At 64.6% G+C, this 722101-nt stretch carries 739 protein-coding genes, 10 tRNA genes, 1 other RNA gene, 5 pseudogenes and 3 riboswitches (2 of these 758 cut by a window edge); of the genes and pseudogenes, 393 read left to right on the top strand and 362 right to left on the bottom strand.

The genetic code is table 11. From position 1 onward, the window contains the following. From LZ519_RS07750 to LZ519_RS07725, 6 genes are all read right to left on the bottom strand, one after another. Window positions 1–350 carry the 5' end (the start) of a cytochrome b/b6 domain-containing protein gene (locus tag LZ519_RS07750; RefSeq protein WP_249868121.1) on the bottom strand. The gene continues 406 nt to the left of window position 1, outside the view, so the window shows 350 of its 756 coding nt (coding positions 1–350); it begins with the start codon at window positions 348–350; the stop codon falls past the left edge of the window. A 70-nt stretch (window positions 351–420) separates the two neighbouring features. After that, window positions 421–1608, bottom strand: coding sequence for a molybdopterin molybdotransferase MoeA (locus LZ519_RS07745; RefSeq protein ID WP_249868120.1), 1188 nt, complete (start codon window positions 1606–1608; stop codon window positions 421–423). Next, on the bottom strand, window positions 1605–2078 hold the full coding sequence (gene moaC / locus LZ519_RS07740) for a cyclic pyranopterin monophosphate synthase MoaC (RefSeq protein WP_249868119.1): 474 nt from the start codon (window positions 2076–2078) through the stop codon (window positions 1605–1607). The genes LZ519_RS07745 and moaC overlap by 4 nt, the downstream gene beginning before the upstream one ends. After that, window positions 2075–2611, bottom strand: coding sequence for a molybdenum cofactor biosynthesis protein B (gene moaB, locus LZ519_RS07735; RefSeq protein WP_249868118.1), 537 nt, complete (start codon window positions 2609–2611; stop codon window positions 2075–2077). Before moaB ends, moaC begins: the two co-directional genes overlap by 4 nt. Window positions 2612–2614: 3 nt before the next feature. Further along, window positions 2615–3073 carry a molybdenum cofactor biosynthesis protein MoaE gene (locus LZ519_RS07730; RefSeq protein ID WP_249868117.1) on the bottom strand — a complete coding sequence of 153 codons (459 nt, stop codon included), beginning with the start codon at window positions 3071–3073 and terminating at the stop codon, window positions 2615–2617. Next, the gene (locus LZ519_RS07725) at window positions 3070–3354 is read right to left on the bottom strand and encodes a MoaD/ThiS family protein (RefSeq protein WP_249868116.1); all 285 of its coding nucleotides are present in this window, start codon (window positions 3352–3354) and stop codon (window positions 3070–3072) included. The genes LZ519_RS07730 and LZ519_RS07725 overlap by 4 nt, the downstream gene beginning before the upstream one ends. Before the next feature lie 108 nt (window positions 3355–3462). On the opposite strand from LZ519_RS07725, the gene LZ519_RS07720 reads away from it, so the two are divergent. Further along, entirely contained in the window at window positions 3463–4458 is a 996-nt protein-coding gene (locus tag LZ519_RS07720) for an ATP-dependent DNA ligase (RefSeq protein ID WP_249868115.1), read from the top strand. After that, window positions 4455–5039, top strand: coding sequence for an alpha-ketoglutarate-dependent dioxygenase AlkB (locus tag LZ519_RS07715; protein WP_249868114.1), 585 nt, complete (start codon window positions 4455–4457; stop codon window positions 5037–5039). The genes LZ519_RS07720 and LZ519_RS07715 overlap by 4 nt, the downstream gene beginning before the upstream one ends. On the opposite strand, the gene LZ519_RS07710 is transcribed toward LZ519_RS07715, so the two are convergent. After that, entirely contained in the window at window positions 5036–5917 is an 882-nt protein-coding gene (locus LZ519_RS07710; RefSeq protein WP_249868113.1) for an arginase family protein, read from the bottom strand. The two genes, LZ519_RS07715 and LZ519_RS07710, sit on opposite strands and share 4 nt — an antisense overlap. Before the next feature lie 41 nt (window positions 5918–5958). On the opposite strand from LZ519_RS07710, the gene hutI reads away from it, so the two are divergent. From hutI to hutH, 3 genes are read left to right on the top strand one after another with little or no spacing between them, the layout of a single operon-like run. Next, window positions 5959–7170, top strand: a complete 1212-nt coding sequence (gene hutI / locus LZ519_RS07705) for an imidazolonepropionase (RefSeq protein ID WP_249868112.1) — start codon at window positions 5959–5961, stop codon at window positions 7168–7170. A 4-nt stretch (window positions 7171–7174) separates the two neighbouring features. Further along, complete coding sequence (gene hutU, locus LZ519_RS07700) at window positions 7175–8836, top strand: urocanate hydratase (protein WP_249868111.1); 1662 nt, start codon at window positions 7175–7177, stop codon at window positions 8834–8836. After that, window positions 8833–10341, top strand: coding sequence for a histidine ammonia-lyase (gene hutH, locus LZ519_RS07695; RefSeq protein WP_249868110.1), 1509 nt, complete (start codon window positions 8833–8835; stop codon window positions 10339–10341). Before hutU ends, hutH begins: the two co-directional genes overlap by 4 nt. Here hutH and LZ519_RS07690 read toward each other — a convergent pair. The 7 genes from LZ519_RS07690 to serS all read right to left on the bottom strand — a co-directional run bounded on the left by LZ519_RS07690 (window position 10338) and on the right by serS (window position 18666). Beyond that, window positions 10338–10733 carry a DUF2147 domain-containing protein gene (locus tag LZ519_RS07690; RefSeq protein ID WP_249868109.1) on the bottom strand — a complete coding sequence of 132 codons (396 nt, stop codon included), beginning with the start codon at window positions 10731–10733 and terminating at the stop codon, window positions 10338–10340. The two genes, hutH and LZ519_RS07690, sit on opposite strands and share 4 nt — an antisense overlap. A 72-nt stretch (window positions 10734–10805) precedes the next feature. Then, window positions 10806–11213, bottom strand: a complete 408-nt coding sequence (locus LZ519_RS07685) for a DUF2147 domain-containing protein (RefSeq protein WP_249868108.1) — start codon at window positions 11211–11213, stop codon at window positions 10806–10808. Between the two features lie 28 nt (window positions 11214–11241). Continuing rightward, window positions 11242–14475 (bottom strand): error-prone DNA polymerase, encoded by a 3234-nt coding sequence (locus LZ519_RS07680; protein WP_249868888.1) that lies wholly within the window; start codon window positions 14473–14475, stop codon window positions 11242–11244. Between the two features lie 50 nt (window positions 14476–14525). Further along, a complete protein-coding gene (locus tag LZ519_RS07675; RefSeq protein WP_249868107.1) occupies window positions 14526–16004 on the bottom strand; it encodes a DUF6504 family protein in 1479 nt (492 codons plus the stop codon). Next, window positions 15928–16404: an ImuA family protein gene (locus LZ519_RS07670; protein ID WP_249868106.1), complete on the bottom strand. Its 477-nt coding sequence runs from the start codon at window positions 16402–16404 to the stop codon at window positions 15928–15930. The genes LZ519_RS07675 and LZ519_RS07670 overlap by 77 nt, the downstream gene beginning before the upstream one ends. 287 nt (window positions 16405–16691) lie before the next feature. Beyond that, window positions 16692–17399: an alpha/beta hydrolase family protein gene (locus tag LZ519_RS07665; RefSeq protein ID WP_249868105.1), complete on the bottom strand. Its 708-nt coding sequence runs from the start codon at window positions 17397–17399 to the stop codon at window positions 16692–16694. 7 nt (window positions 17400–17406) lie between these two features. Next, window positions 17407–18666, bottom strand: coding sequence for a serine--tRNA ligase (gene serS / locus LZ519_RS07660; protein WP_249868104.1), 1260 nt, complete (start codon window positions 18664–18666; stop codon window positions 17407–17409). A gap of 58 nt (window positions 18667–18724) precedes the next feature. Here serS and LZ519_RS07655 point away from each other — a divergent pair, with 58 nt between their 5' ends. After that, window positions 18725–19681, top strand: a complete 957-nt coding sequence (locus LZ519_RS07655; protein ID WP_249868103.1) for a DUF808 domain-containing protein — start codon at window positions 18725–18727, stop codon at window positions 19679–19681. Here the strand turns inward: LZ519_RS07655 and LZ519_RS07650 are convergent. The 3 genes from LZ519_RS07650 to LZ519_RS07640 all read right to left on the bottom strand — a co-directional run bounded on the left by LZ519_RS07650 (window position 19678) and on the right by LZ519_RS07640 (window position 21742). After that, window positions 19678–20193: a flavin reductase family protein gene (locus tag LZ519_RS07650; RefSeq protein ID WP_249868102.1), complete on the bottom strand. Its 516-nt coding sequence runs from the start codon at window positions 20191–20193 to the stop codon at window positions 19678–19680. The two genes, LZ519_RS07655 and LZ519_RS07650, sit on opposite strands and share 4 nt — an antisense overlap. A 24-nt stretch (window positions 20194–20217) precedes the next feature. Further along, window positions 20218–20985: a phenylalanine 4-monooxygenase gene (locus tag LZ519_RS07645; protein WP_249868101.1), complete on the bottom strand. Its 768-nt coding sequence runs from the start codon at window positions 20983–20985 to the stop codon at window positions 20218–20220. Between the two features lie 178 nt (window positions 20986–21163). Continuing rightward, the gene (locus LZ519_RS07640) at window positions 21164–21742 is read right to left on the bottom strand and encodes a TetR family transcriptional regulator (protein ID WP_249868100.1); all 579 of its coding nucleotides are present in this window, start codon (window positions 21740–21742) and stop codon (window positions 21164–21166) included. 27 nt (window positions 21743–21769) lie between these two features. On the opposite strand from LZ519_RS07640, the gene LZ519_RS07635 reads away from it, so the two are divergent. Then, window positions 21770–22636: a metal-dependent hydrolase gene (locus LZ519_RS07635; RefSeq protein ID WP_249868099.1), complete on the top strand. Its 867-nt coding sequence runs from the start codon at window positions 21770–21772 to the stop codon at window positions 22634–22636. A gap of 134 nt (window positions 22637–22770) precedes the next feature. Next, window positions 22771–23565: an acid phosphatase gene (locus LZ519_RS07630; protein ID WP_249868098.1), complete on the top strand. Its 795-nt coding sequence runs from the start codon at window positions 22771–22773 to the stop codon at window positions 23563–23565. 154 nt (window positions 23566–23719) lie between these two features. Here the strand turns inward: LZ519_RS07630 and LZ519_RS07625 are convergent, their stop codons facing one another. Further along, window positions 23720–25519 (bottom strand): alpha/beta hydrolase family protein, encoded by a 1800-nt coding sequence (locus LZ519_RS07625; protein WP_249868097.1) that lies wholly within the window; start codon window positions 25517–25519, stop codon window positions 23720–23722. 158 nt (window positions 25520–25677) lie between these two features. After that, complete coding sequence (locus LZ519_RS07620; protein ID WP_249868096.1) at window positions 25678–25923, bottom strand: 4a-hydroxytetrahydrobiopterin dehydratase; 246 nt, start codon at window positions 25921–25923, stop codon at window positions 25678–25680. 192 nt (window positions 25924–26115) lie between these two features. On the opposite strand from LZ519_RS07620, the gene hppD reads away from it, so the two are divergent. From hppD to paaD, 3 genes are read left to right on the top strand one after another with little or no spacing between them, the layout of a single operon-like run. Continuing rightward, window positions 26116–27204: a 4-hydroxyphenylpyruvate dioxygenase gene (gene hppD, locus LZ519_RS07615; RefSeq protein WP_249868095.1), complete on the top strand. Its 1089-nt coding sequence runs from the start codon at window positions 26116–26118 to the stop codon at window positions 27202–27204. Next, window positions 27201–28403, top strand: coding sequence for a 3-oxoadipyl-CoA thiolase (pcaF, locus tag LZ519_RS07610; protein ID WP_249868887.1), 1203 nt, complete (start codon window positions 27201–27203; stop codon window positions 28401–28403). Before hppD ends, pcaF begins: the two co-directional genes overlap by 4 nt. Window positions 28404–28412: 9 nt before the next feature. Next, entirely contained in the window at window positions 28413–28877 is a 465-nt protein-coding gene (gene paaD, locus LZ519_RS07605) for a 1,2-phenylacetyl-CoA epoxidase subunit PaaD (protein WP_249868094.1), read from the top strand. On the opposite strand, the gene LZ519_RS07600 is transcribed toward paaD, so the two are convergent. The 4 genes from LZ519_RS07600 to LZ519_RS07585 are packed head-to-tail and all read right to left on the bottom strand — an operon-like array spanning window position 28864 to window position 34947. After that, window positions 28864–29829 (bottom strand): DUF2891 domain-containing protein, encoded by a 966-nt coding sequence (locus tag LZ519_RS07600; RefSeq protein ID WP_249868093.1) that lies wholly within the window; start codon window positions 29827–29829, stop codon window positions 28864–28866. The genes paaD and LZ519_RS07600 overlap by 14 nt on opposite strands. Beyond that, a complete protein-coding gene (locus LZ519_RS07595) occupies window positions 29817–30779 on the bottom strand; it encodes a DUF979 domain-containing protein (protein WP_249868092.1) in 963 nt (320 codons plus the stop codon). The genes LZ519_RS07600 and LZ519_RS07595 overlap by 13 nt, the downstream gene beginning before the upstream one ends. After that, entirely contained in the window at window positions 30776–31444 is a 669-nt protein-coding gene (locus LZ519_RS07590) for a DUF969 domain-containing protein (protein ID WP_249868091.1), read from the bottom strand. Before LZ519_RS07590 ends, LZ519_RS07595 begins: the two co-directional genes overlap by 4 nt. Beyond that, window positions 31441–34947 (bottom strand): hydantoinase B/oxoprolinase family protein, encoded by a 3507-nt coding sequence (locus LZ519_RS07585; protein WP_249868090.1) that lies wholly within the window; start codon window positions 34945–34947, stop codon window positions 31441–31443. Before LZ519_RS07585 ends, LZ519_RS07590 begins: the two co-directional genes overlap by 4 nt. Window positions 34948–35046: 99 nt before the next feature. Between LZ519_RS07585 and LZ519_RS07580 the strand changes: the two genes are divergently transcribed. Then, entirely contained in the window at window positions 35047–36477 is a 1431-nt protein-coding gene (locus LZ519_RS07580; protein WP_249868089.1) for a pyridoxal phosphate-dependent decarboxylase family protein, read from the top strand. Between the two features lie 21 nt (window positions 36478–36498). Here LZ519_RS07580 and LZ519_RS07575 read toward each other — a convergent pair whose 3' ends face one another. Continuing rightward, window positions 36499–37197: a carbonic anhydrase gene (locus LZ519_RS07575; RefSeq protein WP_249868088.1), complete on the bottom strand. Its 699-nt coding sequence runs from the start codon at window positions 37195–37197 to the stop codon at window positions 36499–36501. Between the two features lie 197 nt (window positions 37198–37394). Here LZ519_RS07575 and LZ519_RS07570 point away from each other — a divergent pair, with 197 nt between their 5' ends. The 5 genes from LZ519_RS07570 to LZ519_RS07550 all read left to right on the top strand — a co-directional run bounded on the left by LZ519_RS07570 (window position 37395) and on the right by LZ519_RS07550 (window position 43186). Then, a complete protein-coding gene (locus tag LZ519_RS07570; RefSeq protein WP_249868087.1) occupies window positions 37395–38435 on the top strand; it encodes an AraC family transcriptional regulator in 1041 nt (346 codons plus the stop codon). Between the two features lie 46 nt (window positions 38436–38481). Continuing rightward, on the top strand, window positions 38482–38757 hold the full coding sequence (locus tag LZ519_RS07565) for a hypothetical protein (protein WP_249868086.1): 276 nt from the start codon (window positions 38482–38484) through the stop codon (window positions 38755–38757). A 156-nt stretch (window positions 38758–38913) separates the two neighbouring features. Beyond that, on the top strand, window positions 38914–41103 hold the full coding sequence (locus tag LZ519_RS07560; protein ID WP_249868085.1) for a TonB-dependent receptor: 2190 nt from the start codon (window positions 38914–38916) through the stop codon (window positions 41101–41103). A 119-nt stretch (window positions 41104–41222) separates the two neighbouring features. Then, complete coding sequence (locus LZ519_RS07555; protein WP_249868084.1) at window positions 41223–42797, top strand: MASE4 domain-containing protein; 1575 nt, start codon at window positions 41223–41225, stop codon at window positions 42795–42797. A gap of 131 nt (window positions 42798–42928) precedes the next feature. Next, a complete protein-coding gene (locus LZ519_RS07550) occupies window positions 42929–43186 on the top strand; it encodes a hypothetical protein (protein WP_249868083.1) in 258 nt (85 codons plus the stop codon). Here the strand turns inward: LZ519_RS07550 and LZ519_RS07545 are convergent. From LZ519_RS07545 to LZ519_RS07530, 4 genes are all read right to left on the bottom strand, one after another. Continuing rightward, window positions 43138–44034, bottom strand: a complete 897-nt coding sequence (locus tag LZ519_RS07545) for a hypothetical protein (protein ID WP_249868082.1) — start codon at window positions 44032–44034, stop codon at window positions 43138–43140. The genes LZ519_RS07550 and LZ519_RS07545 overlap by 49 nt on opposite strands. A 1-nt stretch (window position 44035) precedes the next feature. Beyond that, complete coding sequence (locus LZ519_RS07540; RefSeq protein WP_249868081.1) at window positions 44036–44839, bottom strand: DUF2092 domain-containing protein; 804 nt, start codon at window positions 44837–44839, stop codon at window positions 44036–44038. A 71-nt stretch (window positions 44840–44910) separates the two neighbouring features. Further along, window positions 44911–45996 (bottom strand): sulfotransferase family protein, encoded by a 1086-nt coding sequence (locus tag LZ519_RS07535; protein WP_249868080.1) that lies wholly within the window; start codon window positions 45994–45996, stop codon window positions 44911–44913. A gap of 67 nt (window positions 45997–46063) precedes the next feature. Further along, window positions 46064–46525 carry a hypothetical protein gene (locus LZ519_RS07530; protein ID WP_249868079.1) on the bottom strand — a complete coding sequence of 154 codons (462 nt, stop codon included), beginning with the start codon at window positions 46523–46525 and terminating at the stop codon, window positions 46064–46066. A 314-nt stretch (window positions 46526–46839) separates the two neighbouring features. Between LZ519_RS07530 and LZ519_RS07525 the strand changes: the two genes are divergently transcribed. After that, the gene (locus LZ519_RS07525) at window positions 46840–47487 is read left to right on the top strand and encodes a response regulator (protein ID WP_249868078.1); all 648 of its coding nucleotides are present in this window, start codon (window positions 46840–46842) and stop codon (window positions 47485–47487) included. Window positions 47488–47506: 19 nt separating this feature from the next. Here the strand turns inward: LZ519_RS07525 and LZ519_RS07520 are convergent, their stop codons facing one another. The 4 genes from LZ519_RS07520 to LZ519_RS07505 form a co-directional block, all read right to left on the bottom strand. Then, window positions 47507–48283 carry a sensor histidine kinase gene (locus tag LZ519_RS07520; protein WP_249868077.1) on the bottom strand — a complete coding sequence of 259 codons (777 nt, stop codon included), beginning with the start codon at window positions 48281–48283 and terminating at the stop codon, window positions 47507–47509. A gap of 208 nt (window positions 48284–48491) precedes the next feature. After that, entirely contained in the window at window positions 48492–49178 is a 687-nt protein-coding gene (locus LZ519_RS07515) for a DUF3313 domain-containing protein (RefSeq protein ID WP_249868076.1), read from the bottom strand. Between the two features lie 95 nt (window positions 49179–49273). Next, complete coding sequence (locus LZ519_RS07510) at window positions 49274–49987, bottom strand: DUF3047 domain-containing protein (RefSeq protein ID WP_249868075.1); 714 nt, start codon at window positions 49985–49987, stop codon at window positions 49274–49276. Window positions 49988–49999: 12 nt separating this feature from the next. Further along, window positions 50000–51202 carry a patatin-like phospholipase family protein gene (locus LZ519_RS07505; protein WP_249868074.1) on the bottom strand — a complete coding sequence of 401 codons (1203 nt, stop codon included), beginning with the start codon at window positions 51200–51202 and terminating at the stop codon, window positions 50000–50002. Window positions 51203–51442: 240 nt separating this feature from the next. Here LZ519_RS07505 and LZ519_RS11585 point away from each other — a divergent pair, with 240 nt between their 5' ends. Continuing rightward, a complete protein-coding gene (locus tag LZ519_RS11585) occupies window positions 51443–52333 on the top strand; it encodes an outer membrane protein (RefSeq protein ID WP_283937305.1) in 891 nt (296 codons plus the stop codon). Between the two features lie 97 nt (window positions 52334–52430). Here LZ519_RS11585 and LZ519_RS07490 read toward each other — a convergent pair whose 3' ends face one another. The 5 genes from LZ519_RS07490 to LZ519_RS07470 form a co-directional block, all read right to left on the bottom strand. Beyond that, entirely contained in the window at window positions 52431–52724 is a 294-nt protein-coding gene (locus LZ519_RS07490) for a hypothetical protein (RefSeq protein WP_249868073.1), read from the bottom strand. A gap of 70 nt (window positions 52725–52794) precedes the next feature. Continuing rightward, window positions 52795–53847: a DUF2955 domain-containing protein gene (locus LZ519_RS07485; protein WP_249868072.1), complete on the bottom strand. Its 1053-nt coding sequence runs from the start codon at window positions 53845–53847 to the stop codon at window positions 52795–52797. A 2-nt stretch (window positions 53848–53849) separates the two neighbouring features. Continuing rightward, on the bottom strand, window positions 53850–54986 hold the full coding sequence (locus LZ519_RS07480) for an HlyD family secretion protein (RefSeq protein WP_249868071.1): 1137 nt from the start codon (window positions 54984–54986) through the stop codon (window positions 53850–53852). Further along, complete coding sequence (locus LZ519_RS07475; protein WP_249868070.1) at window positions 54983–56422, bottom strand: efflux transporter outer membrane subunit; 1440 nt, start codon at window positions 56420–56422, stop codon at window positions 54983–54985. Before LZ519_RS07475 ends, LZ519_RS07480 begins: the two co-directional genes overlap by 4 nt. Further along, complete coding sequence (locus LZ519_RS07470; RefSeq protein WP_249868069.1) at window positions 56419–57276, bottom strand: bestrophin-like domain; 858 nt, start codon at window positions 57274–57276, stop codon at window positions 56419–56421. Before LZ519_RS07470 ends, LZ519_RS07475 begins: the two co-directional genes overlap by 4 nt. 255 nt (window positions 57277–57531) lie before the next feature. Between LZ519_RS07470 and LZ519_RS07465 the strand changes: the two genes are divergently transcribed. Next, on the top strand, window positions 57532–58206 hold the full coding sequence (locus tag LZ519_RS07465) for a potassium channel family protein (RefSeq protein WP_249868068.1): 675 nt from the start codon (window positions 57532–57534) through the stop codon (window positions 58204–58206). Window positions 58207–58224: 18 nt separating this feature from the next. Here the strand turns inward: LZ519_RS07465 and LZ519_RS07460 are convergent, their stop codons facing one another. Beyond that, window positions 58225–59325, bottom strand: a complete 1101-nt coding sequence (locus LZ519_RS07460; protein WP_249868067.1) for an AI-2E family transporter — start codon at window positions 59323–59325, stop codon at window positions 58225–58227. A gap of 273 nt (window positions 59326–59598) precedes the next feature. Here LZ519_RS07460 and LZ519_RS07455 point away from each other — a divergent pair, with 273 nt between their 5' ends. The 5 genes from LZ519_RS07455 (at window position 59599) to LZ519_RS07435 (ending at window position 65891) form a co-directional block, all read left to right on the top strand. Continuing rightward, entirely contained in the window at window positions 59599–61008 is a 1410-nt protein-coding gene (locus LZ519_RS07455; RefSeq protein WP_249868066.1) for a DcaP family trimeric outer membrane transporter, read from the top strand. A 138-nt stretch (window positions 61009–61146) separates the two neighbouring features. Next, window positions 61147–61371, top strand: a complete 225-nt coding sequence (locus LZ519_RS07450) for a hypothetical protein (RefSeq protein WP_249868065.1) — start codon at window positions 61147–61149, stop codon at window positions 61369–61371. Between the two features lie 110 nt (window positions 61372–61481). Then, window positions 61482–63161 (top strand): aspartate-alanine antiporter, encoded by a 1680-nt coding sequence (gene aspT / locus LZ519_RS07445; RefSeq protein ID WP_249868064.1) that lies wholly within the window; start codon window positions 61482–61484, stop codon window positions 63159–63161. 28 nt (window positions 63162–63189) lie between these two features. Next, the gene (locus tag LZ519_RS07440) at window positions 63190–64818 is read left to right on the top strand and encodes a bifunctional aspartate transaminase/aspartate 4-decarboxylase (RefSeq protein WP_249868063.1); all 1629 of its coding nucleotides are present in this window, start codon (window positions 63190–63192) and stop codon (window positions 64816–64818) included. 17 nt (window positions 64819–64835) lie between these two features. Continuing rightward, a complete protein-coding gene (locus LZ519_RS07435) occupies window positions 64836–65891 on the top strand; it encodes a type II asparaginase (RefSeq protein WP_249868062.1) in 1056 nt (351 codons plus the stop codon). A 48-nt stretch (window positions 65892–65939) separates the two neighbouring features. Here LZ519_RS07435 and LZ519_RS07430 read toward each other — a convergent pair whose 3' ends face one another. Then, the gene (locus LZ519_RS07430; protein ID WP_249868061.1) at window positions 65940–66140 is read right to left on the bottom strand and encodes a hypothetical protein; all 201 of its coding nucleotides are present in this window, start codon (window positions 66138–66140) and stop codon (window positions 65940–65942) included. Between the two features lie 455 nt (window positions 66141–66595). Between LZ519_RS07430 and LZ519_RS07425 the strand changes: the two genes are divergently transcribed. From LZ519_RS07425 to LZ519_RS07390, 6 genes are all read left to right on the top strand, one after another. After that, window positions 66596–67150, top strand: coding sequence for an OmpA family protein (locus tag LZ519_RS07425; protein ID WP_249868060.1), 555 nt, complete (start codon window positions 66596–66598; stop codon window positions 67148–67150). Window positions 67151–67296: 146 nt separating this feature from the next. Beyond that, window positions 67297–67518 (top strand): hypothetical protein, encoded by a 222-nt coding sequence (locus LZ519_RS07420; RefSeq protein WP_249868059.1) that lies wholly within the window; start codon window positions 67297–67299, stop codon window positions 67516–67518. Window positions 67519–67614: 96 nt separating this feature from the next. Beyond that, window positions 67615–68394, top strand: coding sequence for an OmpA family protein (locus LZ519_RS07415; protein WP_249868058.1), 780 nt, complete (start codon window positions 67615–67617; stop codon window positions 68392–68394). Window positions 68395–68828: 434 nt separating this feature from the next. Further along, window positions 68829–70562, top strand: coding sequence for a ShlB/FhaC/HecB family hemolysin secretion/activation protein (locus LZ519_RS07410; protein ID WP_249868057.1), 1734 nt, complete (start codon window positions 68829–68831; stop codon window positions 70560–70562). Next, complete coding sequence (locus LZ519_RS11580; protein WP_283937304.1) at window positions 70559–77173, top strand: hypothetical protein; 6615 nt, start codon at window positions 70559–70561, stop codon at window positions 77171–77173. The genes LZ519_RS07410 and LZ519_RS11580 overlap by 4 nt, the downstream gene beginning before the upstream one ends. 11 nt (window positions 77174–77184) lie before the next feature. Beyond that, on the top strand, window positions 77185–80250 hold the full coding sequence (locus LZ519_RS07390) for a CHAT domain-containing protein (RefSeq protein ID WP_249868054.1): 3066 nt from the start codon (window positions 77185–77187) through the stop codon (window positions 80248–80250). A 96-nt stretch (window positions 80251–80346) separates the two neighbouring features. Here LZ519_RS07390 and LZ519_RS07385 read toward each other — a convergent pair. Next, window positions 80347–80437, bottom strand: a tRNA-Ser gene (locus LZ519_RS07385). An 89-nt stretch (window positions 80438–80526) separates the two neighbouring features. Between LZ519_RS07385 and LZ519_RS07380 the strand changes: the two genes are divergently transcribed. From LZ519_RS07380 to LZ519_RS07370, 3 genes are read left to right on the top strand one after another with little or no spacing between them, the layout of a single operon-like run. Next, window positions 80527–80925: a metallopeptidase family protein gene (locus LZ519_RS07380; RefSeq protein WP_249868053.1), complete on the top strand. Its 399-nt coding sequence runs from the start codon at window positions 80527–80529 to the stop codon at window positions 80923–80925. Next, window positions 80922–81473 (top strand): heme ABC exporter ATP-binding protein CcmA, encoded by a 552-nt coding sequence (gene ccmA / locus LZ519_RS07375; RefSeq protein ID WP_249868052.1) that lies wholly within the window; start codon window positions 80922–80924, stop codon window positions 81471–81473. Before LZ519_RS07380 ends, ccmA begins: the two co-directional genes overlap by 4 nt. After that, window positions 81470–82108 carry a heme exporter protein CcmB gene (locus LZ519_RS07370; protein WP_431358092.1) on the top strand — a complete coding sequence of 213 codons (639 nt, stop codon included), beginning with the start codon at window positions 81470–81472 and terminating at the stop codon, window positions 82106–82108. The genes ccmA and LZ519_RS07370 overlap by 4 nt, the downstream gene beginning before the upstream one ends. Window positions 82109–82146: 38 nt before the next feature. Here LZ519_RS07370 and LZ519_RS07365 read toward each other — a convergent pair whose 3' ends face one another. From LZ519_RS07365 to LZ519_RS07335, 7 genes are read right to left on the bottom strand one after another with little or no spacing between them, the layout of a single operon-like run. Continuing rightward, window positions 82147–83013 (bottom strand): class I SAM-dependent methyltransferase, encoded by an 867-nt coding sequence (locus LZ519_RS07365; protein ID WP_249868051.1) that lies wholly within the window; start codon window positions 83011–83013, stop codon window positions 82147–82149. After that, a complete protein-coding gene (locus tag LZ519_RS07360; RefSeq protein ID WP_249868050.1) occupies window positions 83010–83591 on the bottom strand; it encodes an SURF1 family protein in 582 nt (193 codons plus the stop codon). The genes LZ519_RS07365 and LZ519_RS07360 overlap by 4 nt, the downstream gene beginning before the upstream one ends. Continuing rightward, entirely contained in the window at window positions 83588–83947 is a 360-nt protein-coding gene (locus LZ519_RS07355) for a DUF983 domain-containing protein (protein WP_249868049.1), read from the bottom strand. Before LZ519_RS07355 ends, LZ519_RS07360 begins: the two co-directional genes overlap by 4 nt. Next, window positions 83947–84765, bottom strand: a complete 819-nt coding sequence (locus LZ519_RS07350; RefSeq protein ID WP_249868048.1) for a cytochrome c oxidase subunit 3 — start codon at window positions 84763–84765, stop codon at window positions 83947–83949. The genes LZ519_RS07355 and LZ519_RS07350 overlap by 1 nt, the downstream gene beginning before the upstream one ends. A 31-nt stretch (window positions 84766–84796) precedes the next feature. Continuing rightward, window positions 84797–85348, bottom strand: a complete 552-nt coding sequence (locus LZ519_RS07345) for a cytochrome c oxidase assembly protein (protein WP_348539385.1) — start codon at window positions 85346–85348, stop codon at window positions 84797–84799. Further along, window positions 85345–85491, bottom strand: coding sequence for a hypothetical protein (locus LZ519_RS07340; protein ID WP_249868047.1), 147 nt, complete (start codon window positions 85489–85491; stop codon window positions 85345–85347). The genes LZ519_RS07345 and LZ519_RS07340 overlap by 4 nt, the downstream gene beginning before the upstream one ends. Next, the gene (locus tag LZ519_RS07335) at window positions 85488–86384 is read right to left on the bottom strand and encodes a heme o synthase (protein WP_249868046.1); all 897 of its coding nucleotides are present in this window, start codon (window positions 86382–86384) and stop codon (window positions 85488–85490) included. Before LZ519_RS07335 ends, LZ519_RS07340 begins: the two co-directional genes overlap by 4 nt. An 89-nt stretch (window positions 86385–86473) precedes the next feature. Here LZ519_RS07335 and LZ519_RS07330 point away from each other — a divergent pair, with 89 nt between their 5' ends. Further along, window positions 86474–87076 (top strand): peptidylprolyl isomerase, encoded by a 603-nt coding sequence (locus LZ519_RS07330; protein ID WP_249868045.1) that lies wholly within the window; start codon window positions 86474–86476, stop codon window positions 87074–87076. A 15-nt stretch (window positions 87077–87091) separates the two neighbouring features. Here LZ519_RS07330 and LZ519_RS07325 read toward each other — a convergent pair whose 3' ends face one another. The 3 genes from LZ519_RS07325 to coxB form a co-directional block, all read right to left on the bottom strand. Further along, window positions 87092–87526: a GreA/GreB family elongation factor gene (locus tag LZ519_RS07325; RefSeq protein ID WP_249868044.1), complete on the bottom strand. Its 435-nt coding sequence runs from the start codon at window positions 87524–87526 to the stop codon at window positions 87092–87094. Between the two features lie 252 nt (window positions 87527–87778). After that, window positions 87779–89458: a cytochrome c oxidase subunit I gene (gene ctaD, locus LZ519_RS07320; protein ID WP_249868043.1), complete on the bottom strand. Its 1680-nt coding sequence runs from the start codon at window positions 89456–89458 to the stop codon at window positions 87779–87781. A gap of 18 nt (window positions 89459–89476) precedes the next feature. After that, window positions 89477–90547, bottom strand: a complete 1071-nt coding sequence (gene coxB / locus LZ519_RS07315; protein WP_249868042.1) for a cytochrome c oxidase subunit II — start codon at window positions 90545–90547, stop codon at window positions 89477–89479. Between the two features lie 172 nt (window positions 90548–90719). Between coxB and pyrE the strand changes: the two genes are divergently transcribed. From pyrE to lepB, 4 genes are read left to right on the top strand one after another with little or no spacing between them, the layout of a single operon-like run. Further along, the gene (gene pyrE, locus LZ519_RS07310) at window positions 90720–91304 is read left to right on the top strand and encodes an orotate phosphoribosyltransferase (RefSeq protein ID WP_249868041.1); all 585 of its coding nucleotides are present in this window, start codon (window positions 90720–90722) and stop codon (window positions 91302–91304) included. Next, window positions 91301–92029: a pyridoxine 5'-phosphate synthase gene (locus LZ519_RS07305; RefSeq protein ID WP_249868040.1), complete on the top strand. Its 729-nt coding sequence runs from the start codon at window positions 91301–91303 to the stop codon at window positions 92027–92029. Before pyrE ends, LZ519_RS07305 begins: the two co-directional genes overlap by 4 nt. Further along, entirely contained in the window at window positions 92026–92442 is a 417-nt protein-coding gene (gene acpS, locus LZ519_RS07300; RefSeq protein WP_249868039.1) for a holo-ACP synthase, read from the top strand. The genes LZ519_RS07305 and acpS overlap by 4 nt, the downstream gene beginning before the upstream one ends. Next, on the top strand, window positions 92429–93328 hold the full coding sequence (gene lepB, locus LZ519_RS07295) for a signal peptidase I (protein WP_431358091.1): 900 nt from the start codon (window positions 92429–92431) through the stop codon (window positions 93326–93328). The genes acpS and lepB overlap by 14 nt, the downstream gene beginning before the upstream one ends. Window positions 93329–93330: 2 nt before the next feature. Here lepB and LZ519_RS07290 read toward each other — a convergent pair whose 3' ends face one another. Next, a complete protein-coding gene (locus tag LZ519_RS07290) occupies window positions 93331–93888 on the bottom strand; it encodes an FKBP-type peptidyl-prolyl cis-trans isomerase (protein WP_249868038.1) in 558 nt (185 codons plus the stop codon). A gap of 40 nt (window positions 93889–93928) precedes the next feature. After that, window positions 93929–94135, bottom strand: coding sequence for a 30S ribosomal protein S21 (gene rpsU, locus LZ519_RS07285; RefSeq protein WP_187478788.1), 207 nt, complete (start codon window positions 94133–94135; stop codon window positions 93929–93931). Between the two features lie 283 nt (window positions 94136–94418). On the opposite strand from rpsU, the gene LZ519_RS07280 reads away from it, so the two are divergent. Both LZ519_RS07280 and LZ519_RS07275 read left to right on the top strand, forming a co-directional pair. Beyond that, window positions 94419–95099, top strand: coding sequence for a murein L,D-transpeptidase catalytic domain family protein (locus LZ519_RS07280; protein WP_249868037.1), 681 nt, complete (start codon window positions 94419–94421; stop codon window positions 95097–95099). Window positions 95100–95231: 132 nt separating this feature from the next. Continuing rightward, complete coding sequence (locus tag LZ519_RS07275; RefSeq protein ID WP_249868036.1) at window positions 95232–95390, top strand: hypothetical protein; 159 nt, start codon at window positions 95232–95234, stop codon at window positions 95388–95390. A 15-nt stretch (window positions 95391–95405) separates the two neighbouring features. On the opposite strand, the gene LZ519_RS07270 is transcribed toward LZ519_RS07275, so the two are convergent. After that, window positions 95406–95894, bottom strand: coding sequence for a DUF3833 family protein (locus LZ519_RS07270; protein WP_249868035.1), 489 nt, complete (start codon window positions 95892–95894; stop codon window positions 95406–95408). A gap of 67 nt (window positions 95895–95961) precedes the next feature. Then, window positions 95962–96846 carry a hypothetical protein gene (locus LZ519_RS07265; RefSeq protein WP_249868034.1) on the bottom strand — a complete coding sequence of 295 codons (885 nt, stop codon included), beginning with the start codon at window positions 96844–96846 and terminating at the stop codon, window positions 95962–95964. A 216-nt stretch (window positions 96847–97062) separates the two neighbouring features. On the opposite strand from LZ519_RS07265, the gene LZ519_RS11575 reads away from it, so the two are divergent. From LZ519_RS11575 to LZ519_RS07255, 3 genes are all read left to right on the top strand, one after another. Beyond that, window positions 97063–97191, top strand: coding sequence for a hypothetical protein (locus tag LZ519_RS11575; RefSeq protein ID WP_283937302.1), 129 nt, complete (start codon window positions 97063–97065; stop codon window positions 97189–97191). A gap of 8 nt (window positions 97192–97199) precedes the next feature. Continuing rightward, complete coding sequence (locus tag LZ519_RS07260; protein WP_249868033.1) at window positions 97200–97646, top strand: YaiI/YqxD family protein; 447 nt, start codon at window positions 97200–97202, stop codon at window positions 97644–97646. A 65-nt stretch (window positions 97647–97711) separates the two neighbouring features. After that, complete coding sequence (locus LZ519_RS07255) at window positions 97712–97876, top strand: hypothetical protein (RefSeq protein ID WP_249868032.1); 165 nt, start codon at window positions 97712–97714, stop codon at window positions 97874–97876. 3 nt (window positions 97877–97879) lie between these two features. Here LZ519_RS07255 and LZ519_RS07250 read toward each other — a convergent pair whose 3' ends face one another. The 5 genes from LZ519_RS07250 to LZ519_RS07230 form a co-directional block, all read right to left on the bottom strand. Continuing rightward, window positions 97880–98953 (bottom strand): retroviral-like aspartic protease family protein, encoded by a 1074-nt coding sequence (locus LZ519_RS07250; RefSeq protein ID WP_249868031.1) that lies wholly within the window; start codon window positions 98951–98953, stop codon window positions 97880–97882. Window positions 98954–99060: 107 nt separating this feature from the next. Continuing rightward, the gene (locus LZ519_RS07245) at window positions 99061–100599 is read right to left on the bottom strand and encodes a M56 family metallopeptidase (protein WP_249868030.1); all 1539 of its coding nucleotides are present in this window, start codon (window positions 100597–100599) and stop codon (window positions 99061–99063) included. Next, window positions 100596–100967, bottom strand: coding sequence for a BlaI/MecI/CopY family transcriptional regulator (locus tag LZ519_RS07240; protein WP_249868029.1), 372 nt, complete (start codon window positions 100965–100967; stop codon window positions 100596–100598). The genes LZ519_RS07245 and LZ519_RS07240 overlap by 4 nt, the downstream gene beginning before the upstream one ends. Before the next feature lie 82 nt (window positions 100968–101049). Continuing rightward, the gene (locus tag LZ519_RS07235) at window positions 101050–101967 is read right to left on the bottom strand and encodes an NADP-dependent oxidoreductase (RefSeq protein WP_249868028.1); all 918 of its coding nucleotides are present in this window, start codon (window positions 101965–101967) and stop codon (window positions 101050–101052) included. Window positions 101968–102059: 92 nt separating this feature from the next. Continuing rightward, window positions 102060–102428: a hypothetical protein gene (locus tag LZ519_RS07230; RefSeq protein WP_249868027.1), complete on the bottom strand. Its 369-nt coding sequence runs from the start codon at window positions 102426–102428 to the stop codon at window positions 102060–102062. Between the two features lie 208 nt (window positions 102429–102636). Here LZ519_RS07230 and aqpZ point away from each other — a divergent pair, with 208 nt between their 5' ends. Continuing rightward, window positions 102637–103416, top strand: coding sequence for an aquaporin Z (aqpZ, locus tag LZ519_RS07225; RefSeq protein ID WP_249868026.1), 780 nt, complete (start codon window positions 102637–102639; stop codon window positions 103414–103416). Here the strand turns inward: aqpZ and LZ519_RS07220 are convergent. Then, on the bottom strand, window positions 103395–103874 hold the full coding sequence (locus LZ519_RS07220; RefSeq protein WP_249868025.1) for an Lrp/AsnC family transcriptional regulator: 480 nt from the start codon (window positions 103872–103874) through the stop codon (window positions 103395–103397). The two genes, aqpZ and LZ519_RS07220, sit on opposite strands and share 22 nt — an antisense overlap. Before the next feature lie 515 nt (window positions 103875–104389). Here LZ519_RS07220 and LZ519_RS07215 point away from each other — a divergent pair. Further along, entirely contained in the window at window positions 104390–105142 is a 753-nt protein-coding gene (locus LZ519_RS07215; protein ID WP_249868024.1) for an SDR family NAD(P)-dependent oxidoreductase, read from the top strand. A gap of 86 nt (window positions 105143–105228) precedes the next feature. On the opposite strand, the gene LZ519_RS07210 is transcribed toward LZ519_RS07215, so the two are convergent. Continuing rightward, a complete protein-coding gene (locus tag LZ519_RS07210; protein ID WP_249868023.1) occupies window positions 105229–105516 on the bottom strand; it encodes a hypothetical protein in 288 nt (95 codons plus the stop codon). Window positions 105517–105761: 245 nt separating this feature from the next. Here LZ519_RS07210 and LZ519_RS07205 point away from each other — a divergent pair, with 245 nt between their 5' ends. Further along, window positions 105762–107162, top strand: coding sequence for a serine hydrolase (locus LZ519_RS07205; RefSeq protein ID WP_249868022.1), 1401 nt, complete (start codon window positions 105762–105764; stop codon window positions 107160–107162). A gap of 19 nt (window positions 107163–107181) precedes the next feature. Here the strand turns inward: LZ519_RS07205 and thiC are convergent, their stop codons facing one another. Beyond that, window positions 107182–109029 (bottom strand): phosphomethylpyrimidine synthase ThiC, encoded by a 1848-nt coding sequence (gene thiC / locus LZ519_RS07200; RefSeq protein ID WP_249868021.1) that lies wholly within the window; start codon window positions 109027–109029, stop codon window positions 107182–107184. Further along, a riboswitch (TPP riboswitch) is annotated at window positions 109020–109159 on the bottom strand. Its footprint overlaps the gene before it by 10 nt. Window positions 109160–109373: 214 nt before the next feature. Between thiC and LZ519_RS07195 the strand changes: the two genes are divergently transcribed. Then, window positions 109374–111269, top strand: coding sequence for a hypothetical protein (locus tag LZ519_RS07195; RefSeq protein ID WP_249868020.1), 1896 nt, complete (start codon window positions 109374–109376; stop codon window positions 111267–111269). A gap of 27 nt (window positions 111270–111296) precedes the next feature. On the opposite strand, the gene LZ519_RS07190 is transcribed toward LZ519_RS07195, so the two are convergent. The 12 genes from LZ519_RS07190 to LZ519_RS07130 form a co-directional block, all read right to left on the bottom strand. Beyond that, window positions 111297–111800 carry an EF-hand domain-containing protein gene (locus LZ519_RS07190; RefSeq protein ID WP_249868019.1) on the bottom strand — a complete coding sequence of 168 codons (504 nt, stop codon included), beginning with the start codon at window positions 111798–111800 and terminating at the stop codon, window positions 111297–111299. A gap of 132 nt (window positions 111801–111932) precedes the next feature. Next, a complete protein-coding gene (locus LZ519_RS07180) occupies window positions 111933–112751 on the bottom strand; it encodes an outer membrane protein (protein ID WP_283937301.1) in 819 nt (272 codons plus the stop codon). Between the two features lie 156 nt (window positions 112752–112907). Further along, on the bottom strand, window positions 112908–113687 hold the full coding sequence (locus LZ519_RS07175; RefSeq protein WP_249868018.1) for a hypothetical protein: 780 nt from the start codon (window positions 113685–113687) through the stop codon (window positions 112908–112910). Continuing rightward, complete coding sequence (locus LZ519_RS07170) at window positions 113680–114816, bottom strand: glycosyltransferase family 4 protein (RefSeq protein WP_249868017.1); 1137 nt, start codon at window positions 114814–114816, stop codon at window positions 113680–113682. The genes LZ519_RS07175 and LZ519_RS07170 overlap by 8 nt, the downstream gene beginning before the upstream one ends. Before the next feature lie 31 nt (window positions 114817–114847). Next, window positions 114848–116797, bottom strand: a complete 1950-nt coding sequence (locus LZ519_RS07165; RefSeq protein WP_249868016.1) for a tetratricopeptide repeat protein — start codon at window positions 116795–116797, stop codon at window positions 114848–114850. Beyond that, the gene (locus LZ519_RS07160) at window positions 116782–118140 is read right to left on the bottom strand and encodes a hypothetical protein (RefSeq protein WP_249868015.1); all 1359 of its coding nucleotides are present in this window, start codon (window positions 118138–118140) and stop codon (window positions 116782–116784) included. Before LZ519_RS07160 ends, LZ519_RS07165 begins: the two co-directional genes overlap by 16 nt. A gap of 43 nt (window positions 118141–118183) precedes the next feature. Further along, window positions 118184–118888 (bottom strand): ATP-binding cassette domain-containing protein, encoded by a 705-nt coding sequence (locus LZ519_RS07155; protein WP_249868014.1) that lies wholly within the window; start codon window positions 118886–118888, stop codon window positions 118184–118186. After that, complete coding sequence (locus LZ519_RS07150) at window positions 118888–119694, bottom strand: ABC transporter permease (protein ID WP_249868013.1); 807 nt, start codon at window positions 119692–119694, stop codon at window positions 118888–118890. The genes LZ519_RS07155 and LZ519_RS07150 overlap by 1 nt, the downstream gene beginning before the upstream one ends. Window positions 119695–119707: 13 nt before the next feature. Then, window positions 119708–120787, bottom strand: a complete 1080-nt coding sequence (locus LZ519_RS07145) for a polysaccharide biosynthesis/export family protein (protein WP_249868012.1) — start codon at window positions 120785–120787, stop codon at window positions 119708–119710. A 31-nt stretch (window positions 120788–120818) separates the two neighbouring features. After that, on the bottom strand, window positions 120819–122738 hold the full coding sequence (locus tag LZ519_RS07140) for a glycosyltransferase (RefSeq protein ID WP_249868011.1): 1920 nt from the start codon (window positions 122736–122738) through the stop codon (window positions 120819–120821). A gap of 147 nt (window positions 122739–122885) precedes the next feature. Next, on the bottom strand, window positions 122886–125414 hold the full coding sequence (locus LZ519_RS07135) for a hypothetical protein (RefSeq protein ID WP_249868010.1): 2529 nt from the start codon (window positions 125412–125414) through the stop codon (window positions 122886–122888). Window positions 125415–125568: 154 nt separating this feature from the next. Further along, a complete protein-coding gene (locus LZ519_RS07130; RefSeq protein WP_249868883.1) occupies window positions 125569–126852 on the bottom strand; it encodes a nucleotide sugar dehydrogenase in 1284 nt (427 codons plus the stop codon). 282 nt (window positions 126853–127134) lie between these two features. Here LZ519_RS07130 and LZ519_RS07125 point away from each other — a divergent pair, with 282 nt between their 5' ends. Genes LZ519_RS07125 through cysN form a run of 3 tightly spaced genes read left to right on the top strand, consistent with a single transcriptional unit; the run spans window position 127135 to window position 131049 of the window. Beyond that, entirely contained in the window at window positions 127135–128148 is a 1014-nt protein-coding gene (locus tag LZ519_RS07125) for a GDP-mannose 4,6-dehydratase (RefSeq protein ID WP_249868009.1), read from the top strand. A 38-nt stretch (window positions 128149–128186) separates the two neighbouring features. Further along, window positions 128187–129083: a sulfate adenylyltransferase subunit CysD gene (gene cysD / locus LZ519_RS07120; protein ID WP_249868008.1), complete on the top strand. Its 897-nt coding sequence runs from the start codon at window positions 128187–128189 to the stop codon at window positions 129081–129083. Between the two features lie 46 nt (window positions 129084–129129). Further along, a complete protein-coding gene (cysN, locus tag LZ519_RS07115; protein WP_249868007.1) occupies window positions 129130–131049 on the top strand; it encodes a sulfate adenylyltransferase subunit CysN in 1920 nt (639 codons plus the stop codon). On the opposite strand, the gene LZ519_RS07110 is transcribed toward cysN, so the two are convergent. The 4 genes from LZ519_RS07110 to LZ519_RS07095 form a co-directional block, all read right to left on the bottom strand. Continuing rightward, on the bottom strand, window positions 131046–131885 hold the full coding sequence (locus tag LZ519_RS07110) for a MipA/OmpV family protein (protein WP_249868006.1): 840 nt from the start codon (window positions 131883–131885) through the stop codon (window positions 131046–131048). The two genes, cysN and LZ519_RS07110, sit on opposite strands and share 4 nt — an antisense overlap. Window positions 131886–131971: 86 nt before the next feature. Beyond that, the gene (gene fdxA / locus LZ519_RS07105; RefSeq protein WP_249868005.1) at window positions 131972–132310 is read right to left on the bottom strand and encodes a ferredoxin FdxA; all 339 of its coding nucleotides are present in this window, start codon (window positions 132308–132310) and stop codon (window positions 131972–131974) included. A 27-nt stretch (window positions 132311–132337) separates the two neighbouring features. Further along, entirely contained in the window at window positions 132338–132610 is a 273-nt protein-coding gene (locus tag LZ519_RS07100) for an RNA-binding S4 domain-containing protein (protein WP_249868004.1), read from the bottom strand. Beyond that, window positions 132607–135123 carry a helicase-related protein gene (locus LZ519_RS07095; RefSeq protein ID WP_249868003.1) on the bottom strand — a complete coding sequence of 839 codons (2517 nt, stop codon included), beginning with the start codon at window positions 135121–135123 and terminating at the stop codon, window positions 132607–132609. The genes LZ519_RS07100 and LZ519_RS07095 overlap by 4 nt, the downstream gene beginning before the upstream one ends. A gap of 166 nt (window positions 135124–135289) precedes the next feature. On the opposite strand from LZ519_RS07095, the gene LZ519_RS11670 reads away from it, so the two are divergent. Then, window positions 135290–136339, top strand: coding sequence for a M23 family metallopeptidase (locus LZ519_RS11670; RefSeq protein ID WP_249868002.1), 1050 nt, complete (start codon window positions 135290–135292; stop codon window positions 136337–136339). 48 nt (window positions 136340–136387) lie between these two features. Here the strand turns inward: LZ519_RS11670 and LZ519_RS07085 are convergent, their stop codons facing one another. The 7 genes from LZ519_RS07085 to LZ519_RS07055 form a co-directional block, all read right to left on the bottom strand. Beyond that, complete coding sequence (locus LZ519_RS07085) at window positions 136388–136693, bottom strand: hypothetical protein (protein WP_249868001.1); 306 nt, start codon at window positions 136691–136693, stop codon at window positions 136388–136390. Between the two features lie 279 nt (window positions 136694–136972). Further along, on the bottom strand, window positions 136973–138655 hold the full coding sequence (locus LZ519_RS07080; RefSeq protein WP_249868000.1) for an ATP-binding protein: 1683 nt from the start codon (window positions 138653–138655) through the stop codon (window positions 136973–136975). Window positions 138656–138737: 82 nt separating this feature from the next. Continuing rightward, window positions 138738–139502 (bottom strand): TIGR02186 family protein, encoded by a 765-nt coding sequence (locus LZ519_RS07075; RefSeq protein ID WP_249867999.1) that lies wholly within the window; start codon window positions 139500–139502, stop codon window positions 138738–138740. Beyond that, the gene (locus tag LZ519_RS07070) at window positions 139499–140407 is read right to left on the bottom strand and encodes a sulfite exporter TauE/SafE family protein (RefSeq protein ID WP_249867998.1); all 909 of its coding nucleotides are present in this window, start codon (window positions 140405–140407) and stop codon (window positions 139499–139501) included. Before LZ519_RS07070 ends, LZ519_RS07075 begins: the two co-directional genes overlap by 4 nt. Before the next feature lie 66 nt (window positions 140408–140473). Beyond that, window positions 140474–141538 (bottom strand): hypothetical protein, encoded by a 1065-nt coding sequence (locus LZ519_RS07065; protein WP_249867997.1) that lies wholly within the window; start codon window positions 141536–141538, stop codon window positions 140474–140476. Next, window positions 141535–142908 carry a glycosyl transferase family protein gene (locus LZ519_RS07060; RefSeq protein WP_249867996.1) on the bottom strand — a complete coding sequence of 458 codons (1374 nt, stop codon included), beginning with the start codon at window positions 142906–142908 and terminating at the stop codon, window positions 141535–141537. The genes LZ519_RS07065 and LZ519_RS07060 overlap by 4 nt, the downstream gene beginning before the upstream one ends. A gap of 148 nt (window positions 142909–143056) precedes the next feature. After that, window positions 143057–143419 carry a hypothetical protein gene (locus tag LZ519_RS07055; protein ID WP_249867995.1) on the bottom strand — a complete coding sequence of 121 codons (363 nt, stop codon included), beginning with the start codon at window positions 143417–143419 and terminating at the stop codon, window positions 143057–143059. 120 nt (window positions 143420–143539) lie between these two features. On the opposite strand from LZ519_RS07055, the gene LZ519_RS07050 reads away from it, so the two are divergent. Next, entirely contained in the window at window positions 143540–143977 is a 438-nt protein-coding gene (locus LZ519_RS07050; protein ID WP_249867994.1) for a YybH family protein, read from the top strand. Between the two features lie 22 nt (window positions 143978–143999). Here the strand turns inward: LZ519_RS07050 and LZ519_RS07045 are convergent, their stop codons facing one another. Both LZ519_RS07045 and LZ519_RS07040 read right to left on the bottom strand, forming a co-directional pair. After that, a complete protein-coding gene (locus LZ519_RS07045) occupies window positions 144000–144407 on the bottom strand; it encodes a hypothetical protein (protein ID WP_249867993.1) in 408 nt (135 codons plus the stop codon). Between the two features lie 106 nt (window positions 144408–144513). Then, complete coding sequence (locus LZ519_RS07040; protein WP_249867992.1) at window positions 144514–144738, bottom strand: hypothetical protein; 225 nt, start codon at window positions 144736–144738, stop codon at window positions 144514–144516. Between the two features lie 249 nt (window positions 144739–144987). Here LZ519_RS07040 and LZ519_RS07035 point away from each other — a divergent pair, with 249 nt between their 5' ends. Next, window positions 144988–145986 (top strand): SMI1/KNR4 family protein, encoded by a 999-nt coding sequence (locus tag LZ519_RS07035; RefSeq protein ID WP_249867991.1) that lies wholly within the window; start codon window positions 144988–144990, stop codon window positions 145984–145986. A 50-nt stretch (window positions 145987–146036) separates the two neighbouring features. After that, window positions 146037–146261, top strand: coding sequence for a hypothetical protein (locus LZ519_RS07030; RefSeq protein WP_249867990.1), 225 nt, complete (start codon window positions 146037–146039; stop codon window positions 146259–146261). A gap of 24 nt (window positions 146262–146285) precedes the next feature. Here the strand turns inward: LZ519_RS07030 and LZ519_RS07025 are convergent, their stop codons facing one another. Both LZ519_RS07025 and LZ519_RS07020 read right to left on the bottom strand, forming a co-directional pair. Continuing rightward, window positions 146286–146681, bottom strand: coding sequence for a DUF6632 domain-containing protein (locus tag LZ519_RS07025; RefSeq protein WP_249867989.1), 396 nt, complete (start codon window positions 146679–146681; stop codon window positions 146286–146288). Window positions 146682–146866: 185 nt separating this feature from the next. Next, window positions 146867–147358, bottom strand: a complete 492-nt coding sequence (locus LZ519_RS07020) for a carboxymuconolactone decarboxylase family protein (protein WP_249867988.1) — start codon at window positions 147356–147358, stop codon at window positions 146867–146869. Between the two features lie 252 nt (window positions 147359–147610). Between LZ519_RS07020 and LZ519_RS07015 the strand changes: the two genes are divergently transcribed. Then, window positions 147611–148144: an NMCC_0638 family (lipo)protein gene (locus tag LZ519_RS07015; RefSeq protein WP_249867987.1), complete on the top strand. Its 534-nt coding sequence runs from the start codon at window positions 147611–147613 to the stop codon at window positions 148142–148144. 1019 nt (window positions 148145–149163) lie between these two features. On the opposite strand, the gene LZ519_RS07010 is transcribed toward LZ519_RS07015, so the two are convergent. From LZ519_RS07010 to LZ519_RS06975, 8 genes are all read right to left on the bottom strand, one after another. Continuing rightward, the gene (locus LZ519_RS07010; RefSeq protein WP_249867986.1) at window positions 149164–150240 is read right to left on the bottom strand and encodes a ribonucleotide-diphosphate reductase subunit beta; all 1077 of its coding nucleotides are present in this window, start codon (window positions 150238–150240) and stop codon (window positions 149164–149166) included. Then, window positions 150241–150474: a hypothetical protein gene (locus LZ519_RS07005; RefSeq protein ID WP_249867985.1), complete on the bottom strand. Its 234-nt coding sequence runs from the start codon at window positions 150472–150474 to the stop codon at window positions 150241–150243. Further along, a complete protein-coding gene (locus LZ519_RS07000; protein WP_249867984.1) occupies window positions 150474–150773 on the bottom strand; it encodes a hypothetical protein in 300 nt (99 codons plus the stop codon). Before LZ519_RS07000 ends, LZ519_RS07005 begins: the two co-directional genes overlap by 1 nt. Before the next feature lie 77 nt (window positions 150774–150850). Then, window positions 150851–151033 (bottom strand): hypothetical protein, encoded by a 183-nt coding sequence (locus LZ519_RS06995; protein ID WP_249867983.1) that lies wholly within the window; start codon window positions 151031–151033, stop codon window positions 150851–150853. Next, window positions 151030–153267, bottom strand: a complete 2238-nt coding sequence (locus tag LZ519_RS06990; RefSeq protein WP_249867982.1) for a transferrin receptor-like dimerization domain-containing protein — start codon at window positions 153265–153267, stop codon at window positions 151030–151032. Before LZ519_RS06990 ends, LZ519_RS06995 begins: the two co-directional genes overlap by 4 nt. Next, complete coding sequence (locus LZ519_RS06985) at window positions 153267–153428, bottom strand: hypothetical protein (RefSeq protein WP_249867981.1); 162 nt, start codon at window positions 153426–153428, stop codon at window positions 153267–153269. Before LZ519_RS06985 ends, LZ519_RS06990 begins: the two co-directional genes overlap by 1 nt. After that, on the bottom strand, window positions 153410–155281 hold the full coding sequence (locus LZ519_RS06980; RefSeq protein ID WP_249867980.1) for a ribonucleoside-diphosphate reductase subunit alpha: 1872 nt from the start codon (window positions 155279–155281) through the stop codon (window positions 153410–153412). Before LZ519_RS06980 ends, LZ519_RS06985 begins: the two co-directional genes overlap by 19 nt. A gap of 314 nt (window positions 155282–155595) precedes the next feature. Beyond that, the gene (locus LZ519_RS06975) at window positions 155596–155931 is read right to left on the bottom strand and encodes a VOC family protein (protein ID WP_249867979.1); all 336 of its coding nucleotides are present in this window, start codon (window positions 155929–155931) and stop codon (window positions 155596–155598) included. A 55-nt stretch (window positions 155932–155986) separates the two neighbouring features. Between LZ519_RS06975 and LZ519_RS06970 the strand changes: the two genes are divergently transcribed. After that, window positions 155987–156781: a transporter gene (locus LZ519_RS06970; RefSeq protein ID WP_249867978.1), complete on the top strand. Its 795-nt coding sequence runs from the start codon at window positions 155987–155989 to the stop codon at window positions 156779–156781. 4 nt (window positions 156782–156785) lie between these two features. On the opposite strand, the gene LZ519_RS06965 is transcribed toward LZ519_RS06970, so the two are convergent. From LZ519_RS06965 to LZ519_RS06950, 4 genes are all read right to left on the bottom strand, one after another. Continuing rightward, entirely contained in the window at window positions 156786–157568 is a 783-nt protein-coding gene (locus LZ519_RS06965; protein ID WP_249867977.1) for a sulfite exporter TauE/SafE family protein, read from the bottom strand. Window positions 157569–158002: 434 nt separating this feature from the next. Next, window positions 158003–159208 carry a serine hydrolase domain-containing protein gene (locus LZ519_RS06960; protein ID WP_249867976.1) on the bottom strand — a complete coding sequence of 402 codons (1206 nt, stop codon included), beginning with the start codon at window positions 159206–159208 and terminating at the stop codon, window positions 158003–158005. Beyond that, window positions 159205–160077: a diacylglycerol/lipid kinase family protein gene (locus tag LZ519_RS06955; RefSeq protein ID WP_249867975.1), complete on the bottom strand. Its 873-nt coding sequence runs from the start codon at window positions 160075–160077 to the stop codon at window positions 159205–159207. Before LZ519_RS06955 ends, LZ519_RS06960 begins: the two co-directional genes overlap by 4 nt. Before the next feature lie 25 nt (window positions 160078–160102). Then, window positions 160103–160651 (bottom strand): DUF3617 domain-containing protein, encoded by a 549-nt coding sequence (locus LZ519_RS06950; RefSeq protein WP_249867974.1) that lies wholly within the window; start codon window positions 160649–160651, stop codon window positions 160103–160105. A 64-nt stretch (window positions 160652–160715) separates the two neighbouring features. On the opposite strand from LZ519_RS06950, the gene uvrB reads away from it, so the two are divergent. Then, window positions 160716–162911 (top strand): excinuclease ABC subunit UvrB, encoded by a 2196-nt coding sequence (gene uvrB / locus LZ519_RS06945; protein WP_249867973.1) that lies wholly within the window; start codon window positions 160716–160718, stop codon window positions 162909–162911. 6 nt (window positions 162912–162917) lie between these two features. Here the strand turns inward: uvrB and LZ519_RS06940 are convergent, their stop codons facing one another. The 6 genes from LZ519_RS06940 to LZ519_RS06915 all read right to left on the bottom strand — a co-directional run bounded on the left by LZ519_RS06940 (window position 162918) and on the right by LZ519_RS06915 (window position 170034). Then, window positions 162918–165119 carry a hypothetical protein gene (locus LZ519_RS06940; protein WP_249867972.1) on the bottom strand — a complete coding sequence of 734 codons (2202 nt, stop codon included), beginning with the start codon at window positions 165117–165119 and terminating at the stop codon, window positions 162918–162920. Between the two features lie 6 nt (window positions 165120–165125). Continuing rightward, complete coding sequence (locus tag LZ519_RS06935) at window positions 165126–165737, bottom strand: GNAT family N-acetyltransferase (RefSeq protein WP_249867971.1); 612 nt, start codon at window positions 165735–165737, stop codon at window positions 165126–165128. Then, window positions 165727–165981 carry an acyl carrier protein gene (locus LZ519_RS06930; protein WP_249867970.1) on the bottom strand — a complete coding sequence of 85 codons (255 nt, stop codon included), beginning with the start codon at window positions 165979–165981 and terminating at the stop codon, window positions 165727–165729. Before LZ519_RS06930 ends, LZ519_RS06935 begins: the two co-directional genes overlap by 11 nt. Before the next feature lie 27 nt (window positions 165982–166008). Beyond that, on the bottom strand, window positions 166009–167490 hold the full coding sequence (locus LZ519_RS06925; RefSeq protein WP_249867969.1) for an amino acid adenylation domain-containing protein: 1482 nt from the start codon (window positions 167488–167490) through the stop codon (window positions 166009–166011). 148 nt (window positions 167491–167638) lie between these two features. After that, a complete protein-coding gene (locus tag LZ519_RS06920) occupies window positions 167639–168094 on the bottom strand; it encodes a hypothetical protein (protein WP_249867968.1) in 456 nt (151 codons plus the stop codon). 80 nt (window positions 168095–168174) lie between these two features. Next, entirely contained in the window at window positions 168175–170034 is a 1860-nt protein-coding gene (locus LZ519_RS06915) for an autotransporter domain-containing protein (protein ID WP_249867967.1), read from the bottom strand. Window positions 170035–170290: 256 nt separating this feature from the next. Between LZ519_RS06915 and LZ519_RS06910 the strand changes: the two genes are divergently transcribed. After that, window positions 170291–171577 carry a L,D-transpeptidase family protein gene (locus tag LZ519_RS06910; protein WP_249867966.1) on the top strand — a complete coding sequence of 429 codons (1287 nt, stop codon included), beginning with the start codon at window positions 170291–170293 and terminating at the stop codon, window positions 171575–171577. On the opposite strand, the gene LZ519_RS06905 is transcribed toward LZ519_RS06910, so the two are convergent. Beyond that, a complete protein-coding gene (locus LZ519_RS06905; RefSeq protein WP_249868882.1) occupies window positions 171574–172881 on the bottom strand; it encodes a M20/M25/M40 family metallo-hydrolase in 1308 nt (435 codons plus the stop codon). The genes LZ519_RS06910 and LZ519_RS06905 overlap by 4 nt on opposite strands. An 86-nt stretch (window positions 172882–172967) precedes the next feature. On the opposite strand from LZ519_RS06905, the gene LZ519_RS06900 reads away from it, so the two are divergent. The 9 genes from LZ519_RS06900 (at window position 172968) to hslU (ending at window position 179334) form a co-directional block, all read left to right on the top strand. Beyond that, window positions 172968–173489 (top strand): DUF4142 domain-containing protein, encoded by a 522-nt coding sequence (locus tag LZ519_RS06900; RefSeq protein WP_249867965.1) that lies wholly within the window; start codon window positions 172968–172970, stop codon window positions 173487–173489. Between the two features lie 11 nt (window positions 173490–173500). Beyond that, a complete protein-coding gene (locus LZ519_RS06895; protein ID WP_249867964.1) occupies window positions 173501–173824 on the top strand; it encodes a cupredoxin domain-containing protein in 324 nt (107 codons plus the stop codon). Continuing rightward, window positions 173821–174501, top strand: a complete 681-nt coding sequence (locus LZ519_RS06890) for an RNA polymerase sigma factor (protein ID WP_249867963.1) — start codon at window positions 173821–173823, stop codon at window positions 174499–174501. The genes LZ519_RS06895 and LZ519_RS06890 overlap by 4 nt, the downstream gene beginning before the upstream one ends. Before the next feature lie 82 nt (window positions 174502–174583). Further along, window positions 174584–175126 carry a glycoside hydrolase family 108 protein gene (locus LZ519_RS06885; protein WP_249867962.1) on the top strand — a complete coding sequence of 181 codons (543 nt, stop codon included), beginning with the start codon at window positions 174584–174586 and terminating at the stop codon, window positions 175124–175126. 61 nt (window positions 175127–175187) lie between these two features. Then, complete coding sequence (locus LZ519_RS06880; protein WP_249867961.1) at window positions 175188–175595, top strand: holin family protein; 408 nt, start codon at window positions 175188–175190, stop codon at window positions 175593–175595. 80 nt (window positions 175596–175675) lie between these two features. After that, entirely contained in the window at window positions 175676–176794 is a 1119-nt protein-coding gene (locus LZ519_RS06875) for a serine hydrolase domain-containing protein (RefSeq protein ID WP_249867960.1), read from the top strand. An 11-nt stretch (window positions 176795–176805) separates the two neighbouring features. After that, the gene (locus LZ519_RS06870) at window positions 176806–177363 is read left to right on the top strand and encodes a TMEM175 family protein (protein ID WP_249867959.1); all 558 of its coding nucleotides are present in this window, start codon (window positions 176806–176808) and stop codon (window positions 177361–177363) included. A gap of 50 nt (window positions 177364–177413) precedes the next feature. Next, a complete protein-coding gene (hslV, locus tag LZ519_RS06865; protein WP_249867958.1) occupies window positions 177414–177953 on the top strand; it encodes an ATP-dependent protease subunit HslV in 540 nt (179 codons plus the stop codon). An 82-nt stretch (window positions 177954–178035) separates the two neighbouring features. Then, the gene (gene hslU / locus LZ519_RS06860) at window positions 178036–179334 is read left to right on the top strand and encodes an ATP-dependent protease ATPase subunit HslU (RefSeq protein WP_249868881.1); all 1299 of its coding nucleotides are present in this window, start codon (window positions 178036–178038) and stop codon (window positions 179332–179334) included. Here the strand turns inward: hslU and LZ519_RS06855 are convergent. After that, window positions 179315–180031: a TIGR02117 family protein gene (locus tag LZ519_RS06855; RefSeq protein ID WP_249867957.1), complete on the bottom strand. Its 717-nt coding sequence runs from the start codon at window positions 180029–180031 to the stop codon at window positions 179315–179317. The two genes, hslU and LZ519_RS06855, sit on opposite strands and share 20 nt — an antisense overlap. 41 nt (window positions 180032–180072) lie before the next feature. On the opposite strand from LZ519_RS06855, the gene LZ519_RS06850 reads away from it, so the two are divergent. The 9 genes from LZ519_RS06850 (at window position 180073) to ligA (ending at window position 189020) form a co-directional block, all read left to right on the top strand. Then, a tRNA-Pro gene (locus LZ519_RS06850) sits at window positions 180073–180149 on the top strand. A gap of 28 nt (window positions 180150–180177) precedes the next feature. Then, a complete protein-coding gene (yajC, locus tag LZ519_RS06845; RefSeq protein ID WP_249867956.1) occupies window positions 180178–180525 on the top strand; it encodes a preprotein translocase subunit YajC in 348 nt (115 codons plus the stop codon). Between the two features lie 10 nt (window positions 180526–180535). After that, complete coding sequence (secD, locus tag LZ519_RS06840; protein WP_249867955.1) at window positions 180536–182128, top strand: protein translocase subunit SecD; 1593 nt, start codon at window positions 180536–180538, stop codon at window positions 182126–182128. Between the two features lie 10 nt (window positions 182129–182138). Next, the gene (secF, locus tag LZ519_RS06835) at window positions 182139–183089 is read left to right on the top strand and encodes a protein translocase subunit SecF (RefSeq protein WP_249867954.1); all 951 of its coding nucleotides are present in this window, start codon (window positions 182139–182141) and stop codon (window positions 183087–183089) included. Between the two features lie 76 nt (window positions 183090–183165). Continuing rightward, window positions 183166–184065 (top strand): outer membrane protein assembly factor BamD, encoded by a 900-nt coding sequence (locus LZ519_RS06830; RefSeq protein ID WP_249867953.1) that lies wholly within the window; start codon window positions 183166–183168, stop codon window positions 184063–184065. A gap of 24 nt (window positions 184066–184089) precedes the next feature. Further along, complete coding sequence (gene recN / locus LZ519_RS06825) at window positions 184090–185742, top strand: DNA repair protein RecN (RefSeq protein ID WP_249867952.1); 1653 nt, start codon at window positions 184090–184092, stop codon at window positions 185740–185742. Further along, window positions 185739–186257: a DUF1697 domain-containing protein gene (locus LZ519_RS06820; protein WP_249867951.1), complete on the top strand. Its 519-nt coding sequence runs from the start codon at window positions 185739–185741 to the stop codon at window positions 186255–186257. Before recN ends, LZ519_RS06820 begins: the two co-directional genes overlap by 4 nt. Then, the gene (locus LZ519_RS06815) at window positions 186257–186979 is read left to right on the top strand and encodes a dienelactone hydrolase family protein (protein ID WP_249867950.1); all 723 of its coding nucleotides are present in this window, start codon (window positions 186257–186259) and stop codon (window positions 186977–186979) included. The genes LZ519_RS06820 and LZ519_RS06815 overlap by 1 nt, the downstream gene beginning before the upstream one ends. Then, the gene (gene ligA, locus LZ519_RS06810; RefSeq protein ID WP_249867949.1) at window positions 186972–189020 is read left to right on the top strand and encodes an NAD-dependent DNA ligase LigA; all 2049 of its coding nucleotides are present in this window, start codon (window positions 186972–186974) and stop codon (window positions 189018–189020) included. Before LZ519_RS06815 ends, ligA begins: the two co-directional genes overlap by 8 nt. Here the strand turns inward: ligA and LZ519_RS06805 are convergent. The 5 genes from LZ519_RS06805 to LZ519_RS06785 are packed head-to-tail and all read right to left on the bottom strand — an operon-like array spanning window position 189017 to window position 193984. Continuing rightward, window positions 189017–189316, bottom strand: a complete 300-nt coding sequence (locus LZ519_RS06805; protein WP_249867948.1) for a VanZ family protein — start codon at window positions 189314–189316, stop codon at window positions 189017–189019. The two genes, ligA and LZ519_RS06805, sit on opposite strands and share 4 nt — an antisense overlap. Window positions 189317–189368: 52 nt before the next feature. Next, window positions 189369–191015 (bottom strand): S10 family peptidase, encoded by a 1647-nt coding sequence (locus LZ519_RS06800; RefSeq protein ID WP_249867947.1) that lies wholly within the window; start codon window positions 191013–191015, stop codon window positions 189369–189371. Between the two features lie 47 nt (window positions 191016–191062). Continuing rightward, the gene (locus LZ519_RS06795) at window positions 191063–191932 is read right to left on the bottom strand and encodes a 50S ribosomal protein L11 methyltransferase (protein WP_249867946.1); all 870 of its coding nucleotides are present in this window, start codon (window positions 191930–191932) and stop codon (window positions 191063–191065) included. Between the two features lie 8 nt (window positions 191933–191940). Then, a complete protein-coding gene (locus tag LZ519_RS06790) occupies window positions 191941–192645 on the bottom strand; it encodes an SDR family NAD(P)-dependent oxidoreductase (RefSeq protein WP_249867945.1) in 705 nt (234 codons plus the stop codon). Window positions 192646–192676: 31 nt separating this feature from the next. Beyond that, window positions 192677–193984, bottom strand: a complete 1308-nt coding sequence (locus LZ519_RS06785; protein WP_249867944.1) for a methyl-accepting chemotaxis protein — start codon at window positions 193982–193984, stop codon at window positions 192677–192679. Window positions 193985–194162: 178 nt separating this feature from the next. Here LZ519_RS06785 and sdhC point away from each other — a divergent pair, with 178 nt between their 5' ends. From sdhC to creD, 4 genes are all read left to right on the top strand, one after another. Further along, window positions 194163–194558, top strand: coding sequence for a succinate dehydrogenase, cytochrome b556 subunit (gene sdhC / locus LZ519_RS06780; RefSeq protein ID WP_249867943.1), 396 nt, complete (start codon window positions 194163–194165; stop codon window positions 194556–194558). Continuing rightward, on the top strand, window positions 194555–194950 hold the full coding sequence (gene sdhD, locus LZ519_RS06775) for a succinate dehydrogenase, hydrophobic membrane anchor protein (RefSeq protein ID WP_249867942.1): 396 nt from the start codon (window positions 194555–194557) through the stop codon (window positions 194948–194950). Before sdhC ends, sdhD begins: the two co-directional genes overlap by 4 nt. Next, on the top strand, window positions 194947–196749 hold the full coding sequence (gene sdhA / locus LZ519_RS06770; protein WP_249867941.1) for a succinate dehydrogenase flavoprotein subunit: 1803 nt from the start codon (window positions 194947–194949) through the stop codon (window positions 196747–196749). Before sdhD ends, sdhA begins: the two co-directional genes overlap by 4 nt. 99 nt (window positions 196750–196848) lie before the next feature. Next, window positions 196849–198246 (top strand): cell envelope integrity protein CreD, encoded by a 1398-nt coding sequence (gene creD, locus LZ519_RS06765; RefSeq protein WP_249867940.1) that lies wholly within the window; start codon window positions 196849–196851, stop codon window positions 198244–198246. 17 nt (window positions 198247–198263) lie between these two features. On the opposite strand, the gene LZ519_RS06760 is transcribed toward creD, so the two are convergent. Then, a complete protein-coding gene (locus tag LZ519_RS06760; protein ID WP_249867939.1) occupies window positions 198264–198890 on the bottom strand; it encodes an acetyltransferase in 627 nt (208 codons plus the stop codon). Between the two features lie 119 nt (window positions 198891–199009). Between LZ519_RS06760 and LZ519_RS06755 the strand changes: the two genes are divergently transcribed. Beyond that, window positions 199010–199906: an LOG family protein gene (locus LZ519_RS06755; RefSeq protein ID WP_249867938.1), complete on the top strand. Its 897-nt coding sequence runs from the start codon at window positions 199010–199012 to the stop codon at window positions 199904–199906. Between the two features lie 2 nt (window positions 199907–199908). Here the strand turns inward: LZ519_RS06755 and LZ519_RS06750 are convergent, their stop codons facing one another. The 3 genes from LZ519_RS06750 to LZ519_RS06740 all read right to left on the bottom strand — a co-directional run bounded on the left by LZ519_RS06750 (window position 199909) and on the right by LZ519_RS06740 (window position 202497). After that, window positions 199909–200595: a c-type cytochrome gene (locus LZ519_RS06750; RefSeq protein WP_249867937.1), complete on the bottom strand. Its 687-nt coding sequence runs from the start codon at window positions 200593–200595 to the stop codon at window positions 199909–199911. A 65-nt stretch (window positions 200596–200660) separates the two neighbouring features. Further along, window positions 200661–201509: an NAD(+) diphosphatase gene (gene nudC, locus LZ519_RS06745; protein ID WP_249867936.1), complete on the bottom strand. Its 849-nt coding sequence runs from the start codon at window positions 201507–201509 to the stop codon at window positions 200661–200663. After that, on the bottom strand, window positions 201499–202497 hold the full coding sequence (locus LZ519_RS06740; RefSeq protein ID WP_249867935.1) for an A/G-specific adenine glycosylase: 999 nt from the start codon (window positions 202495–202497) through the stop codon (window positions 201499–201501). Before LZ519_RS06740 ends, nudC begins: the two co-directional genes overlap by 11 nt. Before the next feature lie 27 nt (window positions 202498–202524). Here LZ519_RS06740 and LZ519_RS06735 point away from each other — a divergent pair, with 27 nt between their 5' ends. From LZ519_RS06735 to LZ519_RS06720, 4 genes are all read left to right on the top strand, one after another. Then, the gene (locus tag LZ519_RS06735; RefSeq protein ID WP_249867934.1) at window positions 202525–203082 is read left to right on the top strand and encodes a DUF721 domain-containing protein; all 558 of its coding nucleotides are present in this window, start codon (window positions 202525–202527) and stop codon (window positions 203080–203082) included. Beyond that, the gene (locus LZ519_RS06730; protein ID WP_249867933.1) at window positions 203083–203853 is read left to right on the top strand and encodes a thioredoxin domain-containing protein; all 771 of its coding nucleotides are present in this window, start codon (window positions 203083–203085) and stop codon (window positions 203851–203853) included. Between the two features lie 24 nt (window positions 203854–203877). Continuing rightward, entirely contained in the window at window positions 203878–207294 is a 3417-nt protein-coding gene (locus tag LZ519_RS06725; protein WP_249867932.1) for a chromosome segregation SMC family protein, read from the top strand. 66 nt (window positions 207295–207360) lie between these two features. Further along, window positions 207361–209457, top strand: a complete 2097-nt coding sequence (locus LZ519_RS06720; protein WP_249867931.1) for a TonB-dependent receptor — start codon at window positions 207361–207363, stop codon at window positions 209455–209457. Here the strand turns inward: LZ519_RS06720 and LZ519_RS06715 are convergent. Next, window positions 209454–210080 (bottom strand): annotated as a pseudogene (locus LZ519_RS06715) (UdgX family uracil-DNA binding protein); the annotation flags it as partial. The gene LZ519_RS06720 and the pseudogene LZ519_RS06715 sit on opposite strands and share 4 nt — an antisense overlap. Before the next feature lie 113 nt (window positions 210081–210193). Between LZ519_RS06715 and LZ519_RS06710 the strand changes: the two are divergent. Then, a complete protein-coding gene (locus LZ519_RS06710) occupies window positions 210194–212095 on the top strand; it encodes a CocE/NonD family hydrolase (protein WP_249867930.1) in 1902 nt (633 codons plus the stop codon). 58 nt (window positions 212096–212153) lie between these two features. After that, the gene (locus LZ519_RS06705) at window positions 212154–212648 is read left to right on the top strand and encodes a pyridoxamine 5'-phosphate oxidase family protein (protein WP_249867929.1); all 495 of its coding nucleotides are present in this window, start codon (window positions 212154–212156) and stop codon (window positions 212646–212648) included. Here LZ519_RS06705 and LZ519_RS06700 read toward each other — a convergent pair. From LZ519_RS06700 to LZ519_RS06680, 5 genes are read right to left on the bottom strand one after another with little or no spacing between them, the layout of a single operon-like run. After that, window positions 212645–213475 (bottom strand): DUF1206 domain-containing protein, encoded by an 831-nt coding sequence (locus tag LZ519_RS06700; RefSeq protein WP_249867928.1) that lies wholly within the window; start codon window positions 213473–213475, stop codon window positions 212645–212647. The genes LZ519_RS06705 and LZ519_RS06700 overlap by 4 nt on opposite strands. Beyond that, the gene (locus LZ519_RS06695; protein WP_249867927.1) at window positions 213475–215019 is read right to left on the bottom strand and encodes a peptide MFS transporter; all 1545 of its coding nucleotides are present in this window, start codon (window positions 215017–215019) and stop codon (window positions 213475–213477) included. The genes LZ519_RS06700 and LZ519_RS06695 overlap by 1 nt, the downstream gene beginning before the upstream one ends. A gap of 18 nt (window positions 215020–215037) precedes the next feature. Continuing rightward, complete coding sequence (locus LZ519_RS06690; protein ID WP_249867926.1) at window positions 215038–215709, bottom strand: glutathione S-transferase family protein; 672 nt, start codon at window positions 215707–215709, stop codon at window positions 215038–215040. Between the two features lie 37 nt (window positions 215710–215746). Continuing rightward, window positions 215747–216280: a gamma carbonic anhydrase family protein gene (locus tag LZ519_RS06685; protein ID WP_249867925.1), complete on the bottom strand. Its 534-nt coding sequence runs from the start codon at window positions 216278–216280 to the stop codon at window positions 215747–215749. Beyond that, complete coding sequence (locus tag LZ519_RS06680; RefSeq protein ID WP_249867924.1) at window positions 216265–216819, bottom strand: hypothetical protein; 555 nt, start codon at window positions 216817–216819, stop codon at window positions 216265–216267. The genes LZ519_RS06685 and LZ519_RS06680 overlap by 16 nt, the downstream gene beginning before the upstream one ends. 379 nt (window positions 216820–217198) lie before the next feature. On the opposite strand from LZ519_RS06680, the gene LZ519_RS06675 reads away from it, so the two are divergent. Continuing rightward, window positions 217199–218521, top strand: coding sequence for an SLC13 family permease (locus LZ519_RS06675; RefSeq protein ID WP_249867923.1), 1323 nt, complete (start codon window positions 217199–217201; stop codon window positions 218519–218521). Between the two features lie 297 nt (window positions 218522–218818). Here the strand turns inward: LZ519_RS06675 and LZ519_RS06670 are convergent, their stop codons facing one another. Genes LZ519_RS06670 through LZ519_RS11665 form a run of 6 tightly spaced genes read right to left on the bottom strand, consistent with a single transcriptional unit; the run spans window position 218819 to window position 226836 of the window. After that, on the bottom strand, window positions 218819–220384 hold the full coding sequence (locus LZ519_RS06670) for a hypothetical protein (protein WP_249867922.1): 1566 nt from the start codon (window positions 220382–220384) through the stop codon (window positions 218819–218821). Window positions 220385–220420: 36 nt separating this feature from the next. After that, entirely contained in the window at window positions 220421–221596 is a 1176-nt protein-coding gene (locus LZ519_RS06665; RefSeq protein WP_249867921.1) for a hypothetical protein, read from the bottom strand. Next, window positions 221593–222504 (bottom strand): phospholipase D-like domain-containing protein, encoded by a 912-nt coding sequence (locus tag LZ519_RS06660; protein ID WP_249867920.1) that lies wholly within the window; start codon window positions 222502–222504, stop codon window positions 221593–221595. The genes LZ519_RS06665 and LZ519_RS06660 overlap by 4 nt, the downstream gene beginning before the upstream one ends. Continuing rightward, a complete protein-coding gene (locus tag LZ519_RS06655) occupies window positions 222482–223687 on the bottom strand; it encodes a hypothetical protein (RefSeq protein ID WP_249867919.1) in 1206 nt (401 codons plus the stop codon). The genes LZ519_RS06660 and LZ519_RS06655 overlap by 23 nt, the downstream gene beginning before the upstream one ends. Beyond that, entirely contained in the window at window positions 223665–225062 is a 1398-nt protein-coding gene (locus LZ519_RS06650; RefSeq protein WP_249867918.1) for an ATP-binding protein, read from the bottom strand. The genes LZ519_RS06655 and LZ519_RS06650 overlap by 23 nt, the downstream gene beginning before the upstream one ends. Further along, window positions 225037–226836, bottom strand: a complete 1800-nt coding sequence (locus LZ519_RS11665) for a GNAT family N-acetyltransferase (protein WP_249867917.1) — start codon at window positions 226834–226836, stop codon at window positions 225037–225039. The genes LZ519_RS06650 and LZ519_RS11665 overlap by 26 nt, the downstream gene beginning before the upstream one ends. Window positions 226837–227772: 936 nt before the next feature. Here LZ519_RS11665 and LZ519_RS11715 point away from each other — a divergent pair. Beyond that, entirely contained in the window at window positions 227773–228366 is a 594-nt protein-coding gene (locus LZ519_RS11715) for a 3'-5' exonuclease (RefSeq protein ID WP_431358090.1), read from the top strand. Between the two features lie 46 nt (window positions 228367–228412). Here LZ519_RS11715 and LZ519_RS11710 read toward each other — a convergent pair whose 3' ends face one another. The 5 genes from LZ519_RS11710 to LZ519_RS06625 all read right to left on the bottom strand — a co-directional run bounded on the left by LZ519_RS11710 (window position 228413) and on the right by LZ519_RS06625 (window position 232746). Beyond that, on the bottom strand, window positions 228413–228781 hold the full coding sequence (locus LZ519_RS11710) for an HGGxSTG domain-containing protein (protein WP_431358089.1): 369 nt from the start codon (window positions 228779–228781) through the stop codon (window positions 228413–228415). Between the two features lie 105 nt (window positions 228782–228886). Next, complete coding sequence (locus LZ519_RS11660) at window positions 228887–230224, bottom strand: DUF3631 domain-containing protein (protein ID WP_249867916.1); 1338 nt, start codon at window positions 230222–230224, stop codon at window positions 228887–228889. Then, window positions 230221–230388, bottom strand: coding sequence for a helix-turn-helix domain-containing protein (locus tag LZ519_RS06635; RefSeq protein WP_249867915.1), 168 nt, complete (start codon window positions 230386–230388; stop codon window positions 230221–230223). The genes LZ519_RS11660 and LZ519_RS06635 overlap by 4 nt, the downstream gene beginning before the upstream one ends. 856 nt (window positions 230389–231244) lie before the next feature. Beyond that, window positions 231245–232471 carry a tyrosine-type recombinase/integrase gene (locus LZ519_RS06630; protein WP_249868880.1) on the bottom strand — a complete coding sequence of 409 codons (1227 nt, stop codon included), beginning with the start codon at window positions 232469–232471 and terminating at the stop codon, window positions 231245–231247. A gap of 188 nt (window positions 232472–232659) precedes the next feature. Beyond that, window positions 232660–232746: transfer RNA gene (locus tag LZ519_RS06625), tRNA-Leu, on the bottom strand. 88 nt (window positions 232747–232834) lie between these two features. Between LZ519_RS06625 and LZ519_RS06620 the strand changes: the two genes are divergently transcribed. The 3 genes from LZ519_RS06620 to LZ519_RS06610 are packed head-to-tail and all read left to right on the top strand — an operon-like array spanning window position 232835 to window position 235089. Continuing rightward, on the top strand, window positions 232835–233785 hold the full coding sequence (locus tag LZ519_RS06620) for a complex I NDUFA9 subunit family protein (protein WP_249867914.1): 951 nt from the start codon (window positions 232835–232837) through the stop codon (window positions 233783–233785). Next, complete coding sequence (locus LZ519_RS06615; RefSeq protein WP_249867913.1) at window positions 233786–234598, top strand: undecaprenyl-diphosphate phosphatase; 813 nt, start codon at window positions 233786–233788, stop codon at window positions 234596–234598. A gap of 50 nt (window positions 234599–234648) precedes the next feature. Then, window positions 234649–235089 carry a hypothetical protein gene (locus LZ519_RS06610; RefSeq protein WP_249867912.1) on the top strand — a complete coding sequence of 147 codons (441 nt, stop codon included), beginning with the start codon at window positions 234649–234651 and terminating at the stop codon, window positions 235087–235089. On the opposite strand, the gene prsR is transcribed toward LZ519_RS06610, so the two are convergent. Together prsR and prsK are read right to left on the bottom strand one after the other, a co-directional pair. After that, the gene (gene prsR, locus LZ519_RS06605) at window positions 235086–236453 is read right to left on the bottom strand and encodes a PEP-CTERM-box response regulator transcription factor (protein WP_249867911.1); all 1368 of its coding nucleotides are present in this window, start codon (window positions 236451–236453) and stop codon (window positions 235086–235088) included. The genes LZ519_RS06610 and prsR overlap by 4 nt on opposite strands. Further along, the gene (prsK, locus tag LZ519_RS06600) at window positions 236450–238507 is read right to left on the bottom strand and encodes an XrtA/PEP-CTERM system histidine kinase PrsK (RefSeq protein WP_249867910.1); all 2058 of its coding nucleotides are present in this window, start codon (window positions 238505–238507) and stop codon (window positions 236450–236452) included. Before prsK ends, prsR begins: the two co-directional genes overlap by 4 nt. 111 nt (window positions 238508–238618) lie before the next feature. Between prsK and LZ519_RS06595 the strand changes: the two genes are divergently transcribed. Both LZ519_RS06595 and LZ519_RS06590 read left to right on the top strand, forming a co-directional pair. Beyond that, window positions 238619–239557, top strand: a complete 939-nt coding sequence (locus LZ519_RS06595; RefSeq protein ID WP_249867909.1) for an aldo/keto reductase — start codon at window positions 238619–238621, stop codon at window positions 239555–239557. An 89-nt stretch (window positions 239558–239646) separates the two neighbouring features. After that, window positions 239647–239913, top strand: coding sequence for a hypothetical protein (locus LZ519_RS06590; protein WP_249867908.1), 267 nt, complete (start codon window positions 239647–239649; stop codon window positions 239911–239913). Window positions 239914–239916: 3 nt separating this feature from the next. On the opposite strand, the gene LZ519_RS06585 is transcribed toward LZ519_RS06590, so the two are convergent. The 3 genes from LZ519_RS06585 to LZ519_RS06575 are packed head-to-tail and all read right to left on the bottom strand — an operon-like array spanning window position 239917 to window position 242642. Beyond that, the gene (locus LZ519_RS06585) at window positions 239917–241230 is read right to left on the bottom strand and encodes an amidohydrolase (RefSeq protein WP_249867907.1); all 1314 of its coding nucleotides are present in this window, start codon (window positions 241228–241230) and stop codon (window positions 239917–239919) included. A 13-nt stretch (window positions 241231–241243) separates the two neighbouring features. Further along, window positions 241244–241864, bottom strand: coding sequence for a DUF4893 domain-containing protein (locus LZ519_RS06580; RefSeq protein ID WP_249867906.1), 621 nt, complete (start codon window positions 241862–241864; stop codon window positions 241244–241246). Between the two features lie 10 nt (window positions 241865–241874). Then, the gene (locus LZ519_RS06575; protein WP_249867905.1) at window positions 241875–242642 is read right to left on the bottom strand and encodes a 3-hydroxybutyrate dehydrogenase; all 768 of its coding nucleotides are present in this window, start codon (window positions 242640–242642) and stop codon (window positions 241875–241877) included. 96 nt (window positions 242643–242738) lie between these two features. On the opposite strand from LZ519_RS06575, the gene ypfJ reads away from it, so the two are divergent. Beyond that, window positions 242739–243626 carry a KPN_02809 family neutral zinc metallopeptidase gene (gene ypfJ, locus LZ519_RS06570; RefSeq protein ID WP_249867904.1) on the top strand — a complete coding sequence of 296 codons (888 nt, stop codon included), beginning with the start codon at window positions 242739–242741 and terminating at the stop codon, window positions 243624–243626. On the opposite strand, the gene LZ519_RS06565 is transcribed toward ypfJ, so the two are convergent. Both LZ519_RS06565 and LZ519_RS06560 read right to left on the bottom strand, forming a co-directional pair. Then, window positions 243623–244609: an NADP-dependent oxidoreductase gene (locus LZ519_RS06565; protein ID WP_249867903.1), complete on the bottom strand. Its 987-nt coding sequence runs from the start codon at window positions 244607–244609 to the stop codon at window positions 243623–243625. The two genes, ypfJ and LZ519_RS06565, sit on opposite strands and share 4 nt — an antisense overlap. 102 nt (window positions 244610–244711) lie before the next feature. Beyond that, on the bottom strand, window positions 244712–245767 hold the full coding sequence (locus tag LZ519_RS06560; protein ID WP_249867902.1) for a DUF2171 domain-containing protein: 1056 nt from the start codon (window positions 245765–245767) through the stop codon (window positions 244712–244714). Between the two features lie 228 nt (window positions 245768–245995). On the opposite strand from LZ519_RS06560, the gene LZ519_RS06555 reads away from it, so the two are divergent. From LZ519_RS06555 to LZ519_RS06540, 4 genes are all read left to right on the top strand, one after another. Beyond that, a tRNA-Ala gene (locus tag LZ519_RS06555) sits at window positions 245996–246071 on the top strand. Between the two features lie 40 nt (window positions 246072–246111). Then, complete coding sequence (locus LZ519_RS06550; protein WP_249867901.1) at window positions 246112–247359, top strand: NnrS family protein; 1248 nt, start codon at window positions 246112–246114, stop codon at window positions 247357–247359. A 150-nt stretch (window positions 247360–247509) separates the two neighbouring features. Next, window positions 247510–248997 carry a DUF7125 family protein gene (locus LZ519_RS06545; RefSeq protein ID WP_249867900.1) on the top strand — a complete coding sequence of 496 codons (1488 nt, stop codon included), beginning with the start codon at window positions 247510–247512 and terminating at the stop codon, window positions 248995–248997. Further along, on the top strand, window positions 248994–250661 hold the full coding sequence (locus LZ519_RS06540) for an ATP-binding protein (RefSeq protein WP_249867899.1): 1668 nt from the start codon (window positions 248994–248996) through the stop codon (window positions 250659–250661). Before LZ519_RS06545 ends, LZ519_RS06540 begins: the two co-directional genes overlap by 4 nt. A gap of 79 nt (window positions 250662–250740) precedes the next feature. Here LZ519_RS06540 and pnp read toward each other — a convergent pair whose 3' ends face one another. The 3 genes from pnp to truB form a co-directional block, all read right to left on the bottom strand. Beyond that, window positions 250741–253137: a polyribonucleotide nucleotidyltransferase gene (gene pnp, locus LZ519_RS06535; protein WP_249867898.1), complete on the bottom strand. Its 2397-nt coding sequence runs from the start codon at window positions 253135–253137 to the stop codon at window positions 250741–250743. A gap of 164 nt (window positions 253138–253301) precedes the next feature. Continuing rightward, entirely contained in the window at window positions 253302–253571 is a 270-nt protein-coding gene (rpsO, locus tag LZ519_RS06530) for a 30S ribosomal protein S15 (RefSeq protein WP_249867897.1), read from the bottom strand. An 8-nt stretch (window positions 253572–253579) separates the two neighbouring features. Then, window positions 253580–254479 (bottom strand): tRNA pseudouridine(55) synthase TruB, encoded by a 900-nt coding sequence (gene truB, locus LZ519_RS06525; protein ID WP_249867896.1) that lies wholly within the window; start codon window positions 254477–254479, stop codon window positions 253580–253582. Window positions 254480–254553: 74 nt separating this feature from the next. On the opposite strand from truB, the gene LZ519_RS06520 reads away from it, so the two are divergent. After that, entirely contained in the window at window positions 254554–255777 is a 1224-nt protein-coding gene (locus LZ519_RS06520; RefSeq protein WP_249867895.1) for a class I SAM-dependent methyltransferase, read from the top strand. Here the strand turns inward: LZ519_RS06520 and LZ519_RS06515 are convergent. The 9 genes from LZ519_RS06515 to LZ519_RS06475 form a co-directional block, all read right to left on the bottom strand. Further along, entirely contained in the window at window positions 255774–256793 is a 1020-nt protein-coding gene (locus tag LZ519_RS06515; protein WP_249867894.1) for a hypothetical protein, read from the bottom strand. The two genes, LZ519_RS06520 and LZ519_RS06515, sit on opposite strands and share 4 nt — an antisense overlap. 30 nt (window positions 256794–256823) lie before the next feature. Beyond that, the gene (locus LZ519_RS06510) at window positions 256824–257360 is read right to left on the bottom strand and encodes a GNAT family N-acetyltransferase (protein WP_249867893.1); all 537 of its coding nucleotides are present in this window, start codon (window positions 257358–257360) and stop codon (window positions 256824–256826) included. Further along, window positions 257357–257749 (bottom strand): 30S ribosome-binding factor RbfA, encoded by a 393-nt coding sequence (gene rbfA, locus LZ519_RS06505; protein WP_249867892.1) that lies wholly within the window; start codon window positions 257747–257749, stop codon window positions 257357–257359. The genes LZ519_RS06510 and rbfA overlap by 4 nt, the downstream gene beginning before the upstream one ends. A gap of 132 nt (window positions 257750–257881) precedes the next feature. Continuing rightward, a complete protein-coding gene (infB, locus tag LZ519_RS06500) occupies window positions 257882–260398 on the bottom strand; it encodes a translation initiation factor IF-2 (RefSeq protein WP_249867891.1) in 2517 nt (838 codons plus the stop codon). Next, window positions 260395–261096 carry a DUF448 domain-containing protein gene (locus tag LZ519_RS06495; RefSeq protein WP_249867890.1) on the bottom strand — a complete coding sequence of 234 codons (702 nt, stop codon included), beginning with the start codon at window positions 261094–261096 and terminating at the stop codon, window positions 260395–260397. The genes infB and LZ519_RS06495 overlap by 4 nt, the downstream gene beginning before the upstream one ends. Further along, a complete protein-coding gene (gene nusA, locus LZ519_RS06490; RefSeq protein WP_249867889.1) occupies window positions 261077–262705 on the bottom strand; it encodes a transcription termination factor NusA in 1629 nt (542 codons plus the stop codon). The genes LZ519_RS06495 and nusA overlap by 20 nt, the downstream gene beginning before the upstream one ends. Before the next feature lie 5 nt (window positions 262706–262710). Further along, the gene (gene rimP, locus LZ519_RS06485; protein WP_249867888.1) at window positions 262711–263241 is read right to left on the bottom strand and encodes a ribosome maturation protein RimP; all 531 of its coding nucleotides are present in this window, start codon (window positions 263239–263241) and stop codon (window positions 262711–262713) included. 128 nt (window positions 263242–263369) lie between these two features. Continuing rightward, a complete protein-coding gene (locus tag LZ519_RS06480; protein WP_249867887.1) occupies window positions 263370–263858 on the bottom strand; it encodes an isoprenylcysteine carboxyl methyltransferase family protein in 489 nt (162 codons plus the stop codon). Continuing rightward, entirely contained in the window at window positions 263855–264901 is a 1047-nt protein-coding gene (locus tag LZ519_RS06475; RefSeq protein ID WP_249867886.1) for a type III polyketide synthase, read from the bottom strand. The genes LZ519_RS06480 and LZ519_RS06475 overlap by 4 nt, the downstream gene beginning before the upstream one ends. A 91-nt stretch (window positions 264902–264992) precedes the next feature. Between LZ519_RS06475 and LZ519_RS06470 the strand changes: the two genes are divergently transcribed. Then, the gene (locus tag LZ519_RS06470; RefSeq protein WP_249867885.1) at window positions 264993–266228 is read left to right on the top strand and encodes a PQQ-dependent sugar dehydrogenase; all 1236 of its coding nucleotides are present in this window, start codon (window positions 264993–264995) and stop codon (window positions 266226–266228) included. A 3-nt stretch (window positions 266229–266231) separates the two neighbouring features. Here the strand turns inward: LZ519_RS06470 and LZ519_RS06465 are convergent, their stop codons facing one another. Genes LZ519_RS06465 through trmB form a run of 3 tightly spaced genes read right to left on the bottom strand, consistent with a single transcriptional unit; the run spans window position 266232 to window position 268685 of the window. Beyond that, on the bottom strand, window positions 266232–266894 hold the full coding sequence (locus LZ519_RS06465) for a peroxiredoxin (protein ID WP_249867884.1): 663 nt from the start codon (window positions 266892–266894) through the stop codon (window positions 266232–266234). Beyond that, window positions 266891–267943, bottom strand: a complete 1053-nt coding sequence (locus LZ519_RS06460) for a cysteine synthase A (protein ID WP_249867883.1) — start codon at window positions 267941–267943, stop codon at window positions 266891–266893. The genes LZ519_RS06465 and LZ519_RS06460 overlap by 4 nt, the downstream gene beginning before the upstream one ends. 40 nt (window positions 267944–267983) lie before the next feature. Further along, the gene (trmB, locus tag LZ519_RS06455) at window positions 267984–268685 is read right to left on the bottom strand and encodes a tRNA (guanine(46)-N(7))-methyltransferase TrmB (protein WP_249867882.1); all 702 of its coding nucleotides are present in this window, start codon (window positions 268683–268685) and stop codon (window positions 267984–267986) included. 119 nt (window positions 268686–268804) lie between these two features. Here trmB and LZ519_RS06450 point away from each other — a divergent pair, with 119 nt between their 5' ends. Next, window positions 268805–269278, top strand: a complete 474-nt coding sequence (locus LZ519_RS06450; RefSeq protein ID WP_249867881.1) for a DUF2231 domain-containing protein — start codon at window positions 268805–268807, stop codon at window positions 269276–269278. A gap of 1 nt (window position 269279) precedes the next feature. Here LZ519_RS06450 and metK read toward each other — a convergent pair whose 3' ends face one another. Continuing rightward, entirely contained in the window at window positions 269280–270515 is a 1236-nt protein-coding gene (metK, locus tag LZ519_RS06445; protein WP_249867880.1) for a methionine adenosyltransferase, read from the bottom strand. A gap of 63 nt (window positions 270516–270578) precedes the next feature. Beyond that, entirely contained in the window at window positions 270579–272102 is a 1524-nt protein-coding gene (gene lnt, locus LZ519_RS06440) for an apolipoprotein N-acyltransferase (RefSeq protein ID WP_249867879.1), read from the bottom strand. A 138-nt stretch (window positions 272103–272240) separates the two neighbouring features. Here lnt and LZ519_RS06435 point away from each other — a divergent pair, with 138 nt between their 5' ends. After that, entirely contained in the window at window positions 272241–272663 is a 423-nt protein-coding gene (locus tag LZ519_RS06435) for a VOC family protein (protein WP_249867878.1), read from the top strand. Here the strand turns inward: LZ519_RS06435 and LZ519_RS06430 are convergent. The 18 genes from LZ519_RS06430 to LZ519_RS06345 form a co-directional block, all read right to left on the bottom strand. After that, the gene (locus LZ519_RS06430; RefSeq protein WP_249867877.1) at window positions 272660–273541 is read right to left on the bottom strand and encodes a hemolysin family protein; all 882 of its coding nucleotides are present in this window, start codon (window positions 273539–273541) and stop codon (window positions 272660–272662) included. The genes LZ519_RS06435 and LZ519_RS06430 overlap by 4 nt on opposite strands. After that, a complete protein-coding gene (gene ybeY, locus LZ519_RS06425; protein WP_249867876.1) occupies window positions 273541–274050 on the bottom strand; it encodes an rRNA maturation RNase YbeY in 510 nt (169 codons plus the stop codon). Before ybeY ends, LZ519_RS06430 begins: the two co-directional genes overlap by 1 nt. A gap of 2 nt (window positions 274051–274052) precedes the next feature. Then, on the bottom strand, window positions 274053–275045 hold the full coding sequence (locus LZ519_RS06420; RefSeq protein WP_249867875.1) for a PhoH family protein: 993 nt from the start codon (window positions 275043–275045) through the stop codon (window positions 274053–274055). Then, window positions 275045–276346 (bottom strand): tRNA (N6-isopentenyl adenosine(37)-C2)-methylthiotransferase MiaB, encoded by a 1302-nt coding sequence (miaB, locus tag LZ519_RS06415; RefSeq protein ID WP_249867874.1) that lies wholly within the window; start codon window positions 276344–276346, stop codon window positions 275045–275047. The genes LZ519_RS06420 and miaB overlap by 1 nt, the downstream gene beginning before the upstream one ends. A 9-nt stretch (window positions 276347–276355) precedes the next feature. Beyond that, complete coding sequence (locus LZ519_RS06410) at window positions 276356–276928, bottom strand: lysophospholipid acyltransferase family protein (protein WP_249867873.1); 573 nt, start codon at window positions 276926–276928, stop codon at window positions 276356–276358. Between the two features lie 166 nt (window positions 276929–277094). Next, the gene (locus LZ519_RS06405) at window positions 277095–277520 is read right to left on the bottom strand and encodes a Fur family transcriptional regulator (protein ID WP_249867872.1); all 426 of its coding nucleotides are present in this window, start codon (window positions 277518–277520) and stop codon (window positions 277095–277097) included. A 70-nt stretch (window positions 277521–277590) separates the two neighbouring features. Next, the gene (locus LZ519_RS06400) at window positions 277591–278016 is read right to left on the bottom strand and encodes a Ros/MucR family transcriptional regulator (protein ID WP_249867871.1); all 426 of its coding nucleotides are present in this window, start codon (window positions 278014–278016) and stop codon (window positions 277591–277593) included. A gap of 105 nt (window positions 278017–278121) precedes the next feature. Beyond that, window positions 278122–278589: a ribosomal protein S18-alanine N-acetyltransferase gene (gene rimI / locus LZ519_RS06395; protein ID WP_249867870.1), complete on the bottom strand. Its 468-nt coding sequence runs from the start codon at window positions 278587–278589 to the stop codon at window positions 278122–278124. After that, window positions 278586–279194, bottom strand: a complete 609-nt coding sequence (gene tsaB, locus LZ519_RS06390; protein ID WP_249867869.1) for a tRNA (adenosine(37)-N6)-threonylcarbamoyltransferase complex dimerization subunit type 1 TsaB — start codon at window positions 279192–279194, stop codon at window positions 278586–278588. Before tsaB ends, rimI begins: the two co-directional genes overlap by 4 nt. Window positions 279195–279273: 79 nt before the next feature. After that, complete coding sequence (locus tag LZ519_RS06385) at window positions 279274–279840, bottom strand: NifU family protein (protein ID WP_249867868.1); 567 nt, start codon at window positions 279838–279840, stop codon at window positions 279274–279276. Window positions 279841–279871: 31 nt separating this feature from the next. Continuing rightward, window positions 279872–280528, bottom strand: coding sequence for a cytochrome b/b6 domain-containing protein (locus tag LZ519_RS06380; protein ID WP_249867867.1), 657 nt, complete (start codon window positions 280526–280528; stop codon window positions 279872–279874). A 7-nt stretch (window positions 280529–280535) separates the two neighbouring features. Continuing rightward, window positions 280536–281069: a c-type cytochrome gene (locus tag LZ519_RS06375; protein WP_249867866.1), complete on the bottom strand. Its 534-nt coding sequence runs from the start codon at window positions 281067–281069 to the stop codon at window positions 280536–280538. 19 nt (window positions 281070–281088) lie between these two features. Next, window positions 281089–281997 carry a 3-hydroxyisobutyrate dehydrogenase gene (gene mmsB, locus LZ519_RS06370; protein WP_249868879.1) on the bottom strand — a complete coding sequence of 303 codons (909 nt, stop codon included), beginning with the start codon at window positions 281995–281997 and terminating at the stop codon, window positions 281089–281091. Next, window positions 281981–282760 (bottom strand): enoyl-CoA hydratase-related protein, encoded by a 780-nt coding sequence (locus LZ519_RS06365; RefSeq protein ID WP_249867865.1) that lies wholly within the window; start codon window positions 282758–282760, stop codon window positions 281981–281983. The genes mmsB and LZ519_RS06365 overlap by 17 nt, the downstream gene beginning before the upstream one ends. Further along, window positions 282757–283815 carry an enoyl-CoA hydratase/isomerase family protein gene (locus LZ519_RS06360; protein WP_249867864.1) on the bottom strand — a complete coding sequence of 353 codons (1059 nt, stop codon included), beginning with the start codon at window positions 283813–283815 and terminating at the stop codon, window positions 282757–282759. The genes LZ519_RS06365 and LZ519_RS06360 overlap by 4 nt, the downstream gene beginning before the upstream one ends. After that, window positions 283812–284954: an acyl-CoA dehydrogenase family protein gene (locus LZ519_RS06355; RefSeq protein ID WP_249867863.1), complete on the bottom strand. Its 1143-nt coding sequence runs from the start codon at window positions 284952–284954 to the stop codon at window positions 283812–283814. Before LZ519_RS06355 ends, LZ519_RS06360 begins: the two co-directional genes overlap by 4 nt. Window positions 284955–285012: 58 nt before the next feature. Then, window positions 285013–285492, bottom strand: coding sequence for a hypothetical protein (locus LZ519_RS06350; protein ID WP_249867862.1), 480 nt, complete (start codon window positions 285490–285492; stop codon window positions 285013–285015). 32 nt (window positions 285493–285524) lie between these two features. Continuing rightward, window positions 285525–287021, bottom strand: a complete 1497-nt coding sequence (locus tag LZ519_RS06345; protein ID WP_249868878.1) for a CoA-acylating methylmalonate-semialdehyde dehydrogenase — start codon at window positions 287019–287021, stop codon at window positions 285525–285527. 99 nt (window positions 287022–287120) lie between these two features. Here LZ519_RS06345 and LZ519_RS06340 point away from each other — a divergent pair, with 99 nt between their 5' ends. From LZ519_RS06340 to LZ519_RS06315, 6 genes are read left to right on the top strand one after another with little or no spacing between them, the layout of a single operon-like run. Continuing rightward, window positions 287121–288485, top strand: coding sequence for a M28 family metallopeptidase (locus LZ519_RS06340; protein ID WP_431358109.1), 1365 nt, complete (start codon window positions 287121–287123; stop codon window positions 288483–288485). Further along, window positions 288486–289424 (top strand): DMT family transporter, encoded by a 939-nt coding sequence (locus tag LZ519_RS06335; RefSeq protein WP_249867860.1) that lies wholly within the window; start codon window positions 288486–288488, stop codon window positions 289422–289424. 18 nt (window positions 289425–289442) lie between these two features. Beyond that, a complete protein-coding gene (locus LZ519_RS06330; protein WP_249867859.1) occupies window positions 289443–289706 on the top strand; it encodes a DksA/TraR family C4-type zinc finger protein in 264 nt (87 codons plus the stop codon). Between the two features lie 19 nt (window positions 289707–289725). Next, complete coding sequence (gene rnr, locus LZ519_RS06325) at window positions 289726–291990, top strand: ribonuclease R (protein WP_249867858.1); 2265 nt, start codon at window positions 289726–289728, stop codon at window positions 291988–291990. Between the two features lie 34 nt (window positions 291991–292024). Next, window positions 292025–292336, top strand: coding sequence for a hypothetical protein (locus LZ519_RS06320; protein WP_249867857.1), 312 nt, complete (start codon window positions 292025–292027; stop codon window positions 292334–292336). Between the two features lie 50 nt (window positions 292337–292386). Continuing rightward, on the top strand, window positions 292387–293004 hold the full coding sequence (locus LZ519_RS06315) for an NADPH-dependent FMN reductase (RefSeq protein ID WP_283937295.1): 618 nt from the start codon (window positions 292387–292389) through the stop codon (window positions 293002–293004). Here LZ519_RS06315 and kynU read toward each other — a convergent pair. Together kynU and dcd are read right to left on the bottom strand one after the other, a co-directional pair. Next, window positions 293001–294224 (bottom strand): kynureninase, encoded by a 1224-nt coding sequence (gene kynU, locus LZ519_RS06310; RefSeq protein ID WP_249867856.1) that lies wholly within the window; start codon window positions 294222–294224, stop codon window positions 293001–293003. The two genes, LZ519_RS06315 and kynU, sit on opposite strands and share 4 nt — an antisense overlap. After that, window positions 294221–294775 carry a dCTP deaminase gene (gene dcd, locus LZ519_RS06305; RefSeq protein WP_249867855.1) on the bottom strand — a complete coding sequence of 185 codons (555 nt, stop codon included), beginning with the start codon at window positions 294773–294775 and terminating at the stop codon, window positions 294221–294223. The genes kynU and dcd overlap by 4 nt, the downstream gene beginning before the upstream one ends. Before the next feature lie 158 nt (window positions 294776–294933). Here dcd and LZ519_RS06300 point away from each other — a divergent pair, with 158 nt between their 5' ends. The 11 genes from LZ519_RS06300 (at window position 294934) to LZ519_RS06250 (ending at window position 304124) form a co-directional block, all read left to right on the top strand. Beyond that, a complete protein-coding gene (locus LZ519_RS06300; RefSeq protein ID WP_249867854.1) occupies window positions 294934–296424 on the top strand; it encodes a replicative DNA helicase in 1491 nt (496 codons plus the stop codon). A gap of 72 nt (window positions 296425–296496) precedes the next feature. Then, entirely contained in the window at window positions 296497–297909 is a 1413-nt protein-coding gene (lpdA, locus tag LZ519_RS06295) for a dihydrolipoyl dehydrogenase (RefSeq protein ID WP_249867853.1), read from the top strand. A 15-nt stretch (window positions 297910–297924) separates the two neighbouring features. After that, window positions 297925–299214, top strand: a complete 1290-nt coding sequence (locus LZ519_RS06290; protein ID WP_249867852.1) for a Xaa-Pro dipeptidase — start codon at window positions 297925–297927, stop codon at window positions 299212–299214. Then, window positions 299211–300155, top strand: coding sequence for a cation diffusion facilitator family transporter (locus tag LZ519_RS06285; RefSeq protein WP_249867851.1), 945 nt, complete (start codon window positions 299211–299213; stop codon window positions 300153–300155). Before LZ519_RS06290 ends, LZ519_RS06285 begins: the two co-directional genes overlap by 4 nt. Window positions 300156–300168: 13 nt before the next feature. After that, window positions 300169–300423, top strand: a complete 255-nt coding sequence (locus tag LZ519_RS06280) for a hypothetical protein (RefSeq protein WP_249867850.1) — start codon at window positions 300169–300171, stop codon at window positions 300421–300423. After that, window positions 300420–300824, top strand: a complete 405-nt coding sequence (locus tag LZ519_RS06275) for a cupin domain-containing protein (RefSeq protein ID WP_249867849.1) — start codon at window positions 300420–300422, stop codon at window positions 300822–300824. Before LZ519_RS06280 ends, LZ519_RS06275 begins: the two co-directional genes overlap by 4 nt. Window positions 300825–300926: 102 nt before the next feature. Next, window positions 300927–301598: a hypothetical protein gene (locus LZ519_RS06270; protein ID WP_249867848.1), complete on the top strand. Its 672-nt coding sequence runs from the start codon at window positions 300927–300929 to the stop codon at window positions 301596–301598. 35 nt (window positions 301599–301633) lie between these two features. After that, a complete protein-coding gene (locus LZ519_RS06265; protein WP_249867847.1) occupies window positions 301634–302554 on the top strand; it encodes an aminotransferase class IV in 921 nt (306 codons plus the stop codon). After that, window positions 302551–303285, top strand: coding sequence for a sulfotransferase-like domain-containing protein (locus LZ519_RS06260; protein WP_249867846.1), 735 nt, complete (start codon window positions 302551–302553; stop codon window positions 303283–303285). Before LZ519_RS06265 ends, LZ519_RS06260 begins: the two co-directional genes overlap by 4 nt. Before the next feature lie 96 nt (window positions 303286–303381). Next, a complete protein-coding gene (locus LZ519_RS06255; RefSeq protein ID WP_249867845.1) occupies window positions 303382–303837 on the top strand; it encodes a hypothetical protein in 456 nt (151 codons plus the stop codon). Beyond that, window positions 303834–304124, top strand: coding sequence for a transcriptional regulator (locus tag LZ519_RS06250; RefSeq protein WP_249867844.1), 291 nt, complete (start codon window positions 303834–303836; stop codon window positions 304122–304124). The genes LZ519_RS06255 and LZ519_RS06250 overlap by 4 nt, the downstream gene beginning before the upstream one ends. 7 nt (window positions 304125–304131) lie before the next feature. Here the strand turns inward: LZ519_RS06250 and LZ519_RS06245 are convergent, their stop codons facing one another. Further along, window positions 304132–304602, bottom strand: a complete 471-nt coding sequence (locus tag LZ519_RS06245; RefSeq protein ID WP_249867843.1) for a YbhB/YbcL family Raf kinase inhibitor-like protein — start codon at window positions 304600–304602, stop codon at window positions 304132–304134. 374 nt (window positions 304603–304976) lie between these two features. Here LZ519_RS06245 and rpsL point away from each other — a divergent pair, with 374 nt between their 5' ends. From rpsL to LZ519_RS06110, 27 genes and pseudogenes are all read left to right on the top strand, one after another. Beyond that, window positions 304977–305348: a 30S ribosomal protein S12 gene (gene rpsL / locus LZ519_RS06240; protein WP_028969180.1), complete on the top strand. Its 372-nt coding sequence runs from the start codon at window positions 304977–304979 to the stop codon at window positions 305346–305348. A gap of 59 nt (window positions 305349–305407) precedes the next feature. After that, the gene (rpsG, locus tag LZ519_RS06235; RefSeq protein ID WP_249867842.1) at window positions 305408–305878 is read left to right on the top strand and encodes a 30S ribosomal protein S7; all 471 of its coding nucleotides are present in this window, start codon (window positions 305408–305410) and stop codon (window positions 305876–305878) included. Window positions 305879–305944: 66 nt separating this feature from the next. Continuing rightward, window positions 305945–308038, top strand: a complete 2094-nt coding sequence (gene fusA / locus LZ519_RS06230) for an elongation factor G (RefSeq protein ID WP_249867841.1) — start codon at window positions 305945–305947, stop codon at window positions 308036–308038. Window positions 308039–308112: 74 nt separating this feature from the next. Beyond that, complete coding sequence (gene tuf, locus LZ519_RS06225) at window positions 308113–309303, top strand: elongation factor Tu (protein WP_249867840.1); 1191 nt, start codon at window positions 308113–308115, stop codon at window positions 309301–309303. 119 nt (window positions 309304–309422) lie between these two features. Then, window positions 309423–309734, top strand: a complete 312-nt coding sequence (gene rpsJ, locus LZ519_RS06220) for a 30S ribosomal protein S10 (protein WP_044450118.1) — start codon at window positions 309423–309425, stop codon at window positions 309732–309734. A 178-nt stretch (window positions 309735–309912) separates the two neighbouring features. Continuing rightward, window positions 309913–310827, top strand: a complete 915-nt coding sequence (gene rplC, locus LZ519_RS06215; protein WP_249867839.1) for a 50S ribosomal protein L3 — start codon at window positions 309913–309915, stop codon at window positions 310825–310827. Between the two features lie 3 nt (window positions 310828–310830). Continuing rightward, on the top strand, window positions 310831–311457 hold the full coding sequence (gene rplD, locus LZ519_RS06210) for a 50S ribosomal protein L4 (protein WP_249867838.1): 627 nt from the start codon (window positions 310831–310833) through the stop codon (window positions 311455–311457). Further along, entirely contained in the window at window positions 311450–311764 is a 315-nt protein-coding gene (locus LZ519_RS06205; RefSeq protein ID WP_249867837.1) for a 50S ribosomal protein L23, read from the top strand. Before rplD ends, LZ519_RS06205 begins: the two co-directional genes overlap by 8 nt. Before the next feature lie 3 nt (window positions 311765–311767). Next, window positions 311768–312604, top strand: a complete 837-nt coding sequence (rplB, locus tag LZ519_RS06200) for a 50S ribosomal protein L2 (RefSeq protein ID WP_249867836.1) — start codon at window positions 311768–311770, stop codon at window positions 312602–312604. Between the two features lie 3 nt (window positions 312605–312607). Beyond that, complete coding sequence (gene rpsS / locus LZ519_RS06195) at window positions 312608–312883, top strand: 30S ribosomal protein S19 (protein ID WP_249867835.1); 276 nt, start codon at window positions 312608–312610, stop codon at window positions 312881–312883. Next, window positions 312883–313260 (top strand): 50S ribosomal protein L22, encoded by a 378-nt coding sequence (gene rplV / locus LZ519_RS06190; protein ID WP_249867834.1) that lies wholly within the window; start codon window positions 312883–312885, stop codon window positions 313258–313260. Before rpsS ends, rplV begins: the two co-directional genes overlap by 1 nt. A gap of 2 nt (window positions 313261–313262) precedes the next feature. Continuing rightward, window positions 313263–313973, top strand: a complete 711-nt coding sequence (rpsC, locus tag LZ519_RS06185; RefSeq protein ID WP_249867833.1) for a 30S ribosomal protein S3 — start codon at window positions 313263–313265, stop codon at window positions 313971–313973. A 17-nt stretch (window positions 313974–313990) separates the two neighbouring features. Continuing rightward, the gene (rplP, locus tag LZ519_RS06180) at window positions 313991–314425 is read left to right on the top strand and encodes a 50S ribosomal protein L16 (RefSeq protein WP_249867832.1); all 435 of its coding nucleotides are present in this window, start codon (window positions 313991–313993) and stop codon (window positions 314423–314425) included. Window positions 314426–314427: 2 nt separating this feature from the next. Beyond that, window positions 314428–314634 carry a 50S ribosomal protein L29 gene (gene rpmC / locus LZ519_RS06175; RefSeq protein WP_249867831.1) on the top strand — a complete coding sequence of 69 codons (207 nt, stop codon included), beginning with the start codon at window positions 314428–314430 and terminating at the stop codon, window positions 314632–314634. 15 nt (window positions 314635–314649) lie between these two features. Next, window positions 314650–314907: pseudogene (rpsQ, locus tag LZ519_RS06170) on the top strand (30S ribosomal protein S17); the annotation flags it as partial. 221 nt (window positions 314908–315128) lie between these two features. After that, complete coding sequence (gene rplN / locus LZ519_RS06165) at window positions 315129–315497, top strand: 50S ribosomal protein L14 (RefSeq protein WP_249867830.1); 369 nt, start codon at window positions 315129–315131, stop codon at window positions 315495–315497. Then, window positions 315497–315814, top strand: a complete 318-nt coding sequence (gene rplX, locus LZ519_RS06160; RefSeq protein ID WP_249867829.1) for a 50S ribosomal protein L24 — start codon at window positions 315497–315499, stop codon at window positions 315812–315814. The genes rplN and rplX overlap by 1 nt, the downstream gene beginning before the upstream one ends. A 181-nt stretch (window positions 315815–315995) precedes the next feature. Further along, window positions 315996–316559, top strand: coding sequence for a 50S ribosomal protein L5 (gene rplE, locus LZ519_RS06155; RefSeq protein WP_249868877.1), 564 nt, complete (start codon window positions 315996–315998; stop codon window positions 316557–316559). Between the two features lie 30 nt (window positions 316560–316589). Further along, window positions 316590–316895 (top strand): 30S ribosomal protein S14, encoded by a 306-nt coding sequence (gene rpsN / locus LZ519_RS06150; RefSeq protein WP_249867828.1) that lies wholly within the window; start codon window positions 316590–316592, stop codon window positions 316893–316895. A gap of 14 nt (window positions 316896–316909) precedes the next feature. Then, window positions 316910–317305 carry a 30S ribosomal protein S8 gene (rpsH, locus tag LZ519_RS06145; protein WP_249867827.1) on the top strand — a complete coding sequence of 132 codons (396 nt, stop codon included), beginning with the start codon at window positions 316910–316912 and terminating at the stop codon, window positions 317303–317305. Continuing rightward, a complete protein-coding gene (gene rplF, locus LZ519_RS06140; protein ID WP_249867826.1) occupies window positions 317305–317838 on the top strand; it encodes a 50S ribosomal protein L6 in 534 nt (177 codons plus the stop codon). Before rpsH ends, rplF begins: the two co-directional genes overlap by 1 nt. 2 nt (window positions 317839–317840) lie before the next feature. Beyond that, a complete protein-coding gene (rplR, locus tag LZ519_RS06135) occupies window positions 317841–318194 on the top strand; it encodes a 50S ribosomal protein L18 (RefSeq protein ID WP_249867825.1) in 354 nt (117 codons plus the stop codon). Next, entirely contained in the window at window positions 318195–319013 is an 819-nt protein-coding gene (rpsE, locus tag LZ519_RS06130) for a 30S ribosomal protein S5 (RefSeq protein WP_249867824.1), read from the top strand. Between the two features lie 5 nt (window positions 319014–319018). Further along, complete coding sequence (gene rpmD, locus LZ519_RS06125; RefSeq protein WP_249867823.1) at window positions 319019–319198, top strand: 50S ribosomal protein L30; 180 nt, start codon at window positions 319019–319021, stop codon at window positions 319196–319198. Between the two features lie 54 nt (window positions 319199–319252). Then, window positions 319253–319804 (top strand): 50S ribosomal protein L15, encoded by a 552-nt coding sequence (rplO, locus tag LZ519_RS06120; RefSeq protein ID WP_249867822.1) that lies wholly within the window; start codon window positions 319253–319255, stop codon window positions 319802–319804. Window positions 319805–319874: 70 nt separating this feature from the next. Beyond that, window positions 319875–321242 carry a preprotein translocase subunit SecY gene (gene secY, locus LZ519_RS06115; protein ID WP_249867821.1) on the top strand — a complete coding sequence of 456 codons (1368 nt, stop codon included), beginning with the start codon at window positions 319875–319877 and terminating at the stop codon, window positions 321240–321242. Between the two features lie 25 nt (window positions 321243–321267). Beyond that, window positions 321268–321912, top strand: coding sequence for an adenylate kinase (locus LZ519_RS06110; protein WP_249867820.1), 645 nt, complete (start codon window positions 321268–321270; stop codon window positions 321910–321912). Here LZ519_RS06110 and LZ519_RS06105 read toward each other — a convergent pair. Continuing rightward, window positions 321909–322403, bottom strand: coding sequence for a dihydrofolate reductase (locus tag LZ519_RS06105; protein ID WP_249867819.1), 495 nt, complete (start codon window positions 322401–322403; stop codon window positions 321909–321911). The two genes, LZ519_RS06110 and LZ519_RS06105, sit on opposite strands and share 4 nt — an antisense overlap. A gap of 45 nt (window positions 322404–322448) precedes the next feature. Here LZ519_RS06105 and LZ519_RS06100 point away from each other — a divergent pair, with 45 nt between their 5' ends. Then, entirely contained in the window at window positions 322449–323864 is a 1416-nt protein-coding gene (locus LZ519_RS06100) for an FAD-binding oxidoreductase (protein ID WP_431358088.1), read from the top strand. Here LZ519_RS06100 and LZ519_RS06095 read toward each other — a convergent pair. The 4 genes from LZ519_RS06095 to purS all read right to left on the bottom strand — a co-directional run bounded on the left by LZ519_RS06095 (window position 323861) and on the right by purS (window position 325378). Continuing rightward, complete coding sequence (locus tag LZ519_RS06095) at window positions 323861–324328, bottom strand: arginine repressor (protein WP_249867818.1); 468 nt, start codon at window positions 324326–324328, stop codon at window positions 323861–323863. The genes LZ519_RS06100 and LZ519_RS06095 overlap by 4 nt on opposite strands. Window positions 324329–324358: 30 nt before the next feature. After that, a tRNA-Arg gene (locus tag LZ519_RS06090) sits at window positions 324359–324435 on the bottom strand. 41 nt (window positions 324436–324476) lie between these two features. After that, window positions 324477–325142 carry a phosphoribosylformylglycinamidine synthase subunit PurQ gene (gene purQ, locus LZ519_RS06085; protein WP_249867817.1) on the bottom strand — a complete coding sequence of 222 codons (666 nt, stop codon included), beginning with the start codon at window positions 325140–325142 and terminating at the stop codon, window positions 324477–324479. A 2-nt stretch (window positions 325143–325144) separates the two neighbouring features. Further along, the gene (gene purS / locus LZ519_RS06080) at window positions 325145–325378 is read right to left on the bottom strand and encodes a phosphoribosylformylglycinamidine synthase subunit PurS (RefSeq protein WP_249867816.1); all 234 of its coding nucleotides are present in this window, start codon (window positions 325376–325378) and stop codon (window positions 325145–325147) included. Window positions 325379–325489: 111 nt separating this feature from the next. On the opposite strand from purS, the gene LZ519_RS06075 reads away from it, so the two are divergent. From LZ519_RS06075 to LZ519_RS06055, 5 genes are read left to right on the top strand one after another with little or no spacing between them, the layout of a single operon-like run. Then, complete coding sequence (locus LZ519_RS06075; RefSeq protein WP_249867815.1) at window positions 325490–325642, top strand: hypothetical protein; 153 nt, start codon at window positions 325490–325492, stop codon at window positions 325640–325642. A 44-nt stretch (window positions 325643–325686) separates the two neighbouring features. After that, window positions 325687–326076 carry a PaaI family thioesterase gene (locus tag LZ519_RS06070; RefSeq protein ID WP_249867814.1) on the top strand — a complete coding sequence of 130 codons (390 nt, stop codon included), beginning with the start codon at window positions 325687–325689 and terminating at the stop codon, window positions 326074–326076. A 41-nt stretch (window positions 326077–326117) separates the two neighbouring features. Further along, entirely contained in the window at window positions 326118–327368 is a 1251-nt protein-coding gene (locus LZ519_RS06065) for an acyl-CoA dehydrogenase family protein (protein WP_249867813.1), read from the top strand. Beyond that, window positions 327368–328126 (top strand): SDR family NAD(P)-dependent oxidoreductase, encoded by a 759-nt coding sequence (locus LZ519_RS06060; RefSeq protein WP_249867812.1) that lies wholly within the window; start codon window positions 327368–327370, stop codon window positions 328124–328126. The genes LZ519_RS06065 and LZ519_RS06060 overlap by 1 nt, the downstream gene beginning before the upstream one ends. 15 nt (window positions 328127–328141) lie before the next feature. Continuing rightward, window positions 328142–330199: a 3-hydroxyacyl-CoA dehydrogenase NAD-binding domain-containing protein gene (locus LZ519_RS06055; protein WP_249867811.1), complete on the top strand. Its 2058-nt coding sequence runs from the start codon at window positions 328142–328144 to the stop codon at window positions 330197–330199. Here the strand turns inward: LZ519_RS06055 and LZ519_RS06050 are convergent. After that, on the bottom strand, window positions 330189–331373 hold the full coding sequence (locus tag LZ519_RS06050) for an MFS transporter (RefSeq protein WP_249867810.1): 1185 nt from the start codon (window positions 331371–331373) through the stop codon (window positions 330189–330191). The two genes, LZ519_RS06055 and LZ519_RS06050, sit on opposite strands and share 11 nt — an antisense overlap. Before the next feature lie 87 nt (window positions 331374–331460). Between LZ519_RS06050 and LZ519_RS06045 the strand changes: the two genes are divergently transcribed. Further along, a complete protein-coding gene (locus LZ519_RS06045) occupies window positions 331461–331880 on the top strand; it encodes a MarR family winged helix-turn-helix transcriptional regulator (RefSeq protein ID WP_249867809.1) in 420 nt (139 codons plus the stop codon). A gap of 93 nt (window positions 331881–331973) precedes the next feature. Continuing rightward, a complete protein-coding gene (gene typA, locus LZ519_RS06040) occupies window positions 331974–333806 on the top strand; it encodes a translational GTPase TypA (protein ID WP_249868875.1) in 1833 nt (610 codons plus the stop codon). A gap of 2 nt (window positions 333807–333808) precedes the next feature. On the opposite strand, the gene LZ519_RS06035 is transcribed toward typA, so the two are convergent. Genes LZ519_RS06035 through LZ519_RS06020 form a run of 4 tightly spaced genes read right to left on the bottom strand, consistent with a single transcriptional unit; the run spans window position 333809 to window position 339179 of the window. Then, entirely contained in the window at window positions 333809–334504 is a 696-nt protein-coding gene (locus LZ519_RS06035; protein WP_249867808.1) for a class I SAM-dependent methyltransferase, read from the bottom strand. After that, window positions 334497–335624, bottom strand: coding sequence for a peptide chain release factor 2 (gene prfB, locus LZ519_RS06030; RefSeq protein WP_249867807.1), 1128 nt, complete (start codon window positions 335622–335624; stop codon window positions 334497–334499). Before prfB ends, LZ519_RS06035 begins: the two co-directional genes overlap by 8 nt. 36 nt (window positions 335625–335660) lie before the next feature. Beyond that, window positions 335661–338267 (bottom strand): penicillin-binding protein 1A, encoded by a 2607-nt coding sequence (locus LZ519_RS06025; RefSeq protein WP_249867806.1) that lies wholly within the window; start codon window positions 338265–338267, stop codon window positions 335661–335663. 45 nt (window positions 338268–338312) lie between these two features. Next, window positions 338313–339179 carry an N-acetylmuramoyl-L-alanine amidase family protein gene (locus LZ519_RS06020; protein WP_249867805.1) on the bottom strand — a complete coding sequence of 289 codons (867 nt, stop codon included), beginning with the start codon at window positions 339177–339179 and terminating at the stop codon, window positions 338313–338315. Between the two features lie 405 nt (window positions 339180–339584). On the opposite strand from LZ519_RS06020, the gene LZ519_RS06015 reads away from it, so the two are divergent. The 3 genes from LZ519_RS06015 to LZ519_RS06005 all read left to right on the top strand — a co-directional run bounded on the left by LZ519_RS06015 (window position 339585) and on the right by LZ519_RS06005 (window position 344273). Further along, window positions 339585–342077 carry an Rne/Rng family ribonuclease gene (locus tag LZ519_RS06015; RefSeq protein WP_249867804.1) on the top strand — a complete coding sequence of 831 codons (2493 nt, stop codon included), beginning with the start codon at window positions 339585–339587 and terminating at the stop codon, window positions 342075–342077. Window positions 342078–342168: 91 nt separating this feature from the next. After that, window positions 342169–343560, top strand: a complete 1392-nt coding sequence (locus tag LZ519_RS06010; protein WP_348539384.1) for a M48 family metalloprotease — start codon at window positions 342169–342171, stop codon at window positions 343558–343560. Window positions 343561–343628: 68 nt separating this feature from the next. Continuing rightward, window positions 343629–344273, top strand: a complete 645-nt coding sequence (locus tag LZ519_RS06005) for a DsbA family protein (RefSeq protein ID WP_249867803.1) — start codon at window positions 343629–343631, stop codon at window positions 344271–344273. Here the strand turns inward: LZ519_RS06005 and LZ519_RS06000 are convergent, their stop codons facing one another. Next, complete coding sequence (locus LZ519_RS06000) at window positions 344274–344945, bottom strand: RlmE family RNA methyltransferase (protein WP_249867802.1); 672 nt, start codon at window positions 344943–344945, stop codon at window positions 344274–344276. Continuing rightward, entirely contained in the window at window positions 344942–346000 is a 1059-nt protein-coding gene (locus LZ519_RS05995; RefSeq protein ID WP_431358087.1) for a Ppx/GppA phosphatase family protein, read from the bottom strand. The genes LZ519_RS06000 and LZ519_RS05995 overlap by 4 nt, the downstream gene beginning before the upstream one ends. Window positions 346001–346194: 194 nt before the next feature. Between LZ519_RS05995 and LZ519_RS05990 the strand changes: the two genes are divergently transcribed. Beyond that, window positions 346195–346268 (top strand) — tRNA-Gln (locus tag LZ519_RS05990). A gap of 69 nt (window positions 346269–346337) precedes the next feature. On the opposite strand, the gene LZ519_RS05985 is transcribed toward LZ519_RS05990, so the two are convergent. Both LZ519_RS05985 and LZ519_RS05980 read right to left on the bottom strand, forming a co-directional pair. Then, window positions 346338–346838 (bottom strand): response regulator, encoded by a 501-nt coding sequence (locus LZ519_RS05985; protein WP_249867801.1) that lies wholly within the window; start codon window positions 346836–346838, stop codon window positions 346338–346340. A 164-nt stretch (window positions 346839–347002) separates the two neighbouring features. Then, a complete protein-coding gene (locus tag LZ519_RS05980) occupies window positions 347003–347743 on the bottom strand; it encodes a cell wall hydrolase (RefSeq protein ID WP_249867800.1) in 741 nt (246 codons plus the stop codon). A 303-nt stretch (window positions 347744–348046) separates the two neighbouring features. Between LZ519_RS05980 and LZ519_RS05975 the strand changes: the two genes are divergently transcribed. Further along, on the top strand, window positions 348047–348445 hold the full coding sequence (locus LZ519_RS05975) for an EVE domain-containing protein (protein WP_249867799.1): 399 nt from the start codon (window positions 348047–348049) through the stop codon (window positions 348443–348445). 41 nt (window positions 348446–348486) lie between these two features. On the opposite strand, the gene LZ519_RS05970 is transcribed toward LZ519_RS05975, so the two are convergent. Then, a complete protein-coding gene (locus LZ519_RS05970) occupies window positions 348487–348891 on the bottom strand; it encodes a JAB domain-containing protein (RefSeq protein WP_249867798.1) in 405 nt (134 codons plus the stop codon). 78 nt (window positions 348892–348969) lie between these two features. Between LZ519_RS05970 and LZ519_RS05965 the strand changes: the two genes are divergently transcribed. Continuing rightward, window positions 348970–349722 (top strand): motility-associated ABC transporter substrate-binding family protein, encoded by a 753-nt coding sequence (locus LZ519_RS05965; protein WP_249867797.1) that lies wholly within the window; start codon window positions 348970–348972, stop codon window positions 349720–349722. Here the strand turns inward: LZ519_RS05965 and LZ519_RS05960 are convergent. Further along, window positions 349711–350973, bottom strand: coding sequence for a hypothetical protein (locus LZ519_RS05960; protein WP_249867796.1), 1263 nt, complete (start codon window positions 350971–350973; stop codon window positions 349711–349713). The genes LZ519_RS05965 and LZ519_RS05960 overlap by 12 nt on opposite strands. A 385-nt stretch (window positions 350974–351358) precedes the next feature. Here LZ519_RS05960 and LZ519_RS05955 point away from each other — a divergent pair, with 385 nt between their 5' ends. From LZ519_RS05955 to ftsA, 15 genes are read left to right on the top strand one after another with little or no spacing between them, the layout of a single operon-like run. After that, window positions 351359–351850 carry a division/cell wall cluster transcriptional repressor MraZ gene (locus tag LZ519_RS05955; RefSeq protein WP_249867795.1) on the top strand — a complete coding sequence of 164 codons (492 nt, stop codon included), beginning with the start codon at window positions 351359–351361 and terminating at the stop codon, window positions 351848–351850. Further along, on the top strand, window positions 351847–352797 hold the full coding sequence (gene rsmH / locus LZ519_RS05950) for a 16S rRNA (cytosine(1402)-N(4))-methyltransferase RsmH (RefSeq protein ID WP_249867794.1): 951 nt from the start codon (window positions 351847–351849) through the stop codon (window positions 352795–352797). The genes LZ519_RS05955 and rsmH overlap by 4 nt, the downstream gene beginning before the upstream one ends. Then, on the top strand, window positions 352794–353504 hold the full coding sequence (locus tag LZ519_RS05945; protein WP_249867793.1) for a hypothetical protein: 711 nt from the start codon (window positions 352794–352796) through the stop codon (window positions 353502–353504). The genes rsmH and LZ519_RS05945 overlap by 4 nt, the downstream gene beginning before the upstream one ends. After that, the gene (locus LZ519_RS05940) at window positions 353501–355210 is read left to right on the top strand and encodes a peptidoglycan D,D-transpeptidase FtsI family protein (protein ID WP_249867792.1); all 1710 of its coding nucleotides are present in this window, start codon (window positions 353501–353503) and stop codon (window positions 355208–355210) included. The genes LZ519_RS05945 and LZ519_RS05940 overlap by 4 nt, the downstream gene beginning before the upstream one ends. A 4-nt stretch (window positions 355211–355214) precedes the next feature. Next, entirely contained in the window at window positions 355215–356630 is a 1416-nt protein-coding gene (locus tag LZ519_RS05935) for a UDP-N-acetylmuramoyl-L-alanyl-D-glutamate--2,6-diaminopimelate ligase (RefSeq protein ID WP_249867791.1), read from the top strand. Further along, entirely contained in the window at window positions 356627–358015 is a 1389-nt protein-coding gene (locus tag LZ519_RS05930; RefSeq protein WP_249867790.1) for a UDP-N-acetylmuramoyl-tripeptide--D-alanyl-D-alanine ligase, read from the top strand. The genes LZ519_RS05935 and LZ519_RS05930 overlap by 4 nt, the downstream gene beginning before the upstream one ends. After that, on the top strand, window positions 358003–359073 hold the full coding sequence (gene mraY, locus LZ519_RS05925) for a phospho-N-acetylmuramoyl-pentapeptide-transferase (RefSeq protein WP_249867789.1): 1071 nt from the start codon (window positions 358003–358005) through the stop codon (window positions 359071–359073). Before LZ519_RS05930 ends, mraY begins: the two co-directional genes overlap by 13 nt. After that, a complete protein-coding gene (murD, locus tag LZ519_RS05920) occupies window positions 359070–360368 on the top strand; it encodes a UDP-N-acetylmuramoyl-L-alanine--D-glutamate ligase (protein WP_249867788.1) in 1299 nt (432 codons plus the stop codon). The genes mraY and murD overlap by 4 nt, the downstream gene beginning before the upstream one ends. Next, window positions 360365–361591 (top strand): FtsW/RodA/SpoVE family cell cycle protein, encoded by a 1227-nt coding sequence (locus tag LZ519_RS05915; protein ID WP_249867787.1) that lies wholly within the window; start codon window positions 360365–360367, stop codon window positions 361589–361591. Before murD ends, LZ519_RS05915 begins: the two co-directional genes overlap by 4 nt. After that, window positions 361588–362748 (top strand): undecaprenyldiphospho-muramoylpentapeptide beta-N-acetylglucosaminyltransferase, encoded by a 1161-nt coding sequence (murG, locus tag LZ519_RS05910; protein WP_249867786.1) that lies wholly within the window; start codon window positions 361588–361590, stop codon window positions 362746–362748. Before LZ519_RS05915 ends, murG begins: the two co-directional genes overlap by 4 nt. Then, the gene (gene murC / locus LZ519_RS05905; RefSeq protein WP_249867785.1) at window positions 362745–364157 is read left to right on the top strand and encodes a UDP-N-acetylmuramate--L-alanine ligase; all 1413 of its coding nucleotides are present in this window, start codon (window positions 362745–362747) and stop codon (window positions 364155–364157) included. The genes murG and murC overlap by 4 nt, the downstream gene beginning before the upstream one ends. Next, a complete protein-coding gene (murB, locus tag LZ519_RS05900; protein ID WP_249867784.1) occupies window positions 364154–365059 on the top strand; it encodes a UDP-N-acetylmuramate dehydrogenase in 906 nt (301 codons plus the stop codon). The genes murC and murB overlap by 4 nt, the downstream gene beginning before the upstream one ends. Further along, entirely contained in the window at window positions 365056–365982 is a 927-nt protein-coding gene (locus LZ519_RS05895; protein ID WP_431358086.1) for a D-alanine--D-alanine ligase, read from the top strand. The genes murB and LZ519_RS05895 overlap by 4 nt, the downstream gene beginning before the upstream one ends. Continuing rightward, window positions 365979–366854: a cell division protein FtsQ/DivIB gene (locus tag LZ519_RS05890; RefSeq protein WP_249867782.1), complete on the top strand. Its 876-nt coding sequence runs from the start codon at window positions 365979–365981 to the stop codon at window positions 366852–366854. The genes LZ519_RS05895 and LZ519_RS05890 overlap by 4 nt, the downstream gene beginning before the upstream one ends. 4 nt (window positions 366855–366858) lie before the next feature. Then, the gene (ftsA, locus tag LZ519_RS05885) at window positions 366859–368115 is read left to right on the top strand and encodes a cell division protein FtsA (protein ID WP_249867781.1); all 1257 of its coding nucleotides are present in this window, start codon (window positions 366859–366861) and stop codon (window positions 368113–368115) included. Window positions 368116–368145: 30 nt separating this feature from the next. Here the strand turns inward: ftsA and LZ519_RS05880 are convergent, their stop codons facing one another. Next, window positions 368146–368727, bottom strand: coding sequence for a CC0125/CC1285 family lipoprotein (locus LZ519_RS05880; protein WP_249867780.1), 582 nt, complete (start codon window positions 368725–368727; stop codon window positions 368146–368148). A gap of 145 nt (window positions 368728–368872) precedes the next feature. Between LZ519_RS05880 and LZ519_RS05875 the strand changes: the two genes are divergently transcribed. Further along, window positions 368873–370096: an MFS transporter gene (locus LZ519_RS05875; RefSeq protein ID WP_249867779.1), complete on the top strand. Its 1224-nt coding sequence runs from the start codon at window positions 368873–368875 to the stop codon at window positions 370094–370096. Here LZ519_RS05875 and LZ519_RS05870 read toward each other — a convergent pair. Together LZ519_RS05870 and LZ519_RS05865 are read right to left on the bottom strand one after the other, a co-directional pair. Continuing rightward, a complete protein-coding gene (locus tag LZ519_RS05870) occupies window positions 370093–370635 on the bottom strand; it encodes a hypothetical protein (protein WP_249867778.1) in 543 nt (180 codons plus the stop codon). The two genes, LZ519_RS05875 and LZ519_RS05870, sit on opposite strands and share 4 nt — an antisense overlap. After that, complete coding sequence (locus LZ519_RS05865) at window positions 370635–372440, bottom strand: family 1 glycosylhydrolase (protein WP_249867777.1); 1806 nt, start codon at window positions 372438–372440, stop codon at window positions 370635–370637. The genes LZ519_RS05870 and LZ519_RS05865 overlap by 1 nt, the downstream gene beginning before the upstream one ends. A 139-nt stretch (window positions 372441–372579) precedes the next feature. Here LZ519_RS05865 and ftsZ point away from each other — a divergent pair, with 139 nt between their 5' ends. The 13 genes from ftsZ (at window position 372580) to tatC (ending at window position 385132) form a co-directional block, all read left to right on the top strand. Then, window positions 372580–373989, top strand: a complete 1410-nt coding sequence (gene ftsZ, locus LZ519_RS05860) for a cell division protein FtsZ (protein WP_249867776.1) — start codon at window positions 372580–372582, stop codon at window positions 373987–373989. Window positions 373990–374116: 127 nt separating this feature from the next. Next, window positions 374117–375397, top strand: a complete 1281-nt coding sequence (locus LZ519_RS05855; RefSeq protein WP_249867775.1) for a tetratricopeptide repeat protein — start codon at window positions 374117–374119, stop codon at window positions 375395–375397. A 10-nt stretch (window positions 375398–375407) separates the two neighbouring features. Beyond that, the gene (locus LZ519_RS05850) at window positions 375408–376568 is read left to right on the top strand and encodes a deoxyguanosinetriphosphate triphosphohydrolase (protein WP_249867774.1); all 1161 of its coding nucleotides are present in this window, start codon (window positions 375408–375410) and stop codon (window positions 376566–376568) included. A gap of 193 nt (window positions 376569–376761) precedes the next feature. Then, a complete protein-coding gene (locus LZ519_RS05845; protein ID WP_249867773.1) occupies window positions 376762–377037 on the top strand; it encodes a MarR family transcriptional regulator in 276 nt (91 codons plus the stop codon). Between the two features lie 73 nt (window positions 377038–377110). After that, entirely contained in the window at window positions 377111–378844 is a 1734-nt protein-coding gene (gene argS / locus LZ519_RS05840) for an arginine--tRNA ligase (RefSeq protein WP_249867772.1), read from the top strand. Between the two features lies 1 nt (window position 378845). After that, window positions 378846–379532: an SPOR domain-containing protein gene (locus tag LZ519_RS05835; RefSeq protein WP_249867771.1), complete on the top strand. Its 687-nt coding sequence runs from the start codon at window positions 378846–378848 to the stop codon at window positions 379530–379532. Then, a complete protein-coding gene (gene nagZ, locus LZ519_RS05830; RefSeq protein WP_249867770.1) occupies window positions 379532–380539 on the top strand; it encodes a beta-N-acetylhexosaminidase in 1008 nt (335 codons plus the stop codon). Before LZ519_RS05835 ends, nagZ begins: the two co-directional genes overlap by 1 nt. Window positions 380540–380655: 116 nt before the next feature. Beyond that, the gene (locus LZ519_RS05825) at window positions 380656–382236 is read left to right on the top strand and encodes a S10 family peptidase (RefSeq protein WP_249867769.1); all 1581 of its coding nucleotides are present in this window, start codon (window positions 380656–380658) and stop codon (window positions 382234–382236) included. 97 nt (window positions 382237–382333) lie between these two features. After that, the gene (locus LZ519_RS05820) at window positions 382334–383080 is read left to right on the top strand and encodes a segregation and condensation protein A (RefSeq protein ID WP_249867768.1); all 747 of its coding nucleotides are present in this window, start codon (window positions 382334–382336) and stop codon (window positions 383078–383080) included. Beyond that, entirely contained in the window at window positions 383080–383670 is a 591-nt protein-coding gene (scpB, locus tag LZ519_RS05815; protein ID WP_249867767.1) for an SMC-Scp complex subunit ScpB, read from the top strand. The genes LZ519_RS05820 and scpB overlap by 1 nt, the downstream gene beginning before the upstream one ends. Window positions 383671–383695: 25 nt before the next feature. Beyond that, a complete protein-coding gene (locus LZ519_RS05810) occupies window positions 383696–383956 on the top strand; it encodes a twin-arginine translocase TatA/TatE family subunit (RefSeq protein ID WP_249867766.1) in 261 nt (86 codons plus the stop codon). 16 nt (window positions 383957–383972) lie between these two features. Continuing rightward, window positions 383973–384308: a Sec-independent protein translocase subunit TatA/TatB gene (locus LZ519_RS05805; protein WP_249867765.1), complete on the top strand. Its 336-nt coding sequence runs from the start codon at window positions 383973–383975 to the stop codon at window positions 384306–384308. A gap of 29 nt (window positions 384309–384337) precedes the next feature. Further along, window positions 384338–385132 carry a twin-arginine translocase subunit TatC gene (gene tatC, locus LZ519_RS05800; protein ID WP_249868872.1) on the top strand — a complete coding sequence of 265 codons (795 nt, stop codon included), beginning with the start codon at window positions 384338–384340 and terminating at the stop codon, window positions 385130–385132. Window positions 385133–385246: 114 nt separating this feature from the next. Here the strand turns inward: tatC and LZ519_RS05795 are convergent, their stop codons facing one another. Then, window positions 385247–386782 carry a sensor histidine kinase gene (locus LZ519_RS05795; protein WP_249868871.1) on the bottom strand — a complete coding sequence of 512 codons (1536 nt, stop codon included), beginning with the start codon at window positions 386780–386782 and terminating at the stop codon, window positions 385247–385249. A gap of 24 nt (window positions 386783–386806) precedes the next feature. Then, window positions 386807–387007 (bottom strand): NepR family anti-sigma factor, encoded by a 201-nt coding sequence (locus LZ519_RS05790; RefSeq protein ID WP_249867764.1) that lies wholly within the window; start codon window positions 387005–387007, stop codon window positions 386807–386809. Window positions 387008–387299: 292 nt separating this feature from the next. Here LZ519_RS05790 and LZ519_RS05785 point away from each other — a divergent pair, with 292 nt between their 5' ends. The 3 genes from LZ519_RS05785 to LZ519_RS05775 all read left to right on the top strand — a co-directional run bounded on the left by LZ519_RS05785 (window position 387300) and on the right by LZ519_RS05775 (window position 389076). After that, window positions 387300–388097, top strand: coding sequence for a response regulator (locus LZ519_RS05785; RefSeq protein ID WP_249867763.1), 798 nt, complete (start codon window positions 387300–387302; stop codon window positions 388095–388097). A gap of 109 nt (window positions 388098–388206) precedes the next feature. Further along, entirely contained in the window at window positions 388207–388350 is a 144-nt protein-coding gene (locus LZ519_RS05780) for a hypothetical protein (RefSeq protein WP_249867762.1), read from the top strand. Between the two features lie 93 nt (window positions 388351–388443). Beyond that, window positions 388444–389076, top strand: coding sequence for a sigma-70 family RNA polymerase sigma factor (locus LZ519_RS05775; RefSeq protein ID WP_249867761.1), 633 nt, complete (start codon window positions 388444–388446; stop codon window positions 389074–389076). Window positions 389077–389083: 7 nt separating this feature from the next. On the opposite strand, the gene LZ519_RS05770 is transcribed toward LZ519_RS05775, so the two are convergent. Continuing rightward, window positions 389084–389260: a hypothetical protein gene (locus LZ519_RS05770; protein ID WP_249867760.1), complete on the bottom strand. Its 177-nt coding sequence runs from the start codon at window positions 389258–389260 to the stop codon at window positions 389084–389086. A 65-nt stretch (window positions 389261–389325) separates the two neighbouring features. On the opposite strand from LZ519_RS05770, the gene LZ519_RS05765 reads away from it, so the two are divergent. The 7 genes from LZ519_RS05765 to LZ519_RS05735 are packed head-to-tail and all read left to right on the top strand — an operon-like array spanning window position 389326 to window position 397233. Beyond that, window positions 389326–392013, top strand: a complete 2688-nt coding sequence (locus LZ519_RS05765; RefSeq protein WP_249867759.1) for a bifunctional [glutamine synthetase] adenylyltransferase/[glutamine synthetase]-adenylyl-L-tyrosine phosphorylase — start codon at window positions 389326–389328, stop codon at window positions 392011–392013. Further along, entirely contained in the window at window positions 392014–392484 is a 471-nt protein-coding gene (locus LZ519_RS05760) for a peroxiredoxin (protein WP_249867758.1), read from the top strand. A gap of 52 nt (window positions 392485–392536) precedes the next feature. Next, the gene (locus LZ519_RS05755) at window positions 392537–393316 is read left to right on the top strand and encodes a succinate dehydrogenase iron-sulfur subunit (protein ID WP_249867757.1); all 780 of its coding nucleotides are present in this window, start codon (window positions 392537–392539) and stop codon (window positions 393314–393316) included. Next, window positions 393313–393798 carry a PaaI family thioesterase gene (locus tag LZ519_RS05750; RefSeq protein WP_249867756.1) on the top strand — a complete coding sequence of 162 codons (486 nt, stop codon included), beginning with the start codon at window positions 393313–393315 and terminating at the stop codon, window positions 393796–393798. The genes LZ519_RS05755 and LZ519_RS05750 overlap by 4 nt, the downstream gene beginning before the upstream one ends. Continuing rightward, window positions 393795–394913: a cell division protein ZapE gene (gene zapE, locus LZ519_RS05745; protein WP_249867755.1), complete on the top strand. Its 1119-nt coding sequence runs from the start codon at window positions 393795–393797 to the stop codon at window positions 394911–394913. Before LZ519_RS05750 ends, zapE begins: the two co-directional genes overlap by 4 nt. Then, the gene (locus LZ519_RS05740) at window positions 394910–395719 is read left to right on the top strand and encodes a COG4705 family protein (protein ID WP_249867754.1); all 810 of its coding nucleotides are present in this window, start codon (window positions 394910–394912) and stop codon (window positions 395717–395719) included. The genes zapE and LZ519_RS05740 overlap by 4 nt, the downstream gene beginning before the upstream one ends. A gap of 56 nt (window positions 395720–395775) precedes the next feature. Continuing rightward, window positions 395776–397233, top strand: coding sequence for a M20/M25/M40 family metallo-hydrolase (locus LZ519_RS05735; protein WP_249867753.1), 1458 nt, complete (start codon window positions 395776–395778; stop codon window positions 397231–397233). A 72-nt stretch (window positions 397234–397305) separates the two neighbouring features. Here the strand turns inward: LZ519_RS05735 and groL are convergent, their stop codons facing one another. The 3 genes from groL to LZ519_RS05720 form a co-directional block, all read right to left on the bottom strand. Further along, window positions 397306–398946, bottom strand: a complete 1641-nt coding sequence (groL, locus tag LZ519_RS05730) for a chaperonin GroEL (protein WP_249867752.1) — start codon at window positions 398944–398946, stop codon at window positions 397306–397308. A gap of 48 nt (window positions 398947–398994) precedes the next feature. Continuing rightward, on the bottom strand, window positions 398995–399282 hold the full coding sequence (gene groES, locus LZ519_RS05725) for a co-chaperone GroES (protein ID WP_249867751.1): 288 nt from the start codon (window positions 399280–399282) through the stop codon (window positions 398995–398997). A gap of 120 nt (window positions 399283–399402) precedes the next feature. Continuing rightward, window positions 399403–400800, bottom strand: a complete 1398-nt coding sequence (locus LZ519_RS05720; RefSeq protein WP_249867750.1) for an MATE family efflux transporter — start codon at window positions 400798–400800, stop codon at window positions 399403–399405. 119 nt (window positions 400801–400919) lie between these two features. On the opposite strand from LZ519_RS05720, the gene sppA reads away from it, so the two are divergent. Further along, a complete protein-coding gene (gene sppA, locus LZ519_RS05715) occupies window positions 400920–402776 on the top strand; it encodes a signal peptide peptidase SppA (protein WP_249867749.1) in 1857 nt (618 codons plus the stop codon). Here sppA and LZ519_RS05710 read toward each other — a convergent pair. Genes LZ519_RS05710 through mdh form a run of 6 tightly spaced genes read right to left on the bottom strand, consistent with a single transcriptional unit; the run spans window position 402768 to window position 410863 of the window. Next, window positions 402768–403463: a PepSY domain-containing protein gene (locus LZ519_RS05710; protein WP_249867748.1), complete on the bottom strand. Its 696-nt coding sequence runs from the start codon at window positions 403461–403463 to the stop codon at window positions 402768–402770. The two genes, sppA and LZ519_RS05710, sit on opposite strands and share 9 nt — an antisense overlap. A gap of 10 nt (window positions 403464–403473) precedes the next feature. Further along, entirely contained in the window at window positions 403474–404874 is a 1401-nt protein-coding gene (gene lpdA, locus LZ519_RS05705) for a dihydrolipoyl dehydrogenase (protein ID WP_249867747.1), read from the bottom strand. Window positions 404875–404882: 8 nt separating this feature from the next. Continuing rightward, entirely contained in the window at window positions 404883–406190 is a 1308-nt protein-coding gene (gene odhB, locus LZ519_RS05700) for a 2-oxoglutarate dehydrogenase complex dihydrolipoyllysine-residue succinyltransferase (protein ID WP_249867746.1), read from the bottom strand. Between the two features lie 17 nt (window positions 406191–406207). Then, the gene (locus tag LZ519_RS05695; RefSeq protein ID WP_249867745.1) at window positions 406208–409018 is read right to left on the bottom strand and encodes a 2-oxoglutarate dehydrogenase E1 component; all 2811 of its coding nucleotides are present in this window, start codon (window positions 409016–409018) and stop codon (window positions 406208–406210) included. A gap of 1 nt (window position 409019) precedes the next feature. After that, window positions 409020–409904, bottom strand: coding sequence for a succinate--CoA ligase subunit alpha (gene sucD / locus LZ519_RS05690; protein ID WP_249867744.1), 885 nt, complete (start codon window positions 409902–409904; stop codon window positions 409020–409022). After that, window positions 409901–410863 carry a malate dehydrogenase gene (gene mdh, locus LZ519_RS05685; RefSeq protein WP_249867743.1) on the bottom strand — a complete coding sequence of 321 codons (963 nt, stop codon included), beginning with the start codon at window positions 410861–410863 and terminating at the stop codon, window positions 409901–409903. The genes sucD and mdh overlap by 4 nt, the downstream gene beginning before the upstream one ends. A gap of 180 nt (window positions 410864–411043) precedes the next feature. On the opposite strand from mdh, the gene LZ519_RS05680 reads away from it, so the two are divergent. Continuing rightward, window positions 411044–411448 (top strand): hypothetical protein, encoded by a 405-nt coding sequence (locus LZ519_RS05680; RefSeq protein WP_249867742.1) that lies wholly within the window; start codon window positions 411044–411046, stop codon window positions 411446–411448. Here the strand turns inward: LZ519_RS05680 and LZ519_RS05675 are convergent. Continuing rightward, the gene (locus tag LZ519_RS05675; protein WP_249867741.1) at window positions 411423–411647 is read right to left on the bottom strand and encodes a hypothetical protein; all 225 of its coding nucleotides are present in this window, start codon (window positions 411645–411647) and stop codon (window positions 411423–411425) included. The two genes, LZ519_RS05680 and LZ519_RS05675, sit on opposite strands and share 26 nt — an antisense overlap. A 12-nt stretch (window positions 411648–411659) precedes the next feature. Continuing rightward, a complete protein-coding gene (locus LZ519_RS05670; RefSeq protein WP_249867740.1) occupies window positions 411660–411905 on the bottom strand; it encodes a circumsporozoite protein in 246 nt (81 codons plus the stop codon). A 190-nt stretch (window positions 411906–412095) separates the two neighbouring features. Between LZ519_RS05670 and LZ519_RS05665 the strand changes: the two genes are divergently transcribed. The 5 genes from LZ519_RS05665 to LZ519_RS05645 are packed head-to-tail and all read left to right on the top strand — an operon-like array spanning window position 412096 to window position 419649. Further along, on the top strand, window positions 412096–413067 hold the full coding sequence (locus tag LZ519_RS05665) for an ArsR/SmtB family transcription factor (RefSeq protein ID WP_249867739.1): 972 nt from the start codon (window positions 412096–412098) through the stop codon (window positions 413065–413067). Further along, window positions 413064–413963 carry a methylenetetrahydrofolate reductase [NAD(P)H] gene (metF, locus tag LZ519_RS05660; protein ID WP_249867738.1) on the top strand — a complete coding sequence of 300 codons (900 nt, stop codon included), beginning with the start codon at window positions 413064–413066 and terminating at the stop codon, window positions 413961–413963. Before LZ519_RS05665 ends, metF begins: the two co-directional genes overlap by 4 nt. Next, entirely contained in the window at window positions 413960–415006 is a 1047-nt protein-coding gene (locus tag LZ519_RS05655; RefSeq protein WP_249867737.1) for a homocysteine S-methyltransferase family protein, read from the top strand. Before metF ends, LZ519_RS05655 begins: the two co-directional genes overlap by 4 nt. Continuing rightward, window positions 415003–417642, top strand: a complete 2640-nt coding sequence (metH, locus tag LZ519_RS05650) for a methionine synthase (RefSeq protein WP_431358085.1) — start codon at window positions 415003–415005, stop codon at window positions 417640–417642. Before LZ519_RS05655 ends, metH begins: the two co-directional genes overlap by 4 nt. A gap of 27 nt (window positions 417643–417669) precedes the next feature. Then, entirely contained in the window at window positions 417670–419649 is a 1980-nt protein-coding gene (locus tag LZ519_RS05645) for a protein-disulfide reductase DsbD family protein (RefSeq protein ID WP_249867736.1), read from the top strand. Here LZ519_RS05645 and LZ519_RS05640 read toward each other — a convergent pair. Continuing rightward, window positions 419621–421276 carry an amidohydrolase gene (locus tag LZ519_RS05640; protein WP_249867735.1) on the bottom strand — a complete coding sequence of 552 codons (1656 nt, stop codon included), beginning with the start codon at window positions 421274–421276 and terminating at the stop codon, window positions 419621–419623. The genes LZ519_RS05645 and LZ519_RS05640 overlap by 29 nt on opposite strands. 55 nt (window positions 421277–421331) lie before the next feature. On the opposite strand from LZ519_RS05640, the gene LZ519_RS05635 reads away from it, so the two are divergent. Beyond that, on the top strand, window positions 421332–422549 hold the full coding sequence (locus LZ519_RS05635; protein WP_249867734.1) for a threonine ammonia-lyase: 1218 nt from the start codon (window positions 421332–421334) through the stop codon (window positions 422547–422549). Between the two features lie 101 nt (window positions 422550–422650). Further along, entirely contained in the window at window positions 422651–423460 is an 810-nt protein-coding gene (locus LZ519_RS05630) for an arginyltransferase (protein ID WP_249867733.1), read from the top strand. A 60-nt stretch (window positions 423461–423520) separates the two neighbouring features. Here the strand turns inward: LZ519_RS05630 and ctrA are convergent, their stop codons facing one another. After that, entirely contained in the window at window positions 423521–424234 is a 714-nt protein-coding gene (gene ctrA / locus LZ519_RS05625; protein ID WP_249867732.1) for a response regulator transcription factor CtrA, read from the bottom strand. A 176-nt stretch (window positions 424235–424410) separates the two neighbouring features. Here ctrA and LZ519_RS05620 point away from each other — a divergent pair, with 176 nt between their 5' ends. Genes LZ519_RS05620 through LZ519_RS05610 form a run of 3 tightly spaced genes read left to right on the top strand, consistent with a single transcriptional unit; the run spans window position 424411 to window position 425955 of the window. Then, window positions 424411–425082 (top strand): RluA family pseudouridine synthase, encoded by a 672-nt coding sequence (locus tag LZ519_RS05620; protein WP_249868869.1) that lies wholly within the window; start codon window positions 424411–424413, stop codon window positions 425080–425082. Next, entirely contained in the window at window positions 425072–425476 is a 405-nt protein-coding gene (arfB, locus tag LZ519_RS05615) for an alternative ribosome rescue aminoacyl-tRNA hydrolase ArfB (protein WP_249867731.1), read from the top strand. Before LZ519_RS05620 ends, arfB begins: the two co-directional genes overlap by 11 nt. Then, complete coding sequence (locus tag LZ519_RS05610) at window positions 425476–425955, top strand: GAF domain-containing protein (protein ID WP_249867730.1); 480 nt, start codon at window positions 425476–425478, stop codon at window positions 425953–425955. The genes arfB and LZ519_RS05610 overlap by 1 nt, the downstream gene beginning before the upstream one ends. Here the strand turns inward: LZ519_RS05610 and LZ519_RS05605 are convergent, their stop codons facing one another. From LZ519_RS05605 to LZ519_RS05590, 4 genes are read right to left on the bottom strand one after another with little or no spacing between them, the layout of a single operon-like run. Then, window positions 425956–427986 carry a dipeptidyl-peptidase 5 gene (locus LZ519_RS05605; protein WP_249867729.1) on the bottom strand — a complete coding sequence of 677 codons (2031 nt, stop codon included), beginning with the start codon at window positions 427984–427986 and terminating at the stop codon, window positions 425956–425958. 39 nt (window positions 427987–428025) lie between these two features. Next, entirely contained in the window at window positions 428026–428439 is a 414-nt protein-coding gene (locus LZ519_RS05600; protein WP_249867728.1) for a DUF2497 domain-containing protein, read from the bottom strand. 15 nt (window positions 428440–428454) lie between these two features. Beyond that, window positions 428455–429909 carry a TolC family outer membrane protein gene (locus tag LZ519_RS05595; protein ID WP_249867727.1) on the bottom strand — a complete coding sequence of 485 codons (1455 nt, stop codon included), beginning with the start codon at window positions 429907–429909 and terminating at the stop codon, window positions 428455–428457. A gap of 13 nt (window positions 429910–429922) precedes the next feature. Continuing rightward, window positions 429923–430573 (bottom strand): protein-L-isoaspartate O-methyltransferase family protein, encoded by a 651-nt coding sequence (locus LZ519_RS05590; protein WP_249867726.1) that lies wholly within the window; start codon window positions 430571–430573, stop codon window positions 429923–429925. 177 nt (window positions 430574–430750) lie between these two features. Between LZ519_RS05590 and LZ519_RS05585 the strand changes: the two genes are divergently transcribed. The 3 genes from LZ519_RS05585 (at window position 430751) to LZ519_RS05575 (ending at window position 431876) form a co-directional block, all read left to right on the top strand. Next, a tRNA-Cys gene (locus LZ519_RS05585) sits at window positions 430751–430824 on the top strand. Window positions 430825–430848: 24 nt separating this feature from the next. Next, window positions 430849–431286, top strand: a complete 438-nt coding sequence (locus tag LZ519_RS05580; protein WP_249867725.1) for a copper chaperone PCu(A)C — start codon at window positions 430849–430851, stop codon at window positions 431284–431286. After that, complete coding sequence (locus LZ519_RS05575; protein WP_249867724.1) at window positions 431283–431876, top strand: SCO family protein; 594 nt, start codon at window positions 431283–431285, stop codon at window positions 431874–431876. Before LZ519_RS05580 ends, LZ519_RS05575 begins: the two co-directional genes overlap by 4 nt. On the opposite strand, the gene LZ519_RS05570 is transcribed toward LZ519_RS05575, so the two are convergent. After that, on the bottom strand, window positions 431873–432739 hold the full coding sequence (locus LZ519_RS05570; protein ID WP_249867723.1) for an alpha/beta fold hydrolase: 867 nt from the start codon (window positions 432737–432739) through the stop codon (window positions 431873–431875). The genes LZ519_RS05575 and LZ519_RS05570 overlap by 4 nt on opposite strands. Window positions 432740–432779: 40 nt before the next feature. On the opposite strand from LZ519_RS05570, the gene LZ519_RS05565 reads away from it, so the two are divergent. Together LZ519_RS05565 and astD are read left to right on the top strand one after the other, a co-directional pair. Then, complete coding sequence (locus LZ519_RS05565) at window positions 432780–434159, top strand: protein adenylyltransferase SelO family protein (RefSeq protein ID WP_249867722.1); 1380 nt, start codon at window positions 432780–432782, stop codon at window positions 434157–434159. Window positions 434160–434213: 54 nt separating this feature from the next. Beyond that, the gene (gene astD, locus LZ519_RS05560) at window positions 434214–435641 is read left to right on the top strand and encodes a succinylglutamate-semialdehyde dehydrogenase (RefSeq protein WP_249867721.1); all 1428 of its coding nucleotides are present in this window, start codon (window positions 434214–434216) and stop codon (window positions 435639–435641) included. A 36-nt stretch (window positions 435642–435677) separates the two neighbouring features. Here astD and LZ519_RS05555 read toward each other — a convergent pair whose 3' ends face one another. The 3 genes from LZ519_RS05555 to LZ519_RS05545 are packed head-to-tail and all read right to left on the bottom strand — an operon-like array spanning window position 435678 to window position 437572. Further along, on the bottom strand, window positions 435678–436004 hold the full coding sequence (locus LZ519_RS05555; RefSeq protein ID WP_249867720.1) for an acyl-CoA thioesterase: 327 nt from the start codon (window positions 436002–436004) through the stop codon (window positions 435678–435680). Between the two features lie 40 nt (window positions 436005–436044). Further along, on the bottom strand, window positions 436045–436257 hold the full coding sequence (locus LZ519_RS05550) for a hypothetical protein (protein ID WP_249867719.1): 213 nt from the start codon (window positions 436255–436257) through the stop codon (window positions 436045–436047). A gap of 1 nt (window position 436258) precedes the next feature. Next, a complete protein-coding gene (locus LZ519_RS05545; protein WP_249867718.1) occupies window positions 436259–437572 on the bottom strand; it encodes a pyruvate dehydrogenase complex dihydrolipoamide acetyltransferase in 1314 nt (437 codons plus the stop codon). 144 nt (window positions 437573–437716) lie between these two features. Here LZ519_RS05545 and LZ519_RS05540 point away from each other — a divergent pair, with 144 nt between their 5' ends. Genes LZ519_RS05540 through LZ519_RS05530 form a run of 3 tightly spaced genes read left to right on the top strand, consistent with a single transcriptional unit; the run spans window position 437717 to window position 442295 of the window. Next, window positions 437717–438172 (top strand): universal stress protein, encoded by a 456-nt coding sequence (locus LZ519_RS05540; protein ID WP_249867717.1) that lies wholly within the window; start codon window positions 437717–437719, stop codon window positions 438170–438172. A 38-nt stretch (window positions 438173–438210) separates the two neighbouring features. Then, the gene (locus LZ519_RS05535; RefSeq protein ID WP_249867716.1) at window positions 438211–440832 is read left to right on the top strand and encodes a valine--tRNA ligase; all 2622 of its coding nucleotides are present in this window, start codon (window positions 438211–438213) and stop codon (window positions 440830–440832) included. Beyond that, window positions 440832–442295 (top strand): MATE family efflux transporter, encoded by a 1464-nt coding sequence (locus LZ519_RS05530; protein WP_249867715.1) that lies wholly within the window; start codon window positions 440832–440834, stop codon window positions 442293–442295. The genes LZ519_RS05535 and LZ519_RS05530 overlap by 1 nt, the downstream gene beginning before the upstream one ends. Here the strand turns inward: LZ519_RS05530 and LZ519_RS05525 are convergent. Then, window positions 442292–443179, bottom strand: a complete 888-nt coding sequence (locus LZ519_RS05525; protein WP_249867714.1) for a diacylglycerol/lipid kinase family protein — start codon at window positions 443177–443179, stop codon at window positions 442292–442294. The genes LZ519_RS05530 and LZ519_RS05525 overlap by 4 nt on opposite strands. 61 nt (window positions 443180–443240) lie before the next feature. Here LZ519_RS05525 and hemB point away from each other — a divergent pair, with 61 nt between their 5' ends. After that, window positions 443241–444230: a porphobilinogen synthase gene (hemB, locus tag LZ519_RS05520; protein ID WP_249867713.1), complete on the top strand. Its 990-nt coding sequence runs from the start codon at window positions 443241–443243 to the stop codon at window positions 444228–444230. After that, the gene (locus LZ519_RS05515) at window positions 444223–444810 is read left to right on the top strand and encodes a GNAT family N-acetyltransferase (protein WP_249867712.1); all 588 of its coding nucleotides are present in this window, start codon (window positions 444223–444225) and stop codon (window positions 444808–444810) included. The genes hemB and LZ519_RS05515 overlap by 8 nt, the downstream gene beginning before the upstream one ends. Here the strand turns inward: LZ519_RS05515 and LZ519_RS05510 are convergent. Further along, window positions 444807–445304: a hypothetical protein gene (locus tag LZ519_RS05510; protein WP_249867711.1), complete on the bottom strand. Its 498-nt coding sequence runs from the start codon at window positions 445302–445304 to the stop codon at window positions 444807–444809. The two genes, LZ519_RS05515 and LZ519_RS05510, sit on opposite strands and share 4 nt — an antisense overlap. A gap of 107 nt (window positions 445305–445411) precedes the next feature. Here LZ519_RS05510 and LZ519_RS05505 point away from each other — a divergent pair. Then, window positions 445412–445488 (top strand) — tRNA-Arg (locus LZ519_RS05505). An 82-nt stretch (window positions 445489–445570) separates the two neighbouring features. Here LZ519_RS05505 and LZ519_RS05500 read toward each other — a convergent pair. Next, window positions 445571–445741, bottom strand: a complete 171-nt coding sequence (locus LZ519_RS05500; RefSeq protein ID WP_249867710.1) for a hypothetical protein — start codon at window positions 445739–445741, stop codon at window positions 445571–445573. Between the two features lie 185 nt (window positions 445742–445926). Between LZ519_RS05500 and LZ519_RS05495 the strand changes: the two genes are divergently transcribed. Next, window positions 445927–446178, top strand: a complete 252-nt coding sequence (locus tag LZ519_RS05495) for a hypothetical protein (protein WP_249867709.1) — start codon at window positions 445927–445929, stop codon at window positions 446176–446178. 48 nt (window positions 446179–446226) lie between these two features. Then, window positions 446227–446583, top strand: coding sequence for a hypothetical protein (locus LZ519_RS05490; RefSeq protein ID WP_249868930.1), 357 nt, complete (start codon window positions 446227–446229; stop codon window positions 446581–446583). A gap of 363 nt (window positions 446584–446946) precedes the next feature. On the opposite strand, the gene LZ519_RS05480 is transcribed toward LZ519_RS05490, so the two are convergent. From LZ519_RS05480 to LZ519_RS05470, 3 genes are read right to left on the bottom strand one after another with little or no spacing between them, the layout of a single operon-like run. Next, on the bottom strand, window positions 446947–448197 hold the full coding sequence (locus LZ519_RS05480) for an N-succinylarginine dihydrolase (RefSeq protein WP_249867708.1): 1251 nt from the start codon (window positions 448195–448197) through the stop codon (window positions 446947–446949). After that, window positions 448184–449212, bottom strand: coding sequence for an arginine N-succinyltransferase (locus LZ519_RS05475; RefSeq protein WP_249867707.1), 1029 nt, complete (start codon window positions 449210–449212; stop codon window positions 448184–448186). Before LZ519_RS05475 ends, LZ519_RS05480 begins: the two co-directional genes overlap by 14 nt. Then, window positions 449209–450411: a hydrolase gene (locus LZ519_RS05470; RefSeq protein WP_249867706.1), complete on the bottom strand. Its 1203-nt coding sequence runs from the start codon at window positions 450409–450411 to the stop codon at window positions 449209–449211. The genes LZ519_RS05475 and LZ519_RS05470 overlap by 4 nt, the downstream gene beginning before the upstream one ends. A 154-nt stretch (window positions 450412–450565) precedes the next feature. On the opposite strand from LZ519_RS05470, the gene LZ519_RS05465 reads away from it, so the two are divergent. Next, on the top strand, window positions 450566–450937 hold the full coding sequence (locus LZ519_RS05465; RefSeq protein WP_249867705.1) for a WGxxGxxG family protein: 372 nt from the start codon (window positions 450566–450568) through the stop codon (window positions 450935–450937). Between the two features lie 17 nt (window positions 450938–450954). On the opposite strand, the gene LZ519_RS05460 is transcribed toward LZ519_RS05465, so the two are convergent. Further along, entirely contained in the window at window positions 450955–451731 is a 777-nt protein-coding gene (locus tag LZ519_RS05460; RefSeq protein WP_249867704.1) for a L,D-transpeptidase family protein, read from the bottom strand. A 235-nt stretch (window positions 451732–451966) separates the two neighbouring features. Between LZ519_RS05460 and LZ519_RS05455 the strand changes: the two genes are divergently transcribed. Further along, the gene (locus LZ519_RS05455) at window positions 451967–452281 is read left to right on the top strand and encodes a PilZ domain-containing protein (protein ID WP_249867703.1); all 315 of its coding nucleotides are present in this window, start codon (window positions 451967–451969) and stop codon (window positions 452279–452281) included. Window positions 452282–452285: 4 nt separating this feature from the next. Further along, window positions 452286–452489: a hypothetical protein gene (locus LZ519_RS05450; RefSeq protein ID WP_249867702.1), complete on the top strand. Its 204-nt coding sequence runs from the start codon at window positions 452286–452288 to the stop codon at window positions 452487–452489. Between the two features lie 2 nt (window positions 452490–452491). On the opposite strand, the gene LZ519_RS05445 is transcribed toward LZ519_RS05450, so the two are convergent. Further along, window positions 452492–452962 (bottom strand): RNA pyrophosphohydrolase, encoded by a 471-nt coding sequence (locus LZ519_RS05445; RefSeq protein ID WP_348539382.1) that lies wholly within the window; start codon window positions 452960–452962, stop codon window positions 452492–452494. A gap of 80 nt (window positions 452963–453042) precedes the next feature. Next, the gene (locus LZ519_RS05440) at window positions 453043–453714 is read right to left on the bottom strand and encodes a DUF3313 family protein (protein WP_249867701.1); all 672 of its coding nucleotides are present in this window, start codon (window positions 453712–453714) and stop codon (window positions 453043–453045) included. Window positions 453715–453885: 171 nt separating this feature from the next. Here LZ519_RS05440 and LZ519_RS05435 point away from each other — a divergent pair, with 171 nt between their 5' ends. The 3 genes from LZ519_RS05435 to LZ519_RS05425 all read left to right on the top strand — a co-directional run bounded on the left by LZ519_RS05435 (window position 453886) and on the right by LZ519_RS05425 (window position 457827). After that, window positions 453886–455769, top strand: coding sequence for a 2-oxoacid:acceptor oxidoreductase subunit alpha (locus LZ519_RS05435; protein WP_249867700.1), 1884 nt, complete (start codon window positions 453886–453888; stop codon window positions 455767–455769). Between the two features lie 79 nt (window positions 455770–455848). Then, window positions 455849–456862, top strand: coding sequence for a 2-oxoacid:ferredoxin oxidoreductase subunit beta (locus tag LZ519_RS05430; protein ID WP_249867699.1), 1014 nt, complete (start codon window positions 455849–455851; stop codon window positions 456860–456862). A 17-nt stretch (window positions 456863–456879) separates the two neighbouring features. Then, window positions 456880–457827, top strand: coding sequence for a metal-dependent hydrolase (locus tag LZ519_RS05425; protein ID WP_249867698.1), 948 nt, complete (start codon window positions 456880–456882; stop codon window positions 457825–457827). Here the strand turns inward: LZ519_RS05425 and LZ519_RS05420 are convergent. Then, on the bottom strand, window positions 457824–458543 hold the full coding sequence (locus tag LZ519_RS05420; RefSeq protein ID WP_249867697.1) for an SDR family NAD(P)-dependent oxidoreductase: 720 nt from the start codon (window positions 458541–458543) through the stop codon (window positions 457824–457826). The two genes, LZ519_RS05425 and LZ519_RS05420, sit on opposite strands and share 4 nt — an antisense overlap. A 46-nt stretch (window positions 458544–458589) precedes the next feature. After that, on the bottom strand, window positions 458590–460038 hold the full coding sequence (gene purF, locus LZ519_RS05415) for an amidophosphoribosyltransferase (protein WP_249867696.1): 1449 nt from the start codon (window positions 460036–460038) through the stop codon (window positions 458590–458592). A gap of 130 nt (window positions 460039–460168) precedes the next feature. On the opposite strand from purF, the gene LZ519_RS05410 reads away from it, so the two are divergent. Together LZ519_RS05410 and LZ519_RS05405 are read left to right on the top strand one after the other, a co-directional pair. After that, entirely contained in the window at window positions 460169–461965 is a 1797-nt protein-coding gene (locus LZ519_RS05410) for an acyl-CoA dehydrogenase C-terminal domain-containing protein (RefSeq protein WP_249867695.1), read from the top strand. 168 nt (window positions 461966–462133) lie between these two features. Then, window positions 462134–462625, top strand: coding sequence for a hypothetical protein (locus LZ519_RS05405; protein ID WP_249867694.1), 492 nt, complete (start codon window positions 462134–462136; stop codon window positions 462623–462625). A gap of 58 nt (window positions 462626–462683) precedes the next feature. Here the strand turns inward: LZ519_RS05405 and LZ519_RS05400 are convergent, their stop codons facing one another. The 3 genes from LZ519_RS05400 to LZ519_RS05390 form a co-directional block, all read right to left on the bottom strand. Continuing rightward, window positions 462684–463421: a glutathione S-transferase family protein gene (locus tag LZ519_RS05400; RefSeq protein ID WP_249867693.1), complete on the bottom strand. Its 738-nt coding sequence runs from the start codon at window positions 463419–463421 to the stop codon at window positions 462684–462686. A gap of 45 nt (window positions 463422–463466) precedes the next feature. Beyond that, the gene (locus tag LZ519_RS05395; protein WP_249867692.1) at window positions 463467–466157 is read right to left on the bottom strand and encodes a putative bifunctional diguanylate cyclase/phosphodiesterase; all 2691 of its coding nucleotides are present in this window, start codon (window positions 466155–466157) and stop codon (window positions 463467–463469) included. Between the two features lie 122 nt (window positions 466158–466279). Next, complete coding sequence (locus LZ519_RS05390; protein WP_249867691.1) at window positions 466280–467566, bottom strand: MFS transporter; 1287 nt, start codon at window positions 467564–467566, stop codon at window positions 466280–466282. Between the two features lie 48 nt (window positions 467567–467614). Between LZ519_RS05390 and radA the strand changes: the two genes are divergently transcribed. Genes radA through LZ519_RS05360 form a run of 6 tightly spaced genes read left to right on the top strand, consistent with a single transcriptional unit; the run spans window position 467615 to window position 473510 of the window. Then, window positions 467615–468982 carry a DNA repair protein RadA gene (gene radA, locus LZ519_RS05385; protein ID WP_249867690.1) on the top strand — a complete coding sequence of 456 codons (1368 nt, stop codon included), beginning with the start codon at window positions 467615–467617 and terminating at the stop codon, window positions 468980–468982. A gap of 14 nt (window positions 468983–468996) precedes the next feature. Further along, a complete protein-coding gene (locus tag LZ519_RS05380) occupies window positions 468997–469470 on the top strand; it encodes a nuclear transport factor 2 family protein (protein WP_249867689.1) in 474 nt (157 codons plus the stop codon). Further along, window positions 469467–469985 (top strand): CvpA family protein, encoded by a 519-nt coding sequence (locus tag LZ519_RS05375; RefSeq protein ID WP_249867688.1) that lies wholly within the window; start codon window positions 469467–469469, stop codon window positions 469983–469985. Before LZ519_RS05380 ends, LZ519_RS05375 begins: the two co-directional genes overlap by 4 nt. Then, window positions 469982–471292: a cysteine--tRNA ligase gene (gene cysS / locus LZ519_RS05370; protein WP_249867687.1), complete on the top strand. Its 1311-nt coding sequence runs from the start codon at window positions 469982–469984 to the stop codon at window positions 471290–471292. The genes LZ519_RS05375 and cysS overlap by 4 nt, the downstream gene beginning before the upstream one ends. Next, window positions 471289–471708 carry an iron-sulfur cluster assembly scaffold protein gene (locus LZ519_RS05365; RefSeq protein WP_249867686.1) on the top strand — a complete coding sequence of 140 codons (420 nt, stop codon included), beginning with the start codon at window positions 471289–471291 and terminating at the stop codon, window positions 471706–471708. The genes cysS and LZ519_RS05365 overlap by 4 nt, the downstream gene beginning before the upstream one ends. A 56-nt stretch (window positions 471709–471764) precedes the next feature. Beyond that, window positions 471765–473510, top strand: a complete 1746-nt coding sequence (locus LZ519_RS05360; RefSeq protein WP_249868867.1) for a cation:proton antiporter domain-containing protein — start codon at window positions 471765–471767, stop codon at window positions 473508–473510. On the opposite strand, the gene LZ519_RS05355 is transcribed toward LZ519_RS05360, so the two are convergent. Then, window positions 473432–474034, bottom strand: a complete 603-nt coding sequence (locus tag LZ519_RS05355) for a shikimate kinase (protein ID WP_249867685.1) — start codon at window positions 474032–474034, stop codon at window positions 473432–473434. The two genes, LZ519_RS05360 and LZ519_RS05355, sit on opposite strands and share 79 nt — an antisense overlap. 74 nt (window positions 474035–474108) lie before the next feature. Here LZ519_RS05355 and LZ519_RS11555 point away from each other — a divergent pair, with 74 nt between their 5' ends. The 5 genes from LZ519_RS11555 (at window position 474109) to LZ519_RS05335 (ending at window position 479406) form a co-directional block, all read left to right on the top strand. Continuing rightward, window positions 474109–474243 (top strand): hypothetical protein, encoded by a 135-nt coding sequence (locus LZ519_RS11555; RefSeq protein ID WP_283937293.1) that lies wholly within the window; start codon window positions 474109–474111, stop codon window positions 474241–474243. Then, on the top strand, window positions 474227–475987 hold the full coding sequence (locus LZ519_RS05350; protein ID WP_249867684.1) for a hypothetical protein: 1761 nt from the start codon (window positions 474227–474229) through the stop codon (window positions 475985–475987). Before LZ519_RS11555 ends, LZ519_RS05350 begins: the two co-directional genes overlap by 17 nt. Beyond that, the gene (locus tag LZ519_RS05345) at window positions 475987–476874 is read left to right on the top strand and encodes a tyrosine recombinase (protein ID WP_249867683.1); all 888 of its coding nucleotides are present in this window, start codon (window positions 475987–475989) and stop codon (window positions 476872–476874) included. The genes LZ519_RS05350 and LZ519_RS05345 overlap by 1 nt, the downstream gene beginning before the upstream one ends. A 33-nt stretch (window positions 476875–476907) precedes the next feature. After that, on the top strand, window positions 476908–477849 hold the full coding sequence (locus LZ519_RS05340; RefSeq protein ID WP_249867682.1) for an acetyl-CoA carboxylase carboxyltransferase subunit alpha: 942 nt from the start codon (window positions 476908–476910) through the stop codon (window positions 477847–477849). A gap of 87 nt (window positions 477850–477936) precedes the next feature. Further along, a complete protein-coding gene (locus tag LZ519_RS05335) occupies window positions 477937–479406 on the top strand; it encodes a M48 family metalloprotease (protein ID WP_249867681.1) in 1470 nt (489 codons plus the stop codon). On the opposite strand, the gene LZ519_RS05330 is transcribed toward LZ519_RS05335, so the two are convergent. Together LZ519_RS05330 and LZ519_RS05325 are read right to left on the bottom strand one after the other, a co-directional pair. Beyond that, window positions 479407–479589: a Flp family type IVb pilin gene (locus LZ519_RS05330; RefSeq protein WP_249867680.1), complete on the bottom strand. Its 183-nt coding sequence runs from the start codon at window positions 479587–479589 to the stop codon at window positions 479407–479409. A gap of 95 nt (window positions 479590–479684) precedes the next feature. After that, window positions 479685–480476, bottom strand: a complete 792-nt coding sequence (locus tag LZ519_RS05325; protein WP_249867679.1) for a methyltransferase domain-containing protein — start codon at window positions 480474–480476, stop codon at window positions 479685–479687. Between the two features lie 44 nt (window positions 480477–480520). On the opposite strand from LZ519_RS05325, the gene LZ519_RS05320 reads away from it, so the two are divergent. From LZ519_RS05320 to folE, 8 genes are all read left to right on the top strand, one after another. Next, window positions 480521–481258 (top strand): ComF family protein, encoded by a 738-nt coding sequence (locus LZ519_RS05320; protein ID WP_249867678.1) that lies wholly within the window; start codon window positions 480521–480523, stop codon window positions 481256–481258. Window positions 481259–481266: 8 nt separating this feature from the next. Continuing rightward, window positions 481267–481524 (top strand): glutaredoxin 3, encoded by a 258-nt coding sequence (grxC, locus tag LZ519_RS05315; protein ID WP_249867677.1) that lies wholly within the window; start codon window positions 481267–481269, stop codon window positions 481522–481524. Beyond that, on the top strand, window positions 481521–482348 hold the full coding sequence (locus tag LZ519_RS05310; protein WP_249867676.1) for a carbon-nitrogen hydrolase family protein: 828 nt from the start codon (window positions 481521–481523) through the stop codon (window positions 482346–482348). The genes grxC and LZ519_RS05310 overlap by 4 nt, the downstream gene beginning before the upstream one ends. Continuing rightward, window positions 482345–482752: a DUF1178 family protein gene (locus LZ519_RS05305; RefSeq protein WP_249867675.1), complete on the top strand. Its 408-nt coding sequence runs from the start codon at window positions 482345–482347 to the stop codon at window positions 482750–482752. The genes LZ519_RS05310 and LZ519_RS05305 overlap by 4 nt, the downstream gene beginning before the upstream one ends. Before the next feature lie 35 nt (window positions 482753–482787). Beyond that, window positions 482788–482864 (top strand) — tRNA-Arg (locus tag LZ519_RS05300). 20 nt (window positions 482865–482884) lie between these two features. After that, on the top strand, window positions 482885–483148 hold the full coding sequence (locus LZ519_RS05295) for a DUF6356 family protein (protein ID WP_249867674.1): 264 nt from the start codon (window positions 482885–482887) through the stop codon (window positions 483146–483148). Next, the gene (locus LZ519_RS05290) at window positions 483141–484457 is read left to right on the top strand and encodes an FAD/NAD(P)-binding protein (RefSeq protein WP_249867673.1); all 1317 of its coding nucleotides are present in this window, start codon (window positions 483141–483143) and stop codon (window positions 484455–484457) included. The genes LZ519_RS05295 and LZ519_RS05290 overlap by 8 nt, the downstream gene beginning before the upstream one ends. Then, on the top strand, window positions 484454–485065 hold the full coding sequence (gene folE, locus LZ519_RS05285) for a GTP cyclohydrolase I FolE (protein ID WP_249867672.1): 612 nt from the start codon (window positions 484454–484456) through the stop codon (window positions 485063–485065). Before LZ519_RS05290 ends, folE begins: the two co-directional genes overlap by 4 nt. On the opposite strand, the gene LZ519_RS05280 is transcribed toward folE, so the two are convergent. Next, window positions 485062–485247: a DUF3606 domain-containing protein gene (locus LZ519_RS05280; protein WP_249867671.1), complete on the bottom strand. Its 186-nt coding sequence runs from the start codon at window positions 485245–485247 to the stop codon at window positions 485062–485064. The two genes, folE and LZ519_RS05280, sit on opposite strands and share 4 nt — an antisense overlap. Window positions 485248–485332: 85 nt before the next feature. On the opposite strand from LZ519_RS05280, the gene LZ519_RS05275 reads away from it, so the two are divergent. The 4 genes from LZ519_RS05275 to LZ519_RS05260 all read left to right on the top strand — a co-directional run bounded on the left by LZ519_RS05275 (window position 485333) and on the right by LZ519_RS05260 (window position 487233). Continuing rightward, entirely contained in the window at window positions 485333–485881 is a 549-nt protein-coding gene (locus LZ519_RS05275; protein WP_249867670.1) for a hypothetical protein, read from the top strand. A 32-nt stretch (window positions 485882–485913) separates the two neighbouring features. After that, window positions 485914–486708, top strand: coding sequence for a thymidylate synthase (locus tag LZ519_RS05270; RefSeq protein WP_249867669.1), 795 nt, complete (start codon window positions 485914–485916; stop codon window positions 486706–486708). Between the two features lie 81 nt (window positions 486709–486789). Continuing rightward, the gene (locus LZ519_RS05265) at window positions 486790–486933 is read left to right on the top strand and encodes an entericidin EcnA/B family protein (protein WP_348539381.1); all 144 of its coding nucleotides are present in this window, start codon (window positions 486790–486792) and stop codon (window positions 486931–486933) included. 156 nt (window positions 486934–487089) lie between these two features. After that, complete coding sequence (locus LZ519_RS05260; RefSeq protein ID WP_249867668.1) at window positions 487090–487233, top strand: entericidin EcnA/B family protein; 144 nt, start codon at window positions 487090–487092, stop codon at window positions 487231–487233. A gap of 78 nt (window positions 487234–487311) precedes the next feature. Here the strand turns inward: LZ519_RS05260 and rpoC are convergent, their stop codons facing one another. Both rpoC and rpoB read right to left on the bottom strand, forming a co-directional pair. Then, the gene (rpoC, locus tag LZ519_RS05255; RefSeq protein WP_249867667.1) at window positions 487312–491589 is read right to left on the bottom strand and encodes a DNA-directed RNA polymerase subunit beta'; all 4278 of its coding nucleotides are present in this window, start codon (window positions 491587–491589) and stop codon (window positions 487312–487314) included. Window positions 491590–491644: 55 nt separating this feature from the next. Next, the gene (gene rpoB / locus LZ519_RS05250) at window positions 491645–495811 is read right to left on the bottom strand and encodes a DNA-directed RNA polymerase subunit beta (protein ID WP_249867666.1); all 4167 of its coding nucleotides are present in this window, start codon (window positions 495809–495811) and stop codon (window positions 491645–491647) included. A gap of 255 nt (window positions 495812–496066) precedes the next feature. Here rpoB and LZ519_RS05245 point away from each other — a divergent pair, with 255 nt between their 5' ends. Both LZ519_RS05245 and LZ519_RS05240 read left to right on the top strand, forming a co-directional pair. Next, entirely contained in the window at window positions 496067–496399 is a 333-nt protein-coding gene (locus LZ519_RS05245) for a DOPA 4,5-dioxygenase family protein (RefSeq protein WP_249867665.1), read from the top strand. 50 nt (window positions 496400–496449) lie between these two features. Further along, window positions 496450–497850 (top strand): hypothetical protein, encoded by a 1401-nt coding sequence (locus LZ519_RS05240; protein WP_249867664.1) that lies wholly within the window; start codon window positions 496450–496452, stop codon window positions 497848–497850. A 75-nt stretch (window positions 497851–497925) separates the two neighbouring features. On the opposite strand, the gene rplL is transcribed toward LZ519_RS05240, so the two are convergent. From rplL to LZ519_RS05225, 3 genes are all read right to left on the bottom strand, one after another. Beyond that, on the bottom strand, window positions 497926–498300 hold the full coding sequence (gene rplL, locus LZ519_RS05235; protein ID WP_249867663.1) for a 50S ribosomal protein L7/L12: 375 nt from the start codon (window positions 498298–498300) through the stop codon (window positions 497926–497928). 53 nt (window positions 498301–498353) lie between these two features. Further along, window positions 498354–498869, bottom strand: coding sequence for a 50S ribosomal protein L10 (gene rplJ / locus LZ519_RS05230; RefSeq protein ID WP_249867662.1), 516 nt, complete (start codon window positions 498867–498869; stop codon window positions 498354–498356). A 274-nt stretch (window positions 498870–499143) separates the two neighbouring features. Further along, on the bottom strand, window positions 499144–501843 hold the full coding sequence (locus LZ519_RS05225; RefSeq protein ID WP_249867661.1) for a M1 family metallopeptidase: 2700 nt from the start codon (window positions 501841–501843) through the stop codon (window positions 499144–499146). A gap of 140 nt (window positions 501844–501983) precedes the next feature. Here LZ519_RS05225 and LZ519_RS05220 point away from each other — a divergent pair, with 140 nt between their 5' ends. Then, window positions 501984–503051 carry a metallophosphoesterase gene (locus LZ519_RS05220; RefSeq protein ID WP_249867660.1) on the top strand — a complete coding sequence of 356 codons (1068 nt, stop codon included), beginning with the start codon at window positions 501984–501986 and terminating at the stop codon, window positions 503049–503051. After that, window positions 503048–504079 carry a hypothetical protein gene (locus tag LZ519_RS05215; protein WP_249867659.1) on the top strand — a complete coding sequence of 344 codons (1032 nt, stop codon included), beginning with the start codon at window positions 503048–503050 and terminating at the stop codon, window positions 504077–504079. The genes LZ519_RS05220 and LZ519_RS05215 overlap by 4 nt, the downstream gene beginning before the upstream one ends. A 4-nt stretch (window positions 504080–504083) precedes the next feature. On the opposite strand, the gene rplA is transcribed toward LZ519_RS05215, so the two are convergent. Both rplA and rplK read right to left on the bottom strand, forming a co-directional pair. After that, window positions 504084–504779, bottom strand: coding sequence for a 50S ribosomal protein L1 (rplA, locus tag LZ519_RS05210; RefSeq protein WP_249867658.1), 696 nt, complete (start codon window positions 504777–504779; stop codon window positions 504084–504086). Window positions 504780–504782: 3 nt separating this feature from the next. Further along, a complete protein-coding gene (gene rplK, locus LZ519_RS05205; protein WP_249867657.1) occupies window positions 504783–505214 on the bottom strand; it encodes a 50S ribosomal protein L11 in 432 nt (143 codons plus the stop codon). A gap of 234 nt (window positions 505215–505448) precedes the next feature. Between rplK and LZ519_RS05200 the strand changes: the two genes are divergently transcribed. Both LZ519_RS05200 and LZ519_RS05195 read left to right on the top strand, forming a co-directional pair. Next, complete coding sequence (locus LZ519_RS05200; protein ID WP_249867656.1) at window positions 505449–505832, top strand: DUF2501 domain-containing protein; 384 nt, start codon at window positions 505449–505451, stop codon at window positions 505830–505832. Between the two features lie 78 nt (window positions 505833–505910). Beyond that, window positions 505911–506366, top strand: coding sequence for a cupin domain-containing protein (locus LZ519_RS05195; protein WP_249867655.1), 456 nt, complete (start codon window positions 505911–505913; stop codon window positions 506364–506366). A 20-nt stretch (window positions 506367–506386) separates the two neighbouring features. Here the strand turns inward: LZ519_RS05195 and LZ519_RS05190 are convergent, their stop codons facing one another. Next, window positions 506387–506983, bottom strand: coding sequence for a hypothetical protein (locus LZ519_RS05190; RefSeq protein WP_249867654.1), 597 nt, complete (start codon window positions 506981–506983; stop codon window positions 506387–506389). A gap of 261 nt (window positions 506984–507244) precedes the next feature. Between LZ519_RS05190 and LZ519_RS05185 the strand changes: the two genes are divergently transcribed. The 3 genes from LZ519_RS05185 to LZ519_RS05175 are packed head-to-tail and all read left to right on the top strand — an operon-like array spanning window position 507245 to window position 512137. After that, window positions 507245–507991 carry a DNA methyltransferase gene (locus LZ519_RS05185; RefSeq protein ID WP_249867653.1) on the top strand — a complete coding sequence of 249 codons (747 nt, stop codon included), beginning with the start codon at window positions 507245–507247 and terminating at the stop codon, window positions 507989–507991. Beyond that, window positions 507988–509574 (top strand): Eco57I restriction-modification methylase domain-containing protein, encoded by a 1587-nt coding sequence (locus tag LZ519_RS05180; protein ID WP_249867652.1) that lies wholly within the window; start codon window positions 507988–507990, stop codon window positions 509572–509574. The genes LZ519_RS05185 and LZ519_RS05180 overlap by 4 nt, the downstream gene beginning before the upstream one ends. After that, on the top strand, window positions 509567–512137 hold the full coding sequence (locus LZ519_RS05175) for a restriction endonuclease (protein ID WP_249867651.1): 2571 nt from the start codon (window positions 509567–509569) through the stop codon (window positions 512135–512137). Before LZ519_RS05180 ends, LZ519_RS05175 begins: the two co-directional genes overlap by 8 nt. Here the strand turns inward: LZ519_RS05175 and LZ519_RS05170 are convergent. The 3 genes from LZ519_RS05170 to secE all read right to left on the bottom strand — a co-directional run bounded on the left by LZ519_RS05170 (window position 512134) and on the right by secE (window position 513246). Next, window positions 512134–512319, bottom strand: coding sequence for a hypothetical protein (locus LZ519_RS05170; protein WP_249867650.1), 186 nt, complete (start codon window positions 512317–512319; stop codon window positions 512134–512136). The genes LZ519_RS05175 and LZ519_RS05170 overlap by 4 nt on opposite strands. A gap of 155 nt (window positions 512320–512474) precedes the next feature. Next, on the bottom strand, window positions 512475–513014 hold the full coding sequence (nusG, locus tag LZ519_RS05165) for a transcription termination/antitermination protein NusG (RefSeq protein ID WP_249867649.1): 540 nt from the start codon (window positions 513012–513014) through the stop codon (window positions 512475–512477). Between the two features lie 19 nt (window positions 513015–513033). Beyond that, window positions 513034–513246, bottom strand: a complete 213-nt coding sequence (gene secE, locus LZ519_RS05160) for a preprotein translocase subunit SecE (protein ID WP_249867648.1) — start codon at window positions 513244–513246, stop codon at window positions 513034–513036. Window positions 513247–513397: 151 nt separating this feature from the next. Here secE and LZ519_RS05155 point away from each other — a divergent pair. Further along, a tRNA-Trp gene (locus tag LZ519_RS05155) sits at window positions 513398–513473 on the top strand. Window positions 513474–513617: 144 nt separating this feature from the next. On the opposite strand, the gene LZ519_RS05150 is transcribed toward LZ519_RS05155, so the two are convergent. Continuing rightward, window positions 513618–515381, bottom strand: coding sequence for a fatty acyl-AMP ligase (locus LZ519_RS05150; protein ID WP_249867647.1), 1764 nt, complete (start codon window positions 515379–515381; stop codon window positions 513618–513620). A 126-nt stretch (window positions 515382–515507) separates the two neighbouring features. Here LZ519_RS05150 and LZ519_RS05145 point away from each other — a divergent pair, with 126 nt between their 5' ends. Genes LZ519_RS05145 through LZ519_RS05135 form a run of 3 tightly spaced genes read left to right on the top strand, consistent with a single transcriptional unit; the run spans window position 515508 to window position 517314 of the window. After that, window positions 515508–516056 (top strand): regulatory protein RecX, encoded by a 549-nt coding sequence (locus LZ519_RS05145; protein WP_249867646.1) that lies wholly within the window; start codon window positions 515508–515510, stop codon window positions 516054–516056. Window positions 516057–516112: 56 nt separating this feature from the next. Next, complete coding sequence (locus LZ519_RS05140) at window positions 516113–516802, top strand: cold-shock protein (RefSeq protein ID WP_249867645.1); 690 nt, start codon at window positions 516113–516115, stop codon at window positions 516800–516802. Further along, window positions 516799–517314, top strand: coding sequence for a DUF192 domain-containing protein (locus LZ519_RS05135; RefSeq protein WP_249867644.1), 516 nt, complete (start codon window positions 516799–516801; stop codon window positions 517312–517314). The genes LZ519_RS05140 and LZ519_RS05135 overlap by 4 nt, the downstream gene beginning before the upstream one ends. A 1-nt stretch (window position 517315) precedes the next feature. Here LZ519_RS05135 and LZ519_RS05130 read toward each other — a convergent pair whose 3' ends face one another. After that, the gene (locus LZ519_RS05130; protein WP_249867643.1) at window positions 517316–518095 is read right to left on the bottom strand and encodes a Crp/Fnr family transcriptional regulator; all 780 of its coding nucleotides are present in this window, start codon (window positions 518093–518095) and stop codon (window positions 517316–517318) included. Between the two features lie 236 nt (window positions 518096–518331). Between LZ519_RS05130 and LZ519_RS05125 the strand changes: the two genes are divergently transcribed. Then, on the top strand, window positions 518332–518715 hold the full coding sequence (locus LZ519_RS05125) for an NADH:ubiquinone oxidoreductase subunit NDUFA12 (protein ID WP_249867642.1): 384 nt from the start codon (window positions 518332–518334) through the stop codon (window positions 518713–518715). Window positions 518716–518717: 2 nt separating this feature from the next. Beyond that, window positions 518718–519089, top strand: a pseudogene (locus LZ519_RS05120) (DUF2155 domain-containing protein); the annotation flags it as partial. A gap of 35 nt (window positions 519090–519124) precedes the next feature. Here LZ519_RS05120 and aat read toward each other — a convergent pair. Next, a complete protein-coding gene (gene aat / locus LZ519_RS05115) occupies window positions 519125–519844 on the bottom strand; it encodes a leucyl/phenylalanyl-tRNA--protein transferase (protein ID WP_249867641.1) in 720 nt (239 codons plus the stop codon). Window positions 519845–519853: 9 nt separating this feature from the next. After that, a complete protein-coding gene (gene arsC / locus LZ519_RS05110) occupies window positions 519854–520213 on the bottom strand; it encodes an arsenate reductase (glutaredoxin) (protein ID WP_249867640.1) in 360 nt (119 codons plus the stop codon). A 183-nt stretch (window positions 520214–520396) separates the two neighbouring features. On the opposite strand from arsC, the gene LZ519_RS05105 reads away from it, so the two are divergent. Together LZ519_RS05105 and LZ519_RS05100 are read left to right on the top strand one after the other, a co-directional pair. Then, window positions 520397–520942 carry a YMGG-like glycine zipper-containing protein gene (locus LZ519_RS05105; RefSeq protein ID WP_249867639.1) on the top strand — a complete coding sequence of 182 codons (546 nt, stop codon included), beginning with the start codon at window positions 520397–520399 and terminating at the stop codon, window positions 520940–520942. A gap of 19 nt (window positions 520943–520961) precedes the next feature. Further along, window positions 520962–522338 carry a L,D-transpeptidase scaffold domain-containing protein gene (locus LZ519_RS05100; RefSeq protein WP_249867638.1) on the top strand — a complete coding sequence of 459 codons (1377 nt, stop codon included), beginning with the start codon at window positions 520962–520964 and terminating at the stop codon, window positions 522336–522338. Here the strand turns inward: LZ519_RS05100 and LZ519_RS05095 are convergent, their stop codons facing one another. After that, window positions 522339–523028, bottom strand: coding sequence for an energy transducer TonB (locus tag LZ519_RS05095; protein WP_249867637.1), 690 nt, complete (start codon window positions 523026–523028; stop codon window positions 522339–522341). Between the two features lie 51 nt (window positions 523029–523079). After that, entirely contained in the window at window positions 523080–524150 is a 1071-nt protein-coding gene (locus tag LZ519_RS05090) for a winged helix-turn-helix domain-containing protein (RefSeq protein ID WP_249867636.1), read from the bottom strand. Between the two features lie 86 nt (window positions 524151–524236). Between LZ519_RS05090 and LZ519_RS05085 the strand changes: the two genes are divergently transcribed. Then, window positions 524237–524803, top strand: coding sequence for a hypothetical protein (locus tag LZ519_RS05085; RefSeq protein ID WP_249867635.1), 567 nt, complete (start codon window positions 524237–524239; stop codon window positions 524801–524803). 4 nt (window positions 524804–524807) lie between these two features. Here LZ519_RS05085 and LZ519_RS05080 read toward each other — a convergent pair whose 3' ends face one another. Continuing rightward, window positions 524808–526040, bottom strand: coding sequence for an MFS transporter (locus tag LZ519_RS05080; protein WP_249867634.1), 1233 nt, complete (start codon window positions 526038–526040; stop codon window positions 524808–524810). Window positions 526041–526186: 146 nt separating this feature from the next. Between LZ519_RS05080 and LZ519_RS05075 the strand changes: the two genes are divergently transcribed. From LZ519_RS05075 to LZ519_RS05060, 4 genes are all read left to right on the top strand, one after another. Next, window positions 526187–526711, top strand: coding sequence for a DUF2975 domain-containing protein (locus tag LZ519_RS05075; RefSeq protein WP_249867633.1), 525 nt, complete (start codon window positions 526187–526189; stop codon window positions 526709–526711). A 1-nt stretch (window position 526712) separates the two neighbouring features. After that, on the top strand, window positions 526713–526919 hold the full coding sequence (locus LZ519_RS05070; RefSeq protein ID WP_249867632.1) for a helix-turn-helix domain-containing protein: 207 nt from the start codon (window positions 526713–526715) through the stop codon (window positions 526917–526919). Between the two features lie 40 nt (window positions 526920–526959). Continuing rightward, the gene (locus LZ519_RS05065; protein ID WP_249867631.1) at window positions 526960–528027 is read left to right on the top strand and encodes a 2OG-Fe(II) oxygenase family protein; all 1068 of its coding nucleotides are present in this window, start codon (window positions 526960–526962) and stop codon (window positions 528025–528027) included. A 146-nt stretch (window positions 528028–528173) separates the two neighbouring features. Next, window positions 528174–529214: a rod shape-determining protein gene (locus LZ519_RS05060; RefSeq protein ID WP_249867630.1), complete on the top strand. Its 1041-nt coding sequence runs from the start codon at window positions 528174–528176 to the stop codon at window positions 529212–529214. A gap of 4 nt (window positions 529215–529218) precedes the next feature. Here LZ519_RS05060 and accC read toward each other — a convergent pair whose 3' ends face one another. Together accC and accB are read right to left on the bottom strand one after the other, a co-directional pair. Then, on the bottom strand, window positions 529219–530568 hold the full coding sequence (accC, locus tag LZ519_RS05055) for an acetyl-CoA carboxylase biotin carboxylase subunit (protein ID WP_249867629.1): 1350 nt from the start codon (window positions 530566–530568) through the stop codon (window positions 529219–529221). A gap of 6 nt (window positions 530569–530574) precedes the next feature. Further along, window positions 530575–531063, bottom strand: a complete 489-nt coding sequence (gene accB, locus LZ519_RS05050; protein ID WP_249867628.1) for an acetyl-CoA carboxylase biotin carboxyl carrier protein — start codon at window positions 531061–531063, stop codon at window positions 530575–530577. Between the two features lie 179 nt (window positions 531064–531242). Here accB and thiS point away from each other — a divergent pair. Next, window positions 531243–532239: pseudogene (gene thiS, locus LZ519_RS05040) on the top strand (sulfur carrier protein ThiS). Here thiS and LZ519_RS05035 read toward each other — a convergent pair. Continuing rightward, window positions 532232–533038, bottom strand: a complete 807-nt coding sequence (locus tag LZ519_RS05035; protein ID WP_249867625.1) for a class I SAM-dependent methyltransferase — start codon at window positions 533036–533038, stop codon at window positions 532232–532234. The pseudogene thiS and the gene LZ519_RS05035 sit on opposite strands and share 8 nt — an antisense overlap. 58 nt (window positions 533039–533096) lie before the next feature. Here LZ519_RS05035 and LZ519_RS05030 point away from each other — a divergent pair, with 58 nt between their 5' ends. After that, window positions 533097–533750, top strand: a complete 654-nt coding sequence (locus LZ519_RS05030; protein WP_249867624.1) for a protein-L-isoaspartate(D-aspartate) O-methyltransferase — start codon at window positions 533097–533099, stop codon at window positions 533748–533750. A 147-nt stretch (window positions 533751–533897) separates the two neighbouring features. After that, window positions 533898–534080, top strand: a complete 183-nt coding sequence (locus LZ519_RS05025) for a hypothetical protein (RefSeq protein WP_249867623.1) — start codon at window positions 533898–533900, stop codon at window positions 534078–534080. Here the strand turns inward: LZ519_RS05025 and LZ519_RS05020 are convergent. Both LZ519_RS05020 and LZ519_RS05015 read right to left on the bottom strand, forming a co-directional pair. Then, the gene (locus LZ519_RS05020) at window positions 534077–535552 is read right to left on the bottom strand and encodes a serine hydrolase domain-containing protein (protein ID WP_249867622.1); all 1476 of its coding nucleotides are present in this window, start codon (window positions 535550–535552) and stop codon (window positions 534077–534079) included. The genes LZ519_RS05025 and LZ519_RS05020 overlap by 4 nt on opposite strands. A gap of 18 nt (window positions 535553–535570) precedes the next feature. Next, window positions 535571–537235 (bottom strand): thiamine pyrophosphate-binding protein, encoded by a 1665-nt coding sequence (locus tag LZ519_RS05015; protein WP_249867621.1) that lies wholly within the window; start codon window positions 537233–537235, stop codon window positions 535571–535573. Window positions 537236–537288: 53 nt separating this feature from the next. Here LZ519_RS05015 and LZ519_RS05010 point away from each other — a divergent pair, with 53 nt between their 5' ends. Further along, the gene (locus LZ519_RS05010; protein WP_249867620.1) at window positions 537289–537603 is read left to right on the top strand and encodes an EthD family reductase; all 315 of its coding nucleotides are present in this window, start codon (window positions 537289–537291) and stop codon (window positions 537601–537603) included. A gap of 5 nt (window positions 537604–537608) precedes the next feature. Then, window positions 537609–538058, top strand: coding sequence for an SRPBCC domain-containing protein (locus tag LZ519_RS05005; RefSeq protein WP_249867619.1), 450 nt, complete (start codon window positions 537609–537611; stop codon window positions 538056–538058). Between the two features lie 5 nt (window positions 538059–538063). Here LZ519_RS05005 and LZ519_RS05000 read toward each other — a convergent pair whose 3' ends face one another. After that, entirely contained in the window at window positions 538064–539494 is a 1431-nt protein-coding gene (locus LZ519_RS05000; protein WP_249867618.1) for an NAD-dependent succinate-semialdehyde dehydrogenase, read from the bottom strand. Between the two features lie 71 nt (window positions 539495–539565). On the opposite strand from LZ519_RS05000, the gene LZ519_RS04995 reads away from it, so the two are divergent. From LZ519_RS04995 to LZ519_RS04965, 7 genes are read left to right on the top strand one after another with little or no spacing between them, the layout of a single operon-like run. After that, window positions 539566–539865, top strand: coding sequence for an SCP2 sterol-binding domain-containing protein (locus tag LZ519_RS04995; protein ID WP_249867617.1), 300 nt, complete (start codon window positions 539566–539568; stop codon window positions 539863–539865). Further along, a complete protein-coding gene (locus LZ519_RS04990) occupies window positions 539865–540506 on the top strand; it encodes a glutathione S-transferase family protein (protein ID WP_249867616.1) in 642 nt (213 codons plus the stop codon). Before LZ519_RS04995 ends, LZ519_RS04990 begins: the two co-directional genes overlap by 1 nt. Window positions 540507–540535: 29 nt before the next feature. Then, complete coding sequence (locus LZ519_RS04985) at window positions 540536–541012, top strand: GlcG/HbpS family heme-binding protein (protein WP_249867615.1); 477 nt, start codon at window positions 540536–540538, stop codon at window positions 541010–541012. 31 nt (window positions 541013–541043) lie between these two features. Then, the gene (locus tag LZ519_RS04980; RefSeq protein ID WP_249867614.1) at window positions 541044–541751 is read left to right on the top strand and encodes a CoA transferase subunit A; all 708 of its coding nucleotides are present in this window, start codon (window positions 541044–541046) and stop codon (window positions 541749–541751) included. Beyond that, window positions 541751–542386, top strand: a complete 636-nt coding sequence (locus tag LZ519_RS04975; protein ID WP_249867613.1) for a CoA transferase subunit B — start codon at window positions 541751–541753, stop codon at window positions 542384–542386. Before LZ519_RS04980 ends, LZ519_RS04975 begins: the two co-directional genes overlap by 1 nt. Before the next feature lies 1 nt (window position 542387). Further along, on the top strand, window positions 542388–544013 hold the full coding sequence (locus LZ519_RS04970; protein WP_249867612.1) for a SulP family inorganic anion transporter: 1626 nt from the start codon (window positions 542388–542390) through the stop codon (window positions 544011–544013). 40 nt (window positions 544014–544053) lie between these two features. Beyond that, the gene (locus LZ519_RS04965) at window positions 544054–544971 is read left to right on the top strand and encodes a tyrosine recombinase XerC (protein ID WP_249867611.1); all 918 of its coding nucleotides are present in this window, start codon (window positions 544054–544056) and stop codon (window positions 544969–544971) included. Window positions 544972–545081: 110 nt separating this feature from the next. Here the strand turns inward: LZ519_RS04965 and gshB are convergent, their stop codons facing one another. Genes gshB through rsmI form a run of 3 tightly spaced genes read right to left on the bottom strand, consistent with a single transcriptional unit; the run spans window position 545082 to window position 547241 of the window. Continuing rightward, on the bottom strand, window positions 545082–546029 hold the full coding sequence (gene gshB / locus LZ519_RS04960; RefSeq protein WP_249867610.1) for a glutathione synthase: 948 nt from the start codon (window positions 546027–546029) through the stop codon (window positions 545082–545084). A gap of 31 nt (window positions 546030–546060) precedes the next feature. Next, entirely contained in the window at window positions 546061–546411 is a 351-nt protein-coding gene (locus LZ519_RS04955) for a YraN family protein (protein WP_249867609.1), read from the bottom strand. Beyond that, window positions 546408–547241 (bottom strand): 16S rRNA (cytidine(1402)-2'-O)-methyltransferase, encoded by an 834-nt coding sequence (gene rsmI, locus LZ519_RS04950; protein WP_249867608.1) that lies wholly within the window; start codon window positions 547239–547241, stop codon window positions 546408–546410. Before rsmI ends, LZ519_RS04955 begins: the two co-directional genes overlap by 4 nt. A 113-nt stretch (window positions 547242–547354) precedes the next feature. Between rsmI and LZ519_RS04945 the strand changes: the two genes are divergently transcribed. Then, window positions 547355–547735 (top strand): hypothetical protein, encoded by a 381-nt coding sequence (locus LZ519_RS04945; protein WP_249867607.1) that lies wholly within the window; start codon window positions 547355–547357, stop codon window positions 547733–547735. On the opposite strand, the gene hemW is transcribed toward LZ519_RS04945, so the two are convergent. Genes hemW through rph form a run of 3 tightly spaced genes read right to left on the bottom strand, consistent with a single transcriptional unit; the run spans window position 547729 to window position 550186 of the window. Next, on the bottom strand, window positions 547729–548865 hold the full coding sequence (gene hemW / locus LZ519_RS04940; protein WP_249867606.1) for a radical SAM family heme chaperone HemW: 1137 nt from the start codon (window positions 548863–548865) through the stop codon (window positions 547729–547731). The two genes, LZ519_RS04945 and hemW, sit on opposite strands and share 7 nt — an antisense overlap. After that, window positions 548862–549473, bottom strand: coding sequence for an RdgB/HAM1 family non-canonical purine NTP pyrophosphatase (gene rdgB, locus LZ519_RS04935; RefSeq protein WP_249867605.1), 612 nt, complete (start codon window positions 549471–549473; stop codon window positions 548862–548864). The genes hemW and rdgB overlap by 4 nt, the downstream gene beginning before the upstream one ends. After that, window positions 549470–550186, bottom strand: a complete 717-nt coding sequence (gene rph, locus LZ519_RS04930; protein WP_249867604.1) for a ribonuclease PH — start codon at window positions 550184–550186, stop codon at window positions 549470–549472. Before rph ends, rdgB begins: the two co-directional genes overlap by 4 nt. A 75-nt stretch (window positions 550187–550261) precedes the next feature. Between rph and hrcA the strand changes: the two genes are divergently transcribed. Both hrcA and grpE read left to right on the top strand, forming a co-directional pair. Continuing rightward, the gene (gene hrcA, locus LZ519_RS04925; RefSeq protein WP_249867603.1) at window positions 550262–551296 is read left to right on the top strand and encodes a heat-inducible transcriptional repressor HrcA; all 1035 of its coding nucleotides are present in this window, start codon (window positions 550262–550264) and stop codon (window positions 551294–551296) included. Next, window positions 551293–551880 carry a nucleotide exchange factor GrpE gene (gene grpE, locus LZ519_RS04920; RefSeq protein ID WP_249867602.1) on the top strand — a complete coding sequence of 196 codons (588 nt, stop codon included), beginning with the start codon at window positions 551293–551295 and terminating at the stop codon, window positions 551878–551880. The genes hrcA and grpE overlap by 4 nt, the downstream gene beginning before the upstream one ends. On the opposite strand, the gene LZ519_RS04915 is transcribed toward grpE, so the two are convergent. Then, window positions 551825–552226 (bottom strand): LbetaH domain-containing protein, encoded by a 402-nt coding sequence (locus LZ519_RS04915; protein WP_249867601.1) that lies wholly within the window; start codon window positions 552224–552226, stop codon window positions 551825–551827. The two genes, grpE and LZ519_RS04915, sit on opposite strands and share 56 nt — an antisense overlap. A gap of 33 nt (window positions 552227–552259) precedes the next feature. On the opposite strand from LZ519_RS04915, the gene LZ519_RS04910 reads away from it, so the two are divergent. After that, complete coding sequence (locus tag LZ519_RS04910) at window positions 552260–552583, top strand: hypothetical protein (protein ID WP_249867600.1); 324 nt, start codon at window positions 552260–552262, stop codon at window positions 552581–552583. On the opposite strand, the gene LZ519_RS04905 is transcribed toward LZ519_RS04910, so the two are convergent. From LZ519_RS04905 to LZ519_RS04895, 3 genes are all read right to left on the bottom strand, one after another. Continuing rightward, complete coding sequence (locus LZ519_RS04905) at window positions 552580–553737, bottom strand: FAD-dependent oxidoreductase (RefSeq protein WP_249867599.1); 1158 nt, start codon at window positions 553735–553737, stop codon at window positions 552580–552582. The two genes, LZ519_RS04910 and LZ519_RS04905, sit on opposite strands and share 4 nt — an antisense overlap. A gap of 107 nt (window positions 553738–553844) precedes the next feature. Continuing rightward, the gene (locus tag LZ519_RS04900) at window positions 553845–556268 is read right to left on the bottom strand and encodes a TonB-dependent receptor (protein ID WP_249867598.1); all 2424 of its coding nucleotides are present in this window, start codon (window positions 556266–556268) and stop codon (window positions 553845–553847) included. A 133-nt stretch (window positions 556269–556401) separates the two neighbouring features. Then, window positions 556402–556851 carry a vgr related protein gene (locus LZ519_RS04895; RefSeq protein ID WP_249868865.1) on the bottom strand — a complete coding sequence of 150 codons (450 nt, stop codon included), beginning with the start codon at window positions 556849–556851 and terminating at the stop codon, window positions 556402–556404. 98 nt (window positions 556852–556949) lie between these two features. Here LZ519_RS04895 and LZ519_RS04890 point away from each other — a divergent pair, with 98 nt between their 5' ends. From LZ519_RS04890 to LZ519_RS04875, 4 genes are all read left to right on the top strand, one after another. Continuing rightward, the gene (locus LZ519_RS04890) at window positions 556950–557186 is read left to right on the top strand and encodes an acyl carrier protein (RefSeq protein WP_249867597.1); all 237 of its coding nucleotides are present in this window, start codon (window positions 556950–556952) and stop codon (window positions 557184–557186) included. A 99-nt stretch (window positions 557187–557285) separates the two neighbouring features. After that, window positions 557286–558545 carry a beta-ketoacyl-ACP synthase II gene (gene fabF, locus LZ519_RS04885; protein WP_249867596.1) on the top strand — a complete coding sequence of 420 codons (1260 nt, stop codon included), beginning with the start codon at window positions 557286–557288 and terminating at the stop codon, window positions 558543–558545. Between the two features lie 5 nt (window positions 558546–558550). Then, a complete protein-coding gene (mltG, locus tag LZ519_RS04880) occupies window positions 558551–559507 on the top strand; it encodes an endolytic transglycosylase MltG (protein ID WP_431358108.1) in 957 nt (318 codons plus the stop codon). Next, entirely contained in the window at window positions 559504–559836 is a 333-nt protein-coding gene (locus tag LZ519_RS04875) for a hypothetical protein (protein ID WP_249867595.1), read from the top strand. The genes mltG and LZ519_RS04875 overlap by 4 nt, the downstream gene beginning before the upstream one ends. Here LZ519_RS04875 and LZ519_RS11655 read toward each other — a convergent pair. From LZ519_RS11655 to LZ519_RS04860, 3 genes are all read right to left on the bottom strand, one after another. After that, window positions 559829–560044: an SH3 domain-containing protein gene (locus LZ519_RS11655; protein WP_249867594.1), complete on the bottom strand. Its 216-nt coding sequence runs from the start codon at window positions 560042–560044 to the stop codon at window positions 559829–559831. The genes LZ519_RS04875 and LZ519_RS11655 overlap by 8 nt on opposite strands. An 88-nt stretch (window positions 560045–560132) precedes the next feature. Then, window positions 560133–560510: a MarR family transcriptional regulator gene (locus LZ519_RS04865; protein WP_431358084.1), complete on the bottom strand. Its 378-nt coding sequence runs from the start codon at window positions 560508–560510 to the stop codon at window positions 560133–560135. A 102-nt stretch (window positions 560511–560612) separates the two neighbouring features. Beyond that, entirely contained in the window at window positions 560613–562013 is a 1401-nt protein-coding gene (locus LZ519_RS04860; protein WP_249867593.1) for a leucyl aminopeptidase family protein, read from the bottom strand. A 473-nt stretch (window positions 562014–562486) separates the two neighbouring features. Here LZ519_RS04860 and LZ519_RS04855 point away from each other — a divergent pair, with 473 nt between their 5' ends. Continuing rightward, window positions 562487–563347 (top strand): LysR family transcriptional regulator, encoded by an 861-nt coding sequence (locus LZ519_RS04855; protein ID WP_249867592.1) that lies wholly within the window; start codon window positions 562487–562489, stop codon window positions 563345–563347. Between the two features lie 58 nt (window positions 563348–563405). Then, a complete protein-coding gene (locus tag LZ519_RS04850; RefSeq protein ID WP_249867591.1) occupies window positions 563406–563759 on the top strand; it encodes a hypothetical protein in 354 nt (117 codons plus the stop codon). 21 nt (window positions 563760–563780) lie between these two features. Here the strand turns inward: LZ519_RS04850 and LZ519_RS04845 are convergent, their stop codons facing one another. Next, on the bottom strand, window positions 563781–565172 hold the full coding sequence (locus LZ519_RS04845) for a serine hydrolase domain-containing protein (protein WP_249867590.1): 1392 nt from the start codon (window positions 565170–565172) through the stop codon (window positions 563781–563783). 75 nt (window positions 565173–565247) lie between these two features. Here LZ519_RS04845 and LZ519_RS04840 point away from each other — a divergent pair, with 75 nt between their 5' ends. Beyond that, window positions 565248–566528: an amidase gene (locus tag LZ519_RS04840; protein ID WP_249867589.1), complete on the top strand. Its 1281-nt coding sequence runs from the start codon at window positions 565248–565250 to the stop codon at window positions 566526–566528. On the opposite strand, the gene rimO is transcribed toward LZ519_RS04840, so the two are convergent. Together rimO and LZ519_RS04830 are read right to left on the bottom strand one after the other, a co-directional pair. Beyond that, window positions 566525–567865, bottom strand: coding sequence for a 30S ribosomal protein S12 methylthiotransferase RimO (rimO, locus tag LZ519_RS04835; RefSeq protein WP_249867588.1), 1341 nt, complete (start codon window positions 567863–567865; stop codon window positions 566525–566527). The two genes, LZ519_RS04840 and rimO, sit on opposite strands and share 4 nt — an antisense overlap. A gap of 69 nt (window positions 567866–567934) precedes the next feature. Next, window positions 567935–568987, bottom strand: a complete 1053-nt coding sequence (locus LZ519_RS04830) for a potassium channel family protein (RefSeq protein WP_249867587.1) — start codon at window positions 568985–568987, stop codon at window positions 567935–567937. 90 nt (window positions 568988–569077) lie between these two features. On the opposite strand from LZ519_RS04830, the gene LZ519_RS04825 reads away from it, so the two are divergent. After that, window positions 569078–570418, top strand: a complete 1341-nt coding sequence (locus LZ519_RS04825; protein ID WP_249867586.1) for a UDP-glucose dehydrogenase family protein — start codon at window positions 569078–569080, stop codon at window positions 570416–570418. Between the two features lie 2 nt (window positions 570419–570420). Here the strand turns inward: LZ519_RS04825 and LZ519_RS04820 are convergent, their stop codons facing one another. From LZ519_RS04820 to LZ519_RS04795, 6 genes are all read right to left on the bottom strand, one after another. Continuing rightward, on the bottom strand, window positions 570421–571209 hold the full coding sequence (locus LZ519_RS04820) for a sulfite exporter TauE/SafE family protein (RefSeq protein ID WP_249867585.1): 789 nt from the start codon (window positions 571207–571209) through the stop codon (window positions 570421–570423). Beyond that, window positions 571206–571649: a YeeE/YedE family protein gene (locus tag LZ519_RS04815; RefSeq protein WP_249867584.1), complete on the bottom strand. Its 444-nt coding sequence runs from the start codon at window positions 571647–571649 to the stop codon at window positions 571206–571208. Before LZ519_RS04815 ends, LZ519_RS04820 begins: the two co-directional genes overlap by 4 nt. Further along, window positions 571646–572083, bottom strand: coding sequence for a YeeE/YedE family protein (locus LZ519_RS04810; protein WP_249867583.1), 438 nt, complete (start codon window positions 572081–572083; stop codon window positions 571646–571648). The genes LZ519_RS04815 and LZ519_RS04810 overlap by 4 nt, the downstream gene beginning before the upstream one ends. Next, window positions 572083–573015, bottom strand: a complete 933-nt coding sequence (locus LZ519_RS04805; protein WP_249867582.1) for an MBL fold metallo-hydrolase — start codon at window positions 573013–573015, stop codon at window positions 572083–572085. Before LZ519_RS04805 ends, LZ519_RS04810 begins: the two co-directional genes overlap by 1 nt. 19 nt (window positions 573016–573034) lie before the next feature. Beyond that, window positions 573035–574093 carry a sensor histidine kinase gene (locus LZ519_RS04800; protein ID WP_249867581.1) on the bottom strand — a complete coding sequence of 353 codons (1059 nt, stop codon included), beginning with the start codon at window positions 574091–574093 and terminating at the stop codon, window positions 573035–573037. 241 nt (window positions 574094–574334) lie between these two features. After that, window positions 574335–574556 carry a hypothetical protein gene (locus LZ519_RS04795; RefSeq protein ID WP_249867580.1) on the bottom strand — a complete coding sequence of 74 codons (222 nt, stop codon included), beginning with the start codon at window positions 574554–574556 and terminating at the stop codon, window positions 574335–574337. A 115-nt stretch (window positions 574557–574671) separates the two neighbouring features. On the opposite strand from LZ519_RS04795, the gene LZ519_RS04790 reads away from it, so the two are divergent. Further along, window positions 574672–575139 carry a hypothetical protein gene (locus LZ519_RS04790; protein WP_249867579.1) on the top strand — a complete coding sequence of 156 codons (468 nt, stop codon included), beginning with the start codon at window positions 574672–574674 and terminating at the stop codon, window positions 575137–575139. 20 nt (window positions 575140–575159) lie between these two features. On the opposite strand, the gene LZ519_RS04785 is transcribed toward LZ519_RS04790, so the two are convergent. After that, window positions 575160–576050 carry a hypothetical protein gene (locus tag LZ519_RS04785; RefSeq protein ID WP_249867578.1) on the bottom strand — a complete coding sequence of 297 codons (891 nt, stop codon included), beginning with the start codon at window positions 576048–576050 and terminating at the stop codon, window positions 575160–575162. Between the two features lie 130 nt (window positions 576051–576180). Here LZ519_RS04785 and LZ519_RS04780 point away from each other — a divergent pair, with 130 nt between their 5' ends. From LZ519_RS04780 to LZ519_RS04760, 5 genes are all read left to right on the top strand, one after another. Then, entirely contained in the window at window positions 576181–577446 is a 1266-nt protein-coding gene (locus LZ519_RS04780) for a lysozyme inhibitor LprI family protein (RefSeq protein WP_249867577.1), read from the top strand. Further along, on the top strand, window positions 577361–577786 hold the full coding sequence (locus LZ519_RS04775) for a DUF6804 family protein (protein WP_348539380.1): 426 nt from the start codon (window positions 577361–577363) through the stop codon (window positions 577784–577786). The genes LZ519_RS04780 and LZ519_RS04775 overlap by 86 nt, the downstream gene beginning before the upstream one ends. A 143-nt stretch (window positions 577787–577929) precedes the next feature. Further along, a complete protein-coding gene (locus tag LZ519_RS04770) occupies window positions 577930–578115 on the top strand; it encodes a hypothetical protein (protein WP_249867575.1) in 186 nt (61 codons plus the stop codon). A gap of 108 nt (window positions 578116–578223) precedes the next feature. After that, window positions 578224–578490 carry a hypothetical protein gene (locus tag LZ519_RS04765; RefSeq protein ID WP_249867574.1) on the top strand — a complete coding sequence of 89 codons (267 nt, stop codon included), beginning with the start codon at window positions 578224–578226 and terminating at the stop codon, window positions 578488–578490. Between the two features lie 56 nt (window positions 578491–578546). Continuing rightward, window positions 578547–578939, top strand: coding sequence for an aminotransferase-like domain-containing protein (locus LZ519_RS04760; RefSeq protein WP_249867573.1), 393 nt, complete (start codon window positions 578547–578549; stop codon window positions 578937–578939). Between the two features lie 3 nt (window positions 578940–578942). Here LZ519_RS04760 and parE read toward each other — a convergent pair whose 3' ends face one another. Beyond that, window positions 578943–580925 (bottom strand): DNA topoisomerase IV subunit B, encoded by a 1983-nt coding sequence (parE, locus tag LZ519_RS04755; RefSeq protein WP_249867572.1) that lies wholly within the window; start codon window positions 580923–580925, stop codon window positions 578943–578945. A gap of 311 nt (window positions 580926–581236) precedes the next feature. Here parE and LZ519_RS04750 point away from each other — a divergent pair, with 311 nt between their 5' ends. Beyond that, on the top strand, window positions 581237–581761 hold the full coding sequence (locus LZ519_RS04750) for an Hsp20 family protein (RefSeq protein ID WP_249867571.1): 525 nt from the start codon (window positions 581237–581239) through the stop codon (window positions 581759–581761). Window positions 581762–581817: 56 nt separating this feature from the next. Here LZ519_RS04750 and LZ519_RS04745 read toward each other — a convergent pair whose 3' ends face one another. Further along, entirely contained in the window at window positions 581818–582384 is a 567-nt protein-coding gene (locus LZ519_RS04745; protein ID WP_249867570.1) for a hypothetical protein, read from the bottom strand. A 194-nt stretch (window positions 582385–582578) separates the two neighbouring features. On the opposite strand from LZ519_RS04745, the gene LZ519_RS04740 reads away from it, so the two are divergent. Continuing rightward, window positions 582579–583418, top strand: coding sequence for a hypothetical protein (locus tag LZ519_RS04740; protein ID WP_249867569.1), 840 nt, complete (start codon window positions 582579–582581; stop codon window positions 583416–583418). Here LZ519_RS04740 and LZ519_RS04735 read toward each other — a convergent pair. Together LZ519_RS04735 and LZ519_RS04730 are read right to left on the bottom strand one after the other, a co-directional pair. After that, window positions 583415–584332, bottom strand: coding sequence for an aldo/keto reductase (locus LZ519_RS04735; RefSeq protein WP_249867568.1), 918 nt, complete (start codon window positions 584330–584332; stop codon window positions 583415–583417). The genes LZ519_RS04740 and LZ519_RS04735 overlap by 4 nt on opposite strands. Before the next feature lie 15 nt (window positions 584333–584347). Further along, window positions 584348–584980, bottom strand: coding sequence for a GcrA family cell cycle regulator (locus LZ519_RS04730; RefSeq protein ID WP_249867567.1), 633 nt, complete (start codon window positions 584978–584980; stop codon window positions 584348–584350). A 77-nt stretch (window positions 584981–585057) separates the two neighbouring features. Between LZ519_RS04730 and LZ519_RS04725 the strand changes: the two genes are divergently transcribed. From LZ519_RS04725 to LZ519_RS04715, 3 genes are all read left to right on the top strand, one after another. Then, window positions 585058–585900: an ABC transporter permease gene (locus LZ519_RS04725; protein ID WP_431358083.1), complete on the top strand. Its 843-nt coding sequence runs from the start codon at window positions 585058–585060 to the stop codon at window positions 585898–585900. Between the two features lie 125 nt (window positions 585901–586025). Further along, entirely contained in the window at window positions 586026–586232 is a 207-nt protein-coding gene (locus LZ519_RS04720) for a hypothetical protein (protein ID WP_249867565.1), read from the top strand. A 118-nt stretch (window positions 586233–586350) separates the two neighbouring features. Further along, the gene (locus LZ519_RS04715; RefSeq protein WP_249867564.1) at window positions 586351–586797 is read left to right on the top strand and encodes a hemerythrin domain-containing protein; all 447 of its coding nucleotides are present in this window, start codon (window positions 586351–586353) and stop codon (window positions 586795–586797) included. Window positions 586798–586812: 15 nt separating this feature from the next. Here LZ519_RS04715 and LZ519_RS04710 read toward each other — a convergent pair whose 3' ends face one another. Continuing rightward, on the bottom strand, window positions 586813–587541 hold the full coding sequence (locus LZ519_RS04710) for a D-Ala-D-Ala carboxypeptidase family metallohydrolase (RefSeq protein WP_249867563.1): 729 nt from the start codon (window positions 587539–587541) through the stop codon (window positions 586813–586815). Between the two features lie 361 nt (window positions 587542–587902). Between LZ519_RS04710 and LZ519_RS04705 the strand changes: the two genes are divergently transcribed. From LZ519_RS04705 to queE, 7 genes are all read left to right on the top strand, one after another. Then, window positions 587903–588313: a hypothetical protein gene (locus LZ519_RS04705; RefSeq protein ID WP_249867562.1), complete on the top strand. Its 411-nt coding sequence runs from the start codon at window positions 587903–587905 to the stop codon at window positions 588311–588313. Between the two features lie 148 nt (window positions 588314–588461). After that, window positions 588462–589652, top strand: coding sequence for an aspartate aminotransferase family protein (locus LZ519_RS04700; protein WP_249867561.1), 1191 nt, complete (start codon window positions 588462–588464; stop codon window positions 589650–589652). Window positions 589653–589795: 143 nt separating this feature from the next. Continuing rightward, complete coding sequence (gene hslO / locus LZ519_RS04695; protein WP_249867560.1) at window positions 589796–590710, top strand: Hsp33 family molecular chaperone HslO; 915 nt, start codon at window positions 589796–589798, stop codon at window positions 590708–590710. A 25-nt stretch (window positions 590711–590735) separates the two neighbouring features. After that, window positions 590736–591131: a DUF3617 domain-containing protein gene (locus LZ519_RS04690; RefSeq protein WP_249867559.1), complete on the top strand. Its 396-nt coding sequence runs from the start codon at window positions 590736–590738 to the stop codon at window positions 591129–591131. A gap of 152 nt (window positions 591132–591283) precedes the next feature. After that, a complete protein-coding gene (locus tag LZ519_RS04685; RefSeq protein WP_249867558.1) occupies window positions 591284–591634 on the top strand; it encodes a DUF3147 family protein in 351 nt (116 codons plus the stop codon). Further along, window positions 591634–592314: a 7-cyano-7-deazaguanine synthase QueC gene (gene queC / locus LZ519_RS04680; RefSeq protein ID WP_249867557.1), complete on the top strand. Its 681-nt coding sequence runs from the start codon at window positions 591634–591636 to the stop codon at window positions 592312–592314. Before LZ519_RS04685 ends, queC begins: the two co-directional genes overlap by 1 nt. Further along, window positions 592311–592943: a 7-carboxy-7-deazaguanine synthase gene (gene queE / locus LZ519_RS04675; protein WP_249867556.1), complete on the top strand. Its 633-nt coding sequence runs from the start codon at window positions 592311–592313 to the stop codon at window positions 592941–592943. Before queC ends, queE begins: the two co-directional genes overlap by 4 nt. Here the strand turns inward: queE and LZ519_RS04670 are convergent. The 3 genes from LZ519_RS04670 to lipB all read right to left on the bottom strand — a co-directional run bounded on the left by LZ519_RS04670 (window position 592940) and on the right by lipB (window position 594328). Beyond that, the gene (locus tag LZ519_RS04670) at window positions 592940–593242 is read right to left on the bottom strand and encodes a hypothetical protein (protein ID WP_249867555.1); all 303 of its coding nucleotides are present in this window, start codon (window positions 593240–593242) and stop codon (window positions 592940–592942) included. The two genes, queE and LZ519_RS04670, sit on opposite strands and share 4 nt — an antisense overlap. Before the next feature lie 99 nt (window positions 593243–593341). Further along, window positions 593342–593581, bottom strand: coding sequence for a hypothetical protein (locus tag LZ519_RS04665; RefSeq protein WP_249867554.1), 240 nt, complete (start codon window positions 593579–593581; stop codon window positions 593342–593344). Window positions 593582–593683: 102 nt separating this feature from the next. Beyond that, window positions 593684–594328: a lipoyl(octanoyl) transferase LipB gene (lipB, locus tag LZ519_RS04660; RefSeq protein ID WP_249868862.1), complete on the bottom strand. Its 645-nt coding sequence runs from the start codon at window positions 594326–594328 to the stop codon at window positions 593684–593686. Between the two features lie 90 nt (window positions 594329–594418). Here lipB and LZ519_RS04655 point away from each other — a divergent pair, with 90 nt between their 5' ends. After that, complete coding sequence (locus LZ519_RS04655) at window positions 594419–595219, top strand: hypothetical protein (RefSeq protein WP_249867553.1); 801 nt, start codon at window positions 594419–594421, stop codon at window positions 595217–595219. Here the strand turns inward: LZ519_RS04655 and LZ519_RS04650 are convergent. Next, window positions 595165–595779, bottom strand: coding sequence for a GNAT family N-acetyltransferase (locus LZ519_RS04650; protein ID WP_249867552.1), 615 nt, complete (start codon window positions 595777–595779; stop codon window positions 595165–595167). The two genes, LZ519_RS04655 and LZ519_RS04650, sit on opposite strands and share 55 nt — an antisense overlap. Further along, window positions 595776–596642, bottom strand: coding sequence for an oxygen-dependent coproporphyrinogen oxidase (gene hemF, locus LZ519_RS04645; RefSeq protein WP_249867551.1), 867 nt, complete (start codon window positions 596640–596642; stop codon window positions 595776–595778). Before hemF ends, LZ519_RS04650 begins: the two co-directional genes overlap by 4 nt. Before the next feature lie 100 nt (window positions 596643–596742). On the opposite strand from hemF, the gene LZ519_RS04640 reads away from it, so the two are divergent. The 5 genes from LZ519_RS04640 (at window position 596743) to LZ519_RS11705 (ending at window position 601190) form a co-directional block, all read left to right on the top strand. Then, on the top strand, window positions 596743–597636 hold the full coding sequence (locus tag LZ519_RS04640) for a TSUP family transporter (RefSeq protein ID WP_249867550.1): 894 nt from the start codon (window positions 596743–596745) through the stop codon (window positions 597634–597636). 101 nt (window positions 597637–597737) lie between these two features. Beyond that, entirely contained in the window at window positions 597738–598286 is a 549-nt protein-coding gene (gene petA / locus LZ519_RS04635) for a ubiquinol-cytochrome c reductase iron-sulfur subunit (RefSeq protein WP_249867549.1), read from the top strand. A 17-nt stretch (window positions 598287–598303) separates the two neighbouring features. Further along, window positions 598304–599608 carry a cytochrome b gene (locus LZ519_RS04630; protein WP_249867548.1) on the top strand — a complete coding sequence of 435 codons (1305 nt, stop codon included), beginning with the start codon at window positions 598304–598306 and terminating at the stop codon, window positions 599606–599608. 10 nt (window positions 599609–599618) lie between these two features. Further along, the gene (locus LZ519_RS04625) at window positions 599619–600569 is read left to right on the top strand and encodes a cytochrome c1 (RefSeq protein ID WP_249867547.1); all 951 of its coding nucleotides are present in this window, start codon (window positions 599619–599621) and stop codon (window positions 600567–600569) included. Between the two features lie 117 nt (window positions 600570–600686). Then, the gene (locus tag LZ519_RS11705) at window positions 600687–601190 is read left to right on the top strand and encodes a hypothetical protein (protein WP_431358082.1); all 504 of its coding nucleotides are present in this window, start codon (window positions 600687–600689) and stop codon (window positions 601188–601190) included. Here LZ519_RS11705 and LZ519_RS04615 read toward each other — a convergent pair. Beyond that, window positions 601187–601645: a MaoC family dehydratase gene (locus LZ519_RS04615; protein ID WP_249867546.1), complete on the bottom strand. Its 459-nt coding sequence runs from the start codon at window positions 601643–601645 to the stop codon at window positions 601187–601189. The genes LZ519_RS11705 and LZ519_RS04615 overlap by 4 nt on opposite strands. A 46-nt stretch (window positions 601646–601691) precedes the next feature. On the opposite strand from LZ519_RS04615, the gene LZ519_RS04610 reads away from it, so the two are divergent. The 4 genes from LZ519_RS04610 to LZ519_RS04595 all read left to right on the top strand — a co-directional run bounded on the left by LZ519_RS04610 (window position 601692) and on the right by LZ519_RS04595 (window position 606996). Beyond that, window positions 601692–603293, top strand: coding sequence for a tetratricopeptide repeat-containing sulfotransferase family protein (locus LZ519_RS04610; RefSeq protein ID WP_249867545.1), 1602 nt, complete (start codon window positions 601692–601694; stop codon window positions 603291–603293). Window positions 603294–603381: 88 nt separating this feature from the next. Continuing rightward, window positions 603382–606081, top strand: coding sequence for a TonB-dependent receptor (locus tag LZ519_RS04605; RefSeq protein WP_249867544.1), 2700 nt, complete (start codon window positions 603382–603384; stop codon window positions 606079–606081). 43 nt (window positions 606082–606124) lie between these two features. Next, window positions 606125–606760, top strand: coding sequence for a phosphatase PAP2 family protein (locus tag LZ519_RS04600; protein WP_249867543.1), 636 nt, complete (start codon window positions 606125–606127; stop codon window positions 606758–606760). A 29-nt stretch (window positions 606761–606789) separates the two neighbouring features. Then, a complete protein-coding gene (locus LZ519_RS04595; RefSeq protein ID WP_249867542.1) occupies window positions 606790–606996 on the top strand; it encodes a hypothetical protein in 207 nt (68 codons plus the stop codon). 3 nt (window positions 606997–606999) lie between these two features. Here LZ519_RS04595 and ychF read toward each other — a convergent pair whose 3' ends face one another. Continuing rightward, the gene (gene ychF / locus LZ519_RS04590) at window positions 607000–608100 is read right to left on the bottom strand and encodes a redox-regulated ATPase YchF (protein ID WP_249867541.1); all 1101 of its coding nucleotides are present in this window, start codon (window positions 608098–608100) and stop codon (window positions 607000–607002) included. A gap of 163 nt (window positions 608101–608263) precedes the next feature. Here ychF and LZ519_RS04585 point away from each other — a divergent pair, with 163 nt between their 5' ends. Further along, the gene (locus LZ519_RS04585) at window positions 608264–608971 is read left to right on the top strand and encodes a glutathione S-transferase N-terminal domain-containing protein (protein WP_249867540.1); all 708 of its coding nucleotides are present in this window, start codon (window positions 608264–608266) and stop codon (window positions 608969–608971) included. Here the strand turns inward: LZ519_RS04585 and LZ519_RS04580 are convergent. Further along, the gene (locus LZ519_RS04580) at window positions 608968–609537 is read right to left on the bottom strand and encodes a TIGR02466 family protein (protein ID WP_249867539.1); all 570 of its coding nucleotides are present in this window, start codon (window positions 609535–609537) and stop codon (window positions 608968–608970) included. The two genes, LZ519_RS04585 and LZ519_RS04580, sit on opposite strands and share 4 nt — an antisense overlap. A 99-nt stretch (window positions 609538–609636) precedes the next feature. Between LZ519_RS04580 and LZ519_RS04575 the strand changes: the two genes are divergently transcribed. Beyond that, window positions 609637–612036: a zinc-dependent metalloprotease gene (locus tag LZ519_RS04575; protein ID WP_249867538.1), complete on the top strand. Its 2400-nt coding sequence runs from the start codon at window positions 609637–609639 to the stop codon at window positions 612034–612036. 63 nt (window positions 612037–612099) lie between these two features. Continuing rightward, window positions 612100–613878, top strand: a complete 1779-nt coding sequence (locus LZ519_RS04570) for a TIR domain-containing protein (protein ID WP_249867537.1) — start codon at window positions 612100–612102, stop codon at window positions 613876–613878. On the opposite strand, the gene pth is transcribed toward LZ519_RS04570, so the two are convergent. The 4 genes from pth to LZ519_RS04550 form a co-directional block, all read right to left on the bottom strand. Then, complete coding sequence (gene pth, locus LZ519_RS04565; protein WP_249867536.1) at window positions 613856–614437, bottom strand: aminoacyl-tRNA hydrolase; 582 nt, start codon at window positions 614435–614437, stop codon at window positions 613856–613858. The genes LZ519_RS04570 and pth overlap by 23 nt on opposite strands. A gap of 85 nt (window positions 614438–614522) precedes the next feature. Beyond that, on the bottom strand, window positions 614523–615212 hold the full coding sequence (locus LZ519_RS04560) for a 50S ribosomal protein L25/general stress protein Ctc (RefSeq protein WP_249867535.1): 690 nt from the start codon (window positions 615210–615212) through the stop codon (window positions 614523–614525). Between the two features lie 99 nt (window positions 615213–615311). After that, a complete protein-coding gene (locus LZ519_RS04555) occupies window positions 615312–616118 on the bottom strand; it encodes a TraB/GumN family protein (protein WP_249867534.1) in 807 nt (268 codons plus the stop codon). A gap of 237 nt (window positions 616119–616355) precedes the next feature. Further along, window positions 616356–617252: a TraB/GumN family protein gene (locus tag LZ519_RS04550; protein ID WP_249867533.1), complete on the bottom strand. Its 897-nt coding sequence runs from the start codon at window positions 617250–617252 to the stop codon at window positions 616356–616358. A 118-nt stretch (window positions 617253–617370) separates the two neighbouring features. Here LZ519_RS04550 and LZ519_RS04545 point away from each other — a divergent pair, with 118 nt between their 5' ends. After that, window positions 617371–618231 carry a glycine--tRNA ligase subunit alpha gene (locus LZ519_RS04545; RefSeq protein ID WP_249867532.1) on the top strand — a complete coding sequence of 287 codons (861 nt, stop codon included), beginning with the start codon at window positions 617371–617373 and terminating at the stop codon, window positions 618229–618231. A gap of 2 nt (window positions 618232–618233) precedes the next feature. After that, window positions 618234–620294 (top strand): glycine--tRNA ligase subunit beta, encoded by a 2061-nt coding sequence (gene glyS / locus LZ519_RS04540; protein WP_249868861.1) that lies wholly within the window; start codon window positions 618234–618236, stop codon window positions 620292–620294. Here glyS and LZ519_RS04535 read toward each other — a convergent pair. From LZ519_RS04535 to LZ519_RS04500, 8 genes are all read right to left on the bottom strand, one after another. Next, window positions 620291–620572: a LapA family protein gene (locus tag LZ519_RS04535; protein ID WP_249867531.1), complete on the bottom strand. Its 282-nt coding sequence runs from the start codon at window positions 620570–620572 to the stop codon at window positions 620291–620293. The genes glyS and LZ519_RS04535 overlap by 4 nt on opposite strands. 74 nt (window positions 620573–620646) lie before the next feature. Continuing rightward, complete coding sequence (locus LZ519_RS04530) at window positions 620647–621636, bottom strand: type II secretion system F family protein (protein ID WP_249867530.1); 990 nt, start codon at window positions 621634–621636, stop codon at window positions 620647–620649. Window positions 621637–621649: 13 nt separating this feature from the next. After that, the gene (locus LZ519_RS04525) at window positions 621650–622618 is read right to left on the bottom strand and encodes a type II secretion system F family protein (RefSeq protein ID WP_249867529.1); all 969 of its coding nucleotides are present in this window, start codon (window positions 622616–622618) and stop codon (window positions 621650–621652) included. 56 nt (window positions 622619–622674) lie between these two features. Further along, complete coding sequence (locus LZ519_RS04520; RefSeq protein ID WP_249867528.1) at window positions 622675–623946, bottom strand: pilus assembly protein CpaE; 1272 nt, start codon at window positions 623944–623946, stop codon at window positions 622675–622677. Then, window positions 623946–624581, bottom strand: a complete 636-nt coding sequence (locus LZ519_RS04515) for a CpaD family pilus assembly protein (RefSeq protein ID WP_249867527.1) — start codon at window positions 624579–624581, stop codon at window positions 623946–623948. Before LZ519_RS04515 ends, LZ519_RS04520 begins: the two co-directional genes overlap by 1 nt. A 26-nt stretch (window positions 624582–624607) precedes the next feature. Then, window positions 624608–626083: a type II and III secretion system protein family protein gene (locus LZ519_RS04510; RefSeq protein ID WP_249867526.1), complete on the bottom strand. Its 1476-nt coding sequence runs from the start codon at window positions 626081–626083 to the stop codon at window positions 624608–624610. After that, window positions 626083–627081: a Flp pilus assembly protein CpaB gene (gene cpaB / locus LZ519_RS04505; RefSeq protein WP_249867525.1), complete on the bottom strand. Its 999-nt coding sequence runs from the start codon at window positions 627079–627081 to the stop codon at window positions 626083–626085. Before cpaB ends, LZ519_RS04510 begins: the two co-directional genes overlap by 1 nt. 45 nt (window positions 627082–627126) lie before the next feature. After that, on the bottom strand, window positions 627127–627600 hold the full coding sequence (locus LZ519_RS04500; RefSeq protein WP_249867524.1) for an A24 family peptidase: 474 nt from the start codon (window positions 627598–627600) through the stop codon (window positions 627127–627129). 49 nt (window positions 627601–627649) lie between these two features. Here LZ519_RS04500 and LZ519_RS04495 point away from each other — a divergent pair, with 49 nt between their 5' ends. Continuing rightward, the gene (locus LZ519_RS04495) at window positions 627650–628741 is read left to right on the top strand and encodes an NAD(P)/FAD-dependent oxidoreductase (RefSeq protein ID WP_249867523.1); all 1092 of its coding nucleotides are present in this window, start codon (window positions 627650–627652) and stop codon (window positions 628739–628741) included. On the opposite strand, the gene rnhA is transcribed toward LZ519_RS04495, so the two are convergent. Together rnhA and ispH are read right to left on the bottom strand one after the other, a co-directional pair. Further along, on the bottom strand, window positions 628738–629184 hold the full coding sequence (rnhA, locus tag LZ519_RS04490) for a ribonuclease HI (protein ID WP_249867522.1): 447 nt from the start codon (window positions 629182–629184) through the stop codon (window positions 628738–628740). The genes LZ519_RS04495 and rnhA overlap by 4 nt on opposite strands. Further along, window positions 629185–630129 (bottom strand): 4-hydroxy-3-methylbut-2-enyl diphosphate reductase, encoded by a 945-nt coding sequence (gene ispH / locus LZ519_RS04485; RefSeq protein WP_249867521.1) that lies wholly within the window; start codon window positions 630127–630129, stop codon window positions 629185–629187. Window positions 630130–630221: 92 nt separating this feature from the next. On the opposite strand from ispH, the gene LZ519_RS04480 reads away from it, so the two are divergent. The 9 genes from LZ519_RS04480 to LZ519_RS04440 all read left to right on the top strand — a co-directional run bounded on the left by LZ519_RS04480 (window position 630222) and on the right by LZ519_RS04440 (window position 637989). Next, the gene (locus tag LZ519_RS04480; RefSeq protein ID WP_249867520.1) at window positions 630222–630854 is read left to right on the top strand and encodes a hypothetical protein; all 633 of its coding nucleotides are present in this window, start codon (window positions 630222–630224) and stop codon (window positions 630852–630854) included. Between the two features lie 66 nt (window positions 630855–630920). Continuing rightward, a riboswitch (glycine riboswitch) is annotated at window positions 630921–631022 on the top strand. A gap of 1 nt (window position 631023) precedes the next feature. After that, window positions 631024–631095, top strand: a riboswitch (glycine riboswitch). A 56-nt stretch (window positions 631096–631151) separates the two neighbouring features. Next, window positions 631152–632342: a glycine cleavage system aminomethyltransferase GcvT gene (gene gcvT, locus LZ519_RS04475; RefSeq protein ID WP_249867519.1), complete on the top strand. Its 1191-nt coding sequence runs from the start codon at window positions 631152–631154 to the stop codon at window positions 632340–632342. Between the two features lie 2 nt (window positions 632343–632344). Next, window positions 632345–632716, top strand: coding sequence for a glycine cleavage system protein GcvH (gene gcvH, locus LZ519_RS04470; RefSeq protein ID WP_249868860.1), 372 nt, complete (start codon window positions 632345–632347; stop codon window positions 632714–632716). Continuing rightward, a complete protein-coding gene (locus LZ519_RS04465) occupies window positions 632698–633462 on the top strand; it encodes a class I SAM-dependent methyltransferase (RefSeq protein ID WP_249867518.1) in 765 nt (254 codons plus the stop codon). The genes gcvH and LZ519_RS04465 overlap by 19 nt, the downstream gene beginning before the upstream one ends. 221 nt (window positions 633463–633683) lie before the next feature. Further along, window positions 633684–633968, top strand: coding sequence for a hypothetical protein (locus tag LZ519_RS04460; protein ID WP_249867517.1), 285 nt, complete (start codon window positions 633684–633686; stop codon window positions 633966–633968). Next, window positions 633968–635326, top strand: a complete 1359-nt coding sequence (gcvPA, locus tag LZ519_RS04455; RefSeq protein ID WP_249867516.1) for an aminomethyl-transferring glycine dehydrogenase subunit GcvPA — start codon at window positions 633968–633970, stop codon at window positions 635324–635326. The genes LZ519_RS04460 and gcvPA overlap by 1 nt, the downstream gene beginning before the upstream one ends. Then, on the top strand, window positions 635323–636891 hold the full coding sequence (gene gcvPB / locus LZ519_RS04450) for an aminomethyl-transferring glycine dehydrogenase subunit GcvPB (RefSeq protein ID WP_249867515.1): 1569 nt from the start codon (window positions 635323–635325) through the stop codon (window positions 636889–636891). Before gcvPA ends, gcvPB begins: the two co-directional genes overlap by 4 nt. Beyond that, entirely contained in the window at window positions 636888–637541 is a 654-nt protein-coding gene (locus LZ519_RS04445) for a DUF938 domain-containing protein (protein WP_249867514.1), read from the top strand. Before gcvPB ends, LZ519_RS04445 begins: the two co-directional genes overlap by 4 nt. Before the next feature lie 34 nt (window positions 637542–637575). Beyond that, window positions 637576–637989 carry a PilZ domain-containing protein gene (locus LZ519_RS04440; protein WP_249867513.1) on the top strand — a complete coding sequence of 138 codons (414 nt, stop codon included), beginning with the start codon at window positions 637576–637578 and terminating at the stop codon, window positions 637987–637989. Here LZ519_RS04440 and LZ519_RS04435 read toward each other — a convergent pair whose 3' ends face one another. After that, entirely contained in the window at window positions 637990–638619 is a 630-nt protein-coding gene (locus LZ519_RS04435; protein WP_249867512.1) for a PilZ domain-containing protein, read from the bottom strand. A 175-nt stretch (window positions 638620–638794) separates the two neighbouring features. Between LZ519_RS04435 and LZ519_RS04430 the strand changes: the two genes are divergently transcribed. Continuing rightward, the gene (locus tag LZ519_RS04430) at window positions 638795–639349 is read left to right on the top strand and encodes a hypothetical protein (protein ID WP_249867511.1); all 555 of its coding nucleotides are present in this window, start codon (window positions 638795–638797) and stop codon (window positions 639347–639349) included. Here LZ519_RS04430 and truA read toward each other — a convergent pair. Together truA and fmt are read right to left on the bottom strand one after the other, a co-directional pair. Next, a complete protein-coding gene (gene truA, locus LZ519_RS04425) occupies window positions 639346–640086 on the bottom strand; it encodes a tRNA pseudouridine(38-40) synthase TruA (protein WP_249867510.1) in 741 nt (246 codons plus the stop codon). The genes LZ519_RS04430 and truA overlap by 4 nt on opposite strands. Then, window positions 640083–640985 carry a methionyl-tRNA formyltransferase gene (gene fmt / locus LZ519_RS04420; RefSeq protein ID WP_249867509.1) on the bottom strand — a complete coding sequence of 301 codons (903 nt, stop codon included), beginning with the start codon at window positions 640983–640985 and terminating at the stop codon, window positions 640083–640085. The genes truA and fmt overlap by 4 nt, the downstream gene beginning before the upstream one ends. Window positions 640986–641033: 48 nt before the next feature. On the opposite strand from fmt, the gene recR reads away from it, so the two are divergent. Continuing rightward, window positions 641034–641630: a recombination mediator RecR gene (recR, locus tag LZ519_RS04415; protein WP_249867508.1), complete on the top strand. Its 597-nt coding sequence runs from the start codon at window positions 641034–641036 to the stop codon at window positions 641628–641630. 31 nt (window positions 641631–641661) lie between these two features. Next, on the top strand, window positions 641662–642201 hold the full coding sequence (def, locus tag LZ519_RS04410; protein ID WP_249867507.1) for a peptide deformylase: 540 nt from the start codon (window positions 641662–641664) through the stop codon (window positions 642199–642201). Window positions 642202–642207: 6 nt separating this feature from the next. Here the strand turns inward: def and LZ519_RS04405 are convergent, their stop codons facing one another. Together LZ519_RS04405 and LZ519_RS04400 are read right to left on the bottom strand one after the other, a co-directional pair. Beyond that, window positions 642208–642669, bottom strand: a complete 462-nt coding sequence (locus LZ519_RS04405; RefSeq protein WP_249867506.1) for a hypothetical protein — start codon at window positions 642667–642669, stop codon at window positions 642208–642210. 3 nt (window positions 642670–642672) lie between these two features. Further along, a complete protein-coding gene (locus LZ519_RS04400) occupies window positions 642673–643071 on the bottom strand; it encodes a four-helix bundle copper-binding protein (protein WP_249867505.1) in 399 nt (132 codons plus the stop codon). Between the two features lie 111 nt (window positions 643072–643182). Between LZ519_RS04400 and LZ519_RS04395 the strand changes: the two genes are divergently transcribed. Then, on the top strand, window positions 643183–644574 hold the full coding sequence (locus tag LZ519_RS04395; RefSeq protein WP_249867504.1) for a DNA recombination protein RmuC: 1392 nt from the start codon (window positions 643183–643185) through the stop codon (window positions 644572–644574). Here the strand turns inward: LZ519_RS04395 and LZ519_RS04390 are convergent. From LZ519_RS04390 to LZ519_RS04350, 9 genes are read right to left on the bottom strand one after another with little or no spacing between them, the layout of a single operon-like run. After that, window positions 644571–644960, bottom strand: coding sequence for an META domain-containing protein (locus tag LZ519_RS04390; protein WP_249867503.1), 390 nt, complete (start codon window positions 644958–644960; stop codon window positions 644571–644573). The two genes, LZ519_RS04395 and LZ519_RS04390, sit on opposite strands and share 4 nt — an antisense overlap. A gap of 34 nt (window positions 644961–644994) precedes the next feature. After that, window positions 644995–645333: a COG3650 family protein gene (locus LZ519_RS04385; protein ID WP_249867502.1), complete on the bottom strand. Its 339-nt coding sequence runs from the start codon at window positions 645331–645333 to the stop codon at window positions 644995–644997. Window positions 645334–645360: 27 nt separating this feature from the next. Continuing rightward, window positions 645361–646161 carry a TrmH family RNA methyltransferase gene (locus tag LZ519_RS04380; protein WP_249867501.1) on the bottom strand — a complete coding sequence of 267 codons (801 nt, stop codon included), beginning with the start codon at window positions 646159–646161 and terminating at the stop codon, window positions 645361–645363. A gap of 3 nt (window positions 646162–646164) precedes the next feature. Next, window positions 646165–646443 (bottom strand): HPr family phosphocarrier protein, encoded by a 279-nt coding sequence (locus LZ519_RS04375; RefSeq protein WP_249867500.1) that lies wholly within the window; start codon window positions 646441–646443, stop codon window positions 646165–646167. Beyond that, window positions 646440–646847: a PTS sugar transporter subunit IIA gene (locus LZ519_RS04370; RefSeq protein WP_249867499.1), complete on the bottom strand. Its 408-nt coding sequence runs from the start codon at window positions 646845–646847 to the stop codon at window positions 646440–646442. The genes LZ519_RS04375 and LZ519_RS04370 overlap by 4 nt, the downstream gene beginning before the upstream one ends. Further along, complete coding sequence (gene rapZ, locus LZ519_RS04365; RefSeq protein WP_249867498.1) at window positions 646844–647773, bottom strand: RNase adapter RapZ; 930 nt, start codon at window positions 647771–647773, stop codon at window positions 646844–646846. The genes LZ519_RS04370 and rapZ overlap by 4 nt, the downstream gene beginning before the upstream one ends. Further along, window positions 647770–648213, bottom strand: coding sequence for an HPr kinase/phosphorylase (locus tag LZ519_RS04360; RefSeq protein WP_249867497.1), 444 nt, complete (start codon window positions 648211–648213; stop codon window positions 647770–647772). The genes rapZ and LZ519_RS04360 overlap by 4 nt, the downstream gene beginning before the upstream one ends. Beyond that, window positions 648210–649757 (bottom strand): sensor histidine kinase, encoded by a 1548-nt coding sequence (locus LZ519_RS04355; RefSeq protein ID WP_249867496.1) that lies wholly within the window; start codon window positions 649755–649757, stop codon window positions 648210–648212. The genes LZ519_RS04360 and LZ519_RS04355 overlap by 4 nt, the downstream gene beginning before the upstream one ends. Next, a complete protein-coding gene (locus tag LZ519_RS04350; protein ID WP_249867495.1) occupies window positions 649754–650473 on the bottom strand; it encodes a response regulator transcription factor in 720 nt (239 codons plus the stop codon). The genes LZ519_RS04355 and LZ519_RS04350 overlap by 4 nt, the downstream gene beginning before the upstream one ends. 163 nt (window positions 650474–650636) lie before the next feature. Between LZ519_RS04350 and LZ519_RS04345 the strand changes: the two genes are divergently transcribed. Next, window positions 650637–652253: a phosphoenolpyruvate carboxykinase gene (locus tag LZ519_RS04345; RefSeq protein WP_249867494.1), complete on the top strand. Its 1617-nt coding sequence runs from the start codon at window positions 650637–650639 to the stop codon at window positions 652251–652253. Between the two features lie 37 nt (window positions 652254–652290). Further along, a complete protein-coding gene (locus LZ519_RS04340; RefSeq protein ID WP_249867493.1) occupies window positions 652291–652737 on the top strand; it encodes a hypothetical protein in 447 nt (148 codons plus the stop codon). Here LZ519_RS04340 and greB read toward each other — a convergent pair. Beyond that, window positions 652734–653222 (bottom strand): transcription elongation factor GreB, encoded by a 489-nt coding sequence (gene greB, locus LZ519_RS04335; protein WP_249867492.1) that lies wholly within the window; start codon window positions 653220–653222, stop codon window positions 652734–652736. The two genes, LZ519_RS04340 and greB, sit on opposite strands and share 4 nt — an antisense overlap. A 10-nt stretch (window positions 653223–653232) precedes the next feature. Continuing rightward, window positions 653233–655200, bottom strand: coding sequence for a lytic transglycosylase domain-containing protein (locus LZ519_RS04330; RefSeq protein ID WP_249867491.1), 1968 nt, complete (start codon window positions 655198–655200; stop codon window positions 653233–653235). Between the two features lie 80 nt (window positions 655201–655280). Here LZ519_RS04330 and dapA point away from each other — a divergent pair, with 80 nt between their 5' ends. Genes dapA through LZ519_RS04315 form a run of 3 tightly spaced genes read left to right on the top strand, consistent with a single transcriptional unit; the run spans window position 655281 to window position 657197 of the window. Beyond that, complete coding sequence (dapA, locus tag LZ519_RS04325) at window positions 655281–656156, top strand: 4-hydroxy-tetrahydrodipicolinate synthase (protein WP_249867490.1); 876 nt, start codon at window positions 655281–655283, stop codon at window positions 656154–656156. Window positions 656157–656161: 5 nt separating this feature from the next. Next, window positions 656162–656644 carry an SsrA-binding protein SmpB gene (gene smpB, locus LZ519_RS04320; protein ID WP_249867489.1) on the top strand — a complete coding sequence of 161 codons (483 nt, stop codon included), beginning with the start codon at window positions 656162–656164 and terminating at the stop codon, window positions 656642–656644. Further along, on the top strand, window positions 656637–657197 hold the full coding sequence (locus LZ519_RS04315; RefSeq protein WP_249867488.1) for a DUF2062 domain-containing protein: 561 nt from the start codon (window positions 656637–656639) through the stop codon (window positions 657195–657197). Before smpB ends, LZ519_RS04315 begins: the two co-directional genes overlap by 8 nt. Here the strand turns inward: LZ519_RS04315 and LZ519_RS04310 are convergent. After that, window positions 657192–658214, bottom strand: coding sequence for a hypothetical protein (locus LZ519_RS04310; RefSeq protein ID WP_249867487.1), 1023 nt, complete (start codon window positions 658212–658214; stop codon window positions 657192–657194). The two genes, LZ519_RS04315 and LZ519_RS04310, sit on opposite strands and share 6 nt — an antisense overlap. Window positions 658215–658316: 102 nt before the next feature. Here LZ519_RS04310 and LZ519_RS04305 point away from each other — a divergent pair, with 102 nt between their 5' ends. The 4 genes from LZ519_RS04305 (at window position 658317) to recA (ending at window position 664407) form a co-directional block, all read left to right on the top strand. Further along, window positions 658317–660383 (top strand): M13 family metallopeptidase, encoded by a 2067-nt coding sequence (locus LZ519_RS04305; RefSeq protein WP_249867486.1) that lies wholly within the window; start codon window positions 658317–658319, stop codon window positions 660381–660383. A gap of 12 nt (window positions 660384–660395) precedes the next feature. Next, complete coding sequence (locus LZ519_RS04300) at window positions 660396–662786, top strand: hybrid sensor histidine kinase/response regulator (RefSeq protein ID WP_249867485.1); 2391 nt, start codon at window positions 660396–660398, stop codon at window positions 662784–662786. Between the two features lie 41 nt (window positions 662787–662827). Beyond that, window positions 662828–663184, top strand: coding sequence for a response regulator (locus LZ519_RS04295; protein WP_249867484.1), 357 nt, complete (start codon window positions 662828–662830; stop codon window positions 663182–663184). Between the two features lie 122 nt (window positions 663185–663306). After that, complete coding sequence (recA, locus tag LZ519_RS04290) at window positions 663307–664407, top strand: recombinase RecA (protein WP_249867483.1); 1101 nt, start codon at window positions 663307–663309, stop codon at window positions 664405–664407. Window positions 664408–664410: 3 nt separating this feature from the next. Here the strand turns inward: recA and LZ519_RS04285 are convergent, their stop codons facing one another. Further along, on the bottom strand, window positions 664411–665676 hold the full coding sequence (locus tag LZ519_RS04285; protein ID WP_249867482.1) for a multidrug effflux MFS transporter: 1266 nt from the start codon (window positions 665674–665676) through the stop codon (window positions 664411–664413). Window positions 665677–665744: 68 nt separating this feature from the next. Between LZ519_RS04285 and LZ519_RS04280 the strand changes: the two genes are divergently transcribed. Continuing rightward, entirely contained in the window at window positions 665745–667004 is a 1260-nt protein-coding gene (locus tag LZ519_RS04280) for a M24 family metallopeptidase (protein WP_431358107.1), read from the top strand. On the opposite strand, the gene LZ519_RS04275 is transcribed toward LZ519_RS04280, so the two are convergent. Then, window positions 667001–668317, bottom strand: coding sequence for a dicarboxylate/amino acid:cation symporter (locus tag LZ519_RS04275; protein WP_249867480.1), 1317 nt, complete (start codon window positions 668315–668317; stop codon window positions 667001–667003). The genes LZ519_RS04280 and LZ519_RS04275 overlap by 4 nt on opposite strands. Before the next feature lie 90 nt (window positions 668318–668407). Between LZ519_RS04275 and LZ519_RS04270 the strand changes: the two genes are divergently transcribed. The 5 genes from LZ519_RS04270 to LZ519_RS04250 are packed head-to-tail and all read left to right on the top strand — an operon-like array spanning window position 668408 to window position 672708. After that, complete coding sequence (locus LZ519_RS04270; RefSeq protein ID WP_249867479.1) at window positions 668408–669379, top strand: KpsF/GutQ family sugar-phosphate isomerase; 972 nt, start codon at window positions 668408–668410, stop codon at window positions 669377–669379. 7 nt (window positions 669380–669386) lie between these two features. After that, the gene (locus tag LZ519_RS04265; protein WP_249867478.1) at window positions 669387–670181 is read left to right on the top strand and encodes a 3-deoxy-manno-octulosonate cytidylyltransferase; all 795 of its coding nucleotides are present in this window, start codon (window positions 669387–669389) and stop codon (window positions 670179–670181) included. Continuing rightward, window positions 670178–670978 (top strand): TIGR01459 family HAD-type hydrolase, encoded by an 801-nt coding sequence (locus LZ519_RS04260; RefSeq protein WP_249867477.1) that lies wholly within the window; start codon window positions 670178–670180, stop codon window positions 670976–670978. The genes LZ519_RS04265 and LZ519_RS04260 overlap by 4 nt, the downstream gene beginning before the upstream one ends. Before the next feature lie 9 nt (window positions 670979–670987). Next, window positions 670988–671839 carry a 3-deoxy-8-phosphooctulonate synthase gene (gene kdsA / locus LZ519_RS04255; RefSeq protein WP_249867476.1) on the top strand — a complete coding sequence of 284 codons (852 nt, stop codon included), beginning with the start codon at window positions 670988–670990 and terminating at the stop codon, window positions 671837–671839. Further along, window positions 671836–672708: a glycosyltransferase family protein gene (locus LZ519_RS04250; RefSeq protein WP_249867475.1), complete on the top strand. Its 873-nt coding sequence runs from the start codon at window positions 671836–671838 to the stop codon at window positions 672706–672708. The genes kdsA and LZ519_RS04250 overlap by 4 nt, the downstream gene beginning before the upstream one ends. On the opposite strand, the gene LZ519_RS04245 is transcribed toward LZ519_RS04250, so the two are convergent. Genes LZ519_RS04245 through LZ519_RS04230 form a run of 4 tightly spaced genes read right to left on the bottom strand, consistent with a single transcriptional unit; the run spans window position 672669 to window position 678075 of the window. Beyond that, the gene (locus tag LZ519_RS04245; RefSeq protein ID WP_249867474.1) at window positions 672669–673685 is read right to left on the bottom strand and encodes an ELM1/GtrOC1 family putative glycosyltransferase; all 1017 of its coding nucleotides are present in this window, start codon (window positions 673683–673685) and stop codon (window positions 672669–672671) included. The genes LZ519_RS04250 and LZ519_RS04245 overlap by 40 nt on opposite strands. Then, window positions 673682–674698, bottom strand: a complete 1017-nt coding sequence (locus LZ519_RS04240) for an ELM1/GtrOC1 family putative glycosyltransferase (protein ID WP_249867473.1) — start codon at window positions 674696–674698, stop codon at window positions 673682–673684. The genes LZ519_RS04245 and LZ519_RS04240 overlap by 4 nt, the downstream gene beginning before the upstream one ends. Further along, window positions 674695–675996 carry a lipopolysaccharide biosynthesis protein gene (locus LZ519_RS04235; protein WP_249867472.1) on the bottom strand — a complete coding sequence of 434 codons (1302 nt, stop codon included), beginning with the start codon at window positions 675994–675996 and terminating at the stop codon, window positions 674695–674697. Before LZ519_RS04235 ends, LZ519_RS04240 begins: the two co-directional genes overlap by 4 nt. Before the next feature lie 42 nt (window positions 675997–676038). Further along, window positions 676039–678075 (bottom strand): elongation factor G, encoded by a 2037-nt coding sequence (locus tag LZ519_RS04230; protein WP_249867471.1) that lies wholly within the window; start codon window positions 678073–678075, stop codon window positions 676039–676041. A 150-nt stretch (window positions 678076–678225) separates the two neighbouring features. On the opposite strand from LZ519_RS04230, the gene LZ519_RS04225 reads away from it, so the two are divergent. After that, a complete protein-coding gene (locus LZ519_RS04225) occupies window positions 678226–679284 on the top strand; it encodes a YihY/virulence factor BrkB family protein (RefSeq protein ID WP_249867470.1) in 1059 nt (352 codons plus the stop codon). On the opposite strand, the gene rpoH is transcribed toward LZ519_RS04225, so the two are convergent. Together rpoH and LZ519_RS04215 are read right to left on the bottom strand one after the other, a co-directional pair. Further along, complete coding sequence (rpoH, locus tag LZ519_RS04220; RefSeq protein ID WP_249867469.1) at window positions 679281–680192, bottom strand: RNA polymerase sigma factor RpoH; 912 nt, start codon at window positions 680190–680192, stop codon at window positions 679281–679283. The two genes, LZ519_RS04225 and rpoH, sit on opposite strands and share 4 nt — an antisense overlap. A 55-nt stretch (window positions 680193–680247) precedes the next feature. Then, a complete protein-coding gene (locus LZ519_RS04215) occupies window positions 680248–681198 on the bottom strand; it encodes an RluA family pseudouridine synthase (protein WP_249868859.1) in 951 nt (316 codons plus the stop codon). An 81-nt stretch (window positions 681199–681279) separates the two neighbouring features. Between LZ519_RS04215 and LZ519_RS04210 the strand changes: the two genes are divergently transcribed. The 11 genes from LZ519_RS04210 to LZ519_RS04160 all read left to right on the top strand — a co-directional run bounded on the left by LZ519_RS04210 (window position 681280) and on the right by LZ519_RS04160 (window position 690380). Beyond that, complete coding sequence (locus tag LZ519_RS04210; RefSeq protein ID WP_249867468.1) at window positions 681280–681918, top strand: histidine phosphotransferase family protein; 639 nt, start codon at window positions 681280–681282, stop codon at window positions 681916–681918. Between the two features lie 53 nt (window positions 681919–681971). Then, window positions 681972–682934 carry an acyltransferase family protein gene (locus LZ519_RS04205; protein ID WP_249867467.1) on the top strand — a complete coding sequence of 321 codons (963 nt, stop codon included), beginning with the start codon at window positions 681972–681974 and terminating at the stop codon, window positions 682932–682934. Window positions 682935–682990: 56 nt separating this feature from the next. Continuing rightward, window positions 682991–685324, top strand: coding sequence for a chemotaxis protein CheA (locus LZ519_RS04200; RefSeq protein ID WP_249867466.1), 2334 nt, complete (start codon window positions 682991–682993; stop codon window positions 685322–685324). Further along, window positions 685321–685758 carry a chemotaxis protein CheW gene (locus LZ519_RS04195; RefSeq protein ID WP_249867465.1) on the top strand — a complete coding sequence of 146 codons (438 nt, stop codon included), beginning with the start codon at window positions 685321–685323 and terminating at the stop codon, window positions 685756–685758. The genes LZ519_RS04200 and LZ519_RS04195 overlap by 4 nt, the downstream gene beginning before the upstream one ends. Before the next feature lie 58 nt (window positions 685759–685816). After that, on the top strand, window positions 685817–686182 hold the full coding sequence (locus LZ519_RS04190) for a response regulator (protein WP_249867464.1): 366 nt from the start codon (window positions 685817–685819) through the stop codon (window positions 686180–686182). A gap of 81 nt (window positions 686183–686263) precedes the next feature. Further along, complete coding sequence (locus LZ519_RS04185) at window positions 686264–687298, top strand: chemotaxis protein CheB (protein ID WP_249868858.1); 1035 nt, start codon at window positions 686264–686266, stop codon at window positions 687296–687298. Then, the gene (locus tag LZ519_RS04180) at window positions 687289–688161 is read left to right on the top strand and encodes a CheR family methyltransferase (RefSeq protein ID WP_249867463.1); all 873 of its coding nucleotides are present in this window, start codon (window positions 687289–687291) and stop codon (window positions 688159–688161) included. Before LZ519_RS04185 ends, LZ519_RS04180 begins: the two co-directional genes overlap by 10 nt. 31 nt (window positions 688162–688192) lie before the next feature. Further along, the gene (locus tag LZ519_RS04175; RefSeq protein WP_249867462.1) at window positions 688193–688873 is read left to right on the top strand and encodes an N-acetylmuramoyl-L-alanine amidase; all 681 of its coding nucleotides are present in this window, start codon (window positions 688193–688195) and stop codon (window positions 688871–688873) included. 84 nt (window positions 688874–688957) lie between these two features. Next, window positions 688958–689326 (top strand): hypothetical protein, encoded by a 369-nt coding sequence (locus LZ519_RS04170; protein WP_249867461.1) that lies wholly within the window; start codon window positions 688958–688960, stop codon window positions 689324–689326. Window positions 689327–689414: 88 nt separating this feature from the next. Beyond that, an RNA gene (rnpB, locus tag LZ519_RS04165) (RNase P RNA component class A) lies at window positions 689415–689791 on the top strand. Window positions 689792–689834: 43 nt separating this feature from the next. Further along, on the top strand, window positions 689835–690380 hold the full coding sequence (locus LZ519_RS04160) for a J domain-containing protein (protein ID WP_249867460.1): 546 nt from the start codon (window positions 689835–689837) through the stop codon (window positions 690378–690380). Here the strand turns inward: LZ519_RS04160 and LZ519_RS04155 are convergent. The 9 genes from LZ519_RS04155 to pspA are packed head-to-tail and all read right to left on the bottom strand — an operon-like array spanning window position 690370 to window position 693798. Further along, on the bottom strand, window positions 690370–690804 hold the full coding sequence (locus LZ519_RS04155) for a PaaI family thioesterase (RefSeq protein WP_249867459.1): 435 nt from the start codon (window positions 690802–690804) through the stop codon (window positions 690370–690372). The genes LZ519_RS04160 and LZ519_RS04155 overlap by 11 nt on opposite strands. Continuing rightward, window positions 690801–691214, bottom strand: coding sequence for a SufE family protein (locus tag LZ519_RS04150; protein WP_249867458.1), 414 nt, complete (start codon window positions 691212–691214; stop codon window positions 690801–690803). The genes LZ519_RS04155 and LZ519_RS04150 overlap by 4 nt, the downstream gene beginning before the upstream one ends. Before the next feature lie 40 nt (window positions 691215–691254). Next, window positions 691255–691488, bottom strand: coding sequence for a hypothetical protein (locus tag LZ519_RS04145; RefSeq protein WP_249867457.1), 234 nt, complete (start codon window positions 691486–691488; stop codon window positions 691255–691257). Between the two features lie 17 nt (window positions 691489–691505). Continuing rightward, on the bottom strand, window positions 691506–691781 hold the full coding sequence (locus LZ519_RS04140; RefSeq protein ID WP_249867456.1) for a hypothetical protein: 276 nt from the start codon (window positions 691779–691781) through the stop codon (window positions 691506–691508). Further along, a complete protein-coding gene (locus LZ519_RS04135) occupies window positions 691778–692065 on the bottom strand; it encodes a hypothetical protein (RefSeq protein ID WP_249867455.1) in 288 nt (95 codons plus the stop codon). Before LZ519_RS04135 ends, LZ519_RS04140 begins: the two co-directional genes overlap by 4 nt. Continuing rightward, on the bottom strand, window positions 692062–692406 hold the full coding sequence (locus tag LZ519_RS04130) for a hypothetical protein (protein WP_431358081.1): 345 nt from the start codon (window positions 692404–692406) through the stop codon (window positions 692062–692064). The genes LZ519_RS04135 and LZ519_RS04130 overlap by 4 nt, the downstream gene beginning before the upstream one ends. Window positions 692407–692441: 35 nt before the next feature. Then, window positions 692442–692831, bottom strand: a complete 390-nt coding sequence (gene pspC, locus LZ519_RS04125) for an envelope stress response membrane protein PspC (protein WP_249867454.1) — start codon at window positions 692829–692831, stop codon at window positions 692442–692444. Then, on the bottom strand, window positions 692828–693127 hold the full coding sequence (gene pspB, locus LZ519_RS04120) for an envelope stress response membrane protein PspB (protein WP_249867453.1): 300 nt from the start codon (window positions 693125–693127) through the stop codon (window positions 692828–692830). Before pspB ends, pspC begins: the two co-directional genes overlap by 4 nt. Further along, window positions 693127–693798, bottom strand: a complete 672-nt coding sequence (pspA, locus tag LZ519_RS04115; protein WP_249867452.1) for a phage shock protein PspA — start codon at window positions 693796–693798, stop codon at window positions 693127–693129. The genes pspB and pspA overlap by 1 nt, the downstream gene beginning before the upstream one ends. A 176-nt stretch (window positions 693799–693974) precedes the next feature. On the opposite strand from pspA, the gene pspF reads away from it, so the two are divergent. Then, window positions 693975–695024, top strand: coding sequence for a phage shock protein operon transcriptional activator (pspF, locus tag LZ519_RS04110; RefSeq protein ID WP_249867451.1), 1050 nt, complete (start codon window positions 693975–693977; stop codon window positions 695022–695024). An 80-nt stretch (window positions 695025–695104) separates the two neighbouring features. After that, window positions 695105–695728 (top strand): superoxide dismutase, encoded by a 624-nt coding sequence (locus LZ519_RS04105; protein ID WP_249867450.1) that lies wholly within the window; start codon window positions 695105–695107, stop codon window positions 695726–695728. Here LZ519_RS04105 and LZ519_RS04100 read toward each other — a convergent pair whose 3' ends face one another. From LZ519_RS04100 to dapF, 6 genes are read right to left on the bottom strand one after another with little or no spacing between them, the layout of a single operon-like run. Next, the gene (locus LZ519_RS04100; RefSeq protein ID WP_249867449.1) at window positions 695729–696490 is read right to left on the bottom strand and encodes an ABC transporter permease; all 762 of its coding nucleotides are present in this window, start codon (window positions 696488–696490) and stop codon (window positions 695729–695731) included. Then, window positions 696487–697428 (bottom strand): ABC transporter ATP-binding protein, encoded by a 942-nt coding sequence (locus tag LZ519_RS04095; protein WP_249867448.1) that lies wholly within the window; start codon window positions 697426–697428, stop codon window positions 696487–696489. Before LZ519_RS04095 ends, LZ519_RS04100 begins: the two co-directional genes overlap by 4 nt. After that, window positions 697425–698039: a septation protein A gene (locus LZ519_RS04090; RefSeq protein ID WP_249867447.1), complete on the bottom strand. Its 615-nt coding sequence runs from the start codon at window positions 698037–698039 to the stop codon at window positions 697425–697427. Before LZ519_RS04090 ends, LZ519_RS04095 begins: the two co-directional genes overlap by 4 nt. Then, window positions 698036–698953, bottom strand: coding sequence for a signal recognition particle-docking protein FtsY (gene ftsY, locus LZ519_RS04085; RefSeq protein WP_249867446.1), 918 nt, complete (start codon window positions 698951–698953; stop codon window positions 698036–698038). The genes LZ519_RS04090 and ftsY overlap by 4 nt, the downstream gene beginning before the upstream one ends. Then, the gene (locus LZ519_RS04080; RefSeq protein ID WP_249867445.1) at window positions 698950–700107 is read right to left on the bottom strand and encodes a MiaB/RimO family radical SAM methylthiotransferase; all 1158 of its coding nucleotides are present in this window, start codon (window positions 700105–700107) and stop codon (window positions 698950–698952) included. Before LZ519_RS04080 ends, ftsY begins: the two co-directional genes overlap by 4 nt. Further along, window positions 700104–700904 carry a diaminopimelate epimerase gene (gene dapF, locus LZ519_RS04075; RefSeq protein ID WP_249867444.1) on the bottom strand — a complete coding sequence of 267 codons (801 nt, stop codon included), beginning with the start codon at window positions 700902–700904 and terminating at the stop codon, window positions 700104–700106. The genes LZ519_RS04080 and dapF overlap by 4 nt, the downstream gene beginning before the upstream one ends. Before the next feature lie 63 nt (window positions 700905–700967). Between dapF and LZ519_RS04070 the strand changes: the two genes are divergently transcribed. From LZ519_RS04070 to rimM, 4 genes and pseudogenes are all read left to right on the top strand, one after another. After that, on the top strand, window positions 700968–701399 hold the full coding sequence (locus LZ519_RS04070; protein WP_249867443.1) for a hypothetical protein: 432 nt from the start codon (window positions 700968–700970) through the stop codon (window positions 701397–701399). 158 nt (window positions 701400–701557) lie between these two features. Next, the gene (ffh, locus tag LZ519_RS04065; protein WP_249867442.1) at window positions 701558–703024 is read left to right on the top strand and encodes a signal recognition particle protein; all 1467 of its coding nucleotides are present in this window, start codon (window positions 701558–701560) and stop codon (window positions 703022–703024) included. Window positions 703025–703049: 25 nt separating this feature from the next. Continuing rightward, window positions 703050–703520 (top strand): annotated as a pseudogene (gene rpsP / locus LZ519_RS04060) (30S ribosomal protein S16); the annotation flags it as partial. Window positions 703521–703810: 290 nt separating this feature from the next. Next, window positions 703811–704290 carry a ribosome maturation factor RimM gene (gene rimM / locus LZ519_RS04055; RefSeq protein WP_249867441.1) on the top strand — a complete coding sequence of 160 codons (480 nt, stop codon included), beginning with the start codon at window positions 703811–703813 and terminating at the stop codon, window positions 704288–704290. Here the strand turns inward: rimM and LZ519_RS04050 are convergent. Continuing rightward, window positions 704287–705201, bottom strand: coding sequence for an NAD(P)/FAD-dependent oxidoreductase (locus tag LZ519_RS04050; protein WP_249867440.1), 915 nt, complete (start codon window positions 705199–705201; stop codon window positions 704287–704289). The genes rimM and LZ519_RS04050 overlap by 4 nt on opposite strands. Window positions 705202–705238: 37 nt before the next feature. Between LZ519_RS04050 and trmD the strand changes: the two genes are divergently transcribed. From trmD to LZ519_RS04035, 3 genes are all read left to right on the top strand, one after another. After that, window positions 705239–705970, top strand: a complete 732-nt coding sequence (gene trmD / locus LZ519_RS04045) for a tRNA (guanosine(37)-N1)-methyltransferase TrmD (protein WP_249867439.1) — start codon at window positions 705239–705241, stop codon at window positions 705968–705970. Window positions 705971–705974: 4 nt separating this feature from the next. Beyond that, complete coding sequence (gene rplS / locus LZ519_RS04040) at window positions 705975–706391, top strand: 50S ribosomal protein L19 (RefSeq protein WP_249867438.1); 417 nt, start codon at window positions 705975–705977, stop codon at window positions 706389–706391. A 68-nt stretch (window positions 706392–706459) separates the two neighbouring features. Further along, window positions 706460–708682: a S9 family peptidase gene (locus LZ519_RS04035; protein ID WP_249867437.1), complete on the top strand. Its 2223-nt coding sequence runs from the start codon at window positions 706460–706462 to the stop codon at window positions 708680–708682. Here the strand turns inward: LZ519_RS04035 and LZ519_RS04030 are convergent. Together LZ519_RS04030 and LZ519_RS04025 are read right to left on the bottom strand one after the other, a co-directional pair. Beyond that, window positions 708679–709506 (bottom strand): DUF2189 domain-containing protein, encoded by an 828-nt coding sequence (locus LZ519_RS04030; RefSeq protein ID WP_249867436.1) that lies wholly within the window; start codon window positions 709504–709506, stop codon window positions 708679–708681. The genes LZ519_RS04035 and LZ519_RS04030 overlap by 4 nt on opposite strands. Window positions 709507–709592: 86 nt before the next feature. Next, entirely contained in the window at window positions 709593–711794 is a 2202-nt protein-coding gene (locus LZ519_RS04025) for a M28 family peptidase (protein WP_249867435.1), read from the bottom strand. A gap of 86 nt (window positions 711795–711880) precedes the next feature. On the opposite strand from LZ519_RS04025, the gene LZ519_RS04020 reads away from it, so the two are divergent. Continuing rightward, window positions 711881–712909 carry an aspartate-semialdehyde dehydrogenase gene (locus LZ519_RS04020; protein WP_249867434.1) on the top strand — a complete coding sequence of 343 codons (1029 nt, stop codon included), beginning with the start codon at window positions 711881–711883 and terminating at the stop codon, window positions 712907–712909. Here LZ519_RS04020 and LZ519_RS04015 read toward each other — a convergent pair. Together LZ519_RS04015 and LZ519_RS04010 are read right to left on the bottom strand one after the other, a co-directional pair. Further along, window positions 712906–713568: a Fe2+-dependent dioxygenase gene (locus tag LZ519_RS04015; RefSeq protein WP_249867433.1), complete on the bottom strand. Its 663-nt coding sequence runs from the start codon at window positions 713566–713568 to the stop codon at window positions 712906–712908. The genes LZ519_RS04020 and LZ519_RS04015 overlap by 4 nt on opposite strands. Next, window positions 713568–714575: a hypothetical protein gene (locus LZ519_RS04010; RefSeq protein WP_249867432.1), complete on the bottom strand. Its 1008-nt coding sequence runs from the start codon at window positions 714573–714575 to the stop codon at window positions 713568–713570. Before LZ519_RS04010 ends, LZ519_RS04015 begins: the two co-directional genes overlap by 1 nt. 47 nt (window positions 714576–714622) lie before the next feature. Here LZ519_RS04010 and LZ519_RS04005 point away from each other — a divergent pair, with 47 nt between their 5' ends. Both LZ519_RS04005 and LZ519_RS04000 read left to right on the top strand, forming a co-directional pair. Beyond that, window positions 714623–715069 carry a GFA family protein gene (locus LZ519_RS04005; RefSeq protein WP_249867431.1) on the top strand — a complete coding sequence of 149 codons (447 nt, stop codon included), beginning with the start codon at window positions 714623–714625 and terminating at the stop codon, window positions 715067–715069. 5 nt (window positions 715070–715074) lie between these two features. Then, entirely contained in the window at window positions 715075–715827 is a 753-nt protein-coding gene (locus tag LZ519_RS04000; protein WP_249867430.1) for an alpha/beta fold hydrolase, read from the top strand. A gap of 46 nt (window positions 715828–715873) precedes the next feature. Here LZ519_RS04000 and LZ519_RS03995 read toward each other — a convergent pair whose 3' ends face one another. Beyond that, complete coding sequence (locus LZ519_RS03995) at window positions 715874–716290, bottom strand: hypothetical protein (RefSeq protein ID WP_249867429.1); 417 nt, start codon at window positions 716288–716290, stop codon at window positions 715874–715876. A 107-nt stretch (window positions 716291–716397) separates the two neighbouring features. Continuing rightward, window positions 716398–716877: a peroxiredoxin gene (locus LZ519_RS03990; RefSeq protein ID WP_249867428.1), complete on the bottom strand. Its 480-nt coding sequence runs from the start codon at window positions 716875–716877 to the stop codon at window positions 716398–716400. A gap of 134 nt (window positions 716878–717011) precedes the next feature. On the opposite strand from LZ519_RS03990, the gene LZ519_RS03985 reads away from it, so the two are divergent. The 4 genes from LZ519_RS03985 to LZ519_RS03970 form a co-directional block, all read left to right on the top strand. Beyond that, the gene (locus tag LZ519_RS03985) at window positions 717012–717584 is read left to right on the top strand and encodes a YqgE/AlgH family protein (protein WP_249868856.1); all 573 of its coding nucleotides are present in this window, start codon (window positions 717012–717014) and stop codon (window positions 717582–717584) included. Window positions 717585–717634: 50 nt separating this feature from the next. Then, window positions 717635–718153, top strand: coding sequence for a GNAT family N-acetyltransferase (locus LZ519_RS03980; protein ID WP_249867427.1), 519 nt, complete (start codon window positions 717635–717637; stop codon window positions 718151–718153). A 77-nt stretch (window positions 718154–718230) separates the two neighbouring features. Beyond that, window positions 718231–719643: an adenosylhomocysteinase gene (gene ahcY, locus LZ519_RS03975; RefSeq protein ID WP_249867426.1), complete on the top strand. Its 1413-nt coding sequence runs from the start codon at window positions 718231–718233 to the stop codon at window positions 719641–719643. Between the two features lie 195 nt (window positions 719644–719838). Then, window positions 719839–722101: the 5' portion of a TonB-dependent receptor domain-containing protein gene (locus LZ519_RS03970; RefSeq protein WP_249867425.1), read on the top strand. 947 nt of this gene lie beyond the right edge of the window; the window shows 2263 of its 3210 coding nt (coding positions 1–2263); the start codon lies at window positions 719839–719841; its stop codon lies off the right edge, out of view.

The following is a 722101-nucleotide window of genomic DNA, read 5'->3' as shown; positions in this document are numbered from 1 at the left end:
CGGTTCCGCAGGCTCACGGCCAGGAATAGCACGAACCCCGTCACCAGAACCCAGGCGAACGCGAGGTGCCAGCGACGCGCCGCGGCCAAATTGTAGGTTGAGGGAATCGTTGCCCATCCCGGGAACGGGCGACCTTTGAACGTCAGCCACGGATGGTCGAAATTTGCCCCGAACTGCCCCCAATAGAGATGCGGGTGAGCGTTGAAGATCATCAGCCCGCTCATCAGCATGACGATGACGGTGATGGCGTTGACCCAGTGCCAGATGCGCGTTGGCAGCCGGTGGCGATAGGCAAACCGGCGCGGCGAGCGCGCTTCGATCGGCTCGGCGGTGACGGCAGCGTCGTTCATCAACGTCTCCCCGGCGAGCAGAAGCATAGCGCGGCCGAAGCAGGGCTAATAGGCCCTGGGCGATAGTCCTTCAGAAGGCGAGCGTTTGCACCAATCCGCCGGCTTCAAGCCGCGGCGAGTTCGGCCGCTGCCGGACGAGCAGGTCAGCCTGCGCAAGCGCATTCTGCGCGCTGGAATCCTGATTGCCGACAAGCTGCACGCGCTCGCCGGACCAGCAGGCGCGATGGAACGTCTCGCGGCTCCCGCATTCGGCGAGAGGGGCCTCGAGCGGGGCGTTGCGCCAGCCCAGGGCATCTTCCATCCGCCTGCCCGTCATCCCGGCCAGAAGAGGCGCGAGGAACAGGCGGGCAGTCACCATGGCCGAAGTCGGGTTGCCGGGGAGCCCGAGGACCAGCGCCTCGCCCGCGCGGCCTAGCCACACCGGCTTCCCGGGCTTCATCGCCACCTTGGAGAAGACGAGCTCGAGCCCCGCTGGCTCGAACATCGCCTTGGCGAAATCCTTCTCGCCCACGGAGGCGCCGCCAGTGACGATCACCAGGTCCGCTTCCTTTGCCGCGCTGGCTGCGGCCGACCGCATGCCGGCAAGCTCGTCGCGAAGGCGGCTGCGGCCGGTCACGTCGGCGCCCCATTGGTTCGCCATCGCGGCAACGCCGAACGAGACGCTCTCGGGGATCGCATCCGCCCGCGAGGTCGCACTGCCGGGTTCGGCAAGCTCATCGCCGGTGCTGAGGATATGCACTCGCGGCCGGCGATAAACCTGCACTCCGGCAATATCGGCCGCGGCGGCAGCGACAATCCCCCGCGGATCGAGAAAGCGACCGCAATCCAGCAGTTGGTCGCCCGAGCGAAAATCGTTTCCCGCGACGCGCACGTGACGCGCATTGCCAGGCGCGCTTTCGAAGATGGCGATGTCGCCTTCGCGGCGAACATTTTCCTGCATCACCACCCGGTCGGCGCCGGCCGGGACAGGCGCGCCGGTGAAGATGCGCACGCATTCCCCGGCGCCCATTGAGCCGCCGAAGCCGGCGCCCGCGAAGGATTCTCCGACGATGGTCAGCCGCGCGGGAACGGCTCGAAGGTCGGCATCCGCAAGCGCATAGCCGTCCATCGCGGAAACGTCCGTTCGCGGGGAATCGATCGCGGCTACGACGGGCGATGCGAGCACCCGCCCCGCCGCCTCCTCGATGCTTACGCTCTCGAAGCCCCGAGGTTTGGCCACGCGCCCGATCTCGGCGACCGCTTCGTCGAAGCTGATCATCGCGCCCAGTCGCCGGACTTCCCGCCCGTCTTCGAGACGACCGCGATGTCGCCGATGACCATCGTTCGGTCGATCGCCTTGAGCATGTCGAACAACGTCAGGCAGGCGACGGAAACGGCGGTTAGCGCCTCCATTTCGACACCGGTGACGCCTTTTGTGCGCACCTCCGACCGTACCCGCAGACCGGGCAGGCCTTCGTCGATTTCGACCTGCACCTCGACCTTCGTCAGCGACAGCGGGTGGCAAAGCGGGATCAGCTCGGCCGTGCGCTTGGCGGCCATGGTCCCGGCGAGCTCGGCGGTCGCGATCACGGAGCCTTTCGGGGTCGTCCCGGCGCGGATCTGCTCCAGCGTCCCCGGCGAGCAAGCCAAGGTGCCAACGGCGGTCGCGGTTCGAGTCGTGGCGGCCTTATCGGTCACATCGACCATCCGCGCCCGGCCCTGGTCATCGACATGGGAAAGCTTGCTCATGCGCACAAATGCCTGAGCCGCGGCACCTGCCCCGCGAGCGAACAGGGCCGGTAGCGGCTGTCGAGCTCCTGGCCGAGCACCAAGTCCCAGCCATCGCGGCACGCCCCGGTCGAGCCCGGCAGGCAGAAAATGAATGTGTCGTCGATCTGGCCCGCGAAGGCGCGCGACTGGAGCGTCGAAAGCCCGACGGTGCCGAGACTGGCATGGTGGAAGACCGTGGAAAAGCCGTCCATCTCGCGGCGGAACAGCGGCTTCACCGCCTCCGGAGTCACGTCCCGCGGCGAAAAGCCGGTGCCGCCGGTGGAAATGATCACGTCCACCTGCGGGTCGTCAGCCCAGGAGCGAACCTGGTCCCGGATCGACTCAACCTCGTCGCTGACGATGGCTTTTCCCGCCAGCTCGTGGCCGGCGGCGCTCAGCCGCTCGACGAGAAGCGCGCCCGACTTGTCGGTCTCCTCCGTCCGCGTGTCCGATACGGTGAGGACCGCGATCCGAAGCGGGTAAAAGGTCAGGCCTTCGTCGATCCCTGCCATTCCTCAGTCCCAGCGCTCGCGGTCGGAATAATCGGTCTCGGTGGGCTCGATCCAGCGCGATCCAGCCTCGCCCGTCTCGCGTTTCCAGAATATCGCCTCGGTCTTCAGCCGATCCATCAGGTAGTCAGCGGCATCGAAGGCCGACCGGCGGTGCGGCGACGCGGCGCCGGCGAATACGATCGGCTGGCCAGCCGGAACCTCCCCGAAGCGGTGGACGACGCGGACATGAGTGACGTCGAACCGCTCAGCCGCGGCGCCGGCGATGTCTTCGAGCGATTTCTGGGTCAGCGTCGGGTGATGCTCGAGCACCAGCACATCCACCGCCTCTCCGCCCGACGAGCGCGGACGCGCAATTCCGGTGAAGCTTACGACTGCTCCGTCGCCGGCCGCTTCGGCGACCAACGCCGCAAGCTCGAGGTCCGGGCGAAGCCGTTTTCCTTCAAGACGGGCGACGATGCTCATCCGCCGGACACAGGTGGAAGGAACTCGATCTCGTCGCCCTCGGAAACCATTTGCTCGTCGCCGACGATTGCGCCGCCGACGCAGGCTTTTGACCGCCCGCTCGCAAGAGTCGCGGCACCGCCCGGGAATTTTTCGGCTAGGATTCGGCGAACGTCCCCGACGCGCGAGTGCGCGGGGATATCGACCTCGACCTTCGGACCGATGGCCTGGGCGAGGCGCCCGTAGAAGCCGATCTTCACTCGGCGACCTGCGGATTGCGGAGCATGGGGTGCTCTCGCCATGCCAGCGCGGCGGCGTCAACTAATTATGGCCGACTCTCGGTCACGGAACGAGTTGAGGCCGACGGCACTTGTGAACGCATGGCTCAGTCTTCGAAAGCGCCAACGCCGATGGAAGCCGTGCTCGCTGCCGAGCTGCCGGTCGGCGAGGGCTGGCAATATGAGCCCAAGTGGGACGGCTTTCGTTGCCTCGCCCGGCGCGAAGGCGACGACGTCCAGCTGATCTCCAAGAGCGGGAAGCCGCTCGGCCGCTATTTTCCCGAAATGCTCGAGGTGCTGGCCAGGCTGAAGCAGGATCGATTCCTCCTCGACGGAGAGTTGATCATCACCGTCGGCGACGTCCTCTCCTTCGACGCCCTGCAACTTCGGCTTCACCCGGCGGAAAGCCGGGTGCGCAAGCTCGCCGCAGAGAGCCCCGCCGAGCTGATGCTGTTCGACCTCCTGTCGCTGGGCGGCGAGGATTTGTCGGACCGGCCCCTGTCGGAGCGGCGCTCGGCGTTGGAGAAATTCCACGCCTCCACCGATCAGCCCCAGCTCAAGCTGTCGCCGGCAACGCGCGAGCGTGATCTCGCGATCGGCTGGCTGGAACGGTCCGGCGGCGCACTCGACGGAGTCATCGCCAAGCGGCGCGACCAGCCGTACAAATCCGGCGAGCGGGCGATGGTGAAGGTGAAGCCCGAGCGCACCGCGGACTGCGTCGTCGGCGGCTTTCGCTATGGGGAAAAGCACGATTTCGTCGGCTCGCTGCTGCTCGGCCTCTACGATTCCAAGGGCCTTCTCAACCACGTCGGATTCACTTCGGCGATTCCCGCGAACGAGCGCGAGCAGCTGACGAAGGAGCTCGAAAAACTGATCGAGCCACCCGGGTTCACCGGGGATGCTCCCGGGGGGCCCAGCCGCTGGCGAACTGCGCGATCAGGCCAGTGGAAGCCGCTGAGGCCCGAGCTCGTCGTCGAGGTGAAGTACGACCAGGTGACCGCCGGCCGCTTCCGCCACGGAACGTCGATCGTCCGCTGGCGGCCGGACAAGGATCCTAAGCAGTGCACCTATGACCAGCTCAAGCCGGAGCTTCGCCCGTCGGAGCTCGCCGAGGTGTTCGGCCAGTGACCGCGGATCTGTTCGGCGAACCTGTCATCGCCGGGCTAGACTACCGGCCGGAGTTCATCACGCATGCCGAGGAGCAGGAGCTCGTCGGCCACCTTTCGGCGGAGGAGCTGTCGCCCTTTCGGTTCCACGGCTGGACCGGCAAGCGCCTGACTCGAAGCTTCGGTTGGCGCTACGATTTCGACGACGCCAGCTTCTCGCCGTCTGAGCCGATCCCCGGCTGGCTCGAGCCGCTGCGGTCGAAGGCGGCGGGCCTTGCGGGAGTCCGGCCGGACGATTTCGTGCACGCGCTGCTGGTTCGCTACGATCCCGGCGCGGGCATCGGCTGGCACAAGGACCGCTCGGTCTTCGAGACCGTCGTCGGAGTTTCGCTCGGCACGCCGGCAATGCTCCGCTTCCGGAGGCGACGCGCCGGGGGCTTCGACCGCATGCAGGTCGAGGTCGAGCCTCGCTCGGCCTATCTGCTCTCCGGCGAAGCGCGGCACGAATGGGAGCACGGCATCGCGCCCGGCGAGACGCTGCGCTTTTCCATCACATTCCGAACCCTTTCGGAGAAGGGCCGAAGGATCGCGACTTCCCCCTAGCGGCTCTCGAAACCGGCGACGCACTCGGCGACCCAGCGGGCCGCGGTCAAAGCGCTGAGGTCGGTCGGATCCAGCGGCGGGTCCCATTCGGTAAGGTCGATGACCCGCACCAGCGGATACTCCGCGATCTTCCGGACCGCCCAGAAAAAGTCGGCGACCTGCATCCCGCCGGGTCGCGCGCCCGGGGCCCCGGGCATCTGGCTCCGGTCGATCACGTCGATGTCGCAGTCGAGGACGACAGCGGTGCAGTTCGACACATGCTCGATCGCCCGCTCGACCGCGCTTCGGATCCCGTCGCGCCTGACCTGTTCCATGGTGACGACGAGATTGCCTGCAGCAAGCGCGTCCTGGTGCATCTTTGCCGTATTGGCGAAGCTTGCGAGGCCGATCTGGGCGATGTTGCCGCCCGGAAGCCCGTCCTCGATCAGGGCTCGAACCGGGTTGCCGTTGCTCAGGCCGTCGTCGAGGTCGCGCATGTCGAAGTGCGCGTCGAGTGTGATCAGTCCCACCTCCTCGAGCGGGAGGCCGAGTCCAAGCACCGCCGGCCTCGTCACCGCATTGTTGCCCCCGACGACCAATGTGAGCGCGTGGTCGGCGACGCTCGCCGCCACCGCTTCCGTGATGGGGCCTGTGGCCTCCTCGATCGACATGCCGCCAAGCGAGACGTCTCCCCGGTCACGGATGGCGGTGAAGATCGATCGCCCCATCTCCACGTCGTAGGTTCCGATGCGCCTCAGCGTCTCGCGGAGCAGCGACGGCGCCTTGTCGCACCCACCGGGAGTGACCGACCCCGCAGCGAGGGGCGCGCCGACAAGCCCGATGGGAACGGGGCTGTCGTCGTCGATCAGAAGGTCGGAAAGATTGGGCCAGGCGCTCATGGCTTTTGCCCTAACAGCCCCTCTTCCCTAAGGGCAAATCCATGTGGGACCGTCTCCTCACCGATTGCCATGTTGCGACCATGGAGCCTGCGCCCGGCAATCCGCTGGGCATAATCGAAAACGGCGCCATCGGAATCCAGGACGGCCGGATCGTCCGCGTCGGCACCAGGACCGACCTTGCCGGCAATCGCGCGCGCGAAGTTCTTCCGCTCGGAGGCGCGTGGGTGACGCCCGGCCTGATCGACTGCCACACGCACCTTATCTTCGGCGGCAACCGCGCCGACGAGCATGCGATGCGCCGCGCCGGCGCCAGCTATCAGGAAATCGCCGAAGCGGGCGGCGGGATCGCCTCGACTGTGAAGCGCACCCGCGAAGCATCGGAGCCGGAGCTGCTGGCCTCGGCTGCGATGCGCCTCGATGCGCTGATGAAGGGCGGGGTGACGACGATCGAGATCAAGTCCGGCTACGGGCTGGACCTCGAAGGCGAGCTTCGGCTGCTCCGTTGCGCCAAGGCGCTGGCCGCCAGCGAGGCCGTCCGCATCGTCCCGACCTTGCTCGCCCTCCACGCTTTGCCGGCAGAGTGGAAGGACCGGCGGATCGGCTATGTGTCGATGGTCATCGACGAGCTTCTTCCAGCGGTCGCCGACGAGCAGCTTGCTGAAACGGTGGATGCCTTCTGCGAGGACATGGCCTTCTCGTCTGACGAGGTGGAGCGCCTATTCAAGGCGGCGCACGCGCGCGGCTTTCGGGTCAAGCTTCATGCCGAGCAATTGTCGAACCAGAATGGCGCTGCGCTCGCGTCGAAATACAACGCTCTGTCTGCCGATCATCTCGAGCATCTCGACGAGCATGGCGCGGCAGCGATGGCGGAGGCGGGGACGGTCGCGGTGTTGTTGCCCGGGGCCTTCTATGCCCTGCAAGAAGAGCGGAAGCCGCCGGTGCAGCTGCTTCGCGATCACAAGGTCCCGATCGCCGTCGCGACCGACTGCAACCCCGGCACTTCGCCTTTGCTTTCGCCGACCTTGGCGATGAACATGGCGTGCACTTTGTTCGGCCTCACGCCCGAGGAGGCGCTGGCTGGCATGACGATCAACGGCGCAAAGGCGCTCGGGATCGAGGAGGAAATCGGAACGGTCGCCGTCGGCAAGGCCGCCGACCTTTGCGTGTGGCGGCTCGAAAGCCTGGCCGAGCTCGGCTACTGGATCGGCCTTCCGGGGCCTGAGCGGCGGATCTACGCCGGGGACGATACATAGAAGAATGACCGACAGACGCGACAACAGCCGCCACATCCGCGCCCGCCGCGGAAGCGAGATCGTGGCGAAGCAATGGACCACCGAAGCGGCGGTGCGGATGCTCCAGAACAACCTCGACGATGAGGTCGCCGAGGACCCGCAGAGCCTGGTCGTCTATGGCGGGATCGGGCGTGCCGCGCGCAACTGGCAATGCTTCGACAAGATCGTCGAGACGCTTGAGCGGCTGGAGGAAGACCAGACGTTGCTCGTCCAGTCGGGCAAGCCGGTCGGCGTGTTCCGCACGCACAAGGATGCGCCGCGAGTCCTCATCGCCAATTCGAACATCGTGCCCAAGTGGGCGAACTGGAACACGTTCAACCAGCTCGATCGCGCGGGCCTCATGATGTACGGCCAGATGACCGCCGGAAGCTGGATCTACATCGGCACGCAGGGCATCGTCCAAGGCACCTACGAGACCTTCGTCGAGATGGGCCGCCAGCATTATGGCGGCGACCTGTCCGGCAAGTGGATCCTGACCGCAGGGCTCGGCGGGATGGGCGGAGCGCAGCCCCTCGCGGCGGTGATGGCGGGCGCCCACTGCATCGCCATCGAGGTCCAGGAAAGCCGGATCGAGAAGAGGCTGGAGACCCGCTACCTCGACAGGCGCGCGACCAGCATCGACGAGGCGCTGGAGATCATCCGCACCGCGACCGAGCCGACCAGCGTCGGCCTGCTCGGCAACGCCGCCGAAATCCTTCCTCAGATGCTCGAGCGAGGGATCAAGCCGGATGCGCTCACCGATCAGACCAGCGCCCACGATCCCGCGAACGGCTATTGCCCGGCGGGCTGGAGCGTCGCCAAGTGGCAGGAAATGCGCGAGCGAGATCCCGCCGCCGTCGCCGAAGCCGCAAAGCAGTCGATCGCCAAGCACGTCGAGGCCATGCTCGCCTACAAGGCACAGGGCGTCCCGACTTTCGATTACGGCAACAACATCCGCCAGGAAGCTTTCGACGAGGGCGTCACCCACGCGTTCGACTTCCCGGGCTTCGTCCCCGCCTACGTCCGCCCGCTCTTCTGCCGGGGGATCGGCCCGTTCCGCTGGGCGGCGCTTAGCGGCGACCCTGAGGACATCTATAAAACCGACGCGAAGGTGAAGGAGCTCATCCCCGACGACAGGCACTTGCACCGCTGGCTCGACATGGCGCGCGAGCGGATCGCCTTCCAGGGACTTCCCGCGCGGATCTGCTGGGTCGGACTAGGCCAGCGCCACCGTCTCGGCCTCGCGTTCAATGAGATGGTGAGGAGCGGTGAAGTCTCCGCCCCGATCGTCATCGGCCGCGACCATCTGGACAGCGGCAGCGTCGCCTCGCCCAACCGCGAGACGGAAAGCATGAAGGACGGAAGCGACGTCGTCTCCGACTGGCCCATCCTCAACGCGCTTCTCAATTGCGCGTCCGGCGCGACCTGGGTGTCGTTCCACCACGGCGGCGGCGTCGGAATGGGCTATTCGCAGCACGCGGGCCAGGTGATCGTCGCCGACGGAACCGACGATGCGGCGCGGCGGCTCGAGCGGGTGCTTTGGAACGACCCCGGCACCGGGGTGATGCGCCATGCGGACGCAGGCTATGAAAAAGCCATCCAATGCGCTCGCGAACAGGGACTCGACCTGCCGATGGTGACCACTTGAAGCTCAATCCAGAACAGGTGACGCTCGACCAGCTCCGCCAGCTCTGTGCTGGCGCGGAAGGCTCGCTCGACGACACGTCGATGCAGCGTGTCGCGGACTCCGCCGCCTCGGTGGAGCGGATCGTCGCGGGCGGCGAGACCGTCTACGGAGTCAACACCGGTTTTGGGCTTCTCGCCAACACGCGAATCCCCGACGACCGGCTTGCCGAGCTCCAGACCAACCTCATCCTGTCGCACAGCGCGGGGCTGGGCGACCCGCTCCCGCGCCACGTCTCGCGGCTGATGATCCTGCTGAAGCTGCTCGGCCTCGGTCGCGGTTTTTCCGGCGTTCGCCCGGTCGTCATCGAAGCGCTTCAGGCGCTCGTGGAGAAGGACGCAATTCCCGTCATCCCGAGCCAGGGAAGCGTCGGCGCTTCCGGCGATCTCGCACCGCTCGCGCACATGAGCGCAGCGCTGATGGGCCAGGGCAGCATCGATGTCGCCGGCGAAGTCATGCCCGCCGCCGCAGCGCTGCAAAAGCTCGGGCTGGACCCGCTCCAGCTCGGCCCCAAGGAGGGGCTGGCGCTGATCAACGGCACGCAAACATCGACCGCCATCGCGCTCGACGCCTTGTTCGCCGGCGAGCGCGTGTTCGCGGCCGCCATCGCCGCCGGAGCGCTTTCGGTCGATGCGCTCAAGGGTTCGGTGAAGCCGTTCGATCCGCGGGTTTCCAAGCTTCGCGGCCAGCCCGGCCAGATCCGCGTCGCAAAGGCGCTCCGCGACCTTCTCGACGGAAGCGAGATCGTCGCCAGCCATGCGACGGGCTGCCCCAAGGTGCAGGACCCGTACAGCTTTCGCTGCCAGCCGCAGGTGATGGGCGCGGGGCTCGACCTGCTCGCCAACGCGGCGCGGACTCTGACCATCGAAGCCGGCGCGGTCACCGACAATCCGATCGTCTTCCCAGACGAGGATTGCGCGATCTCCGGCGGCAATTTCCACGCCCAGCCGGTCGCCTTCGCCGCCGACACGATAGCGATGGCGCTGTGCGAAGTCGGCTCGATTTCCGAGCGCCGCACTGCCGTCCTGATCGACCCGAAGATGAGCGGGCTGCCGCCCTTCCTGGTCGAGAATTCGGGCCTCAATTCCGGCCTGATGATCCCGCAGGTGACGGCCGCTGCGCTGGTCAGCGAGAACAAGAGCCTCGCTTTCCCGGCGAGCGTCGATTCGATCCCGACGTCAGCCGGCCAGGAAGATCATGTGTCGATGGCGCCGATCGCAGCCCGCAAGGCGGGAACGATCGCTCGCAACGCCGCGGGAGTCGTCGCGGTTGAGCTGATCGCCGCAGCGCAGGGTGTGGATTTTCACGCACCGCTGAAAACGTCGCCGAAGCTGCAGGAGGTTCTTTCGAGCGTTCGCAAGCTGTCGCCAGGCTTTACGTCTGACCGCTACTGGGCGGACGACATGGCCGCACTTCAGTTCGCTGTGCTGGCGGGCGAGATCGGTGCAGGCGAGGACTTTCTCGGCTAGCGCACCCGATCCCAGTTCTTCGACCGGCAGATCACCGCGAGCACGCAGCCGCGAACGGTCAGCTTGTCGTTGGACACCTGGTTGATTGTCCCGCGCGCATAAATGTTGCGGTCGGCGAGGAAGACGGTCGCGCGGTAGCTTCTCGCGCCTGTCCTTTCGATGTCCTTGATCAGCCGCGCGCCGATCAGTTCGGTGTCGCTCCCGCGCTCGGCTTTGGCCTGCTGGGTCGGCGATGCCTTGACCACGGTTCCGCACAGGTCGCGGCCGCACGGCGCGATGACGACCTCCATCTTGCCGTTCTTCCAGCGGCCCTCGATCGGGCTCTTGGCGAATGCCGGCGCCGACCCGGACACGAGGGCGAGAGCTACCGTTGTTGCGAAAATCCGTTTCATGTTCACCGGTTTAGCTGTGCTTTGTGGCAGCAATGGAGCCTTCAGCTTGCGCGGCGATGAACGCGCCTGCGGTTATTCCTGATCCGGCAAGGGGCCTTCAACCCGGGTCCACTGAGTGGCCTTGCAGAGCGACTTGCCCATGGCGCAGCCCGAAACCTTCAATTGGTCGCCGCTGATCCGCTCGATCTTTGCGGTGACGCGCATGTTCTTGTCGGGAATGAACAATTTGCCTTGCCAGCGCCCCCTTTTGTCGCGTTTCAGGCCGGTGAGAAGCTGAGTGCCGACCAGCTGGCCGGTCGTCTTCGCGGAATCTTTCTTCGCTTTCTCGCTGGCCCAGGCGACCGTGCCGCAGAGGCTGTCGCCGCAAGGCGCGATGGTGACGATGCTGTTGCCGCCAGGGCTTCGCCACGTTCCCTCGATCGATTCCGGGGCGACCGCGGCTGGTTGCACCGCCAAAGCCAGGATCAGGCCAAAAAGCATGGAACCGTCCTTACCGCAAAGCGGCGGATCAGTGGAAATCCCGGCTTTTCGGGATGATCTCGACGTTGCGCGGGTGGCGGCTCTGCGGCCGGCCCCAGCTTCCGGCATGATCCGCTTTTTCGAGCGTCGAGGGCAGAAGCGAATCGTCGCTGAGGCGGCTGAGCAGCCCGGTATGATCCTCGAGTCGCGCGGCGACTACGTGAATGACCTCGCTGTCGGGGTCGCGCTGGATCATTCCGTGGACCGCCATCAGCCGGGCGCCCATCACGATCTTGCGCTGCTTCTCGAACACCTTCGGCCAGACGACGAGGTTGGCGACTCCCGTTTCGTCTTCGATGGTGATGAAGACGACGCCCTTTGACGTCCCCGGCCGCTGGCGGATCAGGACCACGCCGGCCATCGACAGCCGCTTGCCGTCCTTGATCCGCTTCAACTGTTCGGCGGTGACAAAATTTTGAGCCGCATAATATGACCGCAGGAAGTGCATCGGATGCGCTTTGAGGCTGAGGCGGACGGTCTGGTAATCGCTGATCACATGCTCGGCGAGCGGCATCGCCGGAAGCTTCGCCGGAGAGGCCTCGCAGCCCTCCTCCTTCGCTTCGGAATAAGCGAAGAGCGGCAGGTCGGGCGCCTGCCTCAGTGCGCGCGAATCCCAAAGTGCCGCTCGGCGGTCGAGCCCCATAGAGCGGAAGGCGTCGGCGGCGGCGAGCCGCTGGATCGCGTGCACCGGCACCCGCGCTCGCGATCTAAGCTCCTCGACGGAGGCGTAGGGCCGCCCCGAAACCACCCGGTCCGCCGCCTCTCGGTGGAGCCCGTCAACCTGGCGGAGGCCGAGACGCAACGCTCCGTCCTCGAGCGTGCAGTCCCAATCTGAGTGATTCACGTCCACTTCGAGCACTTCGACCCCATGCTCCTTCCCATCGCGGACGATTTGCGCCGGCGCGTAGAATCCCATCGGCTGCGAATTCAGAAGCGCCGCCGCGAACGCCGCCGGATATTTCCACCTCAGCCAGCTCGATACGTAGACCAGGTGAGCGAAGCTCGCCGCGTGGCTTTCGGGGAAGCCGTACTCGCCAAAGCCCTTGATCTGGTCGAAGCAGCGCTGCGCGAAATCGGGGTCGTAGCCGCGCTTCACCATCCGCCCGACCATCTTCTCCTCCAGCGTCTCGATCTTCCCCTTCGAACGGAAGGTGGCCATCGCCTTGCGCAGCTGGTTGGCTTCCTCCGCGCTGAAGTTCGCCGCGTCGATGGCGATCTTCATCGCCTGCTCCTGGAAGATCGGGACTCCGAGCGTCCGTCCGAGAATCTTCTCCAGCTCGTCCGGCGGCCCGTGCTCGGGAGCTGGGCAGGGGAAGGTGATCGGGTCCCTGCCGTTGCGGCGCTTCAGGTACGGATGCACCATGTCGCCCTGGATTGGGCCCGGCCTTACAATCGCGACCTCGATGACGAGGTCGTAGAAGCAGCGGGGCTTGAGCCTCGGCAACATGTTCATCTGCGCCCGGCTTTCGACCTGGAACACGCCGAGCGAATCCCCGCGGCACAGCATGTCGTAGACCGCCGGCTCTTCGGGCGGGACGGTCGCCAACTCCCAGTCCTCGCCATGATGCTGCCGCACCAGGTCGAAGCATTTGCGGATGCAGGTCAACATCCCCAGCGCCAGCACGTCGATCTTGAGGATGCCGAGCTCGTCGATGTCGTCCTTGTCCCATTCGATGAACGTCCGGTCGTCCATCGCCCCGTTGCCGACCGGCACCGTCTCGGTCAGCGGCCGCTCGGTCAGGATGAAGCCGCCGACGTGCTGCGACAAATGGCGCGGCATCCCGATCATCTGCTGGGCGAGCCTGACCGTCCGCTTGAGGTGCGGGTCGGAAAGGTCGAGCCCGGCGTCAGCCGCGCGCGCCTCCTGCATCTCGCCTTCCATATGGCCCCAGATGGTCGAGGCGAGGGCTCCGCACACGTCCTCGCTTAGGCCCATCACCTTGCCGACCTCGCGGATCGCCGAGCGCGGACGGTAGTGGATCACCGTCGCTGCGATCCCGGCGCGGTCGCGGCCGTATTTGGCGTAGATGTGCTGGATCACCTCCTCGCGCCGCTCATGCTCGAAATCGACGTCGATGTCGGGCGGTTCGCGCCGCTCCTCCGAAATGAAGCGCTCGAACAGAAGATCGCTGGTCGACGGGTCGACCGCGGTGATTCCGAGGCAATAGCAGACCGCGCTGTTCGCCGCCGATCCGCGGCCCTGGCACAGGATCGGCGGGTCCAGGCTCCGGGCGAAGGCGACGATGTCATGGACGGTCAGGAAATATCGCGCAAAGTCGAGCCGATCGATCAGCGGAAGCTCATAGTTGAGCTGCTTCACCACCTTGTCGGGGACCCCCTCCGGCCAGCGATCCCGAGCACCGTCCCAGGCCAGCTGCTCCAGATAAGCCTGCGGCGACTTGCCTTCGGGCACGCTCTCGCGGGGATATTCGTAGCGAAGCTCGTCGAGGCTGAAGTTCAGCGCGTCGGCGAACTCGCGCGTCGCCGCGATCGCATGCGGCCAGCGGGCGAACAGTCGCGCCATCTCCTCCGGCGACTTCAAATGCCGCTCGGCGTTTGGGTTCAGAAGGAAGCCGGCTTTCTCGATCGTCCTCTTCTCGCGGATGCAGGTCATCACGTCCTGAAGCGGTCGCTTGTCGGGCGCGTGATAATGGACGTCGTTGGTCGCCAGGATCGTGCAGCCATGTGCCCGCGCGATGCGGTCGATCCGCTCGATCCGTGCCACGTCGCCGCCGCGGTAGAGATATGACGCCGCGACGCGGGGGAGCGATGGAATGGCGTCACGAAGGCGTGGCAGCTCGCCTTCGAAGGCGTCGACGTCATCCGAAGGCCAGGCGATGAAAGCGATGCCGTCAGCATGCGCGGCGACGTCGCACAAAGACAGGTCGCACTCGCCTTTCTCGGCGCGCATCTTGCCGAGGCTCAGCAGCCGCGACAGCCGCCCATAGCCCTCACGATCGATTGGGTAGGCGAGCAGTGACGGCGCGTCCGTAAGGTCGAGCCTGCATCCGATCAGCGGTTTCAGTCCCGCGCCCTTGCAGGCGCTGTGCATCCGGACGACCCCGGCCAGCGTGTTGCGATCTGCAATCCCGATCGAATCCATTCCAAGCTCGAGCGCGCGAAGCACCAGCTCGATCGAATCCGAAGCCCCGCGAAGGAAGGAGAAGGGGCTGGTGATCCCAAGCTCGACATAAGGCGCGCGTTCTACCGGCGCGGGCGGCATGTCGCCGGTCCGAACGAGCTTGAGGCGGGCAAATCCTTCGCGTTCGGGCATCAGCCGAACAGCCCGTGCAAATACCATTCGGGAGCGCCGCCGCGCCCGTCGCCGATCAGGCCTTCGCGATAGATCCAGTAGCGGCGGCCGGCCTGGTCTTCGACGCGGTAATAATCGCGAAGCCGGGCGGTCGATCGCTCGCGCCACCATTCGGGCGCGATCCGCTCCGGCCCTTCGACGCGGGCGATGTCGTGTACCGCGCGACGCCAGACGAAGCGGCGCGGAACGCCTTCGGGAGTCGCATAGACGACCGCGATCGCTTCCGGCCGGTCGAGCAGGCGTTGCGGGCGGGGCGGCGCCGAAGGCAGCTGGATCGGTTCGGTCTTCTCAAGAGCCGGCCGCCACCCGCTCGCGCGCTCAGGCAAATGGCTTTCGAACGGCTGCGGGCGCCGAACCCTTCCGGGTCCCAGCTTCACCGTCAGCCGGTCGACCAGCCGCGCCAGGTCGCGCTCTCCGCCGGGCTCCTCGACCAAGCTTTCCTGGGCGGTGCCAAGGCTCTCGGTCCAATCGGCGACGAGAGCGAAGGCGTCGAAGCCGAAGCCGGGATCGAGCGCTGCCGCCTTGTCGGCAAGCAGCCGCTGCAGATGCTTCGGCTCGCGGCTGGCGATGGTTGTGGCGACCGAGGCGGCGGCGACACTTCCATCGACCCGGAAACCGTGGAGCGACAATTTGCGCGCGCCGAGGTGCCGCTCCTCCAGTGTGCGGACGAGCCTGGGGATCAGCTTCGAAAGCGCCTGCGGAGCCGCTTCGGGATGGGTGACCGGCTCCTGCAGCCGGAGCGTCGCCCGCGGCGGCGGATTCTCCGCGAGCGCCGTCAGCGGCTCCGGCTTCCGCCCGAGCGCCCGATCGAGCGCATCGACGACGTCCTCGGCTCCCCGGAATCGCCGAGCCAGAGCGAGGCGTGGCAGCGCCGCGAGCGCTCCGATCGTCTTCAGCCCAAGCCGCTCGAGAGTCCGGACCGTCTCCGGTTCCAGCCGAAGCGCGGAGACATGCAACGGCGGCAGCTCGTCGCCCCCGAAGCGACTGAATGCCCAGGCGGCGGCAGCGGTCGGAGCGATCGCCACGCGTGCGGTCAGTCCGGTCGCTGCGAAGCGGCGGCGGATATCCTCGGCCAGCCCCTCTTCGCCGCCGAACAGATGCGCGACGCCGGTCACGTCGAGCCGCAGCGCGTCGGTCCCGTCCACTTCGATCAAAGGCGACCAGCGCTGCGCCCATTTCGCCAGCCGCTCCAGCAGCGCCTGATCACCGTCGGGGTCGGCCGGAACCGCGACCAGCGCCGGATCGAGCGCACGAGCATCGGTGAGGCGAGCGCCGGCGCGCGCGCCACGCTCGGCGGCGGCCTTCGTCACCGCATGGATGATCAGCCCGTGCGTCCCCTCGACGGTGAGGACGGCGGGCGTGTCAGGCGATAAGTCGTTCGATTTCGCCCAGCGCTCGATCGCCAGGCTCCGCAACCAGATGGAAGCGATCCGCTTCATGAGCGACCGTCCATCGGCCCGGCGGATGTCCGCGGGCGCGGAACAGCTCGGCATCCCAGGCCGGTGCTCCCGGCGCTCGCGAATCCAACGCGTTCACCAGTGACGGAGCGCTGGCGATCCGCCAGCGCATCCGGGCGCCGCTGAGGTTCGAATGGCCGCCCAGCCGCACCAGCCAGCACGGCACCCGGCTCCGCTCCGAAGCGACCGCCAACCGCCGCGTCGCGGTGAAGTCGAGCGCAGCGGGATCGCCGTACAATTCGCCGATGACTGCCGAGAGGGCCGAGCATCTTACCCCTTCCTCCATCGCCCACAGCGCGGCCCGTGCGTCGCGCGCCTCGACGTGGACGAGGTCGATGCCGAGCCCCGGCGGATAGGTCCGCCCGCTTTCGAGAATCGCCATCCGCTCCTGCACCCACAGGACGGGCCTCGACCTATCGACTTGCGGAAGAAGGAAGCCTGTCCAGCCGCTATCGCGCGGAGACTCCGCGAACAGCTCGGAGAGGGTTGGGCTGGACGGCGCGCGCGTGCTCCAGCGCTCGCCCAGCCCCGGGGGAGTGGACGGTGAACGGGCCGGTCCGGAGCGCTCGAAGACAGCTCCGCCGGCGACGAGAGAAAAGCCTTTCGCCACACGACTCACAACGTTTCTGTTCTTCGTTTGTTCTTTATCCCGTGAGTCGGGAGAGAGAGTCAATGGCGCGACTCGGCGCCCTCTATTTCTTCAAGGAATCGAACGATTTCACGCGCCGCTGCACGCGTGCCCTTCTTCGAAACGGCAAAGCCCATGTGGGTCGAGCTGACTTCCACCGCCTTGTCGCGCGTGTCATCCGTCCCGCGCGCCGACGCAACGCCTACGATGCCGTCCCGCGCGGACCAGATCGCAAGCGTCGGCACCGGCGGCTTCGCCGGGTGGTCGGGGATCGGCGGATCGTCGACCGGATGGCCGGCAACCAATTCGTACAGCTTCCAGACATTCGTATAGCGCCTGCGGTCGCCCCAGACCGGCGTTCCCAGAGTCACCACCGCTCGCACCCGGTGCGGCTCGACCCGTGCGATCTCGCGCGCATAAAGCCCACCCAGGCTCCAGCCGACGAGCACGATCGGTTCGTCGTGCCCACACATGTCGACAGCGCGCCTCAGCCGGTCGAGCGTATCGGCGCGCGCACCCCAATTCATCCCCTGCCGCCAAGGATGAACGCGAAATCCCGCTTCGGCGAGGGCGCGCCGCAACTCCGTCGTCGTCCGGTCATTGGCAGCGAAGCCGGGAATCACCATCGCAGGAATGCCGTCATGAGGACCACGAGGGCCCCTGTGGCCAAATCCGCGCCAGAAGCGGCTGGCCAGCGCGCCGACTTCCTTGAGCCGCTGAGCGGCGCCGGGAGCGCCGTCCTCGCTCATTCGGTGATCACAGGAATTCGTCTCCCATCAGCTCCTGGAGCGCCTTCGGAAGCTTCACGCGTCCATCTTCGGTCTGGTGGTTCTCGAGAAGCGGAACGAGGATGCGCGGGCTCGCAAGCGCCGTATTGTTGAGCGTGTGCGCGAACCGCACCTTCCCGTCGGCGCCGCGGTAGCGGATGTTCGCGCGCCGCGCCTGCCAGTCATGAAGCGTCGAGCAGCTGTGGGTCTCGCGATACTTGCCGAGGCTCGGCACCCAGCTCTCGATGTCGTTCATCCTGTACTTGCCCAGCCCCATGTCGCCGGTCGACGTCTCGATCACCTGATAGGGAATCTCCAGCGCCTGGAGCAGGCTTTCGGCAAGCGCGAGCAGCTTCGAATGCCACTCGGCCGAAGTCGCGGCGTCGGCCTCGCAGATCACGTACTGCTCGACCTTCACGAACTGGTGGACTCGGAGCAGCCCGCGGACGTCCTTGCCCGCGCTTCCCGCTTCACGCCGGAAGCACGGCGAATATCCGGCGTAGAGCACCGGCAGCTTATCGGCCTCGATGATCTCGCCCGAATGGAGCGAGGTAAGCGCCACTTCCGCCGTTCCCGCCAGCCACAAATCGTCCTCGGGAAGATGGTAGGTCTCTTCCATGTGTCCGGGAAACTGGCCCTGGTTGAAGAAGGCTTCGGGCCGGGCGATGGCCGGCACCGTGATCGGAGTGAAGCCGGCGCCGGCGATCTTCTCCAGAGCCCAGCCCATCAGCTTGGTTTCGAGAAGCGCCAGCCGTCCCTTCAGGCAATAGGTGCGCGATCCGGACACCTGGGTGATGCGCGACAGGTCGGCCCAGTCGTTCTTCTCGATCAACTCGACATGGTCGAGCGGTTCGAACCCGAACTTCGGCGGCTTGCCCTCGGTGCGGACGACGACATTCGCGCTTTCGTCCGGCCCGATGGGTGCGCCCTCGTAGGGGATGTTTGGAGCAAGCAGCAGGAGCGCGTTCAACGCCTCCTGCTTCGCGCCAAGATCGGCTTCCAGCTCCGACGCCCGGGCGCCGGCTTCCTTCGCCTTCCGGCCGAGCTCGGCCTTCTCTTCGGGCGCTGCATCCTTGAACCGGCCGCTGATCGCGTTGCGCTCGGCTCGAAGCTTTTCGATCTCGGTCTTGAGCGCGCGGACCTCGCCGTCCAGGTTCAACACCTCGCCGAGGTCGAGCTTCACGCACTTCACCTCGATTGCACGCTCGACCGCCTCGCGGTTGCCCTTGATGAAGTCGATGCCCAGCATTTGCAGGCAAGTGCGCGAATTGCTTCCGAACCGCAAGGAGTTCGCCTAAGCGCCGCCGATGCCTTCCGGTCTTGTTGCACTGCTCGACGATGTGGCGACGCTCGCCAAGCTCGCCGCCACCACCCTCGACGACGTCGCTGGCGCTGCCGGGAAGGCGGGCGCCAAGGCCGCCGGCGTGGTGATCGACGACACCGCCGTCACTCCGCGCTACGTCGTCGGCCTCGCTCCGGAGCGGGAGCTTCCCATCATCGGCAAGATCGCTTGGGGCTCGGTCAAGAACAAGCTGCTGTTCCTGCTTCCTGCCGCGCTCCTGCTGACGGCCTTCGCGCCATTCCTGATCACGCCATTGCTCATGATCGGCGGCGCCTATCTCGCCTTCGAAGCGACCGAGAAAATCCTCGAGAAGTTGCTCCACGACCACCAGCACGAGGACGCCCTGCTCCACACGGCCGGAGACCCCGAGGAGCTTGAGAAGCTGCAGGTGAAGGGTGCCATCCGGACGGACCTGATCCTGTCCGCAGAGATCATGGCCATTGCCCTCGCCAGGCTCGAAAACCTGACGCTTGCGACCACCGCGGTCGCACTCGTCATAGTGGCGCTGGCGATCACGGCCGGCGTGTACGGAGTCGTCGGTCTCATCGTGAAGCTCGACGACATCGGGATTCACATGGCGGCCCGGCGCAATCGAAGCACGCAGGCGATCGGAAGAGCCCTTGTCCATGTGGTCCCGACGCTGCTGACCGCACTGTCGGCAATCGGCACCGCGGCGATGCTTTGGGTTGGCGGCGGAATCCTCCTTCACGGGCTGGAGGAGTTGCACATCCTGACCCCGCTGCCCGAGACGATCCACCACATTGCCGAGGTGATCGCCGGAGGGGCAGGACCGCTAGAAAGCGCGGTCGAATGGTTCATCGGAGCGCTGGGGGGCGCAATCGTCGGCCTTGCGATCGGCGGCGCAATCGTCGCGGTCGTCCGGATGCTCGTTCGCCACCCGGAAAAGCTGATCACCGACTAATCGAAGTGCAACCTGCGGTAGCTTCCGCGGAAGTACAGCAGCGGATCGATTGTCGGGTCGAAGCTCGCCCGAAGCACCCTGCCGACCAGGATGTCGTGATCGCCGCCCTCGTGCACCGCGTGGCGCTCGCACTCGAACACCCCAAGCGAGTCCATCAGCAACGGCGCCCCCGTCTCGCCGGTCGACCAGGGCGTGGTTCCGAACCGATCCTCGTCGCGGGTCGAAAAGCGGATCGACGCCGGCTGTTGCCCCGTCTGCAGCACATTCACCGCGAAATGGCTGGCGCTGATCAGCGCCGGCGCGCAGCGCGCGTTCCTGGCGATGCAGACCAGCAGCAGCGGCGGGTCGAGCGATACCGAAGTGAAGCTGTTGACCGTCAGCCCGAACGGCTGCCCGTCGGCATCGACGCAGGTGACGACCGTCACTCCGGTCGCGAACGATCCCAGCGCGTCGCGAAGCGTCCGCAAGTCGGATCCGCTTCGATATTCGCGATGTGGCGCGTCGGCGGGCATCTCCGGCCGTATAGCGGAGCGGCGCTAATATGCGAGCAGCCGCTCCGGGCTCAGGCTCAGCATGTCGGCGATCGTCGACTCCAGCGAGCTTGAGACCAGATAGCGCGGCTGGAACGCGTCATGCTTGTAGGCAGTGCGCACTGCCCGCTCGACCGAGAAGGGCAGCCGCTCGACATTGTCGCTCTCCAGGCTGAAATGCGCCTCGCCGAAGCTGGAGGCGAGCCCTGCGCCGAGGATCTTCAGCTCTCCGCTTTCCTTGGCCAGCCCGAACTCCACGCTGTGCCAGTAGAGGCGCGCCACCCGTTCCCCCTCGCCCGCGGCAATCGCCGCCGAGCCGAGGCGACCGACGCGCTCAACCATCTCCGCGAAATCATGGTGAGCGAGCATTGGAATGTGCCCGAACAGGTCGTGGAAGCAGTCCGGCGCTTCCAGATAGTCGAGCTGCTCGCGCTTGCGGACGAAATTGCCGACCGGGAACACCCGCTCGCCCAGCATCGCGAAGAAGATTTCGTCGGGCACCAGCCCCGGCACAGCGACGGTCCGCCAGCCGGTGCGCGGCTCCAGGATCGCGTTGAGCTCGCCAAGCTCCGGGATCCCCGGATGGCCGAGCCGCAACAGGTCAATCCCGTCGAGGAACGGTGTGACCACACGGCTTCCGAGAAGCTCGACCTGGCGGGCGAACAAGAGATCCCATACGCTGTGGTCTTCGTCCGTGAACTCGTCCCACCCCTGCGGGACGACGAACTCCTCCCAGCGCTTCGGCCGGTCCCTGGTGATGGCTTCCTGAAACATTCACTCATCCTTTCGGGCAATAAAAAACCCGCCGGGCGGAGTGCCGAGCGGGTCGAGGTTGGTCGTCTGAAGCTTAGGCGCGCGTCAGCCGGTCCCAACCTCGTCGGGATAATAATAGCTGTTGAGGGCCGTCGTGCGCGTCATTGCGTCGTCCATATGACAGTTGCCGCCTTAACGATCAATTGCCGGAGGCGATCCGTTCGCGAAGACGTTGGGTAGCGGCCTCCCGCGCCGTGTCCCTCGGGAGCCCGAGCGCTTCGGCAACGGAATCGCCCAGGAGCGAGTCGCCCAGAGCGGAGAGAACGAGCGCCAGCGTCGTCGCCGCCACGCCCGCTGCGTCCCGGCCCACGCCGAGCTCGGCAACCAGCTCGCGGAGCGAGTTCAGGACGGGGTCGAGCGCATCGCGGTTGCCGGTCAGGATCATCCACGCGGCAAGCGCTCCCGCGCCTTCGCGGCTGAACGCGTCGAAGGTCTGGTCGACGATCTCGCGGGGGTCGGTTTCGCCCGCGCGTGCCCGCTCCACCGCCTTGGAGATGCCCGCAGTCACCCGCTCCGCGATCGACGCCGCGAGCTCCGACTGAAGCCCCGCCGCCGACCCGAAATGGTGGAGCAGATTGGCGTGGGTCCGGCCGATCTCCGCCGACACGCGCTTCAGGGTCACCGCCTGCGGCCCCTCGGCGATCAGGAGCCGCCGAGCGGCATCGAGAGCGGCGGACCGGCTTTCCTTCGAGCCAAGGCGTGTGCGCTTTATTGACATTCGTGTCAGTTATCCTAATTCACGCTCATGAGCACGACCTTTGCCGCGCCTGGCGACCTGACGATCACGCCGCGCGACCGCCGTTTCGGCCGCGAAGCGTCGGCCCCGCGGCTTTGGCATGGCGAGCGCGTGGAGGCGACGGCAATCTACAATGCGCTGTCCACCACCTTCCCGGCAGGCGAGGCCTTCTTCGTCGAGAGCGTGCGCAAGTTCCGCGAAGGCGTTCCTCCGAAGCTCGCGACGGAGATCAAGGGCTTCACGACCCAGGAAGCGATCCACAGCCGCGAGCATGATGCGTTCAACAAGCGCGCCCAGCTTTCCGGCTACGACCTGAGCAAGCTCGAAGCGCAGGTCGAAAAGCGCCTCGCCATCACCCGCGACAGGCCACCGATCGTCAGCCTCGCCGCGACCATGGCGCTGGAGCATTTTACCGCAATCCTCGCTCACCAGCTGCTCGCCGACCCGCGCCACCTCAACGGCGCCGACCGCGACGCCGCTGACCTGTGGCGCTGGCATGCGGTGGAGGAGATCGAGCATAAGGGGGTCGCCTACGACACCTGGCTCCACGCGACCCGCCACTGGCCGCGCAGCAAGCGCTGGAAGGTGAAGGCGAAGGTGATGCTCTACGTCACCCGCAACTTCCTGGTCGACCGCACCGCCGGATCGCTGGAGCTGATGCGCCAGGACGGAGTGACTGGCCTAACTGCCTGGGCGAAATTGCTCTGGTATTTGTGGATTCGCCCGGGAATGTTCCGCAAGATCGCCGGCGCCTGGGTCAGCTTTTTCCTCCCCGGATTCCACCCGTGGAAGGTCGACGACCGCCACTTGCTGACCGCCTACGCCGGCGCGGCCGCTGCGCCCGCCACCAAGCGCGAGGTCCGCAGCGCGGCCTGAGGTGATTGGGTAATGCCGGCTTTCGACCCGAAGTCATGCCAAGAGAGTCGCGCACGGGTTTCTACCGATTTTCGCCGTCGATCGGGAAAGAATACTGTTCGGTCATGGCGCGAATACCACCAGTCGCAGCCTTGATGGAGCTGACGCTGGTGGCTTCAGCTGCGGTGTGCTTTTCCGGATGCACGAAAGGCCAGGCGCCTTCATCGCGAGCGCAAGCGCCAACAGCTGTGGCCTTTGGATACCTGTCCGACAAAGCGATGCCCGACAGCCTGACGGCAATACCGCCGCCGCCGGCTCAGAACTCAGCGGCAATGGCGCGGGACGAAGCGGTGCGACGAGCCGCCCTGATGCTCCACGACACTGATCGATACGCGCTCGCAGCGGATGACGCAGATCGCACCCAAGACGGCACGGACCGGGCATTTCAGTGCGCTTTCGGCGTGGACATCGACCAGCAGCAGACGCCAATATTGTACAAGCTTTTGGGAAAAATGAGGATCGATGTACGTGCCGCGACGTACCCGGCGAAACTCCATTACAGGCGCGTGCGGCCATGGGTCGCGAACAATGCTCAAGTTTGCTCTGCGAGCGAACAACTGGTGCGCAACGACGGGTCCTATCCATCCGCGAGGGGCGCAGTCGGATGGGCTTATGCTCTGGTGCTTGCGCGGCTCAATCCATCGAGGAGCAGTCTGATCCTGGAGCGCGGTCGTGCATTCGGCGAAAGCCGAATTGTTTGTGACGCCGAATGGCAGAGCGACGTCGACGCCGGTCGTACAATGGCCGAGGCGGTTGTGAGCCGACTACTAACCGTCGATCAGTTTCGTGCGGATTTCGCCGCAGCTCGGCAAGAGGTCGTCAGGTCGCTGAAGAATTCCAAGAAGCCGGCAGATTGCGCTTCTGAGATGCGGGCCTTGGCGCAGAGGTGATGTCGCCGCTCGATGCAAGCCTACCGAACGAACAGGAATTTCGGGGTCTGAGTGCCAGGAGCGCAGTTTCGTTAATGTCCGCTTTCGACCAATTGCAGACATTTGGAGCCGGATGAGATGGCCCCCGCTGAACGAATCACCGTCCTGGGTGAGGTCAGTTTCCGCGCGGGCGTCTCGGTCGAAAATTGGAGTTCGACATCGAGGTCGCGCCTGAAGAAATGGGCGAGAGCGGGTGGGTATATGTGTTGCGCATCCGCTCGTTTGCCCACCGGGTGATCTTGTCAAAAATGCCCGGTACGTAACGGCTGTACCCAGCCACCTCGCGATAATCGAGGCCGGTCTTGGTTTCATAATAATTGTGGTCGGCGTTCGGGACGAGCTCAATGGTGACATCATTTGAGCGGCCGTAACGAAGGGCCTTCTCGAACCATGTTCTTGCCTCAGGAACGGCTACCACGACGTCGCTGCCGCCATATGTCACTTGCCAGGCGCCCTTGAAGTTCCGGACGGCCGCCGTCGTGTCATAAGAGAATGCCTTGCGGAGCCAGGCATGATCCGGCGAGTCCTTCGCCGGCAATCCGCCGATGAACTGGGTCATCCAATATTCGTTCTCGACCTGCTTTGCCGCGGCCTCCAGCTGCTCCCAATTCTGACCGGTGACGGCGTAGTCATCCATCATGTCGCGGATGTCGAGCGCACGTTGGATCTCGGATCGAGGATAGCGCTCGGCTTCCATCATCAGAACGAGCTGATCGCGGTTGGCCTCGCGAACACTCATAGGCGAAGATGAGCGCATCTGGATGAACCGGACGTCGGGCACGCGTGTCGCCGCCCAGGACATGATCCAGCCCGCTTGGCTGCTGCCTGTGAGGCCGATTCGATCGGCCCTGATTTCGGCTCTTGTCCTGAGAAACTCGACGCCAGCGGCGACATCGTCCGCCAGAAGATCAAAATTCGCTGTTTCCCAATCACCCTTTGATCGGCCGGTCCCGCGCTTGTCGAAGATGAGCGCGGCAATTCCAGCCCTCGCATAGGCTTCTGCGATGAAGCGGATATTACCGGAAAAACCATTACGAGTTTGGGCGTTTGACCCGTGGGCGAAAACTACCGCAGGGTGCGGCCCTTTTCCGGAGGGCAATAGCAGCGAACCGGCCAGTTGCGTGCCATCCTTGCTGGTGAATCTGATTTCCTCTTGGGAATGCGTCTCGATTCTACGCGCATCGAATGTGCCGCCGTCGATCTTTACTCGAACGCGCCGGGCTTGTCCGCTCTGATGCGGGTCCAGGCTGACGCGCAGATATTCCGGTCCGGGGCAATACATACAGGGACCGCCCGTCAACTCGTTGTTCGGTAGATAGAAGAGTGCGCCCGTCCGACCGGACGGGAGCTCCAAATAATGGAAAGTGTCCGAAAAGTTGCTGCGTGACAGCGTCAAGAGCCGGTGCTTGCCAATCCGGTAAGTGCCTTCGTAGCGCTCAAGCAGCTCCAACGAGGGAATGTCCTTCGGCCGCGTCCGGAAGAAGGCGGGGCGCCGCTTACCCTTCTCATCGACCACCCAGCCCCGAGCACCAAGCTCAAATTGCTTAAGCTCGAAGTGAAGACGAGCGGCATCGAAGCGCAGCTGGCCGTTGCGAACTGTTAAATTGCGGATCGCTGGCTCGTCCGTTCGGTCGAACGGCTGTCGGATTTTGCCCGTATCAAAAACGATGCGCGTGTAGACAAAATTTCCAGGCGTGCCGTAGCCGCCTGAGTAGTAGGTTGGAGTAGTTGGCGCGGTGGTCACCGCTGTTGCAGGCCAGGGGAGCGCCAGCAGAAGGACTATAATTGCAGCTGCGAGACTGCGAATAAGGCTTCGGACCACTGTGAAGCATTGGCGTAACTCGGGACGCCAGGCGAACTGGCGGCTGATCTCGAGAAGCAGGCCGTGAGCCACCTCATCCCACCTTTCGAGCATTGGCTATGAGCCGTTCGAGCAGCATCCGAATCATCCTTGCGCTACATTTGTAGCACATGCTACATTTGTAGCGCCGGTGCAACGCTAATTTAAAGCGAGTTTCGGGCGCCGAGCGCTCGGACGCCGCTTAATGTCGGTTTTCCACCCAATGCACACGTTCACAGAGCGTTGATCGCCTCGGCCAACTTACGGTCGCGCTCCGTGACTCCGCCCGCATCATGGCTGGTCAGCCGGAAATCGACGCGATTCCAAACGCTGGTGAACTCCGGGTGGTGGTCCACCTTCTCCGCGTGAAGAGCGACACGCGTCAGGAACCCGAATGCCTCGCTGAAATCCTTGAACTTGAAGCTCCGGACCAGCGCCTTGCCGCCATCTTCTTCCTCCCATCCATCGGGTGCGCTCATCCGCTTTCTCCTGTCCTACAGCTACGGTTTTCGCTTAAGCGGCCCGCGATGACCAGCGGCCACCTCGATCGTCTCCAAACTCCAATCGCTCCTCGCGCGCCCGCGCACCCGTTGGGGAGTGAACTTAGTGAACTTTCAACCGCTTGAAATGGCCGCGTCCAGAGCGCAGTTGGGCGGCAAAGGAGAATGACGATGGCCACCGCCACTCTGGAAGTCGGGCCGCTCGGGCTCGAAAACCCGATGGGCACCGACGGGTTCGAGTTCGTCGAATATACCGCGCCGGACCCGCAGCTTCTGCGCGACCTGTTCACGAAGATGGGCTTCCCCGCGGTCGCCAGGCACAAGCGCAAGGCCGTCACCCTGCACAAGCAGCAGGACATCCATTTCATCATCAATAGCGAGCCGGGCAGCTACGCGGAGGACTATGCCAGGGCCCACGGCCCCAGCGCCTGCGCGATGGCGTTCCGGGTCAAGGATGCAAAGGCGGCGTTCGACCGGGCGGTGAAGCTCGGAGCGACCCCGGCCAAGACCGACGTCGCCCACGGCGAGATGGACATTCCGGCGATCGAGGGGATCGGCGGGTCATTGCTCTTCTTCGTCGACCAATATGGGCACAACGGGTCGATCTACGACGTCGATTTCGATTTCTTCCCCGACGCCGCCGAGATCGAGGCGAACCACGCCTCGCACCTGACCTACATCGATCACCTCACCCACAATGTGCACCGCGGCCGGATGGCGGTCTGGGCCGACTTCTACGAGCGGCTCTTCAACTTCCGCGAGATCCGCTACTTCGACATCGAGGGGAAGCAGACGGGGCTATTCTCCAAGGCGATGACGTCGCCCTGCGGCAAGATCCGGATCCCGCTCAACGAGAGCCAGGACGACAAGAGCCAGATCGAGGAGTTCCTCCGCGAGTATAAGGGCGAGGGCATCCAGCACATCGCGCTCGGCAGTGACGACATCTACAAGGCGGTCGACATCATCCGCGAGCGCGGCATTCCCTTCCAGGACACGCCCGACACTTATTACGAGATGCTGCCGGAGCGGATCGTCGGCCATGACGAGGATATCGCCGAGCTCGAAAAGCGCCGCATCCTGATGGACGGCGCTCCGACCGAAGGGCAGGGGCTCCTGCTTCAGATCTTCACCCAGAATGTGATCGGCCCGATCTTCTTCGAGATCATCCAGCGCAAGGGCAACGAGGGCTTCGGCGAAGGCAATTTCAAGGCTTTGTTCGAGAGCATCGAGCTCGACCAGGTGCGGCGAGGCGTCCTCTGACCGACGCCTTTATCTGCGACTATGTCCGCACTCCCATCGGCCGCTACGGGGGTGCGCTCGCGCACGTCCGTGCGGATGATCTTGCCGCGATCCCGATCCGTGCACTGATCGACCGCAACCCCGGCGTCGATTGGAGCCAGCTCGACGACGTCATCCTCGGCTGCGCCAACCAGGCCGGCGAGGACAACCGCAACCTAGCGCGGATGGCGGGGCTGCTTGCGGGGCTTCCAGACAGCTCCGGCGGAGTGACACTGAACCGCCTGTGCGGCTCCGGTCTCGACGCGGTCGCGATGGCGGCCCGAGCGATCCGCGGCGGCGAATCCGACATGATCATCGCCGGCGGCTCGGAAAGCATGAGCCGCGCGCCGTTCGTTATGGCCAAGGCGACGTCCGCCTTCGACCGCAACGCTGAGATGTACGACACGACCATCGGCTGGCGCTTCGTCAATCCGAAGATGAAGGCGGCCTACGGCGACGATACGATGCCGAGCACCGGCGAGAACGTGGCGCAGGAATTCCAGGTCAGCCGCGAGGATCAGGATGCCTTCGCTCTCAGGAGCCAGGAAAAGGCGGCCGCGGCTCAGGCGAACGGACGGCTGGCCGCCGAAATTGTCCCGGTCGAGATCCCGCAGCGCAAGGGCGATCCGCTGGTCGTCGACAAGGATGAGCATCCGCGCGCAACCAGTATGGAGGCGCTGGCCAAGCTCCGGCCGATCGTCCGCCCCGACGGCACCGTCACCGCCGGAAATGCTTCGGGAGTCAATGATGGCTCTGCCGCAATAATTGTCGCCAGTGAAGAATCGGCCAGGCGAAACGGGCTGACGCCGCGCGCCCGCGTGTTGGGTGCTGCCGTCGCCGGCGTTCCGCCGCGCATCATGGGCATCGGCCCGGCACCCGCTTCGGAAAAGCTGATGAAGCAGCTCGGTCTCAAGATCACCGACTTCGACGTGATCGAGCTCAATGAGGCGTTCGCTGCACAGGGCCTCGCCGTGCTCCGCCAGCTGGGCCTGCCCGACGATGCGGCGCAGGTGAACCCCAACGGCGGGGCGATCGCGCTCGGCCACCCGCTCGGAATGTCGGGTGCCCGGCTCGCCCTGACGGCAACCGAGGAGCTTCAGCGCAGCGGTGGAAAGCTGGCGCTTGCCACCATGTGCATCGGAGTGGGTCAGGGAATCGCGCTGGCGCTCGAACGGGTGTAGATTGCCGCCATGGCAACGGCGGTCGCAGACCTCAGCGAAGACGCCATCATGGCGGTGCTCGACCAGGTGATGGACCCGGAGATCCCGGTCGTCTCGATCACCGACCTTGGCATCGTCCGTGGCGTGACAATCGATCCGCCGCGCGTCTTCATCAGCCCGACCTACACGGGCTGCCCGGCCACGGTTGCGATCGAGGATGCCATCCGCCAGGCGCTCGACGCCAACGGCTTCCGCAACGTCTACGTCGAACGCAGGCTGTTCCCGCCGTGGACCACTGAGTGGATCAGTGAGCGCGGCCATGAGCGGCTGAAGGCCTATGGCATTGCTCCGCCGAGCCCCTCGGCGACGGCCGAGTGCCCCCAGTGCGGGTCAGCGGATACTCAGGAAGTCAGCCGCTTCGGCTCTACGCCGTGCAAGGCCCAGTGGCGCTGCAATGCGTGCAAGGAGCCGTTCGACCGGTTCAAGTGCCACTGAGCAGCGCCAGCAGCGCGAAGCTCTGAAGCCAGTGCTCGCCCATATAGTCGCCGCTGAGGTGGGGCAGCGCAGCCTCCAGGTGATTCTCGGCGAATTGCGGATGGCCTAGCTCCCGCCAGCACCATGCCCGGCTGATGTTGAGCCCGTCGAGATGGGCGATCTTGCCGTCGCTCCGGTCGCTGACCGTGGCCGGGGCGAACAAAGTGGCGGGCTCTTTCTGGTCGAGACGGGGGAGGAATTCGGCGAACCAGCTGGCGAATTCACCGGGCGGAAGCACGCTGCTCATCAGCAAGGCCTCGGTCAGCGTCGGCGACAGGAAGTCGTCGCCGCTCGGCTCCCACGCCTGCGCGTCCCTGTCGCCGCAGAACCAGGCGGATGCCCGCTCACGGATCAGCCCGGCGAGCGCCGTGTCGAAACGCTCCCCCCATTGGAGCGCCAGGAACAGCGCGAAGGCGGTGTTGAAATGGGTGCCTGCGCGGATGGGATAGGTCAGGATCGGCAGATAGGCCCGAAAACGATCGGCGAAGGCCCGGGCTAGCGGCTCCATCCCGCTGCCCCAGCCCTTGTCGCCATGCCGCTCCGCTTCGAGGTGAAGCATCAGCAGCCATGCCCAGCCGTAAGGCCGCTCGAACCCTGTCGATAGCGGCCGGTCGAGATAGGCGCGCTCCGCGGCAAGTTTCTCGGCAGTGAAAGTCGCATCCGCCAGCCGCTCGATCTCCGCCGCTTCAGCTATGTTCGGGAAGAGCCTGCTGAGCGTCAGCAGGCTCCACCAGCCGTGGACGCAGCTGTGCCAGTCGAAGCTTCCGAAGAAGACCGGGTGAAGGTCGCCCGGAGTCCGCGCATCCTCGTCGCGGAGCAGCACATGGTCGAGCTTGTGCGGATATTCGCGGGCGACATGGCCGAGCGCGATCCGCGCCATCTGGGATGCAGTGTCGGCGTTCAGCGCGCCCATGCGTACCCCGCGAAATAGATGATGAGGACGTTGCAGATGAACAGCGGAATGGCGGTCGCGACCTGCATCCGGATCACGCCGTACTGATCCTTCAATTCCAGCAACGCGGCAGGCACGATGTTGAAGTTGGCGGCCATCGGCGTGAGCAAGGTTCCGCAGAAGCCGCTCAACATTCCGACCGCGCCGATCACCGCGGGATCGGCTCCGGCACCTTGGACCAGGATCGGCACCCCGATTGCCGCCACCATCACCGGGAAGGCGGCGAAGGCATTGCCCATGATGATGGTGAAGAGTGCCATTCCGACCGCGTAGAGCACCACCGCAAGGAATACGCTTCCGCTTGGAATGACTTCTCCGGCGATCCCGCCGATGATGTCGCCAACCCCCGCGGCGGCGAACACCGCTCCGAGCGCGGCCAGCATCTGCGGCAAAATTCCCGCCCAGCCGATCGAATCCATCAGGCGCCGGCCTTCGTCGACCGGCGCGAGAGCCGGGGGCCGAAGCCAAGCGTAACAGACACCGAGCGCGATCAGAACGCCGATCCCGAGCAGCACCAGCGTCGTCGCCTTAGGATCGATCAGGCCAGTGTGTTGCAGCGGCGTATAGTTGAACAGCAAGGTGCCGAAGAAAGCGGTGATCGGGATGATCAGCGCCGGAAGGAAGAGCTTGCTTCCCAGGCGTTTTGCAATCTCGACGCGCTGCTCGATGCTGGTCGAGAGCGTTTCTCCGCGGCCCACTAGGTGAACGCCGGCGACGGCGACAATCGCAAGCACCAGGATTCCGTTGCCGAGATCGCCGAGATAATCGCCGAACCAGAAGCTGGTCGCAACCAAAGCCCAGAAGGCGGCGTTGCCGAAGCGTTTGCGGTTGCTCCTGTCGCGGGCGCTCAGGACCGCGAAGGCCGCGAACATGGCGCCGGTCAAAATGTAGAGCCACTGCAGTGTGATCATCGGCCGCGCCCCAGTTTCTTGTCGAACAGGAGCAGCCGGGTGCCGTGGATCAGGAAAGCGCAGATGGCGGTCGGGATCGCCCACAGCGACAGATGGAGCGGCGTAAGCTCGATTCCGAAGCCTGCCATCGAGCCCTGGATCAGGAGGATCGAACCGATCGCGATGAAGATATCCTCGCCGAAGAATAGCCCGACATTGTCGGTCGCGGCGGACAGCGCCTTCACCTTCTCACGCGTCGCCTCGTCGAGGTCGCCATGCTCCTTTTCAGCCGCGGCTTCGGCCATCGGTGCGACGAGAGGGCGGACCGTTTGCGGATGTCCCGCGACCGAGGTCAGGCCCAGCGCCGCGAAGATCTGGCGGAAAGCGAGATAGGCGAGAAGAATACGCCCCGTCGTCGCACCTCGCATCCGGCCGATCAGCGTTCGAGCCTGTTGCTGGAGCCCAAAACGTTCCAGCACCCCGATCACCGGAAGAACGATCCAGATGATCGAAACGTAGCGATTGTCGTTGAACGCCTTTCCCAGCGTCGAGAGCACCTTCACGAACGGCAGTCCGGCAAGAAGGCCGGTCACGACCGCGGCGACTGCGACGACCAGCAGCGGGTTGAAGCGCAGCGCGAAGCCGATGACGACCAGCGCAATTCCGAGCAGCGGCAAATACGTCATTCCGCCGGTCCGTAGCCGCCGCCGCCCGGAGTTTCGATGACGAACCGGTCGCCGGGCCCCATTTCAGCGGACTGGGTCGCGCTCATCTCTTCGATCGAGCCGTCTGCCCGCTCGACCCAGTTGCGGCCAGGTTGCGCGTTGCCTCCGCCCATGATCCCGCGCGGCGGAACTCGGCGGCGGTTGGCAAGGATGTTCGCGCGCATCGGCTCGAGGAAGCGCACGTCGCGGATCACCCCGTCGCCGCCATGGTGCGCGCCCGCTCCACCCGAGCCGCGGCGGATCGCGAACCGCTCCAGCCTCACCGGGTGCCTGGTCTCCAGGATTTCCGGATCGGTAAGGCGGCTGTTGGTCATGTGGGTTTGAACGGCGCTGGTCCCATCGTGATCTGGCCCGGCTCCGGAGCCCCCGGCGATCGTCTCATAATATTGGTGGCGCTCGTTTCCGAAGGTGAAGTTGTTCATCGTTCCCTGACTGGGAGCAAGCCTGCCCGTCGCGGCGAACAGTGCGTCGGTCACCACCTGGCTGGTTTCGACATTTCCGGCAACGACCGCGGCCGGATAGCGTGGCGCGAGCATCGAGCCTTCGGGAACGATCAGCTCGACCGGGCGAAGGCAGCCGTCGTTCATCGGGATCGGGTCGTCGATCAAGGTGCGGAGCACGTAGAGCGAAGCTGCGCGGACGATCGAATAAGGCGCGTTGAAATTGTCGGACAGCTGGGAGCTGGTCCCGGTGAAGTCGAACGTCGCGGAGCGCGCTTGCTTGTCGATTCTGATCGCGACCCGGACATGAGCGCCATTATCCATCTCATAATCGAACTCGCCGTCGTCGAGGCGTCCGAGCAGTCGGCGGACCGACTCTTCGGCATTGGCGAGAACGTGGCGCATGTAGGCGTCGACGACCGGCGCGCCATATTCGCGCACTGAATCAACGAGCCCTTCGGCGCCGCGAACGCAGGCGGCAAGCTGGGCGCGAAGGTCGGAGATATTGCGGTCGATGTTGCGCGCCGGGTGCGGCCCGGATGCGAGGAGCGCGCGCATGTCCGCCTCGCGGAAACGACCCTCGTCGACCATCAGCACATTGTTGATGAGGACTCCCTCGTCGTTGATCGTGCGGCTGTCTGGAGGCATAGACCCGGGAGCAATCCCGCCGATGTCCGCATGATGGCCGCGAGCCGCGACGAAGGCCGATGGCTCTTTGTCCTCGTCGGCATAGAAGACCGGCATGATGACGGTGATGTCGGGCAAATGCGTGCCGCCGCGATAGGGGTCGTTGAGCACATAGGCATCGCCGCGCCGGATGCCGCGTCCATCCGCACCGCTGCCCCGAGTATCGATGATCGTCCGGATGCTCTCGCCCATCGAGCCGAGGTGCACCGGGATGTGCGGCGCGTTGGCGATCAGCGCACCTTCGCGGTCGAACAAAGCGCAGGAGAAATCGAGGCGCTCCTTGATGTTCACGCTGGTCGCAGTCGACTGCAGCGCCACGCCCATCTCCTCGGCGATGGCCATGAACAGGTTGTTGAAGATCTCCAGCATCACCGGGTCGGCATCGGTGCCGATCGCGTGCTCGCGCTTCAGGGATTCGGTGCGCATGAGAACCAGCGTGCCGTCGCTCGCGCGCTCACCCGTCCAGCCCGGCTCAACCACGGTGGTGGAGGTAGCCTCGGAGATTATGCACGGACCGATGAAGCGCTCGCTATCTTCCGAAACGAGAACCTGCGGCGGTTCGGATTGCGCCCTCCCGACGCCCTCGACGACCAGCGCGTCCACGATCAGTTGTGCCTGTTCGTCGACGTAGCCGAAGCGCCCGCGATGAAGCTTCTCGAACTCGCGGCGCATGTGGCCCGGCTCGCCGAGCGGAAGTTCGAGAGTCGTGTCGCTGCCGGCGTAACGAAGCCGCGCGCGACGGTGCAGCTCGATCGAGTCCTGGGGCACGCCCTGGTCCACCAGCGAGTTGGTGACCGCACGCTCAAGCGTGTCGAGAGATAGCTCGTCACCGAGCGGCTTGAGCACGCTCTCCTCGCGGATCACTTTCACCCGGGCAAGGCGGATCCCATAGGCGGAGAGCACTCCGGCAAGCGGATGGATCAGGATCCGCTCCATGCCGAGACCGTCGGCAACGCGGCAGGCGAGCTGCCCGCCGGCTCCGCCGAAACAGGCGAGTGTGTAGCGAGTGACATCATGGCCGCGAGCGATCGAAATCTTGCGAATCGCCTTGGCCATATTGTCAACCGCGATCGCAAGAAATCCTTCCGCGATTTCTGTGAGCGACTTGGTGCCGCCGAGAGAGTCCGCCACTTCCTGAAGGCGCTGCCGGGCAGCTTCTGGATCGAGCGGCTGATCGCCCGAAGGGCCGAATACCGACGGAAATTTTGCTGCGTCGATGCGGCCCAGGAACAGGTTGCAGTCGGTCACCGTCAGCGGTCCGCCGTTGCGATAGCAGGCGGGGCCGGGGTTCGCTCCGGCGCTTTGCGGGCCGACCCGGAATCGCATCCCGTCAAAGCTGCAAATGGAGCCGCCGCCCGCAGCGACCGTGTGGATCGCCATCATCGGCGCCCTGATCCTGACGCCGGCGACAACGCTCTCATCGGCAAGCTCGAACCGGCCTGCATAATGCGACACGTCGGTCGAGGTCCCGCCCATGTCGAAGCCGATCAGTCGCACGGGCTCGCCGTGGGCGAAATGCGGAGCGCTTGCGGCGACCATTCCGACAACCCCGCCAGCCGGTCCGGACAGGATCGCATCCTTGCCTCGAAACGCCAAAGCGTCGGCAAGCCCGCCGTTCGACTGCATGAACTGCAGCCGCGTGCCCGAAGGAAGACCCGACGCCACTTTGTCAACGTAGCGGCGAAGGACTGGAGACAGATAGGCGTCGACCAGGGTCGTGTCGCCGCGCCCGACAAGTTTGATCAGCGGCGCGACCTCGTGGCTGACGGAGATTTGCGTGAAGCCGAGCTCGCGCGCGATCCCGGCGAGCCGCCGTTCGTGCTCGGTGTAGCGCCAGCCGTGCATCAGCACGATCGCGAGCGCCTCAATGCCATCGTCGCGAACCGATTTGAGTGCTTCTCGAGCCTGCTGTTCGTCGAGCGGCTGGACGACTTCGCCGCTCGCGCCGATGCGTTCCTCGATCTCGACCACGCGCTCGTAGGGCTGCTCGGGGAGGACGATATGACGAGCGAAAATTTCCGGCCGCGCCTGGTAGCCGATCCGGAGCGCATCGCCGAAGCCGCCGGTGATCGTCAGTGCGACCCGGTCGCCCTTGCGTTCAAGCAGCGCGTTGGTCGCGACCGTGGTGCCCATCCGCACTGACGAGATATCACTGCTTTCCCGCTCGACCAGGCGGCGGATCGCCTCCAGCGCCGCGTCTTCATATTGGCCGGGATTTTCCGATAGCAGCTTCGCGACGGTGACTTCGCCTTCGGGCGACCGGGCGATCACGTCGGTGAACGTGCCGCCGCGATCGATCGCGAATGTCCAGCCGCTCGCCACGCGGCCTTCAAGCACTTGGAGGCTCTCGGCTCAAGAAGTGGCGGAGGCCGCGACAGTGCGTTACCTGCGCCAAGGCGCGCGTAGAGGTTCGCGCCGTTGCGAATGGGGTTCCGATTGACTGATCCTTCCGACGATCGTCTCGAGCTGAGCGCCGATGAGATGCGTGCACTGGGCAGGCAGGTCGTCGACTTGCTCGTCGATCATTTCACCTCGCTGCAGGGCCAGCCGGTGGGGCGTCGCGCCGCCCGCGCGGATCTGGAGCCGATGCTTGGCGGGCCCGTGCCGGAAGATCCGTCCGATCCTGGTGCGGTGATCGCGCCGCTCAAGGAGCAGCTGTTCGCCAACATGCTCCACGTCGATCACCCGCGCTTCTTCGCCTTCGTGCCTGGGCCGAACAATTTCGTCAGCGTGATGGGCGAGGCGCTGGCAGCCGGCTTCAACGTGTTCACCGGCACATGGTTCGCGGGTTCCGGCCCCGCCCAGATCGAGCTGACCGTGATCGACTGGCTGCGGCAGATATGCGGCTTGCCGAACGGCGCAGGCGGACTGTTCGTGAGCGGCGGGTCGATGGCCAATCTCACCGGCCTTGCCGTAGGGCGTCAGGAGAAGCTGGGCGACGATGTCGCCGACGCGGTCGCATACATCGGCGACCAGTGCCATTCGTCCGTCGCTCGAGCTCTTCGGGTGCTCGGCATCAAGCCGGAGAACATCCGGGCCGTCGGGTCGGACGCGGATTTCCGGCTGTCGATGGATTCGCTGAAGTCGGCCCTGGCGGAGGACCGCGCGGCCGGGCGGCGGCCATTCTGCGTCGTCGCCAATGCCGGCACCACGAACACCGGCGCGGTCGACCCGCTGCCGCAGATCGCTGAATTCTGCCGAAGCGAGAATCTGTGGTTCCACATTGACGGCGCCTACGGCGCGCCGGCGATCCTTGCCGAAAAGGGCAAGGCGTTGCTTGGCGGCCTGGAGCTTGCCGATTCCCTGTCGCTGGATCCCCACAAATGGCTGTTCCAGTCGTTCGAGGCCGGCTGCGTCCTGGTCCGCGATCGGGCGGCGCTCCTGCGCACTTTCCAGGTGATGCCGGAATATCTTCGCGATACCGAAGGGGTCTCCGACGAGATCAATTTCGGCAATTACGGAGTGCAGCTGACGCGTTCGTTCCGCGCGCTGAAGCTGTGGCTCTCGCTTCGCGTGTTCGGGCTGGCCAGCTTCCGCAATGCGATCGCTCGCGGGATCGAGATCGCGGAAGTCGCGCAGCGCGAGCTCGAGCGGACGGATGGCTGGGAGATCGTCACGCCGGCACGACTGGCGGTCGTCACCTTCCGCTTCGCTCCGCCGAGCCTGAGCGAGTCGGAGGTCGATTTCCTTCAAGGCGGGATGGTCGAGGCGATGCTCAAGGACGGCTATGCGCTGGCGACCTCGACGGTCCTCGCCGGGCGACCGGCGCTTCGACTCTGCACGATCAATCCGCGAACCACGGACGAGGAAATCGTCGAGACCGTCCGATGGATGACGGAGATCGGCAACAGGCTGGCAACGTCCTAGCTGGGGCGAGGCGTCTTCTTGCTAGGCCAGGATGTCCACCTTGCCGCTGTCGAGCTGGTAGGTAGCAGCGACCACCTTCAGCTTGCCCTCGCGGGTCAGCGCGGCCAGCACCGGCGACGACTTGCGCAACGTGGCGGCCTGAATCCTCGCATTGGCCTTCACCGCGGCTTCGACATCGTGTCCTGCCTCGTCGACCGCCGGCTGGATGGGGGCGAAGAGCGCGCTGATTTGGCCCGGCACCTGCTCACCGGCGACCGCCGCCTTGACGGCCCCGCAATGGCTATGCCCGAGCACCATGATCAGCGGCGTTCCTAGCTCTGCGGCCCCATATTCGAGGCTCGCGATCACCTCCGGCGCGGCGATATTGCCTGCCACTCGGGCGACGAAAAGCTGGCCGATAGCCTGGTCGAAGATGATCTCCACCGGCACCCGGGAGTCCGAGCACGCGAGCACGCAGGCGAATGGCTCCTGCTTCGTTTCCGTCTTCGCCCGCATGGCGGCAAAGTCCGGGCTTTGCGATCTGGGCCGCTGGGATACGTAGCGGGCATTGCCGTCGAGGAGCTGCCGGAGCGCGGATTCGGGCGTCAGCGGCGCTTCAGCACGGGCAGGCGTTCCCCCAGGCAGCTTGAATGCATATCCGGCGACTGCAGTCGCGGCCGCGGCGCTGAGAAACCGCCGCCGTGAGCAGCTCGATGGCCCTTCCGACTTGCGCGATGGCATTGTTCGCCGACCTTCGGTCGCCCGGGCGCTCGTGCCTATCGGGACTTCTACCCAGCTAATCCTCCTTCACGCCGAACGCGCGCCGGGCGGGTGTCGCGTATCTGCGGAACCATAGGGATTAGTCCGCACAGCCAAAGCTTGCGCGACTCGCTATCTCTTTGAGCGAAAGCCGGCCCCAGAGACTCGGAGGAAGGGCTTTGCACGCACGCGCCCGCGCCGTCACGTTGCTGAACTATCCGGAGCTTGCGCGCTGCGTGGGGGTCGACCCCTACGCCGTTCTGGCTCATGCCGGCCTGCGGCCGGGCGAGCTCAAGGACGCCGATAACTGGCTTCCGGGCGAACAGATTCTTCGTGTCCTCAACGAAACGGCGCTGCGGGCGGATCGCGACGACTTTGGCGTGCTACTCGGCGAACATCGCAGCTTTGCAAGTCTCGGCCCCGTGAGCCTGCTCCTGAAGCATGAGCTCACGCTGCGTACGATCATCAACTCGATGATCGCCTACCGCCGGCTGATCAATGAGCTCCTGCTCCTGCGTCTGGAAGAAAACGGCAGGGCGTCGCGGCTGGTATGGGGGTTGATCCCCGGCCTTCGAAGCTCGCAGGGCGTCAACCTGCTGGCGACGATGGCCTATCGGGTTATCGTGCAAGGCACCGCTATCCCCTGGCGGCCGGATTGCATTCACTTTCGCCACAGGACACCCCGGCAATCGGCGACATTCGCTCGCTTGTTCGACTGTCGGCTCGAGTTCGACAGCAGTTTCGACGGAATGTCATTTCGCTCCAGCTCGCTTGCACTCAGAAACGCATCCGCTGATCGGGAGCTCGCCGCCCACGCGCGTCGGCTGTTGAGCCTCATTCCGGCGGTGCGCCATGAAGAAACGACGATCGAACGTGCAAGAGGTACGATCTCCCTGTTGCTCGAAAGCGGCCGGGCCGACGCGGCGAACGTCGCGAGGTGCCTGGGAATGTCGGTTCGGACATTCCAGAGGCGGCTAAGCTACGAAGGGCAAACGTTCAGCGGCTTGCTGAACGAATGCCGGCGTGAGCTCAGCCTTCGCTATCTCGCGCACTCGGACCAGTCAGTCACGGCCGTGGCCGAGCTGACCGGCTATTCGACCCTTAGCGCCTTTTCGCACTGGTTCGTTTCCGAATTCCGGATGCCGCCCGGCAAATGGCGAAAGGCAAATCTGCCGCGGAGTGTCGAGCCTGCCGCGCAGACCTTGCGTGCCCACGCGTGACCATGCGGATCGCAACCTTTCGTGCCATTTGGCGCAAACTGCGACAATGATGGCGCAAAGCGACAAACACGCTCGGATGATGGTGGCTATGTCGGCCGCCACAATGGATGAACAACAAAAGTTCGCCGATCTGAAGACGCTGGCGCAGATGGCGGCCCGGCTGGCCGGCCGCGACCCCGACGAACATCTCATCGTGAAGGTCGGGGAAACGGTTGCGTTCGAGGATTTTGCCTGGCGCTATCCCGATTTCACCAAGCGCGCGGAGGCCGCCTACAAATTGCTCGATAGCGGCGACGGCTTCTGGAGCACGGCCTCGACCTGACAAGCTTTGACGGCGCTCGTCGCCGGCGGAGCTTATCGCACCCAGTGTCCCCTGGCGGGTGGCGGCCAAAGCCAGTGTGCGGCAATCTAATCCATGTTATACGTCTCGGGCACTACCGTTTGAGCATTCGAACAGCGGGGGCTCCGGCGTACTCGAGTGGCACCGACCAGACTTGGCCTTTGCGCGACTGCCGCGCTGTCCCTCGCCGCGCTCGGTGAGCGACCCGCCAAGTGCCAGGAAATTGCCGGAGACGCTGATCACAAGGATATAATCGTTACGGCCCAGCGACGGCCGGAGTTGTCGCACAACGTGCCGATTTCCCTGACGGCCAAGTCAGGTGACGACCTTGAGCGGATGCAGGCGACCGACACCGCGGCGCTCGGCAAGATCGCGCCGAGCCTGACCATGACGCGCACCGGCCCGTTCACGCAGCCCTATCTTCGCGGAGTCGGTAAGCGATCGACCCTCGGCGTCGAAAATGCCGTCGCGACCTACGTGGACGGAGTCTACATGGCTTCGTCGATCGGCGCCCTGCTGGACCTACGAGGAATCGAGCGGGTGGAGGTGCTCAACGGACCTCAGGGAACGCTGTTCGGACGCAATTCCACCGGCGGAGTCATCCAGGTCATCACACGCGACCCAAGCCCCGAGGCGTCGGGTGAAGCCGAGCTTCAGGCGGGTTCCTATGAATATGGTCGAGGCGACCTGTATCTCACGGGCGGAACCGATGCGCTCGCGGGCAACCTCGCGATGAGCCTGTCGCATAACGGCGGCTACGGGACCAACCTGTTCAGCGGCAGCAAAGACCAGGGGGAGGTCAACCACAGCCTGGTTGGCCGGAGCAAGTGGGTCTGGCGGCTCGCACCGACGCTGAAGGTCACGCTCGCCGGCGATTACCAGGACGTCGACCAGGATTTCTCGAATAGGCCGGTGGCTGAATTTGAGCCGATCGGCCATCCTCGGGTGCACGGCTTTTGGAATGGCGACCAGGACGCGTCCAACCGCTTCCGCTTCCGATATGGCGGCGCGTCCATCAAGGCAGAAGCCTCGGTTGCGGGCCTCGAACTCATGAGCTTGAGCGCTCTTCGCAGAGTCCACGCACGTTACAGCTTCGACCTCGACTTGGGCCCGCTGCCGTTGCTGTCAGGCGTCCCCAAGGCAGAGCAGGACCAGTTCAGCCAGGAACTGCAATTTCAGTCAAACGCATCCTCGCGCGTCAAATGGTTAGCAGGGATCTATTACCTTCACATCCAAGAGCAATATGATCCGACGACGTTCGCCTACGGCGGCTCATATTCGGCTTTGCTCGGCGGCCGCGTGAGCCAGACGCTCTTCTCCAGCGGAACGGCGTCGGCCTATGCCGCCTACGGCCAGGCGACGCTGCCGGTCGCCGAGAAAACCAGGCTGACTCTCGGCCTGCGTTACACGATCGAGCGCCGGTCGATTGAGGCGTACGGCGAGCGGCGGTTCAACGTTGCGCCCTTCGTACGCAATATCCCCGGCTTGCCGCTCCCGGGCGAAACTCCGTTTCGTGACGTGGAGACCTTTCGGGAGCCGATGTGGCGTGCTTCACTGGACCGCGACCTTTCGGACCAGGTGATTGGCTATGTTTCGGCGAGCCGCGGTTTCCAGAGCGGCGGCTGGAACCTTCAGACTCCGCAGAATCCCGCATTTGACCCGGAAACGCTCGACGATTTCGAAGCCGGACTGAAATATGCGGATCGCTCGGGCCGGCTCACCGCCGATGCGAACGTCTTTTATTATGATTATTCCGACATCCAAGTGTCCATCGGAACGCCTCTCGGGTCCGCCACTAGCAATGCAACTTCGGCCGGAGTGTACGGCTTCGAAATCCAGCTCGAAGCGCGGCCGGATGACTCCACCGACCTGAGCTTTGGGGCACAGCTTTTGAGAGCGCGGTTCAGAGAATTTCCGAACGCCACTTGCACCGATTTCACTGCCGGGGCGCCGATCCCATATGCCCCGATCTCCTGCGACGTTACCGGCAACGATCTCCCATTCGCCCCGGACTTCAAGTTCAACGCCGAAGCGAGTCGTCGCCTCACGTTGGGAAGATTCGGTTCCTTGTCGCTAAGCGGAAACGTCGCATACAACTCCGGCTACTTCTCCGAGCCCGATAATGTCGTCCGGCAAAAGCCCTATGCGACCGCTGACATATTTGCGGAATGGCATCCGGCCCGGAAAGGCCCCACCATCCGCCTCTGGGTCCGCAATCTCACCAACGCCCGCTACTACAATAACCTCGTCACCTTCCCGACCGCGGGTGTGCTGCAGAGTCCGGCTGCGCCGCGGCGCTTTGGCGCGTCGATCGCTCAATCATTCTGAGAAACCTGCTCTGCCTTCTCAGTAGTTATCCTGAGCCCAGTTTGAGGGAGAACTCCTAAGGTGCCCGAGCTCGGATTCAACGCATCTGCCCCGGGTTCGTGGCGTGAGGAGTGTAGTTGGTGGAGGAGTATCTGGGCCTTTTTGATACACCGCCGAGGCCGAAGGAAACACGAGTCGCACTCGTGCTCGCAGGCCTCCTTTTTGCAAGTTTGCTCATAATACTGCCTGTGCGCGACACTCCTTGGCCTGAAATAGGCGCGTTCGTTCCGGTTATCGACGCGGTCATGTTTGTCGGCGAACTCATCATCGCCACGCTGTTCTTCGCCCAAGCCAGCGTTTTCCGGTCGCGAGCGCTGGCGGTCCTCGCTACAGGATATGCTTTCAGCGCGCTGCTGCTCATATCGCACGCGCTCACATTTCCGGGTGCCTTCGCGCCGAACGGACTGCTCGGTTCGGGCGTCGACACGACCGCGTGGATCGCGGTTTTCAGGCGCACCGCATTTCCCATCGCCTTCATTTTGTATGTCCAGTTCAAGCGAGCGGATTCGTCAGCGCGATCTGGACCCGAAAGGCCGGTGCCGAGCGTCAGTGTGGGCGTATGTCTGGCCGCTGTCCTGGCCGCAGGGGTAACCCTGATGGCGACAGATGCGCAGGGCATGCTTCCGTCGCTTTTCCTCGACCGTCGTGAAGCCGTCTATACAAACCTGCTCATGGTCAATGGAGCGACGATCCTGCTCACGGTTGTCGCCATGGCCATGCTCTTCTCGCAGCGCAAATCGGTGCTTGATGTGTGGTTGCTGGTGGCGCTTTCGGGCTGGCTCGCCCAGACCTTGCTCAACCTGCCGCTCAGCGCCCGGTTCACCGTTGGATGGTACGGACTGTTCATGCTGATGCTGGTTTCAAACCTCATCGTGTTGGTCGCACTCATCGCGGAGTCCAACCGCATGTATGCGCAACTCGCGCTGTCGACGGCCGAGCGCAATCGCGATCGAGATGATCGCCTGATGACCATGGATGCGGTCGCAGCCGCGATTTCTCATGAGGTTGGGCAGCCGCTCAGCGCCTCCCTGTTGAATGCGAGGGCCGGCCTGGACTGGCTCACTCGCCCGCGGCCTAATCTTGAACGGGCAATCAAGGCCCTGCGCCACACGATCGAGGACGAGCAGCGTACCTTCGATGTAATCAAGAGCATCCGGGCGATGTTCACCAAGGACGCGGGCTCACTCAGCGAGTTCGGGTTCGACGAGCTTGTGCGGGAGACCGCGCAATTGCTCGACAGGGAGCTTGCGGCGAGGAAGGTCTCGTTGGAGCTCGCACTGGATGACGAGCTCCCGCCGATCATGGCCAATCGCGTCCAGATGCAGAGGGTCCTCATCAACATCATGATCAACGCGATTGAATCCTTGGGCGCGACACGTGGCCGGACTCGCCGGATTCAGATCCGCTCGGCGTCGCCCGACGAGAAATCCGTTCAACTCGAAATCAGCGATACCGGGACCGGCGTCGCACCAGACGATATGGACCGGATCTTCGAACCCTTTTTCTCGACCAAAGCGAGAGGGACCGGTCTTGGCTTGTCGTTATGCCGGACCATCGTGGAGGAACACGGTGGACGCCTGTGGGCCTCGGCCCGCGACAAGCACGGAATGACATTCTTCCTGAAGCTGCCGCGCAGCGAACAGCTCGCCGCCTGAGAGCAATGGGAACTTAAAGGCAGGCTTCGACCAGCCTTCGCGTGCCGTATTGAAGTCTCGTCGTTGCCGTGACGGTCGGAGGATGCAGGTCGAGGAGTAACGGCTCCGCGCTGCCCGTGCGAACCATAACGGTGACCATTCCGTCAGCGTTGAAGGTTGTAACGTCCCCAAGCCTCGAGAGCTTCTTCGTCAAGCATCGTTCAAGCTCGGGGATGTGCTTCTTTGTCTGGAAGCTTGCGTTCTCCTCGCGCGCCGACGCTGCGGGCGGCGTCAAGGAGGACGCCGTCGAAAGCGCCAGGATGACCATCTCCAAGCGGAAGGACATCGGCAGCGTCCGCTATCACTGCGGCGGCGGGCCGCCCGAGTTCGGGTCCGGCACCGTCACATAGACCACCGTGTCGCCTTCGTACTGCGGCTGGTAATAGGCCGAGCCGCACGAATAATAGGTATAGCTGGCGTAGGGATACGGCGAGCAGCCATAGGGCAGGGAGTAATAGGCCGTGCCAAATGCGGCCGCGGTCACTCCCGCGACCGCGCCGATCGCCACGCCGGCCGCGATCGGATGATCGTACCAGCCGCCCCAGCCATTGCCCCAGTCGTTGTCGACATTGATGTCGCCGGTGTTGATGTTGCCGTTATTGACCCGGTTGCCGCTGCCGACGTTGTTTCCGCCGCCCGGCCGCTGACCCTGGCCAGGGCGTCCAGCTCCGCCCACGCCACCGACACCGCCTGGACGGCCGGCGCCACCGACGCCACCTACGCCGCCGACACCGCCGGGCTTGCCGACCCCGCCGACTCCCCCGGGGCGACCGGCTCCGCCAACTCCGCCAACTCCGCCGACCCCGCCGGGTCGACCGGCACCGCCTGCCGGAAGCTGGCCAGGCCGGCCGGCTCCGCCGACTCCCTGGCGACCGCCTCCGCCTCGTGAAATGGGCGGGCTGTATCTGCCTCCTCCGGGCCTGCTGTAACTGCCTCCGCGGCTGAAATTGCCCCCCCGATTACCCCCGGCGCTAAATCCGCCGCCGCGGCTGACACTGGACATCCCACCGCCGCGTGCGCCACCGCCGCCGCCGCCTCGGCTGAAGCCTCCGCCGCCGCCGCCGCCGCGACTGAAGCCGCCGCCCCCGCGACCGCCGCCTCCGCCGCGTCCGCCGCGCGCGTCGGCTTCCTGGATGGTGAAGGCGATCAGGCTGACGAATGCCGCGGCCGTCGCGAAGCGAGAGAATCCCGACTTCATGTTACTCTCCTGTTTCCTGGAACTTGGCGAGGCCAATGCGCTTGTCGCTTGCCGCCGGGACGAAGGTGAAATCGCTGTTTGAAAGCGGCGGATTGATCTTCCAGTCGAGCCTGGCAGTGAATGTCGGACGAGCATCATCCGTGCGGTCGACGATCACCATCTTGCGCGGAAGCGGCTGGTCTCCCTGCTGGATCCAAAGCTCCCAGTCGGCCTCACCCTCGCGGAAGGCGTAATGGTCAGTCGCAACGCCATCGATGGTAGCGGTGCCGACCTGATAGGCGGACTTGAGCTGGTCGTCCGGCCGGCCCGCAGGGTCGCCCCAGCGGAAAAGGTCCTCGAGCGGCAGCGATATGCCGTACTGCTTGTACATCGCCACGAGCGCTTCGCGGTTGGTCCCCGGCGCTGGAACCGTCGCGTAGAACCCCGTTCCCGGAGTGTATTCGGTGAAGGTCTTACCGTCGTAATAGAAGCGCCGGTTCTTCAGATCGCTCTTGAAGTCGATGACGAAGCCGGGCTTGCGCAGCTTGTAGTTTGTAACGCCGTCCATCTGGATCCGCTGGCCATCCTCGGTCACCACGTCGATCGATCCGTTCGACGTGATTTCGGCAGTGGTGAGCGAGGTGAGATAGCGGCTCATGTTCCGCAGCGCGGCGACCGCTTCCGGATTGACGACCGCCGACGTCTTCGGCGCCTGGGTTTCTGTTTTCGGAAGGGTCGTCCCAGTCTTGTCGTCGGTCTTCTGGCAGGCGGCCAGGGCGATCGTCGCCACGCCAAGTATGGCGATTCGAGTGCGGCTGCTTTTCATCTGCCAGTCTCCATGCCCCGCGCAGTCAAACTGCTATGGAAGCAGGCGGTAACACCGGCACTGAGGGGCTTTTATCGGGGGAATCCCGCACTGGCGGCGGCATTCAACCCGAGCGCCGGCCAAGCCCGGCGGATCGGGGAATTGACAGGACGTTCGGTTTCCAGCTGGCGATTTGCGCGCGCCATCCACTGAGTGAGATCACGCCCCAGAAGGCCCGAAAGAACGGCGAGGTCATCCGCCAGCGCGGCCCTTATTTCTTCACGAAGCCGGCCCGGGAGCTGGACCGGCCGCGCGGCGGATTTGTTCCAGTTCAGAAGCCGCTTTCGCACCTTCATGACCAGGCTTGAATGTTTGCCCGCGCTGCGCCCGTCCCGGTGGAGATCAGCCGCGCTGGCCAGCAGCGGTCGGGCCGCCTTCGGAGGCCGTTTCAACAGTCGCTGCAAAGCTGCGCTGCGAACGCCGGTCCTCGCACGAAAGGCCGGAAACTCTGCCCGAGTGTCGGGCGGGAGGCCAAGAAAGTCGACGATCTCGGCGTACTGCTTTGCTGGGTCCTCGACGAGATCATCGAAGACCGACACAAAGCAGCGCTCTCGGCCCACGACTTCGAAGAAGTTGGCCAGATGTTTGCCCAATCGGCCGATCTCCTCATAGTCGAGGAGCCGAGGGTCAATGCAGCAGCGCGGTATGTGCCGGCCGCTTCGCCGCTCGGCGACAAGCGACCATGCCTGCTCGAAATCCTGCACGTCCTCGTCGCCGGTGCAGATCAGCCGCTGATGCAGCGACGGAAGCATTTCCAGCGGATTTCGCACCATGATGATGAATTTGGCCGATGGCCAAAGCCTCAGTGCCGGCTCCAGCCGTTCGGGCGCGTAAAGGTACGACACGGAGCCGTCGAGAAGCATCTCCCGCTCCGTCTGCCCCGGAAAGAAGTGCTCGACGTAGTCCTTCCGAACGAAGCGAGTCACATCGGCAGTTGGCCAGCTGCGAAGATCGCGCCTCGAAAAGAAGTGCGGCTCCTTGACGCTAGACAGCAAAATGTCCGGGTGGCCGCTTAGATATCGCGCCAGCGACGTCGTTCCGCAGCGAGGAGCTCCGACAATCGAACACCAGGCGGTGCGCTCGGGCGGGCGATCGTCAGGGACGCGTGACCATTTCATGGCCAATTCGTCTCACGGGATTCCCAGTCGACCCATCAGGTAAACACCTGACTTCAGAAGCGAACCTTTAGGCGAGCCGTCTGTAGAAACGCACCACAATCTCTTCGGCTGCGAGCATCACCACAACCACGATGATGAGCCACACGATCCCGTGGAAGATGCCCTCGAAGCGAACCTTGTCGCCGAATGCGAATGACAGCGCCTCGAGGATGACGAACTTGGATCCGAAAAGGATGATCCAAGCCACGAAAAGCTTCACGACCTTCATCCAGCCGTCGCTGCTTATGAAACCGAGCACCCAATGTTCGATGCCGATGGTCAGCTTGAGCAGGGCCTGGAGCACGATGGCGGCAAGCAGCGCGATCGAGAAGGAGTGAACCCAGACATTGTCCGAAAATTCGTCGAACAGGCCCAGGACGACCAGATCGATGAGCGTCCCCGTATAGTAGCGAAGGAACGTGCGCTGTCGGTTCGAAGGCGGCTCGGCGAGGGCGGGCATCAGCGAGGCGGAGTGCGCGTGCTGGGACATTGTCACCTCGTCACGTTCGGGCAGGATGCGACCGATCTTCGAAGACGGATAAGGGTGCTTCGAGGCGCGCGGCATCGGGCAAACCCCGAAGTAAGCGGATTGCGACCCCTCAGCCTCTGCGATCCCCACCGAAGGCTTACTCCAATGATAATGCGCGATGTGGGTTTACCCCGATTGGCTTCCTTCGGAGCGCGCTTAGTCTGCAATGTAATCCCAGGGGGCGAGCTGAGTATGTTTACCCTTAAATGCCACACCTATGTTAAGATGGGCAGGTCCGGAGTCTGTCCGGGCGAACAGGGCACGGACAAAGTGCAATGACCAGTCCGATCCGCCGGGTAATCATCATCGACGACCATGACGCCATTCGGCGAGGCGTTCGGCAATTGTTGGAAACGAAGCCGAACTATCAGGTCGTTGGCGAGGCCGCCGACGGCCGGACCGGGCTAAAGGTCGCCAAGGAGACTCGACCGGACATCGCGATCCTCGACTATTCGATCCCGGAATTGAACGGCCTCGACCTGTCCCACGCGCTCAAGCGCGAATTCCCACGGATCGAGATCCTCCTCTACACGATGCATGACCGCGAAGAGATCATCATGAACATCCTTCGCGCCGGAGTGCGCGGGTTCGTGCTCAAATCCGACACTGAAAAGCATCTGCTCGCTGCCCTCGATTCGCTTTCCATTCGGCGCTCTTACTTCTCGGGCGCGATCTCGGACGCGCTTCTCGAGCAATTCCTGGACAGCAAGCCTCACCCGCTCGCCAGCAGCCTTACGCACCGCGAGCGCGAAGTCGTCCAACAGGTGGCGGAGGGCCGCATCAACAAGGTGATCGCTGCGCGGCTGAACATCAGCATCAAGACGGTGGAAACACACCGGGCCAGCGCGATGCGAAAGCTGAACCTCAAGACCACTGCCGACCTGGTGCGCTACGCAGTGAGGAACCAGCTGATCCAGGCGTGACCCGGAGCGCGGCTTCGCTTCAAGCGGGCAGAGGAACCAAGGCCGAAATCCGCGTTCCGTGCTTCAACCTCGTCACCTTGAACGCTCCCCGAAGCGCCTCGATGCGGTGGCGCATGCCCTGCATTCCTATGCCTTGAACGCCGGTCTGGTCGGGAGCGGAGGCCATCCCCACGCCATTGTCGCGAACCGAGATCTGGATGGCACCCGCAAATCGCCTGAGGACGATCCGCGCGATCGAAGCATGGGCGTGGCGATGGATGTTCGCCAGCGCCTCCTGGGCAACCCGTAGAAGCGCGGTCGCGACATCCTCGGGCATATCGCCCACGCTCCCGATCGTTTCGACGGTTGTTCGGATCCCGGTACGCCTTTCCATTCCGCGCGCAAGGGTGCGAACAGCGTCGAACAAGCCCCGCTCCCTCAATTGCGCCGGATAATCGAGAAAGGCCAAGGTGCGAATTTCGTTGTCTATCTTCCTGACGGTTTCCTGGATTTCCTCGATCAGGGCCTCGTGACTGCAACGCCCCTCAATCTCCCTCAGACGGGCAAGGCTTAGTTCAAGCGAAATGACCAATTGGCCGGCGCTGTCGTGGAGGTCGCGGCCCATGCGAAGCCGTTCGTATTCGTGCGCTCTCAACCGCTCTTCCATCAATTCGAATGCGGCGCTGCGCGGCAGTTCATCGGCTGCCGCGGGCGTCGACCCGCTGTTGGATGGAACTGCGCCTTCGGCGCAAAATGAAAATGCGATCGGCGCAGTCGATGGCGCGACCAAAGAATTGGCTGGCGCTTCGTAGTCCATAGCGACGCCCCTACCCCTGAATAGCGCCACGAACTGGCACCCCCGTGGCGAAGAGACTCGGCGAGGCTAAAATACAGCAGTTCCCGCCAGAGTCGATGAATTTAACTTATCATTGAACGCTTCCCCATCGAACCGTAACTGATTCATTTAATCTTAAACCGCCGGTCCTTTGTTAGTCGTATATGTTACTTGTCCAGGCAAACGAGGGTCAGCGACGTAATCCGGTTAGTTCTTCGAGACGTTTACGGGCGCCGTCCGCAAATTCTCGCGCAACCGCTTTGACGGTGTCGGTCGTGGACAGCGTCGCTGGAATGTCGAGCGGGTCGGGCGTGCGGCGCCTCACGGCGGCAAGGAGCAGCTCGTTCGTCCGGGCATCGCGAAGCTCAACCGCGTAAAGAATCGAGCCGGTTAGGGATCCCTGCTTTCCCAGGGCGCTTTTGAGCGCGCTGGTTGCAAAGCCGAACATCGTCACCCGGGTCGCGGTTGCGATACCGCCTTTGGTCTTTTGCGCTCCCAGGATCGTCACGTGCAGCCGAAGGGTGTCGGCCTGAGCTCGCGCCGGAGCAGGAAACGACTTGGCGATCTCAGGCCGAAGCTCCTGCGTGATCATGTTCGCGAATCTCGCCCGGTCCGCCGGGTCTATTCCTTCGAACTGCGAATCGGGACCGGTGTAGACCGTTGTTTCGTCGACGATCACGGTCCGGTATTTCTGAAATTTGGACGCCGGCTGGACATAGGTCCACGATTCCGAATTCGCCTTGTCCTGGCTCATCTTGTTCGCGGACGGCAGGCTGACGGGAGCGTGATCGCGCGTCTGTGCAAGCGCGGTCGCCGGTGTGAGTAGCACGCACGCCGCAAGAGCGATCGGTCGGAGCATAAGAGCAGCTGCGGGCATTGGTGGTTCCTCGAGGTTTGACTCGGGAATTGCATCGCACCGGCTCAGGGGTTGCTCCATCGGTGGAAACCCGCGCTCTTGCCGGGGATGGGGGCCTAGGCGCGGCAGGGCTGGTTTCGAGCGACGAAGTGGATGTCGCTGAACGCGGCGCGGCCGATGCTGTGCGTGTTGTCACCGTCTGCAGCCAGGGCGATGCCAACGGGCGTGCCGGGCAGGTTTGTGAAGGCCTTTGCGAAGTCCGAGGCTATGTCGGCGCGTTCCGATACCCAGGATTTCGCCCGCCCGCCGCCGGTTTCGCTGACGATCAGCTGAGTGCGATCGTTATAGGCACTCTTGCGGGCGGTGCCGACCGGATGGACGTTGTCCCAGACGTAGATCAGCGCTGCGTCCGGAACGTCCTTTCCCAGCAGCGCCCGAGCGAGCCCGAGCTTGAACTTCGTGGAGCCCGAAAGCGCCGAGTCGGGCATGTCGAACCCGACATAGATCCGGGCTGCATAATCATCGCCGCTCTTCTTCGTCATGTCGGCTTTGGCGACCGGCCCGTCCACATTCCAGCGCCAGCACAAAATCGGCGTCTTCTTGAGGTCGACCGTTACGTGCCTGGCGAGCATCGACATGCTCTTGTTGACGGTCGCCTCGACCGCCATTCGGCCGGCGACCCTCGTCACTCGATAATGCGTTGCGGGAGTCCCGCTTCGAGCGACCATTCGCCAAGGTTTGGGCGGAGCCCCTGGCGTCGAGAACTGGCCGACCCAGAGGGGGCCGGAATCCGGTGCCGACGCAGTCAGCAGAAGCGCAAAGGCGGCCATTGCTCGCACGGCCTAATGCCCGTCGCCGGTTTCGCCGGAGTCGCTAAATCCCGGCGGTCGCTTGCGCCAGGGCGCCGGAGCCTGCGCAGCGGTGAACCCCGCCCGGAACAGCGCACGCATATAAGCGGTGTCGAATTGCTCGAGGTGGGGAGCGTCGAACGTCGCTGGAATGAAGGTGAGATTGAAATCCACATGGTCGCGGCTTGCCGCTGAATAGATCCGGTAGAGATCGCCGATACCCTGGGTCCGGGTGAGCGATGCGATTGCACGAGCGGCAATGCTGATCGTGCGGCGGTTGACGCTCTCCCAGTCGGCGTCCAGCGGCGCGTTCCGGATGATATAGAGAAAACGCTTCCGATCGGGGGCGCTGGTGAGGGACAGCGAGGGCGGGTAAGCGAAAACCTGGGCGATCGTCCCGCCGTCAACATGCATCTCCTGGTACCGGTGCCCGTCGACGTCCACGTCGATCATGACCGGCGGAAACGCGCCCGGGATCGAGGCGGAGGCGAGCAGGACCTTCCGGAAAAGTGCCACTGCGTACGGGTCCCTCCAGGCCGCGATTGCGGTCATGTTCCAGATCACCGGCTCCAGCGAGTCGAGATTGGTGGTCCCAACGAGGAGCAGGCGTCCCTTCGCATATTCGCCGGCAATCTCCTCAAGCAGCTCCGGAGTGACGTAGGAGTCGATCACCCTCGCGAGCGGGCGAGTGTCCGCCACTGCATCGCCGAAGATCGCACCGCCAAGCCCGCGCTTCTTGAAAATGTCCTTTGGACCCGTGCCCGTATAGACCCGCTCGAGAACATAATCGTATCTCGGGCCCAGGAAGGCGAACGGTGCGATCAGCGCTCCGGTGCTGATTCCAGTCACGACCTTGAATTCGGGGCGGGAGCCGGTGGCGGTCCATCCTTTGAGGAAGCCGGCGCCATAAGCGCCATTGTCGCCGCCGCCGGAGACGGCAAGCAGCGAAGCCGGTGGCAGGCCTTGTTCCGCTTTTGCTCCCTGAGAGGCGAGCCAGCTGCGCTCTTTTGCGAGAGAGCTCAATGCTTCCGCTCTAAAGGTCCCGGATTCGCGTGAGACTAGGAAGCGCGTCTCGCCGAAGACTTTGCTGGTGTCGGTCATCTCGGCCGCTGGGACGGCCGGAAGGCGCTGCGGAGTGGCGCATCCGGACAACCCGATCTGCGTGGCAAGCAGCGCCACGAGGCTAGTGCGCAACATGAGCCGACGCATCGATCCCACCTTCCAAAATAGAGAAGACAATGTCGTCGTTGGTCGCAGGCGTTGCCGCCCGGGCACATGCGTGGAATCGACCAAATGTCTCGGGAGAAACCCCGATTTCTCTTCGACTGCCCGTCGTTGATGCTTGTCTCCCTAACGGGATCCGCGGCCGCTGTTGGCACGGGGCAAGAAGGTCAAAGGGAGAAAATCATGCGGAAGCTCTTACTCTCAGCAGTAGCATTGACGAGTATAGCTGTTGCTTCACCAGCAGTTGCCAAGGACAATTCATTTTACGTCGGCGCGGACATTGGCGCACTTTGGGCCAACAGCCAGAAAATCCTGGGCGCGGTCGATTTCACCAATCCGGCAGTCACCGACATCGACTTCGGCCGTGTCGGCAGGATCAAGTACAAGACGGGGTTCGATGTCGACTTGGTCGGCGGCTACGATTTCGGCATGTTCCGCGCCGAGGCTGAGCTTGGGTACAAGCACGCCAAGGCTAGCAAAATCACCATCGACCCCATTGTGTTCACCGATCTGAATGCCGGTGCCGGGGGTACCGTGTTCACCCTGGATAATGTCGACATAGACGAGAAGACGAACGTCTGGTCGGCGATGCTGAATGGCTGGGTCGATTTCGGCGGCAACGGCGGCTTCGGGGGCGGCGTCGGCGCCGGCGTCGGCTATGCCGGCGTCCACCAGTTCGGCGACAGCAACAGCAAGTTCGCCTGGCAGCTGCTCGCCCAGGCCTATTATCCGATTAGCGAGAATTTCGATATCGGCCTGAAGTATCGCTACTTCCACGCCGGATCGAGCGACAACGTCGAGTCCTTCGCTTTCAACGGACCGGCGGTTTGCAACGCGCTACCGGAAGAGCCCCCTTGCACGGGTGGAGCGCTTTTCCTGGAGGACCGCACGCGCTTCGTATCGCACAGCCTGATGCTGAGCCTGACATATAACTTCGCGCCGCCTCCGCCTCCGCCGCCACCACCGCCGCCACCGCCACCGCCACCGCCTCCGCCGCCGCAGACTCAAACCTGCCCCGACGGAACCGTGGTCCTGGCAACCGACGTGTGTCCGGCGCCACCTCCTCCGCCTCCTCCTCCGCCGCCAGCGCCTGAGCGAGGCTGAGCTTGCCCGGGAGGCCGTCTTCCCCCCTTGGACGGCCTCCCATCTTGCTCGGTGGAGATGAGAGCGCGGCAGTGGAAACGCTGCCGCGCTTTCGCCTTTAGGACTTGACGATGTGTCCGTCCTTGCAGGTGACGACGGCCCCGGAATTGTAGTGCGTTCCGCCTGCGAACTTCCAATCGATCCGGATGCGATCGCCTTTGGCTGTCACTTCATAACGGCGGCCGCCGCTGATGCCCCTCTGCAACACGATCTCGCCGTTGTGCACATCATAGACCTTGACGAACTTCCACTGCCCGGGAGGAGCGGAGCTCTCGATGTTGCACGTTCCGGCAATTGCTCCGCTCGAGGCGCAGAGAGCGATGAGCCCGGTCCAAAGCCGCCTGATATTCATTGCAAATCTCCAGGTGCCATCGCCTTGAAGCTTACGCCGTCGCCGCAGGGCTGTGACTTGCCGGAAACCCCTAGCCCGCGGGCTCCGGACGCGAACTGGAGCGGCGGTCGAGCAGCGGCCAGAGCAACCGCATCATCGCGACGGCGAACGTGCAGGCGATCCCGAACTGAAGCACGCGCGCACCCCAGATTCCCGAATTGCTCGGACCCTTCAGCAAGGCCAGCCCGAAGATGACCATCGTCGCGTTGTAGGCGATCAGCGCGTTGCCGCCGCGCACCCCGCCTTTGACGATGTGGAGGCCGAAACCGACACCGATGAGGAAGGTCAGGGCCGCCAGCATCGGCAGCGATGGCGCGACCTGCAGGACGTAATAAGCGGCGACGGCAACGACTCCGCCGAGGAAGTTGCCGATGAGCTTCGCCCAGGCGCTTGCAGCGCCGCGGTGCTCCTCCATCTTCGCGACTAGGAGGACGGTCGTCAGCATCACGGGAATGGCGTCGGTGAGACCGAACAGAAGATAGACAAGCATCACCGGCATCACGATCAGGGTGCCGAGCACGGCCGCGGCGACCGGCGATTCCAGCGCAGGCGAGGGCGGTTCGGGGCTCTTCGGCGACGGGAGGGGCCACAGGGCGAACCCGACCCAGGTGAAGATGACCGCGAGCGCCATCGCCTTCACCAGCAATCCGGGGAGGATTCCGGCAAATTGCGAGAGCGTGAGGGTCACGACAGGCACCACAGAGATGCAAATGAGGAGCAGCGTCAGCGGAAGCTGGCCCTTGGCGCGAGCAAGGCCGGCGAAAGCGACGAACATGACCAGCCCGATGAGCGCGAGCAAAAGGTGCGGGGCCGGGCTCAGAAACGTGGTCAGAAAAAACGCCAGCCACGCACAGACTGCCATGACGAGAATGAGGAAAACCCCGACCTTGGGGGGCGGGCTCGCCGGCAGGCTGGCGAGCAGGACAGCGGTCAGGACCGGCGCAAGGGCCGACGGCTGCCATTCAAACCATTCGCAGACGATGAACGCCGCGGTAGTCGCAAAGCCGAAGCGGAGGACGAAGTGGAGCCGTGCCAGCTGCGCGAGGTCCATGCCTTGCCGGCGAGACGACAGCGCAACGGCCATCGCTACTGCAAGTAGCTCATCAGCGCGACCAGCTTGATCCAGATCCGCCCGATCGGATTCAGGAGGGAATGATCGTCGGTGAAGATGATGACGTTGGCCTGGGCTCCGCTTCGGCCGACGTCGATTCCGGCCTTCTTCGATTCATCCGGAAGCACCATGATCCGCACCGGGAACCGCTGCGGATCGCGAAGCCAGCCGCTCTGCGATTCGACTGAAGCAAGCTGGCCCGTTGGCGCTTCGTCACCCTGGCTAATCCCCCAGCCGATGCTCTGGACCCGACCGTGGAAGAGTCTGCCAGGACGGATGTCGAGCACGATCGTGACGTCCTGGCCCGGCGCCACGTTGCCCAGCTGGTTTTCGCGCATGTCGGCCGAAATCCATCGTGGGCCGCGCTCGAGGAAACTGAGCAAGGGCTGGGCGGCGCCGACATACTGGCCCGGCGCGAGCCGCAGGTTGGTGACGATCCCGTCGGCCGGAGCGACGACCGTAGTGTTGCGAAGGTCGAGCTGCGCCTGTTGAAGCGCGGCATAGGCCTGCTTGACCTTCGGGTTCGACCGGCCGGGAGCGCCGAGATTGGCGATGGCAGCGCGCAGATCGGCCTTCGCCTTTTCGCGGTCCGCCTGTGTTTTCCCGATTTCGGCAAGGGCCCGAATCGCGTTGGTCTCGGCCAGCGCCTTCTTGTCGACGAGATCGGTAACGATCTTGCCGAGCTTGCGATTGGCATCGAGATCGACGGTTTGTTTCTGGAGCTGCGCCTGGGCGGCGGCGACGTCGGCAACCGACACATCGGCCGCCTGGAGTGCGACGGACAAATTGGCTTCGGCAGACTGGACCGCGAGGGCATAGGGCTCCGGGTCGATCCGAAACAGCAGCTGGCCTTTCCTGACCGCACCATTGTCCTTCACCGCGACGTCCATCACCTCGCCGGAAACTTCGGGTGAGATCTGGGTCAGGAAAGTCTCGACACGGGCTTGAGACGTGTAGGGAGTGAAGCGGTCGGCAAGCACGTGGTAAAAGAACAGGATGGCGATGACGGCGAGAGCCGCGCCAATGATCTTCCGCATCGGATTTGACGGCGCCCGGCCGGGTTCCGCACCGGTGCCGACGTCAATCTCCGTGGGGGCGGGCGTCGTGCTCATTGCTTTACCGATGTTGCGAGCACGGCGGCCGCCGCCGGCGGCTCTTGGGTCCAGTCGCCTCCAAGCGCGCGATAGACGTTCACCAGCGCCCGCGCGTAATCGCCGCGGGCCGACGCGAGCTGAAGCTGAGCGGAAAACAGGCTCCGCTCCGTGTCGAGGACTTCGAGATAGTCGGAATAGCCGTTGTCGTAGCGCTCGTTGGCCAGCTCGACCCCGCGTTGCAGGGTGGCGACCCGCCGCTCGAGGGTCTCGCGCAGCTCGGCACTGTGCCGCAGGTCGGCCAGCGAGTCCTCGACGTCCCGGAAGGCGTTCTGGATAACCAGCTCGTAGTTGGCGAGCGATTGGACCCGGCGCGCCTCCGCCTGGTCGACGGCGGCCGTCAGGCCACCTCCCGTATAGATCGGCCCGGCGACGTCGCCCGTGAAAGACCATGTCCGCGCCGGCCCGCTGAACAGGCTACCGAGCGAACCGCTGGCGAAACCCAGAAGCCCTGTCAGGGTGATGCGCGGAAAGAATTGCGCCCGGGCGACGCCGATAAGGGCGTTCGATGCGACGAGTTGCTGCTCGGCCTGAAGGATGTCGGGCCGACGCACGAGAAGCTCGGAAGGGATGCCCGCCGGTAGCGTCGGAAGGCGCATCGACTCAAGCTTGGCTGTGCGAACGATTCCTCCCGGATTTCGCCCGAGCAGTACCGACAGCGCATGCTCCTGAAGCGCGATGGCCTGCCGGATCGGAGGAAGCTGGCTCTGCGCGGATTCATATTCCGCGCGCACCTGCGACATCTCGAACTCCGACACCCAGCCGCCTTTCAGGCGCATTTCGAACAGGTCGACCGACTTCTTGCGGCCGGCAACCGTCGCCTCGGTGACCCGCAATTGCTCGTCGAGGTCGAGAAGCGTGACATAGACGGAGACCACTGAAGAGATGAGCGTCAGTATGACTCCCCGTCGCCCTTCTTCGGTGGCGAGCAGGTTGGCCCGCGCAGCTTCGGTCTCGCGCCGGATCCGGCCCCAAAGATCCAGTTCCCAGCTTGCGGACAACAGGCTGGTGAATGTCGTGCTCAGTGGGTCGATGAAGGTCGGAAGTTTGTCCGCGCTGCTTCTGGAGCGGTTGCCGCTGAGCCCATAGCCGACCTGCGGATAGGCCTGCGAGCGTGTGCCGGCGAGTATCGCCGCGAACTCGTCCACGCGCGCCGCAGCAATGACCAGATTGCGATTGTTTGTGAGTGCTTCGGCAACCATCGAGTCGAGATGGGGGTCGCCGAATTGCTGCCACCAGCCGATTGCGTCTTGCGGCTGAGGAATCGAGGAGGGAGCGTACCGATAGGCAGCCGGCGGAGTGATTGCCGGAGGGACGTAGTCGGGGCCCTGGACGCAGCCGGCGACAACAGCAAGCGAGGAGGCCGCGTAGCCAAGCCGTGCAACCACGGGCGTCACTCTACTGCACCCTGGGCACGAGGCGGGGGCGACCGGAAGCGATCATAGATCGTCGGCGGGCTGTTTCGCATCGCCTGCAACTGCATGATCATCGCCAGCTGCGATTCCCGTTCCAGCCCAGACGTCGGGCGGTTGAGATCGGTGATCACGCTCACCGACAGCGCGAGCACTGCGAAAAGAACTAGCGCGCAGGGCCAGGTGCGCCCGGTCGGGACCGAATGACCGACGACGGCCGCTGCGGCGACAAGTGAAATCAGGAGCAGCTTCAGGACTTCAGGCGGAAACTGCAGCTGGCGGGCCACTTTGCGATCGGTGTCCCGATCGATCAGGTCATTGAACGTAAGCAGCAGGGGCGTTGTGATTCCGTGGGCGAGGGCGGATTCCCGCGATGCCGTTACGGCGGCCCAAATCGCCGTCAGCAACGCATCGTTCACCTGCAAGCGACGACTGACATCCGCGCCGTTCGCGAGCTCAATACGGTTGTCGGTATAAGCGACCAGCAATTGACTGAGCCGCGACCGGTGAGGCTCGTCGAGGAGTTGCACCCGTAAATAAGCGGTGCCGATGGCGTTCGCTTCCTGAGTGACCAGTTCGCGCCGTGTTTCGTACCGGTTCAGCACCATCGCGAAGCTGAAGGCCAGCAACAGCGCCAGGAGGCCGAGGGTGCCGCCGACAAGCGGCCCGTCTTGCGAGGCCAGGTCATCGGCTTCGCCGCCACTCCGTGCGAGACGAAAGCGCCCGGCGAAATTGCCGGCGATGGCGCTGAGTAGCATTGCGGCGAACGTGGTGAGAGCGACCTCCAACAGTGAGAGTCGGGACAGCCAGTCGGTCAGCCCTCCGCCCTCCATCGACATCTTCTCCCTGGCTCGGTCCGCGGAGCCCTGCCTGAGCGACGCGCGCGTGCGCCGCCGGATTTCCTCGCCCAAGGTCTGTGGAACTGGGCAGGGTGCGTGAATTGGGGGATTCCGCAGAAGCCCTTAGGGACATCCCTGATACGGGTCTCAGCCTCGTCCGCTGCGGACAGTTGCCCTCGCCTAAGCAGATACCCCAATTGCGTCGCGCTCGCGGGACGCGAACAGCGGCGTATCGTGGACGAGACGGCTTCAAAGATGAGGGGTCTGAAACGCCCGCTGCACAGTTCCGGGTTCTGGCAGGCCTATTTCCAGTCGCGCTACGCGATCCTATTCTATTCGCTGCTGCTCATGCTTGTAGCGATGCCGACGGCCAACACGTTCGGGCTGTCGCAGCTCGTGATCAAACTGTGGTTTGCGCTTTGCCTGTTGCTTGCCGTCATACCAAGCGCCAGCAAGCGCGGCCGCTGGTTCCTCGTGTCGGCAATCCTGCTGCTCATCCTGATCCGGTTCATATCAGAACGCGACGAGGTCCCTATCGACTTCGGCCCGGTTCTCGTTGTCTATGCCCTTGCGGGGCTCGCGGCGGCTGCCGGTACGCTGCGCTTTGCGGTCAGCTCGCCGGTCGTCGATTCCGAGACGATCTATGCGGCGCTTAGCACCTATCTTCTCGCCGGCCTGTTCTTTGGCGTCCTTTACTCTGCAGTCGAATATATGGCCCCCGGCAGCTTCTCCGGGCCAGGCAAGTTTTCCGAATCCGCGGCCGTCTATTACAGCTTCGTCACGGTCGCGACGCTCGGCTATGGCGACTATCTGCCACGAACCGATATCAGCCGCGGAATCGCGGTGCTTGAAGTTATCGGCGGGCAGCTGTTCCTCGCGGTCATGGTCGCACGGCTTATCGGCGCCTTCGACCCTCCCAAGCGGGATTGAGAAAGGCTTTCGGCTCGATCACGCTGCCCGTGGCTTGCGCGGCAGCTGCGTGACGTTCTTCCCTGGCGCGTCGAGCCATTCGCGGAATAGCACATAGCCGACGGCGAGAAGGACGGCGCCGATGAACAGGCCCACGAGGCCGTAGGCCATCACGCCGCCAATGACGCCAAGCAGGATGACCGGCATCGGAACCTCCAGGCCGTGGCCGATCATCATCGGTTTGAGCACCGCGTCGCTGAGCCCGGCGACAACCGACCAGACGGTGAAGATGATCGCCACCGTCGAGGTCTGCGTGGAAAAGGCCCAGACGATCGCCGGCAAGGTGACCAGCACTACCGGGACCTGAACCACGCCAAGGGCCATCGCGACGATCGACAACAATCCGGCGCCCGGAACCCCGACGGCGAAGAAGCCGATGCCGCAGAGAAGGGCCTGCACGAAAGCGACACCGATGACACCGTTCGCGACCGATTTTATCGTCGCTCCGATGACATCCATATAATGCTCGCCGCATTCGCGGCTGCCGGTGATCCGGGCGAGGATGCTTGAGATGAAGGCACGCGCGCTTTCCGAATAAGCGAGCGTGATCGCTGCGAAGACGACGGCGGCGACAATCGCGAGCACCGTCACGAAGAGGCTTCCGGCAAAGCTGACCAGGCCCTTGGCGAATGTAGCGAGCTGCGGTTTATACTTCTGGGCGAAGGCCGGCATGTCGGTCGCCGCCTGAGTCCACGCCGCGTGCGCCGGCGCGCCGACCACGGGCAGGCCCTGGAGCCGCTCTGGCGGCGGCGGGATCTGCTGGTCGCCCGTCTGGATCGCGGCAACGACCTTGGGGATCGAGCCGGCGGCGCTGATCGCTGCGATGGTCGTCGGCACGAGCACCAGGGCGGACAGCCCCACGCCGATGACAATCGCCGACATCCGGTTGCTCATCGACTTCTTCAGCCTGCGGTGAACAGGGTAGAAACAGACGGCGAAGATGATCGTCCAAATCAGCAGCCCGACGAAGGGGACGAGTAGTTGCACGCAAAGCGCGATGAGCACCGCCAGCAGCAGCAAGGGAAGGACGATGTCGACGACTCGCCCAGTGGTCAGTCGGGTAATGGCTGTATCGGTCATGGCCGCCACCTTCAGCTACCTGCCCGGTGGCGCTCGTTGCGGCGGCCACGCCAGTGCAGGAGGTTGTGCCAAACCAATCCTAAGAGCTCACCCGCGCGCCGCTATCGGGGCTTTTCTCTAGGAGCCCAGCACCTCGCCTGCGCCACTCTGCGACGGCGGGCCGCGTAGGTATTTTTCTCGGTAATGCTGCGGGTTGCCCCTCACTGACGCTCCAACCGCATCAACATAGGCTCCTGTCCGATCGACCGGCCTCGGGGTCCGACGGGAGGGTATATGCGGTACAGGTATTTGGCGGCTGCATCGGCGCTGGTTCTCGCCTCGCCGGCGTACGCCTTGGGAACTGACAGCACAGCCGCTTCTGCAGCCGCGGCACAGCCCGACTCCGGCCAGCTCACTCCGGAACAGCGCGCGCAGGCGCTTCAGGAGCTGCAGGACTTGCAGGCGCGGATGCGACGGCTCGAGACGGTGCTCGGAGTTCCGAACACGCCGCCGCCTCCGGTTGCAGCGCCAGTTGCTCACAAGGGCATGTCGGCCGATCACAATCTGGAGCTCTACGGTTTCCTCCAGCTCGATGCGATCCAGGACTTCGACCGCGTGAATCCGGATTGGGACGCGACCCTTCGGCCGTCGAGGATTCCGACAATCAAGGGGCAATTCGGAAGCGACGGTCAGTCGGTCTTCTCGGTCCGCCAATCGCGGCTCGGAGCGAAGGCGACGGGGACGATCGCGGGCAAGCCTTATGAAGCGAAATTCGAATTCGACCTTTACGGCACCGGTGTCGACGCCGGGCAGACCACGATGCGGGTCCGGCACATGTACGCCAGCTGGGGACCGTTCCTGGCCGGCCAGACGAACACCCTGTTCATGGACGGCGACATCTTCCCCAACGTCATCGATTACTGGGGCCCGGCCGGGATGGTCTTCGTCCGTAACCCGCAACTTCGCTGGACGTTCTGGAACCGCAACGGCTGGAAGGCGGCCGTCGCTCTCGAGCACGCGACGAACGACATCGACGCGGGAAATCTCCGCCTGATCGATGAGTCCATCTCCTCGAACATCCGGAACGACGAGAAGATGCCCGATTTCACCGCCCAGGTTCGCTATGCGGGAGACTGGGGCCACGTCCAGCTGGCCGGTATCCTCCGCCGGGTAGGGTACGACACGATCGGCACCGCCGACAACAAGCCCAAAGGCCATGAGCTCGGCTGGGGCGTCGACCTCACCGGTTCCTTCAAGGCGTCGCTCGCGACCTTCCGACTGGGCGCCGTCTACGGCCGCGGGATCGCGACCTATATGAACGACGGCGGCATGGACCTGGGGCCCAACGCGGCCGTCATTCCCCAGCCGGGCACGCTCGTGCTCGTGCCGAGCGCGGAAGCAGTGAAGCTGTTCGGAATGAGTGCGTATGTCGATCTCAACTGGTCAAAGAAGTGGACGTCAGCGATCGGCTACAGCTTCGACCAGGTGGACAACACGAGCTTCCAGGCGCCGGACGCGTTCCACAAGGGCCAATATGCCTCTGTGAACCTGCTCTGGCACCCGGCCAGCAACATCTTCACCGGCGGCGAGCTGCTGTGGGGCAAGCGCACGGACAACGACGGGAATTCCGGCAAGGACTTGCGTTTTCAGTACAGCTTCCACTGGGACTTCTCGAGCAAGAACCTCTGGAGCCTGTTCGACTGACGGCAATCGCTGGCGCTTCGACCTGATTGGGGCGAGCGAATTGTCCCTAAGCAAATGCAGCTACGGCAATCTCGGGGCTTGTGCCGATGGGGAGCGTTCGCTCGACGGGCTAAACCTCGGTCGAGGAGATAGTTGCCCATGGAATCGGACCTCGCCTACTTCAGCCACCGCGCGGAAGAGGAACTTCGCGCCGCCGGCGAGGCCGGAAACACCGAAGCGCGTCGCGCTCATATGCAGCTGGCGTCGCGCTATACCGACCTCGCGCAGGGCATTATGGCGCACGAACGCGTCCTGTTCGGGCACGACGTCCACCAGCGGCACGTCACGAAGCAACTCGAAAAGCGAGTGGGCATCTGGCTCTGACCGGATACGCGGCCCGGTTCGCCCGCGCCAGGCCGGTCAGGTGCCTTCGCTGAACTAATTGGGTGCAAACCCCGATACCGTGCCGCGGACCGGAGCCGCATCGATCGGCCATGACCGCCTGGTTCATCGACACGCTGAAGACTTACCCCGAGCTCCTGATCTTCGTCGCGCTCGCCCTCGGCTTCTGGATCGGCCCGAAAAAGCTCGGCGGGTTTTCGCTCGGCAACGTCACCGCCACACTGTTGGCGGCGATTGTGGTCGGGCAATTGGGAATACCGATTGCCGGTCCGATCAAGTCCGCCTTCTTCCTGCTCTTCCTCTTCGCCGTCGGTTACGGCGTGGGTCCGCAATTCTTCGCCGGCCTGAGCAAGGAGGGCCCCAAACAGATCCTCTTCACGGTGATCGTCTGTTCGCTGTGCCTTGCGTCGGTTGTGGCGGTATCGAAATTCGGCGGGTTCGACATCGGTTATGCGGCGGGAATCTACGCCGGATCGCAGACCATTTCGGCGTCGATCGGCGTGGCCACCGACCAGATCAACCGGCTTGGCCAGGACCCGGCGGCGGTCAAGGCGATCCTCGACAAGATACCCGTCGGCTATGCCGTCACTTACATCTACGGGACGGTCGGGTCGGCAATCGTCATTGCCACGCTCGGCCCGAAGCTTCTGCGCATCGATCTGCCGGCCGCCTGCGTTCAGTATGAGGCCGACCTGGGCGGGGCCATGGAAAGCGATCCCAACATCGCTTCGGCCTACCGCAAGTTCGATGCCCATGCCTATCGGGTCACGGAAGCGAGCGGCCTGGCAGGAAAGACGCTTCGCGATGCGTTCCCAGGCGTACGCATATTCGCCGAGCGCGTTCGCCGGGGCGACGAGATCGTCGACGCGAATGACGATACGGTCCTTCAGGCAGGCGATGTGGCAGTCATTTCCGGCCCGAGAGATTTCCTCGTCGAGCAACTGGACACGAAACTTGCCGAGGTCACGGATCGCGAATTGCTCGACCTTTCGGTCGAAAAGGTCGACGTCCTCGTTCGCAACAAGGCGTACAGCAACAAGACGATCAGCGAGCTCGCCGAAGCTCCGTTCGCCCAGGGCATTTTCCTCAGGAAGATCGTCCGCAACCTGGTCGAGATCCCCGTCTACCCGAACATCGAAATTCTTCGCGGAGACATACTGACGATCGTCGGCTCCACGCGCCGAACAGCCGAGGCCGTTGCCGCGCTCGGCTATGCAGATCGTCCGACGGAAGCGACCGATCTCGCCGTGGTCGCAGCGGGAATCGTCGTGGGCGGCCTTATTGGCGCCCTCACCCTGACAATTTCGGGAGTGCCGATCAGCCTGTCGCCGGCAGGCGGCGCCCTGTTGCTGGGGCTGATCCTCGGCTACCTTCGGGCGGTCAATCCGATCATCGGCAATATCCCTGCTCCCTCGCTGTGGCTGATGAATACCCTGGGGCTGAACGTCTTCATCGCAATCGTTGGGATCAACGCCGGCCCCGGCTTCGTGCAGGGACTGATCGAAGAAGGCATCAGCCTGTTCCTGTGGGGCATCGTTGCCACGTCGATCCCACTGGTCGCCGGCCTGTATCTCGGCCGCTACGTCTTCAAGTTCCACCCCGCGATCCTGTTCGGCGTCGTCGCCGGCGCGAGGACTACGACGGCGGCGCTCGGCATGGTTCAGGAAGAGGCCAAGAGCAAGGTTCCCGCCCTTGGCTACGGCATGCCCTACGCCGTCGGAAACACGCTTCTCACGATCTTCGGAATGGCTGTCGTTCTGTTGATGAGCTGACGTTCGCCAACTCGCCTTGGAGGCCGATATGGATGTCATGACACTGAAGGAATATCAGGCGTTGAGCCCTTTCGAGATCAAGGACTTCCTGATCAAGGAAGCCCTCAAGAGGTCCGACGACGAGGCGATTTCCTTCATCAATGCGGGGCGCGGAAATCCGAACTGGATCGCGACCGTTCCGCGCGACGCCTTCTTCCTTCTCGGCCAGTTCGCGATGACTGAAAGCAGGCGGGTGCTCGACCTGCCGCCCGCCATCGGCGGGATGGCCAAGGCGAAGGGGATTGGCGAGCGGCTTCGCTCCTGGCTGGCGACCAAGGGCTCGACGCCGGGCGCGGCGTTCCTGGCTGACATGGTCTCGTGGGCGCTCGAGAAATTCGGCTTCGTTGAGGACGAATTCGTCCACGAGCTCGTCGATTCCATCATTGGCGACAACTACCCCGTGCCGGACCGGATGCTCAAACATGCCGAGATCGTGGTCCGCGAATATATCCAGTGGGCGATGTGCGGAGATCCGCGGCCGGAAGGCACGTTCAAGCTCTACGCGGTCGAGGGCGGGACGGCCGCAATGTGCTACATCTTCAAGTCGCTTAAGACGAACCGGCTGCTCAATCCGGGCGACCGGATCGCGCTGTCTGTTCCAATCTTCACGCCCTATCTCGAAATGCCGATCCTCGAGGATTACGGGCTCGAGATCACCGAGATCCATTCGCTTCAGGAAGACCGTTTCCAGATCGGCGACGATCTCGACAAGCTACTCAATCCCGCGATCAAGGCCTTCTTCGTCGTCAATCCCGGCAATCCAAGCGCAATGGCCCTGTCGGCCGAGACGATCGACCGGATCGGCAAGATCCTGGAGGCCAGGCCCGACCTCATCCTGCTGACCGACGACGTTTACGGGACGTTCGTGCCCGGCTTCCGTTCGCTGATGGGGGCGTTCCCGCACAACACGATCGGGGTCTATTCCTACAGCAAATATTTCGGCTGCACCGGCTGGCGGCTCGGAATCATCGCGCTTCACGAGGACAACGTCCTCGACCGCCTGGTCAGGAGCCACTCGGAAGAGATCAAGGCGACGATCAACCACCGTTATCATGCGCTGACTCTTGAGCCGGACAAGCTTGCCTTCATCGACCGAATCGTCGCCGACAGCCGCGACGTCGCTCTAAACCACACGGCCGGCCTGTCGCTGCCACAGCAAGTCATGATGTCGATCTTCTCGATCTACGAATTGATGGACACCGCCAAGGACTACCAGCGCGCCTGCATCGGCATCGTGAAAAAGAGGTTCGAGGCGACGATCGAGGGTCTCGGCATCGAGGTCCTCGATAATCCGAACTACGATTATTATTACGGGCTGATCGACTTCGAATTCTGGATGCGGAAGTATCTGGGCGAAGACGTCGTCAACTGGGTGAAGGCGAACGTCCACCCGCTCGACCCCGTGTTCAGGCTCGCCGAGCAACACGGAATCGTCCTTCTCAACGGCAACGGCTTCGCAGCGCCCGACTGGTCGGTGCGAGTCTCCTTCGCCAACCTTCCGGACCACGTTTACGACGATATCGGACGCGCCGTCCGAAGCATCTCCAAAGGCTATCGCGTGGCTTACGAAGCAAGCCTTGCCCCGCAGGCGCCGCCGTTGGCGCCACAGCCCCACTGATCGGAAAGGAACCCGCCATGCGTCGTTTCATCTTCACCCTCGGGCTACTCGCCAGCGTGTCCTTCGGCTCAGTTGCGGACGCGCAAAGCGCGCGCGTGCGCATCGTTGCCACCGGCGGCACCATTGCCGGCGCCCAGGCCAAGGCCGGGGAATATGGATACAAGGCGGGCGCGTTCGACGTTCAGCAGCTGATCGACGCGGTGCCGAACCTGAACAAGCTCGCGGTTATCAGCGGCGAACAGGTCGTGAAGATCGGCAGCCAGGACATGAATGACGAGGTGTGGCTGAAGCTTGCCAACCGCGTGAACGCGATCCTGAACTCACCCGATTACGACGGCGTGGTCATCACCCACGGCACCGACACTCTTGAGGAAACTGCCTATTTCCTGAGCCTGGTCACGCACAGCGACAAGCCGATCGTGATGGTTGCTGCAATGCGCCCTGCAACCGCAATCAGCGCCGACGGCCCGGGCAATCTCTACAATGCAGTCGCCGCCGCAGCGAGCCCGCTGGCGCGCGGGCGCGGCGTCTTGATCTCGTTGAACGACGAGCTCGACTATGCACGTAACGCGACCAAGACCAATGCGACGCGCGTGCAAACGTTCGCGAGCGTTAACAGGGGCCCGGCGGCGCTTGCCAACACCGGCACCATCAACTGGTTCGCGCCGCTCGAAAAGAAGTACGGGCGCACGAGCGTCTTTTCGGTCGATGGACTGACGAGCCTTCCGCGCGTCGATATTCTCTATGCCTATCCCAACATGAGCGTGGACCTGATCGACGCGGCCGTGAAAAACGGCGCAAAGGGGCTCGTCATCGCCGGCGTCGGTGCCGGGAACATGACGGAGCCCGCGCTCAACCGCCTCGCGGAAGCAGCGAAGGCCGGGGTCGTCGTCGTTCGGAGCACCAGGACTGGCTCCGGGATCATCTACCGCAACAACGAAATCGATGATGACAAGATGAACTTCGTCGCTTCGGGCGAGCTCAACCCCGGCAAGTCGCGAGTGCTGCTTCAGCTGGCGCTGACGAAAACGGCGGACCCGCGCCAGGTCCAGCAGTATTTCGATCAATATTGAACGGAGCGGCGGGTGGGGGCGCCCGGCCCAACCGGCGGGCGCCCGCTTCTAGCGAGTGCTGAACGCGCTCTTGAGCAGCATCAGGCACAGCGCCGTAGAAATCGCGAACGCAAACAGGCTGGTCGTCTGTCCGATCGCATGGCCGCTGATCGTGATCGGGAAACCGACCATCAAACGATAAAGGCTCGCGAGCGCGAGCGCGGCGAAAATCAGTGCTCCGATGACGATGAAGAGTCTGTTGCTGGACATGTGCAATCCCCGATCTGGCGCGTCATCTGTCGCCTCGCCGCGACATCGAGTCACTCAGCCAAAACCCCGAGGAAATTGAACAGCGGCGAGCGCGCCGCTTTCGGCTCGGCGAGCTGTCGAGCGCGATCGGCCTGGCGGAGGAGGAAGGCCCGCCCTCACGGGGTGGGGAGGAGAGCGAAGACGGGCCTTCACGCCAGCGCCGTCCTGTCTTGGCCATAAAGTCACGCGCGACAAGCTGCTGCTATCACCTACGTACATACCTCTGCTGTCGGGCACGTTGCGCCCTTCACAAAGCCTGTGGAACCAAGGGTTGCGACCGGCAACGGGTCCTGAATCAACCGCCCCCACTCATCGGGTTTCCACTGATGGAGCGCCTCCGGCGCAAGCCCCTAGGCAAATCGAGGAACTCGCGCCGCACGCAGCGTATCGCGGCCCCAACAATGAGGACGGGCATCATGACGAACAGGAAGAAGCAGTTAGCGTTCGCGGCAGTTGCAGTGGCAGCCGTTGCGTTGGGCGGATGCGCCACGGAAGATTACGTGAACGAGAGAATTGCCACGGTTCAATCGAGCGTGGATGCTCTCGCGGGGCAGATGAATAGCCGCGTAGGCGCGGTCGAGGCCAAGACCAGCGAACATGACACGCGCCTGGCAGCCGTCGAAAAGGGCAAGTTCAACTACCAGAAGGTCGGCGAGACAGCCCTGCTGTTCGACACCGGAAGCTACAGGCTGAAAGCCGAGGAAGCGGCCAAGCTGGATACAGCTCTGGCCGGTCTCAAGGCGGCAGACAGAAGCGCATATATCGAAATCGAAGGCTTTGCCGATCCGCGCGGCGGCGCGAAGAGCAATCGCGAGCTCGGACTTCGGCGGGCGCGGGAGGTATACAATTACCTCCGCGACCAGGGAGTCGCGCTCAACCGGATGATGCTGTTCAGCCACGGCGAAGAGCAGCAGATTGCCGACGGCAACAACGACATGAACCGACGAGTGGTGGTCACCGTCGTTCAGTAGAAACCAGCACGTCTCTATCGGCCTTCAGAGCGGGCCTGGCGCCGCCGGAAACATTCCTCCTCCGATGTTTCCGGCGGCGCAACGCTTAATCCCCCATACACATCCCGTCGCTCACACTCTTAGGTGGGGCAATTGGGAGTGGCTTTATGCGGCTGCAGTCATTTGTCGTTGGATCCGACGAGATCGAACTTTCGCTCGGCAGGGACGATGGGGGCAAGGAGTATTTCTTCGCTCGCCTGCCGCTGCCGGATGATGATTTCTCGAGCCGGTCTCTCGACGAAGTTCGCCTGTCGAGCCTCCGCCGCGTGTACGAGGCCATTCACAACGAAATCGGAAGGCTCAGCGAGCGCGTAAAAGAGCGCGCTTGAACCCCCGCGAATAGCGGGTTTTCCCCGATACCGGCGTGCCCGCAGCGTGCTCAAAATTCGGCCATCATTTGACGATTGGCCGAGAGGATGAGCCCGATGTCACGCCTGAACCGCAATCTTCTAGCTGCTGCGCTGCTCGCCGCGGCTTTCCAGACCCCCGCCATCGCCGCGCCGGTGAAGGTGCAGGGCGTGGTCGTCACCAACCAGAACGGCCAGCTGACGATCAAGACGCCGAACGGCGACCAGACCATCGTCCTTCCGCCCAATACTCCAATACGCTCGATTTCCGGCGTCTTCGGCGGCCAGAAGGAAGAGGTTTCGCACGCCGCGCTGCTGCCCGGCTTGCCCGTCACGATCGAAGGCGACGATTCGAGCGGCCGCGTAGTCGCAGGCAAGGTGGATTACAAAGCCAGCGACTACAAAACCGCCGTTCAAATCAATGCCGGAGTCCAGGAAACCGCGCGTCGCGAAGCCGAGCTTCGCTCTGCCTATTCGAAGATGGGCGATTGGGACATCCGCGCGGAGGAGAACATCTATTTCAAGACCGGCAGCGCCGCCATTTCAGCGGCCGACAAAGACCGGTTGATGGAAATTGCAGGCAAAGCCAAAGGCATCAAGGGATATGTGGTGTCTGTGCTGGGCTACGCCGATCCCAGGGGCAATGCTGCAGCGAACGAAAGGCTGAGCAATCGCCGGGCCCAGGCTGTCATCAATTACCTGAAGCAGAGCGGACATTTGCTTCCGGGCCGGGTTCTCTCGGCATCGGCGATGGGCGAGATGAACATCCCGATCGACAAGGCTGACGCAACTGCCCATGCCAGCGCGCGCCGAGTAACGGTCCGCGTGCTTACGAGCTCGGCTCACCTGCAACCGTAGGTAGCGGCTTCGGCACGTCTGGAGCGCCCGCGCCAACATCTGCGGGATACGGGAACAGCAGGTGGCGGTGGGCGCAGGCGTCTGCGAACTTCTCTCTGATGCAGGGTCTGGGAATTCCCCGAGGCGTCCAGCTGCACGGGCGTGTCACGAGTGAGTTGGACTTAACTAAAGTTAAGCCACGGCCTCTGCCAAGAATAGAAGCGGATCCGGCAGTAACTCAGTAAACAACTACAGTGTAACGAGTTGAAACATATTACAAACCGGGCTTGTCCGAAGTTGGTTAAGCTGCTCTAAACCGACGGTTCGCGGGGTGCGACTCGCAGTCTTGGGGAGGGGCGCCCCGTATGACTCGGTTTGTTAATGAGCGTCATAAGGTCGGGGGCTACGCGCGCAGTTGGCGGCGCCGGACGGGACGTCTTCTATTTTCGTCATTCATGGTCTGCGCGCCGGCGATTGCCGCTGCGCAGGCCCCGCCGCAGGGGCTCCGGCCGACGCGGGAAGAGGTCACTCGCCAGCAGCAACAGCCGATTCGCAACCGAGGTCCGCAGCTGGACATCGAGGGTGGGATTGAGCGCGCTCCGTGCGCACTCGACAGTCCCGAGTTCAAAGACATCAAATTTACGGTCCGCGGCGCGGTTTTCGATGGATTGAAGGGGCTGTCACCAGCCGAGCTTACGCCAACCTATTCCGACCTAGTCGGGACCGAGCAGCCGATCTCCATAGTCTGCGACATTCGCGACCGGGCCGCCACTATCCTGCGCAACGCCGGCTACGTCGCCGCGGTCGAGGTGCCAGAGCAGGAAGTCGCGGACGGAATCGTCCGCTTCCAGGTGCTCATGGCGCACCTCAGCCAGGTTCGGGTCCGCGGCAATGCGAGCGGCGCGGAGCGGATTATCGCATCTTACCTGAATGAGCTCACCAAGCAGCCCGTCTTCAACCGTTACGACGCGGAACGCTACCTGCTGCTGGCGACCGATCTTCCCGGCTACACCGTTCGGATGACCCTTCGACCGGCTGGCTCGACGCCCGGCGAGGTGCTTGGGGATGTCACGGTTCAGCGCACAGCTGCCTACGTGGACAGCAACATCCAGAACGGCGGCTCGGACGAACTTGGTCCGTGGGGCGGCTTGCTTCGTGCCCAGTTTTTCGGCCTGACCGGGCTTGCTGACCGGACCACGCTTGCGGCCTACACGACGGGGGACTTTCAGGAACAGCAGACCCTGCAGATCGGACACGATTTCAGAATCGGATCCGAGGGGCTCGGGATAGGCGGGCTGTTCACTTATGCGTCGGCGCATCCGACTATCAAGCCGAAGGGCACTAATTTCGAGGCGCAGACGCTGCTTGCCACGATTCAGGCAGACTACCCGATCGTGCGGAAGCTGGCGCGGACGCTGCGAGGGTCGGCCGGGTTCGACTACATCGACCAGGACTTGGATCTCAATAAGATCAAACTGACCCGCGACCACCTTCGTGTCGGCTTCCTTCGAATGGGATTCGATGCGCTCGATACGCAGTTCTCGAATGGTCACTCGTTCGTCGAGCCTTTGTGGCGCCTGAGCAGCGTCCTGGAGCTTCGCAAGGGCTTCGACATCTTCGGCGCGACCGAGCCTTGCGGGCCGGCGGGGGCGAAGTGTCTTGGACCAGGCGATGTGCCACCGAGCCGTGTCGAGGGTATCGCGACCGCGGCGGTCGTCCGCGCTTTGCTTTACGCAGAGTGGCGGCCGATCTCGAAGCTGACCTTGGCGCTCGGCGCTCGGGGGCAATATGCATGGAAGCCGCTGCTTAGTTTCGAGGAATTCTCAGCAGGCAATTACACCGTCGGTCGAGGCTATGATCCGGGCGCGCTTCTCGGCGATCGGGGGTGGGGGACCCAGGCCGAAATCCGGATCGGAAGTCTCGTTCCGTCCGACCCGAAGAGAGCCGCCGTCGAAGGATATGTCTTCTGGGATCACGCGCGAGTGAGCAACCTCGACAGGCTGTTCATCGTCAGCGGTTCCAAGCACCTGAATTCGGTCGGCGCGGGCGCCCGTGTCAATTGGGACCGCTTCTCCCTCGACGCCAATCTTGCCGTGCCGATGACCCGCATAGGGATCGTCGAGAAGAAGCCCGACCCACGACTCCTGATCTCGCTAACGACTCGCCTTTGGCCATGGAGCTACGAATGATGTCGGTTGCGTATCCGCTTTCACTGCGTCTCAACGTCAGGCGCAAGTCACTCCTTCTGTCGTGCGCGTCGCTCGCCATTGCTGCGGCCGCGATGGCGCCGCAGGCGGCGCATGCCCAAGCGGCTCCGCCGGCAGGCGCGTTCCGCGGGTCGATCGCGAGCTCCGTCGGAAGCGTGGTCCGCAATCCCACTACGAACACGACCGAGACAATCACCATTGGATCGGGCACGGCGACGATCAACTGGTCGCCGAACGACACGGCAATTGGCGGCGGTCCGATCAACTTCCTTCCCACCGGGAATGTAGCGACTTTCACCAGCACGCCGGGCCTCACCGACTATACAGTTCTGAACCGCATCGTTCCTGTCGATCCAAGCCGTTCAATATTGCTGGACGGCACAGTCGTTTCCACGCTCGAAGGCACGAGCACGATCGGCGGCAACGTCTGGTTTTTCAGCCCTGGTGGAATTGTCATCGGGTCGAACGCTGTCTTTGACGTCGGCGGAATCCTTCTCACCACCGCGGACCTGCCCAACGGCTTCAGCGCCAGCCAAGACAGCTTTTCCGCATTCTTCTCCGCGCCGAACTCTAACTCTGCGATCCAGATCCAGAACGGCGCGCAAATCAATGCCCACGATAACTACGTGGCGATGATCGCGCCGCGGATCGAGCAAGGAGGGACGGTCAACGTAAACGGCTCCGCCGCCTATGCCGCGGCCGAGCAGCTCACGATGACGTTCGATCAGGGCCTCTTCGACATCTCTGTCGATCTCGGCACCGACGATTCCAACGGTATTGTTCACACTGGAACGACGACCGGCACGGGCAATGTCACGGCCGACGATCACCATTCTATCTACATGGTCGCTGTTCCGAAGAACAACGCGCTCACCATGCTCCTGAACGGCGGCCGGGTTGGCTTCACCTCCGTCGACGGAGCTACGGTCAAGAACGGCCGGATCATTCTTTCCGCGGGCTACGGAGTCAGCCACGACGACGGCAATAATGTCGTTATCAACGGACTGAACCTCGGTGGCGCGATTGACGGTTCGGACGCAAGCATCGACATTCAGGGCGGCGACTTCACGTCGGACGTCTCCGGCTATGCGACTGGCTCGGTCGAGGCGACCGGTGGCGGAGGCACGCTGAACTTCGATCATGACGTGGCGCTTCAGGGGCTAGTCGGGTCGGCGCTGTTTGCTGAATCCGGCGAGACCATCACCGTTGGCGGCAATGCGACCGTGACCTCCAACGATCTTCGCTTCTTCGTTGGAATGAACGAAGGCGACCAGGTCGACGCGCAGGCCGGTTCGGCACTTATCGCAGCCTTCACGGGCGGTTCGGTCACCATCAACGGCACCGCCACCGTCACCGCAAATGCCAGCCCGACCGCCAACCTCGTCACCGGTTACGGAGGAACGTCCAACGGAGGCTTCGCGGGGATCCACGCGAGCGGCGGCAGTGTTTCCATCGGCGGCGACGCAACCATCGAAGCAACCGCGTTCGGAGACACAGTCGACCATGGTCTGGACGGGCGAAACTCCACGGGTGGCCAAGCCGAGGCGATAGCAGACACTAGCGGGTCTCTCGCAATCGGCGGCGACCTCAGCGTAATCGCGGAAGGCGATGGCAGCTATAGCGCGGTTTCGTCCGGCGGCACGGGGGGCACCGGAAACGGTGGCTTCGCGACTGTGGCGGCAAACACGTCCGGGTCCATCTCAGTCACTGGCACGACGTTGGTCGTCGCTTCCGGTGTTGGCGGTCAGCTCATCTCCAGCCCGAACGGAACTGGAGGTCGCGGAATCGGTGGCACGGCGAACGTGGCGGCTACCGAGGGAGGGACCCTCAGCTTCGGTTCCGATGCCGACTTCGTTGCGCAGGGCATTGGCGCCGACTCGGCGGGCCAGGGCGGCGAGGGCAATGGCGGATTGGCAAACCTGTTCCTCGACGGCGGGAGCATATCCGGTGGTGGCTATCTGATGCTGTTTGCCGATGGATTCGGTGGCGGCGGAATAACGGGCGGCACCGGCCTCGGCGGGACCGCATCGGCGTTCATTGGCGGCGGCGAAGGCGCGGGAGCTGGTGGCACCTTGCACGTCGCAGGCGACTTCCGCGTGCAGGCTGGCGGGCACGGCGGCGCCGGAATTGCGAATCCAGGCGGAACCGGCGGCACTGCCGGTGATGCTTATGGCGGCAATGCCGAATTCTACATCACCGACTTCCTGCAGCCGGAAGCGACCATTAACGTGCAGCTGGCGAATGTCTTCGTTGCAGCAAATGGCGAAGGCGGCTTTGGCGGTAACGGGCTTGTTGGCGGCAACGGCGGCAGCGGTTTCGGCGGCGAAGCTACGACCGAGCTATTCGGTGGAAACATCACGACCGCAGAACTGCAAACCTTCGCGACTGCTCGCGGCGGAAACGGCGGCTCGGGATCGTCGGGCGCCGGCGGCAATGGCGGAAGCGCGACGGGCGGATTCTCTTCAACTACCATCGGCACAACGGTGAACTCCTCGGTCGTTTCTTCCTACGACCGCGCATTCGCCGGCAATGGCGGCATTGGATCGACGGTCGACGGTAACGGGGGCGCGGCCTTCGGCGGGAACGCGACGATGGACATCCTCGCCGGCGGGGCGCTCAACGGTGATGCGGACCTCGCGGTGACTGCCTTTGGCGGCAATGGGGAGAACGGCGGAGCAGCCAGCGGCGGGAGCGCGACGCTGACGGTCCAGGGTACGCTCAATTCGGACAATACAACCCTCGATTCCAGTGGAACGGGCGGAAACGGCAGTAGCGGCCTTGGCGGCGACTCCGAGGGCGGGGTCGCCCGCCTGATTATCGATGGCGGGACGCTAAATGCCGACCTCGGAATCACAGTGCGCGCAGTCGCCAACGAGGATCCCGAGGGGGACGGATCGGGCGTCGGCAGCAACGGTGCAAGCGGCGGCGGCGACGCCGAAGGCGGCTCGGCTACCATCCAGATCACCTCCAGCGGCGGCTCGCTCGCTGCGGGCGGCGACACGGTGGTTTCAAGTCGCGCTGTCGGCGGCGCGGCAGGTTCTAGCGGTGCTGGCGGTGACGCATTCGGCGGCTCAGCTACGATCCAGGTGGACGTCCCCGGTTCCGAGGCGACGACGACCGTGGCCTTGAGCGAACTCGTCCTGAATGGGAATGCCGCTGGCGGCGCCGGCAGCAATGGAAGTACCGGCGGACCCGGCGGCGGGGGCTATGGCGGAAGCACAGCGCTCAACATCGGCGGCGGCACGTTGTCGGTCGGCAACGTAAACGCGGTCACTCGCGGACGGGGCGGCAACGGCGGCACGGGTTCCGCCGGCCTCGGCGGCAACGGCGGTTATGGCGAAGGCGGTTCCACCACCTTCTGGGCCGCCGGCGGTTCGACCGTAGATGGGATCTCCTACAGCGCCAGCAGTAACGGAAACGGCGGCGATGGCGGAGCAGGAAGCACCGGCGCAGGCGACGGTGGCATAGCGCAGGGCGGCTATGGCGAGGGAACGCTCGACTCGACGAATGCGACGTTCAGCGACCAGTTCCTCGTCACCTCCTTCGGCATGGGCGGCAATGGCGCCAACGGCGGTGACGCGTTCGGCGGCAATTCCGTCATCACGGTCAATGGCTCGCTGAATGCCGGGCTCGTCCAGAGCACGGGCCAGTCGCAGGGCGGCGCCGGAAGTGCCGGCGGTGGGGGTGATTCGGACGCAGGCAGTGGAACGCTGACCGTCGATGGAACTCTCGCCGCAAGCGACATTATCGTCGGCAGCAATGCCGTCGGCGGGAACGGTTCCGTGGATGGCGGTAACGCCTCCGCCGGAGATGCGGAATTCGTCGTCACCGGAAATGGTTCGGCGCAAATCACAGGAACCACCCTGGTCGATGCGATTGCTACGGGCGGCAACGCCGGCAGCGGTGCGGGCGGAATAGCCATCGGCGGCGATGTCTGGGTTGAAGCATCCGCTGGCGGAAGCCTCACGGGCAACAGCCTCACGGGGAGCGCTGACGCGCTCGGTGGCAATGGCGCGGTCGCCGGCAATGCCGCTGGCGGCTTCGTAAACCTGCTCTCGGATTCTTCAGATTCCGGGCTCGCCACGAGCATCGACTTTAACACCGCGGCACTCACCGCGAATGGCAACCAGGGCACGGGGGCAGACAGCGAAGGCGGTCCAATCGGCGCAGGCGGTGCAGTAATCGTCCAGGCCATAGGCGGCTCGATCGGCGGAGGTTCATTCTCGACGATCGCTCACGGAAGCTCCACCGGCGGAGTCGTGGAATTGATCACTCAGCTCGGCGGCGACAATCAGGCGGGACATCTCGATTTCGGCGCGCTGGATGCATTCACGAGCGGTGACACATTCGGCGGCGCCATCTTCATAAGCGCTGGCTCCGGCACCACTGCGGATCTCGGCACCGCCGATATCCAGGCGCTTGGCACGGGTGGCCTGGCCGTGCTGTCTGCGGGCGACTGCGATTGTTCGGGCGGTCAGATTCAGGCCGACGGCCTTTCGATTACGTCCGGCGGGACTGCGTTCTTCACCACGCAGGGCGGAGGAACCATCGATGTCACGGGCGCGCTCTCCGCTGATGCCACGGACCTGATCGACTTCTTCGACGACGGATCCGGTGGCTCGGTGAACGCCGACACCCTGACCCTGACGGGTGGGTCGATTTTCGCGAACTCCAGCCTCAGCGGCGAAACCGTCGTTCTCGATGCCACTGCCGGAATCCTCGTCGGCGATGTCCACGGTGCCAATTCCGTGGCGCTGACTGCCGGAAGCGACATTTTCGCAGGCAATCTTTCTTCCGGCGGAGACGTGTTTGTCGACACAGGGGGATCGATCGCCGTCGGCAATATTACCGGCAGCTCTGTCGACTTGGACGCTGGTGGCGGCATCACCATGGGCAATGTCCACGCCGGTAGTCTCGACTTTTCGGCTGGCGGCTCCGTCAGCGGCGGCGACATCGTCGCCTCGGCCAACGTGGGCGGCGACGCGGAAGGCGCTGTCCACTTCGGCGACATCACTGTCACGTCGGTCGCCGAGGGCCTGGAAGATAACGACTTTTCGATCGGAATCTTCTCCGCGACCTCGATCGAGGTCGGTGATGTCAGCTCGCCTGGCAGAGTGGGTTTTGCAACGCACGGTAATCTGACAACCGGCAATGTGAGCGCGGGCAGCACCTTCCTCGCTCTGGTCGGCGGCGACCTTCTCACCGGCGCAATCACCACAGCGGCAGACGGCCGGGTCTATTTCGGCAATTCATCAATGTTCGTCGCCGCTGGCGGCACGGACGATTTCGATGCGGATGCCGTCCTTTCCGGTAATCCGGTTACGACAGGTGGTTCGATCACTATCGACGGACCGGTGACGACGGGACGGATGCAGGCCGCCGCTGGCGCTAGCATGACTCTTGGCGACGTCACTGCGAACACGTCGGTCGATCTTCGCGCTGGCTCGCTCGCAAGCTTCCTAGGAACGGTTTCCGCACCGACGATCACGGTCACGTCGGGCGACATCGACATCGCCGAAGGCGCATCGCTTGGTGTTCACGGAGTGACGCAGCTCGTCACCCTCAACGCGAGCAATGACGAGATCGTCATAGGCGAAGGCGATAGCGGCTCGCATGGTTATTATCTGAATGAGGAAGGCGACATCAGGTCCGACGCGCTCGTGTTCAACGCCATAGGTAACGGCGAAACCGGCGGACCCGACATCAACATCTTCGACACGCAGATCGAGGGCAGCCAGACCGATGGGGGAGGGTTTGGCAACATAATCGTGAACACGGACGGGTCGATTATCGTCCGCGGTCATGTCGACTTCGTGAATGCGGGCTCGGAGGATTCACTGGCGCTCAATGCGGGCGAGAAGATCGAGGTCATCACCGACAGCGGCAGCATTTCGATGACAGACAGCGACGGCGACCTTTCCGGCTCTCTGTCGCTCACCGCGCATGATGTCTGGGTGGCTGACCAGGCGCTCATCGACCAGCTGGAGGAGGATCCCGATTTCGACGCTCTGGCTGCGGCGCTTGCCATCAATAACGGCCCCGTAAATCCGGACGGCTATGTCCGGGCCGGGAGCATCGAGGCGACGCTGCTCGGCAGCAGCTTGCTTGTCCAGAACAGCGGTACCGCTGACGACTTCGCCGGCCTGACCGCCGGGGGTGGTGGCCTCACCATCGTCAATCAGGGGAACGATCCGGCGAAGGTGATCGTGTTTGGACGGCAGGTGAACCCCGATGGCACGATCGTCAAAAACGACGCCTTTGCCGCGCTCGTCCATGTCGACGGCGAAACAACGTCCGACTCACAGGTGAACAGCTGCGCAATCGGTGCCGGCAGTTGCGGCGATTCAGGACCGGTCGAACCAGAAATTCCGACGGAGGTTGTGGCCTCTGATGCGGTGATGGGCCCTCTCGTTTCGAGCGAGTCGACCGAACAGAGCGACGATTCAGCGGATGACGAGGATGAGGACAGCGCAGAAGGCGACAGCTCCGTCGACGCTTCGGCGCACCTCATCAATACGTCGCCGCTGCAGACCAACGAGATCATCGACGAACCCATTACGAGCGGAAACGACGGCCCCGGCGGGCCGAACTGACGGAGTTAATTATGCGCAAGTCTGGTTTTGCACTTGCTGCCGCGCTTTCGTCCCTGGCGATTGCTCCGACGGGAAGCGCCGCGCCGCTCAGCGTCCGCGACAGCTTCCGTATCGGGACAAGCGGTTCCAGCTATTGTTCGGCGCAGCCGGCCGCCAACGACCCGACGCTCAGCGCCATGTTCGACGCCGCTTATGTCATCACGTGCCGGGACGCGGCGTTGCCCATCGGCAAGCTCTACGACATGCGGAGCGGCAATGCGGAGGCGCGGCTTTCCGCGGCCCGGACCAAGGAAGTTACCTGCGGCGCAGCGCATGCGGGCGCCGTCGAGACGCTCGGACCAGTCCAAATTACCGAGTGCAAGCTCAACGATGCGAACGTGGGCTACAGGGTCTACGAATATCGCAAAGGCAAGCAGTACTTCGCCGCTGAAGGGTTGGCCGGTTACGACAGCGCGCTCCAGCTCGGGTTGAGAAGCATCATCGCCGACAAGCTGGTCGACGGCGAAGTGTCGATCGCAACGACGGGCGCAGGCGACCCGGCGGCTTTTGCTCGAGTGCAGGCCGGGACTCTCGATCCGACCCGGGCCCTGGCCGAGGCCTATCGGCGCAACAACGTCGGCAGCTATGCGGACGCGGCAGAATTCTTCGCTGCCGTAAGCAGTGACGACAATGCTCCGATCAGCCGCGCCGAAGCCCTCATCAACGAGGCGCTTCAGAAGTCGAATCTAAGCCGTTTTGCCGAAGCGGATTCGCTGTTCTCTCGAGCAGCGGCCTTTGTGCGCGGGGATCCGCTCGAAGGACGGCGGCTGCGCAACTACCGCGCTATGCACGTCCTCAACCAGGGCCATGCGGCTGATGCTCTGAAGGAGCTCGAGAAGCCTGTCCCATCCTTCACATCTGCGTCGGCCCCGGCCGGTAAGGCAAATCTGAAAATCAACTCCGTCATCTCCAAACGCTTGAACTCGGAATCCAATCTTGCAGGGCAGCTCGGAGGCGCGTCGGACCAACTTCTTCCCGAAGAGAAAGCCGACATCCTCGACGGACAGGCGCTGCAGCTCCGCGGCACGTCGCTTCGCGTCGAGGGCGATTTCGCAGGCGCCAGCTCTGCTCTTCGTGAGGCCGATGCGAGGCTCCAGGCCGTGCGCGGCGGCCGTGTAGCTTCTATCGCTTGGATGCGAGCGCAAATAGCTGACGATCTCGCCGCTATTGCCGAGCAGAGCGGTAACAATGCCGAGGCGGACCGGCTCTACCGGCAAGGCGTAGCGATCCTCGAAGAAAATTACCCTGGGTCTGCTGCGCTTCTCAACACACAGGCACGTCTGGCCGGTTTCCTTGCGCGTTCCGGCCAGGCATCCGCGGCCGAGGCGATGTTCCGCGACATCGTGCACTCGCAGACCGATGCGAATGACCTCCCGCCGTCCTTTGCCCGGGTGCTTCGGCCTTATGTCGACATTCTTCTCAAGAAAGAGGGCGATCCGGCGGCGACGGATGAGCTTTTCGCGACGACGCAGTTGATGATGCGTCCCGGTCTCGCCCAGACCCAGGCTGTACTCGCTCGTGAGCTGAGCGGTGGCACCGATGAAGCGTCACGCCTCTTCCGCCAGGCGGTAACGCTGACACGTCAGGTAGAGCGGACGCGGATCGCGCTCGCCCATCTGCGTGATCTCGCGCATCCGTCGCCCGAGGACCTAACGAAGATGCGTGTGCTCGCCGCTGACTTGGACGTCGCGCGCAAGGGCGAGGTTGCGACCCAGGCGTCGCTTGCAAGCTTCCCCCGCTATCGCGCCGTTTCCAGCGACGTCCTGTCCCTTGCCGACCTGCAGAAGGCGCTGAGACCTGGCGAAGCCTATTTCCGCATGACGATCGTGGAAGACAGCATCTACGCGATGCTCGCAACTCCCAGCTCCGCCCGGGCCATGAAGCTCGCGCTCACCGCGAAAGAACTGGACGAGCAGGTGAATTCGCTTCGAGACACGATTGCGACCGTCGAGAAGGGACAGCAGGTCACTTACGCGTACGACGTTCCGCTCGCGCACAAGCTATACACGGAGTTGTTCGGCCCGTTCGACGCCGAACTTAAGGAAGTGCGGCACCTGATCTTCGAGCCCGATGGAGCGATGCTTCGAATGCCGCCGAATCCGCTCGTCGTCGATCAAGCGTCGGTCGATCTCTACGCGAACCGCGTCAAGGCCAACCCGGACGCGGATTTCGATTTCACGGGGATCCACTGGTTCGGACGCGGCCGCGATATCAGCACGGCGGTCTCGCCGCACTCCTTCGTGGAGCTCCGGCGCGCTCCACCGGCCGCCGGATCCAAGGAATATCTCGGCCTTGGGCATAACACGACCCCTGCAGCCGGAGCCGAATTCATTCCCATCGAGGCCGACCGCGATTGCATCCTCCCGCTTTCGTCGTGGCAGCGCCCGATTTCCGACCGTGAACTCCATATCGCGGGCGACATCATGTCACGGGTCGATCCGGCCGGAGTCCAGATCGTCACCGGCGATGGCTTTACCGACACTGCGATCGCGTCACGCACCGACCTCAATGAATATCGGATCATCCACTTCGCAACGCACGGTGTAGTGACCGCCGCAAGGCCTAAGTGCCCGACGCAGCCAGCACTTCTCACGAGTTTTGGCGGCCAGGGCTCGGACGGGCTCCTGACCTTCCGTGACATCTTCGATCTCAAGCTGGACGCCGATATCGTCCTTCTCTCGGCGTGCGACACAGCCGGGACGGCGACCGCGCTCGCAACTCAGAGCGCTGGCCTCAGCACAGGCGGCGATGTGGCGCTTGACGGCCTCGTTCGTGCGTTCGTCGGCGCAGGCGGACGTCTGGTCATAGCCAGCCACTGGCCGGTGCCGGACGATTTTGACGCAACCCAGCGGCTGATTACCGGGCTGTTTTCCACGACGCCCGGAACGCCAACGGTGACGGCCCTGCGGCTTTCTGAAGAAAAATTGATGGACGACGCAAACACGTCGCACCCATTTTATTGGTCGGCCTTCGCCGCTGTCGGGGACGGCGATACGCCGATCATTAGGGCAAAGACGCAGCTCGCGCAGAAGCACTGAGAGAAGCGGGGTAGCGACAGGCGGAGACGAGGCCTGTCGCGCGAGGCTTTGCTAAAGGCGAAGCCGCCCAAAGGAGAGACCCGTTAGCCCGGTGGGTGGCGGAGCGGGAGGGATTCGAACCCTCGATACGGTTTTGCCGTATACTCACTTTCCAGGCGAGCGCCTTCGACCACTCGGCCACCGCTCCGCATGCACTGGAAGGTCGCCCAGATAGGGTCATGTCCGCAAGCGGGCAAGCTTGCCGCGCAGATGCTCCTGCCCCTATGCCGAGCGCCGATGCGAAGCTTCGGACAACCGCCCTCGGCCGACGAGATCGAAGCACTCGCGCGCGCGGCGCTCGAGCGGCTTCCGGAGCCATTCTCGACAAGCATCGGCGACATCGTCCTGCTGGTCCATGATTTTGCCGACGACGAAACGCTTCGGCAGATGGGGATCGACGATCCGTTCGACCTGAGCGGCCTCTATGAGGGCATTCCGCTGACCGAGCGGAGTGTCGAGCAGTCCGGGACTTTGCCAGAGCGGATCTTCCTCTACCGCCGGCCGATCCTCGACGAATGGGCAGACGGCGAGGAGACACTGGAGCACCTCGTCGCCCATGTGCTGATCCACGAGGTCGGCCACCATTTCGGCCTGTCCGACGACGACATCCACGCACTCGAGGAAGCGGCAGAGTGACGACACTCCTTCGGTTCGACGGCGTGGCTTGCAGCCGCGGTGGACGGCTCCTGTTCGAGGATCTGAGCCTCGAGCTCGCTCCGGGCGACGCGCTCCACGTCGCCGGGCCAAACGGAAGCGGGAAGTCCAGCCTGCTTCGGCTCGCGGCCGGGCTTCTTCACCCGAGCCGCGGAACGGTCGAAGCGGCAGAGGTGGCGATTGCCGACGACAACCTCGCGCTCGACCCGGAGCTTCCGTTGCGCCGCGCCCTGTCCTTCTGGGGCGGATGCGTTGTCGAGGCGCTTTCCGCGCTCGGTCTCCACGCGCTGGACCAGGTGCCGGTGCGGCTGCTGTCGGCTGGCCAAGCGAAGCGCGCGTCGCTCGCGCGCGTCGCTGCATCGGGTTCGCCCCTATGGCTTCTGGACGAACCGGCCAATGGGCTGGACTCGCCTTCGGTGGACCTCCTCGGCGGACTTATCGCCAAGCACCGCTCGGGCGGCGGAGCGGTCGTCGCCGCTTCGCATCTGGCGCTTCCCGGCGAATGGCGGCCGCTGGAGCTCGGCCGGTGATCGGGCGTGTCATCGCTCGCGAGGTCCGCCGCGGGTTCAGCGGCCCGGCGTGGCTGCCTGCCGCCTTCTTCCTGCTCGTCGCGGTCCTCGTTCCCTTCGCGGTCGGGCCGGATTCGCGGCTGCTGGCCCGGATCGCGGCGGGCGCCCTGTGGATTGCAGCGCTGACCGCCGCGCTCCTGCCGATAGAGCGGCTGATCGAGCCGGACCGCGCGGACGGAGTCCTGGATCAGTTGTTCGTCCGCGGAGTCGCCGACGAAAGCATCGCCGCCGCGAAGGTCGCGGGCCACTGGCTGTCCTTCGGGCCGCTGCTTCTCGTCAGCGCCGCGGTCGGAGCCCTGCTGTTACGGCTTCCGCCGGACCAGCTTCCGAGGCTCCTTCTCGCACTCGGCATAGGCAGCCTCGGCCTCGCCGCCATGGCTGTCGCGGTCGCCGCTTTGACCGCCGGGCTCCCGCGCGCGGGCTCGCTCGCGGGACTATTGCTCTTGCCGCTGGCGATTCCGCTCCTGATTTTCGGAGCCGCCGCTTCGAGTGATCCAGGCTCGGGCGCGCTATTGCTGGAAAGTGCCGTGGCCCTGCTGCTGGTGGCGGGCGCGCCGTTCGTCGCCGGCGCGGCGATTCGAGCTTCTAGGACTTGAACGCGACAGGGACTGCCGGGGGCAGTCCCTCAAAGCGGTCACTCACGTGACCAACGAGCGAAAATCGCGGTCGGCAGAAGCAATCCGCGCGCTTCTTCCCTTACAGCCATCTCGCCTGTCTCGACGGTGCCTCCGAGGTCGCCGAGCACCTGTCTGACGAGCTCGCCGATCGCCAGCGCCGACATGCGCACCGCATAGACCGTCAGAACCAGGAAGCGGCTGTTCTCGTCCAGCAGCTTGCGGCAGTCGGACAGCAGGGGGGCGAGATTTTCCTCGAGCCGCCAAACCTCGCCCGTCGGCCCGCGCCCGAACTTGGGCGGATCGAGCAGGATTCCGTCATAACGCCGGCCGCGTCGAACCTCGCGAGCGGTGAACTTGGACGCATCGTCGACCATCCAGCGGATCGGCCGGTCGGCGAGGCCGGACAAGGCGGAATTCTCCTTGCCCTGCTCGACTGATTTCTTCGATGCGTCGACGTGCACCATCCGCGCCCCCGCCTCGCTCAGGAGCAAAGTGCCGACGCCCGTGTAGCCGAACAGGTTGAGGATGTCGGAGTCGGCAGCGCGCTCGCGCATCCAGTCCCACTGCGGTGCCATGTCCGGAAAGAAGCCGAGATGCCGGAACGGCGTCAGCGACGCGTTGAACCGCACGGGCCCGCGCGAAAGCTCCCATTGCCGAGGGACGGGCCGGTGCTGGACCCAGCGTCCGCCGCCTTCCTCGTCGGAGCCGGGGACGAAGGTGGCGTCGGGGTCCCACTGCTCGCGTGCAGGCGCCCACATCGCCTGCGGCTCAGGCCTGGCGACGGTGAAGGGCCCGTAGCGCTCGAGCTTCTGGCCGTTGCCGCAATCGATGAGGGCCCAGTCCTCCCAGGGCTCGGCGACCAGGGTTGCAAGCTCCCCGCTCACTCGGGGCGGAAGCGCTTCCGCAGCGCAAGGAAGTAGATGACGAGGGCGACCAGAGCGAAGGCAAACCACTGGAAAGCGTAAGACCGGTGGTTGTTTGGGATCGACTCGATCGACGGCGGGGCGGCCGGCTGAAGCCCGGGCGGAGCGGATGCGGCCACCAGCCGGATTCGCTGCTGTCGGTCGGGCGCGATCATTCCGCTGACCGGGCCGCCCGCCCACCGATATTTGGCGTTCGGATCCTCTGACCAGCCGATCTCCACGGCCATTCCCGGTCCTTCCGCGCCGGTGGAGCATTGGATGATATGCACGTAGCCGGTCTCGCCCTGACGGTTCCGGCCGGCGATCGCCCGGTGGGCGTCCGGCTTCACGCAAAAACCGGTCGCCCAGCGGAACAGCGGAAGCTCGCCTTTGTACGGTGCCGTCGGGAAGCTGATCGGCGGAAGCTTCTGTGCGGTCGTATATTGGTGGATCAGCTGATCCTTCCAGTAACCGCGGCTGATTTGCCACACGCCGAGCGCGATCATCGTCGCAACGGCCAGGGCCACCAGAAGCGTCGCGAAGATCGGAACGCGCTTCATTTGTCGGAAATGCGTCCTTCGCGCGCCCGGTGGATGTATTCCTGCGTCAGAAGCAGCGCCTTTGCCCAGCGCAGGCCCATGACTGTCAGGCCAATTCCGATCGGGATCCAGACGATGTGAACCCACCAGGGCGGCGAGAACATGCCGTCGACGGTGAGCGCGGCGGCGACGAGGATCGCGCCGATGATGAGGATCAGGAAAGCCGCCGGTCCGTCGCCGACATTGAAGCTCGAGAAATCAAGGTCGCAGGCGCGGCAGGAGTCAGCGAAGCGCACCCATCCAGCGAACAAAGTCTTGGACTTGCAGCGTGGGCACAGGCCCGAGAGCGCTCCGGCGAGTGGGGATATCTCCCGCACTATCCCGCGGTCGGCGCGCCCCAGCCGCCCCAGACGTAGATCGAGGTGAACAGGAACAGCCACACCACGTCGACGAAGTGCCAGTACCAGGCGGCCGCTTCGAAGCCGAAATGCTGCCTTGGAGTGAAGTGGCCCTTGTTGGCCCGAGCCAGGCACACGATCAGGAAGATCGTTCCGACGATCACGTGGAAGCCGTGGAAGCCGGTCGCCATGAAGAAGGTCGAGCCGTAGATGCTTCCTTTGAACGCGAACGGCGCGTGGATGTATTCGTAGGCCTGGACGCCGGTGAAGGTGAGGCCGAGCAAGATGGTCAGCAACAGCCCGAGCTTCAGCCCCTGCCGGTCGCCATGGATCAGCGAATGGTGCGCCCATGTGACGGTGGTGCCCGAGCACAGAAGGATCAAGGTGTTCAGCAGCGGGAAGCCGAACGGGTCGAGCACCTCGACGCCCTTTGGCGGCCACACTCCGCCGACCGCGTCCACCGCCGAAGGAAACAGGGCAGAGCTGTAGAACGCCCAGAACCAGGCGAGGAAGAACATTACCTCAGATGCGATGAACAGGATCATCCCGTAGCGCAGGTGAAGCTGGACCACTGGGGTGTGATAGCCCTGGTGCGCCTCATCGATCGTGTTCCGCCACCATTGCCACATGGTGACCAGGACCATCACGAAGCCGGCGATCATGACCGGCACGCCATAGGGATTGGCGTGGAACCACATGACCGCCCCGCCGAACAGCGCCAGCGCCGAAAAGGCGCCGATGATCGGCCAGGGGTCCGGATTGACCAAATGGTAATCGTGGTTCTGCGTGCCCGCCATTAGTCTTCCCTCGTAATTCTCTTCGCGGCCTCTAGCTTCCCGAGCCGCCGGTTTCCACTGGATAAAATGTGTAGCTGAGAGTGATCTCGTCGATCCCCTTGGTGTCCGCGTCCTCGCGCACTTTGGGGTCGACGAAAAACACCACAGGCATGTCGACGGTCTGGCCGCCCCTCAGCGTCTGCTCGGTGAAGCAGAAGCATTCGATCTTGCTGAAATATTTGCCGACCTCGGCGGGCGAGACGTTGAACACCGCTTGCCCCGTTGTCGGCCGCGCCACCATGTTCGTCGCCCGGTAGAGGATCTTGGTCGACGCGCCGGGGACGACCTGAACGCGCTCCTGAACCGGCTCGAATTTCCACGGCAGCGTGGTGCTCACATTCGCGTCGAAACGCACTCCGATTTTGCCTTCGGCGAGTTGGGCTCCGGGCGCGGCCTCGGCGCGCTGGGTCGTCCCGCCATAGCCGGTCACCTGGCAGAAAATGCGGTACAGCGGCACCGAGGCGAAGGCGAGGCCGAGCATCAAAAGGCCCATCATGGCCATGATCGCGGCGGTGCGGTTGTTGCGGTTGACGGTCGTGCTCACTTGCCGCCGCCGACCTTCACAAGAGTGATCAGGAACAACAGAAACACCAGCCCGCCGAGCAGCCAGGCCATGATCCGCGCTCGGTCGCGCTGGCGCGCGCGAACCAGTTCATCCTCCGGCCGTGGTTCGTTGGCCTGGGTCATCCGAGCAGCCAGCGGTCGACGACGAGGGCCGTGAAAAGCGCGAACAGGTAGACGATCGAGAAGGCGAACAGCCGTTTCTCCGGCCGCATCTCCTGGGGCTCGGTCGCGCGGTTGTTTGAGACGGCGATCGCGAAGGCGACGAAGACCGCTCCCAAGCCCGCGGTCGCTGCTCCGTAGATCCATCCGGTCAGCCCCAGTGGCCAGGGCGCGACCGCAGCCGCAGCCATGATGACGCTGTAGATCAGGATCTGGCGGCGGGTCGCGTCAACGCCTGCAACGACGGGCATCATCGGCACGCTCGCGGCGGCATAGTCGGAGCGGACGAACAGGCTGAGCGCCCAGAAATGCGGCGGCGTCCAAAGGAAGATGATCGCGAACAGCAGCACTGGAAGCAGCTCGATTCGCCCGGTAGCTGCCACCCAGCCGATCAGCGGCGGGAAGGCGCCCGCAGCACCGCCGATGACGATGTTTTGGGCGGTCCGGCGCTTCAGCCAGACGGTATAGATGAGCACGTAGAAGAGGATCGAGGCGGCAAGCAGTATGGCCGCGAGAGCGTTGGTCGCAAGCTCCATCAGGATGACCGAGAAGAAGGCGAGGCCCACTCCGAAGTGAAGCGCGGTTTGGCGGTCGAGCCGACCCGCGGGAAGCGGCCGCTTGGCCGTCCGTTTCATCTTCGCGTCGAGGTCTGACTCATACCATTGATTGAGAGCGCCGGCTGCTCCGGCACCGAGCGCGATGCACAGGATGGCGGTGAAGCCGATGACCAGCGGCGGCATGACCGGCGCGGCGAGCAAGCCGCACAAGGCGGTGAAGACGACCAGGCGCATCACGCCCGGCTTCGTCAGCGCGTAGAGATCGCGCCAGTCCGCGGGAAGCGCGGCTGGACTTGTCATCGGTACTGTGGGCACGGCCGCCCTATAAGGGGTTGGAGGCGTGGCGAAAACCCCCTCTCACGGGAGCGGGATCGGGCTATCAAGGCCGCATGATGCTCAACCGAATCGCACTCATCCTCGCCGCTGTCGCAGCGCCGGCCTTTGCCCAGGCCACCAACGTCGACCTGATCAAGCCGCCGATCCACAGCGACCGCGTGCCCGTGGCCATCGAAACGAGCATGGGGCGCATCCTGGTCGCGCTCGACCGGCTCCACGCGCCGCTTACGACCGAGAACTTCCTTCGTTATGTCGACACCCACAAATTCGATGGCGAAAGCTTCTACCGCGCGATGCCCTACGGCGCGGGAGGTCTTATCCAGGGCGGGATCACCAGCGACGCGCGCAAGCTCAATCCGCCGGTGGCTTTCGAATCTTCCGGCAAGACCGGGATCCAGAACAAGGCGGGCTCCATCGCCATGGCGGCGTTCGAGCCCGGCAAGGCCCAGGCCGATTTCTTCATCGAGACGACCGACATCCCCGCCTTCGACGGCCCCGACGGCTTTGCCGCCTTCGGCCAGGTTGTCGAAGGAATGGACGTCGTGAAGGCCATCCTCGAAGCGCCGGTTTCGGCGACCAAGGGGGAGGGCGCGATGAAAGGCCAGATCCTCGATCCGCCGATAAGGATCGTCAAAATCGAGCGGGTGAAGGACTAGCGGACTCTCAACCTTTCAATTGACGGACGGCTGACTCGCGCCAGCCGCGCTCTGACTGACACGGACGATCCGGATTCGCCGCGACTTTCCGTCCAGGTCGGGCCAGTCGATGCTGTCGTCGGTCCTCAGTCCATAGAGAGCCGCGCCCATCGGGGTCAGGATCGAGATCCGTCCCTCGGCGATGTTGGCGTGGAGAGGCAGCACGATGCGGACCTTGCGCAGCTGGCTGGTCTTCTCGTCGACGAAGTCGACATCTGAGCCGAGCCTTACCGCATCGTCGGGAAGGCTTTCGGGATCGTACAGCTCTGCTCGCTCGATTTCTCCGAGAAGCATTGCGGCGACGACGGGCTGGCGCTCCTCCGCCTGGAGGGCAAGTCCGGCGACCATGTCGGATTCGGATGCAAGCAAATGGATCTGCGGGCGTGGAGTGCCCGCCTTGGGATTGGCCATGTCTTCACTCTTCTGATTTTGTTGGATGATGCCCTGCCCCGGGCAGCGCGAATCGCAGCCCGGGGCTAGGCTCGGGCCGGAATCTGTCCCGCGTGCGCGTTCAAACGGATGGTTCGCGTTTTCATCATGGCACTAGGGATGTGGTGCCTCCGGCCACGGAAGTCAAAGCGCGCGCCTGGCGTGGACGGACGACAATGAAAAAGGCCCGCCCTGCGGCTGCAGGACGGGCCGTTTTTCCTGGTCTCCCCCAGACTAGTCGATCTTGGGCAGGGTCGCGAACTGGTGGAACGGCGGCGGACTGGACAGCGTCCACTCCAGCGTCGTCGCGCCTTCGCCCCAATAATTCGCCGGCGCCTTCGGTCCCGCCAGCAGCGAATAGACGAGGTTGACGAAGAAGACGATCATCGCCGCACCGGTGATCATGAAACCGACCGAGGAGACGTAGTTCCAGTCGGCGAAGGCCGGCGTGTAGTCCGGGATTCGGCGAGGCATTCCGTCGAGGCCGAGGAAATGCTGCGGGAAGAAGATGGTGTTCACGCCGATGAACATCAGGAAGAAGTGAACCTTCCCGAGGAACTCGTTGTACATGCGCCCGCTCATCTTGCCGAACCAGTAATAGAAGCCGGCGAACAGCGAGAAGACCGCGCCCAGGCTCAGCACGTAGTGGAAGTGGGCGATCACGTAATAAGTGTCGGTCATGTACGTATCGACGCCGCCGTTGGCGAGCACGACACCCGTCACGCCGCCGATGGTGAACAGGAAGATGAAGCCGATCGCGAACAGCATCGGCGTCTCGAAGGTGAGGCTTCCGCCCCACATCGTCGCGATCCAGCTGAAGATTTTCACGCCGGTCGGAACGGCGATGATCATCGTCGCCGCGGTGAAGTACATCTTCGTGTCCAGGCTCATTCCGGTGACGAACATGTGGTGCGCCCAGACAACGAAGCCGACCACGCCGATCGCGACCATCGCATAGGCCATTCCGAGATAGCCGAAGACCGGCTTGCGGCTGAAGGTCGACACGATCTGGCTGATCATTCCGAAGCCCGGAAGGATCATGATGTACACTTCCGGGTGGCCGAAGAACCAGAACAGGTGCTGATAGAGCACCGGGTCTCCGCCGCCGCTGGCGTCGAAGAAGGTCGTCTGGAAGTTGCGGTCCGTCAGAAGCATAGTCAGCGCTCCCGCGAGCACCGGAAGGGCCAGCAGGAGAAGGAAAGCCGTCACGAGGACCGACCATACGAACAGCGGCATTTTGTGAAGCGTCATGCCCGGAGCGCGCATGTTGAAGATGGTGGTGATGAAGTTGATCGCCCCGAGGATCGAGCTGGCGCCGGCAAGGTGGATCGAGAAGATGACCATATCGGTCGACGGGCCTGCCGAGCCGGACGTCGATAGCGGCGCATAGACCGTCCACCCGGTGCCCGTTCCAAGACCGCTTCCGCCCGGAACCAGAGTCGAGCCGAGAAGGAGAATGAACGCCGGTACCAGAAGCCAGAAGCTGATGTTGTTCATCCGCGGGAACGCCATGTCGGGCGCTCCGATCATCAGCGGCACGAACCAATTGCCGAAGCCGCCGATCATCGCGGGCATGACCATGAAGAACACCATGATCAGACCGTGAGCGGTGATCAGGACGTTCCAGTGATGAGTCCACTCGTCGAAATTGGCGGTGCCTGCGCCGAGCGGCCAGGCGCGATTGAGCACCTGGATTCCCGGTTCCATCAGTTCCCAGCGCATGATTCCCGACAGCGAGCCGCCGATGATCCCGGCGATGATTGCGAAGATCAGATAGAGCGTGCCGATGTCCTTGTGGTTCGTCGACATGAACCAGCGGGTGAAGAAGCCCGGCTTGTGATCCGCATGATGATCGGCCGAATGGCCGTGCCCAGGCTGCTCGAGGTGGAGGGCGTCGGCGGGAATGGTGCTCATGAGACTAAATGTCCTCGCTCAGTCGTTGGCGGTGGCGCGGTCGGCGGCCGACGGAGTTGGCGGATTGGGCTGGGCGGCGGGCGTGACCGCCGGCTGAGCGCCTGCCGGCGCTACGGCAGGAGTCGCGCCGGGCATGGTGCCGCCCTTCGAAGCCACCCAGGCGGCGAATTTCTCGGGCGGGACCGCCTCGATCACGATCGGCATGTAGCCGTGGCGGGCGCCGCAAAGCTCCGAGCATTGACCGAAATAGACGCCCGGCCGATCGACCTTGGCCCAGGTCTCGTTGAGCTGGCCCGGGTTGGCGTCGATCTTCAGCCAGAAGGACGGCATAGCGAAGCTGTGGATCACGTCGTTCGAAGTGACGATGAACTTCACCACCTTGCCCGCCGGGATGACCATGCGATCGTCGACCGCGAGCAGCGGCGGCCCGTCGGCGTCGGTGCGGAATCGGTCGCCCGGCTTCAGGGTCGGATCGCCCGGTTCCCTCAGGATGTTGGAGACGATCTCCATCCCGCCATTGTCCGGATATTGGTAGGTCCAATACCATTGGTTGCCGATGACCTTGACCGTCAGGTCGGCCTTCGGAAACGCATATTGGGCGCGCATGAGCCGGATCGACGGGATCGCGATCGCCACCAGGATCAGCACCGGAACGACGGTCCACACGACCTCGATCATCGTGTTGTGCGAGGTCCTCGACGGAGTCGGATTGGCCCCGCGCCGGTACCGGAACATGACGTAGAGAAGCAGGATGAGGACGACCGCGGTGATCGCGGCGCACAGCCCGAGAAGCCAGATGTTATGGAAGGTCGCGGCTTCGCGCCCGACCTCGGTCACCTGCTCCTGGGTGCTCCAGCCTCCCGGAACCGGCTCGCCGATTCCGGTGGTCGGCGCCTCGTACTGGAAAGGAGCGGTCGCCGCCTGGGCGGGTCCGCCGGTTCCACCCGGGTCGGTGGCCATCGCATTGCCCGCAGGCGCTGCAGCAGTTGCAGCAGCCGGGGCTGCCTGGTTCGTCGGGTTTGCCGATTGCGCGGCGGCTGGTGTCGCCAGGATTGCGGCAAGGGCAATCGCCCATCCAAAGAGTTTCATTCGCACCCCAGGGTACAGTGAATTGAATCGGGGAGAGTCGCCGTGGCGCGGCCCCGAATTGCGGCCTCTATAGGCGCGGGTTCCGCTCCCCTCAACTCCCCTTCTCTGGCGGTTGAAGCATCGGCCGCCAGCGCCTATTCGGCCTCACCCGGAACCAGCCAGGAAGGCGCGAATGACCGACGACGAGATTCTCGCGGAATTCCGGGATGCGCACGCGCTTCTGGAAGGTCATTTCATCCTGTCGTCGGGGTTGCGTAGTCCGCGCTACCTGCAGTGCGCGCGGTTGCTCATGGAGCCGGCAAGGGCTGAGAAGATGGCCCGCGCTCTCGCCGACAAGATCCCCGCCGGCGTCCGCAACGAGATCGATCTCGTCGTCTCGCCGGCGATGGGCGGGGTCATCATCGGCCATGAAATGGGTCGGGCCCTCGGCAAGCCGGCGATCTTCGTCGAGCGGCCGGAGGGCACGTTCGAGCTTCGCCGCGGCTTCCGCATCGAGCCGGGGCAGCGCGTGCTCCTGGTCGAGGACGTCGTCACGACCGGCCTTTCGTCGCGCGAAGCGATCGCCGCGGTCGAAGCTGCCGGGGGCAGGGTGATCGCGGCCGCGTCTCTGGTCGACCGGAGCAATGGCACGGCCGACCTCGGCGTCCCCTACACCGCGCTGATCCGAATCGACGTTCCCGCCTACAAGCCCGAAGAGGTGCCGCCCGAGCTGGCGCAGATCCCGCCGGTGAAACCAGGGAGCCGCGCGGCCGCTTGAGCAACCGGCTCCGCCTCGGCGTCAATATCGACCACGTCGCGACCATAAGGAACGCGCGGGGCGGCGATCATCCGGATCCGGTTCGGGCTGCCCTGATCGCCGCAGGAGCGGGAGCCGACGGGATCACCGCCCATCTCCGCGAGGACCGCCGCCACATCACTGACGCGGACATCGACCGGCTGATGGCCGAAATCGACCTTCCGCTGAACCTTGAAATGGCGGCGACCGAGGAGATGCTCGCTATTGCGCTCGCTCACCGGCCGCACGCCGCCTGCATCGTACCCGAAAAGCGCGAGGAGCGGACGACCGAGGGCGGCCTCGACGCCGTGGGACAGCACAACCACCTTGCTTATTATGTCGACAAGCTCGGCTCGGCGAACATCCGCGTGAGCCTGTTCATCGAGCCGACTGAGGAGCAGGTCGCCGCAGCCGCCCGGCTCGGCGCTCCGGTCGTGGAGTTCCACACCGGCCGTTTTGCCCATCTCGAGGGCGACGAGCGCTCATCCGAGCTGAAGCGCATCGCCGATTGCGCCGCGCTTGCCGTGAAGAACGGGATCGAGCCCCATGCCGGCCACGGCCTGACCTTCGACAATGTGCAGCCCGTCGCCGCGATCCCCCAGATCGCCGAGCTCAACATTGGCCATTTCCTGGTCGGCGAAGCGATCTTTACTGGCCTCGATGCAAGCGTTCGCCGGATGCGCGAGTTGATGGACGCCGCGCGATGATCGTCGGCATCGGCAACGACCTGTGCGACATCCGGCGCATCGAAAAATCGCTGGAGCGGTTCGGCGACAGATTCGTGCAGCGGGTCTTCACGGACACCGAGCAGGCGAAGGCTGCCCGGCGTCCCTACACTCGCGCCGGCACCCTTGCGAAACGGTTCGCTGCGAAGGAGGCTTTCTCCAAGGCGGTCGGCACCGGTTTCAAGCGCGGCGTGTTCATGAAGGACATCGGAGTGGTCAATCTGCCGTCGGGCCAGCCGACGCTCCAGCTTACCGGCGGAGCAAGGGCGCGGCTTGACGCTCTTGCGCCGGAAGGCCACGCAGTCGACATTCACCTCACACTAACCGACGAATATCCATGGGCGCAGGCGTTCGTGATCCTCGTTGCCCGGAAGGACGGAGATGGAATTGGCTGAAGACGGGGCCCTCGTGAAGGACGATGCGCCCGACGGCGAACCGGCGAAAACGGAAGGAAAAGGCTCGGCCATCTGGCGCGAGGTGAAGGGGCTGATCTGGGTGCTGCTCGCGGTGCTCGCCTTCCACAGTTTCGTCGCCAAGCCGTTCTACATCCCGTCGGAATCGATGATGCCCGGCCTGCTCAAGGGCGACCGGCTGGTGGTGAGCAAATATCCCTACGGCTGGTCATGGGTGTCCCCGAGCTTCCACGTGCTTCCGCATTGGCAGGGCCGGCTGCTCGGCAAGATGCCCAAGCGCGGCGACGTCGTCATCGTCACTCCACCGGATAGCAGCGAAGATTATATCAAGCGGGTGATCGGCATTCCCGGCGATACCGTTGAGGTTCGCGGCGGGCGGCTAATCCTCAACGGCCAGATGGTGAAGTGGGAAAAGCGGCCCCCTGCGATGATCCCGGTCGACGCGAACGTTCCCTGCGGAATCGAATTTTCGGGTTTCATGACGGACGGGGCTGACGGCAAGCGCTATTGCCGGCTCCCGATCGTTCGCGAGACGCTCCCAAACGGCGCCACCTACGACACGATCGACCTCGGCCAGAGCATCGGTGACGATTACGGCCCGGTGAAGGTCGGCCCCGACCACGTCTTCCTGATGGGCGACAACCGCGACAAGAGCGCCGACAGCCGCTTTGGCGCGGGTTATCCGGACCACGGCCTCGGCGGCCCCGTGCCGTGGGAGAATATCGGCGGCCGCGCCGAGTTCATCACTTTCTCCCTCGATGGGACGACCCAGCTCCTGAACCCGCTCAGCTGGTTCGAAGCGCTTCGAAGCGGGAGGGCGGGGACTTCGCTCCGGCCTGCCCATTCGGGACAGTCGCCGGCGAAATAACGCTAGGGCTGCTGTGGCCTCTGCTCCGGCGGCCCCTGTTCGGGCGGTCCGCGGTCGGTTGGCTCCTGCTGCGCGCCTTGGGCGGCCTGCATCATCGCCGCGCCGTTGCGCACGATCTTGCGCACCTGGACGTCGAAGGTCAGCGTATCGCCGGTGAAGCCGGCAGGAGCCTGGCCGGCAAAGGCCAGGCTCTTGGGCATGGTGAAATGATAGCGTCCGCCCTCGCGCATCTTCGCCATCGCTTCGGCGAAGCCGGGGAACACCTGGCCCATGGTGAACGGCTGGGCGCCGCCGTGGGATTCGCTGTTGTCGAAGACGGTGCCGTCCTCCAGCGTTCCGACATAATCGAGGAGAGCGGCGTCAACCGACGTGATCGGCTCGCCCTTGCCCTCGTTCACCACCCGGAACTGCAGGCCCGACGAGGTGACCTCGGGCCGAAGCGATCCGGCGCCTATCCACGCCAGTCCGACGCCGATGGCGAGCAGCGCGAGGATCGCGATCCAGAATTTGGTGAGCGCCCCTTTGTGATGGGGCGGGTGATAGAGGGTGCTTGACGACATGCCGCCCGACTAGCGCCGGCGCGGCCAATAGGGAAGCGGCTTAGCGGGAGCCCTCGCGCTCGGCGCGCTTGCGCTCGAGCTTGCGTGCGCGGCGGATTGCGGCAGCGCGCTCGCGGGCCCGCTTCTCCGACGGCTTCTCGTAATGCCGGCGCAGCTTCATCTCGCGGTAGACGCCTTCACGCTGCAGCTTCTTCTTCAGCGCGCGCAGCGCCTGGTCGACATTATTGTCGCGAACGATGATCTGCATAAACTGCCCGTCAAACTCCTCTCGAATTGAGCCCCGGCCGGAAAACGCCCCTGATCGTCAGAGGCTCCATCGTCGCCGGAGCGCATCAATCTGTTCGTCGCAAGCAAGCCTGCGGCGGCGGCGGGCCCTTAGCAGTGCCCGTCAGGCACTTCAAGCGCGGTGAATCACGCGCTTGTGCGGTGAATCGTGGTTCAGAGACGGTGAAACGGGCAACTCTTAACGTTCGGTCGGGGGCGGTTAACCTTTCTTCTGATATACGGACCCAATGAGAGCTGGGGAGCGAATGTCTTTGAATCGCAGGGAATTGCTGCGCTGGGGCGCCGTCGGCGCGGGTGCTGCCGTATTTTCGTCGGCTGCCGGATGCGTGGGCCTTCCGAACATGATTTACGGCCAGACGAGGAGCCCGCTGGCCCCTCCGCCGCCGCCTGTGCAGCCGTCGCTGCCGCTTGCGCCGACCGGAATCGATCCGCAACTTTTCCAGCGCGCCAAGGCGGCGTTGGACCAGCATCGGATCGCGCCCCGCGACTGGATGGGAATAGTCGATTTCACCAGGCCGTCCAGTGATCCGCGCTTCCACGTTGTCGACCTTCGCGATGGCACTGTCGAAAGCCACTTGGTAGCCCACGGCCGCGGCTCGGATCCTGACCATTCGGGCTTCCTTGAGCGCTTCTCGAACGACTTCGGAAGCCATGCGAGCTCGAACGGCACCTACACCACGGCGGACTATTATGAGGGCAAGTACGGCCTTTCGATGAAGGTCCGCGGGCTCGACTGGACCAACAGCAACGCCGAGGCGCGTGCGATCGTAATCCACAACGCCTGGTATGCGGAGCCGGAGATGATTGCCGAACATGGCAAGCTTGGCCGGTCGGAGGGCTGCTTTGCTTTTTCCCGCAAGAGCCAGTGGGAAGTGATGCGCAAGCTCGCGGGCGGCCGGATGATCTACGCCGAGAAGATCGCTTAAGCGGGCCTTCCGCTCACCCAACCAATTCGAAACACCAGCGACGCCGCTTCGGGATTGCCGGGGCGGCGGTTCTTATGGTGCGACTCGCCGGATGGGAGTATGATTGCCGGTCCCTAGAAAGGGAGAGACGCCATGCAACGTATCGGCGACATCATTCACCATCGCCGCGATAGCGACGACTTTAGCGAAGGCGATCACCGCGAATATGTGGAAAGCGGAGTCCGCGACATCCTGCTGATCGGCGGGGCGACGCTGCTTTTCATCGGTGCCTTCGTCGTTTCGCTGGTCTAGAACCAGCGACCGAACCTAGACCTTGCGGATAACGCCGGTCGTCGTGGCGACGGTGACACCCATCCTTTTGACCTTCCCGACGTTCCGCGCGGAGCGGCCGTCGGGCATCGGGGTCAGGACCTGCTCGACCGACAGCTTGCCCTTCATCTTGTAACGGAAACGGAAGCTATCCCCGACCTGCTGGATGGTTACGGGGCCGATGGCTTCGCTCATCATCGCGGTAAACGTGCCCTCGCCGACCGGGCGCACCCGCCACTTGCGGTCGTGCGGCTCCTTGCCCTCGTCGACGACGCGCTGGACGAGCGACAGGCTCCCGTCCGGCTTCATCACGCCCTGGCCATCGCTGTGAGTCCGGTAGGGCTTGTGGAACATGACCTTCACGGTGCCGTCGACGACGGTCCGGCCTTCGAAGAAGCGAAGCGGGTCTACGGGGCGAGACGCCGAAGCGAGCGGCGCCGAGAAGACCAGGAGGGAGGTGGCAACAGCCAGTCGGGCAAAGGGCATCAACAGCAGCAAACGACAGGCCGCTCAAATAGTTGCGCCCGTCCGCGCCACGCCCGGCATTTCCCGATCATTGTGGTTTCGGGACCACTTGCTGCTCGATGGTTTCGCCGATTGCGGAGCGCTGGCGGCTGGCCGTGAGGTTGCGCCTGGAATCGTAATAGCCCTTGAGGAACGCATAATCCCACTTGGTCATGGTGATCGGCGCCACTCCGCCGATCGGCACCTGGAGCACGTGGAGGATGGTCGGCGCTCCTGAATTGGTAAGCCGGGCCGGGTCCGCGCCGGTCAGGGCCCGAATCGCCGCATAATCGCCGAGCTGCGTGGTGGTCAGCCCGACCAGCGCCCGCTTCTCGACGACCACCATCGCCGCTCCGAATTGCGGATGCACGGGGACCGTCAGCCGCGACGATCCTTCGATGGTGGAGTTGCGCCATGTGTTGAACTGCGGATCCCAGTAGAGCTCGCGGCCGTCGGCGCTCATCGGCGGGCCTCCGACCTGCCAGGCGGCGGCCGGCTCGGGCGAGCGCTCCATCGCCTTCACCTTGCGGGTCGGCATGTCGCCGAAATAGTCGCCGCGGTCGCGGCGAAGCGCCTCGATGAAGCGGGTCTTGTCGGCGGTCGCGGCGACGACGACGTTGGGTGCGCAGCCCTTGCTGGCGACGACGATCCCGACGCTCTTGGCGACGTCGCGGATCCTTTGCTCGACCGCCTCGGCCTGCGGCTTTGCAAGCCCGTAGGCGACGGGGCACACCGAATGCTCGAAGCGGCTCAACTGGCCGTTGGAATCCACGGGAGTCAGCGACTTCACGAAGTCGGAGATGGCCTTGGGGGTGTCCTTCTGGCCAGTGACGACGATCGCCTGGTCGCTGCGCGGATCGGCGTCCTGTGCGGCGGCGGTGCCTCCCGCAACGGCGGCGACCACGAGCGACGTGAATAGCCTCATACGCATCATACTGTCTCTCCTCGGCCCAAACTCGGCCGGCGAAACCTCGCCGCTGGCGTGGTGAGCGTCATGAGCAATTTCCAAGCATCCGCTGAAAAACGGGGCCGGACAAGCGCTGTTCGACGAGCGGCACCGGCCACGCGTTTGACGCAGTAGGAGCGGCGATCCCAAACGGCTATGATGACGGCTCGTGGCGCACATTCGCGCCGCCGGAGGAGAGCAGTCATGGCCAAGGGTCAGCAACGGTCGAACAAGGAAGCGCGCAAACCCAAGAAGGCGAAGGTGAAGACGAACGCTTCGCAGCCGTCTCAGAAGGGCGCAGTCCGCGGCCTGGAGAATATGAAGAACGACTAGGCGGGACATTGAAGATCCTGGTCGACGCCGACGCCTGCCCGGTGAAGGAGGAGGTATACAAGGTCGCGTGGCGCCGCGAGGTGCCGGTGACGGTCGTCAGCAACCAGCGTATCCGAGTGCCCGATCATCCGCTGGTCGAGCGGGTTGTGGTGTCGGATGCATTCGACGCCGCAGACGACTGGATCGCCGAGCAAGCGGACGAGCGGACGGTTGTGATCACCGGCGACATATTGCTTGCGGACCGCTGCTTGAAGAAGGGCTCGGCGGTCATCGGCCACAATGGCAAGCCGTTCACCTCTGCAAGCATCGGCTCCGCGATCGCGACGCGGGCGATCATGGCCGACCTTCGCGTCGGGGCGGACGGAATCACCGGCGGCCCGGCGCCCTTCTCCAAGGCAGACAGGTCGCGGTTCCTCCAGGCCCTGGATGAGGCCCTCGTTCGGCTGGGAAAGTGACCGCTCGAAGGAACGGAAATGGCTTTCGCCCGTTCATGACGGGAACGAAACATCCAGGATTCGCCATGCAAACCCAGAACATCATCGAACGCGCCTTCCAGCTTGCGCGCGAGTCGTCCGACATCGACCAAATCCGCAAGACGCTCCGCCAGGAAGGCTATTCGAACGTCGACGCACATCTCGGCGGCCCGTCCATCAAGGCGGACCTCAAGAAGCAGTTCGTCGGCTAGGCGCTAGCGCCCGCACACCTCGTAGGCGCCGTTCGACGACAGCCGCGAGAAATTCTCGGGCTGGGTGCTGATGATCACGCCCTCGCTATTGCATCGACGAAGCTGGAAACGGACCTTGCGCGCCTTGAAGTCGAGCGAGATTCGCCGGAACGATTCCAGGATGTCGCTGCCCAGGAGCAGCGCCGGCTGATCGGAAAGCCCGAACAGCTTGAACGGAGGCACGTCGGCGAAGGCCATCGGAACGTCGCTGATCGTGATGGGCCCCAGCTTGAGCTCGGCGATCCGCGCGACCTGCATGTTCATGGTTTCCCCAGTCACTCCGATCACCGGCACGGTCACGAACTTCTCGCGGTTGCCGCGGATCAGCTTGTCGCGAAGGGCGAGGTTTCCGATCGTGATCTCCGTTCCGGTGTCGATCACCGCGTCGAGCGGCAGGCCGGCAGCAAGCACGTGCGTAAGGATCAGCTGGCCGCGCTGGCGCCTGGCGATGACAACGATGTCCCCCGGCATGCGTTTTTCCGGAATCCGGGCATCCTCGACCTTGATCAGCTTCTTTTCGAAATCCATCATCAGCCGCTTCTGGACGAGCGCGTCGATGCCGATGATCCCGTCTCCGCCGACATCGACCTCTCGGAGTGCCGGAAGCTCAAGGTTCCTGACGCTGGTCGGCCCCAGCACCAGCTCGGCCACCTTCACCCGGTCCACGATGTTTCGCGATGTCATCCCGTTGAGCGTGGCGGGAGTGCCCAGCGGAAGCTCGAGGGACTTGGCGATTCGAAGGCCTATGACGGACGTGTCGGCTCCGCTGTCGACGATGAATTTGTAGGGGCCCGTGCCGTTGACATGAACGTCGACGCTCAGCCGCGTTTCGATCTTCTTCGCTTTCACGTCCTGCCCGCCGACGGCAAGCGTCGGGTCGAGCTGCGCGGGCGGGAGGTAGACGCTGCCCGGGACAGCGGGCGGAGCGGGCCTCGGCTTGCCGATCTTCGGAGGGTCGGCTGCACTCGCAGCGTCGCCGGTAACGGGGGCAAGCGCCAGGGCGAAGGCAGCGGTCACAGCGCTTCGACCCGTCGACATTCAGGCTCTCCGAGACTGGCGATTAGGCTCCTTATCGTGAACCGCGGGTGAGCGGCGAGCAATCGTCGACGCGGCGGCGGGAGGGTTCGACCGGCGCGCTCGGAGAGTTACCGCCGCTCGAGCCGATCCAGCCTGGCCAGCAGCCGCTGCATCTGTTGCTCTTCGGTACGAATCTCGGCCGTCCTCCTGGCCGGATCGGCCTCCTCGATCGCCTCGCGTTCTTCCGCGGCGATGTCCTCGGCTTCGGCCTCGCGGAGGTCGCGCAGGAGCTGCGCCTTTTCCTTCGCAGGGTCCTCACCCTCAGCCCGAAGCTCGGCGGCGCGCGAGTCCAGCTCCGCCAGGTCTCGGCGCATTTGTTCGATATCCCGCATGTGTTCGCGCCTCAGTTCGCCGTTCCGGGCACGATCCGCTTCGCGTTTGGCTTCCGCCAATTCTGTGGGCAGGCGTTCGCGGTCGCGGACCAGGTCCTGTTGCGAGCTTGCGATCGCGTGCCGCAGCCGCGCCCGTTCGGACGAATTGAGCTGTTCCACGGTCTTCCGCTTGCCGCCGATCAGCACGGTGTCGTCTGCCATGAAGGCGACGTCGTTCGTGCCGAGCCTGACGCCGCCGAGATCTGGATAGGAAAGCTCGCTGCCCGCAACGCCCGTGGGCTGGGACGCGGCACTCGCCTGAACCGTCGCGGCCGAAGCGGTGACGAGAGTTGCCGCGGCGGCAGCCCTCGAAGGTGCCATTTGCGGAGACGGAATATCGACATATTCGGTTGCCTGGGTGGCGGTCAGCGGAAGCGCCGCAGCAGCGGCCGCTGCGATGAGGGCCCGGCCGGCGAGGCGGCGGCCCGTGCTTGGCGTGGTGAGCATGGATGCCAATCTCCTGTTGAGGGTGCGTGGGCGGTCGAGGGCGCCCGCGAACAGCAGAGCCCGTCCGGAAGCCGCCTTCGCGATCGCTTGCGCGTAGGTCGCTCGATTGCCTAAACTCGATTTGTCGAGCACCCGGGCGTCGCAGGCCGCTTCCTGGTCGAATCGGAAGGCCGCGTGGGACAGCCAGGCGAGCGGGTTGAACCACTGCAGGCAGAGCAATGCGAACGCGAAGTGGCTGACGATGAGGTCGCCGGAGCGGTGGTGGGAAAGTTCGTGATCGAACGCCAGGCGGCGCTCGTCGGGCTGGAAGCGATCGTCGAAATCGATCGGCACCGCGATCACCTGGTCAAGGATTCCGAAAGCCATCGGTCCATTCACGGTCGGGCTGCGGACGATCCGAATCCGGCCCAGGCGCGCGATCTGGACGCTGTCGCGCAGGACTTCGCGCCGCTGCCAGCGGTAGATGAGGATTCCGCCGACGAGCATGATCGCGACGCCCGCCAGCCACGCCGACAGTGCCAGCGTCTCCCAGCCGCCGAGCTGTGCAATGACGCCCGCGTCGGCCGCGGGCGCGACTTGCGTGGAATGAACTGGGGCGACGGACAGGGGCGCCGTAGTGCGCTCGACCGTCCGGGTCAGCGGCGGCATCAGCAGCCGAAGCACGGGGACCAGCCAAAGCCCGTAGGCGGCGGCCGGGCCGAAATGCCTGCGCACGGGTTCGCGGACGACAAGCACGAGCGTCATCAGCAGCGTGGTCGCGAGCAGCGTATCGGTGAGCCAGTCGATCATTTGCGAAGCTCCCTGATCATTGCCTCGATCTCGGCCAAGTCGGCGTCATCGAGGGCCTCGTCCTGGGCAAGGCGAGCGAACAAAGGCGACAATCTGCCGCCGAACAGCCGCGTCACGAAGCGCCGCGATTCCGCGGCGACATAGGGCTCGCGCTCGACCGCGGGCGAATAGAGGAAGCGCCGGCCGTCCTTGGCCGGCTCCACCGCTTTTTTCGCCAGCAGGCGGGAAAGGAGGCTCTTGACCGTCGCGAACGACCAGGCGCGGTCGGCGGGCACGCGCTCTGCGACCTCATTGGAAGTGAGCGGCTGGCCGGCCGACCAGAGCACTTCCATCACGCACAATTCCGCGTCGCTAAGGCGCATTTCCATCGCCGACTCCATGTTGCGATTACAGTTGTAATCTTAACCGATTACATTTGTAAACGGTAAAAATGAAGCGAATGGACGCCTCTCAGGGACGGACTCGAATGATCGTCTTTCCGGGTCGGCGCTCGGTGGAATTGAACGCGGCGACGGCGTCGTCGAGCGTCGCGACGGTGCCGACGTTGGTCCGGAGCCGCCCGTCGCGCACGCGTTGGACGATCTCGCGCAGCTGGGCCCGGTCGGCCTCGACGACGAAGTCGATGGCGCGGCCATCGGCCGGGGGCTCCTCCACCGGTCCGACGACCGACACCACCGCACCTCCGGAGCGGACCAACCGTGCGGACCTTTTGCCGATCTCGCCGCCGATGAGGTCGAACACCAGGTCGACTCCGCCAATGTCCTCCAGCGCCTGATTGTCGAGATCGACGAACTCGTTCGCACCGAGGTCCAGCGCCTTCTGACGGTCCCGTTCGCGGCCTGTCCCGATCACATGGGCGCCGAATTCATGGGCAAGCTGCGTGACCATCGCCCCGACTGCGCCGGCCGCTCCGTGGGCCATGACCCGCTGTCCCTTTTGCAGGCGGCCATGATCGAACAGCCCCTGCCAGGCGGTCAGGCCGGAAATCGGCAGGCTGGCGCCCACCGTGAAGTCGATGTCGTCGGGCAAAGGCGCGAGGTTGCGCGCCTCGACCGCCGCATATTCCGCCAACGTGCCGTCGCGATACCAGTCGGTGAGTCCGAACACCCGTTGTCCGACGGAAAGGCCGGTCGTGCCATAGCCGAGCGCGGTGACGACGCCGGCGAGCTCGTGGCCGGGGATCGTCGGAGTCCGGTCACGGTCTAGGCGGTCCGTCCAGGTCGACGGCCAGCTCAGCTCGGTGTTGACGAACCCGGACGCGTGGATTTCGACGAGTACATCGTTGATCGCCGGCTGCGGCTCCGGCTGATCCGCCAGCGTCATCCCCGCCGTCCCCGCGGCCTGGTCCGTCACAGTGATTGCCTTCACCCCGTCAGTCTCCTTTGACTGCACAATATGATTGGACGGCTCTGGTCCAACCTTCAAAGCGGATTGGCAATGCCGGCGGGCGGGAGCGCGGGCTACCTGCCTTGCGGCTTGGGTTTCTGCTGCGCCGGTGGAGCGGGCGGGGAAAGGCTTTCGACCAACTGGGTCTTCGCCTGGATTTCCTTGACGCAGGCATTCATCATGTCGCCGGCGGTCGCTTCGGTGATCGTCTTCGCCTGGCTCTCGAAGAGCGCGCGGAGCTGGGCCGCAGTCGCCTGGGCGCCGACCCTCCCGAGATAGAAATAGGAAGCCGCAAGCGCCGCCTTCTGGGCCGCGGCGTCCTTGGCGTTCTGGGCAAAAGCGTTGCTGACGAGAAGGCATCCTGCGTCGGTGGCGCTTTGTGCCGCGGCGGCGCCGCCCGTCATCAGCAGCGAGGCAGCGATCGCCAGGCGGGTGAGCTTCATCTTGGTTACTCCGGTTGGTCGGTTGGCGTGGCGGACATCGAGGATGCTGCGCCCGAGCTTGTGGCGGATCGCGGCGGCTTCCTATCGGGGATTGCCCCATAAGGGACGGAGAGGCCAGCGAAAGTCGGCCGCTCCGGATTTGACCCGATGGCCCCGCTTCACGGCAGGCGTACTGCCGCCCGTGTCCAATTCCAGCGGGAGCCGGGCGATGAGAAAGCTCGCGGCGGAACTGATCGGGACCTTCTGGCTGGTGTTCGGAGGGTGCGGCAGCGCGGTGCTCGCCGCCGGATTCCCTGACGTGGGGATCGGCTTTGTGGGCGTCGCTCTCGCCTTCGGCCTTACCGTGCTCACCATGGCCTATGCGGTGGGCCATATCTCGGGCGCGCATTTCAATCCGGCAGTGACCCTGGGCCTGTGGGCGGGCGGCCGCTTCCCCGCGCGGGAGGTCATTCCCTATTGGGTGGCCCAAGTCGCCGGAGCGTTCCTTGCGGCCATTGCTTTGCTGTTCATCGCCCAAGGGGCGGCCGATTACGACCTGGCCGCGAACGGGCTCGCGCAGAACGGCTACGGCGACGGATCCCCCGGCGGATATTCTCTCGCTGCAGCGCTGGTGTGCGAAATCATCCTGACGGCCGGATTCCTTCTTGTCATCCTGGGCGCGACCGACGGGCGGGCGCCCGCGGGCTTCGCGCCGATCGCGATCGGGCTAGCCCTGACTCTGATCCACCTCGTCAGCATCCCGGTCACCAACACGTCCGTGAATCCGGCGCGGAGCACTGGGCCTGCTCTGCTTCTGGGCGGCCTCGCCCTTCAGCAATTGTGGCTCTTCTGGGTCGCGCCATTGATCGGCGGGGTCCTCGGCGGTGGGCTGTATCGCGGGCTGTTCGAACGGTCGGCGCAAAGGCCTGACATCGAAGGTGTCGAGCCCGTGCCACAACGGCTGCCGCGGGAGCCAGATAAGCGGCGCTACGATCCTGCGATCGGGTAGCCGACGAAGAATTTGGGTTTTCGCATCACGACGTGCGTGTTGATCCGCTCGACGCCGAGGTCCGCGCTCGCGAGCCCTTCGGCGATCCGGGTCCATTCCGGCATGTCGGCGACGACGACCTTCAGGATGTAATCGAAGGAACCGGTCACGTGGGAGGCCTCGACCACCTGCGGCAAGGCGGCGATCGCCTCCTCGAACCGTGCCAGCTCCGCAGGCGTGTGCCCGTCGAGCGTGATGTCGGCGTAGAGCACCAGCCCGATGTCGAGGGTGAACGGGTCGAGGCGCGCATGATATCCCTGGATCACGCCCGTGCGCTCCAGCCCGCGAACGCGCGCCAGGCAGGCGCTGGGCGATAGCGCGACCCGCTCCGATAGCGCCTGGTTGGTCAGGCGGGCGTCCTCCTGGAGCGCCGCCAGGATCTTGCGGTCGATCCGGTCAAGCTTCGGAGCTGCGGTCATTGCCGCCCAAGACCGCAGACTCTGCGGTTCCGGTCAAGACCTTCGATGCCACCTGCGGCGCGCTCCCAACTATAACAATGGCAAGTCCTCGGAAGGAGGATGGCAAAGAAAACAAGGAATTGGAGGCACCCAATGAACGCAATGACCATGACTGAAAAGCTCGAAGTGGGCCTGTTCGGAGCAATCCTGATCATCGCCCTGCCGGCCATCCTGATCGGCGCGCACATCCTCGCGGGGTGAGCGCCGGTTCCGGCCCAGGCGGCCGGAGCTGCCAACGCGAACAGAAGAATTTGATGCAACAGGGAGACCAAAGACTGTCTCCGTGCGCTGAGCGACGTGAGGCGATGCTCGATGACGCGCTCGACGACACATTCCCAGCGAGTGACCCGCCGGCGATCACAATGCCGGGCCGTACCGATCGGCCCTGCTGACCAATCGCCCGGGACTCGCTCTCTCGGAGGGGCGGCTCGCCCGCCGTCCCTCACCCATTCACGCAAACCAGAAGGAAAAGGAAAATGACGACATTGCTTGAAAACAAGGTCGCAATGGTGACCGGCGCCGGATCCGGAATCGGCGAAGCTATCGCCCGCCGGATGGCACAGGAAGGCGCGACCGTCGTCGTTGCCGACATCAACGAGAAGGCCGCGAGCAAGGTCGCCTCGGGAATCGAAAAGGACGGCGGCACCGCGGTCGCGGTCCAGCAGGACGTCGGCGACCCCAAGTCGGTCGAGAAATCGGTCGCGTTCGCGCTCGACAAGTTCGGCCAGCTCGACGTCGCGGTGAACAATGCCGGAATCACCGGCGATCTCGCACCCACTGCCGACTACAGCCTCGAGGGCTGGGACAAGGTGATCGCCGTCAACCTGAGCGGCGTCTTCTACGGGATGAAGTACCAGATCCCGGCGATGCTTCGCTCGGGCGGAGGCTCGATCGTCAACATCGCCTCGATCCTGGGTTCGGTCGGAGGCCGCGATTCCGCGGGCTATAACGCCGCAAAGCATGGGGTCGTCGGCCTCACGAAAACGGCCGCGCTCGAATATTCCAAGGACGGCGTGCGAGTGAACGCCATCGGTCCCGGCTATATCGACACGCCGCTCCTGAACGCCCTCGACAAGCAGGTCTATGACGGACTGGTGGACTTGCACCCGATCGGCCGGCTTGGCCGTCCGGAGGAGGTGGCGGAGCTGGCATTGTTCCTGGCGTCCGACAAGGCGTCGTTCGTGACCGGCAGCTACCATCTGGTCGACGGCGGATACACCGCCCAGTAACCGGCATAGCGCAGGTTCACAGCTCTAACCGGCAGCGTCCGCTTTCGACCGAGGGCGGACGCTTTGTGTTCGTGCCCGGGTGCGATTTAGCTCAGGCGCTTGCGGTTGGCCCTCACCTTGCGTCCGTAGACACTCATCGCCTTTCGGGTCGCGGCTTCGGGGCTGGCGAAGCGGCCGCCCGACAGCGCCCCGGCAAGCTCCGCGCCGGCTTCGACCTTTTCGCTCACGCTCCGTTCGAGCTCGCGCGCGGCGGCAGGGCCGCCCGCCATCATCTTCCAGGAGCGCAGGGCGATGACCATCGAGGCGTCGGCCCACAGGCGCGAGGCGTCGAACATCAGGCGAGACCAGTCGGCGGCAGGGTTCGGGCGAGCCATGGGAATCCTTCGGTGAGGGGAGGGAATGGAGCGCAAACGCGCGGGGGCGCGTGGAGGGGCCGAGGTCCTTCGCGACGTCGAGGAGAGGCGGGAGCTGAATGCCAGGGCGCGACTCAAGTCGAATGGGTCCGCGTTGCGCTGGTCATTGCCTAAACCAGCCTAGTCGCTCTTCCGCCGGCCTCCTGGAAATCCGATCCGGCCGCGAGAGAATTGGCGATATGCGTCATGCGCAATAGATTGTCGCGATGACCCTCGCTCGCTCGCTGTGCGTGCCATTGCTCGCGATTGCCGCCTGGGGCTGCGCGCACGCGCCGATGCAGGCGCCGCGCTACGCCGCACTCGACACCATGCTCGACAAGGAATCGCGCGAGCTCGCGCTGCCCGGGGTTTCCATGGCGATGATGGAGCATGGCCGCATCGTCTGGGCCGGTGCGCGAGGCTGGGCCGACTACAACAAGCGCATCCCCGCGACGGCCGACACGGTGTTCAACATCGCCTCGCTGACCAAGCCGATGACCGCGGTGGTGCTGATGCAGCTGGTCGAGGCCGGGAAGCTAAACCTAGACACGCCGATGCAGCGCTACGATCCGAGCTACAAGGACCCGCGGATCACCGTCGGCCATGTGCTTAGCATGCGCTCGGAAAGCGATCCGCCGGGCTCGGCCTATTCCTACAACGGCAATCCCTATGGGACTCTCGACACCGTCATCCGGGGTGTGGCCGGCGAGGAGCTGGGACAGGCGTTCAGCTCACGCATCATCGAGCCGCTCGGGCTCAAGCAGACCTCGCCGGGGTCATTGAAGGATCCCAAGTTCGCCAAGGGCCTGAGCCCCGACCGGGTCGCTCATTACGAGAGCATCATGGCGCGGCTGGCGAAACCGCATAACGTCTACGCCGGAACCGAGATCGTCGAGACTTTCCCGGTCGATCCCGAGCCCAATGCGGCCGCCAATGTCGTCAGCACGGCGAGCGATTATGCACGCTTTGCCGACGCGGTGATGAGCGGGCGGCTGCTGAAGCCCGAGACCCTGGCCCGGATGTGGACCGCGCCGGTTCTCGCCAAGGGCGAAAGGTCGCCCTACGCTTATGGCTGGTTCGTCGAGGATTATGGCGGCCACCGGATCATCTATCACTATGGCTATTATCCCAACGCCTATTCGGCGGTGATGATGATGGTGCCGGACCGGGAGCTGGTGTTCGTCGCGATCGCGAACGGTCATTCGGTGAATGCCGGCAACGGGATCGACCCGATCGAAGGCCATGTGATGGCCTGCGCGGTGCTGGTGAACTTCGTCGACCCGGCGCTGCCCTGCGCCGAGAAGGCAGCCGCGAATGTGGCGAAGTGGCGCTCGCTGACCCAGGTCGCCCGGCACCAGATGGCGCCCGATCCGGCCGCCTGGGCGGACGTCGTGGGATCGTACCGGCGGTCGGACGGGGTCCCCGCCAAGGTGTTCATTCAGAATGGCAAACTGTGGTGGCAGACCGTCTACCAGCCGTTCGAGATGACCCAGGAAGCGCCCGACCGCTTCTTCATGAAGGCCGATGACCGAACGCTCGTGTTCGTGCGCGATCCGTCGGGCAAGGTGATTCGCGTCGACATCACCTTCCCCCTCGACAAGAATGTCTATCCGCTCCCGCGGATGTGAGGGGGACGCTGGGGCGGGGTTACTCCGCGGGCACGTAGAGTTCGCCGCCCTCATCGTGGAAGCGCTTGCTCATCTCGGCCATCCCCGCTTCCGCTTCCTGGACAGCTAGTGAGTCCTCCAGCGGCGCATTCTGCTTTGCGGCGAAATCCCGCACCTCCTGGGTAATCTTCATCGAGCAGAACTTCGGGCCGCACATCGAGCAGAAGTGGGCGGTCTTGGCGCCTTCGGCCGGGAGCGTCTGGTCGTGATATTGCTCGGCGGTTTCGGGATCGAGTGACAGGTTGAACTGGTCGCGCCAGCGGAACTCGAAGCGGGCCTTCGACAGCGCGTCGTCCCATTGCTTGGCGGCCGGGTGGCCTTTCGCCAGGTCGGCCGCGTGGGCGGCGAGCTTGTAGGTGACGACCCCGACCTTCACGTCGTCGCGGTCGGGGAGGCCGAGATGCTCCTTCGGCGTGACGTAGCAAAGCATCGCCGTCCCGAACCAGCCGATCATCGCCGCGCCGATGCCGCTGGTGATATGGTCGTAGCCGGGCGCGACGTCGGTCACGAGCGGGCCCAGCGTATAGAAGGGCGCCTCGCCGCACGCGGCCAGCTGCTTGTCCATATTCTCCTTGATCTTGTGCATTGGCACGTGGCCGGGGCCCTCGATCATCACCTGGCAATCGTGCGCCCAGGCTTTCTTCGTCAGCTCGCCCAATGTGTAGAGCTCGGCGAATTGCGCCTCGTCGTTTGCGTCGGCGATGGAGCCGGGGCGTAGGCCGTCGCCCAATGAGAAAGCGACGTCATAGGCCTTCATGATCTCGCAGATCTCGTCGAAGCGTTCGTAGAGGAAGCTCTCCTTGTGGTGCGCGAGGCACCATTTGGCCATGATCGATCCGCCGCGGCTGACGATGCCGGTGACCCGCTTCGCGGTCATCGGCACGTAGGGGAGGCGGACGCCGGCGTGGATGGTGAAATAGTCCACGCCCTGCTCGGCCTGCTCGATCAGAGTGTCGGCGAAAATCTCCCAAGTCAGGTCCTCCGCGACGCCGCCGACCTTCTCCAGCGCCTGGTAGATGGGGACGGTGCCGATCGGGACCGGCGAGTTGCGGACGATCCATTCGCGCGTGTCGTGGATGTTGCGGCCGGTCGACAGGTCCATGACCGTGTCGGCGCCCCAGCGGATCGCCCATACCATCTTGTCGACTTCGGAGGCGACGTCCGAGGCGACGGCGCTGTTGCCGATATTGGCGTTGATCTTGACCAGGAAGTTGCGGCCGATCGCCATCGGCTCTGTCTCGGGGTGGTTGATGTTGTTGGGGATGATGGCGCGGCCGCGGGCGACCTCGTCGCGGACGAACTCCGGGGTGACGTGGTCGGGGATCGAGGCGCCGAAGTCCTGGCCGTCGCGGATCAGCGCTTCCGCCGCGGCTTCGCGGCCAAGGTTCTCGCGGATGGCCACATATTCCATCTCCGGAGTGACGATGCCGCGCCGGGCGTAGTGCATCTGCGTGACGTTGCAGCCGGCGCGGGCGCGCAGCACGCGCTTGCGGACCTTGGGGAAGGGCGCGACCCCGCCGCTGCGGTCGGGGCCCAGCTGGCCGTTGTCCTCCGGGCGTATCTCGCGCTGGTCGACTTCCTCGACGTCGCCTCGGCCGCGGATCCACTTGGCGCGGAGCTCGGGGAGGCCGGCCATGATGTCGATGCGGGCATCTGGGTCGGTGTAGGGACCGCTGGTGTCGTAGAGCGTTACCGGCGGCTCGCCGCTCGAGGGCTCGAGATCGACCGCTCGCATGGCGACCGCGAGCTCTCCGATGCGGATTTTCCGTGATCCGCGGATCGGGCCGGTGGTGACTTTAAGTTCGGTTCTTGCGGGGGCATCGCCCATCTTCTCTCTCCCTACGGCCGCGCTAACGGCATCAGGTTCAGCGGGTCTCGGCCGGACGCCGACTCTCAGCCCGTTTTTGTCGCTTGCCTTTGAAACATCTCGGCAAGTGCAGGCTCCCCGGGAACCACTGCAATAGGACTGCTTCCGACAAGAGGCCAGCGCTGATCGAAGTCGGCGTCGCAGATTGGCAATCGTTGGTAGAGCGTTACAAAATAGGGTAAAACTGCCAACGGCTGCTCGGCCTTTCCCGGCCGGGAGGGGTCAGCATGTGCGCGGTGTGCGGACGTGGGAGTCGAGCTCCGAACCGGTTGGTCATTTCGACCGGCCGAACAGGGAGACTCACAATGGCACGCATCACCATCTTGTTCGCTGGGACTGCACTTGCATTGACGCTGGCAGTTTCGTCGGGTCCGGCTCAGGCCCAGAGCGCCTGCGACATCAACGGGGTGCCCCAGGCGCCGCCGTTGTTCGGGACTGATACGCTGAAATGTGGCGCGGCAAGCGCCTTCACCGACAATTCCACGGCTGTCGGAGTCGATGCAAGGGCAAGCGGCGCCGTGCTAGTCGGGGACGCGACTGCTGTTGGCGCGGATGCATTGGCAATAACTGTCCCGACCGCAGTCACTATCCAAACGCCCACTCTCGATTATTCTCCATCTGCAACGACCGGGACTACGGCACTCGGATCCTACTCCTTTGCCGTCGGCTCCGGCAGTGTCGCCGTCGGCGATCAAGCCGGGGTTGGGGTGCTGACCATCAACACTCCAGACGATATAAACATTCAGGGCGTCGATAACGCGACTGCGATCGGAAGCGGCTCCCGGGTCACAGAAGACGCCGGCACCGCGGTCGGCGCTAACTCGGAAGCGTCCGGAGTCGGCGCAAGCTCATTCGGAGTCGGTGCATCCGCTTCCGGCGAAGGCGGGACCGCACTGGGCCAATTCTCGTCCGCGAGCGCCTTTGACAGCATCGCAGTCGGGTTTGGGACGATTGCAAGCGGCGCGAGCTCGGTTGCGATCGGCGATGTGAGCTCTGCGAGCGGCGCAAGCGCGATTGCGATCGGCCTGGCCGCCGAAGCCGACTTCGACAACAGCATCATCATCGGCACTGGCAATGACGTCCAGTCGGCTGGCGCCGTCGCCATAGGAACCGGCCAGATCGCAAATGGCGCTGGCGCGGTCGCGATCGGCGATCCGAACACAGCCACCGGTAACGGGGCAGTAGCGGTCGGCGCCGACAATGTTGCGACTGGCGATGGCGCGGTTGCGGTCGGAGATACGAACACCGCAACCGGCGTCGGCGCGGTTGCGATCGGCTCGAACAACACCGCAACGGGGAACGGCTCGGTTGCGATCGGCAACGGCGCCGATGCAACCGGGGGCCAGTCCTCCGCTCTCGGCGCGGATGCCAATGCCACCGGCCCGCGCTCGACCGCGCTGGGCAACCAGACCGACGCGACCGGCGAAGATTCGACAGCACTCGGTTTTGGTGCGGACGCAACCGCCGATGAATCCACGGCCGTTGGGGCGCTCGCCACCGCCAATGCCCAGAATGCGACGGCCGTGGGCTGGAATGCCGACGCGACCGCGCAGAACAGCGTCGCGATCGGCGCCGGCTCGGTTGCTAACGAGGCGAATACGGTCTCGGTCGGAACGGTCGGCGGGGAACGGCAGGTCGTCAACGTGGCGGCGGGCGCCGTCAACGCGACGTCGACCGACGCGGTCAATGGTTCGCAGCTCAATGCGACGAACCAGGCGGTCGCCGCAAACACGACCCAGATCGCCACCAACACCGCGACCATCGCGACTCACACGACGCAGATCGCCACAAACACGACCGCCATCGCGACTCACACGACGCAGATTTCGACGCTCAACACGACCGTGGCGACGCACACGACGCAAATTGCGGCCAACACGGCGGCAATCGCTGCCATCAATGCCGATTTTGGCGTGCTTCAATCCGACATTGGTACCCTCTTCGACCTTCGGAAGGGGGACCGGAGAGACATGAAGCAGGGCATCGCCTCGGCGATCGCCATCGGTTCAGCGCCGATGCCGTCGGAGCCGGGCCGAGTCAGCTATGTCGTCAACGGCGCTCAGTTCCGCGGCGAATATGCGGTCGGCGCCGAGTTCAAGTATCGGCTGAACACAGGAACGCCGATGGCGATCGGCGTCGGCTTGTCTTACGCCGGAAACAAGAACAACGGCGTAAGGGTCGGAATCGCCGGGGAGTTCTGAGCAAGGGCCAGGCGGCGGCGAACCGTTCTACTTGCGGGGAGCTGCCGCCTGCAGTTCCTGGACGGTCAGCGTCCCGTCATGGTTGGCGTCGGCCTTGTCGAAGCTGGCGAGTTTCGGGGCGCGATATTCGTCGCGGCCGATCTTGCCGTCCTTGTTCGTGTCGAGCTGGGTGATCGGCGCGTCCGGCTGGACCGGCGGAAGCGGGCGGGCGACGGCGCTGAACTCGGCGAGGCTGATCGATCCATTCTTGTCGGTGTCGAGCTTCTTGAACTCCTCCTGCAGGCGCTGCTGCTGCGCCGCTTTCAGCGACTGCAGCTCCTTGGTCTGCATCGACTCGATCTCGTTGCGGGTGACGAAACCGTCATGATTGGCGTCGGCGACGGCGAAGGCGGCATCGACGTTCTTGGCGAAGTCGGCGCGAGTCTGTTGCTGCGGAGCCTGCGCGGCCGGTGCCGGCTTGGTCTGGGCGGCCGCCGGGCTTGCGGCCAAGGCGAGCGCGGCGAGCGCGGCAGCGGAAAGGAATCGGGTCACGGGCGGTTCTCCTGCGAGTAATGAGGTCACGGCTTCAGACGCGGCCCGTACCGGGGATTAGCTGACTGCAAGCTGAAAAGGAAACGGCCCGGGAAATCCCGGGCCGTCCCTTTTGCCAATGCTGGCTGGCGCTTAGCCGCGCTCTGGAGCCGGCGGCGGCGGCGGCGGCGGAGGCGGCGGCACCGGGCAGGTGTCGGTCGCCAGGATCACCGTTCCGTCCGGGCAGGTCTGGGTCGCAGGGGGCGGCGGAGGCGGCGGCGCCGGCGGAGGCGGAGGCGGAGGCGGCGGAGCCGCTGCGCCGAAGTTATAGGTCAGGCTCGCCAGGAGGCTGTGCGACCTCCAATGGCCGAGGACCTCCTCAACCGGCCCTTCCTCGACGTTATACTTGGTGTCGAAGTAGCGATACTTCAGGCCAAGATCGAGGTTGGGAGTGATCGCGGCACGAACGCCCGCAAGGATCTGCCAGGCGAAATTGCCGTCGGTTCCTTCGAAGTGAAGCGCGTTGAGCTGGTAGTTGGTGCGAGCATAGCCTGCACCGGCCCCGGCAAAGGCGCTGAAGTTCCCACCGATCGGGAAATCGACCAGGCCGTTGACCATCGCGGACACGGTGCGGGCGTGACCGCCGTTGTTGTCGAGGAAGGGACCGAACTCGTCGGCGAAGTGAGCGTTCGGAACGAACACGTCGGTGTCGATCTTCGCGCGCTTGTACCCAAGTTCGCCTTCCAGGCGGAACATGCCGAAGTCGTAACCGGCAACGATGTCGGCATCGATGCCGAGCTTGTGGTCAATGTCGACCGTGGTGTCGAGGTCGCCCTGGAAGCCCTGGTAATTGACATTGTCGTCCTGGACCATCAGCGCGCCCAGATCGGCGCCGACATAGGGGCCCGTCTGCGCTGCTGCAGGCGCCGCGATCGCGGCAGCCGCCACGGCCGCCAGAAGGTAGAATCTCATGAGTCGCCCTTTCGCTTACTAGAATGAACGTGCAACACATTCGCTTGCCGGAAGTTTCCCAATGACAGCGATGCCGATGCGAATTGATGAAATTTGTGGCCTAGACGCAACAATCTGCGTCAATGTGAAACAGGTCCGGTCCGTCTCAGGCCAGCATTAGCCGCGATAGCCGAAACGCCGCTGATAGGCAGAGCATCGCTCTGCCACCTCCGCCGCCAGCCGGACGCATTCTTCGGAAAGCGAGCGATGGTCGGCACTCCACGGTCCGCCCTCCATGTGCCTCTCTCTCTCGAAACCGCGGTCGAAATCCTCCAAATTCGCTGCGACGTCGCCGCCGCCGGGCCAGCCCACGAAGCGGGCAAGTTCCGAGCGCTCGTCAGCCGACCCGGCGAACTCTTCGTAGCGAGCGATCCGGACGGGAGTTTCCTCGGCTTCGAGAAAGTCCAGGTAGTCTAGGATTCCGGCGCTCTCCCGAAGGCAATAATCGACCACCCAGTCGTCGCTGAAGCGGTCGAGATTGTCCTGAAGCCGGTGCTTCTCGAACAGGCTCAGTGCGACATCGGCGATGTTGCGCACAGTGACGATGACTCGCTGAGGCGAGAAGGCGCGGGTCATCGCGAAATGCTGCTCGCAGAGCACTTCCTTGGCGGCCCAGCGGCGGCCGGCCAGCCTCGGGCCCATCAGCCGCCGGAAACGGTCGAGCGGAGCTTCGGCGCGCTCGGTCCAATCGTCCTCGGGAACAGGGGTTCCAAGACTGCGCAACTGGATCTGTAGAAGCCGGGTGTTCATCGGCCGAAGGAAGGACGGCTCGTTGAAAACGATGTGATCGGGCGGCGTCGAGAGCCAGTTGCACAGCATCGTGCTTCCCGACCGGCCGATGGCGGCGATGTAGAAGTCAGGCAGCGCGGGCGGCGATCCGATCTGGGCGTCAGCCATGTGCCGCCTCCTCGAGAAGCTCGAGCTCGCGTGGAATAATGACGGCGCTGCTTCGCTCGCTTCGGATGCGCTCGGCAGCGGCTTTCGAACGTTCGAGGAACAAGCCCGGCTTCCGGACCATCTCCAGCATCGCCTGCGCCAAGGCGTCGCTGTCGCCCGGCGGGGCGAGGGCGGCGCAGCTTTCGTCGGCGAACTCGAGGACGGCGGGAATGGCGTTGGTCACTGGCACCAGCCCCGAGGCCATCGCCTCGTCGCGCGAGACGCCCTGAGTATCCAGCCGCGTCGGCACCAGGAAAAGCCCGTGGCGGCCGTGCTCGTCCGCGATTTCCTCCTGTGTGAGGAAGCGCCGCGAGACGCTGACGTTGGGAAGGCCGGCAAGCGGTCCGACCGTCTCGTCGAACAAGGGGCCGTCGCCGATGATCGTGAAGCGAAGCTTCTCCGCATCGGGTCGCCCTGCCAGCTTCAGGATGGCGTCAACCGCCAGGTCGTTCGCATAGGTTTGCGAATCGAATGGCCTGATCAGGAGGACGTTGAAGCGGTCCTCGGCGCTCTTGGCTCGATAGGCGAACAGGTCGGTGTCGATCGGGTTGGGGACGACCGAATAATGGTCTGGCGTGAGCTTCCCGCCCCAATCCGTGCGCGCGAGCTCTATCGAGGTCTTCGAAACGAAGACGAGCTTCAGGCGCGAGGGGAAGTCGCCCAGCAGCCTGTTCCAGAAGGCGCATCGCGCCTTGAGCTGCTCCAGTGCCTTGGCTCTTTCGCTCGCGGGAGCAACCAGCGCCTTCTGTCGCATGAAATCGGGGATCTCCGATCCGTGGAGCCATGCGCGGATGGGTATGGATGGGGAGAGCGGCTCCAGCAGGTCCCACAGGCCCTCGCTGAAGCCATGCGCTGCGACGACGTCCGGCCTCCAATCCTCGACGAAAGCCTGGAGCGCGGCCGGGTTGCCAGTCCAGCAGGTGACGGAATCGAACTCATGCGACATGGGCTGTCCGTTCTCGCCCGGGCGGAACACGCGAACATCGTGGCCGGCGGCCGAATAAGCGACCACGCGCCGGTGAACGAAGGGATATTTGTAGAGGTCCCCGGCGGCTGGGTAAGACCGGGTTAGGACGAGAATCCTGGTCATCTGCGTCGTTCGAGCCGCCGGCGCCTCCGCGCTAGCGGACGTGGCGCCAGAGGCCGCCGCTTAAGCGGAGGTTTTCGGGCTCGCCGCCAAGGAATTCGCGGAGTTCGGCGAGGTAGGCGGCTTTCCAACGCTCCGCATGCTCCTCGATGCTCTCGCCGGGCTCCGGATCGGGAAGCTGGCGGATGACGAAGCCGATCCTCTCCCCCTCCCACCGTGGAGCGGCGAAGACGGACGGCACGCCCATCGAATAAGCCGTCCGGGCAGCGAAGCTCGAATAGGTGATCTCCTGGTCCTCAAACGGGATTCGCGGTGCGGCCAAGTTGATCGCTCCGTCGATGGCGATCACCACCGAATAGCCCTGCCGGAGAGAGCGCATGAACGCCTTGCCGACGCTGAGGTCGTCCTGCTCGCTCGTGGAGATGAGCGAGCCGGCATAAGCCGTCCGGGCGACGCTAGGAGTCGATGCAAGCCAGCGCGAGCGAACTCCGAGAAGCTCAAGCGCCAGGGGCCCGGCATACATCGGGCCGATATGCGCGGAGGCGAGGATCATTCCACCGCTCCGGTCGATTCCTCCGAGCACGCGCTCGGCGTCGCTGAGGTCCGCCAGTCGAAGCATGACGTCGGGGATGCGGTCATCACGGCATTCGAGCCAGTCGAGCATGTAATGGTCGGCAAGGTGGCCCCACTTGGCGCGGCGTTCCCACTCGGACCGGTCCATCTCGGGGCCTTTGCGGAGGCTCCTTGCCCAGTCGAGGCGGGCTTGCGGAAGGCTCACAGAGTCGATCTTGTCCCACAGTGCCTTGAGGCCCTTGTCGAAGTTCCTCGGAAGCGACGCCTTCCGGTCGCCGACGAACCGGTCGAAGAGCTCGACGGCTTCCTTTCGTCGCCCCGCCTGGCTTAGCGCACCCGCCGCGTAGCGCGCCCAACGCGGAGAAGAAGGCTGGAGGCTCAGCAAGGTGCGAAACTCATCGGCGGCCTCGGAATAGCGCCCGACCTGCTTGAGTGCCCTGGCGTAGAGCGCGCGCTGGTGGGCGCCTTTGGGCTGAAGGTCGCAGGCGGCCTTCAGGTGCGGGATTGCAGCCGAATAATTGCGCGTTCGAAGAAGCGCCTCGCCCATCGCCATGTTCATTCGCACGTCGTCGGGTGCGACTTCGAGCCCCTCGCGCAGGTGCTCGATGGCTCGGTCGTACCGGTCGTCGCGCTGCGACTGGAGGTAGGCGTGGGCGACGCTCGAGCGCAGCACCTCATGTTCCCAGCCCTCCTCCAGCAGGCGCTCGCCGACCTCGATCGTTTCGTCGTGCCGGCCTGACTCGAACAAGCTTCGAACGATGACGGAGGCCATCGCCTCGTCCTCGATGTCGGCCTCCGCCATTTCAAGCGCCAGCTGCGCCGCCTGGTCGGTACGGCCGCTTCGGGTGAGTGCGAGAAGCGCGATGTTGGCCAGCTTCAGATCGTCCGCTGCGCAATCGAGAAGCTTTGAGGCTTCGGCACCGGCCTCCTCCACCTGGCCCGCGCGAAGCAGCGTCTGGATGTAGGAGCGCTGCGCAGATGGATCGTCGGGGCGCTCGTCGAGAACCGCTCGCGCATCTTCAAGCGCGCCTGGCCATTGCTTGAGACGCCCGCGCACGCTTGCGCGCAGGCGCCTGTCCTCGATGGACCCCGAGCCGGCGGCGATCAACCGGTCGAGGAGCTTGCCAGCAAGCTCCAGAATGCCGGCAGCGACCAGCGGGGAGATGACGAAGCGCCGGAGATCGGTCCGCGCATTGGGAAGGCGAATCACGTCGGCGGTCATCAGATTCATACCGCGGGTTTCACGGCCTGCCCGGACCAGCGCCATTGCGTAGGCGAGGCGAGCCTCGGGCGCCTCCCGCTCGTCCCCGGAAAGCTGCTCCTCATAAAAGGCGAGGGCGTCCTGCCACGCGGATTCGCGAAGCAGTCCATACAGCTCCCGGACGTTGTTCGTTTCTATGACCGACGCCATTGCCTCACCGTCCAGCCGAAGCGAAGGCTGTCGAGCCAGCGCCGGTCGGCCGAGCTTCGCCTGGCGATCGCGACGATCGCCCAGAGCAGCGCAAGGAAGAGGAGAATGGGCCAGCTTATCGTGATGATGTCCCGCACCGCCGCATAGGTATCGACGCCCATCTGGACGATGATCACGAAATAGCGGCGCTCGCCGAGGATCTTGAGATAGGCCTGCTGAAGCGTCTTGAGCGTGGTGTCATAACGCGCTTGAGCGATCTCCTTGCGCGATGCGGCGGATTCGAACTCGTTGACGCTCCGGGCGACCGAGCCTCCGCCGGGGTTGGTTAGTCGCTGACGTTGCTGGCTGATCTGCGACTGAAGTTCCTGGACCCGGGTCGTCAGGCGCGGAAGCAGCGGGCTGTTGGTAAGCCCCTGGTCAAGCAATGCGTTGCGCTCGCGCTGGGCATCGGCAAGCTGGAGCTCCAGGCTGCTGATCAGCTGGTAGATGGCCGCCGCGGTTTGCTCCGGATTTAGGTCGCCGCGGCGGGCCTGAACGATCGCAAGCCCGCGCCGGGCCTCAGATACCTCGCGCTCCGCATTCTGCACGTCGCGGCTGAGCGCGCTGATCTGGTCCGCGGTCATCCGCTCGGAGAATTCGTTCACGTGCCTCTCCGAGGCGGCAAGAATGGCATCGCCGAACTTCTGCGCGTCTTGCGGAGTGCGCGCCTGGACGAACAGCCGGAGCATGCCTTCCTGCGTGTCCACCGCAACACGGACGCGCTTGCGATAATAGGTCAGCGGGTCGCGATTGAGGCCGAGCGGGCTGCGATAGCGTTCCAGCGGATCCATTGCCGGCGACGCAAAGTGGCTCATGAAGCCGTAGCGCTGCTCCATATAATTCATCATCGAGCGCGAAAGAATGAATTCGCGCGCCTTGAATGCGTCGGCGATTCCCGGCGTGCTCACTCCAAGCCCGATCAGACCGCCTGCTGCTGCCGCGGGCGGGGCTTCCTGGCTCGTCTGGACGGTGAACACCGCTTCGCCCTGGTAAAGCGGAGTCGCAATGAACGCGACGTAAGCGAGGATCGCGAGGAGCGGGATGCCGACATAGAAAGCAAGGCGGCGAGTCAGCAGCCGCCAGCGCTCACGACGTCTCTGTCGGATGGCGAGCCGAGCCTCCTCAAGCGAAATCTCGTGCGATCTCCCCCCGGGCGTTGCAGAGCCGGTGCGTTCGCCCGGATCCGGCCGGTTCAGGGCGACGGTGTCGAGATCGGCGAAGTCCTCGTCTTCCGGCAGAGCCGGCGCGGGCTGCGGTGACTGCCGCTGCTGCCTCCAGCGCTTGATCCGCTCTTCATTGTCCATCGTATTTACCTTAACACTCTGTTTTTATTGCCCCAAGACATGCTCAGGCGAGGTCGAAGGAAGCGAGCTCCTCTTCGATCGCCTCCTCTTCGCCGCCATGCTCCAGGTCGAAAGTCAGAAGCGACTTCGCCTCGTCCAGGTCTTCGCACATGATAATCTTCCCCCTGCTGAGAACGGCGAAGCGCTCGCAGGCCGTTTCGAGAGCGCGAGGATTGCTGGCAACGAGGATGAGGCCGCAGGTTTCCAGCCGCCGATTGAGGGTTTCCTGGCATTTTTCGCGAAAATGCTGGTCGCCGGCGACGAGCCTTTCGTCGGCAAGATAGGTGCGGGCCGGAACCCCAAGCGAGGCTGCAAACGCCAGCCTCATGCGCATTGCACCGGTATAAAGCTGCATCGGCACGAAGAAGGAGTCCCCGAGCTCCGCGAATTGCTGGCAGTACGCCGCGAATTCGTCCGGATCGACGCCGGCAAAACCGGCCATCATCCGCACATTGTCCTCGCCCGTCATCTCGGGCCGGAAGGCGCCGCCATAAGCGAGGGGCCATCCGCCGTCGTCGCGCAAAACCTGACCGCTGTCCGGCACGTCCACTCCCGCCAGAAGCCGGATAATCGTCGACTTTCCCGCTCCGGGAGCCGCGAGCAGGCCCACCTTGTCGTTTGACGCGACCGCCATCGATGCATTGTCCAGCACGATTTTCGGCATGCCGAACTTCATGAAGTAGCGGCTGCAGTCGACGAATCCCCACATCAGATCGGCCGCCAGGCCCGGACCGCGAGCGCCGCTCCAAAGAGAACGGCGATGAACGCGACGACATACAGGGGGTCGCTGATCCGCGACTGATAATGGAACAGCATTCCGTCACGCGAAATCTCTATCGCGTGCATCAGCGGGTTCCAGCCGAGCACTGAGAGCACGTCGCCGCGAAGCTCGTTTGGGATGAAGAAAACGGCCGAGAAGAAATAGCTCGGGCGAAGGAGGATGATACCGAGCTGGAAGACGGTGATGTCTCGTCGCGACAGGACGGAGAACAGGTAGCCGTAGCCAGCACCCAGGAGCCACGCGAGGGTGATTCCGCCGATCCACAGCGGCAGATTGTCGAGCTCGAAATTGCCGAACACGAAGTAGTTGATCGCCATGATGATCGCGGCGACGATGTAGATGTTCACATATTCAACCACCGCGAGCGCGATCGCGGCATGCTCCGGAGTGACTCCGGGAAAAATGATGAGGCTTCGGACTGCACCATTCACCTTGCCCATCGCATTCACTGTGTAGCGGAACGCCACGTAGGGAATGAGGCCCGAGATGATGAACGTGACCAGATCAGTGAAAATCGGCGAGGTGCGGTTAAGGACATAGAAAATGCCGTATGTGCCGGCGATCCACAGCACGGGCAGAACGAACGTCCACGAATAGCCGAACATATTTTGGCTAAACCGGGTTTTGAGGTCGCGGGAGATCAGCGCCGCCACGATCTCGCCCTGTTCGACGAGCCATTCGCCGAAGTGGCGGCGCGGCTCCTGATCCCCGGCCGCCGCCCAGCCAGCGTTCATTGCCCGCTCCGGATCATGGCACCACCGCGGCCGCTGACCGCAGCGCCACAAGTGATTGAGCGACCGACGCGAGCACCAGCCGAAGCTGGGCGAAGGGCGCGCTTGAGATCAGGACTGCATCCTTGTCCTGAAGCACCGTCCTCGCGGCGTACGACACCTCTTCGGGCCGACGCATGTCGAAATGATAGACGACCGGTGCTGCATTCGGGTTCTCGGGCAAGCGCATCAGGAACACGGCGCGCGGGTTTGCCGCTTCCGGGTTGAGTCCCCGCGAGGCGCCCAGCGCATCGAGCAGGGTGAAGTTGCGCTTGGTCATCGGGACGGTCCCCTGGACGCCCGCCGCGCCGAGCACGGTGACGGTCTCGTCCACGGTCCTGAGGATGACCGAATCACCCGGCTGGAGGGCGATGTCGTACCTTGGGTTCGAATAGACCTCGCTCAGTCGCGCGGTCGCGCTTCGGCCGTTGCGCCGGACGACGACGTCCAGCATCGCCGGATTTTTCTGGTCCGGTGCGGCCTCGGCAAGCAGCTGCGATAGCCGCGTCCGTCCCTGCTCGATTGGGAACGAGCCTGTCTTGCCGGCGGCGCCCTGCACGCTGACGAGCGCGCTCCGGTGCTCGACCAGGCGAACGTCAACCTGCGGGTTGAGAACGACCGTCCGAAGACGCTGGGTGATGCGGCTGCGCAGCTGCGGCACGGTAAGGCCCTCGGCCTGGATAGCGCCGACGTAGGGCAGGTAAACTCGCCCCGAGTCATCGATCGTCAGCTCGCCGAGATCGCTGCCAGTGCTGCCCGTCGATGCGAAGACGTTCGACGAGCCGCTTTCCCAGATGCGGACCGACAGCCGGTCACCCGGGCCCAGACGGTCGTAATCGGGCTCGGGAGTGCTGACAAAGTCAGCAGGGAAGGCCGGCGCGGTCGAGGAGACCGGCGCGGGCGGGATCGTCGCGCCGGTGACCGCGATCAATTGGATGTCGCCTGCTTTGCCGGACCGTTCCACCTCGGAGAAGGACGCGACCGGACGCGGCATGGTGCAGCCGCCGAGGACGGCCGCCGCCGCAGCGAGGGAAACGAATGCAATTCTGTGTTTCACCGACAAAGATCCTGGGTGTGGAACTGCCAATTCACGCAGCGCGGAGCGACCGCTGACGGTGCGGTTCGATCGAGTCGAGCCCCGCAAAGCCTTCCGACGTGCATGTGGCGAACTGGCCGAGCATGTGAGGAATTGAAAAGTGTGAATCGAGAAAACCTCGCGCGAGCCCCCCGGGGGCGAAAATCTCGCGCTCATCGGAACGCAGAGCCCATTTGTGGGTGCTCTCAACGATCTCGTCGTAGTCCGGTTGCTCGGCGCAGCCGAGAACATGGCCGGTGACGCCCTCGATCAAGCATTCGGCAGCGCCGCCGGCGGGCGTCGTCACGACCCTGACGCCCATATATTGCGCCTCGATGAGCACATTCGGCAGGCCTTCGAAGCGAGACAGGAGGACGAGCGCGTCCATCTTCGACATCCAAAATCCGACATTGCTCGACCGGCCGGCAAACAGGATGCGGTCGGTGATCCCATATTCCTCGGCGAGCTCGATGGCATTGGGCAGCAACCGCCCGCCGCCGACCAGGACGATTCGCGAATCCGGGTGCCGTTTCAAATATCGGGCGGCGAAGCGGATCCACAGCAGCGGCTGCTTGTCGGTGTCGAAGCGGAAAACCCCGCCAATCGTGTGAGTGGCGTCGGGAGTCGATGCGGCAAATTCGGCCCACAGCTTCTCGCAGTCGGGCGTCGGCTGCGCCGACATGGGTTCGACGCCGTTGTAGACGATCCGGAATCGATCGAGCGGGATGTCGAGCCAGCTGGCGTAGGCCCGCGCCGCCGAGACGCTGTTGCTGAGGAAGGTCACGCCCGGCACCTGGCCCATCGCGCGGTAGAGGACTTCATATTCCGGGCGGAACATGTGGCGGCGCATGCTCGGGGGAAGTCCGCGGATCGCCAGTTGGATCTGCGGAACTCCGGCAAGCAGCGCGGCGAGGCCGGCAAACAGACACGCGCCGTCCTGCCAGACCGAAGCTACATCCGTTTCGGACTCGATAAAGTGGCGGGTTAGCCTTTGAACGCCGAAATTCACCACCGGCGGTAGATATTCCAGCAATTGCAGGAGCCCGGAGTCGCGTGTCAGCTCCGACGGGGGAATCGCCGGGAAGAGGTTGATCTGCTGAAGCTCGACTTTGGCACCGGATACTTCGCCCAAGTAGAAATCGTTCTGCTTTTCAGGGCCATGCGAGCGGACCAGTACCTCCACAGGGCGGTCGAGCTTGATGCCGGCAATTGAGCCGTGAGTTTTACGCGCCCGCTCGAGTTCGATCGCGAGGCGAGTGAGCTGACGCTCGGCTCCCCCGGGGCCAAGGCCGCCGGTGATGAGACTCAGCCGGCCGAGAGTGCTCGGCTTCGGCGGGATGACCTGGCGGTGGCGGAAATGGAGGATCGCATGCTTCATCGCCAGCATCCGGCAGTTCTCGTCGGCCGCGGGCCTGCGGCCCTCGAGGCGCGTGAGAAGCGCCATGAGGCTGTCGAGCTTGGCTATGTAGGTCTGACCCTTGCCGCCCTCGTGGAAACAGTCGCGAACCGGATCGACGACCTCGATTGCACTTGTCAGCGAGCCGTCGGTGAACAGGCGCTTCGAGTAGCGGATGGCCACGTCGCGCCGGTGGTCCGGATCCAGCTCCATGAGCGAGAAGAATAGATCCCGAGCGCGGTCATGCTCATGCGCCTCGTAGAGCAACTCGGCCTTCAGCATGTAGCGGATGACGTCGGAGCGGTCGCCGAAGTCGCGCTCATCGATGAGAGCGATCGCCTTCTCCGTTTCCTTGCGCCTGATCAGGCGCCGGACTCGGGTCGCAAACACCGCCGGGTTGCCGGGCTGGAGGCTGTCCAGGGCATTCCACTCACGTTCGAATGTCGAGTCGTCCGCGATCTTGAGCAGGTCGCGGGCGGCCTGCTCGATCTCACACGGCGTAGCATCGCCACGGAGCTCATCTGCATGATCTTGCAACGGAATCCCCAAACGCACTGGTCCAATTCGGCGACCGGACGCTATCGTTCGATAGAGCCCCAGGGTCAACCCACTTGTGACATTTAAGTCGCTAATGGAGCTTGTTGGAGTAAAGCCGGACCAAATGTTCTTGACCCAGATTAGCGTCTAAGCCGCGGCTTCGATCTCCGCTCCCGCCTGCGCGCGACGCTGCGCCATCTTCAAGCAGCGCTCCCGTTGCCGCGGAGCCGTCTCGTTATCGGGCTCTACCGACTGGATGCGGTCCCAGACTTCGGCGGCCTCCGCGAAGCGAAGTTGTGCCATCAGCTCGAGAGCAAGTTTTCGCAGGAGGCGTGTGTCAGCGGGGCGAAGCTTGACCATTTGACGAAGGAGAGCCTCTCCTTCCTCCGCGTCACCCTCGCCCTGCTCGATCTCCCTCAGGCGCGTGCGAAGCTGGGTATGGAGCCGGTTCAGTTCGCGATCCACCCGATCCGCCGAACCCACCTCTTGCTTGATCAGTCGAGCCAGCCGCAGCGCTTGCTCGACCTCTTCCTCCAGGACCAGGCGGCGAAGCTGCTTGAGCGCACGCGGTCCCGCCCGGGAAAAGAATTGCCGCAATTCCGAATCGATCTTGCGCGTCTCGTCCGTCGGTGACCGCCGCAAATCACCATACAGCTCAAGCGCCGTCGAATAATCGCCGGCCAGGGCCGCAAGTCGCGCCGCCCAACGGGTCGCTGCGAAATTGTCCGGGTGCTCAACACGGACTCGCTTCATCAGATCGAGCGCTTCCTCGACCCTCCCCGCGGAATGAAGCGCGCGAGCATAGTTGATTGCGCCATCGGGCAGGCTGAGCAGCAGGTCGCCGGCCGCCGCGCCGATGCGCAGGACCTCGTCGATATCCTTTGCGACGTAGGCGTTGCGAATGTCGGTCCGGAAGCCCTGCGACATTTCGCGGATCAACCGGCGCGCCTCACCAGCAAGTTTCCTGCCCGGGATCTGCGTGCTTGAAATGTCCTCAAGCGAAAGCAGGCCGTGGGCGACGTCATGCGCCTCCTCGAGCCTGCCCTGATCGATGAGTCTGCGCGCCGTTTCGACCGACTCCTTGATGATCGCGAGCCGACGCTCGGATATGCTTCGCGGAATCCGCCCAAGCGCGGCCGCAAGGCCGATCGAGCGGGCGACGCCGCGGTGCAGGCCCGCCGAGGCCGCGTCTTCGAGCAGGTCGACGGTGGCCGCCTTGTCGAGCGGGGCCACCGCTTTGAGAGCCGCGGCGAACAGTTCCTCGTCGCGATTTCGGATGGCCCACATGGCCACTTCGAACGCGCCGTTCGCCGACGTTCCCGCACTTTCGAGAAGCTCGCGCCGCCACGCCGCCGTCTCCTCCGGCCCTCGATGATCGATGAGCAGGATCAATGCCCGAAGAGCGGTTGCAAGGCTGTTCTTGTCGTTACGGAAGGCCTGCTTCGCGTAGCTGATCGCCAGGTCGATCTTGCCCGCCCGCTCGGCCGCCCCGGCAGCTGCGGCGTACAAGGCGGCGCTTTCATATTCCTCGGCGAGAAGGCTTTGAGCGGTCTTCAGAGCGCGTTCCGGATCGCCGGTGGCGCTCAGGGCCTCGACAAGGCCCACCCTCATCGCCTGCGATAAGGCGCCGTCGTCACCGACGCGGGTCAGATCCTCGACCGCACCGCGGAAATCGCCGATCCGCGAGCGGACGAGCCCGCGAAGCTCGATCAGCGGAAGCGCGTCGGGTGAATCTTCGACCGCCTGGTGGATGTCGCGCGACGCCGTGAAGAAATCGCCGATCTCCAGCATCGCCTCGAGCTTTGCAGCCTGCCGTGCGACTTGCTCTCTTTCGGTGTCCGGGAGCCGGCCAATTCCGGAGGCTCCCATCAGCGGAACAACGTGCGCGCTGTGAATTTCGTCGTACACGCGGTCGTAGAATGCCGGCGTGTAATGGGTCAGGTCCAGACCGCCAGATTCGAGCGCCTTGTCCTGGCCGAAATCGACCATCGCCGTCGTTGGATCGAAGACCGGAACTCCGAGCTGCTCCGCGGCCATCTTGACCCAGCGGATGAGGCGGTCCCGAGCGGGGATGGGCTCGCCATCCGGGCCTGCGGCGTTGACGTGAGTGACGAAGAGAAGCCTGCCGCTGCCAAGGCGCTCCGCAATTTCCGCCATGTCGCTCTTGATCGCCTTGAACGACTGCGGCTCCATCCGAAGGCTGATCAGCAGTTCGCGGTCGTCGCGCGAAAGGAGTCGATAGCTCGCCTGGCGGCCGAGATAGTCGAGAAGCTCCTTCCGATGCGCTTTCTTGATCAGCGACCAGAAGGTCCGCCCGCGGTCCGCACTGGCAAAGAAGTCGGCATAATAATGAGACAGATAGTTGGACTGCACGATGTCGTCGCCCGACGAAATGCGCTTGGCAGAGCTGATTTCGACCAGGTGGAGGTTCGAAGGCTCCCAGCTCTCGCTTTCATACTGCTGAAGGTTGGCGTCCCTGGCTACAAGCGGCGCGACCCTTGGATCGAACTGCTTCTCGCCCTGTAGGAAACGCAGCAGCTGCAGCGCTTCGGCGCTGCTGTGCACGAAGCCATAGTTGCGCCGCTGCTCAACCTGCATGGGATAGCGGCCCGCCGCACGCCTCAGCGGCGTGTGGATCCGGCAGGTACCGATCGGGGTAATTACAAAATCGCTCACAACCGCTTCCTGGCGCCGGGTCGTCTCGCCTGGCGCAAACCTTTCATCTCGTCCGACCTTCGCCCGCAACAACGCATCCGTCTCGTGGCAGGCACATCAGGCGGCCATTAAGCGAGATTCACCTTCATGTGAAATCTCGCACCGTTTCATTAGCTTAGAGGCTCCAATAAGCCAGGTCGGAACGTAGCGAGGATGGATCCACTTGCGAGCGGACGTCCACGACCACTCCGTTCTCGACCAGCATGTCGCTGAGCTGCCTGCCGCCGAGCTTGGCAAAGTCCTCGTGGGCGACAGCCACGATCAGCGCCGACAGGTCGGTCAGATCCTCCAGGTCCTTCAGCTCGATTCCATGCGACCGGCCGACGGCCGTGCTGTCCGCGACGGGGTCGTGAACCATGGGCTCGATCCCGAACGACCGAAGCTCCTTGTAGATGTCGACAACCTTGGAGTTGCGGATGTCCGGCACGTTCTCCTTGAACGTAAAGCCGAGGATTCCGACCCGCGCCTTTCGGATCGGCTGGTCGTTTCGGGCGAGGAGCTTGACCACGCGCTCCGCCACGTAGGCGCCCATTCCGTCGTTGATCCTCCGCCCCGACAGGATCACCTGCGGGTGATAGCCGAGCTGCTCGGCCTTGGCGGTGAGGTAATAAGGGTCGACGCCGATGCAGTGGCCGCCGACGAGGCCGGGATAGAAGCGCAGGAAATTCCACTTCGTGCCTGCCGCCTCGAGCACTTCGCTGGTGCGAATGCCGAGCAGGTCGCAGATTTTCGAAATCTCGTTCATCAGCGCGATGTTGACGTCTCGCTGCGTGTTCTCGATCACCTTCGCGGCCTCGGCGACCTTAATCGAGCTGGCGCGGTGGATCCCGGCCTCGATGATCGATCCATAGAGGTCGGCAAGCGTGTCGAGGGTCTCGGGATCGCTTCCGGAGACGACCTTGGTGATCTTCTCGATCGGCCGTTCCTTGTCACCCGGGTTGATCCGCTCCGGACTGTAGCCGAGCTTGAAGTCCACTCCGGCCTTCTTTCCCGAAGCACGCTCGAGGGCGGGCGCGCAGACCTCTTCGGTGACGCCGGGGTAGACCGTGCTTTCGAAGACCACGATCGCGCCCTTAGAAAGTCGCGGCCCAACCAGCTCGCAGGCGGTAAGGAGAGCCGTGAAGTCAGGGCGGTTCGCTTCGTCGATCGGCGTCGGCACGGTGACGATGAAGATATCGCAGCCTGCCATCGCGGCAGGATCGTCGGTGATCGTGAGGCTGCTCGCCTTCAGCTGTTCGGGCTCGACCTCGTTGGTCGAATCCTTGCCCTGCTGAAGACTGGCGACGCGCTCCGTGCTGATGTCGAAGCCAACCACCGAATATTTCCTCGATAACGCCACCGCCAGCGGAAGGCCGACATAGCCCAGGCCAACAACCGCAACTTTCCTGTCCTTCTGCACAGACAATTCACCGTTCCCGGATCAAAGATTGAATGACCATGACGAGCACTGAAGGTGGAACCCGTGGGAAGACGGTCCCCTCTCGTCATGACCGCGGCTGGCGCTTCGCAGTAGCTCCCGCCGCAGAGGCGCCGGTCTCTAGCGAATTTTGATTTTCTGACAAGCGCATGCGCGATTGATCAAGACGTTTCGCTTGACTTCGCGGGGAAGCACAAGCCACTGCGCCCGCGAAATCAGCGGGCCCGGCCCGCGCTTCCCGCACTTCGGATTCCGGCTCACAGCATGCGACGAATCTTCATCACCGGCACTGCAGGGTTCATCGGTTATCACCTTGCCGAGCTGCTCCTCAGCCATGGGCTGGAAGTCCACGGATATGACGGGATGACCGATTACTACGACGTCCAGCTCAAGCGTCGGCGTCACCAGCAGCTGCTCCAGAAACCGGGTTTCGCTGCAACCGAGGGGATGCTGGAGGACGAAGCCCTGCTTCGCCGGACGATCACCGACTTCCAGCCCGATGCGATCGTCCATCTCGCTGCGCAGGCGGGCGTCCGCTACAGCATGGAAGCGCCGCGGACGTACATCGACAGCAACATCGTCGGCACCTTCCACATCCTCGAGATCGTGCGGTCGCTCGGCACTCCGCACCTGCTGATGGCCTCGACCTCCTCGGTCTATGGCGCGAACGAGGAGATGCCGTTCAGCGAGACCGAGAAGACCGACACGCAGCTCAGCATCTACGCCGCGACCAAGAAGGCGACGGAGTCGATGGCGCATAGCTATGCGCACCTGTTCGGAACGCCGATCACGATGTTCCGCTTCTTCACCGTTTACGGAACCTGGGGCCGCCCCGACCTGGCGCTGTTCAAGTTCGTCGACGCGATCCTCGATGACCGGCCGATCGACGTCTACAATCACGGCGACATGGAACGCGACTTCACCTACGTCGGTGACCTTGTCCGGGCTATCGAGCTTCTGCTGGGGGCCATTCCGCACATGCCCGGCGACCGCGAGCAGGTCCTGGAGAATGACTCGCTGAGCCCCGTCGCTCCGTTCCGGATCGTCAATATCGGCAATTCGACCCCGGTGCGGCTTCTCGACTTCATCGAGGAAATCGAGAGCTGTCTCGGCAAGAAGGCGACGCGCAACTACATGCCGATGCAGCCCGGTGATGTCCGCGCCACATGGGCGGACGCGAGCCTGCTCAAAGCGCTGACTGGGTACCAGCCGCAGACGGACATCCGCGACGGAGTCGCCCGCTTCGTCGAGTGGTTCCGCGACTATTACCAAAAATAGGTGGCGCTGAGGCCGATCCGGTGGCTTGTTGCCGACCCATGCCGCTGACCCATCTCGATCGCCTGGAAGCCGAGAGCATCCATATCCTGCGCGAGACGGTCGCGGAGGCCGACCGCCCGGTGATGCTCTATTCGATCGGCAAGGATTCGGCGGTGATGCTTCACCTTGCCCGCAAGGCCTTCTTCCCCGCCCCGCTGCCATTCCCGCTTCTTCATGTCGACACGACCTGGAAATTCCGGGCGATGTACCAGCTTCGCGACAAGGTCGCTTCCGACCCAGCGGTCGAATTGCTTGTCTACAAGAACCCTGAAGCCGAGGCGCAGGGCATCAACCCGTTCGATCACGGTCCGCTTCACACCGACATGTGGAAGACGGAAGGTCTGAAGCAGGCGCTCGACAAGTTCGGCTTCGACGCGGCTTTCGGCGGCGCCCGCCGAGACGAAGAGAAGAGCCGGGCCAAGGAGCGGATATTCAGCTTTCGGAGCGCCAACCACCGCTGGGATCCGAAGCGCCAGAGGCCCGAGCTGTGGTCGCTCTACAACGTGCGGAAAAGCAAGGGCGAGAGCGTCCGGGTTTTCCCGCTGTCCAACTGGACCGAGCTCGACGTCTGGCAATATATCCTTCGCGAGAAGATCGAGATCGTCCCGCTCTATTTCGCCGACCTTCGCCCGACCGTCGAACGCGACGGGCTGATCCTGATGGTCGATGACGACCGCTTTCCGCTCAACGGCGAAGCTCCGGTGGAGCGAAGGGTGCGGTTCCGGACACTCGGCTGCTACCCGCTCAGCGGCGCGGTCGAGAGCGAGGCGTCGACCGTCGAGCAAGTGGTCGCCGAGATGCTCCTGACCACCACCTCGGAGCGGCAGGGGCGGGCAATCGACAAGGACTCCGGCGCGGCGTCGATGGAGAAGAAGAAGAAGGAAGGCTATTTTTGATGGGCGTGGGGCGCGGATCAAAAATAGCCTGGGGGCCGCTGAAGTAATGGCTCGAGTCCTCGACCAGGATCGCGAGCTCATCGAGCGCGACGTCGGCGAATGGCTCTCGCAACACGAGCGCAAGGAGATGCTGCGCTTCATCACCTGCGGGAGCGTCGACGACGGCAAGTCCACCCTGATCGGACGGCTTCTCTTCGATTGCGGCCAGCTGTTCGACGATCAGCTCGAAGCGCTGGAAGCAGACAGCAAGAAGGCCGCGAACGGCGGCAAGCTCGACTTCTCGCTTCTCGTCGACGGCCTGTCGGCGGAGCGCGAGCAGGGCATCACGATCGACGTCGCCTACCGTTTCTTCTCGAGCGAGAAGCGCAAGTTCATCGTCGCCGACACTCCGGGCCACGAACAATATACGCGCAACATGATCACGGGCGCGTCGACCGCGGACGTCGCGGTGCTCCTGATCGACGCCCGCAAGGGGGTGCTCACGCAGACGAGGCGCCATTCCTACCTCGCCAACTTGGTCGGCATCCGGCACCTTCTTCTCGCCGTCACCAAAATGGACCTGGTCGACTATGACCAACAGGCCTTCGACGCGATCTGCAGCGACTATGCCGCCTTCGCCGACAAGATCGGGATCACGCAGTGGAAGGCGATTCCGGTTTCCGGTGTCGAGGGCGACAATGTCACCGCCCGAAGCGAAAAGACGCCGTGGCATTCGGGCCCGACGCTGCTCGAATATCTCGACACTGTGGAAATCGACGCGAGCGCCGACGCCGCCAAGCCGCTTCGGATGCCCGTCCAGTGGGTGAACCGTCCCAACCAGAACTTCCGCGGCTTTGCCGGGTTGGTCGCGTCCGGGCGGCTGGGCCCGGGGTCGGAAGTGCGGATCCTTCCATCGGGCAGGACCACCCGGATCGAGCGCGTCGTAACCTTTGACGGCGATCTCGATGAGGCGGTCGCCGGCCAGTCGATCACGGTGACGCTAGAAGACGAGGTCGATTGCTCGCGCGGCGACGTAATCGCGGCCGCGGGCGATCCCCCCGAAGCGGCCGACCAGTTCGAAGCGACGATCGTGTGGATGGCCGAGGACGAGCTGCTGCCCGGCCGAGGCTATTGGATGAAGATCGGAACCGAGACGGTCACCGCGATGGTGCAGGAGCCGAAGTACGAGGTGAACGTCAACACGCTCGAGCACCTCGCGGCAAAGCGGCTTGCTTTGAACTCGATCGGTGTGGCGGAAATCTCCACCGATCGCGAAATCGTGTTCGAGCCCTATGCGAACCCGGCAACGAGCCCGAACCGCGCGCTCGGCGGCTTCATCCTGATCGACAAGGTGACCAACGGCACCGTCGCCGCAGGGATGCTCCATTTCGCGCTTCGGCGGTCGCTCAACATCCACCGCCAGCACCTCGAGGTCGAGCGCGAGACCCACGCTGCGCTCAAGGGACAGCGGCCGGCGGTCGTATGGTTCACCGGCCTGTCCGGCGCGGGCAAGTCGACCATCGCCAACCTCGTCGAGAAGAAGCTTGCGGCGCGTGGCCGCCACACCTTCCTCCTCGACGGCGACAACGTCCGCCACGGGCTCAACCGCGATCTCGGCTTCACCGAAGCCGATCGCATCGAGAACATCCGCCGCGTCGGCGAGGTCGCCCGCCTGATGGCCGACGCCGGGCTGATCGTCCTTACCGCCTTCATCTCGCCGTTCCGCGCCGAGCGGCACATGGTGAGGCGGATGCTTCCCGAGGGCGAGTTCATCGAGGTGTTCGTCGACACTCCCTTGGCCGAGGCAGAGAAGCGCGACGTGAAGGGCCTCTACGCCAAGGCGCGCGCCGGCGAGCTCAAGAACTTCACCGGGATCGACAGCCCGTACGAGCCCCCGGAGAATGCCGAGATCCACATCGACACGACGACCGTGACCGCCGAGGAGGCAGCCGATGCGATCGTCGAGAAGCTTTTAAGCCGGCGCTAGCGCCAGGTGTAGGCGGCCCCCGCCGCGAGCAGCCACTGGCTTGCGGACCCCCTGATTCGAACGATCGGCGAGTCTTTCGAATCCCCGGTGAGGTGCGAATATTCGACCGTTCCCCAGAGCGAGAAACCGTGCGTGAGGTCGCCCGTGATCGACTGGTTGATCAGCGCGCCGATCCGCCATTTGTTCAGCCCACCGTCGGGAGTGAACATCGGAAGCCCGCTCACGAGGGCATCGGCGGGGGTGATTCCAAAATAGTATCGCGCATATTTATCGGCCACGAAGTCGACGCTCGTCGACGCGCTCACGTAGGTGGTGCGCGAGAGCGGCGTAGCGAACTCGATGTTGGGGCTGATCACCGTCGATTTGTGCGCCCCCGCAACGTCGTGCTTCAGGTCGAGCCGGAAGGCGAGCGTATCATAGGGATTGGTCACGTTGTGCAGGCTGATGCCCGCGAACCCGCCCAGCTCGACCGCGGTGTCGAGTTCCGGAAGCAGGCGAACGACCTTATCGTCGATCTTCGTGGTGCGGTTGAAGTTTACACCCCCGATCACGCCGAGGTCGAAATCCAATCCGGTTTCCCGACGCGGCAGGAAGTCGACGTAGAGGTAGCTCGACCGGGTCGCGAAGCTGACCGGGCCGATCGTTCCGCGCGCTCCGCCGGCCGGGATGATCCGATAATCGTCGGACCCGACATAGTCGGGCAGAAATCCAACGCCCAGGCCGACCGTGATCGATTGCTGCGCATCCACCGGAGACGGCAGCGGCGAGGCTTCCTGGGCCCAGGCTGGCGTGCTCAGGCCGAGAATGGACAGTGCTGACAAGGCAAAGAGGCGCATCGACTTTCCCCCCTGTTATCGCAGCACTATGCCAGCGCCCGTGGCCGCCGAAAAGCAAATAGAGAAAAGGTAGACGTCAGAGAGGCTTAGTCGCCCTCACCGGGGTCAGGCGTGAAGTACTTCTCATACTTGCCCTCTTCGCCCTTGTGCTCGTCAGCGTCGGCGGGACTTTCCTTCTTCCGGGTAATGTTCGGCCAGTTGGCGGACATGGTCGAATTGAGCTCGAGCCACTTCTCAAGCCCGCCCTCGGTGTCGGGAAGGATCGCTTCGGCGGGACATTCGGGCTCGCACACGCCGCAATCGATGCATTCGTTGGGGTTGATCACCAGCATGTTCTCGCCCTCGTAGAAACAGTCGACGGGGCAGACCTCGACGCAATCCATATATTTGCATTTGATGCAGGCGTCGGTGACGACGTAGGTCATGTTGGCGAAGCTCCCTTTCGCCGTTCGCTAAGTCGAGGCGCTTGTCGCGTCAACGTCCAGCTCTTTGTAGCAGGCACGCGCTTCGGATGCGGGGCCTCTCCGCGAGGGCAGAACGAGCACCCTGAGGACGCGCGTCTGGCCATGGAGCGGAAGCGCGACGACGCTTCCCCCGCGCACCTCGTCGCTCGCTTTCGTCACCCGCTTTCCGTCAATACGGATGTGACCGGTATCTACCAGCGACTGGGCGATGGTGCGGCTCTTGGCCAGGCGAACGAAATAGAGGAAGCGGTCGATCCTCACTTGCGGCGCAGTTTCTCCAGCTCGGCAAAGGCGTTGGACCCCGTTTCGCGTGGAGCCGGCCGCGAGCCCCGCCGGCCGCGCCAGCGCCAGCTGTCGCCCGTCCTGGCGAAGCCGACGTCGGCCATCAGCCGGACAAGCGATTCCTCGCCAAGGCCCAGCGAGGTCGCAAGCTCAGAATCCACCGGATTGTCGCCGCCCGCCGAACGCACTTTGTGCGCGTGGCTCGCGAGCCGGTCGGCCAGGTCGACGCGGACCCATGTGCGTCCGGCGCGGCGGTAGGCGAGGGCGGCTCCGCGCGGATCGGCATCGGCCGCAAGGGTCGCCATCCCGGCGGCGGGGATTTCGGGCATCGGCTCGCCGGACCGGACGGCGAGCAACGCTGCGCGCCACAGCTGGGCCGCGGGCTTGAGAAGCGCCGGCACATAGACGTCGAGCGGGCCGAGCCGGACCTTCAGCCGATAGAGAAGCTGGCGGTCGTCCTGCTCGAGGGTCCCGATGGCGCTGACGATCGCCCGGCGCGGGACGGCCCCGCCGGCGTCGGCGAGCATGGCTCCGACCGCTCGCACTCCGGGCGAGGTGGTGGCGTCGGTGGCGACTTCGGCCACGCGCTTGAGCGGCCTCAGATGCCCGTCCACCTGGGCATCGACCCAGCGCTCGAGCCGCGCCCGCAGCGCCGAGCGGCTGTTCGCCGAAAGCCGGTCGAGCGGACGGGCGGTGCGGACCGCGGGCTCGAGCAAGGATCGCCCGGGCGCCAGCCGCGCGAGGACATTGCCGTTCCAGCCTATGCCGACCGCTCCGCTATCCTCGACCAGCAGCGCGAAATCGCTGTCCGGAGCGTCGATCAGAGAGCTTGCCCGCCGCTCGAGCTCGTCGCCCAGCCGCCGCTCGGCAGCAGCGAGGAGCAGCCTCTTGTCGGCGAGGCGGGCGGCCGGATCGACTCGAAACTCGAAGCCGCGAAGGTGGCCGATCGGCTCCGGTCCGACGCTGACCTCCCCGTCGGCGGACACGGTGACCGGCAGGGCGTCCGAACCGCGTGCCCCGATGTCGCGGACGAGCACCGACGTTCGCCTGTCGACGAAACGCTGGGTCAGCGCCGAGTGGAGCGCGTCGGACAACCGAGCCTCGACCTCGCGCGTCCGATCCGCCCATTTGGCCGGGTCCTGGAGCCAGTCGGAACGGTGGGCGATATAGGCCCAGCTGCGGATTCCGGCGAGGCGGTCCGCCAGCACCTCGATGTCGCCGCTGACATTCTCCAGCCGCGCGACTTCGGCTGCGAACCATTCGTGCGGGATGTGCCCGCCGTCGCCGATGTAGCTGAAAACGCGCCGGACCATCCGCGCGTGGTGCATCGGCCCGACCTTGCGGAAATCGGGAAGCCCGCAGGCGGCCCACAAGCGGCGCGCCGAAGCGCCTCGTTTGGCCGCAATCGCCGGATCTTCCGACACGAGCTTGAGGACAGCCAGGTCGATCGATTCCGGCGCCGGGCGAAGCACCGGATCGTCGCTCGGCCGCTCGAGGCTTGCGGTCAGCGCCCGCACGTCGGTGAAGTCGAGGTCCGGGTTGCGCCAGTAGAGGAAGTCGAGAGCGCGGAAGCGATGCTCTTCGATCGCCTCGATCTCGGCATCGGAAAATTCCGCGCCATGATCGCCGAGACCCAGGGTGCCGAACGTCCCGTCCCGCTGGTGGCGGCCTGCGCGGCCGGCAATCTGCGCCATCTCGGCGATCGTCAGCCGGCGGTCGCGGCGGCCATCGAACTTCTCGAGGCCGGCGAAGGCGACATGGGCGACATCCATGTTGAGGCCCATCCCGATCGCATCAGTCGCAACCAGATAGTCGACCTCGCCGCGCTGGAACATCGCCACCTGGGCGTTTCGGGTGGCTGGCGACAGCGCGCCCATCACGACCGCGGCGCCTCCACGGAAGCGGCGGAGCGCCTCGGCGAGCGCGTAGACCTGCTCCGCCGAGAAGGCGACGACTGCGGAGCGTGGCGGAAGCCGCGACAGCTTCACGCTTCCCGAATAGCGAAGCGTCGAAAAGCGGGGGCGGCTGACGATCTCGGCGTCGGGCAGTAGCTCGCGGATCATCGGCTTCAGCGTATCGGAGCCGAGGATCAGTGTTTCCTCGCGGCCGCGAACCCGAAGCATCCGGTCGGTGAAGACGTGGCCGCGCTCGGGGTCGATCCCGAGCTGCGCCTCGTCGATCGCGGCGAAGGCAAAGTCGCGCTGGAAATCGCCCGCGTCGTGACCGTCGCCGCTCGGCACCGGCATGCTTTCCGCGGTGCACAGGAAATAGCGCGCATTCCTGGGGACGATCCGTTCTTCCCCGGTGAGCAGCGCCACCTGGCTTTCGCCCTTCATCCCCACGACTCGGTCGTAGACTTCGCGTGCCAGGAGCCTCAGCGGGAAGCCGATGACTCCCGACGAATGGCCACACATACGCTCTATCGCGAGATAGGTTTTCCCGGTGTTGGTGGGGCCGAGGATCGCCCGAACGGGTGCATCGTCGCGCGCCATTTCGTCTTCGAATGTGGCAGCGTCCGGCGAAAGCGCAAGTTCCCGATTTTAAACAGCTCTTAACCCTGTTTGGGCATTCCGGTCCAAGATGTTGGACGGATTTTCAGCAACCGAGGCTTCGGCCCGGCTCGTGCTCGCTCGCGCGAGGGAGAGCGAAGCGCCCACCGTGGACGCTCCCGAGAGCTTCAGCCTGGTCGTCGATCTTGCCGCCGAGCCGGTCGGGCAACGCTGGCTGCGCGGCGTCGCGACGCTTGCCGGGCTCTGCGCTTCGGTGCTCGCGCTGAGCCCCGGCCTCGATCCTTTTTCGCCCGCTCTCGCCCGCTCCGTGGCGCCGCAGCGGCAGTTCCAGCTCAATCCGATGTTGAGCGCTCCCGCTCCCTCCGATGCCCAGCCCAAATACCAGTTCCCGTCCGATCCCGAGGTCGCGGCCAAGCCGATCATCGCCACCAGTGGGTCCGACATTCGCGTGCAGGGCGCGGTGACCGAAGGGCTCTACTGGTCGCTTCGCGATGCCGGAGTGTCCCCACAGGTGGCTGCCGATTACCTCCACGCTCTGTCGACCCGGATGGATGTCGGCGAAGTCGCGCCTTACGACCGCTTCGACCTCGTCATTTCGAAATCTGCTGCCCAGCCGCTCGTCTTCGCAGCTCTCCATCGCGTGGACGGAGCCGACGTCGAGCTCCTGAAGTGGAACGCCAACGGCAAGACCGACTGGTTCGACACCGACGCGAGCGCGGCCGATCATTCGGCAGGGCTGATGGCGCCCGTCGCCGGCCGCATCACCTCGCGCTTCGGGATGCGCTACCACCCGATCCTTCATTATGCGCGGATGCATGCCGGCCTCGATTTCGGGGCTGCATGGGGAAGCCCGATCGTCGCAGCCGCCGACGGCCAGGTGGTCGTCGCGGGCTGGACCGGCGGCTACGGCCGGGCGGTCGAGATCGGCCACGGCGGCGGAATCGTCAGTCTCTACGGTCACATGAGCGGAGTCGTCGCAACGCCCGGCCAGATGGTCAGGCAGGGCCAGGTGATCGGCTATGTCGGCTCAAGCGGCCTTTCGACCGGTCCGCACTTGCACTTCGAGGTCCGGATCAACGGACGCCCCGTCGACCCGATGTCGGTGACCATGCAGTCGCGAAACGTGGTCAGCGGGCCGGCAAAGGTGGCGTTCGACGCTCGGCTGAAGCAGCTTATGGCGATTGGGGCGAAGGCTTAGGGGCGAAACTCTAATGCCCTGCTTTGGGTGCAACGCGGGCGCTGTCGCTTAGGCTGTCGTCGGGATAAGTGCCCGGCGGAAGATCCAGATAAGGGCGACCACATTCAACGTCGCCCAAATGTTCTCGTCGTACCTTCCGAGAAGTTGCCAACTGCTCTGGTAGCTCACGAAAACAATCAAGTAGATGATAAGGAGCGACGCGGTCACACGGCGATCGCGCGAGCGAGGCCTCCTTGATAGTGACGCGTCGTTAGATCGCATCAAAACCGCAATCATGAGCAAGGCAGCGCTGAGCAAAACAAGACCCAGTCCGAGCCAGGGCAGCCGACCTGCCAGCCACAGCAGATTTGCCATGATCGCTGCCGCCATTCCCAACCAAGCGAAAGCGACGGAAAACCATCTCAACTGACTGACCCCGCTTACTGCCACTCGCTCAGTGTGTCCGTTCCAGCAAATGTCTGCAATGGGTCGAAAACGGACGCCAGGAAAAGCCGTCACGCGGAGTGAATCCGCGCGACGTCGGTCCTGTCGCTCTTCGCAGCTTAGGCTGCTTGACCGCAGGCCGGCCGCGCTTCGCCGTCTCTTCGCGCTGTTCCGGCGACGCTGCGCGTCGGGGTCACTGCGCTCGGCGGCTCAGCGGCCGTGACCGCGCCAACGTTTAATAGTGCGCTGGATGATGCCTTCCTCACCGCCGGTCTCGCGCCACAGGGCGGCGAAGCTCGGGTCGGACGACGCCGGGCGCTTCTCGGGCTCGAGGTCGTCGAAGCGGACCCGGATCGGGATCGACACGCCCTCACCGCAGACGATGCATTCGCGGTTGCGAAGAGCGGGGATCGCGTCGAGGAAGCCGCGAGCACCTTCCGGCATCGCGGCGCGAACGCATGCCTGGTCTCGGTCGTTGTTCAATCGCATCGAGATGATCGTTCCGCACTGCGACAGCACGCCTTCGGCCAAGTCGGACGGGCGCTGCGTGATCAGGCCAAGCGACACGCCGTACTTACGGCCTTCCTTGGCGATACGTTCGAGGATCTTGCGGACCGCCTGGGCGCCGGAATTCTCGTCCTTGGGAACGTAGCGGTGCGCCTCTTCGCAGACGAGGAGGATCGGGCGCTGCGCCTCGGTCCGCGACCAGATCGCATAGTCGAACACCATTCGCGCGAGCACCGACACGACCACGGACGTGATCTCGGACGGAACGCCCGAAACGTCGACGATCGAGATCGGCCGTCCGTTGGCGGGAAGGCGGAACAGGCGGGAGATGAAGCTCGGCATCGAATCCGACACCAGCATGCCTGAGAACATGAAGGTGTAGCGCGGGTCGGCCTTCAGCTCGTCGAGCTTCTGCTTCAGCCGCTGATAGGGAAGCGTGTCGCCCGCGCGGTCGAGCTTGCCCATCTCGTTGGTGACGATCGTGTTCAGGTCGGTCAGAAGATACGGGATCGGCGAATCCACCGTCACCTTGCCGTACTGGCTCATGTCCTTGCCCTTGGTACGCGCGGCGAGGACGCACTTGGCGAGGATGTCGGCATCGCGTTCGCGATCGGCGCCGTGCGTGGTCAGGAGGACCTCGCAATGCTCCTCGAAGTTCATCAGCCAGTAGGGAAGCTGGAGATTGTCGACGTTGAACAGCTCTCCGCAGCCCTTGAAGGCGGCGGAATATTCTCCGTGCGGATCGATCATCACGATGTGGCCCTCGGGGCTTAGCTCCGAGATCCGGTGGAGGATCAGCGAGACCGAGGTCGATTTACCGGTACCGGTCGATCCCAGCACCGCGAAATGCTTCGACAGCATCGGGTCGACGTAGAGAGCGCCGCGGATGTCGTCGGTCGGATAGACGGTCCCGATCTCGATGTTCGGGCTATCGTCGGCGGCGAAGACCGCGCGAAGGTCCTCCGTCGTCACCGGCATCACCACCGAGCCCGGAATGGGGTAGCGGGTGACGCCTCGGCGGAAGTGGCTCATCTTGCCGCTGCTGTCCCGGCTTCCTTCTCCGAGGAAGTCGACCTGGGCGACGATCAAGCCGTTGTCGTCCGCGGCCATGGTGCGGACGTTGGCGATCAGCCATGTATTGCCGACGATCATCTTCACCTGGCTTCCGACCTGGCCCGACATCGCGACTGCCGGATCGGAATGGGTCTGCAGTTCGGTCAGCGTCTTTGCGCTCATCCGGATCTGCGAGCCGGAGCCGGCGATCTCGACGACCTCGCCGACCGCCGGAAGCCCGGGAGCTGCGGCCGTGGCGGCCTTCGGAGCCGCTTCCTCGTCGAAGCTGCTCATTTCATTGATGAACTGGTGAAGGTTCGGTTGATCGTCCATTGGTCCGCCACTCTCCGCGATTTTGCACCGCTGGCGTTACCGAAGTTGGGTTAAGATTACCTTAGGAGGTGCCCGCGAAGTTCTAGAAGCGGCGGCGGAAGACGAGGATCGCAGTCCAGCCGAGCGCCAGCGACAGCAGGACGGCGAACAGCCCGTAAAGCGCGGAGTGGCGGCGGGCGGCGAGGGCGACGAACCTTTCGAAGCCGCTCTTGCCTATCTCGATATCGCGGGTTGCCGCCGCGACCACGCGGCCCTCGTCGACCAGGAAAGTCTCCGCCGTATAGGTTCCGACCGGAACCTGGCTCGGGATCTGGATAGTGGCCCGGTAAAGCACGCCGCCGCTGATCTCGACGCCGTGCGAATTCTCGGAATAGAGGCTCTGCCGCTCGCGAAGGTCGAGGAGCCCGGCCTCGAACCGCCGTGCCCGGTCCGGAAGCGACGAGGTGCCCGGTGACAGCTGGAGGTGCTGTACCCCAAGCTCGTAAATTGCCGCGGTCCGCTCATCGACGATCTTCGAGATCGGCCGCGACGACGAGACCGCATAGAATGAGGGCGCTGAGCGAAAGCGGCTGGAGTCCGCATTCATCCAGATCCCGGCAATGCGGCGCTTCTCGCGGACGACGATCGAGTCCGCCGGGCCTTTGACGACGACGACGACGTCCGGAGTGTGCGTGGGAATCCGCCCGCCGGGATAGACGATCGCCCCGAACAGGAGCAGCTCGGCGCCGGCGAACGTGTAGCGGATCTCGATGTGCCGGGCCGACACGTCCGGCACGAGCGTCGGCTTGCTCGCTCCGCTTAGGGCGAGCGAGGCACAGGCCAGTGCGGTTGCGACTGCCCGCCTCACATGTAGGCGACCGAGTAGATCTCGTCGGGCCGCCAGAACAGGCCGAGGAACATCCTCAGAGCGACGAGAAGAATGATGACCGACAGCGCGAGCCGGAGCAGGTCGGGCTTGATCCGCGTTGCCAGGATCGCGCCATATTGAGCACCGAAAACGCCGCCGACGAGAAGCAGGCCGGCAAGGACGATGTCGACCGAATGCGTGGTGACGGAATGGATGAAGGTCGTCGCCGCGCTGACCGACAGAACCATCGCAAGCGAGGTCCCGATGACGACGCGCGCCGGCATTCCCAGCAGGTAGATCATCGCCGGGACGAGGATGAATCCGCCGCCGACACCCAGCAGCACGGTCAATATGCCCGCCCCGAGGCCAAGCAGGAACGGGGCGATCGGTGAAATATAGAGGCCGGAGGCCGCGAAGCGCCACCGCATCGGGAGCGACGACAGCCAGCGCGTGTGGCGGATCGGTTCCGCCTGCTCCTGAGCGCCGACATAGCCGAGCGTTCGAAGCGCATCCCACAGCATCAGGCCGCCGATCCAGCCGAGCAGGATCACGTAGAGAAGGCCGATGACGAGGTCGATCTGGCCGCTGTCCTGAAGCATCCGGAACAGGAGCGCGCCGAAGCCCGAGCCGATGAAGCCCCCGACGGTCATCACTCCGGCCATCCGAAGGTCGGCCCCTCCGCGTCGAAGGTGTACCGAAACGCCGGCAACACTTGCGCCCGTGATCTGCGTCGCTGCCGATGCGACCGCGACCGAAGGCGGGATTCCATAAAAGATCAGCAGCGGCGTCGTCAGGAAGCCGCCGCCGACGCCGAACATCCCCGACAGCACGCCGACCACCGTGCCGAGCAGGATGATCAGCAGTGCGTTGACCGACTGGCCCGCGATCGGGAGGTAAATGTCCATCTGCCCGGGCAGAGGACTAGCCGCAAAGGCGCGGCTGTCCAACGCTTGAGGACGGCAGGCGCGGAGTTAGAAGTCGGCGGCCAGCGTGAGCGCGGGGCCGGAGGCGGGCCGCGCGGTTCCGGCCAGCCTCTGCCGCCAGTCGACATGGGCGTAGATATTGTCGCGAACCCGGACGGAAATCCGCGGCCCCGCGTCGACTCGGTAGAGGCTCGGCTGTACTCCGCCCCAGACCCCGAAGCCTGCGGAGATCCGGCCCCAGACGGGTCTCGAAACCGCGAAGGCGCCGTCGGCGAAAAGGTCGCGGCTGCTAAACCCCACGACGCCCGCCTGGACATAAGCGTCGAGGTTGAACTTCCACGGCAGCGGCTGCCGGTAGAGGCCGCCTTCGGCGAACACCGCAAAGGCGGAACGGCCGCCGCCGCTTGGGCTGACGGACTGTCGCCGCTCGACCGTGAAGGCGACGGGGATCGACCGGAACGGGGTCAGGCGAACGCCTCCGGCGACCTCCGCCCCGCGCGATCCGCCGACCGGGCTGCTCGTCCTAATCGATGCCGCGATCCAATGGTTGAAAGCGTAGGTCAGCCGCGCTCCGGCCTGGCTTCCGCCGAGCGTCCCGCCATTCGCAAGCGCTCCGGGCGACGGCTCTCCGCGAAGCAGGGCCCAGCTCGACATCTGCACCCGATCGAGCTTCGGCTGGGGCGGGGGCTGTGCGGGAAGAATTGCCACTGGCCGGCTCTGCCGCGGCGGGAAGCCGGCGAAACTCGCGACCTGCCAATCATCAGCCGCCTCGGCGGACGCGAAGGCCAGTGGCTGCGTCGAAGGCAACTGCCATTGCGGCCTAGGCGCGATAGCGGTCGAGGCAGGGGCAGGGCCGGCCGGGTACGGATAAGGCTGGTAGTAGAACGTCGGCATTCGCCTAGCCGCAGCATAGGCCATCTGCGGCTGCTGAAAGGCGTCCATCTCGACCGGCGGAAGCGGCGGGAACTGCGTAGTTGCAATTGGCGGAAGCGATAGCGCCGGCGGCTCCTTCGCATAGCTTACGGTGAAGCCCGGGATTGCGCCCAGGGTCATCGCACGCACGGCTCCCCATCCGGCAACGACAACGACCAGAAAGCGCACTGGAGCGCTCAAGCCGAAATTTCCTTGGGGAAAGTGTGGCGCGTCTTGTCCCACGCCGGCTGGGCACGGCCGACATAGAGCGTAACCGCACGCATGGCCGCCGCGATCGCGATGACGTTGCCCACCACCATCCGAGGCACCGAACGGACGCCTTCGCGCCATCCGTAAGCGGAGCCGGTGAACAAGGCGCGCATCGCAATTCGCCACAGCAACAGCCAAAGGTTGATCCAGAGCAGGGTCGCAAGCGTCGGATCGATGGCGACCTGAACCGGCGCGCCGAGAGCCTCGGCGAGCCACATCTGCGACCAGAGCAGCGCGGCAATGTAGCCCGACAGCAGGAGGAGCGCGGCCACAGGACCCCTTCGGTCCCGCATGCGCATCCAGCGTTCGCCGAGCCCTCCGCGCCAACCCAGGCGATCCCATCCGGTCAGCGCGATTCCGCCGAGCCAGCGCGCCTTCTGGCGAACCGCCTCGCCGAAGCTCGCCGGGAAGTGCCCCCGGCTGGCAATGACTCCGCGGCTGCCCGGAACGGCGGGCATCCGAACGAACATGGTCTTCAGGCCGAGCTCGCCGATCCTAAGCCCCAGCTCGTAATCCTCGGTCATGCTTGCACCGGCGAAGGGATAGCCTTCATGAATTGCAGCGAGGCGCGCCAGAGGAGCCCGCGCGATCGCGCAGCCCACGCCCGCAAGCGGGATCGACGCGCCTACCGCTTCGCGAACCACCAGCTCCTTGGCGTGAGCCTCGGCGAATTCGTCGCAATAATGGCCGGCGATCCAGCGCGAGCGTGGGTCGGGCAGCGGTTGGACCGGGAGCTGGATCAGTCCGGCCCCGTCGATCAGCCCGTTGAATACGGTGAGCTCGAGCGGATCGACGACGTCTTCGGCGTCGTGAAGCACGACCGCCACCGTGGCCTGATCCTCGCGAAGCTCATAAGCGAGCAGCGCGTCATAAAGATGGTTGAGGCAGTCAGCCTTTGTCGTCGGTCCGTCCGCGTGGACGAGCACCGGTTCGATTCGAGGATCGTCAACGCTTGCGATCGCTGACAAGGTCGCCGGGTCGTTCCGATAATGGCCGACGAAGATCCTGTAATTGCCATATTCGAACCGCGTCACGCACGAGCGGAGCATCGAGGCGATCACGGCGGATTCGTCCCAGGCGGGTACGAAGATGGCGATGAAGCGCTGAGCCCGTTCCTCCTCGGCGAAATTCTTTCCGAATGTCCTGGGATAGCGCCGGTAGACCGTTGCCGAGCGCCACAGCGACCGGCCGAAATAGATGAGGTCGACGAGCAGGTCGTTGATGGCGAACAGCAGGAAGCCGACCGCGCTGAACAGCGCCAGCTCGGCCGCAATATGGGTGAGGGCGGCGGCGAAACTCATTCGCTGCCGCGCCGGAAATCATGTTGTACCGGGCCCGCTCGGTGCACGGACCTACTCCTGCCCCAATGTCACCGAGCAGCGGGGACATGGCACAAGCCGGTTATTGTCTCAAGTTCGGATAATTAACGAACCGTTTCGGCGATGGGCGCTAGCAGTGCCACCCATTACCCGACCACCACATGCGGTCAGGCGTGCAATTCTGGTTGTGCTGAACCCAGCGCGGGAAGGCGCGGTCGGGACGGTCGTGCCACCAGTCGTTATAGCTGTCGGGCTGCCAGCTTCGGTTGTTGTAGAACGCCCAGGCGCCGGCGTCATATTCGACGAACATGCCGCCGCTGCCGTCGTGCCGATTGTGGCGCCGGTCGCGGCGGTCACCGTCATGTCGCCCACCGTCGCCATGGCCGTCGTGGAACGAGCTCCCGTCCCAACCGCCGGGGCCTTCGGCGGCGACCGGCGCCGAGAACGTCAGCGCCGCGAGCGCGATCGCGCCCATGAGGATCAAGGTTCGCATAGGCTTTCTCCTTCGCGACCCACCGTCGGCGAAGAATAACGCTCGAATGCGACGATTGTATCGGGACAAGCCGCAGGTGGATCATTTGCGCGGCGGAAGCGGCGGCGTTAGCTAATGCAGATGGATGACAGCGCCGAATCCGAGATTCGAGCGATCATCGAGGAGAGGGTCGCGGCGATCCGCGAAAAGGATGCTGCCCGGGCCATGCGGGTGATGGCCGAAGACGTCGTCGCGTTCGAGCTCGTGCCGCCGCTGGCTCTTCCGCCCGGAGCTGCTCGCGACGAGGCGGGTTTCGCCGCCTGGCTGGCAAGTTTCGAGCGAATTTCCGTCGAGGTCCGCGACCTCCGCATCGAAGCCGACGGCATGGTCGGTTTCGCTCACTCGCTCCACCATTTGACCGGGACGCGCGTCGGCGGTGTGCCTGTAGACCTGTGGTTGCGCTCGACGCTCTGCTTCCGGTGCGAGCCGGACGGCTGGAAGATTGCGCACGCTCACAGCTCGGTCCCCTTCCATCCTGGACCGGAGATGAGGGCCGCCGTGGACTTGAAGCCGGCCTAGTGCCGGCCGGCGAGTTCGCTCGTCAGCGGGTGTCGCGCTTCAGTGCAAGGCCGCTGGCGTTGAACCACTCGTTGGCGCGGTTGGTGAATAGGAAGGCTGAGATCACCACGAGGATGACCACGCCGAGGATCATGCCATACCCCGGCGACCCGACGAGATAGCCGACCACGATGCCGATCACGCCCCACGCGACGTAAAGCACTCGCGACCACGGCTGGCCCTTCCATATTCCGTAGGCGACGACGAGCGTGACGATCGCCCCGATCGCGGTCCATGCCTGTTGGAACGGCAGGGGCATGTTGCTCTGCTCGGCCATCTTCGCGGCAAGCTCCGCACTGGTGGTTGCCATTACGATGCCGGCCAGCCCGAGCAACGCCAGGATCACCAGCACCCACGCTATGATCGTCAGTGACAGCGGACGCTTTTCCATTTCGTCTCCCCCTAATGGAACCGGCCTGAGACTAACGCGCGACTCCGCATTCGCAACCGGCGGCGAACGACTATTCTGCGAATGGACGAATGGCGCGGGAAGGCGCCTACCAGGTCGGCGCGGTCGGCCTGTGGCTTGCCCTGGCGACCTGCGCCTTGATCAGGTGGCTCTTGAGCTTCTTGCGCATTGTCTCGGCGCCGTCGTTGCTCATGCAGACGAGGCGGACGCCGCCTTCGGGAAGCCGCTCGATGGCGGAGACTCCGACATTGGCGGAAGCGCAGCGATTGACGACGTCACCTTCGTCCATCGAAACGAAAAGCACGCGGCTCATGCCGCATCCTCATTGGGGAAGTGTTTGAGATCCAATTGATTGGCTCCGGACAGGTAAGCGGGAGCGCGTTTTCGTCTCTCAGCCGCACAGGCTTACGAAGTCATTCCGTGCGATGGGCGGCTTGTACCACAACGGCCGTTTTTTCCCTAATCGGCCGGCGATCGTCAGCGTCGCTTCCCCTTGCGACTTAAACAATTTGGCAATGGCGTTCGGGTAGGAACGGCACCCGTGTGATTTCGGGGATGTTGCATGGGTATCGAGCTGAGCAGGGAAACGATCGCGGCACTCAAGGAGCGCGCAGGCCGCTCCGACCGGCGGTCGGATTCGAGCGAGATGGAGGCGAACAGCCAAGGCATCGACGAGATGCTGGCATCCACCCCCAAGAGCGACGACCCGGCGGTCCGCGAATATCTCGAAGGGATGAACACGCCTTTCGCGGGAATGATCGCCAACATGGTCACCGGCGACGGCAGCGAGGCGAAGGGCTTTCTCGGAACGATCGGCTCGCTTCTCGGCGGGAAGCAGATGTTCGCAATGGGGCCGGGCGGAGAGACATTTTCGTTTGGACCGAAGCGGGCTCCGACCAAGGCGCCGCCCCCGGCAAGCGAGGCGGAGGTCGCGGCCGCGGAGGCGAAGCTCGGCTTCAGGCTGCCCGAAGAGCTTCGGCAATTTTATCTGGAGGTGGCAAACGGCGGCGTCGGGCCGGGCGACGGCCTCTACAGCCTCAAGGAGCTGCTCGCGAAGTGGCGTGAGATGACGGATGAGCCGGTCGGGCCGCGCGGACAGAAATGGCCCCGGAAGCTGCTCCCGGTCCACGGCGACGACTGGGACCTGACCTGCATCGATTGCGACAGCGGCGGCCTCGTCTATTTCGACGTCGAGGAAGTGGACTACGGCGGCTGGAAAGCCTGCTTCAAGGATGAGGAGCAAAGCCTCGAATCCTGGCTCGGCAAATGGCTGGCCAAGCCAAGCCTCGAGGAGAAGGCCAAGCTTCGCGCCGAGCGCCCGGCGCCGCGCCAGCTTAGCGATTCCGACATCGAGGCGTGGGAGGAAGACCATCCCGAGTTCGCCGAATATAACCGCCGCGCGAAGGCGTTCCTGATGACCCCCGAAGAGCGGGCGGCGATCGGCCTTCCGGAGACCGGCTGGGAAGAGAAGGTGTGGGAAGGCCTGGATCTCAGCAAGATCAAGCACCCGACGCCGGGCTATGCCGAGCGGCGCAAGCCTCGCGGCGACGGCGAGCAGTGAGCGGCCTGCCGCTAACCGCTCGCTAACCTGCGCTGGTGTAAGGACGCGGCGTGAGCAAGAATTGGAAGCCTGGAAAAAAGACCGTCGAGCTGCAGCCCGCAGCTCGCCCGTCGCGTATCCGCCGCGATCCCGTGCCCGCCGACAAGGCGGCCGAGGACGGCAAGCTGACGTGGGAATCGAGCGAGCGCGAGATCTGGCTGGCCATGCTCGGAGTGCTCCTGTTCGCCGTCGCCATCGACATCATCGTGGTCGCGATCAGCGCTTACTGGACCTGAGGGTGGCGCCCGGTGGGGGCGACCTCAGGTGGACGCCGAAACTCGGGGGGTCGCACGGCTCATCAGCGTACCGAGGACCGCGGCGACGATCAGCAGCACCGGAACGTCGCCCACCAAATGCCCCATCATCATCGGGGTCCGGAACGACTCCCATGCCATGACGAGCGAATGGGCGACGCTCGACCACACGACGAACCAGATCAGCGAGGCGTTCGCCGCCGGGTCTTTCGCGGCGCGGATCATGAAGATTCCGAGCGTCGAATAGAATGCGATGATCATCGGGTAATAGTCGCTGGCGAGCGGGCTGCCCTGATGCCAGGCCCAACCGGACGGCCACAGGATGCCGAGCGGAAGGAGCAGCAGGAAAGCGACGCCGAATATGGCGAGCGCGGCGGACAGAAGGGGAGTCTTGCCGGTCATTGTCTCTTCATCTCCTGGTTCGAGATCGACGTACGCGGCTACGCTACTCGCGAAGATGGCAGCTTCATTACGGTAACTAAACAAAGGCCGGAAGCGACCGCCAATCAATGAAGCCAGCCGATCGATAAGAACGGCTTATGAGGACGCGCTGCCCCAGCGGGGCGGGCGGCGGAGTTGGTGTCGAGCTAGGCCGGTTCGGTCGCCTTCTGCTTCGCGCCGGCCGGCGCGTACATGGCGGGGTCGTATTGCGAGCGGCTGGAGATTGCGATTCGGTTCCAGCTGTTGATCTGCACCACGGCGAAGATCAGCCAGCCGATCTCCTCCTCGCTGAAATGCTCTTTCAGCTCGTCGAAGGCTTCGCGCGAGGCGCCGCTGTCGGAGATCAGGGTCAGCTCCTCGGTCCAGCGAAGCGCGGCGCGCTCCTTGTCGGTGTAGAGTGGCGATTCCTCCCAGGCGTCGAGCGCCGTCATCCGCTCCGGCCGCTCGCCGTGGCGAAGCGCCTGGTCGGTGTGCATCTGAAGGCAGAAGGCGCAGCCGTTGATCTGCGACGCGCGCAGCTTGATGAGGTGGAAGAGCGTCGGCTCGACGTGGCGAGCAATGAGCGCCTCCAGCTGGAGCAGGTGCCGATAGGCCTCCGGGTTCACATCGGTGAGGCTGAAGCGGGGCGGTTCGAGCATAAAGGGCTCCTCTCGTCTGTCCGGTTGGCGACGTTGCGCGAGGTAGGAGCGGGCGCGGGGGGATCAAGGGCTGAGCCGCCGAGCACAAGCGCGCGATTGCGAAGCAAGCGGAGCTTGTGTCGAGAGACGGCGTAAGCCCGGCCGGCGGGTGGCCGAAGGCCAACCCGTTCGACGTCACGAATTCACTTCGTGACGGCTTTCTGCCTTGCGGCGCGTAATTGCGTATCGCCGTCGCTCGTGACACCATCGGCAATGCTCATTTTTGCCGCCGCCTTGGCGATGATGATCGCCCAGCCATCAGCCGTTCCCGATCCACGCAGTGCCGATGCTGTCGCACTCTTCGACGACATGTGCGTGCGGAGCTTGCTTGGTCAAAAGACGTCGGGCGACCCAACCCGCTTTCAGATGATGAAGGTGGATGAGAAAGACGCGCGGGAGACGCTGCCGGAATTTGACGCCGACAAAGCTTGGGGCGTTGTCGGGACACAGTCTAAAGTGCGGATGTTCGTGGGGTCCAGCCATGGAATCTGCGCTGCTGAAGTCCTTTCCGCAGATCGCGATTCCGTGCGTGCAGAGTTCGACCAGCTCGTGAATCGAACTGCGACATTCCTCCATTCAAGCGCTGCGCTCGAGGTGCAGAACGACAATCCGATCAACGGGAAGCCTGCAAGCTACAGGGCGTGGCGTCTCAAGTCCCCGAAGGGAGACATAATGCTCGCGCTCACCGCCGCGTCGGAAGGAGCCGCAGACGTGCAACATCTGATGACGGCCAGTTACGTAAAGTAGCCAAGCTAGCGGCCCAGATTGGTGATTAAGTAAACTGCTGCCGTAATGGAAACGATGGGGAGGGTCCGAGCCTACGAACGTGAATGGCTTCCCTCAAGCAAGAAGCCCATTATTGCCTCTTCAACATATCGGCGAAAAAACTTACAATAGCTCGTCGCTGTTGTGATGTAGGCAGTGTAGAGAACGAAGAAATATAAGAGCCAGCCTACAGCATTACCGGCACCATGAGATACGCGGTCAAAGTTGTAAGTCAACTTTGCTATTAAGTACGCGAATTCTAGCCAGATCGATACCAAAAACAGATAAGAAAGTGATCTCATCAGGCCAGATATGGTAAGATAATTATACATGCTAGATGCTGCGACTGGTCTATTATAGCTCGTGTAATATTCTATCCACCTAAACCACTGTTTATTCTCATCAAAATCAAAATCCGTGAGCTCTGACTTCATCAACTGCTTCGCACGGTCGAGCATTCGAGCCGGCAAACGTGTGTCTGCGAAATCGAAGAAGCCAAAGAAGTAAACGAGCGCGTACCATGGAAGCATAGGAAGGTGGATAATTGTCGGAAAGATTTTGGGAACAGGAACTCTCAGCCGAGTAAGAGGGATTCTGAACCACATCAGCAATCGCGTTTTGAGGTTTGAGCGTATTTCGCTCTTCAGAGATCTGAGCCTTTTCGATTCGTGCGCGGTGTTTATCTCGACGATCTTGCTGAACTTGCCCAGCGTGCGTTCAACGAAGCCTTCTATGAAATAGGATGACTGATAGGAAACCAAGTGCCCGAGCACGTATGAGCAGACGCCCAGCAGCACGAGGTAAATGACGTCTTGAACCCACGTGCTCGTCCCATTCGACACCAGGCTACTGAAATCGAAGATGCTGAAGGGGCGCGCTACGTACCTCCAAAAAATGAGGACAGCGAACAGGCCGCCACCGAGGTATACAACCAAGTCGTAATTCGCGAACGGCGCCTTCGAAAAGAAGGGCACTTCAATTTCGCGACCCCGATGCACGAACTACTCCGCCGCCACCCCCGCAGCACTAAACATATCCGGATCGCCGCCTTCACCCGCCGCCGCATCCGCCGCGGCTTCCGCCCCGTCGTTCGCCGCCTTGGCCTTCTGCCGGCGGTCGAAATTGTCCCAGACCTCGTTCCAGTTCCCGCGCGTCGCGGCCTTCGAATATTCCGTCGCGCGGGTCTCGAAGAAGTTGGCGTGCTCGACGCCGTTGAGCATCGGCGCGAGCCAGGGGAGCGGGTGCTCGTCGACCATGTAGATCGGCTGGAAGCCGAGCTGGCCGAGCCTCCAGTCGGCGATGAAGCGGATGTACTTCTTGATCTGCTTGGCGGTCATGCCTTCGACCGGGCCCATTTCGAACGCCAGGTCGATGAACGCATCTTCCAGCCTGACCGTCTTCTGGCAGGTGTCGATGATCGCTTCCTTGACGTTCTTCGTCAGGCAATTGCGTTCCTTGCAGAAGGCGTGGAACAGCTTGATGATCCCTTCGCAGTGAAGGCTCTCGTCGCGGATCGACCAGCTGATGATCTGCCCCATGCCCTTCATCTTGTTGAAGCGCGGGAAGTTCATCAGCATCGCGAAGCTGGCGAACAGCTGCAGCCCCTCGGTGAAGCCGCCGAACATGGCCAGGGTCTTGGCGATGTCCTCGTCATTATCGACGCCGAACTGCTGCATGTAATCATGCTTGTCCTTCATCTCCTTGAACTGGAGGAAGGCGCTGTATTCGCTCTCCGGCATCCCGATCGTGTCGAGCAGGTGCGAGTAGGCGGCGATGTGCACCGTCTCCATGTTGGAGAAAGCGGCGAGCATCATCTTGATCTCGGTCGGCTTGAACACGCGGCCGTATTTCTCGTGATAGCAGTCCTGAACCTCGACGTCCGCCTGGGTGAAGAAGCGGAAGATCTGCGTGAGCAGGTTGCGCTCATGGTCGGTGAGCTTCTGCGCCCAATCGCGGCAGTCCTCGCCGAGCGGCACTTCCTCCGGCATCCAGTGGATCTGCTGCTGGCGCTTCCAATATTCGAACGCCCAGGGGTATTCGAACGGCTTGTACTGCTTGCGGGCTTCGAGAAGGGGCATCTAACGCACTCCTAGGAATTGGTTTGGCGTCGCGGTGAAAGCGGCGACGAACAGGACGAGGACGAGCCCGAAGGCGGTCAGCATCATTCCGCCGATGCGAAGCGCGTAGGTCGCGCCCTCGCCGGCGGGCATTGAGAGCAGGCTTCGGGTGATGGACGGGCGGACGAGCGTGGTCAGGCCGACGCCCAGGGTGACGAGGCCGATGATCAGCGCGATGAGATGCGCCGTCGTCATCAGTTGATCCTCTTCGCGCGCACGTCGATCACGCGGTCGCGATAGACGACCTGGCTCTTGCGTGCGCCGATCCCGAAGACCGCGATGCCCAGGAAATAGCCGAAATCGTACCAGCCGCCGTTGTTGGGGACCGCGTAGACGGCGACCTTGTCGGCGAACAGCGAGACGATCCACGCGACCGGGAAGATGAAGCCGTGCCACAGGCCGAGAAGGAAGCCGGGCGTGTTCGCGTCGTGAGCGACGGCGTCCGGCGCCTGGGTCGCGGCGCAGGCGGAAAGAAGGATCGCAAGCACGAGCATCGTCGAGCGAGACCGCCACGCGAACCCACCATTCGCATGGCGGTCTCGTCCCCCCACCTCTGGCAAGTGGGAATTCCTCATCGGCCCAGCTCCGCAGCGGAGGGGCGGTATTCCATCAGTCCGAGCCCGTGGATCAGAATGATCACCGCGATGGCGAACACGAGCACGCCGCCCTGGCTGTCGCCGCGGCGGTAGATGAAGACTCCGCCGGCGATCATCGCGACCGCGACCACGACCTCGATGATTTCGGTGACGGTCATGACGCGGGCCCAGCCATCGCGACCACCTGGTCGAGGCGGTTGGCATAAGCTTCGATGACTGCCGCGGTGCGGCCGACATAAGCCTGCGCGTCGTCAAACCGACGCTGCTCGATGCCTTCGCGGACGCCCGGCAGAGTCTTGGCCCCATAACCCGTCAGAGTGCCCGGAGCGGAGATCAGGTTCTTGTACCAGCCGCGGCCGGGAAGCCCCTGCGGGTCGAGCAGAAGCTGGTCGATGCCGTGAAGCGCCGAGTTGATCCGCGCCTGGGTTGCGGGCGGGAGCTTGTCCTCGCGGGCGAGCATTCCGTCGGCGGCTGCGGCGGCCCGGGTCAGGTGGTCGGATGCATTCTGGAGCGCGAGCATGTCGATCAGCGGCGTGATCCCGAGGTCGGCCGGAGCGACGGTCGGATCGTAGGGCGCCGAGGCGAGCTTGAACGCGTTTTCGCGGCGAAGGTCGACCAGCGCCCGGTCGCGTTCGCGCTGGTCGGCGGCGAGCTTCTGCAGGTCGGCGACATAGCCGCGTACGTCCGACGCGAGGTCGGAATATTGGGCAGGCACCCTGGGCGAATCCGCAGAGCGAAGGACGACCCGGCCGATCACCTTCGACAGGGCAACGCCATAAGCGAGGCCCGGATCGTCGAAGTGCATCACGTGGTAAAAGCTGTCGTAAATCGAGTGATAGCTTCCACCCGACTGGTCCTCGCCGCCGAAGCCGAGGTTGAGCGACGGGATCCCGAGGTGCTGGGCGAAGGCGGAATAATCGGAGCCCGATCCGAGCGGCCCGAGCGGAAGCTTGCCTGCCTTGGCGTCTTCGACAAGCTCGGGACGAACGTCGCCGGGGTTGAGGTAGTGGGCGGCAAGGATCGCCGCCCGGCTGCGCTCGATCACCGGCGCCCCGGTCTGCGGGTCGGCGACGTCGGAGGCGACCTGGCTAACCAGGTGCTGGAGCTCGCCATTGCCCTGCGCGAACAGATAGCCGCGGCCGTTATTGTCGGTGTTGATGTAAAGAACGGCCTTGCGCTTCAGCTCGTCGGCATGGGTCTCGGCCCATTCGGTCGAGCCGAGAAGGCCGGGTTCCTCGCCGTCCCAGCTTGCATAGACGAGCGTGCGATCGGGCCTCCATCCGGTGCGGGCGAGGGTGCCGAGCGCCTTGGCCTCGCTCATCATCGCCACCTGGCCCGTCAGCGGGTCCGCTGCACCCATGACCCAGGCGTCGCGGTGGTTGCCGCGGACGATCCACTGGTCGGGATAGGCCCGGCCCTTCATCACCGCGATCACGTCATAGAGCCGCTTGAGCGACCAGTCGGACTTGACCGCCAGGTGAACCTTCACCGCGTCGGTGCCGCCCCAATGATAGGCCATCGGAAGGCCGCCGCGCTGGTTGCCGGTCACCACCGGCCCTTCGAGCGCGGCCATGATCTTCGATGCGTCGGCATAGGAGATCGGAAGCGCCGGGATCTTGAGCAGGGTCCGAGCTTCCTCGCGAGTCAACCGCTTCGCGTTCGCCGTCGCTCCGATGCCCGGAGTCAGGGGATCGCCCGGATAAAGGGTCATGTCCTGGACCGAGCCGCGCTGGACTCCGCCCTCCGGACGAGCACCGCCCTTGGGATAGGGATCGTCGCCCGAGAATCCGTCGTCGGCGGGATCGGAATAGATGAGGGTTCCGACCGCGCCATGCTCCTGCGCCAGCTTCGGCTTCAGGCCGCGCCAGCCGGCACCGTAGCGCGCGAGGACGATCTTGCCGCGAACGTCGATGCCACGGCGGGCGAGCGCCGCGTAATCGTCGGGCATTCCGTAATTGAGGTAGACCACCGGCGCGGTGACATCGCCGTCGCCCTGATAGGCGACATAGGGCGGAAGCATGCCTTCAAGGTTGGACGTCGGGTCCTGAGCGACCGCCGGCTCCTGCCCGCCGAGGGCCACGTGCTGCGGGGTCACAAGCTCGAGAGTCGTCGAGATCGGCGTAGGATAGAGCACATCGAACGTCTCGATGCGTGCATCCCAGCCCCATTGCTTGAACAGGGCGAGCTCCATCTCCGCGTTTGCCTTGTTGTGCGGCGCTCCGACATGGTTGGGCGCCGACGCCATCTGCTGCAGCCACTGCTGCTGGTCCGCAGCACTGATCTGCGCATCGAATGCGGATTCGAGCCCCTTCGTATCGGCGGCGGAGGCGGGCGATGCGATCGCCAATGCGGCGGCGGCGGTGCCGAGGAGGAGAAACGACTTCACGATCATCAGCGTAGCCCTGCTGTGGCGGCGATGACCGCGGTTGCTGCAAATGCGATCAGGTCGAGCGCGACAAGACCGGCGACGATTCCGCCGACCAGAGCGCCGGCCTTTCCGGCTTTCGTTTTCGGCCGGAGACGGTTCGGAAGGATCACTGGCATGCGAGGCATTCGTCATAGTCGGTGGTCGACGCCAGGGGGATTTCCTTGAGCTCGGGCGTGTTGTCCGCCTCCACTCCTCCGGCGAAACCTGCGCGCTGAACCGACTTGGAGCGAAGGTAATAGAGGCTCTTGATGCCCAGCTCCCACGCTCGGAAGTGGAGCATCAGAAGGTCCCATTTATCGACGTCCGCGGGGATGAACAGGTTCAGCGACTGAGCCTGGTCGATGTAGGGCGTGCGATCGGCGGACAGCTCGATCAGCCAGCGCTGGTCGATCTCGAAGCTGGTCTTGAACACGTCCTTTTCTTCCTGGGTCAGGAAGTCGAGATGCTGGACCGATCCGCCATGCTCGAGGATCGAGTTCCAGATCTTGTCACCGTCCATATGCTTCTCTTTCAGAAGCCTTTCGAGGTGCGGGTTCTTGATCGAGAAGCTGCCCGACAGGGTCTTGTGCGTGTAGACGTTGGCCGGGATCGGCTCGATGCAGGCCGAGGTGCCGCCGCAGATGATCGAGATCGACGCGGTCGGGGCGATCGCCATCTTGCAGCTGAAGCGCTCCATCACACCCATGTCGGCGGCGTCGGGGCACGGCCCGCGCTCCTTGGCGAGCATCATCGAGGCTTCGTCGACCTGCGCCCGGATATGCTTGAAGATCTTGAGGTTCCAGCTCTTGGCCATCGCCCCTTCGAACGGGATGTTGCGGGCCTGAAGGAAGGAATGGAAGCCCATCACCCCGAGGCCGACCGAACGCTCGCGCTCGGCGCTGTACTTGGCGCGCGCCATCTCGTCCGGAGCCCGCGCGATATAGTCGCTGAGCACGTTGTCGAGGAAGCGCATCACGTCCTCGATGAATACCTTGTCGCCGCTCCACTGGTCCCAGGTCTCGAGGTTGAGCGAGGACAAGCAGCAGACGGCGGTGCGGTCGGCGCCGAGATGGTCGCGGCCGGTCGGGAGAGTGATCTCGGAGCACAGGTTCGAGGTCGTGACCTTGAGCCCCAGGTCGCGGTGGTGCTTGGGCATCGACCGGTTCACCTGGTCGATGAAGATGATGTAGGGCTCACCAGTCGCAAGCCGGGTCTCAACCAGCTTCTGAAACAGGGCCCGCGCGTCGACCTTGCCGCGGACGCTCTGGTCCTTGGGCGACCGGAGTTCGAACTCGGCGCCCTCGCGGACAGCTTCCATGAATTCGTCGGTGACCAGCACCCCGTGGTGCAGGTTGAGCGCCTTGCGGTTGAAGTCGCCGCTCGGCTTCCTGATCTCGAGGAACTCCTCGATCTCGGGGTGCGAGATGTCGAGGTAGCAGGCGGCCGACCCGCGACGGAGCGAACCCTGACTGATGGCGAGGGTGAGGCTGTCCATCACCCGCACGAACGGAATGATCCCGCTGGTCTTGCCGTTGAGGCCGACCGGCTCGCCGATGCCGCGGACGCTTCCCCAATAGGTCCCGATCCCGCCGCCCCGGCTGGCCAGCCAGACGTTCTCGTTCCACGTGCCGACGATGCCTTCCAGGCTGTCGGAAACGCTGTTGAGGTAGCAGCTGATCGGAAGTCCGCGGCCGGTGCCGCCGTTGGACAGCACTGGCGTCGCCGGCATGAACCACAGGCGCGAGATGTAGTCGTAGATGCGCTGCGCATGGTCGGCGTCGTCGGCATAGGCGCTCGCGACGCGCGCGAAGAGGTCCTGGTTGCTTTCGCCGGGAAGCAGGTAGCGGTCGCGAAGCGTGTCCTTGCCGAACTCGGTCAAAAGCTCGTCGCGGGCCTCGTCGGTCTTCACCGGATAAGCGGGGGGAGTGACGCTCTTGCTCGACTGCACCGCGGCGGTCACGTCGCCGGTTGGAACTTCGCTTCCAGTCGTGAAATCCATCGCTCTACCCCGTCGACTTTCCGGCTCTGCACGAGCCTTTTGTTCTCGAATCGTTCTACTCTCATGGACCCGCCAAGACGAGTCCTTTTGCGCCGCGCGGAGAGGGTTTGCCATGGCGTCACCCTGTGGAAAGCGGGGACGAGTTCGTCCGTCACCGGAATATAGGAATTCCGGCGCCGAACACCAGCAGTTGAGTGTCCCCCTTCCCGCGCTACTACCTATTGTGCCTCATTCGCCGCTGAACGCAAGCGGATAAATTCATTCTCAACCAAGATTCCTGTGGATTTACGAGGCCGCGAAATCAGCGCCGGAGGTCAGGCCTGCCCGCTGACCGACGTCTCAGCCCCGTCCGGGTCGCGGATTTGCGCGATGTGCATTCCGTGCATCTCGGTTGGTGGCCTGGTGAACTCGACGCCGAGTTCTTCCCGGCGCGAATGTAAGCCGCCCAAATCCTCGCTTGCGAAGCCGAGTTCGACCGTCCCGGCCTTCTTGTCATCCGAGGCCGAATGAAGCGCCAGCGTCGTCTGGCCGGTGGCGAACTCGCTCCACTCAGGCGATTGGAACTTGAGCGGGAGGCCGAGGATGTCGCGATGGAAAGCAACTGCTCGATCCATGTCGGCGACGTATTTGATTGCGTAGGTGAGTTGCATCTTTTGCCTCCTTCGCCGGGCGGATTATAGCAGGTCGCGCCGGCGGGAGGCGCTCGTGAAAAAATGGCTGTTGGCGGGACTCGCCTTGCTACCTGCTTCGCCTGCCGCGGCGGCGGCCGGTGTGGAGTCCATCTGCGCCGACCGGCCCGGCAAGGCGACTCCGACCTGCACGGTTCCGAGCGGAATCCTGCAAGTGGAAACCGGCGTCGCAGATTGGATCCGGGATCGATCGGGCGGCATTCGTTCAGCTTCGCTGACGGTCGGCGACACCGCGGTGAAGATCGGCGTCACCGACCGGTTCCATATCGAGCTGGACTTCACGCCTTTTACGCGAGCAGACGAACGCGCGGGCGGCAACCGCCGCCGCGCATCAGGGCTCGGCGATGCGGGCGTCGCGCTCAAATACCGGATGACCGCCGACGACGCGCCCGTCCAGTTCGCAGTGCGCCCCTTCGTCAAGCTTCCGGTTGCAAAGCGCTCCATCGGCAACGGCAAGGTCGAAGGCGGCGCCGAGTTTTCGCTGGATTCGACCTTCGCCGGATCTTCGGCCGGCTGGAACCTGGATTCCGAAGTCGATGTTGTCTCCGACGCGGACGGCTCCGGATACCATTTCGCGATGGCCCAGGCCGCGAGTGCGGGTTTGCCGTTGTCCGATCGGTTCACAGTCTCTGCAGAGCTGTGGACTTCGTCGGACTTCGATCCGGATCGGACGGTAAGGCAATATTCAATCGACGCCGCCGCGGCCTATCTCGTTTCAAGCGACTTGCAGCTGGATGCGGGGGTCGACCTCGGCCTCAATCGCGACACCCCAGATCTGGAAATCTACAGCGGAATCGCGATTAGGTTCTGAACTCTCAGAATACGATCAGCCTCGCCCCGGCGATGACCAGCACGATCGAAAGCGCTATCCGGATGAGCTTTTCGCTGACCCGGTGGACCAGAAGCGACCCGGTGACGATCCCTGGGATCGAGCCGACGAGCAGGCTCAGCAACAGGTGGCCGTCGACGCTTCCGATGAGCAGGTGCCCGATACCGGCCACGAGTGTCAGTGGGATCGCATGGACGATGTCGGTCCCGACGATTTGCTTGGCGTTGAGCCTGACTGGATAGAGGAACACCAACAGGGTCGCCGCGAGCGCCCCCGCGCCGACGGAGGTGAGGGTGACGAGCACTCCAAGTACCGCTCCGGCGAAGATGGTGAGCGGCAACTGCAACCGCATGGCTCCCGTCTTGCCGCCGCCGCGCATCGAAAGCACCCAGCGATGGAGCGTTGGCCGCGCGATCGTCCCGGCTGCGGTGACGAGCAGCACCAGCCCCAGCGCGAACGGAAGCCAGCCGTGCTTCACCTGCGCCCAGTTCATCGCATTCAGGATGACGAGCGTGACGATCGCCGCGGGGATGCTGCCCATCGCCAGGCGCATGACGACGTTGAGGTCTGCGTTCTGCTTTGCGTGATGGATGCTTCCGCCGACCGACTTGGTGATGCTTGCGAACCACAGGTCGGTGCCGATCGCGGTCGTCGGCGCTACCCCGAAGATTAGGATCAGGAGCGGGGCCATCAGCGACCCGCCGCCGACGCCGGTCACTCCGACCAGGAGGCCCACAAGGAATCCGGAAAGCGCGTGGGCGAAATCCATCGCCGCCGGCTAGCACGCGCCAAATGCGTTGGGGAGCGGGAGCGTCTTCGGCTCCCGCTCCCCCGATGGCTGGAAAGTCTCGGCTCGGCTTGTGCCGAGCGGCTTTCCGATTAGCCGCGTTCGCCGGCCTGCGCTGCCGACGGCGGCGGAGGCGGAGGAGGCGGGGGCGGCGGCACAGGACAGGCCATTCCGGCCGCCACCTGCGTTCCGTCAGGACAGGTGGTCATCGGCGGAGGCGGGGGAGGCGGAGGCGGCGGGCAAGGAATGGTCGCATCCATGACTGACCCATCCGGACACGTATGGGTCGGCGGGGTGGTCGCGCATGCCGACAAAGCAAGCGTCGCCCCAACCAACAAAGTAATTTTCCGCATCTTCCTCTCCCTTATGGTTTCGGCCTGACAACGAAATTGGGGTACGGCTGTTCCCTTGTCCAGTCAGCGTGCAATTCGTGCCAACGATCGGGAGAAAGCGAGCTCTTCGGCGGCCCTGAACGCACTTCGCCCGCGGGGCGGATCGTCGCCCAACCCGGTGACGAAGAAGGCGACGCCGGTTCCGTGCGCCCGGTCGAGCCATAGGCCCGAGCGAAGCCCGTAGGCATCGCCGGCATGGCCGACGCGAGTGATCCCATCGCCGGCCGGATCGTCGCTGCACCCCCTCGCCGGAGTCGGGATGGTCTGGGTGGCGAGTCCGTACGTGCAGTAGAAGCCGTGGTCCGTGTCGCCGTTGCGCCCGTCGAAACGCCATACGGGAGAGAACATTGCCTCGACCGATTGGGACGAGAGGATTTGGGCGCCGTCCAGTGTTCCGCCGTTGAGCAGCATGCGGCCGACGCGCTCCAGCCCGCGGACGGAAATCCTGAGGCCGCCCTGGGGAGCGAACAGCGATCCGTTCTCTCCTAGCCGCCAAAGGGACAGGTCGCAGGGCTTGCCCTCCTTGACGAACACGGGGCAGGCGGGGCGCTTGCCGTGCAGGTCGTCCTTCACCGGCTTGCCGTCGGGAGCGTCGAGCTCGACGGCGCGCGCTATCGCGGCGTCGCTGCACGTCGGCCAATTGTAGCAGGCGTCGATCTTCATCGGATCGAGCACATTGGCCCGCATCCATATGTCGAAGCGCTCGCCCGTCACTCTTTCGACGATCGAGCCGACGATCGGAAAGTTCATGTTCGAATAAGTGAAATAGCCATCGCCCGGGCCGTGGGTGACGTCCCAAGACTTGGGATTGGCCATTTCTGCCTGGACGGAGCCGCCGAGCGAGATCGCATATTGATCGTCATGATCGCGGACCGAGCTGGTATGCGACAGGAGCTGGCGGAGGGTTATGGCGCGGTCGGAAAAGGCGGGATTCCTCAAGCTCCACCCGAGCCAGCGCGACACGTCGCTGTCGAGGTCGAGCCTGCCAGCTTCGACGAGCTTCATCACACCCACCGCGACGACCAGCTTGCTGACCGACGCAACGCGGACGGGATCGTCGGGGGTGACCGCACGGCCGCTTTGCGGGTCGGCCATGCCTTCCGCGAAAGCGCCCAGCTCGCCGTTCCTGTCGAAGGCGACTCCAGCTTGCGCCAGCGGGACCGGCGGGAGCCGGACGCTTGTGCAACCGGCAAGCGCGAAGGCGGCGAGAATGGAGAGGGCCCACCTCATGGCGCGATCACGTTCAACGCCTTCGGCCGGATCTTGTACTTCAGCGGCGGCTTCATATGCAGGGTCTCCCCGTCGAGCGACACCGCCATCTTCGAGTGGCGGCTGTCGACCTTCAACGTCTTCACGCCATCGATCTGCGCAGCGTCCTCGCGGCGGGCGCGGCCGAACAAGGCCCGGACGCTGGCCAGGCAGAAGCCCAGTCGCGATTTCCTCCGAAGGACGAGCACGAACAGCTCGCCGCGGTCGATCGCTTCCCTGGTCCCGGCGCCGGGCATTTCCAGGCGATATGCGTTGTTGCCGACGAACAGCAGAGGCGTATCGACCACAGCGGTCTGGTTGTTGACCGTCAGCCTCAGCCTCCGGCTCGAGAATCGCAACAGGGTCCGCGTTGCTGCGACCGCCATCGCCCAGCGCTTGCTTCGGCCCAGGTCGGACTGCTGCGCCTCGCGGTCGAGGACCATCAGCGGGTAGAGCCCGACTGCGCTGTTGTTGACGAATACCCGCCCGTTGACCTCCGCGAGGTCGACCGGCCGCGCCTTGCCAGTGGCGATCAGCTTCGCAGCCTCTGCAAGGTCGGTCGGGATTTTGAGGTCGCGCGCAAAGTGGTTCAGCGTTCCGAGCGGAAGGACCCCCAAACAACTCTTCGTTCCAGCAAGCACTCCGGCGACGCAGCTGATGGTGCCGTCGCCGCCGCCGGCGATCACCAGCCGGGCGCCCTTGGCGACCGCGGCCTTTGCAGCCTTCGCGATGTGCCTGCCTTCAAGCCATTGGACGTCGCCCTCAATCCCGGCCGAGGCGAGCGCGTCTTCGATCGCCGGCCGTTCGCCGACCGAGCCGCCGCCTCGGTTGATGAGGATTGCCGCCTTCATCGGGCTGCCGAGGGTTGAAGCGGGGTCAGGACTCCTTCGCCGTGCACTCGCCGACGCGCTTGGCATCGACCTTGATCTTCATCGATACGTTCGCGGCCGACTGGCCCCCCTCCATCGTGGAGGTCATTTGCATGGTGTAGGCCTCTCCGGAATAAGTGCCGTTCATTTCCATGACCTGCGTCGACCCGTTCTGCGTGCAGTGCATTTCCGCGTCGATCTTGCCGTGGCCCATCTTGAAATGGTCGTAGCGGCACTGGTCGTTACCGCCGAAGAACTTTGCCCTGGGCTGCTTGGCTTCTTCTGGAGTCAGGCAGGTTTCGGTTGTCTGCGTCTGCGCCATCATCTTCTTCATCTGCTCGGCGGCCTGGGGCGGCATTCCAGGCATCGTCATCTGCTCGATGTTGACGGTCGATTGCCATTTGCCGGGACGGATGAATCCTTCGGCCTTGGTTGCCTCGCTGACCTTCTGACTGACCTCCTCGACGCTGGCATTCTTCTCGTTGACCGTCGGCTTCGACCCGCAGGCAGCGAGCGGGAGTATGAGGGTGGCAAATAGGATCGATCGGTGGATCACTTGAGGCTCCCCTGTTTAGCGGCCGCGTTGCGCCCGTTTGACCGCTCCACCATATGCTCAAGGAATGGCGATTCAAATCCGCACCACGCTAGCAGAGCCGGACACCGGCGCGGCCTTCGTGCCGCACAAGCCGGCGCGCCCGGAGAAGGCCGAAGGGGGGCGCAGCTTCGTCATCAAGTCCGACTATGAGCCCGCGGGCGACCAGCCGCAGGCGATCAAGGAGCTGACCGAGGCGGCGCTAGACGGCGAGCGGAGCCAGGTGCTCCTGGGAGTTACCGGCTCCGGTAAGACCTTCACCATGGCCAAGGTCATCGAGACGCTGCAGCGGCCGGCACTGGTTATCGCGCCCAACAAGATCCTCGCCGCCCAGCTTTACGGGGAGTTCAAGAGTTTCTTCCCCGACAATGCGGTCGAATATTTCGTCAGCTATTACGATTACTACCAGCCGGAAGCCTACGTCCCCCGCACCGATACCTACATCGAGAAGGAAAGCTCGGTGAACGAGGCGATCGACCGGATGCGCCACTCGGCGACGCGGTCGCTCCTCGAGCGCGATGACGTAATCATCGTCGCCTCCGTCAGCTGCCTCTACGGCATCGGTTCGGTCGAGACCTATTCGGCGATGACCTTCAGCCTGAAGAAGGGCAGCAGCGAGGATCAGCGCGAGGTCATCCGCAAGCTGGTCGCTCTCCAGTATCGCCGTAACGACCAGTCCTTCGCCCGCGGCAACTTCCGGGTGCGCGGCGACAACCTGGAGATTTTCCCGTCGCACTATGAGGATACGGCGTGGCGGGTGAGCTTCTTCGGGGATGAGATCGAGGAGATCGTCGAGTTCGATCCGTTGACCGGCAAGAAGGCGGCGAGCCTCGACAGCATCAAGGTCTACGCGAACTCACACTATGTGACGCCCGGGCCGACGCTGAAGCAGGCGATGGAAGCGATCAAGCACGAGCTCGCCGAGCGGCTCAAGGAGTTGCAGGCGGAAGGGCGCCTGCTCGAGGCGCAGCGGCTGGAGCAAAGGACCAATTTCGACCTGGAGATGATCGCAGCGACCGGATCGTGCGCGGGCATCGAAAATTACTCGCGCTTCCTGACCGGGCGACTCCCCGGCGAGCCGCCGCCGACTTTGTTCGAATATCTGCCCGACAACGCTTTGCTGTTCGTCGATGAGAGCCATCAGACGGTGCCGCAGATCGGGGCGATGGCGCGCGGCGACCATCGGCGGAAGATCACGCTCGCCGAGTACGGGTTCAGGCTGCCGAGCTGTATCGACAACCGGCCGCTTCGGTTCAACGAATGGGACGCGATGCGCCCGCAGACGACCTTTGTCTCGGCGACTCCCGGGCCATGGGAGATGAACGAGACCGGCGGCGTCTTCTCGGAGCAGGTCATCCGCCCGACCGGGCTCATCGACCCGCCGGTCGAGATCAAACCGGTCGAGGACCAGGTCGACGACCTCATCCACGAGGCGAAGGAGACAGCGCGCAAGGGCTACCGCACGCTGGTCACCACGCTGACCAAGCGCATGGCCGAGGACCTCACCGAGTATCTGCACGAAGCAGGGCTCAAGGTCCGCTACATGCACTCCGACGTGGAGACTTTGGAGCGCATCGAGCTGATCCGCGAGCTACGGCTGGGGGTCTATGACGTGCTCGTGGGTATCAACCTTCTACGAGAAGGTTTGGACATTCCGGAGTGCGGACTCGTCGCGATCCTCGACGCCGACAAGGAAGGCTTCCTCCGGTCCGAAACGTCGCTGATCCAGACGATCGGTCGCGCCGCGCGTAACATCGAAGGCCGGGTGATCCTCTACGCGGACACGAAGACGGGATCGATCGAGCGGGCGCTCGCCGAGACCGACCGCAGGCGTGAAAAGCAGGTGGCCTACAACCAGGAGCACGGGATCACTCCCGAGAGCATCAAGCGCAACGTCCACGACATCATGTCGCACCTGGCGACGCGCGACGGCGTGGTGGTGGATACAGGCGACGAGGAGCGGCCGCATCTCGTCGGGCACAATCTCAAGGCCTACATCGCCGATCTCGAACAGCGAATGCGCAAGGCCGCCGCCGACCTCGAGTTCGAGGAAGCGGCGCGGCTGCGCGACGAGATCCGGCGGCTGGAGGAAGACGAGCTCGGGATCCCGGACCCCGACCGCGTGGCGCCGCGCATCGGCCATTCGACCGAAGGCAAGCCCGGCACCCGCAAGGGCCGGTTCGGCAAGTCGCAGCGGACCAGGTTCGGCGGACGGCGGAGTTAGCCGCGGTCAGCTGACCGGGACGACCTCCGTGCAGGCCCAGTCATAGATCGGCGTGCCGCTGACCGGGTCCTGCTCGACCGGCGCGGCCGCCCTGACCGCGCAGCGAGCGCCGGAACTCCGGCCTACCCCACCGTTGCCGCTGCTTCGGGCAGCGACGTAGAGGCTTGGCGAAGTTCCGCTCGGCTCCGAGTCCAGCTCGATTTGCAGCCGCTTTGGACGGTCGGCTGGGATCTGCATGGACAGGATGCGTGCGCTGGGCTTCACGCGGTCGACAAAGTCGATTCCGAGACCCGGGCCAAGCTCGCTTACGTCCACCGAAACCGGGTCGAGCGCGATATCACACGCATAGTTGAGGTGTATGGTCCGGGGTCCGGCAAAGCGACAGCTGATCGCTCGAAGAGGTTGCCGGCCGGGCCCTAGAATGTCGTCCATGATAAACCTGCCGAACAGCCTTCCGAGCCGGCGATAGCTATCCGCGGAGAGCCGCCACGGCTTTGCGTCGTCGGACCGTTCCGCCTCGAATTGGTAAGATGGGCCGATGCATCGGACGAGCGGATCGGTGTCGGCGGCAGCCAGTTGGGCAGCAGCGGTCGAAGGAAATTTTGCAAGCCGCGCGGCGCCGCGATTGTGCTGCGCCAGGAGCAGCGGGATCCTGTCCCTTTGCCCGGTGATCGCGCACAGGTCCGCCTCATACTGCTCGCGCAATTTCAGGATCGCGTTCCAGTACGCCCGAGACATTCCCTCGGGCGGTTCGTCGTTGCGCGCCTGAGCGAAGCAGAGAGCAAGCACCTGCAGGTCGCGGCCCTCCGCCGCCGCAAGATGCTTCGCCGAGCTGACGATGTTGAGAAGGCTGGTGTGCACCTCGCTTCCGCGCGCGAAGCCTTGCCCGCCGGGTGCGGAAACGAGTTTCGCACCCGGGTGGCCGACTGCGGAAAACAGCATCCTCGGCTTGGCCCCAAAGCGGGCAACGCAATCCGACATGATGACGTCCGCGAGGCCGGAGCAGGGGGTTTCGGTGCGGCGGGCGATCCGCTTTTCGTGGAGCGCTTTCAGTCCGCCGGTGAGCTTTTCTCCCGGCGCTGCGCCGGCACCGAACATCAGCGCGTGTTCCGGATGTTGCGGGCGATCGGTGACGGCCCGCTCCTCGGGGTCGCCGTTTTCGCCAAGCGCCCACGCGTCGCCGAGTACGATGACCATCGGCATGATGTCTTCGCGAAGGGGGAAGTAGCCGCCGCTCGCGTGGTCGAAGCGATACTCGGGCACGCGTGCCGAGGTTGCCGCCTTCTGGATGGCCGCGGCCGTTGTCGACGCAGTCCCGCCTATCTTTGGATTTGACGCGCTCCCGCCCGCGACCGATTCCGCGAATTCGGAAAGCCACGACCCGACCAGCGCCATTCCCGTGCCCGGATTCCAGTGCCGGCCGTCCTCGGCGACGACCAAAGTCGCGCCATGCTCCACGACCCGCGGCGCAAGGTCGAGCGTCGCGAGTCCGAGCCGCTGCGCAACTTCGACGCTGTCGCGCTTGAAGCTCGTGGGCCAGCTAATTGCCCGCCCGTCCGGCATGAAGCGGAAGTTGTGGATGACCATCCCCACCGGCTTGCCGATGCGATCACGAAGCTGGGCGACAAGGTCGGTGGTTTCGTCGACGCCCAGTTCCGTGCAGCGAATGCCGCCGATCAGGTCGGCAAGGTGGATTCCGTCCCATTCCGGCTCGACCAGGCTTTCCTCGAGGGCGGCACCCAGCTCTGCCGCCTTGTCGTGCTGCTGCTTCAGCAGCGCGGTTCGCCACGCTTCGAAGCCTCTCTGCGGTGTCCCGGTCGCCTGGCAATATTCGGTGAAGAACTCGCTCAGCCGGTTCACGTTGAGGATCAAATCTCGGTAGACGAATTCATAGGGCGTGCTGATCTCGATGATCGCGACGTCACATTCTTCAAGGATCTCCGGCGCGTTAGGAGCGGGTTCGAAAAACCCTTCTTCACCCGTGTAGAGGCGCTGCAGGTCGGCCGGAATTGTCTTCGCCCCGGTCAGGAACTCGTGCGCCTGGATCATTGCCCGCGGCGACAAAGTCAGCAGCCAGTTCCGCCTGGCCGAGGCATCGCGATAGCGCCGGTCGAGCCGGCCGTCCTGCGACGCCTGAAGTACGGGATTGTGAAGGTTGCAGCCGCCGAACGGGATCGGCCGGACCAGGCGCGTCGTCTTGCCGTTCATCGGCCCCTATGCCCTTCCGGCGCGCCGCATCGCGCGCGAACTGAACGGTGCTTCGGAGGCAAACTCGAACCCGAGGCTTTCGTACAGCCGGATGGCCGCGCTGTTATCGGACGCCACGTGCAGCCAGACGTCTCCGCCCGCGGCCAGGGTGACGATCCGTTCGACCAACGCCCGGCCGACGCCTTTGCCGCGCGCCGGCGGCGCAACCGCAACCCGCGACAGATATTGGCCACTTCCGTCGATCGGCTCGACCGTCTCGCTGTAGCTGCCGATCGCGGAGCGAAATGCGGTCATGTCGCCTCTGTCGACGTGGCGCATGAGCATCAGGGTGCTCGCCTGCTGCGCCCGCGCCAGTCCTTCGGCGGCATGGGAGGTGACGATTCCCGCCGGATTATCCGCATCACCGGCCATGAACGCATTGGCGAATTCGGACCCGGCAGTCCCGATTGAATCACCCAAAGCGCGGTGAAGCAGGCTGCTTTCAAGCGGCAGCAGAGCGTAGAAGTGAGGGACAGCAGCGGCGAGCATGCCGCCGAGAACCGACTTCAGCGCGTCGTTGCCCAGAAGCGGCGGTTCGTTCGCGGCAACCGCGCTGATTGCCAATCCATCACCCGCCATTGGCCGTCTTCGTCTGGATCGCTTCGATGAGAGCGCCGACGTTCTCCATTTCCATGATCTCGTCCGGGTCGAACATGATGTCGAACTGCTTCTCGACTCCGACGATCAGGCTGACATGCGCGACGCTATCCCACGTCGCCACGTCATCGCTCGTGGTTTCGGCGCTAAGGGTCACAGACTCGTCGCCGAAAATGTCGTCGAATATCGGCTGCAGGTCGGAAAGGATTTCCGCGTCGCTCTTCATTGATTGGGAAACTCCAGATCGTTCTGTTTATTGAGAGTTGAACCAGTCGATTGTCGCTCGGCGGTCCACCTTGTCATTCTCATTCCTGGGCAGCCGGTCGATCAGCCGAATCCGCTGCGGAACCGCATAGGATTCCAGCTTCGACTGGAGGCTGCGCCTGAGCTCTGAATCATCGAACGCCTTGCCATCGGCCTGCTCAACCACCGCGGCCAGGGCTTCGTTGCCGCGATCGGGAAAGACGACGACCATCGGCCAGCCGCACCCTCGGATTGCCGCCGCGATCTCGTCGGTCTCAATCCGATGGCCTCGGATCTTCACCTGGAAATCCAGCCGCTCGCGGAAATAGATGAGTCGGTCGTGGCGCTCCGCCCAATCGCCAGTGAAATAGCCGCGAAGCTCCTTTCCACCCACTTCCACCGGCCGAAATCGCTCGGCGGTCTTCGCCGGATCGCCGAGATATCCCTCGGCAAGCTGTGGGCCGGTGATGACAATCTCCCCTTCATCGGGGTTCGATCCGCCGACGAGGTGAAGCTCCATGCCGTCGATCGGCGGCCCGATCGTCACGGAGCCGCGCACCTTGTCGTCATAGCTTCCGGCCCGAAGCTTCATGTTGGTTACCGAGATCGTCGCCTCGGTCGGTCCATAGGTATTGTGGACCAGGGTTTCGGGCACCGCCGCGAAAATGGCGTCGAGGTGATCCTTCAGCAGCGGCTCGCCGCAGAAGTTGAACAGGCGCACGGACTTGAGGAACCTTTCCTCCGCCTCTCCGGCCTGCATGATCAGGCTCACGACCGATGGCGTGCTGTTCCAGACGGTGATCTTCTCGCGGGCAATGAAGCGCGCAGGGAGGAAGCGGTCGCCTTCGCTCATTAGGGGAACGAGCGTAGCGCCGTAGCAAAGCGCGCCGAAAATATCGGTCATGCTGATATCGAAGGCGATGCTCGGATGCTGGGCGACCCTGTCGCCGGGACGGCAGGCCAGGTCGCGGCCAAGCCAGTCGACGTAATGGTTCAGTGCCGCGCGGGGGATCATCACCCCCTTCGGCAAGCCGGTCGTTCCAGACGTGAAGAGGATGTACGCCAAGTCCGTAGTCCGCCCACTTCCTTCGAAAGGCTCTGGCGGAAGCTGCTGCGGATCGAGGTGTCGAGCGGCGCAGCTTTCGGCCAGCTCCCGCGCCCGATCCCCGCCGACCACCACTTCAGGCTTGAGCAAGTCGGCGATACGCGCAGCCTTTTCTGGTGGCGACGCGAGGTTCAGCGGCGTGTGGGTGCAACCGGCAAGGCCCGAGCCGAGGATTGCGGCATAAACGTCAACGCCAGGAGCAAGCGCGATCAGGACACGCTTCGCGCCGGCTTGGTCGAAGGCGGACGCATACCGCCGGACCAGCAGCTCGAAATCGGCGTAGCTGAACTCCTCACGACCGGCCTTTACGGCAGTTTCGCGTGGATTTGCCGCCGCTGCTTCGAGGAATCTGCTTACGTAGTCTACGCCGGATGCGGTACTCGCCACGCACTTGCCCTGAATATCTTGGAAAATCGCCGCTTGGCGGCGGGCGCTGCCTAACCTGCCGAAAGTTAGGCGTCTACCCCCGAACAGGTCCGGTCCCGGCGGAATGTTGTGGCGGGCGGCGGGGTTAGCGCCGCCCGCTCAAATCAACTCAGCGAAGAACGCCCTTCTTTTGCGCATTCCAGCTGTACCACGCCAGGAAAGCGGCAATTGCGATGATGATGTAGGGCATCACGGCGCCCGCCCCTTCGTGCATGGCTGCGGGGCCACCCGGATTCGCGATCTGGTATCCAAGGCCAAGCACCGCGCCGATAAGCGACAGCACAAAGGCCCAGACCGCGTACCGACTGCGCATCAGCAGCAGGATCGACCCGATGAGGCCTCCCCAGACACCAAAGGCCCAGCCGGACTGCGCCCACACCGGGAAGCTGTCGATATATGCCAGGACTTCATTGGGGTCGGTCCCGGGCATCATGCTTTCGAAATAATGCGTGTCACGCATGCGGGTCATCACATAGTCGTAGCAGCCGATCCCGTTCCAGATCAGCGCGAGGATTCCGACAATCCACAGATGTACGGGCGTCCGCCCTTGAGCAGTCGTCGCCATTGCTGTTCCCCCTCCATCGACAGCGCCCCCGCGCTGCCGAATGGAGGAGGCTCCGAAACGAAATTGAAGTCAAGCGCCGGTCAGAAGCCGATCCGCACTCCAAGATGGGCCGACACTTCATTGCCCTGCTTCTTGCCGACCGTCGTCGAAATCGCTCCCTGAAGGTCGACCGCGCCGAGGATCGAGGCAGAGGCACCCCCGGTCAGGCGACCGTAGATCTTGGTCGACCGGTCCGGATATTCGAAGTGGTTGACGATCACCGGCGCGCTCGTCTGCGAGTAAAAGATCGTGCGGCCGTCGCCGATCAGGTCCTTCTCCAGCAGGGCCGAGGCATAGGGGTGGATCGAGCCTGCGATCGGCACTCCGACGCCCGCGCGGACTTCGACGCCGGCATTGGCGGTCAGCGCCTCGAACGTCTGCTTGGACACGTTGAGGGTCAGCGCGGCATCGCCCTGCTCGGTGTAGGCATCAACCTTCGCTTTGGCATAATCGGCGCCGATCACCGGCCCAAAGCTCAGTCCTCCGAGCGGCATGACAAAGCCCGCCTTAGCGCCCGCGAGCACGTGGCTTCCGTCCGGGTTGGCGGTCATGTTGTCGATGACGCCGGTGCGGCTGAGCTTGTGCTTGTCCTTGCCGTAGCCGACGTGCGCCTGGGCGAAGAGCGGCCCGAAAGCGGAGCCTGCATAAGCACCGATCTGGTAGCTTCGGCCGTTCTCGCGGAACGCGTCATTTCCGAAGCGGACCCGGGGCCGCGAATAATTGACGGCCACGCCGGCGACCCCGGCCACAAGCCCGACTTCCGCTCCGGCGGTGACCCCGACACCGTCGATGTCGAAAGGATCGTTGGTCTGGCTGAAGGGAACGTCGCGCGCGAAGGCGTCACCGATGATGAACGTGTGGAAGCCCGGCATCGCTGCCCGGCCGCCGAGGTCGGTCCTGAAGGACAGGGTCCGGCCGAACTGGCGTGCGGTATCGAGTCCCAGGTCGCTCGGCGCCTGAAGGGTCAGCGGCGCTTCCAGCTGGGTGGCGACGTAATGGGCGACGATCGCGTAGGCGGCGGAGGTCAGGTGCAATCCATCCACGTAGAAGAGGAACTGGTTCGTGTAATTGGAATCACCGATGCACTGGGGTCCGGGGGAGCAGGGACCGGTGTTGGTCAGCCCATAGGCCGCGGGATCGGCCTTGATCCTCGCACCGACCAAGGTGAGGTCGAGATAGTGGACGGTGACTCCGTCCGCGGCATAGCCAGCAAGGACCGGCTGAATGCTCGTGTTGAACGTCGTGGAAAAGGCATTGCGGACCGCTTGCGCGTTCGGGTCGCCGGCGATTTCCGGAAGAACTGCAGTATTTCCCGCAAGAAAGCTGATGTTCTGGGCGCCGGCATTGACCAGCGCATTCATACCTGCCGTGGCGAAAGCGACAGATCCGGCAGCCGCCGTCGGTGCGCCTGCCAGCGTGCCGCCGCCCTTTTGATAGGAACGGGCGTCGTTGCCGCCGATCGACAGGGTCACGAGGTCGCCCTCGTCCAGAGTTCCAGAGACCGTTGGAAAGGGGCCGACGCCGCCACCTGCAAGGAAGGCATTCCATTCGGTCACGAAGCCTGGGAGGCCGGGGCCGTTGACGTTCGTGTTGTCGGTATTGGCCCCGCCCAGCGCGAAATTGTCGACCGGCGCATTCAGGATCTGCGACAGCGTGTCGATGTAGTTGGTGCCGCCCGAGAAGCGGCCGGTCGGGTAGACGAGCTGAAGCTGGTCCTTCGTCGCCTGGTCCACGAACGGGCTGGCTAGCAGGATCTGAATGATATTGTTGTCGTCCGCATAGCTGTCGCCGAACGCGACGATGTGGTTGATCCGCTGCGCGGATGCGGGCGTGGCAAAGGCGGCGAAAGCAGCGATCGAGGCGCCGACCAGCGACCGCGCGACAATGTGACGGAACGACATAGAGTGAACCCTCCTCGGCGCCGCAACGGCGACGCCCCCGAGGGAGGACTATGGACGCGGCTGCGGCGGGCGCAAGTCGCGCAAAAGCCACAGCTTCCCGGAAAACAGCAATCGCGAAGACGTTTGGCGCTTCGCTTACAAAAGGCCAAACGAGGCGTTCAGCGCGAAGCAACGCGAACTATTCCATCACTGCGGCGTTCAGCGAGAAACAACCGTTCTGGAGTGCCGGTACCCGGCGCAAATTATGCACAAGAAAATGCGACTCATCCTCGGCGCTTCGGCGTTGATAGCAGCGGCGCCGCTCTATGCCGCCGCCTTTCCGCAGGGCGACGAACCCATCGCCGTACCACGCACGATCCGTCAGGGAATCGACTTCGTCTATGTCGACCCGGATCTTAACAACGTTGCCAAGCGGCATCAGCGGCCGGTCAACTGGCTGCTAAGGACTATCGGCCTCGATTGGGGCGGACGCCGCGATCAGCCGAACCCGGTCTTCGTCGCCCTCGCGCAGGGGCTGCAGAAATATCAGGCGACCTGGGGCCGGCTTCCGCAAATCAAGGTTCCGGCCGGGCCGACGCTCAAGCATGGCTCGACGGGCCGCCGGGTGGAGCTTCTTCGAACCCGTCTCGGTCTATCACCGGCCGGCGGCTACGACTCGCGGCTTCAAGAAGCCGTTAGGTCGTACCAGCTCGTTCACGGCCTCGAGCCGGCTGACGGGATCGCCGGACGGGGGACGATCGCCTCTCTCAACCGCGGCGCAATGTATTACGCTCGCAGAATCGCGATCAACATGGAGCGCGCCCACCGCCTCCCGAACGCGGGCACGTTCGACCGGTACGTAGTCGTCGATTCCGGCGCTGCCGAGGCCTATCTGTTCAACCGCGACCGGGTCGCGGACGGGATGCGGGTCGTCGTCGGATCGACCAAGACCAAGACACCGATGATGGCGGTGATCCTCCGCGATGCGAAGGCGAACCCGTACTGGAACGTACCTCCAGAGCTGATCAAGTCGCTGACCGCCAAGCGGATTCAGCAGGACGGCCTCTCCTACCTGAAGAACTTCCATTATGAGGTGCTTTCCGACTGGAGCGGCAACGGCCACCCGGTCGACCCCGCCAAGGTGAACTGGAAGGCGATCGCATCGGGCAAACAGAAGCCCACGGTGCTCGTCCGTCAGCTTCCCGGGCCGTGGAATTCGATGGGCGAGATGAAGTTCGAGATGCCCAACGATTACGGCATCTATCTTCACGACACTCCGCACAAGGAGCTGTTCAGCCAGTCCGACCGCTGGGTCAGCAACGGGTGCATCAGGTTGGAAGATTACAAGCGTTTCGCCACCTGGGTGTTCGGCGGAGTCCCGCAGGCCAGCACCCCGCTCGAGCAAACTTTCCCGGTGCCGCGGCCCGTGCCGGTCTATCTGACCTACCTGACGGTGGTGTCGAAAGGGAACGGCATTGTCTTCCGGCCCGACCCCTACGGCTTCGACGCTCTGGCGATGCCGCAGATGTTCGGCCCGGCGCGGGAGATGGCGTCAATCGACTAGCGGGAGCGTTCCTTCGACAGGCGGGAGAGCAGGATCGCGGTCCGCTTCGCCTGCTTGAAGATCGACGGGATATCCACCGTCTCGCCAGGTGCATGCGAGCCGTCTCCCGAAGCGCCCATTCCGGCAAGCGAGTCCACGTCGGCGGCGACAAAACTGATGTCGCCTGCCCCGCGCTGCGAGGGCGGAAGCTCGCCCATTTCAGGCAACCCCATGTCGCGGTTGACGGTGTTGACCTTGGTCAGGATCGCGCGGTTGCCCTCCGTCGGGGCCATTGGCGGATAGTCGCCGGGATCGAAGCTCAGCACGGAGGTGGTTCCGGGGAGCGGGTGGGCGACGATCGCCTGCATCTTCGCCTTGGTCCGGTCGATCTGGTCCTGGGTCAGCGCCCGAAGGTCGCCGCGGGCGATCGCTGTGCCGGCGATGATGTTGGTCTTTCCGCTCGCCTCACCGGTGAGGCCCCCGTCCTGGAGCTCCGCAGCGGCGCCGCCCGTGACCAGCCCCACGTTGTAGGTGAGGTTCTGTTCGGGAAGCTCACGGCGGAACTCGTCGAGCACCCGCGCCAGCTCGTAAATCGCACCGTAACCGACTCCTGGAGCGAAGATTCCGCTCGAGTGCGCAGACTTTCCGCTGATGGTGAGAGTCCAGCTTCCCGAGCTTCGGCGAGCGGTTGAACCCATGTCGAGGCCCTTGTCGACAGCCAGAGGCTCGAAATCGATCGCGACGTCGGCGCGCTTGCCTTCGCGAACCAGAGCCGCGCGCGAGATCGAAATGGGGTTGCCCGCGTCCTCCTCATCGCCGCTCATGAACACGGTGATGTCGGCGTTGCGAAGCGTTCCGGCCGCCTTCATCGCGCGAAGCGCCGCGACGATCACCGCCATGCCGCCTTTGTCGTCGCTCGATCCCGGGCCGACGCCGGTGTCGCCCTTCACCTCCCAATGCTGGAACGGTGAGCTCTTCTCGAACACCGTGTCGAGATGGGCGATCAGAAGCAGCTTCTTGCCGCGCCCCTTGTGGTAAGCGACCAGGTGCCCGGCGCGGTCCGCGCCGGTTTCCTCCTCCCAGCGCACCTTGAAGCCGAGCGGCTCGAACTCCGAGCGGAGCATCTCTCCGACCGAGCGCACACCGACGAAGTTCATCGTCCCGCTGTTCTGCTCGACCCAGCGCCCGAGCATCGCAACCGTCCGGTCACGCTCTGAATCGACAGCCCCAATCATCGCCTGCTCGGCGGGCGAGAGTTGGGCCGCGGCGGGGGAGGCAAAAGCGGCCAGTGCGGCCGCTGCGGCCAGGCAGAGGGAACGAAGCAAAGTCACTGGCGGGAACCTTTCACTGCGGCTGCCATCAAATTGGGCGAGAGCGACACGGACTCCCGACGCTCCACAAGGAGGATAGAATGAAATTTGCATTGCCAGCGATCGTCGCGGCCGGCGCACTCGCGTTCAGCGGGATTGCCGTGGCCGCCGACGGGCCTTCTGATCCGCAAATCGCGCACATCGCCTACACCGCCGGCAACATCGACGTCGCCGCGGCGAAGCAGGCGCTGGCCAAGTCGCACAATGTTGCGGTCCGCGAATTCGCAAGCGAGATGGTCCGTGACCATGAGGCGGTTAATGACAAGGCGCTCGCGCTCGTCAAGGAGCTGAAGGTCACGCCGGAGGACAATGCGACGAGCCAGGCTCTGAACAAGGGCGCGGCGGAAGAGATGAAGAAGTTGGCGGCGCTAAACGGCGCAGCCTTCGACAAGGCCTACGTCCAGAACGAGGTCGCCTTCCACGCGACGGTCAACGGAGCGCTCAAGTCGACCCTGATCCCGTCGGCGGACAACGCTCAGCTCAAGTCGCTCCTCGAAACCGGCCTCACACTGTTCGGCGAGCACCAGATGCATGCCGAGCACCTGGCTGCGACGCTCAAGTAAGGGATCTTATTATGCGGCGACTTTCACCTGTTCTCGCCGCGGCTGCGTGGGCCCTGCTGCTGACTTCAGCCCCTGCGGCAGCGGCTCCACGCAGCTATACGATCGTGGTCGACAAGATGAAGTTCGGAGCGCTTCCGACGACGGTTCGCGCCGGCGACATCATCGTCTGGGACAATCGCGACATGTTCCGCCACAGCGCGACGGCAAAGGGCGCGTTCGATATCGACCTTCCAGCCGGCAAGGTCGTGAAGGTCAGGATGAAGCGCGACGGCACCTTCGCCTTCATCTGCAAATACCACCCCGGGATGAAGGGTGTATTGAAGGTGGCTCGATGAGCGCTCAACCGCATATGGATTATTCGGCAGTTGGCGACGTCGAGCTGGCTCGGCTGTGCAAGAGCCGCGACCGCAGGGCGATGCGGCACCTGATCACCGCCAACAACCAACGGCTGTTCCGAACGGCGTGGAGCATTCTCAAGGACCGAAGCGACGCCGAGGAGGCGGTCCAGGCCGGCTATGCAAGCGCCTTTGCGGCGATGGATAGCTTTGAAGGGCGGTCGTCCCTCAGCACGTGGCTGACCCGGATCGTCGTCAACGAGGCGCTCGGACGGCTCCGGTCGCAGCGGCGTAAACGCGAGTATCTGGAAAGCGAAGGTGTGGCCTTGCTCGATACCTACAGGGAGCGGCTGGCGCAGGCGTCGGCGGAACCGGCACCGGATGCGACCGTCGCCCGAGAGCAGCTTCGGAAGCTGATCGAGCGGGCGGTCGCCGACCTGTCCGACGGTTTCCGGTCGGTATTCGTGCTCCGCGAGATCGAAGGGCTGAGCATCGAGGAAACAGCGGAAGTGCTCGCTATTCCGCCGGCAACGGTGAAGACGAGGCTCCACCGGGCAAGAGCCAAGCTGCAGGAGGCGCTGGCGCCCGAAGTCAAAGGCGCCTTGTGCGGAAGCTTCCCCTTCGCCGGCGCCGACTGTGCGGCGCTTACGGAGCGGGTGATGGCAGCCCTCGACTAACCAGCCGAACACGAACAACTTTCCTACAGCGAACCAATTTGGTTCATAGCAGCTCGACTCGGCAACCGGGAGGAGCTGCTTCGTGGAAATTGACGACCTGATTGATGCGCTGATCGAGCGCGAGGGCGGATATGCGAACCACCCGTCCGACCGCGGCGGGCCGACCAAATATGGGATCACCGAGGCGGTGGCACGGGCCCACGGCTATGCGGGCGCCATGCGCGATCTTCCGCGCGACGAAGCCGCGGCGATTTACAAGCGGCTCTACTGGCTGAGGCCGCGCTTCGACCAAGTGGCCAAAAGGTCGGGGGCGGTGGCCGCCGAGCTGTTCGACACAGGCGCCAACATGGGCCCTGCGGTCGCGGCTACATTCCTCCAGCGCGCGCTGTCGGCGCTCAATCGCGATCGCAAGGATTATGCGGACCTGGTCCCGGACGGGCGTATCGGCGCGGCGACCCTGGCAGCGCTCGACACCTTTCTCCAGCTACGCGGCAAAACGACCGGCGAAAGCGTGCTCCTTCGAGCGCTCGATGCGCTTCAGGGCGAGCGGTACATCCGCCTCGCCGAGCGCCGTCCGGCCAACGAGGCCTTCCTCTACGGGTGGTTGGCAAACCGTATTGGTTAACAACCTGTCATCAAACACACCAAACCTCAGATCCGTCAACTTCCCTAGGAGAAATCCAGCAATGGCTTTGCTCGATGCAATCATCGGACCCGTTTCCAAGCTTCTCGACCGTATTATTCCCGATCCGCAGGCGCGCGACCGCGCCAAGCTCGAGCTGCTGAAGCTCCAGGGCGACCAGGAAGCTTCTGCAATCGCCACCCAGATGCAGGCAATCGTCGCCGAAGCACAGTCGCCGGATCCATGGACGAGCAGGGCCCGGCCGAGCTTTCTCTACGTGATGTACGCCCTCATCCTTTGGTCGATCCCGATGGGCCTGATCGCCGCCGCCAAGCCCGACGTTGCGAGCGCGATCGGTAGCGGGATGACCAGCTATCTGCGCGGCCTTCCGGACGAGCTCTACACGCTCTTCGGCACCGGCTACCTCGGCTATACGGCAGCGCGGACGTGGCAGAAGGTCAAAGGCGCCTGACCGTCCCCTCATAACGAGCAGGCCGCCGGCGCAGCTGCGGGGAGCTTGCAAGGGCTGGCGCGGCGTCGCAGACCATCGGGATGAAGAAACACATCCTCGCTCTCGCGCTCGTCGCGGCAGCTTCGGCGTTTCCGCCGGCGGCGGTTGCCGCTCCGGCTGAAGCGGCACCGATCGACGCCCAACAGGCGGTGGCGGAGATCGACCGGCAGATGACCGAAGCGGCCGCGAAGGGCTTCGGCGGCGCCGTGGTCATCGAGCAGGGCGGTAAGATGCTTCTGGCCAAGGGCTACGGATTCGCCGACCGCGAGCGGAAGGTGCCCTTCACTCCCGACACGGTCGCGCAGATCGGCTCGATCACGAAGAGCCAGACGGCTGCAGCGCTGGCGACCTTGGTCGCGGAGGGCAGGGTATCGCTGTCCGACCCGGTTTCGAAGTTCGTTCCCGAGGCGCGGGAGCCGGGCCGCTCACGGACCGTCGCGCAGCTTGTCTCGCACAGCTCGGGGCTACTCGACAGCTGCACCGACGATTTCGCCGAGCAGTCGGAGGCGATGCTGGTTGGCGACTGCCTTGCGCGTCCGCTGGCGCACGCGCCGGGCGAGGATAATTACTCCAACATGGGCTACTCCACGCTCGCGCTGATCATCCAGCGAGTGACCGGGAAGAATTGGGAGGAGGCGGTTCGCGAGCGCGTCTGGTATCCGCTCGGCATGAAGGACATCGGCTTTTATTTCCGCGGCCAGCCCGACGAGCTGTTCGCCCACGGCTATCTGAAGAACGCCAAGCAGCCGGTGATTGCGCAGTCGATCGCCAAGCTCGGCGGTAACGACTGGGCGCTTCGGGGCAACGGCGGAATCCAGGCTTCGTCGAAAGCGATGGTCCGCTTCATCGACGGTGTCGTCGATGGCGGTTTGCCGGCCGAAGCGCGCAAGTTGATCATGGCACCGGTTCCGGGGCAGTCCGGCGAGGTCCGCGAAGGATTCGGCTTCGCCTTTCGATACAATGACGACGGATCGCTCTACCGGATGGGGCACGCCGGTTCCGACGGGACTTTCTTCTCATATCTCTGCTGGTTTCCGGCGAACGACGTCCGCATCTATTTCGTCGGGAACAACGGCGAACCGGAAGTGAAGCCGGTTCTCCAACTTGTGCTCAAACCTGCGGCGCACATCGCGCCGTCCGCGACCCGTCCGACACGATGAAACCGGAGCGGATGGCCGCGTTCACCGATGCGGTGTTCGCCATTGTCATCACCCTAATGGTGCTCGAGCTGCGCGTACCCGAAGGAACAGGGCTTGCAGCGCTGAAGCCCGAGCTTCCGCTGTTCGGCACTTACGTGCTCTCGTTCGTCTACCTCGGCCTCTACTGGAACAACCACCATCACATGCTGCAGTCGGCGAAGCGGGTGGACGGGGCTGTGCTCTGGTCCAATCTCGGCCTGCTGTTCTGGCTCAGCCTGTTCCCGTTCGTGATTCGCTGGGTGGGCGAGGGCGGAGTGACAACGTTGCCGGTGGCCGCGTTCGGGGTCGTCCTGTTCATGGCGGCGCTGTTCTACCTTATCCTCGAAAAGGCGCTGATGGCCGTCGAAGGCGAACAGTCCTCTATCGCGGCCGCGCTCGGCTCCGAGCGCAAGGAATGGCTGAGCCTCGCTCTCTATGCAGCGGGGCTGGCGAGCGCGTTCCTGCTGTCGCCCTACGTTTCGGTGGCGCTTTATGTCGCGGTCGCGATCATGTGGCTGTTGCCTGACCGTCGCTTCGAGCGCCGCTTGTAAGAGGCGAAAGCGCGTCCCACCTCCACGTCAACGACTGAACTGGAGACGAAATGGACAGCTGGCACGGAACGACGATCCTCGGCGTGAAGAAGGACGGAAAGACCGTCATCGCCGGCGACGGGCAGGTGTCGCTGGGCAACACGGTCATCAAGCCCAACGCCAAGAAAGTCCGCAGGCTGGGCGAGGACGGAGCCGTGATCGGCGGCTTCGCCGGAGCGACCGCGGATGCATTCACCCTGTTCGAGCGGCTGGAAGGCAAGCTCGAGCAATTTCACGGGCAGCTCCTGCGCGCTGCTGTCGAGCTCGCCAAGGACTGGCGGATGGACAAATATCTTCGCAACCTGGAGGCGATGATGATCGTCGCCGACAAGGATTCGATGCTGATCCTGACCGGCAACGGCGATGTCCTCGAGCCCGAAGGCGGCGTTGCCGCGATCGGGTCGGGCGGCAATTATGCGCTCGCGGCCGCGCGGGCTCTGACCGAGTACGAGCCGGACCCCGAGAAGCTCGCCCGCCGGGCGATGGCGATCGCCGCGGAGGTCTGCGTCTTCACCAACGACCAGCTGACGATCGAGACGGTCGGTAAGTGACGCGCTTGAAGGGCGGGTGCGCCGCTCCAATCTACTCATCATGAATTACCAGGCTCCAATAGCCGAAGGCGGGGCGGCCGACATGCTCAAGGACAAGCTGACGCCCAAGGCGATCGTCGCGGCTCTCGACGAGCATATCGTCGGCCAGGACGACGCGAAGAAGGCGGTCGCGGTCGCCCTTCGCAATCGCTGGCGGCGGCAGCAGCTCAGCCCCGAGCTTCGCGAAGAGGTCACTCCCAAGAACATTCTGATGATCGGGCCGACCGGCTGCGGAAAGACCGAGATCAGCCGCCGCCTTGCACGGCTCGCGGACGCTCCGTTTGTGAAGGTCGAGGCAACCAAGTTCACCGAGGTCGGCTATGTCGGCCGCGACGTCGAGCAGATCGCCCGCGACCTCGTCGAGGAAGCGGTGCGGCTGGAGCGTGAGAGGCGGCGCGAGAAGGTCCGCAAGGCCGCAGAGGATGCGGCGATGGACAGGCTTCTCGATGCGCTGACCGGCAAGGGATCGAGCACTGCGACCCGCGACAGCTTCCGCCAGCGATTCGAGGAAGGAAGCCTCGAAAAAGCCGAAGTCGAGATCGAGGTCGAAGACACGCCCGCAGCTCCGTTCGAAATTCCCGGAATGGGCGCCCAGGTGTTCGACCTGAAGTCGCTGATGGGCAAGGCGATGGGCGGCGGCCAGCGCACCCGCCGCAAGCTAAAGGTTCCGGACGCCTTCGCTCGGCTTACCGAGGAAGAGGCGGACAAGCGCGTCGATCCCGACGACATCAACCGGGTCGCTCTGGCGGATGCCGAAGCCAACGGAATCGTCTTCCTCGACGAGATCGACAAGATCGCGGTCAGCGACGTACGCGGCGGATCGATCAGCCGCGAGGGAGTCCAGCGCGACCTCCTTCCGTTGATCGAGGGCACGACGGTCGCCACCAAATATGGGCCGCTGAAGACCGACCACATCCTCTTCATCGCTTCCGGCGCCTTCCACATCGCCAAGCCCGCCGACCTTCTGCCGGAGCTCCAGGGGCGACTCCCGATTCGGGTTGAGCTCAAGGCGCTGACGGAAGAGGATTTCGTCCGCATCCTGTCGCAGACCCGCGCAAGCCTGACCGAGCAGTACAAGGCGCTGCTCGGAACCGAGGAGGTCACGATCGACTTCACCGAGGACGGTATCGCCGGTCTCGCGCGCATCGCCGCTGAAGTGAACGACGCGGTGGAGAATATCGGCGCGCGGCGGCTTCAGACGGTGATGGAGAAATTGCTCGAGGACGTCAGCTTCTCGGCCGAGGACCGCAAGGGCGAGACGCTGACGATCGACGCCGCCTTCGTTGACGCCCAGCTCGCCGGAATCGCGAAGAACGCCGACCTCAGCCGCTACGTTCTGTAACTTTGCGATATCTCCACAGCAGCCCCGGGACGAAGGGCGGCCAAAGGCTGGTCTTCACGCCCGCGAGGCGAAGCTTGTCGGCGGTCCAGGCATTGCAGGTGGTGAGCGCGTTGAAGCCGCCGCCGGCCCAGTAGAAAGAATCGCAGCAATCGTAGCCCGGGTGGTCGATCCGCACCGGCCTGCCTTCGTCGTCAAGCCGGAAGTCGGCGCGGAGCGCTGCCCACAGCCGGCGATATTCCTCGGGCCGCAGGCGAATCTGCCGCTCGGCGTAGGAGGGGTCGTCAATCCACTCGACGTGGAGCACCCGCCGGCTTCCGGTCAGCACCGCCCAGATTGTAGCGGGCCGGATGTCCCACCAGGTCGGCGTCTGTAGGTAGACCCGCTCCTCGCCCGATCCGAACGCGACCCAGCCCGCATCGGCAGGAGCCGCGGCCGCGTCGCTCCGGCGAAGGACTGTCGACCAGTCGAGCCCTGCGGCGCGCGCCGGCATAATGATGTCGCTGTGGAGGCCATTGTCGGCGAGGTAGATGGTGATTCCGTGCTCGGGCTCGGCCCACCCCCGATTCAGCGGAACGAAGGAGCCAATCAGCGCTGCGAGCATATAGGCGGCCGGGATAGCCAGCAGCGCGGTCAGGATTCGCCCCGTGACCGTCGTCCGCTTCGACCGGTGTCGCCGCTTGCGCTTGCGTTCGCTCATGCCCCTGCCTAGATGCGCGTCACCGTCACAACAACGGCAGTCGGGGCGTAGCGCAGCCTGGTAGCGCATCACACTGGGGGTGTGGAGGTCGCTGGTTCGAATCCAGTCGCCCCGACCATCCTTTCAAGGAAAGCTTTCCTCCGAGAATGTCCATACAACCCATACTGATATCGACAGCCGCAGCGGCTTCCGCTCCACAGGCCGGAGGCGCTTCGGCGATGCTGGTCGGAATCCTTCCGTGGATCCTGATTTTCGTGATCTTCTACGTGCTTCTGATCCGCCCTCAGCAGAGGCGGGCGAAGGAGCACCAGAACGAGATCGCCGCAGTCAAGAAGGGCGACGACGTCGTCACCGGCGGCGGGCTCATCGGCCGGGTCGTGAAGGTGTCGGACACCGAGGTCGAGGTCGAGATCGCCCAGGGCGTCAGGGTCCGGGCGGTCAAGTCCACGCTGACCCAGGTGGTCAAGCCCAAAGCCAAGCCCGCGAACGACTAGGGCGTAGGCGGTGCTCGATTTTCCCCGCTGGAAGGTGCTTTCGATCTGGGGGCTGGTGCTGCTCGGGATCCTATTCTCGATTCCCAGCCTCATCCCGCCCAGTTCGCGCCACCTTTGGCCGTCTTTCCTTCCGCACTCGACGATCAGCCTCGGCCTCGATCTCGCGGGCGGAAGCCATCTTCTTCTCGAAGCGGATCTCCAGGACCTGACCAAGCAGCGCCTCCAGACAATGGAGGACACGGTCAGCAGCGAGATGGGCCGGGGCGAGCCGCGAATCGGAATCTCCGACGTCTCCACCAGCGGCGGGCGAGTGTCGTTTCTCGTCACCGATCCGACGCAGGTCGATGCCGCGGTCGAACGGATGCGCGCGGTAACCCAGGGCGTCGGCCTGACCGGAACACGCGACTGGGATGTAGGGGTCGTCGACCTCAACCGAATCGTCCTGACCCCGACCAAGTCCGGGACCGACCAGTCTCTCAAGAACGCAATGAGCGTCGCCCGCGACGTCGTCCGCCGCCGCATCGATCCGGGCGGAACCAAGGAAATCACGGTCATCACCGAAGGCAATGACCGGATCTTGGTACAGGTGCCTGGCGTCGAAAATCCCGAGGAGCTCAAGCGGCTGATCGGGCAGACCGCTCGCCTCGAATTCAAGCTCGTCGACCTTTCGGCCGACCCCGCGCAGGTGCAGCAGGGACATGCGCCAGCGGGAAGCCAGGTGCTTCCCATGGCCGAGGGCGGAAGCTTCATCGCGCTCAAGCGCCGGGTGATCGTTTCCGGCGACCAGCTCGAGAATGCCCGGCAGGGCTTCGATCAGGACGGCCGGCCGGTCGTCGAGATCAAGTTCGACGCCGACGGAGCGCGGCGATTCGGGCGAGTGACCCAGGAGAACGTCAATAAGCCCTTCGCGATTATTCTCGACGACAAGGTGCTGTCGGCTCCGAACATCAACGAGCCGATCCTTGGCGGAAGCGCGCAGATCAGCGGCGGGTTCACCGTCGAAAGCGCCAATGAGCTGGCGATCTCGCTCGCATCGGGCAAGCTTCCGGTGAAACTCAACGTGATCGAGGAGCGCTCGGTCGGTCCGGACCTTGGTGCGGACTCGATCCATAAAGGGGTGGTCGCCAGCCTGATCGGCATCGCCGGCGTCATCCTGTTCATGCTGGTCACCTACGGGCGGTTCGGCGTCTATGCGAACATCGCGCTCATCGTGAACGGCTTCCTGATCCTCGGGATCATGGCAATCTTCAACGCGACCCTGACTCTTCCTGGAATCGCCGGCTTCGTGCTGACGATCGGCGCCGCCGTCGACGCGAACGTCCTGATCAACGAGCGAATACGCGAGGAGCACCGGCGCGGTCGAAAGGTCGTCGACGCGGTCGATACCGGTTACCAGGAGGCGATGCGCGCGATTTACGACGCGAACGTCACCCACGTGATCTCCGCGGCGCTGATGGCCTATTTCGGATCGGGCCCTGTCCGCGGATTCGCGGTCGTTCTCCTCATCGGCGTCGTCACCTCGGTGTTCACCGCCGTTTTCTTCACCCGGATGCTTGTCGCGCAATGGCTACGCCACAAGCGCCCGAAGACGCTCCCGATTTGAGGCTTCGACTATGCGCCTTCTAAAGCTGGTCCCGGATCACACGAACGTCGACTTCATGCGGTGGCGCAACGTCGCCGTCGTGGTTTCGACGCTGATGACGATCCTGTCACTGGCCTACACGGCCTATCGCGGGCTCAACATGGGCGTCGACTTCGTCGGCGGTCAGATGATCCGGGTGAGCTTCGCGCAGCCAATCAACGTCGAGCAGTTGCGGTCCCGGGTGGACGGCCTCCAGTTGGGAGAGTCGAGCATCCAGGAATTCGGCGGGCCCAAGACCTACCAGATCCGGCTTCCGAAGGCGTCCGGGGGCGACGCTGCAGCGAACGTGGCGGCCACCCGAGTGAAGACGATGGTGACGTCCTCCTATCCGGGGGCACGGATCGATTCGGTGGAATCGGTGTCCGGGAAGGTGAGCGAGGAGCTCGCCCAGAATGGCGCGATGGCGATCATCTTCGCGATGCTCGGGATCGCGATATACATCTGGATGCGGTTCGAATGGCAGTTCGGGATCGGCGCCCTCATAACCCTCGCCCACGACATCGCGATGACGCTCGGCTTCTTCGCTTTCACCCGGTTGCAAGTCGACCTCAACGTCGTCGCCGCCTTCCTGACGGTGGTCGGCTATTCGTTGAACGACACGGTCGTCATCTACGACCGGATTCGCGAGAATCTGCGGAAATATCGAAAGATGGCGATCCTTCCGCTTCTGAACCTGTCGCTCAACGAAACGCTGGCGCGAACCGTGGTCACCTCGCTGACCGTCCTGATCGCGCTCGCCGTGCTGATGGCGATCGGCCCGGAGGTCATCTTCGGCCTTTCCCTCGCCATCTTCCTGGGCGTAGTGGTCGGCACTTATTCGTCCATCTACGTCTCCACTCCGGTCCTCGTCTGGCTGGGGGTCACACCCGACAGCTTCGTCAAGACGGAAACGGCCGACGGAGCAGCGCCTCAGAACGGCTGATCCGTTCAGCCGAGGTTCGCCTTCTGGCTGCTCACCTACGCTTGCCTGACCCAAAGGCCACGCTAATGAGGATTGCATGTCGAACATGACTCGGATTGCGGCGGTGCTTCTTGCGGCCGCACTCGTGCTCCCGGTGAGCGGTTGCGCGAAGAATCGCGTGAAGGGCGATGCGGGCTACGTCGCCCGCGACGTCAACACGCTCTACGCTCTCGCGAAGAAGCGCCTGGACCAGGGCGATTACGAGCTTGCAGCCAAGCTGTTCGACGAAGTCGAGCGCCAGCACCCCTATTCGGTGTGGGCCAGGCGGGCCCAGATGATGAGCGCATTCAGCTATTACGTGGCCGAGAAATATCCCGACGCGATCAACTCGGCCCAGCGTTTCCTGACGATCCACCCGGGTAACAAGGACGCACCCTACGCGCACTATCTGATCGCGATGAGCTATTATCAGCAGGTCAACGACGTGACCCGCGAGCAGCGCAATACGCAGCTTGCGCTGGACTCCTTCGGGGAGCTCGTAAGGCGCTATCCGGAGAGCCGCTACGCCTCCGACGCGCGGCTTCGGATGGACCTTCTCAACGACCATCTCGCTGGCAAAGAGATGGAGGTCGGGCGCTTCTACGAACGGTCCGGCCACTGGCTCGCCGCGAACCTGAGGTTCCGCAAGGTCGTCGAGGATTTCCAGACCACTAGCCACACGCCCGAGGCTCTGGAGCGGATGGTCGAGACCTATCTCGCGCTCGGAATTCCGCAGGAAGCGCAGAAGGCGGCAGCCGTTCTCGGCGCCAATTATCCCGGCAGCAAATGGTACAAGCGGTCGTACGACCTGATCCAGCGTCACCCGCCGCCGCAGGCACTTCAGGCGCAGGTGCGCTCTGAGCCGCGGCCGGCTGCCGCCCAGCTTCCGCCGGCGCAGCCGGTGGAGCAACCGCCGGCCGAAACGCCGGAGCAGCCACAGGCGCAGCCTCAGGGATGATCGCCGCCGCGACCGCCGGCTAAGATGCTCAGGCAGCTCGCGATCCGCAACGTCGTCCTGATCGACAGCCTCGAGATCGAATTCGATTCGGGCCTCGGAGTGCTGACGGGCGAAACCGGCGCCGGCAAATCCATCCTTCTTGACGCGCTTGGGCTCGCGCTTGGCGACCGAGCCGACACTGCGCTCGTTCGTCAGGGCCAGGACAGCGCATCCGTCTCGGCCGAAATCGAGGTCGGAAGCGACCATCCGGTTGTGGGACTGCTGCGGGAGCAGGGGCTGGAGTGTGATCCCGGCGAGCCGATCCTTTTGAGGCGGAGCGTGAAGAGCGACGGCGGAAGCCGGGCCTTCATCGGAGCGTCGTCGGTGCCAGCGGGCACCATCCGCGAAGCCGCTGCCTCGCTGATCGAAATCCACGGACAGCATGACGACCGAGGCCTGCTGCATCCGCGCGGGCACCGGGCTTTGCTCGACTCCTTCGCGCGGATCGACACGTCGGCGGTCGAGGCGGCCTGGGCCAGGGTCACTGAGATCGAGCATTCGCTGAGCGCGGCGCGAGCGGCCGCCGCCGAGGCGGAGCGCGACCGCGACTATCTGGCGCATGCGGTCGGTGAGATCGACGCTCTCGATCCGCAGGTGGGCGAGGAAACGACTCTCTCGGAAGAGCGATCGGCGATGCAGGCCGGGGCCAAGGCCGGAGAGGCGCTCGAAGGTCTCGACGAACTGCTCGGCGGGTCGGAAGGCGCGCTTGCACAGCTCCGGCAGGCGGCTCGCAAGATCGAGCGGGGGGCGGCCGACCATCCGGCATTGGCGGAGGCACTAGCGGCGCTCGACCGGGCGTTGATCGAGGGTCACGACGCCGAGGACAAGATCGCACGGGCCGCCGAGGCCATGGCCTACGACCCGGAACGCCTGGAAGCGGTCGAGGCGCGGCTGTTCGACATTCGGGGGCTCGCGAGGAAACACCGGGTGGAGCCGGATTCGCTTGCCGACCTCGGGGAAAAGATGCGGGCGCAACTGGCGGAGATCGAGGCGGGCGGCGAACGGATCGAAGCGCTCGACGCCGAGCTGAAGGAGGCACGGCTAGCCTATTCGAAACTGGCCGAAGAGCTGGCACGCAAACGCCGCGACGCGGCGGGTAGGCTGGACGTGGCCGTGGCTGCCGAGCTTGCGCCGCTGAAGCTCGATTCCGCCAAGTTCCGGACGTCCATCGGCCAGGCCGAGCCGGGCCCGACGGGGACCGACAAGGTCGAGTTCGAAGTGTCCACCAACCCCGGCGCGCCGTTCGGCCCGCTGACGAAGATCGCTTCGGGCGGCGAGATGTCGCGGTTCATCCTGGCGCTGAAGGTCGCGCTTGCCGAGGCCGGCAGCGCCGGGACGATGATCTTCGACGAGATCGACCGCGGAGTCGGCGGAGCGGTTGCAAGCGCGATCGGCGAGCGGCTGGCGCGATTGGCCAAGGAGAGCCAGGTGCTGGTCGTCACCCACTCGCCGCAGGTGGCGGCGCGGGCGGCGCATCATTACCGGATCGAGAAGTCGCAGGACGGGGAGTCGATGCGGACGGTCGTCCGCCGGCTCAGCGGAGAGGAGCGGCGCGAGGAGATCGCCCGGATGCTCTCCGGAACCGCGATAACGGAGGAGGCGAGGGCCCAGGCATCGCGGCTCCTCGACGCGGCGTGACGAACTATGTGGCGCTGCTTCGCGGCGTGAACCTGGTGGGCCGGAGCGGCCTGAAGATGGCCGATCTCAAGGCGCTTGCCGAGGAGCTCGGGCTCAAGTCGGTGAGAACCTACATCGCCAGCGGAAACCTGCTCTTCGCGAGCGGCAAGCCGGAGGAAAAGCTGCGCCTGATGCTGGAGAGGAGCCTTCAAAAGCATATGGGCAAGCAGGTGCGCGTCATGCTGAGGACTGCAGAGGAAATGACCGCGGTGGTACGCGCCAATCCGTTCCAGAAGGCGCCCGGCAAGAATGTGCAGGCATTTTTCATGAATGACGCGCCGCCCAAGGACCTGCTCTCGACGGTCCGGAACAAGGCAGACGACGAACGAATCGCCGCCGGTAAACGCGAGGTCTTTGTCGCATACGGCGAAAAGGGTATCGGCCGTTCGCGCCTCAAGATTCCGGCGGCCGAGGCCGGGACGGCGCGCAACATGAATACGGTCGCCAAGCTGGCCGAGCTTGCAAGGGAGTTGTGATGAGCAAGGAAACTGCAGTTCCGCTCGAGTTCGAGGGCGAGAGCCTGGAGGGCGTGTTCGTCGGACGGCGCGACGATGCGGCGAGACCCACCGTCATCCTGATCCCGACGGTGATGGGCGTTTCCGACCTGGAGATCGGCTTCGGACGCCAGCTGGTCGAGCTTGGCTACAATGCCTTCGTCGCCGACCTGTTCGGCAAGAAATTCCGCGGCGCTCCTCGCGACACAATGTTCGGTGAGATGGGCCGGCTGCGCGGCGACCGCGCCGCCCTTCGGAAGCGGCTGCTTGCGGTGCTCGACCAGGTGCGCGGACTCGACCAGGTCAAGGCCAGCGAGATCGTCGTCGCCGGCTATTGCTTCGGCGGCCAGTGCGCTCTCGACGTTGCGCGCAGCGGCGCCGAGATTGCGGCCGCCGTCAGCTTCCACGGCCTGTTCGACCCGCCCGGACTTCCGCCCGAAAAGATCAAGGCGAAAGTCGTTGCTTTCCACGGCTGGGACGATCCGATGGTACCGCCCGACGCTGTCGTCGCGCTCGGCAAGGAGCTGACGGAGGGCGGCTCGGACTGGCAGATCCACGCCTATGGTCACGTCGGCCACGGCTTTACCAACCCCCACGCCAGCGAGCTGCAGATCGACGGCGTAGCCTATAATGCCCTGGCGGCGGAGCGGAGCTGGACGAGCTTCATCAGCCTCCTCGAGGAATTGTTCGGCGGGCATGGCTGACGATGCCGCCAGCGACCTGACTGAAGCCGAAGCCGCCAACCGCCTGATGCGGCTGGCGAAGGAAATCGCCCGCCACGACAAGCTCTATCACGACCGCGACGAGCCCGAGATCTCCGACGCGGAATATGACGCCTTGGTGCGCGAAAACCGCGAGCTCGAGGAGCGCTTTCCCAAGCTCGTCCGGGCGGATTCGCCGTCGAAGCGGCTCGGTGCGGCACCCACCAGCGCGCTCGCCAAGGTCACCCACTCGCGGCCGATGCTCAGCATCGACAATGCCTTTTCGGAAGACGAGGTTCGCGAGTTCGTGGGGCGCGTGCGCCGCTTCCTTGCGCTTCCCGCGGACGAGCCGATGGCGGTCACCGCCGAGCCGAAGATCGACGGCCTGTCCTGCTCGCTCCGCTACGAGCAGGGCGAGTTGGTGCTGGCCGCGACGCGCGGGGACGGGACGGTCGGGGAGGACGTGACTCCCAACGCCCGGACGATCGCCGACATCCCGCAGCACATTTCGGGCGCTCCTGACGTCCTGGAGGTTCGCGGCGAGGTCTATATGTCCAAGGCCGACTTCGAGGCGCTGAACGAACGCCAGGAGTCGGCGGGCGGCAAGATCTTCGCCAACCCGCGCAACGCCGCAGCAGGTTCGTTGCGGCAAAAGGACGCGGGGGTCACCGCCGCGCGCCCGCTTCGGTTCATGGCTCACGGCTGGGGCGAGGTGAGCGAGCCGCTCGGATCGATGCAGCTCCTTGCGATGAAGAAGATTGAGTCGTTCGGCTTCCCCGTCAGCGACCTTCTCAAGCGCTGCCACAATGTTGAAGAGATGCTGGACCAGTACCGGGCCATCGAGCGCGCTCGCGCGGACCTGCCGTTCGACATCGACGGCGTGGTTTACAAGGTCGGGCGGATCGACTGGCAGGAGCGGCTTGGCCAGGTGGCGAGGGCGCCGCGCTGGGCGCTTGCGCACAAATTCCCCGCCGAAAAGGCGCAGACGACCCTGGAAGCGATCGACATCCAGGTCGGCCGAACGGGCAAGCTGACTCCCGTTGGCCGACTGAAGCCGGTCGGTGTCGGCGGAGTCATCGTCGCCAATGTGACTCTTCATAATCGTGACGAGATCGAGCGGCTGGGCCTGCGCATCGGCGACCGGCTGCTGATCCAGCGCGCCGGGGACGTCATCCCGCAGGTGGTGGAGAACCTCACCCGCGACGAGAAGCGCCCACCTTACGTCTTCCCCCACCTTTGCCCCGAATGCGGAAGCGAAGCGGTCGCGGAGGAAGGCGAGGTCGACGTCCGCTGCACCGGCGGGCTGATCTGCCCGGCCCAGCGGTTCGAGCGACTAAGGCACTTCGTCAGCCGCGGCGCGCTCGACATCGAGGGGCTCGGAGAGAAGAGCATCGCGGAGTTCATCGAGCTCGGCTGGCTTCACTCGCCTGCGGATATCTTCCGGCTTCACGAGCACCGCGGCGACCTGCTCGGCCGCGAAGGCTGGAAGGAGAAGTCGGTCGACAATTTGCTCGCCGCGATCGACGCGAAGCGAGAGCCCGATCCCGCACGTTTCCTGTTCGGGCTCGGGATCCGCCATGTCGGGATCGTCACTGCACGCGACCTGCTCAAATGCTTCGGCACCGTCGAGGAGCTTCGGCGGGTAGCGATGTCGGAAGGCGGCGAGTCCGAGCTGTCGTCCGTGCAGGGCGTCGGCCCGGTCGTCGCGGAGGCGCTGGTCGATTTCTTCCACGAGCCGCACAACGGGCAAGTGCTCGATGACCTTCTGTCGGAAGTGTCGCCAAAGCCGTTCGTCAGCGACGCGAGGCAGACGGAGTGGAGCGGAAAGACGATCGTCTTCACCGGCAGCCTGGAAACGATGAGCCGCGACGAGGCCAAGGCGCAGGCGGAGCGGCTGGGAGCAAGAGCCGCAGGCTCGGTCAGCGCGAAGACCGACCTCGTGGTCGCTGGCCCCGGCGCGGGGTCGAAGCTGAAGAAGGCGGAGGAGCTCGGAATCCGCGTCGCGACCGAAGAGGAATGGGCGAGGATCGTCGCCGAGGCTTAGCGCGTCTTGGGATGCGGCCAGAGCGCGATGATCAGGAAGACCGCCAGCGCGGCCGAAACGTCCGCAACCCAGTCGAGGGGGTCGCTGTCCCGGCCGACAATTGGAAGCGCCTGGACGACTTCGATCAAGGCTCCAAAAGCGGCGAGACCAAGCAGGAGCGTGCGCTTGCGGGTCTCGGGATAGGCCCAACGCCCAAGCAGTGCGAGCACGAGGAACGCGGCGGCGTGCTGAAGCTTGTCGGATACCGGCAGTGCCGGCGGACTCGGCATGACCGCCATGATGAAAGCCAGGGCCATCGCTGCCCAGAAGAGCAGTCGAGGTAGGAGCGGCGCGCGCAGGATCGTCGGATTAGCGGCTATTGGACGTCCGCCGGATGAAGTCCGCAACATTGTCGTGAAGTTCGATCAGCGTCGGCGGGTGGACGTAAACCATGTGGCCGGACTGATAGTAGTGATATTCGATGTTGCTCAGCAACGCCTTTGGAACGGGCAGGTGGCGAAGCTCCATCACGCCTTCGAAATAGGGCGTCGAGATGTCGTAATAGCCGCCGTTGACCATCACCTTCATCGTAGGATTCTGCTTCATCGCGGAGGCGAGGTCGGGAAGCACGTTCGGAAGCATGATCAGTGGCTTGTCGGCGCCCGGCGGCTGATGCTTGTAATCCCACTTCGAATAGATCGGGATTCCGGACTTGAACTGGATGTCGGGGCGCCAGTTCAGCCGGTCGCGGACGTAGGACTGGTAGGCGGCGACATAGGCCGCGCCGATGGCCGAGCCTTGCGGGTCGTAGGTCGCGACCTTGCTTAAAGGATCGAGGGTCGCCCCGACGAAGCGCGTATCCAGAGTCCCGGTCGTCAGCCCCTGCTCGCCGAACAGCTCCTTTTGGAACGCGCCATATTCGATTCGAAGGTTGGTCTTCAGCAGGTAAGGGACGGACAGGCCGGTGTAGGCGGAAAGCTGCTCGGCGATCCGCTGTCTCTCGGCGTCGGGCAGGTCGTTCCCCTTGATCAGCGCCTGCGCGTAATCGGTCGTCGCGAAGCGCTCGACCTCATTGAGGAAGGCGCGAAGGTCCGCCGGCCTGTTCGCGGACTTGTTGAAGTACCAGGCGGTCGCCGCATAGGTCGGCAAGGCGACGATGTAGGGCATGTCGATGCCCGGATTGAGCTGCGGGTCGTCGGGCATCACATCCCAATTGAGGATGTCCGACAGAAGCATCAGGCCGTTGAGATCGACGTCGGCCTGTTGAAGCGAATAAGCGAGGCCCGCGCCGCGCATCGTGCCGTAGCTTTCGCCGAACACATATTTGGGCGAGTTCCAGCGGCCGTACTTGGTCAGGAACTGGGTGATGAACTTCGTGAAGGCGTCGATGTCCTGGTCGACCCCGTAGAAGGCCTTCTCCTTGTCCTTGCCGGCGATCCGCGAAAAGCCGGTGCCGGGAGCGTCGATGAAGACGAGGTCCGACACATCCAGCAGGCTCTGGTCGTTATTGACCGTGGAGTAGGGCGCCGGCGGCGAATGCCTGGCATCCGGCACTTGCACCCGAACCGGGCCGAACGCACCCATGTGAAGCCAGATGCTCGATGAGCCGGGGCCGCCGTTGAAGACGAACGTGATCGGCCTGGCGGACGCCGGGGCGCCCTGCTTGAAATAGGCCGTGTAATACATCGAGGCTTCGGGCTTGGGCCCGTCCTTGTCCTTGTCGTCCGACTTGTCCGCGTCGGCTTCGATCGCGTCGGTGTCCTCCCACTCCTTGGAATGGATGACGAGCGTCCCGGCGACGGCATCATAAGCGATCGATTGCCCGCCGATGCTGACGCTGCCGACCGAGCGGACCTCGGCGGGATGGAAGAAGGCCTGTGGCGGCTTGGCGGTGTCGGCTTTCGCGGTCACCTTCGCAGGAGTTTTCGGCGGCGCTTTCGATCGGGCGGGCGCTGCCGGTGCGGTGGTGGAGAGTAGCAACGCCGCTGCTGCGGCGGCGAGGAGAGGCGATTTCATCTCACTGCTGTTGCAGCGGCTGTTCGGGCGGGCAAGCGAAATTGGCTTCAGGCCGGCCGTTCGCAGACGAGAACCGGCCATTCGCCGGAGCCGCGATCGAGAACGCCGAGGCCCTGCTTCCGGTACGCAGCGGCGACCGCGTCAGCCTGCTTGTCGAGAAGGCCTGCGAGAATCACCACGCCGCCCGGCGCGAGCTCGGCCGCAAAGCTCGGCGCCAGCTCGACAAGCGGCCCGGCGAGGATGTTTGCGACGATCAGGTCGAACGGAGCCCTCGCCGACAGCATCGGGGAGTCCGTTCCTTCCGCGTGGGCCAGCAGAAGCTCGCCCGCGCCGTGACCGACGCGGACCTGGTTGATGGCGGCGTTTTCGCGCGCGACATCGATTGCGACAGGGTCGATGTCGGTCGCAATGCACCTCGCATCCGGCCACAGCGCCAATGCCGCGAAGGCGAGAAGGCCGGTGCCGGTGCCTATGTCCGCGATATTGGCGAAGCGCGATCCATCGCGCTCGAGCTTGTCCAGCGCTTCGAGGCAGCCGGCCGTGGTCGCGTGCTGGCCGGTGCCGAAAGCAAGTCCAGCCTCGATCTCGAAGGCGATGGTACCCGGCGGGTGGGAGCGACACATCGGCGTGTGGACGAAGAAGCGGCCGGCCCGGATCGGCTGCATTCCCGACTGGCTCATCGTCAGCCAGTCGGCTTCCCCAAGCTGCTCGACCTGCGGCTCGCCGCGACCGAGCCCCGCGAGCAACTGAAGCTCCGATTCCTTTGGTTCACGCTCGAAATAAGCATGAAGAAGCCACTCGTCCGGCTCCGACGGCTCAGGTTCGTCGGTGACTATCACGACTGTCGATCCGTCGGCGAAAATCTCTTCAGGCTGGGGTGCGGCCTCGGCCTGGGCGCGGGAGCAGGGAATTGTCACCCGCCAGCTCACCTGACGTAGCTGGCGCCGTTGACGTCGATGTTGCTTCCCGTGGCGGAAGCCGGCGCTTCGGTGGCCAGCCATCGGATCGTTTCGGCGATCTCGTCGGTGCTTGCGACGCGACCCAGTGGGATGTCGGCGACGATCGCCGCGCCGCCGCGTCCGGCGAGATATTCCTCCGTCATCTCCGACACCGTGAACCCCGGCGAGACGCAGAAGGCGAGGATGCCTTCCGCCGCATAGCCGCGGGCGATGGTCTTGGTCATCGCGATCATTGCGCCCTTGGATGCAGCATAATGCCAGTGCTGCGGGCTGTCGCCGCGCGAGCCGGCTCGGCTTGCGACGTTGACGATCCGGCCTTCTCCGCCGCGCTTCCGAAAATGCTCGACGGCGATCCGGCCGAGGTCGGCGGACGATTGCAGGTTGATCCGCATCGTCCGTTCCCACGCGGCGTGCCAGTCGTTGTCGGACGAATCGTCGGCCACGCCTTCGTAGATGCCGGCATTGTTGACGAGCGCGTCGATGCGGCCGCCGAGCCGCTCGAGAGCGGCTTCCCAGATGTGCCGTGGCGCCTCGGGGTCCATGAGGTCGCCCGCGATCAGCTCATCGGTGCCCTTGGTGGAGTGGCCGACGACGTTGTGGCCGCGCGCTTTCAGAAGCTCATAGGTGGCCGCGCCGATTCCGCGGCTCGCTCCGGTGACAAGGATGTTCATGCGCCGCGACTAGCGCGGCGCCGTCAGATTGTCAGGCCGCAATTCCGGCGACGAACTCCTTGGTCGTCGACGTGAAGTCGGCGATCTGGTCGGAGAAGCGGCCGAAGCCCTGCTCCACCTCGTCGATGTCCTTGGCGACATTTTCGGTGTCGCTGCGGATGGCGGCGATGGTCGAGCTCATCGAATCGGCGGCAAGCGCGGTTTCGTCGACTGCAGCGGTGATCATCGTCACGGTCTGCGCCTGCAGCTCCATCGCCTGTCGGATACGGTCGGCGGACGACTGGACCTCTTCGACGGTGCCCTGGATCGAGCTGTTGGCGTCGACGGTCTGCTTGGTGGCCTGCTGGATGGCTGTGATCTTCGCGGTGATGTCGTCCGTCGCCCGCGCCGTCTGCGAGGCGAGGCTCTTCACTTCCTGGGCGACGACGGCGAAGCCGCGGCCTGCATCGCCTGCGCGAGCGGCCTCGATGGTCGCGTTGAGCGCCAGAAGGTTGGTCTGCCCCGCGATGTCGCGGATCAGGCTGAGGATCGATTCGATGGCTTCGACGTGCGCGGAAAGGGCCTGGCTGACCTTCACGGCCTGCTCGGCCTGCCCGCCGGCGCGGATCGCGACGTCGGCCGCAACTTCCACTTCCGAACGCGCATCTTCGATCGCGCGGATCAGGCCCGCGGCAGTCTGCGCTGCTTCGCGCATGGCGACTGCCGATTGCTCGGCCGCTGCCGCCACTTCGCTGGTCTTGCCGAGCATTCCGCGTGCGGAATCGGCGGTTGCGCGGGTGCGGTCGGTTAGGGTCCGCGACTGCTCCGTGCTTCCGCGAACTAGGTCGGCGACCCGGCGCTCGAACTCCTCGCTCTGCTTGCCGCGGCTGTCGGCAGCGTCGATCGCCTCCAGAAGGGCGACCTGGGCAAGGATGATGTCGGTTTCGAACTGGCCAAGTCGCTGGATGGCGGTAACGCACTTCTTCAGCTTTTCAGTGTCGTCGGCGAAGCGATCGCACAGGCGCTCGATGATGCGGTTCGACGTAGCGGCGCGTCCGGCCATATATTCGGGGACGGAGTCCTTCCGGCCGTAAATTTCGCGGCCGTACTCGGCCACTCCCTGGACCCAGGCCGCGTCGACCTTGCCAGTGTAATTCTTGGCGAAGCGCTCGGCGCGCTCCGGGCCGAACTGGGCGACGATTTCCTCGGCGACGATGTCGGCGGCGGTTTCGGTAAGGAACTGGATGTCGCGCTCGAGCGAGCCCTCCGGATTATAGGCCGTAAGGCGGGCGTTCACCTGCTCGTCGGTCAGCCGCTGCAGGTGCGCAGTGTCGCTCTTCATCGCTTTTCGCTCCGTCATTCGGTCCCCACCAAGGCAATGGAGGTGCCCCTGTTGCGCCCGCTCTTGCGCCGACAATGGTTAAGAGCCGGTTAGGAGCGCCGCGGAAGCCGCAAATCTTGCACCGGTGCGGGCGCAGTCTTAAGCGGGCTGCAGCCGAAGCACCTCGGCCCAGCATCTATTCGGGAGAATCGCCGCAATGGCAGCAGTTCGCGACCGGCCGGTATCGCCGCACCTGACGATCTGGCGATGGGGGCCGGGCATGGCTGTCTCCATCATCCACCGGATTACCGGCGCGGGCCTGACCATCGTCGGCCTCGGGGTCCTGACTTGGTGGCTGATGGCAATCGCCCAAGGTGCCGACACGTACGACGCCTTCGCGAAGCACGCCTCGGCCTGGTACGGGCTGGTCGTACTGATCGGCCTCACATGGGCCTTCTTCCAGCACCTCTTCTCCGGAATCCGGCATCTGCTGACGGATACGGGGATGGGCTTCGAGCTCAGGGGCAACAAGGCTGGCGCCGTCGCGACGATCGTTCTGTCGGTGATTGCGACAATCGTCCTGTGGGCCTGGTTGCTGGGAGTGGTGAAATGAGCCTGGGCGAAAGCGCGAGCGATATCGGCAAGGTCCGCGGAATCGGGTCCGCGCATGCCGGCGGAGTGAACTGGCTCACGGAGCGGGTGACGAGCGTCGCCTTACTGCTTCTCGGATCGTGGCTTCTCGCCTCGCTCCTGTTCCTGCCGGACCTCGGCGGGCGGACGGTTGCCGAGTGGCTTCACAACCCCAGCGGGGCGATCCCGATGGCGCTGTTCGTGGTCACTGCTTTCTTGCACGGGCTCGAAGGGCTGAAGGTCGTGGTCGACGATTATGTCGAAGGCGACGTGAACCGCTGGTGCCTCAACACCCTGTTCCTGTTCCTCGCGGTGGCTGGCGCGTCGATTGCGCTCTTCGCTCTCGGCCGGATCGCCTTCGGAGCAGCCGCATGAGCGCTGCCTACAAGATCATCGATCATACCTACGACGTCGTAGTGGTGGGCGCCGGAGGCTCCGGCCTTCGCACGACGATGGGGGCCGCCCAGAACGGGCTGAAGACCGCCTGCATCACCAAGGTTTTCCCGACGCGAAGCCACACCGTCGCTGCACAGGGCGGGATCGCGGCCTCGCTCGGCAACATGGGGCCGGACCATTGGACCTGGCACATGTACGACACGGTCAAGGGATCGGACTGGCTGGGCGACCAGGACGCCATCGAATACCTCACCCGCGAGGCGCCTGCTGCGGTCATCGAGCTCGAGCATATGGGGCTTCCGTTCAGCCGAACGCCCGACGGAAAGATCTATCAGCGCGCATTCGGCGGGATGACCCAGAACATGGGCGAGGGGCCTGCCGCGCAGCGCACGGCCGCGGCGGCCGACCGCACCGGCCATGCGATGCTTCACACGCTCTACCAGCAGAGCCTGAAGTATGACGCCGACTTCTTCATCGAATATTTCGCGCTCGACCTGATCATGGAGAACGGCGCGTGCCGCGGAGTGATCGCGCTCAACATGGAAGACGGTTCGATCCACCGTTTCCGTTCGCAGGCGGTGGTGCTCGCAACCGGCGGTTATGGCCGCATCTATTTCTCCTGCACCGGAGCGCACACGCAAACGGGCGACGGCAATGCGATGGTGCTTCGCGCCGGGCTCCCTCTTCAGGACATGGAGTTCGTCCAGTTTCACCCGACGGGCGTCTACGGCGTCGGCGTGCTGATCACCGAGGGCGCGCGCGGCGAGGGCGGCTATCTGACGAACAGCGAAGGCGAGCGCTTCATGGAGCGTTACGCGCCGAGCGCCAAGGACCTCGCCAGCCGCGACGTCGTCTCACGTTCGATGGCGATGGAGATCCGCGAAGGGCGCGGCGTGGGGCCTCAAAAGGACCATATCTTCCTCCACCTCGATCATCTCGATCCCAAGATCCTAGCGGAGCGCCTTCCGGGGATCAGCGAGAGCGCGAGGATCTTCGCCGGCGTCGATGTGACCCGCCAGCCGATCCCGGTCATCCCGACGGTCCATTACAATATGGGCGGAATCCCGACCAATTATCATGGCGAGGTGGTGAGCCCGAAGGCCGGCGATCCGGACGCGGTCGTGCCCGGCCTGTTCGCGGTGGGCGAAGCCGCTTGCGTGTCGGTTCACGGCGCCAACCGCCTCGGCTCCAACAGCCTGATCGACCTCGTCGTGTTCGGTCGCGCTGCCGGACTCCGCCTTGCCGAAGTCTGCAAGCCCGGCATCCTCCAGGAGCCGCTGGCGAAGGACAGCGCCGACCTCTCCCTCAGCCGCCTCGACCATTTCCGCTACGCCGACGGCTCGAGCCCGACTGCCGACATCAGGATCGACATGCAGCGCACGATGCAGGCCGATGCTGCCGTCTTCCGCACCGAACGGACTCTGGCCGAGGGCGCCACCAAGATCGACAAAGTTTACGGCCGGATGACCGATATTTCCGTCACCGACCGGAGCCTGATCTGGAACAGCGACCTCGTCGAAACTCTCGAGCTCGACAACCTCATCGCCCAGGCGGTGGTGACGATGCACTGCGCTTCCAACCGCAAGGAAAGCCGCGGCGCGCACATGCATGAGGATTATCCCAAGCGCGACGACAAGAACTGGATGAAGCACACCGTCGCCTGGTTCGACGGCTGGGGCGGCAAGGGCGGCTCGGTGAAGATCGACTACCGCCCGGTCCACGACTTCACGCTCACCGACGACGTCGAATACATCAAGCCGAAGGCGCGGGTTTACTAGTACCGCCCCTTTTCACCGATTGCTCACAAGTCGCTCATGGCGCTCACGCCGTGGCTGGCGCATGCTCCGCATCTCGATCGCTGATGGGGAGAATGTGACGTGGCTTTGACCGACGGACTCCGGAGCCCGGGCTTCAAGCTGTTCCTCGCGATCGTCGTCGGGCTCGTCCTGACCATCCCCCTCTTTTCGGTGTGGCTGCTGGTCTACGACCGGCAGAGCCAGTCGGAGCAGGCGAGCGCGTCGATTACCGCCGGCTGGGGCGGTCCGCAGGCGATGGCCGGTCCGCTGCTCGTCATTCCCTATCGCGCAACGGCAACCGAGACGGTCGTCCAGAATGGGCAGAGCGTAACCCGAAGCAACGAGGTGATGCGCGAGCTGACGCTGGCGCCGGAAGCCGTCGAGCTTTCCACTGCGATCAGCCCTCAGGTGCGCAAACGGTCGATCTACGAAGCGGTCGTCTATGACGCCAAAATATCGGGCAGGGCGCGCTTCGCCTTTCCGCCCGACCTGGCGAGGACGGGCGTCGATCCGGCGAAGATGGACCTAAGCCGCGCGGAACTCCGCTTCGGCCTCAGCGACCCGCGCGGCCTCGGCGCCAATCCGAAAGTCACCGCCGGCGGCACGCCGCTTCGGCTCCAGCCGGGCGGGGGAAGCGGCACCGGGCGCGGCTTCTTCGCCTGGATCGATGCCAGCGCTCTCCAGTCTGCCGCGATTCCGGTCGAGTTCGCTTACGACTTCCGCGGCAATTCCTCGGTGACCCTCGCCCCGGCAGCCGGCGACACGCGCTGGACAGTTCACTCGTCCTGGCCGCACCCGAGCTTCGCCGGCGATTTCCTTCCGTCCGGCCATCGGGTCGGCGAAAAGGGATTCGACGCCACCTACCGGATTGGAAACCTTGCGCTCGGCCGATCGCTCGCGAGCACCGGCGATCGCGGCTCGCCGGGTGCTGTCGAGCAAGTCGGTCCGCCAAGCCGGACTCCCGCAACATCGACGACGATGGAGGTCAGCGGCGCAGGCGGGCCGGTGCAGACGGCGGCGATCAGCCTCATCCAGCCGGTGGACCTTTATTCGCAGGTGAACCGGGCGACCAAGTACGGCTTCCTGTTCATCGGCTTCACCTTCCTCGCTTTGCTGATGTTCGACGTGATCGGCGGAGTCCGGATCTCCCCGGTCGAATATCTGCTGATGGGCGCGGCGCTGATCCTCTTTTTCGTGCTCTTGCTCGCTTTCGCCGAAGTGATCGGTTTCACGCTCGCCTACATTCTTGCGTCGGCGGCGATCGCCGGGCTCAACACGGCTTATTCGGCGGCGGTGCTCGGAAGCTGGCGGAGGGCCGGGTTCATCGGCGGCCTGCTCGTCGCGCTCTATGCAGTTCTGTACATCCTGCTCAGCCTGGAAGCCTTCTCGCTTCTGATCGGCTCGCTGCTGCTGTTCGCGGCGCTTGCCGGGGTGATGTACGCGACCCGGCGCATCGACTGGGGCGTGGCGCGGGCTTAGCCCAAAGCCCGATCGACTTAATGGCGTTTGATTGGCCGTGCCGGGTTCCCGACTACGGTAATGTGGGGCGGCACGTCTTTCGTCACAACAGCGCCCATGCCGACAATAGCGCCTTCGCCGATCACCAGCGGCTTGCCGGGAGCACCCTGACGTAACAGGGCGCAGGTTCCGACATAAGCAAAGTCACCGATGTGGACGTTACCGTTGCAGCAGACCTGGGCGGCGAAGGTGACGTAATTGCCAATCACGCAGTCGTGGGCGACATAGCTGTACCAGTTGCATTGAAACTGCCGCCCGATCTCGGCGTCCGCAGTCGCAAGCGTGTTTCCGCAGAGAATCGACCCTTCGCCGATCCGGATGTTCGAACCGATCCGCGCGCTGGGATCGATCAAAGTGTGTGGGACCAACCCGGCGTCCAAACAACGCTGATCGAGACGTTCGCGAATCCTGCCGTCGCCAACGGCAAGAAGGTAGCGGTCGCCACGGCTGAGGTCGTCGAGGCGAACGATGGGAAGCCCACCGCACTCGCCCTCGCTTGTGTCGTCGATAAAAAGAAGCTCGGCCTCGGGGTGTGCGAGGCGGAGCGGCTGCACTAGTTCACGGCCAAAGCCGCCAGCTCCGAAGATACCGATACGCTCGGACATAGAACCTCCTGGGAGTTCTCCTGCCGAGCCCGGCGGCAATAATGCTGAACGGCATCCGCTGCAACGCTGCCGCCTCACCCTCTTGGGCTTGTGATGCTCGTCGGCTAGAGGCTCGGCCAATGGCCGACAGCAGACCGCCGAAACGTATTTTCCCGACGTCCAAGGTCGATGCACGTGCGGCCAAGCACGTTCCGTCGGCGCCGCAGACCGAAAGCGAATCGTACAAGCTCGCGTTCCAGGACCTCGACTTCCTGCTTCGCGAGGACCTGCGCCCGGTCCGCTTCCAGCTCGAGCTTATGAAGCCTGAGCTATTCCTCCAGGAGGCCAAGGTCGCCTCGACCTTCGTCTTTTACGGGTCGGCTCGGATCCCGCACCCTGACACGGCGGATGCAGTCGTTGCCGCGGCGACCAACGACGACCAGCGCCAGGTCGCCGAGCGGCTGAAGGCGAAGTCTCATTATGTTGAAATCGCTCGGGAGCTCGCCCGGCTGGCGAGCCGCTGCGATTGCGACGAGGAAGGGATGCGCCATTTCGTCGTCTGCTCGGGCGGCGGGCCGTCAATCATGGAGGGCGCCAACCGCGGCGCTGCGGACGAGGGCAAGGAGAGCATCGGGCTCAACATCGTGCTTCCGCACGAGCAGTTGCCCAATACCTACGTCACTCCGGAACTGAGCTTCCAGTTTCACTATTTCGCGCTTCGCAAGATGCACTTCCTGCTGAGGGCTCGAGCCGTGGCGGTCTTCCCGGGCGGCTTCGGGACGTTCGACGAATTGTTCGAGCTCCTGACCCTGATCCAGACGGGCAAGGTGCGCCCTCTTCCGATCCTGCTGTTCGGCCGCGAGTTCTGGAACAAGGTTGTGAATTTCGAGGCTCTCGCCGAGGAGGGGGTCATTGCTCCCCACGACGTCGACCTCATTCGCTGGTGCGATACCGCACAGGAAGCGTGGGACTATGTCCTTCGCTTCTACGAGCTCCACCCGGAGCCGCCGCACATCCAGACGGCGCCGCCCGAATAGGCTTATTTCTGCGGTGCGGCCTCGCCGTTGCCCTTGGGATCGGCAGCGGTGTTGTTGAGCACGGGCTCCTTGGTCCCCTTCTGCCCCGGAACGTCGCCCGGCGCTGCGGCCGCAGGCTTCGCGGCGTCGCCGCCTGCTGCGGGGCTCCCTGCCGCTGCAGCAGGAGCAGCCGGAAGGGGCTTGGGCGCATCGCTATGCTGGTTGAGGAAGGCGATCACGTCGGCCCGGTCCTCGGGCTTGCTGAGGCCCGCGAAGGTCATCTTGGTGCCGGGCGCAAAGCTCTTCGGGCTCTTTAGCCATTCGCTGAGATTGTCCCAATCCCAGTTGCCGCCCTTGCTTGCCAATGCGTCCGTGAATGGGAAGCCCCTGCCCTTGCCGATCGGCTCGCCGAGCACGCCCCAGAGGTTCGGGCCGAGCTGGTTTGCTCCGCCCTTGTCGGCGTTGTGGCAGGCGGCGCATTTCTTGAATACCTGCTCGCCCTTCGCCGGGTCCGCTTTGGCCAGGTAGAACGCAATCGGCTCCTCCGCGGCCGCTCCGCCGGCGCCCTCTTCGACGACGCCCTCGATGGGGTAGCCCATCTTTTCGGGCCGTTCGGAATGGAAAGCTTCGCCGGCGACGATCGAGCCGCCGAGTGCGATGATTCCGGCGAACAGCACCCAGCCGGCGATGGTGTTGAAGCGGTCGTCCATTGAGTCCCCTGCGGCGGCAGCCGAAAGTAAGAGTTGCGGCCCTTTACGAAGCCCGCCCGTCTTCTTCAAGACGCGAGCCAGTGCTCCAGCAAAGTTCGTGCGATTGCGTGGGGCGGCGGCGCCTGGAATGCCCCGCTCGGCGCATCGGTGAGCGCGCTTGCAACCTGCTCGCGAGTGAACCAGCGCGCATCCTCGAGCTCGCCATGGTCAACCTTGAGCTCGCCGGAGAGGGCGCGCGCAGTGCAGCCGACCATCAGCGACGATGGGAAAGGCCAGGGTTGGCTGGCGACATAGGTGACGTCGGTGACCTCGATACCGGCTTCCTCCCGCAATTCACGGGCAACCGCTGCCTCGATCGTCTCCCCAACCTCCAGGAACCCGGCGAGCGCCGAATAACGGCGTGGCGGATAATGATACTGGCGGCCGAGCAGCAGCTTGCCGTCATGTTCGGCGAGCATGATGACGACGGGGTCGACGCGGGGGAAATGCTCGGCCGAGCAAGCGTGGCACCGCCTCGACCAGCCGCCGCGTACGATTTCGGTCGACGCCCCGCAATTGGCGCAGAACCGGTGTCGAGAGTGCCAGCGGGCGAGGCTCAGCGCGGTGGCGAAAAGAGGCGCGTCCTCAGCGTCGAGGCTCCCAAGTAGCGAAAAGACCGCCGGTCCGCCCGCAACGTCCGCTTGGAGCCCGCAGAAACTCGGCGTGCCGGCCCGATCGATTCCGAGGAACAGCGCCGGGCCGCTCGCTGGGCGCCATTGCAGCTTCCCCGAGCTTCCGATCGCCGGAAGCCCACCCTCCCAAACGAGCTCGCGCGCGTCGTCCCTCGCCGCGAGACCGCGAATCTTGTCCGGATCGGCGCGAAGCGAATCCGCCCGATCCAGTCCCGGTCCTGCGAAAAAAGGCTCAGGCGGCAATCTTCACTCCCGAAGACAGCACTGCGTCGACGGCTCGGCGATAGAGCGTTGGAAGGCCGGCTTGATCCAGCGAACGGATCGGCTGCCACCAGCCGTCCCCGGGCGCTTCATCCGACCGGACGATCGAGAGCTCCAGCGCGAAATGGGTGAAGACATGGCGGACCTGTGCGAGGACTTCTCGCGGCTCAGGCTTCTCGTCGGTCCAGTCCGGGCCGGGAAGCGCCGCCATCCCACCGAGCAACCCGCGGCTCGGTCTCCTTACCAGCCAGATGGTTCCGTCGCGCTCTATCCACCGGGCGATGCCGTATCGGACGGGCTTGCGGCGCTTCGCCTTCGGCTTGGGAAACAGCTCGGGGCTGCCGCTTGCAAAGGCCGCGCAGTCGCTCCGAAGCGGGCAGTCGGCGCAAAGAGGCGATCGCGGCCTGCAGATTGTAGCGCCCAGGTCCATCATCGCCTGGGCAAAGTCGCCGGAGCGTTCGTCCGGAGTTATGGCCTCCACGGCCTCGCGAAGCTGCGATTTCGTCGGGTTGGCGAGCCCCTGCAGCCGCGCGGCGACCCGCTCGACGTTCGAATCTATGACGACCGCGCGCCGGCCAAACGCGATCGCAGCGATGGCGGCTGCGGTATAGTCGCCCACGCCTGGCAGCTTCCTCAGCTCCGCTTCGGTGTCGGGGAACCCGCCGCGCTCCGCCACTTCACGGCCGCAGGCGATCAGGTTCCTGGCCCGGGCATAATAGCCGAGGCCCGCCCACTCGCCGAGAACGTCTTCGTCCGGAGCGGCGGCGAGCGCTTGCACCGTCGGCCAGCGGGCGATGAATCGCTCGAACCGGGGAGCGACGGCCGCCACCGTCGTCTGCTGGAGCATCACTTCGCTTAGCCACACCCGGTATGGATCGGGAGCCGGCGATCCCGGCGGCGAGCGCCACGGAAGCGACCTCGACTTATCCACATAATGTTGGAGCAGCCGCCCGGCGACATTGGCACGCATGCGCTGCCTATGGCATGCTCGGCGCAAATGGCGAAGAGGGTGGGAAAAAGCAGCGACAATGACGCGCCGCGCCATGGCCGTGCGCGCGCCGCCGGCGAGCTGATCGGCAATGCCGGCGGAGTCGCGTTCCGCCGCTTCGGCTTCATCCAGGGCTCCGTCGTCAGCCGCTGGACCGAGATCGTCGGCGAGCGCTACGCCAAGGTCTCCTCGCCCGAATCCATCCGCTTTCCCACCGGCAAGAGATATGGCGGAGTATTGAGCATCGTCGTCCAGGGGGCGCACGCCCCGCTGATGCAGCATCTCGCTCCGGTGATCGTCGAGCGGGTGAACAGATTTTTCGGCTATGCCGCCGTTGCAAAGCTCTCGTTCAGGCAGGGCACGCCAATGGCGCGCGAAGAGTCGCCGAAGCGGCCGCAGCTTGCGCCGGTGCCGAAGGAACTAGGAGAGGGCTTGCGCGAAATCGTCGATCCCGAGCTTCGTGCGTGCCTGGAAGCCCTTGCGGCCCGCATCGAGGCAAGCGATGGGCCTCCGGAGGTCGATTCCCCAAAACCCGACAGGATTCCAACAACTGGAGTGAACCAGTAAATGAAACCGAGCCATTTGCTTCTGGCGATAACCGCCGTCCTCGCGAGCGGAGCCTGCAACGCCGAAAAGGGTAACGACGCCGCCGCTTCAGTCGAGGATTCCGGCAAGCCGATCGCGGTAAAGCCGCCCGCCAACGGCGACTGGAGCAGCATCGTCACTGCCACCAGCGCCGGCGGCTACCGGATGGGCAATCCCAACGCGAAGATCCACCTGATCGAGTACGGATCGATGACCTGCCCGCACTGCCGGTCGTTCGACGAGAACGGGGTCACTCCGCTCACCGAGAAATATGTGAAGCCGGGCAAGATCAGCTACGAATTCCGCAATTACGTCCGCGATCCGTTCGACATCGCGGCCTCGCTGATCGCCCGGTGCAACGGCGCCAAGAGCTTCTTCCCGCTCGCCCGCGCGCTGTACAAGGACCAGCCCAACTGGGTCGCCAAGATCCAGGCTGCACCGCCCGCGCAGCTCGAGGCGCTCCAGAGCCTTGGGCCGGACAAGCAGTTCCTCGAAATTGCGAAGGTCGCCGACCTTCAGAAATGGGCGGCGATGCGCGGAGTGCCGACGGCCAAAAGCACGGCCTGCCTGACCAACCAGGCGTCGATCAACCAGCTGGTCCAGATGGATAGCGACGTAACCGCCAAATATCCGGACTTCCCGGGCACCCCGACCTTCATCATTAACGGCAAGCTGGTTGAGCTTGGGCCGGTGACGGAGGCGCAGGTGTGGCCTGCGCTCGAGTCCAAGATCAAGGCGGCGATGGGCGGATAAGGGCGCGGGAAGGGGAGAGACAGCTTGCGCATCCGTCGCCTCAAGCTCAGCGGGTTCAAGAGCTTCGTCGAACCCACTGAGCTGAGGATCGAGCCGGGCCTTACCGGTGTCGTCGGCCCCAACGGCTGCGGCAAGTCGAACCTGCTCGAGGCGATCCGCTGGGTGATGGGCGAGGGCAGTCCCAAGTCGCTTCGCGGCGACGGGATGGAAGACGTGATCTTCGCCGGCACCGCCACTCGCCCCGCGCGCGATTTCGCCGAAGTGTCGATGCTCGTCGATCGCGACAGCGATGAAGGCGAAAGCGGCGAAGGCGAAGTCACGCGGAGGATCGAGCGAGGCGCAGGCTCCGCCTATCGGATCGACGGCCGCGACGTGCGGGCCAAGGACGTGGCTTTGCTGTTCGCCGATGCTGCGACCGGTGCGCATTCCCCGGCTCTCGTCAGCCAGGGCAAGATCGCGTCGATCATCGCGGCAAAACCGACCGAGCGGCGCCTGCTGCTGGAGGAAGCCGCTGGAATTTCCGGGCTTCACGCCCGCCGCAAGGATGCAGAGCAGAAGCTTCGCGCTGCGGAGGCGAATCTGGCGCGGCTATCGGAGCTTCTGAGCGACCAGGAGCAGCGTGCGTCTACACTCCGCCGCCAGGCCCGCGCTGCGGAGCGCTATCGCCAGCTCACCGACAAGATCCGCTCGGTCGAGGCGCGGCTGGTCCATGCCCGCTGGGTCGAGGCCGACCAGGCAGCCGAGCAGGCGAGGCTCGACGCCGTGGCTGCGGAGCAGGAAGTCGAGCAGCTTCGCAGCCACATCGTGGAGCTTCGGGCCGCGCAGGAGAAAGCGGAAGGGGAACTCGGGCTCCGCCGCGGGGCGACCGCCGACGCTCGGACTCGCGGGAATGACATCGCTCACCAGCTCGCCACGGCCCGCGCCCGCCGCGACACCGTCGCCCGGCGGCTTGCGGAGCTGGAGCGGCTGGAAACGGCAACGGCCGAGGACATTCGCCGCGAAGAGGCGCTCAAGGCCGACGCTGGGAGCGCGATCGCCCAGCTGGAGGAAGAGCGGGCTGCTATCGAGAAGCGGCTGGCCGACGGCGAGGGCGAAGCCGCGCGGGTGTCCGCTGAGCTCGGCGAGCTCGAAACCCAGTCGCGCGACGCGGAAGCGGCGCTGGCCGACCTGCTGGCTCGGCAGGCGGCCATGCGGGCAGAACGGCGCGTTGCCGAAGCAGCGCTGGAAGCTTCGCGGGCACATGCTTCGCGAGTCCAGGGCGAGCGGGACAAGCTGAAGCAGCAGCTCGATTCGATGTCGGACGGCTCCGACAATGAGCGGACCAAGGGCGAAGCCGCCGCTCGAGCCGAGGCGGCAGCGAAGGCTCGTGCAAAGGCGGAAGAGCAACTGGCAGGGTCCGAAGAGCAGCGCTCGGCAGCGGCCGATGCCCGCGACGAGGCTGAAACCGAGCTTGCGAAGGCAAGGGCGGCGCTATCCGCCGCGCGCTCCGAACATGAGGCCCTGTCGCGCGCGCTCCAGCAAAGCTCGGGCTCGTCGGCGGTTGCAAGGCTGAGCGCGGAAGCAGGATATGAGAAGGCGCTTGCAGCGGCGCTCGGCGACGATGCCGACGCCGAGATCGGCTCGGACGGCGCTCGCCGCTGGGAGGGCAGCGAACCGACGGACGGCGATCCAACGCTGCCCAATGGGCTGGAATGCCTTGCCGATCATGTGAAAGCGCCGGCGGAGATGCTTCGCAGGCTCCGGCAGGTCGGAGTCGCCGAGACGGACCAAGGACAGCAGCTCGCCGTCGGCCAGCGGCTGGTGACGCGCGATGGGCGCATGCGGCGCTGGGACGGCTTCGTCGCCGAGGGCGCCGGAGCGGCTGCGGCCGAACGCCTGATCCGGGCCAACAGGCTGTCCGACCTCGCCCGCCATTTGCCGCAGCTCGAAGCCGCCGTTGCCGAAAGCGAAGCCAAACGGAAAGCCGCGCTCGATCGGCTGGAGAGGGTCCGTCAGGACGCCGACACCGCTCGATCGACCGCGCTTCTGGCCGAGCGGGAGATGCGCGAGGCCGAGCGTGCAAGCGACAGCGCGGCCGCAGCGATCGAGCGGTTGGAGGCGCAAAGGAGCGCTCTCGAGCAGCGCCTCGCCGATCTCGCTCCATTGGCGAAAGCCTCAGCCGAGGCGGTCGCCGCCGCAGAAGCAGCGTTGGGCGGTCTTGCGGATCCGGCGGAGCTAGAGGCGGAGGTTCAGCGCGCGCGCGATGCGGCGGGAGAAGCCGGCAAGGCCGTCGCCGAAAAGCGTGCCGAAGCGGCGACCCGCGCGAGGGAGACATCGGCGGCGAGGGAACGCCACTCGACCGCGGGGCGCGAACAGGCCGAGTGGCATCGCCGCCAGTCCGATGCAGAACAGAGGCTCCAGCAGGCGCGCGAGCGGCTCAATCAGCAGAAGGAAGAGCATAGCTCGCTCGAGACCGAGCCAGCCGCTCTCGATGAGCAAGTGACGGCGCTCGAGCAGGAGAGCGCGGGAAGCGAAGCCGTGGTCGCCCAAGCCGCGGCGGCCGAGCGTGAAGCAGAAGCGGCCTTGGCCGAAGCGAGTGGGGCAACTTCGGCCGCGTCCGAATCCTCCGCCTCCGCGCGAGAGCGAAGGGCGGCGGCCCAGGCACGATCCGAAGCTCAAGAGTCACGACGTGCGGAATATGCCCGGATCTGCCTCGAGCGCTTCGAATGCGTCCCGCAGCGACTTCCGGAAAAAATGGCGTTCCACCCGACTGAGGTCGTCGACCCAGAGGCCGAATCGGCGATGCTCGAGAAGCTGACCGCCGACCGCGACCGGATCGGCCCTGTGAACCTGGTCGCCGAGCAGGAGCTTGCCGAGATCGAGGGCGAGCGCCTTCGCGGAGCGGCCGAGGCGGACGAGCTCACGCAGGCGATCCACCGCCTTCGCGGATCGATCGGCAGCCTCAACCGCGAAGGCCGGGTCCGGCTGCTCGAGGCGTTCGAGCGGGTGAATCAGCATTTCCGGAGCCTGTTCACTACGCTGTTCGAAGGCGGGCAGGCGCACCTTGAACTGGTCGAGAGCGACGACCCGCTGGAGGCGGGGCTGGAGATCATGGCGCAGCCGCCGGGCAAGCGGCTCCAGTCGCTGACCCTGCTTTCGGGCGGCGAGCAGGCGCTGACGGCAATCGCGCTGATCTTCGCACTGTTCCTGACGAACCCGGCGCCGATCTGCGTGCTCGACGAGGTCGACGCTCCGCTGGACGACGCCAATGTCGAGCGTTTCTGCGACCTGCTCGATCGGATGACGCAGGAGACGGACACCCGCTACCTGATCGTCACGCACAATGCGGTGACGATGAGCCGGATGCATCGGCTCTACGGAGTGACGATGATCGAGAAGGGCGTTAGCCGCCTGGTTTCGGTCGATCTTGGAGGCGCGGAGACACTGCTGGCAGCGGAATAGCTCTGCTATTGCGAATAACTATCAATAACGATAGAGCCCCGGGCAACAGTCGCCACAGGGGAAAAAATGTCTCGTCCGTTGCTCTATTCGCTTACCGCCATCCTCGCCTGTGCCGCCGTCCCTGCCCATGCTGCGGACGGGGCTAAGGATGCGGCGGTCGACGCGTCCGCAGAAGAAGGGACGCCGATCGTCGTGGTCGGCGAGCACGTCAAATATGGCGTGAAGTCGACGAGCACGGCGACCAAGACGAACACCGACGTAAAGGACATTCCCCAGGCGATGACGACGGTCACCGCCCAGCAGATCGAGGACCAGCAGCTTCGCTCGGTCGGCGACCTGCTGCTGTTCGTTCCCGGCGCGTCCTACAATGCGGGCGAAGGCAATCGCGACACGATCGTTCTTCGCGGAAACAGTAGCACCGCGGACTTCTTCGTCGACGGCGTGCGCGATGACGTCCAGTATTTCCGCGACTTCTACAACGTCGACCGCGTCGAAGTGCTCAAAGGCCCCAATGCGATGATCTTCGGCCGCGGAGGCGGCGGCGGAATCGTCAATCGGGTCATGAAGAAGCCGAGCCTGGCCGCCTATCGCGCCTTCACCGCCTCGGCGGACAATTGGGGCGACCTGCGTTTCACCGGCGATGTCGATGTGCCGCTAAGCGGCAATGTCGGCCTGCGCCTCAACGGCTTGTTCGAGGATGGCGACAGCTTCCGTCGCCACGTCGACCTGCAGCGCTACGGCTTCAATCCCACGGTTGCAGTGGTCAGCGGCAACACCCGGATCGACCTGTCCTATGAGCATTTCCACGATCGCCGGACGGCCGACCGTGGAGTTCCGGCCGACGGCCACGAACCGATCCGGGGATTCACCCGAACCTTCTTCGGCAATCCGGACGTCAGCTTCGCGAAGGCCAATGTGGATCTCGCCACGATCGCGGTGGAGCATGACTTCGGCAACGGCTTGACCCTGCGCAACCACACTTCGCTCGGCGACTATAAGAAGTTTTACCAAAACGCCTACGGAAGCGGGTTCAACGCGGCCACCGGCCTGGTGACCTTGAGCGCCTACAACAACCGCAACAACCGGACGAACCTGTTCAGCCAGACCGATCTCGTCTGGGACAACCGGCTCGGCGGGATCGACCAGACCTTGCTGGTCGGTTTCGAGGTCGGCCGCGAGCGATCGCGCAACCGCCGCAACACCGGGACATTCGTTGGCGGGAATACGACCCCGATCACCGACCCCACGGTCGACCGGCCGGTGATCTTTGCTCCGGACGCCGACGATGCCGACAACCGCGTCAAGGTGACCGTCGCAGCGGCCTATGTCCAGGACCAGATCCGTCCGGCCGAATGGCTGGAGATCGTCGCAGGCCTTCGCTTCGACAGCTTCAAGGTCGCGGTGGACGACTTCCGCGCCGGCGGTACGGTGAGCCGTCGCGACGATCTATGGTCGCCCCGCCTCGGGCTCGTCCTCAAGCCGCAGCGCAACCTGTCGTTCTATGCGAGCTACAGCCGGTCCTACCTGCCGCAGTCGGGCGACCAGTTCAGCAGCCTGGACCCGCAGCGCGCCGCGCTGAAGCCCGAACGCTTCGACAATTACGAAGTCGGCGCCAAATGGGAAATCCTCGACGGGCTGCTCGCGACCGCCGCGCTGTACCAGCTCGACCGGAGCAACACGCGCGCATCCGATCCGCTCGATCCAACGCGCACCGTGCTGACCGGAATGCAGCGCAGCCGCGGGCTGGAGCTTGGCCTCGAGCGCAGCGTCACCAGCCGCTGGCTGATGTCGGCGGGCTATGCCCTTCAAAAGGCGAAGATCACCGAGACGACGGTTTCGGCTCCGGCGGGCCGCGAAGTCCCGCTCGTCCCGCGGCACAGCTTCTCGCTGTGGAACCGCTATGAGGTGACGAATGCGCTGGGCGTCGGGCTGGGCGTAATCGCCCGCTCGAAATCCTATGCGTCGATCAGTAACAACGTGCGCCTTCCAGGCTACGCGCGGATCGACGCTGCCGCTTTCTACAGGCTTCCCTACGGGCTCGAGGCGCAGCTGAACGTCGAGAATATCCTCGGCGCCCACTATTTCCCCACTGCGAGCAACGACAACAACATCGCGCCGGGAGCGCCGCGGACCGTGAAGCTGTCGCTAGGCTATCGCTTCTAGACGGACAGCTTTTCGGCGCGCGCCCAGATCCGCTTCATTTCATCGATGAACAGGTCGCGCGCCTCACGCCGACGCTCGGGTTCGGGCATACGAAGCAGCGCGCTCGGGTGAGTGGTCACCCAGCATTCCAGCCCGTCATCGAGCTCGATCGGCGCGCCGCGCACCTTGCTGATTGTCACTGACTTGCCGATCAGCGAGCGTGCCGCGGTGGCTCCGAGGGCCACCGTCACCGGCGGCCGTATCAACTCGCGCTCCTGCTCAAGCCAGAACTTGCACGCCTGGATTTCGCCCGCGTCCGGCTTGTTGTGGATCCGCCGCTTGCCGCGCTGGACGAACTTGAAATGCTTGACGGCATTGGTGACGTAGGTCTGGGAGCGGTCGACGCCCGCCTTCTCCAGGAGGCGGTCGAACAATTGGCCGGCGGGCCCGACGAACGGCCGGCCGGCGAGGTCCTCCTGGTCGCCCGGCTGCTCGCCGACAAACACCAGCTTCGCCTCGAGCGGACCTTCGCCGAACACGGTCTGAGTCCCGCACTTATGGAGTTCGCAGCGGGTGCAGCCGCGCGCCTCCTTGAATAAAGCCTCCCAGGAGGAGCGCAGGTTGCTCTTCGGCTCGGCGCGCCGTTCGGCGTCGAGCGCATTTCTCAGACCTTCAGCAGCGACGTCCGCCATTCTCGCTGAAACGTGCGATGTTGCGCGATGTTGCCGCGCTCAACGGGGCTGGTTACGGTCGCGGCATGAACCGCATCCTCCTCCGCGCCGCCGCCTCCATCCTCCCGCTTCTCGCAATCGCCGCCGCTCCGCCCGAGCGCGTGACTCCGATGACCCCGGACGTCGTCGCTTCGTACGATGCCGTCCTTCCGCAGGCGGACTTCATCCGGCGCGAGGCGATGGTGCCGATGCGCGACGGGACCAAGCTCTACACAGTCATCTACATGAAAAAGGGCGTGGCCAACGCGCCGATCCTGCTGTCGCGGACGCCCTATGATGCGAAGGGGAGCACCAACCGCACGTCCAGCCTCAAGGTCGTCGACAAGCTTCCCATCATGTACAAGGAGTTCGTCGAGGACGGTTACATCATCGTCCAACAGGACATCCGCGGACTCCACAACTCAGAAGGCACGTTCGTGATGAACCGGCCGATCGTCGGGCCGCTCAACACCACCGGCATTGACGAGAGCACCGATGCTTATGACGCGATCGACTGGCTGGTGAAGAACGTGCCGGAATCCAACGGCCGCGTCGGCACCATCGGCTCCTCCTATCTCGGCTTCCTCACTCTGGCGTCGGAGATCAACCCGCACGCTGCGCTGAAGGCGGCCGTTCCACAGAGCCCGATGGTAGACGGCTGGATGGGCGACGACTGGTTCCACAACGGGGCCTTCAGGGTCGGCGGCTTCGACTTCGGCCTGTCGCAAAGCACGGGCAAGGCAGACGCCGGCGCAAGCCTGCCGGTCGGCACGGGCGACGATTACGCGCGCTACCTCGAAGCCGGATCGATGGCCGACTTCGCGCGCAAGTACCGGATCGAGAACGTCCCCTTCGTCCAAAAGTTGATGCAGAACCCGGCCTATACGGAATTCTGGTCCGGTCAGGCGGTCGACAAGTGGATGGCGGCGCATCCGCTGACGGTTCCGACGATGCTCGAGGTCGGCCAGTGGGACCAGGAGGACAGTTACGGAGGCCCCGCGGTCTACAAGGCGCTCAAGGACAAATATGAAGGCAGCGGCCTTCTCCACCTGGTCATCGGCCCGTGGCGCCATTCGGGTGCGAACCATTACGGCTATGAGCTGGGCGACCTGACTTTCGCCGGCGACACCGCGTTGCAATGGCGGCGCGATTGGCTGAAGCCCTGGCTGGACCATTATTTGAAGGGCTCGGCCGACCCGAAGCACCCTCCCGTGCTTACCTATGCGACTGGCATCGACAAATGGGAGGGTTCGCCGCGGTGGCCGATGGGAACGCCGACTCCGCTGTTCCTGACGGCCGGCGCCGGAGCGACCTTCGATCGCCCCGCGGCGAGCGGTCACGACAATTATGTATCGGACCCCGCCAAGCCCGTTCCCTACCTTCCTCGGCCCATCACCGGCGCGCAATGGAAGACATGGCTCGTCACCGATCAGCGCTTCGTCGACGGGCGCACTGACGTGCTCAGTTATACCACCGCGCCGCTGACCAAGCCGGTGCACATCATGGGCGCGCCGCAGGTCGACCTGTTCGCGGCGACGAGCGGCACGGACAGCGACTGGGTGGTCAAGCTGATCGACGTCTATCCCAACGAGAATCCCGAAGGTGAGTCACAAGGCTCGAAGCGCGACATGTCGGGCTTCCAGCTTCCGATCGGGATCGAGATCTTCCGCGGCCGCTACGTCGACAGCTTCGCCCGGCCGCACGCGCTGACGCCCGGCAAGGCCACCGAATATCGCTTCGGCCTTCCGAACGTCGATCACGTCTTCCTGCCCGGGCACAAGATCATGGTGCAGGTGCAGTCGAGCCTGTTCCCGCTCTACGACCGCAACCCGCAGACGTACGTCCCGAACATCTTCTATGCGAAGTCGGGCGACTATCGCGCGGCTACGCAGACCGTCTTCCACGGCGGCACCAATGCAAGCGCCGTCTACCTGCCCATCGTGCCCTGACCGCCGGAACGCCACCTAACCGATGGCCGTTCTCTGCTTCCAAGAAGTGGAGAGACAAATGGCCGACGACCGCGACATCGAAGAGCAGTTCTGGGAGGCTCTGAAGGACAGCCCCTTCGTGATGCTTGGCATCGAAGGCGCTCGCGAGGGCGCGACGCAGCCGATGACGGCGAACTTCGAAGATTCAGATCGCGAGGCTGGCCGGGTCTATTTCTTCACTGCCAACGACCATGACTTCACTCGCGCTATGGGCCAGTCGAACCGCGCCATCGGCGCTTTTTCCGGCAAGGACCACGGCCTGTTCGCGAGCCTTCGCGGGACCCTGACGGTCGACAACGATCGCTCCACGATCGACCGGCTGTGGAATCCGATCGTAGCTCAATGGTACGAAGGAAAAGACGACCCCAAGCTCGCGCTCGTCCGCTTCGAAATAGACGACGCGAAGATCTGGCTGAGCGACATCGGGGGGTTCCTGAAGCCCGCTTTCAACAAGCTGTTCGGCCGCAAGCCCGAAGCCGGGATGAAAGAGAAGGTCGCGGAGGTCGACTTCTAGCGGGTGACCTTGTCTTCGATCTTCCTTTTCACGCCGTCGACGGGCGGCTTGTGGATCGCGCGGTAGCGCGCCTCGACCAGGCTGAAGGTCCCGAACAGGAACAGCCCTGCTGCAATCGGCAGCAGGAATGGGCCGCGAAGCACGTCCAGCGCTTTTTCCAGATTGCCCGCCTCGCTGGCCTTGTGATCAACCGCGGCGCGATAGATCAGCCAGGCGACGACGAAGAAGATCACGCCTCGTGCGGCATAGCCGAGGCGGCCCATCCATTTGATCCAGCCCTTCGCGCTGGCCCCTTCCTGGAGCGTGCGCATGAACCTGCATCTCAAAGCCTTGTAGAACTGGTTGCAGGCGGCGATCGCGAGGATCGCAGCCGCGCCCAGGAGCACGAGCTCGCCGCCAGGCAAGTCAAGCACCGTATCTGCCTGTTGCTCGGTGCCCATCGCGCCGGAGCGGCCGGCAAGGATCACTCGAACGGCCTTGAACGCGAGATAAATGTAGATCGCGCCGATGCCGCCGGCGACAGCGCGCTTGCCGAGCTGCTTCCATTCAGTCCCGGGATGCTCGGTGCCGAGCGCAGCGTCGCTGAGCCTCCATAGCCCGTAGGTGGCGAGGCCCGCTGCCAGGCCGGCAAGGAGGAACTTGCCGGCTCCGTGCCCTACATATTCCAAGGCTCCAGTGAGATCTTCGGTCCGCCCGGTCCTCACGACCAGGACGGCGATGAGGATGTACAACAGTCCACGGGCCGCAAAGCCGAGCCGCGTCAGCCACTGGAACTTACCTTCATAGGCGACCTCCCCGGCAATCTGGGTGGCGGCCTGCGGCGGCATCAGCTCAGTGCCCGCGCCTGGTCCGCCGCGCTGTTCTGCATCCGCTTGCCGAGCGCGACCTTGAAGATGGCGAAGGCGATCAGGCCGACGCCGGCGCTCGCGACATGAAGCAGCCAGAAGGTGGTGGTCGGAAGCGTCGAATACAGGCCGCCGACATAGCCAACCACTTTGTTCGCCGCGAAGAAGGACAGGTAATAAAGTCCGATCACGGTGGCGGTGATCTGCCGCGGCGCGATCTTGGTGAAGAGCGCAAGGCTGATCGGAAGGATGTGAGCGAAGCCGATGCTGTTCAGAAGGTGGAACATGAAGGGCCAGAACAACCCGATCTTGGCGCCTTCACCCTGGGTTAGCGCGGCCAGGAACAGGCATACGCCCCCCGCAATGGTGAACAGGCTGCCGATGATCATCTTGCTGACCTCGTCCGGCTCGCGATGATTGAGGCTCCACCATTTCCAGAAGCCGGCAACAGCGACGAGCATGGAGAAGCTGAGGATCGCGTCGAGCGTGATCAGCCAGCTGCTCGGCATCGTGTAGCTCATGAACTTCAGGTTGAAGTGCTGATCTCCCCACACGAGGTAGGCGTTGAAGATCTCCTGATTGGTGAGCAGCGAAATCGCGAGCACCGGGATGAGGATGCACAGGGTCAGCACCTTGAACCTGTCCTGCGCATCCAGATTGCGCGTCAGGTACATGTAGAGCGCGCCTATCATCACGAGCGCGCTGATCGTACCGATGATCCAGGACGAAAACAGGATTCCGGAGATCAACAGCCAGACGACGACCAGCGCCGCGATTCCGACGGCGCCGGCGACGACGCGGCCGACCAGAGTGTTGCGGTCGCGGTTGGCCACCTCAAGGTCGCGTGGAAGGGTCTTCTGCCCCCACAAGTAAATCATCAGCCCGAAGACCATCACCACGCCGGCGCAGCCGAAGCCATAATGCCAGCCGACCTTCTGCCCCAGGGTGCCGGAGACGAGCGGAGCGGCGATGACGCTGACGTTGATGAAGATATAGAAGATCTGGAACGCCATCGCCCGGCGAAGGTCGTTCTCCGCATAGAGCTCGCCGACCTGCGTGGCGATATTGCCCTTGAACAGCCCGACCCCGACGATCAGCGATAGAAGCGCGAACAGGAAGGCGCCTTCGATCGCCATCAGGAAATGGCCGAGCGCCATGACCAGCCCTCCCGCGATCAGCGCGACTTTCCGGCCGGTGAACTTGTCGGCGATGATCCCGCCGAGGATCGGCATCAGATAGACGAGCGAAGTATAGTCGCCGAAGATCGCGGAGGAGAGCGGCTGCCCCTCCAGCCCTGGATAATGCCAGCTTCGGAGCCAGGCGAGACCGGTCACATTTTCGATCTGCCCCGGGAGCAGCAGGTAATTGACCATGTAGAGCGTGAGCAGCGTCTGCATGGAATAATAAGAGAAGCGCTCGCATCCTTCGGTGAAGCCGAGGAAGCCGAGGCCCTTTGGATGGCCGAGGAAGGCGCGGTCGTCGTGAGTGCCGACTTCATAGTCGGGCGTGGCGTCGGCTACGGTCATCGGCTTTTGGCTCCCCAGTTAGAAGTCGACCTTGTCGTAATGCTGCGGCGGGACGATCACTTCCATCCGCTCACCCAGAAGCGGACGGAAGCAGGGCCTGGATTTCATCACCGCATACCAGTCCTTAGTCTGCTGGTGTCCTCGCCAGTCGACTGCACCGAGATAGTCGATGACGCTGAGTTGAGCGGCGGCGGTGAAGTCCGCAAGGCTGAGGCCGGGCCCGGCCAGCCAACGGCGGTGGTCGAGCAGATAATCGAGATAATCGAGATGGCCGTTGGCGATACGCATCGAATCGCGAAGCACGCGCGTGTCCGGGCTTTCGCGGCTGACCAGCCGCTTGCGCATCCGCTCGTTCATCAGCGGCTCGACCACCTCGCGGTACAGTTTCTCATCGAACCATTCGACCAGCCGCCTGATCTCGGCGCGGAGGGTCGCATTGCCGTGGATCATCGGCATCTTCTCGACCGTCTCGTCGAGATATTCGACGATCGGCTGGCTTCCGATCAGGGTGATCCCCGCTTCGGCGTCAACCATCACCGGGGTTTCGCCCGCCGGATTGAGGTCGACGAACTCGTCGCGCTTCTCCCACGGATTCTCCCTCACCAGCTCGTGAGCGATGGCTTTTTCGGCGAGGACCAGCCGGACCTTGCGGGAAAACGGACAGAGCGGGAATTGATAGAGTTGCCACATGGGTGGGCGGCAGCTTTAGCGCCGCGCGCGGAGGCGTCTAGACGCGCTGTAGCTCCGCAGCGTAGCGCGCCGCCTTTTCCGCGTAATGGGCGGCGGAAACCCGGATGGCGGCCCTCTCTTCGATGGTCAGCGGGCGCAACACGCGAGCGGGAACGCCGACGATCAGGCTCCCGCCCTCGAAGCTCTTTCCTTCGGTGATGAGGGCTCCTGCTCCGACCAGGCATTCGGGGCCGATCACCGCGCCGTTGAGGATCCGGGCGCCCATTCCGATCAGGCAGTGGTCGGCGATGGTGCATCCGTGGACGACCGCCTGATGGCCGATCGTTACCCGGGCGCCGATGGTCAGCGGCGCGCCAGGGTCGGAATGGCCGACCGCGCCGTCCTGGACGTTGCTCTCCTCGCCGATGAGGATCGGAGTGTTGTCGGCGCGGATCACGGCTCCGAACCAGACGCTTGCCCGCCCGGCCATCCGGACGTCGCCGATCAGGTCTGCGGAAGGCGCGGCCCAGGCGCCGTCTGCCAGGGCAGGCGAGAGGTCGCCGAGGCTGTAGAGCGTCAACTTGGGCCCCATTGCGCGAGCTGCTCGTGCGTGTCGGCTCGCTCGATCGAAACCTTGCTGAACTCGACCGAGATCACGCAGCTGGGCCGACCCGATTCTGCCACCCTGCATGCGATGACCCGACCGTTTGGCAGCGCGACGAGGCGGCCTCTTAGCACGAGGTCGAAGCCTCCACTCGGCTGATCGCCCTCGTCCAATTTCGTGGTCGCTTCATAGGCCCGGCCGGAGCGGCGAACGGTTCGCGCGCCGCGGGCAGCGAAAAATTGAGCGATTCCGACAGTCTGGGGAACGCCCGCAGCCCCTTGGTCCTGCTGGGACCTTTTCTCCGGTTCCGTTCCGGCCTGCGGGCAGGCAGCCGTCAAAAGCCACGGCTCGCGAATCCAAAAGCCCTCCACTGCCTCGAACGCCTGGCCGGCAATGGCCTTGACCGGGGCATCAGCGGCGGACAGCGTCGGCGTCGCCCGGACTTTGAGCGCGCGGCTCTCCTCGCTCAGGCTCCAGCCCAGCGATCCGGCCTCTTCTTGCGAAGGGCCGTCGCAGCCAAAGCGCATGCGGAACTCAAACTTACTCCCGGCCAGCTCCTTTTGGCGTTGGGCATCGTCCACCCCTACCGCGAAGTCGCTCGCCGCACGCTGCGCCGCAAGCAGCAGTTGCTCGCGGCCCAGAATTGCCTCGGCAGCTGGGATGGGAAGCTCGGGAACCGCCTGCTGTTGTGCAGTGTTCGCCGTATTGGCGGAGGCGTTGTCTTGGCTCGCGGGTCCGCCGCATGCACAAGCCGCGAGGCAAGCGGCAATCAATGCGGCTGAGCGTCGATGGCGCTTCGTCAGCATCAGCAGGGGATAGCACAATCGCCGACCTGAATGTCCACCGCGGGTTCGTAGTTACGGTCTTGGCCAGGCCCGGGACCACGGTGAAGCGGACGAGCAAAGAGTGACCCTGGAGCAGATCATCACCTTGCTGGTCCTGGCCGCGGTGGTTGCGGCGCTGATCCAGGACAAGATGCGGGCGGATATCGTCGCCCTCGCCGGGGCGGCCGTCCTGTTGATGGCCGGAGTGGTTCGCCCGGTGGAGGTCGAAGGAGCGTTCGCGAGCCCCGCGATCATTGCCCTCGCGTCCTTGTTTGTCATTGCCTACGCGATGGAGCTGTCGGGATTGCTGGACGCAGCGATCGGCAAGCTAGTCGCCTTGTGCCGCCGGATCGGAGTCGCGGGCCTCTGGGTGCTGATCGGCCTTGCCGGGGCAGCCTCCGCCTTCCTCAACAATACGCCGATCGTCGTGCTTGGCGCTCCGGTTGTCCGCGACGTTGCGAAATCGCTCAATCGGTCGCCCAAATGCTACCTCATTCCCTTGTCCTACGCCGCCGTCCTCGGCGGCTGCTGCACCCTGATCGGAACGTCGACCAACCTGCTGGTCAACGACATGGCGACCGTTGCCGGCCAGCCGCGGTTCGGGATGTTCGAGATCACTCCGGTTGGGCTGGCGGTGTCGATTGCCGGCGGACTTTACCTGTTCTTCTTCACCTCGAAGCTGATCAAGGCCGGTGAAAACGGCGCTTCGGACGTCGATGAAGCCGTGAGCAAGGCCGAGGATTTCCGGGAACCGGGTCTTGCCGGAGGACTCGTGGGGCGCGCGGGCCCCTTCGCGAAGAAATCGGAGCTTCGACCCTGGGCGGCGCTGGCCTCGTCTCTGACGTTCGTCGGCGTCGTTGCGCTCGCCAGCTTCAACGTCGCACCGATCGCCGCGGCGGCGTTCGCTGGCGCGGTACTGCTGATCCTGATGCGGGTGATCACCGCCGACGAAGCCTATCGCGGATTGCGGCCGGAGGTGCTGATGCTGATCGCCGGAATGGTCGTTTTGGGAATTGCGCTCGACCAGACGGGCCTTGCTGAATCGGCAACGCACGCGCTCATCGGAACCATGGAGGGGATGAGCCCGCTACTCGCGCTGATCATCCTTTACGGCGTAACGCTGTTCGCAACCGAGCTTCTGTCGAACGCGACCGTGGCGGTGCTATTCACGCCCGTCGCGGTATCGATGGCGGATGCATTCTCGGTGAGCCCGCGGCCGTTCCTCGTGGCTGTGATGGTCGCCGCCAGCGCGGCATTCGCGACGCCGTTCGGCTACCAGACCAACGTGCTCGTCTACCAAATGGGCGGCTACAGCTATCTCGACTTCCTGAAGATCGGGCTTCCGCTCAACCTCATTACCTGGGCGGCGGCGGTCGTGGCGATCCAGATTTACTTCCCATTTTAGGTCGCGGCCGGATTGGTCGCCGTCCGGCGGATCATCGAACCTTCGAAATGCCCCGGCATTTCGGGTTCGATGATGGTGCCAGGAGAGGACTCGCGGTCCTAGCGTAAGTAGTTGCCTTCATAGGCTATTCGTAATGTGAGCTTGCGAAAGGCCCCCAAATGGGCCCCCAGAACATTCAAACAAGTGCGGCTGATCTCAGCTTCGGGGTAGGCTTGAACGCGCGGGAGAGCATTCGCGGTATGTCTCTCGCTGGAGCACACGGATCCCGAGAAGGACTGGAGCAACTTGGGACCTTAACTAGTGCAAAGTCGTGCTGAGGTCCTTCAAGAGCGTGGCTGCGGCCGCTTGGCGATCACTGTCGTTGTACCGTGATGCGATAGACCGCAGAGTCTTCATAACGAGGGAGCGCTGACGAGCCGGCTTCTCAAAAGTAGTCAGAATCTCGTGCCAACGTTCGTCTACCAGTAGTCCTCCGCCCAGCGGCTCCATCTCCGAGGCGAGGAAACGCTCAACGGTTCCCGCCATCTTATTTAGATAATACGGCTCTGTGGGTTGGTTCAGGAGCCTGATGGCAATGGAACGAGCTAAGCGGCGGGTGCAAGTGGCGCCCAATGCTAAATAGACCGGATCTCGTGCGAGCGCAGCTTTGCAATCCGCTTCGCTGAAACTGACATCTTTATGGCGACGCGGGGTAATTACTCGAGTGGCCGAGATCCGGTTCCGGGAATGGTGCGCGTCCTGCACCCACTCGCTCAAAACGTACAAGCAGGTCTTAGAGGAAGCGAACCGCGGACCGGGAACATACGCGAGTATGCGACCAGGACCCAGTTCTAGAGGGTCGAGATCAATGCGATCTGCGTGCAATAACGACATCAGTTCGCCCCGCGAGAGAACGCGACTCTCTCGCTTTAGGCAGTCAACGATAGCTGCCTCAACGGGTGCGGGGAGTCCTTGGACCTCATTGCAGCAGTGAATGCTCTCCGACCAAATCTTTGAAACCAGCTCTTCGAGGATGCACAATGCCAACTGTTGTTCGGCTCCCCAGTGAGCGAAGAAGCCATACAAACCTTCCCTGTTGATCTCGCACTTCCGCTGCAGCACTTCACGCGTGCTTCTCCAGCTGTTCTGCGGAAACACGACGTATTTGCTCTTCGCCAGAATGTGCTTCGCCAAATGTGCAATCGGAACGGCCCGGTAAAGCTGATCTACGATTAGATCTTCGGCAGGTACGGTGATTAATTTGGGATGATTCAGTGCCGCGAAGTGCAGCAGATCAAGCGACGCGATGACACCTAGATTTTCATATTCGGAAGCAATGCCAGCCAGCGTGACTGGGCCGTCTCGGGCTTGATCCGCAATGTCCAAAAAGACCAGATCCAAACTGCGCCAATCGAGCTCTGGCTCGAGAAGCAACAAGCAGAAAGGCGCAAGCAATGTCAGTCCGAGCAGCCTGTAGTCGCGCTCGATACGCCAAGTGTGTCGGTAGATCGAAATCCACGCTGCGGTGAGCTCTATGTCACCTTCAGCCCATTCGCGCAGAACTTCCAGGAAATATGATGGGGTCAGAGGAGCTGAATTGTGGCCCAGGATTCCGCTGACACCAGCCAGATACTCCTGTGCTAGGATGTGTGCTGCTTCGTCCTCTTCCAACAGCTCAATTACGAGTTCGCGACTGACGTCTTGTTGGGATGTGGCGCACGACAGCCAGACAGACGGGCTGTGTTGAGCTGCAACGGCTACAGCTTCGCAAGCGGCGGAACAGAGTTCATCTATGCAACCGAGGTTGACCGCGTTCGCTACGGCGATGAAGCCGTTCAGGCCCCATCCCTGGTCGAATATTGCTGAGGAGCTCTGCTCGAGCATGAATCAGTACAGGAGACATGCCGCCCGGACGGCGGGCTACATCAATCCGCCTTCGCCAAAGACCTCGTCCATGATTTCTCGGTCGTCCAGGGTCTCGATCGATATCCGCTCCTTTTGCGGGTCGACTCCCGCGAGGCGAGCTTCTTCGATCACCTGCTGCATGACGTTGACGACCTTACGAGGCGTTATCTCGACGAGTTGAGAGATTATCGCCTCGATAGCGGCTTCATCAAACGGGAAGAATTTGTCTGAACTGGCAGGATCCACACGGTTCGCCTGCAGGACTTCGGCCACGAAGCGAACCGCGTCATCCTTGTCGAGGAGCTCGAAGACGATCTGCTTCTGGATGCGATCTAGGATGTACTTTTCAAACGCCGCCGTGAGCTCCGCGGCCTCCGCTGAAAGCGCGATGACGAGACAAAAGGAGTTCGGGCAAGAATCGTAGATGTGGCGGAGTGCGTCATTGACCTCTCGCACCTCTTTAACGTTCGGCGTTCGCAGTAGGTCGTCGAGCTCATCTATGAGAAGATACACCGCTTGCTTGAACCGCCGACCGCCCTCTGGAAGGTTCACGTCAAAGACGAACAGGTTGACGAGCCGCGTGAACGTGACGACGGCCTGGTAATCATTGAACCCCTTGGGAACCAGAAGCGAGCGAACCTCTGCTTCCGTCTCTGCTTTGTAGATGTCTTTAGCGAAGTTGTAGAGCTCGACAGAGGGCAGAATTCTCTCGATGACTTCTTCTGCTTTGACGCTCTCTGGAATCTTCATCTGATCCCGGTATCGGAAAATGCACATTCCGAGAAACGTGCGATACGCCTGGACATCAGCCACCAAGCTTGACTTGGCAACGAGGTCTTCGACGAACGCACCAGCGAATGTGAGTTTGCCTTTGTCCTTGCGCAAGGACGGGACGAAGTACGCGACCGAATTGAACTCCTCAGCCTTGGTCACGAGAATCTGGTGCTGTGCCCAAAGCAACGCGTGCGACTTACCCGTTCCATAACCGCCGTAGAGCATGATGAAATTGACGTTGCCGACTTGGTCAGCTCGACTGCGAGTGATGAACTTCACCAACTGGTTCTGCTGACGTTCGTACCCCACCCAAACATCCATTCGTGGATCGCTCTCCTGGGTGGGGTTCGACCGGAACGGATTGCCCGTCAGATTCGACGCACTGTAGAACTGCTGCGGGTCAATGATCCCACTCATGTAACTCTCCTTCGGGCATTAGCTAATCTGATGTACTGGAGATCGACGCACGACAGCTTGAGGTAGGCGGCAAATTCCTTCACCTCCCTTATCTCGGATCCGCGGAGTTCGTAGCAAAATTCCTCGTTCGATCGGACCGCAAAGGCCAATCCGGACTGTGTGAGGTTCGCCGAACCGACAATGGCAATAGGTTCATCGTGTGCTCTTGTCCGCCGCTGGTCGATCTCGAATAAAAATATCTTCGCGTGCAGCGTTTCATGGAAATGAAGCTGCACGTTACGCTGCTCGAGTCGTTCAAAAACACCGATCTCTTTGGGGTTGGGGGGCTTTGTTATCAGAGCGACTTCTGCTCCATCCCCGATGAGATCGAACAGCATCTTGCCGAAGATATTCGACATTTCGAATAGCTCAACTGAGAGATAAGGGCTGATTAACGTTACGCGCTTGTGCGGGACGAGTCTGCGCGAGAGAAGAGCCGTCTTCAAATAGCGAACGGAGAAGTTCTTCAGGAACGGTGATCCACTCGGCTGCGGCCGTGGCGCGGCAGCCCAAAGCTGATTTGGCCAGTAATCTGGCTCCGACGTGGTTGCTGCCGTGGGCGCTGTGTAACCTTGAACTGGCAAACCGACGAGCTCGCCTGGCTGCGTAAGGCGGTCCTCAACGGAATGTTCCCCTGCACGATAGAGGAAAACGTCGGAGCCTCGCCGTATATAGATTACTCGATACGCCGAGTTGCCCCGACTTACATATCGAATCCACGCTCCTGGGAATCCCTCATAGCGATGGTCCTTGCTATCGGGGCGAAGTTCAGACCCATCCACGACTTTCTGCAGTACCCGCTTCGCAAAGTTCGCATCGCCGTGATTTTGCAAGTCCGCAACGAACTCAGGACAGAAATACAGAGGCATTTTTCTTCCTGATCGTGAACGACCCGTCGCTATACTGCGACAGTCTAAGTAGCACCCGTTGCTCAGGGCTATTTCTATCCGTCTCTATAAGAGCAGGGACGTCAAGTGCTCCTTCGTTATTCGAATAGCAATGAGCCAAATACGTCAGGTACGCGACATAGGTTGGCAACTCGTTCTTCAGTACCGCCATACCTTTGTTAGTCAGTCGGTAGGTTTGATAGCATCGAGCCAAGAACTCGATGATTCGCTCCAGGCTTGCTTCGTCTATCCGAGGGTCAGCTGCGCCACCCATCGCGCTGTAAACGACCGCAAGGAACGACCACATATTTAAATCTGGCGCGTCGATGCGTTCAGGCTTTATCGCGAGACGTCGAAACTGGTGATGGAGCGGCCAAACAGCGAATGCCTCGCCTGATGTACAAAAACCAGCATCCGTGAGAACGTCAAGAAAACGTCTCCCTTTGCCGGTAAGCTTGCCCTTGTCTGTCGCTAGACCAAGCGAGGTGGCCCAATCTCGTCTTCGGCCGAGAACCTTCCGGAGGTAATCATCGGAAACTGTGATTTCTTCGGATGGTACAGCTGACAGCGAGCCAGTGCGGTGCGAAAGCTCTTCAAGTCTGCGCGATGCCAACGTTTCGCCGGCCTTCCCCTTGCTGCCCTTATTCGTAGGCTGCGTATCAACTTTGACGAGCTTGAAGATTTTCGCTTGGACCGCCGAACTGGGAAACACCCTTTTCAGCGCGGCGATCTTGTATGTTCCCATCGCGATAAGCGACGAGCGCGTAGCATCCGGATCAAACTCCGATGCGAGGCAGTTCAAGAAGATGTCACCGTCGTCGAGAACAAAGCGAACAGCGAGAACCAAACGAAGCGCGTCGTCTCGCTTCTCTGCAGGAAGCGCCCTCCAGAGTATTGAGAGCACATCAAGTGTAGGCTGGACGTACAACGTGCGGCCGCTAGCGGAAATAAGGTCAATGGACCCAAAGAAATCAGTTATATGGAAGTTCTTCAGCCCCCACTCTTTCGTAACGAGTTCTGACCACATACCATAGGTCAGATCCCCCTGTTCGGCGTAGATTTCGACAAGGCGCCGCACGCGATCAAACGTGTACTCCAAACCGACTGACCAACCGATCTTGTGGCTTAGGGCGCTGTATGGGTCAGACTGGGTTGTAGCCACCATGCGACGTCACCCTCGGTCGAATTTGAACTAGAACAGTACGACTGCTTGCGTGATCGCCAAGGAAGCACTGCCCGGCCTCCAGCAGGCGAATCATATCTCCGAAATCGGTTAGTGTGGTTCCCGACATCTTCATGCCGGCGAGCGTCTTTGTTGGCACTCGATTGATTGCGGCACTAATATCGCTTTGAAAGGTCAGCCGATGATTGAAGCTGATATTCACTTGGCTCAGTATTCTGTCGTCAACGGCCGATGGCTGCTGTGTTGCGAGCACCAGCGAAAGCCCTGCGTCACGCCCCCGTTTTACATACTCTACGAGCGCTTCTCTGGCCGGTGATGGGAGATTTGCAGGAGCTACAACGTGCGCTTCGTCGATCAACAGCCAAACTCTCGTTGGGAGGTTCTCACCCTTAAAAGGCTTGTCAAAAAAGTGAGCGACTTTGAGCTCCTTATGATGCTGGCCCATGATGAGAAACAGTTGGCGAGCGATGATGGCCGTGACGAGCGACTTGTCCTCATTTCGCAGGTCCCTGAGCATGAAGATGTTGGCGACCCCCGGCGTAAGTAGTGACCTTACGTCCAATCCAGCGGGATCAAACAGCCCCGTCCTTAGGTAGTCTGTTAGTTTGTAAACCAGGGCGTTTCGTGATGACTCTGCGATGCCCGGCCAGTTCGACGCATCCGAAATATACGCGATCATGTCATTCAAGGAGTAGTTCGCCGGCGAGAGCGATTCACATGTCTCGGAGACAATGTGTCCCTGTGGCCCATAGACCTCCTGGCCTAGGAGACTGCACCAATCCTCCGCTGTCACATACCTCGGCTGTAAGCGGAACTTGATCTCGTCGCCGAGAAAAGGCTCGGTGTTCGGCGGGATATAGATTCGGCAATTCTTAAGGGCGTTGGGCTTGATGTTCCAGCGCTTGAGCTCTTCTAACTGCTGGGCGTTTTCTTTCACCGCTCCTCGCGGCTCATACCTCAATGTCCAGAACTGGCTTTGCGTATCGATGAGTATCGAGGTGATCGGAGTGACGTCGTTCTGGACGGGGCTTTTTTCCTGAAGCTCCGAGATCCCCTCGATCAGAACTCCAAGGTCGAAGGACTTGCCACTTCCTCGAGTGCCGGTAATGTAAATCACGTGTGGAAAGGTGACGTCCATCCACGCGTCTGCGCCTAAGTAGCTCTTGCCAGCCGCGTTCTCGAGAACCTTACCAATATAGACGACATCCGAAGGGCGGTCTTCATACTTAGCGCGCCCAAAGATGACATTGTTGCCCTTCGGAACGTGGTTGATCTTAACTATAGGGTCGAGTGCAGTGAACGGGCTCCGCTCAACCACCTTGCCGAACGCGTCAGCCAGCTTGAGCGAGAAACTCATCCTGGTACTCCCTGTATGTTACTAAGCGAGGAGCATCACCGGCTCGCAGCGCAATGATCTTCGAGGGACGAAGCGCGTCAAGATAATGCCCGTGGTTTGCTGCTGCGACTATCGCAATTCTTCCAGCTGCCATCACGTGACGCCGGAAATTGTGTGCGACTACGCGAGCGGTGAGTGGGTCAAGATCGGCGCAAAATTCGTCTAGAAGCCAAACCTCATCGTCGCGTAACAGGAGATCGGCGAGCATAGCCCTATACTGCTGCCCTTTGCTCAACATGTCGAAAGGGCGAATAAAGGCCGTAGCCTCGGAGAGGCCGACCTGGCTCAAGGCGCTAAGGGACCTAGAGACCGAATACTTCTCCGCGAAATACTCGAAAATGCAAACTTCCGAAGGAAGGCATTTCAGCCATCCAGCAGAGTATGTCCGCGACACGCTTCGCTGGAATTTCAGATGATTTGATCGGTAGCTCCCCTCGTGATCAAGAGCCCGGAGGAGTAGACTCTTGCCGCTGCCGCTCGAACCAGAAATAAATATGATGTTTCCCGCAGACGCTTTGACGTCCAACGGCCCGATAATGCGCTGCTGGATGCGGTCGGCGGAAAGACCGAAGCAGTCCATGATGAGGCGAACGGGTTTCGATTGAGAAATCTGGAGATCTGATGTGACGCGAATTCCTGTTACCGCAATCGCCTGGGAGTTGATCTTGAACCTGTTGCGCCTCAACTTGGGTGACGCGGGAGCGTGCTCACGGAGATACTGCTCTGCATAATCGTCTAGCGGGCACAAATAATATGGAATGGGGAAGCGTATGACCTTTCTGAAGGCGAGCCATTCCTCGGGCGAAAGGTGAGAAGAGGGGTCCTCTGTCTGGAGGACCTCTTCCAGTCGTGCCACTACTTCTTCGAAATCCCTGTTCGTAGTCTTACAGAAATCTTGAAGTTGAGTTAGGTATTTCTTTTGCAAGCTCATAATTCCAGAGCTGATGCCGTATCCTTTCTTCATTGAAAGGAGGTCTCTGGATACTCTGGCAACATTTCCCTCAGTATTGCCGACCCGGACGAAACCACTCGTAGACACGAAGTCTATGTAGTGGAGCATTTCGGCCATAATCTCCAAGAACAAGGGCCGACGGCCAGCGATATGCCATCTAGTCTTGCAGAATGTCTTCGCCGCCTCCAGCATAGTTCGAGCTAGCCCGAGACCGCGATACTCCGGGCTCACGACCACGCGAGCTATGCGAGCAATGAGGTTCACGTTTTCGCGCATGGCGTGCTGGTCCCATTGCTCCCAGCGAACGGGCCTATCCGGATGCCGAAACGCGTTCGCGAATAGCTCATGCCGCGGCTTCACCATCAGCAGTGGCATTTGGATGTCGACATATGCGGCGGCGTGCCAGCTGATTCCTACCTTGAACTGCAAGAGCAGGATCGCCTTTCGACCTCCAACAGACGCTGTTGCGGTAGGTGCCTCGTCAGTGCCCTCGTCTGAAAGGATGGCCGTCTTGTAGTGGAACTGCTCAAGGTACTGAAGCGATTGAAGATCGGACGCCGAGGCAACCTCAGCTATCCGGTATGCTATCCGCTGAGACCCGACGCAGATCTCGCCACTTTGCTCAAAAGCCGGTGTGAGCCGAATTAGATCCGATTGATCTTCGGCAGACACAACGAAGACATTCCTCGTGGAAGCCGGGTCGAGCCGAAGCCGGTCCCCCTTGCCGACCTGCGCGAAACGGTGGACGTGCAGCGTGGACGACTTGCCAGCATCGTCGCTCACTACAACTCTGCGTTGGTGCTCTTTCGGTGCCGAATTCAGCACATGGTAAAACTGATTCACATCGACGTCTTGCGAGGCCACTTACAGAGCCTTGTTACTAGGCGCGTCTGGCCTCGGGGTCCAGGCGAAAGATGTCTGGTTTTTTCTAACTGGCGCCTTCCGCGCTACTGCCCCCACCGTAGTCCCCCTTTCCCGCAGTCCGACCATACTGCCTTCGTCGGTCTTGTCACTAGAAACTCATGCGATTGGGCATCGATGTGCCCGCATGGCGCAGCGCTCTTCTGCTAAGGACCAATAACGGTCACACCCCCAATCCCTCCCCCATCGGCTGACCCAGCTGGCCGCCCAAGCCACGCTGCCGCAGGCAAGCGTGGGGCAGGGATGGCTGAGCTTGGGGGCAGTCGATGGGTTGACCAAAGATAAGAAACCTCACGCCTGAACCAGGGAGAAGATGAATTGAGTCCGCAGAGTCTCACCGAGAGTTGGCGAAAGCAGAAAGTTAGCTTTTCTTTCCCTTTGGTTCCTTGCCCACTCTCCACTCTCGGCTTTGACCCGGCCGGTGCTCGCGGAGCTGCGCGCCGAGCCGGGTAAGCCTTCGCTGCAAGTGGCCAAGGAACCAAAGGAGGAGTGGGGAAAGAGTTGAATATGGACCTTTGTCTAATCTGCTCTAGCTAGGTCCGCTTCCACTGTGTGGGTGCGGAGCACCCCCCGAACACAAAACACCCCCCCGGGGGGCAACACAAACAACGGAGGTGCCCCCCAACCTCAATTCAATGTCAGCTAGGTTGAACAGTACACTGCCGCTCCGCGGCTGAGTTTAGGTTGCCCTCTTAGTCACCCAGAGAACACTTCGAGTTTCACCTAGTTGAGCAGCGATCAACCACGGAGTTTGCCCCGCAGTCCTTTTCTTGGTCTCAAACCCAGGAAAGGAACCTCATGTATCTCGCATATGACACAGAGACGACCGACCTCCCACGTCCGCATCTCGAACCTGACCATCGAGCTCAGCCACACCTGCTCCAGTTTGCTGGGATTCTGTTCGACGAAAATGGGACAGAACTCGACCGACTCTTCACGATGGTCCGGCCAGGACGTGATGCTCTGCTATCAACTCATGCCTTCGCAGCACACGGCATATCTTTGGAGGAAGCCTTCCACCGCGGAGTTGAAGTCTCCGCGGTATTCCGCTGGTTCAATTCCGCTTCGAAGCGATCGACGTGCATTGTGGGCCACAACGTCGACTTCGACCTGCGGATCATGGCTATTGTTGCAGCTAGGCTCGGAGAAACCGGATGGTCCGCACCGCCCAACACCTTTTGTACCATGGCTCAATCTACCGCGTTGGTGAACTTACCACCGACCTTTCGAATGATGGCTGCCGGTAGATTTCACCCGAAATCACCAAGCCTCTCTGAGTGTATGAGGCACTTCTTTGGCGAAGAGCACAGCGACGCTCACGATGCGGAAGCAGATGTCAGAGCCTGCATCAGGATTTTTCGACATCTGACCACTGAAAGAACGGCGGCCTGAGAGGCCAAGGGCGTGGACCAACTCTGTTGATCCGGACCTGCCTCCTTCACTTCATCAACATGGCTTTGGCTCTCAACCTGAAAGTTCGTTCTTCAAGCTGCATCTGGATCAGCCGGCCCTTTTCTTTGGGACGCAGATCGAGGCCCTGACTGACCTTCGACAGTATCCGAAGGTCGCGGTCAGCCGCCCTAACAATCTTCAACTGCGCTTCCGCCTCTGCGGATCGATTACCGTGCTTCCAGGCATTCCGATTGCCCTTCGGCGGACCAGGATTGGTGCCCCCATGAAGCCGGCAACGCTGCTTACCTCTAACTGCTGGAGACTGACATGGACGGCCCGACCTCGTCCTGGCGCCACAGCGTCGCGCATTGGCCAGATTGGGCGGCTCTATGGGATCGTTCGTAAAAGCGTTCATTTTGCTACTCACCGGGTCAGAAGTTGACGTCTGAGAAGTTGAAAATTCAACTTTTCAATACCTGCTGCGGACGAGCGCAACATGCGCCACATCCGCAACATTGGCTTAATTCTCGAGATTCTCGCTGGCAGCTTCCGCAACATCGCCGCAACATGGCGTTTCGTCCGCAACGCTCGGGTCATTGGGAATCTGCGATTTACCGTTGGCCGTTGCGCTTGTTGCGCCAGTTGCGCCGGCCTGGGGCGGAGTGAGATAACGGTGCCACGCATCGTGGAACGCTTGCCGCTTGTAGCCCTTGGGTGTTGACCCATCCGCCATCCGGAGCCCCTCCGAGCCAATTCCGTAAGGTCTGAGCAATTCGGCAAGCTTACGATCATTGAGCTTCTTGCCACGGAGATCGCCCCAGGGAGCCTCCTGATCGGCAAGAAGCCGTTCCAACAGGTCCTTGGTTCGAACTTTCTGGTCTTGACCAAAACATGCCTGGATGTCTCTCAGCAGCCGTATGCCGAGGCTAGACGGGGTTGCCGTCTTGCTGGCAGCGACAAAGTGAAGTGCCGCCTCCCGTGCCTTTGCCGGCCAAGATCCTCCCGCGAGATCTGCGACCACTATCAGCGGTTCCCAGACATCCGCTTTGCGATCGACTATCTCGATAGGCAAATTAGGTCTGCACTCGGCAGCTGCTTCACGAACGCAATGAGCCCATGCAGCCAACTTGTCCCGCAACGCGTGACCGAGATTTTTATGATCACGTTGGCGATATGGTTCGACTTTCTCGGTCGGTGCTCGCTTCCTCATTCGCACCACAACCGACCGCGTCAGGATCGTATGCGGGACATCTCCGATGCCCGCCATGGCGACAGCAGCGTAGCAATCCTTTCGAACCGGAACCCAGTGCTCATCAACTTTCTCACATCGCAAGAAGCCGCCCCCTTTGCGATGGCCAGCGTTGACCATGCAGCGCAACTCTTCGTCGCCCTTGGCCTTCGGTCCATACTTTGTGTCGATTTCGTCGATGAAGAAGGTCGGCCGTCCTGCTGGATCGTCCAAGGCTCGAATTAGGCTGGGGGTCGTCGCATTTGCTGCCTCCAGCGCCAAGGGAGCCAACATTGAGGTGATTTCCATCGCTCGCGTCTTGCCGCTCTCTGGTTCTGCAGAGAGAAAGGCAAGACGCGGTGTTGTGTCCCATGAATCCATCAGGTGCGTGTGAGCTGCCCAGAGAACTACGGCGTAGCCTGCATGATCGGATGGAAGGCTCACAAACCGATTCACGAATGCCAGAGCACGATCTAGCAGGTCATCGCCATCTGGAACGACTTGGAGTGTCGTGTCTGGTGGAACCTGCAAATCATCGCTAAGATCAATTGCCGGGCCGACAGCTTTGGCATCCTCGGGGCCGGAAGCGTGGGAGCGCTCTCCGGCCTCTTCTATGGTGACAACTCTCACTGGGCCACCTCACTTTCACCGATGAGTGCCTTGATCGAGGACGCCGTCACCAACCGGCGCCGACCCAACTTGACGGTCTGAAGGCGACCCTTCTTGATGAAATTGTAAATTGAAGTGCGGCCGAGCCTCAGAGCTCCAGCCGTCTCATTTATTGAATAAAGCATTACAGAAAGTCTCCGTAGTAATTCACCAATGTTCCGGTGAACACACAGAGGAGTTATCGTCCATTATGAGGTTTGCAAGCCTCTGAAGCCTATTAGAAATAAGTTGAAGTTTCCTCCTTGTGTCATTCTCTAAAAATCAATCCCCAGATCATGGAGAGAAATGACTGTAGACAGCCTAAAGGCTGGCCTTCCAAAAAGTTTTTTTACTCAGGATAAGTTGAGCGTCCGCACACCGCCCGTTGCCCCGGTAGGGCGAGCTTGAATCCCGCGAATCGATCGCAAAGCTTACGTAAACGGATGCCGATTCGCTGTCGGGAAGGTTGAACGCTCGTTTTCCATTATTGTGGGTGCAGGGGTTGCGCGTCCTTCTCACCCTGAACCGTCCCGGTCGACCGTTTCAAGTCACTCATCCTCAACCTTCCGGTCGTAGGAGGGAAGGATGTCGTTATCGCGAGACCAAGCTGAATGGACTGCCGTGTTCTTAGCGGCAGGCGAACTTATGCGGCGCGGTTACCGTGTCAGCTTCACACTCGGGCCAAATGCTCCTTTGGCCGATCTAGTGGTCCGCGCCCCCAGTGGAAAAGCCTTCCTCGTGGATGTTAAGGGCAAGTGTCGCCCAGGTCGTTGGATGGTGAAGCCGAAGGCTGAGACGCCCGATCTGTTCTACATCCTCGTCAGGCTGGGGATGACGCCAAACGGAATGGATAGATGCCGGGATCGCTTCTACGTTTTGGAGCAAGGGGAGGCGGCGAACTTGACGCGGCTCAACTCCAACAATCCCAGTCTCAGCGGCTTTTCATCCTCCGCAGCCGCGCCCTATCAGAACCGCTGGGAACGACTGCCAACGTAGAGGTCTCTAACCTCCGCTTGTCACAGTGAGCCGTGCTTCCTCACCGCCCCTGCGGAGCTCATCGAGATGATCGCTCCACCACTGGGCCATTTTCACCCGCTCATCCCAGTGAAGTCCCCGATGGTACGCCCCTCGGGTGGCGTTGCTTTCGCCATGAGCTAAGGCTCGCTCGATCGCATCCGGGCTCCACATGCCACTCTCGTTCAACAGAGTTGATGCGGTGGACCTCAGGCCGTGAGCGGTAACCTCATCCTTCTCGAATCCCATTCTGCGGAACGAGGCGTTGAGGGTGTTCTCGCTCATTGGCCGGCTGGTCCCGTGGGCTGACGGGAAGACGTACTTGCCTCGGCCGGTGAGAGCTCGAAGCTCCTTCAGCATGTTCCGGACCTGGTTCGAAAGAGGCACCGCATGTGGACGCCTGGCCTTCATCTTCCCCGCCGGAATGTTCCAGATTCCTTGTTTGAGGTCGAACTCGCTCCACTCGGCGTGCCGAAGTTCGCCAGGTCGAACGAAGACATGTGGGGCGATCCGCAACGCCGCCATCGTGACCGGCGAGCCTGAGAATGCATCAATGGCACGGAGCAGCTGACCCAGCTTCCTCGGCTCGAGGATTGCCGCATAGTGCCGCGCCTTTGGCGTGATCAGAGCGCCCTGCAGCAACTGAGCGGGGTCTGATTTGCAACGGCCTGTTGCGACGCCATAGCGAAACACTCGACTGGCGAACGATCGGCATTTCTTGGCGGTCTCGTGCCGGCCCTTGGCCTCGAGCCGCTTCAGGGCAGCAAGCAGCATCTGTGGGTCCACATCCGCCAGAGGCATATTCCCGATTGCTGGCTCCAGCTGTTCCAGGAACCAGCGAGCCTTGGAGATCGTCGCCTCGGCCCTGCAGTCTCCGGCCATCTTCGAATCGATGTATTCTTTAGCGACGCTTGAGAACGTAACCCCTGCGCTGAGCTTTGCCGCGAACTTGGCCTTCTTCCGATCAAGCGCCGGATCTAGTCCTTCCGCCAACTGCTCTCGGGCAGCGTCTCGGAGCTTCCGTGCCTTAGCCAAGCTGACATCGGGATAGGCCCCCAAAGAGAGCTTCTTCTCCTTGCCATGGTGGCGGAACTTAACTTTCCAGAGCTTTCCACCGGCTGGAGTGATCAGAAGATACAGCCCCTTCTCATCGGCCAATTTCCAGTTCTTTTGTCGTGCCTTAGCAGCTTTGATGACAGTGTCGTTCAGCGGCATTTGGGGGCCTTTTTTCTCGATCTGGCTCCCGAAATGGGGGCCTTTTGCGAAAAAGCCCCAAATTAGGCCCCCACTTTCGTGTGATTGCACACGATCAACGGCGGTCACCACCGGACAGTTCGCCGGTCGTTTTTGGCTGATTTCCAACGGTTTTGCAACCGTTGGTGGACATTGGCGAATGGGGGGGATGGTGCCCAGGAGAGGACTCGAACCTCCACGCCCTTGCGAGCGCCAGCACCTGAAGCTGGTGCGTCTACCAATTCCGCCACCTGGGCACGGAGCTCATCGATGAGTGGTAGGCGGCGCCATTTGGGGGTCGGCAAGGTGCTTGTCAACCGAGCCCGAGGCGCTAGGGCAGCGTCCATGCTCAACGCGGATTCTCGCATCGTCACGGTGTTCGGCGGGGGCGGTTTCATCGGCCGCTACGTGTGCGAACAGCTGTTCAAGCAAGATGTTCGGGTCCGGGTCGCCTGCCGCGATCCGAGAAGCGCCTATTTCCTCCAGCCGCTGGCCCCCGTCGGAGCGCTGGGCCTCGTGCATGCCGACGTCGCAAACCGGGATTCGGTGCGGGCGGCGGTCAATGGCGCATCGGCGGTCATCAACCTTGTCGGAACGTTCAGCGGCTCGCTTCAGGCAACCCATGTCGACGGCGCCCGCAACATAGCCGAGGCCGTGCGCGACCTTGGCGCCGGCTCGCTGGTCCATGTGTCAGCGATCGGAGCCGACAGTTCGGCCGATTCGGTCTACGGCCGGACGAAGGGGGAAGGCGAGGAAGCCGTTCGCGGCGCCTTTCCCAATGCCACCATCATCCGCCCGTCGATCGTCTTCGGACCCGAGGACGATCTCACCAACCGCCTGGCGGCCCTGTCGCGGCTGCCGCTGCTTCCGGTGGTCGCCGCCAAGCGGCGGTTCCAGCCGGTCTATGTGAAGGACATCGCAAAGGCGATCGCTATGGCCGCGCTCGATCCTCGCTCGTTCGGCGGCAGGACCTTCGAGATCGGCGGACCGAAGGTCATGACGATGGAGGACATCTATGCGACCGCGGCGCGCGCTGCCGGCCGGGAGCCGGAGCTCCTCGACCTTCCCAATTTCGCTTCCGCTTTGCTGTCGATGTTCGGCTTCCTTCCTGGGGCGCCGCTGACCCGCGACCAGTGGAAAATGCTCCAGAGCGACAACTTGCCCGCGAAGAAGGCCGAAGGGCTGGAAGCGTTCGGGATCGAGCCCGCGGCGCTGGAAGCCGTGGCCCCGGACTGGCTCGAGCGTTTTCGCCAAGGCGGCCGCTGGGCGGGCCGCGCCGTGCAGCAAGCCGCCTGAATGCCGGTCCTGCTGATTGCGATCATCCTCGGCATCGTCGAGGGCGTGACCGAATTCCTTCCGGTGTCCTCGACGGGACACCTGATCCTGGCGACCGAGCTTCTCGGTTTCGATGCGAACCGCTGGGCGGCGTTCAACGTGATCATCCAGCTGGGCGCGATCCTGGCGATCGTGGTGCTTTACTGGCGCACCTTCTGGGCGGTGCTCGAAGGCCTGTTCGGCGGGCAGAAGATGTCTTGGTTGTTCGTCCGCAACGTGCTGATCGGATTCCTGCCCTCGGCTATCCTCGGGTTCCTTCTGATCAACAATATCGAGGCGCTGCTCGGCAATGCGATGGTGGTCGCCCTGGCCCTGATCCTCGGCGGCGTCGCGATCCTCGTCATCGAGAAGACGGTGAAGCCCGGCAATATTATCGGCGTCTCCGAAATGCCGATGGGACGCGTGCTCGGGATCGGCCTGATCCAGTGCCTGTCCATGATTCCGGGAGTCAGCCGCTCGGGAGCTACGATCCTCGGCGGCCTGTCGCTTGGAGTCGAGCGGCGGACCGCAGCCGAGTTCAGCTTCTTCCTCGCGATTCCGACGATGGCGGGCGCCACGACGCTGGAGCTGGTCAAGCATCACGACGCCCTTCTGGCCGGGAGCGCCCAAGTCGGCTTCGGCACAGTTGCGGTCGGTTTCATCGTCAGCTTCGTGACTGCCATCGTCGTCGTGAAGGCGTTCGTCCACTACATCTCGAAGCACGGCTTCGGCCCGTTCGCCTGGTACCGGATCATCGCCGGTGGGGCGGCCCTCGTCTGGATCGCAATGCGCTGATTTGATTGCGCTTCTCGTCGTGATATGATCGCGGCCGAGGAGCTTGTCCCATGCGTAATATCCTCTTCCTGATGCCGCTCGCCTTGCTTGCAACGCCGGCCGTGGCCGCCCCGCCGCCTCAGCCCCAGCAAATCCAGATCCCGCCCGAGCTCACGGACCCCGCGACCATCGATCGCATGGGCAACATGATGCAGGCGCTGTCGAAGGCTTTCCTGAACCTCCCGGTCGGAGAGATCGAGGCGGCCGCCGAGGGGCGGCGCCCGACACGTGCGGAGAGGAAGCTTACGGTCCGCGACATGGCCCGGCGCGACGACCCGGACTTCGACCGCAATTTCGAACGGCAGATCGCGCAGGCCGGGCCGATGATGAAGCAGAGCATGAAGGCCTTTGGCGAAGCCCTGCCGAGGATATCTCAGTCGATGTCGCAGATCGCGGCGGAGCTGGAGCGGGTCACCGCGAACATGCCGCAGCCGATGGATCCGCAGCGTTAAGCCGTCAGCTGATACTGCTTGAGCAGGTCGTAGAGAGTCGGCCGGCTGATCCCGAGAAGCTTCGCAGCCCCCGAAATATTGTTGTCGGTGCGGCTCAGCGCCTGGCGGATCGCTTTGCGGTCGGCCGTCTCGCGGGCGGCTCGAAGGTTGATCAGCATGTCTTCGCCATCTGGCGCGTTGCCGGAAAGATCCAGATCCGCGGCGGTGACCAGCTTGCCGTCGGCCATTATCACGGCGCGCTTGATGCGGTTCTCCAACTCGCGGACGTTGCCCGGCCAGCTGTAACCATCGATCGCCGCAAGGGCGTCGGGCGAAATGCCCTGAACCTTGGTGTTCATCTCCCGGGCGAAGCGGTTGACGAAATGGCGGGCGAGAAGGACCGCATCGCCCGCGCGATCGGCGAGCGACGGGATCTTCACGACGACTTCGGCGAGCCGGTAATAGAGGTCCTCGCGGAAGCGGCCGTCGGAGATCATCTCCTCGAGCTTCTGATGGGTCGCGCAGACGATGCGCGTATCGACGGCGATCTGCTGCCGTCCGCCGATGCGCTCGATCACCCGTTCCTGGAGGAAGCGGAGGAGCTTGACCTGGAGCGGAAGCGGAATGTCCCCGACCTCGTCGAGGAACAGGGTGCCGCCCTCGGCAAGCTCGATCTTGCCGACGTTGGTCTTGACCGCGCCGGTGAACGCGCCCCGCTCGTATCCGAACAGCTCGGCCTCGAGCAGGTTCTCGGGGATCGCCGCGCAGTTGATGGCGACGAACGGCCCCGACTTGCGGTCGCTCTGGTCGTGGACGGCCCGCGCGAGAAGCTCCTTGCCGGTGCCGCTCGCGCCGAGGAGCATCACGGACACATTCGTAGAGGCGACCCGCTCGATCGTCCGGCCGACCTTGAGCATCTCAGGGGCGGCGGTGATGATCGATCCGAGCACCGTCGATCCGCCCGATTTCTCAAGGCGCCGGTTCTCGTCCTCGATGCCGTGGAGGTGAAAAGCGCGCGCCACGATCAGGCCGAGTTCGTCGATGTCGATCGGTTTCCGGTAGAAATCATAGGCCCCGAACGCGATTGCCTTCATCGCGCTTTCGCGGGCGCCGTGGCCCGACGCGACGATGATCTTGGTGTCGGGCTTCAGCTCGACGATGTCGCGAAGGGTTGCGAAGCCCTCGTCGGTACCGTCCGGGTCGGGCGGAAGCCCGAGGTCGAGAGTAACGACAGCCGGCTCGTGGAGGCGGAGCGCCTCGACCGCGGAGGCGCGGTCGGTGGCCGAGACGACCCGATAGCCGTCATAGGCCCACCTAAGCTGGCGCTGCAGGCCCTCGTCATCCTCGACGACGAGCAGGACTGGGAGGTCGGATTCGTTGCTCATGCGATCTTCCGCTGTAGTTCCGGCGGGGATTCGGCCGCCGGAAGGTGGATGGTGAAAGTAGTGCCCTGGCCAGGGCGGCTCTCGACGCTGATTCGCCCGCCCATGCTCGCGATGAGCGAGCGCGCCTCGAATGCGCCGATCCCGAAGCCGCTCTCTTTTGTAGAGACGAATGGCTGGAACAGCCGGCTTCGCACGAAGTCGGCGTCCATTCCCGAGCCCTTGTCGCTGATGAGGATCCTCACCTCTTCGGCGGAGCGGCCGACCCTGACCGTCACCGGCTCGTTCCGCGGGCTGGCGTCGATTGCGTTCTGGAGCAAGTGGCCGATCGCCTGGTCGAGCGCAGGCGCGTCTACCGCCACCCACTCGCCGCAGTCGCCGAGGAGCTTGATCTCGTGGATAGCGCGCCGTCCGGCGATTGCAGCCGTGACGATGTCGCGGAGCGGCTGTGGGTGAAGCTTCTGCGAGCGGGCAGTCGCCTGGGGTGAAAGCCGGGCAAGCAGGTCCGTCATCTTCTCGGTCGAGCTCTTAAGGGTCGCGATCATGTCGGCGCGGAAATCGGCATTGTCGGCGTGGCGCTCCGCGTTGCGGGTCAGGAGCGAAAGCTGGCTGACGAGGTTTTTGATGTCGTGCAGGATGAAGGCGAAGCGACGGTTGAATTCCTCGAACCGCTGCGCGTTCGAAAGGGCGCGCTGCCCCTGGGCCTCCGCCAGCGAGCTCGCGGCCTGCCGTCCGGCGGTGCGGATGAGGTCGAAGTCTTCCCAGTCCAGCGGGCGGCGGTATTCGGGCGCTGCGAGCAGGACGAGTCCGACGGCGCGCTCCTTGTGGATCAGCGGAACGCCGATCCACGCGTCGGGATCGTCGACCATCCACGCCGGGATTGCCACCGTTTCTGGAGCTCCACCCCAGCCACCGCGCGCGGCGTCGAGTTCGAGGATCCTGCCGCTGCTGGAGATTTCGTCCCAGAATGCGTCGGCGGAGGCGGCGTCCAGACCGGCTGGGCCTCGGCCATGCCAGTTCCACTCGGCACCGGTGACGAACGCGCCGGAGGAATCGCGCTCGAGAAGAAGGCCGCCGGGAGCGTCGAGAACGTCAGCGAACGCCTTGATGACACGCTCGCCGAGCGGCCGGGCGTCGGCCCCCGACGCTCCAAGCGTATCGGTGAAGCGGAGCCATTCGGTGCGGTAGTCATAACGATGCTCGAAGAAATGTTTGGCAATCTTGACCTTCGCCCAGCTTCGCGCGCGCGGGCTCGGGACGAGCACCATCGCGCCAACGACCATGACTGCGAGCAGTCCTGCCGAAAGCGAGCGAAGCCAGTCGCCGCCGGTGCCGCGAAGCGCCGTGGCGAGCACGGCCATCACCGCGAAATAAGCGCAGATCGCGAGCAGGGAGAGCGACTGGAAGGTCGCTGCCCTGGAAAGGCGGATCCGCCAATCGTCTTCGTGACGTGCGGCAAGCGCGAACAATGGGCCGGTCAGTGCGACTGCAAGGCCGCGCCAGTCGCCGAGGCCGGTCGCAGACGCCGGGTCGATGTAGGCGATGGTGTAGTAATTGAGGTCGTAAACCCAGCTGAGCGCCAGCGCGAGCATGGCGAAGCGGATGTTCGGACGGCTCGACGGCGCCGCCTGGCCGTAGAGATTGTGGACCAGCACCAACGATCCCGCGGCCGCGGTGATGCCGAGGATGCGCGCGGTCTGCTCGACTGCGGCGCTCGGCCCGACGATGAGAAGCGTCGAAGTGACGAACTCCATGCCCAGCACGGCCGACACAGCGCCATAGACCAGCCGCACGCCCTGCTGGCGCCCCTCGCTGGAGGTGTAGAGGCTGTAGAGGAGGCCGACCCACACGAGGTTGCGCGCGGTTTCCGCATAATGGGCAAGGCCGCTATTCGGGCCGATGGCCGCGAGCCACGACCAGCAGGCGGTCAGCGCGAATCCTCCGAGGAGCAGCCGGTGGCCCGGCTGGCGAGCGCCCGCGAACAGCCGCCACACGAGAAGCGAGGCGAACATGGTGGCGCCGAGCGCGTGGCTCCAGAAGGAGATTAGCGCGGACATGAGAGTGGCAAATCGACCGACATGGCGACAGGTGTCGCTAAACTTTACAAATAAGTGGTGAACGCTTCCTCGAACGCCGCTTTCTGGTAGCGAGGCCGAAGGAGGCAGGTCATGGTCAGCAAGCGCCCGATCGGAAGCAGCGGAATCGAGGTGGCGTCGCTGGCGCTGGGTGGAAACGTGTTCGGCTGGACCGCGGACGAGGAGACCAGCTTCGCCATCCTCGACGCCTTCGTCAATGCCGGCGGAACGATGATCGACACTGCCGACGTCTATACGGCGTGGGTGCCCGGCCACAGCGGGGGCGAGAGCGAAGGCGTGATCGGCCGCTGGCTGAAGCGCGACCCGTCGAAACGCGACAAGGTGGTGATCGCGACGAAGGTCGGGTTCCTGGAAGGCCTCGCTCCGGACAAGATCGCGGCGGCCTGCGACGCCTCGCTAGAGAGGCTCGGGATCGAGCGGATCGACCTCTATTACCAGCACAAGGACGATGAGACTGTCCCGCTCGCCGACAGCCTCGGCGCTTTCGAGCGGCTCGTCGAAGCGGGCAAGATACGCGCGATTGGCCTGTCGCAGTTCACTGCCGAGCGGCTCGACGAAGCGCTCGAAACGTCGCGGCGGCTGGAGCTCACTCCGGTTAGTGCGCTCCAGCCCTGGTACAATCTCGTCGAGCGGGCGAAGTTCGAGGACGGGCTGCGCGACGTCGCCGTCCGCAACGGCCTCGCCGTCTTCCCCTTCTACAGCCTCGCCAACGGCTTCCTCACCGGCAAGTACCGCTCGCAGGACGATCTGACGAAGTCGGTCCGCGGAATGCGCAACGTCGAATATCTGGAAGGCCGAGGAATGCGCGTTCTCCAGGTACTCGACGAAGTGGCCGCGGAAACGGGGGCTGCGCTTGCCACCGTCACCCTCGCCTGGACGATGGTCCAGCCGGCGATCACGGCGCCGATCGCGAGCGCGACGAGCATGGAGCAGCTCGGCGAGTTGCTCGCGGCGCTTCAGCTCCAGCTGACGCCGGATCAGATCGCGCGCCTCGACGCCGCAAGCGCTTAACGGCGGTTACGCCGAAGCGCCTCAATCGCGCGCCCACGCGATTTTCGCCGCTCCAAGGTCCGGACTAGAGTTGCGGCAAGGAGAGAGCGATGGGGTGGATGATCGGAAGAGCAGCGGTCGTGTCCGATCCGGAAGCGGCTCGGCGCAAGGCGCTGGAAAAGCTTCAGGGCCTGGCGGAGATGGACGATCCGGAAACCCTCGTCGTTCCGATCCTCATCGACGCCATATTGATCGCCGAAGCCTATCGCGGCGCTCGCCACCAGATCACCCAGCTTCCGGAGCTCACGCAAAGCGTCGATGCGCTTCTGCGCGAGCTGACGATCATCGAGAAATCGGCGCAGTGGGCAGCCGAGTAGTGTTTAGCCCTTCTTGAGCACGTCGAGCGCGGCAACGGTCAGCGCTTCCGTCGCCGTCGAAATCACCGCCTCCGCGTCCGGCGCCCAAAAGGGGCTGTGCAGGGAGGGCAGCTTGGTCGTGTCGCCGTTCGCCGCGTCCCACTTTTCCTTGGGCACTCCTCCCACCCAGAAGATGGTGCTCTGAGTGGACTTGTCGGCGAGCCAGTAGCGACTGAAGTCTTCCGCCGCCATCACCGGTTGCGGCTGGGTCACCCGGTCCTTGCCGAAATGGCCGGCGAACACCTGAGTCAAATGTTCGGCAAACGGCGAGGTGTTGAACGTCGCGTCGGCCGAAGGCTCTTCGATCTCGACGACGGGCATCTTGTCGTCCGGAAGCCCGGCCGCGATCGCTTCACCGCGGGCGATCCGTCGGATGCCGTCGAGAAGGAGCTTGCGGGTCTCGGGTGTGTAGCTGCGCACCGTCAGCGCGAGCTTGGCCTCGTCCGGAATGATGTTGCTCTTGGTCCCCGCATGGAAGCTCCCGACTGTCACCACGCCGGGATTGAGCGGGTTGTTCTCGCGGCTGATCAGCGTCTGAAGCGCGCTGACGATGCGCGACGCGAGGACGATCGGATCCTTGGTCGCATAAGGATAAGCGCCGTGGCCGCCGATGCCTTTGACGGAGATGTTCACCGTGTCGACGTTCGCCAGCACATAGCCTGGAGTCACCCCGATCTGTCCGGCGGGAAGCGACGCGGCGTCGTGGAAGGCGAGGAGATATTGGGGCTTGGGGAAGCGCGTGTAGAGTCCGTCGTCGAGCATCGCCTGGGCGCCCATCACCAGCTCCTCGCCGGGCTGCAGGACCATGACGACCGTGCCCGACCACTGATCCTTCATCGCCGCCAGCCGACGGCCCGTGGCGAGCCAGGTCGTAATGTGGGTGTCATGTCCGCAGGCGTGCATCACCGGAGTTGCCGTGCCGTCCGGCAGCTTGCCGACGACCTTCGACGAGAAGGGAAGGCCGGTCTGCTCCTTGACCGGGAGCGCATCCATGTCGGCGCGGATCAGGAGTACCGGGCCGGGGCCGTTCTTCATCACCGCGACTACGCCTGTCTTGCCGACATGTTCGGTGACGTCGAAGCCGAGCTTGCGCATTTCCGCGGCGAGCTTCGCCGGTGTTCGGACCTCCTGCATCGACAGCTCGGGGTTGGCATGGAGGTCGCGGTACAGCGTCATCAGCTGCGGCATGTCGGCCTGGACCGCGTCGGCAATGGTTGCGGCGGGGGCCATGCTCGAAAGCGTCATAGCGGCTACTCCGATGGCGATCGCGGACTTCATTCAAACGCACTCCTCAAGAGGCAGGGACCAACTCCATCACGTCGAGCTGAGATTCGAAATGCGGGTAGGGCATGACCAGCCGCCAGCGGGCCTCGCCGATCCGCTCGACATAGCCGACGACGTCGCGGTCGGGATCGACGCCGTATGGTGTCGCCCGCGCTTCATCGCCAAGCGTCAATGTGCCGAGGAACACGCTTCGGAGCTGGTCGTGCGGGAAGATGATCCCGACCTGGCGCTGGGACCCGTTGAGCTTGGCGAAGGACTGCGCTTCGCCCTTCTGCTGAACCCGGCAGTTGAAATAGGGATAAGCGACATAGTCGAGCATTCCGACCGACTTGGCTCCGAGCTTGATCACCCGGCAGCGATACATTCCGTCGGGGATCGGCCCGCCGATCGCAGAGTCGGGATTCAGAAGCGCGCCCTCCTTTGCGATGTCGGCGGCGTGACCGCTCTTGCTCGCTGCGGCGAGCGCCGCCGTGAATGCGCCCCGCCAGTCGCGGAGACGCGCACGGTCGGAGTCGGTAGCAACCGCTCGCCAGTCGTGCGCAGGCTGAACCACCGCCGTCGACGGCGCCATCATCGAGCAGCCGGTGCAGGCGAGCGGCAGTGCCAAGAAGGAGAGAGCGACCCGCATGGCGGTCAGACTATGCAGCCGTCCAGCCCCCGTCCATGCTGATGTTCGTGCCCGTAATCGACGCAGCTTCGTCGCGGCACAGAAAGACCGCAAGCGCAGCCACCTGTTCGGGAGTGACGAACTGCTTGGTCGGCTGGGCGGCGAGGAGGACGTCGTTCATCACCTGCTCGCGAGTCAGGCCGCGCGCCTTCATCGTGTCCGGGATCTGGTTCTCGACCAGCGTGGTCCAGACATAACCAGGCGAAATGCAGTTGACGGTAACGCCCTCCCGGGCAACCTCAAGAGCGGCGGTCTTGGTGAAGCCGGCGACTCCGTGCTTTGCTGCGACATAAGCCGACTTGTTGGGGCTCGCGACGAGGCTGTGAGCGCTCGCCGTGTTGATCACCCGGCCCCAGCCTTTTGCCTTCATCGCCGGAAGCGCGTGGCGGGTGGTGTGGAAGACCGCCGACAGGTTGATGGCGATGATCGCGTCCCACTTTTCGGGTGGAAAACTGTCGATCGGCGCGACGTGCTGGATCCCCGCATTGTTGACGAGAATGTCGGGCCCGCCGAGTTCGTCCGCGCAGCGGCGCATCATCCGCTCGATCGCAGCGGGGTCGGACATGTCGGCGCCATCGTGGACGGCTCCGAGCTCCGACTTCACCCGCTCGATTTCCTGCGTATCGCCGAAACCGTTGATCATCAGGCTGGCGCCCTCGGCGGCGAACGCGCGCGCAATCGCGAGTCCGATTCCGGACGTCGAGCCGGTGACCAGCGCGACTTTTCCTTCGAGAATCATGGAAGCTCCTTTCCTCCCGCTAGTCGCCGCCTGACGACCTGTTTGCAACTGCCGTGCCCGTTCGCGCATTGGGGGCGGAACAGGGAGGAGTGAACCATGCGTCTTGGCGGCGAACCCGAAAGCAGCAACTTCGAGGACCGGACCGGCCAGTCCGGCTATGGCTTTGGCGGCGGAGGCGGCAACGCGCTCGGCTGCCTGATCCCCCTGATCATGAGCCGGTTCGGGCTCGGCGGCGTGGTCATCCTCGTCATCGGCTACTTCATCCTGAGCTCGCTTGGCGGGCTCGGCGGCGGCGGTGGAATTCTGCCGGGTGGCGGGACGCAGCAAACCGCGCCTTCCGGCCAGTCCACGCTCGACCCGAACGTTCGATCCTTCCTGACGCGCGTGCTTGGCTCGACGGAGCAGACCTGGGGCGAGATCTTCGCCAAGAGCAACGCCCAATATTCGCCGACCACGATGGTCGCTTATTCGAACAGCAGCAGTTCGGGCTGCGGTGCAGCGCAGGCGGCGATGGGCCCATTTTATTGTCCGACGGACAAGAAGATCTACATCGACCCGCAATTCTTCAACGAGCTTTCACAGCGGTTCGGAGCGCCCGGCGACTTCGCAATGGCGTATGTAATTGCCCACGAAGTCGGACATCACGTGCAGGATTTGCAGGGCGGCCTCGACGAAGCTCACAATGCGCAGGTTCGGGCAAGCGAGGCCGAGGGTAATGCCATCCAGGTGAGGGTGGAGCTGCAAGCCGATTGCTACGCGGGCGTGTGGGCGGCCAATGCGCGCGACGAACGCGGAAGCATCATGGAAGCAGGCGACATCGAAGAAGGCATGCGCGCCGCCGAAGCCATCGGCGACGACACGCTTCAGAGGCAGACACAGGGGCGAGTTGTTCCGGAGAGCTTCACGCACGGCACGTCGGCACAGAGGATGGCTGCGCTCCGCACCGGGTACCAGAGCGGCGACCCGGCCGCCTGCAAGATCTAGACCCGGACGAGCATCTTTCCGGTGTTGGCGCCCGAGAACAGGCCGAGGAACGCATCGGGGGCCTTTTCCAGCCCATCGAACACGGTCTCGTGCGAGCGGACTTTGCCGGTGGCCATCAGCTCGCCCATGTCGCGATAGAATTCGTCGAGCCGCGACACGTAGTCGCCGTAGAGGAAGCCGCGCATGGTAACGCGCATCGCGATCATGCGGATGATGTAGCGGAATTGCTGCGGCTCCCGGCTGTTGTAGCCGGCAATCATCCCGCACAAGGCGAAGCGGGCGTTGAGCCGGGCGCGGGCGAAGGCGGCATCGAGGTGGTCGCCGCCGACATTGTCGAAATAGACGTCGATGCCGTCGGGGGCGGCGTCGCGAAGCGAGGCCAGAACTGGGCCGGCGCGATAGTCGATGGCGGCATCGGCGCCGAGCGAGCGGACGAACTCGCATTTCTCCTTGCCGCCTGCGGATCCGACGACGGTCATGCCCTTGGCCTTGGCGATCTGTACGACCGCTGAGCCGACCGCTCCCGCAGCAGCCGAGACGAAGACCGTGTCTCCCGCCTTGGCTTGGGCCGCGTCGAGGAGTCCGAAGTAAGCTGTCGCTCCCGGCATTCCGAGCACGCTCAGGAACGTTTCCGGCTTTGCTCCGACATCGGGAATCTTGGTGAGCGCCTTCGCCGGCAGCACTGCCTCGTCGCGCCAGCCGGAAAAGTGGGAGACGAGATCGCCGGGAGCAAAGCCGTCGGCCCGGGATTCGACGACCTCGCCGATCGCTCCTCCGTCCATGGGCTCATCGATCTGGAACGGCGGGATATACGACCTCGACTCGTTCATCCGGCCGCGCATGTAGGGATCGACGGACAGCCAAAGGTTGCGGACGTGCACCTGGCCGTCCTCGAGCTTTGGAAGCTCGATGTCGCGAAGGGCGAAATTGTCGCTCGTCGGAAGCGCCTCGGGGCGGCTCACCAAATGCCAGGCTCGGGCCATCGATCCCTCCTTTTCGAGCCGCTGCTTAGGCTCGCCGGGCGGCATGCGAAAGGCCCGGCAGCTCGCGCCGCCGGGCCTTCCTCATTCCAGCTTCAGCAGGGCCTAGCTCTTGTAGGTGCCGGAGAAGCTCCGCTCGAGGTCGGTGCGCTCGCCGCCTTCGCCGCGGTCGTCGTCGCGCCCGAACAGGCCGCGGCCGTCCGATTCCTGGAATCGGCTCTTGGCTTCCTCAGCAGGCATTTCGAGCCGGACCTGGTCGCCCTCGACCGTCTGGACCATCGAACAATCAATCATGTGATGCCGGTTGTCGTCCGAATCCGACCTCGTGAGGACGATATGGTCGCCCTTGACGCAGTCGACCTTGCCGACCGTCTCGCCGTCGCTTCCGACCACATCCATATGCTCGCGGATGCTGCCGAGATGCTGCCGCTTCGACATGCGGTTCTGCCTCCAGCTGCCGAAATCGCTCTCGAACCGGTTCTGACGTTCGCGGCAGTAATTGTCATAGTCGCGGTCGAGCTCGTCGAGCTGGCGCTGGCGCCAGGCGTGATAGTGGCGATCCTCGTTACGGTCCGACCGGCCATAGTCGCCGGCCATCGGCCGGTAGCTGCGGTCGCTTTCGCGGTCGCCGCCGAAGCCCGAGCCGTAGCCGCCGCTTCCGTAGCCGTTGCTGCTTCCGGCGCCGTAGGTGCCGCCATAGCCGAAGCTCGGCCCGGTCGGGGACATGTAGTCGGAGCTCATCGACCCGCCGATCCCGCCTCGCGACGAGTAGTCGCGGTCGTAACCGGCATAGCCGCGGGTTGACTGGCCGGAGCGATAGTCGCGGTCGCTCGACGTCCAGTTTGTCGGCCGGCTGCTCGACCGGTTGCGGTCAAAGTCGCGGTCCGAGCTTGCGACGGACTGGCGGTCGCGGTCGTAGTCGCGTCCGAAGCCACGGTCATAGTCGCGGTCGCGGCCCCAGCCGCTTTCGCGTCCCGATCCGCGGTTCATCTGCTCGTCCTGGCGCCGACGGCGCTCGGCGTCGTCGTCGCCGAACCAGGAGGCGATCTCGTCGCCAGCGCGCTCGAAGAACCCGCGCTCGTCGCGGCGGCCGCGCTCGTAGTCGCTGTTGCCTCGCCAGTCGCGGTCGCGGCGTGTTTCATAACGGTCATAGGCCATCATCTGGTCTCCTTCGTGGGAATCCGGGGCGGCGGGGTGAACCCCCGCGCGTCACAGGGAAAAAACGAATGGAGGAATGGCGCCGTTCCGGTTGGGAGGCCTTCAAAACGACCGTTTTCGGCAAGGCGGGTGAACCCTGCGGCGAGCGATTGCGTGGAGGGGAATCCGGGGCTATTGCAGCCGCTCCAAAGCGCGCCCAAGGGCGTGTCTTTCCTGCCAGGCTGGCGGCGCGGGGCTGTAGCTCAGATGGGAGAGCGCTGCAATCGCACTGCAGAGGTCAGGGGTTCGATTCCCCTCAGCTCCACCAGCCTTGCCTGCCTGGCATCCAGCGGTGGCGGAGTAAAATCGTGAAGGACCGCGAGAACGCAAAGACGGCCGCAACGCCGAACGTGACCCGCGGCGAGCAGATGCTCGCGCTGCGCAAGAAACGGATGGCGGCGGCGCCGCCCATTCTTCGCGGCGGATTTCGCCCCTTCTTCTTCGGAGCAGCAAGCTGGGCGGTCATCGCGATCGCCTTGTGGGTGTTCGCTCTCGCCGGCCAGCTGGTCCTTCCCACCGCCTTCGACGCAATCGCCTGGCATCGCCACGAGATGCTCTTCGGATTCGTCGGAGCGGCGGTGGCCGGCTTCGTCCTAACCGCGATCCCGAACTGGACCGGCCGGCTTCCGATCGCTGGAAACCCGCTCCTCGCGCTCTTCGGCCTGTGGTTCGCAGCGCGCGTTGCGGTGCTTTTCTCGGCAGCTGCGAGCCTTTGGGTCGCCGCGATCTTCGACGTCGGACTGTTCGTCACCCTAGGCGCGATGGCGGCGCGCGAGGTCATCGCCAGCAAGAACCGCAACCTCCCGATCGTCGGGCTGGTCCTCGTCTTCGGCCTTGCGGATGCGGCAGACTATGCGGGGGCCGTCGGGTTGGTCTCGCCGGACCTCGGCTGGCGGGGCGCGATTTCGCTGGTCATCATCATGATCTCCGTGATCGGCGGCCGCATCATCCCCTCCTTCACCAGGAACTGGATGGCAAAGCAGGGCGAGAAGAAGGCTCTGCCGACCCAGCCTCAGCCGCTCGACCTGCTGGTGATTGTCACCGTGGCGCTGGCGCTGATCTTCTGGCTCGCGTTCCCGGACGTGCAACTGACCGGCTTCATCCTGATGCTTGCTTCCGCGGCGCAGCTTCTCCGGATGTCGCGCTGGGGCGGGATCCGAACCTTCAGCGATCCGTTGGTCGTGATCCTTCACGTTGGATACCTCTGGGTTCCGGTCGGGCTCATGCTGCTCGGCCTATCCATTGCGGGCGTCGACCTGCCGCGAAGCGCGGGCGTTCACGCGCTGACCGCCGGAGCGATGTCGACCATGATCCTTGCGGTGATGACCCGGGCGAGCCTCGGCCATACCGCTCGCGAGCTCAAGGCGAGCCCGGTCACGGTTCTTTCCTACGTTTGCGTGACCATCGGCGCGCTGCTTCGGGTGACGGCCTCCGCGGGCGTTGGCCCGTATGGGCCGATGCTCGACGCCGCCGGCGCCTTCTGGGGCGCTGCGCTCCTGCTTTTCGCGATCGCTTATTATCCGGTGTTGTGGGGGCCTAGACTCGGCGAGCGATAAGGCTCCCCGCTCGTCGACTACTCTCGGAAACATGCGCGCCGCTGCCGTGGCCGGCACAGCAGCGGTGCAACCGTTTCAGTCGCTCAACGTTGCCATTTCCAAACTTAAATCAGGCGGCGCCGACCGGCCCGCCGGAAATGACGGAACGCAATGGAAGAAATACAGAAGAAAGCGTCGACGGGCGTCGAGGGGCTCGACGACATCCTCTCCGGCGGCCTGCAGCGCGGCCGCCTATATTTGGTCGAGGGAAGCCCGGGGACGGGCAAGACTACCATCGCAAGCCAGTTCCTCCTCGCAGGAGCGGAAGCCGGCGAGCGCGGGCTCTACATCACGCTGTCGGAGACCGAGGAGGAGCTTCGCGAAAGCGCCGCCTCGCACGGCTGGAAGTTCGAAGAACCCAATGCGATCTTCGAGCTGGTTCCGCCCGAAAGCTTGCTCGACGAAGACCAGCAGCAAAGCCTGCTCTATTCGTCCGACCTCGAGCTTGGCGAAACCACCAAGCGCATCTTCGAGGCGATAGAGAAACACAAACCCATTCGGGTGGTGATCGACAGCCTGTCGGAAATCCGGCTGCTCGCGCAAAGCTCGCTTCGCTACCGGCGCCAGGTGCTATCGCTGAAACATTATTTTTCACGCACTGGCGCCACGGTTGTCATGCTCGACGACCTGACCAGCGACAGCCACGACAAGACCGTCCACAGCGTCGCCCACGGAGTGATCAGGCTCGACGAACTCGCGCCCGATTACGGCGCGGAGCGGAGGCGGCTGCGCGTGCTGAAATATCGCGGCCAGAATTTCCGCGGCGGCTATCACGACCTCATCATCAAGACGGGCGGAGTGCAGGTCTTTCCGCGCCTGGTTTCCGCGGAGCACAGGTCTAAGTTCAAGCGCGAGACGCTTAAGAGCAACTCGACCGAGCTAAACACCTTGCTCGGTGGCGGGATCGAACGCGGATCGAGCACTCTGATCCTCGGACCCGCGGGCACCGGAAAGTCGCTGCTTTCGCTGACCTTCGCGGTTCAGGCCGTGGAGCGTGGCGAGAAGGCAGCCGTGTTCATCTTCGATGAGGAGATCGGGCTTCTGTTCCAGCGGGCGAAGGGACTCGGCCTAGACCTTGAACAGCTTCAGAAATCCGGGAATCTCCTGGTTGAGCAGGTCGATGCGGCAGAGCTTGCGCCGGGCGAATTCGCTCACCGCGTTCGGGTGTGCGTCGAACAGCACAAGGTGCGAACCGTGATCGTCGACAGCCTCAACGGCTACCAGGCGGCGATGCCTGAGGAGAAGCAGCTGATCCTGCACATGCACGAGCTTCTGCAATTCCTGAACCGGCAGGGGGCGACCACCTTCCTGACGGTCGCGCAGCACGGTTTGGTCGGCGACATGCGCTCGCCCGTTGACGTCACCTATCTCGCAGACACGGTCATCCTGCTCCGCTACTTCGAGGCTGTGGGACGAGTGCGCCGGGCCATCTCCGTCATCAAGAAGCGGACCAGCGCCCACGAGGACACGATCCGGGAATATCGGATCGGACAGAAGGGTATCAACCTTGGCGAGCCATTGACGAATTTCCAGGGAGTCCTTCGCGGGGTCCCGGAAATGGTCGGGATCGACAAGGCGCTGATGGACCTCGAAACTTGACCCCTCGCGACCGCTCGGAAAGTGCGCTGATCCTGGCGCCCGTGGGCCGCGACGCGAATATCGCTGCGGGAATGCTGCGCGAAGCGAGCATTTCATCGGTGATTTGCCCCGACCTCGAATGCCTGGCCCGGGAGCTGGATGACGACGTCGGCTTCGTCCTGGTGGCCGAAGAGGCGCTCGTCGGCCGCGACCTTCGCAAGGTCGCTCGCTGGATCGACGAGCAGCCCGAATGGTCGGACCTTCCCTTCGTGCTTTTAACCCACAAGGGCGGCGGGCTGGAGCGCAATCCGGAGGCTGCACGGCTGCTCGACACCCTCGGGAACGTCACCTTCGTCGAGCGTCCGTTCCACCCGACCACGCTCGTCAGCCTTGCGAAGGCGGTGCTTAGAGCCCGGCGCCGTCAATACGACGCCCGCGCCCGGCTGAAGGAGCTGCAGCAGAGCGAGGACCGGCTGCGCACCGCCAACGAGACTCTGGAGGGGCGCGTCGTAGAGCGCACCCGCGAGCATGAGCTCGCTCTGGCCAAGCTCCACGAAGCGCAGAAGCTTGAGATGCTGGGCCAGCTGACGGGCGGAGTCGCGCACGACTTCAACAACCTGCTCACTCCGGTGATCGGCAATCTCGACCTGCTTCGCCGGAGGCTGGCGCCCGGCGACCCGTCGCAAAGGCTGATCGATGCGGGACTCCAGGCCGCCAGCAGGGCAGCGACCTTGGTGCAGCGCCTTTTGGCCTTCGCCAGGCGCCAGGACCTGATGGTTCGCTCGGTGAATGTCGGCGCGCTTCTGGACGGCATGCGCGACCTCATCCGCCGCTCGATCGACCCGGCGATCGAAGTGCAGATCACCTATCCCGAAGACCTTCCGCCGGCGCGGGTCGACCCCAACCAGCTTGAGCTTGCGATCCTCAACCTCGCGATCAACGCCCGCGACGCCATGCCTCGCGGAGGGGCCCTAACGATCAGCGCGGAAGCGGAGTTCGGAAAATCGGAAGGCGAGGCCGACTGTGTCCGGATCCTCGTCAGCGACACCGGGATGGGAATGGACGAGCACACGCTGGCGCGCGCGGTCGAGCCTTTCTTCTCGACCAAGGGCGTCGGCAAGGGAACCGGCCTTGGGCTCTCGATGGTCCACGGCCTCGCGGCGCAGCTAGGCGGAAGCCTCGAATTGAAGAGCACGCCCGGCCACGGAACGGTCGCCGAGATGCGGCTTCCCGTCGCCGCCGAGCCAGCGCGCGAAGAGGAACGGTCTACGCGGCCGCTGATCCCCGCAGCGAGACGGGCAACCATCCTGCTGGTCGACGACGAGGAGCTGGTCCGGATCGGAACGAGTGAGATGCTGACCGACCTCGGTTACGAGGTTCTCGAGGCCAACTCCGCTGCGGAGGCGCTTCGGCTGCTTCGGAGCGGCGACGAAGCCGACCTGATGATCACCGACTATTTGATGCCAGGGATGAACGGAGCTGAGCTCATCCAGCATGCGGCGAAGCTGGCGCCGGCGATGAAGGCGATGTTGATCACCGGCTATTCAACCCTCGCCGAAGGGCCGGGAGCATCGGTCCCGCGCCTTGCCAAGCCGTTCCGTCAGGCCGACCTCGCGGAGTTCGTCGCCGAGCTGTTGCAGTCCCAGGCGCCGGAGAATGTGGTTCAGTTTCGCGCCGACCGCTGAGATCGACACCAGGCAAAAGAAAAGGCCCCGCGATCGGATCGCGAGGCCTTTGTCTTTTCAGCCGGGCTGACGCTCGGATTTAATCCGAGTCGTCGCCGGTCAGGAACGCCGGAGCGAACTTGGGCGCTTCGCCCTCGTCACCGCCCTGGCGCTCGCCACCCTCACGCTCGCGGCGCGGGGGACGACCGCCACGGTCGCCGCCGCCTTCGCCGCGCGGTCCGCGATCCCGGTCGCCGCCACGGCCACCGCGATCGCCGCCGCCGTCGCGCCTCGGACCACGGTCACGGCCGCCACGGCCGCGATCTCCGCGGTCGCCGCGAGGTCCGCGGTCACGGTCGCCACCCTCGCGAGGCTCGCGAGGGGGACGCGTGTCGGGAAGCTCTTCGCCGGTTTCCTGGTCGACGAGACGCATCGACAGGCGGACCTTGCCGCGCTGGTCGACCTCGAGCAGCTTGACCTTCACTTCCTGGCCTTCGCTCAGCACGTCGCGGACGTTCTCGACCCGCTCGTTCCTGATCTCCGACACGTGAACCAGGCCGTCCTTCCCGGGCATGAAGGTCACGAACGCGCCGAAATCGACGATATTGGCGACCTTGCCGGTGTAGATGGTGCCCGGCTCCGGCTCGGCGACGATGCCGTGGATCCACTGGCGGGCAGCCTCGATCTGCGACAGGTCGGACGAGCTGATCTTGATCACTCCGTCGTCGTCAATGTCGACCTTGGCTCCGGTCTCGGCGACGATCTCGCGGATCACCTTTCCGCCGGTCCCGATCACTTCGCGGATCTTGTCCTTCGGGATCTGCATCGTTTCGATGCGCGGCGCGTGAGCCGAAAGCTCGCCACGAACGGACCCGAGGGCCTTGGCCATCTCGCCGAGGATATGCGCACGGCCGTCCTTCGCCTGGGCGAGGGCGGTCTTCATGATCTCCTCGGTGATCCCGGCGACCTTGATGTCCATCTGCAGCGATGTGACCCCGGTCGCGGTGCCCGCAACCTTGAAGTCCATGTCGCCGAGGTGGTCCTCGTCGCCAAGGATGTCGCTGATCACAGCATAGTCCTTGCCTTCGAGGATGAGGCCCATCGCGATACCCGCGACCGGCGCCTTCAGCGGAACGCCGGCATCCATCAGAGCCAGGCTTCCGCCGCACACCGTGGCCATCGACGAGGAGCCGTTGGACTCGGTGATGTCGGACAGGACGCGGATCGTATAGGGGAACTCCTCCGCACTCGGCAGCATCGGGTGGAGAGCGCGCCAGGCAAGCTTGCCGTGGCCGGTCTCGCGCCTCGACGGAGCGCCGAAGCGGCCCACTTCGCCGACCGAATAGGGCGGGAAGTTATAGTGCAGCATGAAGGCCTGGTAGGAGAGGCCCTCAAGACCGTCGATCATCTGCTCGGACTCCTTGGTTCCGAGAGTGACGGTGACGATCGCCTGGGTCTCCCCACGGGTGAAGATCGCCGAGCCGTGGGTGCGCGGAAGGAATCCGACCATCGACTCGATCGGACGGACCGTCTTGGTGTCGCGTCCGTCGATCCGGCGGCCTTCCTTCAGGATTGCGCCGCGAACGATGTCCGCTTCCAGGCTCTTGACCGCCTTGCCGGCGACCAGCTGCTCCTGCGGGTCGGCCTCGGCGAAAGCTTCCTTTGCCTTGTCGCGGGCCGCGTTGAGGGCGGCCGAACGCTCCGACTTGTTGGTCAGCTTGTAGGCGGCCTCGATGTCCTTGCCGACGATGTCCTTCAGCTTCTTCTTGATGCCGGCCTTCTGGTCCGAGGTGGACTCCAGGTCCCACGGGTCCTTGGCCGCCTTCTCGGCGAGGCTGATGATCGCCTCGCAAACCTTCTGGCTGGCCTTGTGGCCGAACATGACCGCACCGAGCATCTGCTCTTCGGTCAGCTCCTTGGCCTCGGACTCGACCATCATCACCGCATTGGGCGTTCCGGCCATCACCAGTTCGAGCGCGCTTTCCTTCGTCTGCTCAGGCGACGGGTTCAGGATGTACTCGCCATCCTTGAAGCCGACGCGGGCAGCGCCGATCGGGCCCATGAAGGGCACGCCGGAGATGGTCAGCGCAGCCGAAGCGGCGATCATCGCGACGATGTCGGGCTCGTTCTCTCCGTCGTAGGAAAGAACCTGGGCGATCACGAGGACCTCGTTGTAGAACCCTTCCGGGAACAGCGGGCGGATCGGCCGGTCGATGAGGCGGCTGGTGAGCGTTTCCTTCTCGGTCGCTCCACGCTCGCGCTTGAAGAAGCCGCCGGGGATACGGCCGGCAGCCGAGAATTTTTCCTGGTAGTGAACGGTGAGCGGGAAGAAGTCCTGCCCCGGCTTCACGTTCTTTGCGGCGGTGACTGCGCACAGGACCACCGTTTCGCCGAGGGTCGCGAGAACCGCGCCGTCGGCCTGGCGGGCAACACGGCCCGTTTCGAGCTTGAGGGTCTTGTCCCCCAGCTCGATTTCCACTGTCTTGATGTCGAACATATCTTTTCCTTCACCCCGCCAGCCGGATGCCGGCGGGACAGCTGTCGCAGGCAATCCGGCCTGCGGTCGGTTCGGGGCCTCTTGAATTGCCCCTCAAAGGCCAGTCCGCCGAATTGCGGTTGGCCAATATGAAGAACGGCTCCGTTTGGGAGCCGTTTCCTCAGTTACTTGCGAAGACCCAGCTTCGCGATGATGTCGGTGTAGCGTTGCTCGTCGTTGTGACGAAGATAGTCGAGCAGCGAGCGGCGCTGGTTCACCAGCATCAGAAGCCCGCGGCGGGAATGGTTGTCCTTGGCGTGCGTCTTGAAATGCTGGGTCAGGTTCTGAATCCGCTCGGTCAGGATCGCGACCTGGACTTCCGGCGAACCGGTGTCGCCCTTGCCACGGCCATGTTCCTTGATCAGCGTTTCCTTGCGCTCGGCTGTAATCGACATTGTTTTTATCACTCCGCGACATCGAGAAGATTGAAACCCCGGACGACCTTCAGGCCGTCGGCCGTGGCTTCCACGAGGGCCACCGGAATTCCGTCCGATGTCGCAACCTGAAGCCCCGGACTTACCGGGAACCCGCCAAGCCGCTGTCCATGACGGAGCAGCACTGCCTGGTCGGGAGTGACGGGGAGGGCCGGGATGTCGTCCAGCGCAGCTTCCAACGGAAGCACCGCCCTCGTCAGGTCGCGCGCCTTAGCGGCTTCACCCAGAAAGTCCAGCGAAATGGCTGATTCCAGGCCGAACGGCCCGGCGCGCGTGCGTCTGAGATAGGTGACGTGCCCCACCGCTCCAACCGCCTGGGCGATGTCTCGGGCCAGCGAGCGGATGTAGGTGCCCTTGGAGACGGTGGCGGAAAGGGTCACTTCATCGGGATTGGCGTCGAGCAACCAGAGCTCGTGGATCGTCACGCGGCGCGGTTTCATTTCGACCTTTTCGCCTGCCCTCGCTCGGGCATAGGCCGCCTTCCCATCCAGCTTCAGCGCCGAATAGGCCGGCGGCACCTGCTCGATTTCGCCGGTGAAGCGAGGAAGGACCGCCTCCACCTGGTCGCGCGACGGTCGCACGTCGCTGGTCGCGATGACCGTGCCTTCGGCGTCGAGCGTGTCGGTTTCCCCGCCGAAGCTGATCGTGAAATCATAGGCCTTGGTCGCGTCGAGCATCCTCCCAGCAAGCTTGGTCGCTTCGCCCAGAGCGATCGGCAGGACCCCGCTAGCGAGCGGGTCGAGCGTGCCGCCGTGACCGACCTTGGTCTTCGGCTCCCCCGCTTCGCGGAGCGCGCGCTTGACTGCTGACACCGCCCGCGTCGAGCCGAGCCCCACGGGCTTGTCGAGGATGATCCAGCCGGACCTCACTTGTGCAATCGCTCCTGCTTGCGCGCGCCACCTGCCTCCGGTAGCCCGCGCGCACACTTAACGGGTCGACCCACATGGATGAAAGCCAGCGCGACGAGCGCGTCGCGAAGCTGCTGGGCTCGGAGCACATCCGCTACCAGAACATCAACCTCGGCGGCGGAGAAACCACTGGCGGCCATACGCGCACGTCGATGGACGACATATTGTTCGCGAGCGATCTCAAGGGGCTTCGGCTGCTCGATATCGGCTCGGCGCTCGGCCATTTCTGCCTCGAGGCACTGAAGCACGGTGCGTCGGCCGCGACCGGGCTGGAAACGTCACCCGAACGCGCACGCCATGCGCGCGAAATTGCCGACATCGTCGATCCGCGGGCCCAATATATCCCGGCAGACTTCGAATATTGGGACAGCGCCGACAAAAGCTTCGACGTCGTGCTCTGCCTCAACGTGCTGCACCATTTGTACGACCCGGTCGCGGCGCTTCGGAAGATCATGCGGATCACGGCCAAGCGCTTCTACCTGGAGGTCGCGCCCGTCAGCGTCCGCGACGTCGTGAAGATGGGCAATCCGCTCGCGCTGTTCGGGGCATCCGGCCTACCGGTCATCCTCCTGGGGCCGACAGCCAACAGCACCCGAGCCGCCGACCGCACCTTCACTTTCTCGAAGAAGGCGATCGCTACGATCGTCAACGGCCACAGCAAGGCCTACGAGCAGGTCATCTTCCACCATTCGAGCTTCAAGGGCCGCTGGATCGTCGAGGCGCGGAGGCGCGACATCGGCCATCTGGTCGTAGTCTGCGGTCCGACCGCGGTCGGCAAGTCCTCCTTCATCCGGGCACTGGACGACCCGAAGCTGCGCAAGAAATTTGGCATCGCCGACAACTTCACGAGCGTCAGCGCCAATCGTCTCGACGATCTCGAGCCTGGGCGGCACGACACGCTCGTCTTCCATTACGACATGCTCCGGCCCTTCGACCGCCCGTTGCAGTCGCACGGTCGCGATCCGGCCTTCCACATTCTGCAGTCGGCGGAGCGGATCACCTTCATCACGCTGGCGGCCGAGGGAAAGGCGCTCCAGCAGCGGATCGGTAGCGAATCCGCCCGTGCGTCGGGCCGCAAGGGCCGCAAACGCCACGCACTGCTTAAGAAGCAATATGGCAACCCGGCCTTCCTAAAGGCCTGGTACGACGCCTGGGCGAAGGCGACCGCGCCGTTCGGCGGCAAGTCGTTCCTCGTTCGGGCGCAAGAGGGCTACCCGACGATCAAGCCCGAAACGCTGTCGAAGCTGCTGGAAAGCTAGAACCGAAGAACCGAGCGCCAGCGGCCCGGCGTCGGCCGGTCGGGCGCTTGCACGGCCTCTATCGGATATTCGAAGTCGGCTAGCGGTAGCTTGTGAGTCTGCATGAGCCGCTTGTTGTCCTCGACATAATAGTCGCGGAGCCAGTCGGCGGTCGGCTTGCCGACCAGCTGGTCGAGCGCCGGTGAACGGCCGAAGAGGCCGGTGCGGTTGGCGCTTTCAAGAAGCTGCCGCCGGGCGTCGTACCAGCCGGGCACGTGAACCACGGACGTCTTGTCCTGGACCGACCGGGCGGTGAGCAGGTTAGTCGCGCGCGCAACCTGCATCAGCGAGTGCGAATAGCTCGCGTGCTTCCGCTCTACCGAAACCTTGTCCCAGTCGACGTCGAGAGCCAGCCGTTTCGAATAATCGCGGAGGAAGTCGACGCCGCCGGTCGCGAACTGTTCGTAGAGAAATATGTGCACGTTTCCGGCCCCGAACAGGCCTTCGTACAGCTCGATCAATCGCGAGTAGCGGAAGAAGGCAATATCGAACCGCGGCTGCTTGTAGGTCGAGGCGTTGGGCCCGATCAGATAATCCTTGGGGAAGAAATAGCGGCGCGCGCTACGCGTCCCGCCGGAGCGGACGTACTGCGCGTAAGCGGCCACGAGGATGCTCGGCTGCGACCTGATGAAGATGACGATGCGGGCGTCCGGATATGCTTGTTTCAATTGCTCGGCGAGCACCTTGGAGACCATCCCGCCCACGCCGCCGTTGTGAAGGTAGCCGCACAGGCCCTCCTCACTGATCAGGCCCGCCTCATGCTCGCCGAGGCCAAGCGTCTTCCGGAATTTCTCCGGGTCGAAATCGAGCGCGTTCCAATCAGCGAGTGCGGCCTTGATCGCTTCGCGGCCGATGTATCGGGGCGAGTTGAGGTGCGGATAGAAAGCCTTCTGGAACCAGGTGCTCGCGGTCTTGGGATAGCCGATGTGGATGATCGGCATGCCTTCCGCCTTGGCGCGTTTGCTGACGATGGCCATTCCCCGCTGACGAGCGCGTGAGCCCAAGCCTTAGACCGGCCATTCCTCGCGCAAAATAGCGAAAAGCACCGTGTCGCGAACGTGGCCGTTCCAGGTGATGCCGTGGCTTCGCATCACGCCTTCGCGGACTGCGCCGAGATTCTTCATCGCTGCCTGGCTGCGGGTGTTCCGCCTGTCGACGCGGAATTCGACGCGCCGATAGCCGAATTCGAAGGCGCGCTTCAGCATCATCGACTTGCAGCGCCGATTGAAGCCGATGTGGCGGAGGCGCGGGCGATAATAGGTGCTGCCGATCTCCAGCAGCTGGCGGCTGTCGTCGATGTTCAAATAACAGCTGAAGCCCGCGAACGTGTCGCCGTCACGGAGCGCAAAGCGGACCCATTCGGCACGCGCCATCAGCTGGTCGAACGCGGCATCGAAATTTTGAGCGCCGAAGTCTGCATACCAGATCTGCCAAAGGTCCGGGTCTTCGCCGCACGCCAAGCGGAGATCCTCTCGATGCGCTTCGGTCAGTAGCTCGGCGCTGCAGTCGTCGCCCTGCATCGGCGCATCGAGCCCCGCGATCATTCGCCCTCGATATCCTGGGCGACCTTGGGCGACCTCAGCAGGCGGTCGATGTGTGTGCCTTCATCGAAGCTCTCGTCCGCCAGGAACTTGAGCTTGGCGGCATATTTCAGCTGCACGCGGCGGGCAACCTCGCGCTGGAGGTAGGCCGTGTTCTGGCGCAGCGCCTTGAGCACCGCTTCCTCGTCCTGGCCGAGCAATGGCTTCACGAACACGGTCGCGTGGCGAAGGTCGGGTGACATCCGCACCTCGGTGACGCTGACCAGGTGGTTCTGAAGCGTCTCGTCATGCACGTCGCCGCGCTGGAGCAATTCGCTCAGCACGTGGCGCACCTGCTCGCCGACGCGGAGGAGGCGGACCGAGCGGCCTTCGGGAGTTTCAACCTTGCGCACGTTACTTCACCGTCAAATACACGACCGAAACGAAGGTTAGCAGCAACATTGGTGCGCATCCTGCCAGCCAGCCAACGATCCGGTTGACTTTCTTGGCCGAGAGTTGGCCCGGCGGAGTGTCAGGCTGCTCGCTCAAAGCGTCCGCGCGCGCTCCTCGACCTCGAACACTTCGAGCGAGTCGCCCGGCTTGATGTCGTTGGTATCGGCCAGGAGAACGCCGCACTCGAGGCCGGACGTGACCTCGGAAACGTCGTCCTTGAAGCGCCGAAGCGAGGAGATGGTCGTCTTGGAGACGATGACGTCCTCGCGGGTGAGGCGGGCGTTGAGGCCCTTGCGGATAATGCCCTCGAGGACGAGGAGGCCGGCGGCCTTGTCCTTCTTGCCGGCGGGGAAGACTTCCTTGACCTCGGCGCGTCCGACGACCGTCTCGATGATCTCGGGACCGAGCTCGCCTGCCATCGCCCCCTTCACCCAGTCGGTAAGGTGGTAGATGACGTCGTAATAGCGGAACTCGACCTTGTTGCGGTCGGCGACTTCGCGGGCCTTGGCATTCGGTCGGACGTTGAAGCCGATGATCGGCGCTCCGCTCGCGCTTGCGAGAGTCACGTCGCTTTCGGTGATCGCGCCCACGCCCGAGTGAAGTATCCGGACCTTGATCTCGTCGGTCGACAGGCGGTTGAGCGCATGGACAATCGCCTCGATCGAGCCATGGACGTCCGCCTTGACCACGAGCGCCAGCTCCTTGGTCGTCGACGCATGGTTGGCGAACATGTTCTCCAGAGTCACCGGCGCTGATGTCGTGCGCTTCTTGTCGAGCACGCCCTGACGATAGGACGCGACTTCGCGAGCGCGCGCCTCGTTCTCGACGACGGTGAACGCGTCACCGGCGGCCGGCACCACGGACATTCCGAGCACTTCGACCGGAACCGACGGCCCGGCTTCCTTAACCTGGCGACCCTTGTCGTCGATCATCGCCCGGACCTTGCCCGACGATGCGCCAGCGACGAACACGTCGCCGACGCGAAGCGTGCCGCGCTGGACGAGCACGGTCGCGAGCGGGCCGCGGCCCTTGTCGAGCTTGGCTTCGACCACCGTGCCTTCGGCGGCGCGGTCCGGGTTGGCCTTCAGTTCGAGGATTTCAGCCTGGAGCTGGATGGCTTCGAGAAGCTTGTCGAGGTTGGTCTTCTTGAGCGCGGAGACTTCGACGTCCTGCACGTCGCCGCCCATGTCCTCGACAATGACTTCGTGCTGGAGAAGCTCCTCGCGGACCTTCTGCGGCTTGGAGTCCGGCTTATCGATCTTGTTGATCGCGACGATCATCGGGACGCCGGCAGCCTTGGTGTGGTTGATCGCCTCGATCGTCTGCGGCTTCAGGCCGTCATCGGCTGCAACCACGAGGATGACGATGTCGGTGACGTTGGCACCGCGGGCGCGCATCTCGGTGAACGCCTCGTGGCCCGGAGTGTCGAGGAAGGTGATCCTCGACTTGTCCGGAAGGCTGACCTGGTAGGCGCCGATATGTTGGGTGATCCCGCCGGCTTCTCCGGAGACGACGTCTTCGCCGCGGATGGCGTCGAGGAGCGACGTCTTGCCGTGATCGACATGGCCCATGATCGTGACCACCGCCGGACGCGCCTTCAGAGTTTCCGGAGCATCGACGTCCTCGGACGTGTCGATGTCGATGTCGGACTCGCTCACGCGCTTGATCGCGTGGCCGAACTCGGTGACGAGAAGCTCGGCGGTGTCCTGGTCGATGGTCTGGGTCAGGGTGACGGGCATGCCCATCTTGAACAGGGCTTTGACCAGGTCGGCGCCGCGCTCGGCCATACGGTTGGCGAGCTCCTGGACGGTGATCGCCTCGGGGACGACCACGTCGCGGACCTGCTTGGCGGCCGGACCGGCTTCCTGGTGATGGCGCTTTTCCTTTTCGCGGGCGCGGCGGAGCGCAGCGAGCGAACGGGCACGGCTGTCGTCCTCGCCGGACAGGGCACGGCTGACGGTGAGCTTGCCGCGATGGCGCTGCTCATCGCCGCGGCCGCGCGACGGACGCGCAGGCTCCGGGCGCTTGGCTGCTGGCGCATGGCCGTGACGGCGCGGGCCGCGCTCGTCGTCCTCGTCCGGGACCTGCGGCGCGGCTGGTTCCGGCGCGGCAGGAGCCTGGGCAGCGAGCGCTTCCTCTTCGGCGCGCTTGCGAGCTTCTTCGGCGGCAGCTTCCTCGGCCTTGCGGTTGTCCTCGGCGCGGCGGCGCTCGTCCTCGGTCTGCTCGACCTTTTCGCGATCTTCGCGGCGGCGAGCTTCCTCGAGCGATGCGAGGCGCGATTCCTCGGCTTCGCGAAGAAGGCGCTCCTGCAATTCCTTCCGGTTGGCGAACTCGTCGGCTGGCGACGCCTTGGGCGCGCGGGCGGGAGCCGCGGGCTTGGGCTCGGGCTTCTTTGCCTCTGGAGCAGGCGCGGGCGCGGGCTCCGGCGTTTTGGGCGCTTCGGCCGCTTCGCCGGGCTTGCCCAGGATTCGCCGCTTCTTCACCTCGACGACGACCGTGTTCGAGCGGCCGTGGCTGAAGCTCTGCTTCACCTTGCCGGTCTCGACCGTCCGCTTGATCCCCAGCGGGGCGCGCGTGCCAAGCTTCGGCTTTTCGGTCTGCTCGCTCATTCTGTTCCTTCAACTTCGTCAGCCGAGCCGGTTCCAGAGGCGGAATCGCCGCCTAGAAAGCCGGCATCGGGGTCAATGAAAGCTCGCCACCTGGCAAGCGCTTGGTTTACGCGAGCCGCGGCAGCGGGTTCGATCAGGGCGACATGTACCACATTTTCGCGCCCCAAAGCTAATGACAAGATAGTGCGGTCCTCGGGGAATATCACCCCCTTCGCCTCGCCGCCGCCGACCCGCCACGCCTGGTCGAGCGCCCTCGTGCCGTCCTCGGCCGCGTCCGATGCGTGGATCAGCAGCCGGACCTTGCCCGATCGGGCCGCCGCTTCGACCTTGTCGGTGCCGTTGATCAGGTTGCTTGCCCGCGCTTCCATTCCAAGGCGGTCAAGCGCGTATTGGCGAAGCGCCTGCTCGGTTCGCTCGGCAAGATCGTCGGGCACCGACAGCTCGCCGGTCTTGAAGGCTCGCTGAAGCGCGCCCTTCAGCTTGCCGTTAGCGACGGCCTCCTCAAGCTGGGCCTTGCCGACCGAAATCCAGGCGCCGCGGCCGGGCGCGCGGGCGCGAACGTCCGGCGCGACCGTCCCGTCGGGACCGAGCGCAAGCCGGATGAGCTCATCGGGAGCCGCCTTCCGGCGGGTGAGGACGCAGGTTCGCTCGGGCGTGTGCTTCAGGCGCTCGGCGGTCTCATTGCTTGTCTTCCGCAACAGCGTCCTCCTGCTGCGGCGCCTTGTCCTCGTCCTCGAACCAGTGGGCTCGGGCGGCCATGATGATCTCGTTGCCCTGCTCGTCGCTCAGCCCATATTCGGCCAGGATACCGCCCTTGTCCTCGGACCGGACCGGAGCGTCGGAGCGCCGGCGCGGCTCGACCCGGCGCTTCTGCACCAGCTCGTCGGTGGCAAGGTCGGCGAGGTCGTCGAGAGTCTTGATGCCCGCCTTGCCCAAAGTCACCAGCATCTGCTCGGTGAGGTGCGGCATTTCGGCGAGGGCATCCTCGACCCCAAGAGCCCGGCGTTGCTCGCGAGCGGCAGCCTCGCGGCGGTCGAGAGCTTCGGTTGCCCGGCTCTGGAGCTCGGTCGCGATGTCCTCGTCCAGCCCCTCAATGGTGCTGATTTCCTCCTGCGGAACGTAGGCGACTTCCTCCAGCGTGGTGAAGCCTTCGGCCACCAGCAGCTGCGCGAGCGTCTCGTCGACGTCGAGCTCCTCCTGGAACATCGTCGAACGCTCGACGAACTCGCGCTGGCGCTTCTCGCTCGCGTCGGCTTCGGTCAGGATGTCAATCTGGCTGTTGGTCAGCTGGCTGGCGAGCCTGACGTTCTGGCCGCGGCGGCCGATCGCGAGGCTGAGCTGGTCGTCGGGAACCACGACTTCGATGCGGCTCTCTTCCTCGTCGATGACGACGCGGCTGACGGTGGCCGGCTGGAGTGCGTTGACGACGAACGTCGCCAGGTCCTCGGACCAAGGGATGATGTCGATCTTCTCGCCCTGGAGTTCCTGGACGACGGCCTGCACCCTGCTGCCCTTCATTCCGACGCAGGCGCCGACCGGGTCGATCGAGCTGTCGTGGCTGATGACCCCGATCTTCGCGCGCGATCCTGGGTCGCGTGCCGCGGCCTTGATCTCGATGATTCCGTCGTAAATCTCGGGGACTTCCTGCGCGAAGAGCTTCTTCATGAAGTCCGGGTGAGCGCGGCTCAGGAAGATCTGCGGGCCGCGGGCTTCGCGGCTGACCCGAAGGATCAGCGAGCGGATGCGGTCGCCAACGCGAACCATTTCGCGAGGGATCTGCTGGTCGCGGCGGATGACGCCCTCGGCGCGGCCGAGGTCGACGACGACGTGGCCGAACTCGACGCGCTTGACGACTCCGGTGATGATCTCGCCGGCGCGGTCCTTGAATTCCTCATAGTGCCGCTCGCGCTCGGCATCGCGGACCTTCTGGAAGATCACCTGCTTGGCGGCCTGGGCAGCGATGCGCCCGAACTCGATCGGGGGCAGCGGATCGACGATGAAGTCGCCGAGCGCGGCACCCTTCTCAAGCTTCTGCGCGCCCTTGAGGTCGACCTGCTTGAAATGATCCTCCGGCTCCTCGACCACTTCGAGAACTCGCCACAGGCGAAGCTCGCCGGTGTTCTGGTCGAGCTTTGCTCGGATGTCGTTCTCGGCGCCGTATCGGGCCCGGGCGGCGCGCTGGATCGCGTCTTCCATCGCCTCGATGACGATCGCTTTGTCGATCAGCTTCTCGCGCGCGACCGCATCGGCGATGGCGAGCAATTCGGCCTTGTTTGCAGTCGGAGCCGCTGGTGCTGCGGTAGCCATGTCTTCTAACCTTCCATTTCTTCGATTTCGTCCGCACCTTCGAGGCTTAGCGGCGCGGTTGCCTTGATAAGTTCGTCAGTGAGCAGGAGCTTTGCCGACGCGATGGACCCGAACGGGACCGCATAGTCCCTGCCATCCTTGCCCAGGACATGGACGGTATTGCCTTCGCCCGTGCCGCGCAGCTCGCCTGAAAATTGCTTCCGGCCGCCCATAGGTTCGGCCAGGTTGATCCGCGCCTCGTGGCCGGACCAGTCGTCATAATCCTTCAGCCTGGTCAGCGGCCGGTCGATTCCGGGCGAGCTGACCTCCAGCCGGTACGCGCCTTCGATCGGATCCTTCTCGTCGAGCAGCTCGGACAGCCGCCTCGAGATCGTCTCGCAATCGTCGATGAGAAGCTGACGGGTGTCGGGCCGCTCGGCCATCACTTGGAGCGTGGGATCGGAGGTCCCGCCGATCATCGCGACGCGCACGAGATCGTAGCCGAGCGATTTCAGCTCGGGCTCGATCAATCGTGTAAGCGCGGCATTGTCGGCCACTTGCTCGTCCTGCTTAATCCAAAACGTCTCTCGGACCGGCCGCTGGGAAGCGACCAGCCTCAGCATCAATGACGATGTCGAGGAGAGAAGCGCGATATAGGCTTGTCGAGGCAGCCGCGCAAGCGAGCTTAGCCGCGGAGCGCGTGGTTCTCCTCGCGGACGCGAACCGTGAGCACGGCAGCGTTGAGAAGGCTGAATATCAGCGCCACCCAAGGAAGCCCGAAGACGAGCGGAAGCACTGCGATTTCGCCGATCACGACCCAATAGTTCGGGTGGTTGACGAAGCGGTACGGGCCTTCCTTCACCAGATCTTCGCCTGGAACGACGATGATCCGCGTCGTCCAGCGCGGCCCCAGCGTTGCCAGCACCCACAGCCGCGCGGCTTGCAGGATCACATACATCGCCAGCCAGAACATGTCCGGCGAGCGGTCATTTGCGAGGAGCCAAAGCGAGCCAAGCCACAACACATGGACGGCGACGATGAGGGGGTAATGGCCAGCGGCATGCTCGGTAGCGCCCTGCGCTTTCAGCCTCTTGGTGTTCCTGTCGGCGAAGATGAGCTCGGCGAGCCGCTCGAGAGTCACATAGCCGAGGATCGCGACTGCGAAGAGGTTCATGCGGACTCCAGCATCAGGCCGGCGCCGGTGAAGCCCGGGCCGAAAGCCGTCAACATAACGCGTTTTGGAAGCCCGCGCTCAATGAGGCGTTCGAGCACGAAGAGGACGGTCGGCGCACTCATGTTGCCGTAGTCGTTGAGTACTTCGCGCTCGAGGTTGAGCTCGCCCTGCGGAAGGTCGAGCGCGCTCTCGATCGCGTCGACCACCTTAACCCCGCCGGGATGGCAGCAGAAGCGGTCGACGTCGTCGCGGGTGCGGCCGAGGGAGGCAAGCATCTCGTCGACGGCCGTAGCCATATTTTCCTCGACGAACGGCGGGATCGCCCGGTCGAAGACGACGGCGAGGCCCGGGTCCTCGACGTTCCAGCCCATGATCCGCTGCGTGTCCGGCCACAGCTTTTCGGCAGCGCCCGTGATTTGACCGATGCAATGGGTGCCGCTCCTCAAGACCGCGGCCGCCGCCCCGTCCCCGAACAAGGCGGTTGCGACGATCGCGGCGGGATCGTCGCTGTCGAGCCTGATCGAAATGGAGCAGGTCTCGACGGTGACGAACAGCCAGTTGGATCCAGGCTCTGCGGCCGCGAGGCGCGCCGCTGTAGCGAGGCCGTTCACCCCGCCCGCACAGCCAAGCCCGAAGATCGGGACTCGCCGGACGTCCGGGCGAAGGCCGATCTTCGGCCCGACCCGAGCCTCGAGGCTGGGTGTCGCGATTCCGGTAGTGGAAACGGTGACGACGCCGTCGATTTCGGACGGGTCGAGGCCCGCCTTTTCGATTGCAGCGGTCGCTGCGCGCTCGAAAAGGTCCTGCGCGGCCTCCAAATAGAGGGCGTTGCGGTCGCGCCAGCCATGCGGCCGGTCATACCAGTCGAGCGGAGCGACGACGTGGCGCTTTGCGATCCCTGCATTGTCGAACACGCCCGACAGCCGGTCGAAAAGGGCTGGCCTTCCGCCCCAAGCTTCGCGAGCCAGTTCTTTCGCCTGATTCTGAGCGACGACGTGCGGAGGCACTGCGGTCGCGAGGGATAGAAGGCTGCACGGTTGCATTATGCATCCTTAGACAGTGTGGCAGCCCCACATGTTCCCTTACGGGAGTGCAACAACTGGTATGACCCTGCGCTTAATACAAGCCTCGCTAATGTTAGTGGTCGCATCTTGCGGTGCGCCTGCCCCGACTTCGGCCCAGCCAGGGCAGTCGGACAGCGGCCTCTCCGAAGCAGAGCGCCCCTTCACCGTCACCGAGGTGATGAAGTTCGATGCGCCGTGGGCGATGGACTTCCTTCCCGGAAGCGGCCTGCCGCTGACCAATGCGGCTCTGGTGACGGAGAAAGACGGCAGGCTGTTGCTGGTCAATGTCGCCACCGGCGATCGGAAGGAAGTGTCCGGGACTCCGGCCGTCGTCGCTCAAGGGCAGGGCGGGCTGCTGGACGTCGTCACAGCGCCGAGCTTCGCCGGCGACGGGATGATCTACCTGACCTTTTCCGAAGCCTCCTCGAACGGCGGCAGCCAGCTTGCGCTGGCGCGGGCCAGGCTGGTCATGGGTGCACAGCCGAAGCTGGAGAATTTGCAGGTCATTTGGCGCAATCCGACCGGAGGCAAGGGAGGCCATTACGGAGCCCGGATCGCTTTTGCCCCCGACGGCCGGTCGCTTTTCTTGAGCGCGGGCGAGCGGCAGCGGTTCTCTCCGGCGCAGGACATGAGCCTGCCCATGGGCAAGATCCTTCACCTCACGTTGGACGGGAAGCCGGCGGCCGACAATCCGTGGACAGGAAAGGCGGGCGCGGCGAGCGTCCGGGTCACCGATCCGCCGGAGGATTCGGAAGCCGCGAAAAAGGCGCCGTCACGCACGGTGAAATGGCCGGGCACGAACCTGACTCCGGCCGAGACCTGGACGTACGGTCATCGCAACCCGCTCGGCCTCGCCTTCGCGCCCGACGGGCGGCTGTGGCAGGTTGAAATGGGTCCGCGCGGCGGAGACGAGCTGAACCTGATCGTTCGCGGCAAAAACTACGGCTATCCCCTCGTCTCGAACGGCGACAATTACAACGGGGTGCCGATCCCGGACCACAAAGCCGGTGATGGGTTCGAGGCTCCCAAGGTCTTTTGGAACCCCTCCATCTCGCCCGGCGGCTTCATCATCTACACCGGCGACAGATTTCCTCAGTGGAAGGGCGACGCGCTTGTCGCCGCCCTATCGGGACAGGCGCTGATCCATGTCGATATCGACGGCGACAAAGCCAGGAAGGCCGACCAGTGGGACATGAAAGCGCGCATCCGCGCGGTCGACCAGGGGCCGGATGGAAGCGTCTACCTGCTCGAGGATGGGGAAGCGCCCGGGCGGGGCCGGCTGTTGAGGCTCGACCCCGCCCGGTAAGTGCTAGTCGGCGGGCTGCGGTATGGTCCGCAGGTAGGGCTTCAGAGTCTTCCAGCCGCTCGGATATTTTTCCTTCGCGGCCTCGTCGTTCACCGACGGCGGGATGATGACATCCTCGCCATGCTTCCAATTGACCGGCGTGGCGACTCCCTTGGTCTCGGTCAGCTGGATGCTATCAAGGAGGCGAAGGATTTCGTCGAAGTTGCGGCCGTTCGACATCGGATAGAGAAGCATCGCTCGGATCTTCTTGTCGGGACCGATGATGTAGACGGTCCGGACGGTCGCGTTGTTCGCGGCGGTTCGTCCCTCGCTCGTGCCGCTCTCGTCAGCCGGAAGCATGTTGTACAGCTTGGCAACATTCAGGTCGGTGTCGCCGATGATCGGATATTCGACCTTGTTGCCGCTCACTTCTTCGATGTCGGGAAGCCAGCGCCTGTTGTCGTCGCTGGTGTCGACCGACAGCCCGAGGATCTTGGTGTTGCGCCTGGCGAATTCGTCCTTGAGGCCGGCCATGTAGCCGAGCTCCGTCGTGCACACCGGAGTGAACGCTTTGGGGTGCGAAAAGAGGATCGCCCAGCCGTCGCCGATCCACTCATGGAAGTTGATCTTCCCCTGGGTGGTATCGGCCGTGAAATCGGGGGCGGTGCTGCCGATGGAAAGAGTCATTGAGTTTGCTCCTCGAGTGAAATGAAATCGGGTTGGATGTGGACGGGCTTCTCCAGCCAGGGGGCGACCGGAAGGCCTTTCGAACGCAGGAATTCGGGATTGAACAGCCGCGACTGGTACCGGGTCGCGGGATCGCAGAGCATTGTGACGATGGTCTTGCCGGGGCCCAGCTCACGAGCGAGTCGGATGGCTCCCGCGACGTTCACACCCGACGAGGTACCGAGCGCCAGCCCTTCGTCCGCGATGAGCGAGTAAAGCGTCTGGAGCATCTCGTCGTCCGGGATCCGGAAGGCGTGGTCCACCTCCAGCCCTTCGAGATTTGCCGTGATCCGCCCCTGGCCGATGCCCTCGGTGATCGAGCTTCCTTCCGAGGCAAGCTCGCCGGTCGTGTAATAGCTGTAGAGCGCCGCTCCCGGAACGTCGGCCAGCGCGATGGTGATGTCCGGATTGCGCTCTCGGAGCGCCATTGCGACGCCGGCCAAGGTTCCGCCGGTGCCGACCGCGCTGACGAAGGCGTCGACCTTGCCGTCCGTCTGTTCCCAGATCTCCGGGCCGGTGGTCCGGACATGCGCGTCGCGGTTGGCGACATTGTCGAACTGGTTCGCGAAGATCGCGCCGTCCTCATCCTCGTTATTGAGGCGCTCGGCCAGCCGCGCGGCGACCTTCACGTAATTGTTGGGGTTCTTGTAGGGGACCGCCGGGACCTCGACGAGCGCTGCCCCGAGCGACCTCAGAGCGTCCTTCTTCTCCTGGGTCTGCGTGTCGGGAATGACGATCACGGTGCGCATCCCCAGCGCGTTGCCGACCACGGTCAGCCCGATGCCGGTGTTTCCCGCAGTCCCGTCGACGATGATGCCGCCAGGGCGAAGTCGGCCGTCACCGATCGCGTCGGTAACGATCCCGAGCGCTGCACGGTCCTTTACCGACTGGCCCGGGTTCATGAATTCGGCCTTGCCGAGAATATTGCACCCGGTCTCTTCCGAGGCGCGGCGGAGCTTGATCAGCGGCGTGTTGCCGATCGCGTCGAGAACGGTTTCGCTTACCTGCATGAGCCAGCCATGTAGGAGCGCCACCGCCGCCGCAAAAGGGTCAGTCGGCGCGGCGATAGCGCAAATAATAAGCGCGGCGGCCTTCCCGAACGGCTTTCGCCTCGTAACGCGTGGCGGGCCAGCCGCCGGGCCGCTCAAGGAAATCCGAAGGTTTCTCCGCAAGCCAGGCAAACTGGGCCGCATGGCGCGCCATCACCATCAGTGCCCAGTCCAGGTAGACGGGATGGTCGGTCGCGATCCGAAGCTCGCCGCCCGGCCGCATCTTCGCCGCGATCAGGTCGATCGGCCCGTCGTTGACCATCCGCCGCTTGGAATGGCGGGCCTTCGGCCACGGGTCCGGATGAAGCAGGTAAACGAAGCCCAGGCTTCCGTCCGGAACTCGACGAAGCACATCGAGCGCATCACCACGCCACAGGCGAATGTTGGCGAGATGCTGCTCACGCACGTGAGCAAGCGCGGTCGCGACCCCGTTGAGGAAGGGCTCGCAGCCGATGAATCCGTGGTCGGGCAACAGGTCCGCGCGATAGGCAAGATGCTCGCCTCCGCCGAAGCCGATCTCCAGGTGCAAAGGCCGCTCGTCGCCGAACAAGCGCTCCGAGGTGATCTCGCCTTCCGACGGAACCGCGATCTGCGGCAACAGCTCGTCGACAAGCTGCTGCTGGCTCTTTCGGAGCTTGTGTCCCCTCGACCGGCCGTACAGTCGGTTGATCGTCGTCGGGTCGCCCTGTTTGTGCGCTGTCATCGCCGCGGGCGCTTACCTTCGCGAGAGCGGCGAGGGCAACCGAATCGGGAACTTAACGAAGGTGGCCGCGTCAATGCGGAGGCCTGACTCGAGCCAGGCGACAGCAAGGAGAAGGGGGAATGTCAGACAGCGATCGATCTCATGCCCATCCCCGGAGCACCGCCCAAATCGGCGGTCATCCGATCCACCCGATGCTCATCCCGTTCCCGATCGTCTGCTTCATCGGGGCGTTCGTCACCGACATCGTCTACAATTCGAGCAACGACCAGGGTTGGGCGACGGCGTCCTTCTGGCTCCTCGGAATAGGCCTCCTGATGGCGGCACTCGCGGCGGTCGCCGGCCTTACCGATTTCCTCGGCGACGACCGAATCCGGAGGCTCGGCGACGCGGTCAAGCACATGCTGGCCAACGTGACAGCAGTGGTGCTGGAGGTGGTGAACCTCGCGCTCCGTGTGAACAACCCCGACTTCGTCCATTCAACCGGGGTGTACATCTCCGGAGTGGTCGTCCTGATCCTGCTCTACAGCGGCTGGAAGGGAGGCGACCTTGTCTTCAAGCACGGGGTCGGCGTCCACGACCGGGCCGACCTCTAGCTCAGGCGTCGGCGGTCTCGGCCTTCGCGCCGACGGCCGCCTTCAGGTCCTCGACCAGGTCCAGGCGCTCCCACGGGAAGAAGTCGCCCTGCGCCTTGCGGCCGAAATGGCCGTAGGCGGCGGTCTTCTTGTAGATCGGCTTGTTGAGGCCGAGGTGGGTTCGGATGGCACGCGGAGTCAGCCCGCCCAGCTTGTCGATGCTCTTGATCGCCGCTTCGATCGCGTCGTCGCCGATCCTGCCCGTGCCGTGCGTGTCCACGTAGAGCGACAGCGGCTTCGACACGCCGATCGCATAGGCGAGCTGGATCGTGCAGCGCTTGGCCAGGCCTGCCGCGACGATGTTCTTCGCAAGGTAGCGGGTGATGTAGGCGGCCGAGCGGTCGACCTTGGTCGGGTCCTTGCCGGAGAAGGCGCCGCCGCCGTGCGGCGCCGCGCCGCCATAGGTGTCGACGATGATCTTGCGCCCGGTCAGGCCGGCGTCGCCGTCGGGTCCGCCGATCTCGAAGCTGCCCGTCGGGTTGATGTGATATTCGGTTTCGTCGGAAAGCAGCTCTGCCGGAAGAACGTCGGCGATCACCTTCTTCACATAAGCGTGGAGCTCGGCTTCCTTGTCGCCCTCGTCATAGCCCTTGCCGTGCTGGGTCGAGACGACGATCGCCGTCGCCGCGACCGGCTTGCCGTTCTCGAAGCGAAGTGTGACCTGGCTCTTGGTGTCGGGCTCGAGGAACGGGGCGGCGCCCGAGTGGCGGTCCGCGGCCATGCGCTCCAGGATCTTGTGGCTGTAGTCGAGAGTGGCGGGCATCAGGTCGGGAGTTTCGTCGCAGGCGAAGCCGAACATGATGCCCTGGTCGCCGGCGCCTTCGTCCTTGTTGCCGCTGGCGTCGACGCCCTGGGCGATGTGCGCCGACTGCGGATGAAGGTTGTTCGAGAAGTCGAGCGTCTGCCAGTGGAAGCCGTCCTGCTCGTAGCCGATCTCGCGAACCGTGTTGCGGACGGTGTCTTCGATTTCCTGCTCGATTCCGGGCGCCCAATTGCCCGCTTCGTCCATGATTCCCTTGCCGCGGATCTCGCCGGCGAGGACCACCTTCTGGGTGGTGGTCAGCGTTTCACAGGCGACTCGCGCCTCGGGATCCTTCGACAGGAACAGGTCGACGATCGCGTCGGAAATCTGGTCGGAAACCTTGTCCGGATGGCCTTCGGAAACCGATTCTGAAGTGAAGAGATAGTTGCTGCGCATATGCTGGAAAGCGTCCTTCCGGCGGTGCCGCTGGGGTCGGCGAATGGTGATATAAAGGATTCGTTATATGCGCCGATAGCGCCACGTCCCGGCGAGGGCAATGCCGCCGAGCAGGAGCAGGGCGGCAAGCAGGAGCGGGAGCGCGTTGCCCATCCGGCCGAACAATGTCGGCGCCTGCGAAGCTGCCGGAATGTACCCGTCGATTACGCCCGCCTCATGCCAGCCGAGCTGCCTGACGACTTCGCCGCGGCCGTCGATGATCGCGCTTATGCCCGTGGGCGTCGAGCGGATGACGGGCAGGCCTTCCTCCGCGGCGCGGAGCCGGGCCTGCGCGAGATGCTGCGGCGGGCCCCAGCTTCCGAACCATGCATCGTTGGAGGGATTGAAGATGAAATCGGGGCGCTTGGCCTCATTCACAACCTGGCCCGAGAAGATGATTTCGTAGCACAGCTGGAGGCCGACCCTTCCCCACCCGGGAATTTCGATGGTCACCGGCCCCGGCCCGGAATTGAAGTCCGCCTCGCCTGGCGCGAGCCGCGACAGGCCGAGCGAGGACATCAGCGGCCGCATCGGCAGATATTCGCCGTAAGGGACCAGGTGCGCCTTGTCGTAGCGGCCGACGACCTGCCCGCCGGGCGCCAGGATGAAGATGCTGTTGGTCGCGCCCGAAATCGTCTCGCCATCCTTCGACGCGAGGGTGATCCCGCCGGTCAGCAAATAGTCGCCCGGAGCGACGGAGGCTGCTGCGCGCGCCCGGACATAGCCCGCGAAGTCGCTCGGCGGGCCCTTGCGCTCGTCCTGCAAGGGCTCGGTCACCGCCGCCTCCGGCCAGAACAGCAGCCGCGGGCGTACGCCTCCTGGCCTGGCTGACAGAGCGGCAAGTTCGCGTGCTCCGCGCTCGGCAAACTCCGGTCGCCACTTCACGTCCTGGCCGATATTGGGCTGGACGATGCGGATCGGGCGGACCGTCAGGGGATCGTCCGGGACGGGAGACGAGGGGAGAGCCCAAAGAAGCGCGGTTCCAAGGACGATGAGTACGCCTGGAAGCCACTTGCGATGGATTTCGAGGAAGACGACGCCTCCCAGGAGCACGGTCAGTGCCGATAACCCGTAAGTGCCGATCAGCGGCGTCACCGAAATGAGCGCGGTCGGCACCATCGCTGCCGCGGCCGGGTTCCACGCAAAGCCCGTGAACAGGCCTGCCCGAAGCCATTCCGTGATCGCCCAGCTTCCGGCGAGAGCGAGCGCGAGGCCGGCCTCGTTGCCGCGTCCGATCCTCCAGGCGAGGCCGGTGGCAAGCGCCGGATAGACGGCGAGGTAGAGGGACAAGAGGACGACCGCGACCCAGCCCAGCCAGGGCGGCATCGCCGACTGGAATGTGAAGGCGGTGACGATCCAGTTCAGCCCGATGACGAACTGGCCGAAGCCAAACAGGTAACCGATCAGGAGCGAGCGCCGAAGGCTCCTGGTTTCCGACAGGAGCCACAGCACCACCGCGAAGGCGACGGGCATTAGCGGCCACAAGCCGAGCGGCTCGAAGGCGCAGGCCGAGGCCGCGCCCGTTCCCGCCGCGATAAGGAGCGCCATTGCTGGCGAGGCGACACGTCTCAACGGCCAAACTCCCGAGCGGGTGGAAAACAGCGGGTGGTGATGCACTCGGTAGCCGAAGTCGCCGGGCAAACGAAAGTCTGGACAGAGCCGCGCTTCATGACCACGGGGCTGGGCATGACCCTTCCGCCCTTCCATCTTGCCTTTCCCGTCGACGATCTTTCCGCCGCCCGCGGCTTCTACGGCGAGCTTCTCGGCTGCCCGGAGGGCCGAAGCGCCGACGATTGGATCGACTTCAACTTGTACGGACACCAGATAGTCGCGCATCTCGCTCCAGAGGCGGTTCGCGCCCGAGCGACGAATCCCGTGGATGGAGAGGACGTGCCTGTCCCGCATTTCGGGATCGTGCTGGGCGTGAGCGAGTGGAAGGCGCTCGCCGAGCGGCTGGTCGAGGCGAAGATCGACTTCATCATCCCGCCGACGGTCCGCTTCGAAGGGCAGCCCGGCGAGCAGGCGACGATGTTCCTGCTCGATCCTGCGGGGAACGCGCTCGAGTTCAAGGCGATGGCGAAACCGGAAAACCTGTTCGCGAAGAGCTAGGCGGCCTCTCCGCCTTCCGGCTCGGGCGCGTGGAGCCGGACGCGCAGGATCTTGCGCTGGTCGCAGTCGATCGCCTCGAGCCGCCAGCCGGACGGATGGACGACGGATTCGCCCTTGGCGGGGATATGGCCGGCAAGCAGGAACACCAGCCCGCCGAGCGTATCGACATCGTCCTCGTCCCAGCGAAGGCGCGCGTCGACGGTCTCTGCAAGCTCCTCGAGCTCGACCCGGGCGTCGGCTTCCCACACGCCATCGTCGAGTCGGGTGAGCAGTCCTGCCTCCTCGATGTCGTGCTCGTCCTCGATCTCGCCGACGATCTCCTCCACCACGTCCTCGATCGTCACCAATCCCTCGGTGCCGCCGAACTCGTCGACGACGATCGCCAGGTGGATCCGCTCCGACCGCATCCGCGCGAGGAGGTCGATCACGCCCATCGATTCCGGGACGAACAAGGGCGTCCTCAGAAGCGCCTGGATGGAGCGGTCGCGGCCCTCGTTGATCATCGCCGCGAACAGGTCCTTGATGTGGACCATTCCGATGATCTCATCGAGGCTGTCGCCGTAGACGGGAAGGCGGCTGTGTTCGGCCTCGCCGAACGCCTTCACCAGATCCTCGAACGAGATGGTCGCGGGGACCGCGATAATGTCGCCGCGGGTCACACAAATGTCGCCCGCCGTCTCGTCGCCGAAGTGCAGCAGGTTGCGGAGCATCTGCCGCTCCACGGGCGTCAGGTCGCCGGCGACAGGCCGCGATTCCTCGGCCTCGTCGATCGCTTCCTCTATCTCCTCGCGAAGCGTCTGCTCGCCTTCGTCGCCGAAGATCAGGAGCCGCATTCCGCGCCACAGCCGGGAACCGGTGTCGTCGTCGCGAGTGGCCATCACAGCTCCTCAGCGAGATAGGGATCGGCGATTCCGAGCCGGGCGAGGGCGCGCACCTCGCGCGATTCCATCTCGTCGGCCGATTCGTCGTCCTGGTGATCGTAGGCGAGCAGGTGAAGCGTGCCGTGGACGATGAGGTGGGCAGCATGATCCTTGAACGGGATCCGCTTCTCCTCGGCTTCGCGCTCGCAGGTCTCGCGGGCGAGAACCAGGTCGCCGAGCATCAGCTCGGGTCCTTCGCCCGCGACATCGCGAAGCTGCCGGGGCTCGAGCTGCGGGAAGGACAGGACGTTGGTCGGCTTGTCCTTGCCGCGCCATTGGGCGTTCAGCGCCCGGACTTCGTCGTTGCCGGTCAGGCGAACGGACAACTCGACCGGCCGCTGCGATCGAGCGAGTTGCGGGAAGGCGCTTTCGGCGATCGCTGCTTCGGCTGCGCTCCGGACGAGCGATTCCCAGCCGGTGCTACTGTCCCACTCCGGATCGGCGTCGATTTGGATGTCGAGCATCATCCTCAGGCCCCCGGCCCTTCATAAGCTTCGACGATACGCCCGACCAACGGGTGGCGGACCACGTCGGCGGTCGTGAACGGCACCACTGCGATCCCCTTCACGTCAGTGAGGCGCGAGACGGCGTCGTGGAGACCGGACTTGCCGGGCTCGGGAAGGTCGACCTGCTTGGGGTCGCCGCAGATCACCATCCGGCTCCGCATTCCGAAGCGCGTCAGGAACATCTTCATCTGCGCGGGCGTGGTGTTCTGCGCCTCGTCGAGGATGATGAAGGCGTCGTTCAGGGTTCGGCCGCGCATGAAGGCGATGGGCGCGATTTCTATCTCGCCGCTGGCGATCCGCCGCTCCACCTGCTCGGTCGGAAGCATGTCGTAGAGCGCGTCGTAGAGCGGGCGGAGGTAGGGATCGACCTTCTCCTTCATGTCGCCGGGAAGGAAACCCAGCCGCTCGCCGGCTTCCACTGCAGGTCGCGAGAGGATCAGCCGGTCGACGCTCCCGGAAATCAGCTGCGAAACGGCCTGCGCGACGGCGAGGTAGGTCTTGCCGGTGCCCGCCGGGCCCAGCGCGAAGATCATGTCGTCGCGGGAAAGCGCCTCCATGTAGACCGTCTGCGTGGGTGAGCGCGGGACGATCGTCTTCTTGCGGGTGCGGATCATCACTCCAGGAGGCGACGTGACCTCCGGCGCGATAATTCCGTCGAGGCTTGGCTGAGCCGCCATCCCCAGGACTGCGTCGACCGCTTCGGCATCGATGTCGTGGCCCTGCTCGAGCCTCTTGTAGAGGCCGACTAGCACGTCGCGGGCGCGCGCCGCCGCGTCTGGCAGTCCCTCTATCTGCACCCGGTTGCCGCGCGCGGCGATGTGAACGCCCAGCCGGCTTTCGATGGTGATCAAGTGCCGGTCGTAATCTCCGAACAGCGGGCCGAGCAGATAGGGCTCCTCGAACTCGAGCTCGAGCCGGGCGAGGTCCGGGACTGCTGCTACGTCGCGGCGCGCCATCAGGCGGCTTCCCGCTGGCGAACCGCGCCGGCCATGCTGTTCGGACCCGCTTCGACGAGCGTCACGTCGAGGATGTCGCCGGGCTTGGCGTCCGTATGCACATGCACCGACTGAAGCCAGGGCGACCGGCCGATCATCTGGCCGGCGCGCCTGCCCGGCCGTTCGATCAACACCCGAGTGCCGAGGCCGACGGTGGAGCGGTTGAAGGCGAGCTGGTTATCGGTGATCCGCGCCTGCAGCCGCTGGAGGCGTTCGTCCATGACTTCGATCGGGATCTGACCCTCCATCTGCGCCGCGGGCGTTCCCGGCCGCGCGCTGTATTTGAACGAATAGGCCGACGCGTAGCGAACCGCATCCACGATCTGCAGAGTCGCCTCGAATTCCTCTTCGGTCTCGCCGGGAAAGCCGACGATGAAGTCGCCCGAGATGGCGATGTCTGGCCGCGCGGCACGTACCTTTTCGATCGTGCGCAAATAGGTGTCGGTCGTGTGGCTCCGGTTCATGGCCTTGAGAACGCGGTCGCTGCCTGACTGCACCGGCAGGTGCAGGTAAGGCATCAGCTTTTCGACTTCACCATGGGCGGCGATCAGCGCGTCGCTCATGTCCGCGGGGTGGCTGGTCGTGTAGCGGATCCGCTCCAGGCCATCGATCCTGGCGATTTCGCGGATCAGCTCCTGCAGGCCGCGACCGTCATGCGCCCACGCATTCACGTTCTGGCCGAGCAGGACGATTTCCAACGCTCCGCCATCGACCAGCGCCTGCGCCTCGGCCACGACATCGGCCCACGGCCGCGATATCTCGGCTCCGCGAGTGTAGGGGACGACGCAATAGGTGCAGAATTTGTCGCAGCCTTCCTGAACCGTGAGGAACGAGCTGGGATTGGCGCGGCGGCGCTTCGGAAGCGAGTCGAACTTCGAAAGCGCGGGCAGGTCTGTGTCGACCGGGCGCCCGCCGCGAGCTGCCTCGGCGATCATTTCCGGAAGGCGGTGATAGGCCTGCGGGCCGACGACCATGTCGATCATCGCAGAGCGGGCCTTGGCCTCCTTGCCTTCGGCCTGGGCGACGCAGCCGGCCAGCGCGATCAACGGCTTCGATCCGTCATCGCGCCGAAGCCGCCCGACATCGGAATAGGCCTTTTCGGCCGCCTTCTCGCGGATATGGCAGGTGTTGAGAACGACGAGGTCGGCATCGTCCGCGGAGGCGGTCATGCCTTGCTCGGCGAGCAGCTCGGCGATGCGCTCGCCGTCATAGACGTTCATCTGGCAGCCGAAGGATTTGATCTTGAAGGTCTTGGGGGTCATTCGGCCGGGCTATACGCGAGCGCCGCCGCGACTTGAAGCCAGTGCGGCTTCGATCGCCTCGCGCGCCGAATGAGCGAGCGCCTTTCGGTCGTCCATCGGCGGAAGCGGGTCCAGGATGCGGATGGTGATGGGAAGCGATCGTCGTCGGCCGAGCGTTCGAAAGACGTTCGCCTTTCCAGGCTCCTGGTACCATCCGATGTCCTGCGCAGCCTCGCCATAATCGATGGCCACCGGCCGCACGTTCGCCCCCGGCGGAACGGGCGCGACGGCCGCGAACAATGTCGACCGGAAGGGCAGCATGTGCGTGCCGGGACCCGTAGTCCCCTCGGGAAATAGAGCGACCGGCTGGGGCTCCTGGAGCTTGCGGGCAATCGCTTCTGCCTGGTGAGGCGCTCCGCGACGGTGGTCCCGCCGCACGTAGAGGGTGCCACCCTGGTCGGCCATCCAGTGGATCAGCGAGTGGCCGAGCTCATGCTTCGACACGAACGCGCAGCCCGTGGCGCCGCCGATCACCGGGATGTCGAGCCAGCTGGTGTGGTTGCAGACGAGCAAAGTGTGCGGCTTCAGCCGGGCTCCGGACACTCGAACCCGCGCTCCGCATATCCACGCGGCTGCAGCGAGGAACCTCGGCGGCCATCCGGAGCGGCCGAACAATGCCTTGGTCGCAACGTGGAAAGGGACGCAACCGAGGAACAGCAGCAGCAGCGCGGCGATTCGAATGGCCGCCAGAAGCTTGGAAGGTGGCGGATTACCGGTTGCGATTGAGCGAGACGCCGTACAGCTCCATCCGGTGATCGACGAGGCGGAAGCCGAGCTTTTCCGCGATCCGTTTCTGGAGAGCCTCGAGCTCTTCGTCGACGAACTCGACGACATTGCCTGTCTCGACGTCGATCAGATGGTCGTGATGGTCGTCGGACGCCGCCTCGTAGCGAGCGCGTCCGTCCCCGAACTCATGCCGGGCGAGGATTCCCGCCTCCTCGAACAACCGCACCGTTCGATAGACCGTCGCGATCGAAATCTTCGGGTCGATCGCCGACGCGCGCTCATGAAGAGTCTCGACGTCGGGATGATCTTCGGATTCGGACAGGATTCGGGCGATAACCCGCCGCTGCTCTGTGATCCGGAGACCCTTGTCGGCGCAAAGCGCTTCGACGTCGATGACTGCGTGGCTCATGCCTGGGAAGGTAAGCGCGACAGCCGCGCCGGTAAAGAAGGGACGCTCAATGGCGCCCCTTCCGTCCGACCTACTTGGACTTGCGGGTCCGGCGGCGCTTGGTGCCGAGACCGATCGACTTGGCGAGGGTCCGCCGCTGCTCGGCGTAATTGGGCGCGACCATCGGATAATCGGCTGCGAGCCGCCACTTCTGGCGATAATCGGCCGGGGTCATCTCGTGGTTGGTCATCAGATGACGCTTGAGCATCTTCTGCTTCTTCCCACATTCGAGACAGCTGATGTGATCGGGCTTGATTGAGGAACGGATCGAAACTTTCGGTTCCTGCTTTTCTTCCGAAGCCAAAGCGTTCGCCGAAACTCCCGTAAGAGCCTGGTGCACATTCTGGATCAAGTTCGGAAGATCGTTCACTGCAACGCTGTTATTGCTTACGTGCGCTGCGACGATATCGGCAGTCAGCGTGAGCAATGTATCTTCTGCCGCTCCATTATCGGCCATTTTACTCAATCTCCATTGATCTCGCCGCGGATAGATTTGGCTGCGGCTGCTCGGCACTAGCTAATCATGCCGCGCGCGGCAATAGAGCTCGCCTATTGATTGCAGTTAATCTTGCGTCGTCAAAACGAACGTCAATGCATCGAACGCAGCGCCGTCGCGGCCGCGATAGTAATTGCGGCGGCGGTTTGCCTGTTCGAACCCCGCGGTTTCATAGACCTGGATCGCGGGATTTCCGTCGCGCACCTCAAGGTGAACTCGCGTCGCGCCGCTCGACTTTGCATCAGCGATGAAATTGGAAAGCAGCTGCCGGCCGATGCCCTTGCCGCGCGAATTCGGCTCGACTGCAAGAAGCAGCAGCTCGGCATCGTCGACGATCGTCCGGTACAGCGAAAATCCGACGACATTGGCTTCGCCGTCCTCGGCAAGGACCAGCTTCACGCCTGCCATCGGTAGGATTCCGGCACATTGGGAACGGGTCCAGGCCTCCCCGTAGCGATCGGGGAAGGCGGACGTCATGACCCGCATCACCGCGTCGAGGTCGTCGGCACAGCCCTGCGAAAGTTGCGCGATCATGCTGCGGTCCTGACCTTGGCATCGGGCGCTCGGGCGTAGAGCGGCGCGGGCGTCAGGCTTCGAAGCTCTTCCGGAAGCCGTAGCGCGTTGGCCGCGGAGGGCCAGCCTTCGATGGCGCGCGCGCTGCCTCCGGCGTCCACCAGCGCCTGCGCTCCCGGGCCCACCACAGTGCTTGCGGAAGCGGCTGCCGCGGCTTCGCGAGGCGGAAGGTTCCAAAGCTCGCTCATCGGCTTCAGACTAGCGTCGAATTGCTGGACGAAAAGCTCGCCGTGGCCGCCGTTGATGGCGACGGCCATTTCGCCGTCGACGCCGCTCGATGCCGCGAGAAGCGCGAGCGAGGACATTCCAGCCAGCTCGGCATTCCAGCCGATCGCCAATCCCTGAGCGGCGGCGATTCCGACGCGGATTCCGGTGAAGCTTCCGGGGCCAGTGCCGACGAGGATCGTATCGGCCCTGCGTCCGGCCAGCAGCTCTTCGAGCATGGGCACGAGCCGCTCGGCATGGCCGCGGCCGATCAGCTCGTCGGCCCTGGCAACGCAGCTTCCGTTCCCATCGAACAGGGCGGCAGTGCACGCTGCGGTAGAGGTGTCGAGCGCGAGGATCATCGCGCCGAATAGGTCACATATGACCTTTTGCCGCAATCCACTGGGTTAAACGGGTTCGACCGAGAGTCCCTATGAAGCCTCAGACGGCTTCAACGGACTCTACTTCCGGCACGTAATGCTTGATCAGGCTCTCGATGCCGCGCTTGAGCGTCACGGACGAGGACGGGCAGCCTTGGCAGGCGCCGTGCATCGACAGGAAGAGGTGCCCGTCGCGATAGCCTTTGTAGACGATGTCTCCGCCGTCTTGGGCGACCGCCGGACGCACGCGCGTTTCGATCAGCTCCTTGATCTGGTCGATGATCTCCGCATCGCCGGGATCTTCCTCGAAGTCGGAGTCAACCTCGATTCCCGCCGCGCTTCCCGCTTTGAACAAGGGCGCGCCGGTGACGAAATGGTCGAGCAACGCCTCGACGACGATCGGCTCGAGGTCGGACCAGGCGACTCCCGGAGCAGCCGTCACCGAGACGAAGTCGCTGCCGTAGAAGACTCCTTCGACCATGCCGGTTGAGAACAGGTTCTCGGCGAGCGGGGAGGCGGCTGCGCTCTCGGCGTCGGGGAAGTCGCGGGTACCGCTGTCCATCACCGGCTGGCCGGGAAGAAACTTGCGGGTCGACGGGTTGGGCGTGTGCTCGGTGCGGATCAGCATGGTTGCGATGTGGCCCCGGGCAGCGGGCCGATCAAGTGCCGAAGGGTGGCGCTCCGCCGATGATCCAGCGGGTAATCGCGATCGCGACGACGAGGCAGATCAGTGCGACCCACCATTTTCCCGGGCGCATCGGCTCGACTCCGGGCGCCAGATCCGCCTTGCCGGTGATCATCGGGCCGAGCAGGTTTTTCCCCAGCGCCAGCCGGTAGAGCAGGATCGCCGCGACGTGCAGTCCGATGAGGACTAGGAGGACGTTGAACAATTCCTCGTGAAGCTCGGTCAGGAGGTCCGCAACATCGACGCTCACGAGATAGGCGAGAGGGCCGCTGAACAGCCCGTCCTCATCGGAAGCGAACAGTCCCGTCCCGACCATGATGAAGAGCATCGCAAGCAGCGCTAGGACGCTAAGAGCGCCAAGCGGAGCGTGGCCCGCCAGCGGCCAGTTGAAGCGGGCGCGGACATATTTCGCGACCGACGAGGGCCCCCTGACGAAGGATGAAAAGCGCGCCGTCGAGCTTCCGAACAGGCCCCACCCGATTCGGAACAGCAGCAGCGAGAGAGCCCCATAGCCGAGGTAGAGGTGAAGGTCCTGCTGATCGGTTTCCGCACTCCACCAGGCAAGGGCGACCACGACCACCAGCGTCCAGTGGAACAGCCGCGTGGGCAGGTCCCAGACACGCTGTTTCATCAGGGCGTCAGTGCTTTTCGGGGGCGCGGTAGAGGTCATGGCAGGCCTTACAGGTCTTACCGGTCGCCGCGAACGCGCCATTGACCTCGGTCAAATCGCCGCGCTTCGCGGCTGCGTCGAACTGCTGGGCCGCGGTTTTGAAATCATGAGCCTTGAGCGCAAAGTCTTCAGGCTTCTGCCAGATTTCGGCCTTCGCGCGGGTCTTGCCGACGTCGGGGCCGGTTCCTTCCGGGAACCAGGACTGCACCTTCGAAGCGAGCTCCGCCATCGTCGCCGCCGACTTGCGGATCGCATTCATGTCGGGCGAGGAAAGCTTGAGTTGCTGGCCGGCAACCTTGGTCGCCTTGCCGATCTTCTCCATCCCCTCGTGGCGCTCCTTCATCACCGCCACCGCCTGATCGTGCGACAGGGGCGCCGCGGCCGCCGCAATACGGGTCTCGGCCGAGGGAGTTACACTCTTCGCCTGGTCGGCCTGCGGCTGCTGCTTGCAGGCGGCGAGCAATGCGACTCCGCAAAGAAGAATAAGGGTCTTCGAGTTCATTCGATTGTCCTCGCGCTGTTCAGGCGTTCCAGGTGCCGTCGATCATTTTGATGATTCCGGAGAAGTCCTTGTTCCCGCCGCCCTTGCCGACAAACTCCTCGTAGAGCTCCTCGGCTTCTTCGCCCATCTCGACGTCGACGCCTGCCTGCTTGGCCGCTTCCATCGCCAGCTTGAGGTCCTTGAGCATCAGCGCGGCGGCGAAGCCGCCTTCATAGCCGTTATCGGCGGGAGTCTTCGGGCCCACGCCGGGGACCGGGCAATAGCTGGTCATCGACCAGCTCTGGCCCGACGCCTGCGACGAGATGTCGAAGAAAACCTGCGGGTCGAGCCCCAGCTTCTGCGCAAGCACGAAGCCCTCGCAGGTCGCCGCCATGGTCGCGCCAAGGATCATGTTGTTGCAGATCTTCGCCGCCTGGCCAGCGCCGGGACCGCCGGCGTGGATCACCGCCTTGGCCATCGGCTCGATGAACGGCTTGGCGCGGGCAAAAGCCTCGTCCGACCCGCCGACCATGAAGGCGAGGGTGCCGCCCGCAGCGGCGGCAATCCCGCCCGAAACCGGAGCGTCGACCATCTCGTAGCCTTTGGCCTTGGCTTCCTCCTCGACGGTGCGCGCGCTTGCGACGTCTATCGTCGAGCAGTCGATCAGGAGCGCGCTGGTCGGCGCATTGCCGAACACGTTGCTTCGGTAGACGTCGAGCACATGCTTGGCGGCGGGAAGCATCGTGACGACCACCTCGGCGTCTTTCACCGCCTCCTCTGTCGATCCGGCGCGGCCGCAGCCTTGCTCGCAGGCCTTGGAGAGCGCGTCCTCGCTCAGGTCGAACGCGCGAACCTCATGGCCCGCCTTGACCAGGTTCGGCGCCATTCCGCCGCCCATGTGGCCCAGGCCGATGAATGCGATGCGCGCCATGTTACCGTCCCTTCCAATTCCCGGGCCGCTTTTCGACGAAAGCGGCCATGCCTTCCTTCTGGTCCTCGGTTCCGAACAGTCCGTGGAACAGCCGGCGCTCGAAGCGGATGCCCTGGGCGAGCGGAAGCTCGAAGGCGGCGTTGACCATTTCCTTGGCCGCAATCGCTGCCAGAGGCGGCATCGCAGCGATGGCTTCGGCCGTCTTCACCGCCTCGGTAACGAGTTCGTTCGCAGGAACGACCTTGGCCACGAGGCCCGACTGCTCCGCCTCGGCTGCATCCATCATCCGTCCGGTCAGGCACATTTCCATCGCCTTGGCCTTGCCGATCGCGTGAGCGAGCCGCTGCGACCCGCCCATCCCGGGCGTGACTGCCAGCTTGATTTCCGGCTGGCCGAATTTCGCGGTGTCGGCGGCGATGATGAAGTCCGCCATCATCGCGACCTCGCAGCCGCCGCCCAAGGCATAGCCCGCGACCGCCGCTATCCACGGCTTGCGGGTCGAGGTGATCCTTTCCCAGCCGGCGAAGAAGTCCGCCGAATACATGTCCGCGAAGCCCTGCGGCTGCATCTCCTTGATGTCGGCGCCCGCCGCGAACGCCTTCTCACCGCTCCCCGTCAGCACAAGGCAGCGCTGCGACGCGTCGGAATCGTAGTCACCGAAGACCTCGGTCAGCTCCTTGAGGACCTCGCTGTTGAGCGCGTTGAGCGCTTCCGGCCGGTTCAGCGTGACGAGCGTGACTGCGCCGCGCTTCTCGACGAGGACGGTTCGATATTCGGTCATTCTCCAGTCTCCGGGAACGGCGTCCATTGCTCGGACTTCGGCAGCGGGGCGAACAGCTCGTCGAGCATATCGTCGCTTACGCCTTCGGCGATCGGCGGGTTCCACTGCGGCTGGTTGTGCTTGTCGATCAGGAGGGCATGGACGCCCTCCTTGAAATCGTGGGTGCGGACGACGCGGCCGGCGAGCGCATATTCGGCGCGCATCTCGTCGGCGAAGCTCGCCCGGTCGGCCCCTTCAGCGAGCAGGCGAAGGGAAACCTTGCACGAAAGCGGGCTCTTGGTCCGGAGCGTGAGCAGCTCCTTTTCCGACCATTCGCTCTCGTCGGCCTCGAGCGCGGCGAGGATTTCCTCGAGCCGGTCGGAAGCGAACAGCCGGTTGATGAGCGCTTGGTTGCCGGCGATCTTGGGCTCGGGCGGCGTTTCGGCAGCAGCGCCGAGCGTTCCCTGCACCCGGTCGGGCGCCTTGACGATTCGCTCCACCAGCTCGCCGAGAGACGCATTCGGAATGTAGTGAGTGGCGAGGCCAAGATAGGCGCATTCGGCGCCGTCGAGCCGAGCGCCGCTCAAAGCCATGAACTGGCCGACGCGGCCCGGAAGCCGCGACAGGTACCAGCCTCCACCGACGTCCGGGAACAGGCCGATGCCCGTTTCCGGCATCGCCAGCCGGGTGTTCTCCGTCGCGACGCGGAGCGTGCAGGGCTGGGAGATACCAACGCCGCCTCCCATCGTGATCCCGTCCATGATCGCGATCGTCGGCTTGTCGTAGGTGAAGAGGAGGTGGTTGAGCCGGTACTCGGCGAAGAAGAACTCCTTCGCCTTGTGGGCATCCCCGGCGCCGCTTTTCGCAAGCATCACCACGTCGCCGCCGGCGCAGAAGCCGCGACCCTCGGCATGGTCGATGACGACACACTGGATGTTCGAATCCGTCCGCCACCGCAGCAGCGCCTCGCTCATCGCCTCGCACATCTCGGTGGTGAGCGCGTGGATCGCCTTGGGCCGGTTGAGCCGGAGCCGCGCGACACCGCGCTCGGCAGAGATCAGGACGTCGTCGGTCACTGGCGCAATAGGTCGCGGCTGACGATGACCCGCATGATCTGGTTGGTGCCCTCCAGGATCGAATGGACCCGGAGGTCACGCCAGAACCGCTCGATCGGATAGTCCATCAGGTAGCCGTAGCCGCCGTGAAGCTGGAGCGCCCGGTCGACCACCGACGACCCGGTGTCGGTCGCGAGCCTCTTTGCCATCGCTGCGAAGCGGGTTTTGTCAGGCGCGTTGGCGGTGACCTTGGCTGCGGCGACGTAGAGCAAATAGCGCGCCGCCTGGAGCTCGGTTTCCATGTCCGCGAGCGTGAACTGCGTGTTCTGGAAATCCGCGATCGCCTTGCCGAACTGCTTGCGCTCCTTGGTGTAGTTGATCGCCTCGTCGAGGCAGCGCTGAGCGCCTCCAAGCGAGCAGGCGCCGATGTTCAGCCGGCCTCCGTCGAGGCCCATCATCGCGATCCGGAATCCCTCTCCCTCCGCGCCGACGCGGTTGGCGACGGGAACGCGGACCTCGTCGAAATTGACCTGCGCGGTGGGCTGCGAATGCCAGCCGAGCTTGCGCTCCTGCGCACCGAAGCTGACGCCTTTCATCTCTTTTTCGATGACCAAGCAGGTGATCCCCTTCGGCCCATCCTCGCCGGTACGGACCATTGCGACCATCAGGTCGTTGGCGCCGCCTCCGGAGGTGAACGCCTTGCTCCCTGAAACCACATAATGGTCGCCATCGAGGACCGCCTTGGTCTTGAGCGCCGCAGCATCGGAGCCTGACGACGGCTCGGTCAGGCAGTAGCTGCTCATCCGCTCCATCGTGATCAGCGACGGAAGATACTTCTGCTTCACCTCATCGGAGCCGAAGCGGTCGATCATCCAGCTGGCCATGTTGTGGATGGAGATGAAGGCGCTGGTGGACGGGCAGCCGTAGGCCATGGCTTCCATGATCAGCGCGGCCTCGAGCCGGCCGAGGCCGATCCCGCCGCTTTCCTCGCTGACGTAGATTGCTCCGAAGCCGAGCTCCGCGGCTTCGCGGATCGTGTCCTTGGGGAAGATGTGCTTCTCGTCCCACTCGGCCGCGTTCGGAGTGATCGCGTCGGCGGTGAACTTGCGCGCCATCTCCTGGATCTGGAGTTGGTCGTCGGTAAACTCGAACTGGTGCATGGGCGCGGCCTCTAGCTTGCCCGTTTCTCGTCCACCAGCCCCCGCGCGCGGCTTGTGCTCAACATCGCACGTAGGTGAAGCTTGCAATCGGGTCGCGCTCGGTCCGGACGAGCTGTCCGTCGCGCACCTCCAGAGTCACGTGCCGGGTCCAGTTCTGGCCCTCGCCGGTGAAGGCGAAATCGCCGCTGATCGAATTTGCGGAAGTCTGCACGTCCCCGGCCGGCACCGCTCGCGATTCGTAGAATCGAAGCTCGGTCGCGTTGATCACCAGCAGGCCCTTGGCATCGCCGAGCGGCGATGTGCAGTCGCGCGGAGTTAGGCCCCATCGACCCCGTATGTCTGCGGGAATCTCGGTCACCGCGGCAGTGACGACATTGCCGGTCGGCGCGCCCTGGCCGGGCGCTGCGCCGCTGGGGCTCGGCGACGATTGCTCGATCTCGGGAAGCGCAGACGTGTTCGCGGCATTGTTAGCCACGGGGTCGCCGCTCCCGCAGGCCGCGAGCGCAGCGATAGGGATGAGTGCGAGAAAGAGTTTCATCGGCGGCTTAACAGCCGTCAGCACAAGCGGTTTCAACCCATCGTCGGAATTATGAAGGCATTCTCGCCGGTGACAGACCCGTCGGGCCAGCGCTGGGTGACGACCTTGTTCTTGGTCCAGAAGCGAAGGCCTTCCTGCCCGTACTGGCCAATGTCGCCGAACCCGGAGCGCTTCCAGCCGCCGAAGCTGTGGTAGCTGACTGGCACCGGGATGGGCACGTTCACGCCCACCATTCCGACGTTGACGCGGTTGACGAACTCGCGGGCAGCGTGGCCGTTGCGGGTGAAGATGGCGACTCCGTTGCCGTAATCGTGCTCGGAGGGAAGCCGGACCGCCTCGTCGAAATCCTTGGCTCGGACCATCTGCAGGACCGGACCGAAGATCTCGTCCTTGTAGCTCTGGAAGCTCGGCTTCACGTGGTCGAAGAAGGTGGGGCCGATGAAGAAGCCCTTCTCGTTGCCCTGAAGCGTGAATCCGCGGCCGTCGACGACCAGCTCGCCGCCTTCGTCGATGCACATCTGGATGTAGTGCTCGATCCGCTCCTTGTGCGCCTTGCTGACCACCGGCCCATAGTGGGCGTCGGGATCGGTCGAGACTCCGACGCGCAGCTTCTCGATCGCGGGGATGAGCTTCTGGCGAAGGCGATTGGCGGTGTCGTCGCCGACGGGGACGACGACGGGCAGGGCCATGCAGCGCTCGCCGGCCGAGCCGAAGGCCGCTCCGGCGAGGTCGTTGACCACCTGGTCGAGGTCGGCGTCGGGCATGACGATGCCGTGGTTCTTGGCGCCGCCGAACGCCTGCACGCGCTTGTTGTTCGCGGTGCCGCGCGAGTAGATATACTGAGCGATGTCGGACGATCCGACGAAGCTCACCGCCTTGATGTCGTCATGGTCGAGGATCGCGTCGACCATCTCCTTGTCGCCGTGGACGACGTTGAGGAGGCCGTCGGGAAGGCCGGCTTCCTTCATCAGCTCTGCGAGCCGGACGGGGACCGACGGGTCGCGCTCGCTGGGCTTGAGGATGAAGGCGTTGCCGCAGGCGATCGCCATCCCGAACATCCACATCGGGATCATCGCAGGGAAGTTGAACGGCGTGATCCCCGCGCCGATGCCGAGGGGCTGGCGCAGCGAATAGACGTCGATTCCCGGCCCCGCGCCCTGCGTATATTCGCCCTTCAGGGCCTGCGGGATTCCGCAGCAATATTCGATGACCTCTAGCCCGCGCTGGACGTCGCCGCGCGAGTCGGCGAGCACCTTGCCGTGCTCCGACGACAGCAGCTCGGCGAGCTCGTCCATGTGCGCCTCGACCAGCTCCTTGTAGCGGAACATCACCCGGGCCCGGCGCTGCGGGTTGGTCGCTGCCCATGCCGGCTGCGCGGCCTTGGCGGCGTCGATCGCGCGCTGGAGGTCGGCCGCTGTTCCGAGCTTCACCTTCGCCTGGACCTCGCCGGCATTCGGATCGAACACGTCAGAGGTCCGTCCGCTGGAGGAGAAGGCTTCGCCGGCGATGAAATGGTCGATGTCACGCAACATGGGTCAAATCTGTCCTGTGTTTCGAGTCTTTGGGGGCGCCGCTCCCCTAGACCCGGGCGGCTTCAAATGCCAGTTGGCGCGGCGGAGGAGAGGATGATGAAGGCTTTCACGTTCCTGTTGAGCGGCGTTGCACTGATTGGGGCCGCCCCGCCGCCGGCGCCGGTGCCGAACCAGCCCTATGCCCAGCTTCGCCAGATCGTCGCCCCGGTAAGCGGAGCGCAGATGAGAAAGACGGTGGAAAAGCTGGTCAGCTTCGGAACCCGGCACACGCTTTCCTCGCAAACCGACCCGAAGCGCGGGATCGGCGCGGCGCTCAACTGGACGGAGAGGCAATTCAAGAGCTTTGGCCTTCCGACCGTTCGGCCGTGCGACACGGTGACCGGCCGGCGTGTGCCCAACCCGACGCGCGTCTGCGACATGGTCGCGATCCATCGCGGGACCGAGCGTCCCAACGACGTCGTCATCATCCAGGGCCATATCGACAGCCGGGTGACCGACGTGATGAACTTCACCTCCGACGCGCCGGGCGCGAACGACGACGGCTCCGGAACCGCGGCGGTCATCGAGGCCGCGCGAGTTCTGTCCAAGCACAAGTTCCCGGGGACGATCGTGTTCGCCGCGCTGTCGGGGGAAGAGCAGGGCCTGCTCGGCGGCAAGGTGCTGGCCGATTACGCCAAGGCGCAGGGCTGGAACGTCGTCACCGTCCTCAACAACGACATTATCGGGAACAGCTGCGGCGCCGACGGCGTCTGTGATGACACGCATGTTCGCGTGCTGTCGGAAGGGCCGCGCAGCCAGGGCCAAGGTGAGTTGGCGGCGCAGACGCACAGTCTCGGTGGCGAGAATGACGCTCCGTCGCGCAACATCTCGCGCTTCCTCGACGGGCTGGCCGACAATTTGAACATCGGGCTCGACGTCCGGCAGATCTGGCGAACCGACCGCTGGGGTCGCGGCGGCGACCATATCCCGTTCCTGGAGCTTGGCTTTCCGGCCGCGCGGCTCAGTGTCGCGGTCGAAAATTACGACTGGCAGCACCAGGACCTGAGGACCGAGAACGGCAAGGTCTATGGCGACACCATCGACCATATGGACTTCAATTATCTGGAGAAGGTGACGAAGCTGAACGCCGCCGCGCTCGCCGCGATCGCCAGCGCTCCGCCGCCGCCCGAGCCCAAGGCGGAAGGCGCGGTGAGCACGGATACGACGCTCAGTTGGGCAGCGGTCCCGGCAGCAACTGGCGGGTACGTCGTTCGCTGGCGCAGAACCGATTCCAACCAATGGCAAGAAACCCTGCGCGTCGCCGCAGGCGAGACGAAGGCGATCCTGCCGCACGTCCGCGTCGATGACTGGGTGTTCGGGGTCTCCTCGGTAAGCAAGGAGGGCTTCGAAAGCCCCGTCGCCTCGGCGGTTCCGGGCGGCGCATTCAAGCCCTACGTGGCGCCCGCCAAACCGCAGCAATAGATGGCGGCAGGGGGACCGCGCGACACCGACCGCCCAGCAGAGCAGCGGCCGCTTGCGGGGATCGCGCTTCGACTCCTGACGGCAGTCCTCCTCGCGGTCATGTTCGCGCTGGTGAAGCTCGGCTCGACGCGCGGCGTCAACGTCGTCGAGAGCTTGTTCTACCGGCAGTGCGGCTCGGCGCTTGCAGCGACGGCCTTCGTCGCGATCGGACCCGGCTTCGGTTCCCTGCGGACGAAGCGCGTGGGCGCGCATGTCGGCCGGATGGCGCTAGGGCTCACGGCGATGGCGTTGAACTTCCTCGCGTTCATATTGCTGCCCCTGGCCGAAGCGACGACAATCGGCTTTTCGGTCCCCATCTTCTCGGTCGTCCTCGCCGCGCTGATGCTCGGCGAGCCGACGGGCAAATGGCGTTGGGGCGCGGTCGCGGCGGGCTTCGCCGGAGTGCTGCTGATCGTCCAGCCAGGGAGCGGCGGCGTTCCCCTGCTCGGTGCTTCCGTAGCGCTCGCGGCTGCACTGCTGACGGCGTCGGTGACCATCGTGATCAGGAAGCTCGGCGCGACCGAACGGGCGGCGACCACCGTCTTCTGGTTCGCGGTGAGCTCGCTCGTCCCCCTGGGGCTGCTGATGCTGTGGTTTGCCAACTCGCATGATGCCGCAAGTTGGGCGTTGCTTGCCGGCCTCGCTGTCGTCGGCGGCCTAGCGCAGCTGACACTGACCGGCGCGCTCCGCCTTGCGCCCGTCGCCCTCGTCATGCCGATGGATTACACGAGCCTGCTCTGGGCGGTGCTCCTTGGCGAGTGGATCTTCGGCGAGCTTCCGACTCCGTGGATCTGGGTCGGCGCACCGATCATTATTGCCAGCGGGCTGGTGATCGTCTGGCGCGAGCACCGGCTTCACCGGCTCGCGGCATTGTCCGCTGAAGCTGCAGCGCCCACCTAGGGTTCGAAGGAGCAGGTTATGGCCGGCGGTTGGACCCGCGACGGAGCGGTTCAGGACCAGATCGAGGACACGGTGAAGGATGCCGTGCTTCGCGCGCGTGCGCTCACGCCCAAGGGCGAGAGCGCCGAGGAATGCGACGATTGCGGAGAGCCGATCCCGAAGAAGCGGCGCGACGCGCTGCCGGGTGTGCGCACCTGCATCGCCTGCCAGTCGGAGCGCGACAAGGCGGTGACCCATTCGACGATCAACCGGCGCGGAAGCAAGGATAGCCAGCTGCGCTAGGCACGTTTAGGGCGCTGTCATGGCCCGCAAGCCCACACCCGGCCTCCCGAGCCGTCAGCAGATCCTCGACTTCATCGCCTCGTCCGACCAGCCGGCGGGAAAGCGCGAGATCGCTCGCGCTTTCGGGCTCAAGGGTAATGAGAAGATCGCTCTCAAGAAGCTTCTCAACGACATGGGCGACGAGGGGCTGATCGAAACGTCGCGCGGCCGTGCTTTCAACAAGCTAGGCGGAATTCCGAAGGTGACCGTGCTCCACGTCGTCGAGGCTGACGATAACGGAAGCATCTGGGCCAAGCCGGAGCATTGGGAGGCCGACATTCCGCCGCCGAAGCTTCGAGTCATCGAACGCGAGCGGCGCGGAGCACTGGGGATTGGCGACCGGATCCTCGCCCGAACCGAGGAGCGCGGCAACGGCTACGTCGCCCACCCTCTCAAGAAGCTCGCTCGCAAGGCGGAGCTGGTTCTCGGAGTCCTTCGCAAGGAAGGCACGCGCTTCTGGCTGACCCCGGTCGAGAAAAAGGAGCGGCGCGAGCTTCCGGTCAGTGACGTCAAGGACGGCGAGTCCGGGGACCTAGTGCTGTGCGAAGTGACCGGCCGCGGGCCGCGGGTGACGGCGAAGGTGGATGCTGTCCTCGGCGACCCGTTCGCGCCCAAGAGCTTCAGCCTGATCGCGATCCACAAGTATGAGCTTCCGTACGAATTCAGCGAAGCCGTCATCGCCGAAGCCAGCCGAGTAGCGAAGCAACCGCTCGGCGAGCGCGAGGACCTGACACATCTGCCCATCGTCGCGATCGATCCGGCCGACGCGCGGGACCATGACGACGCGATCTGGGCGGAAGCCGACGGGGAGGGCGGCTGGAACGCGATCGTCGCGATCGCCGACGTCAGCTTCTACGTCCGGCCCGATTCAGCGCTCGACAAGTCCGCGCGCTCGCGCGGCAACAGCGTTTACTTCCCCGATCGCGTGGTGCCGATGCTTCCCGAGGAGCTGTCCGCGGACATCTGTTCGCTCAAGCAGGGCAAGACACGCGCGGCGATGGCGTGCCACCTGAAGATTGCCAAGGACGGCACCCTGAAGAGCTGGAGATTTACGCGAGCAAAGATTTGTGTCGCTGCAAACATTGCGTACGAAGATGCTCAAGCCGCGATCGACATCGCGAATGAAGAAAGGGTCGAAGTCTCCTCGCCGACCTGCTCGATGCCGGAGATCGAAGGTCCCGTTCCGGCCGCTCTCGTCGAGCAAGCGCTCAGGCCCCTGTGGGGCTGCTGGCGGGCGCTCCTGTCGGCGCGCGAGAGGCGGCAGCCGCTTGAGCTCGACCTGCCCGAGCGGCAGGTGGTGCTCGACGAAAAGGGCCGGATCACCTCGGTCGCTCCGCGCGAGCGGCTCGATGCCCATCGGCTGGTCGAGGACTTCATGATCGCCGCCAACGTCGCGGCGGCCAAGGCGCTTGAGGCGAAGAAGGCGCCGGTCATGTACCGAATCCACGAGCCTCCGAGCCGCGAGAAGCTGGCGGCACTCAAGGATTATCTCGACACGTTCGGCATAGCGTTCACGCTCGGCCAGGTGATCAAGCCGGAGTCGTTCAACGCCATCATCAGCCGAGTCGGCGATGCGGATTTCCGGCCGGAGATCATGGAGCAATTGCTGCGCACGCAGATGCAGGCGCGCTACGGGCCGGAGCGGCTGGGGCATTTCGGGCTGGCTCTGGGAACATACGCGCATTTCACCTCGCCGATCCGCCGCTATGCCGACCTGCTTGTCCATCGCGCGCTGGTCAGCGCGTATAGGTTGGGCGAGGGCGGCCTTCCGCAGGCGGACGCCGAGCGCTTTGACGAGGTGGGGGAGCAGATTTCCCGGCTCGAGCGGCGCGCGATGGAGGCCGAGCGCGAGACGGTCGACCGCTATGTCGCGGCCTATCTGGCGGACCAGGTCGGGCAGGTCGTGATGTGCCGGATTACCGGCGTCCAGCCGTTTGGGTTCTTCGCGACCGTGGCCGAGTTCGGCGGCGACGGGATCGTGCCCGTCTCGACCATTGGATCAGAATATTTCCGCTACGATGAGAAGACCCAGCAGCTGATCGGCGAGGAGACTGGGACCAGCTATCGGATGGGCCAGAAGCTCAAGCTTCGAATCGTCGAGTCCAATCCGATCACCGGCGGGCTGCGCTTCGCAATTCCGGATCATGAGCCCGCCAGGCCCGAGGATCGGCGCGACCGGGTGCACCGCCCGGCGCCGAGGCGGGGCCGGCCCAAGAACATTCGCCATAACAACAGAAGGCGCTAAGCTATCTCGGCAAGCCTTTGGGGAGCGAGAGACGATGGCAACGGCAGCAGCGGCAGCCGCAGTAGCAAGGGCACGGCGGGACGTCCGCCATCACTTCTTCAGCCAGGATGCGGTCCGGCCCGACAACGCGGTGTCGTTCGAGCCGGGCAGCCGCCTGCAACGGCGAATGTTCGAACGGATGAGCGAGCGCGGCATAATCCGCGAAGCAAAACCGGGTCAGTATTGGATTGACGTGGTTGCGTACGACCGCGACCGGATCGCCCGATTCCAGAGAGTACGGGTAGTCCTGCTGGTCCTCGCCTTCGCGCTACTGGCAGGCCTGTTGCTGGTCCTGGTCTTGCGCTGAACCGCAACCATTACCGCCCCCCGTCATTGAGCGGGCAAGGAGAACCGGACATGGCCTACAAGATCGCGATCATCGTCGGCAGCCTTCGCAAGGACAGCATCAACCGGAAGATCGCGCGGTCGATCTGCGCGATCCGAAACGACAATCTCGATTGCTCGATGGTCGAGATCGGCGACCTGCCGCTCTACAACCAGGACTATGACGGCTCGCCCGGTGAGCCGGAGCAATATGCCCGTTTCCGCGATCAAGTCCGCTCGGCGGACGGCGTCCTGTTCGTCTCGCCTGAGTATAATCGCGGGATGCCGGGCGTCCTCAAAAACGCCATCGACGTGGGGTCGCGCCCTTACGGGCAGAGCGTGTGGGACAAGAAGCCCGCCGCGATCGTCACGGCTTCCCCGGGATCGATCGGCGGATTCGGGTCGAACCACCAGATCCGCCAGTCCTGCGTGTTCCTCAACATGCCGGTGATGCAGCAGCCGGAGGCCTATCTCGGCCACGTGAGCGACGGCAGCTTCGATGAAAGCGGGTGCCTCAAGGACGGGCCGCTGAAGGACCTGGTCACCACGCTCGCCCACAGCTTCCACGACTGGGTCGACATGATTCACCGCTCACGCGCCGCTCTCGCGGAAGACTCTGCCCACGCCGCAAAGCAGAAGCAGCCGGCCTAGGTTACCTTCTTGCGTTCGCGGAAGCGCGGCTGGTCCCATTCACGGTTGGCAAGGATGTCGGCGAGGATATCCCCCGCGCGGCACGCTTCCTCAAAGCGCGTGTAGAGCGGCGTGAAGCCGAAGCGCATGAGGTCGGGCGCCCGGAAATCTCCGACGACGCCCCGAGCGATCAGCGCCTGAATCACCGCATAGCCGTCCGGATGCGCAAAGCAGACGTGGCTTCCGCGTGCCTCAAGATCGCGTGGCCCGAACAGCGACACTTCGCCGCCGCATCGCCTCTCCACCTGCTCGATGAACAGAGCGAGCAGCGCACGCGACTTGGCCTCGACGTCCGCCATCGCCACGCCTTCGAACGTGTCGATCCCAGCTTCGAGCGCCGCCAGCGCAATGATGGAGGGCGTTCCGGTCAGGAAACGCGAAATCCCGCTCGTCGGGCGGTAGCTTTCCTCGAACGCGAACGGCTCGGAGTGGCCGAACCAGCCCTGCAGCGGCGGTCGAAGCTCGTCCTGGAGGCGCTCGGCGACGAACATGAAGGCGGGCGAGCCCGGGCCGCCGTTCAGATATTTGTAGCCGCAGCCGACGGCCAGATCGCAGCCGGCTTCGTCGAGGCGAAGCTCGATTGCCCCGGCGCTGTGCGACAGGTCCCAGACCACGAGCGCTCCCGCTGCGCGTGCCGCATCGTTCACGGCCCGCATATCGGCGCGGGCGCCGCTTCGATAATCGACGTGGCTCAGCGTGACGGTGGCCGTCTGCTCGTCGATCGCGTTGCCGATGTGGTCCGCGGGCACCAGCCGAAGCTCCAATCGGAGCATCTCCGCCAGGCCTTGGGCGACATAGGTGTCGGTCGGGAAATTGCCTTGCTGGGCAAGGATGACGCGCCGGCCGGGGCGGGCGCGGACCGCCGCCGACAGCAGCTTGAACAGGCAGACCGAGGTTGAATCGGCAATCGCGAGCTCGTTTGGCTTCGCGCCGACGATGGGCGCCAGCTTGGAGGCTATCCGCAGCGGCGCGTCGATCCAGTCGTGCTTGGTCCAGCTGGAGATGAGGTCGACCCTCCACTCTCCGGCGATCAGTCTGTCGACGCGGCTCTGCGTAGCCGCGGGAAGAGCGCCGAGCGAATTGCCGTCGAGGTAGATCAGGCTTTCGGGAAGCTGGAACCGCTCGCGAGCGAAGGCTAGCGGGTCGGCTTCGTCGAGCTGTTGGGCGTCCTCGAGCGTCACAGCTTCGGAAGAGTGACGCCCTGCTGGCCCATATATTTGCCCGCTCGGTCGGCGTAGCTGACCTCGCATGGCTCGTTGCCCTGAAGGAACAGGAACTGGCAGGCGCCTTCGTTCGCGTAGACCTTGGCCGGAAGCGGCGTCGTGTTCGAAAATTCCAGCGTCACATGCCCCTCCCAGCCCGGCTCCAGCGGAGTAACGTTCACGATGATCCCGCAGCGGGCGTAGGTGGATTTGCCGAGACAAATCACCATCACGTCGCGCGGCACGCGGAAATATTCGACCGTGTGGGCCAGCGCGAAGCTGTTGGGCGGGATGATGCAGACGTCGACCTCGCGGTCGACGAAGCTGTTCGCGGCGAAGTCCTTCGGGTCGACAGTGGCCGAATCGACGTTGGTGAAGATCTTGAAATGGTTGGAGACGCGCGCGTCGTAGCCGTAGGAGGAAAGGCCATAGCTGATGCAGCCTTCGCGACGCTGCGCCTCGACGAACGGCTCGATCATCCCGTGGTTCTGGGCCTGCTCGCGAATCCAGCGGTCGGAGAGAATGGGCATGGCCGCTGCCTAACCGTGGACTTCGAGCCCTTCAATCGGCGGACATTATTTCTGTGGATGAGGGGCGCGGCTGAAAACTGCGGGATTCACATCCTATCCACAGGCGTGCTACTTTTGTTCTCAATTGGCGCGGCCGCCGATCCGCGTAGGACGTGCGCATGGCAGAGATCGTAAGACTATCCGACCCGGCGCAGCCCGCCGCTACCCCGAGCCTCCCGGCTAACGTCGAGGCCGAAGCCGCGCTCCTTGGCGCGCTGATGCTCGACAACCGCCTGGTCGAAGACGTCGGCCTCAAGCTCAAGCCGCACCATTTCCACGAAGAACTCCACGGCCGGATCTACGACTCGATCCTCAAGCTCACCGACAAGAACATGGTCGCAAATCCGGTGACCCTGCGGCCGATGTTCGAGGCCGACGAGGCGATGAAGCAGGTCGGCGGCGCGGGCTATCTTGCGACTCTGACGGGCTCGGGCGCGACCCTGATCGCAGCTCGCGACTTCGCCCAGCAGATTTACGACCTAGCGCTGCTTCGGGCGCTGATCGGAGTCGGCCGCGACCTGGTCGACAGCGCTCTCGACACGAGCGAGGAAGTCGCTCCGCTTCAGCAGATCGAGCGTGCGGAAAGCGAGCTCTACAAAGTCGCGGAGGAGGGCGGCGCCGAAGGCAAGGCGAAGAGCTTCGCCGAGGCTACCCGCGATGCGCTCCAGACCGCCGAGCGGGCGCTCAATAGCGGCGGCCATTTGTCAGGCGTGACGACGGGCCTCGAAAGCCTCAACGGCAAGATCGGCGGCCTTCACAATTCCGACCTGATCATCGTCGCCGGACGCCCGGGCATGGGCAAGTCGGCGCTCGGCACCAACATCGCCTTCGCCGCAGCACAACGGTTCCTCCGCGACGTCGAGGACGGGATCGAGCCGGAGAAATCCGCTGGCGCTCCCGTCGCCATGTTCAGCCTCGAAATGTCGGCGGACCAGCTGGCCACGCGTATCCTTGCGGAGCAGTCGGGCATCAGCTCCGAGAACCTGCGCATGGGCAAGATCAGCAAGCAGGAGTTTCGCCAGCTTGCCCGCGCCGCAGCCGAGCTGGAGAGCCTGCCTTTCTACATTGACGATACGCCCGGCCTGACCATCGCCGCGCTGCGCGCCCGCGCTCGTCGCCTCAAGCGGCAGAAGGGCATCGGGATGGTCATCGTCGATTACCTTCAGCTGCTCCAGGGGACCGGCCGCAACAGCAACGAGAACCGCGTCAACGAAATTTCCGAGATCAGCCGCGGGCTGAAGACGTTGGCAAAGGAATTGAACGTCCCGGTCATCGGCCTTTCGCAGCTGAGCCGAGCCGTGGAGCAGCGCGAGGACAAGCGCCCGCAGCTGTCCGACCTTCGTGAGTCGGGCTCGATCGAGCAGGACGCCGACATCGTCCTCTTCATCTATCGCGAGGACTATTATCTCGCCGCCCGCCAGCCGGCCGACGACCACCCCGATTTCGCTTCGTGGCAGGAGGAGATGGGGCGGGTCTACGGCCTCGCGGAAATCCTGGTGTCGAAGCAGCGCCACGGCGCAACGGGCAAGGTCCGGGTGAAGTTCGACAGCCGGATCACCAAGTTCAGCGACCGCGTGGACGAGGGCTTCCTCCCAGAAGAGCGTGGCTGAACCGGTTGCGATTCCACATCGATGCAATAAGGGGGCGGCACGCGCCTGCGGCTGACCAACCGGAGCATCTGAATGGCCGAGCAATATGATCTCGTCGTCCTCGGTTCGGGGCCGGGCGGCTATGTAGCGGCGATCAGGGCTGCTCAGCTCGGCCTGAAGACCGCCATCGTCGAGCGCGAGCTGCTCGGCGGAATCTGCCTCAACTGGGGCTGCATCCCGACCAAGGCGCTGCTCCGCTCCGCCGAAATCCTTCACCACATGAGGCATGCCGAGAGTTTCGGGCTCAGCGCCGGCAAAGTGGATTTCGACCTGAAGAAAGTGGTCGAACGCAGCCGAGACGTTGCAGCGCAGATGAACCGCGGCGTCACCGGCCTGATGAAGCGCAACAAGATCGACGTGCACATGGGGGAAGGGAAGCTCACCGGCCCCGGCAAGCTCAACGTGGCCGCGACCGGCAAGACGACCGAGCTTGCAGCCAAGCACATCATCGTCGCGACGGGCGCCCGCGCCCGCGAGCTTCCGTTCGCGAAGAGCGACGGGAAGCGAATCTGGACCTACCGCCACGCAATGACGCCGCCGGAGATGCCCACGGAGTTGCTGGTCATCGGCTCGGGCGCGATCGGGATCGAGTTCGCCAGCTTCTACAACGACCTCGGCGCCAAGGTGACCGTCGTCGAAATGCTGGACCGGATCGTGCCGGTCGAGGACGCCGAAGTAAGCCGCGCCCTTACGAAGTCGCTGACGGGGCAAGGGGTCGAGATCCTCACCTCGGCGGGGGTCGAAAGCCTGAAGGCGGATTCCAAGGGTGTCGCTGCCGCGATCAAGGGCAAGGACGGCAAGACCGCGGAGCGCCGCTTCAGCCACGTTATCGTTGCCGTCGGAATCGCTCCGAACACCGAGAACATCGGCCTTGAAGCGTTGGGAGTGAAAACCACCAAGGGCCACATCGACGCGGATGCCTACTGTCGCACCAGCGCAAAGGGCGTGTGGGCAATCGGCGACGTGACCGCTCCTCCGTGGCTGGCGCACAAGGCGAGCCATGAAGGCGTCATCGCTGCCGAAGCGATCGCTCAGGAGCTCGGCAACAAGGATGCCCATCCGCACGCGATGGACCCGAAGAACATCCCCGGCTGCACCTATTGCCGGCCGCAGATCGGAAGCGTCGGGCTGACCGAGGCGAAGGCGAAGGAAGCCGGGTACGAGGTCAAGGTCGGCCGCTTCCCCTTCCCCGGTAACGGCAAGGCGATCGCGCTCGGCGAGACCGAAGGTTTCGTGAAGACCGTGTTCGACGCCAAGACCGGCGAGTTGCTTGGTGCGCACATGATCGGTGCCGAAGTGACCGAGCTGATCCAGGGTTATACGATCGGCAAGACTGCGGAGCTGGTCGAGCAGGATTTCATCAACACTGTTTTCCCGCATCCGACGTTGAGCGAGATGATGCACGAGAGCGTCCTCGCCGCGTTCGGACGGGTGATCCATATCTGACGGGAGGGGACCCCAATGAAGCATTTCTTGCTGGCCGCTGTTGCGGCCGTTTCGCTGGCCGCGCCGGTAAGCGCGGCGACGGTCGTCACCGCCGACCGGCTGCTCGACGTGAAGACCGGCCGGTACATCGACAACCCGGCGATCGTGATCGGCGACAACGGCCGGGTGCAGCAGATCGGTAATCTCGCTTCGATGCAGCTCCCCGCCGGGATCAAGCATATCGATCTCCCAGGCCAGACCTTGGTTCCGGGCTTGATCGACATGCACGTTCACATGAACAGCCTGGCTGAGATCGGCGGTTATGAAGGGTTGAAATATACCGACAGTTTCTGGGCGGCGATCGGTCCGTTCAATGCGCGCAAGGACATCGATGCGGGCTTCACCACGGTTCGCAACGTGGGCTCGGGCGATTTCGACGACGTCGGGCTGAAGCAGGCGATCGACGGCGGCTGGATCGTCGGTCCGCGCATCGTGCCCGCGACTTATTTGCTCGGCGCGACCGGTGGCCATTGCGATGACACCAACGGGCTTCCGCCGTCGCTCGGCGCGGACAAGACTGCGCCGGGCATCGTCAGCAGCCCGGAGCAGGCGCGCGAGAAGGTGCGCTGGGTGCGCAAATATGGCGCCGAGGTGATCAAGATCTGCGCGACCGGCGGGGTATTCTCGCTCGGCGATTCGGTTGGCGCCCAGCAGCTGAGCCTCGAGGAAATGAAGGCTATCGCCGACGAGGCGCACATGCTCGGCATGAAGGTGGCGGCCCACGCCCATGGCGACGAGGGAATCCACGACGCGATCCTGGCCGGCATCGACACGATCGAGCACGCCAGCCTCGCGTCCGATGCGACCATCCAGCTGGCGAAGCAGCACGGCACTTGGTTCGACATGGATATCTATAATGATGACTATATCCTCGCGACCGGCACGGCCAACGGCACTGAGCAGCAGAGCCTCGACAAGGAGCGGATGATCGGCCTGAAGCAGCGCCAGACCTTCCAGCGCGCGGTCAGGGCTGGAGTGAAAATGATCTTCGGCACCGACGCGGGCGTTTACCCGCACGGCGACAATGGGAAGCAGTTCGCGAAAATGGTGCAGTGGGGCATGACTCCGCTCCAGGCGATCCAGGCGGCGACGCTGAATGCTTCCGAAGCGCTCGGAAGGAATGATGTCGGCGTGATCGAGCCTGGCCGTTATGGCGACATGGTCGCGGTCCGTGGCGATCCTCTGCGCGACGTGACGACGCTCGAGCATGTCGATGCGGTTATCAAGGGCGGCGTGCTGGTGAAGGGGCCTGGCGCAACGCAATGAGCTCTCCGACCGCAAGCACCCGGACTCTCGTGATCGCGCTCGTCGCGAACCTCGGGATAGCGGTCTCGAAGTTCGTCGCTGCGGCGATCACCGGATCTTCGGCGATGCTGACGGAGGGCGTCCACAGCGTCGTCGATTCGACCAACCAGCTGCTCCTGATGTGGGGGCGTCACGCTGCCAAGCGCGCGCCGGACCGCTATCACCCGTTCGGATACGGGCGGGAGCTCTATTTCTGGAGCTTCGTCGTCGCCGTGCTGGTGTTCGCGCTCGGCGCAGGCGTGTCGATCTACGAAGGCATCATCCACATCGCTCATCCCGAACACGCGGTCTCGCCTGTCATCGCCTATGGAGTCCTGCTGGTCGCCTTCCTCCTGGAAGGCTGGTCGACGCTGGAGGCGTTTCAGGAATTCAAGGCGGCCAAGGGCGGCACCGGCTGGTTCGAAGCGATCCGGCTGTCGAAGGACCCGCCGAGCTTCATCGTGCTCCTCGAGAACGGTGCCGCAATGGCCGGGATCGTTGCTGCGGCGGCCGGTCTCTTCCTCGCGCAGATCACCGGGAACCCGTTCTACGACGGAGCGGCATCGATCGTCATCGGCCTCATTCTCGGCCTCACGGCGTTCCTGCTTGCGTATGAATCGAAAGGCCTGCTGATCGGCGAGGCTGCCGAGCCCGAGCTGGTGTCAGGGCTCGCACAGCTCGTAAGCAGCCAGAAGGGCGTGGTTGCCGCCGGGGAGGTGCTGACCGTCCATTCCTCGCCCGACCAGGTCACCGCAATGATCAGCGTCGACTTCGACGATTCCATTTCCGCGGGGGACGTCGAGCATATCGTCTGCACGATCGAGGAGGAGGCGCACAAGCACTGGCCGCAGGTGCGCAGGCTGTACATTCGCCCGCGCAAGGGATCTTTGCTCGGCTCGAAATGGGAATCCGAACCATGCTGAACGGAGGCGGATCGTGGCGTTGAAGAAGCTTTGCGTGATCGCCGGAATGGCGCTCGCCCTTGGTGCATGCGGGTCGTCGGCCGGGGACAATGTCATGTCGCCGGAAGCCAATGCGCTCGACCCGGCCGCAGTCAACCTGGCGCTTGGCCCGGAGACGACCGGCAACGAGGCGACCATCGACGCCAGCGACCTCAACAGCACGGACAACTCGACTGAGCAAAATTCGACCGAGCCGACGAACAAGAGCAACGAGGAGGAGCGGCCATGAAACAGGGCTATTGCGACGACATCGAGAGCGTCACGCTCAAGAACGAAGATTTTCGTCGGGTCCTCTATACGGGCCATCACCTTCAGCTGGTGGTGATGACGCTCCAGCCCGGCGACGAGATCGGCGAGGAGGTCCACGAAGACCGCGACCAGTTCTTCCGGATCGAGGAAGGCGAGGGCGCCATCGACATCGATGGCCGCGAGAATCGGGTCGAAGGCGATTTCGCGGTGATCGTCCCCGCGGGCGCCCGGCACAACGTCCGCAACATCGGTTCGCGGCCCTTGAGGCTCTACACCATCTACGGCCCGCCGGAGCACAAGGATCAGGTCGTTCAGGCCACCAAGGAAGAGGCCGACCGGCGCCATCCCCACGAGGAGTGGGAAGGCGAAACGACAGAGTGAGCGCTGGGTCGCGGTGATTTCCGGGGGAAGCCGCTGGCTTCTTTAAGAATTTGCTATTCCTGATCGCGTAGTTTCCCCCCGCATTGCTGGGGGAGGCAGTCGATGCGCGTCTATGATTATCGGCCGGACAAAGCGGCGATGGGAAGCGCTTTCCTGGCTGCCTTTGCCTACGCTTCCTACGAGATCTGGCGGTCCTCGGGCTCCGTCATTGTCCTAATTTTCGGGCTGATGATGGCGGCTGGAGCAGCGAAGCTGGCATATGATGCCTTCAACCACACCCCGACGATCAAGTTCGATCGTGACACATTGTGGGTCCGCAAGACGTTCGGGGGGGTCGCAGAAATTCCTTGGCGCGAAGTCCACAGCATCAAGCTGATGGTTTTCACAATGAAGTACGCGGGCGTGTTTCCGGTCGGGAAGCATCAATATTTGGAGATTACCTGCGAAGGCGGCATTTTCGGCGCCCAACGTTTCAGGGTGTCCACTGAGACAATGCGGCTGCCTGCCGGAGGCGCCGCGGAAATCGCGTTGATTCTCCAGGCCGCGCACATCGAGGCGGTCGGCGTGGCAGGCGTTGCAATGGCGGGTGCCGGAGAGCGCGGCTGGGGAGTCGATCTGCCGACAGAAGAGCAGCCCGGGTCGGACTTCGACGCCGATGCGGCGCTCGCTCGCTACCTCGCATCGAAGGAATCGGAGACGCGGCAACCGTCGTCGCCGTCGCCCGCGAGGATGGCCATGCCCGAGCGGCCGGTGTTCGGGCGTAAGACGAGCTAGTTGCCAACCGCCTCACGCCGCTGCACGACTAGGCGATGGCGCAATCGCTCCACGACGTTTCGGACCCGCGCAACGCGTCGGTCTTCATCGACATCAACGGCGAACTGAAGCCGCGCGAGCAGGCGGTGGTTTCGGTGTTCGACAGCGGCTTCATGCTCGGCGACGGTGTCTGGGAGGGGCTTCGGGTCCACAAGGGCCGCATCTCCTTCCTCAATCGCCACCTCGACCGGCTGTTCGAGGGCGCGAAAGCGATCGCGATGGACATCGGCCTGTCGCGCGAAGCGTTGGCCAAGCGGCTCTACGACACGCTCGATGCCAACGATATGAGCGAGGGAGTCCATATCCGGCTGATGGTGACTCGCGGAGTGCGGTCAACGCCCTACCAGGACCCGCGGGTCGTGGTTGGCGGAGCGACCGTCGTCATCATCCCCGAATACAAGCAGCCGCCCGAGGGCATTCACGAGCGCGGCCTCAAGCTGTTCACCGTCCACGTCCGTCGCGGCGATCCGGCAGTGCAGGATCAGAAGATCAATTCGCACTCCAAGCTCAACTGCATCCTTGCTTCGATTCAGGCGACGCAGGCCGGGGCAGACGAAGCCCTGATGCTCGACCCGCATGGCTTCGTCGCGACCTGCAATTCCACGCACTTCTTCATTGTCCGGAAGGGCGAGGTGTGGACCTCGAGCGGCAAATATTGCCTCGGCGGCATTACCCGCGGGCTCGCTTTGGAAGTCGCCCGCGAGGCCGGCATTCCCGCGATCGAAAAGGACTTCTCGCTGACCGACGTCTATGGCGCGGACGAAGCGTTCGTCACCGGCACCTTCGCCGGAATCGTCCCGGTTCGGGAGGTCGACGGACGCAAGTTGACCGACGGCCGCGGCCCGATAGTCGAACGGCTGCAGCGGCTATACCTGGAGCGCGTGGAGCGCGACGTGGCGGAGCAAGTTCGTCCGTGACCATCCGCATCGCGATGTGGTCGGGGCCTCGGAACCTCTCCACCGCGATGATGCGCAGTTTCGAAAGCCGGGCGGACACGTTCGTGACAGACGAGCCTTTCTACGGCTGCTTCCTGACCGACACCGGCCTTCAGCATCCGATGCGCGACGAGGTCATCGCCTCGATGGATTGCGACTGGCGGACGGTAATGGATGAACTCCGCGGCGATCCGACCGGCGGATCGCCCATCTGGTACCAGAAGCACATGTGGCACATGATGGTCGGCCCCGTCGGCTATGAGGATTTCGCCGGCTTTCGCCATGCCTTCCTGATCCGCGAGCCCGAGCGGATGATCGCTTCCTATCTGAAGAAGCGCGAGGCGGCGCGGTTCGAGGATTTCGGGCTCGAGAAGCAGGCGGAGTTCTTCGAGCGCGAGGCGGATCGGCTAGGACATCCCCCTCCGGTGATCGACGCGAACGACGTTCTTGCGGACCCCGAGCGCGTGTTGTCGAAGCTGTGCGGCGCGCTGGGCATCGCCTGGGATCCGGCGATGCTCCGCTGGGCTCCCGGCCGCCGGGAAACGGACGGAGTCTGGGCGGCGCATTGGTACAATGCGGTGGAGAAGAGCACGGGTTTCGGCGAACCGGACTCTGATCCTGTCGAGCTGACCGAAGCCGATCAGCGTCTCGCCGACCGGATGCGGCCCTATTACGGGCGGTTGGCGGCGCACAGGATCACCGCCGAAGCGTGATTCGACGTTCTCTTTCCAATGTGGAAAGATTTCACTTGCCAATATGGAAAGTGACGACTACTCACTTTCCGAACTGGAAAGTAATGGAGTCGTTGGATGACCGAAGCGGAGAACCAAAGAAGCGCTGCCGAGGCGCTGGAAAGCGTCAGGCAGGGCCGTTCACGCCTTGCGGCCGAATCGTCCCTGCCCTGGTGGCGGCACTGGCTGATCGGCCTCTTGTTCGGAGTGCTGGTTGGAGCGCAGGGATATCCGCTCCCGATCCCGACGTTCGGAAGCGCCGCAGTGGTGATCGCAATCGCAATCATCGCCCGCTCCGATCGGCGACGGCACGGCTTCTTCATCAACGGCGTTCGCCGCGGGCCGACTTTGCCGGTGTCGATCGCGTTCCTAGTCATCGCGCTCGCAGCCGTTTTCGGCGCCGTCTATTGCGGACATGACCTCCACCGGCCCGAGCTCGGAGCGCTGCTTGGGTTGCTGATGGTTCCGGTGGGCGCGCTCTATTCCCTAGCGTGGCGCCGCGCGTACCAGCGCGAGCTAAGAAGCGACCGATGAGCCTCGATCCCCTCATCCACCCGCCGGCGCGGCTTCAGATCATGGCGGTGCTCGGCGGCGTTTCGGAAATGGAGTTCGCCAAGCTCCGCGAGATTCTGGGAGTCAGCGATTCGGTGCTGTCGAAGCATATCTCGGCGCTGATGCAGGCGGATTACGTCCGACAGCGCAAAGCAGCGCTCGACGGTCGGCAGCGCACCTGGCTGATCAGGACAGGCCCAGGCCGCCGCGCCTTCGAAGCGCATATCGCCGAGTTGCAGCGGATAGCGGGGCTCGTCCCGAGAAAGTGACCTGCCGCTATTTCCGCTCGTAGGTGGCGGTGAGCTGGGCGAGCCCGATCTTGTGCTTCAGCGCCTCACCTTCGACCTCTTCCACCTTCGCAATGGCGGGCAGCGACAGCGTGTCGATGTCCAGCGCGTACAGCTTGAATCGATAATGGTGCGGTCCGTGCCCCTTCGGCGGGCACGGGCCCCCGTAGCCGGGCTTGCCGAAGCCGTTGACGGCCTGCTTGCCGATCGGCTGGCCGAGCGCGATCGACCGCGTCCCGGGCGGGATGTCGTAAACTCCCCAATGCCTGAATGTGCCGCTCGGTGCATCGGGGTCGTCCATGACGAGTGCGAGGCTCTTTGTTCCTGCCGGCGGTTCGTCCCAGCTTAGTTGGGGCGATTGGTCCACTCCGTCACAGGTGAAGGGCTGCGGGATCGGACGGCCATCTTCCATGTCCCGGCTGCTCATGGCGAACCGGGCGACGGTGCTGCTTTCGTTCATTTGATTTGCCTCCGTTGCGGCCCCGCAACTCGCAAGCGCGGTGAGCAGCAACACCGGAGTCAGCCGTTTCCACATGTCATGGCTCCCCATTCGTGGTCGCGGGCGGAAAAGCAACGAGACGGGCCCTTGTCCGTTCCGCCGCTCGCCCCACATAGGCGCTGTCCTACCCGACAGGCGTTGACGCTGGCGGGCTCCACAGCTATGTGGCCGGCCGTCCGCACGACCTGTTTTCCCAGTTAGCGAGCGGGCAAAGAGCTGAACATTGCTCAACTTGCGCGTCGCCAGGCGGCCGAACGGCTGCTCAGGCTCCGCGCTTTTTCTGTTGGGCAAAGTAACCGCGGGGCTTTCCCGCATATAACAAGGTGAAGGGCTTCATGCCGACGATTAATCAGCTGATCCGCAAGGGTCGCGAACCGCAGAAGGCCAAGTCGAAGGTCCCTGCGATGGAGCAGAATCCGCAGAAGCGCGGAGTTTGCACCCGAGTCTATACGACGACCCCGAAGAAGCCGAACTCGGCTCTTCGCAAGGTTGCGAAGGTCCGCCTGACCAACCAGCGCGAAGTGATCAGCTACATCCCCGGCGAGGGCCACAACCTGCAGGAGCACAGCGTCGTGCTGATCCGCGGCGGGCGCGTGCGCGACCTTCCGGGCGTTCGCTATCACGTGCTTCGCGGAGTGCTCGACACCCAAGGTGTCAAGGATCGCCGCCAGTCGCGGTCCAAGTACGGCGCCAAGCGTCCCAAGTAATCCAGAGCAGTAAGCCCCGGACAGGTTCCGGAAACGGCTGAAGAGAAAGGAAGCTCACTATGTCCCGTCGTCGTCGCCCCGAGAAGCGCGAGATCCTGCCCGACCCGAAGTTCGGGGACGAGGTCCTCTCCAAGTTCATGAACAGCGTCATGCTGGACGGCAAGAAGTCGGTCGCCGAGAACATCGTTTACGGTGCTCTCGACAATGTCGAAGCGCGCCTGAAGAAGGAGCCGCTGTCGGTCTTTCACGACGCGCTCAACAACGTGAAGCCGGGCATCGAAGTCCGCTCCCGCCGGGTTGGCGGCGCCACCTACCAGGTACCGGTCGAGGTTCGCCCGGAGCGCGCCCAGGCTCTCGCCATCCGCTGGCTGATCACCGCCGCTCGCGCGCGTTCTGAAAAGACGATGGCCGGCCGGCTTTCGGGCGAGCTGATGGACGCCTCGCAGAATCGCGGAAACGCGGTGAAGAAGCGGGAAGACACGCACCGCATGGCCGAGGCGAACCGCGCCTTCAGCCACTACCGCTGGTAATTTTCGCACCTATATCGTGGCTAGCCGGCCGTTGTCGGCTCCCCACATCGCCAAGGAAGAACTGAAATGGCCCGCAGCCATCCGCTCGAACGCTATCGCAACATCGGCATCATGGCTCACATCGATGCCGGCAAGACGACGACGACCGAGCGAATCCTCTACTACACCGGCAAGTCCTACAAGATCGGCGAAGTCCACGAGGGCTCGGCGACCATGGACTGGATGGAGCAGGAGCAGGAGCGCGGGATCACCATTACGTCCGCTGCGACCACGACCTTCTGGAAGGCCGAGGACGGCGAAGGCCCCGAGCACCGCATCAACATCATCGACACTCCCGGCCACGTCGACTTCACGATCGAGGTCGAGCGTTCGCTTCGAGTGCTCGACGGCGCGGTCGCGGTGTTCGACGGCGTTGCGGGCGTCGAGCCGCAGTCGGAGACCGTTTGGCGGCAGGCCGACAAGTATGGCGTTCCGCGGATGTGCTTCATCAACAAGCTCGACCGCACCGGCGCCGATTTCTATTTCTGCGTCCAGTCGATCATCGACCGCCTCGGCGCCAAGCCGCTGGTCCTCTACCTCCCGATCGGTGCAGAGAGCGACCTCAAGGGCGTCGTCGACCTCGTCAACATGCGCGGCATCGTCTGGCAGGACGAAAGCCTCGGAGCGAAGTTCGACTATGTCGACATCCCCGAGGAGCTGAAGGAAAAGGCCGCCGAATATCGCCACAACCTGCTCGAGAACGTCGTCGAGCAGGATGACGACGTGATGATGGCTTATCTCGAGGGCGAGGAGCCCGACGCTCCGACTCTCAAGAAGCTGATCCGCAAAGGTACTCTGGCGCGCGCGTTCGTTCCGGTGCTGTGCGGCTCCGCGTTCAAGAACAAGGGCGTCCAGCCGCTTCTCGACGCCGTCGTCGATTACATGCCCAGCCCGATCGACGTTCCGCCGATCAAGGGCGTGAAGCCCGACACCGATATCGAAGACTCGCGCCCGGCCGACGACAATGCGCCGTTCGCCGCGCTTGCGTTCAAGATCATGAACGACCCGTTCGTGGGCACGCTCACCTTCGCCCGCATCTACTCGGGCAAGCTGACCAAGGGCGGCTACCTCAACTCGGTCAAGGACCGGGACGAGAAGATCGGGCGAATGCTCTTGATGCATGCGAACAGCCGCGAGGACATCGACGAGGCTTTCGCCGGCGACATCGTGGCTCTTGCCGGCCTCAAGGAAACGACGACCGGCGACACTTTGTGCGCCAAGAACGCCCCGATCATCCTCGAGCGGATGGAATTCCCCGATCCGGTGATTGAGCTCAGCGTCGAGCCGAAGACCAAGGCTGACCAGGAGCGGATGGGTATCGCGCTCAATCGCCTCGCCGCCGAGGACCCGTCATTCCGGGTATCCACCGACCACGAGTCCGGCCAGACGATCATCAAGGGAATGGGCGAGCTTCACCTCGACATTCTTGTCGACCGCATGAAGCGCGAGTTCAAGGTCGAGGCCAACGTCGGAGCTCCGCAGGTCGCTTATCGTGAATCGCTCGCGAAGCCGGTCGAGGTCACCTACACCCACAAGAAGCAGTCGGGCGGCTCCGGCCAGTTCGGCGAGGTGAAGGTTGCTCTCGAGCCCGGCGAGCGCGGAAGCGGAATCGAGTTCCTCGACGAGATCAAGGGCGGCAACATTCCGCGCGAATATATCCCGTCGGTCGAGAAGGGCATGCGCGAGACCGCTGAGACCGGTTCGCTGATCGGCTTCCCGATCATCGACTTCAAGATCCGGCTGCTCGACGGCAAGTACCACGACGTCGACTCCTCGGCGCTTGCGTTCGAGATCACCGGCCGCGGAGCAATGCGCGAGGCGGCCCAGAAGGCCGGAATCAAGCTGCTCGAGCCGATCATGAAGGTCGAGGTCGTCACCCCCGAGGATTATCTGGGCGACGTCATCGGCGACTTGAACAGCCGGCGCGGGCAGATCCAGGGCACCGACAGCCGCGGCAACGCGCAAGTCGTCGAGGCGATGGTGCCGCTTGCCAACATGTTCGGTTACGTGAACCAGCTGCGGTCGTTCACCCAGGGACGTGCCCAGTACACGATGCAGTTTTCTCACTACGAGGAAGTGCCGCAGAACGTCGCCGACGAGGTGAAGGCTAAGCTGGCATAACGGTAATTTTGTAGCTATGGGCGCGTCCGCGAACGGGCGGCGCGCCCGAATTTTCGAACAACGAGAGGCGTAAAATGGCGAAGGCTAAATTCGAGCGGAACAAGCCGCACGTGAACATCGGGACCATCGGTCACGTCGACCATGGCAAGACGTCGCTGACCGCGGCTATCACCAAGGTGCTGGCCGAGACGGGCGGCGCCACGTACACCGATTACGCGAACATCGACAAAGCCCCCGAGGAGCGCGAGCGCGGAATCACCATTTCGACCGCTCACGTCGAATATGAAACGGCTGCGCGCCACTACGCCCACGTCGATTGCCCGGGCCACGCCGACTATGTGAAGAACATGATCACCGGCGCCGCACAGATGGACGGCGCGATCCTCGTCGTGTCGGCCGCAGACGGCCCGATGCCGCAGACCAAGGAGCACATCCTGCTCGCCAAGCAGGTCGGCGTTCCGACCATGGTGGTCTTCCTCAACAAGGTCGACCAGGTCGACGATCCGGAGCTCCTGGAACTCGTCGAGCTGGAGATCCGCGAGGAGCTTTCCAAGCGCGACTTCGACGGCGACAACATTCCGATCGTCACCGGTTCGGCTCTCGCCGCGCTCGAGGACAAGAACCCCGAGATCGGCCACGACGCCATCCTCAAGCTGATGGCCGCCGTCGACGAGTGGATCCCGACTCCGGAGCGTCCGCTCGACAAGCCGTTCCTGATGCCGATCGAGGACGTGTTCTCGATCTCGGGCCGCGGAACCGTCGTCACGGGCCGCGTCGAGACCGGAATCGTCAAGGTTGGCGACGAAGTCGAGATCGTCGGGATCAAAGACACCGCCAAGACGGTCGTCACCGGCGTCGAGATGTTCCGCAAGCTGCTCGATCAGGGCCAGGCCGGCGACAACATCGGCGCTCTGATCCGCGGCGTCGGCCGTGAAGAAGTCGAGCGCGGCCAGGTTCTGGCCAAGCCCGGCTCGATCACTCCGCACACGGACTTCCAGGCGGAAGTCTACGTCCTGTCGAAGGACGAGGGCGGCCGTCACACGCCGTTCTTCGCCAACTATCGTCCGCAGTTCTACTTCCGGACCACGGACGTGACCGGCGAGGTCGTTCTTCCTGAGGGCACCGAGATGGTCATGCCGGGCGACAACGTCACCCTCGGCGTGAAGCTGATCGCCCCGATCGCGATGGACCAGGGCCTGCGCTTCGCAATCCGCGAAGGCGGCCGGACCGTCGGCGCAGGGGTTGTCGGTTCGATCTCTAAGTAATATAGGGCGCCAGCCGCGCGGCTCCTGAAGGATTCGCGCGGCTCGCACTTTTAACGTTTTGAAATTGGCGGGCCGCGGCTTCTGCTTCGGTTCGCGGGCTCTTTCGCATCGGTAGGGACATGGAAACGCAGAACATCCGGATTCGTCTGAAGGCGTTCGATCATCGAGTGCTCGATCAGGCAACTGGCGACATCGCCGACACGGCGCGTCGCACGGGTGCGTTGATTCGCGGTCCAATCCCCCTTCCGACGCGCATTGAGAAGTTCACCGTCAACCGCTCGCCGCACATCGACAAGAAGTCGCGCGAGCAGTTCGAGGTGAGGACGTACAAGAGGCTGCTCGATATCGTGCAGCCGACCCCGCAGACGGTCGACGCTTTGATGAAGCTGGACCTCGCCGCGGGTGTCGATGTGGAGATCAAGCTGGCGTAATGCCGGCGCTCGCCCTTCGGGGCGTGTCACATCGGGAGATACCGCGGAGCATTAGCTCCGGCTGCGTCCCCGCCGCTCCTTCCAGGGAGCTCTAGCCCAGGCGGGGCACGCGGAAATTTGAACGGGCTGCAAGCACTCGGGGATTTTCCCGTGTGCCTCTGTGTAGGAGCATTTGGTCATGCGCACTGGCGTGATCGCGAAGAAGGTAGGAATGACCCGCCTGTTCCAGGCGGACGGCCGGCATGTGCCCGTGACCGTCCTGCAGCTGGACGGGGTGCAGGTCGTCGGCCGCCGCGAGGCCGATCGCGACGGCTATACCGCCGTCCAGCTCGGCGCCGGCAAGGCGAAGGCGAAGAACATCGCCAAGCCGCAGCGCGCTGCGTTCGGCAAAGCCGAGGTCGAGCCGAAGGCGAAGGTCGTCGAGTTCCGCGTCGCGGAAGATGCCCTGCTCGAGGTCGGTGCCACCCTTAGCGCAGAGCATTTCATTGCCGGCCAGCTCGTTGACGTTTCGGGCGTCACGCAGGGCAAGGGCTTTGCAGGCGCGATGAAGCGCTGGAATTTCCGTGGTCTTCGGGCCACCCACGGCGTCTCGGTCTCGCACCGTTCGCACGGTTCGACCGGCAACCGCCAGGATCCGGGCCGAGTGTTCAAGAACAAGAAGATGGCGGGCCACATGGGCGCCCGCAATCGCACCCAGCAGAATCTCGAGGTCGTTCGCACCGATCCTGCGCGCGGCCTTATCTTCATCAAGGGCTCGGTTCCGGGTCACAAGGGCAGCTGGCTGACCATTCAGGACGCGATCAAGATCCCGCGCCGCGAGGATGCTCCGTACCCGGCCGGCCTGTTCGAGCCGAAGAAGGCCGAAGCCGCCCAGGAAGAGCATGCTCCTGCCGGCCTCGTCGACGAGGGCGCGGTTCACGAGATCCCGGCGCTGCCGAGCGATGCCGAAGTCGCGGCGATCGCAGCGGAGCAGGAAGCCGGTGCCGCTGCTGAAGCCGAGGCCGAGGCCAAGGCTGCGGAAGCGGGCGAAGACAATGCTGGCGGCGCTGCCGAGGGCGATGCCCCGGCTGCCGACGAAAGCAAGGAAGGCTAAGCAATGAAGGTCAAGGTCCAGAACCTCGACTCCGGCAAGGGGGGCGACATCGAGCTCAATGACGCCATCTTTGGCGTCGAGCCGCGCGCTGACATCCTTCACCGCGTCGTGACGTGGCAGCTCACCAACCGCCGCGCTCCCGCGCGTCCGGCCCGTGAGCGCAGCGAGGTCGCGCGCACGGGCAAGAAGTTCGGCCGCCAGAAGGGCGGCGGTACGGCTCGTCACGGCGATCGCCGCGCCCCGATTTTCGTCGGCGGCGGCAAGGCTCACGGCCCGCGTGCCCGGGTGTTCGTGTCGAGCCTCAACAAGAAGGTTCGTGCGCTCGGCCTGAAGATGGCGCTGTCGTCCAAGGCTCGCGAGGGCAACCTCATCGTCGTCGACAATCTCGACCTGCCGCAGGGCAAGACGAAGGAGCTCAAGAACAGGCTCGGCAAGCTCGGCTTCGGCAAGAGCGCGCTGGTGATCGACGGTGACGCGCTCAACGTCGGTTTCGCCCGCGCTTCGTCGAACCTTGAGAGCATCGATCTGATGCCGGCGCTCGGAGCCAATGTTTACGACATCATGCGCCACGAGACGCTGGTCCTGACCCGCGCCGCGGTCGAGAAGCTGGAGGCCCGGTTCAATGGCTAAGAAGCAGCAGGCCGAGGTGAAGGTGAACCACTATGACGTGGTTCTCGCTCCGCACATCACCGAGAAGTCGACGATGCTGTCCGAGCACAACGCCGTCGTGTTCAAGGTCGCGTCGGGCGCCTCCAAGCCGGAGATCAAGGAAGCCATCGAGGCTTTGTTCAACGTCAAGGTCACCGGCGTGAATACCGTCGTGACCAAGGGCAAGAGCAAGCGCTGGAAGGGCAAGCCCTATCAGCGGTCGGACTTCAAGAAAGCGATCATCACTTTGGCCGAAGGCCAGACGATCGACGTGACGAGCGGGATCTAAGCCATGGCACTCAAGCAATATAAGCCGACGAGCCCCGCACGCCGCGGCCTGATCCTCGTCGACAAGTCGGCGCTGTGGAAGGGCAAGCCGGTCAAGACGCTGGTCGAAGGCAAGCGCAAGACCGGCGGCCGCAACAACAAGGGCCATGTTACCAGCCGCGGAATCGCCGGCGGCCACAAGCAGAAGTACCGGATCATCGACTTCAAGCGCCGCACCTGGGACGTTGGGGCCACGGTCGAGCGGCTGGAGTACGACCCCAACCGTTCCGCGTTCATCGCGCTCATCACCTACGAGGGCGGCGAGCAGGCTTATATCATCGCTCCGCAGCGTCTCGCTCCGGGCGACAAGGTCATCGCCGGCAAGAAGGTCGACGTGAAGCCGGGCAATGCAATGGAGGTCGGCCAGATGCCGGTCGGAACCATCGTCCACAATGTCGAGCTTAAGCCCGGCAAGGGCGGCCAGATCGCCCGCGCCGCAGGCACCTATGTGCAAGTCGTCGGCCGCGACAAGGGAATGGTCATCGTCAGGCTGAATTCAGGCGAGCAGCGCTACGTGCGCTCCGACTGCATGGCCACCGTTGGCGCAGTGTCCAACCCGGACAACGCCAACCAGACGCTGGCCAAGGCGGGCCGCACTCGCTGGATGGGCAGGCGCCCGCTGACCCGCGGCGTCGCCAAGAACCCGGTCGACCATCCGCACGGCGGTGGTGAAGGCCGGACCTCGGGCGGCCGTCATCCGGTCACTCCGTGGGGCAAGCCGACCAAGGGTGCCCGCACTCGTAACAACAAGGCGACGGACAAGTTCATCATCCGGTCCCGCCACGCGAAGAAGAAGGGTTAAGCAATGGCCCGTTCCGTCTGGAAAGGCCCGTTTGTCGAGCTTTCGCTGCTGAAGAAGGCCGAGAGCGCTCAGGACAAGGGTGGCCGTGCGCCGATCAAGACTTGGTCGCGCCGTTCGACGATCCTGCCGCAGTTCGTCGGCCTCACCTTCAATGTCTACAACGGCCGCAAGTTCGTGCCGGTGTCGGTCAATGAGGACATGGTCGGCATGAAGCTGGGCGAGTTCGCTCCGACCCGCACCTTCCACGGCCACGCCTCCGACAAGAAGGGCAAGCGCTGATGGGCAAGCAGGCTGCACCCCGCAAGGTGAGCGACAAGGAAGCGCTCGCCGTCGGCAACACCATCCGTGGCTCGGCCCGCAAGCTGAACCTGGTTGCTCAGTTGATCCGCGGCCGGAAGGTCGAGGAAGCTCTGAACATCCTCAAGTTCTCGCCCAAGGGCATGGCCGACGATGTCCGCAAGGTGCTCGCAAGCGCGGTCGCCAATGCGGAGAACAACCACAATCTCGACGTCGACGCCTTGGTGGTCGCCGAGGCGAGCGTCGGGAAGTCGCTCTCGATGAAGCGTTTCGCGACCCGCGCACGCGGCCGCTCGAGCCGCATCGTCAAGCCGTTCAGCCGAATTCGCGTCGTCGTTCGCGAGCAGGAAGAAGCGTAGATATGGGCCAGAAATCCTCACCTGTCGGGCTTCGCCTGCAGATCAACCGTACCTGGGACAGCCGCTGGTTCGCGGAAGGCCAGGATTACGGCCGGCTTCTGCTCGAGGACCTCAAGATCCGCCGCTACATCCTCGACCTGCTTCCGCAGGCGGCGATTTCGAAGGTGGTGATCGAGCGTCCGGCGAAGATCTGCCGGATTTCCATCTACGCTGCCCGCCCCGGTGTGATCATCGGCAAGAAGGGCGCGGACATCGAGAAGCTGCGCAAGGCGCTGCAGGCGATGACCTCCAGCGACGTCAGCCTCAACATCGTCGAGATCCGCAAGCCGGAAGTCGACGCGAAGCTCGTCGCCCAGGGCGTTGCCGACCAGCTTGAGCGCCGTATCGCGTTCCGCCGGGCAATGAAGCGCGCGGTTCAATCCGCCCTGCGCCTCGGTGCCGAGGGCATCCGGATCACCTGCGCCGGCCGTCTTGGCGGCGCCGAGATCGCTCGCACCGAATGGTACCGCGAGGGCCGCGTGCCGCTGCATACGCTGCGCGGCAACGTCGATTACGCCGAGGCGGAAGCGCACACCGCTTACGGCGTCTGCGGAGTGAAAGTGTGGATCTTCAAGGGCGAGATCCTGGGTCACGACCCGACCGCCCAGGACCGGCTGATGATGGAGGCTCAGACCTCCGGAGTTCGCCCGGCCCGCGAAGACCGCGGTCGCTAAGGCTTTAGGAACAAACGATGCTGCAACCCAAGCGCACAAAATTCCGCAAGGCCTTCAAGGGCCGCATCCATGGCAATGCCAAGGGCGGGACCGAGCTCAACTTCGGCGCCTTCGGCCTCAAGGCCATGGAGCCGGACCGGATCACCGCTCGCCAGATCGAGGCGGCTCGCCGCGCGATCCAGCGCCACATCAAGCGCGCCGGACGGCTCTGGATCCGAGTGTTCCCGGATGTTCCCGTCAGCTCCAAGCCGGCGGAAGTCCGCATGGGCTCGGGCAAGGGAAGCCCGGAATTCTGGGTTGCCCGGGTGAAGCCCGGTCGCATCCTGTTCGAGCTCGACGGAATTCCCGGCCCGCTCGCCAAGACCGCTTTTGAGCGCGCAGCCGAAAAGCTGCCGATCAAGACCAAGGTCATCGCTCGCCTGGGCGAGACCCTGGTTGAGGAGGACCGTTAGAAATGGCCGCGATCGACGATCTCAAGGTCAAGACCGACGACCAGCTTCAGCAGGAGCTGCTGCAGCTGAAGCGTGAGCAGTTCAACCTTCGCTTCCAGTCGGCGACCAATCAGCTCGAGAAGCCTTCGCGAGTGACGGAGGTCCGCAGGACCATCGCGCGGATCAAGACGCTTCAGAACCAGCGCGCCCGCGAAGCGGCGAAGGCGTAAGGGAGATTATTTGAGATGCCAAAGCGCGTCCTGATCGGAACCATCGTTTCGGACAAGGGTGACAAGACCGTCACCGTCCGCGTCGATCGGCGGGTGAAGCACCCGCTGTACGGAAAGATCATCCGCCGTTCGAAGAAGTACCACGCGCACGATGCGGACAATGCGTACCGCACCGGCGAAGAGGTGCGCATCGAAGAGTGCAAGCCGATTTCGAAGCACAAGACCTGGACGGTCATCGAGCGCATCGGTGCGGCCAAGGTGGCGGCGGTAGAGATCAACGAGCCGGACGTGCTGGCTTCCGAGATGGAGCCGAGCGCGGAGGCGAAGGCCGAGAAGGCGCAGCCGGAGAAGGCTGAAAAGCCGGCGAAGGCAGAGAAGGTCGAAAAGACCGAGAAGAAACCCGCCAAGCCCTCGAAGGGCAAAGGCAAGGCGAAAGCCGAAGACGTCGCTGAAGCGGACGCTTGAGCGGATTTGGAAGAGGATAGGGTCGAACAATGATCCAGATGCAGTCAAACCTGGACGTCGCGGACAACAGCGGCGCGAAGCGCGTCCAGTGCATCAAGGTGCTTGGCGGCTCGAAGCGCCGGGTTGCCGGTGTGGGCGACATCATCGTCGTTTCCGTCAAGGAAGCGGCTCCGCGCGGCCGAGTGAAGAAGGGCGACGTTCACCGCGCGGTGATCGTTCGCACGGCCAAGGACATCCGCCGTCCCGACGGTTCGGTGATCCGCTTCGATTCGAACGCGGCAGTGCTGGTCAACAAGGCGGACGAGCCGATCGGAACGCGCATCTTCGGCCCGGTCGTTCGCGAGCTTAGGGCGAAGAAGCACATGAAGATCATCAGCCTCGCCCCGGAGGTTTTGTAATGGCCCAGAAGATCAAGAAGGGCGACACGGTCGTGGTGCTTGCCGGCAAGGACAAGGGCCGCAGCGGCGAGGTCACGAAGGTGATTCCGAAGGACGACAAGGTCGTCGTTTCGGGGGTCAACGTGCATGCCCGCCACCGCAAGCCGTCGCAGCTGAACCCGCAGGGCGGGATCGAGCGCAAGGAAGCGCCGCTGCACATTTCGAACGTCGCGATCGCCGATCCCAAGGACGGCAGCCCGACCCGCGTCCGCTTCGAGGAGCGTGACGGCAAGAAGGTGCGCGTCGCAGCCAAGTCCGGAGAGCTGATCAATGGCTGACAACGAAAACAAGATCGACGAGGCCGAGCAGGTCGAGCCGACCGAGACCAAGGCTGTCGAGGCTGAGGCCACCGGGACCAAGGCTGACGAGGCCGAGCAGGCTGAAAAGCCGGCGAAGGCTGAGAAGGCTGAGAAGGCCGAGAAGAAAGCCGGCAAGGCGTCGTCGAAGCCGGCCGACTATATGCCGCGCCTGAAGACCGACTATGAGGACCGCATCGTCAAGGCGATGACCGAGAAGTTCGGCTACAAGAACCGGCTCGAAGTTCCGCGTCTCGACAAGATCGTCGTGAACATGGGCGTCGGCGAGGCGACCCAGGACAAGAAGAAGGTCGAAGCGGCCGCCGCCGAGATGGAGGCGATCGCCGGCCAGAAGCCTGTGATCACCAAGGCGAAGAAGTCGATCGCACAGTTCAAGCTGCGCGAAGGCATGCCGATCGGCTGCAAGGTCACGCTTCGCCGCGACCGCATGTACGAATTCCTGGACCGGCTGGTCACCGTCGCACTTCCGCGAGTCCGCGACTTCAGGGGCCTCAACCCCCGGTCGTTCGACGGGCGCGGCAATTATGCGATGGGCCTGAAGGAACAGATCGTTTTCCCCGAGATCAACTACGACCAGATCGAGAAGGTCCGGGGGATGGACATTATCGTGACAACCACCGCGAAGACGGACGAGGAGGCGCGCGAGCTGCTGCGCTTGTTCAACTTCCCGTTCCCCGCGGAAGCAGAGGAAAAGCAGGCCGCTTAATGCGGTCTGCATAGGAGAAGAACTTAAGTCATGGCGAAACTGAGTTCGATCAACAAGAACGAGCGTCGCAAGAAGCTCGTCCTGAAATACGCGTCGAAGTACGAGAAGCTTAGGGCTATCGCGGACGACGAGTCGAAGGACGAGACCGAGCGGCTGATCGCACGTCTGAAGATGGCGGAGATCCCCCGCAACGGGAACCCCACGCGCGTGCGCAACCGCTGCGAGCTGACCGGCCGCAGCCGTGCTTATTATCGCAAATTCCGCCTGTCGCGGATCATGCTTCGGGAGCTGGCCAACAAGGGCCTGATCCCGGGCGTCACCAAGTCTAGCTGGTAAGGGAGGATCATTAGATGGCGATGACCGATCCTCTGGGTGATCTGCTCACCCGCATCCGCAACGGCCAGCAGGCGCGCAAGGACTCCGTCCTGACGCCGGCGTCGAAGCTTCGCGCCCATGTGCTCGATGTGCTTCAGCGCGAAGGCTACATCCGCGGCTATTCCGAAGAGGTTCTTGCCGGGCAGAAAGGCCTGCGCATCGAGCTCAAATATTTCGAGGGCCAGCCCGCGATCCAGCATCTGGCGCGCGTGTCCAAGCCCGGACGCCGTGTCTATTCCGGAGCCAAGGAGCTGCCCCGGATCCGCAACGGCCTGGGCGTGGTCATCGTATCGACCCCGCGCGGCGTGCTTTCCGACGCGGAAGCTCGCGACCAGAACGTCGGCGGCGAAGTGCTTGCGGAGGTGTTCTGATGAGCCGCATCGGCAAAAGGCCGGTTGAGCTGCCCTCAGGGGTCAGCGCGACCACCGAAGACCAGACGCTCGTCGTCAAGGGTCCGAAGGGCGCTCTGCAGCTGCAGATGCGTGACGAGATCCGGTACGACATTTCCGAAAACGGAATCAGCGTCGTCCCGGCCAACGACACCAAGGCGGCGCGCGCCTTCTGGGGTATGCAGCGCACGCTGGTCCAGAACCTCGTGACCGGGGTTACCGAGGGCTTCTCCAAGGTCCTCGAGATCAACGGCGTCGGCTATCGCGCCCAGGCGCAGGGCCGCAACCTCAGGCTGCAGCTCGGCTACAGCCACGACGTCAACTTCCCGGTTCCCGAGGGCGTAGAGGTCAAGACTCCCGACCAGAACACGGTCGAGATCAGCGGGATCGACAAGCAGAAGGTCGGCCAGGTCGCGGCCGAAATTCGCCGCTGGCGCAAGCCTGAGCCCTACAAGGGCAAGGGCATCAAGTATCGCGGCGAGTACATCTTCCGCAAAGAAGGCAAGAAGAAGTAGCCATGGCGAAACTCTCTCTCTTCGACCGCCGCCGCAGGCGTGTCCGTACCGCGCTGCAGGGCGTCGCGTCGGGCAAGCCGCGCCTGTCGGTGCATCGTTCGGGGCGGCACATTTATGCGCAGGTCATCGACGACAGCGCGGGAACGACTCTCGCTGCCGCTTCGACGCTCGACAAGGATCTCAAGGGCAAGACGAACGCCACCCGCGACGGCGCTGCCGCAGTCGGCAAGGCGATTGCCGAGCGCGCCAAGAAGGCCGGCGTTTCGGCCGTGGTCTTCGACCGTGGCGGCTTCCTGTTTCATGGCCGCGTGAAGGCGCTGGCCGATGCCGCTCGCGAAGGCGGATTGGAGTTCTAGATGGTGCAAGAGAACGAAACTCCGGAAGTGACCGAGGGCGGCGCCGAGCAGGCGCAGGCCGAAGTCCCGGCGAAAGAGGAAGCTGTGCAGGCCGAGGCTGCGGCCGAAGCCGCTCCGGCCGAAGCCGCTCCGGTTGAGCGCGAGCAGACTCAGCAGCGTCCTCGCGGCGGGCGCGGCGGCGGTCGCGGAGGCCCCGGTGGCGGCGGACGTGGTCGCGGCGGCGGAGACCGCGGCGGACGTGGCCGTCGTGACGACCGGCGTGGTCGTGGCGATGATGACGGCGGCGAGGAGCTGATCGAAAAGCTCGTCCACATCAACCGCGTGTCCAAGACGGTGAAGGGCGGCAAGCGCTTCGGTTTCGCAGCGCTCGTGGTCGTTGGCGACGGCAAGGGCCGCGCTGGCTTCGGCCACGGCAAGGCCCGCGAGGTCCCGGAAGCGATCAGCAAGGCGACCGCTGCGGCGAAGAAGGCGATGATCCGCGTTCCGCTCCGCGACGGCCGTACACTCCACCATGACGGTCTCGGTCACTTCGGTGCCGGGCGCGTGACCCTTCGCTCGGCTCCTGCCGGGACCGGGATCATCGCCGGCGGCCCGATGCGCGCGATCTTCGAAAGCCTCGGAGTTGCCGACGTCGTCACCAAGTCGGTGGGTACGTCGAACCCGTACAACATGATTCGAGCGACCTTCGAGGCGCTCAAGGAACAGACGAGCCCGCGCTCGGTGGCTCAGCGGCGCGGCAAGAAGGTCGCCGACCTGCTCGGCCGCGGCGGCGCGACGACCGCCGAGGCTGAGGCCCAGGCCGAAGCGCTCGCGGAGTAATACTGATGGCGAAGATCAAGATCACCCAGACCGGATCGCCGATCCGCCGCGACAAGACGCAGCGGGCGACCCTTGTCGGCCTCGGTCTCAACAAGATGGGCCGCACCGTGGAGATCGACGACACTCCGGAAGTCCGCGGCCAGGTCCGCAAGGTCCAGCACCTTGTGGATGTCGAAACCGCCTAACCAGACCCGCGCCTGACGGCGCAGCGCGACAAAAGCGAAAGCGAGTGCAACGACATGAAACTTAACGAAATCCGAGACAATCAGGGCGCCCGCAAGGGCCGCATGCGCGTCGGCCGCGGAATCGGCTCCGGCAAGGGCAAGACCGCGGGTCGCGGGCAGAAGGGTCAGAAGAGCCGCTCGGGCGTCTCCGTGTTCGGCTTCGAAGGCGGCCAGATGCCGCTCCACATGCGCCTGCCGAAGCGCGGCTTCAACAACATCTTCGCCAAGGATTTTGCCGAGGTGAACCTCGGTGCGGTCCAGAAGGCGATCGACGCCGGCAAGCTCGACTCCAAGGGCACGCTCGACCATGACTCGTTTAAGGGCGCCGGCCTCGCTCGCGGCGGCCGCGACGGAGTCCGGCTCCTCGGCAAGGGCGAGCTCAAGGCGAAGCTCAACGTTCGGGTCGCCGGCATCTCGAAGGGCGCCCGTGAGGCGATCGAGAAAGCGGGCGGATCGGTCGAGATCATCGAGCCGAAAAAGCCGGCCGAGCTCGCCGCGGCCAAGAAGGGCAAGGCACGCGACGCGCGCATTGCGGACAAGGCTGCCAAGGCGTCTTCGAACGCCTGAGCGTCGCTGCCGCTCGCAATGGCGACAAGTCGGCCTATATGAGCCCGAGCGTCTAGGGGAATTCAGGTAAATGGCATCCGCAGCCGAGCAACTTTCTTCAAGCATCAGCCTTGCGAACTTTTCCAAGGCGACAGAGCTCAAGAAGCGGCTGTGGTTCACGCTTGGCGCGCTGATCCTATTCCGGTTCCTGTCGTTCGTTCCGATTCCGGGCGTCGATCCTGCCGGAATGCAGGCGCTGTTCCAGACTCAGAGCGGCGGAATCCTCGACGTCTTCAACACCTTTTCCGGCGGCGCGCTTGAGCGAATGAGCGTCATCGCGCTTGGCGTGATGCCCTACATTACCGCCTCGATCGTCGTTCAGCTCGGCGGGACGATGTACGGACCCTGGCAGGCGCTCCGCAAGGAAGGCGAAAGCGGCCGCCAGAAGCTCAACCAATATACGCGTTACCTGACGGTTGCGCTCGTGCTCGTTCAGGGCTTCATGGTGGTTCGCGGGCTGGAGAGCCAATCGCTTCGCCAGGGAATCCAGGCTGTCGCCCAGCCGGGCCTGATCTTCGAGGCTGCAGGCACAATCAGCCTCGTCGGCGGCACGTTGTTCCTGATGTGGATCGGCGAGCAGATCACCAGCCGGGGAATCGGCAACGGCGTCTCGCTGATCATCATGGCCGGAATCGTCGCCCGTCTCCCGCAGGCCGTCGCTCAATTGTTCGAAGGCGGCCGTACGGGAACGATGAACCCGGTGCTCGTCGCCGGAATGGTCGCCCTGACGATCGGCCTTGTTGCCTTCATCTGCTTCATGGAGCGCGCGCAGCGCCGGGTGCTGATCCAGTACCCGAAGCGCCAGACCGCGCGCGGCGCGATGCAGCAGGAGCGCTCGCACTTGCCGATCAAGATAAACACGGCCGGCGTCATCCCGCCGATCTTCGCCTCGTCGCTTCTGCTGATGCCGCTCACCGCGATCCAGTGGATGGGCAAGGGGGCCAACCCGGACAGCGCGACCAGCGACTGGCTGATCACGATCAGCACCTATCTGCAGAGCGGAAGCCCGCTCTACATGCTGCTCTACGGCGGCGGCATCATCTTCTTCACGTTTTTCTACACCGCCGTTCAGTTCAACAGCGAGGAAACAGCCGAGAACCTGAAGCGCCACGGCGGATTCATTCCGGGAATCAGGCCGGGCAAGGCGACCGAGCATTATTTCGACTACCTGCTGACCCGGGTCACCGTCGTCGGCGCTACCTATCTGGCGCTGATCTGCCTGATCCCGGAATTCCTCTTTGCGCAGGCGGGCATCCCGTTCCGCCTCGGCGGCACCAGCCTGCTCATCGTCGTCAACGTGACGATGGACACGGTGACTCAGATCCAGAGCCACCTCATCGCGCATGAATATGGAAACCTGATCAAGAAGGCTAAGCTCAAGAGCGGGCGTCGCCGATAGCCGCTTGGTCGTGGGGGGCCGGCAAATGAACATCATTCTGCTCGGCCCTCCAGGTGCCGGAAAAGGCACGCAGGCCGCCCGCCTCGAACTCACTCGCGGGATGGTCCAGCTGTCTACCGGAGACATGCTCCGCGCAGCAGTCGCCCAAGCGACACCGGTCGGGCTGAAGGCGAAAGCCGTGATGGAAGCGGGTGAGCTCGTCAGCGACGCGATCGTCAGCGCGCTGATCGGCGAACGGCTCGACTCCATCGGCTCCAACGGCGCGATTTTCGACGGCTACCCGCGCACCAGGCCCCAGGCGGAAGCGCTCGACCTGCTTCTTGGCGAGCGGGGCAGAACCCTCGATTATGTGATCGAGCTGGAAGTCGACGAGGAAGCTCTGGTCGAGCGGATCACCGGCCGATTCAGCTGCGCCAGCTGCGGCGCGCCCTATCACGACCAGTACAAGCTGCCGCAAGTCGAGGGCACTTGCGACGTCTGCGGCTCTCACGAATTCAAGCGGCGGCCGGACGACAATGAGCAGACGGTGCGTACCCGGCTCGCAGAATATCGCGCCAAGACGGCGCCGATCCTGCCTTATTACGAGGAGCGGGGGTTGGTCCGCCGGGTCGACGGGATGGCGAGCGTCGAAGAGGTCGCCGCCGAGATCGACGCGATCCTCGACTCCTAGGCGCGGTCCAGCGTCACGAAGCGGAAGCCTGGCCGGTTTCCCTCCGGCGCATGGACTTCGACCTCGGTCTCCCTCCAATCGCTGCTTTCCCGCGGATCGGGCATGATCGTGTCCCCGGGCACGTCCGCAAGGACTTCCGTAAGCTCGACACGCTCTGCGCGAGGCAGGAACAGCGCAAAGACGTCCGCTCCGCCGATGACCGAAACCGGTTCGTTTGCGGCAAGCTCGAGTGCTTCCTCGGCGCCATGCGCGATCTCCGCTCCTTCCGCTTTCCAGCTTCGGTCGCGGGTCAGGACGATATGCCGGCGCCCCGGAAGCAGGCCTGGGAGGCTTTCGAAGGTGCGGCGCCCCATGATCATCGCCGTTCCCATAGTGATCGCCTTGAAGCGCTTCAGATCGGCGGGGATTCGCCAGGGTAGGGTGCCTTCGCGGCCGATCACGCCGTTGAGGGCGCGGGCAACGACCAGGGTGATGCGCGGGCGAGGGTCCATCGCCGCGATTTGCCGTGCGGCGGCGCGAATGCCAAGTAATCCTACGTGAGCGACGCCCAGGCATCACTGATCGACGAGGTCCGGCAGCGGTTCGGCTCCAAGGCTGCGATCACCGATGCGGGCGACATCGAGCCGTGGCTGACTGACTGGCGGGGTCGCTATCACGGAAAGGCTGGAGCGATCCTGGCCCCCGCATCGACCGCCGAAGTAGCCGAAATCGTCAATCTCGCTGCCCAATGCCGGGTCCCGCTCGTACCGCAAGGCGGCAATACGTCCATGGTGGGCGGCGCGACTCCGCCCCCAGATGGCTCAGCGCTGATCCTGTCGCTCCGTCGCATGAGCGCCATCCGATCGATCAGCGCCGAGCACAACGTGGCAGTGGCGGAGGCCGGCGTGATCCTCGCTCACCTCCACGAGCAGGCCGCCGCCGTCGGGCGACGCTTTCCTCTGACACTCGGTGCGCGGGGCAGCTGCACGATCGGCGGCCTCGTCTCGACCAATGCCGGCGGCACCCAGGTTCTTCGGTTCGGGACCATGCGCTCGCTCATCGCCGGCCTGGAAGCGGTCCTTCCGGACGGATCGATCCACGACGGGCTTTCGGGCTTGAAGAAGGACAACCGCGGCTACAGCCTCGACCAGCTTCTGATCGGTGCCGAGGGCACGCTCGGGATCGTCACCGCCGCCTCGCTGAGGCTGGTTCCGGCGGTCCACTCACGCGCCGTGGGCTGGGCCGGAGTTCGCGACCCCGGTGCCGCCCTCGCCCTGCTTCGGGATTTCGAGGCGCGGACGGACGCGATCGAAGGTTTCGAGCTGGTCCCCGGGGATTCGCTCGCCCTGGTTCTGAAACACGTTCCGAGCACTCGTCCGCCCCTGGAAAAGCCGCATTCGTGGAACGTGCTCATCGAAGCGACTTCGGCGACGGCGGAGCTAGACCCTGTCGAGCTTCTCCAGACGCTGCTTGCGAAGGCGATCGAGACGAAGCTGGTCGAGGACGCCATGGTCGCTTCCTCCGAAGCCCAGGCGGAAGCCTTGTGGAAGATCCGCGATTCCATCTCCGAGGCCGAACGCTCGGAAGGGCCTTCTACTGCCCACGATATCTCGGTCGCGGTAGCGGACATGCCGCAATTCCTGCTGAATTCTAAGGTCGAGGTCGAACGGGCATTTCCCGGAGCGGTCGCAAGCGCGTTCGGACATCTTGGCGACGGCAACCTCCACTTCCATGTCCGCGCCGGAAGCCGGGCGGCTTCCGACTGGATCGAGCGGGAGGGGCCAGCGATCACGCAGCTGGTCGACGATCTCGTAACTCAGGCAGGGGGATCGATCTCGGCCGAGCACGGAATCGGGCAGATGAAGCGGACGGAGCTCGAGCGCCTCGCGCCACCCGGCGACCTGGCGGCGCTGAAGGCGATCAAACGGGCGCTCGACCCGCTCGGAATCATGAACCCCGGAAAGCTTCTCTAGGCGCCGTCGACGAAGTCCCGCAGGCGCTGGGCGAGCGGCTCAACCGGAAGCCCGCTTCGGACCGCGATGAACAAGGTGTCGTCGCCGGCGATGGTGCCGACGATTTCCGGAAGCTTTGCCTGGTCGAGAGCGAGGCAGACCAGGCCGGCCGAACCCGGCGGCGTCCTGACGACGATCATGTTGCCCGCTGTGTTGATCGACTGCACCCATTCGGCGAATATCCGGCGAAGGCGGGTCCCCGACCGGTCGCGGTCGGCGATCTGGTCGGGCAGCGAATAGCCAAGCTTGGACCCGCGCTTCACCTTCACTGCACCGATCTGGTCGAGGTCTTGGGAAACGGTCGCGCGGCTGACCTGGTAGCCCGAGGCAGCCAACCGAGCGCTGACCTCCTCATGGCTGAGCGGCGAATGTTCGCGAAGCAAGTCGACGATTGCGCGCTGTCGTTGCGCGCGGGGGATGGCCATCAAAAATCACTCCTGGGACACGAAAAAGTCTGGCGCGCCCGGCAGGATTCGAACCTGCGACCTCAAGCTTAGAAGGCTCGCGCTCTATCCAACTGAGCTACGGGCGCGTGGCTGCAGTGTATCGGATAACCTTGTTCGCCGAAACGAGTCAGGCGACGGTCTCGAGCAGCCCCTCGAACAGGCGTCTGCCGTCGGTGCTTCCGTGCGCCGGCTCGATGGCGCGCTCGGGGTGAGGCATCATTCCAAGCACGTTGCCGGAATTGTTGAGGATCCCCGCGATGTTGCGCGCGGAGCCGTTGACGTCGGCGGCGTAGCGGAAGGCGACGCGGCCCTGGCCTTCGAGCCGGTCCAGGGTTTCCGCATCCGCCTGGTAGTTTCCGTCATGGTGGGCGACGGGGATGTGGATCGTCTCGCCCTTCGAATAGCCGCTGGTGAAGAGGGTCTGGCTGTTCTCGACGATCAACGGTACCGGCCGCGACACGAAGTTCAGCCGCCCGTTGCGCATCAGCGCGCCCGGCAGAAGCCCGGTCTCCGTAAGCACCTGGAACCCGTTGCAGACGCCGATCACCGGCACTCCGCGATTGGCCGCGTCGATTACTGCGCGAATGATCGGCGACCGCGCCGCCATTGCGCCTGACCGCAAATAATCTCCGTAGGAAAAGCCGCCGGGAAGGCCGACGAAGTCGGTTCCGTCGGGAAGCTCGCTTTCCTTGTGCCAGACCATGGCCGGAGCCCGCCCGGTGACCTGCTCGAGCGCAACGGCGAGGTCGCGATCGCAATTTGACCCGGGGAAGACGATGACCGCGGTCTTCACGTTCAGCCCCCTCGCTCGACCCTGAAATTCTCGATAACCGTGTTGGCCAGCAATTTACGGCACATCGCCTCGATGTCCGAGTCGCTGGTTGAATCTTCAACATCGAGCTCGATCAGCTTGCCCGCGCGGACGTCGTTGACGCCCGAAAAGCCGAGCCCTTCGAGAGCATGGTGGATGGCCTTCCCCTGGGGATCGAGGACGCCGGGCTTGAGGGTAATGAAAACGCGCGCTTTCATGGCGGCCCTATGGCTGCGAAGCTCGTCGGCGGCAAGCTTTACCCTCTGTTTACCAGAAGCGCGCATGTTGAGAGCGTGCCGGCCTGTAACCGGCTTATTGGGGAGATTGGGATGGTCTGGCTCGCTCTTGCCATCTTCGTCGCGGTTTTCGGCTGGGGTGGGACCTATTTCGGTTGGCACGACCCCGAAGGAAAGGTGCGGCTCGCCTTGTTTACCTGCTTCGTCCTGGGCGCCCTTTCCGGGTACAAGTCCAAGGGCGATTGACCGCTCGCCGTTGCTAGCCGCGACGGCTCGTCTAGAAGCGACGGGTGAGAGATCTTCCGCCCTATGCCCGGCTGCTCCGCCTCCGTTTCGAGACTGAGGCGGGCGCACCCCTCGTCGTGATGCCCTATGGCGAAGACGTGGTCGGAAGGCCCGGCTTCCTTCATGGCGGAGCGATTGCGGGACTCCTGGAATTTGCGGCGTTCACCGGGCTTTCGCGCGCGCTCGACGACGACTCGGTCGCGATGAAGCCGGTCACCGTGACCGTCGATTACATGCGTCCCGGGGTCGAGCGCGAAACCTATGCAACCGCCGTCATCGAGCGTCTTGGCGCGACGATTGCCAACGTCGAGGCATTCGCCTGGCAGGAGCATCGCGACCAGCCTATCGCGAGCGCAAGGCTGAACTTCCTTCTGGAGCGTCCCACTACCGTCTGACCACTGGCGCGGCCGCCTATATTCTGGCAGCGCTTGGCGCCGTGGACTTCGAGCTCACCCAGCGGCAGGCGCACTTTCGCGACCGGGTTCGCGCGTTCGTGGAGGATCAGATCCGGCCGCGGCTGGGGGACTGCCGCGACCAGCACGCGGCCGGCGACCGCTGGCAACCCCTGCCAATCATCGAGGAGCTGAAGCCCAAGGCTCGCGAGGCGGACTTGTGGAACCTGTTCATGCCGCCGGCTCCGGCAGTGCCTCAGGTCGACGACAGCTTCGCCTTCGAAGGCGAGCAGCTGACCAACCTCGAATATGCGTTGTGCGCCGAGGAGATGGGGCGGATCCCCTGGGCCAGCGAAGTCTTCAACTGTTCGGCGCCCGACACCGGCAACATGGAGGTCCTCCACCGCTACGGGACGCGCGAGCAGAAGGATCAGTGGCTGGCGCCGCTTATGCGCGGCGAAATCCGTTCCGCATTCCTCATGACGGAGCCGGGCGTAGCTTCGTCGGACGCGACCAACATCGAATGCTCGATCGCGCGCGACGGCGACGATTATGTCATCAACGGCCGCAAATGGTGGTCGTCGGGCGCCGGCGACCCGCGCTGCAAGCTCACGATCCTGATGGGCAAGACCGACCCCGGCGCTCCGCCGCACAAGCAGCAATCGATGATCCTGGTGCCGATGGACGCGCAAGGGCTGCGGGTGGAGCGGGCGCTCACCGTCTACGGATACGACGATGCGCCACATGGGCACATGGAGATCGCGCTGGAGGACGTGCGCGTTCCCGCGTCGAACCTGCTACTCGGCGAAGGCCGCGGCTTCGAGATCGCCCAGGGCCGCTTGGGCCCGGGCCGGATCCACCATTGCATGCGGACCATCGGCGTAGCGGAAGAGGCGCTGCAGCTGATGTGCGAGCGGCTCCAAAGCCGGATCGCCTTCGGAAAGCGCCTCTCCGAGCACAGCATCTGGGAGCAAAGGATCGCCGAAGCGCGCATCGAGATCGAGGCGACCAGGCTGCTCTGCCTCAAAGCGGCCGACATGATGGACCGCGCCGGAAACAAGGCCGCCAAGGCCGAGATCGCGATGATCAAGGTCAAAGCTCCGCAGATGGCCCTCAAGGTGATCGACGATGCGGTCCAGGCATTTGGCGGCGCGGGGGTCAGCCAGGACACTCCGCTGGCAATGAGCTGGGCGCATATCCGCACACTTCGCCTCGCCGACGGCCCGGACGAAGTGCATAATCGGAGCATCGCCAGGATCGAGCTCGAAAAGCACCGGCCTCGGGATAGCAACTGATGGGCATGCTCGATCACAAGGTTGCGATCGTCACTGGCGGCGCCTCCGGGATCGGGATGGCTGCAGCCGAGCTGTTCAGGGCCGAGGGCGCGACGGTCGTCGCTGCAGATCGAACCTTGGGCGAAGGGATCACCCAGCTCGACGCAGGATCGGAAGAAGAGGTTGAGGCTTTCGTCGAGCGGACCGTCGCGGACTTAGGCGGGATCGACATCGTCTTCGCCAATGCCGGGATTTCGGGCGGCATGGCGGGTATTTTCGAGCAGAGCAGCACCGACTGGCAGGAGATTCTTCGGGTCAACCTCGTCGGCCCTTTCCTTCTGATCAAATATGCTGCGCCTCACATGAAGGAGAGGGGCGGCGGCTCGATCATCTGCACGGCCTCGGTCGCGGGGCTTCGAGCGGGCGCGGGGGGCGCGGCTTATTCCGCGTCCAAGGCCGGCGTCATCAGCCTGGTGAAAGTGGCAGCGACGCAACTTGCAGGCACCAACGTGCGCGTGAATGCCATCTGCCCCGGACTGATAGAGACCGGCATGACCGCGCCCTTGTACGAGTGGGCACGTTCGACGGGCCGCGAGGAACGGATCGGCAGATTGAACCCGATGAAGCGCGGCGGCGAACCTGGGGAGATCGCCTCGGTCGCTCTGTTCCTTGCGTCCGACGCCGCAAGCTACGTCAACGGCCAGGCGATTGCCGTCGACGGGGGCCTTTCGGCCTCGCATCCGTTCTCGATCCAGGACTATGGCCGCACCTCGGCCTGACTACCGGAGGACCTAGTGACCAACCCCATCTCGACCAGGCGCCACGGCGACGTGCTCATCATCGAATCGAACAATCCGCCGGTGAACGCGCTTTCGGCAGCAGTCCGCCAGGGGCTCGTCGAGGCTATCGAGCAAGCCGAGGCGGACGAGGGCGTGAAGGCGGTGGTGATCGCCTGCGAGGGACAGACCTTCTTCGCCGGAGCCGACATCACCGAATTCGGCAAGCCGCCGATCATGCCGTGGCTTCCGCAGGTCGTCGACCGGATCGAGGATTGCACCAAGCCGGTTGTCGCAGCGATCCACGGCACCGCGCTTGGCGGCGGGCTCGAGGTCGCGCTCGGTTGCCATTATCGGGTCGCTGTGCCGACGGCGAAGCTGGGTACGCCCGAGGTGAAGCTCGGCCTGCTTCCCGGCGCAGGCGGGACCCAGCGGCTTCCGCGTGTGGCCGGAGTCGAAAAGGCGCTGCAAATGTGTGCGACCGGCACCCCGATCGGCGCCAAGGAGGCGAGCGAGGCAGGTCTGGTTGACCGGCTGGTCGAAGGTGACCTTCTTCCGCACGCGGTGGCTTTCGCCGAGGAGGTTCGCGACATCCGGCCGCTGCCCAAATCGTCCGAGCGGCAGGACCGTGTCGACGGGGTCGATCCCGCGGTGTTCGACGAATTCCGAAAAGCGAACGCGCGCAAGTTCAGGAACTTCGACGCCCCCGAGGCCAATATCCGGGCGGTCCAGGTCGCGACCCAGAAGCCCTATTCCGAAGGCGTGACCGAAGAGCGCAAGCTGTTCATGGAGCTGATGGGCGGCACCCAAGCCAAGGCGCAGCAATATTTCTTTTTCGCCGAGCGCAAGGCCGCGAAGATCGACGACATTCCGGAGGACACCAAGCCGCGCGACATCCGCAAGGTGGGCGTGATCGGCGCCGGCACCATGGGCGGTGGAATTTCGATGAACTTCCTGTCGGCCGGAATCCCCGTGACGATCGTCGAGATGGGGCAGGAGGCGCTCGACCGGGGCACCGGAGTGATCCGCAAGAATTACGAGGCTAGCGCGGCAAAGGGCCGCTTCACAGGCGAGCAGGTTGAGAAGGCGATGGGGCTGCTATCGCCGACGCTCGATTTCGACGCGCTTGCCGACTGCGACCTCGTGATCGAGGCGGTCTACGAGAATATGGACGTGAAGAAGGAGGTCTTCGGCCGCCTGGATAAGATCGCCAAGCCCGGCGCGATCCTGGCGTCGAACACCAGCTACCTGAACGTCAACGAGATCGCGGCATCGACGTCGCGGCCTCAGGACGTCCTGGGCATGCACTTCTTCTCGCCGGCGAACGTGATGAAGCTTCTCGAGGTCGTTCGCGGCGAAAAGACTGCGCCCGACGTGCTCCTGACCGCGATGCAGCTCGGCAAGAAAATCCGCAAAGTGCCGGTCGTCGCCGGAGTCTGCCACGGCTTCATCGGCAACCGGATGCTGATGCCCCGGCAGGTCGAGGCGATGAAGCTGCTTCTGGAAGGCGCAACGCCGGCCCAGGTCGACAAAGTCCATGTCGACTTCGGAATGCCGATGGGCCCGTTCCAGATGGCGGATCTCGCGGGCGTGGATATCGGTTGGCACCGCGACCCCAACCGCATCGAGAGCCTTCGCGACGCGCTCTGCGCAATCGAGCGCTGGGGCCAGAAGAAAGGCGCTGGCTTCTACGATTATGACGACAAGCGCCGCCCCAGCCCCTCGCCGGTCGTGCAGGACATCATCGAGAAGTTCGCCGCCGAGAGGGGCGTCGAGCGGCGGACGATCTCGGACCAGGAGATCGTCGAGCGAACCATTTATCCGATGGTCAACGAAGGCGCGAAGATCCTCGAGGAGGGAATGGCCCAGCGCGCCTCGGACGTCGATGTGGTGTGGGTCTATGGCTACGGCTGGCCGGTGTACAAAGGCGGGCCGATGTTCTGGGCTGACAATATCGAAGGACTGACGAAGATCGTCGCGGGCCTCAAGCAGCAGGAAGCGCGGATGAAGCCTGACTTCAGCTTCTCCAGGCTGCTGCTGGACAAAGCGCAAAAGGGCGAGAAGTTTACGCGCTAGGGCGTGGCTCCTGCGGGAGCAGCGCAAGCATCGCCCAGGCGACCGCGGCCACTCCTGCTGCTGTCACGAACACCGCGCCAGCGCCTTCGCGGTCCCACAGCGCGCCCGCAGCAAGGCTTGCAAGCAGTCCCGCGACACCCGTAACGAAATAGTAGGCGCCGAAGCTCGTGGCGCGCAGGTGATCGGGCGCGCTGTCGGCGATCATCCGGGCGAAGATCCCCTGCGTCATCGCCATGTGCGCGCCCCAGAGCAGCACTCCGATGGTGAGACCTGCGAGGCCCCAATCCTGTGACAGGATGAGGTCACCCGCGATCAGGACAGCGATCCCCGCCATGAGGATCGAGCGCGGTGGGATTCGATCGCTGAGCGCTCCGGCCGGATAAGCGAGGGCGACAAAGCCCACGTTGAACAGCACCAGCGCGAGCGGCGACAGCGCCGGCGACAGACCGAGGTCCATTCCGCGAAGGATCAGGAAACTCTCCGAAAAGCGCGCGAGCATGAACAAAAAGCCGACGCCCAGGATTCGGCGGGTTTCGACGTTGAGCTCGCGAAAGCCGCGAAGCAGCGGCTGCTTCTTGTCTGTCACGGTCGCGCCGCTCGTCTCCTTCAACGCGAAGACGATCAGGAGGGCAGACAAGGCGGCGGGAATGATCGCGATCCAGAAGACCGTGCGGACGGCGCCTGCGAACGCATACATGAGCGCCATCGCGATGATGGGAGCGATCAATGCGCCGACGGTGTCGAGCGCCTGCCGGAGACCGAAGGCCCGGCCGCGGATCTCCGGCGGAGTCTCGTCGGCGATCATCGCGTCGCGCGGAGAGCCGCGAATGCCCTTGCCGATCCGATCCATGAACCGCGCCGCCATCACCGTCACCGCGCCTGTTGCGAGCGGGAACAGAGGCTTGGAGAGCGCCGCCATTCCATAGCCCAGCAGGACCCACGGCTTCCGCCTCCGGCTTCGGTCGGAAAGCCGCCCGGATGCGAGCTTGGCGAATGACGCCGTGGCCTCGGCCACCCCGTCGATCGCCCCGAGAGCAAGCACCGGAAGGCCGAGGACCGATGTGATGAAGACCGGCAGAAGCGCGTGATAGATTTCGCTGCTCAGGTCCATCAGCAGGCTGACGAAGCCAAGCACCCAGACGGTGCGCGGTAGCGGAGGGCGTTGGCCGGCCATTGCCCGCCATTGCGGACACATCTCCCGATCCGCAAGGTTGAAGCGGCGCTTGACAGGAACAACCTTATTGCTGTTCAAACTGTTGTCATGCAGCAAATCAGCTCGCCCCATACGCCTGCGGCGCTCGCCACGCGGTTCACCAACGTCGCTCACAAATGGGTGGAGGACGGTCCCGCCGAGCGCGCCGAGGCTGCCAGGCGCAAGCTTCTCCAGGCGATCGCGGAGAAGGAGCCGGCCACGCTCAACGAGGTCGCAGCCGCGGTTGCGCGCGGGGCTCCCGCAGTCAGCCGCTCCGTAGAGGCGCTTGTTCGCGCCGGCCTCGTCGAGCGCCAGGCCGATCCCGACAACCGCCGCCGCCTCGCGCTTCGCCTGTCGAGCGCCGGCCTGGACGAGCTAAGCCGGAACCCGTCGGCCAACCGCATGCTCCGCACCAAGTTCGAGCGGCTTGCGCACAGCGAGCTTCGCGCCGTCGAGCGGGCGGTCGAGATTCTGGAGCGCGGACTCTAGGAACGGCTTGCAAACGGGACCGTTCGTCCCATGTTGCATTGCAACAATGCCGCGATTCCGCTACGCGCGCCGCTCGATTTTCAGGAAAAGATGATGAAATTGCGCAACGTGGCGATCATCGCCCACGTCGATCATGGCAAGACGACGCTCGTCGACCAGCTGTTCCGCCAGTCCGGCACCTTCCGCGACAACCAGCGCGTGGAAGAGCGCGCGATGGATTCGAACGACCTGGAGAAAGAGCGAGGGATCACCATCCTCGCCAAGTGCACCAGCGTCGACTGGCACGGCACCCACATCAACATCGTCGACACTCCGGGCCACGCCGATTTCGGCGCCGAGGTCGAGCGGATCCTCAGCATGGTCGACGGGGTCATCCTGCTCGTCGACGCTGCCGAAGGCCCGATGCCACAGACCAAGTTTGTCACCGGCAAGGCGCTCGCCCTCGGCCTCCGCCCAATCGTCGTCGTCAACAAGATCGACCGCCCCGACGCGCGCCCCGCCGAAGTGCTCGACGAAGTGTTCGAGCTCTTCATCAACCTCGACGCAAGCGACGAGCAGCTCGACTTCCCGACGCTCTACGCAAGCGGCCGCGCCGGCTATGCGGGCCTCACCGACGACGTCCGCTCGGGCGACCTGACGCCCCTGTTCGACACCATCGTCAGCCACGTCCCCGCGCCCACGACAGACCCCTCGGGTGAGTTCAGGATGCGCACCACCTTGCTCGACCGCGACCCGTTCCTCGGACGCATCCTCACCGGGCGGATCGAGGGCGGTCGGCTGGACGTCAACATGCCGATCAAGGCGATCGACGTGAACGGCAACGTCGTCGAGGAAGGCCGCGCGACCAAGGTCTTCGCCTTCCGCGGCCTCGACCGAGTCCCCGTGGACAGCGCCGAAGCGGGCGAGATCGTCGCCATCGCCGGGCTGGTCAAGGCGACCGTTTCCAACACCATCGCCGAGCCGGTCGTCACCGAGCCGCTCCCCGCGCGCCCGATCGACCCGCCGACGCTGGCGATGAGCTTTTCAGTCAACGACAGCCCGTTCGCCGGCCGCGACGGCGACAAGGTGCAGAGCCGGGTCATCCGCGAACGGCTCGAGCGCGAGGCCGAGGGCAATGTCGCGATCAAGGTGACGATGTCCGCCGACAACGACAGCTTCGAGGTCGCCGGCCGCGGCGAGCTCCAGCTCGGAGTCCTTATCGAGACCCTGCGCCGCGAAGGCTTTGAGTTGAGCATCAGCCGCCCCCGCGTCCTGTTCCGCGACGGCGCGGACAGCGAATCCGGCGGCCGCGAGGAGCCGTTCGAGACGGTGGTCGTCGACGTCGACGACGAGTTCTCCGGCACCGTCATCGACAAGATGGCGCTCCGCAAGGCGGAGATGACCGACATGCGCCCGTCGGGCGGCGGCAAGACCCGCCTGACCTTCTCCGCACCCAGCCGCGGCCTGATCGGCTATCACGGCGAGTTCCTGTCCGACACCCGGGGCACCGGCATCATGAACCGGTTGTTCGAGAAATATGCGCCCTACAAGGGCCCGATCCAGGGCCGCCAGAACGGGGTCCTCATCTCGATGGAACAGGGCCCCGCGGTCGCCTATGCGCTGAGCGCTCTGGAGGACCGGGGCGTTCTGTTCATTTCGGCCGGCGAGATGCTCTACGAAGGCATGGTCATCGGCGAGAACGCCAAGCCGCAGGACCTCGAGGTCAATCCCCTGAAGTCCAAGCAGCTGACCAACTTCCGCGCGTCAGGCCCCAAGGACGAAGGCATCCGCCTGACCCCTCCGCGCCGGATGAGCCTGGAACAGGCGATCGCCTACATCCAGGACGACGAGCTGGTCGAGGTCACGCCCAAGGCGGTGCGGATCAGGAAGCGCTACCTCGACCCGCATGAGCGGAAGAAGGCGTCGAGGAAGCTCGAGGCGGCGTAGCGCTAGCCCTTACACGGCTTAATCTCGCCCGGCGCCGGCCTCTCGCCCACCGGCTCGAACGACGCGAAGTAGGCATCGCCGTTGTCGACCGGCTGGAAGGCCCGAAGCTTGAGGCCGAGCGCGGCGAACTCGCACCGGAGCTGGGTTGGGGCGAGGCCGTGGCGCTGGGGCGGGCGGTCGGCGTCGACGACGATGATCAGGCCGCCGGGTTTAAGCGCCTCCCGGACGTGCCAGAGGAAGGCGTAGGGCGAATCCACCTCGTGATACATGTGGATCAGGAACACGCGGTCGAGCGAATGGGCGGGAAGTTTGGGGTCGTCGGGGTCGCCGAGCGACACCGCGACATTGTCGAGGTTCTCGCGCTGGACTCGCTGGGCGAGACGGTCGCGGACCTGTGGCACGATGTCCTCGGCCAGCACCCGGCCGCGGCGGCCGACGACCGGAGACAGGCGGACCGCATAATAGCCTTCGCCGGCGCCGACGTCGGCGACCCACATACCGGGCTTGACCCCGGCGAGCTCGACCACCCGCTCGAACTCGCCCATCCGATCGCGGACGTCCTCGGTCGAGAAGGTATCGGCGACGATCGAGGCGACCGGGCGGTGCGGCTTGGGGAACTCGTCGTGCTGAGGCTCGGCGCGGCAGGAGGCGAGGAGAGCGCTGGCCGCGAGCAGCGCTGCGGCAGCGCGCCTATTCAACGTCTTCGACCTCGACCTTTTCACCGGTCACCCGCTGTGACAGCGCCGCCGCCATGAACCGGTCGAGGTCGCCGTCTAGGACGTCGCCGGGGCTGGTCGAGGTGACGCCGGTGCGAAGGTCCTTCACCAGCTGGTACGGCTGGAGGACGTAGCTCCGGATCTGGTGGCCCCAGCCGATGTCGGTCTTGTTGGCCGCGCTTGCGTCGGCTTCTGCCTCGCGGCGAGTCAGCTCCGCCTCATACAGGCGAGCCTTGAGCTGCTTCATCGCCTCGGCGCGGTTCTTGTGCTGCGAGCGCTGGTTTTGGCACTGGACGACGATATTCGTCGGGATGTGCGTGATGCGCACCGCGCTGTCGGTCGTGTTGATGTGCTGGCCGCCGGCGCCGGACGCGCGATAGGTGTCGATCCTCAGCTCGGACTCGTTGATCTCGATGTCGATGTCGTCGTCGACCTCGGGATAGACCCAGACGCTGGAGAAGCTGGTGTGGCGGCGGGCATTGGCGTCGTAGGGGCTGATCCGGACGAGGCGGTGGACTCCGCTCTCCGTCTTGAGGTTGCCGTAGGCGTTCTCGCCCTTCACTAGGATGGTCGCCGACTTGATGCCCGCCTGCTCGCCGGCATGGTGGTCGATGAGCTCGACCTTCATCCCGTGCCGCTCCGCCCAGCGAGTGTACATGCGCTGCAGCATCTCGGCCCAGTCCTGGCTCTCGGTGCCGCCGGCCCCGGCGTTGACCTCGACATAGGCGTTGTTGGCGTCCGCCTCTCCGGCGAGGAGGGCCGCGACCTTGTCGCGTTCCGCCCGATCGGCGAGGTCGGCCAGGCTCTTCACGGCATCGTCGACCAAAGCCTGGTCGCCTTCGCTGTCGGCTAGCTCCATCAACTCCAGAGTGTCGGCCAGCTCGCGCTCGATCGCCGTGGTCGCTCCGATGGCTTCGTCCAGCCGGCGCCGTTCGCGCATCACGTCCTGAGCCGCCTTGGGGTCGTCCCACAGCTTCGGGTCCTCGACCTTGGCGTTCAGCTCCTCCAGGCGCCGGTGCGCGCGGTCCCAATCGAGGAACCTGCGCAGGAGCGCCGTCGAGGCGTTGATCTGGTCGACACTGGCTTGCGCTTCGGCGCGCATGATCGTCCGTCTTTCTTCAGCTGTGCGATTGCCGGACTAGTGAGCGGCGGCGGTGTTTTGCAAGGGTGTCGGTTGCGGCGCCTGGTACGGCGAGACCGGCGCCGGCGCTTGGTAGCTCGGTTGTTGTGAGGGGCGAGCGACCGAAGGGCGGCGGACCACGCCCGGCGGCTCTTCGCCCTCGGCAGTCTCGGCATCCACGCCATGGCGATGCCGGAAGCTCCGCCTCGGCTCCGTCTGCGGCTGGAACGCTTCCCAGATGACGGGCGACTTCGGGTCCACATCTGTCGGGAAGACGCCGTAGACTCGCTTGCCGCTGGCGCGGTCGATCCTGACCCAGCGGATTCCCGGCGGAGCGACGAACGGTACTTTCGGCTGGTCCTTCAGCGCGGTCTTTGCCCATTGCTTCCACACCGGAGCGGCGATCCGGCCGCCCTGAGCCCAGGCCCCCATCGGCCGCGGCTGGTCGTAGCCGAGGTAAACTCCGGCGACGATGTCCGGAGTGCCGCCCACGAACCACACATTGGTCGGTCCATTGGTGGTGCCAGTCTTTCCGAACAGCGGCCGGTCGAGGTCACGCAAAATGGTCGCCGTGCCGCGAAGGATCACGCCTTCCATGACATGCACCATCTGGAATGCGGCCATCGGGTCGAGCAGCTGCTTCGTCCTCAGCGGCGGGCGCGGCATCGGCTTGCCGTCCCAGTCGGCAGCGTTGCAGCGCTGCATGATCGCGCATCGGTTGTCGGCGCGGTAGATGACCTTGCCGCTGCGGTCCTGGACATAATCGATGATCGTCGGAGTGACCGACCGTCCCTGATTGGCGAGGATGGCATAGGCGTTGACCAGGCGTGCGACTGTCGTGTCGCCGGCACCCAGAGCGATCGACAGGTAATTGGGATAGTCGCCCACGCCGAGCTTGCGCGCGGTGTCGGTGATCTTCGCCATGCCGATCTGGGAGGCTGCACGGACCGTCATCAGGTTGCGCGACTGCTCGAGGCCCCAGCGCATGGTGTGCGGGCCCGCGTAGCGATGGTCGAAGTTGGTGAAGCACTTGTTGCCGAGGCCGGCACCCTGCCAGATGCAGAAGGGGGCATCGACCTCGATCGTCGCCGGGGTGAAGCCGTTCTCAAGTCCCGTCACATAGACAAGCGGCTTGAACGCCGAGCCCGGCTGGCGAAGCGCCTGGGTCGCGCGGTTGTAGGACGAGCCGACGACGTCAAAACCGCCCTGCATCGCGAGGACGCGGCCGGTGTGCACTTCCTGGGCGAGCATTCCCCCCGATACGCGGGGGATCGAGCGAAGGACGTAACTCCCGCCACCATTGTCCTTGACGACGATCACCATTCCAGGACGGAAGTTGCTGAAGGCCGATCCGCCCCCGCCGACCTTCGGCATGGATGCAGCCGACGCGGAAAGCGTGCCCTTTTCTCCATTGGCGAAGCCGATCTCCGCGGAGCCCGAATCCTTCGACAGGACGACGGCCTTGCGCCAGTCGGGGAAGCCCGTGCCGACCGGAGTCCGGTCGAGCTCGGAAGCCCAATCGCCCTTCGGATTGACGTTCAGCCCGAGGTCGCGCCAGCCGCGTCCGCCGTCGAACGTCGCCAAACCTTCGCGAAGCGCGTCCGCCGCGGCTGCCTGCATGACCGGATTGACGGAGGTGCGAACCCACAGGCCTCCCGAATAGACGCTGTTCGGCCCGTCCTTCTCGGTCTCTCCGAAGCGCTTGAGAAGCTCCCTTCGGACCTCCTCCATGTAATAGCCGCCCATGTCGAGGAAGTGGTGGCCGGTGCCGTAGCGGATGGTCCCGAGCGGGGTCGCCGCGGCAGAGCGCCACTGGTCCTCGCTGATGTAGCCGTTGTGCGACATTTCGCGCAGCACGTAGTTGCGGCGATCGAGCGCACGCGTGGTCGCCCGCTCCGGGTCGTAATTGGACGGTGCCTTGGGAAGAACGGCGAGATAAGCCGCCTCAGGGAGCGTCAGGTCGCCGATATCCTTGTCGAAATAGGCCCGCGCGGCCGCCTGGACGCCATAGGCATTCCGGCCGAGGAATATCTGGTTGAGGTAGAGCTCGAGGATCTGCTGCTTGGACAGCGCAGATTCCAGCCGGAAGGCAAGGATCGCCTCGCGGATCTTTCGACCGATATTGTAGCTGCTGTCCTTGAGCAGGTTCTTCGCCACCTGCTGCGTGATCGTAGATCCGCCGCGAGCGCGCCCGCCTCCGGTGACGCTCTTGACCGCGAAATCGCCCACGGCGCCGAACAAGCCGGGATAGTCGATCCCGTGGTGCCGGAAGAAGGTCTTGTCCTCGGCCGAAACGAACGCGTTGACGACGACGGGCGGTATTTCGTCGTAGGACAAGTTCACCCGGCGCTCGCGAGCGAACGTCTGGACCGGATCGCCGTCATAGCTGCGGATGTTAGTAGGAAGCGGCGGCTGGTAGGCAAGAAGGCTCTCCGACGAGGGCAAGCCGGTGGCGAAATAGAGCCAGACTCCGCCGAATATCGTGAAGAGGATCGCGCCGACGATCGCAAGCCGCTTCACCCACCGCCGCTCGAACCAGGGGTCGACGTAGGTGTGAACCCGCCGGTTGAAGGCGACGAGGTCGGGCAACGGCAGGTTGGGGGTCGACAAGCGTTCGAATTTCATGGGCTTCGGCGACCGTCTAGCGGCTTCCGCCGATTGCGGAAAGGCTTAGCGAAGCGATCGGGCGGCGACGTCGGCCTCGATCGCATGAGCGAGGGCGGCGACGATGCGCGTGCGCTGCTCGGGCGTGCGAAGCAGCGCCTCGTCGTCGACATTGCTGATGTAGCCGGCCTCGAACAGCACCGCGGGCACCCCGGCGCTTCGAAGGACGTAGAAATTGGCGAAGCGATGCGGCTGCGGCCTTAGCTCAAAGCGGCCGCTCGAGTTGCGGACCAGCCGTTCGGCGAGATTGGCAGACGCGGTCATCTGGCTTCGAAGCACCAGGTCCGAAAGGATCGCCCGGATCGAGCCGTCGGAACCGGCAGCGCGGGCCAGCGCGCTATTCTCGGACCGGGCCACGCGCTCGGCTTCGGCATCGGAGGCAACGTCGGACAGGGAATAGACGCTCGCCCCGCGTGCAAGCGGGTTGGGGGCGCTGTCCATGTGCAGCGAGACGTAGAGGCTGGCGCCGATGCGGCGAGCGAGCGCGGAGCGCTGGTCGAGGGTCAGGTAACGGTCGCTTTCGCGGGTCATCGCGATGCGCACGCGACCGTCGCTCGCAAGCTTGTCGCGAAGCTCGAGCGCAAGCTGAAGGGTCAGCTGCTTTTCCTTCACTTCGCCCGTCACCGATGTCGCGCCGGGATCCTGGCCGCCATGACCGGGATCGATCAGGACCAGCGGACGGCCAGGCGTCCGCCCTTCGATGATCCTGACGTTCTCGGCAGGCGAGGGGAGGGTGACCGTCACGCCGTTCGGGCCATAATCAGACCCACCGCCGGCAGCGGCCGCTCCGCCGAGCGCGAGCAGGATCGCGGCGCCGGCGCATGTCGCGCCCGCCCCTGCGATAATCCGCTTGCTGCTCCAACGCGCTTGCATCTGGTCTCCGGACGGCGCCGATTTGACGCTGTTTATCACGACTTCATGGTTAACAGCTACTTAGCGTTAAACTCGAACCGTCGAAGCAACTTTGTTGCGGCGGGCCTGCAGCGATGCTAACCGGCTTGAATCCTCGGCCTCCCAATGCCGCAGGGTCGCGCCGCGCCCAATCCGGAACGCGGCCTCACACAGGTTGACGCTGCATGACGCCTCTTTTCCCCCCCCGCCTGCTCAAGTCTGAGCTGCGGGGCGGCTATTCCGCAAGTGAAGCGGGATCGGCGCGCGCAGCAGACACGGTTTTCATAACATCCGCCGGCTTCAGCGGCCGACACCCGCTTGAGCCAGCCCAGTCAATGGCGCGCCCGCAGTCGCTTCGACGCAGCGGCCGCGCCCGGAGAGTTTTCAATGTCAATGCGCATGCTGATCGATGCGCGCCACCCGGAGGAAACCCGGGTCGCCGTCGTCAAGGGAAACCGGATCGAGGAGTTTGATTTCGAATCCGCAGAGCACAAGCAGCTCAAAGGAAATATCTATCTCGCCAAGGTAACCAGGGTTGAACCGTCGCTCCAGGCGGCGTTCATCGACTATGGCGGCAACCGCCACGGCTTCCTCGCCTTCAGCGAAATCCATCCCGATTATTACCAGATCCCCAAGGCCGACCGAGACGCGCTTCTCAAGGAAGAAGCCGAGCACGCGGCCGAGGAAGAGCGGCTTCGCGCCGACGAGGGCGACAGTTACGATTCCGCCGAAGAGCAGGATCATGACGAGGATCGCGAGCTCGACCAGGACCGTGAGGACGAGGACCAGGACGAGAACGGTTCGAACGGCGATGCGGCGGTGGAGGCCGGGACCGAATCTTCGCGCTCGCCGGTCGACGAATCCGCCGCTGACGAGCTGAGGCGCAAGCGCCAGAATCTCCGCCGCCGCTACAAGATCCAGGACGTGATCCAGCGCCGCCAGGTGTTGCTTGTCCAGGTCGTCAAGGAAGAGCGCGGCAACAAGGGCGCCGCGCTGACCACCTATCTCAGCCTTGCCGGGCGCTATTGCGTGCTGATGCCCAACACGTCGCATGGCGGCGGAATCAGCCGGAAGATTTCCAACGGCGCCGACCGCAAGCGGCTGAAGTCGATCATGGGCGACCTCAACCTGCCCAAGACGATGGGCCTGATCGTCCGCACCGCCGGGCTCCAGCGGACCAAGACCGAGATCAAGCGCGACTTCGACTATCTCGCGCGACTTTGGGACGAGATTCGCGAGAAGACCCTGACCAGCACCGCTCCAGCGCTCATCTATCGCGACAGCGACCTCATCAAGCGGGCGATCCGCGACCTGTACAACCGCGACATCGACGAGGTGATCGTCGAGGGCGAGGAAGGATACAAGGCCGCGCGCGGCTTCATGAAGCTGCTGATGCCGAGCCACGTCCGGCGGGTTAAGCAGCACACGGAATCGACTCCGCTGTTCCAGCGGGCGGGGGCCGAGGACCAGCTTTCCGCAATGTACCAGCCGGTCGTCCAGCTGAAGTCCGGTGGCTACCTCGTCATCAACCCGACCGAGGCCTTGGTGTCTATCGACATCAACTCGGGCCGCTCCACCCGCGAGCACAATATCGAGCAGACGGCCTTCATGACGAACCTCGAGGCTGCGCAGGAAATCGCCCGCCAGCTTCGGCTCCGCGACATGGCCGGCCTCATCGTGATCGACTTCATTGACATGGAGCAGTCGAGCCACGTCCGTAAGGTCGAGAAGGCGATGAAGGACGCGCTGAGGAACGACCGGGCGCGGATTCAGGTCGGACGGATCTCGAGCTTCGGCCTGATGGAGATGAGCCGCCAGCGGCTCCGCACCGGAGTCCTCGAAGCCTCGACCAAGCCTTGCCCGCATTGCGAGGGAACGGGGCTGATGCGCACCGCTTCGTCGGCGGGCCTGTCGGCACTTCGCTTCATCGAGGACGAGGCCGCCCGCGGCCGCGGCGAGCGGGTCGTCCTGCGCGCCGGCCGCGATGCCGCCGTCTACGTCCTCAACAAGAAGCGCTCCGAGCTCGCCGAGATCGAAGCGCGCTATGGGGTGTTCGTCGAAATCGCGATCGACGAGAGCTTCGAGGGCGCGAAGATGGCGGTCGAAAGTTCCGGGCCCAAGCCCGTGCCGGTCGAGCCGATCGCTCGCGCTCCGCAGAGCGTCGAAGAGGACGAGGACGAGCTCGACGAGATTCTCGATGAGGATGAGGACGAAGAGCGGGAGGAGCGCGAGGAGCGTCAGCCGCGCGGAGAGCGCCGCGATCACGAAAACGGCGAAGAGGGCGAGGGACAGGAGCGGGGAGGTCGCAAGCGCCGCCGCCGCAGGCGCGGAGGACGCGGCCGCCGCCGCGGAGGCGCCGAGGGAAGCATCCCGGCCGACGAGGTTCCGCCACCGATCGAAGAGACCGGCACGCCCGACGAGCCCCTGGACGAAGCGCCTGAAGCTGGCGCCGAACCCGCGGCTGAGGATCAAGGCGAAGACAAGCCGAAGAGGCCGCGCCGCCGCCGCAAGCCCAAGGGTGAGGCTGCCGGCGAGATCCAGCCGGACAGCTCTCCGATGATCGAAACGCCGGTCGACGAGGAGCAGCCGATCGCCGAGACCGAAGCCGCTCCCGAGCCGCAGCCCGAGAAGCCGAAGCGCCGCCGGAAGGCAGCGGCAACCGCCCCCGTCGAGGCTCCCGAGCCTGCCCCGGCAGACGCTCCCCCGGCGGAGACGAAAACCGAGGCCAAGCCCAAGCGGAGCCGCAAGAAGGCGGCCGAGCCGGTGGAAGCTGCGGAGGGTTCCGCGCCGGCACAGCTTCCCGCCGCCGACAACGACCAGAATGGCGACGAGACGCCCGGAAAGCCGCGCAGCGGTTGGTGGCAGAGGACGTTCGGCTAGTGGCGAAAGCATCCGGCCCGCCATGCTCGCGGCATGGCGGTGTGCGGATGCTTTCATCGCGGGTTCACTTCCAGGGTGTGAAGGCGGGGCGATGACCTCCGCGCTGTCCCGGCTGACGCGCTTCTTGATGATGGCGCTTCTACTGACGCTGTCGGTCGCAAGGCCGGCGGCCGCCGCGGACTCTGGACCATCGACGCTCCGCGACACGGAGACGGAGCATCTCTTCCACGACCTGGCGGTGCCGCTGGTCCAGGCGGCGAACCTCGACCCGACGAGCGTTCACGTCGAGCTTCTCAACGATCCGGAGATCAACGCCTTCGTCGCTACCGGCCAGACGGTGTACATCCAGTCGGGGCTGATCCTCGCCACCGACAATGTGAACCAGCTCCAGGGCGTGATCGCGCACGAGCTCGGGCACGTAGCCGGAGGGCATTCGATCAGGCTCCAGCAGGGGGTCGGGCAGGCGACGGGAATCACCATCGCCACCATGATCCTCGGTGCAATCGCGATCGCGGCTGGCGCGGGCGAAGCGGGGATGGGCGTGATGATGGCCGGGCAGCGGGCTGCGCTCGGCAAGTTCCTGTCGTTCAGCCGCACCCAGGAAAGCACCGCCGACGCAGCGGGCGCGAGCTACCTGTCGAAGGCGGGAGTCTCCGGCAAGGGGATGCTCGAATTCTTCGGCAAGCTCCAGAACCAGGAATACCGCCTCGCAGTCTACGACACCGATAGCTACGATCGCACCCACCCGCTTTCGACCGAGCGGATCCAGGCGCTCGAGCAGAAGCTCAAGAACGACCCGTCGTGGAACAAGCCGGTCGACGCGGCTCTCGACGCGCGCTTCCAGCGGGTGAAGGCCAAGCTGACCGGCTTCGTCGATCCCAAGCAGGCGGTGATCAAATATCCGGAAAGCGACGAAAGCGTCCCCGCCCATTACGCGAGGGCCTATGCTTATCATCTCGGCGGCTATCCGGACAAAGCGCTGAAGGAAGCTGATGCCTTGCTCGCGACGGCGCCCGACGATCCCTATTTCCTGGAGCTGAAGGGCCAGATCCTGCTGGAGACTGGCAAGCCGGCGGACGCGATTGCGCCGCTTCGCGAAGCCACCAAGAAATCCGGCGAGGCGCCGCTGATCGCCGCGATGCTCGGCCACGCCTTGATCGCGACCGAGAAGACCCAGAATTACGGCGAGGCCAAGCAGGTGCTCAAGGAGGCGGTCAGCCGCGACAATGACAATCCGTTCGCCTGGTACCAGCTCGGGATCATCTACGACCAGGAAGGCGATTACGGGCGGGCCGCGCTTGCGACCGCGGAGCGAAGCAATCTCGAGGGCGACCCGAAGCTCGCACTGTCGAGCGCCCAGGCGGCGATGAAGAGCATTCCGGCAGGATCGCCGGACTATCTTCGGGCGCAGGACATCGCCATGGTGTCGCGCGCCGAGCTGGTGAAAAAAGACAAGAAGTACGAAGAAAAGAAGGACAAGTGACAGAACCACGAAGTGGCCCGGGCGGCTTCATAACGGCGGTTTCGGGTGGAGTGGTTGGAGCTGTCCTGATGGCGGCGCTGCTGCTGTTCGCAGCACCTCAGCTGATCGGCGGGCGCATAGTCCGCGCCGGGATGATGGCCGACCCGCAAATCCTCGTCGATGCCGGCCAGGCGCTCCGGGACCAGCAATATCAGCCAGTGCTAGCGCAGCACCGCGCCGAGATCGAAACGCCGTTCGGAACTTCCTGGAAGGGCGCGAGCAAGCCCGACGTCACGCTGGTCGAATTCTTCGATTACGCCTGCCCCTATTGCAAGGCGAGCAACCCCGCGCTCGAGCAGTTGCTTCAGGAGGATAAGGGGCTCCGCGTCGTCTATCGCGAGCTTCCGATCCTCGGTCCCGAAAGCGTCAACGCGGCTCGGCTTTCCCTCGCAGCGTCGAAGGCCGGACGGTTCGTCCAGTTCCACGATGCGTTGTGGGCTGCCGGAAGGCCGAGCCCGGAAACGCTTGCGACCGCAAGCGACGCTGCCGGTCTCGCTTCTCAGCCGCCGGCGAGCGCCGACATCGAAGCGGAGCTGAAGAAGAATTTCCAGCTGGCCGGACAGCTCGGCGCTACGGGCACGCCGCTGTTCGTGATCGGCGACCGGGTGTTCAACAGCGCGGTAAGCTACGAGGAATTGAAGAAGGCCGTCGCGGACGCTCGAACGAAAGCCTGATCAAGTCTTCGGCAGTTCGCCCTTGAATCCCTGGGCGATCACATACCATTCGGACGAATCCTTGCGGCTCGCGGGTGGCTTTGCGTGCTTTACCGCGGTGAAGTGCCGTTTGAGCTCGGCGACGAGGTTGTTGTCCGCGCCGCCGGCGAGAACCTTGGCAACATAGGCACCGCCGGGGCGGAGGACCTCCTTGGCAAACTCCAGCCCGGCTTCGACCAGACCCATCGTCCGCAGATGGTCGGTCTGCGGATGACCCACAGTGTTCGCGGCCATGTCTGACAGCACCAGGTCCGCGGGTCCGCCGAGCGCCGCCTTCAATTTCTCCGGCGCTTCATCGTCCATGAAGTCCATCTGGAGGATCTCGACGCCCTCGATCGGGTCGGTCGGCAAGAGGTCGATCCCGACGACTTTCGCCTGTGGCATTCGCCGCCGGACAACCTGCGACCAGCCGCCGGGAGCAATGCCGAGATCGATAACCGCGGTGACGCCTTTGAGAACCCCGAATCGTTCGTCGATCTCGAGAAGCTTGTACGCGGCGCGACTTCGGTAATTCTCGGCCCTGGCGCGGCGGACATAGGGATCGTTGAGCTGCCGCTCGAGCCAGCGCGTCGAGGAAGCGGAGCGGTTGCGGGCAGTGCGGACCCGCTGCCGCGGCCCGCGGCCGCCTCTCACAGGACGAACCCGTCTCTCGCCATCAGCGAGCGGAGAATTCCTTCGCGGATCCCGCGGTCGGCCACGCCCAGCTTTTCCGCCGGCCAGATTTCCAGGATCGCCTCGAGGATCGCGCAGCCGGCGACCACGAGGTCCGCGCGGTCGGGACCGATGCATGGCAGGGCCGCTCGCTCTCCGAAATCCATCTCCGCGATCATTGTGCTGATCGCGTGCATAGCTTCGATCGGGACGTGCAGGCCGTCGACGGCACGTCGGTCGTAGCTGGGAAGTGCGAGATGAACGCTGGCTAGGGTCGTCACTGTGCCGCTGGTTCCGAGCAGGCGGATTCCGGCCCGGTGCCTGGGCAGCATGGCTTCGAACTGGTCGAACGACCGCCGGACGCGCTCGCGCATCCGCTTGTACGCCCTGACCCGGTCCTCGCCTTCGATTGCCTCGCGGCCCTCGCTCTCCGTCAGCGAAACCACGCCCCACGGAGCGCTCCACCAGCTCCTGATCTTCGGCGTTCCGCTGACCTGATCGATCAGCACCAGCTCGGTCGAACCGCCGCCGATATCGAATATCAGGGCCGGGCCTTCGCCGGGCTCGAGCAGCTTGTGGCAGCCAAGCATCGCAAGCCGGGCCTCCTCGGCCGGCTCGATGATCTCCAGCGCGATTCCGGTTTCGTTGCGGACCCGTTCGAGGAACTTCCGGCCGTTGGCCGCGCGGCGGCAGGCTTCGGTCGCTACGGAGCGGGAGAGCGAGACGTTCCGCCGCCTCAGCTTTTCGCCGCAGACGGCGAGCGCCGCCACTGCCCGATCCATCGCGTCGTCCGACAGCTTGCCTGTTTGCGAAAGCCCGTCGCCAAGCCGGACGATGCGCGAGAAGGCGTCGATGACGGTGAAGCCGCCATCGCTTGGGCGCGCAATGAGAAGCCGGCAGTTGTTGGTGCCGAGATCGAGCGCACCGTAGGTGTGGCGTTGATTGTGCGGCTGCTGGAGCCGCCCCTGAGGCGGCTTTGCGAGAGCCGGCTGTTCCCGCATCTGCGGTCCCGGCGCGCTGGCGACGTCCTGCGCCATATTGAAACGCCCGTTCTTATCCTTGCACCGTCGGACATACCGGCGGCTGACTTGCCTCGAATGTATGCCCGAATCCGCGGCAAGGGCAAGTTCGCGCGGATTTTCAATGCTTGCAGGCACTGAATGGGCGGCCAAGCGCGGTTGACACCGGCCACGGCCACTCACTATCTCGCGCCCTCGCCCGAAGCCGGCGCTGCCCCGTCGTCTAATGGTAAGACTACGGACTCTGACTCCGTCAATTGAGGTTCGAATCCTCACGGGGCATCCACTCGGCACCTATCTGCCTAAGCTGAACTGGCCTGTGGTTGCGCGCGACCGCTTAGCCGGTCGGGCAGCGCTATCGCTGGTGGGCTGCGATCCAGTGGCCGAGGCGAGTGCGCAACGACGGCTTCGACGGGATGAAGCCGCGGACTTCGAGCATCTCTTCCGGCTCGTCGTAGATCCTCAGGTTGAGCGGAAGTCGCATCCGGAGCGAGTCCCTGCCGCGGAGCTTGTCCTCGGCGAGGGCCAGCGCACGGTGCGCGTCCTCGGCTGTGAACGGCTTGGTCAGGCAGCCTAGCGCCAGATCCGGCATCGGGAAGTCCGGTGCGCGTCCGCTGACGAACAGGCAGGGGACGTTGAGCTCTCCCAGGCGAACGGCGACGGAGAAGCCGGTCGATCCGCGAGCGAGCTGGAGGTCGACGAGCGCGAGGTGCGGCTGGTGTTGGGTTCCTGCAGCGACCGCGCTTTCGGAGTCATCGGCGATTGCGACGACGCGGTAACGGGGATTGTCCTCGATCAGATATTTCACCGTGGATGCGAGATGAGCATCGTCCTCGACGACCAGAATCTTGAGCACTGAAAGGACCCCTCCCCAACGCGATGTGAACGCGATTGGCACGGAGTCAGAAAAGAGAGGCTGAGCGAATCCCCCGTAAACGGGATTTACGCCGGAATGAGCCCGATATGAGTCGGGCGGAGCCTTTCGGCCCCGCCCGGTCCCCCTCACCCCCCCCCGGTAAGTTAAGCGCGGTAGAAGATGTGCTGGCCGATCTTCTCGACCCTGGTCAGCCGGCTGCCCCACGAGGGAGCGACATAATTGGCGTGGTACCACAGGACGTCGGTCGGAACCGTGCGGAGAACGTTGGCCATCGCGAGCCGTGCGACGCCTTGAGCCTTGGCCCAGGAAGCGCTGTCGGTGATCGCCGGGAACTGCCCGTGCTGCACGAACGAAAACTGCCAGGGCTGCTTGACGACTTCGCACCAGGTCGACGGATATTTGCCCGATGCGGCGCGGTTCATGACCACGTCGGCGACTGCAAGCTGGCCTTCGAGATTCTCACCGCGAGCTTCGAAATAAACGGCGGTGGCGAGGCAGTTGGCCTGCTCGTCGAGCGGTGCTCCGGCGCTGTAGCGATCGACCAGGGCATAAAGCGGCCATCCGGCGTTGAGTAGCCAGCGGCCCTCGCGAGCGATCTTGGCGAGCTCCGCCTGCTGCGGGTTCTGGCGGGTGCCGAACACCGCGCCGACCGCGTTGGAAAACATCGTGCTGGTGGACGTGATCGTCTGCTGCACGGCGCTAAGCACCGGCGCGGTGGCCTGGGTGCCGAGCGGCCGGGCCGTCGAGTCGACGGTGGCGGCGTTGACCGCATAAGTGCTGTTGAGGACGGGAGTGCTCTGGGCGGCTGCGTTGCCCGCACCCAGGAACAGAGTAAGTGACCCCATCACCGCAGCGAGGCTGCGGTTCCGCAGAAGCTTTTTCAAATTCTCTCTCTTGCCCTTGGCGGCCGTCCTGACACAGGGATAGCGGGGCGCCGTTCAGCGTCTCGCAAGTTCCAATGTGCAGGTTCGTCCGTCTTGCCCGGGACCGGCGTCTAAATGCGCCTTGCTGTCCCGCTCTCGTTAACCGATGAGCGCCAAATATGGATTTTCCGGGCTAAGCCAAGGCCCGCAGCGGTGAACTGAGCCACCGGCGGGGTGAATGACGGAACCACTTGAGAAACCTAAACAAATTAAAGTGGTTCAGCTTTTCGGGTGTTCCGGCTAGGGGCGCCTCAGGAGGGCGCAGTGGCATATTGGCTGATGAAATCGGAGCCTGGCAGCTATAGCTGGCAGGACCTCGTCCGCGACGGTTCCACCGAATGGGACGGCGTCCGCAACAACGCAGCGCGGCTCCATCTCAAGGCGATGAAGCGCGGCGACGAGGCCTTCTTCTACCACAGCATGGAGGAGCGCTCCGTCGTCGGCATCATGCGCATCACCCGCGAAGCTGCGCCCGACCCTAGGGATCCCGATTGGGTTTCGGTGAGGGTCGAGCCGGTCAGGCCTCTCGACCGCCCCGTGACGCTGAAAGACATCAAGGCGGAGCCGAAGCTCGCGAAAATGGAGCTGATCAGGCAGTCGCGGTTGTCGGTAGCGCCGGTCCGCGGCGAGGAGTGGAATCTTGTTCTGAAGATGGGGAGCTGAAGTCTAGGGCTGCTCTCGCGCGTCAAGGCGCGCAGGGAGAACTAGAGCAGCCCTAACTGGCGGAAGCTCGAACATTGCGCGCCGCCGAACACCAGGTGATCGAGGACCTGGCAGTCCATCGCCTCGGCAGCGCAGGCGAGGCGGCGGGTGGCGCGGCGGTCGCCGTCGCTCGGCCGGGGATCGCCGCTGGGATGATTGTGGGCGAGCAGGATCCCGACGGTGCCGTGGTTTGCGGCGTCCGCAATGATCGACCGGAGCGGGAAATCGGTCCCGAACTCGTCCCCCACGTGATCGGTGAGGTGAACGCAGTTGAGCGATTCATCGAGGTGCGCGACCCACAGCCGCTCGATCTTCGGGTCGGACTCGGCAAGGCAGCCGGCGAAGAATTCGCGAGCGGCGGCGAGTCCGTTGAGCTTGAGCGGGTGTTCGGCACGCTGATATCGCACGCCGGCAAGCTAGAGTAGGCGCCGCGCCGGGACGATTGGAAGCGAGTTCGATCAGGAGGCAGTCTGATCCGTTTTGACATGCAAGTCGGCAGGCTCGGCCTCAGGCGCGCTGTCGCGGTCGCGATGCTCGTCGCGCTTGCATTGGCCGCGTCGGTGGCAGGGCTGCGGCTCGCCAGCGGCGGCGGCGAGGTTCCGGCAAGGCCTCCAGGCGAACGGCCGGAGCTTCTGCTGCTCACCAGCCTTCCGATCGTCTTTCCTGAGCGCCTGACTCTCGACACAGTAGCTTCGCCAGCGCTGTCGGCGCTCCAGGGCCGCTACCGAGTGACTCCGATCAGCGTCGCCGACGCTTCCTCGCTAGCCGGCCACCGTCTTTTGCTGATGGCGCAGCCGCGAGCGCAGCCGTCAGAGATGCTGGTGGAGCTCGACCGCTGGGTGCGGGGCGGCGGCCGGGTCGTGGTTCTCGCGGATCCGGCGCTCGAATGGCCGACGAGCAAGCCGCTGGGGGACGTAACGCGCCCCCCATTCGCCTTTTCCGATACCGGCCTTCTGGGCCATTGGGGCGTGCTGCTCGAGGCCCCCGAGACCTTCGGCCCGGCAACATTAGAGGCTGACGGCAAGGCCGTTCAAACCCTGTCGCCGGGAACGCTTCGTGCGACGAACGGCGGCTGCAAGATCACCGCTGGCGGCCTAGTCGCACGATGCAAGGTGGGCCAAGGCAAGGCAATCGTCATAGCCGACGCCGACTTCCTGGCCGTCGAAGGACGCCGCGGGACCGCCCGCTCGGCGAACCTCGGATTCCTGCTTGGCGAGCTCGATCGGCTAGGGCGTTGACGTCGCCGGCTGGTCGGCGGCCGCGGTAGGAGCCTGGAGCGCAGGAGCACCGGCGATATCCCACCTGTCCATCGTCACCGCCGAACAGGCGTAGGTCGCTCCGTTCCGGATTTCGGCTGCTTTGAGCACCGAAGCAAGCGCCGGCTGGCTCGACGCCAGGACCCGGCGGCTGTCCTCGATCATGTTCGTATAGCCGATGCCGTAGACCTTCTTGCCGTCGGCTCCGATCGCGCCGGAGACGGGAATGAAGTCACCCAGGTAGAGAACCTCTCCGGCGCCCACATGAAATGTAGGCGCGCCGAAGCAGTTCGTGCTCAGGATGATCTTGCCCAGCGCTTGACCGGAAAGCACATAATCGCCGGCAGTCAGCTTCACCACCTGGACCTCAAGCCCGGCTTTGCGATCGTTGCTCACGACCTGGCTGCCGTACGTTGTCTTGTCGCCGGTCGCCTTCCAGTCCTTGGGACGATATTCGAGATCCTGATATTCCGGATCATAGCGGGCGATCGAGATCGCGGCCGCTCGACCGGCGCTCAGCTCGTTCGGACGGCGGAACGCGAGCACCACCGCGCCTTCATTATCCTCGAGCTTCACCGGCTCGGTCGCGGCCACCTTCTTGCCGAGGAATACGGATTCCGGGCCGGAAAGGGGGCCGTCCACCTTGCCAAGCGCGGCGGGCGACATCGAGAAGCTGGTCCTTTCCGTGATTTCGCCAGCGACATCCTGGGCGCCGACGATGGTGTTGAAATAGTTGCTGCGTTCGGAATCGCTCATCGCGCGAACGCGCTGGGCGGTTTCGTTGGGAACCTCGACCTGGCGCCAGCCCCGGATCAGGAGGCAGTTGCGCCGGTTGGTCCGCCGTTGCTCGCCCTCTGCGATCATCCCGCCGATCAGTCCGCCAAGAGCTCCGCCAACCCCGGCAGCGACCGGTGAGACCACGGCGGGGTTGTAATAATAAGGGATGGTCCCAGCGGGAGTCCGCGATCCGCGAGCGATCAAGCGGCACTCTTGCCAGTCGGAATCATATTGCGCGCGCGTCGCGCCGGGCTTGTTGTAGAATCTGTCGTCGCGGAGGTCGCGAGCGGCGTCCTTAGCGATCTCTTCGGCCGAATCCTTGGGGTCGACCGGATGCTGGGCAACGGCCGCCGGAGCCGTGCCGCCGACCGGAACCATCATGGTGGCCTGCGCGAGCGCAGGTTGAGCGAAAACGATCGACGCGGCTGCGCCGGCGAGCAGTGACAACAGACGCATTTTGATAACCCCCCTGAATCGGCGACTTAGCCGAAGCACCAACGCTAGCCGGGAGCGCTTTCGAGTCAACTGGGCCTCCGGCGGGGCGCGAATCGCGAGTCGCACTCGAGGGATGGCGGCTCACAGACTTATCCACAGCCTAAAGAGCCAAGAACAGGATAAGAACGGCCCGCAAAACTGCGCCAAAAAAGTCGCGGAAATCCGCCACTAGGCATAAAAACCCGTGAAATGGCATCAAAATCCATTGTATCCCGCCCGAGCCTGAGTTACCAACATCGGCTGTAGCGCGGGGCTAAACCCATACTGCGATTGACCGGCGCGGGACCGGCGGCACTGCCGCGCGCCCGCGAACGGGAAAGCTTTGCGCTGCGGAACGGGGAGTGACGTGGCGCTAGAGCATCTATTTCAGGGAAGCGCTCTCAATGCCGTGGACGCGAAGGGCCGCGTCTCCGTTCCCGCATTCCTGCGCTCGGTGATCGAGCGCCGCGGCGACGCCCGCACCATCGTCCTCGCCAAGCACGAAGCATTTCCCTGCCTAAGCGCCTACGATCCCGCCTACGCGGCGCTGAAGCACTCGAAGCTGGAGCGGCTGTTCGAGAAGCAGGAGGGCGACCCCGACGCAGCCCTCGATTACCAGCAGCGCAACCTCATGGCTTTCGCGGCGACCGAAGAGGTGCCGTACGACAGTTCCGGCCGGATCGTCCTCCCCCCGATGATGCGCCGGAAGGGCGGGATCGACGATCTCGCCCTGTTTCTCGGCGCCGGCGAGACGTTCCAGGTGTGGAACCCGAGCCTGTTCCTGGGCGAACCGACCGTTCCCGACGATCTCAAGGATATCGCGCGGTTCCGGCTCGAAGAGCGCGGGCTTAGTCAATGAGCCCGCGTTCCGCCCATACGCCCGTCCTTCTCGATGAAGTGATCGAGGCGCTTGCAATCCAGCCCGGCGACACGGTGGTCGACGGCACCTTCGGGGCCGGCGGCTACAGCCGCGCGATGCTTGCGGTGGGGGTGGGACGGGTGATCGGTTTCGACCGCGATCCTGATGCGATCGCGGAAGGCCGGTCACTCGTCCCCGACCCGCGGCTCGAGCTGGTGCAGGAACGATTCAGCCAGATGGACCGGGTCCTCGCCGACCGCGGCATCGGCCCGGTCGACGCAATCGCCCTCGATATCGGCGTCAGCTCGATGCAGATCGACCGCGCCGAGCGCGGCTTCTCGTTCCAGGCCGACGGGCCTCTCGACATGCGTATGGACCAAAGCGGGCCTACCGCGGCGGAGTTCCTCAACCAGGCCGATGAAGCGGATATAGCCCGCGTGCTCCGCGATTACGGCGAGGAACCCCGCGCGCGGACCATTGCACGCGCCATCGTCGCCGGCAGGCCGATCGAGCGCACCGCCGAGCTTGCGGCCATCGTTCGCCGCGCGGCCGGATTCCGGCCGGGGCAGAAAAGCGACCCGGCAACGCGAACGTTCCAGGCAATAAGAATTCACCTGAATGCCGAGCTCGACGAGCTCGAAAACGGCTTGTTGGCGGCCGAACGGTCCCTCCGTCCCGGTGGGCGGCTGGCGGTCGTCACCTTCCACAGTCTCGAGGACCGGATCGTCAAGCGCTTCCTTCGTGAGCGGAGCGGTGGGACGCCGGCCGGCTCGCGTCACCGTCCTGAGCTTTCCGACCCGAACGAACCGACGTTCGAACGGGTCGCAAAGCCGGTTTCCCCGACGGAACGCGAGCTGGCCGGCAATCCCCGATCGCGATCCGCGCGTCTCAGGAGCGCAGTCCGGACCTCCGCACCACCAAGAGAACGCAAAGGAGAGCGCAAATGAGCGTTCGCAGCTTCCACTCGGTTTTCATGGCCACCGCCGTGGCCGGTGCGGCACTCGGCTGCTACCTCGTCTCGCTCCGTGTGGCCTCGGAGCGGGCGGCTCTGGAGCAGGTCGAAAGCCAGATCGTCGCCACCCAGGCAAACATCCGAATGCTTCAGACGGAGGTCGGGACGCGGTCGCGCCTGGCCCAGCTCGAGCGGTGGAACGTCCGAGTGCTGGCGTTGTCGGCACCGACCGCAGGTCAGATCCTCGGCGACAAGTTCCAGCTCGCCAAACTCGTTCAGCCGCAGCGCAACGACGTCGAGGCTCCGCTCGTGCTCGCTTCGGCTCCGGCGCCTCAGCCGGCGCAGCCGCTGGCGCAGGATTCCGACCCTGACGTAGCCCCGGTCCGCCAGCTCCTTCACGAGGCGAGCTACGAGGTCCCGGCCAGGCCCGCACTCCCGAAGGTCGCTCAAGCCGAGCCGAAGAAAGCAGAGCCCAAGGCGGCCGCGACAGCCGCGTCTCCCAAAGCGAAAACGGCGGCTGCTTCGTCCCTTCCCAAAGCGGTCGCGGCCAAGCCGCCGGCTGCCGACAAGAAAGCTGGGGACAAGTCGCTTCGAGTCCAAACTGCTTCGGTGACAAAGCCGGCCCGCAGCGCCAAAATCGATCCGCTCGCTCCACTTCCGACCGAGCGTTCCGCAGCCAAGGGATCGCGCGCGAATCGATGAACGCCCCGACAGCAGCCCTCGTCGCCCCGCGCCCCGAGCGGCTTCGGCTTGTCGGCCAGCGGCGCCAGACGCTTTCGATGATGCACCAGCGGTTGATGCTGGGCATGCTCGTCTATGCCGGCGTCGTCGCTCTCATTGCGTTGAGGATTCTCTACCTGGCCGCGTTCGGCGACCACGCCGGGCGGCAGGCGGGGGTCGGCGCTCTGGTGCCCGATCGCGGCGACATCGTCGACCGGGACGGCCAACCGCTGGCTCGGACGATCGACGCGTGGAGCATTGGGCTCCATCCAAACAAGGTCATCGGCGACAAGCTGCAGCTGGCGCGAAAGCTCGCCCAGCTGATGCCGGAGCGTAGCGAAGCCGATTATTTCAACATGCTCCGCTCGGGGAAGAGCTTCTTCTACCTTCGACGCAGGGCCTCTCCTGAGATCGTCGAGGCGGTCAACGCGATTGGAGAGCCCGGGCTTGCGCTCGATCGCGAGCCGGAGCGGCTGTACCCGCAGACGAACCTCGCCGCCCACGTGATCGGCTTCACCAACCTCGACGGCCACGGCGCCGCTGGTGCCGAGCTGGCCTTCGACAAGCAGCTCGCAGATGCAGCGACGCGCGCGACTCCCGTGCAGCTGTCGATCTCGATGACGGTCCAGCAGGCGCTTGAGCATGAGCTGCAGGAGGCAATGACTCGCTTCTCGGCGATCGGCGCCGCCGGAGTGGTGATGGACGTCCATACCGGCGAGATCATCGCCATGACGTCGCTTCCGTCGATGAACCCCAATGCTCCCGGGAAGGTCACTCCGGACCAGATGTTCAACCGGGCGACCCTGGGAGTCTATGAGCTGGGATCGACCTTCAAGCCGTTCACTCTGGCGATGGCGATGGACGCCGGCGTCGTCAGCGGCCCGGGGCAAATCTACAATTGCCCGCAGACGCTTCCCGCTTACGGCCACGTGATCCACGATACGCACCCGTTCGGCCGCACGTGCACCGTCGCCGAGATCATGATGGAAAGCTCCAACATCGGAATGGCGCAGATGGCCCAGCAGCTCGGCACAGCCCGGCAGCAGGCGTTCCTCCGCCGGATGGGCTTCCTGAGCAAGGTCGAGGTCGAGCTTCCCGAGCGCGGCCGGACCCTGACCCCCGGATCGCGCTGGGGACCGTTCGAAACGATGACCGTCGGCTTCGGCCAGGGCATCGCGGTTGCGCCGCTTCAGCTGGCGATGGGCTATGCGACCCTGTTCGACGGAGGAATCTATCACCCGCCGACGATCCTCAAGATCGGGCCGAACCATCCGCTGCCGAAAGGGCGTCGCGTGTTCACCGCCGACACGAGCTACCGGATGCGCGCACTTCTGCGGCTCGTCGTGACCAAGGGCACGGGCAGGAAGGCCGATGCGCCGGGCTACAGGGTCGGGGGCAAGACCGGCACCGCCCAGAAGATCATCGGCGGCCGCTATAGCCAGTCGGTCAACATCACCAGCTTCGCCGGTGTGTTCCCGATGGACGACCCGCGCTATGTGATCGTCGTGATGCTCGACGCACCCAAGGCCACTGCCGAGACTTACGGATTCACCACTGCCGGCTGGAACGTTGCACCCGTCGTCAGCAAGACCGTTAGCCGGATCGCGCCGATGCTCGGAATCGCGCCGGACCTTCATCGCGAGCCCGACATGTCCGAGGTCCTGCCCTACATTCACGAGGAGCAGTGAATCGGTGCGCCTTCGCGACCTGGCTGATGTCGACGACGATTCTGAAGTGACCGGCTTTGCGATCGATCATCGCAAGGTGACGAAGGGCAACGTCTTCGGCGGCTTTGCCGGGGCAGTGTTCAACGGCGAGGATTTCATCCCCGCGGCGGTCGAGCGCGGAGCGGTGGCAGTCGTCGCTCGGCCCCAAGCCAAGGTCGAGCGGGCCCTGCACCTCGCCGACGAGCGGCCGCGCAGGCTGTTCGCGCAAATGGCGGCGAAATATTTCGGGCCGTATCCGGAGATCGTCGTCGCCGTCACTGGCACTAACGGCAAGACGTCCACGGTGGAGATGACGCGGCAGATCTGGAGGATGCTGGGACACCGTTCCGCGTCGATCGGGACTCTCGGAGTCACAACTTCGGACGACCAGGTGAAAACCGGGCTGACGACGCCCGACATCGTCACGTTCTTGAGCAATGTCGCAGGGCTGGAGCGGATGGGCATCAGCCACGTCGCCTACGAAGCTTCCTCCCACGGCCTCGACCAGTATCGCGCGGAAGGCGTTCCGCTCGCGGCGGTGGCCTTCACCAACTTCAGCCGCGACCACCTCGACTATCACCCGGACATGGACTCCTATTTCGAAGCCAAGATGCGGCTGTTCGACGAGGTGGCCGAGCCGGGACAGTCGGCCGTGATCTGGACCGATGATCCGAAATCCGAGGAGGTGATTGAGCGGGCGCGCAGGCGCGGCCTGAAGCTGCTGACCGTCGGCCGCAAGGGCGAGACGATCCGGCTACTCGACCAAACCTCGACCCCACTCGGCCAGACTCTGCAGATCGAGCATTCGGGCAAGAGCTATCGGCTCGCGCTTCCGCTGATCGGTGCCTACCAGGCGTCGAATGTCATGACCGCGGCCGCGCTGGTCCTCGCCACGGGCGGTGAATGGCGCGACGTGTTTTCTGCCATGGGCCGGGTTTCGCCGGTTCGCGGGCGGCTGGAGCGGGCGGTGATCAGCCGCGCAGGTGCTCCCGTCTATGTGGATTATGCCCACACGCCCGATGCTCTCGAAGCGGCGATCCAGGCCCTTCGCCCGCACGTGGAGGGCAAGCTGATCACGGTATTCGGCGCCGGAGGCGACCGCGACCAGGGCAAGCGCGCGCCGATGGGTGAGGCGGCAACTCGTCTGTCCGACGTGGTCATCGTCACCGACGACAACCCGCGAAGCGAGGACCCGGCGAAGATCCGCGCCGACATCATGGCCGGAGCGCCGGGAGCCATTGAGGTCGCCGGGCGCAAGGAAGCGATTGCGCGCGCCCTTGAAATGGCGGCGAGCGGCGACATCGTCCTTCTCGCCGGCAAGGGCCATGAGACAGGCCAAATCGTGGGCAACAAGGTTCTTCCCTTCGACGACGCGCTCGTGGCCCGGGAATGCGCTGCATGAGCGTGCTGTGGACCTCCGAGGAGATCGCGGACGCGACCGGCGGGACCGCAAGCGCTGCCTTCGAGGTGACGGGCGTCACGTTCGACAGCCGCGAGGTCGGTCCCGGCGATCTGTTCATCGCAATGCCGGGGACGGTCCATGACGGACACGAGTTCGTGCCCCAGGCGATCGCATCGCACGCGGCGGGCCTGATCGTGTCGCGGCCCGTCAATCACCCGCACGTGCTGGTCGGAGACACTGCTAAGGCTCTCCAGGACCTCGGCCGCGCGTCCCGGGAGCGAAGCGGCGCGACCATCATCGGAGTGACCGGCTCGGTCGGAAAGACCAGCACCAAGGAAGCCATTTACGCTGCGCTCGACCGCTGGCAGCCGGGCAAGGTCCATCGGTCGGTGAAGAGCTACAACAACCATACGGGCGTTCCGCTCAGCCTCGCTCGAATGCCTCGCGAAACTGCCTATGCCGTCCTCGAGATGGGCATGAACGCCAAGGGCGAGATCGCGGCCTTGACCCGCCTGGTTCGGCCGAACGTCGCGGTCGTGACCGCGATTGCCCCCGCGCATATCGAGAACCTGGGCTCGGAAGAGGCGATCGCCGACGCGAAGGCGGAGATCTTCGAAGGGCTCGAGGCCGACGGCGTCGCGATCATCCCGAACGACAGTCCACACCGGGACCGGCTGGTGCGCGCCGCGCGCCGCCATGCTGACCGCATCGTAACCTTCGGCACCGGCGATGCGGACGTCCACGCGCTCCACGCTGTGCGGGCCGACAATGGCGGAAGCCTCATCACGGCTTCGCTCCTCGACAGCGACGTGACCTTCACCATCTCCCAACGCGGCGAGCATTGGGTGTCGAACGCGCTGGCGGTGCTTGCCGTCGTCGAAGCCATCGGCGGCGACGCAGCGCTCGCCGGGCTTGCGCTCGCCGACCTGGGCGGAATCAAGGGTCGCGGAGAGCGGCACCAGATTCGTGTCGATGGCGGCGAGGCGCTGTTGATCGACGAAAGCTACAACGCCAATCCCGCGTCCATGGCTGCGACTCTCAAGAGCCTCGGCGAGGAAGTCGGCGCAGAGCGCCGGATCGCCGTGCTCGGCCCGATGCGCGAGCTCGGCGAGCATGCCGACCAGCTTCACGCCGATCTCGCGCCGTCGGTGATCGCCGCCAAGGTCGACGAGCTCGTGCTCGTCGGGGCTGACATGCGCCCGCTCGAGCAGGCGCTCGATGGACAAGTGCATGTGACGAACGTAGCCGATGCCGCGCAAGCCGCGGACGCTCTCTCGCGTCTGCTTAGGCCCGGCGATGCGGTGCTGGTAAAGGCGTCGAATTCGGTTGGGCTCGGCCGGGTCGTGGACCGGCTGACGAAGGGGATGGCGGAATGCTCTACCTGATCGCCGAGAAGCTCGACTTCCCGGGCCTTTTGAACCTCATCCGCTATCTGAGTTTCCGCGCTGGCGCGGCGAGCGCGACCGCGCTCCTCATCGGCCTTCTCCTCGGGCCGTGGTTCATTTCCTACCTGCGGGAGCGGCAGGGCAAGGGCCAGCCGATCCGCGACGACGGACCGCAGGGGCATTTCGCCAAGCGCGGAACCCCGACCATGGGCGGCCTTCTGATCCTGATCGCGGTGATCGGTTCGTCGTTGCTGTGGATGAACATCGGCAGCGTCTATGTCTGGGGCTGCCTTGCGGTGACCGCGGGCTTCGGCCTGATCGGGTTCCTCGACGATTACGACAAGGTGAAGAAGGCGCATCACAAGGGGCTGTCGGGCAAGACCCGGCTGGCGCTGGAATTCCTCATCGCGGGTTTTGCGACCTGGCTGATGGTCCGCCACAGCGGCACCGATCTGCACATCCCGTTCGTCAAGGAGTCCGTCGCCGATCTCGGCTGGCTCTACATCGTGTTCGGAGCCTTCGTGATCGTCTCGTTCGGCAACGCAGTGAACCTGACCGACGGCCTCGACGGGCTGGCGAGCATGCCGGTGGTGATCGCAAGCCTCGCCTTCCTCCTCATCACCTACATGGTCGGCAACGTGAAATATGCGGCCTATCTTGGCATCCCGCACGTGGCGGGCGCGGGCGACCTGACGGTTCTGTGCCTTGCGATCGTGGGCGCCTGCCTCGCCTTCCTCTGGTTCAACGCGCCGCCGGCGGCGGTCTTCATGGGCGATACCGGCAGCCTGGCTCTAGGCGGGGCGCTCGGCGCCATCGCGGTCGCCACCCACCACGAGTTCGTCCTCGCCATCGTCGGCGGGCTTTTCGTCGTCGAGGCGCTTAGCGTCGTCATCCAGGTGATGGTGTTCAAGCGAACCGGCAAGCGCGTGTTCCTGATGGCGCCGATCCACCACCATTTCGAGCATATCGGCTGGTCGGAGCCGACCATCGTCATCCGTTTCTGGATCGTCAGCTTCGTTCTGGCGCTCGCGGGTCTCGCGACCCTCAAGCTGCGGTGATCACCGCACGCGCCTTCGAAGGGAAGCATTACGCGGTCTACGGCCTGGCGCGCTCGGGGCTTGCGACGGCCGAAGCGCTGCTAGCGAGCGGAGCGAAAGTCACCGCCTGGGACGCGAAGGAGGAGGCGAGGGAAAAAGCGCCTGCGGGCACCGACATCGCGAACCTCGACGAGGCGGACCTGTCGCAGTTCGACAGCCTCGTCGTCACTCCGGGCCTTCCGCTGAACCGCCATCCGATTGCGCAGCGCGCGCGGGATGCGGGTCTCGAGATCATCGGCGACATCGAGCTGTTCGCCCGCGCCCGGCCCGAGTTGCCGCCGCACAAGGTCGTCGGCATCACCGGCACCAACGGCAAGTCGACGACGACAGCGCTGGTGCATCACATCCTCAAGACTGCCTCCGTTCCGACGACGATGGGCGGCAATATCGGGCTTCCGATCCTCGCGCAGGACCCGCTGCCCGAAGGCGGGGTCTATGTGCTGGAGCTGTCGAGCTACCAGATCGATCTGACGCAGAGCCTCGATTGCGACGTCGCGGTGTTGCTCAACATCACGCCCGATCATCTCGATCGGTATGACAGCTTTGATGCTTACGTGAATTCAAAGGCCCGCATTTTTGCAATGCAGCGAGGCAAGAATCCCAACGGCATCATTATGGTAGATGATGTAGTCAGCCAGAGCGTCGCCGATGGGCTCGTTCGTGACGAGCTCTCCGCCAGTTGGATGGTAAACAAACGGAACAACCCCGTATTTGGCAGCCAAGGAAACTGGCCGGCGCTCCAAGGGCCGCACAACGCTCAGAACGCAACAGCGGCGATTGCGACGGCTCAAGTGCTTGGCGTGTCCGATCAAGCAATTGCACAAGGCCTCCGAACCTATCCCGGCCTCCCGCACCGCATGGAGCGAGTCCGCGAGCGGGACGGCGTGCTCTTCGTCAATGATAGCAAGGCGACCAACCCGACCGCCACCGCGCCGGCGCTCGCCGCTTTCCCGGCGATCCGCTGGATCTGCGGCGGGCAGGCGAAGACGGACAATCTCGACGAATGCGCGCCGCACTTCGCGCACGTGCGTTCGGCCTACACGATTGGCGAGGCGGCCGAGCTTTTCGAGCGGCTGCTAAGTCCGCATATCGACGTGAAAAATTGTCACGAGCTTGGCGCTGCGGTGCGCGCTGCTGCACAGGATGCCGAAGCAGGCGACACGGTGCTTCTGTCGCCGGCATGCGCGAGCTTCGACCAATTCCGCGATTTCGAGGATCGCGGCGACCAATTCCGGGAGCTGGTGAGGGCGTTATGACGGGGCTCATTTCGGACAAGTTCAAGGCGAGGATCACGGTCGACGCGAACCGCTACGGCCGGTCCGACCGGTCGGCAATGGGCCGCTGGTTCTGGGAAATAGACCGCGTTCTCCTGCTTCTGATCGCGGTCCTCATCGGGATCGGCCTGATCGCGGTCGCGGCGGCCTCTCCCGCGGCGGCAGTCCGCTATTCGGGCGGCAACGTCCGCTTCGCCGAGCTCTATTATTTCTACCGGCAGATCGCCTGGATCGCGGTCGGGATCCCGGTGATGATCGGCATCTCGATGCTCTCGCGTGAGCGCGCTCGCCGCTTCGCTTTGTTCGGCGCGGGCTTCTTCTTCGTCCTCCTGCTTTTCGTCCCCATCCTCGGCCCGGAAGTGAACGGCGCACGTCGCTGGATTGGGATCGGAGTCGGCCAGCTCCAGCCATCCGAGTTCCTGAAGCCCTTCTTCGCGGTGGCGATGGCCTGGCTTCTCAGCCTGCGCGACGGCGACAAATCGCTTCCGGTCTTCGCTCTGTCCGCCTTGCCGGTGGCTGCTATCGCTTTCCTGCTGATGAAGCAGCCAGACTTCGGCTCCACGATCATCTTCGTCGCTGTTTGGGTGGCGATGCTTGCGCTCGCCGGCGTTTCGCTCCGCGTGCTGGGCGGCCTCGCGGTCGCAGGCGTCGTCGGGATCGTCCTCGCTTACTTTTTCTACGACGTCGCGACGCAGCGCATCGACGCGTTCCTGTTTGGGCAGGGCGACACCTTCCAGACCGATAACGCGATGCGAACGCTGACCGCGGGCGGGCTGTTCGGCATGGGGCCGGGCGCAGGCACCCGCAAGTTCGGCCTTCCCGAACCGCAGACTGATTACATCTTCTCCGTCATCGGCGAGGAGTTCGGGCTGATCGCCTGCCTTGCGATCGCGGTCCTCTATCTCACCATCGTCGCTCGCGTGCTGGTGAAGCTGCTCGACGAGGATTCGCCCTTCGCGATCCTCGCCGGCGCGGGGCTGGTCATCCAGTTCGGGCTCCAGGCGCTGATCAACATGGCGGTGAACGTCCAGATCGCCCCGTCCAAGGGCATGACTCTCCCGTTCATCAGTTATGGCGGAAGCTCGATGCTTGCGCTGTCTATCGCGATGGGATTGCTACTCGCCTTCACTCGCCGCAACCCGTATCTGACACGCTCGCCCTATGTCGTGAAATGGAGCGGAGAGAGCGAGAGCCAGGCGGCATGAACTTCGTACTCGCTGCCGGAGGAACCGGCGGCCACATGGTCCCTGCACATGCGCTTGCTGCGGAGCTGAAAGCTCGCGGCCACGGCGTGCTTGTGATCACGGACGAGCGCGGAGCGAAGATTCCCGGCCTCTTCGACAAGGTGCCGGTGCACGTGCTTCCCGCCGGAAGGCTCGGCCGGAATCCCATCGCACTGATGAAGGCCGCCCGCGCCGTCCTCGCCGGCCGCTGGGAAGCCAAGACCATCTATCGCGAGCACCGGCCCGATGCCGTCGTCGGCTTCGGCGGTTATCCGGCATTCCCGGCGCTACTCGCCGCAAGCTCGATGCGAATTCCGACCTTGCTCCATGAGCAGAATGCGGTGCTCGGGCGGGTGAACCGGGCGCTCGCCGGCAAGGCCGCCGCCATCGCTACCGCATTCTCCCAGATCGACCGGCTCAAGCCGCGCTATCGCGATAAGGTCGTGCTTGTCGGCAACCCGGTCCGGACAGAGATCGTCAAGATCGGCGAGATGCCGTTCCCACCGTTCGACGACACTGCGCCGCTCAAGATCCTGGTCACCGGCGGAAGCCAAGGCGCGACTATTCTCGGGAAGGTCGTGCCCAGCGGCCTCGGAATGCTCGATCCGTCGCTTCGTCACCGGCTTCAGGTCGTCCAGCAGTGCCGGGCCGACGACATCGAGGAAATCCGCGCCCGCTACGCCGAGCTGGGAATTCCGGCCGAGCTGATGACCTACATCCTCGACATGCCGCAGAAGCTCGCCGATGCGCATCTGGTCATCGGCCGAAGCGGAGCGTCGACGGTGGCGGAGCTTACGGCAGCCGGGCGCCCGGCGATCCTGATCCCGTTCGGGGCAGCGACCGACGATCACCAGACTGCCAACGCTCGCGACATGGTCCGCGCCGGAGGCGCGAGGGCAATCCCGCAGGACGAGTTCACTCCGGAGACGCTCGCAAAGCAGATTGAGATGGTCGCTTCCGATCCGAACGCGCTTGCAAACGCAGCTGCACGCTCGCTTTCGGTCGGCCGGCCCAACGCAGCTAGCGACCTCGCCGATCTCGTCGAGCGTGTCGGCGGCGGCTACGCACCGTTGATGGTCGGCCCCGCGCTCACGCCCCGGAAAGCCGCGGCCTATGCCGGGCCGGGAGTACCGGCATGAAGGCGATCGGCACCGACATCGGCACCATCCACTTCATCGGCATCGGCGGCATCGGAATGTCCGGGATCGCCGAAGTGATGCACCAGCTCGGCTATTCGGTGCAGGGCTCCGACCAGTCGGACAGCTATGTGGTCGAGAAGCTCCGCAAGGCCGGGATCCCCGTGACCATCGGCCATAATGCCGACAACCTCGGAAGCGCCGCCGTCGTCGTCTGCTCGAGCGCGATCTCGCGCGGCAATCCGGAAATCGAGGCAGCGGTCGAACGCCGGCTGCCGATCGTGAAGCGCGCGGAGATGCTCGCCGAGCTGATGCGGATGCAAAAGACGATCGCCGTCGCCGGGACCCACGGAAAGACGACCACGACGTCGATGATCGCGGCGATGCTCGACGCCGGGGAGATGGACCCGACGGTGATCAATGGCGGCATCATCAACCGCTACGGATCCAACGCCCGCCTCGGCAAGAGCGAGTGGATGGTCGTGGAAGCCGACGAGAGCGACGGCAGTTTCCTTCGCCTCGACGGAACGATTGCGGTCGTCACCAACATCGACCCGGAGCATTTGGAGCATTGGGGCGGCTTCGACGAAGTGAAGCGCGCCTTCTGCGAGTTCATCGAGAACGTGCCCTTCTACGGACTTGCGGTGCTGTGCGTCGATCATCCGGAAGTTCAGAGCATCTTGAGCCGGATCCAGGACCGCCGGATCGTCACTTACGGATTTTCGGCGCTTGCCGATCTTCGCGCCGAGAACGTCCAGCCCGACGGGCTGGGAAGCCGGTTCGACGCTTTGGTGTACGAGCGTGACGGCGAGCACCGAACGATTGAGGGCATCCACGTACCGATCCCGGGCCGGCACAACGTCCAGAATGCGCTCGCCGCCGTGGCGGTGGCCCTCGAGCTCGGAATACCGGACGACAAGATCGTCACGGGCTTCGAGCGGTTCGAGGGGGTCAAGCGCCGCTTCACCAAGGTCGGCGAAGTCGACGGCGCGACCGTCATCGACGATTATGCGCATCATCCGGTGGAAATCCGAGCGGTGCTTTCCGCGGCCCGTGAGACGACCGAGGGCAGGGTTATCGCGGTCATGCAGCCGCACCGCTTCACCCGGCTCCAGTCGCTGATGGAGGACTTCCAGGCGGCCTTCAACGACGCCGACATGGTGTTCGTCGCGCCGGTCTATGCCGCCAATGAGGAGCCGATCGAAGGCGTGGATTCGGACGCGCTTGTCGACGGGCTTCGCGCGCACGGCCACCGTATGGTCAAGTCCGTCGCGGACCCGCAGGACCTCGCCCAGTCGCTTCGCGATATTGCGGCGGAAGGCGACACGATCATCTGCATGGGCGCCGGCGACATCACCAAATGGGCAGCGGGGCTCGCCGACGGGATTACCAAGGCGAGGCAGGGGAAATGACCGCCTCCGACCAGCTGACGCTTCCGCAGCTCGAGGGAAGTGCCGAACGAGGCGGAAGCCTCGCCAGCTTCATCTGGTTCCGGACCGGCGGGCCGGCGGAATGGCTGGTGAGACCAAAGGACGAAGCGGACCTGGCGCGATTCCTCGCCGAGCTTCCGAACGAGGTACCGGTCACGCCCATCGGAGTGGGATCGAACCTGATCGTCCGTGACGGCGGAGTCGATGGCGTCGTCGTCCGGCTGCCCAAGAGTTTCGCGGATGTGACCATCGAACCGGGCAACAAAGTGCGCGCGGGCGGCGCGGCGATGGGGATCACCGTCGCTTCCGCTGCCCGTGACGCCGGCGTCGCGGGGCTTGAGTTCCTCCGCGGAATTCCCGGCACGGTCGGCGGCGCGGTCAGGATGAACGCGGGCGCTTACGGGCGCGAGGTCAAGGACGTCCTGGTCGAGGCTCGCGTCGTGCTTCGCGACGGCAGCGCCGAGACCTGGCCTCTGGACAAGCTCGGCTACACTTATCGCCATAGCGACGTGCCGGAAGGCGCGGTCGTGGTCGAAGCGCTCTTCAAAGGGACTCCCGGCGACTCCGCGACGATAGGCGCGGAGATGGACCGGATCGCAGCCGAGCGCGAAGCCTCGCAGCCGCTTCGAAGCCGAACCGGCGGATCCACGTTCAAGAACCCGCCCGGCCACAAGGCCTGGGCACTGATCGATTCCGCGGGCTGCCGCGGGCTTCGCGTCGGTGACGCGCAAGTTTCGGAAAAGCATTGCAATTTCCTACTCAACTTGGGCAACGCCACCAGCGCGGAGATCGAGGATCTGGGTGAGGAAGTGCGTCGCAGGGTGATGGATAAGACGAACATCCTGCTCGAATGGGAAATTCAGCGGATCGGGAGCTACGATTGAACCGCGACCTCCATGTCGTCGTGCTGATGGGCGGCTGGTCGGCCGAGCGCGAAGTGTCGCTGATGAGCGGGCGCGGCGTTGCCAAAGCGCTCCGCGGCAACGGCTGGAGCCGGGTGACGGAGCTCGACATGGACCGCGACGTCGCTCGGCGGCTTGCCGAGCTTAAGCCCGACATCGTCTTCAACGCCCTCCACGGGACTCCCGGCGAGGACGGAAGCGTACAGGGCATGATGGACCTGATGGGCCTGAAATATACGCACAGCGGGCTCGAGACGTCCGTCATCGCGATCGACAAGGAACTGACCAAGATGGTCCTCGTGCCTCACGGCATCCGAATGCCTGCGGGGCGTATCGTGGAGAGTGAGAGCTTGTTCCGCGAGGACCCGATTGCGCGCCCGTTCGTGCTCAAGCCCGTCAACGAAGGCTCGTCGGTCGGTGTTGCGATCGTCACCGACGACGGCAATTACGGCTCGCCGATCGGCCGCGATGTCGAAGGCCCCTGGCACCATTTCGACCGGCTTCTGGCCGAGCCGTTCGTCCGTGGGCGGGAACTCACGGTCGCCGTGCTCGGAGACGAAGCGCTGGCGGTGACGGAGCTCAAGCCTCTCGCCGGTTTCTACGATTACGACGCCAAATATACCGACGGGCTGACCGAGCACGTCTGTCCGGCGGAGGTTCCGGACAAAATTGCCGCGGCAATGAAGGACATGGCTCTGAACGCGCACCGGCTGCTCGGCTGCCGCGGAGCCTCGCGCTCGGATTTTCGCTGGGACGATGAGCGGGGCGAGGAAGGGATATTCCTGCTCGAGGTGAACACGCAGCCGGGAATGACTCCGCTGAGCCTTGTTCCCGAGCAGGCCAAGCAGCGTGGCACCAGCTATGCGCAGCTCGTCGAAACGCTAATTGCCGAGGCGCTGAAATGAGCGCGGCGCGGGTCAGGCGCGGCGGATCTCCCAAGCAGCGCAAGCAAGGCGCTCGCGTCACCGTTCCGAACCGCATCGCCAAGCGCCTGCCGGGCGATAAGTCGCGGGTGACCCGCTGGGCGGCGCTTGCATTCGGCCTCTTCCTCGCACTCATCGCCGCAGTGGTCCTGGTGGCGCTCGACGTCCCGCACAAGGTGGCGACAGCCACGGGCGAAGCGATCGGGAGGGCCGGCTTCACGGTGAAGCGGGTCGAGGTCGTCGGTATCCGCCACATGGACAGCGCGCCGGTCTACCGAATCGCGCTCGACCAGAAGAGCATGGCGATGCCGCTCGTCGACGTCAGCGACATCCGTGAGCGCCTCCTTCGCTTCGGCTGGGTCAAGGATGCGCGCGTGTCGCGGCGGCTTCCCGACACATTGGTTGTCGACATCGTGGAGCGAGAGCCTGCGGCCCTGTGGCAAGCGAACGGCAAGCTTGCGCTCATTGATTCCCACGGGGTCGTGATCGACCGGGTGCCGGTCACGCAAATGCCGGACCTCCCGCTTCTCGTCGGGCCGCGGGCCAACCTGCACGAGACCGATTTGAACACTCTTTTTGAAGCTGCGCCGACGCTCAAGCCGCAGCTGGTCTCGGCTACCTGGGTCGGCGATCGGCGCTGGGACCTGACGCTTCAGACTGGCGAGACGATCGCGCTTCCCGAAGGCACCGAGGAAGCGAAGCGGGCGCTCGCCAAGTTCGCCGAGCTCGACAAGGCGACCGGGCTTCTCGGCCGCGGACTGATCCGGTTCGACCTCAGGCTTGCCGGCAAGATGATCGTGCAGCTTCCGCACCCGCCCGGCGATGCCGGCGCCGACTCCCCGACTCAGGGATAGCCCCTTGGCCGCGCCGAACGATCAGCCGCTCATTGCCGCTCTGGACATCGGCTCGTCCAAGGTCAGCGCGCTGATCGCGGCGAGGGACGGCGAAGACCGGCTTCGAGTCCTCGGGACCGGGCAGCGCGAGAGCCGCGGAGTGAAGCGCGGCTACATCACCGACATCGAGAAGAGCGAGTTCGCGGTCCGCGAAGCGGTCGAGCTCGCCGAGCGCATGTCGGGCGTCACCATCGACCATGTGTGGGCGAGCTACGGCGCCGGCGGACTGACCAGCGAGATCGCCAATATCGAGGTCGAGCTCGGCGGCCACCAGATCGAGCCGTCGGACATCGAGCAGCTTCTCAGCCAGGGGCGCGCGGCACTGGACCGCGGCGACAAGATGGTGCTCCACGCCCATCCGGCGCTCTACACGATCGACGGCGCGCAGGAGGTTCAGCAGCCGGTCGGACTTCACGCCGATCGCCTCGGCGTCGATATCCACGTCATCGCCGCAGATCCGGCGCCGCTCCGGAACGTCGATTATATCATCCGCGCCGCTCACCTCGGGGTTAAGGCGATCGTCGCCTCCCCGATCGCATCGGGGATTGCCTGCCTGTCGGAAGAGGAGCGGGACCTTGGGGTGGCGCTGGTGGAGCTGGGCGCAGGGGTCACGAACGTCTCGTTGCACTATGGCGGGATACTCGTCGGCCTTCGCTCGATCCCGCTGGGCGCCAAGGACATCAGCGACGACATCGCCGCCACTTTCGGGGTCAACCGGCGCGACGCCGAGCGGCTGAAGTGCTTCTACGGCTCGGCGATGACCTCGCCGCGCGACAACCACGAGCTGATCGACGCCAACCAGGCGGGCGGTGAGGATGCTTCCGAGCCCGTTCGGATCACCCGGGCGCAGCTGATGACGGTGATACGCCACCGGGTCGAGGAATTGACGAATGAGATCGACAAGGCGCTGAAGAGCCTTGGCTTTTCCGGACCGGTCGGACGGCCTGTCGTGCTGACCGGAGGCGGAGCCGAGCTCAAGAATATCGCGGATTATATGCAGGGCGTGCTGGGTCGAACCGTTCGCGTGGGACGTCCGCGTGTGCTTCCGGGGCTGCCCGACGCGCATAGCGGCCCGGCTTTTTCGACGCTTGTGGGGCTGGCGTGCATCGGTGCTTCTCGAAGCGGCGACATCCGCGACATCGCGCTTGGCACCATCGTCAGGCAGGCCCCGGCCAAGGGCGTCCTCGGCCGACTGATCGCCGCCATGAAAGGTGGCTATTAGGCCCGCACCGCCGGCGCGGGCCAGGACTGCTTATCGCGTCCGCGGATAGACGAGATACGGATGCAGGTTTGCAATTACCTGCTGCGCATTGAACGTCGCCGGACCGGCTGGACAGGTGTTGCTCACCGCGATGTCCGCCATCGCCTGATACTGGTCGATGGTGTTGATGTCGTACTGGCCGAAGAACGGTCCGCCGTAGAACGGATCATATGAATACCAACCGGCAGGGCCATGAAGGCGCCAATAAGGCGACCAGCCGCCATAATATCCGCCACCGTAATATCCGCCGCCATAAGGGCCGTACGGGTTCACCTGCACCGTCGTGTTCTTGTCGGTGCCGTGGTTCACGATGATGAAGCAGTTGAAGCCCCGCTGCGCGGTCAGCTCGGCTGCGCGATACAGCAGGTAATTCTCCACCTGCTGGCGCGAGGTGAGGCTGTTTCCGTAGAAACTGACGCGATAGTGCGTGGCGTCAAGCTGCTGGTCGGCAAAGCCGCCCCGAGTGCTCGTGGAGCCGAGAGGCTGGTACGGCGTCGCCGTGGTGCAGCCCGCGAGGATCGCAAGGGCCGCGATCGGCGCCGCCAACCTCCTGTAGTTCCTGATACTCAACATAAGGGCCTCCGTGCGCTGCGATTCACCAAACGTTCGCGTGGAACAGCACGTTCCACGGGCGCTGGACTCGTGAACGCAGCAAGTTGGACTGGCGTCACACTGCTCGCAAGTGCATTAACCGTCGCTGTCTTTGGGGGAGGGCGAAATGGCGACAGCGGTTCGCCGCCAGCGCAACGTCGGCGGGATGCTTGTGCTGCTCCTTGGGGCAGCGGTTTTCCTCAACTATGTCGACCGGGGGGCGGTTGGGATCGCAGCGCCGCTGCTGAAATCCGACCTTCATCTTTCGCCCGAGACCTACGGAATCGCCTTTTCCGCATTCTTCTGGGTCTATGCGCCGATCCAGCTGTTCGCCGGCTGGCTGTGCGATCGCTTCTCCGTTTACCGGCTGATGTCGCTCGGAATCCTCGTCTGGGCCGGAAGCACCCTGCTGACAGGCTTCGTCGGCGGCTTCGCTTCGCTGCTCGTGCTTCGAGTCATGCTTGGCATAGGCGAAAGCATCAGCTTCCCGGGAAGCTCGAAAATCATCGCCCGCCACGTGCCGCCCGAAAGCCGAGGCATGGCCAACGCGTTCGTGGCGGCGGGAATCGCCCTCGGGCCGGCGGTCGGAACGCTTGCCGGCGGCATGATCATGGCCGGGTTCGGCTGGCGAGTGATGTTCGTCACGTTCGGCGTGCTTACGTTGCTCTGGCTTCTCCCGTGGCGGAGCCTGGTCGCAAGCCTCGATACGGCAGCTCATGAAAAGACCGGAAGGCGAGTGCCGGTTGGGGCGCTCATCGGCAAATGGCCTTTGTGGTCGATGTCGATCGCTCACGCGGCCGGCAATTACTGTTTTTATTTCCTGCTTGCCTGGTTGCCGCTCTACCTGGTCCAGTCGCGCGGATATTCCATCGCGCAAATGACCCTGCTGGCGACTGCCGGCTATTCGGTTCAGGCGGTCGCGGCGTTCAGCTTCGGGCACCTTTCGGACAAGTGGACTCGCTCCGGCCGTTCGGAAGGGACGATGCGTCGCTGGATGATGGTTCTTAGCCAAGCCGCTTCGGCCGCCGCCATCCTCGCTCTCGCATTCGCGCAGAGCACGGCAATGACGGCAATCCTGCTGTGCATCGCCGGTGTGGCAACCGCGTCCCTGTCGCTCAATCTTTACGCGGTGGCCCAGATGTTCTCGGGCCGGGAGGCGGCGGGCACGTGGGTCGGTGTGCAGAACGCGCTCGGCAACCTTTCGGGGATTGTGGGGCCAATCGTGACTGGCTTCATCGTCGCGGCCGCGGGGTACCAGATGGCCTTTGTGGTCACTGCTGCCGTCGCCCTGTTCGGTGCCTTTTGGTGGCTGCTCGCAATTCCCGCGATACGGGAAGTGGAGCTCGATTAGCTCTTCTGTTTCGATCCCGGGCGCCTCGGATCGCGTTGCTTGTCGGGCGCGGCCGCCCTGGGTCCGACCGCAGCGACCTTCGAGCCCGTCTCCAGCCCCTCGTGCAGGTGCGGCTGGACGATCGGCACCAGTAGCCCCAGGCCGAAGCCCCAGACCAGCAGCGACACGAACACGCCGACGGCGGCGATTCCGGCCGGCGCGTCGCCGCCGCTCGCGATCGGAAGAACGAACACCGCGCCCGCAGCCCACAGGCTGAAGGCATAGGCCATCCCGAAAAGCCAGCCGCCTCGCTTGTCGTTCGCCGCCCGCCCGAACGCTCGGCCGTAGATCGCTCCAGCCATCGCCATCGTCGCAAAGCCGGCGGCGAGCGTAGCGGTGACCCCGAGGTGAAGGATGCGCGCTTCGACGAGGATCGAACCGAAGAGCCAGAGGATGCCCACGGCGGGGATGGCGGCCGCGACTCCGCACAGCGCGCCGACGAGCAGCGGCCGCTGCGTCGGACCGGGATCATAGCCGTGTGCCGAAAGGAGGCTGACCATCAGCGCATCAGCTCCGCGACATGCTCGCACTCGCGGAAATCCGGCGCGTCGGCAAACATGCCGATCAACTGCTTGTAAGCCAGGCCGACGTCCCGAATGTCGCGATTGAGGTCGAACAGGCCTACCGGAAACACCAGGCCGAGCGATTTGCTTAGCGCGATATTCCAGTCGATCTGGTCGGTCAGGCTGTACCAGGTGAAGCCGATCAGAGGCACTCCGGACCTGCGCAACATCTGCACGTTGTGCCACTGCCTCCAAAGCCAACGTGGTGCGTCGCCGTCCATGCGATTGGTTTCGGTGTGCATCATCGGGAGGCGGTATCGGTCGTAATATTGGTTGGCGATCACGTACCAGCCGAACAGCTCCCCGAGCGAACGAAGCTCCCCGTCGCTGTCGATCATCCGCTCGTTCCATTCGTAATAATCGATCCCCAGCACGGAACGGCGCGGCACATCGATGCCCTTGAAGCTGGCCAGCTCTTCATCGCCGATGCCGTGATCGCGGAGATGGGTCTTCATCACGCCGCTCAACTCGTGGCCGAAGATCAGGTCTAGCGGTAGGAAACGGCGCTCGTTCTCGAAATCCGCGAGCCTGACGATCTCCGGGTCCGGGCAGCAGGGCTGGGTGAAATCGCTGCTCTCGCTGTTGATCAATATGGCGTCCGGCCGCGCCTTGACGATGGCGCCGCAAATGGCCCTGCTCGTGGCGGCGAGGTTGACCGCCGCTCGAGCGAAAGCGCCCTCATCCTGCTCCTGCTCGTTCCAATTGCCGTCGAGCGCGCTCATCCTGGAGCAGACGTACATTTCGTTGACCGGTGTGTAGAAGCGCACCCACGGATAGCGCTCCGCGAACGCCGCCGCATATTCCGCCATCGCCGGTGCAAGCTCCGGGTTCTGAACTGTTTCCAGCCAGTCCGGCACTCCGAAATGGAAAAGATCGACGATCGGCTCCGGCCCATGCGCCTCCAGTTCCGCCATCGGCTCGTCGATCCAGCCCCAGTTATATTTGCCTGGCCCGGGGAACGTCAGGTGGAGCGGCGGCCCGTAGCGCAAATGCGTGATTCCGACCTGACGGCACTGTTCGAAGTCGCGCTGCCAATTCTGGTAATGGCGGGTCGATTGCAGCTCGTCGCGCCTCCAGCGCCCGTGATCGATCGTCGGGTAGCTGCACTCCACTCCCGTCGCGAAGATGAAACCGTTGTCATTGGTTCGCCCGCGCTCGGCGGTTCGCTCGATCTCCCTTCGCCGGTGCGGATATTTCGGCTGGCGACCGACGCGATAGCCGACCGGATGCGTGTACACGGCGCCCATCGTCAGGCCGTAAACGGCGTGGATCGCCAGGACGGTCAGAACCGCGAGCGGCGCGACGTCGAGGAAATCGGTCAAGCCGACCTTCACCACCTCCGAATGAAGCTGCATCAGCTGAAGCTGAGGGTGAACGATCGCGATCGCCAGGACGGCAGGAATGGCTGCAAAGACCAGCCCTTGAAGCGGCCTCGCGAGGCGCAGCCGGCCCCAGAAGAAGTAGGCGTAGAACATTGCCCACGCGATGCCGACCGCCGCATGGGCGAGAAGGCCTGCCGACAGGGCCATGAAGCCCCCGTTGGGATAGACGATTGAACCGATCTCCGAGGCGAAATCGATAACCGGGATGTGCGCCGCCTTGAACGCATAGGCGGCAGCCTGCATCGCCGCTGCGCCGGCGGCGCCCGCGACGGCCGCCTTCCACCTGGCGACGTTCCTGATCAAAGCATCGACTCCCTCGCGACAGATGCTGAACAAGCGCATCGCTGCTGCCGTTCCCACGCGGACGCCCTGAGGTGACGGGGACTCACCCCCACATTTTTTTGCGTTGGTTAACTTTTTCGCTTGGCTTGCGACTCGCGATGATTCAAAGATTCATCCGACGCTACAAAGCGTTGCTGCGAATTTAGGGGTGGGACCCATGAGCATTGATTTCATCCGGCCGGAAGTCGACGAGCTTCGGCCGCGGATTAGCGTCATCGGTGTCGGCGGTGCAGGCGGCAACGCGGTTGCCAACATGATCAGGGCGGACGTCCAGGGGGTCGACTTCGTCGTGGCCAACACGGACGCCCAGGCGCTCAACACCTCCTCGGCAGATCGCCGGATACAGCTGGGCCTCAAGATCACCCAGGGCCTGGGTGCCGGGTCGCGGCCGGAAATCGGACGCGCCGCCGCCGAGGAATCGCTCGACGAGATCAACAAGGCGCTGGAAGGCGCGCATATGTGCTTCCTCGCCGCCGGAATGGGCGGCGGCACCGGCACAGGCGCTGCTCCGGTCATCGCCAAGGCTGCTCGCGACAAGGGCATCCTGACGGTCGGCGTGGTCACCAAGCCCTTCGCGTTCGAGGGCGCTCGCCGCTCCCGCTCAGCCGACAGCGGCATCGAGGAGCTTCAACAGCACGTCGATACCTTGATCGTCATCCCGAACCAGAATCTCTTCCGTCTCGCCAACTCCGAAACGACCTTCAAGGAAGCGTTCGAGATGGCCGACGAGGTCCTTCAGCAGGGCGTCCGCGGGATCACCGACCTGATGGTCATGCCCGGCCTCATCAACCTCGATTTCGCCGACGTTCGCTCCGTGATGGGCGAGATGGGCAAGGCGATGATGGGCACCGGCGAGGCTTCCGGCGACAATCGCGCGATCGAAGCCGCAGAAAAGGCGATCTCCAACCCGCTTCTCGACGGCGTCAGCATGAAGGGCGCCAAGGGCGTGATCATCTCGATCACCGGCGGCGAGGACATGCGGCTGATGGAGGTCGACGAGGCCGCCAGCCACATCAAGGAGCTGGTCGACCCGGACGCGAACATCATCTGGGGATCGGCGTTCAACAACGACCTCGACGGCAAGGTTCGTGTCTCCGTCGTCGCGACCGGCATAGAAGCGGACAACATGGTCCAGCCGCAGCCTGCCAAGGTGTTCACCTTCCCGTCACGGACAGTGTCGGCTCCAGTCGCGCCGGTGACGGACTCCGCCGAAGCTGAAGCTTCGGACGAGGAAGAGACTCTGGACCTGACCGAGCAGGTGACTTCGGAGCAGGACGGCGGCGAAGAGCTGCTGCTCGACAGCGACGACATCCTCACCACTCCGGTGGGCGCGCCTCCGATCGAGCCACCCTCGGATGAGGATGACAGCGCCGCTGCGGACGAACCTCAGGAGCAGGTTGCGGAACAGCCGAAGGCGGCAACCGGTGGCGGCACTTTGTTCGAACGTATGTCGAGCATTGCCCGCGGTGCCCCGAGGGCGCAGATCGACGACGACGAGCCGAGCGCGAGCTTCAGCCGCGAACCGCTTGACATCCCGCGCTTCCTGAACCGCCAGAACAACCAGTAATCGGCCGCGGGGCGGTTAATTCGCCCCGCTCACCGCCTCGTCGGCACGGCTCGTCGTTAAAGGACTAGCCAGAAAGGTTCCGGCAAGATTCTCTGCCCCACGGGGATCGAATGCGGTGGGGTTTTCTATGATGCGCGTGCGCATTGCGACGCTTTTTGTCTCGAGCTTCTCGCTCGGCGTGGCGGCGATTCCGTCTGCGGCACTGTCGCAGGGCGTTCCCGTCTATTCTGAGAGCGCGGCCGACGCGCTTGCGCGCAACGTTCGAACGCTCGCGACCAACCCGAAGGATTTCAACGCGCTGATTGCAGCCGGAAAGGCCGCGCTCAAGCTTGGCGACACGCAGGCCGCGGCTGGATTCTTCGGCCGCGCCGAAGAGGTAAACGCCAACAGCGCGCTTTCGCAGGAAGGGATGGGCGCCGCATTGGTCGGCACCGGCGACCCCACCGGCGCTCTCACCTATTTCGCTAGGGCCCAGCGCCTCGGCGCGACTGCCGCGAGCATGGGCTGCGACCGCGGCCTCGCCTATGACCTCCTCGGCAACCAGGAGGCTGCACAGACTGATTATCGTGCGGCGCTTATGGGCGCCGACCGGGACGAGGCGCGCCGCCGCCTGGCGCTCAGCCTCGCGATCAGCGGCAAAAAGGCTCTCGCGCTGGAAGCGCTCCAGCCGCTCCTCCAGCGCCGCGACGTCGCTGCACAGCGCGTAAGGGCGCTCGTCCTTGCCGTCGATGGAGACCTGGCCGGAGCCAAGGCCGCGCTCGATTTCACGATGCCCGGCGCGTCGGCACGCATGGATCCATTCTTCCGGCGCCTTCCGATGCTCACTCCGGTGCAAAAGGCGGCTGCCGTCCACCTGGGAATTTTCCCAGAGTCCGGCGTTGCCCTCGCTTCCAACAGCACGCCCGCCGGCGATCGTCTCGCCTCGATCGAGCAATTGCTGAACCAGTCGGATTCGCAGCCGCAGCCGCAGAAGGCGCCGGTTTCCTACGCTTATTCGCCAACGCCTGCACCGGCAGTCGCTTACAACCAGGCCCCGCCGCGGGTTCAGGTCGCGTCGGTATCGCGGAGCAAGATCATCAGCGCCGCGACGCCCAATAACGAGCTGATCCAGACGGCGCGCGTCGCTTCCGATCCGGGCGGCAGGAAAATCTGGCTCCAGCTCGCCTCCGGCACCAGCTCGGCGGACCTGCCGCATGAATTCAAGCGCATCCGGTCGCGCGACCCTTCGCTGTTCGCCGGCCTTGGCGGATGGGTCGCCGAAGGGCCGCGGGCGCGGCTCCTGATAGGTCCGTTCCACACCGCCGACGACGCGCGAGAGTTTGCCGATGCGCTGGCAACGGTGAGCATCAAGGCGTTCAGCTGGACGAGCCAGCCCGGGCAGGTGGTCAGGAAGCTGTCGACCCAATAGAGCGCACCGCATGCCGGTGCTCTCCAGCCTCGCCGCCCAGCCACGCCTGTCGCGCGGCCGGCTTCATCCCGAAAGCGACGACGGCCCGCGAGGTCCGCGCGACATCTTCCAGCGCGACCGCGACCGAATCATCCATTCCGTCGCTTTTCGGCGCCTCCGTCACAAGACGCAGGTGTTCGTCGCTCCGGACGGCGACCATTACCGGGTGCGGCTGACCCACAGCCTGGAGGTGGCGCAGATCGGGCGCACCATCGCCCGAGCGCTTGGCCTGAACGAGGACCTGACCGAGATGCTGTGCCTCGCGCACGACCTCGGGCACCCGCCGTTCGGCCACGCGGGGGAAGATGCGCTGGAGGAGGCCACGGCGGACGCCGGCGGCTTCGACCACAACGGGCACACGGTCCGCATCGTGACCCGGCTGGAGACCCCCTATGTCGGCTTTGACGGGCTCAACCTGAGCTGGGAAGCGCTGGAAGGTCTCGCAAAGCACAACGGTCCGGTGACAGACCCTCGCTGGGCGCTTGAGGAGGCCAACGCCGAGTTCGACCTGGAGCTGGACAGCTGGCCCTCGCTCGAAGCGCAGGTCGCTGCGATCGCCGACGACATTGCGTACGACAATCACGATATCGACGACGGCCTGCGCGCGGGGCTCATCGATCTCCATGCGCTGCTGGAAGTCGCGTTGGTCGGGCGGCACTGGAAGGCGATCGTAGCTCGGGTGGGGGAGCTTCCGCGCGAGAAGATGCAGCGCGCGCTGGTCCGCGACATGATCGGAACCATGGTGAGCGACGTAATCGCGGAGACCGAACGCAGGGTCGCCGAAAGCGGCGTCCGCTCCATCGACGAGGTTAGGGCAGCGGAACGGCAACTCGCCGGATTTTCAGCGGAGCTGAGGGATGAGGAAAAGGGGCTCAAGCGCTTCCTCTATGACAATCTCTACAATGCGCCGGAACTGGTGTCGGTACGCGTGGAGGCGCAGCGAGTCGTCGCCGGCCTGGCTCGGGCCTATCGCTCCGATCTCTCCCTGCTTCCGTCCGAGTGGCGAACGGAGAATGGCGAAACGCAGCAGGTACGGCGGATCGCCGACTTTATCGCCGGGATGACGGACCGATTCGCGATCGCCCAACATGCGCAGCTGATCGGCCCGGTGGAGCTGCCGGACCGTTTCTAACTTGGGTCAGGAATCAAGCACTTGAATTTCGCTGTCTTGCGAAACATTTATTCAACGGGATACTAGCTAAAGTTAAGCATGAAGATTCGGGAGACCTACTGTCGATATCGCGCATCACGATTGGTCGGCTGACGAGCCGCGCCACCTGGCGCGGCGTTTGCTGCGCCTGCGCCAGGAGCGGCGCAAACACTTGATGCCCGTCGATGCAACCGGTCCGGCATGGGACCTGCTGCTCGTGCTGTTCGGGCTGCCTCCAGCCGAAGGCGACCTGTGCGTTGGGGATCTCGCAATCCGTGCCGAAATCCCCCGCACCACGACCGTTCGCTGGCTTCGCGAGCTGCACAGGCATGGGTTCGTGACGCTCTCGTCGAACAAGAGGGACAAGAGAGCCGTCAGCGTGAAGCTGACACCCGCCGGCCAGCGCGCAATGGAGGCCTGCTTTGCTTCGGCCGGCCTGAAGGTCGGCTAAGGCCGAATCACATCGTAGTGACGAGCCGGTGACGCTGCGCTAGACGCGCTCGCTCCCGACCACAGGTGAGCAATTGAGCCTCTACGCGCAATATTCGGCGCTTCTCGACGAAGCGCTCGACGAGCTTCAGTCCGAAGGCCTCATTCCGGCCGACGCCGACCGGAAGGCGGTGGCGGTCGAGCCTCCGCGCGACCCAAGTCACGGCGACTTGGCGACGAACGCGGCGATGGTGCTCGCCAAGCAGGCGCGGACCAACCCTCGTGCGCTTGCCGAAGCGATCGCTCCGAAGCTGGAGGCGATCCCGGCGGTGATCTCGGTCGATGTGGCCGGCCCCGGCTTTATCAATCTCAGGCTCTCCGCCGACGCCTGGCGCGACGAGCTCAAGACGATCCTGCGCGATGGGGAAAATTACGGCCGCTCGACGATCGGCGCGAACGAGCGAGTGAATGTCGAATACGTCTCCGCCAACCCGACCGGGCCGCTGCACATGGGCCATTGCCGCGGCGCAGTGGTCGGCGACGCGCTCGCGCGCGTGCTCGAGGCGGCGGGTTTCCGGGTCACCAAGGAATATTACGTCAACGACGCGGGCGGTCAGGTCGATACGCTCGCCCGGTCGGTGCACCTGCGCTACCGCGAGGCGCTCGGTGAGGACATCGGCGACATCCCCGAGGGCATGTACCCGGGCGACTATCTGAAGCCGATCGGGGAGCTGCTGGCGGCCGAGTTTGCCGGCCAATATGCCGACGCGCCGGAGGCCGAGTGGCTCGAGCTGTTCCGCAAACGCGCGGTCGCGGCGATGCTCGACCTGATCCGCCACGATTTGGGCCTGCTCGGCATTCACTTCGACAAGTTCGCTTCGGAGGCCGAGCTCCAGAAGGAAGGGGCCGTCGACGCCGCGTTGGACACCCTGCGGTCGAAGGGCCTCGTATACGAAGGCGCGCTCGAGCGGCCGAAGAGCCTCGACGAGCATGACGAGTGGGAGCCGGTCGAGCTTACGCTCTTCAAATCGAGCGAGTTCGGCGACGACCAGGACCGGCCGATGAAGAAGTCGGACGGAAGCTGGACCTATTTCGGCTCCGACGCGGCCTATCACCTTCGCAAGGCACAGAGCGCCGACCACCTAGTCAACATCTGGGGCGCCGACCATGCCGGGACGGTGAAGCGCGTCCAGTCTGCGGTCCGGGCGCTGACTGATGGCCGCGTCGACCTCGACGTGAAGCTGGTTCAGATGGTCCGGCTGTTCCGCGCCGGCGAGCCGGTCAAGATGTCGAAGCGCGGCGGCACGTTCGTTACTCTCGCGGACGTCGTTCGCGAGGTGGGCAGGGACGTGGTTCGGTTCATGATGCTGACCCGCCGCGCCGACGCACCGCTCGACTTCGACTTCGCCAAGGTTGTCGAGGCGTCGAAGGACAATCCCGTCTTCTACGTCCAGTACGCGCATGCGCGCATCAGCTCGCTGAAGCGCAAGGCCGCGGACGCCGGCGTGGAGCTCGATGCGGCGGCGGACCTCTCGCTTCTCGACGACGAGGAGCTGGCGCTGGTGAAGCTCTCGGCGCAATTCCCGCGCACCGTCGAAAGCGCGGCGATGGCGCATGAGCCGCACCGGATCGCTTTCTATCTGTACGACCTTGCGGCGGCATTCCACGCGCTGTGGAACCGGGGCAACGACGATCCCGGCCGGCGATTCCTTATCGAGAACGACCCACAGCTTTCTCGGGCGCGTCTGGAACTGGCGCTCGGCATCGGGCAAATCATCCGCAGCGGCCTCGATTTGATGGGTGTCGAAGCCGCCGAGGAGATGCGCTGAGATGACGGACAGCCGCAGCGGCTATGACGAAGACTCTCTGCCCTGGCTTCAGGAGGTCGAGGACGAGGATGCGCCGAGCGGAATTTCCGCACGCGCGATGCTCGTCGGAGTTCTCGTCGTGCTTTTGCTCGCTGCCGCGATCGCCGCCGCCTTCTTCTGGCTCGGAAGCCGGGACGGTGAGGCAGGCGCCGGCGAGCCGGAGCTGATCAGGGCGCCGACGACGCCCTACAAGGTCAAGCCGGAGGACCCGGGCGGCCTCGACATCGCCGGCGAAAGCCAGACCACCTTCGAAACCAGCGCCGGTCAGGACGTGGATTCGCGGCTCAACCTCGGCGACGGACGCGAGGACGTTCCTGCGACAACCGCCCCGACGGAACAGCCTGCGAGCCAAACCCCTGCGCCTCCGGTGGAAAAACCGGCCCCGCCGCAGCAGCCGAAGTCCTCGGGTGCCGCCGGCAGCGTGATCCAGCTCGGCGCATTCAAAAACACCGCGCAGGCGGAGCGCGCGTGGACTGTGCTGAAGACCCGCTTTCCGTCGCTGTCCGGGCTCACGAAGATGGTCGTGCCTTATTCCGCGGGCGGCAGCAGCGGCTACCGCCTTCGCGCCGCGGCATCGTCCCCCGACGCTGCTCGCCAGGCGTGCCAGGCAATCCAGGCGGGCGGCGAGAGCTGCTTCATCGCCCGCTGATGCAGGCCGCGATTTACGGCCTCGCAGGCGACGTTCTCACCGACGACGAGCGTGATTTCTTTAGGGACGCCGAACCGGCGGCGTACATCCTGTTCAAGCGCAATTGCATAGACCCTCAGCAACTAAGGGCGCTGACCGAAGAACTTCGCGGCCTGGCCGGCCGTGCGGACCTCCCCATCCTCATCGACCAGGAGGGCGGCCGGGTCGCGCGAATGCAGCCGCCCGAATGGCCCAGATTCCCGCCGTCATGGGCGTTCGCCGACCTTTATTCCAAGGCGCCCACGTCGGCGATCGAGGCGACGATGGCGAACGCGCGCGCTTTGGCGCTGATGCTCAGGGATTGCGGCGTAAACGTCGACTGCCTGCCGTTGCTCGACGTCCGCCAGGAGGGTGCCGACGATATCATCGGCGACCGCGCTCTGGGCGCCGAACCGATGCAGGTGTCTGCGCTGGGCCGGGCGGTGCTCGACGGGTTCGCGTCGGCGGGAGTCGTCGGGGTCGTGAAGCATATTCCGGGTCACGGCCGTGCGTTGTGCGACAGCCATAAGGAACTTCCGATCGTCGAGGCCGGTGAGGATGAGCTCGCGGTGGACCTGGAGCCGTTCGCGAAGCTCAACTGGGCGCCGATGGGGATGATGGCGCACGTGGTCTACACCGCCTGGGACGAAGAACGTCCGGCGAGCCTGTCGCCCGTAGTGATCCGCGACATCGTTCGCGGCCGCATCGGTTTCGACGGCTGGCTGATGAGCGATGACATCGGGATGGAGGCGCTCCAGGGCGATTTTGGAGCGCGAGCCGCGGGGGTCATCGCCGCCGGTTGCGACGCCGCCCTTCATTGCTCGGGCAAGATGGACGAGATGGTCGCGGTCGCCGCGGCCGCCCCGCGGATGACCAGCGAAGGCGAAGAGCGGCTCCGGCAGGCCATGGTGATCGCCTCCGACCCCGCGGACGGTCCCGGCTTCGAGGAACTGATCGCCAAGCGCGACGAGCTTCTCGCGCTGGTCTGAGCACCGGCGCGCTCGCAGAGCGAGACCGGCGGTTCGTCGATGAAGAGGGTTGCGGTGCGCAACTAAGTTTGGCCAAGATGGGAGTCTTCCTGAACTCGCACCGGAGACCTGTCTTGATGCGCTTGCTTCATGCTTTGGCCGCATTCGCCCTCATGCTCGGGACTCCGCTAGCGGCCGCCGATCCGGAGCCTGCTCAAGCAAAGGCCAATAGCGTTGAAGAGCTGCACAAGCAGGCGATGGCAGACGCCGCAAAGGCTGCCTGGGCCGTCGCGCCTGTTGAGGAACGAACGGTCTCAAAGCGCGGCAGTGTCACCGTTGACGGGCGCAGCCTGAAATATACCGCAACAGCGGGAACGCTGACCATCCGCGACGCGGCCGGCAAGCCGACGGCGAGCATTTTTTACACAGCGGACACGCTCGACGGAGTGCCGGGCGCCCGCCGGCCGGTGACCTTCTTCTACAACGGCGGTCCGGGCTCCGCTTCCCTGTGGCTTAGAATGGGATCGTTCGGCCCGACCCGCATCCAGACCGAGAACGCCAGCTACATCCGGCCGGCGCCGTTCAACTACGGGCCCAATCCGGACACCTTGCTAGGAAGCACCGACATGGTGTTCATCGACGCTCCGGGAACCGGTTATTCGCGGATGCTCGGGGACGCCAAGCCGGCCGACTTCTACGGGGTCGATAAAGACGCCGACGCATTCGCCCGGGCGATCATCCGCTACGTGACGAAGTTCGATCGATGGAGCAGCCCCAAGTTCCTGTTCGGCGAAAGCTACGGCACCACCCGGTCCGGAGCGCTCGCTTACCAGCTCCAGGATCGGGGAATGGCGCTCAATGGCGTCGTCTTGTTGTCGTCGATCATGAACTACGGCCGCCGGCAGCCGGGCCTGGACCGCGACTTCATCAACTATATCCCAAGCTATGCGGCGACCGCCTGGTACCACCACAAGATGGCCAATCCTCCCACGACGCTGGAGGAAGCGGTCGCCCAGGGCCGGGCATTCGCCCAGGGCGCCTATGCGACGGCTCTGGAGAAGGGGCAGACGATCAGCCCCGAAGAGCGCGCCAGCATAGCCCAGCAGATGAGCCAGCTCACGGGCCTCTCGCCCAGGTTCATCGAAAATGCTGACCTGCGCGTCGGGCTGTCGCAATTCCGCAAGGAGCTGCTTCGCGACCAGCGCCAGACGGTGGGGCGGTTTGATTCGCGATACATGGGGGTCGATGCCGACGCGTCTGGCGACAGCCCGGAATTCGACGCTTCCGACGTCGCAATCAGCGGCGGCTTCATTGGCGTCCATCACGATTATCTGGCCAGCCTGGGCTACCAGACCGACATGCAGTACCGCCTCAGCGCCAGCGAGGAGGAAGGCTACAAGTGGGATTGGAAGCATGAGGCGCCGGGCGTCCGCTTCGCGCTGAACAATCCCAATACGGCGATCGACCTGGCTTCGGCGATGCGCACCAACCCCTATCTCAAGGTGCTGTCGCTCAACGGCTATTACGACATGGCGACGCCGTTCTTCGGCACGGAATATGACCTCAACCACATGATGCTCGAGCCGGCCCAGCAACAGAACCTGGAGTTCCGCTATTATCCCTCGGGACACATGGTCTACCTGAACCCGGAGGCGCTCCACCGGATGCGCCTGGACGTCCAGGATTTCATCAATCGGGCCGTGTCCCAGGCGAAGTAGCCCGTTCGTCCACATATTTGTGGATTGTGCAGGGTCGCGGCGAGCGCCCTTCGCTTACAATGTGCGGGATTTGAGCTAATCTTCATTTGTGGCGGTTGTGACGCTCAATTCGGCTGCTCGCGACGGCGACGAGCTCAATCTCACCCTCGACGGCTGGGAGGGCCCGCTCGACCTGCTGCTGAGCTTAGCGCGCTCGCAGAAGGTCGACCTCGCGCAAATCTCGATCCTCGACCTCGTCGAGCAATATCTTGCCTATTTGAGCGATGCGCGCGCGCTGAAGCTCGAGATCGCCGCCGATTATCTCGTGATGGCAGCGTGGCTCGCCTACCTGAAATCCTGCCTCCTGCTTCCAAAGGATCCGGAGGCAGATCCCAGCCCCGAGGAGATCGCTCTCCGGCTCCAGATGCGGCTCCAGCGGCTGGATGCCATGCGCGAGGCCGGGGCGCGCCTTCTTGGCCGTGACCGGGTTGGCCGCGACGTGTTCCAGCGCGGAGCGCCGGAAGGGCTCCGGCTCGTCCGCAAGTCCGCCTGGCAGGTCAGCGCCTTCGATCTCTACGCAGCCTATGGAGCGGTGAAGGCACGAAGCCAGCCGCCGATGCACGTCGTCCATGCCCGCTCCGTGATGACTCTCGAAGAAGCGATAGAGCGGGTCAGCGCGATGCTCGGGATGGCGATCGAGTGGATGCAGCTGGAGGCCTTCCTTCCCCAGACCGACGATCCCCAGCTTCGCCGCTCCGCGCTCGCGTCCAGCTTCCTCGCGGCTCTCGAGCTCGCCCGCCGCGGCCGCCTCGACCTGTTGCAGGAGGAAGCTTTCGCTCCCTTGAGCCTGAAGGTTGCCGCCTGATGGACGAATTCGTGAGGGCGGTTGAAGCCGCGGTATTCGCGTCTGCCGAGCCGCTCGGCGCTGCTGAAATCGCTGCGTATGCAGGGGAGGGCGATGTCGCCGCCGCTCTTGCCGAGCTCGCCGAGCGCTACCAGGGCCACGGAATCGAGCTGGTCGAGCGGGGAGGGCGCTGGCACTTCCAGACCGCTCCGGACCTCGCGCACCTGCTTCGCCGCACTCGCGAGGAGCCGCGCCGGCTGTCGCGTGCAGCGACCGAGACTCTGGCAATCGTCGCCTATCACGAGCCGGTCAGCCGGGCTGATATCGAGGCCATTCGCGGGGTCCAGATCTCCAAGGGCACGCTGGACGTGCTGATGGAGGCCGGGTGGGTAAAGACCGCCGGGCGGCGCGAAGTGCCCGGCCGGCCGCTCCTATACGCTACCACTCCGGAGTTCCTGACTCACTTCGGCCTCGGCTCGCGGAAGGACCTCCCGGGAATCGACGATCTGAAGGCGGCGGGACTTCTCGATCCGCTCGAGGACGCGATTTTCCAGCTCGACCTGGACTCCGAATCCGAGGAGCGGCTGGAATCACAGGAAGAGGCGGACTAGATAGCCCTTAGATTGGAGTGTGCTCATGGGCGGTTTCAGCCTCATACACTGGATCATTCTCGGCCTGTTCCTCCTGCTGCTGTTCGGCGGGAACCGCTTCTCGGCAATGATGAACGACGTCGCCAAGGGCCTCAAAAGCTTCAAGCAGGGGATGAGCGAGGACGACAAGCCCGCCGACAAGCGCGACGACCCGCGCCAGCTCCCGCCCCAGGGCCGGGCGCCTGAACAGCCGATCGAAGTCACGCCCGAGCCCCGCCCCCGCGAGGACGAACAGCCGCGCGGCTGAGGAGGACTGCCGGGCCATGTTCGGCGTCGATTCCACCGAGCTCATTATCGTCGCCGTGCTGGCCCTTTTGTTCATCGGACCGAAGGAGCTTCCGGCGACGATGCGCACCATCGGCCGCTGGGTCGGGAAGATTCGCGCCATGTCGCGGCATTTCACCAGCGGGATTGAAGCGATGATCCGCGAAGCCGAGCTCGAGGAGATGGAGAAGAAGTGGCGTGAGGAGAACGAGCGGATCATGCGCGAGCATCCCGCGCTGGAGCCACCGACAGCTGAGGCCGCTCCGATCCCTCCCGACTCTGTGGAGGAGCCGCGCCTGCCCTTGGGCGAAGCCGGGAAGCGCGAGCTTCCGTGAAAGACATCGACGAAACCAAGGCGCCGCTGATGGAGCATCTGATCGAGCTGAGGCGTCGGCTCCTGTGGTCGGTCGGGCTTCTGGTGCTTCTGTTCGCCGCCTGCCTCTACTTCGCCAAGCCGATCTTCGGTTTCCTCGTCCAGCCGCTTCTCCAGGCCGGCGAAGGGCGACTTATCTACACCGATGTCTTCGAAGCTTTCTTCGCGGAGGTGAAGGTCGCGCTGTTCGCTGCCCTAATGCTGGGCTTCCCCTTCTTCGCGATCCAGATCTGGAAGTTCGTCGCTCCCGGGCTCTACGCCAAGGAGAAGAAGGCGCTGCTTCCGTTCCTGATGCTGACGCCGGTGTTTTTCCTCACAGGGGCAGCCTTCGCCTACTACGTCGCGATGCCCTGGGCGCTGCACTTCCTGCTGGGGTTCCAGGGCGACGTCGGCGGAGTCCAGCGCGAGGCGCTTCCGGGCGTCGGAAACTACCTCACCTTCTGCACCCGCTTCCTGTTCGGCTTCGGGGTGGCATTCCTAACTCCGATCCTGCTGATGATTCTGGAGCGGACCGGGATCGTCACTCTGCAGCAGCTCACCAAGCACCGTCGCTACGCGATCGTCGCGTCAGCGGCCGTTTCCGCCGTCCTGACCCCGCCGGACGCGGTGTCGATGATGCTTCTGCTTGTTCCCCTCTACTCACTTTACGAGCTGGCGATCCTGGCGATTCGGGTCACGCACTGGCGAGCCGCGCGCAATGCGTCGGCGTCGGCTTCAGCTGAAAAAAGTGAGGGCCCGGAAGCGCCACCGGGGGGGGGGAGGGTTGGCGGTTCCGGGCCCATTTAATCGGATAGCGAGAGCGGGGGGGCAAAAGGTCACTATCCGAAGTACCAAACGCCCCTTCTTTTGCCCCGGTTCCGACACAGACAGATTTTTTTTCGCCACCAGCGAAACGATCCCCTATCTCCCGGGAAATACGGGGAGGTCGACGCTGTAGCGTCCGAGCCGCCGATCGAGCGTCGAACGCAACTGCTTTGCGAGGCCGGCAATGATTCTTTCAAACTGAACCTGCTCGCGAACATCCTCGGCATCCGGGTTCAGGACCGGGCTTGCCAGCGTCATTCGAGCGGTCAACTCGCTTGTTCGGCGAAGCGAAATCTCGACTGGGTCGCTGGGACGGTTGAGCATCGCGAACTCGACGACCTCGGTGATCAGGAAAGCGACCGACACGGCGACGTCTTGGGTCGTGTGAAGCGGCTCGACCTCCAGGTCGACGGAAACCCGTCGGGCCTGCTCGGGCGCTCCGGCGCGAAGCTCGGCTGCGAGCTCGGACAACAGGGGCCGGATCGAGATTCCGCGGTTTTCCTCCATTTCCGCATAATGGTTGCGGTGGACGATCGCGAGCGCGCTTACCCTTCGCCCGATCGCTCCGTAAGCGGCTCTGCCGGCTTCGCTTTCGGTGGTTCGCCCATGGATGCTGAGTAGCGAGGCAATCACCTGCAGATTGTTCTTCACCCGGTGATGAACCTCGCGAACAAGCCGGCGCTGGCCCTCAAGTGCGGCGGTCATTTCCCCTTCGGACTCCTGGACCCGGGTCACCGCACGGGCAAAAGCGTCGCGAAGCTCCTGGATTTCGGTCGCCGGGCCAAGCTTCCTTGGGAGCTCGAGCGCAGGACCGCCGGGTTCATATTGCGAAACCACGCGCTGCAGCCGCCGGAGAGGCCGGATCAGCAGCCGCGTGACCATCAACCACGTCATCAGCGCAGCGATGAACCACATGACGACGGGAAGCAGGATCACGATCCGGTCGCCGGTCGTGACGGTCGGCACCTGGCCCTCGACTTCGACCATCAGCCGGCCGTTGGCGATCGCCCAGCGGGTCACCGACGGCTCATGCCCAGGTTCGGAATTCTCTTCCGCACTCATAATGTCGATCTGGCGCTGTCCGTCCTTGATCGCGACGCCGTGAACCACGCTTCCGCCGTCAAGTGCGGCAGAGCGCAGCTCGGTGGTCGAAAGGGTGGTTGTCGCGATGCCGCCGACTACGCCGACCTGCAGGATCAGCGAATCCTCGTCGGGAGCGACCCGAAGCCGGATGTCTCCGGGCGCGACCGGGGAAAGAAGGCCGGTATCGCCGATATCGCCGACACTGCACATCGGCTGCCCCTCTGGAGTTTCGAGGCGGAACTGCTGTGCCACGGCGGGGGCGATGGTCAGCGAGCGTTGGACCGGGCCGCACGGGTCGGGGCCCTCCATCCTCCCGTTAGCGGCCACTCGGAGCGCGAGCGCGTTTCGGGCAACGAGGCTTTCGATCGCGCGGGCAGCATTGCGCGCCTTGTCGTTCGATTGCGCCTGGAGGGTCGCATTAGCCTCGCGAATGCCCGCATAGGCCACCCAACCCAGTCCGAACCCGATGGGAAGAAGCGCCGCGGTGAGGATCAGCAACAGCTTCGCCGGCGTCGAGAGACGGGCGAAACGCTCGGCGGCAGCGGCCATCACCGAGTCGGCTCCTTTAGAATCTCAATTGAGCTTGCCGAGCAGGTCGAGGAAATCGTCGGGCACCTCTTCGCGCAAAGTCTCGTCATAGACGGATCGAAGCGCCCGGCCGACGTCGGCACCGCGCTTCCCGCGCGGCTTGATCGGCCGCCTGGCCGCACTGATCTTCTTGCTCACCTTGGGCCCGCCCGAATCGCCCACCTTGCTGTCACTCAACCTATCCATCCCCCCTTGTGCGGGTATGTGCGCTTCGCCCTTGAGGCGAGTATCAAGCGCAGTGCAACGGTTTTCCATGAGGGAGCGCCGTTTCGTGCCGTAACTTTGGCGCTCCCGTCTCGTCAACGACCAGACGGCGACCCCGCCACATGGGCGGAAACCAAATGGCTGATGCTTTGTTCCAACGCATATCTCTGCGGGGGAGCGCCTCGGCACGCGAGTGCCGTTCCTTCGAGGGTTGCAACGACCGGACCGCTCCTCAATAGGGAGGAAACGTCCCTGATTAGGAGATCCGTGACCCATGTCGCTTGGACAGGAACTTGCGCCACATCTGCCATTCCTGCGCCGCTACGCGCGCGCGCTGACCGGCAGCCAGGCCCATGGCGACGCCTTCGTGCGCGCTACGCTGGAAGCCATTGTCGCGCAGCCGGACGAGTTCCCGCGCGACGTCGACCCCCGATTGGGTCTCTACAAGACGTTTCACGCCATCTGGTCGACTGCCAACGTGGAGGAGGGCGAGGAGCCGTCGAAGGACATTTCCGGCGCCGAGGGCATTGCCCACGCCCGGCTTTCGAAGATCACACCGCTGTCGCGCCAGGCGCTCCTTCTTACGTCGCTGGAGGGATTTTCGTCGGAGGATGCCGGTTACCTGATCGGCGCCAGCCCCGACGACGTCGAATCGCTGGTTGCCGAAGCGCTTAGCGAGATCGAGCGTCAGACCCTGACCGACGTCCTCATCATCGAGGACGAGCCGATCATCGCGATGGACATCGAAACGATCGTCCGCGATCTGGGTCATAACGTCACCGGAGTTGCGGTCACGCGCGACGAAGCAGTGTCCATGGCTCGCCAGAGCCCGCCAGGACTCGTCCTCGCTGATATCCAGCTCGCGGACGATTCCAGCGGAATCGACGCGGTTCGCGACATTCTCGTCGAATTTTCGGTGCCGGTGATCTTCATCACCGCATTTCCCGAGCGGCTCCTGACCGGGACGCGACCCGAACCGACCTTCCTGATTACGAAGCCGTTCCAGCGGTCGACGGTGAAGGCGGCGATCGCCCAGGCGCTCTTCTTCGACGCCGCAACAGTGCCGGCCTGAGGTCCCTTCGAACGGCCGAAACGGGCGGTCAGTCGGCTCAATCGTTGCGCGTCGGGAACATGGTTCCGCAAGCGGCGTTGGCTGGGGAAACAGGGATTGAGCGGAGGCCATGAGCACCAACGAGCCAACTGAACATGTGACGACCACGGAGGCGCGCGGCGGCGCCACTCCGCACATGACTCGCTATGTGCTCGGCGTAGGCCTCGTACTGGTAGTCATCATATTCCTCCTGCTTTTCGGGCTGGGTGGATGACCTCTTGTTTCGCTTGACCCGCAACCAACATGGTAAGTTCAGGTTCAGCGTCCGTCCCCCAGGGCGGCGTGTGAGCAAAGGTGACGGGGAATAATGGCCGCAACTGACGACGACGACGCGGCTGACAAGCCCGAAGAGCTGATTCCGCTCTCCGATCCTGAGTTCAAGGATCAGCTTGCGGCGGTGATCCCGCACCTGCGCGCCTTCGGCCGCTCGCTTTCCGGAAGCCGCGACCTGGCCGACGACCTGGTCCAGGAAACGCTCCTCAAGGCCTGGGCTGCGCGCAAGCGCTTCCAGGCGGGGACGAACATGCGCGCGTGGACGTTCATCATCCTTCGCAACCTCTTCCTCAGCCAGATGCGCCGAGCCCGCTTCAAGGGTGAATGGGACGAGCTGACGGCCTCGAAGATCCTCGCCGCGCCGGCCAGCCAGGACCGGCATATCGAGCTTGCCGACATGCAGCGCGCACTGATGCACCTGCCGCAGCCGCAGCGCGAGGCGCTTATCCTCGTCGGTGCCGGCGGTTTCGCTTATGAAGAAGCGGCGGAAATCTGCGGTTGCGCCGTCGGGACAATCAAGAGCCGGGTCGCGCGCGGCCGGGTGGCGCTGGAAGGGCTCCTTTCCAGCGGCAAGCTGCCGTCACGCCGGCAGCACAAGACGGACCCCGACAAGTCGGCGCTCCAGACGATCATGGGTGAAGTGGACGAACTCAGCCGCGACCTTTGAGGCGCGTTTAGTTCAACTTTCGCAAAAGCTCGGCGAAATCACGGTCCGACGGTTCGTTCGCGGCCGCCTGGAAGGCACGACGAAGCGCCCGCATGACGCCCGCATGTTCGGGCGGCATGTCGATACGGATCGGCCGACGATCCATGTCCATCGCGTTCGTTGCCATCGTCTTTGTTACCTTCATCTCCCAGCAGAACGACTGACCAAGGGGGGAAGTTTCCTCCTTTGCCGGATTGGGGCACAGACGAAATGGTGAGCGCCAAACCATCGCCAGACCGCCTCGGTGCAATCCAACGGGCGAATGCGCACGCTCCCTTCCTTCGTGAAGCGAGCGCGGCGCGGCCGGACATCGTCGAGCGCTTCGTCACCTCGGGGCCTGAAGCGGCTGCTGCAGAGGCAATCGAAACCGGCGGGAAAACGGTCGACGCCGAATTGCGACGGCGGCGCAGGGCGCTTTCGCTCGCGGTCGCGCTCGGTGACCTCTCCGGTGAGCTGTCTCTTCGCGAAGTGACCGCATTCCTGTCAGATTTCGCTGACGCCGCGATCCAGCGGTCGGTGGAAGCGGCAATGGCCGAGCTTTTCCCCGAAGAGGAGCCGCAGGGACTGTCGGTGATCGCTCTGGGAAAGCTCGGCAGCCGGGAGCTCAATTTTTCTTCCGACGTGGACCTGCTTCTCCTGTTCGATCCGAAAACCCTTCCGCGCCGGGAACGCGACGAGCCGGGCGACGCGGCCGTGCGCATCGGGCGGCGCTTCGTCGAACTGCTCCAGAAGCGGACCGAGGACGGATTCGTGGAGCGGGTGGACCTCAGGCTTCGTCCGTCGCCGGAGGTCACTCCGATCGTGCTGCCGGTAAATGCGGCCATTTCCTACTATGAATCGGCGGCAGTGGGATGGGAGAGGGCGGCTCTCATCCGTGCTCGCTGCTGCGCCGGCGACCGCGAGGTCGGTGCTGCCTTTCTTTCGGCGATCGAGCCGTTCGTATGGCGGCGCGCACTGGATTTCGGGGCGATCGAGGAGGTGCGCTCGATCAGCGAACGGATCCGCGACCATTATTCCGACCGCCAGCAATTCGGCCGCGGCTTCGACCTCAAGCGCGGGCGCGGGGGGATTCGCGAGGTGGAATTCTACGTCCACGCTCAGCAGCTCGTGCACGGCGGCCGGGAGCCGCAGCTTCGCCCCGGCGCCACGCTTGACGCCATCGAGGTGCTTCAGAAGGCTGGGCACCTGGAGAAGAAGCTCGGCGACGACCTTGCCGAGGCTTACCGCCGGCTTCGCACGGCGGAGCACCGGGTGCAGATGGTCGACGACCAGCAGACCCACCTGCTTCCGCCGGGCGAGGAGGGTCTGACGAACGTTGCCCGGCTGCACGGCTTCCAGGCAGGCGACGAGCTCCTCGACTGGCTTGGTCCTTCCGTCGAACGTGTCGGCGCCGCGTTCGACGAACTTGCGGGCGGGAATTCGGCGCGGCTTCCGGCAAATCCCGACGCGTTGCGCTCGGACCTGGAGAAGCTGGGTTTTCCAGACGCCGAGTCAGCTGTCCGCCGGGTGACGGAATGGCGGTCCGGTCGGCCCCGGTCGCTACGGTCTGCTGCGGCGAAGCAGGCGTTCGAGGCCATGCTTCCCGCGCTGATCGAGGCGATTGCGACGAGCGCCGACCCGATGCGAGCGCTCAACCGCCTGGCCGACGTGATCGAGCGAATCCCGAGCGGAGTGAACCTCTACCGGCTGCTGGAGGCAAGGCCCGGGCTGACCACGCTCGTGGCACGAATCCTCGCCCATGCTCCGGCACTCTCGGAGCTGCTTGCCCGGCGCCCGGCACTCCTCGACTCGTTACTGGATTCCTCATGCTTCGATCCGGTGCCGAGCGCTTCGGATTTCGCGGCTTTCCTCAAGGAAGAGATACGCGGCCAGCCCTATGAGGTGGCGATCGACCGCGCCCGCAGAACCATCAACGATCGCCGCTTTGCTCTCGGCGTGCAGCTAATCGACCTTCGTGAGGACCCGCTGACCGTCGGGCGTGGCTATGCACGCGTTGCCGAAGGTACGCTGGTCGCGCTCGCCGATGCGACGGTTGCGGAATTCGAGGAGGCGCACGGCAAGTTCCCCGGAGCCGAGCTCGTCATCATTGGTCTCGGGCGCCTTGGAGGCGAGGTGCTCACCAACGCTTCCGACCTCGACATCATCTACCTGTTCACCCAGCCCGAAGCGGAACAGTCGGTTGGACCGAAGCCGCTCGGTCCGGCCAATTACTTCAACCGGCTGGCCAACCGGGTGACAGCCGCGCTGAGCGTTCCCACGCCCGCAGGGCCGCTCTACGATGTCGACACGCGCCTTCGTCCCCAGGGCTCCAAGGGTATGCTGGTAGTGACGGTCGACGCGTTCGCGGACTACCAGCGGAGCGAGGCCTGGACCTGGGAGCATATGGCGCTGGCGCGTGCGCGCCCCGTCTATGGCTCCGAATCGGCCCGTGCGACGGTCTCCGCGCTGATATCGGAGGTCCTCAATCTCCCGGCGGATCCGGCGAAGGTTGTCGCGGACGCGGTCAGGATGCGTTCCGAAATTGCCCGCCACAAGGCGCCGTCAGGGCCCCTCGACGTAAAGCTCAGCGAAGGCGGGCTGGTCGACCTGGAATTCGCGATTCACGTGCTCCAGCTGACCCGCAAGATCGGGCTCGATCCTCGGCTCGAAGTCGCCGTGAAGCAGCTTGCGGACGCTGAATTGGTTGAGCAAAATATTATCTCTGCACAACATTTGCTAACTGAAATGCTGGTGACTCTGCGCCTCCTCGCGCCAGAGACCGCAAGCCCCAGCGAGGAAAGTTGCGAGCTGATGGCGCGTGCTTGCGGGTCGGACAGTTGGGCCGACCTCCTTGCCCGCCACGACGAAGCGCGCCAGAGCGTCTCCAAGCTGTGGGAACGCGTGAAAGGAAGCGCATAAATGATTTCTGACGGTGACAAGGCGCCCAAGCTGGACCTCGAAACCAGCGAAGGCCGGACCATCGATCTCGCCGGTCCGGGCAAGCCGCTCGTGCTCTATTTCTACCCCAAGGACGACACGTCCGGCTGCACCCGCGAGGCCCAGGATTTTACAGCCCTGACATCCGACTTCCAAAAGGCCGGCGCTTTGGTCGTCGGAGTTTCACGCGACCCGATGAAGAAGCACGAGAAGTTCATCGGCAAGTACCACCTGAAGGTGCCGCTCGCATCGGACGAGGACGGACGGATCTCCGACGCGTTCGGAACATGGGTCCAGAAGTCCATGTACGGGCGCAAATATATGGGGATGGAGCGCTCCACCTTCCTGATCGCCGCCGACGGCAAGGTCGTCAGGAGCTGGCGCAAGGTGAAGGTGCCCGGCCACGCGCAGGAGGTCCTCGCCGCAGTTCGCGAACAAGCCACCAGCGTTTGAAAGGGCGGCGCCGCCGTGATAGCGCCCGCCCAAGCCTGAAGGAGCAAGCGCGTTGGCCGAGTTCACGCTTCCGCGGAACAGCAAGATCACAAAGGGTCGGATCTACAAGCCGGAGACCGGTGAGAAGCTGAAGACGTTCAAAGTCTATCGCTACGATCCGGACAACAGCGCCAACCCGCGCTGGGACCGTTACACGATCGACCTGTCGAAATGCGGCCCGATGGTCCTCGACGCGCTCATCAAGATCAAGAACGAAATCGATCCGACGCTGACGTTCCGCCGGTCGTGCCGCGAGGGCATTTGCGGGTCGTGCGCCATGAACATGGACGGCCGAAACGGCCTCGCCTGCACCACTCCGATCGAGGATCTCAAAGGCGAAGTGCAGATCACGCCGCTTCCGCACATGGAGGTGGTAAAGGACCTCGTTCCCGACCTGACCCACCAGTATGCGCAATATGCTTCGATCCAGCCGTGGCTTAAGACGGTGACCCCCGCTCCGTCGGGTAAGGAGCGCCTGCAGTCGCCGGCGGACCGAGCGAAGCTCGACGGCCTCTACGAATGCATCCTGTGCTTCTGCTGCTCGACGAGCTGCCCGAGCTATTGGTGGAACGCCGACAAGTTCCTCGGCCCCGCGGTCCTCCTCCAGGCGTATCGCTTCATCGCCGACAGCCGCGACGAGGCGACCGGCGAGCGCCTCGACGAGCTAGAAGACCCCTACCGCCTGTATCGGTGCCATACGATCATGAACTGCGCGAACGTGTGTCCCAAGGGCCTCTCGCCTGCAAAAGCCATTGCGGAGACGAAGAAGCTCATCGCGGAGCGCGCTGCTTGAGCGACGACTCCGGGCTGATGGAAGACGTCGGCCTGCCGTCGGGGGCAAAGGAAGACGCCGACAATCCCGGCTGGTTCACCTGGGGCGATTTTCCCCCGAGCTCCTTCGCCGCCGCGACCGGGCGGCTGCTGTTCAAGCCGGACGGTCCCGGCCGCGGAATCTGCCGCATGTTCCCGACCGAAGCGCATATGAACATGGGCGGCTCCATTCACGGCGGAGCGGTGATGAGCTTCATCGACATGAGCATGTTCGCCGGCGGCCGCTGCGCCGGAATGGCGTCGGGGCACTACGTCACGCTCGACATGACCACCCATTTCCTCGCGCGCGGCAAGGCCGGGGTGCCGCTGGACGCGCACGTCGAGCTGGTGAAGCAGACGCGCGGGCATGTCTTCCTGCAGGGCGTGGTCAGGCAGGACGGCGAGCCCTGCTACAGCTTCACGGGCACGTTGAAGCGCATCCGGGACCGAAACGCGCCGGCATGACAGGGCCAGTGGGCCACGCGTACTCGCGGCTACTCCAGGATCAGGAGCTCAAGGGTGACCCGGCGCAGCAGCGCGCCGTCGTCGCCCTCGACCGGCTTGCGCAGGCGCTGGCCAACGGCCGCGGCATCCTCGGCCTGTTCGGAAAGCCGAAGGCCGCACTCGCCGGCGTCTATCTGTGGGGCGGGGTAGGTCGCGGCAAGTCGATGTTGATGGACCTCGCCTACGCAAGCATCGACGTGGAGCCCAAGCGCCGCGTGCACTTCCACGCCTTCATGCTCGAGACCCACCAAAGGCTGAAGGCCGCGCGCGCGACCGAAGAAGGCGATCCGGTCGAGGACGTAGCCGAAGCGATCGCCGAGGAAGCCAAACTCCTCTGCTTCGACGAAATGCAGGTCACCAACGCCGCCGACGCGATGATCCTCTCGCGCCTGTTCGAGAAGCTGCTCGAGCGCGGGGTGCGGGTGATCGCAACGTCCAACAGGCCGCCGAGCGACCTCTACAAGGATGGATTGAACCGCGAGCTCTTCCTGCCCTTCATCACGACGATCGAAACTCGCTTCGATGTGGTGGAGGTCAACGGACCGACCGATTACCGGCTCGACCGGCTCGCAGGCGTCGAGGTGTGGCATGTGCCCAATGGCCCTGAGGCGACCGAGGCGCTCAGCCGCGCCTTCTTCCAGCTCACCGACTATGCAGTCGAAAACCGCGACAAGGTGCCGAGCGAGGAACTGCCCGTAGGCGGCGGACGGAGCCTGCACGTGCCCAAGAGCCTCAAGGGAGTCGCCGTCTTCTCGTTCAGGCGCCTGTGCGGAGAGCCGCGCGGAGCGGCTGACTATCTCGCCATCGCGCAGCGATTCCACACCGTGATTATCGTCGGAATCCCGGTCATGGGGCCCGAGATGCGAAACGAAGCGGCCCGCTTCGTCACCCTCGTGGACGAGCTGTACGAGCACCGCGTGAAGCTCCTCGCTGCCGCCGATGCCGAGCCGGCCGGCTTGTACCCTTTGGGCGATGGCCGTTTCGAGTTCGAGAGGACCTCAAGCCGCCTCGAGGAGATGCGAAGCGTCGAATATCTTGCCAAAGGCCACGGCACGGATCGGGAGAATAAATCTTGACGGTCAAAGTCGCCGAGCATGGGCCAAGCAAGGTCCCCGCCGTCACGCTTGGCTTCTGGATCGCGAAGATCCTCGCGACAACGCTCGGCGAGACTGCCGGCGACACCGTCAGCATGAGCTGGCTTGGCGAGACGACCGCACAGGCCGGCCAGAATGGCATCAACGGCTATCTCGTCGGGACCGGTCTGTTTGGACTGGCGCTCGCCCTTCTCGTTGCGCTTCAGGTGCGAGCCAGAACCTATCGGCCTGCGCTTTACTGGGCGACGATCATTGCTTCGACAACGGCCGGGACGACCCTGGCGGATTTTGCCGACCGCTCGCTGGGGATAGGCTACGCGGGAGGCTCACTGGTTCTTCTCGTGCTGGTTCTCGGGTCGCTTGCGCTTTGGAAGCTGGTCGAAGGCCGGGTGTCTTCGACGCATGTGGTGAGCGGCCGTACCGAACTTTTCTACTGGATGACGATCACTTTCAGCCAGACGCTAGGCACGGCGCTTGGTGATTGGGCCGCCGACGATGGCGGCCTTGGGTACCTGGGCGGGGCCGCACTATTCGGTGGGGCGATTGCGGTCGTTGCCACCCTGTACTTTTCGACCCGGGTCAACCGCACTGCCCTTTTCTGGGCAGCCTTCATCCTTACCCGTCCGCTCGGAGCCACGGTGGGCGACTTTCTCGACAAGCCCTTCTCGAAGGGCGGCCTCGACCTGTCGCGGCCGGTTGCTTCACTGTGCCTCGCTGTCGTTCTCGTCGCGGTTGTGGCGATTGGCGCCAGGCGAGGCGCCGAGGACGCCGAACAAGCGGCTGCTTGACGGGCTGCGCGGGACGCGTAGCTTTCCGCCACTTATTCCAGGGGAGATTCACCATCATGCGCCGCCTTGCCGTCCTGCTCGCCTGCATATCCTGCACTGCGCTTGCGCAGGCCCCGACCATTGCGATCAATTCGCCGCCGCCAGCGACTTTGGCCAAAGCGCCGAAGCTTCCGCCGGTCTGGGAGCAGAAGGCGCGCGAGATCTACAAGACGGCGGTTGAAACGCCGACCGTCGCGGGACGGCACAACGTGCCGAAGCTCGCAGCCTATCTCGCAGACCAACTGAAGGCCGCGGGCTGGTCAGCCGACGACATTCACGTGCTTCCCTATGAATCGGCGAACGACAAGCAGACGGCGGCGCTGATCGCGCGCTGGCCGGCGGCCGGAACGCCCAAGCACAAGCCGATGCTGATCATCGCGCATATGGATGTCGTCGAGGCGCTTCCGAGCGACTGGACGACCGATCCGTTCACGTTGGTGGAAAAGGACGGATATTTCTACGGACGCGGAAGCGGCGACGACAAGGGCGGGCTGGTGCCGGCGATGGTCGCGCTGATGAAGCTTCGCCAGTCCGGCTTCAAGCCAGACCGCGATATCGTCATCCAGTTCACTGGCGACGAGGAAACGCAGGGCAGGGGCGCCGAGCTCGGAGCGACCGACTGGCGCAAGTGGACTGAAGCGGAGTTCGTCCTCAACGCCGATGCCGGCGGCGGGGCCTTCACCCGCGACGGAGCGCCGCTGGGCTTCGGAATCCAGACTTCTGAAAAGACGTTCCAGAGCTATTATTTTCGGGTGCACAATCCAGGCGGCCACAGCTCGCGGCCGCGGCCCGACAACGCAATCTACCAGCTTGCGGACGCGCTCAAGAAGCTGGAGGCGCACCGGTTCACGCCGATGCTGACGGAAACGACGCGCGCCTATTTCACCGCCCGGGCCCAGCAGGAGGGGCCGACCGAGCTCGGCAATGCGATGCGGGCCTGGCTTGCCAACCCGAATGACGGAGCGGCCGCGGACATCATCGAGGCCAATCCGCTCGAAGTCGGGGTGACCCGCACCCGCTGCGTCGCGACGATGCTCAAGGGTGGCCACGCGGAGAATGCGCTTCCACAGCTTGCCGAAGCGACGGTCAATTGCCGGATCATGCCGGGAGTCGAGCCCAAGGCGGTCGAGGCTGAGCTGAAGCAAGCGGTCGGACCGAACGTCGAAGTCACGCCTTATCCCGACGCCGGCCGGCCGACGCCCGTGTCACCGCTTCGGCCCGACATTGTCAAAGCCTATACCGACGCGGTCCACGCGCGCTTCCCGGGCGTCCCGATCATCCCGCAGATGAGCACCGGTGCCACCGACGGCCTGGAGTTCCGCGCGCGCGGAATGCCGGTCTATGGAGTCGACGGCCAATGGGGCGTTTCGCCGGACGACGAGCGAGCGCATGGGAAGGACGAGCGGATCCCCGTGCAGTCGCTGTGGGACAACATCCTGCACTGGGAACGGATGGTCAAAGACCTGGCGAGCTGAGGCGGTCTCAGTGCAACAAAAAAGGGCCGGAGGATCGCTCCTCCGGCCCTTCTTTTTGGTTGAGCGAAGGACTTAGAAGTCCATTCCGCCCATTCCGCCCATTCCGCCGGCCATTGCGGGCGAGGGCTTGTCTTCCGGCAGCTCGCTCACCGCCGCTTCGGTGGTGATGAGAAGCCCCGCGACGGAGGCCGCGTCCTGCAGAGCCGTGCGAACGACCTTCGTCGGATCGATCACGCCGGCATTCACCAGGTTCTCGTAAACCTCCGTCTGGGCATTGAAGCCCTGCGTCGGGTCATTGCCCTCGAGCAGCTTGCCCGAAATCACCGCACCGTCGTGGCCGGCGTTCGAGGCAATCTGGCGGACGGGGGCGTAGAGCGCCTTGCGGACGATATCGATGCCGCGAGTCTGGTCATCGTTGCCGCCCTTGAGGCCCTCGAGCGCCTTGGTCGCATAGAGGAGAGCGGTACCGCCGCCGGGGACGATTCCTTCCTCGACCGCGGCGCGGGTCGCATGGAGCGCGTCGTCGACGCGATCCTTGCGCTCCTTCACCTCGACCTCGGACGCGCCGCCGACCTTGATCACGGCAACGCCGCCGGCCAGCTTCGCAAGCCGCTCCTGCAGCTTCTCGCGGTCATAGTCGGACGTCGTGTTCTCGATCTGCTGGCGGATAGCCTCCGTGCGAGCCTTGATCGCGTCGTGAGTTCCCGCGCCATCGACGATCGTCGTGTTGTCCTTGTCGATGGTGATCCGCTTGGCGGTGCCGAGCATCTGCACGGTGACGTTCTCGAGCTTGATCCCGAGATCCTCGCTGATCATCTCGCCGCCTGTGAGGATCGCAATGTCCTCGAGCATCGCCTTTCGGCGATCGCCGAAGCCCGGAGCCTTGACCGCCGCGACCTTGAGGCCGCCGCGCAGCTTGTTGACGACGAGGGTCGCAAGAGCTTCACCCTCGATGTCCTCGGCGATGATCAGAAGCGGACGGCCCGACTGGACGACGGCTTCCAGGATCGGGAGCATCGCCTGCAGGTTCGAAAGCTTCTTCTCGTGGATGAGGATGTAGGGGTCGGTGAGCTCGACCTGCATCTTCTCCGGGTTGGTGATGAAGTAGGGGCTCAGATAGCCGCGGTCGAACTGCATGCCTTCGACGACGTCGAGCTCGAACTCGAGGCCCTTGGCTTCCTCGACGGTGATCACGCCTTCCTTGCCAACCTTCTCCATCGCCTCGGCGATCTTCTCGCCGACGATGGTGTCGCCGTTGGCGGCGATGCTTCCGACCTGGCCGATCTCGTTCGATCCGGCGACCGGCTTCGACCGCTTCTTGAGGTCGTCGACGACCTTGGTGACGGCAAGATCGATGCCGCGCTTGAGGTCCATCGGGTTCATGCCCGCTGCGACGGACTTCATGCCTTCGCGAACGATCGCCTGGGCAAGAACGGTCGCGGTGGTGGTGCCGTCGCCGGCGATGTCGTTGGTCTTCGAGGCGACCTCGCGGACCATCTGCGCGCCCATGTTCTCGAACTTGTCCTTGAGCTCGATTTCCTTGGCGACGGTGACACCGTCCTTGGTGATGCGCGGAGCGCCGAAGCTCTTGTCGATGACCACGTTGCGACCCTTCGGACCCAAGGTCACCTTGACTGCATCGGCGAGGATGTCGACGCCGCGAAGGATGCGCTCACGCGCGTCGCGGCTGAATTTCACGTCTTTGGCTGCCATGTTGGGCTACCTTTCCGTTTTAAGAATGAATGAACTGCGTTGCGAAGGTCAGCCGACGATCCCGAGGATGTCGCTTTCCTTCATGATGATGAGGTCTTCACCGTCGATCTTCACCTCGGTGCCCGACCATTTGCCGAACAGGATCTTGTCGCCGGCCTTGACGTCCAGCGGCGTGACCTTGCCGTCGTCGGCGCGAGCACCGGTTCCGACGGAGATGACTTCGCCTTCCTGCGGCTTTTCCTTGGCGGTATCGGGGATGATGATCCCGCCGGCGGTCTTTTCATCGGCCTCGACGCGGCGGACGAGGACTCGGTCATGAAGCGGCCTGAAACCCATCTGGTTTGCCCCTCTCTCTAGGTTGTTGAACATGTGTCTGGCACTCTCGGCCTGAGAGTGCCAGCGATGGCGGGCATATGGTTGTGGGGCGTTCATCCGTCAACACCCGCTGGTGCTGGCTCAGACGATCCGAGTCAGTCCCAGCCTGTCGCGCATGACCCAACGGACGAGCATCAGCATCGCGACCGCGGCAAGCCCGCTCGCGAGACCGATCCAGATGCCGAGGCCCTTCCAGTCGGCTCCAAAGGCGAGCCAGGTGCCGATTCCGAGCCCGACCACCCAATAGCCCACGAAGGCGAAGAGGAGCGGCCAGCGCGTATCGTGAAGGCCGCGCAGCATCCCTGCGCCGATCACCTGCGCGCCGTCGACCAGCTGGAATGCGGCAGCGACCTTCAGGAAGGTGACGGCGAGGCCGATCACGACCAGGTTTGCGGGAGATTCCGCCAGGAACAAGGTCACCAGCCGATACGGCACGGCCCACATCACTGCCGCCATGCTGGCCATGAATGCGACGCCGAGCGTCCAAGCCGTCCAGCCAGCGCGCGTAATCCCTGCTTCGTCACGGCGTCCGGCGGCCAGCCCGACGCGCACGGTCGCAGCCTGGCCCAGCCCTAGAGGGACCATGAACGTCACGGCGGCGATCTGGAGAGCGACCGCATGCGCCGCGACGGCGACCGCGCCAATCCACCCCATGAAATAAGCGGCGAGCGCGAAGACTCCCATCTCAAGAGCCATCGTGATTCCGATCGGAAGCCCGAGGTGGACCATTTCGAGGATCCGCTGCCGGTCGAACCGCCACCAGTTGCCGAACAAATGAAAGCGGCGAAACTGCCGGTCGCTGGAGGTAACCGCGATCAGTGCGGCGCACAGCATCATCCAGGTCAGCGTCGTCCCGACACCCCCGCCTACCAGCCCGAGCGCCGGAAGCCCGAAATGGCCGAAGATCAGCGACCAGCTGACCAAAGCATTGAGGGCTATCCCGAACAGGCTGAGCCAAAGCACGATCCGCGGCCGCTCCAGCGCCGAGACGAAGTTGCGGAGCAGCTGGAACAGCAGCCACGGCGCGGTGCTCCACATGTAGGCGCGAAGGAAGGTCTGGCCCTGGCTCGCAAGCTCCTCCGACTGCCCGAGCGCCCGCATGAGCTCGCCGACGTTCCACAGCAGGAGCCAGTAGGGCGGGAGCGCGAACACGAGCAGCCAGAGCCCGGCGCGGAAGGTCCGCCGGACATCGCGTACGGCGTTCGATCGTTGCCCCAGCGCCCTTGCCATCATCGGCGAGCACGCGGTCACCAGCCCGAACAGGAACAGGTTGAACGTCCAGGTGAGGTTGAGCGCAAGCGTTGCCGCGGCCAATTGCGTCGCTCCGAGCCAGCCCATCAGCAGCACGTCGGTGGCCTGGATCAGCTGCTGGGTCAGGTTGGCGAGGATCAGCGGCCAGGCGAGCGAGAGCGTCGCCCTGAGCTCGGCGCTCCAAAGTCTCGCAGTTCGAGAGTCTGCCAGAGCCGATGAAACGTCCATTCGGCCGCAATGCGGGGGGCGGAACGCGCAGGCAAGCGGCGTGAGGGCGGGGCGCCTCTCCCACTCGCAATGGCAAGCCTTCTGGGGTAGCGAAATCGAAACAGCCGAGGTCGCGTCAGATGAAGTTCGTCAAAGCGGTGTGGAAGCTCCTGGTGGGGATCAAGGATGCACTGGTCCTGATCTTCATGCTGCTGTTCTTCGGGCTCCTCTATGCGGGGCTGTCCTCGCGCCCAGCCGCGATCGAGGCAGGAGTCCTCGCGCTCGACCTCGACGGCGCCGTTGTCGAGCAGCCGAGCAGGGCCGGCTTCGCCGACATTGCCGGTGGAAGCCGGACTCCGCGGGAATATCGCCTTCGCGACCTGATTGGGGCGCTCGACGCCGCCCGGACAGACGACCGGGTGAAAGCCGTCGCGCTCGACCTCGGCAATTTCATCGGCGGCGGGCAGACGGCAATGAGCGACCTTGCCGACGCGGTCCGCCGCCTCCGCTCCTCCGGCAAGCCCGTGGTCGCTTATGCGGTCGCCTACAGCGACGACAGCTACCTCGTCGCCTCCGCAGCTTCGGAAGTGTGGATGGACCCGCTCGGTGCCGTCGCGATCGCCGGGCCGGGCGGAAGCAACCTCTATTTCAAGGGCCTTCTCGACAAGCTCGGGGTCACCGCGAACGTCTATCGCGTCGGCACCTACAAGGCGGCAGTGGAGCCCTATACCCGGAGCGACATGTCGCCGGCCGCCAAGGAAAATGCGCAGGCGCTCGCCGGCGCCCTCCTCGAGAGTTGGCGGGAGGCGGTCGCCCGCAACCGCCCGAAGGCGAAGGTCGAGCCCTACATGATGAACCCCGTCGGCGCTCTTGCTGCGGGCGGGGGTGATCTCTCGCGGGCGGCGATCGAATTTGGCCTCGTGGACAAGATCGGCAGCCGCGAACAGTTCGAAGCTCGGATGGCGCAGCTCGGCGGAAAAGATTCGGGCTCGCCCACGGGCTACAAGGCGATCAAGCTCGACAATTATGTCGACGACGCGGTCCCGACGAACAGTGACGGGACGATCGGTGTCATCACCGTCGCCGGGATGATCGTCGACGGGCAGGCCTCGCCCGGAACCGCCGGCGGCGACAGCATCGCCGAGCTCATCGACAAGGCGGTGCAGAAGAATTCGCTGAAGGCGCTTGTCGTTCGGGTCGACAGCCCCGGCGGCTCGGTGCTCGCTTCCGAGCGGATCCGCCAGTCGATCCTCAATGCCAAGCGCCACAAGCTCCCGGTCGTCGTATCGATGGGAAGCGTCGCGGCGTCGGGCGGCTATTGGGTCTCCACTCCGGGCGATTTCATCTACGCCGAGCCTTCGACCATCACGGGCTCGATCGGCGTGTTCGGGATTCTCCCCAGCTTCCAGGGCACGTTGAAGAAGCTCGGCATCGGCGCGGATGGAATCCAGACGACTCCGCTCTCCGGTCAGCCGGACCTTCTGGCTGGGCCGTCGCCGGTGGCGAACCAGATGCTGCAGGCGGGTGTGGATTCGATCTACCGCCATTTCCTCGGCATCGTCGCCCAGTCGCGGCACAAGCAGCCTGTCGAGGTCGACAGGATCGCGCAGGGGCGCGTTTGGGACGGCGGCACCGCTCGCCAGCTCGGCCTCGTTGACGGCTTTGGCGGCCTTTCCGACGCGATCGAGAAGGCGGGGGCTCTGGCAAAGATCTCAAACCCGCAGGACCAGGTGCGCTACCTCGAGCGCCCGCCGTCCTTTGAGGACCAGCTGGTCGCGATGCTCGCGAGGGACTCCTCGACCGAGGGGCAGGACCAGGACGCCTTTTCCGCGATCGCTCCCGAATCGCGCATCACCGATGCAATGGCCGAGCTTCGGTCGGTGCTGTCGAGCCCCCGTATCCAGGCTCGCTGCCTCGATTGCCCGCCGGTGGCCCCGGCGCGGGTGAGCAAGCAAGACGTGGGTTTCTGGGCCGCCGTTCGGGCCTGGCTATTGTGACGCCTTAGCCTTCCGTCGGCGCCTGATCGTAAGCGGGAGCATTACCAGCGCCAGAAGCGTCGTCAGAAGCGACAGGATCGCAAAGCCGATGATCAGCGGGTTGTGCGTGTCCTCGCGGCCTTTCAGGTCCATGATGTGGAGGCCCCACATCCAATCGTAGAAGCGCCAGAAGCGGGTTCGGGTAGCCACTACCTCGCCTGACCGCGTGTCGACGTAGAAATGCGTGCCGTCTGTCAGCGTCACCTGCCACGCCGGTATTTCCCTGCGAAGGTCGAGCGGCGGCTTGTGTGGATCGGTTCGGGCGACCGAAGCGACGCTTGCAGAGCCGGTGTAGCGCGCCGTGACCTCGCGAGCTGCGGCGATCGCGGAGAGCTCCGGAAGCCATGCACCCGTTAGCGGGTCGGCGGCCCTCGCCGTGCCGTCATCCAGCGTCGCCACCCAGCGCGGCCCCGAAGCAGTCTGCTTCAGCGCCAGCGACGCTAGCGGCAGCCCCTCGATCGCGGGTGCAACCGGCGCTGCGGCGAGGTGTACGGGCTTGGGATCGCGAAGCAGATGCGATCCGCGCACCTCGTCGATCGGCCGAACGACCATGACCAGCCCCGACACGACCCAGAAGAAAATCGGCAGCCCCACGATCCAGCCAAGCCAGATGTGCCAGCGGCGAAGTTTTGAACGGACAACCCCCATCGGAAGGCTTCTAGATGTGGATGGGCTTGCCTGTCACGGCCATCGCCGCTTCCTTCAGCGCTTCCGAGTGGGTCGGGTGCGCGTGGCAGGTATAGGCGATGTCCTCCGACGTCGCTCCGAACTCCATCGCCTGCGCGGCCTGAGCGATCATCGTGCCGGCGACGGTGGCGATCATCCACACGCCCAGCACGCGGTCGGTCTTGGCGTCGGCGATCACCTTCACGAAGCCATCGGGCTCGCGGTTAGTCTTGGCGCGGCTGTTGGCGAGCATCGGGAACTTGCCGACCTTCACCTCGCCGTCCTGCTTCGCCTCTTCCTCTGTGAGCCCGACGCCAGCGATCTCCGGATAGGTGTAGACGACGCTCGGGATCACCGCGTGGTTCACGATACCGGTCTGCCCGGCAATGTTCTCGGCGACCGCCAGCCCCTCGTCCTCCGCCTTGTGGGCGAGCATCGGTCCGGGGATGACGTCGCCGATCGCCCAGACTCCGTCGACCTTGGTGCGGAAGTCGCGATCTGTTTCAATCTGCCCGCGCTTGTTGAGCTCGAGGCCGATCTTGTCGAGGCCGAGCCCTTCGGTGTTCGGCCGGCGGCCGATCGACACCAGTACCACCTCGGCTTCGATCGTCTCGGCCGCGCCGCCCTTGGCCGGCTCGACCGTCAGCGTCACTCCGTCGCCCTTCGCTTCCGCCTTGGTGACCTTGGTCGCCATCCGGAACTCGAAGCCCTGCTTCTTGAGGATCTTGCGCGCTTCCTTGCGGACCTCGCCGTCCATTCCTGGAAGAATCTCGTCGAGGAACTCGACGACCGTCACCTGCGCGCCGAGCCGCCGCCACACGGAACCGAGCTCCAGCCCGATCACTCCGCCGCCGATCACCACCATCGTTTTCGGAACAGCCGGAAGCGCCAGCGCGCCGGTGGAATCAACGATCCGGTGCTTGTCATTGTCCACCTCGACGCCCGGTAGCGGGGTGACCGACGATCCGGTGGCGATGACGATGTTCTTCGCGGTGACGGTGCGGTCGCCGATCTTGACCTTGTGCGCGTCCTCGAAGGTCGCATGGCCCTTCAGCCACTCGACCTTGTTCTTCTTGAACAGGAACTCGATTCCGCCCGTCAGGCCCTTCACCGCGGTGTCCTTGGATTCATGCATGACGGCGAGATCGACCTCGACCCCGCTCGTCTTCACGCCCCACTTGGCGAGCGTTCCGTGCGCGGCTTCCTCGAACAGCTCCGACGCATGGAGCAACGCCTTGGACGGGATGCAGCCGACGTTGAGGCAGGTTCCGCCAAGGGTCTCGCGGCTTTCCGCACAAGCGGTCTTCAGCCCCAGCTGAGCCGCGCGGATGGCCGCAACGTAGCCGCCGGGGCCGGACCCGATTACCAGGACGTCGAAATCATAATCAGGCATGTATCTTCCTAAAGATCGATCAGCAGCCGCGTCGGATCCTCGATCGCTTCCTTGACGCGCACGAGGAAGGTGACCGCCTCGCGGCCGTCGACCAGCCGGTGATCGTAGGAGAGTGCGAGGTACATCATCGGCCGGATCACCACCTGGCCGTCGATCGCCACCGGCCGCTCCTCGATGCGGTGCATCCCGAGCACGCCCGACTGCGGCGGGTTGAGGATCGGCGTCGAAAGAAGCGAGCCGAAAACGCCGCCGTTGGAGATGGTGAAGGTGCCGCCGGTCATCTCGTCGACGGTGAGAGTGCCTTCCTTCGCCTTCCTGCCATATTCGGCGATCGTCTTCTCGATTTCGGCGAAGCTCATTGCCTGGGCGTTGCGAACGACTGGGACGACGAGCCCCTTCGGCGCGGAGACCGCCACCGAAACGTCGAGATAGTCGCGATAGACGATCTCGTCGCCTTCGAGGCTGGCGTTGACCGCGGGTACGTCGCGGACCGCGAGAGCGACCGCTTTGACGAAGAAGCTCATGAAGCCGAGCCGGATCCCGTGCTTCTTCTCGAACAGATCCTTGTAGCGGCTGCGGGCCTCCATCACCGCCGACATGTCGACGTCGTTGAACGTCGTAAGCATGGCCGCCGTATTCTGTGCTTCCTTCAGCCGCTTCGCGACGGTCTGCCGAAGACGCGACATCTTGACGCGCTCTTCGCGGCGTTCGCCGGGCGCCGCTGCGGGCTTAGCCGCGGCGGGCGCGGCCGGGGCCGCACCTCCAGCCGGGGCGGCAGGAGCAGCGGGCGCCTTGGCCTCGGGCTCGGCACCGCTTTCCTTCGCCTTGGCTGCGGCCAGGACATCGTCCTTGGTGATCCTGCCATCCCTGCCGGTGCCCCTGATCGCCGTCGGATCGACGTGATGCTCGAGCACCGCGCGGCGGACGGCCGGCGACAAGGTCGTGATGTGGTCGTCGCCCTGCGGGGCGGCGTCGGGCGCATTCTCGTCGCCGCGCACCGCCGGAGTTTCGCCCGCTCCAGGCGGATTCGTGGGTGACGTTTCCGCACCCTTCTCGGCAGGTGTGGAAGCGGCAGTCGCGCCCTCGTCGACGCGCGCGATGACGGCTCCGACGGCGACCGTGTCGCCTTCCTTGGCGACTGTCTCGGTGAGTACGCCCGCGACCGGCGAGGGCACGTCGACGGTCACCTTGTCGGTCTCGAGGCTCGCGATGGGCTCGTCGGCCGCGACCGCGTCGCCGGCCTTCTTCAGCCACTGGGCGAGCGTGCCCTCGGTGATCGATTCCCCAAGCGCCGGGACTTTCACGTCGGTGGCCATTTCACTCCCTTGCTTGGCTAAGACGCGCGACGGGCGGTTTCGCCGCGTGAGGGGCTGCTATGCCCCAGAGCGTCGGCGATCAAGGCCGCCTGTTCGGACGCGTGGCGTTTGGCAAGGCCGGTCGCGGGCGATGCGCCCGGGGCTCGTCCGGCATAGCGCGGCCGCATTCCCTTGAAGTCGGCGTCGTCCAGGCAGCATTCCAGGAGCGGCGCGACGAAGAACCAGGCGCCGTTGTTCTGCGGCTCTTCCTGGGCCCACACGATGTCCTCGAGCTTGGGCATTGCCTTGAGCCGCTTGACCAATGGCTCTGACGGGTAGGGGTAAAGCTGCTCGATCCGGACGATCTCGGTCTGCGCATCGCCGGCCTGGTCGCGTGCCTCCATCAGCTCGTAGGCGAGCTTGCCGGAGCAAAGCACGAGCCGCTTCGTCTCGCCTTCCGCGGGCGGAGCAAGGTCGCTCATAATCCGCTTAAAGTGGCTGTCGCCGGTGAAATCCGACGCCTTCGACACCGCGAGCTTGTGACGAAGCAAGGACTTTGGAGTCATCATCACCAGCGGTTTGCGGAAGGGCCGCAAGAGCTGCCGGCGAAGGATGTGGAAGTAATTGGCCGGGGTCGTGCAGTTGGCGACCTGCATATTGTCCTCGGCGCACAGCTGCAGGTAGCGCTCGAGCCGCGCCGAGCTGTGCTCCGGACCCTGGCCTTCGTACCCGTGGGGAAGGAGCATGACGAGGCCGCTTGCGCGAAGCCACTTGGCCTCTCCGCTTGCAACGAACTGGTCGATGATCGTCTGGGCGCCGTTGGCGAAGTCGCCGAACTGCGCTTCCCAGCATACCAAGGTCTTCGGGTCGGCGAGCGAATAGCCGTATTCGAACCCGACCACGCCGAACTCGGACAAGGGCGAATCGCGGACCTCGAAACGGCCGCCTTCAATCGAATTGATCGGCACGTATTTCTCGCCGCTGAGCTGGTCGACCCAAACCGCGTGCCGCTGGCTGAACGTGCCCCGACCGCTGTCCTGGCCCGATAGCCGGACGTTGTGGCCCTCCGCGATCAGAGTCCCGAACGCCAGGGCTTCGCCGGTAGCCCAGTCGAAGCCTTCGCCGCTGTCGAACATCGCCTTCTTGGCATCGAGGATCCGCTGCAACGTCTTGTGGACGTGAAGCTCCTCGGGAACGGTCGTGAGCGCCTTCCCAACTTGAGTGAACAGCTCGTCCGTAACCGCGGTGTTCGTGTTGCGGCGGCCGAGGACCGGCTCTTCGGGCTTGCCGAACCCGCTCCAGCGGCCTTCGAACCAGTCGGCCTTATTGGGCAGGTAGCTTCCCGCCGCCTCGAACTCCTCGTTGAGGAAGGTGATATATTTCTCGCGATGGTCGTCCATCCACCTCTGGTCGACGACCCCCTCGGCGATCAGCCGCTTGCCGTAAATCGCGCTGATCGCAGGGTGATTGCGGATCGCGGAATACATTTGCGGCTGGGTGAAGCTCGGTTCGTCGCCCTCATTGTGCCCGAAGCGGCGATAGCACCACATGTCGATGACGATGTCGCGCCCGAAGGTCTGCCGGAACTCGATCGCGAGCTTGCAGCAGAAGGTGACCGCCTCCGGATCGTCGGCGTTGACGTGCAGGATCGGCGCCTGGACGGACTTGGCGATGTCTGACGGGTAGGGCGAGGAGCGGGCGAACTGCGGGCTGGTGGTGAAGCCAACCTGATTGTTGATGATGAAGTGCAGCGTCCCGCCCGTGCCGTAGCCGGGAAGCCCGGAGAAACTCAGGCATTCCGCGACCACGCCCTGGCCAGCGAATGCGGCATCCCCGTGCAGCAGGAGCGGAAGCACCTTCTTGCCGTGCTTGTCGTTCTTGTAACCCATCGTCGCGCGCGCCTTGCCCAGGACGACGGGATCGACCGCTTCAAGGTGCGACGGGTTGGGAAGCAGCGACAGGTGGACCTTGATCCCCTCGAACTCGCGGTCGGAGGAAGTGCCGAGGTGATATTTGACATCGCCCGACCCGCCGACATCGGCCGGGTTGGTAGCTCCGCCGGCGAACTCGTGGAAGATCGCGCGGGTCGGCTTGCCCATCACGTTGGACAGGACGTTGAGGCGGCCGCGATGGGCCATACCGACGTCGATCTCCTCGACGCCCATCATCCCGCCATATTTGATCACCGCCTCCAGCGCCGGGATCGCGCTTTCGCCGCCGTCGAGCCCGAACCGCTTCGTGCCGACATATTTGCGGGCGAGGAAGGTCTCCCACTGCTCCGCCTCGATGACCTTGGCCAGGATCGCCTGTTTGCCCTCGGGCGTGAACTGGACGGTCTCGGCCTTGCCCTCGATCTTCTCCTGGATGAAGCGGCGCTCCTCCAGGTCGTTGATGTGCATATATTCGACGCCGATGGTGCCGCAGTAATTGGCCTGCAGGCATTCGACGATCTCGCGCACCGTCGCCCGCTCCAGCCCCAGGGCGCCGCCAATCCAGATCGGCCGGTCGAGGTCGGTGTCGGAAAAGCCGTGATAGGCCGGGGTGAGGTCAGCCGGGATCGCGCTGTGATGGAGGCCGAGCGGATCGAGCCTCGCGCCAAGGTGCCCGCGCACGCGATAGGTGCGGATGAGCATCATCGCGCGGATCGAATCCTCCGCGGCGCGTCGGATCGCATCAGGATCCGACGTGGCCGCGGCGGCACGGTCGCCGGCAGCCTTCTTCACCGCCTCGATCGTCGCCTGCGTCGGATCGAGGCCGAGATTGATGTCGTCCAGCTCGGCGAGCGGCCAGTTGGCGCGCGCCCAGCTTGGGCCTTGCTTGGGTTCGATTGCGCCGGCGACGTCGTTCATGTCAGGAAGCAAGCAGCTCCTTGAGGGTCCTACCGAGCTCAGATGGGCTCGGGCTGACGGTTATTCCAGCCGCCTCCATCGCGGCTATCTTGCTTTCGGCGTCGCCCTTGCCGCCCGAAACGATGGCGCCTGCATGGCCCATCCGCCGTCCCGGGGGAGCCGTCCGGCCGGCGATGAAGCCGACGACGGGCTTCTTGCGGCCGCGCTTCGCTTCGTCGGCTAGGAACTGCGCTGCGTCTTCCTCCGCGCTTCCGCCGATCTCGCCGATCATGATGATCGACTGCGTCTCGTCGTCGCCAAGGAACATCTCGAGGATGTCGATGAACTCGGTGCCCTTCACCGGGTCGCCGCCGATACCGACCGCGGTCGACTGGCCAAGGCCCTCGTTGGTCGTCTGGAACACGGCTTCGTAGGTCAGCGTGCCGGACCGCGAAACGATGCCGACGCTGCCCTTCTTGAAGATGTTCGCAGGCATGATTCCGATCTTGCACTCTTCGGGAGTGAGGACGCCTGGGCAGTTGGGCCCGATCAGCCGCGATTTGGAGCCAGAAAGGGCCCGCTTCACCTTGACCATGTCGAGCACCGGAATGCCCTCCGTGATGGTGACGATCAGCGGGACCTCGGCATCGATCGCCTCAAGGATCGAATCCGCTGCGAATGGCGGCGGAACGTAGATCACGGACGCGGTGGCGCCGGTCTTCTCGATCGCCTCGGCAACGGTGTTGAACACCGGCAACCCGAGATGCTCGCTGCCGCCTTTGCCCGGCGTCACGCCACCGACCATCTGCGTTCCGTAATCGAGCGCCTGACGGGTGTGGAAGGTGCCGGTTTCGCCGGTCATCCCTTGAGTGATGACCTTGGTGGTCTTGTCGACGAGGATGCTCACGCGAGGCTTCCGTCGATCTGCTTGCAGGCGTCGAGAAGCTCCTTCACCGCATCGACGCTGACCTGGAAATTGGCCTTCGCCTCGGCGTTGAGCTCGATCTCGACCACTTTCTCGACGCCGCCCGCGCCGAGGACGCAGGGAACGCCGACGTAGAGATTGTCGACCCCATATTGCCCGGTCAGGTGCGCAGCGCAGGGAAGCACCCTATTCTTGTCCTTGAGGAAGCTCTCCGCCATCGCGATCGCGCTGGTGGCCGGCGCGTAGTAAGCGCTTCCGGTCTTCAGCAGCGCGACGATCTCGCCGCCGCCGCCGCGGGTGCGCTTTACGATCGCGTCGATCCGCTCCTTGGTCGACCAGCCCATCTTGATGAGATCAGGGATCGGGACCCCGGCGACAGTCGAATATTCGACGACCGGCACCATCGTGTCCCCGTGGCCGCCGAGCACGAATGCTGTCACGTCCTCGACGCTGACCTGGAACTCCTCGGCGAGGAAATGGCGGAAGCGGGCGCTGTCGAGGACGCCGGCCATTCCGACGACCATGTTGTGGGGAAGGCCGGAAAACTCGCGCAGGGCCCAGACCATCGCGTCCAGCGGGTTGGTGATGCAGATGACGAAGGCGTTGGGGGCGTGGGCCTTGATGCCCTCGCCGACCGACTTCATGACCTTGAGGTTGATTCCCAAAAGGTCGTCGCGGCTCATTCCAGGCTTGCGGGCGACCCCGGCGGTGACGATGCACACGTCCGCGCCTTCGATGTCCGAATAATCGCTGCTGCCTTTGAGGTTCGCGTCGAAGTCATCGACCGGCCCGGCTTGCGCGATATCGAGCGCCTTGCCCTGCGGAATTCCTTCGGCAATGTCGAACAGGACGATGTCGCCAAGCTCCCGCATCGCCGCGAGGTGGGCGAGCGTTCCGCCGATCATTCCGGAGCCGATGAGCGCGATCTTCTTACGGGCCATGGAGCTGGTTGCTTCCTCTCGAGCTGTGTGTCCGGCGCCGAGGACCGGCGCCCCGAATTGTGGCCGCGCTCTAGACCGCTCGCCGGAGTCGGGCAACCGGTGCCGCCGGCCTAATTCCTGACGCCCCGGTAACGAAGTTCTTCAACGTGCGTTCAGCGAGTCCAGTCCAAGAGGTGCATTATGAAAAAGCTCATCCTCCTCGCGGGCGCTGCGACGTTCGCTTTCGCCGGCCCGGCGCTGGCAAAGCCCGGCAACGTTCACGGCAACGGCAATGTGCATGCCCACGGCGTGCAGGGCCCCGTCGGCTACGGCGTGGGCGGCTGCCCGCCGGGACTGGCGAAGAAGGCTGTGCCCTGCGTGCCGCCGGGCCAGGCGAAGAAGATGTTCGGGGTCGGGCAGCGGGTTCCGCTCGGCTATAACGGGCTGCTCGGCTACAACAATGTGCCGTACGAACTCCGCAATTATTACGGACAGCAGCTCGATCCGCGCGCGCGCTACATTTACGACAACAATTACCTCTACCGCGTCGACCCCAGGACCATGCTTGTGCAGCAGGTGCTCAACGCTCTGATCCGTCCGTATTAAGGGCGTTGGAATCGCTCTCTTCGAGCGTATTTTCGTCGATGTTGGAGAGCGCGTCGGGAGCGGCGTCGAGCATCTCGGCCGCATTGTCGAGCTGACGGTTCTCTTCAGCCGACGGCGTGTCCGGCTCGCGGCAGGAGCTCAGCGACAGCGCCAAAAGAAAAGGGCCGCACGCCAGTAAAGGCATGCGGCCCTTGATCATTCGCCGGTGACCTTAGGAGTTGGTCGTGGCGTCGGCGGCGTTGTCGGCCGCATTCTGGACGGCGTCGGTCGCGTTGTCGACCGCGTTGCCGGCGTTCTCGAGAGCGTTCTCGGCAGCGTTCATCGACGTATTCAGGTCGCTGTCGGCCGCATTCTCGGTGTAGGTGTCGTTGGCAGTCATATTGTTGGCGTCGTTGTTCTTCGCGCACGCGGCAAGGCCGAGCGCGAGGACCGCAACGGTCACTGCAACTTTCTTCATGATCGTTCCACTCCCTCTAATAGCCCCTGTTGGGCCGTGGGCTCGGCCTGGTACGCGAATCGAACAGGCCAGCGCGGGGCATTACAGTGGAGGGCAGGGTCGTGCAATTACCTCCGAAGTGCCACGCGAAGTTGCAGCCTTTCCTGCAACAATCGGCCAGCTTCGTTTGACGATATAAAGATTTCTTTATATGCCCATCGAAGCCATGCAAACCCTTCCCCTAGCCGAGCTGTTCCAGGCCGTGTCGGACCCGACGCGCCTGAGGATCCTTGCTCTTCTTTCGCGGATGGAATTGTCCGTTGGAGAGCTCGCCCAGCTCCTGGAGCAGAGCCAGCCGCGTGTCTCCCGCCATGTGCGCATCCTTGCCGACGCGGGGATCGTCGAGCGCCGGAAGGAGGGAAGCTGGGTTTTCCTTGCGATTGCCGACGCTGACCGCACCGGTCCTCTGCTGGCGCTGGTCGAGGCCTGGACCGATGACCGAAGTCGCGCCGCCTTCGTGGAAGATTCGGAGCGCCTCGATGCAGTCCGCGCCGACCGGGCCGAGGCTGCGCAGCGTTATTTCGCGGCGCAGGCACAAGTGTGGGATTCCATCCGATCGCTCCACGTGGCCGAGGCCGAGGTCGAGCGGGCGATCGACCGGGCGCTTGCCGACCGTCCTCTTGGCACCCTCGTTGACATCGGCACCGGCACCGGCCGGATGATCGAGCTTTTCGGGCCGCGAGCCAGCGAGGCGATCGGAATAGACCGCTCGTCCGAAATGCTCCGGCTCGCCCGGGTGAAGCTGGAAAGTGCCGGCGTCCGCTCGAGCCTTCGCCAGGGTGACATGTACGCGCTTCCGCTGCTCGACGGATGTGCCGACTCCGTCATTATCCACCAGGTGCTTCACTATGCCCACGCGCCCGCCGACGCGATTGCCGAGGCGGCGCGGGTCCTGTCTCCCGGCGGCACGTTGCTGGTCATCGACTTCGCGGCGCACGAGCGGGAGGAGCTTCGCGCCCGCGATGCCCACCTCCGCCTCGGATTTGCCGACGATGTGATGGCCGGCTGGTTTTCCTCGGCGGGGCTCGAAGTCGACCACGTCCAGCATCTCGAAGGCGGCGAGTTGACGGTCACCGTCTGGCGCGGAGCCAAAGCCAATGCCCGCCGGAGGAAAGCCGCGTGAACAGGCTCGATCATATCGCGGGCCGAGAGCCGCTGTTCGCTGAGGCCCGCGGCGACATCGCGGTAAGCTTCGAATTCTTCCCGCCGAAGACGGAGAAGATGGCCGAGACCTTGTGGGAATCGATCCAGACCCTCGCGCCGCTCCAGCCGCGTTTCGTCTCCGTCACCTATGGCGCCGGCGGTTCCACCCGCGAGCGCACCCACGCGACGGTCGAGCGTATCCTCAAGGAGACGCGGCTGACCCCGGCGGCGCACCTGACATGTGTCGGCGCCAGCAAGGGCGAGGTCGACGAGGTCGCCCGGGAATATTGGGACCTGGGCGTGCGCAACATTGTCGCCCTTCGCGGCGACCCGCCCGAGCCCGGTGCGAAGTACCAGCCGCACCCGCAAGGCTATCGTGACGCGGCCGAGCTGGTCGCCGGACTCAAGAAAGTCGCGCCTTTCGACATCTCGGTCGCGGCATATCCGGAGTGCCATCCGGATTCGTCGACCAAGGCGTTCGACCTCGAGAATCTGAAGCGCAAGATCGACGCCGGAGCGGACCGCGCGATCTCCCAATTCTTCTTCTCGGCCGATTGCTTCCTTCGTTTCCGTGATGCGGCTGCCGCGGCCGGAATCGACATCGAGATTGTCCCCGGCATCCTGCCGGTTTCCAACGTCGCCACCACACGTCGTTTTGCCCAGACCTGCGGCGCATCGATCCCGAAATGGCTGGACGAGTTGTTCGAGGGGCTCGACGACCTCCCGTCCGCTCGCCAGTTGATCGCCGCCACGGTGGCCGCCGAGCTATGCGGCCAGCTCTACGCGGGCGGCGTCCGTTGCTTCCACTTCTACACGCTGAACCGCGCGGAGCTCAGCTACGCGATCTGTCACCTACTTGGAGTTAGGGCGAAATGAGCAGTGCCGCAGAGTTCAGGGCCGAAGCGGCAAAGCGGATCCTGATCAAGGACGGTCCCTATGGCACCGGCATCCAGTGCGAGAAGCTGCCCGCCGAAGCCTATTGCGGTGGGCTCGACCTGATGAAGGACCAGCGCGGCAACAACGACCTCCTGAACCTGACCCAGCCGCAGGTCGTGAGCCGGATCTGCGAAAGGTTCGCCCAGGCCGGGGCCGAGGTGCTCGCGACGAACACCTTCAACGCCAACCGCATCAGCCAGGCCGATTATGGCGCCGAGGACCTGTCCGCCGAGATCAACCGGGCGGCGGCCCGGATCATCCGCGAGGTCGCGGACCGCGCTTCCGGCAATGACGGCAGGAAACGGTGGGTAGCCGGGGCGATCGGCCCGACCAACAAGACCCTGTCGCTGTCTCCGGACGTCAACGACCCGGCCTTTCGCGAGGTCGATTTCGACCAGGTGAAGGCAGTCTATCGCGAGCAGGTGGACGCGCTGGTCGAAGGCGGAGTGGATTTCATCCTGGTCGAGACCGTGTTCGACACGCTCAACGCCAAGGCGGCGATCATGGCGACGCTGGAGGCGGAGCAGGCGCTCGGCCGCGAGCTTCCACTGATGATCTCAATGACGCTGACCGACCTTTCGGGCCGCAATCTCTCAGGCCACACCGTCGAGGCGTTCTGGGCATCGGTGAGGCATGCAAAGCCGCTGACGATCGGTCTCAACTGTTCCTTTGGAGCGGCGCAGCTTCGCCCGCACCTCGCCGCGCTGTCGGCAACCGCCGAGACTTTGGTGATGGCCTACCCCAATGCCGGCCTGCCCAATGAGCTTGGCGAATATGACGAGGCGGCCGAGGAAACCGCGGCGCAGGTCGCCGAGTGGATCCGCGACGGCCTGGTCAACGTCGTCGGAGGCTGCTGCGGCACCACTCCGGCGCATATTGCCGCTATCGCAGGAGTTGCTGCCGGCAAGCCGCCGCGGAAGATTCCCGCCCCCCGAAGCGACACCCTGCTCGCGGGCCTCGAGCCGATGGTGATCGCCGCGTGAACGACCTTGCAGAAGTGATTGCAGATCCCGACCAGGTTCGCGCCGCCGCCGGCGCCCGCTTCGTCAACATCGGCGAACGGACCAACGTCACCGGGTCGGCCAGGTTCAAGAAGCTGATTCTCGCCGGCGACTATGACGCGGCGGTCGAGGTCGCACGCCAGCAGGTCGAGAACGGCGCCCAGGTCATCGACGTCAACATGGACGAGGCCCTTCTCGACAGCGAGGAGGCGATGACGATCTTCCTCAAGCGCATCGCCGCCGAGCCGGACATTGCCCGCGTGCCCGTCATGATCGACAGCTCGAAGTGGACGGTGATCGAGGCAGGCCTCAAGTGCGTGTCGGGCAAGCCGATCGTCAATTCGATCAGCATGAAGGAAGGCGAGGGGCCGTTCCTCGAGCTGGCCAGCAAATGCCGGTCGTACGGAGCGGCGGTCGTCGTCATGGCGTTCGACGAAGTCGGCCAGGCCGACACCAAGGAGCGCAAGATCGAGATCTGCGACCGCGCGTACAAGCTGCTCGTCGCCGACGGCACCGACCCTGCCGACATCATCTTCGACCCCAACATCTTCGCGGTTGCGACCGGAATCGACGAGCACCGCCGTTATGCACTCGACTTCATCGAGGCGACGAAGGAGATCCGCGCGCGCTGCCCCCGGGTCCATATTTCAGGCGGCCTGTCGAACCTCAGCTTCTCGTTCCGCGGCAATGAGCCGGTGCGGCGGGCGATGCACAGCATCTTCCTGTTCCACGCGATCCCCGCGGGAATGGACATGGCGATCGTCAACGCCGGCCAGCTCGACGTCTACGACACGATCGACCCGGAGCTTCGCGAGGCCTGCGAGGACGTGATCCTCGACCGCCGCGACGACGCGACCGAGCGGCTCGTCGACCTGGCGGAACGTTATAAAGGCACCGACGCGGCCCAGGAAAAGGCCGCTGCCGAATGGCGCTCGCTGCCCGTCGGCGAGCGGCTGTCCTATGCGCTCGTCAAGGGGATCGACGCGGACATCGTCGCCGACACGGAGGAAGCGCGGCTCCAGTTCGACCGGCCGATCGAGGTGATCGAAGGGCCGCTGATGGACGGAATGAACGTCGTCGGCGACCTGTTCGGATCGGGCAAGATGTTCCTTCCCCAGGTGGTCAAATCCGCTCGGGTGATGAAGAAGGCGGTCGCCCACCTGATCCCCTTCATCGAGGCGGAGAAGGAAAAGACCGGCGCGACCCAGGGCAAGGGCCGGATCGTGATGGCGACGGTCAAGGGCGACGTTCACGACATCGGCAAGAACATCGTCGGCGTCGTTCTTCAGTGCAACGGCTTCGAGGTCATCGACCTTGGCGTCATGGTGCCGTGGCAGGACATCCTGAAGTCGGCCAACGACAACAATGCCGACATGATCGGCCTGTCGGGCCTGATAACCCCGTCTCTCGACGAGATGGTGACGGTCGCCGGCGAGATGCAGCGGCTTGGGCTCAAGACCCCCTTGCTGATCGGCGGCGCGACCACGAGCAAGGTGCACACGGCCCTTCGCATCGACCCGGCCTATGAAGGGCCGGTGATCCACGTGCTCGACGCCAGCCGCGCGGTTGGAGTCGCTTCGTCGATGGTATCGGACACGCAGCGCGAGCCGCTGATCGCGTCAACGGCCGACGATTATGAGAAGCTTCGCAAGGCCCGCGAGCGAAGCGGCCGAAGTGCGCTTTCGACCCTCGAGGAAGCGCGCGCCAACGCCTTTCCTTTCGACCCTTCGGGGCAGGCGCCGCAGCCGGCGATGCCCGGCCTCCACCACATCGGCGAGTGGCCCTTGCGCGATCTCAAGTCGACGATCGACTGGACGCCGTTTTTCCGCGCATGGGAACTGGCGGGCAATTACCCGGCGATCCTCGACGATCCGGTCGTCGGGGAAAGCGCTCGCAACCTGTTCAACGATGCCCAGGCGATGCTCGACCAGATCATCGCCGAACGGTGGGTGACGCCGAAGGCGACCGTCGGGCTGTGGCGCTGCAAGCGCGAAGGCGACGACGTGCTCGTTCTCGCAGGCAACGACTGGACTCGGCTGCCAATGCTTCGCCAGCAGATGAAGAAGCGTGAAGGCAGGCCCAACATGTGCCTTGCCGACTTCATCAATCCGGAAGGTGAGGACTGGATCGGCGGGTTTGCGGTCGGCATTCACGGCCTCGAGCCGCACCTCGAGCGCTTCAAGGCGGGAAATGACGATTATTCAGACATTCTGTTGAAGGCGCTTGCCGACCGCCTGGCGGAAAGCTTCGCCGAAGTGCTTCATGCCGAGGTCCGCAACCGGATCTGGGGGTATGCGGAGGAGCATCTCTCCAACGAGCAGCTGATCCGCGAAAAATATCACGGGATCCGCCCGGCCCCTGGCTATCCGGCATGCCCCGACCATAGCCTCAAGCCGATGCTGTTCCATATGCTCGGTGGACAGCCTGGCGAGGTGGTGTTGACGGAGAATTTCGCGATGCTTCCGACCTCGGCGGTTTCCGGCTTCTATTTCGGCCATCGCGACAGCCAGTATTTCGGAGTCGCGAGCATCGGGCGCGACCAGCTTCGCGATTATGCGCAGCGCCGCGATGTTTCGATCGAGCAGGCGGAGCGCTGGCTCAGGCCCAACCTCGACTAGGCGGGAACAAGCCACTAGCGCAGCGGGATGGTCCGGCGCGTCCTGATCCTTTTGGCCCTCTTGCTCGCGCCGGCAGTTGCGCACGCTCGCGGCATCGACCCGCAGCTGGTCGCGGAGGGGCCCGCGGCGGCGGGCGGCGAGGTCGAGCTTGCGATCGTCATGCACACCAAGCCGGGGTGGCACGGCTATTGGCTGAACCCGGGCGATGCCGGGCTTCCGATGAAGGTCGAGTGGACTCTTCCCCCGGGCTGGACGGCCGGGCCGCTACGCTATCCCGTGCCGACGCGCCTGACGATCGCCGGCCTGATGAACTATGTGTACGAGCAGGATTACGCGATCCTCGTCCGGCTTAAGGCGCCGCCCGGAGCGGCCGGCACCATCCCCATCCGGGCGCAGGCAAACTGGCTCGCATGCACGGACAAGGTCTGCGTTCCCGAAAGCGGCGAACTGTCGCTGGACCTTCCCGTCGGCATCGGCACGCCCAATCGCACGCGGTTCGACGAATGGCGCCGGGCGCTCCCGACGCCGCTCGCAAGCGTTGCGCATTTCGAGATCGCGGGAAATCGAATCCGCGTCGGAATCCCGCTTCCAAGCGACGTGAAGGTCGAGGACGCTTACGTTTTTCCCGAAGCGGACGGGCCGGTTGATTATGCAGGCAAGCAAAGCTTCACCCGCAAGGGCGAGCTGCTGATCGCAGAGCTTCCCAGGGGTGGCGCGGCTCCGGCCCGGCTTCCGGCGGTGCTTGCGCTCGGCGACGGGCGCGGGCTTCACATCGATGCTGTGCCTGGACCGGTTCCGAGCGGCGGAAGCCCGATCGGCGGGGGCGGCGCGCTCGCGCTTCTGTGGGCGGTACTGGGAGCAATCGCCGGTGGCATCCTTCTCAACCTGATGCCGTGCGTCTTCCCGATCCTGACGCTCAAGGCGCTGCATCTCGCGAAAAGCGGCGGGGACGAGACCGAGGCCAGGCGCGATGCGCTTGCTTATGCCGCCGGAGCCGTCATCGGAACCGGCGCGCTTGGCCTCGCGCTTCTCGCGCTGCGCGCGGGCGGAAGCGCGGCGGGCTGGGCTTTCCAGCTCCAGGACCCGCGAACGGTTCTCGTGCTCGTGCTCCTTGCCACCGCAATCACACTCAACCTGCTTCGAATCTTCGAAGTGCCCGTGCTGGTACGCTCTGCAGTTCCCAACGACAGCTTCGCGACCGGCGCACTCGCCGCCTTCGTCGCTACTCCCTGTTCCGGCCCGTTCCTCGGTGCCGCGCTGGGAACGGCGCTCCTGCTTCCCGCGGCCGGGGCGATCGCGGTGTTCGCCTCACTTGGACTGGGGCTCGCGCTGCCGTTCGTCGCCGTCGCCTTTATCCCTGCGCTACGGCGGATGCTTCCAAGGCCCGGCCCGTGGATGGTCCGCCTGCAACGATTCCTGGCCATCCCGATGGCCGCGACAGTCGTTGCGGGCCTCTGGCTGCTGTGGCGGCTGGGTGGCGCTCAGGCGCTGCAAATCGGCCTGGCAGCAAGTGCCCTCGTTGGTCTTCAACTGGTCGGCGCCGGCGTACTTCAGAGAAAAGGCAAGCAGACCGGCTATGTCGCCGCGCTGGCAGCCTTTGTCGTGGCGGTCGCCGGGGTGTGGGCGATGCCCGGCCGGAGCGCTGCCGCCGCTCACGCAGTCTCGGGAGCGGCGCCCTGGGATGAAGTGGCGGTTTCCGCGCAAGTCGCGCAAGGCCATCCCGCGTTCGTCTATTTTACCGCCGACTGGTGCCTCACCTGCAAGGTCAATGAAGCGGCCGCCATCAATCGAAGCGAGGTGCGCGAGGCGTTCAAGGCGGCGGATGTAAAGCTCTTTGCAGGCGACTGGACGACGGGCGACCCAAAAATCACCCGCTTCCTGGAAGATCGCGGGCGGGCGGGCGTTCCGCTCTACCTTTGGTACTCGCCGGGGAAAGCGGAACCCGAAGAGCTTCCGCAGGTGCTCACACCCGCGATGCTTACTTCCCGCGCTCGGGCGAAGCGGTAGCCGCAGCCGAAGCGCTCCACGCCTTCTTCCCGGCAACCCAGGTCTCCAGCACCTGGGTGCGGGCGAGCGACTGCGGGTCGACCTTCGTCGGATCGCGGTCGACGATGACGAAGTCCGCCCACTTGCCTTTCTCGAGCGCTCCGATCCTGTCTTCGGCGAAGCCTGCATAGGCAGCGCCGCGGGTATAGGCGCCGAGTGCCTGCTCGAACGTCAGACGTTCGGCGGGCAACCAGCCGCCGGGAGGCTGTCCGTTGATGTCTTGCCTGCTGACGGCCGCCGACAGCCCGGGGAATGGGTTTGCCGATTCCACCGGAAAGTCGGTGCCGAACGCCAGCGGGATTCCCAGCTTTTCGACCGACTGCCACGCATAAGCGCCTGCCAGCCTGTCCGGACCGAGCCTGGCCACCGCCATCAGCCGGTCGCTGGTTTGATGAGTCGGCTGCATCGACGCGACGATCCCGGCGGGTTTCAGCCGCGGAATGTCGGCGGGATCGGCGATCTGGAAATGCTCGATACGCCAGCGGCGGTCCGCTCCATATTTCTTCGACAGCTGCTCGTAGACCGAGATAACCTGAGCATTGGCGGCATCGCCGATCGCGTGAGTCGCCACCTGGAAACCCGCCGCGGCCGCGGCGTCCGCCAACTTCAACATCTCGGCGTCCGAATGGAACTGCAGCCCGCTGGTATCCGGCTTGTCCGCATACGGCTTCTTTAGCCAGGCGCCGCGCGAACCCAGCGCTCCGTCAGCATAATATTTTATGCCGACCATGCGGAGCTTGTCGCCGTAGAGCCAGCCGGTCGGATGCGGCACCTCGGGAAGCAGCTTCAGCTCGTCTGCGTAGACCATGAAGCGGACCTGCAGCCGCCCTGCCTCGCCTGCACGTTTCATCGCGTGCCAATCGCCCAGTCCCGTGCTCATTGAGCCGACGCCGGTGACTCCGTAGGCGAGGAGGATTTCCTGCGCTTTTGCCAGCGCCTGGTCGAACTCAGCGGGAGTGGGGGAGGGGATTGCCCTGGTCACCAGCTCGATTGCGTTGTCGACGAACAGGCCGTTCTCGATGCGCCCGCCTGCAGGCGCCTTCGTCGAACCGGTAACCCCCGCGGCTTTCATCGCCGCGCTGTTTGCGACGACTGCATGACCGTCGACGCGCTCGAGGATCACGGGACGGTCGGGGACTGCAGCGTCGAGGTCGGCAGCGGTCGGGAATCTTTTCACCGGCCACAGCTCCTGGTTCCATCCGCGCCCGACGATCCAGCCTTTGTCGGGGTGCGCCGCCGCATAGTCCTTCAGCCGGTGCTGCAGGTCTTCGAGCGAGGTCGTGCCGACCAGGTCGAGTTGCAGCGCGGAGAAGCCGAGGCCGAGCACATGGCCGTGTGCATCGATGAAGCCGGGAAGCAGGGTCTTGCCGCCGCCGTCGATCGCCTGGTCGAAGCCGCCGGCCTGAGCGAGCACGTTGCAGCCGATCACGTCGGCGACTTTCCCGTCATTGCCGATCATCAGGCTGCAAAAGTGCTGGAGCTTGCCGTCGGGCCCGACCTGGATGCCGTTTATGTTTTCGATGAGCGTGGACGACCATGCGGGAGAGGTGAGGAGCGCGGCCGCGAGCGCGAGTAGCGGAGTTTTCATGGTCGCGAGCCATAGCATTGTTCGTTCACGAGTGAACGGCTAGGCCTCGGCGCCGATGATGCAGCCGCCGACCATCGACGACATCCGCGCCGCCGCAAAGCGGATCGAAGGCTCGGTCGTCCGAACTCCGATGTTGAAGAGCGCGACTTTGTCCGAGGTCACCGGCGCGGAAGTCTGGCTGAAGTTCGAGAACCTTCAGTTCACCTCGGCCTACAAGGAGCGTGGAGCGCTCAACAAGCTGCTCCAGCTGTCGGAGGAGGAGCGGGCGCGAGGCGTCATCGCCGCGTCGGCCGGCAATCACTCGCAGGCGGTTGCGTATCACGCGACGCGGCTGGGAATCCCGGCAACTATCGTGATGCCGGAATCAACTCCGACGGTGAAGGTCACGAAGACCGAAGGCTATGGAGCGACGGTCGTTCTTCACGGCGATATGTTCGACGACGCCTATGCCAAAGCTCGCGAACTCTCGCTCGAGCGAGGACTCGTGTTCGTGCACCCGTTCGACGATGGGCAAATCATCGCCGGGGCCGGAACGGTGGCGCTGGAGATGCTCGACCAGGCGCCCGACCTCGACATGCTCGTCGTGCCCATCGGCGGCGGCGGGTTGATGTCGGGAGTGTCGATCGCCGCGCGCGCGATCAAGCCGGATATCGAGCTGATCGGCGTCGAAGCGCTGCTCTACCCATCGATGAAATGCGCTCTCCAGGGCTGCCAGCTTCCGCTCGGCGGCGACACGCTCGCCGAAGGAATTGCGGTCAAGCAGCCGGGCGAGCTTACGTCGGCCATCCTCAAGGATCACGTCGACGACGTCGTCCTCGTCGAAGAGCGCGATATCGAGCGCGCGGTGGCGATGCTCGCGGGACTCGAGAAAACGGTGGTCGAGGGTGCGGGAGCCGCGGGACTCGCCGCCATGCTGTCCGACCCTGAGCGCTACAAGGGCAAGAAGGTCGGGACTTTGCTGTGCGGTGGCAATATCGACACGCACCTTCTCGCCAACGTGCTTGTCCGCGACCTCGTTCGCCAGGGACGCATCGCACGGCTGCGCGTCGCCGCGCAGGACCAGCCGGGGGCGCTGGCGAAGATCACCGCCCAATTTCACGACGCCGGCGTCAACATCATCGAGATCCGCCACAGCCGGATCTTCACCGCCCTTCCGGCCAAGGACACGGTGATCGAGGTCGAATGCGAAGCCCGCGACGCGGCGGCGATCGACAAGGTCGAGCAGATGCTCCAAGCGGCCGGGTTCAACGTCGAGCGCGCGTCGCTCGACTGATCGCCCGTCCTGATCCGGGACAGTTCTTCGCGAACCGCACCGGATAGCGCGACCAAGTCTTTTCAAGCGCGTTTACCAGTCGCATAAACAGCGGCGTAACCATGAGCGCACCGTTCCGCTTTCCCAAGTTCTTCGTGACGAACCCTTCGCCGTGCCCGTACCTCCCCGGAAAGGTGGAGCGGAAGGTGTTCACGGAGCTTACCGGCCGCAACGCGAGCGAGCTCAATGAGGCGCTCGGCCGGATTGGTTTCCGCCGGAGCCAGTCGGTCGCCTACCGGCCAAGCTGCATCGATTGCACCGCCTGCGTGTCGGTCCGGGTAGTCGCTTCGGAGTTCGAGGCGAGCGCAACCCAGCGCAAGCTGTTTCGACGGCATGCCGACCTGGAAGTCACCGCCTGCAAGCCGTGGACGACCGAGGAGCAATATGCGCTTCTCCGCCGCTACCTGGCCGTTAGGCACCCGGGCGGCGGGATGGCCGAAATGGACGAGACCGACTTTGCAGATATGGTCGAGCAGACACCGGTTCGGACTTTCATGATCGAATATCGCGAGCCGTCCAAGGGCGGGCGCCCCGGCAAGCTCGTCGGTTGCTGTCTATCCGATCAGCAGAATGACGGTCTTTCCATGATCTATAGCTTCTTCGACGTCGGGCCGCGCTCGCGCAAAGGCCTGGGGACGTTCATCATCCTAGACCATATCATCCGCTCGGCTCGCGCCGGCCTGCCCTACGTCTACCTCGGCTATTGGGTCGAGGGCTCCAAGCGCATGGACTATAAGACGCGCTTCCGGCCTCTCGAGCGGCTCAGCCGCGAGGGATGGCGGCGGATGGATGCAGTCGACGAAGATATCAGGCGTTCGTCCAGCGATCTGCCGCTCCGCCGGACTCCTCGCCGGTCAATGTCAGACGCTTGAAAAGCGAAAGGCGGAGCCTTTCGGCCCCGCCTTTCTCCACCCTGTCTTGAACTTGGCTGCTTAAGCGACCGCGGCTTCCGGCAACGGCTCGATCGCCTCATCCGGATCGCGAAGCACGTAGCCGCGGCCCCATACGGTCTCGATGTAGTTGGCGCCGCCGCAGGCCAGGCTCAGCTTCTTGCGAAGCTTGCAGATGAACACGTCGATGATCTTGAGCTCGGGCTCGTCCATCCCGCCGTAAAGGTGGTTGAGGAACATTTCCTTGGTGAGCGTCGTGCCCTTGCGGAGCGAAAGCAGCTCCAGCATCGCATATTCCTTGCCGGTCAGGTGCACTCGGGCGCCGTCGACCTCGACGGTCTTAGCATCCAGGTTCACTGCCAGCTTGCCGGTGCGGATGACCGACTGCGAATGGCCCTTCGAGCGGCGGACGATCGCGTGGATGCGCGCCACGAGCTCGTCGCGATGGAATGGCTTGGTGACATAATCGTCGGCGCCGAAACCGAGCGCACGGACTTTGCTGTCCATTTCGCCGATTCCGGAAAGGATCAGGACCGGAGTCGAAACCTTCGACGTCCGAAGCTTCTTCAGCACGTCATAGCCGTGCATGTCCGGAAGGTTCAGGTCGAGAAGGATGATGTCGTAGTCGTACAGCTTACCGAGATCGAGGCCTTCCTCGCCAAGGTCGGTCGTGTAGACATTGAAGCCTTCGGTGCCGAGCATCAGCTCGATGCTCTGGGCAGTCGTCGGCTCGTCTTCGATCAGCAGTACGCGCATTGCTGGTCCCCCCGTTCGCGGCCCAAAGCGTAACTCGCTCTTAACGGCCTTGAAGCGTCCATTAACCATTCGAGGGATGAAGGCAAAAGGTTAATAAAGTGTAACAGGCTGGAATCCTTTGATTCGTTGCGGCAGTGCATCAGTGGCAAAACGCGCACCATGCCGGGAGGCTTCAAATCACCCTATCCAATGCGGACCAATGGGAGCTTTCCGAGCGGGTGCTGTTCATCGATGGCGAAGCGATCGTCATCGACAAGCCGGCCCGGCTCGCAGTCGACCGGCCGAAGGCGGGCGGAGACAGCCTCAGCGCGCGGATCGACGAGCTCAAGTTCGGTTTCCAGCGACCGCCAGTGCCGGTGCACCGCCTGGATCGAGACACATCGGGCTGCCTTCTCCTTGCGCGGCATCCGAAAGCGCGGGCGCGGTTTGGCGCCACCTTCGAGGCGGGCAAGGTCGAAAAGCTGTATATCGCCGTCGTGGACGGAGAAATCGAGGGCGAGGGTGTGGTGGACCTGCCCCTGGCCAAGATCTCGTCCGTGGAGGAGGGGTGGCGGATGGTCGCCGACGAACGCGGAAAGCGCGCGCTGACGCGCTGGCGGGCATTGCGTTCGAACGACGGGCGCACTCTGGTAGAATTTAAGCCGGAAACAGGGCGGACTCACCAGATACGCGCGCATGCGCGGTACGGGTTGGACGCGGCGATCATCGGCGATCCGATTTATGGAAGCGGGGGCGAGCCGATGCTCCTCCACGCGGTCCGGCTGGTCGTTCCGCGCGAGGGGAAGGACACGATCGACGTCACTGCTCCTGTGCCCGAGCAGTTCGGGGAATGGCGCGATGGAGCCTGAGGATATTCCGGAGGATGCTCTTAGCGAGGCGTTCCTCGCCGCGACCGGGCCGGGCGGCCAGAACGTCAACAAGGTCGCGACCGCAGTCCAGCTCCGGGTCGAGCTCGACAAGCTGGGCTTGGACCAACCCACGCTTGAGCGGCTGATACGCATCGGCGGGTCGCGAGTGACGATCGCCGGCGAGTTGCTGATCACCGCTCGTCGGTTCCGGACGCAGGATGCTAACCGGCAGGATGCGCGGCGGCGTCTGGCGGAGATGATCACCAGCGCCCATATGGTTCAACCCAAGCGAAGGCCGACGCGACCGAGCAGGGCCGCGAAGGCGAAGCGGGTGGATTCGAAAAAGCAGCGAAGCGCCGTCAAGCGCACGCGCGGGAAAGTGAGTTTCGACTGATGTACGACTTCAAGATCGAAGCTGCCGACAAGCCGACGCTTTACCGCGACCTCGCATCGGCGCTTGAAGGCCTGGTCTCTGGCGAACGAGACGCAGTCGCCAACATGGCCAACGCCTCGGCGCTGATCTTCGAAAGCCTGTCGGAAGTGAACTGGGTCGGTTTCTACCGCAATGTCGGTGGAGAGCTTGTCGTCGGCCCGTTCCAGGGGCGGCCGGCCTGCATTCGTATCCCCTTCGGAACCGGCGTGTGCGGAGTCGCAGCCGACACGCGCGAGGTGCAGCTTGTGGAGGACGTCAACGCCTTCCCGACTCACATCGCGTGCGACAGTGCCTCCGCAAGCGAGATCGTCGTCCCACTGATTCGGGACGGCGAGCTACTCGGAGTGCTGGACATCGACAGTCCCAGGACGGGCCGTTTCGACGAAGAGGATCGAGCCGGCTGCGTTGCTCTCGGCAAGATCCTGGAGCGCGTGCTCTAGCTACTGGCCGAGCCACCGCTTCTGCCAGGCGAACACCTCGTCGTACCAGCGGATCGAATTCTTCGGCTTCAGGACCCAGTGGTTCTCGTCCGGGAAGATCATCAGCCGCGACGGGACTCCACGCCGCTGAAGCGCGGTGTAGGCGGCAATTCCCTGCGTGTACGGAATGCGGAAGTCGTTCTCGCTGGTGATCACCAGCTGCGGAGTGCGCCAGTTGGCGACGTAATTGACCGGGTTCCAGCGCTCATAGTCCTGCGGGCTCACGAAATAGGGGTGGCCGCCATGCTCCCACTCGTCGAACCATAGTTCTTCCGTTTCGTAGGCCATCGCCCGGGCGTCGAAAACTCCGTCGTGCTGGACGACGCACTTGAACCGGTCGGGCCAATTCCCCTCGATCCAGTTCATCATGTAGCCGCCGTAAGAGCCGCCCAGCGCGCAGGCGTTGTCAGCCTGGAGCTGCGGGTCGTGCGCGGTGATGTAGGCGAGGCCCTTCTTCAGGTCCTCCAGCGGCCAGCCGCCCCAGTTGCGGTTGATCGCGTCGGTGAAGGCCTGTCCGTACCCGGTCGAACCATGGAAATCGACGCTGACGGCGGCATAGCCGGGCGCCGTGAACAGCCGCGGGTTCCAGCGATAGGACCAGCTGTTGCTGAAGCTTCCCTGCGGACCGCCGTGCACCAGGAACGAGATCGGCAGAGTCTTGTTCGTCACGGGCTTCAGGGTCCAGCCCCACACGCGGTCGTTGTGCGCTCCGGCGAAGCTGAACTTGTTGAAGGTGACCGGATCGAGCTGGTCGAGCAGCGACTTGTTGACGGCGGTCAGCTGCGCGACCCCGCCGGCGCTGCCGATGCGGTAGAGGTCATCGGGAGCGAAGATGCTGTTCATCGTTGCGATCGCACTCCCGTTCGGGAGCGCGCGAACGTTGCCGAAATGCCCGTCGCCGGTCAGGCGCGTGACGCTTCCGGATGCGACGTCGACGCGGAACACCGGCTCCTCGAGCGTATCCCCGGCAGTGACGAGAAGGCTTCTTCCGTCGGGCGCCCATTCGATCGAATCCACCGAACGGTCGAAGCCCTGGGTCAGGGGCCGGGTGGCGCCGGTCGCGACATCGCGAAGCTGCACCACCTGCCGGTCGGCCTCATAACCGGGCCGCGCCATCGCCACATAGGCGAGGGTCCGCCCGTCGGGCGAGATTGCCGGAAGCGTATCCGTCGCCTGGTTCGCCTGGGTCAGGTTGACCGGCGCGGAGCCGTCGAGCCGGACATGATAGATATCGAGATTGGTGGACAAGGGCTCCTTGGCGTCCGCCTTGCGCAGGACGAAGTAGACCGACTGGCTGTCGGGCGCCCAGGCCAGCTCCTCGTTGCCGCCGAACGGCTTGCCCGGAGCATGGCCGATCAGCCCTGTGGTCAGCGGAACGCTTCGGCCGCTGGCCAGGTCGTAGGAGTACAGCCGGCTGAATTCGCCCGGAGTCGCCCACGTATCCCAGTGGCGGACGAAGCCACTATTCTCATAAACGCGAGCCGATCCGCCGGGCGCGGCGGGCTTCGCCGCACAGCCCGACAGGTCGCATCCGTCGCTGACGTCCGCATAGACGAGCAGCTTGCGGCCATCGGGCGAGATCTTGAAGCCGCTGACGTCGACCTTCGCGTGGGTGACCTGGATCGCCTTCTGGCCGCGCTGCACCCGCCAGACCTGCTGCGAACCGGATTTCCCGGACAGGAAGTAGATCTGCTTGCCGTCGGGCGAGAAGGCCGGGTCGCTTTCACTCTCTGTCGGCGAGGTGATCACCCGTTCCGGCACGGCGCCGGCCTTGGTCAGGTCCAGCACGTAGATGTCGTTGCGCCGCTTGTTCGCCGCCATGTCCGTGTCGCTGAGCGTGAAGACGGCATAGCGACCGTCAGGCGACACGTCGGGCGAGCCCATCCGGTGCATCATGTGCATGTCGGTTGCGGTCATCGGCCGGGCGAGCGCGGGCGAAGTAGCGAGGGCGGCCACTGCTGCGGTCGCGGCGAGCAAAAGGAGCTTGTTCATGGCGCAGGCCTAGCAAAGGCTAGCCCAAGCGCAAAACCTCTACAGCTTACGGCCCGTTATCCGCGAAATCTCGCGCTTCACATGCTCGTTGACGATGTTGGGCAGATGCTCGTCGAGCCATTCCTTGAGGATCGGCCGAAGCATCTCGCGGACCATCTCTTCCAGTGGATTGACGGCCGGGCCAGTAGGGACGGTCGCAGCCACGCTCGACAGCTCTTCGAGCGAGTGACGCGTCGTTTCCGCGGCATCCTGGTCGAGCAGCGGCGGGCCGAGATCGGCGGGGGGCGCAGCCTCGATCGGCTCGTCGAGCTCGAGAATATCGTCGCCGCCATCCGAATCTGCCGGATCGAGCGATTCCTCGACCGCGTCGACGGCGGTCCGGAGCTCTTTTTCCTCGGCGATCACTTTCTTGATCGACGCAAGGATGTCTTCCATCGAGGGTTCGCGCTGCATCGGAGCGATATTCGCTTATTGGGGCGGCGGTGTCACCCCTTGGGTCGCGGGCGCGACGCCCGCTTCCGCCGGAGTGACGGTGCGGGTTGCCTTTGGAAGGTGGCGGGGGTCGCTGGACCAGTCGTTCCAATCGCCGGCGACTCGGCGGTAGTTGCCAAGCGGATCGTAGAGCGGGCCTCCATCGAGACCGAGGTCCTGGGCCTCCGCCTGTCCCATCGCGTTGAGGAGCTCGAAGCCGGCGACATATTGATCGCGCTTCGCAGTCACCAGGGCGACCTGCGAGTTGAGAAGCTCCTGCTCGGCATTGAGCACATCGAGAACGGTGCGGGTTCCGACCGAGCGCTCGGCCCGAGCACCCTCGAGCGCCAGTTCGTTCGCCCGCATTGCCACTTCGTTGGCGGCGATCGCATCGGTTGCCGCCTGATAGGTGGCGAAAGCGGAACGCGCCTGGGCGACGACGGATCGCTCGGTTCCTACGGCCTGCTCCAGCGTCTGGCCCTCGAACGCCTGCGCCTCGCGGATTCGTGCGCCGGCTTCACCGCCCTGATAGATCGGGACGGTCGTTTCGAGACCCACGCTCGTTTGCCCGCCGGTGCTGGGCAGGTTTCCGATCGTACCCCCGATTTCGTTGACGTAGGTTCCGCGGCCGACCGCGGAAAGCGTCGGCAGCCGCTGGGCGCGCGCGACGCTGACGTCATAGCCAGCGGCCCGCGCCTGCCTGTTCGCGGCGACGATGTCGGGGTTGTTGGCAAGGGCGATGCGAACCGCTTCCTCGGGAGTTGCCGGGAGCGGCGGAAGCGGCGGCGGCGGCGCCAGCTGCCCCGGCTCATGCCCTATCACACGGCGGTATTCCTGCTCGCTCGACGAAGCGCGCCCGCGAGCCGTGGCGAGGTTCGCCCGGCCGAGCTCCAGCCGAGCCTCCGACTGGGCGACATCGGTGCGCGTCACGTCGCCGATCTCGAAACGGTCGCGAGTGGCTTCGAGGTTCGTTTCGAGCACCTTCACGTTGTTCTGGTTGAGCTCGACGATGGCGCGGTCACGGATGACGTCCATGTAAGCCGCGACTGCCTGAGTGAAAACATCGCCTTCCGTCCCGCGAAGCAGTGCGCGGCCAGCCTCGACGCGGGTCTTCGCCGCCTTGATGGAATTGCTGATCCTGCCGCCCGCGAAAAGAGGCATGCTCACGTCCGCACCGACAGAGAGGGTCGGTCCGCTGGCTCCCGTGTCGAGGATGCCGCTTCGGGAGAGATCCTGGTTGATGCCGGCGGTCGCGCTCAGATGAGGGCGCCCCTGGGCGCGGGCAATGGCCACAGAGGCGTCGGTGGCTTTGAGCGCTTCGCGCTGGGCGGTGATCGTCGGATTCGTTTCGTATGTCGAGACGAGCGCCTCGCGCAGCGTATCTGCCGCTGCGGTGCCGCCGGCAAGCGCTGCCAGCATGCTTCCCGTCAGTAAAAGGCGGAAACGGGTCACGGTCACTCCGAAATCAAAAGGTGAAAAGCTGGGGGCAGCTAAATCCGGGAAGCGCGGCCGCTCCGGAATCCGCCATCGTGTGAATTCCAAAGCCCTTGCCGGCGCGCCGGCCGACCGCGAGACGCGAGATTCCGCGGTCGATCAGGGCTGTTCCCAACCGGCCGTGGTCGGCGAGCTGGTCGACGATCGCGTCGGGGATGCGCTCGACCGCACCGTCAATGAGGATGAGATTGTAAGGGGCACCCTTGGCCCAGCCCTGCTCGAGCGGTCCCTCGACGACGCTGATGCCGAGCGACCGCGCTCGTTCGGCAAGAAAGGCCGAGCTTTCGAGCCCCGTCACGTCGAGCCCGATCTGCTTGAGCACGGCGGCTGAATAGCCGGTGCCGCAGCCGACGACGAGGGCCCGCTCGCCGGCGACCGGCATCATCTCGGTCAGAAGCGTGCCGAGCACGACCGGCCCGGACAGCATGCGTCCGTCGCCCATCGGAACGGTCCGGTCGATGTACGCGATGGGCCGCGCATCCTCAGCCACGAACTCCTCGCGCTTCACCGCGGCCATCGCTTCCACGACCGGCGGGTAATTGACGCCCTCAGGTCGAAGCTGGGCGTCGACCATCGCCGCGCGTGCAGCCGCATAATCAGGTACGGGAGCGTGGATCGTCATGAGGTGTCGTATGCCGCTAATACAGTGGGGATGCAACCCTCGCTTTATCGGCATGCCCCTCCAACGCCAAGGCGAACGCTTCCCGTTCGTCGAATTTTGGCGCTGTTGGGCTGCTGGGTCACACCAGCGCGATTGCGCCTTGACCGTGAAGCGAAAGGCCCCGAAATGCGTGTCCTCGGCCCGATGGCGGAGTGGTTACGCAGAGGACTGCAAATCCTTGCACGCCGGTTCGATTCCGGCTCGGGCCTCCATTCACCCTCAGTGGGAGGAAATCAGTGCGGACAGCCGCGGCGCTTGCAGCGCTCCTGCTCGCGTCCTGCAATGCGCAGACGGCGACGGCGCCGTCGATCAGCGTGGACAACGCCTGGGTCCGCGCAACACTTCCGGGGCAGACCTCGTCCGCAGCCTATTTTGTGATCGCCAATGCAGGCGGGGCAGATGCGTTGGTCTCAGTCACCAGCCCGGCCGGTGACGCGTCGCTGCATTCCTCCTCGATGGAAGGTGGCGTGATGCGCATGCGGCCTCTGGAAAGGCTGGAAGTGCCGGCGAGCTCGACCGTCAGCCTCAGCCCGGGCGGCACGCATTTGATGCTGATGGGTCTCAAGGCGCCGCTGGCGGACGGTTCCAGCGTTCCGCTTGAGCTCAGCTTCGCCAAGTCCGGCAAGAAGCAGGTCGTGGCGACGGTTCGCGCGGCCGGCGGAGAGTCGATGTGAAGCGGGCGAGGCTGATCATCTGGGGCATCACCGCGGCGGTGTTGGCTGTCATCGCGGTCCTGATGCTCACAGCCCCCGATCGCAGCACGCAACAGCAGCCTCTCGTTGCGACCAGCTTCGGCGGGCCGTTCACCTTGGTCGGCACGAACGGGCAGCCGTTCGGAAGCGAGCAGCTGAAGGGCAAGCCTTATGTGCTGTTCTTCGGCTTCACCCATTGCCCGGACACGTGCCCCACTACGCTCGCCCGCCTGGTGAAACTCCGGCGAGACTCGGGCGGGGATTCCGCTTTCAACATCGTCTTCGTCACGGTCGACCCAGAGCGTGATGGGCCGAAGGAAATGGCCGCCTATTCGACTGCCTTCGGCGCTCCGATCATCGGCCTTACCGGCTCGCCGGCGCAGATTTCGAAAGTCCAAAAGCAGTTCGGCATCTTTGCGCAGAAGACGCCGACCGGCGGCGGCGACTACACAATGGACCACACGGCGACCGTGCTTCTGTTCGATCGTGAGGGAAAATTCGTGGCGACCGTCTCGCCGGACGAGCAGGACCAGCCCGCTCTCGACAAGCTGAAGCGGATTACCGCCAGCTAACGCTTGAGAACGCGGTCGAGCAGACGATCGACCGCGGCGATCGATTCAGGCTCGTCGAAATCAGGCGCGTGGCCGACGTTCGCGACCGTCACCAGCTCTGCGCTTGGCACCGCTTCGAGCATTTTCTGGGCTGCCGACGGCGGGAACAGGTCGCTGTGCTCGCCGCGAAGGATCACGAGCGGCTTTCCGTCGAGAGCGCGAAACAACGGCCATGCGTCGACGGCCGCAGCCGTGTTCGGGTCCATCTGCCTGAACGGCTCGGCGATCGCCATGTCATAGTCGAGCTCGATCCCGCGCCCGGTCTGCCGCGCGACGCGCTTTGAGTAACGTATCCAGTCGTCGCGATCATAGCCGGGGTGGACGTCCTGATATTTGGCAGCGAATTGCTGGGCGGCCTCGTCCCAGTCGCGGAACAACAGCTGCTGTCCGACATAGCTGGCTATGCGATCGAGACCGGGGCGGTTGAGTTCCGGGCCGACATCATTGAGCAGAGCTCCAGCAATACGCTGCGGAGCAAATCCGGCGACGATCATGGTCACGATCCCGCCCAGCGAGGTGCCGATGAACACGGCTTCGCCGATCGCCAGTTCGTCGAGCAACTGAAGAACGTCGGCAGCATAGACGGGGGGCATGTAGCGACTGGATTGCGGGTCATGATCGCTTCCGCCGCGGCCGCGGAAATCCACCGCGAGTACCCGCCACTCGCCCGCGAGTCGTTCGCCGATATTCTCGAAATCGCGGGCGTTGCGGGTGAGGCCGTGGAGGCAAAGGACGGGCGGGCGATCGGCCGGACCGGCATAGTCGCGATAGTGAAGCTTCAGCCCATCGCGGCTGGTCCAGTACCGGTCTTCCCAAGAGCCCACGCAGCTTCCCCCGAATGTTCGCCTCCCCTATCGCGGGCGAATGGCGCTCGCGCAATCCTACCGGCCGGAGGTAAAGATCCTTGAGCTTGGTGAGCGGTTTTTCGACGCTGTCGAGGCGGCTCAATTCCCTCAGTGCATCGCGCGCTTCCTAAACCGTCGGGCAGCCGCCACCGTCGGCCTTGACCAGCTGAGCGATGACGAGTGGTCGGCGCATTTCTGCCGGTTCGAGCCGCTGCCGAAGAATTTGAAGCATCCGCTGGCCCTCCGATATCACGGCCACCAGTTCCGGGTTTACAATCCGGACATTGGCGACGGGCGCGGTTTCCTTTTCGCGCAGTTGCGGGATGCGCGCGATCGACTCCTCGACCTCGGCACCAAAGGGTCCGGACAAACTCCCTACAGCCGCTCCGCGGACGGACGGCTAACACTCAAAGGCGGAGTGCGTGAGGTGCTCGCGACCGAGATGCTGGAAGCGCTCGGAGTCAACACGTCCAAAAGCTTCGCTTTGTTCGAGACTGGCGAGCAGCTGGTTCGCGGGGACGAGCCGTCGCCGACCCGCTCGGCGGTCCTGACCCGGTTGAGCCACGGACACCTCCGCATCGGCACGTTCCAGCGCCAGGCGTTTCTCAAGGACGTCGACGCTCTGGGGCGGCTGGTCCGCTATTGCCTGGAGCATCTCTACTCGGAGCAGCCCGGCGCGGATGACGCTGAAAATGCGGTCCGGCTGTTTGCCCTGGCGGCCGAGCGCACGGCTGGCCTGGCGGCAAGCTACATGGCGGCCGGCTTCGTTCACGGGGTCCTCAACAGCGACAATATCAACATCACCGGCGAGAGCTTCGACTACGGGCCGTGGCGATTCACGCCTCATTGGGACGGGGACTTCACCGCGGCCTATTTCGACCATTACGGGCTCTATGCCTTCGCGCGGCAACCGGAGGCAATCCATTGGGACTTGGCGCAGCTTGGCGGCTGCCTGTCGCTCCTGGCCGAGGCACCATCGCTGTCCGACATCCTCGCCGATTGGGGCGATCGGTTCGACCGGGCACTGGTCGAGAAGCTGCTTTGGAGGCTCGGCGTGGAGCTGCGCGGCGAAGGCGGCGACCGTGAGCTGGCCAAGGCGCTCGTGGAAGCGATGGATTCGCGCGCGGCGACGATTGACCGCATTTTCTTCGACTGGAGAGGCGGCAGCGACCCCGGAGCGGACAAATATCCGTCAGTGCCGTTCCGGAAATTGGCGTCGCTTCTCGACGGCCGCGAACGCCCCCCCGGCCATGGCTATTGGTCGGATTCGGAGCCCTGCTCGATGCACATCGACGAGGTCGAGGCGATCTGGGATGCGATTGCCGAGCGCGACGACTGGGCCCCGTTCGATGCGAAGATCGCCGCGGTTCGTCGAATGGGCGAAGCGATGCAATCGTAACGGCTGTTGCTCAACTTGACCCGCGAAGCACCGCGTGGTGGAGGGCGCAGACCGATGTTCAAGCGTATCTCTTCGACCGAACCCGCCACCGGCAGCGAAATCTGGAGCGGCGAGACCGGCGACGCCGCCGCCGAAGTCGCCGCTGCCAGGGCGGCTTTCCCCGAATGGGCGGCTCGTTCCTCCTCATACAGGATGGAGGCGCTTCGCCGCTTCGCCAACGTTGTGAGGAAGCGCGAAAAGGATTTCGCGAGCCTCATCTCGCGCGAAACGGGCAAGCCGTTCTGGGAAACCCAGACGGAAGTCGCGGCGGTCATAAACAAGGTCGAGATTTCAATCACCGCTTTCGCCGAGCGTACTCCGAAGCGGACGCTCGAGGCGGCGATGGGCAACAAGGTGGTCGTCCGGCACAAGCCGCACGGCGTGCTCGCGGTGCTCGGTCCCTACAATTTCCCTGCGCATCTTCCCAACGGCCACATCGTCCCGGCACTGATTGCCGGCAATACCGTGGTGTTTAAGCCGTCCGAAAAGACTCCGGCGAGCGGCGAATTCCTGGTCCAATGCTATCGCGACGCCGGCATCCCCGAAGGCGCGATCCGGCTCCTCCAGGGTGGCCCCGACGAGGGCAAGGCGCTCGCGGCCCAGCCGGACATCGACGGTCTATTGTTCACCGGCTCGGCGCGCGCCGGCCGGTCGCTCCACGAGCAATTCGCGGACATGCCGCAGAAAATCCTGGCGCTGGAGCTTGGCGGCAATAATCCGCTGGTGGTCTGGCACCCGAAGGACGTAGAGGCCGCGGCCACAATCGCGGTCCAGTCCGCCTACCTCAGCGCCGGCCAGCGCTGCACCTGCGCGCGGCGGCTGATCGTGGAGGACGGCCATGAAAAGCCGCTCCTCGACGCCATCGCCGCGCTGATCGACCGGATGATCGTCGACGAGCCCTTCGCGGACCCGCAACCGTTCATGGGCCCGGTGATCGACAACGACAGCGCACAGCACCTGCAGGAGCAGTGGGTGGAGTTGATGATGAAAGGCGGAAAGCCCATCCGGCGGCTCGACAGGCCTTATGAGGACCGGCCCTATCTGACCCCCGCACTGATCGACGTCACAGACGCCAGGGACATTCCGGACGAGGAGCTGTTCGGTCCGATCCTGCAGGTGATCCGGGTCAACGATTTCGATTCAGCGATCGCGGAAGCGAACAATACGCGCTTCGGTCTTGCAGCCAGCCTGCTCGGCGGCACACCGGATCAGTACGAGCATTTCTGGAGCCACGTCCGCGCCGGTGTGATCAACTGGAACAAGCCAACCAACGGAGCGCCGTCGACGGCTCCGTTCGGTGGCGTCGGCCTGTCCGGCAATCACCGGCCGAGCGCCTTCTACGCCGCCGACTATTGCGCCTATCCGGTGACCAGCGTGCTCGGCGACCGGGTGCGGGGAACAGTCGCCCAGGGGCTTCGCGACCCCAACATGCAAGAAGATTAGCTGGCGCAGCTCATGCCGGGGGCATGAGCGAGCAAGCTAAATTTCACGGGGTTTGCCGGCCTCATCGAGCGCGACGAAGGTGAACTCACCTTCAGCGACCAGCTTCTCCTCGTCACCGTCGCGAACGCGCGCGACAGCTTCGGCCTTCAGCTTCAGCGACGTCCGCCCCTGCTTGAGTAGCTCCACATAGACGCTGAGCTCGTCGCCGACCGCCATCGCTCCAGGGAATTTGATCGCATCGGCTGCGACCAGAATCGCCTTGCCGTTGGAATGGCGCGACGCGAACGACCCGCAGGCGAGCCCCATCTGTCCCATCAGCCAGCCGCCGAACACGCCGCCATAGGGATTGGTGTCGGAGGGCATAGCCGTGACCCGAATGAGAGGCGTCCGCCCAGGCAGGGAGTCAGATCCTGTGCCAGTTGAAGATCAGGCGGAAGGCGAGGCTGACGCCAACGAATAAGGGGATGGAGAAGAGCAGGTTGCGTGAGCCCTCGAGCGGGCGAACCGTTCCCGCCCCGGCCCAGCTGTGCACCCACGTGCCGGAACCGCCGTCGAACGCCGTTGGCAGTATGAACGCGATGATCGCGCCCACGACCAAGGCGGTGATCCATTTCATCTCAGGCCAGCATTCCCAGCGGGTTCTCGATCAGGCGCTTGAACGCGGCCATCAGCTTGGCGCCCTCGGCACCGTCGATGGCGCGGTGGTCGAAGCTTCCGCTGGCGCTCATCACTGTCGCGATCTGCAGCGAGTCGTTGACCACATACGGCCGCTTTTCGCCCGCCCCGACAGCCATGATCATGCCTTGCGGCGGGTTGATCACGGCGTCGAACTGCTTTGTGCCGAACATTCCCAGGTTGGAAATGCTGGCTGTGCCGCCCTGATATTCCTGCGGCTGCAGCTTGCCCTCGCGGGCACGGCCGGCGAGGTCCTGCATTTCCTTCGCGATTGTCGAAACGCTCTTCGTGTCGGCGCCGACGATGATCGGCGTGATCAGTCCGCCCTCGGTCGCGACCGCGACGGAAATGTCCGCGCGGCTGTACTTGACCATATGGTCGCCGCCGAAGCTGACGTTCGCGGTCGGCACCTCGATGAGCGCCATCGCCAGCGCCTTGATCAGCAAGTCGTTGACGCTGAGCTTGATTCCGCGCGGCTCGAGCCCCTTGTTGAGCTCGCTTCGAAGCTTGAGCAGCGCGTCGAGCTGGATGTCGACTGTGAGATAATAATGCGGGATCGTCTGCTTCGACTCGGTCAGGCGGCGAGCGATCGTCTTGCGCATGTTGGACAGCTTGACGACCTCATGCGGGATTTCGCCGGGCTCGACTGGAGCAGCTGCGGGAGTAGCGGCCTTTGGAGCCGCAGCTGCCGCTGGGGCGCCCTCAAGGTCCGCCTTGACGATCCGACCGCCGGGGCCGCTGCCCGTGAGCGAGGAAAGATCGATCCCCTGGTCGGCGGCGATTCGCCTGGCCAGCGGCGACGCCTTGATTCGCTGGCCCTCGTCGCGCTGCTGTTGCGCTGGTTGTGGAGCAAGGGCGGGCGCAGGCGCTGCAGCCTTGGGAGGCTCCTCGGCTTTCGGGGCCGGCGCGGGTGCAGGCTTGGGCGAATCCGCTTTAGGAGCAGCTCCGGCCGCCGCCTTGCTCACAGATGCGCTTTGCTCGCTGCCCCCGGCAGCAACGTCGCTGGCATCTTCGCCTTCGCCCGCGAGGATCGCAATCGGGGCTCCGACCTTCACCCCGTCCGTGCCTTCGGCGACCAGGATCTTGGCGATCTTGCCTTCGTCGACCGCTTCGAACTCCATCGTCGCCTTGTCGGTCTCGATCTCCGCGAGAATGTCGCCCGACTTCACCTCGTCACCTTCCTTCACAAGCCATTTGGCGAGCGTTCCCTCTTCCATCGTCGGCGAAAGGGCGGGCATCTTGAGCTCGATGGGCATCGGAGTCCTTCTTGGAAGGCGGGCAGCTGGCACAAAGCCAATGCCGCGGTTCGGGTCAAGCGCGAGTTGCCGCCCAGAGCCGTTGCCGCTTGCGCTTGGCGCCCGTTTCTAGCAGCCTCTTTTCGACAACAGGGGAAAAAGCGGGTGCGCACCTATCTGGTCGTGATCGACGACAGTGCCGAAGCGCGCGTTGCGCTCCGCTTCGCCGCCCGCAGAGCAACCAAAACCGATGGTGCAGTCGAGGTCCTGGCGGTCGTCGCGCCTCAGGATTTCGTTCAGTGGGGCGGGGTGCAGGCCGCGTTCGAGGAAGAGCAGAAGCTCCGAATTGAGGGAGTCGTCAGCTCCGCCGTCGGCGGGATCTTCGACGAGGCGGGGATCAAGCCGGCAATCGTCCTTCGCCAGGGTGACGCGGTGAAGGTGGTCCGCGATTACCTGGCCGACCGGGACGAGATCGCCGCGCTGGTGCTCGGCGCGGCGCCTTCGGGCGATCCGGGCCCGCTGGTGGCCCATTTCGCGGGCAAGGACTCGGGCAAGCTGCCGTGCCCGGTGATGATCATCCCCGGTTCGCTGACCGACGAGCGACTGGAGCAGCTCAGCTAGTTGCCGCACCATCGCGCCCCCGCTAACCGCGCTTGGGCATGAGCGAGCTTCCGAAAACCTTCGATCCCGCCGCAATCGAGCAGCGCTGGTACGGCCACTGGGAATCCAACGGCCTGTTCCGCCCGGATCGTGGCGACCGGCAGCCGTGGACGATCGTGATGCCGCCGCCAAACGTCACGGGCTCGCTGCACATCGGCCACGCACTCGACAATACGCTCCAGGACGTCCTCACGCGGCGCGAGCGGATGCTCGGCAAGGACGCTTTATGGGTGGTCGGCACCGACCATGCGGGCATCGCTACGCAGATGGTCGTTGAGCGAACGATCGCGGGGCAGGGGCTCAAGCGGCAGGATCTGGGACGCGAAAAATTCCTCGATATCGTCTGGGACTGGAAGGAAACATCCGGCGGGGCGATTACCCGCCAGCTTCGCCGCCTCGGTGCCTCGTGCGACTGGAAGCACGAGCGGTTCACGATGGACGATGGCTTCTCGAAGGCCGTCGTGAAGGTGTTCGTCGAGCTTCACCGTCGCGGCCTGCTCTATCGCGACAAGCGGCTGGTGAACTGGGATCCGAAATTCCAGAGCGCGATTAGCGACCTCGAGGTGGAGACCAGGGACGTCCAGGGCAAGTTCTGGACGCTCAGCTATCCGCTCGAGGACGGAAGCGGCGCGATCCAGGTCGCAACGACACGTCCGGAAACGATGCTCGCCGACATGGCGGTGGCGGTTCACCCCGACGACGAGCGGTATAAGGCATTGGTCGGCAAGAAGCTGAAGCATCCGATCACCGGTCGGCTCATCCCGATCGTGGCCGACGAGCATGCGGACCCGGAGCTCGGCTCGGGCGCGGTGAAGATCACTCCGGGGCACGACTTCAACGATTTCGAGGTCGGCAAGCGCGCCGGTTTCGCCGCTGCCGACATGCTCAACATGCTCGATTCGTCAGGCAACGTCGTTCAAACCCAGGACGGGCTGATCCCGGACGAGTTGCTCGGGCTTGAGCGGTTCGAGGCGCGCAAGCGCGTGGTCGAGATGCTTGAGGCGGAAGGCGCGCTGGTCTCGGTCGAGGACCGCGTGATCCCGACCCCGTTCGGCGACCGCTCGGGAGTGGTGATCGAGCCGTGGCTAACCGACCAATGGTACGTCGATGCCGCGAAGCTCGTCGGCCCAGTGATCGAGGCGACGCGCAGCGGCAAGATCAAGATCGTCCCCGCGACGTGGAAGAAGACCTGGTTCAACTGGCTGGAGAATATCCAGCCCTGGTGCGTCTCGCGCCAGCTGTGGTGGGGCCACCGGATTCCGGCCTGGTACGCCGACGACGGCGAAATCTTCGTGGCGGAGACCGAGGAAGAGGCGAGGGCGCAAGCGGGCGGCAAGTTGCTTCGCCAGGATGACGACGTCCTCGACACCTGGTTCAGCTCGGCTCTGTGGCCGTTCGCCACGCTCGGGTGGCCGGAGCAGACGGAGGAGCTGAAGCGCCACTACCCCAACGACGTGCTCATCTCCGGCTTCGACATCCTCTTCTTCTGGGATGCGCGGATGGCGATGCAGGGCATCGAATTCATGGGCGAAGTGCCGTGGAGGACGCTCTACCTCCACGGCCTGGTCCGCGACGCGCAGGGCCAAAAGATGTCCAAGTCGAAGGGCAACACGGTCGACCCGCTCGGCCTCATCGACAAATATGGGGCCGACGCGCTGCGCTTCACCCTGGCGGCGATGGAAAGCCAGGGGCGCGACATCAAGCTCGATGAGAAAAGGGTCGAGGGCTACCGCAACTTCGCGACCAAGCTGTGGAACGCCGCGCGCTTCCTGCAGATGAACGGCGTCGGCGCGAGCCAGAGCATCGCGGCTCCGGCAGCCGATCTTCCCGTCAATCGCTGGATCATCGGCGAAGTGGTGGAGACCCTCGCCAAGCTCAACCGCGCGTTCGACGATCTGCGCTTCGACGACATGGCCAACGCCATCTACCACTTCGTCTGGGACACCTACTGCGACTGGTATGTCGAGCTGGTGAAGGGCGCGTTCGACGAGGAAACCAAGGCCGTCGCCGCCTGGGCGTTCGACCAGATCCTGGTAATGCTCCACCCGCTGATGCCCTTCATCACCGAGGAGCTTTGGTCGAAGATGGGGGACAGGCCTTACGAGCTCATCGTCGCCAAATGGCCCCAGCCCGAAGCGAAGGTGGACGCGGCGGCAAAGGACGAGATGGACTGGCTGATCGCGCTGGTCAGCGAGATTCGGTCGGCCAGGACCGAGCTCAGCGTTCCTCCGTCAGCGAAGCTGCGTCTTTTCGCCGGTGATGCGTCCGACAAGGTCGCGGGGCGGCTGGACCGGCAATTCGCCACCGTTTCACGGCTGGCGCGACTGGAATCCATTCAGCTTTCACCGTTCACCGGCACCGGAGCGGTGCAGGTGGTGGTCGAAGGCGCAACCTATGCGCTTCCGCTCGGGGATGTGATCGATCTCGACGCGGAGAGAACGCGGCTCAGGAAGTCGATCGAGGCCGCTGAGAAGGAGCGTGACCAGCTGGGGGCGCGCCTCGGCAACCCGAACTTCGTCGAGCGGGCCAAGCCCGAGGCCGTCGAGAAGGCCCGCTCCGACCACGCTGAGAAATCGGCCGAGGCCGAACGTTATCGAGCGGCGTTGACCCGGCTCGGTTGATGGCAGACGCGCCCAAACCGAAGCGCGGCAACCTCACCGAGGGCGCGATCGGCAAAACCCTCCTCGTTTTCGCGCTGCCGACCCTCGCAAGTTCCATCGTCCAGTCGATGAACGGCACTGTGAATGCGATCTGGGTCGGCCGTTTCATCGGCGAGAACGGTCTTGCGGCGACCTCCAACGCCAACATGGTCATGTTCCTGCTGATCTCCTTCGTCTTCGGGTTCGGAATGGCCGCGACGATCCTCGTCGGCCAGGCGTTCGGGCGGAAGGACATGGACGAGGCGCGGCGGGTCGTCGGCACGACCGCCGGTACCTTCCTGCTTATCAGCATGGTGGCAGCGGTGGCGGGCTGGTTCCTGGCGCCGGGGATCCTGCATCTGCTCGGAACGCCGGCGCCCGCGACGCCGCTCGCTCTCGCCTATCTGCGGGTGATCTTCCTGGCGATGCCGGCCCTCCTCCTCCTGACGATGCTGATGATGGTCCTGAGAGGAGCCGGGGACAGCCTGACTCCGCTGTGGTTCATGCTCGTCGCCGTCATCCTCGACAGCGCTCTCAACCCGGTCTTCATCCTCGGCCTCGGACCCGCACCGAAGATGGGAATCGCCGGATCGGCGACCGCCACCCTCATCGCCAACTATGCCGCGCTGATCGGCCTTCTCGCCTACATCTATTTCAAGGACCTGCCGCTTCGCCTTCGCGGAAACGAGTTCCGCTATCTGTGGTGCGACATCGCGCTGCTCAAGACGATCGTCGTCAAGGGATTGCCGATGGGCATCCAGATGATCGTCATCTCGCTCTCTGCGCTGGCGCTCATCGGCCTCGTCAACAGCAACGGCGTCGACACGGCGGCAGCGTTCGGCGTCGCCCTGCAATTGTGGACCTATGTGCAGATGCCGGCGATGGCGCTGGGAGCGGCGGTCAGCGCGATGGTCGCCCAGAACATCGGCGCCGGCCTGTGGCATCGAGTCTCGGCGGTAACCCGCTCGGGGATCCTCTATTCGGTGGCAATAACGACCGCGCTCGTTCTCCTCATGACTCTCTCCGATCGCCCGGTCATGGCCTTGTTCATGGGCGGCGGGAGCCCGGCGCTTCCAATCGCCAGGCACATCCACCTCGTTGCAACGTGGAACTTCATCCTGTTCGGAGTCACCATGGTGCTGTTCGCGACGGTTCGGGCGAACGGCGCGGTGTGGGCGCCCCTGATCATCCTGTGCATCGGCCTGTTGCCGGTGCGCTTCGGCTTCATCTTCGCGACCGACCAATGGCTTGGAAGCGCGGATGCGATCTGGTGGAGCTTCCCGGTCAGCTCCTTCGCCAACCTTGCCTTGTCCGTCGGCTACTATCTCAACGGCAGCTGGAAGAAGGCGCGTATGCACACGGCCGCGCCGCTGAGCGACGAGGAAACGCTCGAAGAGGCGCTCGGCACTCGCGAGCCGGGCGGAGCGCTGAAGCCCGCAGGCTAGTCCGGAGCAGGAGCCGCGACCCGGATCGCATCGGGCGCGACCTCGATCTCCAGGGGCGTCTCGGGCCCCAGCTCTCCGTCGATCGACACTCGCATCCGCGGCTTGGTTGCAACGCGCATCTTGCGCCCCCTGAACTCGCGCACCGTCTCGTGCCTCGAGGGCGCCTTCAGCGCGCTGGCCATGTAGCTCCAGGCGAGCTTAGTCAGGCTCCGCCCCTGGACGGCCTGGACGACGACCTCGCCGCTATCGAGGTCGGCGCTTTCGATGAGCTCGACTCCGCCGTGGAAGCGGCCGTTGGCGATCCGGACCTCCGTCGCCCACAGCCGGTGCTCGCGCCGCCCGTCGTCCACGATCAGGCGGAATGCGTCGAAGCTCGCCGCGGACCAGCCCGCCCAGACGAGATAGCCCAGCCGGCCGAGTATCCGCTTGAGCCCGCTCGGCACCGTCTCGGCGACCATCGGGGCCAGGCCGAGGGCGGCATTGTTGAGGAAATAATCGCCGTTGATGTTTGCGAGATCGATCGGGCGGGCGACTCCGTTGGCGATCACCCCGATCGCGCCATCGAGATCGAGCGGGATTCCGAGAGTCCGCGCAAAGCTGTTCGCTGTGCCTAGCGGCAGGAAGGCGAAGACCACGTCCTTCCCCAGGAAGTGATCGACAGCCTTCGAAAGCGTCCCGTCGCCGCCGCCGATGATCACCATCGGTGCCCGGTCGATCGCCGCCGTGACTTCGCCCGCCAGCAGCCCTGGATCCTCGACCGCTCGTGAATCGATCAGCTGGATGCCGGCCTCGACCAGCTTGTCGCGGGCGCCTTCGAAGGCCTCCGCGCCTTTCCGGCTCGCGGCGTTGACGATCAGGATCGCTTGTCTGGGTAGCGGGGGCACTCGGCTGCAATGCCTGAGCGGCGGCTTTCTTTCCTTGTGCCTGCCGCGCTAGAGGCTCGGCATGAGCTCTTTTCCAGCCTTGAGAATGCGCCGCGCTCGCTCCGCGCCGTGGATTCGCGCGATGCTCGCCGAGACCCGGCTTCACCCCAGCGACTTCATCTGGCCGTTGTTCATTTGCGACGGCGAGGGATGCGAGGAGCCGATCGGCTCACTCCCCGGAGTCAGCCGCTGGTCGGTCGACCGCCTCGCTGCCAAGGCCCGCGAAGCCGCCGACCTCGGCATCCCCTGCATCGCGTTGTTCCCGAACACACCAAACGATCTTCGGACCGAGGATGCGCGCGAGGCTTTGAACCCCGACAATCTCATCTGCCGCGCGATCAAGGCGATCAAGGATGCGGTTCCGGATATCGGGGTGCTCACCGACGTCGCGCTCGATCCGTACACGAGCCACGGCCACGACGGGTTGGTCGACTCGTCAGGTTATGTCCTCAACGACGAGACAGTAGAAATCCTGGTGGAGCAGGCGCTGGTGCAAGCCGCTGCGGGCGCCGACATCGTCGCTCCCTCCGATATGATGGACGGCCGCATCGGAGCGATCCGCGAGGCTCTGGAGCGGGAAGGGCACCTGAACGTCGCAATCATGGCTTATGCCGCCAAATATGCGTCGGCCTTCTACGGGCCTTTCCGCGAAGCCGTCGGATCGCTCGGACGGCTGAAGGGCGACAAGCGCTCCTACCAGATGGATTCGGCGAACATCGAGGAAGCGCTTCGAGAGGTGGATCTCGATCTGGAGGAGGGGGCGGACTTCGTGATGGTGAAGCCGGGATTGCCCTATCTCGACGTCGTCGCTCGGGTGAAGGCGGAATTCGGCGTGCCAACCTTCGTTTATCAGGTGTCCGGCGAGTATGCGATGATTGAGCATTCAGCTGCCGCCGGCGCGGCCGACCGTGAGGCACTGATCCTGGAAACGTTGCTGGCCTTCAAGCGCGCCGGGGCGTCGGGAATCCTCACCTATCACGCGCTCGACGCTGCCCGGCTGCTCAATGGCTGAAGTGATCGCGGAGACGGACCGTCTCCTGCTTCGGACCTGGGACGAGCAAGATTTGGACGAGTTCATCGCGCGTACCAATACGCCGGCCGTGATGCGCTGGCTTGGCGGTGTCGCCCCGCGGGAGCAGCACGAAGCCGCATTCGAGCGGCTGAAGGCCTACCAGCGGGACTTCGGTCACACCTTCTGGATCGTCGAGCGGAAGAGCGATGCCGCCCTGCTCGGATTTTGCGGGTTGAAGCGGGTGAACCACCCGAACGCCGGACCGATCACCGGTGATTTCGAAGTGGGCTGGCGCCTCCGCGAGGACGCGTGGGGCCAGGGCTATGCCAAGGAGGCGGCAATCGAGTCGCTGGACCTGGCGTTCGAAAGGTTCGGAGCGCCGCACGTGGTGGCGCTGACGGTTCCGGGGAACGCCGCGAGTCAGGCGCTCATGAAGCGGCTCGGGATGAAACTGCGCGAGGAGCTCGACTTTGTCGATTCGCGGTTTGAGCACCCAGGCGATCTCAATCCCGCCATCGTCTACGCGATCCAAGCGGCCGAGTGGCCGGAGGCACGGGCTCGCGCGCTTCGGCCGCGCTAGCGCGCGAGCAGCGCCTGGATCTGATCGATCGTTGAAGCTTCGCGACTGTCGATCGTGCCGGCGCGCGCTGCGGCGGTGTCGATTGCCATCAGGTCGCCCGCAGCGATACCGCCGAGCGACTGTATCCGATGAGCGCCAAGTGCCTGGATGTCCGCGACTGCGGTTGCCACCGGCGCCCGCGCTGCGACCGCGGCGGAAAGCGCCTGCTGGGCCGCGATCCAACTTTCGCTTTCCCTGGCTCCGGCTGATTCCGCGAGTTGCCGCGCGCGCTCGGCGAGCGGCTGGAAGGCCCTATCGCCGGATTGCGCCTGAGCAACCAGCAAGTCGAGCTGGTCCACAAGGCCTGCGCCCGGGGCCATCGAGATCGCCGGTTCCGGAACGGGCACTCGGGGGTCGATGGCCTCCTCCGGCCGCGGGGCAAGCGACGGCGCGTCTATCTCGGCGTGGGAGCAGCCGGCGAGTATGAGTATGAGCAGGAGCTGAGGCGCGCGCATCGCGGCTGTCTAGGAACCGCCGGGATGGATCGCAATGCTGCCGAGGCGAGGGTTGCCTAGCTCCCCGCCTGTGCCTATGTGCCCGCTGCTTCCGCTTTTCGCGGCATGCGCCCGTAGCTCAGCTGGATAGAGCACCAGACTACGAATCTGGGGGCCGGAGGTTCGAATCCTTCCGGGCGCGCCATTTTCCACAGATCAAACCTGTGTCCGCAAGGGCCGGCGCGACCGTTTGCGGTCGCGCTCGTGTCAGGCTGATCGTTCGCCGGTTAGGCGACGGCTACGGTGTTCGCGACCGACCCTGTGGCAGCGGCAGCGCGCGTTGCGAAATCTTCCGCAAGCTTGCTGTGCCAGACCCTTGCGGCCTCGGTAACTGCCCTCTGTGCCGCGATCCGTTCCTCGTACGCGCGGCGGCGATAATAACGCTGGTTAGACTCCATACGCACCCCCTGGTCGAATCGGACGATGCGCGCGAACCCCTAAGAGGTGGTTAATATCCACAGGCGTCCCGGCTCGGAACAGCGGCGACTGGATGCGCGACAAAGCGGACGATCGGGCGAATGATGGCTGAAACCTAACGAATCGCCGCTCGTTGAAGCCGTAAATGTTTGAAAGGAAATCGCCCGTGCTGAGTTCAACCCTTACGAGCCGTGGGCAATTCGATCCGAACGCGCGCGGATATCATGCCGCCTATCGCGAAGGCGAAGTGAACCACTGCCCTGGCTGCGGCCGAAGCCAGTGGATCATCGGCCGGCTGAGCGCCGAATGCGCCTTCTGCTCGACCGCTTTGCCGCTGACGGAAGCGCATCGGCAGGGGCAGGGAGCGACGGTCACGTGCCGTTCGTGGCCGCTCTACCCGACGCTCGACGCAGCTTAAGGATCGTCCGCAGTCGCGGCTGCATCGTGCCTGGTGTATAAGGGCGCGATGAAGAAGGCTCTTGCGGCCGCGATTGCGGCGACCCTCATCATCAGTCCGGTCCCTGCGTCAGCGCAGGCGACCAACTTCACCCTCATCAATGCGACCGATATCGACTTCACCGCCTTGAAGGTGCGCCGGTACGGAACGGATGAGTGGAAGCCGCTAGTGATTGCTCCGGTTCCGGTCGGAAAGGCCGGCGGACGCGGCTCCGTCCAGTTCAATAATCCGGATTGCGCGTTCGATCTTCAGGCGACGCTTCCCGACGGCCGAATCGTTGTGTGGCCGGGGGTGAACCTGTGCGAAGCCAAGGTCGTGACTCTGAACCGTAACGATCGCGGACAACTGTGGGTCGACTACCAGTAGCCAGCCGGCGGGCGGGGGCCGGATAGGGCCCCGAAGCGATCGCCGGGCGCGGCTTCACTGAATCGATAAGCTTCGCGCCCGCGACGAACACGACGCCGGTGCAGGCAGCGGCGAGGATCCAGCCGCTGATACCCGGATATTGCACCATGTAATGCTGGCCGCGCTCGACTGCGCCAAGGGCGATGGCATAGGTCACGAGCCACGCCTCAAAGCGCGTCCTTATCGTGAAAAGCCGACCGATCTTGCGAAGCATAGCCATTCGTTAACGCCTGAACGTTGGAACGGCGGCTTTGAGCCATTCAATTCCTAATGGATAGGGTTAAATGGTCGGTAAGGATTGGCTTGCCGTCCCGTTTCGGGACATCAGGTGAGCTCGGCCAGGTCGAGCGTGTCCAGCAGCGCCGAGCGGGCAGTTTCGACGTCTCTGATGAGCGCCGGATTCTGAAGGTCGTCGGAATGAAGTGATTCCGGCCAATGCTGATCGATCACCGCGGCGATCCGATCGAGCTTGTCTTCGTCGACCAGGAAGCGCGGGTCCACCGTGGCCGGGTCGGCGACCACCCGGAGGCGAAGGCAGGCGGGGCCGCCGCCGTTGGCCATCGACTGGCGAACATCGACGACCTCGACCTTTCGGATTGGCCCGTTGCCGGCGACGTGACGCTGCACCCACGACCAGACGGATGCAGTCTCGCGAACTTCCTCGGGCACAACGAGCGTGGTCTCGCCGCCGGGCGGGCTCACAATCTGGCCATTGAACAGGTAGGAGGCGATTGCGTCTCTGAGAGGCACGTCGGCGCCGCTCACCTCGACCAGTTGAAGCTCCGGGAACAGCCGCTCACATTCGCCGAGCACCCGATCGCGGTCGGCGAAGGCCTTTTCGTGGGCGAACAGAATTCGCTGGTTGGCGACCGCGACGACATCATTGTGGAAAGCACCAGCGGCAATCGCGTCCTCCGATTGCTCGACGAACAGGACCTTGGCGGGATCGAGGCGGTGAAGCCGGGCGATCGCCCTGGACGCTTGCAGGTGCTGACGGGCCGGAAATGCGCCGCCGCTGACGCCGTAAACGAACAGCTCAACGCCTGACTCGCCATAGGCTGTCGTGAGTCGCATGTGATTGGCGGCGCCCTCGTCACCGAATGCGGTGGGCACCGGCGCATGGACAGCGAATGCCGGATCGCGGAACGCGACCTTGAGCTGCGCCAGCGTCGCCGGCCATTCGTGGCTGCGGTGTGGCATCGTCTTGAGGTTGGCGACGGTCAGGTGACACTTGCCGTCTGCGGCATCCGCGGCGGGGGAAACGGTTGCGGCATTGGCCGCCCACATGGCCGAGGCCGACATCGCATTGGCCGCGACCTTCGGTTCAGCGTCCTCGATCGTCGTCCCGAGCGCCGCCAGCCACTCGCGGTGCGGGCGCGGGTGGGGGAGGAATATCCCCTGAGTGAGGCCGAGGCGAAGGTTCGACCGCATCTTCTCGACACCCTGGAGGGCCGCGGAGCGCGGCCGCGAGACCTGGCCCAGGTTGCGGGTCGACGCGAGGTTGCCGAGGCTCAGGCCGGCATAATTGTGGCTCGGCCCGACGATCCCGTCGAAGTTGATCTCAGGTAGAGCCATTGCGGCTCACTGCTACGACCTTGTCGCCAACCTCCACCTCGAGCAGATCCGCAGTCTGGCGGTCGATGCATAGCCCCTTCTTCGGGACCTTTCCGATCGTGGCGCAGCAGGCACGGAAGCTGTTCAGCCGGCCGGTGGCGATCAAGACCTTCTGTTTCCCGCCTTCGCCTATCTCCGCGACGGAGTGGACGTCGGACTGGCGGATGGTGCGGATCTGGTCCGTGGGGCAGGTCACCGTCGGACCGCCGTCGAAGATGTCGATATAGCGGTCGAAGGCAAAGCCTTCCGCCTCCAACATCTTCATAGCCGCGCGGCCGGACGGGTGCGGCTGGCCCATCACCGCCTTCGCGCTATCCGGGAGCAAGGCGACGTAGATCGGAGTCCTCGGCATCAGGTCGGCGATGAATTTCGTGCCATGAACCGCGTTGAACTCGTCCGCGTCGGGAAAGGTCATCCCGAAGAATTTGCCGGCCAGCGCATCCCAGAAAGGCGCGTTGCCCGCCTCGTCCATTACGCCGCGGAGCTCGGCTAGCGTCCGGTCACCGAACCGCTGTCGGTGGAGCTTCATGAATAAGTAGCGGCTTCTAGCGAGCAGGGCGCCGAGTCCACCCGCGCGCGATTCCGGATGGAGGAACAGCCCGCCGACTTCCGACGAGCCTTCGAGGTCAGTCGTCAGGGTCAGAGTCTCGTTGCGGAAGGTCTTGCCAAGCTCGGGGCTGCTCTGGGTCAGGGTGCTGAGGTGATAGGAATAGAAAGGCTGGGTCACGCCTACCTGGCCGAACACCTGGCAGGTCCCCCGGATGGCTTTCGTTTTCGCATCCTCAAGAACGAACACATAGAGGTCGCCGCTCTGCTCGTCGTCCTCGCGCTCGAACGACGCGGCGGACCGCGCCAGCTTCTCGACCAGAGTTGCCTTGTCGGGAGGTAGGTTGGTGAACCCGCCGCCGGTCAGCTTCGCCATCTTGTAGATCGCCGGAAAATCTTCCGCTCTCGCCGGCCGAACGCGCATGGTCATAAGCCCTCGGCAATTCGAAGGATGGTCAGCGCCGAAAGCGCTGCCCGTTCACCGAGACTTTCGCTGATCAGAAATTCCTCCATGCTGTGGATCTTGCCGCCGCGGACGCCCATCGTGTCAACGACGGGCACTCTGCAAGCCGCGATATTATTGCCGTCGCACACGCCGCCTGTGGCCTTCCACCCGATTGGTTGGCCGAGGTCGGCGCCCGCCTGCTTCACCAGGTCGAACAGTTTCTCCATTTCCGGCGTCATCGGCTTGGGCGGGCGGCCGAAGCCGCCGTGTGCTTCGATCGAGACGTCGCGGGTCGTTGCTACGGCGGCGACGATTTCATCGATCCGGAGCCTGGTGTCGGCCTCGATTTCCGGAGTGCGCGGCCTGAGATTCACCCGGAGGACAGCCATGTCGGGAACGACGTTGCTGGGGCTTCCGCCTTCGATCCGTGCCGGGTTCACGGTCAGTCCGTCGCGCCTGAGCGAATCGAGGCGTAGCGCGAGGTCGGCGGCTGCGAGGAGGGCGTTGCGGCCGTCCTCGGGGTTGCGGCCGGCATGGGCGGAACGGCCGCGGACAACGAAGGAATAATTGCCGCTTCCGGGGCGGGCACCGGCAAAGGTGCCGTCCGGAAGCGCTGACGGCTCATAGGTGAGCGCGGCGCGCTTTCCTGCAGCCGCATCGGCAAGCAGTGCCGCGGAGCCGAGCGATCCCACTTCCTCGTCGCTGTTGATGATGACTTCATAGCCAAGGCTGGACCCCTTGGGGCTCTCCTCTACGGCTTTCAGCGCCGCAAGCATCACTGCCAGCCCGCCTTTCATGTCGGCCACTCCGGGACCGTTCAGGACGCCGTCCTCGAGCCAGCGGGTCGACTGGAAAGCGTGATCGACGGGGAAGACGGTGTCCATGTGGCCGGTGAGCAGGAGTTGCACGGGCGCATCCACCCGGACCTTGAGGCGGATGTTCTGGCCATGCTCCAGCGTCACGTTCCGCCCTGCGGAATCGACCGTCTCGACCGGCGCTGGATCGACGAGTTCTATCTGTCCTGGAAGAACCGAGAATGCATCGGCGAGCACCGCCGCGACGCGCTCGAGGCCCGGCAGGTTGCGCGATCCGCTGTTGATCGCGCTCCACGCCAGCACCTGGTCGAGCATCGGCTCGTCAGCCGCGCGTTCAACCGCTTGCTGCTCATCTGCGGAGAGGCTCATAGGCCCTATCCAGTAGCCGCGCCCGATTCGGAAGGCCACACCGCGCGAACAACGCGAAACCCCCAGGCTATCGTGTTATCGATGCTCCGAAGCGAACCCGAGTCGTCGACCATATTGTTCCGCGCGAGTGCGCACTTCGAGGGAGGATAAGGGCATGTTTCGCAAGACGCTTCTGATCGGCTTTGCAATCGCGTCGATGGCTGTCGCCACCCAGCCTGCGTCGGCAAAGGAGCGGGACCTCGGAAATCTGGCAAAGGACGACGACAAGCTCATCGGGATTTGCGGCAACCATGACGCTGAAGTCTGGGTGTCGCCTGACGGGAATAATTGGGGATGTGGCTACAAAGGCGGCGGCGGCGTTCTCTGCGACAAAGATACGGGCTGCCTGGAGGAAACACGTACCGCCCCCGATACCGACAAGCCCTGGGGTCTGGCAGGTCTGATCGGACTCCTCGGTTTGCTCGGGCTAACCCGCCGTCGGCGGCACGGCCGTAACCACGACACGAGCCCTGACGGCCGGGTCTAGCGATATCGAGAGGTCAGCTAGCGCAGCGAGGCGACCTGCATCTGCGCCTGCGGATCGAGATAGGTGATCTTCACCGGCACGTAGCTTCGAAGGGCGATATGTTCCTCGGGGACGTCGGCCGACATCGGCATCGAATCGCCGAGCAGCCAGCGCGCCAGCCGAGGCGCGTCCTCGAGCCGGATGCATCCCGCGCTGAGGTTGCGCTGATCCTGCTCGAACAGTTCCTTCTTCGGCGTGTCGTGGAGGTAGATCCCGTCGCCCGCGGCGAGGCTGAATTTGATCCGGCCCATCGAATTGGCGGGCCCCGGGCGCTGTCGAACGAGAACGGTCGTCCGCCCGTCCGCGACCGCCTGCCAGTCGATCGTGTTCGGATCGAGGATCTGGCCGTCGGGGCCGAAGCTCGACATCACCTCATAGCCGCGGCTGGAGAGGTATTCGGTGCCCTGCTTGAGGACGTTCGGCGCCGTCAGGGTCCGGGCGATATCCTCTGGCACGTGCCAGTAAGGGTTGACCGTCGCATAGGTGAGCGAGGTCGTGAGCTCGGGCGTCGGCTCCGCCGGCTTGCCGACGATGACCTTCATCGAATCGACCACCCGCCCATTCTCCAGCATGAACAATTTCGCCGACGCGGCATCGATCAGGATCGAGCGGCCGGCGGTGCGGGGGACGATGTTGGCGAGGGCAGCGACAGCGGCGGAGTCAGCCGTGCTCCCGGATCCTGCTATTGCGGGGCTGACGGGCACGAGCGCTGCCAACAGCGCGGCGCATAGCGCGCGCTTCAGTGGTTTGGTCACTTTTTGTCTTCCAGAAAAACGAGTTACCGCCTTAACGCGCGATCCGAGTGGCAGTTCATTTCCGCGCCAGGCTTTCGGCCAATCCTCGCTTCGACCTATCTAAAGATAACTACCTTTAGTGATTGGGGTAATTGTCAACCACACGTCGGTTAATCGACGGCTTCGGGCGGTGGCAAAGCTACCCCATGGCCCCCGTTTGCGCTTTTTCGTTCGAGCCAGCAGCCGGGAATGGGCAGTGACAGCCGAAGCGAAGACACCCAAACGTGCGAACAGCCGTTCGCGCGTGCTGATGGCCGGAAACGTCGTCACGGCCGACGGCTCTCACCAGGTGCTGCTGCGCGATATTTCGCGTAAGGGCGCACGTATCTGTGCCGGCAACAGAATTTCGGCGGGTCAGGATGCCTACCTTCGCCGCGGCTCCATCTTCGTTGTCGCTCGGATTGCCTGGTCCAAGGACAATGAGGCCGGTCTCGAATTCTATCGGCAAATGACTCGCGCCGATCTGGATCGCGCTTTTCATCGCGTGATCCTTCCGCAGGATGCGGACTAACGTATTGGCCGACTACCGCCTTCTCTGGTTCGACGACGGCGGCGGCATGACCGGCGCGGAGTGGCTGGAGGCGCGCAGCGATTCCGAAGCCCTGGCTGTGCTCAACTGTCGCAACCTGCTGCCGCGGTTCGAGCTTTGGTGCGATCAGCGCCTGGTGGCCCAAGCCGGCGGCAACGACTTCCCGGCGGCGCGGCAGATGACTGGATAGGTCTAGAAGTAGCCTGCGAAATCCTCGAGCAGCCGGCAGTACAGGTCGCGTTTGAAGGGGACGATCAATTCCGGAAGCTCGCTCGGCTCGACCCACTTCCAGGCCCGGAATTCGGGGTGCCTGGTCGCCAGATTCACGTCGGCGTCAGTGCCCAGGAAGCGGGCCAGAAACCAGTGCTGCACCTGGCCCTTCCACTTTCCCCGCCACAATTTGTCCCGCCATTCGTCGGGAAGGTCGTATCGAAGCCGCTCCGGATGCTCTGCGATCCGCTCGACCAGTCTCGGCGCGATGCCAGTCTCTTCTTCCAGCTCGCGGAGGACGCCAGGCCAAGGCTCCTCACCGTCGTCGATCCCGCCCTGAGGCATCTGCCACGCATCTTCCGGATTATCGATGCGGGCGGCGACGAAGACCTTGCCGTCGTGGTTGACCAGCATGATTCCGGCGCCGAGGCGGTAGAGGTCGTCGTCTGCCACGTGCATCCCTTATCCTGCCGCGCATTTGCAGGGGAAGGGGTGGGCGAAGATCGCAACCGGACCGGCAATCGGCCGGACGGTCAGCGGATTGGGGAAAGAGCCTTCAGTTCGGCGAGCCCCTTGACGCTGGTTCTCGCCCAATTTTCGACGAGAGCTCGGAAGTCGCCGGCATTGCTGACGCTGGACCGCCATCCGACGGTGGTGTCGCCGGCGACTTCGCCGTCGACAGCGCGGCCGAGCAGCGCGTTTGTCACGGAATCCCGCACCTCCACGACAAGAACGGCACTTCCGGCATCGTCGGAGAAGGTGAAGGACCGCGATGATGTACGCGCCTCGGGGGCGGTGACATTGATGTTGAGAACGGCAGTTCTCACCCGCAGGACGTCGGGCCCGGGATCGGCCACCACCGAATAGCCGCCGTCCCGCCAAGCTTTTGCGAAGATATCGTTGGCCGCAGCAATCCCGAGGGTAACTGCTCGCGCAATGTCCTGGTCGGAAACCCGCCCGCCGAGACCGATCGCGGTCCGGTTATAATCCTTCTGCCAGCTCTTGTGGAACGCGACCTCCGTCGGATCGAGAATCACCTTCGAATAACCGCGAAAGTCCGCTCCCGGCTGGAGATATACGACATCGAGCCGCTTGGATTTGACCTGGACCAGTCCGTCCCAGCTTGCGGGCGGGGCGGCGGTCGAGGGCGCGACCCAAAGGAGAGCGCCGGAAACTATCGCTCCAATCAATCCGAGCCGTTTCATGGGCCTCTCCCGCACCGTGCGGCTTTGACCTCCCTCCCAATCAATCGCGAGCCAATCCGGTGAACCACCCAGGCGCACTTGGGAATTCCATGACAAATGGTGGCGGGAGGCGTCAGTCCGCTCTAAGGAGGAGCAGCTCAACATTCTTTGACGTTTGTGAAGGACCCGCTTGTGGCGACAGCCACCCATCTCCTCACCGAAAAGGAAGCCGCCGCCCATCCGCAGCCTGAAGCGGTCGTGGTCCGCTTCGCCGGAGACAGCGGCGACGGAATGCAGCTGACCGGCGGCCAGTTCACGCTTTCGACGGCGCTTGCCGGCAACGATCTTGCGACCTTCCCGGACTTTCCCGCCGAAATCCGCGCTCCCCAAGGCACGACCTTCGGCGTTTCCGCCTTCCAGATCAATTTCGGATCAACCGCGATCGACACCGCGGGCGACCAGCCGGACGTGCTCGTGGCGATGAACCCGGCGGCGCTGAAGGTGAACGCCGACCAGCTTCGCGAAGGCGGGCTCATCATCGCGGACGAAGGCGAGTTCACTGCCCGCAACCTGTCGAAGGCCGGTTACGAGCAGAACCCGCTGGAGGATGGAAGCCTCGCCAAGTGGCAGGTCATCCACTTCAACATTTCGCAGCTGACGCTCGATGCCGTGAAGCCGTTCGGGCTGGGCAACAAGGAAGCCCTGCGATGCAAGAACATGTGGACGCTCGGCCTGGCGCTGTGGATGTTCGACCGCGACCGCCAGCCGATCGTCGACTGGCTCATGGCCAAGTTCGCCAAGGCGCCCGAGCTTGCCGAAGCCAATATCGCCGCGCTCAACGCCGGCCACGCTTATGGCGAGACGGTGGAGCTAAGCGCGCCGGGGATCGCCCAGCACCACATCGCTGCTGCGCCCGCGGAACCCGGTCTCTACCGTACAGTCACCGGCGCGGAATCGCTGGCGCTGGGCCTTGTCGCCGGATGCCAGCTGGCCGGCGTACGGATGTTCTTCGGTTCATATCCAATCACTCCCGCGAGCCCGCTCCTCCATCATCTCGCCCGCCTCAAGGAGTTCGGGATCACGACCTTCCAGGCGGAAGACGAAATCGCCGCAATTTGCGCGGCAATCGGCGCGAGCTACGCCGGCCAGCTTGGCATCACGTCGTCATCCGGGCCGGGCATTGCCCTGAAGACCGAGGCGCTCGGGCTTGCGGTGATGACCGAGCTTCCGCTCGTCGTCGTCAACTCGCAGCGCGGCGGCCCCTCGACCGGCCTTCCGACCAAGACCGAGCAGTCGGACCTCTACCAGGCAGTCTACGGGCGCAACGGCGATTCGCCGGTGGTCGTGCTCGCCGCCCGCTCACCGGCCGATGCCTTCGATTGCGCGATCGAGGCTTGTCGGGTCGCGACCCGCTACATGGTGCCGGTGATGCTCCTGACCGACGGCTACATCGCCAATGCTGCGGAGCCGTGGCGGGTGCCGGACATGAGCGGCTACCAGCCGTTCCCAGTCAGCTATTTCGAGACCGCGCCTGCGGAAGGCGAGGGGGTGATGCCTTACGTCCGCAACGCCGACCTAGCGCGTCCGTGGATCAAGCCCGGCACTCCCGGGCTGGAGCACCGGATCGGCGGGATCGAGAAGCAGCCTGGCACCGGCAACATCGACTACAGCCCCGTCGCTCACGAAGAGATGACCTTCGAGCGCGCGAACAAGGTTCTCAAGGTCGCGGAGACGATTCCCGACCAGGACGTCTGCCTTGGCGAGACCAGCGGCAAGCTCGCCGTCGTCGGCTGGGGCTCGACCTACGGCCCGATCCACCAGGCGGTCCGACGCGCCCGCAACCGCGGGCTCGACGTCAGCCACATCCACATCCGCCACATCTGGCCGATGCCGAAGAATATGTCGGCGCTGCTCAAGGGCTTCGAGCATATCCTCGTCCCCGAGATGAACATGGGACAGCTCAAGACGGTGTTGCGCGACCAGTTCCTCGTCGACGCGAAGCCGCTGTCGAAGGTCGCCGGGCAGCCGTTCCGCATCGCCGAGATCGAGCAAGCGATCGACGAGGCGTTGAAATGAGGCCAATCAACGTCTTTCCGATGGTTATGATGCTGATCGTCATCGTCCTCCTGATTGTCTGGCTTGGTGGATTTTTCGCATGAACGAGATGACGACGACCACCGCCAAGGATTGGGCATCGGACCAGGAAGTCCGCTGGTGCCCGGGCTGCGGCGACTATGCGGTTCTGAAGGCCGTCCAGCGCACGATGCCCGACCTCGGAGTTGCCCGCGAAAAGACCGTGTTCATCTCCGGCATCGGCTGCTCGAGCCGCTTCCCTTATTATATGGCGAGCTACGGCTTTCACACGATTCACGGGCGAGCGCCCGCCATCGCGACCGGCGTCAAGCTGGCCAATCCCGAGCTCGACGTGTGGATTATCACCGGCGACGGCGATGCATTGTCGATCGGCGGCAACCACACGATGCACGTTCTTCGCCGCAACCTCGATTGCCAGATCCTGCTGTTCAACAACGAGATCTACGGGCTGACGAAGGGACAATATTCGCCGACCAGCCGACTGGGCACCCGATCGCCCTCGACTCCGTTCGGGTCGATCGACCGGCCGATCACTCCATGCATGTTCGCACTGGGCTCGGGCGCACGGTTTATCGCGCGCGGAATCGACGTGCACAAGAATTTGCCGGACGTCCTCAAGGCCGCTCATGCCCACAGGGGCGCGAGCTTCATCGAAATCTACCAGAACTGCATCGTCTATAATGACGAGGTCTTCTCCTCCTTCACCGAGAAGCAGAACGCGGCGCACATGCAGCTCTGGCTGCAGCCAGGCGAGAAGATGCGGTTCGATGCCGGGACCAAAGGTCTTGCCCTCGACAGCGAGGCACTGGCGCTGAAGGTCGTGGCCGGCGACGACCCGTCGGTGATCGTCCACAACCCGAAGAACCGCGGAATCGCCGCGATGCTGATCGAAATGCGCCAGGACGAGGGTTTCCCGGTCGCTCTCGGGGTCATCTACGAAGACCCCCGGCCGACTTTCGAGAGCGCGGTGGTCGAGCAAAACGCCAAGGCGGCGGAAGGCAAGACCCCGGACCTGCAGGCGCTCGTTTCGAAGGGCCAGACCTGGCAGGTCGAGAAGGAGCCGCACAAGCTCTGACCCGCGGCGGCTTCTAGTTGGACAATCTGACTCACACGCTTGCCGGGGGGCTGCTCGGCCAGATGGGCCTCAAGCGCCAGTCGCGCCTGGCGATGGCCGGCTGCCTGCTCGGCGCCAACGCGCCCGACATCGACGTCTTCGCGCCCTTGTTCTTCAACGTTCAGGGCATCGCCTTCCACCGGGGCCCCACCCACGCCGTGCTCGGCTGGCCGCTGTTGGCCGCGGCGATCGTCGGTTTGCTGTGGCTCTACGACCGCTGGCGCCCCAACCCGGAGGCGGTGCCGTTCCGCTCGTTGCCGTTATTCCTCGTCACCCTGGCGGCGGTGCTCAGCCACCCGGCGCTGGATTTCCTCAATACCTACGGAGTTAACATCCTCGCGCCATTCTCCCCCAAATGGGTGGCGGGCGATGCGATCTTCATCATCGACTGGGTGTTCTGGCTGGTGATGGGAGGCGGCATTGCGCTGACCGTCTGGCGGGAGCGCAGGGGAGGTGCTCCGTCGGGGATTCCGGCGCAGGCGGCCTTTGGCCTGCTACTCGCCTATATCGCTTTCAACCTGGGCCTCACCCAGCGCGTCGAGTCAGCGGCGACGCGTGCACTTCTGAACAACCGGATCCACCCTACGGAAGTCATCGCAAGCCCCCCGCCATTCGCCTTTTGGCGACGGACGATGCTGTGGCGCGACGGGAAAAGCTACGGCGTTGGAAGCTATTCGCCCTCGCGCGGCCTGTCGCTCACTGGCCGCGAAGGCTTGCTTCACCTCGACGACCGGCGGCTGCAGGCGGGGCGCGAGCGGAGCCCCCGGGTCCGCGCCTTCCTCTACTGGTCGCGAATGCCGATGGTCGTCGTAGACGACGGCCGCGCCTATCTCACCGACCAGCGTTTTCTCGCCAGCAACCTGCTTCCGAACGAGAAGCGCGGCCGGTCCTGGCGCTACGACCCGTTCCTGATCCCGCTCGACTAGGAATCGACGCGGACCCGCTCCTTGGTTGGAGCGTCGGAGCCGAGGCGGTCGAGGATGAAGTCGGCGACGACCTGGGGCGGCTTGACGCTCTCCGGCTCCTCGCCCGGAAAGGCCAGCTCGCGCATCCTCGTGCGCGTGGCGCCCGGGTCGACCACGTGGACGCGGATCTTCCCGAGCCGCTCCGTCTCGTCGCCATAGGCGAGAACAAGGTTTTCCAGGGCGGCCTTTGACGATCCGTAGGCGCCCCAGAAGGCCCGCGGCTCATGGCCGACGGAGGATGTGATTGCGACCACGTCCGCTCGCTCGCTTCGCCTCAAAAGCGGGTCGAAAGCCGCGATCAGTGCCTGGTTCGCGGCCACATTGAGGGTGAGGATGCGCGCATATTCCTTGGAGTCGATGTGCTCGACTGGAGTCAGGGAGCCGAGGGTGGCCGCGTTCAGCACGAGCACCTCCAGCGATGGCCAGCGCTCGGCGACTGCTGCCGCCAGCTTCCCGATTCCTTCGCCTTCGGTGAGATCGAGCGGAGCGATCGTAGCGCTTCCGCCTGCTTCGTGGATCTGCTCCTCGACGTCCTCCAGAGCCTTGGCGGTGCGGGCGACAAGGATCACGTGAGCACCGGCCTTGGCCAGCGCCGCGGCGGTCGCTGCGCCGATCCCGCGGCTTGCTCCGGTGACCAGCGCAAGCTTGCCGGAAAGGAAGTCCTGGTTGTCGGTCATGGCGCGCCCGTATCGCGTTCGCGCCGACGGTGGAAGCGGCTAGCGGCTAGCGGCTGGCAACTAGCGAGAGAGCCGCGCCGGACGCACTCTCTTCCGCATCCGTCAGCGTCGTCGGATATTCTCCGGTGAAGCAGGCGTCGCACCTCTGAGGCTGGAGCGAGTCCCGGCTTTCTCCGAGGGCGCGGTACAGGCCGTCGATCGAGATGAAGGCGAGGCTATCGGCGTTGATATAGTCGCGCATCTGCTCGACGCTCATCTGCGCCGCGAGAAGCTTTGCACGTTCGGGAGTGTCGACTCCGTAGAAGCAGCTGTGCTTGGTCGGCGGCGACGCGATCCGGAAATGCACCTCGCGCGCCCCGGCGTCGCGCATCATCTGCACGATCTTCAGGCTGGTCGTCCCGCGAACGATCGAATCGTCGATCAGAACGACTCGCTTGCCGGCAATCAGCGCCGAATTGGCATTGTGCTTCAGCTTGACGCCGAGGTTGCGCACTTCCTGGCTCGGCTGGATGAAGGTCCGGCCGACGTAGTGGGAGCGGATGATCCCCAGCTCGAACGGGATCCCCGACGCCTGGCTGAAGCCAAGCGCCGCGGGAACTCCGCTGTCGGGCACGGGGACGACGATGTCCGCCTCGACCGGAGCTTCGCGCGCGAGCTCTGCGCCGATGTTCTTGCGAACCTCGTAGACCGAGGTGCCGTCGACGACCGAATCCGGCCTCGAAAAATAGACATGTTCGAAGATGCACGGCCGCGGCTTCGCTGCCTCGAACGGGCGGAAGGAGCGGATCCCGGTGTCGTTGACGACGACCAACTCGCCCGGCTCGATGTCCCGGATGAAGGTCGCGCCGATAACGTCGAATGCCACCGTTTCGGAAGCGAAGATCGTCGCCTCGCCGAGCTTGCCCATTACGAGCGGCCGGATACCCAGCGGGTCGCGGCAGGCGATCAAGCCTTCCTCGGTCAGGACGAGGAGCGAATAGGCGCCCTCGACCTGCTTCAGCGCGTCGATCAGCCGGTCGAGCGGGGTCGACTGGGTCGAGGTGGCGACGAGGTGGATGATGACCTCGGTGTCGCTGGTCGACTGGAAGATGGAGCCACGGCGGCTGAGAGTCCGCCTCAGCTTCATCGCGTTGGAGATATTGCCGTTATGGGCGACTGCGAACCCGCAGTCGCTGAGTTCGGCGAACAGGGGCTGGACGTTGCGAAGTGCAGTCTCGCCGGTGGTCGAATAGCGAACGTGTCCGATCGCCGTTCGCCCCGGCAGGCGCGCGATCACATCGTCCCGGTCGAAGTTGCCGGCCACGTGCCCCATCGCGCGGTGCGAATGGAAGTGCGCCCCGTCGAAGCTGGTGATCCCGGCAGCCTCCTGGCCGCGGTGCTGGAGGGCATGAAGGCCGAGAGCAACGAAGCTCGCCGCCTTCTCGGCACCCCAAATCCCGAAGATTCCGCACTCTTCGTGAAGCTTGTCGTCGTCGAATGGATTGGTCGTCAGCATGTCCCGCCCACTGCTGCTGGCCCGCTCATATAGGGATGGCTTGCGCATTTGTCGCCCCCGCGATGAACCGGACTTGAAGACCCGTCGCTGCTGGGCCACGGTACGTCGGGTTTCAGAAGGAAACTTGCCCATGCCGACCTATGCCGCGCCGGTCAAAGACACCCTCTACGTCCTGGACGATGTCCTGCAGATGCAGCGCTATTCCAACCTTCCGGGCTTTTCCAACGCGACTCCGGACGTGGTCGAAGCGATCCTGGAGGAAGCGGGCAAGTTCGCGGCCGAGGTCCTGCAGCCGCTGAACAAGGTCGGGGACGAGGTCGGCTGCAAGCGCAACGACGACGGTTCCGTCACCACGCCTCCGGGGTTCAAGAAAGCCTATGACCAGTTCCGCGAAGCGGGCTGGCCGACGCTCACCGCTCCGGAAGAATGGGGCGGGCAGGGGCTTCCGCAGGTCATCGGAACGGCGATCGGCGAATATATCCTTTCCGCGAACCATAGCTTCGAGATGTACCAGGGCCTCACGTCCGGCGCGATCGCGGCCCTGATGATCAAGGGCACCGACGAGCAGAAGCGGACCTACCTGCCCAAGATGGTGACTGGCGAATGGACAGGGACGATGAACCTGACGGAGCCGCATTGCGGCACCGACCTCGGCCTGTTGAAAACCAAGGCCGACCCCAATGACGACGGCAGCTACTCGATCACCGGCACCAAGATCTTCATCTCGTCGGGCGATCACGACCTCACCGAGAACATAATCCACCTCGTCCTCGCGAAACGGGCGGGTGCGCCCGACAATGTGAAGGGGATCTCGCTGTTCGTCGTGCCGAAGTTCCTGGTCAACGAGGACGGCTCGCTCGGAGAGCGCAACAGCCTCGGCTGCGGAGCGCTCGAGAAGAAGATGGGAATCCATGGCAACGCCACCTGCGTGATGAACTATGACGGCGCCAAGGGCTGGCTGGTCGGAGAGCCGGAAAAGGGCCTCCAGGCGATGTTCATCATGATGAACGCCGCTCGTCTGGGCGTCGGCCTTCAGGGCATGGCGCAAGGCGAGGTCGCCTACCAGAATGCAGTCCAATATGCCCGCGACCGCCGGCAGGGGCGGGCGCTGAAGGAAAGCGATCGGGACCCGAACGCCAAGGCCGACACGCTCTTCGTCCACCCCGACGTCCGCCGGATGCTGATGCAGATGCGCGCGTGGAACGAGGCCGCGCGGGCGCTGGTGCTGTGGGGCTCGCTGCAGGTCGACCTGATGCGCCGCTCGCCCGACGAGCAGGAGCGCCAAACCGCGGAGGATCTGCTCGGGCTCATCACCCCGGTCATCAAGGGCTATTGCACCGACAAGGGCTTCGAGGCGGCCGTCCTTGCACAGCAGGTCTTCGGTGGTCACGGGTACATCCGCGAGCACGGGATGGAGCAATTCGTCCGGGATGCGAGGATCGCCCAGATTTACGAGGGCACCAACGGAATCCAGGCGATGGACCTTGTCGGGCGCAAGCTGCCCAAGGACGGCGGTCGCGCCATCCGCACCTTCCTGGAGCAGGTCGGCCGCGAGATCGCCGAGGCCAAGGCGGCCGGAGACCCTGCGGGCGTCGCGGCCGCGTTGGAACCCGCGCTTGGCGACCTTCAGTCGGCAACCATGTGGCTGGCGCAGAACGGAATGCAGGACCCCAACAATGCCGGCGCCGGGGCTTACCCCTATATGGAACTGATGGGGCTGGTGACGCTCGGCTGGATGTGGATGAAGATGGCGGCCGTCTCTTCGAAGCTCCTCGCCGAGGGAAGCGCCGACCGTCAGTTCCATGAGGCGAAGCTCGCCACCGCCCGATTCTACGCCCAGCGCGAGCTTCCGGAAGGGCCGGGGCTGCGCCACAAGATCGAGGCGGGCGCGGAAGCCGTTATGGCTATCCCGGAGCACGTATTCTAAGACTTGTGTTAACTAATAGTCTTATATTTCAACTAGTTAAATCAGTCGGTTCACCGACAGTTCACGACTCGGCGACGGTTTGCCTCGTTTCGGCGGCAAACTGCGGGACAACCCTGAGGCCCTGATCGTTTTTCTTTCGAAGACTAATCGTCACGGAAGGATTCGATCATGACAATCATGACCAAACTGCTTGCCGGTGCTGCAAGTGTTGCCGCGCTCGCGACGGCCGCCCCTGCGGCTGCGCAGTATCCGTACGGCTACGCTGCTCCGTCGCCCTACGGCTACAACACCTACAGCCCGTATCGGACCTACAGTCCTTACGCCACGACCTATGGCGCGGTGAACACGCAGGCTGCTGCGCAGCAGTGCACTGCGGCTGTCCAGAACCGTCTGTACACCCGCACTGGACTTAGCAGCATCATCACTTCGCTGTTCGGCCTTTCGGGCACCAGCGCTCGAGTGCTTTCGGTGACCCGCGTCACCCCGGACCGGAGCTTTATTCGCGTTCGCGGTCTCGCGACGACCGGCCGTGCTGCGTACAACCCCTACGGTCTGGGCGCCTACGGAGCGGTCGGCTATTCCTATCAGCCTGACCTCTCGTTCAAGTGCGATGTCGACTACAATGGCTATGTCCGCGATGTCGACGTGATCCGCCGCTAAGCTGACGACAGAAGCGAAAGTGGAAGCGCCGGGCCAGCCCCGGCGCTTCTTTTTTTGCCTAGAGCGGCATCATTCCGCGCTTCGGCTCGCGAGTGCCCAGTGTCTCCCTGGTCAATGGCGCTCCGCTGTCGAGCAGGGCCTGCCGGCGGTGCCTGATGTCGGAGCTTCGCTGGACGTCCTCGAAGGGCAGGAGCGAAGCGACGCAGTCATGCTCGAGCGTTCGAGCGACGAAGGCCGCGGTCCTGGGCCAGCGACCCTCATCGACGTCGAAACCGGCATAGGCCCCGTTGCGGAAGAAGGTGGCGATGGAAATGTCGGCAAGCCCGATCTCGCCGAACAGGAAGCCTTGTGAGGGAAGCTGGTTCTCCAGATAGTTGAGCTCGCGCGGCAGGCCCTCGTTGAGCGTCCTTGCGGTCCGCTCTTCGTCGGGCGCCTCGCCCCAGACCGCCGGCCGGACCACCTTCTGATAGAACAGCCCCCAGATGAACAGGTCGCCGAGCCTTGTATCGGCATATTCCTCCAACCAGCGGGCGCGGGCGCGTTGCGTGGGATCCGAAGGGAGGAGCGGATGGCCGCCGTAGACCTCGTCCAGATAAGCGCAGATGACCGAGGAATCGCTGAGGCTCACCTCGCCGTCGACCAGCACCGGGATTCGCCTGAGCGGGCTCAGGCGCTCAAACTCGTCATTGCCGAAGAAGGGCGTGATCGGGTCGACCTCATAGCTGAGGCCCTTGAGATTCATGCACGCCAGCACCTTGCGGACATAGGGGCTGACGAAGCTGCCGATGATCTTCATGCCGAAGCTTTGCTCCGGCGGCGTCGGTCATGCAATCGCTTGCGGTCAGCCCTCCGCCGCGCGCGGTTCGATGTACCAGGGACGAAGCATGGTCACTTCGTTGACCTTCTCTTTCTTGGGCGCCAGTCGCGAAAGCTCGAACTCGTGGTCGAACTGAATGCCGGCCTTGCCGTTGCCGGCCCACTTCACGATTCCCGTCACCGGACCGACTCCGACGATATTGATCCTGAGCTGGGTGTCCGGGGTTAGCGGACGCCGGCATTCGATCAGCGCTCCAGTGACCGATATGTTGCGGAGCCTGATCTCCTCCTCGAAACCGCCGATCATGGCGGTGGCGCGGCGCATCAGGCGATGCCGCGGCTCGCGCATGCACTGGAAGCCGGCGGCTTCGACGCGCGAACGGTTGGCGAGCGCCCGCGCTTGGTCTGCTGCGGCCGGGCGGCCGAAGATATAGCCCTGCACGTGGCTGCAGCCGAGCTCGCGAATGAGCGCGAGGTCGTCGTGAGTCTCCACGCCTTCGGCGCAGGTTTCCATCTCCAGGCTCTCGGCCAGGCTGACGATGGCGCGGATGATCGCGGTGTTGCGGCTGCTCGGCGCGGCTGCCCCGCGGACGAAGCTCTGATCGATCTTGATCTTGTCGAACGGCGCCTTCTTCAAATAGCCGAGCGACGAATAGCCGGTGCCGAAATCGTCCAGAGCGAGGCGGACGCCGAGCTTCTTCAGCCTCGCGAACGTGTCTTCGGTATGATCGCTGTCGGCAAGGAACACCCCTTCGGTGATTTCCAGCTCGACCTGGGCAGGCTTCACGCCGGACTCGTCGATGGCCTTCGCAATCGCGTCGACCACCGCCGGATCGTTGAACTGGATCGGCGAAAGATTGACCGCGATCCGCACGTGATCCGGCCAGTTGGCCGCTTCCTTCAGTGCCGTTTCGAGGACCCATTGCCCGATCTGGCCGATCAGGCCGCATTCCTCGGCAAGCGGAATGAACTTTTCCGGCGAGATGGCGCCGCGCACCGGGTGGGTCCAGCGGACCAGAGATTCGAAGCCTGAGATTTCCTCCGTCGAGGCTCGAACGATCGGCTGGTAGACGACGTTGAGCTCGCCCCGGTCGATGGCCTGCCTCAGGTCGTTTTCAAGCAGCTGGCGGTCGGCGGCCTCGCTGTGCATCGACGGCTCGTAGAAGCAGTGCTTGCCGCGGCCGGCGGCCTTTGCGGCATAGAGGGCAAGGTCGGCGTTGCGGATCAGGCTGTCGGCGCAGGCGCGGCCCGGGTCGCCAATCGCGATGCCCAGTGATGCCCCGATCAGAATCCGGTGCCCTTCGATGACGTAGGGACGGGAAACCTGCTCGATCAGGGTCCGCGCCAGGGATTCGAGGAGGCCGATATCGACCGTTCCGGGAAGAACCGCCTTGAACTCGTCGCCTCCCAGCCGGCCGACCTGGCCATGCTCGCCCATCACCGACTTGAGTCGCTCGGCAACCTGGCGGAGCAGGGCGTCGCCGATGGGATGGCCAAGCGTGTCGTTGACGTTCTTGAAGCGGTCGAGATCGATCAGGAAGAGGCCGCAGCCCTTCTGCCGGTGAGTTGCGTTGCGAAGCCCTTCCTCAAGCGTTTGGCGCATCATCGCGCGGTTGGGCAGGCCCGTGAGCGAGTCGAAGCGGGCGAGCCTGGAGATTTCCTGCTCGGTGCGGCGCTGCTCGGTAAGGTCGGTGCCGATTCCGCGGAAGCCGAGGAAACGCCCGCGCTCGTCAAATACCGGGTTTCCGGACAGAGACCAGTGGACGTCATGCTCGCTTCCTGCGCGGACGATCACGTCGGAGAATGGAAAGCGCGCCGAGAGGTGGAAGCCGAGGGTCTTGCCCTCTTCCATCGCTCCGTCCGAGGCGGTGTCCACCGACAGCAAATCCGTGAACTGCCGGCCGAGCAGTTCGGCTGGCTCGCATTTGAAGTCGTCGGCAAGCTGCTGCGACACGTAGGAGAGCGTGCCCTCGGCGTTAGTCTCCCAGAACCAGCCGCGCCCGCTGTTTTCGAACTCGTCGACGAACGTGAGCGCCTTTCGGGCCTCCGCGTCGAGATTCAGCCGTCGCCTTCCTGCAGCAATGTTCGTCCGGGCGACGGCAACGCTGTAGGCGACCAGGAAGAAAGACAGGATCGCCACCCCGATCGGAACGAGCGGCGAGGCTGCGAACAGCGCGGATCCCGCGGTCGCAGCAAATGCGCTGATGACGGATACCGGCGGCGAGGCGATCGCGACCACCGCCATCATTGCGATTCCGGCGCAAATGGAGGCGGAAACGACCGGGGCGGGGGCGGTAATCGACGTGATCACCGACAAGCCGAACAAGGTCCACAACGTCCCAACGGCCGCAATGTAGATGCACATGGCTCGGGAAAGCGAGTGCGGCGCAAGTTCGATGTTGCGGCGCCGTTGCAGCGCCAGTGCCGCAATTCCATCGAGCGAGACGAGAAGCCCCAGCGGGAGCAACGGATTGGCGAACAGCGTTGCCGTCATTAGCGCCGGGTGCCGCGCAAGACAGGCGATCCCCAAAAGCAAGTGCGTCGCACCGAGGAGGAAGGCGGTATGGTCGAACGAGGCACCGCGCGCTTCGGAAAGCGATTCGTCGCCGGTCGTTTCAGCCGCTTCGATGTCGAACCACAAGGCTTCGCGCACCGACGCGCGGTCGGGGCTCTCCGACGATCCGCTTACCGCCTGCGCAAAACGCGATCTCGACATCAAATGCCCCACTGCGGAACCGATTGGGTCCGCACTCGGCGTGACTTAGACTGCCGGGAGTTAAAGCCGCGGCGAACAAACAAGGTAACCGGCTTGTTAGCGTTTTCGCCAAAGTGGTGAGGCTAAAGCGGTTTTCGGCCTGCCCGTTCCTGCTCCGGGGCGCCGGGAAGGTCGGGAGGGTCGAAGCTTTTCGCGAGCCGAAGCTCGGGAAAGCGCCGCGCCCAGATCCCGACGACCAGGATCGCTCCGACGCCGCCGGCGACGACGGCCGCGACCGGGCCGATCAGGGCCGCCAGGAAACCGGATTCGGCCTCGCCCAGCTCGTTGGACGCGGAGATGAAGAGCGACGAGACGGCGCCCACTCGGCCACGCATCTCGTCTGGCGTGTAGAGCTGGATCAGCGACTGGCGAACATAGACCGAGAACATGTCGGCGGCTCCGAGCACGGTCAGGCAGGCGAGCGAGACCGGCATCGACGTCGACAGGCCGAAGATGATCGTAGCGACTCCGAACAATCCGACGGCGCCCAGCATCTTCAGGCCCACTTCGGACTTGAGCGGGCGAAACGCGAAATAGGCCGCCGTGAGGGTCGCCCCGACCGCCGGCGCTGCACGCAAGTGCCCAAGCCCTGCCGGCCCGGCGTGAAGGACGTCGCGGGCGTAGACCGGAAGCATCGCCGTCGCTCCGCCCAGAAGCACCGCGAAGAGGTCGAGGCTGATTGCTCCGAGCACGAGCCGATTGTGGCGAACGTAGCGAAGCCCTTCGATCATCTGCTGCCACGGGTGCATGGTCGCGGCCGCCCGAACGCTTTCGACCTTCGGGATCGCGAACAGCCCGATGAGCGAGACAATGAACAGCAACGCGCTTCCGGCATAGGGCGCAACCGGGGCGAGGGCGTAGAGATAGCCGCCGAGCGCCGGCCCCATGATCGCCCCGCTCTGCCAGGCGATCGACGAGAGCGCGATGGCGTTTGGCAGGATCTTGCGCGGAACCAGGTTCGGAGCCAGCGCCCCCAGCGCCGGTCCGGCAAATGCCCGAGCGACGCCGAGCAAGGCCGCTACGACGTAAAGTGCGCCGAGCGTGGTCGTGTTGGTCCACGCGAAGAATCCGAGGGCGAGGGCGCACAGCAACTCCAGAAACACCGAAGCGCGCGCGATCCATCGGCGGTCCACGCGGTCGGCGGTCCAGCCGGTCACCAGGGTCAGGAAAAACAGGGGCGCGAACTGGACCAGCCCGATGATTCCGAGCCGAAGCGCCGCTGCCTTGGGATCCATCGTGTGGCGGGCGATGTCATAAACCTGCCAACCGATGACGATGACCATCGCCATCTGCGCGATCGTCGCGGTCAGCCGCGCCAGCCAGAAGGCGCGAAAGGCGGGAATCCTGAACGGTTCGGGGAGCCAGGTCATCCATCTGCGCCCTAGCCAAGGAATCCGGATTCGCTAAGCTGGAAAGCGATGGCGAAAGCGAAGAGCCGATATGTGTGCCAAGCCTGCGGGTCGGTCACCCCGCGCTGGCAGGGACAATGCCCGGACTGCGCCGAGTGGAACACGCTCGTTCAGGAAGCGGCGGAAGTGACGAGCATCTTCGCGGCGAAGCACAATTTGCAGGGCGGAGGACGGCGGATCGACCTGGTCGGGCTCGATGCTCCCGCCGCCCTGCCTGAGAGGATTGTCAGCGGCGTTGCCGAGTTCGACCGCGCGATCGGCGGAGGGATCGTTCCAGGTTCCGCGATGCTAGTCGGCGGGGATCCCGGAATCGGCAAGTCGACCTTGCTCCTCCAGATCGGGGCGAAGCTTGCCGAGGTCGGCCGCCACGTCGTCTATGTCTCCGGGGAGGAATCCGCGGAACAGGTGCGGTTGCGCGCGATCCGGCTGGGCCTGGGCAAATCGCCGGTCCGGCTGGCGGCGGCGACCTCGGTTCGCGACATCCTGACGACCTTGGGAGACGGCGAGGCGCCCGACCTCCTGGTCATCGATTCTATCCAGACGATGCACAGCGACCTGATCGAGGGCGCTCCCGGCACCGTCAGCCAGGTTCGAGCAAGCGCGCAGGAGCTCGTGCGCTTCGCCAAGGAGCATGGCGCCGCGGTGGCCCTCGTCGGGCATGTCACGAAGGACGGGACCATCGCCGGGCCGCGAGTGCTCGAGCATATGGTCGACACGGTGCTCAGCTTCGAGGGGGAGCGAAGCCACCAGTACCGGATCCTGAGAGCCCTCAAGAACCGCTTTGGAGGCACGGACGAGATCGGCGTCTTCGCGATGGAAAGCGAGGGGCTGACCGAGGTCCCGAATCCGTCGGCGCTGTTCCTCACGCAGCGAGGCGAGCCGGTCAGCGGCACGAGCGTCTTCCCCGCGCTGGAAGGCTCGCGTCCGGTGCTGGTCGAAATCCAGGCGCTAACGGTGCGCCTCGCCAGCGGTGCAACCCCCAGGCGGGCGGCGGTGGGTTGGGACAGCGGGAGGCTGGCGATGATCCTCGCGGTGCTCGAGGCGCGCTGCGGTCTCAGCTTCGGGACCACCGAAGTCTATCTGAACGTTGCCGGAGGCTATCGACTGACCGATCCGGCCGCGGATCTCGCGGTCGCTGCGGCCCTTGTCTCGGCGCTGTCGGAGAAGCCCATCCCCTCCGGCGCGGTGATCCTCGGCGAGATTGCGCTGTCGGGAGAAATCCGCCCGGTCGCGCACGCGCCGCTGCGTCTGAAGGAATCGGCAAAGCTCGGTTTCGAGCAGGCTTGGGTTCCCAAGGAGGTGAAGGGGGGCGATGGAATTTCCGCGGCCCATTTCGCCAATCTGCGGGCGCTCGTGGACCAAATCCTCGGCCGATGAATTGAGGACCCAGCATGGCGGACATTCACCCGATCATCGAAACCATGGAGCATCGCTGGATGCGGGCGTGGGTCACTGGCGACATGAAGACCCTTAAAGCGCTCACATCGCGCAATTTCCGCATGGTGATCGGATCCAAGCCGGCGACGATCCTCGACTACAGGAGCTGGATCGAGGCCGCGAGCGGCCGCTATCGCTGCAAATCCTATCGCTTCGGCGACATCTATGCCCGCGACATTGGCGGAGTGGCGATCTTCGCGACCCAGCTGGAAATGAAGGCGACGATGGATGGCGAGGACTGGTCCGGGCAGTTCTGGGTTACCGACATCTGGCGCAAGTCAAAGCTTCGGCGGAAGTGGCGGATGGTCGAACGAATCGTCTCCCAGCCCGACGAACGTGCTGACGTCGCCGCCGCGGTCCGCTCGCTTCAGTTGTGGCGCAAGCCTCCTCGCAATCACGAAAAGAGTCCGCTAGCCGCAGGTTCGTGAGTGCGCTCGACATCTTCGTGATCCTGCTGCTGGTCGGCGGCGGCGCGGTCGGCTTCGTCCGCGGCTTTGTCTACGAGATCTTGTCGCTGCTCGCCTGGGCGGCCGCCATCGCCATGATCAAGCTGTTTCACACGCAGCTCTCCGGCGGGCTCGCGCACAGCGTCGGTACCGCGGAGGGCGCGTCGGTTCTGGCCTTTGCTCTCCTGTTCGTCCCGACCTTCATCCTCGTGAAGCTTGTTGCGCGATCGATCGGCGGGAAGACACGGCGGTCGCTGCTTGGTCCCGTGGACCGGGGGCTTGGGGGCGGCTTTGGCGTCGTGAAGGGCCTGCTTGCTGCGACGTTGTTCTTCCTGTTCGCTAACCTCGCCACCGATCTGATCTACGGCCCGGAAGCCGAGCGGCCGGCCTGGATGACCAACTCGCGCACCTATCCGCTGCTCAACGCCAGCGGGCGAGCGATCGTCGACTGGGTTGAAACCCGCCGCCACGCCCGCGAAGAGGCGAACCAGGAATGATCCGGCTCTACGACACAATGGCGCGCGAGAAGCGGGCGTTCGTCCCCGCCGACCCGAAGCGCGTCACCATGTATGTGTGCGGGCCGACGGTCTACGGCCGCGCCCATATCGGCAATGCACGTCCGGCGGTCGTGTTCGACACGCTTGCCCGGCTGATCCGACACGAATTCGGCCCCGACAGCCTGGTCTATGCGCGCAACGTCACCGACGTCGACGACAAGATCATCGCCGCTGCCGAGCAAGAGGGTGTCGATCCGTCGGTGATCACCGAGCGCTACGAGCAGCACTATCTCGAGGACATGCGGGCGCTCGGCGTTCGGGACCCGGACATCGCTCCGCACGCGACCCAGGAGATCGGGCCGATGGTGGCGATGATCGAGCGGCTGGTGGAGCGCGGCTACGCCTATGCCGCGCAGGGTCACGTGCTGTTCGACGTCACCAAAGACCCCGCATACGGAATGCTCAGCCACCGCGACCGCGAGCAGATGATCGCGGGGGCGCGAGTGGAGGTCGCGCCCTACAAGCGCGATCCTGCCGACTTCGTGCTGTGGAAGCCAAGCGATGCGGATGTGATCGGCTGGGACTCGCCGTGGGGCCGCGGTCGTCCGGGCTGGCACCTGGAATGCTCCGCGATGATCGAGCGGCATCTTGGCGAGACGATCGACATCCACGGCGGCGGGCTCGACCTCATCTTCCCCCACCACGAGAACGAGATCGCCCAGAGCCGCTGCGCCCACGGCGGCGCAGCGCTCGCCCGCTATTGGGTGCACAACGGCTTTGTCGACATGGGCAGCGACAAGATGTCGAAGAGCTTGGGCAATATCGTCACTCCGGCAGAGCTCCTGGAGCAGGGGCACAAGGGGGAAACTCTACGGCTGGCCCTGCTGTCCGCGCATTACCGCCAGCCGCTCCCCTGGACCGAGGCTCTAGTTGAGCAATCGAAGACGATTCTCGACCGGCTGTATCGAGCAGCGGGAGAGGCCCAGCCGGGCGAGATCGATGCCGAGATGTTGGAAGCCTTGTCCGACGACCTGAACACGCCTGCCGCGCTGGCGCGGCTCCAGGCGATCGATGATCCCGCCACGATCAAGGCAAGCGCGGCGATGCTTGGGCTTCTCTCCGACACTGCGGACGATTGGTTCAGGGGCGGTGGCGACGATTCAGCAATCGACGCCCGGATCGCCGAGCGCGCCGAGGCCAAGGCCAATCGCGACTTCGCGACTGCCGACCGGATCCGCGACGAGCTTAAAGACGACGGCATCATATTGGAGGACGGCCCCTCCGGCACCACATGGCGGCGGACATGAACGCGCCGCTCTACACCCTCGACATCCTGCGGCTGGCGGCATCGCTGCCCGAGCCGAAGCAGCTGGAGCGCGTTGACGGGTCCGCCTCGCAGCGATCGCCGACATGCGGCAGCGTCGTCGAGACCGAAGTGCAATTGAGGGACGGCCAAGTCGAAGCGCTGTCGCAGACGGTCACGGCCTGCGCTTTCGGGCAGGCGTCGGCGGCACTCGTCGCGCGGGGCGTGACGGGTCGCGGAGCACACGAAGTGCAAACGGCGCTGGACGAGCTTTCCGGCTGGCTGAGCGGCGAGCGCGACCGCGCCCCGGAATGGCCGGGCTTCGACGCGCTCGCCCCTGCACGCGCTCGAAAGAGCCGCCACGGAGCGATCCTGCTCCCGTTGCGGGCGCTCGTTGCGGCGATAGACTCGGCGCGGTGACCACTCCCGCCGAGACTGCCCAGGCGACGACCGCCATCTTGGAAAGCGGCGCCATCATGCTCGGCGCCGCGCTCCTCTTCGTCACCATCTTCCGCCGGCTGAAGCTCGGTGCGACCTTGGGCTATATCGTCGCCGGAGCGCTGATCGGCCCGCAGATCCTCGGCTTGATCCGCGACCCGGCGCAGGTGAGCAGCGTCACCGAGATCGGCATCGCGTTGCTCCTCTTCATCGTCGGGCTCGAGCTTCGCCCTGCGCGGCTGTGGCGGCTCAGAAACGACATTTTTGGGCTTGGATTGGCGCAGGTCGTTCTGTGCGGACTGGCGCTCAGCCTGTTGCTCTATCTTGCCGTTGGCCTCTCGCCGGAAGCAGCGCTCGCGATCGGCCTTCCGCTCGGCCTGTCGTCTACCGCGCAGGTCCTTCCGATGCTTCGCGCCGACAATGAGCTGAACACGCCGGAGGGGGAGCGCGCGTTCTCGATCCTGCTGTTCCAAGACCTGTCGATCGTCCCGATGATCACGATCATCGCTGCAATGGCGCGGGTGCCCGACCTCACCGCGCCGACTGGCCTTACGCTGGCGCTGTACACGGTTGCGGCAATCGCCGCCCTGGTGCTGGTGGGCAGGGTAATCCTCAATCCGCTGTTCCGGCTGATCGGTCGGTTCGGCGAGCGCGAGCTGTTCGTCGTCGCCGGATTATTCACCGTCGTCGCCTCCGCCGCGGTGATGCATTACCTTCACCTGTCGGTTGCGCTTGGCGCCTTCGTCGCCGGCGTGATGCTCGCGGAATCGCCCTACCGGCATGAGCTGGAGAGCGACGTCGAGCCGTTCCGCTCGATCCTTCTCGGCCTGTTCTTCCTGTCCGTTGGAATGCTCCTCGACCTGGGCGTCATCGCCGCCCGGCCGTGGTTCGTAGTCGGCATCGCTGCAGGCGTGATCGTCACCAAGGCTCTGCTGATCGCCGGACTTGCGCGAATCTTCGGGAACAACTGGCCGCGAAGCGTTCGCCTCGGGCTTCTCCTCAGCCAGGCCGGCGAATTCGGATTCGTCCTCTTTGCGCAGGCGACCGCTGCCGGTCTCGTCCTTCCGGCCGCTGGGTCGCTGTTCGGCGCGGTCGTGACTCTGTCCATGGCGACCACGCCGTTCCTGATGCGGCTGGTCGACTGGATGGAGCGGCGCGAGGATCGCGGCGGCGACGACCTCGACGGCCCGGAGAAGTCGCCGGAAACCAGCGCTATCGTCGTCGGTTATGGCCGGTTCGGACAGACTGTCGCCCAGATGCTGATGGCCAAGGGCATTGGGATCACACTGATCGACAAGACCCCGAGCATGATCGAAACGGCCGAGGAGTTCGGAACCAAGGTCTATTATGGCGACGGGCTTCGGCTCGACCTGCTTCGGGCAGCGGGGGCGGAGACTGCCCGGGTGATTGCGTTCTGCAACGACAATGAAGACGGCGAGCTGACCCGTGACGCGCTGAAGGCGGTTCTTGGCGCCTTTCCCCAGGCTTCGGTGATGGTCCGCGCGTTCGACCGGCGGCACCTGATCGAGCTTCGCGGGCTGGACCTTGTGCTTGCCGAACGCGAATTGTTCGAAAGCGCTGTGGTCATGGGCAGGGCCGCGCTTCGCGCCAGCGGCTTCGGCTCAGCCGAGATCGAGCGGGTCGAGAGCGAATATAGGATGCGCGATTGCGAGCGGCTGGAGCGGCAGGCGGAAAGCGGCGATCTTCACGCCGGCGAGGATCGGTCGTTCGCTTCGTCACCCTTGCCCGAGGAAGCTCCTCCCGCCGCGCCGCCTGCGAGATAGTCCTCGAGAGAGCCAAGGATCGATTCGACCACCTTGGAATGGGCGGCGGCGCCGCTCCTCACGCGGATATGAGCTTCGGCGTAGGCGGGGCCACGCTCCTCCGACAGCCGCTCGAGAGTCCCGGCCGGATCGGAGTTGCGGAGCAGCGGCCTGGTGTCGCGACGGCCTGTTCGTTCGGTCAGAATTCCCACCGGAGCGTCGAGCCAGATTGTGATCGCCCGCTCGTTGAGGAGCTTGCGGGTGCGCGGATCGACGAAAGCGCCGCCGCCGGTTGCGATGACCCGGACGGTGCCGTCGATCAGCCTTGCGACCAGCCGCCGCTCACCGTCGCGGAAGTCCGCTTCGCCATAGCGGTCGAACATTTCGGCGGCCGAGCAGCCGGCGGCACCCTCGATCTCATCGTCGCTGTCGACGAAGGGCAGACCGAGCCGCTTGGCCAGCCTTCGGCCGACCGTCGACTTGCCCGCTCCCATCAGCCCGACGAGAACCACCGGCCGATCCAGACGCTCACCGAGCTTTTGCATCGCGCGGGGCTATACAGCGGCCCCGAAGGTCGGGCAAAAGCCCGCCGTTCTTTACACCAATCGGAAAGGGCGGAATGTCGCGAGGCTTGATTCTCCTGATCGTCGTGGTCCTCGTTATTGCCGGGGCTTTATTCTTCCTGTCGAGCAGCGTTCGTGAGGTGCCGACGCAGCCGGTCGAAATCGATGTAACCAATGCAGCCGGCCATTAGGCGACTGCTCCTTCTAGGCGCTGCAGCCGCGCTCGCCATTCCAGCGATCGCGCAGGTGCAGAACGCTACTACGCCGACGCCGGCTCCAGCGCCTGCACCGACGCCTCAGCCTGTGCGGCCCGAACCGACGCAGGCCCAGCCTGCCGACGGCAACGATGTTGGCGTCGAGGTCCAGCCGGCGGACGAGGTCGCATATCGGCCGCCACCCCCGCCGATCGAATATCCGAGCTTTGCGCGCCGCGACCCGTTTACGGCCGGCGCGCTCGACCCTGCCCGGACGGCGATAGGAAGCGACGCCTGGGGCCAGGCAAACGGAGCCTTCCTGTCGTCGCTGATGCGGCGGATGGACACGCCGATCGCTTCGCGCTGGGCGCACATCGCGTTGCGCGATGCGCTGCTGGCGAAGGCGCACGCGCCCGCGGGAGTTAACCCGGTGGACTGGGCTGCCGAGCGGGCCTGGCTTCTGCTGCGCATGGGCGAAGCCGATGCTGCGCGGATGGTTGTTGCAAGCGTCGACACGGACCGTTTCACTCCAAAGATGGTGCAGGTCGCGGTGCAGGCTGCGCTCGCGACTTCCGATCCGCTCGCTTTGTGCCCTCTGCTCGACGGGATGCGAAAAGCCGAGGCACGTGTGGTCCCGCTCGTCCAGGCGATCTGCGCCGGCCTGAACGGCGAGGCTGCGTCCGCTTCGGCCCAGATCGAGTCCGCGCGCCGCCGGGGAACGATCGGCGGGATCGACCTCGCTCTCGCGCAGAAGGCCGTTGGAGCGACCGCCGACACCGGCACCGCGGCGACGATCGAATGGGAGCCGGTCGAGAGCCTGACCGCCTGGCGCTATGGCCTGTCGACGGCGACAGCGATGAGCCCGCCGAAGAAGCTTCTCGAATCGGCCTCGCCGCAGCTTCGTGCCTGGTATGCGCGGGCGCCGTTCATTCCGTTCCAGGACCGGCTCGACTCCGCGAGGATCGCCGCCGGCCTCGGCGTGCTTTCGTCGCAGGCCTTGGTCGATTTCTACTCCGCAATTTACGACGCCACCGATCCCAACGACCTCGGAGGCACCGACTCCTGGCAGCTTCGGCTGGCGTTCGCCGGCCGCGACCAGGAGACCCGGCTCGCCGCGATGCGTCGGTTCTGGAGCGAAGGCGACGGCCGGCTGCAGCACGAAGCGGCTCGAGCAGCGGTCGCACGGGCGGCTGCCCGGATCGAACCCAGCAAGGACCTCCAGGCAGACGCGCCGGAGCTGATCGCCTCGATGCTGACCGCGGGGCTGGATCAGCAGGCAGCGCGCTGGGCCAATGCAATTCGCCAGATGGACGACGAGCCGGCCGATCGCGCCTGGGCGATGCTCGCTCTTGGAACTCCGGAAGGCTCGTCGCTCGACCTCAGCGTCGGCCGGGTGAACGCCTTTATCGGGCGCGACAAGAGCGAGGGCAAAAGGCGGAGCGCTTTCCTGGTCGCGGGCCTCGTCGGGCTCGGCCGGATCGACGCGGCGGCCGCGTCACGGCTGAATAGGCGATACAGCCTGCACATCGAGCGGGTGACCCAATGGTCGCAGATGCTCGATGCCGCAGCCCGCCGCCACCAGGGGGGAAGCGTTCTGGTTCTCGCGGGCACAGGGCTTCAGACTCCGAAATTCGAATCCTTGCCGCCCGCTCACCTGTTCCACATCGTGATGGCGCTTCGGAACACCGGACAGGAGTTCGCAGCGAGGATGATCGCGGCAGAGGCCCTGTCGCGGACCTGATGGACTCGTCCGACCAATCGCTGGTCGCCCGCTTCCTCGACATGCTTGCAGCCGAGGCCGGAGCCTCGCCAAATACATTGGCCGCCTATCGCAACGACCTGGCCAAGGCGGCGGCGGACCTGGGCACGAACCTTGGCGCCGCGGGGCGCGACGAGCTCGCCACGCTCGGGCAGAAATGGTCGGGCCTCGCGGCGTCGACGGTGGGGCGGCGGTCGTCGGCTCTTCGACGCTTCTACCGCTTTCTCGTCGATGACGGCCTTCGCTCGGACGACCCGTCGGCTGCGCTTCCCCAGCCCAAGCTGCAGCGGCCGCTCCCTCGTGTTCTGAGCGAAGCCGACGTTGAGGCGATGTTCGAGGCAGCGGGCGACAAGGCGGCGAGCGGCGAGCCCTTGGCCCAGCGCAACCTAGCGCTGCTTGAATTGCTGTACGGGTCCGGCCTTCGCGCAAGCGAGGTGATTTCCCTTCCCCGGGCCGCAATCCGCCCCGGCCAGCCGTTCCTGATCCTGCAAGGGAAGGGCGCGAAGGAGCGTCTGGTGCCGATTTCCGGGCGTGCGGAGGCGGCCGTCAGGGACTGGCTCGGTAACGTGCCCGCGTCCAGCCCGTGGCTGTTCCCGACGGGCAAGAAGCACATGACTCGGGTCCGCCTGTTCCAGGTGGTCCGTCAGATGGCCGCCGATGCGGGAATCGCGCCCGACCGGATCAGCCCGCACGTCCTCCGCCACGCCTTTGCGACGCACCTGCTTTCGGGCGGTGCGGACCTGCGCGTGCTCCAGGCGCTCCTCGGCCATGCGGACATCGCAACGACGCAGATATACACGCATGTCGATGCCGCGCGGCTGGTCCAGCTGGTCAACGAGCGGCACCCGCTTGCCGACCGCAATCGTTGACGCTTTGCGCCTCCCCGCTTACGCGCCCTCCCAATGCTGACGTACCTGGATTTCGAAAAGCCGATTGCCGAGCTTGAGGCGCGCGTTCGGGAGCTGAAGGAAACGGCTGACAACGGCGAGATCGATATCGAAGCCGAGGTCGGCAAGCTCGAAGGCAAGGCTTCGAAGCTCCTCAAGGACACATATTCGAAGCTTTCGCCGTGGCAGAAGGCGCAAGTGGCGCGCCATCCGGAGCGGCCGCATTTCAAGGATTATGTGGCGGGAGTGACCGATGAGTTCATCCCGCTCGCCGGCGATCGCGCCTACGGCGAAGATCCGGCAATCGTTGGCGGCTTTGCGCGAATAGACGGCCGGCGAGTCATGCTGATCGGTCACGAAAAGGGCGAGGACACCGCCTCGCGGCTCCGGCACAATTTCGGAATGGCCAAGCCGGAGGGTTATCGCAAGGCGATCCGGCTGATGCGGCTCGCCGACCGCTTCGGCCTTCCGGTGGTGACGCTGGTCGATACTCCCGGCGCCTTTCCAGGTGTCGAGGCGGAAGAGCGCGGGCAGGCCGAAGCGATCGCCCGCTCGACCGAGGAATGCCTCGACCTCAAGGTTCCGATCATCGCGGCGATCGTCGGTGAAGGGGGGTCGGGCGGCGCGGTCGCGATCGCCACCGCCAACCGGGTGCTGATGTTCGAGCATGCGATCTATTCGGTCATCTCGCCCGAAGGCTGCGCGTCCATCCTGTGGCGGACCGCCGACAAGGCGGCCGATGCAGCCGAAGCAATGCGGATCACGGCCAACGACCTCTTGTCGCTCGGAGTGGTGGACAGGATCGTCGAGGAGCCAATCGGGGGAGCCCAGCGTGACTCCGACGCGGCCATCGCAACTTTAAAGTTGGCCATCCTCGAGGAGCTGAAGGGCTGCTCGGCCATGAAGCCGAAGCAACTTCTCGAGCAGCGACGGGCCAAGTTCCTCGCCATTGGTTAACCGCCGCGCGGTTCTCAACGGAACCGGGCCGGTCATCTCCCGTTCAAAAGCCCGGCTTACCTTTCCTTTCAAAGCGAGAGAGAAGCGATGTCAAAGGCGCTGCTTTTATTGTCCGCCGCCGCACTGGTTGCGTCCGGCACGGCCGTTACCGCGCAATATGCGGTCCGGAGCCTCGACCCGCGGCTGGTGGCGGAGGCGCGGCAGGAGCACACCCAGGTCGTCGAGCAATATGGCGGGGCTGAGACCGGCCCTCGCGCAGCCTATGTCGACGAGGTCGGCCACCGGGTCGCCGCCTTCTCCGGGGTCGAGAATCCCGCCGGCACTTATCGCTTCACGCTCCTGAACTCGGCGGTCGAGAACGCTTTCTCCGTCCCCGGCGGCTATATTTACATCACCCGCCAGCTGATGACCCTGATGGACGACGAGGCGGAGCTCGCCTTCGCTTTGGGTCATGAGGTCGGCCATGTCGCCGCCGCCCACGCACAGCAGCGCGAGCAGGCCGAAAGGCGGGCCGTCCGGCAGCAATTGCCGTGGATCCTGCTGGGCGGCATCTTCGGCGGCAATTTCGGCAACGCAGTTGCCAATCGCGGGCTGCTTCGTGCAGAGTTGCAGACACTTAGCTTCTCCCGCGATCAGGAATATCAGGCCGACGACCTGGGGCTGAGGTACCTGGTTGCCGCCGGCTACAATCCCTCCGGCGGCGCCGAAATCCTCGGCGCATTGACGCGCAATTCAGCGCTTCAGGCTCGGGTGCAGGGCAAGGACAGCCGAAAGCTGCCGGAGTGGGCGATGACTCACCCGTTGAGCGAGAACCGCATGCAGCGAGCCTTTGCAGAGGCTCAGTCCACGGGCCGGCTCGGGACCGGAATCACCAACCGCGACGCGTTCCTTCAGCGAATCGACGGAATGTTCGTCGACGACGATCCGGCCCAGGGCGTGATCGACGGGCGGACCTTCCTCCACCCCGACCTTCGGATCCAGTTCACTGTCCCCGTCGGCTACTTGATGGACAATGGCACGAGGGCTGTCGACATCTCCGGATCGGCCGGGCAGGCGCAGTTCGGCGGCGGCCGCTACAACGGAACTCTCGAGAATTACATCTATTCGGCGCTTCAGGAGCTGCTCGGCGACCGCCGGGTGCCGATTCCGCAGCCGAGGCGGACCGTTATCAATGGAATCCCGGCCGCGTTCACCGTCACTCGGACGCGAACCTCATCGGGCGTCGTCGATCTGGCCGTCGTCGCCTACCAATGGGCGCCGGGGACGGTCTATCACTTCGTAACGCTCACGTCCGGCGGGGCAGGGCTCGGCCAGTTCGCTTCCATGATCCAATCGATCAGGAAGATCACGCCATCGGAGGCGGCAGCGATTCGTCCGCGAGTCATCGACGTGGTGACTGTGGCGCCCGGCGATACCGTCCAGTCGCTCAGCAGCCGAATGGCATATCGCGATTTCAAGATGGAGCGATTCGTCTCGCTCAATGGGCTGTCGCCCGGCGCCCGGCTCGCGCCCGGCCAGAAGGTCAAGCTAATCGTCTACGGAGAGCGGCGCTCCTGATTACATGCTGGATTGGGCAGTGGAGCTCAAATTGGTCCACATGCCGCCAACGCCGCCGCCAAGACCCGACAGTGCACTCATCATCGCGATAACGATGAGCGCAGCAATCAGCCCATATTCGATTGCGGTAGCACCCCGCCTGTCGGCGAGAAGCAAAAGCAAGTTTAGCCGGATAGCGATCACGCCACCCTCCTCTGGTCCACGTCCACTCCGGCACTAATAGTGACGGGAGGTTAACAAGTTTTGAGGGTAAGGCGGTTAACGGCGCCTCATCCATCTCAAGGTCGCTCGGGCGGGCTCCAGGCTGCAAAGTGCAGGATTTCAAAGGTTTCGACGGTTCGGCCGTCTTCCGCGGCCGCTGTGAAGTCGGCCTCGGCCGCCTCGATTGCCTTGCGCGTTAACGGCCTTCGCGACCGCGCGGTGAGCAGGTTCGTGGCGCCCATCGCGCGAAGGTCGCCGACGAGCGTGCGAAGGCACCTATAGGCGACGCTCACCCGGTCCACGTCCACTACCGGCATTGCGAACCCCGCGGCGCCCAGCAGCTGGGCGAGTGCGGCGGGCTCGATTCGCGGGTGGATGTGCGGGCTGGCAGCCCCGGAGACAGCGTCGGCCGCTCGCATCGCGCTTCGAAGCCTGGGCATTGTCTGGCCTCCGGCGATCGCTCCGATCAGGAGCGAATCCGGCTTCAAGAGGAAACGCAGCCGAAGCATCGCCCCGGGTAGGTCGTTGACGGTGTCCAGCGTGCCGATTGCGATGATGAGGTCGAAGGTGCGTGGCTCGAGGTCCAGTTCTTCCTCGTTTGCCCGGTCTCCGCCTGAAGCCAACGCGAATGCTGCGCCAGGATCGATCACGATTACGCTGTCCGTGACGTTGCGGAGACGCTGCACCCATTGCGGGTCGGGAGCCCCGATTAGCAACGCCGACGAGAAGCTTCGGTTTATGCCCGCAAGCCGTTCGAGGACGTCATCGAAGCTGCGATCGTAAAGGAACAGCGCAACCCCGGTCCGAGCCGCCCGGTCGCGTCTCAGCGAGCGAAGCTTCAGGTCGAAAAGTTCGGGCGGGGAAGGCATCGCGCCGCTTGTGCGTCGGCGGCCACTGCGCGACAAGACAGGCGATGCAATTGCGCCCAGCGGCCTATCGGCTTTTCCGCTTCCTCCTCGACTTCGGGCTTCCCGCTCGCTGCGGGGGCTGCGGAACCATCGTCGATGAAGTCGACAGCTTCTGCATCGCCTGCTGGCGGAGCCTCGAATTCCTCCAGGGTGGCTGTTCGCGGTGCGGAATTCCGCTGGAGGCAACGGAAGCGGAGATTTGCGGCGCCTGCCTGGCCAGGCCGCCGCGCCTCGACCGGATGCGCGCCGCCGTCGCTTATGGCGAGATCAGCCGATCGATCGCACTGAAGCTCAAATATGGCCGCAAGGTCGGCCTCGCGCGAACCATGTCGCGCTACATGCGGCCGATGCTTGCCGAATTGCCTTCGGGAGCGCTGATCGTGCCCGTGCCCCTGCACCGGTCCCGCCTCTGGAGCCGCGGGTTCAACCAGTCGGCGCTGGTCGCTAAGGAGTTGGCACGTCAGACTGGAATGTCGCTTTCGGTCGACGCGCTGAAGCGGGTTCGGGCGACGCCGCCGCTGAAGGGCCTCAGCATGCGCCAGAGGCGCCGAACCGTCGCCGGGGCCTTTCGCGCCAATTCGAAGGCGGAGCTTCGCGGCAGGACCGTGGTTCTTGTCGATGATGTGCTGACCACCGGGAGCACCGCCGACGCCTGCGCCCGAGCGCTGAGGAAAGCAGGCGCGGAGGGAGTGGACCTGATAAGCTGGGCGCGCGTAATCCGCCCGACACAAGTGGATGCCTGAGGACGATTGTGGCGAAAGTTGAAATCTACACCAAGACCTTCTGCGGTTTTTGCGTGCGCGCCCGTCACCTCCTCGAATCCAAGGGCGTGGATTTCGAGGAATATGTGATCGACGGCGGCGGCCCGAAGCGCGAAGAGATGATCCAGCGAGCGAAAGGCCGGATGACCGTGCCGCAGATCTTCATCGACGGTCGGCACGTCGGTGGATGCACTGAACTTTACGAGCTGGAGCGGGACGGCAAGCTCAGCGAATGGCTGGCCGCGTGACCCGGATTGCACTTTTCCAGTCGAGGACGGGCATCGACCCGGCCGTCAACGCGGACGCGCTGGTCAAGGCGATAGCCCACGCAGCGGATGGCGGAGCGGAGATGCTGTTCACGCCCGAAATGTCCGGGCTTCTCGACCGCGACGCCAGTCGTGCCCGGCACAACGTCCGGACCGAAGAGGACGACCCAGTGCTCGCAGCGTGCCGGGAGGCATGCAAGGCCCGGGGAATCTGGCTTCACCTTGGTTCGCTCGCAGTGCTTGCGGAGGAGGGCAAGTTCGCCAATCGCGGCTTCGTCATCGATTCGGACGGCGAAATCCGCGCAACCTACGACAAGATCCACCTGTTCGACGTCGACCTTCCGACGGGCGAGACCTGGCGCGAATCCAACATCTATCGCGGCGGCTCGGACGCTGTGGTGGTCTCTGGAACGCCGGTGGGCAAGCTCGGCCTCACTATCTGCTACGATCTTCGCTTTCCGCAGCTTTTCCAGCGCCTTACGGATGCCGGGGCGGAGGTGGTTGCGGTGCCCGCCGCGTTCACCGTTCCGACCGGCAGAGCCCATTGGGAAATCCTTCTGCGCGCGCGCGCGATCGAGGCGGGCGTGTTCATCGTCGCCGCCGCGCAGTGCGGCCGGCACGAGGACGGCCGCGAAACCTACGGCCATTCGCTCGTCGTCGACCCGTGGGGGACCATAGCCGCGGACCTTCGCGACAGTGTCGGCGTCGGGCTTGCAGAGATTGATGTGAGCAGAGTCGCTGACATTCGCCGGCGAATCCCGGCGATCGACCACCGGCGCCCGGTGGGAGAGGCGGTGTCGAGGTGATCGTCTTCGATCTCAAGTGCCAGGACAGGGGCGACGTCTTCGAAGGCTGGTTCGATTCCAACGCGGATTTCGAAGCGCAGAAGGCGCGGGGCCTGGTCCAGTGCCCAGTCTGCCAGTCTACGCGCGTCGCCAAGGCACCAATGGCTCCCCACGTGCCTGCACGGACGTCCGGCGAAGCGCCTTCGCTCGCCAAGCTTGCGGCGCTGCAGGCCAAGATGCTCGAGAATTCCGAGTGGGTCGGCGACCGCTTTGCCGATGAAGCGCGCGCCATTCACGAAGGCGAAGCGGACCCGCGGCCGGTTCACGGCAATGTGACGGCCGCTGAGGCGAAGACACTCATCGACGATGGCATCCCGGTTGCTCCGTTGCCGCTTCCGGTGCTTCCGCCCAACCAAGTGAATTGAAGAAACGCCTCCGCGTCCCTATTCGACAGCAAGGCGACCCCGTAGCTCAGCAGGATAGAGCATCAGATTCCTAATCTGAGGGCCACAGGTTCGAATCCTGTCGGGGTCACCATTTTTTCGGAGGGATCGGCAATGGCGACGACGAAGCAGCGGAAGCTCGAAGAGTCGCAAGGGGGCATCGTCGACCGCCTGTTCCTCGAACATCCCCGTTCTCTCGATATGAGCTGGGCCGGACACGGCGCAGGCGCGGTGAAGGTCGGCCTACAGCTCATTGGGGCCGGAATCGCCGCGCTGATCCACGCGGTCGTACCGGGAATCTTCGGCGAAACCGCTTCGACGACCGTCATCCGGATGCACGATCACATCCAGAAGTTGAACGCGAAGCGGGATGCCTGAACTGCGCACGCCGGTCGCCATCGTCGGCGGCGGTTTTTCCGGGACGATGGTGGCGGCGAACCTCGCGCGGCGCGGGATTCGTTCAGTCCTGATCGAAGCGAACGGGCAGGCGGGGCAGGGCGCGGCCTATTCGACGATCGAACCGGCTCACCTTCTCAACATCCGCGCGAACAACATGGGTGCCTGGGCCGACGATCCGGGACATTTTGCAAGGACCGAGGGAGCAGAGCCGGACGAGTTCGCGGAGCGGCGCAGGTACGGCCGCTATCTTCGCTCGATCCTCGACCAGGCGATCGAGAGCGGCTGTGTGCAGCTCATCGAGAATCGCGCCGTCGAAGCGAAGCGACATGTGGAAGGTTGGCAAGTCCGGCTGGAAGGCGGGGATAGTGTTGAAGCCGGCGCACTGGTCCTCGCGATCGGCAACCAGCCGCCGGCGGAACTGCCATTTGCGAAACTGGCCGGCGCCCATCTGATCGACAATCCGTGGGGAAAGCGTGCTCGATCCGCGATTTCCGAGGCCGCGGCGAGCAGCGACGACATCATAATCGTGGGCACGAGCCTGACGATGGTCGACGTTGTCCTGTCGCTGGACCGGACGGATCATCGCGGAAGGATCGTTGCCGTCTCCCGCCGCGGCAAGATTCCCCTTGCCGCTGGATTGCATGATCCTGCGCCCGTGCAGTGGGAGAACCTTCCGCAGCTGAAGGTTCGAGAATTCGCGAAATGGCTTCGAAATCGCAGCGCGAATGTGGACTGGCGGTCCGCGATCGATTCACTGCGGCCGCACAGCCATCGAATCTGGCAGACCTTTTCGAACGAAGAGAAGCGACGCTTCCTTCGCAACGGCCGTCCGTGGTGGGACATTCACCGCCATCGGATAGCGCCCCAGGTCGCCGCCAGGATCGCCCAGCTCGTTTCGGATGGTCGCCTGGAGATCGTCGCGGGCCGCGTCGCGACGGTTGAAGCGTACGATGGAGGTGTCGACGTCGCGATCCGCAGGCGCGGGAAGGCGGAAGCCGATTCGCCACAGCGCTTCGGCTACGTCTTCAACTGCACCGGCCCGCTCGGTGACATCGGCCGGACCGCGGAGCCTCTCCTTCGGCATCTGCTGGACGGCGGCCTGGTCGTGCCCGATGAGCTATCCATCGGCCTTGCGGTCGACGAGCGCTGCCGGGCAGCGCCGGGGGAACGTCTTTGGGCTCTCGGGACTCTAACCAAGGGCCGCTACTGGGAAATCATCGCGGTGCCGGACATCCGGCACCAGGCCGCAGCGGTGGCCGAAGACATTGCAACGGAGCTTGGACAATGAGCCCGACGCCCGACAACGGCGATATTTACGAAGAGCCGGCGAAGCTGCCGGTGCCCGATGACGTGCAGGAGGCGATCCGCACCCTGATCCGTTGGACCGGGGACGACCCCGATCGCGAAGGACTCCTGGAAACGCCGAAGCGAGTAGCGCGTGCCTGGGCGGAATATTCTGCCGGATACCAGTCAGACCCGGCGGTCCACCTCAGCCGCACCTTCTACGAGGTCGGCGGTTATGACGAGATCGTCCTTTTGAAGGACATTCCGTTCCAATCGCATTGCGAACACCACATGGCGCCGATCATCGGCAAGGCCGCGATCGCGTATCTACCAAGAGACAAGGTGGTCGGGATCAGCAAGCTGGCGCGAGTCCTGCACGGCTATGCCCGCAGGCTTCAGGTTCAGGAGCGGCTGACGGCCCAGGTCGCCGACTGCATTTGGACTCATCTGGAGCCGAAGGCCGTGGCGGTGGTCATCGAGGCTAGCCATTCGTGCATGACGGCGCGCGGAGTAAATACTCCGGGCGTGATGATGACCACCAGCCGGATGATGGGCACGTTCCGCGAGGACGAGCGCAGCCGGCGCGAGGTCCTCGCCCTTATGGGCTACTAGCTGTTCAGGGCTTCCGCGGCGGCGTCGAGCGTCGCCCTATCGTTGCCGTGCTGCTCGATCAGCGCCCGGGCTTGCTCGCGGCTGATCCCATGCTTGCGCGCGAAATGGTCGAGCTCATAATCCTGGTCGCCCGCGACGCGTGACCGATCCGACCCGCCGACATTCGATTTATCGTCTGACATAGAAACCTCCTCTGAGACTCAAACGCGTCCCGCTTCGGCTGCGTTCCTCGCGCGACCAACGCGGCCGAAGCGCGTTTACCGGGCCATGGCGGCGCCCAAACGCAGGCAGAAGCTCAAGGTCTACCGGACTCCGATCGGCTTTCACGACGCTTTCGTCGCGGCGCCGAGCCAGAAGGCAGCGCTGGAAGCCTGGGGCGCGGACACCAACCTGTTTGGGCGCGGGATCGCGGAGCAGGTGACCGACGCCAAACTCACCAAGGTGCCGCTGGAGAATCCCGGCCAAGTCGTGAAGGTGCTTCGAGGCACCGCGGCCGAGCAGCTGGCAGCCCTGGAAGCTCAGGAAACGCCGAAGCGAAGGAAAGCGCAGGAGCCGGAGATTGTCCCGACGCGGTCGAAGAAGCGCCTGCCCAAGCCGAGCCGGGCTGCGCTCGCGAAGGCACAGGAGGCGCTCGACCGCATTGAAAAGCGGCAGGAAGGCGAAATTAGGAACCTCGAGAAGCAGCAGGAGACTCTCGAGCGCAAACTGCGCGACCTCAAGCAACGCCACGAAAGCGAGCGCGACAAAGCTCAACAGCGGCTGGACGACGAGCGTTCGGAATATGAGGAGGCGATCCGCAGCTACGAGGCCGGTTGAGTTTATCCCGGGCGCAATTAGGGTCGCTGGCGATGCGCCAATATCTCGACCTGCTGCAGACCATCCTCGACGAAGGCGTGCCGCAGTCGGACCGCACCGGGACCGGAACCCTCACCTATTTCGGAGCGCAGATGCGCTTCGACCTTCAAAAGGGCTTTCCGCTTCTCACGACCAAGAAGCTCCACCTTCGTTCGATCATCGTCGAGCTTCTGTGGTTCCTTCGCGGCGACACGAACATCGCCTGGCTGAAGGAGCGTAACGTCAAGATCTGGGACGAGTGGGCGGACGAGAAGGGCGACCTTGGTCCCGTCTACGGGAAGCAGTGGCGCGACTGGGAAACCAGCGACGGCCGCCACATCGACCAAATCGCGAACCTGGTCGACCTCATCAAGAGGGATCCCTCGTCGCGCCGGCAGATCGTCACCGCCTGGAACCCCGGCGAGATCCACAAGATGGCGCTCGCGCCGTGCCACTGCCTATTCCAGACGCAGGTGGCGGGGGGCCGGCTCAACCTCCAGCTTTACCAGCGCAGCGCGGACATGTTCCTGGGCGTCCCGTTCAACATCGCCAGCTATTCGCTGCTGACGCACATGCTCGCGCGCGAATGCGGGCTGGAGCCGGGCGTGTTCGTCTGGACCGGCGGAGACTGCCACATCTATTCGAACCATATGGAGCAGGTGAGGCTCCAGCTAGGCCGTGAACCTCGCTCGCTTCCGCAGCTTGTCCTCAAGGACCGCGGCCAGACGATCGATAGTTACGAGCCGGAAGACTTCCTTTTCGAAAATTACGACCCGCACCCGCACATTTCCGCGCCCGTGGCCGTTTGACTACTCGTGGCAATCGCGCGTCGGGTCGAACGGACCCGATTCATTCCTGCCGCGTTTCGAGTGCCTAAGGCGAGGAGAGAAATGATGCTTCAGAAGATCGCTACTGTGCTCATCGTGGGCGCCGCGCTTGCGACGGCGGCGTGCAACACCGTTCGTGGCGCCGCTCGCGACGTCAATTCGGTCGCGAACTGCACCGAGAACGCGATAAACGGCGGCAACTGCTAGGCTTGCCGATAGCCGTTCAAGAAGCCCCGCAGGCATCCCCTGCGGGGCTTTTTTCTGCCAGCCGTCGCAGCAGGGATTCGGTTCATCGGAGGGACAGTCGACATAGGCTCAACATGATTGCATTGTCGTTTCGTAGTCGAAAGGAAGGGTGGGACAATGCTTCGAGCTTTTGTGATCAGCGCAGTCGTTGTTGGCAGCCTTGCGGTTGCCGCTTGCAACACCGTCCGCGGCGCCGCGGCGGACGTGAATTCGGTCGCGAACTGCACCGAGAACACCATCAATACCGGTCGCTGCAAGTAAGCGTCGGCTGACAGAAAGAAGGCCCCGTCGGCATGTGCCGGCGGGGCCTTTTCCATTGGCCGTGGCGGATGGCCCGGCTTATTTTTCCTGCAGGTAATCGCCCGCGTCGGCGTCGAGGCCGTGACCCGACGGGGTCACCGCATCGAGCGGATCGGCGTGGATTGCGGCTTCGGGACCTTCAGCCAATTCGGCCGCATGTTCCTCAGCAGCAGTCTCAGGAGCGATCAGCGATTCCTGGATCTTGCGCTGCTGCGCACGAAGCGCCGCGTCGCGGGAGGTCGCACTGACGCGCAGGCGGTTCATGCCGGCGCCGGTACCCGCCGGGATAAGGCGGCCGACGATGACATTCTCCTTGAGGCCGTTGAGCGTGTCGATCTTGCCCTGGACCGAAGCCTCGGTGAGTACCCTCGTCGTTTCCTGGAACGAGGCAGCCGAGATGAAGCTTCGGGTCTGCAGCGAGGCCTTGGTGATGCCAAGCAGCACCGGCTTGCCTTCCGCATGCTTCTGCTTCTTCTCGAGCTTCGAGTTGATGGCATCCATCTCCTCACGATCGACCTGCTCGCCCGGAAGCAGAGTGGTGTCGCCGCTCTCGGTGATCTCGACCTTCTGCAGCATCTGGCGAACGATCACCTCGATGTGCTTGTCGTTGATCTTCACGCCCTGGAGTCGATAGACCTCCTGGATCTCGCTCACGAGATATTCGGCGAGCGCCTCGACCCCGAGAACCTCCAGAATGTCGTGCGGATCGGGTGAACCGCCGACGAGATTGTCGCCGCGCTTCACATAATCGCCTTCCTGGACCTCGATGAGCTTCGCCTTCGGGACCAGATACTCGACCGGCTCGCCACCATCCTCGGGAACGATCGCGATCTTCCGCTTCGCCTTGTAGTCGCGAAGGAAGGTGACCTTGCCCGACACCTTGGCGATGATCGCATTCTCCTTCGGCTTGCGCGCCTCGAAGAGCTCCGCGACGCGCGGAAGACCGCCGGTGATGTCGCGCGTACGGGCCGCTTCGCGAGGAAGGCGGGCGAGAACCTCGCCGGCCTCGACCTGCTGGCCGTCCTCGATGGCGATGATCGCCCCGGCCGGAAGCCGGTAGACGCCCGCTTCCTTCGCCTTGGCGCCGGAGCCCGTCAGCGTGAGCCGAGGGTGGAGGCTGTCCTTCTTGGAACGGCCGCCAGTGTCCTCGGTGACGACACGCTGGGTAATTCCGGTCGACTCGTCCACCTGCTCGGTCAGCGTGCGCTGCTCGATTAGGTCCTGGTACTTAACCGTGCCGCCGGTCTCGGTGATGACCGGGCTGAAGGCCGGGTCCCACTCGGCGACGCGGTCGCCGCGGGTGACGATATGGCCGGTCTCGCACAGCAGGTGAGCGCCGTAAGGAACGCGATGGGTCGAAAGTTCGCGCCCGTCCATGTCGAGGATCGCGATCTCGCCCGAACGGGACAGCGAAACGTGCCGTCCGCGCGGGTCCTGGATCGTCGGCATGTCGCGAAGCTCGATGGTGCCGTCGACCGGCGCCTCCAGGTTCGACTGCTCGTTGAGCTGCGCCGCGCCGCCGATGTGGAAGGTCCGCATCGTCAGCTGGGTGCCCGGCTCGCCGATCGACTGGGCCGCGATGACCCCGACCGCTTCGCCGATGTTGACCGGAGTACCCCGCGCAAGATCGCGCCCGTAGCACTTGCCGCACACGCCCTGGGTGGACGCGCAGACAAGCGGGGAGCGGATCTTCATGCCCTGGATCCCGATCTCCTCGATCTGGGCGACCATCGCCTCGTCGAGAAGAGAGCCTTCGGGGATGATCACGTCGCCCGACTTCGGATCGACGATGTCTTCCGCGGTCGTTCGGCCGAGGACCCGGTCGGCGAGCGAAGCGATGACCGCGCCGCCCTGGACGATCGCGCGCATCTCAAGCGCTCGGTCGGTGCCGCAATCCTCCTCGACGATCACGCAATCCTGGCTGACGTCGACCAGGCGGCGGGTCAGGTAGCCCGAGTTTGCCGTCTTGAGCGCCGTGTCGGCCAGGCCCTTGCGGGCGCCGTGGGTCGAGTTGAAGTATTCAAGGACGGTCAAGCCTTCCTTGAAGTTCGAGATGATCGGAGTCTCGATGATCTCGCCCGACGGCTTGGCCATGAGGCCGCGCATGCCGGCAAGCTGCTTGATCTGCGCCTGCGAACCACGAGCGCCAGAGTGGGCCATCATGTAGATCGAGTTGACGTCCGCCTGGCGGCCGTTCTCGAGCACCGGAGTGGCCGAGATTTCCTTCATCATCGCGGTCGCGACCTGGTCGCCGCAACGGGACCAGGCGTCGATCACCTTGTTGTACTTTTCCTGCTGGGTGATCAGGCCGTCCTGATACTGCTGCTCGTAATCCTTCACGAGCGCGCGGGTGTCGTCGACCAGCTTCACCTTCTCGGTCGGGATGACCATGTCGTCCTTGCCGAACGAGATTCCGGCGGCGAACGCGTGGCGGAAGCCGAGCTGCATGATCGCGTCGGCGAACAGCACCGTCTCCTTCTGGCCGGTGTGGCGATAGACGATGTCGATGACGTCGCCGATCTCCTTCTTGGTCAGAAGCCGGTTGACCGTCTCGAACGGCACCTTGTGGCTCTTCGGAAGAGTCTCGCCCAGCAGCATCCGCCCGGCGGTCGTCTCGAAGCGCTTCATGTAGGTGTTGCCGTCCTCGTCCGTCTGCGGGACTCGGCTGGTGATCTTGGTGTGAAGCGTGACGGCTCCGGCTGCCAGGGCCTGGTGGACCTCGGCCATGTCGGACAGCATCATGCCTTCACCGGGCTCACCCTCCTTCTCGATCGAGAGGTAGTAGAGACCCAGAACCATGTCCTGCGACGGCACGATGATCGGCTTGCCGTTCGCGGGCGACAGGATGTTGTTCGTGCTCATCATCAGCACGCGCGCTTCCAACTGGGCCTCGAGGCTCAGCGGGACGTGAACGGCCATCTGGTCGCCGTCGAAGTCGGCGTTGAAGGCGGCGCAGACCAGCGGGTGAAGCTGGATCGCCTTGCCTTCGATCAAGACCGGCTCGAACGCCTGAATGCCAAGACGGTGAAGCGTCGGCGCACGGTTGAGGAGGACCGGGTGCTCGCGAATGACTTCGTCGAGGATGTCCCAGACTTCCTTGCGCTCCTTCTCGACCCACTTCTTCGCCTGCTTCAGCGTCATGCTGAGGCCCTTGGCGTCGAGGCGTGAGTAGATGAACGGCTTGAACAGCTCGAGCGCCATCTTCTTCGGAAGACCGCACTGGTGGAGCTTGAGCTCCGGACCGGTGACGATGACCGAACGGCCCGAATAGTCGACGCGCTTGCCGAGCAGGTTCTGCCGGAAGCGGCCCTGCTTGCCCTTGAGCATGTCGGACAGCGACTTCAGCGGACGCTTGTTGGCGCCGGTGATCGTGCGGCCGCGACGGCCGTTGTCGAACAGGGCGTCGACCGCTTCCTGAAGCATGCGCTTCTCGTTGCGGACGATGATGTCCGGGGCGCGAAGCTCCATCAGCCGCTTCAGACGGTTGTTTCGGTTGATGACGCGGCGATACAGGTCGTTGAGGTCGGACGTCGCGAAGCGGCCGCCGTCCAGCGGGACCAGCGGGCGAAGCTCGGGCGGGATCACCGGAACGACGTCCAAAATCATCCACTCGGGACGGTTGCCGGATTCGAGGAAGCTCTCGACGACCTTGAGCCGCTTGATGATCTTCTTCGGCTTGAGCTCGGACTTGGTCTCGGCAAGCTCCTTGAGGAGCGCTTCCTTCTCGCCCTCGAGGTCGAGGTCGATCAGCATCTGCTTGACCGCCTCGGCGCCGATACCGGCAGAGAAGGCGTCTTCGCCATATTCGTCCTGGGCTTCGAGCAGCTCGTCCTCCGTGAGGAGCTGGAGCTTCTCGAGCGGGGTCAGGCCCGGCTCGAGGACCACATAGCTTTCGAAGTAGAGCACGCGCTCGAGCTGCTTGAGCTGCATGTCGAGCAGCAGGCCGATGCGGCTCGGAAGGCTCTTGAGGAACCAGATGTGAGCGACCGGAGCGGCCAGCTCGATATGGCCCATGCGCTCGCGCCGGACCTTCGAGACGGTGACTTCAACACCGCACTTCTCGCAGACGATTCCCTTGTACTTCATGCGCTTATACTTGCCGCACAAGCACTCGTAGTCCTTGATCGGGCCGAAGATGCGGGCGCAGAACAGGCCGTCGCGCTCCGGCTTGAAGGTCCGGTAGTTGATGGTTTCCGGCTTCTTGATCTCGCCGAACGACCAGCTTCGGATCTTGTCCGGGGACGCGATCCCGATGCGGATGTGGTCGAACGTTTCCGGCTTTGCGACCGGGTTTGCGAAGGGGGTCAGTTCATTCATTCTTGCAACTCCTGCCCCTCCCTTCGAGGGAGGGGGTGGGGTGGGTATCTGAAGCTTATTCGGCTGCGAGTGCCGGCGGTTCGTCTTCGGTCTGGACGCTGTCCAGCTCGACGTTGAGGCCAAGGCTGCGCATTTCCTTCACGAGCACGTTGAAGCTCTCCGGAATTCCGGCCTCGAACGTGTCGTCGCCCTTGACGATCGCCTCGTAGACCTTGGTCCGGCCGATCACGTCGTCCGACTTGACCGTCAGCATCTCCTGCAGCGTGTAGGCGGCGCCGTAGGCCTGGAGAGCCCAGACCTCCATTTCGCCGAAGCGCTGTCCGCCGAACTGCGCCTTTCCGCCCAGCGGCTGCTGGGTGACAAGGCTGTACGGGCCGATCGAGCGGGCGTGGATCTTGTCGTCCACGAGGTGGTGAAGCTTCAGCATGTAGATGTAGCCAACCGTCACCTTGCGATCGAACGGATTGCCGGTACGGCCGTCGAACAGCGTCACCTGCCCCGACGGGTCGAGGCCCGCCTTATTGAGCATCTCGGTCACGTCCGGTTCGCGAGCGCCGTCGAACACCGGAGTGCCCATCGGGATTCCGCGGGTCAGGGCCGATGCCATCTCCATGACATCCTCATCGCTTCGGGCGTCGATCTCAGCGGCATAATGCTTGCCGTAGATGTCCTTGATCTTCGTCCGGATCGCCTTGACGTCCTTGTCGGCGAAATCCTTGCCGCGCTCGTGCATTCCCTCGAGCATTGCCTGGATCTGCTGGCCAAGACCGCGGGCTGCCCAGCCAAGGTGGGTCTCGAAGATCTGCCCGACGTTCATTCGGCTCGGCACGCCTAGCGGGTTGAGCACGATGTCGACCGGAGTCCCGTCCTCGAGGAACGGCATGTCCTCCGAAGGAAGGATCCGGCTGATGACGCCCTTGTTTCCGTGGCGGCCGGCCATCTTGTCGCCCGGCTGAAGCTTGCGCTTCACCGCGACGAAGACCTTGACCATCTTGAGCACGCCCGGAGCCAGCTCGTCTCCGGCCTCGATCTTCTGGACGCGGTCTTCGAAGCGCCGGAGGATCGTGTTGGCGGCCTCGTCATACTGGGCCTTGAGGGCCTCGATGTCGGCCTGGCGCTTGTCGTCCTTGACCGCGATCTTCCACCACTCGTGCGGCTGCACCCCCTCGAGCGTTTCGGCGTCGATCTTCGCGCCCTTCTTGATGCCCTTGGGAGCAGCCGTCGCCGTCTGCTTTAGGAGCATCTCCTTGAGGCGTGCGAAGGTCGCACGGTTGAGGATGGCGCGCTCGTCGTCGGCGTCCTTCTTCAGACGCTCCTTTTCCTCGGTCTGGATCGCCCGGGTACGGTCATCGATGTCGATCCCGTGCCGGTTGAAGACCCGGACTTCGACGACCGTGCCGGCAACGCCCGGCGGCAACCGGAGCGAGGTGTCGCGGACGTCCGAAGCCTTTTCGCCGAAGATGGCGCGGAGGAGCTTTTCCTCCGGCGTCATCGGGCTTTCGCCCTTTGGGGTGATCTTGCCGCACAGGATGTCGCCCGGCTCGACCTCGGCACCGATGTAGACGATTCCCGCCTCGTCGAGGTTGCGCAAGGCTTCCTCGCCGACGTTGGGGATGTCGCGGGTGATGTCCTCAGGCCCGAGCTTGGTGTCGCGGGCCATAACCTCGAACTCTTCGATATGGATCGAGGTGAAGACGTCGTCCTTCACGATCCGCTCTGAGATCAGGATCGAGTCCTCGTAATTGTACCCGTTCCACGGCATGAACGCGACGAGCACGTTCCGGCCGAGCGCGAGCTCGCCGAACTCCGTCGACGGGCCGTCGGCGATGATCTGCCCGGCCTCGACCGTCTGACCCTTCTTCACCAGCGGGCGCTGGTTGATGCAGGTGTTCTGGTTCGATCGCTGGAACTTCATCAGCGTGTAGATGTCGACCCCGGATTCGCCCGGGTTGAGATCGCCGGTCGCGCGAATGACGATACGGCCGGCATCCACCTGGTCGATCACGCCCGAGCGGCGGGCGGCGATGGCAGCACCGGAATCGCGGGCAACCGTCTCTTCCATTCCGGTGCCGACCAGCGGCGCCTCGGCCTGGAGAAGCGGCACCGCCTGGCGCTGCATGTTCGATCCCATCAGAGCGCGGTTCGCGTCATCGTTCTCCAGGAACGGAATCAGCGAGGCCGCGACCGACACTAGCTGCTTGGGGCTGACGTCCATCAGGGTGATCTGATCGCGCGGAGCCATCAAGAAGTCGCCGTTGCGGCGGGCGGAGACGATCTCCTCGCCGAACGTCTTGTCCTTGTTCAGTTCGGCGTTGGCCTGGGCGATCGTGTGCTTCGCCTCTTCCATGGCCGACAGGTAAACGACGTCGTCGGTCACCTTTCCGTCCACAACCTTGCGGTACGGGGTCTCGATGAAGCCGTACTTGTTCACCCGGCTGAAGCTGGCGAGCGAGTTGATGAGGCCGATGTTCGGGCCTTCCGGAGTCTCGATCGGGCAGATCCGGCCATAGTGGGTCGGGTGGACGTCGCGGACCTCGAAGCCCGCGCGCTCGCGGGTCAGGCCGCCCGGCCCGAGCGCCGACACGCGGCGCTTGTGGGTGACTTCCGAAAGCGGATTGGTCTGGTCCATGAACTGCGAAAGCTGCGACGAGCCGAAGAATTCGCGAACCGCGGCGACCGCCGGCTTCGCGTTGATGAGGTCGTTCGGCATCACCGTCGACACGTCGACGCTGCTCATCCGCTCCTTCACGGCGCGCTCCATCCGAAGCAGGCCGATGCGGTACTGATTCTCGAGGAGTTCGCCGACCGAGCGGACCCGGCGGTTGGCTAGGTTGTCGATGTCGTCGATCTCACCCTTGCCGTCCTTCAGGTTCACCAATTCCTGGACGACCGCGAGAATGTCCTCGCGGCGAAGGGTGGTGACCGTGTCGGGAGCGTCGAGTCCGAGGCGCATGTTGAGCTTCACTCGGCCGACCGCGGAGAGGTCGTAGCGCTCAGGGTCGAAGAACAGGCCATAGAACAGCGCGTCCGCGGTCTCGCGGGTCGGCGGCTCGCCGGGGCGCATGACCCGGTAGATGTCGGCAAGCGCCGAATCCTGGTCTTCAGACTTGTCCGCCTTCAGCGTGTTGCGCATCCACGGACCGGTGTTGACGTAATCGATGTCGAGCAGCTCGAGGGTCTTGATCCCCGCCGCGTCCATCTTCGCGAGATTTTCCTCGCTGACCTCGTCGCCGGCCTCGATGTAGATCTCGCCGGTCTTCTCGTTGACCAGGTCGTAAGCCGAGAAGCGGCCGAAGATTTCCTCCGTCGGGATGACGAGGTTCTTGAGGCCGTCCTTCGCCGCCTGGTTGGCGCGGCGAGGAGTGATCTTCTCGCCCGACTTGAAGATGATCTCGCCGGTCTTTGCGTCGGCGACGTCGTACATCGGCTTCTGCCCGCGCCACGCTTCCGCGAGGTAGGGGATCTGCCAGCCGTTCTTGCCGCGGCCATAGACCACGGTGCTGTAGAAGGTGTTGAGGATTTCCTCGCTGGTCAGGCCAAGCGCGTGAAGCAGCGCGGTGACCGGAAGCTTGCGCTTGCGGTCGATGCGGACGTTGACGATGTCCTTGGCGTCGAACTCGAAGTCGAGCCAGCTGCCGCGGTACGGGATCACCCGCGCGGCGAAAAGATACTTGCCGCTGGCGTGGGTCTTGCCGCGGTCGTGGTCGAACAGGACGCCCGGCGACCGGTGCATCTGGCTGACGATCACTCGCTCGGTGCCGTTGATGATGAAGGTGCCGTTCTGCGTCATGAGCGGCATGTCGCCCATGTAAACATCCTGCTCCTTGATATCGATGACGGAGCGGGCCTCGGTGTCGGGGTCGATCTCGAACGTCGTCAGGCGCAGGGTGACGCGCATCGGCGCGGCATAGGTGAGGCCGCGCTGGCGGCACTCGTCGGTGTCGAACTTGGGGTGCTCGAGGACGTAATGGTCGAAGTCGAGGTGGGCGGTGCCGGCGAAGTCCTCGATCGGGAACACCGAGCGCAGGGTCTTCTCGAGACCGGACACATAGCCGATCGCCGGGTCGGACCGGAGGAACTGCTCATAGCTCTCGCGCTGGACCTCGATGAGGTTCGGCATTTCCGAGATTTCGTGAATGTTTCCGAAAATCTTGCGGATCCGCCGCGCGGCGGTGGCTCGGCCCATCGTGGAGGCCGGAGCGTCGATCGCTTTTGTCGCCATTATCTTCCCTGCGCTGTCTGTTCACCGGTCGAGCCGGTGCCCAGTGAATCCCGGCACTTGCCGGGAACTGAAATGGAGCGCTTGTCCCGCTTACCCTCTCCAATGCGTTGAGCCCGTGCGCCGTTTCGGGCCCTGTCCCGGAGAGGACGGGAAAGGCTCCGGGCGCACGACAAGGTGCGGCCAGAGCCGATATGTGTTGGATTTGCCCGATATAGGCGTTTCCTGCTTTGGCGCAAGAGGTAGTAGGGGAAGCGGATGATCCGCGATTTCCACGCCCATATCTATTTCGACGCCGAAGAGATCGAGAAGGCGAGGGCGCTAGGCGAGGAGGCCCACCGCCGGTTCTCCGTCCGCGTCGGGCGTTACCACCTCGGACCCGTCGGCCCGCACCCGCGCGGAAGCGTGCAGCTCACGGTCCCGGCCGATCAGTTCGGCGACGTCGCTCGCTGGCTAGTACTCAACCGCGGCGACCTAACCATCTTCGCCCATGCCAACACCGGCGAAGATCTCGCCGACCATACCCGCCACGTCATCTGGTTCGGCGAAAGCGAAACGTTGGACCTGTCGATCTTCGACGCGTCCGCCTAGCGATATTGCGCGGCTCCGGGTCGACTCCTAAGACGCTTGGCGGGGGTGGCGTGGACGGAAAGCCGGCAGCAGCGCTGAAGTGGGATGGCTGGCCGCTGGTCGCCGTGATCTTCCTCGCCTTCGCCTACGTCGCTTTCGCACCGCTGCTGTTCAACGACGGCGACACCTACTGGCACCTAGGCGCCGGCCGCTGGGTCCTCGACCACATGACGGTCCCGACCACCGACCCATTTTCGTTCAGCGCCCGCGGCCAGGCCTGGACGGCGCACGAATGGCTCGCGGAAGTCCTGATGGCCTCAGCCTTCGCGGCCGCTTCGTGGGCGGGAGTTGCGGTCCTGTTCGGCGGCGCGGTCGGACTGACGCTAGCGCTTGCCGGATTCCACCTCAGGCGCTTCGTCCGGCCGCTCCATGCCGTCGCCGCCCTCGTGCTCCTCTTCGTGCTTCTCCAGCCGTCTTTGCTCGCCCGGCCGCACGTCCTCGCCTGGCCGATCGTCGCCTTGTGGACGTTGCTGCTTCTCCACGCCCGCGAGCGCCGGACGGCGCCACCGCTCGCCGCTTCATTGCTGATGCTCGTCTGGGCGAATCTCCATGCAAGCTTCGTCTTCGGGCTGGTCATGATCCCCTTCTTCGCCCTCGAAGCGCTCCTTCAGGAAAAGGACCGGGCAAGCGTCGTGCTTCGCTGGGGCGCGTTCGGCCTCCTGTCGCTGCTCCTGACGCTGGTGAACCCGACCGGATTGCAGGGCGTGCTCTATGCGTTCCAGGTCAGTTCGATGAAGATTCTGCCGCTGATCAACGAGTGGCGGCCGAGCAGCCTGTCGAAGGACCCCTTGTTCTTCGCAATGACGTCCCTTGCAGCGGTCGCGGTGGTCGCCAGCCGCGCTCGGATCCCGCTGACACGCCTGCTCTTGATCGCCGCGCTCTTCTATCTCGCGCTGACCCATGCGCGGCACCAGGCGCTGTTCGGGATCGTGTCCCTCCTCCTCGTCGCCCCGTCGCTCGCGCACAGGGCGCCGGCGCAGGACAGGGCCCCACGGCGAGCGGTGGCGGTGACCGCCGTCCTCGCCCTCCTGCTGGTTGGGGCAGTCCGCCTCGCCGCTCCGCTGCCGCACAGGGACACGCCCGTCTATCCGGGACAGGCCATCGCATCGGTACCGCAGCCGCTTAGGTCGCAGGCGGTGCTCAATTCCTATGATTTCGGGGGAGCGCTCATCCTCCACGGAATCGCGCCGTTCATCGACGGCCGCGCCGACATGTACGGCGATGACTTCACCGCCGACGCACACGCGATCGAGCGCGGCGACGCCCGGCGCTTCAATGAGGCGGTGAAGCGGTGGAATATCCGCTGGACCATCCTTCACCCGTCGGGGCTGCTGGTCCCGGTGCTGGACCGCGACCCCAACTGGCGCCGCGCCTATGCCGACAAATATGCGGTGATCCACGTCCGCAGATAGAAAAAGGGCGACCCCTTGCGGAGCCGCCCTTCCCATCCGCGAATGCTTCAAGACACCCGCGAATCTCGCAGAAGCCTACTTGAGCTCGACGGTTCCGCCGGCATCCTCGATCTGCTTCTTGATCTTCTCGGCTTCGTCCTTGTTGACGCCTTCCTTGACGGCCTTCGGGGCGCCCTCGACCAGAGCCTTCGCCTCGCCGAGGCCAAGACCGGTGATCGCACGGACTTCCTTGATCACGTTGATCTTCTTTCCGCCGTCGCCGGTCAGGATGACGTCGAATTCGGTCTTCTCTTCGGCGGCCGGGCCGGCAGCGGCGGCAGCAGCCGGAGCGGCTGCAACGGCTGCGGCGGCGGAAACGCCCCACTTCTCTTCGAGAGCCTTCGCCAGGTCGGCGGCCTCGAGGACGGTCAGTTCGGACAGCTGGTCGACCAGCTTGTTGATGTCAGCCATTATTCAAACTCCTGTGCGGGGACTCGCCCCAAGTGCGTTGAAAACAAAGAAACTTAAGCGGCTTCCTTGGCCCCATAGGCCGCGAAGACCCGCGCCAGCTGCGCGCCCGGCTCGTTGACGGTGCGAGCGATCTTGCTCGCAGGCGCCTGGATGAGCCCGACGATCTTGGCCCGAAGCTCGTCGAGCGAGGGGAGCGCGGCGAGAGCCTTGATCCCTTCGACGTCGAGCACGGTGTCGCCCATCGCTCCGCCGACGATTTCGAGCCTGTCGTTCGTCTTGGCGAAATCCACCGCGACCTTGGCGGCCGCGACGGGATCGGACGAGGTAGCGAGAGCCGTCGGACCTTTGAGAAGGTCGCCGATCGGCTGGTAGCGAGTCCCGTCCAGGGCGATGAGTGCGAGCCGGTTCTTCGCAACTTTGAACTGGGCGCCGGCGTCGCGCATCTTCAGCCGCAGATCCGTCGACTGAGCGACCGACAACCCAAGGTTGCGGGTCACCACGACGACGCTCGTCTCGGTGAAGACTTGCTTCAGCTGGTCGACCAGATCGGCTTTTTGCGAACGATCCATGCCAACTCCAAATTATCCCACCGAACACGTTCGATGGGGACCAAACAATGTCCCGCAGCAGCCGAGGCCGCGGCGAAACGCGAATGTCCGTGGGGAGTTGGATCGATGGCGCCGCTCCAGGAGCAACGCACGTCGAAGCGCCAGAGACGCTTCGGTGATTCCTGTCCCCGTCTAGGCTGCAAATTAAGGGGCAAGGCCCCAGCAACTGTCTCGGACGGCTGCACCGGCCGAAGCCGATGCGAAGGGCGCGCCTATACCGTTTTCCCTCGCGCGATCAACCTCTTTCGGGCGCGGCGCCGACAGTGGGAGCAGTAGCAGCCGGTGCCGTCCCATGCGTTTGAAGCCACTGGGCGACCTGCGACTTCACCCGCGGCTCCCTTTCCAGCCGAGCCTTGATCGTGCTGACCGCCTGGTCGATCGGCTTGCGGCTGCTCGCCGCGATATGCTGGTTCGCATAGGCCTGCAGCTTGCCCACCGTATCGGCCTTGTCGCTTCCGGAGGCGAGGCGGGCGACGTATCGCGACTGCGACGTTGCGTCGACCAGCTCCGACACCTGGTTCCAGTGGGTCATCACGAAGTCGAGCGCGAGTTCGGGATGCCGGTTCGATACGGAGCTGATCATGCCGGCGCTTACCGTCTTGCCCGGCTCATCGGTCAGCGCCAGCTCCAGCGCCCGGCGAGCGAGCGCTTCGTCCTTGGCGGAGCCGAGCAGCGAATAGAGGTTCTGCCGCTCGGTCGCGCTGGAGGCATTGCGCGCCATCGCTTGGATCTGCTCCCAGGTCGCGGCATCGGCGTTGCGCGCCGTAAGTGCGAGCCATGCGCGCTTCAGCCCGCCTGGAACAGCGTTCGGATCTGTCTGCATCGCCGCGAACAGCCTGGCAGCTTCGGCGGTGACTCCCGGGTCGCCGACTCGGCCGAGCGTTCCGATCAGCTGCGGGCGAAGGGTGGAGACCGTCGGTTTCTCGCCAGGCTTGGGTACCAGGCCGATCTGCGCGAGCACCGGCGCGTAGCGCTGCTCGATGATTGCCGCGATCCGCTTCTGATTGGCTGCGTCGCCGTCGAACAGCTCGTACCAATTGTCCCACTGGCCAAGGCCGAGCCCGATTAGCTCGGGACGGGCGTTGACCGGGATCGCACTGACGAAGTCGAGAGCCACGCCCATCGGCTGGTAGTTGGCCGACGATAGCGCCACCTGGTCCTCCACCAGGCCAAACTGGTCGACCGAATCGAGGCTGTTGAACCCGGCGCGAAGCTGCTGCGCGACCGCCGGCTGGTAGAGGCTTCGATAATAGCCGGTCTGGCCGGCGTTCACGACCAACGGCCCGCAGCCCGGGACCTCCAGCCGCGTGTCGCGGCCCTGGGTCACGACCGTCGCGACTTTGCCGCCAAGCGTCATCGCACGAACGGGGACGTGCCAGCCGAGCGGCTGGAACGATCCGGGCTTCCGGTCGACCGAGAACTCGTCCTGCAGCAGCATGACGTGCGTGACGCCATTCTCGCAGGTCGGAGCGCCGACGCGGATCAGCGGCACTCCGGGCTGCAGCGTGAAGTCGTGGGCCATTTGAGTGAGGCCGGTCGCTCCGGCCTGTTCGACCGCCCGCCACAGGTCGTCCGTCCGCGTGTTCTGATACGCGTGCCTTCGGATGTAAGCTTGGATGCCCTTTTGCCAGACGTCGGCGCCGGCATAGCCCTCCAGCATCGAGATGACGGACTCACCCTTCGAATAAGTGATGCTGTCGAACGCCTGGTTGGCCTGCTCGACGGTCCGCACATGCTGGACGATCGGGTGCGTCGTGGTCAGCGAATCCTGCCGCATCGCGGATTCGCGAGCGCCGATCGCGTCGAACTCCGCTCCCCAATCGGGGTGGAAATGCTTGGTGGCCTTGGTCGCCATCCAGCTTGCGAAGCCCTCGTTCAGCCACAGATCGTCCCACCAGGCCATGGTGACCAGGTCGCCGAACCACTGGTGCGCCATCTCGTGCGCTTCGACGCCGAAAATGGCCTGCCGCTCGGACTCGGTGGTCACCGCAGGGTCGTCGAGCAGAACCCGTTCGAAGGTGAAGATCGCGCCCCAATTCTCCATCGCGCTGAAGAATTGCGACTGGCCCGGCCCAGCGACGTTATCGAGCTTGGGAAGCGGGTAATCCACGCCGAAATAGCCGTTGTAATAAGGGAGGATCTGCGCCTCGGCGTCGAGCGCCGTCTGGGCCTTGGACTCATTGCCCCGCCCCATGACGATTCCGACCTCGGTCTTGCCCGCCATCTTTGTGATCCGGCCGAACTCGCCGGCGCCGAAGAAGAGGAGATAGCTCGACATCTGGGGGGTCCGTGCGAACGTCACGCGCTTCGTGCCGCCGCTCAGTGGCTCGGTACGGGCCGCCGGCATGTTGCTGACGGCCATGTCGCCCGCGGGGACAACGGCTGTCACGTCCCACGTCGCCTTGTAATCGGGCTCGTCCCAGCTCGGCACGAAACGGCGGGCGTCCGACGGCTCGAACTGGGTGAAGAGCGCCCGCTTCTGGGCGCCCTGCGGGTTCTTGTAATCGAGCGCGAACAGCCCGTTCGCCTGGGTGTTGATCTTGCCGGAATAGGCGATGGTCAACCGATAGGCGCCGGGAGCAAGCTGGCGCGGGAAGGTGAGAGTTGCCGTCTGCGCGTCAGCATTCATCGCGACGCTTGCATCGAGGGGCGCAGTTCCGGCACGAGTCAGCGTGGCCTTTGCGAAGCTCATGTCCGCCGCGTTCAGTGTCAGCTCCCGGGTCGGCTGAACGACGTTGAGGTCGATCGAAACCGTTCCGTCGAACGTCATCGAATCCGCGTGCGGAGTGACTGTCACCGCATAATGATGCGGAACCGCCGTCCTCGGAAGCTGGGTCGGAATGCTGGTATCGACCGTGTCGGCCTGGACCTGGGCGGCAACAGGCGCTGCGAAAGCGAATGCCGCCGAAGCGAGCAAGACGGGGATGAGCCTCATGGGGATTCCTTCTGAACTGCGTCGGGCTACCTAAAGTTAGCGGCCGGAGAGTCACGCCTGCATTCGACGAACGCCGCCCGCTTGTTGACAAAAGGGGCGTCCTGGCGCCCCATCGGCGCGGGCTGGCCGGGGAGCTGCCGATGCTTTTGCGTGTGTGGAGGATGGTTCGCCTCGCTGCCGCTGCAATGGTCGCGGCGGCGCCGGCTCTGGCTGCTCCTCCGCCTTCGCCACCACCGGCGCGCATCGTCGCTGTCGGCGACCTTCACGGCGATCTAGGGGTCTGGCGCGACATTGCCGGAGCCGCCGGGTTGATCGACTCCCGAGGTCATTGGAGCGGGGGACGAACGACGCTCGTCCAGGTCGGCGATGTCGTCGATCGTGGCCCGGATTCGCTCGGAATCCTCCACAACCTGATGCAGCTCCAGAAGGAGGCGCCAAAGCAGGGCGGGCAGGTGATCGTCCTCGTCGGAAATCACGAGGCGATGAACATCACCGGCGACCTTCGCTACACGACGCCGGCCGACTTCGCAGCCTTTGCGAACGCGGACTCCGCTGCGCTTCGGGAGCGGCTATACCAGGCGAGAAAAGGCGAAGTCGAAGCCAAGTACCGCGCCTCCGATCCGAAGATGACTGCGCCGGCCATCCACGACGCTTGGGTGAAGTCCACTCCGCTCGGCTGGGTAGAACAGCGCCTGGCGTGGAGCCCTAAGGGCGAGATCGGCCAGTGGGTCATCCGCAACCCCGCCGTCGCCATCGTCAACGGCAACCTGTTCGTCCATGGCGGAATCAGCGTCGAATATTCCAAGCGCCCGATCGACGAGATCAATCGCCAGGTCGCCAGCGCCCTGAAGACCGTGCAGCGCTCCGGGGATTCCATCCTTACCGATCCGCTCGGGCCCCTGTGGTACCGGGGGCTGATCACTCGCGATCCGAAGGTCACGCAAATTCCGGCGGTGGGCGCGGCGAGAACGCCGATTTCGCAGGAACTGCCGACGGTGCTCGAAGCATACGAAGCGAAGCGGATCATCGTCGGCCACACGCCCAACCTGAAGGGCATCCAGATCCTCTACGGCGGGCGGCTGGTGACGATCGATACCGGCAACTCGCGCTATTACGGCGGCCCGCCGAGCTATCTCGAGATCGTCGGCGACCGGCTGGTCCCGCACGTGGTTCCGCGCTCCTCGGCTGCTGCGAAAGGGGAAGAATGATGGGCAGGATTTTGCTCTGGCTTTTGGCCATCGCACTTGTTTCGCCCGCCGCCGCAGCCGTTGGCGAAAGGCCGCTGTTCTCCTCGCCGGACGTTCTCCGCCTGACGATCAAGGGACCGCTGTCGACCATCGTTCGTAACCGCGCCGAGGACCCGAGGCCGGCCACGCTGACGGTGGACGGAACGACCGAGCAACTGCCGATCACGCTCACCACTCGTGGGATCACCCGCCGGGCGTCGGACATCTGCCAGTTCCCGCCGCTCAAGGTCCGCTTCACGAACCCGCCGGCGGACTCCCCCTTTTCGGGGCAGAAGTCGCTGAAGCTCGTGACCCACTGCAAGGCGGCGCCGGCGTTCCAGCAATATGTTCTGCTGGAATATGCCGCGTACCGGATGCTCAACGTGCTCAGCCCGGCGAGCTTCCGGGTCCGGCTGGCGCAGATCGACTATGTCGACGACAACGGCCGGTCGCTTGGGCTCCGCTACGGCTTCTTCATCGAGGACCTGGGCGACGTCGCGAGGCGCAACGGGATGCAGGAGGCGAAGCTTCCGGAGATCATCCCGATCACGGCGCTCAGCACCCGCCACGCTGCGCTCTACGCCCTGTTCCAGCACATGATCGCCAACCACGACTGGTCGATGCGGGCGGGGCCGAAGGGCGAGGCCTGCTGCCACAACGCCAAGATGATTGCACCGGCGAGGGGGGTCGCCGCCGCGGTGATCCCGATCCCCTACGACTTCGACTTTTCAGGCCTGGTCAACGCGCCCTATGCGACGCCGCCCGACGTCCTGAAGATCGCGAACGTTCGCCAGCGGCTGTACCGCGGATACTGCGCTCACAACGGCGAGGCCTATGCGGTCGCGGTGCAGATGCGGAGCCAGCGGCCGCAGGTCTACGCAGCGCTGACCTCGACGCCCGGGCTCGATCCGAAGACCGCCGCCCGGGCTACCCAGTTCCTCGACAGCTTCTTCGCCGACATCGCCTCCAACGACATATTGAAGGCCAAGGTGCTCAAGAGCTGCCTGTAGCGCCCTAGGCGCCCGGGATTCCCTCGAGGTCGAGCTTGACGCCCGGGCCCATCGTCGAGGTCAGCGAGACCTTCTTGACGAACTTGCCCTTGGCGCCGGTCGGCTTGTTGCGGACGATCGCGTCCATGAAGGCGTCGAAATTGGCGCGGATGTCGGCTTCGGGGAAGCTCGCCTTGCCGATCCCGGCATGGACGATCCCCGCCTTTTCGACGCGGAATTCGACCTGGCCCGACTTGGCGTCGGTGACCGCCTTCTTGACGTCCATTGTGACGGTTCCGAGCTTCGGGTTCGGCATCAGCCCCTTGGGGCCGAGGACCTTACCGAGGCGCCCGACGACGCCCATCATGTCCGGGGTCGCGATCACGCGGTCGAAGTCGATGGTCCCGTCCTGGATGGTCTGCATCAGGTCTTCCGCGCCGACGATGTCGGCACCGGCCGCCTTGGCCTCGTCAGCCTTGTCGCCCTTGGCGAAGACCGCGACGCGGACGTCCTTGCCGGTGCCCTTGGGAAGCGACACGACACCGCGGACCATCTGGTCGGCGTGGCGCGGGTCGACGCCGAGGTTCAGCGCCAGCTCGACTGTCTCGTCGAACTTCGACGTGGCGTTCTTCTTGACCAGCGAAATGGCCTCATCGACCGCGTAGAACTTGTCGCGATCGACGGTCGGGGCCTGCGCCTTCTGCTTCTTGGAAAGTGCCATGGTTTAGCCCTCCACCACGGTGAGGCCCATCGCGCGGGCGGAGCCTTCGATGATCTTCGACGCGGCGTCGAGGTCGTTGGCGTTCAAGTCGGCCATCTTGGTCTCGGCGATCTCGCGAAGCTGCGAGCGCTTGATGGTCCCGGCCGACGACTTGCCGGTCTCGCTCGAGCCCTTCTGGATCCGGGCCGCCTTCTTCAGAAGGAAGGACGCGGGCGGGGTCTTGGTGGTGAACGAGAACGACCGGTCCGCATAGACGGTGATGACCGTCGGGATCGGCGAGCCCTTTTCGAGTTCCTGCGTCGCGGCGTTGAACGCCTTGCAGAATTCCATGATGTTGACGCCGCGCTGGCCAAGCGCCGGGCCGATCGGCGGCGACGGATTGGCGATGCCCGCGGGCACCTGCAGCTTGATGTAGCCGGTGATTTTCTTTGCCATGTCTCACTCTGTCGTTGGCCTGCGGTCGAAACATCTCCGCAGGCGGTTCTCAAGTTTAGCGGTACGAACGGCTGCCTCTGGGACAGCCTCCCGCGATGGTTTCCAATTGGATTGGAAGGCGGGGCCCCTACACGATGAGGGCACGGATTGGAAGGGGAGCCGCGGGTCGGGATTAGGCCCGATGTTCGCTGCCTTCGCCCGGGCGTAGCCGTCCGGCCGAAAGGATCGTCAGTCATGCCATATTCGCGCACATCGTTCCTGTTCGGGCTGGTGGCCGCGGCAGCGGCCTCCGCGTCGAGCGCGCAAATGCCGTCGATCGCGGGGCTCGGCGGCCTGGGCGGAATCCCGAACATTTCCGGCATCGGAATGGGCAATGCCGCAGGCGTGCTGGGATATTGCGCCAAGAACAACCTGCTTGGGGGCGGGTCCGCCAATGCGACGTCGGTGCTCGACGGCCTGATGAAGAAGCCGGGCGTCGCCGGTTCGAAGGGACTCGCGGCCGGCCAGGCCGGGACGATCCTCAGCGGCAAGTCCAGCTTCTCGCTCGGAAGCGTAAGCGACCCAATCAAGTCGCAGGCGTGCAGCATGGTGCTGAAGCAGGCCGGCAAGTTCCTCTGAGCGCGCTCGCCAATTTCGCTGGCCCGTCGCGCGTGGTAAGGGGGCGTCGTGGGTGGTGAATCGGAAAGGGGTAATCCGATGACCCGTACGCTTATGCTCTCCCTTTGCGCCGCGGCCGCTTTCGCGGGCTCGACCGCGAGCGCCCAGATGATGCCGACCGACCTCAAATGGGGACCGGCACCGCCAGGGCTCCCGGCGGGCGCGCAGCTCGCGGTGCTCTCCGGAGATCCGACCAAGGAGGGGATGTTCACCATCCGCCTGAAATTCCCGGCCGGCTATTCGGTCGCCCCGCACCACCACCCGACGCCGGAGCTGGTGACGGTGATGGAAGGATCGATGTCGCTCGGAATGGGCGACGTGGCCGACAAGGCGAAGGCCGGCACGCTGGGCCTAGGCGGCTACATCGCCATGGCTCCGAACATGAACCATTATGCGTTCACCGACGGCGGGGCGACGGTGCAGATCACCAGCCACGGGCCGTTCCAGATCATCTACGTGAATCCGGCGGACGATCCGCGGACGGCGAAGAAGTAGTGCGCGGAAGTTCACTAACTTCACTCCCCTGACGCGCGAGGAGGGGTGGTCGAATCTTCGATGGTGTCGAGAGCGAGATCGAGGCGGATTGCAGCATCCTCCTCGGTTTCAATCTCGGCGTCCGGCGCGGGAGGCAGCCCGTCGATCCAGCCGCCGAACCTTCGCGCCCGGCGGAAGCGAAGCAGGAACATGGTCAGCCGCTCGTCATATTCGCGCCATTCGCCGACCTGCTCGCCCTTGTAGAAGACCGGACGAGGGACGCCGTTGAGTGCCCGCGAAAGGGCCGCCTGCTCCAGCCGGTGAAGCGCGTAATCGAGCGCCGCGTCCCAGGCCCGGCGGAACGGCGCGCCGCACGGACGGCGGCGGAGCTGGTAGGCGGAGCTGTCCGACATTCCGACGCGGCGGCACGCTTCCTCGACGCAGGCGGTCTCGGCCAGCGCTTCGATGAAGGCGATCTGTTTCTCGGGGGTCCAGCCGTCGTGGCGGGGGCGGAGGGCGACGGGGGTGAAGGGGAAAGCCGGCGTCGAACCGTCGCAAACGGTTCCTAAGGCGGCCTTGGGTTTATCCGGAACTTCTCCGTCGGACTGCCCCAGGCAGTCCTTACTCGAATGTTTCATCCACGAGGATAAGGCACAAAATGGGGGCTGTAGGACAGGGACTTTCTCTTCCTTGCACCTCGCCACTTCGTGGCCCACAGTGCTGTTGCTCGGGGGTAGAGGTGCTGCTTGTCTTTCTCGAATTGCCGGACCGAGGCCGGGTTCACTCTTGATGATGTTTGCCGCGAATTTGGTGTCTCATCGGCAACGGTGGAGGCTTGGGAGGCGGGCAAGGCCCAGCCGCCGGCCCGCGTTGCCCGTACGCTCGATGTGATTGCGACAATGAGCAAGAGCCAAGCACCCGACGGCATCAAGCCGCTCCAGCCGGAGTTCGACGCAACGCGCGACGAAGGCCCGCTGTACCGCGGCGACAAGCTGATCAAGTCGAAAAAGCGCGTCGCCGATCACGGCGAGGTGTTCACGCCGCCGTGGCTGGTCGAGAAGATGCTCGACCTCGTGAAAGGCGAGACCGAACGGATCGACTCCCGCTTCCTCGAACCCGCCTGCGGCAGCGGCAATTTCCTCGTGCCGATCCTCCAGCGCAAGCTGGCCGCGGTCGAGGCGAAGTACGGCAAGAACGCGTTCGAGGAGCGCCACTACGCGCTGCTCGCGCTCACGAGTTGCTACGGGATAGAGCTGCTGGCCGACAACATCGCCGAATGCCGCGGCAACATGCTCGAAGTGTTCGCGCAATACCTCGGCCTGACCGAGGACGACGATCTTTACCACGCCGCCAGCCACGTTCTGTCGTTGAACCTGATCCACGGCGATGCGATGAAGATGACCGACGCGGACGGGGGGCCGATCATGATCGTCGAATGGGGCTATATCGGCAAGGGCAAGTTCCAGCGGCGGGACTTCAGCCTGAAGAGCCTGACCGAGGCGGGCTCGCTCAAGGAAGAGCGGCAGGGCTATGCCGGTCAGCCTTCGCTGTTCGCCACGCTCGGCCAGCATCCGGTGTTCCAGCCAATCGCCAACCATGCGCCGATGAATGTGCGCGAACTGGCGGCGCTGGACGGCGCGGCATGACGGACCAGGCCCCTTTCACCCTCAAGGGCCGCAACCCCGACGTCCTCACCTGCATCGCCAACCTGTCGAACGACGAGGTGTTCACTCCACCCGAGTTCGCCAACCGCATGCTCGATACGCTGGCGGAAGGCTGGGCGGCGGCCAACGGGGGCGCGGACATCTGGGCGGACAGCAAAGTCACCTTCCTCGATCCCTGCACCAAGTCGGGCGTGTTCCTGCGCGAGATCGCGACGCGGCTCATCAAGGGGCTGGAGGGCGAGTTCCCCGATTTGCAAGAGCGAGTCGATCATATCCTGACGAAGCAGCTCTTCGGCATCGGCATCACCCGGCTGACCGCGCTGCTCGCCCGGCGCAGCCTCTATTGCTCGAAGCACGCGACCGGCCCGCACAGCGTCGCCGCCGTGGCGTTCGACGACAACGACGACGGCAATGTCTGGTTCGAGCGGACCGAGCACATCCGCGACGGCGACCGTTGCCGCGTCTGCGGCGCGGGCAAGACCTTCCTCGACCGCGGGCCGGACGAAGAGAACCACGCCTATGCGTTCATCCATGCAAGCGACATCAGCACTCGCCTCGGCGAGTTGTTCGGAGGCACGATGCATTTCGACGTGATTATCGGGAACCCGCCGTATCAGATGACTGGCGGCGCTGGCGGGACGAGCGACTCCTCAATTTACCACTTGTTCGTGGAGCAAGCGATCAAGTTAGAGCCGAGTTTTGTGAGCATGGTCACGCCGTCCCGCTGGTTAGCCGGCGGGCGCGGGATGGACGAATTCAGGGCAACAATGCTTTCCTGCGGTAAGATTTCGCAGCTCGTAGATTATCCTGTCTCAAAGGACGTTTTTCCAGGCGTCGAGGTAAAGGGCGGCATCGGTTATTTCCTTTGGAGCAAATCGCACGAAGGCCAAACGGCTGTGACGACGATCCGCGGAGAAGAGACGGTGGGCCCCGTCGGGCGCGACCTAAATGAATTTGATATTTTTGTCCGCGACCCTCGCGCCATCAAAATTCTGCACAAGGTCCAAGCGAAGTCCGAGCCGTCGATCACGGAAATTCTTACGGGAGACACGCCGTTCGGTATCGCTACTAATTTTGAAAACTACGAACAGCGGGCGAAGGCGGGAGACGTAGCCCTTCACCTCGTGAAGCAAGGCAAGCGCCTTGTGGGCTACCTGCCGAACAAGTTTATCAAAAAGAACGCGCATCTCGTAGACCTATGGAAGGTGCTCACGCCAAAGGCTGGCTCTGACGGCGGACAGAAGATTCCTGACGTCGTGCTCGGAAAGCCTCTTGTTGTCGAACCGGGTTCTGTTTGCACGCAAACGTTTATTGCGTTTTGGGCGGATAGTGAGGCAGCGGCGTTGAGCATTCGCTCTTACTATACGACGAAGTTTTTCCGCTTTCTCGTCTCCCTTCGGAAGATCACGCAGGACGCGCTGCGCGGCACGTACATGTGGGTCCCGCAACAGACTTGGGATCGGACTTGGACCGACGCCGAACTTTACGAAAAATACGGCATCACCGAGGAGGAAGCCGCCTTCATAGAAAGCATGATCCGGCCGATGGACACAGGCGTTGCCTGATCCCACAATCGACCAAGTCCTGACCCCGAAGCCCGAGGCGCGGCTGCGCATCTATGCGTGGTCGTTCAACAATCCTTCGCCCGACTACGCCGGGCTGATCAAGGTCGGACAGACCCTGCAGCCGGACGTCAACACTCGCATTCGCCAGTCGCAGGGGCAGGCGCAGCAAGCCTATACGCTGCACACGCCGAAGGATTGCTTCGCCGAGCGGCCCGACGGCGGCGTGTTCCGCGACAGCGATGTCCGTCAGCGCCTGATCGCCAAGGGCTTCGACAACCCGCATTTCGGCGGCTCGCGCGAATGGATGCGCTGCACCCCCGCCGACGTGCTGACCGCGATCGTCGAGTTGCAGGCGGGCGTGGAGCTGTCCGGCACGCATCACGAAACCTTCCCCATGCGCGCCGAGCAAGCAGCGGCGGTCGAGCAGACATACGCCTATTACCAGGACCGCTGGGCCGAGGACGCCAAAGCCGTCCCCCGCTTCCTGTGGAACGCCAAGATGCGCTTCGGCAAGACCTTCACCGGCTACCAGCTGGCGAAGAAGCTGGGGGTGAAGCGCGTTCTCGTCGTCACCTTCAAGCCCGCGGTCGAGGATGCCTGGGAAGCCGACCTCAAGAGCCACCAGGATTTCGAAGGCTGGCACTATCTCTCCGCGCACGCAGGCGGCGATCCCGCGACTGTGCCCGCCGATCAGCCGCTCGTCTATTTCGGTTCGTTTCAGGACTTGCTCGGCCGGGATCGGGCAACCGGCAACATCAAGGCGCGCAATGAATCGATCCACCTGACCGATTGGGACCTCGTCATTTTCGACGAGTATCACTTCGGCGCCTGGCGGGATTCCGCGAAGGAGCTGTTCGAAGGCGAGGATTCGGCGGTCGTCAAGGAAGCGGACAGGCTTGAAGCCGACCTAGACGCGGTGAACGAAGAACTGGAAGTGCTGTCGGAAGCGGAGACGGAATTCCTGCCGATCAAGACGCGCGCCTATCTCTATTTGTCCGGTACACCGTTCAAGGCGCTGGCCACCGGCGAGTTCATCGAAGAACAGATCTTCAACTGGACCTACACCGACGAGCAGCGCGCCAAGGCGGGATGGGCGGGCGAAGGGCATAACCCCTATCAGGCGCTGCCGATGCTGAGCCTGCTGACCTACCAGATGCCCGACGAGCTGCTGAGCATCGCCAGCGGCGGCGAATTCGACGAGTTCGACCTCAACGAATTCTTCAAGGCCAAAGGCACCGGCGTCCTCGCCCAGTTCGAGCACAAGGACGAGGTTCAGAAATGGCTCAACATCATCCGCGGCTCGGGCCCCGCGCAGGCCATCGAGAGCCTCAAGACCGGCACCCGCCCGCCTTGGCCTTATTCGGACGTGCGGCTGCTGCCCTACCTCAACCACAGCTTCTGGTACTTCCACAATGTCGCGCAGTGCGAGGCTATGCGGAACCTCCTCGAAGAGCCGCAGAACGTCTTCTGGCATGAATATAAGGTGGTGGTGGCGGCAGGAACGGCGGCCGGGATTGGGCTGGATGCGCTGCCGCCGGTGCGCAAGGCGATTGGCAACGGGCATGACACCAAGACGATCACGCTGTCCTGCGGCAAGCTGACCACCGGCGTTACCGTGCCGCAGTGGTCGTCGATCCTGATGCTGCGCAACCTGAAGTCGCCGGAAAGCTATTTCCAGGCCGCGTTTCGGGTGCAGTCGCCGTGGTCGATCAAGAACCCGGAAGGCGACGATCCGCACGCCGAGTTCGTGACGAAGCCCAATTGCTACGTTTTCGATTTTGCGCCGACTCGAGCGCTGCGCCAGCTTTCGGAATATGGCATTGGTCTGTCGCCGGGCGAGCCCAACCCCGAAAGAGCGGTGGCGGACCTCGTCTCGTTCCTGCCTGTCCTCGCCTACGACGGCGCGAACATGACGCAGATCGATGCCGGCGGCATCCTCGACATCGCCATGGCGGGAACCTCGGCCACGCTGCTCGCCCGCAAGTGGGAATCGGCGATGCTGGTCAATGTCGACAACGACACATTGCGCCGCGTGCTCGATAGCGAGGAGGCGATGGCGGCGGTCGAGCAGATCGAGGGGTGGCGCAACCTGGGCGACAACGTGATCGAGACGATCATCAACAAGAGCGAGACGGTCAAGGAGCTCAAGAAGAAGGCCAAGGACGGCGAGCTTTCCACGAAGGAAAAGAAGGAGCTGACCGACGAGGAAAAGGAGTACAAGTCGCTCCGGAAAAAGGTTCAGGAAAAGCTGATCAAGTTCGCCACGCGCATTCCCGCTTTCATGTACCTGACTGATTTCCGCGAGAACACGCTCACCGATGTGATCACGAAGATCGAACCGGACCTGTTCCGCATCGTGACGGGCCTGACCGTCGCGGATTTCGACCTGCTGGTGCGGCTCAAGGTCTTCAACACCGAACGGATGAACGCGGCGGTGTTCGCCTTCCGCCGCTACGAGAATGCGTCGCTGCGGTATACGGGCATAGACAGCCACGAAGGACTCACTCACATCGGCGGTTACGACACCGTCGTTGCAAAGGAGACCGTGGAAACTCCGGCCTAACGCATCTTCGTGATCTTCAGCCGGTCCGCCTTCGCTCGGTCCTTCACCGATTCCTCGGTGCGGGTTAGCGCCTTGGCTATGGCTCTCAGGCTCATGCCCTTGCCGGCGAGCTGGTGGAGCTTGCTGATCTCGTCCTGCCGCCAGGGCTGGCGGTGGCGTTCGAATTTTTCGCCGCTGGCCATGTGCAAACACTAAAGGGAAGAACTGCCGTCACGAAGTAAATTCGTGACGTCGAACGGGTTCGCTCGCATCAGGCTCGCGCCCCGCCGGCCGCGGTCATGCCAATCTTCGACACAAGTCGGCGGTCGCTACGCGACCTTCCGCCTTGCGCTCGGTGTCATTTGACTCGTTCGACTTGTTCGAACTCCAGCTCCACCGGCGTCGCGCGACCGAAGATGCTCACGCTGACCTTCACCCGGCTGCGGTCGAAATCGAGCTCTTCGACGATGCCATTGAAGCTTGCGAAGGGGCCGTCGAGGACCTTGACGCTGTCGCCGATGTCGTAATCGACCTGGATCTTCTTGCTCGGCGCGGCGGCGGCCATCTCTTCCTTGGTGGAGAGGATCCGCGCGGCCTCGGCCTCGCTGATCGCCTGCGGCTTGCCGTTGGGGCCGAGGAAGCCGGTCACCTTCGGCGTGTTCTTCACCAGGTGGTAGACGTCGTCGCTCATGTTCAGCTTGGCCAGCACGTAGCCGGGGAAGAACTTGCGGTCGGACGTGACCTTCTTGCCGCGGCGGATCTCGGTCACCTTCTCGGTCGGGACTTCGACCGATTCGACCTGGCTTTCGAGGCCCATTCGGGCGGCGTCGGCGAGGATCTGCTCGCGCACCTTGTTCTCGAAGCCCGAATAAGCGTGGATGATGTACCAGCGGGACATGGGTTGGATGCTATTCCTTCTAGGCGGCGGCAGGGCCGAGGAGGCCGAGCAGGAACTGGACGATGGCGCTGAACATAGCGTCGGTTGCGAAGAAGAAGAGCGCGAGCATGCCGGTCATGATCAGGACCATCACCGTGGTGCGGAAGGTTTCCTGGCGACTCGGCCAGTGGATCTTCTCGAACCCTTCGGTTTTGACCTGGCGGACGAACTCGCCGACTGAAACCTTTGCCACGTGCCGCGGTCCTCTTCGGATAGAAAAACGAGGTCCGCGGGGGCTCCCCGCCGGACCTCGGACGATTGCGCATTTAGCGCGCCGGAGGCGGTGGTTCAAGTGAGGGTTGCGAACGGCGCGACTGCTGTCTACCTCGCCCCCGACACTCTGCAGGAGTGTAGCTCAGTTGGTAGAGCATCGGTCTCCAAAACCGAGGGTCGTGGGTTCGAGTCCCTCCACTCCTGCCATTTCCGACAAGGCGTGAAGCGGGCCGTCACGGGAGTAAATCCCGTGACGTCAGTCGGGCTCAGCTTCGCCTGACCCGCTGGCCGGCGCTCGCCGTCTCTCGCACAACAACGCTCGCTTCGCTCCGCTTTCGTTGTGCTCGGCGGCTACGCAGCGATATCGTAAGGCTGAATCTCACCCGACAAATAAAGCGAGCGCGCCTTGGTGCGCGACAGCTTGCCCGAGCTGGTTCGGGGAAGGGTGCGCGGGGGGACGAGCTCGATGATCGCGCTGATCCCGGTGATCGCGTGGACCCGCTCGCGGATGTCGTCCCGAAGGCGGCCGCGCTCCTGCGGGTCGGACACCCGGCAGTGGACGAGGACCGCCGGCGTTTCCTCGCCGCTCGGGCCGGTGATCGCGAAGGCGGCGATGTCGCCGGACTTGAAGCCGGGCAGCTGCTCGACCGCCCATTCGATATCCTGCGGCCAGTAGTTGCGGCCGTTGATGATGATCATGTCCTTCGCCCGGCCGACGATGAAGATGTAGCCGCGCGAGAGGTAGCCCATGTCGCCGGTGTCGAGCCAACCGTCGGGCGACAGGCAGGCGTCGGTCGACTCCTGGTCGCGGAAATAGCCGACCATGACCGCTTTTCCGCGGACGAAGATCCGGCCGATCGACCGGTCGGAGACCGGTGCGCCGTCAGCGCCGCGAACCTCGACCTCCATCCCGGTGACCGGCTTGCCGCAATTGACGACTGCGCGGTAGCGGCGCGGGCGTTCCTCGCCGGTGCCGCATTCGCCGCCGGACAGCTCGGCTTCCTCGACCAGCTCGAGCCGGATGCCCTCGCCGGGAGGCATCAGCGACACCGCGAGGGTCGCTTCGGCAAGGCCGTAGCTGGGGCAGAAGGCAGTGGCGTTGAAGCCGGCGCTGGCGAAGGCATCGACGAAGGCCTGCATCACGTCCGGGCGGATCATGTCGGCGCCATTGCCCGCGATCCTCCAGCGGGAAAGATCGAAGCGGTCCTCGGCGCGCGTCTGCGAGCTCATCCGGCGCGAGCAGATGTCGTAGCCGAAGCTTGGCGAATAGCTGACGCTGTTGCCGGGATTGCGCGTGATCATGTCGAGCCAGGCGAGCGGGCGACGGGCGAAATCCTCGGTCTTCAGATAATCGACCGAAACCTGCAGCGCGAGCGGCGACAGAAGGCAGCCGACCAGGCCCATGTCATGGTACCAGGGCAGCCACGAGATGCAGCGGTCGGCGCCGTCCAGATTGAGGCCGACACCGTGGGCGCGAAGGTTGTCGAGAAGGCCGCGGTGAGTGATCGCGACGCCGTGCGGGAAGCGCGTCGACCCGCTGGAATATTGAAGATAGGCGATTGAGTCCGGATCCGAGACAGGAAGGTCCGAACCGTCGGCTTCGACATCCGGCAGCGTCGCCCAGTCGCGCACCGGAACGCCGCCCGCGGCCTCGGTCGCCATTTCGGCAAGATCGCCGGGAGCGAGGAACAAGGTCGGGTCGCAGCTCTTGAGCTGGATCTTGAGCTGCTCGACATAGGCTCCGCGGCCGCCGAAGCTGGTCGGGAGGGGAAGCGGAACGGGCCACGCGCCCGCATAGACCGCGCCGAAGAAGGCGGCGGCGAATTCGGCGCCGGTCTCGGCGATCAGGGCGATCCGGTCGCCCGGCTTGATCCCGAGGGAGACGAAGCGGCGGGCGTTGGCGAGCGAATCCTCGCGAAGCTCCGAATAAGGGTAGGCGCGGACCAGCGTTCCGCGGGCGTCGTGGAAGTTCATCCCCTTGCGGCCGAGCGCGGCATAATCGAGCGCCTCGGCCAGGGTGCCGAAGTCTGCGATTCGTCGGGCCAGAGTGTCGGTCGTGGGAGTGGCGCCCGGAGGTGCCAAGTCGGCGCTGTCGGTCGAATTGGTCTGAAGCACCCGTCTGTCCTGCTTGTTTCGCCCTTTACGGCAGGTGAAGCCATGCCGCCGCCCGTCGACCACGCTTGCCGGCGCTGTTCGGGGCAGGGTTACTGATGGGTCGGAAAGGTGGCACAAAAAGGGCGCATGACCCGCCGAACCGGCAATCGAGAGCGCCCGCCGCTGGACCAGCAAAAGCTCAACGAGCTTGCGCTGACCTACGTCGGGCGGTTTGCGACCAGCCGGGCGAAGCTTGCTTCCTATCTCGGCCGGAAGCTTCGCGAGCGCGGATGGGCGGGTGATCGTCCGGCCGACGTCGAAGGCATCGTCGAACGCCTCGCCTCGCTCGGCTATGTCGACGATGCGGCCTACGCCTTGTCCAAGTCGCGGGCGCTGACTTCGCGGGGTTATGGAGTGCGCCGCGTCAGCCAGTCGCTTCGGGCGGCCGGAATCGGCGAGGAGGATAGCGAGCCCGCGAGGGACCACGCAGAGGAGGAGGCGGTGGATTCGGCGCTGAAGTTCGCAAGGCGAAGGCGCTTCGGACCCTATGGCGAAGGCGGCAGCGACCGAGCCAACCGGGAGCGGGCGCTGGCGGCGATGGTGCGCGCCGGCCATTCGTTCGCGCTTGCCGCCGCAATCCTGGCAATCGAGCCGGGGGGAAATATCGATCTCGAATTGCTTAAAGAAAAAAGTTAGGTGATGGTGTAAAGTCGGATAGCCGACATAACTTTAGTTAGTTCTTAAGGGTTTCAGTGGCTCGGACGACACAACCCCAACCCCAGCCGGCGAAGGCGAAAAAGTCCTCACGGAGGCCGGTCGCCGTCGACGCTGCGTCGAGTGAAACTGTGGAGCTGGAGATAGCAGCGCAGGAGCCCGACGAGCTTCACGTCGAAGCCGCGCAAGCTGCGGAAGAGATCGCTTCGACCGAAGATGGTGCGGCGCCGATCTCCGCGCGAGTGAAGTGGTTCGACGCAACGCGCGGATTCGGCTTTCTCGTCAGCGATTCGGTCGACGGCGACATCCTCGTTCATTTCAGCGTCCTCAAGGAACACGGGCGACGGAGCCTGCCCGAGGGTGCGGTCGTCGAATGCATTCCCGCAAAGCTCGAGCGGGGCCTGCAGGCCAAAAAAGTGATTTCCATCGACACGACTGAATCGGTCGTGCCGGTCCGCCGGGTCGCAACCCCCGCCCAACGCGCCGACCGCGGCGAGCTTGCCGCCAATGCCGGCGACTTCGAGCGGGTCGAGGTGAAGTGGTTCAACCGCGCGAAGGGCTATGGATTCCTCAACCGGCCCGGAATCGACGGCGAAGACGTTTTCGTGCACATGGAAACTGTCCGCAATTCGGGACTGGGTGAAATCCAGCAGGGTGAAATGGTCGAGGCGCGTATTGCCGAGGGCCGAAAGGGCCTGACAGCGGTGGAACTGCGGCCGCTGTCGTGAAGGGACTGACGATTGCCGTCTCGCTCGTGCTCGCCGCATGCAGCCCGCAGGCGGCCGCGCCCCAAGCTGAAGCAAGCACCGCGGCTGCGCCTGACGGTCAACCAACCCCAGCGCCGGCTCCAGTTGGCGATCCGCAGACGGGTCTTAGCCAGGTGCCGCTGACGATCACCTCCGCGACCGGAGCCCACCGCTTCACCGTCGACGTTGCGGCCTCCCCGCTGCAGCAGGAAATGGGGCTGATGTTCGTCAAATCGCTGGCGCCGGACCGGGGGATGATTTTCCCCTACGACCCGCCGCAGCCGGTCGCCTTCTGGATGCGCAATACCCTGATCCCACTCGACATGATCTTCATTCGGGCGGACGGGACCATCGCCAGGATCGCGACCGCGAAGCCGCTCGACGAGACGCCGGTGCCGTCGGGCGAACCGGTCGCGGCTGTCTTGGAGATTGCCGCCGGGCGTGCTGCCGAGCTGGGGATCAGCCCCGGCGACCGGGTGGAGTGGACCCGATAATCTAGGCCGAGTGGTGGAGGTAGCGCTCGTTGAAGTCGCCCTCTTCGGCGAGCTTGTCCCAGTCGAGGATCGTCAGCTTGTTGAGCGACAGGCTGATCAGCCCGTCCTTCCGAAGCGACTGAAGGGTGCGGTTGGTGTGGACCGCGGTCAGTCCGGTTGCGTCTGCGATCTGCTCCTGGGTCATCGGGAAGTCGCAGGTGGGCCCGCTGCAGAGCCCGGCGGCCCTCAGCCTCGCGGCAAGCTCGCACAGCAGGTGCGCGATCCTTCCCCTTGCATCGCGGCGGCCGACGTTGACGACCCATTCGCGGAAGATCGCGGAGTCGATCAGTGAGTCGAGCCAGATTGCACGGCGGATGCCGGCATTCTCCGCCATAAGGGCGCCGAGCGCCTCCTTGGGGACAGCCGCGACGACGGATCGGCCGAGGCTTTGGACATTATGGTCGGCGACCTCCAGCATGCAGTTTTGGATATCGAGAAAGTCGCCGGGGATGTGGAAAGAGATGATCTGGCGCGATCCATCGCTCACGAGCTTTTGCCGGAGGGCAAAGCCCTCGAGAAGGACCATGCAAATCTTCGTCGGCTCACCCTCGCGAGCGAGATAGGCTTCGCGCGGATACCTCTTTACCGTCCACGGAAGCGACCGCAGCGCGGCTTTGTCGTTCTCGGATAGCGCAACTCGCCGCTTCCATCTCTTGAACAGCGGCTCGAAAAACGAAGGCTCGATCAAAGGCTCCGAGCGTCGTGCGAAGGTTTGGATCCCCGGCTCATCTATCGTGGCCATTGGCGTCACCCGGCTGTCGGGGCGGGAGCTCGAATGTCTCTCAGTCACCGAGCGCCCCAATCATAGGTGGCCCGCGATACGGTCACGATAGCATTGCAGCGGCCTCGAACCCAAACTTAAATCAAGAGATGGGCGCTCAACATAAGATAGAGCTTGAGGGATTCCGAAGCCTGGTCCGACATCGGGGCCGGCAGGGTGCTTGCGCTCGCCAACGCGACGGGGCAGAGGCGCTGGCCATGGGATTTTGGTCCAAAACCTTCACCTGGTGGAACGGCGATACCTGGGGCACCAAGCTGTTCACCTGGATGCGCGGCGACGAGGTCGGCCGCGACGACTTCGGCAACGTCTATTACCAGTCGAAGAAGGAGCCGCGCCGCCGCTGGGTCATCTATCCCGGCAACAATGACGGAAGCCGGGTGCCGCCGGAATGGCAGGCGTGGCTGAGGGGGACGATCGAGGAGCTTCCCGGCGAGGCACTCCCGCCGGTCCGCAAGTGGCAGAAGACGCCGGAGCCGAATGCGACCGGAACCATGGCCGCGTTTCGCCCCGACGGCGCGCTGGGCTCGGGGAAGGCGCGGCCGGCCTCGACCGGCGACTACCAGCCGTGGATCCCGGAATAGGGATGTCCCTTCGAGCGGCCATCGGCCTCGCACTGGCGCTGTCGATTGCGGCCTGCGGCAAGCAGCAGCAGTCGGAGCAGAAGCCGCAGGCAGCCAATGGCGGGCAGGTGCTTACCGGACGCGAGGCGGGGGTCACTCCGATGGCCCAGCGGGTGGCGGTGATCGGCGTGCTCAACAAGCGCAATGGGCTGGTGAAGACGGTCAGCCTTCGTCCCGGCCAGTCCGCCCGGTGGAAGGATGCGACGGTCCACCTTCGCGCCTGCGAGGCGACCGCGCCGTGGGAACAGGAGAAGCTGACGGGGGCCTTCCTCCAGCTCGACGTACAGGGTGCCGACAAGAAGTGGCGGCGGGTCTTCTCAGGCTGGGTGTACAAGGAATCGCCGTCGCTGAACGTCGTCCAGCACCCGGTCTATGACGTCTGGCCCAAGAGCTGCGCGATGACCTTCCCGGCGGGCCCGCCGGCACCGGCAGGGTCTGCAGCGCCAGCCTCCTCGAGCAGGGCGTCGAGCGCCCAGAACTCGCCGGGCCCGGATACGGCGGCGGAACCTCCCGAAGCGGAATCGCCTTCGCCGAGCGCCGTCGCCAACAACGCCGAATAGCGTTCCTTCGACACGGGAATCGCGCCGAGCGAGGCCAGGTGCTCGGTCATGAACTGGCAGTCCAACAAACTGTAGCCGCCGGCTTTCAGCCGGGCGACGAGCCAAGCGAGCGCGACCTTAGACGCGTCGGTTTTCCGGCTGAACATGCTTTCCCCGAAGAACGCGCGGCCGAGCTTCACGCCGTACAGGCCGCCGACCAGATCATCGCCGCTCCACACCTCGATCGAATGCGCGTGACCGAGGCGGTGAAGGGCGAGGACGGCGCGCTCTATGTCCGCGTTGATCCAGGTTTCCGGCCGGTCGGCGCAGGTGCCGACAACCTCCGCGAAAGCCTTGTCGAGGGTAACCGTGAAGGCGCCGGAGCGCAGGGTGCGCTTGAGTGATTTTGACAAATGGAAACCGTCGATGGGGATGATCGCGCGGGTCCGCGGCTCGACCCAGAAGACGTCGTCCGCCTGGCGGCTGTCGGACATCGGGAAGATGCCCATTGCGTAGCCCTGCAGCAGGAGTCGGGGATCGAGCTCGGTCACCCGGCGAGGTTACAGAATCTCGCGGACCTTGTCCTGCGGGCGGCAGAGGCGAACGCCCTTTTCGGTTTCGACCAGCGGCCGCTCGATCAGGATCGGATGCTCGACCATCGCATCGAGGATCTCGTCGTCGCTGACGTCGGGGCGGGTAAGGCCCAGCTCCGCGGCCAGAGGCTCCTTGGCGCGCAATCCGTCGCGGGGCGAAATCCCCGCCCTGTCGTAAATCGCCTTCAACTCGTCGCGCGTGGGCGGGTCCTTCAGATACTCCCGGACATTAATGTCGCGGCCCGACTGGCGCAGAATATCAAGCGTCTTGCGAGACGTTCCGCACATCGGATTGTGGAATATCGTTGCTTCAGCGAAACGGTTCATTCTAGCGACATCCGGTGCTCGATAGGCAGGTTCGTACTGCAACCGCAGGGCCGGTCAAGCATTGTAGCGTAGCCGGAACGTTAGGGCGCAAGCCTCGTTTCCGCGATGTGACATGCACCGTCGCCGGGGGGACTCGGGGTCCCGGGGCATGGTCCGGTTGATCAACTACACGGGAGATAGACGATGCAGAAATCCATCTTGGCGGCGATCCTCGCCGGAACGGCTACGCTTGCCGCATGCGCTTCGAACCCGCGCGTCGCTCAGGACGCGGCGGTCGGCGGTCTCGGCGGCGCTGCCGTCGGCGCGGTCGTGCCGGGCGTGAGCGTTGCCGAAGGCGCGATTGCCGGTGCGGCGATCGGCGGCCTCGCGGGCGCTCTTTGGACCGACCGTAACGGCGACGGATACGTCGACGGATACACCTATAACGGTCAGTATTATGCCGGTACGCCTGCCGGATATGACAACACGCTCGGCCGCGTCGCGACCGGCGCTCTCGGCGGTGCCGCACTCGGTGCGGTTGCCGGTGCAGTCATTCCGGGCGTCAGCGTCATCCAGGGCGCGGTGATCGGTGCTGCGGTCGGCGGTCTCGCCGGCGCGGTGTGGTCCGACCACAATGGTGACGGCCAGGTCGACGGCTACATCTACAACGGTCAATATTATCCGGGTCAGCCGCAGGCGACGACCACTCCGACGTACAACACGCCGGTTCGCAGTGGCGAGCGTGGATAATAGAGACTAAAAGAGTGTCGTGATTATTCAGCTTACGAAGCGCACCGGCCTCGTGCCGGTGCGCACCTTCACGAAACTGCTCTGCGCCGCTGCCACCGTTGCAGCGGCGCAGTTTTTGTCGCCTGCCTCAGCCCAGGCGACGAGCGGCACAGTCGCGGCCGCCGCGGCCATTCCGCGCGGGCAGGACGTCGAAAGCTTCTACCAGGTTCGCTCCGAGAAGCCCTTGTGGTTCCAGGGCGGCCAGCCGACCTCGGCTGCCCAGGCGCTGATCGCACTTCTGCAAACCTCCGCAACCGACGGGCTCAATCCTGCCGCTTATGACGTCGATTCGCTCCTGAAGGCGATGAAGCATGCGTCGGGCAACGATTCACGCGACGTCCGCAAAGCCGATTCGCTTCTAAGCAGCGCATTCACCGCTTACGCGCGGGACGTCGCCAATCCGGCCAATACCGGGCTTCAATATGCCGACCCGGCCCTCCGGCTCGGCCCGCCGTCGCCGCTGAGGCTGCTTCAGCTGGCGGCGCAGGCGCCGTCACTCACGCAATTCGTTGCGGACATGCAGTGGATGAATCCGATCTACGCGCAGCTCCGGCGAGCGCTGGTCAACCATCACTATGACGGCGACAAGCAGCGCGAGATCCTGGCGATCAACCTGCAGCGCGCCCGCGTGCTTCCGACTGCCAAGCGCTACATCATCGTCAACGCGCCGACGCAGCGCCTCTACATGTACGAGGACAACAAGGTCGTCGATTGGATGAAGGTCGTCGTCGGTCAGCAGAAGCCCGACCGCAAGACCCCGACGCTTGCCGGCTATCTTCGCTATGCCTCGCTCAACCCTTATTGGAACGTCCCGCCCGACCTGGTGTGGGACGATGTCGGGGTTTTCGTAGAGAAATACGGACTCGGCTATCTCAAGTCGCGCGGTTACGAGATCCTGTCCGACTGGAGCGACAATGCGACGCCCATCGACCCGAGCACGGTGGACTGGAAGGCAGTCAAGGACGGGTCGGTCCAGATCCGCGTGCGCCAGCTTCCGGGGCCGGAGAATTTCCTCGGCAAGATCAAATATACCTTCGCCAACCCGTACGGGATCTACCTCCACGACACTCCCAGGAAGGAGCTGCTCGAGAAGGAAACGCGCCTGTTCAGCGGCGGCTGCATCCGGCTCCAGGACGCGGACCGGCTGGGCCGGTGGCTGTTCGGCCACACGCTGACCGCGACGTCGGAGGACCCTGACATCAAGGTGCCCCTCGACAAGCCGGTGCCGGTGTTCGTCACCTATTTGACCGCCATGCCTGAGGGCTCGACGGTCACCTATCTCGACGACGTTTACGGCTGGGACGCGGAGCGGCTTGCCGGAGTGAACCCAACCGGGGCGACGGTAGCCGCGCGCTGATCAGCGGCGGCTCCAGTTCGGGAACCAGCTGATCTGCTGAGCGACCGGCCGTCCGGTGGGATCGAGCGCCGGGCGAAAGCGCACATATTGCTCGGTCAGCTGGCACATGAGCGAATCCGCCGGCGGGCTTCCGCTCGAGCGGATAACCCTGCAGCCGGTCGCCTGCCCGTCGGGCGTGACCCTTATAGAGATCCCCACCGAGCCGCGCTCCATGCCGCTTATCGAGACGAGGCGGCGATATTGGGCGTCCGGGATCTTCGTGATCTTCCGGGCCGGTGTGAAGCCGGCACCTCCGCCAAGGCCATTGCCCGTTCCGCCAGCGCCGTTGCCGTTGCCGACTCCGCCTTGGCCGTTGGCGGATGAGGCGCCCGTTCCCGGCTGGGCTGCGGCCGCGATGACCTGGCGGGTGGGGAGCACGACCTCAGGTTTGGGAGCGACTATCGGCGAAGCCTTGGGCGCAGCAGGAGCGCCTTCGGCCTTCTTCGCTTGCCTGGGCCTTGGCGGCGGTGGAGGCTCGGGCGGCGGCGGTTTGGGAAGGCTGATGTCGAAGGTGCGCAGGTGGTCGATTGCGTGCCGGACGGTTTGGACGTTGAGGCCGCTGACGAGGACTGCGCCGAGAATTCCGGTCAGCGCGAACGAGGCGAGCATCGCCTTCCAGCGGCTGGCTCGATCAACGGACCTGTAGGCCATCTCTCGCCTCTTTCCCGCCACTGGCAACGCACAGGCGGGCGAAAGTTTGCGTCAGCCGCGGGTGGCCCTCAGTTGCCGCTGTGCGACCGCCATCGCGCCGACGACGCACGCGGCGAACAGGCCGCCTTCGAGCGCCCCGGTGGCGGTCTGGGTGAGCGGCCCGAAGCCGCTCTCGCCGAAGACTGCGCCGATGCGGTCGAGAGTGAGGCGCGATCCGGGGAACGTCTGGGCGAGAAGGACCAGGCTTCCACCCATCAGGCGGCCGCCAAGCTGGGGAATGATTCCGCCGGCGATCGCTCCACAGAGAGCTGCGATGATCGTGCTGAGCCTGCGCGCGCTTGCCGCCTCGCCGCGAAGGTTGGCTAGCCACCAGCCGAGACCGACCGCGGCGCCCAGGATCGTGCCTTCCAGCGGGCCGGTGATATCGCCCGGGCTTCGGCCGATCAGGAGGCTGAACGCATCGAGCCCGAGGAACTTGACGAAGGCACCGACGAACAGGCCGCCGAGCGCTCCGCCGGCGACGGTCCACGGGCCGATGCGATTTGCCAGCGACCCCGCCGCAGCGATTCCGAACGCGACGCCAGCGGCGCCAACAAGCGCGACGAGGATCGTCAGCGAGAGAAGCACCAGCAGCACGGAGATCGCGCCGAGGCCGGGCTGGAGCGGCTGCGAGGCCCCGGCAAAACCATAGAACAGGCCGCCGATAAAGCCTGCAAGTCCGCCGCCGACCACTCCGGCGAGCGCGAGGAGCAGTGGGGAACCTAGGGAGCGCGGCCGAACTACCGGTGCGGGCGTCGGAGCGTCCGCGCCTTCGACTGGCGCGATGAAGCGGTAGCCGTGCTTGGGCACGGTCTCGATGAAACGGGGGCGGCCGGCGTCGTCGCCGAGCTGGCGCCTGAGCGTTCGGATACATTGGGTCAGCGCCTCGTCGGTGACCGGAACTCCGCGCCACACTTCGTCCATGAAGCGGTCCTTGGACACGAGCCGCCCATGCTCGCTGACCAGCAGCGCCAAAGCGTCGAAATAGCGGCTGTTGAGGTCGACCGGAGCGCCGCTGTTTCGAAGCTGGCGATCGCCGAGGTCGAGGTCGAAATCTTCGAAGCGGATGCTGCCCGACGGCATTTTTCAGCAAGACCTCACAAGTTGCTCATGCCGCTCATCGCGCGCTCGTGCAGGAGTGAAGCCGCAATCGAGTCAGGAGGCAAGCAGTGGCAAACGAAGTGGTGCAGAGGCGGCTGGCAAGTCCGTGGCGGGTGATCGGCTGGGGCATAGCGGTGGCGATCGTCCTCGCACCGCTCGTGGCGATGCAGCTCCAGGCGCCCGGCGTGAACTGGACGCTTGGCGATTTCATCTTCGCGATCGTGCTGATCGGGGGCGTCGGGCTTCTGCTCGAGCTGGCGGTGCGCGTGTCGGCAAGCTGGGCCTATCGCGGCGGGGTCGCGCTCGCGCTCGCGGCAGGGTTCCTTCTCATCTGGATCAACGGCGCGGTCGGGATCATCGGCGACGAGGACAATCCGGCAAACCTGGTCTTCATGGCGATCATCGCAATGGCGGTCGCCGGAGCGATCGTCGCGGGCGGCAAGGCGGCCTTGATGGCTCGCGCAATGGCGGTGGCGGCGGTCGCGCAGGCGCTGGTCGGAGCAATCGTCTTCGCAATCGATGCGGGAGCTTCCGCGCCTCCGGGGCCCGTCAAGCTGCTCATCCTGATCGAAGGCTTCGCGGCGATGTGGCTCGGCTCGTCGCTGCTGTTCAGGAAAGCTGCGGCGGAAAGCTAAGGCGTCATTCCTTGGCGGCGACCGTGTCGACGAAGCTTGCGTGCTTTCGCTCCGGCCCGATCGCCGTCCAGGCCGCGATCATGACCGCCGTCGCCCCACCGAAGATCGCGAGCGCCAAGCCGTAATTGTTGCCGCGGCTTTCGGCGATCCCCGCCTGGAAGACGGCGTTCTTCGACATCAACAGATTGCCGAGCTGGTAGGCAAAGCCTGGGAACATCGCGCGAACGGCTCCGGGCGAGAGCTCGTTGAGGTGGACGGGGACGATACCCCAGGCGCCCTGCACCGCGACCTGCATCAGGAACGCACCGATGCCGAGCAGCAGCGGGGTCGTGCTGAACGCCCACAGCGGGATGATCGGAAGCGCGAGAGCGCAGGCGATGATGATCGCCCGCTTCCGCCCGATCCTCTCCGACCAGATCCCGAAGCTGATACCGCCGACGATAGCGCCGACGTTCATGATCGCGGTCAGCGTCCCGGTGAGCCGAGTGTCGAAATGGTGCTGCTGCTGAAGGAAGGTCGGATAGAGGTCCTGGGTGCCGTGGCTGAACGCGTTGAACGCCGCCATCAGAACGATCATGTAGAGCGCGATCTTCCAGTTGCGGGCCAGCTCGGTGAACGGATTAACGCGGGGCTTGTGTCTGGCGGCATTGAAGGCCGGGCTTTCCTCGACATGCATCCGGATCAGGAAGACGAGAAACGCCGGAGCGATCCCGACGAAGAACATGCCGCGCCAGCCGATTGCGTCGAACAGCAGGAAATAGACGATGCTGGCGACGAAGTAGCCCGACGGATAGCCGCTCTGCAGCAGGCCCGAGACGGGACCGCGAAGCTTCGGCGGGATGGATTCCATTACCAGGCTCGCGCCGATTCCCCATTCGCCGCCCATCGCGAAGCCGAACAGGGCACGGATGAGGATCAGCTGGCTCAGCGATCCGGCGAGGCCGGACAGCGCTGAAAAGGCCGAGAAGGCCAGGATGACGATCATCAGGATCGGCCGGCGCCCGAAGCGGTCGGCGAGGATCCCGAAGAAGAGGGCGCCAAACGCACGCGCCGCCAGAGTGACGAAGATCGCATAGGCGACCGACTTCACGTCGGTGCCGAACTCGGCCGAGATCGCCTTGAGCATGAACACCAGCAGGAAGAAGTCGAAGGCGTCGAGAGTCCAGCCGAGGTAGCTCGCCCAGATCGCGCTTTTCTGGGATTTCTCAAGCGACTTGAGATCGGCGATCAGGCTCATCCGGCAGCTCCCCCTGTGCGCCGCGGACATTCGCCGCGGACCGGCGCGAGGGCAAGTTTTCGCAGCCATCGGCGGCCGGTACTTGCCGACAAACGATAAATAACATATCGTTTATCGATATCACGAGTCGTTTGGAGCCAAACGTCATGTCGAAACCAGCATCCGCCGCACTGCCGATCGCCTACGTCACCTTGCGAATCCTGATCGTCGTGAACTGGCTGTACGGCGCGGCGGTCCTCGGGCTCGTCATCTTCGCAAATTCCAATCCCGCCTGGTTCATGAAGGCGATCGACGTTCCGGACGGCATGGATCCCAATCCAATCATGATCGGGCTGACGGCGATCGCGACGCTGGGCCTTCTCGCCGTCCCGCTCAATCACCTTATCCTCACCCGCTTGCTGCGGATGGTGGAGACGGTCGGCCGCGGCGACCCCTTCGTCGCCGCGAACGCTTACCGCCTGCAGGCGATTGCGTGGGCGTTGCTCGCGCTCCAGATCCTCAGCATCGTCATCGGGACGATCGGCAAGGCGATCTCGTCGCGCGAATTCCCGCTTCACCTCGATGCCGGTTTCTCGACCAGCGGTTGGCTCGCGGTGATCCTGATGTTCGTGCTCGCGCGAGTCTTCGCTGAAGGAACGTTGATGCGCGAAGACCTCCGGGGGACGATCTGAGATGGCGATCGCGGTCAAGCTCGACGACCTGCTCCACGACCGGCGGATGACGTTGACCGAGCTCGCCGAGAGGATCGACATCACGCTCGCCAACCTGTCGATCCTGAAGACCGGCAAGGCACGGGCGATCCGATTTTCAACCCTGGAGGCGATTTGCGAGGCGCTCGCCTGCCAGCCGGGCGACCTGCTCGAGTTCGTGTCCGACTAGGCCCTGTTAGCTGCCGGCGACTGCCGCTAAAGTCGACCCCATGAGCCAGCTCGACGCACTCAACCGCCAGTTCGCCAAGTACGACCAGGTCGAAAAGGCGCACACCTATCGCCTTGCGGAGAGCGAGGCCGACGAGTTCGACGAGGATTACGAAATCGCGACGCTCGATTTCGGCCGGTTCCTCCACGGCGACGCCAATGAAAAGGCGGGTTTCGCCGCGGCGTTCGGGGCGGCGCTTCACGGGATCGGCTTCGCGGTGCTGACCGGGCATGGCGTCGACGAGCGCTTGTACGACGACATTGCTGAAGGCGTGGTCGACCTGTTCACCTCGACCCCGCTCGAAGAAAAGATGCGCTTCCGCGCCGCGCGCTTCGGCTCCGTCGCCCAGGGCTATTTTCCCATCGAGGAAACCAGCGAGATCCATCCCGACCTGGTCGAAGGCTGGGTGTGGTGCAGGCGCGCGTTCGACATGCCGCAGAAGCGGGACGCACCGTTCCGCGCCGAGGAATTTTGGCCGCGGGCCGAGTATGAGCCGCGCTTCCGCCGGCTGACGCTCGCCCACGAAGCTCTGTTCAAGCCAATCGCCCAGGCGATGCTTCAGGGGCTCGGCTGCGACCCGCATTTGCTCGACGAGAAGCTGACCGAGACCAATTTCGGGCTTCGGCTCAATTACTATCCGCCGATGAGCGAAGAGCAGGATCGGTCGGGGGCCGGACGGCTTCTAGGCCACGAGGACGTCGACCTGTTCACCATCCTCCCGGCGACGAGGGTCGATGGGCTGCAGGTGTGGAACCACCGCTCGGGCAAGTGGGTGCGGATGAAGGCGCCGCCGGGATCGATCATCATCAACACCGGCGACTACATGCAGCGGATATCGAACGACCATTTTCCGTCAACCACGCATCGGGTCGGCAAGCCGACCGACGGATCGCATCGAGAGACCCCACGCGTGTCATTCCCGATAGCGGTCTACGTTTGGGAAAACGAGTTGCTCGAAGTGCTGCCGGGGCTTGGGGAGCCCAAGTACCCGCCGGTAAAGGCGATCGCCTTTCACACGCGGAGCACCAGCAAGTTCTACGGCGACGATTACGCCGTCGACGAGGACTGAGCGGCCTTCAATTCGGCGCGCCCGGTGAACGGTTCGGAGTTACCGCGTTAACCACGTCTGGGATTAACCCCAACACCTGCCAAGCTGCTCTTTTCCGGGGGCGATTCTCAATTCGCCGGTAACTTGGGAAGCGAGGGCGGGGACCAGTGCGCAATTTATTCAACCTCTCACCGAGGGGAGTCGCGATCGACCTCGGGACTGCCAATACGGTCGTTTACGCAAGCGGTAGAGGAGTCGTTATCAGCGAGCCCTCGGTCGTCGCGATGGAAATGGGCAGGGACGGGATCCGCCGGGTCCGGGCGATCGGCGACGACGCCAAGCTGATGATGGGCAAGACGCCGGGCAATCTCGAGACGATCCGCCCGCTCAGGAGCGGAGTGATCGCCGACCTCGAGGTCGCCGAGGAGATGATCAAGCACTTCATCCGAAAAGCGCATGGCGGCGCCACCCGCTTTTCGCGGGGGCCGGAAGTGGTGATCTGCGTCCCTTCGGGCGCGACGCCGGTTGAACGCAGGGCGATCCGCCAGGCGGTCAGCAATGCGGGTTCCGACAGGGTTTCGCTGCTCGAAGAGCCGATGGCCGCGGCGATCGGAGCCGGGCTTCCGGTGACCGAACCAGTCGGTTCCATGGTCGTCGACATCGGCGGCGGGACGACCGAAGTCGGGGTGATCTCGCTCCAGGGGCTGGCCTATTGCTGCTCCTCACGGGTCGGCGGCGACCGGATGGACGAGGCGATCATTTCCTACGTGCGCCGCAACTTCAACCTGATGATCGGCGAAGGAACGGCCGAGCGGGTGAAGCTAGAGATCGGCACCGCCACCGCGCCTTCGGGCGGCGGCGGGCTCGACACGACGCTTCGCGGACGCGACGTGGCCCGCGGGGTGCCGAAGGAAATCACGCTCAACCAGGGGCAGGTCGCCGAAGCGCTCGCCGAGCCTGTGCAGCGCATTGTCGCGGTGGTTCGCTCGGCGCTCGAGAACACGCAGCCCGAAATCGCGGCCGACGTCCTCGACGAAGGTATCACTCTGACCGGCGGGGGTTCGCTTCTTCGCAATATCGGTATCGTGCTGGCCGACGAGACAGGGCTTCCGGTGCACATCGCGGACGACCCGCTGACCTGTGTTGCGCGTGGCGCCGGCCGGACTTTGGAGGACAGCGTCTATCGCGGCGGCCTGATGGCGGCCTGAGCCGCTACTCGGGATTGCGCTCCAGCCAGGCTTCGAGCCACTTGATCGTATAGTCGCCCGCGAGGAAGTCGGGGTCGCGAACGATCCGCTGGTGGAGCGGCACGGTCGTCTTCATCCCCTCGACCACGAATTCCTCGAGCGCTCGCTTCAGCCGCATGATGCACCGCTCGCGAGTCGTCCCGTAGACGATCAGCTTGGCGATCATGCTGTCGTAATAAGGCGGCACCCGATAGCCGGTGTAGAGGCCGCTATCGACGCGCACGTGCATGCCGCCCGGAGCCACATAATTCTTCACCAGCCCCGGAGAGGGCATGAAGGTCTGCGGATCCTCGGCATTGATCCGGCATTCGATTGCATGGCCGTGGAGGTGGATCTGCTCCTGCCGGCAGGTCAGGCCCTCGCCGTTGGCGACGCGGATCTGCTCGCGGACGAGGTCGATCCCGCTGATCATTTCGGTCACCGGATGCTCGACCTGGAGCCGGGTGTTCATCTCGATGAAGTAGAATTCGCCGTTCTCGAAGAGGAACTCGATCGTTCCCGCGCCGCGATAGCCCATGTCCGCCATCGCCTTGGCGACGAGCGAGCCCATGTGGTGGCGCTGCTTGGGAGAGATCGCGGGCGAGGGCGCTTCCTCGAGCACCTTCTGGTGGCGGCGCTGAAGGGAGCAGTCGCGCTCGCCAAGGTGAATGGCGTTGCCCTCGCCGTCGCCGAACACCTGAAACTCGATGTGGCGAGGGTCGGCGAGATATTTTTCCATGTAGACGGTGTCGTCGCCGAAGGCGGCTCGGGCCTCGCTGGCCGCTTGGCTCATCAGGCTTTCGAACTGGTCCTCGTCGGGGACCACCTTCATTCCGCGGCCGCCGCCGCCCGAAGCCGCCTTGATCAGAACGGGGTAGCCGATTTCGGCGGCGAGCCGCTTCGCGTCGGCGATCTCCTCGATAGGGCCGTCGGAGCCGGGGACCAGCGGGAGGCCGAGCTTGGCAGCCGTTCGCTTCGCCTCGATCTTGTCGCCCATCGTGCGAATGTGCTCGGGCTTCGGACCGACCCAGGTTATCCCGTGGCTTTCGACGATCTCCGCGAACTGCGCATTTTCCGACAGGAAGCCGTAGCCCGGATGGACCGCATCGGCGTGCACGATCTCCGCCGCGGAAATGATGTTGGGGATGTTGAGGTAGGATTCGGTCGCGGGCGGCGGTCCGATGCAGACCGTCTCGTCGGCCAGCCGGACGTGCATCGCATCGCTGTCGGCGGTCGAGTGAACGGCGACGGTGCGGATGCCCATTTCGTGGCAGGCGCGGTGAATCCGGAGCGCGATCTCGCCTCGGTTGGCGATGAGAAGCTTTTGGATCGGCACGGCGGGCTAAGCGAGCAGAACCAGCGGCTGGTCGAACTCCACCGGCTGGCCGTTCTCGACCAGGATCTGCTTGACCACGCCTCCGCGCGGGGCGGTGATCGGGTTCATCACTTTCATCGCCTCGACGATCAGCAAGGTATCCCCGGCCTTAACCGTGTCACCCGAAGAGACGAAGGGCGCGGCACCCGGCTCCGACGACAGGAAGGCGGTGCCGACCATCGGCGAGCGGACGCTTTCGCCACCGACGTCGCCGACGGGCGCTTCGGCGTGCATCGGCGGGGCCATCATCGGCTGGGGCGCCGGCGCAGCAGCCTGAGCCGGTGCGGCCGCAGACCCAGCGAAAAGATTACGCTGCACCCGGATCTTGCGATCGCCGTCCTCGACCTCGATCTCGGTCAGGCCGTTGTCGGTCAGCAGCTGCGCGAGCTCATGAACCAGGGCCGGGTCTATACGCATCCCGTCTTTCCCATTGCTCGCCTTGGCTGGTCCGGCCATCTGTTACGTTCCCCTGTCCAATTCCACCCCCGCGGGTGCGACGACGCGCCCTTGCAGAGCAGGGCGCTTGCGTCCAGCCTGTCCCTTGCGGGTGGCGCGGACGCGGCGGGCCTCTATATGAGCGGTTCGAGCAATCCACAAAGCGCCTTTGGTAAATGACTGAAACGGCTCAAAAAGAGATGATCTGCGTATCGGTGAACGGCGAGCCGAGGTCGATCGCCGCCGAAAGCAGCATCGCCGACATGCTCCGTGCGATCGGTCTCGATCCGCTGAAGGTGGCGGTGGAGCGCAACCTCGAGGTCGTGCCGAGGTCGACCTTGGGCGATGTCGCCGCGAGCGACGGCGACTCGTTCGAGATCGTGCATTTCGTCGGAGGAGGCTGAAGTGAACGCCCCGCAATCCGTTGGTGCCGACAGTTGGACGGTCGCGGGCCGCACCTTCACGTCGCGGCTGATCGTCGGGACCGGCAAGTACAAGAGCTTCGAGGAGAATGCGGCCGCGGTCGAGGCTTCGGGCGCGGAGATCGTCACGGTCGCGGTGCGGCGGGTGAACATCGCCGACCCGAACCAGCCGATGCTGACCGACTACATCGACCCCAAGAAGGTCACCTATCTTCCGAACACCGCAGGCTGCTTCACCGCTGACGATGCGATCCGGACGCTTCGGCTGGCGCGCGAGGCGGGCGGCTGGAATCTGGTGAAGCTGGAGGTGCTCGGCGAGGCGAAGACGCTTTACCCGGACATGCGCGAGACGCTCCGGGCGACAGAGGTCCTGGTCAAGGAAGGCTTCGAACCGATGGTCTATTGCGTCGACGATCCGATCGCAGCGAAGCAGCTCGAGGAAGCCGGCGCCGTTGCGATCATGCCGCTCGGCGCTCCCATCGGGTCCGGTCTTGGAATCCAGAACCGTGTGACGATCCGCCTGATCGTGGAGGGCGCCAACGTGCCGGTGCTGGTCGACGCGGGAGTTGGCACGGCGAGCGATGCAGCGGTGGCGATGGAGCTCGGCTGCGACGGAGTGCTGATGAACACAGCAATCGCCGAAGCCAAGGACCCGGTGTTGATGGCGCGCGCGATGAAGGCGGCGGTCGAAGCGGGGCGGATGGCCTATCTGTCCGGCCGGATGGGCAAGCGCCGCTACGCCGATCCCAGCAGCCCGCTCGCCGGGCTTATCTAGTCGCGGTGACGATGTGCGCCGACATTGGCGCATCGAAACCGTCGGGTCCGTCGAACTGGCGCAGTGCCGATTTCACTCGCTCGAAAGCTGTTTCCAGCACGTCGTCGCCACGATCCGCGATTTCGGAGCCCATTGGAGTGCCGTAGCAAAGCGCGGTCGCAGCCTCGGTTGACGAGGCGCTTCGGCTTCTCAGCTCGACTGTGTCGATGGCCACCGCGTTGAACCCGGCCTCGCGAAGGTCGGATTCTATCCGCGCGAGGTCATAATATCCGAACGGGCCTTCGCGCATGAACAGCGGCGGGTCGTTGGGGAACATCTCGACCAATGCCTGCTGGGCGGCATCGCTTGCTGCGTTGCGGTCGATCCTGTCCCAGATCGCCATCATGTACGTGCCGCCCTCGCGAAGCACCCGTCTCGCTTCCGAATGCGCCCGGATCTTTTCCGGGAAGAACATCGCGCCGAACTGGCAGACGACAGCGTCGAAAATGCCGTCCTCGAACGGAAGCTGCTGGGCATCGGCCGCCTGGAATTCCACGTTGGGCGATCGAACTCTCTGCGCGGCCATATCCAGCATCGGCTGGTTGAGGTCGGTCGCGACGATAAAGGCCTCGGGCAATGCCTCGTTGAGCGCCTGAGTGACCGCGCCCGTGCCTGCGGCCGTTTCCAGGATCCGCCGGGGGTGCAGGTCGCGGATGCGCCGCGCGAGTTCCTCGGCGTAGGGGCGGAACAGGAGCGGGACCATCAGCTTGTCGTAACTGGCCGGGACGGAGCCGGCGAACCGGTCTGCCATGTCTTTCATCGGAACGGCCTCCTGACCTCAGGGGTTTTCAAGCCGGAGGTGGCACATGGTCGATACCATGACAAATTTCGCCGCCGAGCGCGACGCGATGGTCCAGCGGCAGATCGAGAGCCGCGGAATCCGCGATCCGTCGATCCTCGAGGCTTTCAGGGCGGTACCGCGCGAGGACTTCCTGTCTCAGGAATATCGCGACCTCGCCTATGGCGACCACCCGCTGCCGATCGAGGCGGGGCAGACGATCTCGCAGCCCTATATCGTCGCGCTCATGATCAAGGCGGCCGATATCAAGTGCGGCGACCGGGTGCTCGAGGTGGGCGCAGGCTCGGGCTATGCGGCGGCGGTGATCAGCAGGATCGCCGGCGAGGTGATCGCGATCGAGCGTCAAAGCGAGCTTGTCGCGATCGCCCGGGAGCGGATGCGGCGCCTCGGCTACGACAACGTCCGGATCGTCGAGGCGGACGGGACCCGCGGCTGGCAGCCCGACGCGCCTTATGACGCGATCCTTGCCGCGGCGAGCGGTAGCCACGTGCCGCCCCAATGGGTCGAGCAGCTTGCCGACGGCGGGCGGATCGTAATGCCCGTCGGTGAGCCAAACTGGGTCCAGAAGCTGATCAAGGTGACCAAGGGCCCGGCCGGCAAGCTGATCCACGAGGAGCTCGGCGCGGTGCGCTTCGTGCCGCTGATCGGGGAGGAGGGCTGGAGCGATGGGTGAGACGGTCAGGATCGACCGGCCCAAGCTGATCCGGCGCTCGGCCGAAATTTAACCCAAGGCAACTTCTCTCCATCACGGATGTTGTTCGAAGGAACGACGGCATGCTCGGGCCGTAGACTCATCAAGGGCTGAGTCTGGAGGAGACCCGTGCCGCACAGGCGAGGAAGCTTTCACGAGGACTGGAACGACCTGCTGACGCGCTTCGCGCACCGCCGCAAGCATGACGAGCCGCGCGCGATGCTGCTCGACAAAGCGCAGGAGGAAGCACGGCAAACCGGCCGGGATTTCGACCCGCATCATGCCTTATTCGAGCGCGCGCACTCCGATTAGCGCGAGGCGACGAACTCGCAGATCGAATAAGCGAGGTCCTCGGCCGCGGGCGGGTCGTAATTGGACAGGACGATGATGCTCCAGCCGCTGTCGGGGACGTAATAATCGACCGACGAAACGCCGCTGTTGGGGCCGCCGCCGCCGTGGCCAAAAGTGGCATGGCCCGAGCAGGTGCCGAGATCGACGCCATAGCCATATTTGCTCGGCCGCTGCGCACCGGCAAAGTCGATCCGCGGGGTCAGCATTTCCGCCGTTAGGTCCTTGCCAAGCAGCTTGCCCGTGGCGACCGCTCGATTGAAGGCGAGCATGTCCGTAGCCGTGGAATATTCGCCGCCGGAGCCATTGCCGTCATAGCCGAGGAATTGCTCGTTCGAGTAGCGCGGGCCGAGGCCGAGTGGGTCCTCCGGCGGGCGAAGGTAGCCGGTGGCGCGGTTCGGGACGATCGCGGTGACCGGCCACAACCCCGTGCGCTTCATCCCCGCCGGCGCGAAGACAAGATGCTGCAGGGCGTCCGCGAAGCTGTTGCCGGTTGCTTTCTCGATCACCGCCTGGAGCAGCACGAAGCCGGCATTGCTGTAGGCAAAGCGCGCGCCGGGCTCGAACTGCAACGGCTCGGTCATCGTCGCCGCAAGCTCGGCCCCGCTCTTTTCGCCGCGGACCTGGCGCCCGTCCCATTCGCCGATCCCAGCGCTGTGCGTGAGCAGCTGCTTGAGCGTGATCTTCGCCGCTTCCGGGTGCGGATATTCGGGCACCCATTTGGCCAGGCTGTCGTCGAGAGACAGCTGTCCCTCGCGCGCGAGCTTCAGGATTGCGGCGGCGGTGAACATCTTCCCGACCGAGGCCATGTGGAACAAGGTGTCGGTCCGGTTCGGCACCTTCCACTCCTGATCCGCCAGTCCATAGGCGCGGTTGACGACGACCCTGTCGCCTTTCGCGACGAGCACGACGCCTGAGAAGCTGTCCTCCGCAGCGAGCGAAGCCGCGTGCTTCTGAATCTCGCTCGCGATGCGGGAGAGCGGAAGCGCCGCCGTCGGCCAGGCTTCTGCCCTCACCTTGGCGGGATCGCGCGCAGCGAGGAGGAAGATGTCGGAAATCTTCCCCGGCTCCGCCTTGCTGGTGAAGACCACCAGCTTGCCGAACTTGCCGCCGTGGTTGGTGCGGACGATTGCCTCGACCATCCGGTCACCCTGGGGGCTCGAAGAGACGACGGTCAGGCCGCCCGAATCCGTCGCGATCCGGTCGAGCCATTTCAGTCGGCTTTCCGCGTTTCCGTTCTGGAGCGCCTTTGCGGAGAAGGCGCTTGCGACAAGGGCTGCGCGCGCCTCGTGGCTGCCGTTGATTGCGCCCAGGGTCGCGTCCGTAGCCGCCCGCGCGGGGGTCGCCGCGGCCGTCGAGACCCGCGAGGACACTTGCGCGACGCAGGGAACGGCAATGGTCGCGAGCGCCGCGGCGATCAGGATCGATTTACGCAACTCTGCACCCCCCCGGAATTAGGCTTTCTTCGATTTCCCGCGGATTTTGCTGATCGTCGTGGCGTTGCTGATCTGCTCGACGTCAGTCTTGCAGTGGATCAGGCGGATGCCCTTGAGCTTCAGCGCTTCGTCGAGCGCGGGCTCGAAATCTTCGGTCTTCTCGACGGTCGCCGCCCAGCCGCCATGGGCGCGCGCAAGCGCCGCGAAATCGGGGTTCGCGAGATTCGTTGCGCTGATCCGCTTCGGATATTCGCGCTCCTGGTGCATCCGGATCGTGCCGTAGCTTCCGTTGTCGACCAGGATCACCAGCAGGTCGCAGGCATATTGAGCGGCGGTCGCAAGCTCCTGGCCGTTCATGAGGAAGTCGCCGTCCCCGGCAACCGCAACAACCGGCCGATCCTTGAAGCGTAGCGCGGCGGCGACCGCTGCCGGGACTCCATAGCCCATCGTGCCGCTGGTGGGCGCGAGCTGTGTCGGCATGATCCCGTAGCGCCAGTAGCGGTGCCACCAGCCGGAGAAATTGCCGGCGCCGTTGCAGATGATCGTGTTGTCGGGGAGCTTCGCGCGCATCGCAGCGACGCAGAGGCCGAGGTCGAGCCTTACGCCGTCGCGCGGCTTGGGCTCCGACCAGTCGAGCCATTCCTTGTGCGCCCGTTCGCCGCATGAAAAACGGATGCAATCGGGGTCGCTCCAATCGTCCACCATCTCAGCGAACTCGCCCATGTCGGCGCAAATCGGCAGGTCGGCATGATAGACTCGGCCGAGCTCGTTGGGATCGGGATGGACGTGGACGAGCGTCTGTCCTGGATGGTCGGGTGTGATCAGCGTGTAGCCGTCGGTCGTCGCCTCGCCGAGCCTGGCGCCGACGGCAAGAATCAGGTCGGCGTCGCGGATTCGCTGCTGGAGCTTCGGATTGGGGCCGTAGCCGAGCTGGCCGGCATAGACCCCGCACTTGTTGTCGATCGAATCCTGACGGCGGAACGCTGCGGCGACGGGGATTCCGTGGCGGAAAGCGAAATTTGCGAAATGGTGCGCGGCGCGCGGGCTCCAGTCGGCGCCGCCGACGATCGCGACCGGCGAAGCGGCTTGCTTCAAAAGCTCGAACAGAGCCTGGATCGCGCCGGGATCGGCAGCCTCGCACAGCGCCGGGACGCACGGGCGGTCGGGCACGTCCACTTCGTCGCGAAGCATGTCTTCGGGAAGCGCGAGGACGACGGGACCGGGGCGTCCGGCGGTAGCGACGCGGTAGGCGCGGGCGATGAATTCCGGGATCCGTGCTGCATCGTCGATCCGCGCCGCCCATTTCGCGACCGGCCCGAAGAACGCGGGAAAGTTGATCTCCTGGAAGCCCTCGCGATTGCGATCGCCGCGAGCGACGTCGCCGATGAACAGGATCATCGGCGTCGAATCCTGGAAGGCCACATGGACCCCGGCGCTGGCGTTGGTCGCGCCGGGGCCGCGGGTCACGAATGCTATGCCCGGACGCCCCGTCATCTTGCCGTCGGCGTCGGCCATATAGGCGACGCCGCCTTCCTGCCGGCACACGGTGACCGCGATCTCGGGCGTGTCATGAAGCGCGTCGAGGACCGCGAGAAAGCTTTCGCCCGGAACGGTGAAGATACGGTCGCAGCCGTTGATCCTGAGCTGGTCGACAAGGATCTGGCCGCCGGTGCGCTTGGTCATGGGCGCGGCTGTAGCGGCTGGCAGGGAAAGTGAAAACGGGCTAGTCGACGCCCATGTACATCCTCACCGTCACCTATCCGAAGTCGAAGGGCGCGACGTTCGATTTCGATTATTACCGCACCAAGCATTTGCCCGAGGTCGGCAAGGCGTTCGGACCGTTCGGCCTGGGTTATGCCAGCGTCCTTCGTGGCGAGGAGACCGTCGGCGGAAGTGACCCCGCCTATTTCGCGGTGGCGCTCCTCAGCTTCGCGACCGAGCAAGGGGCGAGGGACGCGGTTGCATCGGACGGTGCGAAGGCGCTGATCGAGGACATCCCCAACTTCACCACCTGCAAGCCGGTGCTACAGTTCAACACGGCGGTGCCTTAGAGCCAATGGACCCAACGTTTCGAGTCTTCATCATCGTCAACCGTCCGCGGCGTGTGGTGTTCGAAGCGGTCGCCGATCCCAATGAATTGTCCTCATATTTCACCACCGGCGGAGCGAGTGCGCGGCTCGAGCAGGGCGCAACCGTCACCTGGGACTTCGCCGATTTTCCGGGCGCTTTTCCGGTTCGCGTCACCCAAGTCATACCGGACGAGCTGATCGCCTTCGAATGGAAGGCGAACGAGCCCGACACGGATTACGATGTCGCGGTGACGATGACGTTCACCGACGCCGGAGAAGGCCGGACGAAAGTCGAAATCGCCGAGGCGGGTTGGCGGTCGACCGAAGCGGCGGTGAAGGCGAGCTACGGCAATTGCATGGGCTGGGCGCAGATGCTGGCCGCGCTCAAGGCGTGGAAGGAATATGGAATCAACCTGCGGGAGGGTGCCTACAAGTAGGCAGGTCAGGCCTGGTGGATGGCCTTCACCACCTGATACGTCTCGAGACCTTCCTTGCCGCCCTCGCTCCCGAATCCGCTTTCCTTGACGCCTCCGAACGGTGCGTCGGCGATCGAGATGGCGAAGGTGTTGATGCCCACCATTCCAGCCTCGATCGCGTCGCCGAGCAGATTGGCGCGGCGGCCGTTCTCGGTGAAAGCGAAGGCGGCGAGCCCGTAGGGAAGGCGGTTCGCCTGTTCGATCGCTTCGTCCATGTCCTTGAACGAGCGGGACACGGCGACCGGGCCGAACGGCTCGTTGTTCATGATGTCGGCTTCCAGCGGAACGTCGGCTAGCAACGTCGGCTGGAAGAAGAAGCCGCCGCTGTCGCCGCGGCTTCCTCCCGTCATCACCTTCGCGCCCTTGTCGCGCGCGTCGTTGACCAAGGCTTCGACCGCCTCGGGCCGGCGGGTGTTGGCGAGCGGGCCCATCCGAGTGTCCTCGAGAAGGCCGTCGCCGACCTTCACCTTTCGAGTCCGCTCGGTGAAGCCGGTGATGAAGGCGTCGTAGATTCCTTCCTGCACGTAGAAACGCGTCGGCGAGACGCAGACCTGGCCGGCGTTCCGGAATTTCTGCGGCACGACCATGTCGAGAGTCTTTTGCAAGTCGCAATCGTCGAAGATCAGCACCGGCGCGTGGCCGCCAAGCTCGAGCGTAATCTTGGTGACGTTGTCGGCGGCGAGCTTCATCAGATGCTTGCCGACAGGGATCGAGCCGGTGAAGCTGACCTTGCGGATCACCTTGGAGCCGATGAGGTGGCGGCTGACCACGTCGGGAACGCCGTGGACCAGCTGGAACACGCCTTTGGGCAGGCCCGCATCGTCGAGCGCGCGGGCGATCGCCAGCGTATTGCCCGGAGTTTCCTCGGGAGGCTTGGAGATGACCGAGCAGCCGGCGGCGAGCGCCGCAGCGACCTTCTTGGCCAGCAGGTAGATCGGGAAGTTCCACGGGGTGAAGGTTGCGACCGGGCCAACCGGCTCGTGCATCACGCGGCTGAGCTGGCCCGGCGGGCGGACGAGGACTCGGCCATAGTCGCGCTTGATCTCCTCCGCGTACCAATCGAACAGCGAGGCTGCCCCGAACACTTCGCCCTTGGACTCCGCGATCGGCTTGCCCTGTTCCTGGGTCATTGTGCGGGCGATCTCGTCGGCCCGCTCCTTCAGCAGCTTGGCGGTCTTGTGGAGAATGGCGCTTCGCTTATCGACTTCGGTTGCGCGCCATTCCGGGTAGGTTCGCTTGGCGGTCTCCAGCGCCTCGTCGAGATCGGCTTCGGTTGCGAGCGGAAGCTCGGCGATCTCGCTGCCTGTAACCGGGTTGACGACCGCGAAGCTGTCGCGGCCTTCGCCGGTCCGCCAGCTTCCGTTGATGAAGAGCTTGAGGTCTGCTTCGTATCCCATGGAAGCGCAGATAGGCGCGCCTTGATGCGCCCGCAACGGCTCGCTAGGCGCTGTGGCAAAGGAGAATGAGGATGACGAAGCAGGAGCTGGTGCAGAAGATGCAGGAAAACCAGGCCTGGGTGCCTGGCAAGACGGTGAAGCTCGATTTCGGCGACCAGGGCGTGATCCTCCTCGACGGAGCCGGAAGCCAGGTGAGCGAAACGGACTCCCCCGCCGACACGACCATCAAGACGAGTTGGGACGACTGGCAGAAAATGGCCGGCGGCGAGCTTGACGGGATGACCGCCTTCATGACCGGCAAGCTCAAGATCGAGGGCGACATGTCGAACGCAATGCAGCTCCAGGGCGTGCTCGCGAAGCTTCGGGGCTGATGCTGAAGCTTTTCTATTCGCCGGGCGCCTGCTCGATCGTTCCGCACATCGCGCTGGAGGAGGCTGGCGCGGAGTTCGAGCCGGTGCGCGTCATGCTCGCGGAAGGCGAGCACATGAGACCGGAATATCTGGCAATCAACCCGCATGCGCGCGTTCCCGCGCTCGGTACCGACCAAGGCGTGATCACCGAGAATATCGCCATCCTGAACTTCATCGCCGACAGCTTCGGGGCGGCAGGCTCCGTACCACGCGGCGACGCGTTCGAAGCGGCCCGCTGCAACGAGCTGCTGGGCTGGTTCGCGAGCTCGGTCCACATCAGCTTCGCCACCATCTGGCGCGGAAGCCGGTTCACGGACGACGAAAGCGTCTGGCCGGCGCTTGCAGCCGGCGGCAAGGCTGCGCTGAAGAAACATTTCGCGGAGATCGAGGAGCTTTGCGCGGACGGCTGGCTGGCCGGCGGCGCGTTCACTGCCGCTGATTCCTACGCCGCCATTTTCTACCGCTGGGGTCGCCGGATCGAGATGGACATGGGCGGATACCCCCGCTGGGCGGCGCTGGTCGCACGGGTCGTTGACCGGCCGGCGGTGCAACGGGTGCTGGAACGGGAAGGCTGGAAGCGCTCCGATTTCGTGACTTCCTAGAGAGTTTCCGCACAGCCTGAGGAGGCGATATGCGCAAAGCTGCTCTTCTGGTCGGCCTGCTGATCGCATCAGGCACAATATCCGCCCAACCCACCCCTTCGCTAACTGCAGACCTCGCCCAGAAAATCGTCGTCGGCTGCGCCGCCCATGCGACTGCCAAGAAGCAAAGCGAAGCTGTCGCGGTCGTCGATACTGGCGGCCATCTGATCGCTGCGCTGCGGATGGACGGCAACGGCAGCGGGATCATGGAGTTCGCTCTTGCCAAGGCGCAAGCGGTCGCGGCCTGGGGGTTCTCGACGGCACAGATGGCGCAAGGCGCGCGCGATACGCCCGGGTTTGCCAGCGCGCCGCATGTGGTCACCGTCGCGGGCGGCGTTCCTGTCTGGTCCGCTGACGGCAAGGTGCGGATCGGCGCAATCGCGGTATCCGGCGAAGCGCCTGCGGACGATGCGGCCTGTGCCGAGGCGGGCATCCAGGCCGCTGGATTGCGCTCGAGCCGTCCTTGACCGCGGGCGCCGCATTTTCCATTGGCGGCTCATGCAGAAAATCTATCCAGACGCGAAGTCAGCGCTCGACGGGCTGCTGTTTGACGGAATGACCATCGCCGCGGGCGGGTTCGGCCTTTGCGGAATCCCCGAGCGGCTGATCGACGCGCTCGTCGAAAGCGGGGTCAAGGACCTCACCATCGCGTCGAATAATGCCGGGATCGACAATGTCGGGCTCGGCAAGCTGCTCCGCACCCGGCAGGTGAAGAAGATGATCTCCTCCTACGTGGGTGAGAACAAGGAGTTCGAGCGGCAGTATCTGGCCGGCGAGCTCGAGGTCGAATTTTGTCCGCAGGGCACTCTGGCGGAACGCATGCGGGCCGGCGGAGCTGGAATCCCCGGCTTCTACACCAAGACCGGAGTCGGCACGCAGGTGGCTGAGGGCAAGGAAGTGAAGAACTTCGACGGCGAGGACTATATCCTCGAACGCGGGATCCGCGCCGACCTGGCCATTGTGAAGGGCTGGAAGGCGGACGAGACCGGCAATTTGATGTTTCGCAAGACTGCCCGCAACTTCAACCTGCCGGCAGCGACGTGCGGAAAGGTCTGTATCGCGGAGGTCGAGCAGATCGTCCCGGTCGGCAAGATGGCCGGCAATTGCGTCCACCTGCCGTCTATCTACGTGAACCGCCTGATCGATGGCAGCCCGTACGATAAGCAGATCGAGTTCCGAACGGTCCGCGAAAGGGAGGCCGCCTGATGGCCTGGGACCGCAACCAGATGGCGGCTCGCGCGGCCAAGGAGCTCCGCGACGGCTATTATGTGAACCTCGGCATCGGCATCCCGACGCTGGTGGCGAACAACATTCCGCCGGGAATGACGGTGACGCTGCAGAGCGAGAACGGCATGCTGGGCATCGGCCCGTTCCCTTATGACGACGAGGTCGACCCGGACCTGATCAATGCCGGCAAGCAGACGGTCAGCGAGCTTCCGCAGACCAGCTATTTCGACAGCGCGACCAGCTTCGCGATGATCCGCGGCGGGCATATCGATCTCGCGGTTCTCGGCGGGATGGAGGTCAGCGAGAAAGGCGACCTCGCCAACTGGATGGTGCCCGGCAAGATGATCAAGGGCATGGGCGGCGCGATGGACCTCGTCGCCGGGGTCAAGAAGATCATCGTCGTGATGGAGCATGTGTCGAAGAACGGCGCCGCCAAGTTCATCCCGGAGTGCACGCTTCCGCTCACCGGAAGGAACGTGGTCGACATGATCATCACCGACCTCGCGGTATTCCAGCGGCCCGACCACGACAGCCCGTTCAAGCTGGTCGAATTGGCGCCGGGAGTTACGAAAGACGAAGTTCGCGAGAAGACGACGGCGAGCTACGTCGACTGACATGGCGCTTCCGGAGGCTTTCACTCCGAAGCTGCTCACCGTCTTTCGCGAAGGCTATCGGGCGCCGGACTTTCGCGCGGATGCCATAGCGGGCCTGACCGTCGCCATCGTCGCTCTGCCCCTTGCGATGGCGCTCGGGATCGCCAGCGGCGCAAGCCCGCGCGAAGGGCTCGTCACGGCGATCGTCGCCGGCTTCCTGATCTCGGCGCTCGGCGGATCGCGGGTGCAGATCGGAGGCCCCACCGGCGCGTTCGTGGTGATTGTCGCCGGAGTGATCGCCGCCCACGGGTTCAGCGGGCTTATCCTCGCCACGATCATGGCGGGAATCATACTGATAGCGGCGGGTTACGCGGGCGTCGGCAAGCTGATGCGCTATGTGCCGATGCCGGTCGTGACCGGCTTCACCGCCGGAATTGCGGTGATCATCGCTTCCAGCCAGCTTGGGGACTTCCTCGGGTTGAGGACGGGGCCGGTTCCCGCCGACTTCATCGATAAATGGGCGGCTTATGCCGGTGCCTTGGGAACCGCCAACTGGATGGCGCTTGCCGTGGGCGCGGCCAGCCTTGCGGTGATCATCATCCTCAAGGGCGTCGCGCCACGGGCGCCCGGCTATCTGATCGCGATCCTCGCCGCGACCGCGGCCTCGGCGCTGCTCAAGCTGCCGGTCGAGACCGTCGGCGACCGCTTCCATTCGATGGCAACGGGTGTTCCGCTTCCCAGGCTTCCCGAGTTCTCGATCCCGCTCCTCCGAGAGGTCGTGCCGAGCGCGTTCGTCATCGCCTTTCTTGCGGGGATTGAAGCTTTGCTGTCTGCAACTGTTGCCGACGGAATGACAGGGCGCCGCCACCGATCGGGGCAGGAGCTGGTGGGGATGGGCATCGCCAATATCGCGTCCGGCTTCTTCGGCGGGCTTCCCGCGACCGGCGCCATCGCCCGGACCGCGACCAACATTCGCGCCGGCGGTCGGACTCCGATGGCCGGAATATTCCATGCCCTGTTCCTGTTGATCTTCACCGTCGTCGCCGGGCGGTTGCTCGCACTGGTGCCGATGACTGCACTCGCAGCGGTGCTCTTGATGGTCGCGTGGGGGATGAGTGAGTTCGACCGCTTCGTTGCGCTGGTGAAGACCGATGCCGGCGAGCGTGGGCTTCTGATCCTGACCTTCCTGCTGACCGTGTTCGTCGATCTGACCGTAGCGATCGGCGTCGGAGTGACGCTCGCCGCCTTGCTGTTCATGATGCGAATGAGCGAGACCGCCGGGCTTGTCGCCGTCGACTCTGCAGAAGAGCCGGAGCTTCGCGACCAGCTGCCGCAGGGCGTCGAGGTATTTCGCTTCACCGGGCCGATCTTCTTCGGGGTCGCGGGCGAGATGCTCGAGGCGCTTCGCCGCGCCGGCCAGCGCCCGCGCGCGATCGTGCTCCGCATGGAGCAGGTGCCCTATATCGACGCGACCGGGGCCAACGCGCTTGCGACCTTCACCCGCCAGGCCAAGTCCGCCGGAACGGAAGTGTGGCTTGCCGGGATGCGGGACCAGCCGCGCGAATTCCTCGCGAAGCTGGAGCCGCGCTTCGCAGGCGCCAGGCGAGCGTCGAGTTGGTCGGCGGCATTGAAGAGGCTCTCCACTTAAGCCGCTTGCGCTGGGAGTCGCGAAAGAGGAAGATTCGCGGATGGGCGATCTTCCGCACCCCGCGTCCGCGCTAGTCGCTCAATGGGGCGGCTATCTCGCAAACGACCGGCGGCGGTCGGCGCATACGGTCCGCGCCTATGTCGGCACCGCTCATCGGCTGATCGACTTCCTCGGAGGATATAGCGGCGAGGCCGTCGAGCCGGAGGCGTTGGTCGCCGTCGGTGCCGCGGACCTTCGCGCATTCCTTGCCGCACGGCGCGGAAGCGGGCTGGGGGCGGCGTCCGCGGCTCGCGAGCTGTCCGGAGTCCGCGCATTCCTGACCTATGTGGCCGAGCAGCAGGGACGGGCACCGCAAGTGCCGCGGACGCGCGCTCCGCGGCGACCCAAGACACTTCCCAGGCCCGCTGCTCCAGACGAGGCGATGGCACTTGCGGAAGATGCGGGCGCCTTCGCGTCCGAACCGTGGATCGGCGCCCGCGACCTTTCGATCCTGCTCCTGCTCTACGGCTCGGGCCTTCGAGTGTCGGAAGCCCTGTCGCTTACGGCAAGGGACTTGCCGATCGGCGAGACGATCCGAGTGACCGGCAAGAGATCGAAGATGCGGGTCGTGCCGGTAGTGAAGGCGGTCCGCGAAGCAATCGTCGAGTACGTGCGCCAATGCCCCTACCCGATAGCCGACGGGGCGCCGCTGTTCCTTGGTGCTCGTGGAGGACCCCTGAGCGCCGACCTTGTCAGGCGCGCGGTCAGGGCCGCGCGCGTCAGGCTGGGGCTGCCGGATACGCTGACGCCGCATGCCCTCAGGCACAGCTTCGCGACTCATCTGCTTGCGAGGGGCGCCGACCTGCGTTCGCTCCAGGAGTTGCTCGGCCACGCGAGCCTGTCGTCGACGCAGATCTATACCAAGGTGGACGCGGCACATCTTCTCGATGTCTATCGCCACGCCCACCCGAGAGCCTAGCCGCGGCGGCCCTGCCGTGGCGAAACAGGAGCGCCGCAGCGATCCCTCTTTGCCGCTGCACCCGTAAACACAGGCTGGAACTCCAGTCCGTAACGGACCCGTTTCTCGCGTTAGTGGAGCCGGCGTTCGACCGCCGCCCAGAACACGGCCGGAGTATCGGTGCCGTTAAGCGAATCGATCGCGACGATGCCCGTCGGCGAAGTGACGTTGATCTCGGTCAGCCACTGGCCGCCGATCACGTCGATCCCAACGAACAGCAGGCCGCGCTTCTTCAGCTCCGGAGCGAGCGCCGCGCAAATTTCCCGTTCGCGGCTGGTGAGCTCGGTCTTCGCCGCGGTTCCGCCGACCGCGAGGTTCGACCGGATTTCGCCTTTGCCAGGGACGCGGTTGATCGCTCCGGCGATCTCCCCGTCTATCAGCACGATCCGTTTGTCGCCCTGGGCGATCTCCGGGATGAATTTCTGGAGCATGTGCGGCTCGCGATAGGTGCGGTTGAACACTTCCATCAGCGAGGCGAGGTTGCGGCCGTCCGGGCCGATTCGGAACACCGAGCCGCCGGCAAACCCGTGGAGCGGCTTGATGACGATGTCGCCATGCTCGGCGAGGAACTTGCGGGCGAGGCCGATCGAGCGGGTGATGGCGGTCGGCGGCATGAATTGCGGGAAATCGAGCACCCAGATTTTTTCGGGCGCGTTGCGGACGGCCGCGGGATCGTTGACCACCAAAGTCTCGCTCTGGATCCGCTCGAGCAGGTGCGTCGCGGTAATGTAGCCGAGGTCGAACGGCGGGTCTTGGCGCATCAGAACGACGTCGACGTCCTTGCCGAGATCGAGGATCCGGTGCTCGCCGAACTTGTAGTGGGCGCCATCCTTGCGCTTCACTTTCACCGGATAGCCCATGGTCCACAGCCGGCCTTCGGCGAAGCTCAGGTCCTCGGGCGAATAATAGAAGAGCTCGTGCCCGAGGTCCTGCGCCTTGAGCATCAGCGCGAAGGTGGAATCGCCGTCGATATTCACCCGTTCGAGCGGGTCCATTTGAACGGCAACGCGGAGCGTCATGAGGCGCGACTAAGCGAGCGCGTGGGCTTTGTCACCCTTGCCAGACGTCCGGGAGGTGGCGTGGGAGCTTTCCGGGGACGATGTAGAGCGCATCGATCCGAACGTCGTCGCCGGCGTTCATGAAGCGCGGAGCGAGGCGCTCGGCGGCGACGGCGACGCGGCGCAGGCGGTAGCGGTCAAGGGCGAACTCCGCGGCTTCGCTGGTGCCGCGCGCCTTGACCTCGACGAATGCGAGAGTGCGGCCGCGCCGCGCCACAATGTCCACCTCGCCGCCGGCAACGCGTGCCCGGCGGGCCAGTATCCGCCAGCCCTTCAGCCGCAGGTACCAGCAGGCGAAAGTCTCGGCCCCGCGGCCGCGCTTTTCCGCTTTCTGCCGGTTCATCGGCCGCTGATGTCCAACGCTCGCTCGTAGGCGCGCTTGCGGGGGATGCCGAGCCGCTCGGCAACTTCGGCGGCCGCGCGCGAAGGGGACAGCCTCTCCAGTGCTTGTTCGAGAAGCCGGTCCACCGTTGCGTCGCTAGCTGTCTCAACCTCCAGCGGCGGCCCGACGACGATCACGATTTCACCTTTCGGCGCTTGCTTCGAATAGCGCTCGGCCAGCTCGGCCAAAGTGCCGGTCACGCATTCTTCGTGAAGCTTCGTGATCTCACGGGCGACTGCGCCCTCTCGCGATCCGAGTTCGGACAACGCGAGAAGCGTTTCGCCCAGCCGTGGCCCGGATTCGTACAAGATGAGCGAGGCGCGGATTTCCGCGACCTCCCTGATGGCATCCGTCCGGGCCTTGGCCTTGGCCGGGAGAAATCCAAGGAAGAGGAAGCGGTCGGTCGGAAGTCCGGCGAGCGTCAATGCCGCGATTGCGGCGCAGGGGCCGGGAATCGTCCATATGTCGCGCCCGGCCTGGCGGGCTGCACGGACGAGCTTGTAACCGGGGTCGGAGATCAAGGGGGTGCCGGCGTCGCTGACGATCGCGATGGCTTCGCTGGCGAGGCGGTCGACGATCCTGTCGCGGTCGCTGTCCCTCGAATGATCGTCGTAGCGGCGCATCGGCGACTTCGCGCCGATATGCTTGAGCAGCTTGCCCGTTACGCGTGTGTCCTCGGCGAGGATCAGGCTCGCCTGGCGCAGGGTTTCCGCGGCGCGTGGGCTGAGGTCGCCGAGGTTCCCGATGGGCGTTGCGACGATGTAGAGCCCGGGCGGGAGCGGCGTTTCCATGGCCTACCCTCGCATCTCCTGACGAGCGACTGCAAGCGCTGGGCAAGCCCTTGAACAAAGATGGAAAAAGAGTCACTCTCCACGGATCATCGGCCACAAAGGGGAGTCGCCAGATGATTGGACTTGTTGTTTCCATGCTCATCGCCGGTGCAGGCGGCGGCGCCGATCTCCGCCACGACTTCGTTCAGTGCCTGAAAACAGCGGCCGCACAGGCCAAGGCGCAGAAGATCGGGACGGACGGCTTCCAGGCATTTGCACAGACGACCTGCGCAGCATCCGAAGCGCCCTTCAAGGCGTCGCTGGTGAGCGCCAACGTCAGCCACGGAATGTCGAAGCGCGAATCCGCCGCGGACGCCGCAGCCCAGGTCAGCGATTATTATTCGCAATGGGACGGCAATTATGCGGCCGATGCGCCGGTGGCCGCACCGGCCGCCGCGCCGACGCAGAACGCAGCCGTAGCGAAGTCCGACACGCCGCCGCCCAAGCCTCAATAGACGGCGAGCTCCGCGAGCAACCTGTCGAGCACCAAGCGGCCGCTGGACGTCGCCGCAATTCGCCCGTCACAGCTGATCAGGTGACCTGAAGCTTCCAGCCGTTCCGCGGCTGTCGAGTCGACAATCGGCACCCCAAATCTCCGCTCGAGCGAATCCACTTCGATCCCCTCGCTGAGCCTTAACCCCATCACCAGCGCTTCGTCCGCCGCTTCGCGAGCGGACAAGCGGGCCTCTTCGACAACCGAATGACCGTTGCGGGCTAGCGCCGACAGATAGTTCTCCGGTTTCTTGTGGCGAACGGTGCGGCTGCCGAGGCGGCGGCCGTGCGCTCCAGGCCCGACGCCGGCATAGTCGCGGTAACGCCAATAGGTGAGGTTGTGGCGGCTTTCAGCGCCGGTGGCGGCGTGGTTGCTGATCTCATAGGCGGGAAGGCCGGCTGCGGAGGTCATGGAGTCGGTGAGCTCGAACAGCGTCGCGGCGATGTCGGCGTCGAGCGGCTCGAACTCGCCCTTCGCGACCATCGATGCGAAGCGCGTGCCCGGCTCGATCGTCAGCTGGTACAGCGACAAGTGCGTCGTGCCGAGCGACAGCGCCCGGTCGAGCGTTTTCGACCAGCTCGCCTCCGTGTCGCCCGGAAGGGCATAAATGAGGTCGAAGCTGACTCGCGGAAAGTGGCGTTGGGCGATGTCCAATGCCGCAAGCCCTTCGTCGGCCGAATGCGCGCGGCCCAGGAAACGAAGCGCGGGCTCGTCGAAGCTCTGCAGGCCGAGGGACAAGCGGTTCACGCCCGCTCCGGCCAGGTCGGCGAAGCGCGCCGCCTCCACGGAATTGGGATTAGCCTCCAGCGTGATCTCGATGTCGTCGGCGGGGGGCCAATGCCTTCCGGCTGCCTCGATCAGCGCCTCCACGGTTGCCGGCTCCATCAGCGAGGGCGTGCCGCCGCCGAAGAAGATGGAAGTCAGCTTTCGGCCCGGCAGCAGGTGCGCTTCATGGGCGAGATCGGCGAGCAACGCCTCGCGCCACTCGGCTTGGTCGATGGCGTCGCGGACATGGCTGTTGAAGTCGCAATAGGGGCATTTGGATACGCAGAACGGCCAGTGAACGTACAGCGCCAGCCCGTCCTGGCTCACGGTTTGAGAGCGCTCACCAGCTTGCGGAATGCGTCTGCCCGATGGCTGATGCCGTGCTTCAGCTCCGGCTCAAGCTCGCCGAAGGTCTGGTCGTAACCGACAGGCACGAACATCGGGTCGTAGCCGAAGCCCTTGTCGCCGCGCGGTGGCCAGACGAGCGTTCCGTCCACGCGCCCTTCGAATGCCTCGGTCTGGCCATCGTTGGGCCAGGCGAGCGACAGGACGCAGGTGAAGTGCGCGGCCGGCGCGGCGTCGGGCTCGGTCGCCTGCACCTCGTCCCAGACTTTCTCCATGGCGCGCATCCAGTCGCGTTTGCCTTCTGAATCTTCGGCCCAGCGGGCGGAGAAGATTCCCGGCATGCCGTGGAGCGCCTCGACGCAAAGCCCGCTGTCGTCCGCGAGCGCCGGAAAGCCCGACAGATCAGCCGCTTCGCGCGCCTTCAGATCGGCGTTGTCGGCGAAGGTGTTACCGATCTCCTCGGGCTCCGGAAGGCGGAGCTCCTCGGCTCCGACACAGACGAAGCCGAGCGGCTCGATAAGGGCGGAAATTTCGCGAAGCTTGCCCGGATTGTGGGTCGCGATGACCAGCTTTTCGCCGATGTCCCTCATTTGCCGACCGCCTTCAGCTGGGCTTCGAAAATTTCGCCGCAGCCGATCCGGGCGAGCCGAAGCATTCGCAGCAGAAGTTCCTCGTCGTAGCATTCGCCCTCCGCGGTCACCTGCGCCTCGACGATGCTTCCGTCGGCGGTGAGAACGAAATTGCCGTCGCAGCCGGCGGCGCTGTCTTCGTCATAATCGAGATCGAGGACTGCGGTGCCCTTGAACACGCCGCAGCTCACGGCGGCGACCTGCGTATGGATCGGATCTTCCTTTAGCGCCTTCGATTCGAGCAGCTTGTCGAGCGCGATCCGGAGCGCGACCCATGCGCCTGAAATTGAGGCGGTCCGGGTGCCGCCGTCTGCCTGAATGACATCGCAATCGAGAACGATCTGCCGCTCCCCCAGCTTGGTGAGGTCGACGACGGCGCGAAGCGAGCGGCCGATCAGCCGCTGGATTTCCTGCGTGCGACCCGACTGCTTGCCCTTCGCCGCCTCTCGGTTGCCGCGGGTGTGGGTGGCGCGGGGAAGCATGCCATATTCCGCGGTAACCCAGCCCTGGCCCTTGCCGCGAAGAAAGGGCGGCACCTTTTCCTCGACGGATGCCGTCACCAGCACCCGCGTGTCGCCGAAGCTGACCAGAACCGATCCTTCGGCGTGGCGGGTGAAGTGCGGCTCGAAAGCGATGGTTCGCATCTGGTCGGGGGCGCGGCCGCTGGGGCGCATGAAGTCTCCTGTCATCCTGATAATGGTGCGCGGGCTCCCTAGACCGGTGGGCGCAGCAATCCTAGATGCGCGTCCATGAGCGGTGAGATCACCGAGCTTAGCGACCGGATGCGCGAGATTTTCGGGCTCGTCGTCGAATCCTACCTGGAGCGCGGCTCGCCGGTAGGGTCGAAGGCGCTGACCGGAAGCGTCAGCTTGTCGCCCGCGTCCATTCGCGGCGTGATGCAGGAGCTGGAAGAGCGGGGACTCCTCACCCACCCGCACACCTCCGCCGGGCGAATCCCGACCGAAAGCGGCCTCCGTCTCTTTGTTGACGGGATCATGCAGGCCTCGGCGCCCGACCCGCGCGAACGCGCCGAGATCGAGCGGCAGATCGGCCGCGACCAGCCGATAGAGGATGCGCTCGCGGCCGCCTCGGCGGCACTGTCGGGGCTGAGCCAGGCGGCGGCAGTGGTCCTCGCCCCGAAGCGGGAGCTTCGCCTTCGCCAGTTCAGCCTTGTGCCGCTGTCGCCGGAGCGGGCGCTGGCGGTCCTCGTCGGCGCCGACGGCTCGGTCGAGAACCGGGTCGTGAGTCTCGATCCGGGGACCAGCCCGAGCGCGCTCGAGCAGGTAACCAACTTCGTCAACGCCCGGCTGTCCGGAATGACGCTGGCCGAAGCCGAAGCCCGGCTGAGGCAGGAAATCCGCGAGCAGAAAGACGCCATCGACGCCGCCGCGGCGGAGCTGGTTGCCTCCGGCCTTGCCGCCTGGTCGCATGACCATTCGCGCCGGCCGGTCCTGATCATCCGCGGCCAGGCAAACCTTATCGATGAGCATGCCGCCGCCGACCTGGAGCGCGTCCGCAGGCTCCTCGACGAGTTGGAGGACCGGCAGGAAATTGCGAGGCTCCTTGAGGGCGCGCGCGACGCTCCGGGCTGCCGGATCTTCATCGGCAGCGAGAACAGGATGTTCGCGCTTTCCGGATCGTCAGTGATCGCCGCCCCCTATCGTGGGAGCCACGGCGAGGTGGTCGGCGTTGTCGGGGTAATCGGTCCCACTCGGTTGAACTATGCCCGGGTGGTCCCCATGGTGGATTTCACAGCAAAAGCGCTAACGAGATTGATCGGATGATTCAGCACAACGACGACTATCCCGAACCGGACGAGGGCGAACCTCTCGACGCCGCACAGGAGGCCGAAGATATCCGCAAGGAGACGGCCGACGAAGCGCCCGAGCTTGCCGAGCACGACCGGGTGACCGAGCTCGAAAAGGCGTTGGAGGAAGCCAACAGCAAGGCGCTCTACGCCGCGGCCGAGGTGCAGAACGTGCGCCGGCGGCTGGAGGCTGAGAAGAGCCAGGCGGCGGCTTATGCTTCGGCGACGTTCGCCCGCGACATGCTAGCGATCAAGGATCACCTCGATCGTGCGCTCGCGGCGGTCAGCGACGAGCTTCGCCAGGACAAGGTGGCGAGCAATTTCCTCGCCGGGATCGAATCCACCGCGCGCGAGCTCAACGCAGTCTTCGCCCGCAACGGAGTCGAGAAGATCGAGGCGCTCGGCCAGCCGCTCGACCCGCACAAGCACCAGGCGATGATGGAAATCCCGAGCGCGGACGCCGAGCCTGGAACGATCGTCGAGGAAATGCAGGCCGGCTACATGCTCAAGGACCGGCTGCTTCGCCCGGCGCTCGTCGCGGTGGCGAAGAAGGGCAACTAGCGGGAAGTACTACGGATCGCTCCAGCACACGGGCGGGGTTTCCGACGACCGTGGTGTGCGGAGCGACGTCCCGGGTCACCACCGCGGCCATTCCCACGACCGCGCCTTCGCCGATCCGAAGCGGTTTGCCGCCCTCGCCATTGCGCAGCGTAGCTCCCGTTCCGATGTAGGCGAAATCACCGATGCTGACGTTGCCGTTGCAATTCACGCGCGGAGCAAAGGTTACGAAATCGCCGATATCACAGTCATGCCCGACGTAGCTGTACCAGTTGCATTGGAATTGGCGTCCGACGCGGCTGGAATGGCCGACCAGCGTATTCCCGCAAAGCACGCTGCCGGCTCCCATCGTCACTCCCAGAGCGACCCTGGCGCTGATGTCATGAAGATCGAAAGGTACGAGCCCGGCGGCGCTGCAGCGGCTTTCGAGCTTCGCCCGCAGGCGACCGTCATTCACGCCGAGGATGAAGCTGTCTCCGGGCGACATGTCGCTCAACCGAACGACCGGATAAGGTGCCTTTCGATCGGCATCGTCTATGAAGACGATCTCGGCACCCGGACAAGCAAGCAGCAACGAACCGGCGAAATCAATTCCGGCTCCCCCGGCGCCGAAGATCCCGATCCTCATCGTCGCCAGAATGCTCGCTCCACAGCCGTCATGCAAATGGGCCTGGCGCTCGTTGCGGTGGCGAAGAAGGGCGACTAGTGAACCTGGCGGTTTGGGGTTTCGCCTTTCGTAGCGAGGCCGAAGCGGGGTTCCTCCGCCACCTCTCCAAATAGCCGCGCCGCCGCGTATCGACCCACCTCCGGGCCGTGCTTGAAGCCGTGCCCCGACCCGCCGCCCGCGAGAAGCACGTTGTCGAACTGCGGATGGAAATCGATCAGGAAATCCCCGTTCGAGCTGTTTTCATATTGGCAGACGCGCGCCTCGGTCAGCGGCGCACCCCTTAGCAGCGGGAAACGCCGGTCACGGAAGGCGATGATTTCGTCGAGCGCCTCTTCGCTCGGCTTGCGGCTCTGCGTTTCCGGGTCGACGACCGGACCGTGCTTGTCGTGGGCGAATTTCACTCCGCGGCCTTCGAGGTCCGGAAAGCCGTAGAAAATGTCTCCACCGTTGAAGTCGGCCCAACCGGGCATGGAGCTCTTCTCGAACCGCCTGTCGCCGGCAGGCGGAGCGAAGAAGAAGACTTCCTGCCGAGTGGCCACGATCCGCGAGCCGAGGAGCGTCGGGAAGAGCTTCGGAAGCCAGGGTCCGGCAGCGAACACGAACCGGTCGGCAGCCACCGATCGTCCATCGGACAGCTCGACTGCTCTGAGCTTCAACACAGTTGCCGCCGGCGGCCGCACATTCCCGCGAACGAACATGCCGCCGCGCTGGACGAAGATGTCGACCAGCGTTTGAACCGCTCGGCGTGCCATCAATGCCCCGAAACCCGGTTCATGCAGTCCGACCGTGATCCCGCCGAAGTCGATCATAGGGAAGCGCCTGGCCATCTCGGCCTGGGTCAGCACTTCGGTAGGCAGCCCAATCGACCTGTGCGCGGCGATACTGTCGCGGACGTAAGGCTCCTCGGTGGGGAAGAAGAACAGGATTCCGCAGTCGTGGAATATCGGCAGTCCCGCGACGGCGCTTAGAGCCTTCCATTCCTTGAGGCTGTCGAATGCCATACGCGTGTAAATCGCGTCCTTCCCGTAGGCGGCCCGGGTCAGGCGCGATTCGCCGCCCGACGAGGCTCGCGAATGCGCCGGCCCCCAAGCGTCGATCAGCGTAACCCTGTGACCCTTGCGAAGCAGGTGGACGGCCGTCCAGGCGCCGAACACCCCGGCACCGATCACTGCGACATGGTCGTTGCTGCTCATTACCCTGGCTCGCCCTGCCTTCGACAGAATAACAGCGCCGCCCGCCCCGAGAAGGAGCGAGCGGCGCGTTACGTTGAGTTGCGGCAAGCGCGGCTTGCCGCCCTTGTTCAACCGCCGAACTTCTGCCGGAACGTCAGCCCGATCGTCCGCGGCTGCCCGACGTTGAATCCCAGCCGCGCCCGGCCGCCACGCTCGCGGTCGAACGACATCTTCGGATTCTCGTCGAACAGGTTGTTGACGTAGGCGACGACCTCCATCCCGTTGTCGAAGGCGAGGCCCGCCGACAGGTTGACGAGGTCGTAGGCCGGGAGTTTGAGGTTAAGCGTCGTCGACGCGTTCGCGGGCTGGCCGTTGAACGGCAGTCCGTGGATGAAGGTCCGGGGATTGTCCTCCTGGTCGCCCGGCTGCGTGTAGCGGCTTCCGACATGCTGGTAAGACGCGTTCACGTACCAGTCGGACTTGTCGTTGAATCGCTGCGTGTAGGTCGCAGTCGCCGCCATCTGGAACTTCGGAACCGTTGGAAGGCGGTTGCCGTCTATGATTCCGGTGCGGGTTGCGAGGATCGGGTTGTCGATCGTCGAATCGAACTGCGAGTCGACGTAGCTGCCAGCGAGCGTCAGGTCCAAGCCCGGCGCCGGGTTGGCGGCGAACTCCGCTTCCACGCCGGTTGTGTGCGCCTTCGGAACGTTGAACACCAGTCGCGAAGAGCAGCTTCCTGCGTCGACAGTCACCTGCAGGTCCTTGATGTCCGTATGGAACACAGCCGCGTTGAAGGTAATCGGGCCTCGCGAATATTTGACCCCGCCCTCATAGTTCCAGAGCGTTTCGTCGTCGTAGCTGGCGGACTGGAAGGGCGTGTAGATGACCTTGTCCTCCGCGTTGCAGAGCAGGATGTTCAGCGGGTCGTTGATGCCGCCGAGGCGGAAGCCCTTCGCCGCCTGAATGTTCACGCTAAGGTGGCGGTTGGGCTCCCAGGTGCCGATCAGGCGCGGGCTAAACCCATTCGACTTCGTCTTGTCGCCAATGCGCGTATCGCCGTTGGAAAACAGGCCGCCGGAGATGAAGTTGCGCTTCTCGCTGAAGTCGTAATAGCGACCGCCACCGGTCAGCTTGAACTGGCCGAAGTCGTAGCTGCCCTCGCCGAACACGGCCGTCTGTTTGATGACGTAGGGAAGGTCGGCATTGTAGGGCGAGTCGGGGCCGAAGCCGTTGGCGACAGCAGCAGCGGTGCCTGCGCCGAAGCGGTTGTCGATGAACACATCGTAACCCGGGGTCGGGAGCCGCTGGTGATAGTTGCGATCGACGTGCGAATAGAAGGCTCCAAACACCCACTGGAACGGCGAGCTGCCGGTCGACGCCAGGCGCCCTTCCTGGGTGAATTGCTTCAATCCGGTCGTGTCGCGGAGGTTCGACGGCAAATTCACGCCCGCAGCCGGAAAACCGAGGTCCACGGAAACCGAGCCCGTAAGGGCCGAGGCATCGCGGCTGACGAGGATATCCCGATCGATGTAGCTGGTGACAGACGTAAGCTCGACCGGGCCAAAGTCATAGCTCGCGGTCAGGTCTGCAAGAGCCGTCCTGTCGCGGAATTTTTCCCGCAGCAGCAGATATTGCTGGCGCTGATGGAAATTGAGCGGCGGCACCGTGAACGCATTTGCATAAAGGTTGTACACCTCCTGCCGGTTGAACCCGTCCGCCTGTGCCTCCTGGTAGACAATGCGCGGCGTGATCCTCAGCTCGGGTGTCGGTTCCCACAATACCGACAGTCGGCCGCCGACGCGCGAACCGTCATTGACGTTCTTTCCACCGGCAGGGCCGAGGGCGTCGATGAAACCGCCGAAATGGGTGCCATATGCGACCGCGCGGACCGCGGCTGTCGGACCGAGCGGCGCGTTGATGACGCCTTTGAGGCCGTAGCCCATGTCACCTTCGTCGACAGTGTTGACGTTGGCTTCGATCATTCCTTCGGTACGGCCAATCTTCGGCTGGTTAGTGATGTAGCGGATGGTTCCGCCGACGGACCCTGATCCGAACAGCGTGCCCTGCGGACCGCGAAGGGTTTCGACGCGGTTGAGGTCGAAAAGATCGAGATCGGGTGTGAAGAGCGAGAGCGAAATCACCGATTCGTCGAGGTAGACGCCCACCTGCTCCTTGACGCCTGGCTGGTCGCGGACGATCTGGCCGGCAGAAACGCCGCGAACTGACACCTGGCTCTGGCCCGGGCCGAGGTTCTGGACCGTCAGGCCGGCAACGTTGCGGGCAATCGCCTCGAGGGTCTGGGCGTTCGCGCGCTGGATGTCTTCCTCGGTCTGCGCATTGACCGAGAAGGGCACGTCCTGGATCGTCGATGCACGCTTCGTCGCGGTGACGATGATGTCCGCGTTCGCCTGTGTGGCTGGGGGCTGGTTCGCGTTCTGCGCCACCTGCTCCTGCTGGGTGTTGCCCGTAGCCGCCGGCGGAGTCTGGGCGAGAATGGGCGTTGCGATCGCCGCAATTGCGGTACCGATGAGAAGACGGGATGAAGCACGCATTTGGAAGCCCCCTTCGGATCGTGCGTAACCGGGAGAGCGTAGCTTCAACCGCCATTTTAGCGAAGCCCGGCAGGGAGTCGGCGGACGTTTCGGCGCACGGTTGTTGCGCCGGCGCAACAGAAATGCGGCCGTTTTAAAACGGTAACAGCGATCGCGGCGGAGCGGCTGTCCAGGTACCCTGCTCGGCAAGGAAAATATGCCGCACAATCTCGGCCTGCTGCTCCAGCCCGTAGCCCTCGAACGGGCGGCCCGGCTTCAATCTGTAACGATAATGGCAAAAAGGATGGCGCATCAGCGGCAGGAAGAATCGCCCGCCTTTCTGGGCCTGCCAAACGTGAGTCATCTCATGGATGAAGAAGCCCTGGGCATGGAGCGGCTCCTTCGAGAAATCCTCGGACCAGCCGCCGCCGTCGGGATGGAAATGGATATTCCCCATCGGCGCCATCGCGGATCGCCGCGGCTGGAATGGCCACCACTTGCCGCGGACGAGGCGAACCTTCGGATAATCGATGGCGTCGCCGAAGATCGACCGCGAAAGTGCGATTTCACCGGCGGTGAGGGAGCGGGAGCGGCTTTCGATCATTGCAGCAGTCAACGTTGCTATCGCGCCGCCGTCACACTTGCGAGCATCCATTCACGTCGCTAGGGCAGCGCAAAAGCAAAACACGGAGGAAAGCCCCAATGAGCGAGACTGCCGACCGGGTGAAGAAAATCGTCGTCGAGCATCTCGGTGTCGAGCCCGAAAAGGTGACGCCGGAAGCGAGCTTCATCGACGACCTCGGTGCCGACAGCCTCGACATCGTCGAGCTGGTCATGGCGTTCGAGGAAGAGTTCAACGTCGAGATTCCCGACGATGCCGCCGAGAAGATCACGACCGTCAAGGACGCGACCGACTATATCGACCAGAACCAGGGCTGATCCGGGGGGCGTAAGGCCGCCCGAATTGCCGATGTGCGGCACGAACGGCTTCCCGAACAAAGCGGGAGGCCGTTTGTTTGTGAACAACGGAGAATGACGATGCGCCGTGTCGTAGTGACGGGACTGGGACTAGTGACGCCGCTTGGAGCGGACGTGGAAACCAGCTGGCGCAACATCCTTGCGAGCAAGAGCGGCGCCGGGCCGATCACCAAGTTCGACGCCAGCGACCAAAAATGCCGAATCGCGTGCGAAGTGAAGCCCGCCGACCACGAATATGGCTTCGATCCCGGTAAGCGGGTCGATCACAAGACCCAGCGGCAGGTCGACCCGTTCATCATCTTCGGGCTGGATGCCGCGGGCCAGGCGATGGAAGACGCCGGCCTCACCGACCTGGACGAGCAGACCCGGCTTCGCGCCGGAGTGTCGATCGGTTCGGGAATCGGCGGGCTTCCGGGAATCGAAAGCGAAAGCGTCAATCTGTTCAAGAACGGTCCGGGCCGGGTCAGCCCGCACTTCGTCCACGGGCGGCTGATCAACCTCATTTCCGGCCAGGTCTCGATCAAATACGGGCTGATGGGTCCCAACCACGCGGTGGTCACCGCCTGCTCGACCGGCGCGCACTCGATCGGCGACGCTGCGCGGATGATCAAGGACGACGACGCCGACATCATGCTCGCCGGCGGAGCGGAAGCGACCATCTGCCCCATCGGGATCGCCGGCTTCGCGCAGGCGCGGGCTCTGTCGACCAATTTCAACGACCGGCCGGAAAAGGCGAGCCGTCCCTACGACAAGGACCGCGACGGCTTCGTGATGGGCGAGGGCTCGGGCGTAGTGGTGCTCGAGGAGTATGAGCACGCCAAGGCGCGCGGTGCGAAAATCTACGCCGAAGTTGTCGGCTACGGCCTCTCGGGCGACGCCCACCACGTGACCGCTCCGCATCCCGAAGGCTCGGGCGCTTTCCGCTCGATGGAAATGGCGCTCAGGAAGTCCGGCCTCCAGCCGTCGGACATCGATTATATCAACGCCCACGGCACCTCGACCCCGCTCGGCGACGAGCTTGAGCTGGGGGCGGTCCGCCGCCTGTTCGGAAACGCCATCGGGACTCTATCGATGAGCTCGACCAAGTCGGCGATCGGTCACCTGCTGGGCGGCGCCGGGGCGGTGGAGAGCATCTTCTGCATCCTCGCGATGCGCGACCAGATCGTTCCGCCGACACTCAACCTCGATAATCCGAGCGAGGGCACCGAAGGCGTCGACCTGGTCCCGCACAAGGCCAAGGAGCGCAAGGTCCGCGCGGTGCTGAACAACAGCTTCGGATTCGGCGGCACCAACGCTTCGCTGATCATGAAGGCCGTGTGACCCGACTGCTTCGCTGGGGCATCGCGGCAGCCGCGATCGCCGCACTCCTCGTCGTCTATCTCTTGTGGTGGAGCCCCGGGCCCAAGCCTGGCCCACACGACATTATCGTCCAGGAAGGCTCGACCGTCGCCTCGGTCGCCCGCCAGCTCGAGAAGAAGGGGGCGATTCCCGGCACCGCGCGCACCTTCTACGCAATGGCCCGGATATTCGGATCGGGCGACCCTATCCAGGCAGGGGAATTCGCGATCCCCAAGGGGATGAGCGCATCCTCGATTCTCGACCTTCTACAGCACGGCAAGCCGCTTCAGCGGCTGATCACCGTCACGGAAGGGATGCCGTCGATCGTCGTCGCCGAAAAGCTCGCTACCAACCGCTATCTGACCGGCCAGCTGCCGCAGATTGCCGAAGGCTCGCTCCTCCCGGACAGCTACAGCTACGAGCGCGGCGAGCCGCGTGCGGCGGTGGTTGAGCGGATGCAGGCCGCTATGGCCAAGACGCTCGCGGCGCTGTGGCCGAAGCGCAAGCCAACCTGCCCGATCGGGACAAAGGAAGAGGCGGTGACGCTCGCCTCGATCGTCGAGAAGGAGACGGGCAAGGCGTCGGAGCGGCGGACCATCGCAGGGGTTTATTGTAACCGGCTCCGGATCGGGATGAAGCTCGATGCTGACCCGACGGTCATCTACCCGATCACCAAGGGCAAGCCGCTCGGCAGGCGGATCAAGCGGTCGGAGCTCCACTCCGACGATCCCTACAACACCTACGCGCACCCAGGCCTTCCGCCGGGCCCGATTGCCAACCCCGGCAAGGAGAGCATCGCCGCGGTCCTCGATCCCGCGCCGACCAAGGCGCTCTATTTCGTCGCCGACGGGACCGGCGGCCACGTATTTGCTCAAACTCTCGCGGAGCAGCAGGCGAACGTGAAGCGTTGGTATGACATCCGCCGTGCAAGGGGAGAGATGTGAGCAACAGGGGAATTGCGCGTGGCCGGATGTTCGTCGGCGGTTTCCTCCTCTTCGCGGCAGTGATCGTCTGGGCGACAGGAATCCTGACCAGCCCTCACGGCGAAAGCGTCGCCAGCGGGACCGAGCACGTCAAAACGGTGGTGGTCGTCTATTTGCGCAATGTCGCGCTGGCGACGATCTTCCTGTCGGCGATTTCGGCCTGGCTGCTGTTCCCAAGCCGCCGCCCGCGGGCTCCGAGGCGCGACTGGGCGATCGGAATCCTCATCGCGGCGCTGATCGCCACGAGCCTCTACCAGCTGTTGTGGCTTCGGACCGCCGTCGTCAGCTAGCGGCGAGCTGCTCCGAACGGACGTAGCCGACCAGCCTGTCCTCGCCCGCATAGCCCCACGCCCAACCGAGGCTGTCGTCAAGCAGGTCGAAAGCCGCTCCGGCGTCGAGCTTGGCCAGCACTTCGGAACCCTCGTCAGGCCCGGAACGGAGCTCGGCGGCGGTCGCGAGGGCCCTCGCCAGCGGCTCGGCATAGTGAGATGCGATCACCTGGCCCGCGAGCGCGACGTCCGCGAGATCCTTGCGATATGCGTGGCGAAGCGGGTCCGGCGGATTCGACGGCCCGGAAAGCGCGAACTCAGCGTTGGTGAGCGAAGGCCGCCTGTCCGATGATCGGCCGGCTTGCTGCGAAAGCTCGGTCGCCCTCGCGGAGGTTGCGCTTAAAGTCTTCAAGAAAATCGGCCCCGTCCTTGGTTCTGACGACGAACACGTTCCTGCGATCGTCCTGGTCCCGCTCGCGGCGCAGATAGCCGAGCGCGCCGAGCGTGTTCAAGGCGCGCGTGACAACCGGCTTAGATACTCCGAGAACCTTCGCCAGTCCGCGCACCGTATGGGGGCCGGGCGTCAGATAGACGAGCATGAGGAGCGCCATCTGGCGGTTCGTTAGGTCGGGCTCGCCTGATCGGACGTAAGCAATCAGGGCCCGCATCCAGGCTGACAGTGATTCGTCGGCCATTGGCTGCACCCATCTCCTGCGCTTGCCCCGTTAAACAGGTCACGACGCGAATTGTTGCAGACAAGTAACCGCAAATTCTTCGGAAATTCGCGGAGCGGGGGCTCAGGCGGTGCCAAAACGGCCCTGAATGGCGGCGAACAGGGCCCTGAGGCCGAGCGCTTCACCGCCTTTGGGACGGCCGGGCTTGGCCGCCTCGCGCCAGGCGAAGGTGTCGAGATGCGCCCAGGGCACGTGGGCCGGGACAAAGCGCTTCATGAACATCGCCGCCACCACAGCTCCCGCCATTGGCGAATTGGACGCGTTGGCGAGATCGGCGATGTCGCTCTTGAGCATTTCGTCATATGCATCCCACAGGGGCATCCGCCACAAGGGGTCCTCGACGTCCTTCGACGCGCGGTCGATTTCCATCGCGAGATCGTCGTCGCTGACGAACAGTGCGGGCAGGTCCGGGCCGAGCGCTACCCGGGCGGCGCCGGTCAGGGTGGCGAAGTCGACGATGAACTCGGGCTCGGACTCCGCCGCCTTTGCGAGCGCATCGGCGAGGATGAGCCGCCCTTCGGCGTCGGTGTTGTCGATCTCGACCTGCAGCCCCAGCCTCGACTTGACGATGTCACCGGGCCGGATGGCGCTTCCCGAGACCGAATTCTCGACGGCCGGGATGAGAAGGTGAAGGCGTACCGGCAATCTTGCCGAAGCCACGAGCCAGGCGAGAGCCAGGGCATGCGCGGCGCCGCCCATGTCTTTCTTCATCAGCCGCATGCCGCTGCCGCCCTTGATGTCCAGACCTCCCGTGTCGAAGCAGACGCCCTTGCCGACGATCGCAATTCGCGGGTGGTCGGGATTTCCCCACTCCGCCTCGACAAGGCGGGGGGCCCGGTCTGCGGCCGAAGCAGCGCCTACCGCGGCGATCAGCGGATAATGGTCGCGAAGATCATTGCCGGAGGTAATTCGGATATCCGCGTTGAGGCCGGCCAGGCGGTCGCGAACGGCCTGCTCGAGCTCGGCGGGGCCGAGCTGCAGCGCCGGCGTGTTGACGAGGTCGCGAACGAGCGAGGTCGCTTCGGCAAGTCGTACGAGGGAGTCGATTTGCGCGGCCTCGGAACTGACGAGGACTCGTGGCCCCCGTTCTGCCTCCTCCGGAGTGCTCCGGAAGTCATCAAACCGGTGCTGGGCGAGAAGCCACCCGAGCGCGGCCTTTCCCGGCGCGCGCTCAACAAGCCGGTAATGGCCGGCCGGAAGCACATCGGGGAGCTTGGCCAGGCACCAGGGCGACAGCTCGTCCACGTTCGCGACGGCGCTGACCACCTCGAAATGCTTGTCGCCACGCGGAAGAAGCACGGCCGCATAGCCGGTCTTCCCGTCGAACCGGTGCGCTTCGAGCAACGCGCGGTCTTCTGCGGGCCGGGTCTTCACCCAATCCGTGAAGCTGGACTTGTCCACCAAATGGATCGGAGCGGCTTTCTGCCCGCGGTCGGGGATCAGAAGCGAAGCGAAGTCGGTCATTCGCGGCCCTTAGCGAAGCTGGCGGGCCGCCCCAAGCCCGCTGACGTCGGCGTTTAAGGCAGGACTCGCCAATTGTTGTTGGATTGAGGCGCCTCCCTCGGGAAAGGGCACTCGTCGGCCCTGACTGCCGGCTGCTTCGACGACCGCGCACCGAGCTGCGAAAAGTGGCGTTCACCGTCCTTCAGCAGGGTCGCCGGCGAAGAAGGCGGGGCCGCCCACAGCAAGAAACTCCTCAGCCTGCGCTTCGCACCGCTAAGGATCCATGCGAGCGCAAGGCTGGTCTGGTTGATCGCAGGCTCGTCCACCTCGTAATTTCCCGAGGCATGATAATCTTTTCTCATCGTCGATCTCCTCCAGCTGCGAAGCTTCGGGGGGTGTTCGACGGGCTCCGCCAGCCTTCAGACTATCCGCTGTTGCCGGTCAGCAAGCAAACGAATAGAATTGCTTGTTGATATGCAGAAAGTTGTTTTGATATGGACATAGCCGCCGCCCGGACATTTCTGGAGATCGTGAAGACGGGCAGCTTCGTTCGCGCTGCGGGCAACCTCAACGTCACGCAGACGGCCGTAAGCGCCCGCATCCGAGTGCTGGAGCAGCAGCTCGACCGGCAGCTGTTCGTCCGCAACAAGGCCGGCGCCAGGCTGACGCCCGCCGGCGATCAGTTCCTGCATTATGCGACGACGATGGTGCAGATCTGGGAGCGCGCGCTTCACCAGGTCGCAATGCCCGCGGGCCGCGACAATGTCGTCACCATCGGCGGCGAGCACAGCCTGTGGAATCCGCTACTTCTGGACTGGCTGGTGTGGATGCGAAGTGAGTGCGGCGACGTCGCGATCAGGGCGCAGATCGACGTTCCGGACCGGCTGATCGATCAGGTGCAGGAGGGCGTGCTGGATCTTGCGCTCGTTTATGCCCCACCGCACCGCACCGGCATCGTCACCGAACTCCTGGTCGATGAGAAGCTCGTGGCGGTCACCACCGGGCCGGCGCCGGGCGACCCCTCATCGGACGATTATGTCTATGTCGACTGGGGCTCGGAATTCCGCACCAGCCATCACGCCGCCTTCGCCGACGCTCCAAGCCCCGCGCTGTCGGTCAACCACGGTCCGCTGGCGATGGACTATATCCTCGCGGTGGGCGGATCCGGCTATTTCCGGATGGGGGCGGCCCGACCGCACCTAGAGACCGGGCGGCTGCGGCTGATCGAGGAAATGCCGGAATTCTCTTATTCTGTGCACGTGGTCTATTCGGCGAAGGCTGACGAGAAGCTGATGGAGCGAGTTCGTACCGGGCTCCGCGCGGTCGCACAGCCCAGTTCCAGGCAACATTTTTGATATAAAGGTGCAATTCTATTCGTTTGCCTCCGCTTAACGGGAAGCGGATGCTTTCCGCGTGGAAGACTCAGAACCCCATCCTCAGGAGCCCGGCCCCTTCCAGGACATACCGAAGTGGATCTGGAGGCTCTTCTTCTTCGGCTGGGGATCAATCTTCCTCCTCTTCGTCCTGTTCTTCGCAACCGACGGCGGTGCGGCCTTCGCGATCACGGTCGCGGTCATGTTCCTGTTCATGGCCTTCGGTCTTCCGATCGCGATGGCAGCTCAAGGCCATTGCGACAGCTATGAATGCAAACGGGTCATCCAGACGCGTTCCGGCCCGCTGTCGCAACGGGCCGCTGCGACGCAAATCGCTCTCATCCCCATCGCTGCGGCGATGGGCCTGACCATCTTCATTCTGTTGGCGAAGTAAGCGGGTGGCGCCGGTAGCGCCTTATTCGCCCTCGCTGATCAGGAACTGCTCGATCCGGCCGTTCGTCCCGGGCTCGTAGAAGGTCGAGAGGTCGAGCGTCTTGGCCGGATATTTGACCGTATAACCCTGGATGACGAAGCCGCCGCGAAGCACCGGCTTGCCGGAAGGCACGAACGATACGGGCTCGCCCAACGGCGCGAGGCTCGACTGGAAGTCGGCGATCGCCTGCGGCGTGAAATAGTAATTGGCGTTCTTCGTCAGCAGCGAGCGATCGAGCTTGCCGGCCCGCAATTGGTCGAACACCGTCCGCGCGTTCGTCGCAGCCGCTGCCTGCGCGGCATCCTGCGGCGCGGGCGGCAGGATGACGTTGGTTATTCCGCGTGCGATCCGCGTGTAGGCGGCGCCGGACCAGCTGTTGGTGAGGACCACCACGGCCGCCTTGTCGTCCGGATAAACATAATTTGCGGACAGGAACCCGACCGCCTCGCCCGTGTGGGCGATCGCCTTGTGGCCGTTGCGCTGGCCGATGGAGACGCCCAGCCCGTAGCCGGTGCTGCTCCCGTCATTGAGCTTCACCGAAGTTTCCTGTTCGGCCCAGTCGTCCGCCGGGACGAGCGCCCGGTTGATCCTCGCGATGTCCCACCTGGCGAGATCCTCCGCGGTCATCGACAGCTCCCCGGCGGCATAGAGCCAGCCCCTCGCCGGAGGGGTGACCGCGCGAACCGGCCCGAGCGCATAGCGCCCGTAGCCGACCGGGAATTTGGGTCCGTTGGCGTCGTCCTGGTCGATGACGCTCGTCATGTGGAGCGGAACGAATATCTTCCGCTTGAGGAATTTCACCAGCGGCTCGCCGCTGACCTTCTCCGCGATCATCCCGGCGACGACATAGCCGGTGTTCGAATATTGCCACTGGTCGCCGGGCTCGAAGTCGAGCGGTTGCTTGCCCCAGCGGTCGACGATGCCCTGCGGCTTGGTCGGCCGCGACATGGCTTCGAAGCTGTAGTCCTGCGGCCAGAAGTCGCTGAGTCCGGAGGTGTGCGAAAGCAGCTGGCGAATGCTGATCTTCTCGGCGCCGCTGATGTCGGGGAAATATTTTGCGACCTTGTCGTCCAGGTCGAGCTTGCCCTCGTCCTCGAGCAGAAGCAGCGCCATCGCCGTGAACTGCTTCGAGTTGGACGCGATCTGGTATGGAAGGTCGGTGCGGGAATCGAGCGTGTCCGAGGCTTTGCCATAGGCCTTGTTAAGCACGATCTGGCCGTCGCGGACGATCGCGATCTCGGCGGACGGAACTCCTGTTTCCTTGAGCGTCGACGTGACCAGCTCGTCGATCCTGGAGATATCGCCAGGGGTGAGCGGCTGGGCGAAGGCGGGGGCGGCGACGAACGCCAGCAGTGCGAGTGCTGATTTGAACATGCGCGGAAATTAGCCGCGGTTGCGCGACTGTCGAGTCCGGTCGAAGTACGAAAGATTCCGCCAACGGAGGCATTGTTGATTCGTGACCGCGTCGAAGCCGCGCTTGAACGCATTGGTGATCCGGCCGGGGAGGGCGCCCGCACCTTCCTGACGGTCTATCACGGAACCGCCCGCGCCGAAGCTGACGCCGCCGACAAACGAGCCCGAGACGACTCCAGCCTCGGCCCGCTCGACGGCGTCATCGTCAGCATCAAGGACCTATTTGATGTCGCTGGCGAGCCGACCCGGGCGGGATCGCGCATCTTGGAAGATTCGGCGCCGGCCAAAGAAGATGCGGCGGTAGTTCGCCGGCTTCGCGACGCGGGCGCCGTCATCGTCGGCAAGACGAACATGTCGGAACTCGCCTTCACCGGGGTCGGCGCGAACCCGCATTACGGGACGCCCGGCAATCCTGCGGACCGGGCGAGGGTGCCCGGCGGGTCCTCATCCGGCGCCGCCGTCGCTGTTGCCGACGGCATGTGCGAGATTTCGATCGGCACCGACACGGGCGGATCGACGCGAATCCCGGCGGCCTTGTGCGGCCTGGTCGGGTTCAAGCCGAGCAAATACCGGATCCCGACCGACGGAGCATTTCCGCTCTCGCAAACGCTCGACTCCGTCGGTCCCATTGCGCGAAGCGTCGAGGATTGCGCGAAGGCCGACGCGGTCCTGGCGGGCGAAGAGCCCTGGTCGCTTCAACCGGATGCCGTTGAGGGTCTCAAGCTTGGGATTGCAGGCGGGTTGCCGCTTCGAGACCTCGACGACACGGTCGCCAGGAAGTTCATGGAGACGCTCTCGATGCTCGGACGGGCCGGGGCAAAGCTCGCGGAAGTGGAGACCCCGCTTTTCGAAGACATGGCCGCCGTCAACGCGACGGCCACGATCGCGACGGTTGAGGCCTATCAGCTCCATCGCGAGCGGCTGGCGGCGCGCGGGGACGAGATCGATCCGTTCATCAGGACCCGTATCGAGATGGGGGCGGCTGTGCCGCCGGCGGGCTACCGAGAGATGCTCCACACCCGGGCAGGGCTTGCCCAGGCGATGGACGAACTTCTTGCCGGCTTCGACGCCTTGGTCCTGCCGACGACGCCTATCGTCGCACCAACGATGGCCGAGGTCTCGTCTGTCGACGAATTCCGGCGCAAGAACCGGCTTCTCCTGCGCAATACGGAGATCGCCAATTTCTTCGATCTTTGCGCGATTTCGCTGCCCATGGCCGGCGACGGCCTGCCCGCGGGCTTCATGCTTTTCGCGCGGCGCGGAGCCGACCTGAAGCTATTCCGGATGGCGGCCGCGATCGAGCGCGAACTCGCTTAGGACTGGAGCGGCACTCCGAAAAGGTCGTGCTCGTCGGCATCCTCGACCTTGACCGACAAGATATCGCCGGCATTGAGGTGGCCCGCGTCACGAAGATGGACTTCGCCGTCGATTTCGGGAGCGTCGGCCTTCGAACGGCCGGTCGCTCCGCCGGTGTCGCCGTCGACTGCGTCGATAAGGACGTCGATCGTCCTGCCGACTTTAGCGGCTAGCTTGTCGGCCGAGATCCGCGCCGAAAGCTCCATCACGCGCCCGTAGCGCTCCTGCTTGACCTCGTCCGGCACCTGGTCGGGCATGTCGGTCGCCGCGGCACCGTGCACCGGCTCGAACTTGAACGCTCCGACGCGGTCGAGCTGCGCTTCCTCGAGCCAGCGGAGCAAATAGGTGAAATCCTCCTCGGTTTCGCCGGGGAAGCCGACAACGAAGGAGGAGCGGACGGCGATGTCCGGAACCAGCGCACGCCAGTCCTTCAGCCGCTGGAGGACCTTGGCCTCGTTGGCCGGCCGCTTCATCGCCTTGAGCACCTTGGGGCTCGCGTGCTGGAACGGGATGTCGAGATACGGGAGAAGCAGGCCTTCCGCCATCAGCGGGATGACGCTGTCCACGTGCGGATAGGGGTAGACATAATGGAGGCGCACCCATGCGCCGAGCGAGCCGAGCTCGCGCACCAGGTCGGTCATGTGGGCGCGTACGTCGCGCCCGTGCCAGCTCCACGTGGCGTGCTTCAGGTCCACGCCGTAGGCCGACGTGTCCTGGCTGATCACCAGGAGCTCCTTGGTGCCCGCCTGGACCAGCTTTTCGGCCTCGCGCAGGATCGCGTCGGGGCGGCGGCTGGCAAGGTCGCCGCGAAGCTGCGGGATGATGCAGAAGGCGCAGCGGTGGTTGCAGCCCTCGGAAATCTTCAGATAGCTGTAGTGGCGTGGGGTGAGCTTCAACCCCGCCTCCGGGACGAGATCCGTGAACGGCGAAGCAACCGGCGGTGCGGCGTCGTGGACCGCGGCGACGACCTCTTCATATTGCTGCGGGCCGGTGACCGCGAGCACCCCCGGGAAGCGCGCGCGGATGACATCGGCTTCCTTGCCCATGCAGCCGGTGACGACGACCCGGCCGTTCTCGGCAATCGCTTCGCCGATGGCTTCCAGGCTTTCGGCCTTGGCGCTGTCGAGGAAGCCGCAGGTGTTGACCAGCACCACGTCCGCGCCCGCATAATCGGGGGACATGTCGTAGCCGTCGGAGCGCAGCTTGGTCATGATCCGCTCGCTGTCGACCAATGCCTTGGGACAGCCGAGCGAGACCAGGCCCACGCGCGGGGGCTTCGGGAGAGTTGTCGTCTTCATGAGGAAGTGCGCGCCCTTAATCGAAAAGTGCGGCTGAATCGAGGCTTAAGCGCCGCTTCGACCCGGCGCTCAGGCGGAATCGATGATTTCGAGAACCCGGTCGCCCGAGCGCAGTGAGTGGAATGCCGGGTCGCCCGCCGCATGGACCCGCCCCTCACGGACCAGCCGCACGATCTGGCCGCCGCAGACTTCGTGAGGTGCGCGGCCCGCCTCCTCATCGCCGATGATTCGCTCGCGCAGCATGACCTTCCCTTCGGAGGTTGCGAGGTCGCTTAGATATTCGGCGCGATATGGTCCCTCGAGCGAGCCTGCGAGCAACAGGCCGGTAAAGCTGACCGGGTTGATCACGGTGTCGGCGCCTGCCTGTTTCGCGAGATCCTCGTTGTCCGTCTCGCTGATCGTCACGCTTATGTTCACCTTGGCCGACAGCTTCCTCGCCGTGAGAACCACCAGGATGTTGCTGTCGTCGCGCCCTGTGGAGATCAGCAGTGCCGCCGCCCGGTCGACGTGGGCGGCAAGCAAAGTTTCGTCGCGGGTCGCATCCCCCTGGAGCACGGCAACTCCGCATTCGGCGGCCCGGTCGAGCGCGTCACGGTCGTTGTCGATGACCACGATCCGCTTCGGCAGCGTCCCGCGAGCAAGCAGCTCCTCGAGCGCCTTGTCGTTGCTGACTCCGAAACCGGCAATCAGGATGTGGTCGTGCAGGTTCTTCTGGATGAGTTTCATCAGCCACCTGTTCCAGGTCTGTTTGATGATGAACGTGTAGGCGGTGCCGGCGAGCAAGAGCAGGAAAAAGACGCGGATCGGTGTGACGACCAGGGCATCGAACAGCCGCGCCCGGTCGGTCACCGGTACGATGTCTCCATAGCCCGTCGTCGTCGCGCTGATCATCGTGAAGTAAATGACGTCGCTGAAGCTGACGTGACCGTCGATCTGGTCTTTCAGGCTGTCGCGTTCGATCCAGTGGAAGGCGACGATGATCACGATCATCCCGATCATGATCGCCATCCGGATCGAGAACTGAGCCGCCGGGCGAAGCCGTGACTGGCGCCGCAAAGTCATGTGCAGCGGGTCCAGGTTCAGCCTGCGCGCGCGTATAGGAGCTGGCGGTTCGACCGGCATTGGAACAACCTTAGTCGCGAGCCGCGCTGCTGGCCAACACCGAACCGCACCGCTAATGGGCGGCGGCAAATTCCCTCCGGAGAGTGCTGAATGCGTATCGCGATGATCGGAACCGGTTACGTCGGGCTCGTGTCCGGCGCCTGCTTCGCCGATTTCGGTCACGACGTCGTTTGCATCGACAAGGACGGCTCCAAGATTGACGCTCTCAAGGCGGGCAGGATGCCGATCTGGGAGCCGGGACTCGAGGCCTTGGTGAAGGCCAACGTCGAACGGGGTCGGCTGGAATTCACAACCGACCTCAAGGCGGGGATCCAGGGCGCCGAGGCGGTTTTCATCGCCGTCGGGACGCCGGCTCGCCGAGGCGACGGCCACGCCGATCTGACCTTCGTCTTCGCCGCCGTCCGTGAGGTCGCCCAGGCGCTGGAAGCGCCGGTAGTCATCGTCACCAAGTCCACCGTTCCCGTCGGCACCGGCGACAAGATCGCCGAGATCCTTGCCGAGGAGAAGGCGCCGAAGGGGACCAGCGTCGCCTCAAACCCCGAATTCCTGCGTGAAGGCGCCGCGATTGCCGACTTCAAGCACCCTGATCGGATCGTCGTCGGAGCCGAAGACGAGCATGCCCGCGACGTCCTTCGGGAAATCTACCGCCCGCTGTTCCTCAACAAGGCACCGATCCTGTTCACCGGACGGAGGACCGCGGAGCTCACCAAATATGCGGCGAACGCGTTCCTCGCGGTGAAGATCAGCTTCATCAACGAGATCGCCGACCTTTGCGAAGCAGTCGGAGCCGACGTCCAGGAAGTTGCTCGCGGAATCGGGCTCGACAACCGCATCGGCCCCAAGTTCCTGCACCCCGGCCCCGGCTATGGCGGAAGCTGCTTCCCGAAGGACACGCTCGCGCTCCTCAGGACGGCCGAGGAAGCGGGCGTTCTGCAGCGGATCGTCAGCACCGTCGTCGACGTCAACGACAAGCGCAAGGCCAGCATGGCGGGCCGGGTCGCCGATGCGCTCGGCGGAAGCGTGGCTGGCAAGCGCATCGGGGTGCTTGGCCTGGCCTTCAAGCCGAACACGGACGACATGCGCGACGCTCCCTCCATCCCGCTGGTCCAGGCGCTGATCGATCAGGGCGCGAGCGTCATCGCATACGACCCGGCGGCGATGGAGCAGGCGGAGCGGGTGCTTCCCCCAATCGAATATGCGGCGAGGGCGCAGCAGGTCGCCGAAGGTGCGGATGCCCTGGTCATCGTCACCGAGTGGGAAGAATTCCGGGGGCTGGACCTCGACAGGATTGCAAAGACGATGCGCGGCCGCGTGCTGGTCGACCTCCGCAACGTCTACGAGCGCGACGAGGCCGAGCGGGCAGGAATGACCTATTTCGCGATCGGCCGTCCGGCGGGATCATCGGCGCCGCTTCGAGTAGCCGCGGAATAGGCTTAGCCCCAGGCTGCGGCGTAGCTCTTCCACAGCATATAGGCGGCGACGGCAAAGATCAGCCCGGCAAATACCGCGGTAAGCCTGTCCTTGCTTCGCGTCAGGTGGCGGGCGAGGCGGGTGCCCAAGAAGCTTCCGGCGAGCCCGCCGGCGATGAACGCAAGCGCAAGCGCCCAGTCGACGAGCCCCGATAAAGCGTAGTTGGCCGCGGTCGTGAGACCGAACGCGGTCACCCCGAGGAGCGACGATCCGACGGCGCTGATCATCGTCATCCCGGTAGCCGCGATGAGGCCGGGCACGATGAGAAAGCCGCCCCCGATCCCGAAAAAGCCGGAGAAGACACCGGCGCCCAGGCCGTAGGCGACCAGCTTTCCGGCATTTTCCCGCCCCAGCTTCACCTCCGCATTGCCGTGCCCACCTTTTCGGCGAAGCATCAGAATCCCGACGGCGATCATGACCAGCGCGAAGAGGAAGAGCAGCTTGTCGCCGTCGAAGGCCTTGCCGAAAGTGGATCCGGCGGCAGCGCCGGCGATTCCGGCCAAGGCGAAAAGCCCGGCGCAGCGCCATTTCACATGGCCTGCACGGGCATGGTTGAAAAGGCCAGTCGCGGCATTGGCGGCGACCGCAAACGCGCTGGTCCCAATCGCAAGGTGGGGATCGCGGACGCCGACGAGGTAGACCATCAGCGGAACGGCAAGGATCGACCCGCCGCCGCCGACCAAACCAAGAACGAAGCCAACCATCGCTCCCGAGCCGACGCCGAGAAGATATTGCAGCGGCTGCAGAATCATGACCCCGCGGAGCGCCGACGTCGAACGGTCGAATCCTGGTAGAAACGGTGGAGAAGCATTCCCGCCAGCATCGCCATTACGAAAAGCCAGGGCTCCAGCATGCCGAAGCCGAGCGAGGCGATAGCCGGGCCCGGGCAAAAGCCGACGAGACCCCAACCAATGCCGAAGATCGCGGCCCCGGCGAGAAGCTTCGGCTCGACGGCACGGTTCTGCGGGATCCGAAAGTCGCTGCCGAGCAATGGACGCTGCATTCGCCTGCTCGCCCAATAGCCAAGCGCTGACGGCACCAGTGCGGCCGCCATCACATAGGCGAGCGTCGGATCCCAGTTCCCCGCTACGTCCAGGAAGCCAAGCACCCGCGACGGGTTAATCATGTCCGAAAGCGCGAGTCCGCCACCGAAAAGCAGCCCGACGACGAGGCCGGGGAGCAGCGGCCTCACTTGAAGCCTCCAAGCAGATGCCGGACGACAAAGACCGTGGCGATGCCGAGGAGCATGAAGGTCGCGGTGGCCGCAATCGAGCGGGGCGACAGGCGCGCCATTCCGCACACTCCGTGACCGCTGGTGCAGCCGCTTCCGAGGCGAGTGCCAAAGCCGACGAGCAGCCCGGCGGCGATCAGAAGCGGCACCGACGACGTCACCTGTATGTTCGGCGTACGGAGCGTTGCCGACACGATCAAAGCACCCAGCGGCAATGCAATGACGAAACTCGCGGCCTGCAGCCAGGGCGGTCCTTCGTCGGCAATCCGCGCAACCGTCGCGGCAAGCCCGCTTACGCCGGCTATTCGACCGGACAGGAGGAGGAACAGCGCAGCGGCCGTCCCTATCAGCAGCCCTCCGGCAATCGCGCTCAGCGGTGAAAGCGGCTCCAGCATCACAACAGGTCGAGCGGAAGCTTGAGGTAGCGCGTGCCGTTCTCCTCGGGCTCCGGAAGGTGGCCTGCGCGCATGTTCACCTGCACTGAGGGAAGGATCAGGTGCGGCATGTCGAGCGTGGCGTCACGGGCGGTGCGCATCGCGACGAAGGCATCCTCGGTGACTCCTTCATGGACGTGGACGTTGCCAGTCCGTTGAGCGCCGATCGTCGTTTCCCAGGCAAAGTGGGTTCGATTGGGAAGCGCCTTGTAGTCATGGCAAAGGAACACGCGGGTTTCGTCAGGAAGCTTCATCAGCCGGCGTATCGACCGGTACAGCTGGTGGGCGTCGCCGCCCGGGAAATCAGCACGGGCTGTACCGTAGTCCGGCATGAACATGGTGTCGCCGACGAACGCGGAATCGCCGATGACATAGGCCACGTCGGCCGGCGTGTGGCCGGGGACGTGCAGGGCGATCGCCGCAACGTCTCCGACGCTGAAGCTGTCGCCGTCGCCAAACAGATGGTCGAACTGAGATCCGTCACGCGGGAATTGCGTGCCTTCGTTGAACACCCTTCCGAAGACTTCCTGGACGGCGCTGATGTCCCGGCCGATGGCGATCTTTCCGCCGAGCTTTTCCTGCAAGTAGGGAGCGGCAGAGAGGTGGTCGGCGTGAGCGTGGGTTTCGAGCAGCCAGTCTATCGTGAGCCCCTTTAGCTCGACGAATGCGATTATCTCGTCAGCGGACTCAGTCGAGGTGCGGCCCGACGGCTGGTCGAAATCGAGCACGCTGTCGATGATCGCCGCACGGCCGGTGGAGGGATCGGCGATGACATAGGTCGCGGTGAAGGTCGGCTCGTTGAAGAAGCAGGTGACCTCGGGCCGCGGTGCGTCACCGGCGAGCGCCCGCCGCACCTGCTCAGCCGAAATCTCGATCGCCCGGTCGTCCGACATGCGGCCTCGTTATACCGGATTACGTCCGCTGTCGCCGGGGCGGCGGCACAGATCTCCTTTCCAGCGGAAGGCTGGCGATGGCCGCCGTGCCTGGCGAGCGGTGGCGAATGAACAGGCGCCCGTCGAGCTCCGAAAGCCGCGAGCGCATTCCCGCCAGGCCAACGCCCGCATGGACGTCGTGCGGCATCCCGACCCCGTCGTCGGCGATGACGACGTGCGCCATGCCCTTGCCTTCGCTCAGGCGGACAGTGGCGTGCCGAGCCTTCGAATGGCGATGGACGTTGGACAGCGCTTCCTGGACCACCCGGTAAATAGCGCCTTCGGCGGCCGGCGAGCGGAACCGGGGCTCACCGACGCACTCATAGCTGACATCGAGGCCGGTCCGCCGGCTGACCCCTTCGACCAGGGAGCGCAAGGCCTCCGTAAGGCTCATTTTGTCCAGCAGCGGCGGATGGGCGAGGTAGGAAATCGACCTGATCTCCTGCTGCGCTTCGCCGAGCAGTTGCTCCATGTCGTCGAGGACAGGCTGGCATTCGCCGGTTCGGCAGGTCCGCCTCAGCTGGCCGATCATCATGCCGAGGCTGGCCAGCAGCTGCATCGTCGAGTCATGGATTTCGCGGCCCAGCCGCCGCCTCTCCTCATCCTGGCCCTTGATGACGGAATTGCTGAATTGCTCGCGCAGCCTGCGAAGCTCCACCAGGCGGGTGATGTCGTAGCGAGTAATGGAAATGAAGATGCGCCCATCCGCCTCGAACCTGTTGACGCAGAGCCGGTGGTCGTTGCCGGCCCTTTCGGGATCGCTGGCCTGATAGATGATTTCGAAGGAGGTGCGCTTGCCGTCGGCAATTTCCTCGAGCCCGGCGACCACTTCGCGCGCCACCTGCAGTCCTTTGGCAGCAATCGCCCGGCAAAATTCGAGATAGCTGGTTCCGGGAATGAGGGAGAAGTGGCCGTAAAGCTCCGCGGTGCGGGCCCAGGAACGATTGACGAGAAGGATGTTACAATCCTCATCGAGAAGCGCGATCTGCTCGGTGAGGCCGTCCAGAAGGTGTTGCCAGACTTCGATCGGGCCCGGCACACTGCCCGCTGCGGAGCCCGGCGGTTTTGAAGTGATCCACTCAAGCTCGGGGCCTTGCCCGGCCCCTTTGCTATTCCTGCCGTCGTTCGCGCTCTGATCGGCCTTCATGTCGCAACTCCCCATAAGGGTAAGGACCGAGCGCTTCCTCGGGGTATCTCTTTAACATCGATCAGGATTTCTACCCATAGGGGTAAGTGCTGAGGCCGGATCGGACCTAATCCGGCGCACCGGCGGGCTAGGTTCAGCGCGTGGAGGGCGCTTTCCCGTTCAATGTGCCGATGGCCCCGTCAATCGCTTCGCGAACCCGGTTGAGCGACGCGATCCGGACGTCGTCGAGAGACTTGTCGCGATAGTCGTCGCCGTTGAACGGAAGCCGGGCGAAAACATATTCCCGGCCGCCGTCGTTCGAACCGAGCGACAGCTCGATCTGGCGGGAGTCGATCACCAGCGATTGAATTTCCATGCCGCGAGCTCCGAACCGTCGAGGCGCAGCCAGGAGAGGTCAGGCTGTGCGATTGGTTGCGTAACCGATATAGTAGCATCTTTGCATCGCAATTGATGCAGGTCAGGGGGGCAAGTTGTCCCAGAACGGGCCAATAGCGCCGAGCAACCCCGTCCCGGTTCACATCTGGCCGCTGGACGTTCGCGGCCACCGGTTCGAGCTCGGCCTGCTGCTCGACTGTTCGGTCGAGGATATCCGGGCCGCCGCAAAGCAACGGCTGGCCCAAGGCCCCGGCGCTGGCAAGTGGAGCTACGACTTTTGCACCGGAGCGCTCCGCTGGTCCGACGAAGTCTATGACATTTTCGGAGTGCCGCGCGGAACGCCGATCACTCGCGCCGAGGCGCTGACCTATTACAGCCCCCGGAGCCGTCCGTTGATGGAGCGTATCCGCTCTGAGGCCATCAAGCAGAAGAAGGCCTTCGTCATCGACGCGGAAATGCGGCCGGGTCACGGAACGGCAGGCCACTGGATGCGGCTGATCGGCGCACCGGTCGTCGAGTATGGCGACGTCGTCGCGCTGGAAGGGCTCAAGCAGAGGATTTGAGGCCAAGGCGCAGTGCGGACTTAGCCCGCGGCCTCCTCCGCAAGCTCGGCCTTCAGCAACTCCAGCCATTCGTCGCGGAGCCGCTCTTCCTCGGCTCGCTGGCGGGCGACAGCAGCGGCGGCGTCGGCGTCGAGAACCGCGACTTCCTCCGGAGTGCACTCGCGCTTGTAGATCTTCCCCGGGTCGCCCCAGTTGCAGCTCTGGTAGCCGGCGAAGCCTTCGGGCGGCGGGAAGTCGGTCATCCAGAGGCGCTCGTCGCAATCGTCGTCGAGCCAGAAGCGGTGGGAAAGGTCGAATTCTTCCGGCTCTTCCTCAGGGGAGAGGGGTCGATTCAGGGGGTCTTCCACTTCCTCCACTTTGTTACCCTCGATGAGGGCAAGTGCCCTGGCCACGCCTTCGTCATCGCCAGTCCGCAGCGAATTCACGGCCAGTTCCCAGTCGAAAGGCTTCGAGCGGGGAACGATGGCGGGCGGTTTGGGCTGTTGAAGGTTGGAGTGGAGCGACAGGCCTGTCTCCGCCATGCGGTCGAGGCGGCGGAGGATGGCGAGGCCGAGACGGTTGTCGAGCAGGTGGCGCTCTCCGACCACTTCGCCGTCGCGCCAGATCTGCTCGATATTGCCCTCCATCGAGCGGGCGAGGAGCGTGTCGGCCAGCCGTTCCCGGGCGATGGTCAGTGCCGCGTCCCAGGCGGCGGCGAAGACGGGGTTGCGGCGGCGGCAGGCATAAGCGCCGGAAATGCCCATGCGCGCGGAATCGCAGGCTTCGGCGACGACGGCGGTCTCGGCGAGAGTCTCGCAAAAGATCGCCATCTTTTCGCCGGTCCATCCGTCGTGGCGGATGATGGACGTGGTGGGAGGGACGCCGTTGCTGGTCGCGTCGGCTGGCTGTGGTTCATGCGATGTGGTTTCCATGAACCATATTGGAACATAAGATGGGAGCTGTAGGAAAGGCACTTGTGACCATCCGGGGGATGGTCACGGAGAGGTCGCTGAACGGAGCAATTAGATTTCCGTTTACCGTCGGACGTAATAAGCTGCCTCGATGGCCAGTCGCGACTATTATCAAATCCTCGGCGTTGCCGCTGATTCCGAAGATGTGGTTATCCAGGCGGCATATCGGGCGCTGATGCGGCGCTATCACCCCGATACAAACAAGTCCTCCGACGCCGCAAAGCGAGCCGTCGAGATTAACGAAGCATATGAAGTGTTACGGGATCAAGCCAGGCGGAGTCGGTACGACGCTGAGCGCAAAGCCCGTGCGAAAAGCGCGTCCGAAAAAAATGAGCAATCGCAGGGCCCGCCTCCACCACCGCCTCCCCCACACAAGAGTCAGCCATCGACGCAGCCTCCACGCGTGCCGTGGGATGATCGTGGCACCAGAATTGTGACTGGAGTGATTGGCGCATTCGTCCTTGTAGTAGTTGTCGGCGCCTTCGTGGGAGGCGGCTCACCGGCCGCGAACAATGACATGATGGTCGAGAATCTGACGGCCGAAAACCTCGTAGTGGAGAACGACCTGGACGCTACTCCCGCGTCCGCACCAGCTCCAGCAACCCTGGGCAACGTCCCGCAGGCGTCCGTCCAATTTGACGATATCGAGTCTGCGGCGGATAAATTCGCACAGATTCTCACTAAGTCTGGCATGGCTGGCGCCCGATCCATGAGCGAAAAGTGCCATTCGGGAGTCGCGTCACAACCCAGTTGGCCATCAGCAGATTGGTGCGCCGCATTCGACTACGCCGCTGCTCACGTTGACGCGGAAGTAAGCCGTGCCGCTGGTTGGCAACCCATGCCTTACTTCCAGTTCCAAGCGCAGAATCAAGCTGATCGATATGAGGAAGCAGGCGCCCCTGCTTATACGGTCTCCTCTCGCCTAATCTCGATTAAGCAGGCAGCCGAAGCAGCGGCGGAAGCCTCTGTTAGACAGCGGATAGCTGAATCGAAGGCGAGGGAGAGTGACAAGGCTGACAACCCTGTCCCCGCCAACTCGGATGATAGTCTTGCCAACGGTGCAAACTCAGCATCATCTGCCACATCCCCGAGCTTCAACTGCGCCAAAGCGAACACAAGCAGCGAAAAAATTGTGTGTTCCGACAGCGTTCTCGCTGCGCTGGATCGTGACATGGCCGAGCAGTATTATCGAGCGCTAAAAGATGCGACACTGCAGCAGCGATCCTTGCTAAAGCGAACTGCAGCGCGATTTATCGGTTATCGCGATCGTTGTGTCGGAGCGCCGTGCATCTCGCAAACCTACTACAACCGCATGCGTGAAATCGAAGACATCAAAGCAGGTCAGTGGAAGGGTTAGCTGCTTCCGCTGCTCTTACGCGGAGAGATCGTTGACCTCGAAATGGGTTTGGTTGGCCTCGATGGCGGCGCTTGCAGTTGCGCTCCTTGAGCTGCCCTACGGATATTACGTGCTCCTCAGACTGGTCGTCTGCGGGGTTTGCATCCACCTCGCCGTGCAAGAAAACAATGCCGGCCGCACGGGATGGACCTGGGTGCTTGGTGCGGTTGCCATCCTCTACAATCCGATCTTCAGAATCCACTTGAACCGCGATATTTGGAGCGTCGTCAATATTGCGACGATACTCCTCTTCGTCGTTCACATGCGGTCCATGCGCACGGTGAGCAAACAAACCCTCTAAGTGCGTACGTCGCTGTGCACCCGCTCGTTTCAAGATTCCGCGGCACTTCATCTGGCCGCTAATCCTGCAGTGGCAACCGCCTGGCTCGCGGCAGTGTCGGTCAGCCGACAAATCCGGGCTCTAATCGCGCCTGGATCGTTTCCATGGCGATGCAGACATACCGGCTCCTCTACTTTCGCGACGCCCTGCTGGAAGATGCGCAGGAGGTGAAGGCGCGCGACGTCCTGGACGCCGTGAAGAAGGCGGCCGGGCAGCCGCCCGACGTCCGCATCGAAGTCTGGTCGGACAAGGGGCGGGTGGGCATTGTCAGGACCTCGCCGCTCAAGTGACGCTCGCGCCGCCGGACGCCGCCGTTTGCAGAAAAATCGGGGACTCGGCGGGGGGCTGGCTGTAAATAAGTCGCTGATTCGGCTCACTGCCGGGGGGAAGGGAAAATCATGAGTTTCTTGCTAGCGGCCCTGCTGATCGCGCAGCAGCCGATCGTCGTCGAAGGCGTCCAGCCGGCACCCGTCGCCAAGAAGAAGGCGAAGCAGAAGTGCGTGACGATGGAAGTGTCCGGAAGCCGGATGCCAAAGCGCGTCTGCACCGACGTGAACGGCGACCTCGAAAAGGTGCCGGGCGTGACCGACAATGCGAGCAACGCCGGAATGATGCACGCAACCCCCGGGGCCGCGCAGGGCGGACTTGGCGGAGTGCCGCAGTAGGGACGTCGAGCGTCCCGGCCTTATCCGATCAAGGTTTCGTCTGATCCGAATCCCGCTTGACGGCGCGCGCACTCAGCGGCGTCAGGCACGATTGCAGCGAAAGCCTGTACCGGCTGGACGGCCACGGGCGCGGCTTCTTCGTCGGCACCTTCTCGCTAAGCATGCTGCCGGCGCTTCGCATCGCCTATGTCGTTGCGCCGAACTGGGCAGTGCCGGCGCTGAGCGAGGCGCGCGAAGCCCTCGACTGGCATGGCCCGGCGATCGAGCAGGGCGCGCTTGCCGCGTTCATTGCCGAAGGGCACCTGGCCCGGCACATCCGACGGATGCGGCGCATTTATGCCGAGCGCAGCCTGGAGCTTTTGCGGGCCCTAGAGGCGCATTGCCGGGAATTGCTGTCGCCGATGCGGGGCACGGGAGGCCCGCACCTTGCCGCGAGCGCTCCCGCCTGAAACTCAGACGTCTATCGACTGCTCGTCGACCGCTGCGGCGCTATTCTGGATGAACTCGAAGCGCTTGGCGGGGTCTCGCCCCATCAGGCGCTCGACGATGTCGCGGGCGGCCTGGCGGTCCTCATATTCGCCGGGAAGCGTGATCTTGATGAGCGACCGGCTGGCCGGGCTCATCGTCGTTTCCTTGAGCTGGCTCGGGTTCATCTCGCCGAGGCCCTTGAAGCGGCTGACGTCCACCTTCTTGCCCTTGAACTCGCTCGCTTCGAGCTCGGCCCTGTGGGCGTCGTCGCGGGCGTAGAGGGTCTTGGCGCCTGAGCTGAGGCGGTAGAGCGGCGGCTGGGCGAGGAAGAGGTGACCGCGGCGCACGAGCTCGGGCATTTCCTGGAAGAAGAAGGTCATCAGCAAAGTTGCGATGTGGGCGCCGTCCACGTCGGCGTCGGTCATGATGATGATCCGCTCGTAGCGGAGCGCGTCCTCGCTGAACTTGTCGCGGATTCCACAGCCCAGAGCGAGCGTGAGGTCGGCGATCTCACTGTTGGAGCGGATCTTCTCCTGCGTCGCGCTGGCGACGTTGAGAATCTTGCCGCGGATGGGGAGGATCGCCTGGGTCTTGCGCTCGCGCGCCTGCTTCGCCGAGCCGCCGGCGCTGTCGCCCTCGACGATGAAGAGTTCGGCGCCCTCGGCCGCGTCCTGCGAGCAGTCGGTGAGCTTGCCTGGGAGGCGGAGCTTGCGGGCGCTGGTTGCGGTCTTGCGCTGCACCTCGCGCTCGGCGCGGCGCTTGAGCCTCTCCTCCATCCGCTCGACGATCGAACCGAGGAGGGCGCGGCCGCGGTCCATGTTGTCCGCCAGATAATGGTCGAAATGGTCGCGGACGGCAGCCTCGACGAAGCGCGCCGCCTCGAGGCTTGTGAGGCGGTCCTTGGTCTGGCTCTGGAAATGCGGGTTGCGGATGAAGACGCTGAGCATCAGCTCGATGCCGTTGAACACGTCGTCGGCGGTGATGTCCTTGGACTTTTTCTGGCCGACCAGCTCGCCGAACGCCCGGATTCCCTTGGTCAAGGCGGCGCGGAGGCCCGCCTCGTGAGTGCCTCCGTCGGGCGTCGGGATGGTGTTGCAGTAATAGCTTTCGCTGCTGTCGGAATAGAGCGGCCAGGCGACGGCCCATTCGGCGCTGCCCTGGTTGTCGGGGAAATCCTGGCGGCCGGTAAACGGTTCGGCGGTGACCGCGGGGCGCTCGCCAAGCTGCTCACGAAGATGATCGGCTAGGCCGCCGGGGAACTGGAAGGTGGCGGTTTCCGGGACGTCCGGCGAGGTCAGGCCGGGGTCGCAGCGCCAGCGGATCTCGACGCCCGCGAACAGGTACGCCTTGGAGCGGGCGAGCTTGTACAAGCGATCCGGGCTGAACCTGGCGTCGGCGCCGAAGATCTCCGGATCGGGGGTGAAGATGACGGTAGTGCCGCGGCGGTTGGGGGCGGCTCCGACCGTCTCCAGCTTCGAGGTTGCGAGCCCCCTGGCGAACGCCTGGCGATACAGAACCTTGTCGCGGGCGACCTCGATGATCGTCTCGGTCGAGAGCGCATTGACGACGCTGACCCCGACGCCGTGGAGCCCGCCGGAGGTCGAATAGGCCTTGCCCTCGAACTTTCCGCCCGAGTGCAGCGTGGTCATGATGACCTCGAGCGCCGACTTGCCGGGGAAGCGCGGATGCTCCTCGACCGGAATCCCGCGACCGTTGTCGGTGACGGTCAGCCTGTTGCCGGGCTCCAGAGTGACCTCGATCCGCGACGCGTGGCCCGCCACCGCTTCGTCCATCGCATTGTCGATGACCTCGGCCGCGAGGTGGTGGAGGGCGCGGGCGTCGGTCCCGCCGATGTACATGCCCGGGCGGCGACGGACCGGCTCCAGCCCCTCGAGCACCTCGATCGAGGAAGCGTCGTAGCTGTCGGAAGGCGTCGGCTTGGATGAGGAAGAGAACAGGTCGGACATCTGGGCTTCGCTATAGGGCGCGGATTCAAGCCGTGCCAAGGGAGCGGCGAAGCGTTTTCCACAGCCTTGAAATCGCGCGGACGCTTTCCAAAATTTCTGCTGCCGGGCGCCCTTGAGGGCCCGGTGACGGGTTGCTGGACCCGTGGGCCGTCACGCGAGTGAATCGCGTGACGTCAGTCCTGTCCCGCTAACGCGGGCAGGCTGGCCGAGCTTCGCCAGCTCTTCGCGCTGCTACGGCGGCGCGTTGCGCCGGCGTCGCTGCGCTCGGTGGCTCAGCACCCCGCCTGTTGCTCACTCAAGGAGGACAGACAATGCGCAGTGCATTCGACTTTTCGCCCTATCGCCGGTCAACGGTCGGTTTCGACCGGCTGTTCGACATGCTTGAGAACAGCGGGCTTGGTAACGGCGGCGAGAATTATCCGCCGTTCGACCTGATCCGGACCGGAGAGAATGATTATCGGATCGACCTTGCGGTCGCCGGGTTCAAGCCGGACGAGATCGACATCACCGCCCAGCAGAACGTGCTGGTCGTCACCGGCAAGAAGAAGGAAGAGTCCGAGGACAAGGCCTCCGACTATGTCTATCGCGGGATCGCGACGCGCTCGTTCGAGCGGCGTTTCGCGCTTGCCGACCACATCCAGGTCAGGGGCGCGGACATGAAGGACGGGCTGTTGTCCGTCGAGCTGGTGCGCGAAATCCCCGAAGCGATGAAGCCGAGGAAGATCGACATCGGCTCGAGCTCCGGGCGCGAGGAGCGTTCGGCGATCGGTAGCTCCGGCGAGCAGCCGGCGTCCAAGCAGACCGTCAACGCCGACGCCGAGCGCGAGAACGCTTAACAGCGTTTTCGTGAGGCCAGATCGAAGCCCCGGGGCCTGCGCTCCGGGGCTTTCTCTCAGTCCTTCTTGCGGTTCAGCCGCTTTCCGACTTCGACCTGGGCGAGGAAGTCTTCCATCATCCTCTCGACCCTGTCCTGCGAGCCGAGATGCACGGGCGGACCGGAACCATACCAGTGAGCCCAGACCTCCTGCTTGTCCAAGCTGAAGACCACCCCACCCGATGACTCGTCGAGTCCCCGAAGATGGCTGGCTGCGAACAGCCGCCTGATGAACACTACGGCGCCGATGATCGCCGCCGACGATGCGAGGAACAATGCCGTGGCGGTCAGAAAACAGTCGAGCGAAGTCGTCTGTTCGCGTCCGCTCAACACCAGCGCTCCGGAGATCGCGGGCGATAGCAGTGCAATGCCGCACGCATAGGCCCAGGGCAGCAGGATCGCGGCAAGCAACACGAATGGGAGAAACGGGGTGAATTCGCACCCGACCACAACATCCGTCAGCGATTCGCGAATGGCTGTCGGGACAGCGATGGCAACCAACGCCCAAACCACTGCAGAAGCGTCCGTTATTGGGGGCGCCTGCAGCCGCGAGGTCAAACGGCTGTGATCCATCGGATGATTCATGACAGCTTAGCTGCACATTTCAACAGCCGACGGGCCGAGTGAGTGTCCAATCCCGATCCATTGCGCGGCGACGAAGCCGGTCTTCCGAACGCTTGCGAAGCGCGAGATACCAGAATCGAAACTGCCGTGGTGGGGACAAGCCGCGGATGCTATCACGCCTCCCGGAGCCGAACTTCGAACGAGGGGATGTGACCATGGCAGACAAGAAGCCGGCCGACGAAGTCGACGTCACCAAGGAATGGCGGGCTACTCACGGGCAGGAGTCGGTCGCAAAGCGCCTCCGCATTTTCGCAGCGCTTGCGTGGATCGTCGCCATCGGCGGCGAGATCGCAGGCATCGTCCTTCTTCGCCAGCACAAGTTCGACCATGGAAACCTTCCGCTCCTGATCGGGATACTGGTCGGAATCGCCATCTTCGCGATTGCGGGAAGCCTGTTGTGGAAAGCTGCCAACAAACAGGATCCGGCGCGCGAATCCGACCACGCCAGGTTCTTCTTCCAGAACCAGCTGGGCGCGATCATCACCGTGATCGCCTTCCTTCCGCTGCTTGTCCTGATCTTCATGGACAAGGACATGGACCCCAAGAACAAGAAGATCGCCGGCGGGCTTGGCGCCGTTCTTGCGGTGGTCGCGACCCTGATCGGGGTCAGCTGGAACCCGCCGTCCGTCGAGCAATATACGCAGGACATGAACAAGTGCGCGGCTGAGATCAAAGCCAATCAGCCGACCAAGGATTGTTCGCCCGAGGTGGCCGCCCAGGCGCAGGACATCGCGAGGGATTCGAAGACCGTGGCCGAGGCGACCAACGGGCAGGACGTCGTCTACTGGATCGCTCCCGAGAACGGGGCGAAGAAGGCTTCCACTCCGCACGTCTTCCATATCTGCCAGGGCGTCAGCCCGCTTCGCGGCAAGGTCGTGAACCGCGGTACGGTGACCGAGGCCTATGCGGAGAATGCGACCCGCATCACCAAGCAGATCCCGATGGAGCAGAAGCAGTGCGGGTTCGCCGCACCCGCTGAAGCAGAGGGCGCTTAGCTTCCGGCCGGCCCGAGACCGAGGCCGGCGAAATGCTCGATCCGGCGCGGCGCGATGATCAGGCCGTCGACGCCCGGAGTGTCGAGCACGAAGCGAAGCGCGGCTTCGGCCATGGTCTGCCCGCGTGATTCGGATCTCCCCTTGAGTTGGTCGATCGCGGCGAAGGCCTGCTCGCTCGAATAGGGACCGCAGACTTCGGGCGCCTCGGCGAAGCGGCTCCCTGAGGGAGGGGGTTCGCCGGGGCGGTACTTGCCCGTAAGGAATCCGCCCGCCAGCGGGCTGAAGGCAGTGTAGCGAAGCCCGTTCTCGGCGCACCAGGGGATCAAGGCGTTGGCGTCTGCGGTTGCGAGCAGGCTGTATTCGTTCTGCAGATATTCGAAGCGCGACGCGAGGGCGGGGCTTGCGAAGTCCAGGACGGTCCTGGCGTCGGCGATCGAGGAGTTGGAGATTCCGAACCGGTCGATCTTGCCGGATTCGGCGGCGCGGCTGAACGCTTCGAGCGTTTCTTCGAGCGGGGTCACCCGGTCGAATTCGTGGATGTAATAGAGGTCGATCCGCGCGACGCCGAGGCGGCTTAGCGACTGGTCGAGGTGGTAGCCGATCTGGGTCGCGCTGAGGGGTGTTTCGCCGGGAGGACAGCCGTTGGGATTGCCGACCTTGGTCGCAATCTGCGCGCCGTCGACGAAGCTGCCACCTTGGGCCTTGAGCCACTTGCCGAGGATGATCTCGCTCGCGCCGCCGCCGTAGGTGTTCGCGGTGTCGAAGCGGCGGATCCCGACGCGTCGCGCATGGTCGAGAAGCCGTAGAGCCTTCTCTTCGCTGTCGCCGGCGCTGCGCAGGTGCGGAGACGAGCCGATGCCGCCGAAATTGCCGCAGCCGAAGACGATGCGATCGACGTCGGCCGGGTTAAGCACGGCGGGAGCTTGGTTCTAGCGGACTCGCGGTCCGCCAAACGGGAGCGGCGGGGGCGGCCGGCGGTCGCGGCGCGGGAGCTGCGCCTGATAGGCGACTCCGCAATGGGCGACGCAATAGGGGTAGCCGGGGTTGGCCTGCTCACCGCAGAAGTGGAAATCGGGCTCGCCCGGATGGCCCATCGGCCATTTGCAGATGCGGTCGTTGAGGTCGAGCAGGCTGGTCTTGTCGGCGACTTCCGGACTGGGCTTGGCCGGAACCAGGCGGCGCGGAGGCGCGGGCGGGATCGGCGCCTGCTGGTCGCCGGGGCCCTGGCGGATGAAGCCGCCGGGACCGACCGAGCGATACTGGACGCCTTCGACCTGCGGACGCTGGCGCTGCGGCTGGGGCGCGGGTTCGCGCGCCGCCGGCTGCGGCTTTTCGGCCACGGGCTTTGGCGCAGCTTCGGCCTTGGCCGGCTTGGACGCGGGGGCCGCATGCTCCTCGCCCGGCTTGACCGGCGACGGGCGGGCCTCGAGGCCGAGGCGGTGCGCCTTGCCGATGACGGCGTTGCGGCTGACCCCGCCGAGCTTCTCGGCAATCTCGCTCGCGGTGGCGCCTTCGGCCCACATCGATTTCAGGCGCTCGATGCGCTCTTCGGTCCAGGACATCGTAAAATCACTCCGGTAATCGTTCGCCTCTCGAGCAAGCTTGCCGCCTGCTCCGTCAGCCGATAGTCGCCGCCCAAGTGAACGAACGGCCCACCAGCTCCCAATCTTCGCCTTGGCTTGTCGGCGTGCCGGGCGAACCCGTGCTCAGCGGCGTCAACTGGGGAGGTCTCAAGACCCTCTATATCAAGGAGGTGCTCCGGTTCTTCAAGGTGCAGATGCAGACCGTCTGGGCGCCGGCCATCACCACCTTGCTTTATCTGGCGATTTTCACCGTCGCACTGGGCCGAAGCGGGCGCACCGTGATGGGTGTCGCTTTCGCCGACTTCATCGCTCCGGGGCTGATCGTGATGGCGATGCTCCAGAACGCCTTCGCCAACGCCAGCTTCTCGCTGCTGGTCGGCAAGATCCAGGGGAACATCGTCGATTACCTGATGCCGCCGCTTTCGACCGGCGAGCTGATCGCCGGACTCGTGGGCGCGGCGGTGACCCGGGCTTTCTTCGTCGGCGTCGCGGTGTGGCTGGCGATGCTCCTGTGGCCCGGCGTGTCGGTGATGCCGAGGCACTTGGGCTGGGTGCTCTGGTTCGGGCTGATGGGCTCGTTCCTGCTCGCCTTCCTCGGATTGCTCACCTCGCTTTGGGCCGAGAAGTTCGACCATGCGGCCGCGGTGACCAATTTCGTCGTCACTCCGCTGTCGCTCCTGTCGGGCACCTTCTATTCGGTCGAGCAGCTTGCGCCGTCATTCCGCGCGATCAGCCACGCCAACCCCTTTTTCTACGTGATATCGGGCTTCCGCTACGGCTTCCTCGGGATCAGCGATTCGCCGATCCTGGTCGGAGCGGTCGGGCTTCTGGTGCTCAACCTGGCGCTGTGGGCGATATGCTATTCGCTCCTGAAGAGCGGCTGGAAGATCAAGGCGTAAGCGCGCCTTCGGCGTTCGCTTTGGCTGGAAAGCCAACGCTCCAGTCCAGTCAGAGGCGGAGACTCCGTTTAATTGCGTATGGCCGCTGCGGGTCGACCAGCCGACAGAGCGGTTTGGAGGAACCCATGTTGGAAAGCGACCACGTCTACTTCGCACGCCGCGCGTCAGAGGAGAGAACCGCCGCGATTTGCACTCCTAACGACGAGGCGCGCAAAGCGCACATTGAGCTGGCGGAGCGCTACGAGGATTTGGTCCGGGCCATAGTCGGCCGCCAGCAATTGCTCGGCGTCGAGAGTGCTCTGCTCAGGCCAGCATTCGACGAGTTCGGCTAGGATGACAAATCCAGTGGCACTCTCAACCTTGGCCATCGCAGCCGCTCTGCTCACCACCATGCCTGCCGCCGCGCAAACCGAACATTCGCAGCATCACCCCGATAAGGGAGCAACGGGCATGCAGACGCCAGCTTCACTCGCAGCGGAGCACCGGGAATTGCACGAAGTTCTCGCTCGCGCCTCCAAGGAAGGGGGCGAGCTTGGGAGTGCGGCCGAAGAGCTCGAACGAGCCCTGGCTCCCCACTTCCGCCGTGAGGAGCAGATAGCCACGCCTCCGCTCGGCCTTCTCCCCGAGCTGGCCCGCGGAAACGCAACTGCAGAAATGCGTGCCGTCCTGCCCATGACCGACGCGTTGGAGCGCGAGCTTCCACAGATGTTGAAGGAACATGAGGGCATCCGCACTGCCGCCGCGAAGTTCCGCGCCGCCGCCGAGAAGGCGGGGCGAGCGGACTATGTCCGCTTCAGCGACGGGCTCGCTGCCCATGCCCGGCAGGAGGAGGAGATACTCTATCCGGCGGCCATCCTGGTCGGCCGCTACGTCAAGCGGACATCGCCGCAAGAGTGAGCTGCACCCGCTAGATCAGGCGTAATGCACGCAGGGGCTGGTGGCGCCCTTGCCGTTCGGCCCCCATTTGCGGAATCCCGACGAATCCACGTGGAACCGGCGGCCGGTGTAGAAGCCGAGGCCGGCATCATAGCGAGCGCCATCGCGGGCGTGGGCGGCGCAGACAGAGCGGATCATGTCGTCGCGGTCCACCGCCGCGTTCACCGGCGTCAGGTCGAGCGCGAAGAACTCTCGGTGAGCGCTCTTCGGCGCTCCGTCCGAGCAGGCGTTGAGCTTGGCATTGCGGTAGCCGGAGACGGCTTCGACCTGGCCGACTGCAGGGACGACGTCGTCGCGCACGAATTTCAGGGTCGTGACGATATGCTCCCACTTGTCGGGGGGCGGGGCTTCGAACGGCTCTGCGCCGCACTCGCGCCACGACGAAGAGGTGCGGGTCAGCTCCCACAGGGGAACGATCGAGCCGACGCCCTCGGCGGCAAGGAAGTTGCCGAATGCGACGACATTGTCGCGGTTGCCGCCCGAGCCGCTAACCCAGGTCCGGAAGTCGTCAGCCGACTGTCCCGGCGCAAGGCCGGAATCGGCGACGTGAGCAAGCCCGAAGGCGTCGGCCGCAGCCTTGTGCATTGGCACGGTCGCGGCCGCGGCCTGTACGTTGGCAGCGCGACCGATCAGCTGGCCCGAGCCCACGGAAGGCGCAAAAGAGAGCGTCGCCGCGAGCGCGGCAGCAGATATAAATCTAAGCATTTCAACAAGATAATTTCTAGATTCGCCGATTCAAGACCGTCGGCTTGAAGCGCGATTATGCCTGTGGAAAACTCCAGCATCGCATTTTTTGAATGCCGCACATCCAGCGGCCGCCGGTTCGGGCCGGGCGATTGATCGCTTATTCGCCCGAAATATTCGTGCTGTCCTTGCTGGCAGCTTTCGGCTTCGTTGTCGCAATGTTCAGCGCAGCGCCGCAATCGCGCCGCGGAGCCCTCGGTTAGCTGAACGGACTATTACGGCAGGTAAACAAGTTGAACGCCGGATTACGGGCCCATTCAGCCCGACATCAAGCGAATCGGCGCACAACTCACGCATCAATCGCTCAACAAGGAGAGCAACGATGCGTAAGTTTCTTTTCACCCTCGCCGCCGCAGTCTCGGCAGTCGCCGTTGCCGCTCCGGCTTCCGCCCAGGTCTATGGCAACCTCGGGGTCGGCTACGGCGCCCCCTATGGGAACGCCTATGGCTACGGGTACAACAATGGCTACAACCGCGTGGAGCGCCTGCAGAACCAGATCCAGCAGGTTCGCTACCAGATGCGCAACCTTGCCGTTCAGGGCCGCCTGACTCGGGCCGAAGCACGCGACCTCAATCGCGATATTCGAAGCACCGAGCGCGCACTTCGCAACGCCAGCTATCGCGGCCTGTCGCCGTACGAGGCTCGCGTTCTCAGCGAGCGGGTGCAGCGCCTGAACTTCGAGGTGCGGCGCTACGCCGACTATGACGGCCGCCGCGGCCGCTATGGCTGGTAATCGCGACTAAAGCCGGCCGCTCAGGCGGCTAACGAGAGGGGCGGGTCCAGCCGGGCTCGCCCCTTTTGCTTTGCGCCGCACTCCCATTATAGCCGCTGCGGGGCGCTCGCCGCCCGATCCCGCTAGACAGACAAAGGACGATCGACCCATGGCCATCACGCCGCTCATGCCCGTTTACACGCGATGCGAAGTGCGGCCGGTGAGGGGAGAGGGTGTCTATCTCTACGGAGAGAATGGCGAGAAGTATCTCGACTTCGCGGCGGGGATCGCAGTGAACCTGCTGGGCCACGGCCACCCGCATCTGACCAAGGCGATCCAGGAGCAGGCGGCGACTTTGATGCACGTGTCGAACCTGTACGGCTCGCCGCAGGGGGAAGCCTTCGCCCAGCGGCTCATCGACAACAGCTTCGCCGACACGGTCTTCTTCACCAATTCAGGCGCCGAAGCGGTCGAATGCGCGATCAAGACCGCGCGCCGCTACCACCACGCCAAGGGCAATGCGCACAAGCATGACCTGATCACCTTCTCCAACGCTTTCCACGGGCGGACGATGGCGACGATTAGCGCCACGAACCAAGAGAAGCTGCGCGACGGATTCGCGCCACTGCTGGCCGGCTTCAAGGTCGTCGAGTTCGACGATCTCGAGGCGGCGCTGGCGGCGATGGACGAGAATACGGCCGGCTTCCTTGTCGAGCCGGTGCAGGGCGAGGGCGGAATCCGCCCGGCCAGCAAGGCGTTCATGCAAGGGCTGCGCAAGGCTTGCGAGGAGAACGACCTGATGCTGGTGCTCGACGAAGTCCAGTGCGGAGTGGCGCGGACAGGGTCGCTCTACGCCCATGAGCAGTACGACATCCTTCCCGACATCATGGCGAGCGCCAAGGGCATCGGCGGCGGCTTCCCGATGGGTGCCTGCCTAGCAACCGAGAAGGCCGCGAGCGGAATGGTGATCGGCACTCACGGGTCGACCTATGGCGGCAACCCGCTTGCGATGGCGGCTGGGCAGGCCGTGTTCGACATTGTCGCGACACCGGAGTTCCTCGCTCACGTCCGGCAGATGGGCGAGCGGTTGCGCTCGGCGCTGGAGCAGATGATCCCCAACCACGACCATTTGTTCGAAAGCGTTCGCGGAATGGGGCTGATGCTCGGGGTCAAGATGAAGACCGACAGCCGGGCATTCGTGAATTGGCTCCGGAGCCGGGGCCTTCTCACGGTCGCCGCGGGCGACAACGTGATGCGGATTCTCCCGCCCTTGAACATCGAGGAACAACATGTCCGCGAATTCGTAGACGCGCTGTCGGCGGCTGCAGCGGACTATGAAGCTCCATCCGTCGCTGCATAAACCTTCGGGGCTCGGCCAAAGGTTTGCCTGGTGGGGGGACAAAATCAGCTGCACCGAGCAAGTGTCCCTCCACCAGTTTTGCCGCCCGGGGCGACGCGCGGCCTGACGTTGTCCCCCTCGCGCTGCCTCCCTATCTAGTCGCGATGCCCGACACTTTGCTGAATCTCGACGTCGCGCTCGGCGTCACCATTCCGGCGCGCAATGCGCGCGGACGACTCGCGCGGCTCGGCCCGGTGCTGGATTCGATCCTCGCCAATCACGGCTATCCGCAGGCCATCGAGCGGCTGCTTTCGGAAGCGCTGGTGCTGACCGCGCTGCTGGGCACGATGCTCAAGGAGCCGGAGGGGCAGGTGACCGTCCAGGCGCAGACCCAGGACGGAATCGTCGACCTCCTCGTGTGCGATTATCTTGGTGGCCAGCTTCGCGGCTACGTGAAGCATGACCCCGAGCGCCTTGCCGACGCCGGGCCAAACCCGTCGCTCCAGTCGCTGTTCGGCAAGGGTTATCTCGCGGTGACTTTCGACCACCCCAACGTCGACGAGCGCTACCAGGGCATTGTGCCCCTTGAGGCGGAAAGCCTCGCGCGGGCGGCGGAGAGCTTTTTCGCCCAGTCGGAGCAGATCCCCAGCATCGTCAGGCTTGCGGCGGAGAAGAGGGCCGGCGGCTGGGTTGGCGGCGGGCTGCTGTTCCAGCATCTGCCCGAAGGCGAGGAGGGCCGAGATCGGCTTCACACCAGGCTCGACCATCCCGACTGGCCGCACGTCGCGATCCTGGCGGGTTCGGTAAAGCCGGAGGAGCTGACCGACCCCGCGATCGCTCTCGATGACTTGACCTGGCGGCTGTTCCACGAGGAAGCGGAGGTGCGCACGCTCGACCCGCTGCCGCTCTCCAAGGGCTGCCGCTGCGATCCCGATTACGTGCGCTCGGTCATCGCCCGATTCCCGGCCGAGGAGCGCGAGGCGATGGTCGGCGAGGACGGCATGATCCGAGTCGACTGCGCGTTCTGCTCGACCAGCTTCCCCATAGCTCTCGAAGACGTGTCGGAGACTAAACGGTAACGAAATTTGTGGTAAGGTGCAGTTCGTGAACGGTAATTCTCGCCTGTTGGCCGCGAGCACGGCCCTCCTTGCCGGAGCCGGCCTGGTCGCCGCCGCGGGTCCGTCGGCGCTGTCGCAGGCCCAGGGCGGCTTGTGGGAGGTCGCTCGCTCCGGAAGTCCGCCCGTTCGCCTGTGCCTCGCCAATCCGCAGGTGCTCGCCCAGTTCGAGCATCGCCGGGCCAGTTGCAGCCGGACCGTGCTTCGCGACTCGGGGCTGTCGGCCAGGATCCACTATACTTGCGGCGGAGGCGGTTTCGGGGAGAGCAACCTGACGCTCGTGACTCCGCGTTCGCTCCGGGTGGAAACCCAGGGGATCACCGGCGACGGGCCGTTCAAATATGTTTTCCAGGCGCGCCGAGTGGGCGATTGCCCGGGCCATTAAGGCCCCGTTTAACCAACATCGATTAGGAAGACACTGTGCCGGGTTCGGCACGCTTTCCTCCCGAATCGAGCAATGCTCGGTTACCTGGGCCGCCCTTCCACCGGGATGGGCGGCCCTTCTTTTGTCGCGGCTGGCGAAGTAGAGGGCGCGCCGTGCTCTATTTCGTCATCAAGGCTCTGCTTTCGGGCGCGATCGTCGCAGCGGTGTCGGAGATCGCCCGGCGCTATCCGACCTGGGGCGGGCTGGTCGCGTCGCTTCCACTGACCTCGCTGCTGGCGATGCTGTGGCTGTGGCGAGACACAAGCGACCCGGAGCGAGTTGCCGGACTGTCCATGGGCGCCTTCTGGTTCATCCTCCCGTCGCTTCCGATGTTCGCCGCTCTTCCGGCGCTGCTTCGCTGTGGAGTCGGCTTCTGGCTGTCGCTTGCGATCGTCGTCGCCGGGACGCTGGCGCTTTACGCGCTCATGTTCTGGGCGGCGCCCCGGCTGGGGCTGAAGCTCTGATGCGCAAGGCGGTGGTCCTGCTTTCGGGCGGGCTCGATTCGATGGTGACCGCGGGAATCGCCCGCGAACAGGGGTTCGACGTCCTCGCGCTCACGGTGAACTACGGGCAGCGCCATTCGGTCGAGCTGGCCGCGGCGAAAGCTATCGCGGGCGAGCTCGCGAGCGAGCATGCCGTGCTCGATCTCGACCTGAGGAAGTTCGGCGGGTCGGCGCTTACTGGCGACATCGACGTTCCGAAGGGCGGCGTCGGCGACGAAATACCCGTCACCTACGTTCCCGCCCGCAATACCGTGTTGCTTAGCCTGGCGCTCGCCTGGTCGGAGGCGGCGGGCGCCCGGGACCTATTCATCGGAGTCAACGCGCTCGATTATTCCGGCTACCCGGATTGCAGGCCGGAGTTCATCAGCGCCTTTGAAAAGCTGGCGAACCTCGCCACCAAGGCGGGCGTGGAGGGCGGCGGTTTCACGCTCCACGCGCCGCTTCAGGCCATGACCAAGGCCGACATTGCTCGCGAGGCCGGCCGGCTCGGCCTCGACGCGGGACTGAGCCACAGCTGCTACGATCCGACACCGGACGGTCGACACTGCGGCCTCTGCGACGCGTGCAGGTTGCGGGCGAAGGGGTTCGCCGAGGCGGGGCTGCCGGACCCGACGCGCTACGCGGAGCGGCCGGGCGAATGACCTACGCGGTCAAGGAACTCTTCCTGACTCTCCAAGGCGAGGGTGTGCAGGCGGGGAGCCGCGCGGTGTTCCTGCGCTTTGCCGGCTGCAACTTGTGGTCGGGACGCGAGCAGGACCGGGCGGAGGCGCAGTGCGGCTTCTGCGACACCGACTTCGTGGGGACGGACGGGCCAGGCGGCGGCAAGTTCGCGGACGCCGAAGCACTCGCCGATGCCGTCGAGCGAAAATGGGGCGAGGGTAGGGATGCCCGGCTGGTGGTGATCACCGGCGGTGAGCCGATGCTCCAGTTGGACGAGGCGCTCGTGTCGGCGCTCCACGACCGCGGCTTCCGAGTCGCGGTTGAAACGAACGGGACCTTGCCGGCCGTCGCGGGCCTCGACTGGGTATGCGTCAGCCCCAAGGCCGGCACGGATGTCGTTCAGCGGAGCGGGGATGAGCTGAAGCTGGTCTGGCCGCAGCCCGGAATCGATCCTGCCGAGCTGGAAAGCTGGGATTTCGACCACTTCCTGGTCCAGCCGATGGACGGCGAGGATGGAAAAGCGGCTACCGATGCGGCGATCAGGCTGGCGATGGAGCGGCCGCGGTGGAGGCTCAGCCTCCAGGCTCACAAGGTGGTCGGCCTGGCCTAGTCGGAATCGTTGCCCGGTGTGCCCGGCTCGTCGGGCTCGAACGCCGGCTTGCTCTTGTTCGAGCTGCTGTTGTCGGAGCGGTTGTCGGCGTCGTTGCCAGCCAGATCTTCGTTGAACGTATAGTTCACGTCGGCCGCCATGTCGGCGTCCGCGCCGGTGGCAGCGTCAATGGCAGTCGTGTCGTTGACCGCGGTGATGCTCTCGGCGCCGCTATCGCCGCCGATCGCGCTATTGTTGGTCGGCGCATTCCCCGAGCAGGACGCAAGCGCCAGCGATGCCAAAGCCAGGATCATGCGCATCGAATCTCTCCGCATCTTCGAAACGACTATCGCAAAAAAGAGGCTGCCGGGCGAACCCGGCAGCCTCGCATGCAAAACGGCTCCCGAAGGAGCCGCGCATTACATGTTGGTCGTGGTATTCGTCGTGGTGGTCGTCGTCGTCGTGTTCGTGTCCACCGCGTTCATGTCGGTCGTCGCGTTCATGTCGACGGCGTTCATGTCAACGGCATTCATGTCGTTCTCGACAACGAGATTCTCAGCAGTGAGATTCTCGACCGCCATATTGTTGTCGGCGTTGTTGTTGCTGCTGCAAGCTGCAACCGCCAGGGCCGCACCGGCGACCAGGATAAGAGCACGCATTCAAAACTCCCTATTTATTGCGATCTGCAGCGGTCGCCCGCTTCGCAAATCGCACTCAGCATAATCTGAACGGCTCGTCACCATCAAGAGACTTGATTTCATTTATCCCAAGTCACTGAGAAAAAGACGAAACGACCGTTTCAGGCAGGCATCAACGCGCGACATCGGCGTTTCTATCCCGCATTGAGCGAGGCTCGTGACCCCGAAATCGGCGATGCCGCACGGGATGATTCCGTCGAAATGGGCGAGGTCCGGCGCGACGTTGATCGAAAAGCCATGAAGGGTCACCCAGCGCTTCACCCGGATTCCGAGCGCGGCGATCTTTGCTTCGGCCGGTCCTTGCCCGACCCAGATGCCGATCCGACCGGGCGCCCGGTGGGCGGAAACGCCCAAATCGGCGAGCGTGGCGATGAGCCAGCCTTCGAGACCGTGGACCAGCTTGCGGACGTCGCGGCCGCGCTTTTCGAGGTCCAGCATCACATAGCCGACCCGCTGGCCCGGCCCGTGGTAGGTGTACCGGCCGCCGCGGCCGGCTTCGTAGACCGGGAAGTTCAGTGGATTGATGAGCTCGGCCGGGTCGGCGCTGGTGCCGGCGGTGAACAGGGGCGGGTGCTCGAGCAGCCAGACGCATTCGCTTGCTTCGCCCGATCGGATGGCGGCCGCACGCTGCTCCATGAAGGCGAGGGCCTCCTCGTAAGGCACAGGCGATTCGCTGGCCCGCCATTCGACGCCGTCGATCCGCTCCATCGCCCGGCAGATGGCGTAGCGCCGCGCCGGCGGCAAGATTGCAACGGCAGGGCCGCCCCCGCATAACGCTTGAAACATCAGGGGGAATCGATGGCCGAACTTTCCATTTCGCGCGCCTGGGAGGAGACCAAAACCGTTCTCAGCCGCGAAGGCCGCCTGCTTTCCCCGGTCGCGCTGGGACTTGTGGCGATCCCGGTTGCAGTCGCGAACTTCTTCGCACCAGTGGTCGGGAACGAGGCCATGACGCCGGGCGGCTGGGTCGCGATCCTGATCGTGTCGCTGATCGTCTTTGCCACCGGCTACCTGGCTCTGACCCGCCTGGCCATGTTCCACCAGGAAGAGGTTCGTGCGGCAATCCGCCATGCCGTGAGTCGCCTCTTGCCCTTCCTTGCGTCAGCTGTGCTCATCACCTTCGCACTGATCCTGTGCGCATCCCTGGTCGCCGCAGCCTCGGCCCCGAACGTAACGCAGCTCGAGCAACTCGCCGTCGGGGCACTCTTCCTGCTGTTGCTCGTGCTAAGCCCGCTCTTCGGGCGCCTGATGCTCCTCGGGCCGGTTTCGGTCAGTGAGATGGGCGGCCCAATTCACCTGATCAGGCGCTCCTGGTCGCTTACCCGTGGGTACACTTTTGTGCTCATGGGCACGTTCCTGCTGTCGATCATCGCGCTCATCATTCTGGAAATTGCCGTCGGCTTCGGCTCGCTGATGCTTGCGGCGGTGCTGTTTGGCCCGGTCTCGTCCCTGTCGGCGAGCAAGCTGGTCGTTGCGCTGGTCGCGGGCCTGCTCCGAAGCGTCGAATTCACAATCATCGCGGCTATGCTCGCGCGGATCTACCTTCAGCTGGCGGGACGCGATTCCATGGACATCGGAGTGCCCAGAAGCGGGACCTGAGGAGCGCTGTCGGGCGGAAGTATGCCAAGCAGGCGCGGGTCGCGGAAACGCTCGACGGCAAAGCGGCACGGCCTGAAGCCGGCGGTTCGATAGGCGGGAAGTGCTGCCGGATGGTCGAGCGTGCAGGTATGCACATGGACCCGCCGGATCCCGTCACGCCAGGCGAGCTGCAGGGTTTCCGCCAGCAGCCAGCGTCCGTGACCGCGCCCGGCAAGCTCGGGCAGCAGTCCGATGAAGGCTATCTCGCATTCGTTGGCCTCGCGGAAATCCAGCTCCAGCATTCCGATGTCGGTACCCAGTTCGTCGATCACCACGTAAAGCTCGACGGCTTCGTCCTGGATGATCGCCGCAAGCTCGGCGTCGGTCATCGTCAGGCGCGAGAACCATAGCCAGTGCCGGCCGATCCGCCGGAACAGCTGGCGGTATTCGCCGGGATCGGGATTGTGAATCCGCCGGAAGGAAAGGGACGACGCCGGAACCTGGTCCGTGGGCGGCTTGCGCATCTCGAGGAAGGTGACGACGGCGGCCAGCTGGCCTTCCGGAAGCGGCTCGTAACTCATTTCCACCTCGCAAGCGGGGGAAGACTCATCAGGATCGCATCGATGTTTCCGCCGGTCTTCAGGCCGAATAATGTGCCGCGGTCGTAAAGCAGGTTGAACTCGACATAGCGGCCGCGAAACTCGAGCAGCCGCTCCATGTCCCCCACGCTGAAGTCGCTTGCCATCCGCTTTCGGACGATCTTCGGGAAGATGTCGAGGAAGGCCTCGCCGACGTCCCGGGTGAAGGCGAAATTCTGGTCGAATGTGGGCCCTTCTCCGGGCTCATGGCATTCGAGATGGTCATAGAAAATTCCGCCGACTCCTCGCGAGACTCCGCGGTGGGGCAGGAAGAAATAATCGTCCGCCCATTTGGAGAAGCGCGGATAGAAGGTCGGGTCGTGGGCCGCGCAGGCGGCACGGAGCCGCGCGTGGAAGGCCTTCGTGTCTTCTTCGTAAGGGATCGCCGGATTGAGGTCCGCGCCGCCGCCGAACCAGCGTTTGGTGGTGGCGAGGAATCGCGTGTTCATGTGCACCGCAGGGACGTGCGGATTGGCCATGTGTGCGACGAGGCTGATCCCGGTGGCGAAGAAGGTGGGATCTGTTTCATCGGCTCCGAAGATCGTCGCCGCGAACTCGGGCGTAAATCGGCCGCCGACCGTCGATACGTTTACCCCGACCTTTTCGAAGACCTTGCCGTTCATTTGCGAGCGGACACCGCCGCCGCCGGCGCTGCCGCTTTCGTCGGGCCGCTCCCACGACGTCCGCACGAAAGACGAGTCGGACCCGGCCTCGCGCTCGATCTCCTCGAACGCTGCGCAGAGGCGGTCGCGGAGGCTTTCGAACCAGTCCTTCGCGGCCTGCTTCTGTTCGTCCAGCTTGAGCATGGCGAGGTCTCTAGCGCCAGCGGCGGGCCAGCGGAACCGCTTGCCTGCGACCGCCAAATGTCTAGCATCCGACGTCCACCGGGGCTGGGGGGAATTCACGATGCTTCTTGCTCTTCTCGTCCCGCTCGGCCTGGCGATTCTCCTATTTACGTTCGTCCTGGTGCGAGCGGCCATCGCCGAGCGCGCCGCGCCGACTTTCGAATCGATGGTGCTGGGGGCGGTCGTCAGCTTCTTCGACACACTCGGGATCGGATCATTCGCGCCGACGACGGCGTGGATGAAGTTCCGCAAGCTGGTGCCCGACCGACTCATTCCGCCGACGATGCTGGTGGGCCTCAGCCCGCCGGCGATGGCCGAAAGCGTCATCTTCCTGATCCTGCTCGGCGTGATGGTCGATCCCACGCTTCTGTTCGGCTGCGCGGTGGCGGTGCTCCTGGGAGGCCTTGTCGGGGCGCCATTGGTCGCCAGGGCGCAGGTGTGGATCGTTCAGCTGGTTGTGGCGATCGGACTGGTCCTCGCGGCCATCGCCTATGCGTTGACCAACCTTCAGTTGATGCCCGGCGGCGGGACCGCGAGTTCGCTTCCGATCGGCCTTACGATCGCCGCGATCGCTGCCAATTTCGTCTTCGGCGTGCTGCTCAATTTCGGAGTCGGCAATTATGCGCCGACGCTTGTTACCCTGAGTCTGATGGGAATGAACCCGCGCCTGGTTTTCCCGATCATGGCGGCCGGCGCGGCGATGATGGGCGCGGGCGCTTGCGTCCGTCACATCCAGATGCGGAACATTGACATTCGAGTCGTCGTCGGCCTGGGGATCGGCGGAGTCCCCGCCGTCCTGGTCGCGGCGTTCCTGGTCAAGGAGATGCCGCTCCAGCTGCTCCGGTGGCTGGTTATCCTCGTCGTCGTCTATGCGGCCGCGATCATGTTCCGGGCGTCGTGGCTGGCTCGCAAGAGCGAGAATGGACCCGCCGAGGCCGCTCCGCTCGTGCTTTGACGAATCCGCCCCTTGGCAGTGCGGGATGTGGTCGCTATCAGGCCCGCCAATCGCCTTAGGGGGTCCCATTGGGCGGACCGCCACTAGTCACAAGGGTAGGCATGGCTGACGTTCCGGTTACGGCTGGCGAAGGGGTTCGCCGTCGCGATTTCCTAAATGTCGCCGCGGTCAGTTTTGCCGGAGTCGGCACCGTCGCGGCGGTCGCACCTTTGCTCTGGCAGATGGCGCCGCCGGCGGACGTCCTCGCTCTGTCGACGACCGAGGTCGACATCTCCAAGATCCAGCCGGGACAGGGCATCAAGACGGTCTGGCGCAAGCAGCCGGTCTTCGTCCGCAACCTGACTCCCAAGGAAATCCAGGAGGCGCAGGCAGTCCCGCTGTCGGAGCTTCGTGATCCGGAAACTCTCGGCCAGCGCACCAAGCCGGGCAAGGCGAACTGGCTGATCACGCTTGGCGTCTGCACCCACCTGGGCTGCGTTCCGCTGGGAATCGGCGAAGGCGAGAACCGCGGCCCGTTCGGCGGCTATTTCTGCCCGTGCCACGGCTCGGCCTATGACACCGCGGCCCGCATTCGGCAGGGGCCGGCACCGAAGAACCTGATGGTTCCCGAATATGAATTCACTTCGCCGACCACCGTTCGGATCGGCTGAGGGGGCGCACGAAGACAATGAGCTTTTCCTGGGCAAAGACCTACGAACCCAAGCATCCGTTCATGCGCTGGCTGGACGACCGGCTGCCGCTTCCGCGCATCGTGTACGGCGCGACGGGCCCCGGCTATCCGGTCCCGCGAAATCTCAATTACTGGTGGAACTTCGGAGTCCTCGCCGGGATCTTCCTGACGATCCAGATCGTCACCGGGATCGTGCTGGCGATGTGGTATTATGCGACCGCCGACGGCGCCTTCAATTCGGTCGAGCACATCATGCGCGACGTCAACGCCGGCTGGCTCCTGCGCTATTCGCACGCCAACGGCGCGAGCTTCTTCTTCCTGGTCACCTACATCCACATTTTCCGCGGGCTTTATTACGGGTCGTACAAGGCGCCGCGTGAGCTGGTGTGGATGCTCGGGCTGGTCATCTACCTGCTGATGATGGCGACCGCCTTCATGGGCTACGTCCTTCCCTGGGGGCAGATGAGCTACTGGGGAGCGCAGGTGATCACCGGCTTCTTCTCCGCATTCCCGCTCGTCGGAGAGCCGCTGCGCATCTGGCTGCTCGGCGGCTATGCGCCGGACCAGGCAACGCTGACCCGCTTCTTCTCGCTCCACTACCTGCTTCCGTTCGTGATCGCAGCGGTCGTGGTGCTTCACATCTGGGCGCTGCACATCCCGGGGTCGAGCAACCCCACGGGAGTAGATGTGAAGGACGAGAAGGACACCTTGCCGTTCCATCCGTTCTACACGGCGAAGGACGGCTGGTTCGCCGCTCTGATCCTGCTGGTTTTTGCGCTGTTCGTCTATTTCATGCCCAACTCGCTTGGGCATCCGGACAATTACATTCCGGCGAACCCGCTCGCGACCCCGGCGCACATCGTGCCCGAATGGTATTTCTGGCCCTTCTACGCGATCCTTCGATCCTTCACCGTCGACTTCGTCCTCGCGGCAAAGCTGTGGGGCGTGCTGGCGATGTTCGCCTCGATCCTGCTGCTGTTCTTCCTGCCGTGGCTCGACAAGTCGCCCGTTCGCTCGGGCAACTACCGGCCGGTGTTCAAGCGGCTGTTCTGGCTGCTGGTCGCCGACGTCCTGGTCCTGGGCTATGTCGGCGGAGCGCCGATCACTCCGTTCAACATCGCGCTCGGCCAGATCTCCTCAGCTTATTACTTTCTGCATTTCCTGGTGATCCTGCCGCTGGTTTCGAAGTTCGAGACGCCGCTGCCGCTGCCTCGGTCGATCACAGAGTCGGTTTTGCACGGAGAGGCGCAAGAAAGTGCACCCGCCGGAATCAAACCCGGCACAACCACCGTTGCGCGGTAAGGGGATCGCGGTGATTTTCGTTCGCCCAATCAAGTATATTGTCGGCCTGGCCTTCGCCCTGGTACTCCTGGTTTCGCTCTTCGCGGGAGTGAAGGAATATTTCTCCAACCCGCCGGAGCCGCTGCCGGAATCGGAGTTCCACAAGGAGCCGAAGGCGCTCCACCTCGCCAGTGACGGTGCCTTCGGCCGGTTCGACAAGCAGCAGCTCCAGCGCGGATTCCAAGTCTACAAGGAAGTCTGCTCGGCCTGCCACAGCATGAACCTGGTCGCGTTCCGGAACCTGGAGGCGCTCGGTTACAGCGAGGCCGAGGTGAAGGCGATCGCCAACCAGTGGCAGACGGAAGTCCCGTCCATCAATCCGGACACCGGCGAGACGGCGACGCGCAAGGCCATCCCCGCCGACCATTTCCCGAGCCCGTATCCGAACGAAATGGCGGCTCGTGCGGCGAACAATAATGCGGTTCCGCCGGACCTGTCGCTGATCACGAAGGCACGTGAAGGCGGGGCGGCCTATGTCTATTCGCTGCTGACCGGCTACCGGAACCAGGAAGGCTACAGGAACGAGAAGGGCGAGCTTCTCCTGCAGAAGTTCCCGACGGCGAAGACGCCGCCGAACCTGCACTTCAATCCCTATTTCGCGAACCTCAACCTCGCGATGCCGCCGCCGCTCGCGAGCGACGGGCAGGTCCAGTTTGCCGACGGCACCAGACCAACGGTCGACCAGATGGCGAAGGACGTCTCGGCCTTCCTGGTGTGGACTGCCGAGCCGAATCTGGAGCGCCGCCACGCCGCCGGACTCGCGGTTGCCATCTTCCTGCTGCTGGCGACGATCCTGGGCTATCTCGCCTATCGGAACACCTGGGCGGAGGCGAAGCGCGCAGTCCGCGTCACTGGCCCCCTGGATCCGGAGAACAAGGCGAAGCGCCGCCGCGCGAGCGACAACGCGGGCGTGACCCGCTAGGCGACGGCCTTCGAGTGGCGGTACTTAGGCCCCGCCCGCCGTTCAGCGGCGCGACATCAAGGAACGCGCAGTCTCCTCCGCGCATTGAGTGAATTATCCTCGCGTCTGGAGGTATTTATGCGCGCACGTCTTGCAATTCTCCTCGCCGGCGCCGTCGCCCTCGGCGGCTGCGCCTATGGCTACGGCGGCTACGGCTCGCCCTACAGCGGTCTGTCGGTCGGCGTCGGCTACGGCTCCGGTTACGGAGGCTATGGCGGCTACGACAGCTACTACGGCGGCTATCCGTACAGCGGCTATGGCGGCTACGGCTACGGCGCCCCCTACTATGGCTGGTACGACAATTATTATTACCCGGGCAGCGGCTATTACGTTTACGATTCGTACCGCCGCCCCCACGTTTGGAGCGACTCGCAGCGCCGCTATTGGAGCAGCCGCCGCGACCGCGCTCTGGACACGACGCGCAACCATAGGTCCACGACCCGCGATCGCAGCTCGACGACGACCAGCAAGCAAACCGTCCTTCGGGAAAACTGGAGCGGCTTCGAACGCCGCGACGGCGATACCCGCAAGGTGCGTACCGACCGCCGCGAGCGCCGCTCGGACGACAGCCGACCCCGCTAGGGTTGGTTGGAGTCCGGCCGCCGCCGGATCAGGACGATCGACTTGAACCGCATCACCGGGACGTCGTCCTGGTTGGTGACGGTCGTCTCCGTCCGAAACGAGCCCATGTCGGGCTTGCTGCGCGAGGGAGTCTTGTGGGCGATCTTGCCGCGAACGTGCAGGGTGTCGCCGGGATAGACAGGCTTCAGCCAGCGCAGCTCGTCGATTCCGGGTGAGCCGAGGCCGGCCTGTTCCTCGTTCACGACCTTGCGGGCGATCACTGCCATCGTCATCGCGCAAGTGTGCCAGCCGCTCGCGGCGAGCCGGCCGAAGTGGGTCTTGGCCGCTGCCTCGTCAGAGAGGTGAAACGGCTGCGGGTCATACTTGCGGGCGAATTCCAGAACTTCGTCGCGAGTGACCTCGTAGGAGCCGAAATAGGTCTCCGAGCCGATTTCCAAGTCTTCGAAATAGATCATTGGCGCCGCAATAGCGGGGTGCGGGTGAGCGCGCTACACAGCGCTCGTGGCCACTCCAGCTCCGTTACCGGGACATTTCCACCCGCGCCTCATCGAGGCCGCGATCGCGCTCAACGAGAACAGGCTCGACGTTGCCGAGCGCCTCCTGAAACCGCATCTCCAGGAGGACCCTTACGATGCGCGGGCGATCCGGATGCTTGCCGAGCTTGCAGCGCGTATCGGCCGGTTCCGGGACAGCGAGACCTTGCTCCGGCGGGCGGTCGAGATCGCTCCCGGCTGGGCGGCGGCCAAGTCGAACCTGGCGCTGATCCTGGGGCGAATGGGCCGGCCGGCCGAAGCGATGGAGCTGCTCGACGATGTCTTTGCCGCCGAGCCGGAGGGCCTGAGCCACTGGAACCTGAAAGCGGCGACCTTGGGCCGGCTCGGCGACTTCGAGCAGGCGATCAAGCTGTATGAAGACGTGTTGGAGCGGGTGCCGGGGCAGCCCAAGGTCTGGATGAGCTACGGGCATATGCTCAAGACCGTTGGCCGGCAGCCGGAAGGAATCGCCGCCTATCGCAAGGCGATCGAGCTCGAGCCGACGCTGGGCGAGGCATGGTGGAGCCTGGCGAACCTCAAGACGGTCAGCTTCGACGACGGTGACGTCGAGGCGATGCGCGAGGCTATCGACTCACCGGGCCTGGCCGACGAGGACCGGCTTCACCTGGAATTCGCGCTCGGCAAGGCGATGCACGATCGGCGGCAAACCGACGAGGCGTTCGCTCATTATGCGCGCGGCAATGCGCTTCGGCTGAAGCGGGAGCCGTACCGGGGCTCCGAGGTCACGAAGCTGGTCGACGAGAGCATCGAGGCGTTCACGGCCGAATTTTTCGCCGAGCGTCGCGGCGGCTGCGAGGCGGCCGATCCCATCTTCATCGTCGGGATGCCGCGAGCGGGATCGACTTTGATCGAGCAGATACTCTCCTCCCACAGCCTCGTGGAAGGGACGTCCGAGCTTCCGGATCTTCCTGCCGTGGCACGGAAGGAGGGACGCTACCCGCAATCGATACTGGAGCTGGACGAGGCCGAGCGTCGTCAGCGGGGCGAGGAATATCTGAAGCGCGCCAGCGTTCAGCGGCGGACTGCCAGGCCCTTCTTCATCGACAAGCTCCCGAACAACTGGATGTTCGTTCCGGCGATCCAGCTGTTCCTTCCGAACGCCAGGATCATCGATGCGCGCCGGCACCCGATGGCCTGCTGCTTCTCCAACTTCCGCCAGCATTTCGCGCGGGGGCAGAACTTCGCCTACGACCTCGACGACCTCGGGCACTATTATGCGGATTACGTGCGGCTGATGGCGCACGTCGACTCGGTCCTGCCCGGGCGGGTCCACCGCGTGATCTACGAGCGGATGGTGGATGACACCGAGTCCGAGGTCCGGGCGCTCCTCGATCATTGCGGGCTCGACTTCGAGCCTGGGTGCCTGGAATTCCACAAGACGGAACGCGCGGTCCGGACCGCCAGCTCTGAGCAGGTGCGCCGGCCGATCTATCGCGATTCGACCGACGAATGGCGCGCTTATGAAGCGCACCTGGGGCCGCTGAAGACGGCCCTCGGCGACGTGGTCGAGGCTTATCCAGCCGCCCCCGCGTCTCTCGCGCAACGGTAGCGCAACAATCGTGTGAACGCCCCGCAACTGCCGTTGACAAGCGGCCGGCGCTCTGTCGCAATAGCCGTTCGTTGCAAGGGGGCTCGCAATGATGATTGGCAAGACTCGCGCGCTGACTTTGGCGCTGTTCTCGACGACCGTGCTTTCAACCTCGGCCTGGGCGCAAACGACGACGCCCGCACCCGTCGACGCGACTCCGCAGACGCCGCAGACCCAGTCGCCGGCGCCGGGAACGAACGCCACCGACGTCACGTCCAACCCGAACGTGCAGAAGGCCCAGGACGGGCTGGTGCCGGACGGCAACGAGATAATCGTTACAGCGACCAAGCGCGAGGAGCGCCTTCAGAACGTCCCCCAAAGCGTTATCGCTCTCGGCACGCGTCGGCTCGACCAGCTAAACATCTCGAATTTTGAGGAATATACCAAGCAACTCCCGTCGGTGAGCTTCAACACGTCGCAGTCTGGCGGCGCGGTCATCTACATGCGGGGCGTGGCGACCGGCGGCGACGGCAACCATTCCGGATCGCTTCCCTCGGTCGGTGTCTATCTCGACGAGCAGCCGGTGACGACCATCGGCGGAGCGCTCGACGTCCACATTTACGACATCGCCCGAATCGAGAGCCTGGCAGGACCGCAGGGCACGCTCTACGGCGCGTCGAGTGAAGCCGGCACCATCCGGATCATCACCAACAAGCCCGACCTGACCGCCACCTACGGGCGGGTCGACGCCGAGGTGAACACCGTCCAGCACGGCAGCATCGGCGGAAAGCTGGAAGGGATGATCAACATCCCGATTTCCAACAACATCGCCTTCCGCGGAGTGGCATTTTACCACCGTGATGCCGGCTTCATCGACAACGTGCCCGGAAGCCGCACCTATTGCGGCGATCCCGTGACGATCCCGGACCCCGACGCGCCGCCGCCTGCGACCATCACCGTCGGCTGCTTCCACAACGGAATTACCGTCAACAACACGCCCTTCCTGAAGGACAACATCAACGAGGGCACCGATTACGGCGGACGCGCGGCGCTCAAGATCGACCTCAACGAAAACTGGACCGTCACTCCGACGATCATGCATCAATATTCGAAGAACGAGGGCTTCCCCGGCTTCGATCCGACGTTGGGCGACCTGAACGTGCAGCGGTTCCGCGGCGACGAGTTCAGCAAGGACCAGTTCACCCAGGCGGCGCTCACGGTCGAAGGCAAGATCGCCAATTTCGACCTGACCTATGCGGGCGCCTACATGGACCGCCCGACCTATTCGATCGGCGACTATACCGATTACAGCGACGCGTACGACGCGGCCTATGAAAGCGCCGGCGGCCTCGCCAACTATTTCTATTTCCAGGACTCCGCCGGGAACACGATCGACCCGCGCCAGCACATCCTGGGCAAAGAGCATTTCAAGAAGATGAGCCAGGAATTGCGGATCTCGACTCCGCACGAAGGACGGCTGCGGGCGATGGTCGGCGCGTTCTACCAGCGCCAGACCAACCGGATTTACCAGAATTACCTGGTCGACAATCTCGACCCCAATCTTTCGGTCAACGGTTGGCCGGGAACGCTGTGGCTGACCCTTCAGAACCGGAAGGACCAGGATTGGGCGCTGTTCGGCGAGAGCGAATTCGACGTGACCCCAACGGTGACGTTGATCGCCGGCGGGCGCTTGTTCAAATATGACAACAGCCTGTTCGGCTTCGCCGGGTTCGGAAAGAACCCGGGCTTCCTCGAGAATCCACCTGACGGTTTCGACAACCCGCCGCCGAACGGTGCCGGCGGAAGCTCCGGCGTCCGGCGCTGCCTGACCGTGAACGGCTTGCAGCTTCGCGACGACGATGGGTCGGAGCTCGCAAGCGGGGGAATTCCCGGCACCCCCTGCACCAACGTTGGCGAAGTGGTGAACGGCAAGGCCGTGCCGCGCGAGAGCAAGGGCGACGGCTTCACCCACCGCCTGAGCGCGCGGTGGAAACCGCAGAAGGACCTGATGTTCTACGCGACCTGGTCGCGCGGCTTCCGTCCGGGCGGGATTAACCGGCAGCCCAATGCTCCGGCGTACGATTCCGACTTCCTCACCAATTACGAGATCGGCTGGAAAACGGGCTTCGGGCCTCTCACCTGGAACGGCGCCATTTATCACCAAGTGTGGAAGAAGTTTCAGTTCAGCTTCCTCGGCGAAAACAGCCTGACCGTCATCCAGAACGGCCGCGACGCGAAGATCGACGGCGTTGAGACGGACGTTTCCTATGTCCGTGGCGGGCTGAGCCTGAATGCCGCCGCGGCCTATACGGATGCACGGACGAGCGGTGCGATCTGCAACGTCAGCTTCGACACAGCGAAGGGCTGCGACACGTTGTTCATCAACGACCCTGCCGATCCGGACGACGACGTCCAGGACTTCGTCGTCACTCCGTCCGGAGCGAGGTTGCCGGTCACGCCGAAGTTCAAGGCGACCGCGACCGCGCGCTACACCTGGCCGGTGTGGATGGGCAAAGCGCATGTGCAGGGGAGCCTCGCCTATCAATCGTCCGCGAGCGTCGACATTCGTCACGACATGGGCGGCGGCGTGAATCCGAACGACTATCTCGGGCGGCTCCACGCCTTCACAGTCGTCGATCTGTTCGCCGGCTATGAATGGGACCGCTACAGCGCGGAACTGTTCGTCAGCAACTTCTTCGACGAACGCAACCAGCTGGCGCGGTTCGTGGCCTGCAGCATCTGCACCCGGACCTATATCCTGCCGGGGCAGCCGCGGACGATCGGCGTGAGGCTGGGCGCGAGATTCTAGCCGGCACTCGGGCCCTCAACGCGATCGACGCGTTGAGGGCTGCGTGACAGAAGAGCGCAACAAGGGACGGCCATCGCTGGCGACCGCAATCGCTTCGGCGGTGCTGGCGATCATCTGGTTCGAGATGCTCAGCCTCGGCACCGGCGGGCTCGACGACAATATCCTTCGCACCATCTACGCAGGCGGACATCCCGTACTGGTCGCGGTCGCGAAGGGATTCACCTTCCTTGGAACCTGGCAATTCGGGATTGCCGCGGTGGTCGCGGGAATTGCCCTGTTGGTGGTCATCGGGCGAAGGCGGGCGGCGCTTGCAGCCGCGCTGGTGATCGCGCTGGGGCGCCTGCTGGTGGAGACCCAGAAATATGCGATCGCGCGGCTGAGACCGGCAGATGAGGTACATCTGGTGCCGGTCAGCACCCCGTCCTTTCCAAGCGGCCACGCGGCCAATTCGACGATCGTGTGCCTGACCTTCGCGATCCTGTTTTTCGCCAACACGAGGTGGAAGCGGCCGGCGATCGCCGCCGCGCTGCTGCTCGCTTTCTGCATCGGCCTTAGCCGCGTGATGCTTGGGGTCCATTGGCCGACCGACGTGATCGGAGGCTGGTCGTTCGGCCTGCTGTGGGTAGTGCTGACGCTGCCCTGGGCGGAACGGCTCGCCCATGACGGCCGGATGAGGTAACCTGCGGCCTCCTGACTGGGGAGGGCAGAATGAAGCGTTCGACACCGTTCACCTGGATCGCGGCCGCCATTTTCGCGGTGATGGCGATCGCTCACATCTATCGGCTGATCCAGCCGTTCGACGTGACCATCGGCTCCTGCGTGCTTCCGCAGTGGGTAAGCGCCGTCGCTGCCGTCATCACAGCTGGCCTGAGCTGGATGCTGTGCCGCGAGGCGAGGGGAACTTCCGGACTTTAGAGCCTAGACGTTGAAGCGGAACAGCATCACGTCGCCGTCCTGGACGACATAGTCCTTGCCTTCGCTTCGTAGCTTGCCGGCGTCGCGCGCCCCGGCCTCGCCGCCGAAGCCGATGAAGTCGTCGTAGGCGATCGTTTCCGCGCGGATGAAGCCGCGTTCGAAGTCGCTGTGGATCTCGCCGGCTGCCTCTGGCGCCTTGGCACCCTTGCGGACGGTCCAGGCGCGGGCTTCCTTCGGGCCAGCCGTGTAGAACGTGATCAGCCCCAGAAGCGCATAAGCCGCGTGGATCATCCGGTTGAGGCCGGTTTCGTGAAGGCCAAGGTCGCCCAGGAACGCCTCGCGCTCCTCCTCCGGAAGCGTGGCGATCTCCGCCTCGATGGCTGCGGAGATCACGACCGATACAGCGCCTTCGGTCTTGGCCTTTTCGGCGACGCGCTCGGAAAGGGCGTTGCCGCTAGCTGCGTCGCGCTCGTCCACGTTGCACACGTAAAGGACCGGCTTGGCCGTCAGAAGCTGGGCGCGCTTGAGCGCTTTTTCTTCCTCTACGTCCTTCGGCGTGGTCAGCCGCGCCGGCTTCGAATCTCGAAGCAGGTCCAGCGCCTGGCCGAGGACGGAGGCTTCGACCTTGGCTTCCTTGTCGCCCTGCTGCGCCTTCTTGACGAGGTTGGGCACCCGCTTTTCGAGCGATTCGAGATCGGCGAGCATCAGCTCGGTCTCGACCGTATCGGCGTCCGCGACCGGATCGACGCGGCCTTCGACGTGGGTGACGTCGCCGCCCTCGAAGCAGCGAAGCACGTGGACGATCGCGTCGACCTCACGGATGTTGGCGAGAAACTGGTTGCCCAGGCCTTCGCCCTTGCTGGCGCCGCGGACGAGGCCGGCGATGTCGACGAACTCGATCTGGGTCTCGATCTCCTGCGCCGACTTGGCGATCGCGCGGATCCTGTCGAGGCGCGGGTCGGGGACGGCGACGCGGCCGACGTTCGGCTCGATCGTGCAGAAGGGATAGTTGGCCGCCTGCGCCGCGGCGGTTTCGGTGAGCGCATTGAAGAGCGTCGATTTGCCCACGTTCGGCAGGCCGACGATGCCGCAGCGGAAGCCCATTGAATGTCCTTGGATATCGGGAGTTGCGGGCGCCTTAGCCGCGCGCGCCGAAACTTGCCAAGAAGCGACTCACTTCCGCCGGGCAGGGAAAGGAGATGCTAGTTGCCATTTGAAACTGAACGGCCGGCTCCCTACGTGCCGATCAACCGCAACGGAGTAGCCGATGGCCGACCTTTCGCAATTCCCGATCACCCGCCGCTGGAAGCCCGAGCACCCCGAGCTTCTGCAGCTCTATTCGCTCAACACCCCCAACGGCGTCAAAGCGTCGATCATGCTGGAGGAAGTCGGGCTTCCGTACGAACCGCATCTCGTCGACATTACCGCCAACGAGAGCTGGACACCCGAATTCCTTTCGCTGAACCCCAACGGCAAGATCCCGGCGATCATCGACCCCGACGGCCCGGACGGAAAGCCCATGGGCCTCGCCGAATCCGGAGCGATCCTGATCTACCTGGCCGACAAGACCGGCAAGCTGCTTCCCCAGGGCGCTGGCCGCTACGAGACGATCCAGTGGGTGATGTGGCAGATGGGCCATGTCGGCCCGATGTTCGGGCAGGTCGGATTCTTCCACAAATTCGCCGGCAGCCAGTGGGAGGACAAGCGCCCGCTGCAGCGTTACGTCGATGAGTCGAAACGGCTTCTCGAGATGCTCGACGCGCGGCTCGACGGACGCCAGTGGATCATGGGCGGCGATTATTCGATCGCCGACATCGCCACCGGCGGCTGGGTCAGGAACCTCGTCGGCTTCTACGGAGCCGGCGAGCTGGTCGGATACGCGGCGTTCAAGAATGTGCAGGCGTGGCTCGCTCGCTGGCTCGAGCGGCCGGCGGTGGAGCGCGGCCTCCATGTCACCGAGAAGGCGTCCGGCTAGGCGAAGTTGAAGCTGATGCTCAGCCGGTCGCCTCGGCCGCTTCCGGCGAGGACTTCATGCCGAAGCCAGCTTTCCCACAGCAGGAGCAGGCCCGGGCGCGGTTGGATGGTGACGAAGGTTTCCTCCCGGGGAGGCGCGGCCATCATCAGCGGAAGACGGGGATCCTCGAAGCGGATTGCGCCCGATCCCGCCGGCACTTCGACATAGAGCGTTCCCGACAGGATGCTGTGCGGGTGAATGTGGCCGGAGTGGTGGCCGCCAGCCTTGAGGACATTGACCCACAGGCTGTCGAGCTTGGGCTTCACCTCCCAGCCGGCGTCCCTGGTGAAGCTGCGGGCATGGCGAGTCAGGAGCTTGGCCAGGTCGGCAAAGGCGGGGTCTCGCCTCGGCAGGTCGTTGAGCGAGGCATAGCTCGTGTAGCCGGCGTAGCGATGCTCCTCGCTCCATTTGCGGCCCGCCGAATCATCCGTGGCGAGCGATCGAATGGAGTGCGCAAGCTCCTGCAGCAGCGGAGACTCGATCTCCGTTTCGAACAGCAACGTCGGGAACAGCTGGTGCGTCGGCATTCGCTCGGCTCTGCGTCGTCAAGTGCGCCCGCGCAACCCCGTGGACAGCGTCAGGGCTGCTGACTAGCGTCCCGGCAATCGCCGGGGGAGTTTCAATTCATGCGCCGCCTTTTCAGTTCGTCCGTTGCCCTTGCCCTCGTTCTTGCCGTTTCCATGTCGGCCCAGGCAGCGGTCGCTCCCGCAGCCGACACGACTCCCGCCGGAAAGCGGTTGCTCAAGGTCGATGCCGACACCGTGACCGGGAAAATCGTCGCTACCTTGCCCAAGCCGGACTCCGACGGCGTGTCCGCGCGCTACATCTACCTGACGCAGCTTGAAACCGGGCTGGGCTCGGCGCCGATCGGGCTCGACCGAGCCACCGCGAGCGAGACCCGGATTCTCGTCTTCCGGCGGATCGGCAAGAAGGTCGCGGCGGAGGTCGAGAACAGCAAGTTCGTGGCGAGCGGCGACCTGGACGAGCAGCGCGCCGCCCGCAACAGCTTCGCGACGTCAACGCTGTGGCTCGGCGACGTCATCAAGACCCTTCCCGACGGCTCCTACACGGTCGACCTGGCGGGGTTCCTCGCCCGCGACGACCTGGACATGGTGCAGGCGATCAAGCGTGGGGGCGGGGGCGATTTCAAGTTCGTGCCCGACCTCAGCGCCGCCGACCCGACGTTCGTGAAGGTTTTCCCGAAAAATGCGGAGTTCGCGGCGCGGCTGACCTTTCGCTCCGACGAGCCGAAGGCCGAGGTTTCGAACATCGTCACTGGAAACACGCTCAGCCTGGTGCTTCGCCATTCGCTGATCGCGCTTCCGGAGCCGGGTTATGCCCAGCGGACCGACCCGTTCGGCTATTCGCTCGGTCGCCAGCAGGTCGATTATTCGGCGCCGCTCGGCCGGCCCGTGGTGAAGGAGCTCGCCCGCCGGTTCCGGCTGGAGAAGGTGGACCCGTCCGCAGCGCGCTCACCCGTCGTCAAGCCGATCGTCTTCTACATCGATCGCGCCGCTCCTGACCCGGTGCGGACCGCGCTCAAGGAGGGCGTGAACTGGTGGAGCAGCGCGTTCGACGCGGCGGGGTTCGAGAATGCATTCCGCGCCGAAGTGCTTCCCGAAGGCGCCGATCCGCTCGACGTGCGCTACAATGTCGTCAACTGGGTCGACCGGGCGACGCGCGGCTGGTCCTACGGGCAGCCGATCGACGATCCACGCACCGGCGAGATCATCAAGGGCTCGGTTCTTCTGGGATCGCTTCGGGTCCGGCAGGACATCATGATCTTCCAGGCGCTTGTCGGTGCCGGCCTGACCGGCACGGGCGATCCCAACGACCCGATCGCGGCCGCGCTTGCCCGTATCCGGCAGCTCGGCGCTCACGAGGTCGGCCATGCGATCGGTCTCGCCCACAATTTCGCGTCGAGCACGCAGGGCCGCTATTCGGTGATGGATTATCCGGCGCCCCGGATCGAGCTGGAGAATGGAGCGCCGTCACTTCGCGATGCCTACGGAGTCGGAGTGGGTCCGTGGGACCGCTTCGCAGTGAAATGGCTGTACGCCCCGACCGACTCGGCGGCGCGTCCGATCGTCGCCGAGGCGCGTAGCCAAGGCCTGCGCTTCGTCGCAGACAACGATGCGCGGCCGGTCGGCGCGGGGCAGCCGGAAGGCTCGCTGTGGGACGACAGCGCCGATCCGGTGGGCGAGCTGAGGCGGATCATGGAGGTCCGGCGCGTTGCGGTCGGGAGGTTCGGCGCGCACGCGCTGCCGCCAGGAGAATCGCTTGCCGATCTTCGCCGGGCGTTCGTTCCGGTCTGGCTTCTCGACCGCTACCAAGTGGAAGCCGCGGCCAAGTGGATCGGCGGCGTCAATTTCCCTTATGCGGTGAGCGGCGAGCAGGCGGTCGCAACGACCGTGCCAGGCTCGAGCCAATGGGCCGCGCTTTACGCTTTGCTCGACACACTTTCGCCGGCGGAGCTCACGGTGCCCGACCAGCTTCAGCCGTTGCTGTCCAGCGGCTTCGGCGGAAGCTCCGACCGTCAGACCGAGATCGAGATCATTCCGACCGCGGGCGGCCCGGTGTTCGACCCGCTCAAGGCGACCGAAGTCGGAGCGATGCAGACGCTCAACGCGCTGCTCGCGCCGGAGCGGCTGAACCGGCTGGAGTCGCAGCATGCAGCGGACAATCAAGTGCCCGCGCCAGGGCAGGTTTTCGACCTCCTGCTGGATCGCACTCTTGCGAGCGCAGGCAACGAGGTTGGGCGGCGGATCGCGACGACGACCGTGCTAGCGCTTGCGCGGGTGCAGCGGAGCGCGGCGCTTTCGCCGACCGTGCAACTTCAGCTGTCCGGACGGATGGACCGGCTTGCAGACCGGCTCGAGCGCATTCGTGGCGTCGACCAGCAGCAGGATTGGGCGCGTGGACTTGCGGCGCTTCTTCGCGACCGCGAGGCGCTCGACAAGGTTATCGCCGACCCGCGGCGAATTCCCGAGGTCCCGCCCGGAATGCCGATCGGCGACGGGGACTGATTCAGCGGACTTGTTCTTGTCCTGCCGACACTTGTAAGCTTCGGGCGAACAAGGGGCGCCCGCATGTCGGACGTGTTCATATCCTATGCCCGTTCCACCGAGGAACAGGCTCGGCAGGTCGAAGAAGCGCTTCGCGGCGCGGGCTACGGCGTCTGGCGCGACTCGGACCTCCCTGCGCACCGCGGCTATGCGGAGGTGATCGAAGAGCGGCTCAAGGAAGCCAAGGCGGTCGTGGTTCTGTGGTCGGTGGAGGCCGCCAAGTCGCACTGGGTGAGGGCTGAGGCGGACACCGCGCGCGAATCCGGTACGATGGTTCAGGCGAGCGTCGACGGGACCGTCCCGCCCATGCCGTTCAACCAGATCCAGTGTGCAAGCCTGCACGGGTGGACAGGCGAGGTCGATCACTCGGGCTGGGCGAAGATGCTGGCCAGCCTGGAGGCGCTGATGGAGAGGGAGGTCGAGCCCGCCGGCCGCCCGAAGGTGCGAACCAAGAAGACGTCGATCTGCATCCTTCCGTTCCAGAACATGAGCGGCGACGTCGAACAGGAATATTTCAGCGACGGGATCAGCGAAGACATCACCACCGACCTGTCGAAGGTCTCGGCGCTTGAAGTGACCGCCCGCAACACCGCCTTCACCTTCAAGGGGCGCTCCGTCGACGTTGCCGAAGTCGCCGCGAAGCTCGGCGTCACCCACGTTCTCGAAGGCAGCGTCCGAAAAGCCGGAAACCGGGTCCGGATCACAGCACAGCTGATCGACGGGAGCACGGGCGGCCACGTGTGGGCGGAGCGCTTCGACCGCGACCTGACCGACATCTTCGAAATCCAGGACGAGATCAGCCGGTCGATCGTCGACGCATTGAAGGTGAAGCTCCTCCCGCAGGAGAAGAAGGCGATCGAGCAGCGGGGAACGACGAACGTCGAGGCGTACAAGCTCTATCTCCTGGCGCGCCAATATTGGGTGACCGGCAATCACGGCGATCCGCGCCGCGAAGAGCGGGCCATGCGGATCTGCGGACGGGCGGTGCAGATAGATCCTTATTACGCGCAGGCCTGGGCAATGCTGGGCTATACGCAGTCGAACCTTCACTACGGTTTCAACCTCAGCATGGATGACGGCTTCGCCGCCGCGCATACGGCGCTGTCGATCGACCCGACGATCGCGGAGGCCTATCTGCCGATGGTGCGCCGGCTCGAGGAACAGGGCCGGACAGCCGAGGCCGACGAGAAAATGGCAAAGGCGCTCGAGCTCGATCCGGAATCCTGGGAAGTGACCAAGGAGGCCGGGCGCCTGAGAAGGCTTCGCGGCGATATCCCCGGCGCGACCGCATTCTACGAAAAAGCGGTCGAGATCATGGAAACCGACTTCCACGCCTGGGGGCTGCTCCTGACCTTCTACCAGGCGCAGGGCGACAGCGAGAATGTGATCCGGGCTGCGCAGAAGATGGTTTCGGAAGCGGAGAAGGCGCTCCAAGAGGATCCGAGCAATGGCGCCGCTTTAGGGATCATCGCAGGCGGCTTCGCGGCGCTTGGCGAGCCCGAGCGCGCCCGCGAATGGATCGACAGGGCGATGCTGATCGATCCTGACAACGTCAACATGCGGTACAATTTTGCCTGCGTGCTGGCCGCGCACCTGAACGACAATGAAGGGGCGTTGAAGCTGCTCGACAGCACATTGTCCTTTTCCGGTCCGACGGCGTTGCGAATGGCCGAAACCGACCCTGACTTCGCGTCCCTTCGGGACATGCCGCGCTTCCAGAAGATCATCGCCCGGGAGCGCAAGCGGCACGGCCTAACCGAAGAATCGGTAGTGGCTGCCGCTACTCCTCCTGCTGCATCCTGAGCGCGACCTCGCTCATGAAGCGGGCGTCGTCGCCTTCGGCGAGCCACGCCGCCTCGTCCGCGATCGCGGCGAGCAGGTCGGAGAGCGGTTCCATCTCCGACTTGGCGTAATTGCCGAGCACGTGCGGTGTGACCTTTTCCTTCTGGCCGGGGCCAGGATGGCCGATGCCGATCCGGACCCGGCGGAAGTCCGGGCCGAGATGTGCGTCGATCGAACGTAGCCCGTTGTGTCCCGCGGTGCCGCCACCGACCTTCACCTTGACCTTCATCGGAGCAAGGTCGAGCTCGTCGTGGAATACGGTGAGGGCGTCGAGGTCGAGCTTGTAGAAGCGCAACGCCTGGCTGACGCAGTCGCCGCTGGCGTTCATGAACGTCTGCGGCTTTAACAGCAGGACCTTTTGGCCGCCGATGCGGCCTTCCGCCACCAAGCCGCGGAATTTCTTGCTCCAAGGGCCGAAGCCGTGCGCGTCGGCAATCACGTCCGCAGCCATGAAGCCGACATTGTGGCGCTGGAGCGCATATTGAGCGCCCGGATTGCCGAGCCCGGCCCAGATCTGCATCGCAATTCCCTAGCGTGGCAGGCCCAAAAAGAAACCGCCCGCCCTTTCGGGCGAGCGGCTCTGTGTTTCGCATGAGGCTTGAGGCTTAGCCTTCGTCGCTGTCGCCTTTGCCTTCGCCTTCGGCTCCGCCTTCGCCTTCGGCCTCTTCGCCTTCCTCAAGCGTCGGGACCTCGCCGGCTGCCGGCGCTTCCTCGTCTTCCGCCTTCATCGCGGACGGAGCGACGACGGTGGCGACGGTGAAGTCGCGATCGTCGATCGCCGAGCGCGAGCCCTCGGGCAGAGTAACGCTGCTGATGTGGATTGCGTCGCCGATCTCCAGCCCCTCGAGCGAGACAATGATCTCGCCCGGAATCTTGGCTGCGTCGCAGACAAGCTCGAGCTCGTGACGGACGACGTTGAGGACGCCGCCGCGCTTCAGGCCCGGCGATGCCTCTTCGTCGACGAAGCGAACCGGCACGTTGACGTTCACCTGTGCGTGCTCGCCGATGCGGACGAAATCGACGTGGATCGGCCGGCTGGTGACCGGATGGAATTGCACGTCCTTGGGCAACGTGCGGTTCGGCTTTCCGCCGACCTCCACCATCACCACGGAATTCATGAAGTGGCCGTTCGACATCATCTTGATGAGGAGCTTTTCCTCAACATGGACCGACAACGGCCCTTTCTTTTCGCCGTAGATCACGGCGGGTACCCGTCCTTCGCGACGCAATGCACGGGAGGCTCCCTTGCCAGCCCGTTCGCGCGCTTCGGCGGGCAGCGTCAGCTGATCGCTCATTCGCTTGTCTCCAACTCGAGTTTAGCCCCGCCACGCCTCCAGGGATGACCATGGCTGGGGAGGAGCGCCTATAGGGTAGGGCACCCCTGTTGGCAAACGTCAGTTCACTCGGGCGGACTTCACCCCCATCGCGCCGAGCTGCGCCTGGACGCTGTCCGGACCGCTGAGGTGCCCTGCGCCAACCGCAACGAAGACGGTGCCGGGCGTTTTCAGCCGGTCCGCGATCCAGTGCGCCCAACGGGCGTTCCGCTCGACGAACATCGTCTGGTAGGTCTTCGGGGACTGCGCCTGCACCTGCTTGAGAAGCGGAGCGAAGCTATCGATATCGCCGCGGTTCCACGCCGCCTGAAGCTTCCCGAGAACGACGGAGAGCTGGCGCATCGCCTGGGCGTCGGGGGCCGCCATCTTCGGCGAATCCTGGAGCGTGCTGAACATGTTGAGCTGGAACTGGAAGCTTTCCAGGCCCGTAACCCGCTTTCCGGACTGCTCGGCAGCGTCGCGAAGCACCGCGTCAGCGCCCCGATCAGTCGACATGCCTTCGGCCCGGCCGGCCTTCATCACCGTTCGGCTGGAAGCGAGCATCGAAGATGCCGAAGGCGCGAGCTTCACCATTGCGTTGTGTTGCGGCGAGAAGCGGGGCACGACCGGCACGACCGGCGCCCTGAGCTGATTGGGGACGAGCGTTTCGAGCATCAGCTGGTCGGACGCCGAAAAGGCCGTCTTCACCGCCTGTTCGAACCAGTTCGACTTCCCGTCCAGCGCGTGGAACGTGCCGAACAGGTAGATGATCGTGTCATTATCGTTGACGACCCACAGGGCCGGGTGCTGCGCGACTGGCGCGGGGGCCGGTGCCGAAAGCGGCGACGCCGCCACCGACGCTCCGATGAGAAGTTGGAGAAGTGCCATCGTCCGCCTCCGATCCCGATCGGTGCGAGACGCTCCGCCGGTGGAAGCTTTGGTGATCGTTTCACGGCACCCATGGCCGCGGCGCGGATCACCGCACCTAACCGTTCCGGTGGTTCGTGGCCCCCCGCCCGATACCGCTGACAAGAATGGTCACTTACACGTTAAGAAATGTCTAGCGAAAAGCGATCTAAGTGAATTTTTCTCGCCGGACTGCAGTGTTTTAGCGACGGGCGGCGGTTATTGGACGCGGGTGACCCTGTAACCGCCGCGCTTGAGCATCTCGAGCACGGACTCGGGCCCGGCCAGATGCCCGGCGCCGACGGCGATCATGGTCGTCCCAGGCTGCTTCAGCCGCTCCTCGATCCACCGGCTCCAATTGGCGTTGCGCTGATCAAGGAGCACCTTCCGCATCTCGCCGGATTCGGCGAAGTCCTGATTGAAGGTCCGGGCGATCACCTTCACGTCACCGGTCGTCCAGCCGGTGAGCATTTCCGAGAAATCCTTCGTCGCGACGTGTGCGGGTTCGACGGCTCCGTTGAGAAGCGCGCGCTGCGCGGTTTCGGGAAGGGAGTCGAAGAAACCAATCTGTTGAGCATTGGTCTCCAGCTGCCCGATCGGCTTTCCGGCAGCAGCAAACGCCTCGCGAAGGGTTTGCTCGACCCCGGCCGAACCTTGAAGGCCCAGCTCGCTGAACTGGATACCCAGCAGCCGGTACGCTGCCGCCCAGGTTTCCATCTTGTCGAATGCAGGGCGAGGCAGGCCCGTCTTGGCGATCGCTGCTTCGAGCAGGGGACGCCTTTTCGGCTCGATGCGGTCGGCGATCGGCGGGAGCCCCTCGCTTCGGTCGAGCGTCAGCAGGGCGTTGACCAGTTCCTGGGGGTGGGCAGCATCGACGATGGTTTCCACGACAAGCGAATCGGAGCTTGCGATCGCCTTGTCGATCGCGGGCGTGCGCCACTTGTAGTTGGGAGGAAGCAGGTGGATCGTTCCGAACAAGTAGATCGTCGTGTCCGGGTCGGAAACCTCCCAGAGGGCCGGATGAGCGACCGGTGCCGGCGCCGGCTGCGGCGATGCCCAGCTTGCGGATGCGATGCCGGCGAGCGCCAGGAAGCGCTTGAGAAATCTGAAGAGCATGCTGCGCCTTTTGCCGGGTGAAGTTGAACAGGGGATGTAGGTAGCCGCCCCCCAAGCGTCCACTTGCCCGCTATTGAGCGATAGGCCAAAGCCCACGAAACCGACGACGGGGCAACGAGTGTCGCTTAGCTTCCAGGACCTGATTCTCACGCTTCACCGATACTGGGGCGCTCACGGCTGCGTCCTCCTGCAGCCGTACGACCTGGAGATGGGGGCGGGGACGTTCCACCCGGCGACGGTGCTTCGGGCGCTGGGACCGGACCCTTGGAAAGCGGCGTTCGTGCAGCCGTGCCGGCGGCCGACGGATGGCCGCTATGGCGAGAACCCCAACAGGCTCGGCCATTATTACCAGTACCAGGTGATCCTGAAGCCGAGCCCGCCGGATCTCCAGCAGCTGTATCTCGGAAGCCTGACCGAGATCGGGATCGATCCGCTCAAGCACGACATCCGCTTCGTCGAGGACGATTGGGAGAGCCCGACGCTCGGTGCCTGGGGCCTGGGCTGGGAAGTCTGGTGCGACGGGATGGAGGTGACCCAGTTCACCTATTTCCAGCAGGTCGGCGGCTTCGATTGCAAGCCCGTTTCCGGCGAGCTGACCTACGGGCTGGAGCGCCTCGCGATGTACATCCAGGGCGTCGACAATGTCTTCGACCTAGATTTCAACGGCGCCGGAGTGAAGTACAGCGACGTCTTCCTGGAGAATGAGAAAGAACTGTCGGCCTGGAATTTCGAGCAGGCGAACACCGAGATCCTGTTCGACCAGTTCAAGAAGGCGGCTTCCGAGTGCGAGAATGCGCTCAGCGCCAAGCTCCCGATCCCGGCTTATGAGCAGGCGATCAAGGCCAGCCACATCTTCAACACGCTTCAGGCGCGGGGAGTGATCTCGGTCGCCGAGCGGCAGGCCTATATCGGCCGGGTCCGTGACCTGGCTAAGGGCGCGTGCGCGGCGTGGGTGGAAGCGAACGGATGGACGGCGTGAGCATGGCCGACCTCCTGCTCGAGCTTCGCTGCGAGGAAATCCCGGCGCGGATGCAGGCGGGGGCGCGAAACGACCTCGCGCGCATGTTCGCCGAGGAGTTGGACAAAGCGGGGCTGTCGAGCGAGGCGATCGACGTTTTCTCAACGCCTCGTCGCCTGGCGCTGATTGCGCGCGGGCTTCCGGCGCAGACTGACGCTCGCAGCGAGGAGATCAAGGGGCCGCGAACGAGCGCTCCTCCACAGGCGCTCGAAGGATTCCTCCGCAAGACGGGACTGACGAAGGACCGGCTTGAGGAGCGCGACGGGGTCTATTTCGCCAAGATGGAAACGACGGGTCAGCCGACTGCCGACCTGCTGGGAGCGATGGTCGCGCGGATTGTCGCCAACTTTCCCTGGCCGAAATCCATGCGTTGGGGCTCGGCGTCGCAAAGCACGGAAAGCCTGCGCTGGGTCCGTCCGCTCCATGGAATAATCGCCATGCTGGGCGAGCAGATCGTCGGGGTCGAGATCGACGGAATCCAGTCGGGCGCGACCACCTATGGCCACCGCTTCCATCACCCGGGCCCGATCACCATCGGCGGGCCGAGCGACTATGCGGAAAAGCTGAAAGCCTGCCATGTCATCGTCGATCACGAAGAGCGTGAGCGCATCATCCGCGAAGGCGCGCAGGAAGCCGCCAAGGCGGACAGCCTGAGCCTCATCGTCGACGGCGGGCTTGTGATCGAGAATGCCGGACTGACCGAATGGCCGGTGCCTTTGCTCGGCCACTTCGACGCCGATTATCTCGACGTTCCGCGCGAAGTGATCGTCCTGACGATGCGGGCGAACCAGAAATATTTCGCCTTCACGGGCGAGGAAGGGGCCCTGGCGCCGGCATTCGTTTGCGTCGCCAATGTCGATGCGAGCGATGGCGGCAAGTCGATCGTCGAAGGCAATCGCCGGGTCCTCGCTGCAAGGCTGTCCGACGCCCGCTTCTTCTGGGAGCAGGACCTCAAGGTCCCGCTCGAGGAGCAGGCGAAAAAGCTGGGCGGAATCGTCTTCCACGAGAAGCTTGGGACGATCGCGGACAAGGTCGAACGGGTGGCGAAGCTGGCCCGTTGGCTTGTCGAACAGGGCATCGTGAAGGGCGCAAAGCCCGACCAGGTCGAGCGCGCGGCGCGGCTTGCGAAGGCGGACCTAGTCACCGGGATGGTCGGCGAATTCCCCGAGCTCCAGGGTGTGATCGGCGGCTACCTCGCCGAAGCGCAGGGCGAGCCAAAGGCCGTGGCCGACGCCATCCGCGATCATTACGGCACGCCCGCCGAGCCGATTTCCGCGGCTGTGGCGTTGGCGGACAAGCTGGACACCATCTGCGCCTTCTTCGGAATCGGCCAGAAGCCGACGGGGTCGAAAGACCCGTTCGCCCTTCGTCGCGCGGCCATCGGATCGATCGAGATCATCGTCTCGGGGGGGCTGAGGCTGGGGCTCACGCAGGCAATCCGGGGCGCGCTTGCCAATCGGGCGGGGCAGGCGAAGAGCTCGGAAGCGGCTCACCAGCTCGACCGCACCGCGCCAGAGGTCCTGGAATTCCTAGCCGACCGCCTGAAGGTGCAGCAGCGCGAGGCGGGGGTCAGGCATGACCTCATCGATGCGGTGTTCGCGCTCGGCGGCGAGGACGACCTGGTGCGGCTGCTAGCGCGGGTGAAGGCGCTCCAGGATTTCGTGGAAACGGGGGAGGGGACGAACCTCCTGACCGCCTACAAGCGGGCGGCCAACATCCTGAAGAAGGAAAAGTGGGAAGGCGGCAAGAGTGCGGTGAAGTCCGCCGAGCTCGAGCCTGAGGAAGCCGCTCTGGTCAAAGCGCTCGACGCTGCCGAGCCAAATGCCACCAAGGCGATCGAGAAAGAGGATTTCACAGCGGCGATGGGAGCGCTGGCCAGCCTTCGCTCACCAATCGACTCTTTCTTCGATCATGTGACCGTAAACGACGCCGACCCGGCGAAGCGGGCGCGGAGGTTGGATTTGCTTATGCGCTTCCGCGACGCCGTTCACCGGGTCGCGGACTTTAGCCGCATCGAAGGCTAATACTCGGTCCGGTCGGGAACGCCGTCGCCGTCGCGGTCGCGCTCCTTGATCGCGGCGCCCCGAAGGCTGTCGCGCTCGCGCCATTCCTTTTCGCGGTCGTCCCATTCGCGCTCGCGCTCGGTGTGGCGGGCTTCGAGCTCCTCGCGCTCGCGCACCTCGTTGCGGTAGCGATGCTTCCACTTGCGGCCGCTGCCCGCGAGCAGGAACGCGCCGACGAGGAAACCCAGCACGAATACGAGTGCAAGGATCACCCATTGGTCCGACGTAAAGGCTACCATCTCGCGTCCTCTCTTTGAGGGTTACGCGGGATTAAGCGCAGAAGCGGGCAATCCGTTCCGGTGCCGCAACCGGCCTAGCGGTTGAGGAAGTTGTCGCTGATCGAGCAGGCTGCCGGGCCGAGGATGACGACGAACAGCGTCGGCAGGATGAACAGGATGAGCGGCACGGTCATGATCGCCGGAAGCCGCGCGGCCTTTTCCTCGGCGCGCATCATTCGCTCGTTGCGGAACTCGGCCGAGAGAACCCGCAGGGCCGAGGCCAGCGGAGTGCCGTATTTCTCGGTCTGGATCATCGTCGTGACGACGCCCCGGACGGCCTCGAGATCGACTCGCTGGGCGAGGTTCTCGAACGCCTGGCGGCGCTCGTTGAGGAAGCCGAGCTCGATCGCGGTCAGGCCGAATTCGTCGCCGAGCTCCGGATAGGCCTTGCCCAATTCCCTGGCGACCCGGCCGAAAGCGGCGTCGACCGTGAGGCCGGCCTCCGCGCAGATGACCAGGAGGTCGAGCGCGTCGGGAAGTCCCTTGCGGATCGCGTGGCTGCGCTTGGTGACCTTGTTCTTCAGCCAGATGTCGGGCGCCTTGTAGCTGGCCACCAGAAGTCCGGCGACGGTTCCGTAGCGCCGTACGCCGCCCCAGTTCGGCCAGAAGTCGACGATGTAGATGAGCACGATCGCCGCAATCCCGAACACGACCGGAAGGACGAAGCGAGCGAAGATGATGAAGAAGGCCAGGTCCTTGTTGCGGATGCCGGCCTGCATCAGGCGCTGCTGCGTCTTCTGTAGCTGGTCGTCCTGGAGCATCTTGAACTTGCTCAGGATCGCCCGAACCCGGTCGGTCGCCTGGTTGCGGTTGGTCAGTTTCTTGCGCTTGTTGGTCGACGCAACGATGCCGGCCTTCAGCTGCTCGCGGCGCTCGTTGAGCGCGCGGACTCGCCGGGCCATCGGATCCTTGACCGTCGTCGCCGCGTAAATTGCCATGATGACGGCCAGGGTCGCGACTCCGCTGAGGAGCGTTGCGACCCAGATGACGTCGACGCCGAGGAGGGTGGGGTGAGCTGCTTGCATGCCTGGTTCGCCCCTAGATCTCGAAGTTGACCATCTTGGCCATGATGAACCCGCCGATGCTCATCCAGATAAGGCCGCCCAGACCGGCGACGGTCAGCCGCTGGTCGGTGAAGAAGTGGCCCATGTAGGTCGGGTTGATCATCCACACGAGCGTGAACACCACGAATGGAAGCGAGCCGACGATGTAGGCGGAAGCTTTGGATTCCGAGCTCATGGCGCGGATCTTCAGCTTCATCTGGGCGCGCTTGCGAAGCACGTCCGCCAGGTTCGACAGGGTCTCTGCGAGGTTGCCGCCGGTCTCCCGCTGGATCGCCAAGGTGATCACGAAGAACTGGAATTCGGGCGTTCCGAGGCGGTCGGCAGTATCCTGCAGGGCCGCTTCCATCGTCCGTCCGATACGCATTTTATCAGACACGGTGCGGAACTCGATTCCCACCGGGCCGGGAACTTCCGTGGCGACAACGCCGAGAGTCTCGCTGATCGGGAGGCCCGACCGAAGGCCGCGGACCATCAGCTCGATCGCGTCAGGGAAGTTGGAATTGAACTTCGCGATCCGCCGCTTGATCATCTTGCCGATGACGAAATGGGGAATGCCCACGCCGACGAACATGCCGACGAAGAAAGCGAGGAAGAACGGCGCCCCGCGGAACATCAGCAGCGCCAGTACAGCTACACCGAGGCCGAACGAATAAGACGCATATTTGCCGAGCGAGATCTGGCGGCCGGTCATCTCCAGCCGCTTGCGCAGCAGTGCGGGGCGCGGAATGATCGTGGAGGCGAAGCCTTCGAAGCGGCTCGACCGAGCGGCCATCAGCTTTCGGATCTGCGCCTGCGCGGCAGCAGTCACGCCCTCGGCATGACGCTCCTTAACAAGCTCCATGCGGCGCTTGAGCGACTTCGACGCCGAAGGCGCGCCAAAGATCTTGGCGAGCAGCCAGAGCGTGCCCGTTCCGCCGATGGCGAGGATCAGATAGAAAAGCATCGGCTATTCCATTCCTTCCAGGCAAGCGCAGCCGGTTGACCGCGCGAGCCGCACCCTCAAGCTGCCTTTGCCTTGGGCTTGGCGAGCATCGACTTCAGATTGTCCACGATGGACTTCGAACCGGTGGTGGCGGCGTCGCCGGCAGCGTTCGAACCTTCCTCGGTCGCATGGCTAAGCACCATGTTGAGGAGCGAGTTGAACGGCGCGGTCAGCTTGCCGCTGGCGATTTCGGCGAGCGGCTTGCCGAGCTTTGCGGACTGGGCCGCGAGCTTGGAATCGACCGGGAAGACGACGTCGACCGAACGCTCGATCGACTGCTCGAAGTCCTTGCGGCTGATCTCGAGAGCGCCACCGCTCGGGACGTTGTTCGCGACAACGATCACCTTCGTCTGCGGGGCGTTCGACTTCAGCCATGCGAGGATCCGGATGGCGTCGCGGGTGGCCGCAAGCGTCAGCTCGGCAACGACGACCGCGACGTGAGCGTCGTGGACAAGGTGCGGGTGCTGGATCAGCATCTGCCGCGGAAGGTCCATGACCGTCGATTCGAACGCGTTGCGCATCTCTTCCTGAAGCTGGAAGAAGGCGCTTCCGTCGGTGATCAGCGGCTGGTGGATCGGGGCCTCGGCCGAAAGGACTGACAGCCGCTCATTCGCGCGGACCATCGCCCGCTCGATGAACAGCCCGTCGATACGGCTGGGATTCTCGATCGCGTCGGTAAGGCCGCGGCCCGGCTCCAGGTCGAGCGCGAGAGCACCGGTTCCGAAGTGGACGTCGAGGTCCAGCAGCGAGGTGGAGCGGTGAGCGCGCTCGCCGAGCAGCCATGCGAGCGACGTGGCGATCGTTGAAGCTCCGACACCGCCGCGAACGCCGATCACTGCCGCCATCACGTGCGGCTTGTCGACCTGCGTGTCTCCGCGGGGGCCGGACAGGATCATCTGCGCATGAGCGAAGCTGTCGCGCAGCTGGTCGACCGTGAAGGGCTTCAGCAGATAGTCGTGGATGCCGCTGGCGACGAGGTCGCGGTACAGCCGGACGTCGTTCACCTGGCCGGCCGCAATGACGATCGTTCCAGGCTCGCAGACTTCGGCGAGGCCGTTGATGTCATTGAGCGGGTCGGCTGATTCCGACAGGTCCACGAACAGGATGTTCGGGCTGGCCGAGACCGACAGCGACTGGACGGCGTTGCGAAGCCCGCCCTTGTTGACCTTCTCGGGACTCCAGCCGTGCTCGACCGCAACCGGCCGAAGCATGTCGGCGGTGGCGTCGTCACAAACGAAGGCCGTGAATGGGTCGCGCAGCCCAGCGCGCGCCTGGAACGGAGCGTTCATTACTGCTTATCCTTCTTCGTGCTCATGTCCTTCAGGCCTTCTTTGCCCGTCGGCGCTGACCTGCGGTAGAAATCGACGGCCTTGGCGGCAGTGTCTGCATCGCCGACGCCAGTGCCCTCGCGACCATGGAAGAGGTCGCGCGGATCGGCCACCATCGCTGCCAAGTTCGAGTTAACCGCGCAGCCGTAGTTGGACATGCTGCGGTTCTCGAAATTGGGCTGCGACGGAACGGTCCAGTTCGGGCAGCCGGCAACTTCGGCGCGAGTGCGGCTCACGACGACCCGGACAGTTCCTTCGGGAACCATGCCGGCGGTCACCGGCGCTGCCGGAAGGACCATCATGCCGTACTTGCCGGCGACGTCCGCCACCTGCGCGCGGGCCGTGTCCGAATAGGCGCCGTCGACGTAGATGGAGTCGCCGTAGCCAAGGCCGAGGCTCTGGAACCAGGAGTCGAGACGAGTCACTTCCGAGGGCGGAAGGACTCCACCGGGCGCCGCCATGTCCACCACGAAGCTGGACTGGGTAAGCACCGGCTGGTTCACCGATTCCACGCCGCGATCCGCAAGCGGTGCGCCGGGAGTCATGCAGCCGGCAACCGCGGAGGCGAGCAGGGCTGGGAGAAGTTTCCTGAACATGTTTCTATCCTTTCCCTTCGCCCGGATCACAGCTTGAAGCCTGGAGCGGCCGTCGTGACGGCAGTGCCGCCGATGGCCGGCCCCGGACTAGGAACGACCGGAGCACCACTGACGCCGGTGTAGCTCTGACCTTCCCAGAACTGCTGGGCTGCGGTCGGAGCGCGGAAGCCGTCGCTCGGAAGTGCGATATGCCCGCTCACCGGCCGGACCAGGTACGGGGTCACGACGATGACCAGCTCCGTCTCCTGGCGCCGGTACTTGGTCGAGCGGAACAGGGCGCCGAGGATCGGCAGATCGCCGAGGACCGGAGCCTTGTTGATGCTGTTGGAGTTGCGGTTCTGAAGCAGCCCGGCGAGCATGAAGCTCTGCCCGGATCCGAGCTCGACCGTGGTCTCCGCACGGCGGGTCGTCAGGGCCGGGACCGTGAAGTCGCCTAGTTTGACCGAACCCGCTTCGCTCAGCTCGCTGACCTCGGGACGGACGCGCATCGAGATGCGGCCGTCTGCAAGGACGATCGGAGTGAAGGCGAGCGAAACGCCGTACTGCTTGAACTCGATCGTGACCGCGCCGCCGTTGCCCTGGGTCACAGGGATCGGGAACTCGCCGCCCGCTAGGAAGCTGGCCGTCTCACCCGAAAGGGCGGTCAGGTTCGGCTCCGCGAGCGTGGTCACGAGACCGTCGGTCTCCGCCAGGTCGAGCGCTCCGGCCAGGTTCAGGCCGAACAACTTGCCGGCGGCGCCGAGCGACGTGCCGACCGTCAGCGGGTTGACCTTGAACACGCTGCCCGCGCCGGACGTGGCGCCGGGGGAGCCCTGGCCGATGCCGAACTGGAAGCCGCTGGTGGCATCGGTGCTGAGGAGATTGACGCCGATCTGCTTGAGCAGGTCGCGGCTGACCTCGGCGATGCGCACCTTCAGGGTCACCTGAAGCGGAGTCGCAGTGTGAAGGCGGTTGATGACGCAGATCTTGCACATCGCGCCGGCCTGCGAGAAATCGACGCCGGGATTGAGCTCCCGGGTTGCAAGCTGCTCCGCGAAGGCGAGATCCTCAGGCGACGCGACGGTGCCGTTCAGGATGGCCGTCTGACCGACCGTCATCACCCGAACGTCTGCATTCGGCATCGCCGCACGCATGAGTTCGTTGATCGACGGAAGGTTCTGGCTCACCCGGACCTGCGCGCCGTAAACGACGCTGCCGTTGGCGCCGGTCGCGATGATGGTGGCCTCGCCGAATTCCTTGCCGAAGATGTTGATCTGACGCGGCGAGTTTACATAGACGTCGGCAACTTTGGGGTTGGACGTCCACACGCTGGTCACGCTCTTCGGGAGCGAGATCATCTGGCCCTCACCGATGGAGAGCTGGAGCTCCCGGGTCGGCTTGTAGCTGGAGGCCGATTGAGCGGCCGCCGGAGCGGCCATCGTCAGGGCCGCGGGGGCGGCGATCGCAACTAGTGCGACCGCAGTCCCGAGCCGGGCGCGACGAAGGATGTGTCGAGTGGTCATTAGCGAGCTCCCACGGGGACGACGATGACATCATTGCCGCGAGCGACGCGCACGGCCGGACCGCTTCCGACACCGGCTGCGCCACCCTGTCCGGCCGAAGCCGAAGCGGAAGGAGCGGCCGTCGGGACCGTGCGGCGCTGGAAGCGCGACACGTCACCACCGGTCGTGAAGGTCGTATTGTTGTCCATTGGACGGTTGGCGAAGGCCGAAAGAAGCTGGCGCTCCTGGTCCGGGCTGGTGCCCTGCGGGACCTTGACGTCTCCCGACGCAACCGCACGCTCCAGCTCCGACGTCTGGTCTCCGATCGAACGGAGCGACAGTGACAGGGTGCCCATGCTCTGGGCGACCGCAACCTTCTCGGCGATCCTCGGAGTTGCCTCGAGGGTCACGTTCGACGCGGTCTTGATGACGGTTTTGCCGTCCTCGTCCTTGTCGGTGTAGCGCTGATCGGTGGCGAGCACCCGGATGTTGCGGACGATCGTCTCCGAAACTTTCAGCGGGTCGCCGTCACCGGAGCCCTTGACCTCCTGGGTCAGGACCAGGTCCACGCGGTCTCCCGGGAAGACGAAGCCGGCGAGGCCCGTCGAAGAGGTCACGGGGACGGTGACTGCGCGCATTCCCGGGCCGAGGGCAGCGGCGAGGAAGCCGCGGTCTTCAGGTCCGACGAGCGAGCCGCGAGTAACGGGCTGGCCGGCGGTAACCGGGTAGCGGACGACCGTACCGAGCAGCTTCGTGATGTCCGAGTCCGGAGTGCCCTGCTGGTAGAAGCTGGGCTGAACCGAATCCTTCGGCCAGTTCTCGAAACCGACGCTCGTGGCGTCGATGATGGTGCCGACCGGAAGCGCTTTCTTGGCGACCAGGACCTTGGGCCCAAGCGGAACCTGCGCTGCAGTCGCCTGCGGCGCGCTCGCCCCGGCAAACATGTTCTTGGCCATGATGGCGGTTACGGCCGCAACCATGAGTGCTCCGACCAGAAGCACGATTTTCTTAAAGTCCATGGCGAAAACGCCTCCCCTGCGGGCCCCATCGAATTGAGACAGACATCAGGCAAATTGGTTAAGAAAGCGTTGGGCGAGAATCGCGAGGGCGCCGATTGCGATGGCCACGCCGTACGGAATTTCCGGCCGTCCCCCTCGGGAACGCAACCGGTGAAGGGCGATAACAACTAAAGTTAGAATTCCGCCCGCAAGCGACATGTAGACCAGGAACCGAAGGGTCCCGATCGGCGAGAACCACAAAGCGAGCGCCGCGGCGAGCTTGACGTCGCCCCCGCCCATCACCCCGATCTGGAAGGCCAGAGCGAGCAGGAGGAACACCCCGATGGCGACCGCCACGTGGCTGGCCACGCCCGGCCACAGAGCCAGATGCGTGGACCACCAGTAGAGCGGAGCGAGCAGGGCGACGGTCAGGTTCAGCCGGTTTGAAATCGTGTAGGTGCGAACGTCGATCACCGCCGCGACGACGAGCAGCAGGGCGAGCAACGCGAGCAAGATTTCGCTGAATCCGAAATTCATCATGACGTGCAGGTAGACGACCCGGCTTTCGAAACCGTAACCAGCGGCCGCTGTGAGCGGATTCGATATCTTGATTGTCGGCGGAGGGATCGCGGGGGCGAGCCTTGGCGCCGAGCTTGCGCCGAAGCGTTCAGTCGTCCTCGTGGAGGCGGAAAGCCATTGCGGCTTCCATTCAACCGGACGCTCGGCCGCATTCTGGCTCGAAAGCTACGGCGGCCCGGTCGTGGCGCAGCTGAGCACTGCCTCGCGTCGTTTCCTGGAGAGCCCGCCGAGCGAATTTTCCGAAAGCGGCTTCCTTCGGACGCGCGGCGACCTGCACATCACTCGAGACGAATTGCCCGAGCTGCCGGCAGGCATCGACACCCGCGTAATCGAGCGAGCCGAGCTCGAAGGCATGGTGCCTGGGATCCGGACCGAATGGACGCGCGCCTTGTTCGAACCGAACTGCGCCGACATCGACGTCGCCGGCCTCCACGCCGCCTACCTTCGGGCATTCCGCCGAGCGGGAGGCGAGGTGCGTACCGACGCTCGCCTTGAGACCGCCGAGCATCGGAATGGCCAGTGGCAGGTGCGCCTGCAGGATGGATCGCAGATCGCCGCGTCCTGCATCGTCAATGCAGCGGGCGCCTGGGCGGATGAGGTCGCCTCAGCCGCCGGCGCGCAGCCGCTCGGAATCGAGCCGAAGCGCCGAACCATGGTGCAGCTGCGCGTGGGGCGTTCCGGCCTTCGCGACCTTCCGCTGGTCGATGACGCCGACGGCACCTTCTACTTCAAGGGCGAGGGCGACAACACGGTCTGGCTAAGTCCGCACGACGAGATCGACAGCCATCCATGCGACGCCGCGCCGGAGGAGATCGATATCGCGATCGCCATCGACCGCTTCGAACGGGTCGTCGACTGGCCGATCGAGGCGGTCGAACGCAAATGGGCGGGCTTGAGAAGCTTCGCGCCTGATCGCATCCCGGTCTACGGGCTCGACCCCGACGTCCCCGGCTTTTTCTGGTGCGCAGGGCAGGGCGGCTTCGGAATCCAGACCGCACCAGCGGCAGCCAAGATGGGCGCGGCCATGCTGCTCGGGCGAGCGCCCGAGCCGATGGTGGAGCACATCGAGCCGACACCATTCTCGCCGGCGCGCTTCCGCTAGCCCTTCTGCTTGTCCGCTTCTGCGCAGGCGAGCGCGTCGACCCGGTCGTTTTCGGGATGGCCGCTATGGCCCTTCACCCAGTGCCATTTCACGCGGTGCCGCGATTCGGCATCGAGAAGCTCCTGCCAGAGGTCGGCATTCTTGACCGGCTTCTTGTCCGCGGTCCGCCAGCCATTGCGTTGCCAGCCGTGAATCCACTTCATGATCCCGTCGCGCACATAGGCACTGTCGGTGTGTATCTCTACCGCGCAGGGTCGCTTCAGCGTGTTGAGCGCCTCGATGGCGGCTTTCAGCTCCATTCGGTTGTTCGTCGTCAGCGGCTCGCCGCCCGCGATCTCACGCTCCTTGTCGCCGGTCCGAAGCAGCGCCGCCCATCCGCCGGGCCCTGGGTTCCCCCGGCACGCGCCGTCAGTGAAGATCTCGACGCCGGGAAGACTAGTCATTCACGCGACGAGTTCGCGCGGGAGCTTGAAGATCATCCGCTCGGGCGTGTGGTCGGCGATTTCCTCGGTGACCTCGAACCGCTGCCGAAGAGCGTCGATGACCTCGCGGACCAAAAGCTCGGGAGCCGAGGCTCCGGCGGTCACTCCAAGCGTTTTCGGCTGGCCGAGCCAGTCCCAGTCGATCATTGATGCTCGCTCGATCAAGCGCGCCGGCACGTTCAGGCGCTCGGCGACCTCCGCGAGGCGAAGCGAATTGCTGCTGTTGGGAGCGCCGATCACCAGCATCCTGTCGCATTCCGCGGCAATCGCCTTGACCGCGGCCTGGCGATTGGACGTCGCGTAGCAGATGTCCTCGCTGCGCGGTGCGCGGATGGTCGGGAATCTTTGCTGGAGCGCCTCTACGATGGCCGCGGTGTCGTCGACCGACAGCGTCGTCTGCGTCAGGAATGCGAGCCGTTCGGGATCCGCGACGTCAACGGTCCTCGCGTCCTCGACGGTCTCGACCAGCGTGATCGCGCCTTCCGGCACCTGGCCGAACGTGCCGATCACTTCCGGGTGACCGGCGTGTCCGATGAACAGGATGTGCAGGCCCTCGTCGATCAGCCGCTCCGCCTGCCGGTGGACTTTGGAGACCAGCGGGCACGTCGCGTCGACATAAGTCAGTCCACGCTCCTGGGCGGCGGCGGGCACCGTCTTGGGTACCCCGTGGGCGGAGAAGACCACCGGGCGGTCGTCTGGAACTTCGTCGAGGTCGTCGACGAAAATCGCCCCGAGCTTCTTCAGCCGATCGACGACGAAGCGGTTGTGGACGATCTCGTGCCGGACGTAGACCGGAGCGCCGAACCGCTCGAGCGCGACCTCGACGATCTGGATTGCGCGATCGACCCCGGCGCAGAATCCGCGCGGCGCCGCGATGAGCACTCGAAGGGGTGGAAGTTCAGGCACGGTACAGCGCATGTAAGGCTTCGCTTGCAGCCTTAGAAGGGGGTTCCTATGAACGCGCACGACCATTCGGCCCTACCAAGGACTCCCCACCAGTGAAGCTCCGCATCGCCTCGATCATCGCCATCGCACTGCTTGCCGGCTGCACTCGCAAGGGCAACCTGGAGGACGGCGGAATCTACACCGTTCGAAGCAATTGCCCGCAGGTCGCAATCCCGGCCGCGACCGGCGACATCACCCTGTTCAATCCGACGGGGAGCACCGACGCCTCGGCGATCGACGTAGAAGCAGCGATCACCGACGTCCGCGACAACTGCCAGGACAGCGGAAGCGAAGTGATTTCGACCGCGACTTTCAACGTTGTTGCTACTCGCAGCGACGCATCGCAGCCGCGCCAGGTGCTGCTTCCGTTCTTCGACGTCGTCGTCCAGGCCGGCAACAAGGTCGTCGCCAAGCGGCTCGGCTCGGTGGCGCTCGACTTCCCGGCGGGAAGCTTCCGGGCCCAGACCTCGGCGCAGGCGACGGCGCGAATCTCGCGCTCGGCCGCAAGCCTTCCGGAAAATATTCGCGAGATGCTGACCCGCCCGCGCAAGGTCGGCGACCCGGACGCGGCGATCGACCCGCTCGCCGACCCAGCCGTCCGCGATGCGGTCGCCAAGGCGACGTTCCAGCACCTGGTCGGTTTCCAGCTCACTGCGGACCAGCTTCGCTACAACGCCACCCGCTAAACTCGTCGTTGACTCTCCAATCCGGCGCAGCCAAGGCTCGCCAGGTCACCGGCGGCCCTGTCGCCGGGAGGCAGCGCGGGAGAGTTCGCCAGATGTTTCAAGCATTTGGCGGCGCCGAAGGAGCAACCGCCCCCGGAATCTCTCAGGCAACAGGACCGCGCGCGCCTGACAGTCTGGAAAGTGCCTCGGCGCAAGCCGGAGCCGCCGAAGGGGCAAAGCTCTCAGGCGCAGCGACAGACGGGGGTGAGGCGAAAGCGGCCTGGCGTCGCGGGGGCCAAACTGTCGCGGAGGCAATGCATGAGCCGAGAAGTCCATAACGGCCCCACCGACCAGCATGAGCAGGCTCGGGGAACGCCGTATACCGGCGCCGCCGAAGGCGAGCCGCAGCCGGAGCCGCAGACCCTTCCTCTCGATTCTTGGCACCGCTCGAAGGGCGGGCGAATGGTCGAGTTCGCCGGCTACATGATGCCCGTCCAGTACGAAGGGATCATGGCGGAGCATCTGTGGACTCGCGAGAATGCAGGCCTGTTCGACGTCAGCCACATGGGACAGCTGCTCATCCACGGTCCCGATGCGGAATCGGCCCTCGAAACCATTCTCCCCGGCGATATCCGCGGCCTTGCCGACCGCAAGCTCCGCTACTCGCTGCTCCTCGACGGCGGCGGCGGGATCATCGACGATTTGATGGCAACCCGCCGCGGCAGCGATTTCTACCTGGTGGTCAACGGAGCGACCAAGCACGGCGACATTGAAGTCATGCGCCAGTCGCTGCCGAAGGACCTGTTCGTCGATCATATGACCGGCCAGGCGCTTGTGGCGCTGCAAGGCCCCAAGGCGGTCGACGTCCTCGAGGCGATCATTCCCGGAGTGTCCGACCTCACCTTCATGGAGGGCAATGCCTTCCACGCTTTCGGACACCCCTTGTGGATCAGCCGTTCGGGCTACACCGGTGAGGACGGGTTCGAGATTTCCATTCCGGCAGTCGCCGTGGAGCAACTCGCAGAGGCCCTGGTCGCCGACGAACGGGTGAAGCCGATCGGCCTTGGAGCGCGTGATTCGCTTCGGCTCGAGGCCGGGCTTCCGCTGTACGGCCACGATCTCGACCGCGACACGACGCCGGTGATGGCGGGCCTTACCTTTGCAATCCAGAAGCGCCGCCGCGCCGAAGGCGGCTTTCCCGGCGCTCCGCGGATTCTCGCCGAGCTCGAGCAGGGCGCACCGCAGAAGCGGGTCGGTCTCGACGTCGAGGGGCGGCAGCCGGTGCGCGAGGGAGCGCTAATTCTTGACGGGGAAGGCAGCGAGATCGGCCGGGTCACCAGCGGCGGCTTCTCGCCCTCGCTGCAGCGTCCGATCGCGATGGGCTATGTCGCGACCGCGCTCGCCGAACCGGGCACGGAGCTGAAATTGGAGCAGCGCGGCAAGCTGTTCGACTCAAAGATCGCGCCGATGCCGTTCGTCCCCCACCGCTATCACCGCAAGGGAGCTTGATGATGACGACCTATTTCACCCGCGAGCACGAGTGGGTCAAAGTCGACGGCGACACCGCCATGGTCGGGATCACCGACCACGCGCAGCAAGCGCTTGGCGACATCGTTTTCACCGAGGTTCCGGAGGCCGGAAAGCAGCTTGCGAAGGGGCAGGAGGCGGCGGTCGTCGAATCGGTGAAGGCGGCGTCGGACGTCTATTCTCCCGTCACGGGCGAGGTCATCGAAGGCAACCAGGCGGTGGTTGACGATTCCTCGCTGGTGAACAGGGATCCCGAGGGCGAGGGCTGGTTCTTCAAGATCAGGCTGGCGGACGCTGGCGAGCTCGACGGCCTGATGGACGAGGGTGCCTACCGCGATTGGGTGAAGACCCTCTGATCCCGCCGATCACCTCGACCAGCCGCTGGGTGGCCGCGGACTATTCGAAGGTCGGCGCCTTCGTCGCCGAGCTCGGCGGCGCTGCGCTCGACCTGCTCGACCCGAAGCCGGGCGAGAGGATCCTCGACGTCGGCTGCGGCGAGGGGACCTTGTCGATGAGGATCATCGATCGTGGTGCCGAGGTGGTCGGCGTCGACAATTCGCCGGAGATGGTCGAGGCGGCGCGCGCTGCAGGCGTTTACGCCGAGCTGATGGACGCGGCGAACATGGAGTTCGACCGCGAGTTCGACGCGGCTTTCTCCAACGCCTCGCTTCACTGGATGCTCGATAAGGAGCGGGTCGCGTCCGCCATCTTCAACGCGCTCCGGCTGGGCGGACGCTTCGCGGGAGAGATGGGCGGCGAGGGCAATCTCGCGAAGCTCCGCGAGGCGCTGGACGACGAGCTGGTCATTCGCGGCTACGTGCCGCCGGTCGAGGCGACCAACTGGTACGCCTCCGCCGAAGATTTCGCCGACGTCTACGAGGACGCAGGGTTCGACCGGATCGATGCCCGGCTGATCGATCGTCCGACTCCTCTGGATCATGGCATTGCGGCCTGGGTGACGACCTTCCGCAAGGGCTGGCTCGACCGAGCCCGCGTGCCAGAGGGTGAGCGTCAGGAGATCGGTGCCGCAGTCGCCGATCGGGTCGGTTCCAACATCGCGGACTATGTCCGCCTCCGCTTCATCATGAGAAAGCCCAGTTGATGCGTTGGGCGCTCGTCCTTTCACTCTTCCTGTGCGGTTGTGCGGCACCATACGGGCAAGCCCTTGGCGTCGCGGAATTGAAAACGCACCACGCCGCCCTAGCGTCAAAGGTTGTTGAAGTGCACGGGTGGCTGCTGCCGTGTCATTTTCGATCCTGTCTCCTGGTCGAGTCTCGCGATTACGGCCTCTGGCTGGAACATGCGGGAGCGCTTGAGCGGCGAATGGATCGTCGCGGCGACACCTCAGTGCAATTTCCACCTCCGCCGGATCGTCGCTCTGGCGGAGTTTCACTTGGGTCGAGCGCTTCCTTTGATAAGCAAGTTGCACCGCTTCGCGACTATCTCAGCGAAGTAATCGTCGAGGCGAGAGTGACCGACGAATGCTGGTCATCGCCAGAAACCGGTGAAATCGTTCTCTGCGCTGATCGTTCTAACCAGCTCGAGCCAGTCCGGCTCGTCAAAGTCATCCAACGTATTCCGCTGCCCTCAGACCCGGAAGAATATTGATGCGTTACCTGCCCCTTTCCGATTCCGACCGGAGCCAGATGCTCCACGCGGTCGGCGCCAAATCGATCGACGACTTGTTCGTGGACGTGCCCAAGGCTGCGCGGCTGGACGGAGTGATCGAGCATCTGCCGCTGCATGCGTCCGAGCTAGCCGTCGAGCGGCACATGGGCGCCCTTGCGAAGAAGAACATGGTCGCGGGCGAGGTGCCCTTCTTCCTCGGCTGCGGAGCCTATCGCCACCACGTTCCGGCAAGCGTGGACCACATCATCCAGCGCGGCGAGTTCCTGACCAGCTACACGCCCTACCAGCCCGAAATCGCGCAGGGCACGCTCCAGATGATGTTCGAATTCCAGACGCAGGTCGCGCGCCTCTACGGCTGCGACATCGCCAATGCGTCGATGTACGACGGATCGACCGCCTGCTGGGAGGCGATCCTGATGGCGAGCCGGATCACGCGCCGCGACAAGGCGATCCTGTCGTCGGGGCTTCACCCCCATTACGTCAGCGTCTGCAACACGATGGCCAAGTTCACAGGCGACGAGCTGAAGACGTCAGCGCCGACGCTCTCTGCGGAAACCGACGCCGAGAAGATCATCGCCGCCATCGATGACGCGACGAGCGCCGTCGTCGTCCAGTATCCCGACATCCTTGGCCGGATCACCGACCTGGCGCCGATCGCCGAAGCGGCACACGCAAAGGGCGCTCTGCTGATCGCCGTCGTGACGGAGCCGGTGGCGCTCGGCCTAATCAGGTCGCCAGGCGAGATGGGCGCAGACATCGTCGTCGGCGAAGGCCAGAGCATCGGCGTCGGCCTTCAGTTCGGCGGTCCCTATGTCGGCCTGTTCGCCTGCGCGGAGAAGTTCGTCCGGCAGATGCCGGGGCGGCTCGCCGGCGAGACCGTCGACGCCGAGGGTAAGCGCGGCTTCGTCCTGACTCTGTCGACGCGCGAGCAGCATATCCGCCGCGAGAAGGCGACCAGCAACATCTGCACCAGCTCGGTGCTGTGCGCGCTCGCCTTTACTGGGCACCTGACGCTGCTCGGCGAGAAAGGCTTAAGGCAGCTGGCTTCGCTGAATCACGCGCGCGCGTGCGAGGTCGCGGACCGGCTTTCGGCGATCCCCGGCGTGAGCCTGGTCAACGACAGCTTCTTCAACGAATTCACGCTTCGGCTTCCGGTCGAGGCCCGGCCCGCCGTTCACGCGATGGTGGAGAAGGGGGTTCTCGGCGGCGTGTCGCTTGGGCGGCTCTATCCGGACTCGGCCGACCTTGCGAACGGGTTGGTGCTCGCAGTTACCGAGACGGTGACAGATGAGGATATCGACGCGCTGGAAGCCGCGTTGAAGGAGGTGTGCGCGTGACCGTCAATCCGTCAGGCTGGCGGCCGACGACGCCCGCCAACGAGCAAGGTTCGGCCGGCACCGTCACCGGCAATCGCGCCCTTCAGCTCGAGGAGCCACTTCTGTTCGAGCGCGGCCGGCTCGACCAGACCGGCGTCGACCTGCCCGACACGAAGGTCTCCGGCGGCCGCCTCGGCGGGCTGGAGCGCAATCGCGACATCGGCCTACCTGGCCTGTCCGAGCCAGAAGCGGTTCGCCATTACACACGGCTGTCGCGGCAGAATTATGCGATCGATCTCGGGCTGTTCCCGCTCGGGTCCTGCACGATGAAGCACAACCCGCGCCTCAACGAGAAGGTGGCGCGGATGCCGGGCTTCGCCGACGTTCACCCGATGCAGCCGCAGGAGACGGTGCAGGGCGCGCTCCAGGTGATCAACGAGCTCGCCTTCTGGCTGCTCGATCTCACCGGGATGCATGGGGTGGCGATGAGCCCCAAGGCGGGAGCTCACGGCGAGCTTTGCGGCCTTCTGTGCATCCGCGCGGCTCTCGAAGCTCGCGGCGACAAGCGCGAGGTCGTCCTGGTGCCCGAAAGCGCGCACGGCACCAATCCCGCGACCGCCGCCTTCGCCGGTTACCGGGTCGAGAGCATTCCCGCGAACAAGGCGGGACGGGTCGACCTCGAGGCGTTGAAGGCGCGTCTCGGCCCCGACGTGGCGGCGGTGATGATCACCAACCCGAACACCTGCGGCCTGTTCGAACCGGACATGATTGCAATCTCCGACGCGGTGCACGCCGCCGGAGCTTTCGTCTATTGCGACGGAGCCAACTTCAACGCGATCGTCGGCAAGGTTCGTCCAGGCGACCTCGGCATCGACGCGATGCACATCAATCTGCACAAAACCTTCTCGACCCCCCACGGCGGCGGCGGGCCAGGGTCCGGCCCGGTGGTCGTTTCCGAAGCGCTCGCGCCTTACGGCCCGCTGCCTTTCGCGGCGAAGATGCCCGACGGCACGTACAAGCTCGTGGAGGAGGAAAGCGCGGCGGAAATGCACCCGGAGAGCTTCGGGCGGATGACCGCCTTTCACGGGCAGATGGGAATGTTCACCCGGGCGCTCGCCTACATTCTCAGCCACGGCGCCGACGGCCTTCGCCAGGTCGCCGAGGATTCGGTTCTCAACGCCAATTACGTTCTTCGGTCGCTCGAGGACGTGCTCGATGCGCCCTTCGCGAAGAGCGGGCCGTGCATGCACGAGGCGATCTTCTCCGACCGCGGATTTGGCGAGGGCCTAAGCACGATCGATCTCGCCAAGGCGCTGATTGACGAAGGCTTCCACCCGATGACCATGTACTTCCCGCTGGTGGTGCACGGGGCGATGCTCATCGAGCCGACCGAGACCGAATCCAAGGCCGCTCTGGACCAGTTCATTGCCGCGATGCGCTCGATCGCCGAGCGAGCGAAGTCGGGCGACCAAAGCCTCAAGGCAGCACCCATTTACGCGCCCAGGCGGCGCCTCGACGAAACGCTCGCGGCCAGAAAGCCCGTGCTGGTCTATCGAGAGCCCGCGCAGGCCGAGGCCGCTGAGTGAAGGACGTACGGCGATTTTACGAGGCGCCGGAAGCATCGGGGCGGCGCTCCGCTCCCGCCGCGCTTCGCAATCGCGAACCGATCGCGGACGTGCTGGCCGAATGGCTTCCCAACGGCGGCCTGGTGCTCGAAGTCGCCAGCGGCACGGGCGAGCATGCCGCTTTTTTTGCAGGGCGCTTCCCGAATCTCGAGTGGCAGCCGAGCGACGTGCATGTCGACGCGCTGGGGTCGGTGACGGCGCTGGTTCGCGAAGCCGCGCTTCCAAACCTCCGCGAGCCCCTGCAGATCGACGCCTCGAACTCCGACTGGCCTATCGAGGCGGCCGACGCCCTGCTCAACATCAACATGGTACACATCAGCCCCTGGAAGGCAGCGATTGGCCTGCTCGACGGCGCCGAGCGGCTGCTCGAACGCGGAGCACCGCTGATCCTCTATGGTCCTTGGCTGTCCGAGGCGATCGACACCGCGCCGAGCAACCTAGCTTTCGACGCCGACCTGAAGCGCCGCGACGCGCAGTGGGGGCTCCGAAAGGTCGAGGATTTCGCCTCCGCTGCGGAGGCGCGAGGGCTTTCGCTCGAGGCGACTCGGGCCATGCCCGCAAACAACCTCATGCTGCTGTTTCGAAAAGGGACATCGGCAACAACGGCCTGAGCGAATGCGGGCGGCGCGGCTATGATTGCGCCAGATGCATCGAAGCCTGACGATCCAGAACCGGCGCCACCGCCGGTCGAACGTTTTCCTCAACGCGACGCTGGAAACTCCCGGCGGCTCGCTACCCGTTCTGTTGCGCAATCTGTCGCAGGATGGCGCGCTGGTGCAGGGCGAGCATATGCCGATGGAAGGAACCCGCGTTCTTTTTCATCGGCAGGGGCTCAGCGTCCCGAGCCGTGTTGCCTGGTCGGAGGGCGATGCCGCGGGCCTGGAGTTCGATTTCCCCCTGTTCCCGCGCGAAATGCTTAGGCACGTGCCGCCGCCCGAGCCCGTGAACCCAGTCCAGATCAAGCGCCGGCCGGGGCTGTCGCCGAAGCCGCTTACGCGCGGTGAGCGGGCGCTGATCGAGCGGTGGGCGACCGGCGGTTCCACCACTCTCGGCGACTGATCAGGCGATTGGGCCGCTTCGTTCGTGAAGCCAGGCGACAAGCCCGGCGAGCGGCAAGACGCTGTTGAAGCTCACGCCGTAGCGGTCGCCGTCCTTCCACCGAACGACCGCACCCTGCGGCTCCATTCCGGGAATGCTGACCGTGACGTCCGCGCCGATCCTCAGCGAATTGGCCGTCTCGACGCTGAGCCCGCCCTGCGAGATGTTGTGCATGGTCGAGCGGTGAACGGTCGCGCCTTCACGAACGAAACAGACGCACTTGGCCTCGATCCGCGGCATCCGCGGCCTCGGGCCTTCGCCGCCGGACTTCAGAAGCTCGATGACGTCGATTCGCTCGGCGAAGGTGATTCCCGCGTCGGTTCCGCGAATCCACGTGACCTTGCCGGGGACGGATTGCCCCTGCTTAAGCTCGATGTGGACGGCCATGTCGGGTTTTAGCGTGCAATAGGCCCGGATCAGGGTGCCGCCGGCCGAAATATTCTTCACCAGGCACAGTTCGCGCTTATCGCCGATGACGATCGTGCCGACGCGGAAGAGCGTCAGAAGGCGCTCGTCGGCACGGCGGTTCGAATCGACCGGGGGTTCGCCCGACATCGAATAAACCGTCGTTTCGATCGGCAGTTGCTCCACCTTCACTCCCCAAAACCACCCGAGGGCGCCAGCCAGGCATCCCTCCACAACGGTCACATTGGGACACAAAGGCTTACCATCTCGTTGCTGTTTGGTCCGACGTGGCGGCGAGTGTGCTCCAACGAAGCCCAGCCCGTCACTGACAGGCGCCGGCGAAGGGGATAGGATAAGGCCGATGTCCAGCACGACACGAACGCTCATTATCCGAATTGCGGGGGTACTGATCTTCCTGCTCGCCTTCGGATCGGCGCTTCTTCCGAGCGCCCGGCATATACCGGCGCACTTGGTCATCGGGCTGCTCCTCGCAGCGGCCGGCGCGATCGAGCTCGTCGCGGTCTTCGCTCGGCGCGGACATCACATTCCGGCGGGTATAGCGGCCCTAGCGAGCGTGCTTGCCGGGCTTCGGCTGCTGGTCGACCCGAACATCAATTTCCTGACGATTCTCAATTTCGTCGTCCTGTGGCTGGTGGTTCGAAGCGCTGCCTTATTCTTCTCCGCTCGCCATTCGGCGCGGCCTTTGTGCACCTGGGTCTATCTCGCGGCGGCCGTGGATCTGGGCCTCGCCATTCTCCTCCTCGCCGGGCTTCCGGTCGCGGTGCTGATCTACGGCCTGTTCGGAACGACCGACGAAATCGTAGCGACGTTCGCCTGGGTATTCGCGGCAAGCTTCATCGCCGCCGGCTGGCTTCTGATCGCAGCCGCACCGCTGGAGGGTAGCGAGACCGATTAAGGGTAGATGGCCTCGACGAAATAGAGGCCCTGCGGCGGAGCGTTGAAGCCGAGCGCGGAGCGGTCCCTGGCTTCGAGCGCAGCCCTGATGTCCTCGGGCTTCCACTGGCCCCGGCCAACAAGCGCGAGGCAGCCGACCATCGAACGCACCTGGTGGTGAAGGAAGCTTCGAGCCGCGGCTTCAATGAGGATCTCGTCGCCTTCGCGCCTGACATCCAGCCGGTCGAGCGTCTTCACCGGGCTGTCCGACTGGCAATGGGCGGATCGGAACGTGGTGAAGTCGTGGCGGCCCACGAGCATCGCCGCGCCTTCGGCCATGGCCTGGGCGTCGAGCGGCATCGCAACGTGCCATACCCGCCCTCGATCGAGCGCGGGGGGCGCTCGCCGGTTGAGGATGCGGTAGAGGTACCGCCGCCCGACGCAAGAGAAGCGCGCGTGCCAGTCGTCGGGCGCGTGCTCCGCTGCAAGCACCGAGATCGGCTGCGGCCTGACCAGCGCGTTCACGCCTTCGCGCAGCCGGTGCTCGGTCAGGTTCTTTTCGATCTCGACGTGAGCGCTCATCGCCAGCGCGTGCACGCCGGCGTCGGTCCGCCCCGCGCCGTGGACGGCGGGAAGCTCGCCGGTCATCCGAGCGAGCGCTTCCTCGAGCGCCTGCTGCACCGACGGCCCATGCTCCTGCCGCTGCCAGCCCATGAACGGCCCGCCGTCATATTCGATTGTGAGCCGCCAGCGGGTCACGTGAGGATCGTGCCCTTGGGAATCGCGAAACCGCGGAGCAGCTCGCCCGGCGTCATGACGCCCCGGCCGGAGCGCTGGACTCTTAGCGGGCGGAGATAGCCCGAGCCGCAAGCGATGCTGAGGCAATCGTCCAACACCTTCCCGGGAGGAGCCGAACTCTCTTCTGCCGTGGAGGCTTCGAGAAGCTTCACTCGCTCGCCATTGGCCTCGAACCAGGCGCCGGGCGAGGGCGCGAAGGCGCGCACCTGCCGCTCGATTTCTTCCGAACTCCTCGACCAGTCGATTCGCGCTTCGGACTTGTCGATCTTCGAGGCGTAGGTGGCGCCGTCTTCGGGCTGCGCTTCAGCCGGCGCCGGATTGTCGAGCCATTCGACCAGCGCCGAAGCGCCCATGCCGGCAAGCTCGGTCGTAAGGTCGCCGGCAGTCTTGCGATCCACCTCTGTCTCTCGCTTCAGCAGCATCGGGCCGGTGTCGAGCCCTTCCTCCATCCGCATGATCGTCACGCCGGTTACTTCGTCGCCGGCAAGGATGGCGCGCTGGATTGGCGCGGCGCCTCGCCACCTGGGTAGGAGCGACGCGTGAACGTTGATGCAACCGGCCTTCGGCGCCTCGAGAATCGGCCTGGGGAGAATTAGCCCGTAAGCTGCGACGACAGCCAAATCGGCATCAATCTCGGCGAAGCGGGCCTGCTCCTCGGAGTCATTGAGCGTTCGCGGGCAGCGGACCTCGAGACCTAACTCCTCGGCGCGTTTGTGGACCGCAGTCTTCTGCTCGGCTTTTCCGCGTCCGGCCGGCCTTGGCGGCTGCGTATAGACGCAAGCGATCTCGTGCCCTGCCTCGACCAAAGCGTCGAGACTCGGCACCGCGAAATCCGGCGATCCCATGAAGACGATCCGCATTGCTGGTGCCTATGGCGCGAGAGCCGCGAAATTCCTATCTCGGCAGCAGTGGCAAGCCAGGAAATCGAGACATTGGCCAACGCATTGGCGCGGCTTCCGGGGCTTGGGCCGCGGTCCGCGCGCCGTGCCGTGCTCCATCTGATGAAGAAACGGGAGAGCACTCTTCAGCCGCTTCTTGCCGCTTTGAAGACGGTAGCCGACACTCTGTCGAGCTGCTCCACTTGCGGGAATGTCGATACGTCGGACCCGTGCGGGATCTGCCGTGATCCCCGGCGCGACGACAGGTCTCTGTGCGTGGTCGAGGAAGTCGCCGATCTTTGGGCGCTCGACCGCTCACGGCTGTTCCCGGGCCGCTATCATGTGCTCGGGGGACGTCTTTCCGCGCTCGACGGCGTTCGCCCGGAAGATTTGACGATCGACCAGCTGATCAGCCGCGTTTCGAAGGGCGGCATTGACGAGGTCGTGCTCGCGATGAACGCGACACTCGAAGGGCAAACGACCGCCCATTACCTCGCCGAACGCCTTGAGGGCTTCCCGGTGCGGCTTACCCAACTGGCCCATGGCCTCCCCGTCGGCGGCGAGCTCGACTACCTCGACGAGGGCACGCTCGCCCAAGCCTTGCGTGCGCGGCGTCCCGTCGCTTGAAGCCGGGGGCCTGAAAGCTTAAATCTACACCATGGCAATTCGCTCGATAATCGAGGTCCCGGACCCGTTGCTCCGGCAGAAGTCGAAACCTGTCGAAAAGGTGGACGACGAGGTGCGGGCGCTCATCGCCGACATGTTCGAGACGATGTACGACGCGCCTGGGATCGGGCTTGCCGCGATCCAGGTCGGCGTTCCGAAGCGAATCCTGGTGATCGACCTACAGGAGCCGGTGGAAGAGGGCGGCGAGCCGGTGAGGGACCCGCGGGTCTTCATCAACCCGGAAATCCTCGAGCATTCCGACCAGGACGTTCCCTATAACGAGGGCTGCCTGTCGGTCCCTGACCAATATGCCGAGGTCGAGCGGCCGGACCGAATCCGCGCGCGTTGGCTCGACGAAAAAGGCAAGCCGCACGAGGAAGTGATCGAGGGACTGCTCGCGACCTGCCTCCAGCATGAGATGGACCATTTGGAGGGCGTGTTGTTCATCGACCATCTGTCGCGCCTGAAGCGCGAGATGATCCTCAAGAAGATCGCCAAGCAGCGCAAGGAACGCACGCTCGCCGCAGCCTGAGCGGCGTCAGGCGTCGCGGCCGCAGAAGACCAGGCCGGGACTTCCCATCGTCTTTGAAGTGAACAGCATCGCCTTTGCCGATTCGGCGAAGCGGATCGTCAGCGAATCCGAAACTGCGTCGCCCTTGGCCGTACAGACCGCCTGGATGTCGTAGCCGCCCGGCACCTCGATCACGCGATTGAAACTGCAGCTGGTGCCGCCGGGAGTTCGAAGGGTCGTAGCGGTGAACTGCCAGGCGGCCGACTTGCAGGATTTCTGGTCCTCGGCCCATTTGCCGACAAACCGCGCAACCGTACCCGGCGGCGGAAGGTCCCCGGCTTCACCCGCTTCGACTTGTGCCGGTAGATCAGCCGGGGCGTTTGAGATCGCATCGTCGGTGCGGATCGGGCCGTTGGGCTCGTGCCCAGCCGGCGCCTTGTTGCAGGAGACGACGAATAGCGCTGCCAGGACAGCGATCGCGATCCGCATGGCTCAGCCCTCCGGAGTGATGCTCGCAGCCGCGTTGCGGCAATCCTCGGCGCATTCGCGGCACATCTGCGCGCACAGCTTGCAATGCTCGTGGTCGTGCTTCTCGCACTCGGCAGCGCAGGCGTCGCAGACCCGGGCGCACAGCTCGAGAGTCTCCTTGAGCACGGCTTCGTTGGTGCCGGTTCGGCGGACCGAGAGCTTGCCAGCCGCTTCGCACACGTCCGCGCAGTCGAGGCAGGAGCGGATGCACTGATGCATGTCCATTTTCTCGGCGGCGCAGGCATCCGCACAGCTCAGGCACATCCGCGCACAATACATCAGGTGGTGAGCCGCATCCCCGAGCGGCTGGTTCACATGGCTCTGAACCTCGGGGTGAAGCGCGATCATCTTGCGAATGGACATGAAATTCTCCTGCTCTCGCTTGGTCGAACCTGTGGATAGCACAGCGGTTCCGCTTGAGCGCGTGCCCGTCGGAGACTAAGGTTCGCATTCTGTTCCGCTGGGGGAATGAGTATGGATTGGGGCATTTTCGTCGGGATCGCCTTGGTCGCGCTGGTGCTTGGCGGCCTCATCGGCTGGCTTTTCGCGACCCGGGACGGCGCCGCGGCCAAGCAGACGGTCGGGACGCTCCGTCTCCAGCTCGACGAAGTGGTGAAGGAGCGGGACCAGGTCCGCGCTTTCCACGAAGCCGCTTCAAAGGAGCTTGCGGCGCTCCAGGCGGATGCGCGCAACTTCGAGCAGCGGATCAAGGACCTGGCGGAGTCCAAGGACGCGCTGATCGCCCAGTTTCGCGAGATTGGCGACCAGCTGCTGGAGAAGGCGCACAAGGATTTCCTCGAGAAAGCAGGCGAGCGCTTCACCGCCGCCGACAAGGCGAGCGAGACCAAGCTCAAAGAGTTGCTTGCGCCGGTCGAGGTTACGCTCAAACGCTACGAAGAGGGGCTCCAGCGCGTGGAGAAGGAGCGGATCGATCATTATGCCGGCCTGAAGTCGGTCGTGGAGCAGGTCCGCGACGGGCAGGGGAAGGTGCGCGACGAGACCCGCAACCTCGTCAACGCGCTTCGCTCGTCGCCGAAGGCGCGCGGGCGCTGGGGTGAGCAGTCGCTCCGCAACGTCCTCGAACAGGCGGGGCTGAGCCCGTACGCCGACTTCCAGACCGAGGTCAGCGTCGATGGAGAGGATGGCAAGCTTCGCCCTGACGTCATCGTGAAGCTGCCCGGCGGCCGGACCCTGGTGATCGACGCGAAATGCTCGCTCAACGCCTATCTCGACGCCTGCGACGAAGTGGACGACGACAAGAGGCAAGCGTGCCTGCAGGCCCATCTCGCCTCGATCCGAACCCACGCGCAGCAGCTGGGGTCGAAAGCCTATTGGGCGCAATTCGGCGATTCCGCCGACTATGTCGTCATGTACATTCCCGGCGAGCATTTCCTGACCGCCGCCCTTGAGCTCGACCACGGCCTTTGGGATTGGGCGAATGAGCGCAAGGTGCTTCTGGCAACGCCGACCAACCTCGTGGCGATCGCACGCACGGTTGCGAGCATCTGGAACCAGGAGAAGCTGGCCGCCGAAGCCGGCAAGATCGCCGAGCTCGGTCGCGAGCTCCATTCGCGGCTGGCGACGATGGCGGAGCATGTCTCGTCGGTGGGCACCAACCTCAGCCGCGCCAACAACGCCTATAACAAGATGGTCGGAAGCCTGGAGAGCCAGGTGTTTACCCAGGCCCGGCGGTTCGAGGATCTGGGAGCCGGAAGCGCCAAGGAGATCCCGCCTCCACCAATGGTCGAAGCCTCGCCCCGTCCGCTAACCAAGCTTGCGACGAAGGACGACCCGGTCGTGGTTTCTCTCGACGGCCCGCTATCGATGCGGCTCGAGCCGGCCGAAGAGGAAGACGATACGGCCTAGAAGGTCCTGCGCATCAGGATGATCTCGCCCGCCTGGTTTTTCAGCGACAGATATTCGTAGGGCACGCGGTCGCTTTCGCTCCTGCTCATCGCCATCGGCCTATTGAATACGGCCGAGCCCTGGCTTTCGAATGTCGTAGCAGGCTCAGGGCATCCCATAAGCGTTTGCATCAAGTCGCCGATGGTGAGCGTCGATCCCGCGATTGCGTAGTGCCCACCGATCGAATTGCACCCGAACCTCGCACTTATGCTGCCGCCGTCTTCAAAGCGGACAGAATAGTCGCTGTTTGCCGGTGCCTGGCGGCCGTTGACGGAGTGAACCTGCCAAGCCGTTCCCGCCAACGTCGCCGACGGGGGCGACGCGGCAATTGCGCACGCGGAAAGCATCAGGCCGAAGAGGACGCAGACGGTTCGAGAGCGTCTAAAGGCCGCCACAGCCGTTGTACTGGGTGCCGTCGACCGTGACCTGTACCTTGTCGGGATAGACCCGGTCGCTCATCCCGTCGCTGCACTGCGCGTGGACGATGTTCACGTTGATCCGCGGCGTCTGATAGATTTCCCCGGCCACCCCGATGATCGCTTGCGGCCTCGGCTGGACAACCGGCTGCTCGTCGGGACGGATCACCGTCACGTTCCGGTCGTCGATGACGAGGTTCCAGAAGGGCTCCGTTCCAAGCCCGTGATAGGGCGCGGCCGGCGGCGGCGGATAGGACATGCAGCCGGCGAGAAGCGGCAGCGCGACGAGGGTCAGCTGTTTCATGGGCGAATCAACCGCTCCGGCGCCGCGTCAGTTCCGCCAGCTCGCCTTGACGCAGAACGCCATAACTGCAGCGGCAACCGCGGCATTGAGGCTGTCGGCGCGACCAGCCATCGGAATTTTTACGAGTAGGTCGCATTCCGCCTCGTAGGACTGGGGCAGTCCCTGCTGTTCGTTGCCGATCAGGAGGAAGCAGGGCTGCTCGTACCGGGCGTCGAGATAGTCGCTGGTCGCTTTCAGGCTCGTCCCCACCAGCTGTCCGCTTCCGCTTCTGAGCCACGTGACGAACTCGGGCCAGCGCGCCGAAGCGACCTGCTGGGTGAAAAGCGCGCCCATCGACGCCCGCACGGATTCAACGGAAAACGGATCGGCGCAATCGTCGATCAGGATGAGCCCGCCGGCCCCGACCGCGTCGCCGGTCCTCAAGATCGTCCCGATGTTGCCGGGATCGCGAAGCGCCTGGGCCGCGATCCAGATCGGCGCCGAGGAGCGGTCGATCCGCTCCAGTGCGGTCTCGGGCTGCCGGTAGGCGGCGAGGAGCATCTGCGGATTGTCCTTGCCGCTCATCTTGGAAAGGATATCGGCGGTCGTCTCGATCGCTTCGCCGCCCGCCGCTTCCGTCGCGGCGATGATGTCGGCGGCGAGCGGATGCTTTGCGCCCTCGCTCGAAAAGGCGATGATCTCGGGAAGCCGGCCGCTGTCGCGGGCTTCGGTGATAATTCTCAACCCTTCGGCGAGGAACAGGCCTTCGGAGCGCCGGTGCTTCTTGTCGCGGAGCGAACGGAGCCGCTTTACGGTCGAGTTTGAAAAAGCGCTGACCTGCCGGGGCACGGCCTAGCCGCACTCTTCGCCGAAGCCGCACTCGAAGAGATGGACGAGCTTTTCGAGCACTTGCTCGGCATCGTCGCCTTCGACGTGGATGACGACGCTGTCGCCCATCCCCGCGCCGAGCATCATGAGCCCCATGATCGACGTTCCGCACACCCTGTTGCCGTCCTTCTCGACGTCGATCTTCGCCGGGAGATCGCTCGCGAGATTGACGAATTGGGCGCTTGCCCGCGCGTGAAGCCCGCGCCGGTTGACGATCTGCACTTCGCGGGAAGCTGAGCTCAAGCCGCTGCTTCCCCTAGGATTTCCGATGCGACGGAGATGTATTTCCGGCCGGCTTCGCGGGCGGCGGCGACCGCGGCGTGAACGCCCATCACCTTGCGCGCGCCTTCGAGGCGGATGAGCATCGGCAGGTTGACGCCCGCGATGACCTCGATGTTCTCGCTCTTCATCAGGCTGATCGCCAGGTTCGACGGAGTTCCGCCGAACAGGTCGGTGAGGATGATGACACCCTTGCCGCCATCGACCCGGCCGATCGCTTTCGCGATGTCCTTCCGGCGTGCCTCCATGTCGTCGTCGGGACCGATGCAGACAGCCTCTATGGCTTCCTGCGGCCCGACCACATGCTCCATCGCGGTGATGAACTCGGCCGCCAGACGGCCGTGGGTCACCAGCACCAGTCCAATCATCGATTCAACTCGCTTCTACTCCCAGCAACAGCGGCATCGCCGCCCCTGTCCTCGATCCTGTCGTTCGGTGCCGAGCCCAGGTCCCGGTGCCGGACATTCGGTGTGAATCCGGCCGACCGCAACCTTTCCGCCATTTCCACAGCCGCGGTGACTGAACGGTGGCGTCCGCCCGTGCAGCCGAAGGCGATCGTCAAATAGCTTTTGCCCGCGGTCCAGTAGCGGGGAATCCAGTCGGTGAGAAGCGCTTCGATCCGGTCCATCGCTCCCGCCCATGCCGGATCGTTGGCTATGTAATCGCGAACCTGGCGATCGTTTCCAGTGAGCGGCCGAAGCTCATCGATCCAGTGCGGGTTCGCCAGGAAGCGCATGTCGAACACCAGGTCCGCAGTGCGCGAGATGCCGTGGCCGAAGCCGAAGGAGACGACGGTCAGTACTGGCTCGCGGTCCGTGCGGAAGCGGCGGCGAAGCTCTTCCCCAAGCTCGGCGGGCGTGAGGTCGGTGGTGTCGATGACGCTGTCGGCGGCGAGGCGGAGCGGCGCCAGCGCCGCCCGCTCCCGGGCAATTCCGTCCTCCGCCGGCCGATCGGGGGCCAGGGGATGGCGGCGGCGGGTCTTGTCGAAGCGGCGCATCAGGTCCGCGCTCGAACAGTCGAGGAACAGGATTTCGGGCTCGACGCCTTCGATTGACTCGATGAGCTCGCGAAGGTGCGAGGGATCGAAACCGCGGCTGCGCACGTCCATGCCGATGGCGACGGGCACAGTCCGGCACTGGTCGCTGCCATGGACGAAGTCGCCCAGCAGGTCGGCGGGCAGATTGTCGACGATGTCCCAGCCCATGTCCTCGAGAGCATCGAGCACGGTCGATTTCCCCGCCCCGGACATGCCGGTGACGAGCAGGAGGCGCGGCTTGCGCGGCGGGCCGTTCACGGCCTGATTCCGAAGCGATCGAGCGCAACTGCGACCTTGGCCGGGGCGGAAGCCGTCATCGCGTCGACCGTGAAGAGCGGAACCGGCACGCCGAGAACCCGCAACTCCCTGTCCTCGTCGGGAAGCCTCTGGATGTCGCCCGTAAGCTCGATGATCAGGGAGACCGGGGCCTCGGGCTCCGTCGGCATCTCGACGATGCCGATTCCTCGAACCTCCAACTTCCCGGCGATCTGGGAAGGGGCTGAGGCGATCAATCGATCACCGTCGCGGCGGACGATCGTCTGGTCGTCGCTCACCAGTGAAAAGCCGCGGTCGAGCAGCCGAAGTGCGAGATCCGACTTGCCAGACCCTGACGGGCCCATGATCAGGACCGCGCGTCCATCGATAGCGACGGTGCTTGCGTGAAGTGTCTCGGTTGAAAGGGCGCGCGCGGCATTCACTGCATCTCTACCGCTGGAAGGGAGATGATGAACCGGGCGCCGGATGGAGCGTCGTCCCGGTCGAGAACAGTGATTTCACCGCCATGGCCCTCGACGATAGCCTTGGCGATCGCGAGACCCAAGCCGGAATGCCGGCCGAAACTTTCCCCTTCCGGCCGAATCGAATGGAAGCGGTTGAAGATGGCCTCTCGAGCGCCCGGTGGAACGCCAGGCCCTTCATCGTCGACGCGGATCCTCACCTGGTTCCCGACGTGGCTTGCGGCGATCTCCACCAGGCCGCCCGGTGGTGAAAAGCTGACCGCATTGTCGAGGATGTTGTCGAGCGCACGGGCAAGCCGGCCCGTATCGCCCATGACGATGGTGCTGGCCTTGCGGGGACGGGCAAAGGCAATCCGGGCGTCGCCCTTGTCCCGTCTCGATTCCCAACTTTTCACCAGCTGCTCGATCAGAGGTCCAAGGTCGACGGGTTCAAATCGGGCGCGGGCGAGCTCCGCATCCGTCCGGGCCGCCTCGCTGATGTCGCTGATCAGCCGGTCGAGCCGCATCACGTCCTCGCGGGCGACATCCATCAGCCGCTCGCGAAGCTTGGCATCTTTTATGTTACCGAGCCCGTCGAGCGCGGAGCGGAGCGACGCGATCGGGTTCTTGAGCTCGTGGGTGACGTCGGCAGCGAAAGCCTCGATATTGTCGATCCGCTCGCGGAGCGACTGGCTCATGTCCGACACCGAGCGCGCAAGAAGCCCGATCTCGTCCCGGCGGGAGGGAAGTCTCGGCACGCGAACCTCTCGTGCCCGACCGAGGCGGACCCGGTGAGCGGCAAGGGCGATACGCCGAAGCGGCCGCACGATCGTGCGAGCAAGGAACAGCGAAAGTAGTACGGAGAGCAGGATCGACAGCGCCATGACCGCTGCGAGCTTGGCGCGCTGGCTGCGCATGGAGCGCGTGAGGCTGCGCTCGTTGGAGGTGACCAGAAGCGCCCCGCCGTCGATCGGAGCTGCTGCGGAGAGGACAGGCGTCAGGTCGGGAGCGGTGCGGATCTTGCTGGTGACGGCATTCGCCTGCTGGGCCTGCCAAGCCTCCGGCCATTCGCTGATCCGGTCGGCCGCCGGTTCGACAAAGTCGGGCGCATATTGGGCGCCCACCAGCATGTTGAAGCCGCGGTCGAGAGCGCGCGCGGCATCCTTCATCCAGCTTTCCTTCCTTGGATCGCGAAGCCGGTAGGTGGGCCCGGTCGACCGCCAGCTGTCGGAAACGAGGTGTCCGTCAGCGGCGTAGAGGCGAATCCTGCTTCCGGTCGATTTGCCGATCTCGGCGAGGGTCGCCGCCCGCGCCGACGGGGCAATCGACCGCGTGACGATGGCGCTGATCTGGGCTTCGCGTTCCGTGCGGTGGATTCGCTCCTTGCTGAGCTTGTTGCGAAAGGTGTCGAGGTAGATGACACCTAGGGCGAGGATCAGCACGGTCAGGATGTTGACGGCAAGGATCCGCCAGGTGAGCGTCCACCTTGCGGTCCACGGCCGCGCCGGATGGCGGCGTCTGGTCACGCGCGCTCACCCGCTTCTTCAAACCTGTAGCCGACCCCGTACAGGGTCTCGATCGCGTCGAAGTCGGGGTCGACGGCTCGGAACTTGCGCCGGATCCTTTTGATGTGACTGTCGATGGTCCGGTCATCGACATAGACGTCCTCCTGATAGGCGGCGTCGAGCAGCTGGTTGCGGTTCTTCACGACCCCCGGCCGCTGCGCCAGCGCCTGCAGGATGAGGAACTCGGTGACCGTGAGCGTCACGTCCTTGCCGTCCCACACCACCTTGTGTCGTGCGGGATCCATGCTGAGCCGGCCGCGGACGATCAGCTCCTGCTCCTCCTGAGCATTGGGAGCGGCCTCGCTCCTGGCCAGGTCCTGACGCCTGAGGATCGCCTTGATCCGCGCGAGCAAAAGCCGCTGCGAGAAGGGCTTGGAGATATAATCGTCCGCGCCCATCGCCAGGCCGAGCGCCTCGTCGAGCTCGTCGTCCTTCGAGGTCAGGAAGATGACCGGCATCGCGCTGAACTCGCGCAGGCGGCGCAGCAGCTCCATTCCGTCCATCTGCGGCATCTTGATGTCGAACACGCCAAGGTCAGGCATATTGTCGCTGAACGCCTTCAGCGCGCTCGCAGCGTCCGTGTAGACGCGGGTGATGAAACCCTCCGCTTGCAGGGCGATCGACACCGAGGTCAGAATATTCCGGTCGTCGTCGACCAGCGCGATCACATGGCTCATTCGGGCGGTCCGGCTCGGGGCTTACGCGCCGCTTGTCGGGGAGACAAGTTGGCGCTCTCGCTTTGACCCGGCAACTTTTTCCGGTCTATAGGCACTTAGCAATGTGGTGCGGCGGCTGCCGATGGGTCGCCGCCGCATCTTCTTATTTCGGGAAGGGAAGCGAGTGGCCGAGCGGGTCGCGAAATACGGATTGGACGCGCAGGGGATCGTCACCCCTGCCGAGCTGCACTGGAACCTGACCGCGGCGCCGCTGGTCGAGCATGCGGTGCGCCGCGAGGAGGGGCTTCTCGCGAAGGATGGCCCCCTCGTCGTCAAGACCGGGAAGCACACCGGGCGAAGCGCCAAGGACAAGTTCACCGTCCGCGACGAGATGACCGACAGCGTCATCTGGTGGAACAACGGCAACAAGCCGATGGATCCGGCCGCGTTCGATCGCCTCCACGAGGATTTCCTCGCCGCTCTGGGCGAAAAGGACGAGCTGTTCGTCCAGGACCTGTTCGGCGGATCGCAGCCCGAGCATCGCGTGCGCGTGCGAGTGATCAACGAGCTTGCCTGGCACAGCATGTTCATCCGTACGCTTCTGGTTCGCCCCGAAGCAGACGAGCTCGCGGGCTTCGTTCCCGAGTTCACGATCATCGACCTTCCGAGCTTCCGCGCGAGCACGGAACGCCACGGTTGCCGCAGCGAGACGGTGATTGCCGTCAACTTCACCAAGAAGGTGATCCTGATCGGCGGCACGCTCTATGCCGGCGAGATGAAGAAGTCGGTGTTCGGTTTGCTGAACTTCCTGCTTCCGCCGCAGGGAATCATGCCCATGCACTGCTCGGCGAACATCGGGCCCAAGGGCGACACCGCGATCTTCTTCGGCCTCAGCGGCACGGGGAAGACGACTCTTTCGGCAGATCCGAACCGCACGCTCATCGGCGACGACGAGCATGGCTGGTCGGACACGGCGGTCTTCAACTTCGAGGGCGGCTGCTACGCCAAGATGATCCGTCTTTCGCCGACGGCGGAGCCGGAAATCTACTCGACGACCAAGCGGTTCGGGACGGTTCTCGAAAATGTCGTGATGGACCCGGAGACGCGCGAGCTCGACCTCGACGATCCGAGCCTCGCGGAGAACAGCCGCGGCGCCTATCCCATCGATTACATCCCCAATTCTTCCGAGAAGAACATGGGGCCGCTGCCGAAGAACGTCGTGATGCTGACCGCGGACGCTTTCGGCGTTCTCCCGCCGATCGCGAGGCTGACTCCCGACCAGGCGATGTACCATTTCCTGTCCGGCTACACCGCCAAGGTCGCTGGGACGGAAATCGGAGTGACCGAGCCCGAAGCGACCTTCTCGACCTGCTTCGGCGCCCCGTTCATGCCGCGCCACCCGTCCATCTACGGAAACCTGCTCAAAGAGCGGATCGCCAAGGGCGGAGTGGACTGCTGGCTGGTCAACACCGGCTGGACCGGCGGCAAATATGGCGTCGGAAAGCGCATGCCGATCCAGGCGACCCGCGCCCTGCTCAACGCCGCGCTCGACGGCTCGCTGAAGAATGCCGAGTTCCGCAAGGACCCGAACTTCGGCTTCGACGTGCCGGTTCGAGTTCCGGGCGTCGACGACAGCATCCTCGACCCGCGAAGCACGTGGAAGGATTCGGAGGAGTACGACCGCACCGCGGCCAAACTCGTCGACCTCTTCGTTGAGAATTTCGCCCAATTCGCCGACGAGGTGGACGAAGGCGTTCGACAAGCGGCGCCGAAGATCGCTCAACCCACTCCCGCCGAATAGCCCGGTCGCCTATCGGGCCCGCCCAAGGACCCGATCGATGACTGAGCTTATACCGCGCCTGTTCCACTCCGACGCCGAGATAGAGCATATCGGCGAGGGATTGCTCGCGCGCACGCTGCCGCGCGAGGAGTGGACTCACGAAGCACATCTCGCCGCTACGACCTGGCTGCTTCTCAAGCGGCCGGACATCGACATCGACAACCAGCTTCCGGATATCATCCGCCGCTACAACGAGAGCGTCGGCGGGGCGAACAGCGACACTGAAGGCTATCATGAGACGATCACTCGCGTGTTCTTGCGCGGGGTCCGGCTGTTCCTCGCCGAGGCGGACAGTCGCGAACCGCTGTACGAATTGGTCAACGAGTTGCTGATGTCGCCGATGGGGCGGAGGGACTGGCCGCTTCGTTACTATTCGCCACAGCGGCTGTTTTCGGTCGAGGCCCGGCGCAACTTCATCCGACCCGACATCGCGTCGATCCCTTAAGCGCTGGGATAGCTGATCGAAATGATCTCGTAGCTCTTTTCACCAGCCGGGAGGCGGACGATTCGCTCGTCGCCGACCTTCGCTCCGATGAGGGCCCGAGCAATGGGAGCGCTCCAGCCGATCATTCCCGCGGACGCATCCGTTTCATCATCGCCGACGATCGTCAGAGTGCGGCGGTTGTCGTCTTCATCGGCGAGTTCGACCGTGGCCCCGAACCGCACCTGGTCGCGGTCGGTCTGCACAGTGGGATCGACGACCTTCGCCGCCTTCATGATCTTGGCGAGATTGGCAAGCCTCCGGTCGATCTCGCGCAGGCGTTTCTTCCCGTACAGGTAATCGGCATTTTCGGACCGGTCGCCGAGCGAGGCCGCCCAGGAGACGACCTCCACCACCTTGGGCCGTTCGATGCCGAACAGCTCCTCATACTCCTGCCGGATTCGCTTCAGCCCGTCGGGCGTGATGAAGCGGGGCTTGGTTTCGCTCATGCCCCAGCGCTTAGCCGGGAGAGCCCTTGCCGAGATAGCGGGAAACGTGGAGCGCCGTGCGGGCGGAGGGTTGCGGGTTGAGGCTGTCGTAGACGACGCTGTTTTCGATCACTCGCTGGACGTAGCCCTTGGTTTCGCCGAACGGGATCGCCTCGATCCAGCTGATCACGTCGACGCGCCCGCTGCGTGGGTCGCCATAAGCGTTGATCCACTTGCGGACGTTGCCAGGCCCGGCGTTGTAGCTGGCCACCGCGAGCGGAACGCTCCCGTCCCAGGTGTTCATCATCCGCTGGAAATAGGCGGAGCCGAGCATGACGTTGTAATCCTGCTCCTGGAGCCTGCGGGAATCATAGCCGACGCCGAGCTTGGCTGCCTGCTCGCGGGCCGTGCCCGGCATCAGCTGCATCATTCCGCGGGCTCCAGCATAGCTCACCGCAAACCGATCGAACGAGCTTTCCTGCCGCGTAATTCCGTTCGCCAAGGACCATGAGGACCGCGGCGTCGAGCGGATCGTGGGGAAGGCGTCGCGTACGTAGAAAGACTCGCCGGCGTTTCGAGCGGACCGGGCTACCCAGACCGCGAGGTCCTGACGGCCGAGCTGGCGCGCCATTTCAAGCGCGAGCGATCGCTCGGTCGGGGTCTTGAGCGATTCCGACAGCGCCCGGATGAACTGCATCTGCTCCATCGCATTGCCGTAATACGTGATCGCACGCGTCGCCTGCACGAGCCGGTTCTGGGCGAAGCTGGTGCGCGTGGGATCGGTTGCAGCAACCGCTGTCGGATAGCCCGGGGCCGGCACCGAGCGGCCCAAACGTTCAAGCGCGAGCTGGCCATAAAACTGGTCAGGATTGAGCGCCGCGCGCTGGAAGTAGGCGCTTGCGTCGGTGGGCCGTCCGGCGGCGAGTGCCGCGCGACCGGCCCAGTAGAAGCCCTTCGACGCGACCTGCAGCGACTTGCCGCCATAGGCATAGCGGTAGAACATCGCGATCGCGTTGGCGGGGTTGCCGATGCGGTCGAGAGCAACGCGCCCGGCCAGCCAGGCGAGGCTCGTGTAATCGTCGCGGACGCCATAGGATTGATCGGCGATCGCGGTTCCCGGAGCGAAGGCGTCGTCGAGCTGGCGAGCGATGTTGTAGGCATAATGCCATTGGCGATCGTCGGCGGCTCCATTGGCGAGGATCAAAAGCATCTCGTACCAGCGCTCGGGATCGGCCGGACGCTCGGTGAACTGGTGCTTCTGGGCCGCGAGCTGACGGGCGAGATTGTCGTTGCCCCCGTCGTGCAGATAACGGAGCCGGTCCATCAACAGCCCGGCATCGGCGCCGATCCGGTGGGACGCGGCCCGGAAGAGCGTTTCCGCGTCGGCGGCGCGCTGCTGCATCGCAATCCGGGCAGCGAAGGCCGAGCGCCGATCGGTCGACGTCCACGCCAGAAGCCGGGCAGCATCGGTCGGATCCTTGCCGAACAGCAGGGCATCGACCCGCGCATTATGGTCCTGCGGAGTCAGGCTCGCGCCGTAGCGGGCGAGGATCGACGCCTCGTCCACGGTGGTGAGATCGTCGGACGCCCAGGCTTTTCTCGCAGCATCGAGCGCTTCCGCCGCGCGTCCCGATGCGGCGAGCGCATCGGAATAGCGGGCCCAGCCGTTGCCGCTTTTGGGCTTGTCGAGGCGGTAGAAGCCGAGAACCAGCGACGCATTCTCGCCGGGCTGCATCGCCTTTTCCGCGGCCGTCCGCATAGCCGCCTCGCCCGGCCAGCCGTCGTTATAGTTCAAGAAGTGGGCATAATTGGCGAAGCTGAGGTTGCCGCCCTGGCGGAGCCGCCGCCACTCGCCGATCGACGAGTTGACGTTGCCGCCTACCGCCGCGGCTGCCGACGCGATGTCGGTCAGGACCGTGGAAGGAATTTGCGCGGAGGCCGAAGCCGAACACGCCAACAGGATTGGAAGGATGAATGCCGCTCTGCCCATGCTGGACATTATGTCCCCCCGCTCCTTATCAGACCCTGAATACCGACGGACTCTAGCCCCCGCCCGCTACCCAAGTGAAGGAAAAAGCCATGTTTTTTGGCTCCATACCAGCGCTGGTCACCCCGTTTTCAGACCAGTGTGTCGACGAAGACTCACTTTCCGCGTTCGTCGACTGGCAGATCGAGCAGGGTTCGAACGGCCTCGTTCCGTGTGGAACGACTGGCGAAGTCGCGACCTTGAATGCCGACGAGCACCGCAAGGTGATCGCGACGGTAGTCCGCGTGGCGAACGGCCGCGTTCCGGTCATCGCGGGGACGGGGACCTACAATACGCAGGCGTCGATCGAGCGCACTCGCGCCGCCGCTGACCTCGGTGCCGACGCCGTTCTTGCCGTAGTTCCTTATTACAACAAGCCGAGTCAGGCGGGGTTGGCTGCGCATTTCACCGCAATCGCAGACGCCTCGCCAGTTCCGGTCGTGGTCTACAACGTTCCGTCGCGGACCGTGGCCGACATTTCGGTCGAGACACTGGGCGAAATCGCGAAACACCCGAAGATCGTCGCGGTGAAGGACGCGACCGGAAATCTGGCCCGCGTGTCCGCCCAGAGGATCGCCTGCGGCAAAGACTTCTGTCAGCTATCGGGCAATGACGACATGGCTCTGGGATTCAATGCCATGGGAGGTCGTGGCTGCATCTCGGTCACTGCCAATGTTGCGCCGAAGCTCTGTTCAGAGTTCCAGAAGGCGATGACGAATAACCAGTGGCTGCTTGCCCTGGAACTTCAGGACCGGCTATATCCGCTTCACGCAGCCCTTTTCACCGACGCTTCCCCTGCACCCACCAAATATGCGCTGTCCCGTGTCCGGCCGGGCTTTCCGGTCGAGCTAAGGCTTCCCCTCGTCGAGGCTTCAGAAGCATCAAAACGGGCCGTGGATGCTGCATTGGAGCATGCAGGCCTTATCTAAGCCTCATGGCCAAGCCGCTCCCGCCACCGTTCGACAAGCAGAAGGTCGTCGCCGAGAACAGGCGCGCGCGCTTCGATTATTTCATCGAGGACAAGTTCGAGGCGGGAATCGCGCTGACCGGAACCGAGGTGAAGTCTCTCCGCCACGGGGAGGGTTCGATTGCCGAGAGCTACGCCACCGTCGACGGCGACGAGATCTGGCTGATCAACAGCCACATCCCGGAATACAGCCACGGCAACCGGCTCAACCACCAGCCGCGGCGGCAGCGCAAGCTCTTGCTCGCCAGGCGCGAAATCGCGAAATTGAATGGCGCCATCACCCGGCAGGGCCTAACCCTCGTGCCGCTTTCAATTTATTTTAACGGCCGCGGGCGAGCAAAGGTGGAGCTAGCGCTGGCCCGGGGCAAGAAAGTGCACGACAAGCGCGAGACCGTGAAAGAGCGTGACTGGAAGAGGGAGCAGCAGCGTCTGCTCCGCCGAAATGCCTGACGTCGTGGCTCACCGCTTCGGCTGGATCACGCGCCACATTCCCACTCGTCACACGGTGCACGAGAACCGGCTGCTGCGCCCGTTCGCCCATCACCTTTCGAAGTCCGAGCTGTGGCGGATGCATCGGCGGTCAGTGCCACGTGGAGTCGCGCTCGGCCTTGGGGTCGGGATCATCATCCCGTTCATGCACACCGCGCTAGCGGCGCTCCTCGCTATCCCGCTCCGGGCCAACGTCGCGGTCGCGGCAGCCTTCACCTTGCTGGTAAATCCGCTGACGATCCCGGCCGTATATTACGTCGCCTATCGTACCGGGATGTGGGAGCTGCGCGCAGACGCGGCGGTCACCAACCCTGCTGCCGCGGCGCATGTGTCGGGCGAGTTCAGCAAGTTTCTGTTCTGGATCCACGAAGCGTCCGGGCCGATCGCGCTCGGAATCCTCACGCTGGCCATTACCGCGGCGCTGGTCGGCTATGGGTTGACGGCGATCGGCTGGCGCTTTTGGCTTGCGAACAAGATTCGTCGCCGCCGCAAAGCGCGTCTTAGCCGGTCATAGGCCCGGCCGCAGCGGAGCCCCGATCTGGGCTGCCACCGCTTCGATCCACTGAGCGACCATTCCCAGCTCCTCCGAGTGGACCTTGCTTGCAGCCTCATGCTCCTCGGCCCGTGAAGCGGCGTCATAATCGCGGTCGGCAAACTTGCTGTGCCTGGAGAAGACGGGGCCGGAGGCGATCGCGGCAACTGCGTCGCCGCCCAGGCCAAGGCCGAAGAACGACTGCACCTTGCCCAGCACCGCTTCCGACCGGGCGAGAAGCTCGACGGAATCGATCACCGTCACCCGATCCGGCCCGAAGGCTCGAGCGATCGCGTCGAAATGCGCAATCTGCATCAGCCAGGCGAGCGCGGCGATCTGGACGTCGGTCTGCTGGAGAAGCTCGTCCGGACCGTATCCGAACTCGATCGGGCTCCAGCCGCTCAGCTGCGTGAACAGCCGCCGCCCGAAGATACGCCCGAACATGCCACGCTTGAGAAGCGAGCGAAGGAAGGTCTCGACGTCGGAATAGAGCAGGACGGCGCGTGAGGCAGGGCGCTGCGCGAGGACGACGTCCACGAGCCGGTTGGCGAAGTTGGTCGGCTTGACGATCACCGCCTCGCCTGGCGCGAACGGCCGCTCAAGGAGCTTGAGCACGAGCTCTACTCGTTGCCTGTTGCCGGGATCGTAGCTTCGGATCACCCGGTTCGCGAGGTTGATGAGAACGTCCGGCTCCTTGAGGATGGTCGCTGTGCCCGGCACGTCCAGCGCCTTCGCCAGGAGCGTCGAGCAGCAATAGGACGTGTGGAAGATGAAATGGATGGGGGCGCGATCCACTGCCGCCACCTGCGCCGCCACCTTATCGGCGGGGAAAGCGACCCTCGGATAATTGCCCGCAAAATGCTCGTCCGACAGGAACATCAGGTCAGAACGCGCCTCGCGCGGAACGTGGACGAAGGTCAGGTTCGCGCCCTGCGCATCGAACGTGTGCGGGATCCACTCAGGGCTGGATAGGACATCCTGTAGGGAGGGCTCGGCCATAAGGTCCTTCTGTCGGCGGGCGTCTGGTTTCTACAAGCGGCTTTGACGGCATTCGTGCGCCAATCCTATAGAAAGTGAATCTTGTGGGGAGAGGTACCAACCATGCGTTCGATTTTCGTCATCCTTGCGGCCACCACGATCCTGGCGGGCTGCGCCACCAATTCCGCCGACATGCCGCCGCCGCCCGAGGCGGCTGCCGTCCCTGAAGCAGCCCCTCCGCCACCTGCACCCAAGCCGACCTACGGAACCTTCGGGTTCGATACCGCGGGGGCAGACACGACCGCCGTGCCCGGAAACGACTTCTTCCGATATGCGAACGGCACCTGGGACAAGACGACGGAGATCCCGGCGGACAAGTCGCGCTACGGCATGTTCAATGTGCTCGACGATCTGTCGAAGGAGCGCACTCGCAAGATCATCGAGGAGCAGGCGAAGGATCCGAACAGCAAGATCGGCGCCGCCTATGCCAGCTTCATGAACGAGGCCGCGGTCGAGGCGAAGGGCCTCGCCCCGATCCAGCCATGGCTGGACGAAGTTCGCGGCCTGAAGAGCAAGGCCGGTCTTGCCGAACTTTACGCCAAGGGTGACGAGATTGGCGTGTCGTCTCCGTTCCGCATGTATGTCGGCCAGGACGACAAGGACCCGAACCAGTACATCCTGGGGATGATCCAGGGCGGCATCGGGATGCCGGATCGTGACTATTATTTGTCCACCGATCCCAAGCAGGTCGACACCAAGGCCAAGTACCTCCAGCACCTGACGAACGTGCTGACGCTTGCGGGCGAAGCGAACGCGGCGGCGCGCGCCAAGGCGATCCTCGACCTCGAGACGAGCATCGCGAAGGCGCACTGGACGCGGACCGAGAGCCGCGACGCCAACAAGACGTACAACAAGATGACTCTGGCCGAGCTTGCGAAGCGCGCCCCCGGGTTCGACTTCGCGGCGCTGGTGCACGGCGTCGGAGCCAACGTGAACGACGTCCTCGTCGCGCAGCCGACGGCCTTCACCGGCGAAGCTGCTGCGATCCGTAAGGCGCCGCTGTCGGTTCTCAAGGACCAGCTGCTTGTCCGTTCGATCGACAGTTACGCCTCCTACCTGCCGAAGGCGTTCGATGATGAGCGGTTCAGCTTCTACGGCACCGTCCTGTCAGGCGTTCCCCAGCAGGAGCCTAGGTGGAAGCGGGCAGTGAACTTCACGGTTGGCGCGCTCGGCGATGACGTGAGCAAGCTCTACGTCGCCCAATATTTCCCGCCGGAAACCAAGGCTGCCGCTGACGAGCTGGTCAAAAACATCATCGGCGCAATGAACCGCCGGATCGACAAGCTTGAGTGGATGACTCCGGAGACCCGGGCGAAGGCGCATGCGAAGCTCGCGGCCTTCACGCCGAAGATCGGCTATCCGAGCCAGTGGCGCGACATGACCGGGTTGACCATCGACGCCAACGACCTGCTCGGCAATGCCATGCGGGCGAACCGGTTCGAGCACGCGTACGAGCTTTCGAAGCTCGGCGGCCCGATCCAGCGCTGGGAATGGGGAATGACCCCGATGACGATCAACGCCTACGCCAACCCGACCATGGTCGAGATCGTGTTCCCGGCCGCGATCCTCCAGCCGCCGTTCTTCGATCCGAACGCCGACCCGGCCATCAATTACGGCGGCATCGGAGCGGTCATCGGGCATGAGCTGAGCCACCACTTCGACGACCAGGGCGCCAAGTACGATTCGACCGGCAAGCTGATCGACTGGTGGACTCCGGGCGACACTAAGGCCTTCACGTCGCGCCTCGACAAATATGAGGCGCAGATCAACGCCTACGAGCCGCTCCCGGGAATGCACGTCAACGGCAAGCTGACGATGGGCGAGAACGTCGCCGACCTCGCGGGCCTGACCGTCGCTCACGACGCCTATATCGCGTCGCTGAACGGAGCGCCGCCGCCGGTCATCGACGGAACGACCGCCGATCAGCGCTTCTACCTGGGCTGGGCCCAGGTGTGGCGTTGCAAATCGCGTGAGCAGGCGCTTCGCCAGCAGCTGCTGACCGATCCCCATTCGCCGTGCCCGGTTCGCACCGACGTCGTCCGCAACATGGATCCGTGGTACGACGCGTTCAATGTGCAGCCCGGACAGACGCTCTACCTCGCTCCCGCAGACCGGGTCCGCATCTGGTAAGGTCATAGCCTGATGCTGCAGCAGGAGCTCCCGCTCCTGGACTCGCGGCCGGTTGACGGCACGTCGCGCTGGCTGATGCCCGCGATTGCCGTCGCCTCCGCGCTGACCGGGGCGGGGCTTCTGTGGATCGCCGGCGCTCATACCGCGGCGATCCTGTTCCTCGCGATTTGCGCGATCGCGCTTCCGGCTGCAGCAGTGCTCAGGCGGCGGCCGGCGGGTGAGGCGATCGACGTCGACAGTCTCATCGCCGCACCCGACTATTCGCTTGTCGGATCGATGCTCTCGCTGACCGGTGACGCCGCGGCGTTGACCGACCAGGAAGGTAAGCTCCTGTCGGCCAACAGCAGCTATCGCGACCGCTTCAATGCCCGGCCGCCGGACAAGCTTCCCGCCGACAGCGATTCGGCGCAGGCTCTTTCGACTGCCCGGACGATGGCGTGGCGTGACGGTGGAGGGTGCGCGGCCGGAATCGAGACCGAGGCGGGCGCCTTCGCGCTCGAAGTCGAGCGGGTGGGCGCGCGCAGCGACCTTCTGCTGTGGAGATTCCTCAAGCCCGTTCCGAGCGATCCGGTTGCAGTGGCCGTGAACCGCCTCAGAGGAAAGGCCGGCGAGCTGCTGGGGCGTGCAGGCGTGCTTGCTGCTGTGGTCGACGGCGAAGGGAAGCTTCTCTCTTGGAACGCCTTGTTCGAAGCGCGTGCCCTTACCGGGTTTGATCGCCAGGGGTCGCCGCGGCTGCCCGACCTCGTCCAGGGTGAAGAGGAAGAGGGCCAGTTCCGCCTCGTTGCCGAAGGCGATCTAGCGCGAGCCCTCCGTGCGGTGCACATCCCGCTCGATCCGCCGGCTCCGGCCGATCTCGCCAATTTCTACCTGTTCGACAGCCCCGACACGCTGCCGGTTTCAAGCTCGCAATATCTGCAGGCGATGATCGACATCCTTCCGATCGGCCTCGCGCTGGTCGACCGCGACGGGCGCTTCCTGACGATGAACGACGCCTTCAGGCAGGCTGCGGGGATCAAGAACACCAAGCCGGTCTACCCTGGTGACCTGCTGGTCAAGGAAGACAAGGCTGCAGTCGCCGACGCGGTTCGCCGGCACACCCGGGGACCGGCGATGTCGGGCGATCTCGCCGTCCGGCTCGCGCGCAACCCCAAGGAGCCCGTCGCGCTGACGGTCGCCGGCCTTCGCGGCCTCGGCGATGCCTCGGTGCTGCTCCTGCTCAAGGACAATAGCGAGGAGGCGAAGCTCAAGCGCCAGATCGCGCAGGCGACCAAGATGCAGGCCGTAGGCCAGCTGGCGGGCGGCGTCGCGCACGACTTCAACAACATCCTCACCGCGATCATCGGCCATTGCGACCTGATGCTGATGCGGCACACGCCGGGCGACAGCGATTACGACGACATCCAGCAGATCAAGTCGAACTCCAACCGCGCCGCAGGCCTTACTCGCCAGCTTCTGGCATTCTCGCGCCAGCAGACGTTGCGGCCGCAGGTGCTGCAGCTGACCGACGTCGTCGCCGAGGTCTCGCACCTGCTCAAGCGCCTGCTCGGCGAGACCGTGAAGCTGGTCGTCAAGCACGGCCGCAACTTGGGCTCCGTCCGCGCCGACCCGGGCCAGCTCGAGCAGGTGATCGTCAATCTGGCGGTCAACGCACGCGATGCCATGGCCGCGACGGGAGGGGGAACACTGACGATCCAGACCTATGCCGTCAGGGCGGACCAGGTGGCCGAACTCGGCTCCGACATCCTTCCGATCGCCGACTATGCCGCGATCTCGGTCACCGACACCGGCTGCGGCATAGCGCCGAGCGTGCTCGGCAAGATCTTCGAGCCGTTCTTCACCACCAAGGAGGTGGGAAAGGGGACCGGTCTCGGCCTTTCCACCGTCTACGGTATCGTCAAGCAATCGGGCGGCTTCATTTTCGCGGATTCGAAGGTCGGTGAAGGGACCCGCTTCGTCATCTACCTGCCGGTGCACCGCGCCGAACCGGAAGTCGGAAAGGCCGGGGTAACGGCGAAGGTCAAGGAGGCCGAGCTTTGGGGCACCGGCACGGTCCTGCTGGTCGAAGACGAGCCGATGGTGCGTGCGGTCGCGGAGCGCGCCCTGACCCGCCACGGTTATTCGGTTCTCACCGCCACCAACGGTGAAGAGGCGCTCGACATCCTCGGCAAGGGCGAGGAGATCGCCCTGCTGATCAGCGATGTCGTGATGCCCGCGATGGATGGGCCGACGATGGTCCGCGAAGCGCGCAAATCGAGGCCCGACCTGCCGATCCTGTTCATGTCTGGCTATGCGGAAGAACAATTGCGCAAGTCGATCGACCTCGACAATGTCGCGTTCCTCCCGAAACCCTTCTCGGTTCAGGAGCTTGCGGAGGCCGCCCGGCGCGCCATCGCCGCCAAATAATACTTGCGGGTCCGAAATGTCGGCTTATGCCACAGGGGCTTATGCCCGTATCGCGTTCCATCCTTGTCGTCGAAGACGAGCCGCTGATCGCGATGATGCTCGAGGATTTTCTCGAAACTCTCGGACACACGGTTCACGCGAGCTGTGAAAGCGTCGGCGACGCGGTCGCTCAGGCGGAGAAGGGCGGTTTCGACGTCGCCATCCTCGATGTAAGCCTGAACGGCGAGACCGTCTGGCCGGTCGCTCACAAGCTTCGCGAAAAGAAGATTCCGTTCGTGCTTGCCACCGGCGGACATGTCGAACCGCCGCCGCCCGAGTTCAGGCATGTGCCCCTGATCGAGAAGCCGTACACGGTCGATCGGGTTACCCCGGCGTTGGAAGCTGCGCTTAACGGGTAGTACTTGGCCAGCACGCGGCTGACCAATTCACTGTTCCCCTCTTGTTCTCGTAGAACATACGCGGTACAGACACGTCTTCACAGGGTCGGGCTCGGCCGCCCGTTGACGAAGGGGTGAACAGCATGGCAGCGCAGCTCAAGGTCATCGCAAACGGATTGGAAGTTCCCGGAATGGATCGGCAAAAGGCTCTCGAGGCGGCGCTCGCGCAGATCGACCGAGCGTTCGGGAAGGGCTCGGCGATGAAGCTGGGCAGCCGAGAGAAGATCGAGATCGACACGATTTCGACGGGCAGCCTCGGCCTCGACATTGCGCTCGGAGTCGGCGGGCTTCCGCGCGGACGAGTCGTGGAAATCTACGGCCCGGAAAGCTCGGGCAAAACCACCCTTGCGCTTCATGCGATCGCGGAAGCGCAGAAGGTCGGCGGAACGGCCGCATTCGTCGATGCCGAGCATGCGCTCGATCCGTCCTATGCCAAGAAGCTCGGAGTCGACGTCGACGAGCTGATCGTGTCGCAGCCCGACACGGGCGAGCAGGCGCTCGAGATCGTCGACACGCTCGTCCGGTCGAACGCCGTCGACGTGCTGGTGATAGATTCGGTGGCCGCGCTGGTTCCGCGGGCCGAGATCGAGGGCGAGATGGGCGACAGCCACGTCGGACTTCAGGCGCGCCTGATGAGCCAGGCGCTAAGGAAGTTGACGGGCTCGATCAGCCGCTCGCGCTGTCTCGTCATCTTCATCAACCAGGTTCGGATGAAGATCGGCGTCATGTACGGCAACCCCGAGACCACCACCGGCGGCAATGCCCTGAAATTCTACGCTTCCGTTCGGCTCGACATCCGCCGCACCGGCCAGATCAAGGACCGCGACGACATCATCGGCAACTCGACCCGGGTAAAGGTGGTCAAGAACAAGGTCGCGCCGCCGTTCAAGCAGGTCGAGTTCGACATCATGTACGGCCAGGGCGTGTCGAAGGTCGGCGAGATCCTCGACCTCGGCGTCAAGGCGGGGCTGGTCGAAAAGTCGGGTGCATGGTTCAGCTATGACTCGATCCGGATCGGCCAGGGGCGCGAGAACGCCAAGGAATATCTGAAGGAAAATCCGGACGTCGCACAGCGCATCGAAAATGCGATCCGTGGCAAGACCGAGGAAGTCGGCGAAGCCCTGATGGTCGGGCCCGATGCGGGCGACGGCGACGAGGGCGGTGACGGGATCGCTGCCGAGTAACGTTTAGCCCAGGTCCTCCGGCAGGCAGGGCGGCTCTTCGCGTTTTTGGATTGCAGCGAAGAGTCGCCTCGGCTCCGTCACGACGATGAGGGCGAACCCGCCCGCCGCGCACAGCGCAGTGCCGACGAGGAACGGAACCGCGCTACCATCAAACTGCTGGCCGATCAGGAATCCAATCGCTGCCGCGCCGATCGTGCCCACGACGCCCTGGACCGACGAAGCGGTGCCGGCGATCGGCGCCATATGCTCCATCGCCAATGTTCCGAGATTTGACGAGGTGAAGGCGAAGCAGGCCATGGTCAGTGCCTGGAGCGCCATGAAGACGGCGAGGGTTTCGAAGCCTGCCAGTGCCACGGCCGCATGGGCCGCAGTGACAAGCATGAACGCAAGCGCTGCCGTGTGACCGACGCGTCGCAACCCAAAGCGCCCGACGAAGCGTGAGTTCAGGTACGAGGCGAGCGCCATCGGCGCTGCGATGGACGCGAACACGAACCCGATGAACCGGCCTTCGTCGAAGGCGTCGAACACGATCTGCTGGATGGAGGAGATGTAAGCGACCAGCGCTGAGAAGCTGACCATCATCGCCAGCGTATAGCCGCGCGACTGCGGCTCTCGCATCGTCTCCCACGCCGCTGCAAGAATGGGCTTCCAGTTGAGCGAGCGGCGGAACTCCGGGTGGAGGGTCTCCGGCAGCCGGATCCATGACCAGGTCAGCATGACGACCGCATAGGCCGCGAGCATGACGAAGATCGCCCGCCACGGGGCGAACAGCAGGATGAGCTGCCCGATGTTCGGAGCGAGCACCGGGACCAGCATGAAAACCATGAAGACGAGGCTCATCACACGCGCCATCGCCTCGGCTTCGAACAGGTCGCGGACCATCGCGACCACGAGCACCCTCGTAACAGCCGCCGAAGCGCCCATGGCTACCCGCCCTGCGATCAGCAAAGGAAAGCTGCCGGCGAAGGCGCAGAGCAAGGCAAAGATACCGTAGAGGGTGACGCCCGTGGCGAGGATCGGCTTCCGGCCGAAGCGGTCGGCAAGCGGCCCCCAGAAAAGCTGGGTCGAAGCGAAGCCAATGAAATAGGCGATGACGACGAGCTGGCGGTCGTTCTCCGCGGCCACATCGAGCGAGCGGCCGATGTTCGGAAGCGCCGGAATCATCGCGTCGATCGCGAGCGCGTTCAGCGCCATCAGCCCGGCGAGCATCGCCGTCATCTCACGCGTACCGGGGCGCTTCACGCCGTCCTGTGCCATCGAATCGAACATGGGAGCGGTGGCTGCTGGCCCAGGAACATCAACCGTGCAACAAATGCGTCGAAGGAGAGGGGCGAATGATGGCGCACAGGATCCAACGGCGGACATTTCTTGGGTCGGCAGGGGCTGCCGCGGCGATTGCGGCAATCCCGTTCGCCCGCCTTCAGGCTCAGGCGGCCGCCGAGCTTCCGAAGATTCCAATTCCGCCGCCCATCAGCAGCGAGGAGCGGCTCGCGCGGATCGCCAAGGCCCGGGCGTTGATGCAGAAGAACGGCATCGGCGCGATCGTGGTCGAAGCAGGCCCCAGTCTTGATTATTTCACCGGCGTTCAGTGGTGGCGGTCCGAACGGCTGACTGCGGCCATCATCCCCGCGTCGGGCGAGCCGATCATCGTCACTCCATTCTTCGAGCGGCCGTCCGTCGCGGAATCGCTTTCGATTCCCGCGGAGATCCGCACCTGGAACGAGGATGAGGAACCGCTGAAGCTGGTCGCAGACTTTCTCAAGGAACGCGGAGTCGCTGGGCAGGCAGTCGGCTTCGAGGAAACCGACCGCTTCTTCATCCTCGACCGGCTGAAGCAACAGCTTCCCGCGCTAAACGCCGTAAGCGGCAATCCGGTCGTCCGCGGTTGCCGGATGATTAAATCGCCGGCCGAGCTCGCGCTGATGCAATCGGCCAACGACATCATGCTCGCTTCGCTGACTTACGCCGCAGCCCGCACCCGCGAAGGCATGACCCCGGCCGAGATCGACGCTTTGATCGCGGCTGCCCAGAAGACCCTCGGCGGAAGCTATGACGACGGCCTCATCCTTCTTGGCGAAGCCTCGGCCTATCCGCACGGAAGTCACAAGCCGCAGCTGGTGAAGCGCGGAGAAGTGGTCCTGATGGACTGCACCTGCTCGGTCCACGGCTACCAGGCGGATATCACCCGCACCTATGTGTTCGGCGGCGACCCGACGCCTGAGCAGCGAAAGCTTTGGGACCAGGTCCACCGCGGCCAGCAGCTGGCGATCCAGACCGCCAAGCCCGGCGTGCCTGCCGGAGCGGTCGATGATGCCGTCCGGCGCCTTTATGAAAGCTGGGGCTTCGGGCCGGGCTACCGGCTACCCGGCCTGTCGCATCGCACGGGGCACGGCATCGGGATGGAAGTCCACGAGCCGATCAACCTCGTCCACGGCGAGATGACACCGCTTGCGCCGGGCATGTGCTTCTCGGACGAGCCAGGCCTGTACATCCCCGGCAAGTTTGGGGTTCGGCTGGAGGATTGCTGGCACATGACGGAGGCAGGGCCGAAGTTCTTCACCCAGCCGCCGCCTTCGATCGACAAGCCATTCGGCTAGAAAGGCTCGTCGCCGGGTGGCGGCGGCGGGCGGTGCGACGGGGCGGGCAGGGGCTCGATCTCCGCAGGCTCGGGCGGGTCCAGGGTTCCTTCCCACTTGGCGACAACCACCGACGCAACGGCGTTGCCGACCACGTTGGTCCCTGACCGGCCCATGTCGAGGAAATGGTCGACTGCGAGGATCAGCAGCAGGCCGGCCTCGGGGATGTGGAACATCGACATGGTGGCGGCGATGACGACCAGGCTCGCGCGCGGAACGCCCGCCATTCCCTTCGAGGTCACCATCAGCACCAGCAGCATCGTCACCTGCTCGCCGAGGCTGAGGTGGATTCCGTAGGCCTGGGCGATGAAGATCGACGCGAACGTCATGTACATCATCGACCCGTCGAGGTTGAACGAATAGCCGAGCGGGAGGACGAAGCTGGCGATCCTCGGCGGCACGCCGAACCGGTCGAGCGCCTCGAGCGTGCGCGGATAGGCGGCCTCGCTCGACGCCGTCGAGAAAGCCAGCACGACCGGATCGCGGATATAGCGGACGAGGTGGCGGGTCCTGGGGCCGACAATGACGAAGGCGGCGGCGATCAGGAATGCCCAAAGCAGCAGCAGGCCGAGGTAGAAGCTTCCGACGAACTTGCCGAGCGTGAAGATGATCTCCGGGCCCCGCTCGGCCAGCGCGCTTGCCACTGCGGTGAACACTGCGAACGGTGCGAACCGCATCACATAGTCGGTGACCTGGAGCATCACGCGCACCAGCGCTTCCACTCCGACGACGATCGGCTTTCCGCGCTCGCCGATGGCTGTCAGTGCGACACCGAAGAAGACCGAGAAGACGACGATGGGCAGGATCTCGTTCTTGCTCATCGCCTCGAAGATTGAGGCAGGGACGACGTGGGTGACGAAATCGTTGAGGTTGAAACCGCCGGTTTCGACGCCGCTCGCCGCAGTCGCTGGCGGAAGCGGAAGGTTGAGGCCAACGCCGGGGCTGAAAACATGCACGAGGATCAGTCCGAGGGTCAGCGAAAGCAGGCTGGCGCCGATGAACCAGACCAGCGAGCGAACGCCGACGCGGCCTAGCGCGGCGACGTCGCCCATGTGCGCGATGCCCGCGACCAGAGTGGAAAAGACCAGCGGCGCGATGATCATCTTGATCAACCGGAGGAACAAAGCGGTGACGATGCTCAAATATTCCGCGATCGCCGTCAGCCGCGCCGCGCTCTCCGGGCTGCCATCGTCGATCACCGAATTGGTGACCCAGCCCGCGATGATTCCGAGCACGAGTGCGATCAGGATGTAGCGGGTCAGGCTTTTGGCCACGTCGTTCTCCGGGAGGTTTGGCGGACAGAAGCTGGCGGCTGGCCCTTCGTCAAGCTTCACAGCGGCGGGCGGGGTGGCTAGGGCGCAACTGTGGATGCCGGCTCACCGAAAGACGTTCTCGAATTCGGGCGGGAAATCCTGCACGACGAGGCTCGAGCGCTCGATGCGCTCGCCGACAGTCTCGGCGCAGATTTCACCCGCGCGGTCGAGCTGATCCTTGGCGCAAGCGGCAAGCTGATCGTCGGCGGTCTCGGCAAGTCGGGTCACGTTGGTCGCAAGATCGCGGCGACCTTTGCCTCCACCGGCACGACGGCGACCTTCCTCCACCTCGCCGAGGCGATCCACGGCGATCTCGGAATCGCCGCCAAGGGCGATGTTGCAATCCTCATCTCGCTTTCGGGGAAGACCGCCGAGCTCGAGCCCGTGATCGACCATCTGCAGGCGGTCGGCATTCCGATCATCGCAATCACAGGCAATTCCAATTCGCCGCTAGGGCAGGCGGCCGAAGCGCCGCTGGTTCTTCCGCATTGGCCGGAGGTCGGGCCGGAATCGGTCGCTCCGACAACTTCGACCACGATGAGCCTTGCGCTCGGCGATGCGCTGGCGATGACGGTGATGCGGCAAAAGGGCTTCACCAGGACGGATTTCGGCCGCCTCCATCCGGGCGGTGCTCTCGGTGCCCGCCTCAAGCCAGTGCGGCGACTGATGCACAGCGGCGACCAGCTCCCGCTCATCGGCGAGAACAATTCGATGCACGAGGCCGTGGTCGAGATGAGCGAGAAGAGGCTCGGGGTTGTCGGCGTGACGGACGAGCGCGGGCGCCTGCTGGGCGTGATCACGGACGGCGACTTGAGGCGCAATATCGAACGCGGACTCGACCGCACAGCACGCGAGTTCATGACCAGCGATCCAAAGACGATCGGACCGGACGCGCTGGTCGCCGACGCTATCGCCCTGTTCGACGAATATAAGATAACGTCGCTGTTCGTCGTCGAGGGCGAGGAAGAGGACGTCCGGCCGATCGGCGTCGTCCACATCCACGACTGCCCGAGCGGCAGGTAGATTGGGCGTGAACGCTGTCATCCTGATCCCGGCGCGGTACCAATCGTCGCGCTACCCCGGAAAGCCGCTGGTCGGGCTCAAGGGGTCGACAGGCGTCGTCAAGCCGCTGATCCACCGGAGTGTCGAGGCCGCACGGCGCGTAGCGGGTGTTAGCGGCGTATTCGTCGTCACCGACGACGAGCGCATCGCCGATGCCTGCCTGCCCGCACGGGTGGGGGTGATCATGACCTCGAGCGAATGCCGCAACGGCACCGAGCGTTGCGCCGAAGCCCAGTCTCAGCTTCACGAGGCGGACCTGGTGATCAATTTCCAGGGTGATGCGCTCCTCACGCCCAAGCACTTTGTGGAAGCGCTGATCGAGCGGATGCAGCGTGTCGACGTGGACGTAGCCACTCCCGCAATCCGCTTGCGAAGCTCCGAAGTTCGCGCGCTGCAGGCCGAAGAAGCCGCCGGGCGGGTAGGGGGAACCAGCGTCGTCACGGACAGCGAAGGCCGGGCGCTCTATTTCTCGAAGCGATTGATCCCGCATCTTCCTGCAGGCTCGCTCGACGGCGAGATGTCGCCGGTGCGCCTTCACGTTGGAGTCTATGCGTATCGGCCGTCCGCGCTCACGGCGTATGCCCAAACGCCGCCTTCGGAGCTTGAGCGGCTGGAAGGGCTCGAGCAGCTGCGATTTCTCGACCGAGGAATGCCAGTTGCCGTCGTTGATGTCGAGCCGCCGCCTTTCGCCCTGCGCGAACTCAATAACCCGGAAGATGTCGCGCCCATCGAAGAGGCGCTGGCGAGCGCGGGTCTCGAATGACTCTGGACGAAGTGGAACGCGATTACCGGGTGATCCTCTGCGACCTGTGGGGCTGCATCCACGACGGCGTGCAGCTCTATCCGGGGGCGCTCGACCGCCTTCGCCGCTGGCGAAGCGACGGGCGGAGGATCATCCTTATCACCAATGCTCCGCGCACGGCGCAAGTCGTGGCTGGGCAGTTGGAGCGGCTCGGCGTCGATTCCTCCCTTTGGGACGGCATCGCCACCAGCGGAGATGCGGGCATCGCACGGCTAAAGCAGGCTAAGCGCCCGGTCGGGTTCATCGGGACGAGCGGCGACTGCGAAACCCTGGAAAGCCGGGGCGTGCGGATCGCCGACGGCGAGGACTTCGACGAGTTGGCTTGCGCCGGGCTCGACGGAAGACGGCGTCAGGTTTCCGACTATGAAGACGAAATCCGTCCGCTCGCCCAGCGCGACGTGCTCATGCATTGCCTGAACCCCGACCGGGTCGTGATTCGCGGCGGCGTTCCGGAGCCTTGCGCAGGAGCAATCGCCGATCGCTATGTCGAGCTGGGTGGCCGCGTCGAATATTATGGCAAGCCTTATCCAGCCATCTACCGCCACGCGATGGAGCTTGCGGGCAACCCGCCGCCTGAGGACGTGCTTGCGATCGGCGACGGGCTGAACACCGACATCCTCGGCGCGGCCCGGATGGGGTTCGACTGCGTGTACGTCACCGGCGGAATCAGCCAGGGCGACGGAATTCCCGACGACTTCACGGCCACGCATGACCTAGGTGACTGGCAACCGGTGGCGGTTGTCGAAGGCCTACACTAGATAGGCCGAATGGAGCTTCTCGGAACCAGGATCGGGCTCGATCAGCCATTCTTCCTCATCGCCGGCCCGTGCGTGGTCGAGAGCGAGGAGCTTCAGCTTCGCACGGCCGAGCGGCTGAAGGCGATCACCGATCGGCTCGGCATCCTCTTCATCTTCAAGTCGAGCTACGACAAGGCGAACCGCTCCTCCGACAAGAGCTTTCGCGGCCCCGGCATGGACGAGGGTCTCAGGATCCTTCAGCGAGTGCGCGAGGCGCTAGGGGTGCCGATCCTCACCGACGTCCACGACATCCCGCAGATCGCTCCCGTGGCCGAAGTGGTCGACGTCCTGCAGACGCCCGCGTTCCTCGCCCGGCAGACGGACTTCATCCACGCGGTCGCCGCGTCTGGCCGACCGGTGAACATCAAAAAGGCGCAGTTCATGGCGCCGCACGACATGGTCAACGTGGTCGACAAGGCGCGCAACGCCGCACGGGCCGCCGGCGTCACCGACGACACGATCATGGTCTGCGAACGGGGCGCATCGTTCGGTTACAACAACCTCGTCTCCGACATGCGAAGCCTTGCGATCATGCGCGAAACGGGCTGCCCGGTCGTCTTCGACGCAACCCACTCCGTGCAGCTGCCCGGCGGGCAGGGCACGAGTTCCGGCGGCCAGCGCGAACATGTGCCCGTCCTTGCAAGGGCAGCGGTCGCTGCGGGCATAAGCGGGCTGTTCATGGAAACCCATCCGGACCCTGCCAACGCCTTGTCCGATGGCCCCAACGCCTGGCCGCTCGACCGGATGGAACCCCTGCTTCAGACGTTGGTCGAGCTGGACAAGACCGTGAAACAAACGGGCTTTGAGGAGATGAACCTGTGAAGCGGACGGTGTTCATTCAGGCGAATGACCGCCAGCATCTCGGGGCTAAGATTTCCGCTCACAGCTACAAGCGAAACGCGACCGATCCCGGTAGCTTCGACGTCCGGATCCTGCACGTCCGCGATTTTCCGCGGCTGATGGACCCCAACCAGAGCGTCATTCGCGGCGGGCAGGTTCGGGAGTGGGACCCGAACGACCTGCAAAGCTTCACTCCGCTGCGCTTCTATCCGCCCCAGGCGATGGGCTTCGAAGGCGTCGCGGTCGTGACCGATCCCGACGTCTTTGCGCTCGGCGATATCGGCGAGCTGTTCAATCGAGACCTGGAAGGGAAAGCCATCTGGGCGGTTCCCAGGCCGGGGCACAACAACCGCCGGGACTATATCGCGACGTCGGTGATGCTTCTGGACTGCTCTAGGCTGAAGCATTGGCAGTTCGACTGCTACCTCGACGGCTTATTCGGGCACGAATTCGACTATTTCGACTGGATCGACCTTAACCGGGAGGACCGCAGCACGATCGGCTTCCTCGAGCGGGAGTGGAACGACTTCGACCGCCTCACTCCGCGAACGAAGCTTCTTCACACCACGAAGCGGCGGACCCAGCCGTGGAAGACGGGCCTCCCCGTCGATTTCACGCTTCAGCGGATCTGGCCGGTGAACCTGTTCAACCGGATGCTCCGCTACATGCCTCACCCCGACCCTAACCAGGAGGCATTCGTCTATTCGCTGCTGGCCGAGCTGTTCGATACGGGCGAGGTGACGGAAGACGAGCTGCGAGCGGAAATGGCCGCCAACCATATTCGCCACGACAGCCTCCAGCTGATCGACCGCTATCGCGGCTGGGATGCCCGACTGGCGCTCGCCGCCTGACCATCGAGCAGGGCTCGGACGGCACTGACCGCACGGGCGACGGAATCCTCCGCTACGGTGCCCGCCGTCGCATGGTCCAAGGTCCCCGCGAGCCCGAGTTGCTGAGCGCCCTTCCAGAAACGCCTGATGTCACGCACCGGCAGGCCAATCCCCAGCTTGTTAAGCGCGTAGAAGAAGCGGCCAGGGAACGTCTTGTGCGGCTCGATCAGCCCAACCGGCTTCCCTGAGGCAATCGCGTCGGAAACCATTGCGGCGCTGTCGGCAGTGACGAAGATCTCATCCGCATCGCCGACGAGGACGGCATAGCGGGGAAAGCCGCGCCTAACGAGCGCGTGCTCGCTCCCGTGAAGGGCGCTCGCGACCGCTTCGGTCACCCGCTTGCTCGTCCGTCCGCTGGTGACGGCGATGACGGTTCCACCGCGCTCCCTCAGCATTGCGGTTGCCTTTGCGACGCGCCTTGGCCGAAGGCTCCACATGAAGGTGTCACCGCCGATCAGCACGAGCCTGTGCGGCCGCGGCAGCTTTCCCAGCACCTCCGCCTCCTCGCGCGTGGGGGCGATCCGGGCTGCGGTGCTGACGCCGAGCGGAAGCTGCAAGACGTTTGGAGCGTCCGGTACCGAATATTGCGGCGTGGTGACCACCAGATCGAAGTTCGAGGGTGCGACCCGTGGGTTGCCGAGCCGAACAAGCTTGGCCGTGCCGCCGGACATGGCTCGAATGGCGAGCGCCACCGGCACGCTCCGGTGGCCGATTCCCAGAACCAGCTTCGGCCAGGGTGGGGCAATCTCGCGCCTGGATGCAGGGCTGAGACTGGCAAGACTTGCTCCAAGCACGCGTGGCGGGAGCAGATGAAGTCGGTTGTAGCGAAGCCCGATCGTGCGAAACGGAAGCCCAAGCTCGTTCGCGAGGCGAAGCAGCTGGTTATTGTCGCCGGTGCGCTGCCCCAAAAGCACCCAGACGGCGGCGCCCTCGCTCAAGCCGGAAGCCTCCCGAAGCTGGATTCGAGCAGGCGGCGGACCTCCTGTGCGGCGGCGACGACCGGATTCGCCGCCTTGCCGACGATCGGCTCCTCCATCGTGCCTGCCAGCTTCTCCCCCAGAACGAATTCCCAAAAGCGGCGAAGGTCGCGCTTCGGGCTGGTCTCGTCCACCTTGCGGCCGAGCGCCAGCTTGCCCACCCATTTCATTTCCACAGGCACGAGCCCGACCGGTTTTTGAACGATCACGCATTCGGAGATCATCGAGATGCTGTCCGCGGTCGGGAACAGCAGGTCGGCGTCCTGAAGCAGGACCGGAAAGCGGGGAAAGTCGTTGCGGACGACGCGCCACTCGGACCGGGCCTCGTCGAGGCGGTGCTCGATTTCGTCGACCACATCCTCGGGCGTGCGGGCGCTCCCGGCGACGATCAGCGAGCCGCCCTCGATTTCGGCCCTGCGAGCGAGGCGGAGCGCGACGTCGGCGGCGTAGCTTGGCCGGAGCTGCCAATGCCTGGTCTCACCGCCAAGCATCAGAAGCAGGTGGGGGCGCGGCAGCGACTTCAGCCAGGCATCCTCTTCCGCGGTCGGCCTGGTTGGCTCACGGTATCGGCTCATCGCCAGCGGTTGAAGCCGCATCGATGGCCCGGTCGGTGTGCGGTACTGCCGGGTCGTGAACACCAGGTCGAACGTGTCCGGTGCCACCCGCGGATGGCCGACATGGACCAGCCGTGTCCTGCCGCCGCTCTGTTTCTGGATCCAGCAGGCGATTGGGACGACCCGCCGCCCGACCAGGATGATCAGGTCCGGCCACGGCGGCACGAGGGTTCGCTCGCGCAGGTCCTTTTGGACGGAAATCGCGCTCGCTCCCATAAATTTGCCGTTGAGCCACCAGCGCCAGTTGAAGACGAGCTTGCGGGTCTCGAACGGCAGCCCGAGCTCCTCGGCGAGCGCGAAAACCTGCGCGTCATCGCCGGGCCGATTGCCAGGTATCACCCAGATGCGCGGGAAGCTCACTTCACTCTCACCCGGCGGTACTGGCGGGCCAGTGCCACCAACAACACCAGCACCATTGCAGCATTGGCTATGACGAAGGCTCCGGCCGCGCCGGCGAGGCCGAACCGCCACGCCATCGGAGCGACGATGATGAGGTAAAGGACTGTGCCGACGAGGCGCGCGACCAGCGGATCGCGATCACGGTGCAAAGCGTAGAGCATCGCCGGCATCGGGAAGGCGATCATCGCCAGCAGCGGCGCTATGATGAGCACGATCAGGGCCGGGTAGGCGCCGATGAACTCTCGGCCGAAGATAAACCTGATCAGATCCTCGCCGGCGACGGCGACCAGAAGCACCGCGAATGAAGCGAACATGCCCGCGATCGCAGCGCCTCGAAGCATCAGGTTCCACGGGCGCTTGGTCTTCGGGTCCATCCGCATGACTTCGGGATAGAAGGCGCGCGACAGCATGTCGGTCGGCCGCTGGGCGCTGTCCGCGAGAGTCGCAGCCACGCGATAGAATGCGGCGCTCGCGGGGCCGAGGAGGCCGCCGACGATCAGCCGGGCCACCGGTCCCCAGGCGGCTGCCAGGCTCGACGTTAGGTTCACCCGGATCGCGAACCTCCACGCACCTTTCAAGGGACGCGGATTGAGCGTCGGGCGGAGGGCGTCGGTCATGCCGCGCCGCCGCAACTCGCGCCACGTCAGCCACCATTGGTAGAGATCGCCGACTAGGTCGGTCGCGAACCAGATCGCAACATAGGCGACGAAAGGGGCATCCATCGCCCAGGCGATGGCGGTCAGGACGACCCGAAGGAGCGGGTCGACGACCTCGCCCCAGCTCAGCAGGTCGAAGCGGTCGAGCGTCCGAAGGACGCCGCCGGGAGTCATCGCCTGCATGGTCGGAATGACAAGGCAGTACAGCGCCGTCATCGCGACATATTCGTGCGGGAGCCCGAACGATGCGGCGATGAAGGGCAGGAGCGCCATCGCGATCGCCATTCCAACCACGCCGCTCAGAAGGTCTAGCCCGAAAGAGAAGCCGGTCGCGACCTTGAAGTCTTCCGGCCGGCCCGCGGCAAGGCCCTGGCCGCCGTAACGGATGACGATCTGCCAGGTCTGGAACTTGCTTAGGCTGCTCGCGGCCTGCGCGTAGCTGTGGATGAGGATGAGGACGCCGAACATGATCACGCCAAGCGCGCGGCCGGTCATTGCGAGGGTCACGATGGACGCAATCGCTGCGACGAGCTTGGACGCGCCAAGGTAGCTGCTGTTCTTGAGCAGCGAGCGCATGTGCTGGTCTTTGAACCAATGCCGCATGCGCTCGCGCTTAGGCGAAACTCAAGTTGCTGTCGCTAGCCCCTAAGCGGGTTCGGGAACCCGTTGCTGGACGACCTTGTCGGCAAGCGGTCCGTTGAGCTCGGCGAGGTGGTCGAACTCCGCTTCGTAAGTCGCCAGGCCCTGGCTCTGCGAGCGCAGCTCCGCCTCCATTCCGCTCAGCTCGGCCTCGGGGATGATTGCGTCGATCCGATCCCATCCCGTCCAGCCGTCGCGAGGCGCCATCCCCAGCATCTGGCCGCGCCTGCTTGCAACCGCCGAGCTGACCCTGCTGGTCGCGCTCGACGGGCAAACGACGCTCACCTTGTGCATGGGCTCCAGAAGATGGGGAGTAGCGGCGGAGAGCGCTTCGGACATCGCCAGCCGTCCGGCGAGCCGGAAGGCAAGCTCCGAGCTGTCGACGCTGTGGTAGCTTCCGTCGACCAGCGTGACGGCGACATCGACGACCTCGAAGCCGAGCGGACCCTTTTGCATCGCCTGGCGAACGCCTTCCTCGACCGCGGGAATCCACTGCTTGGGAATTGCGCCGCCAGTGATCCGCTCGCCGAACTGGAAGCCCGAGCCGCGCGGCAGCGGTTTCACTTCGATGATGACGTCGCCGAACTGGCCGTGACCGCCGGACTGCTTCTTGTGCCGGCCTTTCTGGGTGACCGGCTTCCTGATGGATTCGCGATAGCCGATCGTCGGCGCTCGCGATTTCACCTCGACTCCGTAGCGGCGCTTGAGCCGCGCGAGCACCGTCTTGAGATGCTCGTCGTTGATTCCGCGAAGCCGCATCTCGTGAGCGCCTTCGTCCTGCTCAAGGATCAAGGCCGCGTCCTCCTCCAGCAGTCGATGGAGAGCGCCGGAAAGCTTGACGTCGTCCTTCCGGTCGGCGGGCTCGATGGCCAGCGCGCAGTTGAGCGAGGGATATTGGACATCGAGCGGCGGCGGCACTGTTGCGCTCCCCAGCCACTCGCCGGCCTTCACATTGTCGATCTTCGCGACCGCGACGATATCGCCGTTCTGCGCCTCGGTGACTTTCTGGGTCTTGTCTCCCTGCACCCGGAAGATCGCCCCAAGGCGGGCGTGCTCGCCGGTGCGTGTCCTGAGGTCCGAGCCTTCGCCGATGCGCCCGCCGAGGGCACGCGCAAGCGCCAGCCGCCCGATGGTCCCGCCATTGTGGATCTTGAAAATGTAGAGCGACGGGTCGCTGACTTCGAGGCGGGCCGCGGTGCTCTCGGGACCCGGCGTTTCGTGGCGAAGGGCCTTGAGCAGCCGGCCCATTCCCCAGCCGCTCTCGGCCGATCCGAACAGCACCGGGACTCCCAGGCTCTCGCCCGTCTCGCGCGCCAGGTCCTGGAGGATCCGCTGCTGGTCCGGAGTCTGGTCCATCAGCAGCTGTTCGAGAAGCTCGTCGTCATGATCGGCGAGTTGCTCGAGCATCTGGTTGCGCGCTTCGTGCTCGCGGTCCTGGATCTCTCCGGGAATGTCGATCTGCTCGCTGTCCTTGCCGTTGTAGTGAAAGGCCCGCTCGAGCGCCAAGTCGACGAAGCCGGTGATCTGGTCGCCTTCGCGGATCGGAATCTGGCGGGCGATGAGCGGCGACACGCTGACCGGCTGGAGCGAGGAGAGGAGGTCGCGGATCCGGCCGTGCGCCTGGTCGATTCGGTTGACGAAGATGAGATGCGGAATGCCTTGCTCGTCGAGTGCCCTAAGGGCTGGGGCGGCGAGGGGCGCCCGGGCCGGGTCGGGGTCGACAATGACGATTGCGAGGTCTGCGACTGCAAGCCCGCGGGCGCCGTCGGCCGCGAAGCCGACCGAGCCGGGGCAGTCGATCAAGGCGAAATGATCGCCGAGATAATCGAAATTATAGAGGTTGAGCTCGGTCGAGCCGCCGCGGGCGCGCGATTCCGGGCTCGAATCGCCGATGCTCGTTCCGTTGCCTACGGAGCCGTGCCGGTCGGTCGCTCCGGCGGCATGGAGAATCGCTTCGGCAACGCTGGTCTTTCCTGCGCCGGCCGGTCCGACCAGCGCGATGACTCGAGTGCCGTTGGAATTGACGCCGTTTGCGTGGGGCATGCGACTCTCCTCTCGTCCGTTTCTGCGGGCGCGGGAGTCGCCTCTCACGAAGGCGCTCACGCGCTCTTCAGGAAAGAAACAGCGTCGGACGGAATCGAAACGAAGGCAAGCCCCCCGGAACGGCAGTTGGGCTCGCGGTTTACTCCCCTCATGGCCAAGCGAAGCAAAAACCGGTCGCGCGACCGCGGCCGCCGCGCCACCTCTCCCTGGCAAATGCCGGCGCGCGCGTGGAAGGACATCGCCAAGCGGACATGGACCCGCACGTGGCAGGATAATGTCGGCCTCGTCGCCGCCGGGGTCGCTTATTACGGCTTCCTCGCCCTGGTCCCGCTGCTCGGGATCATCGTCTTGCTCTATGGACTGTTCGCCGACCCGCAGACGGTCGTCCGCAACGTCCAGGCGCTAACGGCCATCCTTCCCCCCGACGTTGCCCAGCTGATCGCCGACCAGCTTATCGCGGCCGTGAAAACGACGAAGGAAACCCGCGGCGCCGGGGTTCTCGTCGCTCTGCTGGTCGCGCTCTACGGCGGCACCAACGGCGCCAGCGCGATCATCACGTCGATGAACATTGCATACGAGGAAAAGGAGAAGAGGTCGCTCGGCCGCTTCTACCTGATCGCGGCGATCATGACCGTTGGCGCGGTCGTGCTGGCGGTCCTTGCCCTCGTCGGAGCGACCACGCTTGCGTTCTTCGGCAACTTCGCTCCCGGAGCTTCGCCTCCTCTGGTCTTCGCTGCGAGGCTGGCCGGTTACCTGACGCTTACGCTAGCCGCGTCGGCGGTCGCCGCGACGCTCTACCGTTTCGCCCCGTCACGGGAGGATGCGCAGTGGCGGTGGATCACGCCGGGCTCGCTGTTCGCCGCGATTACCTGGCTTCTGCTGACTCTCGCGTTCACCTTCTACGTGACCAGCGTCACCGACTATAATGTCACCTACGGCTCATTGGGCACGATGATCGTACTTCTGAGCTGGATCTACCTGTCGGCCTACGCGCTGATCTTCGGCGCCGAGCTCAATAGCGAGATCGAGCACCAGACGGCGAAGGACAGCACGACCGGCAAGCCGCAGCCTTTGGGCAAGCGCGGCGCCTGGGCCGCCGATCACGTCGCCGGCGACGACAAGCCCGACCGCAAGGATGCGCCGTCGATGGCCGAGGCCACGCCGGAGGCGCCGACGGTGAAGGACTCAAAGGGCCGGAAGAAGGCCTAGGCGGCCGGGAGCAGTTTCTTTTCGCCCGCCAGCTTGATCAGCGCCGACTGCAGCTTCTCGAACGCGCGCACCTCGATCTGGCGGATCCGCTCGCGGCTGACGCCATAGACCTGGCTCAGCTCCTCCAGCGTCTTCGGATCGTCGGTGAGCCGCCGCTCGGTGAGGATATGCTTCTCGCGCTCGTTGAGGCTGTCCATCGCGTCGACCAGCAGGTCGTGGCGGACGCGGCTTTCCTCGTCCTCGGCGATCAGCTCGTCCTGAAGCGGGCCGGTGTCGACCAGGAAGTCCTGCCACTGGCTCTCGCCGCCCTCGCTTTCGCGAAGCGTGACGTTGAGCGAGGTGTCGCCGCCCATCGCCATGCGGCGGTTCATCGACACCACTTCCTCCTCGGTCACCCCGAGGTCGGTCGCGATCTTGGTGACGTCGGCGGGCTTGAGGTCGCCTTCCTCGAACGCGTCGATCTGGTTCTTCATCCGGCGAAGGTTGAAGAACAATTTCTTCTGGGCAGCGGTGGTGCCCATCTTCACCAGGCTCCAGCTGCGCAGGATGAATTCCTGGATCGAGGCGCGAATCCACCACATCGCGTAAGTGGCGAGGCGGAAGCCGCGATCGGGCTCGAACTTCTTCACGCCCTGCATCAGGCCGATATTGCCTTCGCTGATCAGCTCGCTGACCGGAAGCCCGTAGCCGCGATAGCCCATCGCGATCTTCGCAACGAGGCGAAGGTGCGAGTTGACGAGCTTGGCCGCCGCCTCCGTGTCTCCCTGCTCACGCCAGCGCTTGGCGAGCATGAACTCTTCCTCTGGAGCGAGGATCGGGAACTTCTTGATTTCGGCAAGGTAGCGGTTGAGTCCTGCCTCCCCGCCAGAAGCGGGTAGCGAGACGATTCCGCCAGAACGTGCTGCCATTCGATCCTTCTCCCTGGGCCGCCGCTGCTAATCGAGCGGCTGGCCACTCTAATTCTTATACACGAAGTTGATTGAACAGTTCCTGCATGTCCGCTGGCATGCCGCTTGAGAACGACAGGCGGTGCTTCGTTACGGGGTGGGTAAAGCCCAGCTCGGCGGCGTGTAAAGCCTGCCGCTGAAAACCTAGGCTTTTCAATAGCTCGCGGTGCGCCCGGGACCGGCCGTAAACCGGATCGCCGAGCAGCGGATGGCCGATCGAGGCCATGTGGACCCTGACCTGGTGCGTTCGACCGGTCTCCAGCGAACATTCGACCAACGCTGAATCCGACAGCAGCTCAAGGCGCTTCCAGTGGGTCACGGCGCGCTTTCCGCGCGATCCTTCGACGATGGCGATCTTCTTGCGGTTTGCGCTGGAGCGAGCGAGCGGAGCGTCGATGGTCCCGCCGCTCGTCTTGGGGACGCCCGACACGATCGCGAGGTAGCGCCGGTCGATGCTGTGCGCGGCGAATTGCCTGGCCAATCCTTCATGGGCGACGTCGGTCTTCGCCACGACCAGCAGGCCGGACGTATCCTTGTCGATCCGATGGACGATCCCCGGACGGGCAACGCCACCTATGCCCGACAGGGAAGTACCGCAATGGTGAAGCAAGGCGTTCACTAAAGTGCCATCGCGGTTTCCGGCGGCCGGATGGACGACAAGTCCGGCAGGCTTGTCGACGACCAGCAGATGCGGGTCCTCGAAGACGATTGGCAGCGGGATGTCCTGCGGCTCGTTGTGCGCGGGCTCAGGCTCCGGGACGTGAAGGCGGAAGTGCTCGCTTCCCTTGACCTTCGTCGCAGGGTCGCGGACCGCTGTGCCGGCCGCTTCGACCGCGCCGGTTCGGATGAGCGCTTTCAGCCGCTCGCGCGACAGGGTGGGGACGGCAGCGGCAAGCGCACGGTCCAGCCGCCAGCCGGAATGTGCCGGCTCGAGCTTCACCTCGATTGTCTGCAAGCCCCCCACAATCGAGATATTGTGAGTGTCAAACAGCCGTTCAAGATGTCCGCGCCTTGCACGATTTCCGCGACTGGCCCATTCAGCCGCGGCATGAACGCCGTAGACCTCGCAAGCCTGCTCTGTTCGCGCCTGTGCCACGACCTGATGTCGCCGGTGGGAGCGTTGAACAACGGCATCGAATTGCTCGCCGACGAGCAGGACCCCGACATGCGCGACCGCTGCCTGGATCTGCTCGCGGACAGCGCCCGGGTCACCGCCAACAAGCTGAAGTTCTTCCGTCTGGCGTTCGGTGCCGCCGGCGGCTTCGGCGACGCGGTGGACAGCAGTGAAGCGCAAGCCGTGCTCCAGGGCCTGCTCAGCCAGGGCAAGATCGAGCTCGGCTGGATGGCAGGCGACAGCAAGCTGTCGAAAAGCGGAGCGAAGCTCCTTCTCAACCTCGCGCTGATCGCCGGGGATGCGCTGGTTCGCGGGGGCCGGCTGGACGTCGGCGTGGAAAGCAATGGAGCAACCGAAATCGCGATCCGCGCGGAAGGGCCGCGGATCCTGCTCGATGCGTCGATCCGCGACACCCTTCTGAATGGCGCGGAAGGGGGCGTGGAGGCACGGACCGCAGGCGCGTGGCTGGCCCACAGCCTGGCCTCCGAAGCCGGCGGCGCGATCCAGATTTCGCAGCCGTCCGACGAGGTGCTCGTCATAGGCGCAGCGCTTCCGGAAAGCACCGGACGCTAGCTTTCACGCGTCCAGGCGCAAAATTTTAAACAGTCGCCGTTACCCGTGCGAGCGTGAAGAAGCTGTGCTCGATCCAGGTCTTGCGGGCAGTGGCGGCGCTTGCGGTCGTCTATTGCCATGCCTTCGCCACCGGCCGCGGGTCGGCGGGGGTCGATCTTTTCTTCGTCATTTCCGGCTTCATCATCGCCCGCGTGTCGAAGGATCGCCCGGCCGCCGCGTTCGCGAAGGCGCGGTTCTGGCGCATCTACCCAATCTATTTGTGGGCCGCGGCGGCGCCTCTCCTGTGGGAAATCGCCTTCGGATCCGGCCTTACCCCGAGGGTGGGCGCGACCTTGACCCTGTGGCCCATCTGGGGCGGCCACTATCAGCAACCGCTGCTGCCGGTGGCCTGGTCGCTCTATTTCGAAGTGCTCTTCTACGTGGCGATGACAGTTTGGCTCTTCAGCCGGCGGGCGGCGCTCGTCGCGGCCGCCGCGGTGCTGGTTGCCGCGCTCGATCGGCCGGGACCCGCAACCGCATTCCTGCTTAGCCCGATCATCCTGGAATTCGCCGCCGGATTCGCACTGGCACGACTTCGCAGCTTTCGGCTGCCTGGACTTGCTCTCGTGATTGGGCTGGTGCTGCTGTTCGGTTCGACCCGCTCGTTCGACAATGCGACGATGCTCGACCCGGCGGTGGCCTCCCTGCGGGCGTTGGATTTCGGCTTGCCCGCGGTGATGATCGTCTACGGCGCGCTGGGCCTGGAGTGGCTGTTCGCGGCGCGTTGGGCCAATCCGCTGGTGGGGATCGGCGACGCTTCTTATTCGATCTACCTGATGCACCTGTTCCCGATAAACGCGCTGACGGGCTCGTCGGCGGAGATGCCGATTGTGAGGTTCCTCGCGGCCGTCGCGATCGGGCTCGCCGTTCACCGCCTGCTGGAACGACCGCTCGGCGACTGGGTCGCCCGGCGAAGGCGCTCGCGCCAGCCGGAGACCGTTGGTCTCGAGGCGCCCGGGCTCGCTCCGCAAGGCTAACGGGCCTTTAACTTCTGACGGCTAGACGCTCCTGGCAGCAAGGACGCGTGAGGCCGATGGACGATCTGATTGCCGATTTCGTTGCAGAGTCGCGGGAGATGCTCGAGGCTCTCGGCGGGGAAATCGTCGCGTGGGAAGCCAATCCCGACGACCGCGCACGCCTCGATTCCATCTTCCGCTTCGTTCACACCGTCAAAGGCAATTGCGGCTTCTTCGAATTCCCGCGGCTCGAGGCGCTCAGCCACGCCGCCGAGGATGCTCTGGCCGACGTGCGTGCCGGACGCCGCCAGCCTGACGTACCCCTGGTCAGTGCCGTCCTCGCCATTATCGATCGCATCGGCGAAATGATCGCGATCATCGAGCGGGGAGAAAAGCTCCCCGAGGGCGACGACAGCGGCCTCATCGAGGCCCTTGAGCCCGGAGCGGAAGGGGCCGCCGCGCCCGCCGCAGCAGCCGTGGCGGAGCTGGCGCGCGGTGCCGCGCCGCGGACGATCCGCCTGTCCGTCGGGCTGCTCGACCGGGTGATGAGCACGGTTTCCGACATGGTCCTGGCAAGGAACGAGCTGGCCCGCAGGCTTCGCGAAACCTCCACGGATGTTTCGGTCGACGGCGCCTTCGAGCGCCTGTCGTCGATCATCGCCGAGATGCGCGACGCGATTACCCGTACCCGGATGCAGCGCATCGAGAATCTCTTCGTTGCTCTTCCGCGAATGGTCCGCGACCTTTCGGCGGAGCTCGGCAAGCAGGTCCTAGTCGATATCGAGGGCGGCGACGTCGAGCTCGATCGCGAGATGATCGAGATGATCCGCGACCCTCTTACGCACATCATCCGCAACGCGGTGGACCACGGGATCGAAGGCCCGGCCGAACGGCTCAAGGCCGGCAAGCGCGAGATCGGCATCCTGTCCGTCTCGGCGCGCCAGTCGGGCAACCAGATCCTGATCGACATCCAGGACGATGGCCGCGGAATCGACGGCAAGAAGCTTGTCGCCAAGGCGCTCGACGTCGGCCTTCTCGAACGCGACGATGCGGCGAAGCTGACTCCCCGCGAACAGCTCGCGCTCATCTTCGAAGCCGGCCTGTCGACCGCCAAGGAAGTCACCGCGATTTCCGGCCGCGGCGTCGGAATGGACGTCGTCCGCTCCAACGTCGAGCGGATCGGCGGGATCGTCGAGGTGGACAGCGTTCCGGGTGAGGGAACTCGGATGACGCTGAGGGTGCCGCTGACCCTGACGATCATTCCGGCGCTCACGGTCTCGATCGGCTCGCACCATTTCGCAATCCCGCGCTCGGCAATCGTCGAAATCGTCCGCGCCAACGGCGAATCGGTCACGCTCGACACGCTGGGCGGATCCGGAGTGGCGACCATCCGAGGCAAGCGCGTGCCGGAAGTTGCGCTTGCCGACATTCTCGGCCTCAAGAGCGAAATGCCCGAAAACGAGCGGAACCTGGTCGTCCTTCGTCCGGCCGGAGGCGACGTCTATGCGCTCGCCGTGGAGCGAATCCACGATCACGAAGAACTGGTGGTCAAGCCGGCCGCTCCGCAGGTGATGGCGACCGGCCTTTACGCCGGCACCACCCTTGCCGACGATGGCAGCCCGATCCTGCTCTTCGATCCGGCCGGTCTCGCCGAAGTCGGCGGAGTGAAGCTGGAGACGCAGGACCGCACGGCGCGGGTTGCCGACGGTCCTTCGACAATGGCCGCTCAGGCGGTTTCCGTCCTCCTCTTCCGCGGCCTGGACGGCGGCCGCCGCGCTCTTCGCCTTGGCGTCGTCGATCGGATCGAGGAAGTGCCGGTCAGTGCCATCAAGCCGGGCGCAGGCCAGCTTCGCGTGCAGCTCGGCGAGGCGATTCTTCCTCTCGCGGGCGTCAACGCCGATCTGGGGGACGAGAAGGTGCGGGTCTTCCGTCTGAACGACGGGGTCCACGAGATCGGCTATGCCTTCCGCGAAGTCATCGATCTGTCGACGATCGAAAGCGACGTCATTCCGGCCGAAAACCCGGGCGAGATCAGCGCAGTGACGCTGATCGCCGGAGAACCGGCGGAGCTCGTGGACGCTCATTGGCTGTTCTCCAACCACCTGGGGACTGCGGCCGGGAAACCCAGCGAGCAGCCGCTTTGCAGGCTGCCCAGCGGCGACCCGTGGATGCAGAACCTGCTCCGGCCCATCGTCGAATCCGTCGGCTACAGGGTCGTCGGCGACGAGCATGACGGCGAGGCCGACCTGGTCATCACGTCGGAACGCAAGGCCGCTGCCAAGGCGGGCCGGACGATCGTCCTTCGGGCCGAGCCAGAAGCGGCCGGCGCCAAGGACGACAGCATCTATCGCTACGACCGCGCGGGGCTGCTCATGGCGCTCAAGTCCGCCGGCTCGGGGAGGCGCAAATGAATGAGCTCCTGTTGATCGTCAGCATCGCCGGCGAGCGTGTTGCTCTGCCCGCCGCAGCAGTCGAGTCCGTCGTCGAGCTGGACACCCTGGTCGCGGTTCCGCGCGCCGCTCCGCATGTCGCCGGACTTTCGGCGCTCCGGAGCCGAGTTCTGACGGTTATCGACTGCATGCGCTCGCTGGACCTCGGCACAACCGACTGCTCCGACGGAATCCGCGAAGCTGCTGTCGTCGAGCTCGACGGCCATCATTATGCGCTGCTCGTCGACGTGGTCGAAGACGTGGTCGAAGCCTTGTCGGATCCCTCGCCGGTTCGCGCTGCGATGGGCACCGGTTGGGAGCGCGCGTCGCACGGGATGGTGGAAACCGAAGCGGGGCCTTTGCTCTTGGTGGATGTCGCCGCTCTGATTTCGGGATCGGAAGCGCGGGCAGCTTAATGCCTTGGTTACCGTTAGTGAGTACAGACCGTTCGATTGCGCGGGGAAAGCTTGAAGAATGAAAAGCTGTTTGATCGTCGACGATTCCAAGGTGATCCGAAAGGTCGCCCGTCACATCCTCGAGACTTTGCAGTTCGAGGTTGATGAAGCTGGCGACGGTCAGGAAGCCCTGACCCGTTGCGAGCAGAAGATGCCCGACGTGGTTCTGCTCGACTGGAACATGCCGGTGATGAGCGGGATGGAGTTCCTTCGGCTGCTCCGCCAGCGGGGGCACAGCGACCAGCCAAAGGTCGTCTTCTGCACCACCGAGAACGACATGGCCCACATTCGCGCCGCGCTTGAAGCCGGCGCCGACGAATATGTGATGAAGCCGTTCGATCGAGAGACGCTGCACGTCAAGCTTCAGCTCGTCGGCGTAGCGTAAGCCCCCGTCGTGGAGCGGGCGCTCGCAAAATCGCGCGATCGCCAGGCGACCCAAGCGCCGGCACGGCGCTGTATCCGGTTGATGATCGTCGATGATTCGATGGTCGCCCGCGCGGTCCTCTCGCGAATCGTGGAAAGCGACAGGATGTTCGAGATTGCGGCAGTCGCCGCCACCGCCGAGGATGCCATCGAGGCGCTCGGAACGGTGAAGGTCGACATCATCGTTCTAGACCTCGAAATGCCCGGCGCGGGCGGTCTCAAGATGATCCCCGAGCTGCTGAAGGCCGCCGACGGCGCGCGGGTGATGATCGTCTCCTCGCTCGCGGACGATGGCGCGGAGCAGAGCGTTGCTGCCCTTGCTCTCGGCGCGACGGACGCAATGCCCAAGCCTGGCACCGGCCGCTTCAACGGTCGCTTCGCCGAAGTCCTGTTGGGCAAGCTCAAGTCGATCGGCTTTGCCGAGCCGACGCGCCCGCTTCCCGAGCCGATCAAGCTCCAGGGTTACGGACCGCTTCGGGCAATGGCAGCAGATCCGATCGGCCTCTTGGCGATCGGCGCGTCCACCGGCGGGATCCACGCGATCGCGTCACTGTTCCAGGCGCTTCCGGCGCGGCTCGGCGTTCCGATCCTCGTTACCCAGCATTTGCCGCCGCCGTTCATGTCGGTATTTGCGCGGCAACTCGGAATTGCCGCTCGCCGCGAGGCGCTTGTCGCCGAGGACGGGATGAGGCTTCTTCCCGACCGGATCATCATCGCGCCCGGCGACGCACATCTGTCCATCGAGGAAGGCTCCGGCGGCCATGTCGTGAGACTCCTGCGAGATGCCGCCCCGAGCGGTTGTCTGCCCTCCGTCGACCCGATGTTCGCATCGGCGGGAGCGGAATTCGGCCCCGCCGCGGTCGGAGTGATCCTCACCGGCATGGGCAAGGACGGAGTCGAGGGCGCCCGACAGCTCGTCGCCCGCGGAGGTTCGGTCCTCGCCCAGGACGAAACGAGCTCCGCCGTGTGGGGAATGCCGCGCGCGGTTGTCGAGGCCGGCCTCGCCTGCGCCGTCATGCCGCCCGAGAAAATGGGCCGAAGGATCGCGTCGAGAAGCGGAGACATGTCGTGCAAGTAAGCGACAGCTCCAGCCGGATCCTCGCCGGGCTGCTTGAAGCGCGCACCGGCCAGCAGCTGACGATGAACCGCCGCTGGCGGATCGAAACCGCGCTTTCAGTCCTGCTCCGCGAGCGGGGAATCTCCACCCTGGACGAGCTGATCACGATCCTCGTGATGGGCAAGGAGCCGGGACTCTCAAACCAGGTCGTCGAGGCACTGTTGAACAACGAAACCTATTTCTTCCGCGACCGCTCGCCCTTCGATCTTCTCTCCCGGCACGCGCTTCCGGAGCTCGCCAAGAAGCGCCACTCGACGCGCAAGATCCGTATCTGGTCGGCGGGCTGCTCGACGGGCCAGGAAGTCTATTCGATCGCCATGCTGTTCGCCGAGGATCCGGCGCAATGGCGCGGGTGGACCGTGGACATCCTTGGCAGCGACGTCTCCGAAACCGTCGTCGATCGCGCCCGCCGCGGCCTCTACACCCAGTTCGAGGTGCAGCGCGGGCTCGGAATCAACCAGACGATCCGCTGGTTCGAGGAATGCCCGGACGGCTGGCGCGCGGTCGAGGACCTGCGCAAGTCGGTCCGCTTCCAGGTCCACAACATCCTGGAGCCGCCGCCGCATCCCGGCGACTTCGACATCGTGCTTTGCCGAAACGTCCTCCTCTACCTGACCGGCGACAAGCGCACGCTCGCCTTCGAGCGCCTCGCCTCCGCGATGGCTCCGGATGGCTGGCTGATGCTCGGCGCGGGAGAGACGGTGATCGGGCAGACCAACCGCTTCGGCGCCGACGTCAACGCTCGCGGCCTCTATCGCCGCCTCGATGGCGATGCGGTGGTCGAGAAGCGGGTCGCCGACCGCAGGGCAGCCGCGAAGGCTTGACCCGCTGGCGCAAAACTGCGCCATTTCGCCGATGGACCTGATCGAGCGCCCCTCGCCCAATTTCGACGAGCGAGCGCTGCCGGTCTCAATGATCGTCCTTCATTATACCGGGATGCCCGACGCGCAGGGGGCGCTCGACCGGCTGACTTCGCCGGACGCCAAGGTCTCGGCCCATTACCTCGTCGACGAGGACGGCACGACCTACCAGCTCGTCGATGAATCCAAGCGCGCGTGGCACGCCGGCAAGTCGCGCTGGCGCGGTGTTACCGACGTCAATTCGGCAAGCGTCGGGATCGAGATCGTCAACCCGGGCCACGAGTTCGGCTACCGGCCGTTTCCCGACGAGCAGATCGCTTCGGTCATTCCGCTGGTCGCGTCGATCAAGGAAAGGCACGGGATCAGCCGCGGCAATGTGGTCGGCCATTCCGACATCGCCCCCGGGCGCAAGGAGGACCCCGGCGAGCTGTTCCCCTGGGACGCGCTCGCCAAGCGCCGGCTGGCCCTGCCGAGCCCGACGCGGGAGCTGGTGGACCCGTTCTGGACCGATGCGGGGTTCCTCTTGGCGCTCGAGCGCTTCGGTTATGACGTCACCGATCAGGATAAGGCTGTGATCGCCTTCCAGAGGCGTTTTCGTCCCGATCGGATAGACGGGATCATCGACGGCGAGTGCCGCGCGAAGCTGCTGTCACTGCTGCTGCCCCGGCCGCAGTGAACGCCCTATTTCGGGTTTCATCGCAACGCATTGACTTGCTGACGGCCGAGGGTGACACTCCGGCTGTCTGGTAGGGAGATTACCATGCTCCAGTTGACCTCCTCCGTGCTCTCGATGCTTTTCCTGGCTTCCAGCCCCGTTGCCCCCGCATATCAACCCTCGGGCTCCGAGATTCCGGTGCAGGATCAGCAAAAGCGGGTGTGCCAATATGTGCTGGCATCTGACCCGGGCGCGCTGCCCTACCAGCTGTGCCAAACCAAGGCGGAATGGGCGGCGTTGGAGGCAGCCTCGGCAAAGGACGCGAACCGGATGGTTTGTCGGTACGAAGAAATCCCCGGGACCCGGACCAAAGGCCATAAGATGTGTGGAACGCAGTCCGCGTGGGAGGCGCGCAAAGCCGAGGCGCGCGAAGCGGTCGAAACCATCCAGAGGAACGCGGCTTCGCCACGCTGACTCAGAAGCGGCTCGCCGCCGTTTCCGCGTAGTCCGGACACTTTCGGCCGACTCGTAACAGCGCAGCCGTTCCCCTATATCGTTCTCGCCAGAGGGCCGGGCGGCCGCGGCGGGGACTTGTCCCCGGCGAGGAAAGTCCGGGCTCCACGGAACAACGATGCCGGGTAACGCCCGGCCGTTCCCGCGCAAGCGGGGGCGAGGGACAGTGCCACAGAAAGCATTCCGCCCGCCTTCGGACGGGCAAGGTCGAAAGGGTGCGGCAAGAGCGCACCGCGTCTTTGGCAACAAAGGCGGCACGGTAAACCCCATCGGGTGCAAGACCGAATAGGGGCGGCATATGAGCGCGTTCCGGCTCGCCGCCCGGGTTGGTCGCTTGATCCTGCGCGCAAGTGCAGGGCTAGACGAATGGCCGCCCATTCCGCTTCGGCGGATGGACAGAACCCGGCTTACAGGCCCTCTGGCGAATTCCTTGTGACAGGCGTGCGGGGCGCCACTAGTTGGGTGGGTAATGGCGAAGCAGACAAGATCGGACGACTGGGGATTCCCGCGCTGGCGTTCCTACGGCAAGACCGGGCGCAACGCCGCGCGCATTCGCCTGTGCGACCGTGAGGGCTGCAACGAGGTCGGCGATCGCCCGGCTCCAAAGGCTCCGAACAGCCCGGAGCGCTGGTACTTTTGTGAACGCCACGCCGGCGAATATAACAAGAACTGGAATTACTTCGCCGGCCTGAGCCCCGAAGAAGCGGCCAGGCGTGCGGCCGAAGAAGCGAACGGCGCGAACGGGTTCCGAAGCTCGGCACACTGGGGCTGGGCGGGTCCCGGCGACGAGACCCGCAGCCGCGACGAGATGCGGGCGCTGTCGGTCCTGGAGCTTGAACCGGATGCCGACTTCAAGACCATTCGGGCCGCCTATCGCCAGCTGGCAAAGCAGCACCATCCGGACCTGAAGCAGGGTGACAAGGAAGCTGAGGCGCGCTTTCGCGAGATCCAGGCGGCCTATGACGTCCTGAAAGCAGCCGAAGACAGGCGGTTGGCGCTCGGCTCTACCGATTGATCATGAAGGTCGCCGCGCTGAGCGCGATCGGCCGTGATTCATCGCCGCCGTGGGCGACTCCGCGGACGAACGCGATCCGCCGTGTCACCTTCACGCACTCGCAGCGGGCGACGATCGTCTCGCCCTTGAGCGCGGGCCGCAGGTAATCGAGCCTCAGGTCGACCGTCACAATTGGCGTGAAGCGGTCGAGCGTGACCCAGACCGAGGTGCCGCTCGCGGTGTCGACAAGGCTGACGATCGCTCCAGACGCCAGCACGCCGGTCTCCGGGACCCCGACGAGCTCTTCCCGCCAGGGAAGCGCCAGTTCTGCCCAGTTGTCGCCCGCGCCCTTGAACTCCAGCCCTAGCGCGCGGCCGTGGCCGATCCGCCTTGCAAGCTCGAAGAACGCCTTGGGATCGAAGCCCGGTGCCGGCTGCTCGTTCATGCTGCGAGCCGCTGCGCTGTTTCCCGGATCAGCTGGATCATATTTGGCACGCCCTGAGTGCGGTTCGCGCTCAGGTGCCGCGACAGCTCGAACGGCGCCAGCTGGGCGGCGACGTCGGTTCGCGCGACCTCCGCCGCCGGCTTGTCCTGGACAGCCGAAAGAACGAGCGCGACGATGCCCTTGGTGATCGCCGCGTTGCTGTCGGCGAGAAAGTGAAGCCGCCCATCGTCTGTTCGTGTCGGATAGACCCACACCGACGCCGAGCAGCCCCTGACCTTGGTCGCGTCGGTCTTGAGCGCCTCGGGCATCGGCTCGAGCTTGCGGCCAAGCTCGATCAGCAGCCGGTAGCGGTCCTCGCCGTCGAGGAACTGATAGTCGTCGAGGATCTCGCTGATGGGCGGAAGAGGCATGCGCTCCACATAGGCAGCGCTTCGAGTCTCTGCCAGCGCCTCAGCGGTCGCGAAGACCGTCGATTTCCCGTGAGAGGCTGTTTTCCTTCTCGACGGTGATGCGTTCCAGCACCTTCAGGCGCTCCTTGAGCTCCTTCACCTCGTCGCGCAGGCGCAGGTTTTCGGCGCGCTCTTCAGGTGAAATGCCCTCGTTCGAACGGCCACGGCGGGAGTAGCCGTATTTCGCCCTGATGATCGACGCGACCATGACGATCGCAACGATCAGGACTACCATCAACTGCCCGCCTTCCATCACCCTTCGTCTCCTTCGGCCATCCGGTCGCGTTCGCGGAGCGCCTCGATCTGGGCGGCAGTGTCCGCACCGCGGTCCGTGACGATCCGTTCGAGGATGTTGATCCGCTCCTGAAGCTGCTTGACCTGGCTCCGCAACCGCTGGGTCTCCGCGTCGTCGCTCGTCCCTTCGCGCATCTCTTTCATCGACCGCGCGGGAATGCCCATCTTGTGCCTGATGACGGTGAAAGCGAACACGATGATCGCGAGCGCAAGGACGAATTCGAAGGCGTTCACTTCGTCTTTTCTCCGTCCGGGAGCCGCTGGAAGTCGCGGAGCGCCTCGATTTGGCCGGCGGTCTGCGCCCCCGTGTCGGTAACGATCTGCTCCAGTACCCGGACGCGCTGCTCGAGCTCCATCGAACGCGACGCATATTGCGCCGCTTTCTCGGCTGCCAGCCGCGCTTCGACGTCGAGCTGCTTCTCGCGATATTTGAAGAAGCGGTGGCCCAGCAACATCAGGAACATGATGGGCAGGCCGACGACGATTAGCGCGACGAAAACTTCTCCCGGCCCCATCATGCGCGGCCGCCTTTGTCGAGCGACAAGGAGTCTATCTCCCGGGCAAGCCGGTGCGGCTCATCCGTGATGATCCGCTCTACGGTCTCGAGCCGGTCCTTCAGCGATCCGACCTCGGCGCGAAGCTGCGCATTCTCGGTTGTGAGAAGCTTGATTCTCTCGACTGCCTCCTGGTCCGTCTTGGGGTGGAGCGGGATTCCCCAGGACGTTGAGAGCGGATAGCCGTTCCTGATCTTCAGCCATGTGCTGAAAGCGGTTCCTCCCACCCCGGCAACGACGATGATCGCAAGGAATGGCATGATAGCCATGATGAAATTGAAGATCTGGCCGAGTTGGGGATCCATATGCCTAATTCACCCTTCTGTTGGCGATGTCGAAACTAGCGAAGCTGCTCGATCTCGCGGGCGAGCGACCGGTTTTCGATGGTTACATAATGCTCGATCTGGGCGAGCCGGCGATCGATGTCGCGGAACCGTGACTTGATGTCGCGGGCGCTGCGGGAAGGTGACTGGCGGACTCCCTGCCAGAACTTGGTTTCTTCAGGGTCGCTGTCCGCCAGCTCGCGGGGCCGGTCCTGCGCCACCCATCCGGTGATGAAATAGACCGGGATCAGAGCGCCGCCGCCCATGAAAACGCCCAGGATCAGAAGGATCCGGACCAGAGTGACGTCGAAGCCGGTGTAATCGGCCAGTCCGGCGCACACGCCCATGACCTTGCCATGGCGCTTGTCGAGGTAAAATTTGGTCCGGCTGGGAGGCTGCGTGCTCATGCCTTCTCTCCGCGCCTCGAACGCGTGCTGGTCAGCACATCGTCCACCAGGGGCGTTCCGGCGTCAGGCAGGCAGGCCTGCTGCCAGTTGGGGTTTTCCGCGTTCATGATCCGCTCGATCGTGCACAGCCGATCGTCGAGCCGGCGAGCCATGTCGTGAAGCTCGTCCAGGAGCTTCTCATCGGCGCCGGTCAGGGTAGCCGCCGATTTCCATTTGGTCACATAGTGGAAGATCAGCCACGGAAGCCCGATAAACAGGATCGCGACCGCGAACAGCGGAATGACTGCCTCTTCCATTATTTAGTCCCCTTAGCCGCCAGCGCGGCCTTCATGGCTTCCAGTTCCGCATCTACCTTGTCGGAAGACTGCAGGTCGGCGATCTCTTCCTCGAGGCTCTTGGGACCGGTCATCCCGAGCGCCTCGGCACGGCCTTCGGCGAAGTCCGCGCGGCGCTCCAGGACCTCGAAGCGGCTGAACGCATCCTCGGTGCGGTTGCCGTTGACCAGCTCGCGGGCCTTGGCGCGCGTGACAGCGCTCTCGATTCGGTGAGCGATCGCATTCTGCCGGACCCGCGCTTCGCGGAGCTTGCCCTGAAGCTTGGCGATATCCGCCTCATAGGCTTTCAGGGTCTCGTCGAGGACGGCGATCTCCTCCTTGAGCCCCTCCGCCATGTCGGCAGCCTTCTGCCGCTCAAGCAGCGCCGCCTTGGCTAGGTCCTCGCGGCCCTTGCTGAGCGCCAGCTCGGCCTTCTCGGTCCAGCTGCTCTGGAGCTCGTCGAGGCGGGAGAGGGTGCGCCGCATGTCCTTGCCGTCGGCAATCGTCTTGGCGGCGCTTGCGCGAACCTCGACCAAGGTCTCTTCCATCTCGAGGATGATCATCCGGATCATCCGCGCCGGATCCTCCGCGCGGTCGAGAAGCTCGGTCATGTTCGCGGCGAAGATGTCCCGCGTCCGGGAGAAGATACTCATCTAGTCACTCCGCATTCCATATAGGGGCCCTATCTGCCTTTCACCATGCAGGAGACGTGCCACTTTCCGAAAATGCCGGACTTCTCAAAAAATCGCTCAAATCCGCCGTTCAACGGAGCGAAATATCTTGCCAATTCGTGGTATTTGGCACCAACAGTCGGCCAGATTTGAGAGACATGGAACGTACTGAAACTTTCGTCGGCCAAAGCAACGCCGTTCTCGACGCGATCGAGCGCGCCAGCCGTGCCGCCGCGCTCAACCGGCCGGTGCTGGTCATTGGCGAGCGCGGGACCGGCAAGGAGCTCGTCGCCGAGCGCCTCCACCACCTGAGCCCGCGCTGGTCCGGGCCGCTGGTCGTCATGAACTGCGCGGCGCTTCCGGAGAATCTCATCGAGGCGGAGCTGTTCGGGCACGAAGCGGGTAGCTTTACCGGAGCGGCGAAGACGCGTCACGGGCGTTTTGAGGAAGCCGACGGCGGGACCCTGTTCCTCGACGAGCTTGCGACCCTGTCGGCGCCTGCGCAGGACCGTCTGCTCCGCGCCACCGAATATGGCGAGGTCACCCGGATCGGCGCCTCCAAGCCCATTTCGGTCGACGTCCGAATCGTTGCCGCGACCAACGAGCATCTGCCGACCCTGGTGGAGCAGGGGAGGTTCCGCGCCGACCTTCTCGACCGTCTCTGCTTCGAGGTGATCACCCTTCCGCCGCTGCGCAACCGCGGCGGCGACATCCCGCTTCTCGCCGAGCATTTCGGCCGCCGCATGGCCGTGGAGCTCGACTGGACCAACTGGCCGGGCTTCAGCGAGCAGGCGATGGCCGAGATGGAGCGCTATCCCTGGCCCGGCAATGTGCGCGAATTGCGCAATGTTGCCGAACGTGCGGTTTATCGCTGGGAAGACCCCGAACGCCCCGTGGATTCGATCCAGTTTGACCCGTTCGATTCGCCGTGGATTCCCAAGCCGGCGACCGCTGTAGCTGCGGCGACTCCCGCACCGGTCGATTCGGCTGCGGAAGCGCATGTTGAGGAAGCGGCGCCGCCTCAGCCGTCGCTGGAGACCGAAGATTTCCGCTCTTCCGTCGATTCGTACGAGCGCGCGCTTCTCGAGGAGGCGCTGCGGGCGAACCGCTACAACCAGCGCGCCACCGCTGCCGCGATCGGGCTCAGCTACGACCAGCTGCGCCACGCGCTGAAGCGCCACAAGCTGCTGGACGCCGGCTCGCGTTAGAGCGCGGTCGTTGACTTGCAACGCTGCAGGCGTAGTCGCGTTAGCAATCCATAGCCGCCAGATATGAAGGAGCGAGAGCGATGGCCTTTGAGCTTCCCGAACTGCCGTATGCGCGTGACGCGCTGCAGCCCCACATGTCGAGCGAGACGTTCGACTATCACTACGGCAAGCACCACAAGGCCTATGTCGACAAGACCAACGGGATGCTGGGGGAGAAGGGGCTCGAGGGCGCCTCGCTGATCGAGGTGATCCGCGCCGGCAAGGACAAGGGCGACAAGGGCCTGTTCAACAACAGTGCCCAGATCTGGAACCACAGCTTCTTCTGGCAGTGCCTGGCCCCCGAAGGCTCGACGTCACCGTCGGGCAAGCTGAAGGAAATGATCGACAGCGATTTCGGCGGCCATGACGCGCTGCTCGAGGCGCTCCAGACCGAAAGCGCCAACCATTTCGCGAGCGGTTGGGGCTGGCTGGTGCTGAACAATGGCAAGCTGGAGGTCACTTCGCTCCACGACGCCGACACACCGGTCGTCCATGGGATGACCCCGTTGTTGACGGTCGATGTGTGGGAGCACGCTTATTACATCGATTACCGCAACGAGCGGCCGAGGTTCCTCAAGAGCGTCCTGCAGAACATCATCAACTGGGATTTCGTGGCCCAGAACCTCGACGGGAATGGAGCAGAGCGCGCCAACCAGCAGGGCTGATCAGCTCTTCAGGCGATAGCCGGTCCGGAAGATCCACCACACGCCGGTGAGGCAGATCAGGAAGAAAGCGACGGTCGCGCCCAGCGCGAGTCCGAAGCTGACGTCGGCCGTCCCGAAGAAGGTCCAGCGGAACCCGTTGATCAGATAGACAACCGGGTTGAAGAGGGTGATCGAGCGCCACGGCTCGGCGAGCATGTCGATCGAATAGAAAGCGCCGCCCAGGAAGGTGAGGGGGGTGACGACGAGTAGCGGGATGACCTGCAGCTGCTCGAACCCCTTCGCCCAGATGCCGACCATGAATCCGAACAGGCAAAAGGTCAGCGCGACAAGCAGGAGATAGAGGAACGCCAGCAGCGGATGAGCGACCGTGACCGGCACGAACAGGTGCGCCGTCACGAAGATGACCAGCGCGACCGACATGGCCTTGCTCGCCGCCGCACCGACATAGCCGAGCACCGTCTCGAATGCGGAAAGCGGCGCCGACAGGATCTCGTAGATCGTGCCGGTGAATCGCGGCATGTGGATTCCGAAGCTCGCGTTGAAGATGCTCTCGGTAAACAGCGACAGCATCATGAGGCCTGGGACGATGAAGCTTCCGTAGGGAACTCCGCCGATCTCGGTCATCCGGCTGCCGATCGCCGCCCCGAACACGATGAAATAGAGCGAGGTGGTGATGACTGGCACCGCAAGACCGGTCCACAAAGTCCGCCGGAAACGGTGCATCTCGAACTTGTAGATCGCGAGGACGCCGCGCCAGTTCATGCGGCGCTCCGCTTTTCGTGAACGAGGCTGACGAAAATATCCTCAAGGCTCGACTGCTTGGTATCGAGGTCCTTGAAGCCAAGTCCGGCATCTCTCATTGCTGTCAGCAACGACGGAATTCCGGTCCGATCCGCTTTCGCATCAAATTCATAGGTGAGGATGTTGCCATTTTCGCTGAGCTGCGGGTTCCACTCGGCAAGCTCGGGCGGGACCGATTGCAGCGGTTCAGTCAGCTGCAAGTGAAGGATCTTGCGGCCGAGCTTCTTCATCAGCTCGTCCTTCGCCTCGACCAGGATCAGCTCGCCGTTGGTGATCACGCCCACCCGGTCCGCCATCTCTTCGGCTTCCTCGATATAATGGGTGGTGAGGATGATGGTCGTGCCGTTGTCGCGAAGGCGCCTGACCAGCGCCCACATGTCTCTGCGAAGCTCGACATCGACGCCCGCGGTCGGTTCGTCGAGGAACAGGATGTCCGGCTCATGAGCGAGCGCCTTGGCGATCATCACGCGCCGCTTCATGCCCCCCGACAGCTCCTTGAGGATTTCCTTGCGCTTGTCCCACAGCGACAGGTCGCGGAGGATCCTCTCTACCTTCGCCTTGTCGGGCGCCCTGCCGAACAGCTCACGGCTGAAGCTGACGGTGCTGATCAATGGCTCGAAGACGTCCATGGTCAGCTCTTGCGGCACCAGGCCGATCCGCTTGCGCGCTTCCCGATAGTGGCGCTGCCAGTTCCTGCCATCGATGAGGACTTCGCCGGCTGTCGGGGTCACAATTCCGCAGACGATGTTGATGAGCGTGGTCTTGCCTGCGCCGTTGGGGCCCAGGAGGGCGAAGATCTCGCCGCGCCGGATGTCGAGGTCGACGCTTTTCAGCGCTTCGGTTCCGCTCGCGTAGCTCTTGCGGAGCCCGCGGATGGAGAGGATCGGATCGCTGCTCATTCGATCGGGCCCGGTTCGACCGGTTTGGCGTCCTCCTTCATCAGCCCGTGCTTGAGAAGCATCGGAATGTTGGCGGCCGCGAACAGGAAGGTGAGGGGCAGCGCTCCCCAGAGCTTGAAGCCGATCCAGAAATCCCAGGACGTATTACGCCAAACCGCTTCGTTGAGGACCGCCATGCAGACGAAGAAGACGGCCCAGTTGCGGGTGAGCTTCTTCCAGCCCTCGGCATCGAGCCCTGGATAGGTGCTTCCCAGCACCTGCTGGAGGAGCGGGCGGCCTGTGGCGTAACCGAAGGCGAGAATGCCCGCGACCAGCGCGTAATAGATGGTCGGCTTCATTTGGATGAAGGAGCGGTCGTGAAGCCAGATGGTCAGGCCGCCGAGGATCACCACCATCACGCCCGAAAACCAGAGCAATGGCGAAATCCGGCCGTAGCGGAGCGCGGAAAAGATCATCGCGGCGATCATCGCAACCATGAAGGCGCCGGTCGCGACGAAGATCTTCAGCACGTCCGGCACCGGGGCGAAGAAATTGGCGATGAAGAAGACCAGCAGCGGACCGAGGTCGATCAGCAGCTTGGCTCCGCCCGTGGGTTCCGGCTTGCTGCTCATTCCGGGGGAAGTCCTGCAATTGCGCGGGCGACCGCGCGCGCATCGAACGGACGAAGGTCGTCGGCCCGCTCGCCGACACCGATCGCGTGGATGGGAAGGCCGAAGCGCTCGGCCGCGGCGACCAGAACGCCTCCGCGCGCGGTTCCATCGAGCTTGGTCATGATGAGGCCGGTCACGTTCGCGGTCTCGCGGAATACTTCGACCTGGGACAGAGCGTTTTGGCCCGTTGTCGCGTCGAGCACGAGCACGACATCGTGCGGGGCTTCGGGGTTGAGTCGGCCGAGGACCCGGCGGATCTTGGCAAGCTCCTCCATCAGGTGGGTCTTGTTCTGCATTCGGCCGGCAGTGTCGACGACGAGGACGTCGATGCCCTGAGCGGTTGCCTGCTTGACGCCATCGAACACCAGGCCCGCCGGATCAGCGCCTTCCTTGCCCGAAATGACCGGCGCGCCGATCCGCTCGCCCCAAATCTGCAGCTGCTCGATGGCTGCGGCGCGGAACGTGTCGCCGGCGCAGAGCAGCACACCGTAATCCTGCTCGATCAGCCAATGGCCCAGCTTGCCGATGGTGGTGGTCTTGCCGGACCCGTTCACCCCGATGACGAGGATGACGTGCGGACGCGGAAAACCCCATACATCCAGAGGCTTGGCGACCGGAGCGAGGATCTTTTCTATCTCTTCGGCGAGAATCGAACGGAGACCTCGCTCGTCCAGCCGCTCGAACTTCTGGCGGGCGATCGCCTCGCGGATCCGGTGCGACGCCTCCGGCCCGATATCGGAGGCAATGAGCGCCTCCTCGATGTCGTCGAGCGTCGAGGTGTCGAGGGCTGCACGGCTGGTGAGGCCGGTCAGGTTGTCGGCCACCTTCTCCGCGGTTTTCGAAAAGCCGCCGCGCAGGCGGTCGAGCCAGCTCATCCGAAGACGCCCACCAGGCTGTCGCCGTCACGGCGGGTTACGCGGGCGCTGCCTGACGTCCCGCGTTCGGCACGGGCGATGGCTATAGGCGCGAAACCGTTGGTGTGGCCCTTGCCGCCGCTTTCCATCAGGACGGTTTGGCTGGTGCCGACGAGGCTGTCGAGCCATCTCGTCCGGCGCCGGTCGGCCGCCTGGCGCAGGCGGGCCGCGCGGGCTTTCACAATCTCGCGCTCGAGCTGGGGCATGCGAGCAGCCGGCGTGTCGGGTCGTGGCGAGAATGGAAAGACATGAGCCGCGACGATATCGCAGTCGTCGAGCAAATTCAGCGTATTGACTGCCATATTCTCAGATTCTGTAGGAAATCCAGCGATAATGTCCGCACCGATCGTGGCATCGGGCCGCGATTTCTTGATGCGCTCTACAGTTGCGACTGCCTGCGCGCGGCTGTGGCGCCGTTTCATCCGCTTGAGGATCAAGTCGTCGCCGGCCTGGAGCGACAGGTGGAAGTGCGGCATCAGCTGCGTGTCGGCCATCAGCTCGTAAAGCGGCTCGTCGAGCTCGACGCTGTCGAGCGAGGACAGGCGCAGCCGCTTCAGGCGGGGCTCGGCAACGAGCAGCCGCTGGCACATAGCGCCAAGGCCGCCTTCGTAATCGGTGATGTCGACCCCGGTGAGCACGATCTCCCTGGCGCCGCGGTCGATCTCCTCGGTAATTGCATCCCGGATTGCCTCGAAAGGGAGGGAGACGCTCGGGCCGCGAGCCTGCCAGATCGAGCAGAAGGTGCAGCGATGGTCGCAGCCGTTCTGGACTGCCACGAAGCTCCGGACCCGCGAGTGAGTTCCCGTGGCGACGGGTGACGTCATGCTGCCAAAGGCGCGAAGCTTTCCGGTGTTTCCGATTACTCGAGTGACTTCGGGCATCGTCTCGAACGAGCGGCGGTCGAGCTCGGCGGCGCAGCCGGTGACGAGGATCCTCGCGTTCGGCCGGCGGCGGTGCGCTCGTCGTACCGCCTGGCGGGATTGTCGAACCGCGGCGCCCGTCACTGCGCAACTGTTGATGACGATCCAGTCCTCGTCCGCTGGAGCCTTGCTGGCGATCGTCTCCGCCTCGGCGAAGTTGAGACGGCAGCCGAGCGCAACAGTCTCGACGCTCACTTCAGCGCCTCGAGATCGAGGTCGCCTTCGAAGACGTGGGTCGCCGACCCGCGCATCTTCACGGTCTCGCCCGGCTTCCAGCTGATGGTCAGCGTCCCGCCCGGCATGTGGACGGCAACCGGGCTGGTGGCGCGCTTGGTTGCGATTGCGGCCACGGCGGCTGCGCAGGCTCCCGTGCCGCACGCCAGCGTCAGCCCTGCGCCTCGCTCCCAGGAGCGCATGTGGATTCCGTCCTCACGGACGGCGGCGACATGGACGTTCACTCGTTCCGGGAAGGCCGGATCATTCTCGATTCTCGGTCCGTACACGTCGAGCGGCACCTTGGCCGGGTCCTCGACGAAGAAGACGACGTGCGGATTGCCGACATTGACCGCAAAGCCGTGCTTGAGCCCGTCCCAGGCCAGCGGAAGGTCGCTCGTGTCCATCGCGTAGGACAAGGGGATGTCCTCCCAACCGAACCGCGGCTCGCGAATCCCAACCTCGACTTCGCTCCCGGCCGACGATCCTTCGATCACCCCGGCGGGCGTTTCGATCGTCTTTGCGCCGGTGAGCGCGACGACGCAGCGCGACGCGTTTCCGCACGACTGGACCTCGCCGCCGTCGTGATTCCAGATCCGCATCGAAACGTCGGCCTTGTCGGATTTGCCGATGAGGATGAGCTGGTCGCAGCCGACGCCGCGGTGGCGGTCGGCAATGGCCCGAGCAAGCTCCGGCGTCATCGTCACGCTCTGTTCGCGGCCGTCGACGATCACGAAGTCGTTGCCGAGACCGTGCATCTTGTGGAAGTGAAGCGCCATGGGTCGGCCGCGCATCTAGGGGGCCGGAAAAGCTTAGTCCACCAGCGAAGGCGCGAAACAGCAATGCAGAGACCAGCCAATGAAGTGATGCAGTCGGTCATCTTCTCGGCCGTGCTCGACGCAATGCAGGCCCTGAAGAAGGCATCCGGAGGCTTGCCGAACCAGCTCCTCCGCGACGTGCAGGCGATCCATCCGAACGTGACCTTCGCCGATCTTCCCAAGGAGCTTCAGGACGCGATCGTCGAAACGACCCGCTCGGCCTTCACCCAGCTTCTGAAGGAGGGCTATGCGGTCGGGCCCCGCCAGCAGATGCAGCAGGTTCGGCCGATGGACCGGGTGCCCGAGCGCGACCGGCGCGGACCGAGAGGGCCGGCGGCCGGAGTACGCCGCGGCGGAAGGCCTGCCCCAGGAGGCGGCCCGGACAAAACCGGTGGCGGCCCAGGCGCTCCTAATCGCCCGCGCCGCAAGCCGAAGGGCAAGCCCAGGCTGAGTTGATTTGACCGGGCGCATCCGCTAGGGCGCGCCCGTCGTTTTTCGACAGACATGACTGGAGCGCCTTGGTGCGCACGCCGGCCGACGAGGTTTCGTCCGCCGGCGCAATTTGCGTTGCGGCTCACCATATCGCCCGCTCCGGCATGTTTTGGGAGACTTGAGTGTTCGATAACCTGAGCGATCGCCTTTCGGGCGTATTCGACAAGCTTCGCGGCCGCGGCGCGCTGACTGACGCCGACGTGCGCTCGGCGATGCGCGAGGTGCGCGTCGCTTTGCTCGAGGCGGACGTCGCTCTCCCGGTCGCCCGCGATTTCGTCGACCAGGCGACCGAGAAGGCCGTCGGCCAGGAGGTGCTACGCTCGATCACTCCGGGGCAGATGGTCGTGAAGATCGTCCACGACCAGCTGGTCGAGACGCTTGGCTCCGACGCGTCGGACCTGAAGATCGACGTCAATCCTCCGGCGGTCGTGATGATGGTCGGCCTGCAGGGGTCGGGCAAAACGACGACGACGGCGAAGCTCGCCAAGCGGCTGACCGAAAAGGACCGCAAGAAGGTCCTGATGGCCTCGCTGGACGTCGCTCGCCCGGCTGCGCAGGAGCAGCTTGCGGTGCTCGGACGGCAGGCAAACGTCGATACGCTTCCCGTAGTCACGGGCCAGCAACCGGTCGATATCGCCAAGCGCGCGATCCAGGCGGCCAAGCTGCAGGCCTATGACGTCGTCCTTCTCGACACCGCGGGCCGGCTCCACGTCGACGAGCAATTGATGGCGGAGATGAAGGCCGTCGCTCAGGCGTCGAACCCGACCGAAACCTTGCTCGTGGTCGATAGCCTCACCGGCCAGGACGCGGTCAACGTCGCCAAGGGCTTTGCCGGAGATGTCGACCTCACGGGCGTCATCCTCACCCGCCTCGACGGCGATGCGCGCGGCGGCGCGGCCTTGTCGATGCGCGCGGTTACCGGAAAGCCGATCAAGTTCGCCGGCGTGGGCGAGGCGCTCGATGCGCTGGAGGCCTTCCACCCGGAGCGGATCGCCGGCCGGATCCTCGGCATGGGCGACGTCGTCAGCCTGGTCGAGAAGGCTTCCGAGACGATCAAGGTCGAGGATGCGGAGAAGCTCGCGGCCAAGATGGCCAAGGGCAAGTTCGACCTCGACGACCTTCGCACGCAGATCAGCCAGATGCAGCGGATGGGCGGCCTTGGCGCTCTCGCCAACATGCTTCCGGGCATGAAGGGCATGAAGGGCGCGATCGACAAGGCGCAGGACAGCAAGGCGCTGGTCCACCTCGAAGCGATGATGAGCTCGATGACCGCCAAGGAGCGGGCAAAGCCGGAGCTGATCAACGCCAAGCGCAAGATCCGGATCGCAAAGGGCAGCGGGACCACCGTCCAGGAAGTCAACAAGCTGCTGAAGATGCATCAGGAAATGTCGAGCGCGATGAAGCGTCTCAAGAAGATGGGCGGCATCGGCAAGCTCGCCGCGATGTTCGGCGGCGGTGGCGGCTCGGGCGGTCTCGGCGGAGCGGGGGGAATGCCCGATCTTGGCGGTGCGGCGGGAGCACTCCCAGGCCTTGGCGGCGCAAGCCCGTTCAACCTTCCACCAGGTTTCGATAAGTTTTCAAAGAAATAGCATAAGATACTGAAAGGAATATCAAATGGCTCTAGCAATTCGCCTTTCGCGCGGCGGCGCAAAGAAGCGCCCTTATTACCGCATCGTCGTCGCCGACAGCCGTTCCCCGCGTGACGGCCGCTTCATCGAGAAGCTCGGCACCTACAATCCGCTGCTGGCGAAGGATTCGCCGGAGCGCGTGAAGCTCGACTCCGAGCGCATCCAGCATTGGCTGGGCGTCGGCGCACAGCCGTCGGACCGAGTGCTTCGATTCCTCGACGCCGCCGGGATCAAGGAGCGCCCCGCCCGCAACAACCCGAACAAGGGCGTTCCGGGCGAGAAGGCCAAGGAGCGAGTCGAGCAGCGCGAGGCCAAGGCCGTGGAGGCAGCGGAGGCCGCTGCAGCACCGGCTCCGGCTGAAGAGCCCGTCGCCGAGGAAGCCGCCGCCGAGGAAGTGTCCGCCGAGGCCGCTGCCGAAGCTCCCGCAGAAGAAGCCGCTGCCGAAGCTCCCGCCGAGGAAGCTGCCGCCGAAGAGCCTGCGGCCGAAGCCGAACAGCCGGCCGAGGAAGCCGCTGCGGCTCCCGCAGACGAGGCGACCAACGAAGGCGAATCGGCTGAAGAGCCTGCCGAGGGCTCGGTCGAGGCTGCTCCCGCCGAGGGCGCCGAGAAGGCCGAGGAGACCGCCGAAGCCGCTCCCGTGGAAGAGGCCGAGTCGACCAGCGAGCCCGCAGAAGGCGCGGCCGAGGATACGGCCGCCGAAGGCGCAGAGACCGCCGAGACTGCCGAGAAGGCGGAGTAACCACGGCCTTGCAGCGAATTGCCCTTGCCGCCGTCGCCGGAGCGCATGGCGTCAAGGGCGAGCTGCGTCTCAAGCTGTTCACCGACAGCGTCGAGAACCTGAAGCGCCACAAGCGCGTGTTCATCGGCGACAGCGAGCGCACGCTTGAGGGCGTCCGTGCTGCGCCCTCCGGCGCGGTTGCCCGAATCGAGGGTGTCGCCGACCGGTCGGGCGCGGAGGCACTGCGGGGGTCGCTGCTCGAAGTGGACCGCTCGGCGCTGCCGCCGCTCGAAGAGGGCGAATATTATCACGCCGACCTGATCGGCCTGGCGTGCGTGGATTCCGCGGGAGCCGAGGTCGGGCGGGTTGCAGCGGTGGAGAATTACGGCGCCGGCGACCTGCTCGACGTCGAAAGGACGGACGGCAAGCAATCGCTGATCCCGTTCAAGCCGGGAATCGCCGACCTTGAGCGCGACCGGATCGTCATCGACCCGGAGTTCCTGGCCTAGCGAAGGATCGGCGCGTCCTTCGCGAGGTCGTTGCGGATCGTGGTCGCGGCGACGCCGCCTTCGCCCATGGCGTGTGCAATCTGGTCGAGGCCGATGACGACATCGCCTGCTGCATAGAGACCGGGGACGTTGGTCCGCTGGTGGTCGTCGATGGTGATGCACCCCTTTTCGCCGAGCTTGGCGCCCGTCTGTTTGGCGAGCAGCACATGTGGGTCGCTCCCGAGCGCGGGATAGACGCTATCGAAGGCATGAGTCCCCTCGGCGGTCTCGACGACGATGCATTCCCCGGTGATCGCCACCGCCTGGGCAGGGCCGTCGATGCACGGAACGCTCGCGAGCTTGAGCTCTTTCACCTGCCCGGCGCTCAGGTTGAGCGCCTTGTCGGGAGCGATGAGGGTCACGTCGGGCGTGAATCCGCGGAGGAACAGGGCTTCGGCGACGCCGTGGCCGTCGCTTCCGATCACGCCGATCTTCTTGTCGGTGACTTCATAGCCGTCGCAGATGGGGCAGTAGCGGATCAGCCCGCGCTTCAAGGCGTCGTCGTGAAGCTCCTCGTCCATCGGGGGGCGGCGGTTGCGGGTGCCGGTCGCCAGCAGGACCGTCTTGGCTTCGATCGGCCCGCCGCCCCAGGTCGCGCAGAAGCCGCTCTCGGTCTTGTCGAGGCGGGAGACGAAGCCATCCTCGATCCTTGCGTCGTAGAGCTGCGCCTGCTCGCGCATCCGCTGCAGCACCTCCTTGCCGCTGATTCCGCCGGGGAAGCCGGCGAGGTTGCGGGTGCACGGGATGCTCGCGGCCCGGCCCTTGCCGTCGTCGATAACGAGGATCTTGAGGTGGAAACGGGCGAGATAGATTGCGGCCGTCAGCCCGGCAGGGCCGCCGCCGACGATCAGGCAGTCGAGAGGTTCGTCCATGCGGCGCCCAATGGATTGTGATAGCGGCGGTTCCGCAATGGCCTTCCGAGCGTCCGTTTTAACCTTGTACCCGGAGATGTTCCCCGGGCCGCTGGGCATGAGCCTGGCAGGGCGGGCGCTGGACGAGGATATTTGGTCGCTGGAGGTGAAAAACATCCGCGATTTCGCCACCGACAAGCACCGGAGCGTCGACGACACTCCGGCGGGCGGAGGGGCGGGGATGGTGCTGAGGCCTGACGTTCTTGCCGCGGCGGTGGACAGCGTCGCCGACGGGCGGCCGATGCTTGCACTGACGCCGCGCGGCACGCCTCTGACGCAGGAGCGAGTGCGCGAGCTTGCGGCGGGCAAGGGTGTGGTCCTGCTCTCCGGCCGCTTCGAGGGATTCGATGAGCGGATATTCGAGGCGCGGCCGATCCAGCAGGTGTCGATCGGCGACTATGTGCTCTCGGGCGGCGAGGTCGGGGCGATGGTGATCCTCGATGCTTGCGTAAGGCTGCTGCCCGGGGTAATGGGCGCGGCCTCCAGCGGAGAGGAGGAGAGCTTCGAGCAAGGTCTCCTGGAATATCCGCACTATACCCGGCCTGTTACATGGGAAGGGCGCACGATCCCCGAAGTGCTGCGATCGGGGGATCATGCGAAGATCGCCGCGTGGAGACACGAACGTGCGGTCGAAGACACACGGCTAAGGCGGCCGGACCTGATCGAGCGCCACGGGGGCGCATCGCAGGCACCGCCCTCTGGCGCGCGGCGACGAGATACGAAGGCTTGAAGCAATGAACCTGATCGAGACCCTGGAGCGCGAGGCAATCGACGCTCTGACCGCAGACAAGACGATCCCCGAATTCCGCCCCGGCGACACGCTGAGGATCGGCGTGAAGGTCGTCGAAGGCGACCGCAGCCGTGTCCAGAATTTCGAAGGCGTGTGCATCGCGCGTTCGAACAAGGGCGTCGGGTCGAGCTTCACCGTCCGCAAGATCAGCTTCGGCGAGGGCGTCGAGCGAGTTTTCCCGCTTTATTCGCCGGCGATCGATTCGATCGAGGTCGTCCGCCGCGGCGCAGTCCGCCGCGCCAAGCTCTATTATCTGCGCGGCCGGACCGGCAAGTCGGCCCGTATCGCCGAGCGCCGCGACCCCCGTCGTGAGGCTGCTGCCAAGGCAGAAAAGGCCGGCGCGGAGAAGACCGAAGCCTGATCGGCGAACGCCGCTTAGCTTTCTACCAATTGCATTGCCGTAATGGTCGCGCCCGTTAGGGTGCGGCCATGCGCACAGTCCTTGCCGCGGCATCCCTGCTGCTCGTCGCCGCGGCTCCGCCGCCTCCGAGTGTTCCCCAGAAGAAGCTCACGATCGAGCGGATCTTCGCGAGTCCGCCAATCTCGGGCGCGACTCCGCGCCTGCTGAAGCTGTCGCCCGACGGCCGCTATGCGACCATGCTCAAGCCGCGCGCCGAGGACCGCGAGCGGTTCGACCTGTGGGCGATGGACACGTCGACCGGCCAGCTTCGGATGTTGGTCGATTCGACGAAGATCGGCGGAGGCGAAATCTCCGAGGCAGAGAAGATGCGGCGTGAGCGCGCCCGCGTCGGAGGCTCCAAGGGAATCGTCGAATATGAATGGGCGCCAGACGGCAAGTCCGTTCTGACCCCAGTCGACGGCGACCTCTACCTCGCTGACGTGGCGACCGGTGCGGTCAAGCGGCTGACCAGCACTCCAGGCACCGAGATCGACGCGCATGTTTCCGAGGGCGGGCGGTACGTGAGCTTCGTGCGCGACCAAAATTTGTACGCGCTCGACCTTTCCACCGGCAGCGAGCGGGCGCTGACGACCGACGGCAAGGACACGGTCACTTGCGGGACGGCCGAATTCGTCGCGCAGGAAGAAATGGACCGGCGCACCGGCACCTGGTGGGCGCCGAACGACAGCCGGGTCGCGGTCGAATGCTATGACGAAGCGAAGGTGCAGATCGTCACCCGAGCAGCGATCGGAGCCAACGGCACGAAGATTTTCGACCAGCGCTATCCCGCGGCCGGGACGCCCAACGTCGAGGTCACGCTGTGGCTGATGAACCCTGACGGCAGCGGGCGGGCGAAGGTCGACCTCGGAAGCAATCCGGACATCTATCTCGCGCGAGTCGACTGGTCGAAGGACGGCAAGACACTGTTCGTCCAGCGCGAAAGCCGAGACCAGAAGAGACTCGACCTGCTCGCCGTCGATCCTGCGACGGGAGCAAGTCGCCCGGTGCTCAGCGAGACCTCGACGACCTGGGTCAACCTCAATGACGACTTCCGCGCGCTCAAGGACGGAAGCTTTATCTGGGGATCGGAACGGAGCGGCTTCCACCACCTCTATCGCTGGGCAGCGGGCCAGCTCACGCCCGTCACAAGCGGCGAATGGGCGATGACGGGTCTGGTTGGTGTCGACGAGCCGAACCACCGCCTGTTCTTCACGGGCAACAAGGACGGAGTTCTGGAAAGCCACGTCTATTCGGTCGACTACCTCCATCCCGGCGAGCCGCAGCGGCTGACAGAGACCGGCTATTGGAACAGCGCCGAGATGGACAAGGCCGGAAGCCGGCTTCTCGTGTCGCGCTCCTCCCCGGAGCAGCCGCCGCAGGTCTATCTCGCCGACGAGTCCGGCAAGCGCCTTGCGTGGGTCGAGGAGAACAGGCTCGACGCCTCGCACCCTTACGCCCCGTTCGTGGCCGCGCATCGCCCGGTGAAGTTCGGCACTCTCAAGGCCACCGATGGGAGCACGCTTTATTGGGAGATGATCACTCCGCCGCTGGTGAAGGGCCGGAAGTACCCGGTCTATTTCGAACATTATGGCGGGCCGGGATCGCAGCAGGTCAAGCGCGCCTGGAAGACTACTCCGATGGCGCAATATTGGGTTAGCAAGGGCTGGATCTACTTCCAGGTCGACAACCGCGGCTCGCCCAATCGCGGACGGGCGTTCGAGGACCAGATCTATCACGCGATGGGCGGGGTCGAGGTCGACGACCAGGCGACGGCGGCGCGCTGGCTACAGAAGCAGGCCTATGTCGATCCGAAGAAGATCGCGACCTACGGCTGGTCCTACGGAGGGTACATGACGCTCAAGATGCTCGCGGCGGCCCCGCCAGGGCTATACGCGGCGGGCATTGTCGGTGCGCCGGTGACGAAGTGGGAGCTGTACGACACCCATTACACCGAGCGGTTCCTCGGCAATCCGGCGGTCGACCGGAAGCCCTATGAATCTTCAGATGCCTTGGCCGACGCGGTGAAGATCGACGAGCCCTTCCTGCTGATCCACGGTATGTCGGACGACAATGTCGTCTTCCAAAACTCGACTCTGCTGGCCGACCAGCTGCAGGCGGCCGACCGGCCGTTCGACATGATGTTCTACGTCGGCCAGACCCACCGGCCTGCAGGCGAGGGCAGGCAGGCGCACGTTCAGAAGACGATCGAGCGATTCCTCAACGAGAAGGTGCTGGGAAAGATCGCCCGCTAGCTCGTGCGCTTGCGCGCCGGGATCGCGCTTCGATCGAGCAGTCGGGTGTAGAGGTGCCAAGTGGAATAGCCGAGCCACGGCAGCACGACCGCAAGCCCGATGAAGAGCGGAATCGAGCCCAGAACGAGCAGCGTGGCCACGATGATCCCCCAGCGAAGCGTCACTCCCGGATTCGCGCGGGCGGCGCGGATCGAGGTGCGCACCGCTGACGAGGCCGTAGTGTTGCAATCGACAAGCATCGGCATCGACACGACGCTGACTGCCAGGACGATGACGCCGAAGACGCCGCCGACGATTCCACCGATGAGGATCAACGCCCAACCCCTTTCGGTGGTGAACACTTCCCTGAGGAACTGGCCGGTGGAGGCGGGTTCGACCCAGCCGAACAGTGCGACGTACAGAACCCCCGCCGCTAGCAGCCAGAGCGCGAAGATCGTGAGGAGCAGGCCTGCGACGCTGGCGATTTCGTCGAACGAGGGGCGTTTCCGGACGTCGAGGAAATGGGGCCAGTTGGAATGGAGCCCAAGCTCGCGCCGGCGCGCCATTTCGTAGAATCCCACCGCGACGACCGGACCGAGCAGGCCGATGCCGGCTGCGATCGGAAGGAACAAAGGAACCAGGGGACCGCCGAGGGTTGCGATAGCCGCGACGATGCCGATCAGCGGGTAAAGCAAGGCGAGGAAAATGATGTCGCCGCGCATCTCCATGAAGTCGCGCCATCCGTCCGACAGCGACTGCTTGAGATCGGACGAAGTGATCTGCCGGACCGGGATTTTCCTCGAAACGCCTGCGGGTTGCGACACGGCGATTGTCCTCGCTGCCATTGCACTCTCCTGACCTACAGGCGAGCACCGGCCAGCGGCGCGGTGCGCCTGGTGACGCGGCCATAGCACGATTTAACGGCAGCGGGTCAGAGCCAGATTCGAGAAATCGTCAGCGTCGAGTCGGCGGAATATTGCGGGCGGGCGAAGCGCGGGCGCTGTTCGACGAGCGGCTTGGCGATGGCCGGCAAGCCGCGACGGGTGCCGACGAGCGTGAAGCCCATCCGCTGCGCGACCCGAGTGGTGAACTGAATGGTCGCGCCGTCGCAGCTGCGCCCCGAGCAATTGACGTAATATTTGCCCTTGGCGTCCGGTGCGAATGGCCTGACGAAGCCGGCCGTGCCGGCGGACACGATCTGCGAATCCTTGGTTCCGATCAGTGTGATGCTGTTCGCCCCGTTCGAATGGAGCCGGAAAGTCACGGTTCGAAGCTTTCCGGTGCGGACGTTGCCCAGCACTTCGACCTGCGGAGCTCGCTGGCCGGCGATCCCGGCTGTCGGAGCGATCCAGCGCTTGCCTTCCAGATAGGGAAGCTCATCCCTGCGCCATCCGGCGATTCCGCCATAGCCGTCGGCGAGCGGCGCTGCGTCGTTGGAGATCGCCCAATAAGCCCGGCCGGTGACCATGTTGGTAGCATGCTGGATGACGAACCTCTGCTGCCGGTCGGCGGAATAAGCGGGTGCGGCGGCGACCGCGGCCCAGCCGGAGAGCATCAGGATTGCGGAGGCGAGGATCGCCGGCTTGCGCCCGGTTTCGTCGATCAGATCCTTGGCTTCGATCAACCAGGGCATGGCGATCAGGACCGCCAGCGGGGCGAAAACAAACATCGGGCCGTTGTTCATCAGCTCGCCGAGCAGGGCGGTGACTTCGCCCAGCGTGAGCCATAGCAGCAGGGCGGCGGCGATCGCTCCGATCCGCTCCTGCCTCAGCAATATGCCGATCAGCGACGCGAGCGGCGGGAGCAGGAAATAGATGACTCCGCCGGGCGCGATAAAGAAGACCGCGACTCCCAGCAGCAGGAAGCCGAGCCAGTAGCTCGAGCTGAGTTGCACTAAGGTGAGGCGGCGGCCGATCAGCGAGAGGGCGGCGACTGCGGCGAAAATCCCGCACGCGTAGACGGCGAGGTGGGTCCAGATCGGGTAGGCTCGCCAGAAGCTGCCCGGGCGAGCGAGGCCCATGACGAACATCGCCGCCCAGGCAAGAGCCGTCGATACGACGATGGCTGCGACGAACAGGCCAAGGCCGCGCCAGATTCCGCCGCGCCGGAAAGCGACGACTGCAAAGCCGACGACGAGGAGTCCGAGAAGCGCGAAACCGGCGATGTCGGGAAGGACGATCAGCTGCCGCCCTGCGACGTCGGCGAACAGCACGCTGCCTCCGCTTGCCGTACTCACGTTGGCGAGCTGACGGGCTACCGCGAGTGTCTGGTCGCCCATGTGCTGCACGCTTCTCAGGTCGAGCGCGGCAATGTCGTCGCCGGGGCTGTGGTAGCGCGTCTCATTCCCGATCATCGCGAAGTTGAGCGTGGTCCAGCCGCGCTCGGAGAAGCTGTTGACGTCGGTGTAGTTGGGGAGCTGCCGGTAGAAATCGGTCGCGAGCGAGTTGGCGAACGGTCGATCCACCGCCTTCGCGAAGGCCCGGACGGCTGGACCGTTTGGAAGGCTTGTCTCGAACATGGTCACCGGCCCGCTGACCCCGCGCGCTTCAAGGTTGACGAGGCTGTCGACACGGCCGCTGAGTGGATCGGACATGAAGGCCCGGGCGCCGATGAGGCCGAGTTCCTCGCCCTCATTGAAGAGGAAGATGACGGGCCGCTTCAGCCGCTCGGTCTTGAGGATGGATGCGACTTCCAGGAGCGTCGCCACTCCGACGCCGTCGTCGCCCGCCCCGGGGCCGACCGGCGTGCTGTCGTAGTGCGCGTTGAGGAGCAAAGCCTTTCCGGCGGGCGGCCCGAGCGCGACCACGACGTTGCGCACCCGAGCGCAGCTCACTCCGCGCTGCTTGTAGATGGTGTTGCAGGCGAACTGGTCGCGGACGATGGGGTTGAGCCCGAGGCCGCGAATTTGTGCGATCAGCCGTGCGCGGACGGCATCGTCTCCGAAGCTGTCGGCGGGGTGGGGCCGCTGGTTACCGAGGATGGCTGCGAGCCGCGCCTTTGCCCGAACCGCATCGAACTCGCCTTGCTCAGAAGCCGTCCGGACCTCCGGCGGTTGGATCAGCAACGTCGTGGCCGCGAGAGCGGCAAGAAGCGCAAGCAGAAGCGCGCAAAACAGCAAAATCCGCCGGTTCATGCTTCCCCCTGCTTGTGCCCCGCTCGGCAAGAGCCATATCGATTTCGGCACGCGGGTGCGATAGGCGCTCGGCCAAGGAGAATATCATGGGCTATCGCGTCGCCGTCGTTGGCGCCACCGGCAATGTCGGCCGGGAAATCCTGAACATCCTGGCCGAGCGCCAATTCCCTCTCGACGAAGTCGCCGCGGTGGCCTCGGCAAGCTCGACCGGCGACGTCATCGACTTCGGCGACAGCGGGAAGGAGCTCAAGGTCCGAAACCTCGAGCATTTCGACTTCAGCGGCTGGGACATGGCGCTGTTCGCGGCGGGCTCGGAAGTATCCAAGATCTACGTGCCCAAGGCGGCCCAGGCCGGCTGCACGGTGATCGACAACAGTTCGCTCTACCGGATGGACCCGGACGTTCCGCTGATCGTGCCCGAGGTGAACGCGGAAGCGATTTCGGGCTACACAAAGAAGAATATCATCGCGAACCCCAACTGCTCGACCGCGCAGCTGGTGGTGGCGCTGAAGCCGCTCCACGACGCGGCGAAGATCAAGCGGGTCGTCGTCGCGACCTACCAGTCCGTTTCCGGCGCCGGGAAGCGCGGCATGGACGAGCTATTCGAGCAGTCGCGCAACATCTTTGTCGGCGACGCCAACGAGGCCGACTTCTTCACCAAGCAGATCGCCTTCAACGTCATCCCGCACATCGACAGCTTCCTGGACGACGGATCGACGAAGGAAGAATGGAAGATGGTCGTTGAGACCAAAAAGATCCTGGGGTCCAAGATCAAGCTGACTGCAACCTGCGTCCGTGTGCCTGTCTTCGTCGGCCATTCGGAAGCGGTGAACGTCGAGTTCGAGAACGAGCTTTCGGCAGAGCAGGCGCAGGCGATCCTGCGCGAGGCCCCGGGGGTCATGCTCGTCGATAAGCGCGAGGACGGCGGCTACGTGACGCCCGTCGAATGCGTCGGCGAATATGCGACCTACGTCAGCCGTGTCCGCGACGATCCGACCGTGGAGCACGGCCTGTCATTGTGGGTGGTGAGCGACAACCTGCGCAAAGGCGCGGCGCTGAACGCCGTCCAGATCGCCGAGCTTCTCGGCCGCAAGCATCTGCAGAAGGCGGCCTAAGGCTTCTCCGCCCAATACCTGAGCAGGTTCTGCTGCACGAGCTGCAGGCGGCTGAAGTTCTGCGGGTCCATCTTCAGCCCCTCGAGCGCCGCTACCTCGTTGAGGTCGAACAGCAGGTTGCGGCGGAACGGGTCCGGCACCTGGCTCTGGATGAAGGTGATTGCGACCAGGCGCTCGCCCTTCGTCACCGGCTCGACCTCGTGGAAGGTATCGGAGGGATAAACGACCGCCTCACCGGGCTTGAGCTTGAAGCGCATCTCGCCGTCGCCGAGGCGGATGTGCAGTGCGCCGCCTTCGTAGCTTTCCGGCTCGTTGAGGAAGATCGTGCAGCTCAGGTCGCTCCGGATCGTCTGGCCGGGAAGCTGGATGAAGGCGGCGTCGGCGTGCGCGCCGTACTTCATCCCCGGCTTGTAACGGGTGATGAGCGGCGGGGCGATCAGCGTCGGGAAAGCGAACTCGGCGAATTCCGGGCTTCGGCCGAACGCCTGCATCAGCAGCTGCGAGCTCTTCTGGTATGCCTGCTGCTCATGAAGCTGCTCGTTGTCCTTGGCCGTGTTGTGCGGGTTCGTGATTCGGCCGTGGACGAAGGGAGCCGCGGCCGCGATCTTCCGGCATTCCTCGACTTCTTCGGGCGTGAGCAGCTGTAGAATTCGGTACATCAGGACTCCTTCGCGCGATCGAGTGCGCGGGCGAGCAGGGGCGATGTTGCGGCCGCAGACTGTAACATGGCGAGCGCGCTGTCGATGTCCTCGCGATTGGCACCGGCGGCTTCGGCGATCAGGTCGCGGCGAAGCGACGGGCTGTATTCGTGTTCGAGCGCCTTGGAATAGCGGCCCATCAACGGTCCCGTGGCGATCTCACGGATCCGCTCAGCGGGAGCGGCAAAGCCGAACAAGGTCGCGGTCCGCTCAAGCGCCCCGGGCATGTCGTCCAGTATCTCGTCGAAATCGGCCCAGGCCAGGTGGCGGTTGGGCATCGCTTCGGCGGACGCTTCGAGCGCGGTCATTTCGCACGCCCAGGCCGCCGCCGCGGCCCCTGCTGCGCTCGTTGGCTCGGGCAGCTCGGCTCGACCGGCGATCCGCTGTGTCCTCGAAGGCGCAAGCGCCGACAATTCCCTGACGCTGTTCTCGCCTGCCAGGATCGACGCGACATAGGCCCGCGGTTTCGCATAGAGAAACAGCGCCCGCTCGCCAGGCGGAACGAGTTCGGGCGCAATCTCGCTAACGAAGCTCGTCGCCTTGACCAGCACCGTCTGCTCGTCGGCGAAGGTTCGCGACATCAGCTTCTGGATTGGTGGAACGAATGCCGCCCTTCGCTCTGCGGGAAGCATCGCGACGTCGCGAAGGCTGCGCGGCTCGCGAACCGACAGGACGCCGTCGAGCTCGCCCAGCAGGCGCGAGACCAAGGTCGAGCCGACGTGGCCGATGTGGAAGATCCAACGCGCGTCGGTCCGAGCATCCTCGGGGAGCGCCTCGGCCACCGAAGCCCAGGGTACGATGCCCGCGAAATGCTGGTCCTGGAGCATCCGGTCGTCGAGGAAACTCGCCGAGCGATAGGAGTCCGCGTCCATTTCGACCACTCGAACCATCCCGCTCGCCGGATCGAGCGCCTGCGCCAGCCAGCGCGCGTCGCTGACGATCTCGGAAGGTGTCGGAGCGCTGGACATGGCGCCACTTAACCGGCCAATTGGGCTTGCACCACAGGGGACGAGTCATGGCCGAAGAGATGGCCGGCGGCTGCGCGTGCGGCCGAATTCGCTACACGGTCACCGGCGAGCCGGAGGAAGCCTATCTCTGCCATTGCCGGATGTGCCAGCGCGCCACCGGCTCGGTGTCGATCGCCTTCACCACCTTTCCGCTGGAAGCCATCCGGTGGGAGACGGAGCCCGACTGGTACGACAGCTCGCCGATCGCGCGTCGGCCGTTCTGCTCGACCTGCGGCACCTCGCTCGGCTTCGAGTTCAGGCAGGATTCCAAGCGGATGGATCTGACCGTCGCGTCGTTCGACGATCCGTCGCCCTTCAAGCCCAAGCACCACTTCGGCGCGGAGGGCATCCAGCGCGCCTGGATCAATACCGAAGGCCTGCCCGAATATCGTACGGATCAATACCAGGCGCTGGTCGACAAATGGGTGAAAGCGACCGGAAAGTTTCCCGGGTGAGCGGCGTGGCGACCAAGACGTGGACCGCTTCGGACGGGGTCGAGCTCGCCTATCATGAGCTTGGCGAGGGACGGCCTGTAATCCTGCTTCACGGACTCTTCTCGGATGCCCAGACGAATTGGATCAAGTTCGGCCACGCGGAGCGCATCGCGGCCGAAGGCTTCCGTGTAATCATGCCCGACCTTCGTGGCCATGGCCGGTCGGGCAAACCGCACGATCGCGCTTCCTACCCGCACGGAATCCTCGCGCGCGATGCAATTGAGCTGGTCGCGAAGCTGCAGCTGGAAGCCTTCGATCTTGGCGGTTTTTCGCTGGGATCGCGAACAACGATCGAGGCGATTGGCGAGCGACTCCGGCCGGGCAAGGCGGTCATTGGCGGAATGGGCCTGGAAGGGTTGAAGGGGTGGCTACGGCGCAAGCAGTTTTTCCTCGACGCCATCGATCAGTTCGACAGCGCCCGCCGGGGCGATCCGCACTGGCTGGCGATACAGTTCATGAAGACGATGAAAGTGGACCGCGAAGCGGCCTCGCTGCTTCTCAAGAGCTTCGTGGATGCGCAGGACGAGTGGCTGAAGGCGATTACGATGCCGACGCTGGTGGTCTGCGGAAGCGAGGATCAGGACAATGGCTCGGGCGAGAAGCTCGCCGGAATTCTCCCGAATGCGACGTTCAAGGAAGTGCCGGGCACGCACATGAGTTCGGTCGCGAATGCAGAGTTCGGGGAAGCGATCGCAGCCTTCCTGGCTCGCCCAGTGTAAAAGGGGCGCCCATTGGGGCGCCCCTGGGAATCCATGGACCGGTTGATCAGTGGGTCATGGTGTCCGTGCCCGAACTGCCCGAGCCCATGGCCGGGTTGGCAGAGCGGCTGCTCGATCCACGGCTCTTCGAGGAGGTCGAACGGCTGGAGCGGCTGCCGCCGGTCGTGCTTGACGATCCGATTGCGCCCGCTTGGCTCGACCCGCCGGCCATCGCCATCTCGCTTCCGGAATCCTCCGAACGCGTGTCGCCGGCCCAGTCGCTGATTTGGTCGGACAGGCGGCTGATTTGGTCGCTGATCTCGTTGCGCCTCGACCACAGGAATACGCCCGCACCAACCGCAGCGGCCGCCGCGGCGGCGGTCGTCATCGGGCGGTCGCGGACAGTGCCCATCCAGTCGCTGCTATGCTGGTTGCGGCCGCTCGGATTGTTGTTCCGGCCACCACGCTGATTGTTCCTCGCCATCGAAAATTCTCCTTTGGGTTCGAGTGGAGATTCAACGATCACGAGGCTCCGCTGTTGCGGCTCATCGGCGAGGGGAGACGTCCGAGCGGTGGGCTACCTGAAAGCGGCTAAAGTTGCTCCAGCATGTGCTCGGCGCTGGACGCGCGATACTCGCCGGGACCTTCCACGTTGAGCTGCTCGACAGTGCCGTCGTTGACGATCATCGAGTAACGCTGGCTTCGCTTGCCCATGCCAAACTTCGATCCGTCCATTTCCAGCCCGACCGCTTCGGCGAACTGACCGTTGCCGTCCGCGAGCATCGTGACGTCCTGCGATCCGTCGCGCTCGCCCCAGGCGGCCATCACGAACGGGTCGTTGACGGAGACGCAGGCGATCTCGTCGATTCCCTTCGCCTTCAGCTCGGCGGCCTTGTCGACGTAGGAGGGCAGGTGGCGCGCGGAGCAAGTCGGGGTGAAGGCTCCGGGCACAGCGAAGAGCGCCACCTTCTTGCCGGCGAAATATTCGCCGCTGGTGGTTGGCTTGGGACCGTCGGCGGTGCCGATCGTGAGGGGGACGTCCGGAAGCTTCTGGCCGACTTCGATTGTCATTGCGCCTCTCCTGCTGGGCGGGTGAGCCCGGCAGATAGGCTTCGGCCAGTGCGCTCTCAAGGCTGAGGCAAACAAACTCGTGGCGGTGTTATTCGACCTTGCGGCTCGGTGGCGCCCGTCCCATCATGGCATTCGTGCAGGGTCCACCGTTCCTGTCCGGCAAGCTCCTCCTGGCAATGCCGGGAATGTCCGACCCTCGCTTCGAGCGGGCGGTCATCGCCATGTGCGTTCACGACGAGAACGGCGCCGTCGGAATTGGCATCGGCCACAAGCGGGCAGGGCTTGGGTTTCGAGCATTGCTCAAGCAGCTGGACCTCGACCCCGGCGAGGCGCCGGATTGCCCCGTCCACCACGGAGGCCCGGTCGAGCCGGGCCGCGGTTTCGTTCTCCATTCGACCGACTGGGGAGGGCAGGACACGCTCCAGGTCAGCACCGCCGCGGGCGAGCCGTTCGCGATGACGGGCACCATCGACGTGCTTCGAGCGATCGCCGAAGGACGCGGACCGTCGAGGTGGATCGTCTCGCTGGGTTATGCGGGCTGGGAGAGCGGCCAGCTGGAGGAAGAGATGACCCGCCACGGCTGGTTCGCCGCGGACGGGGACGAAGCGATCCTGTTCGACACCCCCAGCGACGAACGCTGGGCGGGGGCGTTCAAGGCCTCCGGGATCGATCCGCGTCTGCTTTCGAGCGAGGCGGGCGCGGCCTAGGGCCAATTCTTCACCTTGCGCGTTTGGGCGAGATGCGGCGTTGCTGCGCCGTGCAACCCCGTGAGGTCCAAATCCGCGACGTTTCGCCCGAAGATTCTGCGGCGATCGCGGACATCTACGCGCACCACGTCCTTCACGGCACGGCGTCGTACGATACCGACCCGCCGTCGGAGGGCGACACTGTGGCCAAGATCGCACGGATCACCGGCGCAGGCTGGCCGTTCCTCGTCGCCACGATCGACGGCGAGGTCGTCGCTTATGCTTATGCTACCCAGTTTCGCGACCGTGCCGCCTATCGCTTCACCTGCGAGAACAGCATCTACGTTCATCACGACCGGCTTGGGCGCGGCATCGGCAAGCGGCTGCTGGAATCCTTGTGCCAGCGATCGGCGGCGATCGGTTTCAGGCAGATGATCGCGGTTATCGGCGGGGCAGAGCCAGCGTCGATCGCGCTTCACCGAAGCCTCGGCTTCGAAGAGGTGGGAAGGCTTCGGTCGGTCGGTTGGAAGAAGGAGCGGTGGCTCGACACCGTCTATATGCAGCGCGAGCTTGCTGCGCCTGACATATAAAGAATTCTTTATATTTGCTTCCGCGGCCTTTCGGGGCTAGGGCGCGGCACGACCCAATCACATTTCCGGAGAGTTTCGTGGCGACCCAGGCTGACACGCGTTTCAACGACTACGTCGTCAAGGACATCTCGCTCGCCGACTTCGGCCGCAAGGAGATCGAGATCGCCGAGACCGAGATGCCCGGCCTGATGGCGCTCCGCGAGGAATATGGTCAGTCGAAGCCGCTGAAGGGCGCCCGGATCACCGGGTCGCTCCACATGACGATCCAGACCGCGGTTCTAATCGAGACCCTGCTCGAGCTCGGCGCCGAAGTACGTTGGGCAAGCTGCAACATCTTCTCGACGCAGGATCATGCCGCCGCTGCCATTGCCGCCGGCGGCACTCCGGTGTTCGCGATCAAGGGCGAGACCCTCGAGGAATATTGGGACTACGTCACCCGGATCTTCGACTGGGGGCAGGACACCACCGCCAACATGATCCTCGATGACGGCGGCGACGCGACGATGTTCGCGCTGTGGGGTGCTCGCGTCGAGGGCGGCGAGGCGCTGTTCGAGCCGTCGAACGAAGAAGAGGAAATCTTCGCCGCCACTCTGAACCGCTTCCTGAAGGAGCGGCCCGGCTACCTCACGAAGACCGTCGAAGCGATCAAGGGCGTTTCAGAAGAGACCACCACGGGCGTTCACCGGCTCTATGACCTTTCCAAGCAGGGCAAGCTCCCGTTCCCGGCGATCAACGTCAACGACAGCGTGACCAAGTCGAAGTTCGACAATCTTTACGGTTGCAAGGAGTCGCTCGTCGACGCCATCCGCCGCGCGACCGACGTTATGCTCGCGGGCAAGGTTGCCTGCGTCGCCGGCTATGGCGATGTCGGGAAGGGCTCGGCCGCATCGCTGCGCAACGGCGGCGCGCGCGTCCTGGTCACCGAGATCGACCCGATTTGCGCGCTTCAGGCGGCGATGGAGGGCTATGAAGTCGTGACGATGGAAGAGGCGACCAAACGCGCCGACATCTTCGTCACCGCGACCGGCAACATGGACGTCATCACCGTCGACCACATGCGGGCGATGAAGAACATGGCGATCGTGTGCAACATCGGTCACTTCGACAGCGAAATCCAGATCAACGCTCTGGCCAACATGAAGTGGACGGAGATCAAGCCGCAGGTCGACGAGGTCGAGTTCCCGGACGGCAAGAAGATCATCGTCCTCGCCAAGGGCCGCCTTGTGAACCTGGGCTGCGCCACCGGCCACCCGAGCTTCGTGATGAGCTCGAGCTTCACCAATCAGGTGCTTGCGCAGATCGAGCTTTGGACCGGCGGCGACAAGTATAAGAACGACGTCTACGTGCTTCCCAAGCACCTCGACGAGAAGGTCGCGCGGCTACATCTCGACAAGCTTGGAGTGAAGCTGACCACGCTGAACGACAAGCAGGCGGCTTATATCGGGGTTTCTCAGGATGGCCCCTTCAAGCCCGAGCACTATCGCTACTAGCGGCGATTTCGGTCGCACAATGCCAGGATTTCCAGACGCTGAGTCATTTACACGACTCTAGCGGCACCTGAATGTTGCATTAATGCTACATTTTCGGAAAAACCCAACCCATTGACCCCAAACAGCTTCCTTTCGCCGCGCGGCCCTGCCTAACGTTAGATGAGGGCTGAACTGCTTTTTTGGGGAGGTTTTTCCATGTTTCGTTCGTCACGCCTGCTTCTGTGCGGCGTCTCTGCAACTGCTGTCGCTTTCGCGACCCCGGCATTTGCACAGGACGCTCCTACTGCTCCAACAACCCTGCCGGGCCAGACGCCTCCCAACTGTCCGGTCAACGGACCTGGGTCGGCCCAGGACAATTGCGTTTCGGGCGAAGTCGAAACCGAATCCGGAACCACGGCCAACGCGGGCGGCAACGGCGCGATCGTCGTTACCGGAACGCGCATCCAGCGGCCGAACCTCCAGTCTCCGGTTCCGATCACCTCGGTAGGCCAGGAAGAGCTGACCAACCAGGGCCAGGCCAGCGTCGGTGACGCGCTGAACGACCTTCCGGCGCTCCGGTCGACCTTCAGCCAGCAGAACTCGGGCCGCTTCATCGGCACCGCCGGCCAGAACTTCCTCGACCTTCGCGGTCTCGGCACCACGCGCACCCTGGTGCTCGTCAACGGCCGCCGCCACATCACCTCCAGCCCCGGCGATTTCATCGTCGACGTCGACAACATCCCGCAGGACCTCCTCGAGCGGGTCGACATCGTGACCGGTGGTGAATCCGCGGTCTACGGTTCGGACGCCATCGCGGGCGTGGTGAACTTCGTCACCAAGCGCAACTTCGACGGATTCCGGATCCGCGGCCAGGCTGGTATCTCCAGCCGCGGCGACCGTCCGGTCGACTTCATTTCCGCGACGATGGGCCGCAACTTCTTCGACGACCGCGCCAACGTCGCGCTGAACCTCGAATATACGCACGCGGGCGAGCTGTTCTTCCGAGACCGTCCGCGGGCGGCGGAGGTCTGCGGCTTCCAGCCGAATCCGGCCGACAATGGCGGTGCGGACGATCCCACAACGGCTGGCGGCGACAATACGAACGGCGTTCCGGACAACGTCTTCGTCTGTGGCATCCGCAACCCCTTCGTCACGAATGGCGGTTCGATCGGCTTTCTCGGCGGTGGCCAGGTGCTCGCGTTCGATCCTGCGGGGAACCTCATTATTTCGAACCCTCCCCAACAGGACTTCACTGACTTCACCGGCGGAACGATCGTAAGCAACGACCCCAATGGCGGTTCGACGCTTCGTGAAACCGGCGACCTTGCAGTCGGCCGCAACCGCTACATGGCCAATCTGCTTGCACACTTCGATGTTTCGGACGCTTTCAAGCCGTTCATCGAAGCCAGCTACATCAAGCAGACGGTCTATCAGGAAGGCCAGCCGAGCTTCTTCCAGGCCCGGCTCAGCCAGTTCTTCGGAATTCAGAGCTTCCGCTGCAACAACCCGTTCCTGACTGCGCAAAATCTGGCGGTTCTGCAGTCGTTCGGCCTGTGCGCCAATCCCGCCGTCAACACGATCCCCCTCAACCGCTTCAACGTCGACTGGGGCGGCCGTGTCGAGGAAGATCACCGCACGACCTACCGCATCGTCGGCGGCGCGCAGGGCAACTTCCTGGGCGACTGGCATTATGAAGTCTCGGCCAACTATGGCCACTTCAAGTCGAACAACATCGAGAAGAACGACCTTCTCCTGTTCGATGAGAACGGGAACCTCGCAGGCTTCGGTCTGGCCAGCAACGCGGTCCGCGATGTGAACGGCAACATCGTCTGCGGCGTGAACGCGGATGCCGACCCGACGAACGACGCGCCTGGCTGCGTTCCGATCAACCCGTTCGGTTTCGGGCGCGCGTCTCCTGAGGCGATCGCCTATTCGAACACGACGTCGCACCTCTTTTCGAAGGCGTCCGAGCTGGACCTGCTGGCATTCATGAGCGGCAACAGCGGTCGGTGGTTCGAGCTGCCGGGCGGCCCAATCGGCTTCTCGATCGGTGCCGAGTATCGCAAGGAAACTGCGCACTCGATCGCCGATCCGGTCAGCGCTTCGGGCGGCACGTTCTTCAATGCCTTCCCCGAGTTCGATCCGCCGTCCTTCTCCGTCAAGGAGATCTTCGGAGAGCTCGAAGTGCCGATCCTCAAGGACCGTCCCTTCTTCCACGAGCTGACGGTGTCGGGCGCGGCGCGCTACTCTGATTACAACACTGCGGCGAACCACACCTTTGCCTGGAACCTGAACGGCATCTGGTCGCCGGTTCGTGATCTCCGGCTCCGCGGCAATCTGTCGCGGTCTGTCCGCGTTCCGACGCTCAGCGATCTGTTCACGCCGCCGACACAGAACTTCGCGCAGCTGAATGACCCGTGCGATCAGGCCAGGATTAATCTCGATCCTGACCGCGCGGCCAATTGCGCGGCTCTGGGCG

The organism is Sphingomonas anseongensis (assembly GCF_023516495.1).
Taxonomy (GTDB): Bacteria; Pseudomonadota; Alphaproteobacteria; order Sphingomonadales; family Sphingomonadaceae; genus Sphingomicrobium; species Sphingomicrobium anseongensis.
Note: the sequence above shows the minus strand (reverse complement) of the source record. Positions and strands in the feature narration are given on the sequence as shown.

What these genes read in the sequence shown, in the direction of transcription:
- LZ519_RS07410 (WP_249868057.1), top strand. Translation starts at nt 68,829, where the DNA reads ATGGTCTGCGCGCCGGCGATTGCCGCTGCGCAGGCCCCGCCGCAGGGG.
- grpE (WP_249867602.1), top strand. Translation starts at nt 551,293, where the DNA reads ATGATTCAGCACAACGACGACTATCCCGAACCGGACGAGGGCGAACCT.
- LZ519_RS06255 (WP_249867845.1), top strand. Translation starts at nt 303,382, where the DNA reads ATGACCGAAGCGGAGAACCAAAGAAGCGCTGCCGAGGCGCTGGAAAGC.
- LZ519_RS07125 (WP_249868009.1), top strand. Translation starts at nt 127,135, where the DNA reads ATGCGACGAATCTTCATCACCGGCACTGCAGGGTTCATCGGTTATCAC.
- LZ519_RS05080 (WP_249867634.1), bottom strand. Translation starts at nt 526,040, where the DNA reads ATGAGCCTGATCGCCGATCTCAAGTCGCTTGAGAAATCCCAGAAAAGC.
- hslO (WP_249867560.1), top strand. Translation starts at nt 589,796, where the DNA reads ATGCCCGACACTTTGCTGAATCTCGACGTCGCGCTCGGCGTCACCATT.
- LZ519_RS07425 (WP_249868060.1), top strand. Translation starts at nt 66,596, where the DNA reads ATGACGAACAGGAAGAAGCAGTTAGCGTTCGCGGCAGTTGCAGTGGCA.
- LZ519_RS04105 (WP_249867450.1), top strand. Translation starts at nt 695,105, where the DNA reads ATGGCCTTTGAGCTTCCCGAACTGCCGTATGCGCGTGACGCGCTGCAG.
- LZ519_RS06595 (WP_249867909.1), top strand. Translation starts at nt 238,619, where the DNA reads ATGGTCAGCAAGCGCCCGATCGGAAGCAGCGGAATCGAGGTGGCGTCG.
- LZ519_RS04310 (WP_249867487.1), bottom strand. Translation starts at nt 658,214, where the DNA reads ATGGCCGAGCCCTCCCTACAGGATGTCCTATCCAGCCCTGAGTGGATC.
- def (WP_249867507.1), top strand. Translation starts at nt 641,662, where the DNA reads ATGGCAATTCGCTCGATAATCGAGGTCCCGGACCCGTTGCTCCGGCAG.
- gcvPA (WP_249867516.1), top strand. Translation starts at nt 633,968, where the DNA reads ATGCGTTACCTGCCCCTTTCCGATTCCGACCGGAGCCAGATGCTCCAC.
- rimO (WP_249867588.1), bottom strand. Translation starts at nt 567,865, where the DNA reads ATGAAGACGACAACTCTCCCGAAGCCCCCGCGCGTGGGCCTGGTCTCG.
- LZ519_RS05070 (WP_249867632.1), top strand. Translation starts at nt 526,713, where the DNA reads ATGGCGATCGCGGTCAAGCTCGACGACCTGCTCCACGACCGGCGGATG.
- cysS (WP_249867687.1), top strand. Translation starts at nt 469,982, where the DNA reads ATGATCCGGCTCTACGACACAATGGCGCGCGAGAAGCGGGCGTTCGTC.
- cysD (WP_249868008.1), top strand. Translation starts at nt 128,187, where the DNA reads ATGCCGCTGACCCATCTCGATCGCCTGGAAGCCGAGAGCATCCATATC.
- LZ519_RS05680 (WP_249867742.1), top strand. Translation starts at nt 411,044, where the DNA reads ATGAAAAAGCTCATCCTCCTCGCGGGCGCTGCGACGTTCGCTTTCGCC.
- LZ519_RS05320 (WP_249867678.1), top strand. Translation starts at nt 480,521, where the DNA reads ATGCAATTGCGCCCAGCGGCCTATCGGCTTTTCCGCTTCCTCCTCGAC.
- LZ519_RS04670 (WP_249867555.1), bottom strand. Translation starts at nt 593,242, where the DNA reads ATGCGCATGATCCTGGCTTTGGCATCGCTGGCGCTTGCGTCCTGCTCG.
- gcvT (WP_249867519.1), top strand. Translation starts at nt 631,152, where the DNA reads ATGAGCCGAGAAGTCCATAACGGCCCCACCGACCAGCATGAGCAGGCT.
- LZ519_RS04200 (WP_249867466.1), top strand. Translation starts at nt 682,991, where the DNA reads ATGGACGATCTGATTGCCGATTTCGTTGCAGAGTCGCGGGAGATGCTC.
- LZ519_RS04385 (WP_249867502.1), bottom strand. Translation starts at nt 645,333, where the DNA reads ATGAAACAGCTGACCCTCGTCGCGCTGCCGCTTCTCGCCGGCTGCATG.
- LZ519_RS05345 (WP_249867683.1), top strand. Translation starts at nt 475,987, where the DNA reads ATGGACTCGTCCGACCAATCGCTGGTCGCCCGCTTCCTCGACATGCTT.
- LZ519_RS07170 (WP_249868017.1), bottom strand. Translation starts at nt 114,816, where the DNA reads ATGACCAGGATTCTCGTCCTAACCCGGTCTTACCCAGCCGCCGGGGAC.
- pth (WP_249867536.1), bottom strand. Translation starts at nt 614,437, where the DNA reads ATGCAGATCTGGGCCGGGCTCGGCAATCCGGGCGCTCAATATGCGCTC.
- LZ519_RS07720 (WP_249868115.1), top strand. Translation starts at nt 3,463, where the DNA reads ATGGAAGCCGTGCTCGCTGCCGAGCTGCCGGTCGGCGAGGGCTGGCAA.
- LZ519_RS06520 (WP_249867895.1), top strand. Translation starts at nt 254,554, where the DNA reads ATGGATGAAAGCCAGCGCGACGAGCGCGTCGCGAAGCTGCTGGGCTCG.
- LZ519_RS05245 (WP_249867665.1), top strand. Translation starts at nt 496,067, where the DNA reads ATGATCCGCGATTTCCACGCCCATATCTATTTCGACGCCGAAGAGATC.
- yajC (WP_249867956.1), top strand. Translation starts at nt 180,178, where the DNA reads ATGTCCATACAACCCATACTGATATCGACAGCCGCAGCGGCTTCCGCT.
- LZ519_RS06405 (WP_249867872.1), bottom strand. Translation starts at nt 277,520, where the DNA reads ATGAGCCACGCAGTCATCGACGTCGAAGCGCTTTGCGCCGACAAGGGT.
- LZ519_RS06760 (WP_249867939.1), bottom strand. Translation starts at nt 198,890, where the DNA reads ATGTCCGAGCGTATCGGTATCTTCGGAGCTGGCGGCTTTGGCCGTGAA.
- LZ519_RS07450 (WP_249868065.1), top strand. Translation starts at nt 61,147, where the DNA reads ATGGAATCGGACCTCGCCTACTTCAGCCACCGCGCGGAAGAGGAACTT.
- rplP (WP_249867832.1), top strand. Translation starts at nt 313,991, where the DNA reads ATGCTGCAACCCAAGCGCACAAAATTCCGCAAGGCCTTCAAGGGCCGC.
- LZ519_RS06105 (WP_249867819.1), bottom strand. Translation starts at nt 322,403, where the DNA reads ATGGACCCTCGCCCGCGCATCACCCTGGTCGTTGCCCGCGCCCTCAAC.
- LZ519_RS06510 (WP_249867893.1), bottom strand. Translation starts at nt 257,360, where the DNA reads ATGATCGCGGGGCTCGATGCGCCGATGCAGGGCGACGACTGCAGCGCC.
- LZ519_RS07490 (WP_249868073.1), bottom strand. Translation starts at nt 52,724, where the DNA reads ATGAATATCAGGCGGCTTTGGACCGGGCTCATCGCTCTCTGCGCCTCG.
- fmt (WP_249867509.1), bottom strand. Translation starts at nt 640,985, where the DNA reads ATGCGGATCGTCTTCATGGGATCGCCGGATTTCGCGGTGCCGAGTCTC.
- LZ519_RS04400 (WP_249867505.1), bottom strand. Translation starts at nt 643,071, where the DNA reads ATGTCCATTCGCAAGATGATCGCGCTTCACCCCGAGGTTCAGAGCCAT.
- LZ519_RS04555 (WP_249867534.1), bottom strand. Translation starts at nt 616,118, where the DNA reads ATGGCACTTCTCCAACTTCTCATCGGAGCGTCGGTGGCGGCGTCGCCG.
- moaC (WP_249868119.1), bottom strand. Translation starts at nt 2,078, where the DNA reads ATGAGCAAGCTTTCCCATGTCGATGACCAGGGCCGGGCGCGGATGGTC.
- LZ519_RS06610 (WP_249867912.1), top strand. Translation starts at nt 234,649, where the DNA reads ATGCGTAATATCCTCTTCCTGATGCCGCTCGCCTTGCTTGCAACGCCG.
- LZ519_RS06270 (WP_249867848.1), top strand. Translation starts at nt 300,927, where the DNA reads ATGCGCGTCTATGATTATCGGCCGGACAAAGCGGCGATGGGAAGCGCT.
- LZ519_RS11715 (WP_431358090.1), top strand. Translation starts at nt 227,773, where the DNA reads ATGTATCTCGCATATGACACAGAGACGACCGACCTCCCACGTCCGCAT.
- LZ519_RS06785 (WP_249867944.1), bottom strand. Translation starts at nt 193,984, where the DNA reads ATGACGGAGCGAAAAGCGATGAAGAGCGACACTGCGCACCTGCAGCGG.
- LZ519_RS06720 (WP_249867931.1), top strand. Translation starts at nt 207,361, where the DNA reads ATGTCTCGTCCGTTGCTCTATTCGCTTACCGCCATCCTCGCCTGTGCC.
- rpoB (WP_249867666.1), bottom strand. Translation starts at nt 495,811, where the DNA reads ATGGCGACAAAAGCGATCGACGCTCCGGCCTCCACGATGGGCCGAGCC.
- folE (WP_249867672.1), top strand. Translation starts at nt 484,454, where the DNA reads ATGAGCCCGACGCCCGACAACGGCGATATTTACGAAGAGCCGGCGAAG.
- LZ519_RS04560 (WP_249867535.1), bottom strand. Translation starts at nt 615,212, where the DNA reads ATGAGCGATCAGCTGACGCTGCCCGCCGAAGCGCGCGAACGGGCTGGC.
- LZ519_RS07470 (WP_249868069.1), bottom strand. Translation starts at nt 57,276, where the DNA reads ATGTCGATGGAGGGCGGAGGGCTGACCGACTGGCTGTCCCGACTCTCA.
- LZ519_RS05265 (WP_348539381.1), top strand. Translation starts at nt 486,790, where the DNA reads ATGATGCTTCAGAAGATCGCTACTGTGCTCATCGTGGGCGCCGCGCTT.
- LZ519_RS04145 (WP_249867457.1), bottom strand. Translation starts at nt 691,488, where the DNA reads ATGGTAGTCCTGATCGTTGCGATCGTCATGGTCGCGTCGATCATCAGG.
- LZ519_RS07415 (WP_249868058.1), top strand. Translation starts at nt 67,615, where the DNA reads ATGTCACGCCTGAACCGCAATCTTCTAGCTGCTGCGCTGCTCGCCGCG.
- LZ519_RS06680 (WP_249867924.1), bottom strand. Translation starts at nt 216,819, where the DNA reads ATGCGCTTTGGCTGCGACGGCCCTTCGCAAGAAGAGGCCGGATCGCTG.
- LZ519_RS05470 (WP_249867706.1), bottom strand. Translation starts at nt 450,411, where the DNA reads ATGAGCCTCTCCGCAGATGAGCAGCAAGCGGTTGAACGCGCGGCTGAC.
- LZ519_RS06350 (WP_249867862.1), bottom strand. Translation starts at nt 285,492, where the DNA reads ATGAAACTCTTTCTCGCACTCATCCCTATCGCTGCGCTCGCGGCCTGC.
- rplJ (WP_249867662.1), bottom strand. Translation starts at nt 498,869, where the DNA reads ATGGATCGTTCGCAAAAAGCCGATCTGGTCGACCAGCTGAAGCAAGTC.
- rplR (WP_249867825.1), top strand. Translation starts at nt 317,841, where the DNA reads ATGGCGAAACTCTCTCTCTTCGACCGCCGCCGCAGGCGTGTCCGTACC.
- prfB (WP_249867807.1), bottom strand. Translation starts at nt 335,624, where the DNA reads ATGCGCGCCGAAGCGCAAGCCAGTGTCGACCAGATCAACGCCTCGACG.
- dcd (WP_249867855.1), bottom strand. Translation starts at nt 294,775, where the DNA reads ATGCCCATTCTCTCCGACCGCTGGATTCGCGAGCAGGCCCAGAACCAC.
- dapA (WP_249867490.1), top strand. Translation starts at nt 655,281, where the DNA reads ATGTTTTTTGGCTCCATACCAGCGCTGGTCACCCCGTTTTCAGACCAG.
- ypfJ (WP_249867904.1), top strand. Translation starts at nt 242,739, where the DNA reads ATGCGTCTTGGCGGCGAACCCGAAAGCAGCAACTTCGAGGACCGGACC.
- odhB (WP_249867746.1), bottom strand. Translation starts at nt 406,190, where the DNA reads ATGGCCACCGACGTGAAAGTCCCGGCGCTTGGGGAATCGATCACCGAG.
- LZ519_RS05270 (WP_249867669.1), top strand. Translation starts at nt 485,914, where the DNA reads ATGCGCCAATATCTCGACCTGCTGCAGACCATCCTCGACGAAGGCGTG.
- LZ519_RS05675 (WP_249867741.1), bottom strand. Translation starts at nt 411,647, where the DNA reads ATGATCAAGGGCCGCATGCCTTTACTGGCGTGCGGCCCTTTTCTTTTG.
- rpsH (WP_249867827.1), top strand. Translation starts at nt 316,910, where the DNA reads ATGGCGATGACCGATCCTCTGGGTGATCTGCTCACCCGCATCCGCAAC.
- LZ519_RS04955 (WP_249867609.1), bottom strand. Translation starts at nt 546,411, where the DNA reads ATGAACCGGCAGAAAGCGGAAAAGCGCGGCCGCGGGGCCGAGACTTTC.
- LZ519_RS11710 (WP_431358089.1), bottom strand. Translation starts at nt 228,781, where the DNA reads ATGAACGCTTTTACGAACGATCCCATAGAGCCGCCCAATCTGGCCAAT.
- LZ519_RS05655 (WP_249867737.1), top strand. Translation starts at nt 413,960, where the DNA reads ATGAGCAGTGCCGCAGAGTTCAGGGCCGAAGCGGCAAAGCGGATCCTG.
- LZ519_RS05780 (WP_249867762.1), top strand. Translation starts at nt 388,207, where the DNA reads ATGAGCACCAACGAGCCAACTGAACATGTGACGACCACGGAGGCGCGC.
- LZ519_RS07020 (WP_249867988.1), bottom strand. Translation starts at nt 147,358, where the DNA reads ATGCTCGAACCGCCCCGCTTCAGCCTCACCGATGTGAACCCGGAGGCC.
- LZ519_RS04185 (WP_249868858.1), top strand. Translation starts at nt 686,264, where the DNA reads ATGATCGTCGATGATTCGATGGTCGCCCGCGCGGTCCTCTCGCGAATC.
- LZ519_RS07160 (WP_249868015.1), bottom strand. Translation starts at nt 118,140, where the DNA reads ATGGACAATGAAGAGCGGATCAAGCGCTGGAGGCAGCAGCGGCAGTCA.
- tatC (WP_249868872.1), top strand. Translation starts at nt 384,338, where the DNA reads ATGGAGCATCTGATCGAGCTGAGGCGTCGGCTCCTGTGGTCGGTCGGG.
- rsmH (WP_249867794.1), top strand. Translation starts at nt 351,847, where the DNA reads ATGAGCCCGCGTTCCGCCCATACGCCCGTCCTTCTCGATGAAGTGATC.
- LZ519_RS04515 (WP_249867527.1), bottom strand. Translation starts at nt 624,581, where the DNA reads ATGTTCAGGAAACTTCTCCCAGCCCTGCTCGCCTCCGCGGTTGCCGGC.
- LZ519_RS06340 (WP_431358109.1), top strand. Translation starts at nt 287,121, where the DNA reads ATGAAGGCTTTCACGTTCCTGTTGAGCGGCGTTGCACTGATTGGGGCC.
- LZ519_RS04705 (WP_249867562.1), top strand. Translation starts at nt 587,903, where the DNA reads ATGCGTAAGTTTCTTTTCACCCTCGCCGCCGCAGTCTCGGCAGTCGCC.
- LZ519_RS05510 (WP_249867711.1), bottom strand. Translation starts at nt 445,304, where the DNA reads ATGCGCGCGCCTCAGCTCCTGCTCATACTCATACTCGCCGGCTGCTCC.
- hppD (WP_249868095.1), top strand. Translation starts at nt 26,116, where the DNA reads ATGGCCACCGCCACTCTGGAAGTCGGGCCGCTCGGGCTCGAAAACCCG.
- LZ519_RS06730 (WP_249867933.1), top strand. Translation starts at nt 203,083, where the DNA reads ATGAAACCGAGCCATTTGCTTCTGGCGATAACCGCCGTCCTCGCGAGC.
- LZ519_RS06015 (WP_249867804.1), top strand. Translation starts at nt 339,585, where the DNA reads ATGTCAATGCGCATGCTGATCGATGCGCGCCACCCGGAGGAAACCCGG.
- LZ519_RS07600 (WP_249868093.1), bottom strand. Translation starts at nt 29,829, where the DNA reads ATGGGCGCGCTGAACGCCGACACTGCATCCCAGATGGCGCGGATCGCG.
- LZ519_RS07340 (WP_249868047.1), bottom strand. Translation starts at nt 85,491, where the DNA reads ATGACCCAGGCCAACGAACCACGGCCGGAGGATGAACTGGTTCGCGCG.
- LZ519_RS04820 (WP_249867585.1), bottom strand. Translation starts at nt 571,209, where the DNA reads ATGATTCTGCAGCCGCTGCAATATCTTCTCGGCGTCGGCTCGGGAGCG.
- LZ519_RS07535 (WP_249868080.1), bottom strand. Translation starts at nt 45,996, where the DNA reads ATGAAATGGTCACGCGTCCCTGACGATCGCCCGCCCGAGCGCACCGCC.
- LZ519_RS05095 (WP_249867637.1), bottom strand. Translation starts at nt 523,028, where the DNA reads ATGGCCTACAGGTCCGTTGATCGAGCCAGCCGCTGGAAGGCGATGCTC.
- LZ519_RS04655 (WP_249867553.1), top strand. Translation starts at nt 594,419, where the DNA reads ATGGCCGAACTTTCCATTTCGCGCGCCTGGGAGGAGACCAAAACCGTT.
- sdhD (WP_249867942.1), top strand. Translation starts at nt 194,555, where the DNA reads ATGAGCCTGGGCGAAAGCGCGAGCGATATCGGCAAGGTCCGCGGAATC.
- accB (WP_249867628.1), bottom strand. Translation starts at nt 531,063, where the DNA reads ATGGCCGGACCAGCCAAGGCGAGCAATGGGAAAGACGGGATGCGTATA.
- LZ519_RS05275 (WP_249867670.1), top strand. Translation starts at nt 485,333, where the DNA reads ATGGCGGCGCCCAAACGCAGGCAGAAGCTCAAGGTCTACCGGACTCCG.
- LZ519_RS05400 (WP_249867693.1), bottom strand. Translation starts at nt 463,421, where the DNA reads ATGAAGATCATCGGCAGCTTCGTCAGCCCCTATGTCCGCAAGGTGCTG.
- LZ519_RS04890 (WP_249867597.1), top strand. Translation starts at nt 556,950, where the DNA reads ATGAGCGAGACTGCCGACCGGGTGAAGAAAATCGTCGTCGAGCATCTC.
- LZ519_RS07205 (WP_249868022.1), top strand. Translation starts at nt 105,762, where the DNA reads ATGACCCTCGCTCGCTCGCTGTGCGTGCCATTGCTCGCGATTGCCGCC.
- LZ519_RS04915 (WP_249867601.1), bottom strand. Translation starts at nt 552,226, where the DNA reads ATGGGAGCCGGCAGCGTGCTTTGCGGGAATACGCTGGTCGGCCATTCC.
- LZ519_RS05630 (WP_249867733.1), top strand. Translation starts at nt 422,651, where the DNA reads ATGAGCGCACCGTTCCGCTTTCCCAAGTTCTTCGTGACGAACCCTTCG.
- LZ519_RS06060 (WP_249867812.1), top strand. Translation starts at nt 327,368, where the DNA reads ATGGGCATGCTCGATCACAAGGTTGCGATCGTCACTGGCGGCGCCTCC.
- serS (WP_249868104.1), bottom strand. Translation starts at nt 18,666, where the DNA reads ATGCTGGGCATCGACTTCATCAAGGGCAACCGCGAGGCGGTCGAGCGT.
- LZ519_RS05530 (WP_249867715.1), top strand. Translation starts at nt 440,832, where the DNA reads ATGGCAGACGCGCCCAAACCGAAGCGCGGCAACCTCACCGAGGGCGCG.
- LZ519_RS05280 (WP_249867671.1), bottom strand. Translation starts at nt 485,247, where the DNA reads ATGTCAGACGATAAATCGAATGTCGGCGGGTCGGATCGGTCACGCGTC.
- LZ519_RS04405 (WP_249867506.1), bottom strand. Translation starts at nt 642,669, where the DNA reads ATGCGGATCGCGATCGCTGTCCTGGCAGCGCTATTCGTCGTCTCCTGC.
- LZ519_RS06620 (WP_249867914.1), top strand. Translation starts at nt 232,835, where the DNA reads ATGCTCAACGCGGATTCTCGCATCGTCACGGTGTTCGGCGGGGGCGGT.
- LZ519_RS04260 (WP_249867477.1), top strand. Translation starts at nt 670,178, where the DNA reads ATGACTCTGGACGAAGTGGAACGCGATTACCGGGTGATCCTCTGCGAC.
- LZ519_RS05875 (WP_249867779.1), top strand. Translation starts at nt 368,873, where the DNA reads ATGGCGACAGCGGTTCGCCGCCAGCGCAACGTCGGCGGGATGCTTGTG.
- LZ519_RS07070 (WP_249867998.1), bottom strand. Translation starts at nt 140,407, where the DNA reads ATGGACATTTACCTCCCGATCGCGGGCCAGTCGGTCAACGCACTGCTG.
- pspF (WP_249867451.1), top strand. Translation starts at nt 693,975, where the DNA reads ATGGAACGTACTGAAACTTTCGTCGGCCAAAGCAACGCCGTTCTCGAC.
- nusA (WP_249867889.1), bottom strand. Translation starts at nt 262,705, where the DNA reads ATGGCTACCGCAGCACCAGCGGCTCCGACTGCAAACAAGGCCGAATTG.
- LZ519_RS05550 (WP_249867719.1), bottom strand. Translation starts at nt 436,257, where the DNA reads ATGAAATGGATCACCGCCTTGGTCGTGGGCGCGATCATCGCGTTCATA.
- infB (WP_249867891.1), bottom strand. Translation starts at nt 260,398, where the DNA reads ATGAGCGAGCAGACCGAAAAGCCGAAGCTTGGCACGCGCGCCCCGCTG.
- rplA (WP_249867658.1), bottom strand. Translation starts at nt 504,779, where the DNA reads ATGGCACTTTCCAAGAAGCAGAAGGCGCAGGCCCCGACCGTCGATCGC.
- LZ519_RS04720 (WP_249867565.1), top strand. Translation starts at nt 586,026, where the DNA reads ATGTTGGAAAGCGACCACGTCTACTTCGCACGCCGCGCGTCAGAGGAG.
- LZ519_RS07380 (WP_249868053.1), top strand. Translation starts at nt 80,527, where the DNA reads ATGCGAAGCTTCGGACAACCGCCCTCGGCCGACGAGATCGAAGCACTC.
- rpsN (WP_249867828.1), top strand. Translation starts at nt 316,590, where the DNA reads ATGGCGAAACTGAGTTCGATCAACAAGAACGAGCGTCGCAAGAAGCTC.
- cpaB (WP_249867525.1), bottom strand. Translation starts at nt 627,081, where the DNA reads ATGGACTTTAAGAAAATCGTGCTTCTGGTCGGAGCACTCATGGTTGCG.
- LZ519_RS07025 (WP_249867989.1), bottom strand. Translation starts at nt 146,681, where the DNA reads ATGACCGGCAAGACTCCCCTTCTGTCCGCCGCGCTCGCCATATTCGGC.
- LZ519_RS07095 (WP_249868003.1), bottom strand. Translation starts at nt 135,123, where the DNA reads ATGGCGCGCGACGATGCACCCGTTCGGGCGATCCTCGGCCCCACCAAC.
- rplC (WP_249867839.1), top strand. Translation starts at nt 309,913, where the DNA reads ATGCGCACTGGCGTGATCGCGAAGAAGGTAGGAATGACCCGCCTGTTC.
- LZ519_RS06915 (WP_249867967.1), bottom strand. Translation starts at nt 170,034, where the DNA reads ATGTCGTTCCGTCACATTGTCGCGCGGTCGCTGGTCGGCGCCTCGATC.
- gshB (WP_249867610.1), bottom strand. Translation starts at nt 546,029, where the DNA reads ATGACGCTCCGCGTTGCCGTTCAAATGGACCCGCTCGAACGGGTGAAT.
- LZ519_RS04170 (WP_249867461.1), top strand. Translation starts at nt 688,958, where the DNA reads ATGCTCCAGTTGACCTCCTCCGTGCTCTCGATGCTTTTCCTGGCTTCC.
- arsC (WP_249867640.1), bottom strand. Translation starts at nt 520,213, where the DNA reads ATGAACCGTTTCGCTGAAGCAACGATATTCCACAATCCGATGTGCGGA.
- LZ519_RS04280 (WP_431358107.1), top strand. Translation starts at nt 665,745, where the DNA reads ATGGCGCACAGGATCCAACGGCGGACATTTCTTGGGTCGGCAGGGGCT.
- LZ519_RS07255 (WP_249868032.1), top strand. Translation starts at nt 97,712, where the DNA reads ATGCAAACCCAGAACATCATCGAACGCGCCTTCCAGCTTGCGCGCGAG.
- LZ519_RS07630 (WP_249868098.1), top strand. Translation starts at nt 22,771, where the DNA reads ATGGAGCTGACGCTGGTGGCTTCAGCTGCGGTGTGCTTTTCCGGATGC.
- LZ519_RS04315 (WP_249867488.1), top strand. Translation starts at nt 656,637, where the DNA reads ATGCCTGACGTCGTGGCTCACCGCTTCGGCTGGATCACGCGCCACATT.
- LZ519_RS05325 (WP_249867679.1), bottom strand. Translation starts at nt 480,476, where the DNA reads ATGCCTTCCCCGCCCGAACTTTTCGACCTGAAGCTTCGCTCGCTGAGA.
- LZ519_RS06655 (WP_249867919.1), bottom strand. Translation starts at nt 223,687, where the DNA reads ATGGTGGCTACAACCCAGTCTGACCCATACAGCGCCCTAAGCCACAAG.
- LZ519_RS05810 (WP_249867766.1), top strand. Translation starts at nt 383,696, where the DNA reads ATGGGCGGTTTCAGCCTCATACACTGGATCATTCTCGGCCTGTTCCTC.
- LZ519_RS05215 (WP_249867659.1), top strand. Translation starts at nt 503,048, where the DNA reads ATGATGGGCAGGATTTTGCTCTGGCTTTTGGCCATCGCACTTGTTTCG.
- LZ519_RS05855 (WP_249867775.1), top strand. Translation starts at nt 374,117, where the DNA reads ATGATGCGCGTGCGCATTGCGACGCTTTTTGTCTCGAGCTTCTCGCTC.
- LZ519_RS05490 (WP_249868930.1), top strand. Translation starts at nt 446,227, where the DNA reads ATGAAGAAGGCTCTTGCGGCCGCGATTGCGGCGACCCTCATCATCAGT.
- LZ519_RS06650 (WP_249867918.1), bottom strand. Translation starts at nt 225,062, where the DNA reads ATGAGTTTCTCGCTCAAGCTGGCTGACGCGTTCGGCAAGGTGGTTGAG.
- LZ519_RS04235 (WP_249867472.1), bottom strand. Translation starts at nt 675,996, where the DNA reads ATGCGGCATTGGTTCAAAGACCAGCACATGCGCTCGCTGCTCAAGAAC.
- LZ519_RS04825 (WP_249867586.1), top strand. Translation starts at nt 569,078, where the DNA reads ATGCGTATCGCGATGATCGGAACCGGTTACGTCGGGCTCGTGTCCGGC.
- LZ519_RS04550 (WP_249867533.1), bottom strand. Translation starts at nt 617,252, where the DNA reads ATGCTCTTCAGATTTCTCAAGCGCTTCCTGGCGCTCGCCGGCATCGCA.
- LZ519_RS04980 (WP_249867614.1), top strand. Translation starts at nt 541,044, where the DNA reads ATGCAGAAAATCTATCCAGACGCGAAGTCAGCGCTCGACGGGCTGCTG.
- coxB (WP_249868042.1), bottom strand. Translation starts at nt 90,547, where the DNA reads ATGAAACTCTTTGGATGGGCGATTGCCCTTGCCGCAATCCTGGCGACA.
- LZ519_RS06635 (WP_249867915.1), bottom strand. Translation starts at nt 230,388, where the DNA reads ATGCTTTATTCAATAAATGAGACGGCTGGAGCTCTGAGGCTCGGCCGC.
- LZ519_RS04650 (WP_249867552.1), bottom strand. Translation starts at nt 595,779, where the DNA reads ATGAGTTACGAGCCGCTTCCGGAAGGCCAGCTGGCCGCCGTCGTCACC.
- LZ519_RS06930 (WP_249867970.1), bottom strand. Translation starts at nt 165,981, where the DNA reads ATGAAGAGCGACGCGGAAATCCTTTCCGACCTGCAGCCGATATTCGAC.
- LZ519_RS05770 (WP_249867760.1), bottom strand. Translation starts at nt 389,260, where the DNA reads ATGAAGGTAACAAAGACGATGGCAACGAACGCGATGGACATGGATCGT.
- smpB (WP_249867489.1), top strand. Translation starts at nt 656,162, where the DNA reads ATGGCCAAGCCGCTCCCGCCACCGTTCGACAAGCAGAAGGTCGTCGCC.
- LZ519_RS04005 (WP_249867431.1), top strand. Translation starts at nt 714,623, where the DNA reads ATGGCCGAAGAGATGGCCGGCGGCTGCGCGTGCGGCCGAATTCGCTAC.
- LZ519_RS06545 (WP_249867900.1), top strand. Translation starts at nt 247,510, where the DNA reads ATGGAAGAAATACAGAAGAAAGCGTCGACGGGCGTCGAGGGGCTCGAC.
- LZ519_RS06630 (WP_249868880.1), bottom strand. Translation starts at nt 232,471, where the DNA reads ATGCCGCTGAACGACACTGTCATCAAAGCTGCTAAGGCACGACAAAAG.
- LZ519_RS06750 (WP_249867937.1), bottom strand. Translation starts at nt 200,595, where the DNA reads ATGGACGACCGCTTCAACACCATCGCCGGCTGGGTGCTGTTCGCCGGA.
- LZ519_RS07465 (WP_249868068.1), top strand. Translation starts at nt 57,532, where the DNA reads ATGAGGGGTCTGAAACGCCCGCTGCACAGTTCCGGGTTCTGGCAGGCC.
- acpS (WP_249868039.1), top strand. Translation starts at nt 92,026, where the DNA reads ATGATCGTCGGCATCGGCAACGACCTGTGCGACATCCGGCGCATCGAA.
- LZ519_RS04050 (WP_249867440.1), bottom strand. Translation starts at nt 705,201, where the DNA reads ATGGACGAACCTCTCGACTGCCTGATCGTCGGCGGCGGCCCTGCCGGG.
- LZ519_RS05665 (WP_249867739.1), top strand. Translation starts at nt 412,096, where the DNA reads ATGCCCATCGAAGCCATGCAAACCCTTCCCCTAGCCGAGCTGTTCCAG.
- LZ519_RS04730 (WP_249867567.1), bottom strand. Translation starts at nt 584,980, where the DNA reads ATGTCCTGGACCGAAGAGCGCATCGAGCGCCTGAAATCGATGTGGGCC.
- LZ519_RS07655 (WP_249868103.1), top strand. Translation starts at nt 18,725, where the DNA reads ATGCCTTCCGGTCTTGTTGCACTGCTCGACGATGTGGCGACGCTCGCC.
- LZ519_RS07045 (WP_249867993.1), bottom strand. Translation starts at nt 144,407, where the DNA reads ATGGAAAAGCGTCCGCTGTCACTGACGATCATAGCGTGGGTGCTGGTG.
- LZ519_RS05940 (WP_249867792.1), top strand. Translation starts at nt 353,501, where the DNA reads ATGAACGCCCCGACAGCAGCCCTCGTCGCCCCGCGCCCCGAGCGGCTT.
- radA (WP_249867690.1), top strand. Translation starts at nt 467,615, where the DNA reads ATGGCGAAAGCGAAGAGCCGATATGTGTGCCAAGCCTGCGGGTCGGTC.
- LZ519_RS06690 (WP_249867926.1), bottom strand. Translation starts at nt 215,709, where the DNA reads ATGTGGCAACTCTATCAATTCCCGCTCTGTCCGTTTTCCCGCAAGGTC.
- LZ519_RS04500 (WP_249867524.1), bottom strand. Translation starts at nt 627,600, where the DNA reads ATGATGAATTTCGGATTCAGCGAAATCTTGCTCGCGTTGCTCGCCCTG.
- LZ519_RS06365 (WP_249867865.1), bottom strand. Translation starts at nt 282,760, where the DNA reads ATGACCGAATATCGAACCGTCCTCGTCGAGAAGCGCGGCGCAGTCACG.
- LZ519_RS06590 (WP_249867908.1), top strand. Translation starts at nt 239,647, where the DNA reads ATGGGGTGGATGATCGGAAGAGCAGCGGTCGTGTCCGATCCGGAAGCG.
- rnhA (WP_249867522.1), bottom strand. Translation starts at nt 629,184, where the DNA reads ATGACTAGTCTTCCCGGCGTCGAGATCTTCACTGACGGCGCGTGCCGG.
- LZ519_RS04175 (WP_249867462.1), top strand. Translation starts at nt 688,193, where the DNA reads ATGGACCTGATCGAGCGCCCCTCGCCCAATTTCGACGAGCGAGCGCTG.
- LZ519_RS04845 (WP_249867590.1), bottom strand. Translation starts at nt 565,172, where the DNA reads ATGTTCAAATCAGCACTCGCACTGCTGGCGTTCGTCGCCGCCCCCGCC.
- LZ519_RS04390 (WP_249867503.1), bottom strand. Translation starts at nt 644,960, where the DNA reads ATGCTTTCCGCGTGCGCAATTGCCGCGTCGCCCCCGTCGGCGACGTTG.
- LZ519_RS05475 (WP_249867707.1), bottom strand. Translation starts at nt 449,212, where the DNA reads ATGACCATGCGCGTTCGGCCGGCGAGAGCGGAAGATTTTCCGGCGATC.
- LZ519_RS04965 (WP_249867611.1), top strand. Translation starts at nt 544,054, where the DNA reads ATGGGCGATCTTCCGCACCCCGCGTCCGCGCTAGTCGCTCAATGGGGC.
- rimI (WP_249867870.1), bottom strand. Translation starts at nt 278,589, where the DNA reads ATGATCGCGCAACTTTCGCAGGGCTGTGCCGACGACCTCGACGCGGTG.
- LZ519_RS04230 (WP_249867471.1), bottom strand. Translation starts at nt 678,075, where the DNA reads ATGCCCCACGCAAACGGCGTCAATTCCAACGGCACTCGAGTCATCGCG.
- LZ519_RS05220 (WP_249867660.1), top strand. Translation starts at nt 501,984, where the DNA reads ATGCTTTTGCGTGTGTGGAGGATGGTTCGCCTCGCTGCCGCTGCAATG.
- LZ519_RS05130 (WP_249867643.1), bottom strand. Translation starts at nt 518,095, where the DNA reads ATGGCCACGATAGATGAGCCGGGGATCCAAACCTTCGCACGACGCTCG.
- LZ519_RS04595 (WP_249867542.1), top strand. Translation starts at nt 606,790, where the DNA reads ATGAAGCGTTCGACACCGTTCACCTGGATCGCGGCCGCCATTTTCGCG.
- LZ519_RS04995 (WP_249867617.1), top strand. Translation starts at nt 539,566, where the DNA reads ATGACGAAGCAGGAGCTGGTGCAGAAGATGCAGGAAAACCAGGCCTGG.
- LZ519_RS07590 (WP_249868091.1), bottom strand. Translation starts at nt 31,444, where the DNA reads ATGACGTATTTGCCGCTGCTCGGAATTGCGCTGGTCGTCATCGGCTTC.
- pspB (WP_249867453.1), bottom strand. Translation starts at nt 693,127, where the DNA reads ATGGAAGAGGCAGTCATTCCGCTGTTCGCGGTCGCGATCCTGTTTATC.
- LZ519_RS07625 (WP_249868097.1), bottom strand. Translation starts at nt 25,519, where the DNA reads ATGCTCGAAAGGTGGGATGAGGTGGCTCACGGCCTGCTTCTCGAGATC.
- LZ519_RS07275 (WP_249868036.1), top strand. Translation starts at nt 95,232, where the DNA reads ATGCAACGTATCGGCGACATCATTCACCATCGCCGCGATAGCGACGAC.
- LZ519_RS04025 (WP_249867435.1), bottom strand. Translation starts at nt 711,794, where the DNA reads ATGAACCGGCGGATTTTGCTGTTTTGCGCGCTTCTGCTTGCGCTTCTT.
- LZ519_RS06380 (WP_249867867.1), bottom strand. Translation starts at nt 280,528, where the DNA reads ATGAAACAGCGTGTCTGGGACCTGCCCACGCGGCTGTTCCACTGGACG.
- LZ519_RS07650 (WP_249868102.1), bottom strand. Translation starts at nt 20,193, where the DNA reads ATGCCCGCCGACGCGCCACATCGCGAATATCGAAGCGGATCCGACTTG.
- ctaD (WP_249868043.1), bottom strand. Translation starts at nt 89,458, where the DNA reads ATGAGCACCATTCCCGCCGACGCCCTCCACCTCGAGCAGCCTGGGCAC.
- secY (WP_249867821.1), top strand. Translation starts at nt 319,875, where the DNA reads ATGGCATCCGCAGCCGAGCAACTTTCTTCAAGCATCAGCCTTGCGAAC.
- murG (WP_249867786.1), top strand. Translation starts at nt 361,588, where the DNA reads ATGAACTTCGTACTCGCTGCCGGAGGAACCGGCGGCCACATGGTCCCT.
- LZ519_RS04460 (WP_249867517.1), top strand. Translation starts at nt 633,684, where the DNA reads ATGGATCGTCGCGGCGACACCTCAGTGCAATTTCCACCTCCGCCGGAT.
- LZ519_RS05200 (WP_249867656.1), top strand. Translation starts at nt 505,449, where the DNA reads ATGCCATATTCGCGCACATCGTTCCTGTTCGGGCTGGTGGCCGCGGCA.
- LZ519_RS05535 (WP_249867716.1), top strand. Translation starts at nt 438,211, where the DNA reads ATGAGCGAGCTTCCGAAAACCTTCGATCCCGCCGCAATCGAGCAGCGC.
- LZ519_RS05035 (WP_249867625.1), bottom strand. Translation starts at nt 533,038, where the DNA reads ATGAAAGACATGGCAGACCGGTTCGCCGGCTCCGTCCCGGCCAGTTAC.
- lepB (WP_431358091.1), top strand. Translation starts at nt 92,429, where the DNA reads ATGGAATTGGCTGAAGACGGGGCCCTCGTGAAGGACGATGCGCCCGAC.
- LZ519_RS04190 (WP_249867464.1), top strand. Translation starts at nt 685,817, where the DNA reads ATGAAAAGCTGTTTGATCGTCGACGATTCCAAGGTGATCCGAAAGGTC.
- rpsS (WP_249867835.1), top strand. Translation starts at nt 312,608, where the DNA reads ATGGCCCGTTCCGTCTGGAAAGGCCCGTTTGTCGAGCTTTCGCTGCTG.
- LZ519_RS06020 (WP_249867805.1), bottom strand. Translation starts at nt 339,179, where the DNA reads ATGCAAGCGCGTTGGAGCAGCAAGCGGATTATCGCAGGGGCGGGCGCG.
- parE (WP_249867572.1), bottom strand. Translation starts at nt 580,925, where the DNA reads ATGTCCGACCTGTTCTCTTCCTCATCCAAGCCGACGCCTTCCGACAGC.
- LZ519_RS06985 (WP_249867981.1), bottom strand. Translation starts at nt 153,428, where the DNA reads ATGCCTCGCATGCCAGTGATCCTTCCGAACCGTCTCCGGCCGAAAACG.
- LZ519_RS05775 (WP_249867761.1), top strand. Translation starts at nt 388,444, where the DNA reads ATGGCCGCAACTGACGACGACGACGCGGCTGACAAGCCCGAAGAGCTG.
- LZ519_RS04615 (WP_249867546.1), bottom strand. Translation starts at nt 601,645, where the DNA reads ATGATCTATTTCGAAGACTTGGAAATCGGCTCGGAGACCTATTTCGGC.
- LZ519_RS04990 (WP_249867616.1), top strand. Translation starts at nt 539,865, where the DNA reads ATGCTGAAGCTTTTCTATTCGCCGGGCGCCTGCTCGATCGTTCCGCAC.
- LZ519_RS05075 (WP_249867633.1), top strand. Translation starts at nt 526,187, where the DNA reads ATGTCGAAACCAGCATCCGCCGCACTGCCGATCGCCTACGTCACCTTG.
- LZ519_RS07360 (WP_249868050.1), bottom strand. Translation starts at nt 83,591, where the DNA reads ATGAAGCGCGTTCCGATCTTCGCGACGCTTCTGGTGGCCCTGGCCGTT.
- tsaB (WP_249867869.1), bottom strand. Translation starts at nt 279,194, where the DNA reads ATGATCCTCGCGCTCGACACCTCTACCGCAGCGTGCACTGCCGCCCTG.
- LZ519_RS04030 (WP_249867436.1), bottom strand. Translation starts at nt 709,506, where the DNA reads ATGGCAGCGAGGACAATCGCCGTGTCGCAACCCGCAGGCGTTTCGAGG.
- rdgB (WP_249867605.1), bottom strand. Translation starts at nt 549,473, where the DNA reads ATGAGGGACATCGGCGAAAAGCTGGTCATCGCGACCCACAATCCGGGC.
- LZ519_RS04530 (WP_249867530.1), bottom strand. Translation starts at nt 621,636, where the DNA reads ATGCAAGCAGCTCACCCCACCCTCCTCGGCGTCGACGTCATCTGGGTC.
- LZ519_RS05760 (WP_249867758.1), top strand. Translation starts at nt 392,014, where the DNA reads ATGATTTCTGACGGTGACAAGGCGCCCAAGCTGGACCTCGAAACCAGC.
- LZ519_RS07150 (WP_249868013.1), bottom strand. Translation starts at nt 119,694, where the DNA reads ATGAACGCTGGCTGGGCGGCGGCCGGGGATCAGGAGCCGCGCCGCCAC.
- LZ519_RS06480 (WP_249867887.1), bottom strand. Translation starts at nt 263,858, where the DNA reads ATGAACCTCTTCGCAGTCGCGATCCTCGGCTATGTGACTCTCGAGCGG.
- LZ519_RS07325 (WP_249868044.1), bottom strand. Translation starts at nt 87,526, where the DNA reads ATGGCCAATCCCAAGGCGGGCACTCCACGCCCGCAGATCCATTTGCTT.
- LZ519_RS07165 (WP_249868016.1), bottom strand. Translation starts at nt 116,797, where the DNA reads ATGGCGTCGGTCATAGAAACGAACAACGTCCGGGAGCTGTATGGACTG.
- LZ519_RS04780 (WP_249867577.1), top strand. Translation starts at nt 576,181, where the DNA reads ATGGCCAGTCGCGACTATTATCAAATCCTCGGCGTTGCCGCTGATTCC.
- LZ519_RS05295 (WP_249867674.1), top strand. Translation starts at nt 482,885, where the DNA reads ATGGCGACGACGAAGCAGCGGAAGCTCGAAGAGTCGCAAGGGGGCATC.
- LZ519_RS07595 (WP_249868092.1), bottom strand. Translation starts at nt 30,779, where the DNA reads ATGATCACACTGCAGTGGCTCTACATTTTGACCGGCGCCATGTTCGCG.
- LZ519_RS06575 (WP_249867905.1), bottom strand. Translation starts at nt 242,642, where the DNA reads ATGATTCTCGAAGGAAAAGTCGCGCTGGTCACCGGCTCGACGTCCGGA.
- LZ519_RS05960 (WP_249867796.1), bottom strand. Translation starts at nt 350,973, where the DNA reads ATGCGTCTGTTGTCACTGCTCGCCGGCGCAGCCGCGTCGATCGTTTTC.
- LZ519_RS06935 (WP_249867971.1), bottom strand. Translation starts at nt 165,737, where the DNA reads ATGGCGGGTGATGGATTGGCAATCAGCGCGGTTGCCGCGAACGAACCG.
- LZ519_RS06315 (WP_283937295.1), top strand. Translation starts at nt 292,387, where the DNA reads ATGGCCTACAAGATCGCGATCATCGTCGGCAGCCTTCGCAAGGACAGC.
- lnt (WP_249867879.1), bottom strand. Translation starts at nt 272,102, where the DNA reads ATGGCGCTCCTTATCGCGGCGGGAACGGGCGCGGCCTCGGCCTGCGCC.
- LZ519_RS07000 (WP_249867984.1), bottom strand. Translation starts at nt 150,773, where the DNA reads ATGCTCGTGCTTGCGATCCTTCTTTCCGCCTGCGCCGCGACCCAGGCG.
- LZ519_RS06870 (WP_249867959.1), top strand. Translation starts at nt 176,806, where the DNA reads ATGGCCGCGTTCACCGATGCGGTGTTCGCCATTGTCATCACCCTAATG.
- LZ519_RS05225 (WP_249867661.1), bottom strand. Translation starts at nt 501,843, where the DNA reads ATGAGGCTCATCCCCGTCTTGCTCGCTTCGGCGGCATTCGCTTTCGCA.
- fusA (WP_249867841.1), top strand. Translation starts at nt 305,945, where the DNA reads ATGGCCCGCAGCCATCCGCTCGAACGCTATCGCAACATCGGCATCATG.
- LZ519_RS07455 (WP_249868066.1), top strand. Translation starts at nt 59,599, where the DNA reads ATGCGGTACAGGTATTTGGCGGCTGCATCGGCGCTGGTTCTCGCCTCG.
- LZ519_RS04605 (WP_249867544.1), top strand. Translation starts at nt 603,382, where the DNA reads ATGATGATTGGCAAGACTCGCGCGCTGACTTTGGCGCTGTTCTCGACG.
- LZ519_RS04905 (WP_249867599.1), bottom strand. Translation starts at nt 553,737, where the DNA reads ATGAGCAGCAACGACCATGTCGCAGTGATCGGTGCCGGGGTGTTCGGC.
- LZ519_RS05500 (WP_249867710.1), bottom strand. Translation starts at nt 445,741, where the DNA reads ATGGAGTCTAACCAGCGTTATTATCGCCGCCGCGCGTACGAGGAACGG.
- rpoC (WP_249867667.1), bottom strand. Translation starts at nt 491,589, where the DNA reads ATGAATGAACTGACCCCCTTCGCAAACCCGGTCGCAAAGCCGGAAACG.
- LZ519_RS05420 (WP_249867697.1), bottom strand. Translation starts at nt 458,543, where the DNA reads ATGACCGACAACCAGGACTTCCTTTCCGGCAAGCTTGCGCTGGTCACC.
- greB (WP_249867492.1), bottom strand. Translation starts at nt 653,222, where the DNA reads ATGAGCGAAACCAAGCCCCGCTTCATCACGCCCGACGGGCTGAAGCGA.
- LZ519_RS04090 (WP_249867447.1), bottom strand. Translation starts at nt 698,039, where the DNA reads ATGAGCAGCAAGCCGGAACCCACGGGCGGAGCCAAGCTGCTGATCGAC.
- LZ519_RS04535 (WP_249867531.1), bottom strand. Translation starts at nt 620,572, where the DNA reads ATGGTAGCCTTTACGTCGGACCAATGGGTGATCCTTGCACTCGTATTC.
- LZ519_RS06585 (WP_249867907.1), bottom strand. Translation starts at nt 241,230, where the DNA reads ATGAAGTCCGCGATCGCCATCGGAGTAGCCGCTATGACGCTTTCGAGC.
- LZ519_RS07505 (WP_249868074.1), bottom strand. Translation starts at nt 51,202, where the DNA reads ATGTTGCGCACTAGCCTCGTGGCGCTGCTTGCCACGCAGATCGGGTTG.
- LZ519_RS04795 (WP_249867580.1), bottom strand. Translation starts at nt 574,556, where the DNA reads ATGGAAATTCAATCGCTGGTGATCGACTCCCGCCAGATCGAGCTGTCG.
- rplD (WP_249867838.1), top strand. Translation starts at nt 310,831, where the DNA reads ATGAAGGTCAAGGTCCAGAACCTCGACTCCGGCAAGGGGGGCGACATC.
- LZ519_RS06435 (WP_249867878.1), top strand. Translation starts at nt 272,241, where the DNA reads ATGACCCTTCCGCCCTTCCATCTTGCCTTTCCCGTCGACGATCTTTCC.
- LZ519_RS11555 (WP_283937293.1), top strand. Translation starts at nt 474,109, where the DNA reads ATGTCGCGAGGCTTGATTCTCCTGATCGTCGTGGTCCTCGTTATTGCC.
- rpsL (WP_028969180.1), top strand. Translation starts at nt 304,977, where the DNA reads ATGCCGACGATTAATCAGCTGATCCGCAAGGGTCGCGAACCGCAGAAG.
- LZ519_RS05000 (WP_249867618.1), bottom strand. Translation starts at nt 539,494, where the DNA reads ATGGGATACGAAGCAGACCTCAAGCTCTTCATCAACGGAAGCTGGCGG.
- arfB (WP_249867731.1), top strand. Translation starts at nt 425,072, where the DNA reads ATGGAGCCTGAGGATATTCCGGAGGATGCTCTTAGCGAGGCGTTCCTC.
- LZ519_RS04855 (WP_249867592.1), top strand. Translation starts at nt 562,487, where the DNA reads ATGGACATAGCCGCCGCCCGGACATTTCTGGAGATCGTGAAGACGGGC.
- LZ519_RS05915 (WP_249867787.1), top strand. Translation starts at nt 360,365, where the DNA reads ATGACGGGGCTCATTTCGGACAAGTTCAAGGCGAGGATCACGGTCGAC.
- LZ519_RS06400 (WP_249867871.1), bottom strand. Translation starts at nt 278,016, where the DNA reads ATGGCCGATAATGGAGCGGCAGAAGATACATTGCTCACGCTGACTGCC.
- rplB (WP_249867836.1), top strand. Translation starts at nt 311,768, where the DNA reads ATGGCACTCAAGCAATATAAGCCGACGAGCCCCGCACGCCGCGGCCTG.
- LZ519_RS06285 (WP_249867851.1), top strand. Translation starts at nt 299,211, where the DNA reads ATGAGCTCTCCGACCGCAAGCACCCGGACTCTCGTGATCGCGCTCGTC.
- petA (WP_249867549.1), top strand. Translation starts at nt 597,738, where the DNA reads ATGGCTGACGTTCCGGTTACGGCTGGCGAAGGGGTTCGCCGTCGCGAT.
- LZ519_RS05350 (WP_249867684.1), top strand. Translation starts at nt 474,227, where the DNA reads ATGCAGCCGGCCATTAGGCGACTGCTCCTTCTAGGCGCTGCAGCCGCG.
- LZ519_RS04070 (WP_249867443.1), top strand. Translation starts at nt 700,968, where the DNA reads ATGCAGAGACCAGCCAATGAAGTGATGCAGTCGGTCATCTTCTCGGCC.
- LZ519_RS07460 (WP_249868067.1), bottom strand. Translation starts at nt 59,325, where the DNA reads ATGACCGATACAGCCATTACCCGACTGACCACTGGGCGAGTCGTCGAC.
- nagZ (WP_249867770.1), top strand. Translation starts at nt 379,532, where the DNA reads ATGCAGGCCGCGATTTACGGCCTCGCAGGCGACGTTCTCACCGACGAC.
- rplE (WP_249868877.1), top strand. Translation starts at nt 315,996, where the DNA reads ATGCCGCGCCTGAAGACCGACTATGAGGACCGCATCGTCAAGGCGATG.
- LZ519_RS05965 (WP_249867797.1), top strand. Translation starts at nt 348,970, where the DNA reads ATGCAAGTCGGCAGGCTCGGCCTCAGGCGCGCTGTCGCGGTCGCGATG.
- rpsU (WP_187478788.1), bottom strand. Translation starts at nt 94,135, where the DNA reads ATGCAGATCATCGTTCGCGACAATAATGTCGACCAGGCGCTGCGCGCG.
- LZ519_RS06250 (WP_249867844.1), top strand. Translation starts at nt 303,834, where the DNA reads ATGAGCCTCGATCCCCTCATCCACCCGCCGGCGCGGCTTCAGATCATG.
- LZ519_RS04910 (WP_249867600.1), top strand. Translation starts at nt 552,260, where the DNA reads ATGAAGATCGAAAGGTACGAGCCCGGCGGCGCTGCAGCGGCTTTCGAG.
- LZ519_RS06940 (WP_249867972.1), bottom strand. Translation starts at nt 165,119, where the DNA reads ATGAACGGCAAGACGACGCGCCTGGTCCGGCCGATCCCGTTCGGCGGC.
- LZ519_RS05195 (WP_249867655.1), top strand. Translation starts at nt 505,911, where the DNA reads ATGACCCGTACGCTTATGCTCTCCCTTTGCGCCGCGGCCGCTTTCGCG.
- LZ519_RS06420 (WP_249867875.1), bottom strand. Translation starts at nt 275,045, where the DNA reads ATGGCGCGCCGCGACGTAGCAGCAGTCCCGGACCTCGCCCGGCTCGAG.
- LZ519_RS04295 (WP_249867484.1), top strand. Translation starts at nt 662,828, where the DNA reads ATGCCCGTATCGCGTTCCATCCTTGTCGTCGAAGACGAGCCGCTGATC.
- ctrA (WP_249867732.1), bottom strand. Translation starts at nt 424,234, where the DNA reads ATGCGCGTACTGCTGATCGAAGACGAGCCGACGACTGCCCAGAGCATC.
- secF (WP_249867954.1), top strand. Translation starts at nt 182,139, where the DNA reads ATGCGCCTTCTAAAGCTGGTCCCGGATCACACGAACGTCGACTTCATG.
- LZ519_RS07665 (WP_249868105.1), bottom strand. Translation starts at nt 17,399, where the DNA reads ATGAGCGAGGACGGCGCTCCCGGCGCCGCTCAGCGGCTCAAGGAAGTC.
- LZ519_RS05805 (WP_249867765.1), top strand. Translation starts at nt 383,973, where the DNA reads ATGTTCGGCGTCGATTCCACCGAGCTCATTATCGTCGCCGTGCTGGCC.
- LZ519_RS04300 (WP_249867485.1), top strand. Translation starts at nt 660,396, where the DNA reads ATGCTGCAGCAGGAGCTCCCGCTCCTGGACTCGCGGCCGGTTGACGGC.
- pnp (WP_249867898.1), bottom strand. Translation starts at nt 253,137, where the DNA reads ATGTTCGACATCAAGACAGTGGAAATCGAGCTGGGGGACAAGACCCTC.
- mdh (WP_249867743.1), bottom strand. Translation starts at nt 410,863, where the DNA reads ATGGCCCGTAAGAAGATCGCGCTCATCGGCTCCGGAATGATCGGCGGA.
- LZ519_RS04585 (WP_249867540.1), top strand. Translation starts at nt 608,264, where the DNA reads ATGGCCGACCTTTCGCAATTCCCGATCACCCGCCGCTGGAAGCCCGAG.
- LZ519_RS07685 (WP_249868108.1), bottom strand. Translation starts at nt 11,213, where the DNA reads ATGCTTTTTGGCCTGATCCTGGCTTTGGCGGTGCAACCAGCCGCGGTC.
- LZ519_RS05410 (WP_249867695.1), top strand. Translation starts at nt 460,169, where the DNA reads ATGCCGACCTATGCCGCGCCGGTCAAAGACACCCTCTACGTCCTGGAC.
- fabF (WP_249867596.1), top strand. Translation starts at nt 557,286, where the DNA reads ATGCGCCGTGTCGTAGTGACGGGACTGGGACTAGTGACGCCGCTTGGA.
- LZ519_RS05145 (WP_249867646.1), top strand. Translation starts at nt 515,508, where the DNA reads ATGACCCGCCGAACCGGCAATCGAGAGCGCCCGCCGCTGGACCAGCAA.
- lipB (WP_249868862.1), bottom strand. Translation starts at nt 594,328, where the DNA reads ATGGAGCGGATCGACGGCGTCGAATGGCGGGCCAGCGAATCGCCTGTG.
- typA (WP_249868875.1), top strand. Translation starts at nt 331,974, where the DNA reads ATGAAATTGCGCAACGTGGCGATCATCGCCCACGTCGATCATGGCAAG.
- LZ519_RS04395 (WP_249867504.1), top strand. Translation starts at nt 643,183, where the DNA reads ATGGATTGGGGCATTTTCGTCGGGATCGCCTTGGTCGCGCTGGTGCTT.
- LZ519_RS07280 (WP_249868037.1), top strand. Translation starts at nt 94,419, where the DNA reads ATGTCTTTGAATCGCAGGGAATTGCTGCGCTGGGGCGCCGTCGGCGCG.
- sdhA (WP_249867941.1), top strand. Translation starts at nt 194,947, where the DNA reads ATGAGCGCTGCCTACAAGATCATCGATCATACCTACGACGTCGTAGTG.
- rplX (WP_249867829.1), top strand. Translation starts at nt 315,497, where the DNA reads ATGGCCCAGAAGATCAAGAAGGGCGACACGGTCGTGGTGCTTGCCGGC.
- LZ519_RS04895 (WP_249868865.1), bottom strand. Translation starts at nt 556,851, where the DNA reads ATGATCGAAAGCCGCTCCCGCTCCCTCACCGCCGGTGAAATCGCACTT.
- murB (WP_249867784.1), top strand. Translation starts at nt 364,154, where the DNA reads ATGACCGCCTCCGACCAGCTGACGCTTCCGCAGCTCGAGGGAAGTGCC.
- LZ519_RS05930 (WP_249867790.1), top strand. Translation starts at nt 356,627, where the DNA reads ATGAGCGTGCTGTGGACCTCCGAGGAGATCGCGGACGCGACCGGCGGG.
- LZ519_RS06900 (WP_249867965.1), top strand. Translation starts at nt 172,968, where the DNA reads ATGAAATTTGCATTGCCAGCGATCGTCGCGGCCGGCGCACTCGCGTTC.
- LZ519_RS06095 (WP_249867818.1), bottom strand. Translation starts at nt 324,328, where the DNA reads ATGGCCATCCCCCGCGCGCAACGACAGCGCGCAATCGTCGACTTGCTT.
- LZ519_RS04510 (WP_249867526.1), bottom strand. Translation starts at nt 626,083, where the DNA reads ATGACCACTCGACACATCCTTCGTCGCGCCCGGCTCGGGACTGCGGTC.
- LZ519_RS07350 (WP_249868048.1), bottom strand. Translation starts at nt 84,765, where the DNA reads ATGGCGGGCACGCAGAACCACGATTACCATTTGGTCAATCCGGACCCC.
- LZ519_RS07040 (WP_249867992.1), bottom strand. Translation starts at nt 144,738, where the DNA reads ATGAGCCGCGTGCTTTTCGTTTCGATGGACGAAGGTGACGTCGTCAAT.
- LZ519_RS06450 (WP_249867881.1), top strand. Translation starts at nt 268,805, where the DNA reads ATGTCAGACAGCGATCGATCTCATGCCCATCCCCGGAGCACCGCCCAA.
- LZ519_RS06265 (WP_249867847.1), top strand. Translation starts at nt 301,634, where the DNA reads ATGGCGCAATCGCTCCACGACGTTTCGGACCCGCGCAACGCGTCGGTC.
- LZ519_RS06010 (WP_348539384.1), top strand. Translation starts at nt 342,169, where the DNA reads ATGACCTCCGCGCTGTCCCGGCTGACGCGCTTCTTGATGATGGCGCTT.
- LZ519_RS07620 (WP_249868096.1), bottom strand. Translation starts at nt 25,923, where the DNA reads ATGAGCGCACCCGATGGATGGGAGGAAGAAGATGGCGGCAAGGCGCTG.
- LZ519_RS06990 (WP_249867982.1), bottom strand. Translation starts at nt 153,267, where the DNA reads ATGATCGTGAAGTCGTTTCTCCTCCTCGGCACCGCCGCCGCCGCATTG.
- hemF (WP_249867551.1), bottom strand. Translation starts at nt 596,642, where the DNA reads ATGCTCAAGCTGGACGAACAGAAGCAGGCCGCGAAGGACTGGTTCGAA.
- LZ519_RS04770 (WP_249867575.1), top strand. Translation starts at nt 577,930, where the DNA reads ATGGCGATGCAGACATACCGGCTCCTCTACTTTCGCGACGCCCTGCTG.
- LZ519_RS07745 (WP_249868120.1), bottom strand. Translation starts at nt 1,608, where the DNA reads ATGATCAGCTTCGACGAAGCGGTCGCCGAGATCGGGCGCGTGGCCAAA.
- moaB (WP_249868118.1), bottom strand. Translation starts at nt 2,611, where the DNA reads ATGGCAGGGATCGACGAAGGCCTGACCTTTTACCCGCTTCGGATCGCG.
- trmD (WP_249867439.1), top strand. Translation starts at nt 705,239, where the DNA reads ATGGCCTTCCGAGCGTCCGTTTTAACCTTGTACCCGGAGATGTTCCCC.
- LZ519_RS05340 (WP_249867682.1), top strand. Translation starts at nt 476,908, where the DNA reads ATGCTGACGTACCTGGATTTCGAAAAGCCGATTGCCGAGCTTGAGGCG.
- LZ519_RS03990 (WP_249867428.1), bottom strand. Translation starts at nt 716,877, where the DNA reads ATGACAATCGAAGTCGGCCAGAAGCTTCCGGACGTCCCCCTCACGATC.
- LZ519_RS04665 (WP_249867554.1), bottom strand. Translation starts at nt 593,581, where the DNA reads ATGCGTGCTCTTATCCTGGTCGCCGGTGCGGCCCTGGCGGTTGCAGCT.
- LZ519_RS05870 (WP_249867778.1), bottom strand. Translation starts at nt 370,635, where the DNA reads ATGGTCAGCCTCCTTTCGGCACACGGCTATGATCCCGGTCCGACGCAG.
- LZ519_RS04020 (WP_249867434.1), top strand. Translation starts at nt 711,881, where the DNA reads ATGGGCTATCGCGTCGCCGTCGTTGGCGCCACCGGCAATGTCGGCCGG.
- LZ519_RS06245 (WP_249867843.1), bottom strand. Translation starts at nt 304,602, where the DNA reads ATGAACGAAAGCAGCACCGTCGCCCGGTTCGCCATGAGCAGCCGGGAC.
- thiC (WP_249868021.1), bottom strand. Translation starts at nt 109,029, where the DNA reads ATGGGCGATGCCCCCGCAAGAACCGAACTTAAAGTCACCACCGGCCCG.
- LZ519_RS06665 (WP_249867921.1), bottom strand. Translation starts at nt 221,596, where the DNA reads ATGAGTGGGATCATTGACCCGCAGCAGTTCTACAGTGCGTCGAATCTG.
- LZ519_RS07265 (WP_249868034.1), bottom strand. Translation starts at nt 96,846, where the DNA reads ATGATGCGTATGAGGCTATTCACGTCGCTCGTGGTCGCCGCCGTTGCG.
- LZ519_RS06685 (WP_249867925.1), bottom strand. Translation starts at nt 216,280, where the DNA reads ATGGGGCCCAAGTTGACGCTCTACAGCCTCGGCGACCTCTCGCCTGCC.
- LZ519_RS06975 (WP_249867979.1), bottom strand. Translation starts at nt 155,931, where the DNA reads ATGCAACTCACCTACGCAATCAAATACGTCGCCGACATGGATCGAGCA.
- LZ519_RS04440 (WP_249867513.1), top strand. Translation starts at nt 637,576, where the DNA reads ATGCATCGAAGCCTGACGATCCAGAACCGGCGCCACCGCCGGTCGAAC.
- LZ519_RS07335 (WP_249868046.1), bottom strand. Translation starts at nt 86,384, where the DNA reads ATGACAAGTCCAGCCGCGCTTCCCGCGGACTGGCGCGATCTCTACGCG.
- LZ519_RS07710 (WP_249868113.1), bottom strand. Translation starts at nt 5,917, where the DNA reads ATGAGCGCCTGGCCCAATCTTTCCGACCTTCTGATCGACGACGACAGC.
- hutI (WP_249868112.1), top strand. Translation starts at nt 5,959, where the DNA reads ATGTGGGACCGTCTCCTCACCGATTGCCATGTTGCGACCATGGAGCCT.
- LZ519_RS07515 (WP_249868076.1), bottom strand. Translation starts at nt 49,178, where the DNA reads ATGCCCGCAGCTGCTCTTATGCTCCGACCGATCGCTCTTGCGGCGTGC.
- rplN (WP_249867830.1), top strand. Translation starts at nt 315,129, where the DNA reads ATGATCCAGATGCAGTCAAACCTGGACGTCGCGGACAACAGCGGCGCG.
- LZ519_RS07245 (WP_249868030.1), bottom strand. Translation starts at nt 100,599, where the DNA reads ATGATCGACTGGCTCACCGATACGCTGCTCGCGACCACGCTGCTGATG.
- rpsG (WP_249867842.1), top strand. Translation starts at nt 305,408, where the DNA reads ATGTCCCGTCGTCGTCGCCCCGAGAAGCGCGAGATCCTGCCCGACCCG.
- LZ519_RS06565 (WP_249867903.1), bottom strand. Translation starts at nt 244,609, where the DNA reads ATGGCCCGAGCCTGGCATTTGGTGAGCCGCCCCGAGGCGCTTCCGACG.
- prsK (WP_249867910.1), bottom strand. Translation starts at nt 238,507, where the DNA reads ATGTCCGCGCTAATCTCCTTCTGGAGCCACGCGCTCGGCGCCACCATG.
- LZ519_RS04130 (WP_431358081.1), bottom strand. Translation starts at nt 692,406, where the DNA reads ATGGATCCCCAACTCGGCCAGATCTTCAATTTCATCATGGCTATCATG.
- LZ519_RS07640 (WP_249868100.1), bottom strand. Translation starts at nt 21,742, where the DNA reads ATGTCAATAAAGCGCACACGCCTTGGCTCGAAGGAAAGCCGGTCCGCC.
- LZ519_RS05465 (WP_249867705.1), top strand. Translation starts at nt 450,566, where the DNA reads ATGTTTCGCAAGACGCTTCTGATCGGCTTTGCAATCGCGTCGATGGCT.
- LZ519_RS07420 (WP_249868059.1), top strand. Translation starts at nt 67,297, where the DNA reads ATGCGGCTGCAGTCATTTGTCGTTGGATCCGACGAGATCGAACTTTCG.
- LZ519_RS06335 (WP_249867860.1), top strand. Translation starts at nt 288,486, where the DNA reads ATGGCGGCAGGGGGACCGCGCGACACCGACCGCCCAGCAGAGCAGCGG.
- ybeY (WP_249867876.1), bottom strand. Translation starts at nt 274,050, where the DNA reads ATGATGCTCGACATCCAAATCGACGCCGATCCGGAGTGGGACAGTAGC.
- LZ519_RS04810 (WP_249867583.1), bottom strand. Translation starts at nt 572,083, where the DNA reads ATGCTGGAGCCGCTTTCACCGCTGAGCGCGATTGCCGGAGGGCTGCTG.
- LZ519_RS04370 (WP_249867499.1), bottom strand. Translation starts at nt 646,847, where the DNA reads ATGATTGGACTGGTGCTGGTGACCCACGGCCGTCTGGCGGCCGAGTTC.
- rnr (WP_249867858.1), top strand. Translation starts at nt 289,726, where the DNA reads ATGGCCCGCAAGCCCACACCCGGCCTCCCGAGCCGTCAGCAGATCCTC.
- LZ519_RS04715 (WP_249867564.1), top strand. Translation starts at nt 586,351, where the DNA reads ATGCAGACGCCAGCTTCACTCGCAGCGGAGCACCGGGAATTGCACGAA.
- queE (WP_249867556.1), top strand. Translation starts at nt 592,311, where the DNA reads ATGACCTACGCGGTCAAGGAACTCTTCCTGACTCTCCAAGGCGAGGGT.
- ftsZ (WP_249867776.1), top strand. Translation starts at nt 372,580, where the DNA reads ATGAGCATTGATTTCATCCGGCCGGAAGTCGACGAGCTTCGGCCGCGG.
- LZ519_RS06515 (WP_249867894.1), bottom strand. Translation starts at nt 256,793, where the DNA reads ATGGCCATCGTCAGCAAACGCGCCAAGGCGGAAGGCATGCCGATCATC.
- LZ519_RS06855 (WP_249867957.1), bottom strand. Translation starts at nt 180,031, where the DNA reads ATGAGCGAACGCAAGCGCAAGCGGCGACACCGGTCGAAGCGGACGACG.
- LZ519_RS07220 (WP_249868025.1), bottom strand. Translation starts at nt 103,874, where the DNA reads ATGACCGCAGCTCCGAAGCTTGACCGGATCGACCGCAAGATCCTGGCG.
- rplK (WP_249867657.1), bottom strand. Translation starts at nt 505,214, where the DNA reads ATGGCAAAGAAAATCACCGGCTACATCAAGCTGCAGGTGCCCGCGGGC.
- LZ519_RS05785 (WP_249867763.1), top strand. Translation starts at nt 387,300, where the DNA reads ATGTCGCTTGGACAGGAACTTGCGCCACATCTGCCATTCCTGCGCCGC.
- ychF (WP_249867541.1), bottom strand. Translation starts at nt 608,100, where the DNA reads ATGGGCTTCCGCTGCGGCATCGTCGGCCTGCCGAACGTGGGCAAATCG.
- LZ519_RS06880 (WP_249867961.1), top strand. Translation starts at nt 175,188, where the DNA reads ATGGCTTTGCTCGATGCAATCATCGGACCCGTTTCCAAGCTTCTCGAC.
- LZ519_RS06755 (WP_249867938.1), top strand. Translation starts at nt 199,010, where the DNA reads ATGGCCGACAGCAGACCGCCGAAACGTATTTTCCCGACGTCCAAGGTC.
- LZ519_RS07430 (WP_249868061.1), bottom strand. Translation starts at nt 66,140, where the DNA reads ATGTCCAGCAACAGACTCTTCATCGTCATCGGAGCACTGATTTTCGCC.
- LZ519_RS07240 (WP_249868029.1), bottom strand. Translation starts at nt 100,967, where the DNA reads ATGGAAATGCGCCTTAGCGACGCGGAATTGTGCGTGATGGAAGTGCTC.
- LZ519_RS04155 (WP_249867459.1), bottom strand. Translation starts at nt 690,804, where the DNA reads ATGAACGAGCAGCCGGCACCGGGCTTCGATCCCAAGGCGTTCTTCGAG.
- uvrB (WP_249867973.1), top strand. Translation starts at nt 160,716, where the DNA reads ATGGCGATTCAAATCCGCACCACGCTAGCAGAGCCGGACACCGGCGCG.
- LZ519_RS05790 (WP_249867764.1), bottom strand. Translation starts at nt 387,007, where the DNA reads ATGGATAGGTTGAGTGACAGCAAGGTGGGCGATTCGGGCGGGCCCAAG.
- LZ519_RS05890 (WP_249867782.1), top strand. Translation starts at nt 365,979, where the DNA reads ATGAGCGCGGCGCGGGTCAGGCGCGGCGGATCTCCCAAGCAGCGCAAG.
- queC (WP_249867557.1), top strand. Translation starts at nt 591,634, where the DNA reads ATGCGCAAGGCGGTGGTCCTGCTTTCGGGCGGGCTCGATTCGATGGTG.
- LZ519_RS07195 (WP_249868020.1), top strand. Translation starts at nt 109,374, where the DNA reads ATGGCACGCATCACCATCTTGTTCGCTGGGACTGCACTTGCATTGACG.
- LZ519_RS04430 (WP_249867511.1), top strand. Translation starts at nt 638,795, where the DNA reads ATGTCCAGCACGACACGAACGCTCATTATCCGAATTGCGGGGGTACTG.
- LZ519_RS07035 (WP_249867991.1), top strand. Translation starts at nt 144,988, where the DNA reads ATGGGTATCGAGCTGAGCAGGGAAACGATCGCGGCACTCAAGGAGCGC.
- LZ519_RS06320 (WP_249867857.1), top strand. Translation starts at nt 292,025, where the DNA reads ATGGCAACGGCAGCAGCGGCAGCCGCAGTAGCAAGGGCACGGCGGGAC.
- LZ519_RS04640 (WP_249867550.1), top strand. Translation starts at nt 596,743, where the DNA reads ATGCTTCTTGCTCTTCTCGTCCCGCTCGGCCTGGCGATTCTCCTATTT.
- tuf (WP_249867840.1), top strand. Translation starts at nt 308,113, where the DNA reads ATGGCGAAGGCTAAATTCGAGCGGAACAAGCCGCACGTGAACATCGGG.
- trmB (WP_249867882.1), bottom strand. Translation starts at nt 268,685, where the DNA reads ATGACAGCGCACAAACAGGGCGACCCGACGACGATCAACCGACTGTAC.
- LZ519_RS07485 (WP_249868072.1), bottom strand. Translation starts at nt 53,847, where the DNA reads ATGGCCGTTGCGCTGTCGTCTCGCCGGCAAGGCATGGACCTCGCGCAG.
- LZ519_RS05635 (WP_249867734.1), top strand. Translation starts at nt 421,332, where the DNA reads ATGATGCAGCCGCCGACCATCGACGACATCCGCGCCGCCGCAAAGCGG.
- LZ519_RS06560 (WP_249867902.1), bottom strand. Translation starts at nt 245,767, where the DNA reads ATGATGGCCTATGACCGTTATGAAACACGCCGCGACCGCGACTGGCGA.
- prsR (WP_249867911.1), bottom strand. Translation starts at nt 236,453, where the DNA reads ATGAGCAACGAATCCGACCTCCCAGTCCTGCTCGTCGTCGAGGATGAC.
- LZ519_RS06430 (WP_249867877.1), bottom strand. Translation starts at nt 273,541, where the DNA reads ATGGCCACTCGCGACGACGACACCGGTTCCCGGCTGTGGCGCGGAATG.
- LZ519_RS07675 (WP_249868107.1), bottom strand. Translation starts at nt 16,004, where the DNA reads ATGAAGCGGATCGCTTCCATCTGGTTGCGGAGCCTGGCGATCGAGCGC.
- LZ519_RS05825 (WP_249867769.1), top strand. Translation starts at nt 380,656, where the DNA reads ATGCGCTTGCTTCATGCTTTGGCCGCATTCGCCCTCATGCTCGGGACT.
- LZ519_RS06660 (WP_249867920.1), bottom strand. Translation starts at nt 222,504, where the DNA reads ATGCCTCTGTATTTCTGTCCTGAGTTCGTTGCGGACTTGCAAAATCAC.
- rpoH (WP_249867469.1), bottom strand. Translation starts at nt 680,192, where the DNA reads ATGGCAGCACGTTCTGGCGGAATCGTCTCGCTACCCGCTTCTGGCGGG.
- LZ519_RS06800 (WP_249867947.1), bottom strand. Translation starts at nt 191,015, where the DNA reads ATGAAATCGCCTCTCCTCGCCGCCGCAGCAGCGGCGTTGCTACTCTCC.
- LZ519_RS06045 (WP_249867809.1), top strand. Translation starts at nt 331,461, where the DNA reads ATGCAGCAAATCAGCTCGCCCCATACGCCTGCGGCGCTCGCCACGCGG.
- LZ519_RS06385 (WP_249867868.1), bottom strand. Translation starts at nt 279,840, where the DNA reads ATGCTGATCCGCACCGAGCACACGCCCAACCCGTCGACCCGCAAGTTT.
- LZ519_RS11705 (WP_431358082.1), top strand. Translation starts at nt 600,687, where the DNA reads ATGCGCGCACGTCTTGCAATTCTCCTCGCCGGCGCCGTCGCCCTCGGC.
- recN (WP_249867952.1), top strand. Translation starts at nt 184,090, where the DNA reads ATGCTCAGGCAGCTCGCGATCCGCAACGTCGTCCTGATCGACAGCCTC.
- rplF (WP_249867826.1), top strand. Translation starts at nt 317,305, where the DNA reads ATGAGCCGCATCGGCAAAAGGCCGGTTGAGCTGCCCTCAGGGGTCAGC.
- LZ519_RS06580 (WP_249867906.1), bottom strand. Translation starts at nt 241,864, where the DNA reads ATGCGGGTCGCTCTCTCCTTCTTGGCACTGCCGCTCGCCTGCACCGGC.
- gcvH (WP_249868860.1), top strand. Translation starts at nt 632,345, where the DNA reads ATGACGACCTATTTCACCCGCGAGCACGAGTGGGTCAAAGTCGACGGC.
- LZ519_RS07050 (WP_249867994.1), top strand. Translation starts at nt 143,540, where the DNA reads ATGGATGACAGCGCCGAATCCGAGATTCGAGCGATCATCGAGGAGAGG.
- hrcA (WP_249867603.1), top strand. Translation starts at nt 550,262, where the DNA reads ATGAGCGGTGAGATCACCGAGCTTAGCGACCGGATGCGCGAGATTTTC.
- aspT (WP_249868064.1), top strand. Translation starts at nt 61,482, where the DNA reads ATGACCGCCTGGTTCATCGACACGCTGAAGACTTACCCCGAGCTCCTG.
- LZ519_RS07635 (WP_249868099.1), top strand. Translation starts at nt 21,770, where the DNA reads ATGAGCACGACCTTTGCCGCGCCTGGCGACCTGACGATCACGCCGCGC.
- rplL (WP_249867663.1), bottom strand. Translation starts at nt 498,300, where the DNA reads ATGGCTGACATCAACAAGCTGGTCGACCAGCTGTCCGAACTGACCGTC.
- LZ519_RS04745 (WP_249867570.1), bottom strand. Translation starts at nt 582,384, where the DNA reads ATGAATCATCCGATGGATCACAGCCGTTTGACCTCGCGGCTGCAGGCG.
- hslU (WP_249868881.1), top strand. Translation starts at nt 178,036, where the DNA reads ATGCTCAAGGACAAGCTGACGCCCAAGGCGATCGTCGCGGCTCTCGAC.
- LZ519_RS06110 (WP_249867820.1), top strand. Translation starts at nt 321,268, where the DNA reads ATGAACATCATTCTGCTCGGCCCTCCAGGTGCCGGAAAAGGCACGCAG.
- glyS (WP_249868861.1), top strand. Translation starts at nt 618,234, where the DNA reads ATGGCCGACCTCCTGCTCGAGCTTCGCTGCGAGGAAATCCCGGCGCGG.
- LZ519_RS07730 (WP_249868117.1), bottom strand. Translation starts at nt 3,073, where the DNA reads ATGAGCATCGTCGCCCGTCTTGAAGGAAAACGGCTTCGCCCGGACCTC.
- LZ519_RS05290 (WP_249867673.1), top strand. Translation starts at nt 483,141, where the DNA reads ATGCCTGAACTGCGCACGCCGGTCGCCATCGTCGGCGGCGGTTTTTCC.
- LZ519_RS06965 (WP_249867977.1), bottom strand. Translation starts at nt 157,568, where the DNA reads ATGGATTTCGCCCACGCGCTTTCCGGATTCCTTGTGGGCCTCCTGGTC.
- LZ519_RS07525 (WP_249868078.1), top strand. Translation starts at nt 46,840, where the DNA reads ATGACCAGTCCGATCCGCCGGGTAATCATCATCGACGACCATGACGCC.
- LZ519_RS06805 (WP_249867948.1), bottom strand. Translation starts at nt 189,316, where the DNA reads ATGGCCCTGGCTTTCATCATGGCGGTCATGCCGAGTCCGCCGGCACTG.
- fdxA (WP_249868005.1), bottom strand. Translation starts at nt 132,310, where the DNA reads ATGACCTACGTCGTCACCGACGCCTGCATCAAATGCAAATATATGGAT.
- LZ519_RS05015 (WP_249867621.1), bottom strand. Translation starts at nt 537,235, where the DNA reads ATGACCAAGCGCACCGGCGGCCAGATCCTTGTCGACCAGCTCAGGATC.
- LZ519_RS06355 (WP_249867863.1), bottom strand. Translation starts at nt 284,954, where the DNA reads ATGCACCAGTTCGAGTTTACCGACGACCAACTCCAGATCCAGGAGATG.
- LZ519_RS04010 (WP_249867432.1), bottom strand. Translation starts at nt 714,575, where the DNA reads ATGTCCAGCGCTCCGACACCTTCCGAGATCGTCAGCGACGCGCGCTGG.
- LZ519_RS06460 (WP_249867883.1), bottom strand. Translation starts at nt 267,943, where the DNA reads ATGCAGGTAAGCGAAACCGTTCTCGACGCGATCGGCAACACGCCGCTG.
- LZ519_RS05835 (WP_249867771.1), top strand. Translation starts at nt 378,846, where the DNA reads ATGACGGACAGCCGCAGCGGCTATGACGAAGACTCTCTGCCCTGGCTT.
- LZ519_RS04865 (WP_431358084.1), bottom strand. Translation starts at nt 560,510, where the DNA reads ATGGCCGACGAATCACTGTCAGCCTGGATGCGGGCCCTGATTGCTTAC.
- LZ519_RS06920 (WP_249867968.1), bottom strand. Translation starts at nt 168,094, where the DNA reads ATGGCGACGACTGCTCAAGGGCGGACGCCCGTACATCTGTGGATTGTC.
- LZ519_RS07670 (WP_249868106.1), bottom strand. Translation starts at nt 16,404, where the DNA reads ATGGCGATTCTCGAAAGCGGGCGGACCTATCCGCCGGGGCTCGGCATC.
- LZ519_RS06955 (WP_249867975.1), bottom strand. Translation starts at nt 160,077, where the DNA reads ATGAAGGCGGCAATCCTCATCAACCGAGGCGGCGGCTCGGTCGGCGAA.
- LZ519_RS05880 (WP_249867780.1), bottom strand. Translation starts at nt 368,727, where the DNA reads ATGTTGAGTATCAGGAACTACAGGAGGTTGGCGGCGCCGATCGCGGCC.
- LZ519_RS11580 (WP_283937304.1), top strand. Translation starts at nt 70,559, where the DNA reads ATGATGTCGGTTGCGTATCCGCTTTCACTGCGTCTCAACGTCAGGCGC.
- LZ519_RS07155 (WP_249868014.1), bottom strand. Translation starts at nt 118,888, where the DNA reads ATGTGGGGATTCGTCGACTGCAGCCGCTACTTCATGAAGTTCGGCATG.
- LZ519_RS06875 (WP_249867960.1), top strand. Translation starts at nt 175,676, where the DNA reads ATGAAGAAACACATCCTCGCTCTCGCGCTCGTCGCGGCAGCTTCGGCG.
- aqpZ (WP_249868026.1), top strand. Translation starts at nt 102,637, where the DNA reads ATGAGAAAGCTCGCGGCGGAACTGATCGGGACCTTCTGGCTGGTGTTC.
- scpB (WP_249867767.1), top strand. Translation starts at nt 383,080, where the DNA reads ATGGACGAATTCGTGAGGGCGGTTGAAGCCGCGGTATTCGCGTCTGCC.
- LZ519_RS06790 (WP_249867945.1), bottom strand. Translation starts at nt 192,645, where the DNA reads ATGAACATCCTTGTCACCGGAGCGAGCCGCGGAATCGGCGCGGCCACC.
- astD (WP_249867721.1), top strand. Translation starts at nt 434,214, where the DNA reads ATGTTCAAGCGTATCTCTTCGACCGAACCCGCCACCGGCAGCGAAATC.
- LZ519_RS07270 (WP_249868035.1), bottom strand. Translation starts at nt 95,894, where the DNA reads ATGCCCTTTGCCCGACTGGCTGTTGCCACCTCCCTCCTGGTCTTCTCG.
- mraY (WP_249867789.1), top strand. Translation starts at nt 358,003, where the DNA reads ATGCTCTACCTGATCGCCGAGAAGCTCGACTTCCCGGGCCTTTTGAAC.
- LZ519_RS04520 (WP_249867528.1), bottom strand. Translation starts at nt 623,946, where the DNA reads ATGAACGCTCCGTTCCAGGCGCGCGCTGGGCTGCGCGACCCATTCACG.
- LZ519_RS06465 (WP_249867884.1), bottom strand. Translation starts at nt 266,894, where the DNA reads ATGACTCTTTCCATCGGCAGCACCGCCCCCGATTTCACGGCCGATACC.
- LZ519_RS06995 (WP_249867983.1), bottom strand. Translation starts at nt 151,033, where the DNA reads ATGACCGTCACCGAAATCATCGAGGTCGTGGTCGCGGTCGCGATGATC.
- LZ519_RS05845 (WP_249867773.1), top strand. Translation starts at nt 376,762, where the DNA reads ATGCCCGTCGATGCAACCGGTCCGGCATGGGACCTGCTGCTCGTGCTG.
- LZ519_RS04095 (WP_249867448.1), bottom strand. Translation starts at nt 697,428, where the DNA reads ATGAGCAGCGATCCGATCCTCTCCATCCGCGGGCTCCGCAAGAGCTAC.
- LZ519_RS04975 (WP_249867613.1), top strand. Translation starts at nt 541,751, where the DNA reads ATGGCCTGGGACCGCAACCAGATGGCGGCTCGCGCGGCCAAGGAGCTC.
- LZ519_RS05590 (WP_249867726.1), bottom strand. Translation starts at nt 430,573, where the DNA reads ATGACGATCCACGCTCCCGTACCTGATTATGCGGCTGCACGCGCGGCG.
- LZ519_RS05645 (WP_249867736.1), top strand. Translation starts at nt 417,670, where the DNA reads ATGGTCCGGCGCGTCCTGATCCTTTTGGCCCTCTTGCTCGCGCCGGCA.
- LZ519_RS05335 (WP_249867681.1), top strand. Translation starts at nt 477,937, where the DNA reads ATGTCAAAGGCGCTGCTTTTATTGTCCGCCGCCGCACTGGTTGCGTCC.
- LZ519_RS04225 (WP_249867470.1), top strand. Translation starts at nt 678,226, where the DNA reads ATGGCCAAGCGAAGCAAAAACCGGTCGCGCGACCGCGGCCGCCGCGCC.
- LZ519_RS07520 (WP_249868077.1), bottom strand. Translation starts at nt 48,283, where the DNA reads ATGGACTACGAAGCGCCAGCCAATTCTTTGGTCGCGCCATCGACTGCG.
- LZ519_RS04160 (WP_249867460.1), top strand. Translation starts at nt 689,835, where the DNA reads ATGGCGAAGCAGACAAGATCGGACGACTGGGGATTCCCGCGCTGGCGT.
- ligA (WP_249867949.1), top strand. Translation starts at nt 186,972, where the DNA reads ATGGCTGACGATGCCGCCAGCGACCTGACTGAAGCCGAAGCCGCCAAC.
- lpdA (WP_249867747.1), bottom strand. Translation starts at nt 404,874, where the DNA reads ATGCCTGATTATGATTTCGACGTCCTGGTAATCGGGTCCGGCCCCGGC.
- LZ519_RS04900 (WP_249867598.1), bottom strand. Translation starts at nt 556,268, where the DNA reads ATGCGTGCTTCATCCCGTCTTCTCATCGGTACCGCAATTGCGGCGATC.
- LZ519_RS07005 (WP_249867985.1), bottom strand. Translation starts at nt 150,474, where the DNA reads ATGACGACGGCGCATCTCATCGCGCTGATCATCGGCCTCGTCACCCTG.
- rph (WP_249867604.1), bottom strand. Translation starts at nt 550,186, where the DNA reads ATGCGCCCCAGCGGCCGCGCCCCCGACCAGATGCGAACCATCGCTTTC.
- LZ519_RS05515 (WP_249867712.1), top strand. Translation starts at nt 444,223, where the DNA reads ATGGCTGAAGTGATCGCGGAGACGGACCGTCTCCTGCTTCGGACCTGG.
- LZ519_RS05720 (WP_249867750.1), bottom strand. Translation starts at nt 400,800, where the DNA reads ATGGACGTTTCATCGGCTCTGGCAGACTCTCGAACTGCGAGACTTTGG.
- LZ519_RS05710 (WP_249867748.1), bottom strand. Translation starts at nt 403,463, where the DNA reads ATGGGGGTTGTCCGTTCAAAACTTCGCCGCTGGCACATCTGGCTTGGC.
- LZ519_RS07480 (WP_249868071.1), bottom strand. Translation starts at nt 54,986, where the DNA reads ATGAGCACGACGCCCGCCCCCACGGAGATTGACGTCGGCACCGGTGCG.
- LZ519_RS06375 (WP_249867866.1), bottom strand. Translation starts at nt 281,069, where the DNA reads ATGAACTCGAAGACCCTTATTCTTCTTTGCGGAGTCGCATTGCTCGCC.
- LZ519_RS04945 (WP_249867607.1), top strand. Translation starts at nt 547,355, where the DNA reads ATGATTGGACTTGTTGTTTCCATGCTCATCGCCGGTGCAGGCGGCGGC.
- LZ519_RS06470 (WP_249867885.1), top strand. Translation starts at nt 264,993, where the DNA reads ATGTTAGTGGTCGCATCTTGCGGTGCGCCTGCCCCGACTTCGGCCCAG.
- LZ519_RS07080 (WP_249868000.1), bottom strand. Translation starts at nt 138,655, where the DNA reads ATGGACGATCAACCGAACCTTCACCAGTTCATCAATGAAATGAGCAGC.
- LZ519_RS06615 (WP_249867913.1), top strand. Translation starts at nt 233,786, where the DNA reads ATGCCGGTCCTGCTGATTGCGATCATCCTCGGCATCGTCGAGGGCGTG.
- LZ519_RS06025 (WP_249867806.1), bottom strand. Translation starts at nt 338,267, where the DNA reads ATGAAATTCGAACGCTTGTCGACCCCCAACCTGCCGTTGCCCGACCTC.
- LZ519_RS05945 (WP_249867793.1), top strand. Translation starts at nt 352,794, where the DNA reads ATGAGCGTTCGCAGCTTCCACTCGGTTTTCATGGCCACCGCCGTGGCC.
- LZ519_RS05605 (WP_249867729.1), bottom strand. Translation starts at nt 427,986, where the DNA reads ATGAACAAGCTCCTTTTGCTCGCCGCGACCGCAGCAGTGGCCGCCCTC.
- rplV (WP_249867834.1), top strand. Translation starts at nt 312,883, where the DNA reads ATGGGCAAGCAGGCTGCACCCCGCAAGGTGAGCGACAAGGAAGCGCTC.
- LZ519_RS05600 (WP_249867728.1), bottom strand. Translation starts at nt 428,439, where the DNA reads ATGCAGCGCGAACCCTCGATGGAAGACATCCTTGCGTCGATCAAGAAA.
- murC (WP_249867785.1), top strand. Translation starts at nt 362,745, where the DNA reads ATGAAGGCGATCGGCACCGACATCGGCACCATCCACTTCATCGGCATC.
- LZ519_RS05260 (WP_249867668.1), top strand. Translation starts at nt 487,090, where the DNA reads ATGCTTCGAGCTTTTGTGATCAGCGCAGTCGTTGTTGGCAGCCTTGCG.
- LZ519_RS07215 (WP_249868024.1), top strand. Translation starts at nt 104,390, where the DNA reads ATGACGACATTGCTTGAAAACAAGGTCGCAATGGTGACCGGCGCCGGA.
- LZ519_RS06980 (WP_249867980.1), bottom strand. Translation starts at nt 155,281, where the DNA reads ATGGATTTCACGACTGGAAGCGAAGTTCCAACCGGCGACGTGACCGCC.
- rplS (WP_249867438.1), top strand. Translation starts at nt 705,975, where the DNA reads ATGAACCTGATCGAGACCCTGGAGCGCGAGGCAATCGACGCTCTGACC.
- LZ519_RS04525 (WP_249867529.1), bottom strand. Translation starts at nt 622,618, where the DNA reads ATGCTTTTCTATCTGATCCTCGCCATCGGCGGAACGGGCACGCTCTGG.
- LZ519_RS05355 (WP_249867685.1), bottom strand. Translation starts at nt 474,034, where the DNA reads ATGCAAAAGCTCGGTGAGCGTCTGGATCGGCCGGTGGTTCTCGTCGGG.
- LZ519_RS05005 (WP_249867619.1), top strand. Translation starts at nt 537,609, where the DNA reads ATGGACCCAACGTTTCGAGTCTTCATCATCGTCAACCGTCCGCGGCGT.
- miaB (WP_249867874.1), bottom strand. Translation starts at nt 276,346, where the DNA reads ATGACCCCCAAGACCTTCAAGATCAAATCCTTCGGCTGCCAGATGAAC.
- LZ519_RS04710 (WP_249867563.1), bottom strand. Translation starts at nt 587,541, where the DNA reads ATGCTTAGATTTATATCTGCTGCCGCGCTCGCGGCGACGCTCTCTTTT.
- LZ519_RS06895 (WP_249867964.1), top strand. Translation starts at nt 173,501, where the DNA reads ATGCGGCGACTTTCACCTGTTCTCGCCGCGGCTGCGTGGGCCCTGCTG.
- LZ519_RS04700 (WP_249867561.1), top strand. Translation starts at nt 588,462, where the DNA reads ATGGCCATCACGCCGCTCATGCCCGTTTACACGCGATGCGAAGTGCGG.
- metK (WP_249867880.1), bottom strand. Translation starts at nt 270,515, where the DNA reads ATGCGCAGCAACTATCTCTTCACTTCAGAATCGGTTTCCGAAGGCCAT.
- LZ519_RS05390 (WP_249867691.1), bottom strand. Translation starts at nt 467,566, where the DNA reads ATGACCTGGCTCCCCGAACCGTTCAGGATTCCCGCCTTTCGCGCCTTC.
- rplO (WP_249867822.1), top strand. Translation starts at nt 319,253, where the DNA reads ATGAAACTTAACGAAATCCGAGACAATCAGGGCGCCCGCAAGGGCCGC.
- LZ519_RS07435 (WP_249868062.1), top strand. Translation starts at nt 64,836, where the DNA reads ATGCGTCGTTTCATCTTCACCCTCGGGCTACTCGCCAGCGTGTCCTTC.
- sppA (WP_249867749.1), top strand. Translation starts at nt 400,920, where the DNA reads ATGAAGTTCGTCAAAGCGGTGTGGAAGCTCCTGGTGGGGATCAAGGAT.
- LZ519_RS07110 (WP_249868006.1), bottom strand. Translation starts at nt 131,885, where the DNA reads ATGCGCCTCTTTGCCTTGTCAGCACTGTCCATTCTCGGCCTGAGCACG.
- LZ519_RS05670 (WP_249867740.1), bottom strand. Translation starts at nt 411,905, where the DNA reads ATGAAGAAAGTTGCAGTGACCGTTGCGGTCCTCGCGCTCGGCCTTGCC.
- LZ519_RS06300 (WP_249867854.1), top strand. Translation starts at nt 294,934, where the DNA reads ATGGCAGAGATCGTAAGACTATCCGACCCGGCGCAGCCCGCCGCTACC.
- LZ519_RS05480 (WP_249867708.1), bottom strand. Translation starts at nt 448,197, where the DNA reads ATGGCTCTACCTGAGATCAACTTCGACGGGATCGTCGGGCCGAGCCAC.
- LZ519_RS04985 (WP_249867615.1), top strand. Translation starts at nt 540,536, where the DNA reads ATGCGCAAAGCTGCTCTTCTGGTCGGCCTGCTGATCGCATCAGGCACA.
- LZ519_RS03995 (WP_249867429.1), bottom strand. Translation starts at nt 716,290, where the DNA reads ATGGCGAGGAACAATCAGCGTGGTGGCCGGAACAACAATCCGAGCGGC.
- LZ519_RS06670 (WP_249867922.1), bottom strand. Translation starts at nt 220,384, where the DNA reads ATGCTCGAGCAGAGCTCCTCAGCAATATTCGACCAGGGATGGGGCCTG.
- recA (WP_249867483.1), top strand. Translation starts at nt 663,307, where the DNA reads ATGGCAGCGCAGCTCAAGGTCATCGCAAACGGATTGGAAGTTCCCGGA.
- LZ519_RS07085 (WP_249868001.1), bottom strand. Translation starts at nt 136,693, where the DNA reads ATGGCAAATCTGCTGTGGCTGGCAGGTCGGCTGCCCTGGCTCGGACTG.
- LZ519_RS04330 (WP_249867491.1), bottom strand. Translation starts at nt 655,200, where the DNA reads ATGTCCAGCATGGGCAGAGCGGCATTCATCCTTCCAATCCTGTTGGCG.
- LZ519_RS04970 (WP_249867612.1), top strand. Translation starts at nt 542,388, where the DNA reads ATGGCGCTTCCGGAGGCTTTCACTCCGAAGCTGCTCACCGTCTTTCGC.
- LZ519_RS07055 (WP_249867995.1), bottom strand. Translation starts at nt 143,419, where the DNA reads ATGCGAACCTTGATCCTCATGGGCGCGATCGCGCTCGCGGCGCTGACG.
- LZ519_RS05105 (WP_249867639.1), top strand. Translation starts at nt 520,397, where the DNA reads ATGCAGAAATCCATCTTGGCGGCGATCCTCGCCGGAACGGCTACGCTT.
- LZ519_RS05180 (WP_249867652.1), top strand. Translation starts at nt 507,988, where the DNA reads ATGACGGACCAGGCCCCTTTCACCCTCAAGGGCCGCAACCCCGACGTC.
- LZ519_RS05565 (WP_249867722.1), top strand. Translation starts at nt 432,780, where the DNA reads ATGGCGCTCGCGCAATCCTACCGGCCGGAGGTAAAGATCCTTGAGCTT.
- LZ519_RS05125 (WP_249867642.1), top strand. Translation starts at nt 518,332, where the DNA reads ATGGGATTTTGGTCCAAAACCTTCACCTGGTGGAACGGCGATACCTGG.
- LZ519_RS04305 (WP_249867486.1), top strand. Translation starts at nt 658,317, where the DNA reads ATGCGTTCGATTTTCGTCATCCTTGCGGCCACCACGATCCTGGCGGGC.
- LZ519_RS07015 (WP_249867987.1), top strand. Translation starts at nt 147,611, where the DNA reads ATGCTCATTTTTGCCGCCGCCTTGGCGATGATGATCGCCCAGCCATCA.
- LZ519_RS04830 (WP_249867587.1), bottom strand. Translation starts at nt 568,987, where the DNA reads ATGCCGGTCGAACCGCCAGCTCCTATACGCGCGCGCAGGCTGAACCTG.
- LZ519_RS07680 (WP_249868888.1), bottom strand. Translation starts at nt 14,475, where the DNA reads ATGCCGCCCGCGCCGGTAGAACGCGCGCCTTATGTCGAGCTTGGGATC.
- LZ519_RS07390 (WP_249868054.1), top strand. Translation starts at nt 77,185, where the DNA reads ATGCGCAAGTCTGGTTTTGCACTTGCTGCCGCGCTTTCGTCCCTGGCG.
- LZ519_RS05430 (WP_249867699.1), top strand. Translation starts at nt 455,849, where the DNA reads ATGAACGAGATGACGACGACCACCGCCAAGGATTGGGCATCGGACCAG.
- LZ519_RS05695 (WP_249867745.1), bottom strand. Translation starts at nt 409,018, where the DNA reads ATGAACGACGTCGCCGGCGCAATCGAACCCAAGCAAGGCCCAAGCTGG.
- LZ519_RS05545 (WP_249867718.1), bottom strand. Translation starts at nt 437,572, where the DNA reads ATGCCCATCGAGCTCAAGATGCCCGCCCTTTCGCCGACGATGGAAGAG.
- purF (WP_249867696.1), bottom strand. Translation starts at nt 460,038, where the DNA reads ATGCTGACGACCAATCCATTCGACGACGACAAGCTTCACGAAGAGTGC.
- LZ519_RS05010 (WP_249867620.1), top strand. Translation starts at nt 537,289, where the DNA reads ATGTACATCCTCACCGTCACCTATCCGAAGTCGAAGGGCGCGACGTTC.
- hemB (WP_249867713.1), top strand. Translation starts at nt 443,241, where the DNA reads ATGAGCTCTTTTCCAGCCTTGAGAATGCGCCGCGCTCGCTCCGCGCCG.
- LZ519_RS04150 (WP_249867458.1), bottom strand. Translation starts at nt 691,214, where the DNA reads ATGCCTCTTCCGCCCATCAGCGAGATCCTCGACGACTATCAGTTCCTC.
- LZ519_RS11575 (WP_283937302.1), top strand. Translation starts at nt 97,063, where the DNA reads ATGGCCAAGGGTCAGCAACGGTCGAACAAGGAAGCGCGCAAACCCAAG.
- LZ519_RS04805 (WP_249867582.1), bottom strand. Translation starts at nt 573,015, where the DNA reads ATGTCGGACGACCGGGCGATCGAGATTTCGGCTGAGCAGGTGCGGCGG.
- LZ519_RS04195 (WP_249867465.1), top strand. Translation starts at nt 685,321, where the DNA reads ATGAATGAGCTCCTGTTGATCGTCAGCATCGCCGGCGAGCGTGTTGCT.
- LZ519_RS06910 (WP_249867966.1), top strand. Translation starts at nt 170,291, where the DNA reads ATGCGACTCATCCTCGGCGCTTCGGCGTTGATAGCAGCGGCGCCGCTC.
- LZ519_RS06735 (WP_249867934.1), top strand. Translation starts at nt 202,525, where the DNA reads ATGGCGAAGAGGGTGGGAAAAAGCAGCGACAATGACGCGCCGCGCCAT.
- LZ519_RS04575 (WP_249867538.1), top strand. Translation starts at nt 609,637, where the DNA reads ATGCGCCGCCTTTTCAGTTCGTCCGTTGCCCTTGCCCTCGTTCTTGCC.
- LZ519_RS06700 (WP_249867928.1), bottom strand. Translation starts at nt 213,475, where the DNA reads ATGCCGCCGCAGGCCGCCACCCAGATTGCCGGGGAGGTCGCCTATGAA.
- LZ519_RS07250 (WP_249868031.1), bottom strand. Translation starts at nt 98,953, where the DNA reads ATGTCGACGGGTCGAAGCGCTGTGACCGCTGCCTTCGCCCTGGCGCTT.
- LZ519_RS07510 (WP_249868075.1), bottom strand. Translation starts at nt 49,987, where the DNA reads ATGGCCGCCTTTGCGCTTCTGCTGACTGCGTCGGCACCGGATTCCGGC.
- rpsJ (WP_044450118.1), top strand. Translation starts at nt 309,423, where the DNA reads ATGGAAACGCAGAACATCCGGATTCGTCTGAAGGCGTTCGATCATCGA.
- LZ519_RS05765 (WP_249867759.1), top strand. Translation starts at nt 389,326, where the DNA reads ATGGTGAGCGCCAAACCATCGCCAGACCGCCTCGGTGCAATCCAACGG.
- LZ519_RS04035 (WP_249867437.1), top strand. Translation starts at nt 706,460, where the DNA reads ATGCGCACAGTCCTTGCCGCGGCATCCCTGCTGCTCGTCGCCGCGGCT.
- rpmC (WP_249867831.1), top strand. Translation starts at nt 314,428, where the DNA reads ATGGCCGCGATCGACGATCTCAAGGTCAAGACCGACGACCAGCTTCAG.
- LZ519_RS05995 (WP_431358087.1), bottom strand. Translation starts at nt 346,000, where the DNA reads ATGGCGCAGGACGTCGCCAGCGCGCCGGGACCGCAGATGCGGGAACAG.
- LZ519_RS05365 (WP_249867686.1), top strand. Translation starts at nt 471,289, where the DNA reads ATGAACGCGCCGCTCTACACCCTCGACATCCTGCGGCTGGCGGCATCG.
- LZ519_RS06050 (WP_249867810.1), bottom strand. Translation starts at nt 331,373, where the DNA reads ATGGCCGGCCAACGCCCTCCGCTACCGCGCACCGTCTGGGTGCTTGGC.
- LZ519_RS06290 (WP_249867852.1), top strand. Translation starts at nt 297,925, where the DNA reads ATGAAGCATTTCTTGCTGGCCGCTGTTGCGGCCGTTTCGCTGGCCGCG.
- pyrE (WP_249868041.1), top strand. Translation starts at nt 90,720, where the DNA reads ATGACCGACGACGAGATTCTCGCGGAATTCCGGGATGCGCACGCGCTT.
- LZ519_RS07060 (WP_249867996.1), bottom strand. Translation starts at nt 142,908, where the DNA reads ATGAGTTTCGCCGCCGCCCTCACCCATATTGCGGCCGAGCTGGCGCTG.
- LZ519_RS05190 (WP_249867654.1), bottom strand. Translation starts at nt 506,983, where the DNA reads ATGAAACATTCGAGTAAGGACTGCCTGGGGCAGTCCGACGGAGAAGTT.
- LZ519_RS07545 (WP_249868082.1), bottom strand. Translation starts at nt 44,034, where the DNA reads ATGAAGTCGGGATTCTCTCGCTTCGCGACGGCCGCGGCATTCGTCAGC.
- LZ519_RS04580 (WP_249867539.1), bottom strand. Translation starts at nt 609,537, where the DNA reads ATGCCGACGCACCAGCTGTTCCCGACGTTGCTGTTCGAAACGGAGATC.
- LZ519_RS07230 (WP_249868027.1), bottom strand. Translation starts at nt 102,428, where the DNA reads ATGAAGCTCACCCGCCTGGCGATCGCTGCCTCGCTGCTGATGACGGGC.
- LZ519_RS06205 (WP_249867837.1), top strand. Translation starts at nt 311,450, where the DNA reads ATGGCTAAGAAGCAGCAGGCCGAGGTGAAGGTGAACCACTATGACGTG.
- sdhC (WP_249867943.1), top strand. Translation starts at nt 194,163, where the DNA reads ATGGCAGCAGTTCGCGACCGGCCGGTATCGCCGCACCTGACGATCTGG.
- LZ519_RS07440 (WP_249868063.1), top strand. Translation starts at nt 63,190, where the DNA reads ATGGATGTCATGACACTGAAGGAATATCAGGCGTTGAGCCCTTTCGAG.
- pspC (WP_249867454.1), bottom strand. Translation starts at nt 692,831, where the DNA reads ATGAGCACGCAGCCTCCCAGCCGGACCAAATTTTACCTCGACAAGCGC.
- LZ519_RS05555 (WP_249867720.1), bottom strand. Translation starts at nt 436,004, where the DNA reads ATGCCCTCCGACACCAATCCCTATGGCGGCGTGTTCGGCGGCTGGCTG.
- pspA (WP_249867452.1), bottom strand. Translation starts at nt 693,798, where the DNA reads ATGAGTATCTTCTCCCGGACGCGGGACATCTTCGCCGCGAACATGACC.
- LZ519_RS05030 (WP_249867624.1), top strand. Translation starts at nt 533,097, where the DNA reads ATGACAAATTTCGCCGCCGAGCGCGACGCGATGGTCCAGCGGCAGATC.
- LZ519_RS05065 (WP_249867631.1), top strand. Translation starts at nt 526,960, where the DNA reads ATGAGCCAGCTCGACGCACTCAACCGCCAGTTCGCCAAGTACGACCAG.
- LZ519_RS06475 (WP_249867886.1), bottom strand. Translation starts at nt 264,901, where the DNA reads ATGCAACCGTGCAGCCTTCTATCCCTCGCGACCGCAGTGCCTCCGCAC.
- LZ519_RS05850 (WP_249867774.1), top strand. Translation starts at nt 375,408, where the DNA reads ATGCCGGTGCTCTCCAGCCTCGCCGCCCAGCCACGCCTGTCGCGCGGC.
- LZ519_RS05640 (WP_249867735.1), bottom strand. Translation starts at nt 421,276, where the DNA reads ATGAAAACTCCGCTACTCGCGCTCGCGGCCGCGCTCCTCACCTCTCCC.
- LZ519_RS04785 (WP_249867578.1), bottom strand. Translation starts at nt 576,050, where the DNA reads ATGGAAACCACATCGCATGAACCACAGCCAGCCGACGCGACCAGCAAC.
- LZ519_RS05395 (WP_249867692.1), bottom strand. Translation starts at nt 466,157, where the DNA reads ATGTCGAGATCGCGTTTTGCGCAGGCGGTAAGCGGATCGTCGGAGAGC.
- LZ519_RS06830 (WP_249867953.1), top strand. Translation starts at nt 183,166, where the DNA reads ATGTCGAACATGACTCGGATTGCGGCGGTGCTTCTTGCGGCCGCACTC.
- LZ519_RS07330 (WP_249868045.1), top strand. Translation starts at nt 86,474, where the DNA reads ATGATGCTCAACCGAATCGCACTCATCCTCGCCGCTGTCGCAGCGCCG.
- LZ519_RS05170 (WP_249867650.1), bottom strand. Translation starts at nt 512,319, where the DNA reads ATGGCCAGCGGCGAAAAATTCGAACGCCACCGCCAGCCCTGGCGGCAG.
- LZ519_RS07175 (WP_249868018.1), bottom strand. Translation starts at nt 113,687, where the DNA reads ATGGCTGACGCCCAGATCGGATCGCCGCCCGCGCTGCCTGACTTCTAC.
- kdsA (WP_249867476.1), top strand. Translation starts at nt 670,988, where the DNA reads ATGGAGCTTCTCGGAACCAGGATCGGGCTCGATCAGCCATTCTTCCTC.
- groL (WP_249867752.1), bottom strand. Translation starts at nt 398,946, where the DNA reads ATGGCAGCCAAAGACGTGAAATTCAGCCGCGACGCGCGTGAGCGCATC.
- LZ519_RS07690 (WP_249868109.1), bottom strand. Translation starts at nt 10,733, where the DNA reads ATGAAACGGATTTTCGCAACAACGGTAGCTCTCGCCCTCGTGTCCGGG.
- rpmD (WP_249867823.1), top strand. Translation starts at nt 319,019, where the DNA reads ATGGCGAAGATCAAGATCACCCAGACCGGATCGCCGATCCGCCGCGAC.
- LZ519_RS07540 (WP_249868081.1), bottom strand. Translation starts at nt 44,839, where the DNA reads ATGAAAAGCAGCCGCACTCGAATCGCCATACTTGGCGTGGCGACGATC.
- LZ519_RS06705 (WP_249867929.1), top strand. Translation starts at nt 212,154, where the DNA reads ATGGCCGACGACCGCGACATCGAAGAGCAGTTCTGGGAGGCTCTGAAG.
- rpsE (WP_249867824.1), top strand. Translation starts at nt 318,195, where the DNA reads ATGGTGCAAGAGAACGAAACTCCGGAAGTGACCGAGGGCGGCGCCGAG.
- LZ519_RS07725 (WP_249868116.1), bottom strand. Translation starts at nt 3,354, where the DNA reads ATGGCGAGAGCACCCCATGCTCCGCAATCCGCAGGTCGCCGAGTGAAG.
- LZ519_RS05735 (WP_249867753.1), top strand. Translation starts at nt 395,776, where the DNA reads ATGCGCCGCCTTGCCGTCCTGCTCGCCTGCATATCCTGCACTGCGCTT.
- LZ519_RS06275 (WP_249867849.1), top strand. Translation starts at nt 300,420, where the DNA reads ATGAAACAGGGCTATTGCGACGACATCGAGAGCGTCACGCTCAAGAAC.
- LZ519_RS04340 (WP_249867493.1), top strand. Translation starts at nt 652,291, where the DNA reads ATGACTGAGCTTATACCGCGCCTGTTCCACTCCGACGCCGAGATAGAG.
- hutU (WP_249868111.1), top strand. Translation starts at nt 7,175, where the DNA reads ATGACCGACAGACGCGACAACAGCCGCCACATCCGCGCCCGCCGCGGA.
- LZ519_RS04740 (WP_249867569.1), top strand. Translation starts at nt 582,579, where the DNA reads ATGGCAGACAAGAAGCCGGCCGACGAAGTCGACGTCACCAAGGAATGG.
- LZ519_RS06710 (WP_249867930.1), top strand. Translation starts at nt 210,194, where the DNA reads ATGAACCGCATCCTCCTCCGCGCCGCCGCCTCCATCCTCCCGCTTCTC.
- LZ519_RS06960 (WP_249867976.1), bottom strand. Translation starts at nt 159,208, where the DNA reads ATGAGGTGGGCCCTCTCCATTCTCGCCGCCTTCGCGCTTGCCGGTTGC.
- LZ519_RS06005 (WP_249867803.1), top strand. Translation starts at nt 343,629, where the DNA reads ATGGCGGCGCTGCTGCTGTTCGCAGCACCTCAGCTGATCGGCGGGCGC.
- LZ519_RS07645 (WP_249868101.1), bottom strand. Translation starts at nt 20,985, where the DNA reads ATGTTTCAGGAAGCCATCACCAGGGACCGGCCGAAGCGCTGGGAGGAG.
- LZ519_RS06890 (WP_249867963.1), top strand. Translation starts at nt 173,821, where the DNA reads ATGAGCGCTCAACCGCATATGGATTATTCGGCAGTTGGCGACGTCGAG.
- cysN (WP_249868007.1), top strand. Translation starts at nt 129,130, where the DNA reads ATGGCTCGAGTCCTCGACCAGGATCGCGAGCTCATCGAGCGCGACGTC.
- LZ519_RS07010 (WP_249867986.1), bottom strand. Translation starts at nt 150,240, where the DNA reads ATGCCCCTTCTCGAAGCCCGCAAGCAGTACAAGCCGTTCGAATACCCC.
- LZ519_RS04630 (WP_249867548.1), top strand. Translation starts at nt 598,304, where the DNA reads ATGAGCTTTTCCTGGGCAAAGACCTACGAACCCAAGCATCCGTTCATG.
- LZ519_RS07530 (WP_249868079.1), bottom strand. Translation starts at nt 46,525, where the DNA reads ATGTCCCAGCACGCGCACTCCGCCTCGCTGATGCCCGCCCTCGCCGAG.
- rsmI (WP_249867608.1), bottom strand. Translation starts at nt 547,241, where the DNA reads ATGGAAACGCCGCTCCCGCCCGGGCTCTACATCGTCGCAACGCCCATC.
- LZ519_RS05380 (WP_249867689.1), top strand. Translation starts at nt 468,997, where the DNA reads ATGGCGGACATTCACCCGATCATCGAAACCATGGAGCATCGCTGGATG.
- LZ519_RS05185 (WP_249867653.1), top strand. Translation starts at nt 507,245, where the DNA reads ATGAGCAAGAGCCAAGCACCCGACGGCATCAAGCCGCTCCAGCCGGAG.
- LZ519_RS04285 (WP_249867482.1), bottom strand. Translation starts at nt 665,676, where the DNA reads ATGTTCGATTCGATGGCACAGGACGGCGTGAAGCGCCCCGGTACGCGT.
- LZ519_RS04015 (WP_249867433.1), bottom strand. Translation starts at nt 713,568, where the DNA reads ATGTACCGAATTCTACAGCTGCTCACGCCCGAAGAAGTCGAGGAATGC.
- lpdA (WP_249867853.1), top strand. Translation starts at nt 296,497, where the DNA reads ATGGCCGAGCAATATGATCTCGTCGTCCTCGGTTCGGGGCCGGGCGGC.
- LZ519_RS04750 (WP_249867571.1), top strand. Translation starts at nt 581,237, where the DNA reads ATGCGCAGTGCATTCGACTTTTCGCCCTATCGCCGGTCAACGGTCGGT.
- LZ519_RS06075 (WP_249867815.1), top strand. Translation starts at nt 325,490, where the DNA reads ATGGTCTGGCTCGCTCTTGCCATCTTCGTCGCGGTTTTCGGCTGGGGT.
- LZ519_RS06740 (WP_249867935.1), bottom strand. Translation starts at nt 202,497, where the DNA reads ATGCGTGCCAATGTCGCCGGGCGGCTGCTCCAACATTATGTGGATAAG.
- dapF (WP_249867444.1), bottom strand. Translation starts at nt 700,904, where the DNA reads ATGGCGCTTCACTTCCACAAGATGCACGGTCTCGGCAACGACTTCGTG.
- LZ519_RS05360 (WP_249868867.1), top strand. Translation starts at nt 471,765, where the DNA reads ATGCTCGGCGCCGCGCTCCTCTTCGTCACCATCTTCCGCCGGCTGAAG.
- LZ519_RS05440 (WP_249867701.1), bottom strand. Translation starts at nt 453,714, where the DNA reads ATGAAACGGCTCGGATTGATTGGAGCGATAGTTTCCGGCGCTCTCCTT.
- LZ519_RS05405 (WP_249867694.1), top strand. Translation starts at nt 462,134, where the DNA reads ATGACAATCATGACCAAACTGCTTGCCGGTGCTGCAAGTGTTGCCGCG.
- groES (WP_249867751.1), bottom strand. Translation starts at nt 399,282, where the DNA reads ATGGGTTTCAGGCCGCTTCATGACCGAGTCCTCGTCCGCCGCGTCGAG.
- LZ519_RS04100 (WP_249867449.1), bottom strand. Translation starts at nt 696,490, where the DNA reads ATGAACTGGCGCGGCGTCCTCGCGATCTACAAGTTCGAGATGCACCGT.
- LZ519_RS05795 (WP_249868871.1), bottom strand. Translation starts at nt 386,782, where the DNA reads ATGGCCGCTGCCGCCGAGCGTTTCGCCCGTCTCTCGACGCCGGCGAAG.
- rpsC (WP_249867833.1), top strand. Translation starts at nt 313,263, where the DNA reads ATGGGCCAGAAATCCTCACCTGTCGGGCTTCGCCTGCAGATCAACCGT.
- LZ519_RS07210 (WP_249868023.1), bottom strand. Translation starts at nt 105,516, where the DNA reads ATGGCTCGCCCGAACCCTGCCGCCGACTGGTCTCGCCTGATGTTCGAC.
- nusG (WP_249867649.1), bottom strand. Translation starts at nt 513,014, where the DNA reads ATGTCCCGCTGGTACATCATCCACGCTTATTCGGGCTTCGAGAACAAG.
- LZ519_RS07180 (WP_283937301.1), bottom strand. Translation starts at nt 112,751, where the DNA reads ATGAGATTCTACCTTCTGGCGGCCGTGGCGGCTGCCGCGATCGCGGCG.
- LZ519_RS05610 (WP_249867730.1), top strand. Translation starts at nt 425,476, where the DNA reads ATGTACGACTTCAAGATCGAAGCTGCCGACAAGCCGACGCTTTACCGC.
- LZ519_RS04765 (WP_249867574.1), top strand. Translation starts at nt 578,224, where the DNA reads ATGAGTTTCTTGCTAGCGGCCCTGCTGATCGCGCAGCAGCCGATCGTC.
- LZ519_RS04350 (WP_249867495.1), bottom strand. Translation starts at nt 650,473, where the DNA reads ATGAGCCATGTGATCGCGCTGGTCGACGACGACCGGAATATTCTGACC.
- LZ519_RS04135 (WP_249867455.1), bottom strand. Translation starts at nt 692,065, where the DNA reads ATGATGGGGCCGGGAGAAGTTTTCGTCGCGCTAATCGTCGTCGGCCTG.
- LZ519_RS07565 (WP_249868086.1), top strand. Translation starts at nt 38,482, where the DNA reads ATGATGGCGCAAAGCGACAAACACGCTCGGATGATGGTGGCTATGTCG.
- LZ519_RS04570 (WP_249867537.1), top strand. Translation starts at nt 612,100, where the DNA reads ATGTCGGACGTGTTCATATCCTATGCCCGTTCCACCGAGGAACAGGCT.
- LZ519_RS05090 (WP_249867636.1), bottom strand. Translation starts at nt 524,150, where the DNA reads ATGCCGTCGGGCAGCATCCGCTTCGAAGATTTCGACCTCGACCTCGGC.
- zapE (WP_249867755.1), top strand. Translation starts at nt 393,795, where the DNA reads ATGACAGGGCCAGTGGGCCACGCGTACTCGCGGCTACTCCAGGATCAG.
- LZ519_RS06815 (WP_249867950.1), top strand. Translation starts at nt 186,257, where the DNA reads ATGAGCAAGGAAACTGCAGTTCCGCTCGAGTTCGAGGGCGAGAGCCTG.
- rpsO (WP_249867897.1), bottom strand. Translation starts at nt 253,571, where the DNA reads ATGTCGATTACAGCCGAGCGCAAGGAAACGCTGATCAAGGAACATGGC.
- LZ519_RS04210 (WP_249867468.1), top strand. Translation starts at nt 681,280, where the DNA reads ATGAACGCCGTAGACCTCGCAAGCCTGCTCTGTTCGCGCCTGTGCCAC.
- ftsY (WP_249867446.1), bottom strand. Translation starts at nt 698,953, where the DNA reads ATGAGCTGGCTCGACCGCCTGCGCGGCGGCTTTTCGAAAACCGCGGAG.
- paaD (WP_249868094.1), top strand. Translation starts at nt 28,413, where the DNA reads ATGGCAACGGCGGTCGCAGACCTCAGCGAAGACGCCATCATGGCGGTG.
- LZ519_RS07575 (WP_249868088.1), bottom strand. Translation starts at nt 37,197, where the DNA reads ATGCCATCGCGCAAGTCGGAAGGGCCATCGAGCTGCTCACGGCGGCGG.
- hslV (WP_249867958.1), top strand. Translation starts at nt 177,414, where the DNA reads ATGGACAGCTGGCACGGAACGACGATCCTCGGCGTGAAGAAGGACGGA.
- LZ519_RS06330 (WP_249867859.1), top strand. Translation starts at nt 289,443, where the DNA reads ATGGCCGGCGGTTGGACCCGCGACGGAGCGGTTCAGGACCAGATCGAG.
- LZ519_RS06695 (WP_249867927.1), bottom strand. Translation starts at nt 215,019, where the DNA reads ATGACCGTAGCCGACGCCACGCCCGACTATGAAGTCGGCACTCACGAC.
- LZ519_RS04860 (WP_249867593.1), bottom strand. Translation starts at nt 562,013, where the DNA reads ATGACCGACTTCGCTTCGCTTCTGATCCCCGACCGCGGGCAGAAAGCC.
- purS (WP_249867816.1), bottom strand. Translation starts at nt 325,378, where the DNA reads ATGAAAGCGCGCGTTTTCATTACCCTCAAGCCCGGCGTCCTCGATCCC.
- LZ519_RS07290 (WP_249868038.1), bottom strand. Translation starts at nt 93,888, where the DNA reads ATGTCGTCAAGCACCCTCTATCACCCGCCCCATCACAAAGGGGCGCTC.